General features: G+C 57.1%; 898 protein-coding genes, 4 tRNA genes, 4 pseudogenes and 3 riboswitches (2 of these 909 running past the window's edge). Of the genes and pseudogenes, 487 read left to right on the plus strand and 419 right to left on the minus strand.

Features of this window, described 5'->3' with window-relative positions:
- The 6 genes from dgoD to ABVT35_RS05345 form a co-directional block, all read left to right on the plus strand.
- On the plus strand, positions 1–903 hold the 3' portion of the coding sequence (dgoD, locus tag ABVT35_RS05320; RefSeq protein WP_368465243.1) for a galactonate dehydratase. The gene continues 273 nt to the left of window position 1, outside the view; 903 of the gene's 1,176 nt are visible here — the last part of the coding sequence; its start codon lies beyond the left edge, outside the window; the stop codon is at positions 901–903.
- Between the two features lie 16 nt (positions 904–919).
- A complete protein-coding gene (locus tag ABVT35_RS05325) occupies positions 920–1,792 on the plus strand; it encodes an SMP-30/gluconolactonase/LRE family protein (RefSeq protein ID WP_368465244.1) in 873 nt (290 codons plus the stop codon).
- Positions 1,793–1,823: 31 nt separating this feature from the next.
- Positions 1,824–2,471 (plus strand): RraA family protein, encoded by a 648-nt coding sequence (locus ABVT35_RS05330; RefSeq protein ID WP_368465245.1) that lies wholly within the window; start codon positions 1,824–1,826, stop codon positions 2,469–2,471.
- A 167-nt stretch (positions 2,472–2,638) separates the two neighbouring features.
- Positions 2,639–3,244, plus strand: coding sequence for a Spy/CpxP family protein refolding chaperone (locus ABVT35_RS05335; protein WP_368465246.1), 606 nt, complete (start codon positions 2,639–2,641; stop codon positions 3,242–3,244).
- A gap of 27 nt (positions 3,245–3,271) precedes the next feature.
- Positions 3,272–3,958, plus strand: a complete 687-nt coding sequence (locus tag ABVT35_RS05340) for a response regulator (RefSeq protein WP_368465247.1) — start codon at positions 3,272–3,274, stop codon at positions 3,956–3,958.
- Positions 3,933–5,276 (plus strand): sensor histidine kinase, encoded by a 1,344-nt coding sequence (locus ABVT35_RS05345; protein WP_368465248.1) that lies wholly within the window; start codon positions 3,933–3,935, stop codon positions 5,274–5,276. The genes ABVT35_RS05340 and ABVT35_RS05345 overlap by 26 nt, the downstream gene beginning before the upstream one ends.
- Positions 5,277–5,350: 74 nt before the next feature.
- On the opposite strand, the gene ABVT35_RS05350 is transcribed toward ABVT35_RS05345, so the two are convergent.
- From ABVT35_RS05350 to ABVT35_RS05360, 3 genes are read right to left on the minus strand one after another with little or no spacing between them, the layout of a single operon-like run.
- Positions 5,351–6,061 (minus strand): DUF899 domain-containing protein, encoded by a 711-nt coding sequence (locus ABVT35_RS05350; protein ID WP_368465249.1) that lies wholly within the window; start codon positions 6,059–6,061, stop codon positions 5,351–5,353.
- An 11-nt stretch (positions 6,062–6,072) separates the two neighbouring features.
- Positions 6,073–6,519: an SRPBCC domain-containing protein gene (locus ABVT35_RS05355; protein ID WP_368465250.1), complete on the minus strand. Its 447-nt coding sequence runs from the start codon at positions 6,517–6,519 to the stop codon at positions 6,073–6,075.
- Entirely contained in the window at positions 6,503–6,850 is a 348-nt protein-coding gene (locus ABVT35_RS05360) for an ArsR/SmtB family transcription factor (RefSeq protein WP_368465251.1), read from the minus strand. Before ABVT35_RS05360 ends, ABVT35_RS05355 begins: the two co-directional genes overlap by 17 nt.
- A 240-nt stretch (positions 6,851–7,090) precedes the next feature.
- Here ABVT35_RS05360 and ABVT35_RS05365 point away from each other — a divergent pair, with 240 nt between their 5' ends.
- Positions 7,091–8,218 (plus strand): YbfB/YjiJ family MFS transporter, encoded by a 1,128-nt coding sequence (locus ABVT35_RS05365; RefSeq protein ID WP_368466274.1) that lies wholly within the window; start codon positions 7,091–7,093, stop codon positions 8,216–8,218.
- Between the two features lie 120 nt (positions 8,219–8,338).
- The gene (gene sbmA / locus ABVT35_RS05370; protein ID WP_368465252.1) at positions 8,339–9,625 is read left to right on the plus strand and encodes a peptide antibiotic transporter SbmA; all 1,287 of its coding nucleotides are present in this window, start codon (positions 8,339–8,341) and stop codon (positions 9,623–9,625) included.
- A 21-nt stretch (positions 9,626–9,646) separates the two neighbouring features.
- On the opposite strand, the gene ABVT35_RS05375 is transcribed toward sbmA, so the two are convergent.
- Together ABVT35_RS05375 and ABVT35_RS05380 are read right to left on the minus strand one after the other, a co-directional pair.
- On the minus strand, positions 9,647–10,636 hold the full coding sequence (locus tag ABVT35_RS05375) for a polysaccharide deacetylase (protein WP_368465253.1): 990 nt from the start codon (positions 10,634–10,636) through the stop codon (positions 9,647–9,649).
- A 134-nt stretch (positions 10,637–10,770) separates the two neighbouring features.
- The gene (locus ABVT35_RS05380; protein ID WP_368465254.1) at positions 10,771–11,103 is read right to left on the minus strand and encodes a TraR/DksA family transcriptional regulator; all 333 of its coding nucleotides are present in this window, start codon (positions 11,101–11,103) and stop codon (positions 10,771–10,773) included.
- Positions 11,104–11,202: 99 nt separating this feature from the next.
- Here ABVT35_RS05380 and ABVT35_RS05385 point away from each other — a divergent pair, with 99 nt between their 5' ends.
- The 11 genes from ABVT35_RS05385 to ABVT35_RS05435 all read left to right on the plus strand — a co-directional run bounded on the left by ABVT35_RS05385 (position 11,203) and on the right by ABVT35_RS05435 (position 20,365).
- Positions 11,203–11,787, plus strand: coding sequence for an NnrU family protein (locus ABVT35_RS05385; RefSeq protein WP_368465255.1), 585 nt, complete (start codon positions 11,203–11,205; stop codon positions 11,785–11,787).
- A 145-nt stretch (positions 11,788–11,932) separates the two neighbouring features.
- Positions 11,933–12,607: a tetratricopeptide repeat protein gene (locus ABVT35_RS05390; protein WP_368465256.1), complete on the plus strand. Its 675-nt coding sequence runs from the start codon at positions 11,933–11,935 to the stop codon at positions 12,605–12,607.
- 35 nt (positions 12,608–12,642) lie between these two features.
- A complete protein-coding gene (gene der / locus ABVT35_RS05395) occupies positions 12,643–14,061 on the plus strand; it encodes a ribosome biogenesis GTPase Der (RefSeq protein ID WP_368465257.1) in 1,419 nt (472 codons plus the stop codon).
- 232 nt (positions 14,062–14,293) lie between these two features.
- Entirely contained in the window at positions 14,294–15,391 is a 1,098-nt protein-coding gene (locus ABVT35_RS05400; protein WP_368466275.1) for a cell wall hydrolase, read from the plus strand.
- A gap of 82 nt (positions 15,392–15,473) precedes the next feature.
- On the plus strand, positions 15,474–16,139 hold the full coding sequence (locus tag ABVT35_RS05405) for a class I SAM-dependent methyltransferase (RefSeq protein WP_368465258.1): 666 nt from the start codon (positions 15,474–15,476) through the stop codon (positions 16,137–16,139).
- Between the two features lie 284 nt (positions 16,140–16,423).
- Positions 16,424–16,828 carry an AtpZ/AtpI family protein gene (locus ABVT35_RS05410; protein WP_368465259.1) on the plus strand — a complete coding sequence of 135 codons (405 nt, stop codon included), beginning with the start codon at positions 16,424–16,426 and terminating at the stop codon, positions 16,826–16,828.
- Positions 16,829–16,857: 29 nt separating this feature from the next.
- Positions 16,858–17,607, plus strand: coding sequence for a F0F1 ATP synthase subunit A (locus ABVT35_RS05415; RefSeq protein ID WP_368465260.1), 750 nt, complete (start codon positions 16,858–16,860; stop codon positions 17,605–17,607).
- A gap of 66 nt (positions 17,608–17,673) precedes the next feature.
- A complete protein-coding gene (locus ABVT35_RS05420) occupies positions 17,674–17,901 on the plus strand; it encodes a F0F1 ATP synthase subunit C (RefSeq protein WP_099865238.1) in 228 nt (75 codons plus the stop codon).
- 150 nt (positions 17,902–18,051) lie between these two features.
- Complete coding sequence (locus ABVT35_RS05425; RefSeq protein ID WP_368465261.1) at positions 18,052–18,606, plus strand: F0F1 ATP synthase subunit B; 555 nt, start codon at positions 18,052–18,054, stop codon at positions 18,604–18,606.
- Positions 18,606–19,085, plus strand: a complete 480-nt coding sequence (locus ABVT35_RS05430) for a F0F1 ATP synthase subunit B (RefSeq protein WP_368465262.1) — start codon at positions 18,606–18,608, stop codon at positions 19,083–19,085. The genes ABVT35_RS05425 and ABVT35_RS05430 overlap by 1 nt, the downstream gene beginning before the upstream one ends.
- 104 nt (positions 19,086–19,189) lie before the next feature.
- A riboswitch (FMN riboswitch) is annotated at positions 19,190–19,358 on the plus strand.
- Positions 19,359–19,444: 86 nt separating this feature from the next.
- Positions 19,445–20,365 carry a DMT family transporter gene (locus tag ABVT35_RS05435; RefSeq protein ID WP_368465263.1) on the plus strand — a complete coding sequence of 307 codons (921 nt, stop codon included), beginning with the start codon at positions 19,445–19,447 and terminating at the stop codon, positions 20,363–20,365.
- Between the two features lie 8 nt (positions 20,366–20,373).
- On the opposite strand, the gene ABVT35_RS05440 is transcribed toward ABVT35_RS05435, so the two are convergent.
- Positions 20,374–21,066: a ribonuclease HII gene (locus ABVT35_RS05440; protein WP_368465264.1), complete on the minus strand. Its 693-nt coding sequence runs from the start codon at positions 21,064–21,066 to the stop codon at positions 20,374–20,376.
- Positions 21,067–21,271: 205 nt separating this feature from the next.
- Entirely contained in the window at positions 21,272–22,429 is a 1,158-nt protein-coding gene (locus ABVT35_RS05445; RefSeq protein ID WP_368465265.1) for a PA0069 family radical SAM protein, read from the minus strand.
- A gap of 235 nt (positions 22,430–22,664) precedes the next feature.
- Here ABVT35_RS05445 and ABVT35_RS05450 point away from each other — a divergent pair, with 235 nt between their 5' ends.
- The gene (locus tag ABVT35_RS05450) at positions 22,665–23,435 is read left to right on the plus strand and encodes a crotonase/enoyl-CoA hydratase family protein (RefSeq protein WP_368465266.1); all 771 of its coding nucleotides are present in this window, start codon (positions 22,665–22,667) and stop codon (positions 23,433–23,435) included.
- 137 nt (positions 23,436–23,572) lie between these two features.
- Entirely contained in the window at positions 23,573–24,361 is a 789-nt protein-coding gene (locus tag ABVT35_RS05455) for an IclR family transcriptional regulator (protein WP_368465267.1), read from the plus strand.
- A 54-nt stretch (positions 24,362–24,415) separates the two neighbouring features.
- Here ABVT35_RS05455 and ABVT35_RS05460 read toward each other — a convergent pair whose 3' ends face one another.
- Positions 24,416–25,435, minus strand: coding sequence for a TRAP transporter substrate-binding protein (locus ABVT35_RS05460; protein WP_368465268.1), 1,020 nt, complete (start codon positions 25,433–25,435; stop codon positions 24,416–24,418).
- Between the two features lie 154 nt (positions 25,436–25,589).
- Between ABVT35_RS05460 and ABVT35_RS05465 the strand changes: the two genes are divergently transcribed.
- The 3 genes from ABVT35_RS05465 to ABVT35_RS05475 all read left to right on the plus strand — a co-directional run bounded on the left by ABVT35_RS05465 (position 25,590) and on the right by ABVT35_RS05475 (position 29,232).
- On the plus strand, positions 25,590–26,759 hold the full coding sequence (locus ABVT35_RS05465; protein ID WP_368465269.1) for a cytochrome P450: 1,170 nt from the start codon (positions 25,590–25,592) through the stop codon (positions 26,757–26,759).
- 236 nt (positions 26,760–26,995) lie between these two features.
- Positions 26,996–27,832 carry a formate/nitrite transporter family protein gene (locus tag ABVT35_RS05470; protein WP_368465270.1) on the plus strand — a complete coding sequence of 279 codons (837 nt, stop codon included), beginning with the start codon at positions 26,996–26,998 and terminating at the stop codon, positions 27,830–27,832.
- Positions 27,833–27,942: 110 nt separating this feature from the next.
- The gene (locus tag ABVT35_RS05475; RefSeq protein ID WP_368465271.1) at positions 27,943–29,232 is read left to right on the plus strand and encodes an NAD(P)/FAD-dependent oxidoreductase; all 1,290 of its coding nucleotides are present in this window, start codon (positions 27,943–27,945) and stop codon (positions 29,230–29,232) included.
- Between the two features lie 19 nt (positions 29,233–29,251).
- Here ABVT35_RS05475 and moaB read toward each other — a convergent pair whose 3' ends face one another.
- The 4 genes from moaB to ABVT35_RS05495 form a co-directional block, all read right to left on the minus strand.
- Positions 29,252–29,797, minus strand: a complete 546-nt coding sequence (moaB, locus tag ABVT35_RS05480) for a molybdenum cofactor biosynthesis protein B (RefSeq protein ID WP_368465272.1) — start codon at positions 29,795–29,797, stop codon at positions 29,252–29,254.
- 29 nt (positions 29,798–29,826) lie between these two features.
- Positions 29,827–30,702: a 4-(cytidine 5'-diphospho)-2-C-methyl-D-erythritol kinase gene (locus ABVT35_RS05485; RefSeq protein ID WP_368465273.1), complete on the minus strand. Its 876-nt coding sequence runs from the start codon at positions 30,700–30,702 to the stop codon at positions 29,827–29,829.
- A 19-nt stretch (positions 30,703–30,721) separates the two neighbouring features.
- Positions 30,722–32,719 carry a tetratricopeptide repeat protein gene (locus ABVT35_RS05490; RefSeq protein WP_368465274.1) on the minus strand — a complete coding sequence of 666 codons (1,998 nt, stop codon included), beginning with the start codon at positions 32,717–32,719 and terminating at the stop codon, positions 30,722–30,724.
- A 113-nt stretch (positions 32,720–32,832) separates the two neighbouring features.
- Positions 32,833–33,849 (minus strand): polyprenyl synthetase family protein, encoded by a 1,017-nt coding sequence (locus tag ABVT35_RS05495; RefSeq protein WP_368465275.1) that lies wholly within the window; start codon positions 33,847–33,849, stop codon positions 32,833–32,835.
- Positions 33,850–34,088: 239 nt separating this feature from the next.
- On the opposite strand from ABVT35_RS05495, the gene ABVT35_RS05500 reads away from it, so the two are divergent.
- The 6 genes from ABVT35_RS05500 to glyS all read left to right on the plus strand — a co-directional run bounded on the left by ABVT35_RS05500 (position 34,089) and on the right by glyS (position 39,658).
- Positions 34,089–34,319 (plus strand): DUF2007 domain-containing protein, encoded by a 231-nt coding sequence (locus ABVT35_RS05500; protein WP_368465276.1) that lies wholly within the window; start codon positions 34,089–34,091, stop codon positions 34,317–34,319.
- A complete protein-coding gene (locus ABVT35_RS05505) occupies positions 34,316–35,134 on the plus strand; it encodes a tRNA1(Val) (adenine(37)-N6)-methyltransferase (protein ID WP_368465277.1) in 819 nt (272 codons plus the stop codon). Before ABVT35_RS05500 ends, ABVT35_RS05505 begins: the two co-directional genes overlap by 4 nt.
- A gap of 98 nt (positions 35,135–35,232) precedes the next feature.
- Complete coding sequence (locus ABVT35_RS05510) at positions 35,233–36,093, plus strand: S49 family peptidase (RefSeq protein ID WP_368465278.1); 861 nt, start codon at positions 35,233–35,235, stop codon at positions 36,091–36,093.
- 80 nt (positions 36,094–36,173) lie between these two features.
- Complete coding sequence (locus ABVT35_RS05515) at positions 36,174–36,371, plus strand: hypothetical protein (RefSeq protein ID WP_368465279.1); 198 nt, start codon at positions 36,174–36,176, stop codon at positions 36,369–36,371.
- 153 nt (positions 36,372–36,524) lie between these two features.
- Positions 36,525–37,484 (plus strand): glycine--tRNA ligase subunit alpha, encoded by a 960-nt coding sequence (locus ABVT35_RS05520; RefSeq protein WP_368465280.1) that lies wholly within the window; start codon positions 36,525–36,527, stop codon positions 37,482–37,484.
- Positions 37,485–37,531: 47 nt separating this feature from the next.
- Positions 37,532–39,658 (plus strand): glycine--tRNA ligase subunit beta, encoded by a 2,127-nt coding sequence (gene glyS, locus ABVT35_RS05525; RefSeq protein ID WP_368465281.1) that lies wholly within the window; start codon positions 37,532–37,534, stop codon positions 39,656–39,658.
- 27 nt (positions 39,659–39,685) lie between these two features.
- Here glyS and ABVT35_RS05530 read toward each other — a convergent pair whose 3' ends face one another.
- The 3 genes from ABVT35_RS05530 to ABVT35_RS05540 form a co-directional block, all read right to left on the minus strand.
- Entirely contained in the window at positions 39,686–40,288 is a 603-nt protein-coding gene (locus tag ABVT35_RS05530; RefSeq protein WP_368465282.1) for a plant virulence effector HPE1-like domain-containing protein, read from the minus strand.
- A 102-nt stretch (positions 40,289–40,390) separates the two neighbouring features.
- The gene (gene purD, locus ABVT35_RS05535; RefSeq protein ID WP_368465283.1) at positions 40,391–41,665 is read right to left on the minus strand and encodes a phosphoribosylamine--glycine ligase; all 1,275 of its coding nucleotides are present in this window, start codon (positions 41,663–41,665) and stop codon (positions 40,391–40,393) included.
- A gap of 147 nt (positions 41,666–41,812) precedes the next feature.
- Positions 41,813–42,925: a helix-turn-helix transcriptional regulator gene (locus tag ABVT35_RS05540; RefSeq protein ID WP_368465284.1), complete on the minus strand. Its 1,113-nt coding sequence runs from the start codon at positions 42,923–42,925 to the stop codon at positions 41,813–41,815.
- A gap of 12 nt (positions 42,926–42,937) precedes the next feature.
- Between ABVT35_RS05540 and ABVT35_RS05545 the strand changes: the two genes are divergently transcribed.
- The 4 genes from ABVT35_RS05545 to ABVT35_RS05560 all read left to right on the plus strand — a co-directional run bounded on the left by ABVT35_RS05545 (position 42,938) and on the right by ABVT35_RS05560 (position 46,156).
- Positions 42,938–43,948: an alpha/beta fold hydrolase gene (locus ABVT35_RS05545; protein WP_368465285.1), complete on the plus strand. Its 1,011-nt coding sequence runs from the start codon at positions 42,938–42,940 to the stop codon at positions 43,946–43,948.
- Between the two features lie 86 nt (positions 43,949–44,034).
- Complete coding sequence (gene ubiA / locus ABVT35_RS05550) at positions 44,035–44,994, plus strand: 4-hydroxybenzoate octaprenyltransferase (RefSeq protein ID WP_368465286.1); 960 nt, start codon at positions 44,035–44,037, stop codon at positions 44,992–44,994.
- A 156-nt stretch (positions 44,995–45,150) separates the two neighbouring features.
- Positions 45,151–45,555, plus strand: a complete 405-nt coding sequence (locus ABVT35_RS05555) for a DUF3775 domain-containing protein (protein ID WP_368465287.1) — start codon at positions 45,151–45,153, stop codon at positions 45,553–45,555.
- A gap of 118 nt (positions 45,556–45,673) precedes the next feature.
- Positions 45,674–46,156, plus strand: coding sequence for a flavodoxin family protein (locus ABVT35_RS05560; RefSeq protein ID WP_368465288.1), 483 nt, complete (start codon positions 45,674–45,676; stop codon positions 46,154–46,156).
- Positions 46,157–46,173: 17 nt separating this feature from the next.
- Here ABVT35_RS05560 and ABVT35_RS05565 read toward each other — a convergent pair whose 3' ends face one another.
- The 3 genes from ABVT35_RS05565 to ABVT35_RS05575 form a co-directional block, all read right to left on the minus strand.
- Positions 46,174–46,740 (minus strand): DUF6101 family protein, encoded by a 567-nt coding sequence (locus tag ABVT35_RS05565; RefSeq protein WP_368465289.1) that lies wholly within the window; start codon positions 46,738–46,740, stop codon positions 46,174–46,176.
- Between the two features lie 169 nt (positions 46,741–46,909).
- Positions 46,910–48,346, minus strand: coding sequence for an FAD-binding oxidoreductase (locus tag ABVT35_RS05570; RefSeq protein WP_368465290.1), 1,437 nt, complete (start codon positions 48,344–48,346; stop codon positions 46,910–46,912).
- A 41-nt stretch (positions 48,347–48,387) separates the two neighbouring features.
- A complete protein-coding gene (locus tag ABVT35_RS05575; RefSeq protein WP_368466276.1) occupies positions 48,388–49,359 on the minus strand; it encodes an L-threonylcarbamoyladenylate synthase in 972 nt (323 codons plus the stop codon).
- 387 nt (positions 49,360–49,746) lie between these two features.
- On the opposite strand from ABVT35_RS05575, the gene ABVT35_RS05580 reads away from it, so the two are divergent.
- Positions 49,747–51,537, plus strand: a complete 1,791-nt coding sequence (locus ABVT35_RS05580) for an acyl-CoA dehydrogenase (RefSeq protein WP_368465291.1) — start codon at positions 49,747–49,749, stop codon at positions 51,535–51,537.
- A gap of 61 nt (positions 51,538–51,598) precedes the next feature.
- Positions 51,599–52,372, plus strand: a complete 774-nt coding sequence (locus tag ABVT35_RS05585) for a crotonase/enoyl-CoA hydratase family protein (RefSeq protein WP_368465292.1) — start codon at positions 51,599–51,601, stop codon at positions 52,370–52,372.
- On the opposite strand, the gene ABVT35_RS05590 is transcribed toward ABVT35_RS05585, so the two are convergent.
- From ABVT35_RS05590 to ABVT35_RS05645, 12 genes are all read right to left on the minus strand, one after another.
- Complete coding sequence (locus ABVT35_RS05590) at positions 52,369–53,610, minus strand: class I SAM-dependent RNA methyltransferase (protein ID WP_368465293.1); 1,242 nt, start codon at positions 53,608–53,610, stop codon at positions 52,369–52,371. The two genes, ABVT35_RS05585 and ABVT35_RS05590, sit on opposite strands and share 4 nt — an antisense overlap.
- The gene (locus ABVT35_RS05595) at positions 53,607–54,371 is read right to left on the minus strand and encodes a TlyA family RNA methyltransferase (protein ID WP_368465294.1); all 765 of its coding nucleotides are present in this window, start codon (positions 54,369–54,371) and stop codon (positions 53,607–53,609) included. The genes ABVT35_RS05590 and ABVT35_RS05595 overlap by 4 nt, the downstream gene beginning before the upstream one ends.
- Positions 54,372–54,425: 54 nt before the next feature.
- Positions 54,426–54,704 (minus strand): hypothetical protein, encoded by a 279-nt coding sequence (locus ABVT35_RS05600; RefSeq protein ID WP_368465295.1) that lies wholly within the window; start codon positions 54,702–54,704, stop codon positions 54,426–54,428.
- 111 nt (positions 54,705–54,815) lie between these two features.
- A complete protein-coding gene (dxs, locus tag ABVT35_RS05605; protein ID WP_368465296.1) occupies positions 54,816–56,744 on the minus strand; it encodes a 1-deoxy-D-xylulose-5-phosphate synthase in 1,929 nt (642 codons plus the stop codon).
- A gap of 163 nt (positions 56,745–56,907) precedes the next feature.
- Positions 56,908–57,165, minus strand: a complete 258-nt coding sequence (locus ABVT35_RS05610; protein WP_368465297.1) for an exodeoxyribonuclease VII small subunit — start codon at positions 57,163–57,165, stop codon at positions 56,908–56,910.
- 2 nt (positions 57,166–57,167) lie between these two features.
- Positions 57,168–58,094, minus strand: a complete 927-nt coding sequence (locus ABVT35_RS05615; protein ID WP_368466277.1) for a histone deacetylase family protein — start codon at positions 58,092–58,094, stop codon at positions 57,168–57,170.
- 49 nt (positions 58,095–58,143) lie between these two features.
- On the minus strand, positions 58,144–59,250 hold the full coding sequence (gene ribB, locus ABVT35_RS05620) for a 3,4-dihydroxy-2-butanone-4-phosphate synthase (protein WP_368465298.1): 1,107 nt from the start codon (positions 59,248–59,250) through the stop codon (positions 58,144–58,146).
- 13 nt (positions 59,251–59,263) lie between these two features.
- Positions 59,264–60,358: a chorismate synthase gene (gene aroC, locus ABVT35_RS05625; RefSeq protein WP_368465299.1), complete on the minus strand. Its 1,095-nt coding sequence runs from the start codon at positions 60,356–60,358 to the stop codon at positions 59,264–59,266.
- A gap of 226 nt (positions 60,359–60,584) precedes the next feature.
- Positions 60,585–61,196 (minus strand): histidine phosphatase family protein, encoded by a 612-nt coding sequence (locus ABVT35_RS05630; protein WP_368465300.1) that lies wholly within the window; start codon positions 61,194–61,196, stop codon positions 60,585–60,587.
- Positions 61,197–61,229: 33 nt separating this feature from the next.
- Positions 61,230–62,048 (minus strand): enoyl-ACP reductase FabI, encoded by an 819-nt coding sequence (gene fabI, locus ABVT35_RS05635; protein WP_368465301.1) that lies wholly within the window; start codon positions 62,046–62,048, stop codon positions 61,230–61,232.
- 147 nt (positions 62,049–62,195) lie between these two features.
- Positions 62,196–63,158: a DnaJ C-terminal domain-containing protein gene (locus tag ABVT35_RS05640; protein WP_368465302.1), complete on the minus strand. Its 963-nt coding sequence runs from the start codon at positions 63,156–63,158 to the stop codon at positions 62,196–62,198.
- 145 nt (positions 63,159–63,303) lie between these two features.
- Positions 63,304–63,636, minus strand: coding sequence for an RT0821/Lpp0805 family surface protein (locus ABVT35_RS05645; RefSeq protein ID WP_368465303.1), 333 nt, complete (start codon positions 63,634–63,636; stop codon positions 63,304–63,306).
- Between the two features lie 171 nt (positions 63,637–63,807).
- On the opposite strand from ABVT35_RS05645, the gene pdxH reads away from it, so the two are divergent.
- The gene (pdxH, locus tag ABVT35_RS05650) at positions 63,808–64,428 is read left to right on the plus strand and encodes a pyridoxamine 5'-phosphate oxidase (protein WP_368465304.1); all 621 of its coding nucleotides are present in this window, start codon (positions 63,808–63,810) and stop codon (positions 64,426–64,428) included.
- A 23-nt stretch (positions 64,429–64,451) separates the two neighbouring features.
- On the opposite strand, the gene ABVT35_RS05655 is transcribed toward pdxH, so the two are convergent.
- Positions 64,452–65,549: a polysaccharide deacetylase family protein gene (locus ABVT35_RS05655; protein WP_368465305.1), complete on the minus strand. Its 1,098-nt coding sequence runs from the start codon at positions 65,547–65,549 to the stop codon at positions 64,452–64,454.
- 119 nt (positions 65,550–65,668) lie between these two features.
- A complete protein-coding gene (tldD, locus tag ABVT35_RS05660; RefSeq protein WP_368465306.1) occupies positions 65,669–67,084 on the minus strand; it encodes a metalloprotease TldD in 1,416 nt (471 codons plus the stop codon).
- A 128-nt stretch (positions 67,085–67,212) separates the two neighbouring features.
- Between tldD and ABVT35_RS05665 the strand changes: the two genes are divergently transcribed.
- Positions 67,213–67,665: a DUF1801 domain-containing protein gene (locus ABVT35_RS05665; protein ID WP_368465307.1), complete on the plus strand. Its 453-nt coding sequence runs from the start codon at positions 67,213–67,215 to the stop codon at positions 67,663–67,665.
- A 49-nt stretch (positions 67,666–67,714) separates the two neighbouring features.
- Here the strand turns inward: ABVT35_RS05665 and ABVT35_RS05670 are convergent, their stop codons facing one another.
- Together ABVT35_RS05670 and ABVT35_RS05675 are read right to left on the minus strand one after the other, a co-directional pair.
- Positions 67,715–68,554: a GyrI-like domain-containing protein gene (locus ABVT35_RS05670; protein WP_368465308.1), complete on the minus strand. Its 840-nt coding sequence runs from the start codon at positions 68,552–68,554 to the stop codon at positions 67,715–67,717.
- Positions 68,555–68,805: 251 nt separating this feature from the next.
- On the minus strand, positions 68,806–69,306 hold the full coding sequence (locus ABVT35_RS05675; RefSeq protein ID WP_368466278.1) for an invasion associated locus B family protein: 501 nt from the start codon (positions 69,304–69,306) through the stop codon (positions 68,806–68,808).
- A 391-nt stretch (positions 69,307–69,697) separates the two neighbouring features.
- Between ABVT35_RS05675 and coxB the strand changes: the two genes are divergently transcribed.
- From coxB to rnhA, 11 genes are all read left to right on the plus strand, one after another.
- Positions 69,698–70,591, plus strand: a complete 894-nt coding sequence (coxB, locus tag ABVT35_RS05680; protein ID WP_368465309.1) for a cytochrome c oxidase subunit II — start codon at positions 69,698–69,700, stop codon at positions 70,589–70,591.
- Positions 70,592–70,594: 3 nt separating this feature from the next.
- Positions 70,595–72,247 carry a cytochrome c oxidase subunit I gene (gene ctaD, locus ABVT35_RS05685; RefSeq protein WP_368465310.1) on the plus strand — a complete coding sequence of 551 codons (1,653 nt, stop codon included), beginning with the start codon at positions 70,595–70,597 and terminating at the stop codon, positions 72,245–72,247.
- A 66-nt stretch (positions 72,248–72,313) separates the two neighbouring features.
- The gene (locus tag ABVT35_RS05690; protein WP_368465311.1) at positions 72,314–73,249 is read left to right on the plus strand and encodes a heme o synthase; all 936 of its coding nucleotides are present in this window, start codon (positions 72,314–72,316) and stop codon (positions 73,247–73,249) included.
- 2 nt (positions 73,250–73,251) lie between these two features.
- A complete protein-coding gene (locus ABVT35_RS05695) occupies positions 73,252–73,404 on the plus strand; it encodes a hypothetical protein (protein ID WP_368466308.1) in 153 nt (50 codons plus the stop codon).
- Positions 73,405–73,415: 11 nt separating this feature from the next.
- Positions 73,416–74,027 (plus strand): cytochrome c oxidase assembly protein, encoded by a 612-nt coding sequence (locus tag ABVT35_RS05700; RefSeq protein WP_368465312.1) that lies wholly within the window; start codon positions 73,416–73,418, stop codon positions 74,025–74,027.
- A 57-nt stretch (positions 74,028–74,084) separates the two neighbouring features.
- A complete protein-coding gene (locus ABVT35_RS05705; RefSeq protein ID WP_368465313.1) occupies positions 74,085–74,963 on the plus strand; it encodes a cytochrome c oxidase subunit 3 in 879 nt (292 codons plus the stop codon).
- 78 nt (positions 74,964–75,041) lie between these two features.
- Positions 75,042–75,428 (plus strand): DUF983 domain-containing protein, encoded by a 387-nt coding sequence (locus ABVT35_RS05710; RefSeq protein WP_368465314.1) that lies wholly within the window; start codon positions 75,042–75,044, stop codon positions 75,426–75,428.
- Positions 75,421–76,203, plus strand: coding sequence for an SURF1 family protein (locus ABVT35_RS05715; protein ID WP_368465315.1), 783 nt, complete (start codon positions 75,421–75,423; stop codon positions 76,201–76,203). Before ABVT35_RS05710 ends, ABVT35_RS05715 begins: the two co-directional genes overlap by 8 nt.
- Before the next feature lie 72 nt (positions 76,204–76,275).
- Positions 76,276–77,295, plus strand: a complete 1,020-nt coding sequence (gene ispH / locus ABVT35_RS05720; protein WP_368465316.1) for a 4-hydroxy-3-methylbut-2-enyl diphosphate reductase — start codon at positions 76,276–76,278, stop codon at positions 77,293–77,295.
- 44 nt (positions 77,296–77,339) lie between these two features.
- Positions 77,340–78,317: a homoserine kinase gene (locus ABVT35_RS05725; protein ID WP_368465317.1), complete on the plus strand. Its 978-nt coding sequence runs from the start codon at positions 77,340–77,342 to the stop codon at positions 78,315–78,317.
- 1 nt (position 78,318) lies between these two features.
- Positions 78,319–78,762, plus strand: a complete 444-nt coding sequence (rnhA, locus tag ABVT35_RS05730) for a ribonuclease HI (protein WP_368465318.1) — start codon at positions 78,319–78,321, stop codon at positions 78,760–78,762.
- On the opposite strand, the gene ABVT35_RS05735 is transcribed toward rnhA, so the two are convergent.
- Positions 78,746–79,231, minus strand: a complete 486-nt coding sequence (locus tag ABVT35_RS05735; RefSeq protein ID WP_368465319.1) for a peroxiredoxin — start codon at positions 79,229–79,231, stop codon at positions 78,746–78,748. The genes rnhA and ABVT35_RS05735 overlap by 17 nt on opposite strands.
- A gap of 162 nt (positions 79,232–79,393) precedes the next feature.
- A complete protein-coding gene (locus tag ABVT35_RS05740; protein ID WP_368465320.1) occupies positions 79,394–80,239 on the minus strand; it encodes a protein-disulfide reductase DsbD domain-containing protein in 846 nt (281 codons plus the stop codon).
- 225 nt (positions 80,240–80,464) lie between these two features.
- Between ABVT35_RS05740 and ABVT35_RS05745 the strand changes: the two genes are divergently transcribed.
- Complete coding sequence (locus ABVT35_RS05745; protein ID WP_368465321.1) at positions 80,465–81,076, plus strand: YqgE/AlgH family protein; 612 nt, start codon at positions 80,465–80,467, stop codon at positions 81,074–81,076.
- A 119-nt stretch (positions 81,077–81,195) separates the two neighbouring features.
- Here the strand turns inward: ABVT35_RS05745 and ABVT35_RS05750 are convergent, their stop codons facing one another.
- Genes ABVT35_RS05750 through thrC form a run of 4 tightly spaced genes read right to left on the minus strand, consistent with a single transcriptional unit; the run spans position 81,196 to position 87,453 of the window.
- Entirely contained in the window at positions 81,196–84,060 is a 2,865-nt protein-coding gene (locus tag ABVT35_RS05750) for an EAL domain-containing protein (RefSeq protein ID WP_368465322.1), read from the minus strand.
- 41 nt (positions 84,061–84,101) lie between these two features.
- Positions 84,102–84,731 (minus strand): GNAT family N-acetyltransferase, encoded by a 630-nt coding sequence (locus tag ABVT35_RS05755; protein WP_368465323.1) that lies wholly within the window; start codon positions 84,729–84,731, stop codon positions 84,102–84,104.
- A 5-nt stretch (positions 84,732–84,736) separates the two neighbouring features.
- The gene (locus tag ABVT35_RS05760) at positions 84,737–86,032 is read right to left on the minus strand and encodes a M16 family metallopeptidase (RefSeq protein ID WP_368465324.1); all 1,296 of its coding nucleotides are present in this window, start codon (positions 86,030–86,032) and stop codon (positions 84,737–84,739) included.
- 14 nt (positions 86,033–86,046) lie between these two features.
- A complete protein-coding gene (thrC, locus tag ABVT35_RS05765) occupies positions 86,047–87,453 on the minus strand; it encodes a threonine synthase (RefSeq protein ID WP_368466279.1) in 1,407 nt (468 codons plus the stop codon).
- Between the two features lie 201 nt (positions 87,454–87,654).
- Between thrC and ABVT35_RS05770 the strand changes: the two genes are divergently transcribed.
- Positions 87,655–88,188: a hypothetical protein gene (locus ABVT35_RS05770; protein WP_368465325.1), complete on the plus strand. Its 534-nt coding sequence runs from the start codon at positions 87,655–87,657 to the stop codon at positions 88,186–88,188.
- A gap of 55 nt (positions 88,189–88,243) precedes the next feature.
- Here the strand turns inward: ABVT35_RS05770 and ABVT35_RS05775 are convergent, their stop codons facing one another.
- Positions 88,244–89,365, minus strand: a complete 1,122-nt coding sequence (locus ABVT35_RS05775; protein ID WP_368465326.1) for an amidohydrolase — start codon at positions 89,363–89,365, stop codon at positions 88,244–88,246.
- On the minus strand, positions 89,358–90,371 hold the full coding sequence (locus tag ABVT35_RS05780; protein WP_368465327.1) for a diaminopropionate ammonia-lyase: 1,014 nt from the start codon (positions 90,369–90,371) through the stop codon (positions 89,358–89,360). The genes ABVT35_RS05775 and ABVT35_RS05780 overlap by 8 nt, the downstream gene beginning before the upstream one ends.
- A gap of 96 nt (positions 90,372–90,467) precedes the next feature.
- Between ABVT35_RS05780 and ABVT35_RS05785 the strand changes: the two genes are divergently transcribed.
- The gene (locus tag ABVT35_RS05785) at positions 90,468–90,932 is read left to right on the plus strand and encodes an Lrp/AsnC family transcriptional regulator (protein WP_368465328.1); all 465 of its coding nucleotides are present in this window, start codon (positions 90,468–90,470) and stop codon (positions 90,930–90,932) included.
- Positions 90,933–91,054: 122 nt separating this feature from the next.
- Positions 91,055–92,173, plus strand: a complete 1,119-nt coding sequence (locus ABVT35_RS05790; protein WP_368465329.1) for a calcium:proton antiporter — start codon at positions 91,055–91,057, stop codon at positions 92,171–92,173.
- A 37-nt stretch (positions 92,174–92,210) separates the two neighbouring features.
- Here the strand turns inward: ABVT35_RS05790 and ABVT35_RS05795 are convergent, their stop codons facing one another.
- Positions 92,211–92,900, minus strand: coding sequence for an HAD family hydrolase (locus tag ABVT35_RS05795; protein ID WP_368465330.1), 690 nt, complete (start codon positions 92,898–92,900; stop codon positions 92,211–92,213).
- A 171-nt stretch (positions 92,901–93,071) separates the two neighbouring features.
- Here ABVT35_RS05795 and ABVT35_RS05800 point away from each other — a divergent pair, with 171 nt between their 5' ends.
- Both ABVT35_RS05800 and ABVT35_RS05805 read left to right on the plus strand, forming a co-directional pair.
- Positions 93,072–94,208 carry a site-specific DNA-methyltransferase gene (locus ABVT35_RS05800; RefSeq protein WP_368465331.1) on the plus strand — a complete coding sequence of 379 codons (1,137 nt, stop codon included), beginning with the start codon at positions 93,072–93,074 and terminating at the stop codon, positions 94,206–94,208.
- Positions 94,209–94,300: 92 nt separating this feature from the next.
- Positions 94,301–94,669 (plus strand): STAS/SEC14 domain-containing protein, encoded by a 369-nt coding sequence (locus tag ABVT35_RS05805; protein WP_368465332.1) that lies wholly within the window; start codon positions 94,301–94,303, stop codon positions 94,667–94,669.
- A gap of 57 nt (positions 94,670–94,726) precedes the next feature.
- Here ABVT35_RS05805 and ABVT35_RS05810 read toward each other — a convergent pair whose 3' ends face one another.
- Both ABVT35_RS05810 and mutY read right to left on the minus strand, forming a co-directional pair.
- The gene (locus ABVT35_RS05810; RefSeq protein ID WP_368465333.1) at positions 94,727–95,344 is read right to left on the minus strand and encodes an HAD family hydrolase; all 618 of its coding nucleotides are present in this window, start codon (positions 95,342–95,344) and stop codon (positions 94,727–94,729) included.
- Positions 95,341–96,444, minus strand: coding sequence for an A/G-specific adenine glycosylase (gene mutY / locus ABVT35_RS05815; RefSeq protein WP_368465334.1), 1,104 nt, complete (start codon positions 96,442–96,444; stop codon positions 95,341–95,343). Before mutY ends, ABVT35_RS05810 begins: the two co-directional genes overlap by 4 nt.
- Before the next feature lie 98 nt (positions 96,445–96,542).
- On the opposite strand from mutY, the gene ABVT35_RS05820 reads away from it, so the two are divergent.
- The 4 genes from ABVT35_RS05820 (at position 96,543) to ppdK (ending at position 104,284) form a co-directional block, all read left to right on the plus strand.
- The gene (locus ABVT35_RS05820) at positions 96,543–97,037 is read left to right on the plus strand and encodes a DUF721 domain-containing protein (protein WP_368465335.1); all 495 of its coding nucleotides are present in this window, start codon (positions 96,543–96,545) and stop codon (positions 97,035–97,037) included.
- A 117-nt stretch (positions 97,038–97,154) separates the two neighbouring features.
- Entirely contained in the window at positions 97,155–97,901 is a 747-nt protein-coding gene (locus tag ABVT35_RS05825) for a DsbA family protein (protein WP_368465337.1), read from the plus strand.
- A 96-nt stretch (positions 97,902–97,997) separates the two neighbouring features.
- Positions 97,998–101,462, plus strand: coding sequence for a chromosome segregation protein SMC (gene smc / locus ABVT35_RS05830; protein WP_368465338.1), 3,465 nt, complete (start codon positions 97,998–98,000; stop codon positions 101,460–101,462).
- A gap of 161 nt (positions 101,463–101,623) precedes the next feature.
- The gene (gene ppdK, locus ABVT35_RS05835) at positions 101,624–104,284 is read left to right on the plus strand and encodes a pyruvate, phosphate dikinase (protein ID WP_368465339.1); all 2,661 of its coding nucleotides are present in this window, start codon (positions 101,624–101,626) and stop codon (positions 104,282–104,284) included.
- Positions 104,285–104,518: 234 nt separating this feature from the next.
- Here ppdK and ABVT35_RS05840 read toward each other — a convergent pair whose 3' ends face one another.
- On the minus strand, positions 104,519–104,644 hold the full coding sequence (locus ABVT35_RS05840; protein ID WP_368465341.1) for a hypothetical protein: 126 nt from the start codon (positions 104,642–104,644) through the stop codon (positions 104,519–104,521).
- Between the two features lie 175 nt (positions 104,645–104,819).
- Between ABVT35_RS05840 and ABVT35_RS05845 the strand changes: the two genes are divergently transcribed.
- The 3 genes from ABVT35_RS05845 to ABVT35_RS05855 are packed head-to-tail and all read left to right on the plus strand — an operon-like array spanning position 104,820 to position 109,746.
- Positions 104,820–105,833, plus strand: coding sequence for an HlyD family secretion protein (locus tag ABVT35_RS05845; protein WP_368465342.1), 1,014 nt, complete (start codon positions 104,820–104,822; stop codon positions 105,831–105,833).
- Between the two features lie 16 nt (positions 105,834–105,849).
- On the plus strand, positions 105,850–108,618 hold the full coding sequence (rbbA, locus tag ABVT35_RS05850; RefSeq protein ID WP_368465343.1) for a ribosome-associated ATPase/putative transporter RbbA: 2,769 nt from the start codon (positions 105,850–105,852) through the stop codon (positions 108,616–108,618).
- Positions 108,619–108,621: 3 nt separating this feature from the next.
- Positions 108,622–109,746 (plus strand): ABC transporter permease, encoded by a 1,125-nt coding sequence (locus ABVT35_RS05855; protein WP_368465344.1) that lies wholly within the window; start codon positions 108,622–108,624, stop codon positions 109,744–109,746.
- Positions 109,747–109,799: 53 nt separating this feature from the next.
- Here ABVT35_RS05855 and ABVT35_RS05860 read toward each other — a convergent pair whose 3' ends face one another.
- The 12 genes from ABVT35_RS05860 to ABVT35_RS05915 all read right to left on the minus strand — a co-directional run bounded on the left by ABVT35_RS05860 (position 109,800) and on the right by ABVT35_RS05915 (position 123,591).
- Positions 109,800–110,174 (minus strand): DUF6768 family protein, encoded by a 375-nt coding sequence (locus tag ABVT35_RS05860; RefSeq protein ID WP_368465345.1) that lies wholly within the window; start codon positions 110,172–110,174, stop codon positions 109,800–109,802.
- Complete coding sequence (locus ABVT35_RS05865) at positions 110,171–110,725, minus strand: RNA polymerase sigma factor (RefSeq protein WP_368465346.1); 555 nt, start codon at positions 110,723–110,725, stop codon at positions 110,171–110,173. Before ABVT35_RS05865 ends, ABVT35_RS05860 begins: the two co-directional genes overlap by 4 nt.
- 283 nt (positions 110,726–111,008) lie before the next feature.
- Positions 111,009–114,347: an adenylate/guanylate cyclase domain-containing protein gene (locus ABVT35_RS05870; RefSeq protein WP_368465347.1), complete on the minus strand. Its 3,339-nt coding sequence runs from the start codon at positions 114,345–114,347 to the stop codon at positions 111,009–111,011.
- 52 nt (positions 114,348–114,399) lie between these two features.
- Positions 114,400–114,984, minus strand: coding sequence for a hypothetical protein (locus ABVT35_RS05875; protein ID WP_368465348.1), 585 nt, complete (start codon positions 114,982–114,984; stop codon positions 114,400–114,402).
- A gap of 387 nt (positions 114,985–115,371) precedes the next feature.
- Positions 115,372–117,153 carry an adenine deaminase gene (locus tag ABVT35_RS05880; protein ID WP_368466280.1) on the minus strand — a complete coding sequence of 594 codons (1,782 nt, stop codon included), beginning with the start codon at positions 117,151–117,153 and terminating at the stop codon, positions 115,372–115,374.
- Positions 117,134–118,042, minus strand: coding sequence for a nucleoside hydrolase (locus ABVT35_RS05885; protein ID WP_368465349.1), 909 nt, complete (start codon positions 118,040–118,042; stop codon positions 117,134–117,136). Before ABVT35_RS05885 ends, ABVT35_RS05880 begins: the two co-directional genes overlap by 20 nt.
- Positions 118,039–119,052 carry an ABC transporter ATP-binding protein gene (locus tag ABVT35_RS05890; RefSeq protein ID WP_368465350.1) on the minus strand — a complete coding sequence of 338 codons (1,014 nt, stop codon included), beginning with the start codon at positions 119,050–119,052 and terminating at the stop codon, positions 118,039–118,041. The genes ABVT35_RS05885 and ABVT35_RS05890 overlap by 4 nt, the downstream gene beginning before the upstream one ends.
- Entirely contained in the window at positions 119,045–119,821 is a 777-nt protein-coding gene (locus ABVT35_RS05895; RefSeq protein ID WP_368465351.1) for an ABC transporter permease, read from the minus strand. Before ABVT35_RS05895 ends, ABVT35_RS05890 begins: the two co-directional genes overlap by 8 nt.
- A 4-nt stretch (positions 119,822–119,825) precedes the next feature.
- A complete protein-coding gene (locus ABVT35_RS05900) occupies positions 119,826–120,647 on the minus strand; it encodes an ABC transporter permease (RefSeq protein ID WP_368465352.1) in 822 nt (273 codons plus the stop codon).
- Positions 120,648–120,707: 60 nt separating this feature from the next.
- Positions 120,708–121,727: an ABC transporter substrate-binding protein gene (locus ABVT35_RS05905; protein WP_368465353.1), complete on the minus strand. Its 1,020-nt coding sequence runs from the start codon at positions 121,725–121,727 to the stop codon at positions 120,708–120,710.
- Entirely contained in the window at positions 121,724–122,695 is a 972-nt protein-coding gene (locus ABVT35_RS05910) for a LacI family DNA-binding transcriptional regulator (protein ID WP_368465354.1), read from the minus strand. The genes ABVT35_RS05905 and ABVT35_RS05910 overlap by 4 nt, the downstream gene beginning before the upstream one ends.
- 362 nt (positions 122,696–123,057) lie before the next feature.
- Positions 123,058–123,591: a cytochrome b gene (locus tag ABVT35_RS05915; RefSeq protein ID WP_368465355.1), complete on the minus strand. Its 534-nt coding sequence runs from the start codon at positions 123,589–123,591 to the stop codon at positions 123,058–123,060.
- Positions 123,592–123,735: 144 nt separating this feature from the next.
- On the opposite strand from ABVT35_RS05915, the gene ABVT35_RS05920 reads away from it, so the two are divergent.
- Complete coding sequence (locus ABVT35_RS05920) at positions 123,736–124,605, plus strand: LysR family transcriptional regulator (RefSeq protein ID WP_368465356.1); 870 nt, start codon at positions 123,736–123,738, stop codon at positions 124,603–124,605.
- Between the two features lie 252 nt (positions 124,606–124,857).
- Here ABVT35_RS05920 and ABVT35_RS05925 read toward each other — a convergent pair whose 3' ends face one another.
- On the minus strand, positions 124,858–125,232 hold the full coding sequence (locus ABVT35_RS05925; RefSeq protein ID WP_368465357.1) for a DUF6713 family protein: 375 nt from the start codon (positions 125,230–125,232) through the stop codon (positions 124,858–124,860).
- Positions 125,233–125,422: 190 nt separating this feature from the next.
- Positions 125,423–125,983, minus strand: coding sequence for a hypothetical protein (locus ABVT35_RS05930; protein ID WP_368465359.1), 561 nt, complete (start codon positions 125,981–125,983; stop codon positions 125,423–125,425).
- A 112-nt stretch (positions 125,984–126,095) separates the two neighbouring features.
- On the opposite strand from ABVT35_RS05930, the gene ABVT35_RS05935 reads away from it, so the two are divergent.
- The 4 genes from ABVT35_RS05935 (at position 126,096) to ABVT35_RS05950 (ending at position 129,087) form a co-directional block, all read left to right on the plus strand.
- Positions 126,096–126,986: a LysR family transcriptional regulator gene (locus ABVT35_RS05935; protein ID WP_368465360.1), complete on the plus strand. Its 891-nt coding sequence runs from the start codon at positions 126,096–126,098 to the stop codon at positions 126,984–126,986.
- A 183-nt stretch (positions 126,987–127,169) separates the two neighbouring features.
- Positions 127,170–127,658: a twin-arginine translocation pathway signal gene (locus ABVT35_RS05940; RefSeq protein ID WP_368465362.1), complete on the plus strand. Its 489-nt coding sequence runs from the start codon at positions 127,170–127,172 to the stop codon at positions 127,656–127,658.
- A 20-nt stretch (positions 127,659–127,678) separates the two neighbouring features.
- Positions 127,679–128,290 (plus strand): ferric reductase-like transmembrane domain-containing protein, encoded by a 612-nt coding sequence (locus ABVT35_RS05945; protein WP_368466281.1) that lies wholly within the window; start codon positions 127,679–127,681, stop codon positions 128,288–128,290.
- A gap of 194 nt (positions 128,291–128,484) precedes the next feature.
- Positions 128,485–129,087 (plus strand): DUF922 domain-containing Zn-dependent protease, encoded by a 603-nt coding sequence (locus ABVT35_RS05950; protein WP_368465363.1) that lies wholly within the window; start codon positions 128,485–128,487, stop codon positions 129,085–129,087.
- Between the two features lie 36 nt (positions 129,088–129,123).
- On the opposite strand, the gene ABVT35_RS05955 is transcribed toward ABVT35_RS05950, so the two are convergent.
- The gene (locus ABVT35_RS05955; protein ID WP_368465364.1) at positions 129,124–130,515 is read right to left on the minus strand and encodes an aminotransferase; all 1,392 of its coding nucleotides are present in this window, start codon (positions 130,513–130,515) and stop codon (positions 129,124–129,126) included.
- A 14-nt stretch (positions 130,516–130,529) separates the two neighbouring features.
- Here ABVT35_RS05955 and ABVT35_RS05960 point away from each other — a divergent pair, with 14 nt between their 5' ends.
- A complete protein-coding gene (locus ABVT35_RS05960) occupies positions 130,530–130,697 on the plus strand; it encodes a hypothetical protein (RefSeq protein ID WP_368465365.1) in 168 nt (55 codons plus the stop codon).
- Positions 130,694–131,602 carry a DUF1499 domain-containing protein gene (locus ABVT35_RS05965; RefSeq protein ID WP_368465366.1) on the plus strand — a complete coding sequence of 303 codons (909 nt, stop codon included), beginning with the start codon at positions 130,694–130,696 and terminating at the stop codon, positions 131,600–131,602. The genes ABVT35_RS05960 and ABVT35_RS05965 overlap by 4 nt, the downstream gene beginning before the upstream one ends.
- A 21-nt stretch (positions 131,603–131,623) precedes the next feature.
- Here the strand turns inward: ABVT35_RS05965 and ABVT35_RS05970 are convergent, their stop codons facing one another.
- The 5 genes from ABVT35_RS05970 to ABVT35_RS05990 all read right to left on the minus strand — a co-directional run bounded on the left by ABVT35_RS05970 (position 131,624) and on the right by ABVT35_RS05990 (position 136,382).
- Positions 131,624–132,532 carry an MBL fold metallo-hydrolase gene (locus ABVT35_RS05970; RefSeq protein ID WP_368466282.1) on the minus strand — a complete coding sequence of 303 codons (909 nt, stop codon included), beginning with the start codon at positions 132,530–132,532 and terminating at the stop codon, positions 131,624–131,626.
- Positions 132,533–132,677: 145 nt separating this feature from the next.
- Entirely contained in the window at positions 132,678–133,652 is a 975-nt protein-coding gene (locus tag ABVT35_RS05975) for an SIS domain-containing protein (protein ID WP_368465367.1), read from the minus strand.
- A complete protein-coding gene (gene kdsA, locus ABVT35_RS05980; RefSeq protein ID WP_368465368.1) occupies positions 133,653–134,489 on the minus strand; it encodes a 3-deoxy-8-phosphooctulonate synthase in 837 nt (278 codons plus the stop codon).
- A gap of 133 nt (positions 134,490–134,622) precedes the next feature.
- A complete protein-coding gene (locus ABVT35_RS05985) occupies positions 134,623–135,744 on the minus strand; it encodes an NAD(P)/FAD-dependent oxidoreductase (protein WP_368465369.1) in 1,122 nt (373 codons plus the stop codon).
- Positions 135,745–135,824: 80 nt separating this feature from the next.
- Positions 135,825–136,382 (minus strand): acyl-CoA thioesterase, encoded by a 558-nt coding sequence (locus tag ABVT35_RS05990; protein WP_368465370.1) that lies wholly within the window; start codon positions 136,380–136,382, stop codon positions 135,825–135,827.
- A 24-nt stretch (positions 136,383–136,406) separates the two neighbouring features.
- Here ABVT35_RS05990 and ABVT35_RS05995 point away from each other — a divergent pair, with 24 nt between their 5' ends.
- Positions 136,407–136,961: a histidine phosphatase family protein gene (locus tag ABVT35_RS05995; RefSeq protein ID WP_368465371.1), complete on the plus strand. Its 555-nt coding sequence runs from the start codon at positions 136,407–136,409 to the stop codon at positions 136,959–136,961.
- Positions 136,962–136,984: 23 nt separating this feature from the next.
- On the opposite strand, the gene ABVT35_RS06000 is transcribed toward ABVT35_RS05995, so the two are convergent.
- From ABVT35_RS06000 to ABVT35_RS06030, 7 genes are read right to left on the minus strand one after another with little or no spacing between them, the layout of a single operon-like run.
- Entirely contained in the window at positions 136,985–137,761 is a 777-nt protein-coding gene (locus ABVT35_RS06000) for an aldolase/citrate lyase family protein (protein WP_368465372.1), read from the minus strand.
- A 15-nt stretch (positions 137,762–137,776) separates the two neighbouring features.
- Positions 137,777–138,583: a 2-oxo-hept-4-ene-1,7-dioate hydratase gene (gene hpaH, locus ABVT35_RS06005; RefSeq protein WP_368465373.1), complete on the minus strand. Its 807-nt coding sequence runs from the start codon at positions 138,581–138,583 to the stop codon at positions 137,777–137,779.
- Complete coding sequence (locus ABVT35_RS06010) at positions 138,580–139,443, minus strand: fumarylacetoacetate hydrolase family protein (RefSeq protein WP_368465374.1); 864 nt, start codon at positions 139,441–139,443, stop codon at positions 138,580–138,582. Before ABVT35_RS06010 ends, hpaH begins: the two co-directional genes overlap by 4 nt.
- A gap of 35 nt (positions 139,444–139,478) precedes the next feature.
- Positions 139,479–140,459 (minus strand): 3,4-dihydroxyphenylacetate 2,3-dioxygenase, encoded by a 981-nt coding sequence (hpaD, locus tag ABVT35_RS06015; protein ID WP_368465375.1) that lies wholly within the window; start codon positions 140,457–140,459, stop codon positions 139,479–139,481.
- Positions 140,460–140,490: 31 nt separating this feature from the next.
- Positions 140,491–141,345: a 3,4-dihydroxyphenylacetate 2,3-dioxygenase gene (gene hpaD / locus ABVT35_RS06020; protein WP_368465376.1), complete on the minus strand. Its 855-nt coding sequence runs from the start codon at positions 141,343–141,345 to the stop codon at positions 140,491–140,493.
- A gap of 27 nt (positions 141,346–141,372) precedes the next feature.
- Complete coding sequence (gene hpaE, locus ABVT35_RS06025) at positions 141,373–142,899, minus strand: 5-carboxymethyl-2-hydroxymuconate semialdehyde dehydrogenase (protein ID WP_368465377.1); 1,527 nt, start codon at positions 142,897–142,899, stop codon at positions 141,373–141,375.
- Between the two features lie 17 nt (positions 142,900–142,916).
- Positions 142,917–143,303: a 5-carboxymethyl-2-hydroxymuconate Delta-isomerase gene (locus ABVT35_RS06030; RefSeq protein ID WP_368465378.1), complete on the minus strand. Its 387-nt coding sequence runs from the start codon at positions 143,301–143,303 to the stop codon at positions 142,917–142,919.
- Positions 143,304–143,450: 147 nt separating this feature from the next.
- Here ABVT35_RS06030 and hpaR point away from each other — a divergent pair, with 147 nt between their 5' ends.
- Positions 143,451–143,888, plus strand: a complete 438-nt coding sequence (hpaR, locus tag ABVT35_RS06035; RefSeq protein WP_368465379.1) for a homoprotocatechuate degradation operon regulator HpaR — start codon at positions 143,451–143,453, stop codon at positions 143,886–143,888.
- A gap of 43 nt (positions 143,889–143,931) precedes the next feature.
- Here hpaR and ABVT35_RS06040 read toward each other — a convergent pair whose 3' ends face one another.
- On the minus strand, positions 143,932–144,765 hold the full coding sequence (locus ABVT35_RS06040; RefSeq protein WP_368465380.1) for a nuclear transport factor 2 family protein: 834 nt from the start codon (positions 144,763–144,765) through the stop codon (positions 143,932–143,934).
- Between the two features lie 120 nt (positions 144,766–144,885).
- On the opposite strand from ABVT35_RS06040, the gene ABVT35_RS06045 reads away from it, so the two are divergent.
- The 3 genes from ABVT35_RS06045 to ABVT35_RS06055 all read left to right on the plus strand — a co-directional run bounded on the left by ABVT35_RS06045 (position 144,886) and on the right by ABVT35_RS06055 (position 148,007).
- On the plus strand, positions 144,886–145,773 hold the full coding sequence (locus tag ABVT35_RS06045) for a LysR family transcriptional regulator (RefSeq protein WP_368465381.1): 888 nt from the start codon (positions 144,886–144,888) through the stop codon (positions 145,771–145,773).
- A 171-nt stretch (positions 145,774–145,944) separates the two neighbouring features.
- Positions 145,945–147,093: a hypothetical protein gene (locus tag ABVT35_RS06050; protein ID WP_368465382.1), complete on the plus strand. Its 1,149-nt coding sequence runs from the start codon at positions 145,945–145,947 to the stop codon at positions 147,091–147,093.
- Positions 147,094–147,590: 497 nt separating this feature from the next.
- Positions 147,591–148,007: an Hsp20/alpha crystallin family protein gene (locus tag ABVT35_RS06055; RefSeq protein WP_368465383.1), complete on the plus strand. Its 417-nt coding sequence runs from the start codon at positions 147,591–147,593 to the stop codon at positions 148,005–148,007.
- A gap of 35 nt (positions 148,008–148,042) precedes the next feature.
- Here ABVT35_RS06055 and ABVT35_RS06060 read toward each other — a convergent pair whose 3' ends face one another.
- Entirely contained in the window at positions 148,043–149,026 is a 984-nt protein-coding gene (locus tag ABVT35_RS06060) for a zinc-dependent alcohol dehydrogenase family protein (RefSeq protein WP_368466283.1), read from the minus strand.
- Between the two features lie 318 nt (positions 149,027–149,344).
- On the opposite strand from ABVT35_RS06060, the gene ABVT35_RS06065 reads away from it, so the two are divergent.
- Entirely contained in the window at positions 149,345–150,979 is a 1,635-nt protein-coding gene (locus tag ABVT35_RS06065) for a GMC family oxidoreductase (protein WP_368465384.1), read from the plus strand.
- A gap of 161 nt (positions 150,980–151,140) precedes the next feature.
- The gene (locus tag ABVT35_RS06070) at positions 151,141–152,106 is read left to right on the plus strand and encodes a DMT family transporter (protein ID WP_368465385.1); all 966 of its coding nucleotides are present in this window, start codon (positions 151,141–151,143) and stop codon (positions 152,104–152,106) included.
- Positions 152,107–152,346: 240 nt separating this feature from the next.
- Here ABVT35_RS06070 and ABVT35_RS06075 read toward each other — a convergent pair.
- Positions 152,347–152,423: transfer RNA gene (locus ABVT35_RS06075), tRNA-Pro, on the minus strand.
- Positions 152,424–152,887: 464 nt separating this feature from the next.
- Here ABVT35_RS06075 and ABVT35_RS06080 point away from each other — a divergent pair.
- Both ABVT35_RS06080 and ABVT35_RS06085 read left to right on the plus strand, forming a co-directional pair.
- Positions 152,888–153,574, plus strand: a complete 687-nt coding sequence (locus tag ABVT35_RS06080) for a D-lyxose/D-mannose family sugar isomerase (RefSeq protein WP_368465387.1) — start codon at positions 152,888–152,890, stop codon at positions 153,572–153,574.
- Positions 153,571–154,494, plus strand: coding sequence for a carbohydrate kinase (locus tag ABVT35_RS06085; protein ID WP_368465388.1), 924 nt, complete (start codon positions 153,571–153,573; stop codon positions 154,492–154,494). Before ABVT35_RS06080 ends, ABVT35_RS06085 begins: the two co-directional genes overlap by 4 nt.
- 5 nt (positions 154,495–154,499) lie before the next feature.
- Here the strand turns inward: ABVT35_RS06085 and ABVT35_RS06090 are convergent, their stop codons facing one another.
- On the minus strand, positions 154,500–155,108 hold the full coding sequence (locus ABVT35_RS06090) for a TetR/AcrR family transcriptional regulator (RefSeq protein ID WP_368465389.1): 609 nt from the start codon (positions 155,106–155,108) through the stop codon (positions 154,500–154,502).
- 40 nt (positions 155,109–155,148) lie between these two features.
- Positions 155,149–156,333 (minus strand): acyl-CoA dehydrogenase family protein, encoded by a 1,185-nt coding sequence (locus ABVT35_RS06095; RefSeq protein ID WP_368465390.1) that lies wholly within the window; start codon positions 156,331–156,333, stop codon positions 155,149–155,151.
- 108 nt (positions 156,334–156,441) lie between these two features.
- Between ABVT35_RS06095 and ABVT35_RS06100 the strand changes: the two genes are divergently transcribed.
- The 8 genes from ABVT35_RS06100 to ABVT35_RS06135 all read left to right on the plus strand — a co-directional run bounded on the left by ABVT35_RS06100 (position 156,442) and on the right by ABVT35_RS06135 (position 167,106).
- Positions 156,442–158,028 carry an acyl-CoA carboxylase subunit beta gene (locus ABVT35_RS06100; RefSeq protein WP_368465391.1) on the plus strand — a complete coding sequence of 529 codons (1,587 nt, stop codon included), beginning with the start codon at positions 156,442–156,444 and terminating at the stop codon, positions 158,026–158,028.
- Positions 158,029–158,035: 7 nt separating this feature from the next.
- The gene (locus ABVT35_RS06105) at positions 158,036–160,033 is read left to right on the plus strand and encodes a biotin carboxylase N-terminal domain-containing protein (protein WP_368465392.1); all 1,998 of its coding nucleotides are present in this window, start codon (positions 158,036–158,038) and stop codon (positions 160,031–160,033) included.
- Between the two features lie 241 nt (positions 160,034–160,274).
- On the plus strand, positions 160,275–161,195 hold the full coding sequence (locus tag ABVT35_RS06110) for a LysR family transcriptional regulator (RefSeq protein ID WP_368465393.1): 921 nt from the start codon (positions 160,275–160,277) through the stop codon (positions 161,193–161,195).
- A 170-nt stretch (positions 161,196–161,365) separates the two neighbouring features.
- Positions 161,366–162,370, plus strand: a complete 1,005-nt coding sequence (locus ABVT35_RS06115; protein WP_368465394.1) for an ABC transporter ATP-binding protein — start codon at positions 161,366–161,368, stop codon at positions 162,368–162,370.
- A gap of 1 nt (position 162,371) precedes the next feature.
- Positions 162,372–163,400, plus strand: a complete 1,029-nt coding sequence (locus ABVT35_RS06120) for an ABC transporter ATP-binding protein (protein WP_368466284.1) — start codon at positions 162,372–162,374, stop codon at positions 163,398–163,400.
- A gap of 16 nt (positions 163,401–163,416) precedes the next feature.
- Positions 163,417–165,120: a peptide ABC transporter substrate-binding protein gene (locus tag ABVT35_RS06125; protein ID WP_368465395.1), complete on the plus strand. Its 1,704-nt coding sequence runs from the start codon at positions 163,417–163,419 to the stop codon at positions 165,118–165,120.
- A 68-nt stretch (positions 165,121–165,188) separates the two neighbouring features.
- Complete coding sequence (locus tag ABVT35_RS06130) at positions 165,189–166,196, plus strand: ABC transporter permease (RefSeq protein WP_368465396.1); 1,008 nt, start codon at positions 165,189–165,191, stop codon at positions 166,194–166,196.
- Positions 166,189–167,106, plus strand: coding sequence for an ABC transporter permease (locus ABVT35_RS06135; RefSeq protein ID WP_368465397.1), 918 nt, complete (start codon positions 166,189–166,191; stop codon positions 167,104–167,106). Before ABVT35_RS06130 ends, ABVT35_RS06135 begins: the two co-directional genes overlap by 8 nt.
- 125 nt (positions 167,107–167,231) lie before the next feature.
- Here the strand turns inward: ABVT35_RS06135 and ABVT35_RS06140 are convergent.
- The 5 genes from ABVT35_RS06140 to betC form a co-directional block, all read right to left on the minus strand.
- Positions 167,232–167,306 (minus strand) — tRNA-Gln (locus ABVT35_RS06140).
- A 128-nt stretch (positions 167,307–167,434) separates the two neighbouring features.
- The gene (locus tag ABVT35_RS06145) at positions 167,435–168,742 is read right to left on the minus strand and encodes an O-antigen ligase family protein (RefSeq protein ID WP_368465398.1); all 1,308 of its coding nucleotides are present in this window, start codon (positions 168,740–168,742) and stop codon (positions 167,435–167,437) included.
- 158 nt (positions 168,743–168,900) lie between these two features.
- Entirely contained in the window at positions 168,901–170,550 is a 1,650-nt protein-coding gene (betA, locus tag ABVT35_RS06150; RefSeq protein ID WP_368465399.1) for a choline dehydrogenase, read from the minus strand.
- A 21-nt stretch (positions 170,551–170,571) separates the two neighbouring features.
- On the minus strand, positions 170,572–172,035 hold the full coding sequence (gene betB / locus ABVT35_RS06155) for a betaine-aldehyde dehydrogenase (RefSeq protein WP_368466285.1): 1,464 nt from the start codon (positions 172,033–172,035) through the stop codon (positions 170,572–170,574).
- A gap of 14 nt (positions 172,036–172,049) precedes the next feature.
- Positions 172,050–173,576 carry a choline-sulfatase gene (gene betC, locus ABVT35_RS06160; RefSeq protein ID WP_368465400.1) on the minus strand — a complete coding sequence of 509 codons (1,527 nt, stop codon included), beginning with the start codon at positions 173,574–173,576 and terminating at the stop codon, positions 172,050–172,052.
- A 363-nt stretch (positions 173,577–173,939) separates the two neighbouring features.
- On the opposite strand from betC, the gene ABVT35_RS06165 reads away from it, so the two are divergent.
- The 4 genes from ABVT35_RS06165 to galE all read left to right on the plus strand — a co-directional run bounded on the left by ABVT35_RS06165 (position 173,940) and on the right by galE (position 178,866).
- Positions 173,940–175,367, plus strand: a complete 1,428-nt coding sequence (locus ABVT35_RS06165) for an aldehyde dehydrogenase family protein (protein ID WP_368465401.1) — start codon at positions 173,940–173,942, stop codon at positions 175,365–175,367.
- 198 nt (positions 175,368–175,565) lie between these two features.
- Positions 175,566–176,732: an acetyl-CoA acetyltransferase gene (locus ABVT35_RS06170; protein ID WP_368465402.1), complete on the plus strand. Its 1,167-nt coding sequence runs from the start codon at positions 175,566–175,568 to the stop codon at positions 176,730–176,732.
- A 126-nt stretch (positions 176,733–176,858) separates the two neighbouring features.
- The gene (locus ABVT35_RS06175; protein WP_368465403.1) at positions 176,859–177,830 is read left to right on the plus strand and encodes a DMT family transporter; all 972 of its coding nucleotides are present in this window, start codon (positions 176,859–176,861) and stop codon (positions 177,828–177,830) included.
- A gap of 46 nt (positions 177,831–177,876) precedes the next feature.
- Positions 177,877–178,866, plus strand: coding sequence for a UDP-glucose 4-epimerase GalE (galE, locus tag ABVT35_RS06180; protein WP_368465404.1), 990 nt, complete (start codon positions 177,877–177,879; stop codon positions 178,864–178,866).
- A 13-nt stretch (positions 178,867–178,879) separates the two neighbouring features.
- On the opposite strand, the gene ABVT35_RS06185 is transcribed toward galE, so the two are convergent.
- Complete coding sequence (locus ABVT35_RS06185) at positions 178,880–179,752, minus strand: glycosyltransferase family 8 protein (protein WP_368465405.1); 873 nt, start codon at positions 179,750–179,752, stop codon at positions 178,880–178,882.
- Positions 179,753–180,142: 390 nt separating this feature from the next.
- Positions 180,143–180,943: a hypothetical protein gene (locus ABVT35_RS06190; protein ID WP_368465406.1), complete on the minus strand. Its 801-nt coding sequence runs from the start codon at positions 180,941–180,943 to the stop codon at positions 180,143–180,145.
- A gap of 207 nt (positions 180,944–181,150) precedes the next feature.
- On the opposite strand from ABVT35_RS06190, the gene ABVT35_RS06195 reads away from it, so the two are divergent.
- Positions 181,151–182,155, plus strand: coding sequence for an asparaginase (locus ABVT35_RS06195; RefSeq protein ID WP_368465407.1), 1,005 nt, complete (start codon positions 181,151–181,153; stop codon positions 182,153–182,155).
- A 24-nt stretch (positions 182,156–182,179) separates the two neighbouring features.
- Here ABVT35_RS06195 and ABVT35_RS06200 read toward each other — a convergent pair whose 3' ends face one another.
- From ABVT35_RS06200 to ABVT35_RS06210, 3 genes are all read right to left on the minus strand, one after another.
- Complete coding sequence (locus ABVT35_RS06200; RefSeq protein WP_368465408.1) at positions 182,180–182,572, minus strand: lysozyme inhibitor LprI family protein; 393 nt, start codon at positions 182,570–182,572, stop codon at positions 182,180–182,182.
- A 64-nt stretch (positions 182,573–182,636) separates the two neighbouring features.
- Positions 182,637–183,158 (minus strand): hypothetical protein, encoded by a 522-nt coding sequence (locus ABVT35_RS06205; RefSeq protein ID WP_368465409.1) that lies wholly within the window; start codon positions 183,156–183,158, stop codon positions 182,637–182,639.
- 39 nt (positions 183,159–183,197) lie between these two features.
- Complete coding sequence (locus ABVT35_RS06210; RefSeq protein ID WP_368465410.1) at positions 183,198–184,571, minus strand: TIGR03808 family TAT-translocated repetitive protein; 1,374 nt, start codon at positions 184,569–184,571, stop codon at positions 183,198–183,200.
- 116 nt (positions 184,572–184,687) lie between these two features.
- On the opposite strand from ABVT35_RS06210, the gene phnX reads away from it, so the two are divergent.
- Positions 184,688–185,467, plus strand: coding sequence for a phosphonoacetaldehyde hydrolase (phnX, locus tag ABVT35_RS06215; RefSeq protein ID WP_368465411.1), 780 nt, complete (start codon positions 184,688–184,690; stop codon positions 185,465–185,467).
- A gap of 9 nt (positions 185,468–185,476) precedes the next feature.
- Here phnX and ABVT35_RS06220 read toward each other — a convergent pair whose 3' ends face one another.
- Positions 185,477–185,857: a VOC family protein gene (locus ABVT35_RS06220; protein ID WP_368465412.1), complete on the minus strand. Its 381-nt coding sequence runs from the start codon at positions 185,855–185,857 to the stop codon at positions 185,477–185,479.
- Between the two features lie 173 nt (positions 185,858–186,030).
- On the opposite strand from ABVT35_RS06220, the gene ABVT35_RS06225 reads away from it, so the two are divergent.
- On the plus strand, positions 186,031–187,635 hold the full coding sequence (locus tag ABVT35_RS06225) for a helicase HerA-like C-terminal domain-containing protein (RefSeq protein WP_368465413.1): 1,605 nt from the start codon (positions 186,031–186,033) through the stop codon (positions 187,633–187,635).
- A gap of 3 nt (positions 187,636–187,638) precedes the next feature.
- Here the strand turns inward: ABVT35_RS06225 and ABVT35_RS06230 are convergent, their stop codons facing one another.
- Positions 187,639–188,325 carry a L,D-transpeptidase gene (locus ABVT35_RS06230; protein WP_368465414.1) on the minus strand — a complete coding sequence of 229 codons (687 nt, stop codon included), beginning with the start codon at positions 188,323–188,325 and terminating at the stop codon, positions 187,639–187,641.
- Positions 188,326–188,403: 78 nt separating this feature from the next.
- Positions 188,404–189,066, minus strand: coding sequence for a haloacid dehalogenase type II (locus ABVT35_RS06235; RefSeq protein WP_368465415.1), 663 nt, complete (start codon positions 189,064–189,066; stop codon positions 188,404–188,406).
- A 181-nt stretch (positions 189,067–189,247) separates the two neighbouring features.
- On the opposite strand from ABVT35_RS06235, the gene ABVT35_RS06240 reads away from it, so the two are divergent.
- The 4 genes from ABVT35_RS06240 to ABVT35_RS06255 all read left to right on the plus strand — a co-directional run bounded on the left by ABVT35_RS06240 (position 189,248) and on the right by ABVT35_RS06255 (position 192,467).
- Positions 189,248–190,126: a branched-chain amino acid aminotransferase gene (locus tag ABVT35_RS06240; RefSeq protein WP_368465416.1), complete on the plus strand. Its 879-nt coding sequence runs from the start codon at positions 189,248–189,250 to the stop codon at positions 190,124–190,126.
- A 121-nt stretch (positions 190,127–190,247) separates the two neighbouring features.
- A complete protein-coding gene (locus ABVT35_RS06245) occupies positions 190,248–190,844 on the plus strand; it encodes a superoxide dismutase (protein ID WP_368465417.1) in 597 nt (198 codons plus the stop codon).
- Between the two features lie 154 nt (positions 190,845–190,998).
- A complete protein-coding gene (locus ABVT35_RS06250) occupies positions 190,999–191,439 on the plus strand; it encodes a cytochrome c (protein WP_368465418.1) in 441 nt (146 codons plus the stop codon).
- Between the two features lie 95 nt (positions 191,440–191,534).
- Entirely contained in the window at positions 191,535–192,467 is a 933-nt protein-coding gene (locus tag ABVT35_RS06255; protein ID WP_368465419.1) for a c-type cytochrome, read from the plus strand.
- Between the two features lie 7 nt (positions 192,468–192,474).
- Here the strand turns inward: ABVT35_RS06255 and ABVT35_RS06260 are convergent, their stop codons facing one another.
- A complete protein-coding gene (locus ABVT35_RS06260; RefSeq protein ID WP_368465420.1) occupies positions 192,475–193,266 on the minus strand; it encodes a siderophore-interacting protein in 792 nt (263 codons plus the stop codon).
- Positions 193,267–193,398: 132 nt separating this feature from the next.
- A complete protein-coding gene (locus ABVT35_RS06265) occupies positions 193,399–195,486 on the minus strand; it encodes a S9 family peptidase (RefSeq protein ID WP_368465421.1) in 2,088 nt (695 codons plus the stop codon).
- 177 nt (positions 195,487–195,663) lie between these two features.
- Here ABVT35_RS06265 and ABVT35_RS06270 point away from each other — a divergent pair, with 177 nt between their 5' ends.
- Positions 195,664–196,026, plus strand: coding sequence for an SH3 domain-containing protein (locus ABVT35_RS06270; protein ID WP_368465422.1), 363 nt, complete (start codon positions 195,664–195,666; stop codon positions 196,024–196,026).
- Between the two features lie 6 nt (positions 196,027–196,032).
- Here ABVT35_RS06270 and msrB read toward each other — a convergent pair whose 3' ends face one another.
- Positions 196,033–196,455, minus strand: a complete 423-nt coding sequence (msrB, locus tag ABVT35_RS06275; protein ID WP_368465423.1) for a peptide-methionine (R)-S-oxide reductase MsrB — start codon at positions 196,453–196,455, stop codon at positions 196,033–196,035.
- A gap of 191 nt (positions 196,456–196,646) precedes the next feature.
- Here msrB and ABVT35_RS06280 point away from each other — a divergent pair, with 191 nt between their 5' ends.
- The 8 genes from ABVT35_RS06280 to ABVT35_RS06315 all read left to right on the plus strand — a co-directional run bounded on the left by ABVT35_RS06280 (position 196,647) and on the right by ABVT35_RS06315 (position 203,240).
- The gene (locus tag ABVT35_RS06280; RefSeq protein WP_368465424.1) at positions 196,647–199,013 is read left to right on the plus strand and encodes a putative monovalent cation/H+ antiporter subunit A; all 2,367 of its coding nucleotides are present in this window, start codon (positions 196,647–196,649) and stop codon (positions 199,011–199,013) included.
- Between the two features lie 2 nt (positions 199,014–199,015).
- Complete coding sequence (locus ABVT35_RS06285) at positions 199,016–199,435, plus strand: Na+/H+ antiporter subunit B (protein ID WP_368465425.1); 420 nt, start codon at positions 199,016–199,018, stop codon at positions 199,433–199,435.
- Positions 199,435–199,812: a Na+/H+ antiporter subunit C gene (locus tag ABVT35_RS06290; RefSeq protein ID WP_368465426.1), complete on the plus strand. Its 378-nt coding sequence runs from the start codon at positions 199,435–199,437 to the stop codon at positions 199,810–199,812. The genes ABVT35_RS06285 and ABVT35_RS06290 overlap by 1 nt, the downstream gene beginning before the upstream one ends.
- A gap of 18 nt (positions 199,813–199,830) precedes the next feature.
- Positions 199,831–201,405 (plus strand): Na+/H+ antiporter subunit D, encoded by a 1,575-nt coding sequence (locus ABVT35_RS06295; protein ID WP_368465428.1) that lies wholly within the window; start codon positions 199,831–199,833, stop codon positions 201,403–201,405.
- Positions 201,402–201,875: a Na+/H+ antiporter subunit E gene (locus tag ABVT35_RS06300; protein WP_368465429.1), complete on the plus strand. Its 474-nt coding sequence runs from the start codon at positions 201,402–201,404 to the stop codon at positions 201,873–201,875. The genes ABVT35_RS06295 and ABVT35_RS06300 overlap by 4 nt, the downstream gene beginning before the upstream one ends.
- Positions 201,872–202,210 (plus strand): cation:proton antiporter, encoded by a 339-nt coding sequence (locus ABVT35_RS06305; protein ID WP_368465430.1) that lies wholly within the window; start codon positions 201,872–201,874, stop codon positions 202,208–202,210. The genes ABVT35_RS06300 and ABVT35_RS06305 overlap by 4 nt, the downstream gene beginning before the upstream one ends.
- Positions 202,203–202,559: a monovalent cation/H(+) antiporter subunit G gene (gene mnhG / locus ABVT35_RS06310; protein ID WP_368465431.1), complete on the plus strand. Its 357-nt coding sequence runs from the start codon at positions 202,203–202,205 to the stop codon at positions 202,557–202,559. The genes ABVT35_RS06305 and mnhG overlap by 8 nt, the downstream gene beginning before the upstream one ends.
- Positions 202,560–202,817: 258 nt before the next feature.
- The gene (locus ABVT35_RS06315; protein ID WP_368465432.1) at positions 202,818–203,240 is read left to right on the plus strand and encodes a MucR family transcriptional regulator; all 423 of its coding nucleotides are present in this window, start codon (positions 202,818–202,820) and stop codon (positions 203,238–203,240) included.
- 156 nt (positions 203,241–203,396) lie between these two features.
- Here the strand turns inward: ABVT35_RS06315 and ABVT35_RS06320 are convergent, their stop codons facing one another.
- From ABVT35_RS06320 to ABVT35_RS06330, 3 genes are all read right to left on the minus strand, one after another.
- Positions 203,397–203,783: a DUF1761 domain-containing protein gene (locus ABVT35_RS06320; protein WP_368465433.1), complete on the minus strand. Its 387-nt coding sequence runs from the start codon at positions 203,781–203,783 to the stop codon at positions 203,397–203,399.
- Positions 203,784–203,899: 116 nt separating this feature from the next.
- On the minus strand, positions 203,900–204,337 hold the full coding sequence (locus tag ABVT35_RS06325) for a SufE family protein (protein ID WP_368465434.1): 438 nt from the start codon (positions 204,335–204,337) through the stop codon (positions 203,900–203,902).
- 156 nt (positions 204,338–204,493) lie between these two features.
- Positions 204,494–204,775 (minus strand): hypothetical protein, encoded by a 282-nt coding sequence (locus ABVT35_RS06330; protein WP_368465435.1) that lies wholly within the window; start codon positions 204,773–204,775, stop codon positions 204,494–204,496.
- Between the two features lie 244 nt (positions 204,776–205,019).
- Between ABVT35_RS06330 and ABVT35_RS06335 the strand changes: the two genes are divergently transcribed.
- The 3 genes from ABVT35_RS06335 to ABVT35_RS06345 are packed head-to-tail and all read left to right on the plus strand — an operon-like array spanning position 205,020 to position 208,049.
- On the plus strand, positions 205,020–206,870 hold the full coding sequence (locus tag ABVT35_RS06335) for a sensor histidine kinase (RefSeq protein ID WP_368465436.1): 1,851 nt from the start codon (positions 205,020–205,022) through the stop codon (positions 206,868–206,870).
- Complete coding sequence (locus ABVT35_RS06340; RefSeq protein WP_368465437.1) at positions 206,848–207,663, plus strand: peptidoglycan-binding protein; 816 nt, start codon at positions 206,848–206,850, stop codon at positions 207,661–207,663. Before ABVT35_RS06335 ends, ABVT35_RS06340 begins: the two co-directional genes overlap by 23 nt.
- A gap of 44 nt (positions 207,664–207,707) precedes the next feature.
- The gene (locus ABVT35_RS06345) at positions 207,708–208,049 is read left to right on the plus strand and encodes a DUF1491 family protein (RefSeq protein WP_368465438.1); all 342 of its coding nucleotides are present in this window, start codon (positions 207,708–207,710) and stop codon (positions 208,047–208,049) included.
- On the opposite strand, the gene ABVT35_RS06350 is transcribed toward ABVT35_RS06345, so the two are convergent.
- Complete coding sequence (locus ABVT35_RS06350) at positions 208,036–209,082, minus strand: DUF2336 domain-containing protein (protein WP_368465439.1); 1,047 nt, start codon at positions 209,080–209,082, stop codon at positions 208,036–208,038. The two genes, ABVT35_RS06345 and ABVT35_RS06350, sit on opposite strands and share 14 nt — an antisense overlap.
- 252 nt (positions 209,083–209,334) lie before the next feature.
- On the opposite strand from ABVT35_RS06350, the gene ABVT35_RS06355 reads away from it, so the two are divergent.
- Positions 209,335–209,511, plus strand: a complete 177-nt coding sequence (locus tag ABVT35_RS06355) for a hypothetical protein (RefSeq protein WP_368465440.1) — start codon at positions 209,335–209,337, stop codon at positions 209,509–209,511.
- A gap of 71 nt (positions 209,512–209,582) precedes the next feature.
- Here the strand turns inward: ABVT35_RS06355 and ABVT35_RS06360 are convergent, their stop codons facing one another.
- The 3 genes from ABVT35_RS06360 to ABVT35_RS06370 all read right to left on the minus strand — a co-directional run bounded on the left by ABVT35_RS06360 (position 209,583) and on the right by ABVT35_RS06370 (position 212,958).
- Entirely contained in the window at positions 209,583–210,128 is a 546-nt protein-coding gene (locus ABVT35_RS06360) for a DUF1254 domain-containing protein (protein WP_368465441.1), read from the minus strand.
- Positions 210,121–210,711 carry a DUF1214 domain-containing protein gene (locus tag ABVT35_RS06365; protein WP_368465442.1) on the minus strand — a complete coding sequence of 197 codons (591 nt, stop codon included), beginning with the start codon at positions 210,709–210,711 and terminating at the stop codon, positions 210,121–210,123. The genes ABVT35_RS06360 and ABVT35_RS06365 overlap by 8 nt, the downstream gene beginning before the upstream one ends.
- A gap of 84 nt (positions 210,712–210,795) precedes the next feature.
- Entirely contained in the window at positions 210,796–212,958 is a 2,163-nt protein-coding gene (locus ABVT35_RS06370; protein ID WP_368465443.1) for a transglycosylase domain-containing protein, read from the minus strand.
- Between the two features lie 171 nt (positions 212,959–213,129).
- On the opposite strand from ABVT35_RS06370, the gene ABVT35_RS06375 reads away from it, so the two are divergent.
- The 14 genes from ABVT35_RS06375 to ABVT35_RS06440 all read left to right on the plus strand — a co-directional run bounded on the left by ABVT35_RS06375 (position 213,130) and on the right by ABVT35_RS06440 (position 229,133).
- Complete coding sequence (locus ABVT35_RS06375) at positions 213,130–213,588, plus strand: YcgN family cysteine cluster protein (RefSeq protein ID WP_368465444.1); 459 nt, start codon at positions 213,130–213,132, stop codon at positions 213,586–213,588.
- 267 nt (positions 213,589–213,855) lie between these two features.
- Entirely contained in the window at positions 213,856–214,074 is a 219-nt protein-coding gene (locus ABVT35_RS06380) for a hypothetical protein (RefSeq protein WP_368465445.1), read from the plus strand.
- A 26-nt stretch (positions 214,075–214,100) separates the two neighbouring features.
- Positions 214,101–214,772, plus strand: a complete 672-nt coding sequence (locus ABVT35_RS06385) for a response regulator transcription factor (protein WP_368465446.1) — start codon at positions 214,101–214,103, stop codon at positions 214,770–214,772.
- Entirely contained in the window at positions 214,762–216,171 is a 1,410-nt protein-coding gene (locus ABVT35_RS06390; protein WP_368465447.1) for an ATP-binding protein, read from the plus strand. Before ABVT35_RS06385 ends, ABVT35_RS06390 begins: the two co-directional genes overlap by 11 nt.
- A gap of 90 nt (positions 216,172–216,261) precedes the next feature.
- Positions 216,262–216,690 carry a hypothetical protein gene (locus ABVT35_RS06395; protein ID WP_368465448.1) on the plus strand — a complete coding sequence of 143 codons (429 nt, stop codon included), beginning with the start codon at positions 216,262–216,264 and terminating at the stop codon, positions 216,688–216,690.
- A gap of 96 nt (positions 216,691–216,786) precedes the next feature.
- Positions 216,787–217,929, plus strand: coding sequence for a c-type cytochrome biogenesis protein CcmI (gene ccmI / locus ABVT35_RS06400; protein WP_368466286.1), 1,143 nt, complete (start codon positions 216,787–216,789; stop codon positions 217,927–217,929).
- Positions 217,926–218,369 carry a cytochrome c maturation protein CcmE gene (gene ccmE, locus ABVT35_RS06405; RefSeq protein ID WP_368465449.1) on the plus strand — a complete coding sequence of 148 codons (444 nt, stop codon included), beginning with the start codon at positions 217,926–217,928 and terminating at the stop codon, positions 218,367–218,369. The genes ccmI and ccmE overlap by 4 nt, the downstream gene beginning before the upstream one ends.
- A gap of 9 nt (positions 218,370–218,378) precedes the next feature.
- A complete protein-coding gene (locus tag ABVT35_RS06410) occupies positions 218,379–220,364 on the plus strand; it encodes a heme lyase CcmF/NrfE family subunit (protein ID WP_368465450.1) in 1,986 nt (661 codons plus the stop codon).
- Positions 220,361–220,843, plus strand: a complete 483-nt coding sequence (locus ABVT35_RS06415; protein ID WP_368465451.1) for a cytochrome c-type biogenesis protein CcmH — start codon at positions 220,361–220,363, stop codon at positions 220,841–220,843. Before ABVT35_RS06410 ends, ABVT35_RS06415 begins: the two co-directional genes overlap by 4 nt.
- Positions 220,844–220,877: 34 nt before the next feature.
- Positions 220,878–222,116 carry an alpha/beta fold hydrolase gene (locus tag ABVT35_RS06420; RefSeq protein WP_368465452.1) on the plus strand — a complete coding sequence of 413 codons (1,239 nt, stop codon included), beginning with the start codon at positions 220,878–220,880 and terminating at the stop codon, positions 222,114–222,116.
- Between the two features lie 254 nt (positions 222,117–222,370).
- Positions 222,371–223,906 (plus strand): Do family serine endopeptidase, encoded by a 1,536-nt coding sequence (locus tag ABVT35_RS06425; protein ID WP_368465453.1) that lies wholly within the window; start codon positions 222,371–222,373, stop codon positions 223,904–223,906.
- A 180-nt stretch (positions 223,907–224,086) separates the two neighbouring features.
- Positions 224,087–224,764 carry a response regulator transcription factor gene (locus ABVT35_RS06430; RefSeq protein ID WP_368466287.1) on the plus strand — a complete coding sequence of 226 codons (678 nt, stop codon included), beginning with the start codon at positions 224,087–224,089 and terminating at the stop codon, positions 224,762–224,764.
- A 4-nt stretch (positions 224,765–224,768) separates the two neighbouring features.
- Positions 224,769–226,169, plus strand: a complete 1,401-nt coding sequence (locus ABVT35_RS06435; protein WP_368465454.1) for an ATP-binding protein — start codon at positions 224,769–224,771, stop codon at positions 226,167–226,169.
- Between the two features lie 3 nt (positions 226,170–226,172).
- A complete protein-coding gene (locus ABVT35_RS06440) occupies positions 226,173–229,133 on the plus strand; it encodes a bifunctional [glutamine synthetase] adenylyltransferase/[glutamine synthetase]-adenylyl-L-tyrosine phosphorylase (RefSeq protein ID WP_368465455.1) in 2,961 nt (986 codons plus the stop codon).
- Positions 229,134–229,177: 44 nt separating this feature from the next.
- On the opposite strand, the gene ABVT35_RS06445 is transcribed toward ABVT35_RS06440, so the two are convergent.
- Together ABVT35_RS06445 and pepN are read right to left on the minus strand one after the other, a co-directional pair.
- A complete protein-coding gene (locus ABVT35_RS06445) occupies positions 229,178–231,508 on the minus strand; it encodes a PAS domain-containing sensor histidine kinase (RefSeq protein WP_368465456.1) in 2,331 nt (776 codons plus the stop codon).
- A gap of 225 nt (positions 231,509–231,733) precedes the next feature.
- Positions 231,734–234,382, minus strand: a complete 2,649-nt coding sequence (gene pepN / locus ABVT35_RS06450) for an aminopeptidase N (RefSeq protein ID WP_368465457.1) — start codon at positions 234,380–234,382, stop codon at positions 231,734–231,736.
- A gap of 200 nt (positions 234,383–234,582) precedes the next feature.
- On the opposite strand from pepN, the gene ABVT35_RS06455 reads away from it, so the two are divergent.
- A complete protein-coding gene (locus tag ABVT35_RS06455; RefSeq protein ID WP_368465458.1) occupies positions 234,583–236,892 on the plus strand; it encodes a xanthine dehydrogenase family protein molybdopterin-binding subunit in 2,310 nt (769 codons plus the stop codon).
- A 108-nt stretch (positions 236,893–237,000) separates the two neighbouring features.
- Positions 237,001–237,954, plus strand: coding sequence for a DMT family transporter (locus ABVT35_RS06460; RefSeq protein WP_368465459.1), 954 nt, complete (start codon positions 237,001–237,003; stop codon positions 237,952–237,954).
- Between the two features lie 6 nt (positions 237,955–237,960).
- Here ABVT35_RS06460 and ABVT35_RS06465 read toward each other — a convergent pair whose 3' ends face one another.
- Together ABVT35_RS06465 and ABVT35_RS06470 are read right to left on the minus strand one after the other, a co-directional pair.
- Positions 237,961–239,229 (minus strand): MFS transporter, encoded by a 1,269-nt coding sequence (locus ABVT35_RS06465; protein ID WP_368465460.1) that lies wholly within the window; start codon positions 239,227–239,229, stop codon positions 237,961–237,963.
- 239 nt (positions 239,230–239,468) lie between these two features.
- Positions 239,469–240,371 carry a uracil-DNA glycosylase family protein gene (locus ABVT35_RS06470; protein ID WP_368465461.1) on the minus strand — a complete coding sequence of 301 codons (903 nt, stop codon included), beginning with the start codon at positions 240,369–240,371 and terminating at the stop codon, positions 239,469–239,471.
- Between the two features lie 239 nt (positions 240,372–240,610).
- Between ABVT35_RS06470 and ABVT35_RS06475 the strand changes: the two genes are divergently transcribed.
- From ABVT35_RS06475 to ABVT35_RS06485, 3 genes are all read left to right on the plus strand, one after another.
- Positions 240,611–242,278 (plus strand): electron transfer flavoprotein-ubiquinone oxidoreductase, encoded by a 1,668-nt coding sequence (locus ABVT35_RS06475; RefSeq protein ID WP_368465462.1) that lies wholly within the window; start codon positions 240,611–240,613, stop codon positions 242,276–242,278.
- A gap of 140 nt (positions 242,279–242,418) precedes the next feature.
- Positions 242,419–243,672, plus strand: coding sequence for an MFS transporter (locus tag ABVT35_RS06480; protein ID WP_368465463.1), 1,254 nt, complete (start codon positions 242,419–242,421; stop codon positions 243,670–243,672).
- Positions 243,673–243,833: 161 nt separating this feature from the next.
- Positions 243,834–245,087, plus strand: coding sequence for an MFS transporter (locus tag ABVT35_RS06485; protein ID WP_368465464.1), 1,254 nt, complete (start codon positions 243,834–243,836; stop codon positions 245,085–245,087).
- Positions 245,088–245,119: 32 nt separating this feature from the next.
- Here the strand turns inward: ABVT35_RS06485 and ABVT35_RS06490 are convergent, their stop codons facing one another.
- The 3 genes from ABVT35_RS06490 to ABVT35_RS06500 all read right to left on the minus strand — a co-directional run bounded on the left by ABVT35_RS06490 (position 245,120) and on the right by ABVT35_RS06500 (position 247,090).
- The gene (locus tag ABVT35_RS06490) at positions 245,120–246,625 is read right to left on the minus strand and encodes an AMP nucleosidase (RefSeq protein WP_368465465.1); all 1,506 of its coding nucleotides are present in this window, start codon (positions 246,623–246,625) and stop codon (positions 245,120–245,122) included.
- A gap of 98 nt (positions 246,626–246,723) precedes the next feature.
- Positions 246,724–246,894 carry a hypothetical protein gene (locus ABVT35_RS06495; RefSeq protein ID WP_368465466.1) on the minus strand — a complete coding sequence of 57 codons (171 nt, stop codon included), beginning with the start codon at positions 246,892–246,894 and terminating at the stop codon, positions 246,724–246,726.
- Positions 246,895–246,910: 16 nt separating this feature from the next.
- A complete protein-coding gene (locus tag ABVT35_RS06500) occupies positions 246,911–247,090 on the minus strand; it encodes a hypothetical protein (protein WP_368465467.1) in 180 nt (59 codons plus the stop codon).
- Positions 247,091–247,331: 241 nt separating this feature from the next.
- On the opposite strand from ABVT35_RS06500, the gene ABVT35_RS06505 reads away from it, so the two are divergent.
- Positions 247,332–248,039 carry a glutathione S-transferase N-terminal domain-containing protein gene (locus tag ABVT35_RS06505; protein ID WP_368465468.1) on the plus strand — a complete coding sequence of 236 codons (708 nt, stop codon included), beginning with the start codon at positions 247,332–247,334 and terminating at the stop codon, positions 248,037–248,039.
- A gap of 124 nt (positions 248,040–248,163) precedes the next feature.
- Here the strand turns inward: ABVT35_RS06505 and ABVT35_RS06510 are convergent, their stop codons facing one another.
- Positions 248,164–248,511, minus strand: a complete 348-nt coding sequence (locus tag ABVT35_RS06510; protein WP_368465469.1) for a DUF2147 domain-containing protein — start codon at positions 248,509–248,511, stop codon at positions 248,164–248,166.
- A 409-nt stretch (positions 248,512–248,920) separates the two neighbouring features.
- Here ABVT35_RS06510 and ABVT35_RS06515 point away from each other — a divergent pair, with 409 nt between their 5' ends.
- From ABVT35_RS06515 to ABVT35_RS06525, 3 genes are all read left to right on the plus strand, one after another.
- On the plus strand, positions 248,921–249,187 hold the full coding sequence (locus tag ABVT35_RS06515; protein ID WP_368465470.1) for a sel1 repeat family protein: 267 nt from the start codon (positions 248,921–248,923) through the stop codon (positions 249,185–249,187).
- A gap of 159 nt (positions 249,188–249,346) precedes the next feature.
- Positions 249,347–250,456, plus strand: a complete 1,110-nt coding sequence (locus tag ABVT35_RS06520) for a porin (RefSeq protein WP_368465471.1) — start codon at positions 249,347–249,349, stop codon at positions 250,454–250,456.
- A gap of 176 nt (positions 250,457–250,632) precedes the next feature.
- The gene (locus tag ABVT35_RS06525) at positions 250,633–251,502 is read left to right on the plus strand and encodes a tyrosine-type recombinase/integrase (RefSeq protein ID WP_368465472.1); all 870 of its coding nucleotides are present in this window, start codon (positions 250,633–250,635) and stop codon (positions 251,500–251,502) included.
- Between the two features lie 128 nt (positions 251,503–251,630).
- Here ABVT35_RS06525 and ABVT35_RS06530 read toward each other — a convergent pair whose 3' ends face one another.
- Complete coding sequence (locus tag ABVT35_RS06530; protein WP_368465473.1) at positions 251,631–252,746, minus strand: porin; 1,116 nt, start codon at positions 252,744–252,746, stop codon at positions 251,631–251,633.
- Positions 252,747–253,528: 782 nt separating this feature from the next.
- Between ABVT35_RS06530 and ABVT35_RS06535 the strand changes: the two genes are divergently transcribed.
- Positions 253,529–253,618, plus strand: a tRNA-Ser gene (locus ABVT35_RS06535).
- A gap of 44 nt (positions 253,619–253,662) precedes the next feature.
- Here the strand turns inward: ABVT35_RS06535 and ABVT35_RS06540 are convergent.
- The 5 genes and pseudogenes from ABVT35_RS06540 to ABVT35_RS06560 all read right to left on the minus strand — a co-directional run.
- A pseudogene (locus tag ABVT35_RS06540) lies at positions 253,663–255,378 on the minus strand (SulP family inorganic anion transporter); the annotation flags it as partial.
- Positions 255,379–255,466: 88 nt separating this feature from the next.
- The gene (locus tag ABVT35_RS06545) at positions 255,467–257,137 is read right to left on the minus strand and encodes a TIGR01244 family sulfur transferase (RefSeq protein ID WP_368465474.1); all 1,671 of its coding nucleotides are present in this window, start codon (positions 257,135–257,137) and stop codon (positions 255,467–255,469) included.
- Positions 257,138–257,205: 68 nt separating this feature from the next.
- Positions 257,206–258,087, minus strand: coding sequence for an MBL fold metallo-hydrolase (locus tag ABVT35_RS06550; protein ID WP_368465475.1), 882 nt, complete (start codon positions 258,085–258,087; stop codon positions 257,206–257,208).
- Positions 258,088–258,145: 58 nt separating this feature from the next.
- A complete protein-coding gene (locus ABVT35_RS06555) occupies positions 258,146–258,580 on the minus strand; it encodes a DUF6691 family protein (RefSeq protein WP_368465476.1) in 435 nt (144 codons plus the stop codon).
- A gap of 3 nt (positions 258,581–258,583) precedes the next feature.
- Entirely contained in the window at positions 258,584–259,012 is a 429-nt protein-coding gene (locus ABVT35_RS06560) for a YeeE/YedE family protein (protein WP_368465477.1), read from the minus strand.
- Positions 259,013–259,418: 406 nt separating this feature from the next.
- On the opposite strand from ABVT35_RS06560, the gene ABVT35_RS06565 reads away from it, so the two are divergent.
- Positions 259,419–260,372: an MBL fold metallo-hydrolase gene (locus ABVT35_RS06565; protein WP_368465478.1), complete on the plus strand. Its 954-nt coding sequence runs from the start codon at positions 259,419–259,421 to the stop codon at positions 260,370–260,372.
- A gap of 4 nt (positions 260,373–260,376) precedes the next feature.
- On the opposite strand, the gene ABVT35_RS06570 is transcribed toward ABVT35_RS06565, so the two are convergent.
- From ABVT35_RS06570 to ABVT35_RS06580, 3 genes are all read right to left on the minus strand, one after another.
- The gene (locus ABVT35_RS06570; RefSeq protein ID WP_368465479.1) at positions 260,377–261,411 is read right to left on the minus strand and encodes a YeeE/YedE family protein; all 1,035 of its coding nucleotides are present in this window, start codon (positions 261,409–261,411) and stop codon (positions 260,377–260,379) included.
- Between the two features lie 138 nt (positions 261,412–261,549).
- Positions 261,550–261,888 (minus strand): ArsR/SmtB family transcription factor, encoded by a 339-nt coding sequence (locus ABVT35_RS06575; RefSeq protein WP_368465480.1) that lies wholly within the window; start codon positions 261,886–261,888, stop codon positions 261,550–261,552.
- A gap of 92 nt (positions 261,889–261,980) precedes the next feature.
- Positions 261,981–262,361, minus strand: a complete 381-nt coding sequence (locus ABVT35_RS06580; protein WP_368465481.1) for a transcriptional regulator — start codon at positions 262,359–262,361, stop codon at positions 261,981–261,983.
- Positions 262,362–262,454: 93 nt separating this feature from the next.
- Here ABVT35_RS06580 and ABVT35_RS06585 point away from each other — a divergent pair, with 93 nt between their 5' ends.
- The 9 genes from ABVT35_RS06585 to ABVT35_RS06625 all read left to right on the plus strand — a co-directional run bounded on the left by ABVT35_RS06585 (position 262,455) and on the right by ABVT35_RS06625 (position 270,570).
- Complete coding sequence (locus tag ABVT35_RS06585; protein ID WP_368465482.1) at positions 262,455–263,189, plus strand: cytochrome c biogenesis CcdA family protein; 735 nt, start codon at positions 262,455–262,457, stop codon at positions 263,187–263,189.
- A 50-nt stretch (positions 263,190–263,239) separates the two neighbouring features.
- Positions 263,240–263,788 carry a thioredoxin family protein gene (locus ABVT35_RS06590; protein ID WP_368466288.1) on the plus strand — a complete coding sequence of 183 codons (549 nt, stop codon included), beginning with the start codon at positions 263,240–263,242 and terminating at the stop codon, positions 263,786–263,788.
- Positions 263,789–263,959: 171 nt separating this feature from the next.
- Positions 263,960–264,421, plus strand: coding sequence for a sulfur oxidation c-type cytochrome SoxX (soxX, locus tag ABVT35_RS06595; protein WP_368465483.1), 462 nt, complete (start codon positions 263,960–263,962; stop codon positions 264,419–264,421).
- Positions 264,422–264,443: 22 nt separating this feature from the next.
- A complete protein-coding gene (gene soxY, locus ABVT35_RS06600; RefSeq protein ID WP_368465484.1) occupies positions 264,444–264,899 on the plus strand; it encodes a thiosulfate oxidation carrier protein SoxY in 456 nt (151 codons plus the stop codon).
- Positions 264,900–264,919: 20 nt separating this feature from the next.
- Positions 264,920–265,246, plus strand: a complete 327-nt coding sequence (gene soxZ / locus ABVT35_RS06605; protein WP_368465485.1) for a thiosulfate oxidation carrier complex protein SoxZ — start codon at positions 264,920–264,922, stop codon at positions 265,244–265,246.
- A 64-nt stretch (positions 265,247–265,310) separates the two neighbouring features.
- Positions 265,311–266,168: a sulfur oxidation c-type cytochrome SoxA gene (soxA, locus tag ABVT35_RS06610; RefSeq protein WP_368465486.1), complete on the plus strand. Its 858-nt coding sequence runs from the start codon at positions 265,311–265,313 to the stop codon at positions 266,166–266,168.
- A gap of 107 nt (positions 266,169–266,275) precedes the next feature.
- Entirely contained in the window at positions 266,276–267,967 is a 1,692-nt protein-coding gene (gene soxB / locus ABVT35_RS06615) for a thiosulfohydrolase SoxB (protein WP_368465487.1), read from the plus strand.
- A gap of 223 nt (positions 267,968–268,190) precedes the next feature.
- The gene (soxC, locus tag ABVT35_RS06620) at positions 268,191–269,483 is read left to right on the plus strand and encodes a sulfite dehydrogenase (RefSeq protein ID WP_368465488.1); all 1,293 of its coding nucleotides are present in this window, start codon (positions 268,191–268,193) and stop codon (positions 269,481–269,483) included.
- Positions 269,467–270,570, plus strand: a complete 1,104-nt coding sequence (locus ABVT35_RS06625) for a c-type cytochrome (RefSeq protein WP_368465489.1) — start codon at positions 269,467–269,469, stop codon at positions 270,568–270,570. Before soxC ends, ABVT35_RS06625 begins: the two co-directional genes overlap by 17 nt.
- Positions 270,571–270,625: 55 nt before the next feature.
- On the opposite strand, the gene ABVT35_RS06630 is transcribed toward ABVT35_RS06625, so the two are convergent.
- A complete protein-coding gene (locus tag ABVT35_RS06630; protein WP_368465490.1) occupies positions 270,626–271,111 on the minus strand; it encodes a DUF302 domain-containing protein in 486 nt (161 codons plus the stop codon).
- A gap of 147 nt (positions 271,112–271,258) precedes the next feature.
- Between ABVT35_RS06630 and ABVT35_RS06635 the strand changes: the two genes are divergently transcribed.
- Positions 271,259–271,702, plus strand: coding sequence for a hypothetical protein (locus tag ABVT35_RS06635; RefSeq protein ID WP_368465491.1), 444 nt, complete (start codon positions 271,259–271,261; stop codon positions 271,700–271,702).
- Here ABVT35_RS06635 and ABVT35_RS06640 read toward each other — a convergent pair whose 3' ends face one another.
- Complete coding sequence (locus ABVT35_RS06640; protein WP_368465492.1) at positions 271,703–272,797, minus strand: YeeE/YedE family protein; 1,095 nt, start codon at positions 272,795–272,797, stop codon at positions 271,703–271,705. It abuts the gene before it with no gap.
- A 297-nt stretch (positions 272,798–273,094) separates the two neighbouring features.
- Here ABVT35_RS06640 and ABVT35_RS06645 point away from each other — a divergent pair, with 297 nt between their 5' ends.
- Together ABVT35_RS06645 and ABVT35_RS06650 are read left to right on the plus strand one after the other, a co-directional pair.
- Entirely contained in the window at positions 273,095–274,054 is a 960-nt protein-coding gene (locus ABVT35_RS06645) for a glutathione S-transferase family protein (protein ID WP_368465493.1), read from the plus strand.
- An 86-nt stretch (positions 274,055–274,140) separates the two neighbouring features.
- Positions 274,141–274,878, plus strand: a complete 738-nt coding sequence (locus ABVT35_RS06650) for a glycosyltransferase family 25 protein (RefSeq protein ID WP_368465494.1) — start codon at positions 274,141–274,143, stop codon at positions 274,876–274,878.
- An 8-nt stretch (positions 274,879–274,886) separates the two neighbouring features.
- On the opposite strand, the gene ABVT35_RS06655 is transcribed toward ABVT35_RS06650, so the two are convergent.
- Both ABVT35_RS06655 and ABVT35_RS06660 read right to left on the minus strand, forming a co-directional pair.
- Entirely contained in the window at positions 274,887–275,732 is an 846-nt protein-coding gene (locus tag ABVT35_RS06655; protein ID WP_368465495.1) for a hypothetical protein, read from the minus strand.
- A gap of 108 nt (positions 275,733–275,840) precedes the next feature.
- A complete protein-coding gene (locus ABVT35_RS06660) occupies positions 275,841–277,259 on the minus strand; it encodes an 8-oxoguanine deaminase (protein WP_368465496.1) in 1,419 nt (472 codons plus the stop codon).
- A gap of 225 nt (positions 277,260–277,484) precedes the next feature.
- On the opposite strand from ABVT35_RS06660, the gene ABVT35_RS06665 reads away from it, so the two are divergent.
- Positions 277,485–279,287, plus strand: coding sequence for an IlvD/Edd family dehydratase (locus tag ABVT35_RS06665; protein ID WP_368465497.1), 1,803 nt, complete (start codon positions 277,485–277,487; stop codon positions 279,285–279,287).
- Here ABVT35_RS06665 and ABVT35_RS06670 read toward each other — a convergent pair.
- Together ABVT35_RS06670 and ABVT35_RS06675 are read right to left on the minus strand one after the other, a co-directional pair.
- A complete protein-coding gene (locus ABVT35_RS06670) occupies positions 279,284–280,210 on the minus strand; it encodes an alpha/beta fold hydrolase (protein ID WP_368465498.1) in 927 nt (308 codons plus the stop codon). The genes ABVT35_RS06665 and ABVT35_RS06670 overlap by 4 nt on opposite strands.
- An 81-nt stretch (positions 280,211–280,291) precedes the next feature.
- Positions 280,292–282,361 (minus strand): lytic transglycosylase domain-containing protein, encoded by a 2,070-nt coding sequence (locus ABVT35_RS06675; RefSeq protein WP_368466289.1) that lies wholly within the window; start codon positions 282,359–282,361, stop codon positions 280,292–280,294.
- Positions 282,362–282,670: 309 nt separating this feature from the next.
- Between ABVT35_RS06675 and dapA the strand changes: the two genes are divergently transcribed.
- Entirely contained in the window at positions 282,671–283,552 is an 882-nt protein-coding gene (dapA, locus tag ABVT35_RS06680; protein WP_368465499.1) for a 4-hydroxy-tetrahydrodipicolinate synthase, read from the plus strand.
- A gap of 14 nt (positions 283,553–283,566) precedes the next feature.
- Complete coding sequence (gene smpB / locus ABVT35_RS06685; protein WP_368465500.1) at positions 283,567–284,043, plus strand: SsrA-binding protein SmpB; 477 nt, start codon at positions 283,567–283,569, stop codon at positions 284,041–284,043.
- Between the two features lie 22 nt (positions 284,044–284,065).
- Here smpB and ABVT35_RS06690 read toward each other — a convergent pair whose 3' ends face one another.
- Positions 284,066–284,719: a uracil-DNA glycosylase gene (locus ABVT35_RS06690; RefSeq protein ID WP_368465501.1), complete on the minus strand. Its 654-nt coding sequence runs from the start codon at positions 284,717–284,719 to the stop codon at positions 284,066–284,068.
- A gap of 24 nt (positions 284,720–284,743) precedes the next feature.
- Complete coding sequence (locus ABVT35_RS06695; RefSeq protein WP_368465502.1) at positions 284,744–285,331, minus strand: NYN domain-containing protein; 588 nt, start codon at positions 285,329–285,331, stop codon at positions 284,744–284,746.
- Between the two features lie 441 nt (positions 285,332–285,772).
- On the opposite strand from ABVT35_RS06695, the gene rpoZ reads away from it, so the two are divergent.
- The 7 genes from rpoZ to recO all read left to right on the plus strand — a co-directional run bounded on the left by rpoZ (position 285,773) and on the right by recO (position 292,707).
- Positions 285,773–286,189 carry a DNA-directed RNA polymerase subunit omega gene (gene rpoZ, locus ABVT35_RS06700; RefSeq protein WP_368465503.1) on the plus strand — a complete coding sequence of 139 codons (417 nt, stop codon included), beginning with the start codon at positions 285,773–285,775 and terminating at the stop codon, positions 286,187–286,189.
- Between the two features lie 138 nt (positions 286,190–286,327).
- Complete coding sequence (locus ABVT35_RS06705; RefSeq protein WP_368465504.1) at positions 286,328–288,559, plus strand: bifunctional (p)ppGpp synthetase/guanosine-3',5'-bis(diphosphate) 3'-pyrophosphohydrolase; 2,232 nt, start codon at positions 286,328–286,330, stop codon at positions 288,557–288,559.
- 163 nt (positions 288,560–288,722) lie between these two features.
- Positions 288,723–289,301: a DUF2062 domain-containing protein gene (locus ABVT35_RS06710; protein ID WP_368465505.1), complete on the plus strand. Its 579-nt coding sequence runs from the start codon at positions 288,723–288,725 to the stop codon at positions 289,299–289,301.
- Between the two features lie 279 nt (positions 289,302–289,580).
- Complete coding sequence (gene lepB / locus ABVT35_RS06715; RefSeq protein ID WP_368465506.1) at positions 289,581–290,327, plus strand: signal peptidase I; 747 nt, start codon at positions 289,581–289,583, stop codon at positions 290,325–290,327.
- Complete coding sequence (rnc, locus tag ABVT35_RS06720; protein ID WP_368465507.1) at positions 290,324–291,031, plus strand: ribonuclease III; 708 nt, start codon at positions 290,324–290,326, stop codon at positions 291,029–291,031. Before lepB ends, rnc begins: the two co-directional genes overlap by 4 nt.
- A complete protein-coding gene (gene era / locus ABVT35_RS06725) occupies positions 291,028–291,951 on the plus strand; it encodes a GTPase Era (protein ID WP_368465508.1) in 924 nt (307 codons plus the stop codon). The genes rnc and era overlap by 4 nt, the downstream gene beginning before the upstream one ends.
- An 18-nt stretch (positions 291,952–291,969) precedes the next feature.
- Positions 291,970–292,707: a DNA repair protein RecO gene (recO, locus tag ABVT35_RS06730; RefSeq protein WP_368465509.1), complete on the plus strand. Its 738-nt coding sequence runs from the start codon at positions 291,970–291,972 to the stop codon at positions 292,705–292,707.
- Between the two features lie 17 nt (positions 292,708–292,724).
- On the opposite strand, the gene ABVT35_RS06735 is transcribed toward recO, so the two are convergent.
- Positions 292,725–293,951 (minus strand): MFS transporter, encoded by a 1,227-nt coding sequence (locus ABVT35_RS06735; RefSeq protein WP_368465510.1) that lies wholly within the window; start codon positions 293,949–293,951, stop codon positions 292,725–292,727.
- 350 nt (positions 293,952–294,301) lie between these two features.
- Between ABVT35_RS06735 and nadA the strand changes: the two genes are divergently transcribed.
- Genes nadA through nadC form a run of 3 tightly spaced genes read left to right on the plus strand, consistent with a single transcriptional unit; the run spans position 294,302 to position 297,836 of the window.
- The gene (gene nadA, locus ABVT35_RS06740) at positions 294,302–295,381 is read left to right on the plus strand and encodes a quinolinate synthase NadA (RefSeq protein WP_368465511.1); all 1,080 of its coding nucleotides are present in this window, start codon (positions 294,302–294,304) and stop codon (positions 295,379–295,381) included.
- 2 nt (positions 295,382–295,383) lie between these two features.
- Entirely contained in the window at positions 295,384–296,976 is a 1,593-nt protein-coding gene (locus ABVT35_RS06745) for an L-aspartate oxidase (protein ID WP_368465512.1), read from the plus strand.
- Positions 296,973–297,836: a carboxylating nicotinate-nucleotide diphosphorylase gene (nadC, locus tag ABVT35_RS06750; RefSeq protein WP_368465513.1), complete on the plus strand. Its 864-nt coding sequence runs from the start codon at positions 296,973–296,975 to the stop codon at positions 297,834–297,836. Before ABVT35_RS06745 ends, nadC begins: the two co-directional genes overlap by 4 nt.
- Positions 297,837–297,858: 22 nt before the next feature.
- On the opposite strand, the gene ABVT35_RS06755 is transcribed toward nadC, so the two are convergent.
- The 9 genes from ABVT35_RS06755 to ABVT35_RS06795 all read right to left on the minus strand — a co-directional run bounded on the left by ABVT35_RS06755 (position 297,859) and on the right by ABVT35_RS06795 (position 304,064).
- Positions 297,859–298,839: an NAD regulator gene (locus tag ABVT35_RS06755; RefSeq protein WP_368465514.1), complete on the minus strand. Its 981-nt coding sequence runs from the start codon at positions 298,837–298,839 to the stop codon at positions 297,859–297,861.
- 5 nt (positions 298,840–298,844) lie between these two features.
- Positions 298,845–299,360, minus strand: a complete 516-nt coding sequence (locus tag ABVT35_RS06760) for a tyrosine phosphatase family protein (RefSeq protein WP_368465515.1) — start codon at positions 299,358–299,360, stop codon at positions 298,845–298,847.
- A gap of 15 nt (positions 299,361–299,375) precedes the next feature.
- Complete coding sequence (locus tag ABVT35_RS06765) at positions 299,376–299,999, minus strand: YfbR-like 5'-deoxynucleotidase (RefSeq protein WP_368465516.1); 624 nt, start codon at positions 299,997–299,999, stop codon at positions 299,376–299,378.
- A gap of 5 nt (positions 300,000–300,004) precedes the next feature.
- Positions 300,005–300,853, minus strand: a complete 849-nt coding sequence (locus ABVT35_RS06770; RefSeq protein WP_368465517.1) for a folate-binding protein YgfZ — start codon at positions 300,851–300,853, stop codon at positions 300,005–300,007.
- Positions 300,854–300,922: 69 nt separating this feature from the next.
- Positions 300,923–301,690, minus strand: coding sequence for a hypothetical protein (locus tag ABVT35_RS06775; protein WP_368465518.1), 768 nt, complete (start codon positions 301,688–301,690; stop codon positions 300,923–300,925).
- Between the two features lie 40 nt (positions 301,691–301,730).
- The gene (locus ABVT35_RS06780; RefSeq protein WP_368465519.1) at positions 301,731–301,991 is read right to left on the minus strand and encodes a hypothetical protein; all 261 of its coding nucleotides are present in this window, start codon (positions 301,989–301,991) and stop codon (positions 301,731–301,733) included.
- A gap of 99 nt (positions 301,992–302,090) precedes the next feature.
- Positions 302,091–302,474 (minus strand): TIGR02301 family protein, encoded by a 384-nt coding sequence (locus tag ABVT35_RS06785; protein ID WP_368465520.1) that lies wholly within the window; start codon positions 302,472–302,474, stop codon positions 302,091–302,093.
- Between the two features lie 42 nt (positions 302,475–302,516).
- Positions 302,517–303,515 carry a DUF3179 domain-containing protein gene (locus ABVT35_RS06790; protein ID WP_368465521.1) on the minus strand — a complete coding sequence of 333 codons (999 nt, stop codon included), beginning with the start codon at positions 303,513–303,515 and terminating at the stop codon, positions 302,517–302,519.
- Between the two features lie 99 nt (positions 303,516–303,614).
- On the minus strand, positions 303,615–304,064 hold the full coding sequence (locus tag ABVT35_RS06795) for an NUDIX hydrolase (RefSeq protein ID WP_368465522.1): 450 nt from the start codon (positions 304,062–304,064) through the stop codon (positions 303,615–303,617).
- Positions 304,065–304,173: 109 nt separating this feature from the next.
- Here ABVT35_RS06795 and ABVT35_RS06800 point away from each other — a divergent pair, with 109 nt between their 5' ends.
- From ABVT35_RS06800 to ABVT35_RS06835, 8 genes are all read left to right on the plus strand, one after another.
- Positions 304,174–304,731 carry a DUF2799 domain-containing protein gene (locus ABVT35_RS06800; RefSeq protein WP_368465524.1) on the plus strand — a complete coding sequence of 186 codons (558 nt, stop codon included), beginning with the start codon at positions 304,174–304,176 and terminating at the stop codon, positions 304,729–304,731.
- A 5-nt stretch (positions 304,732–304,736) separates the two neighbouring features.
- On the plus strand, positions 304,737–305,498 hold the full coding sequence (locus ABVT35_RS06805; RefSeq protein WP_368465525.1) for an SOS response-associated peptidase: 762 nt from the start codon (positions 304,737–304,739) through the stop codon (positions 305,496–305,498).
- Between the two features lie 48 nt (positions 305,499–305,546).
- Positions 305,547–306,161, plus strand: a complete 615-nt coding sequence (locus ABVT35_RS06810; RefSeq protein ID WP_368466290.1) for a LysE/ArgO family amino acid transporter — start codon at positions 305,547–305,549, stop codon at positions 306,159–306,161.
- Positions 306,162–306,354: 193 nt separating this feature from the next.
- Complete coding sequence (gene cysS / locus ABVT35_RS06815) at positions 306,355–307,725, plus strand: cysteine--tRNA ligase (RefSeq protein WP_368465526.1); 1,371 nt, start codon at positions 306,355–306,357, stop codon at positions 307,723–307,725.
- A gap of 22 nt (positions 307,726–307,747) precedes the next feature.
- Positions 307,748–308,239, plus strand: coding sequence for a GFA family protein (locus ABVT35_RS06820; RefSeq protein WP_368465527.1), 492 nt, complete (start codon positions 307,748–307,750; stop codon positions 308,237–308,239).
- A gap of 41 nt (positions 308,240–308,280) precedes the next feature.
- Entirely contained in the window at positions 308,281–309,894 is a 1,614-nt protein-coding gene (gene cimA, locus ABVT35_RS06825; RefSeq protein ID WP_368465528.1) for a citramalate synthase, read from the plus strand.
- A gap of 138 nt (positions 309,895–310,032) precedes the next feature.
- On the plus strand, positions 310,033–310,974 hold the full coding sequence (gene rarD, locus ABVT35_RS06830; RefSeq protein ID WP_368465529.1) for an EamA family transporter RarD: 942 nt from the start codon (positions 310,033–310,035) through the stop codon (positions 310,972–310,974).
- On the plus strand, positions 310,967–311,713 hold the full coding sequence (locus tag ABVT35_RS06835; protein WP_368465530.1) for an SDR family oxidoreductase: 747 nt from the start codon (positions 310,967–310,969) through the stop codon (positions 311,711–311,713). The genes rarD and ABVT35_RS06835 overlap by 8 nt, the downstream gene beginning before the upstream one ends.
- On the opposite strand, the gene ABVT35_RS06840 is transcribed toward ABVT35_RS06835, so the two are convergent.
- From ABVT35_RS06840 to ABVT35_RS06850, 3 genes are all read right to left on the minus strand, one after another.
- On the minus strand, positions 311,708–312,946 hold the full coding sequence (locus tag ABVT35_RS06840; RefSeq protein ID WP_368465531.1) for a glycerophosphodiester phosphodiesterase family protein: 1,239 nt from the start codon (positions 312,944–312,946) through the stop codon (positions 311,708–311,710). The two genes, ABVT35_RS06835 and ABVT35_RS06840, sit on opposite strands and share 6 nt — an antisense overlap.
- 95 nt (positions 312,947–313,041) lie before the next feature.
- Positions 313,042–313,923, minus strand: a complete 882-nt coding sequence (locus ABVT35_RS06845) for a carbon-nitrogen hydrolase family protein (protein WP_368465532.1) — start codon at positions 313,921–313,923, stop codon at positions 313,042–313,044.
- A gap of 30 nt (positions 313,924–313,953) precedes the next feature.
- Positions 313,954–314,562: a TIGR00730 family Rossman fold protein gene (locus tag ABVT35_RS06850; protein ID WP_368465533.1), complete on the minus strand. Its 609-nt coding sequence runs from the start codon at positions 314,560–314,562 to the stop codon at positions 313,954–313,956.
- Between the two features lie 279 nt (positions 314,563–314,841).
- On the opposite strand from ABVT35_RS06850, the gene ABVT35_RS06855 reads away from it, so the two are divergent.
- The 4 genes from ABVT35_RS06855 to pssA all read left to right on the plus strand — a co-directional run bounded on the left by ABVT35_RS06855 (position 314,842) and on the right by pssA (position 320,386).
- Positions 314,842–316,656, plus strand: coding sequence for a LysM peptidoglycan-binding domain-containing protein (locus tag ABVT35_RS06855; RefSeq protein WP_368465534.1), 1,815 nt, complete (start codon positions 314,842–314,844; stop codon positions 316,654–316,656).
- A gap of 147 nt (positions 316,657–316,803) precedes the next feature.
- Complete coding sequence (locus ABVT35_RS06860) at positions 316,804–318,690, plus strand: ABC transporter ATP-binding protein/permease (RefSeq protein WP_368465535.1); 1,887 nt, start codon at positions 316,804–316,806, stop codon at positions 318,688–318,690.
- Positions 318,691–318,853: 163 nt separating this feature from the next.
- A complete protein-coding gene (locus tag ABVT35_RS06865; RefSeq protein WP_368465536.1) occupies positions 318,854–319,552 on the plus strand; it encodes a phosphatidylserine decarboxylase in 699 nt (232 codons plus the stop codon).
- A gap of 6 nt (positions 319,553–319,558) precedes the next feature.
- Positions 319,559–320,386 (plus strand): CDP-diacylglycerol--serine O-phosphatidyltransferase, encoded by an 828-nt coding sequence (gene pssA / locus ABVT35_RS06870; protein ID WP_368465537.1) that lies wholly within the window; start codon positions 319,559–319,561, stop codon positions 320,384–320,386.
- A 77-nt stretch (positions 320,387–320,463) separates the two neighbouring features.
- Here the strand turns inward: pssA and ABVT35_RS06875 are convergent, their stop codons facing one another.
- Both ABVT35_RS06875 and ABVT35_RS06880 read right to left on the minus strand, forming a co-directional pair.
- On the minus strand, positions 320,464–321,405 hold the full coding sequence (locus ABVT35_RS06875) for a sulfurtransferase (RefSeq protein WP_368465539.1): 942 nt from the start codon (positions 321,403–321,405) through the stop codon (positions 320,464–320,466).
- A 36-nt stretch (positions 321,406–321,441) separates the two neighbouring features.
- Positions 321,442–322,101, minus strand: coding sequence for a peroxiredoxin (locus ABVT35_RS06880; RefSeq protein ID WP_368465540.1), 660 nt, complete (start codon positions 322,099–322,101; stop codon positions 321,442–321,444).
- A gap of 200 nt (positions 322,102–322,301) precedes the next feature.
- Here ABVT35_RS06880 and ABVT35_RS06885 point away from each other — a divergent pair, with 200 nt between their 5' ends.
- Both ABVT35_RS06885 and ABVT35_RS06890 read left to right on the plus strand, forming a co-directional pair.
- Complete coding sequence (locus ABVT35_RS06885) at positions 322,302–323,147, plus strand: LysR family transcriptional regulator (RefSeq protein ID WP_368465541.1); 846 nt, start codon at positions 322,302–322,304, stop codon at positions 323,145–323,147.
- Positions 323,148–323,258: 111 nt separating this feature from the next.
- On the plus strand, positions 323,259–324,026 hold the full coding sequence (locus tag ABVT35_RS06890; RefSeq protein WP_368465542.1) for an SDR family NAD(P)-dependent oxidoreductase: 768 nt from the start codon (positions 323,259–323,261) through the stop codon (positions 324,024–324,026).
- A 77-nt stretch (positions 324,027–324,103) separates the two neighbouring features.
- Here ABVT35_RS06890 and ABVT35_RS06895 read toward each other — a convergent pair whose 3' ends face one another.
- Positions 324,104–325,027: a patatin-like phospholipase family protein gene (locus ABVT35_RS06895; RefSeq protein ID WP_368465543.1), complete on the minus strand. Its 924-nt coding sequence runs from the start codon at positions 325,025–325,027 to the stop codon at positions 324,104–324,106.
- A 266-nt stretch (positions 325,028–325,293) separates the two neighbouring features.
- Between ABVT35_RS06895 and ABVT35_RS06900 the strand changes: the two genes are divergently transcribed.
- Complete coding sequence (locus tag ABVT35_RS06900) at positions 325,294–326,874, plus strand: trimethylamine methyltransferase family protein (RefSeq protein ID WP_368465544.1); 1,581 nt, start codon at positions 325,294–325,296, stop codon at positions 326,872–326,874.
- A 106-nt stretch (positions 326,875–326,980) separates the two neighbouring features.
- On the opposite strand, the gene ABVT35_RS06905 is transcribed toward ABVT35_RS06900, so the two are convergent.
- From ABVT35_RS06905 to rpsF, 18 genes are all read right to left on the minus strand, one after another.
- A complete protein-coding gene (locus ABVT35_RS06905; RefSeq protein WP_368465545.1) occupies positions 326,981–329,053 on the minus strand; it encodes an elongation factor G in 2,073 nt (690 codons plus the stop codon).
- Between the two features lie 185 nt (positions 329,054–329,238).
- Complete coding sequence (locus tag ABVT35_RS06910) at positions 329,239–329,646, minus strand: universal stress protein (RefSeq protein ID WP_368465546.1); 408 nt, start codon at positions 329,644–329,646, stop codon at positions 329,239–329,241.
- Positions 329,647–329,893: 247 nt separating this feature from the next.
- A complete protein-coding gene (locus ABVT35_RS06915; protein ID WP_368465547.1) occupies positions 329,894–330,934 on the minus strand; it encodes an aminopeptidase in 1,041 nt (346 codons plus the stop codon).
- Positions 330,935–331,078: 144 nt separating this feature from the next.
- Positions 331,079–331,810, minus strand: a complete 732-nt coding sequence (locus ABVT35_RS06920) for a gamma-glutamylcyclotransferase (protein ID WP_368465548.1) — start codon at positions 331,808–331,810, stop codon at positions 331,079–331,081.
- Between the two features lie 151 nt (positions 331,811–331,961).
- On the minus strand, positions 331,962–335,468 hold the full coding sequence (locus ABVT35_RS06925; RefSeq protein WP_368465549.1) for an efflux RND transporter permease subunit: 3,507 nt from the start codon (positions 335,466–335,468) through the stop codon (positions 331,962–331,964).
- Positions 335,465–336,592: an efflux RND transporter periplasmic adaptor subunit gene (locus ABVT35_RS06930; protein WP_368465550.1), complete on the minus strand. Its 1,128-nt coding sequence runs from the start codon at positions 336,590–336,592 to the stop codon at positions 335,465–335,467. The genes ABVT35_RS06925 and ABVT35_RS06930 overlap by 4 nt, the downstream gene beginning before the upstream one ends.
- A 23-nt stretch (positions 336,593–336,615) precedes the next feature.
- Positions 336,616–337,170 carry a PadR family transcriptional regulator gene (locus ABVT35_RS06935; RefSeq protein ID WP_368465551.1) on the minus strand — a complete coding sequence of 185 codons (555 nt, stop codon included), beginning with the start codon at positions 337,168–337,170 and terminating at the stop codon, positions 336,616–336,618.
- A gap of 278 nt (positions 337,171–337,448) precedes the next feature.
- On the minus strand, positions 337,449–338,186 hold the full coding sequence (locus ABVT35_RS06940) for an SDR family NAD(P)-dependent oxidoreductase (protein WP_368465552.1): 738 nt from the start codon (positions 338,184–338,186) through the stop codon (positions 337,449–337,451).
- A gap of 6 nt (positions 338,187–338,192) precedes the next feature.
- Positions 338,193–339,665, minus strand: coding sequence for an amidophosphoribosyltransferase (purF, locus tag ABVT35_RS06945; RefSeq protein ID WP_368465553.1), 1,473 nt, complete (start codon positions 339,663–339,665; stop codon positions 338,193–338,195).
- Complete coding sequence (locus ABVT35_RS06950; RefSeq protein WP_368465554.1) at positions 339,631–340,212, minus strand: CvpA family protein; 582 nt, start codon at positions 340,210–340,212, stop codon at positions 339,631–339,633. The genes purF and ABVT35_RS06950 overlap by 35 nt, the downstream gene beginning before the upstream one ends.
- A gap of 51 nt (positions 340,213–340,263) precedes the next feature.
- On the minus strand, positions 340,264–341,664 hold the full coding sequence (gene radA / locus ABVT35_RS06955) for a DNA repair protein RadA (RefSeq protein WP_368465555.1): 1,401 nt from the start codon (positions 341,662–341,664) through the stop codon (positions 340,264–340,266).
- Positions 341,665–341,674: 10 nt separating this feature from the next.
- Entirely contained in the window at positions 341,675–342,844 is a 1,170-nt protein-coding gene (alr, locus tag ABVT35_RS06960) for an alanine racemase (RefSeq protein WP_368465556.1), read from the minus strand.
- Between the two features lie 26 nt (positions 342,845–342,870).
- On the minus strand, positions 342,871–344,397 hold the full coding sequence (locus ABVT35_RS06965) for a replicative DNA helicase (protein WP_368465557.1): 1,527 nt from the start codon (positions 344,395–344,397) through the stop codon (positions 342,871–342,873).
- A 193-nt stretch (positions 344,398–344,590) separates the two neighbouring features.
- Complete coding sequence (locus ABVT35_RS06970) at positions 344,591–345,895, minus strand: class I SAM-dependent methyltransferase (protein ID WP_368465558.1); 1,305 nt, start codon at positions 345,893–345,895, stop codon at positions 344,591–344,593.
- Between the two features lie 304 nt (positions 345,896–346,199).
- The gene (gene rplI, locus ABVT35_RS06975; protein ID WP_368465559.1) at positions 346,200–346,880 is read right to left on the minus strand and encodes a 50S ribosomal protein L9; all 681 of its coding nucleotides are present in this window, start codon (positions 346,878–346,880) and stop codon (positions 346,200–346,202) included.
- 21 nt (positions 346,881–346,901) lie between these two features.
- The gene (locus ABVT35_RS06980) at positions 346,902–347,882 is read right to left on the minus strand and encodes a DUF2232 domain-containing protein (RefSeq protein WP_368465560.1); all 981 of its coding nucleotides are present in this window, start codon (positions 347,880–347,882) and stop codon (positions 346,902–346,904) included.
- Positions 347,883–348,040: 158 nt separating this feature from the next.
- Positions 348,041–348,289 (minus strand): 30S ribosomal protein S18, encoded by a 249-nt coding sequence (gene rpsR, locus ABVT35_RS06985; RefSeq protein ID WP_136658698.1) that lies wholly within the window; start codon positions 348,287–348,289, stop codon positions 348,041–348,043.
- An 11-nt stretch (positions 348,290–348,300) separates the two neighbouring features.
- Positions 348,301–348,693 carry a 30S ribosomal protein S6 gene (gene rpsF, locus ABVT35_RS06990; protein WP_368465561.1) on the minus strand — a complete coding sequence of 131 codons (393 nt, stop codon included), beginning with the start codon at positions 348,691–348,693 and terminating at the stop codon, positions 348,301–348,303.
- A gap of 427 nt (positions 348,694–349,120) precedes the next feature.
- On the opposite strand from rpsF, the gene ABVT35_RS06995 reads away from it, so the two are divergent.
- The 4 genes from ABVT35_RS06995 (at position 349,121) to ABVT35_RS07010 (ending at position 354,493) form a co-directional block, all read left to right on the plus strand.
- Entirely contained in the window at positions 349,121–350,491 is a 1,371-nt protein-coding gene (locus ABVT35_RS06995) for a glutamine synthetase family protein (RefSeq protein WP_368465562.1), read from the plus strand.
- A gap of 2 nt (positions 350,492–350,493) precedes the next feature.
- Positions 350,494–351,879: an aldehyde dehydrogenase family protein gene (locus ABVT35_RS07000; protein WP_368465563.1), complete on the plus strand. Its 1,386-nt coding sequence runs from the start codon at positions 350,494–350,496 to the stop codon at positions 351,877–351,879.
- 2 nt (positions 351,880–351,881) lie between these two features.
- Positions 351,882–353,027, plus strand: a complete 1,146-nt coding sequence (locus tag ABVT35_RS07005) for an iron-containing alcohol dehydrogenase (protein WP_368465564.1) — start codon at positions 351,882–351,884, stop codon at positions 353,025–353,027.
- 137 nt (positions 353,028–353,164) lie between these two features.
- A complete protein-coding gene (locus tag ABVT35_RS07010) occupies positions 353,165–354,493 on the plus strand; it encodes a glutamine synthetase (RefSeq protein ID WP_368465565.1) in 1,329 nt (442 codons plus the stop codon).
- A 356-nt stretch (positions 354,494–354,849) separates the two neighbouring features.
- Here ABVT35_RS07010 and ABVT35_RS07015 read toward each other — a convergent pair whose 3' ends face one another.
- On the minus strand, positions 354,850–355,899 hold the full coding sequence (locus tag ABVT35_RS07015) for a GGDEF domain-containing protein (protein WP_368465566.1): 1,050 nt from the start codon (positions 355,897–355,899) through the stop codon (positions 354,850–354,852).
- Between the two features lie 461 nt (positions 355,900–356,360).
- Between ABVT35_RS07015 and ABVT35_RS07020 the strand changes: the two genes are divergently transcribed.
- The 8 genes from ABVT35_RS07020 (at position 356,361) to gmk (ending at position 363,628) form a co-directional block, all read left to right on the plus strand.
- On the plus strand, positions 356,361–356,813 hold the full coding sequence (locus ABVT35_RS07020; RefSeq protein ID WP_368465567.1) for a hypothetical protein: 453 nt from the start codon (positions 356,361–356,363) through the stop codon (positions 356,811–356,813).
- A 269-nt stretch (positions 356,814–357,082) separates the two neighbouring features.
- A complete protein-coding gene (gene fabD, locus ABVT35_RS07025; RefSeq protein ID WP_368465568.1) occupies positions 357,083–358,018 on the plus strand; it encodes an ACP S-malonyltransferase in 936 nt (311 codons plus the stop codon).
- Between the two features lie 48 nt (positions 358,019–358,066).
- A complete protein-coding gene (gene fabG, locus ABVT35_RS07030) occupies positions 358,067–358,804 on the plus strand; it encodes a 3-oxoacyl-[acyl-carrier-protein] reductase (RefSeq protein ID WP_368465569.1) in 738 nt (245 codons plus the stop codon).
- A gap of 284 nt (positions 358,805–359,088) precedes the next feature.
- Entirely contained in the window at positions 359,089–359,325 is a 237-nt protein-coding gene (locus ABVT35_RS07035) for an acyl carrier protein (RefSeq protein ID WP_368465570.1), read from the plus strand.
- 192 nt (positions 359,326–359,517) lie between these two features.
- Positions 359,518–360,780, plus strand: coding sequence for a beta-ketoacyl-ACP synthase II (fabF, locus tag ABVT35_RS07040; protein ID WP_368465571.1), 1,263 nt, complete (start codon positions 359,518–359,520; stop codon positions 360,778–360,780).
- Positions 360,781–360,877: 97 nt separating this feature from the next.
- A complete protein-coding gene (gene mltG, locus ABVT35_RS07045; RefSeq protein WP_368465572.1) occupies positions 360,878–362,038 on the plus strand; it encodes an endolytic transglycosylase MltG in 1,161 nt (386 codons plus the stop codon).
- Between the two features lie 39 nt (positions 362,039–362,077).
- A complete protein-coding gene (locus ABVT35_RS07050) occupies positions 362,078–362,965 on the plus strand; it encodes a YicC/YloC family endoribonuclease (protein WP_368465573.1) in 888 nt (295 codons plus the stop codon).
- Between the two features lie 3 nt (positions 362,966–362,968).
- Positions 362,969–363,628 carry a guanylate kinase gene (gene gmk / locus ABVT35_RS07055; RefSeq protein ID WP_368465574.1) on the plus strand — a complete coding sequence of 220 codons (660 nt, stop codon included), beginning with the start codon at positions 362,969–362,971 and terminating at the stop codon, positions 363,626–363,628.
- Between the two features lie 8 nt (positions 363,629–363,636).
- On the opposite strand, the gene ABVT35_RS07060 is transcribed toward gmk, so the two are convergent.
- The 6 genes from ABVT35_RS07060 to ABVT35_RS07085 all read right to left on the minus strand — a co-directional run bounded on the left by ABVT35_RS07060 (position 363,637) and on the right by ABVT35_RS07085 (position 369,221).
- Positions 363,637–364,404: an inositol monophosphatase gene (locus tag ABVT35_RS07060; protein WP_368465575.1), complete on the minus strand. Its 768-nt coding sequence runs from the start codon at positions 364,402–364,404 to the stop codon at positions 363,637–363,639.
- Positions 364,405–364,416: 12 nt separating this feature from the next.
- Positions 364,417–365,199 carry a glycerophosphodiester phosphodiesterase family protein gene (locus ABVT35_RS07065; protein ID WP_368465576.1) on the minus strand — a complete coding sequence of 261 codons (783 nt, stop codon included), beginning with the start codon at positions 365,197–365,199 and terminating at the stop codon, positions 364,417–364,419.
- A gap of 151 nt (positions 365,200–365,350) precedes the next feature.
- Entirely contained in the window at positions 365,351–366,457 is a 1,107-nt protein-coding gene (locus ABVT35_RS07070; protein ID WP_368465577.1) for an extracellular solute-binding protein, read from the minus strand.
- Positions 366,458–366,484: 27 nt separating this feature from the next.
- Entirely contained in the window at positions 366,485–367,318 is an 834-nt protein-coding gene (locus ABVT35_RS07075; RefSeq protein WP_368465578.1) for an ABC transporter permease, read from the minus strand.
- Complete coding sequence (locus ABVT35_RS07080) at positions 367,315–368,172, minus strand: ABC transporter permease (protein ID WP_368465579.1); 858 nt, start codon at positions 368,170–368,172, stop codon at positions 367,315–367,317. Before ABVT35_RS07080 ends, ABVT35_RS07075 begins: the two co-directional genes overlap by 4 nt.
- Positions 368,169–369,221, minus strand: a complete 1,053-nt coding sequence (locus tag ABVT35_RS07085) for an ABC transporter ATP-binding protein (protein WP_368465580.1) — start codon at positions 369,219–369,221, stop codon at positions 368,169–368,171. The genes ABVT35_RS07080 and ABVT35_RS07085 overlap by 4 nt, the downstream gene beginning before the upstream one ends.
- A gap of 441 nt (positions 369,222–369,662) precedes the next feature.
- On the opposite strand from ABVT35_RS07085, the gene ABVT35_RS07090 reads away from it, so the two are divergent.
- Positions 369,663–370,799, plus strand: coding sequence for an ROK family transcriptional regulator (locus tag ABVT35_RS07090; protein ID WP_368465581.1), 1,137 nt, complete (start codon positions 369,663–369,665; stop codon positions 370,797–370,799).
- A 35-nt stretch (positions 370,800–370,834) separates the two neighbouring features.
- On the opposite strand, the gene rsmA is transcribed toward ABVT35_RS07090, so the two are convergent.
- From rsmA to ABVT35_RS07120, 6 genes are all read right to left on the minus strand, one after another.
- Entirely contained in the window at positions 370,835–371,668 is an 834-nt protein-coding gene (gene rsmA / locus ABVT35_RS07095; RefSeq protein WP_368465582.1) for a 16S rRNA (adenine(1518)-N(6)/adenine(1519)-N(6))-dimethyltransferase RsmA, read from the minus strand.
- The gene (gene pdxA / locus ABVT35_RS07100) at positions 371,668–372,705 is read right to left on the minus strand and encodes a 4-hydroxythreonine-4-phosphate dehydrogenase PdxA (RefSeq protein ID WP_368465583.1); all 1,038 of its coding nucleotides are present in this window, start codon (positions 372,703–372,705) and stop codon (positions 371,668–371,670) included. Before pdxA ends, rsmA begins: the two co-directional genes overlap by 1 nt.
- An 18-nt stretch (positions 372,706–372,723) precedes the next feature.
- The gene (locus ABVT35_RS07105; protein WP_368466291.1) at positions 372,724–373,620 is read right to left on the minus strand and encodes a SurA N-terminal domain-containing protein; all 897 of its coding nucleotides are present in this window, start codon (positions 373,618–373,620) and stop codon (positions 372,724–372,726) included.
- Positions 373,621–373,823: 203 nt separating this feature from the next.
- Positions 373,824–376,160 (minus strand): LPS-assembly protein LptD, encoded by a 2,337-nt coding sequence (locus tag ABVT35_RS07110; protein WP_368465584.1) that lies wholly within the window; start codon positions 376,158–376,160, stop codon positions 373,824–373,826.
- Complete coding sequence (lptG, locus tag ABVT35_RS07115) at positions 376,160–377,248, minus strand: LPS export ABC transporter permease LptG (RefSeq protein ID WP_368465585.1); 1,089 nt, start codon at positions 377,246–377,248, stop codon at positions 376,160–376,162. Before lptG ends, ABVT35_RS07110 begins: the two co-directional genes overlap by 1 nt.
- Positions 377,245–378,456, minus strand: coding sequence for an LptF/LptG family permease (locus tag ABVT35_RS07120; RefSeq protein WP_368465586.1), 1,212 nt, complete (start codon positions 378,454–378,456; stop codon positions 377,245–377,247). Before ABVT35_RS07120 ends, lptG begins: the two co-directional genes overlap by 4 nt.
- 327 nt (positions 378,457–378,783) lie before the next feature.
- On the opposite strand from ABVT35_RS07120, the gene ABVT35_RS07125 reads away from it, so the two are divergent.
- The 4 genes from ABVT35_RS07125 (at position 378,784) to ABVT35_RS07140 (ending at position 383,031) form a co-directional block, all read left to right on the plus strand.
- Positions 378,784–380,277, plus strand: a complete 1,494-nt coding sequence (locus ABVT35_RS07125) for a leucyl aminopeptidase (RefSeq protein ID WP_368465587.1) — start codon at positions 378,784–378,786, stop codon at positions 380,275–380,277.
- A gap of 57 nt (positions 380,278–380,334) precedes the next feature.
- Positions 380,335–380,784: a DNA polymerase III subunit chi gene (locus ABVT35_RS07130; RefSeq protein WP_368465588.1), complete on the plus strand. Its 450-nt coding sequence runs from the start codon at positions 380,335–380,337 to the stop codon at positions 380,782–380,784.
- A 95-nt stretch (positions 380,785–380,879) separates the two neighbouring features.
- Positions 380,880–382,352, plus strand: a complete 1,473-nt coding sequence (locus ABVT35_RS07135) for an ArnT family glycosyltransferase (RefSeq protein ID WP_368465589.1) — start codon at positions 380,880–380,882, stop codon at positions 382,350–382,352.
- Complete coding sequence (locus tag ABVT35_RS07140) at positions 382,342–383,031, plus strand: phosphatase PAP2 family protein (protein ID WP_368465590.1); 690 nt, start codon at positions 382,342–382,344, stop codon at positions 383,029–383,031. The genes ABVT35_RS07135 and ABVT35_RS07140 overlap by 11 nt, the downstream gene beginning before the upstream one ends.
- On the opposite strand, the gene ABVT35_RS07145 is transcribed toward ABVT35_RS07140, so the two are convergent.
- Complete coding sequence (locus ABVT35_RS07145; protein WP_368465591.1) at positions 383,026–384,843, minus strand: DEAD/DEAH box helicase; 1,818 nt, start codon at positions 384,841–384,843, stop codon at positions 383,026–383,028. The genes ABVT35_RS07140 and ABVT35_RS07145 overlap by 6 nt on opposite strands.
- A gap of 62 nt (positions 384,844–384,905) precedes the next feature.
- A complete protein-coding gene (locus ABVT35_RS07150; RefSeq protein ID WP_368465592.1) occupies positions 384,906–386,312 on the minus strand; it encodes a L,D-transpeptidase family protein in 1,407 nt (468 codons plus the stop codon).
- Between the two features lie 246 nt (positions 386,313–386,558).
- Here ABVT35_RS07150 and ABVT35_RS07155 point away from each other — a divergent pair, with 246 nt between their 5' ends.
- A complete protein-coding gene (locus ABVT35_RS07155; RefSeq protein ID WP_368465593.1) occupies positions 386,559–387,158 on the plus strand; it encodes a 2-hydroxychromene-2-carboxylate isomerase in 600 nt (199 codons plus the stop codon).
- 79 nt (positions 387,159–387,237) lie between these two features.
- The gene (locus tag ABVT35_RS07160) at positions 387,238–389,979 is read left to right on the plus strand and encodes a DUF2339 domain-containing protein (protein WP_368465594.1); all 2,742 of its coding nucleotides are present in this window, start codon (positions 387,238–387,240) and stop codon (positions 389,977–389,979) included.
- A gap of 60 nt (positions 389,980–390,039) precedes the next feature.
- Here ABVT35_RS07160 and ABVT35_RS07165 read toward each other — a convergent pair whose 3' ends face one another.
- The 3 genes from ABVT35_RS07165 to ABVT35_RS07175 form a co-directional block, all read right to left on the minus strand.
- Complete coding sequence (locus ABVT35_RS07165; RefSeq protein WP_368465595.1) at positions 390,040–390,198, minus strand: DUF3096 domain-containing protein; 159 nt, start codon at positions 390,196–390,198, stop codon at positions 390,040–390,042.
- 78 nt (positions 390,199–390,276) lie between these two features.
- Positions 390,277–392,157, minus strand: a complete 1,881-nt coding sequence (locus tag ABVT35_RS07170; RefSeq protein WP_368465596.1) for an ABC-F family ATP-binding cassette domain-containing protein — start codon at positions 392,155–392,157, stop codon at positions 390,277–390,279.
- Between the two features lie 118 nt (positions 392,158–392,275).
- Complete coding sequence (locus ABVT35_RS07175; protein ID WP_368465597.1) at positions 392,276–393,178, minus strand: bifunctional 5,10-methylenetetrahydrofolate dehydrogenase/5,10-methenyltetrahydrofolate cyclohydrolase; 903 nt, start codon at positions 393,176–393,178, stop codon at positions 392,276–392,278.
- 217 nt (positions 393,179–393,395) lie between these two features.
- Between ABVT35_RS07175 and ABVT35_RS07180 the strand changes: the two genes are divergently transcribed.
- Entirely contained in the window at positions 393,396–394,088 is a 693-nt protein-coding gene (locus ABVT35_RS07180) for a glutathione S-transferase family protein (protein WP_368465598.1), read from the plus strand.
- Between the two features lie 117 nt (positions 394,089–394,205).
- Positions 394,206–394,628: a nucleoside-diphosphate kinase gene (gene ndk / locus ABVT35_RS07185; RefSeq protein ID WP_368465599.1), complete on the plus strand. Its 423-nt coding sequence runs from the start codon at positions 394,206–394,208 to the stop codon at positions 394,626–394,628.
- Between the two features lie 75 nt (positions 394,629–394,703).
- Here ndk and ABVT35_RS07190 read toward each other — a convergent pair whose 3' ends face one another.
- The 9 genes from ABVT35_RS07190 to ABVT35_RS07230 all read right to left on the minus strand — a co-directional run bounded on the left by ABVT35_RS07190 (position 394,704) and on the right by ABVT35_RS07230 (position 402,063).
- A complete protein-coding gene (locus ABVT35_RS07190) occupies positions 394,704–395,165 on the minus strand; it encodes a molybdenum cofactor biosynthesis protein MoaE (protein WP_368465600.1) in 462 nt (153 codons plus the stop codon).
- Between the two features lie 3 nt (positions 395,166–395,168).
- Positions 395,169–395,423, minus strand: coding sequence for a molybdopterin converting factor subunit 1 (gene moaD, locus ABVT35_RS07195; protein ID WP_368466292.1), 255 nt, complete (start codon positions 395,421–395,423; stop codon positions 395,169–395,171).
- A complete protein-coding gene (gene pgsA / locus ABVT35_RS07200) occupies positions 395,423–396,007 on the minus strand; it encodes a CDP-diacylglycerol--glycerol-3-phosphate 3-phosphatidyltransferase (protein ID WP_368465601.1) in 585 nt (194 codons plus the stop codon). The genes moaD and pgsA overlap by 1 nt, the downstream gene beginning before the upstream one ends.
- 109 nt (positions 396,008–396,116) lie before the next feature.
- Complete coding sequence (uvrC, locus tag ABVT35_RS07205) at positions 396,117–398,135, minus strand: excinuclease ABC subunit UvrC (protein WP_368465602.1); 2,019 nt, start codon at positions 398,133–398,135, stop codon at positions 396,117–396,119.
- Between the two features lie 127 nt (positions 398,136–398,262).
- Positions 398,263–399,204 (minus strand): calcium/sodium antiporter, encoded by a 942-nt coding sequence (locus ABVT35_RS07210; protein WP_368465603.1) that lies wholly within the window; start codon positions 399,202–399,204, stop codon positions 398,263–398,265.
- Positions 399,205–399,333: 129 nt separating this feature from the next.
- A complete protein-coding gene (locus ABVT35_RS07215; RefSeq protein WP_368465604.1) occupies positions 399,334–399,930 on the minus strand; it encodes a glutathione S-transferase in 597 nt (198 codons plus the stop codon).
- Positions 399,931–399,964: 34 nt separating this feature from the next.
- Positions 399,965–400,615: a ribonuclease gene (locus ABVT35_RS07220; RefSeq protein ID WP_368465606.1), complete on the minus strand. Its 651-nt coding sequence runs from the start codon at positions 400,613–400,615 to the stop codon at positions 399,965–399,967.
- Positions 400,616–400,638: 23 nt separating this feature from the next.
- On the minus strand, positions 400,639–401,073 hold the full coding sequence (locus tag ABVT35_RS07225) for a hypothetical protein (RefSeq protein WP_368465607.1): 435 nt from the start codon (positions 401,071–401,073) through the stop codon (positions 400,639–400,641).
- A 141-nt stretch (positions 401,074–401,214) separates the two neighbouring features.
- Positions 401,215–402,063 (minus strand): 23S rRNA (adenine(2030)-N(6))-methyltransferase RlmJ, encoded by an 849-nt coding sequence (locus tag ABVT35_RS07230; protein WP_368465608.1) that lies wholly within the window; start codon positions 402,061–402,063, stop codon positions 401,215–401,217.
- A 180-nt stretch (positions 402,064–402,243) separates the two neighbouring features.
- Between ABVT35_RS07230 and ABVT35_RS07235 the strand changes: the two genes are divergently transcribed.
- Positions 402,244–404,346, plus strand: coding sequence for a molybdopterin oxidoreductase family protein (locus ABVT35_RS07235; RefSeq protein WP_368465609.1), 2,103 nt, complete (start codon positions 402,244–402,246; stop codon positions 404,344–404,346).
- 8 nt (positions 404,347–404,354) lie between these two features.
- Here ABVT35_RS07235 and purN read toward each other — a convergent pair whose 3' ends face one another.
- On the minus strand, positions 404,355–405,053 hold the full coding sequence (gene purN / locus ABVT35_RS07240; RefSeq protein WP_368465610.1) for a phosphoribosylglycinamide formyltransferase: 699 nt from the start codon (positions 405,051–405,053) through the stop codon (positions 404,355–404,357).
- Positions 405,050–406,117, minus strand: a complete 1,068-nt coding sequence (purM, locus tag ABVT35_RS07245; RefSeq protein WP_368465611.1) for a phosphoribosylformylglycinamidine cyclo-ligase — start codon at positions 406,115–406,117, stop codon at positions 405,050–405,052. The genes purN and purM overlap by 4 nt, the downstream gene beginning before the upstream one ends.
- Before the next feature lie 372 nt (positions 406,118–406,489).
- Here purM and ABVT35_RS07250 point away from each other — a divergent pair, with 372 nt between their 5' ends.
- The 6 genes from ABVT35_RS07250 (at position 406,490) to ABVT35_RS07275 (ending at position 413,150) form a co-directional block, all read left to right on the plus strand.
- Positions 406,490–407,020 (plus strand): CDP-alcohol phosphatidyltransferase family protein, encoded by a 531-nt coding sequence (locus tag ABVT35_RS07250; protein ID WP_368465612.1) that lies wholly within the window; start codon positions 406,490–406,492, stop codon positions 407,018–407,020.
- A gap of 43 nt (positions 407,021–407,063) precedes the next feature.
- The gene (locus tag ABVT35_RS07255) at positions 407,064–408,191 is read left to right on the plus strand and encodes an AI-2E family transporter (RefSeq protein ID WP_368465613.1); all 1,128 of its coding nucleotides are present in this window, start codon (positions 407,064–407,066) and stop codon (positions 408,189–408,191) included.
- Positions 408,181–408,903, plus strand: coding sequence for a DnaA regulatory inactivator HdaA (gene hdaA, locus ABVT35_RS07260; protein ID WP_368466293.1), 723 nt, complete (start codon positions 408,181–408,183; stop codon positions 408,901–408,903). Before ABVT35_RS07255 ends, hdaA begins: the two co-directional genes overlap by 11 nt.
- 63 nt (positions 408,904–408,966) lie before the next feature.
- Positions 408,967–411,165 carry an RNA degradosome polyphosphate kinase gene (locus ABVT35_RS07265; protein WP_368465614.1) on the plus strand — a complete coding sequence of 733 codons (2,199 nt, stop codon included), beginning with the start codon at positions 408,967–408,969 and terminating at the stop codon, positions 411,163–411,165.
- A gap of 6 nt (positions 411,166–411,171) precedes the next feature.
- Positions 411,172–412,689: an exopolyphosphatase gene (gene ppx, locus ABVT35_RS07270; protein WP_368465615.1), complete on the plus strand. Its 1,518-nt coding sequence runs from the start codon at positions 411,172–411,174 to the stop codon at positions 412,687–412,689.
- A gap of 71 nt (positions 412,690–412,760) precedes the next feature.
- Positions 412,761–413,150, plus strand: a complete 390-nt coding sequence (locus ABVT35_RS07275) for a carboxymuconolactone decarboxylase family protein (RefSeq protein WP_368465616.1) — start codon at positions 412,761–412,763, stop codon at positions 413,148–413,150.
- 11 nt (positions 413,151–413,161) lie between these two features.
- On the opposite strand, the gene rnd is transcribed toward ABVT35_RS07275, so the two are convergent.
- Positions 413,162–414,313 (minus strand): ribonuclease D, encoded by a 1,152-nt coding sequence (gene rnd / locus ABVT35_RS07280; protein ID WP_368466294.1) that lies wholly within the window; start codon positions 414,311–414,313, stop codon positions 413,162–413,164.
- Between the two features lie 19 nt (positions 414,314–414,332).
- Complete coding sequence (locus ABVT35_RS07285) at positions 414,333–415,604, minus strand: MFS transporter (RefSeq protein ID WP_368465617.1); 1,272 nt, start codon at positions 415,602–415,604, stop codon at positions 414,333–414,335.
- A 222-nt stretch (positions 415,605–415,826) separates the two neighbouring features.
- On the opposite strand from ABVT35_RS07285, the gene aspS reads away from it, so the two are divergent.
- Positions 415,827–417,617: an aspartate--tRNA ligase gene (gene aspS, locus ABVT35_RS07290; protein WP_368465618.1), complete on the plus strand. Its 1,791-nt coding sequence runs from the start codon at positions 415,827–415,829 to the stop codon at positions 417,615–417,617.
- 57 nt (positions 417,618–417,674) lie between these two features.
- On the opposite strand, the gene ABVT35_RS07295 is transcribed toward aspS, so the two are convergent.
- Entirely contained in the window at positions 417,675–418,865 is a 1,191-nt protein-coding gene (locus tag ABVT35_RS07295; protein ID WP_368465619.1) for a hypothetical protein, read from the minus strand.
- A 231-nt stretch (positions 418,866–419,096) separates the two neighbouring features.
- Between ABVT35_RS07295 and parC the strand changes: the two genes are divergently transcribed.
- Both parC and speB read left to right on the plus strand, forming a co-directional pair.
- A complete protein-coding gene (parC, locus tag ABVT35_RS07300) occupies positions 419,097–421,349 on the plus strand; it encodes a DNA topoisomerase IV subunit A (RefSeq protein ID WP_368465620.1) in 2,253 nt (750 codons plus the stop codon).
- Between the two features lie 46 nt (positions 421,350–421,395).
- Positions 421,396–422,364 (plus strand): agmatinase, encoded by a 969-nt coding sequence (gene speB / locus ABVT35_RS07305; RefSeq protein ID WP_368465621.1) that lies wholly within the window; start codon positions 421,396–421,398, stop codon positions 422,362–422,364.
- A gap of 8 nt (positions 422,365–422,372) precedes the next feature.
- Here speB and ABVT35_RS07310 read toward each other — a convergent pair whose 3' ends face one another.
- The 4 genes from ABVT35_RS07310 to hemB all read right to left on the minus strand — a co-directional run bounded on the left by ABVT35_RS07310 (position 422,373) and on the right by hemB (position 426,854).
- Complete coding sequence (locus tag ABVT35_RS07310) at positions 422,373–423,122, minus strand: arginyltransferase (RefSeq protein ID WP_368465622.1); 750 nt, start codon at positions 423,120–423,122, stop codon at positions 422,373–422,375.
- Between the two features lie 28 nt (positions 423,123–423,150).
- Positions 423,151–424,989, minus strand: coding sequence for an SLC13 family permease (locus ABVT35_RS07315; protein WP_368465623.1), 1,839 nt, complete (start codon positions 424,987–424,989; stop codon positions 423,151–423,153).
- Positions 424,990–425,202: 213 nt separating this feature from the next.
- Positions 425,203–425,682 (minus strand): RDD family protein, encoded by a 480-nt coding sequence (locus ABVT35_RS07320; RefSeq protein WP_368465624.1) that lies wholly within the window; start codon positions 425,680–425,682, stop codon positions 425,203–425,205.
- A gap of 164 nt (positions 425,683–425,846) precedes the next feature.
- Positions 425,847–426,854: a porphobilinogen synthase gene (gene hemB / locus ABVT35_RS07325; protein ID WP_368466295.1), complete on the minus strand. Its 1,008-nt coding sequence runs from the start codon at positions 426,852–426,854 to the stop codon at positions 425,847–425,849.
- Positions 426,855–427,078: 224 nt separating this feature from the next.
- On the opposite strand from hemB, the gene ABVT35_RS07330 reads away from it, so the two are divergent.
- The 4 genes from ABVT35_RS07330 (at position 427,079) to ABVT35_RS07345 (ending at position 430,406) form a co-directional block, all read left to right on the plus strand.
- Positions 427,079–428,137 (plus strand): enoyl-CoA hydratase/isomerase family protein, encoded by a 1,059-nt coding sequence (locus ABVT35_RS07330; RefSeq protein ID WP_368465625.1) that lies wholly within the window; start codon positions 427,079–427,081, stop codon positions 428,135–428,137.
- Positions 428,134–428,559, plus strand: a complete 426-nt coding sequence (locus tag ABVT35_RS07335) for a DUF6163 family protein (protein ID WP_368465626.1) — start codon at positions 428,134–428,136, stop codon at positions 428,557–428,559. Before ABVT35_RS07330 ends, ABVT35_RS07335 begins: the two co-directional genes overlap by 4 nt.
- A gap of 138 nt (positions 428,560–428,697) precedes the next feature.
- The gene (locus tag ABVT35_RS07340) at positions 428,698–429,207 is read left to right on the plus strand and encodes a MarR family transcriptional regulator (RefSeq protein WP_368465627.1); all 510 of its coding nucleotides are present in this window, start codon (positions 428,698–428,700) and stop codon (positions 429,205–429,207) included.
- Between the two features lie 206 nt (positions 429,208–429,413).
- Positions 429,414–430,406, plus strand: a complete 993-nt coding sequence (locus ABVT35_RS07345; RefSeq protein ID WP_368465628.1) for an isopenicillin N synthase family dioxygenase — start codon at positions 429,414–429,416, stop codon at positions 430,404–430,406.
- A 6-nt stretch (positions 430,407–430,412) separates the two neighbouring features.
- Here ABVT35_RS07345 and ABVT35_RS07350 read toward each other — a convergent pair whose 3' ends face one another.
- Positions 430,413–431,477, minus strand: coding sequence for a saccharopine dehydrogenase (locus ABVT35_RS07350; RefSeq protein ID WP_368465629.1), 1,065 nt, complete (start codon positions 431,475–431,477; stop codon positions 430,413–430,415).
- Positions 431,478–431,783: 306 nt separating this feature from the next.
- On the opposite strand from ABVT35_RS07350, the gene ABVT35_RS07355 reads away from it, so the two are divergent.
- From ABVT35_RS07355 to nusB, 7 genes are all read left to right on the plus strand, one after another.
- Positions 431,784–433,064: a murein L,D-transpeptidase gene (locus ABVT35_RS07355; protein WP_368465630.1), complete on the plus strand. Its 1,281-nt coding sequence runs from the start codon at positions 431,784–431,786 to the stop codon at positions 433,062–433,064.
- A gap of 285 nt (positions 433,065–433,349) precedes the next feature.
- On the plus strand, positions 433,350–434,663 hold the full coding sequence (gene glyA, locus ABVT35_RS07360; protein ID WP_368465631.1) for a serine hydroxymethyltransferase: 1,314 nt from the start codon (positions 433,350–433,352) through the stop codon (positions 434,661–434,663).
- 204 nt (positions 434,664–434,867) lie between these two features.
- Complete coding sequence (gene nrdR / locus ABVT35_RS07365; protein ID WP_368465632.1) at positions 434,868–435,347, plus strand: transcriptional regulator NrdR; 480 nt, start codon at positions 434,868–434,870, stop codon at positions 435,345–435,347.
- Between the two features lie 6 nt (positions 435,348–435,353).
- The gene (gene ribD / locus ABVT35_RS07370; protein WP_368465633.1) at positions 435,354–436,460 is read left to right on the plus strand and encodes a bifunctional diaminohydroxyphosphoribosylaminopyrimidine deaminase/5-amino-6-(5-phosphoribosylamino)uracil reductase RibD; all 1,107 of its coding nucleotides are present in this window, start codon (positions 435,354–435,356) and stop codon (positions 436,458–436,460) included.
- Positions 436,460–437,077 (plus strand): riboflavin synthase, encoded by a 618-nt coding sequence (locus ABVT35_RS07375; RefSeq protein WP_368465634.1) that lies wholly within the window; start codon positions 436,460–436,462, stop codon positions 437,075–437,077. Before ribD ends, ABVT35_RS07375 begins: the two co-directional genes overlap by 1 nt.
- A gap of 130 nt (positions 437,078–437,207) precedes the next feature.
- Entirely contained in the window at positions 437,208–437,681 is a 474-nt protein-coding gene (gene ribH / locus ABVT35_RS07380) for a 6,7-dimethyl-8-ribityllumazine synthase (RefSeq protein WP_368465635.1), read from the plus strand.
- A complete protein-coding gene (nusB, locus tag ABVT35_RS07385; RefSeq protein ID WP_368465636.1) occupies positions 437,678–438,157 on the plus strand; it encodes a transcription antitermination factor NusB in 480 nt (159 codons plus the stop codon). The genes ribH and nusB overlap by 4 nt, the downstream gene beginning before the upstream one ends.
- A 48-nt stretch (positions 438,158–438,205) precedes the next feature.
- On the opposite strand, the gene ABVT35_RS07390 is transcribed toward nusB, so the two are convergent.
- The 5 genes from ABVT35_RS07390 to ABVT35_RS07410 are packed head-to-tail and all read right to left on the minus strand — an operon-like array spanning position 438,206 to position 442,863.
- Positions 438,206–438,982 (minus strand): SDR family oxidoreductase, encoded by a 777-nt coding sequence (locus ABVT35_RS07390; protein ID WP_368465637.1) that lies wholly within the window; start codon positions 438,980–438,982, stop codon positions 438,206–438,208.
- Position 438,983: 1 nt separating this feature from the next.
- Positions 438,984–439,319 (minus strand): hypothetical protein, encoded by a 336-nt coding sequence (locus tag ABVT35_RS07395; RefSeq protein WP_368465638.1) that lies wholly within the window; start codon positions 439,317–439,319, stop codon positions 438,984–438,986.
- A 53-nt stretch (positions 439,320–439,372) separates the two neighbouring features.
- Entirely contained in the window at positions 439,373–440,554 is a 1,182-nt protein-coding gene (locus tag ABVT35_RS07400) for an OsmC family protein (RefSeq protein WP_368465639.1), read from the minus strand.
- Positions 440,555–440,585: 31 nt separating this feature from the next.
- A complete protein-coding gene (locus ABVT35_RS07405; protein WP_368466296.1) occupies positions 440,586–442,064 on the minus strand; it encodes an aldehyde dehydrogenase family protein in 1,479 nt (492 codons plus the stop codon).
- A 19-nt stretch (positions 442,065–442,083) separates the two neighbouring features.
- The gene (locus tag ABVT35_RS07410) at positions 442,084–442,863 is read right to left on the minus strand and encodes a coniferyl-alcohol dehydrogenase (RefSeq protein ID WP_368465640.1); all 780 of its coding nucleotides are present in this window, start codon (positions 442,861–442,863) and stop codon (positions 442,084–442,086) included.
- Between the two features lie 80 nt (positions 442,864–442,943).
- Here ABVT35_RS07410 and ABVT35_RS07415 point away from each other — a divergent pair, with 80 nt between their 5' ends.
- Entirely contained in the window at positions 442,944–443,891 is a 948-nt protein-coding gene (locus ABVT35_RS07415; protein WP_368465641.1) for a LysR family transcriptional regulator, read from the plus strand.
- Here ABVT35_RS07415 and ABVT35_RS07420 read toward each other — a convergent pair.
- Together ABVT35_RS07420 and ABVT35_RS07425 are read right to left on the minus strand one after the other, a co-directional pair.
- A complete protein-coding gene (locus ABVT35_RS07420; RefSeq protein WP_368465642.1) occupies positions 443,875–444,750 on the minus strand; it encodes a metallophosphoesterase in 876 nt (291 codons plus the stop codon). The two genes, ABVT35_RS07415 and ABVT35_RS07420, sit on opposite strands and share 17 nt — an antisense overlap.
- 65 nt (positions 444,751–444,815) lie before the next feature.
- Positions 444,816–445,706, minus strand: a complete 891-nt coding sequence (locus ABVT35_RS07425; RefSeq protein ID WP_368465643.1) for a metallophosphoesterase — start codon at positions 445,704–445,706, stop codon at positions 444,816–444,818.
- Positions 445,707–446,066: 360 nt separating this feature from the next.
- On the opposite strand from ABVT35_RS07425, the gene ABVT35_RS07430 reads away from it, so the two are divergent.
- From ABVT35_RS07430 to ABVT35_RS07440, 3 genes are all read left to right on the plus strand, one after another.
- Positions 446,067–448,616 (plus strand): FAD-dependent oxidoreductase, encoded by a 2,550-nt coding sequence (locus ABVT35_RS07430; RefSeq protein WP_368465644.1) that lies wholly within the window; start codon positions 446,067–446,069, stop codon positions 448,614–448,616.
- 189 nt (positions 448,617–448,805) lie between these two features.
- Positions 448,806–450,050, plus strand: coding sequence for an MFS transporter (locus ABVT35_RS07435; protein ID WP_368465645.1), 1,245 nt, complete (start codon positions 448,806–448,808; stop codon positions 450,048–450,050).
- Between the two features lie 167 nt (positions 450,051–450,217).
- On the plus strand, positions 450,218–452,356 hold the full coding sequence (locus ABVT35_RS07440) for a sodium-translocating pyrophosphatase (RefSeq protein ID WP_368465646.1): 2,139 nt from the start codon (positions 450,218–450,220) through the stop codon (positions 452,354–452,356).
- A 246-nt stretch (positions 452,357–452,602) separates the two neighbouring features.
- On the opposite strand, the gene ABVT35_RS07445 is transcribed toward ABVT35_RS07440, so the two are convergent.
- On the minus strand, positions 452,603–453,013 hold the full coding sequence (locus tag ABVT35_RS07445) for an outer membrane protein assembly factor BamE (protein WP_368465647.1): 411 nt from the start codon (positions 453,011–453,013) through the stop codon (positions 452,603–452,605).
- A 239-nt stretch (positions 453,014–453,252) separates the two neighbouring features.
- Between ABVT35_RS07445 and ABVT35_RS07450 the strand changes: the two genes are divergently transcribed.
- From ABVT35_RS07450 to ABVT35_RS07515, 14 genes are all read left to right on the plus strand, one after another.
- Positions 453,253–453,807: a ubiquinol-cytochrome C chaperone family protein gene (locus ABVT35_RS07450; RefSeq protein ID WP_368465648.1), complete on the plus strand. Its 555-nt coding sequence runs from the start codon at positions 453,253–453,255 to the stop codon at positions 453,805–453,807.
- A 26-nt stretch (positions 453,808–453,833) separates the two neighbouring features.
- Positions 453,834–454,385 carry a DUF177 domain-containing protein gene (locus ABVT35_RS07455; RefSeq protein WP_368465649.1) on the plus strand — a complete coding sequence of 184 codons (552 nt, stop codon included), beginning with the start codon at positions 453,834–453,836 and terminating at the stop codon, positions 454,383–454,385.
- A 165-nt stretch (positions 454,386–454,550) separates the two neighbouring features.
- Positions 454,551–455,606 (plus strand): phosphate acyltransferase PlsX, encoded by a 1,056-nt coding sequence (gene plsX, locus ABVT35_RS07460; RefSeq protein WP_368465650.1) that lies wholly within the window; start codon positions 454,551–454,553, stop codon positions 455,604–455,606.
- A gap of 2 nt (positions 455,607–455,608) precedes the next feature.
- Positions 455,609–456,580 (plus strand): beta-ketoacyl-ACP synthase III, encoded by a 972-nt coding sequence (locus ABVT35_RS07465; RefSeq protein ID WP_368465651.1) that lies wholly within the window; start codon positions 455,609–455,611, stop codon positions 456,578–456,580.
- Positions 456,581–456,725: 145 nt separating this feature from the next.
- Positions 456,726–457,049: an integration host factor subunit alpha gene (locus ABVT35_RS07470; protein ID WP_368465652.1), complete on the plus strand. Its 324-nt coding sequence runs from the start codon at positions 456,726–456,728 to the stop codon at positions 457,047–457,049.
- A 148-nt stretch (positions 457,050–457,197) separates the two neighbouring features.
- On the plus strand, positions 457,198–457,755 hold the full coding sequence (locus ABVT35_RS07475; RefSeq protein ID WP_368465653.1) for a MerR family transcriptional regulator: 558 nt from the start codon (positions 457,198–457,200) through the stop codon (positions 457,753–457,755).
- Between the two features lie 271 nt (positions 457,756–458,026).
- Entirely contained in the window at positions 458,027–458,569 is a 543-nt protein-coding gene (locus ABVT35_RS07480) for a PadR family transcriptional regulator (RefSeq protein WP_368465654.1), read from the plus strand.
- The gene (locus ABVT35_RS07485) at positions 458,556–459,179 is read left to right on the plus strand and encodes a GyrI-like domain-containing protein (RefSeq protein WP_368465655.1); all 624 of its coding nucleotides are present in this window, start codon (positions 458,556–458,558) and stop codon (positions 459,177–459,179) included. The genes ABVT35_RS07480 and ABVT35_RS07485 overlap by 14 nt, the downstream gene beginning before the upstream one ends.
- A gap of 58 nt (positions 459,180–459,237) precedes the next feature.
- On the plus strand, positions 459,238–461,076 hold the full coding sequence (locus ABVT35_RS07490) for an ATP-binding protein (protein WP_368465656.1): 1,839 nt from the start codon (positions 459,238–459,240) through the stop codon (positions 461,074–461,076).
- Positions 461,063–462,403 carry a sigma-54-dependent transcriptional regulator gene (locus ABVT35_RS07495; protein ID WP_368465657.1) on the plus strand — a complete coding sequence of 447 codons (1,341 nt, stop codon included), beginning with the start codon at positions 461,063–461,065 and terminating at the stop codon, positions 462,401–462,403. The genes ABVT35_RS07490 and ABVT35_RS07495 overlap by 14 nt, the downstream gene beginning before the upstream one ends.
- Positions 462,404–462,494: 91 nt before the next feature.
- Complete coding sequence (locus tag ABVT35_RS07500) at positions 462,495–464,351, plus strand: adenylate/guanylate cyclase domain-containing protein (RefSeq protein WP_368465658.1); 1,857 nt, start codon at positions 462,495–462,497, stop codon at positions 464,349–464,351.
- Positions 464,348–465,124, plus strand: coding sequence for a class I SAM-dependent methyltransferase (locus ABVT35_RS07505; RefSeq protein WP_368465659.1), 777 nt, complete (start codon positions 464,348–464,350; stop codon positions 465,122–465,124). The genes ABVT35_RS07500 and ABVT35_RS07505 overlap by 4 nt, the downstream gene beginning before the upstream one ends.
- A complete protein-coding gene (locus tag ABVT35_RS07510; RefSeq protein WP_368465660.1) occupies positions 465,121–465,711 on the plus strand; it encodes a trans-aconitate 2-methyltransferase in 591 nt (196 codons plus the stop codon). The genes ABVT35_RS07505 and ABVT35_RS07510 overlap by 4 nt, the downstream gene beginning before the upstream one ends.
- Before the next feature lie 35 nt (positions 465,712–465,746).
- Complete coding sequence (locus tag ABVT35_RS07515; protein ID WP_368465661.1) at positions 465,747–466,469, plus strand: spermidine synthase; 723 nt, start codon at positions 465,747–465,749, stop codon at positions 466,467–466,469.
- Positions 466,470–466,474: 5 nt separating this feature from the next.
- On the opposite strand, the gene ABVT35_RS07520 is transcribed toward ABVT35_RS07515, so the two are convergent.
- The 3 genes from ABVT35_RS07520 to ABVT35_RS07530 form a co-directional block, all read right to left on the minus strand.
- Entirely contained in the window at positions 466,475–466,735 is a 261-nt protein-coding gene (locus ABVT35_RS07520; RefSeq protein ID WP_368465662.1) for a hypothetical protein, read from the minus strand.
- A 138-nt stretch (positions 466,736–466,873) separates the two neighbouring features.
- Positions 466,874–467,635 (minus strand): DUF1194 domain-containing protein, encoded by a 762-nt coding sequence (locus ABVT35_RS07525; RefSeq protein WP_368465663.1) that lies wholly within the window; start codon positions 467,633–467,635, stop codon positions 466,874–466,876.
- A 58-nt stretch (positions 467,636–467,693) separates the two neighbouring features.
- Entirely contained in the window at positions 467,694–468,266 is a 573-nt protein-coding gene (locus ABVT35_RS07530) for a class I SAM-dependent methyltransferase (RefSeq protein WP_368465664.1), read from the minus strand.
- Between the two features lie 246 nt (positions 468,267–468,512).
- Between ABVT35_RS07530 and ABVT35_RS07535 the strand changes: the two genes are divergently transcribed.
- The 3 genes from ABVT35_RS07535 (at position 468,513) to ABVT35_RS07545 (ending at position 471,271) form a co-directional block, all read left to right on the plus strand.
- On the plus strand, positions 468,513–469,400 hold the full coding sequence (locus ABVT35_RS07535) for a class I SAM-dependent methyltransferase (protein ID WP_368465665.1): 888 nt from the start codon (positions 468,513–468,515) through the stop codon (positions 469,398–469,400).
- 200 nt (positions 469,401–469,600) lie between these two features.
- Positions 469,601–470,764 (plus strand): cytochrome P450, encoded by a 1,164-nt coding sequence (locus tag ABVT35_RS07540; RefSeq protein ID WP_368465666.1) that lies wholly within the window; start codon positions 469,601–469,603, stop codon positions 470,762–470,764.
- 6 nt (positions 470,765–470,770) lie between these two features.
- Complete coding sequence (locus tag ABVT35_RS07545; RefSeq protein WP_368465667.1) at positions 470,771–471,271, plus strand: GNAT family N-acetyltransferase; 501 nt, start codon at positions 470,771–470,773, stop codon at positions 471,269–471,271.
- Between the two features lie 30 nt (positions 471,272–471,301).
- Here the strand turns inward: ABVT35_RS07545 and ABVT35_RS07550 are convergent, their stop codons facing one another.
- A complete protein-coding gene (locus ABVT35_RS07550; RefSeq protein ID WP_368465668.1) occupies positions 471,302–472,069 on the minus strand; it encodes a metallophosphoesterase in 768 nt (255 codons plus the stop codon).
- Between the two features lie 244 nt (positions 472,070–472,313).
- Here ABVT35_RS07550 and ABVT35_RS07555 point away from each other — a divergent pair, with 244 nt between their 5' ends.
- The 3 genes from ABVT35_RS07555 to ABVT35_RS07565 all read left to right on the plus strand — a co-directional run bounded on the left by ABVT35_RS07555 (position 472,314) and on the right by ABVT35_RS07565 (position 475,439).
- Positions 472,314–473,324, plus strand: a complete 1,011-nt coding sequence (locus tag ABVT35_RS07555; RefSeq protein WP_368465669.1) for a C4-dicarboxylate TRAP transporter substrate-binding protein — start codon at positions 472,314–472,316, stop codon at positions 473,322–473,324.
- Between the two features lie 67 nt (positions 473,325–473,391).
- A complete protein-coding gene (locus ABVT35_RS07560; protein WP_368465670.1) occupies positions 473,392–474,036 on the plus strand; it encodes a TRAP transporter small permease subunit in 645 nt (214 codons plus the stop codon).
- Positions 474,036–475,439 carry a TRAP transporter large permease gene (locus ABVT35_RS07565; RefSeq protein WP_368465671.1) on the plus strand — a complete coding sequence of 468 codons (1,404 nt, stop codon included), beginning with the start codon at positions 474,036–474,038 and terminating at the stop codon, positions 475,437–475,439. The genes ABVT35_RS07560 and ABVT35_RS07565 overlap by 1 nt, the downstream gene beginning before the upstream one ends.
- Here the strand turns inward: ABVT35_RS07565 and ABVT35_RS07570 are convergent.
- Positions 475,436–475,867, minus strand: a complete 432-nt coding sequence (locus ABVT35_RS07570) for a hypothetical protein (protein WP_368465672.1) — start codon at positions 475,865–475,867, stop codon at positions 475,436–475,438. The two genes, ABVT35_RS07565 and ABVT35_RS07570, sit on opposite strands and share 4 nt — an antisense overlap.
- A 118-nt stretch (positions 475,868–475,985) precedes the next feature.
- Positions 475,986–476,558, minus strand: a complete 573-nt coding sequence (locus ABVT35_RS07575; RefSeq protein ID WP_368465673.1) for a phage tail tip lysozyme — start codon at positions 476,556–476,558, stop codon at positions 475,986–475,988.
- A 259-nt stretch (positions 476,559–476,817) separates the two neighbouring features.
- Between ABVT35_RS07575 and ABVT35_RS07580 the strand changes: the two genes are divergently transcribed.
- The gene (locus ABVT35_RS07580) at positions 476,818–477,456 is read left to right on the plus strand and encodes a hypothetical protein (protein WP_368465674.1); all 639 of its coding nucleotides are present in this window, start codon (positions 476,818–476,820) and stop codon (positions 477,454–477,456) included.
- An 886-nt stretch (positions 477,457–478,342) separates the two neighbouring features.
- Positions 478,343–478,615: a hypothetical protein gene (locus tag ABVT35_RS07585; RefSeq protein WP_368465675.1), complete on the plus strand. Its 273-nt coding sequence runs from the start codon at positions 478,343–478,345 to the stop codon at positions 478,613–478,615.
- A 71-nt stretch (positions 478,616–478,686) separates the two neighbouring features.
- Here ABVT35_RS07585 and ABVT35_RS07590 read toward each other — a convergent pair whose 3' ends face one another.
- The 11 genes from ABVT35_RS07590 to ABVT35_RS07640 all read right to left on the minus strand — a co-directional run bounded on the left by ABVT35_RS07590 (position 478,687) and on the right by ABVT35_RS07640 (position 485,259).
- Positions 478,687–479,088: a hypothetical protein gene (locus tag ABVT35_RS07590; protein ID WP_368465676.1), complete on the minus strand. Its 402-nt coding sequence runs from the start codon at positions 479,086–479,088 to the stop codon at positions 478,687–478,689.
- A gap of 182 nt (positions 479,089–479,270) precedes the next feature.
- Positions 479,271–479,347: transfer RNA gene (locus tag ABVT35_RS07595), tRNA-Pro, on the minus strand.
- Between the two features lie 163 nt (positions 479,348–479,510).
- A complete protein-coding gene (locus ABVT35_RS07600; RefSeq protein WP_368465677.1) occupies positions 479,511–480,419 on the minus strand; it encodes a tyrosine-type recombinase/integrase in 909 nt (302 codons plus the stop codon).
- Between the two features lie 65 nt (positions 480,420–480,484).
- Positions 480,485–480,784, minus strand: coding sequence for a helix-turn-helix domain-containing protein (locus ABVT35_RS07605; protein ID WP_368465678.1), 300 nt, complete (start codon positions 480,782–480,784; stop codon positions 480,485–480,487).
- Positions 480,781–481,179, minus strand: coding sequence for a DUF968 domain-containing protein (locus ABVT35_RS07610; RefSeq protein WP_368465679.1), 399 nt, complete (start codon positions 481,177–481,179; stop codon positions 480,781–480,783). The genes ABVT35_RS07605 and ABVT35_RS07610 overlap by 4 nt, the downstream gene beginning before the upstream one ends.
- On the minus strand, positions 481,176–482,009 hold the full coding sequence (locus tag ABVT35_RS07615; RefSeq protein ID WP_368465680.1) for a DUF5131 family protein: 834 nt from the start codon (positions 482,007–482,009) through the stop codon (positions 481,176–481,178). Before ABVT35_RS07615 ends, ABVT35_RS07610 begins: the two co-directional genes overlap by 4 nt.
- Positions 482,002–483,228 (minus strand): recombinase RecT, encoded by a 1,227-nt coding sequence (locus ABVT35_RS07620; RefSeq protein WP_368465681.1) that lies wholly within the window; start codon positions 483,226–483,228, stop codon positions 482,002–482,004. Before ABVT35_RS07620 ends, ABVT35_RS07615 begins: the two co-directional genes overlap by 8 nt.
- Positions 483,225–484,244, minus strand: coding sequence for a PD-(D/E)XK nuclease-like domain-containing protein (locus ABVT35_RS07625; RefSeq protein WP_368465682.1), 1,020 nt, complete (start codon positions 484,242–484,244; stop codon positions 483,225–483,227). Before ABVT35_RS07625 ends, ABVT35_RS07620 begins: the two co-directional genes overlap by 4 nt.
- A 123-nt stretch (positions 484,245–484,367) precedes the next feature.
- A complete protein-coding gene (locus tag ABVT35_RS07630) occupies positions 484,368–484,661 on the minus strand; it encodes a hypothetical protein (RefSeq protein ID WP_368465683.1) in 294 nt (97 codons plus the stop codon).
- Positions 484,661–484,945 (minus strand): hypothetical protein, encoded by a 285-nt coding sequence (locus tag ABVT35_RS07635; protein WP_368465684.1) that lies wholly within the window; start codon positions 484,943–484,945, stop codon positions 484,661–484,663. The genes ABVT35_RS07630 and ABVT35_RS07635 overlap by 1 nt, the downstream gene beginning before the upstream one ends.
- The gene (locus ABVT35_RS07640) at positions 484,945–485,259 is read right to left on the minus strand and encodes a hypothetical protein (protein ID WP_368465685.1); all 315 of its coding nucleotides are present in this window, start codon (positions 485,257–485,259) and stop codon (positions 484,945–484,947) included. Before ABVT35_RS07640 ends, ABVT35_RS07635 begins: the two co-directional genes overlap by 1 nt.
- 1,166 nt (positions 485,260–486,425) lie before the next feature.
- Here ABVT35_RS07640 and ABVT35_RS07645 point away from each other — a divergent pair.
- Complete coding sequence (locus ABVT35_RS07645) at positions 486,426–486,950, plus strand: DUF2335 domain-containing protein (protein ID WP_368465686.1); 525 nt, start codon at positions 486,426–486,428, stop codon at positions 486,948–486,950.
- Positions 486,951–486,983: 33 nt separating this feature from the next.
- Here ABVT35_RS07645 and ABVT35_RS07650 read toward each other — a convergent pair whose 3' ends face one another.
- Positions 486,984–487,163, minus strand: coding sequence for a hypothetical protein (locus ABVT35_RS07650; protein ID WP_368465687.1), 180 nt, complete (start codon positions 487,161–487,163; stop codon positions 486,984–486,986).
- Between the two features lie 67 nt (positions 487,164–487,230).
- Complete coding sequence (locus tag ABVT35_RS07655) at positions 487,231–488,082, minus strand: S24 family peptidase (protein WP_368466297.1); 852 nt, start codon at positions 488,080–488,082, stop codon at positions 487,231–487,233.
- A gap of 326 nt (positions 488,083–488,408) precedes the next feature.
- Between ABVT35_RS07655 and ABVT35_RS07660 the strand changes: the two genes are divergently transcribed.
- The 10 genes and pseudogenes from ABVT35_RS07660 to ABVT35_RS07705 all read left to right on the plus strand — a co-directional run bounded on the left by ABVT35_RS07660 (position 488,409) and on the right by ABVT35_RS07705 (position 494,464).
- Positions 488,409–488,651 (plus strand): hypothetical protein, encoded by a 243-nt coding sequence (locus tag ABVT35_RS07660; protein WP_368465688.1) that lies wholly within the window; start codon positions 488,409–488,411, stop codon positions 488,649–488,651.
- 61 nt (positions 488,652–488,712) lie between these two features.
- Positions 488,713–489,093, plus strand: a complete 381-nt coding sequence (locus ABVT35_RS07665) for a hypothetical protein (protein ID WP_368465689.1) — start codon at positions 488,713–488,715, stop codon at positions 489,091–489,093.
- Between the two features lie 42 nt (positions 489,094–489,135).
- Positions 489,136–489,669 carry a hypothetical protein gene (locus ABVT35_RS07670; protein ID WP_368465690.1) on the plus strand — a complete coding sequence of 178 codons (534 nt, stop codon included), beginning with the start codon at positions 489,136–489,138 and terminating at the stop codon, positions 489,667–489,669.
- A gap of 91 nt (positions 489,670–489,760) precedes the next feature.
- Positions 489,761–490,303: a hypothetical protein gene (locus ABVT35_RS07675; protein WP_368465691.1), complete on the plus strand. Its 543-nt coding sequence runs from the start codon at positions 489,761–489,763 to the stop codon at positions 490,301–490,303.
- Positions 490,303–490,515 (plus strand): annotated as a pseudogene (locus ABVT35_RS07680) (LexA family protein); the annotation flags it as partial. The gene ABVT35_RS07675 and the pseudogene ABVT35_RS07680, both read left to right, overlap by 1 nt.
- Before the next feature lie 83 nt (positions 490,516–490,598).
- Positions 490,599–491,261 (plus strand): methyltransferase, encoded by a 663-nt coding sequence (locus tag ABVT35_RS07685; protein ID WP_368465692.1) that lies wholly within the window; start codon positions 490,599–490,601, stop codon positions 491,259–491,261.
- Complete coding sequence (locus ABVT35_RS07690) at positions 491,258–491,611, plus strand: HNH endonuclease (protein WP_368465693.1); 354 nt, start codon at positions 491,258–491,260, stop codon at positions 491,609–491,611. The genes ABVT35_RS07685 and ABVT35_RS07690 overlap by 4 nt, the downstream gene beginning before the upstream one ends.
- Complete coding sequence (locus tag ABVT35_RS07695) at positions 491,608–493,050, plus strand: replicative DNA helicase (protein WP_368465694.1); 1,443 nt, start codon at positions 491,608–491,610, stop codon at positions 493,048–493,050. The genes ABVT35_RS07690 and ABVT35_RS07695 overlap by 4 nt, the downstream gene beginning before the upstream one ends.
- Positions 493,047–493,904, plus strand: coding sequence for a DNA adenine methylase (locus ABVT35_RS07700; RefSeq protein ID WP_368465695.1), 858 nt, complete (start codon positions 493,047–493,049; stop codon positions 493,902–493,904). The genes ABVT35_RS07695 and ABVT35_RS07700 overlap by 4 nt, the downstream gene beginning before the upstream one ends.
- On the plus strand, positions 493,901–494,464 hold the full coding sequence (locus ABVT35_RS07705; RefSeq protein ID WP_368465696.1) for a DUF6362 family protein: 564 nt from the start codon (positions 493,901–493,903) through the stop codon (positions 494,462–494,464). The genes ABVT35_RS07700 and ABVT35_RS07705 overlap by 4 nt, the downstream gene beginning before the upstream one ends.
- A gap of 11 nt (positions 494,465–494,475) precedes the next feature.
- Here the strand turns inward: ABVT35_RS07705 and ABVT35_RS07710 are convergent, their stop codons facing one another.
- A complete protein-coding gene (locus ABVT35_RS07710; protein WP_368465697.1) occupies positions 494,476–494,979 on the minus strand; it encodes a hypothetical protein in 504 nt (167 codons plus the stop codon).
- A 139-nt stretch (positions 494,980–495,118) separates the two neighbouring features.
- Complete coding sequence (locus ABVT35_RS07715) at positions 495,119–495,538, minus strand: hypothetical protein (RefSeq protein ID WP_368465698.1); 420 nt, start codon at positions 495,536–495,538, stop codon at positions 495,119–495,121.
- A 275-nt stretch (positions 495,539–495,813) separates the two neighbouring features.
- On the opposite strand from ABVT35_RS07715, the gene ABVT35_RS07720 reads away from it, so the two are divergent.
- Positions 495,814–496,122, plus strand: a complete 309-nt coding sequence (locus tag ABVT35_RS07720; RefSeq protein ID WP_368465699.1) for a hypothetical protein — start codon at positions 495,814–495,816, stop codon at positions 496,120–496,122.
- A 4-nt stretch (positions 496,123–496,126) separates the two neighbouring features.
- Positions 496,127–497,419, plus strand: coding sequence for a PBSX family phage terminase large subunit (locus ABVT35_RS07725; protein WP_368465700.1), 1,293 nt, complete (start codon positions 496,127–496,129; stop codon positions 497,417–497,419).
- On the opposite strand, the gene ABVT35_RS07730 is transcribed toward ABVT35_RS07725, so the two are convergent.
- A complete protein-coding gene (locus ABVT35_RS07730; RefSeq protein ID WP_368465701.1) occupies positions 497,395–498,165 on the minus strand; it encodes a hypothetical protein in 771 nt (256 codons plus the stop codon). The genes ABVT35_RS07725 and ABVT35_RS07730 overlap by 25 nt on opposite strands.
- 76 nt (positions 498,166–498,241) lie before the next feature.
- On the opposite strand from ABVT35_RS07730, the gene ABVT35_RS07735 reads away from it, so the two are divergent.
- The 12 genes from ABVT35_RS07735 to ABVT35_RS07790 all read left to right on the plus strand — a co-directional run bounded on the left by ABVT35_RS07735 (position 498,242) and on the right by ABVT35_RS07790 (position 509,307).
- The gene (locus ABVT35_RS07735) at positions 498,242–498,754 is read left to right on the plus strand and encodes a hypothetical protein (protein ID WP_368465702.1); all 513 of its coding nucleotides are present in this window, start codon (positions 498,242–498,244) and stop codon (positions 498,752–498,754) included.
- Positions 498,747–498,944 carry a hypothetical protein gene (locus tag ABVT35_RS07740; RefSeq protein ID WP_368465703.1) on the plus strand — a complete coding sequence of 66 codons (198 nt, stop codon included), beginning with the start codon at positions 498,747–498,749 and terminating at the stop codon, positions 498,942–498,944. The genes ABVT35_RS07735 and ABVT35_RS07740 overlap by 8 nt, the downstream gene beginning before the upstream one ends.
- Positions 498,944–500,599, plus strand: coding sequence for a portal protein (locus ABVT35_RS07745; protein ID WP_368465704.1), 1,656 nt, complete (start codon positions 498,944–498,946; stop codon positions 500,597–500,599). The genes ABVT35_RS07740 and ABVT35_RS07745 overlap by 1 nt, the downstream gene beginning before the upstream one ends.
- Positions 500,596–500,943: a hypothetical protein gene (locus ABVT35_RS07750; RefSeq protein WP_368465705.1), complete on the plus strand. Its 348-nt coding sequence runs from the start codon at positions 500,596–500,598 to the stop codon at positions 500,941–500,943. The genes ABVT35_RS07745 and ABVT35_RS07750 overlap by 4 nt, the downstream gene beginning before the upstream one ends.
- Positions 500,940–501,830, plus strand: a complete 891-nt coding sequence (locus ABVT35_RS07755) for a hypothetical protein (protein WP_368465706.1) — start codon at positions 500,940–500,942, stop codon at positions 501,828–501,830. The genes ABVT35_RS07750 and ABVT35_RS07755 overlap by 4 nt, the downstream gene beginning before the upstream one ends.
- Positions 501,831–501,857: 27 nt before the next feature.
- The gene (locus ABVT35_RS07760) at positions 501,858–502,883 is read left to right on the plus strand and encodes a major capsid protein (RefSeq protein ID WP_368465707.1); all 1,026 of its coding nucleotides are present in this window, start codon (positions 501,858–501,860) and stop codon (positions 502,881–502,883) included.
- Positions 502,884–502,954: 71 nt separating this feature from the next.
- Positions 502,955–503,395 carry a hypothetical protein gene (locus tag ABVT35_RS07765; protein ID WP_368465708.1) on the plus strand — a complete coding sequence of 147 codons (441 nt, stop codon included), beginning with the start codon at positions 502,955–502,957 and terminating at the stop codon, positions 503,393–503,395.
- Positions 503,392–503,658 carry a hypothetical protein gene (locus tag ABVT35_RS07770; RefSeq protein ID WP_368465709.1) on the plus strand — a complete coding sequence of 89 codons (267 nt, stop codon included), beginning with the start codon at positions 503,392–503,394 and terminating at the stop codon, positions 503,656–503,658. Before ABVT35_RS07765 ends, ABVT35_RS07770 begins: the two co-directional genes overlap by 4 nt.
- 9 nt (positions 503,659–503,667) lie before the next feature.
- Complete coding sequence (locus tag ABVT35_RS07775; protein ID WP_368465710.1) at positions 503,668–504,255, plus strand: hypothetical protein; 588 nt, start codon at positions 503,668–503,670, stop codon at positions 504,253–504,255.
- Position 504,256: 1 nt separating this feature from the next.
- Positions 504,257–506,728, plus strand: a complete 2,472-nt coding sequence (locus tag ABVT35_RS07780) for a hypothetical protein (RefSeq protein WP_368465711.1) — start codon at positions 504,257–504,259, stop codon at positions 506,726–506,728.
- Positions 506,729–507,286, plus strand: a complete 558-nt coding sequence (locus ABVT35_RS07785) for a hypothetical protein (protein ID WP_368465712.1) — start codon at positions 506,729–506,731, stop codon at positions 507,284–507,286. It begins immediately after the preceding gene.
- The gene (locus ABVT35_RS07790; protein ID WP_368465713.1) at positions 507,286–509,307 is read left to right on the plus strand and encodes a phage tail tip lysozyme; all 2,022 of its coding nucleotides are present in this window, start codon (positions 507,286–507,288) and stop codon (positions 509,305–509,307) included. Before ABVT35_RS07785 ends, ABVT35_RS07790 begins: the two co-directional genes overlap by 1 nt.
- Positions 509,308–509,623: 316 nt before the next feature.
- Here the strand turns inward: ABVT35_RS07790 and ABVT35_RS07795 are convergent, their stop codons facing one another.
- Positions 509,624–509,935: a hypothetical protein gene (locus ABVT35_RS07795; protein ID WP_368465714.1), complete on the minus strand. Its 312-nt coding sequence runs from the start codon at positions 509,933–509,935 to the stop codon at positions 509,624–509,626.
- Positions 509,936–510,154: 219 nt separating this feature from the next.
- On the opposite strand from ABVT35_RS07795, the gene ABVT35_RS07800 reads away from it, so the two are divergent.
- Positions 510,155–513,667 (plus strand): hypothetical protein, encoded by a 3,513-nt coding sequence (locus ABVT35_RS07800; protein WP_368465715.1) that lies wholly within the window; start codon positions 510,155–510,157, stop codon positions 513,665–513,667.
- 7 nt (positions 513,668–513,674) lie between these two features.
- Here the strand turns inward: ABVT35_RS07800 and ABVT35_RS07805 are convergent, their stop codons facing one another.
- The 3 genes from ABVT35_RS07805 to ABVT35_RS07815 all read right to left on the minus strand — a co-directional run bounded on the left by ABVT35_RS07805 (position 513,675) and on the right by ABVT35_RS07815 (position 514,888).
- Positions 513,675–514,034: a hypothetical protein gene (locus ABVT35_RS07805; RefSeq protein WP_368465716.1), complete on the minus strand. Its 360-nt coding sequence runs from the start codon at positions 514,032–514,034 to the stop codon at positions 513,675–513,677.
- A gap of 148 nt (positions 514,035–514,182) precedes the next feature.
- Entirely contained in the window at positions 514,183–514,386 is a 204-nt protein-coding gene (locus ABVT35_RS07810) for a hypothetical protein (protein ID WP_368465717.1), read from the minus strand.
- A gap of 274 nt (positions 514,387–514,660) precedes the next feature.
- Entirely contained in the window at positions 514,661–514,888 is a 228-nt protein-coding gene (locus tag ABVT35_RS07815) for a hypothetical protein (RefSeq protein ID WP_368465718.1), read from the minus strand.
- Between the two features lie 93 nt (positions 514,889–514,981).
- Here ABVT35_RS07815 and ABVT35_RS07820 point away from each other — a divergent pair, with 93 nt between their 5' ends.
- From ABVT35_RS07820 to ABVT35_RS07850, 7 genes are all read left to right on the plus strand, one after another.
- Positions 514,982–516,547 (plus strand): hypothetical protein, encoded by a 1,566-nt coding sequence (locus ABVT35_RS07820; protein ID WP_368465719.1) that lies wholly within the window; start codon positions 514,982–514,984, stop codon positions 516,545–516,547.
- Positions 516,548–516,549: 2 nt separating this feature from the next.
- The gene (locus tag ABVT35_RS07825; RefSeq protein WP_368465721.1) at positions 516,550–517,017 is read left to right on the plus strand and encodes a hypothetical protein; all 468 of its coding nucleotides are present in this window, start codon (positions 516,550–516,552) and stop codon (positions 517,015–517,017) included.
- A gap of 47 nt (positions 517,018–517,064) precedes the next feature.
- Positions 517,065–517,847 (plus strand): glycoside hydrolase family 19 protein, encoded by a 783-nt coding sequence (locus tag ABVT35_RS07830; RefSeq protein ID WP_368465722.1) that lies wholly within the window; start codon positions 517,065–517,067, stop codon positions 517,845–517,847.
- Positions 517,844–518,050, plus strand: a complete 207-nt coding sequence (locus ABVT35_RS07835; RefSeq protein ID WP_368465723.1) for a hypothetical protein — start codon at positions 517,844–517,846, stop codon at positions 518,048–518,050. The genes ABVT35_RS07830 and ABVT35_RS07835 overlap by 4 nt, the downstream gene beginning before the upstream one ends.
- A 101-nt stretch (positions 518,051–518,151) precedes the next feature.
- Positions 518,152–518,526 (plus strand): hypothetical protein, encoded by a 375-nt coding sequence (locus ABVT35_RS07840; RefSeq protein ID WP_368465724.1) that lies wholly within the window; start codon positions 518,152–518,154, stop codon positions 518,524–518,526.
- Positions 518,523–518,810, plus strand: a complete 288-nt coding sequence (locus tag ABVT35_RS07845) for a hypothetical protein (protein WP_368465725.1) — start codon at positions 518,523–518,525, stop codon at positions 518,808–518,810. Before ABVT35_RS07840 ends, ABVT35_RS07845 begins: the two co-directional genes overlap by 4 nt.
- A 10-nt stretch (positions 518,811–518,820) precedes the next feature.
- On the plus strand, positions 518,821–519,120 hold the full coding sequence (locus ABVT35_RS07850) for a hypothetical protein (protein ID WP_368465726.1): 300 nt from the start codon (positions 518,821–518,823) through the stop codon (positions 519,118–519,120).
- Between the two features lie 75 nt (positions 519,121–519,195).
- On the opposite strand, the gene ABVT35_RS07855 is transcribed toward ABVT35_RS07850, so the two are convergent.
- Positions 519,196–519,402, minus strand: a complete 207-nt coding sequence (locus ABVT35_RS07855; protein ID WP_368465727.1) for a hypothetical protein — start codon at positions 519,400–519,402, stop codon at positions 519,196–519,198.
- 195 nt (positions 519,403–519,597) lie between these two features.
- Between ABVT35_RS07855 and ABVT35_RS07860 the strand changes: the two genes are divergently transcribed.
- Positions 519,598–519,780 (plus strand): hypothetical protein, encoded by a 183-nt coding sequence (locus ABVT35_RS07860; RefSeq protein ID WP_368465728.1) that lies wholly within the window; start codon positions 519,598–519,600, stop codon positions 519,778–519,780.
- An 11-nt stretch (positions 519,781–519,791) separates the two neighbouring features.
- On the opposite strand, the gene ABVT35_RS07865 is transcribed toward ABVT35_RS07860, so the two are convergent.
- Genes ABVT35_RS07865 through ABVT35_RS07875 form a run of 3 tightly spaced genes read right to left on the minus strand, consistent with a single transcriptional unit; the run spans position 519,792 to position 521,289 of the window.
- Positions 519,792–520,250 carry a hypothetical protein gene (locus tag ABVT35_RS07865; RefSeq protein ID WP_368465729.1) on the minus strand — a complete coding sequence of 153 codons (459 nt, stop codon included), beginning with the start codon at positions 520,248–520,250 and terminating at the stop codon, positions 519,792–519,794.
- Positions 520,251–520,263: 13 nt separating this feature from the next.
- Positions 520,264–520,971, minus strand: a complete 708-nt coding sequence (locus tag ABVT35_RS07870; RefSeq protein ID WP_368465730.1) for an SOS response-associated peptidase — start codon at positions 520,969–520,971, stop codon at positions 520,264–520,266.
- 3 nt (positions 520,972–520,974) lie between these two features.
- Positions 520,975–521,289, minus strand: a complete 315-nt coding sequence (locus tag ABVT35_RS07875; protein ID WP_368465731.1) for a hypothetical protein — start codon at positions 521,287–521,289, stop codon at positions 520,975–520,977.
- A gap of 96 nt (positions 521,290–521,385) precedes the next feature.
- Between ABVT35_RS07875 and ABVT35_RS07880 the strand changes: the two genes are divergently transcribed.
- Positions 521,386–521,595: a hypothetical protein gene (locus ABVT35_RS07880; protein ID WP_368465732.1), complete on the plus strand. Its 210-nt coding sequence runs from the start codon at positions 521,386–521,388 to the stop codon at positions 521,593–521,595.
- Between the two features lie 2 nt (positions 521,596–521,597).
- Here the strand turns inward: ABVT35_RS07880 and ABVT35_RS07885 are convergent, their stop codons facing one another.
- Both ABVT35_RS07885 and ABVT35_RS07890 read right to left on the minus strand, forming a co-directional pair.
- Complete coding sequence (locus tag ABVT35_RS07885) at positions 521,598–522,017, minus strand: thermonuclease family protein (RefSeq protein WP_368465733.1); 420 nt, start codon at positions 522,015–522,017, stop codon at positions 521,598–521,600.
- A 1-nt stretch (position 522,018) separates the two neighbouring features.
- On the minus strand, positions 522,019–523,083 hold the full coding sequence (locus tag ABVT35_RS07890) for a tyrosine-type recombinase/integrase (protein ID WP_368465734.1): 1,065 nt from the start codon (positions 523,081–523,083) through the stop codon (positions 522,019–522,021).
- Positions 523,084–523,216: 133 nt separating this feature from the next.
- Between ABVT35_RS07890 and ABVT35_RS07895 the strand changes: the two genes are divergently transcribed.
- The 4 genes from ABVT35_RS07895 (at position 523,217) to ABVT35_RS07910 (ending at position 528,178) form a co-directional block, all read left to right on the plus strand.
- On the plus strand, positions 523,217–524,383 hold the full coding sequence (locus ABVT35_RS07895; RefSeq protein ID WP_368465735.1) for a patatin-like phospholipase family protein: 1,167 nt from the start codon (positions 523,217–523,219) through the stop codon (positions 524,381–524,383).
- A 1,035-nt stretch (positions 524,384–525,418) separates the two neighbouring features.
- Positions 525,419–526,195, plus strand: coding sequence for a YncE family protein (locus tag ABVT35_RS07900; RefSeq protein ID WP_368465736.1), 777 nt, complete (start codon positions 525,419–525,421; stop codon positions 526,193–526,195).
- A gap of 140 nt (positions 526,196–526,335) precedes the next feature.
- Positions 526,336–527,412: a bifunctional transcriptional activator/DNA repair enzyme AdaA gene (locus ABVT35_RS07905; RefSeq protein ID WP_368465737.1), complete on the plus strand. Its 1,077-nt coding sequence runs from the start codon at positions 526,336–526,338 to the stop codon at positions 527,410–527,412.
- Between the two features lies 1 nt (position 527,413).
- Positions 527,414–528,178, plus strand: coding sequence for an isocitrate lyase/phosphoenolpyruvate mutase family protein (locus ABVT35_RS07910; protein WP_368465738.1), 765 nt, complete (start codon positions 527,414–527,416; stop codon positions 528,176–528,178).
- Between the two features lie 58 nt (positions 528,179–528,236).
- Here the strand turns inward: ABVT35_RS07910 and ABVT35_RS07915 are convergent, their stop codons facing one another.
- The 3 genes from ABVT35_RS07915 to ABVT35_RS07925 all read right to left on the minus strand — a co-directional run bounded on the left by ABVT35_RS07915 (position 528,237) and on the right by ABVT35_RS07925 (position 530,282).
- On the minus strand, positions 528,237–528,455 hold the full coding sequence (locus ABVT35_RS07915; protein ID WP_368465739.1) for a hypothetical protein: 219 nt from the start codon (positions 528,453–528,455) through the stop codon (positions 528,237–528,239).
- Positions 528,456–528,591: 136 nt separating this feature from the next.
- Positions 528,592–529,032 (minus strand): hypothetical protein, encoded by a 441-nt coding sequence (locus ABVT35_RS07920; RefSeq protein ID WP_368465740.1) that lies wholly within the window; start codon positions 529,030–529,032, stop codon positions 528,592–528,594.
- 95 nt (positions 529,033–529,127) lie between these two features.
- Entirely contained in the window at positions 529,128–530,282 is a 1,155-nt protein-coding gene (locus tag ABVT35_RS07925) for an SMP-30/gluconolactonase/LRE family protein (RefSeq protein WP_368465741.1), read from the minus strand.
- A gap of 205 nt (positions 530,283–530,487) precedes the next feature.
- Between ABVT35_RS07925 and dctP (ABVT35_RS07930) the strand changes: the two genes are divergently transcribed.
- The 3 genes from dctP (ABVT35_RS07930) to ABVT35_RS07940 are packed head-to-tail and all read left to right on the plus strand — an operon-like array spanning position 530,488 to position 533,275.
- Positions 530,488–531,486: a TRAP transporter substrate-binding protein DctP gene (dctP, locus tag ABVT35_RS07930; RefSeq protein WP_368465742.1), complete on the plus strand. Its 999-nt coding sequence runs from the start codon at positions 530,488–530,490 to the stop codon at positions 531,484–531,486.
- Between the two features lie 5 nt (positions 531,487–531,491).
- A complete protein-coding gene (locus tag ABVT35_RS07935) occupies positions 531,492–532,007 on the plus strand; it encodes a TRAP transporter small permease (protein WP_368465743.1) in 516 nt (171 codons plus the stop codon).
- Entirely contained in the window at positions 532,004–533,275 is a 1,272-nt protein-coding gene (locus tag ABVT35_RS07940; protein WP_368465744.1) for a TRAP transporter large permease, read from the plus strand. The genes ABVT35_RS07935 and ABVT35_RS07940 overlap by 4 nt, the downstream gene beginning before the upstream one ends.
- A 5-nt stretch (positions 533,276–533,280) precedes the next feature.
- Here the strand turns inward: ABVT35_RS07940 and ABVT35_RS07945 are convergent, their stop codons facing one another.
- Both ABVT35_RS07945 and ABVT35_RS07950 read right to left on the minus strand, forming a co-directional pair.
- Positions 533,281–534,156, minus strand: a complete 876-nt coding sequence (locus ABVT35_RS07945) for an amidohydrolase family protein (RefSeq protein WP_368465745.1) — start codon at positions 534,154–534,156, stop codon at positions 533,281–533,283.
- Positions 534,157–534,158: 2 nt separating this feature from the next.
- On the minus strand, positions 534,159–534,794 hold the full coding sequence (locus ABVT35_RS07950) for a hypothetical protein (RefSeq protein ID WP_368465746.1): 636 nt from the start codon (positions 534,792–534,794) through the stop codon (positions 534,159–534,161).
- 245 nt (positions 534,795–535,039) lie between these two features.
- Between ABVT35_RS07950 and ABVT35_RS07955 the strand changes: the two genes are divergently transcribed.
- Positions 535,040–535,843 (plus strand): LytTR family DNA-binding domain-containing protein, encoded by an 804-nt coding sequence (locus tag ABVT35_RS07955; protein ID WP_368465747.1) that lies wholly within the window; start codon positions 535,040–535,042, stop codon positions 535,841–535,843.
- A gap of 10 nt (positions 535,844–535,853) precedes the next feature.
- On the opposite strand, the gene ABVT35_RS07960 is transcribed toward ABVT35_RS07955, so the two are convergent.
- The 7 genes from ABVT35_RS07960 to dctP (ABVT35_RS07990) all read right to left on the minus strand — a co-directional run bounded on the left by ABVT35_RS07960 (position 535,854) and on the right by dctP (ABVT35_RS07990) (position 543,221).
- Positions 535,854–536,984, minus strand: coding sequence for a DNA alkylation repair protein (locus ABVT35_RS07960; RefSeq protein WP_368465748.1), 1,131 nt, complete (start codon positions 536,982–536,984; stop codon positions 535,854–535,856).
- Between the two features lie 109 nt (positions 536,985–537,093).
- The gene (locus ABVT35_RS07965) at positions 537,094–538,092 is read right to left on the minus strand and encodes a zinc-binding dehydrogenase (RefSeq protein WP_368465750.1); all 999 of its coding nucleotides are present in this window, start codon (positions 538,090–538,092) and stop codon (positions 537,094–537,096) included.
- A gap of 71 nt (positions 538,093–538,163) precedes the next feature.
- On the minus strand, positions 538,164–539,492 hold the full coding sequence (locus ABVT35_RS07970) for an aspartate aminotransferase family protein (RefSeq protein ID WP_368465751.1): 1,329 nt from the start codon (positions 539,490–539,492) through the stop codon (positions 538,164–538,166).
- A 124-nt stretch (positions 539,493–539,616) separates the two neighbouring features.
- Complete coding sequence (locus tag ABVT35_RS07975; protein ID WP_368465752.1) at positions 539,617–540,111, minus strand: heme-binding protein; 495 nt, start codon at positions 540,109–540,111, stop codon at positions 539,617–539,619.
- Between the two features lie 20 nt (positions 540,112–540,131).
- Positions 540,132–541,454, minus strand: coding sequence for a TRAP transporter large permease (locus ABVT35_RS07980; RefSeq protein ID WP_368465753.1), 1,323 nt, complete (start codon positions 541,452–541,454; stop codon positions 540,132–540,134).
- Positions 541,451–542,104 carry a TRAP transporter small permease gene (locus ABVT35_RS07985; RefSeq protein WP_368465754.1) on the minus strand — a complete coding sequence of 218 codons (654 nt, stop codon included), beginning with the start codon at positions 542,102–542,104 and terminating at the stop codon, positions 541,451–541,453. Before ABVT35_RS07985 ends, ABVT35_RS07980 begins: the two co-directional genes overlap by 4 nt.
- Positions 542,105–542,183: 79 nt before the next feature.
- A complete protein-coding gene (gene dctP / locus ABVT35_RS07990) occupies positions 542,184–543,221 on the minus strand; it encodes a TRAP transporter substrate-binding protein DctP (protein ID WP_368465755.1) in 1,038 nt (345 codons plus the stop codon).
- A 496-nt stretch (positions 543,222–543,717) separates the two neighbouring features.
- Here dctP (ABVT35_RS07990) and ABVT35_RS07995 point away from each other — a divergent pair, with 496 nt between their 5' ends.
- Positions 543,718–544,524 carry a DUF2189 domain-containing protein gene (locus tag ABVT35_RS07995; protein WP_368465756.1) on the plus strand — a complete coding sequence of 269 codons (807 nt, stop codon included), beginning with the start codon at positions 543,718–543,720 and terminating at the stop codon, positions 544,522–544,524.
- A gap of 74 nt (positions 544,525–544,598) precedes the next feature.
- On the opposite strand, the gene ABVT35_RS08000 is transcribed toward ABVT35_RS07995, so the two are convergent.
- The 12 genes from ABVT35_RS08000 to ABVT35_RS08055 form a co-directional block, all read right to left on the minus strand.
- Positions 544,599–544,982: a cytochrome C oxidase subunit IV family protein gene (locus ABVT35_RS08000; protein ID WP_368465757.1), complete on the minus strand. Its 384-nt coding sequence runs from the start codon at positions 544,980–544,982 to the stop codon at positions 544,599–544,601.
- Positions 544,983–544,991: 9 nt separating this feature from the next.
- Entirely contained in the window at positions 544,992–545,714 is a 723-nt protein-coding gene (locus ABVT35_RS08005) for a heme-copper oxidase subunit III family protein (RefSeq protein WP_368465758.1), read from the minus strand.
- 12 nt (positions 545,715–545,726) lie between these two features.
- Positions 545,727–546,431 carry a cytochrome c oxidase subunit 3 gene (locus tag ABVT35_RS08010; protein ID WP_368465759.1) on the minus strand — a complete coding sequence of 235 codons (705 nt, stop codon included), beginning with the start codon at positions 546,429–546,431 and terminating at the stop codon, positions 545,727–545,729.
- Positions 546,431–548,206: a cytochrome c oxidase subunit I gene (gene ctaD / locus ABVT35_RS08015; RefSeq protein WP_368465760.1), complete on the minus strand. Its 1,776-nt coding sequence runs from the start codon at positions 548,204–548,206 to the stop codon at positions 546,431–546,433. The genes ABVT35_RS08010 and ctaD (ABVT35_RS08015) overlap by 1 nt, the downstream gene beginning before the upstream one ends.
- Positions 548,207–548,286: 80 nt before the next feature.
- The gene (locus tag ABVT35_RS08020) at positions 548,287–549,120 is read right to left on the minus strand and encodes a cytochrome c oxidase subunit II (RefSeq protein ID WP_368465761.1); all 834 of its coding nucleotides are present in this window, start codon (positions 549,118–549,120) and stop codon (positions 548,287–548,289) included.
- Between the two features lie 434 nt (positions 549,121–549,554).
- Positions 549,555–550,262: a purine-nucleoside phosphorylase gene (gene deoD, locus ABVT35_RS08025; RefSeq protein WP_368465762.1), complete on the minus strand. Its 708-nt coding sequence runs from the start codon at positions 550,260–550,262 to the stop codon at positions 549,555–549,557.
- Between the two features lie 133 nt (positions 550,263–550,395).
- Positions 550,396–552,210, minus strand: coding sequence for a phosphomethylpyrimidine synthase ThiC (thiC, locus tag ABVT35_RS08030; RefSeq protein ID WP_368465763.1), 1,815 nt, complete (start codon positions 552,208–552,210; stop codon positions 550,396–550,398).
- A 74-nt stretch (positions 552,211–552,284) separates the two neighbouring features.
- Positions 552,285–552,404: riboswitch (TPP riboswitch) on the minus strand.
- 67 nt (positions 552,405–552,471) lie between these two features.
- Positions 552,472–552,876: a VOC family protein gene (locus tag ABVT35_RS08035; RefSeq protein ID WP_368465764.1), complete on the minus strand. Its 405-nt coding sequence runs from the start codon at positions 552,874–552,876 to the stop codon at positions 552,472–552,474.
- Between the two features lie 85 nt (positions 552,877–552,961).
- Positions 552,962–553,180, minus strand: coding sequence for a hypothetical protein (locus tag ABVT35_RS08040; protein WP_368465765.1), 219 nt, complete (start codon positions 553,178–553,180; stop codon positions 552,962–552,964).
- Between the two features lie 6 nt (positions 553,181–553,186).
- Positions 553,187–553,396, minus strand: coding sequence for a hypothetical protein (locus ABVT35_RS08045; protein WP_368465766.1), 210 nt, complete (start codon positions 553,394–553,396; stop codon positions 553,187–553,189).
- A gap of 69 nt (positions 553,397–553,465) precedes the next feature.
- Positions 553,466–554,119: a hypothetical protein gene (locus tag ABVT35_RS08050; RefSeq protein ID WP_368465767.1), complete on the minus strand. Its 654-nt coding sequence runs from the start codon at positions 554,117–554,119 to the stop codon at positions 553,466–553,468.
- A gap of 292 nt (positions 554,120–554,411) precedes the next feature.
- Positions 554,412–555,326: a DMT family transporter gene (locus ABVT35_RS08055; protein WP_368465768.1), complete on the minus strand. Its 915-nt coding sequence runs from the start codon at positions 555,324–555,326 to the stop codon at positions 554,412–554,414.
- A 195-nt stretch (positions 555,327–555,521) separates the two neighbouring features.
- Between ABVT35_RS08055 and ABVT35_RS08060 the strand changes: the two genes are divergently transcribed.
- Positions 555,522–556,592 carry a serine hydrolase domain-containing protein gene (locus ABVT35_RS08060; protein WP_368465769.1) on the plus strand — a complete coding sequence of 357 codons (1,071 nt, stop codon included), beginning with the start codon at positions 555,522–555,524 and terminating at the stop codon, positions 556,590–556,592.
- A gap of 111 nt (positions 556,593–556,703) precedes the next feature.
- Positions 556,704–557,816: a hypothetical protein gene (locus tag ABVT35_RS08065; protein WP_368465770.1), complete on the plus strand. Its 1,113-nt coding sequence runs from the start codon at positions 556,704–556,706 to the stop codon at positions 557,814–557,816.
- A gap of 24 nt (positions 557,817–557,840) precedes the next feature.
- Here ABVT35_RS08065 and ABVT35_RS08070 read toward each other — a convergent pair whose 3' ends face one another.
- The gene (locus tag ABVT35_RS08070; RefSeq protein ID WP_368465771.1) at positions 557,841–558,380 is read right to left on the minus strand and encodes a GNAT family N-acetyltransferase; all 540 of its coding nucleotides are present in this window, start codon (positions 558,378–558,380) and stop codon (positions 557,841–557,843) included.
- A gap of 16 nt (positions 558,381–558,396) precedes the next feature.
- The gene (locus ABVT35_RS08075) at positions 558,397–558,639 is read right to left on the minus strand and encodes a DUF1127 domain-containing protein (RefSeq protein WP_368465772.1); all 243 of its coding nucleotides are present in this window, start codon (positions 558,637–558,639) and stop codon (positions 558,397–558,399) included.
- Positions 558,640–558,816: 177 nt separating this feature from the next.
- Between ABVT35_RS08075 and ABVT35_RS08080 the strand changes: the two genes are divergently transcribed.
- From ABVT35_RS08080 to ABVT35_RS08100, 5 genes are all read left to right on the plus strand, one after another.
- A complete protein-coding gene (locus ABVT35_RS08080; RefSeq protein ID WP_368465773.1) occupies positions 558,817–559,269 on the plus strand; it encodes an Lrp/AsnC family transcriptional regulator in 453 nt (150 codons plus the stop codon).
- A gap of 146 nt (positions 559,270–559,415) precedes the next feature.
- Positions 559,416–561,437, plus strand: a complete 2,022-nt coding sequence (locus ABVT35_RS08085; protein ID WP_368465774.1) for a prolyl oligopeptidase family serine peptidase — start codon at positions 559,416–559,418, stop codon at positions 561,435–561,437.
- A gap of 50 nt (positions 561,438–561,487) precedes the next feature.
- Positions 561,488–561,649 carry a hypothetical protein gene (locus ABVT35_RS08090; RefSeq protein WP_368465775.1) on the plus strand — a complete coding sequence of 54 codons (162 nt, stop codon included), beginning with the start codon at positions 561,488–561,490 and terminating at the stop codon, positions 561,647–561,649.
- Between the two features lie 451 nt (positions 561,650–562,100).
- Complete coding sequence (locus ABVT35_RS08095) at positions 562,101–563,237, plus strand: hypothetical protein (RefSeq protein ID WP_368465776.1); 1,137 nt, start codon at positions 562,101–562,103, stop codon at positions 563,235–563,237.
- Positions 563,238–563,729: 492 nt separating this feature from the next.
- Complete coding sequence (locus ABVT35_RS08100) at positions 563,730–565,607, plus strand: tol-pal system YbgF family protein (RefSeq protein WP_368465777.1); 1,878 nt, start codon at positions 563,730–563,732, stop codon at positions 565,605–565,607.
- 13 nt (positions 565,608–565,620) lie between these two features.
- Here the strand turns inward: ABVT35_RS08100 and ABVT35_RS08105 are convergent, their stop codons facing one another.
- Positions 565,621–566,145 (minus strand): hypothetical protein, encoded by a 525-nt coding sequence (locus tag ABVT35_RS08105; RefSeq protein WP_368465778.1) that lies wholly within the window; start codon positions 566,143–566,145, stop codon positions 565,621–565,623.
- Between the two features lie 156 nt (positions 566,146–566,301).
- The gene (locus tag ABVT35_RS08110; RefSeq protein ID WP_368465779.1) at positions 566,302–567,123 is read right to left on the minus strand and encodes a cyclase family protein; all 822 of its coding nucleotides are present in this window, start codon (positions 567,121–567,123) and stop codon (positions 566,302–566,304) included.
- A gap of 358 nt (positions 567,124–567,481) precedes the next feature.
- Between ABVT35_RS08110 and ABVT35_RS08115 the strand changes: the two genes are divergently transcribed.
- Both ABVT35_RS08115 and ABVT35_RS08120 read left to right on the plus strand, forming a co-directional pair.
- Complete coding sequence (locus ABVT35_RS08115; protein WP_368465780.1) at positions 567,482–568,369, plus strand: EamA family transporter; 888 nt, start codon at positions 567,482–567,484, stop codon at positions 568,367–568,369.
- A gap of 227 nt (positions 568,370–568,596) precedes the next feature.
- On the plus strand, positions 568,597–569,904 hold the full coding sequence (locus ABVT35_RS08120) for an SH3 domain-containing protein (protein ID WP_368465781.1): 1,308 nt from the start codon (positions 568,597–568,599) through the stop codon (positions 569,902–569,904).
- 65 nt (positions 569,905–569,969) lie between these two features.
- Here the strand turns inward: ABVT35_RS08120 and ABVT35_RS08125 are convergent, their stop codons facing one another.
- The 3 genes from ABVT35_RS08125 to ABVT35_RS08135 all read right to left on the minus strand — a co-directional run bounded on the left by ABVT35_RS08125 (position 569,970) and on the right by ABVT35_RS08135 (position 572,234).
- The gene (locus tag ABVT35_RS08125) at positions 569,970–570,350 is read right to left on the minus strand and encodes a VOC family protein (protein ID WP_368465783.1); all 381 of its coding nucleotides are present in this window, start codon (positions 570,348–570,350) and stop codon (positions 569,970–569,972) included.
- 58 nt (positions 570,351–570,408) lie between these two features.
- Positions 570,409–570,867, minus strand: a complete 459-nt coding sequence (locus tag ABVT35_RS08130; protein ID WP_368465784.1) for a hypothetical protein — start codon at positions 570,865–570,867, stop codon at positions 570,409–570,411.
- A 116-nt stretch (positions 570,868–570,983) separates the two neighbouring features.
- A complete protein-coding gene (locus ABVT35_RS08135; protein WP_368465785.1) occupies positions 570,984–572,234 on the minus strand; it encodes an MFS transporter in 1,251 nt (416 codons plus the stop codon).
- A 136-nt stretch (positions 572,235–572,370) separates the two neighbouring features.
- On the opposite strand from ABVT35_RS08135, the gene ABVT35_RS08140 reads away from it, so the two are divergent.
- Positions 572,371–573,153: a helix-turn-helix domain-containing protein gene (locus tag ABVT35_RS08140; RefSeq protein WP_368465786.1), complete on the plus strand. Its 783-nt coding sequence runs from the start codon at positions 572,371–572,373 to the stop codon at positions 573,151–573,153.
- A 5-nt stretch (positions 573,154–573,158) separates the two neighbouring features.
- Here the strand turns inward: ABVT35_RS08140 and ABVT35_RS08145 are convergent, their stop codons facing one another.
- Positions 573,159–573,680 carry a flavodoxin domain-containing protein gene (locus tag ABVT35_RS08145; RefSeq protein WP_368465787.1) on the minus strand — a complete coding sequence of 174 codons (522 nt, stop codon included), beginning with the start codon at positions 573,678–573,680 and terminating at the stop codon, positions 573,159–573,161.
- Positions 573,681–573,873: 193 nt separating this feature from the next.
- Between ABVT35_RS08145 and ABVT35_RS08150 the strand changes: the two genes are divergently transcribed.
- The 4 genes from ABVT35_RS08150 to ABVT35_RS08165 all read left to right on the plus strand — a co-directional run bounded on the left by ABVT35_RS08150 (position 573,874) and on the right by ABVT35_RS08165 (position 575,943).
- The gene (locus ABVT35_RS08150; protein WP_368465788.1) at positions 573,874–574,638 is read left to right on the plus strand and encodes a class I SAM-dependent methyltransferase; all 765 of its coding nucleotides are present in this window, start codon (positions 573,874–573,876) and stop codon (positions 574,636–574,638) included.
- Positions 574,639–574,750: 112 nt separating this feature from the next.
- The gene (locus ABVT35_RS08155; RefSeq protein ID WP_368465789.1) at positions 574,751–574,894 is read left to right on the plus strand and encodes a hypothetical protein; all 144 of its coding nucleotides are present in this window, start codon (positions 574,751–574,753) and stop codon (positions 574,892–574,894) included.
- Entirely contained in the window at positions 574,895–575,515 is a 621-nt protein-coding gene (locus ABVT35_RS08160) for a class I SAM-dependent methyltransferase (protein WP_368465790.1), read from the plus strand. It abuts the gene before it with no gap.
- A 137-nt stretch (positions 575,516–575,652) separates the two neighbouring features.
- A complete protein-coding gene (locus ABVT35_RS08165; protein WP_368465791.1) occupies positions 575,653–575,943 on the plus strand; it encodes a DUF1330 domain-containing protein in 291 nt (96 codons plus the stop codon).
- Between the two features lie 27 nt (positions 575,944–575,970).
- Here the strand turns inward: ABVT35_RS08165 and bhcR are convergent, their stop codons facing one another.
- Positions 575,971–576,807 (minus strand): HTH-type transcriptional regulator BhcR, encoded by an 837-nt coding sequence (gene bhcR / locus ABVT35_RS08170; RefSeq protein ID WP_368465792.1) that lies wholly within the window; start codon positions 576,805–576,807, stop codon positions 575,971–575,973.
- A 194-nt stretch (positions 576,808–577,001) separates the two neighbouring features.
- Here bhcR and bhcA point away from each other — a divergent pair, with 194 nt between their 5' ends.
- From bhcA to ABVT35_RS08205, 7 genes are all read left to right on the plus strand, one after another.
- The gene (bhcA, locus tag ABVT35_RS08175) at positions 577,002–578,201 is read left to right on the plus strand and encodes an L-aspartate--glyoxylate aminotransferase BhcA (RefSeq protein ID WP_368465793.1); all 1,200 of its coding nucleotides are present in this window, start codon (positions 577,002–577,004) and stop codon (positions 578,199–578,201) included.
- A gap of 12 nt (positions 578,202–578,213) precedes the next feature.
- Positions 578,214–579,194, plus strand: a complete 981-nt coding sequence (bhcB, locus tag ABVT35_RS08180; RefSeq protein WP_368465794.1) for a beta-hydroxyaspartate dehydratase BhcB — start codon at positions 578,214–578,216, stop codon at positions 579,192–579,194.
- Positions 579,195–579,196: 2 nt separating this feature from the next.
- Positions 579,197–580,345 (plus strand): DSD1 family PLP-dependent enzyme, encoded by a 1,149-nt coding sequence (locus ABVT35_RS08185; RefSeq protein ID WP_368465795.1) that lies wholly within the window; start codon positions 579,197–579,199, stop codon positions 580,343–580,345.
- Between the two features lie 75 nt (positions 580,346–580,420).
- The gene (gene bhcD, locus ABVT35_RS08190) at positions 580,421–581,386 is read left to right on the plus strand and encodes an iminosuccinate reductase BhcD (protein WP_368465796.1); all 966 of its coding nucleotides are present in this window, start codon (positions 580,421–580,423) and stop codon (positions 581,384–581,386) included.
- 208 nt (positions 581,387–581,594) lie between these two features.
- Positions 581,595–581,933, plus strand: a complete 339-nt coding sequence (locus ABVT35_RS08195) for a DUF427 domain-containing protein (RefSeq protein WP_368465797.1) — start codon at positions 581,595–581,597, stop codon at positions 581,931–581,933.
- Positions 581,934–581,969: 36 nt separating this feature from the next.
- Complete coding sequence (locus ABVT35_RS08200; RefSeq protein ID WP_368465798.1) at positions 581,970–582,641, plus strand: DNA-3-methyladenine glycosylase I; 672 nt, start codon at positions 581,970–581,972, stop codon at positions 582,639–582,641.
- 310 nt (positions 582,642–582,951) lie between these two features.
- Positions 582,952–583,845: a LysR substrate-binding domain-containing protein gene (locus ABVT35_RS08205; RefSeq protein ID WP_368465799.1), complete on the plus strand. Its 894-nt coding sequence runs from the start codon at positions 582,952–582,954 to the stop codon at positions 583,843–583,845.
- 8 nt (positions 583,846–583,853) lie between these two features.
- Here the strand turns inward: ABVT35_RS08205 and ABVT35_RS08210 are convergent, their stop codons facing one another.
- From ABVT35_RS08210 to ABVT35_RS08220, 3 genes are all read right to left on the minus strand, one after another.
- Complete coding sequence (locus tag ABVT35_RS08210) at positions 583,854–585,011, minus strand: amidohydrolase (RefSeq protein WP_368465800.1); 1,158 nt, start codon at positions 585,009–585,011, stop codon at positions 583,854–583,856.
- Between the two features lie 86 nt (positions 585,012–585,097).
- The gene (locus ABVT35_RS08215) at positions 585,098–587,146 is read right to left on the minus strand and encodes a putative bifunctional diguanylate cyclase/phosphodiesterase (protein WP_368465801.1); all 2,049 of its coding nucleotides are present in this window, start codon (positions 587,144–587,146) and stop codon (positions 585,098–585,100) included.
- 306 nt (positions 587,147–587,452) lie between these two features.
- The gene (locus tag ABVT35_RS08220) at positions 587,453–589,810 is read right to left on the minus strand and encodes a methyl-accepting chemotaxis protein (RefSeq protein WP_368465803.1); all 2,358 of its coding nucleotides are present in this window, start codon (positions 589,808–589,810) and stop codon (positions 587,453–587,455) included.
- A 297-nt stretch (positions 589,811–590,107) separates the two neighbouring features.
- On the opposite strand from ABVT35_RS08220, the gene ABVT35_RS08225 reads away from it, so the two are divergent.
- The 3 genes from ABVT35_RS08225 (at position 590,108) to ABVT35_RS08235 (ending at position 593,951) form a co-directional block, all read left to right on the plus strand.
- On the plus strand, positions 590,108–592,294 hold the full coding sequence (locus ABVT35_RS08225) for an FUSC family protein (RefSeq protein ID WP_368465804.1): 2,187 nt from the start codon (positions 590,108–590,110) through the stop codon (positions 592,292–592,294).
- Positions 592,294–593,166, plus strand: coding sequence for an HlyD family secretion protein (locus ABVT35_RS08230; protein ID WP_368465805.1), 873 nt, complete (start codon positions 592,294–592,296; stop codon positions 593,164–593,166). Before ABVT35_RS08225 ends, ABVT35_RS08230 begins: the two co-directional genes overlap by 1 nt.
- 140 nt (positions 593,167–593,306) lie before the next feature.
- Positions 593,307–593,951 carry a PEBP family protein gene (locus ABVT35_RS08235; RefSeq protein WP_368465806.1) on the plus strand — a complete coding sequence of 215 codons (645 nt, stop codon included), beginning with the start codon at positions 593,307–593,309 and terminating at the stop codon, positions 593,949–593,951.
- A 15-nt stretch (positions 593,952–593,966) separates the two neighbouring features.
- Here the strand turns inward: ABVT35_RS08235 and ABVT35_RS08240 are convergent, their stop codons facing one another.
- The 13 genes from ABVT35_RS08240 to ABVT35_RS08300 form a co-directional block, all read right to left on the minus strand.
- Positions 593,967–595,145: a Gfo/Idh/MocA family protein gene (locus ABVT35_RS08240; RefSeq protein WP_368465807.1), complete on the minus strand. Its 1,179-nt coding sequence runs from the start codon at positions 595,143–595,145 to the stop codon at positions 593,967–593,969.
- A 9-nt stretch (positions 595,146–595,154) separates the two neighbouring features.
- The gene (locus ABVT35_RS08245) at positions 595,155–596,210 is read right to left on the minus strand and encodes a sugar phosphate isomerase/epimerase family protein (RefSeq protein WP_368465808.1); all 1,056 of its coding nucleotides are present in this window, start codon (positions 596,208–596,210) and stop codon (positions 595,155–595,157) included.
- Between the two features lie 30 nt (positions 596,211–596,240).
- Entirely contained in the window at positions 596,241–597,374 is a 1,134-nt protein-coding gene (locus ABVT35_RS08250) for a Gfo/Idh/MocA family protein (RefSeq protein ID WP_368465809.1), read from the minus strand.
- Positions 597,367–598,131, minus strand: a complete 765-nt coding sequence (locus ABVT35_RS08255; RefSeq protein WP_368465811.1) for a sugar phosphate isomerase/epimerase family protein — start codon at positions 598,129–598,131, stop codon at positions 597,367–597,369. The genes ABVT35_RS08250 and ABVT35_RS08255 overlap by 8 nt, the downstream gene beginning before the upstream one ends.
- A gap of 30 nt (positions 598,132–598,161) precedes the next feature.
- Positions 598,162–599,250 (minus strand): ABC transporter ATP-binding protein, encoded by a 1,089-nt coding sequence (locus ABVT35_RS08260; protein ID WP_368465812.1) that lies wholly within the window; start codon positions 599,248–599,250, stop codon positions 598,162–598,164.
- Between the two features lie 4 nt (positions 599,251–599,254).
- The gene (locus tag ABVT35_RS08265) at positions 599,255–600,082 is read right to left on the minus strand and encodes a carbohydrate ABC transporter permease (RefSeq protein ID WP_368466298.1); all 828 of its coding nucleotides are present in this window, start codon (positions 600,080–600,082) and stop codon (positions 599,255–599,257) included.
- A 60-nt stretch (positions 600,083–600,142) separates the two neighbouring features.
- On the minus strand, positions 600,143–601,036 hold the full coding sequence (locus ABVT35_RS08270) for a carbohydrate ABC transporter permease (RefSeq protein ID WP_368465814.1): 894 nt from the start codon (positions 601,034–601,036) through the stop codon (positions 600,143–600,145).
- A gap of 67 nt (positions 601,037–601,103) precedes the next feature.
- A complete protein-coding gene (locus ABVT35_RS08275) occupies positions 601,104–602,345 on the minus strand; it encodes an ABC transporter substrate-binding protein (RefSeq protein WP_368465816.1) in 1,242 nt (413 codons plus the stop codon).
- A gap of 325 nt (positions 602,346–602,670) precedes the next feature.
- Positions 602,671–603,321: a hypothetical protein gene (locus ABVT35_RS08280; RefSeq protein WP_368465818.1), complete on the minus strand. Its 651-nt coding sequence runs from the start codon at positions 603,319–603,321 to the stop codon at positions 602,671–602,673.
- Complete coding sequence (locus ABVT35_RS08285) at positions 603,318–604,094, minus strand: ATP-binding cassette domain-containing protein (RefSeq protein WP_368465819.1); 777 nt, start codon at positions 604,092–604,094, stop codon at positions 603,318–603,320. The genes ABVT35_RS08280 and ABVT35_RS08285 overlap by 4 nt, the downstream gene beginning before the upstream one ends.
- A complete protein-coding gene (locus tag ABVT35_RS08290; protein WP_368465820.1) occupies positions 604,091–605,167 on the minus strand; it encodes an ABC transporter permease in 1,077 nt (358 codons plus the stop codon). The genes ABVT35_RS08285 and ABVT35_RS08290 overlap by 4 nt, the downstream gene beginning before the upstream one ends.
- A gap of 164 nt (positions 605,168–605,331) precedes the next feature.
- Positions 605,332–606,357, minus strand: a complete 1,026-nt coding sequence (locus ABVT35_RS08295; protein WP_368465821.1) for a sugar ABC transporter substrate-binding protein — start codon at positions 606,355–606,357, stop codon at positions 605,332–605,334.
- 89 nt (positions 606,358–606,446) lie between these two features.
- Positions 606,447–606,593, minus strand: coding sequence for a hypothetical protein (locus tag ABVT35_RS08300; RefSeq protein WP_368465822.1), 147 nt, complete (start codon positions 606,591–606,593; stop codon positions 606,447–606,449).
- A 182-nt stretch (positions 606,594–606,775) separates the two neighbouring features.
- On the opposite strand from ABVT35_RS08300, the gene ABVT35_RS08305 reads away from it, so the two are divergent.
- A complete protein-coding gene (locus ABVT35_RS08305) occupies positions 606,776–607,975 on the plus strand; it encodes an ROK family transcriptional regulator (protein WP_368466299.1) in 1,200 nt (399 codons plus the stop codon).
- A gap of 85 nt (positions 607,976–608,060) precedes the next feature.
- Here the strand turns inward: ABVT35_RS08305 and ABVT35_RS08310 are convergent, their stop codons facing one another.
- A complete protein-coding gene (locus ABVT35_RS08310) occupies positions 608,061–609,026 on the minus strand; it encodes a calcium-binding protein (protein ID WP_368465823.1) in 966 nt (321 codons plus the stop codon).
- A 213-nt stretch (positions 609,027–609,239) separates the two neighbouring features.
- Between ABVT35_RS08310 and ABVT35_RS08315 the strand changes: the two genes are divergently transcribed.
- A complete protein-coding gene (locus tag ABVT35_RS08315; RefSeq protein WP_368465824.1) occupies positions 609,240–609,968 on the plus strand; it encodes a response regulator in 729 nt (242 codons plus the stop codon).
- The gene (locus ABVT35_RS08320; protein ID WP_368465825.1) at positions 609,965–611,374 is read left to right on the plus strand and encodes an ATP-binding protein; all 1,410 of its coding nucleotides are present in this window, start codon (positions 609,965–609,967) and stop codon (positions 611,372–611,374) included. Before ABVT35_RS08315 ends, ABVT35_RS08320 begins: the two co-directional genes overlap by 4 nt.
- 9 nt (positions 611,375–611,383) lie before the next feature.
- Here ABVT35_RS08320 and ABVT35_RS08325 read toward each other — a convergent pair whose 3' ends face one another.
- Positions 611,384–612,478, minus strand: coding sequence for a glycosyltransferase (locus ABVT35_RS08325; RefSeq protein ID WP_368465826.1), 1,095 nt, complete (start codon positions 612,476–612,478; stop codon positions 611,384–611,386).
- Positions 612,479–613,351: 873 nt separating this feature from the next.
- On the opposite strand from ABVT35_RS08325, the gene ABVT35_RS08330 reads away from it, so the two are divergent.
- Positions 613,352–614,077, plus strand: a complete 726-nt coding sequence (locus ABVT35_RS08330) for a hypothetical protein (protein ID WP_368465827.1) — start codon at positions 613,352–613,354, stop codon at positions 614,075–614,077.
- Between the two features lie 52 nt (positions 614,078–614,129).
- Positions 614,130–615,005, plus strand: a complete 876-nt coding sequence (locus ABVT35_RS08335) for an alpha-1,2-fucosyltransferase (protein WP_368465828.1) — start codon at positions 614,130–614,132, stop codon at positions 615,003–615,005.
- Between the two features lie 31 nt (positions 615,006–615,036).
- On the opposite strand, the gene ABVT35_RS08340 is transcribed toward ABVT35_RS08335, so the two are convergent.
- From ABVT35_RS08340 to ABVT35_RS08360, 5 genes are all read right to left on the minus strand, one after another.
- Entirely contained in the window at positions 615,037–616,626 is a 1,590-nt protein-coding gene (locus ABVT35_RS08340; RefSeq protein WP_368465829.1) for a sensor histidine kinase, read from the minus strand.
- Positions 616,623–617,318, minus strand: a complete 696-nt coding sequence (locus ABVT35_RS08345; protein WP_368465830.1) for a response regulator — start codon at positions 617,316–617,318, stop codon at positions 616,623–616,625. Before ABVT35_RS08345 ends, ABVT35_RS08340 begins: the two co-directional genes overlap by 4 nt.
- A 62-nt stretch (positions 617,319–617,380) precedes the next feature.
- Positions 617,381–618,946, minus strand: a complete 1,566-nt coding sequence (locus ABVT35_RS08350; RefSeq protein ID WP_368465831.1) for a DUF4173 domain-containing protein — start codon at positions 618,944–618,946, stop codon at positions 617,381–617,383.
- A gap of 265 nt (positions 618,947–619,211) precedes the next feature.
- Complete coding sequence (locus ABVT35_RS08355) at positions 619,212–620,405, minus strand: serine hydrolase domain-containing protein (protein ID WP_368465832.1); 1,194 nt, start codon at positions 620,403–620,405, stop codon at positions 619,212–619,214.
- A 214-nt stretch (positions 620,406–620,619) separates the two neighbouring features.
- Positions 620,620–621,393, minus strand: coding sequence for a ferredoxin--NADP reductase (locus tag ABVT35_RS08360; protein ID WP_368465833.1), 774 nt, complete (start codon positions 621,391–621,393; stop codon positions 620,620–620,622).
- A 367-nt stretch (positions 621,394–621,760) separates the two neighbouring features.
- Positions 621,761–621,876: riboswitch (TPP riboswitch) on the plus strand.
- Between the two features lie 169 nt (positions 621,877–622,045).
- Between ABVT35_RS08360 and thiO the strand changes: the two genes are divergently transcribed.
- The 4 genes from thiO to ABVT35_RS08380 are packed head-to-tail and all read left to right on the plus strand — an operon-like array spanning position 622,046 to position 624,603.
- Positions 622,046–623,014 carry a glycine oxidase ThiO gene (gene thiO, locus ABVT35_RS08365; protein ID WP_368465834.1) on the plus strand — a complete coding sequence of 323 codons (969 nt, stop codon included), beginning with the start codon at positions 622,046–622,048 and terminating at the stop codon, positions 623,012–623,014.
- The gene (gene thiS, locus ABVT35_RS08370) at positions 623,007–623,213 is read left to right on the plus strand and encodes a sulfur carrier protein ThiS (RefSeq protein WP_368465836.1); all 207 of its coding nucleotides are present in this window, start codon (positions 623,007–623,009) and stop codon (positions 623,211–623,213) included. The genes thiO and thiS overlap by 8 nt, the downstream gene beginning before the upstream one ends.
- 2 nt (positions 623,214–623,215) lie before the next feature.
- Complete coding sequence (locus ABVT35_RS08375; RefSeq protein ID WP_368465837.1) at positions 623,216–624,001, plus strand: thiazole synthase; 786 nt, start codon at positions 623,216–623,218, stop codon at positions 623,999–624,001.
- Positions 623,998–624,603 (plus strand): thiamine phosphate synthase, encoded by a 606-nt coding sequence (locus ABVT35_RS08380; RefSeq protein WP_368465839.1) that lies wholly within the window; start codon positions 623,998–624,000, stop codon positions 624,601–624,603. The genes ABVT35_RS08375 and ABVT35_RS08380 overlap by 4 nt, the downstream gene beginning before the upstream one ends.
- Here ABVT35_RS08380 and ABVT35_RS08385 read toward each other — a convergent pair.
- From ABVT35_RS08385 to ABVT35_RS08395, 3 genes are all read right to left on the minus strand, one after another.
- Positions 624,600–626,246 (minus strand): sulfatase-like hydrolase/transferase, encoded by a 1,647-nt coding sequence (locus ABVT35_RS08385; RefSeq protein ID WP_368465840.1) that lies wholly within the window; start codon positions 626,244–626,246, stop codon positions 624,600–624,602. The two genes, ABVT35_RS08380 and ABVT35_RS08385, sit on opposite strands and share 4 nt — an antisense overlap.
- Before the next feature lie 231 nt (positions 626,247–626,477).
- Positions 626,478–627,467, minus strand: coding sequence for a threonine/serine dehydratase (locus ABVT35_RS08390; RefSeq protein WP_368465841.1), 990 nt, complete (start codon positions 627,465–627,467; stop codon positions 626,478–626,480).
- Positions 627,468–627,531: 64 nt separating this feature from the next.
- Positions 627,532–628,434: a LysR substrate-binding domain-containing protein gene (locus tag ABVT35_RS08395; RefSeq protein ID WP_368465842.1), complete on the minus strand. Its 903-nt coding sequence runs from the start codon at positions 628,432–628,434 to the stop codon at positions 627,532–627,534.
- Between the two features lie 112 nt (positions 628,435–628,546).
- Here ABVT35_RS08395 and ABVT35_RS08400 point away from each other — a divergent pair, with 112 nt between their 5' ends.
- The gene (locus ABVT35_RS08400) at positions 628,547–629,425 is read left to right on the plus strand and encodes an SDR family oxidoreductase (protein ID WP_368465843.1); all 879 of its coding nucleotides are present in this window, start codon (positions 628,547–628,549) and stop codon (positions 629,423–629,425) included.
- 3 nt (positions 629,426–629,428) lie between these two features.
- The gene (locus tag ABVT35_RS08405) at positions 629,429–629,803 is read left to right on the plus strand and encodes a VOC family protein (protein ID WP_368465845.1); all 375 of its coding nucleotides are present in this window, start codon (positions 629,429–629,431) and stop codon (positions 629,801–629,803) included.
- Positions 629,804–629,812: 9 nt separating this feature from the next.
- Here ABVT35_RS08405 and ABVT35_RS08410 read toward each other — a convergent pair whose 3' ends face one another.
- Entirely contained in the window at positions 629,813–630,715 is a 903-nt protein-coding gene (locus tag ABVT35_RS08410; RefSeq protein ID WP_368465846.1) for a MurR/RpiR family transcriptional regulator, read from the minus strand.
- A gap of 163 nt (positions 630,716–630,878) precedes the next feature.
- Between ABVT35_RS08410 and ABVT35_RS08415 the strand changes: the two genes are divergently transcribed.
- The 6 genes from ABVT35_RS08415 (at position 630,879) to ABVT35_RS08440 (ending at position 636,379) form a co-directional block, all read left to right on the plus strand.
- Positions 630,879–632,021, plus strand: a complete 1,143-nt coding sequence (locus ABVT35_RS08415; RefSeq protein WP_368465848.1) for a mandelate racemase/muconate lactonizing enzyme family protein — start codon at positions 630,879–630,881, stop codon at positions 632,019–632,021.
- Between the two features lie 18 nt (positions 632,022–632,039).
- Positions 632,040–632,561 carry a TRAP transporter small permease gene (locus ABVT35_RS08420; protein ID WP_368465849.1) on the plus strand — a complete coding sequence of 174 codons (522 nt, stop codon included), beginning with the start codon at positions 632,040–632,042 and terminating at the stop codon, positions 632,559–632,561.
- 2 nt (positions 632,562–632,563) lie between these two features.
- Complete coding sequence (locus tag ABVT35_RS08425; protein WP_368465850.1) at positions 632,564–633,844, plus strand: TRAP transporter large permease; 1,281 nt, start codon at positions 632,564–632,566, stop codon at positions 633,842–633,844.
- 231 nt (positions 633,845–634,075) lie between these two features.
- Complete coding sequence (locus ABVT35_RS08430) at positions 634,076–635,134, plus strand: DctP family TRAP transporter solute-binding subunit (protein ID WP_368465851.1); 1,059 nt, start codon at positions 634,076–634,078, stop codon at positions 635,132–635,134.
- Between the two features lie 70 nt (positions 635,135–635,204).
- Positions 635,205–635,606 carry a RidA family protein gene (locus tag ABVT35_RS08435; protein WP_368465852.1) on the plus strand — a complete coding sequence of 134 codons (402 nt, stop codon included), beginning with the start codon at positions 635,205–635,207 and terminating at the stop codon, positions 635,604–635,606.
- The gene (locus tag ABVT35_RS08440) at positions 635,603–636,379 is read left to right on the plus strand and encodes a creatininase family protein (protein ID WP_368465853.1); all 777 of its coding nucleotides are present in this window, start codon (positions 635,603–635,605) and stop codon (positions 636,377–636,379) included. Before ABVT35_RS08435 ends, ABVT35_RS08440 begins: the two co-directional genes overlap by 4 nt.
- Positions 636,380–636,391: 12 nt before the next feature.
- On the opposite strand, the gene ABVT35_RS08445 is transcribed toward ABVT35_RS08440, so the two are convergent.
- Positions 636,392–637,192, minus strand: coding sequence for a helix-turn-helix domain-containing protein (locus tag ABVT35_RS08445; protein WP_368465854.1), 801 nt, complete (start codon positions 637,190–637,192; stop codon positions 636,392–636,394).
- 131 nt (positions 637,193–637,323) lie between these two features.
- Here ABVT35_RS08445 and ABVT35_RS08450 point away from each other — a divergent pair, with 131 nt between their 5' ends.
- Complete coding sequence (locus ABVT35_RS08450) at positions 637,324–638,283, plus strand: SRPBCC family protein (RefSeq protein WP_368465855.1); 960 nt, start codon at positions 637,324–637,326, stop codon at positions 638,281–638,283.
- Positions 638,284–638,331: 48 nt separating this feature from the next.
- On the opposite strand, the gene ABVT35_RS08455 is transcribed toward ABVT35_RS08450, so the two are convergent.
- A complete protein-coding gene (locus tag ABVT35_RS08455; RefSeq protein WP_368465856.1) occupies positions 638,332–639,624 on the minus strand; it encodes a glycosyltransferase in 1,293 nt (430 codons plus the stop codon).
- Positions 639,625–639,893: 269 nt separating this feature from the next.
- Between ABVT35_RS08455 and ABVT35_RS08460 the strand changes: the two genes are divergently transcribed.
- Positions 639,894–640,328: a glyoxalase superfamily protein gene (locus ABVT35_RS08460; RefSeq protein WP_368465857.1), complete on the plus strand. Its 435-nt coding sequence runs from the start codon at positions 639,894–639,896 to the stop codon at positions 640,326–640,328.
- A 45-nt stretch (positions 640,329–640,373) separates the two neighbouring features.
- Here the strand turns inward: ABVT35_RS08460 and ABVT35_RS08465 are convergent, their stop codons facing one another.
- Together ABVT35_RS08465 and ABVT35_RS08470 are read right to left on the minus strand one after the other, a co-directional pair.
- The gene (locus ABVT35_RS08465; RefSeq protein WP_368465858.1) at positions 640,374–642,407 is read right to left on the minus strand and encodes an FAD-dependent oxidoreductase; all 2,034 of its coding nucleotides are present in this window, start codon (positions 642,405–642,407) and stop codon (positions 640,374–640,376) included.
- A gap of 45 nt (positions 642,408–642,452) precedes the next feature.
- The gene (locus ABVT35_RS08470; RefSeq protein ID WP_368465859.1) at positions 642,453–642,893 is read right to left on the minus strand and encodes a nuclear transport factor 2 family protein; all 441 of its coding nucleotides are present in this window, start codon (positions 642,891–642,893) and stop codon (positions 642,453–642,455) included.
- Positions 642,894–642,999: 106 nt separating this feature from the next.
- On the opposite strand from ABVT35_RS08470, the gene ABVT35_RS08475 reads away from it, so the two are divergent.
- The gene (locus ABVT35_RS08475; protein WP_368465860.1) at positions 643,000–643,539 is read left to right on the plus strand and encodes a PadR family transcriptional regulator; all 540 of its coding nucleotides are present in this window, start codon (positions 643,000–643,002) and stop codon (positions 643,537–643,539) included.
- 52 nt (positions 643,540–643,591) lie between these two features.
- Here ABVT35_RS08475 and ABVT35_RS08480 read toward each other — a convergent pair whose 3' ends face one another.
- Positions 643,592–645,991: a heavy metal translocating P-type ATPase gene (locus ABVT35_RS08480; RefSeq protein ID WP_368465861.1), complete on the minus strand. Its 2,400-nt coding sequence runs from the start codon at positions 645,989–645,991 to the stop codon at positions 643,592–643,594.
- 128 nt (positions 645,992–646,119) lie between these two features.
- Entirely contained in the window at positions 646,120–646,653 is a 534-nt protein-coding gene (locus ABVT35_RS08485; protein ID WP_368465862.1) for a DUF992 domain-containing protein, read from the minus strand.
- 349 nt (positions 646,654–647,002) lie between these two features.
- Between ABVT35_RS08485 and ABVT35_RS08490 the strand changes: the two genes are divergently transcribed.
- On the plus strand, positions 647,003–647,860 hold the full coding sequence (locus ABVT35_RS08490; RefSeq protein WP_368465863.1) for an alpha/beta hydrolase: 858 nt from the start codon (positions 647,003–647,005) through the stop codon (positions 647,858–647,860).
- Positions 647,861–648,051: 191 nt separating this feature from the next.
- Entirely contained in the window at positions 648,052–649,629 is a 1,578-nt protein-coding gene (locus tag ABVT35_RS08495) for an FMN-binding glutamate synthase family protein (protein ID WP_368465864.1), read from the plus strand.
- Between the two features lie 22 nt (positions 649,630–649,651).
- On the opposite strand, the gene ABVT35_RS08500 is transcribed toward ABVT35_RS08495, so the two are convergent.
- Positions 649,652–650,983 (minus strand): MFS transporter, encoded by a 1,332-nt coding sequence (locus tag ABVT35_RS08500; protein ID WP_368465865.1) that lies wholly within the window; start codon positions 650,981–650,983, stop codon positions 649,652–649,654.
- Positions 650,964–652,256 carry an MFS transporter gene (locus ABVT35_RS08505; protein ID WP_368465866.1) on the minus strand — a complete coding sequence of 431 codons (1,293 nt, stop codon included), beginning with the start codon at positions 652,254–652,256 and terminating at the stop codon, positions 650,964–650,966. Before ABVT35_RS08505 ends, ABVT35_RS08500 begins: the two co-directional genes overlap by 20 nt.
- A 175-nt stretch (positions 652,257–652,431) precedes the next feature.
- On the opposite strand from ABVT35_RS08505, the gene ABVT35_RS08510 reads away from it, so the two are divergent.
- Positions 652,432–653,091, plus strand: a complete 660-nt coding sequence (locus ABVT35_RS08510; RefSeq protein WP_368465867.1) for a response regulator — start codon at positions 652,432–652,434, stop codon at positions 653,089–653,091.
- Here the strand turns inward: ABVT35_RS08510 and ABVT35_RS08515 are convergent.
- From ABVT35_RS08515 to ABVT35_RS08530, 4 genes are all read right to left on the minus strand, one after another.
- Positions 653,084–654,865 carry an ATP-binding protein gene (locus ABVT35_RS08515; protein WP_368465868.1) on the minus strand — a complete coding sequence of 594 codons (1,782 nt, stop codon included), beginning with the start codon at positions 654,863–654,865 and terminating at the stop codon, positions 653,084–653,086. The two genes, ABVT35_RS08510 and ABVT35_RS08515, sit on opposite strands and share 8 nt — an antisense overlap.
- A gap of 445 nt (positions 654,866–655,310) precedes the next feature.
- The gene (locus ABVT35_RS08520) at positions 655,311–657,761 is read right to left on the minus strand and encodes an FAD-dependent oxidoreductase (RefSeq protein ID WP_368465869.1); all 2,451 of its coding nucleotides are present in this window, start codon (positions 657,759–657,761) and stop codon (positions 655,311–655,313) included.
- Complete coding sequence (locus ABVT35_RS08525; protein ID WP_368465870.1) at positions 657,758–658,645, minus strand: phosphotransferase; 888 nt, start codon at positions 658,643–658,645, stop codon at positions 657,758–657,760. The genes ABVT35_RS08520 and ABVT35_RS08525 overlap by 4 nt, the downstream gene beginning before the upstream one ends.
- Before the next feature lie 91 nt (positions 658,646–658,736).
- Positions 658,737–659,699, minus strand: coding sequence for a 2-hydroxyacid dehydrogenase (locus ABVT35_RS08530; RefSeq protein ID WP_368465871.1), 963 nt, complete (start codon positions 659,697–659,699; stop codon positions 658,737–658,739).
- Positions 659,700–659,868: 169 nt separating this feature from the next.
- Here ABVT35_RS08530 and ABVT35_RS08535 point away from each other — a divergent pair, with 169 nt between their 5' ends.
- The 12 genes from ABVT35_RS08535 to ABVT35_RS08590 all read left to right on the plus strand — a co-directional run bounded on the left by ABVT35_RS08535 (position 659,869) and on the right by ABVT35_RS08590 (position 673,080).
- Entirely contained in the window at positions 659,869–660,318 is a 450-nt protein-coding gene (locus ABVT35_RS08535) for a MarR family winged helix-turn-helix transcriptional regulator (RefSeq protein WP_368465872.1), read from the plus strand.
- Positions 660,319–660,328: 10 nt separating this feature from the next.
- Positions 660,329–663,556, plus strand: a complete 3,228-nt coding sequence (locus ABVT35_RS08540; protein WP_368465874.1) for a 4Fe-4S double cluster binding domain-containing protein — start codon at positions 660,329–660,331, stop codon at positions 663,554–663,556.
- Positions 663,557–663,762: 206 nt separating this feature from the next.
- Positions 663,763–664,221, plus strand: coding sequence for an SCP2 domain-containing protein (locus tag ABVT35_RS08545; protein WP_368465875.1), 459 nt, complete (start codon positions 663,763–663,765; stop codon positions 664,219–664,221).
- On the plus strand, positions 664,218–665,222 hold the full coding sequence (locus tag ABVT35_RS08550; RefSeq protein WP_368465876.1) for a peptidase U32 family protein: 1,005 nt from the start codon (positions 664,218–664,220) through the stop codon (positions 665,220–665,222). Before ABVT35_RS08545 ends, ABVT35_RS08550 begins: the two co-directional genes overlap by 4 nt.
- 2 nt (positions 665,223–665,224) lie before the next feature.
- The gene (locus ABVT35_RS08555) at positions 665,225–666,139 is read left to right on the plus strand and encodes a U32 family peptidase (RefSeq protein ID WP_368465877.1); all 915 of its coding nucleotides are present in this window, start codon (positions 665,225–665,227) and stop codon (positions 666,137–666,139) included.
- 201 nt (positions 666,140–666,340) lie between these two features.
- Positions 666,341–666,946: a class I SAM-dependent methyltransferase gene (locus tag ABVT35_RS08560; RefSeq protein WP_368465878.1), complete on the plus strand. Its 606-nt coding sequence runs from the start codon at positions 666,341–666,343 to the stop codon at positions 666,944–666,946.
- A gap of 222 nt (positions 666,947–667,168) precedes the next feature.
- Positions 667,169–668,179 (plus strand): LacI family DNA-binding transcriptional regulator, encoded by a 1,011-nt coding sequence (locus ABVT35_RS08565; protein ID WP_368465879.1) that lies wholly within the window; start codon positions 667,169–667,171, stop codon positions 668,177–668,179.
- The gene (locus ABVT35_RS08570; protein WP_368465880.1) at positions 668,179–668,988 is read left to right on the plus strand and encodes an inositol monophosphatase; all 810 of its coding nucleotides are present in this window, start codon (positions 668,179–668,181) and stop codon (positions 668,986–668,988) included. Before ABVT35_RS08565 ends, ABVT35_RS08570 begins: the two co-directional genes overlap by 1 nt.
- Positions 668,989–669,191: 203 nt before the next feature.
- On the plus strand, positions 669,192–670,583 hold the full coding sequence (locus ABVT35_RS08575; RefSeq protein WP_368466300.1) for a circularly permuted type 2 ATP-grasp protein: 1,392 nt from the start codon (positions 669,192–669,194) through the stop codon (positions 670,581–670,583).
- Positions 670,584–670,587: 4 nt separating this feature from the next.
- Positions 670,588–671,511 carry an alpha-E domain-containing protein gene (locus ABVT35_RS08580; protein WP_368465881.1) on the plus strand — a complete coding sequence of 308 codons (924 nt, stop codon included), beginning with the start codon at positions 670,588–670,590 and terminating at the stop codon, positions 671,509–671,511.
- Between the two features lie 12 nt (positions 671,512–671,523).
- Positions 671,524–672,333, plus strand: coding sequence for a transglutaminase domain-containing protein (locus tag ABVT35_RS08585; protein WP_368465882.1), 810 nt, complete (start codon positions 671,524–671,526; stop codon positions 672,331–672,333).
- Positions 672,334–672,342: 9 nt separating this feature from the next.
- A complete protein-coding gene (locus tag ABVT35_RS08590; RefSeq protein ID WP_368465883.1) occupies positions 672,343–673,080 on the plus strand; it encodes a peptidase in 738 nt (245 codons plus the stop codon).
- A gap of 23 nt (positions 673,081–673,103) precedes the next feature.
- Here ABVT35_RS08590 and ABVT35_RS08595 read toward each other — a convergent pair whose 3' ends face one another.
- Positions 673,104–673,700, minus strand: coding sequence for a TetR/AcrR family transcriptional regulator (locus ABVT35_RS08595; RefSeq protein ID WP_368465884.1), 597 nt, complete (start codon positions 673,698–673,700; stop codon positions 673,104–673,106).
- A 278-nt stretch (positions 673,701–673,978) separates the two neighbouring features.
- Between ABVT35_RS08595 and ABVT35_RS08600 the strand changes: the two genes are divergently transcribed.
- From ABVT35_RS08600 to ABVT35_RS08610, 3 genes are read left to right on the plus strand one after another with little or no spacing between them, the layout of a single operon-like run.
- Positions 673,979–674,971, plus strand: coding sequence for an efflux RND transporter periplasmic adaptor subunit (locus ABVT35_RS08600; RefSeq protein WP_368465885.1), 993 nt, complete (start codon positions 673,979–673,981; stop codon positions 674,969–674,971).
- Positions 674,972–674,974: 3 nt separating this feature from the next.
- Positions 674,975–678,100 carry an efflux RND transporter permease subunit gene (locus tag ABVT35_RS08605; protein ID WP_368465886.1) on the plus strand — a complete coding sequence of 1,042 codons (3,126 nt, stop codon included), beginning with the start codon at positions 674,975–674,977 and terminating at the stop codon, positions 678,098–678,100.
- Positions 678,087–678,974: an ABC transporter six-transmembrane domain-containing protein gene (locus ABVT35_RS08610; protein ID WP_368465887.1), complete on the plus strand. Its 888-nt coding sequence runs from the start codon at positions 678,087–678,089 to the stop codon at positions 678,972–678,974. The genes ABVT35_RS08605 and ABVT35_RS08610 overlap by 14 nt, the downstream gene beginning before the upstream one ends.
- A 472-nt stretch (positions 678,975–679,446) precedes the next feature.
- Here the strand turns inward: ABVT35_RS08610 and ABVT35_RS08615 are convergent, their stop codons facing one another.
- Positions 679,447–680,832 carry an aspartate aminotransferase family protein gene (locus ABVT35_RS08615; protein ID WP_368465888.1) on the minus strand — a complete coding sequence of 462 codons (1,386 nt, stop codon included), beginning with the start codon at positions 680,830–680,832 and terminating at the stop codon, positions 679,447–679,449.
- A gap of 244 nt (positions 680,833–681,076) precedes the next feature.
- Positions 681,077–681,988 (minus strand): LysR family transcriptional regulator, encoded by a 912-nt coding sequence (locus ABVT35_RS08620; RefSeq protein ID WP_368465889.1) that lies wholly within the window; start codon positions 681,986–681,988, stop codon positions 681,077–681,079.
- A 117-nt stretch (positions 681,989–682,105) separates the two neighbouring features.
- Between ABVT35_RS08620 and ABVT35_RS08625 the strand changes: the two genes are divergently transcribed.
- Both ABVT35_RS08625 and ABVT35_RS08630 read left to right on the plus strand, forming a co-directional pair.
- Positions 682,106–682,654, plus strand: coding sequence for a hypothetical protein (locus ABVT35_RS08625; RefSeq protein ID WP_368465890.1), 549 nt, complete (start codon positions 682,106–682,108; stop codon positions 682,652–682,654).
- Positions 682,655–682,936: 282 nt separating this feature from the next.
- Positions 682,937–683,278 carry an antibiotic biosynthesis monooxygenase gene (locus tag ABVT35_RS08630; RefSeq protein WP_368465892.1) on the plus strand — a complete coding sequence of 114 codons (342 nt, stop codon included), beginning with the start codon at positions 682,937–682,939 and terminating at the stop codon, positions 683,276–683,278.
- A gap of 97 nt (positions 683,279–683,375) precedes the next feature.
- Here ABVT35_RS08630 and ABVT35_RS08635 read toward each other — a convergent pair whose 3' ends face one another.
- Both ABVT35_RS08635 and ABVT35_RS08640 read right to left on the minus strand, forming a co-directional pair.
- On the minus strand, positions 683,376–683,684 hold the full coding sequence (locus ABVT35_RS08635; RefSeq protein ID WP_368465893.1) for a cupin domain-containing protein: 309 nt from the start codon (positions 683,682–683,684) through the stop codon (positions 683,376–683,378).
- A gap of 27 nt (positions 683,685–683,711) precedes the next feature.
- Complete coding sequence (locus ABVT35_RS08640; protein ID WP_368465894.1) at positions 683,712–684,125, minus strand: helix-turn-helix domain-containing protein; 414 nt, start codon at positions 684,123–684,125, stop codon at positions 683,712–683,714.
- 74 nt (positions 684,126–684,199) lie between these two features.
- Here ABVT35_RS08640 and ABVT35_RS08645 point away from each other — a divergent pair, with 74 nt between their 5' ends.
- Positions 684,200–684,832 (plus strand): cation transporter, encoded by a 633-nt coding sequence (locus tag ABVT35_RS08645; RefSeq protein WP_368465895.1) that lies wholly within the window; start codon positions 684,200–684,202, stop codon positions 684,830–684,832.
- A gap of 309 nt (positions 684,833–685,141) precedes the next feature.
- Positions 685,142–685,351 carry a cold-shock protein gene (locus ABVT35_RS08650; protein ID WP_368465896.1) on the plus strand — a complete coding sequence of 70 codons (210 nt, stop codon included), beginning with the start codon at positions 685,142–685,144 and terminating at the stop codon, positions 685,349–685,351.
- Positions 685,352–685,399: 48 nt separating this feature from the next.
- On the opposite strand, the gene ABVT35_RS08655 is transcribed toward ABVT35_RS08650, so the two are convergent.
- A complete protein-coding gene (locus tag ABVT35_RS08655; RefSeq protein ID WP_368465897.1) occupies positions 685,400–685,888 on the minus strand; it encodes a GNAT family N-acetyltransferase in 489 nt (162 codons plus the stop codon).
- Between the two features lie 29 nt (positions 685,889–685,917).
- Positions 685,918–686,142, minus strand: a complete 225-nt coding sequence (locus ABVT35_RS08660) for a hypothetical protein (protein ID WP_368465898.1) — start codon at positions 686,140–686,142, stop codon at positions 685,918–685,920.
- Between the two features lie 281 nt (positions 686,143–686,423).
- Here ABVT35_RS08660 and ABVT35_RS08665 point away from each other — a divergent pair, with 281 nt between their 5' ends.
- Positions 686,424–687,086, plus strand: coding sequence for a peroxiredoxin (locus ABVT35_RS08665; protein WP_368465899.1), 663 nt, complete (start codon positions 686,424–686,426; stop codon positions 687,084–687,086).
- 82 nt (positions 687,087–687,168) lie between these two features.
- Here ABVT35_RS08665 and ABVT35_RS08670 read toward each other — a convergent pair whose 3' ends face one another.
- From ABVT35_RS08670 to ABVT35_RS08685, 4 genes are read right to left on the minus strand one after another with little or no spacing between them, the layout of a single operon-like run.
- The gene (locus ABVT35_RS08670) at positions 687,169–687,474 is read right to left on the minus strand and encodes a glutathione binding-like protein (RefSeq protein ID WP_368465900.1); all 306 of its coding nucleotides are present in this window, start codon (positions 687,472–687,474) and stop codon (positions 687,169–687,171) included.
- The gene (locus ABVT35_RS08675) at positions 687,437–687,802 is read right to left on the minus strand and encodes a glutathione S-transferase N-terminal domain-containing protein (RefSeq protein ID WP_368465901.1); all 366 of its coding nucleotides are present in this window, start codon (positions 687,800–687,802) and stop codon (positions 687,437–687,439) included. Before ABVT35_RS08675 ends, ABVT35_RS08670 begins: the two co-directional genes overlap by 38 nt.
- A gap of 29 nt (positions 687,803–687,831) precedes the next feature.
- A complete protein-coding gene (locus ABVT35_RS08680) occupies positions 687,832–688,590 on the minus strand; it encodes a hydrolase (RefSeq protein WP_368465902.1) in 759 nt (252 codons plus the stop codon).
- A gap of 27 nt (positions 688,591–688,617) precedes the next feature.
- The gene (locus ABVT35_RS08685; protein WP_368465903.1) at positions 688,618–689,058 is read right to left on the minus strand and encodes a VOC family protein; all 441 of its coding nucleotides are present in this window, start codon (positions 689,056–689,058) and stop codon (positions 688,618–688,620) included.
- 121 nt (positions 689,059–689,179) lie between these two features.
- Between ABVT35_RS08685 and ABVT35_RS08690 the strand changes: the two genes are divergently transcribed.
- From ABVT35_RS08690 to ABVT35_RS08700, 3 genes are all read left to right on the plus strand, one after another.
- Positions 689,180–690,094 carry a LysR family transcriptional regulator gene (locus ABVT35_RS08690; RefSeq protein WP_368465904.1) on the plus strand — a complete coding sequence of 305 codons (915 nt, stop codon included), beginning with the start codon at positions 689,180–689,182 and terminating at the stop codon, positions 690,092–690,094.
- A gap of 256 nt (positions 690,095–690,350) precedes the next feature.
- Entirely contained in the window at positions 690,351–690,917 is a 567-nt protein-coding gene (locus tag ABVT35_RS08695; RefSeq protein WP_368465905.1) for a hypothetical protein, read from the plus strand.
- 4 nt (positions 690,918–690,921) lie between these two features.
- Positions 690,922–691,566 carry a tetratricopeptide repeat protein gene (locus ABVT35_RS08700; protein ID WP_368465906.1) on the plus strand — a complete coding sequence of 215 codons (645 nt, stop codon included), beginning with the start codon at positions 690,922–690,924 and terminating at the stop codon, positions 691,564–691,566.
- Between the two features lie 69 nt (positions 691,567–691,635).
- Here ABVT35_RS08700 and ABVT35_RS08705 read toward each other — a convergent pair whose 3' ends face one another.
- The 5 genes from ABVT35_RS08705 to gltS all read right to left on the minus strand — a co-directional run bounded on the left by ABVT35_RS08705 (position 691,636) and on the right by gltS (position 694,546).
- Complete coding sequence (locus ABVT35_RS08705) at positions 691,636–691,941, minus strand: hypothetical protein (RefSeq protein ID WP_368465907.1); 306 nt, start codon at positions 691,939–691,941, stop codon at positions 691,636–691,638.
- Between the two features lie 113 nt (positions 691,942–692,054).
- On the minus strand, positions 692,055–692,480 hold the full coding sequence (locus ABVT35_RS08710; RefSeq protein WP_368465908.1) for an SRPBCC domain-containing protein: 426 nt from the start codon (positions 692,478–692,480) through the stop codon (positions 692,055–692,057).
- Positions 692,473–692,805, minus strand: a complete 333-nt coding sequence (locus ABVT35_RS08715) for an ArsR/SmtB family transcription factor (RefSeq protein ID WP_368465909.1) — start codon at positions 692,803–692,805, stop codon at positions 692,473–692,475. Before ABVT35_RS08715 ends, ABVT35_RS08710 begins: the two co-directional genes overlap by 8 nt.
- Complete coding sequence (locus tag ABVT35_RS08720) at positions 692,802–693,239, minus strand: DUF4437 domain-containing protein (RefSeq protein WP_368465910.1); 438 nt, start codon at positions 693,237–693,239, stop codon at positions 692,802–692,804. The genes ABVT35_RS08715 and ABVT35_RS08720 overlap by 4 nt, the downstream gene beginning before the upstream one ends.
- Positions 693,240–693,334: 95 nt before the next feature.
- Positions 693,335–694,546 carry a sodium/glutamate symporter gene (gene gltS / locus ABVT35_RS08725; RefSeq protein WP_368465911.1) on the minus strand — a complete coding sequence of 404 codons (1,212 nt, stop codon included), beginning with the start codon at positions 694,544–694,546 and terminating at the stop codon, positions 693,335–693,337.
- A gap of 239 nt (positions 694,547–694,785) precedes the next feature.
- On the opposite strand from gltS, the gene ABVT35_RS08730 reads away from it, so the two are divergent.
- On the plus strand, positions 694,786–696,060 hold the full coding sequence (locus ABVT35_RS08730; RefSeq protein WP_368465912.1) for an NAD(P)/FAD-dependent oxidoreductase: 1,275 nt from the start codon (positions 694,786–694,788) through the stop codon (positions 696,058–696,060).
- Positions 696,061–696,064: 4 nt separating this feature from the next.
- Here the strand turns inward: ABVT35_RS08730 and ABVT35_RS08735 are convergent, their stop codons facing one another.
- The 4 genes from ABVT35_RS08735 to cueR all read right to left on the minus strand — a co-directional run bounded on the left by ABVT35_RS08735 (position 696,065) and on the right by cueR (position 699,578).
- Complete coding sequence (locus tag ABVT35_RS08735) at positions 696,065–697,297, minus strand: MFS transporter (RefSeq protein WP_368465913.1); 1,233 nt, start codon at positions 697,295–697,297, stop codon at positions 696,065–696,067.
- A 19-nt stretch (positions 697,298–697,316) separates the two neighbouring features.
- On the minus strand, positions 697,317–698,351 hold the full coding sequence (locus ABVT35_RS08740; RefSeq protein ID WP_368465914.1) for a permease: 1,035 nt from the start codon (positions 698,349–698,351) through the stop codon (positions 697,317–697,319).
- 94 nt (positions 698,352–698,445) lie between these two features.
- Entirely contained in the window at positions 698,446–699,165 is a 720-nt protein-coding gene (locus tag ABVT35_RS08745) for an NAD(P)-dependent oxidoreductase (RefSeq protein WP_368465915.1), read from the minus strand.
- Positions 699,162–699,578, minus strand: coding sequence for a Cu(I)-responsive transcriptional regulator (gene cueR / locus ABVT35_RS08750; protein WP_368465916.1), 417 nt, complete (start codon positions 699,576–699,578; stop codon positions 699,162–699,164). Before cueR ends, ABVT35_RS08745 begins: the two co-directional genes overlap by 4 nt.
- Before the next feature lie 636 nt (positions 699,579–700,214).
- Between cueR and ABVT35_RS08755 the strand changes: the two genes are divergently transcribed.
- Both ABVT35_RS08755 and ABVT35_RS08760 read left to right on the plus strand, forming a co-directional pair.
- Positions 700,215–701,003 (plus strand): carotenoid biosynthesis protein, encoded by a 789-nt coding sequence (locus ABVT35_RS08755; RefSeq protein ID WP_368465918.1) that lies wholly within the window; start codon positions 700,215–700,217, stop codon positions 701,001–701,003.
- Positions 701,000–701,713: a DUF5995 family protein gene (locus ABVT35_RS08760; protein WP_368465919.1), complete on the plus strand. Its 714-nt coding sequence runs from the start codon at positions 701,000–701,002 to the stop codon at positions 701,711–701,713. Before ABVT35_RS08755 ends, ABVT35_RS08760 begins: the two co-directional genes overlap by 4 nt.
- A 78-nt stretch (positions 701,714–701,791) precedes the next feature.
- Here ABVT35_RS08760 and ABVT35_RS08765 read toward each other — a convergent pair whose 3' ends face one another.
- The 3 genes from ABVT35_RS08765 to ABVT35_RS08775 all read right to left on the minus strand — a co-directional run bounded on the left by ABVT35_RS08765 (position 701,792) and on the right by ABVT35_RS08775 (position 706,305).
- Positions 701,792–704,038 carry an RND family transporter gene (locus ABVT35_RS08765; RefSeq protein ID WP_368465920.1) on the minus strand — a complete coding sequence of 749 codons (2,247 nt, stop codon included), beginning with the start codon at positions 704,036–704,038 and terminating at the stop codon, positions 701,792–701,794.
- 2 nt (positions 704,039–704,040) lie between these two features.
- Positions 704,041–705,450: a cytochrome P450 gene (locus ABVT35_RS08770; RefSeq protein ID WP_368465921.1), complete on the minus strand. Its 1,410-nt coding sequence runs from the start codon at positions 705,448–705,450 to the stop codon at positions 704,041–704,043.
- Positions 705,451–705,636: 186 nt separating this feature from the next.
- Complete coding sequence (locus tag ABVT35_RS08775; protein ID WP_368465922.1) at positions 705,637–706,305, minus strand: GntR family transcriptional regulator; 669 nt, start codon at positions 706,303–706,305, stop codon at positions 705,637–705,639.
- 344 nt (positions 706,306–706,649) lie between these two features.
- Between ABVT35_RS08775 and ABVT35_RS08780 the strand changes: the two genes are divergently transcribed.
- Positions 706,650–707,990 (plus strand): malonyl-CoA decarboxylase, encoded by a 1,341-nt coding sequence (locus ABVT35_RS08780; RefSeq protein WP_368465923.1) that lies wholly within the window; start codon positions 706,650–706,652, stop codon positions 707,988–707,990.
- Positions 707,983–709,497, plus strand: coding sequence for a malonyl-CoA synthase (locus ABVT35_RS08785; RefSeq protein WP_368465924.1), 1,515 nt, complete (start codon positions 707,983–707,985; stop codon positions 709,495–709,497). The genes ABVT35_RS08780 and ABVT35_RS08785 overlap by 8 nt, the downstream gene beginning before the upstream one ends.
- Before the next feature lie 57 nt (positions 709,498–709,554).
- Here the strand turns inward: ABVT35_RS08785 and ABVT35_RS08790 are convergent, their stop codons facing one another.
- Positions 709,555–711,564: a PhoX family phosphatase gene (locus ABVT35_RS08790; RefSeq protein ID WP_368465926.1), complete on the minus strand. Its 2,010-nt coding sequence runs from the start codon at positions 711,562–711,564 to the stop codon at positions 709,555–709,557.
- A 109-nt stretch (positions 711,565–711,673) separates the two neighbouring features.
- Between ABVT35_RS08790 and ABVT35_RS08795 the strand changes: the two genes are divergently transcribed.
- The gene (locus tag ABVT35_RS08795; RefSeq protein ID WP_368465928.1) at positions 711,674–711,955 is read left to right on the plus strand and encodes a hypothetical protein; all 282 of its coding nucleotides are present in this window, start codon (positions 711,674–711,676) and stop codon (positions 711,953–711,955) included.
- A 16-nt stretch (positions 711,956–711,971) separates the two neighbouring features.
- On the opposite strand, the gene ABVT35_RS08800 is transcribed toward ABVT35_RS08795, so the two are convergent.
- Complete coding sequence (locus tag ABVT35_RS08800; RefSeq protein ID WP_368465929.1) at positions 711,972–713,243, minus strand: flavin-dependent oxidoreductase; 1,272 nt, start codon at positions 713,241–713,243, stop codon at positions 711,972–711,974.
- On the opposite strand from ABVT35_RS08800, the gene ABVT35_RS08805 reads away from it, so the two are divergent.
- Positions 713,242–713,841, plus strand: a complete 600-nt coding sequence (locus ABVT35_RS08805; protein ID WP_368465930.1) for a MarR family winged helix-turn-helix transcriptional regulator — start codon at positions 713,242–713,244, stop codon at positions 713,839–713,841. The two genes, ABVT35_RS08800 and ABVT35_RS08805, sit on opposite strands and share 2 nt — an antisense overlap.
- Before the next feature lie 286 nt (positions 713,842–714,127).
- On the opposite strand, the gene ABVT35_RS08810 is transcribed toward ABVT35_RS08805, so the two are convergent.
- Positions 714,128–715,072, minus strand: a complete 945-nt coding sequence (locus tag ABVT35_RS08810) for a pirin family protein (protein WP_368465931.1) — start codon at positions 715,070–715,072, stop codon at positions 714,128–714,130.
- Positions 715,073–715,307: 235 nt separating this feature from the next.
- Between ABVT35_RS08810 and ABVT35_RS08815 the strand changes: the two genes are divergently transcribed.
- Both ABVT35_RS08815 and ABVT35_RS08820 read left to right on the plus strand, forming a co-directional pair.
- Positions 715,308–716,366, plus strand: coding sequence for a GNAT family N-acetyltransferase (locus tag ABVT35_RS08815; RefSeq protein ID WP_368465932.1), 1,059 nt, complete (start codon positions 715,308–715,310; stop codon positions 716,364–716,366).
- Positions 716,367–716,391: 25 nt separating this feature from the next.
- Complete coding sequence (locus ABVT35_RS08820; protein WP_368465933.1) at positions 716,392–717,183, plus strand: hypothetical protein; 792 nt, start codon at positions 716,392–716,394, stop codon at positions 717,181–717,183.
- A 62-nt stretch (positions 717,184–717,245) separates the two neighbouring features.
- On the opposite strand, the gene ABVT35_RS08825 is transcribed toward ABVT35_RS08820, so the two are convergent.
- Positions 717,246–718,196 (minus strand): MBL fold metallo-hydrolase, encoded by a 951-nt coding sequence (locus ABVT35_RS08825; RefSeq protein WP_368465935.1) that lies wholly within the window; start codon positions 718,194–718,196, stop codon positions 717,246–717,248.
- Between the two features lie 229 nt (positions 718,197–718,425).
- Between ABVT35_RS08825 and ABVT35_RS08830 the strand changes: the two genes are divergently transcribed.
- Positions 718,426–719,532, plus strand: a complete 1,107-nt coding sequence (locus ABVT35_RS08830; RefSeq protein WP_368465936.1) for an agmatine/peptidylarginine deiminase — start codon at positions 718,426–718,428, stop codon at positions 719,530–719,532.
- 6 nt (positions 719,533–719,538) lie between these two features.
- Here the strand turns inward: ABVT35_RS08830 and pth2 are convergent, their stop codons facing one another.
- On the minus strand, positions 719,539–719,877 hold the full coding sequence (pth2, locus tag ABVT35_RS08835) for an aminoacyl-tRNA hydrolase (protein WP_368465937.1): 339 nt from the start codon (positions 719,875–719,877) through the stop codon (positions 719,539–719,541).
- A gap of 64 nt (positions 719,878–719,941) precedes the next feature.
- On the opposite strand from pth2, the gene ABVT35_RS08840 reads away from it, so the two are divergent.
- Both ABVT35_RS08840 and ABVT35_RS08845 read left to right on the plus strand, forming a co-directional pair.
- A complete protein-coding gene (locus tag ABVT35_RS08840; protein WP_368465938.1) occupies positions 719,942–720,598 on the plus strand; it encodes a glutathione S-transferase family protein in 657 nt (218 codons plus the stop codon).
- 113 nt (positions 720,599–720,711) lie between these two features.
- Positions 720,712–721,026, plus strand: a complete 315-nt coding sequence (locus ABVT35_RS08845) for a multidrug efflux SMR transporter (RefSeq protein ID WP_368465939.1) — start codon at positions 720,712–720,714, stop codon at positions 721,024–721,026.
- Positions 721,027–721,037: 11 nt separating this feature from the next.
- Here ABVT35_RS08845 and ABVT35_RS08850 read toward each other — a convergent pair whose 3' ends face one another.
- A complete protein-coding gene (locus ABVT35_RS08850) occupies positions 721,038–721,460 on the minus strand; it encodes a DUF4345 domain-containing protein (protein WP_368465940.1) in 423 nt (140 codons plus the stop codon).
- Positions 721,461–721,789: 329 nt separating this feature from the next.
- Here ABVT35_RS08850 and ABVT35_RS08855 point away from each other — a divergent pair, with 329 nt between their 5' ends.
- Genes ABVT35_RS08855 through ABVT35_RS08875 form a run of 5 tightly spaced genes read left to right on the plus strand, consistent with a single transcriptional unit; the run spans position 721,790 to position 727,321 of the window.
- On the plus strand, positions 721,790–723,382 hold the full coding sequence (locus ABVT35_RS08855) for an ABC transporter substrate-binding protein (RefSeq protein WP_368465941.1): 1,593 nt from the start codon (positions 721,790–721,792) through the stop codon (positions 723,380–723,382).
- A 52-nt stretch (positions 723,383–723,434) separates the two neighbouring features.
- A complete protein-coding gene (locus ABVT35_RS08860) occupies positions 723,435–724,412 on the plus strand; it encodes an ABC transporter permease (RefSeq protein ID WP_368465942.1) in 978 nt (325 codons plus the stop codon).
- Positions 724,409–725,350 carry an ABC transporter permease gene (locus tag ABVT35_RS08865; protein WP_368465944.1) on the plus strand — a complete coding sequence of 314 codons (942 nt, stop codon included), beginning with the start codon at positions 724,409–724,411 and terminating at the stop codon, positions 725,348–725,350. The genes ABVT35_RS08860 and ABVT35_RS08865 overlap by 4 nt, the downstream gene beginning before the upstream one ends.
- A gap of 4 nt (positions 725,351–725,354) precedes the next feature.
- On the plus strand, positions 725,355–726,332 hold the full coding sequence (locus ABVT35_RS08870) for an ABC transporter ATP-binding protein (RefSeq protein ID WP_368465945.1): 978 nt from the start codon (positions 725,355–725,357) through the stop codon (positions 726,330–726,332).
- Entirely contained in the window at positions 726,329–727,321 is a 993-nt protein-coding gene (locus ABVT35_RS08875; RefSeq protein WP_368465947.1) for an ABC transporter ATP-binding protein, read from the plus strand. The genes ABVT35_RS08870 and ABVT35_RS08875 overlap by 4 nt, the downstream gene beginning before the upstream one ends.
- A gap of 33 nt (positions 727,322–727,354) precedes the next feature.
- Here ABVT35_RS08875 and ABVT35_RS08880 read toward each other — a convergent pair whose 3' ends face one another.
- Positions 727,355–727,624 carry a GDCCVxC domain-containing (seleno)protein gene (locus ABVT35_RS08880; RefSeq protein ID WP_368465948.1) on the minus strand — a complete coding sequence of 90 codons (270 nt, stop codon included), beginning with the start codon at positions 727,622–727,624 and terminating at the stop codon, positions 727,355–727,357.
- Between the two features lie 4 nt (positions 727,625–727,628).
- Complete coding sequence (locus ABVT35_RS08885) at positions 727,629–727,958, minus strand: hypothetical protein (protein ID WP_368465949.1); 330 nt, start codon at positions 727,956–727,958, stop codon at positions 727,629–727,631.
- Positions 727,959–728,040: 82 nt separating this feature from the next.
- Between ABVT35_RS08885 and ABVT35_RS08890 the strand changes: the two genes are divergently transcribed.
- A complete protein-coding gene (locus ABVT35_RS08890; protein ID WP_368465951.1) occupies positions 728,041–728,430 on the plus strand; it encodes a helix-turn-helix domain-containing protein in 390 nt (129 codons plus the stop codon).
- Between the two features lie 15 nt (positions 728,431–728,445).
- Here the strand turns inward: ABVT35_RS08890 and ABVT35_RS08895 are convergent, their stop codons facing one another.
- The 3 genes from ABVT35_RS08895 to ABVT35_RS08905 all read right to left on the minus strand — a co-directional run bounded on the left by ABVT35_RS08895 (position 728,446) and on the right by ABVT35_RS08905 (position 730,149).
- Positions 728,446–729,345 (minus strand): cation diffusion facilitator family transporter, encoded by a 900-nt coding sequence (locus tag ABVT35_RS08895; protein WP_368465953.1) that lies wholly within the window; start codon positions 729,343–729,345, stop codon positions 728,446–728,448.
- Between the two features lie 130 nt (positions 729,346–729,475).
- Positions 729,476–729,823 carry an antibiotic biosynthesis monooxygenase gene (locus tag ABVT35_RS08900; RefSeq protein WP_368465954.1) on the minus strand — a complete coding sequence of 116 codons (348 nt, stop codon included), beginning with the start codon at positions 729,821–729,823 and terminating at the stop codon, positions 729,476–729,478.
- Positions 729,820–730,149 (minus strand): NIPSNAP family protein, encoded by a 330-nt coding sequence (locus tag ABVT35_RS08905; RefSeq protein ID WP_368465955.1) that lies wholly within the window; start codon positions 730,147–730,149, stop codon positions 729,820–729,822. The genes ABVT35_RS08900 and ABVT35_RS08905 overlap by 4 nt, the downstream gene beginning before the upstream one ends.
- Positions 730,150–730,214: 65 nt before the next feature.
- On the opposite strand from ABVT35_RS08905, the gene ABVT35_RS08910 reads away from it, so the two are divergent.
- Both ABVT35_RS08910 and ABVT35_RS08915 read left to right on the plus strand, forming a co-directional pair.
- On the plus strand, positions 730,215–730,895 hold the full coding sequence (locus ABVT35_RS08910; RefSeq protein ID WP_368465957.1) for an ArsR/SmtB family transcription factor: 681 nt from the start codon (positions 730,215–730,217) through the stop codon (positions 730,893–730,895).
- Positions 730,896–730,928: 33 nt separating this feature from the next.
- Positions 730,929–732,344: an amidase family protein gene (locus ABVT35_RS08915; RefSeq protein ID WP_368465958.1), complete on the plus strand. Its 1,416-nt coding sequence runs from the start codon at positions 730,929–730,931 to the stop codon at positions 732,342–732,344.
- A gap of 12 nt (positions 732,345–732,356) precedes the next feature.
- Here the strand turns inward: ABVT35_RS08915 and ABVT35_RS08920 are convergent, their stop codons facing one another.
- Positions 732,357–733,595, minus strand: coding sequence for an MFS transporter (locus ABVT35_RS08920; RefSeq protein WP_368465959.1), 1,239 nt, complete (start codon positions 733,593–733,595; stop codon positions 732,357–732,359).
- Positions 733,596–733,820: 225 nt separating this feature from the next.
- On the opposite strand from ABVT35_RS08920, the gene ABVT35_RS08925 reads away from it, so the two are divergent.
- On the plus strand, positions 733,821–734,300 hold the full coding sequence (locus ABVT35_RS08925) for a hypothetical protein (RefSeq protein WP_368465960.1): 480 nt from the start codon (positions 733,821–733,823) through the stop codon (positions 734,298–734,300).
- A gap of 136 nt (positions 734,301–734,436) precedes the next feature.
- Complete coding sequence (pip, locus tag ABVT35_RS08930) at positions 734,437–735,408, plus strand: prolyl aminopeptidase (protein ID WP_368465961.1); 972 nt, start codon at positions 734,437–734,439, stop codon at positions 735,406–735,408.
- A 25-nt stretch (positions 735,409–735,433) separates the two neighbouring features.
- On the opposite strand, the gene ABVT35_RS08935 is transcribed toward pip, so the two are convergent.
- The 6 genes from ABVT35_RS08935 to ABVT35_RS08960 all read right to left on the minus strand — a co-directional run bounded on the left by ABVT35_RS08935 (position 735,434) and on the right by ABVT35_RS08960 (position 741,031).
- Positions 735,434–736,018 carry an NUDIX domain-containing protein gene (locus ABVT35_RS08935; protein WP_368465963.1) on the minus strand — a complete coding sequence of 195 codons (585 nt, stop codon included), beginning with the start codon at positions 736,016–736,018 and terminating at the stop codon, positions 735,434–735,436.
- 75 nt (positions 736,019–736,093) lie between these two features.
- Entirely contained in the window at positions 736,094–736,378 is a 285-nt protein-coding gene (locus tag ABVT35_RS08940; RefSeq protein ID WP_368465965.1) for a hypothetical protein, read from the minus strand.
- Positions 736,379–737,007: 629 nt separating this feature from the next.
- Positions 737,008–737,676 carry an HAD family hydrolase gene (locus ABVT35_RS08945; protein WP_368465966.1) on the minus strand — a complete coding sequence of 223 codons (669 nt, stop codon included), beginning with the start codon at positions 737,674–737,676 and terminating at the stop codon, positions 737,008–737,010.
- A complete protein-coding gene (locus tag ABVT35_RS08950) occupies positions 737,676–738,683 on the minus strand; it encodes a L,D-transpeptidase family protein (protein WP_368465967.1) in 1,008 nt (335 codons plus the stop codon). Before ABVT35_RS08950 ends, ABVT35_RS08945 begins: the two co-directional genes overlap by 1 nt.
- A gap of 125 nt (positions 738,684–738,808) precedes the next feature.
- On the minus strand, positions 738,809–740,068 hold the full coding sequence (locus ABVT35_RS08955) for an NAD(P)/FAD-dependent oxidoreductase (RefSeq protein ID WP_368465968.1): 1,260 nt from the start codon (positions 740,066–740,068) through the stop codon (positions 738,809–738,811).
- 69 nt (positions 740,069–740,137) lie between these two features.
- The gene (locus tag ABVT35_RS08960) at positions 740,138–741,031 is read right to left on the minus strand and encodes a dihydrodipicolinate synthase family protein (protein ID WP_368465969.1); all 894 of its coding nucleotides are present in this window, start codon (positions 741,029–741,031) and stop codon (positions 740,138–740,140) included.
- Positions 741,032–741,645: 614 nt separating this feature from the next.
- On the opposite strand from ABVT35_RS08960, the gene ABVT35_RS08965 reads away from it, so the two are divergent.
- On the plus strand, positions 741,646–742,314 hold the full coding sequence (locus tag ABVT35_RS08965; protein WP_368465970.1) for a GntR family transcriptional regulator: 669 nt from the start codon (positions 741,646–741,648) through the stop codon (positions 742,312–742,314).
- 43 nt (positions 742,315–742,357) lie between these two features.
- Here ABVT35_RS08965 and ABVT35_RS08970 read toward each other — a convergent pair whose 3' ends face one another.
- The 5 genes from ABVT35_RS08970 to blaOXA all read right to left on the minus strand — a co-directional run bounded on the left by ABVT35_RS08970 (position 742,358) and on the right by blaOXA (position 746,110).
- Complete coding sequence (locus ABVT35_RS08970; RefSeq protein ID WP_368465971.1) at positions 742,358–742,924, minus strand: hypothetical protein; 567 nt, start codon at positions 742,922–742,924, stop codon at positions 742,358–742,360.
- A gap of 315 nt (positions 742,925–743,239) precedes the next feature.
- A complete protein-coding gene (locus ABVT35_RS08975) occupies positions 743,240–743,557 on the minus strand; it encodes a hypothetical protein (protein WP_368465972.1) in 318 nt (105 codons plus the stop codon).
- Positions 743,558–743,903: 346 nt separating this feature from the next.
- On the minus strand, positions 743,904–744,560 hold the full coding sequence (locus tag ABVT35_RS08980) for a cupin domain-containing protein (RefSeq protein ID WP_368465974.1): 657 nt from the start codon (positions 744,558–744,560) through the stop codon (positions 743,904–743,906).
- A 13-nt stretch (positions 744,561–744,573) separates the two neighbouring features.
- On the minus strand, positions 744,574–745,143 hold the full coding sequence (locus tag ABVT35_RS08985) for a TetR/AcrR family transcriptional regulator (protein WP_368465975.1): 570 nt from the start codon (positions 745,141–745,143) through the stop codon (positions 744,574–744,576).
- 160 nt (positions 745,144–745,303) lie between these two features.
- Positions 745,304–746,110: a class D beta-lactamase gene (blaOXA, locus tag ABVT35_RS08990; RefSeq protein ID WP_368465976.1), complete on the minus strand. Its 807-nt coding sequence runs from the start codon at positions 746,108–746,110 to the stop codon at positions 745,304–745,306.
- Positions 746,111–746,331: 221 nt separating this feature from the next.
- On the opposite strand from blaOXA, the gene ABVT35_RS08995 reads away from it, so the two are divergent.
- A complete protein-coding gene (locus ABVT35_RS08995) occupies positions 746,332–746,772 on the plus strand; it encodes a DUF4399 domain-containing protein (protein ID WP_368465977.1) in 441 nt (146 codons plus the stop codon).
- Between the two features lie 37 nt (positions 746,773–746,809).
- Here the strand turns inward: ABVT35_RS08995 and ABVT35_RS09000 are convergent, their stop codons facing one another.
- The 9 genes from ABVT35_RS09000 to ABVT35_RS09040 form a co-directional block, all read right to left on the minus strand.
- Positions 746,810–747,826 (minus strand): hypothetical protein, encoded by a 1,017-nt coding sequence (locus ABVT35_RS09000; protein ID WP_368465978.1) that lies wholly within the window; start codon positions 747,824–747,826, stop codon positions 746,810–746,812.
- Between the two features lie 131 nt (positions 747,827–747,957).
- Positions 747,958–749,613, minus strand: a complete 1,656-nt coding sequence (locus tag ABVT35_RS09005) for a murein L,D-transpeptidase (RefSeq protein WP_368465979.1) — start codon at positions 749,611–749,613, stop codon at positions 747,958–747,960.
- A gap of 158 nt (positions 749,614–749,771) precedes the next feature.
- Positions 749,772–750,491, minus strand: coding sequence for a hypothetical protein (locus tag ABVT35_RS09010; RefSeq protein ID WP_368465981.1), 720 nt, complete (start codon positions 750,489–750,491; stop codon positions 749,772–749,774).
- Positions 750,492–750,611: 120 nt separating this feature from the next.
- Complete coding sequence (locus ABVT35_RS09015; RefSeq protein ID WP_368465982.1) at positions 750,612–751,544, minus strand: VOC family protein; 933 nt, start codon at positions 751,542–751,544, stop codon at positions 750,612–750,614.
- A gap of 99 nt (positions 751,545–751,643) precedes the next feature.
- Positions 751,644–752,612: a GNAT family N-acetyltransferase gene (locus ABVT35_RS09020; protein WP_368465983.1), complete on the minus strand. Its 969-nt coding sequence runs from the start codon at positions 752,610–752,612 to the stop codon at positions 751,644–751,646.
- Between the two features lie 126 nt (positions 752,613–752,738).
- Positions 752,739–753,740: an NAD-dependent epimerase/dehydratase family protein gene (locus ABVT35_RS09025; RefSeq protein ID WP_368465984.1), complete on the minus strand. Its 1,002-nt coding sequence runs from the start codon at positions 753,738–753,740 to the stop codon at positions 752,739–752,741.
- Positions 753,737–754,237, minus strand: a complete 501-nt coding sequence (locus ABVT35_RS09030) for an Rrf2 family transcriptional regulator (RefSeq protein WP_368465985.1) — start codon at positions 754,235–754,237, stop codon at positions 753,737–753,739. Before ABVT35_RS09030 ends, ABVT35_RS09025 begins: the two co-directional genes overlap by 4 nt.
- A gap of 97 nt (positions 754,238–754,334) precedes the next feature.
- Complete coding sequence (locus ABVT35_RS09035; protein ID WP_368465986.1) at positions 754,335–754,826, minus strand: GNAT family N-acetyltransferase; 492 nt, start codon at positions 754,824–754,826, stop codon at positions 754,335–754,337.
- A 45-nt stretch (positions 754,827–754,871) separates the two neighbouring features.
- The gene (locus ABVT35_RS09040; protein WP_368465987.1) at positions 754,872–755,513 is read right to left on the minus strand and encodes a LysE family translocator; all 642 of its coding nucleotides are present in this window, start codon (positions 755,511–755,513) and stop codon (positions 754,872–754,874) included.
- Between the two features lie 230 nt (positions 755,514–755,743).
- On the opposite strand from ABVT35_RS09040, the gene ABVT35_RS09045 reads away from it, so the two are divergent.
- From ABVT35_RS09045 to ABVT35_RS09055, 3 genes are read left to right on the plus strand one after another with little or no spacing between them, the layout of a single operon-like run.
- Entirely contained in the window at positions 755,744–756,562 is an 819-nt protein-coding gene (locus ABVT35_RS09045; protein WP_368465988.1) for a chromate resistance protein ChrB domain-containing protein, read from the plus strand.
- A gap of 4 nt (positions 756,563–756,566) precedes the next feature.
- Positions 756,567–757,868, plus strand: a complete 1,302-nt coding sequence (gene chrA / locus ABVT35_RS09050; RefSeq protein ID WP_368465989.1) for a chromate efflux transporter — start codon at positions 756,567–756,569, stop codon at positions 757,866–757,868.
- A gap of 27 nt (positions 757,869–757,895) precedes the next feature.
- The gene (locus ABVT35_RS09055; protein WP_368465990.1) at positions 757,896–758,657 is read left to right on the plus strand and encodes a VOC family protein; all 762 of its coding nucleotides are present in this window, start codon (positions 757,896–757,898) and stop codon (positions 758,655–758,657) included.
- 20 nt (positions 758,658–758,677) lie between these two features.
- Here the strand turns inward: ABVT35_RS09055 and ABVT35_RS09060 are convergent, their stop codons facing one another.
- Complete coding sequence (locus ABVT35_RS09060; protein ID WP_368465991.1) at positions 758,678–759,553, minus strand: DMT family transporter; 876 nt, start codon at positions 759,551–759,553, stop codon at positions 758,678–758,680.
- A gap of 102 nt (positions 759,554–759,655) precedes the next feature.
- On the opposite strand from ABVT35_RS09060, the gene ABVT35_RS09065 reads away from it, so the two are divergent.
- Complete coding sequence (locus ABVT35_RS09065) at positions 759,656–760,129, plus strand: Lrp/AsnC family transcriptional regulator (protein WP_368465992.1); 474 nt, start codon at positions 759,656–759,658, stop codon at positions 760,127–760,129.
- A gap of 19 nt (positions 760,130–760,148) precedes the next feature.
- Here ABVT35_RS09065 and ABVT35_RS09070 read toward each other — a convergent pair whose 3' ends face one another.
- Positions 760,149–760,493 carry a DUF1127 domain-containing protein gene (locus ABVT35_RS09070; RefSeq protein ID WP_368465994.1) on the minus strand — a complete coding sequence of 115 codons (345 nt, stop codon included), beginning with the start codon at positions 760,491–760,493 and terminating at the stop codon, positions 760,149–760,151.
- A 53-nt stretch (positions 760,494–760,546) separates the two neighbouring features.
- Here ABVT35_RS09070 and ABVT35_RS09075 point away from each other — a divergent pair, with 53 nt between their 5' ends.
- On the plus strand, positions 760,547–761,212 hold the full coding sequence (locus tag ABVT35_RS09075; RefSeq protein ID WP_368465995.1) for a helix-turn-helix transcriptional regulator: 666 nt from the start codon (positions 760,547–760,549) through the stop codon (positions 761,210–761,212).
- A 41-nt stretch (positions 761,213–761,253) separates the two neighbouring features.
- A complete protein-coding gene (locus ABVT35_RS09080) occupies positions 761,254–761,850 on the plus strand; it encodes a LysE family translocator (protein WP_368465996.1) in 597 nt (198 codons plus the stop codon).
- A 6-nt stretch (positions 761,851–761,856) separates the two neighbouring features.
- Here ABVT35_RS09080 and ABVT35_RS09085 read toward each other — a convergent pair whose 3' ends face one another.
- On the minus strand, positions 761,857–762,441 hold the full coding sequence (locus ABVT35_RS09085) for an NAD(P)H-dependent oxidoreductase (RefSeq protein WP_368465997.1): 585 nt from the start codon (positions 762,439–762,441) through the stop codon (positions 761,857–761,859).
- A gap of 117 nt (positions 762,442–762,558) precedes the next feature.
- Here ABVT35_RS09085 and ABVT35_RS09090 point away from each other — a divergent pair, with 117 nt between their 5' ends.
- Positions 762,559–763,113: a sugar O-acetyltransferase gene (locus ABVT35_RS09090; RefSeq protein WP_368465998.1), complete on the plus strand. Its 555-nt coding sequence runs from the start codon at positions 762,559–762,561 to the stop codon at positions 763,111–763,113.
- A 20-nt stretch (positions 763,114–763,133) separates the two neighbouring features.
- On the opposite strand, the gene ABVT35_RS09095 is transcribed toward ABVT35_RS09090, so the two are convergent.
- Entirely contained in the window at positions 763,134–764,603 is a 1,470-nt protein-coding gene (locus tag ABVT35_RS09095) for an FGGY-family carbohydrate kinase (protein WP_368465999.1), read from the minus strand.
- A gap of 76 nt (positions 764,604–764,679) precedes the next feature.
- On the opposite strand from ABVT35_RS09095, the gene ABVT35_RS09100 reads away from it, so the two are divergent.
- The gene (locus ABVT35_RS09100) at positions 764,680–765,048 is read left to right on the plus strand and encodes a cupin domain-containing protein (RefSeq protein WP_368466000.1); all 369 of its coding nucleotides are present in this window, start codon (positions 764,680–764,682) and stop codon (positions 765,046–765,048) included.
- Here the strand turns inward: ABVT35_RS09100 and ABVT35_RS09105 are convergent.
- From ABVT35_RS09105 to dctP (ABVT35_RS09115), 3 genes are read right to left on the minus strand one after another with little or no spacing between them, the layout of a single operon-like run.
- A complete protein-coding gene (locus ABVT35_RS09105) occupies positions 765,045–766,232 on the minus strand; it encodes a serine hydrolase domain-containing protein (RefSeq protein WP_368466001.1) in 1,188 nt (395 codons plus the stop codon). The two genes, ABVT35_RS09100 and ABVT35_RS09105, sit on opposite strands and share 4 nt — an antisense overlap.
- A gap of 4 nt (positions 766,233–766,236) precedes the next feature.
- On the minus strand, positions 766,237–768,312 hold the full coding sequence (locus tag ABVT35_RS09110; protein ID WP_368466002.1) for a TRAP transporter large permease subunit: 2,076 nt from the start codon (positions 768,310–768,312) through the stop codon (positions 766,237–766,239).
- Positions 768,309–769,340 (minus strand): TRAP transporter substrate-binding protein DctP, encoded by a 1,032-nt coding sequence (gene dctP, locus ABVT35_RS09115; RefSeq protein ID WP_368466003.1) that lies wholly within the window; start codon positions 769,338–769,340, stop codon positions 768,309–768,311. The genes ABVT35_RS09110 and dctP (ABVT35_RS09115) overlap by 4 nt, the downstream gene beginning before the upstream one ends.
- Positions 769,341–769,541: 201 nt before the next feature.
- Here dctP (ABVT35_RS09115) and ABVT35_RS09120 point away from each other — a divergent pair, with 201 nt between their 5' ends.
- On the plus strand, positions 769,542–770,504 hold the full coding sequence (locus ABVT35_RS09120) for an AraC family transcriptional regulator (protein WP_368466004.1): 963 nt from the start codon (positions 769,542–769,544) through the stop codon (positions 770,502–770,504).
- A 17-nt stretch (positions 770,505–770,521) separates the two neighbouring features.
- Here ABVT35_RS09120 and ABVT35_RS09125 read toward each other — a convergent pair whose 3' ends face one another.
- Entirely contained in the window at positions 770,522–771,163 is a 642-nt protein-coding gene (locus ABVT35_RS09125) for a LysE family translocator (protein WP_368466006.1), read from the minus strand.
- Between the two features lie 227 nt (positions 771,164–771,390).
- On the opposite strand from ABVT35_RS09125, the gene ABVT35_RS09130 reads away from it, so the two are divergent.
- Positions 771,391–773,160, plus strand: a complete 1,770-nt coding sequence (locus ABVT35_RS09130) for a caspase family protein (protein ID WP_368466007.1) — start codon at positions 771,391–771,393, stop codon at positions 773,158–773,160.
- 32 nt (positions 773,161–773,192) lie between these two features.
- Positions 773,193–774,209: a M12 family metallopeptidase gene (locus ABVT35_RS09135; protein ID WP_368466008.1), complete on the plus strand. Its 1,017-nt coding sequence runs from the start codon at positions 773,193–773,195 to the stop codon at positions 774,207–774,209.
- A 37-nt stretch (positions 774,210–774,246) separates the two neighbouring features.
- Here ABVT35_RS09135 and ABVT35_RS09140 read toward each other — a convergent pair whose 3' ends face one another.
- Positions 774,247–774,906 carry a class I SAM-dependent methyltransferase gene (locus ABVT35_RS09140; protein WP_368466010.1) on the minus strand — a complete coding sequence of 220 codons (660 nt, stop codon included), beginning with the start codon at positions 774,904–774,906 and terminating at the stop codon, positions 774,247–774,249.
- Positions 774,907–775,385: 479 nt separating this feature from the next.
- Here ABVT35_RS09140 and ABVT35_RS09145 point away from each other — a divergent pair, with 479 nt between their 5' ends.
- Both ABVT35_RS09145 and ABVT35_RS09150 read left to right on the plus strand, forming a co-directional pair.
- Positions 775,386–776,018, plus strand: a complete 633-nt coding sequence (locus ABVT35_RS09145; protein WP_368466011.1) for a LysE family translocator — start codon at positions 775,386–775,388, stop codon at positions 776,016–776,018.
- A 71-nt stretch (positions 776,019–776,089) separates the two neighbouring features.
- Positions 776,090–776,473 carry an SH3 domain-containing protein gene (locus tag ABVT35_RS09150; protein WP_368466012.1) on the plus strand — a complete coding sequence of 128 codons (384 nt, stop codon included), beginning with the start codon at positions 776,090–776,092 and terminating at the stop codon, positions 776,471–776,473.
- Between the two features lies 1 nt (position 776,474).
- Here ABVT35_RS09150 and glyA (ABVT35_RS09155) read toward each other — a convergent pair whose 3' ends face one another.
- Positions 776,475–777,803: a serine hydroxymethyltransferase gene (gene glyA / locus ABVT35_RS09155; protein ID WP_368466013.1), complete on the minus strand. Its 1,329-nt coding sequence runs from the start codon at positions 777,801–777,803 to the stop codon at positions 776,475–776,477.
- A gap of 99 nt (positions 777,804–777,902) precedes the next feature.
- On the opposite strand from glyA (ABVT35_RS09155), the gene ABVT35_RS09160 reads away from it, so the two are divergent.
- The 17 genes from ABVT35_RS09160 (at position 777,903) to ABVT35_RS09240 (ending at position 795,824) form a co-directional block, all read left to right on the plus strand.
- Positions 777,903–778,808 carry a LysR family transcriptional regulator gene (locus tag ABVT35_RS09160; protein WP_368466014.1) on the plus strand — a complete coding sequence of 302 codons (906 nt, stop codon included), beginning with the start codon at positions 777,903–777,905 and terminating at the stop codon, positions 778,806–778,808.
- 71 nt (positions 778,809–778,879) lie between these two features.
- Positions 778,880–780,010 (plus strand): efflux RND transporter periplasmic adaptor subunit, encoded by a 1,131-nt coding sequence (locus ABVT35_RS09165; RefSeq protein WP_368466015.1) that lies wholly within the window; start codon positions 778,880–778,882, stop codon positions 780,008–780,010.
- Between the two features lie 6 nt (positions 780,011–780,016).
- Positions 780,017–783,130 (plus strand): efflux RND transporter permease subunit, encoded by a 3,114-nt coding sequence (locus ABVT35_RS09170; protein ID WP_368466016.1) that lies wholly within the window; start codon positions 780,017–780,019, stop codon positions 783,128–783,130.
- 143 nt (positions 783,131–783,273) lie between these two features.
- Positions 783,274–783,825: an RNA polymerase sigma factor gene (locus ABVT35_RS09175; RefSeq protein WP_368466301.1), complete on the plus strand. Its 552-nt coding sequence runs from the start codon at positions 783,274–783,276 to the stop codon at positions 783,823–783,825.
- Complete coding sequence (locus ABVT35_RS09180; RefSeq protein ID WP_368466017.1) at positions 783,809–784,243, plus strand: hypothetical protein; 435 nt, start codon at positions 783,809–783,811, stop codon at positions 784,241–784,243. Before ABVT35_RS09175 ends, ABVT35_RS09180 begins: the two co-directional genes overlap by 17 nt.
- Before the next feature lie 3 nt (positions 784,244–784,246).
- Positions 784,247–784,672, plus strand: a complete 426-nt coding sequence (locus ABVT35_RS09185) for a periplasmic heavy metal sensor (RefSeq protein ID WP_368466018.1) — start codon at positions 784,247–784,249, stop codon at positions 784,670–784,672.
- A 13-nt stretch (positions 784,673–784,685) separates the two neighbouring features.
- Positions 784,686–785,594, plus strand: coding sequence for a hypothetical protein (locus ABVT35_RS09190; protein WP_368466019.1), 909 nt, complete (start codon positions 784,686–784,688; stop codon positions 785,592–785,594).
- Between the two features lie 78 nt (positions 785,595–785,672).
- On the plus strand, positions 785,673–786,041 hold the full coding sequence (locus ABVT35_RS09195) for a cupin domain-containing protein (RefSeq protein WP_368466020.1): 369 nt from the start codon (positions 785,673–785,675) through the stop codon (positions 786,039–786,041).
- Between the two features lie 62 nt (positions 786,042–786,103).
- On the plus strand, positions 786,104–786,670 hold the full coding sequence (locus tag ABVT35_RS09200) for a GbsR/MarR family transcriptional regulator (RefSeq protein WP_368466021.1): 567 nt from the start codon (positions 786,104–786,106) through the stop codon (positions 786,668–786,670).
- A 128-nt stretch (positions 786,671–786,798) separates the two neighbouring features.
- Complete coding sequence (locus ABVT35_RS09205; RefSeq protein ID WP_368466302.1) at positions 786,799–787,398, plus strand: DUF4166 domain-containing protein; 600 nt, start codon at positions 786,799–786,801, stop codon at positions 787,396–787,398.
- Positions 787,395–788,573 carry a KR domain-containing protein gene (locus ABVT35_RS09210; RefSeq protein WP_368466022.1) on the plus strand — a complete coding sequence of 393 codons (1,179 nt, stop codon included), beginning with the start codon at positions 787,395–787,397 and terminating at the stop codon, positions 788,571–788,573. Before ABVT35_RS09205 ends, ABVT35_RS09210 begins: the two co-directional genes overlap by 4 nt.
- 122 nt (positions 788,574–788,695) lie before the next feature.
- Positions 788,696–789,640 carry a 2-hydroxyacid dehydrogenase gene (locus ABVT35_RS09215; protein ID WP_368466023.1) on the plus strand — a complete coding sequence of 315 codons (945 nt, stop codon included), beginning with the start codon at positions 788,696–788,698 and terminating at the stop codon, positions 789,638–789,640.
- 42 nt (positions 789,641–789,682) lie between these two features.
- Positions 789,683–790,111 (plus strand): PaaI family thioesterase, encoded by a 429-nt coding sequence (locus ABVT35_RS09220; protein ID WP_368466024.1) that lies wholly within the window; start codon positions 789,683–789,685, stop codon positions 790,109–790,111.
- 213 nt (positions 790,112–790,324) lie between these two features.
- Positions 790,325–791,287 (plus strand): TAXI family TRAP transporter solute-binding subunit, encoded by a 963-nt coding sequence (locus tag ABVT35_RS09225; protein ID WP_368466025.1) that lies wholly within the window; start codon positions 790,325–790,327, stop codon positions 791,285–791,287.
- Between the two features lie 65 nt (positions 791,288–791,352).
- Positions 791,353–793,146 (plus strand): TRAP transporter permease, encoded by a 1,794-nt coding sequence (locus ABVT35_RS09230; protein WP_368466303.1) that lies wholly within the window; start codon positions 791,353–791,355, stop codon positions 793,144–793,146.
- 78 nt (positions 793,147–793,224) lie between these two features.
- The gene (locus ABVT35_RS09235; RefSeq protein ID WP_368466026.1) at positions 793,225–793,608 is read left to right on the plus strand and encodes a GFA family protein; all 384 of its coding nucleotides are present in this window, start codon (positions 793,225–793,227) and stop codon (positions 793,606–793,608) included.
- A gap of 218 nt (positions 793,609–793,826) precedes the next feature.
- Positions 793,827–795,824, plus strand: coding sequence for a peptidoglycan-binding protein (locus ABVT35_RS09240; RefSeq protein WP_368466027.1), 1,998 nt, complete (start codon positions 793,827–793,829; stop codon positions 795,822–795,824).
- Between the two features lie 13 nt (positions 795,825–795,837).
- On the opposite strand, the gene ABVT35_RS09245 is transcribed toward ABVT35_RS09240, so the two are convergent.
- The 3 genes from ABVT35_RS09245 to ABVT35_RS09255 form a co-directional block, all read right to left on the minus strand.
- Complete coding sequence (locus tag ABVT35_RS09245) at positions 795,838–796,782, minus strand: alpha/beta fold hydrolase (RefSeq protein ID WP_368466028.1); 945 nt, start codon at positions 796,780–796,782, stop codon at positions 795,838–795,840.
- 113 nt (positions 796,783–796,895) lie between these two features.
- Positions 796,896–797,921, minus strand: coding sequence for a zinc ABC transporter substrate-binding protein ZnuA (gene znuA, locus ABVT35_RS09250; protein WP_368466029.1), 1,026 nt, complete (start codon positions 797,919–797,921; stop codon positions 796,896–796,898).
- Positions 797,922–798,072: 151 nt separating this feature from the next.
- Positions 798,073–798,504: a cytochrome c gene (locus ABVT35_RS09255; RefSeq protein WP_368466030.1), complete on the minus strand. Its 432-nt coding sequence runs from the start codon at positions 798,502–798,504 to the stop codon at positions 798,073–798,075.
- 200 nt (positions 798,505–798,704) lie between these two features.
- Between ABVT35_RS09255 and ABVT35_RS09260 the strand changes: the two genes are divergently transcribed.
- The 5 genes from ABVT35_RS09260 (at position 798,705) to ABVT35_RS09280 (ending at position 804,220) form a co-directional block, all read left to right on the plus strand.
- Positions 798,705–799,610 carry a LysR family transcriptional regulator gene (locus ABVT35_RS09260; RefSeq protein ID WP_368466031.1) on the plus strand — a complete coding sequence of 302 codons (906 nt, stop codon included), beginning with the start codon at positions 798,705–798,707 and terminating at the stop codon, positions 799,608–799,610.
- Positions 799,611–799,701: 91 nt separating this feature from the next.
- A complete protein-coding gene (locus ABVT35_RS09265; protein ID WP_368466032.1) occupies positions 799,702–800,292 on the plus strand; it encodes a helix-turn-helix domain-containing protein in 591 nt (196 codons plus the stop codon).
- An 89-nt stretch (positions 800,293–800,381) separates the two neighbouring features.
- Positions 800,382–801,584, plus strand: coding sequence for a glycine C-acetyltransferase (locus ABVT35_RS09270; RefSeq protein ID WP_368466033.1), 1,203 nt, complete (start codon positions 800,382–800,384; stop codon positions 801,582–801,584).
- A 12-nt stretch (positions 801,585–801,596) separates the two neighbouring features.
- Positions 801,597–802,619, plus strand: coding sequence for an L-threonine 3-dehydrogenase (gene tdh, locus ABVT35_RS09275; protein ID WP_368466034.1), 1,023 nt, complete (start codon positions 801,597–801,599; stop codon positions 802,617–802,619).
- A gap of 29 nt (positions 802,620–802,648) precedes the next feature.
- Complete coding sequence (locus ABVT35_RS09280) at positions 802,649–804,220, plus strand: trimethylamine methyltransferase family protein (RefSeq protein ID WP_368466035.1); 1,572 nt, start codon at positions 802,649–802,651, stop codon at positions 804,218–804,220.
- A gap of 11 nt (positions 804,221–804,231) precedes the next feature.
- Here ABVT35_RS09280 and ABVT35_RS09285 read toward each other — a convergent pair whose 3' ends face one another.
- Positions 804,232–804,750 (minus strand): hypothetical protein, encoded by a 519-nt coding sequence (locus ABVT35_RS09285; protein WP_368466036.1) that lies wholly within the window; start codon positions 804,748–804,750, stop codon positions 804,232–804,234.
- Between the two features lie 96 nt (positions 804,751–804,846).
- On the opposite strand from ABVT35_RS09285, the gene ABVT35_RS09290 reads away from it, so the two are divergent.
- Both ABVT35_RS09290 and ABVT35_RS09295 read left to right on the plus strand, forming a co-directional pair.
- Positions 804,847–805,305 (plus strand): ester cyclase, encoded by a 459-nt coding sequence (locus tag ABVT35_RS09290; RefSeq protein ID WP_368466037.1) that lies wholly within the window; start codon positions 804,847–804,849, stop codon positions 805,303–805,305.
- Between the two features lie 31 nt (positions 805,306–805,336).
- Complete coding sequence (locus ABVT35_RS09295) at positions 805,337–806,230, plus strand: fatty acid desaturase family protein (protein ID WP_368466038.1); 894 nt, start codon at positions 805,337–805,339, stop codon at positions 806,228–806,230.
- Between the two features lie 11 nt (positions 806,231–806,241).
- Here ABVT35_RS09295 and ABVT35_RS09300 read toward each other — a convergent pair whose 3' ends face one another.
- On the minus strand, positions 806,242–807,129 hold the full coding sequence (locus ABVT35_RS09300; protein ID WP_368466040.1) for an EamA family transporter: 888 nt from the start codon (positions 807,127–807,129) through the stop codon (positions 806,242–806,244).
- Between the two features lie 164 nt (positions 807,130–807,293).
- On the opposite strand from ABVT35_RS09300, the gene ABVT35_RS09305 reads away from it, so the two are divergent.
- From ABVT35_RS09305 to ABVT35_RS09315, 3 genes are all read left to right on the plus strand, one after another.
- Positions 807,294–807,578: a winged helix-turn-helix transcriptional regulator gene (locus ABVT35_RS09305; protein ID WP_368466304.1), complete on the plus strand. Its 285-nt coding sequence runs from the start codon at positions 807,294–807,296 to the stop codon at positions 807,576–807,578.
- A 131-nt stretch (positions 807,579–807,709) separates the two neighbouring features.
- Positions 807,710–808,501, plus strand: coding sequence for a transglutaminase family protein (locus ABVT35_RS09310; RefSeq protein WP_368466043.1), 792 nt, complete (start codon positions 807,710–807,712; stop codon positions 808,499–808,501).
- 109 nt (positions 808,502–808,610) lie between these two features.
- Positions 808,611–808,973 (plus strand): hypothetical protein, encoded by a 363-nt coding sequence (locus ABVT35_RS09315; protein ID WP_368466045.1) that lies wholly within the window; start codon positions 808,611–808,613, stop codon positions 808,971–808,973.
- A 46-nt stretch (positions 808,974–809,019) separates the two neighbouring features.
- On the opposite strand, the pseudogene ABVT35_RS09320 reads toward ABVT35_RS09315, so the two are convergent.
- Together ABVT35_RS09320 and ABVT35_RS09325 are read right to left on the minus strand one after the other, a co-directional pair.
- A pseudogene (locus ABVT35_RS09320) lies at positions 809,020–809,448 on the minus strand (helix-turn-helix transcriptional regulator); the annotation flags it as partial.
- 264 nt (positions 809,449–809,712) lie between these two features.
- Positions 809,713–810,087: pseudogene (locus tag ABVT35_RS09325) on the minus strand (helix-turn-helix domain-containing protein); the annotation flags it as partial.
- On the opposite strand from ABVT35_RS09325, the gene ABVT35_RS09330 reads away from it, so the two are divergent.
- From ABVT35_RS09330 to ABVT35_RS09340, 3 genes are read left to right on the plus strand one after another with little or no spacing between them, the layout of a single operon-like run.
- The gene (locus ABVT35_RS09330) at positions 810,032–810,391 is read left to right on the plus strand and encodes a hypothetical protein (protein ID WP_368466309.1); all 360 of its coding nucleotides are present in this window, start codon (positions 810,032–810,034) and stop codon (positions 810,389–810,391) included. The pseudogene ABVT35_RS09325 and the gene ABVT35_RS09330 overlap by 56 nt on opposite strands.
- A complete protein-coding gene (locus ABVT35_RS09335; protein ID WP_368466046.1) occupies positions 810,391–810,867 on the plus strand; it encodes a hypothetical protein in 477 nt (158 codons plus the stop codon). Before ABVT35_RS09330 ends, ABVT35_RS09335 begins: the two co-directional genes overlap by 1 nt.
- Before the next feature lie 52 nt (positions 810,868–810,919).
- A complete protein-coding gene (locus ABVT35_RS09340; protein ID WP_368466047.1) occupies positions 810,920–811,330 on the plus strand; it encodes a hypothetical protein in 411 nt (136 codons plus the stop codon).
- A gap of 22 nt (positions 811,331–811,352) precedes the next feature.
- On the opposite strand, the gene ABVT35_RS09345 is transcribed toward ABVT35_RS09340, so the two are convergent.
- The 6 genes from ABVT35_RS09345 to ABVT35_RS09370 all read right to left on the minus strand — a co-directional run bounded on the left by ABVT35_RS09345 (position 811,353) and on the right by ABVT35_RS09370 (position 818,685).
- Entirely contained in the window at positions 811,353–812,240 is an 888-nt protein-coding gene (locus tag ABVT35_RS09345; protein WP_368466049.1) for a DMT family transporter, read from the minus strand.
- Positions 812,241–812,344: 104 nt separating this feature from the next.
- Entirely contained in the window at positions 812,345–813,130 is a 786-nt protein-coding gene (locus ABVT35_RS09350) for a carnitinyl-CoA dehydratase (RefSeq protein WP_368466050.1), read from the minus strand.
- Positions 813,123–815,153: an acetate--CoA ligase family protein gene (locus ABVT35_RS09355; protein ID WP_368466052.1), complete on the minus strand. Its 2,031-nt coding sequence runs from the start codon at positions 815,151–815,153 to the stop codon at positions 813,123–813,125. The genes ABVT35_RS09350 and ABVT35_RS09355 overlap by 8 nt, the downstream gene beginning before the upstream one ends.
- Positions 815,154–816,314, minus strand: a complete 1,161-nt coding sequence (locus ABVT35_RS09360) for an acyl-CoA dehydrogenase family protein (protein WP_368466053.1) — start codon at positions 816,312–816,314, stop codon at positions 815,154–815,156.
- Positions 816,311–817,780: a carnitine 3-dehydrogenase gene (locus tag ABVT35_RS09365; RefSeq protein ID WP_368466055.1), complete on the minus strand. Its 1,470-nt coding sequence runs from the start codon at positions 817,778–817,780 to the stop codon at positions 816,311–816,313. Before ABVT35_RS09365 ends, ABVT35_RS09360 begins: the two co-directional genes overlap by 4 nt.
- Positions 817,777–818,685 (minus strand): 3-keto-5-aminohexanoate cleavage protein, encoded by a 909-nt coding sequence (locus ABVT35_RS09370; protein ID WP_368466056.1) that lies wholly within the window; start codon positions 818,683–818,685, stop codon positions 817,777–817,779. The genes ABVT35_RS09365 and ABVT35_RS09370 overlap by 4 nt, the downstream gene beginning before the upstream one ends.
- 65 nt (positions 818,686–818,750) lie before the next feature.
- Between ABVT35_RS09370 and ABVT35_RS09375 the strand changes: the two genes are divergently transcribed.
- Positions 818,751–819,710: a GlxA family transcriptional regulator gene (locus ABVT35_RS09375; RefSeq protein WP_368466057.1), complete on the plus strand. Its 960-nt coding sequence runs from the start codon at positions 818,751–818,753 to the stop codon at positions 819,708–819,710.
- A 98-nt stretch (positions 819,711–819,808) separates the two neighbouring features.
- The gene (locus ABVT35_RS09380; protein ID WP_368466058.1) at positions 819,809–820,504 is read left to right on the plus strand and encodes a glutathione S-transferase family protein; all 696 of its coding nucleotides are present in this window, start codon (positions 819,809–819,811) and stop codon (positions 820,502–820,504) included.
- 2 nt (positions 820,505–820,506) lie between these two features.
- Here ABVT35_RS09380 and ABVT35_RS09385 read toward each other — a convergent pair whose 3' ends face one another.
- Positions 820,507–821,268, minus strand: a complete 762-nt coding sequence (locus tag ABVT35_RS09385) for an IclR family transcriptional regulator (RefSeq protein WP_368466059.1) — start codon at positions 821,266–821,268, stop codon at positions 820,507–820,509.
- Between the two features lie 167 nt (positions 821,269–821,435).
- Between ABVT35_RS09385 and ABVT35_RS09390 the strand changes: the two genes are divergently transcribed.
- The 15 genes from ABVT35_RS09390 to ABVT35_RS09460 all read left to right on the plus strand — a co-directional run bounded on the left by ABVT35_RS09390 (position 821,436) and on the right by ABVT35_RS09460 (position 835,161).
- On the plus strand, positions 821,436–822,275 hold the full coding sequence (locus ABVT35_RS09390) for a cyclase family protein (RefSeq protein ID WP_368466060.1): 840 nt from the start codon (positions 821,436–821,438) through the stop codon (positions 822,273–822,275).
- Positions 822,275–822,637 carry a cupin domain-containing protein gene (locus ABVT35_RS09395; protein WP_368466061.1) on the plus strand — a complete coding sequence of 121 codons (363 nt, stop codon included), beginning with the start codon at positions 822,275–822,277 and terminating at the stop codon, positions 822,635–822,637. Before ABVT35_RS09390 ends, ABVT35_RS09395 begins: the two co-directional genes overlap by 1 nt.
- Complete coding sequence (locus ABVT35_RS09400; RefSeq protein ID WP_368466062.1) at positions 822,634–823,431, plus strand: SDR family NAD(P)-dependent oxidoreductase; 798 nt, start codon at positions 822,634–822,636, stop codon at positions 823,429–823,431. Before ABVT35_RS09395 ends, ABVT35_RS09400 begins: the two co-directional genes overlap by 4 nt.
- Before the next feature lie 16 nt (positions 823,432–823,447).
- On the plus strand, positions 823,448–824,359 hold the full coding sequence (locus tag ABVT35_RS09405) for a 3-hydroxyacyl-CoA dehydrogenase family protein (RefSeq protein WP_368466063.1): 912 nt from the start codon (positions 823,448–823,450) through the stop codon (positions 824,357–824,359).
- Positions 824,360–824,404: 45 nt separating this feature from the next.
- Positions 824,405–825,685 carry an ABC transporter substrate-binding protein gene (locus ABVT35_RS09410; protein WP_368466064.1) on the plus strand — a complete coding sequence of 427 codons (1,281 nt, stop codon included), beginning with the start codon at positions 824,405–824,407 and terminating at the stop codon, positions 825,683–825,685.
- A gap of 126 nt (positions 825,686–825,811) precedes the next feature.
- Positions 825,812–826,540 carry an ABC transporter ATP-binding protein gene (locus ABVT35_RS09415; RefSeq protein WP_368466065.1) on the plus strand — a complete coding sequence of 243 codons (729 nt, stop codon included), beginning with the start codon at positions 825,812–825,814 and terminating at the stop codon, positions 826,538–826,540.
- A complete protein-coding gene (locus tag ABVT35_RS09420; protein ID WP_368466066.1) occupies positions 826,533–827,237 on the plus strand; it encodes an ABC transporter ATP-binding protein in 705 nt (234 codons plus the stop codon). The genes ABVT35_RS09415 and ABVT35_RS09420 overlap by 8 nt, the downstream gene beginning before the upstream one ends.
- A 3-nt stretch (positions 827,238–827,240) precedes the next feature.
- Positions 827,241–828,107, plus strand: coding sequence for a branched-chain amino acid ABC transporter permease (locus tag ABVT35_RS09425; RefSeq protein WP_368466067.1), 867 nt, complete (start codon positions 827,241–827,243; stop codon positions 828,105–828,107).
- Positions 828,104–829,180, plus strand: coding sequence for a branched-chain amino acid ABC transporter permease (locus tag ABVT35_RS09430; protein WP_368466068.1), 1,077 nt, complete (start codon positions 828,104–828,106; stop codon positions 829,178–829,180). Before ABVT35_RS09425 ends, ABVT35_RS09430 begins: the two co-directional genes overlap by 4 nt.
- A complete protein-coding gene (locus tag ABVT35_RS09435; protein WP_368466069.1) occupies positions 829,161–830,099 on the plus strand; it encodes a 3-keto-5-aminohexanoate cleavage protein in 939 nt (312 codons plus the stop codon). Before ABVT35_RS09430 ends, ABVT35_RS09435 begins: the two co-directional genes overlap by 20 nt.
- A 26-nt stretch (positions 830,100–830,125) precedes the next feature.
- Positions 830,126–831,163 carry a TRAP transporter substrate-binding protein DctP gene (gene dctP / locus ABVT35_RS09440; RefSeq protein WP_368466070.1) on the plus strand — a complete coding sequence of 346 codons (1,038 nt, stop codon included), beginning with the start codon at positions 830,126–830,128 and terminating at the stop codon, positions 831,161–831,163.
- Positions 831,164–831,223: 60 nt separating this feature from the next.
- Positions 831,224–831,733 carry a TRAP transporter small permease gene (locus ABVT35_RS09445; protein WP_368466071.1) on the plus strand — a complete coding sequence of 170 codons (510 nt, stop codon included), beginning with the start codon at positions 831,224–831,226 and terminating at the stop codon, positions 831,731–831,733.
- Positions 831,730–833,025: a TRAP transporter large permease gene (locus tag ABVT35_RS09450; RefSeq protein ID WP_368466072.1), complete on the plus strand. Its 1,296-nt coding sequence runs from the start codon at positions 831,730–831,732 to the stop codon at positions 833,023–833,025. The genes ABVT35_RS09445 and ABVT35_RS09450 overlap by 4 nt, the downstream gene beginning before the upstream one ends.
- Positions 833,026–833,032: 7 nt before the next feature.
- Positions 833,033–834,616, plus strand: a complete 1,584-nt coding sequence (locus ABVT35_RS09455) for an alkaline phosphatase family protein (protein ID WP_368466073.1) — start codon at positions 833,033–833,035, stop codon at positions 834,614–834,616.
- Between the two features lie 86 nt (positions 834,617–834,702).
- Positions 834,703–835,161, plus strand: coding sequence for a GNAT family N-acetyltransferase (locus ABVT35_RS09460; protein WP_368466074.1), 459 nt, complete (start codon positions 834,703–834,705; stop codon positions 835,159–835,161).
- A gap of 60 nt (positions 835,162–835,221) precedes the next feature.
- Here the strand turns inward: ABVT35_RS09460 and ABVT35_RS09465 are convergent, their stop codons facing one another.
- Entirely contained in the window at positions 835,222–835,848 is a 627-nt protein-coding gene (locus tag ABVT35_RS09465) for a winged helix-turn-helix transcriptional regulator (RefSeq protein WP_368466075.1), read from the minus strand.
- Between ABVT35_RS09465 and ABVT35_RS09470 the strand changes: the two genes are divergently transcribed.
- The 4 genes from ABVT35_RS09470 to ABVT35_RS09485 all read left to right on the plus strand — a co-directional run bounded on the left by ABVT35_RS09470 (position 835,765) and on the right by ABVT35_RS09485 (position 837,692).
- Positions 835,765–836,154 carry a GFA family protein gene (locus ABVT35_RS09470; protein WP_368466076.1) on the plus strand — a complete coding sequence of 130 codons (390 nt, stop codon included), beginning with the start codon at positions 835,765–835,767 and terminating at the stop codon, positions 836,152–836,154. The genes ABVT35_RS09465 and ABVT35_RS09470 overlap by 84 nt on opposite strands.
- A gap of 386 nt (positions 836,155–836,540) precedes the next feature.
- Positions 836,541–836,759, plus strand: a complete 219-nt coding sequence (locus tag ABVT35_RS09475) for a hypothetical protein (protein WP_368466077.1) — start codon at positions 836,541–836,543, stop codon at positions 836,757–836,759.
- 96 nt (positions 836,760–836,855) lie between these two features.
- On the plus strand, positions 836,856–837,284 hold the full coding sequence (locus ABVT35_RS09480; protein WP_368466078.1) for a GFA family protein: 429 nt from the start codon (positions 836,856–836,858) through the stop codon (positions 837,282–837,284).
- Between the two features lie 33 nt (positions 837,285–837,317).
- The gene (locus ABVT35_RS09485; protein WP_368466080.1) at positions 837,318–837,692 is read left to right on the plus strand and encodes a lysozyme inhibitor LprI family protein; all 375 of its coding nucleotides are present in this window, start codon (positions 837,318–837,320) and stop codon (positions 837,690–837,692) included.
- A gap of 8 nt (positions 837,693–837,700) precedes the next feature.
- On the opposite strand, the gene ABVT35_RS09490 is transcribed toward ABVT35_RS09485, so the two are convergent.
- The 3 genes from ABVT35_RS09490 to ABVT35_RS09500 all read right to left on the minus strand — a co-directional run bounded on the left by ABVT35_RS09490 (position 837,701) and on the right by ABVT35_RS09500 (position 839,482).
- Positions 837,701–837,856 (minus strand): hypothetical protein, encoded by a 156-nt coding sequence (locus ABVT35_RS09490; RefSeq protein WP_368466081.1) that lies wholly within the window; start codon positions 837,854–837,856, stop codon positions 837,701–837,703.
- Between the two features lie 295 nt (positions 837,857–838,151).
- The gene (locus ABVT35_RS09495) at positions 838,152–838,559 is read right to left on the minus strand and encodes a nuclear transport factor 2 family protein (RefSeq protein WP_368466082.1); all 408 of its coding nucleotides are present in this window, start codon (positions 838,557–838,559) and stop codon (positions 838,152–838,154) included.
- On the minus strand, positions 838,556–839,482 hold the full coding sequence (locus tag ABVT35_RS09500; RefSeq protein WP_368466083.1) for an N-acyl homoserine lactonase family protein: 927 nt from the start codon (positions 839,480–839,482) through the stop codon (positions 838,556–838,558). Before ABVT35_RS09500 ends, ABVT35_RS09495 begins: the two co-directional genes overlap by 4 nt.
- 192 nt (positions 839,483–839,674) lie before the next feature.
- On the opposite strand from ABVT35_RS09500, the gene ABVT35_RS09505 reads away from it, so the two are divergent.
- On the plus strand, positions 839,675–841,228 hold the full coding sequence (locus tag ABVT35_RS09505) for a phytoene desaturase family protein (RefSeq protein ID WP_368466084.1): 1,554 nt from the start codon (positions 839,675–839,677) through the stop codon (positions 841,226–841,228).
- A 360-nt stretch (positions 841,229–841,588) separates the two neighbouring features.
- Here the strand turns inward: ABVT35_RS09505 and ABVT35_RS09510 are convergent, their stop codons facing one another.
- On the minus strand, positions 841,589–842,440 hold the full coding sequence (locus ABVT35_RS09510; protein WP_368466085.1) for an alpha/beta fold hydrolase: 852 nt from the start codon (positions 842,438–842,440) through the stop codon (positions 841,589–841,591).
- Between the two features lie 646 nt (positions 842,441–843,086).
- Between ABVT35_RS09510 and ABVT35_RS09515 the strand changes: the two genes are divergently transcribed.
- On the plus strand, positions 843,087–844,559 hold the full coding sequence (locus ABVT35_RS09515; protein WP_368466086.1) for a hypothetical protein: 1,473 nt from the start codon (positions 843,087–843,089) through the stop codon (positions 844,557–844,559).
- A 17-nt stretch (positions 844,560–844,576) separates the two neighbouring features.
- On the opposite strand, the gene ABVT35_RS09520 is transcribed toward ABVT35_RS09515, so the two are convergent.
- Positions 844,577–845,191 (minus strand): TetR/AcrR family transcriptional regulator, encoded by a 615-nt coding sequence (locus ABVT35_RS09520; RefSeq protein WP_368466087.1) that lies wholly within the window; start codon positions 845,189–845,191, stop codon positions 844,577–844,579.
- 205 nt (positions 845,192–845,396) lie between these two features.
- Between ABVT35_RS09520 and ABVT35_RS09525 the strand changes: the two genes are divergently transcribed.
- The gene (locus ABVT35_RS09525) at positions 845,397–846,821 is read left to right on the plus strand and encodes an MATE family efflux transporter (protein WP_368466088.1); all 1,425 of its coding nucleotides are present in this window, start codon (positions 845,397–845,399) and stop codon (positions 846,819–846,821) included.
- Positions 846,822–846,872: 51 nt separating this feature from the next.
- On the opposite strand, the gene ABVT35_RS09530 is transcribed toward ABVT35_RS09525, so the two are convergent.
- Entirely contained in the window at positions 846,873–847,229 is a 357-nt protein-coding gene (locus ABVT35_RS09530) for an MmcQ/YjbR family DNA-binding protein (protein WP_368466089.1), read from the minus strand.
- 317 nt (positions 847,230–847,546) lie between these two features.
- Between ABVT35_RS09530 and ABVT35_RS09535 the strand changes: the two genes are divergently transcribed.
- Entirely contained in the window at positions 847,547–848,218 is a 672-nt protein-coding gene (locus ABVT35_RS09535; RefSeq protein WP_368466090.1) for a phosphatase PAP2 family protein, read from the plus strand.
- 10 nt (positions 848,219–848,228) lie between these two features.
- Here the strand turns inward: ABVT35_RS09535 and ABVT35_RS09540 are convergent, their stop codons facing one another.
- Both ABVT35_RS09540 and ABVT35_RS09545 read right to left on the minus strand, forming a co-directional pair.
- Positions 848,229–849,077 carry a DMT family transporter gene (locus ABVT35_RS09540; RefSeq protein ID WP_368466091.1) on the minus strand — a complete coding sequence of 283 codons (849 nt, stop codon included), beginning with the start codon at positions 849,075–849,077 and terminating at the stop codon, positions 848,229–848,231.
- A gap of 135 nt (positions 849,078–849,212) precedes the next feature.
- Positions 849,213–850,406 carry a phytanoyl-CoA dioxygenase family protein gene (locus tag ABVT35_RS09545; RefSeq protein WP_368466092.1) on the minus strand — a complete coding sequence of 398 codons (1,194 nt, stop codon included), beginning with the start codon at positions 850,404–850,406 and terminating at the stop codon, positions 849,213–849,215.
- 99 nt (positions 850,407–850,505) lie between these two features.
- On the opposite strand from ABVT35_RS09545, the gene ABVT35_RS09550 reads away from it, so the two are divergent.
- Both ABVT35_RS09550 and ABVT35_RS09555 read left to right on the plus strand, forming a co-directional pair.
- A complete protein-coding gene (locus tag ABVT35_RS09550; RefSeq protein WP_368466094.1) occupies positions 850,506–851,531 on the plus strand; it encodes a LacI family DNA-binding transcriptional regulator in 1,026 nt (341 codons plus the stop codon).
- A gap of 122 nt (positions 851,532–851,653) precedes the next feature.
- Entirely contained in the window at positions 851,654–852,142 is a 489-nt protein-coding gene (locus ABVT35_RS09555; protein ID WP_368466095.1) for a nucleoside deaminase, read from the plus strand.
- 7 nt (positions 852,143–852,149) lie between these two features.
- Here the strand turns inward: ABVT35_RS09555 and ABVT35_RS09560 are convergent, their stop codons facing one another.
- Positions 852,150–852,848, minus strand: a complete 699-nt coding sequence (locus ABVT35_RS09560; RefSeq protein ID WP_368466096.1) for a glutathione S-transferase family protein — start codon at positions 852,846–852,848, stop codon at positions 852,150–852,152.
- 166 nt (positions 852,849–853,014) lie between these two features.
- Between ABVT35_RS09560 and ABVT35_RS09565 the strand changes: the two genes are divergently transcribed.
- Positions 853,015–853,347: an ArsR/SmtB family transcription factor gene (locus ABVT35_RS09565; RefSeq protein WP_368466097.1), complete on the plus strand. Its 333-nt coding sequence runs from the start codon at positions 853,015–853,017 to the stop codon at positions 853,345–853,347.
- A 61-nt stretch (positions 853,348–853,408) separates the two neighbouring features.
- Here the strand turns inward: ABVT35_RS09565 and ABVT35_RS09570 are convergent, their stop codons facing one another.
- Positions 853,409–853,891 carry a GyrI-like domain-containing protein gene (locus tag ABVT35_RS09570; protein ID WP_368466098.1) on the minus strand — a complete coding sequence of 161 codons (483 nt, stop codon included), beginning with the start codon at positions 853,889–853,891 and terminating at the stop codon, positions 853,409–853,411.
- A 461-nt stretch (positions 853,892–854,352) separates the two neighbouring features.
- Here ABVT35_RS09570 and ABVT35_RS09575 point away from each other — a divergent pair, with 461 nt between their 5' ends.
- On the plus strand, positions 854,353–855,669 hold the full coding sequence (locus tag ABVT35_RS09575; RefSeq protein WP_368466099.1) for an aspartate aminotransferase family protein: 1,317 nt from the start codon (positions 854,353–854,355) through the stop codon (positions 855,667–855,669).
- Here the strand turns inward: ABVT35_RS09575 and ABVT35_RS09580 are convergent.
- Positions 855,666–856,079, minus strand: coding sequence for an SRPBCC domain-containing protein (locus ABVT35_RS09580; RefSeq protein ID WP_368466100.1), 414 nt, complete (start codon positions 856,077–856,079; stop codon positions 855,666–855,668). The two genes, ABVT35_RS09575 and ABVT35_RS09580, sit on opposite strands and share 4 nt — an antisense overlap.
- Positions 856,080–856,223: 144 nt before the next feature.
- On the opposite strand from ABVT35_RS09580, the gene ABVT35_RS09585 reads away from it, so the two are divergent.
- Positions 856,224–856,658, plus strand: coding sequence for a MarR family winged helix-turn-helix transcriptional regulator (locus tag ABVT35_RS09585; RefSeq protein WP_368466102.1), 435 nt, complete (start codon positions 856,224–856,226; stop codon positions 856,656–856,658).
- Between the two features lie 38 nt (positions 856,659–856,696).
- The gene (gene fabF, locus ABVT35_RS09590) at positions 856,697–857,965 is read left to right on the plus strand and encodes a beta-ketoacyl-ACP synthase II (RefSeq protein WP_368466103.1); all 1,269 of its coding nucleotides are present in this window, start codon (positions 856,697–856,699) and stop codon (positions 857,963–857,965) included.
- A 42-nt stretch (positions 857,966–858,007) separates the two neighbouring features.
- On the opposite strand, the gene ABVT35_RS09595 is transcribed toward fabF (ABVT35_RS09590), so the two are convergent.
- Positions 858,008–859,615 carry an APC family permease gene (locus tag ABVT35_RS09595; protein WP_368466104.1) on the minus strand — a complete coding sequence of 536 codons (1,608 nt, stop codon included), beginning with the start codon at positions 859,613–859,615 and terminating at the stop codon, positions 858,008–858,010.
- A gap of 191 nt (positions 859,616–859,806) precedes the next feature.
- Here ABVT35_RS09595 and ABVT35_RS09600 point away from each other — a divergent pair, with 191 nt between their 5' ends.
- Positions 859,807–860,613, plus strand: coding sequence for a class II glutamine amidotransferase (locus ABVT35_RS09600; protein ID WP_368466105.1), 807 nt, complete (start codon positions 859,807–859,809; stop codon positions 860,611–860,613).
- Between the two features lie 68 nt (positions 860,614–860,681).
- Here ABVT35_RS09600 and ABVT35_RS09605 read toward each other — a convergent pair whose 3' ends face one another.
- Both ABVT35_RS09605 and ABVT35_RS09610 read right to left on the minus strand, forming a co-directional pair.
- Positions 860,682–861,749 (minus strand): NAD-binding protein, encoded by a 1,068-nt coding sequence (locus tag ABVT35_RS09605; protein WP_368466106.1) that lies wholly within the window; start codon positions 861,747–861,749, stop codon positions 860,682–860,684.
- A gap of 171 nt (positions 861,750–861,920) precedes the next feature.
- Positions 861,921–862,829: a 1-acyl-sn-glycerol-3-phosphate acyltransferase gene (locus ABVT35_RS09610; RefSeq protein ID WP_368466107.1), complete on the minus strand. Its 909-nt coding sequence runs from the start codon at positions 862,827–862,829 to the stop codon at positions 861,921–861,923.
- 823 nt (positions 862,830–863,652) lie between these two features.
- Between ABVT35_RS09610 and ABVT35_RS09615 the strand changes: the two genes are divergently transcribed.
- Positions 863,653–865,257 carry a GMC family oxidoreductase gene (locus ABVT35_RS09615; RefSeq protein WP_368466108.1) on the plus strand — a complete coding sequence of 535 codons (1,605 nt, stop codon included), beginning with the start codon at positions 863,653–863,655 and terminating at the stop codon, positions 865,255–865,257.
- Positions 865,258–865,259: 2 nt separating this feature from the next.
- Here the strand turns inward: ABVT35_RS09615 and ABVT35_RS09620 are convergent, their stop codons facing one another.
- A complete protein-coding gene (locus ABVT35_RS09620) occupies positions 865,260–866,288 on the minus strand; it encodes a substrate-binding domain-containing protein (RefSeq protein ID WP_368466109.1) in 1,029 nt (342 codons plus the stop codon).
- A 322-nt stretch (positions 866,289–866,610) separates the two neighbouring features.
- On the opposite strand from ABVT35_RS09620, the gene ABVT35_RS09625 reads away from it, so the two are divergent.
- The 8 genes from ABVT35_RS09625 (at position 866,611) to ABVT35_RS09660 (ending at position 875,694) form a co-directional block, all read left to right on the plus strand.
- Positions 866,611–867,978, plus strand: coding sequence for an ABC transporter substrate-binding protein (locus tag ABVT35_RS09625; RefSeq protein WP_368466110.1), 1,368 nt, complete (start codon positions 866,611–866,613; stop codon positions 867,976–867,978).
- Positions 867,979–868,127: 149 nt separating this feature from the next.
- Complete coding sequence (locus tag ABVT35_RS09630; protein ID WP_368466111.1) at positions 868,128–869,138, plus strand: carbohydrate ABC transporter permease; 1,011 nt, start codon at positions 868,128–868,130, stop codon at positions 869,136–869,138.
- 1 nt (position 869,139) lies between these two features.
- Complete coding sequence (locus ABVT35_RS09635) at positions 869,140–870,291, plus strand: carbohydrate ABC transporter permease (protein ID WP_368466112.1); 1,152 nt, start codon at positions 869,140–869,142, stop codon at positions 870,289–870,291.
- Between the two features lie 27 nt (positions 870,292–870,318).
- On the plus strand, positions 870,319–871,971 hold the full coding sequence (locus ABVT35_RS09640; protein ID WP_368466305.1) for an alpha-glucosidase: 1,653 nt from the start codon (positions 870,319–870,321) through the stop codon (positions 871,969–871,971).
- Between the two features lie 38 nt (positions 871,972–872,009).
- On the plus strand, positions 872,010–873,104 hold the full coding sequence (locus tag ABVT35_RS09645; RefSeq protein ID WP_368466113.1) for an ABC transporter ATP-binding protein: 1,095 nt from the start codon (positions 872,010–872,012) through the stop codon (positions 873,102–873,104).
- 74 nt (positions 873,105–873,178) lie between these two features.
- Complete coding sequence (locus tag ABVT35_RS09650) at positions 873,179–873,754, plus strand: DUF6362 family protein (protein WP_368466114.1); 576 nt, start codon at positions 873,179–873,181, stop codon at positions 873,752–873,754.
- Between the two features lie 277 nt (positions 873,755–874,031).
- Positions 874,032–874,670, plus strand: a complete 639-nt coding sequence (locus ABVT35_RS09655) for a hypothetical protein (RefSeq protein ID WP_368466115.1) — start codon at positions 874,032–874,034, stop codon at positions 874,668–874,670.
- Positions 874,671–874,803: 133 nt separating this feature from the next.
- Positions 874,804–875,694 carry a DMT family transporter gene (locus ABVT35_RS09660; protein ID WP_368466116.1) on the plus strand — a complete coding sequence of 297 codons (891 nt, stop codon included), beginning with the start codon at positions 874,804–874,806 and terminating at the stop codon, positions 875,692–875,694.
- A 178-nt stretch (positions 875,695–875,872) separates the two neighbouring features.
- Here ABVT35_RS09660 and ABVT35_RS09665 read toward each other — a convergent pair whose 3' ends face one another.
- Both ABVT35_RS09665 and ABVT35_RS09670 read right to left on the minus strand, forming a co-directional pair.
- The gene (locus tag ABVT35_RS09665) at positions 875,873–877,360 is read right to left on the minus strand and encodes a flavin-containing monooxygenase (RefSeq protein WP_368466118.1); all 1,488 of its coding nucleotides are present in this window, start codon (positions 877,358–877,360) and stop codon (positions 875,873–875,875) included.
- Positions 877,361–877,457: 97 nt separating this feature from the next.
- Positions 877,458–877,910, minus strand: coding sequence for a cupin domain-containing protein (locus tag ABVT35_RS09670; RefSeq protein ID WP_368466119.1), 453 nt, complete (start codon positions 877,908–877,910; stop codon positions 877,458–877,460).
- A gap of 110 nt (positions 877,911–878,020) precedes the next feature.
- Between ABVT35_RS09670 and ABVT35_RS09675 the strand changes: the two genes are divergently transcribed.
- The gene (locus tag ABVT35_RS09675; protein WP_368466120.1) at positions 878,021–879,007 is read left to right on the plus strand and encodes an AraC family transcriptional regulator; all 987 of its coding nucleotides are present in this window, start codon (positions 878,021–878,023) and stop codon (positions 879,005–879,007) included.
- A 512-nt stretch (positions 879,008–879,519) separates the two neighbouring features.
- A complete protein-coding gene (locus tag ABVT35_RS09680; protein WP_368466121.1) occupies positions 879,520–879,939 on the plus strand; it encodes a MucR family transcriptional regulator in 420 nt (139 codons plus the stop codon).
- 110 nt (positions 879,940–880,049) lie between these two features.
- On the opposite strand, the gene ABVT35_RS09685 is transcribed toward ABVT35_RS09680, so the two are convergent.
- The 3 genes from ABVT35_RS09685 to ABVT35_RS09695 all read right to left on the minus strand — a co-directional run bounded on the left by ABVT35_RS09685 (position 880,050) and on the right by ABVT35_RS09695 (position 883,142).
- On the minus strand, positions 880,050–880,961 hold the full coding sequence (locus ABVT35_RS09685; RefSeq protein ID WP_368466122.1) for a hypothetical protein: 912 nt from the start codon (positions 880,959–880,961) through the stop codon (positions 880,050–880,052).
- An 83-nt stretch (positions 880,962–881,044) separates the two neighbouring features.
- Entirely contained in the window at positions 881,045–882,127 is a 1,083-nt protein-coding gene (locus ABVT35_RS09690) for a Glu/Leu/Phe/Val dehydrogenase dimerization domain-containing protein (RefSeq protein ID WP_368466123.1), read from the minus strand.
- A 253-nt stretch (positions 882,128–882,380) separates the two neighbouring features.
- Complete coding sequence (locus ABVT35_RS09695; protein WP_368466124.1) at positions 882,381–883,142, minus strand: SH3 domain-containing protein; 762 nt, start codon at positions 883,140–883,142, stop codon at positions 882,381–882,383.
- A 233-nt stretch (positions 883,143–883,375) separates the two neighbouring features.
- Between ABVT35_RS09695 and ABVT35_RS09700 the strand changes: the two genes are divergently transcribed.
- From ABVT35_RS09700 to ABVT35_RS09710, 3 genes are all read left to right on the plus strand, one after another.
- The gene (locus ABVT35_RS09700) at positions 883,376–884,473 is read left to right on the plus strand and encodes an efflux RND transporter periplasmic adaptor subunit (protein ID WP_368466125.1); all 1,098 of its coding nucleotides are present in this window, start codon (positions 883,376–883,378) and stop codon (positions 884,471–884,473) included.
- Between the two features lie 13 nt (positions 884,474–884,486).
- Positions 884,487–887,627, plus strand: coding sequence for an efflux RND transporter permease subunit (locus ABVT35_RS09705; protein WP_368466127.1), 3,141 nt, complete (start codon positions 884,487–884,489; stop codon positions 887,625–887,627).
- Positions 887,628–887,730: 103 nt separating this feature from the next.
- Positions 887,731–888,813 (plus strand): AI-2E family transporter, encoded by a 1,083-nt coding sequence (locus tag ABVT35_RS09710; RefSeq protein ID WP_368466129.1) that lies wholly within the window; start codon positions 887,731–887,733, stop codon positions 888,811–888,813.
- Here ABVT35_RS09710 and ABVT35_RS09715 read toward each other — a convergent pair.
- Entirely contained in the window at positions 888,806–889,816 is a 1,011-nt protein-coding gene (locus ABVT35_RS09715; protein ID WP_368466131.1) for a hypothetical protein, read from the minus strand. The two genes, ABVT35_RS09710 and ABVT35_RS09715, sit on opposite strands and share 8 nt — an antisense overlap.
- The gene (locus tag ABVT35_RS09720; protein WP_368466132.1) at positions 889,813–890,460 is read right to left on the minus strand and encodes a hypothetical protein; all 648 of its coding nucleotides are present in this window, start codon (positions 890,458–890,460) and stop codon (positions 889,813–889,815) included. Before ABVT35_RS09720 ends, ABVT35_RS09715 begins: the two co-directional genes overlap by 4 nt.
- A gap of 168 nt (positions 890,461–890,628) precedes the next feature.
- On the opposite strand from ABVT35_RS09720, the gene ABVT35_RS09725 reads away from it, so the two are divergent.
- Complete coding sequence (locus ABVT35_RS09725) at positions 890,629–891,255, plus strand: pyridoxamine 5'-phosphate oxidase family protein (RefSeq protein ID WP_368466133.1); 627 nt, start codon at positions 890,629–890,631, stop codon at positions 891,253–891,255.
- Positions 891,256–891,357: 102 nt separating this feature from the next.
- The gene (locus tag ABVT35_RS09730) at positions 891,358–892,188 is read left to right on the plus strand and encodes an oxaloacetate decarboxylase (protein WP_368466306.1); all 831 of its coding nucleotides are present in this window, start codon (positions 891,358–891,360) and stop codon (positions 892,186–892,188) included.
- A gap of 1,276 nt (positions 892,189–893,464) precedes the next feature.
- Here the strand turns inward: ABVT35_RS09730 and ABVT35_RS09735 are convergent.
- Together ABVT35_RS09735 and ABVT35_RS09740 are read right to left on the minus strand one after the other, a co-directional pair.
- Entirely contained in the window at positions 893,465–893,785 is a 321-nt protein-coding gene (locus ABVT35_RS09735; protein ID WP_368466134.1) for a hypothetical protein, read from the minus strand.
- Positions 893,786–893,805: 20 nt separating this feature from the next.
- Positions 893,806–894,474, minus strand: a complete 669-nt coding sequence (locus tag ABVT35_RS09740) for a hypothetical protein (RefSeq protein ID WP_368466136.1) — start codon at positions 894,472–894,474, stop codon at positions 893,806–893,808.
- On the opposite strand from ABVT35_RS09740, the gene ABVT35_RS09745 reads away from it, so the two are divergent.
- The 10 genes from ABVT35_RS09745 (at position 894,425) to ABVT35_RS09790 (ending at position 902,492) form a co-directional block, all read left to right on the plus strand.
- On the plus strand, positions 894,425–895,924 hold the full coding sequence (locus ABVT35_RS09745) for a hypothetical protein (protein WP_368466137.1): 1,500 nt from the start codon (positions 894,425–894,427) through the stop codon (positions 895,922–895,924). The two genes, ABVT35_RS09740 and ABVT35_RS09745, sit on opposite strands and share 50 nt — an antisense overlap.
- A gap of 11 nt (positions 895,925–895,935) precedes the next feature.
- Positions 895,936–896,385, plus strand: a complete 450-nt coding sequence (locus tag ABVT35_RS09750) for a hypothetical protein (RefSeq protein ID WP_368466138.1) — start codon at positions 895,936–895,938, stop codon at positions 896,383–896,385.
- A 417-nt stretch (positions 896,386–896,802) separates the two neighbouring features.
- Positions 896,803–897,678 (plus strand): hypothetical protein, encoded by an 876-nt coding sequence (locus tag ABVT35_RS09755; protein WP_368466139.1) that lies wholly within the window; start codon positions 896,803–896,805, stop codon positions 897,676–897,678.
- 166 nt (positions 897,679–897,844) lie between these two features.
- Complete coding sequence (locus ABVT35_RS09760) at positions 897,845–898,699, plus strand: hypothetical protein (RefSeq protein ID WP_368466140.1); 855 nt, start codon at positions 897,845–897,847, stop codon at positions 898,697–898,699.
- A gap of 586 nt (positions 898,700–899,285) precedes the next feature.
- Positions 899,286–899,495, plus strand: coding sequence for a glycosyl hydrolase 108 family protein (locus ABVT35_RS09765; RefSeq protein ID WP_368466141.1), 210 nt, complete (start codon positions 899,286–899,288; stop codon positions 899,493–899,495).
- A 261-nt stretch (positions 899,496–899,756) separates the two neighbouring features.
- Positions 899,757–900,464 carry a hypothetical protein gene (locus tag ABVT35_RS09770; RefSeq protein ID WP_368466142.1) on the plus strand — a complete coding sequence of 236 codons (708 nt, stop codon included), beginning with the start codon at positions 899,757–899,759 and terminating at the stop codon, positions 900,462–900,464.
- Positions 900,465–900,506: 42 nt separating this feature from the next.
- Complete coding sequence (locus ABVT35_RS09775) at positions 900,507–901,295, plus strand: glycoside hydrolase family 19 protein (RefSeq protein WP_368466143.1); 789 nt, start codon at positions 900,507–900,509, stop codon at positions 901,293–901,295.
- On the plus strand, positions 901,292–901,498 hold the full coding sequence (locus ABVT35_RS09780; protein WP_368466144.1) for a hypothetical protein: 207 nt from the start codon (positions 901,292–901,294) through the stop codon (positions 901,496–901,498). Before ABVT35_RS09775 ends, ABVT35_RS09780 begins: the two co-directional genes overlap by 4 nt.
- On the plus strand, positions 901,499–901,870 hold the full coding sequence (locus ABVT35_RS09785) for a hypothetical protein (RefSeq protein ID WP_368466145.1): 372 nt from the start codon (positions 901,499–901,501) through the stop codon (positions 901,868–901,870).
- Between the two features lie 358 nt (positions 901,871–902,228).
- Complete coding sequence (locus ABVT35_RS09790; protein WP_368466146.1) at positions 902,229–902,492, plus strand: hypothetical protein; 264 nt, start codon at positions 902,229–902,231, stop codon at positions 902,490–902,492.
- Between the two features lie 77 nt (positions 902,493–902,569).
- On the opposite strand, the gene ABVT35_RS09795 is transcribed toward ABVT35_RS09790, so the two are convergent.
- The 3 genes from ABVT35_RS09795 to ABVT35_RS09805 all read right to left on the minus strand — a co-directional run bounded on the left by ABVT35_RS09795 (position 902,570) and on the right by ABVT35_RS09805 (position 904,645).
- Entirely contained in the window at positions 902,570–903,325 is a 756-nt protein-coding gene (locus tag ABVT35_RS09795; protein ID WP_368466147.1) for a sulfotransferase, read from the minus strand.
- A 159-nt stretch (positions 903,326–903,484) separates the two neighbouring features.
- On the minus strand, positions 903,485–904,252 hold the full coding sequence (locus ABVT35_RS09800) for a YHYH protein (protein ID WP_368466148.1): 768 nt from the start codon (positions 904,250–904,252) through the stop codon (positions 903,485–903,487).
- Positions 904,253–904,387: 135 nt separating this feature from the next.
- On the minus strand, positions 904,388–904,645 hold the full coding sequence (locus tag ABVT35_RS09805) for a zinc ribbon domain-containing protein (RefSeq protein WP_368466149.1): 258 nt from the start codon (positions 904,643–904,645) through the stop codon (positions 904,388–904,390).
- Positions 904,646–904,766: 121 nt separating this feature from the next.
- Here ABVT35_RS09805 and ABVT35_RS09810 point away from each other — a divergent pair, with 121 nt between their 5' ends.
- Positions 904,767–905,123, plus strand: a complete 357-nt coding sequence (locus tag ABVT35_RS09810) for a MerR family transcriptional regulator (protein WP_368466150.1) — start codon at positions 904,767–904,769, stop codon at positions 905,121–905,123.
- Between the two features lie 29 nt (positions 905,124–905,152).
- Here the strand turns inward: ABVT35_RS09810 and ABVT35_RS09815 are convergent, their stop codons facing one another.
- The 3 genes from ABVT35_RS09815 to ABVT35_RS09825 are packed head-to-tail and all read right to left on the minus strand — an operon-like array spanning position 905,153 to position 907,599.
- A complete protein-coding gene (locus tag ABVT35_RS09815; RefSeq protein ID WP_368466151.1) occupies positions 905,153–906,373 on the minus strand; it encodes a GNAT family N-acetyltransferase in 1,221 nt (406 codons plus the stop codon).
- Positions 906,374–906,395: 22 nt separating this feature from the next.
- Positions 906,396–907,121, minus strand: coding sequence for a glycerophosphodiester phosphodiesterase family protein (locus ABVT35_RS09820; protein WP_368466152.1), 726 nt, complete (start codon positions 907,119–907,121; stop codon positions 906,396–906,398).
- A gap of 10 nt (positions 907,122–907,131) precedes the next feature.
- Positions 907,132–907,599: a RidA family protein gene (locus ABVT35_RS09825; RefSeq protein ID WP_368466153.1), complete on the minus strand. Its 468-nt coding sequence runs from the start codon at positions 907,597–907,599 to the stop codon at positions 907,132–907,134.
- 134 nt (positions 907,600–907,733) lie between these two features.
- Here ABVT35_RS09825 and ABVT35_RS09830 point away from each other — a divergent pair, with 134 nt between their 5' ends.
- The 4 genes from ABVT35_RS09830 to rpsB all read left to right on the plus strand — a co-directional run.
- Positions 907,734–908,549: a cell envelope integrity EipB family protein gene (locus ABVT35_RS09830; protein WP_368466154.1), complete on the plus strand. Its 816-nt coding sequence runs from the start codon at positions 907,734–907,736 to the stop codon at positions 908,547–908,549.
- Positions 908,550–908,723: 174 nt separating this feature from the next.
- Entirely contained in the window at positions 908,724–909,191 is a 468-nt protein-coding gene (locus tag ABVT35_RS09835) for an NUDIX hydrolase (protein WP_368466155.1), read from the plus strand.
- A 131-nt stretch (positions 909,192–909,322) separates the two neighbouring features.
- Complete coding sequence (locus tag ABVT35_RS09840; RefSeq protein WP_368466156.1) at positions 909,323–910,825, plus strand: inorganic phosphate transporter; 1,503 nt, start codon at positions 909,323–909,325, stop codon at positions 910,823–910,825.
- Between the two features lie 189 nt (positions 910,826–911,014).
- On the plus strand, positions 911,015–911,060 hold the 5' end (the start) of the coding sequence (gene rpsB, locus ABVT35_RS09845; protein ID WP_368466157.1) for a 30S ribosomal protein S2. 824 nt of this gene lie beyond the right edge of the window; only the first 46 of its 870 coding nucleotides appear in the window; the start codon lies at positions 911,015–911,017; the stop codon falls past the right edge of the window.

Raw genomic sequence — 911,060 nt, forward strand, 5'->3', positions numbered from 1 at the left:
ACGGCCCTTTGGGATATATCGGGCAAGGACCTGGGCGTGCCGGTCTGGAGGCTTCTGGGAGGCAAGGTGCGGGACAGGGTGCGGGTCTATACGCATCTCGGCATGGGTGAGATGTCGGCCGTTTATCACACTTTCGACAAGGACGCTCTTCTGGCGCGTTGCAGCGACCTGAAGGAACGTGGTTACACGGCGGCCAAGATCGTCAACGTCCCCTATACGCACTATCTGACCGAACCGGCGGGCGTTTCCTGCTTCGCCGAGTCGGTTCAGGGACTGCGAACCGCGCTTGGCGACGAATTCGCGCTGATGATCGATTTTCACGGACGTCCGGCCTCGGCGCGCGCGGCGCTGGATTATCTGACTGCCGTAGCCGACTGCAAGCTCATGTTCGCTGAGGAGCCGCTTCAGCCCGGTGACACGGAGGCGCTGTTGTTCCTGAAGGAGAATTCGCCGGTGCCGATCGCCAGTGGTGAACGTTTGATAGAACCGGATGAATTCGAAACGGTGCTGACGCGCCGCGCTGTTGATATTATTCAGCCAGACCTTTGCCACTGCGGTGGGCTGGCGGAAGGCCGCAAGATTGCGCAACGGGCCGAGACCATCGGCATTGGCGTCGCGCCGCACAATCCCGCAGGGCCCGTGGCGGGGGCCTCGGCGTTGCATTTTGCCGTTTCGACGCCCAACCACATCATCCAGGAGGAGATGGTTGGCGCCGTTCCCTGGTTCGACGAGGTTGTCTCAGCCAATCCCATACGCGCGGAAAACGGATACTGGCTGGTTCCCGAAAAGCCCGGCCTCGGCATCGAAATCGATGAGGCGGTAGCGGCCCGCCACCCCTATGAGCGCGAGAGTATCGAAACCAGGAACGCCGTCATGAGTGACGGCACCATCGTCGATTGGTGAAATCAGGGAGTTTGAGATGGGCGAATTGAAGTGCCTGTGGGAGGCCGGCGCCGAATTGGGCGAGGGCGTACGCTATGACCCGGACGAAGATGCGGTCTGGTGGGTCGATATTCTGGGTCAGAAGATATTCCGTCTCGACCTTCAGACGGGGGACAGGCGCACATGGGAAACGCCTGAAACGGTCGGCTGCACGATCCAGCGCGAGAACGGAGATGTGTTGGCGCTGCTCAGACACACCATCGCGCGTCTCGATATGCAGTCGGGCAGTTTTGATACGGTTGTCGCATTTCCGCAGGAACCCGCAGCCAACCGGTTCAATGACGGTGCCGTCAGTCCGGACGGGCGCCTGTGGGTCTGCAGCATGGACTTCGATTTTCAAGAGCCAACGGGTATGCTCTATCATCTGGGCAGGGACCTGCAGCCGGTCGTGGCCGATGAGGGTTACACCGTTGCCAACGGCCCGGCATTTTCGCCGGACGGCTCGAAGCTCTATGTCAACGAGACGATGAAAGGCGAGATCTTTGTCTGCGACTGCGACCCTTCCACCGGGGCGCTTTCCGGCAAAAAGCTGTTTGCGAAGCTGGAAGAAGGGGAAGGGCTCCCCGATGGGATCTGCGTCGATGCCGATGGCGGGCTCTGGGTGGCGGTGGTCACCGGCGGCCGGGTCAGGCGATACCTGCCGAACGGCAATATCGACATGGAAATAGAAGTTCCGTCGCCGACGGTTACCAGCGTCGGCTTCGGTGGTCGGGCCAATAGGACGCTTTTCATCACCACAGGCACGATCCTGATGGATGAGGAAACGCTTGCCCGTCATCCCTTGTCAGGCAGTCTCTTTGCGATCGAAGTGCCTCATGAGGGACTGGAAATGCCGGCTTTTTCCGGCTGAACCTGCAAGAACACACACAGGGGAAAGCACTTTGACTTCATTGGGTGAGCGACTGGAAAAATGTTACACGGGAGCGGTTTTCGATGTCCTGAGAGAGCGTGGCATCACCGATACTGTCCTGCCGAAAGATCTGCGCCCGCTGGACCGCAGCTTGGTGCTTGCCGGTCCGGTCTTTACGGTCACCGGCAGCCGCAAGACCGGGCTGAGCGATCACGAAACGCTGCTTGCCTGGACGGAATTCCTGGCTGCGGCGCCAAAGGATCATGTTGTTGTCTGCGCCGGCAACGATGACAGTCTCGCGCTGATGGGCGAACTTAGCGCCGAAACGCTCCAGTATCGCGGGGTCAAAGGCTATGTCACCGACGGTGGTTGCCGGGATTGCGATTTCATCCTGCGGCTTGGATTTCCGGTGTTCAGCCGGTTCAAAACACCCCGTGACGTGGTGGGCTCCTGGAGCGCCGACGCGTTCCAGAAACCGGTCACTATCGGCGGCGTTTCAATCCGGCCCGGGGACTACATAATCTGCGATATTGACGGGGCGGTTGTGATCCCGGAGGACCTTGCGCAAGCGGTCGTTGATGATGTCGAAAAGGTCATGCAGACGGAAAACCTTGTGCGCAAGGCAATTTTGTGTGGCGAGGATCCCAAGGCCGCCTATCTGAAGTATGGGCGCTTCTGACGCTACAAAGCATGCGTCACCGGCAATGCGCGAGCCGTGTCATGGCGTGCGATGCCGGAACTTTACATTTCTTTACCTGGCGGAAAAGCGTGCGAAACGTCCGGCTCCTAGATTGAAATGGAAGCAAGGGGAAATCCCACTCTTGCGACAAAATTAGGAGCGAGATTGTGTCGAACGATTCCAACAATGCAAACACAACCAAAACCAAAAAGGGCAACCGCCTTGCGATTGCGCTGATTGCTGGTGCCGGCATTACCGCTGGTGGCATATTTGGCGTGCAGGCCATAGCTCAGACCAACACGTATCAGCATATACGTCTTCTGACTGCCGATAGCGGAAGCGACGTGAAAAATGTGGGCTGGCGCGGTCGTTGGGGCCGTCATGGCGGTGGTTTTTCCAACCTGTCGGACGCGGAAATACAGGAAAAGATCACCCGTGGTGTCAAACATCTGGCCATCGAGATCGACGCCACGGACGAACAGCAGGAGCAGATCATTTCCATCGTCACACCGGCTGTCCTCAGCATGAAGGATACGCGCGCGCAAATGCATGAAACCGGCGAAGAAATTGCCGCGTTGCTGACCGCGCCTGTGATTGACCGGGCAGCTGTCGAGGCATTGCGGGCCGAAAAACTTGCGGAAGTCGATCAGATCAGCAAAGAATGGACCAATGTTGTCACCGATGTCGCAATGGTGCTTTCGGCAGAACAGCGCGAAACGATCAGGGAGCGGATGGAGCAGTTTCGATCAATGCGCCGCGGCTGGCGCCACTAGACGAAAATCCGAAAACTGCCGTTTTTCATGACCCAGCAGATTCTTCTCATTGAAGACGATCAGAGACTCGCCGAGATGGTCAGGGACTATCTCGGCGAGTCCGATTTTGACGTCACCATCGCTGCAACCGGGACCGAAGGGCTGGCCCTGCAGCGCCAGCGCGGTTTCGATGCTGTGCTGCTGGATCTCATGTTGCCGGATACGGACGGGCTTGAAGTGTGCAGAACGCTGCGCGCTACGGATTCGGTGCCGATCCTCATGCTGACGGCAAAGGGCGAGCCGATGGACAGGATCGTCGGCCTGGAAATCGGCGCCGACGACTATCTGCCCAAACCCTTCGAGCCGCGCGAATTGCTGGCTCGGCTGCGGGCGATCCTCCGGCGCGGAAAAGGGGAGGATCGTCCCGACATTATGCGCTTCGGCACGCTTGAAATCGATCCGCAGGCCATGGAGGCAAGGATCGGCGGCAAAGTCTGTGCTCTGACTTCGCACCAGTTCAAGCTTCTGGAAATCATGGCCGGCAGCGCCGGACGCGTGCTTAGCCGCGACTACATCATGAATGCGCTCAAAGGTGAGGATCTGGGGGCTTTCGACCGCTCGATCGACGTGCATATCTCGCGCATCAGGGCGGAGATCGAAGAAGACCCCAATCGACCGCGCCGACTGATCACGGTGAGGGGAGCGGGCTATGTCTTTGCCCGCTCGCAGGACTGATGGTCGTCGGTTTGTCGCAGCGATTGCAAACGGATGGTGGCCGGTCATGCTGAGGCGGCGGCTTTATCTGCAGATCTACCTGACCATCATTGCCAGCCTGGTTACCGTCGTCATTTTGTCGGGGGTTATGTGGAACGTCTTTGGCCGCGATCGTACCGAGGGCAGGATTGGGGATGTTATCAGCCGTCTCGTTTACAATGCGCTGCCCGATGCCGGTGCATCTGACGACGCGCAACGGGCCGCGGTTGTAGCGCTCGGCAATGAACTCGACATCGATATCAGTCTCTATGACAGCCGGGACCAGCTGATAGCCGCACGTGGATCCGTCATGCCCATGCCTCGACACCGTGACGGGGGCAGTGGATGGCGCAGATCCCGGGGCGGCCCGGCATTCATGCTGGATCTGCCTGATGGGCGAACCCTGATAGCCGACCCGAGTGAGGGAAAAGGATTCCATCCGCTGATCAACCTCCTTCTCATGCTGGGCACTATTGCTGTTGGCGTTGGCCTGGCCGCCTATCCCTTTGTCAGGCGCCTTACCAAAAGGCTTGAACAGTTGCAGCTCGGCGTCGAGCGCATGGGAGCAGGCGATCTCGGTGCCCGTGTCGACGTGCGCGGACGGGACGAGGTGGCAATGCTTGCCGAAAGCTTCAATGAATCGGCGGAGAAGATCGAAAAACTGATTGGCGCTCATCGAATGCTGCTCGCCAATGCCTCGCATGAATTGCGCACGCCGCTGTCCCGCATAAGGCTTGGGCTTGAAATGTCGCAGGGCCGGCAGAACCCTGAGCGCAAGGCACAGCTCAAGCGGGATATTGCCGAGCTCGACAGCCTGATTGACGAGATTCTCCTGATGAGCCGGTTGGATGCCGGCGCCAATATGGATCTCATGCAAACCGTCGACCTTGTTGCGCTGGCGGCGGAAGAATGCGCCCGTTACGACGATTGCGAGCTCTCGGGCAGCGCTCCTGAAATCAGGGGGGATCCGCGCCTGCTTCACCGGCTCCTGGCCAACCTTCTGGAAAATGCTTTCAAACACGGCGCACCGCCTGTTTTTGTTCGTATCGGATCGTCGCCGGATGCTGTCACCATCACAGTCGCGGATTGCGGCGAGGGCATAGCGGACGATGATCGCGAACAGGTCTTCCAGGCCTTTTACCGGGGGGCAGACCGTCAGAACATCAATGGCTATGGGCTTGGCTTGCCGCTTGTGCGCCAGATCGCACAAACCCATGGTGGATCGGTTTTGATTGTTCCTCGCGAAGAGGAAAAGTCGGCGATAAGAGTAACATTGCCAATGGGGCGAAAAGAAACCTGAAGCCGAGCTGGCGGCGGCGTCCGAAAAGCAAAACGGGCCGGAATTCCGACCCGTAATTTGCCTGCAAATAATTCTCAGGATTTGCCGTATTCGTCCCGCAGACACACCCAGTCCATCGGGTAGGGCAGACCGTTCTCGTCCCGGCCCTTCGGGACAAGGTCGAGATAATGGTAGCCGGCATTGAGCATGTCGAGGCCCCGTCCGTAAGTCGAATAGGTGTGGTAGATCCTTCCGTCTTCGTCCTTTATGAAAACGCTGATGCCGGGAGCCTCATTGGCCGGAAAACTGCTGGATCTGTAATTGTAGCGAATTTCGTCCTTTTCCCGGGCTTCGTCGGTAAAGGAGACCTCATAGTCATAATTGAAGTCGCTTTCGAGCGAAGACACCCAGTCGAAATTCCAGCCCATGCGTTTCTTGAATGCGTCGAGCGTTTCAAGCGGTGCGCGTGATACGGCAACCAGCGTCACGTCACGGGCCGCCAGGTGCACCACATTACGGTCGAAATTGTCGGCCCAGAAAGAGCAGCTCTTGCAGCCGACCTGCCAATCGGGACCATACATGAAGTGATAGATCACTAATTGGCTGTGATCGCCGAAAAGATCCGACAGCGTCTTTTTGCCGTCAGCTGTGTCGAAGGAATAGTCCTTTGTCACCTCGACCCAGGGCAGTTCCTGCCGATCGTGGCTCAAGGCGTCCCGCTCTTTGGTGAAGGCTTTCTCGCGTTCAAGCAACGCGACGCGTGCCTTCAGCCATTCCTCGCGGGATACGATAGAATGATTGTGCATCGAATTTCTCCTTACTCAAAGAGTTTGTCGAGACAGTTGAAGCTTGATTGCCAGCCCATTCCGTGCCTGTCGCGGTTTTCGACCTCGGCGAATGTGCGCTGATCGAGAGTCATCTTTGTGCCGCCGTCAACGGCGTCGAACGTCACCGAAATTTCGGTTTCCTCGCCGCGCGTTCCGTCCGGCTGTGTCCAGGCCCAGGTAAAGACAAGGCGGTTCGGGCTTTCAATGACCTTGTAGACACCGGAGACCACAACCTCGCCGCCCTCCGCGTTGCGCATGGTGGTTTCCCAGGCTCCGCCTTCACGTACATCAAGCGTGTGTTTCGGAATGGACATGCCCTCAGGCCCCCACCATTGCACCAGCAGTTCGGGGTTGACCCAGGCATCGAAGACTTTTTCGGGCGATGCGGCGATGGTTCGTTCAATGATCAGAACCTGATCGTCAATCACGGTCGTCATCTTTTTTTTCCTCTTCATCTTTCTTGTCAGTCAGCACTTTTTCAAGCCTGTCGAATGATGTCTGCCAGAACCTGCGATACCGGCCGATCCAGTCGTCGAGGCTGCGCAGGCTTTGCGGGCGCACACGAAAAGAGCGGAACTGCCGGTCGATCCTTCGTTCGATCACCCCGGCTTCCTCCAGTACTTTCAGGTGGCGCGATATTGCGGGCTTGGAAATGTTGAAAGGTTCCGCAAGGGAGCCCGCTGTCTGGTCGCCCTGTTCCAGAAGCTGTTCGACAATGGCAAACCGGGTCGGGTCCGACAAAGCCGAGAATATGTTTTGGACGTTCATTATTTACCTCATTAGTTAAATAACAATAATGTTAAATTATATGCCCTGTCAAGGCCGGATCCGATTTTCAGTCAAGATTTTAACTGCATTGACCTGAAGCGGGTGTGGTTGAAACCTGTCTTGCGTGGGGCGTTCGGGAATGCCATAGCTCGCAGCATGTTATTGGACAAAAGCCAAGCCGAATCGGAGCAATCCGGTGTGCACCGCCAGCCGTCGGTTGTTCGCCTGGCCGTTGGCGGCATGGTCGCAATGGCCGTCGCAATGGGCATCGGGCGTTTTGTCTATACGCCGCTTCTGCCGCAATTGATGGACGGCTTGCATCTAAGCCCGGCCGATGCCGGACTGATCGCCTCGGCGAATTATGTCGGCTATCTGCTCGGGGCCATCCTCGCGGCCTATGGTTGGGCCGCGGGCCGCGAACGCGTGATGTTCGTGGCAGGTCTGGTTGCCACTACAGTGTTGCTGGCCGCAATGCCGTTTGCCGGCGGCGTGGTGACGCTTTCGATCATCCGGTTTGCCGCCGGTATCGCCAGCGCCTTTGTCATGATTTTCTGCACGACCATCATCTTCGGCCATTTCGACAGGGCAGGCCGCAGCGGTCTGCAGGCGCTTCATTTCAGTGGTGTGGGGCTTGGACTTGGCGCATCGGCGCTATTGCTGGTGGCGCTGATTGAGACGCAGTCCCACTGGGCCGTCGGCTGGTACGCATCGGCGATCGTGGCCTTTGTCGGCTCGATCGCCGCGGCAATCCTCATTCGCGCGGATCCTGTTCGAGGTGCCAACGGCCACAAGGAGCCGCTGCTGCAGTGGAACCGTCCGTTGGTTTTGATAACGGTGGCCTATGGTCTGTTCGGCATCGGCTACATTGTGACCGCGACCTTCCTGGTGGCGATTGTCAGGGCCGGGCAGGAGCAATCCGTGCTTGAGGGATGGGTCTGGCTGGCAACGGGCATCGCCGCCGGTCCTTCGGTTCTGTTTTGGGCGCCGCTGCGCCGGCGTTTTGGCCTGATCGCAACATTTACTGTCGGTTGCCTTGTCGAGGCATTCGGTGTGGCCGCAAGCGTGTTGATGCCGTCGCCGGCGGGACCGTTCATTGGCGGGATGCTGCTTGGCGGTACATTTGTCGCCGTCACGGCCTACGGCCTGAACGTCGGACGCATGCTTGCCCCGCAATCCCAGCGCCGGGCCATCGCCATCATGACAGCGGCTTTCGGCACCGGTCAGATCATCGGTCCGCTGGTTGCCGGATATCTGGCCGACCTTTCGGGCAACTATACTTCCGGCAGCATGGTTGCCGCATTAGCGCTTGTGGTTGCCGCACTTTTGGCCATTATGGCCAGAACGCACGAACCGGGCACGCAAAATTGATGTGCCACGGAAGGCTTCAGGCCATAAGTACTTCCCCCATGTAATTTGTGTTAAGGGCAGGCGGATCGGCACTCCGCGGCCGTCGAGACAAGAAAAACGGCGAATACAGCGAGACCTACCTTGTTCAAATCTTTCTTCCCCCAACCCAAACTGTTTTTTCTTTCGGCCGTCATATGGTCTCTGTTGTCAGCCCTTGTTTGGTATATTTATGGGACCGAATTAGGCACGGCTCTGGGTTTTGAGTTTGCTCCGGACGACGGGCAAGTGGTCGGCATTCGGTACTTCTGGACTCAGAGCTTTCTTTGGTTTTACCTGTACTACGCGGTTGTCGTGGCTGTGTTCGCGACCTTCTGGTACCGCTATTCGCCCCATCCGTGGTTCATCTGGTCGGTGCTTGGCTCCGCGCTCATCCTTTTTTCGACTTACTTCTCGGTCCAGGTATCTGTCGCTTTGAACAATTGGCGCAGGCCGTTCTTCGATACAGTTCAGGCGGCATTGGAAGGAGAGGGGGACGTTACCTCGGGTGACCTCTACAGCCTGATCCTTATTTTCGGCTACATCGCATTCATGGCGATGGCCGTATTTGTGGCGACCAGATTTCTGGTCAGTCACTATATCTTCCGCTGGCGCACGGCGATGAACGACTATTATATGTCCAGATGGGCTGAAGTCCGGCATATCGAAGGTGCTTCGCAACGTGTCCAGGAGGATACGATGCGGTTTGCGGGCATCATGGAAGGTCTCGGAGTGTCAATGGTCGACGCCGTGATGACCCTTTTTGCATTCCTGCCCGTTCTGTGGAGCCTTTCAGGTTACGTTAGCGAGTTGCCAATTATTGGAGCCATTCCATCGCCACTGTTTACCGCGGCGGTTTTTTGGTCGCTGTTCGGAACGGTTTTACTGTCGCTGGTCGGCATAAAACTGCCCGGCCTGGAATTCAGGAACCAGCGCGTCGAAGCGGCTTACCGTAAAGAGCTGGTTTACGGCGAAGACGACGAGAACCGTGCTCAACCGCCGACTGTCGCCGAGCTCTTCAACAACGTGCGCAAAAACTACTTTCGCCTCTACTTCCACTACATGTATTTCAATATTGCGCGCGGATTCTATCTGCAGGCGGACAACATTTTCGCCTATTTTATCCTCATTCCGACAATTGCGGCGGGAAAGATCACCCTGGGTCTCATTCAGCAGATTCTCACCGCATTCAGTCAGGTCAGCACATCGTTCCAGTATCTCGTCAATTCATGGACGACGATCGTCGAATTGCTGTCGATCTACAAGCGTCTGAAGGCTTTCGAGGCGGCCATCCGCAACGAACCGCTTCCGGAAATCGATGAGGCTTATCTGGCGCGGATCGACTCGTCATCGGATCCTCTGGCTTCGGCAATCGAGGCAGAACGGCCCTAGAAAACCGGAAGGCGCCGTGCGTTACGCGCCGCCTCCGCCGCTCTTGCGTGCTTTGAGGGTGTCGAGTGCTTCGCTGTAGGTTACGCAGGCAACATCCTCGCTGCCGCACACTTCCGTCAGCAGCCGCTCCATGGCGCGCCAATAGGCGCCGCCATTCATCTCGACGAAATGAAGCCCGATCTGCAACGGTCTGCGCGGGCCGTTATACTGCCGGTCAAAGGCGCGACGGAATGCGTTGTAGGCCCGTTCTTCGTATATTTCCGACTTCGTGGCGTTTTCGATGCCGCCCGAATGGCGCACGAACATATTGTAGTCCATGGCAATCACGCGCCTGTTTCGCGGACCTTCCGGAATGAGCGGCAGATCGAAAGCACTGAGCCTGTTGCTGATCCGCGGCACGGACGGGCCCTTTGACACGCCGCTTGCATCATAGGTGTGTCCGGTCTCCCGCAATGCCGCGCTCAGATGACCGCTGGTGGAAAGGTAGGGCGCACGGAAACCGGTGATGTCGTTGCGTGCAAAAGCTTCCCAGCCTGCCGGCTCGTCCTCGGCTGCGTCGGCGCTGCGCCAGGCCGCTTTGAGGGTTGTCTTGAATGCTGTCAGTTCCTTGACCCATTCGGCGGCGCTCCAGTTCTTGCCGTCAAAATGGCCGCACGCATGGTTGCCGATCTCGTGGCCTTCGTTACGAGCTTCCCAGATGTGGTTGAGGCGCTCCCGCACTTCCGTCTTGGTATGCGCAAACCCGACATTCGAGCGGCCCTTTTTCTGGTCGGGCGCCTGGTAGGCCCATCTCTGGCCCTTGGTCATCAGGAACGTGCATGAAAGGAAATACGTAAAGCGCGCACCGGTGCGCTGTGCAATCGCCCGGCTCTTTTCCCAAAGGTTGTTATCGTGGGCTCCGTCGAAGGAAACGATGACCAGTTGCTTGTGTTTTTTGTCCTCGGAAAATGCGGGTTGAGTAATAGTGGCGGCAAGGAATGTAATAAATATGGCCTGGTAAGGTTTCAGCATGGAACAATTCAACATCAAGACAACCAACACTATCACGCGAATATTTCAATTCATGACGACCGCGTGATGACGATACATATCCGGAACTGATCCGGCAAATTATAGGGTATTACCACTGCAAGATTTACCTCGGGTTACGAGGCGCAGTGAACACACTTTTCGGCCATTGGGTCGATTTCAAGGCGACCGTCCGGGATTTCGGCGTCACATTCGACGCAGAAGCCGTAATCCCCATCTTTTATTCGTCGTTCGGCCATTTCTATGCGCAAAAGATCCCGCTGGCGCTGCCGTTCCTGAGCTTCGGCCATGGCCTGCTGCTGCATGGAATCCATCCGCGACAGCCGCCCGACGGCCTGCTGGTCCAATGTGACAGTGGAGCGAGCCTCCTCGGAAAGCTTTGATAACTCTTCGAGCTCTAGCTTGCGTTGGGCAAGTCTCTTTCTTGCAATTTCAAGATCGATCGCCATGTTGATATGCTAGGTATCCTGCCGATGCGGCGCAAGCTTTGATCAGCTTCACGGTTAAGCGAATGCCTAGTCCGCGCGAGAAAGCACGAGGGGAATTATATGTTCATTCTTATTTTGGGACTGATCCTGTTCTTAGGCATGCATTCCGTCAGGATTTTCGCGCCGGGTGTTCGCGAGCGTCTGATCGCCGAGCGCGGTGAAAACACATGGAAGGGAATCTACACGGTTGTTTCGATCGTCGGGTTTGGACTGATCATCTGGGGGTTTTCGCTCGCGCAGATTGTTGCGCCGGTTCTTTATGCACCGCCGCTGTGGATGAGCCACATCACACTGCTGCTGATGCTGCTTTCCTTTATCCTTCTCGCCGTCTACGGCATGCCCGCGGGCAAGATCAAACCGGCCGTCAAACATCCTATGCTGCTCGCGATCAAGCTTTGGGCCTTCGGTCATCTGCTTGCAAATGGCGATCTGGCATCGGTGCTTCTGTTCGGCAGTTTCCTTATCTGGGCGATAGCGGACCGGATATCGGTCAAGCGAAGAGTGCCTGCCGGTCAGGAGCAGCCCTCAGAGGCGGGACCGGTGCGAAATGATGTCGTAGCCTGTGTCGCCGGGCTGGTGGTCTATCTCCTGTTCGTATGGAAACTGCACGAATGGCTTTTCGGCGTTCCACCGGTGGTTCTTTGAGCCGGAAATGCGCTAATTCGCCCAATTTTTACATTTCCCCTTACATGCGGCGTAAAATCCGCTACAAGGCCCGCCTGAACAATCAAAGTACTGACGCGGACAGTCACCCGCGCTGAGTTGAGGGCCGGTTCAGCCGGTATATTATATGTCTGACGACAGTTTTATCCGTGAAGTCGACGAGGAGCTGCGCTCCGACCGGATGAAATCGATCTGGAAACGGTTCGGAAAGTACATCATCGGCATTGCTGTGCTGATTGTTGTCGGAACCGCGGCGGATCGTGGTTACGATTACTGGACGAAATCGCAGGCTTCGAAGTCAGGCGACGCTTTTCTGGCTGCGCTCAATCTGGCGCGCGAGGGACGACAGGACGAGGCTCTGGCCGCTCTGCGTGCACTCGAAAAGGACGGCTACGGGTCCTATCCGGCGCTGGCGCGCATGCGCGCCGCAACGGTGCTGGCGGATACCGGCGATCATCAGGCGGCCATTTCCGATTTTTCCACCATCGGCAACGATCGCAGCGTTCCAGCCGCCATTAGCGATATAGCGCGCATCAAGGCTGCCTATCTGCTGGTCGACTATGGTTCCTATGACGAAGTCGTTGCCCAGGTCGAGAGCCTGAGCGTTGCCGACAACCCGATGCGCCATTCGGCCCGCGAGGCGCTTGGGCTTGCCGCGTGGAAAGCGGGCGAGTTTATCCAGGCACGCAAATGGTTCGACCAGATTATCGGCGATACCGGCGTTCCGGCCGGTGTCACCCAGCGCGCGCAGATCATGCTTGACGTTATCGCAGCCAGCGGAAATGCCGGGCAGCAATCCTGACGGATTGCCTTGCGTGAGCCAGAAACGAGATAGCCATGAGCTTTACAGTTGCCATTGTCGGGCGTCCCAATGTCGGCAAGTCGACGCTGTTCAACCGGCTCGCCGGCCGCAAGCTCGCGCTTGTTGACGACACGCCCGGTGTTACCCGGGACCGTCGTCCGGGCGATGCCCGTCTTGTGGATCTTAAATTCGGCATAATCGACACGGCGGGCCTTGAGGAATCGGGACCCGATACTCTGGAAGGCAGGATGCGTGCCCAAACGGAGGCCGCCATCGAGGAAGCCGATCTGGCGCTGTTTCTCATTGATGCGAAGATGGGTCTGACGCCGGCTGACGAAACACTGGCGAAAATCCTGCGCAAGCGCGGAAAACCCGTCGTGGTCGTTGCCAACAAGGCCGAAGCGCGCGGCTCCGAAAGCGCTTTGTACGATGCGTTCCGGCTGGGACTTGGAGAACCGTGCCCGGTTTCCGCCGAACATGGCGAGGGCATGCTTGATCTTCGCGACGCCATCGTCGAGGCAATCGGCGAGGAACGGGCCTTTCCCACCGAGGACGAGGAGGCGGTCACCAATGTTGATCTGCCGCAATCCGACAGCGAGGACGAAGAAGAAGAGCCTCAATATGACGAGAGCAAGCCGCTGCGCGTTGCCATCGTCGGCCGCCCGAATGCGGGAAAATCAACTCTCATAAACCGCTTTCTTGGCGAAGACCGTCTGCTGACCGGGCCGGAAGCCGGCATTACCCGCGACTCGATCTCTGTCGAGTGGGACTGGAAGGGGCGCCGTATCAAGATGTTCGACACGGCCGGCCTGAGGCGCAAGGCGCGGGTTCAGGAAAAGCTGGAAAAGCTGTCGGTCGCCGATGCGCTACGCGCCATCCGCTTCGCAGAGGTTGTGGTTATTGTGCTGGATGCGGACGTGCCGTTCGAAAAGCAGGATCTGCAGATAGCCGATCTGGTGATCCGCGAGGGCAGGGCGCCGGTCATCGTCTTTAACAAGTGGGACAAGATTGAGGACCGGCAGGAAGCGCTGGCCGAGCTGCGTGAAAAGACCGAACGGTTGCTGCCGCAGGTTCGTGGAATCCGTGCGGTTCCGATTTCCGGGCTGACCGGATCCGGCCTCGACCGTATGATGCAATGCGTGGTCGATACCCACAAAGTCTGGAACAGCCGCATATCCACTGCCAGGCTCAACCGCTGGCTGGAGACCATGCAGGTCCAGCATCCGCCGCCGGCAGTGTCGGGCCGGCGGATCCGGCTCAAATACATGACGCAGATAAAGGCGCGACCGCCCGGTTTCGTCATTTCATGCACGCGGCCTGAAAAGCTTCCGGCGTCCTATACGCGATATCTGATCAACGGATTGCGCGAGGATTTTGACCTGCCGGGCGTGCCGGTGCGCATGTCATATCGCAAGGGTGACAACCCGTTCGCTCCACGCAAGAAACGGCGTTAGTTCCGACCGCTCCTGACCAATTACTACACGTGTGAAACAATTATTTATCCGGCAACCACAAAAATTTGGGGGTTTGCCCGATTAACGCTCCATAAAGGTTAATACTCCATCATCCGAACAATTGTGTTCGGTATGGGTGCGTTGGAGTAGGGTATTGCGTCAGAGATTAGCCTCTTTAGGCCAGCTCGCACAATTTGACCGCAGCTGGTCGGCTCCGCTTGCGTTTGGAGCATTGGCCTTTTTTGTATCAACATCGGCAACGGCATATTCCGACATTGCCGGATTGATGTCAGGTGCAAACAGCGGCAAGTCCCGCTGGCAGACCTACCTGGCCGATGCTCCGGCCGGGTCCATCCATAGTGCCGAGCTGATTTTCACCGATTCGATCACCACCGGTTCGACCGTCAGCGATGCGAGTCTCAAGACACCTGATGGCCGCACAATCGCTTTTCGCGCCAAAAAGGGTGCCAGGAATGTTGTACCCGATGAAGAGCGTATAACACGTGGCCAAAAACGCGGGCGGGTAACCAGCTCCGTTCCGGTCGCTCCGCCAAAGAATTTCTCCGCCGGTTCCATCCTCGAGCGGCGCAGCATGGTCACCACACCTGTGAACTCCAGTGACCTCGAAATGGTTTTCGTCGATCCCGATATCAAGGGCCAGGAAGTCCAGATCGCAACGGCCTTCCATCCGAAGCTCGACGAGGAAGAGTTCAACAAAGTGCCGGTTATGCTTGCCAGCCTGGTCACAAACGACAAGGCTGATGTCCTGGCGACCGCCTATGCGCCGGAAAAGCCGAACTATGCCAAGAACTCGCCATTCGCATCGGTGCTGCAGGATGACAATGAGGGACGCTTTCTGCCTCCGATCCCGAAAAACGACCACGCCTGGGCGGGCAAGGCATTGCCGCCGCACGTCTTTACCTCGAGCGAACAGCGCTGCCTTGCTTCGGGTGTCTATTTCGAGGCCCGCGGTGAGCCGGTTAAGGGACAGGCCGCGGTTGCACAGGTCATCCTTAACCGGGTACGCAATCCGGCCTATCCGAATACGATCTGCGGTGTCGTCTACCAGAACAAGCGCTGGCGCAATCGCTGCCAGTTTTCCTTTGCCTGTGACGGCGTGCGCGACCGGGTCCGCTCCCGGCGGCACTGGTCTGTCGCCAAGGATGTGTCGATGGCAGTGACCGCAGGCAAGATCTGGCTAAAGGAAGTCGGCTCCTCGACCCACTATCACGCCACCTATGTGCGGCCGAAATGGGCACGCACGATGAATAAGGTCGGCCGCATCGGCCTTCATATATTCTACCGCACTCGCGGTGGCGGCTGGAGCTGATCTCCACCCCTTTCAATAGTGCATCACCTGACATACTTTCCTGCTGATCGTACAGTTTGGAACAGATTCGTCGGAGAGATATATGGCGACTTGCAACATTTGTGGCGGAACGGCTTTCAAGGCCGGGCCGTCTGGTAGGCTGGCAAAAAACGGCCAAAAACCAAGGTGCATGACCTGCTCGTCACTTGAGCGGCATCGCATTATCAGGCAAGTCTATGACGCAATGCCTGACAAGCTGTTGTCAAAAACGTCCGTGCTGCAGTTTTCACAGGATACTGGTGCGCCAAAGGAGCGGTTTGGGCAGTATGAGATTTCGGTCTTCGAAGGGGTAAACAGTCTCGATATGTCCGATATTGACCGGCCGGATGACAGCTACGACTGGGTTGTGGCCAATCACGTGCTGGAACACGTCGAGGATGACTTTGCCGCTATGCGCGAGCTTTTCCGTATCTTGAAGCCGCAGGGCGTCTTGCAGATCACCGTGCCCGTAACCGCATCCAGCGTCGAGACGTTTGAATTTGGCAGGGCGGTTCCCGAGAGCCATTACCACTGGCGCGGATATGGCAGTGATTTACCGTTGCGGTTCAAAGACGAATTTGAGGGCAAGTTCGGCTTGGCGGTCATCGGCACGGATGCGATAACGGAACGTTGGGATATCGTTTATCTTCTGACGCCCTCCAGAGAAAAAATGTTGGAACTCAGCGAGGCTTTTTTTGCCGCGAAGCTACCGGTGCTGCGGTGTTGCTGAAACAGACCTGCGCCGAAGGCCGAATCCACCCGCCCGCGGACCCTTAAAAAGGGTGTGTGCGTGGCCACGGCAACGGTCAAAGTGCCGCAATGCAGCGTGATTCTTTGACACTTAAGTCTGAAGATTCGCGAAAATATTAATAAGATATTGATTTTAAACATTTTATTGATGGGTTATTCGGTTCCGAAGCCGCCTTGACTTGGCATGGGCGTAAAACTATGTTGCGCGCGACTTCGGAACGGTCCCGTTCAAGTTCGTCAGGCATCGTGTGGAGCGCGACTTTCATGAGAAAACCAGCGCAAAACGGAGGATCAGATGATCCTGCTCCTGATGATGGCGAGCGGAAAGATCAGGCCGGTAGTCTGGAAGAGCGCCGCAGGCAGCTGGAAGCAGAGCTCGCTTCCCGTCGTCCGGCGGACAAACCGGATAAGGAATCTGAGTGGGCGGGTAAGTCGTCCTACGCCAAGGCGTTTCAGCTTTCGACCGAGTTTGTCGCCGCGATATTTGTCGGAACGCTTCTTGGCTATCTGATCGACCGTTTCTTGGGGACAACGCCCTGGGGGATGATCGTCTTTCTTCTGTTGGGGTTCGTCGCAGGGGTACTGAATGTTATGCGTTCGGCCGGTCTGGTTGCGGAAAACCGCATGCCCGGCAAGAACGACAAGGACAACCATAACGCCGATGGCTGAACAGGCCGGCGCAACGAGAGAGGCATCCGGTGGCAAACGATCCGATCCACCAGTTCCAGATCAGCAAACTCATTCCCATTGAAGTTGGCGGTCTCGATTTCTCATTCACCAATTCGTCGCTGTTCATGGTTGCGACGGTTGCGGTCGCGTCAGGATTTCTGTTTCTGACGACTTCCAATCGCGGCATGGTTCCGAGCCGCATGCAATCCGTTTCAGAGATGTGTTACGAATTTGTGGCATCAATGCTCAGGGACGGGGCGGGGTCAGGCGGGATGCGCTTTTTCCCGATGGTATTCTCGCTCTTCATGTTCGTCCTCGTTGCCAATCTTCTTGGCATGTTCCCGTATTTCTTTACCGTCACCAGCCATATCATCGTGACCTTTGTGCTCGCCATGCTCGTTATCGGGACGGTTGTCGTCTACGGTTTCATGAAGCACGGCCTCGGCTTTCTCAATCTGTTCGTGCCGAGCGGTGTTCCGGGCGTGCTGCTGCCGCTGGTGGTGGCGATCGAAATCATTTCGTTCCTGTCCCGTCCGATCAGCCTGTCGGTTCGTCTTTTTGCGAACATGCTTGCCGGACACATCACGCTCAAAGTTTTCGCAGGATTTGTGACCTCGCTTGGTGCGCTTGGCGCACTCGGCGTCGGCGGCGCCATCCTGCCCCTGATCATGACGGTCGCACTGACCGGTCTTGAGTTTCTGGTTGCCTTCCTGCAGGCCTATGTCTTTGCGGTGCTGACTTGCATGTACCTCAACGACGCCCTGCACCCCGGTCACTAGGAGAAGAAATTGGCGGCGATGCCGCCAGTCCAATAGCCGCAATTATCCCATTCGAAGGAGTTTACTATGGAAGCGGACGCAGCAAAATTCATCGGCGCAGGCATTGCCTGTCTCGGCATGGGCGGTGCAGGCATTGGCCTCGGCACCATCTTCGGAAACTACCTTTCCGGCGCTCTGCGCAACCCTTCAGCAGCTGACGGCCAGTTCGGTCGCCTGATCTTCGGCTTCGCCGTTACGGAAGCTCTGGGCATCTTCTCGCTGCTCGTTGCACTGCTCCTCCTCTTCGCTGTCTGATTCATTTCGGACTGGCGCATCTGGCCACGCCTAAGGGGGTGGCCACGGAGCGGCGCCGATCTTTTTGAAGGTCACCGCTCTTGAAGTCGAACCGCAGCGCCCGGGCGATGAAACTGCTCCGGTTGTAGCGGAACTATTTTGGAGGCAACCATGCTAGTGACAGCGGCCTACGCAGCCACTGCTGAAACTGCTGAACATGCGGCAGAGGGCAATTTCCCGCCCTTTGACAGCTCCACATTTGCATCGCAAATTCTGTGGCTGGTCATTACGTTCGGCTTTTTCTACCTGTTCATGTCGCGGGTCGTGCTGCCGCGTATCGGCAGCATTCTGGAAACGCGTCGTGACCGGATCGCTCAGGATCTCAACGAGGCCAACCGCCTGAAGGAAGAAGCCGATCAGGCTTTCGCCACCTATGAGCAGGAACTGGCCGACGCCAAGTCCAAGGCGCACGAGATTGCCCAGGCAGCTCGCGACGCCGCAAAGGCGGACGCCGATGCGGAGCGTGCCAAGGTCGAGGCCGAGGTTGCCGGCAAGCTCGAGAAGGCCGAGGCTGAAATTGCGGCGGTCAAGACCAAGGCGCTTGCCGAAGTCGGCACGATTGCCGCCGATACGACGGCTGCGATCGTCAAGCAGCTGATTGGTGGAACCGTCACGAAAGCCAAGCTCACGGCAGCCGTCAAGGCTGCTGCGGAAGGGAGAGAATAATGGACGCCACTTTTTGGGCCTTCGTCTCCCTCATCCTCTTCCTGGGCCTGATCGCCTATCTGAAAGTGCCGGGCATGTTGACCAAGTCGCTGGACGAGCGGGCCGACAAGATCCGCAACGAACTCGACGAGGCACGCCGTCTGCGCGAGGAAGCACAGCAGCTCCTGGCCGAGTACCAGCGCAAGCGCAAGGATGCCGAGAAGGAAGCCGGTGAATTGATCGCCGCTGCCGAACATGAGGCTGCCGGCCTGGTTGCCGAAGCCCGGCAGAAGACGGAAGAATATGTTACGCGCCGCACGGCAATGGCCGAGCAGAAGATTGCCCTGGCCGAAGCCGAGGCGGTCAATGAGGTTCGCCGCTCGGCCGTGGATATTGCGGTGTCCGCTGCCGAGACGCTGATCACCGAAAAGGCCGACGCCAAAACGGCCGGCGAACTGTTCGATTCATCCGTTGCAGAGCTGAAAGAGCGGCTGAACTGATCCACGGTTCCTGATCGAAGTTTCAAAGGCCGGGGTTTCCCCGGCCTTTGCTTTTTTGGGACAGTTGGTTTATCGCTGGAAACGCATCGCAAGGTTTTGTGATGCATCGTTCTCAGGGCGGGGTGAAATTCCCCACCGGCGGTGACGATGGTTGAAGGCTGTTCAACGCCCAATACCTCGAAGCCCGCGAGCGCCCGGTCCAAAAGACCGGGGTCAGCAGATTCGGTGAGATTCCGAAGCCGACGGTCATAGTCCGGATGGAAGAGAGCGGGTCAGGACACGGACGTATTCCGGCTGCGGAATACTGTGTGTCATGCCTGTATGCCCTGATTCCTCTAGGTTCTTAAAAGGAACAAGTGATGAATCAGAAAACACTTCTCCAAAACGCTAAATTCATTTCCGGCAATCCTGCGCTGGAAGCCGCGTTCTATATGGTTGCCGCCGGCGCCGCCTTTGCGCTGGTCAATGTCAGCATTCAGGCGGTCACCATGCGGTACGGAATGCAATCGACGTCGGCGGCCTTCTGGCAATATCTTATCGCCATGCTTTGCGGCGTGCCGTGGATCGTTCGCACGGGACTGGGCGTTCTGAAGACGGCCAATCCCGGAGCGCATATCGTTCGTGTTGTGCTGGCTGCCATTGGCGTACAGTTCTGGGTTGCCGGACTTGCTGCCGTGCCGATCTGGCAGGCGATTGCCCTAATCATGACGTCGCCTTTTTTTGTAACGCTTGGTGCCGGTTTGCTGCTTGGCGAGCGTGTCGGGCCGGCGCGGTGGATGGCGACCCTTGCAGGATTTGCCGGCGGCATGATCATTCTGGCGCCGTGGTCCGATGCATTTTCCACCGCGACATTGTTACCGGTAGCCGCCGCAGTTTTCTGGGCCGCGACATCGCTGATGACCAAGCGGCTGACGGAAGACGAATCGTCGAAAACAATCACGCTTTACATGCTTTTATTGCTGACGCCCATCAATGCCGGTCTGGCGGCCTCATCCGGCGGTTTCGCCGTGCCGGGCTCCATGGCGATCGGGCTGATCATTGCCGCAGGATTGCTGACAATCATCGCGCAGTTCCTGATAGTCAGGGCCTATGCGAAGGCCGATGCGGCTTATGTGCAGCCATTTGATCATCTCAAGCTGCCGCTCAATGTCGTGGCCGGCTGGGTCGTCTTCGGGTTTGTGCCGACGGGCAATTTATGGCTTGGGTCGCTTCTGATCGTGTCGGCGTCGATCTTCATCGCCCACCGGGAATCGCGCGAGGCGGCACCTCAGCCCGCTTGATCGACGCGCTATGGATCGCTGCGCATCGGTCTGAAACTCATTCGGTGCAAGGAGCAGGGGCCGTTATCGGCAATTGCCTTGCGGTGGGCGGCGGTTCCGTAGCCGGCATGTTTGTCGAAGCCGAAATCGGGAAAGTCCGCCGCTGAGCGTTCCATCATGCGGTCCCGCATAACCTTGGCGACGATCGATGCGGCGGCAATCGACAAAGACCGCGCGTCACCCTTGATGACCGCTCTTGCGCGGCAACGAAGACCCGGCGGAACATCGCGTCCGTCGATCAGTGCATATTCGGGTAGGCGCGGAAGGGCGGCAAGCGCGCGGCGCATGGCATCGAGACTTGCCTTGCGGATATCCGTGCGGTCGATGTGGGTGGGGCCTGAAGAAGCTACCGCGACCTCGGCTGTGGCAAGAATGAGATCGAACAGGCTCTGCCGCTTTTTCGCCGTCAGTTTCTTCGAGTCGTCGAGCCCCGGCGGGATGTTTTCAGGATCGAGAATGACGGCTGCCGCGACGACCGGTCCGGCAAGCGGCCCACGCCCGGCTTCATCCGCGCCGGCAACAGGCCGCCCTGGTGCTCCGGCCTCGATTTCCAGGCAATAGTCAGGCCGGTCTGCAGGCAAAAGAAACAGCTCGGCCTGCTTTGCCGCCGTTTTGTTGGCGGCGGTCCTCTTCTTGCGAGAATCAGGTGGGGTGCGAGACATTGCGGCAAACTCGCACGCCCACCCGACCCCCTGCAAGTCCCTCCTCGGGGAGGCGATTGTCCGGACGGCAGAACCCGGATCATTCGCTCCCGAAAGACCGAATTCCCATGTGAGGCACGGGCGGCGGGAACTCGGCTGCGGCTTTGCGGAGGGAGACGTCGCCATGGCCGGTCGGGGAAAACGGCCATGGCGAAAGGCGTTGTTTCTAAAGAAGGTTGAGCTGCACCCCCATGCCGAGCGGCGGTGTGAACAGATCGGTGCGCAGCGAGCGCCATCTCCTGTCCAGACCCAGCTTCTTTGTGGCAATTTCGAAGCGCCGTGCCAACTGCCAGGCATAGGGCCCGCTGCCTTTCATGCGCTTGTTGAAATCAGCGTCGTAATCCTTGCCGCCGCGCATCGAACGCACCAGCGACATGACATGGCGATAGCGGTCGGGATAGTGGCGCAAGAGCCAGTCCCTGAACAGCGGGCTGACTTCGAGCGGCAGGCGCAGCAGGATATAGCTCGCCGTACAGGCGCCGGCCGCCTTTGCCGAATCGAGAATACGCTCCATCTCGTGGTCGTTGAGGCCGGGAATGACCGGCGATGCCATCACGGCGACCGGAATGCTGGCGTCCGAAAGGCTGCGGATCGCCTCCAGCCGCCGCACTGGTGTCGAAGCCCTCGGTTCCATGGAGCGGGCAAGCTTGCGGTCGAGCGTCGTAACGGACACGGCAACCTTGACGAGGTCCTTTTCCGCCATCTGTGAAAGGATATCGATGTCGCGCAGCACAGTCGCGGATTTCGTCACGATGCCGACCGGATGATTGCAGGCATTGAGCACCTCGAGCAGCTGGCGCATGATTCGCCACTTCTTCTCGATCGGCTGATAGGGGTCCGTATTGGTGCCGATGGCGATCACCCGCGGCTTGTAGCCGGCTTTGGCCAGTTCCCGCTCGAGCAGCTTTGGTGCATCGGGCTTGGCAAACAGGCGCGATTCGAAATCAAGCCCCGGCGAAAGGCCCATGAAGGCATGGGTAGGACGCGCAAAGCAGTAGATACAACCGTGCTCGCAGCCGCGATACGGATTGATGGAACGGTCGAAGGAAATGTCGGGTGACGTGTTACGGGTGATGATTGTGCGCGGCTTTTCAACCTGAACCTCGGTCCGGAAGGCCGGCAGATCCTCGAGCGTTTCCCAGCCATCGTCAAATATCTGACGGGACTTGTTTTCGAAGCGTCCGCTTGGGTTGATACCGGCACCGCGGCCGCGCCGCCGGTCGATGTCGATGCGCATGCCGGAGCGTGCGACAAGCGCGTCGGCGACATCGGCCCTGTTCGAAGGGGCAAGGGCGTTTTGCCTGAAATGATCCAGCTCGCTCATCGGAGCACCCTTCCGTTTGAAATTGGTTTGTGAATTTATTCCTAACAAAGGAATGAGAACATAGCAAGAACAAATATGGAGACTGTGGATTGAAATGCAAGACAGTCATCAGGAACGGAGGCCATATGTGATTGCTTCACGCGCTATTTTGTCCACCCGCGTTGACCGCGTCCGGAGGCAATGCAAGCATCGCGGCCGCAACGCAACCAGCGACTGACTGAAAAGGAAGCATCCGATGGGCAGCAAGGTTATTGTCGACAGGCACGGTCCGGTGACGGTCGTGACGATCAACCGGCCGGAAAGCCGCAATGCGGTCGATCCGGAGACAGGCGCACTGCTGCTTGCCGCGTTCGATGAATTTGATGCCGATGACACGCAGGCCGCTGCGGTTCTGTGCGGGCAGGGCGGAACATTTTGCGCCGGCTTCGACCTCAAGGCCGTGTCTGCCGGATCTCTCGAGTATGACCCGACAGGCGAGGGGCCGATGGGCCCGACTCGCCGGTTGCTTTCAAAGCCGGTCATTGCAGCCGTAGAGGGTTATGCGGTGGCGGGCGGACTTGAACTAGCCCTTTGGTGTGACATGCGTGTCGCTGCGTTCTCTGCCGTCTTCGGAGTGTTCTGCCGCCGCTGGGGTGTGCCGCTGATCGATGGCGGCAACGTCAGGCTGCCGCGGCTCATCGGCCACAGCCGCGCCATGGACATGATCCTGACGGGCCGCCCGGTCGGGGCCGAGGAAGCATTAAGCTTCGGCCTCGCCAACCGTGTCGTGCCGGAAGGAAAGGCTTTGGAGGAGGCGATGTCCCTTGCAAACGACCTTGCCAGGTTCCCACAGACATGCCTGCGCACAGACCGGATGACTGCCCACCGGCAATGGGGCATGGACCTGCAGGATGCATTGCGCCTGGAAGGCGTTGAAGGCGAAAAACCGGTGCTTGAAGAAGCGGAAAGGGGTGCGTCGCGTTTTGCGTCGGGCCGCGGCCGCTCCGGCAGTTTCGATGAAATTTAAAACCCGGGCCTGCGCTCGCCGCATCAGCCGGGGATGAGACCGCGCGCGGCCGGCAGGCAATTGCGGCAACGAATTCCGTTGGTTACGATTACAATGTGAATCGAATTCCAAACGAAGAAACAATGGAAAGTGTGCATTTGGCAACCAGAGATCAAAGTCCGGGTGAAAATAATGGCGGGCAGATAGATACACGCAAAGGCGTGCAGTCGGTCGACCGCGCATTCGCCATTTTGCGGGTTATGGAGGAGGCCGACCGTCCGCTGGCGGTCAAGGAGCTGTCGGAATTGTGCGGCATGCCTCCGTCAAAGGTACATCATTACCTTGTTTCGCTCGTCCGCTCCGCAGTCGTTCGCCAAAACAGCAATGGCAACTACGATCTCGGTCCGTTCGCCTTGCATCTGGGTATGTCGGCGCTGCGCAGATTGGACACGATCGCATTGGGAAGCCGCGCCGCAGAAGCATTGCGCGACAAAACGGGGGAGGCGGTTTTTGTTGCCGTATGGGGCAGCCATGGAGCAACGATCGTGCGTTACTTTGAAGGTTTCAGACCAGTTACCGTGGAGGTTCGGGCCGGTCTCATACTGCCTGTCTTTACCTCGGCGACCGGCAGGGTCTTCCTGGCCTGGGGTAATGCGGGGCAGGTGGAAGCGGTCGGCCAGCGTGAACAGACGAGGACAGGCAACGAGATCGAACAGATCCGCGCCGAGACAATGTCGTCGGGACTGGGCCGCGTGGACGGAGATCTGCTGCCGCGCATTGCTTCGCTGAGTGCACCCGTCTTTGATCGTGACGATAGGCTGGCGCTGGCCTTGACGTCTTTGGGCTGGATCGAGGAATTCGACACCGATCCTGACGGCGAAATCGCGGAAGCGCTGAAAGATGCCGCAAGTTCCCTTTCGAAGGAACTCGGCAATACATCCCGATAGTACCTGCAAGGCACCGAAAGTGCCTTGCAGGTCCCCCGGCCAACGGCTGCGCTTTTAGTTCGCCTTTGCCATCTCGGCCGCAATCATTTCCTGAGCCGCCTTGGCATCGACACCTTTTGCCGAGACCTCTTCCAGAACACCAGCGACGATCGGGCCGGTGATGGCTTCATACGCTGCCACATCGGCATCGTTCGCCATGTTGATGGAGTTGTCGCCGGTTTCCTCGGTCAGGGACCGGCCGCGCGCATCAATGTTGTCCCAAACGGCACCGGCCATGCGGCTGGCCGGCTCTCCGAACACTTTTTCATCCAGCGCCTTTCGCAGGTCTTCCGGCAGGCTGTCAAAGGCCTCCTGGTTCATGATGAATGCAAAGGAGCCGCGATAAAGGCCTCCGGGCATCTCGTAGACGTTCTTTGCAACCTCTGTCAGCTTGAAGCCGCCGCGGCTTTCAAACGGCATCACGACTCCATCTGCCACATTGGAAGCAAGCGTTTCATAGACTTTCGGCGCCGGAACCTTGATGCCGGTCGCACCGAGCGCTTCTCCCACCAGCGAACCGACCCCGCCCGGAACGCGCACCTTGAGCCCGTCAATGCCGTCAAGCGACGTCACCTTCTTGTTCGAATGCAGATGGGCAGGTCCGTGCGTATGCAGCCCAATCACCTTGACACCCCGGTGTTCGTCCGCCTTTGCCAGGTATTTGTCATGGACGCGCCAGTAGGCGACGGATGCGGCTTCGGCATTGCCTTCATAGCCCGGCAATTCAATCAGCTTTGTCGCCGAGAACCGGCCTGACTGATAGCCGTGAAAGATCACGGACATGTCGGCAGCACCGTCGATAACGAGATCCATCTGCGCTGGCGGCGGTGCCAGATTGTACTTCACCTCTGCCGTTACCCTGCCGTCGGTTGCTTCCTCGATCATTTTGATGAGGTTCGGCCACATCTGGGCATTCAGCCCGTGCGCAGGCGGTGCCCAGCTCGATATGGTCAGCTTGTAATCCGCAGCGTCTGCTGCCGCTGCCGTTAGCAGCACAGCTGCTGCGCCGTACAGAATGTTCTTAATAATCTTCATTGGCTCCTCCATGGGTTTTGTCTCGCCGCTTGTTTTGAACGCGGCGATTGGCCTTCAACGTGCCAGGTGTCTCTGCGTCGCAATAATTTATTATTGCTAAACGAATTTAATCATTGTTAATGTATGCAGGCAAGAACGTTTTTGGGAAATACAAGTGACACAGGCTCCAGTTTGCGAAATTGATCTCTATTCGGATGAGTTCATTGCCGATCCCTGGCCGGGATATGCCGAGATGCGCAAACTCGGCGCGGTTGTGTGGCTTCCGGTTCACGGAAACTACGCGCTGACCAGGTCCAGGGAAGTAAGGGAGGCGGTTCGCGACCATGAGCGCTTTTGCAGTGGGCACGGCGTGGCGGCCGACCGGTTCGGCTGTGAATTTCTTCAGGGCAACACGGTTGCGTCCGATCAGCCGAGACATACACAACTGCGCAACGCCATGGCTCCGCCATTAAGGCCCGATGCGCTGGAAGAAATCCGCCCGCATATTGAGCAGATGGCGGATGAACTTGTTGCGTCTCTGACGGGGAGAGACGGTTTTGACGCTGTGAGCGACCTCGCCCAGTATCTGCCTTTGACGATTGTGCGCGATATGGTGGGACTTCCGGACTTCGGTAAATCCAACATGCTGAAATGGGCGGCCGCGGCTTTCAACGTCCTTGGCGTTCAAAATGGCAGGGGGAGGGACGCTGTTGCCGATATCAGGGAAATGCGGGAATTCATCAGTGACGGCATCTCAAGCGATACAGTGAAGTCCGGCAGCTGGATTAGGCGAATTTTCGATCTTGAGAAAGAAGGCGGTATCGACCCCGATCTGACGCCATTTGCAGTTCGCGATTATATCAATCCCAGTCTCGATACGACGATCTCGGCAATCGGTCACCTGATATGGCAATTGGGCAGCAATCCCGGCGAATGGGAAAAGCTGAAGGAAAATCCAAATCTGGTGCTGAATGCGATACACGAGGCTGTCCGTATGGGAACGCCGGTACGAACATTTTCACGGCGCACGACCGAACCTGTAACGATAGACTCCGTTGAAATACCCGAAGGCGCCCGGGTCATGATGCTGTTTGCATCCGCAAATCGGGACGAGCGTGTGTTTGAAAACCCTGACACATTCGATATCAGCCGCAACAACCGGCGGCACCTTGGTTTTGGCGCCGGCATTCACATGTGTATCGGAATGCATCTCGCCCTGATCGAGATGACGGCAGTTCTGAAAGCCATGCTCGATCGGGTCGACAAAATCGAAGTCGGAACACCGACAGTCGCCATGAATAATACGATCTGCGCGTTCTCAAGCCTGCCTGCTAAGTTCCGGTAACAGTGCCGTGGCATGTGCCGAATATTCGATGGTTCAACGGAAATTTCTCACGCGAGATCACCCATTTCACTTAAGCGCACCGAGCCGGTTGCAGCCTGGTTGTACTCCAGGAGAATTGACGGCGGCCGGTATCCAAGGTTGAAATAGGAAAAAATGCCGCCGATCGACTGAACGATTGGAAGCTGGATGGGGCGCGATGGTTTGTAATTACCCGCGCTCGATACTCCGGATTGGCAGTGGGATACACACACCAGGCCATCACGGAGGTGCTTCTTTTGCATCGCGACATTTCAGAACAGTTTGCCGACATTGCAGTCAGCAAGATCAACTACGCCAGGCGAAATCCGCTTGGCTTTTTTATCCTTACCATGATGGCCGGGGCCTATGTCGGCGTCGGGATCGTTCTCATATTGACACTCGGCCACGAGGCTGAAGCCGCATCGCAAAAACTCATAATGGGATCGCTGTTCGGCATCACACTGACGCTGATCATTTTTGCCGGTGCCGAGCTGTTTTCCGGCCATATCATGTACATGACCTTTGGGTTTTTCTATCGGAAAGTCGGCGCGCTGACAGTGATAACGGACTGGATCTTCTGCTGGTACGGTAATCTTTTCGGCGCGATGATGCTGTCCATTCTGGTTGTCATGGGCGGCGGCAACGCATGGATTAACGACCAGACATCGCTGGTTCATCAGGTGGCCGAAGCCAAAATGAACAGCTCGGTCGTCGAACTCATTGCCCGCGCTATTATCTGCAACTGGCTCATATGCCTGGCAATCTGGATGTCTGCCCGGACAAAGAGCGACACAACCAAGTGCATCCTGATATTCTGGTGCCTGTTTGCTTTCGTCGCGGCCGGTTTCGAACACGGCATTGCCAATATGACTGTGTTCACCATATCCCTTTTGGGAAATCACCCAGAGAGCGTGACCGTTTTGGGTGGTGCGTACAATCTGGCGGTCGTATCGGTCGGCAACATTATCGGTGGAGCCGGTTTCATCGGCGTTGCGTACTATCTGGCCGCCGTCCCATTGTTCGGCGTTGGGGCCAATGGAGGCAAGGACAGCTGAGATCGGCTATCCGCGCGGAAGTCTTGACTGGAAGGAATGCAACCACGAATACATATGTGGATGCGGGTCACGCCGGCCCATGATTCTCACGCAAAAGGAAGACAGCGGTCATGTCCCAGCCCCTCAAGCACGTCGTCATTGTCGGGGCCGGCTTTGCAGGGCTGTCGGCGGCGAAGGAACTTGCAAGGGCACCCGTGACGATCACGATAATCGACCAGCAGAATCACCACCTGTTCCAGCCGCTTCTTTACCAGGTGGCGACGGCGGCGCTGACGCCGGCCGAAATCGCTGTGCCGATCCGCCATGTGCTGCGCAGACAGCGTAACGCGCAGGTTTTGATGGACCGCGTTGTGGACGTGGACACATATGCGCAGAAGGTGATGACGGAAAGCGGTCGGGCCGTGTCGTACGATGCGTTGGTCATCGCCACGGGTGCACGGCACAGCTATTTCGGCAAGGACCATTGGGCAAAATTTGCCCCGGGGCTCAAGACACTGAACGATGCGTTCGGCCTGCGTGAAAAGATACTGATGGCCTTTGAGCAAGCTGAAATTGTGGTCGAGTATGACCCGGAGGCAGCCAAGCGTTTTCAGACCTTCGTGGTGGTGGGTGCGGGACCGACAGGTGTGGAGATGGCCGGCGCCATCGCCGAATTGTCCTTCTCGGTCATGCGCGATTTCCGGCGCATTGACGGCAAGCAGAACCGGATCATCCTGCTCGAAGGCGGGCCGCGCGTGTTACCGTCTTTTGCCGAAGGTCTGTCATCGCGCGCCTTACGTGATCTGGGCGAACTGGGCGTTGAGGTGCGCACCGGCGCCATGGTGACCGATATCGCTGCGGGGCGTGTTACCACGAATCAAGGGGATATTGCAGCCGAGACCGTGGTCTGGGCGGCAGGTGTGCAGGCATCACCCGCAGGCCGATGGCTGGCGCTGCCGGTTCCCAACAGCGGGCATGTTGAGGTTGACGCAACGCTCAGGCCTGCAGGTCTCGAAAACGTCTATGTCATCGGTGATACAGCCATGCACAAGGCCGACGGTGTTGTATTGCCGGGAATAGCGCCGGTGGCCAAGCAAATGGGAATCTATGTCGGCCGCCGGCTGGCTAAGCTGGCCAGGGGGCAGGTGCCTTCCAAAGGGTTTCACTATTCAGATGCGGGAGCACTGGCCACCATCGGCCGGAACCGGGCCGTCGCGGACATCTTCGGACTGAAATTGAAGGGATTGCTGGGCTGGTTCATATGGGGTGCGGCCCATGTCTATTTTCTGATCGGTTTCAAGAACCGGCTGTTCGTCATGCTGCACTGGCTGTGGCTTTATCTGACATGGCAGCGCGGAGTGCGCCTGATAATGCATCGGGAAACTGGAGGGACCGGCAAGGATATCCGGACCCCTTCGTGATTGGATCTGCAGTCGGCAATCACTTCCCGCGTTTCAGGTGCTCGTCGAGCCGCGGCATGATCTCGATGAAATTGCACGGCATGTGGCGGTAGTCGAGCTGGTATTTCAGGATGCCGTCCCAGGCGTCCTTGCAGGCGCCGGGAGAGCCCGGCAGCACGAACACATAGGTCGCATTGATAACGCCGCCGGTTGCCCGCGACTGGATGGTCGATGTGCCGATCTTGTCGTAGGAGATGCGGTGGAAGACTTCCGAAAACCCATCCATCTGCTTGTCGAAAAGGGGGGTTATGGCTTCAGGCGTCACATCGCGTCCGGTAAAGCCGGTCCCGCCGGTCGTGATTACTACATCGATCTCCGGATCGTCCGCCCAGCCCTTCACGCGCGCGGCGATCTTGTCCGTATCGTCGGTCACAATGTCCCGCGCTGCCAGAACGTGGCCGGCTTCCTCGATACGTGTCGCCAGTGTCAAACCGGATTTGTCGTTATCAAGGCTGCGTGAGTCCGAAATCGTCAGTACTGCGATTTTGACTGGGATAAAGGGGCGCGATTCATCGATTCTGGCCATCAAGGCAACTCCAGATTAGCTCTACGCTGTCATGATGCGGTGCGGGTCATGCCTGAACGCACCCACCAATGGGGATATTTATCACGAAGCGCATCGCCTGCAAGGCGTGCGGCGACCGGATCGTGGAATATTCCGAAACAGGTTGCCCCAGAACCCGACATGCGCTGGAAAAGCGGCTGGCATTCGGCAAGCGCCGCCATGACCTCGCCAATGACCGGCGCGAGCCTTTTTGCCGGTTCCTCCAGATCGTTGCGCGTATTTTGCAGCGCCAGCACCAATTCGTTCAGGTCGCCGTTGGCCGGTTGAATGTTCAGTGGATCGTTGTTTTTATTGCCAAGGGCACCGAAGACCCGGGGCGTTGAGACCGTCTCGAGCGGATTGACCAGGACAATGGAAAACGGGGCCAGCCATTTCACCGGCTCTATATCCTCTCCAATTCCGCGCGCGATCAGCGGCTCCGAGACGTGGCACATGGGAACATCGGCGCCAAGGCCGGCCGCGATGCCGCCAATGTCGAGATTGCGGTCAGGAATATTCCACAGGCGCGCAAGGCCGCGCATGCAGGCAGCAGCGTCCGCCGATCCTCCGCCGATCCCGGAGGCGATGGGAAGGTTCTTTTCAAGATGTATGGAAACTGGGGCGACTGAGTGTCCCCGTTCGATTGCTGCCTGTCTGAAAAGGTCACGCGCCCTGACGACGAGATTGTCCGTATCTGCCGACAGCAGCTCGGCAAATGCGCCGCTTACAGTCAGCTTGTCGCTGTTGCTCGTTTCAAAGGAAAGAACATCGCCGATATCGGCAAATGTAACCAGGCTGTCGATAAGGTGATAGCCGTCCTCGCGCTGCCCCGTGACATGCAGGGCAAGGTTGATCTTTGCCCATGCGGTTTCGACGATTTCGACCATCTGATCCTACATGCAGAAGTCAGGGCAGCCTGATAATCTGCCCCGGATGGATCGTATTAGCGCGGTCTTTCAGCGACGGGTTCAACTGGAGGATTTCACGATAGCGGTTGCCGTCGCCCAGCATTTCATTGGCGATGGTCCACAGCGTTTGTCCCGGTTTGACCTCGTAGCTGATCGTCTTGCTCTCCGTGCGGCCGTTGAGCTGGCTTTTCTTCGGCAGGTCTGCCGGCTTGACCGGATCCTTGACTTCCCCTCTGTCGTCGTCGGTATTGGCTGCGGAGGGTGCTTTCAAAGGCGTTTCAGGCAGTCCCTTGTCGATCTTTGTCTTGATCTTCGGAATTTCGCTGAGTTCCGGCTCCATGGTCAGCGATCGTTCCCACTGATAGCGCGCTTCAATCTTGCGCCCTGCACGCCAATACGCGTCACCAAGGTGATCGTTGATGGTCGGGTCGCCCGGGCGGATCTCGACGGCCCGCTCAAGCTCCGCAACGGCGTTTTCATAGTCGCCCAGGCGGTAATAAGCCCATCCGAGTGAATCGACGATGTAACCATCATTGGGGCGCAGCCGCACCGCCTCGCGTATGAGGTCCATCCCTTCGTCAAGGTGGATATTCATGTCGATCCAGGAATATCCGAGATAGTTCATCACCTGGGGCTGGTTTGGATAGAGCTCCAGAGCCCGCTTGAAGTTCGGCTCGGCCTTCTCCCACTCCTTCAGCCGCTCATAGGCGATGCCGCGCTGGTAGTAGACGTTCCAGTGAGAACGGTCCGGCAGAACGCCGATGGCCTTGACGGCCATGTCGTAATTATCAGCCATTTCACGATAGGCCTTGGCGTCCGACAGCACACTGCCATAGGCGATATAGGAGCGCATATCGGACGGATCTTCCTTGATGAGATTCTTCAGGTGCTTCTTGGCTTCCTCGAGACGGCCAAGATCTGCCAGGTTAAGCCCGAGCTGGAGCTCCGACACCCGGTGCATGATGGAATCTTCCGGAACGCTTTCGTAAATGGCGATGGCTTTTTCCGGATTGCGAAGGTTTTCCGCAAGGCTGCCAAGCATGACCAGGGTTGCAGCGTTCTTCGGGTCAAGCGCCCTGGCAAAATTCAGATAAAGGGAAACGATATCCTCGGCGCCGCTGCGGTTGAGCGCGCTGCCGATCGTGTAGAGAACGGCCGATGCCCCCTCGGAGGCGTTGCGGATTTCCGGTCTCGGCGGATTGTCCTCTTCGATGCGCATGCGCAGAGTTTTCAGCGGTGCGTAGCCGGGGGCAAATGCGGTTCCGGTCGCCAGCGCATCGAGCGCTTTTTGCCTGTTGCCGTCGCGGGCTTCAAGCACCGCCAGCGACATGGCGGCACGTATATAGGTATCGGGGGCGGTTCCAGCGCTGTTTTGATCGGTGATAACGGCTGTGTAAAGGCGCCGTGCCTGCCCTTTATTGCCGAGCGCTTCCTGCAAAGCGGCACTGTGGAACGTCTTGAATATTCCGTACCATTCGGGGCCCTGCAAAGCGTCGATCGTTTCCTGGGCCTTTTCGCCCTTGCCGTCGCCGTAATAAGCCCAGCCCTTCAGCAGGCCGTGAAGCAGCCTTTCAAGATCGCTGACGCTTGATTGGTCGAGAAGTGTCTGTGCACTGGTGAATTCACGCTTGCGGATGGCGTCGATGCCGAGCGCCAGCCGTGCGGTGCTTTCAATAACCGGATCACCCTTCAGCCCATTGGCAAGCAGAACACCCTCGTCAAAATCGCCGTTGTTGAACAACAGCACCATGAGCCGCTGTTTGATGTCTGAATTGTCTGACTCGTATTCGAGCGCCTTGCGGTAGAGATCGATCGCGGTCTGCGTGTCACGATCTGCTTCAGCCGTGCGGCCGGCCAGCAATGCGCCGGCAAAACTGTCTACAGTTGCGGACTTGAACGCATTTTTGTCGCGTTCACCTTCGGTCGCTGCCGGATAGCTCATCAACAGACTGATGACAGCCACGCCGGCAGTTAGAGTGAGGGATTTGAGCCGCATCTGATCCTGTTCCTGCTTCTGCTTTAGACAATCGCGAATCCACACCGTTCCCCCAAAGCATGGCTTTTTTCGGCCTTCACGGCAAGCATTCGGGAAAGCCGACTTTAATTCAGTCAGTTGACCCGGCTGATGCAGAAATCGATCACCTCAAGCAGTGCGGATTTCGCCGGCGTATCCGCCAGGGGAGCGAGCGCGTCGCGGGCAATCGCACCGTAATGTTCAGCGCGTGCGATTGTATCCTTCAGCGCATTGGAGCGTGCGATCAGGGAGAGCGCTTTTTCAAGCGCTTCATCGTCGTTGCGGCCTTCCTCAATGGCGGAGCGCCAGAACGCCCGTTCCTCGTCGTTGCCGCGCCGATAGGAAAGCACTACGGGAAGGGTGATCTTTCCTTCCCGGAAATCGTCGCCGACATTCTTTCCGAGGTCCTGAGCCTTGCCGCCGTAATCCAGAACGTCGTCCACAAGCTGAAAGGCAAGGCCGAGATTTGTTCCGTACGATCGCAACGCATCGCGTTCGGCCTTCTTGGCGCCGGCTATGATCGGTCCGACTTCTGCGGCAGCCGAAAAGAGGGCCGCTGTTTTCGCACGGATGACGGCCAGATAGTCGTCTTCCGTCGTTTCCATGTTCTTGGCGACGGACAATTGCAGCACTTCGCCCTCGGCAATGATCGACGCGGCGCTTGAAAGAACGTCGAGCGCATCGATCGAGCCGACCTCAACCATCATCTTGAAGGCCTGGCCAAGCAAGAAATCGCCGACGAGCACGCTGGCCTGATTGCCCCAGATCATGCGTGCTGTGGATTTGCCGCGGCGCAGATCGCTTTCATCAACTACGTCGTCATGAAGCAGCGTGGCCGTGTGCATGAATTCCACACTCGTTGCCAGCTTGATGTGCCCATCGCCTTCGTAACCGAACATCGTGGCCGAGGCGAGGGTCAGCATGGGCCGAAGGCGTTTGCCTCCCGATGAGATCAGATGATTGGCAACTTCGGGGATCATTTCAACATCCGATCCCGCCTTGGAGAGGATTTGCTGGTTGACCCTTCCCATGTCCGTTTTGGTCAAATCGACGAGCGGCTTGACCGATGCAATGTTCCTGTTTTTATCCTCAAGCGGAATGACGACGCCCAAAATGCAGACTCCTGTGAATTCTGCGAGTGACAATAGAAACTGGCCGGTTCCGGTACAAGTGAAGAATCGACGCAGTGCATCCTATTTGCCAGTGACTTTCGCTCAATTTTTCGTGCCGCCGGCACAACTGGATGACAAATCGCACTCCGATTTGCATATAAGAGGAAACGCGACGGCGGCAATAGGTGTCGCCAAGTATCAACCGTTAGCTGCAGAACAATCCGAAAGGCTTTGAAAATATGGAGGAATTGATCCGCACCAACAATGTCGTCACGCTCTCCTTCGTCGGCACTCTTTTGAAGGAAGCGGGCATTCAGTATTTCATAGCGGATGAAAACATGAGTGTGCTCGATGGATCCATCAATGCACTCTCCCGGCGCCTTTTGGTTGACGCGGAACGTGTAGACGAAGCGCGCAAGCTCGTAGAAGGTGCGGGGCTTGGCGACGAGCTTAGACATCAGCGGCCATGAGCAAGCCGGATTGTAGAACCGATCAGGCGGCGGAAACGACCCCCGGTGAAACACCGCAAGCCACGATCGATGCCTTTCATCGCGGTCGTTTTCACCTGGTGCAGCCAAGAGGCAAGGGACATAGGGCCGGACTTGACGCAATGCTGCTCGCCTCGCTTGTCAGTGACGACGCGCACGGAAAGCTGGCCGATTTCGGTGCCGGCGCCGGTGCGGCCGGCATTGCAGTCGCAAGCCGGAGCCCGGAGCTTGACGTGGTGCTGGTTGAGCGCTCGGTGGAAATGTCAGGGTTTGCCCGGCGCTCGATCGATTTGGAGCACAATGCTGAATTTGCAGATCGGGTGTCGCTGTTGGTCGCCGATGTAACGCTCAAGGGCAGGCAACGTGCCGCCGCCGGGCTGACCGATTCATGTTTTGACCATGTCATCATGAACCCCCCATTCAACAGTTCCGCCGACCGCACCACACCCGATGCATTGCGGGCAGAAGCCCACGCCATGCCCGAACACATGTTCGAACACTGGATCCGCTCGGCCTGTGCGGTTTGCAAGCCGGGCGGGCAGTTGTCGCTGATCGCCCGTCCACAATCGCTTCGCGACATCCTGCAGGCCTGCGATGGCCGTTTCGGTGGTCTCCAGGTAACGCCGGTTCATCCACGGCCGGGAGAAGACGCCATCCGCATCCTGTTCACAGGAATAAAGGGCAATCGTGCGCGTCTTTCCTTTCGCACGCCTCTATTTGTGCATGATAGCGATGGCAGGGCTTTTTCGGCCCGCATGAATGATCTCAACAACGGCCGCGCCTTTGTGCATCGGTAAAGCGACGCAATTCCCGCATGCCATTGTGTTTCGAGTGGAAATACATACATCAGGTGGCAGGCATCCATGTCGGACAAACACAGAAACAGGCGGAATAGATGGCGTTCTACAAATCCATTGTACCCAAGCGGTTCAGGCGCGACGAGTTAAACATTCCTGTTGTTCAACTGCAGGGCATGATCGTGGCCGGAGGCTCGCAATTCCGCCCGACCCTGAACATCGCGACGGTTGCGCCGCTGCTTAAGAAGGCCTTCGCCGACAAGCGGGCACCCGCCGTCGCCATTTCCATTAATTCACCCGGCGGCTCGCCCGTCCAGTCGCGGCTGATCTATCGCCGCATCCGCGATCTTGCCGAGGAAAAGAACAAGAAGGTCTTTATCTTTGTTGAAGATCTTGCCGCTTCCGGTGGGTACATGATTGCACTGGCCGGTGATGAAATCATCGCCGATCCGACTTCGATTGTCGGTTCGATCGGCGTTGTCTCGGCAAGTTTCGGTTTCACCGACCTGATCAAGAAGATCGGCGTTGACCGTCGCGTATACACCGCAGGCAAGAACAAGGTGACTCTGGACCCGTTTCAACCTGAAAAGAAGGCTGATATCGACCATCTCAAATCGTTGCAACTGGAGGTGCACAAGGTGTTCATCGACATGGTCAAGGAACGCCGCGGAAGCAGGCTTGCCGATAATGACGACATCTTTTCCGGCCTGTTCTGGTCTGGCCTCAAGGGCAAGGAACTCGGGCTTGTCGATGAGCTGGGTGACATGCGCACCGTTATGAAGGAACGATATGGCGAAAAGGCCAAATTGCGGCTGATCACCATGCCGCGCGGTCTTTTCGGCCGCAAGGTAACCGGCGCCAATGCCGGCGACATGCCGTCGCGCATTGCCGGTGCCGCTGCGGCAGGAATTGCCGAAGTGGCTGAGGAAAGGGCTCTGTGGAGCCGGTACGGCCTTTGATACTGTCAAACTCAAACCGGCACTACGGCGCGGCCGGAACCGTGTTATAAAATAGCGAAATATTCGCGGGGGAGGCGAAGATGGTGCAGTTATTGCTGCTGGTGGCCGTTCTGCTGGTCGTCTGGATGGGCTACAAGCGCTTCCTGAAGGAAGCCGAACGGGTCAGCAAATCCGTGCGCAGGGCCGAAAAGGAAGCCGAAACAGGCGCCAGCGGTACCCTGGTCGAGGATCCAAAGACCGGCGAGTACCATGTCGAACGGAAAGAAGACGACGAATAAGGCGGCCCCGAGCCTCCCAAATCGGTGGCATCTTGCTAGAACGTGCCTTGTTTAAATTGGATCATTTGACCGGGGCACGCTCTAAACCCTTGACCCCGCAGGGACTGCATGGCACGTGTCCGGCGCATTCTCATTTATGTCCGGACCCGACCCATGACCACGTCAGAGCGTTCTCAGCCGTCTCACATGCATCCGACCAATTCGTTTCAAGGGCTCATCCTGGCTCTTCATAACTACTGGGCGGAATATGGTTGCGTGATACTGCAACCCTACGACATGGAAGTCGGAGCAGGGACCTTTCATCCCGCAACCACATTGCGATCGCTCGGACCGCGCTCCTGGAATTCGGCCTATGTGCAGCCTTCGCGCCGTCCGACAGACGGCCGCTACGGTGAAAATCCCAACCGGCTGCAACACTACTACCAGTATCAGGTCCTCCTGAAGCCGTCGCCGCCCAATCTGCAGGAGCTGTACCTCGGTTCGCTCGAAGCCATCGGTATCGACCCGCTGCTGCACGACCTGCGTTTTGTTGAGGATGACTGGGAAAGTCCGACACTCGGCGCCTGGGGCCTTGGCTGGGAGTGCTGGTGCGATGGTATGGAGGTTTCGCAGTTCACCTATTTCCAGCAGGTCTGCGGCATTGAGTGCTCGCCTGTTGCGGGTGAATTGACCTACGGGCTTGAGCGTCTGGCCATGTATGTTCAGGGCGTTGACAATGTCTACGACCTCAATTTCAACGGCGGCTCTGACAACGCCAAGGTGACCTATGGCGATGTCTTTCTTCAGGCTGAGCAGGAATACTCACGACACAATTTCGAATATGCCGATACCGCTACGCTGCTTCGTCATTTCGACGATGCGGAGGCTGAATGCCGTTCGCTGCTCGAGCAGGGTGCCGCCGGCTCTGATCCCGCGCAGGTGCACAAATGCGTGCTGCCCGCCTACGACCAGTGCATCAAGGCTTCGCATGTCTTCAATTTGCTCGATGCAAGGGGAGTGATCTCGGTGACGGAACGCCAAAGCTACATTTTGCGCGTGCGCAATCTCTCCAAAATGTGCGGGGAAGCCTTTTTATTGACGGAAGCCGGAGGGTTTGAAGTAGGCGGTGCTTGAATCACCGCTCGAACCAGATGACCCAACAAATTGAGACGATTGATAAAATGCCCGATCTCCTTCTAGAACTCCGCTCCGAAGAAATTCCTGCCCGAATGCAGCGCAAAGCCGCGGGCGACCTGAAAAAACTGGTCACGGATGCACTGGTCGATGCCGGCCTGACCTATGAGGCTGCCCGCGAATACTGGACACCGCGCCGCCTGGCACTTGATATTCGCGGTGTGACGGCACGCTCCGCCGATATCCGCGAAGAGCGAAAGGGTCCGCGTACCGATGCGCCGGAGAAGGCGGTTTCCGGATTTCTGCGTGGCGCGGGGCTTGAATCGGTCGATCAGGCCACCGTCAAGTCGGATCCAAAAAAAGGCGATTTTTATGTCGCCGTCATCGAAAAGCCGGGACGCGAAGCCGCGGACATCATTGCCGACGTGATGCCGGGCATCATCCGCAATTTTCCCTGGCCGAAATCCATGCGCTGGGGCGAGGCCTCCGCAAAGCCGGGTGCGTTGCGCTGGGTGCGTCCGCTGCAGTCCATCATCTGTACGTTTGGCCCCGAGACCGAGGAGCCCGTGATTGTCGATTTCGAAATCGACGGCCTGAAAGCGGGAAACATCACCTATGGACACCGCTTCCATGCGCCGCAGGCCATCACCGTTCGCCGGTTCGATGACTATGTCGAGCAGCTCGAAAGGGCGAAAGTGGTGCTCGATGCCGATCGCCGCAGAGAAATCATCCTGTCGGACGCACGCAATCTTGCCTTCGCGCAAGGCTTCGAACTGGTCGAGGATGATGCGTTGCTCGACGAGGTTTCGGGCCTTGTCGAATGGCCCGTAATTCTGATGGGCGAATTCGAAGAGGATTTTCTTGCTATCCCCCCGGAAGTGATCCGGCTCACCATCAAGGAAAATCAGAAGTGTTTCGTCCTGCGACCGCAAGGCGAGCCTGGCGCGCTGACCAACAAGTTCATCATCACGGCCAACATCGAGGCCAGCGACGGTGGCGGGGAAATCGCACACGGCAACGGCAAGGTGGTGCGCGCACGCCTTGCCGATGCGCTGCATTTCTGGAAGACCGACCAGGCTGACCTGCCGGATCTCGACATGCTCTCAGCCTCTGCGGCAGGCTTTGACCTGGACCTTTCAAAACCGCTCGATCAGCGAATGGCAAAACTCGATGCGCTCAACGTGACCTTCCACGCGAAGCTGGGAACGCAGGGACAGCGCATAAGCCGCATCCGCAACCTGGCGCATCAACTGGCGCCGGCCGTTGCAGATGCTTCCGACTTGCCGGCAAAGGCGGACCGGGCCGTGCTGCTTGCCAAGGCAGACCTGACCACCGAAGCGGTTGGGGAATTCCCGGAATTGCAAGGCACGATGGGCCGCAAATACGCGCTTTTGCAGGGCGAGGCGCCGGAAGTCGCCGAAGCCATTGAAGATCATTACAAACCGCAGGGCCCGTCGGATGTCGTGCCTTCCAGCCCGGTCTCGATTGTCGTGGCGTTGGCCGACAAGCTCGACACGCTGACCGGTTTCTGGTCCATTGACGAAAAGCCGACCGGCTCCAAAGACCCTTATGCACTGCGCCGTGCGGCGCTCGGCGTTATCAGGCTGCTTTTGGAGAACGAAATCCGCCTGCCGCTGCTGCAATTTGGCGTCTCGGAGGATCTGTTGTCCTTCTTCCACGACCGGCTGAAGGTCTACTTGCGGGACAAGGGTGCACGTCACGACCTGATCGATGCGGTCATATCCGCGGATGCCGATGATCTTCTGATGGTCCTCAAGCGTGTTGAAGCGCTGGGAGAACTGCTCGATTCCGAAGACGGTCAGAACCTTCTCGCCGGAACCAAACGGGCAGCCAACATTCTGGCGGCCGAAGAAAAGAAAAACACCCGGATCGCCGGGGTCGTGGATGCCGGGCTGATGACGGAGCCTGCCGAAAAATCGCTCTCGGCCGCAATTGACGAGGCGGAAAACACGGCTGCTGCGGCTGTCCGGAACGAGGATTTTACGGCCGCTATGCGCGCGCTTGGTGAACTGCGCCGACCGGTGGATGCTTTTTTTGATGACGTGCTCGTCAATGACGAAGACCAGGCTGTGCGGGCAAACAGGCTGGCGCTGCTTCGCAGAATCAGATCGGCAACCGAGACGGTTGCCGATTTTTCACGCATCAGCGGCTAAGGCCGCTTCTGTTGTATTTGCTGCGTCCTACTTTGAGGGGCGCAGCTCAATGATTTCAGGACCGTTATTGTGCGGCTCTTCACCGCCTGGCTCCTGGGGCTCGACGACGTCGTGCTCGGCGTCGTTCATGTTCACCGAAGATGTTTGCGATCCGCCATCGACTCCGTCCAGCGGGCGCTGATCTTCACCGACTTCCTCGACATTGAATTCGCCGCCGCCCTTATAAGTAACACCGCTGTCGGCAACGACCGGGCGCTGACCGGGCTGGAGGTGGATCGTGCCCTCGTGCCTGTCCGAAACGTTGGTTCCGCCGTTGGCGTGCACAACTGATTCACCGGCGTAGTTTTTGGTGCCTGCCGAGGCTCTTACGATGCGCACGGCACTGCCGCCCATCATATTGTCCGTCTGGACGACCTTTTTCTCACCACCGATATGCTGTTCGACAATCTCGACGCCATGGACATCGGGGCCTGTATATTTCGGCTTCAACGGTGGGCATTCGGAGCAGTCAACGGTGATGACACTGCCGGCTCCAACAATCTTGGATTTCACATGGATGACTGAATCTCCGGCCATTGCTGCGCTTGCGGCAAGTGCAAAGGCGGATGTCAAAATGATAAGGCGCGTCATATCGCTCTCCCGGGTTGTTCTCCCGAAATTAGCATATAAGCGTTTTCAAGCGGTTTTCAGGCATGGTTAACGCAAAGCAAATGGAATTCGGCGAAAATTCGCCTATTTCTCGCGTTTGATGGCGCGCCAGCCTATGTCGCGACGGCAAAATCCGTCTTCCCAGTCGATCAGATCGACGGCCATGTAGGCCTGATCATGAGCCACCTTGACCGTCGAGCCAAGCGCGGTCACACCGAGCACACGTCCGCCATTGGCTACGATGTCATCACCGTCACGCGCGGTTCCCGCATGAAATATTTCGACATCGTGGACTGCCGACGCGGCTTCGAGGTTGCGGATCTTAGAGCCTTTCTTGTAGGAGCCCGGATAACCTTTGGTGGCCATGACGACGCAAAGCGCCGCTTCATCCTCCCAACGCGCACTCATCGTCCACAACAGTTCATCCGCCGCCGCCTTCATCAGCATCAAAATGTCATCTTTCAGACGCATCATCAGGACCTGGCATTCAGGATCGCCGAAGCGAACATTGTATTCGATGAGCTGCGGACCGGTGCTGGTGATCATCAGACCGGCGTAGAGCACGCCGGTAAAGGGAGTGCCCCTTTCGGCCATTCCCTGCAGCGTCGGTTTGATGATCTGCTCCATCGTCTGTTCAATAAGTGCATCCGTCATCACCGGTGCGGGGGAGTATGCGCCCATTCCACCCGTATTCGGTCCCGTGTCGCCGTCACCGACGCATTTGTGATCCTGGGCGGTTGTCAGCGGCAGCGCGTTGGTGCCGTCGCAGATGCAAAAGAAGCTTGCCTCTTCACCTTCCAGGAACTCTTCGACGATCACCTCGGCGCCCGCTTCGCCGAATGCGCCTTCGAAACAGTCATCGATCGCCGCAAAGGCCTCTTCAAGTGTCTGGGCAACGGTCACGCCCTTTCCGGCAGCAAGACCGTCGGCCTTTATGACGATCGGCGCACCCATTTCCCGAGTATAGGCCTTGGCTTTCGGCGAATTGTTGAAGCGCATATAGGCGCCGGTCGGAATGTTGTGCCGGTCGCACAGATCCTTGGTAAAGCCTTTGGAGCCTTCCAGTTGCGCCGCCGCGGCCGTCGGGCCGAAAACCGGAATACCGGCCTCATGCAGATCGTCGGTGATGCCGGCAACAAGCGGGGCTTCCGGACCGACCACGACGAGGCTGATTTCGTTTTCGGCACAGAATGCGATGACCGCGCCATGGTCGCTAACGTCAATGTCCACGCATTCCGCATTCCTGGCGATACCGGGATTGCCCGGTGCGCAGTAGAGTTTGCCGAGAACAGGAGAGGCGGCGATCTTCCAGGCCAGGGCGTGCTCGCGTCCACCGGAACCGATCAAAAGCACATTCATCGCCTAAATCCCCTTTGCCCGGCTTCAGGAATGAACCTGAAGCGCCACCAACCCACGTTGTGAGAGACGGTTGTTGTCACGAAAAGGGGGTAGCATGGTTTGGCGCGGGGTCAAGAGGCGGCGAAATAATGCCCGGCATTTATCCGCCTATGCGGATCCGGTCGTATCGCTGTCTGCCCGCAGCCCGACAATGCCCGCCCGGTTGATCAGTTCAACGCGGTTGCGGGCGTCCAGCTTGCGCAGCACATTGCCGACGTGGGTTCTCACCGTCCAGAAGGCGATGCCGAGACTCTCCGAAATTTCGCGGTCCGTCATTCCCTGGGCGATAAGCCGGCTGACCTCGCGCTCACGCGGTGTGAGATCTGTATGTCGTTCGAAATTGCGTTCACACTTCGGCACAACCGTACAGATGATCGCACATTGCGAATGGGAAGCGACATTGCGCCAGCCGATCTTGAGGTCGAAACGTGGAAACGAGACAAAAGTCTGGCGGTTCCTGACGGCGGCCATCACCGTATTCTTAAAACCATTCTCGCTGATGCCGTTCTGCCGGGAAATCCAGTCAATGAGGGCCGGAGAGCAGATATAGCGGCGGTGGTCGGCAGATATCGCCACGGCCAAAATCCCGTTGGCGTGCACGGCCCCCTCAAGCCCGTCACCCGAAAGCATGGAGCGGTAGGCATTTTTAAGCATCGGGCGCAGGGCGATCAAAAGCTGCCTTTCCCTGTTGGCGAACTCCTTGCTTGCGGATTTTCTCCACACGCGGAAATCGCCGATTATCTTCCCATCCTCGAACAGATACTGATCGATGCCGTGGGAAACCCGATGGGGGCGCAGGAAATCGGCATAATATTCGCTGCGTTCAAGCCGCCTGCGCGAAATCACTTCGTAGGTGGAGGTTGCATCGGAACGTAGCCGGATGTGTTTCGAGATCGGGTCGCAGTGCTGGTAGTAGACTTCGAATTCCCATGACATGCGCTGGTCGCGGTTGTAGCAGAGCGGCTTTTCAAAGGCCTGCGTTTCCTCGTTCCACTGGGTCTGGCCGAGAAAATCGGCGCGAAACAGCGAAAGCAGGCGCTCGGCCAGCCGCGGTCGCGCCAGAACCCGCCGGTCGTCCGGCTGGGCGAGCTCATAGGCGACGAATGCCAGATCTTTCAGGTCGTCCGAATTGAGGATCGGCCCTTCCTCCCGTTCGCAGTCCCTATTTATAGCGATTGTGACGCAACCGATAAACCTCCTAGCCTTTGCCGGCTGATACACGGGAGGAATGGAATGAAGCACATGATCAAGGTGCTCGCGGCGGCGGCCTCGGCCACATTGGTGGCATTGCCGGCGCAATCGGAGCAATTGAAGGGGCTGGTGCCCTCAACGGTCACATCACCCGACGGTCTGACGATTTCGGTTGTCGAAAGCGGCGAGACGACCGGTCCGGCCATATTGTTTGTCCACGGATTTTCGCAAAGCGCCGCATCGTGGCGGCGTCAGATGCTCGGCGATCTTGCGAAGACCAACCACCTCATCGCGTTTGATCTTCGCGGACACGGCTATTCTTCCAAACCTGAAGATCCGAATAGCTACATCGACAGCAAATTTTGGGCCGACGACATCGCCGCGGTGATAGCGGGCAAGAATCTGGACGACGTCGTACTGGTCGGGTGGTCCTATGGGGGCTTGCCTGTGCTCGACTATGTGAAGGAGCACGGCGAGGACAAACTGTCTGCCCTGGTTTTTGTCGCCGCCGGATATAATCTGGATCTGCGGCCACCGGATGCCGGCGGCCCTGAGCCGGTTTTGGGGCCGGGCGTGGTTGAAAACACCGGTCCGATGGCCGGTATTCCGGCGGGTCCCCCAGGTGTCGATCTCGACGGCTGCGGCGCTGCCAATTCCTGCGGAGACTATGCGCGCCAACTGGCCGGCACGAAGCGCTTTCTTGATATGGTTCCCGGAAAGCCGCTTTCCGAGCCTCTGGCGGCGGAGGCCTTGTCCTACAGCATGCAGACACCACCCTATGTCAGACGGGCCATGGTCATTGACCGGTTTGTCGAGCGCGGGCCGCTCGATCATTCACCAACGCTTGGCACGATCGGGGTTCCGGTTCTTTTCATCCACGGGAACAAGGACCAGCATGTTCTGCCGCGTTCGACGGAAATCATGAAGGAGTTAATCGATGCGGGCGGCGGAACGACAACCCGCATCATCTATGAAGGGATCGGGCACGCGCCCTTCATTGAGGATTCCGGTCGCTTCGACAGCGATCTGGGGGAATTTGTTTCCGGGCTTTGATGCCAGGATAATTGCGCTGGAATCACGCACCCCTTGGTGCAATTCCCTGCTTGACTTGACGCCGGGGAAACTGTCACCAAGGGGCCATGCAAACACCGCTGACAGATCCGGGCCGCGTGGCCGATGCTCCATCCGACAATTGGGTCTACCGCCTGTTGCCGCGCTGGTGCTGGCCTTACGCGCAATTGGCGCGCTGGGACCGGCCGATTGGCTGGCAGTTGCTGATGTGGCCGTGCTGGTGGTCGGTGATGCTGGCAGCCAACGCACAGGTTCTGACGGCTCCTCCGCATACCGGACGCATCGTTCTGCATCTGCTTCTGTTTACCATCGGCGCGATTGCCATGCGCGGCGCGGGCTGCACCTACAACGATCTGGTTGATCATGAGATCGACATGCAGGTCGCAAGGACAAGGTCGCGGCCGCTGCCATCCGGCCGGGTCTCAAGGACGCAGGCGAAAGTCTTCATGATTGTCCAGGCGCTTGTCGGGCTGATCGTGCTGTTGCAGTTTAATCTGTTTGCGATTGTCCTCGGCATCTGCTCGCTGGCGGTTGTTGCCATCTACCCCTTCGCCAAACGCTTCACCGACTGGCCGCAGTTCTTTCTGGGACTTGCTTTTTCGTGGGGCGCGCTCATGGGCTGGGCGGCAGCATTCGGTGGCCTCGCTTCTGCTGCGGTTGCCCTGTATGCCGGCTCAGTCCTGTGGACCATCGGTTACGACACGCTCTACGCCCATCAGGACAAGGAAGACGACGAATTGATCGGCGTGCGTTCGACCGCGCGCCTCTTTGGCGGCCAGACAAAAGCCTGGCTGACCGGCATCTATTCGGCCACCGTTGTGCTGATGGCTCTGTCTTTCTGGCTCGCCGGCGCATCCTGGCCGGCCTTTGCGGGTCTTGCCGTTGCGGCAGCCATGCTGGGGCGGCAAATTGCCGTTGTTGATATTGATGACGGCGAACAGTGCCTCGCATTGTTCAAGTCAAACAACCGTGTCGGCTGGGTGGTGTTTGCCGGCCTTGCTGCAGGCGTTGTTGTCAGCCTGATCTGATCCGGCTGGCATCGTCCAGGCACATCCGCACGAAGTATATGAACCGGCAGTAACTTTGACCCAGCTCAAAGCGAACTGGCCTTGTGTGGTGCAGTCTGTCAATGCCGCAAAGAGATTGCGGTAAAATAGGTTCACCACCGCAAGGAGGGTTTCGCCATGCTTGAAATATCTCCGGAAAAAGTCTGCTTTACCATCATCAAGGCCCGCGAATTCGAGGTCAAGGATGCTGTGACGGACCCCGATCCCGGATCCAACGCGACCGATGACGGCATGTATGCCGTGCTGGAAAGCCATCGGGACGACCCGGTTGAGGAGGAACTGACATCCTTCATTTCGTCGCTATCCGTCGATGAACAAGTCGATCTTGTTGCCCTCACATGGCTTGGACGTGATGATGGTGACCTCGGCGATTGGTCAGATTTGCGCTCACAGGCCATGGACGCCCATAACGAGCGCACTGCGCAGTATCTTCTCGGCAATCCGTTGCTGGCCGAACACCTTGAGGAAGGCCTGTCCATCATGGGCCATTCCTGCGAGGAGTTTGAATTCAACAGGCTGTGACTTTTGAAAGCGTTGCCCGTTTCATTGCTGTAACGCTGTCGGAGTTCCTCAGCCGGTTACGGGATTGTCCTGTTCTTTGCCTGCAAGCCGGTCGATCCTGTTGCAGGTGGGGCATGAAATGAAATCGTTGATTGTCTATTATTCGCGCACGGGCAACACGGCCAGAGTTGCGAGCGCTCTCGCCCGGGAACTGAACGCGGACATGTTCGAAATTCACTGCGAGCAATATCGCGGCGGTCCGCTGCGCTATCTTCTGACCGGCTACGATAGTGTGATGGGAAGGTTGCCCGAAATCGAGATGCCGAGATACTCCGCCGAAGATTATGATCTTCTCCTGATAGGCACACCGGTCTGGACGAGCCATCCATCCTTGCCTGTCAGAGCATTCGCAGCCGCCAGACCGCCACTTCCTGCCCGGATCGGCCTTTTCCTGACCTATGGCGGTCATTCACCTGCGCAAAAAGCCATCGACGAGATTAGCGCAATGCTGGGCTCGGCCATCAACGCTAGCCTGGTGCTTGGCAGTGATCAGGTCAAAGCCGGCGACTTTACCGACGCAATTGTGGATTACGTCGGTGAGCTGAGAAATTGCGAATTCTAGTCTGAATTGATGACGCCCTAGCGCCGGGCGATAATCTCTTCGCCTTTGATCGTCATGCGGATGCCGAGGGAACCAGTGCTTCTGCGAACCAGGAACCGGGGACGCCGGCCGGCCACAAAGGAGTGGCGTCTGCGCGGCTTGGTCGATTTGGTCTTTATCGGTCCCAACTGTTCATCCAACGGCTTGGCCTGTCCATCCGACTCAATCATCAGCATGGGCAATTTATAGACTTCCGACCAGGAATTCCAGTCTGCTGCAATGTCATCGAGGTCATGTGCAACCAGCAGAGGAACGCACAGCTCGCTGTCTTCATGGTGCAGTTCCAGCGTGACAGTCACAGAGCCGTCGCCGTGATCCATGGCGCGGGCCGCAATCCCCTTGAAGGCACGAACCGGCAGGGCAATGGAAAGCGGCAGTCCGCTTTGCGGCAGGACCTTGCGCAGAACCGCGCCGCGCTTGTCCAGCGTAAAGGTCACGCCGTCATGGTCATGTCGCGATGCATAGGTCACCTGCTGGGGGAAGTGCCCCGGGTCCAGTCGCAATTCGTCGCCGGCCCAAGCCGGTTTGCGCAGTGAGTTCGTCATGTTTGCCTCTGTCTCTCCTGAGAGCCGGATGATCCGGTGCGGGACTTTTGTCCTCTTGCAAACAGCAACTTACGCGAATTCCCTTCGAGCGGACTTAAGATCTACGGTTAAGAAAATCCTGACTTTGTAAATGGTTAGCGAAATGAAACTTGCGATAATGGTCTTTTAATCAATGGGGCAGGGGCTTGCCTGGCGTGTTTATGACTTTCCCCGGATTCATTATGCCCGCGGGGTCGAATGCAGCCTTGATGCGCTGCATGAGTTCGATTTCGATCGGCTGGCGGATGGCCGCGAGCTTGTCGCGTTTCATTTGCCCGATACCGTGTTCGGCTGAAATCGAGCCGCCCATTTCAAGAACGATCTCGTAAACGATCTCATTGATTTCATGTCGCCTGGCAAGAAACGCCGCGGGGGTAACGCCCTTTGGCTGGGTGATGTTGTAGTGGATATTACCGTCGCCCATATGGCCGAAAGCGACGATGCGCGCGTCCGGCATGGCGGCGCGGACCGCGCGGTCGGCCCTTGTCATGAAATCGGGGATGGCGGCGATCGGAACCGAGACATCGTGCTTGATCGACGAGCCTTCAGGCTTTTGCGAATCCGGCATCATCTCGCGCAGATTCCAGAAAGCCGCGCGCTGGGATTCGGACTGGGCGATAACAGCATCCTTGATTATCCCGTCGGAAAAGGCTTCCTCCATAATGCCTTGCATCATGATATCGGCCGCTTCCTCAGACTGGCTGGAGGATATGTCGATCAACACGTACCAATCGTAATTTTCCTGCAGCGGATCGCGGTTGCCGGGTATGTGCGTTGTCGTAAACTCCATTCCGATGCGTGGCATCAGTTCGAATCCGGTCAGCGCGTGTCCGCATTTCCTTTCAGCCTTGTTCAGCAGGGCCAGCGCCTGGTCCGGGCTATCGAGGCCGGCAATGGCGACCTGATGTCCGACCGGGATAGGCAGGAGCTTGATTACCGCGGCGGTGATGATGCCAAGCGTGCCTTCTGCGCCGATGAACAAATCGCGCAGGTCGTATCCGGTATTGTCCTTTTTCAGGCTTCGAAGGCCATTCCAGATTTCACCGGTCGGCAACACGACCTCGAGACCGAGGCACAATTGCCGTGTATTGCCATAGGCAAGGACGGCTATTCCACCGGCATTGGTGGATAAATTGCCGCCGATCTGGCAGGTGCCCTGTGATCCGAGGGAAAGAGGAAACAGGCGTTCGACCTCGTTTGCTGCCTTGTGAATGTCTTCCAGGATACAACCGGCCTCAACTGTCATCGTGTTGCCGGTCGGATCGACATTTCGGATACGGTTCAGCCGCGACAGGGAAACAATGACCTGACTTTCACCCTCCAGGGGAACCTGTCCGCCTGTGTGGCCGGTATTGCCGGCCTGGGGCACCAGGGGAGTGCCGGTTTCGGTTGCCGTTGCCAGGATTTTCGAAACCTCGTCGACTGATCCCGGCTTGAGGACCATCGGCGAATTGCCGTGGTAGAGCCCGCGCGGCTCAATGAGATATGGGGCTATGTCATCGGGATCGCGCACGGCATGGGCGTCGCCGACAATTGCTGCAAATCGATCGAGAACAACCTTGGTCATGATGCATTATTAGCCGCTGCGGTTGCACCGGTCCATCGCCATTATGGCCGCGGTGCGGCAGCCCGTTTCAGCCTGTCATTGATCGCCTCGCCAAGCCCGGTTGGCGGAATTGGGACGACGGTAATCTGGCTTTGGGTGGCCGCGTCCGCGCGCTTCATGAAGTCGAACAGATTGGCAGCTGCTTCCCTCAGGTCGCCGGACGGGCTTAAGTCCAGCACAAGGGCGGCCGTGTCCTGGCCCGGTAAAACCCTGTCGGCAAATGTAATGACCGCGTCGCCAGCGCCGGCGTTTTCTGCATTGATCTGCAATCTGGAGCCGGGCGCATAATGTGAACGCAGCATCCCGGGCGCCTCGATTGCCGCCGACGGATCAGAATTCCGCACAAGCGACATTCCCATAACCTGCTCAATATCGGCCGCAGCCAGCCCGCCGGGTCGCAACAATTCCACACCTGTGGCGGTCGGTTTTAATATGGTCGACTCCAGACCAATCACCGCCGGACCGCCGTCAAGGATAAGCTCGACTTTTGATCCGAGATCGGCCGCGACATGGGCCGCAGTTGTGGAACTGACCTTTCCCGAAGTATTTGCGCTGGGTGCGGCGAGTGGTCGGCCGTATTGTTCAATCAGCGTGCGTGCAAAGCCGGTTGGTATGCGCACAGCGAGCGTATCAAGCCCGGCGGTCGTCAACGAATGGATATCGGAACCGGGTTTGAGCGGCAGAACAAGGGTGAGGGGACCGGGCCAGAAAGCATCGGCGATTTGCTGCGCCGTGTCATCAAACTCGACATAGCGTCGGGCCATTTCGATGCTGCTCATGTGGCAGATCAGCGGATTGAAGCGCGGCCGTCCCTTGGCCTCGAATATGCGCGCCACAGCCTTGCCGTTGGTTGCGTCTGCCGCGAGCCCGTAGACCGTTTCTGTCGGTAACGCGATCAGCCCGCCTTCAGACAGAACCTTGCAGGCCTCGTTGCGGGCCGTTTCTTCGTTTTGGGCGATGGACAAAGCGGTCATTTCGCTCATTCGCTGTTCGGATTTGCTCCGCAGATAGCAGGCTTCAGCCCGGCGCTCAACGTGGAAACTGCGTGGTGCGAAGATGTTGTTCAACCTTGACGAAATTAATTGACGTTTACGTAAAAATAACTTAGGGCCTATGCACGTGGTTAGGAGCAGGATGAAATCAGGCTGAATGATCCGACCGGGCGGTTTTGACCGCTGACAGCGTTGATTTGCGCCGAAGGGGTAGGGCGGTATCGGGCGCCTCATTCGTCTGTCAGCGACCAAAACTGCCCGGGCTGGATATTTCACTTTGATCGCGCCCGCTCCGGCTGGACAGATCAGCCGAAGCCTGATGTGCTGGCGCTAGAGTAAGTTCCAATCCAATCGGAGGAGATCAAGGACATGTATCGCGCACCTGTCGAGGATATCGCATTCACCCTCAAACATGTGGCGGGCCTTCAGTCGGCACTGGATGCCGGACATCTGGGCGACCTGTCTGATGATCTCGTCGATGCGATCCTGACGGAGGCAGGCCGGTTTGCTTCCGAGGAGATCGCGCCGCTCGCCGAAGAGGGCGAAAGCGGTACACCGCTCAATGACGGTGTCGTCACTACGCCAAAGGGCTGGAGCGCGCTTTACAAGAACTGGATCGCCGGCGGCTGGAACAGCCTGACCGGAACGCCGGATTACGGTGGGCAGGGGCTTCCGACCATGCTTTCGGTCGCCACCAGCGAAATGTGGAATTCCAGTTCGATGGCATTCAGCCTGTGTTCGCTTTTGACGATGGGTGCGGTCGAAGCCGTTGACGCCCATGCCGACGACCGGCTCAAGCAGATCTATCTGGAAAAGATGATTTCCGGCGAATGGACCGGTACGATGAACCTGACCGAGCCGCATGCGGGTTCCGATCTCGGCGTTCTGAAAACGCGCGCCGAACCGGTCGGTGACGGTTCATACCGCATTTTCGGCCAGAAGATATTCATCACCTATGGCGAGCACGATTTTGCCGACAACATTGTCCACCTCGTGCTAGCACGCCTTCCCGACGCACCGCCCGGAACCAGGGGCATTTCGCTTTTCCTTGTACCTAAGTTCCTGGTCAATGAAGACGGCAGCCTCGGTGAGCGCAACGACCTTTTCTGCCATAGCGTTGAACACAAGCTCGGCATTCACGGCTCGCCCACATGCACAATGATCTACGGCGACGGCAAGTTCGGCGACACGCCCGGCGCCGTCGGCTGGCTGATTGGCGAGGAAAACCGCGGGCTGGCCTGCATGTTCACGATGATGAACAATGCGCGTCTGAATGTCGGTATTCAGGGTGTAGCCGTCGCGGAAGCCGCCTATCAGAAGGCGCTGGAATATGCCAACGAGCGCACACAGGGCAAAGCGCCCGGCTGGCAGGGCGAAGGCATGAGCCCGATTATCGAACACCCCGATATACAGCGTAATCTCCTGACCATGAAAGCGCTGGCGCAGGCATCGCGGTCGATTGCTTTCTGCTGTGCCCATGCGATCGACATGGCAGACAGTGCCGACGAGCGCGGCGATTCGGACGCCGCCAATTTCTGGCGCGAGCGTGCCAATCTTCTGACCCCCATCGCCAAGGCATTTTCGACCGATATCGGCGTTGATGCCGCTTCGATTGGCGTTCAGGTCCATGGTGGCATGGGCTTCATCGAGGAAACCGGTGCGGCGCGGCTTTTGCGCGACTCCCGGATCTCCCCGATATATGAGGGCACCAACGGTATCCAGGCCATTGATCTGGTGACCCGCAAGCTTCCCCAGTCAGGCGGTGAGCATGTCGGTGGCTATATCGCCGAGCTCAGGGATATCGCTGGTGAAGTCGCAAAGCGGAACAGTCCGGAATTCGGCACGACCGCCGAAAAGCTCAATGACGCGCTGGCGGACCTCGAATCGGCGACCGGCTGGCTATTGCAGGCATTGCAGGACGGCCGCATCAAGGAAGCGCTTGCCGGTGCGACGCCCTATCAGCGTCTCTTCGGTCTGGCGTCCGGCGCCAGTTATCTTGCAAAGGGCGCATTGATCGAAACCGGTGACAACAGGGATGCAGGCCGTGTTGCACTTTGCCGGTTCTGCGCGGAAAACCTTCTCGGAGAAACATCGGCACTGAAAGACGCCGTAATGCAAGGTGCCGATAGCCTTATTCAGGCACGCGCCGCACTCAGCTGAGCTGGCGAGAGAAACACAAACGTCTGCGTGACATGGTGGAAACGGGACAAGGGAGAGTATTTTGAGCGAACATATCATCGTTGAACGGCCCGAAGAATTGGGCGGCGCGGTACAGGTCATCCGTTTCAACCGGCCCGACAAGAAAAACGCTCTGACGCAGGCCATGTACGGCACCATGGTCCAGGCGATGCGCGATGGAGACGCAGACGATGCGGTACGGGTACATGTGTTTTTGGGCACGGAAGGTTGTTTCACCGCCGGCAACGATATGCAGGACTTCCTGAACTATGCGATCAACGGTCGCATCGGCGAAGGCGAGGTCGGCAAATTCCTGAAGGCCCTGGCGACGGTCAAAAAGCCGATGATCGCAGGTGTTGACGGCCTTGCGATCGGCATCGGCACGACGATGCATTTTCACTGCGACCTGACTTTTGCATCGCCGCGCGCTGAATTCAGGACCCCCTTTGTCGATCTCGCTCTTTTGCCGGAAGCCGGATCAAGCCTGCTTGGCCCCGCGGTGATGGGCTATCAGCGCGCCTTTGCCATGCTGGCTGTCGGCAACGGCTTTTCCGCGGAAGAAGCGCTTGAGGCAGGCCTTATCTACAAGGTTGTTTCAGAAGATGCGCTGGAAGCCACCACGCTCGCCGCCGCCGCCGAAATAGCCTCCAAGCCGCCGCAGGCCATGCAGATCGCCCGCGACCTTCTGCGCCGTGGGGAGCGCTCGGAAATCGTTGCGCGCATTGAAGAGGAATCAGCACTCTTTGGCGAGCGCCTGTCGTCGCCGGAAGCGCGCGCTGCCTTTGAAGCCTTCATGATGCGAAAAAAATCCGCCTAACGCTCCAATAGAGCAATTGCCTCGACATGCGGTGACCAAAGGAACTGGTCGATGAGCGTGACGGAGCGCAGGTTGAAGCCGCCATCGATCAGGATGCGCAGGTCACGGGCAAGTGTTGCCGGATTACAGGAAACGGCCGCTACCTTCTTAACTGCTGATGCTGCAATCTCGACGGACTGCGCCTGCGCGCCGGCCCTTGGCGGGTCGAACACAACACCGTCCGTTTTCTTCAGTTCGGCGGCCATCAAAGGCCTGCGAAAGAGGTCCCGCCGCTCGGTGGTGACCGGTTTCAGCCCCTGTGTGTGGCGTGCTGCCTGATCCAACGCCGCAAGGGTCGCGCCATCGTTTTCCGCGGCATCGACGGCAATCTCGCGCGCCAACGGCAGGGTAAAGGTGCCGCAGCCGCAAAAGAGATCGGCCACTCTTTTTAGGCCGGCCATGTGTTCGCTTACCAAGGCAATCATTTTATCCTGCGCGGCTTCGCTTGCCTGCAGGAAGCCTCCCGGTGGGGGAGCAACATCGATACCGCAAAATTTCACCACAGGCTTTCGCGCTTCAATAAGAATCTCGCCTCCGAGTGAAAGGCGCGCCAGCCCGAGCTCAAGCGCCCTAGCGATAGCCCTGTGCCGCTGTTTTTCAGACAGATGTGCAATACCCTGGACGGTGACATCCAGCCCGCTCAGCGTCTCAAGAACCTGAAGCTGGAATGGTCTTTTGTTGCGAACAAGCAGCGTTGCGAGCGCTTGCAGGCCAGGCAGTTGATCGACGATGGTCCGGCTCAAAACCGCGCAGTTTTCAATACTGACTATATTGTGCGTCCCGGCTTGATTGAAGCCGAATAGCAGCCCGCCCTTGGTGCTGATCGCGGTGAAAACGGCGCGGCGCCGGCTGCCGGGTGAACAGGTGACGAGTTCGTCAATTCGGGTTTCGATGCCGCGTGAGGAAAGGGCATCGGCGACAAGTCGCCTTTTCCATTGCTGATAGGCGCCGAGGTTCAGATGTTGAAGCGAGCATCCGCCGCAGCGCGCGCCTTGCGGTCCGAAATAGGGGCAGGGGGGCTCGGTGCGTTCCTCTGACGCTTTTTCTATCGAAACCAGCTGCCCCTTTGATTTATTCCGCCGGATTGTCACATCTTCGCCGGGCAGTGCAAATCCGACATAAACAGGCCCGTCTTCACACATTGCGACACCGTCGCCCTGCGCGCCGAGACTGGAAATTGTCACCGTTTCGGTGTTCATGTCTTCACGCCCCCTAACAGGAATTCCCGGTTGCCGTCGCTACCCTCGATCGGCGAGGGGCAGGTCCCGATCGCCCGCCAGCCCGGCTGCTCACCGAGCCATTTTGACAGCGCTTCTGCAATTTGCGGTCCGAGTGAAGGATCCTTCAACAGGCCGCCTTTGCCGATGGCATCCTTTCCCGCCTCGAATTGCGGCTTCACCAGCAAGACGCAAAAGCTTCCGGGTGCGGCAATAGCGAGTGCCGGTGGCAAGGCCAGCGTCAGGGAGATAAAACTGACGTCGCTGACGACAATTCCAATATTCCTTTCGCCGACAATGTCGGCTGAGAGATTGCGTGCATTGACGCCCTCGTGGCTGTCTATACGCGGATCGCCGAGCAGGGATTGATGAAGTTGCCCGCGCCCCACATCGATGGCGGTGACATGTGCGGCACCGCGTTCGAGCAGCACCTGCGTAAATCCACCCGTTGACGCGCCGATATCAAGTGCGTTTCGGCCGGTGGGATCGAAGCCGAAATGATCGAGACCCGCAATCAGTTTCAGTGCCGCCCGCGAAACATAGTTCTGCGCTGCATCCGAAACTGTCACCTCTGCTTCCGGCGCAAACCGGGCACCGGCTTTGGTGCAGACCGAGCCATCCACCATTACAGCACCGCGGGTTATTGCGTCACGTGCACGGGCCCGTGTCGAAAAGTGGCCCGACTGCGTCAAAAGCAGGTCGAGCCGGATTTTCTTCTCTGTGCTGTGCTGTGCGCCGGCCATCGCCTCTCATGGCGCTTGAGAGGCAGGGAGGCAAGTGTTTTGTTGCCGCGGCAATCAGGAGCCGTCGAAGTTCACCGTGTAGAGGGGGTGATCGCTCCGCGATGCCGGCTTAAGCGTTCCGTCGGCTGCGCTGCGCGCTTCAACCGGGGGATAGAGGTAATAGGGCTCGTGAATTTCGTGAGAACCACGGATATCTCCGAGCTTCTGCGATACGATTTCAATCGCTGCCTGTTCGATTTTCCTGTCATACTTGCTGCCGGCAGTCGCCACATCGGCGAAACCCGCCGAAATGCACAGCGCACATACCGGAACTGGAAGAAAATAGGGCCGCATCTTCCGCCTCTCCTGCGTCAATTGTTGCGCAGCCTAACAAAACTTGAGGAAAGGTGGGCGGAAAGGTCTTGTTAACCTTAACGCGAACAGCTTCACGAAAAACGGGAAGGATCAGGCCTGCGTTGGCTGTGTCGTTGACAGGATATTGGCGGTTCCAAGCGCCTGGAAGGCGGTCTGGACAATGCCCTTTCGGTCAAGCCCGGCACGGGCATACATCGCATCCGGCCTTGCCTGATCCATATAATAATCCGGCATGACGAGAGGGCGGAACTTCAGGCCATTATCCAGCATTCCCTCATGGGCGAGGAACTGCATGACGTGGGAACCGAAGCCGCCAATGGCGCCTTCTTCCACCGTGATCAGCACTTCGTGATGACGGGCAAGCTGCAGGATCAGCTCATGGTCGAGAGGTTTTGCAAACCGTGCATCGGCAACGGTGGTCGGCAAACCGGCCGCATTGAGGTCTTCTGCCGCCAGCATGCATTCGGCAAGCCGCGTTCCGAAAGACAGGACCGCAATCTTGCCGCCTTCCTTGATGATGCGGCCCTTGCCGATTTCAAGAACGGAGCCGCGCTCGGGCAGGTCCACACCAACACCTTCGCCGCGCGGATAACGGAATGATATCGGTCCCTCATCATAAGCGGCGGCGGTTCGCACCATATGCTTGAGTTCCGCTTCGTCGCTTGCGGCCATCACCACAAATCCCGGCAATGTTGCAAGATAAGCCGTATCGAAAGAGCCTGCGTGGGTCGGCCCGTCGGCACCGACGAAACCGGCACGGTCGATGGGAAAGCGGACGGGCAGTCCCTGAATGGCGACATCATGCACGACCTGGTCATAGGCCCGCTGCAGGAATGTGGAATAGAGCGCGGCAAAGGGCCTGTAGCCTTCCGAGGCCATGCCTGCGGCGAAAGTTACCGCATGCTGCTCGGCAATGCCGACATCGAAACAGCGCTCGGGATAGACATCGTTGAAACGGTCGAGGCCGGTTCCCGACGGCATGGCAGCGGTAATGGCAACGACTTTGTCGTCGTGGGCGGCCTCTTCGATGAGCGCATCGGCAAATACACGTGTATAGCTCGGCGCATTGGGCGTTGCCTTGTCCTGTGCGCCGGTAATCACATCGAATTTGGACACACCGTGATATTTGTCGGCCGCTTCCTCGGCCGGCTGATAGCCCTTGCCCTTTTGCGTCACGACATGGATGAGAACGGGTCCCTGAGCGTTGTCGCGCACATTGCGCAAGACCGGCAGCAGGTGATCGAAGCTGTGTCCGTCGATCGGTCCGATGTGGTAAAAGCCCATTTCCTCAAACAGCGTGCCGCCGGTCACATAACCGCGTGCATGCTCCACCGCACGGGTGATTGCACGGTCGACAGCCTTGCCAAGATAGGCCGTCAGCTTCTTGCCGAATTCGCGCATACCCATATAGGTGCGGCCGGATGCAAGACGTGCAAGATACGCACTCATCGCGCCGGTTGGCGGAGCAATCGACATGTCGTTGTCGTTGAGGATCACGATCAGCCGCGCATCAAGAGCACCTGCATTGTTCAGCGCTTCATAGGCCATTCCCGCGGACATTGCGCCGTCGCCGATAACGGCAATCACGTTGCGCGGCTGTTCCGAAAGGGCGCTGGCAACGGCCATGCCCAGACCCGCCGAAATTGACGTGGACGAGTGCGCCGCACCGAACGGGTCGTATTCGCTTTCGGCGCGCTTGGTGAAACCGGAAATTCCGTCCTCCTGGCGCAGCGTGCGAATGCGGTCACGCCGCCCGGTCAGGATCTTGTGCGGATAGCACTGGTGGCCCACATCGAAGATCAGACGGTCGTGGGGCGTGTCGAAAGCCTTGTGGATTGCAAGCGTCAGCTCGACAACGCCGAGTCCTGCGCCAAGATGGCCGCCGGTTACCGAAACGGCATCAACCATTTCAGCGCGCAGCTCTTCCGCAAGCTGCGGCATGTCCCGATCGTCGATATCTTTCAGATCCGCGGGAATGTTCACGCGGTCAAGCAGCGGAGTTTCGGGCCTGTTGCTCACTTCTGGGCGCTTTCGTGTCGTTCTTTCTCAATATGCGTGGAAAAGCATATTGTTAACCTTTTGAGGTATAGCAAGTGCATTATCGTCGCAAGGCGTTGACCGGGTTCTGCACGTTCTAAGGCATAAATCCGGCTAAATTACCTGGATTTGTGGCAAAACAGCTTCACCCCGCGTCCAGCGGTTCCGTGCCGCCGGTTGTGCCGTTGCGGTCAAGTCGTATTTTCTCGATGCGGTCCTCAGCGGCTTTGAGAAGCTTTTCGCAATGCACCTTGAGCGCTTCGCCACGCTCGTATATTTCGATGGAGCGATTGAGCGGAACGTCACCGGTCTCCAGGCTCGCAACGATTTTCTCAAGCTGTTCGAGCGCCTGTTCAAAGCTCATCGAGGCAATATCGTCATTGCTCTTTTTTTCTTCGCTCATTTCTATCCCCTCATCAGGCGCTGAACATGGGAAGCGGCCGACTCGGCCAGTCCGACCAGATCATAGCCGCCTTCAAGCAGGCTTACGAGACGATTGTCGCAAAACCGGTCGGCAACATCCATCAGGCGGCCTGTTGCCCAGTCGAAATCGTCTTCGGTCAGATTGATTTCCGCCAGCGGATCGCGATGATGTGCGTCAAATCCCGCCGAGATGATGATCAAGTCCGGCCGCATGTTCTCAAGCGCCGGTAGAACCCGCGATTTGAATGCCTCGCGAAAACGTTCGCTGCCTGATTGCGGCGACATCGGCGCATTGACGATATTGCCGGCACCGGTCTCGTCTTTGGAACCGCTGCCGGGAAAAAGCGGCATCTGGTGCGTTGAGCAGTAAAGAACGCTCGCATCGTCCCAGAAAATGTCCTGCGTGCCGTTGCCGTGATGCACATCCCAGTCGACGATGGCAACGCGCTCGGCGCCATACACCTGCTGTGCATACCGCGCCGCAATGGCGGCCTGGTTGAAAAAACAAAAGCCCATGGCCTTGTCTTTTTCCGCGTGGTGGCCGGGCGGCCGGGCTGCAAGAAAGACATTGTCCGCCTCACCGGAAAAGACGTCGTCCACACCGGCTAGAGCACCGCCAACTGCCGTAAGTGCAGCTTCAAGGCTTTTGGGACTTGCCGTTGTGTCGGCATCGACACGCGCCATTCCTTCCTCCGGAATGGCTGATTTGACGAGGGTGAGATGTTCTTCCGGATGGGCGAGAAGAACTTTTTCCTCATCCGCCATTGCAGGCTCCTGCCTGTCGAGCTCGTTGAACCGTTCGTCCGCAAACGCTTTTTCAAGCGCGCGAAGACGGTCGGGACGTTCCGGGTGACCGGCTGGCGTCAGGTGTTCAAGATAAATCGGATGCGTGTAGAGACGGGTCGTCATCATTTACCTCTGGTGCGGGTTCATCCGGGCGGAGCAGGCGGCGACGGTATCAGCCTTCGACCACTTTTGTCTTGGATATTGCGATGCCGAAGCCTTCAAGGCCGACATAGTGGCGCTCGCGCGAGGCAAAAAGTTCGATCGAGGTGATGCCGAGTTCTTTCAGGATCTGCGCGCCGAGGCCGATCTCCAGCCACTCGTTCTCGCGCGCCATCGCTTCCTCGTGCGCTTCGCGCTCTCCGGCGGCGGTCCGCCCGTTGCCGAAATTCCCGACCCCGACCGAGCCCTCTCTCAAATAAACGATGACGCCGCGTCCATGCTCTGCGATCAGGCGCATATATTCGTTGATTGGCGGTTCCTGACCGAAAACATCGTCGACAACCGATTCCAGGTGCAGACGCACCGGAATATCAACGCCGTCACGTATGTCGCCGAAGACGACGGCGATGTGCTGCATCGGATCCCAGGGCAGGGCATAGGTATGGGCCATGGCCGCCCCGAATGGCGTTTCGACGGCGAACACCTCGCCCTTTTCAATGAGGGTCTCCTGCCGTTGCCGGTAGGCGATAAGATCGGCAACGGAAACCTGCTTCAGCCCGTGCTTTTCAGCAAACGCGGCAACCTGAGGTCCGCGTGTGACTGTGCCGTCATCATTGACCAGCTCGCATATCACGCCGACAGGCGGCAGGCCGGCAAGCCTGCAAAGATCGACGGCAGCTTCGGTATGGCCGGACCGCATCAGAACGCCGCCCTCGCGCGCAACTAGGGGGAAGATGTGTCCGGGACGCACGAAATCACCGGCGCCGGCATTGGGATTGGCAAGGTTGCGCACGGTCAGCGTGCGGTCGTCCGCCGAGATTCCGGTGGTGGTTCCGTGTTTGTAGTCGACCGATATGGTGAAGGCGGTCGCATGCGGGGCATCGTTTTCCGCCACCATCGGTGCAAGGTTCAGGCGCTTTGCCTCCTCGCGTGTCATCGGCGTACACACGATGCCGGATGTATGGCGCACGATAAATGCCATGTTCTCGGGTGAGCAGTGAACGGCGGCAATGATCAGGTCGCCTTCATTTTCGCGGCCGTCATCGTCCGTCACGACAACGATTTCACCGGCTTCAAAGGCGCGCAGCGCTTCCACAACGCGTGTTTGATCATATGACATGGTAATTCCTGTTCTAAATCCGGCCCGTCTGGCCTCTGTGCCGCAGATAATGGTCGGCAAGCGCGCAGGCAAGCATTGCCTCTCCGATCGGTACGGCCCGTATTCCGACACACGGATCATGGCGGCCCTTTGTGCGCACATTCACCTCGTTGCCGTCGGCGTCGATGCTGCGCCGCTCTGTCAGAATGGAGGAGGTCGGCTTGACCGCAAACCGGGCAACAATCTGCTGGCCCGTCGAAATACCGCCGGCGATGCCGCCGGCATTATTGGACAGGAATTCTGGCTTTCCGTCGGGACCCATACGCATTTCATCGGCGTTTTCCTCGCCGGTGATGCGCGCCGCTTCGAATCCGTTGCCGATCTCGACGCCCTTAACCGCGTTTATGGACATCAGATAGGAGGCAATGTCCTGGTCGAGTTTTGCATAGATGGGTGCGCCGAGCCCCGCCGGAACACCATCCGCTACAACTTCGATCACTGCGCCGACGGATGAGCCGGCCTTGCGCACCTCGTCCAGATATTTCTCCCATCGCGGCACGGTTTCGGGATCGGGGCAGAAGAACGGATTCTTGCCGATGCTGTTCCAGTCCCAATTGTCCCGGTTAACGGCAATATCGCCGATCTGAACCAGTGCACCGCGGACCGTTACCTCCGGCATGACCTTTCGTGCCAGACCACCGGCGGCAACGCGGGCAGCCGTTTCGCGCGCCGAAGAGCGCCCGCCGCCTCGGTAATCCCTGATGCCGTATTTGGTATCGTAGGAATAGTCGGCGTGGCCGGGGCGATAGCGCCGCGCGATTTCGGAGTAGTCTTTCGAACGCTGGTCGGTATTTTCGATCATCATCGATACGGGCGTACCGGTGGTGACCAGGATATCGCTGTCTTCCTGCGGCATGACGCCGGAAAGCACGCGCACAGTGTCGGCTTCGCGTCTTTGCGTGACAAAGCGTGACTGGCCGGGCTTGCGCTTGTCAAGCCAGTGCTGCAGTTCGGCCTCGGTAAAGGAAATGCCCGGAGGGCAGCCGTCAATAACGCAGCCAAGGGCAGGGCCGTGGCTTTCGCCCCAGGTTGTTACGCGAAACAGGTGGCCGAATGTATTGTGTGACATGCACCTTGCCTGCAGTTTTGCGCCCGGGTCAAACAAGCCGGTTTACCGGCGTTCGGGCATAGCAATTTCAAATTCCAGCACCGGCCGCTGCTCCAGACGGATTGCAGAGCCGTATCTTTCAATGTTTCGTCTATGCAGTTTTTGCGCACGGGTCAAACTCTAGAACCGCGCGAAAATTGATACTGATGCGGGAAAAATACAGCGGCGCACCGGCGGCCGCATTCGATTATTCCGGCTTCGGCAGCCATTCAATCGTTTTGTCCTGGATTTTCACGATCCGGTCCTGAGGCGTCGGCAGCTCTGCAGCATCGTTGCGCGCTGTTCCGGCTATCAGGTGAAAAAGCACACGGATAACGCCACCATGACACGCACAAACCGTCGGTTTTTCCACATCATTGAGCCATGCCGCAATTCGCCAGCTCAGGATTTCGTAGCTTTCGGCGTGATTTCCCGGCGGCTGGAAATCCCATTTGTTTCTGGCGCGTTCCCTGACTTTTTCCGGATTCAGCGCGGCCAGTTCCTCCAATGTATGGCTTTCCCAGTCACCGAAGGACAGTTCGATCAGCCGGTCGTCCGTGCGGTAATTGCCAGGCGCAAGACCCATTGCCTCGCGCAGCAGTTCCATTGTTTCGCGGGTTCGAAGCAATGGGCTGGCAACGTAGTCGAAATTGTCCGCCTCTTCACCGACAAGCGATTTCAGCGCCTTGCCGTTGTCGCGTGCCTGCCGCCGGCCTGTGTCGTTGAGTACGATGTCCTGTGCGCCCTGAAGTCGCTCTTCAATATTCCAGTCCGTCACCCCATGCCGAACGGCATAGATCAGCGGTAAAGAAGCGACCATTTAATACAGTCCCGTCATGTCTCAGGTGTTTTGTCAGTCCTTGACAACGGAAATATCCGGCGCATCGACGGACTTCATTCCAACCGTATGATAACCCGAATCGACATGATGCACCTCGCCGGTGACCGCGGCCGACAGATCGGACAATAGATAAAGCGAGGAAGCGCCGACTTCGTCAGTTGTCACCGTGCGCTTCAGTGGAGCGTTGTATTCGTTCCATTTCAGGATATAGCGGAAATCGCCAATGCCGGAAGCAGCGAGGGTCTTGATCGGCCCGGCGGATATCGCATTGACGCGGATACCGCGTCCGCCAAGATCGACCGCGAGATAACGCACACTTGCCTCAAGCGCCGCCTTGGCGACGCCCATGACGTTGTAGTGCGGCATGACCTTTTCAGCCCCGTAATAGGTCAGGGTCAGGATCGAGCCGCCGTCGTTCATGATCGCTTCGGCCCGGCGCGCAAGCGCTGCAAGCGAGAACACCGAAATTTCCATGGTGCGGCTGAAGTTTTCCCGCGTTGTGTCTACAAAACGGCCCGTCAGTTCATCCTTGTCCGAAAAGGCGATGGCATGAACCAGAAAATCGATCTTGCCCCAGCGTTCTTCAAGGTCGGCGAAGACCGCATCCATGCTGTCGGGGTCAGTGACATCGCAGTGGCCGGCGACATGGGCTCCAAGCTCAGAGGCGAGCGGCTCGACACGCTTTTTCAGCGCTTCTCCCTGGTAGGTCAGGGCCAGCTCGGCGCCTGCGTCCGCACAGGCCTTGGCAATTCCCCAGGCAATCGACCGATTGTTGGCGACACCCAATATTACGCCGCGTTTGCCCTTCATCAGACCTGCAGCCAGAACCATATCCCACTCCTTGCTTATTACTATCTTGGCTATGGCACAGCCGACACACGCGTTCAAGACGCTAGCAGCACCCTTCCGGCCATCTTTCTCCTGTTCTTCCCGATATCCAGCGGGTTCGGTATCGATGGAACAGGCAATGCGTCCGGATCAGGAATTGGCGAAGGCCACAAGATTTTCATCTGGTGAATCAGGAAGCAGGAGCTTCACATTCACGAACAAATCTCCGCGCCGATGGTTGCAGTCCGGCAGACCTTTGCCACGAATTCGCAGCACGCGGTCCGATCCCGACCACGGGGGAACGGTGACCAGCAGGCGTCCGTCGAGGCCATCCACGGGCAGTTTAGTGCCCAAAATACCGTCCTTGAGCGGCACCGGAAGGTCCATGACGAGGTTCACACCCTCTGCACGCAAATATTTATGCTTTTTGTAACGTATCGTGATGAGCGCATCGCCGGTTTTGCCATCGGGAAACGTCTTGCCCTTTCCGTGCAGCCGCAAAGTCCTGCCGTCCTCGATGCCGGCGGGCAGATTGACGTCAACCGTGCGGCCATCGGGAAGAACGGCTTTCTGGCTTGACGTTTTAAGCGCCGATTCCAATGAAATCATGATTTCCGCACGGAGATCAGGATAGGTCTCGTCCGGCTCGGGCTCGGGATGATCATCCAGTCCCGGAGCGTCCGCTGCGGTGGTGCGAACAAATGATTCGCCGAAGATACGCTCCATGACGTCTTCATGGGTTTCGTTCTGGAAACCGCCGGCTTCCGGTTCGGCCTCCTTGACGTTCTCATCCGCTGATTGCGCCCGCTCGGGTTTTTGGCGTTTAAAACCGAATCCAGCCCATGGCTTGACGCCCGAAAAGCCGGAAAACACCGACTTGCGAGCAGTGGCGCGACCGGCAGCATCGATCTGCCCGGTGTCGAACAATCGGCGCTTTTTTTCATCACCAAGTATTTCGTAGGCAATGTTGATGTCGCTGAAATGGGAAGCGGCATCCGGATTGTCCTGATTGCGGTCCGGGTGGCTGGATTTTGCGTGCTTGCGAAAAGCGGCTTTGATTTCATCGCCGCTGGCCGATCTGGAAACTCCGAGCACTGCATAGGGATTGCGCATTTGAACACCTACTCAAACAAATGGCGTTGCCGCGTGGCGGCATTAAAGGGTTGTTGAGGTCAGATGATTCTAGAGCGAAGTTATGAAAAAAGGCTTGATCGAATTCAGCAGCGCTGCACCGGTTGGCGCGTTGTGATTTGAGCAATTAACTCTGTTCGTTAAAGGATTTGAGTGTCCATGACTTTGTCAGGCGCGTACGGCAGATTTCGCCGGTATATTGCGAAATACCGTCATATGTGTGCTTGGAGACGATAAAATCCCTGCAGACCTTGCCGACCGAACTGCTTTCCCGGATGTAGCTGACGGAACCGAAATTGCCGGTGGTGACATTGTTCCAGGGGATATCCTGGACGTAGCCCGGCTTGATATCCGCCTCGGCGACAACATTGCTGATGATTGCATCATCAGTCGAGGCATTGGCCGGGATTGATCCTGAAAGAAGGCTTGTGTCCGGCTTGTCGGAAACTCCGAAATCCATACCGGTACTTGTGCATGCGGATGTTGATAGAAGGGTCAAAACCAGGATAACTGAACATTTGTTGGAACCGGATTGCCTCATTGACGAGATTCTGTTCTTTATTGCGTCCGATTTAGAATGTGTCACGTCATACAACCACGCAAAGTATTGGGGTTAGGCAGGATTGTTATCATGGCTAATGATAGTTTGTTAATGAAAGATGATTTTACGCTATCTGACGAGCCGTTCAAGCTGTTTGCCGCGTGGCTGGCAGACGCGGAAACCAGTGAGCCGAACGACCCGACTGCGCTGTCTCTGGCAACGGTCGATGAAGATGGAATGCCAAATGTAAGGATGGTTCTGCTCAAGGGGTTTGATGACGGTGGCTTCACAATTTACACGAATTTTGAAAGTCAGAAGGGAAGGGAACTGTTGGCGTCAAAAAAGGCGGCAATGTGTTTTCACTGGAAATCCCTGCGGCGTCAAATTCGCGTGCGCGGCGATATAACGGTCGTCAGCGATGCCGATGCTGACGCATATTTTGCATCGCGGCCGCGCGGCAGCCGGATCGGTGCCTGGGCGTCCAAACAGTCGCGGCCTTTGGAAAGCCGCTTTGCGCTGGAAAAGGCTGTTGCCGAATACACGGCGAAATACCCGGTCGGTAGTATTCCGAGGCCGGATTACTGGTCCGGATTTCGTCTTGCGCCGGTCTCCATTGAATTCTGGCACGACCGCAAGTTCCGGCTGCACGACCGAATTGTATTTCAACGCAAGCCGGACGGCGGCTGGTCGAAAACGCGGTTATATCCCTGAAACGACTTCGTTCTTGCGAACGATCAATCAGGCCTTTGGCCGGCAGGGCTGTAGCTTGCCCAGTTGAAGGGGATGCCGGTCAGCAGCGCTTTAACGTAACGGGTTTTCTGGTGGTAGCCATTGAGCGAAACGCGTGGCAGCGCCATGGGCTTTTTTGCGCTTTCCTCTTCAAGCAGGCCCGGGCGGGTCGTAACGGCGACCCTGAAGCCCTGGTCTGCCGCTGCCTCGAATTCACGCTCACAGGCAGCATTCCTGTTTCCGTAGGGATAGGCAAAACTGCTCGGTTGGGAACCTGTCAACGTCGCGATGTGGTCTGTTGAAACGCTGATTTCGGATTTCATTCGCGCATGATCCGCGCGCGCCAGATTGATATGACTGACCGAATGCGCGCCAAGCCTGACGAGCGGGTCCGCGCTGAATTCGCGCAGGCCGCCTTCGTCCAGTATTTCGCGGTCGACGATTTCAAGCGGCTCAATCCCGGCGCGGCGCGCAGCATCGTCAACGCCGGCTACAAACACATCTTCGTCCTTAGTGTCGAACCGGTCGCTGATGTAATCGTAGGCCGCGTATTTTTCCATTGTCGAGCGGGTGGAAAATGTGCGCTCGCCCTCACACATTCGCAAGGTTATCTCATCTCTTCGGGCGAGCATTTCTTCCAGCGTAATCCACCACATGCTGCGGGACCGGTCGGCAAACCCGGAAGCTACGAACACAGTGTAGGGAATTTTGTGTTTCTTGAAGACCGGATGGGCATATTCGAGATTGTCGCGATAGCCGTCATCCAGCGTAAATGCCATAAACCGCTCTTCGGGGCCCGTTTCCTCAAGCAGGCGCGGCATATCGTCGAGGCGCGCCGGTTTCCAGCCCTGGCTAAGCAGCATTTTGATGGTGTTGTCCAAAAATTCCGGCGTGACGGCAAGATGCGTGTTCGGCGCGAAGCTGGAATTGCCGGCAGGCCGGACCTGATGCAGCGTAAATATGACACCCTTGCTTTTAGGGCACCGCACGAGGCCGATCCCGGCAGCAAGCGCTACGGCCTCCAATCCACCACGTATGGCAAGCCATTTGGCAGCTCTGCGGGCCATGGTCCTGTATTGTGCAAGTTTTGAACGTGTTGGCATTTTTTTGCAGGCAGCCCGTGTGTTCCCCACCAAATACACGCCGTTCTACGGCAAATGTTCCTCATCGTTTATAGGGGCTCCTGCTTAACCGAAAATAAACTTGCAACCGAAAATTGGTGCTATGTCTGCGTTCCACCAACCGTCATCTCATCCATGCGCAAATGCGGCTGGCCAACCCCCACGGGAACACTCTGTCCGGCCTTGCCGCACATTCCAATGCCGTTGTCGAGTTTTGAATCGTTGCCGATCATCGAAACCCGGTGCATGGCATCCGGACCATTGCCGATAAGCATTGCGCCCTTGATCGGTGCGCCGACCTTGCCGTTTTCGACCATGTAGGCTTCCGTGCACCCGAAAACGAACTTGCCGGAAGTAATGTCGACCTGGCCGCCGCCGAATGAAACTGCATAAACACCCTTATCTACGGACGCTATGATTTCCTCAGGTGTCTTGTCGCCGCCGAGCATATAGGTGTTTGTCATGCGTGGCATGGGTTGATGCGCGTGGGATTGGCGCCGCCCGTTTCCGGTCGGTTTCATTCCCATCAGGCGGGCGTTCTGCCGGTCTTGCATGTAACCGACAAGCTTCCCATCCTCGATCAGCACATTGTAGCCCGACGGTGTGCCTTCATCATCGATCGTGAGCGAACCGCGACGCCCCGAGATCGTTCCATCATCGACGACAGTGACACCCTTTGACGCGACCTGTTCGCCCATCAGCCCCGCAAAGGCGGATGTTTTCTTGCGATTGAAGTCGCCCTCAAGGCCGTGACCGACGGCCTCGTGCAGCATTACGCCGGGCCATCCCGATCCCAAAACCACATCAAACGTTCCAGCGGGCGCCGGTATGGCCTCGAGATTGACAAGTGCCTGGCGCAGCGCTTCGTCGGCGCTTGCCTGCCAACTGTCTTCGGCCAGAAATTCGCCGAAGCCACGGCGTCCGCCGGCACCGTACGACCCGCTTTCCTGCCGGTCCCCCTCGCCAACAACGACACTGACATTCAGCCGTGTCATCGGCCGGATATCGCGCAGGATCTGTCCGTCCGCACGCAGGATGTTGACCACCTGCCAGACCGCGGCGAGGGCGGCAGTGACCTGTCTGACTTTCGGATCCTTTTCGCGCAGATAGCTGTCGATGCGCTGCAGCAGTTCAACCTTTTCGGCAAAGGCAGGTGTGCCGATGGGATTTTCATCGCCGTAAAGGTGCTTGTTGGTTCGCGCCGGCGCATCGGCATAGGTGCCTGTATAGCCGCGCGTGACCGCGCCCACCGCGTCGCTGGCCCGAAGCAGCGCTGCTTCCGACAATTCGCCCGCATGCGCATAGCCGACAGCTTCGTCGGCGACTGTGCGAAGGCCAAAACCCTGATCGCAGGAGAAATTGCCGGATTTGAGCCTGCCGTCATCGAATGTCAGCGACTCCATCTGTGCATATTCCACGAACAGCTCGCCGTCATCAGAGCCGTTCAGCGCGCTCTTGACGATGTCGGTAACACGCTCTTCAGAGCAATCGAAACTGTTGAGAAGATCGGTGTTCATGTCTTTGTCCGGATTTTGCGCCGCCTGGTCTGGCGCGACGCCTGGTTGGGAAACTTCTCCCCACCATATAAGATATCGGGCGTGCATTATCCATCGTATTGCGCAACGCGGCGTTATGGAGGTCAGCGATGGTTGAAAAACGGACCGCAGAAAACAAACGTAAGGTGGAACTCAAGACCCGGCCCAACAATTCCAGCGTCGAAGCATTCATAGCCGGTGTCGAGGATGAGAAAAAACGGGCCGACAGCCATGAGCTGATCAAGATGATGAGGCGTGTAACAGGTGAGGAACCGGTGATGTGGGGCACCGCGATCATCGGTTTCGGCACCTATCGTTACACCTACGCCAACGGTCGGCCCGCGGAAATGTGCGCAACCGGATTTTCTCCGCGCAAATCAGCCCTCACGCTATATATCATGCCGGGATTTTCGGCCTATGACGGTCTCCTGTCTCGGCTCGGGCGCTACAAGACCGGCAAGTCCTGCCTCTATATCAAGCGGCTCTCCGACGTCGACCCCGACATCCTCGAAGAACTCGTTGACCGTGCATATAGATATATGAAGGACAGGTATCCCGATTGACGGCCGCCGCCGCCAACGGCGCCCGTACTGATCAACTCCGCGGCTGTTCCTAAGCCACGAGCGGAAGGTAAATTTCAGTCAGAAGGTCATCCGGTTTGGTGTCTGCCGGACTGTTCAGGTAGAGCTCGTAGCATGGTGCTTCAGCCGGTTCTCTGTCTGAGTTGGGCAGCCAGTGGCCGAAAAGGTGATCATATGCGGCTCTCACGCCGTTATACGGTCCTTTGTATGTCAGGACCGCATAGTCTCCCGCCTCCAGCAGAACCTCCTCCAAACCTTCGGGTAGGTCGGTGCCTTTGCCTATCAGCAACCCGGCATGACTGCGAAGGTCCGCTTCCGCCACGAGATTTGGATCGTCGTGATAAATGGCCGCGACGCCTTGGACATTGGGCCGGAACACCGGCGACGACGCAATCTCGCCAAGTCTGACAAAACAATTGCCGATTTCCGTATAGGGACCGGTATGCGGAATCGCTCCCATATGCCGGTCGGGCATTTGCCTGATTTCGACGTCAAACATCTGATAATCTCCTTTGATGACCATGTTTATTTCAGCGCGGGCGTAGCCCGTCTTTCGAAACACAATCGGAGAAACGCCGTACCAGTCCTGAAAGGCACGGGAGAAACTTTTGACATTCGGATAACCCACGCTCGCCGCCACACTCTCAACGGACCGGTTTTCGTTTACCAGCCATAAGGCGGCCCGATAGAGCCGCAGCCGACGCACGGCCTGGGCACAGGTTTCCCCCGTCATTGCATGAAAGACGCGATGCCAGTGAAATCGGGACATCGCAGCCACTTCGGCCAGCGCATCGAGTGAAAGATCACCCGCCGGATTGTCATGGATATATATCAACACGCGCAAAATGCGCTTCTCATAATCTGAAGACAACACGTTTCCTCGTTTGGTTTCGAGGGGACTATGCGTCAATCCCATTCCACAAATCTTGCTGAATTGTGCTGACACGGACCGGTCGCCCGACTTCGGACAATTGCGGCCCTCCACCCGCATTGCGATGCATCACGATCGCTGTTCAACAGGTGGAAAATGTCTACCAAATATGGATTGGCGCCGCAGCAAATTTGAGCTTTGCAAAAGGGTGTTCAAGACATTCCCGGTAGATAGCAGCTTTGCCGGTGCCGTCAGGGCAGGGCGGCGAAACCATCGGTAAATCCGGCCAGATCGACGGGAATGCCGATACCTTCCTCCGGCGTCTGAAAGACGATGAAGGTCGCCGTGCCGCCGTTCTTGAGCGTATTGAGCAGCGTGTCTTCCAAAATCACCTCTGCGTAACAGCCATCGGTGAAGCAGCGCACGAAATAGGCTCTGCCGATATCTTTGCCGTCGACATTCAGCCCCAGGCCGTTGGGAAGCAATACGCCGAGCGGCGCAAGGACGCGCAACACCCGCGCTTTCTTGTCCGCCGTTTTCAAAATGACTACTGACAACCCGATTTCCGGGCGGTCTTCGGCAATAACGTTTTGCATGAGCGCGCACTGTTCGCTGGATGCGCCGGCGGGCTGGTCGCATACTATCGACCAGGCACCGTGATTGGCACGCACAGTGCCCGGTTGTTGTGCCGCTGCTGCGGTAATGTACCCGGTCGCCAGCACCATCAGCGCGGCAATCGGCAGTTTCTTCATCGTAATTCGCAGCATATCAGCTCCAGCGCTACCCGAATCAGTCGTGCTATCATGTATGTACAGACCAGCAATTGAAAAGCCCGCAATATCAATTGCGGCCTTGGACGGCGTCCCTAGGGGACAAATGCGGCGACAATTGCACCACAAATTGCTCTTTTTCCTAGGTTTGCCGCGATGGCAAAAACAATCCAGCAGAAGTTTTTTGCACAGGCGTTTTGCATTTATCAAGGCAGGATGGATGGTTAGTCGGGATCAAGTGCCCAAAATGTCGCACTTTATAACGGCTTCGCCAGTTGCGATCAGCTCTAAACTATGGTTTTAAGCGCAGTCAAATTAAAGGGACAATGCGCTGTTGCGACGGCAGCAGCGTGTGCTCGAGGGAGAAATTGTTGTGAGAAATCCGCTTCACGCAGTTTGGGCGGCGCTTGCCACACTGCTTTTGGCAACGCAGGCCCAGGCCGCACAGCCGGTCGACTGGCAGATAGGCTTCCAGCCCGCAGTCACAGATATCATGCGCGAAATCAACTGGTTCAATAACTACACATTGTGGTTCATCGGACCGATCACCCTTCTGGTGCTGGTGTTGCTGATCATCGTTATCCTGCGTTTCCGCGCGCGGACCAATCCGGATCCGTCCAAGACGAGCCACAACACTGCCATCGAGGTCATCTGGACCCTTGGTCCGGTTATTGTTCTCCTGTGTCTGGCGATACCCTCCTTCCAGCTCCTCAACGCGCAGTACACACCGCCGGAAGAGCCGCAGTTCACCATTAAGGCAACCGGCTACCAGTGGTACTGGGGTTACGAATACCAGGTCGAACAGGAAGTTTCCTTCGATTCCATCCTGCTTTCCGATGACGACCGCGCCGAATATGGCAAGGAAGACCGGGCCGAGTATCCGCGTCTGCTGGCTGTGGACAATGAGATGGTTGTTCCTGTCGGCACAACGGTTCGCCTGCTGGTGACAGCTGCCGACGTCATTCACTCTTTCGCCATGCCTTCCTTCGGTGTGAAGATGGATGGTGTCCCGGGCCGCTTGAACGAAACCTGGTTCAAGGCGGATCGGGAAGGTCTTTACTACGGCCAGTGCTCCGAGCTGTGCGGTAAGGATCATGCCTACATGCCGATCGGCATCCGTGTCGTTTCCGTTGAACAATACGGAACATGGCTGGCCGCCGCTGCCGACGATGTCGAAGCCGCCAATGCGCAGCTCATGGCGTCGATCCAGGAAGCAGAAAAATCCGTTGAGCTTGCTGCCAACGAAGCACAGAAGATCAAGGAGTAAACCATGGCCGGCGCGACAGCAGCACACGACGCTCACGATCACAAACCCACGGGTTGGACCCGTTGGGTCTATTCGACCAACCACAAGGATATCGGCACGCTCTATCTGATCTTCGCGATCATTGCCGGAATTATCGGTGGTGCGCTTTCGGTTTTCATGCGCTGGGAACTCGCTGAGCCCGGCATCCAGATTTTCCATGGACTTGCCGCCATGGTTTACGGTCTTGACGGTGACGCTGCCATTGATGGTGGCAAACACATGTTCAATGTGTTCACCACGGCACACGGCCTGATCATGATCTTCTTCATGGTTATGCCGGCGTTAATCGGCGGTTTTGCCAACTGGATGGTTCCGATCATGATCGGCGCGCCGGATATGGCATTCCCGCGCATGAACAATATCTCCTTCTGGCTGCTGCCGCCGGCGTTCATTCTGCTGCTGCTTTCCATGTTTGTGGAAGGGCCTGCGGGCGCCATGGGTGTTGGTGGCGGGTGGACGGTCTATCCGCCGCTTTCGACGACCGGACAACCCGGGCCGGCAATGGATTTCGCCATTCTTTCCCTGCATATTGCGGGCGCCTCGTCGATCCTCGGTGCGATCAACTTCATCACCACCATTTTCAACATGCGCGCGCCGGGCATGACGCTGCACAAAATGCCGCTTTTCGCCTGGTCGGTGCTGATCACAGCCTTCCTTCTGCTGCTGTCGTTGCCGGTTCTGGCGGGCGGCATCACCATGCTTCTGACGGACCGCAATTTCGGCACGTCGTTCTTCACGCCTGAAGGCGGCGGCGACCCGATCCTGTTCCAGCACCTATTCTGGTTCTTCGGTCATCCGGAAGTGTACATACTGATCCTGCCGGGCTTCGGCATCATCAGCCACATCGTTGCGACATTCTCGCGCAAACCCGTCTTCGGCTATCTCGGCATGGCCTATGCCATGGTCGCCATCGGTGCGGTCGGCTTCATCGTGTGGGCGCACCACATGTATACCGTCGGCCTTTCGCTCGACGCACAGCGCTACTTCGTGTTCGCAACCATGGTCATCGCGGTTCCGACCGGAGTGAAGATCTTCTCATGGATCGCCACCATGTGGGGCGGCTCGATGACGATCCGCACTCCGATGCTGTGGGCGCTTGGCTTCATCTTCCTGTTCACCGTCGGCGGTGTGACCGGTGTGCAGCTGGCCAATGCCGGTCTCGACCGCGCCATGCACGACACCTACTACGTGGTTGCCCACTTCCACTATGTTCTGTCGCTCGGTGCAGTCTTCGCCATTTTCGCGGCCTGGTACTACTGGTTCCCGAAAATGACGGGCTACATGTACAACTCCATTCTGGCAAAGACGCATTTCTGGGTCATGTTCATCGGCGTGAACCTTGTGTTCTTCCCGCAGCATTTCCTTGGCCTTGCAGGCATGCCGCGCCGTTATATCGACTACCCGGATGCCTATGCCGGCTGGAACGCAATTTCGTCCTATGGCTCCTATATATCGGCCATCGGCGTCCTGATCTTCCTGTTCGGCGTATGGGAGGCATTTGCCAAAAAGCGCAAAGCGGAAGACAATCCCTGGGGCGAAGGCGCGACGACGCTTGAATGGAAGCTGAGCTCCCCGCCGCCGTTCCACCAGTGGGAACAGCTACCGCGCATCAAATAGCGCAATCCAATATCTGGAGCCGCATCAGCGGCTCCGGCCCGTATCGAAAACAGGCAACTGGGTAACATGGCAATAACCGGCGAACATGGAGCGCTAAAGGGAACGGATCTCGGTCTTTCCGAAGCCGATCCGCGTGACTATTTTGCGCTTTTGAAGCCGCGTGTCATGTCGCTGGTGGTGTTTACCGCTTTTGTCGGCCTGATCATCGCGCCGGGCAATATCCATCCCTTCATCGGGGCTGTTGCTGTCCTGTGCATTGCCGTCGGCGCAGGTGCGTCCGGGGCGCTGAATATGTGGTACGACGCCGACATCGACGCCGTTATGTCGCGGACGGCCTCGCGGCCGATACCGGCCGGCCGGGTAACACGCGATGAAGCATTGACCTTCGGTCTGGTCCTGTCGGCATTTTCCGTCATCACGCTCGGTCTTCTGGTGAACTGGTTTTCAGCCGGACTGCTCGCCTTCACGATATTTTTCTACGCGGTCATCTACACGATGTGGCTGAAGCGTTCGACGCCGCAGAACATCGTGATCGGCGGTGCTGCAGGCGCTTTGCCGCCGATGATCGGCTGGGCCTGTGTTACCGGTTCCGTCTCCTGGGACAGCTTCGTTCTGTTCCTTATGATCTTCCTTTGGACGCCGCCGCATTTCTGGGCACTGGCGCTGTTCAAGCAGGGCGACTATGGCAAGGCCGGCATTCCGATGATGCCGAATGTCGCCGGCGTTGAGTCGACCAAGAGGCAGATATTCATTTATGCCATCGTGACCGCATTGGTTGGCGTGCTGCCTTACTGGATGGGATTTGCCAGCGCTGCCTACGGGCTGCTTGCAACGGGTCTTGGCATCGGCTTCGTCTGGTATGCGTTCCGGGTGCTGCGCATGAGCCCGGCCGATGAAAAGATGAAACCCGCCAAATCAATGTTCGGCTTTTCTCTGATCTATCTCTTCGCTCTGTTCGCAACGCTGCTTGTCGACGGTCTGATGACGAGCCTTGGAGCATGACAATGATCGAACAAGTCAGTCTGACAGACAAGCAGAAGAAGGCTCGCCGCCGCCGTTCCATTGCAATTGCCCTGGTGCTGGCTGCCCTGGTGGTTCTTTTCTATATCGCAACCGTCATCAAGTTTGGCCCCGCCATTCTGGATCGGCCGCTTTAGTGGGAAATGCGATGAGCGATCCACGGACAAATGCGACTGCAAAAAAGCCTGCCGGCAACTGGCGGGTATTAGCCGTCTGCCTGGGGGTGGTGGTCGGCATGGTCGGCGTATCCTACGCGGCCGTTCCACTCTATCAGCTGTTTTGCCAGGTGACAGGTTATGGCGGCACTACCCAGCGCGCCGAGCAGTATTCCGATCAGATACTCGACCGCACCATCAAGGTGCGTTTTGACGCCAACGTTTCGGACGGGATGAACTGGGAATTCAAACCCGTTCAGCGCGAAGTGGAATTGCGCATCGGAGAGACCACGCAAATCGCTTACCTTGCGGCCAACACCGGCGAGGTTGCGAGCGGCGGGCAGGCGACGTTCAATGTCACGCCGCAGTCTGCAGGCGCCTATTTCAACAAGGTCGAATGTTTCTGCTTTACCGAGACGGAACTTCAGCCGGGCGAGAGCCTGGATATGCCGGTGGTCTTCTTCGTCGATCCGGCAATCGTCGACGCGCAGGAAACAAAGGGTATCAACACCATAACGCTGTCTTACACGTTCTTCCCGCTGGAAAAGGAAAAGCCGGTGGCCAAGGCCGCCCGGGCCGACGAGAAAACGAAAGACAGGCTATAGCAACGATGCTGCGGGGGACCGTGGCCGCAAGGAAAAGGCAATTCGGGGATTTTTGAAATGGCTGATGCGCATCAAAAGCACCATGACTACCACATAATCGATCCAAGCCCGTGGCCGTTTATCGGCTCCATCGGTGCTTTGACCATGGCGATAGGCGGTATTGCCTACATGCGCTATCTGGCAGGCGGGTCGCTGGAGCTGTTCGGTATCGAGCTTGCAAATCCCTGGCTGTTCTTCATTGGCCTTGTCATCGTTCTCTACACGATGTTCGGCTGGTGGTCCGACTGCGTCAAGGAAAGCCACGAAGGACATCATACGCGCGTTGTCTCGCTGCATCTGCGCTACGGCATGATGATGTTCATTGCTTCTGAAGTCATGTTCTTCGTTGCATGGTTCTGGGCATTCTTTGATGCCGCGATCTTTGCAGGAGAGGCTGCGCAGGTCGCCCGTGTCGAGCATACGGGCGGTGTATGGCCGCCTGTCGGCATCGAGGTTCTCGACCCGATGCACCTGCCGCTCTACAACACCATCATCCTGCTCCTGTCTGGCACGACGGTAACCTGGGCTCACCACGCCCTGCTGCACGGCAACCGCAAGGGCCTGGTCACGGGCCTGGCTCTGACAGTCGCTCTCGGTGCACTGTTCTCCTTCGTGCAGGCCTATGAGTACATCCACGCACCATTTGCGTTCAAGGAATCGATCTACGGCGCCACCTTCTTCATGGCGACCGGCTTCCACGGTTTCCACGTTCTGGTGGGTACGATCTTCCTGATCGTGTGCCTGATCCGGGCAACCGCGGGCGATTTCACGCCGCAGAAGCATTTCGGTTTCGAAGCGGCTGCCTGGTATTGGCATTTCGTTGACGTTGTCTGGCTGTTCCTGTTCTTCAGCATCTACATCTGGGCATCGTGGGGCGCAACGATCGCGGCACACTGACCGGGTCAAATACCTGTCGCAATCTGGAGGGGGCGCAACGCTTGCAGGCGGGCGCCCTCTTGCTTTGGAGAAGAGATCATGAGCGGTAACGACAAGGCGCTTTATCCGCCGGTTGATCCCTTTACTTCCGGCATGAAAGGACGCTGCCCGCGTTGCGGCGAAGGAAAGCTGTTCGACGGTTATCTCACTCCTCAAAAATCGTGCACGAATTGCGGGCTCGACTACGGCTTTGCCGATGCCGGCGATGGACCGGCGGTGTTTGTCATTCTCCTGATCGGTTTTCTGGTGGTGGGCCTTGCCCTCTGGCTTGAGGTCAATTACGGACCGCCCCTGTGGCTGCATCTTGTGTTGTGGATTCCCCTGAGCCTTGGCCTCTGCCTGTGGCTGTTGCGCGCCCTGAAGGGTGTGCTGATCAATCTGCAGTTCAAGAACAATGCGCATGAGGGCGAACTGGACAATGGCTGAGACGACCAAGGGCAGTGGCGCTGAACCGGAGCAGGCTCGTGAAACATCGAAAGGCATCCGCTCGGCACTGGTCCTGATAACGTTCGTTCTGCCGGCACTTGCCCTTTTGTTGTTGCTTGGCAACTGGCAGGTTCAGCGGCTGCAATGGAAAGAAGACCTGATCGCCACCATTGAAAACCGCATGGAACAGGCGCCCGTCAATGTCGACGAAGTCATGGCCGTCTGGCGGCAATCGGGCGATGTCGACTATCTTCCGGTCGGGTTCGAAGGCACTTTTCTCCACGACAGGGAACAGCATTTCCTTGCCACACATGACGGGCAGTCGGGCTGGTATGTCTATACGCCGTTTGTGCTTGCCGATGGCCGCAAGATCATCGTCAATCGCGGCTTTGTTGCCTACGACATGAAGGAGCCTTCCGCCCGTCCCTGGGAGCAGACCCCCGATACGGTTGCCATAATCGGCCTTGCCCGCAATCCATTAGTCGAAAAGCCCGGTGATCTGGTTCCGGACAATGCACCGGGTGATCGCATTTGGTACTGGAAGGACTTTGCCGGCATGGCAACGGCAATGGAGTTGGATGATCAGGACCTGGTTCCGTTTTTTGTCGATGTTGCAACGACCAACGGCAATGTTTCGGCAGGTCCGGTAGGAGGCGTCACCCGTGTTTCACTGCCCAACAACCACCTGCAATACGCGGTCACATGGTTTGGCCTGGCCGCGGCTCTGGTGGTTGTGACCGGCTTTTACCTATGGCGTGCAATTCGGCGGCGCTGATCGCCGAAACACAGGTGTTCCTTAAAGTCAGAACTTGCTCTACAAGGTCGGCGAGCTATTTCGGAAAGTGCGATGACAACTGAAGTAAAGCCACCTTTGACAATCCGGCTGTGCGGCCCGCGCGGATTTTGCGCCGGTGTCGACCGCGCCATTCAGATCGTCGTTCTGGCACTGAAAAAATACGGTGCGCCGGTCTATGTCCGTCATGAGATCGTGCACAACCGCTACGTGGTCGAGGGACTTCAGTCGCGCGGCGCCGTCTTTGTCGAGGAGCTCGACGAGATTCCGGCCGAGCATCACGAGCAACCGGTCATATTTTCCGCCCATGGTGTACCCAAGTCGGTTCCCGCGGATGCCGTCGCCCGTAACCTCTTTTTTCTCGATGCGACCTGTCCACTGGTTTCCAAGGTTCACAAGCAGGCCATGCGTCACCAGCGCCTCGGCCGCCACGTCATTTTGATCGGCCATGCCGGCCACCCGGAAGTTATCGGCACGATGGGACAGTTGCCGGATGGGGCGGTCAGCCTGGTTGAGACAGTTGAAGATGCGCGCAACTATGCGCCAGCGGACCCCGATAATCTCGGTTTCGTCACTCAGACGACACTTTCGGTCGAGGATACGGCCGGAATTATCGAAGTTCTGCAGGCACGGTTTCCCAATATGACGGCACCCGCAGCTGAATCCATCTGCTATGCCACGACCAACCGTCAGGAGGCGGTCAAGGCCGCGGCGCCGGGTTGCGATTTCTTTCTTGTCGTCGGAGCGCCCAACTCATCGAACTCAAGGCGTCTTGTGGAAGTGGCCTCGCGCGCCGGTGCGCAAAGGTCGCGCCTTGTCCAAAGAGCGGCGGAATTGCCATGGGATGACATCGACGGTGAAACCACGCGCATAATCGGGTTGTCCGCAGGCGCATCGGCACCGGAGATAATCGTCGACGAGATTATCGATGCGTTCGGTGAGAAATTCGACGTCAGCGTCGAGCTAGCCGAAACTGCCGTGGAAGATGAGAACTTTCCTGTCATGCGCGACTTGCGTGATGCTGAACTGACCGTGGCGGATATGGCATTTGTCAACGGGCACGCGGGCGGTTAGATCATAGGTCGGGCCACTTGATTGCGATTCTGAAAGGCTGAAATTTGGCAGTCTATACCGACATTACGGAAGCCGAGCTTCGCGATTTTCTTGAGCCCTATGATCTTGGGGAGCTCTTGTCCTACAAGGGCATTGCGGAAGGCGTTGAGAACTCCAATTTTTTGCTCCACACCAGCATGGGCTCCTACATCCTGACGCTCTATGAAAAGCGCGTGGAGCGGAACGACCTGCCGTTTTTCCTCAGCCTGATGGAGCATCTGGCCGATAAGGGATTGAACTGTCCGCTGCCGGTACATAGGCGTGACGGCGGCGTGCTGGGCGAACTGGCCGGCCGCCCGGCAGCTGTCATTACGTTCCTTGAAGGCATGTGGCCGCGTCGCCCGACGCCGCAGCACTGCCGGGAGGTCGGAAAGGCTGCTGCCCAGTTTCACATCTGTGGCCGCGATTTTTCCAGGACCCGAAAAAATGCGCTGTCGGTGAGCAGTTGGCGTCCGCTTTGGAACCAGTCGGCCGCCCGTGCCGACGAAGTCGAAGCAGGACTTGCCGCGGAAATCGAGACGGATCTGGATAACCTTGAGAAAAACTGGCCCGAGGCGCTGCCCTCCGGTGTCATTCACGCCGACCTGTTCCCGGACAACATATTTTTTCTCGGTGAAAAACTCTCCGGCCTGATCGATTTCTATTTTGCCTGCAACGATATGTTTGCCTATGACGTTGCGATCTGTCTCAATGCCTGGTGCTTTGAGCGGGACGGTGCCTTCAATGCCACAAAGGGCATGGCGCTGCTGGCGGGATATGAATCTGTGCGGCCGCTGAGTGCGGTGGAAGCCGATGCGCTTCCGGTGCTTGCCCATGGTTCGGCAATCCGGTTTTTCCTCACCCGGCTTTATGACTGGCTGACCGTTCCGGACGGCGCCATGGTGGTCAAGAAGGATCCGATGGAATATCTGCGTTACGTGCGGTTTCACCGCAAGGTAACTTCGGCAACCGAATATGGCCTGCGTCAGAGCGAGATGAACTGAATTGAAACACGTTGATATTTTCACCGACGGTGCCTGTTCGGGAAATCCGGGACCGGGCGGATGGGGCGCAATCCTGCGCTACGGCAAGATTGACAAGGAAATGTCGGGAGGCGAAGCCGACACGACCAATAACAGGATGGAACTGACCGCTGCGATTGAAGCGCTGAATGCACTGACGCAGCCCTGCAAGGTCGACCTTTATACCGACTCGTCATACGTAAAGGACGGGATCGGCGGCTGGATCGAAGGCTGGAAGCGCAATGGCTGGAAGACGGCGGCAAAAAAACCGGTAAAGAATGTCGAACTGTGGCAGGCTCTCGAAGAGGCGCGCAACCGGCACGACGTGACATGGCACTGGGTCAAGGGGCACGCGGGCCACCCGGAAAATGAGCGGGCGGACGAACTTGCCCGCCACGCGATGGAGCCTTTTAAAGCTGCTCGATAAGCGCTGCAGCGCCGGATGTGACCGCTTCGCCCGGCGTATCTTCGATGTTCAGGGCTGTCACCGTTCCGTCCTCGACGATCATCGAATAGCGCTTTGAGCGCACGCCAAGCGTTCCGGCCGAAAGGTCCATATCCATGCCGATGGCCTTGGTGAACGCAGCATCCCAGTCCGCAAGGTAGCGAATCTTGCCTTCCCCGCCCGTGGCGGCCGCCCAGGCGCTCATCACAAATCCGTCATTGACGGAAAGGACGGCAATCTCGTCGACACCCTTGGCAAGAATGGTCTCGCGGCTTTGCAGATATCCGGGCAGGTGATTGAGGTGGCAGGTCGGGGTGAATGCGCCCGGAACCGCAAACAGCACAATCTTCTTGCCTCCGAAAACATCTGCGGTGGAGACCTCGTTCATGCCGTCTGAGGTGGATTCCTTCAACGTCAGTTCTGGCAACTTGTCGCCAACAGATATCGTCATGCTTTTATCCCTCTGATTGCCCGGCGCGGAGCCGGCCGGGTGTCATGTTTGCTTGGTTATTCGATTGGATGGTGTAAATGTATTCACTCAAATCAACCGTAAAGATAGAAGACCGGGCAACTATGTCCAGACCGTGTTGAAACTGAATATTGGTGAACGGGCCTACGGCAGGTCCAGCTCGGTTTCCATGGAGCGGCCCGCTGCCTTGACCACGATGCGGACTGTCTTTCCGGACAGGGTGTCAGTCTCCGATATGCCGCTTGCAGATACGTGGTAGGTGGCGACGTTGTTCTTGCGGCCGGCAAGCTTTGGCGTGTCAAAGCGCCAGCCTTGAGGGCCGGTGACAAACAGCTCCCCGACATCATTTTCCTGCGGCGTCGCAACAGACAACACCAGCGTGCCGCCGTCATCGTTTACGCGTGATTCGACAATCTCGAAGCCGTTTCCCGGTTCTTCCGGAAGCGACCGATAGGCCTTCTTTACCAAGCGTTTCTCGAATGAGTTTGCCGGTTTGTCCGGATCGATTTCCAGGGAAAAGCTGGTCTGGAACGGTATGCAGATGCTTTTACAGATGCCGAGAAACACGTCCGCTTCCAGGACACTGGATTTTCCGGGCGTTGCCTGCTGCAACGTGATCGGAAAGACGACCGGATAATTGTATCCGGCCCAGACCGAATAGTCGTCGCGAATACGTTCAGGAGGCGGAAAATGGATTTCGGCGGAAGCAATGTTGTCGCTGCGCTCCACCCGGAACGACGGTGGGACGCCGGCTTCGCCCGGATCGCGCCAATATGTCTTCCAGCCGGGCAGCAGTTCGACATCCAGGACGGCTTGAATGCTGCCGTCTTCCGACGGCGGCAGCGCCGATATGCGAATTCTGCCGCCATCGGTCTCCACCCAGTCGCTCGATGCCGCTTCGGTGCCGGCTGGTGTAAGAAAAATGCCGGCCACAACCAGCGCAAAAGTGGCGGATCGGGCATAATATGTTGTGAAACAGTATTTGATCATGGCGGCAATCTAAACGTCGTGGCCAGGTGATGCCAGTAACGAGCAGCGCAGTCTCAATCATATTCCGGTGATCGAAAAGCCCGCGCTACCAGTATATTACAGCTTTTCCGTGATCGCCGGTCCGGTTGTGGACTATTGAGCCATTTGTCGCGAACAGCAATATCAAAGGGCATATTCCCCTCATGCGCTGTTTCAATTTAACCGGCTTATGCGTTAAGCTGCCCTATGGATATCCTGCACGAAAATCTGTTGGGCAGTGGAGAACGCGGATGTTTTGACGGGCAGTTCCTGCTCGCCATGCCGGGGTTGGACGACACCAACTTTTCCCGCACGGTAATCTACATCTGCGCCCATACCGACAGCGGTGCGGTTGGCTTTATCCTCAATCGACCGCAATCGATCTCGTTCAGCGAACTGATGGTGCAGCTCGAACTGATTGAGCAGGAGGAGGTCGCAACACTTCCCGCGTCCGCCATTGAACTGAATGTACAAATGGGCGGTCCCGTGGACACGGGAAGGGGATTTGTCCTCCATTCGGAAGATTATCGCAGCGATGCCACTCTGCCGATCTCGGAAGACCTGTCCCTTACGGCAACGGTCGATATATTACGCGCCATCACCAAGGGCAGGGGCCCCAAAAGGGCGACCATGATGCTTGGTTATTCAGGCTGGGGCGCCGGGCAGCTTGAGGACGAGGTCAGCGCCAATGGATGGCTGACCTGCCCGGCGATTGAAAACATCATATTTGACGATGTGCTTGACGATAAGTATGAGCGCGTCTTTGCCTCAATCGGCATAGACCCGGCCATGCTCTCCAGCGAGTGCGGCCAGGCCTGAACCATTTCTGATTCTGTTCGACGGTCCCACGGATTTGAAAACCACGCCGTTTGCGCGCCTTGCATCGGCAGGCACCGCTTGAGTCCGGTACGCTGATAATGAAAACCGTTTATTTGCAACTACATGAGCGGAAAATGCTCACGAAGCAGTTTAAGAACTGAATTGGCGCCGATCGGAGGGCCGAACAGGAAGCTTTGGGCATATTCGCAACCGAGTTCCGCCAGTTCCTCCGCGTCCTCTTCTGTTTCCACCCCTTCGGCGACAATGTCCATCTCCAGATCGCGTGCCATGGCAATGATGGAGCGCAGCAATACAAGCTGTTTCTCGTTGGTCGCGCGCACCAGCGACTGGTCGATCTTGATCGTGTCGAACGGAAAGCGGGTGAGATAGGAGAGCGACGAATGGCCGGTGCCGAAATCGTCCAGCGCCAGTTGCAGCCCCAGATCCTTCAGCCGTGCCAGCACCCGCGCAGCCTGCTCAGGATTGTGCATGACGACGGATTCGGTCAACTCCATCTTGATCATCGACGGCTTGCAGCCGGTTTTGGTCAGTACCGACCGGATGTCATTATAGAGATCGTTGCGCAGCAATTGCGCGCTGGAAAGGTTCACCGACATGAAGACCGGGATCTGCCCCAGGGCGCGATACCATGATGCGATGTCCTCGCAGGCCTGCTGGAGCGCGTACATGCCAAGGTCGACAATCAGGTCGGAACTTTCCGCAATAGGAATGAATTCAGACGGCGGAATATTGCCCTTGCGCGGGTGTTCCCACCGCATCAGCGCCTCGAAACCGCCGATCTCGGCGCTCTCGATATCGACGATCGGCTGGTAGACCATCGTCAGTTCGTTGCGTTCCAGCGCCCGCCGCAAATCCGATTCGATCTGCAGTTTGTCCGCTCCGGCCGCCCGGAAGGCGGGGCGGTAGGGTTCGATCCGGTTGCCGCCGACGCGCTTGGCCTGATACATCGCAAGCTCGGCGTCCTTGACGAGTTCGAGCGGCGAAGCCATTTCGTCGACCCATGTTACGAGCCCGATCGAAGCGGTCAGGATGATTTCCTTCTGGCCGAAATTAATCGGAACCATGATCGCCTTGTTGATATTTTCTGCAAAGGCCGCGACCTTCGACGGCTCCTGTTCTGAAAGCAGGATGAGGCCGAACTGATCGCCGCTGATACGCGCCAGTGTGTCCTGCGGCTTGAGCAGGCGTTTCAGCCGCCGTGCGATGGTCAGGAGAATAGTGTCGCCAGCCGATATACCGAGTTCGTCATTGACCTGCTTGAAGCGGTCGATGTCGATGGCAAAGATTGTCGGACGCACCGAATCCTCGGCGCTCGCCAGTGCAATGATCGCATCCAGCCGGTCGACAAAGAGTTCGCGGTTGGGCAGTCCCGTCAGGTTATCGTGCACGGCATCATGCAGCAGCCGTTCCTCCGAGCTTTTCTGCTCGGTTACGTCGATCAGCGTGCCCACGCACCTGATCACCTCGCCGTCCGAACCTACGACCGGCCGCGCGCGCAACGCCAGCCAATGATAGTGGCCATCTTCGGCGCGGATACGGAACTGGTGGTTCAGGCGGCCGCGCCGGTGTTCAAGCACCACATCCAGTGTGGTGCGGAACCGGTCACGGTCGTCCGGATGAATGCGCGGCAGCCAGTTGCGCGCCGGACCGAAAAGGCTTCCGGGGGAAAGGCCGAGCTGGCGGCTGACATCCGGCATGGTAACGATACGGTCACGCGATACATCCCAGTCCCAGACGATGTCTCCGGAACCCGTCAAGGCCAATGACTGGCGTTCCAGATCGCTGAAGAGGCCCTGGTGCGCGCCTCCGCCCGCAAAGGCGTGCTGCATCACCGTAAAGCCGATGAGAAGCACGATAAGCACAAGCCCTCCGCCGAGCGCCGGCTGGACGATGTCGTTTGAAAGCTGCCCCGTTACGGTCAGCCAGGCGCCGAACAACCAGCATATGATCAGAACCCAGGTGGGTATCAGCATAATCGCCCGGTCGAAGCGGCTGAGGCCGAGATAGGCGATCAGGCCGGTTCCGGCGATCACCGTTGCGGCGAAGGAGAAGCGGGCAATGCCGGTCGCAATCACCGGGTCATAGACCGCAAAGGCGGACAGAATGCCAAGCCCAACGATCCATGCCAGTGTCGCAAAGCTCAAATTGGTGTGCCAGCGGTTAAGGTTGAGGTAGGTGAAAAGGAAAATCACCAGCCCCGCCGCAAGGGTGATTTCGGTGCCGGCGCGCCAGATGCGCTCATCGGTCGGCGTGGTCTGGACAAGCTTCGAAAGGAAACCGAAATCCACGCAGATATAGGCAAGCACCGCCCAAGCCAGAGCCGCTGTTGCAGGCAGCACCGACGTTCCCTTGACGACGAACAAGATGGTCAGGAACACTGCCAGAAGTCCGGCAATCCCGAGCACAATGCCCTTGTAAAGCGTGAAGGAATTGATGGTGTCCTTGTAGGCTTCGGGCTCCCACAGATAAAGCTGCGGCAGGTCCGGAGAGGACAGTTCGGCGACAAATGTTACGATAGCGCCGGGGTTCAGCGTTATGTGAAACACATCCGCTTCGTCGCTGGGAACGCGATCCAGCGCAAATCCCTCACTTGGCGTGATCGATACGATCCGCTCGGAGCCAAGATCAGGCCAGAAAAGCCCGGATCCCGCCAACCGGAAATGCGGTGCAACGATCAGGCGGTCGATCTGTTGATCGGAGACATTTGCCAGCGAGAACTCGGCCCAGTCGCCGCTGTGGCGGTCGGAACTTGCGCGAACTTCGATACGGCGCACAATGCCATCCGCATCCGGCGCGGTTGATGTCTGGAACGCGTTGCCGCGCTGGGTGTGAACATCTGTCGTTGCCGTCAGGTCGAGCGCGGTGTCGTCACGCGATATTTTGACCGTTTCCGCTGAATATGCGGACATGACGGACAGCATGAGTGCCAGAAGGGTGCAGATCCCCAGGATTGTGCGCCGCATGTTTTGAGTTATCCGAACGATCTGACCACACATCAAGTTAATTACGATCCGGTATTTTTTTCTGAAATATTTTGTTGTTGACCATCTTTCCCCCAGTCGGAGGCCAGCAGTGCATAAAGATGATGATCGCGCCACTCGCCATTGATCTTCAGATAGCCTCGCAGATAGCCTTCATATCGAAAGTTGGCCTTTTCAAGGAGCCGAACAGAACGATTGTTATCGGGAATACAGGCAGCTTCTATTCTGTGCAACCGCAACGTCTGGAAGATGTAGGGAATTGCCGCTTTGAGGCCGGCCAGCATGAGGCCCTTTCCGGCGCTGTTTTCGGACATCCAGTACCCGATCATACAGCTTTGGGCGGCGGCGCGGCGGATATTGCCGATATTCAGCCCGCCCACGAGTTGGTCTTCTCCGGACAAAAACAGAAACAACGGCACAGCCCTGCCTTCCCGGTAGTCGAGTTCGTACCGCTCAATGCGTCTGAGGAATGATCTCTTGGTCAGGTCATCGCGGGACCAGGTGGGCTCCCACGGTTCCAGAAAGCGGCGGCTTGAGGCGCGCACTTTTGACCACATTTCGAAATCGCGGCGTGATGGAAATCGAAGGTAGACGCCTTCGCCGTCTATGCGTAGCGCTGCTTCGCGCCTTGAAAGGAAACGAAGCGGCGTCACGTGCTTTATCCGGCAGCCGCCCGGCGAACGCCGCCCGCCGAAAGGCCTGAGCCGATGTCCTCAAGCGACATCAGATTGTCGAGCGGCCCCACGGCCGACAGCGTGACAGGCGTGTCGAAAAACAACCTGCCGGAAAGGTCCGTCAGACGCTGCGGCGTTATGTTGGAAAGCCGCTCCATCAGCTCGTCGGTGGGGATCGGCCGCCCGTAAAGCAGCATCTGCCTGGCGATCTGGCTGGCCCTGGCCGCCGGGCTTTCATGGGCCATCAGCAGACCCGCGCGGAACTGTGCACGGGCACGCTCGATTTCAGAAGGATCCACATTGTCCGCCACTTTGCGCAATTCATCCAGAATTACCGGGATGAGTTCGGGAATGTCTTCCTGACCGGTGGCGGCATGGATGCCGAAGACACCGCTATCGGAGAAACCCCAGTGCAGGGCGTAGACCGAATAACAAAGGCCGCGATGCTCGCGCACTTCCTGGAAGAGCCGCGATGACATGCCGCCGCCCAGCACGTTGGCCAGAATCTGCGAAGCATAGAAGTCCCGCGCGTGATAGGCGCGCCCTTCAAATCCGATCAGCAGTTGCACGTCCATAAGGTCGCGCTTTTCACGGTATTCGCCGCCGGTATATTGCGCTTCCGGTGCCTCGGATTTGGTCTCGGCCACTGACTTGATGCCGGAAAAACGGTCTTCGACAAGCCGCACCAGCGCCTCATGCTCCACCGCACCGGCTGCGACAATGATCATCTTGTCGGCTGTGTAATTCCGGTTGAGGTATTGGCGGATCTGGTCCGGCGTGAAGGATTGAACGGTTTCCGGTGTGCCGAGGATCGATCGGCCGATCGTCTGGTCGCGAAACGCGGTCGAGGAGAATTTGTCGAACACCACATCGTCGGGCGTGTCCATCGCCGCACCGATTTCCTGCAGAATCACGTGTTTTTCGCGGTGAAGCTCCGTTTCATCAAGAACCGAGTTGGTCAGGATATCTGCGAGGATATCGATGGCCAGCGGCACATGGTCCTTAAGCAGGCGGGCGTAATAGGAGGTTGTTTCGACGGATGTCGCGGCGTTGACCTCACCACCTACATTTTCGATTTCCTCGGCGATCTGACGCGCGGATCGCTTCACCGTGCCCTTGAAGGCCATATGTTCAAGGAGGTGGGCGATACCGTGCTCGCTGGTCGTTTCGTCCCTGGAACCGGACTTGATCCAAACGCCGAGAGCAACACTCTCCAAGTGGGGCATGTTTTCGGTTACTACAGTCAACCCGCTTGGAAGACGGGTACACTCAACGGTCATATTTCATTCCGATTTCAGTCCGCAGCACGCGCATTTCGGGCAATGAAGGCCTCGACCGTGTCGAGATCCGGCTGCAGTATCTCAAATGTCTCCTCCCGATCCATCAGATCAGAGAGCCACGACGGGAGTGCTGGGTCAATACCGCAGGCCGATTTAACTGCATCGGGGAACTTGGCCGGATGCGCGGTTGCCAGTGTGACCATGGGTGCGCGCGGCTTTTCGAACCGCCGCGAAACGTGAATTCCGGTGGCGGTGTGCGGATCGAGAAGATACCCCGTTTGCGCCAACATGTCCTTGATCGCCTCAGCCGCCTGTTTCTGCGTTGCCTTGCCGGCCGCAAATTCCCTTTTTATCGCTTTCAGTGCCTCTGGCGCGATGGTGAACGCGCCCGATTGGGAAAGTCCCGACATGCACTGACGGACCTTGCTGCTGTCGCGGTCAAAGGCGTCGAACAGCAGCCGTTCGAAGTTCGAAGAGATCTGAATATCCATGGAAGGAGATGTCGTTGCAACGACATCGCGCATTTCGTAACGGCCGCTGCGCAGCGTGCGGGCAAGGATGTCGTTGTCGTTTGTCGCGACAACCAGATTTGCGATCGGCAATCCCATGCGCTTGGCGCAATAGCCTGCAAAAATGTCGCCGAAATTTCCTGTCGGAACCGTGAAGGAAACCTTCCGGTCCGGTGCGCCCAGCGAAATTGCGCAGGTGAAGTAATAGACGATCTGCGCCATGATGCGCGCCCAGTTGATCGAATTGACGCCCGAGAGCCGTACCCGGTCGCGAAAGGCGATATCGTTGAACATCGCTTTGACGAGGTTCTGGCAGTCGTCGAAATTGCCTTCGACGGCAATGGCCTTCACATTGGCCGCACCCGATGTGGTCATTTGCCGCTGCTGTACCGGCGATACCCGCTGATGCGGAAAGAGAATGAAGATATCCGTGTTGTCACGCCCGGCAAATGCGTCGATGGCGGCGCCGCCGGTATCTCCCGACGTTGCGCCGACAATGGTCGCGCGCTCGCCGCGCTCCTTCAAAACGTGGTCCATGAGGCGGGCGAGCAACTGCATGGCGACGTCCTTGAACGCCAGCGTGGGCCCGTGGAACAGTTCCATGATGAAGCTGTTGTCACCGGTCTGAACCAGCGGAACGATCGCCGGGTGCCGAAACGTGGCGTATGCCGCATCGATCATTGCGCGAAAGTCTTCCGCTGATATTTCGCCTTCCACAAAGGGGTAAAGGACGGCAAAAGCGATATCCTGATAGGATTTTCCGCGCAGCGACCGGATGTCCCCTTTTGTCAGTTGAGGCCATTCGGCCGGGACATAAAGGCCGCCGTCGCGGGCAAGTCCAGTTAAAAGCGCATCACTGAAGCCGAGTTTCGGGGCTTCACCTCTTGTAGAGATGTACTGCAATGGCCAAATCCTGTCAGCTTTCATCCGCGGCATTGCGGAAGGTGTTGTGAAGAAATAATGCGCTGGTATAGAACATTGAAAAGACTCGTTAAAGACCAGAAATTCGGCTACCACAATATGGTCCAGCTTGGTTTTTAAGCCTGTCTGGTCATTTGCATTCGAGAGGGACGGGAAGTCGTGTCGTTAAATTCGGTTCGTTTGTTTATTTTCATGTTGATTGCAGCCCTTGTTGCGGGGTGCAATTCATCCGGCCTTGGTGGGTTGAAACCTGGCCAGGGCGGGCAGGAGGCCAATGTCGACCCGGTTCTCGGCAGCAAGGTCGTACAGGGGACATGCCCGCCAATCATATTGCGTGATGGCACGTCCTACTTCAGAAAATACGCCCGCGGCGGCGAGGACGATCCGTCGAAGATCCTCTATCAGGCGGCCATTGCAGACACCACGCGCCAATGCAGTGTGACGGGTGACCAGATGACCATTCAGGTGCTGGCGGCCGGCCGTGCCGCTGCAGGGCCGGCCGGAAAATCCGGACCGGTCAAAATGCCGATCCGGGTGGCAGTCGTGGAAAAGGGAACCAACAAGGTTCTTTATTCCGAACTGACGCAATTTGAGACGACGCTGCCCGACGGAACACCGACGACGCAATTCCTGTTCAATGATCCGAATGTGAATATTCCGATCAGCGCGTCCCGGTCGGTGCGGATTTTTATCGGATTTGACGAAGGCCCATACGACAGAGGGTAATCTGCTGTGAAAGCGCTGTCTTCACGGTTGAGGGCAGCGGGCCCGTCGGGTGAATCTATGCCACCTTGGCAAGAGCCTTCCAGTAGTCAATCCCGCATCGGGTTGCCTGGTCGTTGAAATCATAGCCTGGATTGTGCAACGGCATCGCGTTGGGGCCGTCGGTCCCGTTTCCCATAAGAACAAATGCGCCGGGGCGCACCGTAAGAAACTCCGCGAAATCCTCCGAAAATCCAACTCTGCCATAGGTGTCATTCACAGGGCCGATAGATGCGGCGGCACGGATGGCCAGTTCGGTGTTTTCAGGGTCGTTTGTCAGCGGACGAAACGATGTCGAGTAATCCACCGTGGCCTCTGCGCCCTGCGCCTTGGCCATGCCTGATGCAATCTCACGCATTCGGGATTCGATGCGGCTGGAAACCGTATCGCTGAACCCCCTGCAATCTCCGGATATCTCGACATTGCTGGCGAGAATATTCCTTGCGCCGTCCGTTTCGAATCCGGTCACCGACAACACGGCGTGGTCTTTCGCGGAAATGCTGCGCGACACGATGGTCTGCAGTTGCAGCACTATGGCCGATCCCAGCACGATCGGATCGACGCCGATCTCCGGCATGGAAGCATGCCCGCCCACACCCTTGATGTGGATCTCGAAATTGTCTTCGAATGCGCAAAATGGACCGGCCTGGGTTGCGAAATGTCCAACCGGCATGCCCGGCAAATTGTGCATGCCGAAAATCGCCTTCATCGGAAAGCGATCGAACAACCCGTCTTCGATCATTGCCTTGGCGCCCAGACCGTTTTCTTCATCGGGTTGAAAGATGAAGTGAACCGTGCGGTCGAGCGTATTGTCCGCAACCAGTTCCAGTGCCGCGCCGATCAGCATGGTCGTGTGGCCGTCATGCCCGCAGCCGTGAAATTTGCCCGGGGTCGTCGAGCGATGCTCGAATATGTTTGCTTCATTGATCGGCAGCGCATCCATATCCGCCCGCAAGCCTATGGCCTGATCATCCGAGCCGCGCCGCAAAGTCGCCACCACGCCCGAACCGCCGATGCCTTCGGTTACCTCCAGCCCCGCAGATTTCAACACCTCGGCAACTTTGCCCGCGGTGCGGCCGACATCAAAGCCGGTTTCCGGATGGCTGTGCAGGTCCCTGCGAAAAGCAGTCAAATCAAGCATCGGCTACGGCACCTTCGGAAAATATAATGAGCGGTCTGTCACGCGGAACATCGGCAAGTAGAGCCGCAAGCCCGGCAACCCCGGATGGCGTTGAGTGATAGCCAAGGTCGCTTGCCACGCTGACGGCATCTGCCGCCGCTTCGTCCGAGACGGTGACGAAATGATCGGCAGTTTGCCGCAAAATGTCAAAGGCCAGCATCGAGGGCGCCTTGCAGTCCAGCCGGCCCATATTCGAGACCGGCCCCTCGACTGTCGTCATCCGTCCGGCCCGCACACTTTCGCCGAGGCAGGGGGCGGCGTCTGGCTCCACAACGATAATTTCCGGCTGGACAGCCCAGTTCCGCCTGATCATGGATGCGATCGCTGCGGCCAGCCCGCCCACGCCGGCCTGCAAATACACATGGCTTGGCCAGTTACCGGTCTTTTCAAATGTCCGGCGCAGTTCCTCTGCAAGGACGGTGTAACCTTCCATGACAAGGCGCGGCGGCTCGGTATAGCCGGGCCACGATCCGTCTGCGAGATGTATTGCGCCGGTATTCTCCGCATCCTTGATTGCGGCGGCGATGCTGTCCTCGTAGCTTGCGCCGGATCGGACCACCTCTGCGCCCTTTGCGCGAAGACGTCTGGCAAAATCCTCGGGCACTGTGTCAGCCAGGTGGATTCTGGCCTTTGCGCCGAAGAGAGTGGCGCCCGCGGCAACCGCCATTCCGTGATTGCCGGCACTTGCGCAAACGAATGTCATGGCCTTTGCCGCATTCCGGACAGCCGTGCTTTGGAATTCGTCAGCGGAGAGATTGCGCCCAACTGCTCCGGAAATCAGCTGTGCCACTGCGTAGACGCCGCCGAGCGCCTTGAAGGCTCCAAGGCCCATCCGAGCCGTTTCGTCCTTGACCAGGATGCGTTGACCGTTGAGGTCGACGACATCAAGTGGAGAGGGCTGGTAAGCAGGGCATGCTTCAAGCAGCGCTGCCGGTTTGCGGGGATCGAGAATTGTATATTGGGTCATGGCGACAATTTAGCAGCTTGGTCTGATTGATCTTGCGCAACAAACAGTCATAATATGAAAAATATTCTCTATAAAAGAGCAGAGAGTGCGTTAATTATGACGCTTGATGCATGTGATCGTCTGATATTGAACACGCTTCAGAAAAATGCCCGCATTGGTCTTGAAAGCCTGGCAGCGGACACCGGCCTGTCGGTTGCATCGGTTCAGCGTCGCGTGAGACGACTGCGTGATGATGGCGTGATTACGGCAGAAATTGCGGTGTTGAACCCGGCCAAGGTGGGGCAGGCCATGACTTTCGTCGTCATGGTTGAGTTGGAGCACGAGCGGCTGGATCAGATCGAGACCTTTACCCGGCGCGCGGAGGCGGAACCCCATGTGCAGCAATGTTACTACGTGACCGGTGGCGCAGACTTCTGTCTTATTTGTACCGCACAGGACATGGAGGACTTTGAAGCCCTGACCCATCGCCTGTTTTTCGAAAGCGCAAATGTTCGCCGGTTCCGCACCTCAGTAGTCATGGGGCGCAAAAAGGTCGGTCTCGGCGTCCATATTCCGGAATGAAGGACCGGCACCGATTTGGCTGGCGTTTGGAAAACCAATCCGGCGGTGTAAATTTCAATTCCGATTGAAATCAGTTGCTTAAGGACGCGGACCAAGAAGAGGGGCCGAGTGCCGGATTGAAAATGGATGTTTACCGCAAGGAAGCAGCAACGCTCGGGGCATTTGTAGTCCTGATATTTTTTACCGTGTTTGGTGATGCGCTGAACCCGGCACAAGTTGGCTCGACGATGTCGATGCTGTTGTTGGCCGGGCTGTTTCTGGTGATGTTGTGGGCTGCATTTAGTGTGGTCCGGCATGCGGAGTGCCTGGCGTCGCTGCTCGGTGAACCCTACGGAACGCTTATCCTGACGCTGTCGGTCATCGGAATTGAGGTCGCCCTTATTGCGGCAATCATGATCGCAGGGGCTGACAAACCTACACTTGCACGCGATACGATGCTTTCAATCATCATGATTGTACTGAACGGGCTTGTCGGACTGAGTCTCGTGTTTGGCGGGCTAAGGCACCGGCTGCAGGAATATAATCTGCAAGGAGCCAGCGCTTACATTGCCGTGCTGATGCCGTTTGCCCTGCTGGGGCTGGTATTGCCGCGCTTCACGGAATCTGCCCCGGGAGGTGAGCTCTCGGGTCTCATGTCGGTGTTTCTGATCGTCATGTCGGTGCTGCTCTACGGGATATTTCTGGCCGTCCAAACGGTCACCCACAGCGACATATTCACACACCAGCCGGCAGCCGGTGTTGCCGATACGGAAGAGGAAACCGGTCATCATGTGACTGGAGTGCGAACCGTTCCCTTCCATGCCGTCGGTCTGTTGGCCGCGCTGCTTCCGATCGTGCTTCTGTCCAAGAAACTGGCAGTATATGTCGACTTCGGTATCGAAGCGCTTGGTGCGCCGCTTGCTTTTGGCGGCTTTCTCATCGCGGCCCTTATTCTGACCCCAGAGGCTTTGAGCGCGATCCGTTCTGCCCGTGACAACCAGCTGCAGCGATCGGTCAATATTTGTCTCGGCTCGGCGCTTTCGACAATGGGTCTGACCATCCCCACAGTTTTAATCATCGGCTGGAGCATAGGCGAGCCGGTCGAACTCGGACTGGAGCCGACGGAAATAGTGTTGCTGGCAGCCACGCTCGTCGTCAGCCTGGTTACATTTATCAGCAAGCGCACGCACGCCCTGCAAGGGGCAGTCCACCTGGCGTTGTTTGCAGCCTATGTCATCCTCATTTTTGACACGGCGAAATAGTGCATATGGGGCCGGAAGTACGGCTGTATGCGCCTATCTATAGGAATTCCGACCACTCGGACAGCGCATCTACGGTAGCGGGCAGATCTGCCATGCGGTTGATCACCGTTTCAGCGCCCGCTTCGGTCAACCGGTCGGCGTGCGACGGAAAGGTGTGCGACGCACCCGTGAAACCGACAACACGCATGCCAGCGGCCCGTGCGCCTTCAACGCCGTGGACGGAATCCTCAAGCACGATTGTCCGGCCCGCCTCGACGTTCATTTGCTTGGCAGCATGTAAAAATACATCCGGTGCGGGTTTCGGACGCTGATCGCCGATATCTTCAGCAGAGAAGATATGCGGCGCGAAAAGGTCCAGATAACCGGTCCTTTTCAGCATGGCCGTTATTCTGTGCTGCTTGGAATTCGAGCAGATGCAGCGCGGCAGGTTGATCCTGCCGGCAGCCTGCCTGACGCCGGCAATGCCCCTGACGCTCTTGGCCAGCTTCGCATCGACCAGTTTTTCGGATTTTTCAAGAAGGTTTGCCTGCAGGGGAATATCGGCTTCCTTCTCGATCGCCAGCAGGATTTCCTTCCAGCTCATTCCCGAAAAGCGTTCTGCAAGATCCAGAGCATCGATAGGATATCCGGCATCGGTCAGCAGTTTGGCCTCCTGCTGCGCCGCGATGATCTCCGAATCGACAATGACGCCGTCGCAATCGAATATGATGAGGTCGAAGCCTGTCATTAACTGGTCCTGATACTGGGAAGAAGACAAGCCGCGCTGATACACCAACGGTCGGTCGAGCACAATGGCGATACGCTTTCAGCCATGTCTTTCTGTCCGATGTTGTCAATTTGATAACCATATTGATTCACCATGGCCCGAGTTCTTCGAGTAAGTGTATTCGGGTATAAAATGTCTGTTCTTTCCCTTGCCGACTTCAAACGTGCACCACAGGCGCACGCATCCTCAATTATCGACACCATTATCAAGGGTGATTGCGTGGCCGCGCTGGAAGCGCTGCCGGAAAAATCGGTCGACGTGATTTTTGCCGACCCGCCTTACAATCTGCAGCTGGGCGGGGACCTGCATCGTCCGGATCATTCGAAGGTGGATGCCGTCGACAATTCATGGGACCAATTCGATTCCTTCCAGGCCTATGACGCCTTTACCCGCGCGTGGCTGCTCGCCTGCCGGCGCGTTCTGAAACCGTCAGGGACGATCTGGGTCATCGGCTCCTATCACAACATCTTCCGCGTCGGCACGGTTCTCCAGGACCTCAATTTCTGGATCCTCAATGACATCGTCTGGCGCAAGACGAACCCGATGCCGAATTTCCGCGGCCGCCGGTTCCAAAATGCCCACGAGACAATGATCTGGGCGAGCCTTGGTCAAAATGCAAAGGGCTACACTTTCAACTATGAAGCCATGAAAGCGGCCAATGAGGACGTGCAGATGCGCTCCGACTGGCTGTTCCCGATCTGCAGCGGGGGAGAGCGCCTGAAAGGCGACGATGGCAAGAAGATCCATCCGACACAAAAACCGGAAGCGCTTCTTGCGCGTGTATTGATGTCATCATCCAAGCCCGGTGATGTCGTGCTCGACCCGTTCTTCGGCTCCGGCACAACGGGAGCGGTGGCAAAACGCCTCGGAAGGCATTTCGTTGGTATCGAGCGCGAGCAGGATTACATCGACGCCGCGCAGAAGCGCATTGCCGGCGTGACGCCGCTGGGCAAAGCCGAACTGACCGTCATGACGGGAAAGAAGGCCGAGCCGCGTGTCGCATTCAATGTTCTGATCGATTCCGGACTGCTGAAACCGGGAACGAGGCTCCATTGCTCCAAACGCCGCTACAGCGCCATCGTCCGCGCTGACGGGACATTGGCCAGCGGCAATGATTCCGGGTCGATCCATCGGCTCGGTGCGAAGGTTCAGGGGCTCGACGCCTGCAATGGCTGGACGTTCTGGCACTTTGAACAGGCCGACAAGCTGCAGCCGATCGACGCATTGCGCAGGATTGTTCGCGACGAAATGGCACGGGCCGGCGCGTAGTTGCGGGCGACCCGGTGTTGTAGTGTCATCGGACAAATCGAGTATCCCTTTTGATTGGGAAATGATCACTCTCGAGACGAAAGGGCCACGACATGTACACTGTGCTTCCACAATCCGAAGGGGCGGTTCTTGGTCTCGAAATCTCCGGCAGGATCGACATAGAACAGGAGCGGGCCCTGATCGCCAAAGCTGAGGCGGTAATCAAGGAGCATGACAAGATCAAACTCCTCGTCGTGGTGCGGGAAGGCACCAGTGCGACGTTTGAAGCGACCATGGCCGACTTCAAGTGGATTTCCACCCACGTGAAAAACCTTGGCAAGCTGGCAATCGTCGCAGACAGCAAAGTTCTGGGCTGGCTGGTCGCGCAGGACGCCAAGATCGCCAAGCACCTGGGCATTGGCGAGCGGCATTTCACAACCGACGATATGGATGCCGCCTGGGCTTGGATCAGGGAAGACTAGCTTCCGTGCACCGTTAGAATCTTCAATCCGTCGGTTGGCCGGGTCTGCAGCTCCGTATCAAAGCGACAGGCCGAATTTCTCGAGATCGGCCTTAAGAGCCGGTGCGCCTGAAAACAGAACCGCGTTCCAGCCGGCTTTTCTGGCGCCTTCAACGTTGGCGGGGCTGTCATCGATAAAAAGCGTCGCTTTGGGCTCCAGCACGAAACTCGCCACATGGGTGTCGTAGATTTCCTTTTGCGGCTTGATCAGCCGGACGTCCCCGGAAACCGTTACCCCGCGCGTTTCGTTGAGGAAATCGAAGCGTTTTTGCACTTCCCGAAAAGTGTCGGATGCGAAATTGGTGAGCATGGTCACATCATGGCCAACACCAATCAGGCCGCGCATGATCTCGACGCTGTCCTCATAGGCATGCGGCACCATGTAGTGCCAGTTGGAGCGGAAGGCGCGGATATTTTCCTCATGGGACGGATGTCTGGCGATCGCCTCCGCCTCAGCGTCCTTCCAGGTGCGTCCGCGGTCCTGCTCCACATTCCATTCATGCGTACACACATTGTCAAAAAACCATTGCCGCTCGTTGTCATCGGGAATGATGCGGTTATACGGAATTTCGGGATCATAATGGAGCAGCACACGTCCAATATCAAAGACGACGTGCTTGATGTCCGCTTGTGTCAAAGCAACATTCCTTTTGATGACGTTTTATTTTCCTGTGAAGGTTCGATAGCCGCAGCAATCGCCTTTTTCATGACAGTTGGCAACGCTTCGCCGGAAACCGTGTGCGTCCCGGACCACCAGCCGTCTTCATATGCCGGCTTGTTGGCAAATTTTGCGCGATAGACATCAAGCCGCAGCTCAAAATGGGTGAAAACATGTTTGATGGTGCCCGCCATCTTCCAGTCGCCTGCAAAGGGAGCGGCGCCAACGCCGAGCGCGCCGTCCTGACGGGCAGTCCAGCGGCTGGTCGGCACTTCCGACATGCCTCCAAGCAAGCCTTCCCCGGGACGTTTGCGAAGAAGGATGGCACCGTCCGACGCAATGGCCACAAAAGCCGCGCCGCGCCGCACGGGCCGTGTTTTCTTGGGCGGCTTGAGCGGAAGCGACTCGGCCTCGTTGAGACCGGAGACGGCACAAGAGCCGTTGAGCGGGCAGAAGCTGCAGGCAGGCCTTTTGGGGGTGCAGATGGTGGCGCCGAGGTCCATCATCGCCTGCGCAAAGTCGCCGGGCCGGTCATGCGGTGTCAAACACGACATGTGCGCCTTTATTTCGGGTTTGACGGCGGGCAGGGGTGTTGCCAGCCGTAGGAGCCTGGCGATCACACGTTCGATATTGCCGTCGACCACCGAGGCGTGGCTGTTGAAGGCAATCGCCGCGATGGCCGCAGCCGTATAGTCGCCTATGCCCGGCAAAGTCTTCAGAGCGGTCTCATTGTCCGGAAACATACCGCCGTGCTGCGAGGCAACAAGTTCCGCACACTTCTTCAGGTTCCGGGCACGTGAATAGTAACCGAGGCCTGCCCACGCCTTCATGATGTCGTCATCGGGCGCGTCCGCCAGCGACACAACATCCGGCCAGCGTTCGATGAATGTGAGAAAATACGGCCTGACAGCCTGCACCGTCGTTTGCTGCAGCATGATCTCGGACAGCCAAACATGATACGGCGTCGGCTTAACGCCACGCTTGCGGTCCGAAGGCGAGATCCGCCACGGAAATTCACGGTGGTGCCGGTCGTACCAGTCCAGCAGTCCGGCACTGATTTTGGCGTTGTCGGCGGTCATGGGTTCCAGTTTACGTTGCGGCTTCTTGCACCGAGTTGTAAGCTTCGCGCCACGCGTGGCAATATCCTGCTGCGTGAAAAGGGGATGTTTTCACAAATATGGCCGATCGCAAGGGGGTAGTGCAGATCAGCGAGGTCGCCAACGGCGTCCTTGATCCGGTCCTGGCAAAGAGAGCGGGAATCAACACGATGCTGCTGGGCATGTGGGATGAGATCGCCGGCCCGGATTTTGCCGATTGCACCCGGCCCGAAAAGATCAAATGGCCGCGTCGCGCAAGTGAGAGCGACCCGTTTGAGCCGGGAGCTTTGACAATCGCCTGTGAAGGCGCGCGGGCTCTTTTTCTGGTGCATTCGCAGGACCAGCTCATCCAGCGTCTCAACAGCGTTTTCGGATTTCCGGCGGTCGACCGTATCAAGATCGTGCAAAAACCCGTATCAGGCGCATCACCTGCGCGCAAACGCCTGCGCGAGCTGCCGCCGGACCGGCAAAAGCACCTGTCGGATATGATATCGGGCATCGAGAGCAAAAACCTTCGCGACGCGCTCACAAAGCTTGGAAAGGGCGTCATGGGCAAACAGCAGGGCCGCAGATAACGTTGTTGTGAAGATCGGGCCGGCAAAATGGTTGTCCTGCCACAATTGTGGCGATATCAATCTGCTAACCCAAGGCGTGAGCCATCAAGAGTCGGAAGCTCAAGAAAGGTCCTTCGAATGCAGCTGTCCTCAAATGTCGTGTTTCGTGCGTTTCCAAAACTTGCCGCCGGCGTTGCGCTGACCGTCCTGGTCGCCGCCTGCAGCGACAGCGGAAGCGACGCGACCAAGGTATCGGACGCGGCTGGCGATGCCTCGGTGAATGAGGTGAAGATCGATCCGGTTACGACTGCCGCAGTAGACCTGCCCGACGCCGAGGGCGATGTGGATATGGCTGAGGTGCTGAAACCCGGCCCGATGAAGGAAATGTTCCTGGGCGACCCGGAAGCGCCGGTCAAGATTGTCGAATACATGTCGATGACCTGTCCGCACTGCGCCAACTTCCACAATGGCACCTTCAAGCAGATCATCACCGACTATGTGGACACCGGCAAAGTGCAGTTCATCGTCCGTGAATTCCCGTTCGATCCGCGTGCGACGGCGGCAATCATGCTCGCCAGATGTGCGCCGGAAGACAAGTTTTTCCCGATGGTCGATGTGCTGATGCAGCAGCAGTCAAACTGGGCCAGGGCCCAGGATGCGGCTGCGGCACTGTTCAATATCTCGAAACTTGCCGGTTTTACACAAGAGTCGTTCAATGAATGCTTGACGAACCAGAAACTTGTGGACGATGTGAATGAGGTCAGAAAAAAGGCGGCGGAGGAATTTGGGGTTAATTCGACGCCGACGTTTCTGATCAACGGAAAGCGGTACCCGGGGAACATGTCGGTTGAAAGCATGTCGGCACTCATCGATAGCCTGCTTTGATCCCGACCATATGCATATTGTGGTCGGGACGCGATTTGTCTCGGCCATCTGTCCGCCGATCAGCCAGCGCGCTGGGATGATGCGGGGTGGCCGCCCATGAAGTTCACCAAATTGCGGCTGCTGGGCTTCAAATCATTTGTCGAACCGACTGAATTTGTGATCGAAAACGGCCTGACGGGCATCGTCGGGCCCAACGGCTGCGGCAAATCCAACCTGGTTGAAGCCATGCGTTGGGTGATGGGTGAGAATTCCTACAAGAACATGCGCGCGTCCGGCATGGATGACGTGATCTTTTCCGGCTCCGGCAACAGGCCCGCCCGCAACACCGCGGAGGTGGGCCTTTTTCTCGACAATCATGACCGCACGGCGCCGCCGGCTTTCAATGATAGCGACGAAGTACAGGTCTCCCGCCGCATCGAGCGCGAGTCCGGCTCGGTCTACCGTATCAACGGCAAGGATGCGCGCGCTAAGGACGTGCAGCTGCTCTTTGCCGACGCATCTACCGGCGCCCGGTCGCCCTCGATGGTCGGGCAGGGCCGTATCGGTGAACTGATCCAGGCCAAGCCGCAGGCGCGCAGGCAGTTGCTTGAGGAGGCGGCCGGAATTTCCGGTCTGCATTCGCGCCGCCACGAAGCCGAACTCCGGCTGCGGGCCGCCGAAACCAATCTTGAACGGCTTGATGACGTCACCTCGGAGCTTGAAAGCCAGATCGAGAGCCTGAAGCGTCAGTCGCGGCAGGCCAACCGCTTCAAAATGCTGTCGGCCGATATCCGTCAGGCCGAAGCGACGCTCTTGCACATCCGCTGGAAAGAGGCAAAGACGGCGGAAGGCGAAGCGGAATCGACCCTGTCGTCCGTGACGAGCGAAGTTGCAGAACGCGCTCAAGCCCAAATGGAGGCCGCCAAGCATCAGGCCATTTCCGCACAGAAGCTTCCGGCACTGCGCGAACTTGAAGCCAAGGCGGCCGCGGCCCTGCAGCGTCTTCAGATCGCCCGTGGCCAGATCGAGGAAGAAGCAGAGCGCGTTACCGGCAGAAAGGCCGAGATCGAACGCCGGCTGAACCAGCTTCGTGAAGATATTTCGCGTGAAGAGCGCATGGTTGTCGACAACGCCGGAATTCTCGACAGGCTGGACGAAGAGGAAAAGGAACTCAACGAAGCCCTGGCCGATGCGGGCAGCCGCTCCGTTGACGCCGAAAACGAATTCAAACAGGCGCAGGCAAAGCTGACGGAGAGCGAAACCGCGCTTGGAACGGTAACCGCGGAACGCGCCGAAGCCTCTGCGGCGCGCAGCCAACTGGACCGGACCATCCGCGATGCTGTCGAGCGTGTGAGCCGCCTGGACCGCCAGATTTCCGAAGCTGAGGCCGAACTTGCGCAAATTGCGGAACGCATCTCGGGCCTGCCGGACCCGGTGGAAAAGAAGGCTGTTGTCGATGCGGCCGAAGAGACGGTTACCGCGCTTGAAGCCAAGCTCGCCGAGATCGAGGAATCCATCGAGACGGAACGGCGCATCGAGGTCGGGCTTCGCCAGCCGGTTCAGGAAGCCCGCTCCAATCTCAACCGTATCGAGACCGAAGCGCGCACGATTTCCAATATTCTCAATGCCGGAACAGGAAACGACCTGTTCCCGCCTGTCGTTGAGCAGGTAAGGGTTGATCGCGGTTTCGAAGCGGCGCTGGGTGCTGCGCTCGGTGACGATCTCGACCAGCCCGATGATCCGGCGGCACCCGCGCACTGGCGCGTTGTCGAAGCTGCCGGCGGAGATCCGCAACTGCCGGCCGGCGTCACGGCGCTTGCCGCGTATGTGTCGGCGCCCCGGGCGCTCGCAAGGCGGCTGGCGCAGGTCGGCGTTGTGACGACGAACGAAGAAGGCGATGCACTGCGCTCCGGCCTGCTGCCCGGACAGCGCCTCGTCAGCCGGGAAGGGGCCCTGTGGCGCTGGGACGGCTTTACCGCGGGCGCCGATGCCCCGACTGCGGCGGCGCAGCGGCTGGCACAGAAAAACCGGCTTTCCGAGCTTGATGCCGAGGCTGTCGAGGCAACCAAGGAACTACGTCAGGTCGAAGAGCTGCTGAAGGGCGCTGAAGAGCGGCTGAAGGCCAAGGAGGAATTTCAGCGCACGACCCGCGAAGAACTGCGCACCGCCCAGCGTGACCTTGTAGCGGCACGCGAAGCTCACGCAGCGGCTGAAAAGGCAGCCGGCCAGTTTGCCAACCGGCGTGCGGTTCTGACGGAATCGCAAAAGCAGTTGGCCGTGCAGCGCGAAGAAACGGTCGCACAGCAGCAGGAAGCGGAGGTAGCTCTTGCCGCAGCGCCCGAGATCGGCGAACTGGAACAGCGGCTTGAGCGCCTGACGGCGGAAGTCGCGGCGGATCGCGGCAAACTTGCCGAGGCGCGGGCGAATTTTGAAGGCCTGCAGCGTGAAAACGATGCCCGGCAGCGACGCCTGACGGCAATCGGCCAGGAGCGCGAAAGCTGGACGAAGCGGGCAAGCAGCGCCGAAGGGCACATTGCTACACTCAAGGAACGTCTTGAGGAAACAGCGGCGGAAGCTGCAAAAATTGCCGATGCTCCGGATGAAATCGATCATCAGAGGCGCAAGCTGATGAACGAACTCACCACCGCTGAAGGGCAGCGCAAGGAAGCTGCTGATATTCTGGTCTCGGCTGAAGAAAAACAGCGTGAAGCCGATCAGACAGCGGCAAAGGCCATCGAAGTGCTGTCGCAATGCCGCGAACAGCGTGGCCGCGCGGAGGAAAGGCTGACGGCGGCGAAGGAACGGCGTTCCGAGGCGGAGGCCCGCATTCACGAAACGCTCAAATGCGCACCGCATGAAGCCATCAAACAAAGCGGTCTGGAGCCTTCTGATCAGTTGCCCGATCCCGATCAGGTCGACCGCAAGCTGGAGCGTCTGAAAATCGAACGTGAAAGGCTGGGTGCGGTCAATCTGCGCGCCGAAGAGGAACAAAAAGACCTTGCTGAACGCCTGGAGACGATTGTCGTCGAGCGAGAGGACGTGATCGAGGCCATCGGCAAGCTCCGGCAGGCCATTCAGAATCTCAACAAGGAGGGCAGGGAACGCCTCTTAAAGGCCTTTGACGTCGTCAATGAACAGTTCCAGCGCTTGTTTACGCATCTCTTCGGCGGCGGCACCGCCGAACTTCAGCTGATCGAATCGGACGATCCGCTCAATGCCGGTCTCGAAATTCTCGCCCGCCCTCCGGGCAAGAAGCCGCAGACGATGACACTTTTGTCCGGCGGTGAGCAGGCCCTGACGGCAATGGCGCTGATCTTTGCGGTGTTCCTGACCAATCCCGCGCCCATTTGCGTACTCGACGAGGTCGACGCGCCGCTTGACGACCACAATGTAGAGCGTTTCTGCAATCTGATGGATGAGATGGCCGCTTCAACCGAGACGCGCTTCATCCTCATCACCCACAATCCGATCACCATGGCCCGCATGAACCGGCTGTTTGGCGTAACCATGGCGGAGCAAGGTGTCTCCCAGCTCGTATCCGTGGACCTTGAAACCGCCGAGCAGATGCGCGACGCGAGCTGATTTCAAAATTCCTTTGATATTCAATCGATAAAATCTGCTTTACGGCGCATTGTCCTATGGCGTTCCGGCCCGTTGATCGGCTATGTGATCCCCGACGGAGCGCGTCCTATGCAAACGAGTCACCATCCAGGACACGCTCCATCCCGATTGGAGAGGGAATAATGACCAAGTGGGTTTACACATTCGGCGACGGACAGGCTGAAGGAAGCGCCGGAGATCGCAATTTGCTCGGCGGCAAAGGCGCCAACCTTGCTGAAATGAGCAATCTGGATTTGCCGGTGCCACCGGGAATGACGATCACCACGGAAGTCTGTGGCTGGTATTATGACAATGGCCGCTCATTTCCCGCCGAACTGGCCGATCAGGTCAGCGCCGCCCTTGAACATATTGGCAAGCTCACCGGCCGGACATTTGGCGACACGGAGCGTCCGCTGCTTTTGTCGGTGCGTTCCGGCGGCCGCGCCTCAATGCCTGGCATGATGGACACGGTCCTCAATCTCGGCCTCAACGACCATTCGGTTCTCGCCATGGCGCGCGATGCCGGCGACGAACGCTTCGCCTATGACAGCTACCGCCGCTTCATCCAGATGTATTCGGATGTCGTCATGGGGCTGGACCACGGTGTGTTTGAGGAAATACTCGACGACGAGAAGGCGCGTTTCGGCCATGAACTGGACACCGACCTTTCCGCCGATGAATGGAAACAGGTGATCGCGCGCTACAAGCAGACCGTCGAAGAGGAACTCGACGAGCCGTTTCCGCAGGATCCCGTCAAGCAGCTCTGGGGCGCCATCGGAGCGGTCTTTTCTAGCTGGATGAATGCACGCGCCGTAACTTACCGGCAATTGCACAATATCCCCGCCGAATGGGGCACCGCGGTCAATGTGCAGGCCATGGTGTTCGGCAATCTTGGCGATACGTCCGCCACCGGCGTTGCCTTTACGCGAAACCCCTCGACGGGTGAAAACAAGCTCTATGGCGAATTTCTCGTCAACGCGCAGGGCGAGGACGTCGTTGCCGGCATCCGCACGCCGCAGAACATCACCGAGGAAGCACGCCTTGAGGCAGCCTCCGACCGCCCGTCGCTCGAAAAGCTCATGCCGGATGCTTTCGGCGAGTTCAACAACATCTGCCAGCGTCTCGAAAACCACTATCGCGACATGCAGGACCTGGAATTCACCATCGAGCGCGGCAAATTGTGGATGCTGCAGACCCGTTCAGGCAAACGCACCGCGAAGGCTGCTCTGAAAATCGCCGTCGAGCTTGCCGAGGCCGGCGTGATCACCAAAGAAGAGGCCGTGCGGCGTGTCGATCCTGCTTCGCTCGACCAGCTGCTTCATCCGACGATCGATCCGCATGCGGTGCGCGACGTCATCGGCGCCGGCCTCCCGGCTTCACCGGGCGCCGCAACGGGCGAAATCGTCTTCACCTCAGAAGAGGCCGTGGCCATGGCTGAAGCCGGGCTCAAGGTCATTCTGGTTCGTGTCGAGACGAGCCCTGAAGACATTCACGGCATGCATGCCGCCGAGGGCATATTGACGACCAGGGGCGGCATGACCAGCCATGCGGCGGTCGTCGCACGTGGCATGGGAACACCCTGTGTTTCGGGCGCCGGAAGCCTTCGTGTCGACATGCGCTCCGAAACCCTGCTGACCGTCGCCGGCCCGTTGAAAAAGGGTGACATCATCACCGTGGACGGCTCGACGGGCCAGGTGTTGAAGGGTGCCGTTGCCATGCTGCAGCCCGAACTTTCCGGTGACTTCGGCCAGATCATGGAATGGGCAGACGCTGCGCGCCGCATGAAGATCCGCACCAATGCCGAAACCCCGGCCGATGCACGTGCGGCGCGGTCCTTCGGCGCGGAAGGCATTGGCCTTTGCCGCACCGAGCACATGTTCTTCGAAGGCGATCGCATCATCGCCATGCGCGAGATGATTCTCGCCGACAACGAGAAGGGCCGCCGTTCGGCGCTTGAAAAGCTGCTGCCCATGCAGCGCTCGGACTTTACCGAGCTTTTCGAGATCATGAAGGGTACGCCCGTCACCATCCGGCTGCTCGATCCGCCGCTGCACGAGTTCCTGCCGAAATCTGAAGAAGAGATCACCGAAGTCGCAACCGCCATGGATGTCTCCATCGACCAGATGCGGGAGCGCACCGAGGCGCTGCACGAATTCAACCCGATGCTTGGCCATCGCGGCTGCCGGCTGGCGATATCCTATCCCGAAATCGCCGAAATGCAGGCGCGCGCCATATTCGAGGCGGCGATCGAGGCCGGCAGGAGCAGCGGCGAGCATGTCGTGCCGGAAATCATGGTTCCGCTCGTCGGCCTGATGGAAGAGCTGCGCTTCGTCAAGGCGCGCATCGATGCCGTCGCGGCAGAAGTCATGGGTGAGGCGGGCCAGAAAATAGAATATCTCGTTGGCACCATGATCGAACTGCCGCGTGCCGCCATCCGCGCGCACCGGATTGCCGAGGAGGCCGAATTCTTCTCCTTCGGGACCAACGATCTGACGCAGACCACTTTCGGGATTTCCCGCGACGATGCCGCCGGTTTTCTAACCACTTACCAGCAAAAGGGCATAATAGAGCAGGATCCGTTCGTCTCAATTGACATTGACGGTGTCGGAGAACTGATTGAAATCGCAACACAAAAGGGCAGGGCAACCCGCCCGCACATCAAGCTCGGTATCTGCGGCGAACACGGCGGCGACCCGCAATCCATCCGCTTCTGCGAAAAGACCGGCCTCGACTACGTCTCCTGCTCTCCATTCCGCGTGCCGATCGCAAGGCTCGCCGCCGCGCAGGCCGCGCTGGAGAAGTAAGGGCCAGGCAGAGATTGTGGCGGCTGGGGCGATTGCTTGAAACCTGCATTGGGTTTGTTGCGATGCGGAGAGGGTCAAGAGCGGGGAAGCGGACCTTGCAAAGTCTCGCGAACGGTCGAGAAGCAATGATCGTTAATAAATTGGTGCCGCGGTGCAATCCCCCGGAATCGGTCGTTTCGCCGAAAAAGAAATTTTGGGCGTATGCATAACCCCTCTGAATATATCAAGAAATTGCTAGCTGCCGATCTTTAGGAGCGCATCACAATCCGCTTCCGGGTCCATACGAACCGGACCAACACGCTCCGGCAGGTTCGCGAATTCGAGATACACGATCTCCTCGATGCCAGGACCCTCAACCACTTACGTGCCTGCTTCCTCGACGTAACCATGTCTTCGCAACGGCTGTTGCCACGTTGATCTACGTCATATCCGGTCCTCGTGCTTTGCGTATAGTGTCGTTGATTGCGCAGCGCTTTGTGCATGTGACGCACCGGCCGGGCCGGGTGCCCGAGTAAAGGGGCAGGAGTGTGAATCAATGAAACTGAAAGGTTGGATTGTTGCTGTTGTCGTCGTGGCGGTCGGCGGCGTGGGCGGCTTCGTCTACTGGCAACAGCAGATCGCTTCCCGACTGCCGGAGGGATTGGCAGCGGGCAATGGACGCATCGAGGCCGATCAGGTTGATATCTCCACCAAGATCGCCGGCCGTGTTCAAGAGATCAGCGTGGAAGAGGGCGACATGGTCAAGGTGGACCAGGTCGTTGCACAAATCGACACAGCTGAACTCGACGCGCAGCTTCGCAGGGCTGAGGCCGATGTCGCGCAGGCCGAAAGTGCGGTTGCGGCCGCGGAAACGGTTATTGTCCAGCGACAATCCGAACTGAGACTGGCCACGCAGAACCTCGAACGCACCGCCAAACTGGTTTCGAGAGGTTTCGACACCAAGGAAAGGCTTGAGCAGAGGATGACGTCCATGGAGACGGCACGGGCCGCCCTCGACGCAGCGCAGGCGTCCTCGACCAGCGCCAAACGTTCAGTTGAAGCGGCCGAGGCCGAGCGGGCGCGCATCCAGACGCAGATTGCCGACTGTACCTTGACTTCACCGGTCTCCGGCCGGGTTCTGTATCGCCTGACTGAGCCGGGTGAAGTGCTCGGAACCGGCGGCAAGGTTGTTACTCTCGTCAATCTCGATGACATCTACATGGAGATATTCCTCCCTTCCGCCCAGGCGCATCTGGTTAGTATCGGCAGCGAGGCGCGCATAAAGCTCGATGTCCTCGATGTCGCCATACCGGCAAAGGTGAGTTTCGTCTCGCCTCAATCCCAGTTCACGCCCAAGCAGGTGGAGACACCGAGCGAGCGGGAGAAACTGATGTTCCGTGTCAAGGTGCGTGTGCCACAGGATCTGGTGGCCAGATATATCGACCAGGTCAAGACCGGTATCCGCGGTGTTGCCTATGTGCCCCTGGGCATCGACACGAAACCGGACTGGCCGGATTTCCTGCAGAACCTGCCGCCGGACCCCGCCGCGCAGGCCGTGGAAACGAATTAGAGCAAGTCTGAGTAGGATGTACGACGTGTCCGCCCAATCCCAACCGGTCGTGCGCATCGACAAGCTGAGCCACACGTACAAAAAGGTGCGTGCCCTCATCGACGTGACGCTTGATATTCCCTCAGGGCAGGTGGTCGGCGTCATTGGCCCCGACGGTGTCGGGAAATCGACGCTTCTCGGGCTTGTCTCCGGCGCACGCCGTTTGCAGCGGGGCGGGCTGCAGGTGCTGGGAGGCGACATGGCCTCGACGCGGCACCGCAATCAGGTCGGACCGCGCATCGCCTATATGCCGCAGGGTCTTGGCAAGAATCTCTATCAGGACCTTAGTATCGAGGAGAATCTCGACTTCTTCGGCAAGCTGTTCGGCCAGGGGCGATCCGAGCGCAATGCGCGGATTGACAGGCTCACAAGGGCGACCGGTCTTCATCCGTTTCTCGACCGGCCGATGGGAAAACTGTCCGGCGGCATGAAACAGAAACTCGGCCTGTGTTGCGCGCTCATTCACGATCCGGACCTGCTTATCCTGGACGAGCCGACGACCGGCGTTGATCCGCTGGCGCGGCGCCAGTTCTGGGAACTGATTGCCGCCATCCGCGCCGAGCGGCCCGGAATGAGCGTTCTGGTATCCACCGCTTATATGGACGAGGCGGAAGGTTTTGACTGGCTGGTGGCGATGGATGCCGGGCAAATTCTCGACACCGGTACGCCCGCCGGGTTGAAACAGAAAACAGGCGCGGATGAGCTGGAGGCAGCGTTTGTTCGCCTCCTGCCGGAAGAAAAGCAGCGCGGAAAGGGGGAACTGACGATCCCGCCACGCCCGGAGACCGACGGCTCGCCGGCGATCGTCGCCGAGGGTCTGACTCGCCGCTTCGGTGACTTCACCGCTGTCGACCGGGTTTCCTTTGAGATCCGCGAGGGTGAGATCTTCGGTTTTCTGGGCTCCAACGGTTGCGGCAAGACCACGACCATGAAAATGCTGACCGGCCTGCTGCCGGCATCGGAAGGCGCAGCTTTCCTGTTCGGCAAGCCGGTTGACGCCAATGACCTCGACACCCGCAAGCGGGTCGGCTTCATGTCACAGGCGTTTTCCCTCTACGGCGAATTGACCGTCGCTCAGAACCTGGGCCTGCATGCCCGCCTGTTCCATCTGACGCCGGAGAAAGCGGCAGAGCGAATAGAAATGCTGACAAATCGCTTCGGCCTGAGCGAACATATGGACGCGTTGGCATCCGCCTTGCCGCTCGGCATCCGCCAGCGCCTGTCATTGGCCGTCGCGATCATCCACGAGCCGGAGATGCTCATTCTCGACGAGCCGACATCCGGTGTCGATCCGGTCGCGCGCGACGAGTTCTGGGAGCTTTTGATCGAGCTTTCGCGCCGGGACCGGGTGACGATCTTCATCTCGACCCACTTCATGAATGAGGCGCTGCGGTGCGACCGCATCTCACTGATGCATGCCGGCCAGGTCCTCGTCTATGACGAGCCGGATCACCTGGTGAAAGCCAAGGGCGCGGTTTCGCTTGAAGAGGCCTTTATCGGCTACATCGAGGATGCGACCGGCGAGACGGCCGACGGTGAGGACGAGGCGAGAGCGGTGCTCTCGGGTGCCCGGGGATCTTCCGTGGAAAGTCATGAGGCGGGCAATCAAGCGCTGCGCGGTTTCAGCCTGACGAGGCTGCTGGCCTACAGCTACCGGGAAATGATGGAAGTCATCCGCGACCCGGTACGTCTGGCTTTTGCTTTTCTTGGCAGCACCGTTCTGCTGATCGTCATCGCCTACGGTCTCTCGACGGATGTCGAGAACCTTTCCTATGCGGCGCTCGATCTTGACCGGAGCCCGCAAAGCCGTGCCTATCTGAACAATCTGTCCGGTTCGCGCTATTTTGTCGAACGGCCGGAACTGGGGAGCAAGGACGAGCTCGAAAAACGGCTGAAGTCCAACGACATCACACTTGCGGTCGAAATCCCCCCGGACTTCGGCCGGGATCTCAAAAGGCAAAGCAGTCCCGTGGTTTCAGCCTGGATCGACGGCGCCAACACCATGCGGGCCGGAACGATTGAGGGATACGTGGTCGGAGGACACGTCGTCTACCTTTCCGAACTTGCGCGGCAGTCGGGGGTGGACCCGGCCACCATGCAGGCGGCGACAATCGAACCACGATTTCGCTACAATCCCTCATTCGAGAGCATCTATGCGATCGGGCCGTCCACGCCCGCCCTGCTGCTGTTGCTGTTTCCGGCGATCCTCATGGCGGTCAGCGTCGCCCGGGAAAAGGAAATCGGCACCATCACCAATTTTTACGTCACGCCGACCGGCCGCTTCGAGTTCCTCATCGGCAAGCAACTGCCCTACATCGCTATCGGTATGGCAAATTTCGTCATCCTGACGCTCGTCGTGCTTCTGGTGCTCCAGGTGCCGCTCAAGGGCAGCCTTCTGGCGCTCGCTTCCGGGGCAGTCCTTTACGTTGCATCGGCGACAGGTTTCGGCCTGCTCATCTCGTCGTTCACGAAGAGCCAGGTCGCCGCGGTGTTTAGCGCGGCAATTCTGTCGATGTTGCCGACGATGCAGTTCTCCGGACTGATCCAGCCGGTCTCCACGCTGGAAGGCGGTGGCCGCATCATCGGTTCGATCTGGCCGACGACCTACTACATGCACATGAGTGTCGGCGCATTTACCAAAGGACTGGATTTCGCCGATCTCATGCCGGACATCCTCGCTCTTTCGGCGTTCATTCCCGTCTTTGTCGTCATTGCAGCGCTCCTCCTGAAGAAGCAGGAGACCTGAACAATGCGGACATGGGCAAATATCTTCTGGCTCGGCACAAAGGAGCTGCGCAGCGTCTTCAGCGACTATATCCTGATCGCCCTGATTGTCTGGTCGTTCAGTTTTGCCATCTACGAACAATCGAGCAGCATGGGCGAAACGGTCAACAACGCCTCGATCGCCTTTGTTGACGAGGACCGCTCGGCGCTTTCGCGCGCTCTGATGAATGCGTTTTACCCGCCTTATTTCAAGCATCCCGAACGGATCGAGGCACCGGAGGTCGATCACGCAATGGACCAGAGCCGCTTTATGTTCGTCGTTGTGATCCCGCCAGCATTCGAGGCCGATGTGCGCAGCGGGCGACAGCCGAGTATCCAGATCAATATCGATGCGACGGCGGTCGAGCAGGCGAGTCTTGGCGCGGGATACATCCAGAACATCGTTCTCGGCGAGGTCTCACGGTTTGTCGGCGGCGCCGATCAGGCAACCGCCATGCCGGTAAATCTTGTGGTCCGCCGCGCGTTTAATCCGAACGGCACCCAAAGATGGTTTCAGGCAATCGTAAGCCTGCTCGACAATCTGTCGATGCTGACGATCGTACTGACCGGTGCGGCTCTGATACGCGAGCGCGAGCACGGCACCATTGAACATCTGCTGGTCATGCCGCTTACCTCATTCCAGATCGCCATGGCCAAGGTGTGGGCAAATGGACTGATCGTTCTTGCCGCATTCACCCTGTCGATGCTCTTCATTGTCGAAGGCCTGCTCGATGTGCCAATTGCCGGATCAAGATTGCTGCTATTGAGCGGTACCATCGTCTACCTGTTCGCCGCAGCTGCCATCGGCATATTCCTGGGAACGATCGCCCGCACAATGGGGCAGTTTGCATTGTTGATGATGATGACCATCATTCCAATGATGATGCTGTCCGGCGGCATGACACCCATTGAGAGCCAGCCGGATGTCGTCCAGCTGTTCACGTGGCTGCTCCCTTCGCGCCACTATATGGCGTTTGCCCAAGCGGTAGTGTTCCGTGGCGCAGGGATGGATATTGTCTGGCCCGAGTTTTTAAAGGTTGCAGGTCTTGGCTCGGTGTTCTTCATCGCCAGTCTCATATTATTCCGTCATTCGATTACGGTAGCGAAGTGACATTCAGTTCGTAACGAATACGCCATCGGGACATGGAGAGGCGCGGACCAATTTCAGCGTTTGGCTGCAAGAAGGGCGATCTGCATTTCCAGACGCCTGATGGCATGCAGCATGCGATTGGCTTGAAACGAGGGCAACAAGCCAACCTTGGCAATCACCGCGGTGAGCAGGAAGAACGTTGCCGCCAGGCCCCAGCGAACGACGTTGACAACCTCCACCACATTATATGCCTTCCACGCCGCATAAAGACCAATACCGAAAAACACGAGCATTCCGAAAATCAACAGCAGGTTCAAAACACTGATCTTGCCGCGGAACATGTCGCCGGCCATGTCGAAAGAGCTCTGCTCCCAGCCGATCCTTTCAAGGATTTCGCGGTCTTCGTCATCGAGAGCTTCACTGATCATTTTGTCCAGTCTGTCCATCATGATTTCCTTTCCAAGGATTCGCGCAGCTTGGCGCGTGCGTTAAGGAGGCGGGACTTGACGGTCCCAACCGGAACATCCAAAGCGACCGCCACCTCTGCGACGCTCATCTCCTCCAAATAAAACAGGGCGACTGCCGACCGGTGCTCGGGCGAGAGCGTTGACAGCGCCGTGCGAAGTGGAGCGACATCTGCTGCCAATTCCATTGTATCTGATGCTTCGCAGCGGATAGGCGGTTCGCATGCAACGCCTGTTGAAATTGCGCGTGCTTTTTGCCGCTCGGATATGATCCGCCCGCAGCGCCGGGTTATTATCCGGAACGCCCAGGCCGGAAAAGCCGTGTCATCATTTAGCTTCGACAATCCGCGCATAATTTCGACCCATCCGTCCTGCACCGCATCTTTCGCCTGCTCGGTGTCGCCAAGCAGCCGATAGGCGTGGCGCAGAAATCTCTTCTGGTAACGGGCGACGAGTTGTGCCCGGGCGGCCTGGTTTCCCAACCGAGCACTGGCAACGAGATAACTCTCGATAATTTTTTTTGTGCCCCGCGCCACGTCAGTTCCTTTGTCTTGCTTCTTTGTATTAGGTGCGAGGATGTACGGATTTGGTTCACTCGGAAATCAAAAAACTTCCCGAAGACAGAACAACAGGAGGCGGCTCTCCGGACGGTTGAACCATGTTTGATGCCTGTTATTGCTCAATGAACCGGCCGAATGCGGCGACCTGCAATCCATCCGCGATTGTGAAATGACCGGCCGCGACTACATAGGCTGCGGATAAGTTTCTGGGATGATCAAGCGGTACAACGAATGATGTGCCTTCGCCTCTGGCATATCGTCAAGGCGACAGAGTACCCTCATTGAGCCCGTCCATTTCATTGTCTGCCCGCCGTGCCCAGCTATGCATCCCGCAGTTTTCGAACCGCCGACTGGCATTGGCAAACTTGCGACGTGCGCCCACGCCGTTACCTGTCATCTGATCTATGTAGGCGAGTTCGAGCAGGCATTTTGCAAATGCAGGTTTAAGATGGAGATTGCGGGCGATATCTATCGCCCTGGTTAAATCGTCACGTGCTGTGATGAAATCACTGTCTATCCGTGTTGCCAGCTGTGCCCGTGCCTTCAGCGCGGAACACAGGTAGCTCAGCTCATTTGCGTTCTCTGCAACGCTGATCGCCACGGCCATGTTTTTCCGCGATTCGTCGATTTCTCCGGCCATCAGTGCTATTTCAGCCAGTCTGGCACACCATCTTGATCGACCTGCAAAAACACCAATTTCCATCGAAGTGTTAACTGCTCGGCGCCCAAATCGAAGGGCCTCGGTGCTGTCACCCCTTTGTGCCAGCAACAGTCCCATTTGCGAAGCAAGAACCGGTGTGAGATAGGGCAGATCATGGGCATCGGCAATCTCCAGAGCTTCAGCCGTCACCTTGAATGCAGATGCAGATTCACCTTTGGTCAGCAGGACAAAGCCAAGTGCGGTTTTGGCATACATTGTGTCGAAAACCGTGGTCGAGGATTGTCCGGCCAACATTTCGCGAGCGAGACTTTCAGCGTCCGAAAACTCACCAAGTTCCGCCTTCGATACCGCCAGCCAGTACCGGCACATGAGCATTGGATGTACCAGCAAACCTGCAGGTGCAGGGCCATCTGCGGGTGAAATCTTTGGAATGGTCTTTTTGATGACTTCGATCGTTTTCGCGAACTTTCCCAGTGCATAATACGATTGTGCCAGACAAATACTTGCGGACACCAAAGCCCTGTTATCCTTGGCTGATTTTGCCAATGATATCGACTTGCGTGCCATTTTTTCGGCACCGGATGGCCCCCGCTGAAGATATTCGTGAACAGCCATCAGTCCGACAATGCCGGCAAGGCGTGCCTTGTCGTCAATTTCCTCAGCTATCTCACCGGCTGCACTAAGCAATTCTTCCGCCTCGTGGAGTTTCAGGACCTGCACGAGAACCGAGCGCAGGGAGATTCGAATGTCGATGGATTCAGCAGCATTGATTTCAGCGGTATCAAGCCTGTTAAGCGCATGCAGCGCATTGCTGAAGTGAATTGCGGCCTCGCGCGGCGCTGAATGCTGGGCCGCCTTTTCCCCTGCGGCCCGGCAATGAACGATCGCCTCACGCCACTTCATTCCGTTAAATGCATGGTGTGCCAGCGCCTCATGGGGAGGCGCTCGACCGGCAGGTAGTGCTGCAACGAAAGCGGTGAACGCAGCCGCATGCAGCCGAACGCGATGCCGTTTCAAAAGCGTCGAATAGCAGACTTCCTGAAACAGCGGGTGGCAGAAAGAGTAGCTGGCGACCTCGCCAATATTATCATGGGAAACGAATTCAAGCCGCTTCAGGTATTCCAGTTGCGTGATGACCTCTGCCTCTGGTCGTTCCAAAATCCGTGTCAGGACATCGCCTGAAAATCGCTCGCCAAGTACGCTGGCGGCTAACAATATCTCCTTTGCCCCGGCCTCCAGCAAATCTATTCGCTCTGCGATTATTGCCCAGATCGACGCCGGCGGTTGCGCCTTCACCAGCGCGATACGGTTAGGACTTGGCTCGACATCCGCGACAGCGTCGTCCATCATCCGGATGCATTCGCGCAAGAAAAGAGGATTGCCCTGTGCCCATTCTTTGATCCGCGCCAATACCCGTGTTGGTGAATCGTTGCTAACGACATGCTCAATGAGTTCATCAGCCTCTGTCTGGGTCAGGCCCGTTAAGCGGATGGTTTTAAAGTTGCTCGTTGTTGCCCATCCGGTCTGAAATTCCGGGCGCCCGGTAATCAGCACCAAAACCCGTTGATCTTCGATCGATTCAATGGCTTTTCCCAGCAACTCCACCGAACATGAATCTGCGTTGTGTACGTCTTCGAAAATCAACACCAGGGGTTGGCGAGTGCTGGCATAGGTGAGACATTTCAGGATTGCCTTGTTGACCAGCTCATGCTGGATATACGGATTAAGGGAATGCCAGTCGGATTTGGGTTCGCTTATATCGAATAGCTCAAGAAGTGCCGACTTGATTTCAGCATCACTAGCGGCATTGTCGACAAACTGCGATATCTGTGACCGCCGCTCGTCCGTCTCGGCATTTAATGCACCCATGAGATCTAACAGGATCGTTCGAAATCCATGAAAGGCAGCGCCGCTTTGATGGCGCCCGTTGTTGACTCTCGCCACTCGAAACTCACCCGGCATTGCGGCGACAAACTGGTTGATTAACCGGGTCTTGCCGATGCCGGCTTCTCCCGAAATCAAAACAACCTGTCCGCGACTTTCCATCGCTGATTCATGGGCCGATTTGAGGTTGTCTAATTCTATTGACCTACCAACAAAAGGTTCCTCAATCGGGGCAGTTCCTCGGTCACTGGCGCGAAGCCCGTCTAAAACGAAAATCTCAATTTTCTCGTCGAGGCCCCTGACGTTAATCTGACCCATCGACCTGGTTTCAAATTCGCTTCCGATCAATTCCTTGGTGGACAGTCCCATGACGGCGCATCCGTCCGGTGCAGCGGACTGCAAACGTGACGCGATGTGAACTGTTGCGCCGGTTGCGTCGTAGTCAATCGAAAAATCGTTAGTCCAAGTGCCAAGGACAACTTCACCCGAAAAAAGGCCAATTCGAACATTTAGCATCGGGTGGAGCTTTCGCGCATTTTTGATGCGCTCAGACAATAGCAGTGCGGCGTGGCAGGACCTCGCGGCGTGATCGGCCTGGGCGATCGGTGCTCCGAACACCGCCAGAACACCATCTCCAGTCGTGGACATCACAGTCCCGGAGTACATATGGATCGCGTCCTTCATCAGGGAAATCGCGAATGAAATAAACGCGTGAGCCTCTTCCGGATCAGAGTCCTGGATGGCGGCCAGAGATCCAATCATGTCGACGACCATTATCGTAACCAGTTTGCGTTCGGTAAGTAGATCACCTCCTCTGGCCGGAATCTGTTGAAGCGGGAGTTGATTAGGCGTGGGAAAAGGCTGGCCGGGGTTTTTCGTTACCTTCGCTCCGCAGGTGCCGCAAAACTGCGAGCTATGCGAATTGACATGTCCGCATTGCAGGCAGGTAACAGGTGCCTGTGCGCCGCAACGTTCGCAGAAAGGGCTGGGCACCGCAAAACGATGCCCGCATTCAATACAATGCTTGGCCACGGCATCGTTTTGATTTTGCAACACTATCTCCGTATCAAATTGTTGCTACCCGGCCTGGCACGAAGAAAGGGTTTCAGCAGATTGCTTCGATCAAAGCAGAGACGGCAACGCCGCACTGCATCGACACCAACGCCCTCGGTTCGCCCAATGCTACCTGGGGTGCATGCAATGCAATACAACGTCTGATGTCGTCGCTATCATGCGGTCCTGAGTTGATGACTTTAATTCCCCGGATCAATGCCGCTTTGTTCGGTCTTGAATGCTGCGATCCAATCACCTGCCACGATGCTTCAGCTTCTGTATTACCCTCCACGACAAGTTTTGCGGTCACGTCTAGCGCAGATATTGCAAATGTATCTTTTTTGTCGCCGGGGACAGCTTCCAGCAGTCCTTGAATTTCACCAACGCCGAACGGCGCAAAAAAAGCGCCCCTCCAGGGCTTATCTTGTCCGGTTTGCAGATCTGGAGCCGTAATCCAAATGTAAAATGGCGACCCATCGGCTCGTGTCGCTGCTCCGATAAATTCCTTATCGTCTATTTCGTCGGCTCTTAATCCCAATGACTTGGCGACATTTATGCCATCCCCGCGGAGATTCATCATCAAATCATATGGAATGGGAAATATTCCCGGTGTGCCACCCGGCAGCGGTGCAATCATGCAAGTCAAATTCGCCTCCCCAATAAAAACAAATGAATAAGTATTAATTCCACCTCATCGGCAATGATAGCTCCATTGAATGTAATTTGGAACAAGTAGTTGAGAACACCATGCCAGAGCCACAACTTCCGGGCGTGTGCAATTAACTTCGTTTCGGCCTTTTGGGCGTGACTCACGTCACCACCACACATGCTCGCATGCGGAGTGGCGCTACGAGAAATAGCTAAGCAAAATCATGTACTTAATCGAATTCGAAGTTTGATCGATGGGGCTTTAAAGCGAATGTCCGCTTTTGCGAGGCTGCAATACAACAGCTAGCGGATTCTCAAACAGCCGCTCAGGATCGAAACCCACACTCAACCAACAACCGGACTGCCGGGCACATCACTAATCCTTCGCAATAACGCAGCTTTCGCGGACTTGTCCGTTGAAAGCGTCGACCAGTCCGACGTCGCTGAGCCTTGGGCCGGCATTGCACACGAGGGACGCGCCGAAGAGCGCCTTGAACACCAGATAGGGCGGCTGCCAGTCGACGAGGCCGTCAGTGGCTTTTCTCACCTCGGCAAAGGCAGCGGCGACATCCTCCAGCGGTTCCGGGGAAAGCAGCCCGGCAATCGGCAGTGCAAGGGATGCGATAACACTGCCGCCCCGCACGACCGCAATGCCCCCTTGCGTGTCGCGCACGGCATTGGCAGCGGCTGCCATATCCTCCGGCTCCCGGCCGAAGACCGTCAGATTGTGGCAGTCATGCGAGACCGAGGAGGCGAATGCGCCGGACCACGCGCCCCAGTTCTCCATGAACGCCACGCGCACCGGCGTGTTGCGGCCATAGCGGTTGACGACGGCCATGCGGATCATGTCTTCGGGAAGCACAAGCCGGCCGTCTTCAACCTCGACGTCGCGCTCTCCCCATTCGGGGAACCTCGGCCTTGAAAGCGTTGCGATCCGGGCGCGCGGCCCGTTTGCCGTCACCTCGAAATCGGCGGGCGAAATGCGCGGCGCGCGCATGGTGTTCAACAGGTCCTTGGCCACCGGCTGCACCGGGGTCTTGCTCAGGAGCGCACCGTATCTTGCCTCGACTTTTCCATCCATGATCACGGTCGCGGGGCGAACCTCCGCGAGATCCGGCACAAGGGCGATATCCGCCCGCCTGCCGGGCGCGACAAAGCCGAGGTCCGGTCGGCCGATCCGTGTTGCCGCATTCAGCGTTGCGGCGCGATAGGCCCATTCGGGCGGCAGGCCGTGTTCAATCAGCAGGCGGATTACCAGATCAAGGCCGCCCCTGCTGAAGAGATCGTCGGCGAAGACGTCGTCCGTACACAAGGTGACGGTCTGGGGAAGGTGACCGAGGGCGCACAGCGCCCGGGCGAATTCCGGAAGCAGGTGTTCATGCGAGCCGCGCAACTCGATGGTAAGACCGGCCTCCAGCTTGGCGAGAAGATCGTCCGCCGACGTCAGTTCATGGTCGGTTCCGACACCGGCGGCGGCATAGGCCGCAAGATCGGCTCCGGCAAGGCCGCGTGCATGACCGCAAATGCGTTTGCTGCTCGCAAGGCCAGCATTGACGATATCGCGCACGCGCGGATCGCCGCTCAGCAGCGGCTGCATGGTCATGAGTTCGGCGGCGCCGTGGATTTCAGGATTGTCGAGGAGTTTTGCAACGGTGTCCGGGCCGAAATCGCCGCCGCTGAACTCGTATCCGGGGGCCGAGGGCACGCAGGTCGGAGCAAGCGGCAAAAGCCGCAGGATGGTATCGCGCGCCGCTTCAATCGCATAATCCACACCGGCCATGCCGCAGGCATTTGCCAGTTCGTGCGGGTCCCACACAACAGTCGTGACGCCGCGTGGAACAACCGCCGCTGCATATTCGGCGGGCGTTACCATCGAGCTTTCGACATGCATGTGCGTGTCGATGAAACCGGGCAGGGCGTAGGCGCCCGCGGCATCGATCCTGTCTTCGGCATCCTTGAGCCGGCCGGGCTCATGCACGCTGGCAATGAGGGCGCCGGTAATGCCGATATCGGCCTTCCTCTCCCTGCCGGTGACCATGTCGAGCACACGCGCGTTTTCGATCAGGATGCTGAACGGGCGGCGGCCCTGCGCGGCCTCGACCGCATCGGCACGCATGCGGGGATCGTTCAGATTTGCGTCACGCGCCATGTATTCCATCCTTGGCAAGAGCATTAAGGCAGATTTGCGCGGCGTCCGGGCGCACCTTCACCGCGAGACGGGTGCGTCCCGAGGGCGACGGCAAAAACCGTGTCGCGCCGTATGTTTCGTCCGAAACGACCGATACGTGCATTTCGCAGCGTTCGAATTCGAAAAACTCCGGCTCAAGCGCCGCAAGCGCTGCGACGGGATCGTAAATGCTCATACGGTCGCGTCCTCGCCGCAGCGCAATGTCGAGATATCCGCCGAGGAGGTCAGCAGTCAACGGGTCGGTGGGCGGCAGGTCCGATGGGCCGAACGATACCTTGCGGCAAAGTATGAGATCGACCACGTCCAGCGGCAGCCCCGCCGCGGCAACAATGGCGGCGGCTTCCGGGTCGGCAACGGCGTTGAACTCGGCAAGGGGGGTGTGGTTGCCCGGACCGTTGCTGCCGCCCATCCAGACAAGCCGCGTGATCTTTGCGGCCGCCACCGGCGCCCGCTGCACGAGCTTTGCAATATTGGTCAGCGGCCCGATGGCAAGGACCTCCCGGCGCGCACCGGAGGGTGCTTCGGCAAGCCATGTGCGTAAAGCGTCAACCGCGTCCTTTTGTATCTCGGCGTCCGCGACATCGGGCAGGTGGCGCCCGCGGCTTTGCATGCCTCGTGGTCCGAGGATGTTCTCGGCCGTTTCAGGCTTGCGTTTGAGCGGCGCGGCCGCACCGCTGTACATCGGCGCATCGAGGCCGTAGGCCTGCACCACGCCAAGCGCGTTGGCAACGATCTGCTTTAGCGATGCATTGCCGGCGACCAGAGAAATGCCGGCAATCTTCACCCCTTGACGCTTGAGCAACAAGAGCGCCCACAAATCGTCGAACCCGAAGTCCGTATCGACCCAGATTGCGCTCATGCCGCAAGTGGCCTCGCTGTCGACCGCGGCAAATCGAAGGCGATGCTCTCACCCAGCGGCACTTCGGGTGTTTCGATCGGTGCGTCCGCCTTGATCTGGCCGAGCGCGCTGTCGAGCACATATTCCCTGTGGCCGCCTGCAAAACTGCTTGCCAGGACACGGCCGCTATGGGGTCCGCTGCCAACGGAAACACCACCCGGCCGCCACGCCAGCAATGGCGCCCCGGCATCATAGGACAGCGGCAGGCTTCCCGCATCCGAGACCAGTGCGTCGTTTTCGACCCGAAAGATGTTTTCAAATCCCATGAACTCCGCCGCAAAGGCCGTGGCCGGTTTGGAATAGAGCTCATTGGGGGTGCCCAACTGCTCGATCCTTCCTTCCTTCATCAATACGATACGGTCGGCAAGCGCCAGCGCCTCGGCCTGATCGTGCGTGACAAAAACCATGGTAACACCGGTCTCGTTCTGGACGCGCTGCAGTTCGGTGCGCATTTCGAGCCTCAGCCGCGCGTCGAGGTTCGATAGCGGTTCATCCAGCAGCAGCACCTTCGGTTTCATCACCAGGGACCGTGCCAGCGCGAGGCGCTGTTGCTGTCCGCCCGACAATTCGGCCGGTTTGCGTTTTTCGAATCCCGCAAGGCCGACGGTCGCTATCCCAGTCTCGGTGCGGGAACGGATTTCCGCCTCCGCCAGCCGTTGGAGCCGCAGGCCGAATGCGACGTTTTCAAAGGCGCTCAGATGCGGGAACAGAGCATAGGATTGGAAGACCAGCCCGATGCCGCGCTTGTTGGCGGGCACCCGGGTCACGTCACGTCCGTCAATTGTGATCCTGCCCGATGTTGGTGCGAGCAGGCCGGCGATGGCCCGCATCGTGGTTGTCTTTCCGCAGCCGGACGGCCCGAGCAACGCAATCAGTTCCCCGTCGATAATGTCTAGGTCGAGGTCCGGCACGGCAACCGTCTTGCCATAGGAAAGGGTCAGGCCGGAAAGAGAGACGAGTATTTCAGACATAGCGAGAGAATCCCAAAAGACGTTCGGCGGCAAAGACGATAGCCAGCGACATGAAGGCGAGCATCGCCGAGAGCGCCGCAACTGACGGATCGTAGGTGATTTCCATATAGGCCAGCATGTCGATGGGCAGCGTGCGCACACCCGGCCCGGACAGGAACAGGGATACCGGAACCTGGTTGAAGCTGGTGACGAAACCCAAAATGAACGCTGCGAGCACCCCGCCGCGAATATTGGGCAGGACGACCTTCATGAACGCCTGCAGCCGCGAGCACCCCAGAAGCACTGCCGCCTCTTCCATATCGGCGCGCAAATTGTGCAGGCTGGAGGACACGACGCGCACGGCATAGGGCAGCACCAGCGCCGTATGGGCCATGAAGAGCGCCATCGTGACGGTAAAATCTAGCGGCACGACGAGATAGCGCAGCAGCGCCAGCCCGACGATGATGCCCGGCACGATGATCGGTGCCGCGACGATCGTGCGAATGGTTTCGTCGCCCGGCAGCTTGTAGCGGTTGAGCGCATAGGCCGCCGGAATGCCGAGGATCAGTGCCGTCAGCGTTCCGAATACCGCAAGGAACATAGAGAGCATGAAGCTGGCGCGGAAGCTCTCGACCGTAAAGACCTTGGCGTACCATTTGAGCGAAAGCCCGTCGGGCGGGAATGCCAGGGACTGGCCGGCGGAAGCGCCGGCAAAAATGATGATCAGAAACGGGCCGATCAGGAAGGTCAGGGTCAGCCCGAGGATGAGCCAGTTTGCAAGGTTCCTCATCGCATCATCTCCGTGCCGACGCGATGCGCTTGAGCAGCAGGTTCGCCGAAAAGGACATCACCATCAAAATCATCGCGATAACGCTGGCGGAAACGAAATCATTGGCGACATTCACCCGCTGATAGAGCAGCGTCTCGAGCATCAGGACCTTCGACCCGCCAAGGATAGCCGGCGTGATATAGGCGGTCAGCGCCCCGGTGAAGACCAGTGTGCCGCCGATCACCAGCCCTTCCTTGGTGAGCGGCAGGATGACCCGGACAAAAACCTGAAGCCAGCTTGCACCGAGCACCCGTGCGGCTGGAATGACGTCACGGGGAATGTTCTCCATTGCCGAGACCAGTGATATGATCATCAGCGGCATGAAGAGCTGCAACAGTCCGAGGAAAACGGCGGTCTCTGTAAAAAGCAGACGGATCGGCGTTTCCGAAAGGCCGAGCCCGACGATTGCGTCGTTGACGATGCCGGTGCGTCCGAGAATGACGATCCACGCATAGGTGCGCGCCACTGGCGAGATCATCAACGGCAGCACCACCAGGCCGAAGACGCGGCCGCGCGCCGTCGGTCCCAGATTGACAATGCAAAAGGCAGCGGCATAGCCGATGACCGCCGCTGTTCCGGCCACCAGGACACCAAGCTTGAGGGTCCGGAAAAAGACCACCTGATTGAGCGGCTTGGCGAAGAAATCCGTATATCCGCTCAACGTCCAGCCGGTGTCCGACTGAAAGGCCTCGGACAAAAGGATGCCGACGGGTACGAGAAACAGGAGCAGCGAAAAGAATGCCGCGGGCAGCGCCAGCGCCAGGCCCTCTCTGGTATTGAGGAACATCGATGCCCTCCGATCTTGCCGTGTTGGAACGGAGGGCGGTCGCAAGACCGCCCGGCAGTGTTACTTGATGACGTCAGCGTTCCACTGCTCGACCCAGGCTTCGCGGTTGTCGATAATCGTCGCCGGATCGAGAATGTTGAGCGACTCGATAAGCTCGGCCCCGTAAGTCAGGTTGTCGGCAACCTCCTGGCTTACCTTGACGTCCATATTGGCCGGGCTGTCGATCAGGGCTTCGGCGATCCGGGTCTGCACCTCTGTGGAAATCCAGTAGTCCATCAGCTTGTAGGCCAGCTCTTCGTTGCCGTTGCCTTTGGTCATGATCATGACGTTCATGCCGCCGGCCTGGCCTTCAGCGGGATTTGCCCACGCAAAGGGAAGGGGCGAACCCTTGAAACGGCTCCAGGCGAAGCGGCCGACGGGCGCTGCAATCACCTCTTCCTGATTCATGAGCTGTGCAAGCTCCGAGGACCGGGAATAGAATGTCACGATGTCATCGGCCTTTTTGCCGATCTCGGAAATGACGGGGCCGAAATCATCCGGTTTACCGCCCATTGCCTTGTCCAGCATCATCAGCGTCAGCGGGCCCTGCGTGCCCGTGATGTTCGGCAGCGCGACATTGCCGGCGAGCTTCTTGTCCAGAAGGTCGCCCCAGCTTTCGATCTCCACAAGGTCTTTGCGGTAGACGATCGAGCTTGCGTAAAACGTGTAGCCGACCGCCATGTTGTTGCCGATCGGGTCCTGTGCCGCCGGATACAGCCTGTCGAAGCTGGAGAGCTTGGACGTATCAAGGGGCGCGATCAGGCCCTTTCGCGCAAGGCTGAGCGCATCGTGGGAAGAGATAACCGCCATGTCGATGACCGGATCGTCGGCATTCGCCTCGATCTTCGCCATCCGCTCGACGCTGTTTCCGGTTTCGATGACGAGATCGCAGCCGCAGATCTCCTCGAAAGGATCGTAAAGCGCCTTCTTGTAGGCATCCTGCGCAAAGGAATAGACCGAGATGGTCAGCGTCTTGTCTGCTGCCATCGCGGTTCCGGTCAGTGCGCAGAGCGCCACGGCTATCGGTAGGGTCAGTTTCATGGCATTTCCTCCTGGTTGGTTTTTGGGTTTGACGTCGAATCCCGCACCACAAGGCGCATGGGCACTGTCTCTCCCGCTTCGGGCTGGGTTTTACCGCCAATCATCCGGGTGATGAGGTCAATGGCCCGGTCGGCAATCGCCTCGACATTCTGGGCAACGGTGGTGAGCGCCGGATGCATGGACTTCGAAAATGATAGATCGTCAAAGCCGGTCAGGCTGACATCTTCGGGAACGGAAAGGCCGGCGCGCATGAGCTGCGAGCGCACGCTGAGCGCCAGCAGATCCGATGTCGTCATGACCGCCGTCGCGCCGCTGGCGATCTCACCGGGCACGCGTGAAATGCCTTCATCGCCCCACAGCACAGTTGTATTGGTGCCGTCCGGTAGCGCCGCGGTCATCCCTGAGATCCTGTCGCGCTGCACTTCCGAGATCGGATCTCCGCCGAGAATGACAATGTTGCGGTGACCGAGCTCCGCGATGTGGCGGGCCACGAGCGCGCCGCCGCCGGCATGGTCCGCGGAAACGGAATTGTTGGGGTCGGAAGCCGTGTTGATAACGACCATCGGCACCGGCTGCGGTTCGGGCGATGTTCCCTTTTGCGGCACGACGAGCAAACCGTCGACGCCGCGATCGACGAGCCGGCCGAGCGCTTCGCTCTGCTCATCGGCGCTGCCGCGCGAATCGGCAATCAGGATACCCAGCCGGTGGCCGTCGGCTGCAATGGAAAGGGTCTGGGCAATGCGCGGAAACAGCGGGTTGGTGAGGTCCGGCATGACCAGCCCCAAAATACCGGTGCGGCCGCTTTTGAGGGCGCGGGCGGTTATGCTGGGGCGGTATCCCAGTTCCGCCGCCCGGCTGCGGATGCGCTCGATCATCTCCGGTGATACGCGGCCCTTGCCGGTCAGCGCATTTGAAACAGTCGCCGCCGAGACGCCGATATCCGTCGCAATTTGCTTGATGCTGACCAAAGCTCGCTCCCTGCTTTAACGTTTAATCATACCCAGATTTGCCGGTCAAGCAATAAGTTAAACGTTTAATCAGCAGGTTTTTGTAATTGCCGATGGGAGCCGGGTGGGGCAGTGACGGGTATCGCCGGTTTCAGGGGAGGGCGTGGTCGTCTCCCCCTGCGCAAAAATGCGGCGAAGGTCAGAAGCGGACTTCCGCTGCAGATAGCATCAAGGTCTGATGTGCGCGGACGAAACCGGCGTTCATTTCCACAGGACAAATATCTGCTCTTTCAGCCGTTGTGGTCTCACAGGTTGCGAAGCAAGAAGGACAGATAACAGGTGAGTTCGAAGACGTCGGCTAGGTTCTGGTTGATAATAAGCGCTTATCCGGCCTTTCGCCCAAACCACATACGGCTGATCAAACGGTCCTTGCGCACGAACTGGTGGTAGGCCCACCCTAACACGTGCAGAGCGACCAATAGCAGTATAAGCGTGGCGATGATCCCATGCGCTGTACGCGCAGATATGTCATTGAAACTGGCGGGCAAAGGCGCATCAGAACCACCGAATGCGACAGCAATTATATCCGCAGAAAAGGCAATTCCCAGGCCGCTGGCCACCATCGCAAAAACCAGCAGATACAGTGCCGCGTGCGTAACTCGCGCACCGAAATCGAGCGTGGAATGTCCGGCATCTGCATTTGGCGGCTTGCGCGTGAACACACGGATCGCAAGACGAGCCAGCATCAGCCCGCCAATGCACATGCCCCAAATCATATGTCCGGTGAGCACTGAGATTTTTTGAGGATCGGAGTTTTTGATATCTGCGAGCATCGGTCCGCCGACAACCAACGAAATGAGGATCATGATCGCAACAAGCCAATGAAGCGTTACAAGCAAAGGGTGATATCTGTTCATCGAACGGTTCCTTCTGAAGCCGACATGCGCGTAACGGTCCCGCCGTCCGCGACATTTTTCGATGCGATTTAACAGATGGTCATTCGGTCAAGAATATAACAAAATGGAATATGCTGTTACGAATATAGAACACATGGCAACGATATGAGATCATTTGATTGGGAGCTACTGCCATACTTTCTCGCCGTCGCCCGGACGGGCAGCTTGCGCGCCGCGGCTAGCACGATCAATGCGAGCTATGGAACCGTAAACCGGAACATTCAGGCGCTGGAGGCCAGTTACGGTGTGCGCCTGTTTCACCGCTCCAAACGCGGGTTCACCCTCACGGAGTTCGGAGAGGCCCTGCTGCCCGTTGTTGAAGATGCTGAACAAACGATTCTGGCTGCGCGCAGAAAGGTGGAAGGGTTGGATAAGAGCGAGTCAGGTACAATCCGCTTCTCGCTTTCTCCGACACTTGCCTATGACTTTATCGCGCCAATTATCGGTCGCTTTAACGAAAAGTACCCGAAGATCGACATCGAATTTCACCTGACGTCAGAAGTTGAATCCATCACCAACGACGAAACCGACGTCTCGCTTCGCGCTGCAGATAGCGTCATGGATGATGTTGTTGCGCGAAAGCTCTTCAGGCTGGTTTTGGGTGTATATGCGAGTGAGACTTACATTCAAAACGTTTTCCAGAACGCAGGCCATCAAGGCGAGGGGTTGAGTTGGATTGGATTGGCTGACGAAAACTGGCGCCCGCCGTCGATGCTCCAAATGGCTCAGATACGGCACCGGGTGAGCGATGGTTATATGCGTGCCTGCCTGTTGAACCAGCACTGCGGGATGTCGCATATGCCAGCCATATTCGAGCATGCATTTCCAGACCTTCGCCGCGTACCGGGTACAGATCTGTTAAAAGGTCCGTGGCTGTGGATCTTGCTGCATTCGGATCTTCAAAAGACGGTGCGGGTTCGCAGATTTGTCGACTTTCTGGCAGAGGAACTGCTCTCTTTGAAACATGCACTGTAATTTGCGATCAATGGCCTTCTTCGCACCGATCGCGATTGAATTCATTGTTGGAACGCCGCTTCTTGTGCTGTTCCTGTTGTGGCGGTGCGAGTCTTCGAACAAATTGGTGACCGATCGATGACTGGCCCGTTGATTGCAGTGGGGGTGAGCGGACATTCGCTGCGGTGTGTACCAATGCGGACAAAGGAGACCCTGGGTTGGCATCCGACTGGCAAAACGATTGTTACAATTGTCTGACACAGCAAGGCCGCATCAGGATACCGAAACAAGTGTCAGATATGCTGCCCCTAAGATCCCGGTTAGCAAGATCAGCGCCCAAGAACTTGGATTATTAAACTCATATGCCGGGTGCTTTCGGAAAATCCAATGCAGCCCGACATGAACAATTGCGAAACCCGCAAGGCCGAGCCGCAACCCGTTTGAGGGCTCTCCGTCCCCGCCTAACAACAGCAATGCGAAAATAGGTGCGTGGAACCATATGAAAAATTGTTCTGCACCGCGATCGGGCAAGTGACTCAATAGCGGCAAAACACGCCATTCATGTCTCTTGACCGCATCGAGCTCATGCGTGAAGAAAACGCCCACCATCAGATAGTAGATAATGTCGAACACTGCTGCTTGCTCCATAATCGAGTTTTCGACGGCTGCTTCCTGCGACCGAGAATTAGACCGTTGTCGCAGGGAATATTAGTGTCAAGTTAATGAGGCGGTGGGCCGCTTAGGGCTCCGAGTTGTCATTCGCTGCGGAATGGTCCTGCAGCAGTTCCGGGCCGGTTACGGCCCTGACCGTTTGGACGGCAGTTGGCGCTTTGCCGGGCTAATTGTTCGGGTTGAACCGAACCCGGAACACCTCTGCGTCGCCAGGTGCGCCATTCAAAAGCTGTTCTGCAGCGTCATTCCACGGAAGAAGTGAAATCGACTTGCCCCTGTAGGCCTGTTCCGGGCTGTCGCCGGTCAAGGGCAGCGAGAATATCGGAGCGGAAACGGCATTCGCATCGCCTGTGATTATAACCGCATAGTCGCCATCGGTGTTCAGCGCGATCACTTCATCTATGGGCTGGAACAGGTGGCCATCGGACATATGGTCCATTGCGGCATCCCGGTCCGAACGAATGCTGACAAACCTCGGATCTCTTTGAAATGCCGCACGGTTTTCAGAGGCCGGCCAGGCGCAGAACACGCCCATAACCGGGGTCATGCCCTCGACGTTTGTGGCCTTCACGGCGAAACCGGCCAGTCGCGTGTATTGATGTTCAGCCAGCGCCGAACCCACAGCAGGGAAATATTCGGTGGACATCCAGGCCTCTTTGCCGGGGACTATTTTACCAAAGGCGAATTCCAGGCGGCTGTCGGATTTCAGGACAAGTTCAGTGGTCATTTGAGGTCTCCTTGATTGCATTGACGGAAATGTAAGTGGACAGAAAATGATTTGAAATGACGGTTTCCGGGGGTTTATGGTGCAAAAATCGACCACCTCAGGAGAGCGTATTATGGCTAAGCTGGATTGGAACGACCTGAAGGTTTTCCTTGCCTTGTTCCGAGGCCGCTCCGTGCGCAGCGCCGCCGATGAATTGGGAATGAGCCATTCGACAGTGTCGCGTCACCTGACGGATCTGGAGACCAGCCTGGGGGCCGTCCTGTTCACACGGTCACGGGAGGGATTGCTGGCCACCAGCATGGCCGAGCAGATATTCAACAGGGCTGAGCGCGTGGAAGACGAGGTTCTGGGCCTTCAGCGGGAAGCGGCGAGTCTGGACACGGTTCTTTCCGGCGAAGTGCGCGTAACCGCGCCACCTTTGTTGTCTCAACACATGATCATGCCCCACCTGGCTGCGTTCGCACGGCAATATCCGGGCATCGAAATCTCGCTTCACTCTAGCAATTCGATTGACGATCTGATGAAGGGCGCATCAGACGTAGCTCTGAGGTCCCAGTTCAATCCCAACGACAATCTGGTCGGTCGCAGGCTGCCGGACTTCGTCAGCCGCGCCTATGCATCGCGGGATTACCTGGCCAATCACTGGTTTGACGGAAACCGGACAAACGCGACCTGGATCGGACTCGGCGTCATCGACCCGCAAAACAAATGGGTGAAAGAAGGACCGTTTCCGGACGCAAAAGTGCGGCACCGGATTCCGGATATGCTGGATCAGGCGCAGGCTGCCATCCAGGGTCTCGGCATGGTATCTTTGCCCTGTTTCTTTGGCGACGGGTTGGACGGCCTGGTCCGCGTGCCGAATACAGGCCCCGTGTCACAACGACCGGTCTGGGTTCTCACCCACCCGGACCTGCGGACTTCAGTCCGCATAAAGGCCTTCGTGCGATTTCTCGTTGCAGCAATCACCGGGCAAGAGAAACAAATTACGGGTGAAATTATCTGACGTCGGCATCGCGCGTATCCGCCGAGGGGCTGAGCCCAATCATCACGAAACAGTGAGCGTGTTTTTTGCGCGCTGCGTCTCGCAAGGCTCGGAAATTGCCGCAATCGCGCTATAATTCAGCAGCGATAACGTTGGAAACCAATCGATAGGCCGGGCGCGACAAACCCTGCAGGAGACATCAATATGACAACTGATCTCTTCACCCGCCGAACCGTCCTCGCAGCCGGCGGCGCCATGGTGGTGTCCGCGGGGCTAGGCCTTCTTGTTCCCGCCCGTGCCCAGGGTCTGGCACCGACGCGTACCATGCGGGGCGGCGCCAACAATTACCGGCCCGGCGCGCCGATCGTGGAACGGATCGGTGGCGGGGGCTTCTGGATGAGCGGCACCGTGCGCCGCGCCGGCGATGGTGCTCCGCTTGCCGGCCAGCGTATCCAGATCTGGGCACATACGACAGAAGGGCACGAACGCGATCCGCACAGCCACGGGGCGACGCTCACCGACGCGAGCGGGGTGTTTCGCCTCGAGATGCCGCAGATCGTCCCTGCCTTCGGCCAACCGCACGGCCATCTCGCCTATGACAGTGGTGACTTCGAAACCGTCTTCCTGCGTCCCGTCATGCGCAGTGCCAAAGACACCAGCCTGGAGGCGCATTTCGTCCTTCGGCCGGTCTGATCGCGTTGGATTTGAAGGAGATCAGCCGGACCCGCGCGACCCTGATCTGGGCCGCGCTCGCAATCGCCGTTGCGGTGCCAGTCGCCGCCGCTGCATCGAGCCCGCTGCTCGCATGGCGCGATCCGGTCTACATTGCCGCCGGTCTGGCCGGCGTCATCGCAATGGCGCTCCTGCTCTTTCAGCCATTACTGGCGGGCGGATATCTGCCGGGCCTGTCGGCCTATCGGGGGCGGCGGTTGCACCGCTGGATCGGCAGTGCCCTGGTCGCGGCGGTGCTTATCCACGTCGCGGCCCTGTGGATCACCAGCCCGCCGGACGTCGTGGATGCACTTCTTTTCAGGTCGCCAACTCCCTTCTCCGCCTGGGGCGTGATCGCCATGTGGGCGCTCTTCGCGGCAGCGCTCGCAGGCGCGCTGCGGCGGCGGTTGCGCGTCAGACCGCGAACATGGCGCCTCATTCACACATCCCTCGCGCTGGTCATCGTTGTCGGGAGTGTGGTCCATGCCGTGCTGATCGAGGGCACGATGGAGACGGTTTCGAAGGTGGTGCTGTGCACGCTGGTCCTTGCGGCAACAGTGAAGCTGATGACTGACCTGAAGGTCTGGGCTATCCGACCGCGCCGGAGGGTGTGACGGTGAAGCAAAGCGTCGAATTCGCCGGTTCATTTGAAGTCCCGCAAATGCGGATCGACGGCATAAGCAAGACCCTTGCAATAATGTGGCGTGTCACCTTATGGTCAATATATCCCTGAAATAATTAAGCAAAACGGCACCGCAATTCCATGACCGACAAATGCGCGACGACCAGAAGACCGGCGCCGGCCCGTATGAAGACCTTTCTGACGATCGCGCAAGCCTTCGCAGCCATGCTTTTTCTCAGCCTGCCTGCCGGTGCCGACATCCGCGCCACGGAAGTCGAAAAAACCTACGCGATTTCGGGAACGACCGGCCTGGCACTCTACAAGTCGATCGGCGCACGCGGCCCGCGCCTGCACGGCGGTGCGTCAAGCGCCATAGCCAAAACCGATTTCGACCTCAAATGGGGCCGCGACTACAGGCGCGACGGCAATGACTGCGTGCTGGTCGCCGCGCGGCACTTCCTGACCATCACCTACACACTGCCGAAGCCGGCGGAGAAACTGGCTCCGGACGTTGCCGCCCGCTGGCGCGTCTTCATTTCCGGCATCCGCGCCCATGAAGCCGTCCATGGCGAATACATCGTCGATATGGCGCAGGACATCTACGACACGACTGTTGGCTTCCGGCAGAAGAACGACCCGGACTGCAAGACGATCCGCAAAGCAATACAGGTCCCTCTAAAAGCCGCTTTCGATCGCTACAAGGCTCGCAACCGCGCCTTCGAACAGTCAGAGATGGGGGCAGGCGGCAATGTCCAGCAGCTGATCCTCGGGCTGGTCAACGGACCCTAGCTAACGTGATCTGCCAACGCGGCAGCCCGCCGCACCTCAGCCGCGCAGCCCTTCTTTCGCAACCACCGCCTCCGTATCGTCCAGCGCCGCTTCGAGCCGGTCGAAGAGGGTGTTGAGTTCGTCTTCGCGGATGATCATCGGCGGGCAAAGAGCGATGGTATCGCCGAGGGGCCGCAGGATCGCGCCGCGCTTTTCGAGAAACGCCGAGGTCTTGGCGGCGACGCCTTGCGCCGGGGCGAAGGAGCGTTTGGTCTCCTTGTCGGCGACAAGCTCCAGCCCGCCGACGAGGCCCGACAGGCGCGCTTCGCCGACCAGCGGATGATCGGCAAGCGCCATCATGCGTTTCTCGAACAGCGGCATCAGGCCGCGCACATGGCCGAGTATGTCGCGCTTATGATAGATCTCGATGGCCTTGACGCCGAGCGCACAGCCGAGCGGGTGGCCGCCATAGGTAAAGCCGTGGCCGAAGGTGCCAAGCTGCGCCGAATGATCGACATAGCCCTGATAGATCTCCTCCGGCACCATGACGGCACCGAGCGGCGCGTAGGCGGCGGTGAGCTGCTTGGCGGCCGAGATGGTCGTCGGCACCATGTCGTGCGTCTGGCAGCCCCACCAGTTGCCGGTGCGGCAAAAACCGTTGATGACCTCATCGTCGATGAGCATGATGTCGTATTCGTCGAGGATCGGCTTGATGGCTGCAAAATAGCCTTCCGGCGGCGTCACCACGCCGCCGGCGCCCATCACCGGCTCGGCGATCATCGCGGCGATGGTGTCCGGATCCTCGCGCTCGATGAGTTCGCGCAGCGAAGATGCCATGCGGGCCGTGAATTCCGCCTCGCTCTCGCCTTCGAGCCCATAACGGTAATAGTGCGGGCAGTCCGCATGCAGAACGCCGTCGACCGGCAGGTCGAAGCCGTCGTGGTTGCCGGGCAGGCCGGTCAGCGAGGCCGACATGATGGTGACGCCGTGATAGGCCTTGTTGCGCGAAATGATCTTCTTCTTTTTCGGTTTGCCACGCGCATTGTTGTAGTACCAGGCAAGTTTCACCTGGGTGTCGTTGGCCTCCGAGCCGGACGAGGTGAAAAACACCTTGGAGATCGGAACCGGCGCCAGCTCCTTCAGCTTTTCCGCGAGCTCAATGGCCGGCTCCGTGCCCCTGGCGGCGAAAAGGTGATAGTAGGGCAGGGTCTTGAGCTGCTCCGTCGCCGCCTCGATCAGTTCCTGGTCGCCGAAACCGAGGCCGGCGCACCAAAGACCGGACATGCCCTCGATATATTCGTTGCCCTGCGTGTCGTAGATAAAGACGCCCTCACCACGCTCAACCACAAGCGCGCCGGTTTCCTTCAGCTTGTGCAGGGGCGTATAGGGGTGCAGAACCGCGTCGATATCGCGTTGTTGAACATTGGTCAGCGGAACAGTCGGTGCCATGTGAGAAAGTCCTGTTGGGAGATGAAGCGACCGTATCGCGAAAGCGCATCTGCTTAAAGCCGGTACATGGATTTTTTGCAGCCCGCTGCAATTACCGCAACACCGGTGAGGGCTATTCCGATCTGCCCGAACTTGCGCTATTGCTGATGGCAATGTTGCGGGAAGAATTCGACATAACATGAAGATCCGTTACGAGCGTCCGGTCTGCCATGCCGCGTTCTGGTCCTTTCGACTGGGACTTTTCACCTTTGCGCTGTTTGCCATTTCCGCCGGCCTGCATCGGTTCGGAGTCATGGAAACGGAGATCTTCGCGGTCCTGTTTTCCATCTGCACGGGTATTGCGCTGCTGGCATTCGGGCTTGCGAGCTACGGAATCCTGCGGCTGTGGATGGTTGGCGCCGAGGGTGGGCGGGCGTCGGCGAAGGGCAGTTTCTTCGCTTTGCTTGTTCTCATACCGGCCGGCATTGGCGCCTACAGGGCCTACGCGTTGCCGCCGCTCTACGACATATCGACAAACACCGCCGATGTTCCGGTTTTTCTGGAGCCGATCGCGCACGGACCGGACTGGACCCCGGATATCGAAATCTTGAAATCGGCACCCTATGAGGGCCAGCTCGACGCCTATCCGCATGTGACCGGCCGGCGTTATGAGGGCGCGCTTGACCGGGTGCTTGCGGCCGTTCGGCTGGTGGCCGAGAACCGCGGCGTGATAATATCCGCGACCAGGCTGCCGGAGCCCGCCGAACCCGAAAAGCCGGAAACCGGTTCGAGCATTGTCGAGATCAGTCCACAGGCGCCGAGCGAATTCGGGCTCAATTCCGAATTGTCGGATGACGATGCCCCGTCTCCTGCCGAGCCGATGATCCTGAACCAGGTGCAGATTATCCTCCAGGGCGAGGCGCGCACGCCGTTTTACGGTTTTGCGTCGGATGTCAGCATTCGTCTCAGCGAAGAGGCCGAAACCACATTTGTCGACATGCGTTCGGTATCGCGGTTCGGCCCGCACGACCTCGGTACAAATGCCCGGATCATTGACGGGTTTTTGCGGGCGCTCGACACCGAGCTGGTCGGTATTTCGGTGCGCTGACCCGCACGGGCTGGAAATAAGCTATTTCGGGTAGTAGATGCCGTCGATGGACGGCGTGCCGTCCGTTTCCACGCGGCCGCGTGTCACCAGATCTTCAAGATGCGCCAGCAACGAAAGGCCGGCGGCCCTGTGCAGGCGCGGATCGGTGTCGCGATAGATCACCTTGACCATATCGGGGATGTTGCGGTCGCCTTTTTTGAGCCGGTCGAGGACAGCGCGCTCGCGCATCTTCCGGTGCGTGCGCAATGCTCTGACGAATTTTTCCGGCTCGTCGACCGTTCCGCCATGGCCGGGAAAATAGCACCGGTCTTCGCGCTCAAGCATTTTGTCGAGTGAAGCCATGTAGTCGGACATGGAGCCGTCCGGCGGTGCGACGATCGATGTCGCCCAGACCATGACGTGATCGGCGGAAAAGACGATGTCCTTGCCTTCAAGCGCAAACACCGCATGATTTGCCGTGTGGCCCGGTGTGTGGATAACCCGCAGCGACCAGCCGTCGCCATCGATCACCATACCGTCCTCGGCTTCGATATCCGGCATGAAATCGACATCCGAGCTTTCCTTCAGCGGATTGACCTCGCCCACAAAAAGCGGCCGGGCCGAGCGGTGCTCTCCTTCCGCAACGATAAGCGCGCCGGTGTCTGCGGCAAGCCGGTGCGCCAGTGGCGAATGGTCCTTATGGGTGTGGCTGACCAAGATATGCGAGACGTCGCGCCCCTTGAGCGCGGAGGTCAGCGCCTCGTAGTGACTTTCGATTTCCGGCCCCGGGTCGATGACGGCGACAGAGTCCTTGCCGACGATGTAGCTGTTGGTGCCGTGAAAGGTCAGCGGACCGCTATTGGGCGCCGTTACGCGCTGAATATCGGGGCCAACGGTCACAGCCTCGCCATGGGCGGGCTCAAAGTCGGTTTCGAATGTCGGTGACGCCATAGTTGTTTGGAGCCTCATTGGTGTGTCCGGATTGCCGGATAATTCATATACCAGTCGCGCCGCCATGTCATGACGCGTGCGTACATGAATCAATTCGCGAAAAACTCAGGCCAAGTGTCTGCAATCGCGTTACAAATTTCGATTTTTAGGCGGCACCGATGCGCAGCATGTCAAGCACGTGAATGACACCGACGGCCTTGCCGTCATCTTCGACCACCAGGGCGCCGACCTTGTGATCCTGGATCATTTTCAGTGCCGATGCGAGCAGCATGTCCGGCTCCACCGTTAGGCCGCCGACGGTCATGACCTCGTCGACCAGGGCTGAACCCGTATCGACATGGGCGTTGCGGCGCAGGTCGCCATCGGTGATGACACCGCACATCTTGCCGGCATTGTCCGCCACGATGACAAGACCGAAACCCTTGTCGGATATCGTTTCGATGGCTTTCATCAAGCGTGTGCCAGTCTGGACGATCGGCAGCGCGTCGCCGGCATGCATGGCATCGCGCACAAGCGTCAGGCTGGCGCCGAGCGAGCCGCCCGGGTGGAAGTGCCGGAAATCGCGTTCGGAAAATCCGCGCCGGACAAGCAGGCCAATGGCAACGGTATCGCACACCATCATCTGCATGAGCGTAGACGTCGTGGGTGCAAGACCGAGAGGGCAGGCTTCATCCGATTGCGGCAGGACGATCGCAACCGTTGCATTTTGTGCCAGCGTGCTGTCTGCCTTGGCGGTCACTGCAATAAGCGGGATATCGGCGCGGCGCGCATGGTAGAGGACATCGGACAGTTCCTTGGTCTCTCCCGAGTTGGAGATGGCCAGGACACAATCGTCGGCGGTGATCATGCCAAGGTCGCCGTGACTTGCTTCGGTGGCGTGCACGAACTGGGCGGGCGTGCCGGTCGACGCGAATGTGGCGGCGGATTTTGCGCCGATATGCCCGCTTTTGCCGACGCCGGTAATGACGAGGCGGCCGCTTTTTGCGGCAATGACTTCAATAGCCTCCAGGATGGCATCGCCCAGCGGGCCGTCCAGACCACCGACAATCGTATCCACACCCTTGCGCGATGTGGTTGCGGCCTTGAGAATTTCAGCCCGAATATTTCTGTCCGGTGACATTTAGAGATCCCGCCGTTTTGCCAGAGTATCGAATGCTTTCAACCGGGCAAGCAGCGCTTTCATATCCGCCAGCGGGATCATGTTGGGACCATCGCATGGTGCGATGTCCGGATTTTCGTGGGTTTCGATGAACACCGCGGCACAGCCGACCGCAAGCGCTGCGCGTGCCAGTACCGGAGCGAACTCCCTCTGGCCGCCTGAGGAAGATCCCTTTCCGCCGGGCTGTTGCACGGAATGCGTGGCGTCGAAAACCACCGGGTAGCCGGTTTCGGCCATCGTCGGAAGTCCGCGGAAATCATTCACCAGCGTGTTGTAGCCGAAAGTCGTGCCGCGCTCGCACAAAAGAATGTTGTCGTTGCCGGTCGTTGCGATCTTGCCGGCGACATTTGCCATTTCCCAGGGCGCCAGAAACTGGCCTTTCTTGACGTTGATTGCCTTGCCGGTTTCTCCGGCGGCCACCAGCAGGTCGGTCTGGCGGCAGAGATAGGCCGGGATCTGCAGGATATCGACAGCTTCGGCGGCTTTGCCCGCCTGATCGCTTTCATGAATGTCAGTAATCACCGGACAGCCGAATTTTTCCCGCACATCCGCAAGTATCTGCAGTCCCTGATCCATTCCGATGCCCCGCTTGCCGGATACGGAGGACCGGTTCGCCTTGTCGTAGGAGGATTTATAGACCAGCGGTATGCCGAGTTTTTCAGTGGTCGAAACCAGTTCTGCGGCGACGTCCATCGCATGATCGCGGCTTTCGATCTGGCAGGGACCGGCAATCAGCACAAAGGGCTTTTCGTTGGAAAACGTCACCGGGCCGACTTGGACGGATCTGCTTTGGGACAATTTGAATTCTCCGATGCACGGTGCGGCCATTGCGCTTCAGCGCTTGAAAGGCCGGTATCTGGTCAGTGCCGTATTCCAAATTCGGCGGCGGTTCAAGCACATAGCCCGCAAAACGGCCCGATTGCGCAATTTGTTAACGCGATTCCTTTGTCGCTAATGTGGCAACATAATCGCCTATGACAAGGCATGAGGTCAGGCCGGGTGATTCGATTCCGAAGAGCTGCACCAGTCCGTCAATGCCGTGGTCTGCGCGCGACTGGATGAGGAAATCGGCGGCCGGCTTTCCCGACCAGACGAGTTTCGGACGTATCCCGCAATAGGATGGCATCAAAGCGCCGTCCGGCAAACCCGGCCAATAGGTTCTGATGGCCTTCTCGAACTCCGCGCCCCGGTCCTGCGGCACCGAATAGTCGAGGGTTTCTCCCTCCATCCAAAGAACGTCCGGTCCGAAGCGTGCCTGACCGGCAAGGTCGCGTGTGAAATGTATGCCGAGCGATCCGTCCCCCGGAACCGGATAGATGAGCTGCCGGAACGGGCTGCGGTGCCCGGACAGTGAATAGTAGCTGCCCTTGGAAAGATAATGCGGTGGGATCAACTCGTTTTTCAGGCTTTTCATCGACCTGGCGATATCCCACGCACCGTGGCCCGCGGCATTGACGAAAGTGCTGCAGGAAACCGTATATGGCTGTTCGCCCTCGACACTGACAATGAATTTGCCGTTGTCTGCCTGCACGCTGCTGACTGTGCTGCCGAATGCCACCATCGCGCCGGCATCCTCGGCTTCGCCGAGCAATGACAGCATCAGAGCATGGCTGTCGATGATCCCGGTCGACGGCGAATGCAGTGCCGCGATGCATCGCAGTTCCGGTTCGAGTGCCTTTGCTTCGTCAGCGGACATTTCCCTGATGTCATCAACACCGTTGGCAAGTGCGTGTTCATGAATGGATTTGAGCTTGGGCAGGTCCTCGCCTTCGCTCGCAACGATCAGCTTGCCGGTCCGTTCATGCGGAATGTTGCGGTCCTTGCAATAGGCATAGAGCGCCTTTTTTCCCTCAACGCAAAACCGCGCCTTTAGCGAATTCGCCGCGTAGTAGATACCGGCATGAATGACTTCCGAGTTGCGCGAACTCGTGTGCGAGCCGATGATATCCTCTGCTTCGACGATAACCACATCGCGGCCGGCCTTTGCCAGTGAGCGTGCAATGGCGAGGCCGATCACGCCCGCACCGGCAACAATACAGTCGATATGGTCCATGGAAATTCAGTCCGTTCTGATTGACTCAGCTGGAACGAGCGGTACCGCAACAAGCAGAGCCAGACAAGGCTGGCGTGTCGTTAATCGCGACCGGTATTGATTGGTTCTGCAATTCCTCGGGTCGAGCCGGCAACCCGCGATCCGGTGCGAGCCAGATAACGTTCCAGCATCGCTTTGACATCCGATGATGGTTCCGTCGAGCGCCGTCTGACAGGATCAAAAAACACATTGACCGACTGGGAGAGCACACAGCAGGTGTCGTTTTGAAAAATTGCGTAGTGTGTTGTCATCGATCGGTCACCAAAGGCTGCAAGCATACCTCCGACCTCAACGGATCCGGGAAAGGTGATCTCATTCAGATAATCGACCGTCAGACTGGCAAGGACGACGCCTCTGGACGGCAGCATGTCGCCGAAAATATGCTGGAACAGGCCAACCCTTCCGGATTCCAGAAACGCGGTGATTGCAACATTGTTGACATGGTCCATCGGGTCCTGATCTGAGTAGCGGATGGAAACGGGAGTCCACAATGAATAGGACTCACGGTTGCGGGAAATCGTTTTGTTCGTCGGCATGGCTAGAGAATATCCCCCAGAAACGGTCTTGTGTCCTTGGATTTGGATGCGCAGTTCCTGCAAGTATAGATTGAAAAGGAATACCATATGTCATTCAAGTATCCATTCTATTTCTTACGCCATGGCGAAACCGAATGGAACAAAACGAGGCGCACGCAGGGACAACTGGATGCACAATTGAATGATGTCGGTCGCGAGCAGGCGAGGCGGGCGGCCAGTTTGCTGCAATCCGAACCCATCGAACGCATCATTGCAAGTCCGCTTTCGCGGGCACGCCACACGGCCGAGGCCGTTGCAGTCCACCATGAGATCGAGATCATGTTCGATGACGATCTGATGGAGTGTCACCTGGGGGATCATCAGGGCGAACCGCACGGACCGTGGCTGCCGTTATACTGGACTGGAGAATACGATCCGCCGAACGGCGAGACCTATTACGAATTTGCCGCGCGTGTCTGGGCAGCAATGGAGCGTGCCGTTTCGCACGGCCCCAATACCTTGATCGTGGCGCATGGCGGATTATGGATCGCCGCGCGCGAGCATGTCCTTATCGAACCGCACCTCCTGCCGCTGCCGAATGCGGTTCCCGTGCATGTCACGCCGGGTGGGGAGAAATGGCAGCAACGGGTACTTGGAGAATGAGGCCGGGAAAACCGCGAGCCTGATTACTTTCTCAGTACCTGCGCCTCAGCCGCCGCGCCGCGGATGGCCTGCGTGAACAGGGTCACATCGATGGCGGTAGCGACGAAGGTCGCGCCGAGATCCACGCAGTGCCGTGCAAATGCGGGGTCGGGTGCAAGAATGCCGGAGGCCTTGTCGCTCTTGCCGATACGCTCGAGGGCGTCCCTGATCGCAGCCTGTACCTCCGGTGCTCCCGGATTGCCGAGATGGCCGAGGTCGGCGGCGAGGTCCGCCGGGCCGATAAAGACACCGTCAACCCCGTCGACAGCGAGAATGCCGTCCAGCGCGGCAAGTCCCGCCCGGTTTTCGACCTGGACCAGCAGGCAAATCTGTTCATCCGCAGTTGCAAGATAGTCGCCAATGGCGCCGAATTTCGAAGCACGCGCGGCTGAAGATCCCACCCCGCGCATGCCGGTCGGTGGATAGCGCACCGCGCGCACAAGCTGCTCGGCCTGCTGAGCGGATTCGACCATGGGCACAAGCACGGATTGAGCTCCCGCATCCAGCACCTGCTTGACCATCCATGGTTCGCCGATCGGGATCCGAACAATAGGATGCGAAGGAGAGGCATCGATCACCTGAAGCTGATCGCGAATGGAGCGAAGGTCATTCGGCGCGTGTTCGCCGTCGATGAGAAGCCAATCGAAGCCGGCGGTCGCGGACATTTCTGCCACATAACCCTCGGACATCGAAAGCCAGCAACCGAGCTGCAATTCATCTTTTTTGAGGGCCTCTTTGAACGGGTTGAGCGGTGCGGGCATGATGGCTTCCTTTGTTCAGGCGAAATTCTGCGTGACGGTTCCGAACGGTCCGAAATCGGCGTAAAAACTGTCTCCGGGCCGTGCTTCGACCGGGCGAATGAAAGACCCTGATAGCACCACATCTCCGGAGCGAACAGACTGGTTGTATTCTGCAAGCCGTTTGACCAGCCATACGATGCCGGAGACAGGGTCATTGAGAACGCCGGCGCCAAGGCCCGTTTCCTCCACCTCGCCATTGCGCGTGACGATGGCGCCTGTCCAGCGCAGGTCCAGCGCACGCGAATCGTGGCGTTGATTGCCCAGCACCAGTCCGGCATTGGCCGCATTGTCGGCAATGGTATCGACAATGGAACGTGTCTGGCCGGTTTCGGGGTCGGATCGAAGAATACGGGTATCGAGTATTTCGAGGGACGGTACGACATAGTCGGTTGCCGCAAGCACATCATCGCTCGTGATCGATGTTCCCGAAAGCGGCTTCTTCATGACAAATGCGATTTCCGCTTCGATGCGCGGTTGAATGAAACGCCCGCCCGGAACCGTGCCGCCGTCTTCGAAAAGCATGTCGTCAAACAGAATGCCGCTGTCGGGAATATCGATCTTCAGAGCGTCCTGCATCGCCTTGGAGGTAAGGCCGATTTTCCAGCCGCAGATCTTGCCGCCGGCCTCAAGCTTGCGTTTGACCAGCGCGTCCTGGACGGCATAGGCGTCGTCCATGGTCATGCCCGGAAAACGGCGGGAAAGAAGGCCGGTCTGTTCACCGCTCCGTTCGGCGGTGAAAAGGTCTGCCGCTGCCGCATCAATCTGATCTGCCGAAAGGCTCATTGTTCGTCCTCAACCGTGTTGCGAAGCATACCGATGCCTTCGCCTTCCACTTCGATCACATCGCCTGGCTTCAAGAAACATGGCGGGTCGAACCGCGCGCCGGCACCCGTCGGCGTGCCGGTGATGATGATGTCGCCGGGCACAAGGGTCGTGAATGTGGAGATGTAGCTGATCTGGCGCGGGATGGGGAAGAGCATGCGGCCGGTGCGGTCATCCTGGCGGGTTTCGCCGTTGACGCGGGTGGTTATACGCACGTCTTCGAGCTGCGAGCGGTTACGGAAAGGCACGAGCCAGGGCCCAAGCGCTCCGGACCGGTCGAAATTCTTGCCTTGCGTGACATTGAATTTCGCATGCCGGACCCAGTCGCGCAGCGTGCCTTCATTGCAAAGCGTCATCGCCGCAATGTGGTCATAGGCTTCGGCTTCGGCGATATGGCGTCCGCCTTTGCCAATGACGATGGCGATCTCGCCCTCATAGTCGAGCTTGTCGGATGCCTTCGGCCGGATAAGCGGCCGGTTGTGGCCGGTAAAGGAGCGCGGAAAACGCACGAACAGCGACATGTTGTCGGGCGCGTCCTTGCCGTCCTTGTATTCGGCATTGCGGTCGGGAAAGTTGACGCCGACGCAGATGACCTTTTCAGGCTTCGGCAGCGGGATTTCGAATTGGAACGTGCCGTCGACGTGGGTGGCTTCCCGCCCCTCGGCAGCGTTGAGCACTGTATCGAGCCCGCCGGCTTCGACAACCGCATTCAAATCCGGCCACTGTGGAAATTCCGGCGACAGGGCAATCATGCCGCCTTCCGCCACAGCGCCGTAATATTGTGTTCCGTTCACCGAATAGGTCGCAAGTTTGCCGGTCATTTCAGGTCCGTTTGTTTATCGGGTTTCAACTGCGGTCAGGGTGCGATGATCGGTTGCGATTTGAGATCGCTCTCCTCGGTTTCCGCGCCCTCAAAGACACTGCCTTCCTCGAACCAGGAACGCGGTGCCGGCGCACCCCAAAGGGTCTGGCGCTGCGGGTCCCTGAGATCCCAGCGGATCGGCTCGAGATCAGGGTCGACCGTCTGGTAGTCGGAATTGTAGATCTCGATACGGTTGCCGTCGGGATCGCGCACATAAAGGAAAAATGCGTTGGAAATGCCGTGGCGGCCGGGGCCACGCTCGATATTGTCGAGATAACCCGTCGTCGACATGATATCGAGCAGGTCGATAATGTTGAGCGGGTTCGGCACCCAGAAGGCCGTGTGATGAAGACGCGGTCCGACACCATTGGTAAAGGCGACATCATGCACTCCGCCCTTGCGGTGCATCCAGGCGGCCCAGATGCGTCCTGTTTCCTTATCGTCCGTATATTCCGTCGTCCGGAATCCGATCTCATTATAGAAGGCGACGGCCGCGTCGACATTCGACGAGAACATGTTGAAATGATCGATCCGGAGCGGCCTGACGCCGTGATAGAGCTTGTATTGCTGATGGATCGGCTCGAGCCGGTCCATCTTTACATAAAACTCCAGCGGAATGCCCCACGGGTCGCGCGTGCGCAGGGTTTTACCCATGAACGGGCGGTCCACCCATTCGACTGGCAGACCCTTGCTTTCGAAAAACGCAGCGGCCTTTTCAAGATCCGGCTCGTCGAACAGCTTGAAGCCCAGCACGTTGACGCACGGCGCATCCGATTTCACCAGTGCGATGCAGTGGTGCCCGCGCTCCTCCAGCGCTCTTAGATAGACACGGTCATTGCCTTCATGCGTCACCTGCAGACCAAGAAGATCGCAGTAAAACGCCCTGGAGGCGTCCAGGTCCGTGACCGCATATTCTACGTGGCTGAGCCGGACGATGTTGAATGGCGGATAAAGGACAGGGGCGGGAACAGGCATTTTACTTCTCCTTGCAGAGGAAATGGTAGCGTTACTGGACAGGGAAGACGACGTTCACCTGACCGGTGCCGGAGCTCGGGAAATATTCGCCGATCACCTCGCCCCGGCCGGTGTAGCTGTCCCAGCCGAGCGCCGCAAACAGCATGACGGTATCGTGCATGCTGCCTTCGCCGCAGCAGTAATCCGCATATTCCGGCAGCATTTTCAGGAACGTCTCGATCTCGCCGTTCTGCCACAGATTAAGAACGTGCAGATCGACTTGGCGGTTGAACTCCGACGAAATGGTGAAGGTGCCGTTATTGGCTTCGTAGTCGTCATTGGCCCATATCTTGTGGCTGAGGGAGCCTGAGGCGAGCAACAGCACCTTGGCGTCGCTTTCCTCGATTGCCTCGCGAATGGCCTCACCGAGCTTGCGCGAGGATTCATAGCTGTGCACCGTGCACCACGCGGCAATGGACACCACCTTGAAGTCGCCGGCGCTGGACATGTAGCGCATCGGTACCAGCGTTCCGTATTCGAGATCGAGACTGTCGATCTGATGCGACAGGGTAAAGACATCCTTCGCCATTGCTTTTTCGGCAATCAGGTCGCCCAGCGCCGCATTGCCCTCATAGGCATATTCGAGACCCTGAATGAACTGCGGAAATTCGTGACTGGTAAAAACGCCTTCAAACCGGTGATTGGAGTTGATGTGATAGCCGGCGTTAACGCACCAGTGCGTGTCCAGCACCACGATCGTATCGGCGCCGAGTTCCTTTGCGCGACGGGCGATTTCCTTGTGCCCGTCGATCGCCTGCTGGCGGCAACCATGCAGGCGGCCGGGCTGTTCCGACATGATCATCGTGGGCACGTGAGTGATTTTGGCGGAAAGGACGATCTCTCCCATTTTTTCCTCCTTGGAAATACGAAAGGGCTAATTTGCGCCGAGTTTCGGAATGCTGTGTTGACCGAGAGCAAGGCCGATATGCTTTTGCTCCATGTAGAATTCGAAGGACCAGTCGCCGCCGTCGCGGCCGATACCGCTGGCCTTGACGCCGCCGAACGGCGTCGGCAGGTGGCGGACATTTTCCGAATTCACCCAGATCATTCCGGCTTCGAGCTGGTTGGTAAAACGCAGCGCCCGGCTGATGTCGTTGGTCCACACATATCCGGTGAGCCCGTATTGCACGCCATTGGCGATTTCGAGCGCCTCTTCTTCCGTTTCGAAAGGAATGGCGGTCAGCACCGGCCCGAAGATCTCCTCCTGCGCGATGCGCATGTCGGGCCGCGCATCGGTAAACAGGGTTGGACGGACGAAATATCCTTCTTCGCCCACGCGGCTGCCGCCGGCGGCTATGGTCGCGCCGTCCTCGCGGGCAATATCGAAATAGGACGTCACCTTGTCGAAATGCACCCTGTGGATCAGCGGGCCGATTTCGGTTTTTGGGTCGAGCGGATGGCCGACGCGGATATTGTTGACCCGCTCGACGAGCTTCGCCTGGAATTCCTCGGCGATGGATCCTTGTACCAGCAGGCGGCTCGACGATGTGCAGCGCTCGCCATTAAGCGAATAGATCATGAAGATCGCTGCATCCAGCGCCCGGTCGAGATCGGCATCGTCGAAAACGACGACCGGGTTTTTGCCGCCGAGCTCAAAATGCACGCGCTTGAGCGTATCGGCGCCCTGTTTCATGATCATCGAGCCGGTGCTGCTTTCGCCGACAAAAGCAATGGCCTTGATGTCGGGATGCTCGGTCAGCCGCTTGCCGGCGTCCTCACCGAAGCCGTTGACGAGGTTCCATACACCCTTGGGCAGGCCGGCTTCGTCAGCGATTTCCATGAGGATGCGCGCTGTCAGCGGCGAGAACTCGGCCGGTTTGTGAACGACCGTGCAGCCTGCGGCGAGCGCCGGTGCTATTTTCCAGGTCGACAGCATGAAAGGCGTGTTCCACGGCGTGATGACACCGACCGGGCCGATGGGCACGCGGGTGGTGATGTTCATCAGCGTTGGTGAGGGTAGGGACTGTCCGTCACGCGCGGCCGTTGCCTTGTCTGCAAAGAAACGGAAGTTTTCAGCGCCGCGAAGCGCCGCCTTCGACATGAAACGCACCGCCTGTCCGGTGTCCCAGCATTCGCAAAGGGCTATTTCCTCAGCGCGCTCGACAATGGCGTCGGCAATGCGATGCAGGATCGCCTTGCGGTCAACCGCTTTCATGTCGCGCCAGGCGGGGAAGGCCTTTTTGGCCGCCGCTGCTGCCGCGTCAATATCTGCGGCGCCCCCTTTGGCGACAGTGCAGATCAGGCTGTTGTCGACCGGCGAACGGGTCTCGAAGGTTTCGCCGGACGCCGTACTGGCGGATTCGCCGCCGATATGGTTGCGGATGCCGGTGTCCCTGAACCGTGCAAGGTAGCCGCCGAGTTTTTCGATGTTTTCTTCAAGACCGGGCTGTGCGTTGGTCATTGTTGTATCCTCTCGGCTCACGTCTCATTGATATGTTTGCGGATAGTATTGAGCTTCGGGCTCAATTCCGGATCGATGTCGCGCATTTCCAGCGAAAGGGCGATCGGCCGTGATGCGATGACATCGGCAAGGAATGCTTCGGCTGCAGCGAATATCTGTTCGGTCGCTGCCTTGCGGACGTCCAGCGGTCTGCCGGCCCGAAGCCGGACCGATATGTCGATGAAACCGTGATCGGGATTTCCGTCGGCAATGGCGTAGTGTTCGCAGCGGATTGCACGAACGCGGATGCCGGCAAGCGGAAAGATACCCGTCTCGATGCCCGCCTTGCGCAGATGTTCGCAAAAGGCGCTCATATCGACATGCGTGTCCAGATTGGCAGAATACTCGATCGAGAAATGCGGCATATGCGAACGATCCCGTGCATGATAATATTTAACATGTTAAGCATATATGAGATCGGTTGTCAAGGCGATGTCTTGGTATCAGCTTGCGAACCGGTTTCGGATCGGGGATAAGAAAACATGTTAACGACCGGGAGAAGCTGAGACGCCATGACCGAAAAGAAGCTGCGTGCAACCTCCCGGGCTCTGCCCATTTCGCTTTTGAGGGCCCGTGAAAAGGTCATGGGGCAAATCCGCCCGATGCTGGCCGATGCGGGCGTGACAGAACAGCAATGGCGCGTGTTGCGGGTTCTGACGGAAGACGGCGCCATGGACCCGACGGACATTGCCGACAAATCCTGCCTGCTCCTGCCCAGCCTCACGCGCATTTTGAAATATCTCGAAGAAAACGGTCTGGTGACCCGCACAAAGCACGAAACGGACGGGCGGCGGTTTGTCGTGGAAATAACGTCGAAGGGCCGCAGTCTGATCGACCACAATGCGCCAACCAGCAACCGGATCTACTCAGAAATCGAAGCCGCCTTCGGCGCCAAAAAAATGGATGAACTGCTTGATCTGCTGGACGAGCTGGCGCATCTGGAACTTTAGCCGGCGCAACCCTGTGCGCCGGCTTGTCGGGTGAGACTGTTCCTTAGAACTTTCCGTTGTCATTAGCCGCTTCCGATGCCGGCAGGATCGGCGCGATCACGTCCCAGTGCTCGGCAATCTTATCCTTCTCGACGCGGAAGAGATCGTAAAATGCCATCGGTTTGTCGCCGAGGATGCCTTCCGAGATGGCCAGCACGAAATTGCCATCGGCCAGCACCATGTGGTTTTTCGTAAAGCGCATGGAAAGGCCGGCTTTGGCCATCGCTTCCAGCCCGGCGGCAAGGCCGCTGAGGCCGTCGCCGATATTGGCATTGTGCTGGACATAATTGTCGCCGTCGAAATAGGCAGGCATCTTGTCAAAAGCGCCGCCAACCAGCACCGTTTCGATGAAATCCCTGACCAGCGCCCTGTTTGCATCCGTCTTGTCGCGATCCGAAACTTCGGTCGGTCCGTCGGTTTGCGTGTGGCCGGACGGGTTGGGCTCGGCAACCGGCATCAGATTGTCCCAATGCTCGACGATCTTGCCGTCTTGCACACGGAAGACGTCGAAGGCGACCAGGGGTGTGGGGCCGAAACCCTTATAGATGCCGTGGACAAACCCGAGATCGCCATCGGCGAAGCTGCGCACCATTTCATATTCGAATGCCGGATTGTCGGCGATGACCTGACCCGCCAAGCCCTTCAGCCCTTCAAGACCGGACGGCACCTGCTGATTGTGCTGGACATACGGTTCAGCAAAATAGTCGTCGATTGCGTCGACATTCTTGTTGATCATTAATTCGGTCATTGCGCCGGTAACGATCTCTTTTGTGTCGGCGGCAAAAGCGCCCGTTGAAAAGATCATGATTGCCGCGGTTGCGATATTGCGTAATTTCATTGCTTCAAATCCCCTGGGATTGTGGTTTTAAGGTCTGATGAGGGGAATATGACGTTTCACATCAAATGATATAAGATGATCTTATTGCAATTCATTGTTCGATTAATTGATGGAATAGTAATGCTCGATCATCTGAGGGCGATGGCCGTATTTTCCAAGGTCGCGGAAGCGGGATCATTCCGAGCGGCAGCAAAACAGCTCGGCATCTCGGCTTCTGTTGTCAGCCACCATATCACGGCCCTGGAGCGTCATCTCGATACGCCGCTGATCTACCGCTCCACCCGCAAGCTCAGCCTGACGGCTGACGGCCGGCAGTTGGCAGTGTCGGCGCAGGCAATGTTGCGCGCTGCCGAGGAGGGCTATGAAGCGATCGGACACAAGGCAGCAAGCCCCGTCGGCAGCCTGACGGTCACTGCACCGGCAGTCTTTCAATACGCACAGTTCGTCAAGCGGGTCGCCGAATTCATGAAACGCTACCCGACGGTGGAGGTCTCCATCAATTTCTCCGATCGCTGGCGCAATCTGGTGGAGGAGGGGTTTGATCTCGCCTTTCGCATCGGTCCGTTAAGGGATTCATCGCTCAAGGCCAGAAAGCTGGTCGACGGCCGGCAGTTCCTTTGCGCTTCACCGGTCTATCTGAAAGACAAGGGCGAAATCCGCAAACCGTCCGATCTCGAAAGTCTGGAAGCCATTTCCCTGGCCGGCCGGCCGACCGCTATCCGGCTGACCGGCAAGGAGAGGGGAGCGCAGCGGCAGCAGGTGCGCGTACCCCACCGCCTTACCGTGGATTCCGGCTTCGCCGCCCGCCGCCTTGCCGAAGAAGGTTGCGGCGTTACCATATTGCCGGATTTCCTGGCACGCCAGCCGATTGCGGCCGGCGCGCTGGTGGAGGTTCTGCCCGACTGGTCCGTGCCCACCTTCGGAATTTACGCGGTCTGGCCCGACAATCCGGGTACCAATACACTGCGGACATTGTTTGTGGATTTCATTTCGGAAATAGGGAAGTGAGCAAAGTTGTCTGAAACGCGGGGCAGGCTTCCGGTCGCGGAATTGAGATCCAATCGATCCCCATCTCCAAAACAATGATGGCGTTGCCGGCAAATAACGGTAGTCTGTAAAACTGCTTTGAGGGGAAATCAGTTCGGCAAGTCATAAGCCTGGATGTTGGAGGAAGCGGCCATGCGCCTGTTGTTAACGGTCCTGTCTTTTATAATTGTTGCTTTGACACCACCGGCAGCTGCTCTCGCCGAAGACTGCGGTGCCTGCAAGTATTTCGAGGCCTTCAGGATCGATGACGGATCGAAGCTGTTCAACGACATATTGGCCAGGCTGGAGGCGCGGCCCCTTGCACAGGTCACCCTCAATAGCGGCGCCTTTTGCGAAGAGGGCGCAGGTGCTCCGGTGGCTGCCGATCTCATTGCAGCCTCTGACAGCCAGTTCGCGCAAGCCGAGGAGATCGCCAAGAAAATAGATCAATGCCCAAAGGCGTGTGCGCCAAAGTTGAACGAGGCGGAGTTCTGCGCCTACGGTAAACGGCTGGTCGCTGACCGCTACCGCCTTGGCGCCATCGGGCTGCGGCTTTCGGAACTGATGCAGATGTACGAGCGGGCAGGGCGCAAGGCACAACTGCCCATCGAGGCCCTTTCCGCCGACATGACGCTCTATGGCGGTGAAGCGCTTGACGTGCTCAAGCGGGCTTCATCCGCATTGGCAACCGGTAATCCCGGCGAGCTACCGGATGTCCGGTGGGACGCGAGCGCAACGGAAGTTGCGGGCCTGTTTGACGCTGTTGCTTTGCTTGCGGATTTCTCGCTGATTGAAGGCGATGTCGCCCAGGTCGAAACGGCGCTGGAAAAAGCAACAACGGAGATCAATACGCTGCGCAACGATGTGAATGTTGCGTTGACGCGTGCGAAGGTCCTGGAGCCTTCCGAACAACTCGCACTGGAAGAGCGGATACTGACCGGTGCGTCGGAACTCGCTTACGTTGTTGCGAGCATACAGGCTTCTGCTAAGGCGTCCCGCAAAGATGTCGATACCCGGCTAACGACGGATGCAAATGCCGTACCGGCCGGTGAAGATCCGTTGGATATCCAGGCCACGGTCGGTTGCCTTAACCAGCTTTCGCTCAGTGCAGTCACGGGTTCCGAAGCGCCGGGAATGGCAGATGAGATATTGAGTGCATGCCGGTCTTTCGAGACCTGCAGCGACAAAAAACCGGTTTATTTGCCGGCAAATGTTTCACCGTTGCGTGCTTTCTTAAGCACTCAGGACAAGGCACAAAAGCAGACCTTCGCTCTGGTCAATTCCATGTGCACCGGAAATTGATGCCGCCGCTGGTGGATAACTTTGCGAATATAATGACACGGATACGAAACGATCTTTTGAACTCAGGCGTTGAATCGATTCCGAAATTTACCCGGTGACGCGGTGACTATCCTGTGGAAGGATCTTATTTTGTTCTCACTGCGGAACAAAGTGTTCCACGCGTTGCACAAACCGCTAATTTCAACTCGGGTTTGCACTCTGGCATAGTCGCTGCAAGGGAGTCTTGTGCATTCGCCTGTGTTTGTTTCAGCCACTACCGTTGTCGCCAGACTTTGCAAAGAAAACTAAAGAGAATAGCCGGTTAAAAAAATCCGAAATGGTCCGTTCGGCAACATTCTGATTCTCAAGAAAGGATGGTGGCCAATCAGTCGTTTCGGCACCGTTGGTCCAATGTGCCTCGTCTCGAAACGCGTTTTGAATTGACGCAAATCAACGCTGATCCGGCGTTGCAAATGTAAACTGCCGGAACCTTCAATCAGACTTGGACGGTGAATGAGATGGTAGAAAAATCACATACTGCCGGATGGATGCCGAACATTTATGATCCGCTTCGAAATCTTGGCCAACGTGTGGCCGACTGGTTTGCGCCGCGCTCCGACGCATCGGCAATGGAAGACTGTTACGAAATCAATATTGAACTGCCCGGGGTCAAGGCTGAAGACGTCGATGTCGCCGTGGACGGAAACAGTCTCACGGTCCGCGGCGAGAAACGTTCGCAGCGTGAGGAGACCGGGCGCACATTCTTTTTTTCGGAGCGGGAATACGGTTCTTTCCAGAGGACGTTCAGGCTTCCGCCTGATGCTGACAACGCCAAGATTGAAGCCGATTACAGTGATGGGCTTTTAAAACTGAAGATCGCCAAGGTTAAATCGGCAAAGCCCGAGGAGCGGAAAATTTCGATCAGGAAATCCTGAGTGAATTCCGGGATCGGTAATCTCCGGATTTTCAGTCAGGGCAGTAACACGGCTGCACCGGTAATGGCGCCCGACCGAAGATCGGATAGCGCCAAATTGGCATCGGTCAATGGATAGCGATGCACTTCCGTTTCGATCGGTGCCTTTGCCGCCAGCGCAAGAAACTCATGTCCGTCCTGGCGGGTGAGGTTGGCAACGGACCGGACAACGCGTTCTTCCCACAGGAGTGAATAGGCAAAGCGCGGTATGTCGCTCATATGAATGCCGGCGCAAACGACGATGCCGCCCTTCCTCACCGCTTTGAGCGCTGCCGGTACGAGGCCGCCTACGGGGGCGAAGATGATTGCCGCGTCGAGCGGCTCCGGTGGTTCCTGATCGGAATCGCCAGCCCAAACCGCGCCAAGTTCGCGGGCAAATTCCTGCGCCTGCACATCGCCGGAGCGTGTAAAGGCAAAAACATCGCGCCCCTGGTGACGGGCGAGCTGCGCCAGAATATGCGCCGCAGCTCCAAACCCATATAGTCCGAGCCGTCTGCCATCACCTGCCATTTTGTAGGAGCGGTAGCCGATAAGGCCCGCGCACATCAGCGGCGCCTGCCTCGCAGCGTCCATTCCGTCGGGCAGTGAAAAGCAATAATCGACGTCAGCGACCGTGTATTGCGCATACCCACCATCGATCTGGTAGCCGGTAAAGCCGGGTGCATCGCACAGGTTCTCCGAACCGGACCGGCAGTAGTCGCAGGCCCCGCATGTGTGGCCGAGCCAGGGAACGCCCACACGCTGGCCCGGTTCAAGTCCGGAAACGTCCTCACCGGTGGCAATGACTGTACCGACAATCTCGTGGCCGGGAATGATCGGCAGCTTCGGCTCCTTCAAATCACCGTCGACGACATGAAGATCGGTTCGGCACACCCCGCAGGCCAAAACGCGGATAAGCGCCTGACGCGGACCGGGTTCGGGTATCGCAACATCGCGCAGCACAAGATCTGCCCCTGGTCGGTCGAGGACCATGGCCTTCATTTGCCGGTCCACTGGTGGTGCGCCCGTCTTTGTATTCATCGTCCGGAAGCCCCGCTGTGCAATTCTGCCGACATCCACACGGTCTTCGGCCAATTCGCATGCCTGCCGAAAGCCACGCGTTTGAAGGTTGATCCTGTTTTTTCAACCGGTCAATCCCCCGATAATTTGTTCGTGAAATTCGGTCGTTGTCTGCCGGGCGTCGGCCCTTCATTCGCCAATGTGGTAACCTTACCGCCGAATCCTGCCTGAGGCGCATTATGCGATCGACCGGTCGCAGTTCAGTATATGCGGTGGTGCAGATGCGGAGACGACAACACGATGAGCATAGTGGAATATGATTACATCATCGTCGGCTCAGGCTCCTCCGGCTCGGTTCTCGCAAGGCGCTTGTCAAATGATCCGGATATCAGAATCCTGTTGCTGGAGGCCGGCGGCCCGGACCGGAATTTTTGGCTGAAGCTGCCGGTCGGCTACTACCGGACGATTTATGATCAGCGGTTTTCCCGCATATTCGAGACTGAGCCCTCCGAGGGCGATGGCTTTCGCGGCATCCCGTGGCCGCGCGGGAGGATCGTCGGCGGTTCAAGTTCCATCAACGGCCTGATATTCATCCGCGGTCAGCGTGAGGACTTTGATGACTGGGCAAAACTTGGCGCCCATGGCTGGTCCTATGAACAGGTCCTGCCACACTTCAGGAACATTGAATGTTACCATGGCGGCAGCGATCACTATCATGGCCGCGGCGGCGAACTGTCCGTTTCGGACTTGCGCAACCGGAATGCGGCATGCGGTGCCTGGGTTCAGGCAGCCTGTGAATATGGCTTGCCGCCCAACGACGATTTCAACGGCCATACAACCTTTGGCGTCGGTTCCTATCAGCTCAGCCTCAACGGCCGCTGGCGCGCCAGCGCGTCGTCGGCGTTTTTGCATCCGGTGCTCGGCAGAGGAAACCTCACACTTGAAACCCGTACGCATGTGACAAGGGTGACTATCGAAGCCGGCAGAGCCACCGGCGTGGAATGGATTTCAGACGGCGAAAAGCACAGTGCCCGCGCCGGGCGCGAAGTCATCTTGTCGGCCGGTGCGCTGCAATCGCCGCAAATCCTGCAACTGTCCGGGATCGGGCCTGCCGACCTGCTGCGCAGACACGCGATAAACGTCGTCATAGACGCGCCGGAGGTCGGCGAGAACCTGCAGGATCACTACCAGGCGCGTATGATCCTTAAGCTCACGAGCAGAAATTCGCTCAATGACGATGTCCGCAACCCGTTGAAGCTTGCAGGTATGGGGCTGGACTGGCTGCTTGCGGGGAAGGGGCCTTTGACGGTCGGTGCCGGCCAGGTCGGCGGCGCGGCCTGCACAAACCATGCAGTGGCAGGGCGTCCGGATATCCAGTTTAACGTGATGCCTTTGTCCGTCGACAAGCCCGGCACGCCGCTACACAAGTATTCCGGATTCACCGCGTCGGTATGGCAGTGCCATCCTGAAAGCAGGGGCTCGGTGCAAATTCAGTCGGCTGACCCTTTGAAACAGCCGCGTATTGCGCCGCGTTATTTTTCCTCGGATATCGACCTGAAAACCATCGTTGAAGGTGTAAAAATCTTGCGGGAGATTCACCGGCAACCGTCCTTCCGCGATCAATGGAGTGAGGAGATCGTGCCGGGTGCCACGGTGCAGAGTGACGAGCAGATCTGCGATTATGTCCGCAACACCGGGGGAACCGTTTTCCACGTCGTTGGCACGTGCCGGATGGGAAGCGACGAGCAGGCGGTCGTCGACCCGCAACTGCGGGTGCGCGGCGTTGAGGGGCTACGCGTCATCGACGCCTCGGTAATGCCGAAAGTCACATCGGCAAACACAAACGCCGCCACGCTGATGATTGGAGAAAAGGGCGCAAGCCTGTTGCTTGATGAAGGCCGGGAAGTGCAGCAGAATTCACTGCAAACGGCGTAGACATGTTCAGGCGTCTTTCACGGGCTGCGTAACCCGGCGATTGCCCGCGCCATGCGAAGCCCGCAAGGCTGTGATGCCCAAACGGCAAAGTACATTGCATTGCCATGCTGATATCTGTGGCGCTATCAATCGAATTTTGAGACCGGAGCACATATTTTCAAATGGGTTCGAACACCAAAGGCGCGCTTGTGGGGCTGCTTGGCTTTGCGATATTCGCCACCCATGACGTGATCGTCAAATATCTCGGTGCCACCTACAGCCCGTACCAGATCTTGTTTTTCAGCGTGATGTTTGGCTTCCCGCTGGTTTCATTCATGCTGGTTCGCGATGCGAGCGCCGACACGATGCGCCCGCGCCATCCCTGGTGGACTGTAATCAGAACCGTTTCGATCCTTGTTTCCTCGTCCTGCATTTTCTACGCCTTTTCGGTTCTGCCCCTGACACAGACATACTCGATCCTTTTTACCGTTCCCCTGATCATCACCTTGCTGTCTATCCCCATTTTGGGCGAGCGTGTCGGCCTGCACCGTGGCGGCGCAGTTCTGGTCGGGCTGGTCGGCGTTCTGATTGTTGTGCGCCCCGGTGCTTCCGAGTTCACCCTGGGACACGTGGCCGCCTTCGTTGGCGCATTTGGCTCCGCACTTGCTTCGATCATCGTGCGTCGCATCGGCCGTCACGAGCGGGATCTTGTCCTGCTGCTCTTTCCGATGCTCGGCAGCTTTTTGGTGATGGGCGCTTTGATGCCGTTCGATTACAAACCGATGCCGTTGAGCGATCTGGTGGCGGTGGCTGTCCTGTCCGTGCTCGGTTTTGTTGCGCTGAACTGCATGATCGGCGCCTACAAGGCCGCTGAGGCGGCGATCGTTGCCCCGATGCAGTATTCGCAGATCCTGTGGGCGACGCTCTTTGGCTTGCTGTTTTTCAACGAAGTCCCCGAAGAGCGCACGCTCGTCGGCGCCGTAATCATCATCATAAGCGGCCTTTACATAGTCCTGCGCGAAAGCCGCAAGGACGTATCCGAAAACACCCCTGTGCTCCGCACCCGAAGCAGGATTGCAGCGGGCACATATTTCCGCATCGGACCGATGATGAGAGCTGCGCGGAAGCGGAAGAACAAGGACAAGTAAACACTGATTGGCGAACGCTCCGGCTGACCGGGCTCATCTTTGTCAGGCTGTTCCCCGAATAATCCGCTGCAGAACATCCCCTCGAATTCCAAGTCCGGAGGCGAGGTTCGCGATGAAATGGAGGGGCCGCCCATCTTCTCATTCCTGTTGGAGCAGGTCAAAAAAGGCGGAAACTGAGCGGATCGCGAATGTCGGGAAATTCACAAAATCCCTAACCGATTGAAGTATAATTGAAAAAACTGGTCGGAGTGAGAGGATTTGAACCTCCGACCCCCTCGTCCCGAACGAGGTGCGCTACCAGGCTGCGCTACACTCCGACTGCAGGCGGGCCCGTGCCTGATCTTGAAGGGCCGCCGTGACCGCGTCTCACTGTTGCAAAGCGGTCTTGTGGGAGGTGTAGGTAATCGGGAAATACGCTGCCGTCAAGTGAAGAATTCACCGGAAAATGGTGGTTTGTTTTGCGTTGTTTGAACTGATGCCGCTTCGCGCGGAACAGGTTTGACTTACGGATACTCGCGCTGTGATCAAGTGTCCGCATAACGCCCAAAATGGCTATTGTAATCGATTTAAATTCGGTTATGTTGCGGCCCAACCATCCTGGGCACAGGAACCGCCGACATGTCCGTTCCAGTTAAAACGCGCTGAATTTTCTGGTGCGTGAGGCTGCGCGGCTGGTCAGCACCGTTCGGACGGTGCGCGATTTGCCGGTATCATGTTCCGGTCATTGCGGTCACAGCCCGCACGGAGAGCCCAAACCGTTGGCGTAAAGGAGCAGGCGCAAATGAAACGTTCACGCATCAACGAGATTTTGCTGGAGGCTGACAGCTTCATGCAGTCCTTCGGTTTTCGGCTGCCGCCCTTTGCTTACATGTCGCCCGAAGAGATGAAACAGCGCAGAGGCGAACTGAACGCAATCGTCGATGCCCGCCTCGGTTGGGACATTACCGATTATGGTGAGGGCAGGTTCGACGAAATGGGCCTGTTTCTTTTTACTGCCAGGAATGGCTCGCTTGCCGATCTGCAGGGCGGTGGCGGCATGTGTTATGCGGAAAAGATCATGATTTCGCGCCGAGACCAGCTTTCACCGATGCACCGGCATATCGTCAAGACTGAAGACATCATCAATCGTGGCGGCGCGAAACTGGCGATAAAGATGTATGAATCCGACGGTGACGGCAATCTCGATGAAAGTGCTGCTGTGCCGGTGGTTTGTGACGGCATTCCGCGCACGCTTTCCGCCGGTGACACGCTGGTTCTGGAACCTGGTGAAAGCGTTACACTTCGGCCTGGCAATTGGCACGCATTCTGGGGCGAGGGGGGTGACGTGCTGATTGGCGAGGTTTCCACCGTCAACGACGATATGACAGACAATATCTTTTTTGAGCCCATTGGCCGCTTTTCCGATATCGAGGAAGATACCGATCCGGTCCATCTTTTGGTGTCGGACTATGAAAGGTGGCTGGCATGATCCTTTGTTGCGGCGAGGCGCTGATAGACATGCTGCCACGGCAATTGCCGGAGGGGGAAAACGTGCTGCTTCCTGCCGCAGGCGGTGCGGTTTTCAATACCGCGGTGGCGCTTGGTCGGCTGGGTGTCCAGTCCGGCTTCTTTTCGGGTCTGTCGACGGATATGTTCGGCCGCCAGCTGGAAGATGCGCTTAAACACTCCGGCGTCGATACGGCATTTTGTGTTCGCACCGACCGTCCAACCACGCTCGCATTCGTCGAGTTGAATGACGGTCACGCCCGCTACACATTTTATGACGAAAATACCGCCGGCCGCATGCTTACGCCGGATGCATTGCCGGATCTCGACGAGCGCGTTGAGGCGCTGCATTTCGGTGCGATCAGCCTGATTTCGGAACCCAGCGGCTCATCCTATGAGGCGCTGCTTGCGCGCGAGGCCGACCGACGGGTGATCTCTCTCGATCCCAATATCAGGGCAAATTTCATATCCGATCCCGATGCCCATCGCAGCCGCATGCGGCGCATGATTGCCGGAAGCGATATTGTCAAAGTGTCCGACGAAGATCTTGCCTGGCTTGAACCTGAAAAGGACGCGCAAACGGTCAAGCAGGAATGGATCGAAGGCGGCGTGTCGATTGTTGTTGAAACCCGCGGTGCACAGGGCGCATCTGCCACGACCGGCTCCGGCAGCGTCCAGGTCCAGGCCAAGCAGGTAACTGTCGTCGATACCGTAGGCGCCGGGGACAGTTTCGATGCCGGACTCCTTGCCGGCTTGAAAAATGTCGGCCGCCTCGACAAATCGGCATTACGCACCATTGCCCGGGATGAACTGCAAACGGCTTTGGAATTGGCGGCGTCCGTAGCGGCGGTCACCGTTTCCCGGGCAGGCGCCAATCCACCATGGAAGGATGAGCTGGGGTAGGGCGCTCACGCGCGCAGGATCACCTGCTCAAGCGCCTTCGCGTAATCCCCGGCATCGTCACGCTTCGGATCGAACCATTCCAGTGACCAATTGAGCGCCCCAAGTACGGCAAGGCGCAGATAGCGTGCTTCGGCCTCAACACGGTCCGGGCCGAGCAGATCGTCGATCAGCCTGGCCCATATATCCTCATAGGCTCGGCGCACGGCACGCAATTCTTCCTGAACAGCGAGCGGCGTATAGGGAAAGCAGCGAATGTGGGCCGACGTGTATTCGCTTTTTAAAAGCAGCGCCTCGAGATGCGCGTGGATTGCAATGGAAACCCGCTCGGCGGGGGTTGTCACAGGGCCTGCTTCCTCTATCCGTGCCCTCACGGTTTGCGCGACGGTGTCGACGCCGATGCGCAGCACTTCGATGGCCAGTTGTTCCTTGGAAGTGAAGTGGTAATAGAGGCTGCCGGCCTTCATGCCGACCCGAGCGGCAAGCTCGCGCAGGGATGTGTCGCCATAGCCTTTTTCCAGAAACAGCTTTGCCGCCGCGTCGAGAATTTCGCGGCGTGAATCCGGCACGCGTTTTTGCGTATCCGGTGCAACCGATGCTCCAATTGCTGACGGCATGCCGTTTTCCTTCTGACTTGGCTTCAAGTTCGCCGAATGCTTACAGGCGTTTGGCGATTTCTTCCAGCATGACTTCAGTCGCCCCGCCGCCTATTGCCTGCACACGTGCATCGCGCGCCATGCGTTCGATGGCCGAGCCGCGCATATATCCGGTGCCGCCATGGAACTGAAGACAGTCATACATGACATCGTTGACCAACTCGCCGCATAGGGCCTTGACCATGGAGACTTCCCTGATGACATCGTGGCCGGCGGCGTCCCGCTCCGCTGTCGCATAGACAAGCTGCCGCGCGGCCTCCACCCGGGCAGCGAGCATGGAAAGCCGCTGCCTGATCGCCTGCTTGTCCCACAGCGCCTGGCCAAAGGCCTTGCGGGTACGCACATAGTCGATGGTCAGATCGAGTGCCGCCTGGGATTCTCCCACCGCCATTGCGCCGATGACGAGGCGTTCGTTCTGGAAGTTCTTCATGATGGAATAAAAGCCGTGCCCTTCCTCGCCAAGCACGTTTGCCGCCGGAACGCGGCAGTCCTCAAAGACGAGTTCGGCAGTATCGGAAGAGCGCCAACCGTGTTTGTCGAGCGTGCGGGCAACGGAAAACCCGGCCGTGCCTTTTGGTACAAGGAACATCGTGACATTACGGCTGGGCTTGTCGGAATCGCCGGTCTTGGCGGCGATGCAATATAAATTGGCATGCACGCCGTTGGTGATGAACATCTTCGAGCCGTTGAGGATGAAGTCGTTGCCCTCGCGCCTTGCGGTGGTGCGGATGCCTTTCACGTCTGAACCGGCGTCCGGCTCTGTGACGCCGACCGCCGTGATATATACACCGGAGATGATGCCGGGCATGAAGGCCGCCCTCTGCTCGTCACTGCCGCCGTTGAAGACATGGACGGACGCCATGTCGGTGTGCACCAGCGCGGTTATTGCAACGCCCGAGTATGTCGATTTCCCGAGCTCTTCGGCCAATACGACTGTCGCCAGCGTGTCCATGTTGGAGCCGCCATATTCTTCCGGGTAGCGGATGCCGAAAAAGCCGAGGTCGCCCATCTTTCGAAGAACGTCGCGCGGCACCATGCCATCCTCTTCCCAGGCATCGGCGTACGGCTTGATCTCTTCTTCGACAAAGCGGCGAACCTGGTCGCGCAGCATGCGGTGTTCCTCGCGAAACGGTCCGGTGTCTCCGGTTCCAGAGTGCATATCCGTTTCCCGTGCCGTCACAGTCATTCGCAAAACTCCTTTGCATGTACGATCTGAGGAGGGGTTGACCCGCCTTCCACAATCTGTGTAGCGTTACCTAACAGTCGTTAGTTAGGTTAAATCCGGATCGAACCCATGTCAAATCAATCGGAAGACAACCCTGCCAGAGCGGCGGGCGAGGCGGGTCTTGAAGATCTCATCGCCACATTGCGCTCTAAACACGCCTCTGTGCTGGCCGGCGGCGGCAAGGCAATGCACGACCGTCATCGTGAGCGCGGCAAGATCCCCGTCCGCGAGCGCATTGAGTTGCTGCTCGATCCGGCAAGTCCGTTTCTCGAACTCTCTCCGCTGGCAGCGCATGGCCTTTACGGCGGCGATGTCGCCGCTGCCGGCATCGTAACCGGCATTGGTATGATCCACGACATTCCCTGCATGCTGATTGCCAATGATGCGACTGTGAAGGGCGGCTCCTTTTTTGCCGAGACGGTGCGCAAGCACCTGCGCGCGCAGGAAATCGCCGAGGAGCACCGGTTGCCATGCCTCTATCTGGTCGATTGCGGCGGCGCATACCTGCCCGAGCAGGACAAGGTCTTTCCCGACCGCGATCACTTTGGCGGATCGTTCTTCAACCAGTGCCGCATGTCAGCGTCGGGCCTGCCGCAGATTTCCGTCGTTTTTGGCGGATGTACTGCGGGCGGCGCCTATATCCCGGCACTGTCGGACCAGGTGATCATGGTGCGCGGCACCGGTCGCATCCACCTGGGCGGCCCGCCCATCGTCAAGGCGGCCATCAACGAGATCGTCGATGGCGAGACGCTTGGTGGAGCCGATATGCACACCAAAGTGTCAGGTGTTTCCGACCATGTCGCGGACAGCGAAACGCAGGCGCTGGCAAAGTTGCGCGAAATCGTCGGTGCGCTTGGCCCGGCCAGGACCATAGCCCCGCCACCAAAATCGCCGAGGCCTCCAAAGCCCGAGGCGGGCGCCATCAACCGGTTCGTGCCGGTGGACCTGAAACGCAAGATCGACACGCATGGTCTGATTGATTGTCTTGTCGACGCCGACAGCTTCTCTGAGTTCAAGCCGGACTATGGTTCGACCCTGATCACCGGCTTTGCCGCCATTCACGGCTACCCCGTCGGAATTCTCGCCAATGACGGAGCGTTGTTTTCCGAATCTTCCCTTAAGGGAGCCCATTTCATCGAGCTGTGCGACCAGCGCCAGATCCCGCTCGTCTTTTTGCAGAATATCACCGGCTTCATGGTCGGCACCGAGGCGGAAAGGGCCGGAATCGCCAAACATTCCGCTAAGCTGGTCTATGCGGTCTCCAACGCGCGGGTACCCAAATACACGGTCATTACCGGTGGTTCCTATGGGGCCGGCAATTACGGCATGTGCGGTCGCGGGTTCCGGCCGCGGTTCCTGTTTTCCTGGCCCAATGCACGCATCGCCACCATGAGCCCCGATGTAGCGGCAACCGTTGTCACCGATCTGCGCCGCGGAAGCCTCAAGGGCAACGCCAGCGAAGACGACATCGCAGCACTGGATGCCCGAACCCGAGCGCAGTTCGAAGAACAGAGCGATCCGTACTACGCAACGGCGCGGCTTTGGGATGACGGCATAATCGAGCCGGACCAGACCCGCGACGTTCTTGGTCTTTGCATTGCTCTTGGTGCCGGCGGGCCGAGGGACACCGGTCCCCGTCCTGTTTACAGAATGTGAGGCCCGGATGATCCGATCTCTTCTCATCGCCAATCGTGGTGAAATCGCCTGCCGCGTTATCCGCAGTGCCAGGAAAATGGGGCTGCGCACCATTGCGGCCTATTCGGAGGCCGACCGTGACGCACTGCATGTGCGCCAGGCCGATGCCGCGGTTGCGATCGGACCTGCGCCGGCGCGTGAAAGCTATCTGCGTGTCGACCGTATAATCGACGCCGCCAAAATAGCTGGCGCCGACGCCATACATCCCGGATACGGGTTTCTCTCGGAAAAGCCCGAGCTTGCCGACGCCTGTGAAGAAGCAGGCCTTATCTGGGTCGGACCGAACACCGGCGCCGTCAGAGCCATGGGATCGAAAATCGAAGCGAAGAAGATTGCCACAGAGGAAGGGGTGGCGGTTGTTCCGGGTTATAGCGGCGCCGACCAGTCGGAAAAGCTCCTGGCGAAAGAGGCCGGCCGCATCGGTTTCCCGCTGATGATCAAGGCGTCGGCGGGTGGCGGTGGCAAAGGCATGCGGATTGTCCGGGAGCCGGCCGGTTTTGCTGATGCCGTTCGGGCTGCTCGCGGTGAAGCTGAACGCAGCTTTGGGGACGGGCGGTTGCTGATTGAAAAACTGATCGCAAACCCGCGCCATATCGAAGTGCAGATACTGGGCGACCGCCATGGCAATATCGTGCACCTGTACGAGCGCGACTGCTCCGTTCAGCGCAATCATCAGAAGCTTCTGGAGGAGGCGCCGGCGCCCAATCTGTCGGAGAAAACAAGGCAGGCGCTTTTCGCCAGCGCCCTCAAGCTCGCAAACCGGATCGAATACGATTCGGCGGGAACGGTGGAGTTCATTGTCGATGCCCGAACGGAAGAATTCTATTTTCTGGAAATGAACACGAGGCTCCAGGTTGAGCACACCGTTACCGAGGAAATTACCGGTATCGATCTGGTCGAGATGCAGTTGCGCATCGCGGTGGGAGAAAATTTGCCGTTTGAGCAGGAGCAGATCCAGCGTTCAGGCCACGCTATCGAGGCGCGGTTGACCGCCGAAGATCCATCCTGCGGGTTCAGACCGGATACCGGCACAATCCACCTTTGGGCGGTGCCGGATCACATCAGGGTCGACGGCGGCGTTGAAACCGGCAGCGAGGTTTCCCCGCACTATGATTCCATGCTCGCCAAGCTCATCGCCCAAGGCAGGGACCGCACCGCTGCGCTCGCGCACCTGGAGACGGCATTGGAGCAGCTGGTGGTCCTCGGCCCGGCAACAAATCGCAGTTTTCTTCTTGATGCCTTGCGAACCGAAACATTCGGCAGTGGCCATGCCACGACCGGCTTCATTAATGAAACCTGGCCCGACGGCTGGCGTTATGACAATGACGAGATTGCCGCCATGGTGGCGCTTGTTGCTCATCTCGACAATACGCGCGTGCGACGGTCGTCAGGAACGACCCCGTGGCAGCAGCTCGATGACTTCCGGCTTCTCGGGAATGCAGGCGCACGCGGCCGGACCAGCTACCGCGTCGATGGTGCTGGCAGTTCAACCGTGATCACTGTCGAGCAGGATGGTGAGCGATTTCATCTGGATGACGGGGAAACAGCCCGTAGCGTTAAAGCGCGGCTGTCGGAAAGCCTGATTGAGGTGACATCCGGCGGCGTAACACAAAAGCTGGTTTATATGCGTCACGGTATTCGGATCCATCTTGGGCACATTTCGTTTGATTTTAGCGCCACGGTCCGGGTGCTGACTGATTGTGCGCATTCCGATGCAAGTGTCGGCAGCGCAGGCAACAGAGCCGTCGCTGCGCCCATGCATGGAACGCTTGCGGAAATCCGCGTCGCGGAAGGCGACGAAGTTTCAGCGGGCCAGACCGTCGCCGTTCTTGAATCCATGAAGCTGCTGATGGATTTGCAAAGCCCGGTTGACGGGCACATTTCCTCTATAACCGCGCAGGTCGGCGAGACGCTTGGCTCCGGGCAGACAGTAATGACGCTGGCCGATCCTGAGGCGGACAATTGATATGAGTGCCGGAGAGCTCCGGCGCATCATGGCCTCTGGCTCGCATGGCGTCTGACCCAGCGCCGCAACGCCTTGACGGCTGACGCCACGGCAATGTGCCGGTGGTGTCTGGCTCTGTTCTCGTAACAATCTCCGGTGTGCAGCATGATCAATCTCCTTCTTCGATGAAGGGACTTTCACATATTCCGAAGTTTAGTATAATCAGTCTTGATTTGGTATAACTATACGAAAGTTTGGGATAATGAGGTTTGATGACCTGAGGTTCTTTGTGCGTGTCGCCGGCCTTGGCAATTTGTCGGAAGCCGGGCGTGAGTTCGGTCTGTCGCCCTCAGCCGCGAGTGCACGGCTGGCAACGCTGGAAAAGACGGCCGGCGCCCAGCTGATGGCAAGAACCACCCGCCGCATTTCATTGACCGAGGCCGGGCGCGTGCTGTTGGCGCATGCGCAAAATGCGCTCGACGAGATCGATACGGCTTTCGACCTGCTTGATGCCAGCCTGGACAAGCCGCGGGGACAGCTTCGCATATCGAGCAACATGTTTTTTGGCCGCAAGCACATCCTTCCCTATCTCAACGAGTTCATGGAGCTCTGTCCCGATGTGCGCATAGAGATGAGTTTTTCCGATCATATCGTCGATATCGTCGGCGAAGGTTTCGATCTCGCCATACGGGCCGCGCCCTTGCCCGATTCAAGCATGATGGCCCGCAAACTAGGCGGCAACAGGCGTGTCCTGTGCGCGTCTCCCGACTACATCGCCAGATGCGGAGCGCCTGCAACGCCAGCGGATCTGGACCATCACGCCTGTATTGGCCTCAGTTCCATGCCGGTCTGGTATTTCGAAGGCCCTAAGGGTGAGATCGCCTGCAATATCAAACCGGCAATATCGGGCGACAGCGGCGATTACGCCTATGATGCTGCGCTGTGCGGCCTGGGGCTGTCAGTCAAATCCGTTGCCCATGTGTGGGAGGATCTGAGCGACGGCCGGCTTGTGGCGGTAATGAAGGATTATCCGGTCGCGCGCACCGGCAACATCTGGGCGATCTATCCTCCGGCCAAGACCACGCCGCCCAAGGTCACCGCTTTGATCGATTTCCTGCTTTCGAAATATGGAAGACCGCCCTATTGGGAAAGGGATGATCACACAGACAGTTCGCCCGGCTAGGTGCGCCACGCAAGCCGCGCCCAATGTCCCGATCCATCCGGCGTTTAATGGTGTCGGGGAAAAGTTCAACAGTGCGTGCAACTTCAATTTGCATTTACAGTGTCAAATTGTCATTCTGCGAAATTATCGTTCCTGAGAGGGGCACGAGGTGAGGGCGTACGGAGTACCTGATGTCTGAGAGCGGGGCGGCTGTTCTTGAAGTCAAGGATCTGAAGACCGTTTTTGAAACAGGCCTTGGGGCTATTCACGCGGTCAATTCCGTCAGTTTTGATCTCAAACCGGGCGAGTTGCTTGGAGTCGTCGGTGAAAGCGGTTCCGGCAAATCGGTAACAATGATGTCGTTGATCGGCCTGCTGGGTTCCACATCGGCGATCATCGAAGGCGCCCACGTCAATTTTGACGGTAAAGACCTGCTCAGGGTCAGCGAGGACGAACTGAGGGCGGTACGCGGTGCCGGTATCGGCTTTGTCTTTCAGGATCCCATGACGTCCCTCAATCCGGTGTTTACGGTCGGATACCAGCTCATGGAGCCGCTGCGCAACCACATGGGATTGACGAGGGCTGCCGCCAAGAAGCGCGCTGCGGAATTGCTGGACCTTGTTGGCATAGCGGACGCAACGAGACGCCTGTCCGACTATCCGCATCAGTTTTCCGGCGGCATGCGACAGCGAGTCATGATTGCCATGGCACTGGCATGCGATCCCAAAGTGCTGATTGCCGACGAGCCGACGACGGCGCTGGACGTCACCATTCAGGCACAGATCCTGGAACTGATGAAGGAACTGCGCAAGAAGCTCGGCATGGCGATCATCTGGATCACCCATGATCTTGGTGTAATTGCCGGGATCGCAGACCGCGTGATGGTGATGTATGGCGGACAGGTGGTCGAGCAGGCGCCCGTTGCGGATTTGTTCAAACATCCCCAGCATCCCTATACGCGCGCGCTCTTGCAGACGGTTCCGAACATACGCGGCAGCCGCGCCGAAAGGCTGCGCGTCATCAAGGGGCAGCCGCCAATCCTTTTGTCTACACCGAGACAATGCAGCTACCATGCCCGCTGCACACATGCGTTCGAGCGTTGTTTGAGAGAAGATCCAAAACGGCTGAATGTGGGGCAGGGCCACGACGTGGCCTGTTTCTGGGACCCGGCAACCGGAGAGCCGCGCGATGAATGAAATGCCGTCGACACCGCTCGTCAAGGTCCGCGGATTGAAAATGCACTTCCCGGTGCATGCGGGCATTTTTCGGCGGCATGTCGGTGACATCAAGGCGGTCGACGACATCTCGCTGGACATCAAGGAAAGCGAGACCCTGGGCCTGGTGGGTGAGTCCGGTTGCGGCAAGTCCACGGCAGGCAGGGCGGTTCTCAGGCTCTACGACATAACCGATGGGTCGATCACCATCGACGGCACCGATATCAGCGCAATCGACCGGGACAAGCTGCGTCATCTGCGGCCCAAGATGCAGATGATATTTCAGGATCCCCAGGCAAGTCTCAATCCCCGCATGACGGTGGCCGGGATCATCGGCGAACCGCTCGTCGAGCACCTGTCGCTTTCGAAAAGTGAAAGGCTAGAGCGCATTTACGAGCTTATGGATGCGGTCGGGCTCGCTCGTTCCTTCGCCAATCGCTATCCGCATGAATTTTCCGGTGGGCAGCGTCAGAGGATCGGCATTGCCCGCGCATTGGCTCTGCATCCAAAATTCATCGTCTGCGACGAACCCATCGCCGCACTTGACGTGTCTATCCAGGCGCAGGTCGTCAACCTTCTGGAGGATCTGCAGGAGCAATTCGGGCTGACCTATCTTTTCATCAGCCATGACCTGTCGATGGTCCGCCATATCGCTGATCGGGTGGCGGTCATGTATCTGGGCAAGATCGTCGAGCTTGCGCCGCGCGACGAACTCTACGCCGCGCCGCTGCATCCCTATACGCAGGCTCTTCTGTCGGCCGTTCCCGAGCCCGATCCTGTGCGCGAAAGTGAGCGCAAGCACATTATTTTGACGGGTGACGTGCCGTCGCCGGCCAATGCACCGGTCGGCTGCAATTTCTGCACGCGCTGTCCAAGAGCAGAGGATATCTGCCGGCAGATCGATCCGGAATTCCGCGAGGTGGCGGCAGGGCATTATACGGCCTGTCACCTTGTGGAAGGAACAACAAGACAGACCGGGGAACCAACCGCCGGCAAAGAGGTAAAAACGTAAAATCAGGGGAAGAAAAATGAAAGCAGGAAAACTCTTTTTCGGGGTGCTCGCCACGCTGGCGATAGCATCGCCGGCCTTGGCAGAGCGCGGTTCCGACGGCGAGGTCAAGATCATCTACTGGCAGGCACCCTCGACGATGAATCCTTATCTGTCGGGCGGAACGAAAGAACTTGAGGCAGCCTCTTTGGTCCTTGAGCCGCTGGCGCGTTACGACCAGGACGGCAACATGGTTCCGTGGCTGGCAGAAAGCGTTCCGACAGTCGACAATGGCGGCGTATCCGCCGATCTCAAAACCATCACATGGAAGCTGAGGGACGGGCTTGTCTGGTCCGACGGCAGCGCGGTGACATCTGAAGACATCATCTTCTCGTGGAAATACTGCACGGACCCGGAAGGCGGCTGCGCCCAAAGCGAAAAATACAACGACGTTGCCGACGTGAAGGCGGTTGACGACCGGACCGTGACTGTCACGTTCGGTGTCCCGAAACCTTTCCCGTACGGGCCGTTTGTCGGTGCACAGGCACCCATTATCCAGGCCGCGCAATTTGCAGATTGCCTCGGCGCCAAGGCACCCGAATGCACGGACGCCAATTTCGGTCCGATCGGGACCGGCCCGTTCAAGGTGACGGAATTCCGTCCGAACGACGTGATTTCGTTTGACGCGAACCCGAACTACCGCGATCCGGCCAAGCCGGCCTTCGCTAAAGTGACGTTCAAGGGCGGTGGCGATACGGCCGCGGCAGGACGGTCGGTTCTTGAAACCGGCGAATTCGACTATGCGTGGAATATGCAGCTTGCTCCCGATGTCCTGGCCGCGATGGAGGCAAAAGGCAAGGGAAAGGTGGTCTCCGCATTCGGTACGCTTGTCGAGCGCATCATGATCAACCTGACGGATCCGAACCCGGATCTCGGTGACGAACGCGCGACCGCAAAACATCCACATCCGTTCCTGTCGGATCCTGCAGTCCGCCAGGCGCTCTCCATGGCGGTCGACCGGGCGCTGCTTGTTGAAATCGGGTACGGCGATGCCGGGCGTCCAAGCTGCAACGTGTTGCCGGCTCCGGAAATCTACAAATCGACGGCCAATGACGGCTGTTTGGTTCAGGATGTCGAGGGTGCCAAGAAGTTGCTCGACGATGCCGGATGGGTCGCTGGTGGCGACGGCGTCCGCGCCAAGGACGGCGTACGCCTTTCGATGCTCTACCAGACCTCGACAAATGCCGTTCGCCAGGATTTCCAGGCCCTGATCAAGCAGTGGTGGGCCGATATCGGCGTTGAAACAGAATTGCGCAACATCGATGCTTCTGTATTCTTCGGCGGCGATCCGGGCAGCCCCGACACGTTCCAGAAATTTTATGCGGACGTGGAAATGTACGCCAACAACTTCGATGGGACAGATCCTGAATCCTACATGGCCAACTGGGAGTGCAAACAGGCACCGAGACCTGAAACCCAGTGGCAGGGCAACAACATGCCGCGCTATTGCAACGAGGACTATGATGCGCTTGTCGCCAAGATGGCACAGACCGGTAAGCTCGAGGAGCGAGCCGAACTCGCCAAGGCGATGAACGATAAGCTGATGCAGGAATACATCATACTTCCGCTTGTCGATCGCGGTCGTGTTTCGGCTCATTCCAACACGCTCGGGGGCGTCGTCCTCAACGTGTGGGATTCCGAGCTCTGGAATATCGCCGACTGGCACCGCACAAAGACCCAGTAACGGTCCGTTGCCGCTCCGGGCACCACCCGGGGCGGCTTTTGACTCCGCTGACCTGAGACATTTATGCGATGCTGACTTACACAGTTCGCCGGCTGCTGCTGGCGATACCGACGCTGATTGCGATCAGCCTTATCATATTCCTGCTGCTTGATCTGGCGCCAAGCGATCCGACCGCGAACCTGCCGCTGACCATCCCGCCGGAAGTGCGAGAAAAGATCCGCCAGTCCCTCGGGCTCGGCGAGCCGATCTACATTCGCTACCTCCTTTGGTGCAAGCAGTTCTTCGTCAACGAGCCGCTCAACATGTTAGAGCAGTGGTTCGGCTGGGATATTGGCGGTGACCGGCTGCGGGTCCTGAGCTGGCAGACGCGTTCTCCCGTTGTCGATCTCATTGTCCAGCGCATGCCGCAGACCCTTTGGGTGGTCGGCATGTCCTATGTTGTAGGCGTGCTGATCGCGTTGCCTATCGGAATTATCTCCGCCTACCGGCAATATAGTTGGTTCGATCAGGCCGGCACTTTCATATCAATGGTGGGCTTTTCGGTGCCGACCTTCTTTACCGGTGTCCTCGTCATTGTGATATTTTCGGTCTGGCTTGGCTGGTTTCCATCGATCTATGACACCACGCACCGGGTGACCGACTGGCAGAGCTTTTTATTCCAGGTCAGGCAAATGATCATGCCCGTGGCTGTTCTGGCACTGTTCAACGCTGCCCAGATCAGCCGTTTCATGCGTGCATCGATGCTCGACAATCTCAACCAGGACTATGTGCGCACCGCCAGAGCCAAGGGCATGGGCGAACGCACGGTCGTTCTGATCCACGTGCTGCGCAATTCTCTCATTCCGGTCGTAACGGTTATCGCGCTCGGCGTTCCGCAGATATTCGGCGGCGCGATCATCACAGAGCAGGTTTTCAAGGTGAACGGTCTCGGCCAGTTGCTGATCATTTCAATTCAGGGCGGAGATTTGCCGACGGTACAGACCCTGACCTTCATTTTCGCCGTGCTCATTATTGTTTTCAATCTGGTTGCCGACGTCCTTTACGGAATTCTGGACCCGAGGATCCGCTATGACTGATATTGCCCCGAATTCCCTTGCAGAGGCGCGGCCGCCGCAATCGCAGTGGCGCAATGTCTGGGACCAGTTCAAGACCCATCGCGGGGCTGTTCTTGGCATGGCATTTTTCATTTTTGTTGTGCTGGCGGTTACGCTCGGGCCCTATATCTGGACAATCGACGCGCAGTACATCGATATCCGCGCCCGCAACCAGGGACCGAGCCTGTCCCATCCGCTCGGAACCGATCAGCTTGGCCGCGATACCCTGGCGCGTGTCCTCATGGGCGGTCAGGTGTCGATGGCCGTTGGCATTACCGCCATGGCGCTGTCGCTGTTCCTGGGCGCCTTGATCGGCGTTGTCGCCGGCTATTTCAAGCGGCTGGACGGTGTGCTGATGCGGTTGACCGACCTGTTTCTGGCGCTGCCGCTTCTGCCGTTGCTGCTGGTCATCATCATGCTGTTTCGCGATACGCTGCGCGCAGCGTTCGGACCGGAGACGGGTATTTTCATGCTGATCGTCTTTGTCATCGGCATCACCTCCTGGATGCAGACGGCGCGTATCGTGCGCGGCGATGTGCTGGCATTGAAGGAGCGGGAATTCGTCATTGCCTCGCGCTCCATAGGAACGCCGGCGAGGCGCATGATCCTTAGGCACATACTGCCGAACGTGCTCTCGCCCATAACCGTTTCGGCAACGCTCGGCATCGCCAATGCGATCATCACCGAATCCGCGCTTTCTTTTCTTGGCCTCGGATTTCCATCCGACTTTCCGACTTGGGGACGGCTGCTGTTCGATTCTACCGATTACCTGCAGCAATATCCGGAGCGTGTGATTTGGCCGGGACTGGCGATTTCGCTCACGGTGCTGAGCGTGAACTATATCGGTGACGGCCTGCGCGACGCACTGGATCCAAGGATCAGAGGGCGCTAGCGGTCTTAATCAGACCGGCGCAGGGCGCGTACGTGTTTTCGCCTTGCATAAGGCGTTGATCATAACACACTGATTTGAAGGAAAAAATCCTGATTGGATATTCAGTCAGGCAAGGTGAGAAAAACTGGCTGGGGCGGCTGGATTCGAACCAGCGCATGGCGATACCAAAAACCGCTGCCTTACCGCTTGGCTACGCCCCAGCGTTTGTCGGGAAGCGCTATCCCGACTGGACCCTGCACTTAACATTTCCCGGCAGAAATTCAAGCACCGATTGGTCAAAAAATGCCGTTTGTCCCGGGTAGCGGAGGCGATGCGGAACCTGTTGCGACTATTTGGTTTTATAGCGTGATGTCAGTTGCAGACCGACAATGGCGATGACCATTGTCAGCCAGATCGGATCGATCCGCCGCAGGAAAAACGTCTCCAGAAACGATAGGAGCGTCAGAAATATCAGGATCATCATGAACAGATCCGCAAGATTTCGGTTGGAGGCGATCCGGTTCGATTTGACGTAGTTGATCGCCGGGGCGATGAACAGGGCCCAGCACAGAACAATGAAGCCGAAAAGCCCCGTGGTCAGTGCGATGTCGATGAAATTGTTGTGGCCATGAACAATTCCGCGGAAATCCCAGGCCCATTCAAACGGTTTTTCTATATCGGTTACCGTGGGCGTACCCCAGAAACTGTCGAAGCCGGTCCCGAACCAAAGGTTTTTTGGAATGTTGGAAATGCCGTATTCCCATAATGTCACGCGGCCGGTGAAGCTGGGATCCGACAAAAGCGTGCCGGTCAGATCGGCAAGCACCGGCGAATAGATCGTGCCGATGGTTAGCATTGTTAGAGCGATGACGGCGATTGCATAAAGCGCAATGGTCAGCATCGGCAACCCGAACAGGCGCCCGGCGATCACGATCACAATGGATATCGGCAACAGGCCATTGGTTGTCTTTGAACCGGTCTGGATAACAAAAACGAATGCCAGCAGCATGATCAATGCGCCGATGGCCCGGTATTTCGAGCGCCATAGATAAATGCCGAACATGGCAAAGACCGACATCACAGGGCCGGCGATGTTTTTGTGGGAGAAGTGCCCACGCCAAAGGCCAGCATGCTGAGCCTCAGCGCCGCCTTCGCCGTGGACGGAAAGGCCCGGCGCCAAAACCACACCCATGTAGCTTATAGCAAGAACGGTCAGTATCGCCGCTGCGCAAACGCGTTGGAACGATTGTTCGTCGGGCGGCAGAAGCACTATGCAGGAAGCGACAAGCATTCCGATCAGCGTGAGAATGACGGAGCGTGTTGCCGATGCCGGCTCGGGCGCAACGGCAATGGAGATCGCCATGACCACCACGATCCCGATCCAGGCGGGGGACACGAATATCCTGAGCAGCCTGTGGTTTACCAATGTGAGCAAGGCGCCGACCGCAATCGTTCCGGCAATGAGGAATCCGATCTGGTTGAGGGAATCGCCCTGCTGCGGCTCAAGGTCGATCAGGCTGACGGAATTGAACGGCCGAAGCGACAGCATGAGCAGGCACAGCGCGCAAAAAGCCAGCAGGTTGGCTGCCGTCCTTTGCAGCTTCTCCGTGGAAACGGTGCCGCTCGCCGCGTGTTGCTCGTGACCTGCGATAGTCATCGCTCTGCCCGGCTAAAACCGGGTCCTTTTGCCGCTCAGCGGTCAACCCCATGTGCCCGCAATTACCATCCGACAGTTGCCGAATATGGTTAAGGCTTGGTTTCCCTGGCACATGTGCCGGTGCAATGGCCGCTTATGCGCGGCCATTACATATGGGATTACCGGTCGGAGACTTCCCAGTTCGGGTTGATCCACGGCTGCAGATTGGAGCGGGGCAGGGGCTGCGTTTCCAGGATGTGGTCGGAAGCTTTTTCGCCAACCATGATCGACGGCGCATTCAGATTGCCGTTGGTAATCTCCGGGAAAATGGACGAATCCGCGACACGCAAACGGTCAATCCCGATAACACGGCATCTTGAGTCAACAACGCTCATCGGATCGTCTGCGCGGCCCATCTTGCAGGTGCCGCACGGATGAAAAGCGCTTTCAGCATGTTCCGAGATAAATGCATCGAGTTCTTCGTCAGACTGCACATCTGGTCCCGGGGCAATCTCTCGACCGCGATAGCTGTCGAATGCGGACTGCCCGAAGATTTCGCGGGTAAGGCGGATGCAGTGGCGGAAATCCTCCCAGTCGGATTGCTCGCTCATATAGTTGAAGCGAATGATCGGCGCATCGTTGGGATCGGACGATCGCAGGGTGACATTGCCGCGCGATTTGGAGCGCATCGGCCCGACATGGGCCTGGAAACCATGCGCCTTTGCCGCCGCCTTGCCGTCGTAGCGGATGGCGACGGGAAGGAAATGATACTGGATATCGGGATATTTGACGCCCGCGCGCGAGCGCAGAAAAGCCGCGGCCTCAAAATGGTTGGACGCGCCGAGTCCTGATTTGAAGAACAGCCATTCGGCACCGATCAGCCCTTTTGAAACCAGGTTAAGCTTGGAATAGAGCGTGATCGGCTGCGTACACTCCTGCTGGACGTAGAGTTCAAGATGGTCTTGCAAATTGGTGCCGACACCCGGTCTGTCAGCGACGACATCGATGCCCAGTTCGCGCAGTTGTTCGCCGGGGCCGATACCGGAGAGCATCAGCAGCTTCGGTGAGTTGAAGGATGATGCCGCGACGATGACTTCGCGGTTGGCGCGCACCGTCTCGATCTTTCCACCGCGCTGTATCTCCACGCCGGTGGCCTGGCCGTTTTCGATGATGATCTTCCGGGCGAGAGCTTTGACGAGGCGTAAGTTTGGCCGTTTCAGTGCCGGTTTGAGATAGGCGTTGGCCGCCGACCAGCGTTTGCCTCGATAGATCGTCTGCTCCATCGGACCGAAGCCTTCCTGCTTCTCGCCATTGTAGTCCTCGGTGATCTCAAAACCGGCCTGCGCACCGGCTTCGATAAAGGTCTCGAAGAGCGGGTTCTTGCGGTCTCCGCGCTTGACGTGCAGCGGGCCTGAGTGTCCGCGCCAGCCATTTTGGCCGCCGTGGGACGTTTCCATCTTCTGGAAATAGGGCAAGACGTCAGCAAAGGCCCAGCCGTCTGCGCCGGCTTCCTCCCAGCCGTTGAAATCCTCGGCATGGCCGCGCACATAGACCATGCCGTTGATCGAGGAGGAGCCTCCGACGACCTTGCCGCGCGGCGCCACCAGCCTGCGGCCGCCCAGATGCGGTTCCGGCTCGGTCTGGTAGCCCCAGTCATAGATGCCCATGTTCATGGGGTAGGAGAGTGCCGCCGGCATCTGGATGAACGGACCGACATCAGTGCCGCCATATTCCAGCACGATGACCGAATTCTTGCCGTCTTCGGAAAGGCGGCTGGCCATTGTTGAGCCGGCGGATCCGGAGCCAATGATTACGAAATCAGCTTGCATTTCCTGTTCTTTTCCACTGCGTCAGTACGGGCTGTCGACCGGGCCGGTCGCAACGTAGACACTCTTGATCTGGCTGTAATATTCGATCGCCGCACGCGAATTCTCGCGGCCGACGCCGGAGCGTTTATAGCCACCGAACGGAGCTTCGACCGGTGCTAGATTGTAGGTGTTGATCCAGCAGCTTCCGGCCTGCAATTCGGCGATGACGCGGTGCGCGCGGGTCAGGTCGCTGGTAAATACGCCGGCCGAAAGGCCGAACTCCGTGTCGTTTGCCCGTGCGATGACCTCGTCTTCATTGTGAAAGGTCAAAACGCTCATCACAGGTCCGAAGATCTCCTCGCAGGCAATGCGCATGTCGTCCGTGACGTCGGCGAAGATCGTCGGTTCGACAAAGAAGCCGTTTTCCATGCCTTGCAGGGTGAGGCGGTTGCCGCCGGTCGCAAGCCTTGCGCCTTCCGCTTTGCCGATTTCGACATATTCCATCACCTTGTCGCGCTGTGCGGCGCTGACGAGCGGTCCCATCTGGGTTGCTTCATCCTGCGGGTCGCCAATGCTGATGGCCTCGGTGCGCGTTATCAGTTTTTCAAGGAACGCGTCCATGCTCGAACGCTGCACGAAAACGCGTGTGCCGTTCGAACAGACCTGGCCGCTCGAATAGAAATTGCCGAGCATTGCGCCGCCGACGGCGTCGTCGAGATTGGCGTCGTCAAAGACGATAAGCGGCGACTTGCCGCCGAGTTCCATGGTGACGTGGCGAATGCCTGCTGCCGCCGCGGCCATGACCTTCTGCCCGGTCGGGACCGAACCGGTCAGGGAAACTTTGTCGACCTCTGCGTGGGTGCTGAGTGCCGCGCCCACATCGCCGTAACCCTGGACGACATTGTAAACGCCCGCGGGAAGGCCAGCCTCGTGAAGGATTTTAGCGACTTCCAAGGCGCAGAGCGGTGTCGTTTCGGAAGGCTTGAAAATCATCGAATTGCCGCATGCAAGGGCAGGGGCGCCCTTCCAGCAGGCGATCTGGGTCGGGTAGTTCCAGGCACCGATACCGACGCACACACCCAGCGGCTCGCGGCGCGTATAGACGAAGTCGCCGCCAAGATCGATATATTCGCCGTTGATGGCTGCGGCCAGACCGCCGAAATATTCCAGCGCATCGGCGCCGGAAGTCGCATCGGCAACAAGCGTTTCCTGCAACGGTTTGCCGGTGTCGTAGGTTTCAAGTTCGGACAGAGGCCGGTTGCGCTCGCGGATGATGTCGGCGGCACGGCGCAGAATGCGACCGCGTTCCGTGCCGGTCATCTTGGCCCAGACCTTCTGGCCTTCGACGGCGGCGGTGACTGCCTGCTCAATTATCGCCGGTGTTGCAGAATGCAGCCGTGCGATAACCTCGCCGGTTGCCGGATAGACGCATTCGATGATCTTGCCATCCGTGTCTTCAACGAACGCACCGTTGATGAAATGCGAAGCTTCGGGTTGCGCTTTCATATCTGTCACTCGCTCTAGTCTCCGCGGGGAAAGCGCTTGCTTTCCTCAAGAACATTCAAATCCATGTGGTTGCGCATGTAGCGCTCGGAAGCCTGCTGTAGCGGCTGGTAGTCCCACGGATAGTAGGAGCCGTTGCGTAGGGCCTCATAAACAACCCAGCGCCGCGCCTGGCTCTCGCGCACGGCGGCGTCGAACTGCTCCATGTCCCACCGTGCCTTTGCCATCGCCGCGTATTTTTCGAGCACCTCGCTTTGCTGTGGATCGGCGGCAATGTTGTTTTGTTCAAGCGGGTCGGCCTGAAGGTCGAACAGCTGCGGCGGATCGAGCTCGCAGTGGACGAATTTGTACTGGTTGTCGCGAATGCATACGAGCGGCGCATAGGAGCCTTCGGCTGCATATTCCATCAGAACCGGTAAATGGCGTTCGCCGCCGCCAATCAGTGGCAGCAGGCTCTCTCCATCGGTCCACGGTTTGACCTCATCGAGATCGACGCCGGCAAGATCAGCGAGCGTGGGGTTGATATCGAGGTTCGAAACCGGCGCGTCAAAGCGCATGGGATCGATGCCGGGGCCGGCGATCATCAGCGGCACGCGTGCCGATCCCTCGTAAAAGTTCATTTTGAACCACAGGCCGCGTTCGCCCAGCATGTCGCCGTGGTCCGAGCAGAAGACGATAATGGTGTTGTCGAGCATGCGTGTCGTTTCAAGCACGCCGACAAGCTCGCCGACCTTGTCGTCGAGATAGGAGATATTGGCGAAATAGCCGCGCCGGGATCGCCGCACGTCTTCAGGTTTGATGTCAAAGTTCTTGTAATCGTTGGCAAGATAAAGGCGCTGGGAATGCGGGTCCTGTTCCTCATACGGGATCGCCGCGACCTCGGGTTCGAGATGAGTGCAATCTTCGTAAAGGTCCCAGTATTTGCGCCGCGCCACATAGGGATCGTGCGGATGGGTAAAGGAAACCGTCAGGCACCATGGTCTTGCCTCGGCATCGTCCGAGGTCCGCGCAAGCTGGTAGAGCTTCTGTATGCCATGGAAGGCAACCTCGTCGTCATACTCCATCTGGTTGGATGTTTCGGCGACGCCGGCGCCGGTGACGGAACCGAGATTATGATACCACCAGTCGATGCGCTCGCCGGGCTTGCGGTAGTCGGGCGTCCAGCCGAAGTCCGCCGGATAAATGTCTGTCGTCAGGCGCTCTTCAAAACCGTGCAACTGATCCGGGCCGACAAAGTGCATCTTGCCGGACAGGCACGTGTGATAGCCGCTGCGGCGCAGATGGTGCGCATAGGTCGGAATGTCCGAAGTGAACTCCGCAGCGTTGTCATAGACGCGTGTGCGGCTGGGCAACTGGCCGGACATGAAGGATGCACGGCCGGGCGCGCACAGCGGTGAGGCCGTGTAGTTGTTGACAAAGCGTGCCGACCGTTCGGCAAGGGCTTTCAGATGCGGTGCGTGAAGCCATTCGGCCGGGCCGTCCGGAAACAGCGTTCCGTTGAGCTGGTCGACCATGATGATCAGAATATTCGGCCTGTCACTCATCTTGATGTCCTTTGACCGGCGCGCAGCCGGTATTCAGAATTGGTCGGTTCTTCGCCGCAGTTCGCCGCCAACCTCGGCGGAATTGTCTGATCTGCTGTTTGCGAAGCGCAGGCTTTGGGTGTTCTGTACCGGATCCCACATACAGTAATTATTTTTAATTGGTCGTTCATTCAAGAAAAATCTGCGTAACCGTTGCGATACCCTGTTTATTTCCTAGATCCACTGACCTTGGAACCAGGACGGCTGACCATCAAAATAAATTTGGCCTTGTCAAAAAAAGGGTGCCTTTTATTTGATTGATTTTGACCGCAAACCGGGTATGGCTTTCAGGCGAATAATAGTGGACAGCGGTGGAGGTGAGCCATGCTGACAAAGACGGACTTTTACATCGACGGCGAATGGGTAAAGCCGGCACAGCCGAAAGAATGCGACGTTATCAATCCGGCAACCGAGGAAGTGTGTGCCGTGATTTCGCTTGGCTCGGAGGCTGATGTCGACCGTGCGGTTGCGGCGGCAAAAAAAGCCTTTGCCACCTATAGCCAGACGACCTTGGACGAGCGGGTCGCCCTGATTGAAAAACTGCTGGAAATCATGGGTCGCCGCAACGAGGACATGGCGCAGGCGGTTTCCGCCGAAATGGGCGCGCCCATTTCGCTTGCCCGCGGGCCGCAGGCCGGCTCGGGACCATTCCATGTCAAGGGCTTCCTCAAGGCGTTGTCGAAATACAATTTCGAGGAAGAATTCAACGACCGGGGCGAGCACATCGTTCATGAACCGATCGGCGTTTGCGGTCTGATCACACCCTGGAACTGGCCGGTCAACCAGATCGCGCTGAAAGTTGTTCCGGCGCTGGCGGTTGGCTGCACCTGCGTGCTCAAGCCAAGCGAGATCGCGCCGCTTTCCGCGCTCGTATTTGCCGAGATGATCGATGAGGCCGGCTTTCCCAAGGGGGTTTTCAACCTTGTCAACGGCGAGGGGATCGTTGTCGGTGAAGCCATGTCCCGCCATCCGGACATTGACATGATGTCCTTTACCGGCTCGACCCGCGCCGGTGCGGCGGTTTCGAGGGCGGCTGCCGATTCCGTCAAGCGCGTTGCGCTTGAACTGGGCGGCAAGTCTCCGAACATCGTCTTTGAAGACGCCGATCTCGAAGCTGCCATCAGGGGCGGCATTTTCGAGTGTTTCGGCAACACCGGCCAGTCCTGCAACGCACCGACCAGAATGCTCGTTCAGCGTTCCGTCTATGAGGATGCCATCGCGCTGGCAGGCGAGTATGCCCGGAAAGTTGTCGTGGGCGACCCGAAACAGGAGGGCCGGCACATCGGGCCGCTCGTCAGTGAGGCGCAATACAACAAGGTGCAGGGCCTCATCAACAAGGCCATCGAGGAAGGCGCACGCGTCGTCGCCGGCGGACCCGGCCGCCCCAAAGGTTTTGAACGCGGCTACTTCGTTAAGCCGACGGTTTTTGCCGATGTCGACAACGATATGACCATCGCCCGCGAAGAGGTGTTCGGTCCGGTGTTGGCAATGATCCCGTTTGATACCGAGGAAGAAGCCATTGCCATCGCCAACGACACGCCCTACGGGCTGTCCGCATATGTACAGACTTCCGACCAGGCCAAGGCAAGAAGGGTCGCCAAACAGCTTAGAGCCGGCATGGTTCAGATCAACGGTACCGATCATCCGGCAGGCAGCCCGTTCGGGGGCTACAAGCAATCGGGCAACGGCCGTGAAGGTGGCCGCTGGGGTCTTGACGACTTCTTGGAGGTCAAGGCGATCAGCGGCTACTGATTGGCATAGCTGAAAGTCTAAGTGTGCACTGCAACAATCTTGTTGCAATCGCCCCTTGATATTGTTAAGCGTTGAACAATATAGGTCGGTATGAACAATGCCGGCCTGTAGCAAACCAGCGCTTGCCCATGAGGTCTTATGGGTAGACAGTAACAATGGCCCGGGACGGTCGTCCGGGCGCGAGGCGGAGTTGGTGTCATGACAGCTTGTATAACCGGATGGGCGCATTCGAAATTCGGAAAACTGGAAGGCGAAACAGTCGAAAGTCTGATTGTCGGCGTTGCCTCCGAGGCGATAAATCACGCCGGTCTCGAAGCCGAAGACATCGACGAAATTGTTCTCGGACATTTCAATGCCGGCTTCAGCCAGCAGGACTTTACCGCAAGCCTTGTGCTGCAGGCCGATGACAATTTGCGCTTCAAGCCCGCAACGCGGGTTGAGAACGCCTGCGCAACCGGCTCGGCTGCAATCCATCAGGGTATGAAAACCATCAAGGCCGGCAATGCCCGCAACGTTCTCGTTGTCGGCGTCGAGCAGATGACAACGACACCGGGACCGCAGATCGGCGAAAACCTCAAAAAGGCATCCTATCTCGTTGAAGACGCCGATATTCCGGCCGGGTTTGCCGGCGTGTTCGGCAAGATCGCCGACGCCTATTTCCAGCGCCACGGCGATCAGTCGGATGCGCTCGCGATGCTGGCGTCCAAGAACCACAAGAACGGCGTTGGAAATCCCTATGCTCAGATGCGCAAGGATCTCGGATACGAGTTCTGTCGCAACGAAAGCGAAAAGAACCCGTTTGTCGCAGGCCCTCTGAAGCGCACCGACTGCTCGCTTGTCTCCGACGGGGCAGCCGCCATCGTGTTGTCAGATCTCGAGACAGCCATGCGCGCGCCGCGGGCGGTCATGTTCCGTGCAGCCGAGCATGTTCAGGATTTCCTGCCGATGTCGAAGCGCGACATCCTGCTTTTCGAAGGCTGTGAGGAGGGCTGGAAGCGGGCATTGAAACATTCCGGTGTCACGCTGGATGATCTGTCATTTGTTGAAACGCATGACTGCTTCACCATTGCCGAGTTGATCGAATACGAAGCGATGGGCCTGGCAAAGCGCGGGCAGGGCGGGGCTTTGGCCATGTCCGGTGAGACCGCCAAGGATGGCCGCCTTCCGATTAATCCGTCGGGTGGCCTGAAATCCAAGGGCCATCCAATCGGCGCAACGGGTGTATCGATGCACGCGCTGACTGCCATGCAGCTATGCGGGGAGGCCGGTGACATCCAGGTCGACGGCGCTACGCTCGGCGGCATATTCAACATGGGTGGCGCGGCGGTTGCTAACTATGTTTCCATCATGGAACGTGTGCGCTGAGGAAGCGTGACGCTTGATCGCAATATGTCGATCGAGGCATAACCGGACATGTAACGCCGCTCTTTCGCAACGCCCGGAAAACTGGCACAACTAAGCCCACCGCTTGTTCTTTTGGCGTTGGGACGCATGACCAGTATTTCGCAATCAGAGCCTGCAGATGCCTCGATCGTTACAGCGACGGTGCTTGTCGTATTTGCCGGAATAGGTTTTGGCTTAGTGCCCTTTTTTGCCAAAAGCCTGACGGATGCCGGCATGTCTCCCTTCGCCGTTTCGTTTTACCGTTATGCAATTGCCGCGGTCGTAATGCTTCCGACGCTGCGGGTTGCCAAAGGTGAGGCGGCAACGGTTGTCTGGGGCATGGTCACGGGGCTGGTCATTGGAATTGGCTGGGTTGGATATGCCAAGGCCATTGAGACGGCACCCATTTCGACCGTCGGTGTGCTTTACATGACCTATCCGGTCTTCACACTCTTGATCGGTTGGGCCTGGTTCGGCGAAAATCCCTCAAAACGGGCCTTCTTTGCCGCTTCCCTCATTATCCTGGCCGCCCTGGTTGCAATGTCTCCGGCAGCGCTTTCCCATGAGCATCTACCGGCGCTTCTGTTGTCGCTCGGCGCTCCGATTGGGCTTGGCTTCGGAATCAATGTTTTGACCCATAAGCTGGTGCGGCTGAGCCCGCTGGCCCGCTTGGGCAGCGTTTCGCTTGGTTCGGTTTTAGGCCTGTCGCCTCTGATTGCCTTATCCGATGCCGCCACCGTTCTTCCGTCCAGCTCCGGTGGCTGGTGGCTGATTATCGGAATTGCACTGGTCAGCGCTCTGGTGCCGCAATTGATCTACTCGGTCTACGCGCCGGTTATCGGCGCGGCACGTGCATCCATTGCCGGCAGTATTGAGCTTCCGACCATGCTCATTGTCGGCTGGCTGGTCTTTTCCGAGCAGATTGGCATGTCCCAATGGATTGCCTGTGCTCTGGTTCTGGCAGCCATTTTGCTCACGCGGGCGCGTGCTACGAGAAATGTCCCCCTAAATATAACAATGCCGGCGCGGAACGGGGCACAGCGTAACGGGAACGGTCCGGATGCCGGTGACAACAAATGAGGTCGAATCGGCTATATAGCGGGCAATGAGTTGCAAGGGTGATTGAATGACCGTCTTGGTTACAGGTGGCGCAGGTTACATTGGCAGCCATATGGTTTGGCGTCTGCTGGATGCTGGCGAAAAGGTTGTTGTTGTCGATCGCCTTTCAACAGGGTTCAATTGGGCGGTTCCCAAAGAGGCTAATCTGATCGTCTGTGACATCGGCGAGCAGGATCGGATTGAAGCGGTTCTGCGTGAGCATGACGTGCAGTCGGTCTTTCATTTCGCGGGCTCCATCGTTGTACCGGATTCGGTCGCCGATCCGCTTGGCTACTATCTAAACAACACGGTCAAGTCGCGCACGCTGATCGAAGCCTGTGTGAATGCCGGCGTTTCGCAGTTCATTTTTTCCTCAACCGCCGCTGTCTATGGAACGCCCGATGGTGTGGAGCCGGTCTCGGAAGATGCGGCGACCCGGCCTGAATCTCCCTATGGAACGTCCAAGCTGATGACGGAGTTGATGTTGCGCGATACCGCCGCGGCCTATCCGATGAACTATGCATGCCTACGGTATTTCAACGTGGCGGGCGCTGATCCGGATGGGCGAACCGGGCAATCGACGCTCGATGCGACGCACCTGATCAAGGTGGCAACGCAGACGGCGCTTGGAAAGCGCTCCGGCATGCAGATATTCGGCGATGATTATCCAACTGAGGACGGCACCTGCATCAGAGACTATATCCACGTCTCCGATCTCATAGAAGCACACTATCTTGCCTTGCTGCACCTGCGCAAAACCGGTGAAAACCTGGTGGCCAACTGCGGCTACGGGCACGGTCTGTCGGTGCTGCAGGTTATCGACGCGGTAAAGCGCATCAGCGGCTCCGATTTCAAGGTCCAGATGGCCGGCCGCAGGGCAGGAGACGCAATCAGCATCGTCGCTAATTCGGACCACATCAAACAGCAGCTCGACTGGCGGCCGCGTTACGATGATCTGGATCAGATTGTCACGCACGCGCTGGATTGGGAAAAAGCGCTCGACCGCCGCAACAATTAGAACCCGATGGAAGTCATATTCTGGCAAGCTTCCGACCGGTTTTTATGATGCGACGCCGGAGCCAGCTTTTGTTCCGGAAAATCTCTTCGCTGCTCCTTTGCTGCGCATGGTAATCCACCGGCCACGGCGTGCTTTCACTGACCTTGCAATAGACGACCCCCCAGGGCAGGGATTGTGGATCGGTCCACGGCTTTGCAGCGCCCGCAAAATGGAGGATGTTCGGCAGCATGAACGAGGAGTGCGTGGGCCTGTCGCGTTCCATGTAGTTGAACCTGTCCTCCAGACTGACGGTATTGTCCTTGAGGCTCAGATTAAGCGCACATTGGTCTTTCCAAAGCATGTCGTCAGGCGCATTCCTCAGATGAGCGAGCGCAGTCTCCCCTATGTTCTGCCGGCGCCATTCAACCAGATCGATCAGCATTACGCCGGAGTTGAAATATTGATCTGAAGCTACACCGTATTTAGACAGGTGAGACATGCGTTCGCGCACAACCGCCGCCGTCTTTCCTTTCATGTCAAAGCCTATCAATTCATCAAGCGGCGCCAGGACGAGTGTATCCACGTCCAGATATAAAACTCTTTCGATATCACCTGGAAGAACCGATCCCATCACGCAACGATAAAGGCTCGCCGCGGATATATGCCCCGGTGCCAGATGCGAGTCTATTTCAACGAATTGTTGGGCAGCGATATTCGTGAACTGAACCCGCAATCCCAGCCTGCGCGAGAACGCAAGCAGTTTGGTTTTGTTCGCATCTGTCAGATCACTTTCCAGGACATGCACCACCGGAATAAGATGGCTGTTGCTCACCGACAGCGATTTGATCATGCAGGACAATGGGCCGACACAGTTGTTGTCTGTTGCGGCCACGATATGAAACGCCATGGATTCCCCCGATTAATCCACGCCAGTTGCCTTCGGTATGAAATAATCAATTTCAATACAGGAGTATAAACCAAGCGATTGTCAATCGATCAGAAGATAAAAATCTGTGTTTATAATGGGGATGATGAGTATAAGATTTACGTTTTTGGAGTTTTGCAATAATAGAGTGCATGAAATTCAGTATTCACGTAATAATTACACTGGCGCTGAATGGCAAGCTCCAGACGAGTCTTCGGAAGTGGCAGGGTAGGCTTCCGCACCAATTCGAACGTGGCAAACCCTTCGTGGTCCCGATCTGGGTGGAAAGCATCGGCTCCCGGGCGGATGTGTCGCCTCAAACCAAATCGGGCCCGCTTTCGCGAGCCCGGTATTTTGTCGATTTGATCTTCGCTAATTGATCGGGACCGAGCAGATCATCCTGGTGTGATTGCTGTTGATGTAGCAATGGGCCGGGATTGGGCCTGCCGGAATCGGATAGATGTAGGTCTGCTGTGGCTGGTTCGAACTGGCCGCAGCCGCACCCACGACGGCGCCCGCTGCAAAGGCCGCTCCCGGATAATAGTAGGGGTGATACGGCGGTGGGTAGGGCGGGTACGGATGATACGGATGGTAATGACACTCCGGATCCTGGGGCGCGTGATAGCAATAGGGGCCCGGAACCGGGTGATAGGGATGGTAGGGGTGATAGGGATAGTATCCGACCGGATGCCCGGACGCCGGGTGGTTTTGCAGACGCGGTCCATGGTCGACGAACATGGCGACATTTTCTGCGCTCTCAGGCAGTTTTCCCGACAGAACCTTCACGCCATACTGGACGCTTGTCCCGTCCACCTTGGCGCTCGTCAGTTCGACGATTGCCGGCGCTTCATCGGTTTTGCCCAGAACCGAGATTGCCGCATTTGGCGGATCGGAGGCAAACGGGCCGTCCGGTGAATTCCAAAGATCGGCAAACATGCCGGTGGCGACCTGTCCGGTCAGGCGATAGGGCCGGTCGCTGAAGAAAATCGTGGAGGGCGCCACGCCCTGCAGCGTGAGCGTCGTGCCGTCATACTGCATTGAGCTTGCCTGCTGGACGTATTCATAGGCCGGTGTGGGCATTACCGGTACTGGCTGGCCACCCTGCTGTGCGAGGGCAAGCCCGGGACTCAAAGCAAGTAATACAGCGCCGAAGAGGGCTGATAGTCTGTACATGCGTCTTTCCTCCAGGTTGAATTTCTATCTGACACTACACTTCATAATTGGCATGTTGTCTACAGATCGTGTTTTGTCTGGCTTTGAAGAGCCGTCCCGACCTTTGGCAGTTCGATAAGAGGTGCGGAACGAGGCGGGCACAGAGCGATTGTCAGCAGGCCCAACTCCGGCTAAGGGGAAAGTGGAAGAAGAATTTGAGGCGAATTGATGACCAATCCGGTTGTGGTTGAAGTGACCCGGGGCGGGCGTGTGGAAAGCATGCATCGCGGCTCGGCCGTGGTTATGGACGGTGGCGGCAAGACCTTGTTTTCCATTGGCAGTGTTGATGCGCCGGTATTTCCGCGGTCGGCTGTCAAAGCCATGCAGGCATTGCCGCTGGTGGAGAGCGGTGCTGCCGATGCCCTTGGATTTGGCGACCGCGAACTGGCCCTTGCCTGCGCTTCCCATTCGGGTGAACCCGCGCATGCCGATCTCGCCGGAACCATGCTGGCGGCAGCGGGCCGGGATGAAACGTCATTGGAATGCGGCTGTCACTGGCCGATGGACCAGGCGGCAATGATCGCGCTGGCAAAGACCGGCGCGGAGCCGACACAGCTCCATAACAATTGCTCGGGAAAACATGCAGGTTTCATCTGCACGGCCTGTCATCTCGGCATCAGCCATGATGGGTACGTCAATTACGACCACGCCATTCAGGGTATGATCCGCGATACGATGGCAAGCCTTACGGGTGAGCATTTGGGCGTCGACAATTGCGGCACCGATGGATGCTCCATTCCCACTTATGCCGTGCCGCTGACCTCGCTGGCGCATGGCTTCGCCAGGATGATCACCGGGTCCGGTCTTGAACCTGTCCGGGCAAAGGCGGCAAAACGCCTGGTGAACGCGTGCATGGCCGAACCGTTTTATGTTGCCGGAACGAAGCGGACCTGCACGCGCCTTATGAAAACCATGCCCGGACGGATATTCGCCAAGACCGGTGCCGAGGGCGTCTTCTGTGCGGCTCTGCCTGAAGAGGGAATTGCCATTGCGGTAAAATGCGAGGATGGAACGAAGCGGGCTGTGGATGCGATGGTTGCAGCACTTGTCGCGCGGTTTTTGACAGCCGGTGACGACATGCGGGAAACACTGATGGCGCAGGCCAACCGGACGCTCAAAAACTGGAACGGCATAGAGGTCGGAACGATCCGGGTGACGGATGCGCTCAGCTGAGCAGTCCGGCCAAGGGTACGACGCCTAGCGCTCCAGATAGCGCTCCTTGAGATTGTTCGTGCGTGCAACGGTGTGGGCATATAGGCAGTAGCCGACGGCAAATGTGGCGCCGGTTCCGCCGAAATATTCATAGGACACGGCGCCCTGGCAGTCCTCTTCCTTGAATGTCACCCAGGCACGCTGTGCCGCGATCAGATGTTCTTTCCACTGCCTCGCATCATCGGCCGGCAGGTAGTCATCCGGCTTTATTTTCGACAGCACCTCCTTCCACACCCTGTTGAGTTCCCGGTCCGCGGCATCGTAGGCCTCGAAAACGCACTGATTCATCTCCGGGGTTGTTCCGTCGCAGTTGAGAGCCTGCGCTGGAACAGGACTTGCCGCGGCTAAGAAAAGCACAGTCGCCATTGTACGCATCATCACCTCCCCAAAGTGCGTCACTCACCATAGTCAATGCCCGTGGCCGGCGGTAGTGTTCGGAAAATCACAGGTTCGTTTGGGATGGATCGCGCGTGCTGGCACCTGCAAGAAATTTCTCAACATCGCGTGTGTTTTTCAGCGTGATCCAGCGGGCGGGGCCGCTCTTGTCGCGTTGTACCAGTATCCTTTTCCGGATGTCGGCGGCAAATCCGGCAAAGACATATTTGAAAAACGGCCAATCGACCTTATGTGGACAGCCTTCGGCCTGATAACCGTCCTGAAGAAGCCAGCGTTTGATGACGCGGGCCGTGCAGACCCAACGATTGAAGTCCAGGAAGATGACCGTATCCGCGCGCGCCAGTCTCTGCGGCAAAGTGCGTACGTAGTTGCCGTCGATGATCCATTTTTCCTTTTCAAGTTCCATCGACAAATGCCGGTCGAAGACCTGTCGTTCAGTCTCGATCCACCCAGGTTGCCACAACAGTTCGTCCAGGTGGACCAGCGGCAGCTCCAGTTTTTGTCCGAGAAGCTTGGAGAGTGTCGTCTTGCCGGCGCCCCCGTTTCCGATGATAAGGATGCGTTTCAATGGGGTTCTCTGCAAAAAAGGGCGTAAAGGCCAATTAGGCTATACAACCGTGTTGCCACTGATGGTGAGTTGTTCGAATTGTTGCGACCCATCGCGAGTCAGATCTTCAGTCGCCCGTTCCTGCCAGCGGTAGCCGACCACCGCGCCCCGAAGTGTGTTCTGGAACAGATTATTGCTGATCACAACGCCCTCGATGCCGTCGACGACCGATACGGCAATCCCCAGCGCACTGTTGCGGATGACGTTTCCAGTCGCCGCGACGCCACGCAGATAAGGTCCCCAGCCGAACAGCATACCGGCCCGCGGCGCATTATCGATGACGTTTCCGGTAACAGCCGTATCGGCTTCAACACCGATGCCCCATCCGAACCCGAATCCTTCTTCGGGGTAGGGGCCGACGGTTGTCAGGTTGCGGATGAGGTTGCCGCTGACGGCGGCAAGCCGGCCGCCTTCATTGAAATTGGCAATGGAGATTCCGTTGGCGGCGCCGTCGATCAGATTGTTGGCGACAACCGCTCCCTCAAAGGCGAATTCGGAATATATGGCCGTTTCGCCGCTCCCGCGGCACTGATTGCCGACAATCTGCACGTCCGAGCCGCTGTTGGAGCGAATGGCGGAAAATGCGCAATCGCTCAGCGTGTTGTTGGCGATCAGCACATTGCCGGCGCGAAAGACGTTGATGCCGTTGCCGTATTGTCCGGTGCCGCCCGCCCTGGCGTTGATGCGTGCAATGCGGTTGCCGGTAATCAGGCTGCCGTCCGGACCGACCTGCCAGCGGTGCACCAGGATGCCGCCATTGGCGCAGTCGGCAATTTCATTGTCCGCGATGCGAAATCCGGTTCCTTCCACGCAATAAATGGCGGCTTCAGCCGCACCGGCAATCTTCGTACGGGTGATCGAACCGCCGCAGGCCTCCAGCGATATGGCATGTTTTCGGCTGCCTAAAATATCGCAGTCGTTGATGGAAACGTTGCCTGTCCCGGTGATTTGCACGATGGCCTTCGCATAATCCGCGAGCCACCGGTTGGCGCCGTCGATCGTGAGTTCCGAGAGCCTGATTTGCTCGGCATTTTCGGCAAGCAGAAAGTGACCTTCACCGCCATAGACAAGTCTGGTCGCTCCGGCGATGCCCGACAGGTGAACAAAATCCGGCAGGTTCAAATTGGAAACGACGTAGGTTCCGGGCGGCAGAAAAACCGGTTTGCGCTCGGCTGCCGCCGAACGCAGGATTTCGTTGAGTTCCCGGCTTTGATCGTCAGCCGCGCCCGGACGCATGCCGAGGTCGACGGCGTCCAGTGAGCCGCGCAGACCGGCAATTCTCGTCTCCGGTGTCTGGGCGCGGGCGGCAACGAGGCCGCCAAGCAGCGCTGTGCTCGCGGTCAGCAACAGGGAACGGCGTGTTGTCATCGTCATTTCATCATCTGCCCGCCATCACTCGATGTCATGCGGATTGAACGTGTCTGGGTCTATCCGGTAGCCTATCGGGGTAATGTAAACAGATGATGGATGGTTTTCCGGAGGCTTGGAAATTGGGCGGTTTGTACAGGGCAGTGGTGTTCGATTGGGCTGGAACCACGGTCGATTTCGGCTCCTTCGCTCCAATGGGGGTTTTTGTCGAAGTGTTCGACCGGTTCGGCGTCGAGGTCAGCATTGACGAGGCGCGCGCACCGATGGGACTGCCCAAGCGCGATCATATCAAGGCGATGACCGAAATGCAGCGGATTGCCGCCACATGGCAGGAAGCACACGGCAATCTTCCCGGTGAAGAGGATATCGACGCACTTTACGAAGTGTTCGTACCCATGAACGAAAGGGTTGCGGCGCGCTATGCGACCCTGGTGCCGGGCGCAAGGGAAACGGTCGAAGCGCTTCGCTCCCGTGGCCTGAAGATCGGATCCACCACCGGCTATACGCGTTCGATCATGGAGCATGTTGTGCCGGTTGCCGCCGAGCAGGGCTACAGGCCCGACAATCTCGTGTGCTCGGACGACCTGCCTTTCGGTCGGCCTTCGCCGATGGGCATATACAAATGCTGCCTTGATCTCGGCGTTGCCGATGCGCGCCAGATCATCAAAGTCGACGATACCGAGCCGGGTATTGCAGAAGGTGTTGCAGCGGGCTGCCTGACCGTCGGGGTAGCACTATCAGGCAATTACGCCGGAAAGACAGTCGATGAACTTGCCAATCTGGAACCTGGCGCGGTGGCTGAACTGCGCGAAGGTGCTGCTAAGCGGCTCAAGGCGGCAGGCGCCGACCATGTTATCGACACCGTGGCCGACTTGCCGGCGCTGTTGGAAAGTCTCCGATAATTGGCGGCTTTATTTGCCCGCCTGATTTTCAGCCGGCTCCCAAAGCTCGATCGGATTGCCCTCGGGGTCGTGCAGGCGCGCAAAGCGGCCGTTGGGGTAGGTCTCCGCATTGACCTCGACCTCGATACCGGCGGAGCGCAATTGCTCAACCATGGCGTCGAGGTTCCGCACCCGGAAATTGATCATCCACTGCTGATCGGCCTGCCCGAAATAATCGGTATTCTTCTCGAACGGCGCAAAAACGGTGAAGCCGGCAGCCTGGTGCCAGCACTCCTCGTCATAGCTTTGCGGAACTTCCCTAACGCCCAGATGCTCGGCGTACCAGCGGGCGAGCGCCTTCGGGTTCTCTGCCCGAAAAAACATGCCTCCAATTCCGAGAACCTTTTCCATGGCAATGTCCTTTTAAAGCGGGTTGTCGAGCGATGATATTCAGGTTAGCCGGTTTGAATCCATGATCAAAATTTCGCCGTCGAAATAATACAGGCTTCGATCACTTCCGTAATTGTCCAAGGCCGGAAGCACTCCTATAAAGATGGGAGCAAATAGAGGGGACGGGGCTCAATATGCTTCAGGACGGAAAACTATATCTCGGAACCAGCCGTAATCCGGACGATTCCATCAATAAGGGCGAGTATCTCGATCTGGGATACGCCAACCGCCACGGCCTGATCACCGGTGCGACCGGTACCGGCAAGACGGTGACGCTGCAAATCCTTGCGGAAGGGTTTGCCAATGCCGGCGTCCCGGTTTTCTGTGCCGACGTCAAGGGCGACCTTTCGGGCATCGCGGCGATTGGCGAATACAAGGATTTCCTGGAAAAGCGGGCTTCGACGATCGGTCTCGACCCTTACACGTTCCAGGAGTTTCCGGTGGTGTTCTGGGATTTGTTCGGCGAGAAGGGACACCGGATCCGCACGACACTGACCGAGATGGGCCCGCTGCTGCTGGCCCGCCTCATGGACATGACCGATGCGCAGGAGGGCGTCTTGAACATCGCCTTCAAGATTGCCGATGAAAACGGCCTTGCGCTTCTCGACATGAAGGATCTGCAGTCGATGCTCTCCTATATGGCCGAGCACAACAAGGAATTGTCCGGCATCTACGGCAACATCTCCAAACAATCGGTCGGTGCCATTCAGCGTGACCTGCTGGTGCTGGAGCAGCAGGGCGCCGAAAAGTTCTTTGGCGAGCCGGCGCTGAAAATCAGTGACATGATGCGCACGACCCCGGACGGGCGCGGCGCCATCAGCGTCCTTGCTGCCGACAAGCTGATGATGAATCCCCGCCTTTACGGCACGTTTCTTCTGTGGCTGCTATCAGAGCTCTTCGAAGAGCTGCCCGAGGTAGGCGATCCGGACAGGCCGCGCCTCGTGTTCTTTTTCGATGAAGCCCATCTCCTGTTCGACGATGCGCCAAAGGCTCTGATCGAGAGGGTAGAGCAGGTCGTCCGGCTCATCCGCTCCAAAGGCGTTGGCATTTATTTTGTGACTCAAAATCCGCTCGACGTTCCCGAGTCCGTACTGTCGCAACTCGGCAACCGCATCCAGCACGCGCTGCGCGCCTATACGCCGCGCGAGCAGAAAGCGGTCAAGACGGCAGCCGAAACATTCCGCCCGAACCCGGAATTCGATTGTTTCGAGGCGATTACCCAGCTTGGCGTTGGCGAGGCGCTTGTTTCGACTTTGGAGTCCAAGGGTGTGCCTTCAGTCGTACAGCGCACCTTGATCAGGCCGCCATCGTCGCGGCTGGGACCGATCTCGGACAGCGAACGCCGCAAGACGATGAATGTCAGCCCGGTTGCCGGCATCTACGACGACGATGTTGATCGCAATTCGGCCTTCGAGATACTGCACAAGCGGGCCGAGGAAGCAGCAAAGGCCGAGGAAGAAAAACGCCGCCGGGAGGAAGAGGACGAAGAAGAGCTGCAGGAAAGCCGCCGGTGGACATTGCCGGGTTTTGGCGACGACGACGATGATGACGATGACTATGACGATCGTGGACGCAAGAAGTCGTCACGAAGACGGCGCTCGCGATCGCGCTCACGTCCGCGCCGCCGCCGCCAGTCCGTGGCCGAAGCGGCGATGAAATCGGCAGCCCGGTCGGTTGCAAGCTCGCTGGGCCGAGCACTTGTGCGTGGAATTCTGGGGAGCCTGAAAAAAGGTCTGTAGGTCCTACAGGATGATGACGCGAGCGCCGGGTTTCGTTCGCTGGTCGAGATCGATAACGTCCTGGTTGAGCATTGCGATGCATCCGGTTTCCGTCTCGTTACCAATGTCCTGCCACTGCGCCGTGCCGTGAATGACGATGCGTGTGTTTGCGCTGTTTTGACGGATATGAAGCGCCCGCGCGCCGTAGGGGTTCTCCAATCCGGCCGGCAGTTTTTTGGACTGATTTTTCTTTTTCGGTGCAATCGGTGCCTCAGCGTACCAGACCGGCCACTGCTCGCGCCTGCCCATAACAGCCTTCATTGGCGCATGGTAATATTCGGGGCCGATCGCAATGCCGTACCGCACTGCCTTGCGGTCCTCGAGGATGACGTAGAGGTAGCGTGAGTTCGCATCGATCACGATAGTGCCGACGGGTTCTTCCGTCGGATCGTGAACAATCTGCCTGAGATAATCCGGATTGAGCCGCTCATAGGGAATGGGCGGTATCCTGAACCCGTATTCCTCAATTCCGCCATACATCACGTCATAGGGCTCGATCGGATAGTTGAGCTGACGTGAAGGCGCTGTCTGCTGGGCAAATCCGGACGGGGACTGCCGATCGATACACCCGGACAGCAACGCGCATGCCGCACCGAGAAGCGCGCGGCGCGTTATTCCGTTGGATGTGATGGCAATTTCCCGTCCTGACAAAGCCCGTTTTCCCCGATCTCGGGGCAGACATTATTCGCTCTACCTTACCCGAGGCAGGTGTCCCGCGCCGCTTGCGTTTCAGAGTTGCTCGAGATTCGGCAAAACGACGTCCGGGGAATAGTCCTTGTATTCGTCCGGGTTGGACGTGCGGTTGACCCAGACCGCACGGAAACCGAATTTCTTGGCGCCCGCAACGTCCCAGCGGTTGGAAGACTGAAACGAAACCGCATCCGGATAGAGCCGGTAAGCGGTGGTCACCATTTCGTAGACAGCAGGTGTCGCTTTGAACGTCCTCAGTTCGTCAACGGAAAACACATCGTCGAGGATCGTATCGAGCGCAGCGTTGCGAACCGCCGATTCGAGCATTTCGGGCGAGCCGTTCGATAAGATGGCCAGTTTTGCCCCGCGATCTTTCAGTGCTTTCAGGACCGACGGCACCTCCTCATAGCAATCCAGCTTCCAATAGGCCTCGAGCAACGCATCGCGGTGCGATGCATCGACGGCCGGCACCCGGGCCAGAGCAAAATCGAGCGCCTGTTCGGTCAGTTGCCAGAAATCTACATAAGCGCCCATCGTTGAACGGACCCACGAATATTCCAGTTGCTTATTGCGCCAGATTTCCGACAGGAGCTGGCCCTCCGGCCCGATGTCCGCTGCATGGCGGCGAACCGCCGCGTGCACATCGAACAGTGTGCCGTAGGCATCAAAAACATAAGCCGCGTAGGGGTTTGCGGAAGGCATTACATCGGTCCTTTCATTTTGCACTGCAGCATGTTCCGGCTTGAACGGTTCGTCAAGGGCCTGAAAATATCTATCTTTGATTGGTCTCCTCATGCTCTAGATATTGACCTTGCCCGCGCGATCAATTTCAGTGGGGCAAAGGGTTTCGGCCATTCGGCCGAACCAGACCGAGGATAGTTTCATGACAGTTGTTTCCAGCGTGCAATCGACAACCTGGACCTATGTTGACGGCGACTGGCACGAGGGCAATGTACCGCTTGTCGGCCCGCGTTCGCACGCCATGTGGCTTGGCACCTCCGTCTTCGACGGTGCCAGGTGGTTCGAAAATGTCGCGCCCGACCTTGATTTGCACAGTGCCAGGGTCAACGATTCGGCAGCCGCACTCGGCTTGAAGGCGACGATGCCGACCGAGGCCATCGAAGAGCTCTCCCGGGACGGATTGAAAAAGTTCGACGGCAACACCGCAGTCTATATCCGCCCGATGTATTGGGCAGAGCACGGTGGCTACATGTCGGTGCCGGCGGATCCCGATTCTACCCGCTTTTGCCTCTGCCTCTATGAAGCGCCTATGATTCCGTCCAACGGGTTTTCTGTCACGGTATCGCCGTTTCGCCGGCCGACATCCGAAACCATGCCGACAAATGCCAAGAGCGGCTGCCTCTATCCGAACAATGGCCGCGCAATCCTGGAGGCCAAGTCACGCGGCTTCGACAATGCGCTGGTACTCGACATGCTCGGCAATGTCGCTGAAACCGGCACATCCAACGTATTCCTCGTCAAGGACGGCGTTGTCTTCACGCCGGTTCCGAACGGCACGTTTCTCGCCGGCATTACCCGGGCGCGCATCATCAGTCTGCTGCGCGAAGCCGGCTACGAGGTGGTGGAAAGCCGTCTGCACGTGTCTGACTTTATGGGTGCCGACGAGATCTTTTCCACCGGCAATCATTCCAAGGTGGTTCCGATCATCAGGATCGAGGACCGTGAATTGCAGGCCGGCCCCGTTGCCCGGCGTGCGCGCGATCTTTATTGGGAATGGGCGCATTCGGGTGTGAAGATATAAAACGTGCCGGTTGTCGCACCGGGCTAAATATTCCTTGTGCGACGCCTTGCCGCGGACGCATGCCGCGCCTATGTTCCACGCCATAACAACAATTTGCCGAATGCCTGAAAAGGAGAGCGACATGGCTTTTGAACTGCCGGATCTTCCCTATGACTATGAGGCGCTTGCGCCCTATATGTCGCGTGAGACGCTGGAATACCATCACGACAAACACCACAAAGCCTATGTCGATAACGGCAACAAGCTTGCCGCCGATGCCGGCATGGACAGCCTCTCGCTCGAGGATGTGGTTCGCCAGTCTTTTGGCAGCAATGCAGGCCTCTTCAACAACGCCGCCCAGCACTACAACCATGTTCACTTCTGGAACTGGATGAAGAGGGGCGGGGGCGGAACGTCTCTGCCAGGAAAGCTTGCATCGGCAATCGATTCCGATCTCGGCGGCTACGAAAAGTTCCGCGCCGACTTCATCAATGCCGGCATGACCCAGTTCGGATCCGGTTGGGCCTGGCTGGCTGTAAAGGACGGCAAGCTTGAGATCATGAAGACGCCCAATGGCGAAAACCCGCTTGTTCACGGTGCATCGCCCATCCTTGGCGTCGATGTGTGGGAGCACTCCTACTATATCGATTACCGCAATGCCCGGCCGAAATATCTCGAGGCATTTGTCGACAGCCTGATCAACTGGGACTACGTGCTGGAGATGTACGAATCCGCCTAGGCGGCATCTCGCAAGCGCGGATCAAAAGATCAAAAAACCCCGGTTCTGCCGGGGTTTTTTGTAACAATTGTTGCAGCGGTCAACTTTCTTTGAGTTTTATTAATTGTCTTGTCTACTATTGTGGCATTTCTAATTCTGGTTGAGGGAGAGATACATGAAGAACGCTGTTGCACTTGCGCTGGCCGCCGTATTCCTGACGGGCCAGGCGGTTTATGCTGCCGAACCCCAACAGGAGCGGCAGCAGACCATGAAGGGCGTCGGAGAGGCCATGGGCACACTGGCCAAAACCATCAAGGGCGAGATCGAGTATGACGCCACAGCAGTGGCAAACGCGTTCAAGAAGATGAACGAAGCTTCCAGGAACTTTGCCGACAAATTTCCCGAAGGTTCCGAAACCGGTCACGAAACCGAAGCCAGCCCGAAAATCTGGAGCGACCGGCCAGGTTTTGAAAAGGCCGTCCAGGAATTCGAAGCCGACACCGACAGCGCTGTAAAGGCAGCGCCCAAGGACATAGACGAATTCAAAGCCGCCTTTGGCCGGGTTGCCGAGAACTGCAAGACCTGCCACGAAACCTACCGCGTCAAAAAAGAGTAGTGTTGCGCGACCGGACATCAATTCGGTCGCGACGCCTATTCGAACGAAGCACGGGCACCTGAGGCTCCGGTTTCTTTGGCGATTGCGAGGATAAAATGCGCAAACTGCTCCTAGCCGTTCTTGTTCTGGCCGTGATCGCAGCCGCTGTGATGTGGTTCCTGACGGCACCGGGAAAACTGGGTGAATCCGCATTTGCCAATCTGAGTGAGCCGGATCTTGCGCGCGGCGAGGAAATGTTCTGGGCGGGAGGCTGCGCCTCCTGTCACGCAGCACCAGGTGCGAAGGGCGACGACAAGCTCGTTCTCGCCGGCGGCCTGGAAATCAACAGCGATTTCGGCACGTTCTACGCTCCGAATATTTCGAGCGACACAACGGCCGGGATCGGCGGCTGGACCTTTGAGCAGTTTGCCAATGCCATGAAGAAGGGAACGTCGCCGGAGGGACAACATCTCTATCCCTCGTTCCCCTATACCTCCTACACGCGGATTTCGATGTCGGATCTCAACGATCTGTGGGGGTATATGAAAACACTGCCGGCGAGCAGCAATGTCGCGCCCGATCACGCGCTCGGGTTTCCCTTCAACATCCGGCGGGCTGTCGGCCTCTGGAACCTGCTTTATCTCAAGGACGAGCCGGTCATAACGTTCAATTCGCCTTCGGATCGGCTGAAGCGCGGCCGGTATCTGGTGGAAGGGCCGGGGCACTGCGGTGAGTGCCACACACCGCGCACGCTCATCGGTGGCCTGAAACTCGGCGAGTGGCTCGCCGGCGCGCCGAATCCGGACGGCAAGGGCATTATCCCGAACGTCACCCCGGACGGCAGCATCAGGAGCTGGAGCACGGGAGATATTTCTTACTATCTGGAGAGCGGCTTTACCCCTGACTTTGATACGGCCGGCGGCTCCATGGTCTCGGTTCAGGAAAACATGGCAAAGCTTCCGGCATCCGACAGGGAGGCGATTGCGGAATATCTCAAGGCCGTTCCCGCCCGCCCGAACGGCTATCCAAGCCCCAGCAAAGAGAACTAGACAGGTTTCAGGCAGCCTCAGCCTGTTTTTGCACCTGGTGCTGGTCTTCAATCAGGCCGATTTTCCAGTAGGCGCTGATATACATGGCCCGTTTGTCGAGGCCGCGCTCATTGGTCAGATATTTGCGCAGTCCCGATACGGCGCCCGATTCACCGGCGACGAAAATTCCGGGCGTTCCCTTCGGCCAGTCGATTGATCTGAAGAACTCGAGCTGCTGCTCGCTGCTTGTGTGCGGGTCTTCATGCACCAGCCAATGAAGCTGGATACCGTCCGGTGCATCGACCGGCTGGATATCGTCGTCACAGGTGATCTCGAAAACCGCGTGACCGACCGCATCATCCGGCAGTTCTTCCAGCGCGGCAGCCGCCGCCGGAATGGCAGCCATGTCGGCACCGAACAAATACCAGTCGGCATTGTCGACCGGTTTTTTCTTGGGGCCGGGGCCGGCAACGCCAATGAAATCACCAGGCCCGGCCGCAAGCGCCCAACTGCACGCCGGACCTCCACCGTCATGAACGACGAAATCGACATCGAGTTCATTGGTGTCTGCGCGATGGTGGCGGACCGTGTATGTGCGTCTGGCAACGGCTTTGGATTTGCTTTCCACCAGGTCGCGGAAAGCGGTCAGGCTCTGGTTTTCCTGCGGAATCAAAAGTTTGATATGCGCGCTTTCCTGTCCGGCGGGAAAATCCGCCAGATCTTCACCGCAAAGCGTCACCCGCTGCATGGTCGGCGTCAGCCGCTCGCTGCGCGCCACTTCCACGATACGCGTGCGTCTGCCTGTGTTTTGCTGTTTCATGAAATCTCCAATAGACCTGCGCTGTGGACAGATTGCGGCCGCTATAAATTGACAATTGTTGTCATGTTATAGCGTTCGATGCGAAAAGGTCCAGATCCAGGGCTGAAATCCGGCAATCCGTTTGCCGGAATTTCAGGCCCTGTCCGTAACCTTCAGAGCAAAGGCGTATTCAAATGCAATCTCTTCAAGCCGCTGAAACCGGCCCGAAGCCCCGGCGTGCCCGGCTTCCATATTGGTCTTCAACAGGACGGGTGCATCGCCCGATTTCTCGGCCCTGAGCTTGGCAACCCATTTTGCCGGTTCCCAGTAGGTAACGCGCGGATCCGTCAGCCCCGCGACGGCAAGAATGGGGGGGTAGGCCTGCGCGCTGACATTGTCATAGGGCGAATAGGAAGCAATGTAGTCGTAGTCGGCCTTGGACGTGATCGGATTGCCCCATTCCGGCCATTCGGGCGGCGTGAGCGGCAAAGTGTCATCGAGCATTGTCGTTAGAACGTCGACAAAGGGGACTGCCGCGATGATCGCACCGAACCGGTCCGGCGCCATATTGGCGACCGCGCCCATCAGCATGCCGCCCGCCGAACCGCCCTGTGCGACGATCCGGTCGAAGGAGGTGAATTTCTCCGCGGAAAGAAATTCGGCCGCCGCGATGAAATCAAGGAACGTGTTGGTTTTGTTCAGCCGCTTGCCGTCCTCGTACCAGGCAAAGCCCTTGTCCTTGCCGCCGCGAATATGGGCAATCGCATAGATGAAGCCACGGTCTACAAGAGACAGGCAGTTCGTGTTGAAAGAAGCCGGTATGGTTGCGCCGTAGGAGCCGTAGCCATAGAGCAGGCAGGGGGCTGACCCATCAAGCGCGGTATCTTTACGGTAAAGAAGGCTCACAGGAACGAGTGTGCCGTCGTGCGATGGCGCCATGATCCGGCGCGTTATGTAATCATCCACGTTGTGACCTGACGGCACTTCCTGGGTCTTCAAAAGCACGCGTTCGCGCGTGCGCATGTTGTAGTCATACTGCTGAGAAGGGGTCGTCATCGACGAATAGGAAAAGCGGATGATGTCCGTATCGTATTCGAGCGAACCCTGCAGGCCGAGTGAATAGGCATCCTCGTCAAAGGCGATCGAATGCTCCTCGCCATTGTTGCGGTCGCGAATGACGATCCTTGGCAGACCTTCCTCGCGCTCGAGCCGGACCAGATGGTTTGAAAACACCGTGTGGGAAAGGATGAGGCGGCCGGGCTTGTGCGGGACCACTTCGCGCCAGTTTTTACGCCCCGGCCGATCGACCGGCGTCTCAACGATTTTGAAATCCTTGGCGCCGTCGGCATTGGTCAGGATGTAGAAAACATCGCCGCCCTCATGCATGTCGTATTCAACGCCTGTCTCGCGGGCAGCAACAAGCTTCGGTTCCGCATAGGGGTCTCCGGCCGGCAGCAGATGGTACTCGGATGTTTCATGATCATGAATGTTGATGAATATGAAATCGTTGAGCTTGCTTCCACCGACGCTCATGAAAAAGCCCGGGTCGTTTTCTTCGAAGATCAGCCGGTCTTCCGCCTGCTTGCCGCCCAGTGCGTGGTAGTAAACCTTGGACGGGCGATGGTTGGCATCAAGCAGCGTATAGAAAAAACCGCTTGCGTCGGGTGACCAGGCACCGCCGCCGCCGGTGTTTTCGACAACATCGGAAAGATCGCTGCTGCTTCCCAGATCGCGGACACGCAGCTTGAAAAACTCCGATCCCTTGTCGTCATAACCCCAGATCATGCGCGCATGGTCGGGTGAGTGGTTTGCGCCCGACAGGCGAAAATAACCCGCACCACCGGCTTCCGCGTCGCCGTCAAGAAGCAACTCTTCTTCGCCCCCCTCGCGCGGAATTCTAAAGAACCGCGGCTGCTCGCCGCCTGTCACGAACGATGTGCCGTACGCAAAGGGTCCGTCAGGGGAGGGAACAGAAGAATCGTCCTCCTTGATCCGTCCCTTCATCTCCGCAAACAGCACTTTTTGAAGGTCTTCCGTATCGGCCATGGCGGCCTGCTGATAACTGTTTTCGGCCTCAAGATAGGCCCTTATGCCAACATCCAGTACGGAGGGGTCCTGAAACACCTCCTGCCAGTTGTCTGCGCGCAGCCAGGCATAATCATCCGATCGTTCCACGCCATGGCGTGTGTCGGTGATCGGGCGTTTTTGTGCAACCGGGGCAGAAGGCAGGTCCTTGAACATTTAAGTTCCCTTGTGGTCAGATCTGTTGTTGTCTGTTTCGCAGATAAAGGGCGGGGGCCGGCGGTTCAAGATGTGCATGAACGCGCGATGAACTCAAATGTCAGAGCCCGTTCATGGAAAGGCTGGCACAGTGCGTTCAACGGACATGCCTCACGCCAGACAAGGGGAGCGAGAAAAATGATCACATCACGTAATTTCTTTGCAGCCATCGTTGTAGCCTGTGCAATCTCGGCGCCATCGGCAAACGCAGCCACATTCGCCGCCTGGGAGGTGGCCAATGTCGACTGGGATGACGTTCTGAACGTCAGGGCCTGGCCGTCGTCGAAATCGGCAATTCGCGCCGGTTACCCGAACGGAACGCCGCTCACCATGACCGGCCGCTGCATGAACGGTGTCGATCTGAAGGACATCGTGACATTGCCGAAATGGGATCAGGCCCAAAAGGTTCGCTACACTTGGTGCGAAGTCTGGCACGATCCGACCGGCACCGGCGAGTGGCAGAACGGCTGGGTCTATGGCCGCTACATCCGCCCGCAGTAGGATGCCTCAGTTTTCGTCCTTGTCGTCCGCCTTGAACGTAAGTGCGGTTCCATTCATGCAATAGCGCAAACCCGTCGGATGCGGCCCGTCGTTGAAGACATGGCCGAGATGGGCCTCGCAATCGGCACATTTGATTTCCGTACGCGTCATGAACAACGAACGGTCCTTGTGCTCTGTCACGGCCTCGGGATCCACCGGCGAATGGTAGCTTGGCCATCCTGTGCCGGAGTCGAATTTGGTGTCCGAATGAAACAGGGGACGTCCGCAGCACACACAGTGATAATAGCCGTCGTCCTTATTGTCCCAATTGGGCCCGGTAAAAGCACGCTCCGTGCCGCCCTTGCGGGTCACGTGATACTGCTCGGGCGTAAGCTGGGCGCGCCATTCCGCGTCTGTTTTTTGAATCTTCTTGTTTTTCATTTCAGCCATAACGGCACCTCCTGACAGCATTTCTGTAATGTCGCCGGCGCCAACGCGCAACAAACTGCTGTTCAAATTGCAGTAAAACTCCCGTGCAGGCCGGAATCGGGTGGAAATCGGCTGTCACGACCTTGCCGTAGATGCAGTGCATCACTAAATTCGGGCGAATTCTTGCAAGGAAATACCGTCCGGGAGAGAGAATGGACGCCTACATGCCCAGCACGACACTTTTTGTCCTGCTGTTACCGTTTATTGCGGCGATATTTGCCCCAGCGCTCACCCGGCTTTTCAAACACAATGCAGCTTGGTTGCTGGCTATCGTACCGGTGGCCATATTCTGGCATTTTTCCAGCTTTCTGCCCGATGTTTCACGTGGCGAGGTGGTCACCGGCGGCTATCAGTGGATACCTGCTTTCCGGGTAAATTTTTCCTGGCTAATCGACGGACTGTCGCTGACTTTCGCACTGCTGATCAGCGGTATTGGCGCGTTGATTGTCCTCTACAGCGGCGGTTATCTGAAAAACCATCCGCATCTTGGCCGGTTCTTTTCTTTCATCCTGATGTTCATGGGCTCCATGCTTGGCCTGGTGACATCCGACAATTTCCTGATGTTCTTCGTCTTTTGGGAGCTGACCTCGATCACCTCATTCCTGCTGATCGGCTTCGACCACAAGCGTGAGGCTTCCCGCCGTGCCGCGTTGCAGGCGCTGGTGGTGACCGGCGGCGGCGGCCTGTTCCTTCTCGCAGGCCTGCTGCTCATCTGGAATGTCACCGGCATTTCGGAAATGTCCTTGCTGTTGCTTTCCCATGGAGCCTTGGCCGACAGCCCGTTTTATATCGCTATTTTCGTGCTGGTTCTCGGTGGTGCGTTCACCAAGTCGGCACAGTTTCCGCTTCATTTCTGGCTGCCCAACGCCATGGAGGCGCCGACCCCGGTGTCCGCCTACCTGCATTCTGCAACCATGGTCAAAGCCGGCGTCTATTTGCTGATGCGCCTCAATCCGGTGCTTGGCGACACCGTTGCCTGGGAAACGGTGCTTCCGATCTTCGGTGGCACGACGCTGATCATCGGGACGCTGCTTGCCATACGTCAGACCGACATGAAGCTGATGCTCGCCTATACAACGGTTTCGTCGCTCGGACTTCTGGTCATGCTGACCGGTTTCGGCAACGAAAAGGCGGTTGAGGCGGCGGTGCTCTATCTCGTTGCGCACTCCATGTTCAAGGGTGCGCTCTTCATGGTCGCCGGCGCCATTGACCACGAGGCCGGCTCACGCGACGTCACGAAGGTCGGCGGGCTGATGTCGTCCATGCCGATCATATTCGCAGCGGCCTTTGCTTCGGCTTTCTCCATGGCCGGCCTGCCGCCGTTTTTCGGGTTCCTGGCCAAAGAGGAAATCTATGCAGGGCTCTGGCATGTTGAAGCCTGGCCGCTTTTGCTGACGCTGGTCGCCATTGTCGGCAACGGGCTGATGTTCGTCATCGGATTTGCCGTGGCGCTCAAGCCCTTCCTGGGCGAAAGAAAAGCGCCGAATGGGCATGTTCACGACGGCCCCATACTCCTCTGGCTCGGTCCTGCGATCCTGGCCATCTGCAGCCTTGTGACCGCGCTGTTTTCGTCCGTGACGCATGCATTCATCTCCAGCCCGATGTCTACCGCGGTTGAGGGCGAGCCGGTTTCGGTTCATATCTCGATCATACCCCATATCGGCATGCCGCTGCTGTTGTCGCTGGTGACAATCGCATTCGGCATCGTCGCCTACCGGAACCTTGCGCGCATGAGAGAGGCGATGGCGCGTCTGCTCGCTGCTATAGGCTGGGGCCCGGACAAGGGTTTCGACCAGTTCATCCGGGGAACGGTGCGTATTTCTTTCCATGTCACGCAGATCGTGCAGCCCGGCCGCCTCGAATTCTACATGAAGACGACCTTTATCGTCCTTGCCATAGCCGTTCTGGTGCCGATGTTCATGTTCGACGAGCTGCCGGGGCTTCCAACCATGCCCGAAAGCCTGTCGTTTTACGAAACGGCGATCATGGCGATTGCCGCTGCGGGGCTGCTGAGCGTCCTGTATGCGAAGGATCGGCTGACGGCGATTGTTTCCCTCGGCATCCAGGGCTTCGCGGTGGCGCTTCTTTTCATGCTCTTTGGCGCGCCTGACCTGTCCTTTACGCAGTTCATGGTCGAAACGCTGTCGGTTGTGATTCTTGCCCTGGCGATGACACGGCTGCGGCTGACGCCGGCCGACCACCGTCCGGCGGGAAAAAAGGTCGTCGACATGATTATTTCGGTCATCGGCGCGACCGCCTTCGTAATGCTTCTGCTGAAGGTCACACAACTGCCGTTCGATGCAACGCTGTCGGAGTTTTTCACCCGCTATTCGCTGTCGATTGCCCATGGCGCAAACATCGTCAACGTCATACTGGTCGACTTCCGCGGTACAGATACCTGGGGCGAGATCGCAGTCGTCATGGTGGCGGGACTTGCCATATTGTCGCTGATCCGCATCCAGCTCCGCCCGGCGGTGCCGATTGCCACCAATGATCCGAGCGAAGAGGAGAGGCGGTAGTCATGCGCACACTGATATTCCGCACGGTCGCCCCGTTCCTCAGCAGTCTGATGGTGCTGTTTTCCGTCTTCGTGCTGTTGCGCGGGCACAATGAGCCCGGCGGCGGCTTTATCGGCGGTTTGATTGCCGCGTCGGCATTTGCGATTTACGGCATTGCCTGCGGGGTATCGCCGGTGCGCCGCGCGCTCTATTTCCACCCGATGGCCATTGCCGGAGCCGGTCTGATGATGGCGACCATCGCCGGGCTGCTTTCGATATTCACCGGTGTTCCGTTCATGACCGGCCTTTGGGTCTATATCCCCGTGTTCGGCGAGGAACTCGCACTGTCGACCGTGCTGCTTTTTGATGTCGGAGTCTATTTCGTGGTCGTAGGGGCAATCACGTCGATTGCGCTTGCCCTTGAAGAAAGGTCTACGGACTGATGGAAGCCTTGATGACCCTGTTGGTTGGCGTTTTCTTTGCGGTCGCCATCTATCTGTTCCTGTCCAAACACATAATCCGGATCCTGCTTGGCGCGGCCATTTTGAGCAATGCGGTCAATCTCCTGATTTTCACCTCCGGGCGGCTGACGCGCGAAATTCCGCCGATCCTGTCGGGGGACAGCACGGTGACCGGCATGGTGACGGCAAACCCACTGCCGCAGGCGCTGATCCTGACGGCGATTGTGATCTCATTTTCCTTTTTTGCCTTTTTGCTGGTTCTGGCCTACCGCGCCTATCAGGAGCTGGAAACCGACGACACGGAAGAAATGCGTTTTGCAGAACCTGAAGATCAGGAAATGCCGCCGCTGGGATACTGAACGGAAGAAACACAAAATATGGCATCGTCCGAAAAGACAACTGTCGACCTATCTGCGGCAATGATCACCGAGCCGGCTGCGCTGGCCGACTGGCTCGTCATCGCGCCCCTGGCGTGGTGTATTGTGCTGGGTGCGCTGCTGCTGATGGTCCGCAAGGACACCAGGCTTCAGCCATATATAGCCATTCCCGGGCTCGCCGCGCTTGTGCTTTTGGACGCGGCACTGCTTGCCCATGTGGTTGTCAACGGTCCGGTGACCATGACCATGGGGCGCTGGCTGCCGCCTTTCGGAATTTCCTTTACGGTCGACATATTGGGTGCGCTTTTGTGTCTGACGGCCGGCATTGCCGCATTTGCCGGCGGCATTTACGGGGCAGGGGACGTCAATCACAGCGGTAGACGTTACGGCTTTTACCCGTTCCTGTTTTTGATGATGGCCGGCGTCAGCGGGGCCTTCCTGACCGGCGACATCTTCAATCTCTACGTCTGGTTCGAAGTGCTGCTGATTGCATCATTCGGACTGCTGATCCTCGGCTCCGAGCGCGGCCAGATCGACGGTGCGACCAAATACGCCTTTCTCAACCTGGTCGCCACGACCCTGTTTCTTATTGCCACCGGTTATCTCTATGGCATCTTCGGCACACTCAACATGGCCGATATTGCACTCAAGGCACCGGCGATGAGAGACAAGGCGCCGATGATCACTTTGGTCAGTCTGTACCTTTTGGCCTTTGGCATGAAGGCGGCGGCCTTTCCGGTAAATTTCTGGCTGCCGGCCTCCTACCATACGCCGCGTGTGGTCGTGTCCGCGCTGTTTGCCGGCCTGCTGACGAAAGTCGGGGTCTATGCCCTGATGCGCGTGACCCTGGTGCTCTTTCCCGCCGAACGCGACGTTCTCGGTTTTATCATTGCGATCATTGCCGCTGCGACGATGATCATCGGGGCGATGGGGGCGCTGGCTCAGACCGATTTCAGACGGCTCCTTGGATATCTGGTGATATCGGGGATCGGTGTCATGTTCGCGGGCCTTGCGCTTGCCAGCCCGGGCGGCGTTTCCGGAACCATCTTCTATGCCGTCCATTCGATGATTGTCATGACGGCCCTTTATCTTGCAACGGGGCTTGCTGCACGGGCGGCCGGTGGATTTTCGATCGCATCGGCCAGTGGCATTTACAGCTCGCACTTGTTTCTTGCGGCCATAACGCTGGTGCTGTTTTTTGCAGTGTCTGGACTGCCGCCCTTTTCAGGATTCTGGCCAAAGGTCATTTTGGTGAAGGCTTCACTGGACGTGGGTGCCTGGTGGTTGGCGGGCGTCATACTGGTCACCGGGTTTTTGACCACGATCGCGGTTGGACGAGTATGGGTCCTGTCCTATTGGCGACCATCGGCAGGCACTGCCGTTGCCGATGACGAGGAGGCCGTCGTCCTCAATCCGATGGTTGATTATCTACCGCTCCTGCTTCTGACAGCGCTGGTGGTGATCATCGGCATATTCCCGCAGCAGATTCTTGAGCTCTCGCAGACAGGGTCAGAACAAATGCTCAACCCCGTTGATTATATCCGGTCGGTGTTTCCGCAGGGAGATCAGCAATGAAATTGTTCCTCGTCAATGTCCTGCTGGCGCTGACCTGGGCAGCGATTACCGGGTTTTACAGCGTCCTCAATTTCACCTTCGGATTCCTTCTCGGTGCTTTTGTGCTTTACCTGATCCGCGAACAGGTCGGATCTGTCGGGTACTTTTCGCGGGCACAGCGCATCATTAGTCTGTTCATCCTGTTTCTCTACGAACTCGTGATGTCCGCAATTCGGGTTGCCATTACAGTCTTGTCGCCAAGGATGAATTTGAAGCCAGGCATTTTCGCTTACCGGCTCAAAGTCGATCGGGATTTCGAGATAACGCTGCTCGCCAACATGATCACACTCACCCCCGGTACGCTGTCGGTGGATGTCTCGCAGGACAAGAAGTACCTGTATGTTCACGCGATTGACTGTTCGGATCTGGATGCAACGCGCAAGGACATTGCCAATGGATTCGAGCGCAAGATCCTGGAGGCGTTCAGATGATTGATGCCGCTGCACTGCTGGAAGGCGCCGTCCTGTTGTCGCTCACGCTGCTTTGCCTGTCGTTCATTCTAACGGTGATCCGGGTCGTGCGCGGACCGACGCTTCCCGACCGAATTCTGGCTCTCGATATGCTGGTAGCCACCGCCATCGGCTTTATTGCGGTAATCGGCATCAAGACCGGTTACACGCTGTATGTGGACATTGCCATTGCGCTTGGACTCGTCGGATTTCTCGCTACGGTGGCATTCGCCCGCTTCATACTCGCGCGCGGCAATGTCCGTGATGACGACTTCGATACCGCAGAGACTTCGAATGCGGAGAAGACCGATGGATAGTTTCCTTGTAATACTCGTCGCCATAATGATTGTCATCGGATCGGCTTTTACACTGGTCGCCGCACTCGGGCTGATCCGCCTTCCGGACGTCTATACCCGTATGCACGCTGCCTCGAAGGCCGGCACCTTGGGGTCGGGAGTCGTGCTTATTGCGCTCGGCATCGAAGCCGGAGACACGGGCACGCTGACCCGTGCTCTTGCCGGCGTGGCTTTCTTCCTGCTGACAGCTCCGATCTCGGCTCACCTGCTGGCCAAGGCGTCGTATGCTGTCGGTTATCGGTTGAGTGAGCAATCAGTCATCGATGAAATGCCAAAACAAGGAAGTCGCATCAATAGCGCAGAAAAATAATACTGCTCAATTGTAAGGGGGATTACGAGTTTTCGGTTTAAACTTAATTTTCCTTGGAATTAACAGGGATTTTGCACTGCATTACGCAAAAAGTAGCGAATTACTGAAATTTCTAGTTTGAAATGTAATTGATTAGTGATATCAGCGCATCGGGTGACAAAAAAAAGAGCGTTCCCAGAAGAACGCCAAACAAACACCGGACACCAAAAATGATGGGATTTTGGTAGATGAAAAACTAAATATATTTGAGGCGCGAAAATGAATGAAGCAATCGAGAATACCAGAGACGACTTGCTTGCCGAACTGACTGCTGAAGTCGTGGCGGCCTATGTAAGCAACAACGTTGTCCAGACAAGCGATCTACCCGGGCTGATCGCAAATGTACACTCCGCACTGGGGTCAACAACAACGGCTGAAGCAGCCCCTGTAGAAAAGCCAAAGCCTGCGGTTCCCATCCGCAAATCTGTACAGCATGACTACATCATCTGTCTTGAAGACGGCATGAAGTTCAAGTCGCTGAAACGTCATCTGATGACCTATCACGGCCTTACGCCGGAAGAATACCGGGAAAAGTGGGGTCTGCCCGCAGACTATCCGATGGTTGCACCGGCCTATGCCGAAGCACGTTCTCGGCTGGCAAAGGAAATGGGTCTCGGCCAGAAGCGCAAGAACGGCGAATAATCTATTCGAATATTATTGCTGGCTCCTGTTCTGAATTATCCGGGGCCATATAGAAAAGCGGTGTCAACCATCAGGCATCGCCGGTTAATAGACAGATTTTACCGGGCACTGAGAAATCAGTGCCCGATTTTGATTTCGCGGTCCATTTCCCCGGGTTTAAAACAGTCCCTGGCAGATAATCATGATCACAACGGATACGATCAGATAGCCAAGGTCGGTTACCCGTGCATAAGCGCCGTTGCGCCGGAACATGCCGCCTGAATATGCAAGAACCGCAAATGCAATCGCAGCAAGAATAACAGTCGCAAGCGCATTAGCAGCCGCGGTAACGCCGACAAACCAGCTTAGCAGCAGCAGGCCGATGACCTGGCTGACCATGGCGCCGACGGGCATTTCCCCCGGTTTTCCCATCTCAACACCCACGCCCTCAGCCCATTTGCGGCCGAAGAGCATCGGAGAATACCAAAGCCAGCCCACAAGGAATGCGGCGACCGCACCTACTATGACGGCGAGCCAGTTAATTCCAGTTGTAAGTTCTCCCATAATACCGATTCCCTCGTTTGCGGTTGATGGAACATTTGTTAATTAACACAATTGTTAATTGCAGTCCAATCTGCGCCGATTGGGAATGTCAGCATGGAAATGAGAGGGAACGGGATTTATGAAACGGCTGAGCTTGCGGCAGAGGCTTTCGCTTCGCTCTTGATGCGGGCAACCATCGATCTCAGCCCGTTCGCCCGCTGCGGTGTGAGGTGCTCGATCAGGCCCAGCCTGGCAAACAGGGCCCCTTCGTCAAATGCGACAATATCGGAAGCCTTGTGGCCGGAACAGGCGGCCAGCATGATGGCCACGAGCCCGCGTACGATATGTGCGTCAGAATCTCCGGTGAAATACAAAACGGGGTCCGCCGGATCCGTGGCGTCAATCTTGTAGGTCAGCCAAACCTGGCTCACACAGCCCTGCACTTTATTGGCATCCGTCTTGTCCGAATCGGGCATTTCGTCCAGTGTCCGCCCGAGCTCGATGACATAGCGGTACCGGTCTTCCCAATCGTCCAGAAACTCAAAATCGTCGACTATCTGTTCAAGTGAAGCCATTGCCAAGCGCAGCCTGTATCATTTTCCGTTTTTATCTGCTTGCACGCTTGTGCACCTGAGCGCAGCACGTGCTGATCTGCCGGCCGACCGGTTTGATCCTTTCTCCGATATAGGAAAGTTACGGGAACAAAGCACGCAAAAAGCGTTCCGGTGTCCCTATTCCTCGAGATTGTCCGGGCAAGCTGGTCTATAGCCGGGTTTGTCGCGCAAAATTGCGGCCATCAATTCCACGTTTCTCAGGCCTGTTGCACACATATCCGGGTCTTCCACGCATATGGATTGAAGTCTGTCTGCGAGTTTGCGGATTTCGACGGACGAACTGATTGTGCCTGTTGTCGTGGAATGATCGATGTTGTCCTTCCGCGTATTCAGGGAATTGCCCGGCAGAAAGAGCAGAACGATCGCAAACCAGAATACGGCCTTGATGATAAAACGCATAGAACTCTCCAGACGCCGGCCCTGAACCGGTCCAACGGCTGCTATCTGATCCAATATTTGTGAAAATATCCTTTCGTGTCGCGGTTACACGCTGTTAACCATGATCAAAAAAGCTGCCGCCGGATTTGAATGCCTCGCGCAAAAATCCATTGTTTCGGCTCGATTGCCTGTCTGTTTTATCCATTCCTTAAGCTGGTTCTGGCATTTTGAACAAGCCAGAACAACAAGCGTATTGAGTACAATAGTGGCTATCAGGGCGAAGCGTTATTTCTCGTGGGATATGATACCAATTCCCGACCGTGTGGTCGCGAACTGGGTTCATCGCGACATCGTTGACGACCTGGAACGCAAGAACCAGTCGAGGCTTCTTGCGCTGCTGCTGGTGATCGGCACGATTCTGGCGTCCGTTTTGCCTTTTACCCTCATTCCCGCATTCAACGCCCAGATCATAGCGGCGCCCGTCATGGCGCTGTCGGCCGGTACGCTCGTCCTGGCCTGCGTGCTGATGCAGACCGGCCGCCGTAAGATGGTCGAGATTTTGACTCTGCTGCTTGCTGCCTCGGGGCTTGCCGCTGCCGGTATTGCAACCGGTGGGCTGGCCTCGCCAATGTTGCCGCTCGTGCTCCTGCTGCCGGCCGAGGCATTCAGGCTGCGCAAGGACCGACAGGCTCTCCTTGCCGGATTCGGCACTCTGGCTGCCGTCCTCTGCATTCTGGCTGCAGCGCAGTTTATGTTCCCGCTTGCTCCTTTGCGCACGGCCGGCTCGAATGTAGCGTCCATTGCCGTTATCGCCGCACTCGGTGTCTATGGTGCGTTGTTTGTCGTGAACCTGATCCCGGGGCAGGTGGAGCAGGTGCCGCAAGCAGCATCCGCCGACAGCGGTGAGCGTACTTATGACCATCTTCCGGGTCTGATTTCGCTGCACGATGTGCGCGGAGATATCGTTTCGATTTATGGTGCAGACGCACCAGACCTGCTTGAGCGCATAGGCGATGTCGCCGGCCGCGGGCTTGTCGAACACATGCATGTTTCGGATCGCATCCGCTTTCTGCAGGCGATCGACCGCATGCGCACCGGTTCGGCGACGCAATCAATCGAAGTGCGCATGCGCCAGGATGCCGAAGATGAGGGCAAAGACCAGTTCCTGCATCTTTCAATGCAGCTGGTCGCGCTTCGCGACAATGGCTCGTTTTCCGGGTTCATCGCGCAGTCGACCGACAATGGCGTCGGTGTCAAACTACGGCGCGCCTTCGCGCAAAAAACCGAAGAGGCCGAAGCAGCCAATGAAGCCAAAACCCGCTTTCTTGCTGCCGTCAGTCATGAATTGCGGACGCCGCTCAATGCGATATTGGGGTTCTCCGATCTTCTGTCAGGCGAATTTCTCGGCGCATCGTTGAGCCCGGAACAACGCGAATATGTCGGCCTCATCCACCAGTCCGGCCAGCACCTGCTTTCGGTCATCAATTCAATGCTTGACCTCAGCAAGATTGAGGCGGGCCGGTATGAACTCAATCTCGAAACCTTCAACATCAAGGAAGTTGTCGAGATGTGCGAGGCCATGCTGGCGCCGCAGGCCGCCGGAAAGAACATTGTTCTCAATGCCCGTGTGGCAAAAGGCGACCGCAAGATAACAGCCTGCCGCCGCGCATTGCAGCAGATCCTGATCAATCTGATGGCAAACGCGATCAAATTCACCGAGGAAGACGGGGTTGTAACGGTCGACGTTTGCGAAGACACCGGATGGATCAGTCTTTCGGTTTCAGACACCGGTATCGGTATTTCCGAAGCCGATCTGGAAAAGATCGGCGCGCCATTTGTTCAGGTTGAAAGTCAGTATGCGCGCCAATATGAGGGCACTGGTCTGGGCCTCAGCCTGGTCAAGGGGCTGGTGGCGCTGCATGGCGGGCAGTTTGGGATTGAAAGCACGGTCGATGTGGGAACCACGGTTACAATCCGTCTTCCCGCCGACGGACCGCAGCGGGACCAAAACCTCGTAGACACCCAACCTGCCGCCGCGGTAGAATTTCCTCCGCGATTGACTCGCAAAAAACAACCCGCAATGGAGACAGGGCATGACCAGGCGAAAACGGCCTGACGCAAAAACTGGCCGGTTTCCGGTACTAACCGGCCTGCTCCGGTCCGCCGGTGAGAGTATATCGCGCCACCCGTCGATAGCCGGTGGGGCGACGGTGTTTGCGGTCGCTTTCACATTTGTCACGATCAATGCGCTTGTCTACCAGCCCGGCAAACATCCCGCGCCGCTCTACAACACCCGTACGACATCGGGCTACAATGTTCGGATACCGGCATTGGAGGATGTTCCGATTCCATCCAGCCGGGTGACAACATTCAGAATTGAGCACAGCGATCCGCAGAGCACGGCAAGCATACCCGACAGAAAGGCTCCTCCGGCGGATATTACGGTTTATAATCTCCAAAGCGCGATGCGCGCCCGTGGACTTTATAATGGCACGGTGGACGGCGTGTTTGGACCACAGACCGCAAACTCCATTCGCAACTACCAGAAGGGGCAAGGTCTTGAGCCGACCGGTGAACCGACCGATGCGTTGTTGGTTCACCTGCTTATTTCCGATCTGGATGTCGTTGCCGTGCCCCGGCCGAAGCCGGGTACGGTTACCGAGATCCTGAAGGCCGAAAAACCTGCTCAGGCACCGCGCGCGGCGGCGGAAGATCCGGTGGCGGATCTGATTGTCAGCATCCAAAAGGGCCTTAGCAATATTGCCTATGACGATGTGAAGGTTGACGGGGTTATCGGTAGGCAGACGACGGAGGCAATCGCCGACTTTCAGCGGCACTACCGCCTGCCGGTCACCGGCCAGCCCGACAAGCTTGTCCTCAAGAAATTGCGCGAGATCGGTGCACTCTAGTTTATCCGTGCCGGTATTTGTGCACATACCCGGGTGCTGCCAATATGCGACTGACCTCTGAAATGTGGGTAAAGGCGCTGGTGCGCCGGGTCTTTGGTGACGGCCTGTTTGCTGTCATCGAGCGGCAGGGTTCGCCCGAAGCGGGAGCCATATTCATCCGCATACGGGGCAGGGACGGTCGGGAAACCCTCTTAGGCCCGGCCCCTCAAAGCCATTTTGATACGGCAAAGCCGCTGGACCGCAGTTTCGAGCGGCGGTTGGATAAATGTGAAAGCCAGGAAATCGACGCCCTGCTTGAACGGGAGAAGAAATTCGATCCGGATTTTTGGGTTGTCGAAATCGAAACGGATGAACCTGAAGACTACGTCTCGGTCATGCCCGTTTAACAGCTGGCTTGATCGCAGCCGGCTTAACCGCCCGATCGTTTCTGTAGCCGGGCGCTGACCGGTCTATTCGTTCCGGATTGTCGACAGTATGCGGTTCGAAATGTGTAGCAGTCTGACGTGCTTTCGGTGCGTTGGCGCGCACCCACGCAGTCACGCGCCTGGTGCTGTCATCGCGGTTGGTTGATTGCAACACGAGCGATGCGTGTTGAATGCCGCCGGAAAGCCTTCGAAGCTGCGGAAAGATGCTGACAAGGACGCGCAGGATTTCATCGTCAGCCATGTTTAGAGCCTGCAAAGCCATTGTCAGCTGGCGACCCGAAACGTCCAGCATGATGCGTTCCGCAAGGGATGCCTCGGTGCCGAGCGCCCGGGCAAGCATGCCGGAAAACCTGACCGGCTGCGAAGCTTCCGCCTGTTGAACCAGCAAATCGAGGGCTGGCCTGCCCATTGTGGCCGATTGCGTCGCTGGCTTGCTGGACTTGGTCATGCGTGCGAGCGCCATGTCCTTGATGCGCTTTCGCAAGGCATCCTCGTCACGACGTTTTACAGCGTCGTCCGTCATCGGTATCTTTGCGCCGAGCTTGTTGCCATTCATGTGTCTGAGGCGGATTGAGCGCGCAACAGCCGAGTCGTTCAGTTCGGCCAGAACCCCAAGGAGCACCGGCGATAAGGACTTGCGGCGCGAAATGGCGCGCGCATGCGCGTTGCCGTGTCTTGAAATCGTCTGCAGCAGCATCTGATCGGTAAGACAGGGGCTGAAGGCAAGAAAAGGGGCGGCGATCCGTATCGGCTGGTTTGCCACAATCATGGTGACGTCCTGCGGCAGCATCTCGATTCTTGAGAGTGCGGCGGCGGCTGTGCGCCGGGTATCTTCCCGCGTCAGCTCGAACAGTCCGGTAAACAGGTTGGAAAATTGGCGAAGGTTGTGCGAGGTCGGGTGCTTCAGTGCCTCGAATCCGGCGATGGCCGCAAGCAAAGCAGCGTCCTTCCGACCGGTTTCTCCGGCTCTTTCAAGGTCGCGGAAACGATCCAAAATACACCACCCAAACTACGCAGAACTCCTTGATGGTTCAAAGTAAAGGCAAATATTTAGCAAACTGTTAACTATCCGGAGTTCTAATCGAATAGTACGCATTAGGGTTTTTACAGCCGCAAGATGCGGCAGACCCGACGCGCCATGAGCTGCGCCGATATTGGTATGGAGTTGTGCAACATGATCGCAAAGACCAGGGGGAACGGTTAAAAGCGCAGCTTATCGTTCCCGACGAGGGGAACGGTGAATCCGATGGGTGTCATAATCGAACTTAATTCAAGGTTGGCCTCACGCAGGCCAAAGGGGCGGCGACGCAACACGCAACGCGAGAGCGCCAGTATTCTTGTGTTCACAGGTGTTCGCTACGAAGAGAAAAAGCAGGAAAAAAAGCGGCTGATCGCCGATCAGACGAGGGGCGGCAAGCTTTAGGCAATAGGTGGGGCTCCTGCTTGATATTCGCCCGTAATAAGATATTTGCGGGCTTTGGCGACGCTATTGCATCAATACGCATCCGCGCTTTGACAAAGCGCGTTGCTCAGGAACTCCCGGACGATCAGGTCCCAGCTGGAATCGGGTGTGACTGTTCGAAGTACCAGATATCCGGTGGTTCCGGGAAACTCGATCAGCACTGAATCGGCCAGCGTTTCCGGCAGGCTCTTGCGGTAGCCGATCATCTGCAGCGGAGTCACGACCGCAATGTCCAGTTTCTTGTCGGTCGCAGTGCGGTCATTCATGCTGTAGACCTCGTTCGCACCCGGATCGAAAATAGCCAGAGACCAGTAGTAGGCAAGGCCCGAAGCCGTTACGCGAACCGGCTCCTCGGTTATGTCGAACCGGCATACGGCAGTGCGAATGAACGGATTGGCAGAGGTCAGCCCGCCGGGCTTGTTGGGGGGCAGCAAGTGAAAGAACTCGGTCGGCCCGAGAGCAGTGATCTTTGTCCAGGTATCGCGCTCGGCATAGGCCGGTATCGCCAGAATGATGATGATGTGGAGCAGTGCGGCCCCCGCAATGCCTGAAAGCACCACATAAAACAGCCTACCCATCGCGACATTCCTCGCGCAAAATCTCGGGCATCTGCAATTCGATCAGCCGCGAACTTCCGGCCGTCGGCGTGTCGAAAAGCGTCAGGACGAGCTTGAATGGCCTTGAAGTCTCGCCGGTCGCCAACCAGTTGCCCGGCTTCGGCTGACCGCTGACGCCGATCGAAAATTCTCCCTTTTGCGTCTTGAGAACGTTTTGAGAGTGGTATGCAGCGGGAAATGACTGGTCGACCTGTAACAGTGCCTCGTCAGTGCCGGTTGTGTGCAAGGTCCAGAAGCGGGCAGGCGGGGTTCGGCCCGATACCACGTAATCGCAATTTCCGGAAAGCCTGGAACCCGCACTGTCGCTGCTGGCGACAAAAACCAGCCCCTCGGCATCGCCAAGCAGCAGCTGCCCGGCCCGTGCCCGGTGTGCCTTGGCATAGGGATCAGCCTGTTCGGTCTGCGCCAGCGGCCAGGCTGTCCACGGACCGATAGCGATCGAGCCGAAGCCGATCGTCGCTTTCAGTGCATAGACAGCCGTCAGCATGGCGCCGCCGAACGCAATGAGAAATATGGCTGCTATTGTTGCAGGAACGCGAAACAAGGAATGCTAACCTCTAGAGCAAGATCGTGAGTCAGACATAGCAGTTGCCCACCGATTTCGCCAAATTGGAATGGTGCACCGATTCTACCGGTTTGTTGTGGGCTTCAAGGCAATGGATTGTTCTTTTTGGCTGCTTACCGGAGGCGCCGTGGCAAAGCTTTCGGCCAACTCGCGCAGCAGCCGGGTTGCCTCTTTTGAAAGCACGCGCGGTCTGATGATTGGTGCGCCGCTTTCATCGACGAGTTCCGAACGGGAAACGAGCGCGTCACCCGCCGTTTCTTCATCTTCAGGTATTTCAAGGCCAGGAATCTGTTTAAGTTCAACGCCTTGGTGTGCATAGTTCATAAGTTGTTTGAACGTCATTGCCGGAAGGGAACCACCGGTCATGCGCGCCGATGATGTATAATCGTCATTGCCGAACCAGACGGCAGCCGTGTAGTTGCCGGTAAAGCCCACAAACCATCCGTCCCGGTAGGCCTGTGTCGTTCCGGTCTTTCCTGCGGTCTTGATGCCTTCAAGTTTTGCCCGGCGGCCGGTACCCCATTCAGGAATCTGCGTAAGAATCGAATTCATGGAACGGATTGTTTCTTCGTCGAGCAGCCGTTTGCGTTCCGGTGCATCGCGGCGATGGTCGTAAAGGACGTTGCCGGAATAGTTCATGATCTGCGTTATACCGTGGCGGTTGGGCGCCAGCCCGCCCGACGGGAATACGGAATAGGCCGTTGCCTGGTCCAGAACGGTAACCTCGGACGTGCCGAGCGGCATGGTCTTGTCTGTGCGTAGTGGTGTTTCGACACCCAGCCTTTTGGCCATTTCCGCTATTTTTTCGGTGCCAAGGTGATCACGGGCAAGGCGCACGGGCACGGTGTTGATGGATTTGACCAGCGCACGGGTCAGATCGACGCGTCCCGCATATCCGCGTCCATAGTTCCTGGGCGACCAGCCGCGCCAGGTGATCGGGGCATCCCTGATCATCGTGTCGGGCGTAAAGCCGTTTTCCATGGCTGTTGTATAGACATAGACCTTGAATGAGGAACCCGGCTGGCGCAGCGCCTTTGTCGCGCGGTTGAACTGGCTTTCGCCATAGTCGCGCCCGCCGACCATTGCCCGAACCGCACCGCCGTTTTCAATCAGCACAATGGCGCCCTGCTGCACGTTGTAGCGCTTCGAATACTGGCGAAGACCGGCTTCAAGCGCCTCTTCGGCTGCTTTCTGCAGGCTTGTGTCAATGGTGGTGCGCACGATCAGGGAGTGTTCGGGGTATTTGACCGCGATGCGTTTGACCTCCTCAAAGGCCCAGTCGAGGAAATAGTCCGGAGTTTCCTTGTCGCCCCGGTCGACGACATCTGCAGGATTGCGTCGCGCGCCGATGACCTGGCCTTCTGTCATGAGCTGGCCCTGGACAAGGTTGGTGAGCACTTCATTGGCCCGCCCGCGTGCCGCCGGCAGGTTGATGTGCGGCGCATAGCGGGCAGGGGCCTTGAAAAGCCCCGCCAGCATTGCCGATTCCGCCAGTGTGACGTCGGTTACGTCCTTGCCGAAATAAAACTGTGCGGCTGCCGCAATCCCGAATGTTCCACCGCCCATATAGGCGCGGTCGAGATAAAGCCGCAGGATCTCCTTCTTCGGCAGGTTGGCCTCAAGCCACAGTGCAAGGAATGCTTCCTTGATCTTGCGCTCGATCGTCCGCTCATTTGTCAAAAACAGATTCTTGGCAAGCTGTTGTGAGATTGTCGAGCCGCCCTGAACCACAGAATTGGCGCGTACATTTTCAGTCATGGCACGTACCAGACCAAATAAATCGATGCCGAAATGTTCGAAAAACCGCCGGTCCTCTGTAGCCAGCACCGATTTGATGAGGTGGTCCGGCAACTCGTCGATGGGCACCGAATCTTCGTGGATGATGCCCCGGTGACCGATTTCGTTGCCGTAACGGTCAAGGAAGGTAACCGCGAAGTCGTCCTGTTCGCGCCAGTTGCCGTATGTCTCTTCAAACGCGGGCAGGGCAAGGGCCAGCATGAGAACCGCGCCGGCGGTCCCCAGCGTCATGGCTTCTCCGGCCATCTCGAAAAATGCCCGCTTGTAGCCTTTGACGGTAAATCGGCGAAAGAAGATGTTGATATCTTCCCATTTGTCGCCGAGACCCGATCCCGCGGACCACAGGGTCGAATCGATCCAGGAATCCAGCCGCAAAAACAGGTGCCGCCGCTTTCTGGGTCTTTGATCCTGACTGAAGGGGTCTTGCACCTTCCGTTTTCCCGTCTCTTGACTGCCTGATCCGCACCGTCCAAAACGCCCCGGTTCGGTCAGGATTTCCACCGCGCCCTGCAGTTCTGCCTATATTAGAGCAAGAGAACAAGGGGTGCATTAAAAAGTGACTGCTATCGTTACCGCCGCCCGCTGCCATAGGGAGCATCTATGACAACCGATCCGTTCTGGAAAACGACCACGCTTGAGGATATGAGCACCGAGCAGTGGGAAAGCCTTTGCGACGGCTGTGGACGGTGCTGCCTCAACAAGCTTGAGGATTGGGATACCGGCGAGATCGCCTGGACCAATGTTGCATGCAAGCTGCTCGATCCGGATACCTGCCGCTGCAAGGATTACGACCATCGCCAGGCCGAGGTGCCCGAATGCATCAATCTGACCCCGGCTTCCGTGCGGAAACTGACCTGGCTGCCACCGACCTGCGGTTACCGGCTCATTGCCGAGGGCAGGGACCTTTACTGGTGGCACCCGCTGGTGTCGGGTGACCCAGATACGGTTCATCACGCCGGCGTTTCGGTGCGCGACCGCACTGTTCCCGAAGCCGGGATGGAGCCGGAAGACTACGAGCTTCATATCGTCGATTGGCCGTTTGAGACCGTGGACGGTTGATCGTCGGCCCGGCAACCACGAATAAAGGCCGCAAAACGGCTTATGCAGGCATTTTGGTCTTATCCCGCCGCCGTTCATTTTTAGTTCAGCAACGCCAGTGTACACATTAACGACAAGGCAAATCAGTTGCTTCGCCCCATGGACGAACGGGGTTTGCCAAATATATGTTGTATCGGAATTTTCCGATCTTGCTGAATGTAATGGCTTGAAAAGGTCAGTTTGAGGACGAAAATGAGCAGTTGCAGGAAAATATTGCTGGTTGCGGTGATGGCTGTGTCTTTTATGGCGCTTGAAGCCGGCGATGCCGCTGCCCAGTCGGCGGACTGCTCGGCCGCCGTCCAGCGCGTCCTCAATCAGACGAATGGCCAGCTTCTTTCGGTCAAGGTCGCAAAGAGCGGTGGCCAGGACATCTGCAAGATCACCGTGCTCGCCAGTGACAAGGACGGTAAGAGGCGGCGCAAGATGACCGTCAATGCCAGGCCGTAAGGCAGCAAACAAACGGGGCACAGCCGATGCGACTACTCGTTGTCGAGGACGATAAGGATCTCAACCGCCAGCTATGCGAGGCTCTCGAAGAAGCCGGATACGTGGTCGACAAGGCCTATGACGGTTCCGAGGGGCACTTTCTGGGCGATACCGAACCCTATGACGCCGTTATTCTTGATATCGGCCTGCCGGAGATGGACGGCATAAGCGTGCTGGAAGAATGGCGCGCCGCTGGAAAGGTGATGCCGGTGCTCATTTTGACTGCGCGCGATCGCTGGAGCGACAAGGTGGCGGGCATCGACGCCGGGGCGGACGACTATGTCGCAAAACCGTTCCATGTTGAGGAGGTACTGGCCCGCGTTCGCGCACTCATTCGCCGTGCCGCCGGACATGCATCGTCCGAAATCGTGTGCGGGCCTGTGCGGCTCGACACGCGCGGAGCCAAGGCGACGGTCGATGGAACGACCCTGAAGCTGACGTCACACGAATTTCGCCTGCTTTCCTATCTGCTGCATCACAAGGGCGAGGTCGTTTCGCGCACCGAACTGGTTGAACACATGTACGACCAGGATTTCGATCGCGATTCCAACACGATTGAAGTCTTTGTCGGGCGGCTGCGCAAGAAACTCGGCGTTGACATGATCGAAACGATACGCGGGCTTGGATATCGGATTCAGGCTCCCGAAGATGGTAGCTAGCGTCAAAAAGCCCCGCTCACTTGCAGCGCGGGTCCTGACGATTGCGACGCTTTGGGCGGTCATCGCCCTCTTTGTTATCGGCCTGCTGATTCTCACGCTTTACCGAAATGGGGCAGAGCGCGGCTTTCGCGACTTGCTGCGAGCGCAACTGTATAACGTCATCAATTCCGTTTCTCTGACTGCAGATGGCAAGCTTGAGGGCACGCCGCAGCTTGGCGACCTGCGTTTCAGCCAACCGGGCAGCGGCTGGTACTGGATCGTCAACATCATCGGCAACGGGCCGCAGGACCGGATTGCCTCCGTGTCCCTGGGTGACAGAACGGTAGCGGCGATCTCCACTCAGGTCGCGCCGTTCAATGAACGTTACGAACGCATTTACCGTTCAAGCGACAGCACCGGACAGGAGCTGATGGTTGCCGAAACCGAAGTGTTGCTGGGCGACAACGGTGAAATTGCGCGGTTCCGCGTCACCGGGAATATGGATGCCCTCGACAACGATGTTTCCGCATTTTCGCGCCAGCTGATCCTGTTTCTGGTGGTTTTCGGCATCGGCAGCCTGCTCGTCAACGCCATCGCCATTTTGTTCGGTCTGCGCCCGCTTGACACGATAAGGCGGTCACTTGAGGAAATCCGCGCCGGCGAAACCGAATCACTTGAGGGCAGTTTTCCCCGGGAAATAGCGCCGCTGACCGGCGAGGTGAACGCGCTGATCGACAATAACCGCCGCATTATCGAGCGTGCACGCATGCAGGTGGGCAATCTTGCCCACTCGCTGAAGACGCCTATTGCAGTGCTGCTTAATGAGAGCCGCTCAATGGAACCGGACCAGGCGCGGCTTGTTAATGAGCAGGCGACCGCGATGCAAAACCAGGTCCAGCACTACCTAGACCGGGCCCGTATTGCTGCCCAGCAGAACTCGGTTCTGGTACGTGCAGATACAGGCAAAACGCTGCAGCGCCTCATGCGTGTAATGGAGCGGCTGAACCCTGATACCGAATTCGAACTGCAGCTCGATGACGATGTTCCGGACCTTGCGATGGAACAGCATGACGTCGAAGAAATCTTCGGTAACCTGCTGGAAAATGCGGGAAAATGGGCATCGGGCAAGGTCAGGGTCCGCGCTGAGATGCCGACAGAGCCCGCCTCGGGCACCGGTGCCGGTGAGGTCCGGCCCTTGCTCTCGATTTATGTTGAAGATGACGGTCCCGGAATGCCTGACGATCACCTCGCGGAGGCGATGAAGAGAGGCCGGCGTCTCGATGAAAGCAAACCCGGAACGGGACTGGGTCTTTCGATCATCAAGGAAATTGCCGGCGAGTATAAAGGCTCCGTATCGCTTGGCCGCAGCGCACTTGGCGGACTATGCGCAACGGTGACGCTGCCGGTTGCTGTTCGTTAATCTTTGTTGCACATGATGGCGATCAATCCGCTGCCACATTGACGCCACATCCTCGGTTTCAATGTGGGGTTGACTGGAGAGAACATCACTATGAATGCCCGCTATCAGATTTTGACGATTGCGACACTGCTGGCCCTTGGCGGCTGTGCGAATACCGGCGGGCAGTCCAGCTTCCTCAATTCATTTGTGCCGCAATCGGCCGGCAAGCCGACTGTCATCGAAGCCCTTAACGGCGGCATAGTCGACCCGGCGATTACAGCGCAGCTGAGCGCTGAGGACCGCATCAAGGCGCTGGAGGCCGAATACCGCGCTCTCGAGATCGCACCCAGCGGACAGATCGTCGCATGGTCCAGTACGCAAAGCGGCGTTTCGGGAGAGGTCTACGCAGCGCAGCCCTATGAGGTCGGTTCCCAGAACTGCAGGCAGTATGTCCACAAAATCATGCGGAATGGCGAGACCACAACGGCACGTGGAACCGCCTGCCGCAGCGAGGACGGCAACTGGACGCCGCTTGTCTAGCTCCCATATTTCCAATAGACAGTGACGAACGCCCAATCGGCCGGCGCCGCCGTTCCGTAAGGGCAACAGAACAGGGTCAGATAACAAGTTATCATGATGTTTTGGGTCTTGGCTGCCATCATGACGGTAGCCGCTACCATAAGTCTGCTCATACCGCTTGCCCGGCGTACGAAACAACAGGCGGAAGAAAAGCAATTCGACGCGGAGGTCTATCACGACCAGCTGCGCGAGATCGACCGCGACATCGAATCAGGCCTGCTGACCGGTGATGAGGCAGAATATGCCCGAGCCGAGGTGGGCCGCAGGCTGATCAAGGCGTCACACGCCAAATCTCGAAAGTCAGACGGATCTTCGCCGTTTTCCGGCGCTGCGCGCTATGTGGTGATCGTGTTCCTGCCGCTGATGGCGATCACCGGTTATCTGGCGATTGGCAAGCCTGGCATGCCATCGCAGCCGCTCGCCGCGCGCATACAGCCGCCGTCCGGTGACAACAGTGATATTGCAAAGCTGGTGGCTCAGGCCGAAACCCATCTTGCAAGCAATCCGCAGGACGGCCGTGGATGGGACGTTCTCGCGCCGATCTATTACAGCCTCGGGCGGGTACAGGATTCCGAAACCGCCTATCGCAACGCCATTCGGTTGCTTGGTTCGTCAGCGGCCAGACAAGCCGGTCTTGGCCAGGCGCTGTTCGCACAGTCGGGCGGTATCGTGACTTCGGATGTGCAGGCCGCATTCCAGGCGTCTTATGATCATGAGCCGGGCAATCCCCTGTCGTCATTCTTCCTTGCACTGGGGCTGACCCAGGAAGGCAAATATGAGGAAGCCAAAGCGGCCTTTTCGGAGCTTGCTTCCCGGTCGGAGCCGGATGCGCCCTGGATGCCGCAGGTGCAGGCGCACCTCGAAGAAATCGACAAGCGCCTGGCACAGGCCGGCGGCAAAGCCGCGCCCGGTCCCGATAGCGAGCAGGTGGCGGCCGCTGCGGAGATGAGTGCAGATGAACGGCGCGAAATGATCGGCGGCATGGTTGCCGGCCTTGATGAGAAGCTGCGGCAAAATCCCGATGATCTTGACGGTTGGCTTCGTCTGATCCGCTCCTACATGGTTCTTGGACAGGCACAGCAGGCCGGAGATGCGCTTGAGCGCGCGCTGGAGAATTTCAGCGACGGAAGCGCCGGACGGCAGACCCTCATGCAGGCGGCGGCCCAGTTTGGACTTGCGCCGGAGAAGGTGGAGCAATGACACGCAAGCAGAAACGACTGGCGATCATAGCCGGCGGCGTCGGCGTCATAGGCGTTGCCGTCATCCTAGTGCTTTTTGCGCTGCAGGAGCAGATCGTTTATTTCCATTCACCGACCGACGTCGCTGAAAAGCAGATCAATCCCGGAACCCGAATACGCCTCGGCGGGCTGGTCGCGGAAGATTCGGTCACACGTGGACAGGGAACGACCGTCGAGTTTGCCGTAACGGACACCGCCAACACGGTTTCGATAACCTATACCGGGATCCTTCCGGATCTCTTCCGCGAGGGGCAGGGCGTTGTGGTCGAGGGTGCCTTCCAGCCCGGCAATCCCCTCTTTGTGGCGGATTCGGTTCTAGCCAAACACGACGAAACCTATATGCCCAAAGAGGTTGCCGACAGCCTGAAGAAGCAGGGTGTGTGGCAGGGCGAGGAGAAATAGGACGGCGCAATGATTGTTGAACTCGGCCATTATGCGCTGGTTATGGCGCTTGCCATTGCACTGCTGCAGTCGGTGCTGCCGATCATCGGCGCCAGGACGCAGGATGCGGGTTTGATGGCTATGGCGCCCGCCGCCGCGGTCTCTTCATTTGTTCTCATCCTCTTCGCGTTTATTGCCCTGACGGTCTCCTACATCACGTCGGATTTTTCCGTGCAGAACGTCTGGGAAAATTCGCATTCGCTGAAGCCGATGATCTACAAGATTTCCGGTGTGTGGGGGAATCACGAGGGCTCGATGCTCCTGTGGATCCTCATTCTGGCTTTCTTCAGCGCGCTTGTTGCTTTTTTCGGCGGTAACCTTCCGGCGCCGCTCAAGGCCAATGTTCTGGCCGTTCAGGCCTGGATCACGTCCGCCTTTTTGCTGTTTGTGCTTTGGACCTCCAATCCGTTCCAGCGGCTTGTTCCGGCGCCGATCGAGGGGCGGGATCTCAATCCGATCCTTCAGGATGTCGGTCTCGCGATCCATCCGCCGCTGCTTTATCTCGGTTATGTCGGCTTTTCGATTTGCTTTTCCTTTGCCGTCGCGGCGCTGATTGACGGACGTATCGATGCCGCCTGGGCCCGATGGGTTCGGCCGTGGACATTGGCCGCATGGACTGCGCTTACCGCCGGTATCGCCATGGGCTCCTACTGGGCTTACTACGAGCTTGGCTGGGGCGGCTGGTGGTTCTGGGACCCGGTCGAAAATGCCTCCTTTATGCCCTGGCTTGCGGGAACGGCCCTGCTGCATTCGGCGCTGGTGATGGAAAAGCGGGAAGCCTTGAAGATATGGACCGTGCTGCTCGCCATCATGACCTTTTCGTTGTCGCTGCTTGGAACATTTCTGGTTCGTTCCGGCGTCCTGACCTCGGTGCATGCCTTTGCGACCGACCCGTTGCGCGGCGTGTTCATTCTCGGCATCCTCGTCATATTTATCGGCGGCGCCTTCAGCCTTTTTGCGCTGCGCGCGCAGACGCTGTCACAGGGCGGCCTGTTTGCGCCGATTTCGCGCGAGGGCGCACTGGTCCTCAATAATCTGTTCCTGACGACGGCCACCGCGACGGTGCTCGTTGGCACGCTCTACCCGTTGCTGCTCGAAGCAGTTACCGGTTCCAAGATTTCAGTTGGTCCGCCTTTCTTCAATCTTACATTCGGTCCGCTCATGATCCCGCTTCTGCTGGCGGTGCCATTTGGCCCGCTGCTGGCCTGGAAGCGCGGTGATCTTTGGGCGGTTTGCCAGCGGCTGTATTTTGCTGCAGGCATAGCCTTGCTGGGAGCGCTGGCGGTTACCTATTTTGCCACCGGTGCGCCGGTGCTTGCAGCGCTTGGCATCGGCATCGGCATCTGGCTGATCGCCGGCGCCGTCACCGATATTGCCCTTCGTTCTGGCGCTGGCCGGGTGGCGCTGCCTGTCATGTGGCAGCGTTTCAAAGGCCTGCCGCGATCCGCCTTCGGAGCAGCGCTTGCCCATCTCGGCCTTGGCGTTTCGGTGATCGGCATTGTCACGGTTACTGCCTTTTCAACGGAATTGGTAACCACCTTGAAACCGGGTGAAACAGCCGTCAGCGGTCCGTTCACGCTTCAGTTCGAAGGTCTGAAGCCGAATACCGGACCGAACTATACTGAACTGCAGGGCCGCTTTGCCGTGTCGCGTGACGGCAGCCAGTTTGCAACGGTAACCTCGGCCAAGCGGGTCTACACGGCACGCAGAATGCCGACGACAGAAGCCGGCATTCTGACGCTTGGCCCCAGCCAGCTTTACGTAGCGCTTGGTGACGAAACGCCCGGGGGTGGAACCGTGGTGCGCATTTGGTGGAAACCCTGGGTGACATTCATCTGGTTCGGCGCCGTCATCATGTCCATCGGCGGCATCGTTTCGCTCCTTGACCGCAGGCTGCGCGTCGGTGCGCCGGCCGCCAGCAAGGCGCGGACGGTTTCAGCAAGGCAGCCGACATGAAGAAACTTTCCGCCCTGGCGGCAATCATACAGCTTTGCGTTCTTGTTCTGGTGTTTCCCGCTGACGCGGTAACGCCGGATGAAGTGCTCGACGATCCCGTGCTTGAGGAAAGGGCCCGTGATATTTCGGCAGGCCTGCGCTGTCTCGTCTGCCAGAATCAGTCCATCGACGATTCCGACGCGGAACTGGCCAAGGACCTGCGGGTTCTTGTGCGACAGCGGCTGCTTGAGGGCGATAGCGACCAGGAAGTCGTGGGCTACATCGTCTCGCGATATGGCGAGTTTGTTCTGCTCAAGCCGCGATTTTCGGCGCAGACGCTTTTGTTGTGGGCTGTGCCGGCGATCGTACTGCTTGGCGGACTGGCCTATCTGGTGATCAGCGCCGGCAGACGCGGAAAAGCGCGAACGGGCACGCCGCTGTCGAAGGAAGAGCAAGCCGATCTCGAGAAAGTTTTAAGTTCGCGTGATCACGATAGCTGATAGCTTTGCTCCGATTTGATCCGGGAGCAGGGAAATGACAGCAACATCCATTAAATCAGAGTTCAGCGGCCATTCCGGTGCAACACTGGCAGCGCGGCTCGATGTGCCGGCGGGGCACGTGCGGGCCTATGCACTGTTTGCGCATTGTTTCACCTGCACGAAGGACATATTGGCGGCAAAACGGATTGCGGCCGAGCTTTCGCGCGCCGGAATAGCCGTATTGCGTTTCGATTTTACCGGTCTTGGCTCGAGTGAGGGCGAATTCGCCTCCACCAATTTTTCCTCCAATGTCGCCGACCTGATGTCGGCAGTTGAATATATGCGCGACAATTTCGAAGCGCCGTCGATCCTGATCGGTCATTCGCTTGGCGGTGCAGCGGTGCTTGCCGTTGCCGGTGACATTCCCGAGGTGAAGGCAGTGGCGACCATCGGCGCACCGGCCGATGTTGCCCATGTGGTGCACAATTTCGGATCGAAGATCGAGGAGATCGAGGAAAAGGGCGAGGCGTCCGTCACGCTGGCAGGCAGGCCGTTCACCATACAAAAGCAGTTTCTCGACGATGTCCGCGAAAGCGTACTGACCGAGCGGATCGCCAGGATGCGCAAGGCGCTTATGGTATTGCACTCGCCGATCGACCAGACTGTCGGCATTGAAAATGCCGCGACCATCTTCGGCGCGGCCCGGCACCCGAAGAGCTACGTTTCGCTCGACAACGCCGATCATCTTGTCAGCAAGGCGCAGGACGCCGCCTACGCGGCAACGATCATCGCCAGCTGGGCCTCGCGCTATATCGCCGAGGACGTTCCGCAGGGAATGACAGACATCGAGGCGGTGCGCGTCTCGGAAACCGGCGAGGGCAAATTCCAGAATACGGTTCACGCAGGCAAGCATCGGCTGTTTGCCGATGAACCTGTCAGTGTCGGCGGACTTGATTCCGGTCCGTCGCCCTATGATTTTCTTTCTGCCGCGCTCGGCGCCTGCACATCGATGACGCTTAGAATGTATGCCGACCACAAGAAAGCGGAGCTCGGTCGCATTACCGTTGATGTGTCCCATGCCAAGATCCATGCGACGGACTGCCTGGAATGCACGTCCGAAGAGCAGGAAAAGGGCGGCCGAATCGATCGGTTCGAACGCGCAATAACGGTCGACGGACCCGTGTCCGAAGAGCTGCGCGGAAAGATCGAGGAAATAGCCGACAAGTGTCCTGTACACCGGACGCTCGAATCGTCGTCCAAGGTAGTTACCCAGGTTTCGATCAACGACACCTGATTATTACAAAGCCTGCTATCGAACCCTCGTAGGCGAACTGCCCGCGGACCGTCCGTGAAGGTGTGTTCGAACCTGCCGAACAGGTTGTTTTTACTGGAAATAATTGCTGCGCGAATCAGCGAAGAACCAACTTGGTTAACAGGCGGTTATCGCCAAGATTACAAATTTTTCATGCTTTAGATAGGCGGTCGTAATGTAGGGCGAACTATCTCTGTGGGTGAGGGGACTGAACAGACGGTCATAAGGACATCTAAATGCCCAAGAGAAATGCACACGCTACCCGTAAAGGATTGCTGACAACAACGGCTGTACTAGGTCTGGCCGCAGCAATGGTAGCAAGTGGCGTTCCGGCTCGTGTTCAATCTGCCTATGCAGATGCGGTAAGGGTTCAAGCCCCCCAGGAGCCGGGTTTCGCCGATGTAGTAGAAGCTGTGACACCGGCGGTTGTTTCCGTCCGGGTCAAATCCGACATCAGGCCCGTATCTTCAAACGGGTTCAACTTCCAGGCACCAGGAATGGACGGCCTGCCGGAAGATCACCCCATGAAGCGCTTTTTCCGCGATTTCGGTCAGGGAAATCCCTTTGGTGATCGCTTCTCCGAGCGCGGCGATGAAAATCGGCCGATGCCCCGTCAGCCCCGCGCCCGTCCTGTTTCGCAAGGGTCCGGGTTCTTCATTTCCGCTGACGGTCTCGTGGTTACCAACAACCACGTCGTGGACAGCGGCAAGGAATTCACCGTCATCATGCATGACGGCACGGAGCTTGATGCCGAGCTGATCGGTAAGGATGCACGCACGGATCTCGCCGTTCTCAAGGTCGACAGCGACCGGACATTCACTTATGTGGACTTCGATCAGGACGACAAGACGCGCATCGGTGACTGGGTTGTTGCCGTGGGCAATCCGTTCGGTCTTGGTGGCACAGTGACCGCCGGTATCGTTTCAGCACGCGGCCGTGACATCGGCTCTGGTCCCTATGACGACTTCATTCAGGTCGATGCTGCGGTCAACCGGGGCAACTCCGGCGGTCCGACGTTCAACCTTGAAGGTGAAGTCATCGGTGTCAATACAGCCATATTCTCGCCCTCGGGCGGCAATGTCGGGATCGCATTTGCCATTCCCGCATCGCTGGCGAATGAGGTCGTTGACGAGCTTCTGGACCGCGGCACGGTCGAACGCGGCTGGCTTGGTGTCCAGATTCAGCCGGTAACCGCCGACATCGCCGAGTCCCTTGGACTTGCCGAGGCCAAAGGCGCCCTGATCACCGAGCCGCAGCCCGATTCTCCGGCGCAGAAGGCCGGCCTGAAATCAGGTGACGTTGTAACTGCGGTTGGTGACGAGCTTGTTGAGGGCCCGCGTGATCTGGCGCGCAAAATTGCCAGGGTAAACCCTGGCGAGAATGCCGATATCACGGTATGGCGCGATGGAGACTCGCAGTCCATTACGGTCGAGATCGGTACGCTGAAAGAGCCAAAGAAAGCCGCGGCTCAAATTGAAACGAAAAAACCTGACAGCGGCGAGCATCTCGAAGAGTTCGGCTTGACCGTTAAGCCTGCCGATGATGGCAATGGCTTGATGATCACCGAAGTCGCACCTGACAGTGTTGCTGCCGAGCGCGGCATGCGCCCCGGCGACACGATCACCGCTGTCAACAATACAGACGTGCAGTCAGCAAAAGACCTGTCGGAAGCGGTTAAGGCCGCAACGGACGCCGGTCGCAAGGCTGTTCTGTTTCAGGTAACCAACCAAAACAGTAATCGGTTCGTAGCATTGCCGGTTGCCGTTGGTTGAACAGATCGGGTGGGCGGTCATTAATGTCGCCCCCGGCCAACCGCCCGATTCTGTGGACAGCGGGTCTCCCATCGGCCCGCTGTCTCTCTTTTTATTAGGGAAGTGTTTTGACTTGAATTGAAGTTGAACAGAGATCTTATGGTTTGTTTTTCATCAGAATATTCGCCTAATATGCCGGATATGAAGATTCTGGTTATTGAAGATGACCTGGAGGCGGCGGCCTATCTGGTAAAGGCGTTTAATGAGTCGGGGATTGTTACCGACCATGCAAGCGATGGTGACCTCGGATTTTATCTGGCGACGGAAAACAACTATGACGTCATGGTCATAGACCGGATGCTTCCCAAGCGAGATGGACTTTCGATTGTCAGCGAGCTGCGCGAAAAATCGATCGACACGCCGGTGTTGATATTGTCGGCGCTCGGCCAGGTCGACGACCGGGTCACCGGTCTGCGTGCCGGTGGTGACGACTATCTGCCGAAGCCCTATTCCTTTTCGGAACTTCTGGCACGGGTAGAAGTTCTCGGGCGGCGCAAGGGTATGCGCGACAACGATACCGTCTACAAGGTCGGCGACCTTGAGCTCGACAGGCTTGCCCATGAGGTGCGTCGGGCCGGACAACGCATTACGCTGCAGCCGCGTGAATTCCGCCTGCTTGAATATCTGATGAAGCATGCGGGGCAGGTGGTCACGCGCACCATGTTGCTGGAAAATGTCTGGGACTATCATTTTGATCCACAGACCAACGTAATCGACGTGCATATCTCCCGGTTGAGATCCAAGATCGAAAAGGGATTTGACAAGGCCCTGCTGCGAACTGTCAGAGGCGCGGGCTACATCCTCAAAGCTGATGGCTAGGGCCATGGGCCGGTTCCGGCTGCTTCTGCGCACCACCGCGGTGCGCATGTCTGCGCTTTATCTTGGCCTGTTTGCCATATGCGCGGTCATTCTCGTCTTTTATGTCACCGACCTGACATCCAGTCTCCTGACCTATCAAACCAAACAGGTAGTTCAGGACGAACTGAAGGTCCTCGGCAATTTTTACCGCCGTGGCGGCGTATCCAGACTGATTGGACACATTGACAGACGCTCCAGAGAGCCCGGTGCCAACCTTTATACGATTGCGGCCCCAAACGGGCAGATTCTCGCCGGCAATGTCGAGAGCCTGCAGCCCGGAGTGCTGGAACGGGAAGGCTGGACGGAAAGGCCGTTCTCCTATCGAAGGTTTTACCAGCCGGAAGGCACACCGGGTCATATGGCGCTCGCCGAAGTGATTTTTCTGCCCAACGGCATGCGCGTTCTTGTCGGCCGTGACCTGGGTGAGCCGACAAAGTTCAGGTCCATGGTGCAGCGTTCCCTGGTTATGGCGCTCGGAATCATGGTGATCGGAGCGCTCGTTATCTGGTTCGTGATCGGGCGCCGTGCGCTGCAGCGCATCGATCGCGTGTCGCAGGCCAGTCAGAAGATTATGGCCGGTGATCTGGGTCAGCGTTTGCCGGTGAGCGGTTCGGGTGATGAATTCGACCGGCTTTCGGAATCGCTCAATTCCATGCTTGGCAGGATAGAAAGCCTCAATGAAGGCCTGCGCCAGGTATCGGACAACATAGCCCATGATCTTAAAACACCGCTGACACGACTGCGAAACCGCGCCGAGGCGGCCCTCGCCGGCAAGGAAGATGGCCCTGCCTATCGGGCGGCCATGGAGGAGATGATCGAGGAATCGGATCAGCTTATCCGTACATTTAATGCGCTATTGATGATTTCGCGCGTGGAAGCCGGGTCAGCGGTTGCCGAGATGAACGAAGTCGACCTGTCCCAGATTGCCCATGACGCGGAGGAACTCTACGAACCGGTGGCCGACGAAGCAGGTGTCAGCCTGTCGACACGTATAGAGGACGGGATCGAAGTCTCCGGTAATCGGGAACTTATCGGCCAGGCGCTTACCAACCTGATTGACAATGCGATCAAATACTCAGCCGATTGCAAGAAGCCGGCGCGGATCGAAGTTGCGCTGGAGCGCGGCACAAACGGGTCGGTTTTGTCCGTCAGCGACAACGGGCCGGGTATTCCCGAAAACCGGCGTCACGACGTCATCAAGCGCTTCGTACGGCTCGATGAAAGCCGTTCAAAACCGGGAACGGGGCTGGGGTTGAGCCTCGTAGATGCTATTATGGCCCTTCACGGGGGCCGTCTTGAGCTCGATTGCAATGGCAATGAGCATTCAGGATTGTGCGCCAGAATGGTGTTTGACAGACGAGGATAGATATTGACCAGCGCGCAATCGACGGGTTTGAAATTCGTTGCTGGTACACCGGTGCCTATCAGGGCGACTTCGCAGGAAGCGTCACAGGAACTCTTAAACGATCTTTGCAAGGCAGCAGGCGAACTGCCTGAATTAACGAGCTTTTTGTATTCGGATTCCCCTGAGCGCGAGCTGCTTCTGGCATCCATGACCCTGTCGCCCTACCTGAGCGAAATCGCGCTCTATCATCCCGAATGCGTCCTCAGAACCATCCAGGCGCAGCCTCAGCAATTGCTTGATGAACTGGTCGAGAGCGCGCGCAACGCCTGGAAGGATTGCACAAGCGAGGCCGAACTGATGGCCATGCTTCGCCAGTTGAAGCGTCAGCTGGCGTTCTCGCTTGCGATCTACGATCTCGGTCGGGTTCTGGAAACGCCAAAGGTCACGGCGTGGCTGAGCGCATTTGCCAGGGCCAGCGTATCCTCTGCCATCGATCACCTGCTGCTGACGGCCCATAATGCGGGAAAACTCGTTTTGCGCGACGTGGAAAACCCCAGCAAGGGTTCCGGACTGACCGTCATCGGAATGGGCAAGCTCGGTTCGAGCGAACTGAACTATTCATCCGACATCGATCTCGTCGTCATCTATGACCCGCAGGCCGATATCGTCAAAGATCGCGATGAGGCGACGGATATCTTTTCCCGAATGATCCGGCGGCTGATCCATATCCTGCAGGAACGGACCGGCGACGGATATGTTTTCAGAACGGATCTGCGGCTTCGGCCCGATCCTGGATCGACGCCCCTGGCGCTGCCCTATGACGCAGCCCTGCATTACTATGAGGGCAGGGGACAGAACTGGGAGCGTGCCGCCTATATCAAGGCGGATGTGGCTGCAGGTGATCTGCAGACGGGAACGGCATTTTGCAGCGAACTGACGCCGTTCATCTACCGCAAATACCTGGACTACGTGGCAATTACCGACATTCATTCCATCAAGCGGCAGATCCATGCCCATAAGGGTTTTGGCGAAATCTCCGCCTACGGCCACAATGTCAAGCTCGGCCGTGGCGGAATACGGGAAATCGAGTTCTTCGCTCAGACCCAGCAGCTCATTGCCGGTGGCCGAATGCCGGCATTGCGGACGCGATCGACGGTCAAGACCCTGGCCGTGCTGGCGGAAGCCAAGTGGATCGAACGCGGCACCGAGGAATCACTGCGTAACGCTTATTGGTTCCTGCGCGATGTCGAACACCGTATCCAGATGCGTCGCGATGAACAGAGCCATGTGCTACCTGAAAATGAAGAGGATTTTCAGCGCATCGCGCTGATGATGGGTTTCGACGAAGCAGATGCCTTCGCCAAGAAACTTCTCGCAACGCTTCGGCTTGTCGAAAAACACTATGCCCGCCTGTTCGAACATGAAAAGGGGCTGACCTCCGGAACCGGAAACCTCGTCTTTACCGGCGATGATGACGATCCCGGCACGCTGGAGACGTTGAGCCAGATGGGTTTTGAACGTCCGTCCGACATGTCGCGCGTCATTCGCACCTGGCATTACGGCCGCTACCGGGCGACGCAGACGGCGGCGGCGCGTAAGCGCCTGACGGAACTGATGCCGGATCTCCTGCAGACCTTTGCCGACACCGGACGAGCAGACGAAACGCTGTTGAAGTTCGATTCCTTCCTTTCAGGTCTGCCAGCCGGCATACAGCTCTTTTCACTGCTCGGCACAAATGCCGGGCTGATGTCGCTGCTTGTCAGCATCATGGCCTCTGCCCCGAGGCTTGCCCATGTCATTGCCCGAAAGCCGCATGTATTTGATGGCATGCTCGATCCGGCGCTTCTGGCCGAGCTTCCCACCCGGGAGCGGCTTTCCGAGCGGCTCGAGGCGTTTCTCGAAGGTGAACTCGCCTATGAGGAGATTCTCGACCGGCTCCGCATATTTGCGTCCGAACAGAAGTTTCTCGTTGGTGTCCGGCTGCTCACCGGCGCTATCAGCGGTGACCGCGCTGCAACGGCATTTTCTGATCTTGCAGATCTGACGCTGCAGGCAGCGATCGACACCGTTCAGGGCGAACTTGAAAGGGCCCACGGCCGCATTGCCGATGGACGCATTGCCATTGTCGGGCTTGGCAAGCTTGGCAGTCGCGAAATGACGGCCGAATCCGATATCGACATGATCCTGCTTTATTCGCACGATCCCGACTGCATGGAATCCGATGGCGCAAAGCCCATCGATCCGGTGCGCTACTATGCACGCTTCACGCAGCGGCTGATAGCAGCGCTTTCCGCGCCCACCGCCGAAGGCGTGCTTTACGAGGTGGATCTGCGCCTGCGGCCTTCGGGCAATAAGGGGCCCGTTGCAACCCACATCCGGGCGTTCCGCAAATATCAGCAGGAAGAGGCATGGACCTGGGAACACATGGCACTGACCCGGGCGCGCGTGGTCGCCGGCGATGCGGTGTTGAAGGCCGAGGCTGAAGAGGTTTTTGCAGATGTTCTTGGCAGAGAACGGGACATCGAAAAGACCGCGACGGATGTGGAGGATATGCGCAAGCGTATCGAAGAAGAAAAGCCCGCCGCCAATATCTGGGATCTTAAGCTGGTGCCGGGTGGGCTGATCGACATTGAATTCATAGCCCAGTTCCTTCGGCTGCACGCCGCTCGCCTCGATGCGGAAGGGCTGGAGCCCGGGACACAGACAAAAACCGTTCTGGAAGCACTCGCACCGTCAATGATAGGTGAGGATGCTGCGGTCACGCTCACGGATGCATTGACACTTTACACGCAGATTTCCCAGATCATCCGCCTTTGTCTTGAGAGCAAGTTCGAGCCGGATGAATCGCCGCTCGCCTTCAAGGAACTGATGCTGAGGGGAACCGATTTTCCCGATATGGGAACCCTGGAGGCGCATCTCGAGGATGTGTCACAGACCGTGCGCGCAATCTTTATTCGAACGATCCATGACCGGCAACTGCTTTGAGGGCGCCACTGACATCTGCTTGAGCTGGCGATACCTGGCGCCTGCTATCGGAACTTTTCTTGCGGATTGATCGGCAGGCGCAGCGAGACGATTGTTCCGACATCGCTCGTCGACCTGATTTTCATCGCGCCGCCATGCAAGGCGATAAGGGCGCGGGAGATCGCGAGGCCAAGACCCGACCCGCCTTTGCTCTTGGAAAACTGGTTCTGCACCTGCTCGAAGGGCTGGCCGATGGTTTTGAGCGACTTTTTGGGAATTCCGATGCCCGTGTCTTCAATCGTCAGGGTAACGGCGTCGGAGTATTTGCGTGCGCGCACCGAAATCCGTCCGCCGTCGTCGGTAAACTTCGTTGCGTTTGAAAGCAGGTTCAAAAGCACCTGCTTGATCGCGCGCCGGTCGGCATGAAGCGTAAGGCCCGCGGAAATCTTCGATTCCAGTGAAATGGATTTCGCATCCGCCTGAACGGCGACAAGGCGCAGTGTTTCCTCTATGAGCGGCGCGATGTCGATACGGTCACAGGCCAGCTGCAGCCGGCCGGCCTCGATCTTCGACATATCGAGAATGTCGTTGATCAGCCCCAGAAGATGTTTGCCGCTGTTGTTGATGTCGTTGGCGTATTCTTCGTATTTCTCCGATCCGAGCGGACCGAACATGCGGTTCTGCAAGATCTCGGAAAAGCCGATAATCGCGTTGAGCGGCGTGCGCAGCTCGTGGGACATGTTGGCCAGGAATTCGGATTTTGCCTTGTTGGCGGCCTCCGCATTGTCCTTTTCAGCAAGATATTTGGCGTTCAGATCGCTGAGTTCGACGGCCTTTTCCTTCAATCTGGTCTGTGAAGAGGACAGGTCGCCGATGCTCGCCATCAGCCGCCGTTCGGATTCGCGCAGCCGGTCCTGATGCCGCTTGAGCTGCGTAATGTCCGTGCCGACAGAAACCGATCCGCCGTCGGTTGTATTTCGTTCGTTTATCTGCAGCCAGCGCCCGTCCGCGAGCTGCACCTCCATGCTTTTTGTATCATTGCCGCCATCGGCCGCCGCAATCTGCTTTTTGACGATGGGACGCTTTGCGGCGGCCAGTACGTCCTTTTTCTCAAGCCCCGGCAGGACCGCTTCGTCGGGCAGGCCGTAAATGCGCTGATAATTTGAGTTGCACATGACCAGCTGGTCGTAACGGTCCCACAGAACAAATGCTTCCGATGTGCTTTCGACAGCATCGAACAATCTCTGATCCGCCTCAACGGATCGCTGAGCGAGCCGCTGTTGCTCGGTGACGTCCATGGCAATGCCGATGAGATGCGAGGGCTCGGCGGTATCGGATGTGATCTGTCCGCGCGCACGCAGCAGGACATAATGGCCATCAGCATGGCGCATACGAAACGTGTGGTCGACCTGGGTCACATGTCCGCGGGCGATGGACTGCGCCACCTCGTGAAGGCCCTTGTCGTCGGGGTGCATGAGGTGGGTCACGTCCCGGTAGGAAAGCACGCAGTCGCGCGGCTGTTGTCCGAGGATTTCATACATCGATCGCGACCAGTAGAGGCGGCCCCGGTTGAGGTCCCAGTCCCACAGTCCGCAACGGCCGCGCGAAAGCGCCGTGTCGACCCGGTGGTGGGCCTCGAGATAGATTTCATCTGCGTCCTTGGCGCGGGATGCCTGGGTGAAATAGGCGTATAAGATGATCAGCAAAATGCTCGATGTCGCGGCAAACAGCGTCACATTAAGCGAAACTTCCTGTCTCCAGGGGCCGATTATGTGGGCTGCGGGCGTCAGTGCGGTCACACCGCCCATTTTGCCGGGCAGATTGGCCTGTGATGCGAAATAAAGCTGATCCTTGAAGCGGACGGTCTCAACGCCGGCGCGCGCGCCGAACAGGCGCAGAGGCGAGGAAGACGGGATCAACCGGTCCAGCTGCAGGCCGACAAACGATGTGCCGTTGGACGTCGCCGCGAAAATCCGGCCCTCGGAATTGGAGATCAACACGAACCGGCCGTCGGTGATCAGCATTGCCGGTAGGGCATTGCCGATCTCAAGCTCGACTTTCCACCGGTGCTGCGATTGAAATGCTTCTTCCTGCGATTTCAGGGCCGCCGCACCCGTGAGCGCCGTCAGTGCCGTTGCCTGCTTGGCTGCATCTTCAAGCTGGGTGCGTTCGTTCAAGAGGTCGGTAAACCGGGCGGCGGCAACGACAATCAGAAATGCGACGATCAATATCGGTATCGAACGCTTGAGAAAGGGTTCCGCCTTGACCAGCCTGCTATAGGCCGGTTTGGCAAACAGCTTCGCGTGTCCGGCCAGGTCAGGCCGCCATCCCTGGCTGTCCTGTAAGCCGGATAGATTCTCCCGTTCAGTAGCGCCCGCTCGCCGCGCTTCTGCCATGTGTCCCACCTGTTATATTTTGTGATTCGGTAGCCGCATGCCCGAACCTGCCCTAATGAATCAAAGGTGATTCGCCTTGTCCAGCCCCAACGTTAATTCTTTTTTAACGCGTTAAAATTGCAGAATAATTTGGAATATTGCGACTGCGAGTTTCTTGTTGCGGCGCAATAGAAATCGCGGATATGGGCAAATCACCCCATCCGCGCCGGTGTTTGCCGGGGCTGGTTACTGTCCAAGCATCCGGTTGGTAATGTCACGGACATCGGGAGAAAGGGATTCTTGCCCGGAAATCATGCCAAGCGCCGCGCGGGCCTTTTCACGGCGTTGCCGTTCCAGTGACTTCCATGAGCGCATTGCGGTCAAAATACGGGCAGCAACCTGCGGGTTGCGGCTGTCCAGTTCGACAATCTGTTCGGCGAGGAACGTGTAACCGTCGCCGTCCAGACGGTTGAAGCCAGTCGGATTGCCGGCGGCGAAACTGCCGATGAGCGCCCGCACCCGGTTCGGATTATCGATCGAAAAATGCGGCGTCGCCATCAAATGTTTGACGCGTCCCAACGTGTCCGAACCCGGAACCGTCGCCTGAACTGACATCCATTTGTCGATAACCAGAGGATTCTTGCTGAAACGCTTCTCGAATTCTGCAAGTGCGGTTTCCGTTGCATTCGATCCGGGGAAGCGGTGAGCCATCAGGCCAAGCAGGCCGCTCAATATCGTCATGTTGTCGGCCGATCTGAAGATTGGCAGCAGATCTTCGGCGGAAGTATCTGTACGGGTCAAATAACCGAGGCATGCAAGATAGAGCGCCCGTCTGCCGGCACTGTCGGCATCCGGCCGGTAGGGCTCATCAGGCAGGATCGTATCGGCAATCTCGGAAAATGTGCCGCTGCCGTCTGCGGCAATCCTGTCCAGCACGGCATTGCGGGCGGTGTATATGGCGTCCGGGTCGATATTGTTGCCGATCTCCCGCGCGATGTCCGCTTCACTGGGCAGGGTAATCGCCTGACCGCGCAATGCGGGCTCCAGCTTGTCATCGGCCAATGTGGCAATCAGGCTCTCAACCAGTGCCGGACCGCATTCGACGGCCTTTTCTGCCCTTGCCGATTTTGCAGCGGCAATCAACGTCCGCATGGCAAGTTCATTAAGCGCCTGCCAGCGCGAGTACGGCTCGGTTTCGAAGCGGGCCAGATGCGAAAGGTCCGAGGACGACTGCTCGTAGCGAATGTTGATTGGAGCGGAGAAGCTTCGGTTCAAAGAAAGAACCGGTCTGGATTGAATGCCTTTGAACACGATCTCGTGGCGGCGTTTTTTCAGGTGCATGACATCGCCATGTGTGGTGACGCCCGCAATGCCGGTGGCCTCAATTTCTGCGCCGTCCGCGGCTATGAGGCCAAACCGCAATGGGATGTGCATGGGCTTTTTACGCTCTTCGCCTGGCGTGGCGGGGACCGACTGTTCGATCTCGACCTTCAGCGTGCGTTCAGATGCGTCGTAGTTCGACCCGACCGTAATGACCGGCGTTCCGGCCTGATGATACCAGACAGAAAATTGGGACAGGTCGGCACCGGTTGCATCCTCGAAGCATGCCAGAAAGTCTTCGATTGTCGCGGCGTCGCCGTCATGGCGTGAGAAATAAAGATCGAGGCCGTTCTTGAATTCCTTCAGTCCGAGAATGGTCGCCAGCATGCGGACAACCTCCGAGCCTTTTTCGTAGACGGTCGCCGTATAGAAATTGTTGATCTCGCTGTAACGGACAGGGCGAACGGGATGGGCGAGCGGACCGCTGTCTTCGGGAAACTGATGCGCTTTCAACAGCCGTACTTCGGCGATGCGTTTGACCGGTCGGGAGCGCATGTCGGCTGAAAACTCATGGTCGCGGTAAACTGTCAGACCTTCCTTCAGGCAAAGCTGGAACCAGTCGCGGCAGGTGATGCGGTTGCCGGTCCAGTTGTGGAAATATTCATGCGCGATAATGGCTTCAATATTTGCGTAGTCGGCGTCGGTGGCCGTATCGGCATCGGCAAGGACATATTTGTCGTTGAAGATGTTGAGGCCCTTGTTTTCCATGGCACCCATGTTGAAATCCGAAACGGCGACAATCATAAAGACGCTGAGGTCGTATTCCCGGCCAAAACGGTCTTCATCCCACTTCATCGAGCGCTTCAGCGCATCCATCGCATAGGACGCCTGGGCTTCCTTTCCGTGCTCCACATAGATTTCAAGCGCAACGGGCTTGCCGGATTTGGTGATGAAGCTGTCCCGCACGACTGAAAGATCACCGGCAACCAAAGCAAAGAGGTAGCTTGGCTTCGGGTGAGGGTCATGCCACACCGCATAGTGCCAGCCGTCTCCAAGATCACCGGTTTCGCCTGGGTTGCCGTTGGAAAGCAGCAGCGGTGCTTCTGCAGCCAGCGCTTCGATGCGTGTAGAATAGATAGCCAGAACATCGGGCCTGTCGAGGAAATAGGTGATACGCCGAAAACCCTCGGCTTCGCACTGGGTGCAATAGACGCCGCTGGACCGGTATAGGCCCATGAGCTTGCTGTTGCTGACAGGTGCAATTTCCGTGGTGATTTCGAGCGTGAAGAATTCTGTTGCAGGAAGATCGCGCACTTCCAGCTTCGAGGGTGTTGCCGTAAAGCGGCTTTCGTCCGCTGCCACATCATTGATCTTGAGGCCGGCAAATGTCAGCTCGTCGCCGTCGAGAACAAGTGGGGAATTTTTCTCTGCGCCGGACCGCCTGCGGAGCGAAAGACGGCTGGTAACGATTGTTCGTTCCGGATTCAGCCTGAACGTGAGGTCAACCGTCTCGATCTCGAACGCCGTCGGTTTGTAGTCTTCAAGGCGAACATCCTGTCCGGTCTCTGTTCTCATGTCTGTTCTGTTCCAATTCGATTGCCGCTGCGCCCCGCTGTAGCGTTCAACCGGCAATGCCGTCAAACTTAATAACCAACGAAATGTTGCGTTCGAAGCTGTTTTATCGCCGCCATGATGACATTCTGCCGGGCAGGCCCTATAAATAGAGCTGGATGGGGCTCCCGTTCCGTACCAATCCTCCAAACTGCAGGTTTTTGATGAATATTGTGACACCGAAATTCGGCGTTGGGGCATCCGCGCTTCGAAAAGAAGATGACGCACTTGTTCGCGGCAAGGGCCGTTTTACCGACGATTTCAATCGGGATGGCCAGGTTTATGGCTATGTGCTCAGGTCTCCTTATGCTGCGGCGACCTTTACAATCAATTCTGTCGAGGATGCGGCAGCCGCTGATGGCGTGCATCTGGTTATGACTGCAGCCGATGTCGCCGATCTCGGCGATATTCACTGCCATACGCCGGTCAAGCAGCCGGATGGTTCGTTTAACATCATGCGGCTGACGCCGTTATTGTGCGACGGGCAGGTTCGCTATGTCGGCGATGCGGTTGCCTTCATTGTTGCTGACAGCATCAAACAGGCACAGGATGCGGCAGAGCTGATCGACATAGACTGGGACGGCACCGAAGCGGTTGCCGACATGGCGGCGGCGCTTAGTGGCGACGCGCCGTTGCTTTGGCCCGAGCTCGGTTCCAACAAGGTGTACCTGTTTGAGCAGGGTGATCGCACAGAGACAGATGCGGCCTTTGAAAATGCGCACCAGGTCACGGAAATCTCCTTCATCAACAACCGGCTTGTCTCCAACTTTATGGAGCCGCGTGCGGCGCTCGCCGAATGGGACGCGGAAGACGAAAGTTTCACCGTCACGCTTGGCTCGCAGGGCGTGCATCACATCCGCAACACGCTTGCAAAACACATCTTCAAGATGGATGAGGACAAGATCCGCGTCATATCCGGCGATGTTGGCGGCGGCTTCGGTACCCGCTTCCATAATTACCGCGAATTCCCGCTCACGATGGAGGCGGCGCGCCGTCTTGGCAGGCCGGTAAAATGGCTCGCTGATCGGTCTGAACATTTCGTCGCCGATGCCCATGGCCGCGACAATCTCGTCACTGCCTCGATGGCAATGGATGAAAACGGTCGCTTCCAGGCGTTGCGCATTAACGTCAAGGCCAATATGGGGGCTTACCTCAATGGCTTTGGTCCGAGCGTGCCGCTCCTCGGTGCAATGATGGCGACAGGTGTCTACGACATCCAGAAACACCACATGCGTATCACCGGGGTCTACACCAACACCACACCGGTGGATGCCTATCGCGGCGCGGGGCGCCCTGAAGCCGCGCTGCTGATCGAGCGCCTTGTTGACGCATGCGCCCGCGAAACCGGTATCGATGCAGTGGAGCTGCGCCGCCGCAACTTCATCAAACCCGAGCAGTTTCCATACCGCACCGCTGCCGGCCGGCTTTATGACGTCGGCGAATATGCGGGCCATATGGATATGGCACTCAAAAACGCCGACCGTGAAGGTTTTGAAGCACGCGCCGAGGAAGCACGTTCCCGCGGCAAGATCCGCGGTCTCGGCATGTCGGTCTATGTCGAAGCCTGCGCCTTTGCCGGCTCGGAGCCTGCCTATCTCGAGCTCAATGAGGACGGCACTGTCACCCTGTTGATCGGAACACAGACGAACGGGCAGGGCCATGCAACGGCCTACAGCCAGTTCATTGTCGATCGCATAGGCATCGACTTCGACAAAATCATCGTCAAGCAGGGCGATACGAACGACCTCAACCAGGGCGGCGGAACAGGTGGTTCCCGCTCGATCCCGATCGGCGGTGTTTCAGTCGACCGCGCGGGTGAGGTGCTGGCAAAGCAGATGCGCCAGATCGCATCTGACGAATTGGAAGCGGCACCCGACGACATTGAACTGGTGGCCGGCCAGGCCCGGGTTGTCGGCACGGACCAGTCGATCACCTTTGCCCAATTGGCGGCCGCTGCGAAGGACAAGGAGCAGCTCACGGCCAGCGGAGAAATCAAGCAGGACGAGGCGACCTATCCCAACGGAACCCACATATGCGAGATCGAAATCGATCCGGAGACCGGTCAGTCAGAAATCGTCAAATACACGATCGTCGATGATTTCGGCGTGGTTGTTAATCCGAACCTTCTGCTGGGGCAGGTCCATGGCGGAGTAGTGCAGGGCATCGGCCAGTGTCTCCTTGAAGGGGCGTCCTACAGCGAGGATGCGCAACTCCTGACCGCAAGCTTCATGGACTACGCAATGCCAAGAGCGGACAATATGCCGTCATTCGACTTCGATACGCGCAATGTCCCTTCAACGACAAACGCCATGGGCATCAAGGGCGCCGGCGAGGCCGGAACGATCGGTGCATGCCCCGCCGTCCTCAACGCGGTCATAGATGCCCTCGACCGTGCCTACGGCATTCGACACATCGAAATGCCGACATCGCCGCATCGTATCTGGTCGGCAATCCAGAACGCGTCCGGCAACTGACCGCCGTTCGCGCAGCGAGGCGATCGCTGACAAATCAAGTGTGCCAGATGCCGGATCCGCCTTTTGGCCGGACCGGCCTCCGGCCCATGCCGCCGGAGACGAGAATTAATGAGCGAGCTTGCAGTGAAGGACAGTCAGTCACGGACGCTGACAGGCATTGCGCTCAAGGTTGCGTCGGTCGTGGTCTTTGTCGGCATGGCTACCTGCATCAAGCTTGCGGGTGAAGGCGTGCCGCCCGGGCAGATTGTATTTTTTCGCTCTTCGATGGCAATGGTTCCGGTGCTTGCCTATCTGGCCGCGCGGCGGCAACTCCACACTGCGTTCAAGACGGACAACCTGCTGTCGCATTTCTGGCGTGGCCTCGTCGGCGTTTCCGCCATGGCCTGCGGGTTCTACGGTCTGACCCATCTGCCGCTTCCCGATGCCATTGCACTGGGCTACGCGAAGCCGCTTGTGATGGTCATTCTAGCGTCGATTTTTCTTGGCGAAACAATCCGCATCTATCGCTGGTCGGCCGTCATGGTCGGATTTCTCGGTGTTCTGATTATCTCGTGGCCACTGCTGACGATCTTTAATGGCGATTTCTGGCAAAGCACCCAGACGCTGGGCGTCATGGCGGTACTCACATCGGCGGTGCTTGCCGCCTTTGCCATGATTTTGGTCCGGCGGCTGGTCGCGACTGAAAAGACACCGACCATTGTGCTCTATTTTTCGCTTTCGGCTACGCTTCTGTCACTTGCATCGTCGCCGTTCGGATGGGTGGCGCTTGATACGTCGTCGCTGGTGCTGTTGATGTGCGCGGGGCTGTTCGGCGGGATCGGGCAGATCATGCTGACCCAGAGCTATCGCTACGCGGAGGTTTCAACCATCGCGCCCTTTGAATACACGTCGATCATCATGGGCATCGTGGTCGGTTATTTCCTCTTTGGCGACATACCCCAGTGGTCAATGCTTATCGGGACAGCCATCGTTGCCGGAGCCGGCTTGTTCATCATTGTGCGCGAACACAGGCTCGGTCTCGAGCGCAAAAGCGCCCGGCGCTTCACGACACCGCAGGGCTGACGCGCTCTAGATGCTTTCGCCGGCCAGTTCGTCTTCGGCTGTCATTTCGACGCGTGGATCGAGTTCGTAGGTCTGTGGGGTCTGAGCACGCGTAATCGGGATGGCCTGGAAGTCCACGCGGTCTTCTTCGGTTGCCTGGGCGCGCCGGAAGGTGCGGAAATAGGCATATCCGCCGTAAAGCGCAAATGCGGCGCCGATCACCATGAACAGGGCGTAGCTGCCGGCCCGGTCCATAAGCGCGCCGGATATCAATGGTCCAAGCATTGTTCCGCCGCCATAGACGATCAAAAGGCCGCTCGATGTGGAGACGAACTCATCTGGCTGTGCGTAGTCGTTGGCATGGGCGACGACGATCGAGTAGATGACAAACAGCACTGATCCGAGCAGGAACACTGTGAACAGGAACAGATAGATGTTTGTCAGTCCGACGATGAGATTGACCACGCACATACCGACGCCGATCAGACCTGTAATGGCCATCATGTAACGGCGGTCGATGCGGTCGGAAATGCGGCCGATCGGTATCTGGAACACCGCGCCGCCGATCATGGCGACGGCCAGCATTGTCGCGCCTGTCGCGGTCGAGAGCCCGTTGACCTGCGCGAACACCGGCGCGAGGTTGTTCCATGAACCCGAAATGGTGCCTGAGAGCAACGCGCCGACAACCGCCGCCGGGGATTTGAGATAGAGGCTCTTTAGGTTGACGGAAACCTGGGTAAGCGGTTGGGGCGATTGGGCACTGGAAAGGCCTGTCGGCATCAATGCTAGCGCATACAGGATTGCCGCCACCATGAACAGCGACGCCGTCATCGGATTACCCAACGGAACCATGAACTGGCCGGCCATGAGCGCGAGCATGCTGACGACCATGTAAACGGAAAAAACCGCGCCGCGGGTTTCGTTCGTCACCCGCTCGTTCAACCAGCTTTCGATCACCATATAGCCGCCGGCAATCGAAAAGCCGGCTATGCCTCTGAAGAGAATCCAGGCGGTCGGATCGACAACAAGACCGTGCATCAGCAGCGAGATCGACATCGCCGCCGCCAGCACCGCAAAGACGCGCACATGACCGACACGCAGCACCAGGCGGGGAACAACGAGGCAGCCGGCCGTGAAGCAAACCGCATATCCGGTCGCGATCATCGATATCTGGAATGTGCTCCAGCCTTCCTGAACCGCCCTGAGCGGCAGGAGATATCCGGCGAGACCACTGGCCGCCAGCATGAAAAAAGCCGACATAAGGAGGCTGGTAATCGGAACAATGCTGCTCGTCATAACATCGATTTCCCGGTATTCGACACTGTGTCCCAGATATAAGTGTGTAGTGCCATCAGTGCGGGTGGCGCGCGTCGGGAAAGCCTGGTCCCGATGCATCAATCCTGCCATGAAGCGATGCGGGATGTGATTTCAGAAACGACATCCAATTCAAATTAATTTTGCCGACTTTTCAACCGCATGGGCCCAGGCGCAAGGGTTGCCCGCCGTCCACGGCTCCGGCGGTGCTCTTGCGACCGCTACGGTTCCGAACCGGCAGATGCCCGATCCAGATGATCTCTGACACTCAGGAAATCCTGCCAGGAGAGTTTCTTTTGTGCAGGGTTTCGAAGCAGATAGGCCGGGTGCAAGGTGGGCAGGGCAGGGATGCTCATGTCGCTATTAGGATGGTATTGCGACCAGGTTCCACGCAGCGAAAGTATGCCCCGCGTTGTGCCCAACAGTGCCTTTGTCGATACGTTTCCAAGCAGTACCACGACCTTCGGATTGACCAGTTCCACGTGGCGTTCGATGAAGGGTCGGCACAGTTCGATTTCAAGCGGGGTCGGCGACCGGTTGCCTGGCGGGCGCCAGGGGATCATGTTGGTGATGTAGCAGCCGGTCCGGTCGAGGCCGATGGCGGTCAGCATCTTGTCGAGCAACTGTCCGGCGCGTCCGACAAAGGGAAGTCCTTGCCGGTCTTCGTCACGACCAGGGGCTTCGCCGATAAACATGATGTTGGCTTCGGGATTGCCGTCCGCAAAAACAGTGTTTCGGGCTCCAAAGCGCAAATTGCATCCATTGAAGGAGGAAAGGGCCTCCCGCAGAGCAGCGACCGTTTCTGCGCTGCGGGCCGTTTCACGGGCATCGGAGATCGCTGTCTCGTCGGGAACCGTTGCCTGTGTTTGGACGGGTTGTGGCGGCGGCGGTGCGCCCTGCGCGGCTGCCGGTTGCCGCCGTTCAACCTGCTGAACGGATTGGGGAGCCCTGCCGCGAGGCTGCTGCTGTGTCAGCACCGCCTTGGCCGCAGCGCTCTGCTCGAAACGGTCTACCGGCGCATCCTCAAGCACGCAGTCGACCCCGGCATCGGCATAAAAATGCAGCATTGCCGCAAGTTCGCCCGCCGTCAGGTCCTGAACCTTGTTGTCGCCTTGTGAAACCATTCGGGAATGTTAAAGCAGCCGTCCGGTGAATAGAAGCGGTGTCGGACAATATCCCCTGCGGGTAAGCAGCGACAATTCGCGCAGCGTGCAAACATCATTTGATATTGACGTTTACGTAAAAGTAAATAAAAGGAAATCGCGGCAGAATGATTCTAAATGATTGCGCTGGATTTCCCGAAAGGCTATTGGCGATACGGACAAAGCGCCTGAATACCCGGATTTTCTGGAGGAGTTGAATTATGAGTGACGATTTCGAGTTGCCCGAGCGCGAAAGCATGGAATTCGATGTGGTCATCGTCGGCGCCGGCCCGGCGGGACTGGCAGCAGCTATTCGCCTGAAGCAGCTCAACGAGGACCTGTCGGTTGTCGTTCTGGAAAAGGGTGGTGAAGTCGGTGCGCACATATTGTCCGGAGCGGTTGTTGACCCTGTCGGCGTGGACAAGCTCATCCCCGACTGGCGCGACGATCCGGAGCATCCCTTCAAGACGCCGGTGGAAAAGGACCATTTCCTGATTCTCGGTCATGCCGGCTCCGTGACGCTTCCGAATTTCATGATGCCGCCGCTGATGAACAACCACGGCAACTACATCGTTTCCCTCGGCAATGTCTGCCGCTGGCTTGGCGCCAAGGCTGAGGAACTTGGGGTTGAGGTCTATCCGGGATTTGCCGCAACCGAAGTTCTCTACAGCGACGAGGGCGCCGTTATCGGTGTCGCCACCGGCGATATGGGTGTTGGCCGCGACGGCAAGCCCGGACCGAACTTTGCCCGCGGCATGGAACTCCTCGGAAAATATGTGCTGATCGGTGAGGGGGTTCGCGGATCGCTCGCCAAGCAGCTCATTTCGCGCTTTGAGCTCGACAAGGACCGTCAGCCGCAGAAATTCGGCATTGGCATCAAGGAGCTGTGGGAGGTCGACCCTTCCAAACACAAACGCGGCCTTGTTCAGCACTCCTTCGGCTGGCCGTTGGACGGCAAGACAGGCGGCGGCTCGTTCCTCTACCATCTTGAAGACAATCTCGTTGCGGTCGGCTTCGTCCTGCACCTCAACTACAAAAACCCCTATCTGTCGCCATTCGAAGAGTTCCAGCGTTTCAAGACGCATCCTGCGATTGCACCCACATTTCAGGGCGGCAAGCGCATCTCCTATGGCGCACGTGCCATTACCGAGGGCGGTTACCAGTCCGTTCCGAAGCTCACATTCCCTGGCGGTGCACTGATCGGCTGTTCAGCGGGCTTCATGAATGTTCCGCGTATCAAGGGCTCGCACAACGCCGTACTCTCCGGCATGCAGGCAGCAGAACATGTTGCCGGGGCCATCGCCGATGGACGATCCGCCGACGAGATCAGCGGTTACGACGAGCAGTGGCGCGCCAGCGAAATCGGCAAGGATCTGAAAAAGGTCCGCAATGTCAAACCCCTTTGGTCGAAGCTCGGAACCATGGCCGGTGTCATGCTCGGCGGCTTCGACATGTGGATGAACACGCTTTTCGGCTTTTCGTTGTTCGGCACCATGCAGCACGGCAAACCGGATTACGCCGCTCTTGAGCCGGCCGCCAAGCACAAGAAGATCGACTACCCGAAACCCGACGGCGTCTTGACCTTCGACCGGCTTTCCTCGGTGTTCCTGTCGAACACCAACCATGAGGAAGATGAGCCTGTCCATCTTCAGCTTCAGGACCCGGCGCTGCAGAAGACATCGGAATACGATATCTATGCGGGCCCATCGACGCGATACTGCCCTGCGGGGGTTTACGAGTGGGTGAGCGAAGACGGCAGTGAGCCGAAATTCGTGATCAACTCCCAAAACTGCGTTCACTGCAAGACTTGCGATATCAAGGATCCGAACCAGAACATCAACTGGGTGCCGCCACAAGGTGGCGAGGGACCGGTATATCCGAATATGTGACCTGCTGCTTCAAGCTGATTTGCTTTGTAAAACACCGGCGCCATGTGCCGTGTTTTTTGTTTTACTCGCTATTTCGCCGGTAAACTGCTTTGATACTTCAAAAATAGCCGTTTCTGAATTGATTCCTGGCGGGGGATAGCATGAGCATCTCACGATTTGCGCTACTGATGGTCGTCTTTATCGACATTATGGGGCAAGGGCTTATGTACCCCCTTATCGCGTCGATCCTATTCGATGCGAACCGGGGATTTCTTCCGCACGACATGCCGGAAGCAGCCCGTGAAGTGCGGTACGGAATCGTTATCGGCCTGTTCTTCGCGTCCTGGTTTTTCGGCGCGGCTTTCATTTCCAAACTATCGGATTACATCGGCCGCAAATACGGCATTTTGATTTGTCTTAGCGGGACGCTGGCGGGCTATGTACTGACAATTCTGGCGCTCATGACGTCAAGTTTTGTTCTGCTGGTTGTTGGCCGCGTGGTCGCCGGATTCACGGCCGGCAACCAGCCGATTGCTCAGGCAGCACTGATTGATCTTGCAAAGGATACGCAAGAACGCGACCGCTTTATGGGTTACATCGTTGCTGCCGCGGCTCTTGGCCTGATGGGCGGGCCCATCATGGTTGGCGTCCTTGGCAGCAAGGCGGTTCTGGGTGGGTTTGCCTCGCTGGAACTGCCTGCCTATGTCGCCGCAATCATCGTGTTTATCAACATCATCCTGATCCAGGTCTATTTTGCGGAGACGTTAAAGCAGCGCCGCAAGATAGACTTCGGCCTTTCGGAAGTCTTCCTGACATTGTGGCGTATCGCCAATCACCCGATTGTCCTGCGTGTCGGCCTGGTTTATTTCTTCGCCATCCTCGGCCTCAATGCCTATTTCATCTTCCTGGACGACTATGTCGACGTAAAGTTCAAATTCGGAACCTTTGGAAGCAGTGCGATTCTTGTGGTTGCCGGCGCTGCCATGGCATTCGGCAGTTCGTTCCTGATGGGGCCCGTGTCGGCCAGGTTCCGGCAAGTCCGCACGATTGTTGTCACGATCATCATCATGGCGGTGTTTGTGGCGCTGTTCATGGTCAATTCGAATTCGCTGTTGGCCTATATCCTCGTCATTCCCATTCTCATGGCATTTTCCATTACCTACCCGACGCTGCTGTCGATGCTGTCCGAAGCGGTCGACAGCACAGAGCAGGGGTGGGTCATGGGGGTTTCGATTGCACTCTTTACCCTTGGTTCGGGATCGATCTCGCTGATCGGGGGGCTGACAATGGCGACCGACCCCAACCTGCCGTTCACAATATCGCTCGGCGCGTTTGCCGTCGCACTGATATTGATCGGCACGGTTTGGCGTTCCGAGCTGGTGACCAAACTCGATCCGAAGAACCAATCCGCTTAAAGCGCGTGCCGATCTGTCCGAATATGTGATTTGAAACGCGACTGACTCATTTACGTGTATTTTTGGAGTGGCGCTACCAGGACACGAACTATTGCGCTCGCAATGTGAACCGCAAACTGTTTTGACGACCAGTGGCAGGGCATGCCGAATCGGAGAGCTGCATGAGTATTTCACGCTTCGCACTGTTGATGGTCGTCTTTATTGACATCATGGGCCAGGGATTGATGTATCCGCTGATCTCATCGATCCTGTTTGACACGAACCGCGATTTTCTGCCCCATTCTATGTCCGAGGCTTCCAGGGAAGTCCGCTACGGCATCGTGATCGGCCTCTTCTTCGGTGCCTGGTTCTTCGGCGCTGCCTTTATTTCCAAGCTGTCAGACTATATCGGCCGCAAATACGGCATTCTGATTTGCCTGACGGGAACTCTGGCGGGATATTTGCTGACCATCCTGTCCCTGATGACTTCGAGTTTCTTACTTCTGGTCATCGGCCGGCTCGTGGCGGGATTTACGGCCGGCAACCAGCCGATCGCGCAGGCTGCCATCGTGGATATGGCGAATGGCCCCGAGGAAAAGACGCGCTACATGGGCCAAATGGCCGCCGCGGCGGCAGCAGGCCTGATGGGGGGGCCGATCATCGTCGGCCTGCTTGGGAGCGAGGTCGTGCTTGGCGACTTTGCATCGCTGGAGCTTCCGGCCTATTTTGCAGCGGTAGTCGTTCTCATAAATATCCTGCTGATACAGTTCTACTTTACTGAAACGCTCAAACAGCGACGCAGGATCGATTTCGGACTGTCGGAGGTGTTTCTGACGCTCTTGCGGGTGGCAAAACATCCGATCGTGGCGCGGGTGGGGTGCGTTTTCTTTTTCGCGGTACTAGGACTCAATTGTTTTTTCATTTTCCTCGATGATTACGTTGCGACCCGATTCAGTTTCGGGACCTTCTCATCGAGCGCAATTCTGGTCGTCGCCGGTGGTGCCATGGCCTTTGGAAGCACAGTGCTGATTGGCCCCGTTCTGGCGCGCTATTCGCAAATACGAACCGTAACCGTGACGGTCGCCATCATGACAGTGTTTGTGGCGCTGTTCATCGTCAATCCGTTTCCGGCGTTGTCTTATCTGCTCGTAATTCCAATACTGTGCGCATTTTCCATAACCTATCCGACTCTCCTGCTCATGTTTTCAGAAACGGTGGACGCCACCGAGCAGGGTTGGGTAATGGGCGTGGCAATTGCATTGTTCACGCTCGGTTCGGGTTCGATCTCCCTTGTTGGCGGCGTGACTATGGCTGCCAACCCTAATCTGCCTTTTTTAATCGGAATAGGTGCGTTTGCCGTCGCCCTTGCGCTGATCGCCACCGTCTGGCGTTCCGGGTTGGTCACCAAACTCGATCCGAAAAATCAGCCGGCTTAGGTCCAATTGACCTTAAGAATAGCGGTGCCGACCTACTGGAAAGCCGGTTCGAAGAAGCTGCGCAGTTTTCGTGAATGGAGCCGCTCAGGCGGCATCGCCGCCAGCTTCTCGAGGGCAAGGATGCCGATCTTGAGATGCTGGTTGACCTGCGTTCGATAAAAATCCGTCGCCATTCCGGGTAGTTTCAGCTCGCCGTGCAGCGGTTTGTCAGAAACGCAAAGAAGCGTGCCATAGGGAACGCGGAAGCGGAATCCGTTGGCTGCAATGGTTGCTGACTCCATATCCAGCGCAATCGCACGCGACTGTGAAAGGCGGTGCACCGGGCCGCTTTGATCGCGCAGCTCCCAGTTGCGATTGTCGATCGTCGCGACGGTGCCAGTACGCATGATCCGCTTGAGGTCGTATCCGTCGAGCCCGGTCACTTCGGCAACCGCTTCCTGCATGGCAACCTGCACTTCTGCGAGCGCCGGCAAGGGCACCCAGACAGGCAGGTCGTCGTCCAGCACATGGTCTTCGCGCACATAGGCGTGGGCTAGCACATAGTCCCCTAGCTGCTGGCTGTTTCGAAGGCCGGCGCAATGGCCGAGCATCAGCCAGGAATGTGGCCTGAGCACCGCCACGTGGTCGGTAATCGTCTTGGCGTTGGACGGGCCGACGCCGATATTGATCATCGTAATGCCCGTATGGTTCGGCCGTTTGAGATGATAGGCGGGCATTTGCGGCATCCTGGCCGGTCCGACATCCGGACGCGGCGCGATTTCACCGGCATAGGTTATGGCATTGCCGGGTTCGACAAACGCTTCATAGCCGCCTCCGCCATCCGCCATGAGTGTCTTTGCAAAAGCGCAGAACTCCTCGACATAGAACTGGTAGTTCGTGAACAGCACGAAGTTCTGGAAATGATCGGCGCGGGTCGCGGTGTAGTGCGAAAGCCTTGCCAGCGAGTAGTCGACACGCTGTGCTGTGAAGGCCGCCAGGGGCAGGGGGGCGTCTGAATCGGTATCGTAAGTACCGTTGACGATCATGTCGTCGGTAATATTCAGATCCGGCGCATCGAATATATCGCGCAGCGGTTCGGTGATCTTGTTTGCAAATGAAGCATCAACGTCGGCGCCGTCCCCGAGCGCAAAGTGCAGCGGAATGGGCGTGTCCGATTCCTCGACGATGACCTCGACATCGTGGTTTTTAATCAACAGTTCCAGCTGTTGTTCAAGATAGGACTGGAAAAGGTCCGGACGGGTTATGGTTGCCGTATAGGTGCCTGGCGCTGTGACATGGCCATAGGACAGGCGGCTGTCAACATGCGAGAAACTGGAGGTGGAAACCCGTACCTGCGGGTAGTAGGCCCGGCAGCGATTGCCCTCTTTTATCTGACCGTCTCCAAATGCCTGAAAACGCTCCTGAAGAAAGGATGTATTGCGCCGATAAAGATCTTGCAGTGCTTTGACCGCGCTTTTCGCGCTTGAAAATGATTTTTCTTCGACTGCCGGCGGTGTCACGACCGCGGACTGATTGTGTGATCTGATTCGTGTGTCCATGCTCTAATATAGTCACCCCGGTGTGACATGAAAACGACCATGGCTGCTATCCCGGTTGATTTTACAGGACGCGGTTAAGATCCTGGAAGGGCAAAATTTCAGCGATTGCGCTGCAGGCTGACGTAAAGAACGAAACCGGCACCCTTCATACCGGCCCGTTCCGAGCCGATCTGGTTGGCGGCAAAACCGGCCACCGGGGCGATAAACAGTGTGCTGACGAGCCCGATCCGCAGCATGGTGGTCAGAAATTCTGTGGTGTTGGCGAACATTGTTCTGCTCCAAGTCTCAATAGTTGCGAGGTGCGGCGCAGGCTGCATTGTCAATGCTGACGCAGGGAATTGGCTGACCCGCGACCCAGGAGCGGCTGTGCCGGTCCTGTCGTCCGACCGCAAAGGCTACAGCGCCGGCAATCAACGCGAAGATCAGGCTGATCAGAATGAAGCGGCGTGTAAGAATTGCGATCATGTTGCGGTCCTCTTGTCGTCAGGCTTGCGCCGTTGAATTTGTATGAGGCGATCATGATCCATCGGCACTGAACCGATGCTGAGGAGCACGTTCATCAACCGTTCACAAAGATGAACTGCCTGAGCGGACGGCAGGCAGCATCTGCGTAAACATTTGTCCGAACAACGAAATATGCGCTACACCGTTCATTTCGGCGACGCGCTGCCCTATGTCTGATGCAGACAGAAATCGGAGACGGAATATGGCAGTGCAGAATTCGCCAATAGAGCTTTACTACTGGCCTACACCCAATGGCTGGAAAATAACGATTATGCTGGAGGAACTGGGTGTTCCTTACGAAGTCAAATTTGTGAATATTGGCCGGGGAGAGCAATTCGAGCCGGAATTTTTAAAGATCGCTCCCAATAACCGCATGCCGGCCATCGTTGATCCGGAAGGGCCGGATGGCGAACCGATTTCGGTGTTTGAATCCGGAGCCATACTTCAATATCTCGGCCGCAAATTCGGGAAATTCTACCCGACGGATGAACGTGCGCGTGTCGCTGCCGACGAGTGGCTGTTCTGGCAGATGGGCGGTCTCGGCCCAATGGCCGGCCAAGCGCATCATTTCCGCCAATATGCACCAGAAGAGGTAGCCTACGCCATTGACCGCTACACCAATGAGGTCAACCGCCTTTACGGGGTCATGAACAGACGTCTTGCGGAGTATGAGTATCTGGCGGGCGACTATTCGATTGCCGATATGGCCTGTATCGGATGGGTCATTCCCTTCGAAAGGCAGGGGCAATCCCTGGATGACTTTCTGCATCTCAAGCGCTGGTTTGACGTGATGATGGCCAAACCCGCGGTTCAAAGAAGTCTCGAGGTGGGCAAGGAAGAGCGCGCCAAGCACAATATCGCCGATGACAAGGAGGCACAAAAGGTGTTGTTCGGTCAGCGCGCTCGCTGAACGGTCGCTGTCCGGAATATCAATCAGGCGGCCCGTAGAACGGGCTGCTTAGCTTCTGGTTCCGTTCGGATAGGCGGCTGGTATTTGCCTGTTGCATCGGTGACCGTCGCATGCCACCCCGGCGCTATTTTTTGTTCCAGGTTTGAGACTGGCAGATAAGTCCGCCAAACACACATCCGCTCATCTTCATAGTGGACCCTGAGATGCTTGCCTTACCGGTGTATGTCTTGTCCGTGGCCGGATCTGTAATCTTGCCCTTGTAGCGGCCGCCCGTATTCGCAAGCTTTCCTATGGTGGTGCCGGCATGGCTGCCGGTTTTCAGCTTGACGCAGAAGTTACCGCCGCCACACGGAGCTATCGCTGCAGTCTCGCCCGACTGCGTGCGCCAGTTACCGACAATCGGGTCGGCTGACATTGCGGTGCTGCCCAATACGGTCAGCACAAAGGCGGTTGCGGCAATTTTTTTGAACATGGTTCCTCCAGCAATATGTTGCGTGCATCTGAGCAAAACAAGCTTTACGTATACGTCAATAGAAACTACCCGTAATTACAGTCAACCGGCACTTTTTTAAGGCCAAGTCACAGAAAAAATGATTTGGTCATCGGTCGCCGTGGTTATCAATTGGTTGAATTTGAATCCGTAAAATTTTAGTCAAATTGCACATAAATCCCAGATTGGCGGGATATTCGATGTTTAACAAAAGTTCAAATTTACCAATCATTTGAACTTTATTTGCTTGAAATTAAGCATGCCATTTAACGCCGGATTCAGCCGCCCAAGGCAAACTCCACCTGTCAAAACGAAGCCGGCAAACCGGCGACATGCATAAGCTCTTGGAAGCTTGACAGGGTTAGATCAACATTTGAGACGGGGACTTGAAATGGCACGCTTTGAAATACTGGATCAGCAATTGGCGACTATGGGCGGCGAAGCTGAAGCGGATACATTTTGTGAAATGGGCCTGATGTATGCGGCCGGACGCGATTGTCCGCTGGATTTCGTCGCAGCACACAAATGGCTGAACATTGCAGCGATCAAGGGATCGCAAAGGGCGGCCGAGCTGCGGGCCGATCTTGCCTTGAGCATGAGCAAGACGGATCTCGCTGAAGCGCTTCGCTCTGCACGTGAATGGATGACCATGCACTGACCATCCGGTCTTTGGGTTTTGGCACGCGTGCCGCAAGGGCACGCCCATATCCGACATCGTGAATTCGCCTGATCTCGGCGTTGTGTGAACGCCTCTGAACTCGGCTGAAGTCACGATCCGCGGTTGATGATCTCCGGTAATATGACTGGAGGTCAGAAAATGAAAATCAAGAGCCTTCTTCTCGGCTCCGCTGCGGCAATGTTCGCAGTCTCCGGTGCATCTGCAGCTGACGCAATTATTGCTGCCGAGCCGGAGCCCGTTGAATATGTTCGCGTTTGTGACGCGTTCGGCAACGGTTACTTCTACATCCCGGGCACCGAAACCTGCTTGAAGCTCAGCGGTTTTGTCCGGTTTGATATCAAATTCAACAGCAACAAAGACAGCTACTCGACAAACACTCGTGGCCGTTTGAACATCCAAGCCCGCGAAAGCACCGAGTATGGTGATCTGCATGCCTACGTTCGTATTGAGGGCGATAACAGCCCCGATCTTAACGACAAAAGCTCGTATGATGGTGGCGCTGTTATCGACCAGGCTTATGCTGAACTGGGCGGTCTGATCTTCGGCTACACGGAAACGACCTGGGTAAGCTCCAAAAACGGTGGCAAATCCGGTTTCGGTACACACTCCAGCAGCGGCCTTGCATACGGTTACTCACAGGCCAACCAGATCGGTTACAACCTCACCGGTGGTAACTGGTTTGCATCGATCACAGCCAACGATGATGGCGATACCGCAACCTACATGCCTGACATCACCGGCCGTGTTGGCGGTGTCTTCGGTGGCATGACCATCTACGCGGCAGGTGGTTACGACCAGTCCGCTGAAAACTTCGGCGTCAAGCTCGGCCTCAATACCGACATCGGTGCAGCCGGCAACCTGATCGTTCAGGGTTTCTACGCTGATGGTCCGACCCGCTGGGGTGCAAATGCTGGGCCTGTTGGTGCGGCCACAACCCACACACCTGAGTGGTCGGTTCTGGCTTCATACCAGCACCAGTTCGCACCAAACTTCAAGGGTTCGATCGGTGGTCAGTACTCCTATGACTACTACAACGCTGCCCTTGCCGGCACTGCTCCGATTGCAAGCGCCAGCTCTGGCGTTGATTCCTGGGCGATTGAAGGTGTTCTCGTCTGGTACCCGGTCGACAACCTCGAAGTACGCGGTGAAATTCGCTACACCGATTTCTCCAGCGGAACTCTGGCTGGAGCAGCCTATGGCGGCGGCGACGCAACGACGGGCCTGTTCCGTCTTCAGCGCAACTTCTAAGTTGAGCTGAAGATCGGTAGCCGTTTAAACGGCTACCACTTGTTAAAACCAGTCGACGCCTGGCAGTTCGTACTGCCGGGCGTTTAGTGCTGTCTATAAAAAAATAAACATGTTTACCAATGTGAAACAAACGCAATCGTATAGCTCAATCATTTGGCGATGAAAATTTTAGTAAAATGCTACTGGTTTTTGAGAATATGATGCCACATGAAGATACAAGTACCCTCTTAGACCTCTGGGAACGCTATAGCGACCTGTTGTGGGAAGACAGCAAGCACAAAGAAGCATGCCGTGCGTATATCGATGAAATTCACCGATTCATGCTTTTCAGCGGTTACAAAAAGTTTGACAATGTGTTGTTAGATGAACTGACGATCCATTTTCGCAAAAAGGGAAATCGAAATTCCACGATAAATCGAAAATTTGCGAGCCTCTCCAAAATTCTGCGCAGGCATCATAGAAACGGCGGCCTGGCTCATTTGCCGGAATTCAAAAAACTGCCAGAGCGAAACGCCAGAATCCGCTTTTTAACACGAGAAGAAGAGACCGAGCTCTTCAACCTATTGGGAAAGATCGACAATCATTACATCCAATTGAGCCGGTTTCTGGTTGAAACCGGTGCCCGCATTGGCGAGGCGTTGAAGCTTAATTGGGGTGACATCGACGAAAACTATGTCACCTTCTGGGAAACGAAGTCCTATCGTCCGCGGACCATTCCTATGAGCAACCGCGCAAAAAAGGTAATCAAAGAACAACGAGTAATTTGCGGGTATAAGCCGGGCCCGTTCAGCACTGTTTCATATGCGAAATTCCGCAATGCCTGGAACCTGGCAAAAGAGCAAACCGCCATGCGCGATGACCAGCAAGTTGTTCCACATATCCTGCGCCACACCTGTGCATCACGGTTGGCGCAATCTGGCGTCGACATCAAGCGTATTCAGGAGTTTCTGGGTCACCGGACACTGAGTATGACGTTGCGTTATGCGCATCTGTCACCCAAGCATCTCGATGTCTGCGCGGAAGCACTGAACAAACTAATTCACTGAAATATATGACTATTCGTGATCAATACAGTCAAAATTCAGTACCATTGTAGTAGGTACTTTAGAAATCAAAAAAGAGCCCGGCAGCAAAGCTGCCGGGCTCTTCCAATTACGAAGCTTCTAGGTAGAACTTAGAAGTTGCGCTGCAGACGGAACAGGCCCGTCGTGTTGTCGTTGTTGGCAAGTGCACCACCGCCAGTGAAGGTGGTGTAGCGTACTTCACCGCGCACTTCGAAGTTGTCGACCGGATACCAGACCAACACGCCTTCAACTGCCCAGGAGTCGGTACCAGAGCTTGCGCTTCCAAGCGGAGCATTGCCGGTAACACCTGCTGCGTAGTAGTCATAGGAATACTGACCACCGACCGAACCTTTGAAGTTCGGAGCAAACTGATGCTGATACGATGCAAGAACTGACCATTCAGGTGTCCAAACAGTAAGACCTGCAAACGTAGGCCGGGCGTTAGCACCGTAACGGGTCGGACCGTCAGCATAGAAACCCTGAACGATCAGGTTGCCGGCTGCACCGATGTCGGTGTTGAGGCCGAGCTTGACGCCGAAGTTTTCAGCGGACTGGTCATAACCGGCTGCTGCGTAGATGGTCATGCCACCGAAGACACCGCCGATACGGCCGGTAACGTCTGGCATATAGGTCGCGGTATCACCATCGTCGTTTACGGCAATGTTTGCAAACCAGTTGCCACCGGTGAAGTTGTAACCGATCTGGTTAGCCTGCGAGTAGCCGTATGCAAGACCGTTATCGGAGTGCGAACCGAAACCGGATGCGCCACCGTTTTTGGACGTGACAAAGGTATTTTCTGTGTAACCGAAGACAAGGCCGCCAAGTTCTGCGTAGGCCTGGTCGATAACAGCGTTCGCGTCATATCCAAAAGTGTTGGTTCCAGCATTGTTAGGACCACCATCACCCTGAACACGAATATAGGCATGCAGATCGCCTAATTCGGTGCTTTCGCGGGCCTGGACGTTCAAACGGGCACGAACATTGGTTGTGTACGTATCTGAATTGGCGCCGAAGCTAGCGAAGCCAACGTCCATACGAACAAAACCGCTGATTTTCAGGCAGGTTTCGGTGCCCGGGATGTAGAAGTAACCGTTGCCGAACGCGTCACAGACGCGAACATATTCAACGGGCTCCGGCTCGGCAGCAATGATAGCGTCAGCTGCAGATGCACCGGAGACTGCGAACATTGCCGCAGCGGAGCCGAGAAGAAGGCTCTTGATTTTCATTTTCTGACCTCCAGTCAATTTCTTTAAATGGTCTGGGCGATTGGCTGCGAGGCAGCGTTCCCTGTCCCATCCCCAACTAAAAAGAAGATAAACGCCAATCCGTCCCTCTTCCGAGAGTGAAGATAACGAACGTGATTCTCGAAGCAATGAGGATTTTGGTTTCAACAGGGTGTCCGGGGGACGATGGGGGGTGGCTGTTGCACAAAAGACACGTTTTCACTCACGGAACTGCCCAAACCCTTTACAAGCGTTAATAATTTGACTGGTTTCCGGACGAAAACTTGTAGCTTTCACGGGTGAATTCAGTGCCTCCGGCGCACAAATTATGCACAGTTGATTCTGATTCCGCGCAGGTAGAATCCTGCGCCTCGTCGAAAAGAATACCACTCGGTTCTGCCGGCGCTCTTTCGATGCCATTGTCTGTATCGAAGCTTGTTTTATATCTGGCCGCTGGAATCATCTTTGCGGTTCTTTTGCGCCGGCCTCGCATCTCCAGGGTGCATCCGCTTCCGCTTTCTCGGCGGCCCGCGGCTGAGGGAATGTGAGAGGACGACTTAGATTACATATCTACGAACCAAACCCGGGGCATATGAGCCGCGTGTACTGGCATCGCATTCCATAGGTTGACTGTATTGCGGTATTCGCGTCAACGTGTTCGCCGGACACTCAAGCGCAAATACACCGGTCAGATCGGGCTGCGCGAATCCCACGACAAAAAAAGCGGGCGCTCATTCGAAAAGTCCTTGCACTGCAATGGAACTACCGCTAATTCCAGCTTTACCGGAGAGGTGGCCGAGTGGTCGAAGGCGCTCCCCTGCTAAGGGAGTATACCAGAGATGGTATCGAGGGTTCGAATCCCTTCCTCTCCGCCACGATTATCCGGACGTTCTCCCCGATCAAGCAGCTTCTCCGCTGCCAATGCGCACATGGCCTGATGCTGGCTCAGGAACACGCGGCCGGTCAGATGGCTGAGGAAATCTGCGCGTTCGAGCCTGTCCATGACCGGGCCCTTGATCTCACTCAGGTGAAAGATGACGCCCAGGTTGTCGAGCCGCTCGTTGATGGCCTCCAGCGATTCGAGCGCACTCATGTCGATGGCGTTGACCGCGGGGCACATCAATACGACATGTTCCAGACCCGGCTGCTGGGCGACGAGATCATAAATCCGGTCCTCAAGATAACGGGCATTGGCAAAATAGAGGCTCTCGTCGATGCGGACCGTCAGTACGCGGTCGTCGGTGATGACCTCGTGGCGAAGGACATTGCGATAGTGCTCTGTGCCCGGAACCTGTCCGACGATCGCCATGTGCGGCCGCGACGTCTTGTAGAGATGGACAAGGATGGAGATCAGCACGCCCGCGGTCACGCCAAGCTCGACACCGAGGCCGAGCGTGATGAGGATGGTAGCGCAAACGGCTGCGAAGTCGGCTTTGGAATAGGTCCAGGCTTTACGCAGGATTGAAAAATCGACGAGAGAAAGAACGGCCACGATGATGGTGGCGCCAAGCGTTGCCTTGGGCAGGAAGAATATGAGCGGCGTAAGGAAGAGGGCGGCAAGGGCAAGACCGACGGCCGTGTATGCGCCGGCCGCCGGCGTATCGGCGCCGGCATCGAAGTTGACGACGGATCGGGAAAAGCCGCCGGTGACCGGATAGCCACCGGTGAAGGCCGCACCGATATTGGCAGCGCCGAGACCGATCAGTTCCTGATCAGGATCGATACGCTGGCGCCGTTTGGCGGCTAGTGTTTGTGCCACTGAAACCGACTCAACGAAACCGATCACGGAAATCAGAATGGCCGCGCCGGCAAGATCGCTCCACATCTCAAAGGAAAAGGAGGGAAGGGTCAGCGGCGGCAGGCTTTGCGGAACGTCGCCCACGGTTTTGACGCCGCGATCAGCAAGACCGAAGGCCCAGACGGCCAGTGTAGTCAGGCCGACGGCGGCCACAGGCCCCGCCTTTGCAGCGATGTCGGCGAGGCGCGGGCCAAGGCCGATCCGCCGTAAGAGAGGTTTTAAACCCTTGCGGACCCAGAACAGAAACACCGTCGCCGACACACCAATTGCAACAGTGAACCAGTTTGCCTCAGGCATGTGTTCGACGATCGAGACAACGAGCTCAAAGAGGTTGTGACCGGAGGCATCTATTCCCAGAATGTGTTTGATCTGGCTTGCGGCGATGATGACCCCCGAAGCGGTGATAAAGCCGGATATTACCGGGTGCGACAGGAAATTTGCCAGAAATCCGAGCCGGAAAATGCCGAGCAACAGCAGGAAAGCCCCCGAGAGGAAAGCGAGGGTAAGGGCGGCGGCGACATATTGCGCTGACCCCGGTTCAGCGATCGACCCGATTGCAGCAGCAGTCATCAGCGACACAACGGCAACCGGTCCTACAGCAAGGGCCCGGCTTGTGCCAAACAGCGCATAGAGCAAGATCGGAGCAATGGACGCGTAAATGCCCATCTCGGCGGGCAGGCCGGCGAGCAGGGCATAGGCGAGCGATTGGGGAATGAGCATGATCGTTACGACCACCGCCGCGACCAGATCGTTCGCCAGCGCGTTGCGATCGTAGGTGCGTCCCCAATCCAGGAGCGGGACGTATTGCAGAATCCGGGAAGCGCCGTTATTCGCCATTTATCTTTCCAGGAGTTGGGAAATGCGCCGCGTGCGCCGGCAAAAACACCGGCGAGCGGAACAACAGTTTGCTGTTTCGTCGGACCGTTCAGCCGACCTTTTCAGGTTTTGCCAGCCACTCCTTGCCGCGCAGCATGGCCTTCCAGTAGATCGGCGGAAGGATTTTTTCCTTCAGGAACCAGGCCGCGCGTGTCGGCTTTTGACCATTGATCAGCCAGCCGGGCATGCTCGGCAGCAGCTTGCCGCCATAGCCAAACTCGGCAAGCACGATCTTGCCGCGCTCAACCGTGAGCGGGCAGGAACCGTAGCCGTCATAGTGAGCAATCGATCTGACGCGCCCCATGTCAGCCAAAACATTGTTCGCCACGGTGGGTGCCTGCTTGCGGGCCGCTGCCGCCGTCTTGGCGTTAGGAGCGTTCATCACATCGCCTAGCGACCAGATGTTTTCAAATTTCTTGTGCTGAAGGGTATTCTGGTCGACATCGACCCAGCCTGCCGCATCTGCCAGCGGGCTGACGCGGATGAAATCCGGCGCTGTTTGCGGTGGCACGACATGGATCATATCGAAGCCCGATTCCACTTCGCAGCTGTTGCCTTCGGCATCTTTGGTCTCGAACCAGGCTTTCTTTGCCGGGCCGTCAACGCGTATCAGCCTGTGACCGAACTTCAGGTTTGCGCCGTACCGGTCGATGTATTTCATCAGTGCGGGAACATATTCCTTGACCCCGAAAAGAACTTCGCCGGCGTTGTAAAATTCAATATCGATATTTTCAAGAATTCCGGCGCGCTGCCAGTGATCGGCGGAAAGATAGAGTGCCTTTTGTGGCGCGCCTGCGCATTTGATCGGCATTGGCGGTTGCGTGAAGATGGCCCGTCCTGACTTCAGCGAATTGACGAGTTGCCACGTATAGGGCGCAAGGTCGTAACGATAATTCGATGTTACGCCGTTCTTGCCAACAGTCTCGACGAGGCCTTCAATCCCGTTCCAGTCGAGTTTGAGGCCGGGTGCAACGATCAGGTGTTTGTATTTGACGACATGGCAGCCATCGAGAATGACCGCATTGTTATCCGGCTCAAAGGCAGAGGCGGCGGCCTTGATCCAATGCACGCCCTGAGGGATCAGCGAAGCCATCGTCTTGGCGGTCGTCGGCGCATTGAAAATGCCGCCGCCAACCATCGTCCATCCGGGTTGATAATAGTGAATATCTGCCGGATCTATTATCGCAATGTCCAGATCCGGTGCGCGGGCACGCAGGCTTGAAGCAACCGAAATTCCGGCAGCGCCGCCACCGATGATGACAATGTCGTGGGCGGCGTCAGCCACGTCCGACGGGGTCTTTCCGCCATTGGCGATGCGCCGCACGACACCGGACATATTGTAGCCGGCTTTCCTTGTGGCCTCCATAATTGAGGGAAGGGGAGTGCCGATTGCGCCCTGGCTCAGCGACCAGAGCGTCGCCGAGCGGGTTCCGCTGCGGCAATAGGCAAGCGTCGGCTTTGGCAGCCTTTCAAGAGCGGCGCCAAAATCGGCCGCATCATCATCCCTTACCTTGCCGGACAGGACCGGAATGTAGGAGCACTCGATGCCGGCTTTTTTCGCCGCTTCGCTGATTTCCGAAAATGCCGGCTGGTCGGCGCCTTCTCCGTCCGGCCTGTTGCAGATGATCGAGCGGAATCCCTGTTCGGCGATCGCATCCATGTCCGCCGGCATGATCTGCGGGCTGACGGCCAGCGTGTTGTTGATGTGCTTTATGTTCATTGTCTGTGTCCTGTGTCAGGGCGCGGAACAATTGTCGGGCCGCAGCCGGTGCGGCCCGAGCAAATGCATTAAAGTGCGTTGACGGGTACCTTCAGCATCGGTCGGCCATCTTCGTCGGTCGGCACCTCACCGGCCCGCATATTGACTTGCAGCGATGGGATGATGAGCTTGGGCACATCGAGAGTCGCATCCCGCTCGGTACGGAAACGGACGAATTCTTCCTGCGATTTGCCGCCGCCGACATGGATATTGTTTTCTCTTTCTTCGCCGACTGTTGTTTCCCATTGGATTTCGCGCCCGTCGGGACCGTAATCGTGGCACATGAAGAGACGCATTTCGTCGGGCAGAGTGAGAATCTTCTGGATTGACTCATACAGCGTTGCCGCATCACCACCGGGAAAATCGGCTCGGGCCGATCCGCCATCGGGCATGAACAGCGTGTCGCCGACAAAGGCCGCATCGCCAATTACATGCGTCATGCAGGCAGGCGTGTGACCGGGCGTGTACAAGGCAAGCGCGCGCATCGTACCGATGTCATAGGAATCTCCGTCCCTGAACAGGGCATCAAACTGAGAGCCGTCGCGCTGAAATTCCGTGCCCTCGTTGAATACTTTGCCGAATGTATCCTGGACGACCATGATCTGATCGCCGATGCCGATCTTGCCGCCTAACTTATCCTGAATATAGGGAGCGGCGGACAGGTGATCGGCGTGGACATGAGTCTCGATGATCCACTCCAGCTGGAGATCGTTTTCACGAATGTAGGCAATGATCTCGTCGGCATTGTCATAGGTTATGCGTCCGGCTGCATAATCGATATCCATCACGGAATCGACGACCGCGCAGGCGCGGCTGGCAGGATCCTTGACCACGTAGCTGATTGTGTTGGTAGCGGGATCAAAGAAGGCTTTGACTTCCGGTTTAACAGACATATTGACCTGATAAGACATAGCTTTTTCCTCTTTTACAATCTGCAGCCAGTTCGCGTGGCTGCGTGCATGTGCCGCGCTATGCGCTGGCGGTTTTGAGAACCAGGCTGTTGGCAGAGCGTGCCAGAACGATTCCGGCGATCATCGCGCCCATAAACAAAAACGTGTCGTTGTAGCCGAGTCCAAGGGCCGGTACGGCTCCGCCGGGGCAGAAGCCCGAAATGCCCCAACCGAGGCCGAACAATGCGGATCCGAGGACAAGCCGCCGGTCAACGACCTTGCTGATCGGTACAACGAAATTCGGCTCAAGCAAGGGTCTGCCCCTTAGGCCGAAAACGAAACGGTAGCCGATCGCGGTTGTGACCAGAGCGCCGCCCATCACGAAGATGAGACTCGGGTCCCAGGTCCCGGCAAAGTCGAAGAAGTTGAGAACCTTGGCGGGGTTGGCCATGCCTGAAAGGGCAATTCCGATGCCGAATATCATTCCGATTAGAAGTGCGGATAACATGCGCATTTGTCAGATGCCTCCTACGATGTGCCGGACAACGAAAACCGTTGCCGCGGTCGATGCCATGAAGACGGCTGTCGCGACGATTGAGCGCACCGAAAAGCGGGCCATTCCGCACACGCCGTGGCCGCTGGTGCAGCCGGAGCCGAAAGTAACTCCAACGCCGACGATAAGGCCGCCAACCGTTAACGCCGTTGCGGAAACCGGAACCGAAAATGCGATGGACCCGCCGGCCATCAAATAAAACATCGGCGCCAGGATGGAGCCGGCAAGAAATGCCACACGCCAGGCCCAATCAGGTGAAACAGGCGGCAGCACACCGGCGAGAATGCCTGTCATGCCGGCTATTCGGCCATGGAATGCCATGAGCAATGTGGCTGAAATGCCGATGAGAATGCCGCCGGCCAGCGACAGGTAAGGCGTGAATTCCGTGGTCATTTATCTGACCTCGCAGGTGCTTGCCCCGATGAGGCGATTGAGCGGGCAAAGGAGGAGTGCGGTGGGGATGCGGCAAGCAACGCTCCCATCACCTGGCGTAAGAAGCGGTCGACAGCGCCGATATTGGCAGATTTGATCATCAGTACCCTCCAGATTGTTTATTCGGTTTCAACGCATATATATGCGTAATCTCTAATATTCAATAATTAGAACATAAAAACATTCAAAAAATACGATATGGAGATGCGAAGCCCTTTTTCACAAAAGACACATGCCTTCAGCATCGGTGTCTTGACGCCCGCGTCGCCATGCTGCATGGTCTAAAACATATGAATATATGAATGTATAATTGAGTTAAACTGAAAGCAGCGAATGTTGTCCTGCTTGCATTCATCAAGGAACAGGCATGACCGGAACAAATACGCGCAATTTCAACAAACCACGCATCGAACGGCGCAGCTTTCTTTTGGGCAGCGCGGCCCTGCTCAGCGCCGGGGCGCTATGGCCAATCAGGGCGAGGGCATCGCAACCGCCGGCAATTGAAATTGGATCCAAAACGGTTTCGTCGCTGAGTGACGGCAACCTGGTTCTGCCGATGGACTTCATCTTTCGGGACGTGCCGCAGGACGAACTGCAGGCCCTGTTGAAATCGAACGGCTATGATGCGACCCGGCTTGAGCCGGAATGCAATGTCACCGTTCTGCGAGACGGCGAGCGGCTTGTTCTTTTCGATGTCGGTGCAGGATCGAATTTCATGCCGAGCGCCGGCCGGCTTCCGGCCAGCCTGGAGGAGGCGGGTATTGCACCCGAAGATGTAACCGACGTTGTTTTCACGCACGCCCATCCCGATCATATTTGGGGTTTGCTCGACGATTTCGATGAACTCGCATTTCCCGAAGCGCGGTACCACATGAACCGTACCGAGTGGGATTACTGGCGTGCCGACGACACGCTCGAAAAGACGCCCGATGCGCGCAAGACGTTCGTTATTGGTGCCCAAAACCGGATGGTGGTGCTTGAAGACCAGATTGAGCTGTTCGAATACGGCGCGGAAGTCGTGCCCGGTGTCGAGGCGGTCGACACCGCTGGCCACACGCCTGGACACACCTCGTTTGCGGCCCACGACGGTTCGAATAGCGTAATGATCCTGGGCGATGCTGTAGCCAATCTCATCTCCTTCGAACGGCCTGGCTGGGCGAGCGGTTCGGACCAGGACGCACAAAAGGGCATCGAAACACGTCGACGCCTTCTGGACCGGTTGGCCTCAGACAAAGCGCAGGTCGTCGGCTTCCATCTGCCTGAATCCGGAATTGGAACTGTCGAAACGAACGGCGCCGGCTACCGGTTCATAGCCGGGTAGGGGCCTATTCCGCGGGGCTGCTGCGATGGCCGAACAGGAAGCCGAATGCCGAGCCCTCAACAATGACGCCAAGGCCGATACGCGCACCGATGACGATGCTTACCATGACAATGGGTGCCGAGATTGCCATAACCGACACGGCGCTGACGCCCTGACCGATTGTACATCCGAGCGCGAATATGCCGCCTGTACCCATGAGAAATGCACCAAGCAGGTGGCGGCCGAGTTCGCGTGCGTCATCGCACGCTTCCCAGCGCACATCATCAGCGCGCCAGGCTGCAAACGCTGCGCCCGCCAGAACGCCGACGACGAGCCCCACACCATAGTCGGGAAGCTCCCGTGTCACGGTGACAATCTGCATCATAGTGTCGGACAGCGGCGCGACGAATGAGCCGGCTTCCATTTGCACCGGTTCGAACAGTGTTTCGCTGAACGACGCTGTAATAAACCAGCCTGCCGCAATACAAAGACCGATCACCAATCCGGCAAACACCTTGCCGTGATCCTCCCTGAAAGATGCATCCTTCAAGGACCAGAACAAAAGTGCTGCGCCGATGACAATCGCAATGGCAAGGTTCAAGTCCACGCCGGTGAGTGCTGTTGCCAATGCGCCAATCGATTGGCCGCCGGCGGAGGCCAGATCGATGGACAACGGATCGAAAGCCGCCTCACGGATATGCCCGATAATGCCGCGGCTTGCAGCGAGCGCCGACACGGCCATGGCACCGAGTACCACGAAAGCTCTCAGGCTTCCACCACCCAGACGGATGAGCGCGCCGAAGCCGCAGGTGCCGACAAGTGCCATGCCGAAGCCGAACATCAGCCCGCCGATAATGCTTCCGGCTATGGGAAGGGGTTCTGATAGATAGACACTCTCGGTAACGTCCAGCCAACTCATACGGATCATGGCCTGTGTCACGATAAGGGCCACCGCGGCCGCAAGCACCCATGATCGAATACCGGTACTGTCACCGGCGTACCAGTGCCGTTCGAGCGACGACATGGTGCAGAAGTGATTGCGGCGTGCGACATAGCCCATCACACATCCGACAATAAGGCCGGCCACAGACAGACCCCAGGGGTTATCGATACCGAACAGTTGCTCCTCCCAGACCCCGTGCAAGTACCGTCAAACCGTCTATTGAGCCGGCCTCAAATAGCCGGGTATCGGTTCGGGCTATCGCACCGGTTTGCAGAACAGTTCGTAGAGCGTCTCCACAACTGAAGACACTTCCTGGTCTGCTATGCTGTAAAATATCATACGCCCGTCACGACGTGCCGTTACCAGGCGATCGAAGCGAAGGCGTGCAAGCTGCTGTGAAACGGTTGCCTGAGGCATGGACAATATGTCTTCGAGATCGGAGACCGATTTCTCGCCCTCCGACAGGATGCACAATATGAGAAGGCGTGTCTCGTGCGAAAGCGCTTTCAAGAGCTCGCTGGCCTTGCGCGCCTGCTCGAGCAGTGCCTTCATGTCATTTTCATCCATGTCCGGTTTCAGTTTCGGAAGTGACATGTCCGTGTCCGTTTCGTTGCCGCGAATTGAACGCAACATATATATCATTGGATATATTTTATCCAGTCGGTCGACCGAAGGCGGCTGAATTGTCATTGCGGCAGTTTCTCCAGCATTTCCGCCAACAGAACCCAGAAGAATTCATCGCCTGCGTAGCCACGCATCCGGCCGATCTCCTCGCCGTCGTTGATCAGTACAAATGTCGGTGTGAAAGCCTCGCGCGCGACAAATTGCAAATCGTCCGGCCACTTCTCGTCAATGTCGACGCGGCGCAAGGGCGCCAGTTTGGATTCGTCGGTCTTTGGATAGATATCGCCGATTTCCTCATCCCAGCGCTCGCACCAAACACACCCGTCCTGCTCAAGCATGAGCAGTTCGGCGCTCCACGCCGATGGCATGAAGGAAAAAAGATAAACGGTCGCGAAACCGATGTATGAAAGGGCTTTTTTCGGCATGTGACCCGGCTTTTTCATTAGCGTGTTTGCAATATATACGAAAAACTGCATATTTAAACAGAAACCTGTTCACAATCCGAATGGGTGGTTTTCAAGGCGAGGAAATAAAGAGTGTTGGATGTAGGATTTGGCGCGGCTTTTGTCGCAGGGCTCTTGTCGTTTGTCTCGCCATGCGTGCTGCCGATCGTGCCCCCGTATCTTGCCTATCTTGCCGGAATCAGCTTCCAGGAACTGAGCGATGAGAGCCTCGAGCGTGACACCGCCAGGCGCATCATGTTGTCTTCCGTTCTGTTTGTTGCCGGCTTTACAACCGTGTTCGTGGCACTCGGCGCGACGGCCAGCGTCATAGGGCAGTCTCTGGCGCGGTATTTTGACACACTCTCGATAATGGCCGGCATCCTGATCATCATAATGGGTCTTCATTTCCTCGGCGTTTTCCGCATCGGCCTGTTGTATCGCGAAGCGCGGGTTGATGTGCAGCGCAAGCCTGCCGGGCTCATTGGCGCGTATGTCATGGGCCTTGCATTTGCCTTCGGATGGACGCCCTGCGTCGGACCGGTGCTCGCCGCAATTCTCTTTGTCGCCGGTGCCGAGGATACGATTTTCCGTGGTGCCGGACTGCTGGCGACGTATTCGCTTGGCATCGGAATACCGTTCATCCTGGCAGGCGCCTTCGCGGGCCGGTTCATAGGCTGGGCGAACCGGTTCAAGCGCCATATGCACAAAATCGAAATCTCAATGGGCGGGTTGCTGGTCGTGACCGGCATCCTGTTCATCACCGGTCAGATGCAGATCATCGCCCAATGGCTGCTTGAGACGTTTCCGGGCTTTGCCAATATCGGATAGGAGGTAACCCCGTGTTTTATAAATTCATTGTTTCTATATTTATCAGCCTGATGCTCGCTATGCCGGTTTCGGCGGCCTCGGTGGGCGAGGACGGTCTGCACAAGCAGGACTGGTTCTCAATTACCTTCAAGGACGTCGGCGAGGACATCGAAACGGCGCGTGAGAGCGGCAAGCGGCTTGCGATTGTGTTCGAACAGCGCGGCTGCATCTATTGCGCCAAAATGCACGAGGAACTGCTGAGCGATCCCGAAGTCGCCGACTATATCAAAGCCAATTTCAACGTCGTTCAGTTCAACATGTTCGGCGACGAGGAAGTAACCGATATCGACGGCGAGGTGCTGACTGAAAAGACAGCCGCGCGCAAATGGGGCGTTGTCTTCACACCGACGATTCTGTTCTTGCCCGACGAGGCTCCGGCCGAAGGCAATGCCGCTGAAGTCGCCGTCGCCAAGATGCCTGGAGCATTTGGCAAGTGGACATTTTTGAATATGTTCCGTTGGGTCAATGAAAAGGGCTACGCGGGCGAAGAGCACTTCCAGAAATACCACGCGCGCATCATTGACGAGCTTCGAAAAGCCGGCCGGCTAGGCGCTGAATAGTCTTGATTCACACGAAACATTCAAAAAATCATATTTATGGATTGATTGTTCGCCCGATATTGTTTAGGAAGATTCTAGGGTATTGGAAACTGTTGGAGGCAGGTTCTTTTTATCCAAACAACAAAAACGAACAAATGCGTTGATTCGCAATTGGGGGAGGAGACCGACAGCATGTCTGTAAGATCAATTCTATCACGAGCGTTGCTGATTACTGCATTGCCCACATTTGCATTTGCGGGATCGGTTAACCCCGATGATGTTGTTTTCAAGGACGATGTCGTTGCTGTTTCGCTCACCGGAACTGCCGGCGATCCGGCTAAAGGCCGGGAGATATTCGCCAACCGCAAGCTGGGCAACTGCCTTGCTTGTCACATCAATGCGGATCTGAACGAGCAGCTGTTCCACGGTGAGGTCGGACCGCCCCTCGATGGCGTGGCGGATCGCTGGGAAGAGCCTGAACTTCGGGCGATCATGATCAATTCGAAAGTTGTTTTTGGTGACGAAACCATCATGCCGTCCTTCTATCGGTTGAAGAACGGAGTGCGGACCGCGGAGAAGTTCCAGGGCAAGACGATCCTGACGGCCGAGCAGGTTGAGGACGTCATTGCCTATCTGCGGACCCTTAAAGAATAGCTGCGGCAAAAGGAGATCAAGTATGAAGCTGACCAGACGAGAAACGATGTCGTTCTCGGCCGGTGCGATTGCACTGATGATTGCAGGCGCACGCACTGCTCCGGCAATGGCAGGGGCAGGCGAAACGGATGCCGCCGTCATGGCGTTTTCCGGTGGTGCCCAACCCGAAGCCGGCGTCATCACGCTGAAGGCGCCGGAAATTGCGGAAAACGGCAATACGGTTCCCGTTTCCGTGAGCGTCGACAGCCCGATGACCAAGGATGACTATGTGGAATCGGTAGCGATTTTTGCCGAAGGCAATCCCAACCCGGAAGTTGTGACGTTCAATTTCACGCCGCGCAGCGGTGAAGCTGCCGCGACGACCCGCATGCGGCTTGCCAAGACGCAAAACGTTGTGGCCGTTGCCAAGACGAGCACCGGAAAAGTTTACATCGACAAGCGCGAGGTCAAGGTGACCATCGGCGGTTGCGGCGGTTAACGGCTTTAGAGGAAAAGAAAATGGCATCAGCAAAACCACGCGTAAAAGTCCCCAAGAAAGCCTCCGCTGGCGACGTCATCACCATCAAGACCCTTATCAGTCACAAGATGGAATCCGGTCAGCGCAAGGACAAAAAGGGAGAGGTCATCCCGCGGCAGATCATCAACAAGTTCGAATGCTTCTTTAACGGCGAGCCTGTTTTTTCCTGCGACATCGACCCGGCCATATCCGCCAATCCCTATTTCGAGTTCTCAGCCAAGGTGGATGAACCCGGCACGTTCAAGTTCGTTTGGACGGATGACGACGGCAGCGTCTACGAAACGGAAAAAGCAATAAAAGTAAACTGACCGCTTTCGTTCGGAATTATTGAATTGCCGGATGCAGTGAGGTGCTTCGGCGGGAGGGATAAAAATGAAACTGATAAACAAGGGCGTGTTGGTCTGTAGCGTGGTCGCTGCATCCATGGCAATCACGGCATCCGCTCAGGCTGGACCTGACGAAGACGAACTGTCAATCGAAGGTGAGAAAATCACCACATTCGTAGAAGGCAAGGATGATGGTCCGCTAACCGAGGTCTATTCCGGCTGGCGTTTCCGCAGCGATGAGACGCAGGCGCTGCAGATGGATGACTTTGAAAATCCCGCATTCGTCGCTGTGGATCAGGCGTTGGATCAGTTCGAGACCGTGGAAGGGGCCGCGGGCAAGTCCTGCGCATCCTGTCACGAGGGCGGTCCTGAGGAATTCGAAGGTCTGCGTGCCGCACTGCCACGATGGAATGCCAGCACCGGCAAGCCCGAGACGCTGGAGCACATCATCAACGAGTGCCGCACCGAACGCATGCAGGCAGACCCATGGAAATGGGAAGCCAAGGAAATGCTCAACATGACGGCGCTGATCGGCCTGCAGTCCAGGGGCGCGCCGGTCAAGGTGCAAACCGATGGCGAGATGACCCCATGGTATGAAAAAGGCAAGGAGCTTTATTATACCCGCGTAGGCCAGCTCGATATGTCCTGCGCAAACTGCCATGAGGACAACTACGGAAACATGATCCGCGCCGACCATCTGAGCCAGGGCCAGACCAACGGCTTCCCGGTCTACCGGCTGAAATGGGCGGGCCTTGGATCCATCCATCGTCGTTTCAAGGGCTGTATGCAGAACATCCGGGCGACACCTTACAAACGTGGCTCCGACGAGTTCATCGCTCTTGAGCTTTACGTTGCCTCGCGCGGCGAAGGACTTGCAGTCGAGACACCCGCTGTACGCAACTGATCCATCATGGGGGCGGCGTTTGAAGGCAAACGCCGCCCTTTTTATATCCAAATTCGGGAATTATTGGTGGTTTTCACCAAAATCCCGCCAATCGCAGGAACGCAGAAATGTTTTCAAGACGTGATTTTCTCCAGTGGGCAGCCGTGGCGGCTGCGACAACCGGCTACACCAGCGGGCTGACCCGCGTTGCGGCCCAGCAGAAAATCACCCAGGACGATCTGCTCAAATTCGACGCAAAGGGCAATGTTACCCTGCTGCATTTCACCGATGTGCATGCACAACTCAAGCCGATCTATTTCCGCCCTCCGTCTGAAAATTTCGGCGTCGGCGCGTTTGAAGGCATTCCACCGCATCTGGTTGGAAAACAGTTCCTGAAACATTTCGGCATCGCCGAAGGTTCGCCGCTCGCCTATGCCCACACCATGGTCGATTACGTCAATATGGCCCGCGCCTACGGACGGCTTGGCGGCCTCGACCGCACGGCAACGCTCGTCAAGGCGATCCGTGCCGAGCGCGGCGACGACAAGGTTCTGTTCCTCGATGGCGGCGACACCTGGCAGGGCTCCTACAGCTCGCTCAAGACGCAGGGCCAGGACATGGTCGACTGCATGAAGCTTCTGAAGCCCGACGCAATGGTCGGCCATTGGGAATTCACCTTCGGGGAGGAGCGCGTCCTCGAACTGGCCGACGAGATGGGTTACCCGTTCCTCGGCGGCAATGTCTTCGACACCGAATGGGACGAGCCGGTTTTCGAACATACGGCCCTTTTCGAAAAGGGCGGCCACAAGGTCGCTGTCATCGGACAGGCCATGCCCTATACGCCGATTGCAAATCCGCGCTGGATGATCCCCAACTGGTCCTTTGGTATCCGTCCGGAGGTGCTTCAGGAAAATGTCGATGCCGCGCGCGACGAGGGTGCCGAGATCGTTGTTCTTCTTTCCCACAACGGTTTCGACGTCGATCAGAAACTTCCGACAGTGGTCAGCGGCATTGATGTCATCCTGACCGGCCACACGCATGATGCGGTACCGGAAGCCATTAAAATCGGCAAGACGCTTGTCCTGTCTTCGGGTTCGCACGGCAAATATCTCGGCCGGGTGGATCTCGACGTGAAAAACGGCGAGGTGGTCGACTACAACTCAACGCTGATCCCGGTCTTTTCGGATGTGATTATGCCCGACCCGGAAATGGCGGCGAAAATCGATGAGGTGAGGGCGCCCTACGAGGCGGAATGCAGCCGTGTCATCGGCAAGACGGAAGGGCTTTTATACCGGCGCGGCAATTTCAACGGCACCTGGGACGATCTGATCTGCCAAGGCATGATTGAGGAACGCGACGCCGAACTCTCCTTCAGCCCGGGATTTCGCTGGGGCACGACACTTCTTCCCGGTCAGGACATCACCGTTGACGAACTCTACAACCAGACCTCGATGAACTATCCGTCGGTCTACCGTCTCGAATTCACCGGCGCCCAGGTCAAGGAGATTTTGGAAGACGTTTGCGACAATCTGTTCAACAAGGACCCGTTCTTCCAGCAGGGCGGAGACATGGTCCGGGTTGGCGGCATGGGTTACACCTGCGCACCGAAGGAAAACATCGGCAGCCGCATTTCCAACATGACCATGTTGAAGACCGGCGAGCCGATCGACCCGAACCGCAGCTATGTCGTTGCCGGTTGGGCATCGGTGAATGAAGGTGTCGAGGGTCCCGCAATCTACGACCTGATGGAAAATTATATCAGCCGTCTTGGCACCGTGAACCTGCCTAAAAACGATGCGGTCAAGGTCGCGGGCATGTAGCTGCGGTCCTCAAACCGATCGGTTACCGGATTTGCGCCTGAACGATGCGGCTGTCCGCATCGGCAGCCAGCCCGAATAGGGGTGCCGTTTGCGCTCGTTTTCCGGTTGCCGATTGACCCTGTGTGCGACCAATTGACAACCCGGAAAATGGATCGATTGGGCTGGACCGGTCTCATAAAATAATATATATGAATAATTGAATGTATTGATGGTGGGAGGAACCATGTCCGATCAGCCAATGGACAAAACCGATCTGAATGCCGACCGGCGCCGGTTTTTGCGTGGCGGCATAACAGCCGCCGGCGGACTGGCCGCAGCGACGCTCGGCGCAAGAACCGCGTCTTCTGCCACTCCGGACCCTCTGATTACAGAGGTCCAGGAATGGAACCAGGTGCTCGGCGATGGTGTTGATGCGGCACCTTATGGTGTGCCGTCGGAGTTTGAGGCGCACGTGGTGCGCAGGGATGTTGCCTGGCTGACGGCGGATCCGGTTTCTTCCGTAAATTTCACCCCGCTGCATGAACTTGACGGCATCATCACCCCGAACGGCCTTTGTTTTGAACGGCACCATGGTGGTGTGGCGCAAATCAGCCCGGCCGACCACCGCCTGATGATCCACGGGCTTGTCGATACGCCGCTGGTTTTCACCATGCAGGACCTGATGCGTTTCCCGCGCGAAAACAGGATCTACTTCCTGGAATGTGCAGCCAATTCCGGCATGGAATGGCGGGGCGCGCAGCTCAATGGCTGCCAGTTCACTCACGGCATGGTGCACAATGTCATGTATACAGGCGTGCCGCTGAAGCTTCTCCTTCAGGAAGCCGGTCTCAAGCCCAACGCGGCGTGGCTTCTGCCGGAAGGTGCGGACGCCTCGGGAATGACGCGCTCGATTCCGCTCGACAAGGCACTCGACGACTGCCTCGTTGCCTTCAAGATGAACGGCGAGGCGCTGCGCCCCGAGCAGGGATATCCGGTGCGCCTGGTGGTTCCGGGTTGGGAAGGCAATATGTGGGTCAAGTGGCTGCGCCGCATCGAGGTCGGCGATCAGCCCTGGCATCACCGCGAGGAAACGTCGAAATACACCGATCTCATGGCCGACGGCAAGGCGCGCCGATTCACGTGGACGATGGATGTCAAGTCGGTAATCACGAATCCAAGTCCGCAGGCACCCATACTGCATGGTCGCGGACACACGGTGCTGACCGGCCTTGCCTGGTCGGGTCACGGCAAGATCAAGCGCGTCGATATCTCTATTGACGGCGGCCGCAACTGGCACAGTGCCCGGATCGACGGTCCGAGCCTTTCGAAATCGCTGCACCGGTTCTACTACGAATTCGATTGGGACGGATCTGAACTCCTCCTGCAATCGCGGGCAATGGACGAATTCGGCAACATCCAGCCGACCAAGAATGCGCTGAGAGCCGTTCGCGGAGAGAACTCGATTTACCACAATAATGGCATCCAGACCTGGCAGGTGCGTTCGAACGGAGAGACTGAAAATGTCGAAATCTCTTAAACTCCTCAGCGCTGCCGCTGGACTTGCAATCCTTGCCACATCGCCCGCGCCTGCTGAGGACATCAAGGCAGGTGAGAAGGTATTCAGGAAGTGCAAATCCTGCCACGCCGTTGGCGATAACGCCAAAAACAAGGTTGGCCCTCAGCTTAACGATCTGTTCGGACGAACGGCAGGCTCGATTGACGGTTTCAAATATTCCAAGGCCATGAAATCGGCCGGGGTCGAGGGCCTCGTCTGGGATGACGAGAGCGTCGGCAAATATCTCGAAAAGCCGAAAGCCTTCTTAAAGGGAACCAAGATGGCCTTTGCCGGGCTGAAGAAGGACAAGGATGTCGTCAATATCATTGCCTATCTGAAGACGTTCTCAGTGGAAGGTGAAGAGCCTGTTGAAAAGGCTGCCGAAGCCGCAAAGCCTGAAAACGAGGAACCCAAGGAGCAAAAGGTCGCCATTGCAGCACCGGCTGCGGGCGCCGACGTGCCAGATCACGGAACCTATCATCTCGGCCGTGTGGCCCTGCCTGCTGAAATCGCGGCCTGGGATATCGATGTGCGGCCGGACGGCACCGGTCTTCCAGTTGGCAAGGGTACCGTGGCGCAGGGCGGTGCGATCTACGACGAGCAGTGCGCCGTCTGTCACGGATCCTTCGGAGAAGGTGAAGGGCGCTGGCCGGTTCTGGCCGGCGGGCAGGGGACCTTGACCGAGGAGCGCCCGGAAAAAACGATAGGCTCCTACTGGCCTTATCTTTCGACGGTTTATGACTATGTGAACCGGGCCATGCCGTTCGGCAATGCCCAGTCTCTGTCGGATGACGATGTTTACGCCCTGACGGCGTATCTGCTTTACCTGAACGATGTCGTCACCGATGAGGAATTCGAGTTGTCGAACGAGAATTTCGCCGAGATCCGGCTTCCGAACGAGAAAAACTTCTTCATGGACGACCGGGAAAAAGAACCGCAATACAGCACCACCGACGAACCCTGCATGTCCGACTGCAAGCCCGAGCCGGCTACGGTCGTAATGCGCGCGCGGGTGCTTGATGTAACGCCCGACGGTGACGAAGAAGGCGGCGCCGGCGCGATTGACTAGAACCATCCTCCCGAAACTAAAGCCTCCTCGGATTAATTCCGTGGAGGCTATTTTTTTATTCCGTCGCTTCTCGGGCGATTTCATCGAGCAGTGCGTTTACCTTGGCAAGGGCGGCTTTCGAAGCTTCGCTGCCCCGTTCGTCCAATCGCCGAAATCCCACATGCACCTTGCCGGGCTCATCGGCCAGCTCATAGGCAAAAAGTACATAGGGACAATAGGCGATATTGGCCGGATCCGCTTCCATGGCCGCGCGTGACAGGACAGCCGAGCAGAACTGGATGAACTCCGCGTTCTTGTATATTTCCTTCTTGCCGCCGACATCTGCAGAGGTCCGCTCCAGCATCTCGCCGATATATGCCTCGTAGTCGATTTTGTATCCGCGGTTGATGACGGCATCGCCAAGATCCTGGCGGACATCTTCAAACGGCGCTTCGGCGATGTATTCCGTGACATCGGAGGCAGCCGCGACCGCGGGCATGCCGACTATGGCTGTCGCTATTGTGACTGCGCTCCAGGTGGTCTGCAGGAAGTTCCGGATCATATTCAATCTCCTGTGCTTGCGCCGGGCGCCAACAAAGCGTTCTGTTGGAATAACAATCGCGTCATCGGGCTGCTAATTATATTCTATCATATGAATAATTGAATATAATGAAGGTTTCCATCGAAGAAAAGACAAGAGGAGGGATACATGAAAATCATACACCGTACGATCATTGCACTTTTTGCGATGCTGGCCATATCCACCGCGGCACTGGCCGGGGATGGCACGCATAAGCTGGTGCTGCAGATCAGCGACAATGATCCGCAGAAAATGAACACCGTGCTCAACGTTGCCGCCAATGTTGCCCGGCATTATTCGGGCCTCGGCGAGGAGGTTGATATCAAGATCGTCGCTTTCAATGCCGGGCTGCACATGCTCCGTCCCGATACATCGCCGGTGAAGGACCGGATGATGTCCTTTGGCGAAAGCATGCCGAATGTCGAATTTCACGCCTGCAACAACACCCGTACGGCAATGCAAAAGAAATCGGGCAAGGACGTGCCGCTCTTCGATTTTGCGGAAGTCGTTCCCGCCGGCGTGGTGTCCATCATGGAGCTTGACGCCGACGGCTATACAGTGGTTCGCCCGTAGCTATTCAGCCGGCGCCAGGCTGGTGCCGGTGTTGCCTGTGCCCGTTCTGACCTCCAGCAGGTAGCCGGCAGCGGCTCCGGCGCCGAGCGTTGCGATCAGCGCCAGGAGCGAATTGACGGCAAGCACCGATCCACCGGTCAGGCCGGCGCCGATGGTGCACCCGACAGCCAGTATGCCGCCAAAGCCCATAAGAGCGGCGCCGGCAGCATAGCGCAGGAAATGCGGCGTTCCGGGTTCGCTGAACGTGCTGACGCGAAAACTGCCAAACAAAACGGATGACACGAGCGCTCCAAGCACCGTTCCGGCAATGATGCCGATATCCATGGAAAGAAAACTCTCATCGCCGCCGCTTGCGGCGTAGTTCAGACTGTTGGCGAGCGGGCGCATATAGGAAAGGCTCTCGGCCTGGATGGGTTCGAAAACCTGCGTCGACAGCGAATAGGAAAGATACCATCCGGCCGAAATCAGCGCGCCGATGGCAAAGCCGCTAGCTGCAAGCAGCGACGAAAGCCGCGTGCGGGCCGCAACGACTACGGCAACAACCGCTGCAACCGCTCCGAATAATGGTCCCGACAGATTGAACCCGGTCAACGCCGCAAAATCATTGGTGCCTAGGGAGACCGTCGAGAGCAGCCCCGCAAGCGAATTGCGAAGCGGTACCAGCGGTCCTTGAAAGGTCGCCCAGGCAACGACAGTCAGCACGAGCACGGAAAAGATGGCGCGCAAATTACCGGATGCGCCGAGCACCAGAAGCCGGCTGGCGCAGCCGCGCGACAGCACCATGCCGATGCCGAACAGGCCGCCGCCGATAGCGGCGCCCGAAAGGCTCTGCGCTGTTGAAAAGAACCGTGTTTCGGAAACGTCAATGACGCTATAAAAAACCATGAGCTGGACGGATATGATTGCCGTTGCAAAGGCTATGAGCCACATGGGCAGCTTGGCTGAAATGCTGCCGGCCACGGCCTCGAGAACCGCCGAGCGTGTGCAAAATCCGGTCCGCTCAAGCAGAAAGCCGAAGGCAGCTCCGAGCGCCAGCCCGACCAGGGCCAGGGTCTGTGGTTCTCCAGCAAAATCGATCAGTGGAACGAAGTCCATCAGTGTTCTCCTGACAATACCTTTGAATACGCGATATTTCGGGGGTCGACAGGAAATGAAATTCCAAATCCGGGTTTTTGGATAGATTGCAAATCCTGAAACTGGCCATCTTTGGAAATTCACCTACTGCCGCGTGCAGCAAAAAAAGCGGACTGACAAAGACAGGCTCAATGATCGGCGGTCTTGGCCGGCTGGCGGCCACCGGCAATTTTCCCGCCAACGGCGTCCGTCTGGTGACTTGTGCGCTTGATTGGACTGCAGGATGCGCTAGTTGAAGGTGCCGATTGGAGGACGCGCATGGGACTGATGTTGAACGGTGTCTATCTTCCGCAGGATCCACAACCCGATTCAAGGGAAGACGGCGAATTTCAGCGGGCCAAGAGCACGATCCGCAACTGGATAACCAGGGACGGTTCACCCGGGCCGACCGGCGAGGGCGGGTTTGCAGCTCAAGATGGGCGCTATCACCTTTTCCTTGCCTGGAATTGCCCGTGGGCACACCGCGCGCTTCTGACGTGTCTTTTTAAGAAGCTCGAGAATGCGATAAGCGTTTCGTTTGCCGCCCCGCGCCGCACGGACGATGGCTGGGTTTTCGATAAAGAGGGTCAGTTCGCGGACGGCGTGCTTGGTGTCGCGGCCCTGCATGATGTCTATGCACGCGTCAGGCCCGCCTATACGGGACGGGTCACCGTGCCGGTCCTGTGGGATCTTGAACGCGCGGTTGCTGTCAGCAATGAATCCGCCGATATCGTGCGCATGCTCGATGCCGCATTCGATCAGGGTGCCGAGCTGTTTCCGCGCGACCTCGAGGCGGATATAGAGACGTGGAATGAACGCATCTACCGGTCCGTCAACAATGGTGTCTACAGAGCAGGCTTTGCCCGCACCCAGGAGGCCTACGACCGGGCGGTTTACGAGGTGTTCGAGACACTCGATGCGGTTGAAGACCAGTTGGGAAAGACCCGCTACCTGACAGGCGAGCGCTTTACTGCGTGTGATCTTCGGCTGTTTCCAACCCTCGCACGTTTCGATGTTGCCTATCACTACGCCTTCAAGTGCAATATCAGGCGATTGCAGGACTATCCAAATCTGTGGGCCTATGCCCGCGATATCTATCAGATGCCGGGTGTTGCGGACACCGTCCGTTTCGAGGTCTACAAGCAGGGGTATTTCTCGCCGAGCCCCTTGCGCAACCCCCTCGGAATAGTACCGGCAGGGCCGTTGGTCGACTGGAACCAGCCACATAATCGCGGCTAATTGGCGAATGCCGGCGCATCTGTCTTGACACTGCCCGTTTGTGCGGTCACACCCAAAGGCAGTAGCGTCGGAGAATAAAACGGCCCATGAAAAAAAAGGCCTTCATCATCCATCTGGCGCGCGCCACCGGGCGCGCACCCTATGTGGACGGCTTGATGAAAGCTTGTCCGACGCAGGCCGAGATCGTCGATGCGGTTGACGGCAAGGAGCTGTCGGCGGCTGAAATCGATAAAATCTATCATCAGGACCTCTTCAGTCCGCGATATCCGTTCAAACTGCGCCCTGCTGAAATCGGCTGTTTTCAGAGCCATCGTCTGTGCTGGAAAAAAATTGTGGAAGAGCGGCTGTCCTACGGGCTCGTTTTCGAGGACGATGCCGCACTGGATGCGGCTGTGGCTGAAACCGCAATCGCTTTTGCCGAACGGCATATTGCGCAGGCCGGTTATATTCAGCTTCCTGTACGCGCCGCTCCTGAAAACGCCAAAGTCGTTGCCGAGCACAATGGAACGAGGCTTCTCAAACCATCTGTAACGCCGCTGCGCCTGTCTGGTCAGCTCATTAGCCAAGAGGCCGCCAAACGCCTCCTGAAATTGACCGAGGTCTTCGACCGCCCGGTCGATACGTTCCTGCAGATGCACTGGATCACCGGCATCGCGCCGCTAGTCGTATCACCTTCGGGTCTGTCGGATTGCACGCAGGCTGCCGGCGGCAGCACGATCGGCAATAAAAAGACGCTGATTGATCGCGCCAACCGCGAGGTCAGGCGACTGGCTTACCGCAAGAACATTGCGCGACTTTCCAAACGTCACCAGGCGCCCGCCTGATCAGATGATCAGGCCGCCCGCGCCAGCCGTTCGGCGGCGTTTTTTTCATAATCGACATAGGCAAGCGCCAACTCGTGGTTACGGGCAATGGCTGCTTGTTTTTGCCTGTAGTGTAGTGGAGTTGCGTTGAGGATTGCCTGCTTCAATTCATCCTCCGACTGACACACGACCATGCCTTCCATATCGAAGTAGCGGCCAATATCGGGCGCGCCCCAGTAGATCGGCAGTGTGTCGCACAACAGGCTGTCCACGAGCTTTTCAGTGAAATAGCCTTCTTCCCGGCTGTTTTCGATAACAACGGTGTAGCGGTATTGAAGCAGCCCGTCTTCCTTGCGGTCGATGCGTTTGTAGGCAAGGCCCAACAGGTCGACATCCTGACCGGCTTCATTGCACCAGCTAGCGATCTTGTGGCGCAATGCGTGGCCTTCCAGCTCGGTCTTGGCCGACGCAATCAGCGACATGTTGCGCGTCTTTTCAACCGGTTCGAGGTCGCTCGTCTCCACCCATCCGCCGCCAAAGGGCATCACCAGCGCGTTTGCCGCCCACCGCGCCATCGAGGGGCGATGGGTAATGATGCGATGAAACCGCTTCTGCAGGGCGATGGCGCTGAGGTAGTTGCGCCGCTGGACGGCATAGGGCTCCGCAATGAGCAGCGAGATGTTGCATTTCACTCCGGAGCGGGGATCCAGGAAATACTTCGAACGCGGATAGATGATGATGTGATCGTCCGGACCAAGATCGCCGACCGTGCCGGTTCTTTCAACATCGCCAAGCGGCCATCGAAGCGCCTTGAGTGGCACGTTCGCCAGCCTGCCCTTGAGGCGGTATTCATAAGGCAATATGGCTACGTTCATTGCGTGTCTTCTCTCACGGTTGCGCGTGGGTGTATTACTCCTAAATTGTGCAACTACAAGAGCCGGCACCGACAAATGCTGAAATTGTTTTTCCGACGGTTGCCGGGCTCACACGCTGTCAGCAAGCTGACGGCTGTAGCGGTTGTGGGCCTCGATGACCGGTGCCATATCCATCGTCGAAATCTCCCCATCCTCGACGACAATCTTGCCGTGAATAACCGTATGGCGGGCATTTTGCGGGGCGCAGAAGAGGACCGCGGCGACCGGATCGTGCAGCGCACCGGCATAGGCAATCGTGTTGAGGTCAAGCGTGAAGAAATCGGCGCATTTACCCTCTTCCAGAGAGCCGATGTCGTCACGGCCAAGCACCGAAGCGCCGCCCAGCGTCGCAAGTTCCAGCGCCTGGCGGGCAGTCATCCATTCATCGGCACGAAGCGGATGGGATTGTGACAACAGGAAATGCTTGCGCGGTCCCTCAGGCGGCAGCAGCGCCATTTGCAACCGCGCCAGCAACATTGCCTGTCGGGCTTCCAGAAGGATGTTGGACGCGTCGTTGCTGGCCGAACCATCGACCCCGAGGCCGACTTTGACGCCGGCTTTCACATATTTCTTGATCGGCGCGATACCGGAAGCGAGCCGCATATTGGAGCACGGGCAATGTGCTGCTCCGCAGCCGCTATGGGCGAATTTGGCAATTTCCTCGTCATCCACATGGATGGCGTGGGCAAACCACACGTCGTCGCCCAGCCAGTCAAGGCCTTCCATCCACTCGACGGGGCGCTTGCCGAAGCGTTCCAGCGTGTAACGCTCCTCGTCTAGCGTTTCGCAGAGATGCGTGTGCAGCATCACGTTCTTGTCGCGCGCCAAAACCGCTGTCTCTTTGAGAAGGTTTTCAGATACGGAAAATGGCGAGCAGGGGGCAAGCACAATGCGGGTCATGGATCCGCGTCCCGCGTCATGGTAGCGGTCGACGACGCGGATACTGTCCGCGATGATATCGTCTTCCAGTTCGACACATTCGTCCGGCGGCAATCCGCCCTTCGATTCACCGAGCGACATGGAGCCGCGGCTGGCATGAAAGCGCACGCCAAGATCGCTGGCGGCTTCAATCTGATAGTCGACCTTGTTGCCGCTTCTGAAAAGGTAGGAGTGGTCGAAAACCGTTGTGCAGCCCGAAAGGACAAGTTCCGCCAAACCGATGAGGGCGCTGGTTCGCGACGCCTCGGGACCGGTCTTTGCCCATATCCGGTAATGCGCCTGAAGCCACGGAAACAGGTTGTTGTTCTGGGCGGCCGGCAGGTTTCGCGTCAATGTCTGGTTGAGATGGTGATGGGTATTGACGAAACCCGGCAACACGATCTGTCCGGAGGCATCGATTACCCGATCCGCACTTTTGGGCAGCGTGTCGCTCGCACCAACCTGCTTGATGATCCCGTCTTCCGCGTAAAGGCCGCCCCCGTCCAGTTCCCGCCGATCGGGATCCATCGTAACCAGCATGTCGGCATTCTTCAGAAGCAAGGAAGCCATGCTTTTCTCCGTTGTCACTGGTTACGCGTCGGATCGATGGAGAACCTAATCGCTCGTTTGCGTAAATCCACTCACAAAAAACCTGAAACACTTTCATATTGAATGGTGGTAAGCGTCCACTTGATTCCACCATCCGGAATCACATCGCTTTATATGGAAGTTTCTCTGGCAACCCCTTTCGAAAGCGGTAATAAGAGTGCGAATGCAAAACCGATGGAGCTGAAAATGGGTACTGGCAGCAATCGCGATGGTCGCAGACTGCGGTCTCGTGAGTGGTTTGACAACCCCGACAATCCAGACATGACGGCCCTTTATCTGGAGCGTTATCTCAATTACGGGCTGACACGCGAAGAACTTCAGTCGGGAAAACCCATTATCGGCATCGCCCAGACCGGTTCAGATCTTTCACCGTGCAACCGGCCTCATCTCGAGCTTGCCCTGCGTGTCCGTGAGGGAATTCGCGAGGCGGGCGGCATTGCCATCGAGTTTCCGGTTCACCCCATACAGGAGACGGGCAAGCGTCCGACGGCGTCGCTTGACAGAAACCTGGCTTATCTCGGGCTTGTGGAAGTTCTTTATGGCTATCCGATTGACGGTGTGGTTCTGACGATCGGTTGCGACAAGACGACACCTGCCTGCCTGATGGCGGCCGCAACGGTGGATATTCCGTCGATCGTGCTTTCCGGAGGTCCGATGCTCAATGGCTGGTTCCAGGGTGACCGGTGCGGATCCGGCACCGTTATCTGGAAGGCGCGCGAGCTGCTTTCCAGAGGCGAAATCGATTATGAAGAGTTCACCGAAATGGCCGCCGATTCAGCCCCGTCAGCCGGATACTGCAACACGATGGGCACCGCGACGACCATGAATTCCCTGGCCGAAGCGCTTGGCATGTCGTTGCCGGGCTGCGCCTCTATCCCGGCACCCTATCGCGAGCGCGGGCAGATCGCATACCGCACCGGAAAGCGCATTGTCGACATGGTCCACGAGGATCTCAAACCCTCGGACATCATGAAGCGCGAAGCCTTCGAGAATGTCATCGCCGTCAATTCCGCCATTGGCGGTTCGACAAACGCGCCGATACACATCAATGCGATTGCCCGCCATGTCGGCATTGAGCTGACCGTCGATGATTGGGAAAAACGCGGACACGACATTCCCCTGATCGTCAATCTGCAGCCGGCCGGAAAATATCTCGGTGAGGACTTCCACCGGGCAGGGGGTGTGCCCGCGGTGACGGCCGAATTGATCAGGCACGGGCTTATCAATGAGGGCGCCGTAACTGCCAACGGACAGAGCATCGGCGACAATTGCCGCGATGCCGTGCGCCAGGACGGCGATGTTATCCGCGATTTTGCCAACGCGCTGCAGGACAATGCCGGGTTCAAGGTCATGCGCGGCAATCTGTTTGATTCAGCCGTCATGAAACTCAGCGTTATTTCCGATGCATTTCGCAGCCGGTATCTTTCAAACCCGGAGGATCCGGAAGCCTTTGAGGGCAGGGCCATCGTATTTGACGGACCGGAGGACTATCACCACCGTATTGACGATCCTTCCTTGGCCATAGACGAGAACTGCGTGCTGTTCATACGCGGCACCGGTCCGATCGGCTATCCGGGCGCAGCAGAAGTGGTGAACATGCGCGCTCCGGACTATTTGCTGAAAAAAGGCATCAACGAGTTGCCCTGTGTCGGCGATGGGCGCCAGTCGGGAACCTCTGGTTCGCCGTCGATCCTCAACGCTTCACCCGAGGCCGCAGCAGGCGGAGGTCTTGCGCTCTTGAAGACCGGCGACCGGGTCCGCATCGACCTGCGCAAGGGCAGTGCCGATATGCTGGTTACCGATGAGGAGCTTGCGCGCCGCCGCAGCGAGCTGGAAGCTGCCGGCGGATATCAGTATCCGGCTTCACAAACGCCGTGGCAGGAATTGCAGCGCGCCGATGTCGATCAATTGTCGGAAGGCATGGTGCTGAAAAGCGCCGTCAAATATCAGCGCATTGCGTCAAAAGGAGTGCCGCGCGACAGTCACTAGCGCCGGCGGGGTTTTCCCGCATTATTGAGGAAAGACCCGATGGCCTTGGGCAACTCGCCGATATGCAAAAGCGGCGCGTGTCCCTGACCGGGCGCGGTAAACCGGCGCATTGCCGGGTGACGTTTTGCCATTTCGTCGACGGTCGCCTCCGTCAGAAGCGAAGAGTTTTCGCCGCGGATTGTCAGCAAGGGGATGTTTCGAAGGCCCTCGAATTGGGGCCAAAGGGTTGGCAGCGGGCTGTTCAGGTCGATAGCCCTGAGCATCTCTATGAGCGCCGGGTCGAATTTGGCCGATATCTTGCCGTCCTTTTCCTCGAAACTCGCTTCTGCCAGATCATTCCAGTCGGCGTCCGAAAGCGCCGTAAATGCCGTGCCCTGCATTGCCTTCAGTTTCATGGCGAGTTCATAGAGGCTCCCGGGAGCCTTGATGCGGTCGTGATAGGCCATGATCTGCGCCAGCCCGGCGCCTTCAACGACCGGGCCCGCATCGTTTAAAATTGCTGCCGCCATCATGCTCGGCCGTACTGCAGCCAGCACGTGGATGATAAGCGCACCGCGCGAGGTGCCGATAAAGGCGGCGTGTTTGACACCAAGGGCAGCGCAGCCGGCAAGCAGATCGTCGGTCTCGATCTGAATGTTGTAATTGGCCTTTTCCCGGTCCCACTCCGAAAGGCCGCGCCCGCGATAGTCGAAACAGACGACCCGCCGCGGCGCTACCTCGCTTTGCGAGAGGATCAAGGCAAGATAATGAAAGTCGCCGCCATTGCGGGTAAGACCCGGCAGGCAAACGACCGTGTCGCGATTTTCTGTGCCGGGCCTGCCTCGGCCATAGTCGCGCGCGGCAAGTCTGAGCCCGTCGCTTGCGGTGAAATAGACCTGATCAAAACCGGAATCCGTACGCGTGTCTTGCGCGTCTTTCGTCATTGATCTTCCCGTGCGGAGTTTTCGTCGCCTGTTGAAATACGGCAAACAGCCGGCAAAGCAAACCCGGTTTAGCTATTCAGGCTAGCGCCGTCCGAGGCGCAGATCGGATACAATGTCAGATTTTTGGCCCAGCCTTGTCTTGTAGACCTGGTAGTTTTCCATGACGCGCTGAACATAGTTGCGTGTTTCGGTAAAGGGTATCTGCTCGACCCAGTCGACAATGAAGTCGATATCCTTGCCGCGCGGATCGCCATATTTCTCAATCCATTGCGTCGCGCGGCTCGGACCTGCGTTATAGGCAATGAAAGTCAGAACGTAAGAGCCGTTGAAATCGGCAATATGCTCACCGAGATAGTGCGCTCCGAGCGTCGCGTTGTATCCGGCATCGCGTGTGAGTTTGGCTTTGGAATAGGCAAGGCCGTGCTTCCTGGCCACGACTTTGGCGGTGCGTGGCAGCAATTGCAGGAGGCCGCGGGCATTGGCCTTCGAAACCGCAGCCTTGTCAAATGCGCTCTCCTGACGCGCCACTGCATAGGCCAGCGCCTTGCCCGACCCGGAAATATTGGCGCTGCTTGGAATGACACCGGTCGGAAAAGCGAGAGCCGCGACGTCCAATCCGCGATAAAAGGCTATTTTTCCGATCTGAAGTGACAAACGGTGTTCGCCCAGTTTTTCTGCCATTGAAGACAGGATCGCCAGCTCACCCGGATTGGTAAGTTCTCGGGCAAGCGCAATGTAAAGCGCGCGCGCACGTTTGGGATGGCCGACGGAATTCAGCCGCTGGATGGCCCGAACAGACTCGCGCGATGCAAACTGGCTCCGCTCGGTCGGCGTTGGCGAAGGGTAGCGTACGTTCAGCCCCGTGCGGCCGATCCTGGCCGCAGCCAGTTGCCCGTAATAGGTCGCGGGAAAATTCGCTGCCTGAGCAAAATAGTCCGACGCGTTGCCGGGGCCGCCGGCCTCTGCTGCGCGGCCAAGCCAGTAATAGGCACGCGAGACGGAAAGCGGACGGGTAGCCGTTTTCAGCACCCTGTCAAAGTGAATTGCCGCCGTCTTGCCATCTTTAAAACCGCGAAGCGCGTACCAGCCGGCATGCCATTCGGCTTCGATGATATCCACCGGACGGGTTGAAAGGTGATGGGCTGCGACCTTGTAGGCGGTTTTCAAATCGCCCTTGTCGGCAAGGGCGCGTGAGACGATCCGGCCTTCCACCCACCATTCGTGGGTATTGACCAGCGCATCGGCATTCCGTGGGGCCTGAAGAAGCAGATTGGCTGCCGTTTGGTAGTCCTTCTTTCGCCGGTGATAGGCGATGCGGGCAAAAAGATAGCTCGGGTCGTCGTGCCAGCTCGGGTGCACGGCCTTGAGCAGCTTCGCAGCGCTTGAACTTTTGCGGATAACTGCCGCGCGGGCCTTGTAAAGCGACTGGGCACCGGCCAGCGCATTGACCCTTCCGGCCTGGGTGATGCGATCCCGGTACAGCAGCATATCCATGCGGCGCTTGTGATCGGCCTTTGTGAGCAATCCGGAGAACTCTTTCAGGATCAGTTTTTCTTTGCCCTTGTCGAGCGTTTCAGTGCGCCAGATTGGGGCGATGGTTGCGGCGGCCCGTTCATTTTGTCCGGTCATCCTGAGTGCGCGGGCAAGTGCTATCGCGCCCTCGAGTGTCTCGGGCTTGGTCGTGCCGAACGCCGCTACCACCTGTGTTGCAGAGGCGCCCTCGCGCGACAGCGCTCGCTCCGAATTGCGCCGAAGCACCGACAGTCCCGGCCAATGTGCCAGTTCGTTGGCGGCCGCTGCGATTTCAGACGACGGCACGCCCCTGGCGCCTGAGACCGCAATGGCCCAGGTCAGGACGTGGCGGTCCAGTGAGCCGGCCGGCATGGAATCGCGTATCTGGCGGGCTCTGGCAATCTCGTCATCGGTCAGCGCGTCAAGCCCTTTCTTGAGCTGGCCGGGTGCTACTGCCGGATTGTCGCCGCGCTGTATCGATGAGGTATGATCGTATGAAGCGGCCGCGTCCTGGGCGAATTGCTGAGCGCCTGCCGGGCGCACCTTGGGCACCGGCACATAGGACAAGCCGCTCTCGGCGTTTGATAATTGGACGGAACCCAAGCTTGCGGATGCAGCCAAAAATGTCGTGAACGCCAATCTGAACATGGGAACATTATTCCTCAAAATGGGGCAGAAATCAGCCCGCAACGCAACGCACATACAGTCCCTAAGAGTGCCAAAGATCCATGAAAAGAAAGTTAACCAAAAGTTATGCCTCCAAGGCGAAGCGGCTATTGTAACAAAATGTGTCCCGCCCGCCCACGGCAGGCGAATTTGTAGCACCGCACCGCTTGCGGCAAAGGTTTGTCGGGACTATGGTGCAGCGCTTTTTGTTGCACGCGCAGGCTTAGCTGCGCTGCTTTGTACGCAGGTGCGGGTCTGTCGCCCGCCACATCAGGAGCTAGTATGTTCAAGGGGTCTCTTCCGGCATTGGTCACACCATTTGACGATGCCGGTGCGTTGGATGAAACGGCGTTCCGCAATTTTGTAGAATGGCAAATCTCGGAGGGAAGCCACGGTCTGGTGCCAGTTGGTACGACGGGCGAATCCCCAACCCTTTCGCATGACGAGCACAAACGCGTCATAGAGCTGTGCGTCGAGGTTACGCAAAAACGCGTGCCGGTCGTTGCCGGCGCCGGCTCGAACAACACCAGTGAAGCAATTGATCTTGCCCAGCACGCCGAAAAGGCCGGTGCTGATGCGGTGCTTGTTGTCACGCCCTATTACAACAAGCCGAACCAGCGCGGCCTTTATGCTCATTATGCGGCGATCGCGAATGCGGTTTCGCTGCCGATCTTCATCTACAACATACCGGGCCGCTCGATCATCGACATGAGCGTCGATACGATGGCTTCGCTGGCTGCGGATTTTTCCAACATCGTCGGCACCAAGGATGCCACTGCGAAAATGGACCGGGTGTCGGAACAGCGCCTGTCCTGCGGCGCGGACTTTATCCAGCTTTCCGGAGAAGACGGAACGGCGCTGGGCTTCAACGCCCATGGCGGCGTCGGCTGTATATCGGTGACAGCCAATGTCGCGCCGCGGCTGTGTTCACAGTTCCAGGAAGCTATGCTTGGCGGTGATTATGCGACCGCGCTGGAATATCAGGATCGCCTCATGCCGCTGCACAAGGCGCTCTTCATCGAACCCAATCCGGGTGGAACGAAATACGCACTCAGCAAGCTGGGGCATATGAAAGAGACGCAGCGTCTGCCGCTCGTTTCGATCGAAACGGAAACGCGTTCCGCGATTGATGATGCCCTTCGCCATGCCGGTCTTCTGAACTAGAGCGGTCGATTATCATGTCGAAGGCCGGCGACAAGCCACAACGGCGTATTGTTGCAGAAAACCGCAAGGCGCGCTTCAACTACGAGATCATCGACACGTTTGAAGCGGGGCTGGTGCTGACCGGCACCGAAGTCAAATCGTTGCGCGAGGGCAAGGCCAATATTGCAGAGTCCTATGCCACGGAGGAGGGGGGAGAGATCTGGCTGATCAATTCCTACCTGCCGGAATATCTTCAGGCCAACCGTTTCAACCATGAGACCCGTCGGCGGCGCAAACTTTTGCTCAACAAGCGTGAGGTCCGCAAGCTGATTGGCGCTGTCCAGCGTGAAGGCATGTCGCTTATACCCCTGAAGATCTACTTCAATGACCGGGGCCGGGCGAAGCTCGAGCTTGCCCTCGGCAAGGGCAAGAAGCTGCATGACAAACGTGAGACGGAAAAGAAGCGGGACTGGGACCGTCAGAAGGCTCGGCTCCTGCGGGAAAAGGGCTGACCTTCAGGCCAACGGCTACGGCTTATGATGGTCCGAGATAATCTGCGATATTCTGAAAGACATCGACGAACATTTGTTCGGTCAGCCTGCCGGTGTTCGTATTGTATCTTGAGCAGTGATAGCTGGAAAAGACGGCATATCCGCCAACATTCGTTCGGGCGTTGTGGCGGAAGGGATGCGCAGAAACACGTCCGCCAAGCGTACGGATAGTCGAATCATGGGCGATCTTTCCGAGCGTCAGGATAGCCGAAAGGCCGGTCATCGCATCCAGTGACGCCGACAGGTAACGCCGGCAGGTATTGATCTCAGCACCGACCGGTTTGTTCTCCGGGGGCACGCAACGCACGGCATTGGTAATCGCGGTCGCGATGAGTTCGACGCCGTCATCGGACCGCGCATCGAAGGTTCCGCTGGAAAAACCGAATTTACGGAGCGTTCCATAGAGCAGGTCACCGGCAAAGTCGCCTGTAAACGGGCGGCCGGTCCGGTTGGCGCCACGCAGGCCCGGCGCCAGGCCAACAATCAGAAAACGAACTGCAGGCGGGCCGCCGCCGGGATAAAACGTCCTAACCGGCGCATTGTACCAGTCGGCGTGCGATTTTCTCTGCTGGGCGATGAATTCGTGCAGTCTGGGGCACAGTGCACAGTCGCGGTCGGGGTCTAACATGTCGGTCATGGCTGACCGACATAACCGAAACCGCTAGTGATTGAAATCGTATTCTTCCTCGTCTTCCATGGCAGGCTGCCGAACCGGCCTTTCGGCCTCGGCCCGACCGATCTCATCTTTGAGCGAGGCGAGATCGATGAAGTTGTCGGCCTGCCGGCGCAGGCAGTCTGCGATCATGGCAGGCTGTGTTGCCAGCGTTGAGACGATCGAAACCTTGCGGCCACGTCTTTGAAGCGCGGCGACGAGGCTTTTGAAATCGCCATCACCGGAAAAGATGACAAGATGGTCGACGGTTTCAGACTGCTCCATCGCATCAACGGCAAGTTCGATGTCCATATTGCCCTTGATCTTCCGGCGTCCGCCCGAATCGGTGAACTCCTTGGCCGGCTTTGTGACGACGCGATAGCCGTTGTAATCCAGCCAGTCTATGAGCGGACGAATCGATGAGTACTCTTGGTCCTCGATCAATGCTGTATAGTAATATGCCCGAAGAAGGTAACCGCGCCCCTGGAAAGCAGTCAGTAATTTCCTGTAATCGATGTCAAACCCAAGGCTTTTCGCTGTAGCGTATAGATTTGCGCCATCAATAAACAGGGAAATTTTTTCCCTAGGATCAAACATTATTTCACCTGTGTTTTAATTTTATGTTTTGGCGTCAGAAAAATGATCTCAGTACTTAAAAATATCATACGTTTCCGCGCAAAATAGATATCCCATCCATGCATTTATATTGCACACGCCGAGTATGTAGACAATTTAAATCTACAACAACAGTTTTTTCACAACAATTTGTGAACAAAGCTATTATCTCGGTGGATTAATTCCTTTTGGGGCAGGTTAAGGAACGAATATCATTCTGATGCAATACGAATTGCCGCTCAGGAACGTTCGTTGCTTTTGCGTGCACCCTGAACCGACACCACCGATATCCCATTTAGGAGCGGAATCACTCGCGTCAAATGGATCAACGGCCGTCTTCTTGGTAATAATGCTTGAATTGTGTTGCTTTTAGAGGTATCGGCAAGGCAATCACGAAATTTTCGCGAAAACAAAGGACAGGCCATGGCCCGTGTCACAGTCGAGGATTGCATCGACAAAGTCGACAATCGATTTGATTTGGTTTTGCTGGCAAGCCATCGGGCGCGCCAGGTATCGCAGGGTGCGATGATCACGGTAGATCGTGACAACGACAAAAACCCGGTGGTCGCGCTGCGTGAGATTGCCGATGAAACACTTTCTCCTGGCGATCTGAAAGAGGATCTCATTCATTCCCTGCAAAAGCATGTGGAAGTGGACGAGCCCGAGCCCGATCCCGCAACGCTGCTTGCTGCGGAGCAGGTGGAAGAAACGGTCATTGTTACGGGTGAAGTTCCTGCCGAACCCGAACCCGAAGCCGTCTCCTTCGACAGAATGTCGGAAGACGAACTTCTTGCCGGTATCGAAGGGCTGGTTCCGCCGGAAAAAAGTGACGATTATTGAGCACTTTTAATGCGCGGCACGAAACGGTAAGCGCTGGGTCTTGAGGCCCGGCGCTTTTTTTGTTTTGACGAAGGCCTTTGCCCGGCAGGATAATGGGCAAAGCACAACGAAAAGACCCTGTGAAGGAGTAGTCGTCATATGATGCGTCAGTACGAGCTCGTTGAGCGCGTGCACAGTTACAAGCCGGATGTCAACGAAGCGCTGTTGAACAAGGCTTATGTCTACGCCATGCAGAAGCACGGCAAACAGACGCGTGCCAATGGCGATCCGTACATTTCCCATCCGCTCGAAGTTGCTGCCATTCTCACCGGCATGCGACTGGACGAGGCGACTGTCGCTGTCGCGCTATTGCATGACACCATTGAAGATACCTCGGCAACGCGCGATGAGATCGATGAACTCTTCGGCGAGGAAATCGGCGGGCTCGTCGAAGGTCTGACCAAGATCAAGAAACTGGACCTTGTGTCCAAACGGGCCAAACAGGCGGAAAATCTTCGCAAGCTTCTTCTGGCAATCTCGGATGACGTGCGCGTGTTGCTCGTCAAACTCGCCGACCGTCTTCACAATATGCGCACCCTTGGCTTTGTGCCGCCGGAAAAGCGCGCCCGCATTGCCGAAGAGACGATGGAAATCTATGCCCCGCTGGCCGGCCGGATGGGCATGCAGGACATGCGTGAGGAGCTGGAGGAACTTTCCTTCCAGCATATGAATACCGAGGCATATGACACAGTTACCAAGCGGCTCAAGGAGCTGTCGAAAAAAAACCGCGGCATCATTCGCAAGATCGAGACCGAACTTGGCGATCTTTTCGAAGAGCATGGGCTGAGCGCAACCGTGACCGGCCGGCAGAAAAAGCCCTATTCCGTTTTCCGCAAAATGCAGTCCAAATCGCTGTCCTTTGAGCAGCTGTCGGATATTTACGGTTTCCGTATCATCGTCAACAGTATCGGCGATTGCTACCGGGCGCTTGGCATCGTGCACATGCGCTGGTCCGTGGTGCCCGGGCGCTTCAAGGACTATATCTCGACCCCGAAGCAGAATGATTACCGTTCAATCCATACTACCATCATCGGACCGTCCAGGCAGCGTGTTGAGCTTCAGATCAGAACGGTCCGCATGCACGAGATCGCTGAATACGGTGTTGCGGCCCACGCGATTTACAAGGATGGCGGCGTCAATGAAAACGGCCTCCTGCCACACGATTCCAACGCCTATACATGGCTGCGCCGAACCATCGAACAACTGTCCGTCGGCGACAATCCGGAGGAGTTCCTCGAGCACACCAAGCTTGAGCTGTTCCACGACCAGGTATTCTGTTTTACGCCGAAGGGGCAGCTCATTGCGCTGCCGCGCGGGGCAACTCCCATCGATTTTGCCTATGCGGTACACACGGACATCGGCGATACATGTGTCGGAGTGAAGATCAACGGCCGCATCATGCCGCTTGTCACGCAGCTCAACAATGGCGACGAGGTCGATATCATCCGCTCCGGTGTTCAGGTTCCGCCAGCCGCCTGGGAGGAAATCGTTGTCACCGGCAAGGCGCGTGCGGCAATCCGCCGGGCAACGAGAGCCGCCGTCCGCAAACAGTATTCGGGTCTTGGGTACCGTATTCTGGAGCGCTCCTTCAACCGAGCAGGCAAGAACTTTACCCGCGACCAGCTTGAGCCGGTCCTGCACCGTCTTGGCTTCAAGGATGTGGAAGATGCCATTGCTGCAGTTGGCCGGGGAGAACTTGCATCCAAGGATGTGCTGACGGCCGTATACCCCGACCATCAGCACGATCGTGTCGCCGTCAAGCAGCCCACCTCGGACGAAGGGTGGTTCAATCTGCGCAGTGCAGCCGGAATGATATTCCGCATTCCCGGGCGCTCGAAGGCCTCGAAGTCGCGCCGCGACAAGAAGGCGGGAAATGGCGCTGATGCATTGCCGATACGCGGCGCCGGTGATGACATGCCCGTGTCCTTTGGGGCATCCGGAGCGGTTCCGGGCGACAGAATTATAGGCATCATGGAGCGCGGCAAGGGCATCACGATCTACCCGATCCAGTCGCCGATGCTGACCAAGTTCGACGATGAGCCGGAGCGCTGGATCGACGTGCGCTGGGATATTGACGAGGCGGGCAGCAAGCGGTTCCATTCACGCATATCGCTCAATGCGATCAATGAGCCGGGTACCCTTGCCGAAGTGGCGCAGACGATCGCCGCCAGCGATACCAATATCCAGACATTGTCCATGGTGCGGGTCGCTGATGATTTCACCGAAATGGTCGTCGATCTTGAGGTCTGGGATCTCAAGCATCTCAACAAGCTGATTGGCGCCCTTAAAAAGCTGTCCTGCATCAGCACGGTTACACGCCTTTACGAATAAATTCCCGATAATTGAATTGCCGGGTGCGGCTTGCCGCCGCATGTCCGGTTTTCCATCTTTTGCGCGAAGGACAGGCCTTTAAAATTTCCTGTTGAGAAGCAATATTTAACTACATTGGATATAGTGTGAACGGGCTACACAAGAGAAAGGCAGATTACGCAGAATGTTGTTTCGCCGCCGCAAACCGATAGGGGTTCCGGAACGGATCAGAATATTCCTTTGGCCGCGGCGTTCTTTCTCGCGTTCTTTCCAGTATTTCGGCAAACGTATTCTTCGGCTGACAGCGACGCCTCATGCAATCGCCGCCGGCGTTGCGGCAGGGGTCATGGCATCCTGGACACCGTTTCTTGGTTTTCATTTCGTCATAGCTGCGGTGCTTGCCTATATCTTTGCCGGCAATATTATCGCCTCGGCGCTTGGAACTGCGTTCGGCAATCCGTTGTCGTTTCCGTTCATATGGACAGCCAGCTATAAGCTCGGCAAATACATTCTGATCAATGACTTCCACGACGCGGTTTCGACGATCCATCTGGGCAGGCTATTCAAGAACCTCGATTTGCACCAGCTCTGGCAGCCGATAATCAAACCCATGCTGATCGGCTGCCTGCCCTTCATGCTGGTGTCTGGCCTGTTGTTCTACGTGGCGACCTACATCAGCGTTTCCGCTTTCCAGAACCAGCGGCGGCGTAAGCTGATGAAACGGCGCGGGGGCAGGGATCTGAGCGGCGAGCAAACCGTATGATGTTGGATCCGGCCGGCGCCAGGCCGACGGCCGATGAATGATATCAACCGTTTTCATGCCAGCGCTTGCCAGGCTTGACTCCCATGAGATGGAGGGATAGAGGCCGGCCATTCGCCTGGCCAAATCGCATGATGGATTGGCGGTGCAGGCGATTGTCATCATTTAGGTACTGCCGGTTGACTGGGCTGACAAAGCCACCATCTACAAGGCCGGTTCCATAAACATCGGAATTGCTCTAGTAAGCAGGGCTTATCAGCCAACCGAAGAAGGTTCAAAAGCGTGTCTGAAAAGGTAGAAAAAAAAGAGTCAGCCTTTGGTGAAACTCTAAAGGTCATTGTCCAGGCACTGCTTCTGGCTCTTGTCATCCGCAGTGTGCTGTTTCAGCCCTTTTCAATACCGTCCGGATCTATGATGCCGACGCTCCTGGTTGGTGACTATCTGTTCGTCTCCAAATATGCCTATGGCTATTCGCGCTATTCCTTCCCGTTTTCGCCCAACCTGTTTTCCGGCCGCATCTGGGGCAGCGAGCCCGAGCGCGGCGACATCGTGGTCTTCCGGTTTCCCCGTGATCCGAAGATTGACTACATCAAGCGCGTGGTTGGCCTGCCTGGCGACCGTATCCAGATGATCAACAGTGTGCTTCATATCAACGGCACGCCGGTCAAGCGCGAGAAAGTCGGGACATTCAGCGCCGACGGCAGTTACGGAAGTGAAGTAACGGACGCCGCGGTCTATCGCGAAACGCTGCCCAATGGCGTCTCCTATGACACGCTCGATATCACGCCGAATTCGACGACAGACAACACGCGCGTCTTCCTCGTACCCGAAGGCCACTACTTCATGATGGGCGATAACCGCGACAATTCCGCGGATAGCCGGCTGAATGTGGGTTTCGTGCCGTTTGAGAATCTGGTCGGCCGCGCGGAGATGATTTTCTTCTCAATCGGTGGCGATTCATCGCCGCTCGAATTCTGGAAATGGCCGAGCGAGTTGCGGGTGGGCCGCCTGTTCGAGATGACGGAATGAAGCATAAGAGTGCATTGTCGGATGCGGACCACGCCCGGCTCGCAAAGTTAATCGGGCACTCATTCAGTAACAGGAATCGCCTGGAGCGTGCATTGACGCATTCAAGTGCGCGCAGTGGCGGCAAGGGCAATTACGAGCGCCTGGAATTTCTCGGCGATCGCGTCCTGGGGCTGGTGGTGGCCGAATTGCTGTTTTCACTGTTTCCGGCGGCCAAGGAAGGTGAGCTGTCGGTGCGGCTGAACCAGCTGGTGAGCGCTGAAACCTGCGCCGCCGTTGCCGACGAGCTGGAACTGCACCGTTTTATCCGCACCGGAACCGACATTAAGACCCTCACGGGCAAACGCATGTCCAACGTACGCGCCGATGTGATGGAATCGTTGATTGCAGCCATTTATCTTGACGCCGGCCTTGAGGCGGCGCGCAGCTTCATTCTCAATAACTGGGATGCGCGTGCGCGTGCCTCCGCCGACGCCAGGCGCGATGCAAAAACAGAACTGCAGGAATGGGCACACAGCAAGACCGGCGAAGCGCCTTCCTATGTGATTGTCGAGCGCACAGGACCGGATCACGATCCGCTCTTTACGGTCCGCGTCGAGGTTAAGGGTTATAGCGAAGAAACCGGCAATGGCCGCTCGCGCCGGGCGGCCGAGCAAAGCGCCGCGACAAAACTGCTGGAGCGTGAAGGTATTTGGAGCGCGTCATGACGGATGTTGCGGATAAACAGACGGACCAGCCGACACGTTCGGGCTTTGTCGCGCTGATTGGCGCTCCCAATGCCGGAAAATCGACGCTGCTCAACCACCTGGTCGGGGCCAAGGTTTCCATCGTCAGCCACAAGGTGCAGACAACGCGCTCGCTGGTGCGCGGCATCGTCATTCACGATCACACGCAGATCGTGTTCATCGATACGCCCGGCATATTCAAACCGCGCCGCCGGCTCGACCGGGCCATGGTCACATCTGCCTGGGGCGGGGCGCATGATGCCGACATCATCTTCTTCCTTGTTGATGCGGAACGCGGACTGGTCGGCGATGCGCAAAACATCCTTGAAAGCCTGACCGAGGTCAAACGCCCGAAGATCCTGTTGATCAACAAGATCGACAGGGTGAAACCGGAAGCGCTGCTGGAACTTACCGCGAAGGCAAACGAAACCGTTGCTTTTGATCAGACTTTCATGATCTCGGCCCTTAAGGGGGCGGGCTGCGCCGATGTGCTCGATCATCTGGCCAAAACCCTTCCCGAGGGCCCCTGGTATTACCCGGAGGACCAGATCTCGGATTTGCCCATGCGTCAGCTCGCTGCGGAAATCACCCGGGAAAAACTCTACAACAGGCTTCATCAGGAACTGCCCTACGCCTCCCATGTGGAAACCGAGAAGTGGGAGGAGCGTAAGGACGGCAGCGTCCGGATCGAGCAGATAATCTATGTTCAGCGCGACAGCCAGAAGAAGATCGTCCTTGGCAGGCGGGGTGAAACCATCAAGCACATCAGCCAGAGCGCGCGCAAGGAGCTTGCCGATATCCTCGAGCAGCCGGTCCATCTCTTTTTGTTCGTCAAGGTGCGGGACAATTGGGGCGATGATCCGGAACGTTATCGCGAACTCGGACTTGAATTTCCTTCGTGACAGGGACAGTTTTTCTGCATGGAATGGCAGGATGAAGGAATAGTTCTCGGCGTAAGACGCCACGGCGAAAGCAGTGTCATTGCCGAAATCATGACAAAGGCACATGGCCGTCATCTCGGTCTGGTGCGCGGTGGCCGTTCGCGACGCATGCAGCCGGTGCTGCAGCCGGGAAACAGTGTTTCGGTGATCTGGCGCGCGCGCCTCGACCAGCATCTTGGAAATTATCAGGTGGAGCCGATCGAGCTACGCGCCGCGCGGCTGATGGAATCGGCCACCGCAGTCTACGGTGTCCAGGCAATGGCGGCTCTGTTACGGCTGCTTCCCGAACGTGACCCCCACCCGCACCTCTATGAGGCGCTGGGCATTATCCTTGAAAACCTTCATGACCCGGCAAGCGCTGGCGAACTCTTTGTGCGTTTCGAACTTGCCATGCTGGAGGATCTGGGTTTCGGACTGGATCTTGCCCGTTGCGCGGCGACCGGATCGCAACGGGAATTGACTTTCGTTTCGCCAAAATCCGGCCGCGCGGTCAGCCGCGACGCCGGTCTCCCATGGGCCGACAAGATGCTGGTTCTGCCCGAATTCCTGGCTGACGGGAGCAAACAGTCGGCCGAGCCAGACAGCCTGTCAGAAGCCTTTCGCCTCACCGGTTATTTCCTTCAGCGCCACGTCTACGAACCACGTGGCATCGATATGCCGGATGCCCGGTCCGGATTCATACAGGCGGCGCTCAAGGCACTTGCCGCAAGCTCCTGAACTTGCTCGCTGAAAATCTATTCAGCCGGAACCGGCACATCGCGCGGCACCGCCTGCTCGCGGATCGGCCAGTGGACGATGGCGGCGAACAGGCCAAGCGCAACGCCCAGCCACCAGACCGGATCGTACGTGCCGAACAGGTCGTACAGATAGCCGCCCAGCCAAACACCGAGGAAAGAGCCCACCTGATGGGAAAAGAAGACGATACCGCCCAGCATACCCAGATGACGGGTACCGAACATGATCGCGACAAGCGCGTTGGTCGGCGGCACGGTAGACAGCCACAATAGTCCCATGACGATTGAAAAGACGATGACCGAGGTGGCGCTTTGCGGCAACAGCAGGAAAAGCGTCACAGCTATGGAACGGCTGACGTAAAGGCCGACGAGAAACATCGGTTTGGAATGGCGCTGCCCGATGACGCCGGCTGCAAGCGAACCGATAATGTTAAAGAAACCGATCAGCGCGATGCCGATCACCGCGTAATTGGCGGCAACGCCGATGTCGCCGATATAGGCGGGAAAATGCGCAGTGATGAACGCCACCTGGAAACCGCAGACGAAAAATCCCGCCGTCAGCAGAAGAAAGCTGTTGTGGCTGAATGCTTCGCGCAGTGCTTCCTTCACAGTCTGGTCGATCTCGCTCTGAGACTGGGTGCCCGACTGCGCATTGCCGCGCAAAACGGCTGCAAAGACCGGCACCACGAGCATGGCAATGGCAAGATAGACAAGTGCGTCAGACCAGCCGACGGTGCTGATCAGGCCCTGTGTGATCGGTGCAAACAGGAACATACCGGCGGACCCGGCGGCGGTTCCAAGGCCGAAGGCAAATGAGCGGTCTTCTGGCGCTACATTGCGGGCAAAGGCCGCCAGAATAATACCGAACGAGCCTGCCGCGACACCAAGCCCCACGAGGACGCCACCGCCAAGATAAAGAAGGGTAGGCGCGTCTGCGACAGCCATCATGTAGAGCCCGCCGGCATAAAGCAGCGCTGAAAGCGCCAGCACACGCCAGGTTCCGAACCGGTCCGCGATGGCCCCGAATACCGGTTGGCCAAGACCCCAGCACAGGTTCTGAATTGCCATGGCGAGACCGAAAGTCGTTCGATCCCATCCCGTGTCGGCGAGCATTGGAAGCTGGAAAAATCCCATCGCCGAGCGCGGACCGAATGTCAGTGCGGCAATGAGGCAGCCGGCGGCGATGATGAGCCAGGGAAAGTCTGCTTTTGCTGTTTTCGTGGTCATGAACGCCCCCAAAGATCAGAACACATAGCGCAGCGGCGCAATGGTTCCACATACGACAACGCATTTTCGATAAACGTTGAACAAAATTATGGGGCGCCGGCTGTTTGTGTCAAAGCAGCATTATTGAGCAATCCATCAAGAAAATTGATCAAACGGAAAAGTTGCATCTGCTCATATTAATTGTCGCACCCAGCCTCATACGGCTTGCAAATAAGCCTCAGGAGGCCTATGTAAATTCTATCCGGCGTTGCCGGTTTTCATTTTGCCGTACTTATGCTCAAGTTGAGCAAAAGATAATCAAACGGTCAAATTGGCAGCGAAGAGCAGAGACTGGCAAAGGAGGGGCGAATATGAACGTGCTCCACAAAGCAAACGAAGAATGGTCTGGAAAACCCACACCATCAGCCGCAGAGCGGTTTGGCCTGCTCGACATGCCGGACCTGAAATATACGCCGGCAGTCGCCAGGGAGACCGAGCATCTTTATGAGCGGGTCAAGGATCATATTCCGGCGATCGAATGGCCGATATTCGCGCCTTACATTCACGCGATCAACCGCCTGAAAAAGGAACGCGGCGCCGTCATACTGGCGCACAACTATCAGACCCCCGAGATCTTCCACTGCGTTTCCGACATTGTCGGCGACAGCCTGCAGCTCGCCCGCGAGGCCGGGAATGTCGATGCCGACATCATCGTGCAGTGTGGCGTGCATTTCATGGCTGAGACATCGAAGCTGCTCAATCCCGAAAAGACCGTTCTCATACCTGACGTCAAGGCCGGGTGTTCGCTATCTGAATCGATCACCGGTGCAGATGTGCGGCGGCTGAAAGAAGCCAACCCGGGTGTTCCGGTTGTCACCTATGTCAACACCTCGGCGGACGTCAAAGCCGAAACGGATATCTGCTGCACCTCGTCGAATGCACTTGCCATTGTCGAGAGCCTGGACGAAGACACGGTGCTTTGTATTCCGGACGAATATCTTGCCATGAACATCGCAAAGCAGACGTCAAAGAAAATTCTGACATGGAAGGGGCATTGCGAGGTGCATGAGCGCTTCACCGCCGACGAGCTGCTTGCCTACAAGGAAGCCGATCCCACGATCCAGATCATCGGACACCCTGAGTGCCATCCGGATGTGATCGATGTCTGCGACTATTCGGGTTCGACCTCCGGCATGATCAACTACGTCAAGGACGAACGTCCGCAGAAGGTTCTGCTGGTTACCGAATGTTCCATGGCTTCCAACATCGAGGCTGAAACGCCGGGTGTGGAGTTCATAAAGCCGTGTAACCTCTGCCCGCATATGAAACGCATTACGCTGCCGAAGATCCTCGATAGCCTCGTTTACATGAAGGAAGAGGTTACGGTGGATCCGGTGATTGCCGACCGCGCGCGCCGGGCTGTGGAACGCATGGTCAATTTGGGCAAATAAAAATGTCTGCCTTTTCGCCGCATTCCTGGGCCGGCATCGACGACGTTGTCATTGTCGGTGGCGGTCTTGCCGGGCTCTTTTGCGCGCTCAAGCTGGCGCCGCGGCCCGTTTCGGTGCTTGCTGCCGCGCCCATTGGCAAGGGTGCATCTTCCGCCTGGGCACAGGCCGGCATAGCCGCTGCGGTCAGCGAAGGCGATACGATCGAAAAGCACTTTCAGGACACCGTTGCCGCCGGTGCGGGCATCGTCGATGAAAAGATCGCCCACAGCATGATTGCTGAAGGCCCGGCTCGCATTGAGGACTTGCTTTCCTATGGCGTTCCGTTCGACCGGGATCTCGAAGGCCGCCTGGCGCTGTCGCGAGAAGCCGCGCACAGCGAGAAGCGAGTGGTCGGCGTTCGCGGAGACATGGCCGGGCAGGCCATCATGGAAACACTGATCGCAACGGTGCACAAAACCCCGTCCATACGCCTGCTCGAGGGCTATGTCGTCGAAAAGATCCTGACGGAAGGCCGCTATGTTTCAGGGGTGGTGGCGCGGCCCGACATGGGCAAATCGAAAAGCAGGCTCGCATTTCCCACCCGTGCCGTGGTGCTTTGTTCCGGAGGCATAGGGCACCTTTATTCGGTCACCACAAATCCGGGCCAGTCACGCGGAGGCGGCACCGGCATGGCGGCGCAGGCCGGCGCGGTCATTGCCGATCCGGAATTCGTACAATTCCACCCTACTGCTATCAATGTCGGCCGCGATCCGGCGCCGCTTGCAACCGAAGCACTGCGCGGCGATGGCGCCGTCCTTGTCAATGAAGCGGGTCACCGGTTCATGGCCGACCTACATCGGGATGCGGAACTGGCACCCCGCGATGTCGTAGCACGCGGTATCTTCACTGAAGTCCAGGCTGGACGCGGCGCGTTTCTCGACGCCACAAAGGCGATCGGCGATCATTTTGCCGAACGTTTTCCGACGGTCTACAGATATTGCCGTGAAGCGGGCATCGATCCGGTGAGCCAGCCAATTCCCGTTGTTCCGGCTGCCCACTACCACATGGGCGGTGTTTTGACCGACGCGGACGGGCGGACAACTCTCGACGGTCTTTGGGCGGCCGGCGAGGTAACCTCGACCGGTGCCCACGGCGCAAATCGGCTGGCCTCTAATTCACTGCTCGAGGCCGTCGTTTTCGCAGGAAGAATAGCCGAGGACATCCAGGGCCTGCTGCCCGCATCGAAATGCGACAACTGGGCCAGCCCTGCCGATGAATCCGACGATGTCGTCACCGAAAGCGACAGCCCGCAGATGCAGCGTCTGCGAAAGACCATGAGCGCCTGTGCAGGTGTGGTCAGAGACAGGGGCGGCTTGACGAGTGCTGCCAGAACCATAGCCGAGCTTGAGGAAACCAACCGCAAGGCCCGCTTCGGCAACATGCTGACGACTGCGAAAATGGTGGTGGCCGGCGCGCTGCAGCGCGAGGAAAGCAGGGGCGGGCACTACCGGGCCGACATGCCCGAAGCCAGGAACGAATGGCAAAGGCGAACCTATCTTTCCTTGAGCGATGCGGACAGGATCATCGCGAATGCTGCTGAAAAGGTTGCCGCATGACGGGAAAAAGACCGCCGGCGTTATCGCCACTGCTTATCGATGAGAAGGTGCGTTCGGCTCTTGATGAAGATCTCGGGCGGGCCGGCGATATCACAAGCCAGGCAACGATTGATCCTGAGGCAACGGCCATTGCCGCGATTTCCACCCGCGAGGACGGTGTTGTTGCCGGTCTGCCTCTTGTCGTCGCTGCGTTCAGGGTGATGGATCCTGAGGTGACGATAGAACTGGAGAGCGCTGACGGGCGAACAGTCTCGGCGGGCAGTGTTCTTGTGCGAGTGGAGGGCAATGCCAGGGCAATGCTGGCTGCTGAACGGGTGGCGCTGAATTTTCTGATGCATCTGTCGGGCATTGCCACACTGACCGCTGCGTACGCTGCTGAAATATCCCACACCGAGGCTCGCGTGTGCTGCACCCGCAAGACCATCCCGGGCCTGCGCGTTCTGGAAAAATATGCCGTTCGTTGCGGCGGAGGGTCCAACCATCGCTTCGGCCTCGATGATGCGGTGCTGATCAAGGACAATCATATTGCCATTGCAGGCGGCGTCGCAAAGGCGGTAGAGGCCGCGAAAGCCCATGTTGGACACCTGGTCAAGGTTGAAGTTGAAGTCGACACACTCAGCCAGCTCGAAGAGGCATTGAACGCCGGTCCGGACGCGGTGCTTCTCGACAACATGTCGCCCAAGGTGCTTGAAGAGGCCGTGGCGATCAATGCCGGCCGAGCAAGGCTCGAAGCCTCCGGTAACATCGACCTGACGACAATTAAAGCCGTGGCTGAATCAGGCGTTGACTACATCTCCACCTCAAAAATCACAATGGCCGCCCCGACGCTGGATGTCGGGCTGGATATCAGGATCCGGTAAGTGCCGTCTGCTTCGGATCTGTTTAACGCCCGCCGACCTTGATGCCGGGTGCGGGTCGTTCATCGAGTATTTTTCTTCGAAAGCGGTAGAGCGCAGCCGGCCGCCCGCCCGTTGCGGTGCTTGTAGCCCCGGTCGTTTCAACCAGTTCCGCGCCTTCGACAAGCCGGCGGAAATTCTGCTTGTGCAGATGGCGGCCGGAAATCGCCTCCACGGTTGACTGCAGCGCGGTCAGGGTGAATTCGGGCGGCATCAGTTCGAAGATGACGGGACGGTATTTGAGCTTGCCGCGCAGGCGCGCCATGGCGGTTGCCAGAATGCGCCTGTGATCAAGGCGCATCGGGCGCCCGAGAGGGGACGAAAATCCGGTTTTTGCTACCCGTCCGTCACTGACTGCTTCCTCGACCAGCCCGGCTTCGTAGAGGAGTTCGTAGCGTTCCAGGACGCGTTCTTCATCCCACGGAAAATCAACGTCGCCAAACGCAAGCCGCAGCCGCGAATGCCGGTTGGGCAGGCGGCCGATTTCATCCGCATGGGGCTGCTTTGCCCATTTCTTCAATGCCGGAACGATGGTCGTATCGAGCATCTCGGGACGGCCGGCGCGCCAGTCCTCCCAGGGCAGGTAGCCGTACCAGTCACTCCAGTGCGCACCGCTGCGTTCCAGGGTTCCGGTTTGCTCTCCATCGTTGCGGGTCAGGGCCAGATAGCCGACCGACACGAAATGCGGTCCGATATCGTCCGGTTGCTTGTGCCGGCCGCGGTCGCCGAATGTATAAAGCTGCTCGACATAGCCGAGATGCAGCGCCGTTTGCGCTTCGACCGAGGCGCGAAGACCGGTTTCAAACGTCCGGTGCAACAAGGGGTCGAATGAGCCGAGCGGCAGCCCGTCCGGCAATGCGGCATCGGTCGCGTCGCTGGAAACGACCAGTATTTGAGGGTGGCTGCCCTCGACCGTGACGATTGCCGCATTCAGTCCGATTTCAACGGCTGTCGAACCCACCACCATGTGTACTAAAGCTCCAGCGGCATGATGAACGGCATTCCCTCAAAGGCTTCGGCACCGCGTCCGATGTGATCGACCGCGGCTACCATCCGTCCTTTGCGCTCAAGCGTCCTGTCGGCCAGCATGATCATACGGGCGTTAGGGGTCGCGGACGGAGAACGCTGCCGCAGTTCCAATGCCAGTTCCATTTCATCGGCTTCGGGATTGAGGGCGGAGGCGATGATGTACGCCGCTGCTGTCGATCTTGAAATTCCCATCCAGCAATGGATGAGCAGTGGGGCTGATCTGTCCCATTCCTGCGCGAAGTCAATCAGGCGTGCAATGTGATGCTCCTCGGGCGCATGCAATCCATCGACCTTGATGCTGATGTCGTTCATATCAAGGAACAGGTGACGGTCCGGCCGGATACCTGGTGGGCGTTGCACGTCGTTTTCCGACGACAGCAACGTGACCATTTCGCGTGCTTCATGCAGCTTGGCTGTCGGAACGAGATGGGACAGCGAACAAACGACAAGGTGAGGCATATGGAGTTCGTTTCCTCAGGCGCGCTTTGCGGACAGACCGCGGCACGCTTCGATTTCTTCAAACCGCCGGACAAAGGCCCGCTGGACCTTTGTTGCGGGAAGCGGTTCAAGGCTAACCATATCACGGGTAATCCCGCGAGGTCGTCCGAAAAGTTTCGCAGCTTCCGTCTCTGAAAACCCTGCAAGGGCAACCGCCTCGAAGAAAGCGGAAATCCTGTCTGCCCGCTTGATCTGCGCCTTAAGCGTCTTTGGTATGGAAGGTGGCAGGGAAAAACGTAAATGCACAGCTTCTTCAAGGCGTTGTTCGACTTTCTTGTAGTCGCCTCCAACGATTGCCTTGAAGGGAGATATCATGTCTCCGATGACGTATTCCGGCGCGTCGTGCAAAAGCGCGATCAGACATTCATTGGCGCTTGCCGCGGGGCGCAGTTTCAGGAAGATCTGCTCGACCACCAGCGAGTGCTGTGCAACCGAAAAGGCGTGTGCACCCGTCGTCTGGCCGTTCCAGCGCGCCACGCGTGCCAATCCGTGCGCGATGTCCGAAATTTCGACATCAAGCGGCGATGGGTCCAGAAGGTCGAGTCTGCGGCCAGATAACATCCTTTGCCATGCCCGTGGGGAAGGAGAGCCTGATGGCATGAATTTCAGACCTCTTTTGCTGCATCGGCGGTTGGGAAGCTAAGCCCCGTCCAGGCAGGCAGTGATGCGGCAACGGCCACGTCACCGGCCATAAGCGGTACATTCCCGTCCACAGCCGAGGCTATCTTGTCGACGCGGGCAAGCGCCAGCGCCGTGGTTCCGGAAACTGTTCCAAGCGTGCCGATATTGCGGCCCGCCGATGTCAGTGCGGTGCCCGTTGCGGGCAGGGGAGCCTTGGCGTGCAATATTACAATGCGCCGCCGCGCCATTGCCCGGTGCTGCATGCGCGATACGACTTCCTGGCCGACAAAACACCCTTTCTTGAAAGAGACCCCATCATTGAGATCGAGCAATACGTCGTGCGGAAAGGCATCCGACAGCGCGTAGTCGGCTTGCGCCTCGGCAACGCCGTTTTCCACCCGCAGGCGGTCGTAGTCTTCCTGCGAAGCAGTGGCCGGGCGGACAGGCCCATAGGTGCGGAAGACCGGTGTGTCGCCTCTGAATCTGCTATCAACCAGGAAATCCGGCTCACGACTGGTGTCCCAGACCGCGTGAACTGATTGATCTTCGATGGTTTCGAAGTCGGCCTTTGCGCGCAGCCGGTACATGGTCATGCGCTGCACGAACCCGGCAATCTGATCGCGATTCATGTCGAACAGAAAGCGGTTCGATCCGTCGCGCGAAATCAAAAACGCGAACATGATCTTGCCCTGGGGCGTTAAAAGCGCGCCCGGACGCGCGACACCGTCCGGCAGGTCATCAACACCGCAGGAAATGACATCCTGCAGCAAGGACTGCGCGTCTTCGCCGGTTATACCGACCAGACCCCGGTTTTCGAGTGCCAGACACTTCATATTATTCCTGTTTCTCCGTTTTCGAAGAATCAGTAGGTAGTCCGAGAGTGAAGCCTGGGCAAGGGGGATCTAGTCACCGGCGACAAAGAACTTCCACTCGCCATCAGGGTCGATGGCCGTGCGGTAGAAGATATAGGCGCCGAAGGCCTTCATGTCCTCGTAGTCCCCGGCCGTTATGATGCGATAAAGTTCAACCTTCTGGCGGTCGGTGAGATGATCCAGCGGCATCGAGTAGAAATAGGGCCAGATATAAGCCTCCGTCGGCTCGCCCTGGTCAACGTGAACATAGCCGGCGCTGAATATATCGAGCAGGATTGCAAGGAGTTCCTGTCCTTCCCCGTCTCCTGAAATTTCCTTCAGGAATTCGATGGGGTCGCCCTCGTAGCCGCCGATCGATAGTTGCGTGCGCGTGACGCCGGTGCCAAGAAGCGGACGCAGGGCTTCGACATTGCCTTTTTCGGCGGCTGCGACGATCAATGCGCGCATGCGGCGCACCGGTTCCGGGAGTTTTGAAAGGTCGTAAAGCACGTCGACCTTTTCAACCGTTACCGGGTGTATTTCCTCGTCGGTGACGTCGGTCTCGAGCGTGTCGCCGAATTCTCCATCCGGGACGGGAATTCCGGTTGCTTCGTCGGTGGACGTTTCGTTTCCCCCGACGCCGGTCTTTGCGTCGCCGATCTCGCTGAGTGCCAGGAGTTCGCGGCGTGAGGAAGATTGCGTCTCTTCGGTGAAGGGCGGTGCGATTGCGCCTGTCGCCGGCCCGGCCATGCAAAGACCAAGCAGCAGACACGCTGTCATCCCGGCCGGATTGTGTCCGGTTCCTCCCGCAAAAGGCATGCCTGCAACAGCTCCCTGTGCATTGCCGGCACGATCTGAGTTACTGAATCAGACGTTCCGGTGAGAATTCACCTGTCAGCATGCGCCGCTTTAGGTCTTCAAGCATTGCCTCTGTCGCATCCTCGCCAAACAGTTTGATGGTTTCCCTCATAACAGTGACAAAGGCCGCATCGGCAATTATTTCCGGCTCGATGCCGTCAGCAACACCTTCCGCCCAGGCTTCGTTCTGATGCTCGAGCGCGGTTTGCATTTTTTCGTAGACGATCATCTCGTCGATTTCGGACAAGGTTGTTTCCGTCATATCACCACCTGGAGATTTCATCTCCACTACTTCCCGAAAACAACGTAACACGCAATCAATATTAAAAGCGGCACAGTAAGAGATCAGGTTAACAGATTACTAATTTCCGTAGCGCGCAATTATCTCGGATGCAAGCTCCAGCCCCTGCTTGCGGTAAAGTTCTTCCGCTTCTATTGCCACGCTGTTGCATTTTCGATGCACCGAGGCGAATGACCGGTAGCCTTTGTTGAAGGCGGCGATGAACCGCGCGCGCCGCTCCGGGTCGCGTGCTTCAAGATCAATCAGCTCCTGCATTTTCGCCCGCCAGCCTTCATCGGACTGAAGGCAAAGGGTGCGCAGATAGTGCACAGAACCGACGATTTCCGACAGCCGGATCAGCCGCTCTTCATAGGGCGGTTCGACTGTCTGGGCCGACGATGCCATGGCGCAAACCAGCACAAAACCTGCAACAAGCACCGACGTGATCACGTTTGGACGTTTCATGGCACTTGGCTAACACACTTCGTGGTGAGGCCAAAGGCCTGTCTATTCGCCCGCCGCCTTTTCGATCTGCGTGCCGGGCAGGAATGCATTGGCGACAAAGGCGAATGTGACGTCGTAGGGCACATCCTCGCCGCCGCGCTGGACGATGATGTTGCCGACGTCGCGGCCGGCGGCGATACGTCCGCTGTCGAGAGCAGATGATTGCCCGATTTCCCAGGAAATCGTCAGGCCTTGGCGCTTGAGCGGACCTTCTTCGCGCACCTTGAGCATGGAGACGACAATGGGTTCGACCTTGTCGCGAACAACGACGACCCGCGCCATGGGGTGAATATCCTTGGGCAACTCGCCCGAAAACAGGAACGGCCGATTCAGCGTGTCGTATCCCTGATAGGGATTGGCACCGTAATTGCGCATGCGCGGATTGTTTGGAATCAGCACCTTTCCGTTTGGATGGCGGTTCTTGAAGTTCTTCCAGGATTCGAGCCTTGAGGGCACCAGAGCCAGTTTCGTGCCGGTCTTTTCGCCGGCGATGGCTTCGCCGGTAAACTGCTGCCACCAGCTTTCAGTCCGCCGGTCATACATGACGAGATCCGAATTGCGCAGCTTTCCGGTTGTGCCGAACGTGTCTGCCTTGCCTTCAACACGCCGGTCGAAAACAAGGGCTGCATTGCAGAGCGGACAATAGGTAACGGTAACCGGCATGCCGCCAACCGTGTCGTTGACGATCTCATGCCACATCAGAATCTGCAGCGGATAGGCGCGCGCATCGCCGGCGATTTCCAGGCCGATCACCGGTTCCAGCTCCGCGAGATCCGTCATCTCCGCAACGGCCACGAATTCGGGGTTGTCGATGGAGGGAATTCCATCCTTCGGCGGCCCGCCCGAGAGGATTTCATTGTAGTCGACGGAGTGTTTGGAAAAATCTGTCGACCAGCCTTGCTGCGACCATGATGAGGGATCGGCAACGGATGGGCCGGTCACGAGCAACAGGCACAATAGCGCGCCGGCGCCGTGCCGGATTATCGAATTGATGGCGGCCATGCGTAATCCTCCGGATCTGCTCAGGCCGCAATCTAGCAGCGTGAAAGGTCCTGCAGCCACTCACTGGTGCTCACATTTAATTGAAGCAGGAACCCGTGCTCAGGCCTGCATGGACGGCACAGACAGTTCTGACACCAATCCGTTGATTTCGATATATTCGATGCACTCCAGAACGCTGGGCGGCGTTTTCAGACCCTTGATCTCCTCAACCGTAAACCAGCCGACAGCCGCAGCGTCATCAGCGGCAACCGCCTCTTGATGATCTTCCGCGTCGACAAGATGAACGGCGAGCACATAGTGGCTTTCGACAACGCCGTCAGGATCCCGCGCGATAAGATCGTAGAGACGGAATAACCGCGCATTGCTGCCGGCAATCCCGGTTTCTTCCCGCAGTTCCCGCAATGCCGCCTCGGCGAGCTGTTCGCCGGCCTCGACCTTGCCGCCGGGAAACGCATAGTCGCCGATCGACCTGCCCGAACCGCGCAGCACCATCAGATAACGGTCGTCACGTTTCAGGATACAGGACACAGCGATCCGGGGATAAGCCATAGTTCAATTTCCCTTTGTAGGTTTCCCTGTCTAGTTTGGATTTGCGATCCGTCCACCGCGAATCATCTTATTGAAGAATCTGAATCGACAACAATCCGAGAATATTCCTATGCGATCCACCCGACTAAGTGCCGCGACGTCTATTTTGATCATCCCGCTGGTTCTTTCGGCATGTGCAACGCTGAACGAGGCCGAGTGTCAAACCGCCAACTGGCGTGACCTTGGCCAGCGCGATGGCCAGCAGGGCAGGGCATCATCCTACATCGTCGAGCATGAAAAGGCCTGCGCCCGTTACGGCACACCGGTTGACGGTCAGAGCTGGCGTGCCGGCTGGGAAGTGGGAATCCGGCAGTTTTGCTCGCCGCAAAACGGCCTTCAGGTCGGTCGGGAAGGCAAATATTACGCGCAGTCCTGTCCGGCCGACGTGGCACCCGGTTTTCTCAGGACCTATGCGGTCGGGAAGCGGGTGTATGACGCAAGAACCGAGCGGGATCGCATTCGCAGCGATATCGACGATCTCAACCGATCGGTCACCGACGCCAAGGACGACCAGGAACGCTCCCGGCTGCAGACGCAACTGATCCTCAAGCAGAACGAATTGTATCTGGCGCAGCAGCGCCTCACTGACGCTGAACTTGAAGCCGACCGGCTCACCTATCAGAGATAGCTACCATGTGCGGGCGGTTCTCATTGACGTCTTCCATCGATGCCCTGCAGGCATTCTTCGAGCTTGCAGAGCTGGAACGGCACGAACCGCGCTACAACATAGCGCCAACCCAACCCATCATGATGGTGATTGCCGGCGACAACGCGGCTCTGCCCCATGGCCGCAACATGCCCGACCGCAGATCGCTTTTGGTGCGCTGGGGCCTGCTGCCCTCCTGGGTGAAGGATCCGCGCGATTTTCCGCTGATCATCAATGCGCGTTCCGAAACGGCGTTGAGCAAGGCCTCTTTCCGCGGGCCCATGCGCCATTTCCGCACGCTCGTTCCGGCATCCGGGTTTTATGAATGGCAAAGGGAGGGGCGGGCCAGGCCGCAAGCCTATTGGGTGCGGCCGCGCCATGGCGGCCTCGTTGCCTTTGCAGGTATTCTGGATTCGCTGTTGGCGCCCGACGGATCGGAAATAGACACGGGCGCAATACTGACCACACAGGCCACTGAGACCATCAGCCATATCCATCATCGCATGCCGGTGGTCATCCAGCCGGAAGATTTCAACCGCTGGCTTGATTGCAAGACGCAGGAGCCGCGCCACGTTGCCGATCTCATGAAGCCCGCCGACCCGGATTTTTTCGAGGCGATTCCGGTCTCCGACAAAGTCAACAAGGTCGCCAATATGGGCCCCGAGCTCCAGGAAGCCGTTGAAATATCTCCCGAGGCGCTGCCCGAATCGGCTAAGAACCCTGATGATGATCAGATGTCGCTCTTTTGACCGATGCGACCTTCCTAACAACATGGTGTCGGCATGTTTGACCACCCGGTGACCGGAGCGGCAGTGGCGGGATTTCTTCTCGGCGGGTCGCTGATAATTGCGATCGGTGCGCAGAACGCTTTCATCTTGCGCCAGGGCCTTGTGCGCTCCCATGTGTTTGTCGTCTGCCTGATCGGCGCGCTTTCAGATGCACTGCTGATTGCCGCCGGTGTTGCAGGGCTTGGAACGATTGTCGCCCGCTCCCCCGTCCTAATCAGCGTCGTCACGCTCGGTGGTGCATTGTTCCTATTCGGCTATGCGTTCCTGGCATTTAGACGTGCGCTGCATCCGCATGGGCTGGAGGCGGCCAAAAGAACGGCCGGAAGCTTCTGGGCGGCTGTTACGACATGTCTTGCGCTGACGTTTCTTAATCCGCACGTCTATCTCGACACCGTCCTTTTGATCGGCGGGCTTTCGGGCGGTTATGAGGGAACAGCGCGGCTGGCATTCGGCCTTGGGGCGGGCGTTGCATCCTTCGTCTGGTTTTTCGGCCTTGGCTATGGCGCAAGGCTGCTTGCCCCGTTTTTTGCCAAGCCAATTGCCTGGCGTGTCCTCGACGTGCTCATCGGGCTGGTGATGGCATTTCTTGCTATCGGTCTTCTCGCGCGGTTTTTCGGTGAATAGATTCAAGCCACAACATGACTTGACGTTGCCTGCGCAAGCGGCGATAAGTTGCCCCATGAAAACGCTTCGCGGCTCCGCCGCAATTTGCATCTGCTGCATTATTATTCGCTAGCCAACCGCTGGCCGGGCTGTTTTCGTCTCCATTTCATGAAAAAGACAAACGCCTTGCCAGGGGCACAAGGGAGTTTGACCGATGGGCGATAAACGCCTCAAGCTGTACAATACGCTGACGCGCGAAAAGGAAGATTTTCAGCCGATCGATCCGGCCAATGTGCGTATGTATGTCTGCGGCCCGACGGTTTACGACTTCGCCCATATCGGCAACGCGCGGCCGGCGATCGTGTTTGATGTTCTCTACCGGCTGCTGCGTCACCATTACGGCGAGGCGCATGTGACCTATGTGCGCAACATCACCGACGTCGACGACAAGATCAATGCGCGTGCGGCCCGCGACTTTCCGGACATGCCGCTCAATGACGCAATCGCGCTCGTGACAGCAAAGACGTCCGATCAGTACCATGCGGATGTGAAGGCGCTCGGCTGCCTTGAGCCGACCATCGAGCCGCGTGCCACCGACAATATCCCGCAGATGCAGGAAATGATCGCCACACTCATCGATAAGGGCCATGCCTATGAGGCCGGTGGCGAAGTGCTCTTCGATGTGACCTCGTCGCAGCAATATGGCGAGCTTTCCAACCGCAAGGTCGAGGATCAGCAGGCAGGCGCGCGTGTCGCGGTCGAGGACCACAAGAAAAACCCCGGCGATTTCGTTCTGTGGAAGCAGTCTACGGAGAATGAACCTGGCTGGCCGTCGCCCTGGGGAACCGGCCGCCCGGGCTGGCATATCGAATGCTCGGCCATGAGCGAGCGTTATCTCGGCGAGGTGTTCGACATTCATGGCGGCGGGCTCGATCTCATCTTCCCGCATCATGAAAACGAAATCGCCCAGTCCCGCTGCGCCCACGGCACCGAGCGCATGGCCAATGTGTGGATGCACAACGGTTATCTGCAGGTTGAAGGCCAGAAAATGTCAAAGAGCCTCGGCAATTTCGTCACCATCCACGAACTGCTGGACAGCGACAAATTCGGCGGCCGCAGCTGGCCGGGCGAGGTGCTGCGGCTGGCGATGCTGATGACGCACTATCGCGAGCCTATCGATTTCAGCAAGCGCAAACTCGAGGAGGCCGAGCGGCTGCTCGGTAAATTCGCCAGGCGCGCCGGTAACGCTTCGGAAACGGATGAACCCGACGCCGAGGTCGTCGCCTTTTTGTCGGATGACCTGAATTTTTCCGGCGCTCTGGCGCGGCTCAGCGATCTCGACGGATCCGCTCTAGCCTCAACGTTGAATCTCATTGGATTCACGGCCTACAGGCAGGCAAAGACCACCGATGTCGATGAAGCCGTGATTGCCGAGCGCATTGCGACCAGGCTTGCATTTATCCGCGACAAGGACTGGGCAAATGCCGATGCCATTCGCGACGAACTGGCTTCAAGCGGCATACAGCTGAAAGACGGCAAGGACCCGGACACCGGTGACCGGGTTACGACATGGGAAGTCTTATGACGTTTTGGAAGGAGGTCGCGACATGACCGACGCAAACATAACCGGTGGATGTCAGTGCGGCGCGGTGCGCTACAGCATATCGGGCGATCTGACCTGGCCGCATCTGTGCCATTGCCGTATGTGCCAGAAAGCCTCCGGCAATTATTTCATGCCGCTGGCCAACGCCCAGAAGAACGAATTCACGGTCACCCGTGGAGCCATTAGCTGGTTTGCATCGAGCGATGTGACGCGCCGTGGATTTTGCAGCGCGTGCGGAACACCGTTGATCTTTGAAACCATCGATGCCGCGCATTTGAACATCACGCTGGGATCGCTGGATAATCCCGCTGCCGTAAAACCGGACGAACAATTCGGGCTGGAGGCCAGGATGCCGTGGTTTGACAGGCTTGACGGACTTCCGGGTGAAAGGACCGAAAGCCCCTCGGGAGAGGATTTCGAGCGCATCGAGGCAATCCGCAACAGCAACCACCAACATCCCGACCACGATACCGAGGAATGGCCCTTGGGCCGATAACAAAAGCACCAGGAAAGCCGGGTTAACCGGGCAAGTTGACAATGACCGAACGCGAAAAAATCTACCTCTTCGACACGACCCTGCGGGACGGACAGCAGACCCCCGGCATCGATTTCGGCGTTGAGGACAAGATTGCCATTGCCAAGATGCTGGATGCGTTTGGTCTGGATTATGTCGAAGGCGGCTATCCGGGCGCCAATCCGACTGACACCAAGTTCTTTGAAAAGAACCGCATGCAGAACGCGTCCTTCGTCGCCTTCGGCATGACCAAGCGGGCCGGAATTTCGGCATCCAACGACCCCGGACTTTCGGCGCTTTTGCAGTCTGAAAGCGATGCGGTCTGTTTTGTCGCCAAGAGCTGGGACTATCACGTCGAGGTCGCTCTCGGCATCACCAATGAGGAAAATCTCGACGGTATTTCAGCCTCGGTAGAGGCAACTGTCGCGGCCGGCAAGGAAGCCCTGGTCGACTGCGAACACTTCTTTGACGGCTTCAAGGCCAATCCCGATTACGCGATTGCCTGCGCCAAAGCCGCCTATGAAGCCGGCGCGCGCTGGGTGGTGCTGTGCGACACCAATGGCGGCACGCAACCGGCGGAAATCTCTGCCATCGTATCCGCGGTCATCGCCGCCGGTATCCCGGGCGATCACGTTGGCATTCATGCCCACAACGACACCGGACAGGCCGTTGCAAATTCACTGGCGGCCGTCGAGGCGGGTGCGCGTCAGATACAGGGAACGCTCAACGGAATAGGCGAGCGCTGTGGCAATGCCAATCTCGTCACACTGATACCCACCTTGATGTTAAAACCGTTGTGGAGCGAACGTTTCGTCACATCCATAGACAATGACAAGTTGACCGAACTGACACGGCTCTCCCATGCGTTCGATGAGTTGCTCAATCGCTCGCCGGAATCCCAGTCGCCCTATGTCGGTGTGTCGTCCTTTGCCACGAAGGCCGGAATTCATGCATCGGCTCTGTTGAAGGATCCGAAGACCTACGAGCATGTACAGCCCGAGCTGGTCGGCAACCAGCGCAAGGTCATGGTGTCCGACCAGGGCGGCAAGTCCAATTTCATCAACGAGCTCAAACGCCGCGGAATAGAAGTCGCAAAGGACAATCCACGGCTCGACCAGCTGATTTCCATCGTCAAGGAACACGAGGCCTCCGGCTATGCCTATGAAGGCGCGGATGCGAGTTTCGAGCTGCTTGCAAGGCGCACGCTCGGTCGGGTTCCGGAGTTTTTCAAAGTCGACAGTTTCCGCGTCATGGTCGAACGCCGCTTCGATGCGGTAGGCAATCTGAAGACGGTTTCGGAAGCCATCGTGAAGGTTGAGATCGACGGTGAGACCAAAATGTCGGTGGCCGAAGGACACGGCCCGGTCAACGCGCTCGACATCGCGCTTCGCAAGGATCTTGGCAAATACCAGCGGGAAATCGAGGACCTGGAACTGACGGACTACAAGGTGCGTATACTCAATGGCGGCACCGAGGCCGTGACGAGGGTTCTGATTGAATCGCGCGACCAGTCCGGCGAACGCTGGTGGACCGTGGGTGTTTCCGACAACATCATCGATGCCTCGTTCCAGGCACTGATGGATTCAGTCACCTACAAATTGCTGAAAGTGCGCAAAGCCTCGAAACTGGACGCTTGATCTCGCCACGCGCCTGTGATTGCCTAACGGTCGTTCGGCACCGAGTCACCCGGCCGGCATATTGAAGGCTGCTGCTGATTCAAATTGTCAGCAGAACGCTCCAAACCTTTGAATTTCAAGCACTGAAAGAACAGCGCCATGAATGGCACGGAACCAGACAATACTGCTTTGCGTGGATTCGCCTTCGGCATCAGCGCCTATCTGATGTGGGGGATGTTTCCGTTCTACATGAAGGCGGTCGAGCATGTTCCGGCGATGGAAGTGGTGGCCTATCGTGTTCTTTGTTCAATCCCGGTTGCAGGCATCATCATACTGTGGCTCGGCCGCACCGCAGATCTCAAAAAGGCCTTTCGCAGCCCGAGGACACTGGCGCTGGCGGCGGTAACAGCTGGTCTCATTTCGATCAATTGGGGTATTTATGTATGGGCTATCGCCAATGACAGGACCGTGGAAACGGCGCTGGGCTACTATATTAATCCCATCGTTAGCATCCTTCTCGGCGCGTTGTTTCTGGGCGAGCGCTTCAATCGGCTGCAACTGGCGGCCATTTTGCTGGCCGTCGCTGCTGTCGTAATCCTGACCATCAATGCGGGCGGGCTGCCCTGGGTTTCCCTGTCGCTGGCTTTCAGCTTTGGTTTTTACGGATTTTTCCGCAAGACGCTGCCTATCGGACCGTCTCAGGGTTTCTTTCTGGAAGTGGTGCTGTTGAGCATTCCTTCCCTGTTTGTGGTCCTCGCGCTTTCTGCCGAAGGCACGGGGCATTTCATGGCTGGAAATGCACGCGATACCTGGCTGCTTCTCATGGCCGGACCGGTGACCGCTTTTCCGCTGATCCTGTATGCGCTCGGGGCAAAAATGCTGCGTCTGTCGACAATCGGGTTAATGCAGTATACGGCGCCGACGCTGATATTCCTGATTGCCATCTTTGTGTTCCGCGAGCCTTTCTCCTATTGGCAGCTCGTCGCCTTTTGCCTGATCTGGCTGGCGCTGGCGCTCTACAGCTGGTCGACCATTCGCGAGGTGCGCAACGAAGCTCGGGCTGGTAAACTGCGGGCAGTGCAGGAGAAGGCAAGTGGCTAAGGTTGCGATCATAACCGGCGGCGGGCGCGGTATCGGGGCGGCGACCGCCATACTCGCTGCAAAAAAGGGTTACGACGTTTGCATCAACTATGCTTCGGATGTCGGGCGCGCCGAAGAAACTGCAATTGCCTGCCGCGAACAGGGCGTGCTTGCCCAAGCCGTAAGAGCCGACATTGCCTCGTCGCTGGCGGTTGAGGGTCTCTTTCAACGCTGCTGTGAAGAGCTCGGTCCGCCGACACTGCTGGTCAACAACGCCGGCGTCATAGGCAAGGCATCAACGGTACAGGATCTGTCGGATTCAGTTCTGCACCGGACCTACGAAGTCAACGTGTACGGTGCATTCTATTGTGCACGGGCGGCCATCAAGCGCATGTCGAAGGAAAATGGCGGCGAGGGCGGTGTGATCATCAATATTTCCTCTCTTGCGGCCACCTTGGGTAGTCCCGGCGAATACGTGCATTACGCCGCATCGAAAGCCGCCATCGATACCATGACCGTCGGACTTGCCAAGGAAGTCGGCTCTCTCGGCATCCGGGTGAATGCGGTTCAAGCCGGCACCGTCGACACGGACATCCACCGCCTGGAAGGCAATCCGGAACGCCCGGCAATGGTGGCCAAATCCGCGCCGCTCGGCCGTGTGGCGACACGGCAGGATATTGCCGAGGCCGTGATGTGGCTTGCCTCTGACAGTGCCTCCTATGCCACCGGCACAGTGCTTCGCCTCAGCGGCGGACTATAGTCCCATACAATTGGCGTAGAAGGTGGTCGTGGCCGGCCAGTCGGAGAACACGCCAACGACACCGACCTGCCGAGCAAGAACATCCAGGAGCACGAGGGCGTCGCCGTCGTTCTTTGTGTTGCCGCCGACCGACTGATAATACCAGCCGCCGCCGCCCGACAACGGCCCGGAGCGCTCAAGCGTCCAGGCAATGATGTTGAGGCCCGCATCTTTCGCCGCTTTCGCATAGGCCGAAGGAACCGGCTTGCCATTGTCCCCGGTCCTGACCAGCACCCACAGGGGCGGTGCGATGTAGCGAAAACCTTTGGCGGCAAGATCCTCCATCGAAGGATCCCATGTGTTGGGATCCTCCGGATCAATCCCGTTGCGGAGCCGCCCTTCCAGATAAACTGCCTGTGCTCCGAATTCCGGCTCGTTTTCGATCCAATAGACAATATCTGCCGGATTGAATGATTGCGCAAAGACCTGGGAAGCCGGAACATTGGCCTGTTTGAACGTGTCGATCATTTTCTGGGCGAATTGTTCCTGGGTAAACTCGCCCTGATACGGCATGGCAACGGCGGGCGATTTGAGCTCCGGCGTCATCTTGACACCCAACTCCTTGAAGAGCTCGATTGAATCGGCAAGCGTCATCAGCCGTCCTTCTGAGGCATAAAGGTCCGTGCGCCATGTCGGATGGCCGCCAAGATATTCCTCGACGGTTGTCGCGTCCTTGTTTGCCGATTCCATTTTTCCCGATAGCTGCCTGAACTCGGACAAAGTTATGTCCGATGTGCAGCATTTGGCTTCCGCCTCCGTGCCGGATGCGGGATCGGCGGGTGTGAAGGGCACACTGCAATTTGCCGCAATGTCGGGCTTCGTCAGTATGTTCGTCGTGGTGTGCAGATCGCATTGTGAATGGCGGCAGACCAGTTCGCGGTCCTTGGTGAATGTGACGTCACACTCGATCATACCCGCACCCATTCTTGCCGCAGCCCTGTAGGATTGCTCTGTGTGCTCGGGAAACTGCAGTGCAGCGCCGCGATGGCCGATCGAAAAATCCGTTTTAAAGAACGGCCCGTTCTCGCACTGCTTCAGCGCCTCTTTCAGTGCGCCATCGCCTAGGCTGTCGAGCAGGAAAAACGGCCTTGGACCCAGTTGCGCCGCTGTATCCGGGCTTTGAGCGGCGGCAGGGTACGCGCCCAGATAGAAGCATGCTAGAGCAAGGCTGACGAATATTGCAGGCAATCTCATGAGGGCTCCATTCAAACAGGATCCGGTCTCCCGGAATTGGTCATCATTCAATCAGCGCATCCAAAGCCGCGCAATGCAGTGGTTTGACAAATGAGCTAGCGCTTCCATTCGACCGAGTAGAGATCGTGCCTGCGGTCGCCCAGATTGCGCACTGACCCTTCCTGCCGTGCCCAGTCGAGGGCGGAAAGGTCAAGGTCGGCATAGATGATCATCTCGACATTCTCGCTTGCTTCCGCGGCAATGCCATCCCGCGCAAACGGCAGGTCGCTGGGCGTCAATATGGCTGATTGAGCAAAATTGCCGAACTGTTCGGGAACATTGTGAAAATTGCCGGTGATCCCGGAGGTGACCACGTAGCACTGGTTTTCCACCGTACGGGCGTGACAGCAATAGCGCACGCGCAAATGGCCGTGCGCCGTGTCCGTGCAGTAGGGTACGAAAAGGATGCGCGCGCCTTGGTCGATCAGATGGCGCGCCAGCTCCGGAAATTCGCTGTCGTAGCAGATCATGACGCCGATCGGCCCGCAATCCGTCTGAATGATGTCCGCCGCAGCACCACCCCTCACATTCCAGGTGCTGTCTTCTGTGGGCGTCGGGTGCAGCTTGTCGCGTCCGTGGACGCTGCCGTCTCTAAGGAACACGTAGGATGTGTTGCGCGCCACACCATCCGAATCGACAGTCAGGTGCGAGCCGGCCACAATGTTGATGCGGCATGATTGTGCAAGGGCTTCCATCCGCTCGCAAAATTCACGCGTGTGCTCGTGCGAGCGCGCGGCGACCTCTTTCGGACCCATCACACTTTCCGGTGACAGCACGCACAGCGTGAAAAGTTCAGGAAAAACGACAAAATCGGAGCCGTAGTCTTCCGCCGCGCGGACATAGTATTCGACCAGTTCATAAAATTGCGCCTTGTCGGCCAGCCTATCAGCGCGCCACTGAACCGACGCGACACGAATATTTCCAGTGCTGTTTGCCACCTTCATTCCTCCCGCAATTCCGGACCGCAGTCACATCTTGTCAATAACGTCCCGGTCGCCGGCGCTGGCGCCTCCCGCTTCCCATTCGGCGATAATTGCCGGCACGATTTCTTCAGGGTCGGCCACCACCAGGGGACGCGCAAGATGCGCGGAATGCAAAAACCCTGCTGTTGCCATATGGTTGAGCAGTTCAAGCAGCGGATCCCAGAAACCGGAAATATTGGCAAGCACCATGGGCCGCCGATGGCGGCCGAGCTGTGCCCAGGTCATGATCTCGATAATTTCCTCGAGCGTTCCGATGCCGCCGGGCAGAGCCACAAATGCGCCGGATTTCTCGAACATCGCGTGCTTGCGCTCATGCATGTCCTTGGTGACGATGAGTTCGTCAAAGTCCAGACGGTTTCCGTTGGCTGCTTCACGGCTTTGCAGAAACCCTGGAATTATGCCCGACACCAGCCCGTTTCCGTCAATGACCGCCTCGGCGACCGTGCCCATGAGACCGCTCGTGCCGCCGCCGTAGACAAGCCTCAGCTCGTGTGAGGCAATGGATTTTCCAAGCGCGTGCGCGGCATTCTCAAATTCCGGATTGTTTCCGGGCTGGGACCCGCAATAGACGCAAATTGATCGATTCTCTGACATGTCACTGAACAAACATGGTCGGTCCGAACTGGTCAAGCAAATCCCGCGACGGTGCATCTGATGCATTTTTGTCGATATTGATACAGTTCTGATTGCTCCGTACGGCCAAATGGCCGCAAATGCTTGTGAGTGGACGGCAAAAGTTCTAATTTGGCCCGGATTTCAGGGGCGGCTGTGCGCGGCGGGTGTGTGGCCGGAAAAAGTTATACTGGGGGACGGATCGGCTGGGATCCGTACGCGGGCAGCACGGCTCCGTTGCTGCGTTGACTGGAGTGTAAAATGAAGAACAACAAAAACCTGGTTTGGGCACTTGTCGCATTACTGATCCTCATTGTGATTGGCGGCTATCTCTATAGTGCCGATCCGCTTGGCTGGCAGGGGACCTCCGATGTCGCGCAACAGGAAAGTGCCGCAGTCAAATCCGAAAGTGCCGGCACCGGCAATACCGATGCGGCGTCTTCGAAAGAAACCGGGGATGCCAAGTCCGGGGATACCAAATCCACGGTGACCGGTGGCGAATCTTCGGGCGGCGGCGTTGCCTCCAAGCAGGCCGCTGTCGAGCTTAGCACTCCAACCTTCGACGTCGTCCGGGTGGAACCGGATGGATCCACACTGATCGCGGGTCAAGCAGCTCCGGGCACGGCGGTTGAAGTCGTTGCCAATGGCAAGGTCATAGCCATGGTTGAAGCGGGCTCGTCCGGCGACTTTGCGGCGGTGGTGGACAATCGTCTGGCACCCGGGGACCACGAGATTGTCTTGCGGTCAACGGGTGAGGGCGCTGCCATTGCGCAGTCGGAAGAAATTGCAACGATCAGCGTTCCCGAGAGCGATCCTACCGAACTTCTGGTCATGGTCACCAAGCCGGGCGAGGCGAGCCGTATTTTGACCAAGCCGGAGGCTGCGGAAACAAAGGTTGCCGCCAAAGCAACGACTGAGGCCCAGACAACAGCTGCCGTGACTGCCGACGAGGCCGAGCCAAAGGAAGTCGCCGCCCAGAAAGCCGAGGAAACGGCGATGGCAGAGAAACCGGCTGCGGGAAAGTCCGATGAGGTGGAAACTGCGGCAGTGACAAAAACCGAACCGGCAGCTGCAGCGAGCGAAAAGACCGCCGGGCAAGAGGCGGAGACCAAGGTTGCCATGGCCGACCAGTCTTCAGGCACTGCCGCCAGTGAAAACGCGGAAGCTTCGCAGGCGCCGGCCGCCGAATCAAAAACGGAAATGGCGAAGGCGACACCGGACAGAGCGAAAAGCGACGAAGGAACGGCCAAATCTCCGGCCGTTGTGGCGATTGAGCCGACACTGCGTATCGACGCCGTCGAGATCGAAAACGGCAGGATGTTCATTGCAGGCTCTGCAACACCGGGCGGCGCGGTGCGGGTTTATGCCGATGACGATGCAATCGGCAGCAGCAATGTCAGTGAATCAGGCCGTTTCCTTGTTGAAGCACAGAAGGACATTGCCGTCGGCGACCACACGATCAGCGCCGAGTTGGTCATGCAGGACGGCGCGGCTCCGGTAATGCGCGTTGCCGTACCGTTCACGCGGCCGGCAGGCGAAATGGTTGCGGCGGTGGCTTCTCCCTCCGCCGATGCCGAAAATTCGGCTGAAAGCGGCAGCGAAACGACCAAAAAGCCAGCAGCTACGGAAGAAAAGCCGGTGGAAACGGCGTCAGCGCAGTCGCAAGTGCCTGCCGCCGAAAAGTCTTCGCAAATGACGGCGGCTGGTTCCGGCAACGCTGGTGGCACGGCGATTGAGCAGGGCTCCACCGACGATGCGGCGCAGGCCGCAACGGCTTCGTCCGTTTCTCAAAACCAGGTCGCCTCAGCCGACACACAGACCAGCGGCACCAAGACCGTTGTCCAGGCTGCGCTGGAGCCCCGTGACGGCTCCGTCATCATCCGCAGGGGCGACACGCTGTGGCAGATTTCACGCCGTATCTACGGCCGCGGCGTGCGCTACACCACGATCTATCTGGCAAATGAGGATCAGATCAACAACCCTGACTTAATCGAACCAGGACAGGTCTTTGCCGTTCCCGAAGAGCCGTTGGCCAACGCCGAGGAACTGCATCGCAAGCGCATCCGCAGCCGGTAGCCCCGGCAGTGCTTTTGCCGCTTGACGGTAAAAGTCTTGAACCTATCTAATGTGAAGCGGCGATCACCGATAATCGCCGCTTTTTTCCGTCAGTAGGTCATTTCGCTGGCGAAGGGGGTTATCGGATATTCTAATAAAGGCATTTCCTTGTCCGATCAGAAAAAGACCATTGCAGCCGACACCGGCAATCCGTTGCACACGCTGCGCAATCTGTGGCCCTATATGTGGCCATCGGACCGTGCCGACCTAAAACGCCGGGTCGTCTGGGCGGCTTCGTTCCTGTTGCTGGCAAAGATCGCCCAGGTCGTTGTTCCGTATTTCTTCAAATGGGCCACCGATGCACTCAACGGCAACCAGGACGGTTTGCAGTTTTTGCCAGCAGTGCTGATTGCGCCCATCATGCTGGTGCTTGCATACAATCTGGCCCGGGTCATTCAGCTTGGTTTTAACCAGTTGCGCGATGCGCTCTTTGCCCGTGTCGGCCAGCATGCCGTCCACCAGCTTGCCTATAGGACATTCGTCCATATGCATCGCCTGTCTCTGCGCTTTCATCTCGAACGGCGCACCGGCGGCCTGTCGCGCATCATCGAACGTGGTGTGAAGGGCATTGAATCCATTGTCCGCTTCACAATCCTGAACACCCTTCCGACATTGATCGAATTTGCCCTGGTCGCGGTAATATTCGGCCTTGCCTATGGCTGGTCCTATGTTGCGGTGACCGCGGTCGTCATCTGGCTCTACATCTGGTTCACGATTCGCGCCAGCGACTGGCGCATTGCGATCCGCCGCGACATGAACGAATCAGACACGGACGCTAACAGCAAGGCGATCGACTCGCTGCTGAACTTCGAGACCGTCAAATATTTCGGCAACGAAGAGATGGAGGCCGATCGCTACGATCGCTCCATGGAGCGCTACGAACATGCGGCGACCCGCATCTGGACGTCCCTCGGATGGCTTAATCTGGGGCAGGGTGTCATCTTCGGCACAGGCATGGCCGTCATGATGGTAATGTCCGCTCTTGCGGTGCAAAGGGGCGAGCAGACGATAGGCGATTTCGTCTTCATCAACGCCATGCTGATGCAGCTATCGATTCCGCTGAACTTCATCGGATTCGTCTATCGTGAAATTCGCCAGGGTCTGACCGATATCGAGCACATGTTCGATCTGCTCGATGTTCGTGAAGAAGTGCTCGACAAACCGGACGCCGTTGCGCTCGAAAAGAAGACCGGAGCCATACGCTTTGACGATGTCTATTTCCGCTACGATCAGGATCGGCCGATTCTGAAGGGAATCACTTTCGAGGTTCCACACGGAAAAACCGTCGCCGTTGTCGGTCCTTCCGGTGCTGGAAAATCAACACTCTCGCGGCTGTTGTTCCGCTTTTACGATGTGCAGGAGGGGTCCATCACCATCAATGGTCAGGACGTGCGCGATGTGACTCAGAAATCACTGCGCAACGCCATTGGCATGGTCCCCCAGGACACGGTCCTCTTCAACGACACTTTGGCCTACAACATCCAGTATGGGCGGATAGACGCAAGCCCCGAGGAGGTCATGCAGGCCGCCGAAATGGCGCAGATCGGCGACTTCATCAAAACGCTTCCGCGGGGTCTGGATACGATGGTCGGCGAGCGCGGTCTGAAGCTTTCAGGCGGTGAAAAGCAGCGCGTCGCGATTGCACGGACCATCCTCAAGGCGCCGCCGATCCTGATCCTCGACGAAGCGACGTCGGCGCTCGACACCGCTACCGAACAGGAAATTCAAACGGCCCTCGACTTTGTCAGCCGTGGCCGCACGACGCTGGTGATTGCTCACCGGCTGTCCACCGTGATAGCAGCCGATGAGATCATCGTGCTGCAGGGCGGCGTAATTGCCGAGCGCGGAACCCACCAGCAGCTGCTGGAGCACAAGGGGCTTTACCTGGATATGTGGAACCGCCAGCGCGAGGCACGCGAAACGGAAGAAAAACTCAAGGATTTCCGCGAACACGACGAGCTTGGCGTCATCGTACGCAAGCGACCTTACGATTAAGATACTCAATTAACGTTACTTTGCGCCAACTCCGGCTGCGGTTGCACATTAGGCTAAACACCTGTTCAAGTCTGACCGCAACCCGTCTATATAGACGCGGTCGGGTTAGTTTCCGCTTTTACCGGAATCGGGCGGACGCACCACTATCCAATGGAGATTATTGATGAGCCTGTATGACACGATCTCGAACACGCTGGTGCCGGTGCACAAGGAGGGCTACAAGTTTGTGCTGGCCTTTCTTGCCGCTTCCCTGGTGCTTGGCTGGATCTGGGATCCGCTGTTTTGGATCGGCTTGCTGCTGACCGCATGGTGCGCCTATTTTTTTCGCGATCCGGAACGTGTGACCCCGCTTGACGACGATCTGGTCATCAGTCCGGCCGATGGGCGCGTATCCTCGATTGTGCAGATGAAACCGCCCAAGGAACTCGGTCTCGGAGAAGACGAAATGCTGCGCATTTCAGTCTTCATGAATGTCTTCAACTGCCATGTGAACCGCGCACCGATGAGCGGCAGTATCAGGGAAGTCGTGTACAAGCCGGGTGCTTTCCTCAACGCCGAACTCGACAAAGCCAGCGAAGAGAACGAACGCAACGGTCTGGTGATCGAGACCGGGCAGGGCCCCATCGGTGTTGTTCAGATTGCCGGGCTTGTGGCCCGCCGCATCGTTTGCTGGACCAAATCGGACGATCACCTGGATGCTGGCGAACGCTTTGGCCTTATCCGCTTTGGATCGCGCCTTGACGTCTTCCTTCCGGACGGAGCCACGCCGCGCGTCTCGGTGGGACAGACCGCGATTGCCGGTGAAACCGTGCTTGCCGAATTTGACGCCCAAAAGGGCAAAACCGTCTCCCGGAAAGCGTAACCTTTTATGGATACAGGATTTTCCCCATACGATCCCAATGGCTCCGACAAGGAGGGCGATGAAAGCAGAGGTCCGCGCCTGCGCGATATCTCGTTTCGCATGATGGTTCCCAATATCATCACGGCTCTGGCGATCTGCGCGGGCCTGACCGGGATAAGGCTGGCTTTCGAACAGCGCTTTGAACTGGCCGTTGCAATGGTGCTTCTTGCCGCCTTCCTGGATGCGATCGACGGGCGTGTGGCGCGCCTGCTCAAATCGTCGAGCAAATTCGGCGCGCAGATGGATTCACTCGCCGATATCGTTAATTTCGGCGTCGCGCCGGCACTCGTGCTTTATGCTTATCTGCTGGATCACGTGAAGTCATTCGGCTGGATTGCAGCGATGATTTATGCGATTGCGGCGGCACTTCGCCTTGCGCGATTCAACGTCATGGAAGAAGAGGGCGTCAAGGCAAGCTGGCAGGCGGATTACTTCGTCGGCATTCCGGCGCCCGGCGGTGCGATGATGGTGCTGCTTCCCGTCTATCTTGGGTTCCTTGGTGTCGAACCCGGCACTTTCTTTGCTTATCTCGCCACCGCCTACACGCTGCTGATCGCCTTTCTGCTTGTCAGCCGCGTCCCGGTCTATTCAGGCAAAACCCTCGGTCAGCGCATCCGCCGGGACCTGGTCTTCCCGCTCATGCTGGTCATTGTGCTTTATGTTGCACTGCTGATGACCTTCACGTGGGAGACGATGACGGCCACGACGGTGCTGTATCTGGTTTCATTGCCATTCGGTGCCCGCGCCTGGCGAAAGCGCTACGGCGCGCATACGGCGGCAAACAAGACAGAGTAAGCGGGATCGGCAAAGGCCCAGGTCGGAGTGCAAGCAAACGGGGCGCCGGTGTCGACGCCCCGACAATGGATTTGTTGCTATCCGGACATTCCGAAAGCCTTTGGCAAATCGTCCGAAGCACCCCATTCTGCCCATGAGCGGTGATAGGTCCGAACTCTTGGATAGCCCAGCAGGCGCAGGGCGAAATAGGTGTGTGCGGACGCTTCACCGTTCTGGCAATGAACGACAACGTTGTTTTCGGGTGAAATGCCTTGAGCGAGGAAATGCTCCCGGAGCTCGGATGCGGATTTCATCGTCAGATCGGGGTTCAGATTTCCCTTCCACGGAATGTTACGGGCCCACGGAATGTGGCCGCCGGCAAACATATCTGCAGGGCGGACATCGATGACCCTCACGTCCGGATTGTCTTTGCGCTCGAGTATCCAGTCGGCGCTGGCAATGCGTCTCGGCGTGCGGTTGATACTGAATTTTGCACGGCCGGATTTGCCGGCACCGGCCGAACCTGTCAGCTTCGGCCTTGCATATCCGGCAACCAGCAGGTTGCCGGCGGCCTGCCAGGCCTGGATGCCGCCGTTCAGGATGCCCACATTCTTGTGGCCGTAATACTCAAGAAGCCAAAACAGCCGGGCGGCGCGAAAACCGCCCTGATCGTCGTAAAGCACAATGCGGGTATCTCCATTCAGGCCCGCTTTGATGAACATGTCCGCCAGCATTTCATCGGGCTTTAAAGCACCCTTTATATGCGCGTCCGGATCGGTCAGTTCGTTGAATGGAATGTTGATTGCCTGCGGCAGGTGTCCTTCGGCATAGGCCGAAGGACTGCGTACATCGATAATCCTGAAAACATCGGGACCGCCCATCAATGCAAACGTTCGTTCGATCTTGGTGATTTCGGCAAGCCTGTCCGCGGTCACCAGCAGATGTTCGTTTTCATAGCCTGCCGCTGTGGCGGTTGTGTTACCAATCGCACCGCTGAGTGCAGCGACGAGGGCGAGGCATTTCAGCAGTTTCAGATACATGATTTTCTTCCTTTCTTATGAAGCTGGATTGCCGGCTTATTTCGGCTGCGGCACAAAGCGCAGATAGGGCATCGGCGCATACCATCCGTCCGGATAAAATTCCTTCGCCTGTTCATCCGTCCACGCATATGGCAGCAGAACGTCTTCGCCATCGACCCAATCGGACGGCGTTGAGAGCGTGTGTTTTTCGCTCAGTTGCAGACTGTCGAGTGCACGAAGGATCTCGTGGAAATTGCGGCCGCACGTCATCGGATAAGCGATGATTAGGCGGATCGTCTTTTCCGGATCGATGATGAAAACGGATCGCACGGTCGCGTTCTGCTCAGCGGTCCTGATTTCAGGGCCGGCCTTTTCGCTGGCCGGCAGCATCCCGTAGAGCTTGCAGACCCTAAGGTCATCATCACCAATAATGGGATAGTCGGGCAATGCTCCGGCAAACGCGCCGATGTCGTGCGACCATTCCATATGGCTGGAAACCGGATCCACTCCAAGTCCCATGACCTTGCAGCCACGGCGGGTGAATTCCGAATTCAGCTTGGCCATGCTGCCGAGTTCGGTGGTGCAGACCGGCGTAAAATCCTTTGGATGCGAAAACAGGATGCACCAGTCATTCCCGATCCACTCGTGAAACCGGATACGGCCAATAGTGGTTTTCGCTTCAAAATCCGGTGCGGTGTTGCCGATACGGAGGTTCATTATATTGGTTCCTTCCAATTTGCGCAGGGCGGCGCTTTGGTTGAATTTGCGCGGAATATCCGCGATGCTCATGAAGTCGCAGGCAACGGATTGCTCTGCGACGACAACGGTTCTCGTCGAATTGGTGGGGAAAATCATCTCGAGAGATTGCGGCGGGGGGCTGCAGATTTCCCGAAAGGCCCGGTCAATGGTGGGTTGGAATGAACTGGGATGACCTTCGAATTGCGATAGCGGTTCAACAAACGGGCAGCTATCTTGCCGCCGCGGCGCGGCTGCAGATAGATGAAACGACGGTTTCCCGGCGCATCGCCAGGCTTGAAAGAAGCGTCGGGTTCAAACTGTTCGAGGCCGTCGATGGAGTGCGCCGGCCAACCGTATTGGGCGGGGAGATGTTGCGCCATGCGGTTCACATGTCGCAAGAAGCGGCGAGAATTGAGGGGCTTGGGGAAAGGGCTGACCATCCGACAGAAACCATCAGGCTTGCCACGACGGATTCCATAGCCGTTGAAGTCTTGGCCTCCGCAGCGCCCTTGTTTCTGACCAAACACCCCGGTCTCAGCCTGCAATTCCTCGCATCGACTGAAAACGTGAACTTTTCGCGTTGGGAGGCGGATTTCGCCATACGGCCGCACAAACCTGACAAGGGCGATTTTATCATAACGAAGATCGGTGAATGGGTGTTCTACATGTTCACCCCGAAGGATCTGGCTGGCACCGTTAATGAGCCGATATTGTGTGCCTATCCCGAGGGGTTGGATATGTCCCCTGAATCACAATATCTGATTTCCAGCGGACAAATGAAAAAGGCGAAATGCAGGACCAAAAACCTTCTGGTGATCAAAAAAATGCTGGAAACGGGTCTCTGCCGCGGCATCCTGCCGGGCTTCATGAGCGGCGATTTTCTGGGCAACAGCAAATTTGAGGCTGAAAGGCTGGCGTTTACGCGTGAGATATGGCTGCTGATGCAACCGCACCTCAAGCAGGAGCCACTGGCGCGGGATTTTGTCGACTGGATCAAGCTGTGCTTTTCAGATATCAAAGTCTGATCTCCGACCAGCCCACATCATCATGCAATCGGGCACCGAAAATGCTGATCCGGCACCTTCGGGCCAAAGGGTCGCGATGATGGGTCAACACAGTGAAAGTCAGGTCTGCCAATGACGAAACCAACAGCAATCGTGACCGGGGCTGCGCGCGGCATCGGGCTTGCTACCACAAAGCAATTTTTGTCGGAGGGCAGGCGGGTTGCCATGGTCGACCGTGATGGCGAGGCGCTGGCCGAAGCAGCGATCGGGCTGAGCGATGTCCTGCCGTTGGTCTACGATATTTCCATTCCGGAGCAGGTCGACGCGACCATGTCTGAAACCCTGGCCGCATTCGGCCGCATCGACGCGCTGATCAACAATGCCGGTGTCGCCGATTTCGGTCCGATCGAGCAGACAGGTTTCAAACGCTGGCGCGAAGTGATGGCCACCAATCTGGATGGCGTGTTCCTGTGTTCGCAGGCGGCAACACCGGCGCTGAAAGAGACAAGAGGCTGCATCGTCAATATTGCCAGCATTTCGGGTCTACGGGCCTCCACGCTTCGCGTTGCCTATGGCACATCCAAGGCAGGCGTCATTCAACTGACGCAGCAATATGCGGCTGAACTCGGTGAATACGGTATCCGTGTCAATTGCGTTGCACCCGGGCCGGTGCGCACGAAGCTCGCAATGGCCGTCCACACGCAGGACATCATCGACGCCTACCACGATGCCATCCCGCTCAACCGCTACGGCAGCGAGGACGAGATCGCCGGTGTCATAACCTTTTTATGTTCGGATCAGGCAAGCTACGTGACCGGCCAGACCATATCGGCCGACGGCGGTTTCGAGAGCACCGGCATAGGTCTGCCTTCTCTTCGCGATCCCGGCGAAAGGCAGTAGGGCGGAATATTGGAGCGAGGCAGTATAACTGGTCCGCATGACAGTCAGCGAATTTTGCCGCTGGCCCGTCCGCCCGGTCACAAAAACGCCTGAAGCCTCGGCATGGCCTGCGCCACACAGGCGCGCCCTTCCGCGATTGCCTCCTGCGCGCTCTGGAAGTCGAATACGCCGACATGGGCGAGGCGTGGGGCAAGCAGAACATCAGGCGGGTCTCCCGACAGGCGCGACCGTGTGATCTTGTCCTGCATGATATTGATCGCGCTTTCGAAGACTTCGAAATATCCGGGAGCGGCCGGTTTCGGCGGTTGCGCGGTGGACGTCATTTGGGGAAGGTGCTGCCGGATGCTTGCGGGCACCTTTTCAATCAGACCTTCAAGAAGCGGTGCCCGGGATGTCTGCTCCTCCGTTTGATCCCGGGCCTCTGCTTTGGTTGCAACCCGGGCTTCGACAAGGTTTTCGTTGAGGTTTACCGCGATCACGAAGTCTGCGCCCATCGCACGGCAGGCCGAGACCGGAACGGGATTGACCAGGCCTCCGTCGAGCAGCCATCCTTCATCATGTTTTGCCGGGCTGAAGACGCCAGGCAAGGCCATGGATGCGCGCACCGCATGGTGTACCGGCCCTTCGCGCAGCCAGATCTCCCGTCCGGTTGCATAGTCGGTGGCCACGGAGGCAAAGGGCGTCGCATAGCTTTCAATCGGCGCGGTAATGTCAAGCTTGACCATCAGCTCCTTGAAGACGTCGCCGTCCACCAGCCCGCCACGCGAAAGACCGAGGCTGATCGAGCTGGCGATCTCCCGCCATTTCAGCGCAAGGACCCAGTCCTTCAGGGGTGATATCTTTCCAGCGATATAGGCCGCGCCGACCAGAGAGCCGACTGAAGCACCACAAACGATGTCGGCGGTAATGCCCTGTTCGTCCAGTGCTTCAATGATGCCGATGTGGGACCACCCGCGGGCCGAGCCGCTGCCAAGCGCAAGTCCGATTTGGGGTCGCGGCATGTAACCTGGCTCCTGTCATTTTCCGCTGGGGATCGAGGTGCTTGTTCGTGTGCACCACAGGCCGGTAATTTGGCTGCCAAAACGGGCCATATCTATAGATTGGCAACTTATTTTGGGGTGCGCCATCAAACCGGCCCAACCCGAATAACCCATAACGCGAATTCCGGACCGTCTGCAATCCGATTGACACAGACCTGCGTCAATTTTACAAATGGACAATCGTCCATTTAATGAGAGAATGGCCTGGCAATAGGGGAGCAGACCGCATGAATGAAGTTGTTCACCGCAAGTCCCGCAGGAAGGGTGCCGGTCGGGAGGGCAGGCTTGAAGCCCGCAGGGCGTCGACGGCATCCAAGGCCATTTGGCCGGGAATTCCGGGCGGCAGATACCAGCCGATGACACACGCGGATATGGACAAGGTGCACGATGCATCGCTTTTCATCCTCGAAAAAACCGGAATTGGAGATCCGATAGACGAGCTGCTCGACATCGTCTTGCCGAAAGGCGCTTTTTTGAACGAATACGGCCGGCTGTGCTTCCCGCGGGCGCTGATGGAGGATCTGATAGCCGGCGCGGCGCGGGAATATGTGGTTCACGCTCGCGGAAGCCGGGCAGGAAAGGACGACATTCATTGCACCGGGAACAAGGTCTACTTTTCGAACTCCGGCACAGCCGTTACGACATTAGATGCACAGACAAAATCCTATCGCCCTTCGACGGCGCTCGACATCTACGATTTCACCCGTCTGGTGGATACGCTCGACAATATCCATATGACCGGCGATACGGTCCTGGCGACTGACATCACCGACGATTTCGAACACGACATCAACATGGTGTATGCAATCCTGGCAGGCAGTGAGAAGCCGGTCTGCCTGTCGTTCCGCTCCCGCGATCATATTAAGCCGGCGATCGAACTCTTCGATATGGCATCGGGTGGCGAGGGGGCCTTTCTCAAAAAACCGTCGGTGATATTCGGCGGCTGTCCGATTGTCTCGCCGCTCCGGTTCGGCCGGGAAAACCTGGAAATCCTCATGGATGCCAGCCGCATGGGACTGACAAGCGACATTGCCGTTGCTCCTCAGTCCGGCGCGACCTCGCCGACGCCTCTCGCCGGCACCCTGGCGCAGGTGGTCGCCGAGACGCTGGCCTGCACGGCGATTGTCAATCTTATAAATCCCGGCTGCCCGATGACTTTCGCCGCCTGGCCGTTCATCACAGATCTTCGCACCGGTTCATTTACCGGCGGCAGCGGGGAGCAGGCGCTGGTCTCGGCGGCGGCGGTACAGATGGGAAATTATTACGACCTGCCGAACAGTATTGGCTGCGGCATGACGGATTCGCAAATCCCCGATGCGCAGTACGGCATTGAAAAGTCTTTGACCTACACACTGGCGGCCCATGCCGGCGCAAACCGCCTGTGTGAGGTCGGCGGCATGATGGGCAGCCTCATGGGCTGCAGTTTCGAATCCATGGTCATCGACGACGAGGTGATCGGAATGGTTGCCCGCACCCTGCGCGGTATCGAGGTGAATGACGAAACGCTTTCGCTGGACGTTGTAAACGCCTGTGCCGTGGATCCGGGCCACTTTCTCGGCAACGAACAGACGCTGGCCTACATGGAAAGCGAATATGTCTATCCGGATTTGATGGACCGCTCTCCGACTGACCGCTGGCAGGAGGAAGGTTCGACGGACCTGTTCGAACGCAGCCGCACCAAGGCGGCGCAGTTGCTCGCAACGCACTATCCCAATTATCTCGGCAAGGAGATGGATGCCAGGGTCAGGGACAGGTTCCCGATACGGATTTCACAGACGGATATGACGACCGCATCCGGACGCTGGTAAACGCGCGCTTTAAATTTCGCAATCACATGTATGCATAAGGTTCAATGAACAATCGGCCGGCCCAGGGGCCGGCCGTTTTGTTCACGGCACGATGCAATTTGCTGCTCTAAGCAGCCCTTCTTCCGTGCTTCTGCAGAATAAGCTCTGCTTGTTTGCCGGTTACCTCAGCCAGGTGGTCGAAGGTTTTCTTGAATGTCGCAACGCCGGCGGTTGCCGAACGCAATTCGACGATCAGATCCTGGATTTCGGATTCCGGCATTATCGCGGCGACTGCATCCCAGCCGCTCCAGCCCGGACGCGCGTCGAAGCCAAGCAGTTGGCCGCGCCGGCCGGACACGATGGCGTTTATCCTGGCCGTCGCATCGTTGGGACAGAATATTTCGACACGGCACATGGGCTCCAGCAGAACCGGTTTGCAATCAGGCATGCCTTCGCGCATGCCGATCTGGCCGGCCATGCGGAATGCCTGGTCGGAAGAATCGACGGAATGAAAGGAACCGTCCGAAAGATTTACCGAGATATCCACGACCGGAAAACCCAGCGGACCTTCGGTCAGATAGTCGCGAATACCCTCGCGCACCGACGGAATGTACTGCTTTGGAACAGCACCGCCGGTAATGGTGTCCGAGAACACAAAACCTTCCCCGCGCGCCAGCGGCTTGATGTCAAGGATGACATCGCCGAACTGACCGTGCCCGCCACTTTGTTTCTTGTGGCGGCCGCGCACACGCGTCGCTTCGCGGATCGTTTCCTTGTAGGGAAGGGTGGGCGTGCCTGCTTCAGCCGATATGCCGTATTTGCCGATGAGGCGTTCAAGTGTGACCCGCAGGTGCATTTCACCGCGACCCTCCAGCAGCGTTTCGCCGGTGTCCTGGCTGTGCGTTACACGTAAGGAAGGGTCCTCCTCGACAGCCCGCTGCAGGGCGGTGGAAAGTTTAACCTCGTCTTTGCGTTCCTTTGCGGAAACGCTGAACGCGATGACAGGATCGGGGATATCGAGCTCTTGAAGATTTTTTGCCGGCGATCCGTCCGTTGTCAGCGTCTCTCCGGTCAAAACCCCTTCAAGCTTGTTGAGCGCAACCGTTTCGCCACGCTCGGCCCGACCGCGTTTCGTTCCCTGCTGACCCATGAGATCGAGGACGCCCGATACCCGTGTTTCCGAACCGTCAGGCCGTTTTACCGTGTCGCCCTCGGAAATACTGCCGGACAGCACACGCGCAACAGACAGTTTGCCGCCACGCGTGGTGTGATAGGTCTTGAGAACCTGCAGACGGGATTCCTTGCCGGCTTCCGTCGCCAGTCCGAGCCGCTGACAGGTCTGCGATATGCCCGGCGCTTCATGCCGAAGAGCTTTCAAAAGCCTCCATATGCCGTTGCCATGTTCGGCTGACCCGATAAATACCGGGCAGATGTCGCCGGCCTGCAGCTCGTTGACAAGATCGCTGAATACAAGATCGCGTTCAGGATTGATGTCCTCCAGCAGCTGTTCCATCAGGACGTCGTCATAGTCGGCGATCTGCTCAAGCATTTCGAAGCGCGCCTCGACCTCGCGGGCCTGTTCCTCGTCGGGAATTTCGATCACTTCGCTGGTGGCATGTTCCTTGTAGACATAGGCCCTTTCAAGGGCCAGATCGATGAAGCCGGTCGCAATCCCGTTTTTCCAGATGGGCATCTGGCGCACAACAAGCGGTGCATCGGAGGCGGGTTGGAAGGCTTTCAGCAGGTTGCGGATGCTGCCCTGAAATTTGTCGATTTTGTTGATGAAAAGAAGGTGCGGGATGCCACGGTCTTCCAATGTCTTCAGTATCATCTGCAGGGCGGAGAGTTTTTTGTCGTCGGCTTCGGCCACGACGATGGCAAGATCTGCGCCCGCAAGCGCTCCATTTGCTTCACTCAGAAATTCCACCGATCCGGGGCAGTCCACGAAGGTGAACCGGTCGCCGAGATAATCTGTGCTGGCGACATTGGCCTCCACGCTCATCGCGTGTGCCCGCGCTTCGGGCGATGCATCGCCGACGGTGCTTCCCTGATCGACACTGCCCTGTCTGTTAATGGCCCCTGTGCGCGCCAGGATTGCTTCTAAAACCGTTGTCTTACCGCTTCCAAAAGGTCCGACAAGCGCTATGCACCGAGGCCCGGCCTCTCTGCCGCGAACGGTTTCTCCATGGTCGTCACCCATTTTCTCCTCCCTTTTCGTGTTGTGCCCACTCCATTTGTTGTGCCGACGACGGCTTTTGCCGTGTGTCTTTTGTTGTCGCTCTTGGCTTTGTCGATTTCATGGTAGCGAAATTATTCGCCGAGGTTAAGGACGCGCATGGCCAAGGTGCGTTCGTGACGCCGTTTGGGCTTTGGCAATCGGCTGCACTAGCGGATAACATGCACTGCGCATTGGGCATGGCGCACCACTCTGGCAGCGGTTGAGCCGAGGAAGTAGTCCTCAATTCCAGGTCTGTGCGACGCTATGATGATGCAGTCAATTCCGTTTTCCTTTGCAAAATCTACAATGAAGCGTCCCGGATGCCCGGATTCAAGGCATGTCGCCGCTCCCGGCAATGCGGCAGCGGACTGCTTCAGGGCTTTTTCAGCCTCATGCCAGGATTTGTCCATTATTTCCTTCGGTAACTGGGATGCGACAAAGGTCGGTATCGTCTCCATCACGTGCAGAACGGTGAATTTCGCGCCCTCATCCGCCAGCGCTTGCGCGGCAAGATAGGATGCCTGCGTGTCATGATGCTCATCAATGAGGACTGGTACAAGGATGTTTTTGTACATGATGTGGTCTCCCGTTGATCGGTTTCAGGCAATTCTCAGTTCACATATCCCACACATACGCGCCGTCTTCATTGACCTGGCTCAAGACGTCATTGCGTGCATACAGAAAAGCAATACATCTCGATCCGGGATCGGAGTTCGACCGATAGATAGTATTTAAGATTCAAATGATTAGGAAGGATGCTTCAATAGCTGTTTCAGCGGTCACAGGTCCCGCAACCGTCCATTAAAACACTTACCGCACCGGTCATTCGCAGCGGTTCGCGCCGTTCAGTGCCTGTAAGCGCTGCTGTTTGTCGAGCTTGCCAATGCGCTCAACCGCCTTGTAAAAACGCTCATAATCGCCAGAGCAGATCACGAGCAGGTTTGAAAATGCGGGCAACAGGTCATTGTAGACCGAAACTGTGGCCAGCTTTGCATTGTTGATGGGTTCGCTGAACCAATGGTCATAGCCGTCATAACCATTCCATCGGCCTTCTTTCATCCGCCGATACCGCGCACGCAGCCTTTCAATTGCCGCGGCTTTCGCCACGCGCTTTTGCGCATCGCTGTCTTTGCTGCTGTAAATGATGGCCAGTTCTTCACGGGTTTCGGCGATCAGCGCCAGAAAATCATCATTGCGTTTCTGCATGGCATTGTAGCGTCGCAAGGCGGCGCGGTCGGACCGGTGTCGCAACCACGCCGTTGTTCCGCTCTGTTCCACCGCCACTGCGAACGCCTCATTGAATTCGGAATCATCCTGCACGTAGACGCGCTGATGGGAAAGCTCGTGAAAAACCACCCCGGCAAGATAGGTTTCGCCGCGCCGGAACATAGTGTTCAGCAGTGGATCGTCGAACCAACCGAGTGTTGAATAGGCGGGCACGCCGCCGACATAGACGTCGAAACCCTGGGTGCGGACGCCCTGAGCGAACTTGACGGCCGCTTTTTCTGAAAAATACCCCCGATACGGCACGCATCCGACCGCCGGAAAACACCATGTATGGACGGCCAACGAAAATTCAGGCGCGGCAAACACCGCCCAGGTCACATATTCCCTGCCGGTATCGACATAGCTGCGATAGCTTTCATTGTCCGGCAATGCGAGCTCGTCGATGGCAAACTGGCGAATATCGCGCGCCTGCTTCAATTGTTCCCGAAGTCCCTGTTCCCGAGAGGGATCGTTGAGCAGCTTATCGACCGGCTTGGCAGCGGAAACCAGGCTGATATGCCCGTTCAGGGATTGCGTGTAATAAGAAAGGCTGCTGCATCCCTGCATCGCCGACAGGAAGATAGCCGTAACAGTCAACAAACAGTGCCGCAATTTCATGAGGCCGAACATAGCACGCACTTTTGCTCTTGGAACCGGTCGATCAAGAACCGGAGCTGCTCGCTCGGCTCACGAGCAAACAGGTGATGACTTATTCCAGATAGGTGCGGGCAATCGGGTCTGCTACGCACTTTTGTCAAACCCCTTTGCCGCCGCAAGCAGGGAGAAAACCTCCTGATCGTCGATGCCTAGTGCCGTGAGATGTTCCGCGAGGTTTTCAATATATTCAAGACTGGTGCCCAGGACGCCGGTTCCGGTGGCGATGTAGCGGACCTGCTCTTCTCTGGTCAGGTCCCTGCGGATGCGCTTTGCCTGATGATTGGCGATGAAAGCCACGCATTTCACAGTGCCTTCAGCGGTTTCCGCACCGATTATGGTGGGGACATAGACACCCGTCGCCATTTCGCGACGCCACAGGATTTCCGTTTCTTCGTCGACCTGATCCTTCGTTATACGGAAGGCAAGTCCGGTGCAGCCGGGACCGTCGTCCAGCGCCGCCATCAGCCCTGGCGCCTCGCGCGAGCCGCGGCCGCCAAGTTCGTCCTTGAGACAGAAGGAGCGTGAGTAGCCCGAAACCTCAGCCTTGAGGACTTCCACGAAGCGGAAGCCCGGATCCCACATTAGCGAGCCGTAAGCAAAGACCCAAAGGTCGTCGTTCAGATGTCCGTCCAGGGTTTTTCGGCGCGATGCCTCCCGTTCGTCATCCGTCATTCGCCAGTGCGCCGGCACGCCCATTGCCTGCATGCGTTCATCGAAATCCGATGGTTTGAATGTGCGGAAAAAAGATACTTCCGGGTCGACGATCTTGCCTTGCAGTTCGGGATGATGCGCAAAGGGATCGGTATCGGACGTCATACAGAGTTCCCGTTTTGATTTCACCGGCTTGGCGACAGAAGACCACGCGGCGTTGCCGCACGCAATGGTCATTCGAGATACTGCGCCGGTTGCCATAAAAAAGGCGCCGCCCGTTTGGGCGGCGCCTTTCAAGGTGCTTGATGATTTCCTGCTACTCAGCCGCATCGGGCCGCGCCAGCGGCAGATCGTCATTGTCAGCCTGTTTGCCGGCATCGTCTTTCGCCGCCTCTGTTGCAGAAACGGTTCCGGCGGTGTCGCTTTTGGACCGTGAGCGGCTGAACCAGCCGGAGATCGTGTGCCAATTGTCGGACACGTTGGTCGGAAGTGTCAGCATTGACGGGATCAGCACCAGCGTCAGCATGGTCGAGAACGCCAGCCCGAAGATGATCGCCGTCGAAAGCTGTACCCACCAGATGGAGGTGATGCCGCCCACCGAGATCGTCTGCGTGAAGAAGTTCATGTTGATCTGCAGCGCCATCGGCACGAGGCCGAGGATCGTCGTGACAGTTGTCAGCATGATCGGGCGCAGCCGCTGTGCCGCAGTCTTCAGGGCGGCCTGGCGGATGTCCTTGACGCCTTCGTCACGCAATCGGTTGAACGTATCGATCAGCACGATGGCGTTGTTCACCACGATCCCCGCCAGTGCCACGACACCGGTTCCCGTCATGATGATCGAGAAACGCTGCCCCGTTACCGCCATGCCGATCAGAACGCCGGAGATAGCGAGGATCACCGTCGAGAGCGTCAACACGGTCTGGTAGAAGGAGTTGAACTGCGTCAGCAGGATGATGAACATCATGAACAGCGCCGCAACGGCGGCCTTGGCCAGGAACTCGCCGGATTCCTTTTGCTCCTCGTCCGCACCGCGGAAGCGAAGGAACACGTTTTCCGGCCATTCCTGGGTGTCGAGCCATGCCTGTACCGTTTTCACCGCATCGTCCGGCGTTGCGGAACGTCCGTCAAACATCGCGCCATCGGCGACGCTGGCTTTGACATCCATGGCGTAAAGGCCGTCGCGGCGTGTGATGGACGACACTTTCTGCTGCGGTGAGCGTGTGATGAAATTGGACAGAGGCACCTGACCGTTGGACGTGCGCAGCTTGAGCAGTTCGAACTGGTCGAGCGTACGCTGATCCTCCGGCAGGCGGACGCGAATATCCACCTCGTCTTCCGAATCATTCGGCCGGTATGTGCCGATCAGAACACCGTTCGTCACCAGTTGGACCATCGAACCGACGCCTACGATGCCGGCATTGTAGCGGCCGGCCTGTTCACGATCGACGTCGATCTGCCATTCGATGCCGGGCAGGGGACGTCCATCCTCCTGGTCGGTCAGGATGTCCACGGTGTCGACATAGTCGCGAATGCGGCCGATGGTTGCGACCATCGTGTCGTAGTCGGTCGATTTGACTTCAAGACGAAGATCCTTGCCCGTCGGCGGCCCGCCCTCGATCTTGCGGACTTCCACCTTGATGCCCGCCATGTCGGCGGTGCGCACACGGATATCCTCGAAGATATCGACGGCTTTGCGCCGGCAGCAGTAATCGGCCAGTTCGATTTGTAGTTCACCAACGACGTCAGCCGGCTTGTCCTGCACGCCGCCAAGCACACTGCCACCGGTACCGCCGGATGCAGACGCGGTCATGACGACATTGTCGATACCGGGAATCTGCAGCACTTCGGCCTCGACCTCGCCAACGATATCCCGGATTTCGGCGGCGGACATGTTGCCGCGTGCCGAGACCAGAACAATGGCGACATCCGGTTCCTCGTCAACGAAGAATTCCACGCCCTTGTTGTTGTTGGCAAAGTAGATGAAGCTCGCGGCTGTCATCGACAGTATGGCAACAATCACCAGCGCGTTGCCCCAAAGCGTGCCGGCCGCATAGCGCAGGAAGCGCAGATAGGAACCGGTAATTCCCGGAACCTGTTTGACGTCCAGTTCGGCACGCGACGACAGCATCAGTGCTACATTGTCGGCTTCCGCAATCGGTTTTTCCTTGCGGCGCGAAGCAATGAAGCTGGTAACGCGATAGGCCAGGAACAATGCGATCGCGGCGGTCAGCACACCGCCGCCCAGCCGGATGATCGGATCAAGTTCCGCCAGCGGCCCGCCATAGGCAAAGAAACCGGCGACGGCACCGACGAACACCGCGGTTACCGCGCTGGAGCGTTTCGAGACCGCAGATGCGACCTGCGCGAAGGCGGTGCCTGTTACCGGCAGGAAGACAAGCGCCGTCAAGAGCGATGCCGTCAGGACGATGATAACCATCTTCGGCAAATAGCTCATGAACTCGCCCGGAACGCCCGGCCATAGGAGGAGCGGCAGGAACGCGGCAAGCGTCGTTGCCGTCGACGAGACGACAGGCCAGAACATCAGTTTCGATGCGCGCTTATAGGCGTCGGCGGGCACCATGCCCTCGGCGATCTTCCGGTCGGCGTATTCGGTAACGACGATGGCGCCGTCAACCAGCATGCCGACCGTCAGCACCATCCCGAACATGACCATCATGTTGACCGTCATGCCAAGCCCGCCGAGGATCAGGAAGGCGAGCATGAAGGAGCCGGGGATGGCCAGGCCCACGAGAAGGCCCGAACGCAGGCCCAACGTGCCGACAACGCAGATCATGACAAGCACGATGGCGGTCATGATCGACGATTGCAGTGAACCGAGCACCTCGAAGATGAAGCTGGACTGGTCGAGCAGGTAATTCACCCGGATCGACTTCGGCCACTCCTTGGTGAACTCCTTGACGACAGCCCGGACCTGATCATTATTTTCAATGATGTTGGTGCCGATGCGCTTCGTTACCTCGATGGAGATAGCCGGCTGGCCGTTAACGCGCGTGAAAGCCGAAGGATCCTTATAGGTCCGCCGGATCTCGGCGACTTCTCCGAGCGTTACGACGCCTTCGCCACTCTGCTTGATCGGAATTTCGAAGACATCCTGTGCCGTCTCGACAAGGCCGGGAACCTTGACGTTGAAGCGACCGTTGCCATCGTCGATGAAGCCGGCGGCGACAAGCTGGTTGTTCTGCCTCAGCGCATTGAGAAGTTCATCCTGCGTGATGTCGTAGGATTCCATCTTCATCAGGTCGAGAATGACCTCCAGAAGTTCTTCCCGGTTGCCCGAAAGGCTGGCCTCGCGAACCGATGAAATTGCCTCGATTTCGTCCTTCAGCCGGCGTGCATGCGTCGTTAGCGTACGTTCAGGCACTTCACCTGAAAGCGTTACGATGATCGTCGGCTGCAGTGCGAAGTTGGTTTCCGAAATCGTCGGCTCGTCCGCTTCATCCGGCAGTTCGGCCTTGGCCTCGTCGACCTTGTCGCGCACATCGGCCAGGACCTGGTCACTGTCGGTCTCGATGTTGAATTCCAGAACGATACCGGCGTGACCCTCAGACGCGATTGCAGTCAGTTCCTTCAGGCCGTCGATACCCCTTAGCGAGGTCTCCATCGGCCTGATGAGAAGGCGTTCGGCGTCGCGCGGGGAAATACCCTGCTGACTGATCGAGACGTAGTAGACCGGCACGTCAATGTCCGGATTCGCCTCTTTCGGAATGCTGACATAGGACATGATCCCCGCAGCGATCATGAACACCATCAGCGTCAGAACGGTTTTGGGACGCGAAATTATGGCTTGTAGGGCGGAAGTCATGAGTTGGCGTCGTCCTTGGCGGTCTGGGCAGCGGTTTCTGCTGCTACAGGCTCAACGGTTTGGCCGGGAATGACATAGTCCTGGCCGACGGTTATGACTTTGGTGCCGGGCTCAAGCCCGGTGACCCACATCGTGTCAGGCGTATGGGAGATGATGTTCAGTTGCCTGAAGGAAACCGCATCGCCGTTTTCCACAACCCGAACGCCGATCGAACCTTCATCGTCGAGGGTCAGCCACGAAGGTTTGATGCGATAGGCTTCGGTACCTTCCAATTCGATCAGAGCGGCAGCCGTTACGCCGTCACGCAGCAATCCGTCCGGATTTGGCAGCTCGACTTCAATCAGGAATGTGCGAGTCGCGGCATCGGCCGAGGGCGCAACATAGCGGATTTTTCCGGCAACGGTTTCGCCGGAGACCAACTGAACGCCCGTCGGGTCGCCCACTTTGATCTGCCCGATCTGGCGTTCCGACACCTGGCCGATGAACAACATCGGATCGGCATTGATCAGCGTGATGCAGACATCGCCGATGGAAAGATTGTCACCGGTCTCTGCGATCGGGTCCTGCACGATACCGTTGGCTGTTGCCGTGATGTCCGTGCGCGAAAGCTCGTGCTTTGCCTCCGCCAGGGTCGCAGAGGCCCCGTCCATGGCTGCTTTAAGCGCCATGACCCGCGTATCTGACGAATATCCCTTTGTCTGCAATTCGACGGCGCCTTCATAGTCGAACACAGCCTGGTCGTAGGCTGCAGTCGCACGGTTCACCGCTGTTTCCCGCACGCCGCGGTCTAGCTGACAGACAAGATCGCCGGCCTTGACGCGGTCGCCTTTCGAAACGAGTCGTTTTTCAAGCGTCCCGGATGTTTCCGCCCGCACGGGCACGATGGCATCGGCCTGCGTGCGGCCGCGAACCAGAATAGTATCGGGCCTGACTTCCGGATTTACGGTGATGTAACGAACCTTGAAAAGTGCCTCGTCACTGTCCGCCCGCTCTGCGGGAGGGGGAGTTGCATTGGCTGAGTTGGCCTGGCCGCCGACAACGATGTTTCCCGTGGCCATCCACCCCACGACGGCGCCCGCAATAACCAGCGCCGCGATATGTGATCCCTTGATGCGAAATGCCATGTGAAGGCTCTCCTGTGGTCTTCTTATTCCGCCGCTTCGTTAGAGCGGTCCGGGGCCTGCGTCAGTGCTTCAAGCCGACCCCTGTTTTCCAATAGATATTTCAAGCTTGCCTCATGCATGGTGCGGCCGTAATCCGCCACCCACGCAAGGCCGAGTGGTCCTTGTCCGATACAGCTTTCGGCCTCATCGAACATTGTCATATCTGCCTGCAAGTCTTTGATTCGTTTGTCGAGTGCGCGAACGATGGTTTCGCGATCCAGCAGTCCCGCGCAAAGCGCCATCAGCAGAAATTCCGATTTGAATGTGTCCGGGCGGGGAAGTACCTGCAGAGATTCAATCAGTTCCTCACGGCCTTTGTCGGTGATGGAGTAAATCTTGCGTGGCGGTTTGCCCGATTCATACTCTTCGCGGACCGTCACGCAGCCATCGTCCTGCAGCCTTGAAAGCGCCGGATATATCGAACCGAAGCTCGCATCGACGAAAAAGGCAAAGCGCTCCTCGGTCGACATTTTTTTGATTTCATAGCCGGTCGCATCCGAAAACTGCAGAATCGCCAGGCAAACTGTGCGTACGTTCATGGACAGGTCCCTTGTCCTTCGTTGATCTGACCCGGAAGGGACTCCATCCCGATCAGCACGAAACGATATGTTTCATGAGCATATAGTCATTCAGTATATATCAAACAAGAATATGGCGAAAAATAATATGAAATAATTACCAGCGCATATATGCGCGCCTGTTCCGGCTTGCCAATCACTAAAGATTGCAAGCTTGAAACAGTGAGAATTATAATTGATTCAACGCGTTGGATAAGGTCTCAACCCGGCGGCCCGGAAGCCAAAACCGTAGCAGGCGGTCACGCCGGATGCTGAAACGCCAGGAACCGGTCTTCCGGCACGTCGTAAAGCATGCCGGTTTCCTGCAGTTGCGGATCGGCGAGCTTGACGATCTTTGCAGCAACCTCCGAAGGGTGGGGGACGGTCATCGGGTCTTCACCGGGCATTGCCAATGCCCGCATCGCCGTGCGGGTGCGGCCCGGATTGACGCAATTGACCCTTAGCGGCGTATTGACCGTTTCGGCCGCCCAGCACCTTGCCAATGCTTCAAGTGCGGCCTTGCTTGCCGCATAGGCGCCCCAGAAGGGCCGGCAGTTATGCGCGGCGCCGGAGGAGAGCACGATAGCGCGCCCGGCATCGGAATTGTGCAGCAGCGGCTCGACGGATCGGATAACGCGCCAGGTCGACGTCACGTTTTTGGTCATGACCTTTTCGAACGCTTTCGCCTCGTAATGACCGATCGGCGACAACGGTCCCAATATTCCTGAATTGGCGACAAGAATATCCAGTTTTTGCCATCGCTCGTTGATTGCTGCGCCGAGTTTGTCGATCGCCTTCATGTCCATCAGATCCTGCGGCACCAGAGTGGCGGATCCGCCTTCTGCCTGGATGGCGTCGTCAAGCTCTTCCAGCCCGCCGACTGTCCGCGCGACGGCGATGACATGTGCGCCGGCCTTTGCAAGTTCAAGCGCTGTGAAATAGCCGATGCCGCGCGACGCGCCGGTTACCAGCGCAATTCGGCCGTTGAGGTCAGTCATTCTCGATTATCCGTGTTTGGCAAGCAGCGAAAGCGTGCGGGTTGCGTCGGTTCCATCGCGGTCCGTCAGTGCGGTCGGGTATTCGCCGGTAAAGCAGGCATCGCAATATTGCGGACACTCGTTGTTCCGGCCAGGTTCGCTGACCGCTCGGTAAAGACCGTCGATCGACAGGAACGCCAGGGAATCGACCTTTATATATTCGCGCATATCCTCGATCGACATGCGCGAGGCTAGCAGCTTGGATGTCTCGGGCGTGTCTACGCCATAAAAGCAGGACGCCATCGTGGGCGGCGATGCGATGCGCATGTGCACTTCGGCAGCGCCGGCATCGCGTACCATCTGCACGATCTTCTGCGAAGTGGTGCCGCGCACAATGGAATCGTCAACCAGCACGACCCGTTTTCCCTCGATCGCCCTGCGGTTGGCATTGTGCTTCAGTTTGACGCCCATGTGCCGAATGGAGGCGGTCGGTTGAATGAAAGTGCGCCCCACATAATGGTTCCTGATAATGCCGAGATCAAAGGGCAGGCCGGCCTGCTGGGCAAAACCGATAGCCGCAGGCGTGCCGGAATCCGGCACCGGCACCACCATGTCGGCATCGACCGGGTTTTCCTTGGCCAGTTCCTCGCCGATTTTCTTGCGCGCCTCATAGACGTTGTGACCATCGAGATTGGAATCGGGACGGGCAAAGTAGACATATTCGAAGATGCAGAAGCGCGATTTGGCTTCTCCCCACGGAAAATGGCTTTTCACGCCGTCTTTGGTGATGACGGCCACTTCCCCCGGCTTGATGTCGCGGACGTATCGTGCGCCGATGATATCGAGCGCGCAGGTTTCGGATGCCAGAATATGCGCGCCGTCAAGATCGCCGAGCACCAGCGGGCGGATGCCGAGCGGGTCACGGGCGCCGATCATCTTCTTGCCGGAAAGCCCGACCAGCGAGAAGGCGCCTTCGAGCTGTGTGACCGCGTCGATGAATTTTTCGACAAAGAACTCGCGCTCGCTCATCGCAATCAGGTGCAGCAGCGTTTCCGTGTCAGAGGTCGATGAAAAGATGGCGCCGCGCTTTTGCAGCTCCCGCTGCTTTGTCAGCGCATTGGTGATGTTGCCATTGTGGGAGATGGCAAACCCGCCGCCGGCAAATTCGGCGAAGAAGGGTTGCACATTGCGCAGGCCTTCGCCGCCGGTGGTCGAATATCTCGTGTGGCCGATCGCCCGACTTCCTGGCAGGCGGTTGAGCACGGACTGTTTTGTGAAAGTATCGCCGATCAGGCCAACATGGCGTTCGACCGAAAACTGGCTGCCGTCGTAGGAAACGATGCCTGCCGCTTCCTGGCCCCGGTGTTGAAGAGCGTGTAGGCCGAGTGTCACCACCGCAGCGGCATCTTCCTTTCCGAAAATGCCAAAAACGCCGCATTCATCTCGGAATGCGTCGGCTTCGTTGTCAAGATCGATGCTGTCTGTCTGTGTCACGGACACTGGACTCCTGGTCGCTGCCTGCATCTTCGCCACTCAGTCCTTTAAGCCTGTCCAGTATAGTCGCATCCGCGTCCTCTGGAAGAACATTTACAAGCTGCTCGCCGATGGAGTCGAGCAGCGGTTTTGATTTTGCTTCCGACACCCATGGCGGCTGCTGCGGGCCGGCGACGAGCCAGTTGAAAAACAGCATTGCGACGGCAACCAGCAATACGCCGCGTGCCGCGCCGAACAGGAACCCAAGAGTCCTGTCAAGTGCGCCGATGCGGCTGTCGATCACAAAATCCGCAATCCGCATTGTCAGAACAGAAACGACGATAAGCGCGATCAGAAAGATGATTCCCGCCGAAACACCCATGGCAACCTGTTTGTTGGTCGTATAGTCGAGCACATAGGGTTCAAGCAGCGGATAAAAATAATAAGCCGCAGCAGCGGCGGCAACCCAGGACGCGACGGACAGAACCTCGCGCGAAAATCCGCGGACCATGGCAAGGACCGCGGAAAAGAGGGTTACACCGATCAGTATTCCATCAAGTATGGTAATTGGCATCGTGTCTGAACCTCAAAGTGGCCGGAAAGGAGGGGCCGGTGTTCCTATCCTTCATTCGTCTTCGTCTTGTGCAAGCTGTGCTTTCGCGCCGGCAATTCCAACAACAAGATCGGCCAGGGCATCGACCGTATTCCAACTCCCATTGGCGCTTTTCGGCAGGTCCGCGGAGCCTTTCGGCAACACAGCACGTCCGAATCCCAATTTCTCAGCCTCCTTCAGGCGCTGTGCGGTGTGTGCCACCGGTCGCACCGCGCCAGACAGGCTGATTTCGCCGAAATAGACGCAATCGGCCGGAAGAGCAAGTCCGGCGAGTGACGAAACCAGTGCAGAAGCCACCGCAAGGTCCGCTGCGGGCTCTGAAATTCTATAACCGCCGGCAATATTCAGATAGACGTCGTGCTGCGCGAGACGCACCCCGCAATGGGCTTCGAGCACCGCGAGAACCATCGAAAGGCGCGCGGAATCCCAGCCGACGACGGCGCGGCGCGGTGTTCCGAGCGGAGAGGGCGCGACAAGCGCCTGAACCTCGACGAGCACAGGCCGTGTGCCTTCCATTCCTGCAAAGACGGAGGCACCGGGTGCCTTTTCATTGCGCTCGCCCAAAAACAGCTCCGACGGATTGGCAACCTCTCCCAACCCTTTGTCGGACATTTCGAAAACGCCGATTTCATCGGTCGGTCCAAAGCGGTTCTTGACGGTCCGAAGGATACGGTAGTGATGGCCGCGGTCGCCCTCGAAATAAAGAACGGCATCAACCATATGTTCGACGACGCGCGGTCCTGCGATCTGGCCTTCCTTCGTGACATGGCCGACCAGCACGACCGCGGCGCCCGTCTGTTTTGCGAAACGGATCATCGCCTGGGCTCCGGTTCGCACCTGCGTGACCGTGCCGGGCGCCGATTCAGCCATGTCGCTCCACAGCGTCTGAATGGAATCGATAATCACCAGATCCGGTCGGTTGCCCTGTGCGACAGTGGCCAGAATATCCTCGACATTGGTTTCGGCGGCGAGCATTACATCCGTATCGGCGGCACCCAGCCTCTGCGCGCGCAGGCGGATTTGCGCGACGGCTTCTTCGCCGGAAACATAAATGACAGAGTGGCCCTTGCGCGCCAATGCCGCAGCCGCCTGCATCAGCAGTGTCGACTTGCCGATGCCCGGATCGCCGCCGACGAGCAGGGCGGAGCCGCGCACGAAGCCGCCGCCGGTTACCCGGTCTAGCTCGGCAATTCCGGTTTCGATCCGCGGCGCATCCTCGATATCGCCCGATAGCGATGTCAGCGCCACCGGCTTTCCCTTGGTGCGCGGCTTGCCGGGGCCGCTGCCGATGCCGCCCGCCGGGTCATCCTCGACGATGGTGTTCCACTCGCCGCAGCCGTCACACTTGCCGGCCCACCGTGTATGGACCGTGCCGCAGTTCTGGCAGACGAATTGGACCTTTGGGCGCGCCATCTCGTTCCTGTCAGTCTTCCCCGGAGCGATTCACATAGAGGCGCTGGTACCTGCTGCCGAGCGATGTCAGAAGTTCATATCCGATCGTCCCGCCAGCACGTGCCACGTCGTCAAGCGCTACATTATTGCCAAACAGTTCAATAAAGTCTCCGGCTTTCAGCATGCCGTCCGGAATGTCGGTGATGTCGAATGCCGTCAGATCCATTGTCACACGGCCGAGTACCGGCAGATTTGTGCCATGCGCATGACCATGGGCTCCCCTTTCGTCATGCGCGCGCAGCACGACACCGGCACCGGAAAGGGCCCGCAGATAGCCATCGGCATAGCCGATGGAACACACCGCAATGCGGCTGTCCCGGTCGAGAATGACCGACGCACCGTAACTCACTGTTTCGCCGCGTTTGGCGCGTCTTATCGTGACAATGCGCGTTTCGGCAGTGACAACTGGTTTGGTCCTTGGTTTGACGTGGTGGCCGACAGCACCGCCATAGATGGCAATGCCTGGTCGTGTCAGGTCGAATTTGTAGTCTGCGCCAAGCAGGATACCAGCTGAATTGCTGAAGCTTGTTTCGATCCCGCCGAACGAGGAAGCGACCATTCGAAATGCTTCAAGCTGCTTGTTGTTGTGCGGATGATCGGGCACGTCGGCACAGGCAAGATGGCTCATCACAAGGACCGGAGAGAAACCAGCCGGCCGGGTGATGTCATTTGAAAGCGCAACTGCCTCGGCAACGGTTAGACCCAGCCGGTTCATGCCTGTGTCGACCTGGAGCGCGCAGGGGTGCTCGCCATTGGCGGCGCAAGCGCTCGTCCAATGGGCCACATCCTGCATGGAGGCCAGAACCGGCACAAGTTCGGCAACCCGGCAAATCTGTTCAATGCCCGGCAATATGCAGTTCATCACGTAGATACGTGCCTCGGGAGCGTGTTGGCGAACCGCGACGCCCTCATGAGCGGTGGCAACAAAAAAGTCCCTGCAGCCGGCCTGATAAAGCGCCGTGGACACCGTTTTGGCTCCAAGTCCGTATCCGTCAGCTTTAACGACCGCCGAACAACGGGCGGGGGAAGACAGTTTTTGCATGGCGCGCCAGTTGTCCACCAGCGCCCCGATATCGATCGTCAGGCGTGCCCCGTGACCTTCGTCTTTCAGATCCTCAATGCTGTGCGGCAAATCGCTCAATGATCCAGCCAGTTTGTTTAACGTTGTTATTCATGGCTGTATTGCAGGTAGGAGTTATCCGCAAGGTCTGAAAAGCGCGTGTATTCGGCCTGGAAGCCGAGAGTCACCGTTCCCGTGGGTCCATGGCGCTGTTTTGCGATGATGACATCGGCCATTCCCTTTACCTTGGTCATCTTCTCTTCCCAGCGCATATATTCCTCGGTTTTGATGTCGCTTGCGATTTCCTCCGGGGTGCGCCGCGGCTCGGTATTTTTTACGTAATATTCCTCGCGGTATACGAACAGCACCACATCCGCATCCTGCTCGATCGATCCCGATTCACGAAGGTCCGAGAGCTGCGGCCGCTTGTCGTCGCGGTTTTCAACCTGACGCGAAAGCTGTGACAAAGCGATAATCGGAACGTTGAGTTCCTTGCCGAGCGCCTTCAGGCCCGTGGTGATTTCGGTAATCTCCTGAACGCGGTTTTCGCCAGCCTTTTTGGACCCAGTCATCAGCTGCACATAGTCGACGACGAGAAGGTCCAGGCCACGCTGCCGCTTCAGACGCCGTGCGCGCGCCGCAAGCTGCGCGATCGAGATGCCACCCGTCTGGTCTATGTAGAAGGGGATCTTCTGCATCTCCTGCGAACAGCCGACAAGCAACTCGAAGTCGGCTTCGGAAATTTCACCGCGCCGGATTTTCGAAGACGAAATCTCGGTCTGTTCGGAAATGATACGTGTCGCCAGCTGCTCCGAGGACATTTCGAGCGAATAAAAGCCGACAACGCCCCCATTGACCGCCTTGGTGGAGCCGTCCGCCTGAACCTCCGGCTGATAGGCCTTGGCGATGTTGTAGGCAATGTTGGTCGCAAGCGAGGTTTTGCCCATGCCGGGACGGCCGGCCAGGATGATCAGGTCGGACGATTGCAGCCCGCCCATGCGCCCGTCGAGTTGCGATATGCCCGTTGAAATACCGGACAGCCCGCCATCGCGCTGGTAGGCGGCGCCGGCCATGTCGATGGCCAGCGCCACGGCATCATTGAAAGCCTGGAAGCCGCCGTCGTAACGACCGGTTTCGGCAAGTTCGAACAGACGCCGCTCCGCATCCTCGATCTGGTTTTGCGGTGGCATGTCCAACGGTGCGTCATAGGCGATATTGACCATGTCCTCGCCGATGGTGATCAGCGAGCGGCGCAGCGCCAGATCGTAAATCGCACGGCCATAGTCTTCCGCATTGATGATGTTGACGGCTTCGGCGGCCAGGCGCGCAAGATATTGCGCCACCGTCATGTCACCGACCTTCTCATCGGCCGGCAGGAATGTCTTGATGGTGACCGGATTGGCGGTCTTGCCCATGCGGATAATGTCGCCGGCGACTTCGAATATCTTGCGGTGCAGCGGCTCGTGCAGATGACCCGGTTTCAGAAAGTCCGAGACACGATAGTAGGCGTCATTGTTGACGAGAATGGCACCGAGCAGGGCCTGTTCGGCTTCAATATTGCCGGGTGCTTCGCGGTATAGCCCGCCACTGTCGTCGTTTCCTGCCTCGCCAATCTGTCTTGCCGGATCGCTCATCGCCGTCTTTCTTTTTTTCAATCCCTGCCGGATCACTTTTTGTGCCGGACAGATATAACGCCGTTGTTTCGGTACAAGAATCTCTAAGATGGCACACACGCGCAAAAAGCACGGCCATGCTCGATCTCCACAAGCACGGTGTGGAAAAAGAAATTATAGCTGATTCGATTTGACTTCCGAATGCGAATCGAATTTATGCGCGGCGGTTTTGCCTGGCCGCCGCAGCGCGTTTTTTCTTGGCCGATTCGCTGGCCTTTCTCGCTCTGTGCGGCGCGTGCTCGTCTTTGCCCATATAGTCCCGGGTCAGAGGTACGGCCTGCGGATTGTGGGCAAGCTGGATCTGAAAGACGACAAGATCCTGCCAGCGAAATGCCACTTCTGACGATGCCAGATAAAACTCCCACATGCGGCAGAAACGTTCGTCGTAGAGTTCCCTGGCCTTGTCCCAGTTCTTGAGGAAGCTGGTGCGCCACGCCTTCAGCGTTTCCGCATAGTGCAGCCGCAGAACTTCGATATCGGTTATCACCAGGCCCGACCGTTCAATTGACGGGACAATATCCGAAAGCGACGGAATGTAGCCGCCCGGGAAAATGTGTTTCTTGATAAACGGATTGGTGGGTGTCGGAGGTTCCGACTGGCCGATCGTGTGCAACAGCATCACACCATCCCGGTCGAGTAACTCGGCGCATTTATCGAAGTAGGTGCCGAAGTGTTTTGCGCCGACATGTTCAAACATTCCGACGGAGACGATGCGGTCGAATGTCTGATTGAGTTTGCGGTAGTCAAGCAGTCTGAAATCGACCTGTCCGGCAAAACCGTCCTCGCGGGCACGTTGGTTGGAGACCGCGAACTGCTCGTCAGACAGCGTGACGCCGGTAACCCTGGCATTGAACTGCCGGGCGAGGTGCAGGCCCATACCGCCCCAGCCGGATCCTATATCGAGGACTTTCAGCCTCTCGCGGCTCATGATCAGTTTTGATGCGATATGGCGTTTCTTCGCCATCTGCGCCTGTTCCAGCTCCATGGACGGATTTTCGTAGTACGCGCAGGAATATTGCCGGTCCGGATCGAGAAAGAGGTCGTACAGCGCGCCCGAAAGGTCATAGTGGTGTTTTACATTGGACCGCGAACGTCTCAGCGTATTCCTATCCAGGATATGAGCGGGAATGCGCCGCAAATGTTCGATCAGCCTGACCCAGCGGGCCGGACGTGTCCGGTTTTCCCGAGAATTCTTGAAGATTGTCTCAAGCAACAGATATATGTCGCCCTCTTCAAAGGCGATTTCGCCGTCCATGTAACATTCGCCGATCTTCAGATTTGGGTCGAATGCCACGGCGCGTTCGGCCTTGCGGCTGTTAAAGCGCAAATGCACCGGCGCACCGGTTCCGTCGCCAAGGTGAAGCTGATTACCGTCGGCGAATGTGACCGTCAGGTCGCCGGTCTTGACAAGTTTGCAGGCAATGTGAGTAAGGATGCGCTTCACGATCAAAAACCCCATAAATTACAAGTGTAAGAAAAGGCTTCCGTCTAGGCCAAAAGTTTAGCACTGTTTTAAGAATAGTCCAGTGCCTTGTTTTTCCACGTGAAAATGCCCATTTGGCAGTAGAATTATAGGAGTTTTTCTTAGAGATCCGCGTTGCCGGTATTAACTAGAACTCCGGCATTGGAACAACGTCTGTTGGATCCGCAAGGATGCGGTCGCACCATTAAAAGGGCGGAATTAGATTACGTCATTCCAAGACAGGAAAAAAAAGCCCGGCAATTGAGCCGGGCTTCTTTGCTGTTTTTTTATATCTGAGCAGTCAGGCTCTGGCCTCTTCCTCAGTTTCTGCTTCCGCCTCAGCTTCGACTTCTGCCTCAGCTTCAACTTCCGCTTCAGCTTCGGCCTCTGCTTCCTCGGCGGCCTCGTCATCAGCCGCTGTTTCGAACTCGACACCTTCGTCGAAGAGTTCCTCGGCGCTGACTTCTTCTTCGTCTGAACCGTAGATTGCGTCAGCCGAGGTCAGGTCCTCGCCCTTGGCCTGACGTTCGGCTTCGTCGGCCGAGCGGGCAACGTTGAGCTCGATTTTGACATCGACTTCGGCGTGAAGGGAGATAATGACTTCGTGCATGCCGATGGCTTTGATCGGGGTCCGCAGTTCAACCTGGCTGCGGCCGATCGAGAAACCTTCCTCGCTGAGGATTTCGACAACGTCTCGCGCCGCGACCGAGCCGTAAAGCTGGCCGGTTTCGCCGGCAGCGCGAACGACGATGAAGGACTTGCCGTCAAGCTTGTCGGCAACCTGCTGCGCCTCGCCGCGGCGTTCAAGATTGCGTGCTTCGAGCTGCGCGCGCTCGTTTTCAAAGCGGGCCTTGTTAGCGTCGTTGGCACGCAGGGCCTTGCCCTTGGGCAGAAGGTAGTTGCGTGCGTAACCGTCGCGGACTTTCACGACATCGCCCATTTGTCCAAGCTTGGCAACACGCTCAAGAAGAATGACATCCATGGTGGTTTCCTTTCAGATGAGTCAGTTCGATTGATTGCTGGAATTTGATGAACCCGATCCCGGAGGGGAAAGGGGAGCTGTCCGCACCGTCTCAAACAGGCCTGTGAACAGGAAGACGATCAGCGGCAACGGAAACAAAATGAAGATGGCGGCATAGGTGAACCACAGCGCCAGAAACCGCCAGGGCCTTCCGAACGTGCGATGATGCAGCATGGCAAGACCGGCGAGTATGAAGCCGCCCGCGAACGCTCCGGAAATGACTGAGCCGATAAGGCCAATTGGACCGCCGACGAAACCGAGAGCCAGCCCGGCACCGAAAATGAGCATCGCAATGCGCGACATTCTAAGCCCGGTGGGAATGATGTCGGCAGGCCGTTTTGCGCGGCCTGATACGCGCACGATGCCACAGGCAAGATACCAGCCTGCAAACAGGATAAGGACCCACATTGCCGCCTGTGCCGCCGGCAATACACGGGTCATGAAGGCTGCCATCTCGTCGGCACTGACGTCATCGGGTTTGAAGTCCGGATTCTGCTCACCCATGACTTCGATGAAGTAGTCGACGAAAGGCCGGACGGTTTCTTCCCCGTAGCCGATTACAATGCCGAGAATGATCAGCGACAACGATACCAGGCCGCATAGATGCAGCATAATGTCGGACAGCGGATACCAGGCCATCTGACCCGACGGTCCGCCGAGTTCCTCGGCCGGGCGCGCCAGATTGCTCAAATGTGCGATCCATGCGGCAGGGCCAAGGGTTGTCACGGCAATCATCACAGCGCCCAGCGGCGATACCGTTACGGCAATGAGCGCCGTTGCGGCGGCAACGGAAACTGTTCCGGCAAAATTGGACCAGCCGAGACCGGCGATGAGTACGGGAAGTGTCGCGCAGGCAGACAATAGAACCGAAAGCGCAGACCAGTCCCCCGAAGCCAATACGAGAAGGGCTGAGGCAAGGCCTGCAACAAGGCCTACGAGTAGGGATTGTGTCCTGCTGTTCATGTGTTTCGCTGTCCTGCTTGTTCAAGCAGTTAGAGGCAGTCGCGGTCTTATGATTGCCGCCGTCCGCCCCAACTTGGGGTTTTCAGGTTATCCCGCCGTGCCCATCACGGGGGAAGATGGCCGGGAAATTCCCGGCCACGATTGGTTCCGGCTATTGCCTACTTCACAAGGTAGGGCAAAAGGCCGAGGAAACGAGCGCGCTTGATGGCGCGGGCCAGTTCACGCTGCTTCTTCTGGCTGACCGCCGTGATACGGGACGGAACGATCTTGCCGCGCTCGGAAATGTAGCGCTGAAGCAGACGAACGTCCTTATAGTCGATCTTCGGAGCATTGGCACCGGAGAAAGGGCATGTCTTGCGGCGACGGTGAAAAGGACGCCGGGTTGGAATCTGATTAATATCAACCATGATTGTGCTCCCTATCTCCGGTCTTCACGCGGACGGCGCGGACGGTCATCGCGATCGCCGCGGCGCGGACGGTCGTCACGGTCACGCTTCTGCATCATGACGGACGGGCCTTCTTCGTGCTCATCGACACGGATGGTCATGTAGCGCAGCACGTCTTCATTGATGCGCATCTGGCGTTCCATTTCCTGGACCGCGGCTGCCGGAGCATTGATGTCCATCAGCGTGTAATGCGCCTTGCGGTTTTTGTTCATCCGGTAGGACAGGGACTTCAAGCCCCAGTTTTCTACGCGCCCGACCGATCCGCCATTGGATTCGAGGACACCCTTGAACTGATCAACAAGGGCCTCGACCTGCTGGCTGGATACGTCCTGCCGGGCAAGGAATACATGTTCATAAAGAGCCATGAGTAGCTTGCCTTTCTTTCAGTCTTCTCGTGTTTCGACACCCTGACATTCGGCGGCTAAGCCTCAACGACCCTCCTCGTGCCGCAAGGGCGCTGAAGAAAGGCGTTGGTTTCGAGACGGTCGAGAGCGGAGACACGGGAGGCCGGAAATCTGCATTTCCTGTCGCCCATCGGGCGGCCCTCCGTTCAGCCCCCAGCCAGATGACCGGGTGTTTCGAACAGCGCGCTTATAAGCGATTTCTGACCGGATGCAAGCAAATTCGCTCAGCGGGTTACTCAGTGCCTGATTAACCTTGATCACAGCGTGCGGCGGTCATTGGCGAAACGTTTGTGCAAATCGCTGGACCGGGCCGGCGATTTGGGTAGTCTCTCACAAGCCGCGCCTGTGAACGGCCACAAGAATCAACACAATCAGGACCGACAAGCCCATGCCCGGAAACCTCACCTTCGACGCGTTGAAAGAAGCCATCTCCAGAGGAGAGATCGATACGGTCGTCGCAGCCCAGGTCGACATGCAGGGGCGGCTGATGGGCAAGCGTTTCCAGGCCGATCATTTTGCCAACAGCGCCTGGAAGGAAACGCACAGCTGCAACTATCTGCTGGCGACCGACATGGAGATGGAGACGGTGAGCGGCTACCGTTCGACAAGCTGGGAGGCAGGGTACGGCGACTACACGATGAAACCGGACCTTTCGACGCTGCGCCGTACGCCCTGGCTGGACGGCACAGCTTTTGTTCTGTGCGATGTGCTCGATCACCACACGCACAAGGAAGTTCCCCACGCGCCGCGCACCGTACTCAAGCGCCAGGTGGCACGTCTGGAAGCGCTTGGCATGAAGGCCGTGATGGCTTCGGAACTGGAATTCTTCCTGTTTGAGCAAAGCTACGAGGAAGCACAGGACGCGCAATATGCCGGGCTCAAAACGGTCGGCAAATATAATGAGGACTACCACATCTTCCAGACCACCAAGGAAGAGAACGTCATGCGGGCAATCCGCAACGGCCTCTATGACGCGGGCATTGATGTGGAATGCTCCAAAGGGGAGGCGAGCGCCGGCCAGGAAGAGATCAACGTCAGATATTCCGACGCGCTTGATATGGCTGACACCCACGCCTTTATGAAGAATGCCTGCAAGGAGATCGCCTGGGGGCAGGGGCGGGCGCTCACCTTTCTTGCCAAATGGGCCAACGATGCCGCAGGCAGTTCGTCGCACATTCACCAGTCGCTTTGGAGCGCCGACGGCAGGACGCCGCTATTTCGCGATCCACACGGAGAATACGGCATGTCCGGGCTGATGCGGCACTACGTTGCCGGATTGCTGCACCACGCAAGCGATATCACCTGGATGCTGGCCCCTTACATCAATTCCTACAAGCGTTTTGCCGAGGGCACATTCGCGCCGACCAAGGCGATCTGGAGCATAGACAACCGCACCGCCGGATACCGCATATGCGGTGAGGACACCGATGCCGTGCGCGTCGAATGCCGTGTCGGCGGATCCGACCTCAATCCCTATCTGGCAATGGCGGGTCTGCTTGCTGCCGGCATCGACGGCATTGAAAACAAGCTCGAGCTGGAGGCCGAATTCAAGGGCGATGCCTATACGTCCGAGAAAGCCCGCAGCGTTCCAAGAACCTTGCGCGATGCAATTCAAAGCCTTGATAATTCAAAAATGCTCCGCGATGCGATGGGCAATGACGTCATCGACCACTATGTCCGGGCCGCCAGCTGGGAGCAGGAAGAATTTGACCGCCGCGTTACCGATTGGGAAGTCGCACGCGGTTTTGAAAGAGCCTGACAATGTCCAGAATCCTGCAGTGTATCTCGCCGGTTGACGGCTCAGTGTTTGCCGAACGTGAGGTTTTTTCCCGCGAACAAGCCTCTGCTGCTGTAATGCGGGCGCAATCGTCCCAGGAGGAATGGGCTCGTCGATCCTTGTCCGAACGTATCGACCTGGTACGTAGGGGCGTTGCCCGCATTGGCGAAATGAACGACGAGATCGTGCCCGAGCTTGCCATGATGATGGGCCGTCCGGTGCGCTATGGTGGCGAGTTTGGCGGCGTCAGCGAGCGCGCCGGCTACATGGCGAATATAGCCGAGGAAGCGCTGAAGCCGATTGTTGTCGAAGACAGCGAAGCGTTTGAACGGCGCATTTTACGCGAACCGCATGGCGTGGTGCTCGTCGTTGCGCCGTGGAACTATCCTTATATGACAGCCATCAACACGGTGGCGCCGGCGCTGATCGCCGGTAATGCGGTTCTTCTTAAACATGCGACGCAAACACTGCTGGTTGGTGAGCGCATGACACGGGCATTTGTCGAGGCGGGCATTCCCGAGGACATATTCCAGAACCTGTTCCTTGATCATGAAACGACTTTGGAGTTGATCGCGGCCGGCAGTTTCGGCTTCATCAACTTCACCGGCTCCGTCGGCGGCGGCAAGGCGATCGAACGCGCTGCAGCAGGTACGTTCACCGGTGCCGGTCTGGAGCTTGGCGGTAAGGATCCCGGCTACGTAATGGAAGACGCCCATCTCGACGCCGCCGTCGAGACGCTTATCGACGGGGCGATGTTCAACTCCGGACAGTGCTGCTGCGGAATAGAGCGGATCTATGTGACCGCATCACTCTATGATGCCTTTGTCGAAAAGGCTGTCGCAATCGTTTCTGGCTACAAACTTGGCAATCCACTGGAGGAAGCTACGACCCTGGGGCCGATGGCCCACCGCCGCTTTGCCGACGAGGTGCGTGCGCAATGCAGTGAGGCAATCGAGCAGGGCGCGAGGCCGATGATCGATCCGGGCCTGTTTCCGCAGGACGACGGCGGAACCTATCTCATGCCGCAGATCATCACCGGCGTGACGCATCAAATGCGCGTCATGCGCGACGAGACCTTTGGCCCGCTTGTCGGGATCATGAAGGTTGAGAGCGATGACGAAGCCATAGCATTGATGAATGACAGCGCGTTCGGCCTTACCGCTTCCCTGTGGACCGGGGACGTCTCGCGGGCGGCGGCGATCGGCGCACGCTTGGATACGGGCACTGTTTTCATGAACAGGGCCGACTATCTCGATCCCGGGCTCTGCTGGACAGGCTGCAAAGACACCGGCCGCGGCGGCGCGCTTTCCGTCATCGGCTATCAGAACTTGACCCGTCCGAAATCCTATCATTTGAAGAAAGTAATTTGACCATGCGCCTAATTGGGAACTGGACATACCCGACCACCATTCGATTTGGAGCGGGCCGCATTACCGAACTTGCACAAGCCTGCGCGGAAGTCGGCATCAAACGCCCACTTCTTGTCACAGACCGTGGGCTTGCGGGTCTGCCGATCACACAGAACGCGCTCGATATTCTCGATGCGGAGGGACTTGGCCGGGCGATGTTCTTTGAAGTCGATCCCAATCCGACGGACAGAAATCTCGAAGCGGGTATCGCGGCGTTCAGGGCCGGCGGCCATGACGGTGTCATTGCATTTGGCGGCGGATCGGGCCTTGATCTCGGAAAACTCGTCGCATTCATGGCCGAACAGACACGGCCGGTTTGGGATTTTGCCGATATTGGCGACTGGTGGAAGCGCGCCGATTCAGAGGCTATCTACCCGATCGTTGCCGTGCCGACGACGGCGGGAACCGGGTCCGAGGTCGGGCGTGCAGGCGTCCTCACCAACTCCGGGACCCACGTCAAGAAGATCATTTTTCACCCCAAGGTCCTGCCATCCGCCGTCATCTGCGATCCGGAGCTGACGGTTGGCATGCCGAAGGTGATCACAGTCGGCACCGGTATGGATGCCTTTGCCCATTGTCTCGAAGCTTTTTCCTCACCGTTCTATCACCCGATGAGCCAAGGCATTGCGCTGGAGGGTATGCGGCTTGTGAAGGAAAACCTGCCGCTCGTGGTTGAGGACCCGAACAACCTCGATGCCAGAGGACACATGATGAGCGCAGCGGCCATGGGCGCAACAGCGTTCCAGAAAGGACTTGGTGCGGTGCATGCCGTGTCGCACCCGGTCGGCGCCATCTACAACACCCACCACGGCATGACCAATGCGGTGGTGATTCCGCCTGTTTTGCAGCTCAACCGTACCGTAATCGAGGAGCGTATCGGCCAGGCCGCGGCCTATCTTGGTATTACGGGCGGCTTTGAAGGCTATTATGACTACATCATGAAGCTGCGGGCCGATCTTGGCGTTCCCGATAAGCTCAGAGAGCTTGGTGTGGGCGCAGACCGCATTGGCGACCTGGCGGATATGGCGCTCGAGGACCCGAGCGCGATGGGCAATCCGGTCAAGCTGACAAAGGAAAACACCGTCCGGCTTTTTGAAGAGTGCATCTGACCGACATGTTCACTCGGAATGTGCCCCGCGCTATATTTCCAACCGGATAGGGGCACAGGGTGAGAGCAGTCGGTTAACGCTATTGCAACCGACGGTTCCGATAGTGCCGATGTCGACAAGCAGGCGAGGATGATCCGATGAGCAGCACCCGAAAAGACACCGATCTCATCATGGTGGTCACCAGCGATATTGCCGGACAGTTGCGCGGCAAGGCCATGACCTATGGAGCCCGCAGGGAGCGTGCCCATATCGGCGTCGGCTGGACGCCGACCAATATCTTCCAGACGACGTTCGGGCCGATTGCCGACACGCCATGGGGGGCCTTCGGCGACTTGATGCTGAGGCCGGATTTTTCAACATTGGTTGACGTCGATATCCCCGAATACGGGGTGGACGAGTCATTTGTTATCGGGGATGTCCTCACGCTCGACGACCGGCACTGGGACTGCTGCCTGCGTAGCCAGCTGGCGAGCGCCATCCAAACTTTGCGTGAAAAACACGGTCTGGTCCTGACCGTCGCCTTTGAACACGAGTTTCATTTCTCAGGCTGCGAGGGGCAGGATGGGCTCGGTTACTCACTGCGCGCGCTGCGTCGTATGGGTGTGTTTCCCGACCGGCTGATGGATACGATCAAAAGGGCAGGGCTGGCCCCGGATACATTTTCGCCCGAATTCGGACCGGCGCAGTGCGAAGTCACCGTCAAGCCCAACGATGCGCTGAGGGCGGCGGACGATGCGGTCGTTCTTCGCGAGATGACCAGGGCCGTGGCGCGTGGTCTGGATGCACGGGCAAGCTTTGCGCCCATCCTTGATCCCGAGAGTGTCGGAAACGGCGTCCATGTCCATTTCTCAATTCAGGATGTCGATGGCCACCAGGTCGACTATGACGAGGAACGCCCCTACTGCGTTTCGGAAACCGCCGGGGCCTTCGTTGCCGGACTTCTCAAATACATGCCGGATTATCTTTGTATGACCGCACCATCGGTCGCATCTTATATGCGGCTGACGCCGCATCGCTGGAGTGCGGCTTTCAACAATTTCGGTATCCAGGACCGGGAAGCCGCGGTGCGCATCTGTCCCGTCTTCAGGGAGAGTGAAGAAGAAGATGTGTCGAAGAAATTCCATTTCGAGTACCGCGCCGGCGATGCGGCAGCGAGCCCCTATCTGTTTCTTGCAGCGCTTGTTCGCGCCGGAACCAGCGGCCTCGATGAAGCCCTGACAACGCCACATGCAACCAGTTCAGATCTGACAACTGCCGCTGAGGCTGAACTTGCCGATTTGGGCGTGGAACACCTTTCGCAGTCGCTTGCGGATGCGTTGGACAAGCTGTCGCAAAGCGAGTGGGCGAGGCAAGCCTTTGGCGAAACGCTGGTCGATGCCTATCTGCGTCACAAGCGTTGCGAGGTCGACCAGCTCAAGGATTTGTCGGATGCCGACATTTGCGCGAAATATGCGGCAGCCTACTAAAACGTTGTGAAACCGGAATATATTTCGCAGAAATAACTTCTAGAGCGTGTCTTGCTTAGATTGAAGCATTTGATGGCTGACAATCGGTTCACTCGGCTAGGCGCGTCGCGCAGCGCGATGTGGTGCATCGTGCAAGCGGCGCAACAACGCCGATGGGCCGATTGTCCGCCACCCTTGAAAGGACGATGTTGTTGAAATTCAGAGATAAATGGGCCGGGCGATTTTGCCCGCTGACTGCGTTGGCTCACGCTTGTGGTGGGCCCGCACCACGGCGCGCAACCCGCCTTGTCAGCGACTAAAATCGCCTCGGTCAAATGCTTCAATCTAAGCAAGACACGCTCTAGCGAATTGAAATATCACTTCTTTCTGTAAAGAAGCCAGTCCTTGAAGGCTTTGCCGTTGCCGGCCGGTATCTCCGAAAAACGCGTAACGCGATTGCGTCCGCTGTTTTTGGATGCGTAAAGCGCCTGATCCGTCTTGCGGTAAAGTTCGGTGGAATCGGTAGCTTCCGACCCCATGCAGACACCGAGCGATATCGTTACCGGGCCATAATCGATGCCTGTTTTGTTGTTGATGAACTTTTTTTCTTCCACCGCTGCCCGAACCCGTTCGGCCGCTTCGCAGGCCTCTTGTTCAGTTGTGTCCTTTTGGGCAATAGCAAATTCTTCACCGCCAATGCGGGCGATGAAGGCCTCTTCGCCCAAAGTGTTCCGCAATATGCCGGCAACATAGGACAGGATCTTGTCGCCGATGATGTGCCCGAAGGTGTCATTGATACGCTTGAAATGATCGATATCGGCGAAAATCAGGCCGGAATACATGGCGCACTTCTTGTCACCGTGAACTTCGGCAATATGGGAATCGAAGGCGCGACGATTGGCCAGTTTTGTCAGCGGGTCCGTGTTCGCCAGCTTTTTATAGCGTTCCAGCTCGGAGTTGATTTTCTTGATTTCCACCGACTTCTCGTTCATCGAATTCACAACTTTCTTGCCGTGATCAATGGTCGTATCGGTGGCATCTGACAGTATTCTGACAATTTGATTGAGCAGCCTGCCATCGCTGTGGTCCGGATCGGTGATTTTTTCGGACGTATCGCCCAGCACTTTGCCGTAGCGCTGCAGCGATGTTTGCTCATCGCGCAGCAGCGTAAGCACGCTCTTTATCTGGGAGGTGATGCGGCTTTGCGCTTCCTCGAATACACCCTCGCCATGATGGTGGGCAAAATAGCGGCGGCCGAGTTTGTCGAGATCCTCTTGCGTCGCGCTGCTGCCCAATCGGTTCAGTTCCTTGCTCAGTTCCTGGTTGGTGCCCGTGACGGCTTCATAAAACAGTTCATAGTTTCGCGGCAGGCCGGCTACACCTTGCTCGCTCATCATCATCACAATTCTTTTGGCGGTATCTGTCATGGGCACAGTATTTCTGCTGCAGAGGCCTGAAAGGCGAGAGAGATTTAACGTTCGTCGCGGCTTTTAAAAGGATGCGGGTAAAGAATTGGAAAAGATTTAACAAAATTGTCGGTTAAAATTTACCGACCGCTGATTGAACGTCAAATGCCCGCAATTCAAGGTTTTGAGACCTTGCCGGGGGATTCAGCTTCGGGAGTTTATTTGACTATACGGTAGTAATATTGCTGCGAGATCAACGGGGAGTCGCATTGGCATAAGTAAAAATGAGCTATCAATTTGCGACACAAAAATTAACGTTAATTTAACTAACGGTTTGATCGTCCACAGAAAATTCATTAGCTCAATAATCGGGCGGTATCTAGGTCCCGGTGTTAAGAAGCATTTTTCAACAATCACTTGCTGCACGGGAGATATCAAAACTGGTGAGCGGCGGATGCCAGGTTTCACCGAGGAGAACTGTTATGAATGCAACATCGACAACCAGCAATGTCGTTCGGGCAACGCGCTCGGTGGACCAGGCTGAAAAAGTGGTCAACAGCCTCAACGATGTCGTTGAGCGCATGATCAATACAAACCGGACCATGCCGACGAGCAAGTCGGATCACGCCGTAAATCTGTATGATGCGGCGATCCGCGATGCAGTGGCAGATATGGAAAGAATGGAAGCTGAACGGGGCGCTGCCCAGCAGGTTCTCGAAGAAAGTTTTGCCGAGCGTGAGGCCAAGGTGCGCAATGACATCGCGTTCCATGAGCAGGGGCTCGAAGCGGCGCGTGAAGAGCTCAAGCAGCTCGGCGTCGAGCACAAGCAACAAAGCCACGAACTCACGTCGCGTTACGACAGCCAGATCAGCGCTGCAATGCGCATGAAAGAGGCGAACAAGGCGGCGCGCGATATTCTTCTCGGTGACCTTTGAGTCCCGCTGCCTCTCGGATGGCGCCGGCAGGGGGGCATCCGGGAGGCACCTGCATATAGAAATTCTGACTGGACGGGCGCATCAATTGCGCCCGTTTTTTTGGTTTCAACACTATCCCCGATTGATCCGCTTTTGAGGTCCCTTGTGTATTGTCGATCATTCGGCAATTCGGCAACGGACGGGTTCCATCTCGCCCTATTCCGGCGGTAGAGCTTGACTTGCGGCCTATTCAGTGGTGTGAGGCGGCAAAACAAATTTGGAACTTTCACATGAGCACTGCATTTACATTCCCCGGTCAGGGCAGCCAGAGCGTTGGCATGGGCAAAGACCTGGCCGATGCGTTTCCCGAGGCGCGCGCTGTATTTGACGAAGTCGACGACGCGCTCGGACAAAAACTATCGGCACTGATGTGGGACGGTCCCGACGATGAACTGACGCTGACCGCCAACGCCCAGCCGGCTTTGATGGCGGTTTCCATGGCCACCATGCGTGCGCTCGAAGCAAAAGGATTTTCGTTTGCTGAAAAGGTAGCTTATGTGGCGGGCCATTCCCTGGGAGAATATTCAGCACTTGCTGCTGCTGGTGCGCTGACGATTGGCGATACGGCACGCCTGCTTCGTGTCCGCGGCAATGCCATGCAGGAAGCGGTTCCGGTCGGCAAGGGTGCCATGGCGGCCATCATCGGCCTGGAGCAGGATGCGGTTGAGGCCATATGCGCAGAAAGTGCAGCCGGTGGCGTGTGCCAGATTGCGAATGACAATGGCGGCGGCCAGCTGGTGATCTCCGGTACCAAGGAAAGCGTCGAAAAAGCCGTTACGCTGGCCAGCGAGAAGGGCGCCAAACGAGCGTTGCTGCTTCCGGTATCCGCACCGTTCCACTCAGAATTGATGCAGCCGGCTGCGGATGCTATGCGTTCGGCGCTCAGCGACGTACCGCTTCAGGCGCCTGCCGTCCCGCTGGTTTGCAATGTCCTTGCGCAGCCGGTCACTGACCCGCAGGAAATCAAGGATCTTCTCGTCAGACAGGTCACCGGGCAGGTGCGTTGGCGTGAAACGGTATCCTGGTTTGCCGCTCACGGTGTAACCGAGGCCTGCGAGGTCGGCGCCGGCAAGGTGCTGACAGGGCTTGCACGGCGCATCGACCGCTCGATATCCGGAAAGGCCATCAATACGCCACAGGACATTGAGAACTATCTGCAAGGCTGATTGCGGAATCCCGGATCAACCAGCAGCGACTGATCAGAAGGATAAGAAATGTTTGAACTGAATGGCCGCAAGGCACTGATTACCGGAGCGTCCGGAGGTATCGGCGAGGAAATTGCCCGTGTTTTGCACGCCAATGGAGCGGTGGTCGGTCTTCACGGAACGCGTATCGAGAAGCTGCAGGCACTTGCCGATGAGCTGGGTGACAACACGCACATCTTCCCCGCTAATCTCTCAGACCGCAAAGAGGTGAAATCGCTTGCCGGGAAGGCGGAGGAAGAGCTCGGCGGCGTGGACATTCTGGTCAACAATGCAGGTATCACGAGGGACGGTCTGTTCGTCCGGATGTCGGACGAGGACTGGGACACGGTTATTAATGTCAATCTGACAGCCGTCTTCAATCTGACCCGTGAACTCACCCATCCGATGATGCGCCGCCGCCACGGCCGCATTATCAACATTACATCGGTTGTCGGTGTGACGGGCAATCCGGGACAAGCGAACTACTGCGCGGCCAAGGCCGGCATGATCGGGTTCTCCAAGTCGCTTGCCCAGGAAATTGCCTCGCGCAACGTCACCGTCAATTGTGTTGCCCCGGGTTTCATTGAATCGGCAATGACCGAAAAGCTCAATGACAAGCAGAAAGATGCGATCATGGGTGCCATTCCGATGCGCCGTATGGGCAAGGGATCCGAGGTTGCCTCGGCGATTTCCTACCTGGCGTCGGAGGAGGCGGGCTACATCACCGGACAGACAATCCATGTGAATGGCGGAATGGCAATGATATGACCCCGATAGCGGGAGAATTTGGTGCGAATTGGCAACTTTAGCTGACTTAGGCGCCAACCGCGAAAATTCGGGCTTTGCCGCTGACATAAACCGTGTTAATGGCCGCAACCAATGCTGTTTGCAGCCTTTTGGCTGCGATTGCAGACCCGGATGAACCGGGTAATCCACAGGTCCGCGTTTTGACGGGGCACATGCGCCGATTTATAAGGCGCTGGAACTTGATTGAGTGACTGCATGCCGCTATCCAAGGCATTGCAAAACATATAAGGGTCGAGGATAACGACATGAGCGATATCGCAGAACGCGTTAAGAATATTGTTGTCGAGCATCTTGGCGTAGATGCCGAGAAAGTGACAGAGGGTGCAAGCTTCATCGATGATCTTGGTGCCGATTCCCTCGACACGGTTGAACTGGTTATGGCGTTCGAGGAAGAATTCGGTGTCGAAATCCCCGACGATGCAGCCGACACGATCCTGACTGTCGGCGACGCCGTCAAATATATTGAAAAGTCTCAGAGCTAGGTTCAGTTAGCGGGGCGAAAATTGTCCCGCATCGCCGTTTGGCATGTGGACTTTGGATCATATAGACTATACGCGACAGCCCGGGAAGTTTCCGGGCTGAATGGTTGTTGTGGCCCTGATTCTTCAATGTGATTTGAGTGTTGCGGCAGGCAGCAACATGAAACCGGATGCAGGCAGTAGGATGGGAGCACCATGAGGCGGGTTGTAATCACGGGAACCGGCATGGTTTCTCCTCTCGGTGACGGCACCGAGGTGACATGGGAAAGGCTGTTGGCGGGCGAAAACGCGGCAGCGAGAATCCAGGAATTCGAAACGGAAGATCTGGCGGCGAAAATTGCCTGCCGTATTCCGGTCGGAGATGGCAGCGGCGGAACCTACAACCCCGACGCCTATATGGAGCCCAAGGAGCAACGCAAGGTCGATCCGTTTATATGTTATGCGATTGCCGCGGCAGATCATGCGCTGGCTGATGCCGGCTGGAAACCTGAAAGCGATGAGGACCAGATAGCAACGGGTGTGCTGATCGGCTCCGGAATTGGCGGACTGCAGGGCATCATCGATGCGGGAGACACCCTGAGGGAGCGCGGGCCAAGGCGTGTATCGCCGTTCTTTATCCCCGGCCGTCTTATCAATCTTGCTGCCGGTCAGGTTTCGATACGGCACAAGCTGCGCGGACCGAACCACTCAGTTGTGACAGCCTGCTCGACCGGCGCCCACGCAATCGGCGACGCCAGCCGGCTAATTTCCCTCGGCGATGCCGATGTCATGGTCGCGGGCGGCACCGAATCGCCCATCTGCCGAATTGCCATGGCCGGCTTTGCAGCCTGCAAGGCGCTGTCGACCTCCTACAATGACGATCCCAAAAGCGCCTCGCGCCCGTATGACGAGGCCCGCGACGGTTTTGTCATGGGCGAGGGTGCCGGTGTCGTCGTGCTTGAGGAGCTTGAACATGCCAAGGCACGTGGTGCGAAGATTTACGCCGAGGTCATCGGCTACGGTCTTTCCGGCGACGCCTACCACATCACCGCACCGTCGGAAGATGGCGAAGGCGCCTATCGCTGCATGCAGTCGGCCATGAAACGGGCTAATATCAGCGCCGCTGACATCAACTACATCAACGCCCACGGCACTTCGACAATGGCTGATACGATCGAGCTCGGTGCGGTTGAACGGCTGGTAGGCGATGCCGCCCCGTCGATTTCAATGTCCTCCACCAAATCCGCAATCGGCCACCTTTTGGGTGCAGCTGGCGCGGTTGAGGCGATTTTTGCCACTTTGGCGATTCGCGACAATATTGCGCCGCCGACGCTGAACCTGGACAACCCATCAGTTGAAACCCCAATCGACCTCGTGCCCAAGGTTGCGCGCAGGCGCGAAATCAACGTCGCCCTGTCCAATTCCTTTGGATTTGGCGGTACAAATGCTTCACTGGTATTGCGGCGGTATGAGGGATAAAATGACGCAGTTCTGATCCGGACTGCCTTCTGTTGCCATATTCATGTTCATAGTGAGACTGTAATGCAACAGTGATTCCGGAAATAGAGGATGGATTGTGAGCGACGGCAATATATCTGGTGATCAGGAAAGTTTCGGACGTACGAGGTCCGCAGGCCCGATCATTCCTCAATCTGCAAGCCAGGCCTTGAAGCCGGAAGAAGCCCCGCAGCCGCCCAAGCGGTCGGAGCGTGCACGCAGCCAGTTCGTCGTTTTTTTGAACTTCGTCATGTCATTTGTCGTATTTCTGACGCTCGCCGCCGCCGGCGCCGTCTATTTCGGCAAGATCAAGTTCGACGAAAACGGCCCGCTGGAACGCAGCGCCAATGTGCGCATTCAACAGGGCACGAGCCTGAATGAAATTGCCAAACTGCTGGAACGCCGGCAGGTGATCTCCAACGCCTTCATCTTCAAGTCGGGTGTCAGGGCCTATATGCCTGGCGATTCTCTGAAAGCCGGCGAATACGAGATCAAGGCCGGCGCATCGATGCGCGATGTGATGGACCTGTTGCGTTCGGGCAAGTCGGTTCTTTACTCGGTCACCATCGCTGAAGGGCTCACAGTCGAGCAGATTTTCGAACGTCTCGCATCCAACGGTGAATTGACCGGAGATTTGCCGGAAGAACTTCCCGCTGAAGGAACGTTGCGGCCGGAGACCTACAGGTTTACGCGCGGCACCAGCCGGGAAGAGATCGTCGACCAGATGCGCGCCTCGCAGAACGCGCTTGTCAACCAGATCTGGGCGCAGCGAGATCCCGGATTGCCGATCAAGTCGAAGGAAGAACTGGTCATTCTGGCGTCGATTGTGGAAAAGGAAACCGGACGGGCCGATGAACGCACCCTGGTTGCCTCGGTGTTCTTGAACCGGCTTGAGCGTGGCATGCGGCTGCAATCTGATCCGACGATCATATACGGGCTCTTCGGCGGCAAGGGTAAGCCCTCGGACCGGCCGATCTATCGTTCCGACCTGGACAAGCCGACGCCCTACAACACCTACAAAATTGATGGTTTGCCGCCGACCCCGATCGCCAATCCGGGCCGTGCCGCGCTCGAAGCGGTGGCCGAGCCGTCGAAAACGAACAATGTGTTTTTCGTAGCCGACGGAACAGGCGGTCATGTTTTTGCCGAAACGCTGGAACAGCACAACGCCAATGTCCGCAGATGGCGCAAGATAGAGGCAGACCGGGCCAAGCAGAAGGAAAAGGCTGCCGATCAATAACCGGTAGCGGACGGATTTCGGCCGCGCGAAAGGTACTGCATGACGCTACAATCGATGACCGGCTTTGCCCACAAGGAGGGAACAGCAGGCTCACTGCAATGGACGTGGGAACTGCGTTCCGTAAACGGGCGGGGTCTGGACATCCGCATTCGCGTGCCGGCTGGTTTCGAACAGCTCGAACCGGACATCAAAAAGGCACTTTCCGACCGTTTTTCCAGGGGAAACATCCAGGCAACACTTTCTGTTTCCAGGGATGAAAAGCGTGCTGAGGCAACCGTAAACCAGGACGTGCTCGACGCAGTCGTCGATCTGGCCAAGCAATTGCAAGACAGCGTCGATGCAGAGCCGCCGCGAATCGATGGCCTGTTGAATATTCGTGGTGTGCTTGAATTCAACGAGCCGCAACTGGATGAGGAAACCGCACGACTGGAACGATCGGCTGTCATGGATGGACTTGACGAGGCTATCGGGGCAATGGCCGAGATGCGTAAGGCCGAGGGAACGAAAATAGCTGAATTCATCAGCGCTCAGATCGATGGGATCGAAGCCATGGCCAAAAAGGCGGATTCTGATCCTTCAACAGAACCCGAGAATATCGTGGCAAGGCTTTCCGCACAGGTTAAAATGCTCCTCGATACGGGTGTGGAGCTCGATGAAGGACGTCTTCATATGGAAGCCGCCATTTTGGCTTCGAAGGCGGACATCAGGGAGGAAATCGATCGCCTGTTTGCGCATGTCGATGCCTGTAGGGCCCTGGTGGCTGATGGCGGCGTCGTCGGGCGCCGGCTGGACTTTCTGGCACAGGAGTTCAACCGGGAATCAAATACAATCTGTTCCAAATCCAATGCGTCTTCCGTCACCGCAGTCGGGCTGGATCTGAAGGTTCTCATCGATCAGTTTCGCGAACAGATCCAGAATTTGGAATAAGGGATGCAATCGGGCGACATGCCATCTTCGAATATCAAGCGCCGCGGGCTGATGCTGGTCCTGTCTTCACCTTCCGGTGCCGGGAAATCCACGATAGCGCGCAATCTTCTGGAAAATGATGAGGACTTCAATCTTTCCGTTAGCGTGACGACACGCAAACGGCGCGGCAGCGAAATAGACGGCGTCCACTATAATTTCCTTTCGGACGCCGAATTCCAGAGGCTGCGTGACTCGGACGCTCTGCTGGAATGGGCGGAGGTGCACGGGAATTATTACGGAACACCGCGTGAGGCCGCGGAGCAGAGTATGGCCGAAGGCCAGGACATGCTTTTCGATATCGACTGGCAGGGTGCGCTTCAACTGCAGGAGAAAATGCCGGCGGACGTGGTTTCCGTGTTTATCCTGCCGCCATCGTTGGCCGAGTTGAAATCACGCCTGCACAGGCGCGCCGAGGACAACGAAGAAGCCATTGAAATGCGCCTTGCCAATTCGCGCGAGGAAATGCAGCACTGGCGCGACTACGACTATGTCGTCATCAATGACGATCTGGACCGCGCCTATTCAGCGGTACGTTCAATCGTCGTTGCCGAGCGTCTGAGGCGCGATCGGCGGCCCGGATTGTTTGATTTCGTATCCGGCCTTCTGGATGAGGATCTTCAATAGCCGGCCGGTTATTCGAAACCGGTCAGGCTGCCGATAGCGCTTTGCAGCTGCTGTGTGCCCGCCAGAACGGCGATTTTGCCGTTGGTCCCGGTGTTTTCCAACCGCGAAACAAGCCCGACCTCACTGCAGATAAGTGAGCCGGCTGCCGCGTCCCAAAGATTGAGACCGCATTCGAGATAACCGTCAAGTCGCCCGAGTGCCGCAAATGCCAGCCCCGCGACTGCGCAGCGGTAGCGAACGATTTCGAATTGGTTTTCGAGCAATGCATCCTCGACGGATCGGATGGCGCCTTTGTTCCAGTTGTTGTTGATGCCGATGGCCACCGTCGGAACCGGCGCGCTCGTCTTTGACCGAAGGGCCGTACCGTTCAGATGAGCGCCGGAACCACTGGCTGCCGACAGCAGTGTATCAAGGACGGGGAGAAACACAGCTCCCGCAATAGGCGTTCCGGACCTGCAATAGGCGACTGAAACTCCCCATAGCGGTAAACCGCAAAGAAAATTGGAAGTGCCGTCTATCGGGTCGACACACCAAAAGTCCCCGTCTGGTGATCCGCCTCTTTCTTCGCCCACAATGTTTTCACCCGGAAGTTCCCGGTTTATTTCCTCTCTTATCAGGTCTTCGATTTCGCGATCGGCTTCGGAGACGAATTCGCCGGCTGCCTTGCATTCGGCTAAAAACCTGCCGCGCTGCTCAAACAACGCCTTTGCCCGCTCACCGGCGAGTTTGACGATCTTTACCGCGGCAATGCGCCGAGATTCCAGCTCAAGTGTCATCTGATAAACGCGCTATTGCTGGTGGGCTAGGGCCCGTAGCCTGGTTTCAACGCCGTCCTGCTCCAGCAGCAGCGGATCGTCCGTCAGAATCGAGGTGACGCCCGAATTGAGCAGATATTTCGCCCGTTCGGGGTCGTTGACGGTGGCAACGCCGAATTCCATGGAAGAGGCGCGGATGGTTCGAAGCGCCTCCTCGTCGACAAACTTGTCCTGGACATGAATTATTTGCGCTCCGGTCTCCGCGGCGTAGGCATCGGGGTCTTCCGGAATGCATAGCAGTGCAATAGCCCTCGGCACGTCAGGCAAATTCCGCGCTACCCGCTTCAGGCAGCGTTCAGAAAAGCCGGAGAGAAAGAGTTTCCGGCGCTCGAATGGCCAGATGTCGGCAATCTCCGAACACACCCGGTCCGCGATGTCGTTTTCACGCCCCGGCAGTTCCTTGAGTTCGAGCTGGAGATTGAGATCGTTGTCGACTATGCAGGCAACGAACTCCTGCAGCGTCGGAACCTGATATCCGCTGATCTTGTTGCCAAACCAGCTCCCGGCATCAAGCGCCCTGATTTGTTCGAGCGTGTGCAAGGCGACAAATCCGGCTCCATTCGTCGTGCGCTCCAACTCAAGATCATGGATGACGACCAGCTCATTGTCCGCTGTCACCTGAACGTCGGTTTCGATCCATTTCGCACCCATCTTGGCAGCAAGTTCGACGGCCTGCAGGGTGTTTTCAGGTGCGTATAATGAGGCGCCCCGGTGGGCAAGAAGCGGCGCGTCCACAATTGGGTTACTCGGTGGCATTAGGGGTCCTTGATTGTTGCTTGGGTATAGCGGTCCGAAACCCGCAGCGCAGGTTCTGTTAAATCCCGGTCACCTGCTCACACGTTGCGACGGGATGCCGAATGGCATTGGAGCACCAGCCCCTGATGGGGCCGGTGCGTTTCGTACGTTATCAGCGGTTCAAAATGACATATTCAATGAAATGGTCCTTCAGGTCCTTATAAAACGGGTCCTGTGCCGGGTTCACCCGGTTGGCGCGCTGTTCGTTCGACACCAAGGCGTTGGAATCGTCGGCCTTGGCATGCATCGGTGCGGTCCCAAAGTCGCGGTTGAAGGCACTTTGAGTCTTGGCCGAAGTCAACCAGTTGGTGAATACCAGTGCCGCGGCCGGGTGGCGGGCATTTTTTGGAATAGCAACACCGTTGCCGCCACCGCTCATTCCCATTGCAGGAATATAAAATTTGATGTCCTTGCGAACTTCACCGCGCTTTTGCAGGCCGGCCAGATGATCTTCCCAGGCGGGAACCATCCACAACTCACCATCGCTCACGCGGATGATGCTGTCCGCGTTGGAGGCGGTGACAACGTAGTTTTCGGCGTGCTCGTTGAAGAAATCGATGCCGGGTTGCAATTTGGCCAGCTTCTCAGGCGAACTCTCCGGCGAGGAGAAGTCGGCTTCGGAAAGCGTTCGCATGACGTTGCTGTGGAATGACGGGCCGGATCCGCCCTTTTCGAAATTGAAGCCGAACTTGCCGGGATTGGAAGCCCAGAAGGCGGCAAACTCTTCAGGTGTTTGCGGCAGTGAACTCTCGTCCACCTTGGACGGATCATAAGCAATCCCCGTCTGGTTTCCCCAGTAGGCAAGGGCGCGGCCTTTCGGATCGACACCGACCAGGCTGGCTACGCGGTCTTCATCCTTGGGCAAGATCGATGAAAGGTCCACAAACAGAGACTCCATATCCTTGTTTGCCATGGCATCGTAGCCAAGCGCCATGACGTCGATATCGCCGACATCGCGGTCTTTTTCGGCAAGCAGCTTGTCCTGGTTGCCGTCATTGGTGCCTTCGGGGATTGATACTTTTATGCCGTATTCTTCCTCAAAGGGTTTTACAGCATTACGCAGGTCATCCTGCAGGTACCAGACGTACCAGTTGATCTGACCTTCCTGTTTCGCCTGGGCGACGATTTCGTCCCAGGACATCTCCTTCAGATCGCCCGCCATTGACAGCGATGCCGAAGCCAAAAGGGCGGCCGATGCGAGAATGAGCTTTTTCAGCATGAAATTATTCCTCCGTTGATTTGATATTCACGCCATGCCCTTGCCGGAGCTCATGCTTGGATTGGCCGATCGCAGGAGTTTTTCCAAAAACAGCATGAGGACGACATTGGGGACGACAAGAATCAGGGACAGCACCGCCGCGTTGGGCCGCACGAAATCCTGACCCAGTGACCCGAAAAGAAGGGTAGGGATGGTCACGAAATCCGGCGAACCGACGATAAAGGCGATGGCGAATTCTTCGATAGACTGGATAAAAACGATCAGCAGGGAAGCCAGGATGCCTGGCTTCAGCGCGGGGAGGTATGCGACGCGCCACCGTGCAAATGCCGACGCGCTAAGATCACGCGCCGCATCGATGTGGTCCTGCCGAACCTGCTCAAAACTGACGGTCATGATCCGGATTGCGAACGGCAGAAACAGCACGCTGTGCGCAAACAGAATGGCGCCGAAACGCCAGGCATGAAGACCGATTGAAAAGAGCAGGGAAGTAAAGAAGATGGCCGTAACGAAAGGCGGCACGACCAGCGGCAGCAATGCGATGATTTTCGCCACTTCTCTTCCGGGAAAGTCGATGCGCCCGAGTGCGAAGGATGTCGGAAGTGCCAAAAGCAGCGTAAAAACCGCGGCACTGGGTGCCAGGGTGTAGGAGTTGAGCAGAGCCGATTTCAGCGATGAGTTTTCCCACATGTTTTGCCAGCGGAAAAACGACATGACCGGAGGCATCAGCTTGTCGGCGGTCCACGGTTCTGCGGGATCGACCAGCGACCACAAAACGGCCATGGTAAAAGGAATGACAAGCCACAACGTACAAACGGTTATCAGAAGGTAGATCAGAAACCTGTTAAGCAATGCCCGGTTCATCGCAGCCGCCTCCCGCTGAGAAGAAAGCGTGCCGCAAGTGCCAGAAGAGCGGAGCCGGCAAGGGCGATGACCATCAGTGTCACGCCGACGACCGCCGCATCGTGCCAGCGGCTGCCCGACTTGAAGAAGACCATGAGCTGAGCCATGGACTGCCTGTTCGTGGGCCCGGCTATGACCTGGAAGGAGAAGTCGGCGACGGCGCCGATGAAGATAATGACCAGTGCCGCCTGCATGGCCGAGATCGTCAAGGGTGCGATGACTTTGCGGAACCGCTGCATAGAACCGGCTCCAAGGTCGCGTGCGGCGTCCAGCACATCATCGCTGATCCCCTGAACCGCACCCGTCAGAATGAGCAGCGCAAACGGCATGTTTTTCCAGGTCTGCAGGATGAGCACCCCGAATGCGTTGGAATCATTCTGCAGCCGGCGTGGTCCTTCCCAGATTCCAAGCCATTGCATGAACTGGTTGAGGACGCCGTGATAGGCGATGACGTTGATGAAGAGGAAAGCGGCTACAAGCCCGTGAACCAGCAAAGGTGCTTTCAGGATCGCTCCGATGGCGACCGATCCCGCGAAGGGCTTTCTGAGCCAAAGGGCGAGGGGATAGGCAAGCGCGACAGAAAAGAGTGCGCTGAATATGCCAATGTAAAGTGAATATCCGACGGCGCGCTGATAGGCTCTGCGGTCAAACATCTTGCCCCAGTGTTCAACGCTCCAGGCACTTTCGCCACTGAGGTTGTAGAGGCCGAAGGATTGGACAACAGCGATGTAGACAACCGTGCCTATCAGCGCGACGATCAGCCCCAGTCCCGGGGTTAGAAGCAGGAGAACCTGGATCCAGCGACGCCAGGTCATGTGTTCGCCTCAAGCATGACGATGTCTTGCGGCCGGATCGAAAAGGCGACTGTCTCGCCCGACTTTGCTGTCGGCTCCGGGAGCTGGACCCGGAAGGTCTGTTCTGAGGTGTTGAAAAAGAGGTCGGTGAAGCTGCCCTGGAAGGATCGTTCGGCCACGTCGGTTTCAATGCGGTTGGGGCCGTTTCCGCCAAGCTCAACCATTTCAGGACGCCAGCAGATCTTGATTTGCTTGGCCTGCGGTTTTTGCTTGCTGGCAGCGACCAGTTCGCCCAGTGGGGTCGAGAGCACCCAGTGGTTTTGCTCGCGCTCGCCAATGACTTCTGCGTCGAGCACATTCGCACCGCCGATGAAATCGGCAACAAAGCTTGTCTTTGGCGACCAGTAGAGCTCTTCGGGCGAGGCGATCTGCTCGATCCTGCCGCCATTCATGATCATCACGCGGTCTGATAGCGCCAGCGCCTCCGACTGGTCGTGGGTGACGTAAATTGCGGTAAGCTTGTAGTCTTTCTGTATTCTGCGAATCTCCATCCGCACTGTGTCGCGCAGTTTGGCATCGAGATTTGACAGGGGTTCGTCGAACAGGATCACGGTCGGGCGCATGATCAGTGCACGGCCCAGGGCGACGCGCTGCTGCTGGCCGCCGGAAAGCTGGTTCGGCAGTTTGTCCATTTGAATGCCCAGCTTGAGTTGCTCGGCGACACGCTCCAGCCGTTCGCTGCGCTCAGCGGCGGCAACCCGTTTCTGCTTCAGCCCGAATTCAAGATTTTCACGAACGGTAAGGTGCGGAAACAGCGCATAGGACTGAAAGCACATAGCCGTATCTCGGGTCTCGGGCGGAACATTGGTCACATCCGTGCCGCCAATGTAGATCGAGCCCGCGGTGGGGGTCAGGAAACCGGAAATCAGCTTCAGCAGGGTTGTCTTGCCGCAACCGGATGGCCCAAGAAGCGTGACGAATTCACCTTCGTCCACACTGACGGATATATCGGGCAGCGCGAGAAAATCTCCAAAACGCATCTGCAGCCCATTGACTTCAACCGTGCCCAAGATTCCTCCCCTTATGCTCTCCTGACTTGCTGCCGAATTTGCAGGCGTCAGCCGGAACTTCTCCTCGGTGCGAAATTTTCATCGCATTTTGTATTATTACTCATAATATGTAATATTAATATGGCAAGAGTCGGCGATGCGTCAAGCAGCTTTTGGTTGTATGCGCCGCAGATTGACACCCCGGTATCGGAGGCTGGTGCCTGAATTTTGCAAAGGGCCTTGAAAATATGCACGAATCTGGATTGGCCGGTTTCGGCCAAGCGAAGCCGGCTCAACGTCAGATTGCTGTAGTGAACAGCAATTGTTCTTGGAAATAAACGCAAACCGGCGCTAATGTTGCCTTCTGCGAATGGGAATTCGACCCGGTGGCACTGATGATGGGCAATGAATATCGGTGCTTGGCGAATGTTGCGGGTCGTTTTATTGGGGGCGTTTGAAAATATGTATATCTCTGCGAATGCCAAGAGGCTGGTTCTTTCCGGCAGCGAACGCGAGATTCTGAATATTGTGAGGCGTCAGGGTTCCATCTCGCGAGCCGACATCACCGCACATACGAACCTGTCGCAGCAATCCGTGCATCGCATTGTTGACGGCCTGATCCAGCGGCGTCTTCTGGCGACGCAAAAGGCGATCGTCAAAGGGCGGGGGAAACCAAGTCCGCAGATCATTCTCGATACAGCGTCAAGCGCATCGATCGGCGTCTCCTTGAGCACGAATATCATTGAATACACTGCCGTTGACCTTTCCGGCCGCACCATATGCGATGGTGCCTTGAATGCAGCACCGAACGATCGGGAGGCCGCACTTGCCGAACTTGCCAATCTGACATCGGAGCTCGCAGGCAGCGGGCCGCTGGCGGATCGCCGCTTCATCGGCATTGGCGTTGCCGTGCAAGGCTATCGCACCACGCATCGCAACCGCTTCACCACGCCTGTTCCACTCGACAATTGGGCGCGCGTGCCTATTGACGAGATATTCGAGAAGCATCTGAAATACGCGTCATTCGTCGAGAACAACGCGACCAGCGCTGCAATAGCGGAACTTTACTGCGGCGGCGGCAAAAGCCACGGGTGCTTCGGGTATCTTTCCTTCAACCTCGGATTCGGCTGCGGCATAATTTGGGATGAAAAGCCGGTCTTCGGCGGCCACGGAAACGCTGGTGAAATCAGCTCCATATTCCTTGATGATGAAGCGCCTCACAGACCGGCCCTCGGCGAGTTGCAGAAACGTTTGTCGGACCGTGGCCTGAAACTGACATTTCAGCAGCTTTTGGATGAATTCGACCCCGAGTGGCCCGGTGTTGCCGAGTGGATCGAGGAGGTCAGGCCGAACCTGAACCTGGTAATCAGGGGTTTGTCGTCCATTTTAGACCCGAACGCCATCTTCTTTGGTGGAGAAGCACCGGCCGAATTGCGCAAACTGTTGATAGAGGCTTGTGGACCTGCCGAAAAAGACCGGTTCGGGATTACAAAACCCTATCCCGAACTCCTGTTGAGCGATATCAGCGGCGATGCTGCAACGCTTGGTGCGGCGATGCTGCCCCTGCAACAGATCGTCTTCCGCAATCACGCGTTCTAGCGACCGCTGATTTTATCCCCACGCTGGGATGTGACCTACTGCGGCAGGTTTCGGGCGAGGCGGCAGAATTCTTCGATCGTCAGAGTTTCGGCCCGCCGCCGCGGATCGATGTCGGCACTGGCAAGCAGTCGCTCTCCGCCAAGGCTCTTCAGGCTCTGCCGCAGCATTTTGCGTCGCTGACCGAAAGCCGCCTGTGTCACCCGGGCCAGCGCTGACGCTGCACAGGCCTCAGGCTTGTCGCGTGGCGTCATGTGTACCACTGAAGAGGTAACCTTGGGCGGTGGCGTGAAGGCCTGGCGCGGCACATCGAATGCGATATGAGATTGCATGCGCCACCCGGCGAGGACACTCAGCCGGCCATAGGCACCCGAGCCGGGCCCTGCGACGATGCGCTGGGCGACCTCTTTTTGAAACATCAGCGTCAACGAGGCGAAATAGGGCGGCCATGGCTCGGTCAGCAACCAGCTGACAAGCAATGGCGTGCCGATATTATAGGGAAGGTTGGCAACGACTTTCACCTTCGCTCCCGGTAGAAGGGATGAAAAATCCACATCCAGTGCGTCACCTTCCACAATTTGCAGGCGGCCCTGATAATGATCGGCAATTTCATGGAGAGCAGGCAGGCAGCGTTCGTCCCGCTCAACCGCGATCACCTTTTCAGCGCCGTTTGCAAGAAGCGCACGGGTAAGGCCGCCCGGACCCGGGCCGACTTCAAGAACGGTGACCCCTTCAAGGCCGCCGGCTGCCCGGGCAATCTTTTGCGTGAGGTTCAGGTCTAGCAGAAAGTTCTGGCCGAGGGATTTCTTCGCATTGAGCCCGTGTCGGGAAATGACGTCGCGAAGCGGCGGCAGTCCGTCGATCGCGGCCATCAGGATTGATCCTTGCCATAGCTGTTGCCGGCAAGGTCGCCGGCAAGTTTCATGGCGGCAATCAGGCTGTCCGGCCTGGCCAATCCCTTTCCGGCAATGTCGAAGGCTGTGCCGTGATCGGGCGAGGTCCGGATGAAGGGAAGTCCCAGTGTCACGTTTACAGTATCATCGAACCCAAGTGCCTTTGCCGGGATAAGCGCCTGATCGTGATACATGCATATCGCCACGTCATAGCCGTTGCGGGCGGCGTCATGAAACATGGTATCGGCGGGCAGGGGACCAAACGCATCGATGCCCGCCGCTTTCAATTCTGAAATGGCGGGCACAATTATGTCACCGTCTTCGCTGCCCAGCGTACCGGATTCGCCAGCGTGCGGATTGAGCCCTGATACCGCCAGTCTCGGTTCGGAAATCCCAAATCTGTTTTGCAGGTCCGCAGCCGTTATTGACACCGTGTCGACGATAAGGTCGGTGGTGAGTGTTTCGGGCACCTGGCGAAGCGGAATGTGAACGGTGACCGGCACGGCACGCAGTTTCGGCCCTGCAAGCATCATGATTGGCCGGTACGTTTCGCCCATGTGTTTCTTTGCGAGATCCGCAAGAAACTCCGTATGTCCGGGAAACGCGAAACCGGCTTCGTAGAGCACTGACTTTGCGATCGGGTTCGTAACGACAGCCGATGCAGCGCCTTCCACCGTCAGTGCGACTGCCCGTTCAATGGCCTCGATGATGGCGGCTGCGTTGTCGGGCTGTGGACGGCCAGTTTCCGCCGACACCGGATTGTCGAGCGGAACGACATGGATCGTTTCGTCATCCGGTGATCGGTCGAAGGGCTGGTCGCACTCCTTGATATTCACATCGATTTTAAGAGCGCGCGCCCGCTCCTCCAGCAGCGCTGGACTTGCCAGAAGGAAAAACGGGGGAAGCGAAAGCGATCGCCGCTGTTCCCACAGGCAAAGAGTGATATCGAGGCCGATCCCCGCCGGATCCCCCATAGTCAGGGCGACAGGCGCGGCATCATTTGCACTTGAGCTCATGGCGCTAGGCTCGACGCATCATTTGTAGGTTACGCGTGCCTTTTCGCGCAGTTCCTTCAAATATTTGTCGCTGTTGGTGTTGTCGCCGCCGGGCGATTTAGCCCGTTCGGACCGAAACACCATCTCGGCTGCAAGATCGTCCGAAACCTCTTTGGAGGAGCACACCGCGATGAATTCCACACCCCGGTCCGTTACCTTTGTGCCGGTTGTCCTTCCTGCGGTTGTCTTTTCGACCAGCGGCTTCCAGGCCTGCGGCAGCGCGGGTTGCATGACACGGCCCAGATCACGGACGGACACGTCCTTCAGCCCCTTCGCGAACTCCCGCGATGTGTTGCAGTCGACAAAACGCTTGCGCATGGCTTCTGCCTCGCGTTTGCGCTTGTTCAATATCGCATTTCGTTTGGCTTTGGGCACGACGAATATGATCTGCTGAAGAATATATTCGGTCGTGGTTGGCTTTTCACCGCCGCGCTCAAGCATATTCGAAACGAGATCTTCGGTGCTCATTCGGCCGCCTGAATTGTACCGGGCGTCAACGACGCGCGGCCACGACATCTGTACCCGGATGAATTCCTTGAAATGATCCGCACCGACGCCGGCCTGACTGAGCATCTGCGACATCTGTTTGGTCGACATTTTGTTTGATTTGGCAAAGCGGGCATAGGACTGATTGACACGGGCGTCTGAAACAGTGGCGCGCAGCCGCGCTACCTCTGCCATCTTGATGGCCTCTTCAATCAGCTGTTCCTGCGCCTTCTTTTTCAAATTGCCGCGTGTGCGCTGGAGGCGCAGCAATTTAACGCGTCGGTCTATGTCATATGTCGTAATGGCGGTACCATTGACGATGATGGCGATTTTGTTGGCAAGAGCGGGTGTCGGCCCGCCGGATATCCACGCTGTTGCAAAGGCAAGCATCAGCACGAACGCCATTTTTGCAATCGCCGGATACGGTCCTCTGGCAAGATCGCTTTTCATGTCCTGTTTTCCTCACTCCCGCTCAGGCGGATATTCTCGCAAAACTGCGCCCTGCGGTAAATCCCACCGCCAATTTGGCGAAATAAAGGCCTTTATGATTCCTCGCTACATGATTGATAAACAATCACGATGGATCCAATCAATTATTGGCTACCTGTAATTCCCGCAAGATCGCTCGATCCGAAATTGATGTCACCAAGAGTTCGCAGACTGATCCTTGCGCCAATGCTCCAGTCGACGGCCTGGTTTACATCGCGCTCCTGCGTATAGGCCAGTGAGAAAGCAAAGCACTCGTCATTATATCCGAACCCGACGGTGTTGTTGGACATGATGTTGTCTTCAATGTCATAACTCATTGAGCCGAATGCACGCCAGAATTCCGCAAAACGGAGCGAGGCCGAGCCCTTGAGTTCGTTACGGCTCGTTGACGAACCATACCCCGGTTGGGGTTGAACGATTGTATGTGCAAAGGATGTGCTCAAACGGCGGCTGGTATATGTAACGCCAATGTCCGAGCGCTCGAGCTCGAAAGATCTTTCGTCGAACCGGCCTTCGGCTGTCATGGAAAAACCGCTTGGAAGGTCCATACCGATGCTGCCGACAAAGTCTGAACGCGTCGTCTCCAGACCCGATGCAGATCCCACATTGACGAGATCGTCCGTGGCGAACGAATTAAGACCGGCGATTTGATAGGATTGGCCGAAAACGCCGCGCAGCGATACGCCGTTGTTGAATGTACCTGTGTAGCGGAAGCCGACATTGGCTCGGGTGCCGCCTTCGATACGGTCATACCCTGAAAATTTGTCCCGTTCGAAAAGGGTGCTGGCGTCAAACACGAAGCTCTGCGCATCCTCGTTAGGCAATCCCCCGGCAAGTTGCTCATCGTTGCGCACGAAAATTTGGCCGATCGGTTCAAGAACATGCGACGCGCTCGTGGTCATGATCTGCACCGGGTAACGCGCTTCCAGTCCAGCGGTCAGCAATCCCCTTGTCGGTGTCGATTGTGTGGTGAACGGGCCGGTATAGCCGGCGGGTGCATCGACATTGAGGAAATTCACATCTCCCCGCGCGGCAGCCATCGGCGTCAGCAACAGACCGCTATCGGTTACGAAAGTCCTTTTCCATTCGAGCTCCGTGGTCAGCCGGGTGTTGGTTCCTTCAACGCCCGGATACCGGCCGTTGGTCGTGTCGATTTCGGCTGTGCGCCGCGTCAGACTGAGCACATTGACGTCAAGATTGAGTTCGCCGCCCATGACCGGCTGGTCAAACGTGCGGGAGTAATCCAGCGATGGATGGACAATCGGCTGTTCTTTTTCGGCTGTGCTGCTTGTGAGAGTGGACTGGACGTCGAAGTAGAACGACCGCATATCGAAATAGTTGCGCCCCGAAAGGCCGGTCAGGTAGATCGTCGAAACCTGCGTTACATTGTTGTAGCCGGAGATACCGTACGTATTCGCAAAGCTGTTGTCGCTTTGCAGCATAACATCCCAGCCAAACATCCAACGCGGATTTATCTGGAATTCGCCCTGTGAAGCAACAAGACCGCGGTTGGTGTTGGAAGCATCGACCGTGCCGGCCGAAAATGCTTCGGGGGTCAGTTGATGAATGCCCGCGATCTTGAGCACGTGACTGCCGTTTTCGAACCGCTGGCGGAATTCAGCCTCGGTCAGAAAACCCTGTCTCGAATATCCCGACACCGTCACCGTCAGGTCGTAGTGCGGGTTAAGGGCAAAATAATACGGAACGCCGAGCTTGGCGCCCAGTTCCTTGGAGTAGCTGAATGACGGAAGTAGAAATCCGCTTTTACGCTTCACCGTATGGTCCGGAACCGTCAAAAACGGGATATAGGCGATAGGCTGGCCAAACATCTCGAAGTGGGCCCCTTCGAGACGGATTGTGCGTGTTTTGCCGTTCTGCGTGACCCGCCGTGCCTTGATCTGCCACAGGGGCGGCTTGCTCGGATCCTTTTCGCAGATATCGCAAGCTGTGTAGACGCCATTGTTGAGTGTGGTTCGTTCGCCGTCGAGCCGCTGAGCGCTGTCTGCGACGATGCGCGTATTGTCCGGCCGCTCGATCCGCAGGGCATTGACGAAACCGTCGGCGAAATCGTCGGTGACATCGAGTTCCTGCGCATAGATCTTATTGCCGTCTGGCTCGATCATTTCGATGTCGCCAAAGGCTTTCAGCCGTCCGGTTCGCTGATGGTATTCAAGCCGGCGAGCCACCATCTGGTAGCCGTCGTAATCGACCCGCACAGCACCTGTGGCGACAACGACTTCGGTATCCTGGTTGAAGGTAAGTTGATTGGCCGTCAGCAACAGCCGGGCATCAGGTGATGCCGTGATGTTCAGACCGTTGTTTCCAGCGTTTTGCGCAAAAGCGCTAGGGGCGATGGCCCATGTGGCCACTCCCGCTGTCAAAGCCACAATCAGCCCTGCGATACGCAACGTATTTTTTTCGCAGCCAGCTGCTGATCCCACTACCCATCCTCCTTGTGGAGAAGCACCGTCACCCCAAGTGCTGACGCGACAATCGCCGGAAGCCACGCTGCCACGACTGGAGGCACGGCACCGGCGGTCCCGAACGACTTCGCCAACACTGTCACGACATAAAGCAGAAAGCCCGCCAAGATGCCAGCCAAAATCACTGCTCCGGACTGTCCGAACCTGATAAATTTCAATGACACAGTTGCAGCAATCAATGTCATTGCTACCAGAAGCAACGGAAGTGCAAGCAATGACTGATATTGCATGGCAAAGGCATTCGCACCCAGCCCGAAGGAGCGGGCGACCGTGATTTTACGCGGGAGCTCGAAGAAGGATATCGACTGTGGTGAGGCTAGTGATTCTTCGACGAATTCCGGTCTCAAATTGGTTTTCACCGTCAATGTATCTATTTGTTCCGGCGTTCCGGTCTGATCTGTTCTGGTGGTGTTTTTCAACACCCAGTTACCGTCACTCAACGTTGCTCTGTTGGCGTCTAACCGTTCAAGAATATTACCTTTTTTGTCAAAACGTATAAACGTCGCGCCGCCCAGCAAAAGTCCCCGGCGGGCAACGCGTTTCGCACCGATTATGGTGATGCCTTCATCGGTGCGCTGTCTTATCCACGGTGGGCGTTCGATCGTACCGACCGTGCCCCGTTGCATGCCGAGGCCGATTTCCAGCTCCTGCACCTTCAAGAGTGCGTAGGAAGAAAATGGATTAACCACCGCCGTCATGACGATGCCCATCAACAGGCTTGCCACACAAAGCGGCGCAAGAAACTGCCATGCCGAAATTCCTGCCGATCTGGCGACGACGAGTTCGTATTTTCTGTTGAGAACCAGCAGCACTGACATGGAGGAAAACAGGATAATAAATGGCACCGTTTCCTGCATGATATTTGGCAGGCGCAAGGCAGACAGCAGTGCGCCAAGACCTAAAGTGTAGCCTGGAAGATGTGACGCTCTGCTGGAAAACTCCGTGAAATCAACCATATAAATGATTGCGAGAACACCAAGCACGAACCAGCCGGTCATCACGACATAGCGTCTGAAGAGATATCGCCACAGCGTAATGCCGATCATTGCGCACCTCTTCTGCCATTTCCGGTCAGATCGGACATCCATTGGCGCATCAGCGACAGCAGTGATTCGTTTTCCGATGTCAGCCGGGCCGTTTGCTCAACCAGGAACCGCGGTGCCCTGAACGACCAGTTGGTGACCATCAGCAGCAGAAACAGTAAAATGCCGCCCAGCGGCACGGCGTAGCACAATGCCGCAAACACCGGACTGGTGGCGGATTTATCGATCGCATAGAAGCTGAATCCGCGCATGCCGAATCCAATAGCCGCGGCCGTCACAACGCTCCAGACTTGCTCGTGGCGGTTGGAGTGGGCCTTGCCAAGGAAATAGACGGTAATGAACCCGAAGACCAGCGGATATAACCACTCCGAAAGCCGCTTGTTGATCCTCATTTCGAATTCCTGCGGAGCCCGTTTGAGATAGGCATCGTCGGGGTCCGGATTGAGCAGGTAGGGGGTAGCACGTTCTTTGGCGATGTAACCGCCGGACTTGCCCGATCCGCCACCGATCAGACTCAGGTCCAGTGCATAGGTGGCGAACTGAATAATGGACAGATTTCCACTATCGGTTTCCTTGCGGTGAATCTCGCCGTCTGAGAGGGCCAGAACGTCAGTGCCGGCGCTTTCGGCAAAAGCCCCGTATTTGGCGAAATAAAGAAGGTCAATGTCCGCATCGCGCTGATCCGAAAGGAAGATTCCACCAAGCCTTCCACCAGGCAGTTTTTCCGCAACGCTGACATAGAGCCCGTCTTCGATTTTGTGAAAGGTACCGGATCGAACAGCGGCAGAAAACAGATCAGCCGATGCCTTGTCCAGCAACTGACGGATTTGCCGGTTGGACCACGGTTCGACAAAATTGGCCTCCACAAGACTGAAAAGAGACATGGCGGCGGCGATCAGAAGAATGGGGCGCGCAATGAGATGACGGGAGCCGCCGGATGCCTCGATAACCGCCAGCTCCGAATCGGAATTCATTGTGCTGAGCGTTTGCGCTGCGCCGATCATCAGCGCAAAAGGCATGACGATCATCATCATTGACGGCACGAGAAGCGCCGCCAGCTCCAGAAAAGTCAGCAGTGACTGACCTGTTGAGCTGAGCAGATTGACGCGAAGCAGCACCTGCGTCGTCAGCGCGATTGCCGTTGTTGTCGCGAGCGTTCCAACGGACAGTATCAGCACCCGACGAAAAATGTATCGTTCAATCTGTTTCATACAACGCGGAATCCGGGAGAACACCAATCCGACCGCGGATCCCCACGACCAGATTCTCTCTGTATTGGCTTATACCTAACAACAGGCAAAAAGGCATAGTAAACATTTCATAAACTTGCCGCACAAAGGCGGCTAAACAAGGCTTCCTCAAGGCACGCACTTATCAATTTATACCTGCATCGATGTCGCTGCCTTGCCCACACCTGCGCGCGTCGTCAAATTGTGGACTTGTTATTGCGCTGGAAAAGGCCAACATGTGCGACTGACCAGTGTCGCACCCATTGCGGATGTTCATTCGCAATTGCCCATCGATCATCGGGAGTTTTCATGTCGCAGAAAATAAAAATCACCATTTCAAAATCGCAGGCAATAAAGGGTGGGTTAGCAGTCCTCCTGTCCCGCAAGGGCGGTCAACTGGCGAAAATCGCTGGTGCAGCCGATCCGGAAGGCGTTGCCGAGCGAGCGATGAAGGTGGCCGAATTTGACGGAAAAAAATTCTCGGTTCTCGACCTTCTCGTGCCCGAAGGCAGCCCCGCGGACCGGTTGGCGGTCGTTGGAATTGGTGATCCGGCAGACCTGAAGACAAATGACTGGTTGCGCATTGGCGGAACCGTTTTCGCGCAGGTCAGGAAAGCCGAGAACGTCACCGTATTTGTAGACGCCGACGAGACCGAAATCACTGCGCAAGATGTATCCAATCTTGCCCTCGGAATTTTGCTGCGGAGCTACAATTTCAACACCTACAAGACAAAAAAGAAGTCAAACGGTGCTGATTCGAAGGAAAAGAACATCGCGATCACATTGGTGAGCGATCTTGCCACGGAAGCCAGGAAGGTATTTTCAGACGCGCAGGCGGTTGCCGGCGGCGTGGCGCTGGCCCGGGATCTGGTGAACGAGCCGGCGAACGTGCTTGGACCGGTCGAATTTGCGAAAAAGGCCAGCGAACTGGAAAAACTCGGTGTCGAAGTGGAAATCCTCACCGAGAAGGAAATGAAAAAGCTCGGAATGGGCGCGCTGCTCGGCGTCGCGCAAGGATCGGTCCGCCCGCCGCGCCTTGCAGTTATGCAGTGGAAGGGCGGCAAACAGAAACAGAAACCGATTGCATTTGTCGGCAAGGGTGTTGTTTTCGACACCGGCGGCATTTCGCTCAAGCCGGGCGCCGGAATGGAGGACATGAAAGGCGACATGGGGGGTGCGGCTGCCGTCATCGGTCTTATGCATACGCTGGCCGCCCGCAAGGCAAAGGCCAATGTCGTGGGCATCATCGGCCTGGTTGAAAATATGCCGGACGGAAATGCCCAGCGGCCGGGCGATATCGTCACCTCCATGTCGGGACAGACGATTGAGGTGATCAACACGGATGCCGAGGGCCGTCTCGTGCTGTGCGATGCGCTCTGGTATTGCCAGGACCGGTTCGATCCGCAGTTCATGATCAACCTTGCGACTTTGACCGGCGCGGTCATCGTTGCGCTGGGGCATCATCATGCGGGGCTCTTTTCCAACAATGACGAATTGTGCGAGCAACTGTCGGCAGCCGGCAAACTGACCGAGGAAAAGGTCTGGCGCATGCCTCTCGGACCGGAATACGACAAGATGATCGACTCAAAATTCGCAGACATGAAGAATGTCGGTGGACGCTGGGCCGGTTCGATTACCGCCGGTCAATTCCTGCAGCGTTACGTCAATGACACGCCCTGGGCGCATCTCGACATTGCCGGAACCGGCATGGGCTCGCCAAATACGGAAATCAACCGTTCCTGGGGCTCGGGCTTCGGCGTCCGGTTGCTGGATGCGTTTGTTCGTGCAGACTACGAAGCCTGATCTTCATGCCGCAACGTCTGTTCGACAGCGCTTCGGGCACTCTGTAATGTGACGTTCGTGACCGAAGTACTTTTTTATCATCTGACGGAATCGCGCCTGGAAGACGCTCTGCCGCCTCTGCTCGAAAAGAGCCTGGAGCGCGGCTGGCGCGTGGTCGTCCAAACCGGCAGTGAAGAACGGCGCGATGCACTCGACCAGCATCTTTGGACATTTCGGGACGAGAGTTTCCTGCCGCACGGCACGGATATGTCAGCGCAACCGGACAAACAGCCGGTGTTGATCTGTACAACGCCGGGCAATGCGAATTCCGCCCAGGTCCGGTTTCTGGTCGACGGTGCTGAGCCTTCCGGACTGTATGATTATGAAAGGGCTGTTTTCATATTCGATGGACATGATCAGCAGCAGGTCGAGACCGCCAGAGCCCATTGGAAAGCTCTGAAAGGTGAGGGCCACAGTCTTACCTACTGGCAGCAGACGCAGGATCGCCGGTGGGAAAAGAAAGCCTGACATACACAATTTGATTCCCAATTGATTCCTGCTATGAGCCGGGATCAATCCGAAACACAAATCGGCAGGATTATTTGCGGTCCATCCTAAAAACAATGAGCGGCACGGAGCTGAACGCGTCCGCGCGCGACTGGTTCGCAGCCGGCGCGGTCTTTGCTGCGCTTCTCACGCTGTTTCGTGTCGCGGCATTGTGGTTCGACAAAACAGACCTGTTCGTGGACGAGTCGCAATACTGGCTATGGGGCCAGGACCTCGATTTCGGCTATTATTCCAAACCGCCTCTCATTGCCTGGATAATCCGGCTCTTCACTGAGATCGCTCAAAGCGATGCTGTATTTTGGGTTCGGCTTCCCGCCCCGCTGTTTCACTTCGCCACTGCTTTAATCCTCGGCGGTCTTGCCAGATATCTTCACAATGCCAGAACCGCGTTCTGGGTCATGTTGTCCTATATCACCATGCCGGCGGTTTCTCTCGGCAGTGCAGTGATTTCGACCGACACGATGATGGCGCCGTTCTTTTCGCTGGCGTTGCTGTTTTACGTCCGGATGCTGGACAGTAAAAGGGCCTCCGACGCGCTGCTTGCCGGCCTGATGGCGGGTATTGCCTTCATGGCCAAATATGCCGGCATCTATTTTCTCCTTTGCGCCTTTCTGGCGGCGGTGCTGATGCCTACCGCGCGCCCCACCTGGCGCAATGCGCTGATTGTTGTCCTGGCATTTTGCGCAATGGCGCTGCCAAACATCGTTTGGAATTTTTACAACGATCTGTCGACATTCGAGCACACGCTGGACAATGCAGACTGGGTGCGCAAAAGCTCCAGCGCCATAAATCTGAAATACCTCAAACTTACCGAGTTCTTCTTCAGCCAATTCGGTGTGTTTGGTCCGATCCTGTTTGGAACGATGCTGGCCTGCATATTCAAGTCGCGGTCAAGAAATGCCAGGCTTTTGCTTCTATTTTCGATTCCCGTCATCTTTATCGTGTGCATTCAGGCACTGCTGTCGAGGGCCTATGCGAACTGGGCAGTTGCAGCCTATTTCGGTGGCACGGTGCTGGTTGTCGCCGCCTTGCTCGAGGAGCACTATTACCGCCTGCTCAAACTTTCGGTCTGGATCGGCGCTGTTGTCGCGGTCGGCCTGCCGATCCTCACAATAGTCGCCTACGATGTGAGCATCGACGGAGAAAAACCCGCGCTCAAACGGCTTCTGGGAAGAGAACGCATGAGCCTGGAGATCATCGATGCGGCAAAGAAGAATGGCGCCGATGTCGTACTGTCTGAAAGCCGCGACTGGGTGGCGGATCTGCATTACACCGGGCGGGATGAAGATCTGAAGATCCGGACGCACAAGCCGCGGGGACGACCGAGGAACTATTACCAGTTGAAGTTCCCGTTTGACAAAGAAGAAGTGGAACGTGCGGTTCTGCTTGTTTCGCACGACAGAACCGTTGAGTGTAAAGGCGAGGTTCTGATGCCTGTGGCGTCGATGACGACCAGCGGTGGTGCCTATCACGGCGGGACGATAAATGCCTTTGTTCTCAAGCGCGAGTGTTTCGAGAATGCAGACTAGTTACAGCAGATCGCTTTACGGCCTGGTTCTGGCGATTGCGCTCGCCTATGCCGTTTTCACCGTATTTCCCGGGATCGACATCAAGGTGTCATCCTGGTTCTTCGATGAGGCGGTGCCCGGTTGGCCGAATGGGGATGCGTGGTACGGCACCTACCGGGCGATCTTCAATGCCGTCAGCATATCGCTGGCGGTTCTGTCGCTTGTCATGTGGATCATATCGTTCTGGCGCGGCCCAATCCTTGAAATCCCTGCCCAGGTCTGGGGATTCGTGCCGCTGCTTTATGTCACCGGACCGGGATTGCTGGTCAATGTGCTGCTCAAGAACAATTGGGGACGCGCACGGCCGGCCGATGTTGTTGAATTCGGTGGAAGTAAAATCTTTACGCCCGCCTTTGAAATATCCGACCAATGCGCAAGAAACTGCTCGTTCGTCTCGGGCGAGGGCTCAAGCGCCGCGGCCTTCTTCATCACCGTCCTTGTCCTGAGCGCATATATCCACAACCGGTCCATGCGTTACGCGGTCCTGGCTGTCAGCCTGTTTTTTGCACTGGTCACGGCCTTCATGCGTGTCGCAAAAGGTCGTCATTTCCTGTCCGATACGCTTGGCTCGATCCTGTTCGTATCACTGGTGGCAGTATTGCTCCACTGGCTGCTGATCGGCAGGAAGCGCCCATCATGATTTAGGTTTACGGGACCGGGCCTTGGGCGCTGAACCGGAACGCTTGCCTGCCTTTTTCCCCTGTTTATCACCGCTGCGCCGGGCTGGCGGACCGTCGCGCCTGGGCTTGCGCTTTTTGTGCCTCGATTTGTCCGGGCGCGCTGGGATTGGGGAGGCACCCGGCGACGGCTGATCGCGAAATTCGCCGACATGCTGGATCGTCAGTGCGCGCTCAACACAACCCTGCTCGCTGACCGTTTGCCAGAAAAGCGAAGCCTTGTCGGGATGGATCTCAAACAGCGTTTCGGTTTCCCGGATGGAAATTGAGCCGACGGATTTGCGGTCTATGCCACCGGATTTGCAGATAACCGGTAGAACCCAGCGTGGTTCCGCTTTCTGCTTTCGGCCCGCGCTTATCGAAAACCATTCGCCGTCCTCGAAATCCCGCCTGGGACCCTTTTTCTGTTCCCGTTCGCCGATTTCGGACAGTTCCTCCGCCGCCGGTAATCCTGATTTGCTAAGCCGGTAAAATGCCGCTGCAATTTGTTCGGCGCTGAACGCGTCAAGCAGCGCATCGACCGGAGCCCGCTCGTCGCCATCCGGGCTTTCCTGCAGAAAGGGACTTTGAAGAAGCCGCGCGTGATCGAGCCTTGCAATGTCCGATGCGCTGGGCGGCGCTGCCCAGGTCAGTTTAACCTTGGCGCCGCGCACAAGTCTCTCAGCGCTACGTTGCCGGTTGCTTGCAACAACAAGCGCACAAACACCCTTGCGTCCGGCCCGGCCGGTGCGGCCGCTTCTGTGCAGCAGCGTTTCGGGATTAACGGGCAGGTCAGCGTGGACAACGAGATCGAGCTCGGGCAGGTCGATGCCGCGTGCGGCCACATCGGTTGCCACGCAAATGCGCGCGCGGCCGTCGCGGATCGATTGCAGCGCGTGGGACCGCTCACTCTGGGTGAATTCGCCCGAAAGGGCGACTGTCGAAAAGCCGCGGTTGGCCAGGCGGCTGGTTAGCCGTTTGACGTGTTCTCGCGTTCCGCAAAAGACGATCGAGCGCGACGCATCATGGTAGCGCAGGATATTGATGATGGCGTTTTCGCGTTCGTTCGGCAAAACCGCATGCCCGACATATTCGATGTCGGCATGCTGGCTCTTTTCGCTGTGCACGGAAATACGTTCGGCGTCGTGCTGGAACCGTTTGGCCAGTGCCGTCACTTCGCGCGGCAGCGTAGCCGAGAACATCAGCGTGCGGCGTTCTACCGGTGCGGCGTCGAGGATGAATTCCAGGTCCTCGCGAAAACCGAGGTCGAGCATCTCATCCGCCTCGTCGAGCACCACGGCGCGCAACCTGGAAAGGTCCAGCGACCCGCGAGTGATGTGGTCACGCAGGCGTCCAGGCGTGCCCACCACAATATCGGCACCGCGTGCCAGTGCGCGCCGTTCGTCGCGCGGGTCCATGCCGCCGACGCAGGAGCATATGCTTGCCTTTGCGTCCTCATAGAGCCATTCGAATTCGCGGCGCACCTGCAGGGCAAGCTCGCGCGTCGGCGCGATAATCAGCGCCAGCGGGGGCCTTTCCCGCGCCTTGTCGAACATGGCAGGCAGAATTGACGGGCCGAAGGCAAGACCGAACGCGACGGTTTTTCCTGATCCGGTTTGTGCGGATACGAGCAAATCCCTGTCGATCAGCCTGTCGTCGAGTACGGCATTTTGCACGGGCGTCAATTTGGTGTAGCCGCGTCGGGTAATAGCAGCAGCAAGCGCCGGCTCGGCGCGCTCAAAGGGGGGCATAGGGGGCAGGTCTTTCTTCAAGGGCGCGGTTTCTAGGTACGCCACCGTGGTTGCCCGCCGGTGCGGGGCAAAATCTGCCGCTGCTTTAGCGCGCGTGCCCAGCCGCGTCAATCATTGGCCGGTGAATTGGTCAAAACTATAAAGTCGGTTCCAAGATGCGATTCATTGCTGAAGCCGCCATCGGTAATGATCAGCGATGATCCGGGAACGAGCATGGCTGTCAGGCGCTTGCGAATTTGGCCCGGAAGGTCGATCCGGCTGAGGGCGGCATGTGTCCCGGAAGGTGCCAGGAAACTCGATTTGTAACCGGTATCTATGTCCAGCAGCGGCGACGGGCGCGTTGTATCCGCAAGCGAGGTCCGAATCCATCGAATGCCATCCGGATCGCCCGGTTGGGAAAGAGCTGCCAGGAAGTGTGTTCCGAGCGGTGCCGATGCGTTTTTCAGGACGAAAGGCGCATCGAACACCGGTTTGAAGTTCTGGCGAACATAGATGTGTCCAATCGGGAATTCACCGCGACGGGTATCAGAATGCAGTGCCTGGGCGAGGGCGACTGAGACGGTTCCCGTCGGCGAATGTCCCTGGCTTTTTTGATAAGCAACGATGGCGTTGCCGGTTTCGGGACCGATCAGACCGTCTTCATCGCCAGCCTCGTGGCCCAACTGGTTGAGCATGGATTGAATGTCGCGAACAAGATCCTGTCCGGTTCGCCTGGTAATCAGGATACGGATCGGCGAACGTGATTCCGGCACCACAAAGTCATCTGGCTCAGCGGTTCCCGGAGGCCCGTCCTCCAGGCTGCCGCGCAGCACGAAATTGTCCTCAATGGTTACGGCGCTGATACTCGAGCCCGTGTCTGTCTCATTCGTGTATTCCACAATCCGGATGATGGAAGAAGACCCCTTACTTCGTATGCGCGTCTTGATGACCGGTTCGGTGGATGATGAATAGGCCGTGTCCTCGCTTGGAACGCCTCCGGGATAAATCAGATTGCGATGCACGATCGGCGACGGTGTCAGCTCCTCGTCCGTGATCAGCACGTGGGCACCCATTCCGGTAAAGCCGAAAAGCTGTTTTGCAAATCTGTTCGGCAGGCGCACGCACCCGTGCGAAGCGGGATAGTCCGGTACGCTCTTTGATTCATGCAGTGCGATACCCGACCAGGTCAGCCGCTGCATATATGGCATTGGCGCGCGGCTGTAGATATTCGATTCGTGGTAGCGTCTCTTTTCTAGCACGCTGAAAATACCGGTCGGTGTGCGGTGCCCGGTCTTGCCCGTTGAGACTTTCGAGCGCGCAATCAGATTATCGCCGGTATAGACCTGCATTGTCTGGTCATCGAGAGATACCAGCATCAAAACCGGTTCGGCCGGTCTTTCCTCTGGCAATATAGACGAAATCTTACCAGACCCCTCCTTGAGGGGCTGGACCGCAACGCCTCTTTCCGCGGATGAAGCCAGAGCGGCAGCGCTCAGCGCAGTTGCAAACAACAGCTTTGAAGACAGTTTACGCATTACAAAACCCGTCCAAGGTGAGATCAGCAGCCTGCAGCAGCAGCCTTAGCAATCCGTAAATGGGAAAAACACTGACGGTCGCACCGTGGTGCACATAGAGCCGCAAATGCGCATGTGCATTGCCTTTTACGTAAACGTTATTTATCCCTAGTCTGAATCGATGAGCGAGGCTTTACCCGCAACAGATAAGTCAAAACTGTGCTGGTAGGCGTTGCGTGCACTACACAACCGTCCGGGAGGCGAACATTGTCCAAGAGTGTTGATTTTTATTATGATTTTGTCAGCAGTGCCTCATATGTCGCCTACAAACGACTGCCGGAAATGATCAAGGCAGCCGGCGGAACCATTCACTGGAAACCCATCGTTCTCGGAGGCGTTTTCAAGGCCGTGGGCAATTCCGGTCCGGCGAATATCGCCGCCAAAGGCAAGTGGATGTTCGAGGATCTGGAGCGCATTACCAAGCGACATGGAATTGCGTTTTCGGTTAATCCGAAGTTTCCGCTCAACACGGTTATGGCCCTGCGCGGAGCGATTGCGGCGGAAAAACTCGGTGACGATGTTCTCAATCCGTATATGGAATCCATGTTCGCCGGTGCCTGGGCCAACGACGACGATATTTCAGATCCGAAGGTCGTAATGGAACTGATGGACAATGCCGGTCTGCCTGCCCAGGAGATTGCCAATATGGTTCAGGACCAGGCGATCAAGGATGAGCTTCGTGCCAATACCGAGGAAGCTGTTGAACGCGGTGCCTTCGGCGCGCCGACCTTCTTCGTCAATGGAGAAATGCACTGGGGCCAGGACCGGCTTGACGATGTGATGAGCGCGCTCGATAAGAAAGGCTGACGCGAAAACGCCGATTCGGGGGCACAACCGTCTGGCACCGTCGCGCGGAAAGCACGATTGAAGGAGAGGGTGCGGCTCCATGGACAGTCTGATTCTGCTGGGTCTGTTGGCTGCGGCCCTCCTCATAGTGGGGCCGATTCTCGGAACGATTGCTTTTTTTCGTGTAAGAACTCTCAACCGTGAGCTCGAAGAGCTTCGCACAGTCGTGGCCAGTTCAAGAGGAAGGCCTTCAGCGCCGGCTTCCGTTCCCAGCATTAGGCGGGAGCAGGACGAACCGGCGCCAGAGAGCGCCCCGGAGGTGCCAGAGAGTGCCCCAGAGCCTGAGCCGGATACGGAGGCGTCCCCTCCGGCCGTTGAAGATGCGGAACCGCCCATCGCGGCAAGCACTGACGCGTCCGCCAGCCGCTATGATGATTTCCGTCGCGCCCGGGATGCCGTTTCGGATTTTGCCTCCGGGACAGGCGGCAACAGGCTGGAGGAAATGGTTGGCGCCAGATGGGCCGTCTGGGTAGGTGGGATCGCACTTGCCCTGGGCGCCGTTTTTCTCGTCAGGTATTCGTTCGAGCAGGGGCTGTTGGGGCCGCGGGCAAGAATTCTCCTGGGATTGCTGTTTTCACTGGCGCTTGGCGCAACCGGCGAATGGACGCGCCGCCGCGGTGCCGCCTTTTCGGTAGGCGGTTTCGAAAGCGCCAATGTGCCATCGATCCTTACAGCGGCGGGAACGCTTGGAGCATTTGCCTCCATCTATGCTGCCTATCAGCTATACGGATTTCTCGGTCCTGCAGCGGCTTTCATTGCGCTTGGCATCGTTTCCGTTGCAACCATGGCCGCGGCCCTTCTTCACGGGCCGCTTTTGGCGGCCCTTGGCATCGTCGGCAGTTTTCTCGTGCCGTTCCTGGTTTCAACCGACGAACCAAGCACGGCTGGGCTTGCGGTCTATGCGTTCGCGGTATCGGTCGCCGCGTTCGGCGTCGGCCGGATGCGGCTGTGGCGCTGGCTTGCGATAATCGCCGCACTGGGACTGGTATTTTTCGGCGCGGTGCTTTTCCTGGTGGCGTCCAGCGGCGAACGACCGGTTTTGGGGATATACATCCTCGCTGCCTGGGCCGCGATATTCTACGTCTTTGTTGCCAGCCTCTACGAAAGGTCGGTGTCCGAATTTGTTGCAATGGACAAGGTCGCGGCCGCTGTCTTGTCGCTTGTGCTGCTCCTTGGGCTCGGATTTATCGCGGCTGAGACCGATACGGCAACGGTTGTCGGCCTCGCCTTGCTCATCCTTGTCCCGTTTGCCTCGGCGCATTACTACGCCGCAATCCGCTATATCGTGCCGGTGGCGGCAATTGTCACTGTCATCGGTTACAGCAGTTGGGAGCTGACGGCGGATACGTGGGAGCCGATTGCCAACAGCTTCGATACGCTCGAGCAGATCGATCCCGCATTTCTTCCCGGTTACCAGCAAAAACTGCTTTCGCTATTCGGTGCCCTCGGTATCGGGCTGGCGCTACTTGCCGGTGGTCTTGGTCTTTTAGGCGCTATGCGTTCAGCGGCACGGGTGCCGCTTGCATTTGGCGGCGCCTTCGTGCCGGTATTGATTCTCGGCGTCAGTTACGCCCGCACGGATTTTCTCGGGCTTTCGGTGCGCTACGGGGTCATCGCGCTGGTGCTTTGCGTCGCGTTTTACGCAATTGCTATCTATGCCGACCGGCGGCTGTCCGACGCAAACAACGGCCGGGAAGGGGTGACCGCCAGCTACCTGATCGCAGCGCTGTCGGCACTGGCTCTGGGGCTTTGCATGCTTCTGGAGCGCGGCGCCCTGACAGTGGCTCTGGCGCTGATGACGCCTGCCACCGCTTATATTTACAGCCAGAGACCGTTTAAAGCGCTGAGGCCGCTCACGCTTGTCCCGGCAATCCTGTGGGCCGCGCGCATCGCTTGGGATCCGGCCATAGTAGGCTCGTCGCTCGGCACAACGCCCATCTTCAACTGGTTGCTTTACGGATATGGTGTGCCGGCCGCAGGTTTCGTCCTCGCCGCATGGCTGCTTGGCAAAAACGGACGCGACAGATGGCTTGAGGCAATGGAAGGGATTGCCGTTGCCTCGGTAACCGCAGCCATCGCGGTGGTGGGGCTGCATGCGCTCGATCCCGACGAGGTCTTTACCTATATCGACACATTGTCGGAGGCAGCGTTCCTGGTGCTTGTCGGCGGTGGTGTTGCGCTCGGCCTGCTTCGCCTCAAAAGAACCACGGACAGCTCAACACTCAGCACCGCCGCCAATATTCTGGGGTTTGCCGGCATGGCTGCGGCAGTGCTCGGCCTTCTGGGCATTTACAATCCTTTCCTCACCGGGGAGGCGGTTGGTGGCGGTGCGATCTTCAACAAGCTGTTTTTTGCCTATTTGATGACTGGCCTGCTTTACAGCGCTCTGGGTTTTTTCGGTGGCCGGTTCACGCCCGCCTACAGCAGGACGGCGTATGCCGTGGGCGGCCTGATGCTTTTTGCATGGGTGACGTTGTCGATCCGCCACTGGTTCCATCCGGTATCTTTGGATATCGGGCCGACGAGCGATGCGGAACTCTACACCTATTCCGCAGCCTGGCTGGCGATCGGCATCGCCGTGCTTGCCGCCGGCATGACAACCGGTGTGCGTGCCTTGCGACTGCTTTCCGGAGCGATCATTGTCGCCGTTGTCGCCAAGGTCTTCGTGGTCGATATGTCCAATCTCACCGGTTTCCTCAGGGCGCTGTCATTCATCGGCCTTGGAGGTGTCCTGGTGGCAATCGGTCTCGTGTATCAACGGCTACTGCGGCGACAGGCCTAGAGGCTCGGAAGTTCCACCGCTGAGATGCAATTCGAGCCTTTGGCCGTGCTGGGCGCGGGGCTACCCGGCACCGCTGAAAATGTTGGGCCAGAGGCCCAGAACTCCGAACAAGATGAGGTAGAATGCCACAACATAATTCAACAGGCGCGGCACGAGCAGGATCAAAATACCTGCAATCAAGGCAATAAGCGGCTGTATGGTAACAACATTGATTTCCATGGGAAGTCCTCCTCGATTCCCTTGGGATTATATCACGTTCAGCTATTGCAACCGCAAGTTATTGCTGTTTTCGCTGATTTAGCCGCCGGTCGCCTCTTCATACTCGCCGGAAAGCAGCAGCCATTCTTCTTCGGCGTCGGCCAGTTGCTTTTGCGCATTGCTGCGCTCCTTGGCCATTAGCGAGGCTTTTTCCGGCGTACGCTCGTAAATCGCCGGATCGGAGAGCTCCTTGTCGAGCCTCTGAATTTCATTCTCAAGACGTGCCGTTAAGGACTCGATTTCATTGATCTTCTTCTTCAAGGGCGCCAGTTCCTTGCGGCGTTCCGCCGCCGCCCGTCTTTGACCGGCCTTGGAGGCATCGCCGCCGTTTTCCTTTTGCCGGTTCTGTCCCCTCGAACCGCTGACGATCAGCGATCGATAGTCCTCAAGATCGCCGTCATAGCTGTTGACGGTGCCGTCACGCACCAGCCACAGCCTGTCCACTGTCGCTTCGATCAGATGCTGATCGTGGGAGATCAGTATAACGGCGCCCTCGAAAGCATTGAGCGCATCGATCAGCGCCGACCGGCTGTCGATATCGAGGTGGTTTGTCGGCTCGTCAAGGATCAGGAGGTTCGGACCGTCGAAAGTGGCAAGCCCCATCAAAAGCCGCGCCTTCTCGCCGCCGGACAGATCCCGCGCGGCGGTGTCCATCTTTTCTGTCGAAAGTCCCATTTGTGCGACTCGCGAGCGCAATTTTGCTTCCGGCGCGTCGGGCATGCGCTTGCGTATGTGCTCTACAGCGCTTGCTGCCGGCACAAGGTCGTCGAGTTGGTGCTGGGCGAAATAACCGATCTTGAGATGCGGCGCTCGGGTCATCGTCCCGTTTTCGGTTTTCAGTTTTCCGGAGATCAGCTTGGCGAAGGTTGATTTGCCGTTGCCGTTGGCGCCGAGCAGGGCAATGCGGTCGTCATTGTCGATACGCAGATTGAGCCTGGAAAGCACCGGTTCGCCCGGTGTATAGCCCACCGTGGCCTTTTCCAGAGTTATGATTGGCGACGCAGGCTGTTTTTCCGGCTTGGGGAACTGAAAGCCCTGGACATGCTCCTCGATCACTGCGGAGATATTTCCCATGCGCTCAAGCGCCTTGAGGCGAGACTGCGCCTGACGGGCCTTTGACGCCTTGTAGCGAAAGCGCTCGACAAAGGCCTCCATGTGTTTTCGCTTTGCCTGCTGTTTTTCGCGCGCCTTCATTTGCAGTTCGCGCGCCTCTGCCCGCTGCCTCTCGAACTGATCGAACGGGCCACGATAAAAAGTCAGCTTCTTCTGTTCCAGATGGACGATCGTGTTGACGGCGCGATTGAGCAGATCACGGTCGTGGCTGATGATGATAACCGTGTGCGGATAACGCCGCACATAATCTTCCAGCCACAGCGTGCCTTCGAGATCCAGATAGTTGGTCGGCTCGTCGAGGAGCAGGAGATCGGGCTGGGCAAAGAGCACGGCGGCCAGCGCGATACGCATGCGCCATCCTCCCGAAAAGCTCGATGCGGGCCGTTTTTGTGCTTCATTGTCAAAACCGAGGCCCGACAGGATACTTGCAGCGCGTGCTTCGGCGGAGTGTGCGTCAATATCGGCCAGCCGCGTTTGAATATCCGCAATCCTGTGTGCATCCGTTGCCGTTTCAGCCTCTTCCAAAAGCGTCAACCGCTCGGTGTCGGCTTTCAGGACGATCTCGATCAGAGGCTCTTCGGTGCCCGGCGCTTCCTGTGCGACCTGGCCGATCCTGCAATTCTTCGGGATGCTGAACGAGCCTGTTTCGGCCGAAAGGTCGCCGGTAATGATGCGAAAGAGGGTCGATTTACCGGCGCCATTGCGCCCGACGAGGCCCGCCTTTGTCCCCTCAGGAAGAGTAAGGGAGGCGTGATCGATCAGCAGGCGCCCGGCGACACGGGCGGAAAGGTCCGAAATGGTCAGCATATCCGCTTATTGAAGCGGCAACGGCGCGAAGGCAAGAGGAAATTGCCGTATGCCGCTTCAGGTGCTGAAAATCGGGACGCATCTTCGGCGAGAAGCGCCGGGATCAAATGATCCGCGGCTATACGCTTTTGCGGGTCGCAAATTCAGAGGCGTAGTGTTCGCTCTGCAGCCGCGCAGCCGTCACTGAATTCCGCAGCAGGGTCGCAACTGTCACAGGACCGACGCCGCCCGGAACCGGTGTAATCCAGCCGGCGACATCGGCACAGCTTTCGAAATCCGCGTCACCGACGACCTTCGGGCCGTCCGACGTCTCGATCTGATTGATACCGATATCGATCAGCACAGCGCCGGGCTTCAGCATCTTGCCGGTAACGAGCCCCGGTTTGCCCACGGCAACGAAAACCGCGTCGGCAGAACGTGAATGCATGGCGATGTTGCGGGTTTCATGATGGCACACCGTCACGGTTGCGCCCAATGCCATCAACAGGAAGGCGATGGGTTTTCCGACGATGGCCGAATGACCGATGACTGTGACCTCAAGGCCTTCGAGCGTGATGCCGGTCGATTTGAGCAACTCCACTGCCGCAACGGCCGTGCACGGCCCCATTTTCAGGTCGCTGTAGACGATATCGCCGATATTGGATGGGTGCATGCCCTCCACATCCTTGAGCGGATGCACCGTGCGCTGCAGCCGTCGCTCGGTCAGGTGCGCCGGTGTCGGGCGCTGGATGATGATCCCCGTCACGCGTGGATCCGTATTCAGCCCCTGAATGATACCGAGCAATTCGTCGCGGCCGATATCGGCCGGGTAGTGGCGTGCCTCGAAAGCGATGCCCGTCTTTTCAGCCGCCCTTTGCTGGTTTCGCACATAAAGCGCCGATGCGTCGGCGTCGCCCATGGAGATGGAAACCAGCTTGACCGGCCAGCCTTCCTTTTTCAATGCTTCGACATCGGCTGCCACCTCGGCGCGGATATCGGCGGCAATCTTTTTGCCATTGAGCAATTTGTATGAATTCGGCATGAAATGTGCTCTCCCTGAATGGGGGCGATCATAGTCGCAACCGGCCGGAATTGAACAGTCCCAATTACGTCGCACCAGGACGCTGATGCGCCAGATTGCCGGCGCGGTGTATCAATTTGTTTTGAAAGCGCTGTTGCGCTGAGCGTGTTGAACTGGCGGGCAAAAAAGGCACAATGCCACCGATACGAATTCGACCGGTTTCAAGCGGAGTTATTTCATGACGATAACACTTTACGAATTGACGGGCAGTGACCCCGCGCGCCCGTTCAGCCCCCATTGCTGGAAAACAGTTTTGTCTCTGGCCCACAAGGGGCTGGACTTCGAGCGCTCTCCCGTTCCGTTCACGGGTGTTCCGGAAGTTGAAAACCGGTTGGGCAAGATCGTGCCCGTGCTGCGTGACGGTGACCACGTTGTTTCCGATTCCTTCGACATTGCGCTCTATCTCGAAAAGGCCTATCCCGACCGGCCAACGCTGTTCGGCGGCGAGGGTGGCGTTTCCCTTGCCCGTTTCATCGAAGCCTGGGCGGCCACGCAAATCCACATGACAATCGGCGGCCGCCTGCTGCTGGACATTCACGCCATGCTTGAGCCTGAGGATCAGGCTTATTTTCGCCAGAGCCGCGAGGCAAGGTTCGGCAAGCCGTTGGAGGAAGTGGTTGAGGCAAGCGCAGAGCGTGTCAAAAGTTTTGCCGCGAAGCTCGATCCGCTGCGTCTAATGCTCAAGCGGCAGCCTTTCATTGGCGGCGAAAATCCGCTCTTTGCCGACTACATCGTGTTCGGGGCTTTTCAGTGGGCGCGCGTGTGCTCTGCGGAACAGCTCCTGGAGCCGGATGATCCTGTCGCGGACTGGTTCGAGCGGTGCCTGGATCTGCATGGCGCGGCCGGCCGTTCGGTGGCGGCAGCGGCCTGACAGGCGCAACACACCACATCATCAAAGCGGGTTTGGGGCAGGGCACTTGTGTTGCCTGCGCTGCAAGGCTATAGAGCGCGCAAATCTCCCGCAAACCAATGCAAGGATAATGAGATCATGGCGATCGAACGCACCTTTTCGATGATCAAACCGGATGCCACCAAGCGCAACCTGACCGGCGCTATTACCCAGAAGCTTGAGGAAGCCGGCCTGCGGGTCGTTGCCTCCAAGCGCGTTTGGATGAGCCTGCGCGAAGCGGAAGGCTTTTACGCCGTGCACAAGGAACGCCCTTTCTTCGGTGAGCTGACTGAATTCATGTCGTCCGGCCCAACCATCGTCCAGGTTCTGGAAGGCGAAGACGCCATTGCCAAAAACCGCGAAGTCATGGGCGCCACCAACCCGGCCGATGCCGCCGAAGGCACAATCCGCAAGACTTACGCGCTGTCCATCGGTGAAAACTCCGTGCACGGTTCCGACGCACCGGAAACCGCTGCCGAAGAGATCGCCTACTGGTTCTCGGGAACGGAAATCGTCGGCTGATCCGGCAGGTCAAATTTGAATTCGAAAGCCGCCGGTTATTAATCGGCGGCTTTTCTCTTGATGGGGGAACTGAGTCTACCGCCAGCGCTCCATGGCATCGTGGTCCGTGTCTCTTGCGTCTACCCAAGAGCCTTCACTGCCATCCTTGCGGATTTCGCGTTTCCAGAACGGGGCTTTGGATTTCAAAAAATCCATCATGAACGAAGCGCTGTCGAATGCTGCCTGACGGTGCTTTGAGGCTGTGACAACGAGAACGATGTTCTCTCCCGGTGCTATCTTGCCGAAACGGTGAATGACGGTGATACCGTCCAGCGGCCAGCGCTCTCCGGCCTCATTGGCAATGCGCAGCATTTCGGCCTCGGCCATACCCGGATAGTGTTCCAGTTCGAGGGCGGCAAGGGCTCCCTTTTCGTCGCGGCACAACCCGGTGAAGCTCACAACAGCGCCGATATCACGATGGCCGCCCGTCAGCGCTGCGATTTCCGCCTGGAGATCGAAATCTTCCGCCTGCACGCGTATCGTTGGGCCGTTCGTCATGGATCAGCCCCCTGTCATGGGTGGAAACAGCGCTATCTCCTGGGCGTTGCCGATCGCATCGCTGTGTTGGCAGTGTTCCCGGTTGATCGCCACGTGTATGACCTCAGGGACTTCCAGCGCCAGTTCATATTCATCACCGCGTCCTTTGAGGTGCGCAAGCAGATCCGAAACCGTCTCCACCGCAGCGGGCAGCTCGATTTCCTCTTCGCTCTTGCCGATGCGTTCCCTTATCCAGGCGAAATAGACGAGTTTGACCATCATTGTTCCACCACGTGTTTGAGCCCGGCCCGAAAGTAATCATACCCGGTATATATTGTGATCAGGGCGGCAATCCACAAAAGTCCGATCCCGATTTCCGTCGTGTATGGAATGACCTTGTCGCCTGCCGGGCCTGCCAGCAGAAATCCAATGGCGATCATCTGGATGGTCGTCTTCCACTTGGCAATCCAGGTGACCGGCACCGACACTTTGAGTTCCGCCAGATATTCGCGCAGACCCGATACCAAAATTTCCCGGCACAGGATGATGATCGCTGCCCATATGGTCCAACCGGCGATGGTCCCATCTGCGGCCAGCAACAGCAGGATCGACGAGACCAGCAATTTGTCGGCGATCGGATCGAGCATGCGGCCGATATTGGAAGTCTGGTTCCAGATACGCGCCAGATAGCCGTCAAAGAAATCGGTTATCGAAGCGATCGCGTAGAGCGCAAACGCGCTCCAGCGGGCCAGATCGGAGCCGTAGAGCCTGCCTTCGACAAAAAAACAAAGGACAATTAACGGGACTGCCGCGATGCGCCCATAGGTCAGGAGATTGGGAATATTGTAAGTATGTGATGCCATGTGGCTTTCCCGTTAGAAAGTGTCACCATACAAATAGGCCGTGCGTCACGGCGTCAATAATCAATCTGCCGAAAATCGTACCGGACACCTGTAAATGGTTGAAAACGGCCTATTTGTTGGGGTCGTCGTGGAAATGGTCATAAATGAGCTGTGCCATGGCATCGGAAATCCCTTCGACGCTTCGAAGGTCATCTACGCCTGCTCTCGATACCGCCTTTGCCGTTCCGAAATGGTGCAGGAGGGACCGTTTTCTGGAGGGGCCGATGCCTGCTATTTCGTCGAGCGGGTTCCTGGTCATTTCCTTTTTGCGCCGCGCCCTGTGCGTGCCGATGGCAAACCGATGTGCTTCGTCGCGCATACGCTGGATGAAATACAAAACCGGGTCGCGCGGCGGCAGAGAAAACGGCTTTTTGCCGGCTAGAAAAAAACGCTCCCTGCCGGCATCGCGATCGGCTCCCTTGGCTACGCCGATGGTCGTCACGCTGTCTGCAAGCTCAAGTTCGTCAAGCACGGCATTGACCGCCGAGAGCTGACCCTGACCGCCATCGATCAGCAGAACGTCCGGCCAGTTGGGAACGACGGTGTCCTGAATCGCGTCCTCGTCATTGCCGGTTTCGGAACCATTGCGCTCCGGTATTCCATATTCCTTCACAAGGCGTGAAAAGCGCCGCTGAATCACCTCGCGCATCATGCCGAAATCGTCGCCGGGCGTGATGTCCTTCGACTTGATATTGAACTTTCGGTACTGGTTTTTGACAAAGCCTTCCGGCCCCGCGACGATCATTCCGCCCACGGCATTCGTGCCCATGATGTGCGAATTGTCGTAGACTTCGATGCGCCGGGGCGTTGCGTCCATCTCAAAGACCTCGGCAAATCCCTTCAACAGGCTTGCCTGCGTCGACGTTTCCGCCAGGCGCCTGTTGTGGGCGTCCTTGGCATTGGCGCGCGCATGGTCCATCAGGTCGCGTTTTTCGCCGCGTTTCGGAACGCTGATCGCCACCTTGTGACCGGCTCTGATGGAAAGCGCATCGCTCAACAGGACCTGCTCGGCCACAGTTTCCGATATCAGGATCTGCCTGGGGCAGGGTTTGTCGTCGTAAAACTGCGACAGAAATGCGCCAAGGATTTCACTTGGCGAAAGAGAGGCGTCAGCCTTCGGGAAATAGGCCCGGTTTCCCCAGTTCTGGCCGGTACGGAAGAAAAACACCTGAATGCAGCTCATGCCGCCTTCCTGGTGAATGGCAAAGACGTCGGCCTCTTCCACTGTCTGCGGGTTTATTCCCTGATGGCTTTGGACATGTGACAGGGCTGCAAGCCTGTCCCGGTAGATGGCGGCCCTTTCGAAATCCAGCGATTCGGCTGCATCCTGCATGGCCTCGGACATTGCGGCCTTGACCTTCTGGCTCTTGCCGGAAAGGAAGTCCTTTGCCTCGTCAACCATCGCCTCGTAGGCTTTTTCTGTGACTTCCCCCGTGCAGGGCGCGGCACAGCGTTTGATCTGATGCAGCAGACAGGGCCGCGTGCGGCTTTCATACATGGAATCCGTGCAGGTGCGTAGAAGGAATGCCCGCTGCAGCGAGTTGATCGTGCGGTCGACTGCCTGCGCCGATGCAAAGGGGCCGAAATAGGAGCCTTTACGGGAGCGGGCGCCACGGTGCTTGTAAATGCCCGGCGCCAGCTTGTCCTCGGTCAGGAGAATGTAGGGAAATGACTTGTCGTCCCGCAAAAGAACATTAAATCGTGGTCGCAACCGCTTGATAAGATTAGCTTCAAGCAGAAGTGCCTCTGTTTCCGTGCGGGTGGTGATGAACTCCATATTGGCCGTGGCCCGTACCATGCCCGCTATCCGGTTCGTATGGCCGCGTCCCTGCGCATAGTTGGAAACCCGCTTTTTCAGGCTGCGTGCCTTGCCCACATATAGAACATCGCCGGTGTCGTTGAGCATCCGGTAGACACCTGGTGCATTGGGCAGGATTTTGACAAAGGCCTGAATGAGCTCAGCACCCTTCAGCCCGGTGCCATCACGGCCGGCATCCTCCCATCCGTCAAAGCCGGCCGGGCGATCTGTTTCGGGTTGTGTTTCTGCATTCTCAGCACTCGGAGGTGCCGGTTGATCCGCCTGAGTCATCAAATCCTTCCGGTATGGCTCATTATGTGATGCGGCGGCCGAAGACTGTCAAATTTTCCGGGGCTGTTTTCCGGCTTTGTTCCACACAGTTTTGAGGTGACAGATACTGGGGCTTTGCAGGTGAGAGTTAGAATACGGCGGTCACATAGGTTACGAACAACGCCAGCATGATAAAGCCGCCCAGCCGGTTGATCGGGCGCGAACCGACCGCGAGAATGATAAGCAGCACTGTTACGGCGGCCATGATCCACATGTCGATATAGACGATGTGGGCCGGCACCAGCAACGGATGCAGGAAGCTTGTAATGCCCAATATCGCGCCGATATTGAATATGTTCGAGCCAATCACATTGCCGATTGCCACCGCACCGCTGCCACGCCATGCCGCCATGACGGTCGTCACAAGTTCGGGTAGAGACGTTCCGATGGCGACGATGGTCAGACCTATGACTGTTTCAGACACACCGAACAGGCGCGCAATATCCACCGCGCCGTTGACTGTCAGGGATGCGCCGATCGGAAGTCCGATCAGACCGAAGAGCAGATAGGCTGCAATTCGGGAATTCTGGGTCGGAACCTCGTCAAGCTCGTCGTGATAGTCACCCCTGAGCGCCGCCGCCCGGTCCTTGCGCGCGGTCTTGAACTGCCAGGCGAGGAAAATTCCAAGAATGGCGACAAGAATGAGACCGTCGATATGGGTGAGTACCCCGGTACCCATCATCAGCATGAGGATAACGGTCAGGAGAGCCATGACCAAGAGGCTGAAGCCGATCCCGCCCTCCCTGCAGGCGATGGGAGCAATCAGTGCGGGCGCACCGAGCACCAGCAGTACGTTGGCTATGTTGGAGCCGACGACATTGCCGATGGCGATGCCGTAAACGCCGGTAAACGCCGCTTTGAGTGAAACAAACAGTTCCGGCGCAGACGTTCCGAGCGCAACTATGGTCAGGCCGATGATCAACGGGCTGATGCCCAGTTTCTCGGCCATTGCAACTGCTCCGCGAACCAGATAGTCACCTGCAAACAGCAGTAAAGTCAGCCCGGCAATCAATATGAGGAAGCTGATCATGAATTGGTGATTTCCGGGTTCGGGGGCAGTTTTTTAGCAGTGTAGTGCGGTTCCCTGCATATAGGTGCAGGCAGGTGAAACGCAATGCCGGGCGGGCGAGATATCGGTTAAACTGAATGTTACCGTATCTCAGCTTTGCGATTTGAACTGATTGTAGTCGGGAAAGAACTTTTCGAATTTTCCGGGCCAGTTTTTCAGCTTTGGCCGACCGCGTTCCCATCTGCCTTCAAAGCGCAATGCAAGATACCCGAGCAGCGCCGCAAGTGCGAAATGGCCGCCATGCAGTTTTTTGGTGGTTCTGGGAAGATTGTCGTTGAGATAGTCGAGCGACCGTTCGATCTTCGACCATTGCCGGTCTAGCCAAGGCTGGTAGACCTTTTCCTCCGGGCGGAAGCGGACCTCGTAGACCATCGCCAGAAGGCAGTCCGTGATTCCGTCGCATAGTGCTTCTAGCACTTCAGCCTCCGTGCGTTTATCCGCATTTCGGGGATACAGCTTCTTGCCGCTCTTGCGGTCGAGAAACTGCATGATTGCGCGGCTGTCATAGACGGCGGTTCCGTCATCGTCGATCAGTGTCGGTATCTTTCCGAGCGGGTTGTTGCCGATCAATTCCTGCGGGTCTGCGTTGGTGTCGGCTATTGCGGATTCGCAGTCCAACCCGCAGTAGTGGGCTGCCATGCGCGCCTTGGCTGAATAGGGGGATGCGGGAGAATACAATATCTTCATGAACGGGATCCTTGGGATAAAGGCGTTGGCATTCCTAGCTGCCCCTCGACGGTGGAATGACGATTGACGGGCGCTTGCAGGAGCGGCGGGTGATTTCCGGGCATGAGCGATACTCCAGATCTGCCGTCATGCAAATACGCACTTCGCGCAATCTGCGTCGGTCGCAGGTGACGGCGAAGTGTTTTTTATCAAGCTTCGGATTTGATTCCAGGAATGCCTCTTCGATTTCATCGGGCGAGACCGTCCGGTATTTCCCGTCTTGAGGCATGATCACCGGCAGGTTAACGCGGCCGTGAGCCGTGCGTATGGTATCGAAATAGTGCGTTTGGGAAAGACCTGCGCAGGTTCCGTGCTTCTTCCACTGATGCCGGATCAGCGCCCGGCTGGGCATGATATCCAGAAATCCATCCTCAATACGGACCTCGACCTTCTGCGGGTCTTCGATGCAGAATTGCGGATATCCCTTTTCAAATTGCGGCCAAAGTCCGTGTACCACGAAGCCGTATTGTCGCTCTCCGCCGCATTGTTGCTTATTGGCGCGTTCGCCTTCCGCCTCGCAATAGCTCGGCGACCAGGACAGCGCCAGAACGTAGAAATCGAAACCGCTTCCCGCTGGCGCGGTCTCAGATCCCGACTGGTCACAGGCCGCAACAAAGACAAGCCCGGCTATCGCCAGGAGGCGCATGCACACATACATGGAGATTTTGGCTACCGGACAGACCTGCAATAGGCCCCGTAAATGTGCCACGGATCCAGACCGGCAATGCAGAATTCCACATTATCGCCAACGCCGGCAAAGCCCTGTCCGCTTTCGATCAGAAACCAGAGCGACCTTTTCTTGCCGTCGCTCATCATCGCGCTCCCGTGACAATATCGCCGGGCGATCAGATGTGTCTCCGTGGCCGGCGTATAATTGTTTTGATGAACATCCTGGATGTCCTCAATGGCAAGTCCCGCATGCAGGACATTTCGGTCGGCTATCTGGAACCGCCGGGTAATAACCCTAAGCACCGCCGGGCTGTCGCAGGAGGCATATTTGCCCCAGCCGAACGCCTGAGCCGGTGTAATGATCGACCCTGACAAAGTGGCCGACGCGATGGTGGCCACGGCGAGAAAAGTGTGCATTGCAATTTTGCGTAGCATGAATGACGGTCCCCTCGGTGCACGGTCGGCCCTTGGAAGAAGCCAGAAACCGCTGTTAGGTGTTCGCCTCAAAGGATGCGCAAGAGGACGCTGCACGTCAAGCCTAGCATGCGTATCGGAACGTCATTCATCGAAAGACCGCTATTCTCCGGTTAACCAGAAGAGCCGATGACCTGACCGCCGTGATTGACGGAGACATTTGACCAGCTCCGGAAGCATCATTTTAAGCTCTTTTTCCAGCGTGTAGGGCGGATTGACGAGAATCACACCGGAGCCGCTGAGTCCAGTAGTCTCTTCCGGTGCACACACGCTCAGTTCTGCGCACAACATGCGGTCGACACCCAGAGCCTTGAGCTTTTCGTGAAAATCCGCGACGGGGGCGTCCTTTTTAATCGGGTACCACAAACAGTAAGAGCCTGATTGCCAGCGTCCGCAGGCGCGCGCCAGACCATCCACCAGCCTGTCATATTCCCCCTCCTTTTCAAAAGGAGGATCGACCAGCACCAGGCCGCGCCGTTCCTTCGGCGGCAGATGTGCCCCGAGGGCCAGCCAGCCATCCAGTGCGGTCACGCGTGTCTGATAGTCGCCTTCGAACAGAAGTTTCAGCCTTTCGGCGTCCTGCGGATGCAATTCGATTGCGGAAAGACGGTCCTGCTTGCGAAAGAGCGCACGCACGAGCTTCGGCGAACCGGGATAGCGCTCTATCTTCCCGGAGGGGTTCAGTTCCTTGATCACGGAAAGGTAGGGAGCCAGCAACTCCGCCACATCATCCGGCAGGTCTGCGTTCACGAGACGCCCTATACCGGACTGCCACTCGCCAGTTTTCTGTGCCTCTTCGGATCCAAGGTCATACATTCCCGCGCCGGCGTGGGTGTCGACAACGCGAAAGGCCTTTTCCTTCCTTTTCAGGTAGGTAACGATGCGCGCCAGCACCAGATGCTTCAATACATCTGCAAAATTGCCCGCATGGTATATGTGCCTGTAGTTCACGATGTCCTCGCATTCGCCCTGGATTTGTTTAGAGCAATGCGCGGCTGTAGGGAACTGATTCCAGTGGTCCGGTCGTATGACTGCCACTTCATTTCGCCAGATTGCATCGGCGCGAAATGGTTTCATCGGCACTGTCCTTGCTCTATATCCATCCCATCGCGCTAGCAGAACGGGAATCACATGAATAATCCTGCGCCAATACGCACGGGCTATACCGCCTGTCCGCATGACTGTCCGTCTACCTGTGCACTGGAAGTGGAGCTTTTTGACGACAGGACCTTTGGCCGTGTTCGCGGTTCCCGGGAAAACAGCTACACCGCGGGCGTCATCTGCGCCAAGGTTGCGCGTTACGCAGAACGGGTCCACCACCCTGACCGCCTGACGAAACCATTGCGCCGCAAGGGTGCGAAGGGCGAGGGCAATTGGCAGGAACTGTCCTGGGATGATGCGCTGGACCTGGCGGCGGAGGGACTGCTCAGGGCCGAGGAAAAATGGGGACCGGAAACGGTCTGGCCCTATTTTTATGCCGGCACGATGGGGCTGGTGCAGCGCGACTCGATACACAAACTGCGCCACGCGAAGAACTATTCGGGCCAGTTTGACAGCATCTGCACCAACGCCGCCTGGACAGGTTTCTTCCTCGGGGCCGGAACCATGGCCGGTCCTGATCCGCGCGAAATGGCAAAATCCGACTGTGTCGTGATCTGGGGCACCAACGCGGTTGCTACGCAGGTCAATGTCATGACCCATGCGGCCCGCGCCCGAAAGGAGCGCGGCGCCCGGATCGTCGTTGTCGACATTTACGACAATCCCACCGCCAAGCAGGCAGACCTGAAGCTGATCCTGCGGCCGGGTACGGACGGCGCGCTCGCCTGTGCCGTCATGCATATCCTGTTTCGCGATGGTTTTGCCGACCGTGAATATCTTCAGCAATATGCGGACGATCCTGACGGATTGGAAGAGCATCTCAAATCCCGCGGACCGCAATGGGCGGCCGAAATCACCGGACTTTCAGTCGACGAGATCGAGGCGTTCGCCAGCCTTGTCGGCCACACCAAACGCACTTATTTCCGGCTTGGCTACGGCTTTGCCAGGCAGCGCAACGGCGTCGTCAACATGCATGCCGCATCCTGCATTGCGACCGTTACCGGCGCGTGGAAATACGAGGGCGGTGGTGCGTTCCACTCCAACGCGTCCATTTTCAACCTCGATAAATCTGAAATCATGGGAACGTCCATGCGCGATTCCAGCGTGCGGTTCCTCGATCAGTCACAGATCGGGCGCGTTTTAACGGGCAATACCGAGGCGCTGCGCAATGGCGCGCCGATAACCGCGCTTCTCATCCAGAACACCAATCCGGTCAATGTTGCTCCCGAACAGCGTCTGGTCAAAGAAGGCTTTCTGCGCGACGATCTCTTCACGGTTGTGCATGAGCAATTCATGACCGAAACCGCGCAACTGGCGGACATCGTTCTGCCGGCTACGATGTTTCTGGAGCACGACGATATCTACCGAGGCGGCGGCCATCAGTTTGTGGTTCTCGGACCGAAACTTATTGAGCCGCCGCTCGGTCCCGAGCCCAACCTGTTCGTGATCAATGAACTTGCCAAACGGCTCGGCGTGCCGGACCCTGAGGTCTTCGAACCGGACGCCACAGCGCTGATCGACGGTATGCTGCGAAAAAGCGGCCATGGCGACATTGAATCCTTGCGCGAAAACCGCTGGATCGACTGCCAGCCGGATTTCGAGACATCACATTTCGTCCGGGGCTTTGCATGGCCGGACGGAAAATTCCGTTTTCGACTGGATTGGCAAGATGCTGCCGCGCCAAGCAGGCCGCCCCGATCGATGGGGCCGCAAGGTCCTTATGAAGCGCTTCCTGAATTTCCTGACCATGTCGACCTGATTGAAGCGGCGGATGAAAAGCATCCCTTCCGGCTGGCAACAAGCCCGGCGCGTACCTTCCTCAATTCAACCTTCACGGAAACCGTTTCCTCTAAAGAAAGGGAGGGGAGGCCGGAGTTGCTCATCGGCCGTGATGACGCCCTTGCGCACGACGTTGCCGATGGCACGCTTGTGACAATCGGTAATGAGCGCGGATCGGTTCGCCTCCATGCACGGCTTGTCGATGGGCTGAAGCCCGGTGTTCTGGTCTCTGAAGGCCTGTGGCCCAACCAGGCTTTTGTTGACGGCGAAGGCATCAATGTGTTGACGGGCGCTGACAGCATCGCTCCGTTCGGCGGTGCAGCCTTTCACGACAACCATGTGTGGCTGCGAAGCTGAGCGGCAGGTCACCCGGCGTCGATCTCGTTTGAATAAAGGATCGAATTCTCATCCGCGGCGGGATAGTCGCTGAAAAGCACCGTTCCGCTGTCGGTGATCTTCACCCTGCCTTCGGCGACCAGCCGCAGGGCGGAGGGGTAAAGGCGGTGTTCGGCCTTGACAACGCGGGCCGCCAGCGTCTCGGCGTCGTCGTCGGGAAGAACCGGCACCGCCGCTTGGGCGATAACCGGGCCTTCGTCCATGCCCTCGGTGACAAAATGTACGCTGCACCCGTGTAGCCTGACCTGATGCGTCAGCACGCGTTGATGGGTATCAAGGCCCGGAAAGCTGGGCAGCAGGGAAGGGTGGATATTGATCATTGAACCCAGCCACTTGCGCACCAGTTCACCGGATAAAAGGCGCATATATCCGGCGAGGCACACAATATCGGGCTGCATTGACTGGAGAGCGGTCTGAATGGCTTCTTCGTGGGAATCCCGCGTTGCGTAGTCCTTACGGTCGATGACATGCGTTTCGATGCCGTAGTCGGCGGCGAGTTGCAGTCCCCCGGCACCGGGTTTGTCCGAGATGACCCCGACTATACGGCACGGATAACCGCTCGCCATGCTTGCCGAAATCAGCGCGTTAAGATTTGAGCCGCGGCCCGAAATCATCACCACGACCCGTTTGCGCTTGGCGCCGGCGGGCTTTTGACTGGCTGCGCTCATAGTTTCAGCGCACCTTGATAATTCACCCGCGCACCCTCGGACCGCTCTTCTAGGTGACCGAGTTTGACGACCGTCTCGCCGGCAGCCAGCAGCGCCTGCGACACGCGCTCGGCGTCAGATTTAGCGACCACTGCGATCATGCCGATCCCGCAATTGAACGTGCGCAGCATCTCCTTTGCTTCAACGCCACCGGTGCGCGCCAGCCATGAAAAGACCGGGGGCGGCGCGATGGCATCCAGATCGACCGATGCGGCAAGATCTTCCGGCAGCACACGCGGGATATTCTCTGGAAATCCGCCGCCTGTGATGTGGACAAGCGCCTTGATAGCTCCGGTCTCACGAATTGTCTTGAGCACCGAACGAACGTAGATCCGCGTCGGGGTCAGCAGGGCTTCTGCCAGGTTCGATCCATCCTCGAAAGGAGCGGGGGCATTCCAGGCAAGTCCCGAGGTCTCAACGATCCTTCGTACCAGCGAAAACCCGTTTGAGTGGACGCCGGCGGATGCCAGGCCAAGGAGGATGTCACCTGCTTCGGCATTGCCTGTTGGAAGCAGCGATCCGCGCTCGGCCGCACCGACGGCAAAGCCGGCAAGATCATAGTCGCCGCCTGAATACATGCCCGGCATCTCGGCCGTTTCCCCGCCGATCAGCGCACAGCCGGCGTCCTGACAGCCTCTGGCAATACCGGCAACGATCGCTTCACCCTGGTCGACGTCGAGTTTTCCGGTTGCAAAATAATCGAGGAAAAACAGAGGCTCGGCCCCCTGGACCAGGAGGTCGTTGACGCACATGGCGACCAGATCGATGCCGACCGTGTCATGCATGCCCGAATCGATGGCGATTTTGAGCTTGGTGCCGACACCGTCATTGGCCGCTACAAGCACCGGATCGGTAAAGCCCGCTGCCTTGAGGTCGAAGAGTCCCCCAAATCCACCGATTTCACCGTCGGCGCCGGATCGCCGTGTCGCCCGGATGTGGGGTTTGATGCGTTCCACCAGGCTATTGCCGGCATCGATATCGACGCCGGCGTCGCTGTATTTCAAACCGTTTGTCCGCTCGGTCATGCACGTCCTCAGATTTTTCCGCAGAATTCGCAGTGCGCACTGGATTTCAGGTGCGAAATGACACGTCCTGCCCGGCTGTGCAAGGTGCTGCGCCCCTACGCACCCATTTAAAGTATATTTACGAGCGAAGGCGTATGTAATCGTACATTAATCAAATTCGCTGCGGTGCAATCTAAACACTTGTTCACGCATTGAAATTGTGAATGGTGGATACGAAATAGAAGCTATGTCCGTTGTATCGGATGCGGGCCCGCCCCGTGGACAATATGAGGTATATCCGGTTTGCATGTTGCCGCCGCTGTGCAATCTGGAGTTTGCGTCTTCGTGGGCAGGTGCAGCAAATGCGGCTAACAGGTAGAACGATCCCGGCGCATGACAATACCGAATATCATTACCTTTATGCGATTTCTGATGGTGCCTGCGGTTGTTTATGCCCTGTTGCTGGGGGAGATGATGCCGGCCTTCGTCATATTCGTGATCGCCGGCATTTCCGACGGCGTCGACGGATTTATTGCCCGGCAATTCAACCAGCAAAGCGAGCTTGGCGCTTATCTCGATCCGATCGCCGACAAGCTGTTGCTTGTAACGGTGTTTATTATGCTGGCAATTCTCGGGTTTCTGCCCCATTGGCTTGTGGTTCTGGTGGTGTCGCGCGACGTGTTGATTGTCATCGCCGTGATCTTGTCCAGTGTGATGGCGCAGCCCGTCGCTGTAAATCCGATTTTTGTCTCCAAGGCCAACACCGCGTTCCAGATAGCATTGGCGTCCGTCGTCCTTGCGGAACTGGCGTTTGGCGTGACGTTTGGGGATCTGCGGCTGATTTTGATCTACAGCGTTGCGGCATTGACCATCCTTTCGGCCGCCGCCTATCTCAAGGTATGGGTCGATCACATGGCCGGATGATCCGGCCGAAATTCAACCGGCTAGACAGGGCGCGGGGATTAGCATGGCAACTCAGATCAACAGGGCGTCGCTGCGTCGGCAGGCCATCTTCTGGCTGGCGACTTTTTTTGTGTTTGGGCTTTTTCTCTACGTCTTTCGCGGCATCTTACTGCCTTTTGTAGCCGGTATGGCGCTTGCCTATTTCCTCGATCCCGTTGCTGACAAGCTTGAGAGCTGGCGCGTTTCGAGGCTGATGGCCACGGTCATTATCCTGATTGCTTTTCTGCTGATCTTCATCATCGCGCTGATGATCGTTGTTCCGGTGCTGGCAAGCCAGGCGAGCGGATTCATCAGCAAACTGCCCGAATATGTCGAACAGCTGCAAAAGTTGATCGCGTCCACGAATACGGAGTGGCTGACCAAATGGATCGGGATCGAGATGCCGGATCTCAAATCGTCACTCGGCAATGTTCTTTCCGAAGGGGCGGGCCTGGTAGGCACGCTGTTCCTTCAGATATGGAACTCCGGTAAAGCGCTGGCCGACCTCGCATCCCTGTTCGTTGTAACGCCGGTGGTCGCTTTCTATCTGCTGCTCGACTGGGACCGCATGGTGGAAGCCGTTGATGACTGGATTCCGCGCCGGTATCTGGAAACGGTTCGTGAAATTTCCAGGGATATGAACAGCGCGATAGCCGGGTTCGTTCGCGGCCAGGGCAGCGTTTGCCTGATACTGGGCATCTACTACGCAGGCGGACTGACGCTTGCCGGTCTGAATTTCGGACTGCTCATCGGCCTGTTCGCCGGGTTGATCAGCTTCATACCCTATGTCGGGTCCATGGTGGGGCTTGTCCTCGCCCTCGGGGTCGCGCTGGTTCAGTTCTGGCCGGATTATGTGTCGATCGTGATTGTGCTTGCCGTGTTTTTCTCCGGACAGTTTTTCGAAGGCAATATTCTCCAGCCGAAACTCGTCGGCCGCAGTGTCGGGCTGCATCCCGTTTGGCTCATGTTTGCGCTGTTTGCGTTTGGTTCGCTGTTCGGATTCGTTGGTCTCCTTATTGCTGTTCCGGCGGCGGCGGCACTTGCGGTTCTTGTGCGGTTCGCACTCAAACGGTATTTGGATAGCGACTTATATGATGATGGCGCCGCACCCGCGGGTGGTCAGAAAAATGCAAAAGAAGACAATGGGCAGTAGCGAGAGCAAGGCGCGGGATTCCGCGTCCGGACAACTGCCGCTTGATTTTGAGCATCAGCCGAGCACCACTCGGGACGATCTCGTCATATCGGATCCGCTGAGTGCCGCCATTGGCATTGTCGATATCTGGCCCGAATGGCCCTCGCCAGTGGTTATTCTGGCCGGACCGACCGGCGCCGGTAAAACCCACCTTGCCAATATCTGGAAGGAGCGCGCGGGTGCAGTGACGATGTCCGCAACAGGCGACGAGGACAAGGTCTTGCGCCTGGCGGAGGCCGGCCCGGTGCTTATTGAGGACATCGATCGGGAAGGATTTGACGAAACGCTGCTCTTCCACCTGATTAACACGGTTCGCCAGCATGGAACCGCCATGATGATCACAACACGCATGTGGCCGGCAGCCTGGCCGGTTCAGCTTCCGGACTTGCGATCGCGTCTGCGCGCGGCAACGATTGTTGAAATTGGCGAGCCTGATGATGAACTGCTTGAGCAGGTAATCGAAAAACTGTTTGCAGACAGGCAGATAGTGATCGATCCTAAAGTAGTCTCCTATTTGGTCCAGCGCATGGAACGATCACTTGATGCGGCGCAGACGATCGTGCAGCGCATGGATCAGATTGCACTCGCCCGGCGAGCCAAGATTAACCGTTCATTGGCGGCGGAGGTGCTCGCGGATCTGGAAGCAAACGGTTATGATGCTGATTTGTCATAGGCTTATCGTCGCATGTGCATATCATTGGCCGCGGTGTATGATTGATTGTGAATGGATGGATGAATGGACGACAAAGCAGCAATAGCTGGCGAAGGAAGAGAGCCTGAGGATACCGTCGAAGCGCTCATGGAGAGCCCTGAGCGCTTTGTAAACCGCGAGTTTTCCTGGTTGCAGTTCAATCGCCGGGTTCTTGAGGAGACGCAAAACAGCGCGCATCCCCTGCTGGAACGCATCCGTTTCCTTTCCATATCCGCGGCGAACCTCGACGAGTTCTTCATGGTTCGCGTCGCCGGACTTGAGGGGCAGGTTCGCGAGGGCATAACCAGCCGTTCTGCTGATGGCAGAACCCCGCTGCGCCAGCTGAATGAGGCACTCGACGAGATCGGAAAATTGCAGCTTGAGCAGCAGGCATCGCTTGCCGTTTTGCAGCAATATCTTGCCGAAGAGGATATCCTGATCGTCCGGCCCGCCGATCTGAGCGAGACTGACCTCGACTGGCTGAAGCAGGAATTTCTTGAATCAATCTTTCCGGTGCTGACGCCGCTCTCCATAGACCCGGCGCATCCGTTCCCGTTTATCCCGAATCTCGGATTTTCGATTGTGCTCAAGCTGTTCAGCCAGAAGCGGAAGGAGCCGATGACGGCGCTGTTGCGCCTTCCCGTCGCGCTCAACCGGTTCGTCCGCCTGCCGAACCGGGACCAGCAGGTGCGCTACATCACGCTTGAAGACGTGGTTGGACAGTTCATCGGCACGCTGTTCCCGGGCTACAGTGTGCATGGATCCGGAACCTTCAGAATTATCCGCGACAGCGACATCGAGGTCGAGGAAGAGGCGGAAGACCTTGTCCAGTTCTTCGAACGCGCATTGAAGCGCCGGCGCAGGGGATCGGTGATCCGCATCGAATTCGATTCAGAAATGCCTGAAGCCCTGCGCAACTTCGTGACGACAGAGCTCAATGTTCCCGAGGACCGGGTCGCGGTTCTGCCTGGCCTGCTTGCCCTGGCGACGATTTCTGAAATAGTCGACACACCGCGCGATGATCTGAAATTCGAGCCCTACAATGCACGCTTTCCCGAGCGGATCCGCGAGCATGGCGGTGACTGCCTTGCCGCCATCCGCGAAAAGGACATTGTCATTCACCACCCGTATGAATCCTTCGATGTGGTGGTCCAGTTTCTGCGCCAGGCGGCACGCGACCCCGATGTGCTGGCTATCAAGCAGACGCTCTACAGGACTTCGAACAACAGCCCGATCGTCCGTGCGCTGGTGGATGCCGCAGAGGAGGGCAAATCAGTCACTGCGCTGGTCGAATTGCGCGCACGATTTGATGAAGAGGCCAATATCCGCTGGGCGCGCGACCTGGAGCGCGCCGGGGTGCAGGTTGTGTTCGGTTTCATCGAGCTCAAGACCCACGCCAAGATGTCGCTCATCGTGCGCCGCGAGGAAGGCCGGCTAGCCAGCTACTGCCACCTAGGAACCGGCAATTATCACCCGGTAACGGCCAAGATATATACCGACCTTTCATTCTTCACATGCGATGCCGATATCGCCCATGATGTCGCCCACGTCTTCAATTTCATCACCGGCTACGGCCAGCCGACCGAGGAGCTGAAGCTGGCGGTTTCTCCCGGTACGCTCAGAAGCCGGATGATTGAGCATATCGAGGCTGAAATCGAACATGCCGGGGCCGGGCGTCCCGCCGCCATCTGGATGAAAATCAACTCACTGGTCGATCCCGCTACCATCGACGCGCTCTACCGGGCCAGCCAGGCGGGCGTTGAAATTGACCTTGTGGTGCGCGGTATCTGCTGCCTGCGGCCACAGGTTCCGGGCTTGTCCGACCATATCAGGGTCAAATCGATCGTCGGCCGTTTCCTTGAGCACAGCCGTATATTCTGCTTCGGCAACGGAAAGGGACTGCCCAGCGCCGAGTCACTGGTCTATATCGGCTCGGCCGATATGATGCCGCGCAATCTCGACCGCCGCGTCGAAACGCTGGTGCCGCTGGAAAACCCGACCGTCAAGGAGCAGGTCCAGGGACAGATCATGCTCGGAAACCTGATCGATAACCAGCAGAGCTACGAGATTTTGGGGGACGGCACATCCCGTAGAATGGATGTGCGCGCAGGAGAGGAGCCATTCAACGCGCAGCACTATTTCATGACCAATCCCAGCCTGTCGGGACGCGGTGGAGCGCTGGCTTCAAGTGCACCCACGCTGATTGCGGGACTGGTTTCACAGCAGAAGAAGTTGAGCAAGTAATACCGAATGGTTGAATCCGAAGCCCAGGGCCGCCTGCCTGGCATAGCACCGGTATCCGTCGTCGATATCGGTTCCAACTCCGTGCGTCTGGTCATCTATGAGGGGCTGAACCGCACACCGACGGTTCTGTTCAACGAGAAGGTTCTGTGCGGGCTTGGAAAGGGTATCGCCGCGACCGGTCTGTTGCACATTGAAGGCGTCAGCCGCGCGCTGGCGGCATTAAGACGCTTTCACGCCCTGTCCGAGCAGGCCCGCGCCACCGGGCTTCACGTCATTGCGACGGCTGCGGCCCGCGAAGCTGCCAACGGTCCCGATTTCATCCAGGAGGCGGAAGCCATTCTGGGGCAGAGCATCAATGTGCTGAGCGGCAGGCAGGAAGCCTACTATTCGGCGCTCGGCGTCATCAGCAGTTTTTTCGAGCCGGATGGCATCATCGGCGACCTGGGCGGCGGTTCGCTGGAACTCGTCGATATTACCGGAAGTGATATCGGTGACGGAATCACGCTGCCGATCGGCGGCCTGCGGCTGTCAGAGGCTGCTGAAGGATCGATCGGCAAGGCCCGGCAGATTGTGCGCACAAACCTTGCCGCAGCATCCCTTCTCAAACAGGGAAAGAAAAGGACCTTTTATGCCGTCGGAGGAACCTGGCGAAATCTCGCCAAGCTCCACATGGAGGTAACGGGCTATCCGTTGCACATGACGCAAGGCTACGAAATAGACGCCGACGAAGCGGTCGATTTCCTTCACAGCGTCGAAAAAGGTGCGACTGCCAAAGCCAAGGCGATGCGCGCCGTGTCCCGCAACCGGCGCAGCCTGTTGCCCTTCGGCGCGGTGGCCATGGCCGAAATACTCAGGGAAATGCGTCCGCGGAAGGTGAGTTTCTCAGCGCTCGGGGTGCGTGAGGGTTTCCTGTATTCGCTGCTGGACGACAATGAGCGGTCTCGCGATCCGCTGCTCAGCGCCGCAAATGAGCTGGCGATCCTTCGGTCCCGGTCTCCCGAACACGCGAGGGAACTCGCCGACTGGACCGAGGGCGCATTCAAGGCTTTCGGTGTCGAAGAAAGCATCGAGGAAGCGCGCTATCGCCGCGCCGCGTGCCTCCTTGCCGATATCAGCTGGCGCGCTCACCCCGATTACCGCGGCTCGCAATCGCTCAACCTGATCGCCAATGGCACATTTGGCGGCATTACCCATGCGGGCCGGGCCTATATAGCGCTTGCGAATTATTACCGCTTCGAGGGGATGCGCGGCGACGGACACAGCGAGTCCATTGCGGCAATCGCCACGCCCCGGCTGCAGCAGTTCGCCAAACTGCTCGGCGGGCTCCTGCGGATCAGCTATCTGTTCTCGGCATCGATGCCCGGCGTAACGCCGTCGGTAAAATTCAGCCCGGTTGCCGATGATACGCTGGTTCTCAACGTTCCTGAAAGACTGCGCAGTTTCACCGGCGAAAGGCTGGAGGGCCGGCTTCAGCAGCTCGCGCGGCTGACCGGAAAAACGCTGCACCTCAACATCGAATCCTGATCACTGCGATCACCGATGCACCCCCGGTTGCGACCCGTTCGCACCGGCACGATAACTATGGAGATCTCGCTATGTCGCACAAGAGCACTGTCGAAATCGGCCGCCAATTGTCCGAGGAACTCAACCCTGGAATGGAAGCGGCGCTGGAAGAGCGTTACGGCCATCTTCTGCCCGGGCTCTCCGAAGCTGTCGTCGACTTTGCCTATGGGAGGCAATATGCCCGGCCAGGGCTCGATCTTCGAACCCGTTACCTCGCGACAATTGCGGCATTGACTGCCTTGGGCGGCCAAACGGCACCGCAGCTGAAAGTGAATATCGGCGGCGCGCTGAAGGCGGGCGCCAGCCGTGAGGAGATTGCGGAGGCGATCTGGCAAATGGCGCTCTACGGAGGATTTCCGGCCGCAATCAACGGCCTGAATGCGGCGCTGGAGGTCTTCGCCGAGATTGACGCGGCGTCATAGCGGGCCAGACGTCAGTCCTGCAGCTCCACCACCTCGACCTTGCGGTCGATGAAGCGCAGCGCCATTTCTCCGCGCAGGAGTTTCAGAGCCTTTTCACCGAACAGCTCCCGGCGCCAGCCGGAGAGCGCACCGACTTCGGCCTTTTCGCCCTCCGCGGCGATGCGCTCCAGATCGTCGGTATTGGCGATGACCTTGGGAGCAACGCCATGTTTCTCAGTGGTCATTTTCAAAAGGACCTTGAGAAGCTCGCTTGCCGCCGCCGCACCCTCCGGCGCCTGCGCGGGTTTGTTGAGCCGCGGCATTTCATCTTTCGGCATGGCGAGCGCTGTACTGACAGCATCGATAATGGATCCGGCCGCCTGCGATCGCTCCCACCCCTTCGGAATGGTGCGCAGCCGCCCCAGCGCGCCGGTGTCGCGCGGCTGCTGCTGGGCGATTTCATAGATAGCGTCGTCTTTGAGAACGCGCCGGCGCGGAACATTGCGTTGCCGTGCCTCCCGTTCACGCCAGGCCGCAACATGCTTCATGATGGCAAGCTCGTGCGGTTTTCTGACCCGCATGCGCAGGCGCGTCCAGGCCTCGTCTGGGTGCAGGTCATAGGTGGAAGCCGATTCCAGGATATCCATCTCTTCCTTGACCCAATGCTCGCGCCCTTCCTCCCGAAGCCTTTTATTGAGCATTTTATAAACGCCGCGCAGATGGGTTACATCTGCAAGGGCGTAATTAAGCTGCTTGTCCGAGAGCGGACGCTGGCGCCAGTCCGTGAAGCGTGACGTCTTGTCGATCTGCGCACCGACCGTTTTTTGAACGAGCTGGTCGTAGGACACTGAATCGCCAAAGCCGCACACCATGGCGGCAACCTGGGTGTCGAATATCGGATGTGGAATGAGCTCGCCGAGATTATAGATGATCTCGATATCCTGACGTGCCGCGTGAAATACCTTGATAACCGAAGTGTCCGCCATCAGCGCGAAAAACGGTTGCAGGTCGATACCGTCAGCCAGCGGATCGACAATGACGGCAAGATCGTCTGTCGCCATCTGGATGAGGCACAGCTCAGGCCAAAACGTCGTCTCGCGAATGAACTCGGTGTCGATTGTGAGGTAATCAGATTGGGAAAGTGTCTTGCAGGCCGCTTCCAGCGCGCCGGTTGTACTGATGATATCCATAAACGCTCTTTACCTAATTATCCTCAACTTGTCTTCCATTACCTGACATGCGGTCGCGCTCCTTGCGTCCTTCCTTGCTTGCCATGCGTGTGAAAGACAGCGACGTCCTCAAAAGCGCGTGGTAGCGGCCACGCGCGCCGCGCGGCACGCCGGCCCGGACCCTCATGCGCCAAAGCGTTATCACGATAAGCGCTCCGTGAATGGCGCTGGTAAAGGTGAAGAGCACCGAAGGGCCGAATATCTGCATCAGCGCGGACGAAATGAACGGACCTGCAGTTGCGCCCACCGACCAGAAGAAGATCAGTCCGGCAGCGACATGCACATACTGGTCTTTCGACGCATGATCGTTTGCATGGGCCGCTGAAAGGGAAAAGAGCGGCAGGGAAAAGGCACCGAACATGAATATGCCGATATAGTTGAGCAACGGATCGGACTTCGCCACACCGTTGATGTATAGGCCGGCAAGCGTCGCACCGGTGGTTGCAATCAGCAGGATGATGCGCCGGTCGTAGCGGTCCGACAAAATGCCGAACGGATATTGCAGAACCGCACCGCCGAGAATGCCGGCGCCCATGAATGTGGCGATTGCGGTAACCGGCAGACCGATGGTCTGGGCATAGATAGGCCCGATCATGCGGAAGGTGGCGTTGGTCAGGCCAATCGCAACACAGCCGATGCAGGCAATGGGCGAAAGCCGCCAAATGAGTGTCGGGCTGAAGGAAAAGCTACTCGGCGGTTTCGGATTTGACTTGTCCGCCAGCGAAATGGGCACCAGCGACATGCAGATCATGATTGCCAGGATCGCAAATATGGCAAAGCTCGACGCGCCAAACACGGGAATGAGATATTGAGAGGCAGTCACCACGACCATATCCACCAGCCGGTAGATGGAAAGCACCCGGGCGCGGTTCTCGTTGGTGACGCCTGAATTGAGCCAGCTGTCGACGGTGGTGAAGAGCGAAGCAAAGCAAAGCCCCATCAGGAACCGCAGCACGATCCACACGACAGGATCGACGATCAGGACAAGAAGCAGGGTTCCGCTGGCGGCAATGGCGCAAAGTGCGGAAAATGCACGGATGTGTCCGACCGCCCGCAAAATACGCGGCACGATGAAGCAACCGCCCATGAACCCGGCGAAATAGGATGCACCGATGATGCCGATCATCAGTGTCGAAAAACCTTCATCGGCGCCGCGAAGCGAAATCAGCGTTCCCTGAAGCCCGTTCCCGGCGAGCAGGATGGCGGCTGCCACAAACAGCGGGACAAGCGGTCGTATGGAATTCATCTTGAAATCATTACGGTCTGGGAAGGACTCTCTCTGGCTGCCGACAATAACACCGTTCTGAAGTTTGTCTTGCGGAATCCACGCTGATTGTGCGGTTATTTTTGCCCGCTTGCTTGACAAATCACGCCGGTCATGCGCTTGTCCGCGCGGCTTTCACAGTGACTTTGAGCCCGTTTGGGCCGGATGTCGTTTCATATGCAAAAAACCAATCAGGAAAGACCGATGCACCGCTATCGCAGCCATAACTGCGCCGCCCTTCGCAAATCCGATGTCGGATCCACCGTCAGACTTTCTGGCTGGGTCCATCGTGTGCGTGACCATGGTGGCGTCCTGTTCATTGATTTGCGCGACCATTACGGCGTGACACAGGTGGTGGCAGACCCCGATTCGGATGCGTTCAATCTGGCTGAAACCGTGCGCGGCGAGTGGGTCATCCGCATAGACGGAGATGTAAAGGCCCGTTCCGACGATACGGTCAATCCAAACCTGCCGACCGGTGAAGTTGAGATCTACGCCCGCGAAATCGAAGTGCTTTCGGCGGCAAGCGAACTGCCGCTGCCGGTCTTTGGCGAGCCGGAATATCCCGAAGACGTCCGCCTGAAATACCGCTTCCTCGACCTGCGGCGTGAAACGCTCCACAGGAATATCGTTCGCCGCACGGAAATCATCGGCGCCATGCGCGATCTGATGGGCAAGGTGGGCTTCACCGAGTTCTCGACGCCGATTCTCACTGCTTCCTCACCCGAAGGTGCGCGCGACTTCCTGGTGCCGAGCCGCATTCATCAGGGCAAATTCTACGCCCTGCCGCAGGCCCCGCAGCAGTATAAGCAGCTGATTATGGCGTCCGGCTTCGACCGGTATTTCCAGATTGCTCCGTGCTTCCGCGATGAGGATCCGCGCGCCGACCGCCTTCCGGGCGAATTCTATCAACTCGACGTGGAGATGAGTTTCGTCGAGCAGGAAGATATTCTCCAGACGATGGAACCGGTCATCCGCGACGTTTTCAAAAAATTCGCCGACGGCAAGCCGGTTACGCAGGAATTCCGGCGTATTCCATACGCCGAGGCGATCAGCAAATACGGTACCGACAAGCCGGACCTGAGAAACCCCATCGTGATGGAAGCCGTCACCGAGCATTTCGCCGGATCGGGCTTCAAGGTCTTTGCGAACATGATCGCCAACGATCCGAAGGTTGAGGTCTGGGCGATTCCCGCCAAGACCGGCGGCAGCCGTGCCTTCTGCGACCGGATGAACTCCTGGGCGCAAGGGGAAGGCCAGCCGGGGCTCGGCTATATATTCTGGCGCGAAGAGGAGGGTGCCATTGCAGGTGCCGGGCCGCTCGCCAAAAACATCGGTCCCGAGCGTACCGACGCGATCCGCAACCAGCTTGGACTGGAAGCCGGGGACGCCTGCTTCTTTGTTGCCGGCGTGCCGCAGAAATTTGCCGGCTTTGCCGGCGATGCGCGCACGCGCGTTGGCGAGGAACTGAATCTCATAGATACCGAGCGTTTTGAGCTTTGCTGGGTCATCGATTATCCGTTCTACGAATGGGATGACGAAGAAAACAAACTCGATTTCTCGCACAACCCGTTTTCAATGCCCCAGGGCGGGATTGAAGCGCTGGACGGCGATGATCCGCAATCGGTGCTGGCTTATCAGTACGATGTCGTCTGCAATGGCTTTGAAATCGGGTCGGGCGGTATCCGCAACCATATTCCGGAACTTATGGTCAAGGCCTTTGGCATGGTCGGACTTGACGAAAAGGTGGTCGAGGAGCGTTTCGGCGGTCTTTACCGCGCTTTCCAGTACGGCGCACCTCCGCACGGCGGTATGGCGGCCGGCATCGACCGCATGGTTATGTTGCTGGTCGGCGCCAAGAACCTGCGTGAAGTCACCATGTTCCCGATGAACCAGCAGGCGCAGGACCTCCTGATGGGCGCACCCGGCGAAGCCGAGGCCGCGCAGCTCAGGGATCTCAATCTGCGGATCATCCCGGTCGCCAAGGACGAGTGACCGTTTCAGAAACACGGATAATAAAAAACCCGCCATTCGGCGGGTTTTTTATTTGTATCACTGGTTTGCCGTTACCGAGACGTTGAGCACGTCAGGCAGGGTCTGCGGTGCGCCCATGGCCGAACCGACCAGTGAGGCGAAGGGTAGCGGAGCATTCGGCTGGGCGCTGACCTCGATGCTCTTCGGATCGGCAAGATAAAGGCTCACAGCTTCCGTGACCTGCTTCTGGAAATCCGGGTTCTGCAGCTGCGCCAGAGCAAAAGGCAGCATGCCCTGCAGGCCTTGTACCATCTGGTCGCGGCTCATGCCCTGCTGGCTGGCCACCATATCAAGGACCTTGTTGGTTACCGAGGCATCGTCAAAACGCAGTGAAAGCGAGTTGAATGTCAGCTGCTGCATCATGCCGAGGAGGGCGAAGCCCATTGCCTGCTGCGCCTTTTCATCGTCTGCCTGGGCGGCCATCTGCTCCTGCAGTTCCTGAAGGCCGCGCACGAAGTCCATCGTGTAACCGGAAATCGAGAACTGCATGTCCAGGCGTCCGACATCGTTGAGTGTCAGCGAATATTCCGACAAGGTGAGTTCGCCGGTCGGCAGCGACCAGTATCCGTCAACGACAATATCGCCGCCCACATACTGGTAGCCCATACCGTCAATGGCTTGCTGCGCCTCGGCGTCCGGAACTTCACTCAGATCAATTTCCAGCCCGTCGGCCCGGCCTTTGAAATCCATGCGCGTGTCGTCTGAATTCTTCGAAAGCGTGACAGATGATTTGGCGATCTTGAAGACGTCGCGTCCCTCGACCGTGACCGCCAGGGGGCCGGTCGTTGCTGAATCGTAGTAGAGCATATCATCGAGCGATTCCATTTTGGCTTCCGCCGGAACCCGAAGATTGTTCACTGCAAGATCTTTAAGCGTGAGTGACACGTCGTCTGAGGAGAACTCGATGCTGTCTTCCACAAACGAATCGACCAGGTAGCCGCCCGAACCATCGTCGGCAACGCCGTTGAAGGTCATGTCCCCTAGTTTGATGGTTTCATCTTCTCCCGGAATTCCGACCGATACATTGCTGAGCACAATGCTGTCACCTTGCTCCGAAACACCGTCATACTTTATCTCCGCACCCTGGGAGGAGTAGGCTGCTGCAAACTTCTTGGCGAAATCGTCAGCGTCCACTGCAGAAGACAGTTGCGAGGACGCTAGGAGCACGATGCTCGCTGCAATCCCTGTTTTAAGATATCTGGCGCGCATTTCTTTTCCTTCCTGGTGCTTGAATATCGGTTTCTTTTAGCGCCAACACGGCGGCGGGCACCATTCAAACGTGTTTCTGCGTTAAGAAACAGCTTATGCGTTGCTTTTTTATGACGGTAACCTCCCCGGATACCTTACATGGTTGCTGGAAGGTTATACTTCAACAGTTCGAGAGCCTTTCAAAAGGCACCAAGCCTTGCTGCGAATCAACGTTTCGGCTAATTGCAGGCTATGGGAAAAAGCCTTATTCCGCCCGGCAGCGGCGATGACAGATCAGAACCGGTAGACCTGAAATCGGCGCTCGAGGAGCGCTATCTCGCATACGCGCTGTCGACCATCATGCATCGCGCACTTCCGGATGTGCGCGACGGCCTGAAACCCGTGCACCGCCGTATCGTCTACGCGATGAGCGATATGGGTCTGCGCTCAGCCGGCGGCTTCAAGAAATCCGCCAAGATCGTCGGCGAGGTGATGGGTAATTTCCATCCCCATGGCGACCAGGCGATCTACGATGCGCTGGTGCGACTGGCGCAGGATTTTGCCGTGCGGTATCCGCTGGTCGACGGGCAGGGCAATTTCGGCAATATCGACGGCGATAACGCCGCCGCGATGCGCTACACGGAATCCAAGATGACCACGGTGGCTGAATTGCTGCTGAGAGGCATCGATGAGGACGCCGTTGATTTTCGCACGACCTATGACGAGGAAAACAGCGAGCCAGTGGTTCTGCCGGGAGCGTTTCCGAACCTGCTCGCCAACGGTGCGACAGGCATTGCGGTCGGCATGGCGACATCGATCCCACCGCACAACGCCGCCGAACTGTGCGATGCGGCCCTGCATCTCATCAAACATCCCAACGCGACGATCGAAAAGATGGTCGAAATGGTACCGGGCCCGGATCTGCCGACCGGCGGCGTGATTGTCGAGGACAGGGCCTCGATCCTGGAAGCATACAAGACGGGACGCGGCGGCTTTCGCGTGCGCGCCCGCTGGGAAAAGGAAGACGCCGGACGCGGCAGTTACGTCATTGTTGTAACCGAGATTCCCTATCAGGTTCAAAAGTCGCGCATGATCGAAAAGATCGCCGAGCTGCTGCTTGCCCGCAAGCTGCCATTGCTCGACGACATCCGCGATGAATCGGCAGAAGATATCCGGCTGGTCCTTGTGCCGAAGAACCGCAGTGTCGATCCCACATTGCTGATGGAATCGCTGTTTAAGCTCACGGATCTCGAATCGCGCATTTCGCTGAACCTCAACGTCCTATCAAAGGGCAGGGTTCCGAAGGTCATGTCATTGCCGCAGGTGTTGCTGGAATGGCTCGAACACCGCAAGGAAGTTCTGCAGCGCCGGTCGCGCCATCGCTTGGCGGCGATAGAAAGACGGCTGGAGATTCTCGGCGGCTATCTGATAGCCTATCTCAATATCGACGAGGTCATCAGGATTATCCGCGAGGAGGATGATCCGAAGGCCGAGCTGATGCGCCGTTATGAGCTTACGGACCTTCAGGCCGAATCGATCCTCAATATGCGCCTGCGCTCCCTGCGTAAGCTCGAGGAATTCGAAATCCGCAAGGAGTTCGACGGGCTGACGGCCGAAAAGGCCGAGATCGAGGCGCTGCTTGCCTCTGACGAAAAACAGTGGGCGACGGTTGCCTGGGAAATCGGCGAGGTCAAGAAGCAGTTCGGCAAGGATACCGAGATCGGCCGCCGCCGTTCCAGCTTCGGTGATGCGCCCGACACGGATATCGAAGCCATCCAGCAGGCAATGATCGAGAAGGAACCAGTTACGGTCGTCGTCTCGCAGAAGGGCTGGATCCGGGCCATGAAGGGCCATCTTTCGGATTATTCGGGCCTTACCTTCAAGGAAGGCGACAAGCTGAAATTTGCCTTCCCTGCGCATACCACCGACAAAATCATCCTGTTCACCACCGGCGGTAAATTCTACACGCTCGGCTGCGACCGCCTGCCGGGCGGCCGCGGACATGGCGAACCGGTGCGTATCATGGTTGATATGGACAATGATCAGGATATCGTCTCGGCCTTCATCCACGACCCGGCGGGCAAATTGCTGCTTGCATCGACCGTCGGCAACGGGTTTATCGTTCCGCAATCCGATATCACCGCCAATACCCGCAAGGGCAAGCAGGTCATGAACGTCAAGCTGCCGGTGGAAGCCACCTTGTGCGTGCCGGTGAGCGGTGACAGCGTCGCGGTGATCGGCAAGAACAAGAAGCTGCTCATTTTCCCGCTCGTGCAACTGCCTGAGATGGGCCGCGGCAAGGGCGTGCGCCTGCAGCGCTACAAGGATGCCACCATTGCCGATATCAAGACCTTTGCGATGGATGAGGGGCTGACCTGGCAGGATTCCGCCGGCCGCACCCACACCAAGATGAAGGAAGAACTCACCGAATGGATGGGCGACCGTGCGCAGGCAGGCCGCATCGCGCCGCGTGGATTTCCGAGATCGGGTCGTTTTTCAAGCTGATATTGATGTAAGCTCCGGCCACAACAGTATGTAAGCGGAGACGGCGATGAGCGAAGGCGACAAAAAACACGGCTATGAATCAGGCCGGCTGAACCTTCCGTTCGTCGGGCTGTGCACCTTCGGCAAATACCCTTACGTCGAAGACTGGGACGCCATCGATGCGGACGTCGCTATATTGGGTGCGCCGTTTGACTTCGGCACGCAGTGGCGTGCCGGCGCCCGCTTCGGTCCGCGCGCTATACGCGAAGCTTCGACACTGTTTTCCTTTGGCCATGCCGGTGCCTACGACCACGAGGACGACATCACCTATCTCGATGCGGACAAGGTCAAGATCGTCGATATCGGCGATGCCGACATCATCCATACCGATACGGTCGGCAGCCACAACAACATCGAGTTCGGCGTCAGAAAAATCCTGGAAGCCGGAGCGGTCCCCGTGGTTCTCGGCGGTGATCATTCCGTCAATATCCCCTGCATCAATGCCTTCAGCGATGAGGAGCCTTTCCATCTGGTGCAGATCGACGCCCATCTCGATTTTGTCGACGAGCGCCATGGCGTGCGCTACGGACACGGCAATCCGATGCGCAGGGCAGCCGAAAAGGACTATGTCACCGGCCTCAGCCAGATCGGCATTCGCAACGTGTCATCGACTGCCAAGGATGGTTATGAAGCGGCACGCGCGATGGGCGCCGACATTTTATCCGTGCGCCAGTTCCGCAAACTGGGCGTCGATGCCGTCCTTGAACGCATTCCGGCCGGGGTTCGCTATTACGTGACCATCGACATCGATGGATTCGATCCGTCTATTGCTGCCGGCACCGGAACGCCGAGCCATGGCGGTTTTCTCTATTACGAAATCCTCGAACTGCTCGACGGGCTGACCAAGCGCGGCTCGATCATCGGCATGGATCTTGTCGAAGTGGCGCCCGAATACGACCACTCAGGCTCAACGTCGATCCTCGCCGCACAGGTGTTGATGAACACAATTGGGCGTATGCTTCATCACGGCAGGTAAGGGCAAAACTACCCCTCAAATCGCTCCCAGCCGCTGGCCATCAGGTGATCCTGCGGTAAAAAACGCGTCTTGTAGTCCATCTTGCGCGAGCCGGCGACCCAGTAGCCGAGATAGACATGCGGCAGGCCGCGATCCTGGGCCCGGCGGATATGATCGAGGATCATATAGGTGCCGAGCGAACGGTCGGAAAAATCCGGGTCGAAATAGGAATAGACCATCGAAATGCCGTCGCCCATGAGATCACTGAGCGCCACAGCGATGAGCTGCCCCTTCTGCTTGTCGTCGCTGTCTATGCTGCTGCCACCGATGCGGTACTCGATGATTTTGGTGGGAACGTGCGTGTCCTCGACCATCATCGCATAGTCGAGAACGGTCATGTCGGACATGCCGCCCTCATTGTGACGGGCATCGAGATAGGCGCGGAAAAGGGAATATTGTTCGCTCGACGGCTCAGCGGGAAACTCCTGCGAAACGATATCGCGGTTGCGCGCCAATATGCGCTTCATCGAGCGGTTGGGCGAGTATTCCCCCGCAAGGATGCGCACCGATACGCAGGCGCGGCAGGTCTCGCAAGCCGGTCTATAGGCTATGTTCTGTGAGCGCCGGAATCCGCCCTGGGTCAGAAGATCGTTGAGATCCGCTGCCTTTTCACCAACCAGATGCGTAAACACCTTCCGCTCGAACTGCCCTTCCAGATAGGGGCAGGGGGAAGGGGCAGTCAGGAAAAACTGCGGAGACTGGACGGGTTGGTTTGTCATCTACGGGTGCACGACTCCTTTACGGCAACTATAATCCATAATACCACGGTGCGATAATCGAAAATGTTAACCAGATGATCACAACAAGCGGAAGTCCCGCGCGAAGATAGTCCCGGAAACTGTAGTGCCCGGGACCCATGACAAGCAGGTTCGTCTGGTAGCCGATGGGTGTGGCAAAGCTGGCATTGGCAGCGAATATAACCGCCGCGACGAACGCTTCCTGCGAGGCACCGAGTCTTGCGGCGACACCAAGCGCAATCGGCATAAACAGCACCGCCGTCGCATTGTTGCTGAGGATATTGGTGACGACCGCCATAACCAGAAACAGCAAAGACAGGACAACCGGAACCGGAGCACCGTCGAGCGCCATCACCGTGCTGTCGGCAATCAGCGATGCGCCGCCGGTGCCCTGAAGGGCCGTCGCAAGGGCAATGGACGAGCCCACAAGCAGAAAAACCTGGCGGTCGAAGGCACGGGCCGCCTGATAGATGGTGAGACACCCGAATGCCAGCATCAGCACAGCGCCGGTAATCGCGCTCACCACAATCGGCAGGATCTCGAAGGCCGAAAGCAGGATAATGCCCATGAAGATGGAAAAGGCGATCGTCGCCTTGCGGCTTTGCGGAACGGGCTCGGCGGAATGTTCGAGCAGCAGAAGGTCGTGGTCGCCGCGCAACTGCAGGACCTGCTCGTAATTGCCGCCCAGCAGCAATGTGTCGCCCGGCTCCAGCCGGATTTCCGAAAGCGGCATGCGTGCCATGCGGCTCTTGCGCTGGACCCCGAATACGGAAACGCCGTGGCGGGCCCTGATACCGGAAAGCTGGATGGTCCGTCCGGCAAAGCGCGAGCCGGGCGCAATCACGGCTTCGACAAGATGATAGTCGGGGCCTGGCCGCTGGCTTTCGCCGCCATCTTCGGTTTGATCGCTCGATTCAGCCGTATCGTCCGGATCGGCAACGGCGTTGCCGAGCGCAAGCGCGCGCGAAAAGGCCCGCCGGGTTCCGGTGACGACCAGCGTGTCGCCGGCGGAGATGGTGATATCCTCAAATGGCGGCAGGATAGGCACGTGCCGCCTGTGCATCAGCCGTGGTGTCAGATCGCGGATGCCGGGAAACATGCCCGCCTTTGACTGCAGGCCGACAAACGGGTGCCCCGCCGAAACGGGTATTTCGCCGATGAACTGTGCGCCTTGCGTGGAATGGTCCCTGGTCATGACCGACGGGCGCTCGCGCATCATGGCGGGCATCAGGAAAAGCACATAAAGCCCGCCGACAAGGGCAAGCATGGAACCCATGCCGGTGAGGTCGAAAAAGGCGATATGCACACCGTAATCAGCCGCAACGCCGGCCGCAATCAGGTTGGTGGACGACCCCAGAAGCGTCGTCATGCCGCCGAGGATGCACATGAAAGACAGTGGCATGAACACCTTGAAGCCGGGATAATTGCGCTGCGCCGCGATCACTGTGAGGATTGGAATGAAGATGACGACGACGGGGGTGTTGTTCAAAAATGCACTCAGGACACCGGCGGCGATGATGACAAAGAATATCGTCCGCCGGCCACTTGCGCCCCCAAGTTTGCTGATGTTTCGTGCCGGGCCGTCAATGGCGTCGGTTGCGAATAGACCCTGGCCGACAATCAACAGGGCGATGACAGTCGCAAGCGCCGGATCGGAAAACCCTGCCAGCAGCTTTGAAGGCCCCAGTTCAACGCCTTCCGCTGTTGTGTAAGGCATGGAGCCAAACAGCAGGAGAAGGATCGACAGGCTGCCCAGCGACACGGCTTCCATGGAGAACCGCTCGGATGCATAGGCAATAATGGTCGCGCCAATGATTACAAAGGTCGCCAGAAGGTGGAAATCCTGCATGCCCTGCCTTGATATTTTTTTCCGTTATGCGCGGGCTCCAATTTTATCCGCCGTTTCGTCCGGATCAAAGCGGCATATTGCCTTTATACGGCTAAATTAGCGGCAGCTTTGCCCGATAGTGCCGGACACAGAAACACCATTCCACACGGCGCGGTCCTGAAGGGCGCGCCGTGCGGTCAGGCAATTTGCCGCTAATCGAGATAATTCAGGGAATTACAGATCGTCGCGGATGACGACAACGCCAAGCAGGAGGTCGTGGAGCAGGCGCTTGCGGTTCGCAAACAGGCTGACCAGCAGGATCAGCGGGGTGAAGATGACATTTCCCGCCCAGAACAGCACCGCATGGACCATTGCCAGCATCGGGTCGACATCATAGCCGTCCGTGCGCAGCATGCGAATGCCCATGACCTGCATGCCGGGCGTTGCCTGTTTGATGCCGCCGAGCGTGAGGCCGACATAGGGAAGGGCAACGATAGCAAAGAGCACCGAATAAAGCATCCAGCCGAGGCCGAAGCTGAATATTCCGAGGAAAAATATCAGAACGGCTACCGGCACACACAGTGCCAGGACCAGGGCATAGTCGATAAAAAACGCCATGATGCGGCGCGAGCGAACGCCTTCGTAACGCTTCCAGGTATCAAGTTCTGCATCCATTTCAGGCACCGCATCCGTCGTTACTGGTGACTGTGTCATTGCAACATCCTTCATACAAATACAAGCCTGGGCGACATAAGCCTCGCCCGCGGCATTACGGGCCACGGGCGGGCAGCGCATCTTGCTGTTTTTGCTGTCTGATATGACAAAGGTGGGGACTGTTCACCACCGTTTCAAGTACGTGTGCGGTGGCAGTTCGGAAATCACCGCTGCGACAGTATCTGCGCGGCCTCGGCAGCAAAATAGGTAAGGATGCCGTCACAGCCGGCGCGTTTGAATGCCAGCAGGCTTTCAAGCATGGCGCGCTCGCCGTCGATCCAGCCATTGTGGTCGGCCGCCTTGATCATCGAATACTCGCCGGAAACCTGGTAGGCGAAGGTCGGCATGGCGAAGGTTTCCTTCAGCCGCCAGATGATGTCGAGATAGGGAAGGCCCGGCTTGACCATCAGCATGTCGGCACCTTCCTCAACATCCAGGGCTGCGTCCCGCACGGCCTCATCCGTATTTGCCGGATCGATGTAGTAGGTGCGCTTGTCGCCTTTCAAAAGACCCTGGGTGCCGATGGCCTCGCGGTAGGGGCCGTAAAAGCTCGAAGCATATTTGGTCGCATAGGACATGATACCAACATGGCTAAAGCCGCTGCCGTCAAGTGCGTCGCGGATTGCTCCTATGCGCCCGTCCATCATGTCGGATGGCGCAATGATGTCCGCGCCGGCTTCAGCCTGAAGCACAGCGGCTTCCGCCAACTGGGCCACCGTTTCATCATTGACGATTATGCCGTCCCTCAGGATCCCGTCATGCCCGTGGCTGGTGAACGGATCGAGTGCGACATCTGTTATGACGCCGATTTCGGGAATTTCCTGCTTGATGAGGCGCGTTGTCTGATTGATCAGATTGTCGGTCGCAAGCACGTGCGATCCTGTATCGTCACGCAGGTCGATTTCGATATTGGGGAATGTGGCAATGGCAGGAATGCCGAGTTTCGCCGCCTTTTCTGCCTGCCTGACCGCAAGGTCCGGTGTGACGCGCTGAACGCCCGGCATTGCCTCGATATCCTCGCTGCGATTGCTGCCGGGTATGAGGAATATCGGCCAGATCAGATCATTGACCGTCAGGCTGTTTTCCTGCACCAGGCGCCGTGTCCAGTCGGCGCCGCGGTTGCGGCGCATGCGGCGTCCGCCGGTGATCTCGTCAACGGTGCGTCGGGACAGGGCTGATTTGTCGATTCGCCGGTTCATTGCACTCTAGCCTGCGTCTGAATTGGACCGATTTGTCATTCCTTATCATGCGGCGCCATCGCATTCCAAGCGGCCAATATGTCGCCGTCGGCGACTGTAGCACGTCCACTCTGTCGAGACGAATGATCGGTGTGCCATTGACCTAAGGCAAGGGGCTGCTTAGAGCATGGGTGACTGAAAGCACGGGATGGTCGAAAATGACATTTGGCGCGGAAGATGATATTGCATTTGACGTCAAAGGGAACGCAGGCGTCATTACGCTAACGCGATCGAAGGCGCTGAATGCCATCAACGACAAAATGGTCATGGCAATCGACGCGGCGCTCGATGCCTGGGAAGCCGACGCCCGGATCAAACACATCATTATCAAGGGTGAGGGGCGTGCGTTCAGTGCCGGCGGCGATCTGCTCGAACTCTACGACATGGCCAAATCCGGTCATCTTCATTACGACTTTTTCCGCGACGAGTATCGTCTCAATGCGCGCCTGGGTGTTTTCCCAAAACCGATCATCGCGCTCATCAACGGCATTATCATGGGCGGTGGCGTCGGGATCGCGGTACACGGCCGCTACCGCGTGATGACGGAAAATGCGGTATTCGCCATGCCCGAAGTCGGTATCGGCTTCTTCCCGGATGTCGGCGGAAGTCATTTTCTGCCGCGGTTGCCAAAAAACTGCGGCATGTATCTGGCACTCACTGGCGGACGCATCCGTGCGGCTGATGCACTTATTTGTGGCATCGCGACCCATTCGGTAAAAGCGGATGCACTGGACGATCTGGAAGCTGCCCTCTGCGAAGCCGAAGATGCGGGTTCCGTTTTGGACAGCTATGACGACCGCCAGTCCATGCCGGAAAGCAAACTCGATCACGACGAAATCGACCGCCTGTTTTCAGCCGGCTCCGTCCGCGAGATCATCTCCAATCTTGAAGATGCACAGGAAGACAGCGCTTTCGCCAAATCGGCGCTTGAAGCGATGGCAACAAAATCACCGACAAGCATGTCGGTTGCTTTCCGGCAGTTGCAGGAAGGAATAAAACTGAACCTGGCGGAATGTATGCGCATGGAGTTTCGCATTCTGGTAAGGATGCTGCGCGGACACGAATTCACTGAAGGCATCCGCGCGGTCATTGTTGACAAGTGCAACAATCCCGTTTGGCATCCGCCGACGCTGGAAGAAATCAGCGCGGCGGATGTCGATGCCTATTTCGAACCTCTTGGCGATGATGAGCTGACTGAGTTTCCAGACGCAAAATGAGCGATTTGAGAGATCAAGGCGCTCCGCGCCCAAGCACTACCGAGCTTGCGTTCGATATCTTTCACCGGATAATCGCCATCTTTTGCCTGATCGCCGGATTGCGCTACTGGTCGCTGCTGATTGGCGTCGCGGAGCAGGGGGCATGGCGGTTCGATCTTCTGCCCGTGCACTGGAAGATAGCCGCCGCAAGTCTTGCGGTACTATGGCCTGTAGCCGGCATAGGATTATGGATGATTGTCTCCTGGGGGCCTGTCGTCTGGCTGGTTGCGGCGCTCACCGAAATCGCCATGCACGGGTTGTTCCCGGAACTCTACGGCAATGACTGGTTGATAATCGGCACGCACGTTGCTGTAGCAATACTTTACGGTGTTTTCCGTATTGTGTTATATTTCTCTAAACGAAGTGATGAACAGGTTGAGTAAGGTTTTATTCACTTTGAATTTGCTTTTTACTCGGTAACCTTCTATTAATATTGCATTTTAAGTCTGATTTTAGACGTATTCGATAGGGTGTGCCTCAAGGTGGGCAAAAAACCACCAGAACAACAGTGAGGCATAACGATGGAAAATAGTTTGCGAGCGGACTCTGTGCCGCAGGCACAGGACAAGGACGCACTGCGTTCCTTGTATATGGAATCATTGCAACTGGTGGAGCGGTTGCATCGCCGGCTGCTGGACGTCATCAAGGATGAGTTCGAGCGGAACGGCCGCAGTGATATCAACGCCATTCAGGCGCTGCTGCTCTTTAATATTGGCAATTCCGAATTGACCGCCGGTGAACTGCGTTCGCGTGGTTATTATCTTGGCTCCAACGTGTCATATAACCTTAAAAAGCTTGTGGATCTGGGGTTTATCAACCATCAGAGGTCGCGCGTCGACCGTCGGTCGGTACGCATCAGCTTGACGGATAAAGGCAATGAGATTGCCGATATCGTTGCGGGTCTTTACGAGCGGCACATCGGCTCGATTGAGCAGGTGGGAGGCATAAATGCGGCTGAATTCCAAAATATGAACAAGGCCTTGCAACGCCTTGACCGTTTCTGGAACGATCAGATTCTTTATCGCCTTTAAGCATCACTGTGGTGGTTGGTGCGGCGGCCTAAGGCCGCCGTCCCGCCGGTGCAGAACCCGGTCGGCCATTTCCAAAGCCGGCCCTCAGCGAAAATCAGACAGTAATATATCCAGGCCGGATCCGTACGTGGAACCATCCCGTTGACTGTATTGCCGCGATATGATCGGCTGGCTCCGTCTTGAAACAAATGACGGCGGCGGGTGCAATGGCTTCGGCATTTCCGGTTTTTGATCTGGGCGAATTCGAGCGGTCAGACAAAAAGGGCAAGCGCCGGCTTGGGCGTGAGGTCGACCGGATCTGCAGGACATCCGGTTTTCTGGCAATAAGCAATCATCAGGTTCCGGCCATGGTTGTTGCCGATGCATGGGATGCGGCGCATGCGTTCTTCGGCCTTTCTCATGATGTGAAGCAGCGCGCAAAGGCGCCCTACGAGGGCTATCCCTACGGATATCTCGGCCCCGAGCTCGAGGCCCTGGCCAAATCGCGGGGAATGGAAACACCGCCGGACCTCAAGGAAAGCTTCAATGGCGGCCCGCTTTCTGTGCCAAATGGCATGGAAGACCGTGAGGCGCTGGAATTTTGCTATGCAAGAACAATCTGGCCCGATGAGCCTGCAGGCTTTGTTGATGCCTGGAAAACCTACTACGGAGCCATGGAAGACCTTGCAGCGCGGATCATGAGATTGTTCGCTGTCGCCCTTGAACTGCCTGAGGCGCATTTTGATCCATTTATCGACGCGCCGATCAGCGCGTTGCGCGCGTTAAACTATCCTGAGCAGACCGCCGCGCCCAAACCCGGACAGCTTCGAGCCGGTGCGCATACGGATTATGGCAGCCTCACAATATTGTTACCTCAGGAGGGATCCAAGGGTCTGGAAATACTTTCACCGGATGGCGACTGGGTGGCTGTTCCTCCCGTGCCCGGTGCATTTGTCATTAACATAGGAGACCTCATGGCACGGTGGACCAACGACCGCTGGGTCTCCACCCTGCACCGGGTGGTCAATCCGGAGCCCAAGGACGGCGGCATGCTGAGGCGGCAAAGTTTTGCCTTCTTCCACCAGCCGAATTGGCACGCAAAGATCGAATGTTTGAAGTCTTGCCGACCGGCCGGTCAACCGCCGAAATATAAACCGGTATTGTCCGGTCCCTATCTGATGTCAAAATTCAAGGCAACGACGGTTCCGGAAGCCAGCTAACTTCCATCATCCAAAAGCCTGTTTCATCTTTTCTGCAAAAACTTGCTTAGCCGCCTGCCATTCTTCACCGTGATCGAAACGCAACAGCACCGGTGCGAACTGACTTGAAAAATCTTCCGAAGCCTCGCGCGGAATGAGGGAAGGCAAATTGTCGATCGCAGTCAGCTCAACGGGGTTCCCGCTGCCATTCCTGCCGATTTCAATGAATGGGCGTTCCCAGGATGTTGGTGCGCGGTAGACGGGCAGTGGATTATATTCGCTCAAAGGATCACAGGACACATCCGAGATCGTCGTTATATTCGCACCGGCGCTGCCAAGGTCATCCGGCGTTGCCAGCACCAGGCCGGGGCCGGTCATCAGCACGCAATTAACAAGGAGGTCATGCGCCAGCAGTGTCCGGCGGTCGAGATCGACGGTTTCTTCCTTATCCCATTCGGTGATTTCACACCCGGCAATTTTAAGTGCATCAATGGCGCCGGAGCCGGATCTGCCCTTTGCGCCAACGACAATACACCGGGGCAGCGTGGCGGCACTTCCGGCAAGTTTTTCGATTTCCTGTTGAACCTGCATCCGGCTTTCAAAGCTCTGAAGAGACGAATAAGGACCGTCGTGACCTTGCGCCCGGGCCAGATGCCTCCACAGGGCAAGTGCCGCACCCATCCAGCCTGCCCAATATCCGAAGGCGACTGAACGGCGCCCGTTTGCGTCAACGAGGAATTCGATGTCGTAGAGCGTCCCGCCGCCATTTTTGAACCGCTCCAGTTCCTCACGCCAGCCGAACTGGTTTTTATAGATGTGGGCAAAATGAATCATCCGGTTGGCGAGGGCAGGCGGTGTTTCCGGCAGCTCCTTCAAACCCAGGATGACTGTATCACCTTCTGCCGACGTCCAGCTGCCGGGGGCGACGATATTGCAGCCGGCATCGCGATATTCCGAATCGGAAAATATGCGTTTGGCGCTCGACTCGACCGTGAACTGCCAACCCGCTTCGATGAAGCTGGCGGCATCCGCCGGCGTGATCGGCGTTCTACGTTCGCTCTCGCGTGCTTCATCGCGAAGGTGCAGATGCATTATTGTCTCCGGTTTCGATTTACTGGTTCAGCGACATTGGATGTGGTCTTGCTCCACAATGTATCGTGTCCTATGGGACATTGAGAACCGATTGTTAACCATGAATTGGCCATATTGATGTGAAAATCGACACTTTGAGGAACGGAGCCGGGGCAGATTATCCACGTATGGAACCGTGGTCAGGGGGTTCTCGCAAAAACGTGAATCCCGTGTTCGAGACTGGCTGTTATAGTGACGTTTCAATAGGGTATGAACGACCTGCATATTTTGGCGGCTCCCAATCCGAAGGCTTGACGGTAACAACTGATGTCAAAGAAGAAGATCTCTGAACTCGTTTCACGTCGCGCATTTTTAGGAAATGCCGCCGCCGCAGGCGCTGCCCTGGTCGCGGGCGGTGCGTCGGCGCAGACGCTGACGCAGACAACGATCGAAAGCATCATCAATGCGCCGCGCCGCGGCACCTGGGACGACCAGTTCGATGCGCAGGCATCGCGCAACGCCGAAAAGGTCAGTTCCCGGGTTCCAATCCTGAGCGCAGAAACGGTCAACTATGTTGAAACCGCGATTGCGACCTATCAGGACATCGTTCTGCGTGGCGGCTGGCCGGTTGTGCCGTCATCGCAGCGCCTGAAGCTCGGTGACAACGATCCGTCGGTTTCCGTACTGCGCAAACGCCTTATCGTTTCCGGCGACCTGGCTCCATCGGCGGGAACATCGACTGCATTCGACAGCTACGTCGACGGTGCGGTCAAGCGCTTCCAGGCCCGTCACGGGCTGCCCGCCGACGGCGTGCTCGGCCGTTTCTCCTATGCCGCACTCAATGTTTCGGCCGCGGTTCGCCTTGGCCAGCTTGAAACCAATCTGGTGCGCCTGAGGACAATGTCCGGATTCCTCGGCGACCGCTATGTCGTTGTCAACATTCCCGCTGCTCAGATCGAAGCGGTGGAAGGGGAACGGGTCGTCCTTCGCCACACCGCCATCGTCGGAAAGATCAGCAGGCAGACACCCATATTGAATTCCAAGATTCACGAGGTGATTCTCAATCCCTACTGGACGGCGCCGCGCTCCATCATCGAAAAAGACATCATGCCGCTGATGCGTAAGGACCCGACATACCTTTCGCGCAATTCGATTCGTCTGTTTGACGGCAAAGGCAACGAGGTTGCGCCTGAAACGATCGACTGGAATGCCGCAGAAGCGCCGAAGCTGATGTTCCGGCAGGACCCTGGCAAGATCAACGCCATGTCGTCCACCAAGATCAACTTCCACAATCCGCATGCGGTCTACATGCACGACACACCGCAGCAGAGCCTGTTCGGCAAGTTGCTGCGGTTTGAAAGCTCGGGCTGCGTGCGTGTGCAAAATGTCAGGGATCTTTCAACCTGGCTGCTGCGTGACACGGTCGGATGGGACAGGCAGTCGATGGAGCAGGTCATCGCCAGCGGTGTCAGCACGCCGATTGAGCTGGCTGAACCCGTGCCGGTTTATTTCACCTATATCTCAGCCTGGTCGACCGCCGATGGCGTCGTGCAGTTCCGCGATGACATATACCGGCGCGACGGGGTCGAAGAACTCGCCCTCCAGTAAAGCTCTGACACTTACGAGAACACCGTGATGTTCACGGCCGGTCCAAGCGGCGGCCGGCGCGTTTGCCTTGTCGCGTTTTGACTGCGGGGTGCCGGCTGAAGCCAATTTGCCGCAAACAGTGTGGCTTAAGTTCGCTGTCGAAAGATAGCAGCGCCCAAACCTTGTTTAATTTCCGCCGCAGCATTATGACACGCCCGTGGCCGCGCTGAGAGGCCCGGTTCGATATTGCCCCGGTACAACGCGCCAGCTTGCCAAAAGCTGCCCCTACTGCAGGAATGACGATAGATGTCCGACCCCATCGCCACCATGGACCGCCCCGCCGACGCGTTCTTCAATCGCCCGTTGAGTGAAGCCGATTCAGAAATTTTCGGCTCCATCCAGAAGGAGCTTGGAAGACAGCGTCAGGAAATTGAGCTGATCGCCTCCGAAAATATCGTGTCACGCGCCGTGCTTGAAGCGCAGGGCTCGATCATGACCAACAAATATGCCGAAGGTTATCCGGGGCGCCGCTACTATGGCGGCTGCCAATATGTCGACATTGCCGAGCAACTGGCAATCGACCGGGTCACCAAGCTGTTTGACTGCGAATTCGCCAATGTTCAGCCGAATTCAGGAAGCCAGGCCAACCAGGCCGTTATGATGGCGCTCGCCAAACCGGGTGACACCATTTTAGGCATGAGTCTCGATGCTGGCGGTCACCTGACCCACGGCGCGCGCCCGAACATGTCGGGCAAATGGTTCAATGCAGTGCAGTACGGTCTCGTCGTCGAGACCGGCCTGATCGACTATGATCAGGTCGAAGCGCTTGCACGTGAACACAAGCCGGCGATCATCATCGCAGGCGGATCGGCCTATTCGCGCAACATCGATTTTGCCCGCTTCAGGCAGATTGCCGATGAAGTTGGCGCCTGGTTCTGGGTGGATATGGCTCATATTGCCGGTCTCGTTGCCGGCGGCGTACATCCGAGCCCGTTCCCGCATGCGCATGTTGCAACGTCAACAACCCACAAGACCCTTCGCGGTCCGCGCGGCGGCCTGGTTCTGACCAATGACGGCGATATCGCCAAGAAGATCAATTCAGCCGTGTTCCCCGGCTTGCAGGGTGGACCGCTGATGCATGTGATAGCTGGCAAGGCCGTCGCCTTCGGCGAGGCACTGACGCCGGAATTCAAGGCCTATGTCGAGCAGGTGGCGGAAAACGCCAAGGTGCTTGCTTCCACACTTGTTGAGGGCGGGCTTGAAATAGTCTCTGGCGGAACCGACACACATTTGATGTTGGTCGATCTGCGACCGAAGAACATCACCGGCAAGGCGTCAGAAGCTTCCCTCGGCAACGCCTTTATCACCTGCAACAAAAATGGCGTGCCGAATGACCCGCAAAAGCCGACGATCACCTCCGGCATTCGCCTTGGAACGCCGGCAGCCACAACGCGCGGATTCGGTCCGGCGGAATTCCGTGAGGTCGGTAAGCTGATCATCGAAGTGCTCGACGGCCTGCGCAAATCGAATTCCGAAGACGGAAATGCCGAGGTGGAACAGGCGGTCAAGGAAAAGGTTGTTGCCCTGACCGATCGCTTCCCCATTTATCCAGGCCTCTAGGCTCAGGCACGATCGGATTTTATACAGCCCGGCGAATGTCAGTTTCGCCGGGTTTCCCATTCCGGCCCTCAGCCGGTTTCCCCGGCGGTTTTTCTCCGCTCGGTTTTAAGCGGCAAGCGGTTCTGCTATGAAGATTCGCAACGCCCGCAAACATTTGCGGGCTTTGTGAAGTTTGGTTTCAATCAACGATTTTGCGGAGTCCTCATGCGCTGCCCCTATTGCAGTTCCGAAGACAGTCAGGTGAAGGATTCACGACCTGCCGAAGACGGAACGGCTATCCGCCGCCGCAGGGTTTGCCCCGACTGCGGCGGGCGCTTTACCACCTTCGAGCGCGTGCAGTTGCGCGACCTGCAGGTCATCAAAAAAACCGGCCGCAAGGTACCTTTCGATCGCGACAAGCTGATGCGGTCATTCGACATCGCGCTGAGAAAGCGGCCCGTTGAGCGCGACCGGGTCGAACGGGCCGTCTCCGGGATTGTGCGGCGGCTGGAGAGTTCCGGAGAGACGGATGTTCATTCCGACAAGATCGGACTGATGGTCATCGAGGCTCTTAAAGCCATCGATGATGTGGCGTTTGTGCGCTACGCCTCCGTTTATCGCGACTTTACCGATCCGAAGGACTTTGAAAACGTCATCAATGAGCTGGCCGCCCAGATCAACGGCGGAAGCGGCCAGGAGGACTAGTCCGCGATGGCCGTCTCCAGCTTCGACAAACGCATGATGGCGGCCGCCATTCGCTACTCCTACCGCAATCTCGGCCGCACCGGCACCAACCCGTCGGTTACAACATTGCTGGTGCGTGACGATGGCGAAGTGCCGGTAATTGTCGGGCGCGGAATTACGGCGATCGGCGGCAGGCCGCACGCCGAAACAGAAGCGATCCTGGAGGCAGGCGATCTGGCCCGCGGCGCCACCGCCTATGTGACGCTGGAACCTTGTGCGCATCACGGAAGCACGCCGCCCTGTGCAGAGGCACTGGTGCGGGACGGGATCAGGCGGGTCGTCGCCGCGACGACCGATCCCGACGGCCGGGTATCGGGGCAGGGATACAAGATCCTTGAAGATGGTGGCATCGAAGTGGAGGCGGGTGTACTTGCATCCGACGCCGAATACGCCATGGCCGGATATCTGACCCAGCGTGAACTTGGCCGGCCGCATGTCACTTTGAAGATGGCGCTTTCGAATGACGGCAAGATCGGAAGCCGCGGCTCTGGGCAGGTGGCCATAACGGGGCCTGAGAGCAATGCCGTCAGCCATGTTCTGCGGGCGACCAGCGATGTTATCATCGTCGGTATCGGCACGGTGCTTGAAGACGATCCGTCGCTGACCTGCCGACTGCCGGGAATGGAGGACCGTACGCCGGCAAGGCTGGTGCTTGACCGCAATCTGCGGCTTCCGCTGCAAAGTGCCCTGGTACGTTCCGCGCACGATCATCCGGTCATTGTCGCGACCACGCGGCTGCCCGATGACGGGAAATATCAACAGCTCTCGGAAGCCGGGTGCCTGATGATGGCGTGCGAAGAATCCGATACCGGAATTGCCTTGCCTGAACTGCTTGACGACCTTGCCGGCCGCGGATATTCCACCGTGCTGGTTGAAGGCGGAGCCGCTGTTGCGCGGGCCTTCCTCGACGCTCATCTTGTTGACAGGATTCGGCTATATGTCGGGCCGGGCGAAATCGGGAAAGACGGTGTGGAAGCGCCTGTCGATCCGGACAATATGCCGTCCGGCTTCGAACTGACCGGCACCGAAATCTATGGCGCCGACCGGCGCTTTGAATATGAAAGGTCGCGCTGATGTTTACCGGAATTGTCACCGATGTCGGTACCATCCAGTCTATTACGCCGATGAACGAAGGCGTGCGGATTCGCATAGGCACGGCCTACGATCCCTCGAGCATCGATATTGGAGCGTCGATTGCCTGTTCCGGCACATGTCTGACCGTAACCGGATTGCCGGGTGAAGCTGAAAACGAACGCTGGTTTGAGGTTGAAGCCTGGGAAGAAGCGCTGCGCCTGACGACCATCGGCGAATGGGTTGCTGGAACGCGGGTCAATCTGGAGCGCTCCCTGAAAATCGGCGATGAGCTTGGCGGCCACCTGGTTTCAGGCCATGTGGACGGGCTTGCCGATATCGTTGCAGTGACCGACGAGGGTGACGCGCGGCGTTTTAAGATCAACGCACCCGAAGCCCTCGCAAGATTTATCGCACCGAAGGGGTCCGTTGCACTTGATGGAACGTCGCTGACGGTCAATGCGGTTGACGGAACAAAATTCGATGTGCTGCTGATCCGGCACTCTCTCGAGGTGACGACCTGGGCCGACCGAAAGGCCGGTGACAGGCTCAATCTCGAAATCGACCAGATGGCGCGCTATGCCGAAAGGCTGATAGGTTTCAGCGAAAAAAATCCATAGCCCTTGAGAACGGCCGGGTTTTGATGCTCCTCGAACAGGAAATATCTGTCATGCGCGAAAAGCCCTTGCCAAGACGGCAAGGGCGTGTTTTGACGCCCGCTGAATATCAAAGGCCGAAAGGAACGCCACAATGAGCGCAAGCGGAAAACCGCATCTCCTGATTATCGAGGCGCGTTTTTACGACGATCTTGCCGACACGCTGCTTGAGGGCGCGACGGATGCGCTCAAGGAAGCCGGTGCGAGCTGGGACGTCATCACCGTTCCCGGTGCACTGGAGATTCCCGCGGTTATCTCCATGGCGCTGGACGGCATGGACGAAGGCGAAACCGAATATGACGGCTTCATCGCACTTGGCACTGTCATTCGTGGTGAGACCTATCACTTCGAGATCGTCGCCAACGAATCCAGCCGCGCGCTGATGGAGCTTGCGATCAGCGAGTCGATTGCGGTGGGCAACGGAATATTGACGGTCGAGAACCGGGATCAGGCCTGGACCCGCGCCAGCCGGCACGATGGGCCGGGCGAGAAAGACAAGGGCGGCTTTGCAGCCCGTGCCGCACTGACCATGATCGACATCAAGAAAAAGCTGGGCAGCGCCAAGTGACCAAGGACGACCAAGGCTCCAATCATAAACCGGCCAACCAGCGCGGCGCCGCCCGTCTGGCCGCCGTGCAGGCCCTTTACCAGATGGACATCGGCGGAACCGGGGTTCTGGAAGTGGTCTCCGAATACGAGGTGCACCGCCTCGGCAAGGAACTGGATGGAGATCTTTACCGGCAGGCCGACGCGGCATGGTTTCGCGCCATAGTCTCCGGTGTTGTCGAGCAGCAGCGCACGCTGGACCCGCTCATCCGCACCTCACTGACGGAAGACTGGCCGCTCTCGCGGCTCGACTCGACACTGCGCGCGATATTGCGGGCTGGGGCCTACGAGCTGTCGAACCGCAAGGATGTCCCGGTTGCGGTGATCGTCACTGAGTATGTCGATATTGGCAGCGCCTTTTTTGACGAGGATGAGCCAAAACTGATCAATGCCGTTCTCGACCGCATCGCGCGGCGGGTGCGCGAAGACAAGAAATAAATCCCGCAGCGAAATTGCCGGTCGGTGGTTTGGGCCGGCAACGCACCGTTATGATGGCTCAAGTTGCAGAGCATCGCTGGCGACCATCGCGGATATGCCACCGTCGATAACGATGTCCTGGCCCTTTATCCAGCGGCTCTCCGGCGAAGCCAGAAAACAGATCACGTCGGCAATTTCATCCGGCTGGCCAGCGCGTCCCGCGCGTTTCACCGCGTTCCGCGCTCTCTCACCAAACGCAGTCAGGAAATCGTCGAGAATGCCGGTGGACACTGCCGCCGGGCTGACCGAATTCATCCGCAGGTCCCGTGCGATCATTGTTTCGGTCCCGGCCGTCGTCAAAGCAACGACGGCCTCTTTCGACAGATTATAGGCGCGGACATGGTCAATGCCGCGGGAACCCACGAATTCAGGCACATCGCCGTTCGAATTGAGAGCCATGAGCGATTTGACTTCGGCGATATTATCACGCCACATGGCGCCGGCACGCGAGGCCGTGTTCACGATGGCGGCACCCGGCGCCAGCTTGTCCAGCATGGCGTTCATGAAGGTGCGCAACCCGATGAAATTGACTTGAAGAATAAGCGCCTCCATGCCTTCTTTCGGCGGCAGACCGGCATTGTTGATCAGCGCGTCGTAAGGTCCATCGGCAGCTGCCGCGGCTTCCGCTATCGAGGCCGAATTTCCCAGATCGGTCCTGATCCAGCGATCGACGTTGCCTTGCGGCTCGTTGAGATCGAAGGCCGTCACTTCAGCACCGCGCGCTTTCAGCCTGGCGGCCACTGCGGCACCGATTCCGGTGGCACCGCCGGTCAGGGCAACACGCATGTCAGGTCTCCTTTATCTCGGCAATAACACCGTCCTCGAAATGGAGCATACGATCATCTGCCGGATAACCCAAAAGCGCTGCCGAATAGATCTTCCTCGCATCAAGATCGATTACCAGGGATACGAGGTCACCGATATTTTCCTCGTGCCAGACCGTGTGGATCAATCCGGGCCTGATTTGACGAGACTGGTAGGGGATATCGTCATTCCGGTTGCTGACGCCACCCGTATCGCCCACAGCCCTGTACGAGGCCAGACCGTTCCGAAAGGCAACGACGAAGCGCAAACCTCCCGAATAGGTATAGTCGATGGTCTTGCCGTCCATGAGTTGCGCCATTGTCAGATCCTTCGCAAGCTGCGTTCGATTTGTGCTTTGTTCCGGTTCATCTTTCAGACCCGCACGACTTTGAGTTTTGTTTTCAGATCCGTGCGGCAGAATGCGTGCAGGAAACAGGTCTGCTCGGAAATATCCAGCATCTCCTGCGCGGTTTCATCGGGTTCGGAGGTCTCCAGATAGACATGGGTCTCCACCGGGTCGGCTTCACCGGCCTTTCCGGTTCCGCCGGACGCACCACCCAATGAAAAGTGGGTGTCCTGCACGATCCGGTAGTCCGGCAGATCCAGCTTCAGCATCGAGACGAAGCGGCCGAACTGGGTCATGAAACAAAAACCGATTCCGGCACTGATCAGCGTATTGGCATCCGGCGCGCGCCCGTCTTCAGAGCTGAGGAAGCGGAAACTGGTGCCGTAGGGCGAATACTGCATCTGCTGGATTTCCTTTATACCATCCTCGCGCAGAACGGCGACGGCGCCGATATTGAGGCGCCGGTCCTGTTCGGCTGCGAGCGAAGATCCGCCGGTGTTGGTCCCCAGAACAACGTCCTTTTTTGGCGTCAGGCCCACGGGTTCAACAAGATCCAGTTCGCGTTCCACCGCATTCGCCCTGGCAAAGTGGTTGCCGGGGTCTGCAAAAAGCGAAATGTCCAGTTCCGTCGCCTTTGCCGTGGGCAACTCGACGCCGTTTCTGCCGAGCTTGAACAGGCTTTCCAGTTGTCCGCGCATCAGGCCGTTCAGCGGCGACGCGTAGGTGGCGTTGATGAGGAACTCATTGAGCTGTGCATCTTCCAGATCGCAGTCGATCTCGACCTGCAGGTCGATATTTTCCGCGCCGCCCACCATGGTCCGTTTCGGCATCGAACCTTTCATTGTGTAGTAATTGTCCTGGATGAGTTTGAGATTGCGGATCTCTATCTCCTGGATTTTGGCCAGCGCGAGGATTTCGTTCATGAAACTTGCCACCATGCCCGTCGACAGGAATGCCAGCGGGCAGGGGGCCGCATCATGACCGTTGAGATAGGGACCTTCGTCTGAAACCAGGCGCCACGTGTCGTTTGTGCGGGCCGACCGGACAAGTGCTTCTTTCTGAAATCCGCTCAGTGAGCGCACCCAGGTGCGCAGCGCGTCACCCCTGCGGATTTCAGGTGCATCGATACCAACCTCTTCCGCGTTTTCTAGCTTGAAGAACGGTGCAAGCCCGCTGCTGCGGATGATATCTTCGCCGATTTTTGCCATGTTATTTTCCTTTTTCGCCGTCAATAGCCGCTCAGAGCAGAAAACCTGCGGGCCCCGAGATTGAGTGCGGTTCGGCAAAGGCCAACACACCGTCATATCCGAGGTTGCGGCCGATGCCCGAAAGCTTGAAACCACCGAAGGGGCCACGCCCGTCCTGCGCCATGGGACCGTGCCCGTTCAGGTAGGTGTAGCCTGCCTCGAGCTTGCGGGCGATATTGACGGCGCGGTTGGCGTCCTCAGTCCACACCGAGGAACAAAGGCCGAATTCGCTGTCGTTTGCCAATATGATGCCCTCGTCATCGGACGAGAACTTCATGATTGGAAGAGCCGGGCCGAACTGCTCATCGCGCACGATCGACAGCGACGGGTCCGCGTCATAGACAAGAACGGGCTTTTGGAAGTGGCCGCCGCCCGCATAAAGAGCTTCATCCGGCACCTGACCGCATTCCTTGACATCAGCCCCCTTGGAGCGCGCCTCGGCGATCATGTCAGCGACCACTTTCAGCTGCTTGGCATTGTTGACCGGGCCCATCGTCGTTTCGGGAATAAGACCGTCACCAACGACGGCGCGCTCACAGGCAGCGGTAAATCCGTCGACAACATCGTCATAACGGCTCTCATGGACATACATGCGCTTGAGCGCCATACATATCTGGCCCGAGGAACCGAACGCTCCCCAGTACATTTTGTTGAAGACGTCGTCGTTTAATTCGGCGTCCTCAAGGATCAGCGCCGCGTCGTTGCCGCCGAGCTCCAGTGTGACAGGCGTGATGTTGTCGGCAGCAACCTTCATGACATGACGCCCCACCTCCACAGAGCCGGTGAAGTTGACCTTCCTTACCAGCGGATGCCCGACCAGCGGATCCCCGATAGTCGATGCGGAGCCGGTCAGAATGTTGACGACCCCCGGAGGCAGCATTTTGGCGATGAGTTGCAGCGTCAGCGCGGGAGCGAGTGCCGAATTGGCAGATGGTTTCACCACCACCGTGTTGCCGGCGACGAGTGCTTGGGGTAACTTCGCGCCGAGGATTGAGAGCGGCCAATTCCACGGCACGATCAGCGCCGCCACCCCGCGCGGCTGGCGGGTGACGATCGTGTCGAACGGCGGCCCTTTGATCTCTTCGTCTATTGCCATCCGGTCGCCATAGTCGGCCGCCTGCAAAAACCGGTCCCCGAGACGCGTTATTTCCAGCAGGGTCTCACGCGCTATCTTTCCGTGTTCCCTGGTAAAAAGGCGCGCCCGGTACTCGACATCCCGCTGGTCTTCGGTCAGTTGTTTGGCGATATTGCGCATAATGGAGGCGCGATCGCCAAAACTCAGACCCGACCATTCGGGAAACGCCGCGTAGGCGGCACGCACTGCGTCTTCGACATCCGTTTTGGTTGCCGCGGCCGCATGGCCGACCAGTTCGTCAGGGCGTGCTGGATTGTAGATGCCGTAAACACCACCGTCCGAAGCGGGACGCGCCTCGCCGTTGACGAATATCTCCGTGGTTATGATCTGATCCATATCGCTCACATTGGCCACCTCAAAACTGATGAATGTTCGACAGAATGTGGCTGGACATTCCGCCATCGACCGTCAGATTTGCACCGCGAAACCACCTGGCGCCCTCACTCAGCATGAAGGAGACGACCGGAGCCACGTCAGCGGGCTTGCCCGGGCGGTCCATGACCTTCATGTCTTCTTCGGCACGCTCGCCGAGAGATTCAATGAAGTCGCCGAGGATGGGAGTGTCGACCGGTCCCGGGCTGACGCAGTTCATGGTGATGCCGCGGTCGCGCCAGGTCCACCGGTTTTGCATGGTCCAGACCACCAGGGCTTCCTTGGAAAGAAAATAGGACCGGCCACCCGGCGCATCGAGATCATGCTCTGCGCAAAATCCCGCAATATCGCTGTCGAAATCGAGGCTCAGAGCCGCCTTTACCTGTTCGACCGCATTGGGCCAGCCAAATCCGGCAAGCGAAGCCAGGTTGGCGATCAATGCGCCGTCCTTGAGTTTGGGCACAAGGCCCGTGGTCAATCGGCGCAAACCGATCAGGTTGACCCGCAGCACCATTTCAGCCGGCGCGGTAGGCGGCAAGCCGGCAATATTGGCCAGTCCGTCAGCGCCCTCGGGAAGCGCTGCAATGAGTGCGTCGATCGAAGCCGGGTCGCTGAGATCGGCTCTGTAGAACGCATCGGCGTTGCTGGTCTCGTTGCGATCCACGCCGATGACACGAGCGCCCTGCGATTTGAGCAATCTACAGGTCTCCGCGCCAATTCCGGAGGCAACACCGGTGACGATATAGGTTTTTGTTTCGGGCATTGTGATCCTCCCGGATAGATTCGTCCGGAAGGCTATCGGTGAATAGACATTAGAACAATTGATGGTTATTCATATATAATATGAACGAAACTAATTACTTGTATTTGGATGGCAATATTCTGCGGACCTTTCTGGTCATCTTGGAAGAGTCGTCAGTCTCAAGAGCTGCGGACAGGCTCGATGTGACCCAGTCCGCGGTAAGCCACACGCTTGCCAAGCTTCGCAGGATCCTGGGCGATCCGCTCTTTATTCGTTCGGGGCAGGGTCTGACGCCCACCGAAACTGCACTCTCGCTCAAAGAACCGGCGCAGAAGGTACTGGATGGTCTCAAGGGCCTGACGGATCAGCGTCCCTTCGAACCGCGCGCTGAGGACATGCACTTTGTTGTTGCGGCAAATGACATGCAGCGGGATCTGATCTTCCCGCCATTGCTGCGCGAGACCGGTGCTGAAGGGGTCCGACTGGCTCTGGAATTCATACCATCCGGTGTACCAAGCGTGTCTTTGCTGCGCGATGCCAGGTGCCAGCTCATCCTGACACCGCTTCCCCCGGATGCACCCGATCTCATTCAACGCCGCTTATTTTCCGGCGAGATGATGTGCTACTTCGACGGAAGTGTTCGCAAGGCGCCGGCAAGTTGGGACGAGTATAGGAAGGCGGATCATATAGCGGTCCGGTTCACCTGGGGCGGAAGTTCTCTGGAAGTGCTTCGCGGGGTCGATCGCTCGGCCATTCGGGAACCCTTGGTTTCGGTTTCCAATTTCAGCGGAATCCCTTCCTTCGTGAAAGGCAGCAACCTGATTGCGACTGAATTGGACTTCATGCAGCTGGCCACATTGAAGGATTTATCCGCAGCTCCGTTGCCGTTCGAAAGCGAAAGTGTCTCGGTATACATGGTCTGGCACGAGCGCAGCAACAACGATCCCGCGCATGTCTGGCTCAGGCGCCGGATTGAAAAAATAGCCGGTGAGATCCCCCGGAAACTGCGTGCGTTGTCGAAGCCGCCCCGGCCTAGCCCACGTCAATAATCACAATTTCGGGCGGAACGCTCAGGCGCGCCGGAAGGTGCGTGCAGCCAAGGCCGCCCGAAACAACCAATTGCCGGTCCTCTTCAACGACGTGACCGTAGGCGTAGCGTTGACCATGGCGGGAAGGGATGTGAGGCGCACCGACAAAAGGAAGCCTGATCTGACCACCATGCGTATGTCCGCTTAGCATGAGGTCGACCCGTGGCGGGACATCCGGAAATATGTCTGGCTCATGAGCAAGCAGAATGAGCGGATCCGTTTCTCCGCGGATCTGGCGCATAGTGCCGGCAAGGTCATCTTCGCCCCTGTAGCGTCCGTTGCCCAGCTTGATTACCCGTTGGTCGCCGAGGCCGGCCAGCCATAAACGGGCACCTGTGTTAGTCTTGAGCTGAATCGCCCTGTTGTGAAGCACCGGAATTCCGGCCCGCTCGAGATGCCGTGTCACGCCTTTGCCATCCAGCTGGCAATCGTGGTTCCCAAGGACGGCAAATGTTCCAAGCGGCGCCCGCAAAGCTGAGAGCGCCTTTGTCCAAACGTTCATCGGCAGATCGGTCCACTGCGACGGTTTGAAGCCGCTGACGAAGTCGCCCAGAAGCACAATAAGGTCCGGCTCAAGAGCATTGGTCTGCGCAACGATTTTTCTGATGCGCGACGGCCTCATCCAGAAGCGGCATGCGTGCAAGTCGGCCAGGGCTACGATGCGCAAACCCTGCCGATGCTGGTGACGCAGATAGTCGAACCGCTCTGACCGTATGAAATACCGCTTCTCACGCGGCCTCATGAACGGCTCATATCCAAGGGAGTAGCCTCCGAGAGCTCCGGCCACAATGGCGCCGCCGATGAGTGTTTCGATAAGCATGGGTCGTGGAGGTTATCCCTTTCTTTCGGCCACATTTCGACTGTCCGATAGACTTAATGCAGACTTCATCCAAGGTCGATGACAGTGATTTCGGGCGGCACCCCAAAGCGAACCGGCAGTATTGAGCATCCCAGCCCGCCCGAGACGATCAATTGCCGATTGTTTTCGGTAATATGACCATAGGCAAAACGCTGGCCATAGCGTGATGGTACGATCGGTGCGCCGAAATAAGGCAAATGGACCTGCCCGCCATGGGTATGCCCGCTGAGTGTCAGGTCAAACCGGTCAGGCACCTCCGGAAAAATATCCGGCTCATGGGCAAGCAGGATGGCCGGGCTCTGCTCGTCGCCGATCTGTGCAAGGGTGCCGGGCATATCATCGACGCCCCGATACCAGCCGCGGCCATTTGGAATGGCAAGCTGATCTCCCAGACCGGCGAGCCAAAACCGCGCTCCGCCTGCAATGGTGATCGGAACCGTCCGGTTCTCAAGCACCCTGATGCCCGCAGCCTGCAGGTGTGATGTCACGGCAGGCGCGTTGACCCACCAGTCGTGATTGCCGAGAACGGCAAAGATGCCTTGCGGCGCCTCGAGGCGACCGAGCGCGGCACTCCATGCACGCATCGGCACGGTCGCGGTGCGAAACCGGCCCAAACCGGCAACGAAATCCCCCAGCAGAACAATCAGATCGGGGTTAAGCGCATTGGTTTTCTGAACGATATGGTCAATGCGCGAGACAGGCATCCAGGGTTCACAGGCATGCAGGTCCGCCAACGCAGCGATGCGGATCGGTTTTCCAGCGCCTTCAAGGAGAGTTCGTACCCTCGGTGTGTTGACGCGGTAGCGCGTCTCGACCAGCCTGAAGCGTGGCTCTAAACCAAACGCATACCCACCAAGCGCACTGGTCGCCAACACGCCTCCTGCCAATGATTTCAATAATATACGCCGAGTTATCATGGGGAACCTCCTGTCGGACAACTACAATTCAATGGTGTTCCGACGAAGGCGATTTGAAGCAGAATTGTGCAGATCCCGTGCAGTAAATGCACAACGCTACGCGTGTAAATCGTTCGTCCGGTGCACAATGTCTGCTTGCGTGATCTTGATAATTCCCACTAGTGTCCTGAATCTGAAGTTCGTCACATTATGCAGCGCACTCTGAACGAACTTCAGGTTCAAAAAGGACACTAGCAAGATGATGATTCTAGTGTGGTTTACGGATTTGAAGTTCCTCCAGGCACTAGCTGCGACAATGATAGGAACTTCAAATCCACCACACTGGATCGCACTGGAAAGCAACAATCAGGGGATCGCATCATGCAAAGTCACGCGAGGGCCGTGGTTATCGGCGGCGGAGTTGTTGGATGTTCCGTCCTGTTTCATCTGGCAAGGGCCGGATGGAAGGATCTGTTGTTGATTGAACGCTCGGAGTTGACATCCGGTTCTTCCTGGCACGCAGCCGGCGGGTTCCACACACTCAACGGCGATCCCAATGTTGCAAAGCTACAAGCCTACACCGTTTCGCTTTATGAAGAGCTCGAAGCGCTGTCCGGACAGTCCTGCGGACTGCATCTGACCGGCGGCGTCATGATGGCGGACACTGAAGAGCGGATGAATTTCCTGCGTTACACCCACGCCACCGGAAGGGCGTTGGGCATGGAGACCGAGATCATCACGCCTTCCGAGGCTAAGGCAATGTACCCGCTGATGGACGAGACGAACTTCGTCGGCGCGCTGTGGGACCCGGTCGAAGGCCATCTCGACCCGTCCGGAACCACCCACGCCTATGCCAAGGCGGCTCAGAAACTCGGCGCAAAAGTCGAGCTGCGCAATCCGGTCACTGACATTACGCAGGAGCTGGACGGAACCTGGAACGTGGTGACGCAAAACGGAACGGTCAAAGCCGAACATGTCGTCAATGCGGGCGGGCTATGGGCACGCGAGGTCGGGCGCATGGTGGGCGTGGAACTGCCGGTTCTTGCCATGGAGCATATGTATCTGCTCACCGAAACCATGCCGGAAGTGCTCGAATTCAACGAAGCATCGGGTCGTGAACTCGTCGGAGTGATTGACTTCAAGGGCGAGATCTATACGCGCCAGGAACGCGACGGGCTGTTGCTCGGAACCTATGAAAAGGCTTGCGTTCCCTGGTCGCCCAATCAGACACCCTGGGATTTCGGCCATGAACTGCTGCAGCCGGACCTTGACCGCATTGCGCCTTCACTCGAAATCGGTTTCAGGCATTTCCCGGCCTTTGCCAATGCCGGCATCAAGCAGGTTATCAACGGCCCGTTCACTTTCGCGCCCGATGGAAATCCACTGGTCGGGCCGGTGCAGGGGCTTACCAATTTCTGGTCCGCCTGCGCGGTCATGGCCGGGTTTTCACAAGGCGGCGGCGTTGGTCTGGCGCTGGCGAACTGGATGGTCGATGGCGATCCGGGACACGATATCTTCGGAATGGATGTGGCCCGCTACGGGGATTTCACCTCTCTGCGCTACACCAATGCCAAGGTTCGCGAAAACTATTCACGGCGTTTTTCAATCCGCTTCCCGAATGAAGAGCTGCCGGCCGCCCGGCCGCAGCAGACAACGCCGCTTTACGATATCATGGTGCGAGACAACAACGCCGTCATGGGTGACACCTGGGGGCTGGAGACACCGCTGTGGTTCGCGCCGGCCGGAACGGAAGCCAGGGACGAACTGTCCTTTCACCGCTCCAACGACTTTGAGCATGTCGGCAATGAGGTGAGGGCCGTGCGTGAGCGGGTCGGCGTAACCGAAATCGCCAACTTTGCGAAATACGAGATCACGGGCGAGGGGGCAGAGGGCTGGCTCTCGAGGCTGATGACCAACACCATGCCGCGCACCGGCCGGCTGGTGCTGACGCCGATGCTCAACGAAAACGGCAAGCTGATTGGAGACTTCACCATCGCCAAGGCGGACGAGGACCGGTTCATGGTCTGGGGCTCCAGCGGTGCGCAGATCTATCACATGCGCTGGTTCGAACAGCATCTGCCGAAGGACGGATCCGTGCGTATCCACCGGCTGGGCCAGACACTGGTGGGCCTTTCCATTGCCGGTCCTAAATCCCGGGCAGTGCTTGAGGCGCTCGCCGACATAGATGTGTCGAACGATGCTTTCCGGTTCATGGACTACCGCGAAATGGACGTTGCCGGCTGCCCCTGCCGGGTCAACCGCATCAGCTATACCGGAGATCTCGGCTATGAGATCTGGATGGAGCCGGCCTATGAGCGCACGGTCTACCACGCCATCAAGTCTGCCGGTGCCGACCATGGCATCGCCGACTTCGGCATGCGCGCGCTCCTTTCCATGCGCCTGGAAAAGAACTTCCCGACCTGGTTCGCCGAGCTGCGGCCGATTTATGGTCCGTTCGAAGGCTCGATGGACAGATTCATAAAGCTCTCCAAAAATGATTTTATCGGCCGCGACGCTGCTGCGCAGGAGTACGAAGATGGGCCGAAATCGCGTCGTGTCTCGCTGATAATCGAAGCAGACGACACGGATGTGATGGCAGATGAACCCATTTGGGCAAAAGTCGGCGACAAGGATTACGGGCTGATTGGACCTCCGCACGGCTATGGCGCACCGCGTTTTGACGCGGACGGTATCGAAACCCCCAAACCGGACCCGCAGCGCGACGGCGATTGGCGCGTGGTCGGGTGGGTCACTTCCGGCGGATATGGGCACTCGGTCAATATGTCGCTTGCGCAGGGTTATGTGCCGGCGGAACTCGCAGAAAATCCGCAGGAAGGTCTGTTTGAGGTCGAGATTCTCGGCAAAAGGTTTGCCGCAAGGATTGCGGTCGAGCCGCCTTTTGATCCGTCAGGCGCAAAGATGCGCTCGTAGAAGTGATCGCGATGTGTCAATCGATCGATTGAACTTTACGGTCTTCTAATATATCAAGAGTCGTTCCGAAAACGGAAACTCGTTTCGCCGCGGCAGCGCGGTCCACTCGAATCAACGATCCGCTTTGAATAGGCCAGCCTTTCGCCAGGCATCTGCGCTGGTATTGCAGGCCAAAACACAGGGAATTTCATGAGCGTTAGTCAGACGACCGTCTCTTCCGAACCCAACGCAGCGCTTGGCCTTGCGCGGCGCAACGCGGTTGTGCTGGCAGCGGCAAATGCATTTATCGGAGCCTGTGCGCCCATTGCGATCTCGCTCGGCGGCATAGTCGGCGACTATCTGCTCGATGAGGACAAATCACTGGCGACGGCGCCGGTCACCGGATTCAACATCGGTGTTGCGCTCGGCGCATTGCCCGCCGCGTGGCTGATGCGTCTTATCGGGCGCCGCTACGGGTTTATGAGCGGGGCGGTGATCAGCGGATTGGGCGGCCTTGTCTCGGCAATTGCGCTGTTCCGGTTGGATTTCTGGCTTTTCGCAGTCGGGCTGCTGATCGTTGGTATTGGCGGTGCTTTCGTCCAGCAGTTTCGTTTCGCCGCCGCGGACAACGCGCCCGACAGCTTCAAGGCGCAGGCGATATCCTGGGTGTTGATCGGCGGCATCTTTGCGGCAGTCATCGGGCCGCAAACGGTAATTTTCACACGTGATTTCTTCGAGCCAGTATTGTTTGCGGGCGCTTATGTTGGGTTGATCGGCCTGGCACTGATCGGCTTCGTCATTTTATCGTTTCTGCGCGTGCACGAAAACACGGTATTGCTGGAACACGAAAGCGAGGAACCGGCGCGGCCGCTCTTTCAGATCATCAGCCAGCCGAGGTTTCTGACGGCGTTGGCCTGCGGCGTGGTGTCGTTCGCGCTCATGTCCTTCATGATGACCGGTGCGCCGCTCGCCATGATCGGCTGCGGCTTTTCGACGGACCTCGCGACACTCGGAATTCAGTGGCACGTGCTGGCGATGTTCGGGCCGAGTTTCTTCACCGGCAAGCTGATTGCCCGCTACGGTCGCGAAACCATCGTGGCAACGGGGCTCATCATCCTGATCGGCTGTGCCATTGTTGCCAGTCTCGGCATCGAATTGTGGAATTTCTGGCTGGCGCTCGTGCTGCTGGGGGTCGGCTGGAATTTCGGTTTCATCGGCGCGACCGCCATGGTTACGACGACTTATCGCTCGTCTGAAAAGAACAAGGTGCAGGGTGTTCACGACGTCATTTTGTTCAGCACCGTTGCATTCAGCTCCCTCATGGCGGGGCAGGTTCTGAACACTTTCGGCTGGGATGGAATCAACATGATCATGTGGCCGATCGCGCTCGCCTGCCTCCTGCTTCTGGGCCTTCAGGTCAGAAGCGACCGAAAAAACGGCATCAGCGCCGTCTGAATATCCCACTTTTGGCTGAAACCGTGTGAGATTCAGCAACTAGTCCTTGACTGTGCGGGAAGCGGTCACCATCATCCGCGCCGATGCGGCGGCCGGTGGGATGCTGGCCTTATGTCGCTTGTCGTAACAGCCAGGTCTGGGGGACCTTTCCTGGCGAACAGGAGGGAATGGCATTGTCAATATTATTTGCTGTCATCGCCTGCGGTCTGCTCTCTATAGTCTTCGCCATCTGGGCGACGCAATCGGTGCTTGCCGCCGATCAGGGGAACGAGCGGATGCAGGAGATCGCTGGCGCTATCCGTGAGGGTGCGCAGGCATATCTGAACCGTCAATATACGACCATTGCGATCGTCGGTGCAGTTGTTTTCATTATTACCTGGTTTCTGCTCGGTGCATTTGCCGCAATCGGCTTTCTGATCGGTGCAGTGCTTTCGGGTGCTGCCGGTTACATCGGAATGCACGTCTCCGTCCGCGCCAATGTGCGCACGGCTCAGGCCGCGTCCGGCAGCCTCGCGGAGGGCCTCGACATTGCATTCAAATCCGGTGCCATCACCGGCATGCTTGTTGCCGGTCTGGCACTGCTCGGTGTCTCAATCTACTACTACGTCCTGACCGGCCCAATGGGTTTTGACGTTGCCAGCCGCACGGTTATCGACGCGCTCGTTGCGCTCGGTTTCGGAGCGTCGCTCATCTCCATCTTCGCCCGTCTTGGCGGCGGCATTTTCACCAAAGGCGCTGACGTCGGTGGTGACCTTGTCGGCAAGGTTGAAGCCGGAATTCCGGAGGATGACCCACGCAACCCGGCAACGATCGCGGATAATGTGGGCGACAATGTTGGCGACTGCGCCGGCATGGCTGCCGACCTTTTCGAGACCTATGCGGTGACCGTGGTTGCAACCATGGTTCTGGGGGCGATCTTCTTTGCCGGCTCTTCAGTGCTCGAATCGGTCATGATTTACCCGCTTGCCATCTGCGCGACATGCATCATTACGTCAATTGTCGGCGTATTCTTCGTCAAGCTTGGCTCCAACGGTTCCATCATGGGTGCACTCTATAAGGGCCTGATCGCAACCGGGCTCCTGTCCATAGTCGGCCTGGCTATCGCCACGCAACTGACTATCGGCTGGGGCCAGGTGGGGGACAAGGACTTTACGGGTCTGAGCCTCTTCTTCTGCGGAATTGTCGGCCTCGCCGTTACCGGCCTCATCGTCTGGATCACCGAGTATTATACCGGCACGGACAAGCGCCCGGTGAACTCTATTGCCCAGGCATCCGTCACGGGCCACGGCACCAACGTTATCCAGGGTCTCGCCGTGTCGCTGGAATCGACCGCTCTGCCGGCAATCGTCATCATCGCCGGTATCATTGCGACGTTCCAGCTTGGCGGTCTGTTCGGGATGGGCATTGCCGTCTCGGCCATGCTCGGCATTGCCGGCATGATCGTGGCGCTCGACGCCTTCGGGCCGGTTACCGACAATGCCGGCGGCATTGCCGAAATGGCCGGGCTGCCGGCCGAGGTGCGCAAGTCGACCGACGCGCTTGATGCGGTTGGCAACACAACCAAGGCCGTCACCAAGGGCTACGCCATCGGCTCAGCCGGTCTCGGCGCACTTGTGCTGTTTGCGGCTTATTCCAACGACCTGACCCACTTTGCCAGCAGTCCGGAGCAATTCCCGTATTTTGCCAATATGGGTGAGATCTCGTTCAGCCTGTCCAACCCTTACGTGGTTGCCGGTCTGATTTTCGGCGGTCTGATCCCGTATCTGTTCGGCGGCATCGCCATGACGGCCGTCGGCCGGGCAGGGGGCACGGTCGTCCAGGAAGTGCGTCGGCAGTTCAAGGAAAAGCCGGGCATCCTGGAAGGCACGGACCGTCCGGACTATGCGCGTGCGGTGGACCTTTTGACCCGTGCGGCGATCAAGGAAATGATTATTCCGTCGCTGCTGCCGGTACTGGCTCCGCTGGTCGTCTATTTCGGCATCTACTTCATTTCGGGCTCCAAGGCCTCCGCCTTCGCGGCACTCGGTGCTTCTCTTCTGGGTGTCATCGTCAACGGCCTTTTCGTTGCCGTTTCGATGACGTCCGGCGGTGGCGCCTGGGACAATGCCAAGAAATCCTTTGAGGATGGCTTTGTCGATGCGGATGGCATCAAGCACGAAAAGGGAAGCGAGGCTCACAAGGCTTCGGTGACCGGTGACACGGTGGGCGATCCCTACAAGGACACAGCCGGCCCGGCTGTGAACCCCGCCATCAAGATCACCAATATTGTGGCGCTTCTGCTGCTCGCCGTATTGGCGCACTCCTGAGTGCGGATCTGCGGATTTTCATCCGCTGAAAGACAAAAAACCCCACGCCTGGCGCGGGGTTTTTATTGATCACGGTCTTCTGTTGGGCGGGATTGTTCCCGCTGCTTCTTGATCAACCCCCGGGAAAGCCAATCGTCAAATATTGCAATGGCGGTCTGTGCGAATGCCGGCTATCTGTAATCAGCAGACACCAACAATAAAGGACCGGCAGGACCAGTCCTTCAATATTTGTAACCTGTTGCAGTATTACTGGCTTTGACCGCTGAATATCTGCTTTGCTGCGCCTTCGCCGGATGATCCCACAGATGACAGGACGCGGCTCAGGAAGGTTTCCTCCTTGCCGCCGGTCGGTGTCGTGCGGTGGATCGTGTCGAACACCTTGCCGTCTTCCATGGTGTAATTGGCGATATTGGTGACGGTGCCTTCATCATCGAAATAGACCGCCAGAATCGACTGTTCGACGAGGCGCGGCTTCAGAAACATCGCTGCGCGCTTGCGCTTTTGCGAGATGTAATAAAAAGTTTCCTGGCCGTAATCGCCCTTGGTTGTGGGCGAGCCGAGGGAAAGCAGCACCTGTTCCTTACTGGATCCCGGCGGGACAAGTTCGAGCGTCTGCTCGTCGACGACGTATCCTTGCGTCAAGACCTCACTGCTCATACACCCGCTCAGGACACCTGCCGAGAGGCTGATCGCGACTCCGCAGTTCAAAATAAACCGCCGACCCGTGTTGAATGTAGACCGCTTCAACAATATCTCCCCTGTCAATCAATGACCCAGCCGTTGCTTTTCGTGTCTGCTTCGGTAAACCAGCAGCGCACAGGATGCAACCGATCACTGAGATGCTGCTGCATCCAATGAAGCAAACCATGCCGAAAATAAGGCAGTAAGGGAATTTCATGATACTCGCGTATTTCAGCCGAAAGCGGAAAAATCGCGAAATTGTCGACCGCATTTATCGCCAGTTGACGTCCATCGCCCGCAATCCGGCCTATTATGCCGAGATGCATGTGCCCGACACGGTTATGGGCCGGTTCGAGATGCTGTCACTGGTCATGGTGTTGTTTTTTCGAAGAATGGACAGCTCCGGTCCTGCGCTCAAGGAGCTTTCACAGGACGTTGTCGACACGTTTTTCGAGGATATGGATCATTCCCTCAGGGAGCTTGGTATCGGTGACCAGTCTGTACCCAAGCGCATGAAAAAACTCGCCCAAATGTTTTATGGACGCGCCCAGTCCTATGGGACCGCTCTCAACGACGGCGATGCGGGCGCACTGGCTGAAGCGCTTTATCGCAACATATATCCGGCAGACCGGGCAGAGGCTGAGGCGGCAGAGCGCAAAGAGGCGGCGGATATGCAACAGCTCGCCGCCGCCGCGGCCGGTCTCGATGCCGCGTTTTCGAAACTGACCGAAGCCGATTTGCTCGCGGGAACATTGGTGCTCGAAACTTGAATCTTATCCATAAGAAAGCCAGACAAATGTCTGAAACAAAAAAACAATCTTTTAGCTATAGAGTAAATGTCGGGCACATTTCATCCAACCCGATAACCGTCAGGCTGGAGGCCGATGCGAGAGAACGCGCCGGTCTTGCGGAGCGGTGGGGCGTATTGAAGGTCAATTCCGTTGCCGCCGAGCTTGATCTTGTCCGCTGGAAACGCGACGGCGTGCGTGTCAAAGGGAGAGTGAAGGCCGAAATCGAACAGAATTGCGTTGTCACGCTGGAACCGGTTGTCTCTTCCATCGATGAAAAAGTCGATGCCCTGTTTGTGCCCGAGGGCTCCAAATTGGCGCGCATTCAGACCGATGAAAACGGTGAGATGCTGATTGACGCGGAAGGGCCCGATATTCCCGAGACATTCAGCGGCGATTCCATTGATGTGGGAACCGTGTGCGAGGAATTCGCTGTATTGGCAATTAACCCCTATCCGCGTAAAGAGGGCGCGGTTCTTGAATCTTCACAGGACGAAATCGGGGAAGATGTCAAAGCGCCGTCGCCCTTTGCTGACCTGAAGCACTGGAATAAAGAGTAACGAGGAGCGTAACCGGCCGGCCGCGGATTTGTTTGCATGCAATTTCCCCACAGAATCCGCGCCCCGGAACAATTCTGTTGTAAGCCAACGCAAAACGAGTATTTTCAGCGCGCCGGAGGGATGGTTGTCGGTGCGCACAATAAGGCACTATGAGGGACTTTTAGATTGATCACAGTTTCAGTGGATGTAATGGGAGGCGATTTCGGCCCGGAAGTGGCCATACCCGGCGTCGCCAAGTCTCTCGACCGCTATCCTGAATTGCGATTTCAGCTCTACGGGATCGAGGAAAAGTGCAAGCCGATCCTGGATCAGTTCCCCAAACTGAAAAATGCCAGCGAATTCCATCACTGCGATGTTGCCGTGCGTATGGACGATAAGCCCAGCAAGGCGTTGCGGCACGGACGCTGGCGTTCGTCGATGTGGCGGTCGATCGAAGCGGTTAAAAACGGCGAAGCCGATGTCTGCGTCTCTGCCGGCAATACGGGTGCGCTGATGGCCATGGCGCGATTTTGTCTGCGCACGATGGCGAACATCGAAAGACCCGCGATCGCTGCGATCTGGCCGACTCTGCGCGGTGAGAGCATTGTCCTTGATGTGGGGGCGACAGTCGGGGCGGATGCTCAGCAGCTTATCGATTTTTCCATGATGGGCGCGGCCATGGCGCGTGCGTTGTTCGAGATCGACCGTCCGACGGTCGGTCTGCTCAACATTGGCGTTGAGGAAATCAAGGGTCAGGAAGAGGTCAAGGAAGCCGGCCGCATAATCAAGGCAAGTGATCTTCCAGGCATGAATTATCGCGGATTTGTCGAGGGCGACGACCTTGGCAAGGGCACGGTCGATGTTGTTGTCACAGAAGGGTTTTCAGGCAATATCGCGCTGAAGGCCGCCGAGGGAACGGCGCGGCAGATCGGCGAATATCTGCGCTCGGCCATGAGCCGGACATGGATGGCGAGGCTAGGCTACCTCATGGCAAAGAGCGCATTCGACAGGCTGCGCGAAAAGATGGACCCGAACAAGGTCAATGGCGGTGTTTTTCTGGGCCTCAACGGTGTGGTGATCAAAAGCCACGGCGGCACGGATGCCGATGGATTTGCCGCCGCAGTTGATGTTGCCCATGACATGGCGCGAAACAACCTTATTTCTAAGATTGAAAACGATTTGAAGATCTTCCACGCAAGGATGCCGGTCAACGGTGAACTTGTTGAGGAAAACCAGGGGTGAGTATGATCCGATCTGTCGTCCGTGGTTACGGCTCCTGCCTTCCGAGGCGCGTCGTTACCAACCAGGAACTGGAAGGCGTCGTCGATACGACCGATGAGTGGATTATCCAGCGAACAGGAATTCGCCAGCGGTATATCGCCGACGATGATGAGACCACCTGTTCGCTTGGTGCAGGAGCGGCGCAGGCGGCCTTGGACAAGGCCGGACTGACCGCCGACGATATCGACCTGATCATCGTCGCGACCTCCACGCCGGACAATACTTTTCCCGCTGCTGCGGTCGAGATTCAGCGCCGGCTCGGCATGAAGCACGGCGCGGCGTTCGATGTGCAGGCGGTCTGCACGGGCTTCGTCTATGCCATGACGACGGCGGACGCTTATCTGCGCGGCGGACTTGCCAAGAGAGCGATCGTCATCGGCGCAGAAACCTTTTCAAGAATCCTTGACTGGAAAGACCGCACGACCTGCGTTCTTTTCGGAGACGGCGCCGGCGCCGTTGTTCTGGAAGCGGTCGAATCCCCGGGCAGTCTCGAAGATCGAGGCGTGCTGGCGGTCAAGTTGCGCTCCGACGGCAGTCACAAGGACAAGCTTTTCGTCGATGGCGGGCCATCTTCAACCCAGACCGTCGGCCACCTGCGCATGCAGGGGCGCGAAGTCTTCAAACATGCGGTCGGCATGATCACCGACGTCATCGAATCCGTATTCGAAGCCACCGGCATGAATGCCGACGACATAGACTGGTTCGTACCGCATCAGGCAAACAAGCGCATCATCGATGCCTCTGCCCGAAAGCTGGGTATAGACCCGGAAAAAGTGGTCATCACCGTGGAGCGGTACGGGAACACGTCCGCTGCTTCAATTCCACTGGCACTGGTGGATGCACTTGAGGACGGACGCATCAAGGAAAACGACATTGTTCTGCTTGAAGCGATGGGCGGCGGCTTCACCTGGGGAGCCGTGATGGTGCGCTGGTAAGTCGGATAACGGAAAAAGTACGACTTTCATATGGTTATAGATGCGCTGCAACATAATCGCGGCTTGACCGCACCGGTTAAGGTCAATACTGTTTGCATGCCTGCGGGCGTCGCCTGAAACAAACATTGGGGATGGTTTTAATTCAATGGGTGGAAAAACGGTCACGAGGGCGGATCTGGCGGAAGCGGTATTCCGCAAGGTGGGACTTTCGAGAACGGAATCTGCCTCATTGGTTGAAATGGTGATCGACGAGATCTGCAACGCCATTGTCCGCGGCGAAAGCGTCAAGCTTTCATCCTTTGCAACCTTCCAGATTCGGGACAAGAACGAGCGCATCGGGCGCAACCCGAAAACCGGCGAGGAAGTTCCGATTTCTCCACGCCGGGTGATGACCTTCAAGGCTTCCAATGTGCTGAAGAAACGGGTGCTAGACGCCCATGTGAAGCGCAAGAATTCCGGAAATCCCTAATTCAATCCACACTCTTTGTGCCATTTGCGCTTGCAAGTTTTTGCTGCAGGGGTTGCAATAGCGACTCAGGACGGTGGTATTTCCGGCCCCAACTGGCCGGACAATGTCACGGTTCGGGGGAGACGGCGGCCTTTAGGATTGCGGAACTATGGACAAGAGCCCCGACGCATTTAGGACGATCAGCGAAGTAGCAGACGAGTTGGACCTGCCGCAGCACGTGCTGCGGTTTTGGGAAACCAGATTCAATCAGATAAAGCCGATGAAACGTGGCGGGGGACGCCGCTACTACCGTCCTGATGATGTCGATCTGCTGAAGGGAATACGCCACCTGCTCTATGATCAGGGCTATACGATCAAGGGCGTGCAAAAACTGCTGAAGCAGAACGGGTCGAAATTCGCGGTGGCGATCGGCTCTGGCGAGGTCACTGCTGCCGAAGCGCTGGCGGCATACACCAAGACTGAAACGGATGATGCCAAGGCCGATGGCGATTCGGCCTCCGATCCAGGATTTGATGGTGATCAGATTGTCGGACATGCAAAGGTGCCCGGCGACCGTGGACAGGGCAGTCGAGTGCTCGGATCAGGTTCAGCCGGCTCGGGGGATGGGCAGGGCGAAGCAAACATTTCCAAGGACGACAAGGAACTGCTTCAGGAAGCGTTGTACGATCTGCTCGAGTGCAAGCGCCTTCTCGACCAGGTGCGCTGATCAACAAGGCGCCCGGGGTGCGTTGAGTTATCAACGGCTGAATTATCCGGAGACGGAATTTCCTCCAGGCTATCACGCGATTGCGCCGGGGAGGAATCATGAAAACCAGAGTTAAATCTCAACTGCAGATTACTACCCCCTGAACGACTGTATTTGTCGTTGCCATATTTGCCGCGGTTTGCAGGCAACCCGGCAATCGCGTGCTTCAAAAATCAATTGCATCTCAGACACCAGGTTGCGCAATCCGATAATTTATTCTAGTACTAGAATAATGAAGAGCGAACTGACCAATGCTGAGTATGCGATCCTCGGCCTGCTGATGGAGCGGCCCTGCCACGGATACGACCTTGACCGCCTGATTGAGGAAAGGGGCATGCGTGAATGGACGGAGCTTGCCTTTTCTTCAATCTATTTTCTTTTGGGAAAACTGGAAAAGAACGGCCTTGCCGAAAGCCGGATCGATCCGCAAAAGAAAACGCGAAAAATCTATCACCCGACAGAAAGGGCCCGCTCTGTATTTCGCAATGCCACGGTGCGTGCCCTTGCGGATCCACACCCGCTCTATCCCGCAATTCTGCTCGGACTTGCCAATTGGGCCAGCCTCGATCGGAAAACCGCGCTGGCGGCACTGCGCCGCCGCGATGACACACTGGCCGAGATATCTGCGCGCATTGCTGCAAAAGCAAAAGGCGCTCCGCAGTTCCTGCCACATATCAATGCTCTGTTCGACTACAGCACGAGCCAATTGCAGGCCGAACGCAACTGGCTGCAACGAACCTTAAAACTGCTTGGAGACGGCGATGGAAAAGATTGACTTCAAAAAAACGATGAAACCGCTCTTTGCCCCGTCGGCCAAGAAATTCGAATTGATCGACGTACCGCCGCTGCAGTTTTTGATGATCGACGGTAAAGGGCGTCCGGGCGCCGAACCGCAAACCGAATACGCACAGGCGCTCGCCGCCCTCTATCCGATGGCATACAAGTTGAAATTTCTGTCCAAGAAGAAACTCGGCCGCGATTATGTGGTTCCGCCATTGCAGGCTCTGTGGTGGGCTGACGACATGGGTGTTTTCATTTCGGGCGACAAGGATGAGTGGCAATGGACGGTCATGATCATGCAGCCAGACTGGATCAGTGGTGACCACGTCGAGGAAGTGCGGGCCACCGTTGCGGCGTCTGGCGACCTGCCGGCCCTGCAAAAATTACGCCTTGCGGCCTATGAGGAGGGTAGCGCGGTCCAGATCATGCATATCGGACCCTATTCGGAAGAAGGGCCGACGCTCAAGGAACTGCACGAGGAGTATCTTCCGCAAAACGGCCTTGTTGAAAACGGGCATCACCATGAAATCTACCTTGGCGATCCGCGCAAGACGGCGCCGGAAAAGCTGAAGACGGTGTTGCGCCAGCCGGTTCGCCCGAAATAGCAAATGGCGTGGCCAGAAGAGTTCTGGCCGCGCGGGCGACGTCACACTATAAGACAGCATGCGCATTGAAAAACTGGCCGGCGGTAAACCGGCCACGCTCGATACCGGCCGCACATTGACGGCGAAAAACAACTGGCGTCCTTATTTGATCGCCGCCGCACTCTTTGCCGCGGTGGCCGGTCTCGTAGCCGTGTTCTGGCTCTCCCAGCAGATTTCCGTCTCGGGCGAACGCCGCCGCTCGGCGGACCGCATGTCGCTTTACCTTTCGACACTTGTATCAGCACTCGAAGAACATCAGCATCTTCCCTTTATCCTGTCCTGGGATCCGCTTGTCGTGCGTGCAGTCGAGGGCGGCGATACCGACGAGCTCAACCTGCGGCTGGAGAGCTTCGCCAATGAGGCGAGCATCGATGCGATATATCTGATGGATCCGACCGGCCTGACGATCGCCGCTTCCAACTGGAACGAAAGCCCGACCTTTGTCGGCAAGAATTACGGCTTCCGGCCCTATTTCAAGGAGGCACTGACCGGCCGCCGGGGCGATTTCTTTGCCATTGGGGCAACCACACAGCAACCCGGCTACTTTATATCGGAGCCGGTCTATGCCGCATCCGGCGAAATTGCCGGCGTTATCGCGCTCAAGGTTGATCTCACCCCGCTGACGCGCGCCTGGCGCGAGGGTGGGGAAACGCTTCTGGCCACCGATCCGCGCGGCGTTGTCATTCTCGCCTCCAATCCCGCCTGGACCTACAATACGCTTTCGCCGCTCTCCCGAAACGATCGCGATGAGATAGCGTCCGAACGCCAGTTCGGCAATGAACCGCTTGAGCCGCTGGATTATGATCCTGCCTCCCGTTTCGGGGTCGAGATCGATGGAACGCGATACATACAGACGGTTCGTGATGTCGGACACCTGGGGTGGACATTGCATTATCTCGCACCGGTCGGGCCGATTAACGGACAGGCGTGGCAATCCGTTATTCTGGCCGCCTCTGCCTTGTTGCTGATGGTGGTGGCCTTTCTGCTGGCGCGGGCCCGGCGCGTTCGCAGCGCCCTGTCCGCCTCGCAGGAAGAGCGCCGGGGATTGCGCGCCATCAACCGGAAACTTGCCGAGGAAATCGAAGAGCGTAAGGCCGCTGAGCGGCGTCTGGAACGGGCGCAGAAAGAACTGCAGCAGGTCAGTAAGCTCGCCGCTCTTGGCCAGCTCTCGGCGTCGGTTACTCATGAACTCGGTCAGCCCATTGCCGCCATGCGGAACTATCTCGCCGCCGCCGATCTGCCCGGCAACGGAATCGACGGAGAAGCCCGCGAGTTGGTCGATCAACTCAACGGCATTACCGCCCGCATGGAGCACATTACCGCGCAATTGCGCTTCTTTGCTCATCGCGAGCCGGAAAAACTGACCCGCTTTGACCTGCGTGACGTCATTGGCTCGGTTCTGACAATGATGCAGCCCGACCTTGACGGGGCCGGGATCGCGCTCCGTTTTGATAGCGTTGATAAGCCAGTCAGCGCCTTTGGAGACATGTTTCGTATTGAACAGGTTCTCGTCAATCTGATCCGCAATGCTATGGATGCCGTGGCTGAAACGGACAAACCGGAGATCAGAATTGTGCTGACCGAGGACGCTGGTGAAATTCACCTCAACGTTTTTGACAACGGTCCGGGCCTGAGCGAAGAAGCACGAACCCGTGCTGACGATCCTTTCTACACCACCAAGGCGTCGGGGGCGGGCATGGGGCTCGGCCTTTCCATATCCGCGTCGATCCTCAAGGACCACGACGGAAAATTGAGTTTCGTCAACCAGCCCGGAGGCGGTGCACAATTCACGATGATCCTGCCTGCGTCGGAACGTGAAGTTGCGCTTGAGACGGGAGGTGGCCGTGGAACGGTTTAAGGTTTTCGTGATCGATGATGACCGCACGATGCGCGAATCGTTGTCGCATCTTCTGGAGCGGGCCGGCTTTGACGTAACCGTGTTTTTCAGAGGCAACGATGCTGTTTCAGCGCTTGCCGAGCGCAGACCCGATGTTGTGCTGACAGATCTCAGAATGCCGGGCCTGACAGGAATGGATCTGCTCGATCACATAAGAGGTGAAAGGCCCGATTTGCCTGTTGTGCTGATATCGGCCCATGCGGACGTGCCGCTCGCCGTCGAGGCCATGGGCAAGGGCGCCTATAATTTCCTGGAAAAGCCGTTCGACCCGACACGCCTGATCACGGTGCTGAAACATGCGGCGGAAAATCATCGCCTGACCCGCGCGAACCGGCATTTGCGGGCGCGTTTGTCGGACCTGTCCGGTCTCGACAGGGTACTGATGGGGGCCACCGAAGCCATGGTGGCGCTGCGTGAGGAAATTCTCGAACTGGCCGGCGCACAAATGCCGATCCTGCTGACGGGCGAAACCGGAACCGGCAAAGAGGTTGTCGCCCGGGCATTGCATGATCTTGGCGCTGCCTCCGGTGCCTGTTTTGTTGCTGTCAATTGTGCCGCGCTCTCATCCGGCGAATTCGCCCGGGCTATGTTCGGTGAGCAAAACGGCTCGGAAGCCGGCTATTTTGCGCGCGCCGACGGTGGAACGCTGTTTCTGGACGAATTCGATGCCCTGCCGGCCGATCAGCAAAGCGCACTTTTAAGGGTGCTTGAAACCGGAGACATCGTACCGCTCGGCACAACGGAACCCCGCAAAGTCGATGTCCGGGTGATATCGGCCAGTAACAATAATCTTGATATTGCCGTCAAGGAAGGGCGCTTGCGGGCCGACCTTTTCTACAGGCTCAACACAATTACGCTTGCGCTGCCGCCTCTGAAAAAACGCAAGGACGACATACCTCTTTTGTTTTCCCATTTCCTGCGGCTGCATGCCCGCACCTACGAGGTTCAACCGCCCGATCTTACGACCGAAGACCTTGCTGCACTCCTTTCACATAGCTGGCCCGGCAATGTGCGTGAATTGCGCCATGTTGCCGAGCGACGGGTCCTTGCCGCGCGCCGGGGGCTTGGATCCGTTGCCGAGGCGATTGCCCCGGCTGGTGACTTTGACGATGTGCCGGATACATTGCGGGAAGCGGTCGCCGCTTTTGAGCGGCGCATGATCGGCAAGGCGCTGGTCGCACATGATGGGCGCATGGATGCAGTAGCCGAAGCGTTGGGTATCGGCCGCCGCACGCTGAACGAGAAGATGGTCAAGCTCAACCTCGATCGAGCCGATTTCGTCGATTAGCCGTTTAAAACGAAGGCCGTCCCTTTGCGCCGGTGCACCTTACAACCTACATTAAAGGTTCGCGCATGACGAACAAACGGGGAGGCACGGGGTGAGGGTTTTCAGAGGCGCGGGTCGCGTCAGTCTCACGATTCTGCTTTCGACCGCGATTGCAACGCTCATATTGCTGTCTGTCGGAACGGTATTGTTCATCACAGCCGGGGCAAATTTTCGCAATACGCTGGAACTGCTGCAGGAATCCGGCAGCCTTACAATGTCCAATCTGGAAACGCGCCTGACCGATTATGTTGAACCGGCCGAAGCGCTGGCGGAGTATGTCGTGCGCCTTGTCGATGAGGGACAGATCGACCTTGCCGACAAACAACAGTTGCGTGATACGCTGCTTGGTTCCCTCGGCCCATCACCGCAAGTATCCGGCGTGGCCATATGGGACAGGGAGCGCAGGCCGGTTGTGGTTCTGGAAGATGTCGACGGCACAATTCAGTCGATACAGTCGGACACGCTTCCGCCCCAGGTGGAGAACCAGCTTGTACTGACCGAGAAAACGGCCCCCAAGACGCCCACCTGGACGCAGCCCGCTTCGATTGACGGTGTCACATTCATCAACATGCAGACGGCGCTGCACAAGGACGGCAAATATGTCGGTGCGTTCGCCACCGGCATCAATGTGGAAAACCTGTCTAAGCTCGTAGGCGAGGCAAGCGGCGCGCTCGGCATGACCGCTTTCATCCTCTATGGGGACAAACATGTTCTGGCTCATCCCAGGATGGAGCAACTGGCAAAGCGCTCGATCCTCGACAAGGAGTTGAACCTTTTATTCCTCAGGGGCTTTGCAGACCGGGTGCTGTCGGAGTTTCCGAGACGCAACACCGACCTGCCTCCGGCGCCGGGCGATTTCGAAAACAGCATCGTCGAGTACAACGACCAGGGTTATCTGTTCCTGACCAAGGAAATTACAGGCTATGGGCCACAACCCTGGCGGATCGGTGTCTATGCCAATGTTCAGGATGTCGGCGATCAGTTCATGCGGCTTCTGGGTTCGACGGCTGTTGCATTCCTTGTGCTCATCGTTGCGATCATATTGGGCATATTGCTGGCGCGTTATCTGGCGCGCCCGATTGTTCAGTTGTCGAAAGCGGAAGCGCAGGTGGGCGACCTCGATCTCGAAAACATCGAGATCCCGCGTGCATCCTTCATTCGCGAAATCAACGATCAGATCAGATCTTTCGATCGCATGTTGGATGGGTTGCGTACCTTCGAGACCTACGTGCCGAAGGCTCTGGTGCGGCGCATAATTTCGCAAGGTGGCTCCGGTGCCGTTGCCTCGACCGAGAGTAATCTCGCGCTGATGTTCACGGACATCACCGGTTTCACCAAGATGTCCGAAGACATGGCGCCGGGCGAAGTGGCACAGCTTCTCAACGACCATTTCGCCATTGTCAACAAATGCATCGAAGCCGAAGGCGGCACGATCGACAAATATATCGGCGATGCGGCTATGGCCTTCTGGGGCGCGCCGGACGCACAGGCTGATACCGCCGCCCGCGCATGCCGCGCCGCGCTCGCCATCCAAAGGACGACGGAGGAGAGCGGACCGGATATCAGGATAAAGATATCGATCCACAGCGGTCCGCTGATTGTCGGCAATATCGGAGCGCCGGGCCGCATCAACTACACCGTCGTTGGCGACACGGTAAACACTTGCAGCCGCATCGAAGATGTCTGCGACAGTATCGATGACGGAACGGCCAGGACAATCATCCTTGTCAGCGACCAGATTGTTGCCGAGGTGGGCGCGGAGTTCGAGTTCGAGCCCGCCGGCAGCTTCGTGGTCAAGGGCAAGTCCGAGCCGGTAAAAGTGTTCCGGCTGGTCGGTGAAAAACAGGCAGGCGGCGCGGGCGCCGTGGCCGCGGAGGCGCAGACCGAGCCATCCGGCGGGTCCATATGACCGGCAGGCAATATCGGAATGCGTCCAATCTGGCGGCGCGCGGACGGCTCCATTCAAAATATGCCCGGGTAAACTGGTTCGAGTGGGTTGCCCGGCGCATGGAACTGCCTGACAATTCACGAGTGCTGGATGCCGGATGTGGTGCCGCCCGGTTCTGGTGCACACCGACCAATGTGCGCCGCAAAATCGATCTTACGCTCACCGATCAGTCCGCCGGCATGATTGAGGCGGCGGAAAAGAATATCGCTGCTCTCAAGTCGCCGATTGAATTTCATAGGCAGGTTGCCGACATACGGCAGTTACCCTTTGCCGACCGGACATTCGATAACGTCATGGCAATGCATATGCTCTATCATCTGCCCAATCCCGATGACGGCCTATCCGAAATTGCCCGCGTTCTGAAACCGGGCGGGCAGGTGTTCATAACAACGAATGGAATGAGCCATATGCGCGAACTGCACGCGCTCGCATCGGAAGCCTATGGTGGTCCGTCAGTCGATCCCGGAGCTCGGGCATTCGGGATTGATCGGGCAGAGGAGTGTTTGAAGGAACATTTCTCGAATGTCTCAGTCAGCCGTTGCGACGATTTTCTCGATTGTACCAGTCCCGACGATGTCCGCGACTATCTTCTTTCCATGCCGCCGGGTGATGGTTTGGACCAAGGGCAGAGAATCAGACTGGAGCAAATGATCGCCAGGGAGTTTGAACGTGGCGGCGGAATATTCTCTATCCGAAAAGAAGCGGCGCTTTTCAAAGCTGTGAAGACACCATGACCGATCGCAAAACGATTGCGGCATACAACACCCGGGTCAAAGACTATGTTCGTTTAACGAGGCGCAGCAGACCCGATCCGACACTGATCCGTTTTATCGAACGCGTGTGTCCGGGTGGCTTTGTACTTGATCTTGGATGCGGGCCCGCTTCCGCGTCGGCGGTTATGCGCGATCATGGCCTGCGGGTCGATCCGGTCGATGCGTCGCCCGAGATGGTACACCTTGCCAATTCAACGCACGATATCGGCGCCCGGCTGGCCAATTTCCACGACATCGACGCAGCGGATACCTATGACGGTGTCTGGGCCAATTTCAGCCTGTTGCATGCGCTGCCGGAAGATTTCCCCAAACATCTCAATGCGCTCCACCGGGCGATTGCATCCGGCGGTGTCTTTCACATCGGCATGAAGCTTGGTCAGGGCGTGAAACGCGACCGGCTGGACCGTTTCTACGCTTACTACACGCAGGACGAATTATCAGCCCATCTGACCGAAGCGGGGTTTTTCATTGACGATTTCAGCCTCGGGGAAGGTCCGGGTCTTGCCGGAGAAATCGAACCCTGGATAACGGTAACCGCTACCGCATGATATTTGCGGCGAAATAGCGAAACGAAAGGCTGAAAATGAGCAAATATTTCGAGGAAATCGACTATTGCCCGACGCCGATCGGCGCCGTCAGCCTGCGCCGTCGGCACCTTCTTTCGCTGGGTGTGGATGTTTTTGAAATCATGCTCGGTGACGAGCACCTGATGTCGAGCTTGTTTACAGCGTCGGAGGTTGCGCTGGCGCGTCTTGGTCTTGCCGAACTGACCGGCGAGGGGCTGGACGTTGTGGTTGGCGGTCTGGGCCTCGGCTATACTGCCGGTGCCGTGCTGGAAAATGAGGCCGTTCGTTCACTCACCGTGGTCGAGATGCTCGAACCCGTTATCCGCTGGCATGAGGAGGAATTGGTGCCTCTCAAGCCGGCGCTCAAGGAAGATCCGCGCTGTCGCATCATTCAGGGGGATTTTTTCGCGCTTGCCGCATCAAGTGGCGGTTTCGACCTGGATACGCCAGGGCGCAAATATCACGCGATCCTGATCGATATCGACCACACGCCGGACCATTTGCTCGACCAAAGGAGCGACGGTTTTTATTCAAACGAAGGACTTGAACGGCTTGCCGCGCATCTTCATCCCGGCGGCGTCATGGGCCTGTGGTCGGACGCAAAAACCGATGACGCATTCACCGAACGCCTCGGCTCGGTTTTTGAGGCGGCACGGGCGGAGCCCGTAACGTTCCCCAATCCGCTTCAGGACAACAGACCCTTCACGCAGACGGTCTATCTGGCGCGCAAGCCAGCCTGAATGAACTAACGCATGCCCATCAGATTGGCGATCAGCGCCGTTTCTTCCTGTTTCAATTGCTCGGCGAGCTGATGCGCCTTGTCTTCCTCATGCTCCAGATGAGCGCCGACAACATGAGCACAGCGCTGCGAGGCGCTTACCGCTGCATCGATAACGGCCTGTTCGACGATCTTGGAAATCTTTGCACGCTCGTCATCGGACAGAGACGCTGATACGGCTTCGCTGATTTGGGCAACCGCTTTTTCCGCTATGGGTTGAAGTGGCATGGCATCCCTCGCTGAGTTGATTTGGACGGCATTTTATCGGTTGTCCGATGTTAGCAGACAGGCCCAAACGCGCAAACGGTTGAGCTGTTACCCTCTGCCGTCAGCCGGGCACCTGACCCACGAGCGCCGGAGCCGCCGTCATTCGTTTAAGCGCGGCGGTTCATTCGAACGCTTGGCGCTCGCAAACGATCTGTTCCCTTGATAGCCCCCGATTTCCAGCACCAGCTTGCGCCGGACCGCGGCAGCAAAGTTGTCGGCGTTTTCGGCCGTAATCACGAACGAACCGGGGCCACCGATTATGTCCCTGGCAAAGGCCGCCTCCAGGTCATAGCTCACCGGCCGTCCGCTGCAGTGGCGGCATAAAATGGCAAGACCGTTTATGATGATACCGGCCTTGACCACCTCAGACCTGGCGGTTTCGATATCGGTCCCGTTCCAGTTGTTTGCGCTGTCAGCCGACAGATCGATCACCCGCCTGAGGCCGTTGAATCCATTGCTTTCAATGAGCGCCTTGCCGAAAAGGAGCGCGGTGCCGATGGCATTGCGGCCACGGGCGCGCCGGGGTGCTTTCATCAGCTGATCGGCAAATGCCTGGGCCGACGGAAGACTGTCTATTCTGGTCCATCCGACAACTACATCCTGGGAGGTGAAATCGCCCCACTCCACATAGGTGAGGGCGATACTGCCAACCGCATTGTTGCGAATGGCATTGATCACCTGAGGGCTGGTGATTGCCTCGGCATATCCGCTTCTCTGGAACCGGATTTCAGCGTCATCGATCGATCCGGTTGCGTCCGCCAGCAGAACCAGCTCGAGATCCGTTTCCACCTGCGCCAACACCGGTAACGGCCTGAAGGGCAGCAGCAATAACATAAACAACAGGGCAACGGTTCGTGTCATGACCGGAAAGCGTATTCGAAGGACGCCCAACAGCCAAATGAAACTTCATCCGGATGGTTTATTGCCTGATGGCCGTTGATACCGGCCGGTAGTTGAAGACCCGGTTTTGTCTGCCCGTCAATTGGAATAGGCCGGACCGGATGATCGCGCTCGGAACGACGGCGGCGGTCGGAAACAACCAGACCGACATGGAGCCCCCGGGTTTGAGGACGCGGTGCATCTCCGGCAAAAGGTGGCTGAGCGGCAATGTCGGAAACGGGAGTACGCCGAACAGCAAAACCAGGTCCACACTATTTGCATCAAGCCCGGTATTCAGCGCGTCGCGTTGCAGGACTTCGACATTCTTCAGGCCTGCTTGCCTGACCTTGCTTTTGAGTGTTTTGACGTAATCCGACAACGGATCCATTGCAATGAGCCGTCCCTGTTCGCCAATCAACTCCGCGGCGTCCAGGGTAAAGAAACCAGGACCGCAGCCAACTTCCAGAACGGTCTGCCCCGGCTTGATGCCGGACGCCAATAGCGTGCGCTTCGGGTTCATGAACCAGCGCCTGAGCCGGCTGTCCATCGACACGCCGCCCGGCTTTGCCAGCAGGTTCATCAGTCGGGAGCGACCCAGCGTTTCTGTATCCATGATCTTTCTGACCAGCGCGGTATTGTTGGCGATGTTTCAGTGCCGGTATAGGGTATCGCAATCCAATACGCATTATTTTCAAGGCCTTAACGTTAATCCATCGTCAATATCGCCTTGGCCCGCTTAGCCTATAGTATCAGGTAATCCGGGTTTTGAAGTCTTTAATTTGTTGCCGACCGTCGCCACATAGGGCGCGGCGACACAGGAAAATGCCTGATGGGGGCACCTTTAAGAAGGGCCTGCAAATTGCTGAATTCGACAAATGACAAGCTCATTGAGCGCGGACTGGAAGTGGCTGAATCGCAGATCTTCCGGCAGAACAAGATCTGGGCGCGCCACACCGACGAAAAGGCGGATGTCGCGGCCAGCCTTATGAAAACGATTCGCACGCTGCACAAGGCTGCGCCCAGGGAAAAGGAGCTCTCCGCGCTGGCGATCGGTTCTGCCGACGAGCCACAGTTCAGGCTGCTTGAAGCCGCCTTCAAAAAGGGGCTCTGGCTTTACGATATCGACGGCACTGCGCTTGCCATCGTTGCCGAGCGTCTGCAGCGACAGATGATTGAAGGTGTTTCGCTGGTCAGCGGGGATTACACGGTGGATTTGGCCGATCCCCAGACAGCCATGCGAACCCTTTCTTCAAAGCTTGGCGGCCGGCCCTTCGATCTCGTCACGCTCCACCATTGCCTCTATTACAGCAGTGCCGCAATCTGGCCGGTACTCGTTGAAGCGCTTTATGACCGGGTTCTTGCACCGGGCGGTGCCATGCATTTTGCGCTGATGTCGGCGCGCGAGACGCGCGAAGGAACGACAACGCGGCTCTACCACCATTTTTCCCGCATGTTCTTTGGTGCCCAAACCAATCAGGATCTGCTGCTCCTCAAGGATGAACTCAAGGTTCATCCGGTGTTCCGCAAGGCGGATATTTCGTCCGAAACACACGAAGTGACGTTCTGGGTCGACGATTTTGAAAAATATATGGCAGTCGTCTGGATGGTCATGCTCTATCCGCACGGCCATCGCTACACCCTCGATCAGAGAACGCAAATCATCGAATTCGTCATCGAGAATTTCTGGCGCCCAAGACGGCCCCTCATCCAGGCCCAGGATTATCTGACGGTGTTTAAGAGCGAATAGGCTGGGATGAAAGCCCGCGCCAATTGGCGGTTCGATCTACTCCATCAGCCCCATCGGGACGTCGCAATTTTCCCAGCCGGACATGTCAGTTCTCCTACGCCGATGCTGCCGGGATGACTGTCGCCGCTGCGCTGCGTTGATGGCGGCAGAAATTGGTTGTTAAATGGCTCTTGTTTCTTTCCGCAGAGCGAGCTCTTCCGATGTCCACAGCACCACATTACGAAATCGATCCTGAAACATTCTGGGCCGATCCCTATCCGGATCTCGCCAGGATGCGCAAAGAGGTGCCCATCGCCTTTGTGCCGCAGCTTGGCGCCACGGTGTTTACGAAACGGGACGACATCTTCACCTGCGAAAAGAACATCGAGGTTTTTTCTTCAGACCAGCCAGGCGGGCTGATGAACGTGCTCATGGGGCAGAACATGATGCGCAAGGACGGGGACGCGCATCTTGCCGAGCGCAAGCAATACTATCCTGCCGTTTCGGTGCGAACGGTTCGTGACGTGTGGAAGCAGCAGTTCGAGGGCCACGCGGAGGCGATTCTCGATGCGCTGGAGCCGGCGGGCGCAGCCGATCTTGTCGAGCAATACGCCATGCCGCTTTCGGCACAATCGCTCAAATCCATGACCGGCCTTGTCAATATGCGCTTCGAGGACATGGACGCCTGGAGCCAGGGCATGATCGACGGCATTGCCAATTATATCGGCGATCCGGAGGTTGAAATACGCTGCCATGCGGCGACCGCGGGGATTGACGCGGCGATCGACGAGATGCTGCCTGTCTTGCGCAAGAGCCCCAATCAGAGCCTTTTGTCGGTGATGCTGGAAGCCGGCATGCCGCTCGACAACATTCGCGCCAATATCAAGCTGACGATTTCCGGCGGGCAGAATGAGCCCCGCGATGCCATTGCCGGCTGCATCTGGGCGCTTTTAACCCATCCTGAACAGCTTGCCGCCGTGCGGGAAGGGAAGGTGGGCTGGCAGCAGGTGTTCGAGGAATATTGCCGGTGGATTTCGCCGATTGGAATGTCGCCGCGCCGCGTGGCGCAAGTCCACGAATTCGGAGGCGTGACCTTCGAGCCGGAGGAACGGATATTCTTCATGTTCAGCTCCGCCAACCGTGACGAAGCCTATTTCGATGACGGGGAACGTTTCGACGCCACCCGCGATACGCAAAAGAGCATGCCCTTTGGTGCCGGTCCGCATTTTTGCGCCGGCGCAGCCGCGTCGCGTTCCATGGTGGCCGAGGTGGCACTGCCGATGATTTTCGACCGGCTGAGAGATCTGAAGCTGGATGGAGAAGTCAATGTCGGCGGATGGGCATTCAGGGGTCCACTCAATTTGCCGGCAACCTGGACGCCTTGAAGCGCCATGCCCGGGTCCGAACACGCCATTCGTATTGTTCCGCTGGCAGACAAACAGGAATGTCTTCCGGTGCTCGCCCGCTGGTTTGAAGCCGAATGGGAGCCCCATTACGGGCCGGAAGGCGAAGGCAATGCCGAGCACGACCTTGCCGAATGCTGCAGGCGTGATGCGCTGCCGATGGCGCTTGTGGCGCTGGACGGAGATGGCAATATCGCCGGCACCGTGGCGCTCAGGCGCAGTTCTGTCGGCAGCCGGCCGGGCGAAGAACCCTGGCTTGGCGCGCTTCTGGTTGATCCGAAAAGAAGACGAAGGGGAATTGGAACCATCCTGGTCGCTGCAATCGCGGACCAGGCACGGGCACTGGGCTTTGATGCGCTCTATACATCCACCGATGCCGAGACGTTTCTTTCCGTACAGGCGGGATGGCTCCCGCTGCGGCTGGAAACCTCGCTGCGTGGGCCGATAACCGTCTATGTCAAACGGTTGGATGCCCCGAACCCCGGTTAGGCCCCAACTAACGGCTCCGGCCGATAACGTTCATGCGGCGTCTTCATGCACGCATAACAACCTCTTTGCCGTTATATATCCCTCGGATGGATAGCCATAGGCGTTGTTGATGTAGACCACCCCGTCGCGCACCGCCCGGCGGTTGACGTGGCTGTGTCCGTATATGTGGATCGACGATCCGATCCTGCGGATCTGCTGTTCAAGCAATTCGGTGCCGAGTATCGGTAAAAGAAATCGGGCGCGCTGCGGTGCGAATGTCGGCATCAGGTCGATGCGCGGCATGAAGTGGGAAAAGCTGATAACGACGGGGTTTTCCGGTCGCGGGACGGGTTCGTTCAGTCCGGTAAAATGTTCGGTAACGTCGCGTTCAAGCATTTCAGCAGGCCATCTGCAGGCGCGGTAGTCCATCCACCGTCGCCTCAGTTCTGCCGACGGCTCTCCGAACGTATAGTCGTACCAGCCGAGAAGCGGGACGATCGTCGTCGTCCGCCCGTGGAATGTGTCGAGAGACGCGCCGCTTTCCTCGACAGCAGCGCGAACTTTCTCGAATTTGTCGAAGGAGTTTGCAACACCTTTGCTTCTCAGAACCCAGAGATCGTGATTGCCCGGAACATAGAGCACCTTTTTGAAGCGCTCCGCCATGGATCTGATCGTGCGTTCGATGCGTTCAAGGGAATCGGAGATATCGCCTGCCAGGATCAGTACGTCGTCCGTAAAATCGACGCGTGAGATCTCCGATACCCAGCGCGCATTTTCCCGATAATCGACATGCAGGTCGGAAACCGCAAATATTCGCATTATGCACTCAACAACTGGGCCATGGGTAAACGCATGGATATGTGGCAAAATAGGTTAGCAGTGCGGGGGAGAGACATATCGCCAATGTTGGTCTCACTCGTCCGGAAGTCAAGCGAAAGACCGGCCGAACCGCTCTGCGGAAATCCGCAGGGCAGCCTCATGACTGCCTGCGGATAACATCGAAGATATTGCCCGCCGTCCTGTGCGAATATCACGACTGCGCTATTATTCATGGGAGGACAACATGATCCGCAAAACGCTGACGCTTGCAACTCTGACCGCGATGAGCGCTCTCATCGCCGGCGAAGCCTTCGCAACGGAATGGAACGTATCGCTGTGGGGAAAACGGCGTGCGTTTACCGAGCACATTGAAAAGCTGGCCGAACTCGTTTCCGCCAAGACCAATGGCGACTTCACGCTGAACCTTTCCTATGGCGGCCTTTCGAAGAACCGCGAAAACCTCGACGGCATCTCCATCGGTGCTTTTGAGATGGCGCAGTTCTGCGCCGGCTATCACGCCGACAAGAACCCGTCGATCACAGTTCTGGAACTGCCGTTCCTGGGCGTCGATTCGCTGGAAAAGGAAATCGCGGTTTCCAGGGCCATCTATGATCATCCCGCAACGAAGGAGGACATGGCCCGCTGGAATGCGACCCTGCTGATGCCGTCGCCGCTGCCGCAGTACAACATTGCCGGCGTTGGTGCGCCGCCGAAGACCCTCAAGGATTATGAAGGCCTCACCGTGCGCGCTACAGGCGGTATCGGCAAGGCCATGGCCGCCGTCGGCGCCGTGCCCACCTCAATGTCGGCATCGGAAGTGCGCCAGGCCCTTGACTCCGGCGTTGTCAAAGCGGTTGCCTTTGCTCCGCATGCGCATATGTCGTTCGGAACGGTCGAAACGGCCAACTGGTGGACAACGAATCTCAATCCCGGGACGGTCAATTGTCCGGTCGTGGTCAACACCGACGCGCTCAACGATCTGTCTGAAGAACATCGGGCAGCCCTGCTTGGCTCCGTTGACGAAGCGCTCAAGCACTATGTCGATACCTACAATGGCAAGACCATGGATGCCTGGGGGCCGGTGCTCTCTGAAAAGGGCATTGAATCCGTCACCTACGACGAAGCGGAACTGGCAGCCTTCCGCGAAGCGGTAGCCGGACCCGCAGCCAAGGCATGGATCGAGGAAAACAAAAAACGCGGTCTTCCGGCCCAAGAACTCTACGACCTGACGATAAAGACCGTCTCGGAAAACTGAGTTCGCTTTCATTGCCCGCATCCAAAAAAAACCGGATGCGGGCAATTACGTATGACGGGAGGGGATGATGTCGGGAGCATCATCGGTACTTGAGGACGGCACTCTGCTCAGCCGCCTTGACAGGGCGTTGTTCTGGCTCGAACGCCAGCTGGCTCTGCTCGGCGGGCTGGCGGTCTTTTCGCTGATGGTGCTTGCCGTTGTCAGCGTAACTGGACGAAATTTTTTCAATCAACCGCTGCCTGGCTATGTCGACTGGATCGAGCAGGCAATGCCGCTGATCGCTTTCATCGCCGTTTCCTATTGCCAGCGCCTCGGTGGACACATCCGCATGGACATCGTCGTCGGTATGATGTCGGGGCGTGTTTTATGGCTTGCCGAATTCGTATCGACCGCCGCGATGTTCATTTTGATGGTGCTGCTTGTCTGGGGCACCTACGCCCATTTCGACCGTTCCTTCGATTTTTCCGCGCCGCTTTGGAGCCGCGACAGCTCAATGGATATCGCCATTCCGCTGTGGCCGGGCAAACTGCTGGCGCCGATCGCTTTTTCGGTCCTGTCTTTGCGTCTGTTCCTGCAGCTGTGGGGTTATGCGCGGGCGATACGAACCGGCACTTCGAAACCGGTCGCCGTGCCGATGATCGAGGATGCGGCGACCCAGGCCGCACACGAAGCGGAGACCGTCTCGGGTTTCGATAACGGGGAGGGCGCCTGATGGAACCCATCGATATCGGCCTCATCGTTTCAGGCTTCATGCTGGTCATGGTCGTTTTGGGCATGCGCGTCGCCTTCGCGGCGGCACTTGCCGGCCTTGCCGGGCTTATCTGGATTTTTTGGGCCAAGAAGGGCTATGACCCGTCCGCCTTTGTCTGGGCGCTGACAGTTGCCGTGAAGACCGCTGGTCAGGTGCCGCACTCCAAGGTTTCATCCCAGGCCCTGTCGCTGATCCCGACCTTCATTCTGATAGGGTATCTTGCCTATTATGCCGGTCTGACCAAGGCGCTTTTCGAAGCCGCAAAGCGTTGGGTCGGATGGCTGCCTGGCGGGCTTGGGGTTGCGACTGTTTTCGCCACGGCCGGTTTTGCCGCCGTGTCCGGCGCTTCGGTCGCCACCAGCGCCGTCTTTGCCCGCATTGCAATACCCGAAATGCTCAAGCTCGGCTACGACAAACGCTTCGCCGCCGGGGTCGTTGCGGCCGGTGGCACACTTGCCTCGCTCATCCCGCCATCGGCGATCCTCGTCATCTACGCGATTATCGTCGAGCAGGATGTCGGAATGCTGTTGCTCGCCGGCTTCCTGCCGGGGGCAGTGTCGGCGTTGATCTATGGCGGCCTCGTTGTTCTGATGGCGGTCGGCTACAAGGAACTCGGACCCCCGGTCACGGGTTTTACGTGGGGTGAGCGTTTGCGGTCTCTGCCGCCGGCAATGCCGATAGTCTTTGTCGTCGTCATCATCATCTGCTTCATCTACAATCCGTTCGGCGGCGATGCCTGGGGCACGCCGACGGAGGGCGGTGCACTCGGTGCTTTCGTTGTCTTCTGCATGGCAGTCTACAAGGGCATGCGCTGGAAGCAGTTCCGTGATTCGCTGATGGAAACCGCGAAACTGGCGGTGATGATCTTCACAATCATCTGGGGCGTGCTGATCTATGTGCGCTTTCTGGGCTTTGCGGATCTTCCGGGCGCATTTTCCGACTGGATCACTTCGCTTGAGCAAAGTCCGATGCTGACGCTGGTGCTGATCCTGCTCGCCTATGCGGTGCTCGGCATGTTCATGGACGCCATTGGCATGCTGCTGCTGACACTGCCAGTGGTCTATCCGGCGGTGATCGCGCTCAATGGCGGTGTTGATGTGGCGGCCGCGGACAGCGCATTCGGTGTTTCCGGCACGGGCTGTGCGATCTGGTTTGGCATCCTGGTGGTCAAGATGGCGGAACTGTGCCTGATCACGCCACCAATCGGTCTCAACTGCTTCGTTGTTGCCGGGGTGCGGCCGGATATTTCCGTACAGGATGTCTTCCGCGGCGCATCGCCGTTCTTCGTCGCCGATGCGATCACCATTGCGGTGCTGGTGGCGTTTCCGTCGATAGTGCTCTGGTTGCCCGGACTGACCGGTTAGCCGGTCTTCGGCTGGTCGGCCTTTTCCTCTTCAGCCGGCGGTGCTTCCACCGCCGGTTGCTGGGCCGGCAGCGTACCGGGTGTCGGAACTTGCTGGCGGTACTGGCGCGCATAGCTGGCAATGCGTTCGGCCCGTTCGATGGCGTTTTCCTCGGCAGGCTGTTCTTCCGCTGCCGGCTTCTTCAGCGCCGCTACCTGTGCATCGGCCAGAACGCGCAGATGATTTTCAATCAGGATGCAACAGGCAAGCAGTCCGCCGACAACCGATGCGACAAGAAAGCCCGTGGCAAAGCCGATCAGCGCTCCGGCCCACGGCTCTACGTCCATCCTTGGAGCCTGAAGGTAACCAGCCACGGCGCCGCCAAAGATGCAGACCACTGCCAGCACGCGGACAATGCCGGAAAAGAAATCAACGAGGATGCGCAACATGTTCTATTCCCATACGTTTCAGAACGGAGGGTCTAATATATATGTCTGCAACCTACTGCATTTTCTTTAAGCGTGTCTTGCCAAATTTGAGCGGCGGGCGGGCGATTTGCAAAATTGCTTAATCGCCGAGCAAAGCAAGGGAGCGGCTGTTTGCTGATTGTTCGACCTTACGCGCGGTGCGCTGAGTTGCGCGTACGACGCCGGGCTTGTCGGCGGGGCGGGTGACATTGCGCACAAACGCGCTGACCGCCTGGTCGACCGTTTTTGCCGACGCAAAGCTTGAAAAGCGGTTGGCTTCCTTGATGATCAGCGAGATGTTGTAATCGGCGTTCGTCAGATTGGCGACTGTGTGTCCCTTGCCAAGACCGCCGCTGCGGTTCATCTGGAAAAGGCCATAGCAGTTGCAGCCGCGATTGCGCGCGTTCGGATTGAGGGTCGATTCCCGAATGGCGACCGAGACCGCGGCGATCTGCTGGGCCGGGCCATAACCGGCAGCAGCAAAACGGGCGGTAATCTTATTGGCTATCCTGGTCTGTGCGCTGTTGTAGCCTGCAAGCTTGTCGAACTGCACAATGTCGGCCTTTGCGACGGAAACTTGCGCGCTGGTTGCTGATTTTCCACCGGCGACCGTCGACGAACAGCCCGCCAGAAAGATTGCGGCAACAAGCATGCCGAGATGTAGCTTCTGCATTTTATTGATCTTTGTAATTGCCCCGGCGGTCCGGAATATCCGTTATATTCCGCTGTTTTGAGTTGCCCCGCCATTTGCGGGCAGTCCATCGCGGGATAATGTGTTTGAATTGTGGCAGACCGGCAAATGCAAGGCCAGATTTCAGCCACAAGGCAATATCTCGAGGTCTAAATGGCGTAATTGCGTGCCTTGGCTTCGTTAATTCAACGCCGCTATAGTACAGCCAGTCGACCGGCATCAGTCAGCAAGGATCCTATTCATGAGGAAACGCATTTTACATGACGCAGTCACTATGGCTGCAGCGCTGTTTCTTTTATTCCACGTGGCCAATATTGCCCACGCTCAGGTCCTGAAGGACCTCGGTAAAGGACTGAAGGCGACAGGCGAGTTTATTGAAAAGGGCGTCGACAAGACCGGTGAAGCGATCGAAAAGGGCATAAAGCAGACAGGAGACGCGATCGCCGGCAAGGACAGTGAGCCAAAGGAAATTCCGATTGTCGCCTCATATCTGTTTGTGCAGCAGGCCGGCACACTCACCTATGATGATGGCAAATTGACCCTTGGCGAACTTGCCCCCTCGACATTCTTTTTTACAGACAGACCGGTCCGTGACGCGGGGCACATGACCCACGAAGCGTTCTCGAAATTGTGGAACGACGAAGAAAAGGACGGCTTTAAGGCGGATCCACCAAATGCCGCAATTGCCATTGCCGGCGAAGAGGCGACGGAACCCCTGGTCGTCGAGTTGCTCGCGGTTCAGTTGAGCGGATCCGAACTTGTCTACAAAGTTAAAGTCAACTCCGGGACAATGCCTGCGCAGGCAAAAAACGTTGCCATGTTCGTGGATGCTTTCGGGGCGACGGGTTCGGGCACTATTTACTTCCGCGCCAGCAGATAGTTGGTGGTGCCCGCTAATGTGTGCAAATGAAGGGTTCTTTGCCACACAGCATGTTTTGTCCGACTATAGTATCCGTAAAGGGTGTTGGCTCGAACGGGTGTTGATTTGCGTATTCTCAAGGATTTTCCCTTGATATTATTAACTACGATCAGTAATAATATAGACTGCTACAGGGGTTCTGAGAAATCAGAGGGCGGGCGACACTGTTCAAGCGGGGAGAAGCAAATCACCAGGAAGCTTTGATGCGCACACCCGGTGTTTAGCCGTAGGTTGCACAATCAGCAGTTCTTTATTTTCCAAAAACGATCCGGTCCGGCCGCTCAGCCGCGACTGAGTTCAGACGATGTCCCGGGCGGCGTAAATGTCCAGCGAGAGAGGCGCGAAGCTCGCTGCAATATTTGCCGCCGGCATGGGGATACAAACACCGTTTGTATCCCCATTGCGCCGCTGCCCCATAAGACGCGGATTCCGCTGTTCTCGCCGGGCAATGGATTGTCAAATTGCCCAAATACTGATGGCTAAGTTTATTTACGTAAATGAGTTTTGCTGTATCCAGAAAAGGTGACGATTAGCAAATAGTGTTAGATGTTACGCATTTCCTGAATAAATTTTATGCAATATCTCAATTTTTCTTGACATTTTGCGGTGTTAACAATCAAACACAAACTGTGGGGTTGAATTATCACTCACCGGGCCAGCAGATGGATTTGCGAAAGTCGAAGTTGGTCTTGTGATTATTCTGAGCTTGAAAGTATCGGCAGGATTCCACAGCAGCAGTGTAATACCAGCCGGGTGCAACAACCATTGTGCCGGGTGTTGTATGGCGGAAAATATGCAAAACGACGGTTTCAGTAGAGACATTGCAAGAGCCTGCGAGCTGTGTGGCTTGGGGCGTGACACATATCCCAAGGAAACGGCTGCGGCATGGGAGCGCCTTGCAAAACTGTATCTGGAGATTCAGGTGGCGGCAGATCTCATTGCGTCGTCGGATAGCTTCGATCCGGAAAATCCGGAAGCATTTGATCGTGCATATCTTGCCGATACCTTTCCCGCCGGAACGGTTGAAATGATACTGCACGTTGCCACTTTGATGGGGCTGGCCGTGAAAGGTATCCCCTTCTCAGGTCCGACAGGTCCGAGCAGAACCGATATCAACTAGCGTGCGTGCCAGCGCAACGCGATGGAGCGCTCACTGGGCCGGTAAAGCTGTCGAATATCAAGCGGGAGCACCTATTGAATGTCACAGTCTCGCCCCTTCTGACGATCGATGTATTCGCGCATGAGAAGATTATAAGACGCGGCAAAATCGCGGGCGCGCGTGTTCAACCGAAAATGCTCATCGTTCACGAATTTATCTGAGGTGCCCTTGATGTTCTCAAGCCGCACTTCTTTATAGCAACGCTCGTAATTGGTTTGTCCCACGCCGGGTATCGCGGCGGTAATCCCGTTCACTACGAAAAAGCGTAGCCTATCAGTGGCAATGTCGTCCTGGAATGTTTCCGTCGCCTCGGCCGCATCCAGCCATCGGAGCATCTCAACTTGCGGATAGGATTTTGAGTGGACGATGAAATACCACGTCAGCAACACGCCTGCTGCCAGAAAAACCTCAAGGGCGATCCATTTGGCACGCATGAAAAACCACACCTTCCGCCGGTCTCACGTCGATAACCTGCCGCCGCTGATATTGCGGCTTGTCGTGAGAGCATAAACCGGCAGCCGCTAATTTGGGAATTATTGTTGGCACGCGACAAAGCACTGCCGGAACTGGATTTGCCAGTATCGTCAGGCAGTTAACATTGAAAGTTGCGGAATTATGGTCGGAGCGGCGGGATTCGAACCCACGACCCCTTGACCCCCAGTCAAGTGCGCTACCGGGCTGCGCTACGCTCCGACCTGCCGAAAAGGCCTGATTTCCATAGGCTTTGCGAGGATTCGACGCAAGCGAAAAATTTGTCGATTTAGAAGAAAAGCGGAACATAAGGACTGTAGGGGCGCAAAACGGAACACAAAGTCCCATAAAAATCCCATAACAGTTGCCGTTATGTTCTCGTTTCTCACTTCTGCACCTTCATTTTTGATGATGCGGCGTTCATCGCACGCCTGATATCGTCGTCTGTCGCATGGGCATATTTTGTCGTTGTCTTCGGATCTGAGTGGCCGAGAATATCCTGGACAATTCGCAAATTGCTTTCCCTCAAGATGCGTGTAGCGGCCGTGTGGCGGGTATCGTGAAACCGAAAGTTCTCCACGCCAGCCCGTTCGGTCGCTCTGCGGAAAGCCGTCTTTAGTCCGGCCTCAGTCTGCGGGTATCTCTGCCCGCGGATAATGCCCTGCTTCTTGAGTGTTCGCTGCGCTTCGTATGTCCACACCTTGCTGGGGTGATGACTGCGTTGATCCCACAACAACGCTCTGGCTGTCTCGCTCATTGGAAGGGTTCGGATCTTTCCGTACTTGCCGGTAACCGTGAAGCGATCGGAGAAGAAATCCACGTGCGACCACTCCATGCCGAGAATTTCCATGCGCCTGCATCCGGTGTCGAACGCAAAGCGTATGGCGTCGTCATAGCCACGAGTGAGTTGTGAGAGGATATCAGCTTCTTCGCCGATACTGGCTTCCCTGACGCGCTCCTGTGGCTCGTCAAGAAGGTGATCCGTGAACTTGATGTCGGGCACCTGGACCTTCCAGATGTTCTTGGCACGCAGGATGATGTGTCGAAGGCGCTGCGTAACAGATCGATTGACGGTTGTGTTTGCGACCAGGCCCAACTCTTTGCGGCCCCACTTGTGTTCGCCGCGCCGTCTGGCAACCAGTTCAGCCAATTTGCTGTCAGTGATGTCATGCAACAGGGTGTTGGGACCGATATGCCGCTTTAGCCAATTCAGATCTGTGACGGTGGTTTCTTCGTTTTCATGGTGCTGGCCTACTTCCTGATACCAGCGGCTTGCGGCGGCTTTGAACGTCATGGGGCCGGCAGAGTCCAAGGACAGCTTTTTGTGGAGGTCTTTGACCTCAGCCCGCTTTTCTCGCTCTACTGCTTGCGCTTCTCTTTTAGTTGTCTGGTGCGTGTCTCCAGAAAATCGACGTCCACAATATTGGAAGTCGTACCGGTACGTTTTCCAGTTCGGGCGCTTTTGGACGGCCATTGGACTTGCTTCCCTGCTTCAATGAAGGCTTCGAGGTCACTTTCGTCGTAGCGGCGTGTTTCCCGCTTACCGCCCAAGCCTACATTGATGTACCGGATCTTTCCTAGTCGGGTCAGGGAAAGCAGTTGCTTTGTGGATATTCCCAATCTGGTGGCCGCGGCTTCGGGGGTGAGTAGATCGCTCATCGTCCAATCTCCCGAGATAAAATGATTGCCGTTGCAAACTCGGTCGCGTCGTCACCCAGATCGGTCCACAGTCCGTGCAGCGTCAGGCACGCCACATGGGGGTTGATCCCATACCGGCGCCAGAACTTGAGCTCATCGCCCAAATACGTCTGTTCATCGTGCTTTGCTTGGCACAGGGGGAGTATCCACCTGTCGCTTGCCTTGCGGCCCTTGCCTCGTCCCAGATGGCCATAGGCGCGGTTCGCGGTCGACAGGTGCGCCGCCTGTATGGTGACCTGCAGCGTCACTATGCACGGCAGTTTGTGCAGCCAGGACAGATATGGCCGGTTCTTAACCGGTGCCGTGGCCTTGGATGCAGTTGCCAAATCCGGCTTGATGATCCGGAAGGCGCTCATGTTTGTGTCGGCTCCGGGTATTCGTCATGCACGACACCATCGAGTTCGCGGCCCTTAGCCTTGATCTCGCGCTGATTGCGGCCTTCCTTTTGCTTCAACAGGAATGGAACGTGATATTGATCGCACTGATCGCGTAGAGCGCGGAACCAGTCTTCATCAACCGGCCGGAAATTGAGACTGTTCTCACCACCGGTAATTACCCAATCGAGGCTGTGCCCGAAGCGCTGCACACCTTTTTCATCCTTGCCTGTAAACGCATCAATCGGTGTGCTGCACCAGTTCACGCGAATGTTCGGGAGGTCGAGTGGACCAAGCAGTGGCTCGCACGACAGGAAATGTATTCTGGCCGACACGTTCAACAGCGCCGGGATGCGCCTGTTTGCCTCGACCTGGTTTTCAACCGTCGTGCCGAGCCAGACGTTGTGGTAGCCGTCTTCACCCCAATCAGACGGTAAGAAGCGGGCGATGTTCTGCGGTCGCTTGGTCAGTAAAAGCCAATCGAGATTGACCGTGCCCCTGATCAGTCGCCAAAGATCATCCCGCCATTCCTTTTTGATGCTTTTGTGGTTGTCGAAAACATCGGCGAGTGAGGCGCAGAACACACGCGGCCGCGGTCCCATGATCGGGCACTCCCGGTTCCATTTAAGCGGTTTCCTCCAATTTCCGGGCTTGGTTCGGGTGCGCGCGGCTTTCGGCCCCCAGCGCTCGCCATTAAAGCGTTTGTCCCATGCCTCAGCATAACAATCATCACAAGCGGCGCTGACTTTCGTGCATCCGATCCACGGATTAAACGTATGCGTTGTCCATTCGATGTTGGAGTTTTCAGCCATGACCCGCCTCCAATTCCGAAGGCTCACAGCCGATGACACCGGACAAATATTCGACTACCCGCTTGTGGGTGTTGTCGCCGTGAATGACGGACATCACCGATTTGCAGACCGTTCCAAAGCGCCTGTGGTTGTTCGTCGGCAGGTTGCCTCGCCAGAACGTATTGAGCTCCGCAAGTTCCTTGAACTGTTCATCGCTGCTCTTGCCCGAAATCGGTATGGCCAGCATTTGGCGGCACGCTTCGATAAAGCGGGTGTCAAGTTCGCCCTTTTCCGGTTCTTCAGGGGGCAGCACATCCCCGGTCAGGCCATCACTGCCCCCATCGGCTGAGGCAAGTTCTGGTTCCTCAGCGTTTGAATTGTCGGAGGGTGACGGCCCTGATGCGATTCCGTCACCCTCACTTTCGGCAGTTTCAGACGTTGACATTTCGGAGGCGGCAACGTCGTCATCTGCCTGCTCCTGATCCGACGGAAGGGATTTGTCGGGCTCAGGTATTGTGTTCTGCTCGATCTCAAATTCACCAGCGGCGTTCTCGACCTCTGATGACACGTGGTCAGGGTCGAAGCCTTCTTGCGCGTCACCAACTTCCTGTGTTTGCTTGTGAGCACGCAGGCGCTCAGCCGTCGGCGTGATGTCTTTGGCTTGATCAGGCCCTCGGAAGCTTTGCAGCTCCTCGCGGTCATACATTCCCAGCAGAACATCAGGGCAGTGCCGGCGGGCAAAGGCTCGCAGGCTGTAATAAGCAAGCTGCTGATCAGGGTCATTCTGCCACAGCGGTGAATTCTTCGGTTTGATGTCTTTGATCTTTGGGCTGTTGTAATCACGCACCGAACCATCATTGAAGTGGCCGACGACCTTGCAAACCCGGTCCTGGCCTTCCCCTTCATAGTGGACGTTGGGCCGCTCCTTTAAAGGGGCGTCACGGATGACAATTGCGGCAAGAACCTGGGCCTCATAACCAAGATTGCCATTGATGACGTGGCTCTTGCGAGCTAAGGCGTAGGGACTGATGCGCAACCGAATAGCGTCATCTACAATCCCAAGACATGTTCCGGGGTGGCCCTGCAGATATTGCGGCACGGCAGAACCCGAGACCGCCATCATCTTAGCAAACTCCATGACCTGGCCAGCATTATCGAATGTGATTCCGGACGTGCCAACACTGATATTGCGGGAAATCTCCGGATTGATCTTTTCTTCAATTTTGGCGATCGTGTTCATTCGGCTGCCTCCAATGTTTCCTTGTCGAACCGTTTGAGCTCGTGATCGATCTGGTCAGCGGTCCACTGTTTGAGGTGCAACGGACGTTCCTCGCGCACATAGGTGCGGGCACCTTCCCAAATGCCGGTGTCCAACCCTTCGCGGATTTTGTGCATGCAGTAGTCGATGACCTTCTCGCCGCGATCCATGTCGAAGTCCGACACGTCGCGGTGATCGGTGTCGCCGTATTCCTTCGACAGGCTGTAGATGATGGTGAAACTCTCGAACGGGATGGAGAGCCCGCGGCAAATCATGCGGGTGAGGGCGGCTTGCAGGTAGTAGCCGTTCGCCCCGTTCTGGCGCTCAAGGAAATCGCTGTCGAGATCACCGGTTGTTTTGAGATCCGCGAACATTCCCGAATCTGTTGGGATCACGTCAGGCCGAGACTTGAGCCAGATACCGCTTGGATGCTCCCAGAACATCGACCGTTCGACGCGGCCGTTCAAAAGCCCCATGCGAACCAGATCGTATTGCGCAGCGTCTTCGGCCATGCGCTTGATCTGCTCGAGCTGGTCGGACGTGATGACCGTTCGACCAATTTCGGCCTGCTCTTTCAGCCACGCCCTGCAAGTCAGATTGTTGGCGTTCCAGGCGCGCCCGTCTGGTGCCTTATCAAGCCGTTTGACGAACTTTTCTGCAAAAACCTCATCGCCCAACAGCAGCGCATGAACGGCGCGGCCGAAATTCATGGCCTTGTTCGGTTCTTCCTCGATCCGGTTCGGATTGTGCGCCCAGAAGGACCAGAACTTTTTCGGGTTGCCGAGAGGTGGCGCCAACCGCATCAGGCTTGATTTTGAAACGCTCGGGCCGTCGAGAAGTTTGGTGTTGTCGTGATAGTCCTCGAGCGAAATGCCGACATATACGCCCGGCTCACTGATAGGGGTTTCGCCGTCCCAACGCTTGTCCTCGGAAAGCTGCGCAATCATGCTTGCAGCGATGTCGCCGGCGCTCTCGAACTGGTCGCGGTCGATATCCATCACATGCACCCCTCGACAGTTTGCCGAAGCAGCCGCACATAGGCTTGGTACGCAATGGGCGGGACCAAGCAGAAGCCGATTGAAATCAGCAGGAGCTTTTCAATCCAGGTGAGGGGCATCGTCCTACTCCAAATCCGGATTGCCGATTGCATTAGCGACAGCTAGCGCAAGGGCCGCTTCGTTGATCTCATCCTCCATCGAAGAATCGGGGGAAGGGCGATCCCAACTGAAGGCAGTAGCGAGATACGCATATTCAGCTTCGTGCTCAGCCTCGAGAAAGCATGCAGCTTCGTTTTGGGATTGGTGTTCCACGGCGCGGATACACGCATGGACCATGAGCGTCATAGCATCGTCACGACCACTCATTTGGATGATCCGAATTGCTTCGCTGATCTGCTCTTGAGTTGCGCCGGCCATCACGCCACCGCCTTTCCATTGGTGACGCTCGGATCGCTGAACTGAGCATCGAATTCTTCTTTGGTCAGCCAGCCGCTAACGCACCTTGGGCAACCACCACCAAGCTCATGTTCGATGCTCTGGATATCGATCTCAGCGTTGGAGCATGCACGCATGCCGGTGAGAATGTCGTTGGCCTGTTTGTATGCTCCTCTGAAACTCTCGGCACTGACATGGAATGCCTCTGAAATACGGCGTTCCGGGGTTTCGTACTTCTCGAAGAAAATTCTGTATGTGCCTGCCATCACGCTGCCTCCCCGTGGAAGGCTTCAAGCTCGGCGTAGAAGTGTTCGGAGGCGTCCTTGGATTTCTCGATCCGCTTCGCGATCTGGTTGAAAAGAAGCTGCTGAAAAATGGCAGCACCGGGATCCAGATGGACCGTCCGCTTGTCGCGATAGGAACCATCAAGGTTGCCGTCGAGCACGATATCCACAACGCAAAAGCCGTAATCATGAGCGCCGTCTTCACCCTCAAGCGTGGCCGTTCCGGTCACCATCATGACCTCGACATCGCCTATGCAGACGGGGATTTCTTCGAAAAAATAATCCGTGCTGAACATCTCGATTGCCTCCGTTGATGGAAACAATATAGTGGGAATAATCCTACTATGCAATAGGAAAGTGGGAAAAAACCCATTGCCAGTACCGAATCACTGGCGTATGAATCAGAAAAGGCGGCGCCCAAATTGGACACCGCCTTGAGATCAAATCAGGACCTTCAAAATGGCGGCAATGCCAAACAGGCACCACGCCACGCTAATCTTGATTTCGATCATGACTGAAGTGTTTTTCCTCATTGGGAAAACCCTCCAGGCTGTACCGGTACAACCCAGTTGGGTTGAGACGGAAGTATTTGTTGAGCGCCCTAGCTGGCGCTTGATCCGGAGCTTCTAGAAAACGACCGGATCGACGGCGGAGAAGGCCAGGCTATGGTGAGCCCGGGTCCGCCCTTAGCCCCCGCTATCTGGCGAGGACACAGGCCTCGATACAGGCCTATCGGTGGTAGGGCCGCCACTCAGCTACCCGTCCAAGGACTGAGTTTTGGTTGTCCTCCACCAAGTGATTCGGAGTCTGGGTCTGATTTGTCCAGAAGTCGAGTCCACAGTCGCAGTGAGGCTCTGCAACGGGTGCTGGATGAAAACTGCGGGCGCGGGGGTCGAAAGTCCTACGGCGCTGCCAGGATCAGAGGACCGGTAATCCGAGAGGAACCGTGGCAACGTCCCATTCACAGGCTCCGTCTGTCAGGACTGCCATTGATCTCCTGCCTTCATGGTTCTGCCGTGGGGGTAGGGGGGTCTATGGCAAGAACCCTTCACCCACCATCTGTCAGAGATCAAACTTTCTTGAGAGATGTGAGTGTGGCTTTGATTGCCACAATTTGATCCCATATTTAAAACATGAGTAGTAGTGAAAAGTTTGCATTAACCTGCTGTCGCTATTTGACAGCAGGTAAGATTGGCTAAAGCTATTCTGGGTAGGTTATTGAAATGGTGCCCGTTATGTGTAGGATTGGCAGTAGGGACAAATATCATGACTAAACGGCTCATAGAATCAAAGGCTTTCAGGCAAGGCTTTTGTCAAGGATTTTCATCGCCTGCGACGCTTTTTATGCTTCGCGGTTCGCTTCGGGCAAAGAGTGCACCGGTCACAGTTGAGTCCGCATGGGCAGCTGTGGGGGACGCGCTCGTTGTTTCGATGGCCAACGAAGAACGGGAGCTGCTAAAAAGTGGCAAAACCACCGGAAAAGCCAGAAGAATCGGAAAAGCCAGAAGAATCGGAAAATCAGCCGCTTGAGAAGACAGCGGAAGCTAGCGATGAATCGGAATCGATAAAAGGCGAACTCGATGAGCTCTTGGGGGAATTGATTCCTCCAGAGAACAGGGACGAAGTTGTCCAGCGCGTAACCGGAGTTGTTCTGGCACATGAAGAGCGGTATTCCGGCCCTCTACCTCACCCACAACATCTCCGTGAATTCGAGGAAATATGCCCTGGTAGTGCCAACCGGATCATCCAGATGACCGAGGGGACACTTGAACACAACAAATCTATGAATCAGCAAGTGTTTGATGCTGAAAAACAGGATGTCCGCAGGGGGCAGTATTTGGGCTTTGGAGCTTTGATCGCGCTCATCCTTGCCGCTGTATATACCGGAATGAATGATCATGATGTCCTGGCCGGTGCTTTTCTCACCACAGGCGTCGTCGGTGTTGTAACAGCATTTATCAATGGTCGCGGAAGAAACAATAACTGATCCAATCAGCCTCCACGGGTCCTCATTGCTCCACTACTCAAACACCCAACGCAATATGCCCCAGTAAATCGGCCAAATTATTGAAAGGAAGAAATTAACCGATACCGCTATTATCCAGTTCCAGCTGTTGTAAACGTAGCCGTCAAAAAACGTTAGATAGAACCACGTGCCTATGGCGCCGGCGGCATAGAGATATTCGATTAATTTCCCCATCCAACATTTCCTATTGCGCAAGCAACAGCACTTGCAATTGCCAGATCCGGAATTTCAATGTGCCGGGCTATGATGTTGTAAATCGTCCAATCACGCGCCCGACAATCGAAATCTCCTGCAGCGTCAAAGTGCGTGTGCTATGGTTCTTATTGTCTGAAATGATTGAGACTTCCACGAACTCGTCGCTTGGCTTTGAGACAACTTCGAGCCGCTTCACGATCATGCCGCCGAACTCATCAGCCAGCGCATAGAGCCCAGGCGGTGAGGGCGCCCGGTGCCGGGTGTCGATGAACACCACATCGCCATCAATGATTGTCGGCGCCATGGAATCGCCCTGAACTGGAAGCGCAGCGACGTGCTTTGTGCTGGCGTTTGCGTGCCACAAAAGCCGCTCTGGTATACGCCAGTGGTCGCGCACAACTTCGGCGGCAAAGCTTGCGCCATTGTCGGCGGTCACCTCTGTAGTCACTGAAACGCCGCCACCGCCAAGCCCAGCAACAACATCAATTTCGGGAATTTCATCATCTTCGATTCCCTGGCGGCCGGTTTCAGATCCGATCGTGCGAGAGGAATCAGTCACTGATGACTTATCTTTTTGCGCACTTTTCCGGGAGGAATCGCTGCCCTGAACGACATGCATCTTTTTGCGTAGCATTTCCACATTCTCGCCAATGCGAGCGTTCGGCTCGGGAAAATCGGATTCATCCGTGGGCTTGATCACACCGCGCCGCATTGCATCCACGTCCAGCTTTAATGCATCCGCGAGCGATTCCATTTTATCGGATCTGATGCTCTTTTTTCGATCCTCAACAATGTCCCGGATGAATGTTCGTTCGAGGCCCGCTTGGGTTGCGGCTTCGACCGGTCCCAAACCGAGTTGTTTCAATCGCTCTGTCACCAGTTCACGTAATGTCATCATGTTCAAAACAATAGGATATTTCCAATGGCGAATGGAAATGGGAAAAATCCTATTGCGTAGTAGGAGATTTCCAACTATCTTTCCGGCATGGAAAAGGAACTGACAGGCAACCTCATCCGACTATGCGAGCTCTATTCGAGCGCGATGAAGCTCGAAGAAACAACCGTCGGCCGACTGTGTGCGTCGGACGGGAGGTTCTTTTCTCGCATTCGGGAAGGGAAGACGTTTACTGCCAAAAAATATGATGACGTTGTCGAGTGGTTCTCCAGAAATTGGCCTGATGAGATTGAATGGCCAGAGAGAATTCCCAGGCCGGAGGCGCCGCAATGACCCGGCGTTCCAAAAGAAAGCAGTCGATCACCGCCGCGAGCATGGAGATACACAAGGCATTTCGCGAGGTGATCGACTTTGGGGAGCCGAAGTCATACAGCCCGGCTCCCGGCTGGGGAAAAAAGATCGTTTCCGTCGCGTCGGTATCCATTCTTTCCGACGCGGCATTTCTGAAAAGGGAAGTTCCTATTGGCGAGGCCGTCCCGCGGCTGGGCATGTCCTCGCATGTCATCTCATAGGGTTCTCCTCGGCTATTTCGCTCCATCAATGTTGAGAGCAACGTAGCAACGAGGAAAGTCGATGCGATCAACAATTTTGGTTGAAATGGTGGACAAAGTGAACAGTGCGGTAACAGGCGAGTACATCGAAAAGATGGTGAAGCGTGAGGCAGCGCGGCAAGGCAATCGCGGATTGGCGATCAAGAAGCTTTGCCGCGACTACGGATTTACCCCGGCGCAGATCAAGCACCTGCGCGGCGGCCGGGCGAAGGATCCGAAGTTGAGTTTAGTCCGGAGGGTTCAGATTGCGTTTCTCGACCACTGCGAGAACCAGATCAAAGCCCTTCAACACGAAATTCGGATCGAGAAAGCGAAACACGAGGATGCTGATCTGGAACATCTGGAAGCTGAGGCTACAGCTTTGGCTGAGAAAGTCCGCAGGGCGAGGAAAGCGCGCCTTTAGGAACGCATGCGGCGGACCTGAGCAAAAACGAGGAGAACCATCATGACAGAGGTAGGCCATAATTCCGAGTTGACCGAAGGCGAGCGCAAGGCTCTGTTTTTCCACCACTTCAAGAGGGTCCAGGCGCAGGTTGACATCTGCAAGAAGGCCAACGAGGAAAAGAAGCGGCTGCGAAAGGTCGCGAAGGCAGACGGCATTATCCTGAGCGATATCGACTTTGCCATCCGAGCGATCGACCTTGAAGATCAATCGATCATTCCGGATCGTCTCAAGCGTGAGATGGAAATCGCCAACTGGCTGAATATGCCTGTGCAGTTCCAGCCTGACCTGTTTGCGGACCGCGCGCCTGCAATGGAACGCATCAAAGCAGATGGCGTGACAGCCGGCCTCGAGAGCAAGAACGGCGAATCTCCCCACGAAAAAGGAACCGATGAAGACAAGGCCTGGCTCGAAGGCTGGGAGGAAGGCCAACAGGTTCTCCGCGACAATCTGAAATCCGCAATGGAGAAGAAGAACGCGGCAAAGGCTGAGGAGGAAGCGGGCGATACCGAGCCCATGCCAGTCGCCGCGGAATGAGCGGCTGGCAATTCGTCTTACTACTCGTTGCCGTTTTCCTGGCGGGGCATCTCGCCGGATTCATCCTTGGATTTATCGCGGGGAGGGTGCTTTGAAAATCTTGACCTTGGACGTTGCCACAAAGACCGGCTGGGCCTTCTTCCCCACAGATAAGCCTGAGTCCTCCATCGAACATGGCTCGATCAAACTGGACGGCAAGAACGCGGTCGAAAAGACAATCTCGATGCGCAAGCAACTGCCGATCCTTTTGAGGCGTTATGAGCCTGATTTTGGAGCGATCGAGGCTCCGCTGTCCTTCATTCCTCAATTCAAAAAGACCAAGAAAACTCTGATGGGGGTTGAGGAAGAAACGACCACCATCAACGCCAACACGATCATGCAGTTGAACCATCTGGCTGGCGCCGCCCAGATGCTTTTGATGGCGTTCAACATCAAGAGCGTTTTTGTTGCGCCGCGCTCGTGGCAGTCGGTGATTCCGAAAACGATCCAAGGCGATCCAAAGAAGCGTGTCAGCCGGTTCTGCGAAGTGCTCAATATCTCTGGTGGCAATATGGACAGCCGAGACGCCGCAATCATCGCCGTCTGGGCGAAGGGCCGGTGCCAGGAACTGAAAATGTTGGAAAGGGCTGCCTGATGCTGACCGTTCGTCAATGTGAGCTTCTTTCTTTCATTCACGCCAGCACCGAGGCGAACGGGGTTTGCCCGTCATATTCCGAAATGTGCGAAGCACTGGGCGTGGTGTCGAAATCGCGGGTTTCTGACATCATCGCCGCCCTCGAAGAACGCGGATTTATTCGTCGGATTTCCAACCGTGCGAGAGCAATTGAAGTTCTCCGTCTACCGGACGGCTCCGATACATCCGAGGTTCAGCGTTTACGGCAGGAAGTTCGCGAGCTCCGGCACCGTCTCGCAAAGCGTGAGGCGGTTTGATGGCACAGAACACATCCACCGCCGTTATGCAGCGGCGACACGAGCCGAAAGATAGTCTTGATGATTTTCCAACACCGCCCTGGGCAACCAGGGCACTGATGGAGAACGTCTTGTTCCCGGATTGTGGTTTCCACTTCCCGCGGGATTTTTTTCAAAGCCGCTCGTGTTGGGAGCCGACGTGCAACCGGGGCTACATGACCCGCCCGCTGAGGGAGTACTTTGGAAAGGTCTACGCCACCGATGTCTATGACTATGGATGGAGCGGACAGCAAAGGGTGAAGGACTTCCTGTGGCCGGACAAGAGCAAGCTTTCCAGAAGTTATGACTGGCTGATCTTCAATCCACCGTTTCGGCTCGCACAGCAGTTTATTCAACGCGCTTTTGAGCTTCATCCCGAAGGTGTCGCAACGATTGTCAGGACCTCATTTCTGGAGGGTAAGCAACGCCACAAAGAGCTATTCAGTGTTCGCCGGCCAAACATCATCGCGCAGTTCACCGAGCGTGTGCCGATGGTCAAGGGACGTGTCGATGAGAAGGCATCAACGGCAACGTCATATTGTTGGCTGATCTGGAAACACGGATGCTACGACACCGAGTTCGTGTGGATTCCGCCGTGCCGGAAAGAACTGGAGCGCCCAGGTGACTATGAGGTGGCGACATGAACCGGATCGACCGCGCCTTCATTCGAGCGCATCGGACAGACGCGCTCACCAAACAGAAGGGCCGCTGCAAATACTGCAAGGAAAAGCTGAGCCAAAAGACAGCCACGGCAGATCACGTCATACCCCGGAAACACGGCGGTGTGGATCACGGCTACAACATCGCGGCCGCGGATCGGCGGTGTAACAAGGCCAAGGGCCACATGAGCGAAATGCAGTTCATGCGACAAGTCCAAGACCCGGCCCCTGGATCTCATCTTGAAATCTGGCTAGCGCACAGCCGCTACCGTATCAACAAGGCGGCCATGCGCGCCGAAAGGCGCATCCTAGCGTCGGTGGGGCTCAAGCCATGAACGTTCATCCGGGCGACATGCAACGTGATCTGCCGGGAAATATGGACGCAGAGCAAGCCCTCTTGGGAGCGGTCCTGCTCAACAACGACGCCTTTGATGTCGTGTCGTCGATCATCGAACCGAAGCATTTTCGCGAGGATTTGCACTCGAAGATATTCGAGGCAACATCAGGCCTCATTGCCAGAGGGCAGATCGCCAACACGGTAACGGTCAAGAGCCTCATTCCGGAAGAGAAAATAGTCGAGGGACTGACCACATCACAATATCTTGCCCGCCTTGCCACGCATGCGGTCAACATCCTCAATGCTCCGGATTATGCCCAAAGGGTCTTGATCGAATATCAGCGGCGCCAGGCTATCATCATCGGCAATCATCTGATGGATGCCGGGTTTGATCTGTCGAACGAAGTGCAATTGCTCGAGGAAGTCGATGCACTGCGCACTGCATTGGATCAAACCATTGCAGACCTTTCGGGAAAAGAGCAGCGTTCCGGTGTCGACATCGCCAGTGACTACCTCACGGCCATTTCCAAAGACACAGACGCGCGTGACGGGGAGGGGGTGCCGGTTTGCCTGTCTGAGATTGGAAAGGTGCTCTCCGACACTGTATTCAGGCCAAAACGGCTATACGGGTTGCTGTCCTCAAGCGGTGAGGGAAAGACCAGTCTGACCCTGCAGCAGATCAATCACGCGCTGACGTGCGGTCATCCGGTCCTGTTCTTGTCCTATGACCAGTCCTGGCACGAATGCGTTGCCCAGATGGCGGCTCAGGAATTGGGAATTGAGTTGCGCCGGCAGATGCAAAAAGATCTGTCCGACAAAGAGCGGGAGGATTGTTACAGCTTCTCGCTTGAACTTGGCGCAAAGCCGTTCGAAGTGATCGAGTGCACCAATGAAACCGCATCCCGATTGGCCGGCTATGCAAAGACATGGTTCAAGAAGGCAAGGCGGAAATCAAACAAGACGCCTTTTATTGTGGTTGATCATATCGGGACAGTCACGCCCGAGAACAAGCAGGCTGATGAGGGCACAAAAGCCCGCCAGATTGCGCAGGAATTCAAATCCCTGGCAAAGGCGCTCAATGCAGCAGTGCTGGTGCTGCAACAGCGGTCCAGCGCTGGCATGAAGCGGTTGAACCCGCGGCCGATTGTCTATGATCTTTACGGCGGACAGGCTGCCCTACAGCCATTTGATGCGGTCATGTATCTGTTCCGCGCTGAAAAGTACCGCAACGAACAGATGGCGACGGCTTCCAATCAGGCGGAATATGGAAAGATCGATGACCGGTTCCCGATGGATAAATGGGGCGAGAAGGCTGAAATCGGCGCTCTGAAAGTGAGGTTTGGAGATCCTTCATTCAGACCCAAAGTCGAATGGGAAAGCCGGTTCACCCGCTACCGCTCATTGCAGGATGACATACAAGAGGGGCTCCCGCTTTGAGTGCCCCTGCAAGACCCATATTAAGGTGGCATGGCGGAAAATGGATGCTTGCGCCGTGGATATTATCTCATTTTCCCGCACACCAGGTTTACGTGGAACCATTTGGCGGTGCCGGATCTGTCCTTATGAGAAAACAACGTGCTTATGCCGAAATTTGGAACGATCTGGATGATGAAGTCGTAAACCTCTTTGTCGTTGTGCGGCATCCAAAATCTGCAATTGCACTGAAAAACGCACTGTCGCTAACGCCATTTGCTCGCAGTGAATTTCGTATCGCGTATGAGCGGGTTGAGGAACCGGTAGAGCGGGCCAGGCGTCTCATTGTTCGTTCGTTTATGGGTTTTGGCAGCACAGGCACCAATTTCCAGAAAACTGGATTCCGGTCGAACAGCAATCGATCGGGGTCCACACCTGCACATGACTGGAGGAATTATCCAGCAGCCATGGACGCCTTCGTTGAACGGTTACGAGGAGTTGTGATTGAAAATAAGAATGCGATTGAACTCATGCGTCAGCACGACGCGCCAACCACTCTGCATTATGTTGACCCACCCTATGTTCACGAAACCCGAAATCTAGGCAACCAGTACTGCGTAAAACACAAATATGCGCACGAGCTTTCCGATGCTGATCATCGTGAACTGCTTGTCTTCTTGGATGATCTAGAGGGAATGGTTGTCCTGTCTGGATACCCAACTCCATTTTACGACCAACTGTTGTCAAAGTGGCATCGCGTCGAACGTGTTGCACTGGCTGACGGAGCCCGGCGGCGAATAGAGGTTCTTTGGATTAATCAATCCGCTTGGAGCAAGCTTCAAGATAGGGAGATGTTGCTTTTCGAGGTGGCGAATTGACCTATCAGGCCTGGACGCCCAAAGAGGTCGAATATCGTATTCTGGAAGCCGCGGAAACCCTCATGCTGTGTCCGCCAGTCCGTGGGCCACAAGCCTATGGCAATGCAATGCCGGAGCCCGTTCGCCGGATGTTTCAGGACGCGGCGCCGGCAAGAGCTCGATACCGACGCAAGCCGGCACCCGATGCGCTCGATCGTATGGAGGAGGTTTGGACGTGGATCAATGCGCTGCCGGATGAAGAAAACCGGAAGCTGATTTATGCGTGGTCCTGGTTCAAGGTTCGCCGGGGTGTGACAGTGCGCCAATTCGGCGTTGGAATGGGCATTACGACCCGGACTTTACGCCGAAAGATCGAACGAATTTGTTCAGCAATTGCAGACGACTTGAACAAAAAACACTCCGTCCAGTTGACAATGGCCGAAAACGAACCGAGAATCCGCGCAAATCACCTAACATCGAAGAAGTCTGTAAAGCGGAAGGACAACGCCTGGATGTCGTCCGGCGCGAAGCCGCGTGTTGATCCAGCGATGCCGAGGCGGCGGCTTCTAAAAAATCGATAGAAGTGCTTGATTTACCAGGGGCACAAACTGGGAACCCGTTTGCACACATCTAACTTGTAGATCCACATGGCAACCACTCCCGTCCAAAAAAGCAGCAGTGTTGCACCGGCCCACCAAGTTTGAACATCACGTTTAAGAATGGTCCCCGAGTCTTTAGGCATTCCACTGCCTTTTCTTATATAATCTTTGAAGATTGTACCGCCGTGACCTTTAAACCATTTGTTTCTCAGATGAACCATTTTCTTGTGAATGCCAATTGATTTCACGTTCCAGAAGTACGTAATTAGTAATCCGAGAATACCGATCTCAATTCCAAATAATTTGATCAAAACGTCGCTATTTGAAGCCGTTAAAAGTACCGCGGTTGCCGCCACCAGGAATGATTGAGCAATCATGGAGGTCTGGATCCTGCTGTGTAAAATCGTGTCCGCAAGACTGTAGAATTCCCATGCGTGCTTAAAGGCTACGTCATCCTGTATAAATGCCTCGTAACTGGGTTCATTTTCCTTTGTCATGAGCTCAACTCAAAATAGAAGATAATGGATGTGACCTATTAAGGGCCGCAGGATCAATCGATGCAAGTTAATTGGTTGATGGCGTGGGGAGTTGATCAGCCCGTCGCGATGAAGCGGGCCCAATGCAGTCAGAGGTTGGTCAGTGTTTTTTGTGTTGCGTGCCGTCTGGTAGGTCTGTCATATCGTCTGCGATATCGAGGATATTCCTCAGTTCGGCTTGTGTCTTCTCCTCAAGTGCGAAGTTGAGCCCAATACCGTTTGCGAACTTCATTTGGATGACTGCAGTCCCATCGGGCGCTTTCCCAATACCAAAACCATCCACCTTCAATGCGGCGATGGAATCTGCGGGGGGCTGTTCGCTCCGATCTTTGGCTGCGTACTCTGACGCGGATGAAAGATGCGTGAAGAATTCGCCCTCAAGTACATGCGGAATCACGATCACAGCATCGACGCCGTTTTGATCACGTATTCCGATGCAGAGGTTCTTGCCGTTGTCTGCTCCACCAAAACCGGTAAGTGCTGAAATAACCAAATTTGGAGCGCTTTTGTTGCCACTCATCACAATGTTCCTCATGGGGTTGAATTGTTGTCAGGGTAACAGCCAGATCGCCAAAAAAGCAAAACCATGACCAATCCTGCCGACATCAACTATATGAACGACGCTTGCACCTTCGTCACCCTCACCAACGGCGCAGTTGTCCCTGTCACAAACTGGTTCGACGCATGGGGTGAAGATTGCGAACCGGAAGAGGCAGCGACAATCGTGTGCGGAACAGAACAGTTGGGATGGTGGGCTGTGTCTATGTCGGACTTTGATCGGGTGAGGTTGCACTGATGGCTGTTAAAAAAACAGGAAAAAAACAGAAAATCGGTCAAGGCGCTCCTGGTCCTGGTCGACCAAAGGGTGTCCTGAACAAAAACACGCGCCTGTTGAGCCACGCCATCCTTGAGGCCGCGCGCAATCATGGGCTCGATGGTGAAGGGACAGACGAACTTACCGGCTACTGTCAGTTCCTCGCAAAGGATCATCCGACGTCATTTGCAACGTTGTTGAGTAAAGTTCTCCCAATGCAAGTCACGGGCAGCGGCGGTGGGCCGATCAGTCACGAATTCACCGTGACTTTCAAAGGTCCAGACAAATAATCTGATGGACATTCAGTTTCCGGAGGTCTTCCAGCATCTCATTCAGCCGGCGCGCTGGAAAGGCGCATGGGGCGGCCGTGGCTCGGGCAAGTCGCATTTCTTCGGCGGTCTGCTGTGTCTTCGTTCCCTCAAGCAGCGGACGCGCGCTGTCTGCCTTCGTGAAGTGCAGAACTCCATCAAGGATTCGGTCAAGCAGCTCATTGAAGACAAGATCCAGGCATACGGGCTGGGCGACTATTTCGAGGTGACAGAAAGGGAGATACGCGGGCCGAATGGAAGTCTCTTTGCCTTCCGCGGGCTCAAGGATCAGAACGCCAACTCCATCAAGTCGCTGGAAGGCTTTGATGTTGCCTGGGTGGAGGAAGCCCAGACAGTCACGCAACGCAGTCTGGACCTTCTGACGCCAACGATACGCATGCCTGAGAGTGAGTTGTGGTTTTCTTGGAACCCAGAGAACCCAACCGATCCGATTGACCGGTTGTTGAGGAAGCAGAAGCCGGCCGGCGCCATCGTGGTTCGGGCGAACTATTCTGACAACCCGTTCTTCCCCGAAGTGCTGCGCGCGGACATGGAGCGCGACCGGGAACAGGACCGCGCCAAGTATGAACACACCTGGCTGGGTGAATATCTCGATCAGTCGGACATGCAGTTCATCTCGCGTGAGGTGATCCGTATGGCGCAGGAGCGGCTGAGCGAATTGCCGGAAGGACCGCGCATCATGGGATTGGATGTGGCGCGCTTTGGCGATGACAGAACCGTTCTGATTTCGAGACACGCGCACAAGGTCAACAAGATCTGGCGCTGGTCTACATTGGACCTAATGCAAACCGCCGGGAAAGTGACTGAGATCGCCGGGAGAGAACAGCCGCACGCGCTGTTTGTCGATGGCGTCGGTGTCGGTGGTGGTGTTGTCGACCGGCTGCGACAGCTTGGATTGAAGGTAATCGACATCAACGGCGGTGCCCGTGCGGGTAATTCAGCGCGGTATCGCAACAAGCGCGCGGAGATGTGGGCGAAGATGCGTGACTGGCTGCGCGATGTGGGCGAGATACCGGATGACGATGAACTGGCGATCGATCTCCAGTCACCGAACTATCTGTACGACAGTCAGAACCGCATTCAGCTTGAGAAGAAAGAAGACATGAAAAAGCGCGGGCTGCTGTCGCCGGACTTGGCCGACGCGTTGGCTCTGACCTTTGCGGAGTCAGTGAGAACGGAGAACGTCAGCGTGGCTCCACAAGTGAACTGGGCAAAGGGCGGTTCTCAGTCTTCCTATGATCCGCTCGCAGGCTTTTGATCTGGGATTTTTGCTTTGCAATCTTTGTCGTCAGGATGCGCAGCCCACTCGCAAGCAAAACTGTTGATCGCATTTGTCAGGTAGGGTGTTTGCAGCAAATACAACACCTCAAGACACAGTAAGAATGTTGCGACAGTAACCAAGCCCCGTGCAAAGCCTGGAACGCGTCGAACTCCATAGTAGAACGAAATTGAACAGACCAAGAGCGAGACCGTAACATTCCAGTAGAAATCGAATCCACTTCTAAATCTTGGATCTAAGTCTCTGAATGTTATCGCATAATAGTACAGTAACGCCATCAGAAAGCACACATTTACGGCTCCCACAATCGTCAGGATTTGTTTGATTGTCGGATTCGTTAAAGCGTTAATAAAAACACGGGCGATTATGTCCGCCCCACCAAAAGCTGGATGACGTGACTTCTGGACTATAAACGAATATAGCTCGAGCAGCTGACCGGCAAATTTGTATGAACCAAAAACAACGGGCAGACCGATGGTAGTCATGAAAATGACGAAGTTGACAATAGTGCTTGGGATGGGCGGAATTAAAAATAGTTCCCCGACAGCTTCCCCAATTTTGCTTGCAAGTACATCCCAAGCTAGAATAGCCGCGTGAATGGCCCTTAGGATCTCATAGCGAGACAGGTTTACTATTTTGGGAAGAAGTGCAACCAGACTGATTGCCGCAAAGACACCCCTAGTCCACCAGAAACCCTTTAGCCACTTACTGACTTCGCTCGTCAAACGAAGCGCCTCCCACAAGTTATAGATGTAGTTCAAAACTTATACCAGCCAGACATTTTTCGGAAGAAGTCGATAAATGATCACAATAGAGCCGGCGAATTTGCGCGATGTGTCATATGTCGCGGCGAACCTGCGCGCCTGGGACCGTGAGGAAATCTATTGCCAGTTGCCACTCGGCACGAAGCCGGAAGCGATAGCCGCGCACAGCCTGGCGGTTGGTGAGGCATGGACGGCCTTTTACAAGGGCCTGCCAATGGCTGCTTTCGGGTTTCAGACGATATCGGCGGGCGTTCTGACCGGCTGGGCCTATGGCAGAGACGGCATGGAGCGCTGCATTCCGGCGATTACGCGGTTCGTGTTCACGTACAAAGTCCCGGAATGGCTTGAGGCCGGTATCACGCGAATAGAGGTCCGGACCATCGAAACGCACGTCAGTGCTCACAGGTGGCTAGAGGCTGCCGGTGCGGAGCGTATCTGTGCCCTCGACCAGTGGGGGCGGGATGGCGAGCGCTTCCATCTGTACGCATGGGTGTGTGACCGAGTGCCCGACAAGATAATCAGGAGATGGAAAAATGTGCTTTATGCCTAGTGTAAAGACGCCGGAAACACCGCCGGTTCCAAACCCCATTACCCGCGACAAGGACGCAGGTTTGAGACAGGAGGCCCGATTGCGCCGCCGTCGCTCTCGTGGCTCACGAGCCAATGTCTTTTCATCGGTTCTTGGTGACAGCGGCTTCGGTTCGTCTGTCGTCAAGGGCGCAACCAAGCTGGGCGGCTGATGTCTGTCGATCGCGTTCTCGACCGGCTGGCGCAACTGCAGGCGATCCGCAGGCCATGGGAGGCGCACTGGCGGGATATCGCCCGCTATGTGGCGCCGGACATGGCTTATCAGGAACTCCTGAGCAGCATCGAGATACAGAACCAGCCGACCAGCACCGCGGCCGTGGCGAGCATCTACGATCACACGTCGCTGATGGCCATTGACCGGCTGGCAGCAGGTGAAATCTCGCTGGTGATGCCTTCAAGCTCGACCTGGCATACGCTCAAAAGCAATGATCCGTTCGCGGAAGATCCGGAAGATGCGGAAAAATACTGGTTCGATGAGGTGAACCGATACTTCTTCCGCATGCGGTACAATCCGAAATCCGGCTTTACGCTGGCGAGCAAGGCGGCGGTGAAGGGTAGGGCGGCGTTTGGTACAGCAGTCATGTATCTGGAGCAAGCGCTGTCTCCGAATATCGCAAATCCGGTGGCATATCGGTATGTGCCGTTGATGGAAAACCATCTGGCGACCAACTTCGAGGGCGTGGTCGATACGAATTACCGGCTGTTCTCCCGCACTGCACGGCAATGTGTTGAACGCTGGGGCGATCGATGTTCCGGCAAAGTGAAGAAGGCAGCCGAGGACGCCAAGAAAAAGGAAACGCCGGTTCAGATCCTTCACGCGGTGGAGCCGCGGCTTGAGGGCGAACGCGGCAACATGCCGTTCGCGTCCCGATACATCGAGGTTGATGAAAAGCACCAGATTGGGGAGGGCGGCTACAACGGCTTTCCGTTCATCGTATTCCACTGGAACCGGGAGCATCAGGGCCCGTACGCTGAAGGCCCGGTTTCGCTGGCCCTGTCGGAGATCAAATCCGTCAATATGCTGTCGAAACAGGAGTACATCGCAACACAGCAGTGGGTGAACCCGCCAACCGCTCAACGGGATGACAGCGCCAACACCCCGAACCTCAACCCGGGCGCCCCAAATCCGGGGATGTTGAGCGAACAGGGCGAATTGCTCATCAAGCCGATCATCACGCAACAGCGGCCGGATTTCGCCCGCGCCGTGATCGAGGCAAAGCAGAACCAGCTGCGCGAGAGCCTTTATGTCAATCTCTGGCAGATCCTCATCCAGAACCCGCAGATGACGGCGACGGAAGCGGCCATCCGCGCGCAGGAAAAGGGCGATCTGCTCGGTCCTTCCGGTCTTTCCCTTCAAGAGGGGCTGGCGTGGATGGTTGATCGTGAGTTCGGAATTATCGAGGATCTGGGTGCTTTCCGTCCTGGCAACCGTCTTGAGCCGCCCGAAAGCCTACAAGGGCAGGATATCGGCGTTTCCTTCACTGGCCCGCTCGACAAAATGCGCCGCATGGGCGAAGTCGTCGGCATGCAGCGCGTCTTAGAACTCGGCGGCATGATGGCGCAGATGGGCAAACCGGAAGTGCTCGAACGTTTCGATATGGATGAAATGCTCGAGATCGCCCAGGACATCCACGGCGCGCCGGCCAAGATATTCAGGCCGAAAGAGGAAGCGCAGGCAACCAACGAGAACAACGCGCAGGCCGAGCAGATGCAAGCCCTGATCGAGATGGTCAAGGGCGGCGGTGAAGCAGCACAAGCTGCCGGCGAGGGTGGTGCAGCTCTCAGTGAGGCGCTGACCGGGCAATGACCGAAACATATCGATCGCTTTCAACCGGCAAGGCTCAAGGCCAGCGCCGGGACGCGGAGGCATTGAACGAATTACAGGGCGCTTACGAGCGCCTTTTTTTTGGCCGTGGTCACACGCCGGAGGATCAGCAAATGGTGCTGGCGGATCTGGCGTCTTTCACAGGCTTTTTCTTTTCGCAGGATCAAAACACCCCTGCGGAAACATTGCGCGAGGCAAACGCGATGCGCCGGGTTTTTGCCCGGATCATCCGTCTCGGCCTTGGCGCTGATGGCGATCTGTCGGCGCTCTATCGGGCGGCGGTAGCAGAGACGCTTGCAACCAAGGAAGAAGGTAAAACACTATGACGCAACCAAATGGGTCCGCAGACACGGGCAGCCCAGAAGGCGGCAACGGCAATGGCGGCGAAGGGTCGAACGCCAATGTCAGCGAATTCCTTTCCGGTCTTGATGAAGGTAGCCGGGGATGGATCGAAGCGAACGGGATCAAGGCCGATGACCCGGCAGCACTGCTGTCCGGTGTGGTCACCAAATCCCGCGAGATGGAAAGCCTGATCGGATCATCCATCAAGGTGCCCGGTAAAGACGCCAGCGCCGAGGATGTCCAATCGTTCTATGACAAGGCGACCGAACGCCTCCTGCCGAAGGAAGCGAACGGTTACGAGTATACCGTTCCCGAAAACATGCCCGAGAACGTGCCATACGACAGCGAATTTGCTGATGCGTGGCGCGAGTTCTCGTTTGAAAGCAAACTGCCTCCCGCATTGTCGGCCAAGGCCCATGACTGGTTCGTTGAGAACGCGGTCAAGGCGCAGGAAGCCAACAAGGCGGCGACGGATGAAGCTTACGAAGGCATTGTCCTGAAAGCCTCTGAGGCGATTAAAGCGGAATGGGGTGCCCCGGACAGCGAAACGCATAAAACGGGCATGGAGCACTTTCACAAGGCCATTCAAGGCCTGGGCGGTGACGCCCTGAAAGCTGAACTTCAGGAACTCGGCGCCATAGACGAGCACAATCAGGTTGTGGCTCCAAATATCATCCTTGCCCTGTCGAAAGTCGGGAAACAGCTTTTTGCGGAAGACAGCCTGATAACAGGCGAACACGCCGACAAGAACCCGTTTGCCGACGACACCAAGGACTGGGGCAAGCAGAACGCCATCATTCGCGATGACCCGAACTTAGCCAAGCAGTTGATCAAGGCAGCGGGCAAAGACCCGAAGACCTACCGGCTGTAGGCGGGCCATTCACGAAAGGACTGAACAATGGCTACCACCAAACGAACCGATGTCATCACGCCGGAGGTTTATCTGGCGTACATGGAGGAAGAGTTTCCAGAGCGCAATATCTTTGTGCGTTCCGGCATCCTCGAATCTCCACCCAAAGAGGTGCAGTCGCAGCTCAATGCAGGCGGACGGCTGATCAACATGCCGTATTGGGACTACCTTTCCCGCGGTGCGCCGGAAATCATCTCCGATGATGACACGGTGAGCATCACGCCGCGCAAGGTGACGGCGGACAAGGACCAGGCGGTCAAGCACTATTGGGCCAAGGCTTATTCCCACATGGATCTGGCCGGCATGGTCGCAACGGGCAACCGTAAAGACCCCGAAGGCCATGTCCTGAAAAGCCTCTCCGAAGACTGGATGGGCGCCGAACAGACGATGCTCATTGCAGCCTGTAAGGGCCTGTTCGCTGACAACGCGGCAAACGACAGCTCGGACATGATCTATTCGGTCTATTCCGATGTTGCCTCGCCAACGGCGGCCAACAAGTTCTCGCGTTCTGCTTTCGACCGTGCCTGCCAGACAATGGGCGACCGGCTGGGTGATATCGTGGCGGTTGCCATGCACTCATCCGTTTTCCTGTCTGTTCAGGATAATGACGACATCGACTTTGTTCAGGATTCCAAGCTTGAAAAGGAAATCCCGTATTACAAGGGTCGATTGGTCATTGTTGACGATCAGATGCCGGTGACGTCGGGGACCAACTCCGACAAATACACCTGCTACCTGTTTGGCCGCGGTGCGTTCGGCTACGCCTCGGCCGCGCTCGATGCTGAACAGGCGCTTGAGTATGACCGTGAACCTCTCAAGGGTAACGGTGGCGGTCAGACGTCCATGGTCACCCGCCGGCACTGCATCCTGCATCCGCGCGGCGTCAAGTGGACGGATTCGTCCTGCGCCGGCATTTCGCCGACTGAAACCGAGCTTGCCAACGCAGCCAACTGGGATCGGGTCTACACCCGCAAGAACATCAAGTTCGCCCAGTTGGATGTGAACGCCGGCTGATCCGGTTCGGTAGTCTGAGGACAATGACGGGGGCTTCGGCCCCCGTTTTCATTTCAATGGAGATTGGAACAATGGCGAAAGCTGGAAAGGTGCTTGATGGCGCCGAAGTCGTTCGTTTGAACGCAATCCGCCGCAATAAGCAGGGTGCCAGGGCGATTGAGCACCTGACAAAGCGTGATGACCGGGCTCGGGTCAAACGGCTCAAATTGGCCGATGATGTTGCCAAAGTCGGCGCAAATAACCGACGTGCGGCGCTTTCAAAGTCCGAGCAACGCGAAGCCGAGGAGCGAGAGCGCCAGGCCGATACCGCAGTAATTCACGCCGAGCGCGATCTGGCCGCCGCTGAGGCAGCCCTTGAGGCGCGGAAGGCGGAACGGGAAGCGCTGAAAGTGACGCTCACCAATGAGGAATTGCGTGCCGCGATCAAGGAAACTTCCGGCAAGGCACCGCATCCGAAGACCGGCCGGGACAAGCTGATTGCGCAGTATCGTGAACTGGGACTGGCGGCATGACCAACGATCCGTTCAAGCACAAAAGCGGTGATGTTCAATCACCCTTTCGCTCGGCGCATGCCGTGACCTATGACGCGGATTTCCTGTTCACGTCGCGGGCTGTCTATGTCGGTGCGGCCGGTGATGTGTCTGTGATCTTGGCTGACGGTTCGACTGCGGTCTTCAAGGGCATACCGGCCGGAACCGCATTACCCGTCGCCGCCACGCGGGTAACGACAGCCAATACGACCGTAGCCGCCACCAACCTTCTGGCGCTGCTCTAGGGGCGTATCATGACATCAGCGATGACGGTCACCGGCGTCTGCAATATGGCGCTGGACATCCTGCACGAGGGGCCGATTTCCTCGATTGAAGACGATGAGCCCAATGCGCGGCGCTTCAAGCGGAATTTCGATGCTTTGCGCGATGCCTTCCTTGCGGCCCATCCGTGGAACTTCGCGGTAAGCAGGGTGAGCCTTCCGGCCGATGCGACGGCGCCCGCCTTTGGATGGGACTATCGGTATTTAATCCCTGGCGATTGTCTGCGTCTGCTGCCTCTCAAATGTGATGGCGAGTTTGACGGCGCAAACATTCCGCATGAGCTCGAGAGCGGATTTCTTCTCACCGATGAAAAGGCACCGCTCAAGATCCGCTATGTGCGCCGTGTATCGGAGTTGGGATTATGGACGCCGCTTTCCGTTACTGCCTTTGCTGCCTTCCTTGCAGCCAATCTCGCCCATGCCGTGACGGGCAAGGCGAGCTATGCGCAGTTCGCGGCAGACCGCTTTCAAAGCGAATTGAAACGGGCCAAGCGGGTTGATGGGCTGCAAGGATCGCTCGAGCGCGCCGATACAAATGACGTGATAGCCGTTCGAGGGTGAGATGACAGTTTACCCCATCCAGGCTTCTTTCACGCGTGGTGAGATTGCACCGGCCCTGCATGGGCGTGTTGATATCGAACACTATCGGCTTGGGTTGGCGAAGTGCGAAAATTTCTATGTTCTCAAACAGGGAGGCATTCGCAGACGCTCGGGAACGGTCTTTGTAGCGGAGGTGAAGGACAGCGCCGATAAAACGATGCTGTTTCCCTTCGCCTTCAACGAAACGCAGGCCTACGCGGTTGAGCACGGTGACGCCTACTGCCGGTTCTATGCGCTGACCGGACAGGTTCAAAGCGGCGGTTCGCCATACGAGATCGTTTCGCCCTTCGCCCTGGCCGATATCGGGTCGATCGACTACACGCAAAGCGCCGATGTCCTCTACATGGCTCATGGTTCCTATCATCCGCGGGAGCTGAGGCGGGCCAGCGAAACGAGTTGGTCGTTTGCTGAGTTCGATTTTCAGGACGGGCCGTATCTGGAGGAAAACACCACTTCAACCACACTGACACCGGCAGAAACCGGCCACATCACTCCGCTGATGACCAACAATACCGCACCAAGCGGGACGGTAAGTTCGAGTAATGGAAGCGGAAACGCTTACCTGATGTTCAATCGGGACAAAGCAACAGCGGTTCAATTGGAAACTACAGCATCTGGCTGGTTGAAGTATCAGTTTGCAGCCAGCGCTCAGAAGATCGCTGACGCCTACTGGTTGGTATCGCCCAAGGATACCAGCGTCGATTTCTTCACGCAGTGGGAGTTTCAGGGATCGAACGACGGCACTAACTGGGTCACGTTGGATAGCCGCGACAAAGAAAGTGGCTGGTCATTCTCAGAGGCACGGTATTTCGAATTCGAGAACAACAACGGCTATGAGTATTATCGGATCAAATTCTCTGGTGGTGGTGGAGCGGATGCACTCAGTACGGGAATGGGTGAACTTGCCATTCATCAAAAGGCGAGCGACCAGACACCATTCAATCTTACCGCATCGGCTGTCACTGGTATCAACAATGATACCGGGTTCCAGGCCTCCGATGTCGGCCGGCTGATCCACCTTCTCGGTAGTGACGGTAAATGGCGATGGGCCGAGATTACGGAAAGGACTTCAACGACGGTTGTAAAGATCCGCATGCACGGCCATGCGCTGCCCGATACGTCACCAATTGTGGTCTGGGCGCTGGGTGCCTGGTGTGATCAAGCTGGATGGCCGCACAATGTCGGTTTCTACCAGGAGCGGCTTGCATTTGGTCGAACAGATACCCAGCCGCGGACTGCCTGGCTTTCGAAGTCACTCGATTTCGACAATTTCGGACAGAGCGAGCCCGTTGAAGCGTCGGATGGCATGTCGATCACCATGACGGGCGGGAAACTGAACGCCATTGCCTTCATCGAGGAAAGCGTTGACCTGGCCATTGGCACCAACGGTTCCATGCGGACCCTCGGACCGGCCGCAACCACAGAGGCGTTTTCGTCAACGAACGTTCAACAACGCCAGCAAACAACAGTCGGGTCAGCATCTATCAAGCCGGTGACGATCGGCAACAACCTGATCTATCCCGGGTTTCACAAATCTTCTCTGCGGGAATTTGCCTATTCGTTTGAGGCGAATGGATATCTCTCACCAGAACTGACTGTGCTGTCATCGCACGCCTTCAAAGCGGGCATCAGTTTCATGGCCTATCAACAGTTTCCCGAGAGCCTGATCTGGTGCGGACTGGCGGACGGCACGCTTGTTGCAACGACCTATGAAAAAGATCAGCAAGTTGTTGGCGTCACGCGGCACAAGATTGCATGCGGTGCGGCGGGTGACGGTGTTGTGGAATCCGCTGTCACGGTGCCGGTCGAAACCGGTGACCGCCTCTGGATGATCGTCAAACGCACCATCAATGGCGTGACAAAGCGATACGTCGAATATCTGGCAGACCCTTTTGATGGAAATGCAGTTGACGAGGGTGTGTTCTTTGACAGCTCGGTGACCGTAACAGGCTCGAGCATGACCTCGATAACCGGCGCCGGTCATCTGGAAGGCGAGACGGTCGGCATTCTGGCCGATGGCGTCGATATCGGGGATGCGACCGTTTCCAGTGGTTCTTTCACGCTTCCGGGTTCGGTGTCCGCCGACAAGGTAACCTATGGGCTGCGGTACGAGAGCTATGCCAAGACGCTGCGGGCTCCGCAATCCGGGAACCGGGACGGAACGGCCCTCGGGCGGCGCATGCGGATTGTGTCTGTGGCGCTGGATCTGATGGAGACCGTCTACATCAAGGCCGGTACCGTCAAAAAGCAGTTTGAATATCTGTTTCGGCAGACGACGGAAAGCCTTGGAAGTGTTCCGCAACAGCAATCCGGTGTGCAGAAGCTGAGTGCAGAAGACAATTGGGGCAATGGCGGCGTGGCCGTGGTGCGGACCGACAAGGGGTATCCAGCCACAATCCGCGCGCTGATTGCCGGAATTGAGGGAGAGCCGTAGATGTGCCCACCGCTTTTTGCCGCGATTGGTGGCCTTTTTGCTGGCGGCGCCGGGGCTGGAGCCGCAACGGCGGCCGGGGCTGGCGCCGCAGCCAGTGGCGGTATTGGTCTTGGTGGCATTCTGAAACTAGTGGGCGCTGGTTTGACAGGGTTTGCGCAGCTCCAAAGTTCGCGTGCCCAGGCAAAGAGCCTTGAAGCGCAAGCCGAATTCAGTGAGCGCCAGGCGGCGATTGAACGCCAGCGCGGCGCATTCGAAGCCGACAGGGCTCGCGACAAGGCACGGCGTCTGCAGGGACAGCAGGTCGCAAACTTCGCTGCGTCCGGTGTTCAGATCGACGGCAGCGCCGGAAATATCATCGATGACAGCGCAGCGGAGGCTGCCCTTGAAGTGAGCTCAATCCTTTATGGCGCTGAATTGAGATCTGACAACGAAATTTACAAATCGAAGACCGCCCGCGTGAACGCTGCCAATACCCGCTCAGCGGCTCCCATCTTGGCAATCGCACCGGTAATCAAGGGTGCTTCCCGGATAAATTGGGGAGGGGTGTACGCAACCTAATGGCTAGGGTTCCTCAATACACCGCACAGCGCGGATTGGACACCGACAGGCGCGCAAAGCCTCAGCCGCGGTTTACCGCTGCCGGCGCGCAGGCCGCCGCCGCGCTTGGCGGGGCTGTGGCGGATGTCGGTGAAAACCTCATTCGCCGCGAAAACCAGATTGCACGTGTAAAGGCTGCTGCCGGGCTGGATGCATTGGGTCTGCAGGGCAGTGAAATCATCCAGTCTCGGTACGAGAACATTGATGAAGCCGGGCAGGGGTTTCTGTTGGGCGTTCAAAAGGAATTCAACAAAAAGCGTGATACCTTTCTCAAAGGCCTGCCGGATAATCTGAGGGAGGAATTTGCGGCACGCTCCGAAGCAGTAACCGGCCGCGTCGATCTCAAGGCAGCGGGTATCGAACGACAGCAAAGCCACTCGTTTTCCGAGCGTGTCATTTCCTCAAAAATGGATGAACTCAGCATCCTTCTTGACCAGGACCCGGAAAACCATGAGACAATCCAAAAGGAAGGCTTGAAGCTCATCGATGATCTCGGGGCCGGGCTGCCCACGAACAAGCGGTTGAAGTTTCAAAAGGACTGGATTGAGCTTGCGGCCCTCACGCGCGAAATGGCGCGCATGCGCAATGACCCGGACTATGCGGAGCGCTATGCGGGCCCAATACGTGCATCGAAACTCCCTGGCAGTGTTCAGCAGCGCGGCAACATTGCGATGGAATTCTTTATCGGCCGAGGCTATTCCCGAGTTCAGGCTGCCGGCATTGTCGGCAATCTCATTCAGGAAAGCGGGATGCGCCCTCACGGTGCTGTGGGTGACAACGGAACCGCCTTTGGTCTGGCTCAGTGGCGCGGCAAGCGTCACAAGGCGCTCAAGGATTTCGCCGCGGTCAATCGGGCCGACTGGCGCGATTTCCATATCCAGCTTGCGTTCATCGATCATGAGCTGAGGACCTCCGAAACGGCGGCCCACAAGCGGTTGCGTTCAGCAGAGACAATCGATGAGGCAACCGCAGCATTCATCTCGTATGAGCGCCCGAAAGGCTGGACGGCCGGCAAGCCGCGCGACGGGCACGGCTACCGATCGCGCCTGTCGAATGCAGTTGCCTTTGCCCAAGGCTCACCGGTCGGGTTTTCGGAAGACATTCCGGATGACTTGTCGTTCGCGGGATATCAAACACTGCGTAACAGCGCTCTTAAAGTCGTCAGCGCCGACAATGATGATTTCCTTGATGAACTCAACAAGGACATTCGAAAGACCGGCTATGAGCTTATTGCAGACGACACAATCACAGACGATTGGGTTGAAGCGAACCGGGATGTTCTGACCGTCAGCGACTACAAGACGATGAAGGCCGCGGCCAATCCGAACCAGAACGCCACGGTAAAGACCAGTCCGGAGGATTATGTTCGGCTGCTCGATCAGGTCGAGGAAAACCCGGAGCTGGCGCGTGAAGAAGTGCGCGAGCTCTACCTTGATGGGCAGGTGTCCAAGGACGTTTTCTCCAAGATCATCTCGCGCGCTTCGGCCCGGGAAAACGAGATTGAAGGACCGTCCTTTCACAGCCAGCACCGGTCCTATGTCCGTAAGATGCTTGCGCCATCGATGGACGATCCGAAATCGTACTATTCGAGGCAACTGGACGCGATCAATGACTTTGACGACTGGCTCGTTGCGAACCCGGAAGCAACCCGAGAGGAGGCGCGCAAATTCGCGGATCAACTGGTGGCTGATTATCGGAAGGTTCGATACGGGGCCGGTGATCACCAACTACCCGTGCCGCCGGGTCTTGAGGGAATTCAGAACCCGACCGCTGCTGATGTCCAACAGCTGGGAAAAAACATCATTCAGGACATTATTCTCAAGACACAAACAGAACTCCGGCGAACGGGTGGCGATCCGAATAACGCGAGCCTCAACACGGCCATCGAGATGGGGATTATCAGCAAGCGCGAACTCGCTAGACGGGCAGCATTGCTGCGCATCTGGCACAACAGACTGAAGAATGAGGAAAGCCAGCCATAATCTGAATGCGAATCGAATTGGTCGACGTGTTCGGTTGCATTTATGGGTTGTGGATAACTTCGTTCAGGGAATATGACACAAAAAACAACCATTTATTGTATTCAACCGTTGCGTGTTGGCAAAGTGCCTACATTTTTGTAGCCTTATTAACGCTATCTTCGCTCTGGAGGGTTATAGCAAATGCCCGTATGTGACACGGTGAAATTCTGCCGGCCGTAGCACCAATTCTCGGATTGGGAGCGCATTGTGGGGTTCCTGGCAGGCCCTACCGTACGGATCTAACTGAAAGCAGTCCTTCGGGGCTGCTTTCATGGTTTTACAGGTGCTTTCGCAACACCGGACCCCGTTTTAACAGGCTCTTGGTTTGTCGTTTTCCGCAACGATGAAATGTGGTGATGTAGTGCTCATATCCATCCGCAGCAGACTTGATGGCTGAGATGTAGCGATTGCCATCGTCAGGATGTTGAAAAGCAATGCTGCAGGTGTTGGGGCGGTCCCCAATCCACAAACCAGTTTCTAGCAATTTTGGCAGCACCAACAAATCAAGCATTTCGACATCACCATGCTTCTCAAGAATATGCTCAAGTGATGCACTGGATAGGTAAACCAAATCCAGTTGCGCACCCATATGAACGCGAACCTCTGTTGGAAGATACCCAACATGCACTGACGCCAGTCGGCGTGCCAACAAATTGTGAAGCTGACTCAATTCTAAGGACATGCCGAATTCTGTTTTCGACGCTGTGGTCGAGTCAATCCCATATAGCTCGATAATAAATTGGGCGTAACCGAACGGTCGTAACCGGCAAAAAGTGCCACACAACAACCTTCATCTTAAGGAAAATCCATGACGGACGCTTTGACCATCCTGAAAGATGGCCTCGACGCTGTGCCGGGTGACCTGCCTGCGGACGCACCGGACACCGATCGTTCGGACGTGGCCATACAGGAGCGTACGCAACAGCATATCGACCGCGACAATCTTGAGTGGCTGGTGAACGTCGAGGATGACGATTTCATCATGTTCGGGTCGACCGGGGAGGGTGAAAAGTCTGCTCCGGACACGTCCTTTCTGGAAATACGCGATGACGAACTGCCGTCTGACGGCGATCCGGATGAAACGCCTCTTTGGCAGCGTGTCGCGGGTGATGTCGGGCGCGGGATTGTCGAGGCGCCGGGGCAGGTTGCCGGCGGGTTGCTCGATGCGGCCCAGGCCGTGCTTGATCTGGGCGGGATCCTCGATGAGAAATTTCCCGTCGGTGGGCCGCGGCTGTTTGACAAGGACTGGAACTTCAATCCCGGCTGGCATTCGCCCGAGGATGTCAAAGCTGATCCGCCCAAAATCCCGACGACACCGGAGGCAGAATCGACCACAGGGTCAGGTATTCGTGTCATTGCGCAGTTCATCGCACCATATGCAAAAGCCTCGCAGGGACTGAAAGCGGCGGGTTTTCTCGGCAATGCCGGAAAAGTGGGTACGGGTGGCAGGGCTCTTACTGCCGGAGCGATAGCAGACTTTGCCGCCTTTGACGGTCACGACAAGAGGCTTTCCGATCTGCTTCGTGAATGGCCGGGACTTCGCGATCCGGTCACGGCTTATCTTGCGTCGGATGAGGATGATCCCGAGCTTGAGGGGCGGCTGAAAAACGCCATTGAAGGATTGGCGCTCGGTGGAGTGGCTGCTGGTCTGGGTGAAGTGCTCTTCAGAGCACTCGGTGTTTTTCGCAAGAAATTGAAACTCAATGGCAGCAGCGCAATTCGACAAGGCGAAGCAGTCAAGAGCACGCCCGTTGAAGAATTGGTCCGTCCGTCCGGCGATCTCGATTTTGTCAAACAGGCGTCGGAGGATGCGCCGCTATTCACCACGAAGCTCAAACAGGCCGGTGCAGAAACCAACACGGGTGTTCCCGATGACGTTGCCGCGCATGCGCTGCATCCGGAAAAGGGTTTGAGCGAAATCGGCGAGAACACTGACGTCTTTGTAAATTTCGCCCGCATCAATACGCCTGACGATATCCAGAGAGTTATCCAGGATACGGCGTCGGCATTTTCCAAGGAAGTCGATGAAGCGAGGCGCGGCGTTCGCTCAAACATCGAAACCCGCGCTTCCAGTCAAGATATCGACGCCTGGGAACTGCTTATGTCCCGGCGACAGGGCGAAACATTAAACGCAGAACAGTCTCTTGCCGCACGCGAATTGTGGGTGTCTTCCGGGAATGCGCTTGGCGAGTTGGCGAAACGCGCATCCGAAGCGCCGACGCCGGAGAACCTCTTTCAATTCCGCCGAATGCTGGCAACGCACCACGCCATCCAGAAGGAAGTCATTGCCGCCCGGACTGAAACAGCAAGGGCGCTTCAACAGTGGCGTATGCCGGCAGGCGGAAATTCGGAAATCCTTCGCGATATCGACCAGGCATTGAATGTCGCTGGAGGTCTTGGCGTGTCGCGTGAGCTTGCGGACCGTATCGCCATATTGGCGAGATCTGGCAACACGGTTGGGCTGACCAACTTTGTTGAAAAATCGGTCTTTGCGAAATCATTCGACAGCATCCACGAATACTGGATCAACTCGATCCTTTCAGGACCAAAGACGCATCTGGTCAACGCGATTTCAAACACTTCAGTCATTGGCCTCTCGCTGATTGAGCGTAATGCCGCAGCAAGGATCGGCCAACTGACTGGAAACACCGATGGCGTTGTGGCCGGCGAAGTCCTTTCTCAGGTTCACGGTCTGATGACTGGTATTGGCGATGCGTTCCGCAATGCCGGAAAGACGCTGAGGACGGGGCAAACAGGATTCGGCGTGAACAAGATCGAGGCCGGGCGCACAAGGGCGATCTCCTCGACCAACTGGAATTTGAGGTCTGAAAGCTGGTACGGGCGTGCGGTCGACACGCTGGGCGCCGTGGTGAACGTTCCGGGCCGGGGTCTTCAAACAGCCGATGAGTTTTTCAAGACGATGGGTTATCGCTCTGAGCTTCACGCTCAGGCCTACCGGCAGGCGGCGCGGGAATTGGAGGCCGGCAATATCGCGCGTGAGGACTTCAAATCCCGGCTGGCCGACATAATCGCGGATCCGCCTGAAAGCATCCGGATGGAGGCGGCCTACACCGCCGCATATCAGACGTTCACCAATGAGCCAGGAGCCTTCACGCGCAAGATCATGGCTCTTAGGAGCGAATATCCGGTGCTTGGCTACATCGTTCCGTTCGTGAACACGCCCGGGAAAATCCTCAACTACACATTCGAGCGTACACCGATTGCGCCGCTGACCCGGCGCTACCGTGCGGCGATTGCAGAAGGTGGCGCCAAGGCGGACCTGGCGCGGTCGCGTATGGCGCTCGGGACAGCCACAACACTTTATGCCATTGATCTTGGCATGCGCGGCCACCTGACCGGATCAGGTCCGGAGAAACCTTCGGAAAAGCAGAACTGGCGCAGGCAGGGCTTCCAACCCTATTCAGTGAAGATCGGTGACAATTGGGTTGCCTTCAATCGGGTTGATCCTCTCGGTTATCTCTTCGGGATCGGCGGTGATATCGCGGAGTTCACCAACAACGCTGAATTTGACGAAAACACCGGGGCCGAACTGCAGGAGGCAATGGCGGCAGTTGTCTTCTCGGTCGCGGAGAACGCCACATCGAAATCGTACATGCAGGGGGTTTCCCTGCTCCTGGAGGCGGTGAACGATCCGAAGCGGTTTGCCCCCTCATACCTGGAACGGTTTGCGTCGTCTTTCATTCCTTCCGGTGTTTCGGAAGTTGCGCGTTTCAAAGATCCGGTCTTGCGTGCCTCTCATGATATCATCACGGCGATGAAGCGGAGGACGCCCGGCTACACCGAGGATCTGCCGGCAAGGCGTGATCTTTGGGGCAGGGAAATCCGGTATGAATCCGGTCTTGGCAAGGCCTATGATGCAGCCAGCCCCTTATATGTGTCGCAGTTCAAGCCTCAGCCGATCGATGAGGCGATGCAGCGCGACGGGTATTTCATTGGAATGCCAAGTAAGACCTTTACGATTGACGGTGAGGCAATTGGCCTTCGCAACGACCCGGACATCTACAATCGGTATGTGCTTCTTCAAGGCGGAACCAGGCCCTCTCAAATGGGTGCGGACGGCCTTGCCGATCGATATGGCGACCGGACATTGCTTGAGGTGCTGAACGATATCGTCACGGGTAAGGATGATCTGTCGGAACCCTATGATGAGGCAATGGACCCGGCTGAAAAGCGGGACATCATCCAAGGTGTAGTCCGCAGATATAGAAGGGCTGCGCGGCGGGTGATTTTCGATGAATATCCGGAACTCGAGGCGCGGGCCGGGAGGAAGAAAGCGTCAAGGATCGAGAGAAGTCAGTAGAACAAATCTATCGTATCGGGCGTATCTGCCGCCAGAGCCCAAGAAAACCGAGACCGCCAAAAAACAGACTTGCTGCAATAAGCACGTAAGGCCAAAGCGAAATAACGAGCAGCACGATCGCTCCGCGGCCGCGTGCGTGCGATGTGGCGCCCTCGACAAGCTTTTCGGGAGGCATGTCCGCAAACGGGTCTTGCCAACCAATAGCCAGGTGGAGGCCGGCGGCCAGGCAGTAGAGTCCGGTAAGTGCCATGATAGCAAAACCGAACGTTTCCAGACTTCGGTGTCCGCGTTTTTCTGACCATTCCACCAGAAAGACCAAGGTCAGCATGATGATGAAAGCTACAGCGATGGGCCAGGCTGAGAACATCCGGCAAACCTACTCAAGGTTGTTGGGAGTGTCCAGAACAGGAGCATTGAAATGAAAACTGCGTCTGAATGCGCTGGGTTGCCGCCTGCCGCCGGCACTGCATCTGAGTGCGCCGAATTGCCTGTTGTCTGTCGATCTACCTCAATGGTTATCTGCGCTTATTCTGATCAACGAGCTGCATCAAGGTCTCGGTCAGTTTTTCAATGTTGTGGTCGATGGCTGAAAGCGACGTTGCGATGTGTTCAAGGGTTTCTAGCTGCTTTTCGTCCATAGGCAAGCTAGTCGCAACTTCAATCGATGGCTGGAAGGGGCGGACTACGCCCTGCGGTCCGGATTTTCTAATTCGCTTCATGATGTTTCTCCTATGGTTGAGACAAAAACGTCACACAACTGCGGCGAAGAGTCGATTCGAAGCGGTTAAACAACATGATAAAAGTCAACCTGCAGCGTAAGAATGCGCGCACAAATTAGAGAGCTGAAATAAGGAGAGTGACGGCCCACCGCCTGAGGACTCAGCCAAGGCCTTGTCGGGTCAGGAATTTTCGGGGCCGCCAATTGGCAACATAGGAAAATGTTGACGCGGTCGCAATGCGGCCGATGCTCTTTAGGCAAAGGTCATCAACCGATCAGACGCAGTGGAATGTTGTAATACCGTCCTGAATCCCATCAGGGACATATTGGGCATTTTTACCATACTGCTTGCAGTGTTCCTGAGCCCTTGCGGTCGTTTCACCCAGGTTCATCTGGTAGGTATCTTTGAATGTTATGCTGGCTGGTGTTGTCGCCACTGGCGTGGATTGGCAACCGGAAAGAACAGCGGCCGCAGTCACAATAATACAGTAAACAATACGCATAGAATCGCCCCTCCTTGAAGTTGCCGGTGACGGTAATTGCAATCCTTTGGCGCGTCTAGACTGCGCGTGCGAATACTCACATCTGAGGTCATCATGACAATCTCAACAACGACCAACCGGGTCCGCACAGCGGGCGACGGCAGCACGACTGCGTTCTCGTTTCCGTATTATTTCGAAGCGGATGCGCATCTTGCCGTCTACCTGACCGATGCTGCCGGCACTGAAACCCTGCAGACGATCTCGACACACTATACGGTGTCCGGGGCCGGGGCTGGCGGTGGCGGCACTGTGACGTTTGTGACGGCGCCAGCGACCACTGAAACCGTGACGATCATCCGCAATGAGCCGCTGACGCAGAACACGGACGCCAATGACGTGGGGACGTTCCGCGAGCAGGCCTTCGAAAGCCAGTTCGACCGGCACGCGCGCCAAGTTCAGCGACTATTCGAAATGGCCGGCCGGGCGCTCAAGTTTCGTAAGTCTTCGGCGAACACAGATATTGATTTCCCTGAGCCCATCGCTGGCCTCATCCCGGGTTGGAATTCTGATGCCACCGGATTGGAGAACAAGGCTGTTGCAGATGTTGGAGAAAGCTTTCCTGCAGTCGCACTGAACTTCTTTCGGCGCAATTCTGGTAACACGGCATTCGAGGCAAGAACGCCAGCACAGGTTCGTGGTGATCTCGATATCGGCATCGTGTCGGGTCATCGCAATAAAGTCATCAACGGTGACTGCGAGATAGCGCAGCGCGGTGTTAGTTTCGTCATATCTGCTGGCGGTGCGGCAATTACCCTTGACCGCTGGCGGATTGTCAATGGAACTGACCAGGCCGTCACAATTACGCAGGAGTCACACACTGTCGGCCAAGTTCTTGTTCCAGGTGAGCCGGAATTTTTCATGCGGGCAACGTTCTCGACGGCTCCGACCACTGGCAGCTTATATTTTACGCAAAGAGTTGAAGGTGCCAGAACGCTTGCAAACAGCGAGGCGACACAGCGTTTTTACATAGCGACTAGCGCGGCGTCTGTTTATTTGCATGTCTACTTGGCACAGGTGTTTGGATATTCCGGGGCGTCGTCGTCAGTGGGCATTGCTAATTTTTCGGAAACGATAAATGCGACATCTTTCACGAAGAAGATTGGCACAGTTTCCGTGCCTTCCATTTCTGGAAAAACGATCACCGATGGAAATTATCTTGAGGTCGTGGCCGAACTCCATCCCCGTCACGCGGCAACTTACGATATTTCCCGCTTTTCGCTGGTCGAAGGCGATGCGACTGACGAAGACAAGCCGCCTGCACCCCGCGATATTACGCTGGAACTGGCGCTTTGCCAGCGGTTTGCGCGGGCAATTTCTACTGATGCATTAAACGAAGTCATCGCGCCGAATGCGACCGAAGCTTATCTAAATGTTGGGTTCAGCCCACCGATGCGGGGTGTGCCTAACGTGTCCTTGGTCGGTTCTGGCGGCATGGCATTTTCGGATAACTTTTCGGCGGACGTCTTCAATCTGTCCCCTTCCATCGTAGGCTCTCAAGCGACGTCCAGTGGGGCACGAGTGCACATTGGTGGATTTTCCGGTTTGACAACAGGGCGCAATTATCCCGGATTGCCATCCTCAACTCACAACACACAGTTGCTGTTCAGCGCGGAGATTTGACCATGAAAATCACTGAACTGGTCGAAATGCCGGATGCAGTCGAAGAAACGGAATTCGGCTATGTCGTCATCATCGGAGACCAGCGCATCCATACGCATCGTGATGCCGGCAACCCTGAAGCACGCATGGTCACTGAGTGGATTGCAGCGAAAAAGCCGATCAAGAAATTTATCAAGGCCCCACCTACCCCCGAAATGGTCAAGGCAGAGGCGAACCGGCGCATCACCGCAGGCATCGCTGAGGAGTGGAAACAGCGCAACATGCTGGCCCAGGCCGTGTTTGCCCTGGTCGAGGAACTTATCCGCCAAGGTATTTTCGATCCGGCAAAGTGGCCGCCAGAAACGCGAGCGCTCTATGGCGGTCTCACTGCGGTCTGGCGCGATATCGACGCCATCCGGAGCAAGTCCGACGAGATCGAGGCGAAACCGGAAATTCCGCAGACCTTCAAAGACGACGAGCACTGGCGGTAACGCAGGCTCCTTCGGGAGCTGTTTTCATTTCAAAACATAGGTGAACCATGAACCGTGCAGCATTCTATGCGGCGCTGCGGCGCCGTTCGAGTGGCGTGTTCGGCACGTCCATATCGCAGCGACAGGTGAGGGGAATTGAAGGCATTCTCGACGCCTTCGCAACCCATGGAGATGGCAGGACAAAAACGCTCGCCTACGCCCTTGCAACCGCCTACCACGAAACCGCCCGTCGCATGGTGCCGGTGCGTGAGACATTGGCAAAAGATGACGCCACGGCCAGGCGGCGGTTACGAAAGGCAAGGTATGCCCAGCCGGAGCCGCCATATCGTCATTGCTACTACGGACGCGGCCAAGTTCAACTGACATGGAAACACAATTATGAGCGCTCCGGTAAAGATGCAGGCGTTAATCTGGTTAAATATCCGGATAAGGCGCTTGATCCGGTTATTGGTGCGCGCATTCTCATTCGCGGTCTGTTGGATGGCCGTTGGAATGGTAAGGGCTTTGGTATTGCTCATTATCTACCTGATGGTGGTGAGGATGATCTTAGGAATGCGCGGCGCACGGTCAACATCACGGACAAATGGGAACTAATCGCCGGCTACTACAAATCGTTCCTCGCTGCGATCAAGGAGGCGGGCGGCGTACCAAAAAGCGCGCTTGATCCTGTGCCGGCTCCCAAGCCGAAACCGAAGCAGACAGAACGCCAGAAGCAGAAGGCCGACGCCAAGCCCCCGAAAGATGCAAACCCCGCGTCTCCGGCGTCCAGCGGCGGTCTACTGGCCGTCCTGATCAAGCTCCTCACTTCAATCTTTGGAGGAAAGTCATGAACTCGAAATACATCAAACCAAAATCCCTGACATGGTGGACAGGCTTTGCCGCGCTGGCATGTGGGGCGGTAATCGCGGCAGGCGGCGAGATCGAGGCGCTGCGCGCACCAGCAAATATCCTATCGAATATGACCGATGTCCCGCCCGCCGCGATGATCTCATTCGGGCTGGGCTTGATCGGGTTGCGCGGGAAGGACGGTTAACCGATGGTGATCGTTTGGATTGGGCTGGGATTTTTCATCGGCGTAGTCTGCACCTTTGTTGCGCTGTGCTTTGTCTTTCAGGGCGGGTTGAGGATCAGATCATGATCAGTCTCATTACAAAAGCTGGTGGTGCACTGCTCGGCTGGCTGACTGGTGGAACGTTGGACCGCATCCTCGACACAGTTGATCACAAGGTCGACAACGAGACTGAACGCGATCGTATCAAGGCCGACATCATCAAGACACATACTCAGGCGCAGGCCAGTTTGCTCGTCAGCCGCACCTGGTGGTTTCAGCTCTTCTTCGTCATTCCGCTTGGAATTTGGTTCGCCGCTGTCGTTGCCGACAGCCTTTTTCATTTCACATGGAACGTTGCTTCGCTTCCGCCACCGCTCGACGCATGGGCAGGCTGGATCGTGTCGTCGCTGTTCCTGGTCGACGGCGGCAAGGCACTTATCGGGAGGTTTCGGAAATGAGGGATCGCAAGGACTGGTTCTGGTACTTCCTCGGTGTGGCTGTTCTCATGGTCATTGCGCTGTTGATTGTCTTTCGACCAACTCAGGTGAAGGCGCAGGATGCAAAGCGAGCCTGCCCGGCGCCCATCTCAATCGCTACTGAACTCGGTCGCATGGGCTACACGTCTACATGGGTTGTCCAGCAGGATGACGGCACGATCACTGGCTATCGCTTCATCAATCTTAAAACCGGTGACCGGCTGCGCCTTACGTGTGTGGGGCCGTGTCCTGATTTCTTGCCATAGGAGATTTGGAATGGAGGATGATTGGCAGTGGCTGATTGGCGTGCTGACCGGTGTGTTCTCAACTGCCGGTATTGCCATCGCAGGTGCGTTTCGAAGCCTCTATCGAAAAATAAGCGCGGGTGACAAGGCGTTGCATGAAAGGATCGAGAGCGTGAAAGACGACTATGTCAGCAAAGATCACCTGGACACGCACCTCAATGGTATCAAAGAGCAGTTGGATCATATGAAGGCCGACAGTGAGCGGAGACACGGTGAGGCGAAAGAACGTCATGCTGAGGTAATGGATCTAATTACGGAAGCATTGAAATAGTAGCGGATTGAACTGTCAATTTACGTGATTATTGGATGCGATAGATCTAAATACTGTATTCAACTCGGCAATGCGTCAGCCGTGGACACCAGTTCCGGAAGTCAAACGATCCCTGATATAGATCGCGCTCAATATGAACTGAAACACCACGCCCGCCATCCAAACTATCTGACCAAACCCGAATGAGCCAACCGGTTGATCTTGAATGTAGACAATTAATATTGCTAGAGCGATTGTGAGCCAGCTAATAACGGCAATAAATCTGTACTTCGCCAGTTTCATTGGTCCAAACACCCTCCACTAACCGAACCAGTCAGAAGACCTGCAAAACCGCCCACCCAAGCGGTGTGTACAAGTTCAAAGGGTGGGACAATGAAACCAGAACCCATCCCGCCAAGAAAACCCAAGACCGCGCCGGCTGCAATCGAAAGAAAGCATTTCAACATCTAGGCTCCTCCGTGGGTTGCATGGAGATATTTGCACATTATCAGTGATTGTCAAAATTCCACACGAATTCTGGCCGATATCGGCGACAGCGTCGCGGTCTATCTGGAACTGTCGCGGCCAGTTTCGGCCGGCGTCATTGCAGCTTTGGCCTATCTCGGCCCGCGTGGGGCAGAAGTCATCCTGATGAACTGGTTGAGCCGCAAGGCGAAATAATGCCGGTCCATTTAAACGGCATATACCTCGTATATTCGCCAGGCGCCAACCGCGACCAAGCTCCATGACACAACGCCGAAAAAGATCGCACACCCTAATGAAAAATCGATTCTCTTTGCTCGGTGTATTTTTCCGTCAGGCTGCTTACTTGGGTCAAATAACATTTCTGGGTTAATCCACCTATCGAAGCCAGCCGCTAGCAGTTGCAAATTTATCCACGAACAAAATCCGGAAGCGATCGCGGACATGAGCCCGGCCAAAAACCAGAATCCGCCGGCTTTAAAGGCCTCCCCGCTTATTTCGCCAAGTTGAGAAATCGCGACCAGAGCGCCACCGTTGACCGCAAGTAGGGCAGCAAGCAACCACCGTGCATATCCGACATGCCCATCAGTCGCCAAATTCCGTTTGTGAATAAAGTCCTTGTAACGTTCAACGGCAACCAGTTCGTATTGCTGAGGGGTAAGCGCCATTTCCATGCTCCTCTTAGCCATCTCTCCTGCGGAGACTTTGAATAGGATCGATCAAATGCGATCCCTTGTTCTTCACCGCCCCAACGTCCTGCGAAACTGGATAGTAAATCAGATCCGTTCCACGGTTCTCCTGCAGCAGGTCAAGCGCATCGGCCTTGCCCGTTGCCGGGTTCATCCAGGCCTCGAGCGCTTCACTTTTAAAAATCACCGGCATCCGGTCATGGATGTGAGAAATGTTGTCCGTCGCCGCCAGCGTGACGATCGCGAAGGTTGTCGTGTCCAGGTTCTTGTTGCGCGACATGATGCCGGCGAAGGCAAAGGGCTCGAAGGTCGGCGCTTCGCCCGGCAGATGGATGAGATAGGGCTGCTTTTCCTTCTTCGCTTTGTCCAGGACAAGCCATTCGTAATAGCCGGTGGCCGGGACCAGGCAGCGGCCATATTCGAATGCGGTCCGGAAGAACGGCTTTTCCGCCACCGTCTCGCCGCGGGCATTGATCATCATCCGGACTTTCGTGTCCTTCGACCAATGCGGCACCAGTCCCCATTTCACCGGTTCAATGCCGATCCCGCCGTCGTGGCTGGTCACGATCTCAAGCGTCGAGGTCGGCGCCGTGTTGTAGTTCGGCTCCGGCCCGTTCCGGCCGTCCACCTCCGGCGGCAATATGCTCATATATTTCCGGTACTCGGCCCAGGTGCCGGTTGTTATGAAGCGGCCGCACATAGCTTACGTATCGGCCAAGCGTTCACAGATTTCACGGAACCACTTTTGATATTCGTCTGACACTTTTTCTTCCAGCTTTGCCCCGTCTCTGATGTTGTTGATGTGGAACTCATGTAGGTTGTACTTCGCCGGTTCTGTGATTTTTTCAAATGCACAATTCTGCAGGTCTGTGCTTGCTGCAATGTTTTCGAGAAGGAAATGTATCGTTTGATTAGACAGGGAAGCGCGAATCTTACTTGCCTCAATTTCACGTTTGAGGCTGTCAACTTCACGTTTGAGTTCGTCTACCTCGGAAGTTGAAGATTTGTTCCTGAACATCCTTAAGTCCCTTCTCAATCGCTACCGATGACACTATTTCTGGGTTGGGGCACGGAATCAACAATCTCGATCATTGCGGAGAAAGACTGATGACTCATGTCCAAAGGAAGACGTTCCGCATTCAACACCCCTGAAATTCTCGAGCAGCTTGAAAAAGGCCGCAAGGGCGCGCTCGCTGTCATGGCCGGCTCGCCGCCATTCCGGGACCGGTACAAGAAGGCACTGGCTATCACCGAAGCCATTGACGAGCTCACGGAAGAACTGACGGGTGACCGGGAGCATTTCTGGGAGCAGGTGCGCAGGTAGGCTTACCCACACCACGGCACTCGGTCACTGTACCAGCGCTGCGCCAAGTCTTCCTCAATCAGGATTTCCCCCAGGTCGACACCATCGACATAGATAATCGCCAGTGTTCGGCCATAACGATCTTTCAGCCGACCGTCTTTAGGGTCGCCGCGCCGAATTCTGATCCTGTGGAGCTCCAGAAGTTCTTCAACGCGCCGTGCCGCGATCTTGGCCAGTCTGTACTCAGCCTCGCATTTGGCGCCGCGCAGCTCCGGCGTGTCGATATTGGCGATCCTGATGCGCTCGCCGTCAATTTCAACCGTGTCCCCGTCGATGACACGAACCTCCGGTCTCTGACTTTGAGCGGTGCTGGAAAGGGCTACAAGGAAGGCGAGGGCGATGAAGAATCTCATGCCCATATGGTTGTATGCTTCGCCAGCCATTTCAAGGTTCAATGAAGGAGAGGGGATCTGTTGTCTTCAGTGTTCTCCTTAACGCCTCCTCCGATACATGTGTGTAAATCTGCGTTGTTTCGATCTTCGCATGGCCTAACAGCTTCTGGATGGCCAGCAATTCAGCGCCGTTCTCAAACATGAACGTAGCAGTTGAATGGCGAATACGGTGCGCAACAATGCCGTCGTCATCTCCAATAACTGCACGGAGGCTTCGTATTATTGCGGAAACGTTTTTATCCGTGAGTCGTCTGCTTCTTGAATTGAGAAGAAAATAGGGGTGCGGACGCCGGATGGCACGCCGGCCGGCAAGGTAAATTTGAACGTCCTCAAGCAAGTCCTGGTTGGCAATAAAGACGCTGCGTTTATAGCTGCCCTTTCCTAGAACACGGATATGCGCGCCGTCTTCGAGAATGTTACGGAGTTTGATGGTAGTGACTTCGCCGATCCTCATACCTGTTGCAAGCATCAATCTGATCGCAAGATTTGCTGTCAGCATTTTGGAAATGAGGCCGTGATGAGAGAGGATGTCTTCGCCAGTCTCTCTAAGCCATTGTTTCGGGCTATGCGTCTGCTCAAGCAGTCTGGCAATCTGCTCGCGCTCAAGTGGACGAGGTGATCTACGCGGCTTTGGTACCCGGATTTCGCCATTTGCAAATGGCCATTCTTCTATGTGACCATTCTCGTAAAGCCAAAGCGTGTATATCTTCACCAGATGAATGCGCGAAGACATATTACTCTTTCCGTATTTCTTGACCGTCTTCATATATTTGAGGAATTTGAGCATGAGGTCGAAGTCGAGTGCCGGTTCAGTCTTGTACCGCGCGAGGAACCGGTTGAAGCATCGGAAGCTGCTCGCATAATTTGCGAGGGTCATGCGAGCAAGCCCGCGGCCAAATTCGCATATATACAAATAGCGCTGCTGCAGCGGTGTGGGGTCGTATTCACTCGGCATCATAGTCCCCAAATCGATCAAAAATCTCAGAGTGGCGGAGGAATGTGTCAACGGGATTGCGGGATTGCGATATCCCCAATAAACCGAGATTTTACGAAGCATTCGGAACGCTCAATGCAACCTGTTGGAGTGAGCCGCACATATATGTAAACTGATCATAAATACAGGTTCAGCATGCTTTCCACTTGGCACTTGTCAGTAAAGGCAAAGCAAACGTTGAACCCGGGGGTAACGGTTGAAGAGGTTTGTTCGGTTCTGTCTGTCGGTGCTTGGGGTGCTTGTGTTGGCGATCGCCCTCTACTCGGCTGTCGTCTACGTCTACAGCCGGCACCTGGCCGAATACGACTACCGGCTCACGGCGTGGCCGCCTGAAACAGACTTTGAGCAACCTGTCGAAATTAAAACGCGAGAGCCGCGCAAAGCCCGCATCCTGGCGATCGAGGGCGGCGCGCTCTTTGGCCTTGCTGATCTGGAAGTGCTCAAGGCAATTGAGGAAAAGTCCGGCAAGCCGGTCTACGAGCTGTTTGATTTTTTCGCCGGCTCCTCGACCGGCGCCATTATCTCGACGCTGCTTCTGCACCCGGATGCACAATCCGGTGAACCCATGTCCGCAGAGGACGCGATCAAGGCCTATGAGGATTTCGCCGGTCGAATACTCGATAGCCCGCTCTATCACAGAGTTCTGACCGGTTTCGGAGTGCTGGGTCCGGCATTGACCAACGAGGGGCGGCTGGAAACAGCTCGCAACATGGTCGGGGATGCACGGTTCAAGGATTTGCTGCGGCCAGCGATGTTCCCCGCCTATTCGCAAAAGACCGGTGGATTGAAAGTCTTCCGGAACTGGAACGAAACCGAGGCCAATATTTATCTGTGGTCTCTCGTGACGGCCGTCACCAGCGTGCCCAGCGTGTTTCCCGCCGTTGTGCTTATGGGAGACGATGCGGAGGAGCATTTTTACGGTGATCCGGCGCTGATCTCGAATGAACCTGACGATCTGGCGTATCTGCATGCACGCACCCACTTGCCGGATGTCGATGAATTCATTGTCGTCTCGCTCGGCACGGTGCGGGATTTCTCTTTGACGGAGGAAACCGTGATCAGGGGCGGACTGGTCGAGTGGTTTACACCGGCTTTCCGGCTACTCTACCGCGGCGAAACAAATGTCAGCCAGGGCGCGCTGGAAAGACATGCAAAGTTCGATTCCGACGTTGAGGTATCCCTTGCAGTGCTTTCACCAGTTGTGCCGGAAGGAACCAGCAGCTTTGATGCTTCGCCTCGAAACATCGATCTCATCCGTCAGGCAGGCCGCTACTACGTTCAGAAGAACCAGAAGCAGATCAACGAAGTTGTGAAACTGCTGACAAACAGCGGCACAAAGAGCGGGCGCGTAAAGGCAAACTAGATATAGGCGCGCAATCCCATAAAAAGCCCCATAAATGCGTGGGCGTTTCAGTGTAAAAAACTGAATTGTAAGAGAGTTTTGGGGTGAGCGTCATTTTCCCCCAGTCAAGTGCGCTACCGGGCTGCGCTACGCTCCGACCTGCCAAAAAAGGCCTGAATTCATTAGACTTCCGGTTCGCCCGGTGCAAGCGGAAAATTTGCATATCGGCAATAATTCGGCTCGGGCCGGCTCGCACCTTACGGCCAACATGCCGGTAAACTCTCCGGCTGCGCCAAAATTGGGAACTTGTTGCCGTCTGGAAACTTCGGGTTGGGCGAACAGCGACAGGTCAAGAAGTGTATATCTGCTGCTCGCGCAGTTTACGTGTTGGTATTCGCGGTTATAGTCCACAACGCCCGCCTAAATGCCGTATTATCAGATGTGTTCACTGATATGAGAGATGCTTAAACTTGACAATATTGAATAAAGAGAATCAAATTACAGTTGGGGCACGGGTAAATGTCTTCGTGGTGTAAGGATGGGTTACATCAAATGACAAAACCCGTATAATTTGCCAGTCTGTATCAGCGGGCATTTTATTAAGCTATCTGATACGAAAAACCCGGTGCGACCGCCCTCGCACCGGGTTGTTTCATGTGCACGGCGCCATTTAACTCAACACTGGTCCGGTTGCACTACGACACCCTAACATCCGCAGCATTTTCACGACAGGAAGACCTGTCGCAATCCACACAGCTTTCACGGGTATTTCCAACGTCGCAGGTGTTACATTACGTATAGGATAGTGGAAATAAGCAAAGAGATTACAAAGTCTTGGAGCGGCCGAATTGACTTGGTAGAAATACAATCAGTATTCGCAAGGCCAATACGAAAGTCTAATCCACAAACATCGAATGCCTGCAAATTGCCTGAATTCAGCAACCACATGAGGGCTGTGTCGTCGGTCGGTAATCCGGTACAGATTGCGGGCTGAATGGCATGGAGGGATCCACTCTGCACGCGATACGCGCCTGCAGATGGCACTTGGATGGATCGATGTCGTTACGCATGGATCGCTGCTTCAAAAAGCGTTCCCTGATCGACTGCACCGGTCCTGTCAGAAAAGGACCACCCATGCGCACCTTTCTCATCGCTTTGTGCTCGGCTGCAGCCCTGTCTGCACCGGCATTTGCAAGTATTCACGAAAATGTCAACGCGCTCGGCGGCACCGTCAGTTTCAGCAGTATTGAGGGCGAAAACGAAGTCTGGCTGTCTCAGACCGCCGTTCCGCAGCCGAAGCGTGGCACCTCAACGGATTCAGCCGCAACCATCATAGCCGATGGCGGCTTCGACACGGTTGGTGTATTCGACTTTGACGCGATCGCTGCGGGCAATAGCCCTGAGGCCGGGGACGTAAGTCCTGATGGTAAGGCAATGTGGGTCGGAAACGACCAGTCGCCTGATATTTTCGTTTTCGACACACAGTCCATGGAAAAGATCAACCGTATCGATGCAGGCTTCATGCCCAACCATGTGCGGTTTCACCCAGACGGACAGTTTGTTGCCGTCGCCGATCCGGGCGGTGACAGGGTTGTTGTTTATGATGCGGAATCCCATTCCATAGTGTCCGAAATCGATCTGGCCGCCGCTGGCATGAAAACGCCGGCGTCCCTGTTGTTCGCACCGGACGGATCCTCCCTGTTTGTCGGTGCACGGCCGAACGGCAATGTGGCTGAGATTGACGTCGGGACCTGGACGCTCCACCGGGTGCTCGACGCCGGCACGGACATTGACGGCCCCACATATGCCAGCCTCACCGTGACACGGTCCTGAGCACCAAAGCCACCTCGGACACCGGTAGCGGCATTGGCGTTAATGCCGCCACCGGTGCAATTGCTCCTGACTGCGAATTATCCAATATCGATGCCTGATTTGCGGCGGACCTTGTGGGCGCTATATGTTAGTCCACCGCTATGCTGTTCAAACTTCCAAATGACGATGATCTCTACAACGCGCTATTAAACCGCGACCCTGCCTATGAGGGCCGCGCTTATGCCGGTGTTGTCTCGACGGGCATATTCTGCCGCTTGACCTGTCCGGCACGCAAGCCAAAGCGTGAAAACTGCCGCTTCTTCGAAACGGTGGCGGCCTGCGTTGAGGCCGGGTTCAGGGCCTGTAAGCGGTGCCGTCCCCTGGAGCCCGCTGCCCGGGCTGACCCGACCATCAGCAAACTTATCGATGCGCTTGACGCGGATACGGCCCGCCGCTGGACCGAAACGGACATCGTGAACCTTGGATGCGATCCATCAACGGCGCGGCGCGCTTTCAAGCGTCAGTTCGGCGTGACCTTCCTTGAGATGGCGCGTCTTTACCGTTTGCGCGACGGATTCGGCACATTGTCCGCAGGCGGCCGGGTCATCGACGCACAGCTTGAGGCGGGCTTCAGTTCGCCGAGCGGCTTTCGGGCAGCGTTTGCGAAGCTCCTCGGACAAGCACCTGCCGATTTTACCGGAAAAGAAACACTGAAAGCCGATTGGATAGAAACGCCGATCGGCGCCATGATTGCGGTCGCTGATCGGCGCAGCCTGCATCTGCTGGAGTTTGTGGACCGCAAGGCGTTGCCGGCTGAGCTGAATAAACTGCGCCAGGCCGCACGCGGGGATCTCGGCATCGGGCGGTATGAGCCAACGGAGCGTATCGAAGCTGAACTCGCTGACTATTTTGACGGAAAAAATGCGCGTTTTGAGACTCCATTGACATTGCACGGCAGCCCTTTCACACGGCATGTCTGGCATGAATTGTTGCGCATCCCGCCCGGACAGACGCGCAGTTACAGTGAGATAGCGGCCGCCATCGGCAGACCTACCGCGACCCGGGCGGTGGCGCGCGCCAATGGTGCCAATCAGATCGCGCTTGTGGTCCCGTGTCACCGTGTAATCGGTGCCGACGGTTCGCTGACCGGCTATGGCGGCGGCCTTTGGCGCAAACAAAAGCTGATCGAACTGGAAAAACACCTGGCTGTCCATGACACATCCGATGGAGACATTTGAAATGACGCAAGCTGACAAGGCACGGGCTTTTGCCGATCTGCATATCAAGGGCAATCCGATCGTCCTTTACAACATATGGGATGCCGGCAGTGCCATGGCGGTCGCCAAGGCGGGGGCGGACGCGGTTGCGACAGGCAGTTGGTCGGTTGCCGCTGCACAGGGTTACGGCGACGGGGAGGCTTTGCCTCTCGAGCTTCTTGAAACCATCGTCGGGCGTATCGCTGCGAGCGTGGAGTTGCCCCTCAGCGTGGATTTTGAAGGCGGCTTTGCGGTTGAGCCTGACCGGATTGCAACAAATACAGCACGCATCATCAACGCTGGTGCAATCGGCGTGAATTTCGAGGACCAGGTTGTCGGTGGGGAAGGGCTGCACGCACCCGGTTTGCAGTCTGAGCGCATTGCCGCCGTCAGGCGAGCAGGGAAAACGGCCGGCGTGCCGCTGTTCATCAATGCGCGCACCGACCTGTTCTTGAAGCAGCAGGATCGAAGCCAGCATGGCGGCCTTGTCGAAGAGGCGATTGAAAGGGCAGAGATCTACGAGGCGGCTGGCGCAAGCGGCTTCTTCGTTCCCGGCCTCATTGCACCCGATCTCATTGAGCGGATCTGTCGCGATATACGCTTGCCGGTGAACGTGATGATGATGCCGGATGCACCTTCGATAGCCGATCTGACGGGCCTTGGCGTTGCGCGCATCAGCTACGGGCCGGGACCCTACAGGCAGGCAATGAAGGCTTTGGAGGAGCGTTGCGCAGCGATCCGCAATTGACGGTTCATGTTTCCGCCAGCAAAAAATGGCGCTTCCACAACAGGTTGCGCCAAGAAGTTCATTCCTGTTCGACAAGTTCCCTTGCTTCATGGAGCCGGACCTTGAGCCGGTTCTTGCGTGCCTGAAGCTCATCGATCCGTTGAAGGTTGTGATAGCGGCCGATCGGATCGGGGATCTGTTCGATATCGAGGTCGATATGGGAGCGCCGGCGGTTGATTTCGTTCCGCACGTAAAGCAGTTCGGATTCAATGGACTGTATGGTTTCGTGGGGTTTCATAACGCTTCCTTTCTACTGGTTGAAACGGTTCGGGAAATTTGCTGAGTGTTGGCGCGGGCGGTTTGTCCAGCCCGCGCGAAATCCCGGCTAACCGGAGAATCCGTCATTTGCCGCAGCCTCTGGCCGCGACGCGTTATCAAGATTGGGAATAGGGTGTAGGTGTGCAGTGCGGCGCACCGCCAATGATTTTCTGGAAGAGCTCGTCCATCGCCGCCGGTTCCTCGGTATTCAACATCGCATCGATCATCGTCACGCAGGCATGAAGATGTGTTCTAAGCGCTTCGAATTCCTTCCGCGACGCACTGGCGTTGGGATAGGCGACTTTGTCGAGGTTCTGCCGGGCGGCTTTGGCATGCCACTGCAGTGCCGACGGAAAAGCGTAGCGGCCCGCACGCCGTTGGCACAATTTGAGGATTGGCTGAAGCACACGCTTTTTCATCTTTTCCGCCCGGATCCGATCCGGTGGGCTGTTGAGATCGTTCAACAGCCTGATCAACTGCCGCTTTCGGCGGAGCCAGCTGATCCGTTCGCCCCTGGACAGCCGTGTAGTGGTGGCGGAGGTACTGTAAAAGTTCATCAAGGCACTCCTTGCATATTGCTAATTGCCGCACAGGCGGCGGTTAAGCAGGCATGTCCCTGATGATGATGAAGTGACCTTGAGATTGTGGCGAATTATGGCCCGCCAGCGTAAGACTTTTGGCTATAGAACTTTAGGTCATCACGGTGTTTGCGGTCGTCCCAGCCAGGTTCCAGATAGCCGATTCGCGCCTCGGTAAGGCTAGTCACGACGAGCTCTCCGGCAGGGCCGTGCAGCGCGCCGGTATTGAGTGCATATTCGCCTTCCGGGTCCTGCAGCGTTTCAAGTACGTTGCCGTCGCCGTCGATGCGAACGATCATTCCGTAACGCTGCGGCTTCGGGCGAATGGAGGCGGGCAGGCGCTGCACGACCTTGCGCAGGAACGGTTGATCGGAAAGCGCATCCACCGGAGCCGAACGCGGGCTTGCAAGGCCAAGCCAGAACGTGTCGTCGCCGGCACGGTTGAGGTTGTCTGGAAAGCCGGGGAGGTTGGAGACGATCGTTTCCACTTCGCCCGCTCTTGGGCCGGAAATCCACAAGCGCAGCACCGAATAGGTTCCGGTTTCGTTGACCAGCAGATAACTGTCGTCGTCCGAAAGGGCGAGCCCGTTGGCAAAGCTCAGCCCCGTGGCAAAAACGGTGGTCTCGCCCCTTGCGGGGTCATATTTCAGGATGCGGCCGTGTCTTCCGTGTTCCATCAGGTCGAGCAGCGATGCTTCGAGCGTGCCGCCAATGGACTGCGCATCGAACTTGTTGCTTGAATCAGTAAAATACACGACGCCCGATCGCGTTATGTCGAGATTGTTGGCATAAGCGATGGCGGAACCGTCCGTCGTTCTGTCTGCGAGCAGAACGAGTTTGCCGTCCTTTTCCATGACCATAAGTCCGCGGAAGGCGTCGGCAATGAACAGCCTGTCGTCCGGGCCGAATTCGAGACCCAGCGGCCGCCCGCCTGTCGAGGCGATCTTGTCGGAGGAACCGGACTGCAGGTCGATTTTGACAATGGAGCCGTCATGGGTTGCCGCGTAGATGTTTCCATCCATGCCGAGTGCCGCATCCTCGGGTCCCCAATGCTGGCCGAGTTCGATAAATTTGAGTTCCGCCAGGCGGTTGTTGGGCTCAAATGCTCCGGCATAACCGTCATTGTTGGGTGCGCTCCAGGCGACCGGATCGATGGGGACCGGCCACAATGTAAGATACGCGCTGGCGGCGATGGCCAGCACGGCAATCAAAGACAATATCGATTTCATAATAAAATTCGCATTCAACCCGCCCGATCAATGCGATCAGTTTACCGGGTGACGCTTTGGTGCCGCAATCCCAAGAACTGTGGGTCTGTGGCAAAGCTGTGAATTGTTGCGCCGCAACCAGGTTTTTTTATCTTATCGTTGCAGCTTGATGGTCCTAGTGTGCGGACACCGAAGCCGGTGGCGACCAAAAAATGGGGAAACAGTCATGAGAAATTCGCTGATTGGATTTGCCGGAGCCGTTGCGATGCTGCTGACGCCCTTCTTTGCGCAAGCAGAGACCACGATTCGCGTGACATTGCAGTTGCCGGAATCCCATTCCCTGGGCCAGAACTGGAATCGCTTCAAGGAAATCGTCGAGCGTGAAAGCAACGGCGAATTGCAATTGCAGCTGTTTCCGTCTGCACAGCTCTACAAGGACAATCAGGTTCCTGAGGCCGTGGGTTCAGGCGCCATTGAGGCTGGGTCGGCTTTTCTTGGCCGGTTCGCCGGATCGGTGCCCGCCGTTGACGTTGTTGCCCTGCCGTTTTTCTTCAAGGACGAAGCCGCCCTGCGGCTGTCGATATCAACCGGTTCGCCCATGCGTCAGCTGCTAGATACGGCCATATTGGAGGAAACCGGCGCTCGGGTGCTCTGGTGGCAGGCTTTTGGGCGCAATGTTTATCTGAGCAAGGACACACCCCTGCGTCTGCCGGATGACGTCCGCGGCAAGAAGGTGCGCACCTACGGCAAGGTGCAGGGCTGGACGGCCGAAGCGCTTGGCGGCGCACCGACACTGTTGTCGGGGTCCAAGCAGTTCCTGGCATATCAGCAGGGCGTGGTCGATATCGGAATGACCGGCGCGTCAGCGGTCGAAAGCCGCAAGCTCTACGAGGTCATGAATTCCATGACGCTGACATTCGACAGCGTTATCGAGTTTGTCGCCGTCATCAATAACGACTTCTTCGAAGGCCTTTCACAGGAAGAGCAACAGCTGATCCTCGATGCCGCATCGACGGTCGAAGAAGAGTTGCGCGATGAAATCTACGCGCAGGAGGCGCGGGCGGTCGAGGCACTCAAAACGAAGATGAACGTCATTGAGCTGACGGCTGAGGAGCGTGACCAATGGCGCAAGGCAACAAGCGCGGTGATAGACCGCTTCATGGCTGAGGTCGGATCGACGGGCGAGGCGGTGGTCAAGGCGGGGCTTGAGGAAGAGGGGCAATAACCACTGTGCGCAGATTGGTCTGGATTGCCGACTGGCTGTCCGAGCTGACCGGAAAGCTCGCCGCGTGGATATTCTTCGCCATCGGTTTCATCGTTACCTATGAAGTCGTGATGCGTTACGTCTTTGTCGCGCCCACCATCTGGGTCGACGAGCTTTCGCGTATCGGGCAAATTTGGGCTGCCTATCTTGCGGCTGCGTTTACGCTCAAACACCGCGAACTGGTTGTCATCGACATTGCCTTCAAAAAACAAGGCACGCTGGCTCGCCGGCTGGCAGAGTCGTTTTCGCTGCTTGTCATTGGGTTCTTCTGCTTCGTCACCGTCTTTTACGGCTTCGAGTTATGGCTGCGAGCGACGCTGCGCGGTCACACCACGGACACCTTACTTGCATTGCCCCGATGGTTCACCGATGCCTCGGTTTGGGTTGGGTTCGCTGTGCTCGCGTTGCAGGTGCTCGCCGAGTTGATCCGGCTCTGGATCCCTTCCGCGGATACGGGTGCCAAGGGACAAGGCAGCCAATGACGGCATTCCTGATCATATGCGGTCTGCTGGCGTTGCTTGTGCTCAGAGTGCCTGTGGCCTTTGCAATGGGAGGGCTTGGCGTCTTCCTCCTTTGGGTATTTCCGCTGCCGCTCAACGCTGTGCCACAAAGGCTCTTTGGCACCATGGACAGTTTCGAACTGCTTGCCGTGCCCATGTTCCTGCTGATGTCAAATGTGCTTTTGAAAGGAAATGTCGGGCGCGACCTTTTCGCCGCGGTTCAGAGCTGGGTGGGGCATTGGCCGGGCGGGCTGGGGATCGCGACGATCCTTTCATGCGGTTTGTTTTCCGCCGTGTCCGGTTCATCCGTCGCAACCGCGGCGACGATCGGAACCGTAACGGTCCCGGAAATGACCGAGCGTGGCTATGGCCGCCCTTTTGTTCTGGGACTACTGGCAGCGGGCGGAACGCTGGGCATCCTCATCCCGCCCTCTATCCCGCTCATACTCTATGGCGTGGTGACGGAAACATCGATCCCGAAGCTGTTCCTGGCAGGCATTGGTCCGGGGCTTTTTCTCTCCGCCGCATTCATTGTCTATTCCTTGGTATATGCAAGGACTGGAAATTCTTTCGAGCCGGCGCCGAAAGCAACCTGGGCTGAGCGCGGCCGGGCAACGATGCTGGCGCTGCCGACCATCGTTCTTGCCGCTGCTATCATCGGCTCAATCTATCTTGGTATTGCCACCCCGTCGGAAAGCGCCGCTATCGGCTTCGTCATGGCGCTTGTCATAACCTTTGCCATGGGACGCATGACGGTGCCGCTGGTTAAAAAGGCCGTCTATGACTCCATGAAAACGACGGCGATGATCTTCCTCATCGTTGCTGGCGCCAAGGTGTTTTCCTATGCAATAACGCTTTACCGGATTCCGCAGGGTATATCGGCGCTGCTGTCGGACAACATTGACAGCGCCGGCCTGTTTGTACTCGCCGTTGGGCTTGTGCTTCTGGTCGTCGGCCTGTTTCTGGAATCAATTTCCATGCTGTTGATCATGGTGCCGGTCCTGTTTCCGTCGCTGGCGGCGATGGGCATCGATCCGATCTGGTTTGGAATATTCTTTGTGGTGCTGATCGAGACGGCGCTGATCACACCGCCGGTCGGCATGAACCTTTTCATCATACAGGGTGTCGGCAACGCGTCGCTGTCCGAAGTTGTGCGCGGCGCCTTTCCGTTTGTGCTGATCCTGCTTGCCACCGCGGCGCTGCTGTGGTTCTGGCCGGGCATGGCGCTTTGGATTCCAAACGGATGGTGATGCGCCTATCCGGCCGTATCCTTCTTCACCGGGTATTTGATTTCACGTCCAAACAGCCTTTGGGCATTTCTGAAGGCTATTTTTTCCGCCGTCTCGCGCGGCAGCCGTGCCAGCCACCGCCGGTTTGTTGCAATCAGGCCTTCATAATTGGCCCATTGGCTGTTGACCCATGTGTCAGTGCCAACCATCAGCCTATCGGCATGCCGCATGATTACGGGCTGCCAGCGTTCCCAGTTGGACAGGATATCGTTTTCACGAAAGGACGTGTCCGCATAAAGCGTTGCATATCGAGACAGCATTTCATCCACCTTTTCGGGCGGGTCTGACATGCCCGCATGCGCCCAGATGATGGTCAAAGCCGGCTCCAGCTCGTAAAAGAGCTCGACGGGGTCAGCGCCCGAGTGAACATGGATCAGAATGTCGTTATCCACTGCAAGTGCGGCAATGTCCTCCAGAAACGGTCGATCGTCCGGATCAAGCCTGTGGACATGGAACTCGCCCAGCCCTTGATGGGGGTGACGTTCAAGGCGGTCCTTCAGGTAGTCCAGCATGCCATCGGCATTGATCCAGTTCCCGGAACCTACGCTTCCATGATAGGGGCGCAATTCGGGAACCACTCTGTCGGGCGCAAACTCGAACAGACGGATCGTGCCTTCATCCGGTGTTGACGAAACCAGCGCCATGGCAACGCCGCTTTTATCCATCAACTCGATCACCGTTTCTGGAGGGTAGGCCCCCCAGGCCGGTTCCTTGTAATGCATATGCGCATCGAATATCGGAACATCCTTTATTGCTTCCCCAATCGGGTCGTGGCCTTCATCCGCTGAGGCGGAAAGGCAGATCAGAGTCGCTAAGGCAGCCAGGGGGAACCGTAAATTCATGGTCAGTCAGCCGCAAAACACATGAACAGTCCGGCTCCGCCGGTGCTCGCAAGGGCATCTGTGCTGCATCCGCGCGAGGCGTGTGCGGAATTCCAAGATGTGTTGCCGCCACCGTGCCTGTCGTGGTGCCCCACCTGTGCACTGCCATCGCCATTGCTGGTCCAGTTGCCGCAGGTGTGGTCCTTGCCGTCAGGGAAATAGGCGGTGCCATCGGCCATGGTGCCGGTCAGGATGTCGTGTTCATTGGGGCTGTCGCCGCGGCCTTTGACCCGGTTTCCGTTTTCATCGAGCGCCGTGCGTTTGACGATGTTCGGATTAAGATGAAGCTGATCGAGGTCCACCGCGATCAACTCGCCGACAGAATTGTACCATGGCCCGTCGCCAATGCGGTTGCGCGCAGACTGGCCGCGCTTGCCCTCTTCCTGTGTGCTGAGATAGGCGCGCCAGGTCCGCCCGGTCGTTCCGGCAGCTTCGGCAAGCTTCTGGCAGTAGGCATCGGCGCCTTCAAGCCCGCCCAGATTGGCACCGTCACCGGGGCTGACGCTGGTTATGAAGAAGCCCATTGGAGGATCTTCCGCTGCCGCAATCGTCATCGGCGCGAGAATCAATACGGACGCCAGGAGTGCTTTCTTCAGCATGGGAATTTCCTTTCTGGGGCATTGGTTAGGGCTTTACGGATAGGTGTCGCTGATCGGGATTCAACCAGCGGCAGTTCGGTATTATGGCGTGCGCCAGATGGCGTTCAATGCTTGCAGATCGTCAATTCTTGAATGGCGATAACAATGCGCAACTGGCCAAGTTGTGCTTATTTTCCTGTTGTAATTCATTGATTTACTCTAGTGTGCCATTCAAGAAGCACGAATGAACAGGAATTCCGGGTGCCATGAAACGCGCCGAAATGCTCTTTGTGTTGCTGGCAACACTGCTCATTGCCGGAATCATCTCCGCCACGAACCCAAACACGTTTGGCGGGAAGAGGGTATTCCTTTACACATACTGGCTTGTACGCATCTCGATCGAATGCGGACTGTTTATCGCATTCAGAAGCCTGCTCGAGACCAATGGTGTTTTCTCAGGCCGGCGTTACCCTCTGTTTTTAACTGCATTCTTCCTCAGCCTGTTTCCCTTCGTCCTCGCGACCACAGCGCTTGACATTGTCCTTGGCTTTCCGGAACTGGGGCTGGCTGATGCGGGTGTTGCGGACGACTCCTTCATAAGCGAGTTCTTCCTCGAGGTCGGCTACCTCATCGACGACCATTTGTTTGTTTGCCTGTTGTTGTCGCTGCCACGGTTTCTCATCGGAACTGGTGAGGAAAGCGGTTTGCTCACCGAAACAGTAATGTCGTCTGAAGAAGCGCTGCACGCACCGATGAACGCAATCCTGCCGATGCTGGATCCGCCTTTGAAGGGAACGATCATACGGGTGGAAGCTCAGGAACACTATGTGATCATCAATTCCACCGAGGAGCAGCGCATGGTTCTGGGGCGGTTTTCAGATGTTGTCGCCACATTGCCGCGTCCGCTTGGCATGCAGGTCCACCGTTCCCATTGGGTGGCGCGCGCGGCTGTTGCGGGGGTCTTTACCGAGAAACGCAACATGAAGCTGCGTCTGGCCAACGGCGATGTGGTGCCGGTCAGCAGACGCTACCGCCGTTCGGTCGCGGATCAGTTCGAAACGGTGGGGTAGGCCAGACACCCTACATGACGAGCGTAAACTCGCGACGACCGAGGCTTTGTCCGTTCGCCTGTATCTCGATGACATGCCGCCCGCTGTAATAGACGCGGGTCGTGATAGGGCGAAAAGCATGCGTTTTTTCAAGCCGCTTGTTCTCACCGCCGGCAAGTCTGACAGTGGTCCATTTGAATACTTTCGGCGTCGTCTGCCCGTTTGCCTTCTGATGGTGCACGACATAGTCGATGATGAGGTCCTGGTCTTCATCGCTGCTGGAACGCAGATCGGCGGCGATGCGGATGCTTTCGCCGAACGGCACGGTATCGCGGTCAAGGTCGAGCGCTTTAAGGGAAACGGCCGGTTTGCCGTAGCCAAGTGCTTCCAGTGTTGGCCGGTGACCGGCTTTGATGAGGGTGCGGCAGGCGTGCCTGACAAGCCTCTTCCGGTCTTTGTCCGGGCTTCCGGCAAGCCATTCGCGTGCGATACCGGCAACGATATCGGGATGGTCCTTGGCAATATCGTTCAGATTGTTGGCGACCGAGCGGCGGACAAATTCTTCCGGGTCATTCCGCAGATTGGCAAGAACCGGAAGAATGGGCGCGGGATCGTCAACAAACATGCCGAGCCTGATGCCCCAGGGAAGGCGCGGGCGGATACCCTCGGAAGCAAGCCGGCGCACGTGATAATTATCATCGAGCGACCACTCAAGGACATGGCGCATGGCCCTGTCAGGATCGGCAAGCAGGAACGGACGCACGGCAAATTCGGCGCTCGAGCGTTTTGTCATTTCCCTGAGGACGTCCATGCTGAAGTCGAAATGGTCGAGGCCGGCCCTCGCCACATAGTCCGACATCGGAATAATGCCCCAGCCGCGAATACCATGAATATCGACCGTCTGATTGGAAAGGTCGACATCGTCTTCCGGGTGAAGCGCGCCGGTCAAAATCGCGCAGGCAGCCCTGAAATCGCCGGGAAGGCAAGCCTCGAGTGCGTCGACGATATGGTTGGAACGCTGCTTGAACTCCAGCGCATCGAGCCCGTTTGTTGCCAGGCTTGCGAACCGGGCAGCATCGAATTCTGGAGACTGCCGTGCAAAGTGCCGGCCCATATTGTCGATGAGATCGGCGTTGAAGACGTTTTTGAACGGTTCGGGCATTGCACTGATTCCTGTAGCTGAAACTTGCCTGAATAAACCACAAGCCTCCTGACAGGCTTCTGTCAGGAGGCTGGATTATCCTGGTGATCAGAGCAATCGCCAGCCGGCCTTAAAGCCCGATTTCCACCACGACTTTGCCGTGGGATTTCCTGGGTGCTTTCAGATAATCCCAGGCGTCACGGTAGCCTTCCATCGGAAAGATCCGGTCGATCCGTGGAGCGATCGCTCCGGACGAAAGAGCTGCATAGATAAAGGCTTTGCCTTTAGCGCACATCGCTTCATTCTCAACGTAGTTGAAGACCGAATAGGGTTGGAAAACCGCGTTGGCCTGAAACATTTCCGTCATGGGAAGCGTCGGCAGCTCTTCGTCGAGTGTTCCGTAAAAATAGATACGCGCGTCGCGTGCGAGTGCAGGCGCGTATTGACCGATCATGCCCGCGCCAATGGGATCGAAGGCGGCATCGATGCCGTGGCCGTTCGTGATTTCACGCAGCTGATCAGCCAAATCGCCTGACCCGGCGATTAGAACGTGATCGGCCCCGGCATCTTCAAGGTAGGCCCGGTTGTAGCTATAGCGGCTGGTCGCGATCATTGTCGCACCGCAGTGCTTGCCGATCTGCAGCGCCGCTGTGCCCGCTGTACCGGTTGCGGCGGTTATCAGAAAATGCTTTCCGGGCGCCGCATTCGAGATTTCGACAATCGGAAAATAAGCGGTCAGATACTGCATCCAGATCGATGCGCTCTCGACCGCCGAAAGGTTTGGCGGTGCCTTCGTGACGTAGTGGGCATCGATTACGAGCGACTCAGTGCTGGCGCCGCGGTCATAATAGAAATAGGGAAGCGTGCAATAGCGTTCGCCAGGTTCGATGCCGCTCACACCCGGTCCCACCGCATCCACGATACCGGCGGCCTCGATGCCGATACGTGCCGGAAATTCCCTGAAGCTGAAGGAATAGCGGTCGCACATGAGGTCCATATCGCCCCAGTTGAGGGCGAAAGCCTCGACCTTCAGCCGTATTTCACCCGGGCCAGGTGCCTGTTCATCGAACGTCTCAAGCGACAGGCCCTGATAACCGGAATAATTATGAATGACCCACGCACGAGGCATCGCACCCTCCCTTTTGGTCATACTAAAATGGTGGATCAGTCTGTTTAATGAGTCAAGAAATTTTAGAAATACTAAAAATCCGCTTTGGGCAATAATGACTTGCGTACGGTGACGACGTCGTCGAGAGCGGATACAAAGCGATCCAAATCATCCTCGGTTACTGCTTGCGAAAGCGCTATGAAACCGCGGCGGGCGATGTAGAATCCGCGCTCAAGCAAATCGAGAAACAAAAGCTCCTTGATACGATCGTCGCCATCGGCAATGTCATCGACGGTGTTGACCGGCCCGCGGACCGGATGAATGTTCATCAGGGAACCAGAACCGCTGGCAAACAGTGTCACGCCATGGCGTTCGAAAAGTTCGTTCAGCCGATTGCGCGTGCGCTCGCCGCGGGCATGCAGCGTTTCCGCCCTGTCTGACGTAAAGGCTTCGCTAAGCGCCGCGATGCCGCCGTTCATGGAAAGCACATTGTTGTTGAACGTTCCCGCATGGGGCAGGGTGCCGGGCCGAGTCGGGTCATAAACGTCCATGATTGCCGCATTGCCGCCAAAGGCACCAAACGACATTCCACCGCCGACCCATTTGCCGAGTGTTATCATGTCGGGCCTGATGCCAAGCATATGCGATGCGCCGTGACGGCCAAAACGGGAGGTCATGACCTCGTCGAAAATGAGCAGCGCACCCACGCGCTCGGTCTCTCGCCGCAGCATTTCGAGAAATTCCGGCTTGCCCGGGATGCAGCCGCTTGAGCCGAGCATGGGTTCGACAATGACGCAGGCCAGCGTTTCGGCATGAGCGGCGATTAAATCGCGCGTACCCTCAGTGTCGTTGTAGCGTGCAACGACAAACGGGAAGGGGGCATTGATCGGCAGGCCATCGCCTCCGAAATAGAAAACCCCGCCGTGATATCCGCCCTTGAACACCATCACATCGCTGCGCCCGGTCACATAGCGGGCTGTCGAAAGGGCCATCAGATTGGCTTCGGTTCCTGAATTGGTGAACCGCACCTTCTCGATTGCCGGAAAGCGCTCCGTAACCAGCGCAGCCAGCCTTGCCTCACTTGAATTGTGAGCGCCGAGATTGATGCCGCCGTCGAGGGTCTTCTTCAAGGCGGAAACGATCGCCGGGTCCGTATGGCCAAACACGCCCGCCGTATACTCGCCAAGCAGGTTGAGATAATCGTGGCCGTCGACGTCGGTCAGGAACGCCCCTTTGCCGCCTTCCGCGCGGAGCGGAAACGGACCGTGATAGAGAACGGTTCGCGTATTGCCGCCCGGCATGCTTTGACATGCCTCTTCATGGATACGCTGCGAATTGGGCCGTCCTCGCGCGTAAATTCTCCTTGCATCCTCAAGCGACTGATCGAGGGATGAGTTCCGCATGACAGCGTCATCTGACATATAATTTTCTTCCTGACCTCAGATTGTGAGGTGTCTCCCAATACACGTACGCTTCCCAATCTAACCGATCGGATCGGAAAGGGAGGTGGCAGTTCACCACATAAGGAAGACCAGCGACAGCGCTTTAATTATCCGTGTCGGCGTCGGAGAGCGAAGTTCTTCGCCAGTCGGGATCCGGATCGGACGGTTCGCAGGCAAAGCCGGCGGTCCGGATGCCCTGGATTGCGCAAAATTCGTCCTTTTCGGAACTGTCGCCGCTGATGCCGACTGAGCCGATCGTATTGCCCTCGTCATCGAGCACCAGAACACCGCCCGGAACCGGTATGAATTTGCCGTCCGAAGCCGCCGCAAGTGCGTTCTGAAACACCGGGCGCTGACCGAGCCGGTCACGAATGAGGCGGCTCGAGACGCCCATGCCCAGGCTGCCCCAGGCCTTGCCGCGCGCAACATCGAAGCGCAATATCCCGGAGCCGTCCTCGCTTTTTGCGGCAACCAGATGCCCGCCGGCATTCAGAACAACGACGGTCAGGGGATGAAAGTCCTCGGCACGGCCGGCCTGAAGCGCCGCATCGACGATCTTTTCGGCCGCTGAAAGGGGCAAGGTTGTCTTCAGTCGCATAGACGTTTCTCCCTGATTGGTCAGTTACGCATGGCGTCCGGCAGCCAGGTGACGATTTCCGGAAATGCCAGAAGCACGGCAATGGTAATGACGTCGGCAATAAAAAACAGCATGACGCCGCGGAATATCTGGCCCAGTGGAATATCCGGGCGCACGCCGTTGACGACAAAACAGTTGAGACCGATGGGCGGTGTAATCAGGCATACCTCGGCCATTTTGACGACGATAATGCCAAACCAGATGGAATCGAAACCAAGCGCCATGACTGCCGGATAGACCACCGGCAGAGTCAATAAAAGCATGCCGATGGCGTCCATAAACATGCCCAATACCGCATAGGCAATCAGGATACAGATCATGATCACCATCGGATGTGCGTCGAGCCCGGTGATCCATAATGTGAAGGCCTCCGGCAGGCCGGAAAATCCGAGGAAGCGCACGAAGATCAGCACGCCCCAGATGAGCGAGAAGATCATGGCTGTCAGCTTGGCCGATTCCATCAGCGCGCTTCGGATGGTCTTTGCGCCGGTGCCGCGAAACAGCGCCATAACAAACACGACGCCTGCGCCCAGCGCCCCGGCTTCCGTGGGCGTGGCCCAGCCATTGTAGATCGCCGATATGATGATGAGGACGACGAGCATGATTGGAAAAAGGCCGGGCAGGGTGGCAAAGCGCTCGCCCCAGGAAAAGCCGCTCACCGACGGGGCCGCTTCAGGCTTGCGCAGCGACCACGCAACAATGATCGCAGCGTAGATGAGAGCGGAGACCAGTCCGGGAAGGAAGCCCGCCAGCAGTAAGCGGCCGACGGATTCTTCGACAATGATGGCGTAGATGACCAAAATGGCCGAAGGCGGAATCAGCGTCGCAAGTGTTCCACCGGCTGCAACGACACCGGCTGCGAGCTTCTTGTCGTAGCCGTATTTCAGCATTTCCGGAATGGCGACCCGGGCAAAGACGGCCGAAGTTGCAGTCGAGGCTCCGGAGACGGCGGCAAATCCGGCTGTCGCAAACACTGTCGCAACAGCAAGGCCGCCCGGAACCCAGCCCACCCATTTTCGAGCCGCCTCGAAAAGCTGGCGGGTCATGCCGGCATGAAAGGCAAGGAAGCCGATGAAGATGAACATCGGCAGCACACTCAATGCGTAGGTGGAAGATTTTGAATGCGGGATCGTCCCGACGATGCCGGCGGCTGGACCCCATCCAAGAAGTTCGACCAGTCCGAAAAGGCCGGTAACGGCCGCGGCGAAGACGACCCTCACGCCGAGGAATACAAGAACCAGTAACAGGCCCAGCCCGATAAAGCCGACGAGCAGCGGGTCCTGAAATCCAATGCCGAGAATCATGGCTGCACCTGTCCGGATTTATCGTCGGGCAGACTTGCGCCGTCGCCAAGCGCCACTTCGATTTCCTCTTGCGCCTGCTCGGCCACATCCTTGTGGATCGCAACACCTTCGGGGGAAAGACCTGGACTGATGAACAGGCGGATCGAGCCCGCCAGCTGGATGAACAGGCGGATAAACCAGAGGGAAAATGCCACCGGCACCAGCAGTTTCGACGGCCACACGGGAAACTCGGCGTCGATGGTCGTGTCGCCAAGCTGGTAGGCCCTCATGAAATGATCCCAGCCATACCAGATCAACACGCCGACAATGCCAAGACCCACCAGTGTGCTGAGTATTTCGGCCATCCACAGAAACCGGCCCCTGAGGCCGCCGATGAACAGCTCCATGCGAATGTGGGCGCCGAGCCGCTGGCAATAGGCTGCGCCCAGGAAAGCCATCGTTGCCATCGACAGTTCGACCAGATCGATATAGCCGGTAACAGGTGAGTTGAAGATGGTGCGCAGGCCGATTTGCACGATGCCGAGAACCATCAGAACAAAGATCGCGATACCGGCAATCATGTTTGCCGCATTCTCCAGCGGCTGAAACAGTTGACCGAATTTACCGATCGGGCCCAAGCCGGATGACGTCGGGGCGCTTTGCTGTGTCATCATCACCTGCCCTTAGAACGAGAAGGGTTGCCGGAACCGACGTGATTCTTCACTTCCGGTCCCGGCCAGCTGCGAAGGCCTATTGCGCCCTAGCCTCCTCAGCGTACTGCCAGATCGCGTCAAACACACCCTGGGCATCGAAATTGTCCTGGTTGCTCGCGATCCATTCTTCCCAGACGGGCTTGCCGGCAATTTCCTTGAAGCGGGCAAGTTCCTCGTCCGAATAGGTTATTTTCTGCAGTGTTTCTTCGAACACGGGCAGGTTCTTCTTGTCCTGTTCGGCATAGGCCTGCAGCTCCGCGTCCATCACCATTTCCCGGTTGTCCATCAGGAAGTCCTGATACTGTTCGGGCAGCGCATCATAGGCCGTCTTGTTGAACAGCCATCCGCACTCAGATGTTCCGGGTGTCAGGTTGCTCGTGTACCAGTCCGCCTCTTCGCTGATCTTGAAGGCGACATGGGCATAGGTGAACGGAAATGCCGCGGCATCGAGTGCGCCGCGCTGAAATGCCGTCGAGGTCTCGCCCGCGGGCAGGGTGAGCCGGGTGGCGCCGAGCTTTTCCATCGCCGAGCCAAGACCGCCGCCTGCGCGAACACGCAGTCCCTTCCAATCCTCAAGAGATTCAGGTGCGTCCCCCTTGCCAAGGATCTCGTATTGCGGCAGCAGGCCGGAGACATAAGGGATTGCGTTCCATTTCTCCATGTCGGCCACAAGGGCCGGGTGCTCGAACATTTTCGAGCGGACATATTTGTCGACCTGCGGATCGCCAAGCGGCAGGAAAGGCAGCGAGAACACCATGAAAGACGGGTTCTTGCCGGGGTGATAGAAATTGCAGAATGCAGCGCCCTCGAAGGCATTGAGTTTCAGGCCATCGAGATTTTCACGCGATTGGGAAAGCTGCCCGCCGTAGAAAATCTTGATCTGGAAATTTCCGTCGGTTTCAGCCGCCGCTTTTTCGGCAAGCGCTTCCATACCCGCCGACAGTGCGCGCGGATTGCCCCACATCGATATCTTCCAAAATACCTTGGGCCCTTCGATGTTCGCTGCGATGGCAGACGGGCTCAGAACGACAGTGCTCGCCAGCGCACCGGCAAGTAAGGAAATTCGCAATGTCATTAGGTCCTCCCATTATTATAGTTGCAGCCAGACCGGATATCGCTCCTCACGAAAATCTGATTTGACAGGCATAGTGATATTAGCGGCTTAAAATCGGAATTGCAATAATATCGATTTTTTTTAACTAATCGGTTTAATTTCGAGATTTCATACACAATTTATTAAATGTGGATTGCCCGTTTGAGGCGCTGTCGGGATGATTTTTGCAGGCAGGCGGCCCGCGTGAAGCCGCGAATAGGGCGGTTAACAAGTCCTGCCTATATGACGGTAAGCGTAGGGCGCACAGTCGGTTTTTTGCCGGCAAACGATCCCGGGCATTAACCCTGAAGGCCGATCACGTCAAAGCAACAGTGCATTCTCGCGTTCGTGACGCGACAAATCAGCGCAGGGTGGTTATAGTGAAGACGGTGCAGGTCGCGGGGTGCGTGACCGGCTAAGCTAGAAGGCTCCGCTGCGGACCGCGACCATGCCGAACCCGACAAAGGGAGAATTGGTCATGGGGAATATCCACGTCATCACAGATGCCCAAGGGGCTGTGACTCATCCTCAGGTGCAGAAAATCACCAATGCGGATGTCATAGACGCCCTTAAGAAGGGGCTTGATGATTTCTGGGACAAGCCGTCACACTACGTGTTTTTGTGTTTGATCTATCCGATCGTCGGCGTTGTGCTGATTACCTGGACATCCGGCGGCAATGCTTTGCAGCTGGTATATCCGTTGATGGCGGGATTTGCCCTGCTTGGTCCGATCGCAGCGATCGGGCTCTATGAAATCAGTCGAAGACGTGAACAGAATCTCGACACATCCTGGCGGCACGCGCTGGACGTGACGAAATCTCCGGCCATACCGGCAATCCTCGCAGTGGGTGCGATGCTGGTTGTTCTCTTTGTAGCGTGGATGTATGCCGCGCAGGCTCTCTATCAGGGCATTTACGGCCCCTCGATACCGGCTTCCATCTGGGCGTTTGCAGGGGACGTGCTGACGACGCAACAGGGCTGGACGCTTATCATAGTCGGCAATGCAGTCGGCTTTGTATTCGCACTCGTCGTGCTTTGCACAACAGTGATTGCCTTTCCGTTGCTGCTTGACCGCGATGTCGGCGCCTACGCAGCAATTGAAACCTCAGTGAGGGCAGTTGCCGCCAACCCGGTTCAGATGGTGTTCTGGGGACTGATCGTGGCGATCGCGCTTCTGATCGGATCGATACCGCTTCTCGTCGGGCTGGCGATCGTTATTCCGGTTCTCGGCCATGCGACCTGGCATCTGTATCGTAAATTGATAAAAGTGCCTTCCAGCGAATAAGGCGGCAATATCCAACAAAAAACCGGCGCTCTGAGCGCCGGTTTTCTTTTGCGGTCACCAGCGTCGACCGAGATTCAGTTGACCCCGAAATAGGTCATGCGTGTAATGATCGTATAGTCGGATTCAAGCGCCATGATTGCGACGAATGCCAGCACAGCGACCGGCGGCACAATGATCGCGTAGAACAGCGCCAGCCGCTCCCAGGCCATGTGCATGAACACTGCGACGATCAGGCCGGCTTTCAGCATCATGAATATCAGGATAAGGGTCCATCTGAGGTATCCCTGAAGCCCGACATAATCAACGAAATAGGATGCGGCGCTCAGCACGAACAGCCATCCCCAGACAACAAAATAGACCTTGAGCGGATGGTGCTGATGTTGCGCTTCTTCCAGAGCTGCGGCGGCGTCGTCTACAGCGCCGTGAACGGATTCCTCGTAGGCGTCGGTGCGTTCCATGTCACTCCCTCACCACAAATAGAAAAATGCGAAAATGAAGACCCAGACGAGGTCAACGAAATGCCAGTAGAGACCCATGATCTCGACGCTTTCATACTGACCGGGGCGGCTGGTGAAAAAGCCGCGGCGCCCCGTATCATAGTCGCCTCGCCAGACCTTACGCGCCACGATCAGCAGGAATATGACGCCGATCGTTACATGCGTTCCGTGAAATCCGGTGATCATGAAAAAGGATGAGCCGAACTGGGCGGCACCCCACGGGTTGCCCCAGGGCCGTACGCCTTCCGAAATGAGCTTGGTCCATTCGAAGGCCTGCATGCCGACAAAGGTTGCACCCAAAACGGCGGTGACGAGCAGGAAGAGAACCGTCATCGCCCGGTTCTTCCGGTAGCCATAGTTCACAGCAAGCACCATGGTGCCACTACTGGAGATCAGCACGAACGTCATGATCGCGATCAGCAGCAGCGGAAAATTGATGCCGCCGACGTGCAGAGCAAAAACCTCGCTCGGATTGGGCCAGGGCACCATCGTGGACATGCGTGCCGTCATGTATGAAAGCAGGAAACAGCCAAAGACGAAGGTATCGCTCAGGAGGAAGATCCACATCATGGCCTTTCCCCAGGAGGCGCTCTTGAAGGCGCGCTGGTCAGACGACCAGTCGGCGACGATCCCGTCCCAGCCGTCTTTCTTCGTCGGCGTCGGATCGTTTATGTGCTCGCTCGTATGCGCCATGCTCATTCCTTCCTAGACAAGCAACTGCCGGCAAATATCGGCAAATTCGTTCAGCCAGCCGGCCAAGAGGGCGAGGATCACCAGCCAGATCGCCAGCATGAAATGCCAGTAGGCCGTGCAAAGTTCAGTGCTGGTGGTCACCCGTTCCGGATTATCCCTGGTCCATGCCCGATGAGATGTGCGGGCAAGGGCTATCAGGCCGCCTGCGATATGGAGAGCGTGCACGCCGGTGATCAGGTAAAAGAAATTACTTGCCGGATTTGAGGCCGCGAAATAACCCATAGCCGCAATCTGATCCCACGCAAGGCCCTGTCCGATCAGGAAGAGCAGGGCAGCGGCACCGCCGGCCAGGAGATCCTGCCGTAACGCCCGCAAATTGCCTTTGCGCGCAGCCAGAACGGCAAAGTGCAACGCAATACTGTTCAACACCAGCGTTCCCGTATTAAGCCAAAGAATGCGCGGCATAGGCAATGTGCGCCAGTCCGGCAGCTCCATCCGCATGAAATAGGCACTGATGAAGAGCGCAAACAGTGCGCCGACAACGGCTAGGAACACGCCGAGACCGACTTTCGACGCCGGCAGGTTTACGGCTTCTCTGCCCGGAGCAAGGCCCGTTGCCCCGGTCTCCAGCCATGGTTTCGACATCAGGCCCTGCCGGGAGAGCCACCACCCGGCGATCAAGAAAATCACTGCCAGAAAGAGCAGGATTGCGATCATCAGGCCTTACCTCCGGCCGGTGCATTGGGCCACGGATCGTTCTGCGCCAGATAATCTTCCGGTGCGCCCGGAACGCTGAAGTCATAGGACCAGCGATAGACGATCGGCAGTTCCTTGCCGAAATTGCCGTGTTCCGGTGGCGTTGCCGGCGTCTGCCATTCGAGCGTCGTCGCCCGCCACGGGTTGCCGCCCGATTCCTTGCCGTTGCGCATGCTCCAGAAGATGTTGAACATGAAGACAACCTGGGCAAATCCGACGATCAGCGCCGCAACGGTGATGAATGCATTAAGATTGTGCAGGGAGTCCGTCACGAAAGATGCATCGCCAAGCTCGTGATATCGCCGCGGGACGCCAACAAGGCCGACATAATGCATCGGGAAGAAGATTGCGTAGGCGCCGATGAAGGTCACCCAGAAATGGAACTGACCCATCCATTCGTTGAGCATGCGGCCCGTCATCTTCGGGTACCAGTGGTAGATAGCGCCGAAGATCACCATGATTGGCGCGACGCCCATGACCATGTGGAAATGCGCGACCACGAACATGGTATCGGAAAGCGGCACGTCGACCACCACATTACCGAGGAAGAGACCGGTCAGACCACCATTGACGAACGTGACGATGAATCCGATTGCAAAGAGCATAGGCAGCGTCAGATGAATATCACCGCGCCACAATGTCAGGACCCAGTTATAGACCTTGATAGCCGTCGGCACCGCAATGATCAGCGTGGTGGTGGCGAAGAAGAAGCCGAAATAGGGGTCCATGCCGCTGACATACATATGGTGGGCCCATACGATGAAGCTGAGCGCGCCGATGCCGACTATAGCCCATACCATCATGCGGTAGCCGAAGATGTTCTTGCGCGCATGGGTGCTGATGAGATCGGAGACGATGCCGAAGGCGGGCAGGGCGACGATATAGACCTCAGGATGCCCGAAGAACCAGAACAGGTGCTGGAACAGGATCGGGCTGCCGCCGCCATATTCGAGCTGCTCGCCGAATTCGACGAGCGCCGGCATGAAGAAGCTGGTGCCGAGCAGCCGGTCGAAGAGCATCATGACGGCTGCTACAAACAGCGCTGGAAAAGCCAGCAGCGCCATCACCGTTGCAGTGAAAATGCCCCATACCGTGAGCGGCATGCGCATCAGTGTCATGCCGCGCGTGCGGCCCTGTAGAACGGTCACCACGTAGTTGAGCCCGCCCATCGTAAAGCCGATGATGAAGAGGGCCAGGGACACCAGCATCAAAATAATGCCTGCCTGCTGGCCGCCGGGCGTACCGGAGGTGATTGCCTGCGGCGGATAGAGTGTCCAGCCGGCGCCGGTAGGGCCGCCGGGCACAAAGAAGCTGGCGACCAGCACGAGCACGGCAAGCAGGTAAATCCAGAAACTGAGCATGTTGACGTAAGGGAACACCATGTCCCGCGCACCGACCATGAGCGGTATGAGATAGTTGCCGAATCCGCCGAGGAACAGGGCGGTCAGCAGATAGACCACCATGATCATGCCGTGCATGGTGATGAATTGATAATAGGCTTCCGGTGTGATGAAATCGAAGGTACCGGGAAATCCCAGCTGCAGCCGTATCAGCCAGGACAGAACCAGGGCCACCAGGCCGATGGCGATGGCGGTGCCGGAATACTGGATAGCGATGACCTTCGCGTCCTGCGAGAAGACATATTTGGTCCACCAGCTTTTGGGGTGATATAGCTCGACGTCGGGGACTTCCGCAGCCGGAATATCATCGACTGCATGAGGTGTGGCGTCTGCCATAGGTACCCTCCTTCATCATCCGTCGAGGATGTTGCGCCATCCTCTGGCTGTACAATTCCGCCGCATCCGGCGGCAAAACGCTACTGGTCGTTCTTTTCCACCAGGCTCACTTTCACCTCGTCTTGAGACGTCAGCTGCGCGAACGTTTCCTGCTCCTGCAGCCACTCCTGGTAATCTTCTTCGGTGTCTATGACGACAAATCCACGCATATGCGGGTGGCCGACGCCGCAAAGTTCCGCGCACAGGATCTCGAATTCACCGGTGCGTGTCGGCGTGAACCAGAAATAGGTCACCATACCCGGCAGCATATCCATCTTGGCGCGGAACTCAGGCACGTAGAAATCGTGCAGCACATCGGCAGAACGCAGCAGAACCTTTACCGGCTTGCCGATCGGCAGATGCAGGTCATCCCCCTGGATGATCACGTCATCCTGCCCGGCAGCGTCACTCTGATTGACCCCGAGAACGTTGTCGTCAGTGATAAGCCGGTTATCGGAGCGGCCGAGCTTGCCGTCCTCTCCGGGCAGCCGGAAATTCCAGCTCCATTGCTGCGCCAGCACCTCGATTTCGGTCGCTTCCTTGGGCACGCTGACAAATTGCCCCCAGACGATGAGGCCCGGAGCGAGCATGGCCGCAACACCAAGCCCGGTGACGATCGTCAATCCCCATTCGAGCTTGTTGTTTTCGGGCTCGTAAGCGGCCTTTCGCCCTTCCTTGTGGCGGAACCGCAGCACACAATAAGCCATGAACAGGATCACAAGCGTAAAGACGACGCCTGTAATCCAGAACGTAATGATCAACGTGTCGTCGATGTAACCCCAGTTCGACGCTATCGGCGTCCACCACCATGGGCTCAGGACATGGAACACTATTGAGCCGACAACGACCACAACCAGTATCAACGCTATGGCCATTTCCTATTCCTCCCAGGCGGTTTTTCGCTGCCGTGAATAAAGGGCCTTCAAGCTAGGTGCGGCATAATAGCACAGCTTTTCTCAGAAAGCCTAGATGAGGATATTTTGCAAACGGATCTTACGGTATGCGATTGTCGGTGAAAAATTTAACTGTTTGAAATTATTTGTAATATTTAGAAAGAATTCGATTCCTCAATTGTCAAGATGGTTGGAAAAATTGATTTGCTGGCTACGCAACTCGCCGCCAGTTATCCACATGCGGAGAGGCAAAGGAATCGCAATCCGGCAACGGCCGGATCGTCGGATCTCTGTCGCCGACCAGCGCAATACATAGCCGACATACCGGTCCAAATTACACCAATTCCAGACGACAGGGATCGGCGGGCCGGCACAGAATTGCGACGGTCAAATTTGTTAAAATGACCCGCGTTTGCCTATTGCGTCGCAGCCGTCAGCGCCATTTCCACCATTGTATCGAGTGAACTCTCTCTTTCGCTCGGATCGATTTCCTCGCCGGTTATGAGGCAGTCGGAGACGGTGCAGATCGCCAGCGCACGTGCGCCGAAGCGATGCGCCAGTGTGTAGATCGTCGCCGCCTCCATCTCAACGGCAAGCACTCCGTGCCTGGCCAGCGTCTCATAGGACTTGGCCGGATCGTCCAGATAGAATGTATCGGAGGATACAAGCCCGCCAATGTGGCACTCCAGCATCTGCGAAGTGGCAAAGGCGTCAGCGGCCTTCACCAGTTCGAAATTGGCAAACGGCGCATAGGTGTAGGGCGCAAAAGTGTCGTTGTTTATGGCGCTGTCGGTCGAGGCGCTGAGACCGAGAACGATATCGCGCACCTTGACGTCCGTCGTCAGTCCTCCGCTGGTGCCGACCCGGACCAGCGTCTTTGCCTTGTAGACATTGAGCAGCTCGTGCACATAGATCGCGGTCGATGGCTGACCCATGCCCGTCGCCTGCACGCTGACGGGAATGCCCTGCCAGGTGCCGGTATAGCCGAGGCAGTTGCGAACAGAGTTGACGAGCTTCGGGTGCTCGAAGAAGTTTTCCGCGATCCATTTGGCCCGAAGCGGATCGCCGGGCAGCAAAACGATGTCCGCGTAGTCGCCTTCCTTGGCCTCATTATGTGGTGTCATGGTGCATCCCCCTCCAAGCTGCGGAATGGGGAACTATGCCACCGCAGCGCGCTTCGTTCAAACATATACGTTTGAATTCAACACGCTGCAGGCGACGACCCGTCACGCGAAGCGGGCGGGGGCGGTCCGAATGCTAGGCTTCGGAGGATGTTGCTTCGTCAAGCGGCATGTAAAGGTCGCCGCCCTCCTGGAACTTCTTCGCCATGGCGGCCATACCCTCCTTCTGCGCCTCGGCGCGGATGTCGTGGGAAATCCGCATGGAACAGAATTTCGGACCGCACATGGAGCAGAAATGCGCCACCTTGTGCGCTTCCTTCGGCAGTGTCTGGTCGTGGAAGTCGCGCGCCGTTTCCGGGTCCAGCGCCAGGTTGAACTGGTCCTCCCAGCGAAACTCGAAACGCGCCCGCGACAGCGCATCGTCGCGCGCCTGCGCTGCGGGGTGACCCTTTGCGAGGTCGGCGGCATGGGCGGCTATCTTGTAGGTGATGACGCCGGTCTTTACATCGTCGCGGTCCGGCAAGCCGAGATGCTCCTTCGGGGTAACGTAGCACAGCATCGCGGTGCCGAACCAGCCGATCATGGCAGCCCCGATACCTGAAGTAATGTGGTCGTATCCGGGTGCAATGTCGGTCGTCAGCGGCCCGAGCGTATAGAACGGCGCTTCGCCGCAGGTCTCGAGCTGCTTATCCATATTGGCCTTGATCTTGTGCATCGGCACATGGCCGGGGCCCTCGATCATCACCTGGCAGTCCTTTTCCCAGGCGATCTGCGTAAGTTCGCCAAGCGTCTCGAGTTCGGCAAACTGCGCCGCGTCGTTGGCGTCGGCAATGGAGCCGGGGCGCAACCCGTCGCCCAGTGAAAAGGCCACGTCATAGGCACGGCAGATGTCGCAGATCTCCGCGAAGTTCTCATAGAGAAAACTCTCTTTGTGATGATGCAGGCACCATTTAGCCATGATTGAGCCGCCGCGAGAAACGATGCCGGTGGTGCGCTCGGCCGTCAGGGGAACGTGGTGCAGCCGCACGCCCGCATGGATGGTGAAATAGTCGACGCCCTGTTCGGCCTGTTCAATGAGTGTGTCGCGGAAGACCTCGAAGGTCAGGTCCTCGGCAATGCCGTTGACTTTTTCCAGCGCCTGGTAAAGCGGCACGGTTCCGATCGGCACAGGCGAATTGCGGATAATCCACTCGCGGATATTGTGAATGTTGCGCCCGGTCGAAAGGTCCATCACCGTATCGCCGCCCCAGCGGATCGCCCACACCATCTTGTCGACCTCGTTGGCCATCGAGGATGTAACCGCCGAATTGCCGATATTGGCGTTGATCTTGACGAGGAAATTGCGCCCGATGATCATCGGCTCGCTTTCCGGGTGGTTGATATTGGATGGTATGATGGCGCGGCCGCTCGCCACCTCGTCGCGGACGAATTCCGGCGTTACATAATCGGGGATCGCCGCGCCGAAGCTCTCGCCGTCGCGTTGGAGCTTGCCGCGCAATTCCTCGCGGCCGAGATTTTCACGGATGGCGATGAATTCCATCTCGGGTGTGACGATGCCGGCGCGGGCATAAGCAAGTTGCGTGACAGCCTTGCCGTCTTTGGCGCGCAGAGGCCGGTTGCGCACCGGAAATTCCGGCGTCAGCCTGTCGCCGGAGGCAAAGCCGTTATCCTCCGGCTTCACATGCCGGCCGTCGTAAGCTTCAACATCGCCGCGCGCGGCAATCCACGCTTCGCGAAGGCGCGGCAGTCCGGCGGCAATGTCGGTTTTCCTGTCCGGGTCCGTATAGGGCCCGGAACTGTCATAGACGGTGACCGGCGGTTCGCCGGAAGTCGGGTGCAGACCGATCTCGCGCATCGGAATGCGGATATCGGGGTGGATCCTGCCGTGTTTATAGACCTTGCGCGAGGCGGGCAGGGGGCCTTCGGTGACGGTGGGTGTGATGGCGTTCATTTGAATCTCCCTTTGGGGGACCCAATTCACGACACGGCTATGGGGATATGAATGGACGCGATCCGGCCGGTGACCTTCAGGCGGCTGTACCATCCCTACGCCAGCGTTAACTGGATCAGGTTCGATGGGTCGCCGCGCCGTGCTTCGCACTATCGGCCTCTCAGCTCCTTGCCGGAGCTCCCCAGGTATCAAGGACACCATATAAATGTTGGCGATTCGATTCTGTCAAGACGGGTGAGACAGCTGCCGCCGGGCCGGCGGCTATTCCTGCAGCCTCGAAATCAGCGTTTCGTCCAGTTCGGAAATCGCGAAGTCGATATGGATGTGGTTTCCGTCGCAATCGTGGATATTGACCTGAACCACGGGAAAATCCGGAACCGTGTTCATCCCGAATTCTATGTTACGCTCATCGAGCAGCGCAATGAATTGCGAAAGGCCGCTGGCGGTGATCGCGAAATGCTCGATTTTCGGCTCGATGGATTGCGGCTCGTCTCCCGTTCCGATGAGGTGGACGACCGCATGCTCGCCCACATAAAGCCAGGCGCCCGGAAACGGGAAGGGCGGCCGCTCGCCGTCGACCATGCCTAGAATGTCTTTGTACCAGGCAACCATGGCATCGAGATTGGCGGTAACGATATTGACGTGATCAAGTCTTTCCAGGGGCATTTGCGGCTCCGGCTCAGTGTCGCGATCTTCACCAACATTTAGCGGCCTGTGCGCCGATTAAGTCAAGCCGAATGGCAAACGCCGATCACTTTCCTTTCGCCCGCGCCTTCACCCAGCGCCGCGCGGCGATGACCGCCCAGATCCCTTCGGCAATCAGGAACGGATAGGAGCCGATCAGAAAGGCATAGAATGCCGCCAGCGCGCAGCCGAAGGCGAAGATCGCGATGAACACGCTCGAGCGGTCCTCCAGCGCGTAAGCACCGACCATGATGATGATGGCTATGAGGCCGAGAGATTCCGTCACATCAAACTACTGATGCGGCCCGATGTGAAACCGCATTCCCGTTAAAGCTCCGTCCACATATGTCAGCGGGCGATACGCGTAGTAAAGCGCAATCGGGTCATTCGGGAATATCACATAGGTGTTGCCGTCCTGGTCCCAGACTTCAGCATTGGCGATCCGGAGCACGATGTAGCCAAGGACATAAATGCCAATCAGAATCGCCAATATTCTTTTCATGAAAACCTTCCGCAGTCCAACGCGGGAATATAGGAGCGAGGATCGTGGCAAAGTTGTGGTCGGGCCGGGCTACCGCCGCTTTTCCAGTTCCTTGTTTATTTCCTGCCTAAGTTGATCCCGTTTCGGGTCTTCGGCGGTGAATGGTTGCGGATGTTTTTCAACCGACAGATCGAGCCTCGCAATGGCCCGTTTGAGAAACGTTTCCCTTATCTGGCCGTTGGTGGAATCGCGTCCGGTCTGAAAATTGTTCCGGGCCATCAGATAGGCGATCCAGCCGGTTCTCTGCGGGCAATAGCCGAGGGTGTTTGACTCAAATTCGCAGGTTGCGGGACCTGCGCCCTCGAACGCTTCGTTCATTTTGGCTTCGACGCTCAGATATTGGTTGAAGTGTTGCATCTCGCGGGTTTTGTCGCCGCCGGCCCGCGCCGCCTCTCCGGCAAGATAAAGTGCATGGCCGTTGCTCGCAGATGCAGTGAGGATTTTTTCAGCCATAAGGCCGACACAGTTCCAATCGCCGCGATCGCGCGTGCTGTACAGGACCTTGATCATTTCGTCGTCGTTCTGTCCGGCCGTCAGGCAAGCCTGTTGTTCGTCCGGCGCCGGCCAGAGCAGAGGCAACAAGATGATCACCGCAAGCAGAACCGCCACCACGACGGCTGCGGCCGCCAGGATCTTCACATATCCCGGAACGGGCTTTTTCGTGTTTTGCGGTTCCTCGGACATGTCCCGGTTTTCCCTTCCCGATCATGGTTTGACGGCACCCATGGCGCCGGTAGATTTGCCCGAAAGGGCGAATCCGCGTATAAGGCAGGAAGGTTCAATTTAACGGAAGGAGGTGGTCCAATGTCTAGCGTTTTTACGTGTTTCGTTGGGACGATGTTTAAAGGTACGGCAAAGGAGCAGCCTCCGCGCACGGCCTGAAAACCGGACGACGTGACCATGATCGGCGTTGCGCCGGTCCCTTCCGAACACGAAAATGCGGGGCCACCCAACCGGGTGGCCCTTTTTTGTTGCGCTAATCCTTGGTCGCCGGTGCGGGCGGCGTAATCGGGCGGCGCGCGGCAACGGCCTCGCGGTGCGAGATAAAGGTGATGGCGGCAACGACGATGCCGCCGCCGATCAGCACGAACGGGTCCATTGGCTCCCCGAAAATGACGATGCCAAGGGCCGTCGCCCAGACGAGCTGCAGGAAGCTGACCGGCTGGGTCACCGTCAGCGGCGCTGCCCGCAGCGCCCGCGTCATGGTGTAGTGGCCGATCGTCGCGACAATGGCCGTGACCGCCAGCCAGAAGATTTCGCCAAGGCTCGGATTGCTCCAGTTAAGGACCGCGCCCGGCAGCAGCACAAGCGTGCAGAATATCGACAGCATAATGACGATCACGACCGGATCCTCATCCTGCGTCAGGCGCTTGGCGAACAGGAACGACGCGGCAAAAAGCGGCGCTGCAGCGAGCTGAGCGATCTGCCCGGAGGCAATTTCGTGAAAGCCGGGACGCAGGATCACCATCGTTCCGGCAAACCCGACGACGACGGCGGCAACGCGGCGGAAATGCAGCTTTTCGCGAAAGAAGATCGCCGCGCCGATCGTCACGAATATCGGCGCCGTATAGCCGAGCGCCGTCACCTCGGCGATCGGAATGCGGGCCATCGCGAAGAACCACAATATGACGGCGATGCCGTGAACGAGACCGCGCAGCGCGTAGATTCTCATCGATGCGAGCGACGGCGGCTTTTTGATGATCGGCCCCAGCATCGGCACGAACATCAGGACGCCGAACGCATAGCGGATAAAGGCCGCCTCCACCGCCGGAATGTCCGTGCCGATATAGCGCACGATCCCGGTGACGGCGACGAAGCAGACCGACGTCGCGACCATCCAGGCAATTCCGGCCAAAGCTCCTTCGGCGCGCGTATTTTCAACCACGCTCATCGTTCATCCGGTTTGTTGCAGCATTGCGCGGCCCCCTAACCGGCCGCGAAAGAAACGCAGACTGTCACAGCTGCCGGGCGTGGACAAGTGCCGGTTGTGATTGATCGGGTTGAACGAATCTGAAAATTGCCTTTAGCTGGCCAATTGACTATCCCGATGCCCGCTCGAAAAACCGCTGCAACCGGAGCCGGTCCCATGCGTATTTTGATCTCCCTGTTGCTCCTTGCGGGCGTCCTCTTATCCGAAGGCGTCAAGGCGGAGGACAATCCGATCGAACAGCAGATCAGAAAGGCTTTTGAAGCCGGCAGGCTCGACGGTCTGCACTCCGTGCTTTTCACCCGCAAGGGCGAGACGCTCGCCGAGGTCTATTTCGCCGGCGAGGACGAGCGCTGGGGCACGCCGATGGGAGAGCGGGCGCATGGGCCGAAGACCCTGCATGATCTGCGCTCGGTGTCGAAATCGATTGTCTCACTGCTATACGGCATTGCTCTCGCCGACGGTCTGGTGCCGGGGCCGGATGAACCCCTCATGGCGCAGTTTCCCGAATATGCGGACCTGGCAAACGATCCGGAGCGTCAGGCAATCACCATCCGCGACGTCTTGACCATGCAGATGGGCACCGCGTGGAACGAGGATCTGCCCTATACCGACCCGCGCAACAGCGAAATCGCCATGGAGCGCGCCGACGACCGCTACCGCTTCGTTCTCGAGCAGCCGATGGTGACAAAGCCCGGCACCGAGTGGCGCTACAGTGGCGGCTCGACGGCGCTGCTTGCCCGCATCATCGCCAAGGGCGCCGGCAAGCCGGTCGACGAATTTGCCAGGGAGCGGCTGTTCGGCCCGCTCGGTATTGAACATTTCGAATGGGTCGCGGGCGCCGATGGCGAACCCGCCGCCGCATCCGGCCTGCGGCTCACCATCCGCGACCTTGTTAAGATCGGCCAGATGATCAACGACGGCGGTGCCTATGACGGCAAACAGATCATTCCGCCGGACTGGCTCAAAGCCTCCTTTACGCCGCAGGCGAAACTCGAAACCGGCCTGCGATACGGTTTCCAGTGGTATCTCGCCGCCGAGGGCGACCCGCCAAGGTGGATTTCCGGCTTCGGCAATGGCGGCCAGCGCCTGACGATCCAGCCGCAATATGATTTTGCCCTTGCCACCTTCGCCGGCAACTACAACCAGCCCGATGCCTGGAAGGTGCCCGTGAGGATCATCGAGGAGATCCTGGTGCCGGCGCTGCAGAAGGAGGGGCGGGCGGAGTAGGCCGGTTGCGGCGGCGGGTTCAATTGATCGCCGCTTCTATTCTTGCGCTCCCGGCCATTCTGGCCGATCAAACAGGTTGGAAACCGAGTCGGACCAGCAGCGGAGATCCAAATGACCACGCCTGAAGACCAACGATCCACAGAGGGCATGGTCGATTACAACAAGAACTCGGCCATGCAGCAGCAGCTCGTCAATCATCACGCCGGGCGCATCCGCGACCTGGTTCGGCGCCTCGGACCGGTTGAGCCGGAATTGAGGCCCGAATTGAGGCCCGAATTGAGGATCGTCGACTATGGCTGCGGCCCCGGACAAAGCGCCATCGAGGCGGTTGCACCGGCCATTGAAGCCTATCGCGAAAAATATTCCGACGCGCCGATTTTCATTTGTCATGCCGACCAGCCCGGCAATGACTGGAACAGCCTGTTCGAACTCACGGCGGGTCCGTCGGGATATGCCGCGCCTTCCATCCGCACCGGGGCGGCTGTCGGAAGCTTCTACAACCAGATGCTGGCAGACAGCTCCGTGGATCTCGGCACCTGCTTCATGGCCAGCCACTGGTTAAGCCATGCCGTTCGCTACGACGCGCCCGGCTCGGTCTGGTTTGCCGACCTGCAGGGCAAGGCGAGGGCGGATATGGCGGCGCTTGCCCGCAGCGACTGGAACCGCTTCCTTGAATGCCGGGCGCGTGAATTGCGAAGCGGCGGTTATCTGCTGGTTTCCTGCCTTGGCGCGGTTCCCGATGACAGCGAGATAAACGGCTTTGCGGCATCCGGCCGCGGGGTCTACCGCGCCGTTCAGATCGCCGCCCGGGAAATGGCGGACGAAGGATGGATTGACCGGACGGTTCTCGACCAATTCGTTTTCGGGGTCTGGTTCATGACGGCGCTCGAGGCGCGCACGCCTTTGGAATCGGATCCCGGATTGGCGCAAGCCTTCGACATCGAAGACATCTCGGTCGTGCCCGCGCCGAAGAACCCGCTGGATATTTATGCCGGCTTCATTGACGATCCGGCCGAATATGCAAGGCTCTATGTCGGATATGTGCGTGGTTTTGGCCATTCGACCCTGAATGCGCAATTGTTCGAACCGGGCGCGACGAACGGCCGGAGCGCGGAAACGACAGCCACGGAATTCTACCGCCGGCTGGACAGTCTCTACCGAAGGTTCCCGGGAAAATACGCCGGAGAAATCTGGTATCTGACGGTTGTCCTGCGGAAAACATGATCCGCCACCCTTGCGCCGGCGCGCCTAAAGCTGCTTGCCCATATGGGCGACCGGGATGGTATGGCCGCTGCGCGTGGTGATGTGCGGCCTGTCGAGCACCTGCCAGCCGCAGGTGCTGTAAAGCCTTTCGCCGGCGCCGCTGGCGATCAGCTCGGCGCGCCTGAAACCGGCGAGCCGCGCGCCGGCTTCGGCGATGCTCAAAATGGCGCGGCCAAGACCGCGCCGCGCAAAGTCGGGGTGCGTGTACATCGCCCTGATGCGCGCAGGTTCGTGTTCCGGGTCGAGGATCTCTGCCCCTTCATCCGATGCGTTCGGCCCGCGCGTATGCGCCCGGCGGCAGCTCCATCCGCCGCTGGCGATGATCCGGCCGTCAATCAGGACGACGCTGTAGGTCCCGTCATCGATGAGCCACGGATCGAGCACGTTGAAATCGTCCGTCTCCGCCATCTGCTCTTCGCTGAGGAATTCGCGCAGCAGCGTCGTTACCGAAATGTCTGCGAGATTGCGGATCGCATCGACATCATCCGGCAGGGCCGGACGGATCGTCAGGGATGAAATGTTCATTGGTCTGCCATGCCCGTTATTCCTGAGATGACAAGCGCCCGATGTTAATTCCTCTTGAACCCGATTGGAAGGCGGTCTCGATGTCGCCATGGGCAACGCCGATATCCTTTAAAAGATAGTCGGGCAGTTCGCGCACATGGGCGACGTCGCACCGGCATTTCCAGTATGCCGAAATCCGCGCCGCAATCCAGCGGACCGGGAAGATTGACGGGCGCGCATGCAGCCGCAGCGCGGCCCGTGAGCCTGCTGTGTAGGACATTTGATGACCTCGTCACGTCGCTGAAGTGATGCCCCCAGCATACCGGTTTCTGCCGCGACGGGTTCGCATAATGCCGCAGATGGCGATAAACTCTCGCAAAGAGTGCCGCAAAATCGATTTTAAACCGCAAGCCGTGCGGGGCATTTTGGCGAGATAGGCAAAAGGGGAACCTGGGCAATGCACGATCTGGACAGTTTCGATCACCGCCTGCTTGAACTTCTGCAGACAGACAGCCGGCAGACCGGCAAACAGCTTTCGGAAAAGGTCGGCCTGTCGCCCGCCGCCTGCCTGCGCCGCGTCCAGCGCCTGCGCCAGACCGGCATCATCGAGCGCGATGTCGCCGTTCTTTCACCCGCCGCGCTGGCGCCGTCGGTGACGGTCATCGTGCTTTTAAAGATCGCGCGCGACAGGCCGGATCGGGCCGATCTCATCACCAAACGCATGCTGAAACTGCGGCCGGTGAAAAAGATGTATCACGTCACAGGCGAGGCCGATTTCGTGCTCACCGTGGTCTGCAGTTCCATGGAAACCTACGCCGCCTTCACCGAGGCGCATTTCTACGAGCCCTATATCGAGGGCTTCGAAAGCATCGTCGTGCTGCGCGAACACACGCCGCCTGTGGGAGGGTAGGGCGGGGCAATCGCGCATCTGTCAGCACGATCCGGGCTGGCGCAAAAGACGCGATACAATTGGACAAATGGAATGGTTGTGGTGTCAACTGGGGGTAAAGGCCTACCGGGAACTGCAACGTGACATTGTCGAATTGGAGTACGACCATGATGACGCCGGTCAAAACTATGCTAGCGGGCGCGGCCTTGTTTGCCGCATATGCTGGATTGCTGCCGCAAACACTTTCGGCGCAGGAACGGTGGACGCCGGAACTGAGCCTGAAGGTCAATCGCCTTTCCGAGCTCTCCTTTTCGCCCGATGGCACGGAATTGATCTATGGCGTGAACAGCGTTGACATTGCGGACGACAAGTACCTGGCCGAGTATGTCATCTCGGATACCACCGGCGCCAATATCCGCACGCTTCTTGAAAAATCCAGCCACCGGTCGAGCCCGCAATGGTCGCCTGATGGGAGCATGGTGGCGTATCTTTCTTCCGAAACCGGTGTCAGCAACCTGTGGCTCATCAACGCCTCGGGCGGTGAAGGCAGGCAGATAACCAGCGTCAGCCAGGACATTTCGAGCTTCGAATGGGCGCCGGACGGGGGCGCGATCGCCTTTGTGATGGGGGATCCGGATTTTATCGATCCGGGTGTCAAGGATTCCGACATTTTCAGAAAGAACCATCTCTGGCTTGTGAAGCTGGACGGAGAAAAACCGGCCGGAAAGATCGCCAATCTCACCAGGGACGCGGATTTTTCGGTCAGTGAGTGGGCGGGAAACTGGGCTTACAGTTGGGCGCCGGACAGCCAGAGCATTGCATTTGCGCATCAGCAACGGCCGGGGCTCGACTACTGGGCGAAGGCGCAGATCTCAATCGCCGACATCGCCACGGGCGATATCGCGCGGCTGGATGCGGGCAACGAAAACTGGATGTATTTTCCCAAATATTCCCCGGACGGGAAGTGGATTGCCTTCATCAACGCCCCGGGTGTGTTCAAGTGGTCGTTTCTGTGGGACATGAAGCTGTATCCCGTTGGCGGCGGAAAGATCGTGGAACTGCCGCCATCGAAAAACCGGCTGCCGTTCCCCTGGCAATGGGCAGGGGATTCCCAAAGCCTTTATTACATTGAAAACGACCGCGTCACCTATTCCTTTTATGAAATGCCGATCGACGGTAGGCCCTATTCGAAGATCTTCGGCTCTCCGGATGATCTCGGCGCGCCGGGCCTCAACACCTATCTCACCTCCTCCTATATCGATGTGAGCGGCGACGGCGAAAGGCTTGCTTTCATCGGGCAGGCCCACAATCAGCCGCCCGAGGTCTATGTCAGTAAACTGGCCGAATTCGCTCCGTCGAAAATCAGCCGGGTCAACGAGGCGTTCTACGATATCGGCGCGCTGAGAACTGAACTCGTGGAATGGCGCTCGCTCGACAACACGCCGGTTGAGGGCATTTTGAGCTACCCGGAAAGTTACCAGGAAGGCGAGACATATCCTCTGGCCGTCCAGATTCACGGTGGCCCGAACGGGGTGGACTTTAACGAGTATCTGCCGCTGATGCGGTATTTTGCGACCGCCGCATACCTTGAAAAGGGATATTTCGTACTGCGTGTGAATTACCGCGGCACATTGGGATATGGCCGCAAGTTCCGCGAGGACCTCATCGGCAATTTCGGCGGACCCGACTATCACGACATCATGACGGGCGTGAACCATGTCATCGCTCAGGGCCTGGTGGATCCGCAGCAGCTCTTCGTGATCGGGCAGAGCAACGGGGGAACCCTCACCAGCTGGATCATAACCCAGACCGACCGGTTCAAATCCGCCTGTCCGATAGCCGGCGAAACGGATTACATCAGCCTCGAAGGCACCAATGGCTATTTCCAGACAAGCTGGTATCTGGGCGGAAGCTTCATCGACAATCTGCAGATGTTTCTGGACCGCTCGCCCATATTCCACGTGAAGAATGTGCGCACCCCGGTTCTCATCCAGGGCGGGATGCTTGACGACAATGTCCCCCACACGCAGCTGGAGGAATTCTACCGTGCGCTCAAACGGGCCGGCGCCGAGGCGCATCTGGTCGGCTACCCCGGCTCGACGCACGAATACTATCCGCCGAAGCTATATCTGCGCCTGCTGCGCTCCTGCCTTGAATGGACCGACAGGCACCGCAGTGCAGGGCGCTGATCGCACCCTGAGGCAATGTCAGGCGTTCTGGCGCGGAGCCAACGGGCATCATGGAGCGAAATGCCGCTGTCGCGTTAACAGCGAGGCCGGTTTCGTGCGCACCGTGGTGTGCAGTTCCATGCTTCACCGAGGCGCATATCTACGAGCCCTATATCGAAGGCTTCGAAAGCATCGTCGTGCTGCGCGAACACACGCCGCCGGTTGGGGGTTAGGGGTGGGGCTGGTGTTGAGGAAGGAAGGCGGGTGGAGTGGGGCTGTTTTTGACTCTAAAAGGCATCTTCGCGACAAAATCGCCGTAGTGCTATGGACAGATTTCGGCCCAAAGCCGACATCAAAGGTCTATTTGTTCAATGGCATCTTCGCGCCCGCAAGCAGACATTCGCCAGTTCGCAATCGGATCCCCAAACAGACGTTCGCCGGAATTTGCTCGAAGGTCTGAGAGGGGGAAGGAGCACTTTTGCTGCAGTGGTGACAGACATCCGGCTTGGGGCGAAAAGACTGACCACTTTCAACGACCTTATCGAGAAGGCCGACATTTAAGTTGGCAAAGCATAATTCAAAGTGAAATTGGAGGATTAACCCGTAGCATATATCTTATTCTGGTGTCTTTTTTTGCATCAAACAAAGTATTATGGATATTAGATATTTGTGAGGAATTGTGTAATGACACTGGTTGCTACCTATCGAGAAAATTGCTTGCCAGTTATATTTGCTGATATGATGATTACGGCAAGGTCAAATGATATATATCCTGCGAGTTTCCCTGCCGTTAGGCGGGATACTAAATTGGATTACAGTAAAATACCTCACAATTTTAACGCTCATAGAAAAATATTCCAAATAAACCAAAATATAATTGTTGGATGGTCGGGCAACTATGCTAGTGCCAAGGCTGTTTATATGGATATGGTAAGTTATTTCAGGGAAAACGAGACCTGCCACGAAGCACTTGAAATCTTTTTTAAAGGCCAGAAAAACTATTGTAAGGGCAACACGACCGTGTCGATGACTGGTTGGATAATCGGGGAAGATCAAGTTAGGAATTTTTGCTGGCACAGCTCTACATACTATTTGATGGCATGGGAGGAAGAAAAATTCGTTATAGGTTCTGGAGCTGTGGCATTCGAAAAATATTATGGTGTACCCACACTAAATGAGTGGAATGACAGCTCAGGAAAATTGGTTACGGCTCAGGCATCCATACTAGGTAAACTAGGTAATTTCTATCTTGATACTCAGACGAATTCGGATGGCTATCTCAATGGCTATGGTGTTGGTTATGAGGCTTTTTATCTTGATGATAGCAACGCCGCTGACATTTCATTTCGTCCCCTAGACAATTACAGCATCATTTTCATGCCTGCTGCAGAATATGAACGAGGCGCGTATAGGATTTTTTTTCCGAATGATGTAGTCAAGATCCAATACGTCAGTGGCCTTCCAACTATTGTGAGAATACACATTCCTAATGCAACGATAGAAGCAAAGGGCGGCAATAAGATCATAGAAACTTTTGTAGTTACCGATTTCGCTACAGAAGTTCTTCCTGAAATTTCAAAAGAAACTGTTTATAAAATATTAAGTGACCCAGGTCATATGGTATATATCGGAAATCTTGATGTGCATGATTGTGATACAATGATGCTATATTCAAATTCAATTTTGGCTATGGCCGGTACATTTCCCCTTGGTTATTCTGTAGATGAAGATATTGTATCGTTTCATGTAGATAAGCAGGCCTTAGAGACATATATGATGAAGATGTTCATTGAGCTTTCCAAGCAAGCCCGAGATGAGTGATTAAAATATCATTTTTTGCCGTAATTTAGACTGCCTCCAACGTCGGGCGGATTGATCACTAAGTTGACGTCCGCTTTGAGCCGAGAGTATCGTTCGCCCTTTAAATTTGAATTGGTAAAACGGGCTCGGAATTGTGGTTAGCTGCATATACATCTGATTGCAGCAATTGGGCCGAGACCTAACGTGGACCTGCTCCCGTGCGAATTTCCGCTTCGGCTACGCGGCACACAAAACCCGATGTTCTTTTTCCGGCCCCATTTCGGTCATTCGTTCAAATCGCAACGAAAGTCTGCTTGCCCCCCAAAGCCGGCCATAGGTGCCGGTGTTTACAATGGCTGTGTAGGGGATAAAGAAGAAACTGTTCAGAACGAACAGCAACCATTGCCTTCGTGCCATATTGGGGGTGGCATTTGTTCGCTGTGAAGATTCAATATCCCTCGACCTCCCCGCGCATAAACTGTAAATTTCCTCGGAACAACCGGGGGATGTCCGATGAACGCGAAACCTGCGAAGAAGACCGGCTCTGGAACCGGCCCGGGAACGGGCACCGGCGGCGCTGCGAAAAAGCCCGCGGAAAGCCCGGCGGCAGGCGGCCTGAGGAAGGCTAAGGCCGCGTTGGAAGCGGGCAGGGCGCAGGAGGCAAGGGGGCTTTTCAGCCAGCTTGTGGCCGATCATCCCGATAGCGACGAGGCCGCGGACGCCCGCGAAAAGATCGCCGAGATCGACGGCGGCAGCGAGCCCGGTACGCTGACGACGGTTTTATACATCGTTGCCGCCTTCGGCTTCTGGGGCTTCATCATCTACGGCTTCGCGGCGCTGTTTGATGCCTGGGACGCGCGCGCCTACTGGAGCGCCAACTGGATCTACATCGTCATCGGCGTTGTGCTTTTCGGCCTCCTCGTCTGGATGGTCGACTATGCGGAGAAAAAGCTGCCGCAGATGAGCGAGAACGCCAAGAACATGACCCTGGTGTTCGGCGTCGTTCCGCTGATCCTGATCGCGCTCGGCGCCATCACCTTCCTTGCTCCCTACCAGCAGAAATTCGTCATCGAGACGACCTTCATCACCGTTGTCTGCGCGCTGCCGGCGGCGACCTATTATCTGTTTCTCAAATCGCGCCGCCTCGGCATTCTCAACGAGTTCATCGGCAATCTCAGCCACTTTTCGCTCTATGAGAAAAGGGCGATCTACAGCTCCGAAAGCCCCGGCGCCAATTCCTCCGAGCCGCTGCGCGAGGAATCCGACCGCGAGCGGCAGCTGCGCATCGAGGGCTATCTGCAGCGCTTCGAGGCAATGTACGGCCAGCTTCATTTCGACGACGGGCGGACCTTACGCAAGTTCACCGCCGCGCTGATCAAGGCATCGCAGCCCGAAGCGGCCGGAGCGAAGGCGGGCGTCACCGGAACCGGCGACGGCGGCATTTCGATGCCGAGCAGCGCCGTGCGTATTGCCGATATCTTCCAGGCCAATCTCGTCATCCCGCTCGGCCTCGTCACCATCCTGTCCGGCGTCGGCTGGATGATGGCGATCCATCCGGTCTGGGACGCCACCAATGCCGATTTCCGCCTGACGCTTGACCTGACGCCGGTCAATTTCGCCTTTTTCGGCGCCTATTTTTTTGGCATCCAGATGCTCTTTCGCCGCTTCGTCATCCGCGATCTCGGGCCCAACGCCTTCATGTCATTCGCCGTGCGCATCATCATGGCGGTGATTGCCGTGTGGGTGGCGGCGCTCTGCCTGCAGATCATCGACGCCATTGGCACAAACACGGACGATTACGCGAAGATTGCGCTGAACCTCACCAAGTCCACGAACGACTATAGCTGGCCGCCCTTCCTGCTGGTGCTGGCCTTTGTCATCGGCTTTTTCCCGCAGGTTCTGTGGCAGGTCATCAAATCCCTTTTCTCTATGACCAAGCTCGTCTCGATCATCCTGCCCGAGACCGAGCAGGACCAGCCGCTCAGCCAGCTTGACGGCCTGACCATCTGGCACGCCGCGCGGCTGGAGGAAGAAGACATCGAGAATGTCGGCAACATGGCGACCGTCGATATCGTCGACATCATGCTGCGCACGCAGATCCCGGCCGAGCGGCTCGTCTCGTGGGTCGACCAGGCGATCCTCTACAGCGTGCTCGGCGCCAAGCAGGGCAACACGGCGGACGCCGAGGCGACGGTCACAAAGCTGCGCAAGCTCGGCATCCGCAACGCCTCGCAGTTCATCGCCAACTACAACGACGTCGACAAAAAGAGCAAGGCGCTGAACGAAGCCTTCGGCGGCGACAACGACAAGACCAACCCGATCCACACCATCGCCTGTTCCATCGGCAAGGAAGCCAATTTCCAGCTCGTGCGCGCCTGGCGGGGCGTGTGAGGGGCGGCGGCGCTCAGCCGGTTTCCTTGCACCAGTCTTCCGGTTGGCCGCGTCCATCGCCGGCAAGTCCTTCGCGGATCAAGACAGATCCGACCGCGCCCTGGCCGTTTGAGATCGAGACCGGATTGACACCGGGTTGGCCAAATCCGCTGGGGCTGGCCCTGAAGGGCTCTGAGGATAATATCTCGCTCAATCGCCGGGCGGCTCTTAAGGCGAGCCGGCGCTCCATCAGGCACGCGCCGTCGACGCTGGGAACACGGAGCCCGGCAATCCAGCTTATCTCGCCGTCCAGCTTGATCGTATTGCCGCTCACGACGCAGTTGTCGCGCTTGAAGAGCGTGCACAACGGTATGTCGCGGCTGAACAGGCCGCCGCCGTGCAATTCAATCGAGCTGAATTCGACATTGCCCCAGTGATTGTGGAGCAGTTTCCCGACACCGATCTGCAAAAGGGGGAAGCCCAAAAGCACTGCAATCACGACCAGACCAATAACGCTGATCCGCCGCCTGTCCGACCGTCGACCCTGATAAGCTGACATAATTTCATGTTCCGGTTGTGTGACGTGAAATTCTGCTTAACTTTAGCGAGTACGCCAGAAGGCAGCAACACAGCCGAAACCGTCATTTGCATGTTTGGTAAATACGCGGTGCACAAAAGGGCAGGGCGCATTCGCCCTGCCGGTGCCGTGGCCGCATCAGACCATCGCGAAAATGCGCGCCGGTCCGCCCGTGCCGTCCTTGAATTTCGGCGCGCCGATGACAATGGTCGCGCCGGCTGCGGGCAGGCTGTCGAGATTGGCGATGGCTTCAATTCCGAACCGGCCGGTCGGCAGCCAGGAAAAGTGGGTGGCGAAATCGGCCGAAATGCCGTGATCGAGCGACAGCGTGTCGACGGCGATTGACGTCGCGCCGGTTTCTTCCATCAGCATTTTCGCCGCTTCCCCGTGAAAGCCCGGATAGTGCTGTTTGCCCTCATCGTCGGCATTGCGGAACTTGTCGGTCGCGACATGCTTCGACCATCCCGAATTCATCGCCACGCAGGCGCTTTGCGGAATGTCGCCATTGGCGGCGATCCAGGCCTTGATATCGTCGGGCGTGACCTGCGTATCGGGATCGCCCGCCGCACGCTCGGAAATGTCGATCACGCAGAGCGGAACGACGAGGTTCGAAACCGGAATTTCGGCGACCGAAAGACCGTCGGCGGCAAAATGCAGCGGCGCGTCGATGTGGGTGCCGGTGTGTTCCACCAGCGTGTATTCCCAGACGCTGAAACTGTGATCGGCGTGGTTGAATATCTGCTTGCGCGAAAATTGCGGTTTGCCGAAATAGGTCGGAAAGTTCTCGTTCAGCTCATGGGTAAGGTCCTCGACCTTGCCGTGGCTTGCCGAAAGCGCCGGCGTCGCACTCATCATTGAGCCGGCGGCAAGCGCCGCGCCCGCCGCCGCACCCGTCTTGAAGAGCTCCCGCCGTGACAGCATCTTTTTCTTCACGGCATTCATTACGCAGATATCACACATGGTATTCCTCCCTTTCGTTTTCTCCCGATGTTTCTTTCCCCAAAGTCTAGAATGATGCGTTGTTCCGGTTGGATGGTTCTCGCCTAATTTTCTATCAAATTCCGTTTCAAAAGAGGTTTTCCTCCACGGTTTCGAAAATATCGGCTGAAATTCGTCAACGAAGCGGCGCAGTGTGGTTTGGGTCTGCCGTGACCGTTACCCGCGTCCCGGTTCCCGAACAGCGCTCAATGTAACGGCAAAAGGCGCGCCGGTGCCAGAGAGCCATCCCGGCAGACGCATTGTCGTTTCAATTTCCTTCTTCGCCTCACCAACTCCGCCTGCTATTGAGATTGTCCGGGATGTGCCGGGAGGGATTTCAATGAGCGACGACACGAGGGCTTCCGGCACGGCCGCGATCGGTATCGCGCTGGTGCTGTTCGGATCGGCCTCAATGGCCATGGTTCCGACCTTTGCCAAACTCGCGCTTGATTCCGGCACCAGCCTGCTGACCGTGATCACCATCCGCGGAGTAATCGGCGCGGCGATCATGGGCGGTCTACTGGTTGTGCTCGGCAATGGGTTTCAGGCGCCGCGCGGCGTGCTGTTGCTGTGCCTTCTGTCCGGCCTTTGTTACACGGCCATGTCCTACGGTCTCATCGGCGCTGTCGCCTACATTCCCGTCAGTCTGATGCTGCTCATCTTTTTCATTCATCCGATCATCGTGGCGCTGGTTCATCATTATCGCGGCGAGACAACGCTCACGCTTTCCAAAGTCGCGCTGATCGTTGCAGTCTTTGCCGGCCTTGGGTTTGCCCTCGGTCCCGACCTTTCAACACTCAACCCGTTTGGCATTGCGCTGGCCATACTTGCGGCGGTCTCGGTGACCGGCATGATATTTCTGAACGCCCGGGCGCAAAGGGAAGCGGGCAGCACGCTCATCACATTCTACATGACACTGGTCACGCTGGTGATCTTCGGGCCCGCGACGACCGCCAGCGGTGCGTGGGTATTTCCGGCAACATCCATTGGCTGGGCCGGACTTGCGGGAACCGGCCTCGGTCTCGGCTTCGGCCTGCTTGCCTATTTCGCCGCATTCCGCTTCATCGGCCCGGTCCGCACGTCGGTGATCAGCACCGTCGAGCCCCTTTTCGGCATTCTCTTTGCCGTCGCCGTGCTCGGCGAGGCGCTCGGGCCGTGGCAATGGATAGGCGTCGTCGTGGTCATCACCGCGCTTGTCCTTTTCGAGATGCCGCAGCGGGAAAACTGACCGGCATCGGGGCGCTCTGAACTCTAGAATTTCGCCGGCTAACTCCGGGAAAAACCGTTCCCCATCACATCTGGTTTTCAATCGACTCTTAAAGTGATGTCCCTTGCACATTGAGTCCCAATTTTCGACGAATGCACGTGTGATGTAATCCGTCAGAATGTCCAGGTACGTGCCAATTTCGGGACGGACCGCCATAAAAGCCCGTAAGTGAGTGGAGTTAAGTGTTCATGGGTAAATTACGAAACTACAAGGTCAGCCGCTCGGCCGACCTGACTGGAGCCTCCTTTCCCAGGGCAACGACTGCACCACGTAGTTCGAGGCGTGGTCTGGCGCTGTCATTGGTCGCCATCGTCGGCGTTGCCGCAGGAGGAGTTTTAGGGGCGGGTCTTTATCACTTCGACAAGATTGCGCCGCCCGATATTTTCAGTGACAAGCGGTCTGTCCCGCCTGCCTTTGCAGCCGCTGTGGCCCAGGTTTTCGACACCTCTGCAAACCCGGTCGACGATGGTGCGGGCGAGCCCGCCACCGACAAGATCGGCGAAACGGTGGATACCGAAAGCAAGCAGGGCCTGTCCTGGAAGCCGGGTTCCAAGAAGGACACCGAGCTTCCCAATGTCGTGGTCGTCTCATCCGTGACACCGGCGGCCAAAGACAGCCGGCGGGAATCAAGGGTTGCCTCGCTGCTGCCGGTTGCTCCCGCAATTCGCCAGTCGAGCGATGTTCCGCAGGCGCTCGCTCCCGTGGAATCAAGCCGCTATGCCGACAACGAGCCCCGGCAGGTCTTTGCAAAGGAACCGCGGGCCGGCGATGCCGTCAGGCAGGAAATCGCAACCGATATGGAAAAGACCGGTTCGGTCGTACGCAATTATGACAATGTCGACGTTGCCGAAACGGAGGCCGAAGTCATTGCGATGGAAAACAAAATGGCAGCCCTCGGAACGGCTCATTTCGTCGCTCCGACAACGCCTGTTGCCAGCGTTGCCGAGGCAGTTGCGGAACAGAACGGCTACCGCTCGGCAGCGCTTAAATATGTAAATCTGCGTGCCCGCCCGAACAACGACGGCGAGGTGCTCGCCATCGTTCCGGCGAAAGCCGATGTGCTGGTCGAGGAAGATTGCGGCCGCTGGTGTCGTATCCTCTTTGAAGGCAAGAGGGGCTACATCCACAGAACCTTCATCCGCGATACCAAGCGGCCCGAGGTGACCGTCGACGTTGCCGAAACGGAAGCCGAAGTCATCGCCATGGAAAACAAAATGGCTGCACAGGGTTCGGACCAGTTCGTCACCGGCCAGTCCACCGCGGCCTTTGCAGCACAATCGGCTGCCGAGCACGGCTACCGCAAGGGCTGTGCAACGAAATACGTCAACATGCGCGCCGGACCGGACAAGGAAGCCGAAGTGCTCACCATCATTCCCGCCGACGCGGAGTTCATGGCCGAGGCAAACTGCACTCACTGGTGCAGCGTCGTTTATCAGGGTCAGAAGGGCTATATCTACAAGACCTATCTCACCTATGCGAAGCCCGGCGAGAGTTGATCCGGATACAAACATTAGCAGACCAAATCTGACAGGTTAAACGGCCGCGCAAGCGGCCGTTTTTGTCATGTAGCTGAAGCGATCCACCAGATATTGCCGCAAGGATCGGTTATCCCCGCCATACGATCGCCATGCGGCCGCAAATTTGGATCCATCAGCGAGCCGCCGCCGGCACGCAGGGCCAGGGCATAGGCTGCATCGGCGTTGGCGACCCGGACATGCATCTGGGAAACATTGACCGGGTACGCATCGGTGCTCTCGTTGAGCATGATGAGCGTGTCGCCTATCCGGAGCCTGGCGTGACGAACTGTGTGGTCGGAATTACGGTCCTCCTTGACGACCTGCGCATCGAATACTGTTTTCACAAAGGCGATGAACCTGTCCGCGTCTTTGACTGTGAAATAGGGAGTGACCGAATGAAGATCATCGCTGCCTGATTTTTTCATGCGCACTGTGTCTCCTCCATCCCCTGATTATAATGTTTCGCGCGGTCCGAAACAGCACTCAGTCTTTCTCCGGAAGCAGATGCAACGCCATGAAGCACAGAAGCTGAAAACCGCCCTGGACCATGTGGTTCTGTTCGAGATCGAATTTCAGGACGATCTGATCCGCCAGGAAAAACGCCAGCCACAGACCAAGCGACACCATAAAGGCGGCGTTCACGCGGCGCGTCCAGATGTGGCGCGGCTGCAAAGGCGTGGACGCAGCGGCGATGAACAGAACTGTCGATGTGAATGACCAAAGGATAATGCCGGCATAAAGCAGCGGCGCCATCCAGCCGGGCGGATCATAGGGCGCGATCGCCGAGACCAGAAACGGATAGTTGGTGACCTTGAACCAAGGTGCTGCGACAAACCCCGTGGCCTTGAGGGCACCGATGAAATCGGTGAGGAATGTGGTGAGCCACCACAGAGCCCAGAACACAACAAGCAGGCGTTTGAAGGCGGCAATTGAAATTGTCATGACGCAATCCTCCTGACTGCAGGAGGTGCCCCTGCATCCTAACTCAATCAAACACCGGCACCACGGATGCATGTCATCCTGGAGCAATCACGCAATGGCAATTACGCTGCAAGCCGCTATTCCGCTGCGGCTTTTGCCGCTTGCGGCACCGGCAGGCGTTTCGGCAGTGCGGCGACGGCGGCGAAAATGACGAGGGCGGCAGTGGCGAGGATGTAGAAAAGGACGTCAAAACCCCAATTGCTGTAGACAAAGGCGATCAGCGGCAGGGAAACGGCGAGCACCGAGAAGCTGACGACATAGCGCACGCCGTAGACCCGCGCCCGGAACGGGCCGCTCGCCATCTTGCCGATCATGTAATCGTTGATCGGGATCTGCCCGAAGGCGCCCAGCATGAAACCGAGCGCAACGGCAAATGCCAACCCGTCCGCCAGCCCCGGCATCAGTGAAAAGAATACGAGCTGGATTGCCGCAACAACCATGAAGACGCGGCGCGGACCGAAGCGGTCGAGCATGGCGCCGACGATCAGCTGCGCCATGGACGCGACGGCAAAAACGATGAAAGCGAGAGAGCCGATGGCTGTCGCAACATCTGAGTTGTCGGCATTTGCGATGCTTTCGGTCCAGGCGGACAGTTGCGCCGCCAGCCCCTGGACGCGTTCGTCGAGTATTTTCGGCAAGGCAAATGTCGTCGACTGAAAGATGATGGAAGATACCGCGGTCGTCAGGAATACAATTGCCGACACGCGCATCAGCAGGGACCTGTTCGGCGGATTCGCTTCACTTCCAGCCGGTGGCGGCGTCTTGTGGTCCACCCTAATGTCCTCGTGTCGCAGGGACCAGTAGGCAAGGCCCATGGCAATGGAAAATGCACCCGGCAACATGAACGCCAGGCGCCAGCCGCCATTGTCGATCAGAAAGCCCGTTATCAGTGCAGCGCAGGCAACACCCAGGTTGCCCCACACGCCGTTGGCGGCAATACGCATGCCCATGTTGCGCCACTTCATTGTGACGATTGCCAGACCGACCGGATGATAGATGGCCGCGAACATGCCGATGACAAACAGGCCGATGCCGATCTGCAGCGGTGTCTGCGCGAAGCCGGTCACGATTGAAGCCAGCCCGATGCCGATAAAGAACACGCACATCATTCCGTCGCGGCTCCAGCGGTCGGCGATCCACCCGGCAGGCAGGGCAAAGACTCCGAAGGCGAAAAAGCCAGGTGTCGCATAGGTCAGCAGTTCGGCATAACCGACGTTCCATTCGCGGTGCAGCGCCAACGCCGCGACAGTCGCAAAGATCAGCGTAAAAAGATGATCGAGGAAATGCCCGATATTCAGTAGCAGAAAATGCAGCCGGTCTCGCGTCATAATGTATCCGTAAATTGCCGCCCCGCGACTTGCACAGAAACAGGTGCGGCCTTCAGTCTAGGCTTGGCTGGATTGCGATGTCATGCCATATTTCGTCGAGAAATGGACAAGGCCGCCTGGAGGGAACAATACGCCAATGACGCAGACTGGTCAGCGCAGTACCGACCCGCAGGATTATCAGGGCCTGCCGCAGGCGATCGGCGCCATGTCCAAACGTTTTACCGACGGTCATGTCATTCCGGTGCACTGCCACCAGCGGGATCAGTTGCTCTACGCCGCCAGCGGCATAATGCGTCTTCAGACCGAGCGGCGGGCCTGGGTGGTGCCGCCGGACGGCGCCATCTGCATTCCGGGCGGCACCGATCACACGGTCAGGATGTTCGGCCCAGTCGACATGCGCACGCTCTATATCGATGCCGCCTCGGTCAGGGAGCGGCCGAGGCCGTTGTGCGTTATTGCCGTGTCCAGCCTTCTACGTGAGCTGATCCTTGCCCTGAGCGAGGAACCGATGGTTTACGAGCCCGAAAGCCGGGCGGCGCAGATCGCCCGGCTGATCGAAATTGAAATTGCCGTCGCCCGGGAACTGGCGCTGCACGTGCCGCTGCCCACCGATCCGCGCCTGCAGACCCTGTGCGCGGCGCTGATGGCCGATCCGTCCGACAGCCGCACACTGGACCACTGGTCACAGGTCTCCGGCGCATCGGCGCGCACCTTGGCAAGGCTGTTCGATCAGGATCTCGGCATCGGCTTTACCGAATGGCGACAGCGCGTTCGGTTTCAAAGCGCCATTGAATCCCTGTCGCGCGGCAACCCGGTCTCCATCGTCGCACGCAACCACGGCTACAGCAGTCCGAGCGCGTTTTCGTCGGCCTTCAGGAAGGTGATGGGAATCGCGCCGTCGGACGTGGCGGCCGATTGATCAGATCAAACCGCTGAAACGAACGCGTCCAGTTCCTCCTCCAGCGTTTCCCAATCGGTGAATTCCTGGTCCTCGGTAATTTTGCTGCGGTCTTGCAGGACGACGAATTCGACAATCTGGTTCATGTAATAGTCGTACTGATCGAATTTCAGGGCGCCGGCCACCAGCAAGGTCGCGTTCGGTTGAAAGCCGGTATATTCGGCAAAGTCGTCGACATATTTTTGCGCCTCCTTTTCTCCGCCTTCAAAAGCGATTGAAAGGCTGACGGAGATGAAGAGGGTCGGACTTTCCTGCAGCTGTTTTTTGTGGGCAATAACAAAATTTGTCAGGGATTCCTGATGATGCCGCTGATGAACGGAACCGGCCAGAATGACACAGTCGAATTTGGATATTTCAAGGTCGGACATGCGCCGCCGGCTGTCCAGCAGCTCGACCGTGTTGTCTGATCCGGTCAGATGCGATTCGCAGAATTTCGCAATCTTTCGCGTCTGCCCTTCAGTGGTGCCGTAAACTAGCAATATTCGCATGGTTCACCTCCGGAAGTTCAGGGGACTGCAACTGCAGTCCCGTCAGGCCAGCAGTCCATAAAGGATATCTTCCGCCCAGTGATGAATCGTTGCGCTAGATCAACCGCATTTTCTTTGCCGGATTTTCCGCATTGTCTCGGAATTGGCATGGACTGGCACTATGATTGGAGGTTGTGCATCAGGGAGTGAGACGATGACCGGTTCGGAATTGTATGACGCTGAACGCCATTGGGACGAAATTGCGCAGCAATGGGTTTGCGCAAAGACAATCCCGTATTTTGAATACATACTCACCCCATCGCTGTTCAATATGATCGGCGCGGTCGAGGGAAAAAGCGTCCTGGACCTGGCCTGTGGCGAAGGTACGGATTCCAGGCATTTGAAAAGGCTTGGCGCTACCGATGTCCTGGGTGTTGATATTTCCCGCGAAATGATCCTGATGGCCGAACAGGCGGAAAAAGACGAGCCACTGGGGTGCCGGTATCTGGTTGCCAATGCCGCTGAGATTGATCTCGACGAGCAATTTGACCTGGTGGTCGGCGCCTTTCTGTTAAACCATGCCTCAAGCAAGGACCGTCTCGTGTCATTGTTTTCAGCCATTGCCCGTGCGCTCAAGCCGGGTGGCCGATTTGTCGGCCTCAATGTCAACATGGCGATCGAGCCTTCTCAATATGACGATTTGCGCAAGTACGGCCGATGGATGACGACCACGCCGGATCGTAAGGAAGGCGACAAGATCTCGATCTACCACAGCAATCCGGATGGATCCGAGATGCTGATTGAAAACTATTATCTGAGCCCCGCAACCTATGATGCGGCTGCCGCCGAAGCCGGGCTTCGGGATTTTGAGTGGCTGCCGCTGAGCGTCTCGCAGGAGGGACTGGATGCCTATCCGCCGGGCTACTGGGATGACTTTTTCAAAACACCGCATGTCATGGGCGTGGGCGCGCACAAATAGCCTTTGTGCCAAGCGTGTCCTGGTGCGCACTTACGGAAGTTGATCTTGTGCGTTCGGTCTGGCGGCGGCGACCGGTGTTATAACTGAATACAAAAAACGGAGAAACGCTTTGATGAGTGGATCTGATTTTGAAGACGCGAAACATCAGTATGATCAAATTGCGCAGCAATATCGTGATGCAAAGGCGCTCCCCTACAAAGAGCACATTCTGACGCACTCCCTTTTCAGTATGATCGGCAAGCTGGAGGGCAAATAGGTGCTGGATCTCGGCTACGGGGAGGGCACCAATACGCGGCTATTGAAGAAGGGCGCCGCCGCGGATGTACTGGGTGTTGATATTTCCCACGAAATGATCCGGCTGGCAGAAGATGCTGAAAAAGCCGAGCCGCTCGGATGCCGCTATAGAGTTGCCGACGTTGCGGATTTGTCGCTTGAGGAAAGCTTCGATCTTGTGGTTGGCGCTTTTCTTCTGAACCATGCATCCAAAAGGGTAGATCTTGTTGACTTTTGTGCAGCAATTGCACGTGCCCTCAAGCCGGGCGGGCGCTTTGTCGGACTCAATCTCAATATGGCTATTGAGCCGGAACATTATGACGATTGCCGCAAATACGGCCGCTGGCAGACGACCACGGCTGAGCGCAAGGAAGGCGACATGATTTCGGTATTCCACCGCAATCCGGACGGATCTGAAATGCGGCTGGATAATTATTATCTGAGCCCTGAAACCTATGCAGCAGCGGCTGCAGAGGCTGGCCTTCGTGATTTCGCCTGGATTCCGCTCACGGTCTCAAGCGAGGGACGTGATGCCTTTCCGTCCGGTTATTGGGATGACTTTTTCAAAACACCACAGGTCGTCGGAATGGAGGCCAGGAAATAAGCGGCCCTGAGGCGCTTCGTATGAACCGTTAGCCAAATTGATCTTGTGCGCCTGGTTCGACTGTGCCACCAATTTCGGCGCACAAGTCACCACGCCTTCCGCAACAATTGCCCAGGCCTATACGGATTGGAGCCTCAATGAGCGCTTATGTCATCGTCGACACAAAAATTAATGACCCGGAAGCCTACGAAACCTACAAGGCGCAGGCCCGGCCGATAGCTGAAAAATATGGCGGTATCTACCGCGCCCGCGGCGGCAATATGGATGTCGTTGAGAGCGATCTGTGGTCGCCGACGCGCATCGTGATCGTCGAATTCCCGGATATGCAGAGCGCCCGCGATTTTGTCGATTGCGAAGAATACGCACCGGTCAAAGCGATCCGCCATGCCAATGCCGATTGTTCGATGGTGATTGTAGAGGGCATGTAAGGAAAGTGTGGCGGGGCTGAAGCCTGTTCAGTGCCCAGCCGTCACCGGCGCCACGCCGCCAATGCTCTCCGTGATCTCGTCGGCCGTGCGCCGCACCAGTACGCCGTACTCGGTCAGCACGGTGTCGGGGATGCGTACCGTCGGGCCGGATACCGAAATGCCGGCGATCGCTTCGCCGAACTCGTTGTAGACGGGCGCCGCAACGCAGCGCATGCCGAGCGTGCGTTCCTCATTGTCGATAGCCCATCCGCGCTCGCGGATTGTCGCCATTTCCCGGCGTAATTCATCCGGATCCGCTATGGTGTTTTCGGTGTAGATCGCCAACCCCTTGCGCCCCATCCATTTGTCGAGACCTTCGCTGTCCAGATGCGCGAGCAGCGCCTTGCCGATGCCGGAGGAATGCATATGAGCGCGGGTTCCGGGCCTGTGAAATGCGCGGATGGGTTCGTGGGTCTCGATCTGTGAAACGAACACAACGTCGCCGTCATCGGCAATGGCCATATTGGCGGTTTCGCCTGTCTGCTCCATCAGAGCCCGCAGCATCGGCCGGCCTGCTTCGACCACCTTGATGCGGCGGGAAAAGGAACCGCCGATCCGGAACGCCTCGACGCCGATCGTCCAAAGCTGCGTATCCTCGTTGAATTCAAGATAGCCGAAATTCTGCAGTGTAATGAGCAGCCTGTGAGCCGTTGATGCAGGCATGCCGGCACGCTGTGACAAATCCGTCAGGCTCATGCTGTCGGCATCCGCGACGGTTCGCAGCAGGATCAGTGCCCGCTCCAGCGCCTTGACGTTGGTTGCCGGTTTATTCGTCGGCCGGCTGCGTGGCCTGCCACGGGTTCTGGTAAAGACCGTATCACTCACAATAGCCGAGTATGTAGGATCGGAATTTTTATGCAAGTGTTGGAAGAAATTTTTGAAAATAAAATATGGATAAATAAAAATAAGCAAAAACAATAGGATATATATTATTTGAAAAAATGGAAAAATTTTTCGGAAAAATTGAGTTTGCGCGCGGATTTTGCCATTTTGTCGGCAAGATGAGTTGAGGATGGATCATGAGCGACCAGAACCCGCTGTTTATTCCCGGGCCGACAAACATACCCGAAAAGCTGCGCCGGGCATTTGATGTCCCGTCGATGGATCACCGTTCGGAAAAATTTGCCGCAATGCTGAAGCCGTTGGCGGACGGTGTGAAAGATGTCCTGAAAACCCGGACAGGCGAAGTCGTCATGTTTCCGGGCAGCGGCACCGGTGGCTGGGAAGCTTCCATAACAAATACGCTGTCGCCGGGAGACAAGATCCTGTCGGCCCGCTACGGCATGTTTTCGCACCGCTGGATCGATCTTTGCCAGCGCCATGGCCTCGATGTCGAGGTTATCGAGGAAGAATGGGGCAACGGTGCACCGGCGGACCGGTTCGAAGAGGTCCTGACGGCCGACAAGGGCCACGAGATCAAGGCGGTTCTTGCCACGCACAATGAAACGGCAACCGGCGTGCGCAGCGACATCGGAGCTATCCGCAAGGCACTCGACGCCGCAAAGCATCCGGCGCTGCTCTTTGTCGACGGCGTCAGTTCCATTGCCTCCATGGATTTCCGTATGGATGAATGGGGTGTCGACCTTGCGGTCACCGGATCGCAAAAAGGCTTCATGCTGCCGACCGGCGCAGCCATCGTCGGCGTCAGCCAGAAGGCGCTCAAGGCCATGGAAACCGCGAGGTGTCCGCGCTGTTATTTCGACTTCCGCGATATGCTGGGCTCAAACGCCAATGGAGGCTATCCCTATACGCCGCCGCTCAACATTTTGAGCGCCCTGAAGGTTTCGCTCGAAATGCTGCAGGAAGAGGGGCTGCCCAACGTCTTTGCCCGTCATCATCGCATTGCCGAGGGTATCCGGACCGCAGTCGGTGCCTGGGGCTTGAAAATATGCGCCAACAATCCGCGGCTTTATTCCGAAACGGTCACGGCCATTTGCGTTCCGCATGGTTTCGACAGCAATGCCGTCGTCAGCCACGCCGCCGACAAATACGGCGTTGCCTTCGGTGTCGGCCTGGGCGAAGTCGCCGGCAAGGTTTTCCGCATCGGCCATCTCGGCTCGATGACCGACGTTATGGCGCTGAGCGGCATTGCCGCCGCCGAAATGGTCATGGCGGATCTCGATTATCCGATCAAGCTGGGCTCGGGCGTTGCCGCGGCGCAGGAATATTACCGCAACACACGTCATGTCGGCAGTGTCGACGCCACCCGCGCGGCATAAGGAGGGAATACCATGTATATCCCGACCTTTGACGATGTGCAGGTTGCGCATGAGCGCATCAAACCCTGGGTTCACCGCACGCCGGTTCTGACCAGCACGTTCTTTAACAAGCTGACGGGTGCCGAACTGTTCTTTAAATGCGAGAACTTCCAGAAGGCCGGTGCCTTCAAGGTGCGTGGCGCATCGAACGCCGTTTTTGGCCTGAGCGCCGACAAGGCGAAATACGGCGTTGCCAGCCATTCGTCCGGCAACCACGCCCTTTCGCTTTCCTATGCGGCCGGCCAGCGAGGCATAAAGGCGACCGTCGTCATGCCTCGCACGGCGCCCGATGCCAAGAAGGATGCAGTCCGCGGCTATGGCGGAACCGTTCTTGAATGCGAGCCGTCGACGGCGGCGCGCGAAGCAATGCTGCAGGAATTTGTTGACGAGACAGGCGCGGATTTCGTCCATCCTTATAACGATCACCGCGTCATCGCCGGCCAGGGAACCTGTTCCCTGGAGCTGAACGAGGAGGTCGGCCCGCTCGATGCGGTGGTAGCACCCATCGGCGGCGGCGGCATGATTTCCGGCACCTGCCTGACCATGTCGAATGTCTCGCCGCATACCAAGATCTATGCGGCCGAGCCTGAAAACGCCGACGATGTTTACCGTTCGGTGCGTGAAGGCAAGATTGTCGAGGACGATGCGCCGCAGACGATCGCGGACGGGCTGAAGGTCTCCATGCGCCCGCGCACCTGGCATTTCGTCTCCACCTATGTGGCTGACGTCCTTTTGGTGTCGGAAGAAGAAATCGCAAGGGCCATGTATCTGGTCTGGCAGCGCATGAAGATCGTCATCGAGCCTTCAAGTGCCGTCGCCATGGCGGCGATCATGAAGAATAGGGAAATCTTTGCCGACAAACGTGTCGGCGTCATTTTCACCGGCGGTAACGTCGATCTCACGAAACTGCCCTGGATGCAGGGCCTTGGACTGGAAAAATCAGCGGGAGAATAACAATGAATGCGATGAGCAGTGCGCCGGTTGTCGGCCTGAATGTACCGGCTGTGGTCGGAATGGACCTTAAGGATGTGGGTACGCCCGCTTTGATCGTCGATCTCGACGCATTCGAGCGTAACGTGAAGAAAATGCGCGAATTTGTTGAATCGCAGGGCATTCGCCACCGCGCCCATGCCAAAACCCATAAGTCAGCCGACATCGCGCTTTACCAGATCGAAGCCGGCGGCGCCTGCGGTGTGTGCTGTCAGAAGGTCTCCGAAGCCGAAGCGCTGGTCGCCGGCGGCGTCAAGGACGTTCTTGTCTCCAACCAGGTGGTCGATCCGAAGAAACTCGACCGCATGGCTGCCATGGCCAAGAAGGCTCGGGTGCTGGTGTGTGTCGATGACCTCGGCAATGTCGCCGATATTTCCGAAGCCGCCACGCGCCACGGCGTGACGATTGAATGTCTTGTTGAGATCGATTGCGGCGCAGGCCGCTGCGGTGTCCAGTGGGGCGAGCCTGTCGTCGAGCTTGCAAAGGCCATCGACGCAGCACCGGGTCTCAAGTTTTCCGGCCTGCAGGCCTATCAGGGCGCAGCCCAGCACGTCCACGACTTCGAAGAGCGCAAGGGCCAGATTGACAAGGCTGTCAAAATGGTCGCGGACACTGTCGAGATGCTTAAGGCCGAGGGTCTTGAGTGCGACATCGTCGGCGGGGCAGGGACCGGCACCTACTATTTCGAAGGTGACAGCGGCGTCTATAACGAGATGCAGTGCGGCTCGTACATCTTCATGGATGCCGACTATCAGCGGGTCCTCGACAAGCAGGGCGACTTCATTCACGAGTTTGAAAACAGCCTTTTCATCTATACGTCCATCATGTCGAAGACCAAGGCTGAAAAAGCGATCTGCGATGCCGGCCTGAAGGCCCAGAGTGTCGACAGCGGACTGCCGGTGATCTTCGGACGCGACGATGTGGAATACATCAAATGTTCGGACGAGCACGGCGTCATTGCCGATCCGCAGAATGTCCTGAAGCTCAATGAAAAACTCAAGCTGGTGCCCGGCCACTGCGACCCGACCTGCAACGTCTATGACTGGTATGTCGGCGTGCGCAACGGCAAAGTGGAAGCCCTGTGGCCCGTAACGGCCCGCGGCATGTGCCTTTGATTGAATAAATATTGCCCTGACCAACTCTGGCGGCGTTCATCGCCGCCTTTTTTACCCACGCGCTAGGACGTCGTCATGATTATTGTTTCGGAAGAGTGTGTCAGCTCCATCCTGTCAGAAGAAGATGGTTTTACCGCCGTCGAAGCCGTATTTGCGGCGATGGCGCGTGGAGATGCCTATAATTTCCCGGTGATCCGCGAAGCGATCGGCTATGCCGATGCGCTCTACGGGTTCAAGTCCGGCTTCGACAAGGCCGGCCTCTCGCTTGGCTTGAAATCCGGCGGCTACTGGCCGGGCAACGCGCAAAAGGGCATTCCCAATCACCAGTCCACAGTCTTCCTGTTCAATCCCGATACCGGACAGCTCTCGGCCATCGTCGGCGGCAACTACCTGACGGCAATTCGCACGGCCGCCTCCAGTTCGGTTTCGATCAAGCACCTGGCGCGTCCCGATTCAAAGGTCCTTGGCATGATTGGTGCCGGACATCAGTCGCATTTCCAGGTTCGCGCCGCCGTCAAGCAGGGCAATTTCGAACATGTCGTTGCCTGGAACCTGCATCCTGAAATGCTGGGCGCGTTGGAAAAGACCGTGACCGGGCTTGGTCTGACGTTCGAGAGTGTCGAGCGGGAAGAACTCGCAGCCCGATCCGACGTCATCATCACGATAACCTCGTGCGACGAACCGCTGCTGATGAAGGAGTGGATCAGGCCCGGAACGCATCTTGCCTGCATGGGAACCGATACAATGGGCAAGATGGAGGTCGATCCGAACCTAGTGGCCGCGGCAACGGTATTCACGGACGAAGTGGCTCAATCGATCAGCATCGGCGAAGCACAGCACGCCGTTGCGGGCGGACTGCTTGCAGAAAGTGCGATCACGCCCATCGGCGATGTCATCAATGGTGCGCAGGCAGGCCGCGTGTCGCAGGATCAAATCACGCTGTTTGACGGAACAGGCGTCGGACTGCAGGACCTTGCCGTTGCAACGGCTGTTGCAAGAAAAGCTGAAGAACAGGGATTGGCGCAGTCCGCCAGCCTGTAAACCAGCGCACATAGTCTTTCGCGCCGACGCTGGCTCGTGACACTTGGCGGTGTTGCGGGCCAGCGGTCTTATATCGTGCTCTCGAAAATTGACGCGCCCGCCCCATATCATCATGCTAACGCGCAACTGATAGATCGGGAGAATGAATATGATCGAGGGCGCAATACACAATCCATCCCACCCTCAACACTTCATGCAGGTCGATCAGATGGACCAGAAGGTGCGGGTGATGCTTGGCGATCTGCAGATTGCCGAAACCGACAAGGCGTTGCGTCTGCTCGAGGTTGGCCGCAGGCTGTACCAGCCGCAATATTACATTCCCCGCGAAGACATTCAGGTGGCGATTCGGCAGACTGATAAATCCACGCATTGTCCTCTCAAAGGCGATGCGAGTTACTTCAGCGTGGTTGATGAAAGCGGTGGGAAAGTGGCTGAGGAGATCGGCTGGTCCTATCAGGAACCATTTGATTTTGCGGGCGTCATATCCGGACATATTGCCTTCGATCCGCGCCGCGTGTCCATTACTGTTGAAGCCGCAAACGGTTGAGTGTGTTGCTTGTCGCACAGCGTAAAAGGGGAATTCATGCGGGACTTTGATGCGATCTATGAAATAGCTGCCGGCCGCAAGGGTGGTGCCAAGGCTTTTGAAGAAACCCTTTCTTCACCCGCAAGTACGGCGACGCTTGCGGCAATTCCGGACGACCGCTGGCTCTCCATGATGAGCAAATGCATTTTTCAGGCCGGATTCAACTGGAAGGTCGTTGAAAACAAGTGGGCCGATATCGAGGAGGTCTTCCACGGGTTCGACATCGGTCGCATGGGTTTCATGACCGATGAGGAGATCGGAGAGCATCTCGGCAATCCGCGGATTATCCGGCATGGCAAGAAGATCGCGGCCATTCGCGACAACGCGCAGTTTCTCGGTGAACTTGCACGCGAGAACGGATCGGCAGCCAAGGTTTTTGCCGAATGGCCGGCGGATGATTTTATCGGGTTGCTGGCGATGCTGAAGAAGCGGGCAACGCGCCTCGGCGGCAACAGCGCGATGTATTTCCTGCGGTTTATGGGCGTCGACAGTTTCGTGCTTTCGCGCGATGTCTGCGCCGCACTCATACGCGAAGGCGTGGTTGACAAAGCGCCAAGTTCAAAAAAGGACATGGAACGTGTTCAGGCAGCGTTTAATGAGTGGAGCCGTCAGTCAGGCAGGCCGCTCATGCAGATCAGCCGTGTGCTTGCCTGTTCCGTTGGGGACTAGCGTTTAAACCCGCAATTGCGTTGCGATCACCCTTATGGCGACGATCCGAATGGAGCCGGGGCGGTTCTTCGCCGTTTTGTGACACCACGTGGCGATCCAGCACCGGTGCATGATCCTTATGAAAAAACACCTGATCCGGTTTTGTGGCGGAGCTCGCTGCAGGAGTGATCCGGGTGGCCTCGAATATGGATTGTGCAAATAGGTACAGCATTGGCTTTCTCCATGAGATGCACCCATGCTAGCCGCGCGTGAATTATTATTGAAACGAATTAAATTGCTTATCATGATGAGTATTGCTAATTAAGAACTCATGCAGCGCGATCTGGAAATCGATCTTCTTCGCTCCTTTGTGGCGGTCGCCACCCACAGCAACTTCACAAGGGCCGCAACTGCTGTGGGTCGTACGCAATCGGCCGTCAGCCTTCAGATCAGACGCCTGGAGCAGATTGTCGGAGATGCGGTATTTGAAAGAACCCGCCAGTCGGTGGAAATCACGCGGACTGGTGAGGCGCTGCTGGTATACGCAAACCGCATTCTCAAGACGAATGATGAGGCGCTCGCCCACCTCAAGCGACCGGAGGCGGCGGGGCTGGTTCGGATCGGCGCACCGGACGATTATGCAACCTGTCTGTTGCCGCCGATTTTAGCGCAGTTCTCGGCGCAATATCCGCTCATCCGCATTGAGGTGACATGTGACAACGGGTGCGATCTCCTGCAGATGCAGCAAAATGGAGAACTCGACCTGGTCGTCTCGACGCATCCGATCGATGATGTGTCGGGGCGGGTTGTCCGTCGCGAACCTCTGCATTGGGTGGCCTCATCCGGGTTTGCCGATAACCCGGAGGCACCACTGTCGCTGGTTCTTTATCAGCAGGGCTGTGTTTGCCGCGAAATTGCGCTTCAGGCGCTGAACCAGATCGACCGGTCGTGGCACATTGCCTATTCGACACGAAGTCTGGCTCTGATCGAAAGTGCTGTTCGGAATGGATCCGGCGTTTCTGTCATGGAGGTTTCGACGGTCCCCGACGATCTGCGCATCATTGATGGCAGTGCCGGGCTTCCGTCGCTGCCGGACGTTGTGATTTCAGTGCATCAACCGCCTGGAAATGATGCCACCCACATCTCGCTTGCAGCCGAGTTCCTGATCGAAGAACTGTCAAGACGGCCACAGATGCGCTCGCAAAGCAGCAGACAGACGCCCTGAGGATCAGCCTAGTCGTTCTGTCTCAACAGCCGGCAAACAGTTGCGTAAAACATGTTCGCACCGGTTTCTATCAACTCATCGGGAAAGTCGTAATCCGGATTGTGCAGTGCGGGCATGTCTTTTCCCGCTCCGAGAAAGAACATGGCGGAAGCGGCAGTTTGTCCATATTCACCAAAATCCTCCGAGAACCGCAGCGGCTCGTCCAGGTCTTCTACCGAATAACCGAACTGGTTGGCACTGGCGCGAAAATGCTCCGTGAGCGCCGGATCGTTTTCACAGCCATTGAAGATGTCGTCATAGCCGATCTCCAGTGCTAGGCCGTATTTGTCGGCGGCATCACGCGCTATGGCCTCGGCCGCGTGAACAAGCACCTCCATTTTTTCATCGGTTACGGTGCGTAAGGTCACCCAGATCTCAGCGTCGGCCGGCGACACACCGAACGCCTTTTCTCCAAGGTTCGCATGCACGACGGTGACGAGAGCAAAGTTTTCGTCCATATGCTCGGGCGTGGAGGCCGCGTTTAGAGCGCCCATGATCTCAGCCATAGCCAATGCCGGAGACACGCCCGTTTCCGGCATTGAGGCATGCGCCGTCTTTCCGGTCAGGCCGATGCGCATGCCGCGTGATGCGCAATTGACAGACCCCGGCTTGAGCAGGATGCGATGCGCGTTATATCCGGGTAAATTGTGTAGCGATATGAAGTGGTCCGACCGGATGGCTGCAAACTGCGGGTCGGCTGTCACGGCCTTGGCGCCCTTGCCGGTTTCTTCAGCGGGCTGGAATAAAAGAACAGCGCGGCCGCGAACCGGACGTCCTTTGTCGAGCAACGCCGCAACACCGAGCATGATCGCCATGTGGCCGTCGTGACCGCACTGATGACCTTTGCCGCTGGTCTTCGACCGGTGTGGCAGGTCGCCGGTTTCCTGGATTGGCAGACCGTCGAGTTCGCAGCGCACGGTCACGGAAGAACCAGGCCGGCCGCTGTCAAAAATGGCCGCGACGCCGTGTCCGCCCAGGCCGACAACAATATTATCCGGCTCGAAGCGCTTCAGATATCTGCTGATTTTGGCGGCGGTTTCCTGCTCCTCGCCGGATATTTCAGGCGTCTGATGAAGCGCGTGTCTGACTTTGATGAGATCCGAGATCTGGTCGTCCGAAAGCTGCATATCAACGTTCTTTATGCGACTAATACCAGCGCAAGCTCATCGCTGCCGGCACAAGAGTCAAGTCGATAGCTTTCCAGGACGTTGAACTATCCGGCGTCGGCTTCCAGATCGATTGCCGTATGGCCGTTCCGGTTGTACGCAGCGAGCCAATCGCGGGCCACATCTGCAGGCATGGGCGGCGCAATGGCGTTGCCCTGAAACTCACTGCAGCCGAGCTGGATGAGCGTGTCGATTTCCTCCTGGCTTTCGACCCCCTCCGCAATGACCTTGATATTAAGAGCGGACGCCAGCCGGATGATCGAATCGACAATAATCCGGATGCGCTCGCAATCATCGATGCCGGATACGAATTGCCGGTCGATCTTGACCCTGTCGAACAGATCGCGATTGAGGTGCGAAAGTGAGGCAAAGCCGGTTCCGAAATCATCGACTTCGATCTGGATACCAAGCTGCCGCAGTTCGTAGAGTGCTTGTGCCGATTGCTCGTTGTCGCTGTCGATCGCCACGGATTCAACAACCTCGACACTTATGCGGTCGCACGACAGACCATGTTGTCCGGCGGTCTGGGCGATACTGCGGAAAAAACCGTTCCACATAAGGTCGTGCGCAGAGAAGTTGACACCAATGCGGCCGAAATCGATACCGTTCGATTGCCACTCGGCAGCCGCCCCGAATGCCTGATCAAGCACCAGACGCGTGATGTCGGGCATGCGGCCTAAATTCGCGGCCGCGCCCAGGAATTCGGCCGGCAGTAGCACGCCGCGTTCCGGGTGATGCCAGCGTGTGAGCACCTCAACTCCGGTAATCGCTCCCGTTTCCGTGCTGATCTGAGGTTGGAAAACCGGTTTGAATTGCCCCTCTGTGATGGCACGGTCAATATCCCGCTCAAATACCTTGGCATCATTGAGCTGCTTTTGAAGGTCTTCGTTGAAAAAACGGAATGTGCCCTTGCCGGATTTTTTTGCGGCGTAGAGCGACAGGTCAGCAGCGGCAAGCAGATCTTCGGCATCGTCGCCGTCTGTCGGAAATCTGGCTATTCCAATGCTGGTTCTGACCTGCGTCGACACGCCGGCCAAAAGCACCGGACTGTTGAGCCGTTCCAGAATTTTGCTGGCAACGGTTGAAAGGGTACCAAGGGCTGCTTCTTTTTTGATGATGACCAGAAACTCATCTCCGCCCATGCGGCAGGCCACCCCGTCGCCTCCGAGCACCGATTTCAGACGGTCGGCGACTGAGCGCAGAAGTTTGTCACCACTCAGGTGCCCGAAATTGTCGTTGACGTTCTTGAAATCATCCAGGTCCAGAAGAAGTATGGCCATACTGACGTCTGAATTGTCCCTTTGACGCCGGACTTCCTCCTGCAAGGCATCAATGGCGTAATCCCGGTTGGCAAGTCCGGTCAGGCCGTCATGGGTTGCCGCATATTGCATTTCGTCCCGCGCAGCCACGAGATCACGAGTTCGCTGCCCGATCTGCTTTGCCAGCGGTCGGAACAACAATTGGCCGATAACGCCGAGCAGAATAAGTGACAAAATCAGGATCGCCAGATGTATGTGCTCGAAAAGCGAAATCGAGTTCCGGGTTTGCTGCCGGTAAATATCTGTTACTTCGTCCATGGCCGGCAGCACTTTCGACGCCGCAATTTCTTCCATGGGCCCGAGATAAATGGCTGCAATGTCAGGAGATTCCGCCGCAAATTTTGTGAATTGCCGCGCATTGGTTATCAGCGAGCGAATTTGGTAGTCCAGATGAGCCGGCCAAGAAAAAAATACCGCATGGACGCGTCGCGATGCCTTGTTTTTTTCGCGCTGATCATTGATCTGCCGGGTCAGTTGCGTGTGTATCCGTTCCAGCTCAATCAGTGTGTTGTCGACCAGTTTCAGCACCTTGTTGCGATGTGGCAGGTCTTCCATGTGCAGCGCATGCTGGCTCAACAGCACAATCCTCTGCGACAACATTCGTTCGTTGTTGATGTCCTTGAATTTAACGGCATAAAGCCTGCCGCGGTCCATTGCCGAATTCAGAGCAAAATAGGATGTGCCAAGCAGCGCAACCATGGCAAACAGCGCCAGGCGATACGCAACACGGATCCTTTTTTCCGGGTCTTTTCTCAGGCCGCTGAATATGCCGTTCATCTGCACATTACCGAACTCACATGACGCGAATAGCGGATTGGCGGAACCCAGGCGTCAACCTGGATGAGATCAAATTCCCATCGCCTGAGTTCACCATATATCTTCGCATCAAACCCCCACCATGCTGTCGTCTCAACAGCCACTCAGGCCTGAACTATAAAAAATGAATCTTAATCAACTGAAAATAGTAACTGCAAAGCGGCGCTCGCAGTCTAAAACTGTTCTTTAAGTTACGGAAACATGAACGGCGCCGGCAATATTCACCGGCGTCGTTACTTGGTTACGTTAAATTAATGGTGCGTTGACTCAAAATTCCGTCCAGTCCTCGCTTTCTGCAAGGGCAGTGTTGCCGATAAAGGCGGCGCGGGCGGGCTTTTGCTTCGGAGCAGGCGGAGAAACCGGCCGGTCGTCGGCGTTGCGCACCATTTGCACATCGCTATCGTCAAGCTTGAACTGCTCAACGATACTGCCGAGCTTGCTGCTGTCTGTTGCAAGCATCTGACTGACGGCATTGTTTTCCTCGACCATCGCCGCGTTCTGCTGTGTGGTCCTGTCCATCTGGCCGATTGCCGAGTTGATGCCCTGAATGCCGACAGCCTGTTCGCGCGCACCGGTGGCAATGGCATCGACATGATCGTTGATCCTGTTGACGTCCTCTCCGATCTTCGAGAGCGCGGAACCGGTGGCGTTGACCAGTTCAACACCGGTTTTCACTTCCCCGCCCGATTTGGTGATCAGTTCCTTGATGTCCTTGGCGGCCGTGGCGGAACGCTGCGCCAATTCCCGCACCTCCTGCGCGACGACGGCGAAACCTCGGCCCGCTTCTCCGGCTCTTGCCGCCTCTACGCCGGCATTGAGAGCCAGAAGGTTGGTCTGGAAAGCAATCTCGTCGATCACGTTGATAATGTTCGAAATTTCGTTCGACGCCGTCTCAATGCGCTGCATTGCGCTCATGGCGTTGGCAACCACTTGGCCTGACTGTTCAGCGCTGTCCTTGGTTTCGGCGACCATTCGGCTGGCTTCTTCGGCCCGTTCCGAAGCCGTGTTGACTGTCACGGTTATTTCTTCAAGTGCCGCGGACGTCTCCTCCAGTGAAGCGGCTTGCTGCTCCGTGCGGCGCGCCAGATCGTCCGCGGCGACATGGACCTCATTGGCATTGCTCCGCAATGAAGACGTGCTTTCCTGCACCGCGGCAAGCGTTGAACGAAGTTTGAGGGCCGTTTCGTTGTAGTTCTGGCGCAGGCTCTCAAGATCCGGTTTAAACGGCGTGTCGATCGTGGCGGACACATCGCCGTGGGCAAGACGTTCAAGTCCCTCGGCAAGCGCTTCGACAGCTTCGCGGGTCTGCAGATCATCCTGCTGTTTGGTGCTTTCGCGTTCCGCACGTTCCTTATCTGACAGAAGTCTGCTGGATTCGGCTTCCACCTCCAGCCGGTCCTTTTCCAGGGCCGCGTCGCGAAATACCGCCACGGATTTTGCCATTTCTCCGATTTCGTCGGAGCGGTTTTCATCCAGTTCGATTTTTGTATCGCCCTCCGCCAGCGCCCGCATCTTGCCGACCAGTTCGTTGATTGGCGTAGCGATTGTGCGCGAGAACTTGATCGACATGAACAGGCACAGCAGCGACACGGCCAATGCAAACAGCAGCATGACCATGCGCATGCGGGAAAGTCCTGCGAACGCTTCCTTCTCGTCAATCAGTGCAACCACGTACCAGCGCGCACCATCCAGTTCGAATGGTGCAATCGCCGCACGCGCATCCATGCCCCGGTAGCCATCGAGCATTCCCACTGTGGTTTCACCGGCGGCCGCTTTTTCGAGGAGCGGCGTGGTGATCTGGTGCGCAAGTGTGTCGTTGCTTTCAGTGAATTTGGAGTCGGACAGCATGAAGCCGCTGCTGTTGAGAAGCAGGGTTTCACCGGTTTCGCCAAGACCCTCGCGACCGGCCAGAATCCGGGTGACCTTCGAAGATGGTATACGCAGCACCACGGCGCCGAGTTTGGTGTCAGCCTTGTAGACAGGGCGCGCGATGAACGCGGCGGGCGCATTGTCGGACGGGCCGTAGCGTTCCATGTCAATGAAGGTTGATTTACCGTCTGCAGGCGCTTCCATCGCCGCAGCGTAGGCTTTCGCCAGGCCTGAACTTTGCCACTCGCCGTCAATCAGATTCGATGCGAAATCGAGCCCCTTGGAAACGGAGTAGATGACATTGCCCTTGGGATCGATCAGGAATGCATCGTCATATCCGTAATCTTCGACGAGACGCGAGAAATAGGCGTGATAATGGGCATGGACATTGTCATACACGTCTACATCCGGGTTGATCAGCAGATGGCGCTGGCCGTCAGCATTCGGATTGTCGGTGATATAACGCTGCTGAAGAACCTCTTTTGCCTTGCCTTCATACAGTTCGTATTCGAATGCAATGAACTCTAGCGCGTCAGACGTCGTCTTGCTTTCGGAAACGAATTCGATGTCTTTATTGATGCTTTCAAAATACTGATAAAGTTCATTCTTCTTGCCGGTGGCCAGAGCGACAAGTTTGTCCTCAACCTCTGAAATGTTTGCCTGTCCGGCAACATAAAGACCGCCCATGCTCGTTGCAGCGACAGCAAACAGCGTCATGAAGACCGCGGCCATAGGCAATTTGCGCGAAATTTGCATCCGATTACCCTGACATACTCTTTTACGGGACCGCTCCTTAGGGAACGGGCACAAGAACATGCCCAAAAAGGGCTGGCATGGATGCGTCATGCAGGCATGTGCCGATCAACAGCAAAGAATATTTTGCGGCCAGGGCACAGGCTACCGAGGCGCACTATGTCCGAGCCAACTTAAAAGAGCTTTAAGATGGGCGTGCAATCTGAGGATGGGTTGGCTGCATTTTTGTCCGGTTCCGCGTTCTGTTTATATTTGCTACCAATCCTTAGTGGCAATTGAAGCGGTTATTTCAATTTCGGAATGGTAAGACTGAGCGACCAGATTGAACGTCTTCGCGTCATCAACGCGCTACGCATCACGCTGGTGATGATGTTGTGTATTGCTCTGGCGGTGCTGCTGGACATGCAGACCGGCGTATTTGTCATATTTCCGGTCCTTGTCATCTCGTTCATGATGCACGATGAATCGCCCGCTGCAGGCCTATCCCTTGTCGTTGGGTCGGCACTGGGCGCCGTGATTTCATATATAACCATCGACTACTTTCTGACGGCGCGCCCCCTGTTCTTGCTGGTTACGCTCGTTGTGACCTGTGTCCTGGGTTATTGGGCGGCGCAGGGTTTCCGCAATCGTTGGCCGTGGGGTTTTGGTGCCCTCTTTGCAATTTTGAATGTTGCAGGTGCCGCCTTTGCTGCCATCGGCGGCGCGGAACTGGGCGAGAGGCTGGCATTTCACTGGATGCTTGAAACCAGCCTCGGTGTTGCCGTGACCTGGGTGGTCATGCTGGGTCTGTGGCCCTCGCCGAAATCCGGTGATCTTGTTGCGCTGTGTGAAGGCATTGAACATGAATGTGCGGTTTTACTCAACAAAACCGCTGAGCGGATCGAGGCTGAGCAACCAATTTCATACTACCCGAGCCCGGTCAGCCTCATGAATTTCGGCAAGTGGCTGGGTCAGGTCGACCGCCTCAAATGGCGTTTTACTGCTGACAGGCAGGAGCATCACGCCATCCGCCTGCGAATGCGTAATCTCATGTTGTCCTACGTCAACGTCCGCCATCTGGAGCGCACGCTGGAGGATTTTCCGCGCAGCGAAAGCCTTATTGAAATCCGCGCTGCCATGGCCACGATATTGCGCGGTCTTGCCGATGGCCTGGAAGAGCCCGGTGACACAAGCGGACTGGATGCATCACTGGCGCTGATCGACAGGGAGCAGCAAGAGCGTTCGCAAAACCTCAACGAACCCGATGGTGAATTCAGGAGGATACCGGCCAAACTGGCTGCTTTTTTGGCCGCGGCCCGCGAACTGCAGCACGACATTCTGACACTTGCCAATCCCCAATTGTCCGATGAGAGGATTCCCGCGGATGCATCTTCCCCCGAAAACAAGGGCTGGATTGTGGAAGACAGTGCAAAGGCTGCCCTCAAGTTATCCCTCGGTGTTGCTGTAGCACTGATGTTTCATCTGGTGCCGCTGGTGCCGGCCGGGGCTTATCTGGTCCTTGGGCTGGTGATCGTCATGGTGCAGCCGAATCTGGGAAAATCGCATCTTCGTGTCCGGCTCTGGTTCCCGGGTGTAATTGCCGGGTCTGCCTACAGTCTCTTGGGTCTCCTGTTGATATCGCTCGCCCCGCATTTGCCGCTTTTGCTGGCATGGCTTGCGCTGGGATTTCTGATCGGATCCTATATCGGAGCCGGCCACGACCGTGTTTCCTATTCCGGCTTTCAGATTTGTGTCGGAATTGCTGTCATACTCGGCATGGCGGCCTTTCCCGTCGCAACGGTTGTTACCGCAGAAGAAAGGGTTCTTGGAGCAATTCTGGGATTCGCGGTGGCACTCATGGTGGGTCAGAATTTCTGGCCGGAACACCCGGCGAATCTGCTGCGCAAAAGCTTTGCCGACTATTTGCGGGAATTGCCACCCGCGCTGTCGCGCATAAGTGGTGCCGATGATCCGGAAGCCGCTCTGCTCAACTCCCATTTGCTGCGTTTGAAAATGGACGTGGAGAAGGACTTCGCGCTGCTTTATGATTACAGCTACATGATGCCCGGGAAAGCCGGCGCAAATTATAATTTCCACGGCATAACCCACGCAACCGGCAATATGTTTCATCAGTTGTGGACGTTGCATCAGATATTGTCGCGTGTCGATGACATTGACATCAGGCGCGCGATGATTGCACCGACTGCAAACGCCATGGAGCAGGTACGCAATCTTGCCGAAGCCCTGGCAGATACGATTGCCGAGGGCGCCACAGCTTCGGATGGTGTGGTTCACGCACGACTGGCCGAGCTAGACGCGGCTATCACGGCCTCCGAGTTGCAGCCGACAGAGGAGGGGGATATGCGCCGCGCCTGGTATTTCGGTGTTAATTTCATTCGGGAAATGCGTCACCAACTGGCGCTGGTGGTAACTTCGGTCGAAGGATCGGATAGACACGGATCTCCACAAACTGCACTTCTGGCAAAGACCTATGAGGGAGCGACGTAATGGCGGCGACGCGGCGGGCAATGACAACTATTCGGTTTTGGGTGACCCTTGCCGTCTGTGTGATAGTGGTGCTGGTGGCATACTACATCGCGTCGGATCGCACTACGCCGATGACCAGGGACGCCTACGTTCAGGCCTTTGTAATTCCGGTCGCACCACTGGTGTCGGGTGAAGTCATCGAAGTCTTCGTCGAAAACGGCGACGAGGTAAAAACGGGCGATCCGCTGTTCCGGATTGATCCGCGCGCCTTTCAGTTCGAGGTCGACCGGCTTGAGGCGGCTTTGGATCAGATGCAACTGGAGCTTGGCCAGCCGGATGGCGCGGGTCACGATCAGCATGCCGGTATCAGGCAGATCAAGGCTGAGCTTGCAAAGGCCAGCTTAAGGTTGGAGCAAACCAGAGTTCTGGCGTCGGATGACGGCATTGTGGATAACATGCAACTGCATGCGGGTGCCTATGCGGCCGTGGGTAATGCGGTGATGACGCTGGTCGATGCAAGCCGATGGTGGATCGTTGCAAATTATGAGGAAAATGCACTGTCCGTCATCCGGGAAGGCCAGACCGTGGAATTTGGCCTCTACATGTTTCCGGGGCAGGTCTTTGCCGGTCACGTTGAGAGTATTGGCTGGGGCGTGGAACGGGGGCAGGGCTTTGCCACCGGCAACCTTCCGCAAATCGACAATCCCGCCCGGTGGATATCCTTCTCGCAGCGATTTCAAGTGCGTATAGAGCCATCCGGCTCCATCGCCGAGCAGCAACTCAGGGTCGGCGCGACGGCGCGTGTTGTCGTGTTTTCCAGCGACGGAGGTGTGATGAGTGCACTTGCCAGATTGCTGATGAGGCTTTCGGCAACGACAGACTATCTCTACTGACGTGAACCGGAATCGCATTTGATTCGGTTTTCGGGGGCGCTGGAAATCGCGGCACGGTTAATCCCGCGCCGCAGTTCATTGTAAAGGGTTGATTGATGCTGGATGAATTCCCCCGTTGTCGCCGGGTCTGCGCGTTTGCGTTGACCGGCTTGTATATGATGGCCGGCACGGCGTTGCCGGTTTCGGCACAAAACACGGTCAAATTGAAAGCCGATGTGTGGGCGGACAACTGGTTTGCGCTCTATCTCGATACAAAGTTGCTCAAACAGGATTCTGTCCCGATAACCACCGAACGCTCATTTAACGCGGAAACGTTCACCTTTTCCGGCGGCTATCCGCTTCAGCTGAATTTCGTCCTGAAGGACTTCAAACAGAACGATACCGGGCTTGAATATATAGGCACACGCCGTCAGCAGATGGGCGATGGCGGCCTTATCGCTCAGTTTACCGATTTGGCGAGCGGCAAGGTTGTCGGTGCCACCAGTTCAGCTATGCGCTGTCTCGTCGTGCACCAGGCACCGTTGGATAAAAGCTGCGCGCGGGAACGAGACCCGGAACCGGGGAAGGGTGTCTGCCAGTTCCTGTCTGTCGCGGAACCTGCCGGATGGAAAGAACAAGGCTTTGATGATTCTGACTGGCCGCGCGCGACCGTCTACTCGGCGCGTGCCATCAGGCCAAAGGGCGGTTATGACAAAATTCGCTGGGACCGCAGCGCAAAATTTATCTGGAGCGGTGATCTTGAGACCGATAACACGGTTTTGTGCCGGTTGAGGATCGACCGGTAGGGGGCGAAGCCGGACCTACACTTTTATCCAGGCGGCATTCTTGGCCGATGATTTCACGCAGGCATCAATGAAACGCATGCCGGCAAGACCGTCCTCGATGGTGGGGAATGAAACGTCCTTCGCTGCCTTGCCACCTGTTCGTCCGGCCCGGATCGCCGCCGCCGCCTCGCTGTAGATATTGGCAAAGCCTTCGAGATAGCCTTCCGGATGGCCGGCCGGAATCCGGGTGACCCTTGTCGCCGCACCGATGGCGCCGGCGCCGCCGCGTGTCAGAAGCTGCTTTGGTTTGCCGAACGGGGTGAACCATAGCTGGTTGGGATGCTCCTGTTCCCATTCCAGGCCGCCTTTGCTTCCGTAGATACGCAGCTTCAGGCCGTTTTCGTTGCCGGGTGCGACCTGGCTGGTCCAGACCATGCCCTTGGCGGGCTTTTCGCGGCCCTCCGGTTTGAACCGCAAAAGGACATGGACATTGTCGTCCAGCCGCCGGCCTTTGACAAAGGTGTCGAGATCGGCGGCGACGCTTTCCGTTTCAAGACCGCTGACGAAACTCGCAAGGTTCCAGGCATGCGTCCCTATATCGCCGACGCAGCCTCCGGCACCCGACTGCGCCGGATCGGTACGCCATTTTGCCTGTTTGTTGCCGCTGCCTTCTTCGGCCTCCGTGAGCCAGTCCTGGGGATATTCGGCCTGTACCAGCCGGATGGTTCCAAGCTTTCCCTTTGAAACCATGTCGCGGGCCTGCCGGATCATCGGATAGCCGGTGTAATTGTGGGTCAGCACAAAGAGCTTGCCGGATTTGTCCACCAGTTTTGCCAGTTTTTTGGCGTCGGCCAGTGTTGAAGTCACCGGCTTGTCGCAGATCACATGAATGCCGGCTTCGAGAAACGCCTTTGCGGCGGGGTAGTGCATGTGGTTGGGCGTTACGATGGAAACCCCCTCAATGCCGTCATCGCGTGCCGCCTCGATCTTTGCCATGTCCTTGAACGAGCGGTAGCAACGGTCCGGGTTGAGACCCAGTTCAAGACCGGACGCGAGTGCCCTTTGCGGATCAGATGAAAGCGCGCCCGCCACCAGTTCGTAATGCCCGTCTATGCGGGCAGCGATCCGGTGCACCGCACCGATAAACGCGCCCTGGCCTCCACCGACCATGCCCAGCCGTATCGGTCCGGTATTTCGGTTCTTTGCGTCGCTCATATTGATCTCCTACAGTCCCAACATCTGTCGGATCTGCTGCCTGTCTGTTTCACCGCCGGCGAAATCGTCAAACGCCTTTTCCGTCACACGGATAATGTGATCGGCAATGAACGGCGCACCCTCCGCAGCACCTTGTTCGGGGTGTTTAAGGCAGCATTCCCACTCAAGCACGGCCCAACTGTCGTAGTCGTACTGGGCAAGTTTCGAGAAAATGGCGGAAAAATCAACCTGTCCGTCACCGAGAGACCGGAAGCGTCCCGCACGGTCGACCCAGCTTTGATAGCCTGAGTAAACGCCCTGCCGTCCGTCCGGGTTGAACTCGGCATCTTTCACGTGAAACGCTGAAATGCGCTCGTGATAAATGTCAATGAATGCAAGGTAATCGAGCTGCTGCAGCAGGAAATGCGAGGGGTCGTAATTGATCGTGCAGCGCCGGTGCCCTCCAAGCGCCTCAAGGAACATCTCGAAAGTCGCACCGTCAAAGACGTCTTCGCCCGGATGGATTTCGTAACCGACATCAACACCCTGTTCGTCATAGGCGTCGAGGATCGGTTTCCAGCGGCGGGCTAGTTCCGTAAAGGCCTCTTCTATAAGGCCCGCCGGACGCTGCGGCCAGGGGTAGAGGTAAGGAAAGGCGAGGGCGCCGGTAAACGATACGGAGACGTCAAGGCTGAGATTGCGCGAAGCTCTTGCCGCATAATTCATCTGCTCCACGGCCCATTTCTGGCGCGCCGCCGGATTGCCGTGCAGTGCTTCCGGCGCAAATGCATCGAACTGGCTGTCATAGGCAGGATGGACCGCTACCAGTTGCCCCTGAAGATGTGTCGAAAGTTCCGTTACCTCGACGCCTGCCTCGCCACAGATGCCTCTGATTTCATCGCAGTAATCCTTTGATTCAGAAGCGATTTTCAGATCCATGAACCGCTCGTCCCAGGTCGGGATCTGAACGCCCTTGTAGCCGAGGGATGCGGCCCAGTCGGTGATCGCGGGAAGCGAGTTGAACGGTGCTTCGTCGCCGGCAAACTGTGCCAGGAACAGGGCCGGTCCCTTGATGTTGGTTGCCATTGATCAACTCCTTCACTGCATACAAAAGATTCAGGCCAACAAAGCGGTGGCATCCGCCGGTGGCAGAGCTTCGGGCCGTTCGCACTGCGTCTCCATGTCTATGAAGCGCCCTTCATCACCGGATTGCAGAATTGCCGTCATGACCTCCACGACATGCAACGCCAATTCAAGCGAGCAGCGGTGCTGGCGGCCTTCCGAAAGTGCTTGCGCCATGTCGGCAAGACCAGCGGCGCGATAGTTCGCCACATCGCCGCCGGGATGCTCTTCGTTGTTGACGCTAAAAGGGTGCTCCCAGTCCGCTGCGTGATCGACAAAATCTCCGCCCCTGGTAATTGAGACATCGCCGGCAAAGAAATTCGGGTCCGGCAGGAAGATCGACCCGTCTTCGCCATAGAGCTCCATTGGCGCGTGGCCATGCCGCCACACATCCCAGCTTGCACCCAATGTCACAGCTGCGCCGTTCCGGAATTCGAGCAATGCGTGAAAAGTGGTCGGCGTTTCGACCGTTATTTTCTCTCCGGCCCGCGGCTGCGAGGTAATGGTGCGTTCAGGGTCAGGAGTGGATGAAATTGCCGCAACGCGTTTGACCGGCCCGATCAGCTGCACGAGATTAGAGATGTAGTACGGCCCGAGATCAAGGATTGGCCCGCCGCCGGGCTTGAAGAAGAAGTCCGGGTTAGGGTGCCAGTCCTCCATACCGTGGCTCATTACGTGGCATGTGCCGCCGGTGATCTTTCCAACCGCACCTGTATCGATCAGGTGTCGGGCAAGCTGATGGGAGCCGCCGAGAAATGTATCCGGCGCCGAGCCGACGCGAAGTCCGTTCATCTGTGCGATTTCCGCAAGTTCCCGGCCTTCGGCCACGGAAAGCACAAACGGTTTTTCAGAGTAGACGTTTTTGCCAGCGAGCAGGATCTGCTTGGATACGTCGAAATGGGCTGCCGGGATTGTCAGGTTGACAATGATGTTGATATCGTCGGCAGCGAGCAGGCCTTCTACGGTCTGCGCCCGCAAGCCGAATTCTTGCGCTCGCGACCGTGCGGCCTCTTCGCTGAGATCGGCACATGCCCTTATTTCAAAACCGCTGAACAGTGGGGACAATCTCATATAAGCGGCCGATATGTTGCCGCATCCCATTATTCCTACGCCGAGACGTTCAGGCATTTTGCACCTCTGTCATTCCGCTCAGGGCTTCGATCGAGCGCTTTGCAAAGCGTTCGAAATCATTTGGATTGTCGTGTTCCACAATAAGGTATTGAACGTTTCCGTGCTTCCGCAACTCGCGAAGAATGTTCCGCCAGGCTACAATCCCGTGACCGACATCGGCCCAGCCGTCCTCGTCCTCGCAATGACCGGTCGGCGCAATGTCTTTTACATGGACAGCCGTGATGCGCGGGCCGTATTTCTCGATCCACTCGAGCGGTTCGCCGCCTCCGCGAATGATCCAGGCGATATCGGCTTCCCAATCCATATCCGGCGCTTCGTCCAACAGGATTTGCTGCGGTGTCGTGCCGTCAGCGAGCGGTTGGAATTCGAAGTCGTGATTGTGCCAGCCGAAACGGCGGCCCGTTGCCCGAACCTTTTCATTTATGGCCGAAAGCCGCTTGCCGAAATCGGCCCATTCCGAGGCATTTGTCGGTCGCTGGTGTTCGTCCAGATAGGGGCAGAATATGGACCTGATCCCAAGTTTCTCGGCCAGCGCGATCGACGCATCAAATTCATTTTCCATGGCCTCAACTGAAAAATGCGCAGTGGGCATCGTCAGGCCGGCGGTTGCCAGCTGGGCGCTGAACGACTCCGGCTCTCCATATACGGCTCCAAATCCTTCCACCTGGGTGTAGCCAAGGCGTCCCAGGCTCGTCAGCACCCTGTCCCAGGGTGTGAAATTGCGTGCGCTATAAAGCTGAAATGACAAGTCCATTGCAGTTTCCATTCAGAATATATGGTTGGTTCACAGTCTGTTTTCAGTTTGCATGTCGAAGACGGAGGCGCTGACGGGATCGAAACCGATGTTCAGCTTTTCACCCACCTCTACATTCTTCTGTCCATCCATGCGGAACCGGAATTCCTGGTCGGCAAGTGTCGTCCAGACGAGTGTGTCCGAGCCCATCGGCTCCACAACCTCGACTGCAACCTCGTGTGAGAACGCCTTGCCGGAAGCATCTCGGCCGATGGACACATGCTCCGGCCTTACACCGAGCCAGGCTTCCGATCCGTCTGCCGATCCGCCATTTTCAAACGGGTACCGCGACAGGTCGACACTCAGCCCTCCGGTTGCAAATTGCGGATTTCCTCCGCCGTTCAACTTGCCCGGCATGAAATTCATTCCCGGCGAGCCGATGAACCCGGCAACATATTTGTTGTTCGGGTGATTGTAGATCGCATGCGGCGTATCGAGCTGCTGAACCTTGCCATCGCGCATGATCGCAATACGGTCGGCCAGCGTCAGCGCTTCTATCTGGTCGTGCGTTACGTAGATCATCGTATTGCTTAGTTTCTGGTGCAGTCGTTTAATCTCGACCCGCAGCTCAGCGCGCAATTTGGCGTCTAGGTTCGACAACGGCTCGTCGAACAGGAACACATCGACCTCGCGTACCAGCGCCCGTCCGATGGCGACGCGCTGGCGCTGTCCGCCCGAGAGCTGTGCCGGTTTACGTTTGAGAAGCGACTCGATCTGAAGGATGGAGGCGGCGCGTGCCACACGTTCCACGATCTCGGCCTTGGGAATGCCGGCGTTTTTCAGGCCGAAGGACAGATTGCCCTCAACGCTCATTTGCGGATAGAGCGCATAGGACTGAAAAACCATGCCGATGCCGCGATCCTTCGGTTCTTTCCAGGTGACGTTGTTTCCCTTGATGAAGATCTGGCCGTCCGAGATATCCAGTAGCCCGGCGATGCAGTTCAGCAAGGTTGACTTGCCGCAGCCCGACGCGCCCAGAAGCACCAGGAACTCGCCGTCATAAATGTCGAGATTGAGGTCTTCCAGAACCTTCAGGTCGCCAAAGTTGAGCGAAAGGTCTTTGATTTCAATGCTTTTCATGGGTCTAGCCTTTCACCGCGCCGGCTGCGATTCCGCGGACGAAATATTTGCCGGACAGGAAATAGATCAGCAGGGGAACGCCGCCCGTCAGGATCGTTGCGGCCATGTTGACGTTGTATTCCTTCACGCCCTGCGTCGTGTTGACGATGTTGTTGAGTTGGACCGTCATCGGGAAATTCTTGGTTCCGGCGAAGATGACACCGAACAGGAAGTCGTTCCAGATGCCGGTAACCTGAAGAATGATGGCAACCACAAAAATGGGTGGTGACATCGGCACGAGGATTTTCAGGAATATTCCCCAGAAGCCGGCACCGTCAACGCGGGCCGCCTTGAAGAGCTCCTCAGGCAGCGATGCGAAGTAATTGCGGAAAAGCAGCGTTAGGATCGGCATGCCGAAGATCGTGTGGATAAAGATCACCCCTGCAAGGGAGCCGAAAATACCCAGTTCCCTGGTGATGATGACCAGCGGATAAAGCATGACCTGATAGGGAATGAACGATCCGAAAATGAGGATTGTGAAGAACACCTCGGCGCCCTTGAAACGCCAGAATGAAAGCGCGTAGCCGTTCACCGATGCTATGGCAATCGAAATGATGACGCTGGGAATGAGGATCTGCACCGAATTCCAGAAGCCGACTTTGAGGCCTTCGCAATACAGGCCGGTACAGGCTGTGTCCCAGGCCTTGACCCAAGGTTCGAATGTAACTTCCACGGGCGGTGCGAATATGTTTCCAAGCCGGACTTCCGGCATGCCCTTGAGCGACGTCATGATCATCACATAAAGCGGCAGAAGATAGTAAAGCGCCGCAACGATCAGCACCGAATAGATCATGATCCTGGTGGGATCGAAATTGCGCTGGGGGCGTGGGCCGATGGGTTCGATTGACATGGCTTACCCCTGCTTCTTCTTGCCGTATTCGAGATAGACCCAGGGGATCAGAATGATCAGAACCGTGGTTAGCATGACGGTCGATGCGGCCAGCGCCTGTCCGACATTGGCGCGTGCGAACATGAAGTCGTAGACATATTTGGCCGGCACCTCCGAGGCGATGCCGGGGCCGCCATTTGTAAGGGCGACAACGAGGTCGTAGAGCCGCACGATGCCGGAGGCGATGATGACGAGTGTCGTGACGAACACGCCGCGCATCATCGGAATGACAACAAATATATACGTCTTCCATTTCGGAATTCCGTCGACACGGGCGGCCTTCCAGATTTCGTCGTCAACCGCTCTGAGGCCCGCCAGCATCAATGCCATCACAAATCCCGTGCCCTGCCAGATACCGGCTATGAGGAGGGCATATATAACCGTGTCGCGGTGTGCGATGAGATCGAATGTAAAGCTTTCCCAGCCGAGATTGCGGATGGCTTCCTGCAGACCGAGAGTCGGATTGAGAATCCATTGCCAAACGACACCGGTGACGATGAAGGAGAGCGCAAACGGGTAGAGATAAATCGTACGAAACGTGTTTTCGAAGCGGATTTTCTGATCCATGAAAGCGGCCAGAACAAAGCCGACGACCAGGGAAAATATCAACGACACAACACCGTATATTGCAATGTTTTCGACGGATTTCGTCCAGCGCGACGTGTTGAAAAGCCGCTCATACTGGGCAAATCCGACGAACTCATTGACGGGCAGGGCGCGCGACGCGGAGAATGAGTAGATCACCGTCCACACCGAACATCCCACAAAGACGACAAGTGTCGTCAGGATCATCGGTGTCGCCGCCACCTTGGCGTTGAGATTGCGAAAATAGGGGTTGGGTCTGGCCTGGTTCGCCATGGCTTTGCTCCGGGGAGGAGGGAACCAGCCGTCAAGCGACCGGTTCCCGGACCTTTAAAGCGCCTTGTCAGTCGGCGTTCTGGACGATCTCGACGTAACGCTCCTGGGCTTCTGCCGGGGACATGTCGGGGTCATTGAAGAATTCAACCCAGAGGTCTTCAAACTGGCCTTGCGTGTCGGACGACCAGGTCTGTTCTCCGGAAGGCAGAATGTTTTCCGGTTTCTCCAATATGGCCAGACCTTTTTTCATACAGTCATTGGCTGCGGCGAGGTCGATATCGCCGCGGATCGGCAGCGAACCCTTTTTCAGGTTGAAATCGACCTGCACGGCTTTCGAGACCAGCAACGAAGCCAGTTCAAGTTGAGCCTTGACGATCTCCGGATTGTCGCCGGCTGGCTTGGGGAAGTAGAAGGCATCGCCGCCGGTGTCGAGCACCGGATGGACGCCAAGGCCGGGAAGGCAATCGTATTCCTTCCCGGCGGTCTGGCCCGCCACACCGAATTCACCCTGGGCCCAGTCACCCATAATCTGTGCACCGGCCTTGCCGGTAATCACCATGTTTGCAGCGTCGTTCCAGGCGCGCCCCACATAGCCGTCATCGACCATGTCACGCGCTGCTGCAATGGCTTCGAATACTTGTGTCATTTCAGGGCTGGCGGCGGCCTCGGCGCTCTTTTCTGCATTGATCTGGCGGTAAAGGTCCGTGCCGCCCAGCGCCACCATGAAGACACCGGCCATGCCGTTGATCTGCCAGGGTTCACCACCCACGGCAAGCGGGATGACACCGGCTTCGCGAAGCTTGGGCGCAGCGGCTGCAAATTCACTCCAGTTGGCGGGCACCGCCAGTCCGGCGTTCTCAAACACGCCGCGGTTCAGCCACATCCACTGAAACGAGTGGATATTGACCGGTACGCAATAGAGCTTGCCGTCATAGCGGCAGGCATCAAGCAGTTTTGCCGGACGGATGATATCGGCCCAGCCTTCCTTTTCGGCAAGTTCGGTCAGGTCGGTCATCAGGCCGGCCTTTACAAGGTCTTCAGCGTCGCGGCCCGTGTTGAGCTGCGTTGCGCCCATCGGATCACCGCCGGAAATACGGCTGATGATGATCGGGCGGGCATTGCCACCTCCGGCAATGGCGCCGTCGACCCAATTGTTTCCGGTCGCGTTGAATGCATCTGCGAACACTTTAACGGCAGCAGCTTCACCGCCTGATGTCCACCAGTGCGTCACTTCGAGATCCGTTGCCGCGGCTGCGCCGACGCCGGCAAGAATCGTGGTTGCTGCAAGAGCTGTTCTAATTCCAAGCATATAAGCCTCCCATGGGGTGCCGTTCTCCCGATGCACCCGGATAGTCAATTTGGACTACTGCGTACGTAATCGATTACATTTGCTGTTATATTGCCTTGTAATCGATTACATTAATAAGAATGCGCGTGGACCGCATTTCTGTCAAGCACAAATTATCAGTCTGGATTGCAGGCAGCTGGAAATAAAAGCATAACGGGAAATACCGGATGCACTCACGGATCGGACTGAGTGGAACATAGTATTTTAAATCAACGCTTTCGCACCACTCAGGCTTCTGAATTGGATTTTGCGCTGCCCTTCGCCCCATTGTGGACGGACCCAGGCTTCAACCAGGAAGGTCAGCCAAATTCAGCGGATGATAAACGATATCAGCCAGCGATGAATGCGCCAGCACACGTTCTGCATTGGGAATGTCATTGCCAAGAGCCTTGGCCTCGGCGGAATGCAGGTCGAAACCGTGCGCCAGCCACCTGGATACGAGACGCTCGCGCAGTTCCCCGATGCCGACCGTCATGAATATGCGGCAGTCAAACAGCGGTTGAAGCCGTGTCCAGGGTTGGGAATCGAGCAACAGGTAATTGCCCTCTACCAGGACAATTTGGCAGTCTTTATCGACAACGGTTGAACCAGACCGAACCCTGTCGGCCTCGCGGTCGAATTCGGGTACACCCACATCGGCAGATCCGGATCGCAACTGCTCTATGGTTTCAACAAAGCTCTCGGCATCAAACGTTTCAGGCGCGCCTTTTTTCTCTCGCAGCCCAAGTGAGTCCAGTGTTGCGTTGTCGAGATGAAATCCATCCATTTGCACGATTGCCGCTCTGTGGCCGCCAGCGGCCAACTGGCGGCACAGGCGGGAGGACAGTGTCGACTTTCCGACGCCGGGCGGTCCGGCGATGGCGACGAGGCGCCTTCCATTCCGTTCTTCGCAATCTTCGACGGCTGTTACGAGATCGCTGATAGTCCTGACGATCATGCAGCTTCCATTTGCTCCGGCAGTTTCGCCCCCGTCATATAGGCCACCGCGTCGGACATTGAATGCTCTTTCGGATCGATAACGCAAAGCCTGCGGCCGAGGCGGTGAATGTGGATACGGTCCGCCACTTCGAAAACGTGCGGCATATTATGTGAAATCAGCACAATCGGCATGCCCCGCGATTTCACGTCGAGTATCAGATCGAGAACCCGCCGCGATTCCTTGACACCCAGGGCTGCTGTCGGCTCATCCATGATGATTACCTTGGAGCCGAAGGCGGCAGCGCGGGCAACGGCGACGCCCTGGCGCTGCCCCCCGGACAGCGTTTCGACCGCCTGACCTATATTCTGGATTGTCAAAAGTCCCAGTTCCGAGAGCTTATCGCGGGCGAATTGCTCCATGGCAGGGCGGTCGAGCTGTCGAAACAGATTGCCGGCCAGCCCTTTTTTGCGCCACTCGCGTCCGAGGAACATGTTATCGGCGATTGAAAGGGCAGGGGAGAGCGCAAGGTTCTGGTAGACCGTTTCGATGCCGGCCTGCTGCGCCTCCAGCGGTGTATGGAAATGAACCGAGCTTCCTTCGAGCCTGATCTCGCCCTCTTCCGGAACAACGGCTCCGGAAATGGCCTTGATCATGGTCGACTTTCCGGCACCGTTGTCGCCGATTACGGCAAGGATTTCACCGGGGTAAAGGTCGAAGTCCGCGTGGTCCAGCGCTACGACGCGGCCGTAGCGTTTTACGAGGTTGCGGGCGGTCAGGATTGGTTCGGTCATACTGCGATCTTCCTTATCCACTGGTCGATTGCGACCGCCGAGATTATGAGCACGCCGATCAGAAGATAGGTCCATTGCGGATCCGTGCCGATCATGCGCAGCCCGAGGGAAAAGACGCCGACGATGAGGGCGCCGAACATCATACCGAGGATCGAGCCACGCCCGCCGAAGAGTGATATTCCGCCGATCACCACGGCTGTGATGGATTCGATATTGGCGAACTGTCCGGCTGTCGGTGAAACGGAACCGATGCGCCCGATAAGGACCCATCCGGCCAGGGCGCAGATGAGGCCGGCGCACACATAGACCGAGATCAAGGTGCGTTTGACCCTCACACCGGCAAGTTCGGCGGCTTCCGGATCGTCGCCAACGGCATAGACGTGACGCCCCCAGGACGTGTGGTTGAGAATATAATGCAGAGCCAGCACAAGCAGCACCATGGTTATGACACCGAAGGTCAGCACGGCACCGCCGATCTTTATCTTTTCGCCGAAGAACTGAAGCAGCGGTGCGGCCTTCGAAATGTCCTGGCTGCGGATCGTCTCATTGGCCGAATATAGAAAGTTCGAGGCAAGGATGATCTGCCACATGCCAAGCGTGACAATGAATGGCGGCAGGCGCACCAGCGCAACAAGCGCTCCGTTGATAAAGCCGCAGGCGCCGCCTACGAGGAAGCCGCAAAGGACGGCGATTTCCGGTGGAAAGCCATAGCGGAATGTGAACTGGCCCATCACGACGGAGGAAAGCACCATGATCGCGCCGACCGACAGATCGATGCCGGCGGTCAAAATGACAAGCGACTGTGCTGCACCGACAAATCCGACGATTGCAACCTGCTGCAGAATAAGGGTGAGCGCAAACGGTGAAAAGAACTTGGAACCGATGATTGCGCCAAAGATGATCAGTGAAAGAACGAGAACGATGAGTGGTACGGCTGCCGGGTTTGAATGCAACATATGCTGCACCCGTTCGAGGCCGGAGCGATGCGTATGATCAAAGGAGGCGACTTCTGTCGCGCTTTGATCCAGCACCTGCTCGAAATCCTGTCCTGCGTTGTTAGTAGTTTCGGGCATAACCGTTTCCCCGGTTGTGTGACCGCGTCCGGCGATGGCGCCTGCCGCGCCTGACGGAGGCCTTCGCCTGTTTGACTTATTCTGTTTAAAGCGCGGGTTTTGTAAACTGGCATTTAGGTTCCGAGCAGAGTGCTGCCCGGAACCTGGGTTATGTCAGGCCGAGATCAACCCCAGCATTTATCCATGCCCTCTTTGGTGTCGATCGATTCAACACCGTCTACCGGCTTGTCGGTAACAAGCGAAACACCGGTGTCAAAGAAGTCTTTACCTTCCGTGTTCTGCGGCTTGGTGCCGTCCTTGGCCCAGGCAGCGATCGCCTCGATGCCCAGCGCAGCCATGAGAAGCGGATACTGCTGGGACGTCGCACCGATCACGCCTTCATTGACGTTCTGCACACCCGGGCAACCGCCGTCGACGGAAACGATGAGAACGTCGTTTTCCCGTCCAACCGATTTCAAAGCCTCAAAGGCACCGGCAGCAGACGGTTCGTTGATGGTGTAGACGACATTGATACCCGGATCTTTCTGAAGGAGGTTTTCCATGGCGGTGCGCCCACCTTCTTCATTGCCGGCTGTAACTTCGTTGCCGACAATGCGCGGATCGTCTTCATCGCCCCATTTGGAAGGATCTTTAAGATCGATCCCGAAGCCTTCCAGAAATCCTTGATCGCGCAATACGCCAACCGAGGGCTGGCTGACCGCTAGATCGAGCATTGCGATCTTGGCATTGCCGGCCTCGTCGCCAAGGGCGGCGGCTGCCCATTGTCCGATCAGCTTTCCAGCCAGAAAATTGTCCGTTGCGAAGGTCGCATCGGCGGCGTCGATCGGCTCCAGCGGTGTGTCGAGAGCGATGACCAGCAGGCCCGCATCGCGCGCCTGTGTCACGGCCGGTACGATGCCCTTGGTGTCGGACGCGGTGATGAGAATACCCTTCGCGCCATCGGCGATGCAGGTCTCGATGGCCGCAACCTGGCTTTCAGAGTCGCCATCTATCTTGCCCGCGTAGGATTTCAACGTAATGCCAAGCTCGTTTGCCTTGGCTGTCGCACCTTCTTTCATTTTCACAAAGAAGGGGTTTGTGTCGGTTTTTGTGATCAGGCAGGCGCCGATCTCATCCGCCTGAGCTGTGCCGATGCCCGCCACGCCGAGTGCGAGCGCACCTAGCGTTGCTGAAATAAGTGTCCGTTTCACGATATTCCTCCCGGTTCAGTCGTCTGTGGTGGCCTGACAACAAGTAGAAGGTGTCATTGGCCTCCGAACGCAAATCCGCGTTCACGGCGTTAGCCGCATGCGGTTTCATTTGCGTCTATAGTGATGTCGAAAGACCGTTCATCCATCAGGATATCCGGTCCGGCTTCAATGAAGCGGAGCGCCGCCGGCGCGACGCGAAAACCGCAATTCCAGATTGCCGGTGCACTCCTCTTCATGTGCAATCACATACCGAAACGGCGCGCTTGTCAATAAATAAATCCACTTGATTTATTTATTAGCTGTGCCAAACTGAATCATCGCGGAAGAAATTGTGAAATTGTGCGATTAGTATGCAAACGCGCGCCGATTCATGCCCGGGAGAAAATATTTGAGCACGCCGGACAATACGGCACAGGATATGGATACGCGGATCAGATATCCAAGTGGCGGTTCCAACCAGACACGTGTCAGGGCATACAATGAACGCCTGGTCATGTCGCTCGTGCGCCGTCACGGCAGTCTGGCAAAGGCCGAAATAGCCCGTCGTACAAGCCTGTCGCCGCAAACGGTCTCCGTCATCATGCGGGCGCTTGAAAAGGACTCGCTTCTAGTCAGGGGCGAACCAATGCGCGGGCGCGTCGGTCAGCCGTCGATTCCCATGGCGTTGAACCCGGATGCAGTGTTTTCCATAGGCCTTAAAATAGGGAGACGCAGCGCCGATCTGGTGCTGATGGACTTTGTCGGCGGCGTCCGGCGGCAATTGCACGAGACATTTGCCTACCCCTTGCCGGACCAGATTGTGGATTTTGCCGCACGGGGCTTGAAGCAGCTGCGTGCCGAACTCAGCAATGAGGCACAGGGCCGCATAGCGGGCATTGGAATTGCTTCACCTTTCGAGCTGTGGAACTGGCTTGAGCAGGTCGGCGCGCCGTCTAACGAGATGGATGCGTGGCGCAATTTCGATTTTGTCGAGGCAATGCAGAAAATTACCGATCTTCCGGTCATCGTCCAGAATGATGCGACAGCCGCCTGCGGCGCTGAACTGGTATTTGGCCGCGGCAGGGAATTTGCCGATTTTGCCTACTTCTTTGTCGGTTCATTCATTGGCGGCGGACTGGTTCTCAACCATGCGGTCTATCCGGGACGCACCGGAAATGCAGGAGCCTTTGGCCCCATTCCGGTGCCGGGTCCGAACGGCAGGCCCCAGCAGCTGCTGAACCAGGCTTCGATCTTTGTGCTTGAAAACCGGTTGAAACAGGCCGGTATCGACCCTTCGCCCCTTTGGCTGAGTCCGGATGAATGGCCGGACTTCGGTGACCTGCTCACCGAATGGATCGATGAAACGGCCCGCAATATCGCCATCGCGATTGTAGCGATCGCCGCTATTATCGATGTGGAAGCGGCGCTGATCGACGGTGGATTTCCCGCTACCGTGCGCAATCGGCTGGTCGAAGCTGTGAAAACCGAACTGGAAAAGCTCGATCTTCAGGGTATCAATGAGCCTCAAGTGGTGGAAGCGGAAGTCGGCGGCGATGCGCGGGCCATCGGCGGCGCCAGCCTGCCCATATTCGACCGGTTCATGATCGACCAGAACGTGCTGGTCAAGGAACCGGCATAGGCCGAAGCTGCCTGAAGTCAAAAAAGGCCCGGCCATGAAGGCCGGACCGTTTGCCGATCGAAAGTTGGTCAGCAATGTTTCCTGATTATCCCTTCTGATCCGGTTGGATCGGCTGGACAGGCTGCAGCGGTTTTTTGGCATCGGCCCTGTCGCCGTGCCTGTGCATTTTGCGTTCTGACCGCTTGCCATGGTGCTTGCCACGCTTCTTGTCGGCTTTTGTGACGACACCGTCACGATTGCGATCGTGCTTCTTCACGAAATCGCTTGTCCGTGCGCTGTACTCTTCCTGCGTGACCTGAAGATTGCCGTCCGCATCGAGCTTCTGGAAGCCGCGGACGACGCGGTCGCTGTTCATGTCCTGCCAGACAGTGACGAACTCTTCGAGTGTCACGGACTGGTTGCCGTCAGCATCCGCACCGCTAAACAGGGATGTGCGCACCTCGTCGAATTCAGCGCGGGTGATCTTGCCATCCTTGTCGACATCGAAGCGTTCCATGAGCCGTTCGGCGCCCCTGCCGCCGTGACGCGGTCCGCTGCGCTTGGCCATTTTGCCCTTACCCTTGCCGGCTTCTGCCTTTTCGCCGCGGGCCGGTTTGGTGAGCTCTCCATTGCCGTCTCGGTCGAGGCGGTTGAACATGCGGTCAGAAGCGGCGTTGAACTCTTCGGTCGTCACCGAACCATCACCATCACGATCAAGTTGCTGGAAGGCGCGAACCATACGTCCGTTTGAGCGGTCGAGCCAGGCAGTACGATAGTCCTCGAGTGTGATGACGCCATCTTCTCCGGCGATGTTGTTGAAGCGTTCGACAATAACCGCGTCGACTTCTTCCTGGGTAATGACACCGTCCTTATTGGTGTCGTAACGCTCAAAGGCACGTTTCATACCGCGATTGCCGCGCTTGTTGTGCTTTCCCTGGCCGGAATGGGCCATGCGCTTTTCCGCGACGGGTTTGCTGTCGGGAGCCTGCGACTGGGCCATGGAGGGAACAAGGCTTGCGCCGAGGAACGTTGTGGCCAATAGGGAGACGGCAACCTTCTGTGTGGTTTTCATCGCTCCTGTCCTTTCGGTTTTTTGTTGCGATGATTGAAAGCTAGTTCGAACTTGTCGCAAAACTACGGTCCAAAAGGCACCATTGTGTCGCTAACTGTGTCTACGGTTGCTGCTGATACATTTTGTTACAATTTCTATTTCCCCAATGCGCACTAAGCCGCTAACTCTTTGATTAATGAAAGCCGATTTCTACAACCTGAGAGTCTGCTCGGTATGAACGAAGCCAGCGCACACATACTTGTCGTCGATGACCATCGCGATATTCGCGAGACGCTCGCGCGCTATCTCGTCAAGAATGGGCTGCGCGCATCCGTGGCCGAAAGTGCGGCCCAGGCGCGCAAGCTGCTTGGCTCAGCCTCCATCGATCTCGTTGTCCTTGACGTCATGATGCCCGGCGAGGACGGCCTTTCGCTTTGCCGTTATCTGGTGGAAAGCGGAGGCGCGCCGGTTATCCTGCTGACCGCGATGGCGGAAGATACCGACCGCGTCGTCGGGCTGGAGATCGGCGCCGACGACTATGTCACCAAACCGTTCAATCCGCGTGAGCTTCTTGCTCGCATCCGTGCGGTTCTGCGACGCACGTCGCTGGTGCAAAAGGAACGCGATCCGGTATCCAGCGAACGGCTTGCATTCGATGATTGGGTTCTCGATCTTTCACGCCGGCATCTCGTCGGGTCGGACGAGGTCATCACGCCTTTGTCCACCGGCGAATTCCAATTGCTTGTTGCCTTTCTCAAGCGGCCGAAAATGGTCCTGTCGAGGGACCAGCTGCTTGATTTGACGTCCGGGCGCAGCCCGAATGTTTTCGACCGCTCGATTGACAATCAGGTAAGCCGGCTGCGCCGAAAGATTGAGCGGGACGCCAAAAAACCCGAGCTGATCAAAACCGTCTGGGGCGGCGGCTATACCTTCACTGCGGATGTGCGGGATCCTGACGCATGAGTTGGGACCGCATAAAACTCGTGCCACGCAGCTTGGCCGGTCAGCTCATCGCACTGATCCTTGCGGCGATTGTCGTTTCCCAGGCTTTTACGCTTTGGCTTTTCACTGACGAGCGGCGGCTCGCATTGCTTGAGCTGGCGGGAGGGCGGGTGGTTTCGCGAACTGCAGCGCTCGTGGAACTGCTGGACGACACGCCGGTGGCACTGCATGACCAGATCAGACAGGCGGCATCGAGCCCATTGGCCTATTACTGGATATCGAACAATCCGGCGCTGGCAAAGAGCGGTACGGGACCAACGGTTCTTCGTATCCGTCAAAGCCTCGTCGACGAGATCGGCAGCCAGCGCGATATCCGCACGCAGATTGGCAAGAATATAGCCGTGCCGCGTTACCACCGCGCCCGCAAGATTGATTCTGACCGCAAGAAAAAGAAAGCGGCAACTCGGCTTGTTCCCATTGTTGTGGCCATGTCCGTGCAGCTCGACAGCGGCCGCTGGCTCAACATGGCGGCGAGCCTCAATACGCAACCCGGTTCGCTGCAGCGGGTCTTCGTTTCCAGTGGCGTCATTGCCATAGCCGTCACGCTTATCATCGTATTCACTGTCCGCAGGCTGACCAGACCATTGCGTAATCTTGCCGAAGCCGCGGATCAACTCGGACGCGGCGCTGAAGGGCTGAACGTTGCGGAGGCAGGGCCCCACGAGATCAGAAGCGCTATAAATGCCTTCAACGTCATGCAGGAGCGCCTGACGCGTTATGTTCAGGACCGCACGCGCATGCTGGCTGCCATCAGTCACGATTTGCGCACACCGATTACATCGCTCCGGATCAGAGCGGAGTTCATCGAGGATGAGGAAAACCGCAATCGCATTATTGCGACGCTGGACGAGATGCAGCGCATGGTGGAGGCGACGCTTGCCTTCGCCCGCGATGAAGCCAACCGTGAAGAACAGAGCCGGGTTGATCTTGGTGAATTCCTCGATGCGATCGTAACCGACTATCAGGATATGGGGCAGCCGGTCAGCCTTGAGACCGCGAAGGCAAGCGAAAGCGGGCGGACGATTGCGGTATGCCGCCCGATCGCCATGAAACGGGCCCTGCGAAATCTTATCGACAATGCTGTGCGTTACGGTGGTGAGGCGGTTATCGGTTATTCCGCCGACGACAAAAACATTTCGATAACGATATCGGACAACGGTCCGGGCATTCCCGAGGAACAGCTTGATGAGGTGTTTGAACCGTTCCTGCGGCTGGAGGGTTCACGCAGCGAGGAGACCGGCGGTATCGGGTTGGGACTTGCGATCGCGCGCTCCAACATCCACGCCCATGGCGGAACCCTGATCCTTGAGAACCGGAAAACAGGCGGTTTGACAGCGACGGTGATTTTGCCTGGGGAAGCCGGCTAGCCTGCAATATTACACACCGACCTCATCGGTGAGAAATTGCCTGTACCGCTTCGAAAAATTTTCCCGCGAGTATGCCGATCCGGCGTGATCCTGAACACGTTTGATATCATCAATGAGATCCGATTCAGACATCGACAAAACCCGGCCGATCGCCGTTTCGATTGCTGCGTGCGAAAGGTCGTCGAGGTATATGCCGGTGCCATCGGGCAGGTCGATTCCCGTCTGGCGCGATATGATGGGATAGAAGCCGACGGTCATGGCAGTGGTAACTGCGGTGGACATTCCCTCCGACGCTGAGGGTTTGATGACAGCCACCGATCGTTCGGCCACCGAGTGGAATTCCGGTCCGCTGACATCAAGAAAATCGTGGTATTCGATATTGTTCAATTCGAACAATTCGCGGCGATAAGCCTTGGCGAAATCGCGCTCGCCACCGCCACCGCCGACAATGTTCAGATGAATTTCGGGACGGTTTGCGAATACCTCCAGCAAAAGATCCAGCCCCTTCAGAACCGCGCCGCCGCCGCCGAGCCACAAAAACTCGCGACGGTTTGGCAGTGTCGCTCTGTCAAGTCTTTGGGTAACCGAGGCGGTGGCATTCAGGCAGGTGGTCTTTGATTGTATTTCAGGTGGATAGGTTGACAGCGTCACATCGTTGCCGATGAGACTGACATAATCGCTCACACGGAGCGAATTGCTGTAGGTTTGTCCGTTGGAGCTACGTCTCGGCCGGCAATTCACGCCCTTTCTTCGCCGCAGTTCTGCAAGGCGTTCGGCTTCTTGCTCTATCAGGGAAGGGACATAGGAGCCGGTTGCGTGCAACACTTTCCTGCACGCCTTCGGCAGAAGGGGCGACAGCCGATGCAGATTGGCGTGTATGTCGATAGCAACGTCATAGGGTCGCGCCGGAATGAACGTGTCGTTCAAATAGTGGATTACGTCCACATTGTAGCCGAGCTGATGGAGCAGATGCGCAATTTCCCTGCATTCCCATTTGTTGGTGTGCCCACCAAAGAATGCGTCACCCTCATCCAGATGAAGTCCGTCATTCAAGTAGCTCAGTAATGCATATTTATCGTACTCGTCATTGTGGAGTGATTCCACACGCTGCCGCCTGCGATGTGATTTGGACCATCTTTTTATGATGCTTTTCAATTTGTTTGCTTTCGCTGTGCCAAGCGTTTCATGCAATCAGGCGGGCAATTTTTTGTGCACCGGTCGTGGATCGGTCGAATAGTTCAAAAATTCATTTCTAGAAGGAATACATAACGGGCATCAAAAGTGGCAGACCGGGCGCATAGCGATTACAGGATTGTTTTGCTGTTGTGAACCCGGCCTGAGAACAATGCTGGTGCTCGAGGAAGGTTGAGAATTGACCGTTTTTCGTGTCAAAACGTGCAACAGAAAAAACAGACATCAGCCCTCGAGCGGCCTGGCGGGAAACCTAATGCGCCTCATAAATGACAATCTGAAACCGAAATTCGGTTCAGACATAAAATGAAGCCAAGACGCGTATTACTGATTCAGCCGCAGCTTGCTTCGCTGGACGGACATGAACACACGCAGATCAAAGCCATAAAATGGCTGTTGCCGGATAGTGAGATTTCGGTTCTCACCCGAAAGGGTTTTGGCCTTTCAGGTCAAATCAATGAATTGGATATATTGCCGGTTTTGCCGGCTGTTGAGCAGCACAATTCAAAGCAGACCGGTGGGCCGTACAATCCCATTGGCAGTTCGGATGAGAAGCCTCGCCCACCATGCGGATTTGTCGACGCGCTTCTATTGGCAATCCGGTCTCTGCAGGCAACACAAGCTGATATATTGCTCGTTCCATCCGCCGGCCCGGACGAGATCAGGGCGCTGATGCAATTTTATGAGTCCGAGACCGACAGCGATTCTCCGGCGGCGAAGCTGCGAATCTTGAGCGATGACATATTGGCCCCGTTAGGCGAGCGGTTTCTGTCAAGGCTGCGGCACATGGTCAACAGCGGCAAAATGAAATTCTATACCGAGACGGCCGAACTGCGTGTTCATATAGAAAACCAATACGATCTCCCGATTTCCGGGCGGCTGAATATGCCATGCACTATTTTCCCAGGTGATCCAGAGATCCCGACTGGGGAGAGCGGATTTGGAGAGGTTATCAAGATCGGCGTGCTTGGCCGTCAAAGATCCGAAAAGGGCAGCTACAGGATTCCGGCGATATTGAATCATCTGCGCGATCTGGCCGCAGAGTCGGGTCACAATAAAGAAATCCGCATCGTTTATCAGGCAGTCAAAACCAAACGGTTGCGGAGGTTTATCCTGGAACTCAAAACCCGACTGTATGCCCGCAAAAACCCGGATGTCGGTATCGAATATCTGACCAGCGGCGTGTCGGAAGCCAGTTTCCGCAAACTGTTGCTGGAAATGGATATTTTACTGCTGCCCTATGACACACACCGATATCAGTTCAGCGGATCGGGTATCATCATGGATGGTGTCTTGGGTTTAAAGCCAATCGTCCACAGCAGGGGCATGGCGATGCAGGAACTGCTTTCTCATGATAATTGTGAAGCGGCGACGACGGACCGGGAGTTTGCCGAGAAACTTCTGAAGGTGGCAACGCAATATCAACGCTACAAGCAATTCACAAAAAACGCTTCGGCGCATGCTGAAAAACTGTTGGGCGAGTCAGCCCGCTCGCTCGGTCACGACAAATGATTTGCCGTCACAGCCGAGCCGACATGCAAATTGTTGAAACGCGCGGTACAAGATGATGGCACACAGGATCATCACGCAGATATTCGGCGGGCTCGGAAACCAGATGTTTCAATATGCCTGCGGACGAGCGATGGCGCTCAGAACGGGCGGCGATTGTGTTTTGGACCTTCGAGATTTCTTTGCCGGCCCCGGCCAGGAGCCTGGCCTCCATCACCTCAATACGGTTTCCTGTCAGTTGCCTGATTCTGAAATGCCGCCTATGCAAAGTCAGCGGCTTCGCTATCTCCTGTGGCGCGGCCTGAAACTGGAACCGCGGCTAATCCGGCAAAAAGGTCTGGCATTCGATCCTGAAATCCTTGGTCTTGACGGCAACTACTGTCTGCGCGGCTATTGGCAATCGGAACGTTTTTTTGCAGATTTTGCCGAGCGGATACGGCAGGAATTGTCCGTCAAAACCGAACCGGACGACAAAAATGCAGGCCTGCTCGCCGAAATCGAAAACCAGCCGGCCGTCTCATTGCACATTCGCAGGGGCGACTATGTCAAAGACGCAAAAACAAATGCCGTTCACGGGACGTGTTCACTCGAATATTACAGTCGGGCAGCGCAGCACATAGCAGGCCATATGGAAGCGGAACCGGTCTTTTATGTCTTTTCCGATGAGCCGCAATGGGCGGTCGCAAACCTCGACCTGCGATTCGAAATGCGGGTCATGGATCACAACGACAGCAGCCGCAATTACGAGGATTTGAGGCTCATGTCGTCGTGCCGGCACCACATCATAGCCAATAGTTCCTTTTCCTGGTGGGGTGCGTGGCTGAACCCGTCAGAAGAAAAAATTGTTGTTGCCCCCAATAGGTGGTTTGCCGATGCCTCGATGAGCAATCCCGACCTGATCCCCGATAGCTGGGTCAGGCTTGAAACCTGAAAATCGATCGCCGCGATTGTGCTTCGGAAGACTAGCCCGGTTTTGCGCAGGGCAGTTCCAGCACGAAGCAGGCGCCGCCTTCGGAGGGTCGCAGCCGAATGGAGCCGCCATGCGCCTCAAGCAGCGAGCGCACAATTGCCAGGCCCATTCCTGTGCCGCCGGCTTCGCGTCCGGTCGTGTAGAACGCCTCGAAGATGTGGGGTGCAATGCTTTCGGGGATTCCGGTTCCGTCATCGGAGACTATTGCCGACAGCATCTTTCCAGATGGTTTGACCGCAATATCGATTTTGCCTGCTCCGTGGCGTGCCGCATTGTCGATCAGGTGGGAAAGGGCGATTACGGCGTTTTCGGCGGACATTGCAAAGCTCCGGTCGATGTCACCGGTTACGTTTAGCGGCAATGGTGAACCACCGGCTGAAAGGTCATCGGCAACCTGCCTGAACGTTGCCGAGGAACCCAATTGCGGGTTCTCCGCGCGGGCAAGCTCACGAAGCCTGGCAACGGTCCTGGTTAATCGGTCCGTGTCGGCAATGATGTTGTCCAGAAATCGGCGCCGTTCCTTTGCCGACATGGTTGCCCCGGAATCGCGCATCAGTTCCGCCGCGCCATGTATCGAAGTCAGCGGCGATTTGAGCTCATGCGAAACATGTGCTGCAAAGGTGGAGATGTAATCCGACCGGTCAAACAGCTTTTTGGCCATCGTGAACATGCCTTCCGACAGCGATGCGATTTCACGGGTTCCATATCGCGGAAGAAGTGCGAGCGCGGAGCGGTCGCCTTCTCCAAGTGCCTTTGTCCTTTTCAACAGAGCCTGCAGCGGCCCATTGACCGTGCGCAGGAATACCAGGCCGATAACGCCTGCAGCCAGAAGCGCAGTCAACCCGGCTAACAGAACCTCGGAGCGTTCATTGTAGAGATATTTCACCATGCTCTGCGGCGTGCGCGATGCATAGACTACAGCGGCAACCCGCCCGGAAACGAAGACAGGCGTTGCGGTAAAGACCCGAATGTCGCTTGACCTGCTGATCGACGACAGCGGCGGATCGGGGTTCTTTTTTTCCCGGGTACGGACCACGCTGCGATATTGTCCGCCAAGCGCCTCGGCAATTTCGGGAATATGGGCAAGCGAGAGGCCGATTTCTCCGCTGCCGGCAATGACCTGGCCGTTTGTGTCCACTATGCGGAAGCCCGCCAGCGTCTTTGTCCGTGTCAGATACGAGACCTTCGACAGTCTCGGCCCAATTCGGGCAGCCGCGGGATGGATGGTCTCATCGACCGCACGCGCGTCAGGACGGGGAGGGAGCTGTTCATGTTCCGAAAGATCGAGCTGCGCAGTGGGCGGTCTTTCGAAGCCGTCGCTGTCTGCGATGTCGCTTGAGGGCTGCATCTTGCCAAGCGGGTAGCCAGCCGCCAGTTGCGCTTCGATCTCAAGCGCACTTACAGCCGCAATAACCGCACTTTGTGCAAGGAGTTCCCGCTCGGTCTGACGCACGAGTTCATTGTCGAACAATCTGAAGATGCCGATGACGGCGAGCGGCAAGGCCAAAACGGTCAGCAATACTGCAAACACGATCATGCCGAGAGACGGGCGCCATTTCTGCCTGGGATGCAGTGCGCTCATTCAGCGTTCTCGCAGGCGCCGAGGCGAAAGCCGACACCGTGAACCGTCTCTATGACGTTCTTGCAACCGTGATTTGCGCACTTTGCCCTGATGTTGCGCACGTGGCTGTCGACTGTTCGGTCTGACAAATGGCGTTTTGCACCATAGGCGCTTTCGATTATCTCACGTCGCGAAAAGACCACACCCGGCCTCTCCATCAGCCTTGCGAGGATCGCAAATTCAAGTGTGGTGAGGTTCAACGGCGCGCCGTGAAGTGTCGCCTCTCTGCGTTCTTGATCGACAAGCAGCCGCCCCTGTTTGAGCGCATTTTCGATGCTGCTGATCTGATGACGGGCGCGCTTCAAAATGGTCTTGACCCTTGCCATCAGCTCGCGTGGGCTGAACGGTTTGGTAACGTAATCGTCGCCGCCGATTTCCAGGCCAACGATGCGATCGACTTCATCGTCACGTGCGGAAAGAAACAGGATAGGAACCTCTGACGATTTGCGGATTTCGCGGCACATCTGCAAACCATCCATCACGGGCATGCCGACATCGAGAACGATGAGTTGCACCGGTTCGCTTGAAAAATGTGCCAGTCCCTCCTGGCCGTTGCCGGCCGTCTTGACCGTCATACCCGCCTGTTCGAGCGCATAAGCGATAACGTCACGAATGTGCGGGTCGTCATCGACAACCAGGATATTGGCAGACAAATCATTCTCCTCCACTGGCTAAGCAAGCCAAGTGGCCATCAAATGCGGCCTGTGTGTCCATTTCACGGCCACAGGTGCTGTTGGCTGTGGAGATAGTACTTCAGCCGCGCATCGCGAAAAGTCCAACTGCGCCAGTTTCCCGTGGATTTCCCGAACTCGTACTCGAGGCAGTAAATTTCATGTTCAAGATGCGCACTTTCGAATTCACCCTGTGCTGAGCGAAGCAGTCGGTAGCGATCGAGTGCCGGAATGACCTGCGGGCCAAGGCTGATGAGATAACCGATATCCAGGGGAACGCCGTCGCCCGACATCTCGGCGCTGTGTTCAATATTATAGCGTGCAATAAACGCCGGAATGTTGACCAGGCTGCAAATATAGAGCGTGAGAACGAGGCTGATCAGGTTCCATTTTATCAGCCATGCATTGCTTCGGTTGAAAAATATGCGGGCCATGATGAGAGTAAGGCCCACGGCCACAAGTCCCATCCACACAAAGGCTTCGAGCCGCAGCATCGTAAGTGAATAGGCGCCGATATACAGATCGAGCCTGAATATGGACGAAATGACCAGCAGCACATTTTGCCCGGTCCACAGCAGTACAAGGTTTCGTATTGGCTTGAATTGCTCCGTCTGGCTGCCCGGGCGCATGGCAATGAGCGTGAAGCCGGCAGCAATCAGCGCCGTGACAACCAGCGGATAGGCTCCACGATGGGCATAACCGGCAAAGCTCATGCCGCCCGGAAGTGCCCGCCCGCCCCACAGATAGGTGAGATCCAGTGCTGTTTGAACTGCAAAGAGTGCGTTAAACAACACCAGCGAGCGCAGGATTGCCGTTCGGCCGAACAGGCCGGAATGCGCATCGGTTCTGGATTTTTCCTTTATTCCGGCATCAACGGCAGGCTGATTCTGCACAGCCGGATTTCTGGTTCGTCTGAAAAGATGAAACCGCGTTGCGGGCGTCCGCGATTGAAGAAACGGCCAGCACAAGGTCATCATGGCTACGATGAAAAGGACACGCCCAAAATCAATGTTGTCCAACATGGCCAGGAAGTCGATGCTGTGCAGCCACGCATCGATGATCGGATTTGCTGCCTGAAACAGGAGCAGGAAAACGACGCCCAGGCCAATGGGCAGCACCCAGGTGACCCACTGTGATCCGTTCACCCTGCGATGCGCCGCCGCTGATCCGCAGGCAACCGCGACAGTCGGCAAAAATGTGAAGGGGCCGCTGAAGAGAAGCGCCGCTGCGTTCCTCAGGTTTGCCGCCACTGACGGGACCAGCGATCCGGTAATCATCAGTGTGAACAGACAAAGGCCACAAAGGCCGATTGCCACTGATAACGGGCTGAGGTTTTCAACAAGAGGTACCAACGCAGTAAGAAGGACTGACCCGGCCAGAATCAGCGTTCGCGCGTCGGCAAGTTCGGATCTCTTGCGTGAAACGACCGCACAAAAGGCAACCGCAACAAGGAACAGGGGCAGCGAAATCCCCGGCAGATATCCGAGCAGGAGCAGGTCCGCCGAAATGCCCAATCCGAGGGTGATACCGAGCGCATGCCATGGCGTCGGTCTGTGCCGGGCCGCTACTGCTGTGGCATCCGGCAAATCGGCAATGGTGTCGGTTTGCATGTCAGGTGTCCCCCTTGATTGAATTTCGGGCCATGAGCGGGCCGCCGCGTAGAGGGCGGCCGCAGGATCGGCCGGCAGGCGGAGCGGACAACCACCACCCGTCACGCTTGAGGCGATCGGGTACAGTTTTCGCTAGAATCGGTTGTCGCAGCTTCACAGGGCGTGTCGTTCGCACAGTCATCGCAACGGTATCGTCGCGAGATGCGAGCCGGGTATGGCGGGGATTGTCAGATTCTCAGGAGATTCGTGCAGATTGTGTGCACGACTATGGCTGGATGCTGTCCCAGGCGCCGTATAGCGTTGAGTGAAGCAGAGGATAGCCTTCGCCGAAACGGACAACGACAAGATCCTGCTGCGGCATCATATAGGTCATTTGCCCGCCACGGCCGATCATGTAGGTGAAAGGCCCCTGCAGCTTTTCACCCTGGCGGTCGAGAATATTGTGAAAGACATGCGTGCCGTAGTGACCGGACACCAGTTGCTCGCCCAGCATCGATGAGCCGAAATAGAGGTTCCACAGTGATGTGGGTAAAAACGGCCGGTCCGGCGTGCCGTTGTGCATCAGGAACACGCCGACCCTGACCCAGTCTCCGGGCCTGGCAAACAGGCAGCAGTAGGCCGAAACCGGTAGATCCGGGCCCGGCGTTCGCCAAAATGCATTGCCGGCTCCGCTCGGCTTCCAGATCATATCGGAAAGAACGAGCTCCAGCGGTTTTTTGTAAAGCGTGGAAACCAGCCGGCCCAAAATGGCGGTATTCACATTCTGATAGTCGTATCGGCCGACATTTTCCGCGGAAGAACGCAAATCGGTCGCCAGCGGGGCGAGCCCCTCCATATGCAGCCGTGCCAGCGGGCTGAATGGATTGAGGGCGTAGTCTTCAATGGGCTTGAGTTCGGCTTCCGGCGTCGCCTTGATGTCCACCGTCTCGAGCGCCACGCCGCTTCTCATGGTCAGGAACCGTTCAATCGGGACACGGCGAAGCGAGTCGTCCCCGATATTGGAGAGATACAAGCCGATCGGATTGGAAAGATCGGCAATGAGACCGTCCGCATGCGCCCGCAAAATGAGGGCGCCAATGAGCGACTTGACCATTGAAAAGGAGTTGAACCGGGTATTTGCGTCTGCGCCGTTGGAAAAATGCCGAGTGCGCAGTTCTCCGCCCTGCCAAATCAGCATTGCATGACCACCGCGCTCCTCAAACAGAGCCTTCGACCGAACACCGAGCGGGCCGGTCCGATCGGAAACATCGGGTAGGGGGTCTGTATCGGAACCAGCGACCGTCACATGGCTGCCGGAAGCCGGCCAACGCTGCGCGGGATAGCCCTCATACAAAAGGCGAGGTAAGTAAGGAGCCGCCAAAAATACGACCGCCGCGGCCAAAAAGACGAGCAGCAGGGTTGAAAGCAGGACCCGTCTTATGTTCACAGCTCTGTTGCGGCTCGATTGTCTGGCTGCCAAGTAGCCTGCTCCCGGTTGTTGCGTTGCATCGGTACTTCTTGATTCGGAGAATGACCATCTCGTGACACAGATCCACAAAAAAAGCGCCCGACTACCGAAAGACAGGCGCTACATAGTTGTTTGGGAGGGGTTATATAAGAAATTACAAATGGTTAGAAGCCATTGTTGATAACATTCGCCTATATGTTTGTCGGCGAACGAAACAGGCAGACGGTTATTTCTCCACAAACGCTTTTTCGATGAGGAAGCTGCCGAGATTGGCGCGTGTTCCCTCAGTAAAACCGCGGCTTTCAAAGAAGGTGCGGGTGTCTTCAAGCATCTTCGGACCACCGCAAAGGATGACACGATCGTTTTCCTTGTCGATCTGCGGCAGGCCGATGTCATCGAACAGCTTGCCGTTTTCCATCAGCTCTGTGATACGGCCATTGTGACGGAAGGGTTCGCGTGTAACCGTCGGATAATAGATCAGCTGTTCGCTGACCATTTCGCCGAGATATTCGTCATTGGGCAATTCGTCGGTGATGTAGTCCTGATAGGCGAGGTCCTTGGTGAAGCGGACGCCATGGACAAGCACGACTTTTTCGAACTGTTCGTAAACGGCCGGATCCTTGATCAGGCTCAAAAACGGTGCCAGCCCGGTTCCGGTTCCAAGAAGATAGAGGTTTTTACCCGGCAGCAGATTGTCAGTGACGAGCGTTCCGGTCGGCTTCGTGCCAATCAGGACGGCTTCGCCTTCCTTCAGGTGCTGAAGCCTTGAGGTCAAAGGTCCATCGGGAACCTTGATGCTGAAAAACTCAAGCGTTTCCTCATGGTTGGCACTCGCCATGGAATAGGCGCGAAGCAGCGGGCGGCCTTCCACCTGCAAGCCGACCATGGTGAATTCGCCGTTGCGAAAACGGAAACCCGCATCACGGGTCGTCTTGAAGCTGAACAGCGTGTCATTCCAGTGATGAACCGACAGCACGGTTTCTTCGTTAAAACTCTTCATTTCATCTCCATGCGACAATCGCGATCGCACTCTGACGGCTTGCCTCAAAGCTTCGCCGCGCCTTTCAGCATCACCGGAAACGCATTGCTTCCGGATCGCCAGGCAAATTGGTTTGGGGATGCCTTCCCCCTGAGGTTTCGCCCCAGGGCGAATTCAGCACTTGTTGAGCAAATTAGCCGAAGCGCCGGCAAAGTACAGGTTCAAACATTCCAAGTAATCCGCCATTTGGAGAATGCGATTCTATGTCGCACGCGATGTGTATCAGTAGCGGATTGTGAGGGCGCTTCACGGTTTGCCGCATGCATCGATCCATACTGTTGGCCCGGATATTCGCCTTGACAAAGCGGGTCGGCATTGGAATGCTTTTGCCATTCACCAGGGGAGTCCCGGCAAGGGGCTGAGATACTGCTGGCGTTGCGGCGCAGTGACCCGTTGAACCTGATCCAGTTCATGCTGGCGTAGGGATGGTGCAGGCGTTCGCGGACTGTTTCAGTCTAGTTCCTATACTCGGCGGCGCATTTCACATTCCCGCAATATCAGCATTTTCAGGATCGTCCATGTGTCGAGCTGAGGAGCCTATGATGTTGTGCTGCGCACCGGAGACTTGCAAAACGGATCAACCCGAAGAACCCGCTTTGGCATGGGGCATGTCATGAGGGTGCTGATCAGGGGAGCGGGTGTTGCAGGACTGACGACAGCATTTGAGTTGATGCGGCGTGGCGCTTCCGTAACCGTCGCGGAACGTCAGGACCGGGCAGGCGGCATGGCATCCTGGTATGCCGGAGGCATGCTCGCACCCTGGTGCGAGCGGGAAAATGCCGATCAGAAGGTTCTTGAGCTTGGAATCAAGGCAACGGACTGGTGGGAAAGCGTCTTGCCAAGCCATGTGGAGCGCATGGGAACGCTGGTGGTTGCCGCCGGGCGCGATCGCGCCGAACTCGACCGGTTTGCAAGCCGCACATCCGGTTACGAAAAGATAAGCGCTGGTGAAATCGGCGACTTGGAACCTGATCTTTCAGGCCGCTTCCGAAACGGGCTGTTTTTTGCCGAGGAGGCACACATGGATCCGCGGGCGGCCATGTTGACTCTGTGGCGGCAGCTCGAAAACGGCGGCGTTGCGTTCCGATTTGGTGATGACGGGTCGTGCGCTGAAGAATTCGACTGCGAAATCGATTGTACCGGAATGGCGAGCGAGGCCACGGGCCTGCGCGGCGTGCGTGGCGAGATGCTCCTGATGCGCGTGCAGGGCATCACCCTGTCACGGCCGGTGCGCCTGCTTCACCCCCGCATTCCGGTCTATGTCGTTCCGCGCGGCGACGGGCTCTTCATGGTGGGTGCAACGATGGTTGAGAGCGAAGCCGACGGCTCGGTGACCGCCCGGTCATTGATGGAGCTGCTGAACGCTGCCTATGCGCTTCACCCGGCATTCGGCGAAGCCGAAGTCGTCGAGATCGGTGTCGGAGTTCGCCCGGCCTATCCGGACAATTTTCCGCGGGTGACCGGACATAACGACGTTATCCGCCTCAACGGTCTTTACCGTCACGGGTTCCTGCTCGCACCGGTGCTGGCACAGGAAGCGGCGCAGCAGGCGATGGCAAGGGGAGGGATGAGCGGTGGATGACAAAACGCTGGAAGTCAACGGCGAACGCGCCGTTGTGTCGGCGCAGGACCTCGGCGCCTTGCTGGATGAGCTTTCATATGAGGGCGAGTGGCTGGCGACCGCGGTCAACGGTGTACTCATCACAAAAGACGAGCGCGCTGGCTTTGCGCTCAACGAGGGCGACCGCATCGAAATACTGGCGCCGATGCAGGGGGGCTGACGATGTTTGAAGTCTACGGGGAAAAACTGCCGTCGCGGCTCATACTTGGAACCGCACAATATCCTTCGCCTGAAATACTTGGCGAAGCCGTCCGGGCCGGTGGCGCGTCGGCTGTAACGGTGTCACTGCGGCGCGAAGCTGCGGGCGCTGCTACAGCGACCGGCTCGGGCGGGCAATTCTGGTCACTCATTCAGTCTCTCGGTGTTCCGGTCCTGCCCAATACGGCGGGATGTCACACAGTGAAGGAGGCGGTGACGACCGCCCATATGGCCCGCGAGGTCTTCAACACGAAGTGGATCAAGCTCGAAGTTATCGGCAACCATGACACGTTGCAGCCCGATGTCTTCGAACTCGTTGAGGCGGCGCGGATCCTTTGTGAGGAAGGCTTTGATGTATTTCCCTATACGACCGACGACCTTGTCGTTTGCGAACGCCTGCTTGATGCGGGGTGCGAGGTACTGATGCCATGGTGCGCGCCAATCGGATCGGCAAAGGGGCCCATGAACATTGATGCGCTGCGTTCGCTGCGCGGTCACTTTCCGGATGTTCCGCTGATTGTCGACGCCGGAATAGGGCGTCCCTCGCACGCAACAACCGTGATGGAACTCGGCTTTGATGCCGTACTGTTGAATACGGCGGTGGCCCGGGCGGGCGATCCGGTTCACATGGCGCGTGCATTCGGTTCGGCGGTCAAGGCCGGCAGAACCGCCTGGCTGGCGGGCATGCTTGAACCGCGCGATACGGCGGTACCCTCGACACCGGTCATCGGCAAGGCTGTCTTTTCATGAAGCTCGATCCGTTTTACCTGATCGTCGACAGCGCCGACTGGATCACCCGTCTCGTGCCGCTGGGCGTGAAGCTTGTGCAATTGCGCATGAAAGGCCTAAGCAGCGGCGAAATGCGCCGGCAAATCGCCGTGGCGAAATCTGTTTGCTCGGCGAACGGCTGTCAGCTTGTTCTCAACGACTATTGGCGCCTGGCCATTGACGAAGGCTGTGACTTTGTTCACCTGGGTCAGGAGGATCTCGCGGAATCAGATGTCGGAGCCATCCGGCGTGCCGGAATCAGGCTCGGTATCAGCACGCATGATCATGCGGAACTCGATACGGCGCTCGGCACCGATCCGGACTATGTGGCGCTTGGGCCGATTTATGAGACGCGTCTGAAAAAGATGCGATGGGACCCGCAGGGCCTCGACCGCATAATGGACTGGAAATCGAGGGTTGGCGCCTTGCCACTCGTCGCGATCGGCGGACTGAATCCGGAACGGTTGCCCGGTGTGTTTGCATCGGGCGCGGATAGCGCAGCGGTGGTAACCGACATCACGCTCAACGACGATCCCGAAGGCCGAACCCGCCAATGGATCAGAGCCACTCGGCAATGGCTCTAACTGGAATTGCCGCCGATGGATAGATCAAGCAGGCCGCCATCGATGCGGCTGCGCAAATGCCTGTCGATCAGTTCCCGCTGCGGACATGCAAAGAAGGCGCCGCCGCATCTATCGGCGAGATCGGCCAGGTCGATATAGACATCGGATCCTGGAATGCCTGCGGACTGTAGCAGCTTCACACCGAGGAAGCCGATATCAATGGCCTGCGTGTTTTCATATGCTTCGTCGGCACTGTCCGACAGATTATCGGAAAGCGTGAAATAGGTTCGGTAGGCAAGTGAATCCGTGCGCGCCAGCGGATTTTGCCCGTCAAGTTCTGCAATCAGCGGCATGGTTACAAAGGTCTGGTGGTCGCCAAATGACAGGGTGACGAGGCCCCGGTCCGCAGCCGCTTCATAGGCCCATTTTCGAAAATCCGCATAGTCGGATCGGGCGATCAGCAGACGGCGCAGATATTCGGCAATCTGCGGATCGGCATGAAGCGGGTCGCCGGCGATTTCAATGTCAGGCGCCAAGGCCGACTCGTAAGGAGAGTGCGGGAACATTGTCTGAAGATATAAAAACAGTGGCCTATCATCCTTGGAACGGTGCTCCCGGATGAGTTTCTTTGCGGTTTCGAAGTAGAAATCATCCTTCATGTGATGGCTCGGCGCACCCATCGCATCACCATCGAGGATGGTTTCAAACCCGATTGATTTGAGAAACGGTCCCTCGTTTACGAAGTTGTAGCCGAGGGGAAGCATGGCGACCGTTCTGTATCCGCAATCCGCCAGGATCTGAGGAATAGCGCCGTGAACAGCACCTTCCAGCTCGGTGGTGAGGTAAGGGCTTCGCCATCCGAAATCGAGCGCCGACAGCCCGGTCAGGAACGACAGGCCGGTGATCCAGGTTCCGCCGCCAAACATCTCGACATTTAGAGGATGCATGGCTTCGCCGGTAACCCGCATGTCCTCGGACAGCCTGTTCCTGTTGTTAAGTTGGGTAAAGAGGGCAGGATCGGTTTGGCTTTCCTCAAGAACGGCAAATATGTCCGGCTTGTCGCCCGAACCGCACACCGCCGTGCCCGACAACGGAGGTTGGGCGGGCAGGGCGGACAGCCTCTTTTCCAGCTCGTTATCGTCGAATGTGTATTGAAGGTCGAGCAGCGACACAAAAAAAGCGCTCGCATGCCGCCCCTGCAGATAATAGAAATAGCGCTGTTCCTTGTAGGCTTCCGACGGGTAAGTCATGGGCAGAAGGACCATAACCGCTAGGACCGGCAGCACACGTGTGGAAATGGCCAGGTTCCTTGGCCTGTCCAGTCGAAACATGAAGACGCCGGCAATCGCGAACAGAACCAGCGTCACCAGCACCGGTGCGACCAGGTGCAGGTAATTGCCCGTTACGAATTTCACCAGTTCCATATCACCGGCAGCAATAAACAGATCGTAGATGTGCAGGGAAAATCCCTTCATCTTGAACTTGATCAGCGAGATCAGAGAGAGCGTTCCGACAATCATCCATGCGCAACCGACGGAAAACGTCAGCCGTTTTGAAATGGCAAACAGCAGCGTTGCGATCATAGCCCATAGCATGACTGCAAACGGCAGGGTGACGTGATGGTTTTCCAGGCTGTAGAGGAGCCCAATCCCGATGGCCGACATGACCGTCGGTGTAATCGGTGAATGCCACACCCTATTCGAAATTATTTCGATTATTTTTTGGACCACAGACAAATAATGGATTTTATTGAACATTTGCCTATGTACGGACGCGTTGTCAGGACAAACAAGTTAATTGTCCATTTACCATTAACTTTGAGGGTTAACCGGCAGGCAGGTTGGAGCTTTTTGACAGAGCAATTCCGAAATTGCCGGTTGGAACGCTGAAGCGATCTATCTGCCGGCCAGCAGCGCCCGAAACCGCTCCGGACCGATATTGGATCCGCAGGCGAGAATGCAGACATTCTTGCCGGCAAGCGCCTCGCGCAACGGTCCTGTTGCGGCCGCCAGTGCAGCAGCGCACGCGGGTTCAGCCATGATCTTCAGCGTGTCACGCATCAAAATCATGGCATCGACCATCAGGTGATCCTCGATACGCACCATGCGGTTGACAAATTTTCGAGCGACGGAAAATGAGTAGGGCAGGGCAGCGGGCGAGCCGAGGCTGTCGGCGATCGTGTCGACCTTGCCGATGCGAACCGGTTCGCCATCTTCGAAGCTGCGTGAAAGGCTGTCTGCGCCGATCGGTTCAACGCCAATGATTTCACAATCCGGTTTTGCCTGCCGGATCGCCGATGACACACCGCTGATAAGCCCGCCGCCGCCGACAGCAACGATCATGCAGTCGATATCGGGCAGGTCTTCCAGAATTTCGGCGCCCAGTGTTGCTGCGCCGAGTGTCATGTGTCCCCCCTCGAACGGATGCATGACCGTCGATCCATCTTCCGCGGCAATCCGGTTCATTTCGTCAAAGGCGGCCGCAATATTTTCAACAAGGTGAACCTCGGCGCCGAGCCGTTTACATCCTTTCACACGAATGGGATCGGTTGCCTTCGGCATGATCAGCTTTGCCCTCACGCCCTGGCTGTTTGCGGCCCACGATACGGCCAGTGCATGGTTGCCGCCGCTTGCCGCAATCACGCCGGCGGCGCGTTCATCGGTATCGAGGCGGTCCAAGCCGAGAAGATTACCGCGCGCTTTGAAGGAGCCGGCATGCTGGAACAGCTCGAGTTTCATCGATACAGAGGCGGCGTTGTCGAGCAACTGCGCAATGGGTGCCTGGTTCAATGACAGAACCGGCGTTCTGATGACACGGCCACGGAGCGCGGTCTGGGCATCGCGTATCTGGTCGAGCGAAGGGTGTGTTGCCGGAATTTGAAGCATTTGCCACAGGTGAAATTGTTATCGGCTATCGCTACCGCATTTCCTGCACCGCACGCAATTGAATTCATGTATCCGCCGCAAGAGCCTCTATATGCTCACTGCAGCAATCGAGAAACAGTTGCGCCAGTCGTGACATGTTGCGCCTGCCCGAATGCAGCGCCTGCAGGCTGATCTCCTGGAATTGCCACTCGGGCAACACCGGCACCAGTGCGTGATCGCGAAAGGCCTGTCCGCAGAATATCGATGGCAGTTCCGTTATACCCTGACCGAGCAGGGCAGCCCTTTTGACGGCGGCGTAGTCGTTGACGCAAAGGGCTGGTTTTATATCGATTTCTTCAGTTCGGTTGCCGCGATACAGCGTCCAGCGCGGGCCCGAAGCGGGCGTAAAGCCGAAGGTCACGAAACGATGGTCTGACAAATCAGCCAGTGTCGACGGCGTGCCCTGTGTGGAGAGATATTCGGGGCTTGCCACGAGAACATGCCGATAGGTCAAAAGCCTGCGGGCGACAAGGCTGGTGTCGCGCATGATGCCCACCCGGAACGAAAGGTCGATCCCGTCCTCAACCAGATCGACGATCCGCTCGGCAACCAGCACTGCTACGCGTGCTTTGGGGTATTGCCGGTGAAATTCACCGATAATCGGCGCGAACAATGTTTCCGCCAGATTTGGCGGCAGCGAGATGCGTAACAGGCCGGTGACCTCGTTCTGCCGATCTTCCACCGCAAGGTCGGCGGCCTGAAACTCTTCCAGACCGCGTTTGCAATGCTCATAGTAGATGGCGCCGATATCGGTTAGGCGCAGGCTGCGCGTCGAGCGCTCGATGAGCTTCACCTTCATGCTGTTTTCGAGGTCGGAGACCTTTCTGCTGACCGTCGACAACGGCATTGACAGCTCCTTTGCCGCCGCCGAAAAGCTTCCGGACTGAGCGACCTGGACAAACACGGCCACCGCATTGAGATCGTGCATCGATAATTCCATATTTTGGATAATTATTCCCAATATAGCGGTATTATCTGCATTTTGGAAATATAGTATTCCATCTCCCATAACCAGTTGCACATGACCCCAGGGAGAATTCATGCCAGAAACCGTTCTAGTCACCGGTGCTGCCGGAACCATCGGCCAGCATCTTGTCAGGCTTCTTGTCAACGACGGATGCGATGTCCGCGCCACAGTGCGATCGGAGGCGGCAGCGGCCAAAATGGCAGGCCTGGGCGCGAATCCGGTTTTTGCAGATTTCGAAGACCGAGAATCGCTGGCGGGCGCCTTGAATGATGTCGGTGCAGCGGTACTGATTACACCCGCGCATGAGAAAGCCGACCTTTATGCGCGCTGTTTCATCGATGCGGCCCGCCGTGCGGCGCTCAAAAGACTTATACGTGTCTCCGCGCTGAAAGCGGCAGCGGACGGACCGACGGAAAACACCAGATTGCATGCATGCACGGAGCGATATCTCGAGGCTTCTGGTTTGCCTCATGTGATATTGCGGCCGCATCTTTTCATGCAGAACCTCCTTATCTCGGTACAGTCGCTCGCCGCCGACGGAACGTTCAGTTTTTCCATGGGCGATGGCCGGATGGGAATGATCGACACACGCGACATTGCGCAATGTGCAGCACGCTGTGTGCTGTCCGACGAGCATCTCGGCCGTACATTCGAATTGACCGGACCGCAAAGCCTGTCATGGCATGATGCCGCGAAGGTTTTGTCTGAGGTGCTTGCGCGGCCGGTTTCATACGTGCCTGTCGATCCGCAGCAGCAATTCAAATCACTGTGCGAATTTGGAGTTGACCCCTGGATGGCGGGCGTGTTGCGTGACTATGGAACGGCTTACAGTGCCGGCTGGGGAAATTACACTACCGAGGCCGTCGCAGAGATTACCGGCCGCCCGGCAACGGGTTTCAGGCAATTTGCCTCGGACGTTATCGCACCGTTGGTCAGGAATACGGGAGAATAGGAAATGGCTTCAAAAATGCTCGGACTGAGAACGACGATCTACAAGGTTGACGACGTTGAAAAGGCCAAGGCCTGGTACAGCAAAGCCTTCGGCGTGGAGCCCTATTTCGATGACGCATTTTACATCGGCTTCAACATCGGCGGCTTTGAGCTGGGTTTAATGCGCGATGAAACACCGGCCGGCGAGAAATCCACCAATGTCGTGACCTATTGGGGTGTCGATGATGTTGAAGAAACTGTCGCACACCTGACCGGCCTGGGCGCACTCGTCATCGAAAAACCGACGAATGTCGGCGGTGAGATCGTGGTCGCCACCGTTACCGATCCCTGGGGCAATGCTGTCGGAATGATCTACAATCCGGAATTCGGCAAGGGCTGAATTTTTGGCCTAGTCGCCTATGGGCTGGCGTTCAACGACCCCGTGCAGTGCGCCCATGCGCTTGTGGATGTTGTGCAGATTCTCAGCGCTTTGCGTGCCGCGCAGCACGGCAATCTGGCTGGAAAGGCAGTCGAGAACCATGAGCTGGGCATACCGGGTGCAGTTGGGCTGGTTGAAATAGAGTTCGTCATCGGTGATGTCGACATTGAGGACAATCGTCGCCCGGTTCGCCAGCGGACTGCCCTGACGGGTTATGGCAATAACCCGCATGCCCCGCTCGACGGCGGTATCCACACAACTGATCAGAGATTTCGGGCGGCCGGTCACGGAAAAAACCAGCATCGTATCGTCCGGCCCGCTGATCGCTGCCGTCATTTGCTGGCGATAGGCGTCGGATGTGGCCTGCGCCGGTACGCTGAGGCGGAACAGGCGGTTTTCAGCCTCCATCGCCATGATTGCAGAACTGCCGCCGGTGCCGAAACAGAAAACCTGCCTGCTGCCGTGTATCAGCGCTGCTGCTTCATCGAGCGCTGTCAGGTCAAGATCCTCGAAGGCTTGCAAGATTGCGTGGCTTGATGCTCGCGCAAGGCGTTCGGTCATATCGCCGACGGCCGATTGCCTTGCCTTCGATGGTGCATCGACATACATGCGTTCGATCGCCGTTTCCTGCGCCAGCCTCAGCTTGAAATCGGAATATCCCGAGCATCCGAGCTTGCGGGCAAACCGCACGACGGAAGGTTCGCTGACACCTGCAATGTCAGCCAGCGATTTAAGACTTAGCCGCACCACCTCCTCCGGCCGCGACATGACGATTTCGGCAATCTGTTTTTCAGCGCGCCGAAAATCGTCCGACATCGCTTCAATCGTCGAAACCAGTCGCTGTGAACTTAAAGAATTTTCCTCATGCGGCATATCGGCTCCATCCAGCTCTGGCGGCGCAGTTTTCTTACATTGCCGGATATTTCGGCACAACCTTACCTGTTCATATATATAGTATTACAAACATTTGTGAATAAAATATTTGCAAAGCTACATTTTGCATGATAGGAAAACCGCATTGCAGGGAGGATACGCATTGGCTCGCGATCGGATTGTCTCATTCAGATTTGATGAAGTTGTCGTTCCGGCGCATGCGGACGTGATCAATTCGAAAGGGCTGGACAAGCCCCTGCATATGCTGCCCGTCAAGGGCAAGCCCGACTGGTCGACCCAGTTCGATGAACTCAGCAAGGTTGTCATGCGCATGCAGCTCAAAGGCGGCATTGTCGCGCTTGGCGAATTTTACCGCGGGCATTCCTGGGACGTTCTTGAAGACGTCGCCGGCAAGCTGATTGGCCAACGGATTTCACAACTTTCCCGCCAGGCGCTGCCAATTGCATTATGCCGGGAATATGACGGATTTGAGTGCGCCATATGGGATGCCGCAGCCAAGCTGATGGATGTGCCGCTGCACCAGCTTCTCGGCGGTGCGGTGCGTGACAGGGTGCATGTCGGTGCCTGGTCAAGCCACCGGACAGTTGAGGAAATCGGTCCCTGGGCGCGCCAATATGCCGACCGGGGCTATGGCTGCATCAAGCTCAAGACCGATCTTGAAGACGACTGTATCGGCTGGAGCGAACAGATTGCCAGGCACGCACCCGGCATGAAGATTATTCTCGACCCGAATCAGCGCTGGGAAAATCTCGGTGAAGCAAAACGTATCGCCCGGGAGCTGGAAAAAATAGGCAACGTCCTGCTGCTGGAAGACCCCATTCCGCGCTGGATGCTGCAGGATTACGAACGGCTGCGGTCAATTACCGCGATACCTGTCTTCCTGCATGTATCGTTGCCGTACGTGTATCAGGGGCAGCGTGTTTACGAAGCGGTCAATGCGCTCATGCATGGCGCTGTCGACGGTTTTAATTTCAATGCCGGACTGGCAAAATTTCAGCAGCTCACGCACATAGCGCACGCGGCCAATCTTTCCTGCTGGCACGGATCCGAGATTGATCTGGGCATCCTTGAAGCCATGTATGTGCATCAGGCAGCGTCTGCCGTTTCATGCACGCTGCCGAGCGATATTTTTGGCCGGCTGATCCGCAAGCATGACCTTCTGAAGCAGCCGCTCAACTTCAACCCGCCTTTCGTCGACGTGCCGCAAGCTCCAGGACTTGGCGTCGAGCTGGATGACGCAGCGGTCGAAGAATTCTCGGTGGCCGGCCGGTCAGTGACCGACTGAGCGGGCAGGGAGGTCGCGATGTTTGATCTTAAATCAATGTCCGAGCGGTCCGGCCAGCTCAGCCGCTTTCTCAATATGGTTGTCGAGGCAGCGGTTGCCACGTTGCTTGGTCTGCTTGTTCTTGATGTGTGGCTGGCAGTCATGGACCGTTATCTTTTCCATTGGCAGTTGCCCTGGCCGGAAGTGTTGGCCCGCTATCTGATGATCTGGGCCGCGCTTCTTGCCGCGTCATCGGGCATTGCCCGCAGGGAACATATCGGCCTGTCCGTCCTGATCCGCCGGTTCCCGGGGGGAGCGCGAAAATCCGTTCTTGTCGCCGTCGACCTCGTGACGCTGGCGCTGTTTGTCTATCTCGTCATCTACGGCGTGGGTTTTGCGCAAAAGGGTGAATCGCGCCAGGCGATGATCCTTGGGTTGAGCCTGCTACTTCCTTTCGCCGCGGTTCCCGCTTCGGCCGCCCTATGTGCCATCCAGACGGTTCTCGTCGGCATCCGGGACCTCGGCCACTATACGGTCGAGACCCAAGGCGGGGAGGCCTGACGATGACGGTGCTTCTGATCTTCGTTGTCCTGACCCTCCTCGGTACGCCGATTGCCTTTGCCATAGGTGTGGCCGGCGTCGCGGGTCTCTACATGACCGGCGGAAGTGCCTTCCTTGCGCAGGGGCCGGGCAAGATATTCAACGGGCTCAACATATTTCCGTTTCTGGCAATGCCGTTCTTCATCCTTGCCGGCGAGATCATGAACCACATTGGCATTACGTCGCGGCTGGTGAAACTCGCGCAGTCGATCGTCGGGCATTTCCGTGGCGGGCTGGCGCACACCAATATGCTGGCATCGGTGTTTTTCGCCGGCCTCAGCGGCGCTGCGACGGCCGATGCCGCTGCGTTCGGCAGAACCCTTGTGCCCGAGATGGTGCGGGAAGGATACCGGCGCGATTATGCCTGCGCGGTTACAGCGGCCGGCTCGATCATTGGGCCGACTATCCCGCCATCCGGCTTGATGGTTGTCTATGGATCACTCATGGGCGTTTCGATCGGCGGACTTTTTGCCGCCGGTATCATTCCGGGATTGCTGATCTGTATCGTGTGCATGGCCGTGATCGCACTTGGTGCCAGGCACAACGAACTTCCCGTCAACCAGCGGCGGGCCTCCCTTCGCGAGGTCGCCAGGGCGACCCACCGCGCGCTGACGGCACTGCTTATGCCGATCATTATTCTCGGCGGTATCCTCGGCGGCATTTTTACACCGACCGAGGCGGCGGCCGTCGCGGTCGCCTACGCACTGTTTCTCGGGTTTTTCATCTACCGGAACCTGTCGATGCGTGATCTGGCTTTCATGCTTGTGCGCACGGGCCGCATTACCGGTGTTATTTTTGTCATCGTGGCCTTTGCCGCAGTGCTCGGATGGTGGATTAGCTTCAACAGAATTCCGCAGGAAATCGCCAACTGGGTGATAACGGTCGCAAGCGAACCCTGGATGATCCTGCTGCTGATCGTGATCGTGCTTCTGGCCATCGGGATGATCATGGACATCACTGCGATCCTGATCATCCTTGCTCCGATATTGGTTCCACTGACGGTCGAGATCGGCATGGAGCCGATCCATGCCGGCATCGTGTTTGTGCTTGCCTTGAACATCTCGCTAATGACGCCACCTGTCGGGGCCTGTCTGTTCGTCCTGGCTTCCGTCACGGGTGAGCGTATTGAAGCAATTGCCTTGAAACTTTGGCCGTTCCTGATCGCCGAGATCGCAATTCTCCTGCTGATCGCGTTCTGGGAATGGCCGGTGCTGCTGCTGCCGCGTGCACTCGGTTTTGTCTGACGTCAGCAGTTCGAAAATAGAACGGGATACCAGAATGTTGCGTGAGCCGGTGTTACCCATAGGTCCGAATTTGCCGGCGGACCTGCCAACGGTCGATAAGGCGCAAACGGTGGCGGGCCCTTGTCCGGCAAGCCTTTGCGGCTCACGCAACACCCGAAAGGGCCGGCAGCTTTAATTGTCGCCAATTTGGCGGCGTCAACCTGATCATCATGAGCCTGGGAGGAATAAGCCATGAAATCCAGAACCCTATCCCTACTGTTGGGCGGCGTTGTCGCAGCAAGCCTGTCCTTGGCTGCCGCGTCGGCGTCGGCGGACACTAAGCTGCTGAAATTCGCACACGACAACAAGACTGATCCGTTCGAGAACCCGGCACATGCCTGTACGGCCGTGTTCAACAATATCATCGAGAACGAGACCAACGGCAGCATCAAAACAGAGGTGTTCCCCTCCAACCAGCTCGGCAATGCGCGCGAGCATGTGCAGATGGTGCGCGACAATGTCATCCAGGCAACGCTTGCATCGACGGGCGCCCTGGCTTCCTACTATCCGAGGATTGACGTTCTGAACCTGCCCTTTGCCTTTGACAGCAATGCATCGACTTACCGTGTGTTTGACGGGCCTTTTGGCGAGGCGTTTGCAGAGGACATCGAAAGTGTCCTGGGCGATGTGAAGGTTCTCGGTTTTCCCGACACCGGTGGCTTTTTTGCCGTCACCAACTCAAAGCGGCCTATCAACACGCTCGACGATTTCAAGGGAATCCGCATCCGTACCATGACGGTCCCGGCACACCAGGCTGTCATTCAGTCGCTGGGCGGCGAAGCCTATCCGCTGGCCTGGGGCGAGGTCTATACGGGCCTTCAGACCGGCGTTATCGACGGCCAGATGAACCCGATCCCGATCATTTCGTTCTGGAAGATGTTCGAAGTGCAGAAATACATGACGCTGACCAATCATCTTTTCTCGCCCTACACCTTCGTGATTTCGAAAACCTTCTGGGACGGGCTGACACCGGAAGAACAGACCATTGTTCGAAAAGCAGCCGAATCCTGTGTGGCTGCGAGCCGTGGCCTGAGCCGGATCATTGAAGCGTCTGACCGGGGCTTGAGCGGCCTTGCAGACAAAATTGAAATCACAGCGTTGTCTGCCGAAGACCGGGAGCGTTTCAAATCCGCGTCACAGCCGGCGGTGATCGAACTGATCGAGCAGAGCGGTGATACGAAAGCCGTGGAACTGCTTGAACTGTTCCGCACGGAAGTTAACAAGGCCAACAGTGAGCCTTATCTGCAGTAAATGAATGGCGCGGCTCCTTCCGGGGCCGCGCCCCGCATAATTCGGAACTGAGCTTCAGGGAAGTGAAACATTGTCACTGAGTACGAACAACACGGTAAAAATCGTTCCCGCCTCACAACAGCACACGACCGCCGGTCCCTATTCTCCGGTGCTTGAAATCAAGGCGGGATCTCTGGTGGTGATTTCCGGCCAGGTCGCAATCAAGGATGACGGATCGCTCTTTGCCGAGGATATAGAAGAGCAATCGCGCCATACCCTGATGAACTGCGAGCGGCAACTGGCGGCCGCTGATTGCGGCTTCGCCGACGTCTTCAAGGTCAATGTTTATCTGACTGACCTGAAAAACTGGCCCGCATTCAATGAGGTCTATCGCAAAGTTATGCCCGATCCGCTGCCGGTCCGCACGGCCGTCCAGGCCGCGCTGCTGGAAAATTTTCTTGTTGAAATCGAAATGTGGGCGGCAAAGCCATGAGATGGGAAAAGCTGAGTTTTCGTGATTTCGACCGCATTGACCGGAACACGCCGGTGCTGTTGAACATCGCGGCAATCGAGCAGCATGGCCCGCATCTGCCGCTTGATGTCGACAGCCGGATCGGCCGGCATTTCTGCGACCTCATTGACAAGCGCATGGCTGACAATGTGCTCGTGCTGCCGCAGATCAAGGTCTGCTGTTCGCGTCATCATATGGATTTTGCCGGTACCTTGACCGTTTCGCACGAAACGCTCCTTGCCTATCTGCGCGATATCGTCGCTTGCGTAAAAGCGCACGGCTTCAAAAACCTGCTTATCCTCAACAGTCATGGCGGCAACCAGGCGATCGGCCGTGTCGCCATCGAGGCGATCGGGCCGGAGTTCTCCGCCGACGGCGGGCGCCTTGCTTTCACCAGCTGGTGGGATGTGGCGGCGGAAGCGTTGATGGACATCAGCAGGACGGGGCCGTTCGGTGTTGGCCACGCCTGCGAATTTGAAACATCCCTGATGCAGCTGATCGCACCCGAAGAGGTCAGAACGGAGGCGCTGACCGGACAGACATTCGAGACCTTTGCGCCATGGGCCGATGCCGATTTGCTGCGCCCGGCGCCCGTATCGCTGTACCGGTCGATGAAGGATATGTCCGCCGGAAGCGGCGTCGTCGGCGATCCGTCGTCTGCTTCGGCTGAAACAGGGCGGGTGATCGTCGATATCGTCATACCCGCCCTTGTCGCCATTCTAACGGAACTGTCGGCGCCGCCCCGGGACGATTGACCCGTCCGACGGTCAGGCATCGGCGAAAAAGCGCCGTGTCGCATCGTCCGCCGGAAAGTAGGATTCAATCCTGATTTCCTGGAGCGTTATGTCGCGCGGCGTGCCGAGTGTTGCAATCGTCGAAAAGAAGCTGAGATCGACGCCGTCTTTTTTGATGTCGACCGTCAGGATCGGCGCCTGCCAGTGTCCGGGCTGGAACTTTTTCCAGTCCGCGGGAAGGCCCTCATAGCTTTCCAATTCCCTGACCAGATCCGCGACGGGTCCCGCCGAACGGTTGGCCAGTGCTTCGGCGTGCAGTTGCCGCAACAAAAACGGCGCGACGACATCCCAGTTTGCAACATGCCTACGCACGCCTTCGGGTGAGAAAAGGCTGCGCATCATGTTGCCGGCGATCGGCGGCAGCTCCTCCGGCGAAGTCGCGTCATAGAGAAAACCCTGCAGCTTCATGGCGCCTCGATTGGCGCGCTGCACGTTGAACAGCCCGTCGACAACCATGGCAGGGAAGGGGTCCTGCTGCTGCATCATCATGTTGAGGGCCTGATCGACTGCGGCAAGCTCCGGCTCGCTCAGCGTGCTTTCGCTGTATTCCGGTGCGAACCCGGCCGCATGCAACAGCCCGTTGCGGTCGCGCAGGGGCACGTCCAGCGCCTCGCAAATCTGCAGCACCATCGACCGGCTCGGCGACGAGCGTGCCGATTCGATGAAGCTGATGTGCTTTTGCGAAACGTCGCACATCAGCGACAGATCCAGCTGGCTGACATTGCTGCGCGCCCGCCAGGATTTGAGCAGGCTTGGAAAATCGTTTGACTGCATCGTGCGACAACTCCGTTGGCCGCTTCATATTGGCCGGGTGCGGCTCAAAAACAACTACCCGGCAGGTAGTTGCTGCCATTCCTCCGTTTTCTACGATCCGGGCATGGGTCAACCAACCGAAAGGAACGGTCATGATTAGGTATCAATCAAATGCGCGTCCGCTGCGCCTTGTGCTGGCGGCCAACGGCATCTTTTCGCTGCTTACCGGTATTGCATGCCTCGTTGCAGCCGACGGCATATCCGCATTGCTGTTTACTCAGCTCTTCACGCTGCTTGGAATGTCGTCCGCCACTGTTATTTTCGAACTCGGCATCGGGCTGTTGGCTTTTGCGGCCTTTGTCCTGTGGACGGCAAGTCAGGCCAATATCAGCCGTGGCCGGGCCAAACTCATAACCGCCATGGACATAGGCTGGGTGCTGGCAAGCATTGATCTGCTGATCTTCCTGCCGGGGCTCTGGACGTCTGCTGGTGCCTGGATTGTCGGTGGTGTCGCGGCCATTGTCGCACTGTTCGCGATCGAGCAGGTGTTCGGGCTTTCCGTCCTCTATCAGGGCCGGCACGAAGTTGAGGCCGAAACCGACGGACGCAGGCTGACGCTTTCGGCAACCGGCTTTACAAAAGCATCACCCGACCGTGTCTGGCAGGTCATGAGCCATCACGAAGCCTATGCGGATGTCGCGGACAATCTTTCAAAGGTCGAGGTGCTTCGCGGTTCCGGGCCGGATACGGAGCGCCGGTGCACCGATACCAACGGTAGAAGCTGGAATGAAACCTGCACACTTTGGGAAGAGGGCAGGGCATTTGCTTTCCGCGTTCATACCGAAGCGGCGGACTATCCCTATCCGATTGCGCAGCTCACCGGAACGTGGTCACTCGCGCCCGTTCCGGGTGGAACGCAAATCACCATGGTCTTCAAGGTGACCGCCAGGTCCGGCCTATTGAACGGCCTCATGTTCCGCTTCATGGCAGCGCCGTTTTCCAAGGTCTGCGACCGGCTATTGGTGAACTGGATAGCCGTCATGGAAGGCTCCGCCGGTTCGATCCGCCCGGAACTCATTCAGAATTCGGAAAAAGACGCTGTTCCGGCATGACAAAAGAAACGGGCGCGGTTCGCCGCGCCCTTTCAGTCTGGCAGGTTTTCAGGCGATTACCGGTCGGTCGGCAGCCACCTTTTCAATAAAGGCAACGGCATTTCCGACACCATCCTCCGCGCGAAGTTTCTCACCGATGTTTTCGGCGGATTGCCGCATTTCGTCATTGTGGATCAGCTGATCGAAACCTTTCGTTAGGCCATCCATCGTCACTTTCTTCTGCATGATGGGCTTCGGCCCCGCGCCCAGCGCATGAACGGTTTTTCCCCAAAAAGGCTGGTCTGCAAAAAACGGGCAGATCAGGGTCGGTTTGCCCGCCCTCAAACCTGCTGCGGTACTCCCAGCGCCGCCATGATGGACAACAGCCGCGACGCGGGGAAACAGCCAGTCATGCGGAACCTGGTCGATCATGAAGATGGTATCCGGCAGATCGCTTGCCTGGAGCCCGCCCCATCCGGTGGCAAGAATGCCCCGGTGTCCCGTTCGCTCAAGCGCTTCGATAACGGCGCCGCCGAGCCGTTTCGGATTGCGCCCGGACATTGAGCCGAACCCGACATAAATCGGTGGCGGCCCGTTGTCGAGAAACGCCTGCAATTCCTCCGGTGGGAGCCAGTCGTCGTCCGTATCGAGAAACCAGTAGCCCGACATGACGGCCGTTTCCGGCCAGTCGGACGGCCTGGGAAGGACATGGCTGCTGAGTGCATGCAGGGCCGGTATCGGATTTCCGGCCTGGTCGTTTAGATAATCGACATTGGTGCGTTTGACCGGCGTATCGGTTTGTTTTCGCCACGCCCGCACATCTTTTGACGAGGACGCCTTGATCATCGCATTGACGATCCGGTAGCCGAGCCGGTTGTACCAGCCGCCCAGTTTGAAATCGGGAAAGCCGACGCAAGGAAATTCACCCGTCGGCACGATCATGGGAATGGGTGTTGCTAGAATGCAGGGCACGTCAAATTTCTCAGCTATCGCCGGTCCGAGAACGGCCTTCGGGTGAAACAGCACCATGTCGGGTTTGACGGCCTGTGCGACGGCCCAGCTGTCTTCAACGGCCTTGCGCCTCAACGGTGCGACCTGCCGCGACATTTTGATCATTGCGGCAATGGTCCGAAAGACATTGGTCGTGTCCTCCATCAGCGCCTTGCCCTGATCGGAATCGATGATCTTGAGCAGGTCGTCGCTGATGAAGCCATAGTTCAGGCCCCTGTCTTCGATGAAACCGCGAAACCGCTCGCAGGTGGCGAGCGTGACCTCGTGGCCGGTCGCCTTCAGACCCTGACCGAGCGCAACATAGGGCTGAACGTCGCCACGTGAGCCGATGGTCAGAATGAGAATTTTCATGGAGGCCGCCTCTCTTTCTCACAGCTTGCACGTATGTTCAGCCGCTTGCCTATTCAAGGTAACGTGAAGGTTCTTCATGTATCGCAGCCCCTTGACAAATACCGCCATCATCCCCTTATAGGCTCCTGGTTCGAGGCACCTGCCGCTCGCGGGCGAAAGCCATGGTGAAGCCCTCTTTAGATTTTGTCACCGCCAATTCAGAGCATCTGGACTGATGGTAATGCGAGCCCCGTTTTTCTCCAGCATGCGCACACTGTATGAGGCGAAGAATGACCAACACACTGCCGACGATTGAAACACTGAAAGACCAGGCGCGACGATTGCGAAAATCGTTGGCCGAAACCAGCCGGCCGATGGGGCACTCCGAGGCCCTTGAAGCGATTGCCCATCAGCATGGGTACAAGGACTGGAACACCATTTGCGCGATGGCGTCGAACGCGCCGCCGATGGCACCCGTCTATGTCGGCGAGGCCGTAAGGGGGACCTATCTTGGTCAACCCTTTACCGGCCGCGTTCTTGGCGTTCACACCCTGCCGGCACATGACCGGTTCCGGGTGACGCTGCACTTCGACGAGCCCGTTGATGTGGTGACCTTCGACAGTTTTTCCGCCTACCGCCAAAGGGTGCACGGTGTGATCAATTCCGAAGGAACCACGCCGCAAAAGACATCGGACGGTAAACCGCATCTGCAATTGCAGTTGTAGAAGAAAGACACCTGCCGCGATTTACGCGGCAGGTTTTTCTGTAATTTAGAGCGCTGCAGCCACGCGGCTGCCCTGATCGATGGCGCGTTTGGCGTCCAATTCGCCGGCCTTGAAGGCACCGCCAATGATCTGGTTGGCAATACCGTGGCTTTCCAGTTCAGCGGCAAGGCTGTTGTCGGAAAGCTGGCCGGCGCAAATAACGATGGTGTCGACATCCAGCCATTGCGGGTCGCGCCGCTCCTCGCCAAATGAGATGCGCAGGCCCTGGTCGCCAATTTCCTCGTAGTTGACGTTGCCGAGCATCTGGACGTCTTTCATTGCCAGTGCCGCGCGGTGGATCCATCCGGTCGTCTTGCCGAGACCGGCCCCGTGTTTCTTTGCCTTGCGCTGCAGCAGCGTGATCTCGCGGGGCGATTCTTCCGGCTGTGCACCTTCTGGCCGTAGCCCGCCGCGTGTTTCGGCGGGATCGCCAACGCCCCATTCCTTTTTCCAGAGTTCCAGGTCTTCGGTCGGTGAGTGGCCTTCATGGGCAAGGTACTCACAGACATCAAAGCCGATGCCGCCGGCACCGACAACCGCAACCTTCTTGCCGACTGGCTTCTGGTCCCGAAGCACGTCGATATAGCTCAGGACCTTCGGATGGTCCTGCCCGGGAATTTCAGGATCGCGCGGCAGAACGCCGGTGGCGACAATCACTTCATCGTAACCCTGTTCGCGCAGTGCGTCCGGCTCCACAAGCGTGCCTAAGACGGTGCGGACCTGCTTCAGTTCGAGCTGGCGCTTGTAATAGTCGACAAGGCCGACGAACTCTTCCTTGCCCGGTATCCGTTTGGCCATGTTGAGCTGGCCGCCGATCTCGGAAGCCTTGTCGAACAATGTGACTTCGTGACCGCGTTCGGCAGCAACCAGCGCTGCCGCAAGACCTGCCGGGCCGGCGCCGACAACGGCAATCCGGCGCGGTTTATCAGCCGGCTCATAGTTGAGTTCGGTTTCGTGGCAGGCGCGCGGATTGACGAGGCATGTGGAAAGCTGCAACTGGAATGTGTGATCGAGACACGCCTGGTTGCAGGCGATGCAGGGCGCGATTTCGTCCGCTCGGCCTTCCTGCGCTTTCTTGACGAACTCCGCATCGGCGAGAAACGGGCGGGCCATGGAAACCATATCAGCGCATCCGTCGGCCAGAACGCTTTCGGCGATTTCCGGCGAATTGATGCGGTTGGAGGTGATCAGCGGGATCGAGACTTCCCCCATCAGCCGCTTGGTGACCCAGGTAAAGGCGCGGCGTGGCACCGAGGTCGCGATCGTCGGAATGCGCGCCTCGTGCCAGCCGATGCCGGTGTTGATGATGGTCGCGCCCGCCGCCTCGATGGCCTTTGCGAGCTGAACGATCTCTTCCCAGGTTGAACCGTTGGGAACGAGATCGATCATTGAGAGCCGGTAGATGATGATGAAGTCGTCGCCGACCGCCTTGCGCACCCGTTTGACGATTTCGACGGGCAGGCGCATGCGGTTCTCGTAGGCGCCGCCCCAATCGTCCTCGCGCTTGTTGGTGTGCGTTACCAGGAACTGGTTGATGAAATAGCCTTCTGATCCCATGATCTCGACGCCGTCATAACCGGCTTCGCGGGCAAGTGTCGCGCAATTTGCGAAATCCGCGATCTGCTTTTCTATGCCCGCCTCGTCGAGTTCGATCGGTGCAAAGGGAGAGATCGGCGACTTGATTGCCGAAGCCGAGACGCCGCCCTGATGATAGGCGTAGCGTCCTGAGTGCAATATTTGCATCGCGATTGTCCCGCCTTCGGCGTGGACGGCCTGTGTCGTGGGGACGTGTTCTGCGACCTCATCCATCACGGAAAGTTTGCCTGCACCGGGCAGGGCTGCGCCTTCTTCGTTTGGCGCGACGCCTCCCGTTACCATCAGCCCCACGCCGCCACGGGCTCTTTCGGCAAAATAGGCGGCGACACGCTCATGCGCCTTGCGGTCCTCGAGCCCAGTATGCATGGAGCCCATCAAAATACGGTTGGGCAGGGTCCTGAAACCAAGATCAAGCGGCGTGAAGATGTGGGGGTACTGGGTCATGGACTATTCCTATTTCGGGAACATCAATTGGCTGGCTTTCGAATATCAGGCGCTGGCTGCGCGCATATGCGCAAGACCGGGTCCGGCCTGTTCTCCCATTTTCTGAGCCAGGGCCACAAGCGCATTGGCGGGGCGGATCATCACCTCGAATTCGGCAATGAGGCCGTTTTCGTCGAAGCGGATCATGTCGATGCCCTTCAGGGTCTTGTCGCCGATATTTGCTTCGAATTCCAGGACAGCGCTCGATCCGTCTGCGGAGGCGAACTGGCGGTGATAGCGGAAGTCTTCGAACAGGCCTGCCACCGTTGCGATGATGAAAACAAAGGCCTGCTTGCCGGCAAAGGGCGTGAAAACGGCCGGTGAGCGAAATACGACACTGTCGGATGTAATTTCAGCCAGGGTGCTGGTGTCCTTTTGGATCAGTATTTCGTGCCAACGGGTGAGGGTTTTTTGCGCTTCAGGCTGCAGTCCCTGTAAAGCTGTCATCGGTTTCCTCCCATGCATGCGCAGGATGACATCACTCATATGTGCATTGACACATATATGCAAAGTTCAATAGAAATGACAACGAAAAAATGGAGTTTTCCCGCACGTGGCCCTTTCTCATGCAATCCTGGTCTGCCTCACCGAGCGTCCGATGTCGGGTTACGATCTGGCGAAATTCTTTGACACATCCATCGGGTTTTTCTGGAAGGCCACCCATCCGCAGATCTATCGGGAGCTGAAAAAGCTCGGGGAACAGGGGCATGTGACATCGATCGAGGAAATCCAGTCCGGCAAGCCGAACAGAATTGCCTACAGCATCACGCAAAGCGGCAAGGACGCCCTTAAGGAATGGTCGCGCGAGCCTGTGGCGCTTCCATTGATAAAGGACGACCTGCTGGTACGGCTGCAGGCGATTGAATATGTCGACAAGGATGCACTGCGGGAACAGGTGGCAGCGCGGCTCGAGGCCCATCGCGAGCAACTGGGTCAGTACTACCACATAAGGGATGTGCGCTTTAGTGATGGGCAGCCTCCAGCGGAGGATCTCGGCAAGCTCATGGGCCTCGAACTGGGCATCCAGTACGAACAGGGCTGGATCGCCTGGTGCGAAAGCGTTCTGCAACGCCTTGAAAAGCAGAAAAGTTAGCTAACGCAAGGTGTTGTGCGAAAAGGCTGACGCAACGATTAGCCAGCTTGTTTTAGAGTTTGACCGTCCGCAGCCGCAGCGCATTGGTAATTACCGAAACGGACGATAAACTCATCGCCGCCGCCGCAAGCATCGGAGACAGCAGAGTACCGGTGAGTGGGTAGAGGATGCCTGCCGCGATCGGAATGCCGGCCGTGTTATAGGCAAAGGCGAAGAACAGGTTCTGTCTGATATTGCGCAATGTGGCGCGCGCCAGATTGCGCGCCCGCACGATGCCTGAAAGGTCGCCCTTCAAAAGCGTAATGCCGGCGCTTTCCACGGCGACATCCGCGCCGGTTCCCATGGCGATACCAACGTCGGCAGCGGCAAGCGCCGGGGCGTCGTTGATGCCGTCGCCCGCCATGGCGACGCGGCTGCCCTGCGCCTTGAGGTCGTCGACAAGCCGCTTCTTGTCCGCCGGCAGAACACCTGCGTGCACCTCATCGATTCCGAGTTGAGCCGCAACAGCATTTGCCGTGGTTTCATTGTCGCCGGTTGCCATGACAACGATTATATTCTGCTCGTGCAGGGCGCTGATCGAAGTCCGCGCATTTTCCTTGACCGGATCGGCGACCGCGACAATGCCAGCCAGTTCGCCCTCAATAGCAACGAACATTGCCGTTTTGCCGGCATGGCGCAGTTCCTCAGCCACCGGTGCAGCTTGTGCGGTGTCAATGCCCAAAGCCTCCATGAGCGCATCATTTCCAAGCGCCACATCGCGGCCGGTTACTTTTCCGATGACGCCTTTGCCGGTAATCGCCTCGAAATTGATCATGGTTTCAAGCGACAGCTTGTCGTCCTCGGCGCCCTGGACAATGGCTTCCGCCAGCGGGTGCTCCGATCCCTTTTCCAGCGTTGCCGCCAGTTTCAGGATCGTGTTCTTGCTGTGGTGCGACTGCCGGATGACGTCGGTCAGTTGCGGTTTGCCTACCGTCAATGTGCCGGTCTTGTCGACGATGAGCACGTCGACATGACCGAGATTTTCCAGCGCCTGCGCATCCTTGACGAGAACGCCTGCCTGCGCGCCGCGGCCTGTTGCCGTCATGATCGACATGGGCGTCGCAAGTCCGAGTGCGCACGGGCAGGCAATAATCAGTACGGAAACGGCCGATATCATCGCGAAAATGAATGCCGGTGACGGGCCGACTGCCAGCCACACAATGAATGCGATGATCGCAATGGCAACGACGGTCGGCACGAAATAGGATGCCACCTTGTCGGCAAGCCCTTGTATGGACGCCTTCGAATGTTGGGCGCTTGAGACCATGTTGACGATTTGTGCAAGGGTCGTTTCGCTGCCCACCCGCTGGGCAGCCATGACGAGGCTGCCGTTCTTGTTGAGTGTCCCGCCCGTCAGACCGTCGCCTTCCGCTTTTTCAACTGCGACCGGTTCGCCCGTGATCATGCTTTCGTCGACCGCGCTGCGGCCGTCCACTACGACACCGTCGACCGGCACGCGCTCGCCCGGCCTGACGCGCAGCCGGTCACCCCCGATGATGTTTTCAAGCGGCGCGTCATATTCGCTGCCGTCGGTCAGAATACGCCGTGCTGTCTTTGGGGCAAGGTCCAGAAGGGCGCGTATGGCGTCCCCGGTGCGTTCACGCGCCCGCAACTCCAGCACCTGACCGGCAAAGATGAGGGCGATAATGACGGCGGCCGCCTCGAAATAAACCGGAACGTGGCCGCCATCCATCTGGAATTTCGCCGGAAACAGGCCCGGTAAAAAGGTAGCGACGACGCTGTAGCCATAGGCCGCGCATACGCCGAGCGTTATCAGCGTCCACATGTTGAAATTGAGCGTACGCATCGATTGCAGACCGCGCTGGAAAAAGGGCAGGGCAGCCCACAGGACGACCGGGCTTGCAAGCACGAATTCGATGTAGATTGATATCTTTTCGCCGAACAGCGAGCGGACCGGAATGCCGACCATCGGTCCCATGGTCAAAATCAGCAATGGAATTGCGCAAATAAGGCTCACCTTGAGCCTGAGCGTGAAATCGGTCAGTTCCTCGTTGGGCCCGTCGGGCGCTGCGCCGACCGGTTCGAGCGCCATGCCGCATATGGGGCATGAGCCCGGCTCGTTCCTGATGATTTCCGGATGCATGGGACAGGTATAGGTCGTGTCCTCTGCCATCGTCTGCGTGACGCGTCCCGCATTGCCGGACGTGTAGAAATACGGGTCCGTCAGAAAAGCCTGCTGGCATTTTTCCGAGCAAAAGACATAGTTGTCACCACCGAATTCTGACTGCGGCGCCTTGTCCGCGTCCGTGACGGTCATTCCGCAAACCGGATCGATCAGTGCTTGAGCCTCATCCTCATGAGCGTGGCCATCGGCGGTTCCATCAGGTCCCGCGCCCCTTGTGGACTCGCCTTCAGTCTCAGACGAATGCTCAGAATCAGTCTTCTCGGACATTAATTGGGGCTCCGCTCGCTTGCGTAATCCCAATTTAGATTATGAATTTTGTGTTTTAAACCGGTGATTGAGAAATAGCCCGGTTATTACAGAAATTTAACCGGGCTTTCGGTGGAACCGCTGTTGCCTTAGCGGGCGGCGGTGTCACTCGTCAGGGTCAGAGCGCCGATGCCTGCCGATGCGTTCAATCCGACATTGGCACTGACGCTGACCGGAACAAGGTTGAGATTGTTATTCAGATTACCCACCAGCACATTGGCGCCGACACCGAGGCCGAGGCCGGCGGCGGCCGATACACCAAGATACGTCCCGTCCAGACGGCCCTGCGGAACCTGGTAGCTCGGAGCCCAAACAGCCCAGACCAGCCGCTCATGGCGCTTGTAGCCGATATCCGGTCCAAGCTTGGTGATGTCGCCGCTGTAATATTCGTGACTGCCGTGCCGGTTTTTGAAGGTACAGGACAGATCGCTGGAGGAGCCAATGACATAACCGAAGCCGCCATAACTGTCACAGGTGAGCATGCCCACCTTGGTCAAATGGCGTTTCTGCGCCGGTTCCGGTGTCGGTGCCGGCGGCGTGTCGGCGGCGTTCGATGCTGCAGTGTGCAGAAAGCTAGCTGCCATCGCCGCGACAAGGGCTGTGGCCAGTTTCTTGATTTTCATTTTGTTTCTCCAGGTTCAATTGGCTTGGGGCAGTATAGGATTTCGTGCCACCTGCTCCTGCCGGCTAACGGCCCGACAATCAGCGGACCGATAGAAAGGCCAGATTCGCGGCCAAATTGAGCCCGGATTGTGTTCGTTGTCGGATATTAGCGTGGCAAACCGATTGATTTTGGACACCGCGTTTTTCCTGTACGGCAAATCACTTAACTCAGTCTGCTACACACAAATGTTCGTCAACGTGGTCGGATCTGACACGCTTCAACAAAAACCCGTCGGTCAGGATGCGTGCATTCTTTCAATTTCTTCAGTCAACGATAAGGTTGCGCGATATTTCCAGAGGTTTGCCAAAATGAATACCGGCGACAAAAAGAGTGAAGAGTGCCAGGAGACAGCGGAGTTTGACGACCAGTTCGATCTCCGGAAAAGACACCCTTTTGCCCGGCTTCATCTGTTGAAGAATGTTGCTCAAAGTCATTTGGCGCAGCGCCTTCTCAGATGCGCGCTGGATATCAGCTATGGCGGGAGCGAAGGTCAAAAACTGGATATCTTCCCGGCGCGGGCTCCAGGTGCACCGGTATTTGTTTTCATTCACGGCGGTTACTTCCGGGCGCTCGACAAAAGCCAGTACCGGTACATTGCACTTCAGATGGTGAAATACGGATACACAGTCGCGCTGGTCAACTACGACCTTGCGCCGCGTGTTCCGGTTTCAGAAATCGTCCGGCAGATATTGGTATCCTTCGAATGGGTGAGGGAGAATATCAGCCAGTGGAACGGCGATCCGAACCGGATCGTCCTCTGCGGGCATTCCGTCGGTGCCTTCCTTGCCGCCAAGATTCTGGAGAAGGACTGGCCAGGTGGTTCCGGCATCTGCAAAGCGGCATTGCTCAGCGGCCTCTATGACCTTGGCCCGATGAAGCGGTCCTTTCTCAACCGCGACCTGCATCTGAGCGATGCGGATGTCCTGAATTTGAACACGCGGGCCGACGTGGTGGTCGGGCGTCCCGGCATTCTCATTGCCGCCGGCGGCGAGGAAACCGAACAGTTCATCGCCCAGTCGCAGGACTACAGCCGCCGCCTGGCGAATGCCGCGATCCACAACGAGCTGATGATCCTTCCGGGGATCAATCACTACACCATGTCTCGGTTGCTTGCACAAAAGCACAACCCTGTCATGGACTGGATCACCGGCAGCACATCGCCTTGATGAATTTTTAATGGTGCTTGATTACCCGTTAGACCGCACGCTGGCGTTGCGCGGCCGCAGGAAGTAGTCTTCTGAATCGCAACGCGGATTGGCAATCATGCCGGGCAATCCGAAATACGCGTTGCCGGCTAATTTGCAATCGGGTGACCCTGACCGGGCGCCGGATGAACGGGTGGCGGAGGAAGCAGGTTATGATGCGAACGGCCTTTTATATAGTGTCAGTGGTGGCCCTGGTGGTCGTCGCGCTGATTGCCCAAGCCTGGCCGCCATTCTGGTGGATGCTTGTCATTGTCGTGCCGCTTATTCTTGTTGGCATCTACGACATCCATTGGGCCACGCACAATGTCTTGCGCAACTATCCGGTCATCGGCCACCTGCGCTACGGTTTCGAGTTTATCAGCCCGGAAATCAGGCAGTACTTCGTTGAAAACAACGAGGACGGAAAACCGTTCAACCGGCTGCAGCGGGAGCTGGTCTACGCACGCGCCGCGGGCACCGTGGACACCCAGCCCTTCGGCACCCAGATGGACATCATGGATGTCGGCTTCAACCGGGCAAGTCACTCGCTCGCGCCGAAAAAAGTCTCGCCTGACGACGCGCGTATCGTTGTGGGCGGTCCGGAATGCAAGCAGCCATACAACGCGTCACGCCTGAATATATCGGCAATGAGTTTCGGGGCGCTGAGCCCGACAGCGGTTCACGCACTCAACGCCGGAGCCAAGCTCGGCAATTTTGCCCACAATACGGGCGAGGGCGGGCTTAGCCCCTATCACCTTGCCGGTGGCGGAGACATCATATTCCAGATCGGCACCGGCTATTTCGGCTGCCGAACGCCAGATGGCACATTCGATGAGGACAAGTTTGTCGAAATCGCCAGGCGCGATGTCGTGCGGATGATCGAAATCAAGCTCTCCCAGGGCGCCAAACCAGCTCATGGCGGAGTTCTGCCGGCGGCCAAGGTGGACGAGGAGATTTCCAGGATCCGTGGAGTACCGATGGGTAAGGACGTCATTTCGCCTCCTGCGCACACCACCTTCTCATCACCGGAAGGTCTGTTGCACTGGGTCGCACGGTTACGCGAATTAAGTGGTGGCAAGCCGATCGGCTTCAAGCTTTGCGTCGGGCGTCGCCATGAATTCATGGGCATTGTCAAAGCCATGCTCAAGACCAAGATCCTGCCGGATTTCATTACCGTCGACGGGGCGGAAGGCGGGACCGGCGCAGCGCCACCGGAGTTCACCGATCGTCTAGGTATTCCAATCAACGAGGGGCTGGCATTTGTTCATTCCTGCCTCGTCGGCGCTTCGCTGCGTGACGACATCCGCGTGATCGCAAGCGGCAAGGTCGTGACCGGATTTCATATCATCGAGAAGATCGCTCTGGGCGCCGATATGTGCAACATGGCAAGGCCGATGCTTTTTGCTCTCGGCTGCATCCAGGCCGTGCGCTGCAACACCAATACCTGTCCGACCGGAATAACCACACAGGACAGCCGGCGGGCAAAGGCTGTCGATGTCGATCTTCGACAAAAGCGGGTAGCTCACTATCATCAGGCAACGATTGAGAGCTTTCTCGATCTGGTTGGGGCGATGGGTTTGAACTCTCCGTCAGAATTGACGCCGGAGCTCATCTATCAGCGCGTTGCTGATGAAACCGAGCGTTCCTACAGCGAGATTCATGTGTTTCTGGAGCCCGGTGAACTGCTGACGGACACGATCAACCCAGCCTATGCCGCACACTGGGAAAAGGCACAGGCAGAGGCGTTCTGACGGAGCATTTGCGGCCTTGGCTTTACGCCGCTTCGCCCGCATCGCTTGTGTCGGCTGTCCGATAGGTCAGCACCGCGGTTGCAGCGTTGATCAGTGCCAGTATCAGGATCGCCCAGATCACATGCTGGATATGCGCAACTGATGCCATGAGAAACGACAGCCCGATGCCGAATATGCGTACGGCGACTTTTGAGACGCCAATGCCGATAACCCGGTATTCCTCCGGCGCAACGTCCATGAAATAAAGCGAGCGGGCTGTTGAAACCCCGCGCACAGCTATGGTTACGATGAAAAGTGCGATGGCGTGGATGAGAGGTTCGGGGATTATTGCCAGGAAATAATTTGCAACCAGAAGCACGCCGGCAAACGCGGCAAGACTGGCGCCCGCAATCATAACCGAACGGGTCGAAACAATCCCCACCGCACGCCACAGCGGGCCCGATACGATCAGCGCCGTTGCGGACGAAATGATCAGCGCGCTCATGCCTTTGGGTGTGTGATGGTGGGAAAGCGCCGCCAAAATGGCGTAGAACGGGATGGACATTTCTACAGTGAGCAGGGCCAGACGTACGCGCAGATAACGGCGGAACCATTCCATTTTCCACAGAACCTGGAAATTGCCGTAAACCTCGTGGAAGTGCTTGCCGACGGAAAATTTGAGCGGTTTGCGCTGGGGCTCCGTTGCAGGTTCCGGCTGATCGTTCTTCGTATATTCGCGAACAAGGAGGATGACGGCGCTGGCGACCAGAAAGCATACGACACCAATGGTCACCAGCGCTACATGTCTTGTGAAAGGCGCATCGTCAATGAAGGTCCGATGCGCGATAAGCGCCAGGGAGCCGGTCCCGATCCCGCCAAGCGTCATAACCGTGTAGAGCAGCCGCATGCGTGATTGCGAGTTAAGAACGTCGCCGTAAAAGCCTGCAGTCATGATGCTTTGATATTCGCCCGCAGCACCGACTACGAGTATCACCAGAACGAAACAGATTGCGACAATCAGCGAAGTGCCGAATGCGGCTGCCGTCAGAGCAAGGAGGAAGCAGATGGCGAGAATTATGTCGGTCGCTGCCAGATCGATTTTCTTCTTTGGTCTGCGGGCAGCGACCGGCGTTCCAAACAGGGCCGTAAACAGTTTGGAAGCCTGACTGAACGTGACCAGCATCCCGGCAAGAAACACGGGAAGATCCAGCGAAATGGCAAGATAAGTGAGCACAACCGACGGATTGGCCATGGTCCAGGCAATGGTTGAAAAGGTTCCCTGCCCGAAGAGGATGGAAAGATTTCGTCGTTCTACTGTTTGAGGTTCGGCTGCCATGGTCTCGTGAATATTCGCACTATGCTGGTTTGACATCATGTGCCGGTTTGCCTGAAACCGAGAACACAAAGATAGCGGTACAAACATTAAGAATTGCAACAAGGGCGATAGCCCATGTTACGTGCTGCATGTGGGCAAGTGCCGCCATGAATGCGGCGAGAATAATGCCAGCGACCCGTACCACGCTCTTTGAGACAGCGAGCCCGCTGACCCGGTATTCCTTGGGTGCTATATCCATATAGTAAAGCGCTCTGGCAGAGGACACGCCCTGCACACCCACCGTCACGGCAAAAAGAGTGAGCGAGTGGACCACCGTTACATCCGCCCACTGGACATAATGGTTGACGATAAGCACGACGCCGGCCAGCGCCGCCATGATTGCGCCCCCCGCCATAACCGCGCCGTTGGAAATGCGGCCTACGAAGCGCCAGACCGGCCCGGCAATCACCAGTGCGGCGGCAGAAGATATTATCAGCGCGGTCAGACCCTTCTGCGAGGCTCCGTGCGAAATGGCCGCCAGAATCGCAAAGAACGGGACGGACAACTCCACATTCTGCAATGCCATACGGATCAAAACATATCTGCGAAACCAGGGCATGGAGAGAAGATGACGCAAACTGGAAAAAAAGCTGGCGACTGCCTCGCGGCTGGCCTGGAGCCGGCTCCTGCCGCCCGGTTTCGGGTCTGTGCTGTCAGTTTGCTGCTTCCACTCCCGCACCAGCAAAATTGAGACGGCTGAGACGCAAAAACAAATGACGGCGATTGCGATCACCGTCGAGTGCCTTGCAAGGGGCGGATATTCCTTCATCACGAAATGTGCGGACCAGGCAAACACAATGGCCCCGATGCCGCCGATGCCCATGGCCGTATACATGAGCCTTTGACGATTTTCGGATTGCAGCGTATCCGCAAGGAAATCCCAGCTGATGAGGTTCTGGTATTCCTCAGTTAGCCCGATCAGAAGAACGATGACAATGAACATTACCGTCACCACAATGGTAGAGTTGGAGATGACGGATGCAACGGCCAGTACGTAGCACAGAGCCAGCACAAAATCGGTGACGGAAATATCGGCCTTCTTATTGATTCGCGCCGCTGCGAAATCGGCTCCGAGTACCGCTACTCCAAGGTTCGCTGATCTGCGTAAGCTGACAAGCAATCCGGCGAGGAAAACCGGAACATCGAGCGAAATGGCGAGATAAGGAAGAACAACCGCCGGGTTGGCCATGGTCCAACCCATGGTAGCCAGAGCCCGCTGACCGAACAAAATCGAAAGGTTGCGCTTTTCGTGTTGTGATTCCTGCGGCTCCATTGCCGTATTGAGTCACCTCGGGCAGTTTTCGTCAACACGGTTTGCGACTATTTCTATTGTTGAAACCACTGCTTACAAATAGAAAAACCGGTTTCTACTACCTATTTCCATATTCAATAGTGGCGACAACCGATTGAAAAGCCGTTAGGTTCAATTCAATCCTAGATGGCGGTGCATGTTGAAAAAAATCGAAATCGCAATCGTTGACGACCACCAGATGTTTGCGGATGGTCTGGCTCAACTCATCAGCAATCTTTCCGATTCATACGAATGCGTGCCAATCAACTCACCGCTGAGCGCCTTGCGTATGATTGAAGACGGGCATCGATTTGATCTGGTGATCTCAGACCTGATCATGGACAGCATCAACGGCATTGCGTTTGTGAAAGCGCTGCGGGCGAGGGGAGCAAGGATGCCCGTTCTCATCGTTTCCGGCATCAACACTGCTCCTCCGATTGAGGAGGCACTGCGTCTCGGCGCGCAGGGTTTTTTGCCCAAATCCGCTTCTGCGGCGATGCTGAATGAGGCACTCGATACGGTATTCGCAGGGGAGATATTCCTTCCTCCAAACCTGTGGACCGCCTATGCGGACGACAGCCGCTCACCGGGCGCCGCCCGCGATATTCAGGGCGTTACCGGGGTTGAGTTGAGTCAACGTCAGTTGGAGGTGCTGCATCTTGTTTCGGAGGGTTATTCAAACCGCGAGGCTGCCCAGGTTCTCAACGTGTCCGAAAATACCGTCAAGACGCATATGAAGCGCATGTTCAAACTGCTTAATGTAAACACCCGCGCAGCCTGTGTGCGCAGGGCGCAATTGCTCGGTCTTATCAGCTAGAACTGTTTTCGACCGGCTGCGCGCCATGGGATGCGCTGTCGGAAGCTCCGAGATTTTTCAACTCCCGATACAACGTTCCGGCATCGACGGGTTTCGTCAGCAGAATCGCTTTGGCAGGCAGCGCCTGATCGCCTATGCCGTCGACATTGCCTGTCATGACGATGGCAGGAATGTCCTTTGCCAGCAATGAGCGTATGGCTGCGACTGCTGCAGTGCCGGTCGCATTTTCCCTTAACCGCATATCCGCAATGATGAAGTCGGGGGACAGGTCGAGCGTCTGGATAAGTTCAACGGCCTCGGATTCCGACCGGGCGCAAAAAACCTCGCAACCCCAATCCGAGAGCATGATTGACATGCTATCAAGAATGGCCCGTTCATCATCGATGACCAGCACGCTTAACCGCAATGCCGAGAGTTTTTCGGACGTTGCGATACCTGTTGTCTCCGGTTTGTTGCATTTCGGAAGATAAAACGTGAAGGACGTCCCGTTCGACTTTTCGGATTTCATATCGAAATCGATTTCCAGAAGATTGCACAGGCGTCTGACAATGGACAGGCCAAGTCCAAGGCCCTTCTGGCGGTCCCGTTCGGGATTGTCCAGTTGCACATATTCGTCGAATATTTCCGAATGGCTTTCCGCCGGAATTCCGATGCCGGAATCAACAACGCTGACGGCCAGCCGGTCGCCGGCGCCCGTGAGCGAAACCAGGACTTCGCCGCCCGGCTGGGTGAACTTCACTGCGTTCGAGAGCACATTTCTGAGTATGCGACTAAACAAATAGGCATCCGTTTCGGCAAACTGACGCTCTGCCCGTACATGAAGCTCGATGTTTTTATTGTTTGCCGCATGAGCGAATTCGTCCGCGATGTTGCCGATCAGGATTGATAGGTCCACCGGTGTGGCGTTGATCGTGATAGCGCCGGATTCAAGCTTGGAAATGTCGACAAGACCATCGAGCATATTACCCATGCTGCGCCAACTCGCTTCGATTTTCTGGAGAAGTTCGTATTGCTCCGGACGGTTCAGCCGGCTGCGTAAGGCGGAAATGTAGTTTCCCTGCGCGTGCAACGGTTGGGCAAGGTCATGACTTGTCGCTGCAAGGAACCGTGTTTTGTCCTCATGGCTCCTTTCTACGGCATCGCGCTGTTCCTTGAGCTCTTTCATCATCGCCTGGTTTTGCTGCTGTGACGTGAGATTGGCAACCGTGGCTCTGCTGACGTTGCGAGCGATGACCAGATAAAGCAGAAACATGATTATTGCCGCATACCCGAAGCGACTTTCGGGAACCGGTGCCATCGTGATCAAAAAAGTCCCGTAAATCAGCAAGGCAGAGCCGGCTGCTGCGGCGTATGAGCGGGGAAACGCACCGTGACTGACTATTGCGGCTGTCGAATACGCGAAAATCGCCAGAATGGTGATGGCAATCGAAATATCCGAAGAGACATCCGTAAGCACAACCATACCGACGCCCCAGACTATGCCGGAAACCAGCGCATTGAACGAATTGAAAAGCAGATATTTGCGAATGTTGTCAGCGTTGAAAGGGTACTTCTTTTGTATAGCGATATAGGCAAATGGCATGCATGCGGCTGCGGCGACCGCAACCAGCCAGAATTTTGCGTTGCCGATGGGCGAGATGTAGCTCAGGAGCGCTACGGTCAGAACAGCGAACAGGAAAGATGACGTTGTTGCCGCGGGAGAGCGGGCCAGGAGTTGTTTGGCGACGCTGATATCGATCTGCACGTTGTCGACCGGATATCCGGCTACTGTCATCAGGCACTCCCTGCAAAAGACGCAAGCTATTGTTATTCAATATCAATGCGATTGGCCACAACTCAAAGTGCAGAAAAGAACCCGTTCGATTAGCCGGTTCAGCGTCCCCCATCTGGGTGATTGAGGCGCAAACCATGCTCGCATAATTTGCCGGTGTCACGGCTGTTCAATCCGGGATGATTCGCGTTTGATCCGATCGGCTTGTCAAAGACGGGCGCTTCCGAGCGAACAACGAAGTATCATCATGAACATGTGTGACATGTCAGCGGTGCTTGGTCCGGAGGGGGGCCGACAACACTGTTGAACCTTTTTTGTCGGTTGTATGCAATTCCGTCGCCCGGATTGCATTCGACAAAAGAAAGGCAGGGTCAGATGCGTTGCGCCTCAACGTTTCGCGCCCTGCCTTTCGCATTCGAAGCATTGTTTCTGCAGAATAAGGCGCGTTCTAGGCCTTCACTCGAGACATCGCCGGATCGTAAAGCGGCTGAAGATGAACGCGGCAGGGAACACGTGCGGTCGCGACCTCAAGCTCGTATCTGCCGCCGAGGACATAGCCGGTGTCGATACCGCCGTCATTGCGGATATATCCGTAGCCTATGTTCGTTTCAACGTGATGCCCCCAGCCGGCCGACGTCAGCCAGCCGGCGCGCTTCCCATCGCGGAATATGGTCTCGCGGCCGAGCAGCGTTATGACTGGATCGTCGACGGTAAAGCAGGCGAGCATCTTTGAAAGGCCGGCCTCCTGCTGTCTTATCAGTGCGGATTTGCCTTTGAAGTCGATCTCTTTGTTGAGCTTTACCGCCCAGCCCAGCCCCGCCTCCAGCGGCGTGTGGTCGGGGCCGATATCGGATCCCCAGGCGCGGTAACCCTTTTCCAACCGCAGTGATTCTACGGCCCGATAACCGGCATTCGCCAGGCCGCACCTTGCACCTGCATCCTGCAACGCTTCGAATACCGACACCGCATATTCCGCCGGCACGTGCAGCTCCCATCCAAGTTCGCCGACATAGGTAATGCGCAGCGCCAGTACCGAGGCAAACGCAATACCGATTTCACGCACACTCGCAAAAGGAAATGCCGCGTTCGATATATCCTGCTTTGTGACAGCCTGCAGGACCTCGCGGGACTTCGGACCCATGAGGGAAAGCACCGCATAGGCCGATGTGACGTCGACGATTTGCGCGTTCATGCCGGCGGGAATGTTTTTTCTGATCCAGTCGAAATCATGCGTGGCAAATCCAGTGCCGGTGACAATATAGAACGTATCCGCAGCAAGGCGTGTGACAGTCAGGTCGCATTCGATGCCGCCATTGTCATTGAGCAACTGCGTATAGGTGACGGTTCCGACCGGTTTGGCAACATCGTTGGCGCAAATCCATGAAAGTGCCGCTTCGGCATCCGGCCCGGTCACTTTGAATTTGGCGAACGATGTCTGATCAATGAGCACCGCAGCATTGCGGGCCGCGCGGTGCTCGCGCCCAACGGCGTCGAACCAGTTCTGCCGTCCGAAACTGTATACGTCCCCGGGCATTTCTCCGCTTGCAATGTCAGCAAACCAGTTGGGTCGTTCCCAACCGAGTTTTTCACCGAAACATGCTCCGGCCGCCTGCAGGTGTGCATAAAGCGGTGAGCGGCGTGACGGCCGGCCTGAGGTGTTTTCCTCGTGTGGCCAGGCCATGGTGTAGTGTTTGCTGTAGGCTTCGAGTGTTCTTGTGCGCACCCAGTCCGTGTCGAGGTGCGGCTTGCCGAAACGGCGGATGTCGACCGGCCACAAATCATAGGGCGGTTCGCCGGAGGCGACCCATTCTGCAAGCGCCATGCCGGCGCCGCCGCCCGAGGCAATGCCGAATGCGTTGAAACCGGCGCCCACAAAAAAACCTCCAAGCTCAGGTGCCTCGCCAAGAATGAAATTGCCGTCCGGCGTGAAACTCTCAGGACCGTTTACGAGCTGTTTGACGCCGGCAGTTTCAAGCGCCGGAACCCGATCCAGCGACAGGGCCATGATCTGCTCGAAATGGTCGAAATCCGAGTTGAGCAGCGTGAAGTGAAAATCGTCCGGAATGCCGTCAACGGCCCAGGGCAGGGGATTGTGTTCGTACCCCCCCATGACGAGGCCGCCGACGTCCTCCTTGTAGTAGGTGAGACGGTCAGGGTCGCGCAATGTAGGGAGGTCAGGCGTCACGCCCTCTATCGGTTCCGTCACCATATACTGGTGTTGAACCGAGACCAGCGGCACGTTGACACCTACGGACGCTGCCAGGTTGCGGCTCCATTGTCCGGCGCAGCAGACGATTTTTTCGCAGGCAATGCGCCCCTTGTCGGTAACGACACCGGCTACCCGCCCATCGGAGGTTTCAATTCGAACAGCTGCGGTGTCTTCATATATCCGAACACCCGATTGGCGCGCGCCCCTTGCAAGTGCCTGAGTGATATCGGAAGGGTTGGCCTGGCCATCGGTAGGAAGGAACGCCGCGCCAATAACATCGCCGACCTCCATCAGCGGCCATAGGTCCTGTGCTTCCTTTGGCGTGAGCAACTGCATTTCAAGCCCGAAGGAGCGTGCCGTGGTCGCCTGGCGTTTGACTTCCGTCCAGCGCTCTTCATTGCATGCGAGCCGCAGTCCGCCATTCATCTTCCAGCCGGTCGCAAGGCCGGTTTCTTCTTCCAGCGACCGGTAAAGATCGACCGAGCTGACCAGCAGTTGCGTAATGTTGGCACTGCTGCGCAACTGACCGACGAGGCCGGCCGCATGAAATGTGCTTCCCGACGTCAGCTTGCAGCGCTCCAGGACGACAGTGTCAGCCAACCCCAGCTTTCCAAGATGATACGCCGTTGAGCAGCCGACGATCCCGCCGCCGATAACCACCACCTTCACCGACGCCGGAAGATCGGTCATTTTGCCTCCCAGTCTGATTTGTAGCTGTCATAGGCGGCGTTGAAGCGGCGCAGGTTTTCAGCCGTATAGGCGGCGTAATCGAAATCGATTGTCGAATGGATCTCCGATACCATCGACCACATGGTCTCCCGCAGCAACGAGGCGCATTTCATCGCCTCGAATCGGGAGCGCAAATTAGCGTCCACGGCGCGCTCGTAATAATTTTCGAGCAGCCAGATTTCCTGTTCTTCGTCAAAACCGTTGTTCGAGGCAAGGCCGCCAAGATCGAACAGCGGTGAATTAAAGCCCGCATAGTCCCAGTCGATCAGCCAGATCCTGTCGCCGTCATCGATGAAATTGGCGGCAAGCAGATCGTTGTGACCGAAGACAAGGTCTATAGGTCCAACGGCATATTCCAATCTGCTGGATATTTCAGCCAGCGATGCCAGCATATCGGCGTAATTGCTCTGTCCGATACGCAGCGTTTCGCTGTAGTCGCGCAGAATGTGAAACACCCAGAACATCATCGCCGGTCCGTGAAAATGAAGCGGAATGTCCCTGTGGCAGGTCTTGATTACCGGCAGGATGCGCGCAAGCCGCGCCCGCTCGCCGATATCGGCCTCGTTCAGCGTGACACCTTCGACGAATTCAAGCACCAGCGCACCCGGCTCGGCGTGCATGACCGCCGGCGAAATTCCCGCCGCTGCCGCGGCGCGGCTCGCGGCCAGTTCATTTGAGCGGACAATCTGATGCTCGGGAATGTCAGTGCCAATGCGAACCACGTAGCGGTTGCCGGCGTCGTTGACGACGAAGTTGGTATTGGTGATCCCGCCGCTCAGGGGCTCAGGATCGACCCGGCCTTTCCAACACGACAGGGATGCGGCTTTTTCCAATGGACTTGCCAAGCAGTTGCCTCCGGACAGTCGAGAGTCGCACAGTTAATTCTCACAACTATAGGTCCGCCGGTCCGCGAGGGAAAGCGACGTGCCGTCCGCTCTAGGATCGTGGCCAGGGTGTCTCCGCAACGGGCGTGATCGGTGCGCCATTTTTGAACCAGTGTGTAAGATTATCGACCTGCAACTGACCCATGGCGTCCCTTGTGTGCTGGGATGCCGAGGCAACGTGCGGAAGCAGAACCACGTGATCCATGTCGATGAGCGCCTGGGGGACTTTCGGTTCGAATTCAAATACATCCAGGCCCGCCGTCATGATCGTTTCGTTCTGCAGGGCTTCAATCAATGCCGTCTCATCGACGGTCGAACCGCGCCCGATATTGATGAACATGCCCTCAGGCCCGAGTGCTTTGAAAATATCTGTGTTGATGATGTGCCGGGTTGCCGGGCCGCCGGGCGCGGCGCACAACAACACATCGCAATGTGCCGCAAGCTCCGTCAGGGTCGCAAAATAGCGGTAGTCGACGTCAGCCAAAGGATTGCGGTTGTGATAGCTGACCTCCATCAGCATGGCTTCGGCGCGCCGTGCGATGGCCTTGCCGATACGTCCGAGACCAAAAATACCGAGCTTTTTGCCGCGCAAGGTGCCCCGGGTGAGCGGATAGGGACCGTTCCAGTTGCCGGCGCGCAGCCAGCGCTCGGAGGCGGAAAGCTCGCGGGCAGTCATGATCATGAGGCCGATGGCGGTATCGGCGACTTCCTCGGTCAGTACATCAGGCGTATTGGTAACAAGGATATTCCTCGTTGCCGCATAGGCTGCGTCGATATTGTCGTAGCCGACGCCGAAATTGGCGATGATTTCCAGATTGGGAAACCGGTCTATGAAATCCGCGTTGAACGGAATGGTGTGGCCGGCGGCGATGCCCCTGATATTGCCGGCGACGGACGATAATACCGCCTCAGGGTCGTCCGCTTTCCATAGCTCGTGTGTGACAAAGGCACTATTGAGCCCGTCCAGCACGACAGGAATGAAACGATCTGTAACGAGGATTTCGGGCTTGGACATGAAGAGATCCTTCTCGGAAGCGATTCCTCTCTAATAAAGCGCAACCGGCGCAGGTTGAAGTGTTGTTTGCTGAATCGCAGTGATTAACATTGTTAATTAGATAATTGACAATGTTAACTAACTGTTCTAGAAATCCAATCAATCCGGAAGGAAGAGGCATCGTCGAAACATGAGCTGCAATTACCGACTGCATGAGCGTCTTGGCTACAAGGTCTCGCGCCTGGCACGCTTGATGGAGGCGCAACTGGAAGAGATGATCAGCCCGTTCGGCATAACACGGCTGATGTGGTGCATTTTGAGCGGTGTCGGTCTGGAAGATGTCAAGACGCCCTCCGAGCTCGCCAACTATGTCGGAATTGCGCGTTCCGCGATCTCGCGGGCACTGCGGTCCATGGAAGAGATGGAACTGATCACCCGCTGCGGCGCGGAAGGAGACGGTCGGGGTGTTGAAATCGTGCTGACGGCAAAGGGGCGGGATGTCATGGAGAAGTGCCGACCGCTGGTCGAGCGGCTCAACAGCCATTTCACAACCAAACTCGCAAACGGTGACCTCGAATCGGTGCTTGTCCACATCGACGCGTTGTCCGCCGGCGAAACGCGCGAGCTCTCCCGGCTTTAGGATCAAGAACTTGAACTTCTTTTCGACCAAAAACCGCCCCTTCGACCTCGGTCCGTTTCCGCTGGAAAATCTGAACCGGTCACTTGATCCTCCCGACCTTCTGTCGGTTGAGCCGATGCGGCCGCTCGATTTCGATCGACACGAACAAAAATCGCTGGCTCATGCCATGGCGCGCTTCATGGGCATGATGGATACCGTCCGCGACGGCACCATCGTCCACGGAGAGGCGGAAATCCCGGAAGATCCTGTTGAACGGGTAAAGCACCTGAAGGCGGCCGGTTACTACTTCGATGCATCGATGATCGGTATTGCAAGGCTCGAACCGGCGCATTTCCTGAAGGAGCCATTCCGCAACCCGATGATCGACGACATCAAGCGGGAGCTTGAAGAGGGGCAGCCGAAGAGCTTTGCATCCGGTGTCGATGCGATCTATGCCGATGTGCTCGATTCGGCCCGGGTCAAGCTTGGCCCGGTTGATCATCACACATATGCGCTGGTGTTTCTGGTGGAACATACGCGCGATCCTCACCCTGACGAGCCAGGCACCGAATGGTTTGTCGGCACCCAGGCCGAGCGCGCGGCACTGCTGACCTCCAACGTGGCCGTCGTGGTCGCCAACTACATGCGCATGCTTGGCCATGAGGCGCGCGCCCACACGGCAACGACGTCGGATGTCGATTTGAACCGGCTGGGCGTATCGGCCGGCCTTTGTTCGCCGACCGACGAAAACGGCAGTCAGGTCCTGATCAATCCGTTCGTCGGCAAAGGCTTTGGCCTGGCGGCCGTGACGACGACCCTTGAAGTCGAGCCCGACACTCCGCTTGCAAAGGACAGCGGCAGGTCCGGGTGGCGTTCGCACGGACCCGCCTGGTGGATGGGCAAGGGGACCGACCGCAGGGCAGCGACCGCAAAACCTTATCGCGACCGCGAGTTCCGCATGGGGCCGCATCCGTTCGAGACCATTAAACGGCGCGAAACGCCGACGACGATGATCGACGAGGAGCGCGTGCCGCGTTTTCCCAAACGGGCGGATTTTTTCGCGCGGGCTCTCTTTGGCGATATGGGCCGGCAGGTCCAGGAGGGCGCCAAGGGCGGCATGTACGTCATGAAGAGCCCGATTGGCGCATGTGCCAGGCGTGCCCTTGGGGCGTTGCTTCTGCTTCAGTTCGGTGAGGCGCGCGGACCTGTTTCACATGAAACCCTGGACCCGGTGCGAAATGCCGACAATCTCAAGGCCGCGGCTTATTATCTGTCGGCAGATGCAGTCGGACTCAGCCGCGTGCCGGATTGGGCCTACTATTCCCACGATGCCGGCGGAAACCCGATCGAACCCTATCACGACAGCGGCGTGTCGCTGCTTCTCGATCAGGGTTTCGACACGATGGAGGGCGCCAGCGGTGACGACTGGATATCGGTCGCCCAGTCGATGCGCGCCTATTTGCGGTTTTCGCTGCTTGGCGGTGTCATCGGCGAGCAGATAAGACGGCTCGGTTATTCCGCCCGCGTGCATTCGGTGCTCGATGGCGACGTGCTGCAACCGCCCTTGCTGCTTCTTTCGGGCCTCGGTGAAGTCAGCCGCATAGGCGAGGTCATCCTTAACCCGTTTCTGGGGCCGCGTTTAAAATCGGGTGTGGTGACGACATCCATGCCCATGACCCATGACAAGCCTATCGATTTCGGCCTGCAAAGCTTCTGTAACTCCTGCAACAAATGCGCCCGGGAGTGTCCCTCCGGTGCCATCACCACTGGCCCCAAGCTGATGTACAACGGCTACGAAATCTGGAAATCGGACGCTGAAAAATGTGCCCGATACCGCATCACCAATGCGGCGGGCGGCATGTGCGGTCGCTGTATGAAGACCTGTCCGTGGAACCTTGAGGGTCTGTTTTCAGACGAGGCGTTCCGCTGGCTTGCGATCAACGCGCCGGGCTCGGCCAAAACCCTTGCCAGACTGGACGACGCGCTCGGGCGAGGAGAGATCAATCCGGTCAAGACCTGGTGGTGGGATATCGAACTGGACACGAAAGCCGGGCGCTACGTGAAGGCGCAGGCCACCAACCGGCGCGGCCTGTCGAAGAAGCTGGATGTCAAATATGAGGACCAGACGCTGGCAGTCTACCCGGCCGATGTCATGCCGCCGCCGTTTCCAATTGCCCACCCGCTCAACCGGGAAGAAGGCATTGAACGCTACCGGGCGATGCTGACGCCACAGGAATATCGCAAAAAGCTCGCCGCCGGTGAAACGGATGGCCTTGCGCCACCTGCAAAACCGCTTGGCGGATCACCGCCGGTATTTCCCGTTATCGTATCGAAACGGGAGGATCTCGCCTCTGATATCGTTCGTTTTGAACTGACCCGCGAAAACGGCGAGGCCCTGCCAAGGGTCGAAGCCGGCGCCCATGTCGATGTGGTCATCGCTCCCGAATATCAGCGGCAATACTCCCTTGCCGGTGATCCGTCCGACAACGGCAAATATATCCTCGGTGTCCAGAAGGAGGAAAAGGGCCGCGGCGGTTCGCTGCTGATGTACCGGGTATTCAAGGAAGGACGGCGCATCTTCATTTCCGAGCCGCGCAATCATTTTCCGCTTGATGAAAACGCCCCGTTTTCGCTGCTGATGGCCGGTGGCATTGGCGTGACACCCTTGATCACCATGGCGCACCGGCTGCACGCGCTCGGTAAGGAGTTCATCTTCCACTACAGCGCCAGATCCGAAGAAAAATCCGGATTTGCCGCAGAGCTCAAAAGCATGCCCTGGGCCGACCGTGTGTTCTTTCATTTCTCGGCCGAGGGCAATCGCGCCAGGTTGAACGAACTCGTTCCCGACTTTAGGGAGGGGTTCCGGCTTTATACATGCGGCGCCGACCGCTACATGGACGGTGTCTTTGAGGCAGCCGAGGCAAAGGGATGGCCCGAAGAGGCGTTGCTGAAGGAATATTTCTCTGTCCCCGAAGCCCCCGATTACGTCAACCACGATTTTGTCCTGGAACTTGCAAAATCAGGCCGCACCATCAAAGTCGGCGCCGAACAGACCGCAGCCGACGCTCTGATCGACGCCGGATTGGCAGTGGACGTCAAATGCACCGACGGGCTGTGTGGCGTATGCGCGGCGAGGCTGATCAACGGTGAAGTGGAACATCGCGACCACGTCCTTTCGGCAAAGGAACGCCAGGAAAAAATAATCCTGTGCTGCTCGCGCGCCCAGGCGGCGGACGGTGTCCTCACGGTTGATCTTTGAGGCGGGTTTGAAGAATGTGTGGCATTGAATGCCGTACTGATCTACAAACCACCCAAAGCCACATTCACTTGACATAAATCAAGTCCGGCGCATTTGCGACTGACTACATAACGGTCATGATGACCGATCACGATCCCGCCACCGCACCCGGGGTTTCCCGGAAAAACTTTTCCTCAAATCGCACAGGCCCAGCATTCCCTGTGCCATTGCCGCTGTTTGTTCTGCAGCCGCTCCTTCGCCATATCGTCACGACCGTTGCCAAGCGGCATCCTGACCTGTTCGAGCGTCTGGGCGACAGTCAGAAGAAGAAGTTCCTTATCGATGCGCGCGGCCTGCCGCTGGTGCTGGTGCTTCAGCCCGATGGCGATGCGCCGCAGTTGCATGCGCATAACAGGCACCGCTCTCCGCCATGCGACGTGCACATCAGCGGCTCGTTCCCGACATTGCTGCGGATGATCGACGGCAAGACAGACAGCGATGCACTCTTTTTCAGCCGGGAACTGATGATTTCCGGCGACACGGAGGCCTCGGTCGCGCTGCGTAACGCCCTTGACGATCTCGATACGACACTCGCGGATGATGTTGTTGCCTGCTTCGGTCCGCTCGCTACTCCGGTTCGCGCCGTTCTTGATTATGTCAGTGGACAGGGAAGGGAAAAACAATGACGAAATTGCAGGCGCCGGAACTCGTCTGTCCGGCCGGAACACCGGCCGGATTGCGCACCGCGGTCGATGCTGGCGCGGATGCGGTCTATTGCGGCTTCCAGGGACCGACCAATGCACGGAATTTTCCGGGTCTGAACTTCACGCCGAAACAGATGGCCGAAGCGGTTGGCTACGCTCACGAGCGCGGCGCCAAGGTGCTGGCGGCAATCAACTCCTTTCCGACAGCCGGACGGACGCATATCTGGCGGCAGGCGATCGATGATGCGGTTTCCTGCGGCATCGATGCGATTATCATTGCCGATATCGGCATGGCCCGCTATCTCGCCGACCGGCATCCCGATCAGCGCGTCCACCTGTCCGTTCAGGCGGGTGCCTCGTCGGCAGAAGCGATCCGTTTCTGGTGTGACAAGTTCAATATCAAGCGCGTTGTGCTGCCACGCATCCTGACTGTCGCCGAGATCAAGAAGGTGCACGATGAGATTCCATGCGAGATCGAGGCATTCGTCTTCGGCAATATCGGCATGATGGCGGAGGGGCGCTGTTCGCTGACGAATTACGTCACCGGCTCGTCCACCAATCTCGATGGCGTCTGCTCGCCGGCAAACCATGTGCATTACCATGAGGACGGGCAGGGCAACCTGACGTCCAAGCTCTGCGATGTGACGATCGACCAGTATGCGCGCGGCGAAAATGCCGGTTATCCGACGATCTGCAAGGGCCGTTACAACGCCCCGCACAAGGACCACTACTATGCCTTCGAAGAACCGGTAAGCCTCAACCTCACTCACTTGCTCCCTGATCTGATGCGCGCCGGTGTGACCGCGCTCAAGATTGAAGGCCGGCAGCGCTCGCGAGCCTATGTCCGGGCAGTTGTCTCTGCCTTTCGTGAAGCTGTGGATGATTATGCCGCCGGCCGCACGCCCGATGTCAGCCATCTTCTGGCGCTCACCGAAGGACAGCGCGAAACGCAAGGCGCATTCCGATCAAAGACCTGGAGATGACGATGACCGCAGAACTCACTATGGGCCCGGTGCTTTTCAACTGGGAGCCGGATGCCTGGCGCGATTTTTATCTGCAGGTTGCAGACGAGGCACCTGTCTCGACGGTCTATCTCGGCGAAGCGGTCTGCTCCAAGCGAGCGCCGCTTTTCGATAAGCATTTGGAAGAGGTGGTGACACGGCTTGAGGCTGCCGGAAAGAAGGTGATTTTCTCCAGCCTTTCCGAAGTTACCAGCGCCGTTGACCGACGGCTGGTCAAGAAGGTTGCAGGATCGGAAGGTGTCGATATCGAAGTCAACGACATCTCCGCTCTCTGGTATCTTGGCGACCGATCTCATGTCATCGGCCCGTTCGTCAATGTGCACAATGAAGACAGCCTCGACGCCTTCGCCGAGAACGGCGCACGCCACATCTGCCTGCAGCCGGAAATGCCGAAGGACGGGATCCGGGCGCTTGCCGAACATGCGGCGAAACGTGATGTGACGCTTGAGGTTCAGGTGTTCGGCCGCATCCCGCTGGCCTTGTCCGCCCGCTGCTATCATGCCCGCGCGCACGGCAAGACCAAGGACAGTTGCCTGTTCATCTGCGACCAGGATCCGGACGGCATGGTGCTGCGCACGCTCGACGACCGGCCGTTTTTGACGATCAACGGCATTCAGACCATGTCCTATACGCGGCTCAATCTCATTGACGAGTTGGACGAGCTCAATGCGATGGGCATATCGCACTTCCGTCTGTCGCCGCACAGTGTCGGAACGGTGGACGCCGCCAGGATCTTCCGGGCTGTTCTGGATGGAAATCTTACCTCCGCTGAAGCCACGGAGCAGTTGCGGCCGTGCGGCCCCGATGTGCCGTTCTCAAACGGGTTCTATCATCACCGGCCCGGTGTCGAATGGCGAACGCCCGCGGTTTCCGACTGACGCGGAATGACCGGTCGAAATCCGTTGTTGGCGCTTGCCGGACATACGCGAGGTAAAGCGAATCTGATTGACTGAAACGCAAATTTAGATTCCGGAACCGGTTGTCATCACACTCGTGACACATCCGGGCGTTTAACCTCCCCGTCCAGTTGATTGTGACGCGGCGCGAATGCGCGCAAAAGGTCGGCAGCGGAGGATCGAATGCGGGTTAATGATAAAAATCAGCATATTACGATAAAAACCTATCAGGAAAATCCGCAGCACTTCATCGACCGCACGCCGTCTGAAATCGGTGGGGAATTCAAGGATTTTCTGGACCGCATACTCGCTCGTGTACCTATGGACGCTGAAATTCTCGAGATCGGAACGGCAACCGGTCGCGACGCTGACTATATCGAATCGCGCGGCTACAGCGTCATGCGGACCGATATTGTTGATGCCTTTGTGGAGTTTCAACGATCCAAAGGCAGTTACGCTTGCAAATTCGACGCCCTTACGGGCGATCTTGCCAAAACATTCGATCTTGTCCTCGCCTCGGCGGTTTTTCACCATTTCAATAACAGACAGTTTGACCAGGCTCTGGAAAATACCCATAAGCATTTGAAATGCGGTGGTTATTTTGCACTGGCGGTCAAACATGGAAAAGGCGAGGAATATTCAGAAGAAAAGATGGAGAGCCCTCGGTATTTCCGCTACTGGCGTGCCGACGAGCTCGAAGACAGGCTTATGGGACATGGCTTTGAAGTCGAGGAAATGAGATTGGGCGAAGGCGGGAAATGGCTGCTTTGCATCGCCTTTAGGTCATAATAATTGCACACGTGTGCAGAATGTGACTTGCTTGCAACCCGAAGCCCGATAGTGTCTCCATTCAATAAGCTTCGGAAGCCGCATTTCCGGCCACGACCGGGATGACGTTGCTTCATACTTGAAGTATAAGCCGGTTAAGGTGAATCGCGATCGGCCCGACCGGTCAAAGATCATCACCGGTTGTGTATTGGTTCGGGAACAACTCGCGCCGTAGGGGGATGCATGGCTTCTGACAAACGTCCGGGATCCAGCGTCACGTCGTTCGATGTGGCGCGGCTTGCGGGTGTATCGCGCTCAGCTGTTTCGCGTGCGTTCACGCCCGGCGCCAGCATCTCGCAGGATGCGCGCCAGAAGGTGATAGATGCGGCGAACGAGCTTGGATACCGCGTTAATCCGGTGGCGCGGGCGCTCAATCAGCGCCGCACCGATCTTGTCGGCATGATCGTCGCCCGCATGGACAATCCCTACCGGGCGAGCCAGATCGACGCACTGTCCAAAACACTTGTGCGCAATGATTTCCGGCCAATGCTGTTTTGCATCGACGAGGGGCACGGGACTGAGCAGCTACTATCGATGCTTCTCGATTACAGCGTATCTGGCGTTGTCATCACATCGGATGCGCCGCCCGCGGAAATCTGCAATGAGTGTGCGCATCTGCAGGTACCGCTGGTGCTTGTTGACCGAGACGACCGGTTGCCGCAGGTCGACCGTATCAGCGGAAACAATGCCAAGGGCGGGCGTCTAGCGGCTGAAACCCTGATAGACGCCGGCCGCCGGAAGCTCTTGGTTCTGCAACCCGAAACCGCGGTCTATTCCATAACCACCCGGATCGAGGCTTTTCTGGCGGCGGCAGCAGAGTTCGGCGCCGACGTCGAAATCCTTCCCGTCGGCACGCACAACTATGAGGCAGGGCGGCAAGCCGCTCCTGCAGTTGCCGCTCGAAGACAGGACGGCATCGGCATATTCTGCCCGACCGATATCGTCGCGCTCGGTTTGCTGGACGCTTTGCGGGTTGGCTATGGCGTGGAGATTCCGCGGGAAATGAGCCTGATCGGCTATGACGATATCCCGCAGTCGGGCTGGGAATTCGCGAACCTGACCACAATCAGGCAGCCGGTCGATACATTTGTCGACGTTATTGTCGAAATGCTCAAAAGCCGGATTGCCGAGCCCGATGCAGCGCAACGCGAAGAACTGGTTGATGTCATGCTTGTACGCAGAGGAACTGTTTGATGACGCTCGCCGAAAATGCGGTCCTGCTTCAAAGAAAGCTGGAATATACCTGCACGCTTGCCCGGGAGGTCGGGCTGGCAGCACGCGCTGAGCAGGAAACCCTCGGGCGTGAAGGACTTGGTGTTTCATCCAAGGGATTGCAGGATTTTGTCACTGAAGTCGATCAACGAACCGAAGAGACGATCCGCACCCGGCTTGCTGAAGAGTTTCCCGAAGACGGGTTCATCGGAGAGGAGACCGGAAGAAGCGAGATGCGTTCCGGTTGCTGGGTTGTCGATCCCATCGATGGCACGGCCAATTTCCTGCGCGGTCTGCGCCACTGGGGCATCTCGATCGGCTATGTGCTTGATGGCGAGGTGGTGCTCGGCGTAATCCACGATTCGCCCAACGACAGGCTCTACAGCGCCGTGAAGGGTCGCGGCGCCTGGCGCGGAGACAAGAAAATCGCCGTCTCCGGCACCGGCAACCCGCATGAGGCGATGGGCATTCTGGGCGTCTCGCGGCGCGCGCCGTTTGAAAACTACCTGAACAAGATAAGGGCGCTGGAGGATGCGGGCATTGAACACCGCCGCATCGGATCAGCCGCCATCGGGCTTGTCCGCATGGCTGAGGGCGTTGTGGATTTTTACTACGAGGCTCATCTCAATTGCTGGGACGCCATGGCCGGCGTGTTGATCGCCGCCGAAGCCGGAGCCGATGTCAAAATGCCGCCGCTGGATGAGTTCCTGCAAAAAGGCGGCGAGGTATTGTGCGCAACGCCGGAACTCTCGGAGCCGTTCTGGGATGTGCTGTCTGAGGCGGGATATTGATAGCGATGCCGTGCCAGCGTCTGAAATAGCGGGGGTAATGGATTCATCGGTCCACACCACGGCACATGCGCATCCAATCCCGCCAGAATATTGAGGCAGAATAGCGTCTGGCTGATTGCGGAGAGTTTTGCTAGGCTCCATGCAAACGCACAGCAACGTGCGAGGGGATAACAGCAAAAAGGCTCGGTGTGCCATTTAACGAGATGGAAGAAACGGACGGTATTCGCGCCCCCTACAGGCGTATAGCCGACTGGATTGAAGAAACTGGCACCGAACTTCTTGGCCGCCGCCGCGACGAGGCGGAAGCGATTTTCCGGAAAATCGGAATTACTTTTGCAGTCTATGGCGAGGGCGGCGATCCTGAGAGGCTTATCCCGTTCGATCTGATCCCGCGGGCGTTTTCCGCCGACGAGTGGTCACTGCTCGACCGCGGCATTCGCCAGCGCGCGCGTGCCCTGAACGCATTTTTGTACGACATCTATCATCGCGGCGAAATCATCAAGGCGGGCATCATTCCGGCGGAACTTGTCTACTGCAATTCTGCTTACTTGCCGCAGATGGTCGGGTTTGCGCCTCCAGGTCGCGTCTACAGCCACATCGTCGGCATCGACATCGTGCGTACGGGGCCGGGCAGTTTCCAGGTCCTAGAGGATAATTGCCGCACGCCCTCGGGTGTCAGCTACATGCTTGAAAACCGCGAGATCATGGCGCGCATGTTTCCCGACATATTCGGCGGCGGACCCGTGCAGCCGGTGGATCATTATCCGGACGAACTGCTGCGCACACTGAAAGAAGTCGCGCCTGCATCCTGTGCCGGTGAGCCGACGGTTGTTCTGTTGACGCCGGGTTCGCTCAACTCGGCCTATTACGAGCATTCCTTTCTCGCAGACCTCATGGGCATCGAACTCGTCGAGCCTCAGGACCTGTTTGTCGATGACGCGTGTGTCTGGATGCGCACGACGCGGGGCCCGCAAAAGGTTGACGTGATCTATCGGCGTATTGACGACGACTATATCGATCCGCTCACATTCCGGTCCGATAGTATGCTCGGCGTTGCCGGTCTGTTCGATTCCTACAGGGCCGGCAACGTGAACATCTGCTCGGCGCCGGGGGCAGGGGTGGCGGATGACAAGGCTATCTATATCTACGTGCCCGAGATGATCCGGTTCTATCTCGGTGAAGAGCCGGTTCTGGAGAATATTTCGACCTATCAGTGCGGCCGCGAGGACGAGCTGAAATATGTGCTGGAAAATCTGCACGAGCTGGTTGTCAAGGAAGTGCATGGCTCGGGCGGATACGGCATGCTGATCGGCCCGAAGAGCAGCAAGGCGGAAATCGAGGAATACCGTAAGCGCATTGTTGCCGATCCGGCCGATTTTATCGCCCAGCCGACACTCGACCTTTCGACGGCGCCAACGCTTCAGAATGGCGAAATAACCGGCCGCCATGTTGATTTCCGCCCGTTTTGCCTTGTCGGCAAATCGATCCGGCTCGTTCCGGGCGGATTGACGCGCGTGGCTCTTCGGGAAGGCTCCCTGGTGGTCAATTCAAGCCAGGGTGGCGGGGTCAAGGATACCTGGGTGCTGCGGGAATGAGATCATGTTGAGCCGCGTTGCTGAAAGTATGTTCTGGCTAGGCCGCTACATGGAGCGGGCCGAGGCGACGGCCAGGATGATCTCGATGGGGCAGCGCATGGCGATGCTGCCCGGCACGCAAGGCCGGTCTGAATGGACATCGCTGATGCAGGCGACAGGCGCCTCGCTTCCGGACGGTCGCCCAGTCACCGAGGCAGACATTGTTGCACAGCTTATTCTCGATCAGGTCAGCCCGTCGGCCATTCAGGCGTGCCTGTCAAAGGCTCGGGAAAACGGGCGTGCGGTTCGCACGGCTTTGACGCAGGAAATGTGGGAAAGTCTCAACGAGGACTGGCGCTATCTTGAATCGATGGATACCCAGACCGCGCGCCGCCAACTGGTTCATATCCTTGAATGGGTCCGCAACCGCGCGGCAATCTTTCGCGGGGCGGTCGAGACAGCGATGCTGCGTGCCGAAGGATATTATTTTCTTCGCCTTGGCGGCAGCATCGAAAGGGCCGATATGACCCTGCGCCTGCTCAACGTAAAATACTTCCTGCTCCTGCCCGAGACAGAAGTGGTCGGCGGCGGCCGGGACCACCATCAGTGGATGTCGATGCTGCATGCGGTGTCGGGTCTGCGGGCTTACCATCACCATTATTACGGTGACTATGCGCCGTGGAACATAGCGGATTTTCTGCTTTTAAATCAGACTTTTCCACGCTCCGTTGCCTATAGCTACAGCCAGATTGACGCCTGCCTTGAAAAGCTTGCAAAGAACTACGGCGGGGCGCATGACTGTCAGCGAACCGCGCGCGGAGAACTTGATCGCCTGAGCCGTCTGAACATCAACGCGATTTTTGACGACGGACTTCACGAATTCATCAATGACCAGATCACCAAAACCGCACAGGTCAGCAAGGAGGTGTCGGATGCCTATCATTTCTGACAGGGTTCTCTGATGCGGCTGCATGTGCGCCACAGATCCGTATATGCCTACGAGCCGGCAGCGGCACGCGTGTCGTTGCGGTTGAAGCTCTTTCCCTCAGTGTTTGACGGCCAGTCTGTGGACAACTGGTCGGTTACCGTCAATGGCGACCGCGTGGAGCCGCTTTATATAACCGGCTATGGCGATGAGTCCGCTCTTTGGCAAAGCAAAGATCAGATTACGAATGTCGAGGTGCTGGCCGAGGGTGTTGTGGTAACCGAAGACAAGACGGGACTGATCCGTGACCTTCCCAATAAACCGCCTTCTTCCATATTTCGGCGGGATACGGAACTGACCAGGCCGGACGAAGTCATTCGCAAGCTCGCCGAGAGTGCACGCAAAGAAGATGATCTGGAAACGGCCCATGCGCTTTCGCTGGCCGTCCGCGAAGCCGTGGAATACAGACCCGAAGCGACAAACAGCCAGACGCCGGCGGCCGAGGCGATGGCGATTGGAGCGGGTGTGTGCCAGGACCACGCCCATGTTCTGATCGCAGCGTGCCGTTCACAGGGAATACCGGCACGCTACGTGACCGGTTATCTGAAGGCGGCCGATGACGAAGATGAACTGCTCGAAACCCACGCCTGGGCCGAAGCCCATATCCGAAACTTCGGCTGGGTGGGGCTCGATCCGTCAAATGGCATCTCGCCGACGGATCACTACATCAGGATTGCCTGTGGACTGGACGCTGACGATGCGACTCCGATAAAAGGCCATGTGGTCGGCAGTTCGCAGATTACCCTTTCAGCGGATGTTGCTGTCTCCGACAATCAGCAGCAGTAGGATTTTTTGTTGACATATTGTGTTGCCATCAAGCTGGACGCCGGTCTGGTTTTACTTTCCGATACGCGAACCAATGCCGGGCTCGACAATATTTCTCGCTATGGAAAGATGCATTGCTGGGAGGTGCCTGGTGAGCGCGCCATCGCGTTGATGACAGCCGGCAATTTGTCGATTACGCAGGGGCTCGTCACCCGTCTTGAAAAACAGATAGAATTGTCGGAGCTCGATCCTGAAACCGAGACAATATTGAATGCGGACAGCATGTTTCGTGTGGCGCAGATCGTCGGCGAAATCATGCGGCAGGTTCAGGAGCGGCACCGCGAGGGCATGGAGGCGCAGGGCACCTCCTTCGACGCCACCGTCATTGTTGCAGGTCAGAGAAAAGGCGGTTCGGTGCGGCTGTTTCTTGTCTATTCGGCAGGAAACTTCATCGAAGCGACGCGCGATACACCGTTCTTCCAGATCGGTGAACACAAATACGGAAAGCCCATACTCGACAGGGTAATCACACCGGAAACGCCGCTTGGAAAGGCGAAACTTGCGGCCTGCGTTTCGATGGATTCCACATTGCGCAGCAATCTGTCCGTCGGCATGCCGCTTGATCTTGCGATTATCGAAACGGATTCTCTGAAGATCACCGAACGCCGCCGCATTGAGGCGGACGACAAGGATTTCGGCCGCCTGTCCGATGCCTGGTCAAAGGCGTTGAATTCGGCCTTTCACGATCTTCCGCACGTATTTGAGTGATCTCGCACTCTTGCCGTTTCACCTTATCGGCAGGTCGCGTGGCGTATGAAATTTCCAAGTTCCTCGGTACCCAGGATCTTTCGGCCCGTTGTCAGATATTCGCGCAGGGCATAACCTTCAATAGTGTCGAGGATCAATTCGGCGGTCTGCTTCGAATCGGCAAAATTCCTGAAACACTTGTCCGCTTGCCCCTTTTCCAGCAGTGCCTGAAGGGAAGTAACAAGCAGGGATCTGTTTGCCATAAACAGCGAAGCAATTTCCGGATTGTGGACCGCTTCCGCGGCTATTTCGATGCTGAGGACCGCATATTCCTCAGAAGCGGTGTAATTGGCAAATTCGGACACAAACCGCATGAGGGTTTTCATGGGGTCATCGTGATCGGTTAGCAATCGCTGAAAAGGCTGCAGTTCCTCTCGCTCCAGTACCGCTATTTCCGCCAGGACATCCTCCTTGCTGCGAAAATGGTTGTAGAGGTTGCCCAGGCTGATGCCGGCTTTTTTGGCTATCTCGCGAATGCCGGTCTGATTGTACCCATTTTCAAGAAAGCAACCGACAGCGGCCGCGATGATGCGTGATTTTCGCTCACCCAGCGCTTTTGTTTTGTCGGAAACCTCACCCATGACTTGAAACCTCTTCGACTTGCGATTAACTACGGATGAACGATCGTTCGTTCATTACATATAATAATCCTCAGTGGATGTTCAACATGCTCCATCGCAACCTTGTCAATAAATCGGACTCTGAACCCAATGGGGAAACCGCAGGGCCCAGACCACCCAGGCGGTGGGTTTGGATTATTTTCTCGTTATTTGTTCTTGGCACTGTTGCAGCATTCATTGCAACAGCTGAAGACACCGTCGACGTCACCAAGGCAAAAGAACCGCCACCGGTGCAGTTGGTGACGGTGGAAACGATTTCTGTCGGCCCCGAAACAGTGGAAGTGGCGTCTTTTTCGGAAGTCCGTCCACGCTGGTCCGCAGAGCTGCGGGCAGCCGTATCAGGTCGCATCAACAAGGTTTTCGATACAGCGCTTGCGGGAGAGCGCGTCGAGGCCGGCGCGACACTCATCACCATCGAAAACAGCCGCTACGTGGCGGAACTCGCGGCGGCGGAACTTGCGTTGAAGGAAGCGAAGCTCGCGCTTTGGAAAGCGAAAAATGCCACAACGCTCGCCCGCAAGGAGTTCGAACGCAACAACACAACGCCGCCGAACGATCTGGCGCTTCGTCTTCCAGAGCTCGAGATTGCGCAAAGCAGGGTGACATCGGTCAAATCAAGAGTTGAGGCAGCGCGGCGGCAACTCGATGATTCCACGGTCACCGCCCCGTTTTCCAGCTTTGTCGCAGAGCGATTTGTCAGCCCCGGTCAGAGCGTGAATGCAGGTGAAACGCTGGTAAAGCTGGTCGACGACACGACATTCGAACTTACCGTGGAACTCGGCAGGCGCGACTGGGTTCTGCTGCAGCAGCCGCTGCCGGGACAAACTGCCCACGTCGTGAGCCAGGACGGCGAGACAATTGCTCAGGCAACAATACGTCAAGCCGGCGGGTTTCTTGATGAAAAGACCAGACAATACAAGGTTTTCCTTGAAATAGATGATCCGGGTCCGGTGCCCGTTTTGTCCGGTGACTTCGTGCGGGTGATACTGCCGGGCGTCACGGTGCCAAAGGCCCTGAACATTCCTGCTTCCGCGCTCACCCAGGAAGGTTATGTCTGGTATCTGGACGAGAATGACAGACTGCAGCGCGTCACCCCGCAGGTTCTCTATCGCCGTCAGGACCGCATTGTCATTGAAGCACCTGAAGGCGCTGACACGTGGCGCATCGCGGTAACACCACTTGTTTCATTCCTGCCCGGCCAGATGGCGCGTGCAAAAAAGGCGGGGATCTAGGCTGTGCATTATTTGACCGGATGGTTCATCCGTAATCCCGTTGCTGCAAACCTGCTGATGGTTCTCATCCTCTTTCTGGGGATCATGACGACGATCTCCATCAGGATAGAAGGGTTTCCGCGCGTTCCTCCGGACAGTGTCATCATAACGACCGCCTATGAAGATGCACCGGCGGCCCAGGTCGATGAGCTGGTGACGCAGAAAATCGAAAAGGCACTGGAAGGACTGGAGGGCGTACGTAGCGTAACCTCACAAACCGACAACGGGTTATCGGTTGTCGTGGTGCGTCGGGCAGGTGGCCAGGACCTGCAAAAACTGCTGGACAACGTTCGTCTCCGTGTCGATGGGGTCGCAAACCTCCCGGCCGCGGTCAGACGCCCGGTTATCGAGACCAGTGGATTCGACTTCCCCGCGCTTTTTGTAAATCTTCACGGCCAGACCGATCCGATAACGCTACAAACGCTGGCGGAACGGCTGAGGGAAGAACTGCTGACCCAGCCCGAACTGTCAAAACTGAAAGTCTGGGGTTTGCAGGCACGGGAAATGCGGATCGAGGTCGAGCCGCAGGTCCTCCAGCGCTACAACCTGACGATCGACGACGTCGTCAGGCTGATACGCGCGAGCTCTCTCGATTTCAAAGCCGGCACCCTGCGCACTGTGGGCGGCAATATATTCCTGAGGGCAGATGACCGGGCACAGTTCTCAACGGAGTTTGGGGGCATTCCGATCATCGAGCGGGCCGACGGAACGTCGATCCTGCTGAGCGATATCGCGGATATTTCCGATACCCTGGAGGAAGGTAATTACCTATTTCGCTTCAATGGTGCGCCTACCGCCGGCATGGAGGTGCTGGTGGGGCAAAAGGAAAACCTGCTTCACATCTCGGAGATCGTGAACAAGGTCGCCAGGTCGTTTGAACGTCAGCTGCCCCCCGGTGTTCATGTGACGGTCTGGGGAGACTCCGCCAGTTACATTTCAGATCGACTCAAGCTTTTGCGCTCCAACGGAATACAGGGACTGCTTCTGGTCGTCCTGATCCTGTCGTTGTTTTTAAATGTGCGTCTGGCGTTCTGGGTAGCCATGGGCATTCCGATTTCCGTCATGGGCGCCATCGCGGTCGCGGGCTCAAAATGGGTTGGTTACTCGCTGAACGACGTTACGACATTCGGCCTGATAATTGCCCTTGGCATTCTGGTGGACGATGCGGTGGTCGTTGGCGAAAGCGTCTATGAGGAGCGAAGAAAGAATCCCGATCCCATTGCCGGAACCGAAGCGGGAGTGTCCAAAGTCGCCGTGGCGACGGTCTTCGGAGTGCTGACGACCATAGCGGCCTTCTTCCCGATGCTGCTTTTGGACAACCCGCTTGGCAAGGTGCTTGCCGGTTTTTCCGGGATTGTGATCTTTGCGCTCGTATTTTCGCTCATCGAAAGCAAATTCATCCTGCCTGCGCATCTTGCGCATATGAGAATTGGCAACAATCCACGATTTTTACCGTCGCGGCTGTGGGGCGGTGTTCAAAGGATTGCTCGAGGCGGTCTCACCTGGTTCCGTGACACGATATATGCGCCGTTGCTTGAGAGTTCGGTACGCCATCGTTACGCGACGCTCATTCTGTTCATTTCCGTGGGAGCATTGGGATTGGGTCTGATCGGTCTCGGCAAGATCAAGACCGTCTTCTTTCCGGACGTGCCAGGGCAGGTGATTACTGTCAGCCTTGAGATGGATGCGCGGGCGCCGTTCCAGTTGACCAAAGATAATGTCGAGCGCATCCACGCCATCGGCACGGAATTGAACGAGGATATTCACCAACGAAAGGCGCTGAACACTGCACCAATACGAACGATGTTCCTGATCATTTCCAGTGCGCAATCAGCGCAGATATACGCGGAACTGACACCTGTCGCCGAGCGCCCGGATGTCGGCATACTTGATATTGTCCGGGAATGGCGCGAAAGAACCGGGCGGCTGGAGGGCGCAACGGAGCTTCAGTTTACAGGAACCGAAGAGCTGGCGGGCGGCTTTCAATTAAAGCTGCAGTCAAAGGACTCGCAGCTTTTGGGTCTGGCAAGCAAGGAGTTGCAGGCTTTTCTCGCCGAGATTGAAGGTGTAGACAATATCCGGGACAGCCTCGCCACCGGGCAACCTGAGCTTGAAATCCGGGTGAAGTCCGAAGCGCGAAATCTTGGTTTTGACACCGAGACCCTTGCTTCTCAAATCGGCTATTCATTTGGCGGCGCCGAAGTGCAAAAGGTCAGGCGTGACGGCACCGAATTGCGCGTACTGGTGCTGAATTCCGAAACCGCGCGCGATACGGTCGATGACCTGTTGCAATCGCGCCTGCGAAGCAAAAACGGCGAGTGGATCCCGCTACAATCCGTCGCTGAAATAAATGGCGGCTATGTTGCCGGGACCGTGCATCGCCAAAACGGCAAGCGGGTCAATACGGTTGCTGCATCCATAGACCGCTCGGCCGTTGCGCCCGAGGAGGTGAGCCAGGCGGTATTCGAGCGATTGGTCCCGGATCTTGCGGCAAAATATCCTAGCGTGAAGATTTCGAAAGCCGGTGAGCTTGAGGAAATCGGAGAAATCCAGGGCGGCATGAAGCGCGCTCTTCTGCTGGCTGCCGTGCTCATCTACATCCTGATGGCTGTGCCGCTCAAATCCTATTGGCAGCCGTTTATAATCCTCGCTATCGTGCCTTTTGGTTTTGTCGGCGCTGCTCTCGGTCATCTCATCATGGACATTCCGCTGTCGTTGCTTTCGTTCTTCGGGATGCTGGCGCTGACCGGCGTCGTGGTCAATGACAGCCTCGTCATGATGACCCGCTACAATCAGGCACGCGATAGCGGGCTCTCGGTAGCCGATGCCCTTCAGGACGCCGGGATAGGCCGGTTTCAGGCAATATTCCTGACCACCGCCACAACGGTCATCGGCCTGACGCCGCTACTGACCGAAACTTCGGAACAGGCACAATATCTGATCCCGGCAGCAGTTTCGCTGGCCTATGGTGAGCTGTTCTCAACGGCGCTGATGCTGTTGCTCGTACCGGTGCTGATCGCAATTACAGAGGACGTAAGGGCGGCTTTTCGAGGCGCATTTTTCGGGGTGAAGGCAAATGCTGAAGGATGAGCCACTCACCATTGCTACCCTGTTGAAGAAGTTTCCGCGCCCGATCTCTTTGACCTGGCTTCTGACCTTGTGCGAGACGGCTTTGACAGCCCTGATTCCGCTGTTCATCGGATTCGCAATTGACGGTCTGCTCAGTGACGAATTGAACGCGCTTTTGAGGCTTGCTGCCATCCTGGCCGGTCTGACTGCGGTTGGTGTTATCCGCAGGATCTATGACACCCGTGTCTATGGAACTATCCGGGTTGAGCTTGGCAAGGCTTTGGTTGGGCGGGCTGACAGTGTCCCGGTTTCAACATTGAATGCGAGGCTCTGTATGAGCCGTGAGCTTGTCGACTTCCTGGAAACTGAGGTTCCTGCACTTATGAGCTCGTCTGTCCAGCTGGTCGTTGCTGTTGTCGTGCTCTTTTCCTTTCACTCGACGCTTTCCTATGCTGCCCTTGCGACAGCAGTCACGATGATCACCCTCTATTTTCTGTTCCATGGACGGTTCTTCCGGCTGAATGCCGATCACAATCACCAGACGGAAAAACAGGTCAGTGTTCTGGAGGCGAACTCGCCTGAGGGGCTGTTGTCCCATCTGAATGTACTGCGCCGTATCGAAATCAGACTGTCGGATACCGAAGCCTATGTCTATGGCGCGATCTTCACCGTGTTGCTGGGCTTCATCATCTTCAACCTGTGGTTCGCGTCGACGCACATAGAGACGACAGTTGGCACGATTTTCTCGATTATCAGCTATTCGTGGGAGTTTGTTGAATCCGCTCTGGTTCTCCCGATAACCCTTCAGGGGTGGTCACGCCTGTCAGAGATAATGAAACGGATCAACGTTAGGACGGGCGGGGAACAATCCCCGCCCACCATTCCTTGCGAGTGATGGGATGGGTGAAAGCTCGCAAGGGATAGCACGCCTGGTGCGTGTTGACATAGAGCCAGCGCGCGCGACAGGCCGCGCATTCCTTAAGCACCGAAAACCAGACCACCGGTCTTTGTAAGGGGCATCTGCATAAGGGTTAGTCGCGCCCAATAGTATGATTTTTAGAATTGATTGCAATTAATACAGTTCAGCGCAATAAAATAATTTAGTTTTTCAGATCTTTTCTGGATTAGTCGGCTAAAAACTGGCATTATAATCTAAATTACTACAATAAATTTAGCCAAGGCGGCAATTTTTTGTAATGGCTCTGCTTGAGCTGAATATATTGAGGCAATCCGATGGCCAGGTTGCTAAATCAACCAAATGCCGTCCGGGGCGGGAATGTCGACAGAATTCTCTATTCGCAGGTACGTCGGGCACAAAAAGAGGCCGCGGCTTTTCAGCCGCGGCCTTGCAAGTTTGATGCTGATGACTAATTGCCTGTCACACGCGTGATCGCTTTGTCGATCGCTTCGACAATCTTGTCCAGATCGGTTTTGGTGCAGATGAGTGCCGGACTGAGGCACAGTGTATTGTTGTAGGCGTCGAAGCTGCGGTTCGTCGCGCCGATCAGCACGCCATTGGCCATGCAATCGGCGACAATGCTCTGAGTGACGCTTTCATTGACCGGTTCTTTCGTCTCGCGATCCTCGACGAGTTCCAGTCCGCAAAACAGCCCCTTGCCGCGGACGTCACCGACAATTTCGTGTTTACTCTTGAGTTCCTCCAGGCGGCCCATCAGGTATTCGCCCATGGTCGTGACATTGTCGAGAAGGTTTTCCTCTTCGATAATCTTTATATTTTCCAGCGCCGCTGCCGGACCTGCCGCGCAGCCGCCGAAAGTGGAAATATCACGGAAATAGCTCATCGGATCGGACGGGTCCGATTTGAACTGGTTGAATACCTCCTCGGTGGTTACCGTGCAGGAGATGGCGGCATAGCCGGAGGCCACGCCCTTGGCCATGGTCACCATGTCAGGTTTGATGCCGTAATGCTGGTAGCCGAACCAGGTGCCGGTGCGTCCAAGTCCGCAAACGACTTCATCGATATGCAGCAGGATGTCGTACTTCCTGCAGATTTCCTGAACGGTTTCCCAGTATCCCTCGGGCGGGGTGATGACACCGCCGCCGGCCGTGATCGGTTCCAGCACGATGGCGCCGACCGTATCCGGACCTTCACGCAATATGACGTCCTCAATGGCTTTGGCTGCCCTGATGCCATAGTCCGAGCACGAGCCATATTGCGAGCGGTATTCCAGGCAGTGGGGAACTTCCACGAACCCGGGCGTGAACGGTCCGTACTGGTCCTTGCGCTGGTTTTGGCCGGTGGAGCTCAAGGCGGTGATGGTGGTGCCGTGATAGTCGCGCTCGCGGTAAAGGATCTTGTGCTTTTTGCCGCCATATTTGTTGTGCGCAATCTGCCTGACGATCTTGTAGGCCTTTTCATTCGCTTCCGACCCTGAATTGGAAAGATAGACGCGGCTCATGCCGGGCATCTTTTCAATCAGTTTTTTGGCGAAAAGTGCTCCTGGAACGTTGCCGGCGGAGTTGGCAAAGTAGTTGAGTTTAACGAGCTGTTCCCTTACGGCATCTGCAATGCTCTCGCGGCCGTATCCGACATTAACCGTCCACACGCCACCGGAAACGGCATCGAGATACTCTTTGCCGTTGGCGTCCCAGACGCGCATTCCCTTGCCCTCAATAATGACCAGCGGATCCGATGTCTCATAACGCTTGTGCTGGCTGAGATGGTGCCAGACATGGGCGCGGTCGCTTTCAACGACTTCGCTGAAGTCGTTGCTGCCAAGTGATATGTTCATTGCTCAACTCCCGACAGGGCTGCCCGGTGCAGGGCAGTAGGCGCAGCCCGATTGCCAAAGTTCTGGTGTGCTTCATAAATCTGAAGCTCGTTCCGAATGCGCTGCTCGGTGATGCGAACTTCAGGCTCCGGACACCAGTGTTGCGATGACAGTCTCACGCAAGGGCGCTACGGCGATAGCCCCAGATAGCGAAGCTTGATGACGCCAGATCTTTGCACCGCCGGCGCCGCCTTTATTCACCGATTCAAACCGCGTACCATCCGTTGGTGACCGATCTTTTCAAAAAATCAACGATCACCCGAACTTTGTAGGGCAGATAGCGTTTGCTGGGATAGACGAGCCATGCGGCCGCCTGGGCGTGGCCGCCGACAATTTCATGCTCCGGCAGCACATTGACGAGTTCACCGGACAATAAGTCCGCTTTGACCATCCACTCCGGAAGCAGTGTCGGGCCAAGCCCACCGCGCGCGCATTGGCGAAGCGCTAAAACGGAGGAAATTACGATATCTCCATCGACCGGCATGACTGTTTCCCTGCCGGTAGCGCTTCTTGCCACCCAGTTGTTGCTGACCGATGGTGTGCGGAGCAGAAGACAGCGGTGCTTGACGAGATCGATGGGGTGGTTGATGGGACTGTGTTTCTCGAGATATTCCCGGCTTGCGCAGACCAGATATCGAGAATCGAACAGCTTGGTTGCTATCACATCACCACCAATGCGGCTGCCGAGACGAACGGCCAGGTCAACACGGTTGGCAACAAGATCGATCTGGCTGTCGGTAAGGTGCAATTCAAGCCTCAGGTCCGGGAACTCTTGCCGCAATTGCGGCAACAATGGCACCAGGCACAACTGGCCGAAGGCGATGGTCGCTGTAATGCGCATGCTGCCTGTCGGGTGGGCGCTGACTGAAAGTGCCTCCTCCCGGGCATTGTCCATATATTCGATCAGTGTTTCCATGCGGTTCAGATAGATCTCCCCGGCCTCCGTCAGATTCATGTTGCGTGTGGTGCGCTGAAACAGACGGATTCCGAGCTCGGTCTCCAGATTGGCGATGGTGCGCGAAACTGTTGAAGGATCCTGATCGTGGTCCCTGGCAACGGCTGCGAAACTCTGCCGTTTGGCCACGTCTACAAAGAGTTTTAGTGTGGCAATATCCATTGCTGCAGAATACGCATGAATGTAGTGCCGGTCGAGCAATTTATCGTAATCACGTGTGCAATTAACTTGATTGAGGGCGGCCGCAGAACTGAGTCTCTTAATCGACCAGGATCACGTATGGATATGTATGGCATCGCGGTACACACTATTCGAGTCAAGGGCAACATTGGTGTGGTTGTTGGAAAAGCGGCGACCCGCCGGACTCTGGATAGGCTGTTAACCGCGTACGCTGCTGAAATTGTTGCCGGTAAAAAGGGCGGCGGCAACGCATTTCAGGCCATACGATTTGATTTAACCGATTGCAGAGCTTCGGTAAACGCAGTCGCTCGCAACTGTCGCTCCTTGGGACGTTTTGACAATCACTTAGATAATGCAGGGATGATCGAACCGCCCGGTACCACCGGACGGACGGGACCTGTGGCCTGGGGCAGTGATGTCAGACACAAAAGCGTCCAAACCGGTAATCGCGCCACGCTCGCGGCCCTGCGCAGGCAATCGGCCGCCGCGTTTCATATTGCTGGTTTAGGAGTGGCAGTTTGCAAAATTCAGGGTGCTGATGGCTGTGGTCGTGAACACGCGATTCCGGCTGATGGCATAAACAGGAAAACGTTGGCTGGCGGCCTGACGCTTGTCGACGGGGCCTCCGGCAATGCGCTGGCAGCTTAGTGGCCGCTCGGGGCCATGCCCAACACTTCATGTGACACGCGCCGTCGCTGGACTGTGTTTGGGAGCTACAGCGGCTTTGCCGGAGGCAATTTTTCCCGGAAACCAGGTTCATACCTCCATGCGACCACGCGGATTTAACGGCTACGGCACTGAAAAATGCAGTCATATAGCCATTAAATGCGCCTACTAGGTAAAACATCGCAATATCGATTAAACGTAATTTAAGGTGTCCGCTGTCAACCTAGGGGCTACTTTCGCGGTGTAAAATGGTGGGCGGACCATATGACACAAAATGACGACAAGCCTGATTGGAGCACGGCTCCCTGCGCTTTCTTCTGTGAATACAAGGTTTATCCGGACAAAGCCTCGGCATTCGAAGCGCTTTACGGTTCAACGGGGGAGTGGGCACGTCTGTTCCAATGTGCCGAAGGCTATCTGAGAACCGAACTCCTTCGCGACCCGGACGATCCTTCTCGGTATCGTACGGCCGATTACTGGCAATCCCGTGAGGATTTCCTGACCTTTCTGCGGGACTATTCTGAGCAATATGATTCTCTAGGTGTCAAAAGCTCCGGTCTTGCCAGCGAGCAGACCAACCTGGGTATGTTTCTGGCCGAAGCCTGAATAGACCAACCTCACAGGGCAATTTCGCTTTGGCTTCCATACGTCGATAGAGGACGGCTGCAATTGCTGAATAACCGTGGAGAGAACCTGCACGGGGTCATCTGTTCAGGAACTCGATTTCAATAAACGCACATTCGAATGTGTTGCCGTTCATGACGTCGTGTTCCACGCCCAGTTCGCGAAAATAGGGCACGCCGTTCTGCATCGGAGCCCTAACGCGTTCGCCGTTGCCATTGTCTATTTCCAACGTTCCGTCAAACAACGGCACCACGACATAATCATATTCATGCCGGTGCCATCCGGTGTTGTCCCCGCGTTTGAAAAAGCGCCATTCGGTCACCCGCGTTTTATCGTTCTCGATCAGTACCGTACCTTTTGCACTGCCCGATGGCGTGTTGCTGCACATAGCCGATAGCTCCTAATTGCATTGCCTTTAATGTTCGTCTTCGCACAGCGAATGATCCGACAGGGCGCGTATCACATAACAGTCTTTCACCGTACCCGCCTTGCAGCCGCTTGCAATGCGCGACAATTCGGATTCGAGACGCTGAAGTTGGGCGATACGTTGGCGCACGGACGCCAGGTGTTCGTTGGCTATCTTGTCGGCCTCCGCACAGGGCGTTTCCGGATGTGCATTCAACCGGATCAGGTCGCGAATTGCGTCTATGGAAATACCGAGGTCCCGTGCGTGCTTGATAAAGCCGAGCTGGTCGAGTTCGTTTTTCGAATAGCGGCGCTGATTGCCTTCAGACCGTTCGGGCGCTTCGATCAGTCCCATTTGCTCATAATAGCGGATGGTCGGAACCTTGACGCCGGTTCTGCGTGAAATCTGGCCAATCGTAAACAAATGAAAGTTTCCTCTTGAAGCTATAGCAGCTAGAGACATTATCTATGTCGCAGCAATTCAACAAGAGGTGGCAAATGGGTGCCTGCTGCGGACACAATAACAATGCATTCGATGGCATGTCGGCCGATTACAAACGCCGGCTGTGGCTGGTGATAGGCCTGAACGCCGCCATGTTTGTGGTTGAAATAACAGCCGGTCAGATGGCTGGCTCCAAAGCCCTGCAGGCCGATGCGCTGGATTTCTTCGGCGATGCAATGACTTATGGCATTTCGCTGGCTGTCATCGGATCCTCCGTTTCCGTCAGAACTACCGCGGCCCTTGCCAAGGGCATAAGCCTTATGCTGATGGGGCTTTGGGTGTTCGGTTCGACGGCCTGGCACGTGTTTTTTATCGGCGTTCCGCTAGCGCAGGTCATGGGCGTCGTCGGCGCCCTGGCTTTGGCGACGAACCTTGCCAGCGTTCTGCTGCTGGTCCGATACAAGGACGGCGATGCCAATGTGCGTTCGGTATGGCTGTGCTCGCGCAACGACGCGATCGGCAACATAGCGGTTATGTTTGCCGCGCTTGGTGTATGGGGCACCCAGACCGGATGGCCCGACCTGATCGTCGCGTCAATAATGGCCGGACTGTTTCTTACTTCATCTGTACAGATTGTCCGGCAGGGTCTGCGCGAGAGATTTGCCGCGCAGGCACATGAAATGGCGTGACAAATGGTGTGCCGGGTTGTTGCCAAGCCGACCTTTGGAGAGGCCGGCAGCAAAAAGACAGCAAGTATTTTATAATTAAATCAGCGATTTATAAGGGATAGGTGAAATCGCCGCCCCATTGCCTGATAATTCGCCTTGATAATGACGCGGTTATGTGGGACTGAATCGTATCGAGTTTCGGCCCAACGGTATGGCCGCAGCGCCCAGGATGCATTCCACGCGCCGCTTCCCCCCAGATCCAAGATTTCGATACACAAAAGCAGGCGCCTCGCGCCTCAAACACTATACTAAGTCCCGAAAGGACATTCTATGCAGAACGGAACTGTAAAGTGGTTCAACACCCAGAAGGGTTTTGGTTTTATCCAGCCTGACGACGGTGGCAATGACGTATTCGTGCACATCAGTGCAGTTGAACGCGCTGGCCTGCGCCAGCTCGACGACGGCCAGAAGATTGCCTTTGAAGTCGTCGCTGACAAGCGCACGGGTCGCTCGTCCGCCGATAACCTTCAGGCTCTTTAAGCCAACGAATTTCCGGACGCCGGGCTCTGTGAGCCCGGCGTTTTTGATTCAGCCCAGTGATGCGAATGCCGCGGCATACTCCACACGTCCCGATGCGCTCGGCAATTCATCATCCGCAAGGGGCATAGCCATCAGATATGGTCCCGCATAGGGTGACTGAAATCCCTTTGCCATTTCGGTGCTGAAACCGAAACGCCGGTAATAGTCGGGATCTCCCAAAACGAAAACACCACTGCATCCCTGGTCTTTTGCCATCTCAAGCCCACGGCTGATCAGCGCCGCTGCTATGCCTTGGCGCCGGTGAGCTTCGGAGACGGAGACAGGCGCAAGCCCGAGTGCGGGGAAGGGGGCCTGCATGTTCGAAAATGCAATATGGCCAACAATTTGCTGGTCCTTGACAGCCACCAGCGACAGGACAAGATCACCGTCCTGCCTCAGCCGGTCAACTAGTCTGGCTTCGTCATCGGTTGGGAACGCCCCGCTATGCAGCGTGTAAATGGCGTCCCGGTCGGCCGGCTTTTCAAGGCGTATGATCATATCGGCAGCTTCATCTGATTGTCGCAGGGCTAGTCTTTCGCCGTTTTCGGCGCGCTGTACTCTTCTATGAAGTCCTGAAAAACCTGCTCCAGTTTTTCAGGATCGGCGTATCTGTCGAGGTTCTCCAGAAGAACGACCAGCAGATAGTTGTTCCCAAGTCCCCATTTGGCGTTAAGGGAACGCAGTTTCGCGTAGGCGTCTTCGGTCAGCCCGGCATTGAAGCGCTTTGGAAGCGGCAGTCGTTTGGCTGTCATGGATACATCCTCAGATCACATTCACTTTGTCCTAATTCCGGCCCTTTCGGGTGATTTTCTTGTGCGACGGCATGCAACGCCGCGCAAGTGAAAATGCCATGCAGTGACAGGATCAAACATACTTGCACGGATTTGCGTGCCCTCTAGTTAGACATTAACGGCTGCCTTGTATCCAGTTGATTGTCTGTAGCCGTTCGTGTTCACTGATTTTAGCGGGTGCGGAATTTGTACCGTGTGTCTGCGCTCCAGATAGCTGCAACTCTCAGAAGGGAGAACAGGGTATGACCAACCTGAGAATAGGCGATACCGCGCCCGATTTTGAAGCAGAAACCACACAGGGAAAGATCCGCTTTCATGAATGGCTGGGCGATTCCTGGGGCGTCCTTTTTTCGCATCCGAAGGATTTCACGCCGGTTTGTACCACTGAGCTCGGCTACATGGCGAAAATCAATCCGGAATTTCAAAAGCGCAATGTCAAGATCATCGGGCTGAGTGTCGACCCGGTCGACAACCATGCCGAATGGGCCGCCGACATCGAGGAGACGCAGGGCTTTATGCCGAACTATCCGATGATCGGCGACACAGAACTGAAAGTCGCAAAACTGTACGGCATGCTGCCGGCCGGGGCGGGAGAGACTTCGGAGGGTCGCACGGCAGTCGACAATCAGACGGTTCGGACGGTTTTTGTGATAGCGCCGGACAAGACGATCAAACTGTCCATTTCCTATCCGATGAGCACCGGCAGGAACTTCAACGAAATCCTGCGGGTCATAGACTCGATGCAGCTAACAGCGAAACACAAGGTGGCGACACCGGTGAACTGGGAAGACGGGGACGATGTGATTATCGTTCCAGCGGTTTCGAACGAGGAAGCCGAAAAGCAATATCCTGAAGGCTGGAAGACGGTGAAACCGTATCTGCGGATCGTACCTCAACCGAAATAGCGGTTACGGATGAAAAAGCGGCGGCGTCTTGAAAACGCCGCCGCTTTTTATGCCGGTTGCCGCCCGCACCGGCAAGACGACCTCAGGCAGCGATGGCTTTTGGACTGGTGCCTTGTGCCGCATGAACCTTCAGCACGGCAGGGTCCGCCGCCATGCGCTGCATCAGCGCGTGAATATTGCGGTATTCGCTTGTCGGCTTGGCAAGACCGTATCCCCATGATGCCATCGCGTAGAGAAAGGCGTCGGCTACAGACCGCTCATCGCCGACCAGCCACTCACGCCCTTCTAGGTGATCGTTGATAATGGTGAAGGCTTTACCCACCAGAATGTGCGATGCATCCTTGACCGATTCATAACCGTTTTCGTCGGTCGTAAACCGCATCGGCATGAAATGAGGCCAGAAATAGGGATGCAATGTGCCACTCAGGAACACCAGCCAGCGGTGTAGCTCCTGACGGTCTGCGTCTCCCGTTTTGGGGGCCAAGCCCAGCCTGCGGGAACCTGTCTGTCAGATAAAGCAGGATTGCGGCACCCTCTGCCATGGCCGTGCCGTCGGCCACCAGCGTCGGTACAACGCCGGCAGGATTGAGCATGAGGTATTCCGGCGATTTCATGCCCTGAAAATCGAGATGCTCGACTTCAAAGGGTGCGCCGGCCCATTCGAGCGCGATGTGCATGGCGGTGGCGCATGTGCCGGGGGCTGAATAGAGTTTCATTTTCTTGTTCCCTGATGTTTGAGAGGGGCTTACCAGGTGGTGTCCGGATCGACCTTGAAGAGATGCTCCATGAAGATGCGTGTGACCTCCTTGAGCTTGTCGGAACGCGCATGGTCGCGCTGAAGTTCCGCCGGTACGACATTCCAGGTGATCGGCTCGACGCCGGCCTCGATCATCCTGCGCATACCGTTTTCGTGGGAAAGCTGCGTTATGCTGCCGACCGTATCCTCGGGCACGTAGACGTCATAGCCGGATTTTTCGGCTTCGATGGCGGGATAGGCAAGGCACACATCGGTCCATAAACCGCCCATGATCAGCTTCTTCCTGCCGGTTGCCTCGACGGCTGCAACGAATTCCGGTTCTTCCCAGGCGTTGACATTTGTACGGTCGATGAACACCGCATCGGGTGCCAGCTTGCGCAGCTCTTCAATCATCGGGTTGTAGCCGTTCAAGCCGACGGCAACATGAGAGAAGATGATCGGAATGTCGTAAAGAACGGCGGTTTTGATGAGGCCGGTGGTGTTGTTGATCAGCTCCTCATGGTCGATGTTGCGCACGCCCTGAAGGATAGGCGGCTGGTAGTCGATCAGGATCAGGGCGGCATTTGACGGCGACAGGAACGGATCTTCCTGCGCTGCCCGGTGCGGTCGGCCCTGATATCCTTCCGGATAGGTGGCCACGCCGTTGACGGTTTTGATTTCAATCGTGTCCGCTGCGCCAACCGCGACAGGAGTGAGTGCGCTGGAGAGCGTCAGCACGGCTGCAGTGAGAATGTGGATGGGTTTCATTGTATCGACCTTTCATTTCTGGACGGGTTACGACGGGTTGTCTTCGACATGCTCTTTGATGAGTTCGGATACGGCGGGGCCGGGGCCGACGAGCTCGAGCACGTTGCGGTCCGGGTCGCGGATAAAGATGGTCTTGGTGCCGCGGAAATCCCTCCGGCCGGTGATGGCAATGCCGTTTGCAGCTACGAAAGCCTCAGTATCTTCGGCCGAAGCGACCTTGACTGCGACATGGGTGATGCCCGGATATTTGGCGCTTTCATCCATCAGCACGTTCTCGCCCTTGCGTGCGTCGGCCGGGCCGAGAAGATTGAAGTTGATGCCGCTTGGATGAACCATGACCAGAGGGTGGCCCTGTTCGAAGCCGCCATCGGCAATCAGCTCGAAGCCGAGCAACCTGTAAAAGGCGACGGACGTGTCACGATCGCTTATGCGGATACCGATGTGATCGACATTTTGCATATCCAGCATTTTCAGCTCCTGTTTCTGTTAGTGGCGTTGCGGCGAGGTGGGCTTGCCATTCCGACGGGAGCTAATTTAGACTATTGGCAAATGGAGTTTAATAATCCAGATGTAAGGTAATTAATTCCAAATGGACAATAATAGAGACTTGTTCGACGGCATGGCCATATTTTGTGCTGTGGTCGATGCCAACGGATTTGCCGCAGCGGCAGAGCGCCTCGGACACTCCGCATCCCATGTGAGCAAGGAAGTGGCCCGTCTGGAGGCGCGTCTGGGTGCGCGCCTGTTAAACCGCACGACCCGCACGTTGAGCCTGACAGATGTCGGGCAAACCTATTACGAGCAAGCACACAGAATTGTCGAAGATGCCAGGGAGATCAGAAACAGCATATTGAGCATTGGCGATAAGCCCATGGGTCTTTTACGGGTCAGCGTGCCCGTCAGCTTTGCGCGAAATTATCTTGATGGCTGGCTGCCGGAATTCATGCGGACCTATGGCGATGTCCGTCTGCATGTCGAGGCAAGTGACCGAATGGTCGATGTCGTGGCAGAAGGGTTCGATGTGGTTGTTCGGGCCGGGCGGTTGGACGACACCGGATTGATTGCGAGAAAGCTGATGATGTCGCGGCTTTTGACCGTCGCTTCGCCGCAATATCTGACCCGCAATGGTACACCCGACACACCCGGAGCCCTGGTTGACCACACGCTGATCGATTTTTCATATCGAAAGACGGCAACGGTGTGGGAATATGGCCGGCCCGGCGCCAAGAAGGTGTCAGTGTCCGTTTCGCCGCGGCTCGTGTGCAACAGCGCCGACACTGAACTCGCGGTCGCACTGGCCGGTGTCGGCATCACCAGGCTGCCCAGCATGGCGTGTGAGCGTGAATTGGCATCCGGTGCGCTTGTTCCGCTCCTGACACGCTTCGAGGAAGAGCCGATCGGTGTTTATGCGATCTATCCCAGCCGCACGCATCTTGCGGCCAAGGTCAGGGCTTTTGTCGATTATCTTTCCGACAAATGCAGCAAAGCGGCGCCAACGGACTAAGCGGGTGAAGACCCGCAGGGTTCCGCAATTTGCAAATATTAATCATCGAAGTATGAACACTATACCCACACTATATGCGCAGGGTGTTTTTCGCTATACTGGCGGTTGCAAAGGGGCGATTGCAGTTCACATGGATATTCTGGAAGTAAGAAGACAATATAAAAATTCCTGATTTCCCGGTTTTCGCTCCTCATCGATTGGCTTGCATTCATGCAGCCAAAGGACGGGCAAGACAAAAGCCCGTAGGGAGAAAACCATGGATCCCGTAGTCAATAGCCTGTTTGACAATGCCGCGACAGTACTCGGATTTGGGTTCCTGGGGCTGTCGATGATCTTTGTCGTACTTGGCTACATGAACGTCAAACAGATCGTCAATCAGCCCAATCCCAACGAAAGGGCCGTTGGTCTGAGCCGGTTTTTCCTGAAGATAGCCCTGGTATTCATGCTGTGCGCGGGCCCGCTGCAGTGGATCACTCTGGCGATTGAAAAATACACGTCGGTTAGTGAGGTGCAGCTTCATATCACCATGACCCACCCCGAATGGGAGAAGGCCTATGGCGATATCTATCTGGTCCACAAGGGTGAGACCCATCCGCTCGTGAACAAGCCCTATAGGGGTGTTTACGGCCAGGATGACGAAATTCAGCTCAATGCGGAAAAGGTGGCCGGTGTCATCCGTAAAATACAGGCGCAACTCACCGTGGTTGCTTCGGAATCGCGCCGGACCGCAGGTGGCCCCGGAATATTTGCGGACGGGGATACAACGGAGCAACCCGCACCACCGCCGCCTGTCGATGATATTCGTATCCTGAGCGGAGGATGACCTGATGAAGATGCGGCATTTGACTCCAATTGCGTTGGCTGTGGCTGTGCTTTCGTTCAGTCAGGCAGCCGCCCAGGATAAGTTCGGACAAACGGTGCCGGCCGCCCTTGAGAAAAAGGTCCTCGAGGCACGCCAGATGCGGCTTCCATACCGTAAGGAAGTTTACGACCCGAAGGAATCAGCCCGAATGCTTGAGGAGGTGATTGCTGTGAAACCGGACTATTACCGGGCGCATTTCAATCTGGGGCTGACCTACCATGAGCTGGACGATTATGAAAAATCCACCGAGTCGTTTGACAGGGCGATCAAAATACAAAAAGAGCAGGGCATCGATGACGCCACGTTGTTCAATACCGCAGGCTGGGTCAGTCTCAAGAACGGCGACTTCAGGCGGGCGGAACTGCTGCTAAAGCGCGCGGAGACAATGACAAAGGGAACCAACACCTATACGGAAGGCGCTGTCCACGGCAATCTCGGCCAGCTCTATTTCCTTACGCAGCGTTTTGACGAGGCGCAGCGCCACCTGACGATTTCACGCGACGAATTCGGTTCAAAGGAATCTGCATATTATCTGGATCTGATCGACAAGACGCAGAAGGTCCTTGTTATCCAGGAGCAGCAGATCATGAAACGCCTGAAGACACGCTAAAGGGCTGCGCGGGTTTCATTTTGCACGGCCCCTAGACTAGTTTAATGCCTGTCGCGGCCTGGTTGCGTTCTACCAGCCCGTGGTTTTGAAATGGACGTCCGCACCAGTATTTACGGGCTGACCGCCGGAAAATTCGCGTACCTTGCCGGCAAACTCACTGAAATAGTCGCGCGACTGGAGCGTCTTCAATGTGTCTTGAGTATCCCATCGTCCCCAATGAATGCGGGTTTCTCCATCATCGGCAACAGACACCTGGTAGGTGAATTTGCCGGCAACTTCGCTATCGGCATTGATCGCGGCGATGAACGTTTCCATGGCCGCCCGCCAGGCATCCTCCGGACCGGAATATTTGTAGGTGATTGTAATACCGCGCATGGCTTTCTCCCTTAATTAACAAGAATATTAAATAGCAGGTGAGGCGGAAGGCAAGCCTTTTCAAGGAAGGCTTCACACCCTCCTGACACAGCTTGTCAGGAGGGTGTTGCTTCCTATCCCTTGTTCAACACGTTGCGTATCGAAGCAAGATGCTCGTCCCAGCCGGCGTCCAGTGCCATCATCAGGCCGAATGAAGCGTCGACTTCGGCGAGCCCGGCATGCTCCATGGTCAAGCGGGTGCCGTCACCGGCATCGTCAAGTATCCAGGTCACCGTTGTCATCGCCCCGTCGAGAGGGTGTACCGTGAACGAATAGACCAGCTTTGACGGCTCAACTATCTGCAACACAGTGCCCCAGCACAATTTGGCATCGGTGCCGTCATCAGTTTTGCCGAACAGCGAAAACTCCTCGCCCTCCCGCAGATCGCCGTCACAGGGGTGGAACCATTGCGCGAGCTTTTCCCTTTGCGTCAGGAATGCCCAGACGGTCTCGCGCGATGCGGCGAGGAAAACAGTTTTGGTGATGGTCGCATTAGTCATGACTTTTCCTTTCGTGGTCCTCTACGGCACGTTGCAATTCAAGCAGCCTGTCGTCCCAGAAGCGGTTGAAATAACCCACCCAGTCGGCGACGGATTTGAGCCCGAGCGGTTCAAGCCGGTTGATCCTTTCCCGGCCCTGGGCACGTACGGTGATGAGATTTCCTTCTTCAAGGATGGTGAGGTGCTTTTTGACCGCCGCGCGGGTCATCGCAAAGTTGTCCGCGACCTCGGCTATGGTCATGTCGCGCGAACTCAGATGCATGAGAATATCGCGCCTGGTCGGGTCTGCCAGCGCCCGGAAGGCGCCCTGGATGTCACTGTTCATTTTTCTACCGGCAGAAAATCGAAACTGCCGTCCTGATAGAGAAAAGTCACGCAATCCGTTTGCGAAACGCATTTGCTGATGTGGGGCAGATTGGCAGGTATCTTGTAGAAAGAACCCGCAGGCAATAACCGCTCGTCGTTTTGAACTTCGCTGACGCCCACATGGATGAGTGTCCCGGATATCACGACACCGAACATATTGGCGCTTTTGGTATGCGGCGGGCTGACAAGACCCGCCGGCAGGCGAACCATGGCCATATAGGCCTCTTTGAAGCGGTCTCCCGATAGCGGTGCAAATGCAACGCCTTCCGCCGTCGTCTCCCAGTCGAGAGCGGTTACCGGCATATTGGTTATCGGCTCCGCCATGGCGATTGACGTCGAGCAGGCTGCTATCGTCAACAAAGCTCCAATGGCCGTCCGGGTTCTTCGTAACATCAAATCCTCCATATGAAACCAAAAAGTATTATTTAATATGATACCTTTTGGTTTCATGTCAAGCATGCTATTGAATGGAGAGTGTCAGCTATTGCCTAGAGCGCGACGAAATAGCGAATGATCAGTGCATTGGCGAGGTCGACAAAGAAGGCCGAGACCATGGGCAATATGATAAATGCCAGCGGGGCAGGGCCGTAGCGCTTGGTAACAGACGACATATTTGCAATTGCAGTCGGTGTGGCGCCAAGCGTAAATCCCGCAAAACCCGAACTCAGAACGGCCGCCGTATAGTTGCTGTCCATCAGCCTGAAAAACAGGAAGACGATAAACAGGCTGGTTCCAAGCACTTGAAGAATCAGCACACCGATCAGTGGACCGCCCAAACCGGCAAGGGTCCACAACTGCATGCTCATCAACGACATTGCCAGAAATACCGACAGCGAATAATCCGATATCACGGCAAGCGCCCGTGTTCGTGCGGGCCAGGGAAGGTTCGGAAACAACATCGGCACCGTGTTCGATATAGCGATTGCCACAAGCAGGCAGGAAACGAAAAGCGGCAGCTTCAGACCGGCGGAAGCGATTGCCTCATCGACGACGTACCCGATGATGATGGCGATGTAGATCGCCAGTATGGAGCGCATAATGCTGATGTGATTGACGGCGCCTGCCTCCAGACCGTCGCTCTCATAGGGCAGGCCTACCACCGGCCCGCCATCGGCTTTCGCCTCCAATTGATGCCGGTCGATCAGATATTTTGCGATCGGTCCGCCGATAAGCGCGGCGCAAACGAGCCCCAGCGTCGCCGATGCAATGCCGATTTCTGCGGAGGCCTCGAACCCCGTTGCAGCCTCGATTGTCGGCCCCCAGGCAATAGCCGTCCCGTGGCCACCGATAAGAGAGGCTGAACCCAAGAGTACGCTGACCGGCCGGGGCAGATCGAAGGCCAGCGTGCCGAGAAGCCCCACGCAGTTTTGCAGGATGATAAAGGCGATGGTGACGGCAAGCAGTATACCGAGCATGCGCCCGCCCGCCACGAGATCCGAAATCCGCGCGTTCAATCCGATTGTTACGAAAAAGACAACCAGCAGTTCATCGCGTGTCGACAGGTCAAATGCGATCTCGACATCAAACAGTGAATAGGCAGCCCAGGTGATCAGCGCTGCCGCAAGTCCGCCGGCCACGGGTTCAGGGATGTTGTAGTTTTTCAGCACCGCGACTCGGCGTGTCAAAAAGGCTCCGAGGAAAAAGACGATTATACCGGCTGCCACGGCCGGAAAGTCCGGTATTTCTATTGTATGCAACATACCGATTTCCACGCCTTGTTTCACACGTTTGCCGCCCGGAACGGCTTCGATTAGCTAGAAGCAGTGTTCGCAAAATGCAAGTGTGTTGGCAACAAGCGATACGGCCCACAATTATTGCAAGCATGATTTGGCCGGAGTTACCGGATTTAACAATGTTCGACATGTTTATTGACAATGCAGTGATGCTGTCAGCGAGATAACGGCTTGCATCAATTGCAACTTTAGGTTCTATGCCGTCTATGAGCTTAAATCGAGCACAACAGATTCTGTGGCAGACCACTTGCCGGGAGCAGCTTCTTACCTCTGTTCAAGAGGGTGATGTCACAGCCGACCTTGTTGTAGTCGGTGGCGGCTTTTCCGGCTGCTCCGCGGCGCTCAAAGCAGCGGAACTTGGTTTGAATGTTTGTGTTCTCGAAGCCGAAAGGATTGGCCTGGGCGGCTCCGGCCGCAATGTGGGGTTAGTCAATGCCGGCCTGTGGATGCCGCCTGACGATGTTGAAAGAACGATGGGGCGGGAAGCCGGTGAGAAACTCAACGCTGCGCTTGCAGGCGCGCCTGACCTGGTCTTTTCACTGATAGATAAACACCGGATCGATTGCGAAGCCGTGCGCAACGGAACATTGCACTGTGCCCATTCGGCTGCCGGGCTGCGGGACATTAAAAGCCGCTACCGACAGCTTGAGAGCCGCGGCGCGCCGGTGACGCTGCTCGATCCGCTAGATACGGCAGCACGGACCGGTTCCTCGCGGTTCCAGGGCGCCCTGCACGACGCACGTGCCGGAACCATACAGCCGCTTGCCTATTGCACCGGGCTCGCCCGGGCAGCGCAACAGGCCGGTGCGAACATCCATACAAACAGCCCGGCAACGCATATTGAACGGCAAGGTGATCAATGGCTTGCGCACACGGCGCGCGGTACAGTGACGGCAAAATACCTGCTCGTTGCAACAAACGCCTATCATGTCGAAGCACAGGGGGTACCCGCACCGGCCTTTGTGCCCGTTCATTATTTTCAGGTGGCAACCGTTCCGCTGGACGATGAGAACCGGGCCGCCATACTGCCCGAACTTGAGGGTGGCTGGGATACGGCCACGGTTATGTCATCCTTTCGCCGGGATCAGAATGGCAGGCTGATCATCGGGGCTGTGGGATCGTTGGACCATTCAGCGGCGTCTATTCACCGGGACTGGGCACGCAGCAAACTGTCGCAGCTGTTTCCGCATCTGAAGGATATTCCGCTGGAGTATGTCTGGTGCGGCCGAATAGCGATGACTTCGGACCATATCCCGAAAATTGTACGCCTCGGTGCGAATGCTCATATGATTTACGGTTATTCCGGCCGCGGTATTGGGCCCGGTACTCTGTTCGGCTCGCGGGTGGTGTCGGCGTTTGCAACCGGCAATGAGGAGCTGTTGCCGATCAAGCCGGTGGACCGGCACGAGGAACGTCATGTAACGCTGAAGGCGGCCTACTATGAAACCGGAGCCTGTCTTGCGCACCTTGTACGATTTTAGGCAATCAGCCGGCATAGGCCGATCGTCGGTAGAGAAGCGCCAGAACCATGACTGCGATCAGGCCAAGAAACGACATTAGACCGGCACCCGTTATCGCCAGATCATAGCCGCCGATCTGCCACAGCCACGCACCGGCAAAAGGTGCGATTGCAAAACTCGCCAGGTAAGGCATGGCGAGCAAGCCCGAAATCGATCCGAAACCTTTTTGCCCAAGCGTTTCGGCAGTGACTACGGGCTTGAGGATATTGGTCAGGCCATAGGCCGATCCCTGGATCGCCGCAAAAGCAAAAGCGAGGATTGGAGATGCCCCTGCATAGACCAGAAGCAGGGCCGCCACGGTGATGCCGCCGAAACAGACCAGGGTCATCGTTACGGCACTGATACGGTGTTCAACCCGCATAAGGGCCAACCGGCCCGCCACCTGCATCGGACCTATGACCGAAGCAACCGTCACTGCCAGTGCTTGCGTCAGGCCACGGTCGACAAGGATCGGTATGATGTGATTGAGCAGAAGGCCATGGTTCAGCCCGATCATGGGAAAGGAAAAGGCCAGCAGCCAAAACGCCGGTTTTCGGATGGCTGTTCGAACGGCAGCCCGGTTCGGCTCTGCATGTCCGACTTCGGGTGCGGCCATTTCTTCACGATCCAGGATCATGGCTCCGGCAAACATGAGAGGCGCTCCAACCGCCGCAACTGCCAGGGCGAAGACCAGTATTGCTCCACGCCAGCCGAAGCTCGCAGCAAGCCAGGCGCCTGCTGGAAATGCGATGGTCGACGCAAACCCCGCGCAAAGCGATATCCGGGTAATGGCGCCACGTGCTGCGGACCCCATTGTTCGGGTGACGAAAGCGAAGCAGGGCTCGTATAGGCTGGCTGCCTGAGCAACGCCGATCGCCGCCCAAATCGCGATGAAGGCTGTTTGGCTGTTTGCCGTTGTCAGCAGTGCCAGTGCTCCGGCACCACCGAGCGAGCCGGCGGTCAGCAGTAATTTGCCGTTGCCCGCGTCAATGACATGGCCGGCGACGGGAGATAAGAGTGCGGCAACCAGAACTGCAGCGGTGAGTCCCAGTGCCAGATCGGTTTTTGCCCAGCCTAAACTTTCTTCCCACGCTAGAAGCAAAGCAGCGAAGCTGTAGAACAGACCCGCCCAAACGATAGTCTGCCCGGCGGCCATCAGCCACACGGCCAGCCGGGCGCGGCCACTTGCGGCCGCCGCATAGTCAGTTGGTGAGTTCATATGGTGCTATCACAGCAGCTCAGCTGATCAGTTGGAAAATGATTCCCGACACAATAGCACCCACAAGCCCCAAGCCAAGATAACTTGCAAAAACGCCGCGCTTTACCAGCGACAAGACGGCGGCCATCGCCGGTATTGAGCTGACGGCTCCTGCCACCATGAAGGCCATGGCAGCGCCGGCGCTCATGCCTTGTTCCATCAGACCGGCAAGCAGCGGCGGTGCAACGTAACCGTTCAGATAGGCGGGCATACCTACAAATGCAGCGGTTGCGATCGACCCGAAACCATTGCCTCCAACGGCTGCCACAATCAGCGAAGCCGGAACATAAGTGACCAGCAGTGCTTCAAGAACGTAAGCCAGCGCCAACCATTTAATCAGGAAAACGGCGTTTTCCGTGAATTGATCGCGGAACACGGTTCGCCGGGATTCCTGCTTCCAGAACGCCCATACCGGCTTGCCGTCGAAAGGCGAGGGGCCGCGGCTGCATCCTGAACTTTCACGAACCCGCAGCGGGTTGGAAAACAGGCCGCCAGCCATCATCGCCTTGATGGAAAATCCGCCAAATATTCCGAGGGCAACCGCTGAGAGCGCCTTGCCGACAGCAAACGGCCAGCCAAGAGCGCTAGCCGTGATAATCAGTGTCGGTGGATCAACAAGCGGCGATGACAGCCAGAAGGCCATGACCGCAGACAGCGGCGCACCCAGTGTCAGCAACCCGGCTATGAATGGGATGACTTCGCAGGAGCAGAAGGGCGCAAGGCCGCCGAGCAGGGCTGCGAAGAAAATCATACGCGTTTCGCGCCCTTCGAATGCGCGCGCTACATAGGCTTCCGCACCGGCAGCTTTCAGCCAGGCGATCATAATGACGGCGATGACTATATAAGGGAACGTGCCCAGAAAAGCCCTGAGCGCGAATTGCGTGACGGGAAAGAAGTTTGTCCCGTCTAAAGCAAGAACCAGCAACGGCGCGACGACGACGACGCTCCAGGGCGTTGTCAGCCATTGCTTGAACCGTCCTGCATTGGGTGAGGTTGCCTGTGTGATGTCCGTCATGCGCCGATATCCCGTATTGCCCGCGTCGAAACGCAGATTATCAATAAAACTATAAATCTAGTTATATAGAATTAATACGTGTGTCAAGCGGTGCTCAGCGCGCTTTTGGCTTGGCCAGCCCAATCCGGCGGCGGGTGTACCGGTTGCTTGGTTCCAGATTGTCGATGACGAATTGGGCGGCATCCTCATAGGATATGGTCATTTCGCGAACATGGCGCATTAGAGCCAATGAAAGTGCCGCTTCCGGCATTCCGAAAGTGTACCAGGGACGCTCGAACGGCCATTCGTCAATTGATACCCGAAGGTCTGTTCGCGCTTTGCCGTCCGGCAATGCAACCATCGGTCCGGGGCAGAGCATGGAAAAGTCGAGGCTGCTTTCCATAACGCGGTCGAAATTCATCTTGTGGCTTTGGTAGAGTGGCGGAACCATGGACAGGTCCGCTCCCATGACCTTTGTTCCCGGAACATCAAGCGCGGCTGCGCCGCCGAACAACCACAGACGGCCGCCGTCTCCAAGAACAGCCTGTGTTTGTGTCACGATCCTGTCGACGAGCTCGACGAAAGCTTGCCCATCCGCAACGTTGCCTGCAGCGTTGATCACTGCAGCGTGGCCGTCAATCGCTCCAGCCACCGCCCGTTCGTCGGCAATATCGCCCGCCATGACGGATAGAGCCACCGGCAGATCAGATCCGCACTGTTCCCGCAGCATTTGCGGGTTTCGGACGAAGGCTGTCACGGTGTGGCCGGCGTCAAGTGCACACCGCATCAGGCGCTGGCCGCAATTTCCTGTGGCGCCGAAAAGGACGATCTTCATGGCCGCAGGCCGGGTAGTTCTTCATCATCGGCAAAACTGCTCAGGATGGGGCAATCCGGCCGGTCGTCGCCGCGGCAGGCTTCAGCCAGATGCGAAAGTTCGTGGTGGAGCAGCTGAAGTTCCTCCATCTTCATTTCGATTTCACCGATACGCTGCAGGGCGAGTTTCTTGACCTCACGGCTCGGGCGCTCGCGGTCTTCATAAAGATCTAACAGTTCCCGGCATTCGTCGACGGAGAATCCGAATGCGCGGGCGCGGCGTACGAATATCAGTTTCTTCAACTCCGCATGGCCATAGAGCCGATATCCCGACTGCGACCTGGCGTCCGGTTTAACCAGGCCCACATCGGCGTAGTATCGCACCGTTTTTGTCGGCAGCCCCGATGCCTTTGCCGCGTCTCCGATCATATACATAAAACACCTATTAACCTTCCTGTAGCTGGAAGGATTGCAGATCACATAGATAAGGTCAAAGGAAAACTGGAACGAGTTTCGCCGACACCATTTCCGGCACAAGTTGGCTTAGCAATCACACCTGGCGGCGCATCCATCAACACGATGTGGTGTCTCATCGGCTGTTCGATCGGCGACATGCGCGATCTTGTTATTTCAGCTCACCGGCATTCCCTGGCCGATCCTCGAGATAATTGTGCTTGCTGCGCAGATATTCCGTACAAATAAAGAATTCACTGGTTTCAGCCCGTCCAACTCGTGGAGTGCAGACAACCGGAACGCAGAACAACAATGAGAGTTGTATCCTGTACCTTTCAAGAGCCTGCATTATTTGCAAATATATATGCGTGTCACAACTAGATCCGATTTGGGATGGATCTACTCGAAATGACCAACAAAAGCTGAAGGAAAATCGTCAAAGTACTGATTTGGGGTGGGGGATTTCGAATAATGGCGAGAACCGCTCGAGCTGATCTGACTGCTGCGGGGACAAGTTTGGTGCTTGTGTGTGCCGCGTGGGCTGGTAATGCGCTCTACGCGCTTGGCGTACCCGGTGGCTCCCTGAAATATTGGTCTCCGGCATTGGTTGCAGGTGCAATGATCGCCTTTCTGATCATTCACGGGCGCCGTTCCGAAGGCGGCAGGGGGCTTTTCATATTTGTTATCAGTGTATTCGTAATCGGCTGGACCTTCGAGACGGTCAGCGTGCTTACCGGTTTTCCGTTCGGCAACTACCACTACACCGAGATCATGGCACCGTTCCTCGGCCACGTTCCGATTTTCGTCATGCCGGCCTATTGCATAATGGGTTATGTCTGTTGGTCATTGGCACGTATTCTGCTTTGCTGCGTGAATGACCCTTCGGATACTATAATGCGATACGGCGTTCCCGTGGCCGCCGCGCTGCTGATGGTGTTGTGGGACGCATCCATGGACCCGTTGAGAGCGACGGTCGAAGGCCGTTGGATCTGGTTGGACGGCGGACCACATTTTGGTGTGCCGCTTGTTAATTATTTCGGCTGGTTCTGCGTGACCTGGATGATGTTCCAGCTGTTTTCCATCCTTCGCGAAAGAGTGGCTTCAGCAGTGCCGCACAATCAGCAGATCTCTTCCCGGCTGTTCTGGGTGCCGGTGCCGCTCATGTATCTGGCCTTTCCTGTTGAGTATGTTCTCAATCCGCTGGTTGCAGGAAGCCGCGCGGAAGCCGTTCTGGTTAATGGTGCCTCCGTTCCGGTAGCCGGCATATATTCGGATATCTCCATGCTGACTGTCCTGACCATGGTGCCGGTTGCCGTTGTAGCGGTTTTCCAGTTGCTGCGCCCGCGCACCTTACTATTGCAGACGTCACGCCAGGACACCGGTTCATTCGCGCGGAGGCGCCCGTGACATCAGATCAGCTCAGATTACGCGCGTTATCGATCCTGGACAGAATTGGAGGAGACTGGGACGCGTTCGACGCCTTGAGCGACGAGCCGGGCAGACGGGTTCATTCGCTGTTCGCCGGTCTGTACCGGTGCACGACACAATCCTGGTTATCGCATCTTACCGCGCATCCCAATCCTGCATTTGCATACCTGGTGATCATCAGGTTTTACGATTTGTACAGGAAAGTCACTGTCGCGATTTCAGCAAATGATACTCAAAATTTGCCTCATTATTGGCGACGTTATTTCAACCTGGCAAAAAGCCAGACGATCAAGACCCCGATCTCACATCACCTGGTTCTGATTTCTCTGGCCACCTGGGCACACACGCGCCATGACCTCGCGATTGCCGTTAGGCAGGCCTATGAAGACTACAAAACGCAATTCGGTGAAAAACCAGATCTCGAGACCTACAAATCGTCAGTAACGGGCGGCGAAACAGGAGCTGCGTTTTGTGAGGCCGCTCTGGATTTCATTGAAATTCATCACCGCGCGCAGATTGGCTGGCGCCACATTGTTTTAGGTTTCTACAGCGCAAATATTAGGATTTTGCGGTTCGTCTGGCTGCCGGTATTCCAGTCCTGGCGAAAGGCTGCATGGAACGATGCCTGCTCATGGATTGAAGCTGGCACGTCCCGCAAAACGGTCAGCGTGCCCGGAAATCCCGGATGACAAAACATCCCTGTTTGGCGCTCCCGGGTCTCGACCAACAGCACCGGTAACCGCAGGCCTGCCAAACGACACCGGCGATCAAGTGCGCCACCAGCTTTTGGCTTTCAATATGACAGCCGGCAGAACGATCAAATCGGCGAAAAGCGCAAGAATCAGAATCACCATCATCAACTGGCCAAACAAGCGCACCGTTTCAAATCCGCTGAACATGGTGATGCTGATCCCGGCCACAAGAACCAGCGTTGTGGCGGCAAGCACCTGTCCCACCTTGGATACCGTGTCCTCCAGGGCGACGGTTGGGGGCTTACCCAGTCCTTTTTCAATATTCAGGCGATTGAGGAAATGGATCGTATCGTCGACAGCAACCCCGAATGCCACGGTCATGGCTAGACCAGCAGGAATTGTCATGTGCCCCGCAGTCAGAAGATGCAGAAACGCGCCGGTCACCAGGACCGGTATGAGGTTGGACAGCGCAATCGCAGGCAGCAGTGACAGGCTTCGAAAAGCAGCAGCAACAATGAGGATCGACAGCATGGCGGCGGCTATGATCGATTTCATCAACTTGTCGATGATATCCGGCCCGGTGGCGCGGGCAAGCATAGGTATTCCGACGACCCGCGTCGCGCCGGCACTCCTGACTGCGGTTTCCAGCCGGTCGAACAGTTCAGTGTTTTGTGACGAGCCGTTGGGGTCTGGAACAAGAGTTGAGATGTAAGCGAATCCTTCCTCCATATTGCCCGCCCGGGCGAGGAGCGAAGGCGGAAGGTCGGTCAGCATACGCTGATCGACGGGAACATCGGGTCGGCCGAGCGCTCTACCGATCGTGATGGCCGAAAACACGCTGCCCCTGCCAAGCACGCTCTCCGCCGCCTCATGGACGGAACGCAATTGCAGCCACCCTGAGTTCGTTTCGAAGGAAGCGCCGGGTGCCGCTTCAATTTCGATCCACAGGTTGAGAACGCCGCCAAACTGTTTCTCCGCTGCAAGTGCCGTATCGCGCACCGTGCTTCCATGCGGCAGGCTTTCAAAAACGGTAAAGCGCGGGCTGGTTGTCACTGTTCCGACGATGCCGACGAGCAGAATCGCAACGCCTCCCATGATAACCGGCAGGGGCCGCTTCAGCAGAAAGCCGGTGGCGTTGGACAGAAGAAACGGAATGCGGCCTGGCGCGCTTGTCACCAACGATTGTGGTCTGTTCTTGAGAAAAGTGGTCGCGGCCAATGGGAAGACTGTAATTACCGCGAGGAAAGCGATGATCGTTGCGCAAGCGCCGAGAACGGCGAGTTGCGTGAGTGCGGTGTATCCCGTCGTCGCCAAAGTTAAAATCGCCACTGCCGTTGTCACCGAAGTCAGGGCACAGGCAGGGCCTATTCGACGTATCTGAGCTTCGATCTGTTCCGTTATGGTCTGGTTTTCTTTGCCGCCGCGCCGCAGCCCGAATACGAGATGCAGGCTGTCCGCGAATGAAATAACAAGCACAAGAACCGGGACAACATTTGTAACGACGGTAATCGGTATTCCCGTGAGGCCGGCAAGGCCGATTGTCCAAAGCAGTGCAAATCCGCAGGGGGCGAAGGCTGCAACGGTGTAACGCCAACTTCGAAAAAGCATGAAACCGACGGCAAGCGCCAGCACCGCTCCTCCGCCGTTGAAAATGATCTGATCGCGCACGATGGCATCGGCAATTGCGAAGCGCATTTTCTGCTGACCGGTCGCGCTGATCGCGAGGCTGGAGGTACTGAATGTGCTGGTGGCTTTGTCAATCGCTTCGGTCAGGCGGCGCAAGGCTTCGCGGCCCGAAACATCGGCTTCGGGAATGACAACCATCATGATTGCCCGGCCGTCGTCGGATATGGCACGTGATAGCGCCAGCGGATGCGCGCGGACGGCTCTGATGACCTCCTGCAGGGCCTCGTCGGTCACATTTTCGGGGACGAGACGACTGCCGACGGATCCGTCCGGCCGGATTTCGGCGAGGGCATGGAGTGAAAACACCGCTGCGACCCCGTCAAGCAGTTCCAGTTCTACGTGAAGATCGCGCAATCGGTTTATATCATCGGCGTCAAGGGGCCGGTCGGCTTCCGCAAGGACGAGAATGTCATCAACGGCGGAGCCTTTTCGTGCGATCAATGCCGAAAGGTCCGCGTAGGCGGGGTGGGCGGATTTATAGGAAGCGTTGATATTGTCATCGAATTCGGCGCGGGCCAGGCCGAACAGGGCGAGCACCGACAGCGCGATTACAACGGCAAACGCGGTTCGCGGGTTTTGAACGACAAGGATACCCAACCGGTCTAGCCCCAGACCGATTGAGGAAGACCCCTCCAATTCTAGGCGGTCCCGGTCTGGCATTTTCTTCGCGTGATCTCGAAGTGAATCGGACCGTTTGGCCGCAGCGTTCCCCGCCAGACCGGTTCAGGTGTTTTGGTTCCGACAAAGGACAGCTCGAACTGTCGAAGGATCGAAACAAGTGTGATGACCGCGACGAGCTCGGAAAATTGCCTTCCGACGCACATGCGCGGACCGACACCGAAAGGCATATAATAGCGGTTGTTGTCGAGACCCTGGCCACCTGGCAAAAAACGACTGATGTCAAATAGATTTCCGTTGCTCCAATACCGATCCGTCCTTTGAAGCGCCCAGACATTGCCGATGACAAAGTCGCCCTTCCTGATCGGAAACCCGGCAATGATGTCGTTGTCCAGGGCATAGCGCACGATACCGGGCAGGGGCGGATAAAGACGCAGCGTCTCGCGCATCGCCGCCAGGCACACGGGAAATGTGGCCGGCCATTCCTGCGGTGGCAATGTATGTCCGCTTGCGATGGCTTCCTGTCGCACAGCCCGCATAGCCGATGGCGATTTTGAAAGAAAATAGAGTGTCCAGCAAAGGGCGTTGCTTGTCGTCTCGTATGCCGCGCCCATCATGGTGCCGATATTGTCCAGCACTCCTGAACGTTCTTTTTCAGGAAGCATGCCCGACCGCGCATGACTGCAGTAACGGGACAAAAGGTCGTCGGGTGCGTCGCAGCCGTTCTCGATCTGGCTGGCCCGCTGCTGATAGAGGCGATCCGTGTCTGCTCTCAATTTACGCGCGTTCCGGCGTGTGGAACGTTTTAGAAAACGCGGCAGGCCGTGCGGCATGCGCATGATATCCATGAAATCGACCCGCAGCGCGTTGGACATATATCGCTCGTTGGATCGGATGATGGAATTGAAGGAGCCGTCATCGGAAAGCGAATAAAGGCACCTCATGGAGCATGCGAAAGTGATTTGCGCTACGAGACGCACGAGATCACAACGCTGCCGGTCGGGCTGATCGTTGCAGATTTGAGCAACGACCTCCTCTATTTCGGTTGCGTAATTGCAAAGGTGTCCGGCATCAAGAAAAGCAGCTCCCGTTTTTCGCGCCTGTTTCCATTCTTCTCCCTCGACTGTGGCCATGCCGCGTTCGAAATTGCCTTTCAGAAGAAGCTTCCGGATCGGATCGAGCCCGTAGCGGTTCCTGTTCGACGAAAAGACGTGCCGGATATAATCCGGATCGCCTAAAAAGACGGCACGCTTGCCGAACATCCGGTTGGCGATGATCGGTTCGCTGTAGTGGTCATGTGTCAACAGCGCTACGGGATTGGCGTAAAGATAGTACAGCGTTGCAGCGGGATTGGGCAGTTTCCAGCGGGGCGGCGGAAAAGCGGGTCTGAACCTCTCATCAGGATCGGAGATAGGTGGTCTTTGAGCCAAGCCCGGCTCGACGGGTTCGCCAATCCCGTCTCTAATCCCCCCAGCGCTGGCGCTACGGTGCCCCAAAGCAAACGCCCGTATTAATTCCATCCCATCAGATTTTCAGTATGCGGACCTCACGAATTGTGTCAATTGCCGCCGCATCGCGATCGATTGAGCCACAGCTCCCCAATTCCTGAACGGACACTAAACCGCTTTACGCATCCTCGAGCGGTTGTAGTGCGCCATCAGGTCGTTGAACTTTTCGCCCTGTACGGCAATATGGCCGCGCAATTCGGTTTCGGCCCGCTGTTCGTCGCCATCTTCAAGGGCCGATACGATTGCCCGATGCTCGTCCATCGACTGATTCATACGACCACGAACGCGTAACTGCATGCGCCGGAAAGGTTGAAGCCGACGCTGGAGTTTGCGGGCTTCTGAGGCAAGGAAACTGTTGCCGCTCGCATCGTAAAGCAGATTGTGAAATCGCTCATTCTCCCGGTAATAGGCGTCTGCATCACCGCTCTTTAGCGCTTTTTCGCACTCGTCCGCTGCCGTGCCGATTTCACGAAGGTCGTCATCGGTGAGCCTTCGTGCCGCGAGCCGGCCGCACATGCCTTCAAGCTCGGCCATCACCTCGAACATTTCCACCAGTTCGATAATACCCGGATGACGCACATAGGCGCCGCGCCGCGGAACAAGTTCAAGCAGCCCCGAGGCCGCCAGCATCTGAAACGCTTCGCGCAGCGGCGTGCGCGATACCGAGAAGCGCTCCGACAGGCGGATTTCATCCAGGCGTTCGCCGTCGGAGAACGCACCGGTAATGATGAGTTGTTCCAGGGTCTGTCGAATGCTGTCGGCGCGGCGTTGATCCATGGAGGCACTCTACAATTTGTTGCGTTAAAAATTCAATACGGTTATTATTGTATACAAAAATATTGACATAGAATGCAAAACAGGTAGCGTCACCATGCCGCAATGCGGAAAAGACGAATGCCAGTGACGATATCGCTGTCCACAGAGAGAGTATTGCAAATCAACGCCAAAGCACATGTTTCAAGCCAGAGCCTGCATCCCGAAAGATCAGAGTATTTTTTTCTGTCTTTGCGCCGGCTTCCTATTCCTGTTGGTCCTTTGCCATATCTATTTCGTATGATGCCCGAATTCGCCGATCCGCATGTTGAACTCCGGTTGCGGCGGCCGGCCAGGGGAGCGCTTTAATGAACCGGTCACGGTTTTTATCCGATATTCTCTCGACGATTTTCGAACGCCGCTATTCGGTATCGGCGGCGATAGACAAGCGGCCCATTGATGAGGTGTGCCGGTCTTTGCTGACCGGTGCGGGCGAGGTTTCCGGACTGAAGCTGGCACGCACTGTCCTCGATCGTTTCAGTCAGATGACAAAAGAGGAAAAGCAGCAATTTTTCAGCTTTCTAACCGAAGAACTTGATGTGGATACGGAAGCCGTGGAAGCTCGTGCGCGCCAATATGGCGAAGAACGCACGCCACAGCACCTCGAACATTTGGTGGAAGCTGCCGAACCGGAACGTCAGGAGCTCCTGCGCCGCATCAACCAGGTGCCGGGCGCAACGGCTCAGCTCGTCGCCATGCGGCTCGACCTGTTGGATTTCCTGGAGGAATATCCTGAGTTCGGCCGCGCCGACCTTGATTTCATTCATCTTTTTACATCCTGGTTCAACAGGGGGTTCCTCGTGCTACGCAGGATCGATTGGGATACGCCGGCAAATATTCTTGAAAAGATCATCGAATATGAAGCCGTCCACGCGATTGACGATTGGGACGATCTACGACGTCGCATCGAACCGGAAGACAGGCACTGTTTTGCCTTTTTCCACCCGGTTATGCCGGACGAGCCGCTGATATTCGTTGAGGTTGCTTTATCCAAGGGTGTTCCGGGGTCCGTTCAGGAGGTTCTGGCCGGCGAGCGCGAGATCCTGACCGAAGACATGGCCGATACGGCTGTTTTTTATTCCATATCGAATTGTCAGCGGGGACTTGGCGGAATTTCATTCGGCAATTCGTTGATCAAGCAGGTGGTGGAAGATCTGTCGCGCGATCTGCCGCATCTCAAAACCTTCGTTACGCTGTCGCCGGTTCCGGGCTTCAACCGCTGGCTATCCACGCTGCGCGACGAACAGCCGGACAGCGTTGCTGCTGAAATTCTTCAGGTCGTGCAGCAGGCAGCCGATAGCGGCGACACGGATATGCTCGAACAATACAGCGCCGAATTGCGCTATCTCGCAATACAATATCTTGTCGAGCAGAAACGCGCCAACGGTCTGCCGCTTGATCCGGTGGCGCGGTTTCACCTCGGTAATGGTGCAATGATCCACGAAGTTCACGCCATGGCGGATATTTCGCCGAACGGCCTGCATCAGTCGAGCAGCGTCATGGTCAACTATCTCTACGACCTGTCGCGGGTCGAGCAGAACCACGAAGAATTCGCAACCGACAAGACGGTGGCCCAGTCGCGGACGATCCAGTCGATCCTGCGTGCCGGCCTGCCGGACAAAAAGACACGGAAAACAGTCAATGGCTAACAAGCTCTACGATGCGCTCTTTGCACCGCATGAAAACAATACCGGCACATTTCTTCACCTGAAGGATGGTGGCCAGGTCACCTATGAGGCTTTTCTCCGTCTGGCCGCACAGTTTGCCAATGTCATAACGGATATGGGTCTGGTTGCGGGCGACCGGTTGGCGGTTCAGGTTGCAAAATCGCCCGAGGCGCTGGCCGTCTATGCGGCTTGCGTGCGCAGCGGTGTGATATTCCTGCCGCTTAACACTGCCTATACGCCTGTTGAAGTTGACTATTTTGTCGGTAATTCCGGTGCAAAGCTGGTGCTGTGTGATGGAGCGTCAGCTGATGCGCTGGCGCAGGTCGCGGCGCAGAACGAAGCAGCATTGATGACGCTCGACGCTGACGGCAGCGGCAGTTTTGCGGAAGCGGCTCAAGGCAAGCCGACGGACTTTGCAACGGCCGAGCGTGATGGCGGTGATTTGGCCGCATTCCTCTATACTTCCGGCACGACCGGGCGTTCGAAGGGCGCTATGCTGACGCAGGACAATCTCTTGTCCAACGCACGCACCCTCGTCGGCTACTGGCGTTTTACATCGGACGATGTGCTGCTTCACGCCCTGCCGATCTTCCACACCCACGGCCTCTTCGTGGCTATGAATGTCAGCCTGCTTTCAGGATGCTCTGTAATCTTTCTGCCGGCTTTCAATGTTGACGATCTGATCGGCAACATGCCCGATGCGACGACCATGATGGGAGTGCCGACTTTTTATACGCGTCTGCTGGACGATCCGCGATTTACCGGGGAACTGACCGGTCATATGCGTCTGTTCGTTTCCGGCAGTGCTCCGCTGCTTGCCGAAACGCACGAGGCATTCGAAGCGCGCACGGGCCACCGCATTCTCGAACGCTACGGCATGACCGAGACGAATATGAACACCTCCAATCCTTATGACGGTGAGCGCCGCGCCGGGACGGTCGGCTTTCCGCTGCCGGGGGTCGAGGTTCGTGTTGCAGAGCCCGATTCGGGCATCGAGGTTGCGGCCGGCGACATCGGCGTAATCGAGGTGCGTGGTCCGAACGTCTTCAAGGGCTACTGGCAAATGCCGGAAAAAACCAGGGAAGAGTTCCGCGACGACGGTTTCTTCATTACCGGTGATCTCGGCAGGCTTGACGAGGACGGATACATTCACATCGTCGGGCGACAGAAGGACCTGATCATCTCCGGTGGCTACAATATCTATCCAAAGGAAATCGAGCTGATTCTGGACGAGCAGGACGGTGTGCTGGAATCGGCCGTAATCGGTGTGCCGCATCCGGATTTCGGGGAAGGGGTTGTCGGTGTAATTGTGCCGCAGCCCGGCAAAACTCCTGATCCGGATGCCATTATGGCAGCGATCAATGGAGAGGTTGCCCGTTTCAAGCAGCCCAAGAAACTGGTGATGCTTGACGAATTGCCGCGAAACACAATGGGCAAGGTGCAGAAGAACGCCCTGCGGGATCAATTCTCGGATCTGCTGGCCGGCTAGCCGTGGGATTAAAAAGGGCCGGTTAAGCCGGTCCTTTTTCCATTTGATAATAGTGACCTAGCCGGCGATTTTGCCGCCGCCCTTCTTGGTCACTACCACGACGGACGGCCGCGGCGGCATTCCGTCTTCGAAGTCCGGCCAACGCGTTGCCGGGTCCTCGAATGTGGAAACGCGTTCGAAGCCCTTGAGGCTCTTCGTGCCGTCCGTACCGGGGTGCTGGACAGCCAGGAACAGTGTCTGCTGATCGTCGGTAAAATAGGGGCCGCACAGTTCCCCGCCGACCGGACAGCGAAAGAACAATTTCGACGATCCGCGCAGATCGCCGTCGGTCTCTACACCGTAGAGCCCGTCGGACTTGCCGGTCTTTCCCCACCCGGAGCCCTGGTCGGTTGCCACCCACAGCCGGCCGTCAGCATCAATGGCGCAGTTGTCCGGCGAGCCGAACCAGCCGTGATCCGACGTTTCCGGTCCCCACTGCGCACCGACATCAGCGATGGTCGGATCGCCGCATTTGACGAGGATATCCCATCTGGATTTGGTCGCCGTGTGATCGCCGCCGGCCTCGGTGATTTCAATGATGTGGCCAAAGCTGCTTTCGGGGCGCGGATTGGCGGCGTTTTCATCACCGATTTTGCGTTTTGTGTTGTTGGTCAGCATGACGAAGACCCTGCCGTCAGGATGCGGTTGCACGTCTTCAGGCCGGTCCATCGGCGTGGCCTCAAGCAAGTCGGCGGCAAGCCGCGCATCGATCATGACATCAGCCTGGCTGTTAAAACCGTTCTCTTCATTCAGCGGACCTTCGCCATGCACCAGCGGCATCCAGTCGAGCGTGCCGTCGTCGTTGAATTTGCCCGCATAGAGTGTGCCGTCCGACAGTAGCTTCATGTTTGCGGCGCGATCGTCGCCGACCGTTCCTTTCGAGACGAATTTGTAAACATAGTCGAACCGGTTATCGTCACCGGAATAAATCACAACCTTGCCGCTGCCTGCTTTGATCGCTTCGGCTCCCTCGTGACGGAAGCGACCGAGTGCGGTGTGTTTGATCGGCATGGACTGCTGATCCATCGGATCGACTTCGACGATCCAGCCGAAACGGTTGGACTCGTTTGGCTCCTTATCAATATTGAAACGGTCATCGAACTTGCCCCAGACGTACCGGCGGCCGGGTACCCCATAGCGTTTTTGCGACTTGGCTTCAGAGCCCTCAAGCACAGGCTTGCCGTCTTCGTCCGTGTTATCGGTCCAGAAGTAGCCGTGGAAGTTTTCCTCGGCCATCAGATAGGTGCCCCAGGGGGTGATGCCGCCGGCGCAGTTGTTCAGCGTTCCGATGACACTGTTTCCTTCGGAGTCTGCCGATGTCTTCATGCGGACATGGCCAGCAGCAGGACCATCGATACCCATTTCGGTGTCGAGCGGCTGGATGCGGCGATTGTATTTGGAATCGAGAACCGGCGCCCACTTTCCGTCGGAGCCGCGGGCGATTTCGATCACTGTGCCGCCATGGGCCGCCTTTTCGATGTCCACAAGTTCCTGTGTCATCCCTTCAAAGCCTGCGCGGTCCTGACGGCCGAGGCCCGGAAACATGACTTCTTCGTTGGTATATTCGTGGTTGACGCATAAAAGACCGCGCGAACCGTCGGCATTCAGTGGCACGAAACCGACATAGTCATTGTTGTAGCCGAACTGCCTGAGTTGGCTTTGCGGCGACTGTTGGTGCGGATCGAATGCCGGTGCGTCAGTGTGGATCGGGTCGCCCCAGCGCAACAGCACATCTGCGTCGTAGCCCTCTGCAATATGATGATTTTCGTCGATGCCGCTTTCAAGCTCGGAGAATTTGTAACGGCTGTGCTCAGCGGCCATCGCGTCACCCGCGGCCAACAGCGCAGTCGTACCGAAGAGGGAAGTCGTCGCTGCAACACCGAGAGCGCCTCGCAGCACGTCGCGCCGCCCGTAGCGGCGGTTTATGACATCTCCGATCGTGTTGCCGAGATTTGGATTGGTGGGAATATCGTCAAAGGCCTCGAAAGCTTCAGCCTTGTTGCAGAATTCATCATCCGTCTTTCGCATATTTTCCCCTCGCACACCTGATTTCGCCGGCCAAAGCCTTTGCTTCCGCATTGCTTTGGCGCAACATCAGTTTGTACCGACATTCGTGACTTGATGATGACAGTCTGTGTTGAAAGTGACCGACTTCGTCTACCTGGTCTCACCGGCAGGTGTGGAACACCCACAGCCGCTATTGCCTGCTGCCTTTGCGTCCGCATCTTTGACGCAGCAGGCATCAACGCCCTTTGGGGCCGGGCCGCCACAACAGGGAGTGGCCGATGTCTGCGTTTTCTTTGTTGCGCTTTTATTGTCCTGCCTCACCGTGCTGCTCCTTCATCCGCTCATACTTGTGATGGGAACAGCCAATATAGCCGAATTTCCAGCAGTAAAAACTAAAAAACCAGATATATAGTGCCATTTGTTTCGAATTAGATTCGCGCGCCATCCGGAATTGTTCGGGGAAGGGCGTTGAGGGCGTCGATGCTAAAGCCGGCGATCTTTTTGTATTTGGCCGCGTGCGTTGCCAGCTCTTCGTGGCTCGCCACATCACCGATATTTTCGAAGGCGCCGCCGCAACGGTCTTCGATCATCTGGAGGACTGCGTCGGGACCGCCGCCGCCGCGGTTTGTAAGCACGATGTTGCGTGTCGCCGGCAAAAGCTCTGCTTCATAAGCTTCGAGGGCCGCGGATGAAACACCGTGATCGAGCATGTAGCGGCCCAGTTTGCGGGCATCGACAATGGCCTGGCTGGCGCCGTTCGAACCGACCGGATAGGTCGCATGCGCGGCATCGCCAATCAAGGTCACACGGCCATAGGTCCATCTGTCGAGAGGGTCGCGGTCGACCATGGGATATTCGAAAACCTTGTCGGCGCTGGTGATCAGTTGCGGAATATCGATCCAATGAAATTTCCAGTCTGTGAACGCCGGGTAAAAATCATCAATATTGGCTTCGCGGTTCCAGTCTTCCTTGTTCCAGCCGGCGCCTGGGTCATAGCGCAACTCTGCAATCCAGTTCATGGTCAACAGGCCCGTTTCGGGATCCGGTTTGGAAATCGGGTAGGCTACGAGGCGCTGGGTGTCGTGCCCGATCAGTGCCATGGTCGCACCAGTGCGAAACCCCCTGGATCTGGAGGTCGCACGCCATAGCACTGCGCCGCCCCACACGGGTTCGCCTTCATCCGGCTCCATCTGCGCGCGCAATGCGGAATGGATACCGTCGGCACCAACCACTGCTGTGCCTTTTTCTGCTCTTTTGTCGCCGTTAGCGGTGGACATGAGATGCAAAACTGCGCCGCCATCGACATTCTCAAATCCCGTTGCGCGCCATCCTGTTTCGATGCAACCGGGGCCGGCGCGTTCCACCAGTTTCCGGTAAAGCAGCATCTGCAACAGGCCCCGATGGATTGAATATTGCGGCCAGTTATATCCGGCCCACTTGCCGCGCGGCTCCGTCCAGATCTCAAGGCCGTATTTGGAGAACATGCCATACTCGCGTGTCTCGACACCGATCTCTGTGAGATCTTCCTCGAGGCCCAGATCGAACAGCTCACGCACCGCGTTGGGTTGCAGGTTGATGCCGACCCCGAGCGGGCGCAGGGAATCGACCGCCTCGAATATCTTGAAGGGAACGCCAATTTGTTCGCAAGTCAGCGCAAGAGAGAGGCCGGCAATGCCTGCTCCGGCAATCAGAACGGTCATGACTTCAATGCAGGCTGTTGCCCGCCTCCCTGTTCGAAGAGTGTTTTGTTGCAGGAAGGATAGTTTATGTGATAAACAAAAGTCAAATATTGTTTATGACGTAAACAAAGAGGGTTCCGTGACACAACACATTGCAACAGGCAAAGACCCCCTGAGCAAGCTTGAAGGCCTGGACTACGGGCTGCTTCACGGGCTCCTCGGGCATCTGCTGCGTCATGCGTTCAACCACGGCCAGGCGGTATTTGCCGAGGTATTTGAAGACGATGCAATCACACCACTGCAATTCATGATCATAGAACTGGTTTCACACAATCCGCATATCAGTCATTCGCAGATCTGCACGGCAATGGGGGCCGCAGCTTCAGTCGTGACAACGACGCTGAAGCCACTGATTGCCAAGGGATATATTGTCAGTGAAGCGCTGCATCGCGATCGCAGGGTGAGTTGCTATCAATTGTCAGATGAAGGTGCCGACTGGTTTGCTGGTATCCGCCCGAAAATTGACACCTGTGAAGACCGGTTCGCCCGGTCTTTGTCGGCACAGCAGCGAAGGAATCTGCTGCATTCCCTGCGGCTTATTGCCGGGCTTGACGCCTAAGCGCAGGCCAGTTTCTGATTGAAATTTGCGCATCCGTTCGCCGGCAAATCTTGTTCAGCTGGCGTTCAGGCACGTCATGCGACAAAGCACCAGATAACGGTGTGGAGAGAACTCACGTCCAATATCAATGCATCATTCGATGAGCCAGATCCGCATTTCACGGCATGCCCGGCCACACATGTATCTGGTCGGCCGACGGCATAGCCGTGTCGGGGAGCCGGTACGGTCACCGCCCTGCTCGTGCCGGTGGGGAGACCGGGCGCTTCAAAAGGAGCGCCCGGTCAATTCAGGTTGCGGGATCAGGGCAGGGAACATGGTCGCCCGTATCGCCTTTGGGCAGCTGAAAGCGGCCATGCGCCCAGTCGCCCTGTGCCCAGGCTTCCTTAGCCGCCTCGATCTTTTCTTTCGACGAAGCGACAAAATTCCACCAGATATGACGCGGCCCGCCCAACGTATCGCCGCCAAGCAGCATCAGCCGCGCACCGGTGGGGCCGGCCTTGATTGTGATTGCATCCGCGGGTCTGAAGACCATCATGCGGCCTTCTTCGAACGTGTCTCCGGCAATTTCCACTGAACCGCTCAGTATGTAGAGGCCACGATCTTCATGATCATCGGGCAATGGTAAAAGAGCTTCGGGTTCCAACACGGCATCCGCGTAGAACATGTTCGTGAAAGTCTTTGCGGGCGCACGCTCACCCCAGGCATTGCCCAGAATCAGCCGAACATCCTTCCCCTTGCCTTTCAGCAAAGGCAGCGCTTCCTTGCCGTGGTGCTCGAATGCCGCCGCTGTTTCCTCATCCTTGTCGGGAAGTGCGACCCAGGTCTGTATGCCGAACAGGCTGTGAGGGGAATGGCGGGTCCTTTCGCTGGTGCGCTCGGAATGTGTGATGCCGTTGCCGGCGATCATCCAGTTGACCTCGCCAGGATAGATCATCTGATTCGTCCCCAGTGAATCGCGGTGCTGGAATTCCCCGCGCAGCAGATAGGTGACGGTGGCAAGCCCGATATGGGGATGCGGGCGTACATCGATACCCTGGCCTGTTACAAATTCGGCGGGACCCGCCTGGTCGAAAAAGATAAACGGACCGACCATCTGCCGACGCGGTGCGGGCAGCGCACGCCTGACCTCAAAGCCGCCTATGTCTCTGGCGCGCGGGATGATGACGGTTTCGATACTGTCGAGTTCACCGGCATCCGGACAGTTCGGCTCGAGTGCGGGATTCCAGCTCATCGGGTCACTCCTTTCGCAAGAGATGTGCCCATAATAACCCTAAACCTGGAGGACGGGCAGAAACGCACTGTTCAAGATAATGCGGATATAGCCCACTGGTGTTAGCGCTTTAACGCGGTTCTTGGGATGGCCCTGAAGCACGCTTCTTTAACTTCTGATGGAGATAATGCGCCCGTATGCCCGGCTCTGCGGGCACATCACGCGCCCAAACACAGAGAAGCAAACGGCTGTAGCAATGCTGTCGATCGACAAGACGCAGTATCAGGTTGATTTGACCGGCTCGTTCGACTTTCTGAGCGACGAGTACGCGGATTTGTTTGCTTGCTCATCGGCACATGCTTTCCAGCATCCGATTTGGCTGGAAGCCTTCTATCGGCATATTGCACCCAATCGCGGAGCCAAACCGCAGATCCTGACCGTGCGCCGCTCAACCGACGGAGCATTGCAATGCGTGCTGCCGTTGATCCTGAGGACCAGATACGGCTTCCGGCTTCTCGAGACGACAGACCTGGGGGTGAGCGATTATGCCAGCCCCGTGGCAGCGCCTGATTTCTGGGCGGATCTCGAGCGCGACGGCAGCCTGCAGGGCGAAATATGCAAAGCCCTTCCAAAATTCGATCTGATGCGCGTTCGCCCCGTTCGGGACGAAGACTGCGCTCATTACCAACTGTTGCTGGGTTGCGATCCCAAGCCACTGGACTTTTGCGCCCATGCGGTCCCGCTGGATCAGCCCTATGCAGACTGGCGCAAAGCGACGTTGAATGGCTCGCTGCGCAAGATGATCGACCGCAAAACGCGCAAATTACGGCGCGAACATGATGTTGAAATTCAGGAACTGACGGAAGCAGGCGCGATCGCGCAGGCCATTACCAATCTGGCCCATATGCGCTCTGGCCGCTTTGATGGCGACGTCATCCAGCAGGATTTTGCTGTTGAATTTTACCGCGAAATTGCAGTGCACGGCGCCCGTAACGGCCTGGCCAGCACCTGGCAGTTAAGCGCCGACGGCGAAACACTGGGATATGTCTTCGGTCTGACGCACGCAGGCCGCTACTATTATCTTCTGATCGGTTGCGACTATGAACGGTTCGGGCAGTTCTCGCCCGGCCTGCAGTTATACGACGGTATTATGGAGGGGTGGCTGGACAGGGGTGGGACCTGGTTCGACTTCACCATCGGCGACGAGGATTTCAAGATGAAATTCGGAACGTCCCCGACATCCATGTACGTTTTAATGAAACCGGCAAGCCTGCTCGGCATGGCAGCGATGCAGGCAATGAAATGGAGGCGCTGACGCTCTGAGCGTTCCGGGGTGACAAATGACAAAAGAGGACATGTTGACCAACTCGGTCATCATTGCCGCTCATCCTGACGATGAGTTGCTCTGGTTCGGAGCAATTCTCGAACAGGTCGGGCAGGTGGTAATGGTGTATGAGGAATTCTGGCCGAATCCGGCTGTTGGCGAGGCGCGCGCGGCCGTGCTCGAGAACTACCCGCGTAAAAACGTATCGTCCCTCAAAATTCCTGAAGCTGCGACCCATAGCTGTGCCGATTGGGAAAATCCGAAATTGTGCGATTTCGGCATTGTACTCGGTGCCGAAGCCCGTAAGCGCGACCTTAAACAGAAGGTCAAGCGTGTATTCGGCAGGAGCAACGCTCCGCCTTGCGGGATAAAAAAGCACTACGAAAGCAATTACAATATAATATACAATGAATTAAAGAACATTCTTAAACCCGGAATGAATGTGTTCACCCACAATCCGTGGGGTGAATACGGGCATGAAGACCATATTCAGGTCTATCGTGCAGTGGACAGGCTGCGCAGGGAAATCGGGTTTGCCCAGTGGATGACCAATTACTGCACCGAACGGTCCCTGCCTTTGGCCCAGACCTATTTCGACAATGAAGACGCTGATTTCATTCAGTTGCCGGTCGACCGGGAATATGCCGAGCGCATAGCCGGTGTCTACCGGCAGCACGGATGCTGGACCTGGGCGGATAATTGGAACTGGTTTCCCTTCGAACTCTACCGCCACGTGCCTGAGGGCCAGGCAAACCACGAGGGCCAGCCGCACCTGCTGCCGCTCAATATGTTTCGCTTTGGCGATTGACCGCCCATGCATAAAAAGAGCACGCAATCGGCGTGCTCTTTGGTTTTGTTGATGTTCCGCGCTTAAAGCTGAAGTTGGTACGAGGCCGGAACATATTGGAAGCCGCTCCCGCGCGCTTGCACATATCCGAGTGCCGGGAAGGGCATGTGATAGCCGACAAAGGGGATCTTGTCGGCGGCGAGCATGCCCAGAACCTTCTTGCGTTGCGCTGCCGCAGCCTCCTTGTTCATGTCGAATAGTACTTCCCACTCCGGATAGGCGAGCGACCAGACATAATGATTGGCAAGGTCAGCCGCCAACAATAGCTGCTCGCCGTTGCTTTCGACCATATAGACGATGTGGCCCGGTGTGTGACCAAAGGCTTCCACCGCAGTCACACCGGAAACCACCGCTTCTCCGTCCTTGACGAAGGTCATCTTTTCGGCGAGCGGTTTGACGAGTTTTCCAACCAGTTCTCCGGCGCCGCCTTCAGCGCCTTCCTTGGTCCAGAAATCGTACTCAACGGCGCCCGTCACATAACGCGCATTGGGGAAGGTCGGGGTGTCATTTGTCATCAGCCCGCCGATATGGTCCGGATGCATGTGGGTGATTACCACTACGTCCACTTGCTCCGGCGTATAACCGGCGCTGGCAAGGGCGCCCGCAATGTTGCCGCCATTCGCCCCAAGGCCGGTGTCGAAAAGAACCAGTTCGTTTCCGGTATTTATTACGGTTGGCGTGAAGAAAAACCGGGTTCTGTCTGACGGTATGAAGTTTTCATCGGATACGGATTTGAACTCGTCGGCCGAAACGTTGAGGCCGAAAATGTTCTGCGGGTTGTCCCTGGTGCTGGCAGCATCGAGAAGCGTGTTGACCTCGAATGCGCCGGTTTTGAAACGGGCAAACGGCGTTCCACCGCCATCCTGCATCGGTGCTGCTGCAAGGGCCGCAGTGCTGTTGGCCAGCCCGGCGGCTATCGGTACGCAAGCCGCGCCAATAAGAGCCGAACGTCTGCTAATCGTGACTTCAGGCATTTTGATCCCTTTCCATCTGTGATTATTGAAATGGCAGGTAGCGCATGATTGTGTCCGGGCAAGGGTCTGTACCGACGCTCATACGAAAGGCGTACGGACACAATCTCAACACAGAGTGTTGATTGTAGGTACACGAATTTTGGCGCCGGACTGTTGCAATTTGCCGTTCGAGATCTGATATCTCCGAGTAAGGCCCCCGGCACTTGATTACCAAGGAGCTAAGAGAGAGATGATCGACCGGCGCAGCTTCCTCGCCGCTACGGCTGCTGCTGCTATCGCGCCGCTTGCGCCTGCGCGTGGCGAGAGCTTAATAACGGGATCGGCAAGACAGAACGGCTTTTATCTTCCCGAAGAAACCGAGCCGCATCTGCGCACCTTCATGCAATGGCCGGTGAGCCGCGAGGTTCACTCGGACCGTTACTTTTTGCGCATGCTTCAGAGTTCTGTCGCCGATATTGCCAACACGATCAGCGAATTCGAACCGGTCGCCATGCTCATGGATCCGGCCCACGAACGGCAGGCCAGAAAGCTGCTGGATCGCCGTATCGAGATCTGGCCCGTAGCCACCGACGATCTGTGGTGCCGTGATTCTGGTCCGATCTTCGTCACCGACGGAGCGGGTCGGCTAGCCGTCAGCGAACTCAATTTCAACGGTTGGGGCAACCGGCAGATCCATGACAATGACGGCAAGATAGCACGCAAGCTTGCCGCCGGACTCGGGTTGCACGTGTTCAACAATGGAGTGGTCGGCGAGGGCGGCGGTGTTGAAACCGACGGTTACCAAACACTGATTGCGCATGAAAGCAGTTGGGTTAACCCCAATCGCAATAACGGTACGAGGCAGGACGTTGAGGCAAGACTCCTCGATGCACTCGGTGCGCAGAAAATCATCTGGGCCCCCGGTATCGTGGGTGGTGACATCACCGACTATCATATCGATGCGCTGGCCCGATTTGTGAGCCCTGGGCTGGTTCTGATGCAGCTTCCGGAAAGGCGCGATCCTGAAAACCCGTGGTCGATGGCTGCCTACGAAACCTATGACATCTTGAGTAACGCAACCGACCGGTCCGGTCAGAAGCTCGAAGTTGTGACGGTGCCGGAGCCAAAGCACCCACGCGTAAAATCACCTGACTTTGTAGCATCCTACGTCAATTACTATGTCTGCAACGGCGCGGTGATTTCCGCTCAGTTCGGAGACGGGGATGCCGACAAAGAGGCGGCGAGCGTGCTGCGCGACCTTTATCCCGATCGTGAGATTGTCGCCCTCAACATTGATCCGATCGGCGAATCCGGCGGCGGCATTCATTGCGCCACGCAACAGCAGCCGCGCGTCTGACCGGCGTTAAAAAAGTTCCATCCGTTCTGTCAGAGGATCGATTTCTCCCGCATCAGTCGGGCCGATGCCGAGGCATGTGACCGTGCCTTCCGGCAGCAGGGTTTTGCCGGCATCGCGCACAAGGCTCGCCGGCAAGGTGCGGGTTTGCGCGCGAGCCAGAAGCCCCTGCAGCGCTTCCGGGCCGGCGGCTGCAAGAACGATTTTCGGCATCCCGCATTCCAGCCAGTCTTGTCGGGCCTCCGGTGTAGCCAGCAGAAACGCCGAAACGGAGGCGTGAGCCACCTGTGCTGCGAGCTTGCCAGGCGGAAGGTTCAGCGCTCTATTGACGACAATGACCTGTTTCATACGGGTATGGTATCCATATGAAAGATGATCCGGCAAACCTGTATCGGCACCGGACCGGGAGGAAATGACCATACTGACTGTTCTGGGCCGCCGCAGTTCGTTCAATCTGCAAAAGGTAACCTGGCTGCTGGCAGAACTTGACCTACCGTACAGGCACATTGAACTTGGCGGCAGTTTCGGCGGGCTGGATACGCCGGAATTCCGCATGATGAACCCCCACGGTAAAGTGCCGGTCATCAAGGATGGCGACCACGTTGTTGTCTGGGAGTCGCATGCGATCCTGCGTTATGTCGCAGCGAAATACGGTGCTGACCAATTCTGGCATGAAGATCCGGTTGAACGGGCACGCATCGATCAGTGGATGGACTGGTCGCAGGCGGCACTTCAGCGCGATTTCCTGAACGGCGTCTTCTGGGGCTTTTACCGCACACCGGAGGAACAGCGCGACCCGCAGGCAATTAAAACCAATGTCGAAAAATGCGCGGTGCATTTCAGACTGCTGGACGACATATTGAAAGAAAGCGAATTCCTGCTTGGTGAAAGCCTGTCCCTGGCGGACATTCCGATCGGAACGCACCTGTTCCGTTACTTCAATCTCGATATCGAACGGCCTGAAATTCCACATGTCAGCGCCTATTACGAGCGACTGCAGGAACGGCCCGGATACAAGGAGAATGTCATGGCGCCGTTTGATGATCTCTACGGACGTCTGGAATTTTAACAACCGCACTTGAAACTGCGTGCGGCCGTTCCCACATAGCGTTGGTCGGGACGACCCTGCAATTCACCAGATTTTTGGTAAGGACGACCTTATCGCCTTTTAAGGAGATGGGTATGTCCTGGATGATTCTGTTTCTCGCCGGCATTCTCGAAATCGGCTGGGCCGTGGGCCTGAAATACACCGACGGTTTTCGCCTGCCGGTACCGACTGCGCTCACGGTTGGTGCAATGGCGGCGAGCCTGTTTTTGCTTGGCCTGGCGCTTCGCACATTGCCGCTTGGGACGGCCTATGCCATCTGGACCGGAATAGGCACCATGGGAACCGTCCTTGTCGGCATTTTCCTGTTCAGCGAGCCGGCAACGGCCGTCCGTCTGGCCTGCATCGGCCTGATTATGATGGGCATCGTTGGCCTCAAGTTCTCGACCTGACAGTCCTCGCCCTATTTCTTGGCGTATTTGGCGATCCAGTATCCCATCAACGGAAAGAGAACCAGTTCTGCCAGCAGCGATGGCAGAACTGACAGGCTCAAAAGTGTTTTCAGATCAAGTGAACTCATGCGCGCAATGCCGCCGATGAACACGATGCCGCTGAGGACGATGAGGACGGTGCGCAGCCGGTGAAGCGTAAAGGCACCGGCAAGAAAGACGATGCCGATGCCAAGCCAGACGCCGCCCAGAAACCGGAAGTGACTGTCCTGCGTTCTGAACGCAGAACTGTCGACGATTTCCATAAAGTCTGTCGGCCCTTGCCAGCCAAGGGTGCGAATACCGCCGAATCCGACGTTAAAGCCCATGAAGATGATGACGATTCCGGCGACAGCAAGCAAAAGCCGCAAAAGCAGGATTGGGTTTTTCCAGGTCATTGCACATTCCTTGAGACTTTATTGCCGGGCACAAAGCCGGCAATGTCCACTGTTCGGCTGTGAATTTCTCAACTCATGGGCGAACCGTAGTTGAATTTTCAGGGGCTGCGCAAGCCCGCCGATGCGAAGCGTTTTGCCGCGCGGGCCTTGCTTCGTGCCGATTGCAACAATTTGCCGCTAACAACCAATTTTTTCTACAAAAATTGCCCGGCGTGGAATGTCTTGATCGAAAAAAACAAATAATCTGGATTTCATTTCAGCTTCGTGTCTATACTCCCGCCAAGGTTCGCGACAGGGAACTGCGGACCGTCAAAAATTGGGAGTTTTTCATGTTACTTCGTAAGAGCTTACTAGGGGCAACGCTACTTACCGGCTTGTTCGCCACACAGGCGATGGCTGAAAACACATTTAAGTTCGCTTTCCAGGGGACATTGAAATCGCTTGATCCATATTCCCTCAATGAGACATTCACGCTCGGCACGTTGGGCAATGTCTATGAGGGTCTGACCAAGCGCGGACCCGATCTGGCCATCCTGCCAGGTCTTGCGGAAAGTTGGGAAGTCGTAGAGCCGACCCGCTGGCGTTTCCATTTGCGCAAGGGTGTCAAATTTCACAACGGCAATGACTTCACAGCGGCAGACGTCGTCTTTTCAGCCGACCGCGTGCGCTCGGAAGGTTCTGACCTGAAGACCCGCATTCCGGCGGATGCCAAATTCGAGGCTGTCGACGATTACACAGTAGATGTGGTGCTGACGTCGCCCAACCCGATTCTCCACTACGAGTGGGATACTTGGGTGATCATCGACAAGGAATGGGCCGAAGCCAATGATTCCGTCCGTGTGACATCGGCCTCCGACCAGGCAGCAACGACGATTTCGTTGCAGGCCAACGGAACCGGTCCTTTCAAGATCACCAATCACGATGGCGGCGTGAAGACCACGCTGGAAGCCAATCCTGACTGGTGGAACGCCGCCAACAAGAAGTCCAATGTCGACAAGGTCGAGTTCGCGACCATCGCCTCGGATGCGACGCGCGTTGCCGCGCTGCTTTCGGGTGATATGGATCTGGTTTATCCGATCCCGGTTCAGGACATCAAACGCGTCAATGACAATGCGGCGACGTCGGCGCTGACCGGTCCTGAATTGCGCACCATATTCCTCGGAATGGATCAGATGCGCGACGAACTGCTCTATTCCAGCGTGAAGGGCAAGAACCCGTTCAAGGACCAGCGTGTACGCGAAGCCTTTTATCATGCGATCGATATTGAAGCGATCAAGCAGAAGGTCATGCGCAATCTGTCGACACCGTCCTCGATCATGATCTCTCCGTTCATGTTCGACAATGCGTCGAAGATCACACGTTTGCCCTATGACCCGGATGCAGCCAAGGCTTTGTTGAAGGAAGCGGGCTACCCGGATGGGTTCGAAGTCGGCATGGATTGCCCCAACGATCGCTACGTCAATGATGAAGCGATCTGCCAGGCGGTTGCCGCCATGTTGGCCCGCGTCGGTGTCAAGGTGAATCTCAATGCCCAACCGAAGGCTCAGTACTTCGCCAAGGTCCTGGCATCAGGTGGCTTTGACACGTCCTTTTATCTGCTTGGCTGGACCCCTGGTTCATTCGACTCATGGAATGTTCTGAGCAACCTGCATGGCTGTCGCGACGAGGCCGGCAATGGCGGCATGTTCAACCTCGGCGGTTACTGCAACGCGGATGTTGATGAACTGACGTCGCAGATCCTGGTCGAAAACGATCCGGACAAGCGTCTCGACCTCATCACGCAGGCCTATCAGATCAGCACGGGTGAATCGGCCTATATTCCGCTGCACCAGCAGGGCCTTGCCTGGGGCGTTTCGGATAAAGCCGATGTTGTTCAGCGCGCTGACAATGTGCTCATGCTCTATCACGTCAACATGAAATAAAGAGCTTTCTTCAGGCCCCGTCCAAAAGACGGGGCCTAAGATTATTTAATACATGCTAGCTTTCATAATTCGACGTCTTGTCCAGTCGGTGGTGGTGATGCTGGTCGTCAGCCTCATCGCCTTTATCATGTTCCGCTTCATCGGCGATCCTGTCGACCAGATGGTCGGCCTTGAAACAACACTTGAGGAACGCGCCAAACTACGTGAGCAGCTCGGATTGAATGATCCGCTGCCCATCCAGTTCTGGCATTTCGTTTCGCAGGCCGTGCAGGGAAATCTTGGTATTTCCTACCAGTTCAAGCAGCCGGTGGCCCAGATGATCGGGGAGCGGTTGCCGGCAACTCTTGAGCTTTCCTTCGTCTCGGCAGTATTTGCTCTGCTTGCCGGTATACCCATGGGTGTCTATACGGCGCTGCGACGCGAGAGCATTTTGTCAAAACTGTTCCTGACTGTCTCGTTGATCGGCATATCTCTTCCGACATTTCTGATCGGGATTTTGCTGATATTCATTTTCTCGGTGAATCTGCAGTGGCTTCCCAGCTTCGGGCGTGGACAGGTTGTTGATCTGGGCTGGTGGAGCACCGGGTTTCTGACGGCATCAGGCCTCAAAGCTCTGATCCTGCCGTCCATTACACTCGGCCTGTTCCAGATGACGCTCATCATGCGCCTTGTGCGCTCTGAAATGCTGGAAGTTCTGCGCACCGACTACATCAAATTCGCACGCGCACGCGGTCTCAAGAACCAGGCAATCCACTTCGGCCATGCGCTGAAGAACACGCTGGTTCCGGTGATCACGATCACCGGTTTGCAGCTTGGTTCCATCATCGCCTTTGCCATCATTACAGAGACGGTGTTCCAGTGGCCGGGCATGGGATTGTTGTTCCTGCAGGCGGTGCAGAATGTCGATATCCCGATCATGTCTGCATATCTGTTGATGATTGCCTTCCTGTTTGTCGCGATCAACCTGATCGTTGACATACTTTATGTGAGGGTTGATCCACGCATTCGCATCGGGGGGGGCGAGGCATGAGTACGGATGCACAAGAGTTGGATCGTCCAGGCTTCTGGGCGCGCGCGCTCGATTCCGATATCTGGTATTCGTTCAGGAAGTCGAAAATCACGATCGTTGCGGCGATCGTTACGCTGATCATATTCCTGAGTTCATTCCTGGCACCACTGATTGCGCCGCATAATCCATTTGATCTTGCAACGTTGTCGCTGCTTGATTCCCTGATCCCGCCGGTCTGGGAGGAGGGAGGCGATCCGCGTTTCCTGCTCGGCACGGACGACCAGGGACGCGATATCCTATCGACCATCCTTTATGGCTCGCGTATTTCGCTGGCTGTAGGTTTTGCTTCGGTTGTTTTTGCCGCAATCCTAGGCATCTCCTTGGGATTGCTGGCCGGCTATGCCGGCGGGCGCACCGATTCCATCATCATGCGTATTGCCGATGTGCAGCTGACATTTCCGGCGATCCTGATTGCGCTTCTCATCGACGGTTCGGTGCGCAGCGTGCTCGGTGGCATCGATCGCGAGCAGTCCGCATTTTACGTGCTGGTGGTATCGATCGGCCTTTCTTTCTGGGTGCAATATGCAAGAACAGTCCGCTCGTCGACGCTGGTTGAAATGAACAAGGAGTATGTTCAGGCGGCGCGCCTGATCGGGTTGCATCCCATCAGGATCATGGCGCGTCATGTACTGCCAAATGTGATGGGGCCTGTCCTCGTGATCGCGACGATCAATCTGGCGCTTGCCATTATCACGGAGGCGACGCTTTCCTTCCTCGGCGTCGGCATACCACCGACACAGCCGTCACTCGGGACCCTGATCCGAATTGGCAATGATTTTCTGTTTTCCGGCGAGTGGTGGATCACCATCTTCCCCGGCATTACGCTGGCCATCCTCGTTCTGGCCGTCAACCTTCTGGGTGACTGGCTGCGCGATGCACTCAATCCGCGGCTGAGGTAATCTGATGAGTGACGTTCTGCTTTCCGTTCGCGACCTCGTAGTCGAGTTTCCAACGCGCAAAGGCATCCTGACGGCCGTTGACAGGGTGAGCTTCGATATTGCCAAGGGTGAAGTCCTGGGTGTCGTGGGTGAATCGGGTGCCGGCAAGTCAATGACCGGCTCCGCGATTATCGGTCTCATCGAACCGCCCGGCCACATCGCCGGCGGATCCATTCACATTGCCGGCGAGCGCGTCGACAACCTGCCGCCCGAGGCAATGCGCAAGGTGCGCGGCAAACGTATTGGCATGGTTTTCCAGGATCCGCTCACTTCGCTCAATCCGCTCTACACGGTTGCCGAACAGCTGGTCGAGACGATCCGAACGCATATGAAGCTGACGGACAAACAGGCCCGCGATCGTGCGATCGGCCTGCTCGATGAGGTGGGTATTCCTGCAGCCTCGCGGCGCATTGACGATTATCCGCACCAGTTCTCGGGCGGTATGCGCCAGCGTGTCGTTATCGCCCTGGCGCTATGCGCCGAACCGGAACTTGTAATTGCCGACGAGCCTACGACGGCGCTCGATGTTTCGGTGCAGTCACAGATCATCGACGTGCTTAAAAACATGTGCGCAGAACATGGAACATCCGTGATGCTTATCACACACGATATGGGCGTTATCGCGGAAGCTGCCGACCGCGTTGCGGTGATGTATGCCGGCCGTGTCGCCGAAATCGGTCCGGTGCGCGATGTCGTGCAGGATGCCAGACATCCCTACACAAAGGGTCTCATGGGATCGATCCCGACGCTGATGCACGATTCGGATCGCCTGACCCAGATACCGGGTTCCATGCCGCGCCTGACTGACATTCCGCCCGGTTGTGCTTTCAGCACGCGCTGCCCGGAAGCCTTTGCCGGCTGCTTTGTCAATCAGCCTGTCTGCAAGGATCACGACGGACGGGAAGTCGCCTGCCTGCTTTATGATGAAGAGGGGCGGCCATGAGCGACGCACTTGTCAGCATCAACAACCTCAGCCGCGTCTTCGACGTCTCACAGCCCTGGCTGAACAGGATACTGGAAGGCGAGGAAAAGAAGCATCTGACGGCGGTCAAGGATGTATCCTTCGAAATCCGCCGTGGCGAAACATTTGCTCTGGTCGGTGAATCCGGTTCCGGAAAGTCAACGATAGCAAAACTGATTGTCGGTCTGATAAGACCCAGCGCCGGGCAGATCAGTTTTGACGGCAAGAATGTCGCGACACAGGGCAGCGCTTCCATGCGCCAGCTCAGAAGCCGCTTCCAGATGATTTTCCAGGATCCGTTTGCAAGCCTCAATCCGCGCTGGCGGGTCAAGGATATCATCGCCGAACCGATCCGCACATTCGGTCTGAACGGCGAGACGGTGCGTTGGGAAAACCGCGTTGATGAATTGCTCGAAACCGTTGGCCTCTCATCGGGAGACGGGGGCAAGTTCCCGCATGAGTTTTCCGGCGGCCAGCGCCAGCGCATAGCAATCGCCCGTGCACTGTCGGCAAAACCCGAATTCATCGTTTGCGACGAGCCGACTTCGGCGCTCGACGTTTCCGTGCAGGCACAAATTCTCAACCTGATGCGCGACCTTCAGGATGAATTCGGCCTGACTTACCTCTTCATCAGTCACGATCTGTCGGTTGTTCGCCACATGGCGACCCGTATCGGCGTGCTTTATCTCGGGCGCCTTGTTGAGGTTGCAGAGGGCAAGACGCTGTTCAAGGACCCCCAGCACCCCTACACGAAGATGCTTCTCGATGCCGTGCCGGATCTTGAAATGACAGGTCGTGCTAGAAAACCGGTCGAAGGTGAAATTCCCAACCCGATCGATCCGCCGACAGGCTGTTCCTTTCATCCGCGCTGTGTGCTTGCCAATGATCGGTGCAAGCAGGAAACACCGGAACTTACTCTGCACAAAACCACAGAGGCAGCGTGTTTTGCCGTTGAGGAGGGGCGGGCCTAAAGCGGCCACGAATGCGCCGTACATCACGGCGTATCAGTTGCTGCTCTTGGGCCCTCGCATATGTGCTGGATATAACAGCACGTCGCTCTTGCAGCAGTCGCCGCCTTGCTGGATTGGCGGGCAGGGGACTGTGCCGTATGAACAAAAGACGCAGCAATCACCCTTCTTCGGCTTGAGCAGCGTGCCGCATCCCTTGCAATCGTAAAACCATTGGCAGGCGTCGGTCGGCATGGTTTCGCTGGCGACATGGCCGCATTGCGGGCAGGTAATATCCGATTGCAGGGTCAATTGCTTGTCCGTCATGGCGCTACATCAATTCAATCAGGTAGTTGTTGATCATCGCCTCATTCAGCAATACGCCCCAGGCGACGAGGGTAAGAGCGCTGCCCAGAAAAAGCAATCGGTAGGTGGCCGCGGTGGCATGACGCCTGATCGCTATGAGCCAGGCAGCGGCGATGATCAATGCAGCGGCGCCGGCTATGTAATAACCCGCAGCCGCTATAATGCCGAAAACACCCAGCCAGGCGCCGCCCAGACCGATAAGCATCAGCGCGAGCGGCAATACACAGCAGACCGCTGTTACAAGCGCCAGTATCGAACCGGCCAAGCCGGTTTTTGCTATCGTATCGTTTGCCACACCAGCGGTTCCCTCATTTGCTGCTTTCTTCGACGTGCACTAAGTACATCCTGTAGCGGCTACAGACACAAGGGTTTTGTGCATGCATTCGATAGGAACAGCATCAAAGCGCAGCGGCGTCCATATCGAGACGATACGTTACTACGAGCGTGAAGGCATTTTACCGCCTGCAGAACGGACCGCGTCGGGGCGGCGAGTCTATGACGAGGACGGCATCGCCAGATTGCGTTTCATTCGCCATTGCCGGGAGTTGGGGTTTGCGATCCGCGATGCGCAGGCGCTTCTGTCGCTGACTGCCGCCCCTATGCCATGCGCCGAAGCTCAGCTTATAGCCCAAAGGAACCTCGATACCGTACGCAGCAAGATCGCGGAGCTGTCGGTTATGGAGCGGGAGCTTTCCGCTTTGGTCGATCAATGCGGAACGCATGATAAGCACTGCGCCATATTGAATGATTTGTTCGCAGAAGATTAGCGGTATTGGATTAGGTCATTTGCCGATCGGCAGCCCGTCGCGTTTGCTTTCCTCGTCCGGCTCCACATGGATTGTGATATTGGCACCCGGAATAGCGTGGCCGAGAGCCTCTTCGACGCGGTTGCAGATCGCATGGGAGTCGGCAACGCTCATCTTGCCGTCAACGACCAGATGAAACTCGATAAAAGAGATGTGCCCTGCCATCCGCGTCTTGATGTCGTGGACCTCCATCGCGCCGGCCGCACTTTCAAGGATCGTGTGCCGGATGCGTTCTGTCTCCTCGTCATCCAGGGCGCTGTCCATCAGTCCGTCGACGGAGGAGGTGATGACTTTCCAGCCTTCAATCAGAACGTTGATGCCGACGGCGATCGCGATCAATGAATCGAGAAAGAGCCAGCCGGTCGCCAAAACCAGAACAAGACCTATGAGAACACCGGCAGAGGTGACGACGTCGACGAGAATATGACGACCGTCGGCAGAAAGGGCAGGGGAGCGCGCGCGGCGGCCCTCGGAAATCAGCCGCCAGGCCCACAGGCCGTTGATGACGGCTGCAACCGCGTTGACGGCCATACCGGCGAGCGGTGTCTGCAGCGTGTGTGGCGTGATAAGCGCCGACGCGGCTTCGGTAAAGATGAGCAGTGCCGCAATGACGATCAGTACACCGGCAACAACTGCGGAAAAGTACTCGGCCTTGTAATGGCCGAAGGGGTGACCCTTGTCGGCAGGCCGGTGACTGATGCGGATGGCGATCCAGGCAAGCGAAGCGGTGACCACATTGACGACCGATTCAACCGCATCCGAATAGAGCGCTACGGACCCGGTAATCCACCAGGCGGCCGTTTTCAACGCCAACACCAGACAGGCGATCACGATGGACCAGCCGGCAAGGCGGGCGATATTGCGCTTGGTGCTCATTTATGCCTCAAGTTAGTGAATGCGACAGGCAGGTTTGGTGAGGCAGGTCTGTCACAAAAGCGGCGGTTCTTGCAACAGCAATTAGACCGCCGGCCGAATTTGCGAAGGTTTCCATTGCGGCTGCTGGCGCTCAACCCGAATGAATTTTTCGGCTGTCTGACGGTGCCTGATCCCGGTCGATCATGCCGTAATCACGCATCACACCGGCAATGCGCAGGCGGTAGTTTTTGAAGAGTTCCGATCGGCCTTTATCCTGCGCGGCCCGGTGCGTTTCAAGGTTCCGCCAATTTTTGATGGCCTCATCGTCTCGAAAGAACGACAGGGACAAAATCCTGTTTTCGTTGGTCAGGCTCTGAAATCGCTCGACGGAAACAAAGCCGTCGATCTTTTCCAGCTCCGGACGAAGGGCAGCGGCAATGTCGAGATATTGCCCGCGTTTTTCCGGATGCGGTTCAACTTCGAAAATGACGGCTATCATGGTTTCACCATTGGGCTGTGCGGTACGGAAGCAAGCTTCAAAAAGGTACGGTCTTCGCGCAACAAGAATTTTTCCTTCATCGCGAATTCATAGTTCTCACGGCCGAGTGGGTCAGCAGCAAGACGCGCGCGATAGGCCTCGTACGCGGCCAGATTTTCTATTGAGTAGACGCCATATGCAAGGCTCGACGAGCCTTCATGTGGCGCAAAATAGCCGATCAGGTCTGCCCCGCAACGCGGGATTGCCTGACCCCAGTTACGCGCATACTGTTCGAATTGCTGCTTTTTTGTCGGGTCGATATGGTAGCGGATAAAACAGGTAATCATATGGTGGCTCCTTTCCGCCAATATCGCATATTGCCTGTCGTTGATGCTTCGACTAAGGTCGAACTATGAAAGAAGGACCGGACATAGCCCTGATCGGCGCCCTCATCGGCGATCCCGCTCGTGCCAATATGCTGACCGCTCTGATGAGCGGTAAGGCGCTGACCGCAAGTGAACTGGCGGGCGAGGCGGGCGTCACCTTGCAAACCGCAAGCTCGCATCTTTCAAAACTTGAATCGGCGCATCTTATCCAGCTCAGAAAGCAGGGCAGGCACCGCTATTTTTCTCTGGCCAGCGACGATGTCGGTTCCGTTCTGGAAGCGCTGATGGGGCTGGCCGCAAAATACGGTCACACCAGAGCACGAACAGGCCCGAAGGATCCGGCACTTCGCAAGGCGCGCGTGTGCTACAACCATCTGGCCGGTGAACATGGCGTGCGCCTCTACGACAGCCTGGTAACACAGAAGTTGATAATAGCCGGCGATGAGGATGTCTTATTGACCGATGCCGGGGATGCCTTCATGCGCAGTCTGGGGATCGATATCGATGCGCTGGCCCGTTCGCGCCGTCCCCTGTGCCGCTCCTGTCTGGACTGGAGCGCGCGGCGTACCCATTTGGCCGGGTCGCTCGGTACAGCCCTTCTGGATCAGTTTTATGCCCTTGGCTGGGCAAAAAGGATAAAGGGCTCACGTGTAGTCTCCTTTTCTGAGCAGGGTGAGCGGAGCTTTCTCGAAATATTCAAAGTCTGAATCAGAAACGAACTCCAACAGCGAGGCATAAACATGACCGACCGTCCCCTCTGGCAGCTCAGCGCATGCGACATTGCCGACGCGATCGCCTCCGGCGAGATCTCGTCCAGAGAAGCCGTGGTGTCTGCAGTGGAGCGGATGCGTGAGCGCAACGGTGCCATCAATGCCGTTGTCGACGAGTTCGGTGATGAAGCGATAGCCGAGGCGGAAGCCTTCGATGGAATTTTGAAACGGTCTGGTCCAATCGGGCCGCTCCACGGAGTGCCGGTTACGATCAAGGAAAATGTCGACCAGAAAGGCAAGGCCACTCCCAATGGAGTGACTGCTTTGAAAGACGTAATTGCTCCGGCGGATGCACCGGTAGTGACGAATTTCAAAAAGGCCGGCGCGATCGTGATCGGGCGTACCAATACGCCGGAATTTTCATTTCGCGCCACCACCGACAATGAATTGCATGGCCGGACCTATAATCCCTGGAACGACTGGGCCTCTGCCGGCGGCTCGTCCGGCGGCGCGGCCGCTGCCGTCATGTCGGGCATGGGCGCGCTTGCTCACGGAAATGATATCGCCGGCTCGCTGCGCTTCCCTCCGGCGGCGACGGGCTCAACGTCGGTCAAGCCGAGCCTGGGGCGGGTTCCGGCCTACAACCCTTCGGCACCCGCGGAACGCGGCCTGCTGGCGCAACTCATGTCGGTCCAGGGTGTCATTGCCCGAGAGGTTCGCGATGTGCGCCTTGGCCTGCGTCAACTGGTAAGGCCTGATCCGCACGATCCATGGATGGTCCCGGTCCCCTTTGACGGAGATCCGCTGGACGGTCCGATCAAGGTGGCGTTCACGAAGAACACTTTTGAATTTGATCTTCATCCGGCTGTCGAAAAGGCCCTTGATACCGCACGCAATGCACTAAGCGATGCCGGCTATGACGTGGTGGAGGTCGAGCCTCCGCATGTGCGTGAAATTGCAAGGGAAGCCGGCAAGTGCCTGTTTGGAGAAATCGGTGCACTGATGGGCAATGACATCCAGCAATATGGCAGCACGATTATCAATGCGATATTCGAAAACTATTTCAAGTTCTTCGGAATACACGAGGGTCAGGACCTCATTCGCGCACTGGCGCAGCGAACCCACTTTGCCCGCGAATGGTCACTGTTCCTTGCCGAATACCCGCTGGTTCTGACCCCCTTCCTGCCGCACCCGACCTACAAATGGGACCGCGACACGGAAGGTCTGGAAGGTGTCATCGAGGTGCTGGGTTCGGCCGTCTACGGCTACTCCATGAATTTCCTCGGTCTGCCCGCCGGAAACGTTGCTGCCAACTACAATGACGGACAACCGGTCGGCGTGCAGATTGTCGGTCGCCGTTTCCGCGAGGATTTGATCCTGGATGCCTGTGAAGCGGTGGAGCAGCGCGTCGGTGTGATGGCGCACCGTCTGTTCGAACGCGGGTAGGAAGCCGCGTAGTTAGGTTATTGCCTCAATTTCCGGGTGCCGCCACGTCGTTCGCATGAGCAAGAGAGCAAGCGCGGCTGACGCAACGCAGATATAAAATGGCAGTCGAATATCGACCGCCATCAGCAATCCGCCGACCAGCGAGAATACACCCGCAGCCAGTGTAAAGCCTGCCGTCGTTATGCCCATGATCCAGCCCTGTTCCGCATTGGAAACACTGGAGGAAAAGATTCCCAGCAACGCAGGATAGGCAAGGCCGAAACCGAAGTAATAGGTTGCGACGAAGACATAGCAGAACACCGGCAGCGGCGTGAGGATAAACAGAACTGCGCTCAAGGCCATAGTCATCGTGACCGTTGTGATGACCGGCAGTTTGCCGAACCGGCCAAGCACGGTCTCAACAAAAAAGGTGCTGGATGTTGCAAGTGCGATGCCCAAAACCATCATCGCCATGCTTGTTCCGAACAGTCCGATCTGGAAACGGCTGGTCAGGTAATTGTCCATAAAAATATAGAAGGTCACATTGGCCGTCATGAAACAGAGATAGACCCACCACAAACGCACGACGACCGGCTTTTCCCGGATGCGAACGAGCTGCGCGAAAACCTCGAGAGGCTTGAAATCCAGCTTTTCGCGGGTTTCACGCACATCCTTGTAGAAAAACTGAACCAGGATAATCGTCGCAACAACCAGCAGCACCGCGCAATAGAAAGGCAGCTGAATGCTGGCGAGGTTGCCCAGGATGGACTTGTCTGACAGCAGCCCGCCGATGATGGGACCACCGACCAGACCGGCACTGATGCCGGTGACGATGTAGCCCATGTTTCGCGATTTTTCGGCGTCGTCTTTGCTGGCGTCGATCATCGCCGCCTGTGCGATTGGCTGATTGCCGGCGGTAAATCCCGTAATTCCCCGGCCGAGAATCAGCAGCCAGAGGCTGTCCGCAAACAACGATGCAATGGTAATGAGATAGCCGATCAATGCACCGAACAGACAGATCATGATGGCATTCTTGCGTCCGATCGTGTCCGACAATTTGGCGACATAGACACCGCCGAAAAACCAGCACAAAAAGAAGATGCCGATCACCAGCCCGTAATCGAAATGACGTGTTGCATCGGATGAAGAGATTGGCAGGAAGGTCAGTTTGGGATCCATCACCAGTTCGTTGATGATCGGAAAGACCAGCCCCTGGCCGATAAGGTCAACGAAGACGACGGCCAAAAGGGCGAACTTGGCGATTGGTGACATTGACGCATCCCCGTTTCCATTTTCGGTTGAGCTTAGTTTGTACGCCGGCAAGTCACAATGGGCGGTGCGGACCACGCCGCCGGCGCAACCCGCGAATTGTTTTGGCTTGTAAGCAAGTGTGATCTCGCCATGCGTCGATAATCTTATCTCCGCCCATATTGACCGGCACACTGCCTTTAATAACAGCCCGTTAAAGGAAATGCGTACCAGTAGGGGAGTGAGACCGTGGCCAATGGAAGCGAACTTGCGCTGATACTTGAAGGCGGTAAAGCCGCGCACGAAGATCACAGCACCAATCTGCGCAAGCAGATGGAGCGGATCGGTCTTCTCGAAATGTCGGCGGTTGCCGCACCTGCGCTTGCCGCGGCCATCGGATCGGCCTGTGCGGTCGTATTTTATTCGGCGAACCACTCGAACATCGCAGCGGGCATCGAAGATCTTGCGATCATTTTGGCTTGGTTCTTTGCAGCGGTTCTGTTGAGCGTGATGGTTCCGGGGCTCTCCTGGCTTCGCCAGTATCTCAACACGCTTGCGCTGTTTGAAAAGAAGGTCGACTTTGAAGAGCCGTTCGTTCACGAGAACGCGCGCTCGCGGCTGCTGACGCAATCCGGTCAGTTCTGCATGATCGCAGCGGTGGTCGCCATAGTTGCATCCTACGGTGCGCTGGCCATTGGCGGTCTCGAGTTTCTCGAGATAATGCGCTGATTTTCCAGCCTTCTCTAATGCCCACAACCTCCGGTCGTTTTGCGCGATAGCGCCAACTTGAGTATGTTGCGATTCAGACTCAGCTCGCGGATTCGCGCCCGGTGCGCGTGTGCCGGCTGCGGACCGCACTTGCTCAATGGACCGGAGGGAGATCCTTTTGCGCAAAGCCTATCCGCCGATAGAACCCTACAATTCCGGAATGCTCGATGTCGGCAACGGGCACGAAATCTACTGGGAGCTGTGCGGCAACCCGGCAGGCAAACCGGCCATCTTCCTGCATGGTGGCCCTGGAGCCGGCTGCACGGAAGACCACAGGCGTCTGTTTGACCCGGATCGTTACCGGGTCTTGCTGTTCGACCAGCGTGGTTGCGGCAGGTCGACACCGCGTGCCAGTCTTGAATCCAATACCACCTGGCATATCGTCGACGATATAGAAACGCTTCGCATGAAATTCGAAGTCGATCGCTGGCTGGTGCTTGGCGGTTCATGGGGCAGCACACTGGCACTCGCCTATGCGCAGACCTATCCCGAGCGTGTTTCCGAACTCATTCTGCGGGGCATATTCACCGGCCGCCGTTCCGAGCTTCTCTGGCTTTATCAGGACGGAGCGTCCTGGCTTTTTCCGGACAAATGGCAGGATTTCCTGGCACCCATTCCCGAAGAAGAACGCGGAGATCTGATCACCGCCTATCATAAGCGTTTGACAAGCGCCGATGAGGAAGTGGCGCTCACCGCGGCGAGAGCCTGGAGCCTGTGGGAAGGTGAGACCGTCCGCCTGATGCCGGACAAGAAACTGAGCGAACTGCACGGTTCCGATGAATTCGCATTGGCTATCGCACGGATCGAGAACCACTATTTCATCAACAAGTGCTTCTTCAAGGATGCGCAGATCCTGCGAGATGCTTACCGTATCAAAAGCATTCCCGGGGCGATCATCCAGGGGCGCTATGATGTTGTGACCCCGGCCCGCACGGCCTTTGACTTGCATCGTGCCTGGCCGGATGCGGAATTCCTGCTGGTGGACGGGGCAGGGCACGCCTACAACGAACCCGGAATTCTTCACCAGACGATCCTGGCAACGGACAGGTTCGCTGATGAGTCGACATAAGACCGATCGGCGTTGAAGGGATGATTTATGCGGCAAACAGGTTCAGCGCTGCGTATTGCAGCAGCATGATTGTCTTGCCATCCCGGATGCGACCGTCTGAGATCATCGCGTAGGCCTCGTCAAATTCCATCTCCAGGACCTCAATGTCCTCGCCTTCCTCGGCAAGCCCGCCGCCATCCGAGACACGATCCTCAGGCGAATAGGCGCCGACGAAGCATATGTTTTTCTGCGAGACGGCACCGGGGCTCACATAGGCCTCGAAAACCTTTCTGACGCTTTGCACGCGATATCCGGTCTCTTCCTCGGCCTCCGCGCGGATGCGCTCCTCGGGGGATGCATCATCGAGCAGCCCGGCCGGCGTCTCGATGATCAGTTCCTCATAACCATCGCAAAAAACCGAATAGCGGAACTGCCGAACAAGAATGACAGTGCGCCGGTCGAGATTGTAGAGCAGGACCGTTGCACCATGCCCGCAATCGAAATTGTCCCTGACCATCGTCTGCCAGGAGCCGTCGCTGCGCTGAAAATCGATTGTAGCCTGATTGAGGCTGCTCCAGCCTTTGTGGATGTTTCTGGTTTCACGAACGCGGACACGATTACGGATGGTCATATAAGATAGCCTTTTGAATGGAACGCGCCGTGTGAACACGCGTCTCCGGCAATGTCAATTGCACGATGGAAGGTGTCAAATCAGCGGGTCCAGTCCCTTCTGCTTCCGCCATTCGGTGATGGTCGAATCTCCGTCCAGGACAACCCTGATGGCCATGACTGCGACTTGGACCGCTTCCTTTCGCACATTTGCGCGCGTTTCCTCGAAGGTTGCCTTGGCAAGTTCGCCCACTTCCTCCATCAGCGCCAGCATAGTGACGTTGTCGCCCGGGAACTTGGTGCGCGCCCGCGCAAGCTCATGTTTTATCTCTTCAAGGAGTAGGTCGATTTCACTGCAGGGGTGTTTGTCGATGTCGGACATAAAAAAAACCTTGAAAAATGCCTGACGGCAGGCTTTATCGGCGCAGAATTTCGTTCCAAAACGCCACCGCGCCCTGCCGACCATAACCGGTGAGAAAAATATTGCCATTTAGCATCAATGGCATATCTGAACCGGCGTGAATTTATCCCCTGAATTATCCACTGTGGAAACCTCGGACTCGACAGGAACGGGCATTTCAGAGCATCATGTACGTGTTGGGTCCGGACAATTCCTGACCGCCAATTGGGAGACAATTGAACGGATAGCCCAACATCCTGTGAACGGCCCGGCCAGGAACGTTTCCAACGCGCCTACCGGAACACCGTGAGGCACACAGGGCGCTGTGAAAAGCGGATGCATGTGCAATTGCAGCAAGCGGTTTGGCGGACCATCCGGTCTGTGGGACCGTGGGTCAAAAGATCCACTTGATGGAGACATTGACCAGGCGAACGCGGTAGCTGAGCCAGATTTTGCGACAAGCCTCCGGGCTCCGTGAAAGACTGATCGACTTCCACGTTTGAACAGGGGGGCGCTGGCTGTGGCCAGCGTCTTTCCTTTTGTGCGCAGCGAATCTCTCTTACCGACAAAACCCACGAGGCTTCGCTGCTTTCTTTTTGTTTGGTGCATTTTCAATGCGTGCCACGCTTTAGATTAATCAGGCCGGCAAGCTCTTTCATATCGCTGAAAACGATCGCGCCTTCGGCCGCCAGTTCGCTGCCGTCGTCATGTGCCGCATAACCAAAGCAATGCATGCCGGCGCGTCGTGCTGCTATTGTTCCGGGTACGCTGTCCTCAACGACAACGCAATTTGCGTGGGGAACGCCAAAACTGTCCGCAGCAATCTGAAAAAGCCCGGGATCCGGTTTTGCGACACCATGCGTGTGCGCCGAAAACGCAACTTTCGAAAATCGCTCCCACAGCCCGGCGTGGCCAAGCGTGATCGACATCTTCATTTCGCTGCCGTTGGATGCCACGCAGTGATCGACACCGGCAGCATCGAGATGTTCAATAACATCGTGAATGCCTTCCACCGCCGGGACCCCCTGTTCCAGGCGCGTGTGTATTTCCCCATATATTTCGGAAACCCAGTCCTGTGGCAGGCTTGCACCCATCTCGTTGGCTTTTGCCGCGACATCAACCATGCGGCCGCCCATGAAGTGGCGCATACACTCGAGCGTCGACAGGTTTAGCCCGTATTGAGCGAGGTTGCCGGATAAAACACCGTTGGAAATCAGCTCACTGTCCACCAGCACGCCGTCGCAATCAAAAATGACAAGTTGCGGTCTGTCGATCTGCATCAGCTTTTTCGTCTGTCCCGCATGATGATGAAATCCGTGCCGGTGCGCGTATCTGGATGCGCAGGCAGATCCGTCAGCATGAATGCAGAACCGGGATGAAGATTTTTGGCGAGTTTTCCGTATGTCTTTGGCGGGATCGTCAGCCGCGTGGTTGCCGCAAGTTCCCTCTGTTGCCTGACGTTGCCCTCATGGCCGGTTCCCATGCCGACGGCCAGCCAGTCAAACATTTCGCGGTTGGCGTCGAAGCCCTGGAGGATATAGACGTGGCTGCCCAGCGGCCTGTTCGGATTGGCAATGCCAATGGAAGATTGAATGATGATTTCACCGTTTTTCATGCCGTAAAGCGCCTGATCGGCACCACTAACGAGCACGCTGAAGCTTTCTTCGCTCTTTCCCTCCCTGTCCACTGGAAGTTTCTTGCCGGACACATGACCGGTGAGCTTCTCGATCTGCTTCAGATCCTTCTGCGACATGACAATGCCCGCATGGGAGAGGCCGCCAATGCCGGAACGCTCATTGGTGACAATCACCGGCGTGCCATTGTGTGTGATATCAAAAAGCAGAGCGGCAAACTCGGTTGGGAGATGAACGCATCCGTGCGAGCTCGGGTAACCCGGCAGGCCGCCCGCATGCAATGCGGCGCCGCCAAAGAAGAACTGGCTGTCAGGCATTGGTGCGTTGTTGTATTTTTTGGAAAGGTGCAGTTTCTCTTTCTGAAAAACGGTGAATACACCGGTTGGTGTCTCAAAGCCGGACCGGCCGGATGATACAGTCGTCACGCCAATGCGAACACCGTTGCGGTAGATGAAGGCGAGCTGGTCACTGAGCGAAACGATGACGGTCACCGGCCCGTAAAGTGAACGTTCGGGATACCAAAGCCATTGTCCGGGCTTAAGGTCCGTATCGGCGGCGGTGACCTGAGCCCGGGAAGGGCCGTTCAATCCGACTGCGATACTGCCCGCCGCCAACGCCAGAAACGCACGCCGTGATTGACCCGTGATCTTCATATTCACCTCTGTCTGAAATCCTCGATTTGCCGCTATCTCTAATCAAGACGGTTCAATTGTCCACATGCCGTCGATAAAGACCGCGTTATCGACGGGTGGGGTGCAATGCCGGTGCCATGCAGAAACTAGAACCTGTTCGCCCGGAAGGGCTGGAGATTGATCGAAGGTTTCTCGCCGTCGACGAGTTCGGTCACCAGCGATGCGGTGCCTGCCGCCTGTGTCAGCCCAAGATGTCCGTGGCCAAACGCATAGACGACATCATTGGTTTGTTTGGATGGACCGATAACCGGCAGCGTGTCGGGCAGGGAAGGCCGAAATCCCATCCATTGCGTGCCGCCTTCCGTGTCGAGATCAGGAAGAAACAACTTTGCCTTGGCGAGCAATGCATCGGCGCGCCGATAATTGGGTGGCGCGGTTAAACCGCCAAGTTCAACGGCGCCGCCGACACGAATGCCGGTGCTCAGTTTGGAGATGACAAAGCCATGGCCACCGAATGTTATCTGAGTGCGCAGATCGAACTCAGCCGTGGGCAAAGTCGTGTTGTAACCCCGTTCGGTTTCCAGGGGAATTCTGTCGCCCAGCTTGCGCGCCAGCTTGTGAGACCATGCACCTGCACAGATGATGACTTTTGCGGCGTTGAACGACTGACCGCCGACGCAATCCACATTGACGCCGTCAAGACTTGGCGAAAGGTCGACCACCTCGGCAACTTCTATTCTGCCGCCGCGATTGCGGAACACCTCGGCAATTGTCAGCACATATTCCAGCGGATCGGATATCGAGTACCATTCGGGCGTGAAGGTCGCCGAAACAAATCGTTCGTCCAGGCCCGGCTGATACTCCGAGATCGCATAGGACCCGTGAACATGTTCAAATGGTATGGCGCATTTTTCGCGGGCGTCCCAATAGGGCAGGGTAGCTTCGAACTCTGCGCGGCTTTCATACACCTGCAGATTTCCGTCGCGCCGAAGCATGCTTCCGGTGCCGGTTTTCTTCAGGAACGGCAGCAGTGCATGCTTTGAGTGAGCCATCAGTTCAATCTGCGCGTTGATGCTTTCCTCAACACGCTCGGGCCGGCAGGCCATCCAGAAGCGCAGCATCCACGGCGCAATGTTCATCGCGTACCGGGGAGGGATCGATAAGGGGCCAAGAGGGTCAAGCAGCCAACCCGGCGCCTTGCGCATCATGCCCGGTGTTGCAAGCGGTATGATTTCAGAAAATGCGAAAGCTCCGGCGTTCCCGCGCGAGGCTTCAGCCGCCGGCCCCTTCCGGTCGAGCACAAGGACGGAGTGTCCTTTTTGCTGTAATGAAAAAGCTGTGGAAATTCCTAAAATACCAGCGCCGACAACAATGATGTCCGGCTGAGTCTCGCCTGCAACTGCCATAGTCCGCCCATAAAAACCCCACTTCCGCCGCAATTTGCAGAAGTCGGTGCAATATTCTCCCTCCCCACGTCAAAATTGCGGCAAAGAGGGACGGCAGGCAATTGCTACTTTTAATATGTCTTCCACATTTCTTCTGTGCTCACCCTTCAGCGGCTGACGGGGCATGCGCACGCGGTCATTTGATTCAATCTCGATGACTTCAGCCAGTTTGATCTGTTGGACCAGGAAGGTTGAAACATCAAGGTCGAGAAGCGGACGGAACCACCGATAGATTTCCAGCGCCTCCTTGTAGCGTTCACGGCGCACCAGTTCGTAAATCGCGACAGTCTCTCTCGGGAATGCAACGACCAGCCCGGCGATCCATCCGACGGCACCGGCTGTCAGCGCTTCATAGGCGAGATTGTCAACACCGGTGAATACGTCATAGCGCTCGCCAAGCCGATTGAAGATTTCGGTTGTGCGGCGAATGTCGTCGGAACTTTCCTTAATCGCGACAAACCGGTTGTCGTCGGCGAGTTCCTCCATCATGTCCGGCGTAACATCGACCCGGTATCCGACACGGTTCGAATAGATCATCACGGGAAGGTCGGCAGCTCCGGCGATGGAGCGAAGGTTCGCGATCGTTTCGTCGCGGCTGGTATGGTAGATCGGGGAGGGAACGATCATGATACCGTCGGCGCCGGCAGAACCCGCCTTGGCCGCCAGGTCGCAGGCTTCGCGCGTTCCCGGTTCCGATATTGTTAAAAGCGCCGGCTTGTCACCGGTTGCCTGTTTGCAGAGGCGCAATACCTCAAGCCGTTCGTCATGGGACAGCATATTGCCTTCACCAAGTGTCCCGCATGCAACCAGCCCGTGGCAGCCGGCTTGCATCTGATAATCAAAGCAACGTTCCATCTCGGCATGATCGAGGCTTCCATCATCCTTGAACTTCGTTGTTACCGCCGGAATGACACCGTGCCACATAGTATTTTTCCTCTACCATCCTCGAACCGGTCAGCCTGCTGCGTAACCAGACGCTCACCGGATTGCATTTATGCATTGCCGGACCGCTAATGTGTGGCCGCCAATCTGCTTTTTGAATTCGCGTATCGTTGCCTGAAACACGTAAAGTGAAAATACTCAGATTGGATCCAATATGCAATATACTAAAATTGGGGTATTCTGTTGATCATTTTCGCCGGCTGAGATGAAGCATGGGGGATTACTCGGGAATGAAACTTGGCCGACCAAACGGATTTGTCCTGGCCCATTGCGCACAGGGTCAGCGTTGGATGCTAGATCAGGTAAGATGGGAGAGCCAAAGACCCGCAGGCATCGCCGATTCGACCGCCCTGAACCGGCGCCGCTCGAGTAGTCCGCCGAGCGGGTGCCCGCTGTGTCAGCTACCTTTATTGTCGCCCCCGCATGACTCAGTGGAACTCAAACGAGGATCTTGTCGGTAGTCCGCCACAGGTGTCTGCGATGGATGTGTAAACGCTAACAAAATCGGATCCAATGAACAATATAATAAAAATTGCAGGAAATATTCGAATACTTGCTGTATTCAGAAAAGACTGTTGGGCAAGCGGAGGAAGATTGTGAAGCTGCAGGCCGTTGATATTGGAAAGACCGCATCGGCGGCGTCGATCATATTCGATTCGCTTCGCCGCGCGATCATAGAAGGCGAACTGGCTGACGGTGAACCGCTGCGTCAGGACGAAATCGCGACGCTCTTCAATACCAGCCGGATTCCCGTGCGCGAGGCGCTGACGCGGCTGGAACAGCAAGGGCTCGTCGAAAGCCGCCGATATCGCGGTGCTGTAGTCGCCGGCATCTCCGCGCGTGAGGCGGCTGAAATATTCGATTTCCGCAGCCTGTTGGAAGGTGAGGTTATTGCCGTCTCGGTTCCAAGGATGACATCGCAGTCACTGCTCGAGGCGCGTCAGCACTTCCAGTCTTTCATGGACAGCGAAGAGCCGATGGAGTGGGGTGAACTAAACCGCCGTTTTCACTATGCGCTCTACCGCGACAGCGGGCTCGATTACCACCTCAAGGTAATCGACAATGCACTCGATCGTGTTGAGCGGTACCTGCGCGCCCAGTTGCTGATGACCGAAGGGCTGGAGCAGGCAAACCGTGAGCACCTTCAAATTCTTGCTGCGTGCGAGAAGGGTGATGCAGTGCTGGCGGCGGACTTGACGCGCCAGCATATTCTGGGTGCCAAGCAGACGCTGGTCGACTACCTGGAGTCCCGCAAATCCGCCTAGCCGCTCCGGCTTCCGGGAATCATCTGCTTTGCTCTTGTCGGGATCAGAAGCGTTCCCCAGCCTCTATCAGCGCGTTGCGGCAGCGGGGCGAAAGCCGGTTGGCGTGGACCTTCAGGCAGAAAATGACATTGCCCTGGCCGACCGGCAGATTGGGGCACAGCACCCGGTAGTCGCGGGCGCAGGATCTGGCCGCCAATCGCATTTCCTGGCGCATCGACATCGATGAGCCGCCTGAAGCGGGTGCGGCTGCCTCGGCCTTTGACGCTGCCGTGGTTGACTTGGCGGTTTCGGTCGCTGCTTTCGTTCCTTCAGAAGCGGTTGCCGCAGGGGCGGTTGCCGTTGTTGCTGAACTGGAGGTGCTTGAACTGTGATCAACGGCCTCAACCGCCGATTTGCAGGCGGGCGACAGCTTGGCCTCGTGCTGCTCAAGGCAGATCAGCGCGTCCATCCCGCCTGTTGGCACACTCGCACAATTGGCCCGATAGTCAGAAACGCAATTCGACTTGATCGCCTGCTGTTGGGCCGGTGTCGGTGTTTGTGCAAACGCGGTTGTGATTGAGCCAATTGCAGTTCCGGCCACGGACAATGTAACGAGTACGAGTAAGCGCATTGGATCCTCCCCAAGGGTGCTGAGGCAGTGTGCCTGCCTGATTGTCGGGTTGAAGTCTCACATCCGTTTGCGGCGTGACTTTGACACCGCGCAGTATAAAGACAGTATACATGCGCAAATCGGCAATTACCAAAATAATGCCCGGTCAGCGGCAATATTACATGCGAATTATATCTGTGAATATAGATCTAGGCCGCCAAATAGGTCCAAAAGTCGAGAACCGTAAGGCTGAAAGTAAGATCGAAGGTTCCGACGAATATCCGACAATCGCGATCGGACTGTTTGCGTATGGACCTTCCCCGGGGCAGGTATCAATCAAGCGACGTCCGACAAACGGTTCTTGAGGGCGTGGTAGAAGTGATCCGCCGCCGCACTGTCCGCCTCGATGCGGTCAGCAATGCGGCGGAAGAGCAAGGCGCAGAACGGATCGTCGCTTGCTGCTGAAATCCGGACACGTCGCTTATCGCGATAGCTGCCGTCCAGGTTGCCGTCCAACGCAATTCCGGTAACAAAAAAACCGTAGTCGTGACAGTCGTACTCGCCTTCAAGCAGTGCTGTTCCGGTGCACATGGCAATTTCGGTTTTGCCGATAAGAATTGGCAGTTCCTCGAAATAAAATTCCGTGTCGAACATATGGCGTCCTTTACCCGATTGAAATCAATCCCACGAAGCCGTGGCCGGCCATTGGCAGGCCAGCATTTCAGGCGGTCTGATAGAATTTGGAGGGAAGGGCCGAAATATACCAATATGGCATATCGGATACAATGCCATTTAACGGATTGTTTGTGCAGCGACGCCCTTAGATGAAGCGGTAATTGCAACGGATCCATCGCCGCTCGCAGGAGCAACCATAGATCATTCCCCGCACGGAACCGAGGCGCTGAACTGGTGAATATTGAAGCTTCTCATGAGGTCATGATCGCCAAGGCGACTGAATTTGCAAATCTGCTGGCAAAACGTTGGATTCCGGCACCATTTTTCAGGGCGCCAAATGACCGGTCTTTACATAGATCAGGCAACCCTCGTCGGAATATGGCGTGTGTTCCGAAAGATGCGGACTTCTTAGCCAGCTTCCTTTTGAATAGTCGCCATGTTCGTCCTGAAACGTTCCCTCAAGGACGAGGATCTCTTCACCGCCCCAGTGCCGGTGCCGATTAAACCTGGTACCCGCTTCCCAGCGCACCAATGCGACATTTTCATTAGGCGCCTCGTGCAGAGGCAGAACGGAAAGCCCTTCCACGGATCCTGGCAGGAAGGACGCCGTGCGGGTATCGATGTGCTTTTGATCATGGTCAGCCTCGTCAAACTGATGCAGCTTGACGAATATTGTGCAGCCCTGATCCGTATGGGGCGTGTGACTCGTACCGATTGGATTGCGGACATAGGAGCCGGCGGGAAAGTCTCCGGTTTCGTCGGAAAACACACCATCGAGGACAAAGAATTCTTCGCCGCCGCCATGGGTGTGAGCATCGAAACGGGATTTCGGAGCAAAGCGCACGATCGTCGTGGCGCGAGCCACTTCATCGCCGATGCGGTCGAGCATCATACGGTCAACCCCGCCCGCCGGCGAGTTTACCCACTCGTAATCCTCCGGGCGGACAACAACCCGCTGTGTGAAATCCGAACGAATGCGCATTGTCGTCTCCTGTTCAATCTTGTCCGGTCAGCCGGTTCTTCAACGCAGCCGTTGCGTCGTCAAACGGGTGGGTGTCATTCGCGGCGCGCGCCAGTAATTGGGCGCCTTCAACCAGCGCCATGCAGGCTTTAGCTTCAACGTCAGGCACACCGGCATTCTTTACGGTATTGTCCTGCAGCGCCCTGGAAAATGTCTCTTCGAGCCAGGCAATGCAGTCCCGGTGAAAGCCGTTGAGTTCGTCAAGCACCGTGTCCTTGAAACTGTCGCGCCCGGTGCTGAAGGCGACACACAGGCACACAGTATCGCCGCCTGAAAGCGCTTCGCGGTAAGTGGTCAGAAATGCACGGAGCCGATCACCGGCCGTGTCGTTTTCCGTGCGGATCGACGCGAGCAGATGTGCAAAATTCACCCTGTATCGCCTGATGAGCGCAAGCGCCAGATCAGCCTTTGCCGGAAAATGGTGGTGAATGCTTGCCTTTCGGATGCCGACCTCACGCGAAAGGTCCGCATAGCTGAACGCGTCAAACCCGCGGGAGCGGGCAGCATGTTCTGCAGCATTAAGCAAAGCGTTTCGAGTGTTCATATAAACCTACTAGTAGGTAGGTTCATGATAGTCAATACGCTGAGATGAATACCGGGCCCGGATCGTGCCCCGATATTCTCATCGGCATGGGAACTTTAAATACAGTCGTGATGATCGGTGGATAAATCCATGCAAACACGCTTACAGGCTGCGGGTATGCTCATTCGTAAATATCGAGCGCCTTCAGCAGTTCCCTGCCCAGCGTGATGCGTTTGCCGGCATCGCCTGCGGTGGCGATGTCGATGGTCAATGCAAACGTGTAGATGGCCTCATCGCGTTCAATCCAGCCAACCCACCAGCCGACTTGCGGTTTGGCTGCAATGCTCCATCCGCCCTTTGCGTATAGACTGCCGTTCGGGCCATTTTCCAGAAACAGAATATCGCGGACTGTTCTTTGGTTTTGTTGCGAGGCGTTCAGTTCGCCCTTTGCCAGTTGCGCTATGAATTCGGCCTGCTCTTTCGGGCTGATTGAAAGCGGGCCTCTCAGCCAGAAATACTCCACGTCACTTCCCGTTGTCCGGTTGCCGTATTCGAGTTTGTCGAGCCAAAGTGCGTAACTTGTGAGGCCGATCCGCCGCGCAAGTTCCTGATAAACGGGCACGTTAGACACTTTGATGGCATCGCGCATCGACATGTCCCGCTCCCAGGATTTCACCGGCTGCGCTTTACCGCCATAGGGAACGATTTCGTTTTCGTTTTCGACCACGCCGGTCTCCAGCGCGATCAGGCTGTTGGCTATCTTGAACGTCGAGGCGGGAAAGCGGCGAATGTCCGCGCGTTCGCCATTGACGACATGATACCGATTGTTGCCGACGTCGAACAAAACGAAAGCACCGTCTAGTCCCTGATCGGCGAAATGCGTTTTCAGTTCGCCATGATCGACAATCTCCTGTGCGGCTGCCAGGCGAATCGGCAATGCCGCCAAAGCGAGCAGAAAAACATGAATAACCAACCGGAACCGCTGCATGGAAACCTCGTACGACCTGCCTGGAGCACTGCGCAGCACTCATGTCTATAACCGCTTTGTGACAATAATTGCGCCGTTCCACGATTGCCAGCGGTCTGCCAAACGGATTGGATTGCCGCCGGTCTTTCAACGACCTAGTCTTGAATAGCGGATTCGGCCGTCTGCCTTTTTAGGCGGCAATCCGTGTAGGGGCGATGCTACTAGATGTACAAGGACGAATGATGAATAAATCGATTTTGATTGCAGCCGCCGCCCTATTATTTTCAGGCGCATCCTTTGCCGGTGAAACGCCATCGGCAGCAGATGCAAAAGTGTATTTTGTCAATTTGAAGGACGGAGACACCGTCAAGTCGCCGGTGACGGTTATCTTTGGGCTGTCGGGTATGGGTGTTGCGCCTGCCGGCACCGAAAAGGAAAACACCGGTCACCATCATTTGTATGTCGACCGTCCGCCACTCGGCGAGGGAGAGGACGGCGCCGACGAGGTGGATTACAGTATCCCGGCCGATGAAAACCACATCCATTTTGGCGGCGGCCAGACTGAAACCGTGCTGGACCTGCCGCCCGGCAAGCACACGCTGCAAATGGTGCTCGGCGACAAGGATCACATTCCTCACGACAAACCGGTTGTTTCCGACGTGATCACAATCACGGTTGAATAGGCGCAAACCGGCCGGGCCGCAGCCCGGCTTTTTCCGGCTAATTTGGCTCTGATTTTAGAAACGACGCTGCACGCACGGTAACGTCTTCACTCAATTCACGCCTGTCTTGTCCATCAGCCGCTTTGCGATCCTGATGGTCGATGAAAACGAGCATCGTGTATAAAATGGCGTCTTCAATCATTATTTTCGAAACGATCGTTTCTTCGGAATTTTTGTCCAATGTGCAGATAACCCTGATCTCACGTGTCGGCAATTCCGTGGCTTTGACTTCACGGGCACCTGATATGACATCGCCTTTGCAGCGGCGGGTAAGCTCTTCGATATCTCCTGAATCATTGTCCTGAAGTGTTTGACCTTCGATTGTGGACATTAGAAAGACACCGCCGACCAAACCGGTTGAAGGCGCAGTCCAGAAAACCGCGTTTTCGAATCCCAGTTCTTCGGTCTCTGCATCGCTCATGTATTTGAAATCGGTGACACCGGTTTCGGAAATCATGCCCGTTGCGATTTGATAAAGCAGCGACTTGTCATATTGGCTGGCAGTGCTTGTCCGCGGTCCGGCATAATTCAGGTTATTGGCAACGCAATCAGCAGTCGCGTTCACTGCACGGCTCGTTCCTCTGAGACTGTAATGTCCCCGGAATGTATCCGCCTTCAACCGCAGTCTGCTTCCGCGCTGGAGCGCGACAAGCACATTTTCGTACTCCGTCAGGGTTACGACGGCAAAATCTTTGCTGAGGGCTACAGCTCTTCCCCCCAGCGTTCTGCGCCCGTCAATCTTCAGGGCGACCGGAAAGCTCTCACCTGTGTTGAACCGGAATACCGGATTTGAAAAGCCGATCGAAACAGTCGAATCCGCGTAGATCGTTATGTAGAGAGAGTCACCGCTGCGATAGGAAGCACTTATTGAGCAATAGTCGAATTTGCCGGTCCTGTCGTCTGTAAAGGCGGCCCCGTCCCAGGCCCCGGAGGAGAATCGGGAACCGGGAATCTCTTCAGCTGAAGCTGCAAATGTCCAAAGCGACGCCAAAACCGCAAAGAAGCCAGTGCGCACAACTCTCTCCCGAAACACATGTCATTTGGAGTGCAGTGTAGGGGATCTCGGGAAAACTTCAATTGCGAGAATGTTAATTGTGGAACAACTCCTGATAGTGGTGTCCGTTCATGAATCACGCCCGGCCTTGTTCAGCGCAGTGGTTTTGCAATAGCGAGCGCCTTTGAGAGAATCTCGTCGCGGCCATAGACATCGCGCCGGTAATGAACGGACCCGTCCTTGTTGACCCAGGCGGTCAGATAAACGACGTGAACGGGCAGGGGATTTTCCAGGCGAACGACGCGGCGTTTTCCCGAGTTAACAATCCTGTCGATGTCGGCGCGGGACATGCCCTGCAGTCCAAGGATCACCTCGGCCATTTTCAACGGATCTTCGACGCGGATACAGCCATGGCTGAAATAGCGTGAAGCTCTTTGAAAATTGGATTTTGAGGGCGTGTCGTGGAGATAGATGTTGAAGCGGTTCGGAAACATGAACTTCACCCGCCCGAGCGCGTTGCCCGGACCCGAATCTTGCCTCAGCCGCACCGGGAACCGCGCACGCGAATAGCTGCTCCAGGGAATACTGGCCGGATTGACCACGCGGCCGTCGACGATTGCCCGTATTTTTTGAGATTGCAGTGCATAGGCATTGGCTTTCAGCTTGGGCAGATATTCCTTGGTCGCAATTGAATAGGGAACATTCCAGTAGGGATTGAACTCCAGATATTCCATCTCGTCGGAAAAGACCGGCGTCCTGTGATAGGGTTTGCCGACCTGGGTGACCGCGGCGTGGATGGTCTTTTCGTTGCTGACGAACTTGACCACCTGATCGGCAAGATTGACGAATATGTAAGGGTCGCCGAAGTCGGCCTGCATCCAGCGCCGGCGCTCAAGATTAAGCTCAACAAGCCTGATCCGTTCGTCAACCGTTGTGTTGAGTTGTCCAAGGGTTGCAGGACCCACGACGCCATCGGCCTCAAGGCCCATGCGTGTTTGGTATTCTTCCAGCGCTTCGACAAGTGCGCCGTCATAAAGCTCGCCGGTATGCGCATTCGCGGGTAGATCTTTCGATTCGATCAACCGCTGCCGCAGCGCCGGCACACGCGGGTCTTTCATGCCTGGTTTCAGCACGGCTCCGGCCGGCACATTCGTCCAGCCGCCTGCTGCCCGGACCACAAACAGGTGTCTAAGGTGGTTCTTCAGGCGTTCATACCGGTCCGTGCCCGGAGCAAATCCCACAAGGGCTTCCAGCGGGTCATCGGATTCGGCTATCCTTTGCAGCAACACATCGGCGGCGATTTCTTCCGGATAGATAACAAGCTCGCGATTGATCTCGTTCGGCGAAACCCGGCCGCGGCGCAGGTGCTGTCCGTAGAGCGTGACGGCATAGGAAAGGGATATTTCGAAATCTGCCAGCCCCGCTTCCCCGTCCTGCTGGAGTTTGGGAAACATCAGGTCGGCTTCATATTCGGCTGGAAGAAGGCCGTCCTCATGGGCATTTAGCAGTGCAAAAACGACCTCTTTGGCTGCGTTGGTCGCCTTGCCGTTCTTGATCCATAACGGCGCGTAGTCACGCTGATCGTACCAAAGGGCAATGCGTTCGGAGCGCCGCGTGTCCGATACAAGGCGGTTTTCGGCGAGGTTCAGCCGCGCCTGCATTTCGAAGTACCACAGCGGCGCATCGGTTCTTTCAGGACCGCCGTTTTCTGTTTGGGCCGGTTGATTGTCAGTGGTTTGAGCCGTTGCCGCCACAGGCAAGACCGTCAGCAAAACGGCCAGACCACCGGATTGAAGTGTTCTCCTCACAACAGCCTCCCTCCGGTCTGATGCGCCGCTTTTGACGTCTTCAGACCCGGATGTTTATCCCTGCACAAGGCGACACCATTGCGTGCGGTATGTCAATCGGCAAACCGCATGGTACGCACAGGCACGCGATCAGTGAAATGGATTGAAAGTGGCGCCGCCTACTGAATTCCGGCAAGGATCTTCGCAAGGCTGACCAGATCGTTGGGACCGACAATCGAGACCCTCAGCATGGAGGGCTCGCCATTGAAAGTTCCAACCTCGGCGGTCTGATAGGTAAAGCCGGCATTGGCGAGTTTTCTTGGCACCGAGGTCAGCCGGCGGTCCCTGTTGAACCGGTCAATGGCTTGAATATAAAGGTCTTGCAGCACCTGGTCGCCGCCGATAGATGTTATGAGATCGCCAATTCCCTCGATCTGCAGGGAGCCCGGTTCAAGATGAAGGCGGCCGTTGCGGACCGTCGGTTGGGCACCGGCAACAATCTGCGCGGTTTCTCCACCCAGCCGGGTTTTCAGTATCGAGCAGACCCAGACCTCGGCGCTGACAATCGCGGTTGTCACAAGCAGCGAGCCATTTACGCCAACCCTTGTTTCGGGCACATCGATACGCAACTCGCAGGCACTGATTTTATCTTCAGCCAGGAACTGAAGCTGTTGACGCAAAATGGGCGCAAGGTCTTCCGTCTTCGCATAGGCATGCAGGACAATTGATTCGGACTGTTCGCCCGCCGTTTCGGCATACAGCGTGACCGGAATTTTTGTAAGTTCGCCGTTCAGCCTGACGGGCACCGGCCCCTGAAAAAGAGGCTCTGCCTGGCCGAAGGCCTGAACGCAAAGCAGCGGGATTGCGAGCACAAACGCCGCCATTCGCATTAAAGACATGAAACCTCTCCCTCGTATGGCGCCGACTATACCCTTTGATTACAGCAAATTAGAAGGTACGCGCGATCACAACTCGGCACAGCATGTTATGTAAAATGCCGTTTTGTTATCGCGCAGGTATCAGTCTGCAATCGGTGGCAGGTCCCGTTCCAGCGTATCGCGCAGATGTGCGTGCTGTGTTGGAAGTTTCAGGGCCTCCCCGAGATGCGCCTTGTCCTCGTCCCGGTCAAAGCCCGGCTCGGCAGTCGAAACCTCGAAAAGAACGCCGCCCGGCGAGCGGAAGTAGATGGCCCAGAAATAGTCGCGGTCGATGACGGGTGTAACCGAATAGCCCGTGTCGACAAGTGCCCCGCGGACGTTCTGTTGCGCAGCCCGGTCTCTGACCGAAAAGGCGATGTGATGAACGGAGCCGGCGCCCTGTTCGGCGGCCTCGGTACCGGGCATTGCGGATATGTCGATTATATCTGCGCCATTGCCGCCTGCGACCCGAAACCGATGATGGTTTTCCTCACTTTCCTGCCGTTCATATCCCATGAATTCGAGAAGCTCAGCAGTTGCATCTGGATCCTTCAGCCGCAGGGCCGCCGAATGGAAGCCGCGAATTGCGAAATCGTTTTCGATGTCCGATCCCGACCAGGGCGCGCGCTCATCTTCGCGCTGCTCCACCAGCGCAAACCCGTCGCCGTCCGGGCCTCTGAAGCCGAGCCGCGTCTCGCCGAACCGCACGGCCTGCGTCAGATTTTCAATTCCAAGTCCTTCGAGGCGGTCCTGCCAGTAGGCAAGCGAGCCCTCGGGTATTGAAAAGACAGTTGTCCCGACCTCACCCGTGCCCGCATGCCCCTTCGCAATGTCAGGGATCGGAAAATAGGTCATGACACTGCCTGGCGTTCCAACCTCGTCGCCGTAATAGAGGTGGTAGACTTCAGGGCGGTCGAAATTGACAGTCTTCTTGACGCGGCGAAGACCGAGCACCTGGGTGAAGAACCCGTTGTTTTCCTGGGCATCGCTGGCCAGGGAGGTGATGTGGTGAAGGCCGTCTATTTGATTGATCATGTGTTGAGCCTCGCAGAAGCAAGCGGCGCACATCAGTGCTCTTTAGGTTCTTCTTTTATTATGGGGCTGCCCGGCCAGATCGCCAAGGGAATCCGAAATTCAGTTTCCTGTCGTGGACCGTTTTCGGATGAATGTCTGCTCCCGCAATTCCCGTCCCCACTGATCGCCGGAATACTCTTCGGCCAGCACAAACCCGTTCTTCTCATAGAGTTTGCGGGCGACATCGAGGCCCTTGTAGGTCCACAATTTGATGCTCCCAAAGCCGTGCCGGTTGCAATGGCCGATCGCTTCCTGGAGCAACCGGCTGCCGACACCGCTGCCGCGTCCGCCGTCTTCAACGAGGAACCAGCGCAGATGCGCTGTGTCCTTGCCGAGGTTTTCGCCGTCGATGGCGATGGAGCCGATAATGCGGCCATTGATACGAGCGGTCCATATCTCGTTGACGGGATTTTCTAGGCGCGTCGCGAATTCGGCAAGTCCGCCGGCGACCTTTGCCTCGAACCGGGCGCCGAAACCATCGAGTTTATGGTAGGCAAGGCCGTGCATTTTGGCGATATGCCCGACAAGCCCTGGCTCGTAACCGGTTCTAATTGTTGCCGGTTTCAGCGTTTGTGATGCGCCGCCGCCGGTTCTTCCGGCCTTCAGAGCTCGGGCGTAGGCAGCAAGGCCGTCGCATATCGTGCTGCGGGCGCGTGAGGGCAGGGGATTGATTGCCCCGGTCACCCTGTCGACGGCAAACCGGTCAATCGCTGCGAGCGTGTCGCGCCCCTTGGCGGTCAGATTCAAATACTTGACCCTGCCGTCATGCCGGGCGACGACTTCACGAACTTCACCGCGCTCAAGCAATGTCCGAACCAGCCGGCTTACTGTCGACTTCTCTAGTAGAAGCGTTTCCGACAGATGCTTTGCGGAAACATCATCTTCGTTTCCGATTTCCAACAGCGCATGAACGCCGGACGGTGACAAATCGGTCTCTGCCAGATTACGGCCCATAAAGCCGAGTTCGCGCACCAGTGACCGGGAGGCCGACCGGATGGTTTCAATCTCTTCGTGATGACGTATGGTCATAATAGTTGTATTATACAACTAAATTTTGATTTTGAAAACCCGCACCGCGAACCCAAAAGACCCGCGCCGGAACGCGGGCCGATTTCAACAACTCAGACGGTGTTCGGTTCAATCGGTTCGGCAGATCTATACCGATGCGGTTGACGCTGCGCCGCCGGGTTCGTTGCGGTTGTCACTTCTCAAATGCGTACCGTGTGTATTTGTGACATCGCGCATGAGCTGCCACCCGATCCTTTGTGAAGGGACTTCAGGCCGCCATCCTGTCACTTCGCAAAACCGGATATTGGAGATGCGCTGGCTGCGGGCAACCAGGCGGCGCAGTTCTGTCGGCAGGACAAAGCGCAAAAGCAGCCGCGGAAGTGTAAACAGTTGCTTGCGTCCCACGGCATTGGCCAGGGCATCGATTGCCTCGCGCTGTGTGCTGGGTATGTCTTCTACCACATCGTAAATACCGGTCGGTGCTCGTTCCAGCGCGTCGACGACTGCGCTGGCGGCATCGTCAATCCAGATCATGGATTTGTACGCTCCGGAATCCGCAACGGACATTGCCAGGCCGTTGCCCGCCATGGCCAGCGTCTGGACGCTGTCGGGTGACGACGGCCCGTAAAAGGACCCGAAGCGCAGAACAATACCCTTGCGGTCTTGCGCGCCGCGCGCGAATTCGAGGACCGCCTCTTCGGCGACCAGTGTCGATTGATGCACTGTGCAGGGCTCAACAGCAGCATTGTCGGCTGTAATCCAGTCCGTACCGCCATTGTCGTAGAACAGCGAAATGCTCGGATAAATCAGTGTCTTGACGCTGGGTGCGGATTCTATCGCCGTAATGATACTGCGCGTTCCCTCCAGGCGTATGCGGTCGTTGTCTTCCCAAATTTCCGGTTTCTTCATTTCCGAAACGCTTGGAATTCTCGTTGCCAGATGCAGCACTGCATCGCAATCCTGCAAAGCAGTCGCCAGTGAAACCGGCTCAAACATGTCAACTGCAAGCGGAATGGCGCCGGTCTGCAACAGCTGCTCCCGGTTGGCGGGAGAGCGGCTGAGCGCACGCACCTCGTGGCCGCTTTCTACGAGTTGTTTTACCACCGGCCGGCCAAGCACGCCGGTGGCGCCCGTTACAAAGATGATCATGACTTTGGCATCCTCATATTTTGTTCGATCCAGCTTTGACCCAGCGGAAACAGGCGCGGATCGGCGCCCGCCAGGAAATCTTCGGTAATGTCTTTCAGGTTTTCCCTCGAGAGCGCCTCGCGATAGGCTTCTTCAGCGCGCAACATCGCGCGATTGACACCGCATCGGCGCGGATATGCACTGTCGTCGAGCCGGCAAGGTCCGCGACGGCGAATTTCCGTGCATCGAAAGGCGGGACGTTTGCCGTCGACCGCCTCGACAACATCGAGCAGGGAGATGTCTTGCGGCAGGCGTGCCAGGCGATAACCTCCGCGCGGACCTGGAACCGATGCCAGAATGCCTTCCGTCACCAGTGCTTTCAGGTGCTTGAGAAGGTAACTCTCGGGAACGCCATGAAACTCTGCAAGCGCTTTTCCGGAAAGTGTTGCATTTGGTGGAAGCCCGCCAAGCAGCATCACACAATGGACCGCCCATTCCACACCATCGCTCAGTTTCATGACTGCCTCCTAATCATGGATAAATTATATCATGGATATTATTTGTCAATGAATATTGGGTTTTTCGACAAACTTTAATGGCATGCGTCATGGTGGATTAAGGAACGAAATGCATGACGACGGCCGGACCCTCGGATGTCTGCAGCTCTTCCTTGCGAATAAAGCCGGCCTTTTCATAGGCCCGGCGCGCCCGGACATTTTGCGGATCCGGATCGATCACGACACCGCAGGCGCCATCTTTCAGCAATTGATTGGCAAGAGCGTGCAAATAGCCGGAGCCGTGGCCGACGCCGATCATGTCGGGTTCGCCGATGAAGGTGTCGATTGCACGTGTGCCTCTTGGCAGATGGCTCAAATGTTCATGCGGCCAGCTATGGATCTCGTAGTGCTGGGCATAGGCAAATGGCCGATCGTCGAACACTACAATTAGATTGGCCATGCGCGGATCGTTCAGATCCTCCTTGATGAGCGATAACTCATGATCCGGATCACCCCACCAGCGCCGGACTTCGGGGGTTTGAAGCCAGCATGTGAGTGTCGGAAAATCCGCCTCCGTCACCGGGCTGAACGTGTAATTTTCAGACAACATGCATCACTCTCGTGAGGGCCCGGCAGATGCAGACCCCGGCAGGTTCTAGCTCCGGCTGACAAGCAGCTTGAGGCCTGCAAATGCGAAGAATGCACCTAGCACACCCTGAATCCAGCGGCGTGCACGGGCATAAATACTCACCATGAATGGCGTCGAGAAGGCGACCGCGTAGAGAAAATGGATAACGAGTGACAGTATCGCGGTGCCCGCGACAATGGCAAAGGCAACCCACAAGGGGGCATGCGGGCCGAGCCCGAGAGATATGATCGCAATCCAGGCGAGTGCCGCTTTCGGGTTGGTCATCTGAATGATGAAACCGCGGGCAAAATAACCGGCGGGTGTGCGTCGGTTGCCATTGAGCACCTTCGCCGTCATATCCTGTTTGGACGCCGCGGCGCGGAACGATTTGTAGGCCAGCCATAAGAGATAAAAACCGCCGACAATTTTTATGAACAGCATCGCTGATGCATAGGTCGCGAGGACGGCTGAAAGCCCGAATGCTGTCAGTAGCGCCCAGCAAAGAGATCCGAGGGCGACGCCCATCGCAAGCGAGATACCCGATTGCCGCCCGATACCCATTGACGTTCCGATGATGGCAAGGACATTGGGTCCGGGACTGGCAATGCCGAGAAGGAAAGCTGAATAGGCCAGAAGAATACCCGGAAGGTAAAAGTAGAACTGTTCCATTGTCAGCATCCCGCCCTAGATGTTCATATTATGTTCTCAACCTGCCACAACCGAAGCCGGCGGGCAAGGCCAAAGGCGAGGGCCCGGCTTGCGGCGCATCTATTTGCGGCCCGGACTTGACGAAACGGTGCCAAATTTGCGAATTATAGCCCATGGGGTTTACGAACGCCCCGTGAGGCGACAGCCCAAGATTCGTGTCCGACCGAAACTGAACAAGGGAAGGATGCGTCATGCCGTCGCCAACTGAAATAACTGTCACCCAACTCAATCGCCTTATCGGAACTCCGGATACACCGGTGCTGATCGATGTCAGCCTCAATGAGGACTTCAATGATGACCCCCGTTTGATTCCGTCCGCCTTCCGGCATCAGTTTGACGATGTCGCGGCCTTGTCGGGACAACTGGGCGATCGAAGGGTGGTGGTCTATTGCCAGAAAGGTCTCAAGCTGAGCCAGGGTGCGGCAGCTGTGCTACGGGACAGCGGCATTGCCGCCGAAACGCTGCAGGACGGATTTGTTGGCTGGCGAGACGCCGCCATGCCGCTTGTTCCTGCCGGCAAACTTCCGCCGCGTGATGCCGAAGGCCGCACCGTGTGGGTTACCCGTCACCGTCCGAAGATAGACCGCATTGCCTGTCCGTGGCTGATCCGGCGTTTTGTCGATCCGCGCGCACGGTTTTTATATGTTGCACCTTCCGAAGTGCTGGATGTCGCGGACCGGTTTAAAGCGACGCCATTCGATATTGAGGATGTCTTCTGGAGTCACCGCGAGGAGCGCTGCACTTTCGATACGATGATTGATGAATTCGAACTGGCGATGGAGCCGCTTCAGCGGCTTGCGACCATCATACGTGGCGCCGACACAAACAGACATGATCTGGCGCCCCAGACGGCCGGGCTTCTTGCCGCCTCTCTCGGTCTGTCGCGCATGTATCGTGATGATCTGGCACAGCTCGACGCCGGAATGCTTCTCTACGATGCCTTCTACCGCTGGTGCCGGGATGCGACGGATGAAGGCCACGATTGGCCGGCCGCGGTCACGAGGAACTGAAGCGATGAACGTCGCAAGCACAACGGGGCGCGATAATCGCGCCCCGGAATCACTCTCTGAGGCAACACGCGCTTTTGCGAAAATCGGCATCCTGTCGTTCGGCGGTCCGGCCGCGCAGATAGCCTTGATGCATCGTGTACTGGTTGAGGAACGGGGGTGGCTGACGGAGCGGCAATATCTCAATGCGCTCAGCTTCTGCATGCTGCTGCCGGGGCCAGAGGCCATGCAGCTTGCCACCTATGCCGGCTGGCGCCTGCACGGCGTTATCGGCGGGCTGATCGCCGGTCTGCTTTTTGTATTGCCGGGTGCGGCTGTAATGTTGGTACTGGCCGTCATCTATGCCTATCTCGGCGACGTTCCGCTGGTCAGCGCGCTGTTTCTCGGCATCAAGGCAGCAGTGCTGGTTATTGTGGTCGAGGCTCTGCTCCGGGTTGCAAAGAAGGCACTGCATCTGCCGCGGCACTGGGTGATCGCTGCGCTGGCCTTTGTCGGAATATTCTTCCTTAATCTGCCGTTTCCGCTGCTTATTCTGCTCGCCGCGCTTTACGGTTTTTTTGCTGGCCGGCCCAAATCTGAGACCCATGAAGCACCGGTCGCCACAAGGTCCACCCCGTTGCAAACCTTGCGGACTGTGCTCCTGTGGCTTGCCGTTTGGTGGGTGCCGATCCTTCTCGCGGGCACCCTTGCCGGCGAACCGATCCTCGCCGAGCTTGGCCGTTTCTTCTCCAAACTTGCGGTTGTCACATTCGGTGGCGCCTATGCGGTGCTTGCCTATATGGCCCAGGACGTCGTCAACCACTATGGATGGCTGTCGCCGGGCGCCATGATGGATGGTCTCGGCCTTGCCGAGACAACACCGGGCCCGTTAATCCTCGTCACCGAATTCGTAGGATTTCTGTCCGCCTTCGGCGTGGGTGGGCTTGTGCTGGGAGTTGCCGGCGCGATTGTGACGCTTTGGGCAACGTTTGTCCCATGCTTTTTGTGGATATTCGCGGGCGCTCCCTATATCGACTGGATTGGCACACAGCCGCGCCTGCAGGGCGCGCTTTCCGGCATCACCGCCGCGGTGGTTGGCGTTATCCTCAATCTCTCCATCTGGTTCGCGCTCCATGTGGCGTTCGCCAAGGTCGCACCGCAGCATTATGGCCCGGTCGTCCTGTGGCAACCCGAACTTGCCACCGTTGACTGGCGCGTGATCGTGCTCGCCCTCCTTTCCGGTGTTTTATTGCTGCGCCTGCATTGGGGCATTGTCCGCGTACTGGCCATATCCGCTTTGCTCGGACTGGCATTGAGCTATGTTGGATAGGGCGAACCGTTTTTCGGAAGGACAGAAATGAAAATCACCCGGAACCGCTTGCATGTGAAAAACACAATCGAACTTGTTGATTTTTATTCAAAAAACCTTGGAATGCAGAACTTTGGTTCACAGGCATCACCGCTGCTCGGCTATGATGCGCAGCAATGCCTTGTCGAATTGGTTGGCGGCGCTCAGCGCGAATATATCGCCCAACCGGATGCGCTCTACTGGAAAATCGGCATAACCCTTCGCGATCTTGATAAAGCCGTTGGTTTTCTGCGATCTGAAGGATATCCGGTCAGCGAACCGCGTCAGTTCGCTGATATCGGTTATATGAGCCATCTGCGCGATCCGCATGGATTTGCCATCGAATTGCTGCAGCAGGGCTTTGAGGGCAGGGCGGCGCCAGCGGGGCGGGGCCATCCCGTCGGGGGGCAGGCAACGCTCGCCCATATCACCCTGCGCGTCAATGACATAGCCGCTGCGCGCGAACACTGTGAAACGAACCTTGGCATGCGGCTGATGTCCGTCCAGCCGGTCAAGGAGTATGGTTTTTGTCTGTATTTTTATGGGTGGAGCGAAGAATCTCTGCCCGTATCCGATGTTGAAGCGGTTGAAAATCGCGAATGGCTCTGGGCACGACCCTACGCACTTTTGGAACTGCAGCACCTGTTGGGGGGTGGTGTCGGAGCGCCCGGCACCGGCAAGGACAGAGCGGGATTTACGGGATTTGCCTGGCAGGATGCAGGTGGCGCGCACAATTATCTGCAGCCGGATCAACTAAAAGACTGGCTTTGAGTTTATCTGCAGCGCGGCCCTCAAACCTTTTGAACGGGTTTGTGAATTGCAACGCCGGCCATCACCAGGAATATGCCGCCGAGATCGCGGAACGTTGGTATTTGCGACAGCACGATCGCTGCAATGACAGTTGCTGTTGCGGGCAATAGTGCCAGGAGAAGGGCGAAGGAAGCCCTTGGCAGTCGCGACATGGCAAGCTGATCGCAAATATAAGGAATGACCGACGAGCAGATACCGACGCCTATGCCCGCCAACACCAGATTGACCGCGCCGAAAACCTGAGCAGCCTGAACAAATCCGATCGGCATGAGGATCAAGAACGCAATCGCCATTGCCGCCCCGAGCCGCTCAATGCCGTTGGCAGCACCGTCGGATGCTGCTTTGTGACCAAGGACGATGTAACCGACAAACAGTGCGCCATTTAGAAACGCCCAGAACAGTCCAAGCGGATCGCTCGACCAGCGAACATCGATCAGGATATAAACCCCGATGACAGCAAGAGCGAGTGCCGCAAAATTCCGGCCGGTTCGAAGACCGTAGAGCGCCACGCCGATTGTTCCGACAAATTCCAGCGCCGCAACCAGACTCATCGGAAGTCGTTCGAGTGCGAGATAGAAGGATGTGTTCATCGCCGCAAGACAGATACCGAGCGCGGCAAGGAGTGCTCGGCCCTTCATGTCTGCGCGGCTGATGGTCTCCCATGGACGTGTGAAGGGCGCAAAAATCAGCGCAGCGGAGGCGATGCGGAACCAGGCAACGCCAAGCACGCCGATGGCCGGAAACAGCAACACGGCAAATGACGGGCCGAGGTAGTGAAATATGGCGCTGATGCTAAACCATGCATGGGGCGGGACGTTTTGGGCGGTCTTGTTTATTGCAGGATTTGCGATTGGCATGGCGGCTCCCTTGTTCTCTTTATTATTGCAGGGATTTCAGCTATTGAAATAGAGAATAGAAGGTGGTTGATGCTCTAACAAATCGAATATTAGGAATATTAAGTGAAGCGCCTGCGATATGAATATTCAGACTTTGATGTGGTCGACGAAAAACTGCTGAAGGCATTGGCGGCAAACGCCCGCATCAGCACGGCTGAATTGTCCCGTCTGGTTGGCTTGTCCGCGCCAACAGTCGCCGAGCGAATAAAGCGACTTGAGGAAGCCGGCGTGATTGCCGGCTACGCAGCACAAATCGATCCGGCCGCGCTCGGCCTTCCCATCGCGGCGTGGTTGAGGATCAGGCCGATACCGGGTGAGCTGAAACGCGTTGCGGAAATTCTGCGCGAGTTACCGGCAATCGTTGAGTGCGACCGCATTACAGGAGAAGACTGTTTCATCGCCCGTGCCCATGTCGCATCGGTCGCTGACCTTGAAGAGCTGATCGACGAGGTCATTCCCTATGCAATGACGAACACGTCGATCATCCAGTCTTCACCGGTCAAGCGCCGACTGCCGCCGTTCAGGTCGAAAGAGTGACCCTGGCAGTTCAGCGGCTTTACTGCATGCGGCGGATTTCAACATCGAAAGGGTCATTCCATTTGTGAAAATTTTCAACCGGACCGACATCTTCCCGCGACAATCCAATATCCTGAAGCAATTCGTTGTTGAGGCGCGCAAGTTCCCCGTCTCTGGAACGGGATTTGAATTTGTGCAGGGTGCCCGCGGCAATCGCAATTGCGCCTTGCAAACACACCGACATTATTTCGGCCACATGCCTGCGGCGAACGGGCAAATGAGTTCGGACGGCACCACCACCATGGGCGTTGGAAACAGTGTGCTCAAGCATAGTGAACTCCTCCTTGTCGATTACAGGAAATTGGTAACACGGCACTGCTGACATGAATCTGTCAGCAGTGCCGTGTTAGGCTCGGTAAAAATGACAAAGGCACAGACATGGCTCGCTCGACACGGATGCTCGACATCATCCAGATTCTCAGAAGTGCCTCCAGGCCACTGACAGCCCAGGAGATTGCGCAGGTTCTGGAGGTCACCAAGCGCACGATCTACCGCGACATAGCCTCTCTTCAGGCCATGCGTGTGCCGATCGAGGGGGAGGCGGGCGTCGGCTACATCATGCGTCCGGGCCTCGATTTGCCGCCCATAAACTTCGACAACGAAGAGGTCGAGGCCATTACTGTCGGACTGGCCATGATTTCGCGCACCGGCGACAAGGGACTGAAACAGGCGGCGGCCCGGGTGGCGCGCAAGCTTTCCGAGGCGACCACACTGAGTGAATCCATGTTTTCCTCGAGCTGGGGGCCGGAAGAACCGTCGTCCGTGGACCTTTCGAAAATCCGCGCAGCCATAAGGCGGGAAGTCAAAATCGAAATCCGGTATCAGGACGGGGACGGGCAGATAAGCATCCGAAATATTCGGCCCGTTGCCGTGGTTTATCATTCGGAGGCCATCGTCGTTGCTGCATGGTGCGAATTGCGAAACGATTTCAGACATTTCCGTCCTGACCGGATTCTGGAATACAAGATCCTGACGCAGAGCTTTGCAGACGAAGGTGAAACGCTGCGGCAAAGGTGGAAAATGGAGTACGCAGCGGGGCTCTAGACGGGGCCCGGTGCGCCTTTAGGCCACGCAGGGAGGCAACAATGAGCGATCTTTTGCTGCTCTGGATTGCAGCCATTCCGCTGATGGGCAGCCCGGGGCCCGCGACAATGAGCCTGGCGGCTGTTGGCGCAGCTTACGGAGCAAGGCGCGGCTTACGATTTCTTACAGGTATCATTTGGGGGACGACCGCAGTTCTCGTCATGATCGCAACCGGCATAACCGGCCTGATTCTGGCGCAGCCAGCGCTTGTGCATGTGATAACCGTTCTGGCCGCGGCCTATATTGTCTATCTCGCCTACAGGATCGCCACAGCACCGGTGATGGGTGAAGCGCTGGCGGAAAGCCGGCCGCCGTCGTTTCACAACGGCTTCATCCTGGCAATTGCCAATCCCAAGGCATTTGCCGCCATTGGCGCCGTTTATTCAGGCTACCGGTTGTTTCCTTTAAACCTTGTAGCCGATGCCGCAGCCAAAATTGCGGCACTCTTCATTGTCATTGTAGTCGTGAATTCCTGCTGGCTTGTTTTCGGCTCGGCTTTCTCAAATCTGTTGCGGCATCCGCTGGCAGGGCGGATAGCAAATGTCGTTTTTGCGATTTTGCTTATTGCGTCAGTTGTTCTTGCGGTGTTTGCAGGATAGGCCCCATCATCTCGCCTCGCGGCCAAGCGCCCGCATCTTGTCCAGCCAGGACTGGCGCTTTTTGTCGCTTGCCTGTTCGACCATTCCGAACAATATGCTTCGAATAGGCTTGATGCCCACGAAGCCCAGTATATTTCGCTGGAGGTTTTTCAGGCTGTGGGCCATGAAATAATAGCGATAGGCAAGCGCCGGCATGCCCATGGTTATGACGATGCGCGCCGACTTGCCTTTCAGCAGCGCCTTCGGGAAACCATCGCCATAACTCAGGGCAATCCCCGGGCGAAACACCTGCTCAAGAAACCCCTTCAGCAGTGCCGGCATGGTGCCGAGCCACAGAGGGTAGATAAAGACAAAATGATCGGCCGAAAGACAGGCCTGCTGCGCGTCCAAAAGGCCGGGTGGGGTGGAACTTTCGCCGGCATGCCAATCGTCCTGGCTGCGCAGAAGGGGAAATTCGAGTTTGCCGATTTCGATTGCGGTGACGTCGTGCCCGGCTTCCCTCGCACCTTCTGCGTAAGCGTGACCCAGCGCATGGCACAGACGGTTGCCGCCCGGATCGGGATGCCCCTGTATGATCGCAATTTTCGTCATGATCTCTCACCCTGAAAATCAGTACTGACTGCAGATTAGGTCAGAAATGCTTTGCGTCTTTGACCCAACGCAACATAATTTCGGATTGAAGCCGCGATCGAGGAACCGGAAGCGACAATGGCATCAGAACGCGAAAAGATGGAAGCGGGGCTGTGGTACACCTGCATAGATGACGAATTGGAAGAGCTGCGGGAGCGCGCCTATGAAGCGGTGCATCAGCACAACACCATGCACCCCGATGAGCGCGGCAATATCGGACCGTTGCTGAAAGACCTGTTCGGTGAAGCCGGTTCCGACATACGCCTGGAAGCGCCGTTCCATTGCCCTTATGGCATCAACATCATGCTGGAGGCAGGCGTCTACATGAATGCCGGCTGCGTCATTCTGGATACCGCCCGCGTGCGGATTGGCGCCGGCACCATGCTGGGACCGGGTGTTCATATCTATTGCGCGGAACACAGCAAGGATCCGGCCGAACGGGCAGCCGGGCTTGAAATCGCCAAGCCGGTTGAAATCGGCAGGAATGTGTGGATCGGCGGAGGCGCAATCATCCTGCCCGGGGTCTCCATCGGAGACGAGGCGATCATCGGGGCCGGCAGTGTCGTTACCCGCAACGTTGATGCCGGTGCAACTGTTGTTGGAAATCCTGCGCGTCCGACAGAACGCGCGTAATGCAGTTTCCCACCGCCGACCTATTCAAACAGCGAAACGAGTGCGTGGTTTGTCTCACATGCCGCCTCGTAGGATCGTTTGTACAGCTTCACGAGCTCTATGTAGCGTGGCTGTCTCGCCTGATTGGGTTCATAGACCTTGTCGAACTGCACCAGATTGGAAAATGCCGTTGCAAGATCCGGCTGTTGTCCTGCAGCAACCGCCGCGATACCTGCCGCGCCGAGAATACCGGGATCCCTGACAGCCGTTCTTTGAAGGCGCCTGCCGAGAATATCGGCCCGGATCTGGTTCCAGATATCCGAGCGAAAACCGCCTCCGCCGCAATTGATGATTTCCGGTTGCGTATCCGCGCTCTGCTCGAGCCGCTCAAGCAACCACGCAGCGGAACAGGCGACACCCTCAAAAACAGCACGGGTAAACTCCGCTGGCCCCGTTGCTGCATCGATACCCAAAAGAGTGCCGCGCGACCTGATATCCCAAATCGGCGCGCGTTCGCCCTGCAGATGCGGCAGGAACAAGGGCGCGGGTTTGTCGAAATCCATGCCTTCGACAAGCTTTGCCAAATCGTACGGATCTCGTCCGAGCAGTTGCGAGCACCACAGGAACGATGCACCGCCGGACTGTGTCGGACCGGCATGGACGGTTGTGTCCCGATATTTGGGAAAGGTCAGCACGCCGGGCGTCGGAACCGCCTTTGGCGAGACGATCCCAAGGATTTCGCTTGTGCCGCTCAGATACATGGCGGTTCCTTTACCGGGAATGCCGGTTCCGAACATGCCGGCCCAGGCATCCATTGTTCCGACGGCCACAGGCACGCCGGCGCAGTCCAACTCGTCTTTGACAGTTTCAGCGATGTCGGACATGTCCGCCAGCGGAACGACGCGATCGGCAGCGCCAGGAACACAATCGAGCAGCTCCGGAATATAATCGAGGTACATATTGACAAGGCCAAGATTGGAGATCGGGTCCGTCACCGCTGCACCGGTGAGGCGTTGGAGGCAATAATCCTTAGGCAGCATCACCCATCTTGTTTTTTGCCATACCTCCGGATGGTGCCGGCTCATCCATAGCATGCGGGCAAGGGCATGGCTGGCATCGATGGGACGGGGAGCGCCCCACCATTTGATACGCCTTTCTGCCGGAATGCGCTCATCAAGTTCCCGCGCTTCGTCATCGCAGCGCCCGTCCTGCCAGACGATCGCCGGAGCCAGCGCCTTGCCATCCTTGTCGACAAAGACATGCGTATTCACTTGAGAGGTGATGCCAATCGCCTTCAGACCGGAAAGATCCTGCTCGGAATTGAACCTGGACAGTATGTCCTTAACCAGCTGTATCCATGTTTCCGGATCCTGTTCGACAAAGCCGTTTTTTGAACGTGCTGTTTCATAGGCTGTCGAGAATTGTGCCAACACGCTTCCTGATGCGCTGAACAAAATGGCCTTGACCGCAGTCGTGCCGATATCGATGCCAAGCAGCGTTTCATCCGCCATATGGTTTTTCCTAGCTTGCCTTGCCGTTGCAACGGCACGGTCCCATATCCGTTTTGGTCATGAAAGGGGTAGCACGATGGATGTGGTTAATTTACGGGCAGAGCTGGAAAATGTGACCGACTACTGGTCACCGCGCGTTCTCGGCCGAGTCAATGATCAGTATATCAAGGTGGCCAAGCTCAAGGGCGAGTTCGTATGGCACAAGCACGATGATGAGGATGAGCTCTTCTATATCGTCAGGGGCAGCCTGGTAATCCAGTATGAGGATGGCAATGTTCAGCTAGGCGAGGGCGATTTCCATATTGTGCCGCGGGGCAAAATGCACAATCCCGTCGCCGATGAGGAGTGCTGGATCGCGCTCATAGAACCGGTATCGACAAAACACACCGGCGACGTCGTGTCGGATCGCACGAAGTCAATCGAGGAACAGACTGCGGCAAGCTAGTCATCAAGAGCCGCATAAACGAGCTGGCGCAGTGCGGCGCGGTGCTGAATGCGCCATTGCGGCGCATGGGTCATGAACACAACGGCAAGTTCGTTTTCCGGATCGATCCAGAAATTCGTGCCCGATACGCCGGGCCAGCTTGCATCGCCGACAGCACCGGGCAATGGGTTCCGGCCGGTTTCGAGGCGCACAGCCAATCCAAGGCCAAAACCCTGTCCCAGCGATGGGCAAGGCGCAGTGGCGCCAAGCTCAGGTGCATAGTTGCCAAAGCTGATACCCGGCGGCAGGTGATTTGACCGCATATGCCGTATGGTCGATGGCGAAACGATTTTGTTGTCGCCGGTTTTCCCGTTCGAAAGCAGCATCAGAGCAAAAGCCAGATAGTCCCGGGCGGTCGACCACAATCCGCCGCCGCCCGAGTGCCAGACCGGTGCCTCGTCAACAGGGGGGCACAGCCCGGACTCCGTCATGGACGTGGTCACTTCCGCAAGCCTGCCGCGTTGATCCGGCGACAGGCTGAATCCGGTGTCGGCCATCGCAAGCGGCGCCGCGATCCGCCGGCCAATGAAATCCGGCAGTGTGCTTTCCGACACGACTTCGATAACCCGTCCGAGAAGATCGGTCGACATGCCGTATTCGAAGCACGTGCCCGGGTGGTAGGCGAGTGGCAGATCGGCCAGCCGTACCGACATCTCTTGATTGGTTGAGGCAAAGTCATAAACGCCGGTTTCGCGATAGGCCGCGCAAATAGTGTCGTCACCGAATGGACCATAGGTCAGGCCGGACGTATGGGTCAGGAGATGCTGGATTGTCGGCGGGAAGTCTGTCGGCAGGGCCTCGTCGATATTGTTCCCGGTCAGAACCCGGACATTTTCAAATTCAGGCAGGTAGGTTGAAACCGGCTCTGATAACAAGAGCCTGCCTTGCTCCGCCAGCATCAGGGCAGCAAGTGACGTGACCGGCTTGGTCATCGACGCAATCCAGAAAATTGTGTCTTCGGTCATGAGTCGGGAATGGGCTTTGTCCCGAAATCCGAGGGCGGAGGAATGGATCAGACGCCCCTTATGGTGGACAAGGGTCACGGCGCCAGACATACGACCAAGAGCAATCTCCGCCTCGAGCCACCTTTCCATATGCGCAAATTGTCCGGCAGGCCGGAAGCCGCCGGTTTCGAATGCTGTCATGAACTCAAATTCCTTTCGGCAGGAAGGTCACGATTTCGGGAAACAGAAAGAACAGTGCGATCATCGCCAGGAATGCGGCCACAAAAGGCAGGGCGCCCAGGGCAATCCGGCTCAAATCAACGGCCTTGTCCGATACGCCCGACAGGACAAACAGGATCATGCCGACCGGCGGCGTTATCAGCCCGATTTCGATCAGCATGACGAGCACTATTCCGAACCACAGAAGATCCCATCCGGCAGCGCTTGCGATCGGCAAAACGACCGGCAGGGTGATGAGCATCATGCTGATCGGCTCAACAAACATGCCGAGAAGAACATAGATCGCAACGAGGGCCAGGAAGATGCCGGTGTCGGACAGATCCGCATTGTTGATATATCCAACCAGCGATTGCGGCATGTTGAGATAGTCCACGACGAAACCCATCTGGGCAGCACCGACCGCGATGAGCAGGAGGAAGCTTGTCACAACCGCAGCCTCTTCGATCGATCCCAGCACACCGCGCCAGGAAAGCGTCCGGCGCATTGCCGAAATTGCCGCCGCGCCAAGGACACCGACGCCGCCGGCCTCGGTTGGTGTCGCGACTCCCAGATAGATGGAGCCGAGAACAAGAAGGATCAGAAGAAGGAAGGGGCCGACGCCAAGAAGAGCCTGCAGCTTTTGTGTGGCTGAAAACGCCTGACCGGGCGGTGCAGCGGCGGGATCGATCGCGACCCAGACGGCAACGACAAGCGAAAAGGCGGCCATGAGCAGGAGCCCGGGCACGATGCCGGCCAGAAAAAGATCGGTGACAGGCACCCCAGCAAGCGGGCCATAAACGATCATCGCGATGCTGGGTGGAATGAGAATGCCGAGCGTACCGCCGGCCGCCAGGACGCCAAAGGCAAGCTCGGGACGGTATCCCCTTTGCGTCATTTCGGATCCGGCGACTTTGCCCATGGCCGCGGCGGTGGCAAGGCTTGAACCCGATACCGCCGCAAAGATTCCGGACGCGCCGACCGATGCGTGTGCAAGCCCGCCCCGCATCCGGCCAAAGAGCGTGCGCGTTGCTTCGTACATGTCCCGCGAAGCGCCGCTGCTGACGAGCAGGGAGCCCATCATGATGAACATCGGAATTGCGGCAAGTTCGAATGTGTTGACAGCCTCCCAGCTACGTTCGCCGAGCGCAACGATGGTGACGGGAGGAAGCCAGATACCGATTGCGAGCAGCGCCAGCATTCCGAGCGTGAACGTGACCGGGACACCGAAAATAAGCAGATACAAAAGAGCAGCCAGCATGCCGATTGACCGGTGCGCAAGCGGTGCATCGGCCAAAAGCGCATATCCGAGAAGAAGCGGCAGAATGAGCAATAACAGGCTGAGGGCGTTTCGGGTTCCCGACAAAACAAAGGCCGAAACCAGAACCAGGGTCAAGGTGGCTGACAGTGTCACCTGTGCATCAATACCTAAAGCCAGGTCGGTCGTTCCTTGAAGGGTTAGAAGGCCGGACCAGATAAAGAGAGCAGCTGCAGGCAAGAGGACGAGGGCCGGGTGCCTGCGCTTTGATCCGTTCGCGGCCAGGACACAGGCAAAAATTGCAAGGAGAAGGCATCCATAACCCAGTACGACGGTCGTCTGTGGAATCCACAACGGCGTTCGAAGCAGCCCCCAGCTTCGCGTCAGGTCGGTGTAGTTTTCACCGACAAATGCGGATGTGCGCCAAAGCAGAATCAAGCAGACAAACAGGCTGCACCAATGGGCGGATGTGTCCATCGCTACGGCAATTGGGGAAGGCATCCTGTCGCGAACGAAAGTGACGCGAATATTGCGTCCGGAGAGTTGGCTGTAGGCCGCGCCGAGGAAAGTGATTGCGATCACGAAATAGGCTGAAAATTCGGTTACCCAGATGGTCGGGCTGTTGAATATGTACCGGGAAATGACTTCCAGGTTTATGCTGGCGAGCAGAACGGCAACGGTCAGGATGGCCATGGATTTTGACGCGGCGGCGAGCAAACTCGCCCAGCGAGTGGCGCCGACGTTGAAAGACCCCGCGATGGCGGGATCCTCCATAATGTCATCATTGACGGTGTCGAGACCGTTCATTTTACAGCATCCCGCGCAACCTGCTCAATATGCTCGGGGTCAAGTCCTGCATTGCGCGCGTCAGCGTACCAGTTCTCGAAGACGGGCTTCAGGATTTCGGGATCATAGACCTTGGTCATCTCTTCATCGCTGACGCGGTGATATTCAACGCCCTCGGCTTCCCAGCGCGACGGCATTTGTGCGACAAGCTCTTCCCAGCGCCGGAAGAAATCGGCCTCGATCTCCCTGAATTCGGCTTCAACAACCACCCGCAGATCTTCCGGGAGTTCAGACCAGGCATCCCTGTTGACGAGGACCGGAAAGCCCACAACGCTGCCAAGCCGCCAGTCAGATGCGTGTTCGACCACCGTGTAGAATCCGGCTCCGTGCGCCCAGCACGTATCGGTCATGACACCGTCGATGACACCGCGCTCGAGCGCAGGCAGGACCTCGCCGGCACTTAAGGAAACGGTCAGCGCGCCAAGCTTGTCGCCGACCAGCCCGGTGCCCCGGTTGTTGACCCGCAGGCGCTTGCCTTCCCATTCCTGCTTCGACTGGATGGGCTTTGTGGAAAAGAGCGTCTGCGGACAGAACGCACCCGACATCAGTTCCTTGCTGTTATAGGTGTCCGCGTACAGCTCCCTCAGCATGTCGCCATAGGGCGACGAATAGAGTTTTTGAAAATCGGAAAGGCTCTCGGAGATGCCGGGAAGCGCGCTCACCGTAAAAAGCGGCTGGGTTCCGGTGTAATAACCGGTCAATGGGACCGACATCTCGACAAGCCCGTCGCGAACGCCCTCAAGCAGGCGGTTGCCCTTGACGAGAGAGCCGTTGGCTGTGATCTCCAGCCGCCCGTCAGTCGCTTCCTTGATCCGGTCGGGAATGGCGACGGCAATGTCGTAATATATCGTGCCCTTGACCGGCAGATAGGCGAGCGTCCAGTTGTGGTCGGCTGCGAAAGCAGTCCCGGAAACACCAAGGCTTATGCCCAGGGCCGCACCTATTGTGCACAGGCTGATTGATTGCAATTGCCGTGTGAGCGTGGTCATGTTGCACCTCCCAATGCTGTTGACTGAATCCGGCCAGGCATGGGGCTGGATTTCTGATTTGATGGGCTAGCACGCAGGCAATGGAAGACGTTTACCGCACAGTCCACCGGGATTTGCCCCAGGGTGAACTATGTGCCATGGTCGTTGCATAACAGGGGTTTGAGCCGGTCAGTCCGGCGGCGTAAATTCAACCAGGACTGAATGAGCACAGCATTAACAACATCCGGAAACACGGCTGACGTCTCACCGCGCGATCGGTTGGACTACTGGCACAGTCTCTTCGAGCGCGTCTGGGGCGCAGTCAGTATCACCCCACGGCAATCGTCGGAATTTCTTGGCGGCATCGCCAGCCGCAGATTGGGAAATCTGAAATTCAACAGGATCGAGTTCGGCAGCCAGACGTTCAGCAGGACCCAAAGTCAGGCCCGGTCGGTGGAAACACCATTTTACTCCTTCGCGTTTCCTGCGGAAGGCAGCGCCGAATGTCAGATCGGCAGCACGCGCGCTGTGCTTCGGCCCGGTTCGGTTTATCTGTTGAATAATGATGCCGCCTGCCGGCTGACCATCCCCGATTACTATCTGACCAACAATATCCAGATCCCCGCGAAAGAACTGGAGGCAAGAATCGGTGCGCGTATCCAGATCCGCGAGTTCGCGTCCGGGCACAATCCGACGATCACCCTGTTTGTGCGGCAGCTGGCGGAAGGTATTTTGAGCGCGGGAACCGGATCGTCCGAGGAAGAAACCGGGTTCCTGAAGGACAAGATTTTTGATGCCATCGCCTTTCTTCTGAAGGCGAACGGCACTGCTGCGCCGGCCATCGCCGCAGAAGCCGCGCACCGTGCGCGCGTCATGGCCGTTGTCCGTGACAATTACTGGCGCGAAGATCTTTCACCGGCCATCATTGCCACCGAGTGCGGCATATCAAGGAGCTATCTGCACAGGCTGTACCGGCACACAGGAAAAACCATCATGCAGCAGGTTCAGGACGTGCGCCTGGAAATGGCAAAAACCATGCTGCGGGACCCCGCCCGTCAGCCGATCGGGATTACCGATGTGGCCTATTATTGTGGTTTTCGCTCGATTTCCGGTTTTTCCCGCAGTTTTTCAAATGCGTACGGCGTTTCGCCCTCACAATACCGGAGCGCTCCCAGCAGCCGCTAGAGCCCTGGACAGAATCTTCAATTCTCGCTTATTGCATCGATAATGAGGCTTGCACCCAGCGCTCCGATGACGGTCGCCGCACCCCGGTCAATCCACTGTTTAAAGCCGAGATAGGCCGTGCGCGGTTTACTCATGGAAAACACCGTCGCAACGATCGAATACCAGCCGGCCTCAATCATGAAGAGAACCGGGATCAAAACCGCGCCGGTCCACAGCGGCGGATGCGCCGGAAGCAGCGCGGCAAAGACGGCCGCGTAGACAACGGCTGTTTTCGGATTTGCCAGCTGGGTCGTAAAGCCGCGCAGGAAACCACGCCGTAAAAGATGACCGTGGGCTCCCGGCTCCAACGCAGCCCCTGTCGCGGCCGGCTCTTTCGAACCGCGCCAGATACCATATGCCATCCAGATCAAATAAAACCCGCCACCGATCTTGAGAGCGACATAGAGCCAGTGGAAGTGCAGAAGCACCATATGCAGGCCGAACAGTGCGAGCGCCGCAAAGAGCGCACTGGCGCACCCCATGCCAATCGCCGCTGCCAGCCCACCTGACCGTCCCGACGCAACCGAGGTCCGCGCGACGACGAAGAAACTGGGGCCGGGGCTTGCAGCGCCGATGGAGATAGCCAATGCGATTGCGGCAATAGAGGTGACGACATCCATGTAAATATCCTTTCAGGCCCGCGCGCTCAAAGAAACGCAATTGGCGGAGGCGGTCAATGCGCGGCCATCGGAATTGCCCGGCTTTATGGTGCCGCGATCACGAAAAGCAACAATCAGTTAATTCGGTTCAAGAACAACAAGCTTCTCGTGGACATGTTTGTCAGCGAAATGTAAACTACAATTGCTGGTTTAGTCGGTATTACTAAAAAGTACTATGGGGCGAGCGCATGTCTGCGGTAAAAGTACTTTGTATTCACGGCGTTGGTCATCACCCCAATGGCGGTGCGTGGCAGGATAACTGGGAGGCCGCGCTTGATGTCGCGGTCCGACGGACCGGCAAGTCCACCGAACTGGAAGTCGCGTATTTTCTTTACGACCACATTTTTCAGGAATTCAATATCTCACCGCAGGGTACGCTTGAGGCACTGGCAAAGCTGGGCGCAAGCGGCCTTGTTCACGGTATCGGCGATCTATTGAAGCCCAAAGGCCGGTCGCTGCCGGGACCCGGCGCGCGGGCGGCGCGCGGCCTGCCCGACAAGGTGCGCTGGACAGCCGGCATGGTTGTGCAATGGGCGGAAAACGAGCCGCTGCGCGAGCGTCTGCGCACCTCCCTGGATGAGCACATCAAGGTACTTCAGCCCGACATCATATTTGCCCATTCCCTCGGCAGTCTGGTTGCCTATGACGCGTTCCAGAATCCGGCGCACAGGGACCTGATCCGCGACCGGGTGTTTGTCTCCTTTGGCTCGCAGATCGGCAACCCGTTTGTGCGGGCGCAATTTGCAGGGCGCATCGAGCCGTTTGCGGATGCCTACTGGTATCACCTGTTCAACATTCACGACGATGTTCTGACGACGCGTGTTCCGATTACCGATACCCGGTTCGAGGAAGTTACAACCACTTTCGACATTCCCGGCATGGCCGATCACGACGCGGTGCAATACCTGTCGCACGAAAGCACCAGCCATTCCGTATGGTCCGACGTCCTTTCAGGCAAGCGGGACAGGACGAAGGCACGCAACATCCGCCGCGAAGTGCGCCGCGGCGGCAGCCACGACAGGCGGGCGCTGATTATCGGCATTGATGCCTATGAGGCGCCTGAGATGCGGCTGGAGGGCTGTGTCAACGATGCGTTCCTGATGAGTGCATTGTTGCAGGAAAACGGCTATGAAGCGGAGAACATCCGGTTGCTGCTCGATCACCGCGCGACGGCAGTGGAAATCTGGCGGCGGCTCGAATGGTTGCTTGAGGGAGCGGGACCCGGTCAGCAACGTATGCTGTGCTTTTCAGGACATGGCAGCCAACTGCCCGACTACGGACCCGATGAGACCGTCGATCGGGTCGATGAATGCCTGGTGCCGTATGATTTCGACTGGACGCGCGAGCGCGCCATAACCGATGACCGGTTTCACGAGCTTTACAGCCAGCTTCCCTATGATGCGCGGTTCACGGTGATATTGGACTGTTGCCACTCCGGCGGGATGACCCGCTCAAGCGGCGGCAGGCCGCGCGGCCTGTCGCCACCTGACGACATCCGCCACCGGACGATGAAATGGGACGCGAAAAACGGCGTCTGGACAAGCCGCCGCCCGCCGGATGCAAATGCAGACCTGGCCGGCAACAAGGCCGTTCGGAAGATCGGCTATCTCGGCGCCGGCGGGCAGCGGCGCCTGATGCGTTCCACGGACCTTTTGACCCTGGACAACCGGACATACAACGCACGGCGTGAGGAACTCGGGCACATGGGGCCCTATCTGCCGGTTATCCTCCAGGCCTGCCAGGAGGATCAGCTTGCCTACGAATACCGGCATGGCGTGACGTCCTACGGCGCCTTTTCCTACTCGCTGGCACAGATCCTTCGCGACCGGCGGTATCCCACCGCGGACCTTGTGCGTCTCGAGCAACTCACCACCCATCGCATCAAACAGATCGCCGACAATCAGGTGCCGAACTTCGTCGCGCCGGGACCGCGATATGGCAAACCGCTTTTTGATTAGGAGAGGAGAACCCTAAAGAGGAGTGCACAGCCATGAAAGCTGCACAGCAAATGTGTTACGACAGAATATTGCCGAGGGATCTGATCAAACCTCAGCGCACCCGCATGTATGGCGGCCGGGAGCGCGCGATAAGCCTGATCGGAAAACAGTGGGCAAATGGCAGCACGCTGCGGATCCGGTTTATCGGCGGCACGCAGGACCAGCACGATATGGTCACCTCCATTGCGCCGAAATGGACCGAATACGCCAATCTCACCTTTGAATTCACCGATGATCCGCGCGCCGAAATCCGCGTCAGTTTTGACGAGAACGACGGTGCATGGTCCTATGTGGGAACTGATAATTCGGATATTCCTCTCCATGCGGCGACGCTCAATCTCGGCTGGCTCGATCAGGGCGTGATACTGCACGAGTTCGGTCATATGGCAGGGCTCAGCCATGAGCACCAGAACCCCGATGGCGGCATTGTCTGGAACGAGGCCAAGGTGATCGAAGACCTGTCCGGCGCCCCCAATTTCTGGGATGAAGCAACGATCCGGCATAACGTGTTGAACAAATACCGGGCCGACCAGGTTCACGGTACGGAGTTCGATCCGGCGTCGGTCATGCTTTACGCGTTTCCTGATAGCTGGACGACAAATATGGGCGCGACAAGCGAAAATCATGACCTGTCCGAACAGGACAAGGCATTCATTGCCAGTGAAGTGATGTATCCGGGCAGGGGCGGTGCGGCCCCGGAAGCGGTGGCGCTTGATATCATGCGTGGGACGGAAGCCGAAATTTCGCAGTCCGGTGAAGAGGATCTCTTCAGCTTCGAGGTCAAGGACGCCGGAATGCACATTGTCGAGACGACCGGTTCGACCGACGTGGTTATGGTTCTGTTCGGCCCGGACAGCAAGACAAGGAAGGTTGCGGAAAATGACGACGGCGGACGTGGGCACAATTCACGCATCGCAGCGCAATTGCAGCCGGGCATCTATTACGCAGCCATTCGCCACTACAGCGAACACCGTACCGGCGATTACAGGATCATGGTTTCGGCATATTAGTCACGCGTGACTGCCGGATGAATGGTCCAACCTGCGGTCAGCGGCTTATCTGATAGACCCAGAAATGGCCGCTGCCGTCGCTGGTGTAATTGGCATGCTCCAACTGATCGACAAGCCGCATCTGGCCACGCTCAATCAGGCCGGCTGCCACCTGACGGTAGTTGGTTTCGTCGTAATATTCGATACGCGTCGACAGGACGAGGAGCCCGCCGGGGCGTACAAGACGGGCCAGCACTTCAAGTGCTTCGGGCGGCACATGACCAAGCGTGAAAACGCCGACTGAAACGATGATGTCAAAAGACTCACCTTCAAAATGATCCTCGGCCTTCATCAGATCTATGCCGCCGGCGGCGCTTTGATAAAAGCCGCTGCTTGCCGCCCGTGCTGCCATTTCAGGGGAAAGGTCGAAACCGTGTATTTCCCTGAAGCCGTTGCCGTGGAGTTCCTTGCCGGCAAGTCCGGTTCCGCAGCCTGCATCAAGCACTCTGAGGTTTGCGCGGTCCTGCTGGCCGAAATGCACGGCGTGTTTGTCGACCAGACCGGAGATGATGCTCGGTCCCGCATAGGCGATATCGTCGACGTCCTTTTCGTAATTTTCGGCCCAGTCATCATAAAATTGCTGCACGTGCTCCGGCTGGCCATCGAGGTTCAGTGCGTCGTCGACGATTTTATGTTCGGAACGGTGCTTTTTACTCATAGGGCTCACCACATGTCTTGGCGGCGCGTTGATTGTGACTATCCGCCGCCATTTTATCGATTGTATTGTATCACGAGTGTTGCGCAATCTAATGACCGGCAGCCGCTGCCACATGGTTCGTGTCAAGGGTCATATCTTGCCAGCTCACTCGCCGATTTCGATTGGATTGAAAGCCAGTAATAACAAGATAATACATGTATTGAGTGAGAAATAGGTTCAATTTTCAATTGCATGAATATTGTTTATATTTGTCAACTCAAATATTAATGAGCCTATTCAGTGTGAGGTATAAAATATCGACATTTTTGAGTTGGTGGGAAACTTATGGAGATTTTTAGTTGGGAAAATATGCCTCTTTATTGTTTTCTGAATAAATGACCAGCTTGCACAGTGCGGTGTCTGCCGTTGTGATGTCCAGGAAACCGAGGTGTTTGACCTACTATCCAAAACTGGTGAATGATGCACGCAAGGAGTGAAACATGGGTTCTTTGCTGATCCTCGCCAGTGTGTTCGCGATCTTCATCCCCGCTCTGGTATTACCGGGGCCGGATTTCATCGCAGTGGTGCGTTCATCGATGACGAAGGGAACGTCCGCCGGGCTGCTGACGACACTTGGGGTGTCGACCGGGCTGGGGTTCTATGCAACGCTCAGCCTGTTGGGCCTGTCGGCAGTGCTTGTCGAATATCAGTGGCTCGCCTGGACAATCAGGGTGTTGGGCGGCTGCTATCTTGCCTGGCTTGGATTCAAGCTGCTCTTTTCCAAACCGCAACGGATCGAGATTTCCGGAGGGGGTGCGGGGCGCAGAGGCAATCCCTTCGTATTTGGCTTTCTCGTCACGCTGACAAATCCGAAGGCTATCGTGCTGTTTGCAAGTGTCTTCGCCACCGCCGTCACCGAGGCGACGCCGCTTTGGCTGATGGCTTCGATGATCGCACTTGTCTTCGCCAGCGCTCTCATCTGGTATGCGTCGGTCAGTCTGTTCATGTCGTCGAGGCCGGTCATCAGCCGGTTTCAAAATGCTCGTCATTGGATTGAGCGCATGGCCGGCGTCTGTTTCATCGGCATCGGCGGAAAGATACTCGCCGATGCCCGCAATCCTGTTACACCCTAGACGGCAGCTTGTGGACGCATTGCAAGGGGCATGTGATATTAACCGGACGGATCTTGGAGAGAGGCAGGCGCATGAAAAAATCACTGTTGGGAACGCTGCTCGTAACCTGCGGCATTATGTTGACCCCAGCGCTTGCCGCTGAGCTGGACGTGCCGGTCATGATGTGGGCTGACGAAGACCTTGATGTCTGCAGTCTGGGAGCAGTTCGCGGCCTTGATCCGAATGGCGACAATTTCCTGGCCGTCAGGGCAGGGCCGGGAACAGGTCACCGAATGCTCGACAAGATCCACACGGATGATCATGTATGGATATTCGACGAGAACAACGGCTGGTTCGGTGTCGCCTATGGTTCACAGGACATTTCGTGCTCGCCCATTCCGGCCGACAGGCCCTATGACGGCCCCGGACGGAAGGGATGGGTTTTCGGCAAATATGTCAAAATAATTGCCGGCTAGATCATCCACCTTCGTGTATGAAATGAATCCGGTCAAAATTGCCGCGTAGCTGCCTGACCTCATCGGCGAGCTGTTCTGATGCATTGGCGGTGAGTGCACGCTGGATAAGATCGGCAATCGTATCGGCATCTTCCGGGCCGACACCCCATCGCACCAGTTCCGGTGTCCCAAACCGCAGCCCGTTCATATCGCCATGGACAGGCGCAGTCGGCAGCCCTATGCCGCAGGCGAGAAATCCGGCCTTGCGGAGCGTTTTCGAGGCTGCTTGGCCGCCGCCGTAGCATGCCGCCTCGATGGCAAACTGGTGTGATTGCGTAAATCCGTGCTCCTTGGCAAATACTGGAACGCCGCGTTTGTCGAGCGCTGCTGCCAGTGCCTGCGCCGTAGAGATCATTGCCTCACCGTAGGCTTCGCCGAAGTCGCGCCAGTCGAGCATCGACAGGGCCAGAGCGGCCGATTTTGCTGCATCGAAATTGGCAGTCATGCCGGGAAAGGCGATGGCGTCGAGTTTTTCAGCAAGGCCTGCATCATTGGTGACGATCAGTCCGCCGGCCGGTCCACCGAGGCTCTTATAGGTGCTCATCGTCATCAGATGCGCGCCGCCCTCCAGCGGATTTGGCCACGTGCCGCTGGCAATGATGCCGCATTGGTGCGCCGCATCGAACAGCACCATGGACCCGCATGCATCCGCTATTTCACGAATTTTCTTTACCGGATGAGGGAAGAGATTCAGGCTGCCGCCAATTGTGATCAGTTTCGGTTTGACACGACTGGCCAGTGCCGCAAGGCCTTCAATGTCAATCGTATATCCGTCTGCATTCACCGGTGCCTCGTGAATCTGCAATCCGTAGAGCCCGGCACAGCCCGCGTTGTGATGTGTGACATGTCCTCCGATGGATGCCGGCGGCGCAATGATTGCGTCACCCGGTTTGCAGGTCGCCATGAATGCGTACAGATTGGACATCGCGCCTGACGCAACACGGATCTCCGCGAATTGCGCTTTGAACACTTCCGCGCAAAGTTCGGCGGCGATGACTTCGATTTCCTCGATGGCTTCGAGCCCCATCTCGTATTTGTCGCCGGGATATCCAAGGGATGGGCGCGATCCGAGCCCGGCTGAAAGAACGGCCTCGGCGCGCGGGTTCATCACATTTGTGGCCGGGTTCAGGTTGAAACAGTCACGCTCATGGATCTCACGGTTCATCTCCACAAGGGATCCGATGCGGTCGGCAATGACGCCGGCGTCTGAATGTGCCGTCTGCTCGGCATAGTGCTGAACGAGGGTCTCGCAGTTTTCCGGAACCCAGTTTCTGTATTTCAACGCCGACATTGCGCGCTCCCCTGCTTGTTCTCTTAAATCAAACAGAGTTGATTTCCTCGCGCAAACCAGTTTTGCTGAAAATAGGCGTAGAAAAACTGAGTCTGTGCAATGGCTGTATCTCCACCGCGACCGAAGGGCCCGCCGCTCAACGCGTTGCGCGCATTCGAAGCGGCGGCAAGGCTGGGGGGATTTACCGCCGCAGCCGATGAGCTTTGCGTTACGCCGGGTGCCGTCGCGCAGCACATCAAGGCGCTCGAAGAATGGGCCGGCGCCGATCTGTTCGAGCGGCGCTCGCAAGGGGTGCGTTTGACAAGCGCCGGGGAGGCGGTCACTCAGAACTTTGTCGACGCCTTTGACAGGCTCGGCGAAGCGGTACAGGCACTGCGCGCCGCCGCCTTGCCGAATGAGGTCCGCATCGCCGCGTTGCCCAGTCTTGCGCAGTTGTGGTTGTCGCCGCGTCTTCCGGAAATTCGGCGCAGCCTTCCGCAAACCATCATTTCGGTGACCGCGACCGAGCAGCCGCCAAATTTGAGGCGTGAACCGTTCGACTTGTGCCTGTTCTACCGGGACCGTGACCACGTAGGAGACGGCTGTGCGGAACTGGCAAGAGACACGATCTTCCCAGTCTGCGCACCTGCCGTTGCAAAACATTTCACAAGTGTTGCGGAGCTCTCAAACGCAACGTTTCTGCATGATGCGACATGGTCGGAGGATTGGAACGTGTGGTTGGCACGCGCTGCGCCGGATGTTGTCCTGGACACTAAGGGGCCGACTTTCTCACTCTATGCGCTGGCGGTGGAGGAAGCTGTCAACGGAGCGGGCATCCTGATCGGTCACGAAGCATTGGTTGCGCCTAAGATAGAGGCCGGAAAGCTCGTTCAGCTGTTCGATCATGCCGTTCCGCTACAGCACAGCCTTGTTTTGCAGCGCGCAAGTTCGGCGGTTAATTCGGCCGCAATCAATGCGATCATTGCCGCCCTGACGGACACCGGTTCCACCATTACAAAAGTTTAATCCGGCACAAGCGACCAGTTTTCTCCTGTCATCCGTTTAGGGATCAGATAGACCGATGGAGAACGGGCGCAATGGCGTTTTGGAAACAGGCTGCAATATCGATGGTTCTGCTGGCGGGATTTGCCGTCGGCTTCGCACTATATTCCTATGATTCTGACAGTATTCCGTGGATTTCATGGGGAACGGCCAGCGCCAGCACGCCCGGTAATGGAGATGGCCAGAGCGCAGCACGCGGCCGACCGGCACCGTTGGTTGTGCTTTCCGAAGTTGAAAATGCGACAACCGACGATTTCGTCAAATCAGTAGGCACGGCACAGGCGCTTGAAAAGACAACGCTCTACCCTGAAGTGTCCGGACGCGTTGAAAAAATCAACGTTTCGGCAGGGCAGCGGGTCGAAGAGGGTGATGTTGTCGTCCAGCTCGATGATTATGTGCAGCGCTTTGCCGTCGAACGGGCCCATCTTCTGGTCGAGGATGCGGAGGCACAGGTGACGCGTTACGAAGCGCTCGCTGCCCGGGAGACTGTATCGGACGTCCAACTCAGCAACGCGGTATTGGAACTTTCCCGGGCAAAGCTGGATTTGAGGGAAGCCGAAGATGCGTTGGCGCGGCGCGCAATTAAAGCGCCCTTTTCCGGTGAGACCGGCCTCATCGATATCAGCGCTGGCGATTATGTGACGACAGAAACTCCGGTCACCAGTCTCGACGAGCGGCAAACCCTGATCGTTGAATTTCGTGTGCCGGAGCGTTTCGCCAACCAGATCACTCGTGGCCAGAAAATGGTCCTCTCAACTCCTGCGCTCCCCGGCCTTTCTATTTCGGGCGAAGTCAGCGGTATGGACAGCCGGATCGACACGGCCTCACGGACCATGACTGTTCAGGGAACCGTGCGGAATGACGACGATCTGATCCGGCCCGGCATGTCATTTGAGGTCACGCTCTCCTTTACCGGCAAAGACTATCCGGCGGTGCCGTCGCTCGCCGTACAGTGGGACCGGGAGGGCTCTTACGTTTTCAAGGCCGACGGCAATATGGCCGAACGCACGGATGTTTCCATCATATCGCGCAGAAACGGCCACGTCCTTGTCAGCGGCGATATTGCAGTTGGCGATCTCGTGGTCAGCGAGGGAACCAACTCGGTTCGGCCGGACCAGCCCTTCCGCACACCTGATGCCGCATCCACAAAGACCGACGGAGCCTAAGCGACAATGTCCAGGAATTCAGAAGAGCTGAAGGGCCTGCCGGCGTTTTGCGTGCGACGCCCGGTCTTTGCAATTGTTCTCAACCTGCTGGTGATCATCGCGGGCCTTGCCGCTATCCTTGCGGTGGAGGTCAGGGAACTTCCGAGCACTGACCGGCCTGTCGTCACCATCCGCACGACCTATACCGGTGCGACACCCGAAACCGTTGACACCACCGTGACCTCCGTTTTGGAGGGCGCAGCCGCACGCACGCCCGGTGTTGCCTCGATCTCCTCGAGTTCAAGCTACGGCACCAGCCGCATCACGGTGGAATTCGCATCGTCGGTCGATATCGATACGGCCGCGACGGATTTACGCAATGCCATCGCCCGTGCCGAACGAAGCCTGCCGGACAGCGTCGACACACCGCTTGTCATCAAGGCCAATGACGACGACAGCCCGATCATCCGCCTTGCCGCCACGACCGATCGGCTTCCCATAGAGGAGCTGACGCAAGTCGTCGACAATCAGATCATCGACCGTCTTTCGGCGGTGCCCGGGGTAGGCGATGTGACTGTTTTTGGCGATCGTCAGCCGGTCTTCAAGATCGAACTCGACATGATGGCGCTTGCCAGCCGCGGCATGTCGCCTGCCGATGTTCGATCCGCCATCGAGCGGGTGACAGCGGATACACCGGCGGGCTCGCTTGTCACCGGCGGAACCGAGATCCTTGTTCGAACTAACATGAACGTTGCATCCGTCGCTGATATTCAGGAACTGCGTATTGATGCAAATACGCGGGTCGCGGACGTTGCCGACGTGTCTTACGGCCCAGATGACCGGACATCCTATCTGCGCGCCGATGGCAAGACCGGCGTGGGCATCAATATTGTCCGTCAGGCCCAGTCCAATACGCTGGAGATTTCCAAAGGTATCGAACAGGCAGTCTCAGAGCTGCAGTCACAGCTGCCCGATGATATCGAGTTGCGGGTGACCTCCGATGACGCGGTATTTATCGGTGCCGCTATCGGGGAAGTCGTCAAGTCCCTCCTGATCTCAACGGCCATCGTTATCCTGGTCATCTTTCTGTTCCTGCGCACGGCTGCAGCCACGATAATTCCGGCCGTGACGATACCGGTGGCGCTGATCGGCACTGTCGCGGCGATTTGGCTCGTCGGATTTTCCCTGAACATACTGACACTTCTCGCGCTGTTGCTTGCGACGGGCATGGTCGTGGACGATGCGATCGTCGTTCTCGAGAACATCGTGCGGCGCCGGCGCCAGGGCGATGGAAAACGCGCCGCCGCCGTGCGCGGTACCCGCGAGGTGTTTTTCGCCGTTATCGCAACAACGGCAACGCTTGCTGCCGTATTCATTCCGATCTCGTTCCTGCCGGGAACGGTCGGTCAGCTTTTTTCAGAATTTGGTTTCGTCCTGGCGATAGCCGTCGCCATTTCGTCCCTTGTCGCGCTCACATTGGTTCCCATGCTGGCCTCACGCCTCACCGGTAAGGTTTCCGATGCTGAGCGCGTCACCTGGCTTGAGCGTATCGGCAACGGTTTTGCCAAAGGCTACCGGGTACTGTTGCGTGCAGCTCTGGCTGCGCCGATGGTCGTGCTTGTCGCAAGCATCATCTTTGCCGGATTCTCATATCATCTCTTCAACAGTCTGCCGCAGGAGATCACGCCTCGGGAGGACCGAGCCAGCATTCCCATAGTGGTCCAGCTTCCCCAGGGAACCGAACTCGAGATCGCCAATGAAAAAATGAAGGAAATCGAGGCCATCGGCGCGGATCTGATGGAATCGGGCGAGGTCGATTCACTGTTCAGCGTGGTCGGCAACCAGGCCTCAAACCGCGGATTTATCATATTCCGGCTGGTGCCCTGGGGTGAGCGTGACCGCAGCCAGTCGCAAATCGTCGCCGATATCAATCGCCAGCTTGCCGAAATACCGGGTGTCTCGGCATTTGCGCGGCAACCGAACACGCTTGGCCTTCGCGGTGGCGGCAGCGGGCTGCGGTTTGCCCTTACAGGCTCCAATTATGATGTCCTGTCGGATGCGGCGGTTGATCTCACCCGCGCCATGGAAGATCGTTACGAAGGTCTTGGCAATTTCGACATCGGTTACGACACCACACAGGCCGAACTGTCAGTAAAGGTCGATCGTGACCGGGCACGGGAACTTGGCATCGATCTGGACGACGTGTCGTCCTTCGTCGCCATAGCGCTCGACGGGCGCGAGATTGCCGAAATCCATCAGGACGACAATGCCGTTCCGGTCATGCTTTCCCTCGGGCACCGTGCAATCAGCGATCCCGGCGAACTTGAAAATCTGTTCGTTCGTGCCGGCGACGGCACCATGATACCGCTGTCGACTGTTGTCGAAATCGAGGACACGGCAGTCGCGCCTCAGTTGACGCGCGAAGAGCGTATGCGGGCGGTGCCCATCTCCGTTCCGCTTGCAGACGGATACGATCTGGAAAGCGCCATCGCCGATCTCAGGCAGACAGGGCAGGAGGTTCTGCCGGCCGGTGTCGAGATTACGCTGCTTTCGGAAGCGGCGCTGCTTGAGGAGACCTCGACCGGCATGGGGTTGGTCTTCATCTTTGCCATAGTCATCGTCTTCCTGGTGCTGGCGGCGCAATTCGAAAGCTTCGTCAGTTCGATCATCATTCTTCTGACGATCCCGACGGGAGTTGCAGCAGCCGTCGTTGCCATTGGCCTGACGGGTGGAACAATCAATGTCTACAGCCAGATCGGCATCATATTGCTGGTCGGTATCATGGCGAAGAACGGCATATTGATTGTCGAATTTGCCAATCAGCTGCGCGAACAGGGGATGGCGGTGAGTGACGCAATCGAAGGCGCCTGCATGCGACGTTTGAGGCCGGTGATGATGACCATGGTCTCAACTGTATTCGGTGGTCTGCCGCTGATCCTCGCTTTTGGCGCCGGTGCTGAAGCACGCACGGCGCTCGGCTGGACGATTGTCGGCGGCCTTGGTTTTGCGACCGTGTCAACGCTGTTCCTGACACCAGTAGCCTACAACCTGCTGGCGGGCCTCAGCAATTCGCGAAACGCGGATGAACAACGTTTGATCAAGGAACTTGAAACCAGCGGAAAGGAGGCAGGCCGGGCGTGATCAAAAACATGCGCACGGATCAACCTGCGGTTTGACGCAGGTGCGGACGGCTTGTTAGCCTGCCGGTTCCACCGGCATCAGGCGAAAGGCCCTTCATGTCCCCAGAACATTCCGACGGCGCGGTTCGCAAGGACAGCGAACTGATGCGACGGATCGGGACAGGCGATACCGGTGCATTCCGGCAAATCATGACCGAACACGGCCCAAGATTGATCCGGCTCGCATATGGTGTGACAGGCCGCCTCGATGAGGCAGAGGATATAGCCCAGGAGGCGTTGCTTACCCTTTGGCGCACAGCACCTGACTGGCAGGCCAAAGCGACGATAGCGGCTTACTTGCGAACCGTTGCAACGCGAAAAGCCATCGATGTGCTGCGGCAGAGGAAATTCCAGGTCGATGACTATCAACTGGATGAACTGCACGATCCGGGGCAGGGGCCTCTGGTGGATCTGGAGCGAAGTCAGGACATGACGCAGCTGCTTGAGCAACTTGCGCAAATGCCGGAACGCCAGCGCGCGGCACTGGTGCTTGCCCATTTTGAAAACCGCAGCCACCGGGAAGCGGCTGAGATCATGGAAATCGACGTTGAGGCGTATTCGTCGTTGCTGGCGAGAGCCCGGCGAGCGCTGCGCCGGAAGATTGAACAATCACAACAGGAAGAAGGGGGAGGTAAACGAGATGAACAGCAAATTTGAATCCCTGCTCGACCTTTACGGGGCCGACCTGAACAGCTGGCCGGATCAGACAGCCGCACAGAAGGCACGCGAGGCTGCGATGCGCGATCCCGAATTTCGCAGCCGGCTTGACGCGGCTAAGCGGATCGACGCCTCCTTCGGTGCGCTGGCGAACGCGCTGGACAAAAGCCCGTCAATTGAGGCCGGTTTGGCAGCCATGCAGTCGTCAATGCTGACCCAAATCGAGGCACAAGCACAGCGCAGACGCGCTTTTTCCAGCCGAACGCTCATGCGTCTTGCCGCGAGCGTCGTCATTGCCTGTGGTCTTGGAATCGGCGTGGGACAGATCGTGCCCGACCAGACTCTGGTGCAGGCCGACGCGCACGATCAGCTTTTGTTGGGCACGTCGGACGGATCGACACACAATGGGGACAGATAGCTCATGAGCAAACAGCGCATATTGATTGTCACTCTTGTGGTGTCGCTTCTGGCGAATGGCTTTTTCATCGGCTTTGCCGCAACACGGCTGCTGGATGCGCCTGAAGAAAAGAAGAGAGGCGGCATCCTGCGGGGCGTCGGTGCCCGGTTGGCACGCAATCTCGATGAACCGGCGCGGCAGCAGATTGCTGATGCCCTTGATTCGCTCAATCCGCAATATCAGGATAGCCGGAAGGAGCGGCACGAAAATTATCAAAGGCTGCGTGGTTTGCTGGCCGCTCCTGAACCGGATCGGGCCGCAATTGCTGCCGTGCTCGTGCAGATGAAGGACCAGTCGTCGGATCTCGTCCTCATGGTTCACGAAAAAGCCGTTGAGGCGATATTGGAAATGCCGGCAGATCAACGGGCGCAGATTCCGGATGAGAATTAGGACAATGCTCAAAATGCGTGGCTCTCTGTGGGTACGGCTTCTCACCATTCTGGCCTTTGCCGCAGCTCCTGCGCGAGCTGCGGATCAATGGACAATCAAGCGTCTCAGCGAGGACGCAATAACACCTGTAATGTTTGACGAAGCCGGTCGCCAGGCACCGGCGGGTCTACCCGATGGGCGGGTCGCTATGCATCCAGGTGGTGATATCGTCGAGGCCTGGTATGCAGAACCGACAGGCCGTTATGGTCACGGCATCCTCGGAGATGCTGTTGAAGCCGGTGCTCTGAAAGCCAAGCTGGCGGACGGGTCTGTCCTCACTGTCACCTTGCCGCAATCGCAGGTATTCGAAGACCGTACGCCGCGCCTCGCCGATCTCGATGGCGAAGGAACCGTCGAGATTGTGACTATCCGCTCTTCGACCAGCAAGGGTGCCTCGGTCACGATCTACGGGCTAGAAAACAGTTCGCTAGTGGAACGCGGCACAACAGGATTCATCGGCCGGGCAAATCGCTGGCTGAATATTGCCGGCATTGCAAATTTCGATGGAAAACCGGGCCTGGATATAGCATTTGTGCGTACACCCCATATAGGCGGAACCCTATTCTTCTATCGATATCACGAGGGTCGGCTGTCGAAGATTGCCGCGCTGGAGGGCTTTTCTAACCATGCCATCGGATCGCGTGAAATGCGGCTCTCTGCAATAGCCAATATAGATGGTGACGGCGCTATGGAGCTGGCGGTGCCTTCTGACGATCGCACAGCCTTGCGTATTATCGGATTTGTTGAAGACGGCCTTGCGGAACGTGCTTCTATTCAGCTTCCCGGGCGTGTCGATAGGGCAATCCTTGTACGCGGTGCGGGAAGTGAAACAGAATTCACAATCGGCCTTGATGATGGCAGAATCTTGAGGGTTACCCGCTAGCGGGCTCAACGTGAATTGATATTGTCGAAGCAATCTGTGCCGCCGCGTGAAAACGCAGTACCGAACCAGGGGTGCGCAATGAGATTTGTAGACCAACAGACCACTCCGTGGATTGAAGGCGAAGGCTATCGCAAAAAGATCCTGCTACGCGAAGATGCATTGAATGCTTCTGGCACGCTTGTTCAGATCGTTGAACTGCCGCCGCACGCCGAAGTCGATGATCATCATCATGAAAGCTGCACCGAAGTCTTTCACATCCTGTCAGGGCAGGGCACTTTCGACATTGATGGCAAGACCTTCAATTTGCGTGTTGGCGACACGCTGACCTGCGAACCACGGGAAGTGCACAACACCAAAAATCCGCATGACGAACCGTTCGTCTACATCGTCTTCAAGACGAATGTGGTCGAAAACGATCTTTTCTGGGACCGCGATACCGACGATTGAAATGTTGGACAGCCCACCATTGCTTACTTGCAAACGCTGGTGAAATTTCTTATATTTCTGTTATGACAGAAATAACGGAAAATACCGACAAAAAGAATGCGCTCCCGGAAGCAGTTGATGCGTTCATTCTCCAATGGGGCAATCTCGGTGGGCAGTGGGGCGTCAACCGTTCTATCGGCCAAATCCATGCCTATCTGTATCTGGCCGACGGCCCGCGCACGGCAGAGGACATCGCCGGAGATTTGGAAATGGCGCGCTCAAACGTGTCCAATTCCGTCAAGGAGCTGCTTGCCTGGAACCTCATTCATCGCGTGCCCATCCGTCATGACCGGCGCGAGCATTTCGAAGCCGAAACCGACGTCTGGGAAATCGCGGCACGCATTGCGTCCGGCCGCAAGGCGCGCGAGATCGATCCGGCGCTCGCGATTTTGCAGGAGTGTGTCGGCAAGGCGGAAAACGATCCAACAGTCTCGAACGCCACCCGCGAACGCTTGCGCAACATGATGGAGTTCACTGCATCCGTCGACCGCTGGTACACGCAGATGATGGCGGTGCCGAAGAACAAGCGCGACGTGTTGCTCAAACTCGGCTCGAAGATCGCATCGTTCCTGCCCTTGGGCAAAGACTGAGGTTGAAAGCACATTCACATAGCGGAGGTCAGACTTTGAATATGGAAAATCTCCGACTTAAAAAAAACCTGCAGGAGCAAACAGACGCCCGTTTCCCAAAGGGGCGTGCCGCTGAAGAACTCGGTGATATGCGCTTTCGCGCGCTCCTGTCTGATGAGGACTGGCAAGACCTGCCGCCGGATGTGCAACGCAGGTTTACCAAGAGGCTCGCGGGCGGCCGAACGGCAGTATATGTGGGCCGCATTACAAAGGTTCACGCAAACCTGCCGGGGAAACTTCTCAGTCAGATCCTGCGATTGATCGGCGGCCCGCTGCCGCTATTCGATGATGTCGACGTGCCGTCTGTTGTTACCGTCACCGAAGACGTGGAAACCGGCGGACAGATCTGGACCCGGCTCTATGCCAACAGAACCGGTTTTCCGCAAGTCATCCACTCAGCCAAGCGTTTTGCCGGGCCGACGGGACTTGAGGAATATATCGGTTTCGGCATCAGCATGGCGCTTGACGTTACGGTCGAAGATCGGGTGCTGACCTTTCGAAGCGCCGGCTATTACCTGCGTCTTGGACCGCTTAGGTTGCGCGTGCCACGCTGGTTGGCTCCTGGCGCATTGAATGTCATCCATCGTGAGGAGGGCGGGCAGTCCTTCGTCTTCGGGCTTACGCTTGATCATCCACTGTTTGGCAGGCTCGTTCATCAGGAAGGTCTCTATCGCGAGGAAATGCCATGACTGTCCTTATGAAACCAGGCTTTCATGCGAACCTCCAAACGGAAGGCGCACGCGAAGCAGCGATCCGGACCATACTGATAATCGGCGGTACCGGTGTGTTCGGGCGCCAGCTGACCTCGCATCTGGCCGCCATGGACAATACGCATCTGCTCATAACGTCGAGAAACGCCGGCAGGGCGGCGGCAGCGGTCCGATTGTTTATGTCCGGGAACCCGCAGGCACATATTTCGGGCATGGCACTCGACCGCGACAAGAACCTGTTCGCGGCGTTGAAGGAAATCCGGCCGTTCCTCGTCATCGACGCATCCGGTCCGTTTCAGGGGACCGGCTATGACGTGCCGCATGCGGCGCTCAGTGTGGGTGCGCATTGCATCGATCTGGCCGATGCCCGTGCCTATCTTGCCGGCTACCGGGCCGCTCTCGACAATCGCGCACGCAAAAAAGGATGCGTGGCGCTCGCGGGCGCCAGCTCGACTCCGGCGCTCTCGGTGGCGGTTGTCAGTGCGCTGACTGACCAATGGCAATCGGTCGACACAGTCGATATCTGCATTACGCCCGGAGGCAGGGCAGATGTTGGCGAGGCGGTTGTGGCAGCTGTTTTGAGCTATGCCGGAAAACCCGTGCCGGTCTGGCGCGGTGGACGGCTGACACAGGATTTCGGCTGGGCCGGCGCCACATATCTGGACATGCCCGGCCTTGGTTCGCGGCGGGTCGCATTGGTCGAGACAATCGACGCCGAGCTGCTTGGCGGCAGGCACGATGTTACAGATCGCGTAGCGTTTTATGCCGGACTTGAAAACCCATTCGAGCAACGCGGCATGGAGTATCTGGGCCGGCTGGCACGCAGCGGATTGCCTGTCAGGCTGACAACGCTAGCGCCGCTGTTGCACAAATTGCGAAAATTCACCCGCATCGGCATGTCTGAGGTTGGCGGTATGGTGGTGAAGGCATCCGGCATCGGCGCGGACGGCATGAAAATAGACGCGGCTTGGTCGCTTCTGGCGAAAAATGGCGATGGGCCTGTTGTTCCCACACTGGCTGCGGCTGCAGTCGTTCGAAAATTGCTGAATGAAACAATCGAGCCGGGAGCGGGGCTGGCTTGTGATGCATTGACGCTTGACGATATCGAGACGGAAATGATGCCATACGCGATCACCACACGGATGGCTGTCTAGTAGCGGTATTTGACTGTTCCGCAGATAGGGCTTGCGCAATCTCGTCATCAATTCCATAGCTTGCGGGAGCAGTGTTCCTTAATTCCGGCGTGGGCCGGTTGTTTCAAAAGGCCTTGGACGAGATGAGTTCAGTCATTCCATTTGTCGCAAAAACAAGTGACGCCGACCGGAGGGTCTGGATCGAGGCGTTGAGCCAGGCCTTGCCGGATTGTCGGATAGTAGGTTTTGAAGAATTGACGGAACCGGAGCGCCAATCTGCAAAAGTCGCAATCGTTGCAGATCCCGATCCGGCGGAAATCGCCTGTATGCCGAACCTGCAATGGATCCATAGCCTTTGGGCAGGGGTTGAGCGCATCGTTTCCGAACTCCCCGTCGATGGCCCGAAGATCGTGCGCCTCGAAGACCCGCAAATGGCCAGGACCATGGCCGAAGCGGTGCTCGCCTGGACCCTTTATCTGCACCGTGACATGCCACGCTACCGTCGCCAGCAGGAGGAACGCATCTGGAAGGAGCACGAACTGCCGCTGCCGTCGGAGCGCACCATCGGAATCCTCGGACTTGGCGCACTCGGACGTATCGCGGCCGTAAAACTTCTCGAACAGGACTTCAGGGTTTGCGGATGGAGCCGTTCTGAACGCACAATGGTGGGCGTTGAGGCGTTTCATGGTGCCGGCGAACTTGGCCTGCTATTGGAAAAATCGGACATTGTGGTTGTCCTCATGCCGCTCACGGCTGAAACACGCGGCCTCCTTAACACGGATCGGCTTTCCAAAATGCGGAAGGGCGCCAGCCTGATCAATTTTGCCCGCGGTCCGATTGTCGACGACGACGCATTGCTTGCGCAACTGGACAGCGGCCACCTCAGCCACGCAGTCCTGGATGTTTTCGACGAAGAGCCGCTTGCGCAATCCAGCCCATTTTGGTCTCATCCTGCTGTAACGGTCCTGCCGCATATTTCCGGGCCGACAAACAGGACCACCGCTTCGGCCATCGTTGCGGCAAATATTGGAAACTACCTGAAAACAGGCCAGATACCTGCATGTGTTGACCGGGTGAGAGGCTACTGACCGCCGGTTACAGTTTTGCAACCGGACCTGGAGGAGCAGGCAGTGAAAATAACCATTCCTGAGACGATTGAAGAATGGAACCGGCGGGGAAGTGATTATTTTCCCGGCCATATTGGCATGGAGTTCCTGAAAGTCGACCCGGACGAGGTCATCGCGCGTTTCAGCGTCAAAAAAGCGCTGATGGCGTGGAACGGTTTCCTGCACGCCGGTTCAGTCGTTACGCTTGCCGACACATGCTGCGGCTACGGCACGCTTCGGTCTCTGCCCGAGGGCGCTAACGGCTTCACGACGGTCGATCTTACCACCAATTTTCTTGGAACAGCGCGCGAAGGCGATGTTCAATGCACTGCAAGTCCGCTGCATCAGGGAAGGACGACGCAAGTTTGGGATGCGCGGGTCAAATCGCTTGAGACCGGCAAAACCATGGCGCATTTTCGCTGTACGCAAATGATTCTGTGGCCATTGTCTTGATGGTTAATGTATGAAATACTCAATTAACATGATTATTATCAATAGCATATACAGATTATTTTAAGTAAATTTAAAGCAGTGGGCCGCAACCGGCCTCTGGTCACGAACGCGGGAATCGGGTTTCTTGTCCCGTGGGATCGCGAACGGGAAGTAGGAATGCCGCAGACGCCAGAAAATAAGGCGCGCGGCGGTCCTCGTCGGAGGAATGACAACATGAAGTTGCCGGTAAAATTACTGGGCGTTTCGGCTGCGTTGATTCTGGCAGCCACGGCGCCGGTCAAAGCCGATGAAATACGAATTACCTATAAATCGGCAAAAACCTCATCGTCCTATTATCAGATGGGTGTTCAGATCGCAGAAGCCATGAAAAAAGGCTCCAACGGTGAGATTATCGTGACCGTTGAGGAGAGCCAAGGTTCTGTTCAAAACGTCATGGAAGTCAAGGCCCGCGGGGCTGACTACGTGTTTACGTCTCCGCCGGTGCTGGTCAAACTTGCCCAGGAAGGCAAGGCGATGTTCGCCGGCAAAGGCAATGGCCGTTTCGACGATATCCGCGCATTGTTCCCGATCCCCTCGCTGACGATGCAGTTCGTCATGTCGAGCGAGGCTGCGGTTCTTACCTTTCCGGAACTTGCGGGCAAAAAGCTTCTGCTTGGAAAGGGATCGTTCGGTGCGCGCGAAGGCGCAAAATACATCAAGCTCTTCGGGCTTGAGGGAAAGGTCACCCTTGTCGACGTCGAGCTTTCGAACGCCGTGTCAGCGCTCAAAAACGGGCAGATCGACGGATTTGTAACCGCCGGATCGTGGCCAGCGCCCAATGTCGTGGAAGCTGCGGCGTCCACCAGCGTCAATCTCATTTCCATGGATGGCGAAGAGGTGAAAAAAACCAAGCGCACACGCATGGTGATACCGGCAGGAACCTATGCCGGCCAGGATGACGATATCGTCACAACGTCGCTCCCGGTCATTGTCTATACGACAACGCAGATGGACGACGACACCGCCTATCAGCTCACGAAGACCTTTTGGGAGCAGAAGAAGGAAATGGTCGGAGTGGCGGCCTGGTGGGAAGGGGTTGATGATCAGCTTATGGTCAACATAACCGGAAAACTTCATCCCGGTGCGATCAAATTCTACAAGGAAGTCGGATTTCCGATCGCCAAGGATCAGGAATAACCGTTTAACCGTTCCCTGGTCCCTAGCTTGCAAAGCCGGATGACCGACACGCAGGCAATGTGACCATGCTCAACCCGCAGCAGCCGCAGTCAATTCCTTTCCGGCTGGCGCAGTTTCTGCTTGCGGTCATTCTGGTCGCCTTCCATCTCGGACTTATATTTTCAGGTCTTGTATCAAACCTCGTCAGCCGGCCGTTGCATATGGCATTGGCGTTGCCATGGATACTTGTGTTTGCTGCCAAACCGGGATTGTCGCGCATATCGGGCATTGTACTCGCCGCGGCTGGAATTGCCTCTTGCCTGTGGGTTGCGGTGCGGCACAACGCATTGTCGGATCAGTACGGTTTTCTCGAAAACAATGGGCAGATCCTGATTGCCATCATTCTGCTTGTCGTCGTTCTGGAAGCCGCGCGGCGGGCAATCGGCTGGCCGCTTCCGCTCGTAGCCGCGCTGGCGCTCGCCTACGGGCTGCTTGGTCAGTATGTCCCAGGAGAGTTCGGACATTCGGGAGTGCCGCTCAAAAGTTTCCTTGGCACATTGACAATAGCCGAAGGCGGACTTTGGGGCAGTCTGACCGGAGTGTCCGTCGGAATTGTCGCGATCTTTGTTATATTCGGCGCGGTGCTCAACGCGGGTGAAGCCGGGAAGGGTTTCATGAATATTGCCGCTGCCGCTGCCGGACGGCTGACGGGCGGTGCGGCAAAGGTTTCCGTCATCTCGTCTGCTTTATTCGGCTCCATTTCCGGATCAGCCTCGGCCAATGTCGCATCGACCGGTTCGATAACCCTGCCGGCAATGACGCGGCTCGGCTATCCGAAAAGGCTGGCCGCTGCGGTCGAGGCGGTTGCATCGTCCGGCGGGCAGATCATGCCGCCGCTCATGGGGGCCGGCGCATTTGTCATGGTGGAACTGACCGGGGTTCCCTATACGGGCATTATGGCAGCGGCCATATTACCTGCACTGCTCTATTTCTTTGCCGTCTGGATGGGCATCAACGCCTATGCCCGCCGTTTCGAGCTTCGTGCAATTCCGGAGTCTGAAAAACCGGCGGCACGGGAAGTGGCAATAACATCGGCGTTCTTTCTCGTGCCCTTCGCGGTCCTAATGTGGGGCATGTTCGTCGCGCGCTATACACCTCAATACTCTGCATGCATAGCGATCATTGTGGGCGCGGTCATGCTGCTCATTGGCGGCGACCTGACATTTGATGCTGTTCGCAGCCGCCGGCGGCTGGAAAGGGCACTCCTGACCGCCGCAAGGCAGGTTTCCATGATCGCTTCAATCATCCTGTGCGCGTCCATCGTCATAGGCGTTCTTGGCATCACCGGGCTCGGTGTCAAAATCACGTCACTTATCCTGTCCGGCTCCGGCGGCTATCTTTGGCCGTCGCTTCTCTTAACAGCACTTGCGTGCCTGATCCTCGGTATGGAAGTGCCGACAACGGCGGCCTATGTAATTTGCGTGTCGGTTGCCGGACCGGCGCTGATCCAGCTTGGATTGCAGCCCCTGCAGGCGCATCTCTTCGTTTTCTGGTTCGCGCTGATTTCGACGATAACTCCGCCTGTTTGCGGTGCGGTTTTTATCGCCGCCGGCATGATTGGCGAAAACTGGCTGAAAGTGGCCCTGACTGCGATGGCACTCGGCGTTGGTCTTTATGTCATCCCGCTCGGCATGATTGCCAATCCCGCAATCATTGAACTGTCGTCCAATCCGTGGGAAGCAATGGCCGCGACAATACAGATAGGCGTTGGCCTCGCACTCATTTCACTGGGTTTGATCGCTGCACGCAATCCCGGTTTCAAGATGGCGCTGGTTGCGTTTGGTGCTGCAGTTGTATTTTTTCGCGTGGCGATCGGCTAGCCTGATCCGGGCCAGAAAGGCGGTCAAAACCGCCCTGGTGTAGATTGTGTTGCCTAGCACAACAGAAGAGGTCAGCCCATGGACATCAAACCGGTACACAAAGCCACCTGCCACTGCGGTGCGGTGGAACTGGAACTGAAGCTGCCAAACGGTATCGTGGATCCGAGCCGGTGCGACTGCTCCTTGTGCAGGCGACGCGGCGCCATCGTCGGCACAGTTCCGTTGAGTGATCTCAAAGTGGTCAAAGGTGCCGACATTTTGCGCCTCTACCAGTTCGGGACAAAGACCGCCAAGCACTATTTCTGCAGCATCTGTGGAACCTATACCCACCATCAGCGAAGGAGCGATCCGAACCAGTACGGCTACAATGTCGGCTGTCTTGAGGGTGTGAATCCTTTCGAACTTGGCGAGGTGCCGGTCTATGATGGAATCAATCATCCCTCGGATCGGGACAAATCGTGATCAATATTCCGGTACACTTTCACTAATTGGACAGCAATAGCGGCCGGCCTAAGAGCAAAAATAGTATTCTGCCACGCAAATGCTTGCCTTTATTGTAAAGAAGGCAAACAATTGGCGCAAATATAGTGAGCCTTGCAGGCGATCGATCAGCATTCCACCGCAAGTTGCTGGCACAAAGGGTGCATGATGCCACCCGGTCAGGATGAAGGGGGTAAGGCATGACGACCAAAGCCCAACTGAGAGAGCGGCTCCATGCGCTGCGCAAGTCACTCGTTCGACCGTACGAAAAAGCAAAGGCCCAGGGCGACAAGGCCGAGATGCGGCGGCTCGAAGCGCTGACTGCCGAATTGGACGGGGTGTGGGAGCGGATTGAAGGATCGGCCTTCGGACAGCTGGTTGCCGATATCACGGCACTGCGGCTCAAGATCGAGGGACATGCTTCGTCCGGGACCGGATTGATTTCCGGCATATCGCTCGATGACCTCAAAGATAAAATCAAGGAAATCCTCTCTGTTTCCTCCGAGGAAGAACCGGCAGAAGGTTCCGGAACCGAGCCAGGCCCAGTGTTTCCTGAGCCGACCGATGGCGAAGCCCCACCACCGGTGGATATCTCTCCCGATGTCGTAACCGATGATCCGGGCATTGCCGACACCGGGGCCCTGATCTTGTCCGAAGCGCATCTGATTGGTCTCTGGAAACGTTCGCAGCTGCCGATAGACGGGCGGGGCATTATCGTTTTCGGACTGCGCGGATGCCGACCGGTCGATTTCGCCGGAACGGACTTTGCGTCAGCACATGAAATCGCCTTGCGGGAGGTCAACTACAAGACCATGAACTGCACAATCGGGCAGTGGCGACCAAATGGCGGGCTGGCGCTCTTTCCCGGATCGACCGTGCCGTTCCACACGATAGTTGCGCGCAAAGTCGGCAATCGCGGCATCGGCGTCAATCAGATGGGCTGTGGCCGCTACAAGAACTACGCCCATGGCTGGCACAAGCGTTCCGAAGGCCAGAGCGGGCACTGGGCGCTACGCCAGGAATGTGCAATCACCATCCAGAGGACCGGCGACGATACTGACTACGATCTGGATGACCGCTGGGAGGTTGGCCGTATCGCAGGCGACAATATTCATTGTGCATTTCACATGGGAGCCGATGGCGCAATTCCGGATTCCCGTTTTTCGAGTGCCGGCTGCCAGACCATCGCCGGCACCGTCAAAAAAGGTGTTCGCGGCTCAGAGCGCGGTCCGTGGAGGAAGTTCATCGCTCCGTTCCGGCGCGACAGCGGAATGCAGGACAGCGCCGAGTATGTTCTGTTTCTGGCCGAGGAAGCCCAGCAGATGATCAGAACCCGCTGTGCCGGAAAGACTGTCATTTTGCGCATGGGGTCCGGCGGGCCGCTCGTGCGGCAATTGCAGGAAGCGCTGTCAGCGCGCCTTTCGCGCCCGATCAAGGTCGATGGCGATTTTGGCACGGGAACATTCCAGGCGGTGATTGATTTTCAGACCGGGGTTTTCGGAGCCAATGCCGATGACGGTATTGTCGGCCCGGATACCGCGGAGGAATTGGGGCTGACACTCCCCGCGTTTGATTTTTCCAATGCCATATCAGGCGGCCCCGGTTTCGAAGCCGGTTCGGTGGTGCCGTCGGCTCCGGGCGGCACTGGTGCCGCCGATGGCGGCGGTGGAGACGGCAAGCTTGCCTGGGGTGCGGTGACCGAAAGGAAACACGGCCCGGACTTCAAGGCAAAGGTGATTTCCATATCCAAACGGCTGCGCTGTGACCCCGACCATCTGATGGCTGTCATGGCGTTTGAAACGGGCGGCAAATTTACGCCGGATGTGAAAAACGCCGCGGGCAGCGGTGCGACCGGTCTTATTCAGTTCATGCCGAAGACCGCCATTTTTCTCGGAACGACCACCAAAAAACTTGCCAAAATGACGGCACTCGATCAGCTCGATTTTGTCGAGCTCTATTTCAGGAAAACGATCGGTAGCAGGCCGATGCCGAATCTGAGTGATGTCTATATGGCGGTCCTTTGGCCTGCCGCCGTCGGCAAGTCAGAGAACTTCGTATTGTTCGAGCAGGGCACCACCGCCTATCGGCAAAACGCCGGCCTCGACAAGAACAGGGATGGTGTGATCCGCAAGGCGGAGGCCGCCGCCAAGGTATTCGACAAGCTGGTATTGGGTCAGAAAGAGGGCCGGCTGGGTTAGGCTGTTCAGGCGGTCAGCGTGAATTTGCCTTGAGAAATTCGATCAGCATCGGATTGACGGTATCGTACATTTCATAAAGCAGACCGTGCGTTCCTTCTTCTATGAGCTCGACCCGGGCATGTGGCGCCGCCTTTTTCAGTCTGGCTGCGCTTTCGACGCTGATTGTCGGGTCCTTGCCGCCAAAAAGCGCCATCATTGGCACACCCCTTGATGCATCGGCAAAGACTTCGTCGCAATTCTCCAGCGGCAGATTGCGCCATGATTGGAGGAGGGCGTTGAAGTAACCTTTGTAATTCATCTGAATGGTATCGTCGCCCCGGATGCGACGGGCCGGGTCAGGCAATGGCTCCTGAAACTGGGGATCGCCGAGCAGCAGCGACCGTCCCCGCAGCCTCCAGAGCCAGTCTCCAATGACAGGCATGCAAATGATTTTGCCAAACAGTTTGCCCATAAACGGATAAACCGCCAGTCCCGCCGGTGCAAGGAGTATTATGGCTGTCAGCCGCTCCGGATGGCGCGCAGCAAAATCCGTCGCAATGATGCCGCCCATCGAATAGCCGACAAGCCCGACGGGTTCGGTCAAATTCAGCGCGTCAAGCAATTCGGTCAATTCGCGATCGTAGAAATCGGTATCGTATCTGGCATTTGGCCGGTCGGACCAGCCACGTCCAAAATGGTCGAAAAGGATGACGCGAAATCCGGTATCCGCAAGGGCCGCTGCATTCTGCTCAAAGACGAACTGCGGAACGCCAAATCCATGAACCATGACAACGGCCTGCCCGTCGGTCGGGCCACGCTCCGAATAGTGGATTACGCCGTCGCTCAGTTGAACGGACTTGCCGGGAGCGTGTGCTGCACGTTCGTCCGGTGTCATGGGTTTTTCGCGTAAGCCGCTCAAATACCAGCTCAGTCCCATTGCCGATCCCCCAGCTACAACGAGGCCGATAATCCAATCCATTCAAAAGTCCGGGTCCCTCGCACCGCAAAGAGCTTATGGAAGGTAAAGGGCAGGGGCAAGAGTACCACCGATCCGATTTGCTTGAGAACCCGTTCGGATTGTCGGACAACGCCTTAGCTGTTGTCGGAAAGGCAATTCAGCATGTTGTCGGCCATATTGCGGATCAGTGTGAAATATAGATCAGGACCGTTCTCGAGGTCAGCGCCGAGCGGGTCAAGAACTCCGGCACGCGCACCCGTTCCTTCGGTAATGACGTCAACCAGTTTCGGTTCAAATTGCGGTTCAGAAAACACGCAGGTTGCGCCCAGTTCCTTAACCTTGTTCCTGATTTCCGACACCCGTGCGGCACCAGGAGCGACCTCGGGACTGATCGTCACAGACCCGGCAGCCGAAACACCAAAGCGGTTTTCGAAATACGGATAAGCGTCATGGAAAACGACGAACGACTTGTCTTTGACCGGCTCCAGCCTAGTGGCAATTTCCGTGGTCAACTCGTCCAACTGCACTTCCAGGCCCTCAGCGTTGGCCTTGTATTTCGCAGCGTTTTCCGGATCGGTTTTCACAAGCGCTTCTTCAATTTCGTGCACCAGCGCCTTGGCGTTGACCGGATCGAGCCACAAATGAATGTTGAATTCGCCGTCGGCATGCGCATCGTGGTCATGGCCGGCATGTGTTTCGTTTGATTCGCCTTCGTGGTCCGCGTGTTCGTCGTCGTCGTGTTCGTGGTCGTCGTGTCCATCATCGGCGTGCTCGTCACCCTCGTGATCGTGGCTTTCGAATGTTCCACCTTCCCGTAATCCGAGCCTTACAAGATCGTGAGCGTCCCCCAGTTCAACGACCATTGCATTGTCGGCGAGCGTGTCGAGAGGTTTTTCCAGGAATGCCTCGAGATCCGGACCGAACCAGAAGATGATGTCTGCCCGTTCCAGATTGCCGGCCTGGGAGGGGCGAAGGCTATAGGTGTGTGGTGATGCCGCCCCGTCGACCAGAAGTTCCGGGTCACCAACGCCATCCATGACGCCGGCGACGAGCGAATGAATGGGCTTTATCGATGTTACGACGGCGGGTTCTGCAAGCCCGACAGCTGGCAAAGCGACACAAGCGGTTGAAGCCAGTAAAAGGGTGCGGAGCAATTTCATGGATAATCCGTGTGTTATGTTATGTTGTAACGTTATTTAATAACGCTATAACGCAAACATCACACAGGCTCAATACCGGCAAAGAGAAATACCCTGAGCCGGGTCATGCAAACCTGCGCGGCCCGCCCGCCGCGCAGGGTGAGGCGCTCGGCTATTCCTTTTTGATGCGATAGGCTTCATGGCATGAGCCGCAATTTTTCGTGGCCGCGCCAAATGCAGCTTTGAAGCTATCCATGTCGGTGATCTTGACATTTGTGTCGGCAATGAACTTGGCCACTGCAGCGTTGAAGCCCGCCTTGTCTTGCCAGATTTTGGGTGAAGCCTCGGTTTCGTTCCCGGATTCCGAGCCTTCCGGAAACAGATACCCATAGCCGTTGGCGGCTGCATTCATGGTGTTGAACACCAACTGGGCAGCTACAGGGTCGAATTCCATTTCTCCCTTGACCATTTTGGCGCCGACACCAGTTGCCGCGCCGACGTTTTTCATGATTCCCTGCCTGTCCTTCGAAGGATCGTCGGCCGCCAGGGAGCTGCCGACAAGGCCGGCTGAAAGAAGCACTGCCAATGTGATTGCACGGTTCATAACGTTCTCCTGTGAGGATCATTGTAATGACTGCAGTCAGGACGGGATATGCATCCGTCCGCCATCTGTCGCACTTACCCCAGGTCACTCCGTTCCCGAGAGCCAACGCTGCGTTCAAGGGTGCGTACTATGACAGATCAGAGACTAGGTAATGCGAAAACGCTCGACAACGTGAAGTTTTGCATATTCAATCTGCATTTATGCAGAATGTAGACTGGGACATATTCCGCATTGTCATGGCGGTCGCCGATGGTGGATCTGCTGTTGCCGCCGCCGAGCGGCTCGGCGTCAATGCGAGCACGGTGTTGCGCAGAATATCCCGGTTTGAAGAGGAGAACGGCGTCCGGCTGTTCGAGCGCCGTCAAACCGGCTACACGCCGACCGTGGAATGCGAGGCGGTCATCGAGGCGGCGCGCACGATAGAGCACAGCGTGGCCGGTATCGGTCGTGACCTTCTTGGACGCGACTTGCGGTTGGAGGGGCGGCTCACGGTCACGACGACGGATTCGCTTCTCAACTCAGTGCTTGCGCCCCTGATCCTTGAATTCAGCAGGCTGCATCCTCAGATCAGGATCGATGTCTCGGTAACAAACAGCCGCCTCAATCTGACCCGGCAGGATGCTGATATTGCGGTTCGTGCTTCCAAGATGCCACCGGAGACACTGGTGGGGCAGCGGGTCTCGGGACTGGCTTTCGCTGTATACGCCAAACCCGCTGTTGCAGAAGATTTGCCCTCCGGCAGACGACTGAAGCTGCGCAAGGCGTCCTGGATCGGAATTGGAGAGGCGTTGGCCGCTTCGCCGGTCGGCGACTGGATGGACCGCAATGTTCCGCCGGAGCGCGTCGTCATGACTGCCGACACCTTTGTTTCGATGCGAGACTGCGCTGCAGCCGGCGCAGGGCTGACCGTATTGCCCTGCTGTCTAGGAGATCGTTCGGCTGATCTGGTGCGGGTAACGCCCCCCATCCAAGAGATGGAGAGTTCGCTCTGGGTCCTGACCCACTCCGACATTCGCAGCGCGGCCCGGGTCAAAGCCTTCAATGAGTTCATGTCCCGTGCGCTCCGGGGCATGGCTGATCTCTTCGAAGGTAGAAGCGTGTCTTGAGGGCGCTCACAATTCAACCGGATTTCCAATATATAGGATAATGCGCTAAAAGGCTTCAGGTAGCCTGTGTGTAAACGTACGGAATGCCTCAATGAACGTCGCTCCAACCCCTGATATCGGCAAACTCGTCAAGTCCACGCGTAAAGCGCTCGACCTGACCCTGGAGCAACTCGCCGAGCGCAGCGGTGTTTCGCGCTCGATGCTTTCGGCCATAGAGCGCGGGACCGCCAATCCGACGTTTTCGATCGTCTGGGCATTGGCGCAGTCTCTCGGCCTTGATCTTGCAACGCTTGAGGGAACCTCCAGGCAGGATGAGCCGATCGAGCATGTCCATCACTATTCAATACCGATGCGGCGAAGCGCCGACGGCAGATGCGAGTTGTTCATGCTCAGCCCCGTGCGGACCGTGCTGCCGGTTGAATGGCACCACCTGGTTATGAAGCCCGAGGGTTGCCTGGAATCCAAGGCACATGCCGCCGGCACTTTTGAGCATTTGACCTGTCTGTCGGGCGCGCTGTCGGTGAGTGTCGATGGCAAATCAGTGCATGCGCAGGCCGGTGATACCTTGCGATATCGGGCCGACAAACCACACCGTATCGACAACACCGCAGGTGAGGAGACGCGGGCGCTGCTTCTTGTCGCCCAGCCTGACCAGTATCGGACAAAAACAACCACGGTCTGACCCACAGATTGCGGTGTGCTGCGCCTTTCATTTGACATCATTATCTGGTATTCCAATATGCAGGAATTAGTGCAGCATATAGGAATAAGATGTCTAACTCACTGATTGCTTCCGCACGCGACGCCCTTACCGAAATAGAAGCAGCCGGAACGCTGAAACGCGAAAGGCTGATCTATTCGGCCCAGTCGTCAATCATCCACACACGTGATGCGCTCAACCGGGATGAGGAGGTGCTCAATTTCTGCGCCAACAACTATCTCGGTCTTGCAGATGATCCGCGCCTTATCACGGCGGCAAAGCAGGCTCTCGACAGTCACGGCTTCGGCATGGCGTCCGTGCGGTTCATCTGCGGCACGCAGGATCTCCACCGGCAGTTGGAGGAACGTGTTGCCGCGTATCTGCGCACTGAGGATGCAATAGTTTTTCCCTCGTGCTTCGATGCCAATGGCGGCATCTTCGAGGTGTTGCTGGGCAAGGAAGATGCTGTCATTTCCGACAGCCTCAACCATGCCTCGATCATTGACGGCATCCGCCTGTGCAAGGCGCAACGCTTTCGCTACGCCAACAACGACATGAATGATCTGGAAAAGCAGCTGATTGCCGCGAAGAATTGCAGTCACCGCCTGATCGTCACCGATGGCGTTTTCTCCATGGATGGCATCATTGCCGATTTGCCGGGCATTTGTGAACTGGCTGAAAAGCACGACGCGATTGTCATGGTCGATGACTGCCATGCAACCGGTTTTCTTGGTGAGCGCGGCGCCGGAACGCCGGAGTTTCATGATGTCGAAGGGCGGGTGCAGATCCTGACCGGAACCTTCGGCAAGGCGCTTGGCGGTGCATCGGGCGGTTATGTCGCCGGCCCGAAGCCCATTGTGGACCTGTTGCGTCAACGGGCGCGGCCCTATCTGTTTTCCAATGCGGTGGCGCCGGCAATTTGTGCCGCTTCAATTGCGGCGATAGATATTGCGGAGGCGGCCGTGGCTGAACGCCGTCATCTTCGCGACAACGCCGCGCGGTTCCGTGCCGGCATGTCCGCAGCGGGATTTACGCTGGTTGACGGCAGCCATCCGATCATACCGGTGATGATCGGGGACGCGGCGCTGGCGGCGAAGCTTGCCGACACCATGCTTGAGCACGGTGTTTACGTTATCGCGTTTTCCTATCCGGTCGTATCGGAAGGAAAAGCACGTATCCGCACCCAGATGTCGGCGGCTCATACGCCGGAACAGATCGGCCGCGCGGTTGCAGCCTTCACGCAGGCCGGGCTCGAACACGGTGTAATCGGATAAGGAGCAGCTGAAATGCGCGCGCTGGTCAAGGACAAGGCCGCCCCCGGCCTCACGATGATAGATCTGGAGATACCCGAACCGGGGCCCGGCGAAGTGCGTATCAAGATCGACAGTGCGTCAATCTGCGGAACCGATCTGCATATCTACAACTGGGACGACTGGGCTGCCAAAACCGTGCCGGTGCCGCTGACCATCGGCCACGAATTTGTCGGCCATATCGACCGTCTCGGGCCGGGTGCGGACGACTTCGAACCGGGGCAGCGTGTGTCGGGCGAGGGGCATATCGTATGCGGTCACTGCCGCAACTGCCGTGCAGGCCGCGAACATCTTTGCCGCGACACGAAGGGCATCGGGGTCAACCGGACGGGTGCCTTTGCCGATTATCTCGTTATTCCCGAGCACAATGTCTATCCGATTCCGGACGATATCCCGGATGAGTACGCCTCGATCCTCGACCCGCTCGGCAATGCGGTACACACTGCGTTGAGCTTTGATCTGGTGGGCGAGGATGTGCTGATAACCGGGGCAGGACCCATCGGACTTATGGCGGCAGCCGTGTGCCGTCACGTCGGTGCCCGTCATGTGGTCATTACCGACATCAACGAAAGACGGCTGGAACTGGCGGAAAAAATGGGTGCGTCGCGGGCGGTCATTGCCGGCCAGGAGGACCTCGACGACATCATGGCCGAACTCGGCATGAAGGAGGGTTTTGACGTCGGGCTGGAAATGTCCGGATCGGCCGCGGCACTCCAGGATATGATCGAAAACCTCAACAATGGCGGACAGGTCGGTTTGCTTGGAATTTTCCATGGCGCCGTCACAATCGATCTCAACAAGGCGATCTTCAAGGGGCTTCAATTCAAGGGCATTTACGGGCGCGAGATGTTCGACACCTGGCACAAGGCCCTGGCGATGCTCGAAAGCGGTCTTGACATCTCGCCCATTCTGACACACCGATTTCCTTTTGAGGATTTTGAAAAAGGGTTTGAGGTGCTCAATAACGGCCAGGCCAGCAAGGTAATCCTGGACCTGTAAAACAACAAATACGTGAGGAGATACAGCGTATGGGCAGCGTGCGGTCGGGAGGGGACGCAACCGGAAGCGCTTCACAGCGCAGACGCGGTGGACGGGACAAAAAACGCAGTGGGTCGGGTGATATAGCGCGCCCGTTCAAGCAGCCGTCACGGCCATTTGCACCGGTCGATCTGGTATCACCCGAAGCCATTGACCGGATCCATGATGCCTCGTTGCGGGTTCTGTCGGAAACCGGCATCAACGTTCTTCACGATGAAGCGCGCGCCATCATGAAAAAGGCAGGGGCCGATGTCATTGAGGGAGAGACTCGTGTCCATTTCGATCCCGACCTGATCATGGAGTGTATCTCCACCATACCGTCGCAGTTCGTTCTTCATGCCAGGAACCCCGAACACAATCTGAGGATCGGCGGCAACGACATGGCTTTCTGCCTTATGGCGAGCGCCCCCAACTCTTCCTGCATGGACCGCGGCCGTCGCAGTGGCAATCAGGAAGATTTCCAGAATTTTCTGAAGCTGGGGCAGTATCATCCGATCATACACGCAATCGGCGGCTATCCCGTCGAGCCGGTCGATATTCACGCATCTATCCGGCATCTCGACTGCATTTCCGATTTCATCACACTGACCGACAAGGCCTACAACGTCTATTCGCTCGGCAAGGAGCGCATAGCCGACGCCATTGAAATGACGCGCATAGCGCATGGATTGACCACGGATGCGCTGCGCCGTCAGCCGTCTGTTTTCACAATCATAAATACGAACTCGCCGCTGCAACTCGACATACCGATGATGCAGGGCGTTATCGACATGTCCTCGATGGGACAGCCCGTAGTCATAACGCCCTTTACGCTTTCGGGTGCGATGGCGCCGGTCACCATTCCGGGAGCCCTCGTGCTGCAGAACGCCGAAGCGCTTGCGGGGCTTGCATTCAGCCAGATGGTCAATCCGGGTGCGCCGGTGATGTATGGCGGCTTTACCTCGAATGTCGACATGAAATCCGGTGCGCCAGCCTTCGGAACGCCCGAATATTTGAAAGCCCAGCATGTCGGCGGGCAACTGGCACGGCGCTATGACATTCCCTATCGCACATCCAATGTTTGTGCGGCCAATACGGTTGATGCCCAGGCGGCCTATGAATCCGTCTTTTCGCTCTGGGGTGCGGTCAATAGCGGCGGCCACCTGCTTAAGCATGGTGCCGGCTGGATGGAAGGTGGGCTGTGCTGCTCCTATGAGAAGATGATCCTCGACATCGATCTTTTGCAGATGGTTGCCGAATTCATGGTTCCGCTGAAATTCGACGAAGACGAACTGGGTCTTGATGCAATCGCAGATGTCGGCCCTGGAGGACATTTCTTCGGAACGGCCCATACGCAGGCACGCTACAAGGACGCGTTCTATGCGCCGATCCTCAGCGACTGGCGCAACTTCGAGACCTGGCACGAGGCGGGAGAGCCGACCGCCATGCAGAAGGCAAACGCCGTATGGAAGCAGCGGCTCGCCGAATATGAGGTGCCCCCGCTCGATCCGGCCATAGCCGAGGAATTGCGCGAATTTGTCGAACGCCGCAAGAAGGAAGGCGGTGTAGCGACTGATTTCTAATTATTTGGAAATCAGTCACATTCCAGATCGAAGCTGTAGTCGATTTTGCCATCACCCAGGACAGCGGTGACGGTACCGCGCGCGCCCGCATAGGCTCCCGTGCCGCCAATGATCGGGCTGGTATATTCCGACCACTCAATGGCAAGCTGACCGTCCTCGAAGGAGTTGGCCGGCATATCGCGCACCTTCGTGACCGTGTAGATCGCACCGTCGTAAAAGCTGCTGATGGATTCCGTAAAGGCCGATTTCAAACTGCCGTCGTCAGCAAGGTCAAGCACCGTCATGACCCAGGAGCGTTCGCCCATTTGATCGTCTTTGTCATTGTGAAGCCGGATTTGGCCGAGCTGTTTGTCACCTGTACTCGCTTTGCCATTGGCATCGATATCGGCAAACTCGGTAATCGCTGTGGAAAACGGTCCGGTAACCGAGAAGGACTCACATTTTCGTTGTCCTTCCGCCCCGGCACCTGCGGGCAATATTGTCAGGGCCAGGAGGCCGGACAGGATGATGATGGGTGTTGTTTTCCGCATGGGATTTCCCGCTACAGGCATTGGTCAAGGTCAACATAGGTACGCACTCAGCGTCATTCAATTGCCCGATTGCATTGGCCAACTCAGGATTGCAACATGAAGCAAGAGAGCTCCCAGCAGCAAAGGATCAGGCAATTGACCGACAGCAACAAGGCACTCGCCCGGCGGGCACTGGAATTTTGGGCCAGTGACAATCAGGATGACATCGCGGAAGTATTTTCAGCAGATTACATCAATCATCAGGAGCCAAGTATCGAGGGCGATGTCAAGCACCTCGGCCTTGCAGGCTGGATGACGCTGGTTGCCGGGCATCACGCAGCCTTCTCCGAGTCGCGCGTCAGGATCATCATGCAGATTGCCGAGGGTGATCTGGTGGCAACGCGATGGGAGTTCACAGTCAAACACACGGGCAGCTATATCGGCTATCAGCCGACCGGGAAAACCGCCATCTGGACCGGCATCGAAATTGACCGGATCGCAGACGGAAAAATCGTCGAAAGCTGGGTGGACTGGGACAAGTACCGGCAATTGGAAATGCTTGGTATAATCGGGTAATGGTCTATTTTGAAACAGGCCTTGGGAAAACATGGACCATCGTGAACTCATCGCATCCCTGCCGCGCGAGCAGAAACAGGACCTGACCCGAAAATCGGATTTGAAGGGCCTGTCGGCGCTGGCCATGCATGCAGGCGCCATTTTGATTTTTGGAATGCTCATTGCCCTTAAGGTGCGCTATTGGCCGCTGCTGATGGTTCCCCAGGGAATATTGATCATCTTCCTGTTCACAACACTGCACGAAACGATCCATCGCACGGCGTTCGCGACCCCGTGGATCAATGACGCGGTGGCTCGGGTCTGCGGGTTCCTGATCCTGCTCCCGTCGGAATGGTTCCGCTTCTTCCACTTTGCCCATCACCGCCACACGCAGGACCCGAACCGGGACCCGGAGCTGGCTTCGCCGAAGCCGGAAACGAAAACCCAATACCTGCTTCATGTCTCAGGCCTGCCGGTTTGGATCAGCCATATACGAACACTGGTCAATAATGCGCTGGGACATTGCCGCGATGACTTCGTTCCGCCCGCAGCGCGAAAACGCATTGCCCTTGAGGCGAGGGTTATGCTTTCGCTTTACACGCTGCTTGTGATCGCTTCACTCGCCATCGGGTCTGCGCTTTTGCTCCATGTCTGGATTTTACCTGTCATTTTCGGCCAACCCTTTTTGAGGCTGTATCTTTTGGCAGAGCACGGTCGATGCGCCTTTGCTGCCAACATGTTTGAAAATAGCCGCACGACCTTCACCAACCGGGTGGTGCGCAGGCTTGCATGGAACATGCCCTATCATGCGGAGCATCACGCTTTTCCAGGCGTTCCGTTCCACAAGCTGCCGGAATTTCATACGCTCACCAGACCTCACCTTCTCGAGACGGAGAAGGGATATGTCCGCTTCCACGAAAAATATGCACGGTCGCTTGAAGGTTGAGCGCGTTTGCTTCAGATCATGATGAGAGCTATGCCGCCCATGGCGAGCAATGCGCCAAGCCAGGCAAGCAGCCGTGGGCGTTTTCCGGTGACGATCCATATCATTGGCAGCATGATGACCGGAGCCGCCGAGCCGAGAACGACTGCTATTCCGGTATCCAGCCATCGCACGGCATAGAGCTGCAGGCTGACGGCGACAACAAAGCCTAAAAGACCAGGTGTGATCGCGTGAAGGATCAGTCCATTGCCTGGCTTGGTCAGGGAGGAGAGCGCCGGCACGCGCCACAGGGCAACGGCCGATACGATAATTGCACCCCCTGCGGTGCGCAGTGCATTTGCCGCAAGCGGGTCGGTGCCTTCCAACATGGCGGGTTTCAGGAGAATCAATCCCACCGCATTTGCAGCAGCTGCCAGCAGTCCCAATCCGATCATTGTCAGGGCAGACCCGCGGATATCCTCCAGCTGGTCTTGGGCGTTGCCGCCAAACCGGATTGCCAAAGCCATGCCAACCAGAGCTATGGCGCAGCCGAGCAGCTTTTGTGCGCTGAGAATCTCCCCGAGAAATATGAAACCCAAAAGCGCGGCGATAGGCCCGTTCATGGATACAAGCAATTGAGCTCTCCTCGGGCCTCCGCGCCTGAGGCAGGCAAACATGGCCATATTGGCGGTAACCACTCCAATGGCGCTTGCACCAACATATGCGGGCCACTGCGCCCACACCACGCTTTGCCAGCCATTTTGAGCCGTGACCAACACCAGGAGAACCGCCGCCGCGCAAACAAGCTGCAGCCGGGTCAGCGCGAACGGGCCGAGCACCGTCGCCGGCTTGTGGGCAAGAAGAGCTCCTGCTGCCCAGCAGAACGACGCCCCGAGGGCCGATAATACCGCGATGAGAGGCATGAGGTGTTTTCTGTTTTGTGCTACATTTTGTGTAGCAATTTGTTAGCACGAATGGGCCTAATGTGCTACACTAAATGTAGCAGTCAATACGTTTGGAATTCGCAGTGACAAAAACGCCGATACCAGGCCAGCCCGTACGCGGTTCACGATCCGGTGTGCCCGTAATGGCGCTGTTTGATCTTCTGGGGCGCAATTGGTCGATGGGGATATTGTGGAACCTGTCTCAAGGCAGTCCTTGCAGTTTCCGTGACTTGCGGGATCGCTGTGAAATGGTATCGCCCACCGTACTTAATGAACGGCTGAAGGAATTGCGTGAGGCCGGCCTGGTGGAGACAACGGAAGACGGCTATCGCGTTACCCCGCTCGGACAGGAACTCTACCGTCATCTCGTGCCGATGAAAAACTGGGCAAGCCGCTGGGCAAGGGAGATTAACCGGCGCGAAAAGTAAGTCTGGGCATGACTTTATTGCCTCAACAGCATCCAGCTTAAAGAAATCGATCGTAGGGTCACGATTCACCCTTGAAGCTATAGTTACTGGAGGGATTATGTTTGGCCGAGTTCACATTGAGGAGACTATGAATGAACGAGACCGACACGCGTCTGCTGCAGGAAACACCGCTCCTGGACCATGGCAATGAATTGATCCGAACGCTGATCGCCGAGCGTGGCTGGCTGGCGCTGGACGACTATAATCGTATCGGTGCGGCGTATGACTTTGTCCGCAATGAAATCGCGTTTGGCTACAATGCCTCTGATGACATTGCCGCCTCAAAGGTGCTCTCGGACGGCTACGGGCAGTGCAACACAAAGGCAACATTGCTGATGGCGCTTTTCCGGGCGTTGGGGATTGCCTGCAGGCTGCACGGGTTCACAATTCACAAATCGCTGCAGCGCGGCGTTGTGCCTGAGAGTGTCTACCGCATCGCGCCGCAAGATATCCTCCACTCCTGGGTCGAGGTTCTTCATGGTAGCAGGTGGATCAACCTGGAGGGATTTATCCTTGACGATCGGTATCTCGCCAGCCTGCAAACCCACTGTGTCAAAGAAAGCGGCAGCATATGCGCATTCGGCGCTGGAACAGACAATCTCCAGGAGCCTGGAACGCGATGGATGGGGAAAGACACCTATATCCAGAGAACGGGCATCAATGCCGATCTCGGTGTTTTCAGCTCACCGGACGAATTCTATCGCGAACATCGTCAGAATATCAGTGGCCTCAGAGAACTCGCCTACCGGTATTTTATAAGGCACTGGATGAACCGTCGTGTCGCGAGGATCCGTGCCGGCAAACTGCCTTTTTTGCCGGCTGAACCCAGAAAGAACACCTCAGCAGAAAAACAAGCAGGTTCCGCGTCCGTCGAGTTCCGTTGAGCGCGAAGGGGCAGCCTCTACCGCTTTGGCCGGGGTGGGATGCTGTGGTATCATTTGACCGTCATGACAGGCCTGTCGCGGCGCAGGTCCTGAACAGGAGGACGTGTCGATGTACTACAGGACTATCGGCGTCGTAGCCCTATTGCTTTTTGCGATCGGGTTTACCGTGAATGCAGCGGCCGGCGATTATATGGGCTGCTACAGGAATGATATTGCATCCAAGTCTGACAAGGCTATTGAACTGGCCAGCCTCGGATCGGAACGCAGCAAGCCGCTGCAAATGTCACCGAGAATATATGGTGCACTGCCGGCAGAGCTTGGCATGCAAGCCACTGAACCGGGTGGTGTCTTGGTGGCCGGCCGCTGCGGTTCGTCCAATTACTACTGCAATGAAGCGGGTTTCACCTACTGTTGTGGCACTTCCAGTGCCGGATACTATTGCGCGGCCGATGTGAACGGCTGCACAAGATAAGTCCTTGGCGAGAAGGTAATCTGCATTCTGTCAGTGGCGGTGGCTATCACACGGCACCGCCCATAACGACCAGATGCACCGAAATCACCTGGTTTGAGGCAAACCGCAGTTCTTTCTCGGGATTGTACTGGGAAAGCACCAGTTCTTCCGCGTTCCACCGGACGAAACGTTTTACATATGCCAGTTTCGGTCCGTGCTCATTTGCCTGTATCTGCGCGATAACAAAATCTCCGCGGCGCACGCGCTTCGACGGATTGACGAAAACGATCTCGCCATCAAAATACCGCGGTTCCATCGATTCACCGGCTACGTAGACAGCATAGGCACCTGCAACTGCAGAAAGGCTCGGTGGTGCAAATACGTCCTCCAGCCTGTCACCATTCATAACGAATTCACCGTCAATACCGCCGACTGCCTGACCATAAACAGGTATCTGTACGCGCAGGTCAGCAAGCTCATCGCCCAATCGTGCATTGGCAGGCTGGCTAGGTGCAGGCGTTTCCAATTCACTCTTAATTTCGGGCCCTTCCTGTTCGCTCCTATATGATTGTATCTTTTGACCGCGTGCAACCGAAAATTTCCGATTTCCGGAAATAATGTTCCCGTTGTGTTCACGCGGCGCAATGTCTGCCCTGTTCCGGATTTGTACAGCGTCTTCTGAAGCCGGTTTTGCACCGGCCGGAGGGCCGGTCGGGGAGGGTGGGTCGTAAGCCTCGGTTCCAAACATCAATTCGGATGCGCTAATGCCAAGGTGAGGGGCCAAACGTTCTGCCCAGTCCTTTGTCAACTGTCTCTCGCCCGCCTCAAGGCGGCGAATCTGTGGTTGCGACGTTGTTGCCAGTTCCGCAAGCCGCGCCTGCGTCAGCCCCAGCGCTTCCCGCAATTGTTTGATTGTGCTCATTTGTTTTCCAAGGTTTTGACCCGTGCTGCCTGTTTTTGGTATATTCCACATTGGTCTTTTCAGCAAAAACCATATTGGTATTTCATATTGACAAATATACCAAAATGGAATATATTGCAAATCTCCCGATTCAAATCCCTGATTGAAAGTGAACGCCATGTCGAACCGTGCCGCATCGAAGTCTGTTCCCGATACATGCGAAAAAGACGGCATTCAGGTTCCAACACACTTAACCAATCATGCTTCGGGCGATTCAAATTTTAATAAAACAGAGAACAAAACAAGAACAGATATCAATTCCGAACCAATACCCGAACCTTTGCCGCCACAAACCCTGGCAAAGGATCTTGGCATTGAGCCTGTCTGGCGTGTGGTGATTGATTTTGGTGAACCGACTTCCGGCACCGGAGAAGAGGGTTGGGGACGCAAAAGCATATCCGTTTCACGCGTCACCATTCTGGATGGTCCGCGCGAGGTCGAGGGCGAACCGCGAACGGTTCGCAGGGATAGCGGCTGATGGCAACGGTGCGCTCCGACAATTCCCGTTCTCTAGAGATGGACCAGATTATGGACGTTCCCAGCCAATCAATAATGCCGCCTGAAATTACCCTCGACAAAACGGTCAAACCCAGAGGCCGCCGCGGCCGTCTTGATATGAACGGCAAGGAAACGGTGTTACGGCTGTATGCCGGGGGTGTGGCGACAACCGACATTGCAGACCGGTTCGGCGTCGATGAGACGTATATCCGTAAGCTTGCCTGTCGCTACGGCATTCGCAAGGGACAACTCGCCGGACGTGCCGCACCTCCCGTGGACCATCGTAAAAAGCCGATCCGCAATGACCATCTTGCAGCCTTCAAGAGGGCACGGCGCGGTTTCGAAATGCCGCAGGAGCTGGAACCCAAATATGTCCGTCTGCTGATATCCGGTCTGAGTTGCAGACAGGCGGCTGCGAAGTTGGGGTTGATGGAGGACGTGCATGACGGTGCATGAAACGGCATTTCGCCCACGTGGCCCTGATCAACCGGCCGCAAGGTCCAGCACCGTGAAAAGGAAGAAACAGCACCCATGCGATATTCATAAAACGGCTCGTCAGTGCGGTGTCCGGCTTTACAACGGTGCGCGTCAATATCACAAGACCCGAAACGCCGGGGAGTGTTTTTCGCCCGCCACCCTGCGGCGCATTGGCAGGGCCCACGGCGAGCCGCATCTGGCGCTGGTGCTGCGGCTGATTGTCGAGACCGAAGGCAATGCGGCCGAGCTCTATGCCGAGACGCTGGCCGCTGTCTCGTCTCTGCTTGAACACAAACCCGAGCTGATTGAACGCGGGGCGGCCTTGTTCGATGCATTTGACAACATCGACCTTTGCGCAATCCGGCGGCGTGCACATGCCATGAAGTGTGGCTTGCCTGCGAGCCACACAATGCGGATTCTATTGCTGTTGGCGCTTGCGTAGAGGGTGCACCAAACAGGACAGTCTATAGCTCACCCGTAACGGTCTGTTCCTTGGGTGGACGCTCGATCAGGATAAATGCCACACCGGCAATGACCACCGCGCCGCCAATCATAATCTGCACGGTCAGCCTTTCGCCGAGGAAGAGTACGCCGCCCGCAACCGAAAATACCGGCAGCATCAGCAGAAACGGCGCGACCAGGCTGACGGGATGCCTGCGCACAAGCGAATACCACATGCCATATCCTGCAACAGTCATGATAAGCCCCAGATAAAGGACGGCCGACCAGACGACCCAGTTTGCGGATTGGATGGCGTCCCAGTGATTGCCCTCGAAAATCAGCGACATGACCAGAAGCTGCGGCGTGGCAAAGATCGCGACCCAGGCCGTGACCGTCATGGCGCCGACACCGTTCAGGCTTCTGACCATGGCCTGTCCGACCGCCCAGGAAAATGCACCGCCGACCACCATCAGCATTGAAAGCCACGCGGCACCCAGTTTTGGCTCGCCCGCAATCAAACCTACGCCTGAAAAGGCAACGGCGATGCCAATCCATTTGCGCAGGCCGGTTTTTTCCTTCAGTGCAATAGCGCCGATAAGCACAAGAAATGGAACCTCAAGCTGCACAACCAGCGCCGCAACCGAAGCGTCGATGCCGGCAAGTCCGGTAAATGTCAGACTGTATTGAATAGCTGCGGAAATGAGGGCAATGAAAAATATCTTCACCAGCTGGCCGGTGGGTGGCCGCACGAACCAGACGAGCGCTACCGAGGTCACGGCAAAACGCAGCGCCATCAGCAGGATGGGCGGGAAATAGTTGATCGCACCTTTAGCAAAGACGACACCCATGCCCCATATGAGGGCGACGGACAAGCCCATCAGAACGTCGAATACTGAAAGCCTGTTGCCCATTTTGTCACCGTGAAAACCGCGCTGCTCGAAACGCAGCCCGGCGGGCCTGGAATGAGCGCAATGCAGACTGCGCGATCAACAGGAGGTTGGCAAGAAGAATTCGACTACTTGCCCTTCCAGACCGGATCGCGCTTTTCGGCGAACGCGTTGAAACCCTCCATAAGATCTTCCGAGCCGTACAGACGGTCGACGGTCGCAAATTTACGACCCGTGATCTTGTCCATGGCATCCTGGAATTTCATATCCTCGGCTTCGCGCACGACTTCCTTGATGGCTGCAAAGACCAGCGGCGGACCGGACTCCAGAAGCCGGGCAAGGTCCCATGCCTCGTCCATCAGCGCATCCCTTGGGATGATACGGTTAACCAGTCCCCAGCGATGGGCTTCTTCGGCGTCGAGCCAGCGCCCGGTCAAAAGCATGTCCATGGCGACGTGATAGGGAATGCGCTTGGGCAGTTTGATTGATGCGGCATCGGCAACAGTGCCCGAGCGGATCTCAGGTAATGCGAAACTGGCGTGTTCGGCGGCTAATATCATGTCACAGGAGATAGCGAGTTCCAGCCCGCCGCCGCAGCAGATGCCGTTGATTGCGGCGATGACCGGCTTGTTGAGATCGGGCAGTTCCTGGAGGCCTGCAAATCCTCCCACGCCGTAATCGCCGTCCACCTCATCGCCGCCAGCAGCCGCCTTCAGGTCCCAGCCGGGGCAGAAGAACTTTTCACCGGAACCCGTGATGATGGCGACACGCAATTCCGGATCGTCGCGGAAATCCGCAAAGATGTCCCCCATGATCCGGCTTGTCGCAAGATCGATGGCATTGGCCTTGGGGCGGTCGAGTGTGACTTCCAGAATGCCGCCCTCGCGGCGGGTCTTGATTGGGGTATCAGTCATTGTCAGCCTCTCTTGATATCAGCGCGTCGGCGGCGATTGCATGATTGGGACCGCATATCAGCGGATTGATTTCAACCTCGCTCAGCCGGTCCGCATTGGCCCGCACATACTCCTGCAGGCTCATGATTGTTGATATTATTGCACTACGGGAAGCGGCCGGCGCGCCACGGTATCCGTCAAGAAGCTGCGATATCTTCAGCCTGTCGAGTGCGCATTCCACCGTGTCGGCTGAAGCCGGTACAAGCAGTGACTGGCGATCCTTGAGCAGCTCAGTCAGTGTGCCGCCCGCGGCCATGGTCAGGACAAAGCCGTGTGCATCGTCCCGCACGATGCCGATAAGCAGTTCGGCGATGCTTTCCGTAATCTGCTGTTCGACCAGATAGCCTGTTGCCTGCATTTTTATGGCTGCGGCCTCGACATCGGCCGCACTGGAAAGATTGAGTACAACAGCGCCGTTTTCGGATTTGTGGGCAAATCCTTCGCCTTTCAGCACCACCGGAAATCCGATTTCCGTTGCTGCGGCCGCTGCCTGCGCTGGAATTGCGGCTGAGGTGGATTTCGGCACACTGACACCGAATTCTGCCAGTTCCGCCTTGGCCTCGGATTCGCTCAGGGTTGAGACGGAGTCGGGAGCCGCAGCCAGCAATACAGGCCTTATCTTCGCACCTGATGCTGTGTCGGCTGCGCATCTGATGGCAGCGCAGGCTTCCTCCAGGCCGTTCAATGGTGCAATGCCGCCGGCAATGAATCGCGAAGCGATATCTTCCGGAAGATTTTCCGGCAGGCTTGAGACGACGGCAAAGTTGCGTCCGGTCTGCTTGCGCGCCGAAAGGCAGGCGGAAATCGCCCGGTCCCAGTCCGCCTGGTCACACCGGTCGCCGCGCGGAAAATCAAGGATCAGCAGCGTCAGCGCCAGAGATGCATCCATCATGGTGGAGAAGGTCCGCGTCAGCGCATCCTCGTCGCGCCAGATCTGCGTGTGGTAGTCGAGCGGGTTGGACGGCGTAACCAACGGACCCAGGAGGCTGCGCAGCGTGCGTTCCTGTTCGCCGGAAATCGGCGGGAACTCCAGGCCGTGCCGGTGGCCGGCATCGGCAATCAGGCCTGCTTCCCCGCCGGAACAGCTCATGGATGCGATGCGCCGCGAGGGCAATGGCCCGGTGACATGCAGCAGCTTCAATGTTTCGACAAATTCCGAAAGCGTGTGGACCTGGCCCATGCCCAGCCGCTGAAAAAGGGCGTTTGCGCCGGCTTCGTCTCCGGCAAGCGAGGCTGTGTGTGAAAGCGCTGCGGCGCGGGCATGATCGGAGGTTCCGACCTTCAGAACAACAACAGGCTTGCCGAGCCGGCGGCTTGACTGTGCCAGCGCCTCGAAGGCCCGTATGTCGTCAACCCCCTCAACATGAAGTCCGAGAACGCTGACACGTTCGTCTTCGAGCAGCGCTGCGCCGATCTGCGCAAGACCCGTCTGCGCCTGATTGCCGGCTGTCAGCGCATAGGCGAGCGGCAGACCGCGGGTCTGCATGGTCAGGTTGATGGCAATATTGGACGACTGGGTGACGATCGCGGCGCCGCTTTCCACCCGGTTACCGCCATGTTGATCCGGCCACAACAGTGCCCCGTCGAGATAGTTCACCAGGCCGTAACAATTGGGACCGAGCAAGGTCATATCACCGGCGGCGTCCAGCAGACTTGTCTGCAAATCCACGCCATCAGCGGTTTCGCGAAAGCCGCTGGCAAAACAGACCGCGCCGCCGGCGCCTCTTGCGCTGAGGCTTCGAACGGTGTCGATGGTGGCGTGCCGGTTCACGCCAATGAAAGTTGCATCGGGTGCTTCAGGCAATGCATCGATACTGCTGAAGGCCCTCAGGTCCGCCACGGTGTCACGGCTCGGATGAACCGGCCAGATTTCGCCGGCAAATCCCATCTTGCGGTTTTGTTCGATGACGGCTTTGCACCATTCCCCGCCACCGACAACGGCGATGGAACGCGGGCGCAAAAGCCGTTCCAGACCCGCGCTCATTCACGCACCCAGCGGCCGCAGGAGATCGCGGCTGATGATATGACGCTGAATTTCGGAAGTACCGTCCCAGATACGCTCGACACGTGCGTCGCGCCAGAAGCGTTCGAGTGGCAGGTCGTTCATAAGACCCATGCCGCCATAGATCTGGATGGCTGTGTCCGTCACCTTTGCCAGCATTTCGGTCGCATGGACTTTGGCACTGGCGATCTCCCGGTTTGCGGGAAGGCCTTCGTCGAGCCGCCACGCGGCACAAAGCGTCAGCAGGTCGGATGCATCGATTTCGGTGATCATGTCGGCAAGCTGGAAGGAAACGCCCTGGAACTTGCCGATCGGCTGACCGAACTGCTTGCGCTCGGCGGCATAGTTGAGCGCAAGATCAAAGGCACGCCGCGCCCGGCCAACCGCCATCGCGGCAACTGTCAGGCGCGTTGCATAGAGCCATTCATTCATCACAGCAAAACCGCCATCGACTTCGCCGAGGACCTGTTCTTTCGGCAGTCGGCAATTGTCGAAATCAAGAACCATGTTCTTGTAGCCGCGATGGGAGACGGACTGATAGCCCTCTCGGATGGTGAAACCGGGCGTGCCACGATCGACCAGGAAAGTGGTGATACGCTTCTTCGGCCCGCTCGGGGTCTGGTCTTCACCGGTGGCAACGAAGACGATGACAAAATCGGCATGTTCCGCGCCGGAGATGAAATGTTTTGTGCCGTTGACGATCCAGTCGGAGCCGTCCTGAACGGCGGAACACTTCATGCCGCGCACATCCGAGCCTGCATCCGGCTCGGTCATCGCCAGCGCGTCCATCTTCTCGCCGCGCACAGCGGGAAGCAGATAACGCTCGATCTGATCGTCGCGGCAGGCCATCAAAATGTTCTGGGGGCGCCCGAAGAAATGGTTCAGCGCCATTGAACCTCGACCTAGCTCACGCTCGACCAGCGCGAAATCCAGGTGGGACAGGCCTGCGCCACCGACGCTCTCGGGGAAATTACAGGCATAAAAGCCTAGCTCGATGGTCTTCTGCTTGATCGCCTCGGCTACATCTTCCGGCACGATGCCGGTGCGCTCGACCTCGTCCTCGTGAGGATAGATTTCCTTTTCCACGAAGGAACGGACTGTGGAGACGATCATCTCCTGTTCGTCGGTCAATCCGAAATTCATGCGGACCTCCTTTGGCCAGTGAAACGCCCGGCACTTTGCGGACGCGGCATTTCGGCGTGTGCATTGGCGATGGCTTCCAGCGCGCTTTGAACATGGGGCAGGGCGGGGCAGGCTCTGCTTTCTTTGCTGTTGACGTGCAGCAGCATTTGCTCGGCTGTGGCGACGGCGCGTTCACTGCCGGCAAAGATCGTGTGAAAGAGATGGATGCGTTTTTCGTCGGCGGACAGTATCTGCGTTGTCGTCGTCAGCCGTTCGCCGAGTTTTGCCTCATCGAGATGCATGATGTGGCTTTCAACATTGTAGTAGCTGTGGCCATCAGCCACATAGTCGCGGTCCGCCCCGATGAGCCGCAGAAGCGCGTCCGTCGTATCGCCAAAAACATGCAGATAGCGATATTCTGTCATGTGACCGTTGTAGTCGATCCACGCTGGAAGCACGGTGGCTTCCCCTAACCGCAACGGTGCGGAAATCTCGCTCGCCGGTCCGGGTAGCGGGACGCTGATCTGCTTTTCATGATCGTTGAGCAGCGCACCGGCTGCACTATTTCGGTCCTTCAGCGCGCGCAAAAGGCCGACGAGATTGTCGTCGCGCAGCCGTTCGAGGGCGCGGATAGAGAGGGCTCCCGACTGCTCGTCCGATTGATCGGCAATCTTGTCGACGAGCTCATCGGTCAACTCTGGAACGTCCATAAGCCTGGTCCAGGGCCATTGCAGGCAGGGTCCGAACTGGGCGATGAAATGTTTCATGCCGGCCTCGCCGCCGGCGACCCGGTAGGTTTCGAAAAGACCCATCTGCGCCCAGCGCAGGCCGAAGCCGTAGCGGATGGCGTCGTCGATTTCATGTGTCGTGGCAACATCGTCCTTGACGAGCCACAGCGCCTCGCGCCAGACGGCCTCCAGAAACCGGTCCGCGATATGGGCATCGATTTCCTTGCGGACGTGGAGCGGGGCCATGCCGATGCCACTGAGTATTTCCTTTGCCCGCTCGATGTCAGCTGCAGCGTTGATGTCGGAAGGCACCAGTTCGACGAGCGGCAGCAGATACACCGGGTTAAATGGGTGGGCGACCATGATGCTTGCCGGTCTTTCGGTGCCTTCCTGAAGTTCGGACGGTTTGAAGCCGGATGTGGACGAGCCAACGATGGCATCTTCGTGCGCGTGCGCCAGGACTTCCGCATAGGTGCTGTGCTTCAGGTCAAGCCGCTCGGGTACCGATTCCTGAATCCAGGTCACGCCGGCGACGGCCTCGGCGATTGTCGGATGAAATGACAAGTTGCCCTCCGCCGGCAAGGATCCGTCATAGAGCTGGGGCAGAGCCCGGCGTGCATTATCAAGGACTTCGCCGATCTTGCGCTCGGCCTGTGGGTCCGGATCGAACACCCGCACGTTCCAGCCGTTCAGCAGAAACCGTGCGGCCCAGCCGCCACCGATGACACCGCCGCCGATTATTGCTGCCGTCTTCGTCATCGCGGTGCCCGCTTGGTGAGGGCGAGACGCTCACGGACTTCATCGGGGCCGATTACCCGGGCACCCATGGCTTCAACGATTGTGACGGCGCGTTCGACCAGCGCTTCGTTGGTCGCCAGTTTGCCTTTTTCGAGCCACAGATTGTCCTCGAGACCAACCCGCACATTGCCACCGGCAAGCACCGCCGCCGCCACATAGGGCATTTCATTGCGGCCGATGGAAAAGGCCGACCAGTTCCAGTCCTCCGGAACATTGTTGACCATCGCCATGAAGGTGTTGAGATCGTCCGGTGCGCCCCATGGAATGCCCATGCACAGTTGCACCAGCGCCGGGCTCGCAAGAACACCTTCAGATACGAGTTGTTTTGCAAGCCAGAGATGGCCGGTATCAAAAGCCTCGATTTCCGGTTTGACGCCAAGTCCGGTCATCATAGCGCCCATGGTTCGCAACATGCCGGGCGTATTGGTCATGACATAGTCGGCTTCGGCAAAGTTCATTGTGCCGCAGTCGAGCGTGCAGATCTCGGGAAGGCAGTCGACAATATGCGTCATGCGCTCCTCGGCGCTGGCCATATCGGTTCCTTCCGCCAACGGCAGCGGTGAGGATGGCGAGCCGAAAACAAGATCTCCGCCCATGCCGGCGGTCAGATTGAGAACCACGTCGATATCGGCATCGCGAATTCGCTCGGTCACCTCGCGGTAGAGTTTGGGATCGCGGGCAGGGGTGCCGGTATCGGGGTCGCGCACATGGCAATGGACGATGGCGGCACCGGCCCTGGCTGCGGCAATGGCGCTTTCGGCAATCTGCCTGGGGCTGCGCGGGACGTGCGGGCTGCGATCCTGCGAGCTTCCCGATCCGGTGACGGCGCAGGTGATGAAGACATCGCGGTTCATTTCGAGCGGCATAGCGGTTCTCCTTCCTCTGGATAAAAACGCTACGCCGCTTGCAATTCGCGATCATGCAGATTTAGATGAAAATCATGCGAGATTGGTTCAAATCTTATGAGGCGACGCACCGGGTGGGAATCCTGCTTTTTGAGCAGTTTTCCAACCACTGCCTTGCCAACACGATGGAGCCGCTGCGCGCCGCCAACACCCTCGCGCGCCGCCAACTCTACAAATGGCGGTATCTGACCCTGGATGGCAAGCCGGTCGCATCCTCCAGTGGCCTCGTCGTTGAACCCGATGCAGCCCTGCGGGATGAGCTGCACGGGGAGCTCCTGTTTCTGATTCCAAGCTACGGTTACCGCAAGCTCGCAACGCCCGGCTGTTTGGCCGCGATACGGGCCGCATCGCACCGCTATGATGTACTGGCGGGTCTCGATACAGGGAGCTGGCTGCTCGCAGAGGCAGGGCTGCTTCAGGATCGCCGCGCCACCATTCACTGGCAGGAACTGGAGAGTTTTGCGGAGCGGTTTCCCGATATCGATGTGCGCCGCGAGCGCTTCGTTATCGATGGCAATCGCATTACATGTGGTGGTGCAATGGCGGCTTTTGATCTGATCAGCGAGTTGATCGGCATCCACTACGGTGAGGCCCTGCGCATCGAGGTCGGATGGTTGTTCATGCATGAGGGCGCACCTGCAACGATGCCGGTTCAATTGGCGACGCCGAAGTCCGGACCGGTGCAGCGGGCCGTGCGAATGATGCAGGAAGAACTGGAATCTCCTTTGCCTGTCAAGGAGATCGCGCGGCGCGTCGGCCAGACGCAGCGGGCATTAGAACAGCGGTTCAGGCGCGAACTGGGGGCAACACCGCGCACGGTCTACCGGCGCATGCGCCTGCTTGCGGCTCGTAAGCTGGTGGACGAGACGGAGATGCCGGTGAGCGAAATCGCGCTGCGCTGCGGCTATGAGAATCCTAGCGCCATGACCAGGGCCTTTGCATCGGAATTCGGTCTGACGCCGCGCGCTGTTCGAAGCGCGCCATGACAAACACCGTAAAAGACTTACATAATGTGCCGGGCGCGTCCCTTGCCGGTTACCGGGGAGCGCGTAGCAGGATTACGAAAAAAGGGCGATAACGTATCATGATCGATTTTTACTACGCACCGACCCCCAATGGCTGGAAGGTTGCCATCATGCTGGAGGAGTGCGGCCTGAAATATACCGCTCACCTGATGAACCTTGCCCAGGGCGTACAGTTCGATCCGGAGTTTTTGAAAATCAGTCCCAACGCCAAGATGCCGGCGATTGTCGACCGCGATGTCGAGGGCGAGCCTGTAACAGTGTTCGAAAGCGGCGCGATCCTCATCTACCTGGCCCGCAAGACTGGCAAGTTCATGCCGAAGGATCCCGCCGGTGAAAAGGAAATGCTGGAATGGCTTTTCTGGCAGACCGGCAATCAGGGCCCGATGGCCGGTCAGCTCAGCCACTTCCGCAATTATGCGCCCGAAGGGCAGGCTTACGGGTTCAAGCGGTACCACGGCGAATATACGCGCAATCTGGCGGTGTTGGAAAACCGTCTGGACGGCCGGGACTATATTCTGGGAGACTATTCTGTCGCCGACATGATGAGCTTTCCCTGGGTGCTTATCGCAAAACCGCTCGGTGCGTCGCTCGATGAATTCCCCAACGTCACCGCGTGGCGTGGACGCATCAAGGAGCGGCCAGCCGTTCGCCGCGCGGTTGATTTACACAAGGACAGCCAGAACCGCGGTGAAAACAACGCGCAGAACAACAACGTCCTGTTCAATCAGAACGCGGACAGCCTGCGTCGCGGCTAAGTCTAGAGATTGGCGAGGATTTCATCCATTGAAGTGAGAAGGGCGGTGCACAGCCTGTCTTTCTTGCCTTCAAAGCGGTGCGATGGAACCGGAATGGATATGGCATAGATCAGACCGTTGGCATCCTTGAAGGCGGTGCCGACCGCTGAAATGCCATCCGTGTGCTCGTCAATGTCAAAGGCAAGTCCGGTGTCGCGGATCTGTTCGACCTCGCGAATAATATCCGACAGCACGCGTTTCGGTGTTTCAGCCGCACCCAGTTCACGGGCTATGAGCGCCGCGCCGATATCGTCGCTCAAAAGCGCCAGCGCCGCCTTTCCGTTGGCCGTCGTTGAGAGCGGAAAGGTCTCGCCGACAGCCGAGACCGTGCGCAGCCTGTGCGTTCCGACGACCTGGTCGACAAACACCATGTGGTCCTGGCGGTAGACGGCCAGATCGACGGTCTCGCCTGTCTGTTTTGCAAGTGCCGCAAGGGTCGGCCGGATGATTTCGGCGATGTTGATCCTGCCGGCTTCCGCCAGCGATTGAATTGCAGGGCCGAGCCGGAAGCCGCCCTCGGCCGAAGAGGCCATGACAAAGCGCTCCGCCTGCAGTGCGTTGACAATACGCTGTACCGTAGAACGGGGCAGTCCGACCCTTTCGGCAATCTGGCCAAGGCTGAGGCCCTTATGTTCATTCTTTAATGCGCGCAGAATGTCCGCCGCGCGGGATATCACCTGAACACCCTGATTGGACTGAGTTTTTTCTGCGACTTCTACATTCATATCTTTCATCCGATTGGCTCTGTCTGCCGTCCCATCTGCAAACGGATTCGGCTTTTTCACATCGTTCTATCACTAAGTTTGAATTGTTGCACGAATTCATGTTGACCGCAATACGGTGCATATGTATCATATAACAGTACAACGAATTTGCACTGGGAGGGTGTTTTATGACGGTGACAATCCGCGGTATCGATTTTCAGGAAAACCTGAGCAACGATATGGGGCTCGAATTCTACAACCTGTCGCACCGCTACGGCTTTCAGTGCCCGAACTGGCCTTATTTCCGCGATGTGCAAATCGAGCGCATGCACTACATGGCCAAATCGGGTGTTCTGTCGCAAACGCTGACAACCACCATGCATGTGACGACGCACATCGACGCGCCCGCACATGTGGTTCAGGGTACACCCTTCATCGACGAAGTGCCGCTTCCGCACTTTTTCGGATCGGGGCTGGTCGTCTCCATTCCGAAGAAAACGTGGGAACCAATCACTGCCGACGATCTGGAAAAGGCGTGCGGGCATGCAATCCGCAAGAACGATGTCCTGATCATCAACACCGGCTGGCACAAGCAGTATGAAGACGGTGATTACTTCACCCACTGCCCGGGCCTGGTCCCCTCAGCCGGCGAGTGGATGGTGGAAAAAGGCATCAAGGTGGTCGGTCATGACACACAGGCCAATGACCACCCGCTGGCGACAGCCATCGGGCCGCATCGCAATGGCCCGCTGCATCCGCATCTTCAGGCAGAATACAAGGAATGGTCCGGCGGCAATGACTGGGCGGACGATTTCCCCGATTGGGAGCCGGTCCACAACATCCTCTTTAAAAACGGTATTCTAGGTATTGAAAATGTCGGCGGCGATCTCGATGCCGTGACCGGCAAGCGCTGCACCTTCGCCTTCTTCCCTTGGAACTGGGATCGCGGCGACGGCTGCATCATTCGCCTCGTAGCGATGATCGACCGCGGCCAGAACTACCGTATTGAGACAGGCGAGGCGTTCTGATGTTTATCAAGCGCTTTAACGAAGCTGAGCCTTACGAAGCGCCGAACCATCAGGCCTGCACATCACTGCGGCTGGCGGGATTTTCCGATGTGGGTCCGGAGAATTTCTGGGTCGGCTGCTCGCATTTCCTCCCCGGTGGAGGGGCGGGGCCCGATGCCTCGCCCCTGGAAAAAGTCTACGTGGTGCTCTCCGGCCAACTGACTGTGAAAGCCGAAGGGAAAACAGAAGTGGCAGGCCCGATGGACACGGTTTTCATCCCGGGCGGCGAGGAGCGCGAAATCCGCAACGAGGGCAATGACGTCGTCACAATGATTGTCACCATGCCCTATCCGCCAGGCGCAAAGCCGGGAGGTACGCAATGAGTTCGTTCGGCGATCCCTATTCCCTGTTTGATGTTAAGGGCAAGGTGGCACTGATCACCGGCGCGACGGGCGCCTTTGGGGCAGTCGCTGCGAAAACACTGGCAGACGCAGGATGCAGCCTCGTTCTGGCAGCCGGCAACTCCCAATCCTTGAAAGAGATTGCACGAGAGTGTTCAGAGCTTGCTGCCGATGTCACAACCGTCAACAGCCGCCCGGACAGTGAAGAAAACTGCCAGGCGATGGTCGACGCTGCGGTAACGGCTCATGGCCGGCTTGATATTTTGGTGGTCGCCTCGGGAATGAACAAGGTCGCCAAGATCGACGAAATGCCGTTGGAGGACTTTACCGGCGTCATGGATGCCAACGTAACCCAGAGTTGGATGCTGGCAAAGGTAGCCACCAAACAAATGAAGGCGCAGGGCGAAGGTGGCAAGATCGTGCTGGTTTCGTCGGCGCGTGGCCTTCTCGGCCATCCCAACGGCTACACCGCCTATTGCGCCTCCAAGGCCGCCGTCGACGGTATTACCAGAGCACTCGGCTGCGAACTGGGCGCGGAAGGAATAACCGTCAATGCAATCGCGCCGACGGTCTTCCGCTCGCCGCTGACGGCATGGATGTTTGAAGACACCGAGCAAGCCAGGAATGTCCGGCAGGGTTTCCTCGCGCGGGTACCGAAAGGGCGTCTGGGTGAACCCGAGGACCTGGCCGGACCGTTGTTGTTCCTGGCATCCCACGCCTCTGATTTTTACACCGGGCATATTCTCTATGCCGATGGCGGATACACGGCGGGCTAATGGGATGGGCGGACCGGTGAACATATCGGTTATCGGTGCCGGCCTGATGGGGCACGGAATCGCTATTTCCTTTGCGCGTGCCGGGCATGATGTGCGCGTGTTTGATACCCATGCAGACAGCCTTGAAACGCTGGCTGCGCGGGCGGCGGCAAGCCTCGAGGCCCTGGGGCATACAGCGCAGCAGTGCGATGAAGCGGTTACGCGCATCACGCCGGTCAGCGACCTTGGAAAATGCGTCGCCCAAGCCGAATTTGTGGTCGAAGCCGCACCCGAAAGCCTGGAACTCAAGCAGCAGATTTTTGCCGATCTTGAAGCGGCCGCTCCGGCTGAGTGCATTCTTGCTTCGAACACATCGGTGATCCCGATTACCAGCATTGTTCAAAAGATGAAAACCCGGGAACATGCGCTTGGCACCCACTGGTGGAACCCGCCGCACATGATCCCGCTGGTCGAGGTTATCCGCACGCAATGGACCTCGGAACCGGTCATGCAGCAGGTAACGGAGTTGCTGCAGTCGATCGGCAAGACACCCGTGCGCGTGGAAAAAGATGTCCCGGGCTTTATCGGCAATCGCCTGCAGCACGCGCTGTGGCGCGAGGCCATCAGCCTTGTCGAAAACGGCGTTTGCGATGCGGCTGCGGTTGATACGGTCATCAACTCCAGCTTCGGACGCCGGCTTGCGGTTCTCGGGCCGCTGGCCAATGCCGATCTTGTCGGCACCGATCTGACGCTGGCCATTCACCGGAATGTCCTTTCGGATCTGGAAGATAGCGGCAATCCCTCGCCGTATCTCGAGGATCTGGTGGAGAACGGCCGGCTTGGCATGAAATCGGGGAAGGGGTTTTACGAATGGACACCGCAGCAGGCTGAGGAGCTGCGCAAGCGTGTGTCCGATCATTTGAGAAAGCTCGAAACCATATTGGATTAAGCGTGCCAACCCGCTGGTTGCGTTGGCAAAATAGGGAGGAAGACCATGCAACACAAGACGACAGGTATCACACGCCGTTCTGTGATCAAGGCAGGCGCAGCAATGGTTGCAGCGCCGGCGATCCTGCGCCATACACGCGCCTATGCTGCGAACCCGGTTATCAAGGTCGGGCATGTCAGCCCCAGAACCGGACCGCTTGCCGGCTTTGCCGAGGCCGATGATTACGTGCTGGCCGGTATCAACGCAGCCTTTGCCAATGGCCTGCAAAACAACGGCAAGGACTACTCGGTCGAAATTATCTCAAAGGACTCACAGTCCAACCCCAACCGTGCTGCCGAAGTCGCCGCGGATCTCATTTTGGGCGACGAAGTCGACATTATCGTTGCCGCCTCGACCCCGGATACGACCAACCCTGTTGCGGACCAGGCCGAGGTCAATGAGGTGCCGTGCATCACCACCGACTGCCCATGGCAGCCCTATTTCTTCGGCCGCAACGGCAATCCGGCAACCGGCTTTGAATACACCTATCATTTCTTCTGGGGTCTCGAGGATGTCATTGCAGCGTTTCTCGATCTGTGGGGTTCAAGCGGTGTTGCCAAGACGGTCGGCGGACTGTTCCCCAACGATGCCGACGGCAATGCCTGGGGGCATCCGGAACTCGGATTTCCAAAACCGCTGAAGGAAGCCGGATATACGCTTGTCGATCCCGGCCGCTACCAGCCGCTGACAGATGATTTCTCTGCGCAGATTTCTGCGTTCAAGGAGGCCGGGTGCGAGATCGTCACCGGCAACATGATCCCGCCGGACTTCGCCAACTTCTGGTCGCAGGCGGCCCAGCAGGGCTTTCAGCCGAAGATCGTGACAATCGGCAAGGCGTTACTCTTCCCATCTGTCATTGAATCGCTCGGTCCGCGTGGTGACGGCCTGTCCTCGGAAATCTGGTGGTCGCCGAACCATCCATTCTCCTCAAGTCTCACCGACCAGAGCGCACGCGCTCTTGCCGAAGGCTACAGCGAAGCCACCAAACGGCCCTGGACGCAACCTATTGGCTTCAAACACGCGCTGTTCGAGGTGACGGCCGATGTCATACGCCGTTCGGCCGATCTGGATGACAACCTGGCGATTGTCGAGGCGATCAAGACCACCGATCTCAACACCATCGTCGGTTCGGTGAACTGGAGCGTCGGCCCGGTCAAGAATGTCACCAAGACACCGCTGGTTGCGGGTCAGTGGCAGGGAAGCGACAACAATTTTGATCTGGTGATAACTGCCAATGCCACGGCACCAGAAATACCGCTCGGAGGCGAGCTGCTGCTTCTCTCCTAGGGAGCAAGCGCGCCAAAATCTCCGGGTGAGGGTCCGGACAGGAATTGGCAGCTACGGGCCGCCTGTCCGGATTAGCTCGGCTCCTCTTTGAGGACTTGAACCCTATTGAACAACACGCGGGTATCGATGACTGCCGTTCTTGAACTGAAAGACCTGAGCAAATCCTATGGTGCGATCGTCGTTGCCGACGCCCTGAGCTATTCGCTTGACGAAGGCGAAGCGCTGGGGGTTATCGGACCGAACGGTGCAGGCAAGACGTCGATGTTCAACCTGATTACCGGAACCGTTCGAGCGGCATCCGGTGACGTCTATTTCAAGGGGCAGCCGGTGACGTCGCTGTCGGCTGCCGCCCGATGCCGTGCAGGCATTGCGCGGTCTTTTCAAATCCCGCAGCCGTTCGGTGCCATGAGCGTCTTTGAGAATGTTCTGGTCGCCGCAACGCAAGGGGCAGGGGAAGCCGGCCACAGGGCCAATGAGCTGTGTCTCAATATTCTTGAACAAACCGGCCTGATGGAACGGGCAAACGCGCCGGCCGGCGGTCTGACCCTGCTGGAGCGCAAACGGCTTGAACTCGCAAGAGCGCTCGGCGCGAAGCCCTCGCTGCTGTTGCTCGATGAAATCGCCGGCGGCCTCACCGAGCAGGAATGCCAGTCGCTGATCGCGACAATCAATGATGTGCGGGCCTCGGGTGTTTCGATCATCTGGATCGAGCATGTCGTGCATGCGCTTCTGGCCGTTGTCGACCGGCTGATTGTCATCGATTTTGGCAGGAAGATTGCAGAAGGCCAGCCCGACGAGATCATGGCCAGCCGCGAAGTGCAGGAAATCTATCTGGGGATTGAAGCCGGTGTCTGATGCGATACTCGAAATAGAAGGTCTCGACAGCTTCTACGGCGATTTCCAGGCTCTGTTCGGCGTTTCGATGCAGGTCAAAAAGGGAGAGATCATCGCCGTTATCGGGGCCAATGGCGCGGGCAAAAGCACGCTGATGCGATCCGTGACGGGGCTATTGACCAACAAACCCGAAATGGTTTGTTTCGCGGGTACGAATATTGGTGGCCTTCGCGCCGACCAGATTGCCGAAATGGGCATCGCCATGGTGCCCGAGGGCCGCCAGCTCTTCCCGTCACTGTCGGTGGAGGAAAACCTCGTCATCGGCGGCCAGGCCGGACGGCCGGGCGACTGGTCGCTCGACGGTGTCTACGAGCTTTTCCCGGTCCTTGCCGAGCGCCGCAGCCAGCAATCGACGTCTTTGTCGGGCGGTCAGCAACAGATGGTGGCGATCGGCCGGGCGCTCATGGCCAACCCGGATCTTCTGCTCTTCGACGAGATCAGCCTCGGGTTGGCGCCGATTATCATCAAATCCATCTACGAGGCGCTGCCGGGTGTCATCGGTACGGGCATGAGCGCCATCGTCGTCGAACAGGACATCACCAGAGCCATCGACATTTCGGACCGGGTCTACTGCCTGCAGGAAGGGCGCGTGTCGCTCGAAGGCGAGTCCGGCGCTGTCTCGCGCGATGCCATCAGCAAAGCATATTTCGGGGTCTGATACATGGATTGGGTCAACGCGATCATTCAAGGCATCCTGCTCGGCGGTCTCTACGCGCTGTTTGCGGCCGGCCTGTCGCTCATCTTTGGGGTCATGCGGCTGGTCAACATTGCCCATGGCGATCTGATTGTGCTTGCAGCATTTCTCGGCCTGACGGTGACAACGACACTCGGTATCAATCCACTCTTGTCCATAGTGATCGTCGCGCCTGTCATGGGTTTGATCGGATACGCCCTGCAGCGGCTGGTACTGAACCGGACCCTCGGTGACGATATCCTTCCGCCCTTGCTCGTCACCTTCGGCCTTTCGGTCATCATCCAGAATGGTCTTCTGGAACTCTATAGCGCCGACCCGCAGAAGATGAGCGCCGGGGCCATCGAAACGGCAAGTGTCGGACTGCCGGGCGGTCTGAACATCGGTGTCCTGCCGATGCTCATGTTCGCGACCGCGATAGTCGTCATCGGCGGGCTTCAGTGGATATTCTACCGATCTGCCTGGGGCAGGGCCTTTCGCGCCACCTCCGACAATCAGGATATCGCCCAGCTGATGGGGCTCAACAAAAGCCATGTCTTCGGATTGGCGATGGCACTGGCGCTCGTTGTCGTGGCGATTGCCGGTATCTTCCTCGGTGTTCGAACCAGTTTCGACCCGTCCGCCGGCCCCGGCCGCCTGATCTTCGGTTTTGAGGCTGTCATCATCGGCGGGCTCGGCAATCTGTGGGGCACGCTTGTCGGCGGTATCATACTTGGCGTCTGTCAGAACATCGGCGCGCAGATCAATCCGGGCTGGCAGCTGCTGGCCGGGCACATCGCCTTTCTGGTGATCCTGGCCATTCGCCCGCGCGGACTTTTCCCGAGGATTGACGGATGAGCGCTTCACAACAATACGCAGTCGTCCGGTTTTCACCCGCAAGCCGCATCGCGGCGGTCGTCGCGGTCCTGGTCCTGATCGCCCTTGCCTGTGCGCCGTGGTGGGCGGGAAGGGCCGACATGCGACTCTTGAGCGAATTGTTCCTCTATATGGCACTCGCCAGCCTTTGGAATCTGCTTGCCGGCTATGCAGGCCTCGTCTCCGTCGGCCAGCAGGCCTTTGTCGGCTTCGGCGGCTATTGCCTGTTAGCCCTGACCATATTCTTCGGCTTCTCGCCGTTGATTGCGATCCCGATTGCCGGCATTGCCGGGGCGCTCGTCTCCATTCCGGTGGCGGTTTTGATCTTCCGGCTGCGCGGCGCCTATTTTGCCATCGGTACCTGGGTGATTGCCGAGGTCTTCCGCCTCACAGCGGCGCAGATTTCCGCCCTTGGCGGCGGGTCCGGGACCAGCCTGCCGGTCACGGTGGTCAAGTCCATCGCCGCCAGCCGAGCCATGCGCGAGGCGACGACCTACTGGATGGCGCTAGGGATTGTTGTCCTGGTGCTGGCGCTCGTCTGCGTTCTGCTGCGCTCGCGCCGTGGTGTGGCCTTGACGGCCATTCGCGACAACGAACTTGCCTCGCAAAGCCTTGGCATCGACATCTGGCGCGCGAAGTTCTTTGTCTATGTCGTCACGGGCGCCCTGACGGCCGCTGTCGGCGCGCTGATCTTCCTGCAGAAACTGCGCATATCGCCGGATGCCGCGTTCAGCGTCAACGACTGGACGGCCTTTGTCATCTTCATCGTGGTTATCGGCGGGATCGGCACCATCGAGGGGCCGATCATCGGCACCATCATCTTCTTCCTGCTGCGTGAAACGCTCGCCGACCTCGGCGCGCTTTACCTGATGATCCTCGGCCTCGTCGCCATTGTCATCATGCTGCACGCGCCGAAGGGAATCTGGGGCTACGTGCGCGAAAAGACCGATCTCGACCTCTTTGCGCTGTCACGCCGTGTGGTTGTCCGGGGAGCCAGCCAGCAGCCGGAGAATATCGAAAACAAGGAGAATGCGCATGAGCCGCAGGCAACGTAAAACCATCATCACCTGTGCGGTCACCGGCGCCATTCATACGCCGACCATGTCGGATGCGTTGCCGTATCGCCCGGAGGATATTGCCGACCAGGCGGTCGCAGCGGCCGAGGCCGGTGCATCCATATTGCATCTCCATGCCCGCAATCCGGAAAATGGGTCCGTCTCGATCGACCCGGAGCACTTCAAGCGCTTCCTGCCCGTCATCAAGCAGGCGACCAATGCGGTCATCAACGTATCGACCGGCGGCAGCCTGCTGAACACGATGGAAGAACGCATCGCCCCGGCCAAATGGGCTTCGCCCGAAATGTGCTCCCTCAATATGGGTTCGATGAATTTCTCGATGCATCCGCTTGCGGACAAGTACGACGACTGGAAATTCGACTGGGAAGAAGACTACCTGCGCAATTCGGACGGCTATATCTTCCGCAACACGTTTGCCGACATCGCTTATGTGGCCGATCAGCTCGGCCAGGGGCACGGCGTCAAGTTCGAGCACGAATGCTACGATGTCGGCCATCTCTACAATCTCAAGTTCTGCATGGACAGCGGTCTCTTCAAGCCGCCCGTCTTTATCCAGTTTGTCTTCGGCATCCTTGGCGGAATCGGACCCGACATCGACAATCTGATCTTCATGAAGCGGACAGCGGACCGCCTGTTTGGCGACAATTACCAGTGGTCTGTCCTCGGCGCAGGAGCCGCGCAGATGCCATTCGCAACCACCGCGACGCAGCTTGGCGGCAATGTGCGCGTCGGGCTCGAGGACAGCCTGATGATCGGGCGCGGCAAGCTCGCCAAGTCCAATGCGGAGCAGGTCGCAAAGATCCGCCGCCTTGTCGGGGAGCTGGGTTGCGAGGTCGCCACGCCGGACGAGGCGCGGGAAATGCTGAACCTGAAAGGAGCGGACCGCACCACATTCTAGTTTTAAAATCAAAAGGGAGGAGTGACATGAATATTTCGATCAAAGGCGTTGTTCTGACAGCCGGATTGGCAATTGCCGCTGGTCTCGGCACCATCCAGGTTACGGAGGCAAAAACGCGCCTTGTGGTGAACTGTTTCTGGCCACCACAGCATTTTGTCTGCCAGAAGGCTCTGCCAAACTGGATCGCGGAGGTCGAGCGTGTCACGGACGGACGGGTGACCGGCATCATTCCTCCAAAATCCGTTGCAGCGCCGCCGGAGCAACTGGCTGCTGTCGAAAAGGGCATTGCCGATGTCTCGGTGCAGTTCAACGGGTTGATCCAGAATCGGGTAACCGGGCCGCTTGTTGCCATGAACCCCTTCATTTCGACGGATGACCCAGTCGCAATGTCGACCGCTTTGTGGGAGACCAACCAGAAGTTCTTCCCCGACGAATTCGACAGTGTCCATCTTCTGTCTCAGTGGGTGATTTCAGCCGGGGAACTTTATAGCCAGACGGACACACCCGTGAACTCGATGGACGAGCTGAAATCGCGCAAGATATGGGCATTGCCCGGTACGCTCGCCGCGATCATGAAGAACATCGGTGCGGGTGTCGTTGCCACACCGGCGGTCAAGTCAAACGAGATTATCTCGCGCGGCGTTGTCGATGCGCATATCGGGCTCGATCCGCAAGGGGTCCGTGCCTTCCAGCTGATGCCCTACACAAAGTCGATGACGAAGTTCTCGGAAAACATCTACACGACCAGCTTTTCGCTGATCATCAACAACGACAAATGGGCAGAAATCTCGGAAGAGGACCGTGCGGCAATTACCGAGGTAAGCGGGGAAGCATTTGCCCGTATGGCCGCGGGTTTGTGGCGGGAATCCACCCTGTCAGCACTCGGGACGTTTGAGGAAAAGGGCCTGACGATCGTACCGGCCGATCCCGCGTTCGAAAAGGCATTGAAGGAAGCGTCCGAATTTGCCACCGCCGCATGGATCGAAAAGGCGAAGGCCGCCGGGATCGACGGGCAGGGCGCCTATGACTTCTATACCGCCCGTGTACAGGAACTGTCCAAATAGGGATCTGCCGCCGGCTCGAGCAAGCGCTTGAGCCGGGCGGATCGGAAAAGGAAGGCAGCAATGGAAAAGCTCGCCCGGTCGATACTCGCTCCCATTTTATCGGTACTGGAGTGGATATCGGCAATCCTGATATTTGTCATGATGGTTCTGACATTCGCCGATGTCGTTGGCCGATATCTGTTCAAGGCACCCATATTCGGCGCGGCGGAAATGATCCAGTTCCTGCTGGCCATGACCATTTTTGCCGGTCTCAGCCTTGTCAATGCCCATGACGATCACATCACTGTCGAACTGTTCGAAGAGCGCATCAGACAAAGGATTCCACGACTGCACCGGTTTTTAATCCAGGGGTTTTCAGTCGTCGCAATGGCTTTAATCGCCTGGCAGCTGGCGGAATATGCAGTCGAGGCGCAGGAGCGAAATTCGGTGACGGTCGTGCTCGAATGGCCGCTTTCCATTGTTGCCGGTGCCGTGGCCGGGTTTTCGTTCATAAGCCTGATTGCGCAGTTATTGGGGCTGGCGCTTCCCGACAGGCGCGAGCCCGGCACGCCCGTGGAGGACGGTCTATGATTACTGCGCTTAGCGGGTTCGCGGTTCTTATTGCGCTGTGCTTCTTTGGTTTCCGGGTTGGGTTCGCCACTTTCCTGGTTGGCGTTGTCGGTTTTGCCCTGCAACGCGGCTGGACGGCGTCGCTCGCTATGGCCGGTCAGCAGATCATCGACGATGCCATGAACTATAATTTCAGCGTCATCCCGCTGTTCATTCTCATGGGCGTCTTTATCTACCGCGCCAACATCAGCCGCGATCTCTATGACGCTGCCTATGCCGGTCTCGGGCAGCTGCGCGGCGGGCTGGCGCTTTCTACCGTCGCTGCCTGCGCCGGATTTTCGGCCGTCTGCGGATCGTCTCTAGCTACGGCGGCAACCATGACCAAGGTGGCCATGCCGCCGATGCGCAAATACCGCTACTCGGACAGTCTCGCCACCGGAACGATTGCCGCCGGCGGCACGCTCGGCATCATGATCCCGCCATCCGTTCCGCTGGTCATCTACGGGATCGTTGCCGAACAGGATATCGGGCAGCTTTTCATGGCGGGCATTCTGCCGGGGCTGTTGTTGATCCTGCTCTTCTTTGTGGCAATCACCGCGACGGTCTGGATCAATCCCGAAGCCGGGCCGGCGGGCCAGCCGCTTTCAGCGGAGCGCAAGCGCGAAGCCCTGAAAGCGGTCTGGCCGGTCATCGGGCTGTTCATCGTGGTTCTGGGCGGCATCTATGGCAGCGTCTTCACGCCGACCGAGGCCGCGGGCATCGGAGCGTTTTGCGCGGCGATCATCGCAATCTCGCGTGGCTATCTTCGCAGGATCTCCGAATGGAAAGACTGCCTGGTCGAAGCGGCCAAGACCACGGCGACACTGTTCATGGTCATTTTCGGCGCACTCGTCTTCGCACAGTTCATCAACCTTTCCGGCATGCCATACGATCTGCTCGACATTATCGATGAGCTGCAACTCAACCCATGGCAACTGGTGCTGGCAATCGCACTCATCGCCGTCGTGATGGGCATGATTTTCGAATCGATCGGCATATTGCTTTTGCTTGTGCCGGTGTTCCTGCCGTCGCTCTATGCCTCCGGGGTCGACATGATCTGGTTCGGTATCGTGGTGGTGCTGGTTACGGAACTCGGGTTGATCACGCCGCCCATCGGCATGAATGTGTTTGTCGTGAAATCGGTCATGCCGGATACGCAGCTTGCGCAGATATTCCGCGGCGTTGTCCCGTTCATCTTTGCCATGGTCGCCGGACTGGTATTGGTCTTTTCGGTGCCGGGTATTGCAACAACTCTGCCCGCTATGATGCGGTGAGGTAGCTATGTCCAAGATCAAGAATATCCTTTTCATCATGGCCGACCAGCTGCGCTGGGACCATCTGTCCTGCTACGGCCACCCGCATCTGGAAACGCCGAACGTAGACGGTTTAGCGAAGCGTGGCGTCCGGTTCGATCGTGCCTATGTTCAGTCGCCGGTCTGCGGTCCGTCACGGGCTTCCTGTTATACGGGGCGGACCGTCTTCAGTCACGGTGCAACCTGGAACCGAGTGCCGCTTCCCATCGGCGAATTGACCCTCGGCGACTATCTGCGGCCGGTCGGCGTTCGCACGGCCGTGGTCGGCAAGACCCATATGATACCGGATGCGGAGGGCATGGCCCGTCTGGGGCTCAATCAGGACACGGAAATCGGCATGATCGTGTCGGAACCCGGATTTGAGCCCTATGAGCGAGACGATGGTCTTCACCCGACGCCGCTGCTTAAAAGAAAGGGCGATAATCTTGCCTATAACGACTGGCTGAAGTCGAAGGGATATGTCGGCGAAAACCCCTGGAACGATTACGCCAATGCCGCCGAAGGCCCGGACGGTGAAGTGCTGTCGGGCTGGTATCTCCGCAACTCGAAACTGCCCGCGCGCGTCAGGGAGGAGCATTCCGAAACCGTCTACATGACCAACCGCGCGCTGGAATTCATGGAGGAAAGCGGTGACCGGCCCTGGTGCCTGCACCTGTCCTATATCAAGCCGCACTGGCCCTATATGGCGCCGGCGCCCTACCACAACATGTACGGGTCGAACACATTTCTGCCCGTCCAGCGCGACCCGAGTGAAAAGGTGGACCCGAATCCGGTCTATGGCGCCTTCATGGATATGGAGGTCAGCCGGAGCTTTTCCGAACCCGAGACCCGTGAAACGGTGATGCCTGCCTATATGGGCCTTATCAAACAGATCGACGACCAGCTTGGCCGGGTCTTTGCCTATCTGGAAGAGACGGGCAAAGCCGATGAGACCATGATCGTCTTTACCTCCGATCACGGCGATTATCTCGGCGATCACTGGATGGGCGAAAAGGAACTTTTCCACGAGGTTTCGGTGCGCGTGCCGCTGATCATCTCCGACCCGAGATCCGCTGCCGACAGCACAAGGGGCACGGTCAGCGATGCGCTGGTGGAAGCCATTGATCTGGTTCCGACATTCCTGGAAGCCACCGGTGCGCCGTTGGCCGATCACCGCCTTGAAGGCGCCTCCCTGATGCCGCTGTTGAGTGGAGAAACCCCGAAGAACTGGCGCCAGTCGGTGTTTTCGGAGATCGATTACGCCTTCTATCAGGCTCGCAACACTTTAAAGGTCGGCGTAGACGACGCGCGCGGCTACATGATCCGCACCGACCGGTGGAAATACGTCCATTTCAAGGGCTTCCCGCCGCAGCTCTTTGACCTGTTGAACGATCCGGACGAGTTCCACGATCTCGGGCGATCGGCTGAACACCAGGAGGTTCGCGCGGATTTGAAGGAAATCCTGTTCGATCGGCTCATCGACCGCAAAAACCGGACCACCATGTCGAAGGAGGGGGTTGCAGTTCTCAGGCGCGACGAAGACGAAATCGGCATTCTGATCGGAAAATGGTAGGGTAAACGCCCGTCGCCTTTGACGTTGTGGACAAAACTGCTAGGCAGTTTGCAACGTGGAAACGATGCAAGGCAGCGAGGTGGCGAATGCTTATTCGGGTGGATGATTTGCGCGGTCCGGAGATTGCCACTCTGTTGCAGGTGCATCTCGACCATATGAGGGGATTGTCGCCGCCTGAAAGCACCCACGCACTTGATCTGGATGGGTTGCGGACGCCTGATGTTACCTTCTGGACCGCGTGGCGTGATGATTTGCTTGTGGGATGCGGTGCGCTCAAGGAACTGGATGCCCATCACGGAGAGATCAAATCCATGCATACGGCGCTTGCCGCGCGCGGGCAGGGCGTAGCCGCGGCTATCCTCAAGACGATCATGGATGAAGCCGAACAGCGCGCCTACAGGCGGCTTAGCCTCGAAACCGGTTCGATGGATGGGTTCAGGGCTGCCCACCGGCTTTATGAGCGTTTTGGATTTTCAGCCTGTGCACCTTTTGGCGATTACGTCGAAGATCCCAACAGCATCTTCATGACGTTTGAAATCGGGTAACAGGTCGCGCTAAACCTATTATTATATAAATATTACAGATAGTTATTTACGTTATCGGATTCACTTCGAGAGTTTCGGTTTCATCGCATGATACGATTCAAGAGCGGCAGCGATCGTGCCCGCACGGTCGCTTTTGTAGTGCTCCGGCGTGCCTGGTGGGGCGTCCGTTTCCGGATCGAACTCTGCACCCCATGCGCCCAGTTCGAGCACGGCGCCCATGAGCGCTTCCCCCTTTGACGTTGCCTGATAAACGAATTGCCGCCGATCGTGCGGATCTTTGATTTTTTCAATGATGCCGAGCGCCGCAAGCCGGGAGAGCCTTTCGCTCAGGATGTTGGACGCAATGTTTTCTTCCGCTTCCATCAGTTCTCGGAAGCGGAACTTTCCATTGAGGAGGATGTCGCGCATGACGATCAGGCTCCAGCGGTCACCGACGGCCTCCAGTGCAAAATTGACCGGGCAGTGGGAGCGCAAGGGGATTTCGTTTTCGGCCATGGATATCGCATTCAAGTCATAAATATTTCGCTTGCATTTCACAAGTGAACAGATTTTACTTGTGAAATGCAAGCGAAAAATGAGGCGACCATGACAGAGCCAGATAAAATGAGAACGCTGACGGGCGGGTGTGCCTGCGGCGCAGTCCGTTACGAAACGCCCGGAGACTGGGAGTTCTCCTTTCAGTGCCATTGCCGCAAATGTCAGCGCGCAACCGGGACCGGGCACGCGCCCGCCTTTGCGGTAAGCCGCGCGGAAACACGCTTGCATGGCCCGATCAAACATTATGAGCATGTTGCCGACACCGGCGCACGCACAAAAACCGGTTTTTGTCCCGAATGCGGTTCGCCGATCGTCTCGAGTACCGAACGCTTTCCGGAACGCATCTATCTGCTGGCGGCAACACTCGACGACCCGACTGTTTTCAGGCCGCAATTTGCTGTTTTTGAAAGCGAAGCACAGCCTTGGGATACTGTGCCGCCGGAACTGCGTGGATAGGCGATCGATACCGCACTGGCTGAACGGCGTCACGCGGACGCGGCTGTCGTAGCGGCCAAAAGAACCGCGAGCACGACAATTACTGCCTGGCCGACGACGCCATCGACCCAATTCGACGCCCGACGGCATTTCCGTACGGTCCGAAACAGAATTTTGCGCAAGATTGTCTCCCGTCTGGGTTGGCGCGCCCTTGGCCATTCCTGCCCATTCAATCGGGTCGAAAATGTGTCGATCGACAAATTGCCGCAGCCTTGCGGGGCAGTTTTCCGTACCCGGCATTGCTGCTCGTATATGAGGGGTCCGCGGTTGCAAAATCACGCCGGGTACACGACACTGGCCGCTGTGCCGCCCGGCGGCCATAAATTTGTTCAGCAAGGAACCGAGGAATGCTCAATCAGGGCTGGCAAAACGCCTTTACGGCCTCCGTGCTGGCCTTTTTGATACTGGTCGTCATTCCCAAAGCCTGTGGCGGCGAGGTTGACGAAGATGCGGCTGAATCTGCCGAGTGTTTCATTCTGTGGGATGGTCGTGAATACGCGATCGACTGCAGCGAAAATGAAGCAGCGCAAAATGAAGAGGACGGGACGGACCCGGCCGAACTGTAGCACCGGTGTTCCGGGTTCCCGTGTTGACGCGCGAATAATCCAATCTAACCTCACAAATGAATGAGACCGACCTAACGAACTTGAGGAGGAATGCGGGTGAGCGAATTCCATGAGGGAGGCTGCGTGTGCGGGAGTGTCCGCTACCGGGCGAAGGGCAGTCCGAAAAGGGTAAGTGCCTGTTCTTGCGAATGGTGCAGAAAACGCACCGGCAGCGCGCTTGGCGTGTCGGTTTATTTTGAAGAGGAAAATGTCGAGTTCCTGCAGGGAAGTCTAAAAACACACCGCCTGATTTCGGATGCCGGCCGCTGGATCGACAGTCAGTTCTGTAAGAATTGCGGCACGGCGCTTACCTGGACGCTCGAATTTCTTCCCGGCTACCGGGGGCTTGCCGGCGGGACTTTCGACGAGCCTTCATCCTGGTTCAAACCGGAGCGTTACGTTTTTGCCCGCACCAAGCCCGATTGGCTCAAAATACCGGATGGCGTGAAGGTTTTTGACGGCATGCCGGGTTCGGCAAGGGAATAAGTCCACGCCCGAGATAAAGCAGGAGGTGAATACATGGAACTGTTGCTCCGTTCGCGAAACAAGACTGTTTTCGCGCCGGCCATCGCTATGATGATAGCAATGACATCGCCGCTGCAGGCCGCGAGTTTCGATTGCGCCAAGGCAACGACCGCAGATGAGAAGGCAATCTGTTCCAATGCGGACCTTTCGGCGCTTGATTCAGAGATGGCAGGTCTCTGGTATGGTTACAAGGCAATGCCGCTTTTGATGGGTGCAAGCGGCAATCGCCGGGACGAGGCGCAGGCGTTCCTTAAGTCCCGTGCGTCTTGCGGCTCGGACACGGCCTGTCTGACGAAACTTTACAATGGGCGCATCGCTACATTGCAGCAGAACATCGACTGGGCGGTCAAAAACTATTGCAACAATTAGCGCGCCCGCTAGTTCGGGATGGCGAGGTTTTTGAGAACGGCAAGGGCCGGAACGTCGTTCTGGCCGTCTATGGTGAGCAGCAGGTCAATTGTAGCGGCTTCTGGCGGCCGATCTCCCAGAACGGCAATGCCCTCCAGTTTTTCACCGGAGTATGGACGCTTCAACCGGGCGATTTCCACGGGCTCATTTTTCGAGGCCGGGTCCCAGATCCATATATGTGGTTTTAGCGGCCGATTGCCTGCAACTGCCGACCCCGTAAGGAACCATGTACCCGGCTGAGATCTGATGAATTATATGCGCCCAACAGGCAAGTGATGCCGTGCGCCCGTCGGAAAGCTACCCTTCAGAATAAAGGGGCCACACACACTTCGGGCCCAAAATTCCCCAGCCTTGAGGATATTGAACGGCAGTTTCACTATGGTTTCTCAATTCAAGTGTCATGGCTGATCACAGGCCATTTCATCTTTTCGGGGTATCACTGCTTCCCAAAACCGAGACGGTGTTGATTGCAGGGATGTCCCAGGCCTCGGCGATTAATCCCTCGACGATGCGCCACACCACGACGGCATCAAGAGCCACGGATTGCGCGTCAAGAGTCATTGTGTCCCGGACGTGAACGATGACGAATTCATCACCCATAGCGGTAATGGATAAAGGTTCAACATTGAATGTACCAGCCGTCTTGCCGGCCAACTTTCTGAAAAAGGACTTAAGGCCATCAAGGCCATGATAATCCCCCTCCAGGTCGGGAAGTTCAGTATTGAAGTAGTGCCACACAAAATCCTGCGAGAAGAGGTTTTCTGCGCTGCCAAGATCGCGAAGGTCGAGCTTCTTCAGCACTGAGATATTTGGATGGTCTGTTGTCATACTCTTCCTGTCATTCTGATCGCGTTGGCGATACTATCGTTTGCGCCAAAATCATGAGACGGAACCACGACAAGTCCGGGTAGGCTTTTGCAAAGTCTTCGGATTTTGTTATAGGTTTTTCTCAATGCAACAACATCACCTGTTCCAGGAAATTGATTTCTTTCCAGCAGTTGAGCCTCGTAAGTGACGTCTCCAACAAGAAGAATGGGTTTCCACCCATCCTGTCGGATCAACATCGACAATGAGCCGGGCGTGTGGCCGGGGGTCGGCAATAAAAGCATCGATCCATCACCAGCAACATCAAAAGTTCCCTCAAAATCAGCAAAGAGCGGATCAAAAGAGGGCTGGAACCGTATGGGCCTCCATTTGGCTCCCGGTATTTTGATATGCTCTCGCAGTATCCATTCGCGTTCGGGACGAGGCTCTGACAATTGTACCCACTCCTGCTCGCTGACTAATATGTCGGCCTGCGGTATGTGCGAAATGCCTCCAACATGATCGAAGTGGAGGTGCGAGATGACGGCGGTTTTTATATTTTTCGGATCAATTGATAAGCGCTTAAGGCAATGATCAAGTCTATCTTCTTCTGTGATATGCCAACGAAAGATTCGTTGCAGTAAGAAGCGGCCAATCCATTGAGAGATGTAACCCGGGTTCGTAACGATTGCCGGATCAATCCCGGTATCAAACAGGATCGGTCCGTCTCGATGATCGATCAAGAAATAGTTGATGGGGAGCTTCACCCAACTTCGGGAGGTCAGGGCCCACAACAATCTTGGCTTCCAACTACCATAACGATGCTCTTTATGCTGCTCTGCCCACCCGGAACTTAAGACCCGGATGGAGCGGATAGCGACACCTACACTGGAAATTTCATTCTGCTGGGACTCTGCCATTTTACAAAATACCGCCGCCGCAGCCACGATCTCTCATGACAAACTATTTTGACATTGGGTGACAGCATTGACGCAGATCAATACCGGTTAAGCATGTTCAGTGCAACAATATCGCTTTCATCAGTATGCGATTGATCACGATCAAAGTGTGTATCACTCCACGTGTACTTGTCTTGCACTTAAATGCAAAACAAACGGGCGATGCAGGGGAAGTTCAAAATGGTCGACAGCAACAAAACTCATTGGGACGCCATCGTCATCGGTTCGGGTATGGGCGGCATGGCCGCCGCTGCGGCTTTGAGCCGTGTTGGTCATAAGGTGGCGCTGCTCGAGCAGCACCAAACACTCGGCGGCTTGACGCACAGCTTCTCCCGTGACGGCTTCACCTGGGACGTGGGCGTACACTACCTGAGCGAAATGGCTCCGGGAGACCGCGCTCGTGCTCTTCTTGACTGGTTGTCTGATACGCCCATCGATTTCGCGCCATTGGGATCGGTCTACGACACACTGCATATAGGATCGGCCGAACCGCTGTCGCTCTCCCGCCCCTATGAGGCGCAGGAAAGGGACCTAAAGGACCGCTATCCCGATCAGGCCGTAGCGATTGAGGCCTGGATCCGCGCGATGCGGTCGGGCTACGAGGCGATGTACAAGATCTTTCAGACCCGTGCGATGCCGGAGATCGCGGGTGATATGCTCGATTGGTGGAACCGTCGTACCATCTCGAAATGGTGTGCTCGCACGACCAAGGAAGTCATCGACGAGCTTACAGACAACCCGGAGCTTGCCGCTGTAATGGCAGCGCAATGGGGTGATCATGGTGGACGCCCAAGCAAAGCCAGCTTCGCGATGCATGCCCTGATAGCGGGGGCATATCTACCGAGTGGGTCCTGGTATCCGGTCGGTGGTGCCGCTGCCTATGCCAATCACATCATCCCGACCATAACCAAACATGGAGGTGAAGTCCGCGCGGGCGTCCGTGTCGAAGGTCTACTATTTGACGGCGACACCGTTGTGGGTGTCCGGACCGATGATGGCGATGAGATTCGCGCGAACGCTGTGATTTCGGATATCGGTGCGCGGGAGACAATCGACACCCTCTTGCCCGAGGATTGCAAACACCAGGATTGGATGGCACAGATCCGTGCGCTGCCCTCTAGCATAGCGCATTTTAACCTATTCCTTGGTTTCGAAGGCGATATCGAGGCCGCAGGCGCGACCAAGGCAAATCATTGGTTCTTTCCGACGGGGAAAGCTGATGTGCTCTGGTCAAATGCCCCGGACGAAGTACCGCCCCACATGACGGTGTCCTTCGGTTCGCTCAAGAACCCGGCGCATGACCCCGGCCAGCGCCAGAAACACATGGGCCAAGCGATATTCTGGGCAGACTGGTCCACCGTCGCCCAATGGGCGGACTGTCCCGCCGGGGCCCGAGGCGACGACTATGCCGACTTCAAACGCCGGGCTGAAGACACGCTGATGGCTCAGTTCGAGCGCCACTTTCCCGACCTCGCCAAATTGGTGGTCCATCGGGAATTGGCGACGCCTTTGTCCACCGTGACCTATACCGGGCATCGCAAGGGCGCGTTCTACGGGCTCGACGTCACACCGAAACGTGTCTTGTGCGACGGGCTCAGGGCGAAAACGCCGGTCCCGGGGCTCTACATAGCGGGCCAGGACGTGGCGAGCCCTGGCATACCCGGTGCAATGTGGGGCGGCCTGCTGTCAGCCGCCAGCTTCGATCCGAAAGTGTTTCGTCACTTCCAGGGATAAGACGGACCTTTCATTCCGCTCATTCCGCGTCGATCAATTCGAATTTAGATAAAAGGATCGGCATGCATTGGAAGCAAGAGAAAGGACTACGCAAGGAGTAGCGGCCGATGCAACGTGCTGCTGTGAACCCGTGGGATTTGTCTCTGAAGCTGGGCTTCAATCGGGCCGAAGTGATTAAGGATACAACGCGCCAGATGTTGACGAGGCATTGAAGAGCTTCGATCTTCTGGGAATTACCAGAGCTGCACCCATGAAGAACCACCCGAGCAAACGCAGCATTTCAGGCGCCTTTCGTACTGTCTTAGATCCGTTGTTACGGTCGCAGACCAACGGGATGTGTTCAAGACAGTTCGAAAATCATCAGGCGGCAGACAGAAAGTCCACGACGGCACTGTTGAACCGGCCCGGATTCTCCATGAACATGAAATGGCTGCCGCCCTCGGACTTCGGAATCAGCTCAAGACGAGCTCCCGCAATCTGCTCAGTTATCCACACCAGCGAAGAGATCGGATGGGGGCTTGCCTCGCCGGCGACGACAAGCGTGGGAAGGCGGATCGTCAGTATAAAAGAACGCCAGTCCTGAAGGCAGTTGTTCTCGAGCAGATCAGCCGCATGATTGCGCGGCAATTTCAGGTTCTCAGCGGCAATCTCAAGCAGCTTGTTTTCGTCAATGGACGCGGTGAACATGGGCCGGAGGATTTCGGCGTGGAGCGCGGGCGTGTCTGCCGAGCGGATTGCGGATTTGAAATCGGCAACATCTTGCAACGATGCAAGAACGCTACCTGCATTTTCTCGCTCGGTGTCGGTCCAGTCGGGCCGTGCCAGCAAAGCCGGCGGTTCATCGGCAAGAACCAGTCGCTGCGGTGGCCGTTCGTTCTGGAAAAGCATCAGATAGGCGAAAATAACCGACACCCCCAACGAATGACCCAAAAAGTCGAAGTCTTCGATGTCGAGAGTGGTGATGACATCGTGAAGATCCTTGGCGAGCCTGAAAATCCGGTATCCGTTTTGCGCCTTGCCGGATTCGCCGTGGCCCCTCTGGTCGAGCGCGATGACCTTTCTGATGCGGCAGAACGCCTCAATCTGCGCCGAAAATCCACTTGCGGTTTGTGACCAGCCGGGCAGCATGACCAGAGGTCTTCCGCTTCCGCCTTCAAGATAGCTTATAGTTACGCCGTCGTTTGTCGTTGCTGATTTTCTTTGAATCGCCATTGGGCGATTTTGATCAGTTGAGATATCAAATGCAACCTCAGTTGGCAGCACTGAATAGAGGCAACTTTCTGTTTCAAATTCTATGCAGAAAATTGGGCGTAGTATCGTGAAGGATGGCTGTGGACTTGTCCTGTTGGCCAGCAGGCAGATATCGCCGGGTGGGGATCAGGCGCGGTAATCCCGGTTTGGCGCCAATTCGGTTTCGAATTCCTGCCTGCTGACCAATTTTGCCGATCTGAACAGTCGGCGTATTTCGAATGATTCCCCCTCGATTTGTGCTAAATCGCTTGGATATGCCCGGCTATATAGCGGAGTGCGCCAAAACGTCCATCCCGACATTTCGCAATCACCAACCCAAGCTCGAAAATCCACAGCCCGCTTCGGCGCCTGCAATTTTGTACCGCCTTGTGATTATTGCCGTTATTGCTGACGGCCGGAATGATTGCGCGGCAAACTACCGCATAAATTGCGGAAGGTATGGCTTTGCGTTTCTATATGATTTATTGCAGACTCCGCGCAAAGATTGAGGGTCCAGCAAGGCTTGGTTGTGGCAACGGCAAATCAGAAAGCAAGCCCCGGCACGGCGACAGGGGGGAAAAAGAAACAGGCAGTGGTGGTTATTCATGGAATGGGAGAGCAGATCCCCATGGATACCCTGCGCGGCTTCGTGGACACCACCTGGGTGACCGACGAGAGCCTGATATCCAGGTCGCGGCCCGACTCAAACAATGGCCAGCAGCGCATTGAAAATCCTGTCTGGGACAAGCCGGACCGGCGCAACCGTAGTTTTGAACTGCGGCGCATCACCACCGAGGAAGCGAGCAGCGGTGCGCGGACGGATTTTTATGAGTTCTATTGGGCGCATCTGATGTACGGAACGACATGGGAGCATCTGAAGGCCTGGGTCGCGGACCTGCTTTGGCGCTCTCCGAAACGTGTCCCGTCGGATGTTTTTAATGCCTGGATTGCGCTGTGGGTCGTGTCGGTTGCAGCGGGTCTGGTGTTGCTGGCTTCGCTTCTGCCGATATCAGATATGCGTCAGTGCCTGGCCGGTGAATGCGACGAAACCGCCTGTGACGTATCGCGGCTTTGCTGGAGCTGGATCGGCCCGCTTGGCGGCGCGATCGGATCGATTGCCGTTGGCATTGTGGTCAATGTCTACCTGCTCAAATATTTTGGCGATGTTGCACGTTATGTGAAAGCTGCGCCGCTCAATGTGGCGCGGCGCCAGGAAATCCGTGAGAAGGGCGTTGAACTCCTGGAAACGCTGATGGGCGTGCGTGATTTCGATCCGGATAAACACAGGAATGGCGCTGCTTATCCCAAATGGGACACCGAATATGATCGCATCATCGTGGTATCGCACTCGCTTGGAACCATGATTGCCTACGACATCCTGAAGGCCACCTTTGCGCGGATGAACCGCTACCTCAACAAAGGCAAGCAGGCTCGAAAAAAGCAGCCGCACCGCCACAATCTTGAAAAACTGTTGCAGGAGGCGATCGAAAAATCCGGGATGCTGGACATAAACGAATATCGCCGGCTTCAGAACCTGGCCTGGCAGGAACTCAAGGAAGACGGTAATCCGTGGCTGGTCAGCGATTTCATCACTCTTGGCTCGCCGCTCACCCATGCTGAGTTTCTGCTGGCCCATGACGAGGAAGATCTTCGCGCGCAGCAGGAGAAGCGCATCCTGCCAACCTGTCCTCCAGCGCTTGAATGGGATGCGAAAACCAAACACCAGCATTTTTCTTACCAACACGGGTCGAATTCCACGAGCGGCGAATATTTCCGCTATCCGCATCACGCAGCGCATTTTGCCTTCACGCGCTGGACCAACATTTATTCGAAAAGCAAGAACATCCTGTGGGGCGACATAATCTCCGGTCCGCTGGCTTACCAATTCAATCTCTCGACGCCGGTCACAAAATTGCAGGGAATATTGGATATACCGGTCCTTCCGGAACAGGATTTCGAAGGGCACGCCAAGGGATCCGTGCCGTTCTTCACACATACAAAATACTGGGACATGACCGTTCGCACCGGCCCGAACGACAGCTGGGCGGTTCCCTACCACATTCACAAACTGCGTGAAGCCATCAACCTTCTCGACAAATAAACACGCGAGGCCGCAGCCTAGTCGCGCGCCTTGTTGATAAATCCGTTGGCAAGAGTGAATTCGATGTCCGAGCGGATCTGCTCGAAGGTCTCGTCATTGTCGATAAGATTTTCGGTGCGCAGGGTAATCAGACCGTGCAGCGCCGCCCAAAAGACATGGTTGAGCCGGTCAGGCGGCAGATTGAGCATGCCATCCGCAGCCGCTTTTTGCATTGGGATTTCAGCGACGGCCCGGTTAGCCTCGATTGCTTTCATGTGTTCGGGCGAGGGGGGCTCATCCGGTCGGATAGGCGTAAATACCAGCTTGTAAACGGCAGGATTATCAAGCCCGAACCGAACATAGGCCTCTCCAATCAGACGCAATTGCTCGACGTAATTTTCAGATGGTGCGCCGGCCGCGGCTTCAAGTGAAGCTGCGGTCAATTTGCTCAGTCCGGCAATGCGCATCGCATCGACAAGCTCTGCCTTGTCCTTGAAATAGAGATAAGGTGTTTGCCGGCTTACGCCTGCCTCTTCGGCCAATCGCCGGACCGTCAGGGCTGCCAGTCCCTCGGTTTCCAAAATGCACAATGCGTGATCTATGAGCGTTGTCCGCTTCTCATCGATCTCTTCGCTGGAGAGCTGTCTGCTCAAATTATACTCCGCAATTTTTACGATTGACAATGTCAATTGACGGTGTCAATTATAGTACAGCATGAAACGACGAACGGCAAGATCAGTGTATTTGCGCGGCGTTTCGTGACTTCTGACGGCAGGCTCCGATGCGGGAATTGTACAAAAGCCGTTATATAAATCAGACAGTTGTTTAGCGGCAGAGCACGATAGGGGCATGCGCAAAATGCGTGAGTTGGAAAGCCAGGCAATTGAAGACCCGGATACGTCGATGAAATCCGACAAGCCGGAAAATGTCTTTCTGAAGGGATCGCTGACAGTCGTGTTCGCAAAGACTGCGACACCCATTATCCTGATCATGCTCGTCAACGGCTTGTTCAACCTGGTCGATGCCTGGTTTCTGGGTGTGTTCGTTGGACCCGAGGCTCTGACGGCGGTCACACTGATGTTTCCGCTCTTCATGATGCTGATTGCAATGGCGACCGTTGTAAGTAACGGCTTTTCGTCTGTTATGGCCCGCTTGCTCGGCGCGGGTGAGCCGCCTGGAATATTGGGCAACGCATTCGTGGGAGCGCTTCTGCTTTCGCTGATTTTCTCTGCACTCCTGATCACCGGGTTCCTGACGATCGGCGACAACCTGATCGTGTTGGTCTCAAACGGTTCCGAAACTCTGGCTCGGATGGGCTATGTCTACATTGCTGTCCTGGTTATTTTGTCGCCGATAACCTTCGTTGAAATGCTGATGTTCGACTTGTTGCGCTGTGAGGGAAGGGTGGCCTTCATGACCATGGCGTCAATGTCGACAATATTGCTCAACGTGATCTTCAACTACGTGTTTATCGTCAATCTGGATATGGGGGTTGCCGGATCCGCTTACGGAACGATTGCGGCGCAATCAGTGGCACTTGTCACCGTGCTGATCTACAGAATTTTTGCCCCGTCGGTGCTTGGGTTCGGCGCGCTCGCCTTCAAGAAAATGATTGGTCATTGGCGGGATTATCTTGCACTCGGAATTCCCCCGAGCCTCGGATATTTGGGCGTTTCCCTGTCGTCTGCCGCTGTTATTTACAGCCTGCAACTATGGAGCGGCGGGGACTATGAAGCCACGGTTGGCGCCTATGGCATCACCACACGGCTGATGACGTTTTTCTATCTGCCTCTGCTGGGGCTGGCCATGGCATTCCAGACAGTCATCGGCAATAATTTTGGAGCCAAGCACTGGCCCCGTACGGATGCGAGTATACGGTTGGCTGTCCTTTTCGCCTTTATCTATTGCGTTGCAGCCGAAATCGGCTTCCTCACATTTGCCGATGTCATCGGCTACGGTTTCGTCGAAGACGCAGCAATTGCCCGTGAAACCGGGCGCATCCTGCCCTTTATGGTCGTGCTCTTCTTCCTCTTTGGTCCGTCCATGATGCTGGCCAGCTATTTCCAGGCCACAGGCGATGCCAAGCGCTCTGCGGCAATGAACCTGTCGCGCACCTATATGTTTGCCTTGCCGCTGACATTCGCACTGCCCCTGGCTCTTGGCGAGACCGGTATCTGGATTGCCGGGCCAGTTGCCGAGTTGCTGATGCTGGCAATGGCGATATATCTGCTGGTTCAAATGCGCCGCATACACGGTTTGCGCTGGGGTTTGTTCCGCGCCTGAACCAGCCGAGTAAAGGCGGTGGCCGGTTATCAGCCTTAAGGTGTTGGCAGATCAAATCAGTCCCAGTTCCTTCCGAAGCGCACGGGTCAGCTTGCCGGCGACGATTATATGCGCCGCTCCGATATAACTGCGCAGATCGTCGTCGCTCATTGCTTCCGGACTTTCGATCTGCACCCATTTCGCGCGGGCGAGATAAGGGGCCGGAACGATGCCGTCCAGCTCGCACAGTATCGTGTAGGCAAGGTCTGTGCATTTGAAGCTGATACGCTGGTGGGGCCCTTCGCCCCATTGCGAGCATATGGCAAATATCTTGCCGCCGACCTTCCAAACGGAAGCGCCGCCCCATTGCACGACATGTGTGGTTGCCCTCAGCGAGCCGCAATATTTATCGAATCCGGATCTGTCCACCGCCACTTTCCTCATGCTGGCGGGCGCAAGTCTGTTCGAGTCGCGCGCGTTTTGGAAGACCATGGCGACAACTAACCGACTGTTCCTGAAATATCAGATTAAAAAACAGATGTAATAAATTGAATCAATTTCTAAAAGTCAAACAATAATACCAAAGTACCTGTCGAATTTCATGGCTGAATGACTACCTGTGCTCTACCAGGTGCTCAAGCACGGGAATTTGCCTGATGGAGTTTCCGGTGACTGGATATGGCAACCAATTCCGGGGCGTTGGGGCGGCATTGCCTGGGTGAAAAAAGAGGACCTTCAGGATGCTCATGCGGATCGCTTATCCAACTGTAATCATTCTCATAATTATTGCGTATTCGGTCGAGGCCTTTGCAGATCAGCAAGGGCAGCGCAGATATCTGCCGGAGGGCGCGGTTGATGCGCAAACGCTGATCGGGCCGCCGCCGGAACGCGGATCGGCCGAACACAAGACACAAATGGACATTGTGCTCTGGTTGCAAGAGACGCGAACACCGCAACAGGTTGCCTTTGCCGAAAAAACCCTGAACCTGGAACGCTTCGCGCCCATCATCAGTACATCCCTTGTCGGTGTTGACGGAAAGGCCCTGAAAGAAACGCTTGACGGGGTCATATCCGAAGTGCGCATGGATTACGACGCGCTCAAAGGCGTGTATGACGAACCGAGGCCCTTCCAGATTGATGATCGCGTGCGGCCGGTAGGTGACGCACGGCCCGTTGCTGCCTATCCAAGCGGGCATTCGATCCGGGCAACCGTATATGGAACGCTGCTATCCGGAATCTTTCCCGAGCACGAAGCCGATCTCATGGAACTGGCCAATCAGGTTGGATATGGAAGGGTGATCGCCGGTGCCCATTATCCGGTGGATGTGACCGCCGGGCAGAAGCTCGGAGCGGCCTACGCGGATATCGTTGCCCGGCAACCCGCCTATATCGAAGCGGTGAAGCTGATTACCGGTTAAGCATCGTAGCTTACGCTTCACTCTTGCCGGTTGATGTCAAAACGACACCCGCAACGATCAACAACGCGCCGATCACGGTGGTGGCAGATAGTTGCTCGCCAAGAAACAGGGCGGCGTTGATGAAAGTGAATATGACCGACAGTGTGAACATCAGCGCCGCTGAAATAGCAGACACACGCGCCGCCGCCTCGTACCACAGATAGTAGGCGAGAGCCGTCGGCAGCAGTCCGAGAAGGATCAGGAAGACTAGATCGTTCGTTGTTGCCGACACGGGATAGAATAACATCAGCGGTGTCAGGATTACCGCTGAACAGATGAAGACGTTGAACAGGAAATTGAGGCGCTCCGCCGTGTCGGACGAAGCGCGAAGGGCGCGGCTGCTGCCGATGATGAAACCGGCCCAGCTCAAACCTGCCAGGATTTCCAGCACGTCACCTGCGAACCCCTCTCCACCCAATTCCAGGTCCTGCAAAACTGTCAGAAAGACACCGGCAACGGCGATTGTTGCCGCCAGCAGATCTCTCGGCTTGATTTTTTCCCCGGCGAAAAACAGCAAAATCAGCAGCACGAAGAAGGGTGCAGTGTTTTCCAGCATCATCGCATTCGAGGCGCTGGTGTGTTCAAGCCCGATGTGAAAGCAGATGTAGTTTATCACCGTCGAGACGACTGCGATCTGGAGGTTTTGGTCAGACAATTTGAAAGACACGGCAAAGCGCAGTGCTTTCATGAGGGCGAACAACGCAATTGCCGCAATATAAAGCCGCAGCGCGGCGATGGTGATTCCGTGCATGTCGGCGGTAAGGTAGCGTACGATCACACTGTGCGTTCCCCAGAAGAATGCGGCCAAGAGCCCAAACAACAGGGGTTTTCCTCGATGTTCGACCTGCAAACGGCACCCCCTGATCCGACAACGGATAGAATATCCGATTGCCATGAAAGCAGGTCCGGGCGGTATTGTCATCCGCCCGGATTCAACCGTCCTACCGAATGCGGATCAGGGGCGCTTTCGGCCTGCCTGCTCATCGAGGACCTTGCAGCATTCCTCGGCGGAAACCTGCCTTTCCAGCAATTCCCGCATCAAGGCCGTTTGCGAATTCGGCGCCAGGCCGCCCACAGGCAGATCGTTGTCGAGGTTGGTTGGAAACGGATACCCCTCCGCACAGGCCGCTATCGCGCAGGCGATTTCATCACCGGACAGGCTTTGTGTCCGTTGAGCTTCAAGCAGCACAGGATAGAGCAACTGGCTCATGCGCGTCCGATCGACCGCTTCTATGGCGCGCCCAAATGCGGACGACACCTGGAGCAGGTTGGCCATGCGGTAGATGTCTTTGGAAATATTCGGCCCGGCAGCGTGCATGAGCGCCGGATTGAAGAAGACCGCATCTCCCTTTTCCAGCGGAAGCTGCACGTGATGTTCACGGAACCAGTCCTGGTATTCATCCCGGCCAAAGGCGACATAACCCTCCAGAAAAATCTGCGAATAGGGCAGGAACAGTGTCGGACCGCTTTCGACGGGCATGTCGCAATGCGCAACGGCACCCTGAAGGGTCAAAACCGGTGACAGGCGATGAACATGGGTTGGAAACTGCCGCAGGCGCTCTGCAGTCATGAACCCGAGATGATAATCACGGTGCGCCGTCTGAGCCGCTCCACCCGGATTGACCCGATTGACTTGAGCGGTCACCTGATAACCGTCACCAAGCCAGGCCCGGCTTACCAGGCCGATAGCAACATTGCCGAAGTACCGGGCGAAATTCTCCGGAGATGCGATGCAGTGTTTTTCCGCGGCATTCCAGATCCGGTCATTGGCACCGGGTTTGGCAAAATGATCGCCGCCGCCCTCATTCGTGCGGCGTTGCTCGGTGATGATTGCCTCAAAAGTGGCCGAGGCTTCGTCGATGACCGATTTGTCTTGTATGGCATGGCGAATGACGATCACACCGGGGCCGGACAGGAATACTTCGACCCATTCTGCCATCAATTCCAGGCGGTTCTCGGGTGACTGCGCCAGCTTCCGAACCGCGTCACCATCATAAATAAGCACGTTATTCACTACGGCCGAAGCAAACGGCCAGTCATCCTTTTGTGCAGTCTGCCCAACGAGCGCCTTGAAGGCCTCGAAATCGCCGCTGCCCGCTTTCATCCATGTCTGCCTGGACCGTTCGGCGATGATGGTTCGCTGATCCATAGGTCTCTCCCTCGAACTGTGTTGTTGTGCACCCAGTTTAGGAAGAAACCATGCGAAATAAATCTGGAAATCACCTCAAAAACACCTCAGTATGGTAAAATGAAACCAGATTATCCGATGAAAGAAATCGCTTATCAGGCGGGTGTCAGCCTCGCGACTGTCGACCGGGTTCTGCATGGGCGCGGTGGTGTCCGGGCATCAACGGTGGACCGCGTCCGCGCTGCAATCGGCGAGCTTCAGCGACAAACTGAAACGGCTTTGCAGTCGGGAAGGCGCTTCACGATCGACGTTGTGATGGAAGCGCCGCAACGTTTTTCAGGATCGGTGCAAAAGGCATTTGAAGCTGAAATGCCTGCCATGCGGCCCGCGACTTTCCGCTGCCGGTTCCACCTTGCCGAGACGATGGAAGAAAGCGAAATCTGTGCAATTCTTGCGAAAATCCGAAAACGCGGCAGCCACGGTGTTGTATTGAAAGCTCCGAATTCCGCCGAGATCACCGCATCTGTCGGGCGTTTGACACGCAAGGGGATTCCCGTCGTAACATTGGTGACGGATATTCCTGACTCGGGACGATTGGCCTATGTCGGGCTGGACAATCGCGAAGCTGGCAGAACTGCCGCATATTTCATACTGGGATTCCTGAAAGGCGGGGCAGGACCTGTTCTGGTATCTCTTTCCAGCACCAGCTTTTTCGGCGAGAAGGAGCGGGAGCAGGGATTTCGTGAGGTGCTTGCACAATCCGCAAATCCGATCGATACCGTGAGTATCAGCGAGGGATTCGGTAAGGACCGAACAACGGGTGCCCAGGTTGCCGGGCTGATCAAGCGTTATCCGGACATTTGTGCGATATATTCAATCGGCGGCGGAAACCGCGCGATCGCCAATGCCTTCAAGGCGGCAGGCAAAGGTTACAGCGTGTTTGTCGGGCATGATCTGGATCGGGACAATATCGACCTTTTGCGGCAAAACCGGCTGTCGCTTGTTATCCATCATGACCTACGCCAGGACGCCCGATCCGCCTGTCAGCTTATCCTTAGACATCAACGTCTTTTGCCTGCGTCATTCGATGTCGCGCCGTCAACGATCGGTATCGCTACGCCATTCAATCTTCCTGTTGCGGTCTGATATCTGCCGAATGACGCTCAAGGATCGGATGAAACAGTTCCAGACTTCGGCAGGGGATAGCGCCTTGCCAGGAATAAAGTGTGGCCTATCCTGACAGTACCGAGCAGGAAAGGAATCCGACAATGTCCATCAGCCACGAAAGAGATATTGAACTCCTTCGCCGCACAATCGAAATTGCCCGTGAGTCCCGCGCGGGCGGCAACCACCCCTTTGGCGCTTTGCTTGCGGGGCCGGACGGCGAAATACTGATGGAAGCAGAGAACACCTGCGGCACGCTCAGCGACCGGACCGGCCATGCCGAACGAAACCTGATGACCGAGGCCTCAAAGCTCTACGATGACGCGTTTCTTGCCGGTTGCACCATGTACACAAGCGCGGAGCCGTGCGCCATGTGCTCCGGCTCGGTCTATTGGGTCGGCGTAGGGCGCGTCGTATACGGGCTGAGTGAAAAGGCACTGAAGGACCTCATCGGTCCGGACCCAGAAAACCTGACAATGGATCTGCCATGCCGCAATGTCTTTGCGGCCGGACAGAGAACCGTTGAAGTTGTGGGGCCATTGATCGAAGATGAGGCGCGTCCTGTTCATGACGGTTTCTGGGTGTCTTCGTAACGGACAATTAAAGCGGTGAACCCGCCGATCCATCGCATGGCCGTGCGGCGGAAAGATAGGGCGCCGGAATGCCTTCCGCCTCGAATGACCTCTTGAAGGCAGGGCGTACCTCAAGGCCGCGCATCATCGACAGCAGCGCCGGATATTCAATGGGATTGAAAGCCGCGGGCGTTTCCGTCGGATAAAGCTGCGGCCAGCGCAGGCACAGAGCTGCGTATATGTCGACGATGGAGGGATCGTTGCCGAGCAGGTATGGTCCGTCAAGCTCCGCATAGAGGTTCTCAAGAACCTGGAACCGCTCGCGGAGCCGATCACGCGTTATCCGAGAGTGCACAGACTGAAGCTCAACATCCGGGCCGACGAATTTTTCCGGATAGAAGAGCTGCCGCAAATCCGGGTGAAGCGTGTTGGAGAGGAAAAACAGCCATTTGAGGAATTGGGGGCGATCTTGTGATTGCGGCGCCGGCGCCAGCATTTCGTGCCTGTCGGCTAGGGTGAGCAATATCGCTGCTGTTTCAAATACCGGTTTGTCGTCAATTATACATACAGGGATGAGGCCGTTCGGATTTAATTTGCGGTAAGCCTCGCCTTTCTGCTCCCCGGACCTGCGGTCAACCAGCCAGGTGTTGTAATGCGCGCCTATTTCCTCAAGCACTATCCGAACCACCAGAGATGCGTTGTCCGGCGCATAGTAGAGCGTATACAAAAGGCCGTTCCCTTTGTGCGTTGGGTTAAAAGCCAACATTGCCACAACAAACGGCCTGCGCGAAACAATGTTCGCGCCTTTACCGGCTTTGCAAACGACAACATCCGGGACGGGCCTGTTCGGGTTCAGTCTTGAAGACACTCAACGCATCGAATATTCATGAATTATGGATAAGAAAAATGCGCTCGGTGCCTTTGCGGCGCTTTCCCAGGAAACCCGGTTGGATGTTTTAAGATTGCTTATCAAGGCTGGCGAGAACGGCATGTTGTCAGGCGAGATCGGTGCGGAGCTTGAGGTCCGGCAAAACACAATGTCCACCAATCTGTCGATACTGCTCAACGCCGGCCTGATCCGCAACAAGAGGCAGGGCAGGAGCGTACGGTACTACGCCGACATTGAAGGCATTCGCGGCCTCTTGGGCTTTCTGATGGATGATTGCTGCGGCGGCCGTCCGGAACTGTGCCGGCCATTGTTTGATGAAATTGCCGGCGCCTGCTGAGAAAGACCGCCGCAACGATGTGCGGCATCAAACTTGGGAAAGCCGCGCAGAAAAGACAAGCCTAGTCCTTCACGATAGGGAACCAGATTTCGATGCCGCCAACGCCGGTTTCAGGGTTGAAGGTCTCATCATATCGTTCGAAATCAGGCGTATCGGCAGCCTCATATCCGGAGTAGGGATACCAGTCGTCCCAGATGCCCTCCCATGTCCTTTGAACCGTCGACACATGGCCTTCATGGGTAAACACTGCATAAGTCTGGTCAGGGAGCCGCAACCGGTCGAGCTCCGGCGGAAGTCCGGCGAAATCGCTGACCTCAATGCCGCACATATATTCGGAGTTTCCAAATTCGTCGCTGCTGCAGACAAGGCCATAGGCAACCGAGCCGACCCGGTTGCGCAAGCTGTCGAAATAGGGAGTTAAACGTCGCCATTGCCGCGGAATGCCGTTCGCAGTCTGACCCGGCCTGTAAGCCTGCCGGAAGCCGGCAACGAGCAACGCTCTGCCTTTTTTGATACTTGGCCGTGGCAATGTCGTCGTAGTCACATCAAGGCTCCTTGCGTTTGCCCGTCAGATGCAATTAGCGGCAATATTAAAATCTGCGCGATCTTAACTATGGCGGAGCGGCGGTAAGTCAACGCATATGGATCAGATATCGATACATGTTAGTTGAATACTGATCGCGTGGCTAATTGTGCAGCTATATATTCAGATAATCTATAAAACCTTCCCGCGCCTGGTCTGTGTCGAGAGCGTATTCTCATAGACCGCAGCACGCTTCGTCCAATTACACACGGTGCGTGCGTTCGGCGATCACATCGGAGATGTCGATTTATGCTCATCCCATATCGATGAAACAAACGTATTTACATTGCGAAATAGATGATACATATGTTTCTTACCGGCGATTAAGATGGGAATGACCGGCGCGTTGGTGGTCGTTGCGCCAGCTCGAAGCCATCTATCGATCGGGCGAAGGCAACAAAGCACGTTTACTGGATTGCGAGATGTCCCACGTATTTCCAAGGCATACCAAAGCCAAACTTCCTGTCGCAACAGGTGGTGAGGGCTGTTACATCATTGACAGTACCGGCAAACGCTATCTCGACGGTTCGGGCGGTGCGGCGGTTTCCTGTCTCGGACATGGTGACCCGGAAATTGCGGCCGCGATTAGTGGGCAGTTGGAAAAGGTCGCGTTTGCACATACCGGGTTTTTCACGTCGGACTCGGCTGAAGAACTCGCCGACCTGTTGATCGAACACGCGCCGAAGGGCATCGACCGTGTGTTTTTTGTATCCGGCGGATCGGAAGCCGTCGAGGCGGCGATCAAGCTGGCCCGTCAGTACCACCTGGAAAACGGAGAGCCCGGACGCCACAGGCTGATCGCGCGCCGGCAAAGCTATCACGGCAATACGCTGGGTGCGTTGGCTGCCGGTGGAAACGAATGGCGGCGTCAGCCATTCTCGCCGCTAATGATCGAGACGTCCCACATCGCGCCCTGTTACGAATATCGCAACAGACGTGAGGGTGAGACTGCCTATGAATACGGTCAGCGTGTCGCCGGGGAACTGGAAGACGAGATCAACAGGCTGGGACCGGAGACCGTCATGGCCTTCATCGCAGAACCGGTTGTCGGAGCAACAGCCGGTGCAGTTCCGGCTGTCGAGGGATATTTCAAACGCATACGCGAGATCTGTGATCGATACGGTGTCTTGCTCATCCTGGATGAGGTGATGTGCGGCATGGGCCGCACCGGAAGCCTTTTCGCCTGTGAGCAGGATGGTGTTTTGCCGGACATCGTAACCGTCGCTAAGGGGCTTGGCGCCGGATATCAACCCGTTGGTGCGATGCTGTGTTCCTCAAAAATCTATAGCGCCATCGAAGGCGGTTCCGGTTTCTTTCAGCACGGGCATACCTATATCGGACACCCGGTGGCGTGTGCAGCGAGCCTGGCGGTTCTCAAGGCAATATTGAACCGGGATCTGATAACGCGGGTTCAGGAAAAGGGTCAGGTGCTTTTCGACAGGCTCAACGCTGCGTTCGGCCAGCACCCGCATGTGGGCGACATTCGTGGCCGAGGGCTTTTTCGCGGGATTGAACTGGTGGAAGACCGGTCAACCAAAACACCCTTTGCGCATGAGCGCGGTGTCAACAAGATGATCAAGAAGGCGGCGTTTGAATCCGGCCTTATCTGCTATCCGATGGGGGGGACGGTTGACGGAGTGCGTGGGGACCATGTGCTTCTTGCGCCGCCGTTCATCGTTGAAGACGGCCAGATTGACGAGTTGGTCACGAAGCTGGGAATTGCACTGGATACGATCTAGGCGGTAACCAGTTCCTGACGTTTTTCCAGAAGCGCGGATAATTGTTCAACATAATTATCCCAGCCGCTGTCGTGCATGTCCCGGCTTTCTTCCTTGCGGAATCCGGAGTGGCGGATGCGAAGGGCGGTGCCGTCGTCATCGGCTTCGAACAGCACGTCTATTTCGGTTATTTCGCCGTCGCGGTCCCATTCCCACGTGTAGCGGACATGGCGATCCGGCACGACGGCAAAGAACAGGCCTTCGGCACGGTTGCAGCGGTCTTCGCTCTCCATGAACAGGCGATAATGCCCACCGACGGTAGGATTAATATCCATTTTGGTGGCCGGAGGAATAATCGTCTCCGAGCACACCCACGCCGCATAGACACGGTTTGGCGGGAAAGGCAGTGCGTAGCTCTTGTCTATCTTCATACTATTCCTTCACTGCAATCACAGTGTGGCCAGATGACGGCCATAGCGGGTTCATAGCAAGACGCGACACGAATCGGAGTTAACAAATTTTAACGCGTTGAAACTGACTTGAAAATGTGCATATACACATCTTGAGGTGGTTGAATGGGCATCGATATTCCGAAAGAGGCCAGCACCGAGTGCATGGTTCTGAAGACAAGGCAGGCGGCAAGAGCAATCACTCGCCGCTATAACCGGCTGCTGCGCCCCTATGGTCTTCACTGCACGCAGGTCTCGCTTCTTTATGCCGTTGCCGCCAACAGATACAAATCCGTTAGCGACATGGCCGAGCAACTTGCCATTGAACGGAGCTCCCTGACACGCAATCTGAAGCTGCTCCGAACGCGCGGATACATCAAAGCTGATCAGGTCGGGCAGGGCCGGCCGCAGAGTTTCGAATTAACGCGTGAAGGCGAAGACCTTTTAACGACGCTCATTCCAAAATGGAAAGAGGCGCAGGCCGGTCTGCGTGAAGAATTTGGCGACCGGGAGTGGGACAAAGTCCAGGCATCACTTTCACTGGTGGGTGCCGTTCGCTGAAATTTCAACCAAACGTGTATATACACAAGGAGTCTCCTATGCCGCAAAGTAAGATTGTCATTACCGGAATGGGATTGGTGACGCCGCTTGGCTGCGGTGTGGGGCAGGTCTGGGACCGACTTGTCGCGGGCAAATCCGGGATACGCACCAACGACCGGGTGGATTGCAGCGATCTTCCGGCGAAGATTGCCGGTCTTGTGCCCGACATAACGGCAGATGAATACGGCCTCGCTGTTGATGCGGTCGTCGATACCAAGGAGCGCAGGAAAGTTGACCTGTTCACGATCTATGCGCTCGCGGCCGCAGAAGAAGCGCTGGTCCAGGCAGGTTGGAAACCGGAAAGTGAGGATCTGAAAATCCGTACAGGAACCGTAATTGCGACCGGCATTGGCGGTTTCCCGGTGATAACTGAAGCTGTGAAAACCTTGGAAAGCAGGGGACCGCGCAGACTATCCCCTTTCGTGGTTCCGGCCTTTCTCGCCAATCTGGCGGCGGGAAATATATCTATCAGATACGGTTTCAGGGGCCCGATCGGTGCGCCGGTTACTGCCTGCGCAGCGGGATTGCAGGCCATCGGTGACGCAATGCGTCTCATTCGGTCCGGTGAAGCCGACGTGATTCTGGCCGGTGGCACGGATGCCTGCATAGACCGGCTTTGCATCGGCGGTTTTGCTGCCGCGCGAGCGCTCTCCACCCGCAACGATGCGCCGGAACGTGCATCCCGGCCCTTCGATCAGGATCGCGACGGATTTGTCCTGGGCGAGGGAGCCGGTCTCGTTGTTCTGGAGACACTGGACCATGCGATCGCACGGGGAGCCACGCCGCTGGTCGAGGTGAGCGGTTACGGAACGAGTGCCGACGCCTGGCACCTGACTGCGGGCCCTGAAGATGGTTCTGGCGCCGCGCGGGCACTGGACGCCTGCATTAATATGACGGGCTCATCACTGGACGATTTTGGATATGTCAACGCGCATGCCACATCGACGCCGGTCGGAGATCGTGGCGAAATCGCTGCCATGCGCGCTGTTTTTGGAGAGCGGATCCGGAGGCTGGCAATTTCATCGACCAAGTCGGCCATCGGCCATCTTCTGGGCGCGGCCGGCGGCGTGGAGGCTGTATTCACAGCCATGGCGCTGCGCTCCGGACTGCTGCCGCCGACACTGAATTGCGACCGGCCCGAAGAGGCGTTTGCCGATCTTGATTTTGTACCGAACGAAGCCCGTCGCGCAGAAGTGAAAGAGGCGCTGTGCAACGGGTTCGGATTTGGCGGTGTCAATGCAACGATTGCGATGCGCGTTATCGGCTGAGTCCAAGGCTGCGCGGGCCTGGTCTCAACAGACCGGTCCGCGTCAGGCGATATCCCTGTAAACTTCGTCGTCATAGCCGATTTCTGCCAGCACCTGATCGATCCGCTCCTCAAAGCGTCGACGGCTCAGAGCGGTGCGCACGGCAATAGCGAAACAAACAAGGCTGAGAACGATGCAGGCCAATATGTCGACACCGCCACGCAGTATCCCAAGTCCGCCGCCGAAATTGCCCAGCCAGGATATCAACACAATCCCGCCGATGAAGGGAACAAGCCAGGCTGCCTGGTAGAGATCCAACTCATCGCGTGCAATGCGCCGGTAGCGGATGAAGAACATCACGACGCCGAGGGCCAGCAGCAGGGCAAGAACCCGGATGGTTTCCCATCCGCTCCAGTAAACGATCAGTGTGATGCAAACAAAGCTGAAGCCGGCGACAACTGGTGCCGCCGGAACCCTGAACGACCGTTTGTAGTGAGGCGCAATTCTGCGCAACGCCATCAACGCGATCGGACCGACTGCCAGCGAAAGCACGATCGCTGAAGTGTAAATGGCAATGATGAGATGGAAGTGCAGCAGCGAAACCATAACTGATGTGATGACGAGGTTCAGAAACAACGCGTAAAGCGGAACGCCAAACCGGTTGAGAGCCCTGAATATGCTCGGCAGGATCCCAGTTGTCGTGAGCGCCAATGCAAGTCTTCCGTTTGAGCCAGCCGAAACGAATGCAGATCCAAGGGGTGATATGACGGCTGCGACATTGGTCATGCTGACGAGCCACAACATACCGAGTCCTTGAGCGATTGCGGCCAGAGGACCTCCGCCGCCAACAAAGGTCAGGCTCGACCAACCGCTTTTGAGATCGGTTTCGCTGAGCGCGCCGACAAACGCCACCTGGAGTCCGACATAGATCAGCGAACACACGACGATCGCAAGGATGAGGGCGGCGGGAATGGTGAATTGGGGATTCCTGGCCTCGCCCGCCATGTCGATCGCGTGCCGGAAGCCGACGAAGGACAGGGCTATCCCGCCAGCCGAGATGGCGGCCATGACGCCATGGGCACCCGTTGGGGCAAAGCCTTCATCGCCGACGAAATTTCGGAAATCGAAATGCGCGTAGATCAGCGCCACGCTGATGACGATTGGGATGGCGATCTTCACCCAGGTAAGTGTCGTGTTGATATAGGCAAAGAGGCGGACGCCAAAGGCATTCAGAACAACAAACAAGACCAGCAGAGCGGCTGCCACGCCCTTTCCGGAAAGGGACAGTGAATCGAAATCGGCGGTGTCATAAAGCCACGGATTGTTTATGGCCAGGTATCGAAGCATCGCTTCAACATCTGTCGGTGCCGCGGCGTTATAGCCGATCCAGGCAAACCAGCCCATAGTCATGGAAACAATGTTGCCGTGGCTGAACTGCGGAACACTGGCAATCCCGCCTGGAAAGGGCAACATGGCGGAAATCTCGGCAAAGGTCAGCGCGATCAGCAACACGGCGGCGCCACCAACGAACCAGGAGATGATTGAGGCAGGGCCTGCGAGGTTGGCTGCAAGCAGTGGGGCAAACAGCCAGCCGGAACCGATGATGCTGCCGACGGCCACGAATGTCAGGCCGATCAGGCCGATTTCACGGTTGAGCCGATTATCGCGCATCACCCCTCCCATCGGCGCACCGTCTGTCTGTATATCATAGGTTTAATTGCTCGATTGCAGCGCGTAAACCGTGCTTGCTGTATTCAATACCAGGGTACTTTCCGGCGCGCAGGTTGGGACCACGCCCAATTGCGTATCCCGGTTGGCAAGAGGCTGTGAATCTGCCTAGTGTCGAATTGAGGAGTATGCAGATGTGTGAGCTCTTTGGTGTTTCGACCTCCAAGCCGGTGCGGCTTTATTGCAGCCTTGAGGAGTTTGCCAAACATGGCGGACGTTCCCATGTGAACAGGTCGGGTTGGGGCGTTGCCTACTACGAGGACAATGACGTTCTTCTGATCCGTGAGGCTCTGCCCGCATCGCAAAGCCCCTGGATCGAATTTCTGGAAACCCACGGGCTCACGAGCCAGTGCATCATCAGCCATGTCCGCTATGCGACGGCCGGAGCCCCTTCCATCGTCAACACGCATCCTTTCCGCAGGGAATTGGGCGGGCGGATGCACGTTTTTGCGCATAATGGCAGCCTCGAGGACATTGAAACGCGTCTGGGCTTTGAGTCTGACGAATTCCGCCCTGTCGGACAGACCGATTCCGAATATGCATTTTGTCTTATGCTCCAGCGGCTTTCGCCGCTCTGGCACCGAGCCGGCGGTAGCGTTCCACGGCTCGACGAGCGGTTGGACGTGGTTTCACATACAGCAGCGGAACTGCGCCGGCTTGGGTCGGCCAATTTTCTCTATGCCGACGGGGATGTGCTATTCGCTCACGCGGACAAAAGGCGTTTTGACGTCGATGGCAAGTTCGGTGAAATACGGCCGCCCGGCCTGTGTCTGGGGCGTACAAGGGAAGTGGCCAAAGGGCTGGATATCAGCTGGCCTGTGGCCAAAACGAACGGTCTAATGGTAGCAAGCGTCCCGCTGACATCAAGCGGATGGACACCGCTCGGGGAGGGAACAGTGATCGCTCTCAGGGATGGTGAAGAAATAGCCCGAACGCCCTAAGAGTTGGCATCCGTGCCGAATTAGGCTGTCTGAGACGGCAAATTCCCATGCGTGATCGTGTGAAAGCCTTAGTAATGGATATCGCTGACATCGATGTTGTAGCGTTTGCTCCATGCCTCTACGACCGGCATATCAAGCGCTGCGGGCAGCGCAGTAAAGCCGCTGGCACCACCTGCCAGGATGTGCTCGCAGCAGCGATTGTGTGCAGCGAAGATCGGATCGATGAAAAACATGACCGTCGGTGAATCCAGCATGAAGTTCAGCGGCGCCTTGTTGGCGGCAACACGGGAGATTGGAAAGCCTTCCCCAAACTCATCATCGGCGCCCATATTGATCAGGTGTACGTCGTCACTGATGTCCGACGGCGAGAATAGCTCCTGCACAAGTCCCGGATGGCCGGTTGCCGTTATGACTGCAAATGCATCGTTTATGGCCTCAAGAAGGGTAGGGCTGCCGGCGCTCCTTTCAGTGGCATGACCGGTCGCTGCAGCGTGTTCGAGATGGGTTGGGTTGGAGTCCACAACCGTAATTTCGGCACCTTCCCGCGAAAGGTAGCGCGTTATGCCGCGGCCAACCTTGCCGTATCCAAAAACGACGAATTTCCTTCCGCTCAACTCCGGCTCGATGAATTGCTTGATGGCCCGCACACAGGCTTCGCCAGTGCCGAACATGCCTTCTAGACATTTCAGCTTCGACAAATCCAGACTGTATATGGGCAGCGTCGTGTTCAGTTTGCTGTAGGCGGGTGTTCCCGATTGCGTAAGCTCAACGTAACCCCGACGTATGGTCACGTTCTTCATTGACGGAATCTGGGCACAGCAATCGAGCGCAATATCGTATTCGCCGCTTATGCGGTCGTGATCGAGTTCGATATCGGCTCCGGCCTCACGCAGGAGGTCGGCACATTCCATCTTTGGTGCAAGGCCGGGCAGTTTCAGGTGCGTGACGGTAAGCTCCGCACCGGCCAGATAGAGCGGCTCCAGCTTCAGCATGGTTTCACGCGTGAGCGGAATATTATGCAATATCCGAAACCCCTCCAAAGGTTTCGACCGGGCCCATTGAGACCCAAGCTCCTGCAGAAACGGATACTCACCTTCGTAGGCGCTGTTAAACCGTTGCAGCTTTTCAATATCCATAGTGGCACCGCCTTGGATTGGTGGAATCAGGAAAACGCATACAGTCCTGAATTGTAGTTAGAATTGGATCACATCTCTATGGCGGCACAAATTAAAAGCCCCGCAACGGGCATGATGGGCGGATCATGACACGTTGCGGGGCCCGAAAAGCCAGCATGTCCTCTATGCATATTATGCAATCCTGGCTTCCGGATCCTTTATGAGAATTTCTTCAACAAAGTATTGTATCTTCCTGGCCTTTTCGTGCGGCCGTCCCTTAAGGCTCGCGATGTCTATCGGGTGGCCGACGTTGATGGCATATTCACTGCTGTATCTCTGGTTAAGTTCCCGCGCATATTGAAGTTTTGCGAGTGGCTCGGACAAATTCCGCCAGAAATAATAGGCACGTGAATTGCGTGCCAGAATATGCGCGGGGATTACCGGCACGTTACCGATCGTTGCGAGGCTGACAAACAGCCGCTGCCAATCCCGCTCGCGGATAACACCGCCTTCCCGGAGCGCCATTATTCCGGCCGGAAACATCACGACAAGTCTGTCTTGCGCAAGATGATTCCGCGTCTCCTCTACGGCACGCCTCACAATGCTGGGTGCTTGTCCGTTCCTTCGATAGTCCAGCGGAACGATCGTGTCTGCAGCGTTGGGATTTATCTTCAACAACTCACTGTCGAGGATAAACGAAACGTCCCGTCGCAAATGACGCAGCAGATTGTAGAGTGCGGCCCCGTCACTAATACCCGTCGGGTAATTCGCAACGACAATGCCTCCACCGGAAGTGGGGATGTGGTGACTGCCGGCGGCAACAACCCGGGGCGCCAGCGCAACTCTGAATTTTTCTATAATTTCGGCGCCGGTTGAACAGCGCGCCAGTTCACCGAGAATCACATCAGCTTTACGTCGGTTGATGATTTGATCGCAAACAGGTCGCAACATCCGGCCGCCTCCCTGCCCATAGACGAAGGGAATGTGGCGACGCAGCAGGTTGTTCATTGCCAGGTTGCCACGTAGCCTCGTCCCGGGAGATTGGGGTACGAAACCTGGGGGCGTCGTCATGTCTCTGTTGATGAATTCCTGATAGCTCATGGCGATGACACCCGATGAGCGAATTCTGCACAGCCAAGAAGACGGATTCCGTTCGCTAAAGCCCGCTCCGCGCAACCATGCACGATGCGCGACCAACCGGTTCCGTGTAGTGTATCTCCGAATGCCACCGGAATTTCTCCCCAGATTGCCGATGTTCGGGTCGATGTGGCTGCGGCCCATCGACTTACATTTCAACTGCCTATTATAAATAAAATATAACGCAAATAAAAAATACCATAAAATTTTAGTGATGGGGTTAACGTAACCACAGATTTTTTGGGGGCAACTGAACTAAGAAAGAAGCTCCGAAGATTCCATGTATGCAACAAATTTTGGACAATTGTGTAGTTCGATAATCTATCCACTTTCCAGTGCCTGTCCTCAAGGAGGATGTTCGTAAAAAACCTTGCGGCCGTTGTGCTGGCTGGCTTGTAAAGCAAACAGTACTTTCGATGCATGATGGATGACAGATGATATCCGGCCTTTCGAAATCGTTTGTACAATTCAGTCAAATACAGTGTTGATTGAATCGTTTTTGACAGCGTATTGATGGTTAGCCGGGATAGTTATTTATTAAAATATATCTAAAATATTAATTGGTACTGAGTGTGTAAAAAATTGAAATATACAAAAAGATGCTGGATTTAAATTTCACAATGTACAGTTTATATTTGTATCGAATGGAAGCGCCCCGACTGTTTGCTCAATGTGCTGTTTGACATATTGCCAGCGTACCAGCCAAGGGCATAATGGCGACCGGATTCAGACGACCGCATGGACCTGATGAGTCTGCAACCAGGCACTCAACTTACCCGGAGGTATCGTGGTCGAAACCGGTCAGTTTGATTATGTTGTAGTCGGAGCCGGGTCAGCCGGCTGTGTTCTGGCCAATCGCTTGTCGGAGGATCCGGACAAGACGGTGCTTCTACTCGAAGCGGGCGGGAGCGACAATTATATCTGGGTTCAGATTCCTGTCGGCTACCTCTACTGCATCGGCAACCCGCGCACGGATTGGGGTTTCAAGACGGAGAAGGAAGCGGGCCTGAATGGCCGTTCAATAGCCTATCCACGCGGAAAGGTCCTGGGTGGCTGCTCGTCGATCAACGGTATGATTTACATGCGCGGGCAGGCGGCTGACTATGACCACTGGCGCCAGCTCGGCAATGCCGGTTGGAGCTGGGACGATATCTTCCCCTATTTTTTGAAATCTGAAGATCATTTTGGCGGCGGCAGCGAAATGCATAATGCCGGGGGTTGCATGCGCGTAGAGCAACAACGGCTGTCGTGGGAGGTTCTCGATCGCTTCAGCGATGCCTGCGAACAGGCCGGAATTCCCAAAGTCGACGATTTCAACCGGGGCAACAATGAAGGCGTGAGCTACTTTCAGGTCAACCAGAAGAGCGGTTGGCGTTGGAATATGGCAAGGGGTTTTCTGCGCCCGGCGCTCGGGCGGCGGAACCTTACAGTCATGACAAAAGCGCAGGTGACGAGACTGATCTTGAAAGAGGGGCGGGCGGTCGGCATGGAGTTTGACCGTGACGGAACCGCGCATCGCGTGACAGCGAATGCGGAGGTTATTCTGTCTTCCGGTGCCATCGGTTCGCCGCAGTTGTTGATGCTCTCCGGTATTGGCGACCCGGAATACCTTTCGGGTCACGGCATCGAGACGTTGCATGCGCTGACGGGTGTCGGCAAAAACCTGCAGGATCATCTGCAGCTAAGAACGATCTTCAAGGTCGACGGCGCCAGGACGCTGAACGAGCGCGCCTCAACTCTTTTCGGAAAAGCCGCGATCGCCTTGGAATATGCGCTTTGGCGAAAAGGACCGATGTCCATGTCGCCGAGCCAGCTCGGAGCATTTGCAAAATCGGATCCCGGTCTCGAAACGCCCGATCTCGAATATCACGTACAACCCTTGTCTCTGGACAAGTTCGGCGATCCGCTGCACGAATTTCCGGCTATCACCGCCTCGGTTTGCAATCTGCGCCCGCAAAGCCGCGGGCATGTCGGCCTCAGGAGCAGAGACTGGCGCGATGATCCGGTCATTGCGCCGAATTACCTTTCAGAACAGCCCGACCGGCAAACGGCTGCCCGGGCGATACGGCTTACGCGCAAGATCATGGCGCAACCGGCATTAGCCGGTTATCGGCCGCAGGAATATCTGCCGGGACCGTCCTACCAATCGGAGGATGAACTTGCAGAAGCTGCAGGCAATATCGGGACAACCATTTTTCACCCCGTGGGAACCGCAAAAATGGGCGATGACCCAGGGGCGGTTGTTGATGCCAGGTTGCGGGTGCACGGCATTGACGGTCTGCGAGTGGTGGACGCTTCCATCATGCCGACCATCACCTCAGGCAACACAAACGCCCCGGTGGTGATGATTGCGGAAAAAGCCAGTGACATGATCCGCGAAGACGCGCGGTGAAATCAGGTTGGGGCAGGGCCTGTTGAGTTGCCGAGCACGAGCTCGGTCTCCCACAATTCGTGAACGGGGCTCATGCCCGGATTCTCGATTGCTTCAATCAGCATTTCCGCACATCGCTTGCCCGCCGATTTGATTGATGAACGAAGGGCAGTGAACATCGGGATATCGCCGCTGTTTGCAAGAAATGAAAGCGTGTCGTCATGGGTTACAATGGAGATGTCGCGGCCGGTCTCCAGGCCGGCTTCCTGTATGGCGCGGACTGAGCCCATCGCCGGCAGTATGCTCGAGCATAAAATCGCCGTGGGGCGATCCGCCAACGACAACATTTGCCGGGTGCGCAGATAACCGTAAGGCTCCATCATGTCTTCTGAAAACATGATCTCGGGGGCGGCTTCGATACCGTGGGCTTCAAGGGTCTCCAGATAGCCCATGCGACGGCGCTGGGCAAAGGTCATGCTTTCAATGCCGTTTAGCAATCCTATGCGGCGATGGCCAAGGTCGATCAAAAGGCGAGTTGCGCGCTGAAACGAGCGGCGGTTGTTGACATCCAACCAGGAGTAGGTGGTGTCGTCGTCTGCGCTTCGGCCATGAACGACAAACGGCATGTTGAGTTTCTTTAACAACGCAATTCGGGTATCGCCGACCAAGGGCGCATGAACCATCATTCCGTCTACCCGCTTGCTGGCGACGAGTTTGTAGTATGTCTTTTCTTCAAGCTCCCGCGGCACGATAGACATCAGCATGTCGTATCCGGCCTTTGAATAGGTTTCGCCGGCACCGGCAATAAAATCGGAAAACAGCGGATTGATCATCATGTGATCGGATTGCGGCACAATATGACCGATGGTCTTGGATTTTCCGGTCGCCAGTTTTTTCGCATGGGGGCTTGGCGAGTAATTCAACTGCTGCGCCATGTCCAAAACCTTGCGCCTGGTCTTTTCGCTGACTTCCGGAAAACCGTTTAGCGCACGGCTGACGGTTGTCTGGGAGATTCCCAACGCCTGTGCCAGCTGTTTGAGGTTTACGCCCATATTTCTTCCAAAGCGATTTGATCAACAATCCACAAAATAGTCACACATTGAGAAATTTGGCAACACAGCCGTTTTCAAAACAGTGAGAGCGATGAGTTGATTTTAATCGATTTAAAAAATCTTGACTGAAAAAACACAACAAAAACAAAGGGTAAAAATTTGAATAGCTATTGGGCTCTAAAATTAGTTAACAAACGCGTTGACAGATGTTGATTGTGTCTGCATTTTTAACTCAATTCAAACCGCTTTGGATTTTGCGGTTGAAGACTGATTGCATCGCCGGTGCGGGCAAACCGCACATTGTATATCGGGAGGAAAAGTTATGAAAAAAGTCACCGCAGTAGCGGGCATCATCTGTGCGCTTGGATTGGGGGCAGCCACCCTTGACGCTACACGTGCGCAGGAACTTGCGTTCAAACCCGGCGAAGACAGCCGGTTCAACTGGGCAAGTTATGAAGCACTCAAGGATATGGACCTCAAAGGCGAGACGATTACGGTATTCGGTCCCTGGACTGGTGCCGACCTTGAACTCGTCGAGGGAATGATCGCGTATTTCGAGGCCGCAACTGGGGCCAATGTCGAATATACGGGCTCGGATTCTTTCGAGCAGCAGATCGTCATTGATACACAGGCGGGAAGCCCGGCCAACATTGCCGTATTTCCGCAGCCGGGCCTGGCGTCGGATCTTGCGGCGAAAGGATTGCTAACGCCGCTCGGTGACGGGGTACGAGATTGGGTCGCCGAAAATTACGCCGCGGGTCAGTCATGGGTTGATCTGGGTACCTATTCCGACAAGGGCGGCAATCCTGTCTATTTTGCGTTTCCGTACAAGGCCGATGTGAAGTCGCTTGTGTGGTACTCGCCAGAAAACTTTGAAGATGCAGGCTACGAAGTTCCGCAGACCATGGAAGAGCTAAAGGCGCTCACCGAGCAGATTGTAGCCGATGGTGGCACGCCCTGGTGCATAGGGCTCGGTTCGGGTGGCGCCACGGGATGGCCTGCAACGGACTGGGTAGAGGAATTTATGCTGCGCACGCAAAGCCCGGAGACCTATGATAAATGGGTGCGCAACGAGATTCCGTTTAACGACCCCGCTGTGATCGGGGCAATCGAGGAATTCGGCGTCTTTGCGCGCAATGACGCCTATGTCGATGGTGGCGCTGAAGCTGTCGCCACGACCGATTTCCGCGACAGCCCGAAAGGCCTCTTCTCGTCACCGCCAAAATGCTATATGCACCGTCAGGCGTCGTTCATTCCTTCTTTCTTCCCTGAAGGCACTGCCCTTGGCGAAGATGCCGACTTCTTCTATTTCCCGGCCTACGCCGGCAAAGATCTGGGCAAACCTGTGCTTGGAGCCGGTACGCTGTTCGCGATTACCAGGGATTCCAAAGGTGCGAGGGCCTTCATCGAATTTCTGAAAACACCGATTGCGCACGAGGTCTGGATGGCGCGTGCAGGCTTCCTGACCCCGCATAAGGGCGTCAATCCGGATACCTACGCAAACGAAACCCTTAAAAAGCAGGGTCAGATTCTGACCGATGCCACCACCTTCCGTTTCGACGGTTCCGACCTTATGCCCGGCAAGATTGGTGCCGGTGCGTTCTGGACCGGCATGGTGGACTACGCAGGTGGCAAGCCGGCCGCCGACGTTACAGCCGAAATCCAGGAAAACTGGGATGCGCTGAAGTAACGACGGTGCTTGCTGTGACCGCGTCTGACCCGGGCTACACCTCCCGGCCCGGGTCATAAGACAGCAGCAACCGCTTTTTGGGAGATGCATTTTCATAAACGGTATTAAATCGCCGATTTCTCTTGGGAAACGCTTGAAGGGGCAGTGCGATGAATCAGCTTGTTTTTGCAACGGTAACTATGGTTTTGGGCGTTGCCGGGTGCGCGGCCTATTTCCTGGCATCGAACTGGATCCTGGATGCCATACTTCCCTCGAAAGATGGCGATGGTGAAAAGGCGATCCGAAACCTTCGGCTTGCCAATACAATCCGTCCCTGGCTGTTCCTGGCACCGGCACTGCTGGCTCTTGGCATCTATCTGTTTTACCCTGTGCTTTCGTCTTTGCGGCTATCCTTTTTCGGTCGTTCGGGCGACGAATTCGTCGGCTTGTCCAATTACGCCTGGATGCTTGCCGATGGCGAGTTTCACGAATCCATGCTCAACAACATGCTGTGGCTGGTTTTTGTTCCGGCAGCAGCCACTTTCTTCGGGCTTGTCATTGCTGCAATGACCGATCGGGTCTGGTGGGGCAACATCGCCAAAAGCCTCATCTTCATGCCAATGGCGATATCATTCATCGGCGCGGCCGTTATCTGGAAATTCATCTACGACTATCGAGCAGAAGGCACCGAGCAGATTGGTCTGCTCAACGCTCTCGTGACGTTTTTCGGCGGCGAACCGCAGGCCTGGATCACGCTGCCTTTTTACAACAATTTCTTTTTGATGATCATCCTGGTGTGGGTGCAGACCGGATTTGCCATGGTGATATTGTCTGCCGCGTTGAGAGGCATTCCGGAAGAAACAATCGAAGCGGCGGTGATCGACGGCGCAAACGGGTTGCAGATCTTTTTCAAGATCATGGTCCCGCAGATATGGGGAACCATCGCGGTGGTCTGGACCACGATCACCATCCTGGTGCTAAAGGTTTTCGACATTGTCCTGGCGATGACGAACGGACAATGGAACACGCAGGTTCTTGCAAATCTCATGTTTGACTGGATGTTCCGCGGGGGAGGTGACTTTGGCCGCGGTGCCACCATCGCGATCGTCATCATGGTTCTGGTGATCCCGATCATGGTCTGGAACATCCGCCGCGCCAACTCCGAAATGGAGGGCCGTTGATATGGCTGCCACTGCTTCAGCAAAATCACCGCTCACATGGGCCGTCCATGCAGGTGTGCTCTTTCTCGTCATTGTCTGGACACTGCCGACCTTCGGCCTGTTCGTATCTTCCATACGCGACAAGGACCAGCTTGCCGTATCGGGCTGGTGGACCGCGCTGACCGCGTCCGAGCAGCGCAAGATCGGCCGCACGGCCGCGCCCGACACGCAAATTGAAGAAAACGGCAAGTATGTGCTCAAGGGCAACATCCTCGACGATGCAAGCGGTGCGATCACGAAATTTGGTGTGCGATCGCAGCAGCCCTCGGCATTCACTGCCGGTGACACAGGCGAGATGCCGAATGGCGCGATGATGACGGTTGATGCAAACGGCGATTACCAGTTGGTCTCCGACAAGCCCTGGACCGGATCGCGTGGCAAGCGGATCTTCTACACCGTCAAGGCGCCACCGCGCTTCACACTGGAAAACTACGCCAACGTCCTGCGCGCCAACGGGCTGGGGCAGTCCTTCATAAACTCGCTGACAGTCACGATACCCTCAACGGTGATCCCCATTTTGATAGCTGCATTTGCGGCTTACGCTCTGGCGTGGATGAAGTTTCCCGGCAGGGCGCTGCTGATCGCCGCGGTTGTCGGGCTGCTCGTCGTGCCGCTGCAGATGTCGCTGATCCCGCTCTTGCGCCTCTACAACGAGGCGGGCCTGATACTCGGGGTCCCGGCAAAAACCTATGTCGGCATATGGCTGGCTCATACCGGATTTGGGCTACCGCTGGCGATCTACCTACTGCGCAACTACATAGCCGGCCTGCCGCGCGAAATAATGGAATCCGCCAAGGTGGACGGCGCCAGCGACTTCGACATCTTCTTGAAGATCGTGTTGCCGCTTTCTTTCCCGGCTCTCGCGTCATTCGCCATCTTCCAGTTCCTGTGGGTCTGGAATGATCTTCTGGTGGCCATGGTTTTCCTTGGCAATGGCGACGACCAACTGGTGCTGACCGGTCGGTTGCGCGAGCTGCTCGGCTCACGCGGTGGCAATTGGGAAATCCTCACGGCCTCCGCTTTCATAAGCATCATCGTACCGCTTTGCGTGTTCTTCGGACTGCAGCGTTACCTGGTGCGTGGACTTCTCGCCGGTTCGGTCAAAGGTGGCTAACGAATGACAATTTTGGACAGGAATCTGATGCCTGAGCGTATTTTATCCTCTTCGCCGGTCGACATTGACTGGTGGCGCGGTGCCGTAATTTACCAGATCTATCCGCGTTCCTTTCAGGACACCAGCGGCGACGGCACCGGCGATCTGAAGGGAATTGCCGAACGGCTGCCGCACATTGCATCTCTCGGTGTCGATGCGGTCTGGATCTCCCCGATCTTCAAGTCTCCGATGCGTGACTTCGGATACGATGTTTCCGATTACGAAGACATTGATCCGATGTTCGGGACGATTGAGGATTTCAAAGTGCTGGTGGACCGGGCACACGCGCTGGGGCTGAAAGTGATGATCGATCAGGTTCTGTCCCATTCATCGAGCGATCATCCGTGGTTTGTCGAAAGCCGCAGTTCCCATGACAACGACAAGGCGGACTGGTATGTCTGGGCCGATGCCAAACCGGACGGCTCCCCGCCAAACAACTGGCTGTCGATCTTTGGCGGTTCCGCCTGGCAATGGGATACCGGCCGTCGGCAGTACTACCTGCATAACTTCCTGGCGTCACAGCCGGACTTCAATCTTCACAGCGAAGCGGTCCAGGACGCGCTCTTGGAAACGGTCCGGTTCTGGCTCGATCTGGGTGTCGACGGCTTCCGGCTCGATACGATCAATTTCTATTTCCATGACAAGGCGCTGCGGGACAATCCGCCTCTCAATCCTGATATGCGCAACGCCAGCATAGCGCCCGATGTCAATCCGTATAACTTTCAGGACCATCAATTCGACAAGAACCAGCCGGAGAATCTCGAGTTTCTGAAACGCTTCCGCCGTCTGCTTGAATCCTACCCCGGATCGGCGGCAGTTGGAGAGGTCGGCGATGCGCAACGGGGGCTCCAAATCGTTGCCGATTACACGTCCGGCAACGACAAGGTTCATATGTGCTACAGTTTTGATCTGTTGTCGGCGACCCCGCCAAGCGTCGAATATCTCACCAAAGTCGTCACCGATTTTGAAACCACGGTTGCAGACGGCTGGGCCTGCTGGGCGTTCTCCAACCATGATGTCCAGCGGCACTCGACCCGCTGGTCGGAAACGTTCGGCAACACTCCGAAACATCTCAAACTGCTGGCCGGCGTATTGCTTTCGCTGCGGGGCTCGGTCTGCGTCTATCAGGGCGAAGAACTGGGATTGCCGGAAGCAGAATTGCGTTTTGAAGACCTGCAGGACCCCTACGGCATCGAGTTCTGGCCAAGCTTCAAGGGGCGCGACGGTTGCCGCACGCCGATGGTCTGGAGCGCCGGGGAGGAAAATGCCGGATTTTCATCCGGAGCCCCTTGGCTTCCGGTGCCAGATTCACACCTGGCATATGCGGTCGATCGCCAGGAAAAAGATCCGGATTCGGTGCTTCAGCATTACAGGCGCTTCATTGCGTTTCGCAGACAGTACAAGCCGCTTGTGAAAGGGACTATCGAACTTGACGGTCAGGATGGCAACTTGTTCTGCTTCCGGCGCCGCCACGGCAATGAAACCATATTTTGCGCATTCAACATGTCGGGTGAAGAGCGAACCGTTCACATTCCGGAGGACAGTGTCGAAACGCTTTCAGATAGCGGCTTCGGCGGTCGTGCCGACGGTCACACCATAATCATTCCACCGGTCGATGCCTTTTTCGGCATCGTCGGCTAGGCGCACGCGCGCATATACTATCAGCGGGGAGGAAACCCATGTCCGGTCTGAAAATTGCCAATGCCAAGAAAGCCTACGGCGACGTCGAGGTGCTTCATGATGTCAACCTGGATATCAAGCAGGGAGAGTTCATCGTCTTCGTGGGCCCGTCGGGATGTGGCAAGTCCACCCTGCTGCGCATGATCGCCGGACTTGAGGAAATTACCGCCGGCACGATGGAAATTGGAGGCAACGTCGTCAACCAGATGCCGCCATCGAAGCGCGGCATAGCCATGGTTTTCCAGTCCTATGCGCTTTACCCGCACATGACCGTTTATGACAACATGGCCTTCGGTATGAAAATAGCCCGGGCCTCAAAAGATGAAATCGACGAGCGTGTGCGCTCGGCAGCCGAAAAGCTGCAACTGACGGAGTATCTCGACAGGTTGCCCAAGGCGCTGTCCGGAGGCCAGCGCCAGCGTGTTGCTATTGGCAGGGCGATAGTGCGTGATCCGAAGGTGTTCCTGTTTGACGAGCCGCTTTCCAACCTCGACGCGGCACTTCGCGTTGCAACGCGTATCGAGATCGCACGGCTGAAGGAAAGCATGCCCGACGCGACGATGATCTACGTCACCCACGACCAGGTCGAGGCCATGACGTTGGCGGACCGGATCGTTGTCCTTTCCGGCGGATATGTCGAGCAGGTCGGGGCGCCCATGGAGCTCTACGAAAATCCGCACAATCTGTTTGTCGCTCGTTTCATCGGCTCACCGGCCATGAATATCATGCCGGCGACAGTCGAGGAGACCGGTGAATCAACGCTGGTGGCCTTGCAGTCCGGAGATCACGTCCGCGTGCCGGTGCCGTCACCTGACGCAATGAAGGGTGCAAATGTCCATTTTGGTGTTCGTCCCGAGGATTTGAGACTGGCGGATTCCGGCGGTGGAATTTTGCACGGATCGGTATCGATGACGGAATCGCTTGGTGAAGTAACGCTCGCCTACATGGACGGTACCGGATCAGACGAGCCGATGACGGTCAAATTGCCTGGTAATCAGGATATCAAGCGCGGTCAGGAGCTCTCGCTCGACGCCAATGCCGATAAACTGCACCTGTTCAATGATGCGGGCATTTCCTTCCGCAGTATGAATTGACTGTCCAATAGGCATTTATCTCGCCGCTTGTTCATGTTATGTTCTGGTTTTGCTTAAACAGGACAGGCAAGACCATGACACCGGTTCCCGAATTTCAGGACTGGACGGCCAAGGCCGTCGAACATCGCTTAATAGAGGCGGCGGAAACACTCACCCTGTGCCCAAGAGCCTTGGGGCCGAAGGCCTATGGCAATTCGATGCCTGAGCCGCTGCGCCGCCAGAGCGATGCCTATGCCTCCAATGCGCCGCGCTACCGCCGCAGACCGTCGGCGGGCGCGATGGATCGCATGGAGATATGCTGGACATGGATCAACGCGTTGGACGAGAAACAGGACCGTCAGCTTCTCTATGACTGGGCGCGAGCCAAGGGGGGCCGGGGCCGGTCGCTGAAAGTGCTTGCGATGGAGGAGGGGATGAGCGACCGCACGCTGCGGCGCGAAATCACCCGTATCTGCAAGACGATCGCCAGGCGGCTCAACCGGCAGCACACGCCGCAACATTCTGAAGCTATCAATGACGAGCCCCACAACGCTCATCAGGCTGATGAGACAGTAGCGCCGAACCGCACCCATGACACGCACTGGCGGGCGCATAATGCGCGACCGGTGATTGACAGCGCGCAGCCGCAGTCACGGACTATTCCCCGATAGGCCGTTGACCGGACGCCGGGAATTGTGCCGGGGCTGACCTGCTTGTATGCGCCACAACAAATTCCCATAGGGGTTCGTGCAATACAGCAGGGTTGTGGCACGCTGGAGTTGCTTGCGATGCTCTTCACCCGCACATCACATTTCTTTCATAAAACCTTGTTCGCAAAATAATCATACCCATATGAACCAGAACATTTTTTCCGGGCGTTTCAACCGGTTGGCTTCAACCAGCGCCCGCGGGAAAACTGTTGTTCGAGCCAAGAAGCGGAGCTTTCCAATGCGACTTTTTACCGTCGCCGCCATTGCATTGGTGGCCGGGGGGATAACTGTCGGCTATTTGATGCCGGAGAGGACCAGCGCGACCGGGGAGGGGATTGCGCTGTCTGAAAAAGATGAATGGTCCACCAGCCGTTACAATCGTTTCGGAAGCTGGGAGTCCATTTGTGAGGTGAGCGATCCCGCAGGCGGGGTTCAGGACACGGGCGCAGATGGCACGCGTGAACGGTGTTATATGCGTTATGTCGACATGTTTGGCCCCGAAGGTGAGCCGGACGCCTATGACCGGTTCGGCACCATTGCCGCCTACATCAGTCCCAACGGCAACGGATTGAGGGTGGAGTTTGACGTTGAAAACGGCGTGACCTTCAACAAGGGCGGCTTTCACCTCGCACGTGAGGAAAAAGCCGTGTGGAACCTCGACCGGGATGACTGCCTGACGAGCGGTGTGTGCACCTTTACCGGACCGGCGGCCGATGCACTGGTGCGGGCCTTCTCCGACCAGACCGGAGAGACGCTTTACATGCATGTCGAATTCACCGACCGCTATGGTCAGACGCTGAAGCGCAACTGGCCGATGCTGCCTTTTGCCAACGCCTTCGCAGATTTCGAGAAGAACGTGCAACTGACCTCGATGTGAAGTCCTGCCCGGCCAAATCTTAACTGGGCGAATCGCAGAGCCAACGATAACAATGCGCGGATGCTGAAAGATTTATCCGCGCTATTTTTTTCAACAATCGAGCCGGCCTGGCTGAACCGCTGGAGCGCACGCCATGCAATATGAGGCAGCGGCGCTGGGTGCGGCGCTGTGCTGGGCGATAGCCGGCATGATTTCTTCCGCGCCGGCCAAACATCTTGGCGCAATTGCATTCAATCGCACCCGCATGGTCATCGTGCTGGTTATCCTCGGTGGATATGCGTTTGCGACGGGCTCCTGGCTGAGCATTGGCGGTCCGGAAGCCGAGCTTTTAATCATCTCCGGTTTCATCGGCATCTTTGTTGGCGATACGGCGCTGTTCCTGACACTCAACCGGATGGGACCACGGCGCACTGCAATCCTTTTTGCCACCAACGCACCGATGTCCGTGGTTCTGGGATGGATGGTGCTGGGCGAAGCGCTCTCTTTTGCAGCGTTGGCAGGCATCGCCATCACCATCGCCGGAGTGGTGTTATCCATCGTTTTCGGCAAGCGGCGCGCGCAGCTTCACCACTGGGAAAGCATCACCGGGCCGTTGTGGGCAGGCATTACCCTCGGACTGATCGCCGCGCTTGCCCAATCAGTCGGCTCGATCATTGCACGGCCGGTGATGGAGACCGGGGTCGATCCAGTCGCAGCATCCGCCTTGCGTGTGGCTGTTGCCGCGCTCGGACTGACCGCGCTGATGCGGCTACCCTATGAGCAGTTCCACCAGCGGGGTGAGCTGACGAAACGCGTGACCGGCCGGATCGCGCTTTCCGGCATGCTCGGCATGGGCCTCGGCATGACGCTGCTGCTCTTTGCGCTGGAAGGCGGCGAAGTGGGCATCATCTCAACGCTGTCGGCAACGTCGCCGGCGTTGATGCTGCCGCTATTGTGGGCAACGACCGGGGAGCGGCCCGCATTCGGTGCCTGGATCGGTGCGGCACTTGTGGTTGGAGGAACGGCGCTCATCTTCATGAACTAGCGGTTAGCGGTTTCGCTCAGCCATTCGATCAAGACCTTCCGTCCGCCCGCATCCCTCATTTCCATGGGGGCCATCTCGCAATCCGACGTTGCCGCAAGTCTGTCGGGGCCACGACCGTGAAGCGCGCTGCAAAAATCCATATCGCTCTCGGCGGGGCCAAACCCCGCCGATTTTAACGTCAGTCCGCGGTGTATTCCGGTGTGGTGGCAAGGAACTGTGCATAGGCATCCGCATTCGGCGGTGTGAGATTTTCCGCCAGCGCATTGCGGCGGCGTTTCTTCGCGCCCATGTCGGCGATCAGTTCGTCGAAATGCATAAAATGGAACGGTGCGGAACACAGGCCGCCATAAACCTGCGCGGCCGGGCGTTTGTTGCGGCGCCAGTCCAGTACCATGTCGATATTGTCGCGCATCTCTTCATCGCTTGGCTGATTTTCAAGCATGCCATCCGCATAGCGAACCAGCCAGTTAGCGGAGAGCTCCGCGCTCAAAACGGTGCAGAATGACGAGTTGAAGCCGACGAAGCCCATGTCCGGAAGGTCCGGATTGGCGATAATGCGGTAAAGCCTGTATTGCCCGTCCGGTTCGACCAGTTTCTTCTGGTAGTCGTCGGGAAGGAAAGGCACGCCGAGCTTCCAGCCGACCGCAAGGATTGCGACATCGGCGGGAACCGTTTCACCGCCGGTCAGCGTGATGTGTCCCGGTTCGTATCTGTCGAAAGTGCCCTGAATGGCACGGATGCGGCCGCTCGCAACAAGGTCGAAGAAACCAGGCGTGACGATGGGCACCGAACAATTGACGCCGTCCTCGATACGGGTTTTCGGTTTCAGTCCGGTCTTGCCGAGCTTGAGCTGCATCGAAAGCAGCGATTCAAGCGCGCGCCAATTGGCCCAGATGAAGGGCGCGGCAATGGCATATTTGAACCGGTCAAGGGCCGACAAGCCCCAACCCTGGAACATGTTTTCCTGCTTGCGGATGTAGAGGATACGCTTGAAGTTGATCAGTCCGCCGATGAAATAGGGTATGCGCCACACCGACTCCAGATAAACGATGGTGACCGATTTCGCTCCGTTGTTTGCTGCATGGACGGCAATGTCGGTCGCCGATTTGGAAAAGCCGAGAACAACGACATCCTTGTCCACGATTGTCTCGGGATCGGTATATTCGGACGAGTGCATGACCAAGCCGCCGGCGGCCTCGAAATCTTCCTGTCCCGGATGCGTCAGGATGTTCTTTTCGCTGAACTGCCCCGTGCACACCGCCAGGAAGTCGAAATCCTCGCGCGTTGTATTTCCGTCGTTCAGGATTTCGAGGGTCCAACCGGGTGCGCCATCCTCGCGACGTGCCATTGAGACCACCGAAGTGTGAAAACGGATGAATTCGCGCAGCCCGTGATCGCGCGCATAGTCGTCCAGATAGGCGTGCACCTGGGGGCCTTTTGGCCATTCCGGATAGTTGTCCGGCATGGGCTTATCCGTGTAGCGGTAGAGATCCTTGGGGCTTTGGGTTTGAACATCCGGATAGGATCGAGACAACTCCCACACGCCGCCAAGGTCGTGGCTGCGTTCCAGGACCGTGATCTCGTGCCCCTTGTCCTTGAAGACCTTTGCGGCAGCCAAACCGCTGACGCCTGCGCCAATGATCGCGACTTTCTTGCGCTTGACCATGACATACCTCCCTCGTCGCCTGCCGGGTGGGCCGGCAGGCCGTTTTGATTTTGTTGTGTTGAGCGGACCAGGCGGTTGCGCGCCCGTTCTTGCCTGTTTAGTCGTTGGCTTCCGGCGGCAGGAAGTCGACCTCGTGCTGCGCAGAGACCTTCACCACTTCTTCCGGATCTTCCAGATTGTGCAGGTTGTTGAACAGCTCTTCGAGCTTGCGGGCCGGCGACACCCAAAACAGTGCCCGCGCAGGCTTGTCCGACTTGTTGAAATAGCCATGCGGGATGCCACGCGGCATGCGCACGAGGTCACCGGCTTCTGCCTGGACCCACTGGCCGTCCAGCTTCAGGTCGAGCACGCCCTCCTGAACAAGAATGAACTCGTCCTGCGTCGGGTGTACGTGCACTGGCACGAATTGACCGGGCTCCGAATTGGTCTCGAATGCGAAAGTCGTGTCGCAGCAGGCCTTCGGATAGTAGGTCTGACCGAGAATATTCCAGGTCTTGTCAGCGTAGCCAGTGCCGTCGCGCGTGATGCCCTTTTCCAGATCCTGTGCCATGATTTTCCTCCCTATTGACAGTATCCATATGTATTTTAAGCTTGAAGAATGAAGCCGACCCGCTGCGCTGTCTATCCGATTTGCGCAAAAACCGACCGGGATGCGATGCCATGACGCCGCTTTCGCAATACGCATTGTTCAGGACGAGCGATCCCGACCATGCGCGCGAACTTGTCGCGCAAAAGTTCTGTTCGCACCGCCTGGAGACAATCGGCGCACACAGGATTTTCGATGCGTGTCAGCATTCCGTGCGCGGTGCGATGCTGTCAATCAACTATATACGCTATGGCGCCACAGTTTTGATTGACCCTGGCGAGCTGCAAGATTTCTATCTCATACAGTTGCCGATTAACGGAGACGCACAGATCGCCAATGGAAATGTTGTATTCGATTCCAACGCGAGCAACGGGAGCGTCTTGAACCCTGATCGCAAGACGCAGATGATCTGGCAGGCAGGCTGCGAGCAGCTCATCATCTATATCGACCGTGAGGCAATGACATCCTTTGCCGAACGGATGATCGGGCGTTCCCTTTCCAAGCCGCTGGTTTTCGATCCTCATATCGTCCTGGAGAGGCAGGATACGCTGTGCTGGCGCCACAAGGTAGCGGCGTTCTATGCGGCGGCAGATGACGGCAGGCTCTTCTGTTCGGCAGCAACATTGCAACAGCGCATGTTGGAAGAAGAGCTGATGGCCGAGTTCCTGCAAATCCAACCAAGCAACATCTCTCAGTTCTGTCGGGCCTCGCAGCCGTCACTGGCTCCCGGCTATGTCAGCAGGGCAAGGCGATATATTATCGAGAATGCCGACAGGCCCATTGCATTAGGCGACATTGCCGCCGCCGCGGATGTATCAGTCCGCGCACTGCAGTACGAATTCATGAAGGTTCTGTCACAAACCCCGATGCAGGTTTTGCGAAGGGAACGGCTGATGCGCATCAGGCAGGAACTTGCTTCCGGGCATTGTGACAACACTGTCGCGCGGGTTGCCGCCAAATGGGGCATGCCGCATTTTGGCAGGTTTTCGAGATATTACTCCAGCGAATTCGGTGAGCTTCCGAGCACCACGCGGCAGGCGGCAAACGAGGTCAGGCAGTAGGGTAATCCGCGAGTGGAAACGTGCCGGTACAATCGCTATTTGAAACCGTAAGAACGGTGCCGGATCCTGTGGTTGGCTGCACTTCAATAATCCGTGTCAATATTTGTTTTTCGAAAAATTAGCAAAAAATATCGATTAAATTCACGAAATTATTCTTAGGGTTGTGGATAGTGAGAGTCCGGATTTGAAGTTGTCGGACAAGGCACAAAAATTTTTCCAGACTATCTGCATCGATTTACCCATCGATTTTTACTGGTTTTTGAAAGGCGTAGAGCTATATGTGCACAAAGAGTGTCCATTTACCCGCAAGGATATATATATCTGAGAATCATGCAATTTGAGCGTTAGAAATATTGAATAGTAATCCACTGTCAGTATTGAAATACTATATTGCTATATTACTTCTTATCTTATAAGCAGAGTGCCGTAATTCATTTTCATGAATGCATAACATGTAGCGGTGGCTTGAGATGGATTACGGATAATGAACTAAAAAATATCTGAGGCGCAAAATGAGTGAAGCAATAGAAGAAGGCCGGGATGACCGGTTAGTAGAGTTAACGGCTGACGTCGTGGCGGCCTATGTCAGTAACAATGTTGTACAAACCAGCGACCTTCCGCATCTGATTGCGGAAGTACATTCCGCTCTCGGATCGACGGCGATGAGCGAGGAAACAAAGGCTGATTCACAGCAAAAGCCTGCCGTTAACATCCGTAAGTCGTTGCAGGAAAACCAGATTTCCTGCCTGGAATGCGGCTTGAAATTCAAATCTCTGAAACGTCACCTGATGACCTATCATGGCCTGACGCCGGAAGCTTACCGGTCCAAGTGGAATTTGCCGGCCAGCTACCCGATGGTTGCACCCGCCTATGCGGAAAAACGATCGAAACTGGCTAAGGACATGAAGCTTGGCCATAAGCGGCGCGGCTGATTTGAACCACGGCGCAGATCAAAAGTGACTGCGCCGAACCTGCTGCACATCGACCAACGGTTTCTGCCGGCATCCATGGCAAAACAAGCCGGCAAGAACAAACAACTCCGTCAATTGTTCCGGCCGGGCGTTTTTGTAACGCCCGCAGCGTCCAGCTCGGACCGTTCCGGGAACCATATTGCCGTGTGCTCACGGTCGTAGATGCGCGCCAGAAATTTTTCGGACAGGCGGCGCTGCTTGAAAAAATTCCGGTCGCGGTCCTGCTCTTCGCCGACATCGACGTTTGGCATGACAATGTCCGTGTCCAGCCGGTATGCGTGAAATCCGAGTTTCGCATTGCGCCCGAGTGTTCGTTCCTCTCCGGCCATGAAAACGATTGTGCAGGCAGAGCTGCACTCATCCTCGACATGGGTGCCGATGCGCTTGGGAAGCAACAGAGCTGCCAGGCCGCGCGCTTCGTAAATGTTCCCGCCGGTGCTTTGGAGTTCGATGCGGCGGATATCGGGTTCTGCTTCGAACAATCGAACGGCAGCCTTGGTGACACCGAGCGCGATTGTACCGTTGAAGGTCAGAACCTTTCCGTCATCGGACACCGCCATGTCGTATTCGGCCGCATGCTGGCGATCCATAATTGTCGTGAACAGTTCGCTGTCCGGTTTTGCAAGCGTCATTTGATAAAGACCGAGCCACTGCGTCGCTATGCCGAATACGGCCACTGCGATGGAAGCGTAAATTCCCCAGGTCGGCGCCATGCCGCCTTTGGCAAGCATGTGGTTTTCAGCGGAGCGGACCAGCCCCACCATCTGCCAGACAAAGATCGTGAAGTCGGCGGCAACCAAGACGATGACAGCGGAAGCGGGAAGCGGATCCGGAGCCACCAAATGCAGAGGAAAGAACCATATTGCAAGACGCAAGGCGACAAAGTTGATCCAGAACGACCGGAACAGTGGCTGTTCGCCACGCCAATGGGTGCGCAAATAGTTCATGCCTTCAATATAGTGCAAATTGCCAAAGACAATCACGTCACCTTCATTCCCTATCGTGGAATGACGGCAGAGGGTGTGCATTCGGAACCCGGCTAATTGCGTGCGTTGCGTGCGTCGGTTCAGCTTATTTCGCCAGCAGCCATCAGACGTTCCTCGGCGATGCGGTCGGCAACGACATCGGTCGGCGCGTTCTCGGCATCGGCACGTTTGAAGATTGTCGTCAGCGTGTCCCCGATACTGCGGACATCGGCTTCAAGCACCTCGTCCTCTACATCATGACGGGCAAGGGCGATGACGCCACCGGCATTGATGACATAGTCCGGAGCATAGAGAATACCGCGTGCGGCGAGGGCTTCGCCGTCATCGGGCTCGGCAAGCTGGTTGTTGGCGGAACCGGCAATGATGGGTGCGCCAAGCTGCGGAATGGTGACGGTGTTCAGACCGGCACCGAGAGCACAGGGCGCGAATATGTCGGCCTCGACCTTGTGTGCGTCCTCTGTGTCGACAGACTTCGCGCCGAACGCATTGATGGCCCTGTCGACGGATTTCTCGTTGATGTCGGAAACGATCAGTTCGGCACCCGCGTGATGCAGGAAGCGGGCGAGCGTGAAGCCGACATTGCCGAGGCCCTGGATCGAGACTTTGCGTCCATGCAGATCGCTCGAGCCGTATTTATGAGAAAGGGCCGCCTGGATGCCGTTATAGACACCGAGTGCGGTATAGGGGGAGGGATCGCCCCTGTGGTTCTGGGCGGTGCCGCGCGCATGCTTCGTCGCGCAGCCGATCATCTCTATATCGCTCGGTGTAAGACCAACATCCTCGGCAGTGATATACAAACCGCCGAGTGCATCGACCTTCTTGCCGAAGGCGCGCATGAGTTCCGGTGTCTTGTGCACCTCGGGATCGGCAATGATGACCGCCTTGCCGCCGCCAAAGTCGAGGCCCGCGAGCGCGTTCTTGTAGGTCATGCCGCGCGACAGGCGCAACGCATCGGTGAGCGCCTCGTCCGTGCTCCCATAGGGCCACATCCGACAGCCGCCGAGCGCCGGGCCGAGCCGTGTATCATGAATGGCGATCACCGTGTAAAGGCCAGTTGCCGCATCGTGTCCGAACACGATTTTTTCATGCCCGTCGAATTCCGGATGATCGAAACCGGGCCAGTTCGGTGTGCCGGTTGTTTGCCGCTTTGACGTAAGCTGCATCAAAGGCCTCCTGGAGTTTTAACCAGTTACCAGACCAGATAGTGGCGGCTCGCCGAGACGAATCAGCAAACCCTTCTACTATTGTATATGAACCTCGTCGCGTGTGATTTAAAGCGGTTGAAACACACAAGTATTTGAACGCGGGAATGCGCCAAGCATACGAGGAATACACCACAATAACAAAGGCATAGAAGAAACGGCTGCAGTAAATGCAGCCGTTGCCTTCATTGGACGATTTGGCTCATTTTGTGGCCTAACCGCGTCGGTTGCCGCCTTGCATCCGGCCGTGGCGCGGCTGAACCGCATTTGGCTGGCCGGCCCTTTGCCGTGGCTGAACGGCCTGCGGCGGGTTGGCGCGTGGCTGCCTTGGCTGAACCACTCTTGGCGGGTTGGCACGCGGCTGCCTTGGCTGCACCACTCTTGGTGGTGTAGCGCGCGGTTGCCTTGGCTGCACCACCCTTGGCGGAGTGGCACGCGGCTGCCGCGGCTGGACCATTTTTGGCGGATTCGCCCGCGGCGGCAGCGGCTGAACAGCCTTGGGCCGGTTTGGCTTCGGAGGCGTTATTTTCGGTTGGCGCGGCGGCAGCGGCTGCACGGCCTTAACCCGCGGCGGCGGCCGATAGTAGCGGTCCCAGTTACGGTACCACGGGCGGCCGTAGTAGTAGCGGTCCCAGTAGGCGCGGTTATAGACCACGATCGTAAGACCGATGGCCGGGGCTATCGCCGGCGTGATAATGTGCGGCTCGCCCAGATAGGTGATCTGGATATAGGACGCGGACATCCATCCGCGCTCCGTTCCCCAGGAAACGTCGCACCAGTTGTAGTTCTCCAGGCATCCATAGGTGGTGATCGGTGTGCCGTTCGGCACGGTGACGATCACCGGATAGCTCGTGCCCGGGCCCGCACGCAAATTCACGTTTGCGGTAGTAAAACTCGGTGTTGCAGCTTGCGCAGCTCCTGCGAGCGAAGAAGCGCCGATAATTGCAAGCATACCGGTCAATATTCGCTTGTACATTGTCTGACCAATCTTGTTGCTTGTGTTGTGGATTACATAAGGGAATTGAATGTGACCGTTTGGCGGCGGATCAAGTACTACTTTTGATGCATAAAGCGGCTGTTCAAACGGCGTTTGTTGACGGCCCGCAAGAGCCTGCTCGCCGGCCTGTTAACGGCGGTGTGCAAACGGCGGGTAATGCTCTAGGGTTTCAACCGGGCATTAGAATCAACCACATGCGAGCGGCGGATATGATGACAAGATGGTTCACGGCAGGCCTTGTTATTTTCTGCATGGCTTTTGCCGCCTTTGCGCAATCCGCAGACCAAATACCGCCGAGCGTTGTGGTCGCTGAGGTGAAGAGCGAGGTTGCCCAGGCAGCGGGCAGTTACGTGGGGCGCGTCGCCGCCGATTCAACCGTCGATCTCGTCGCCCGTGTTGAAGGTTTCCTTGAAAAGCGCAACTTCGTCGAAGGCGGATTGGTCAACAAGGGCGACGTGCTCTACCAGATTGAAAAGGCGCCCTATGAGGCAAGCCTGTCCAAAGCCGAGGCGGAACTTAAGGGCGCTGAGGCAACGGCGAAGAACGCCGAGCTTTATTTGGAACGCCAGAAAAAACTGCTCGAGACGGGTGACGTGCCGCAGTCGACTGTAGACCAGGCTGTTGCCACGCTAGGCGCCGATCAGGCGGCTGTCAGCGAAGCCAAGTCGGACGTTGAAACCGCGAAGATCAATCTCGGCTATACCGATATCGTAAGTCCGATGGACGGGCGTATCAGCCAGTCCGCCATCAGTGTCGGCAATCTGGTGAATTCGGATAGCGGCACGCTTGCGACGATTACCAGTGTCGATCCCATCAACGTCAATTTCTACATCAGCGAAAAAGATCTGCTGGAGGAGCGCAAACAAGGCCTGATGGGCGAGAACAGCTCCAAACTGACCGTAAAGATCACGCTTGCGGACGGCGAGCTTTATCCTGCTATGGGGCGGGTGACCTATATCGACAATGAAATCCAGGCCGCCACCGACACAATCGAGCTGCAGGCGACCATTTCGAACAAGGACGGCATTCTGATCGCCGGCCAGTTCGTGACGGTTGAACTGGACAATCCCGATGCCAAACCGGTCCTGACCGTGCCTCAGCCAGCCTTGCAGCTCGACAAGGACGGGCATTTTGTTTTCACGGTGGGTAGCGACAACAAGGTAGAGCGGCGTAACGTCAAACTGGGCAAGCAGCTGTCTGGCAACTGGGTGGTCACATCTGGCCTGAGCGAGGGGGAAAAAGTGATCGTCCAGGGGCTGCAGAAGGTTCATGAGGGCGTCGAGGTAAAGCCCGTCCCGGGTCAGAGCTGAGCGGGGACCGGACATGACGCTTCCAGCCTATTTTATCGATCGCCCGAAATTCGCGATCGTCATCGCGATCCTGACGGCACTTGCCGGTGCCATCGGCATCCGCTTCATTCCCATCGCGCAGTTTCCCGATATCGTGCCGCCGCAGGTTTATGTGACTGCGAGCTATCCCGGCGCCAACGCGGCGCTGATACAGGAAGCGATCGCAACGCCGATCGAGGAAAAGGTCAACGGCGTCGACGGCATGATCTACATGTCGTCGTCGAGCTCCAACAGCGGCACCTATGAGCTGACGGTGACCTTCGAGATCGGAACCGACCCGGATATCGCGGCGATCAATGTGCAAAACCGCGTTTCGCTTGCAGAGCCGATACTTCCGGCTCCCGTCATCCAGCAGGGTGTAGTCACGTCCAAGCAGTCCGGCGATATGGTGATGGTGCTCAACCTCATCTCGCCGAACGGTACGAAGGACGCTCTTTTCCTCAGCAACTACGCGGCAAACATTCTGCAGGATCCGCTGAGCCGGGTCAGCGGTGTTGGCGCAGTCAACCAGTTCGGATCGCTCAACTACAGTATGCGTGTGTGGATCCAGCCCGACCGGATGGCCGCGCTCAATATCGATGCATCTGACATATCCACCGCCATCGAGAACCAGAATGTGGAGGCCGCGGCCGGCCAGGTCGGGGCGCCGCCCTTTGGCGATCAGACAACGGATTTTCAGTTCACCCTAGAAGCCGACGGGCTGCTGAAGACTGTCAAAGAATTTGAGAACATTATCGTTTCGGCAAATACGGACGGATCAGTCGTGCGGCTTTCGGATGTTGCGCGCATTGAACTCGGATCGGAGACCTACGATTCCTCGGCCAAATACAACAACAAGCCGTCCGCCGCGATTGCGGTCTACCAGGAAAGCGGTGCAAATGCGCTGGACGTCGCCGATGCCGTCTATGCCCAGATGGACGAGCTGGCGACGAAGTTTCCCGATGACGTCACCTACGAACTGAGCATGGATGTCACGACGGCGGTGCGGGTCTCCATCGAGGAAATCCTCTTTACGCTGATGATAACGACGGCGCTGGTGATCGGGGTGACCTTCTTCTTCCTCTTAAGCTGGCGGGCGACGATTATTCCGGCGGTTGCCATCCCTGTTTCGCTGCTTGGCGCGATGGCTCTGCTCTATCTGTTCGGTTTCAGCGCCAACATGATCACGCTCTTTGCAATCGTCCTGGCGATCACGCTGGTTGTCGACGATGCAATCGTGATCATCGAAAACGCGGAGCGGATCATGGAGGAAGAGGGGCTTGAGGCCCGAGAGGCGACGCTCAAGGCAATGGACCAGGTCACCCGTCCGATCATCGCCACGACCTTCGTCCTTGCGGCCGTCTTCGTCCCCGTCTGTTTTTTTCCCGGCGTGACGGGAAAACTCTATCTGCAGTTTGCGCTGACGATCATATTCGCCTTCGGAATATCGGCAATCAACGCCCTGACCCTCGGGCCGGCACTGTGCTCGATGCTCCTCAAGCGCGGCGCCGGGACGCCGAAATCATTTCTGCGGGTGATCCCCGCGACCATGGACCGGGTACGCAACCTTTATGTACGCCTCGTCGGCCTCATGCTGCGCTACATGATCGTATCGCTGGCTGTGTTCGCGCTCTTTGTGGCGGCGACCGTCGTCCTGTTTCAAACCACGCCAACCGGCTTTATCCCGCAGGAGGACAACGGCATCCTGCTTGGCAGCGTCGAACTGCCCGACGGTGCCTCCCTGTCTCGCACGGAAGCCGTCATGAGCAATGTCAGCGAGATCGTATCGGCAACACCCGGCGTGAGGTCTGTCATCACCATATCCGGCTTTTCCATGATGGCGGGCCAGAAGCCCAGCATCGGCATGGTGATCATTTTGCTCGACCCGTGGTCAGAGCGCAAAACCGAGCAGACGCAGTGGTATGCAATCATGGCCGATCTCAGCAAAAAGCTTGCCGCGCTGCCCGAGGCGACGTCCTTTGTTTTCCCGATGCCGTCAATTCACGGCGTCGGTTCGAGCGGCGGCATATCGGCTCAGCTGCTCGATTTTTCCAACGGCAAGGTCGAGGATCTGGATGCAGCCAAAAAGGCTCTCGTGACGGCCCTGAACGCAGCACCGCAATTCGGCCAGACATACAGCAACTTCTCCGCCAGCTCGCCGCAATACTACCTGGCGATTGACCGCGACCGGGCGGAAACTCTCGGTGTGGATGTCAGTGATATATTCACGGCATTGCAGGCCAATCTCAGTTCGCTCTATGTCAACAACTTCATCAAAGCGGGCCGGGTCTACTGGGTGGTGATATCGGCCGATGCACAATTTCGTCAGACAACCGAAGACATCGACAACATCTACGTCAAAAACGCCGATGGGGATTCGCTGCCGTTGCGCGTTCTCGTCAGCAAGTCCCCTAAGCTCGGGCCGCAAACAATCTACAGGTACAATCTCTTCCAGACCGCATCGGTCAGCGGTCAGCTGAATGACGGTGTGAGTTCGGGCCAGGCGATCACGGCCATGCAGGAAATCGCTAACAAGACGCTTCCAGAAGATTACGGCATCGAGTGGACTGGCGTAACGTTGCAGGAAGTCGAAGCCGGAGGTCTTGTCCTTTACATATTCCTGCTCGCCATTGTCTTTGCCTATCTGTTTCTCGTTGCGCAGTATGAGAGCTGGACACTGCCCATGTCCGTTATGGCTTCGACGGTATTTGCCGTTTTCGGCGCGTTCATTCCATTGCAGGTCGTTCCCGGCCTCAGCAATGACATCTATGCACAGATCGGCATCGTGCTTTTGATCGGGCTCGCGGCCAAGAAGGCGATCATGGTAGTGGAGTTTGCAAAAGTGCGCCGCGAGCAGGGGGCGAGTATTCATCATGCGGCGCTGAGCGCTGCCAAGTTGCGGTTTCGTCCGGTCACGATGACGGGCCTGTGTTTCATCATCGGCGTGCTGCCGCTCATTCTCTCCAGCGGTGCCGGTGCGGCGGGGCGCATTTCCATCGGATTTCCCGTGTTCGCGGGAATGATCATCGACAGCACCATCGGCCTTTTGATGATACCGGTACTCTATGCCGCATTTCAGACCATGCGCGAGAAGGCACGCCATTTGGTGCAAGGGCGCGAGGCGGCGGCAAAATAACTTCAGTGGCCGTTTGCGCCGAACAATGCCGGGGACTTGTCAATTTGGCTGAATCGCTGAACTATCTCGCCAACCGCAAAGGCGCGTCAGATCGGAGTCTGGAATGAACAACCGTTTTCGCAATCTTGTCTACGGCCTTGCATTCGCCATCATGGTCGGGTTCGTTCTGTGGATTGGAAGACCGATCTTCATTCCGATCATTTCGGGGATCATCTCGGTCTACGTGCTCAGCACAGCCGCGACAAGCCTCGGCAAAGTGCCGGTCATCGGCGCGCTCATTCCGTTGTGGCTTCGCCACATCGCTGCCCTGCTTGCGTTCATATTTTTCGGGTTTCTGCTGGTCCTGCTGTTTGCCGAAAACGTCCAGAAGGTCATTGCTCTGGCTCCGCAATATCAGGCGACTTTGCTCGGATTTGCCGGCGATATCGCTAAAATGCTGGGTATCGATGATGAACCGTCCTGGAGCACCATCAGAAATCTCATTCTGGGCGAGATAGACCTGCAGAAACTGATCAGCACCACGGTCACATCGGTTTCTGTGCTTGGCGGGCAGGTGTTCGTGGTTTTCCTCTACGCCAGTTTTCTGATGGCCGAACGGCTGCATTTCAGCCGCAAGATCGTAATTGCCGCGACAACGCACCAAGAGGCCAAACGCATTATGGAAGTCGTCGGCAACGTCAACGAGCGCATCGGCAACTACCTGACGGTCAAAACGCTGGTCAACGTTCTGCTCGGGCTTATCAGCTACATATGCATGCGTCTTATCGGTGTTGATTTTGCAGGATTTTTCGCCGTTCTGATCGGTGTGCTCAACTATATTCCCTATGTCGGATCGATGGTCGGCGTGGCGTTTCCCGTACTGTTGACGGCTGCGCAGTTCGGTTCGATCGACACGATCATTATCGTGCTTGTTAGTCTGACGGCGTCCCAGATGTTCATGGGCGGCGTTGTCGAGCCGCGGATGCTCGGCCGTTCGATGAATCTGAGCCCGTTTGTCGTGCTGATTTCATTGACCGTGTGGTATGCGCTCTGGGGTATTGGCGGTGCAATTCTGGCCGTGCCCATGACATCCGTTGTCGTTATCATACTTGCCGAGTTCGAACCAACGCGGCCGATCGCGATACTGCTTTCCCAAGACGGCCACATAGCCGACAGGAACGATGCGGCTGAGGAGGCGGTCAGCTAGCGGAATCATCGGGCTGGCGGCCGGGGCCGGTTTGACTGGCCTCGATTTCCTCATCGATCACGGTTTTGATATGGGCAATTGTCTGTTGCAGGTTGCTTGGTCCGCCTTCGACTGTGTGTGTGTCCGGATCGAGATATCCGCCGGGGCCGTTATGGGCCATACCGTCGATTGGGATTGTTGAAATCAAGCCGTGTTTGTGCGCTTCATTCCAATGTGATTTTCCAAAGATCCGCCAGCGATGAATGAAGAACAGGCCGCCGATCTTCGCCACACGGTCCCGCGAGCCCTGGACGTGAACAATGCGATCGAGCGACGCAATGCCGGGGTGGGACGAAAGAACGCCGCCCAGTGACAGAAGCGTCAGGCGGCTTTGAAACTCGCCATGCAAAAAGGGTGAGGCGCCGAGTGAGATCTCGGCGCCGCCGCTGTAGCCAAGCATGATGACCGGCTGCCGCGATTTCAAAGCATGGCCGTTGAACAACAGCTTCTCCCGCATGATTCTGTAGGTGCCGGCGCTGTAGATTGGGCCATACCGCCCATCGGCCGCCACAAGCACCTGGAACATGTTGCGCAGGCGAATGAGATTTTGCGTCACAAAGGCCCGGTGTCTGCCGGAAAAGCGCCAGAACCGGGCAAAAATCCGTTGGCCGGTCAGCGGGATGCCAGCCGGCGAATAGGGGAAAAAATCGTCGATGATGGTTGCGTAGGGCAGTTCCTGTTTGAGCTCGTCAAGGAAATGCTGTTCCAGTTGCGGGTGCCGCTCGCCGGTGATCGTGCCGATGCCGGTCACATAAAACACCACTGCCTTTTTTCCCGGCACGGCAGGCTGGCCATCTGCAGGACCCCGAGCGTACTGTCCTTCTTTGTCAGCATCACCTTCCGGGTTCACCGTCCATCGTGACCACCAGGTCATCGCTTCGAACGGTGCCGTGATCAGCGCAATAAACAAGGTTACGCCCGCAACCAGAACAATCCCGAACAATAGCTGCTGGAGATCACTCATTTGGGGCGCACTCTTTGTTTGACGAAATCCAGCACCTGGTCTGACGTAAATCGCGACAATTGCCGGCTGGCAAACAGAAACCCGCCGCTCTTTGCCGCGCGGCTGCGTGTGAAGAACAGCCGCTCGAGCAGCGACACGGCTATCCATCCCGCCAACATACATGCGGCACCTGGAAGGAAAGGTACCTGCGCGCCGTAGAAAAGTCCGTACATCATTGTCAGGCAGGTCCAGCCGTAGAGAATGTACGAAATGATGATTCCGATGCTTGGCAGCACGGCGAGGAAGCCGAACACCAAAGGCGCCGTCGCGACGAATATGACCGAAATGAAATTCCACGGCGCTGCCACGACACCGAACAATATGGCGGCAAAGAACACTGAACAAGTCATCCACAGCCCGAGGCGGACGGTCAATGAAAGACCGCTGAAAATGAGCCCCAATACAAAGCCGATCGGCGACGCCGCAACAAGGAAAAGCGCAAAGCACTGACCGAGAAGAAGGGAAACTCCAGCCAGAAATACCACCATAGTCGACACGAACCGCGTGCGGTCATCCATGATCGCCGTATCGTAGACGGTCGGGTCGAACCACAGAGCCCGGCCGATCATGTCCCGAAGCTGCGTTATGATATCAAACCATTCCATGACGGTTTCCGGCGCCGTTCGATTTATGTCAGGAGGCTTGCCCATTTCTACAGAAAACTCAATGCAGTGAAGTGGATTTATTCAACCTGCACGATAGATTGGAGTTGAGTTTCAAATGTCCGATCCAAGTTGACACACCGCCACACCCGCACGATGGAGATCCAGCCGATGCCCGAATTCGAAGACATCATCACGACACGCGAAGAGCTGCGCGAAATCGTCGGCGAACCTATTCAACGGGTGAAGGAAAAGGTGATGCCGGCGCTTGACCGGCACTGCAGGAACTTCATCGAACGCAGCCCTTTTGTCATCATCTCCACTTCGGACGGCGATGGAGACGGGGACGTTTCACCCAAGGGCGATCCTGCAGGATTTGTCAAAATACTGGACAACAATACCCTAGCGATTCCGGACAGGCCGGGAAACCGGCGTGTCGATGGTTTTGAGAACATTCTGCAGAACCCCAGTGTGGGTCTTCTGTTTCTAATTCCCGGCAGAAACGAATCCGTTCGCGTCAACGGCACCGCGATGATTGTTCGCGATGAGCCTTTGCGCCAGTCGATGTCGATCAGGGGGAAACTTCCCAAGCTGGTCCTTGTCGTGAATGTTGAAGAGGCTTTCTTTCACTGCTCGCGCTGCATGATCCGCTCCGGCCTTTGGGAGCCGGACAACTGGCCTTCGCAGGATGGCCTGGCCTCGATGTCCGAGGTCATGTTCGATATCGGCAAGGGGATCGACAAGTTGGAAGACATCCAGACCCTCATCCGGGAATCCGAAACCGACAAACTCTACTGACGGGTTTGACGATCGGTGAATTAGAGTTTCGTTTCAACGAGTGCTTGCAAATGTTCTTAATATGTTCCATTAACAAAAGGAGCAATTTGAGGAGCTTGCATGATGGTTGCGAACGCGAAATTTGAGGCATTCAAGGCGCTGCACGAACGCGACGGCGCCTTTGTCATTCCCAACCCCTGGAACGCGGGTTCCGCCATCATTCTGCAAAATTTAGGTTTCGAGGCGCTTGCTACGACATCCGCCGGTCTCGGCTTCTCGATAGGCAGGCTGGATTCCGGTTCTGAGCTCACGCGTGAGGATACGCTGCAAAACGCACGCGAGATTGTCGATGCGACCGATCTGCCTGTATCGGCAGATCTCGAGGGCGGATTCGGTGACGCGCCGGAGGACTGCGCGGAGACAATCCGGCAGGCGGCGCAGACAGGGCTTGTTGGAGGATCGATCGAGGATGCGACCGGAAGACCGGATGCGCCGATCTATGATTTCCAGCAAACGGTTGAGCGGGTCGCAGCAGCGGTGGAGGCGGCGAGGGATCTGCCGTTCCTGCTGACGGCAAGGGCCGAGAATTTCCTATACGGCCGCAGGGATCTCGACGATACGATCATGCGCCTGCAGGCATTCGAGAAGGCCGGCGCTGATGTGCTTTATGCGCCCGGCTTGCCTGATCTCGATGCCATCCGGTTGGTCTGCAGTTCGATATCAAAGCCCGTCAATGTTGTCATGGGGCTTTCCGGTCCGACCTGGTCGGTTACGCAGCTTGCCGATGCCGGCGTCAAACGTATCAGCGTCGGCGGTTCGTTCGCGCGCGCGGCGCTTGGCGGCTTTATCCGCGCGGCAAACGAGGTGCGCGAACATGGAACGTTCAACTATGCCGTCGAGGCGCTGCCCGATGCGGAGGCCCGAAGGATGATGACGGCAGGGCGGCGACAGTGAAGACTCGGCAGTAATACAGAAAACCGCAAGTCACCTAACCAGCGAGGGCACAAAGGAATTTCACGAACGTGGACTGCACGGACCGACTGCAAAGTAGGTGAGACGGAGGAAGAGCTAGGTTGCGTCGCCGTATAACGGCGCTTCAACAAACGTCCAAACAGATATTACTCCGTTTCCCGTATAGGTACTCACCGTCCCGCGATCAAAATAGAAATTGCGCAGCAAAAGGTCAATGCACTTAGGGGTTGAGGTTCGGTTTCGGAATTTTGTTGAACTGGGAGAAAGATAAGCTCCGGGATGGTCAGCTATCCATCAGCAGAACCCGGGTGCTCTGCTCTCTTTACCAATCCGTGCATTTGTCCCGGATACGAAAAGGCGTCGCTGGATTAAGCCGGAGCCAGCAGCACCTTAGATCCTCTTGTTGATCGGTTCCATGCCGAATAAGGCCGCCCCGGTGAAAGCCAGGTGCATTAACACCTGGCAATCTACGCACCGCAGAACCCCCATATGGGATTGCAGCGGTGGGAGCGGGTGGCCCCGATGCGCCACAGGAATAGCCATTCCCTGTGGGCTACGCACCCTGACCCCCCCAGTGTAGGATGCCAGGGTGGGAGCGGCGCCGGGTGCAATTTAGCAGTGAAACGGGCGTTGAGAAATACCATTTTGGAGGGCGGCATGAGGTGCGTGACGGAGGCCAGTAGAGCCCGCATTGCCGGTGTGCGGTGGTGATGGGAGAAGTGCGCAAGGGCCGTTGCAATTCGCCGGTGGCCCAGTGAACCGCAGGAGTTTTGTGCCCCTGCGGCCTACGCACAAAAGCTTCCTCTCTTCAGGAAGACAGATGTGGGAGCGGGAAACTCCGGGATGGACGGCCTACCCACCGACAGACCCGGGTGTCTGTCCTTTGCTGCCCCTCGCGTACATTTGGTCCCGGATACGAGAAGAGCCGTGGCCGGATTAAGCCAGAGAATGAGATAACAATTCCGAACACGGCTTGCGAACCTTCAGTCACCTTCGGTGGACCGGCCGGCTTCGTTCCTGCGCAGGGCCTACACATTCACGCTTCCCGGTACTGCACGTGAATGGGAGCGAAGGTCATAAATCACTTACTTCGAATTGTGCCGGGTTTCAAGTTATGCGTGTGTTTCGGTCCGATGGTCCGTCTCCTTGCACAATGCCGTGCACCCTAAAATCTCGGTTCCCCGGAACCGATTTGTCAATGTGAGGGCCGCGCCTTGAGGCAGCCCTCATTCGTTCAACAGAGGTCAACATGACAATTTCAACGACGACCAACCGCGTCCGCGCTGCGGGCGACGGCAGCACGGCTGCATTCTCGTTTCCGTATTATTTCGAAGCGGATGCGCATCTTGCCGTTTACCTGACCGATGCCGCCGGCACCGAGACCCTGCAGACGATCGCGACGCACTATACGGTGTCGGGCGCCGGAAATGCCGGCGGCGGAACAGTGACATTTGTGACGGCGCCGGCTGCGACCGAAACCGTGACGATCATCCGAAACGAACCGCTGACACAGGAAACAGACGCCGATGATGTCGGCACGTTTCGCGAGCAGGCCTTCGAAAGCCAGTTCGACCGGCACGCACGCCAGGCGCAGAAGCTTCAGGAGGAAGTCGACCGCGCCATCAAGATGAGGAAGTCGTCGGCCAATGCCGGGTTTGAATTTCCGGAGCCGGAAGCGCGCAAAGTGGTTGCCTGGAACAATGCCGGCGACGGGCTGGAAAACAGTGTTACCACGGATGACATCACCAACGCCGTGACATCGGCGGCCAATGCAGCCGCCAGCGAAACCGCGGCGGCTGCGAGCGCATCCGCTGCGGCCTCAAGCGCATCTGCCGCCTCGGCCAGCGAGACGAACGCGGCAGCATCGGACACGGCCGCCGCAGCCAGCAAAACGGCGTCCGCCACGTCGGAGACGAATGCGGCGGCATCCGCGACCACGGCAACGACCAAAGCCGGCGAAGCTTCGACAAGCGCGAGCAACGCATCGGCCAGCGAAAGCAATGCTGCAACCAGCGAGACGAACGCTGCGGGCAGCGCGTCAGCCGCCGCAACGTCGGCAGCGAACGCGGCGACATCGGAGACGAACGCGGGAAACAGCGCCAGCGCGGCGGCAACATCTGCCAGCAATGCGGCATCCAGTGAAACCAACGCCGGAACTTCCGAAACCAATGCCGCAAATTCGGCAACGGCTGCAGCCGCCAGTGCCGCTTCTGCGCAAGTGGCTGAAATCGATTGGGCCGGATCATGGGCAACGTCGACCGCATACACCGCGTCGGATCCGCGCCAGGCCGTCGGCAACAACGGCAGCAGCTATGTGTGCATCCTGTCCCATACGTCCGGTTCATCGAACCAGCCGGGTGTCGGCGCGAGCTGGACCAGCTATTGGGAGGTGATTGCGGAAAAGGGAACCGACGGTATCGGGGCCGGCGATATGCTTGGCGCAAACAATCTTTCCGATCTGGCGAATGCCGCCACCGCGCGCACCAATCTTGGTGTGGCGATCGGTTCCGACGTTCAGGCGCACACCGCGGTTCTGGACGGCACCGAACAGTCCTTTACCACCGCGCTGAAAAACAAACTTGATGGTGTAGAGAGCGGCGCCGATGTCACGGACACGGCGAATGTGACGGCGGCCGGCGCGCTGATGGACAGCGAGGTCGATGCGGACATCAAAACCCTGTCGCTGCCCGCGAACACCACGATCAGCTCCTTCGGCGCATCTTTGATCGACGACGCGGCGGCGAGCAACGCCAGGACGACCCTGGGGCTTGGCAATGTCGACAACACATCCGATGCCAACAAGCCAGTGAGTACACCACAACAGGCAGCGCTGGTCAGCAGAGCCGGTGATACTCTGACTGGTCGATTGGTTTCTGCGTCTGGAGCGACAACCGGCAATAATGGCATAGCGACCGCGACAGCTTTATTGGGCGAATATGAGGTCCAAAATAACGGTACTGGTGCAGCGATGATGGCATTTCATCGTGGTGGTGCATTTGCTGGCTATTTTGGTCTTGATACTGATAATCTTTGGAAGGTTGGTGGCTGGTCACATGGCGCAGCGGCGTACAAATTATGGCACGAAGGCACACTGGCGACCATTGGCCAAGCAGAGGCCGAAGCCGGCACAGCAACCACGGAAAGGGCGTGGACAGCGCAGCGGGTCAAGCAGGCGATAGATGCGCTAGGCTCTAGTCCCCTTGAAAGAATCGGGCCGGTTCAAGTTGCGTCCAATTCAGCAAGTATCAATTTTACCAATCTCCCCACAAACTACTTCGCGCTGTTACTCAGGGGTCGTTATATTCTCCCGTCCGTGAACACTGCCAGTCTTGTGTGGAGGTCGTCTGTTAACAACGGTGTATCTTGGGAAAGCGGTGGGTCTGATTATCGAAATGCCGCCGGTGGTTTTGCTACGAATGGTACCGCCAACAACTCTTTTTCAAACGGCACAAATGCTGGTTTAGTCATGCAGACAATGGTTTCCAGTGCCGGAGGTGATGGGGCTTTTGAAGCAATAATATACGACGCACCAGTTACTCGCAGAACACGCTTTAGTTTTCGCTCGGCCTACGAACGTAATGGTGGTTTTTACGACACCTATCAGGCCGGCTGTTCAACCAGAGTGGCTACCACTGCTATAAACGGCCTTCAATTGTTTATGAACTCTGGGCTCATCGCCACTGGAGAATTCATCCTGTTCGGTATCAGCACAGCATAAAGGATAAATACATGCCCCTCACAAAGCTTGTTAATGGCAAAGAAGTCGCGCTTACCGACGAGGAAGAAGCCGAATTTCGCGCAGAATGGGCAAGGAATGATGCTGCCCGCAACGCTGTCACCGCCGAACACATCAATACCGAGCGCGAGCGTCGGAAATACTTGCCAAAGACCGTTTCGCTTTCCACCGGCAAGGCATTTCCCGTCGATATGGTCAATGGCGGCCGAGAAAACATCGCGAACCTCAGTCTGTTTGCTCTGGTGAAAAAGGGGGCCGGCGACACATCGACCTTCTTGTTTGCCGATGCGGACAACAATGATCAAACGCTCTCGAACGATGAAATGCTTGAGGTTGGTGTCCAGTGTGCACAGCAAATAACGGCCATTCATCAGAAAGCCCGTGTGTTGAAAGCTCTGCAGGAGAAACCTGCCGATTATACCGACCTAAAGCATTGGTTGTAGGTCTGCCTGCCACTTGCGAGAGAAAATGCCCGGCGCTATAGGTGTCGCCATGTACATTGCATGGATTTCACCCCTAGAGCGTTTAAGATGGAACCGGTTTTCTGGAGACAATTCCAGCCGAGACTCGAGGCAAGATGCGCCTGGTCCAGTTGATGAACTTATGAGTGATCCACGTGGGCGACTTTCAAGCACACAACACCTGTGGATGTTGGACTCAATTGATGGCGAAGAACGTCACCCGCTTCTGAGGGCATTCAAAACTAAAGAATCATTCTGGTCTAAGGCCACGTGGCGCAGTTCAGTGTTTGTACAACAAAAAGCACAATTGCATCGCTGTGGATGGATAGACGCAAACAACATTTCTGAGTTGTTGCGAGCCTACAGCCGATGGCGCGACAATGGTGGCCAGGCGCTCATATGAATAAGTTTCTTGCTGAGGAGAAGGTAAGGCGGATAATTCCGTCTCGAAAGGCCATATCGCGAGCGCGCAGCCTGTTGAGACATCATCGCAGATCCCAAAAGGAAGACCGGTCTTTTGCCGGTGAGTACGCCCATCTGAAACACTTGGTTGAGAAACTGGATATCCATGACGGGTTTGTTGTTGATATCGGTGCGAGCGATGGAGTGAATCAGTCTTGCACACTTGGCTTGTTCAGAAGACCGACCTGGTCGGGGCTGGCAGTAGAACTAAGACCGGAGCAATTCGGGCAGTTGGCTTTTGTTTACACGGAGTTTTCCAATACGCAACTAGCGATGGCAAGAGTGACGCCACCCAGCGTCGGTCCGCTTCTTGCTTCGCACGACGTGCCGAAGGTATTTGATGTCTTGAATATTGACATCGATTCTTATGATTTACCGGTCATGAAGAGTATCTTGACGGCGGGGTATCGCCCCAAGATCATAACATTTGAAATCAGTGAAGAGATCCCACCACCAATCTACTTTTGCGCGGATTATCATGAAGGTGTCGACTATGGGCACGGGGCGCTTTTTGGGTGTTCGGTCGTGGCCGCTGCTGAAAGCATCCGGCCATTCGGCTATCGATTGGAATCGGTCCAGTACAACAATGCTTTTTTTGTTCTCGATGCTGTCTGCGACGACACGATACAAGACCAGAATGTCGAGGTTGCCTATAACGACGGGTTTAGGAACAAGCCGGATCGCGATGAACTGTTCCCCTGGCACGAGAACCTTGAAAACAGGCTGAAAGAATCTCCTGAGAAGATCATCGAATCTGTGAACGATCGATTGTCTCGGTTTAAGGGTAAATACACCCTCCGAATATCGAATTAACACAAGCAAAAAGCCCCGCTCCTTCAGGAGCCTCTTCGATATCAACGCTGTGGTGTAGTCGTGAACCGCAATTTTCACTGGCAACTTCGGCTAACGTGCTTGCTTTGTTCGCTGAAATCAATAAGACGTTGAGGCAACTCAACCTGAACTATCGGGCGGAATTTTGGTGGTCAAAAGTAAGCGTCTTACCTGGGTGAAGCGTTATAGTGCGCTACGTAAAAGCTACAAAGAGGGCGCGATCGGTCGCTCGTTGCTCAACATGACCACCGAATTTCCGGTTTATACCCCGTCGGGTGCTGGTGATTACCAAACACGTGCTTCGCTAACAAAACTGGCTATTAACCAATCGGTGGAGAATCTTCGTGATTTAGCCGTCGCGTTTGGAAAAGCCTCAACTCGGGAAGTAGATGCCGAGCAATTTGCTACTTCGCCCGATGCGCTTCAGATTGCCGATGAAATCAAAGGCCGGCTTGATCACTACGGCAGCGACAAGGGACAACTTAATTCCTACCATCTCATTTACGGCCGCATATTCGCAGATCTCGCTGAAATCAGGAGCCTGCTAGAAATTGGTCTCGGAACGAACAACACAGATGTATTTTCACACATGGGAAAGCGCGGTAATCCCGGCGCTTCACTGAGAGCTTTTCGGGACCATTTCCCGAACGCCATGATTTACGGCGCCGATGTCGACAAACGGATATTGTTTGAGGAAGAGCGGATCAAAACCTTCTTCGTCGATCAGACCGATCCGGACACGCTATCATCGGTTGGCAACGAAATTCCGGGCTCACTGGATCTGATGATTGACGACGGGCTGCATGCCGTGAACGCCAATCTCGCATCGCTTCATTTTGGGCTTCAAAAGATTCGTGTCGGCGGTTGGGTTGTGATTGAAGATATCACTTACGAGTCCAAACCGATCTGGGAAGTTGTTTCACGTATCCTGACTGAAAGCTACGAAGTCCATTTGATCCGGACACCACGGGCTTATGTTTTTGCTGTCAAACGGCTGGCTTAAATCCAACCGTCCGAATTCCACGGCTGTGTTTCTCGGTCACCCCGAGGCCAATGGCTGTTGTGTATTGTTTGAATTGTCACGTCATCATCGGGGGAAATCTGCATATGAACCTTGATAATGCTTTTTCCGCCTTGATCCTGAGCGGCAGAATTCGGATCGCTTTTCCTTTTTTTAATGCATTCGCACATTGGATTAGGCACACCAATGTCAAGAGAGAAGTCTTAAATTGTGTATGGTGAAAGGACTGGGATGAATAAATTCTTGGCCGTAGCGAAGACTACGAGTTCAATATCGAGTGCCGGTACCGTTTAAAAAAATCAGTAGTTATAGGCATCCCCTTGTCACAATATCGAGTAGGGAACAAGCCCGGCAACCGCGTGTCATGCTGGTTTCGAAAGAGTGGACGCGAAGTGTTGGGCCATTACAACAACATCATGCACCAGGGATAAACATACGGTCTTCCAATCCTGCTGGCACACCGAACACAGAGAGAGCGTATTTTCGTGTTTTGAACCGAGATATCGCATCTATCGTTGTCTTGGAGGGAGATTAGGCAATGCTCCAATAACCTGAGATCACTACCGACATGTATAGGCTCCTCCAGGATCCTTTTTATTTCCACATCGGTGAAATCGTGGACAGCAATTTTCCGCGGGCGTTGCAGCTTGTGCTCAAGCATGAGGGCGGTTTCGTCAATCATTTAAGTGACCTTGGTGGAGCAATCAGCAAAGAGATCACACCGGCAACCTTCCGTCTCTACATTGCGTCGAGTACTTCGATGGCGGACCTGAAATGATTCACAACCGAGCAGGCTGGTTTACAGACAAAGATAGGCAGGACAACACACTCGCCTGTGCCAACGAAACAATGCGCAACTTTGGGACCAACCCCGCAAACTGACCAAATATCACACGGTCAAAAACCCAAATTTCGGTGCGTAAATGGGACGCCATCAAGGTGATCCGTGCCAAACCCAACAAGATCGAGGCCTCAATCCGATCCTTGGCGATTATGGCAACGGTAAGCTCTGGACATGTCGCAACTTGAGAGTTAAGGCATGCCCCTATTCATCTATTTTTTATGGTGGTGGGGCATGTATTCCAGCAAAAATTGGTTCGGGCGCCAATTGCAAAAATATCGAAAAAATCCGCGAAGGATGCGCCGCAAGGCCCTGAGATTCATTGCTGACGACTATCTGACAAAGACAGGGTGGATTGACAGCTTTCGCTCCCATCAGGCATTCGATGGCGAAGGTGCACCTATTCCCTGGGTGACCTACTCAGCGGTTCATTTTCTGGAAACACGAGTCCGCAGTGGATTGAAAGTGTTTGAGTATGGGAGTGGAAACTCTACTCTCTGGTGGGTCAAGCATAACGCGGAAGTCGTGAGCTGTGAACATGACCCTGAATGGTATCAACACATTCACAATCGCCTCCCGTCCACAGTATCTTACCACCTGTATGAATTGAAAGTTGGTCATAGAAAGCCCTATGCCGAGGCGATCACACAATACAAATCCGAATTTCAGGTTGTAGTCATTGATGGAGAGGATCGAGTTGAATGCGGACGAAACTGTGTTGAAGCATTGACGGATGACGGTGTTATCATTTGGGACAACACTAACTGGGAAATTTATAAACCGGGACTTGATTTCCTAACAGATCAGGGTTTTCGAAGACTGGATTTTTATGGCCTGGGACCGGTAATGACAGCGCCGTCGTTAACGACAATATTCTACCGTTCTGAGAATTGTCTCAACATCTAGGCTCCTTCGGGAGCCTTTTTTATTTCCACACAGGTAAACATCATGAACCGCAAGACATTCTATGCGGCGCTGCGGCGCCGTTCGAGTGGCGTGTTCGGCACGTCCATATCGCAGCGACAGGTGAGGGGCGTTGACGGCATTCTCGACGCCTTCGCAACCCACGGAGATGGAAGGGCAAAGACGCTCGCCTATGCCCTTGCAACGGCCTACCACGAAACCGCCCGCCGAATGGTTCCCGTGCGCGAAACGCTGGCCAGGGATGACGCAACTGCCAGGCGCCGGTTGCGCAAGGCGAAGTATGCCCAGCCGGAGCCACCCTATGGCCACTGTTACTACGGCCGGGGTCAGGTACAGCTTACCTGGAAGCGCAACTACGAGCGCTCGAGTGAAGATGCCGGTGTCGACCTTGTCAGGCATCCCGACAAGGCGCTCGACCCGATCATCGGGGCTCGCATTCTCATTCGAGGTTTGCTCGATGGCCGTTGGAATGGCAAGGGCAGGGGGATAGCCCACTACCTCCCAACCTCCGGCAGGGACGACCTCAGGAATGCCCGCCGCACGGTCAACATCACCGACAAGTGGGATCTGATCGCCGGCTACTACCGGGCGTTTCTCAGGGCGATCGAAGAGGCCGGCGGTGTTCCAAAGCCAAGGTTCGAGCCTGTTCCGGTTTCATGGTCCAAACCCAAACCCGAAGGCGCTCAATGTAGCCAGACCGGCTCTGTCACTAAACAACCCGAACGGACAAATCCTGTGTCTCCGACGTCTGGCGGCGGCGTGTGGGTGGCTCTGTCCAGGTTCATCGCATCCATTTTTGGAGGTAAGTTATGACCAGCAAATATTTCAAACCGAAATCGCTAACCTGGTGGACCGGGTTTGCCGCGTTTGTGACTGGAGCAATCATCGCCGCCGGCGGCGAGGTCGAGGTCCTGCGCACGCCCGCGAACATTTTATCGAATATGACCGACGTGCCTCCGGCCGCGATGATCTCCTTCGGGCTTGGTCTGATCGGATTACGTGGGAAGGACGGTTAAATGCTCGCCCTTCTTTCCAAAGGCGGAACTGCCCTTCTGGGGTGGCTAACTGGTGGCACGCTGGATCGCATTCTCGACAGCGTCGACCACAAGGTGGACAACGAAACCGAGCGCGAGCGGATCAAGGCCGACATCATCAAGACACATATGCAGGCGCAGGCCAGTTTGCTCGTCAGCCGCACCTGGTGGTTTCAGCTCTTCTTCGTCATTCCGCTTGGAATTTGGTTCGCCGCTGTCGTTGCCGACAGCCTCTTTCATTTCACATGGAACGTTGCCGCACTTCCGCCACCGCTCGACACATGGGCCGGCTGGATCGTGTCGTCCCTGTTTTTAGTGGATGGCGGTAAGGCAATTATCGGGAGATTTCGATAATGATCAGGAAGACAAGATGCAGGCTGCCGATTGTCGTTCGGTCGGCAGTTTTGACAATTGCCCTCTTTATGATGGCGGCTGTTCCGGCGCCCGGTGGCTCCAATAACCGGTTGCTGACAGCGCAAATGCCGTTTTGCGGCCCTTTGGATGGTTTGCTTGAGAATCTGCTATCTGATCTCAAACAGCATCGCGTCTGGAAAGGGGAGCACGAGAATTCTTCGGGTGTCCTGGAACTGACCGTCGGCCGAAAAGGGGCGTGGTTTTTGTTTTATCATTCCCGGGACAGACAGGATCGGCCGATGGTTTGTCTCATTGCCCGGGGCAGCAACAGCCGCGAGTGGTTCGGGAGGCCTGTTTGATGAACGGCGTGTCCAAACCGCCCAGTATGCCCTGGAGCAGCTTTCTGGGCGTGATCGTGATGGCCATTGGTCTCGTTGCCGGTTATGTCACCCTGCAAAACAATGTCACTGCCAACGCGGAAGATGTCTCAGAGGTCGAAATGCGCATCGATCGCATCGAAAACCGGGCCGGTGATGTGCGGGAGAGACTGAAGGCCATCGAGGTCATTCAACAGCAGCAAAACGAAACGCTACGGCGGATCTTGAGAGCTGTGGAGAAATAGCGAATGGTCGCAACCTGGCAATGTTGGCCGCAGGCATTCCTAAATTCAACGCAACTCGGTGGTCTGGAAGCATTATTTTACAGATAGCCGAATGCCTCCATCAGATACCGCCCATCTCCACTCGTAAGACGTTGCACGTCTTCCTCACGCAGTTCCTTTTTCCATCGGCCGCTGCTGTCGTATATCGGCCGGTTGACCTGCCAGTTTCGCAATGCGTGATGTTCCACGCCATCTTTTGGGGGCTTGTTGCCCAATCTGAGTTTCGTTTCATTGAACCAGTTGCGCTCCTGCTTGTCGAAGTCGAGCAGCGCATCGGAATACTCAATCTCTAAAAAACTGCAGATCAGGCCGATGGTCGTTTTCGGATCTTTGACAAGGTCCTCATGACGGTAAACCAGGACGTCGGGTCTGTTTTGTTCGGCCAGAGCAAGCGTGTTTCTGTAAATCCAGTCCCGAATGGCGATTTCCAGATCGAACCCGCGCCGTATCAACGAAGCAACAACATCCCTGCCATCGCGCACCGGAATAACAAATCGGGAATTAGCGATGTTCGCGCGAATGACGGGTATAAATGTTATGTGCTCCGGTGTTTTTTCGATGAGGTAGCGTTTTCCCGTCGACGAAGCTTCTCTTAGCAGGCGCATATATTGCAACTGCATTTTTAGATTGTATTTGCGGAAAATATAGGTCTCGTAAAGCGGGACAAACGCGTCCGGGTGTCCTGCCAGGATGTTTGCGATAAGGGTTGTCCCGCTGTGGTCGCAACCGCAAATGAAAGCCTCCGATTCAACCCGATTGGCAAAAAACTGCCGGTGAAGCTGTTTAATTTTCAAAGTATTGCTCTTAAGAATCTGTAAGCAGAGCAGAACTCCGCTCGTGGGTGTCGCCCCCAAAATTCTTACGTGCCGTAGTCAAAAACTAGGATGCGTTCGCGTTCCTTCCCTGGCTGATTGGCCGCCAGCCGGTTGCTGAAAAGTCAACCCGCAACGCAATTAAAGACCGCGGAAACTGGAACTGGGTCTGCCCCAAAAACAACGCGGGTAAAATGGGTATGTGTTGGTGGCAAAATAGACGAACCTGCCGTTCAGTGTTCCGCCGTTGCATTGATCAAGTTTGCCGGAGCCACCGACATACTCCCAATCCTGCACATAGGTTCCGTCATATCGCCCACCAGGTCCGGAAGGCCGGTTGCCCTTTTTAAGCCGATAACCCGATTTGGCGCGGGACCCCATATAGTGGATTTCAAACCCGTCTGCGGCATACCCGATCTGGGTGCCGCCCATTGTTTTCAGGGCGTTGATCGGTTTTCCGTGATAGTGATAGGCGCCTCTTTCGTCGACATGCGCGTTGGCCCTGTCCATGCCAAGCAGGCTAGAGGCGCCCATGCCTTCCAGGTTCCAGCCGGAACTTCTGTTACGGCTGTGCCCGCGTGGTGAAGACGGGTCCCAATAATCAGCCGTTCCGGGTCGGATGAGAACTCCGTTCAAGGCAATTCCTATTGCGCCCCGGCCATTCGCGCGCGCACGTTTTCCTTTCACAGGCGAGGCGGTCACGCAAACATTGATTCTCTGTGATCGAATGGTGTGTGGGTTTCCCCGGTTGGGAAATTTGCCAGTTGCGTGATTCGGAATGTCGTTCGATCGGATGCAGATCTGATTGCCGCGTTCGCTTATCTCGACCCAATTGCTTGCTGCCGCTGCATATCCGACTGCGGCCACCGCGCAGATTCCCCCGAACAAAAGTGCCAAACGATTTGCCATATTCCCCACACAGAAGCGTTGCCCTGCGTCCCTCTTAGATCCATATGCCAATCATACGCACCGCTCCTGTCGTGCGTCTTACCGGACCATTACCAAGTTGTAATTTTACGACGATGCTCTGGCGCGGACAGGGACCTATGCACCCTGCCATCGGCCGAGCTTGGGAATTCCGCGGGTAAAGATCCAGGCCATGAAGCGTGGCATTCCGCGTTTTTCGAGTTGCTCAATACAGAATTTCTGCATGTCATCTGCCGTAAATTCCGGATGCACAAATGCCCCGTCCTTGTAGCAGAATGAGCAGTATGTCGTGCTGATTGAACCATCGTCATTGGTTCCGCCGCCCATCTCATCCTTGCTTAGCGGCATGCCGCAGCTTTGGCACCGTGCACCCATCTCTGTTTCTCCCGATTGTTCGATGTTGGTCCAAAAACGCTGATTTGTTCATCGTGCGCTTTCCACTATCAACAGATGATGTTAACAATGGACCATTGTCAATGGTTTGAAGAATATTCATATGAGAATAGGTGAAGTGGCGCGACGTTCCGGCCTAAGCAGAGATACGATACGGTTCTATGAGCGAAACGGCCTGATCGGTTCCACCGAGGGACCGGACCGGACAAATTCGTATCGAGACTACCACGAGGCTGTGTTTGATCGGTTGCAGATGATCGACGAGGCTCAGAAAGCAGGATTTACGATCTCTGAACTCCTGTTTTTTTTACGGCAGATAGAGGGACCATCCCCTGAGGATCTCGACGTCGAAGAGTTTCTCGATCAGAAAATACGGGAAGTGGAAGCGAACATCGAACGTGCGAAGCGTTTTCTGAAAACGTTGCGCGCCACGCGCCAAGCACTTTCCGGCACATCCTGAAGCCGTTTCCATTACATCAGCCGGAGATATCAGCCTTTCCGAAATGGCCCGTGTTGACGCAGCAGGTCACCGATGCGCTCCACATCATTCCGCTCATGCTGAAGGTAATCTGCAACTGCGTTCTTCAGTCCCGAGTGCCTGATAAGGTGGGCTGAGTTGGTCCTTACAGGCATATAGCCACGCGAAAGTTTGTGCTCGCCCTGCGCTCCGGCCTCAACTGTGCGCAATCCGTTGGCAATGGCAAACTCTATGGCCTGATGGTAACAGACCTCGAAATGCAAAAACGGATGATCCTCGATACAGCCCCAGTGCCGGCCAAACAGTGTATCCGAGCCGATAAAATTGATAGCCCCCGCAACATAGCGCTGATCGCGCTTCGCCATAACCAGCAGAATGTCCTTCGCCATGTGCTGCGATATGAGTGAGAAGAACTCTCGCGTCAAATAGGGACGGCCCCATTTCCTGGAACCGGTGTCCATGTAGAACTCGAAGAATGTGTCCCACACAGATTCTGTAAGGTCGCTTCCGGTTATCCAATCGATCGAAATGTCATTTTCGAGCGCGACGCGTCTTTCCCTTTTCAAGGCTTTCCGCTTTCGCGATGCCAGCGATTCAAGGAAACCGCGGTAATCGTCATAGCCGTCGTTGACGAAGTGAAACTGCTGGTCTGTCCTTAGTAAATAGCCCTGATCCTTGAAAACGGATACTTCGCTCTCCGGTACAAATGTCACGTGAGCGGATGAAACACCGAGCCGGTCGGTCAGTGTTGCAAGCCCGCTCGACAATGCGGCGCGTACGTGCTGGATTCCCACCCCGTTCCGACACAAAAGCCGTGGGCCGGTTGCGGGGGTAAATGGAATGGAGGCTTGAAGTTTGGGGTAGTAGTGACCGCCGGCACGCTCGAATGCATCAGCCCAACCGTGATCAAATACATACTCACCCTGGCTGTGACTTTTCAGGTAACAGGGCAGGGCACCCAGAAGCGACCCGGATGTTGTTTCCAGCAGCAGATGCTGTCCGAGCCAGCCGGTGTCCGCAGTTGCGCAACCCGCATCCTCAAGCGCTGACAAATACGCGTGAGAGACAAATGGATTATATTGCGCGCATTCCTCTTTGGATCTGCCGGTACCGCATAAGCCAGACCAGTCATCAAGATCTATATCATTGAAAGAATTAACAATTCTGATGCGAAATTCGGTGTTTTCACCGGTGCTATCTGTGCGGATACTGCTTTTTTGCGCGTCGGCCATCCGCTATATTTAAAGCCTCCATTCACGCTGACAAGGTTAGCGGATCAAAGCCTTCAAAAGTAATTTGATCGGCGAAGTCCGATGTTTTTTTTATCCCTTCGTCGTCGCGAACCGTCCAGGTGATGACGGGCAGTCCTTTGGCGCGCGCGTTCGATACGAACGTACTTGGCAGGTGTTCCACGCAAAACGAGACAAAGTCCAGCGGCAGTTGCAGGGCTTCATGGTTCTTGGCCGTTTCTGCCTCATTGAATTCTGCGGCCACAAGTCCAACAGACCATTTGGAATTGCGGCTCAACAATTCCTCCACCAGCTTGGCATCGAAAGACATCAATGCAACCTTGCCTTCATAATATTCCAGGTCAGATAAGACGGACCGTGCAAAAACAAATACGTCCTCCTTTTTAGGAGGTTTTAGCTCTACAATCAGTCCCACATTTCCATTTACCTGCTGCAGCATCTGCCGAAACGTCAATATACGGTCAACCGTCTTGCCGACATGAAGTTGCGTCAGCGCGTCCGCAGACAATTCGCGCACCGCGCCGTCCATTCCGCAAAGCCGGTTGGTTTCATAATCATGGAAGACGATAGCGACCTCGTCTGAGGACAGTTGAAGGTCACATTCAATCGAAAATCCGGATTCGATTGCCCGGGCAAAGGCACTGGAAGTGTTTTCCCATATGTTGCGGTTCATGTCGTGATAGCCCCGATGGGCTATCGGGGCTTTTGTTATCCAGTGGGCTTTGCTCAAAGGATTACTCTTAATTGATTTCGAAGATTGCGTCGACTTCCACAGCAGCGTTCAGGGGCAGTGAAGCCATGCCGACCGCCGCCCGAGCATGCATTCCGCGTTCGCCGAGCGCATCGACAAGCAGGTTGGAGGCACCGTTTATAACCAAGTGCTGTTCCACAAAATCGGGGGTCGATGCGACAAAGCCCTGGATTTTGGCCAGTCGCGCAACGCGCTCGAGATCACCGCCAAGGGCGGCATTTGCTTGCGCGAGGATGTTGATCGCGCAAAGTCTGGCGGCTTCCTGTCCTGTCTCTGCGTCGACACTTGAGCCCAGATGGCCGGTTATTGCGACTGATCCGTCCTGCATCGGCAGCTGGCCGGAAATGTAAAGTGTCGATCCGACGATGGTGTAAGGCACGTATTTAGCGGCAGGGGCCGGTGCGTCAGGCAGTTCGATATTCAGGGCGGCCAGGCGTTCTGCTATCGTATCCGGCATTTTTCAACTCCGTTAATGTCTTAACTGGTACTTTAGGTATGTGCTGGCACAATGCAGCGAATTTTTTGGCGACCTCTCCATTTTGTCGCAATGCCATGTAAGATTGGGCGCCAAACTGTAGAAGGAAACATCGTGTGCGACTGTTAATCGGTACCCTTGCACTTATCAACATAAACCTCGCATTGTCGGGGCAATCATACGCGGGTGTCGCGGAGGCATTGATTCCGCACCGCGCTGTTTATGATCTTGAACTGCAGCAGGCATCCGATCGTTCCGGTATTGAATCGATGTATGGCCGCATGGTCTACGAATTCAACGGGTCGGCATGCTCAGGATACACGGTCGGATTTCGTTTTGTTACACAACTCGATACCGGTGGAACGGTCCGGTTAACCGACCAACAGACAACCACTTATGAAAACCTGGAAGAAGGCACATTTCGATTTCTGACGAAGTCATATGTGAACGAGAAACTCGATCTTGAAGTTCGAGGAAGCGCCAGGGCTGAAACCGATGGCACGGCAGTCGACCTGACAACGCCAAGGCGAGCGAAACTCAATCTTGACCGGGCCCAGTTCCCGACAGCACAGATGATCTCTCTCATAGAAAGAGCCAAGAAGGGGGACCGGTTCTTCCAGTCGCATCTTTTTGATGGCTCGGAAGAAGGCAGCAAGGTCATGTTGACGACGAGCGTCGTCGGCTCTCCCAAAGTGTCGGGCGACGAAAATAGTGAGCTTGAAGTAACAGGAGATTTTGCTGATCTGCCGACATGGCCGGTCACGATCGCCTATTTTGACGAAACAAAGAACGAAGACGGCACCCCGGTTTATCGGATTTCTTTCGAGCTGTACGAAAACGGTATTACCAGAGACCTGATCATGGATTACGGCGAGTTTGCACTAAAAGGCACACTCGCTTCGCTGGAAACATTTGACGGTGAAGGCTGCTAGTCCTTCACAATCGATCAATGCGGATCAAAAAACCCGAATAGAATCAGCAACAAGCTGGCTCGGGTTGATATGTTGCAAGTATTCACCACGAGTTGAATACGCCGAGGATTAGTTTCCTCGTCCGTAGAACATATATGCAAACCATAACAATCGGTCTCGCGTAGGAATAGGGATATGTCTGCTTTAATGGAAAGATGGAATACGGCGGCGGAGTATTTAAGCCTCATGGTTAGCCGCCCCGCACCATTGCAATATGCGGCGCTTTGCTATCGTAAGGCCGCTGATGGCATTGAAGTTCTGTTGATAACCAGCCGCGGAACCGGGCGTTGGATTCTGCCAAAAGGCTGGGCCATAAAGAACATGTCTGATTCCGGCACAGCGGCGCGCGAAGCGCTCGAAGAAGCAGGTGTAGCCGGTTGGGTCCACTCCGATTCAATCGGCACATATGAGTATCGCAAATGGATGCATGGTGGGCTGCCAGTACAGTGCACCGTCCAAGTTTACCCGCTCCGCGTCGAACATCTGGAAGACAAATATCCGGAAAAGAACCAAAGGCAACGACGCTGGTTCAGCCAGCAGGAAGCCGCCTCCCTGGTAGGTGAACCAGAGCTTCAGCAGCTTATTCGCTCGTTTTGTCCATAGATTTCTGTTCCTGACGGCACTCAGCCGCTTGCCCCGAACCCTCGTAATGCATAAAGCAGTGGTGCCGGTGCCAGTGTGCTATGCCGCGCTGTCCACCTGGCAACTATCAGCGCCGTAGGGGAACGGGAAGCTTGTCTCAATCACATCGAAGCTATTCAAAGCTGACACTCGACAAAGATCTTGAAAAAATCGCCAAGGTCGAGCTGGCGACCCAGTTCATGTCGCGGCGGCTGGTGGGTCTTGGAGTGGCAGTCGCATTTCTTGCGCTTGCGCTTGTTTTTGCCAGTTTTTTTGTCGGTGGCCTTCCCGGATCGGTGATTATTATCGCCGCTGCTGTCGTTGGCGCATACATGGCCCTAAATATCGGTGCGAACGATGTTGCTAACAATGTCGGCCCCGCGGTCGGATCAAACGCAATGTCAATGGGTGTTGCACTGATCATTGCAGCCGTATTTGAAAGCAGCGGCGCGCTCATTGCAGGCGGCGACGTGGTTGGAACGATTTCCAAGGGAATAATCGACCCGAACAATTTTGCGGACAGCTCCATATTTGTCTGGGCAATGATGGCGGCTCTTATCTCTTCGGCATTGTGGGTAAACCTGGCAACTTGGATCGGCGCACCGGTTTCAACGACGCATTCGGTCGTTGGCGGCGTAATGGGCGCTGGAATAGCTGCCGCCGGGCTTGCAACGGTCAACTGGCCAACCATGGCCAGTATAGCGGCAAGTTGGGTTATCTCGCCCCTCATCGGCGGCGTTATTGCCGCAATCTTTCTTGCGCTCATCAAAACATTGATCATCTATCAGGACGACAAAATCGCGGCTGCCCGTCGATGGGTGCCGGTGCTCATCGCAATCATGGCCGGAGCATTTGCGACATACCTTGCCCTCAAGGGCATCAAGAAGGTGATAAAAATCGACATACAGACCGCGCTCATTATCGGAGCTGTCGTGGCTGTCATTGCCTGGGCAGTCCTGCGCCCGGTGATTGCCATTCAGGCAAAGGGATTGGCAAACAGAAACCAATCCCTGCGCAAGCTGTTTGCAATACCGCTGGTTTGTTCAGCTGCTCTGCTGTCTTTTGCCCATGGCGCCAATGATGTTGCAAACGCAGTCGGGCCGCTTGCCGCGATAGTGCACACTGCAGGTGTAGGGGAAATTGCTTCAAAGGTTGCCATTCCGCTTTGGGTAATGGTGATTGGTGCATTCGGTATTTCATTTGGCTTGCTTCTTTTCGGCCCCAAACTCATTCGAATGGTTGGTCAGCAGATCACCAAATTGAACCCGATGCGGGCTTACTGCGTGGCCTTGTCAGCCGCCATAACGGTCATCGTTGCTTCCTGGCTTGGCCTGCCTGTGAGCTCGACACACATTGCGGTCGGTGCGGTATTCGGCGTCGGGTTTTTCCGCGAGTGGTACACAGGCAATTCCAAGCGACGACGGCGTTACGTCAACAAACAAAAGTCGCTGTCCGGAACAAGCCAGCCGGTGGTCAATTATTCTGAACTTCGTCGGCGCAAGCTTGTACGCAGGTCTCATTTTATGACGATCATTGCGGCATGGGTCGTTACCGTTCCGGCGGCTGCTCTTTTGTCGGCGAGTGTCTTTCTCATCTTATCTTCGATCATGGGATAGGTAGGAACACAGGCCGGATATCTGCATTTTGATGCTCCGCCCCCTTGATATTTGATGCGGTCCGCTGTAGGGAACCGCCCATTCCACACGTGAAGCATGGGTATGGCCGGGAGAAATCCGGTCAATCCCGCCGGTGGCAGCACGTCTGCTGACGCTTCACGGAGGTATAACCGGAAAAGGAGACAAGGCATGGCTTTGCCTGATTTCAGCATGCGCCAGCTGCTTGAAGCTGGTG

The sequence above is a fragment of the Hoeflea sp. TYP-13 genome (assembly GCF_040932035.1).
Lineage (GTDB): Bacteria > Pseudomonadota > Alphaproteobacteria > Rhizobiales > Rhizobiaceae > Hoeflea_A.

Excerpts from the sequence above, each read along its gene's own strand:
- ABVT35_RS05325 (WP_368465244.1), top strand. The coding sequence starts at position 920 with ATGGGCGAATTGAAGTGCCTGTGGGAGGCCGGCGCCGAATTGGGCGAG.
- ABVT35_RS05340 (WP_368465247.1), top strand. The coding sequence starts at position 3,272 with ATGACCCAGCAGATTCTTCTCATTGAAGACGATCAGAGACTCGCCGAG.
- ABVT35_RS05345 (WP_368465248.1), top strand. The coding sequence starts at position 3,933 with ATGTCTTTGCCCGCTCGCAGGACTGATGGTCGTCGGTTTGTCGCAGCG.
- ABVT35_RS05350 (WP_368465249.1), bottom strand. The coding sequence starts at position 6,061 with ATGCACAATCATTCTATCGTATCCCGCGAGGAATGGCTGAAGGCACGC.
- ABVT35_RS05355 (WP_368465250.1), bottom strand. The coding sequence starts at position 6,519 with ATGACGACCGTGATTGACGATCAGGTTCTGATCATTGAACGAACCATC.
- ABVT35_RS05360 (WP_368465251.1), bottom strand. The coding sequence starts at position 6,850 with ATGAACGTCCAAAACATATTCTCGGCTTTGTCGGACCCGACCCGGTTT.
- ABVT35_RS05365 (WP_368466274.1), top strand. The coding sequence starts at position 7,091 with ATGGTCGCAATGGCCGTCGCAATGGGCATCGGGCGTTTTGTCTATACG.
- ABVT35_RS05375 (WP_368465253.1), bottom strand. The coding sequence starts at position 10,636 with ATGCTGAAACCTTACCAGGCCATATTTATTACATTCCTTGCCGCCACT.
- ABVT35_RS05380 (WP_368465254.1), bottom strand. The coding sequence starts at position 11,103 with ATGGCGATCGATCTTGAAATTGCAAGAAAGAGACTTGCCCAACGCAAG.
- ABVT35_RS05385 (WP_368465255.1), top strand. The coding sequence starts at position 11,203 with ATGTTCATTCTTATTTTGGGACTGATCCTGTTCTTAGGCATGCATTCC.
- ABVT35_RS05390 (WP_368465256.1), top strand. The coding sequence starts at position 11,933 with ATGTCTGACGACAGTTTTATCCGTGAAGTCGACGAGGAGCTGCGCTCC.
- der (WP_368465257.1), top strand. The coding sequence starts at position 12,643 with ATGAGCTTTACAGTTGCCATTGTCGGGCGTCCCAATGTCGGCAAGTCG.
- ABVT35_RS05405 (WP_368465258.1), top strand. The coding sequence starts at position 15,474 with ATGGCGACTTGCAACATTTGTGGCGGAACGGCTTTCAAGGCCGGGCCG.
- ABVT35_RS05410 (WP_368465259.1), top strand. The coding sequence starts at position 16,424 with ATGAGAAAACCAGCGCAAAACGGAGGATCAGATGATCCTGCTCCTGAT.
- ABVT35_RS05420 (WP_099865238.1), top strand. The coding sequence starts at position 17,674 with ATGGAAGCGGACGCAGCAAAATTCATCGGCGCAGGCATTGCCTGTCTC.
- ABVT35_RS05425 (WP_368465261.1), top strand. The coding sequence starts at position 18,052 with ATGCTAGTGACAGCGGCCTACGCAGCCACTGCTGAAACTGCTGAACAT.
- ABVT35_RS05430 (WP_368465262.1), top strand. The coding sequence starts at position 18,606 with ATGGACGCCACTTTTTGGGCCTTCGTCTCCCTCATCCTCTTCCTGGGC.
- ABVT35_RS05435 (WP_368465263.1), top strand. The coding sequence starts at position 19,445 with ATGAATCAGAAAACACTTCTCCAAAACGCTAAATTCATTTCCGGCAAT.
- ABVT35_RS05440 (WP_368465264.1), bottom strand. The coding sequence starts at position 21,066 with ATGTCTCGCACCCCACCTGATTCTCGCAAGAAGAGGACCGCCGCCAAC.
- ABVT35_RS05445 (WP_368465265.1), bottom strand. The coding sequence starts at position 22,429 with ATGAGCGAGCTGGATCATTTCAGGCAAAACGCCCTTGCCCCTTCGAAC.
- ABVT35_RS05450 (WP_368465266.1), top strand. The coding sequence starts at position 22,665 with ATGGGCAGCAAGGTTATTGTCGACAGGCACGGTCCGGTGACGGTCGTG.
- ABVT35_RS05460 (WP_368465268.1), bottom strand. The coding sequence starts at position 25,435 with ATGAAGATTATTAAGAACATTCTGTACGGCGCAGCAGCTGTGCTGCTA.
- ABVT35_RS05475 (WP_368465271.1), top strand. The coding sequence starts at position 27,943 with ATGTCCCAGCCCCTCAAGCACGTCGTCATTGTCGGGGCCGGCTTTGCA.
- moaB (WP_368465272.1), bottom strand. The coding sequence starts at position 29,797 with ATGGCCAGAATCGATGAATCGCGCCCCTTTATCCCAGTCAAAATCGCA.
- ABVT35_RS05485 (WP_368465273.1), bottom strand. The coding sequence starts at position 30,702 with ATGGTCGAAATCGTCGAAACCGCATGGGCAAAGATCAACCTTGCCCTG.
- ABVT35_RS05490 (WP_368465274.1), bottom strand. The coding sequence starts at position 32,719 with ATGCGGCTCAAATCCCTCACTCTAACTGCCGGCGTGGCTGTCATCAGT.
- ABVT35_RS05500 (WP_368465276.1), top strand. The coding sequence starts at position 34,089 with ATGGAGGAATTGATCCGCACCAACAATGTCGTCACGCTCTCCTTCGTC.
- ABVT35_RS05505 (WP_368465277.1), top strand. The coding sequence starts at position 34,316 with ATGAGCAAGCCGGATTGTAGAACCGATCAGGCGGCGGAAACGACCCCC.
- ABVT35_RS05510 (WP_368465278.1), top strand. The coding sequence starts at position 35,233 with ATGGCGTTCTACAAATCCATTGTACCCAAGCGGTTCAGGCGCGACGAG.
- ABVT35_RS05515 (WP_368465279.1), top strand. The coding sequence starts at position 36,174 with ATGGTGCAGTTATTGCTGCTGGTGGCCGTTCTGCTGGTCGTCTGGATG.
- ABVT35_RS05520 (WP_368465280.1), top strand. The coding sequence starts at position 36,525 with ATGACCACGTCAGAGCGTTCTCAGCCGTCTCACATGCATCCGACCAAT.
- glyS (WP_368465281.1), top strand. The coding sequence starts at position 37,532 with ATGCCCGATCTCCTTCTAGAACTCCGCTCCGAAGAAATTCCTGCCCGA.
- ABVT35_RS05530 (WP_368465282.1), bottom strand. The coding sequence starts at position 40,288 with ATGACGCGCCTTATCATTTTGACATCCGCCTTTGCACTTGCCGCAAGC.
- purD (WP_368465283.1), bottom strand. The coding sequence starts at position 41,665 with ATGAATGTGCTTTTGATCGGTTCCGGTGGACGCGAGCACGCCCTGGCC.
- ABVT35_RS05545 (WP_368465285.1), top strand. The coding sequence starts at position 42,938 with ATGAAGCACATGATCAAGGTGCTCGCGGCGGCGGCCTCGGCCACATTG.
- ubiA (WP_368465286.1), top strand. The coding sequence starts at position 44,035 with ATGCAAACACCGCTGACAGATCCGGGCCGCGTGGCCGATGCTCCATCC.
- ABVT35_RS05555 (WP_368465287.1), top strand. The coding sequence starts at position 45,151 with ATGCTTGAAATATCTCCGGAAAAAGTCTGCTTTACCATCATCAAGGCC.
- ABVT35_RS05560 (WP_368465288.1), top strand. The coding sequence starts at position 45,674 with ATGAAATCGTTGATTGTCTATTATTCGCGCACGGGCAACACGGCCAGA.
- ABVT35_RS05565 (WP_368465289.1), bottom strand. The coding sequence starts at position 46,740 with ATGACGAACTCACTGCGCAAACCGGCTTGGGCCGGCGACGAATTGCGA.
- ABVT35_RS05570 (WP_368465290.1), bottom strand. The coding sequence starts at position 48,346 with ATGACCAAGGTTGTTCTCGATCGATTTGCAGCAATTGTCGGCGACGCC.
- ABVT35_RS05575 (WP_368466276.1), bottom strand. The coding sequence starts at position 49,359 with ATGACCGCTTTGTCCATCGCCCAAAACGAAGAAACGGCCCGCAACGAG.
- ABVT35_RS05580 (WP_368465291.1), top strand. The coding sequence starts at position 49,747 with ATGTATCGCGCACCTGTCGAGGATATCGCATTCACCCTCAAACATGTG.
- ABVT35_RS05590 (WP_368465293.1), bottom strand. The coding sequence starts at position 53,610 with ATGAACACCGAAACGGTGACAATTTCCAGTCTCGGCGCGCAGGGCGAC.
- ABVT35_RS05595 (WP_368465294.1), bottom strand. The coding sequence starts at position 54,371 with ATGGCCGGCGCACAGCACAGCACAGAGAAGAAAATCCGGCTCGACCTG.
- ABVT35_RS05600 (WP_368465295.1), bottom strand. The coding sequence starts at position 54,704 with ATGCGGCCCTATTTTCTTCCAGTTCCGGTATGTGCGCTGTGCATTTCG.
- ABVT35_RS05610 (WP_368465297.1), bottom strand. The coding sequence starts at position 57,165 with ATGAGCGAAGAAAAAAAGAGCAATGACGATATTGCCTCGATGAGCTTT.
- ABVT35_RS05615 (WP_368466277.1), bottom strand. The coding sequence starts at position 58,094 with ATGACGACCCGTCTCTACACGCATCCGATTTATCTTGAACACCTGACG.
- ribB (WP_368465298.1), bottom strand. The coding sequence starts at position 59,250 with ATGTCATATGATCAAACACGCGTTGTGGAAGCGCTGCGCGCCTTTGAA.
- aroC (WP_368465299.1), bottom strand. The coding sequence starts at position 60,358 with ATGTCACACAATACATTCGGCCACCTGTTTCGCGTAACAACCTGGGGC.
- ABVT35_RS05630 (WP_368465300.1), bottom strand. The coding sequence starts at position 61,196 with ATGGTCGCTTCTTTACCGCTGATCTATGCCGTTCGGCATGGGGTGACG.
- fabI (WP_368465301.1), bottom strand. The coding sequence starts at position 62,048 with ATGGTTCTGGCTGCAGGTCTGATGAAGGGCAAACGCGGCGTAATATTG.
- ABVT35_RS05640 (WP_368465302.1), bottom strand. The coding sequence starts at position 63,158 with ATGCGCAATCCCTATGCAGTGCTCGGAGTTTCCAGATCGGCCAGCGGC.
- ABVT35_RS05645 (WP_368465303.1), bottom strand. The coding sequence starts at position 63,636 with ATGGATTTCGGAGTTTCCGACAAGCCGGACACAAGCCTTCTTTCAGGA.
- pdxH (WP_368465304.1), top strand. The coding sequence starts at position 63,808 with ATGGCTAATGATAGTTTGTTAATGAAAGATGATTTTACGCTATCTGAC.
- ABVT35_RS05655 (WP_368465305.1), bottom strand. The coding sequence starts at position 65,549 with ATGCCAACACGTTCAAAACTTGCACAATACAGGACCATGGCCCGCAGA.
- tldD (WP_368465306.1), bottom strand. The coding sequence starts at position 67,084 with ATGAACACCGATCTTCTCAACAGTTTCGATTGCTCTGAAGAGCGTGTT.
- ABVT35_RS05665 (WP_368465307.1), top strand. The coding sequence starts at position 67,213 with ATGGTTGAAAAACGGACCGCAGAAAACAAACGTAAGGTGGAACTCAAG.
- ABVT35_RS05675 (WP_368466278.1), bottom strand. The coding sequence starts at position 69,306 with ATGAAGAAACTGCCGATTGCCGCGCTGATGGTGCTGGCGACCGGGTAC.
- ctaD (WP_368465310.1), top strand. The coding sequence starts at position 70,595 with ATGGCCGGCGCGACAGCAGCACACGACGCTCACGATCACAAACCCACG.
- ABVT35_RS05690 (WP_368465311.1), top strand. The coding sequence starts at position 72,314 with ATGGCAATAACCGGCGAACATGGAGCGCTAAAGGGAACGGATCTCGGT.
- ABVT35_RS05695 (WP_368466308.1), top strand. The coding sequence starts at position 73,252 with ATGATCGAACAAGTCAGTCTGACAGACAAGCAGAAGAAGGCTCGCCGC.
- ABVT35_RS05700 (WP_368465312.1), top strand. The coding sequence starts at position 73,416 with ATGAGCGATCCACGGACAAATGCGACTGCAAAAAAGCCTGCCGGCAAC.
- ABVT35_RS05705 (WP_368465313.1), top strand. The coding sequence starts at position 74,085 with ATGGCTGATGCGCATCAAAAGCACCATGACTACCACATAATCGATCCA.
- ABVT35_RS05710 (WP_368465314.1), top strand. The coding sequence starts at position 75,042 with ATGAGCGGTAACGACAAGGCGCTTTATCCGCCGGTTGATCCCTTTACT.
- ABVT35_RS05715 (WP_368465315.1), top strand. The coding sequence starts at position 75,421 with ATGGCTGAGACGACCAAGGGCAGTGGCGCTGAACCGGAGCAGGCTCGT.
- ispH (WP_368465316.1), top strand. The coding sequence starts at position 76,276 with ATGACAACTGAAGTAAAGCCACCTTTGACAATCCGGCTGTGCGGCCCG.
- ABVT35_RS05735 (WP_368465319.1), bottom strand. The coding sequence starts at position 79,231 with ATGACGATATCTGTTGGCGACAAGTTGCCAGAACTGACGTTGAAGGAA.
- ABVT35_RS05740 (WP_368465320.1), bottom strand. The coding sequence starts at position 80,239 with ATGATCAAATACTGTTTCACAACATATTATGCCCGATCCGCCACTTTT.
- ABVT35_RS05745 (WP_368465321.1), top strand. The coding sequence starts at position 80,465 with ATGGATATCCTGCACGAAAATCTGTTGGGCAGTGGAGAACGCGGATGT.
- ABVT35_RS05750 (WP_368465322.1), bottom strand. The coding sequence starts at position 84,060 with ATGCGGCGCACAATCCTGGGGATCTGCACCCTTCTGGCACTCATGCTG.
- ABVT35_RS05760 (WP_368465324.1), bottom strand. The coding sequence starts at position 86,032 with ATGACCGTTGAGTGTACCCGTCTTCCAAGCGGGTTGACTGTAGTAACC.
- ABVT35_RS05770 (WP_368465325.1), top strand. The coding sequence starts at position 87,655 with ATGTTGATTGCAGCCCTTGTTGCGGGGTGCAATTCATCCGGCCTTGGT.
- ABVT35_RS05775 (WP_368465326.1), bottom strand. The coding sequence starts at position 89,365 with ATGCTTGATTTGACTGCTTTTCGCAGGGACCTGCACAGCCATCCGGAA.
- ABVT35_RS05780 (WP_368465327.1), bottom strand. The coding sequence starts at position 90,371 with ATGACCCAATATACAATTCTCGATCCCCGCAAACCGGCAGCGCTGCTT.
- ABVT35_RS05785 (WP_368465328.1), top strand. The coding sequence starts at position 90,468 with ATGACGCTTGATGCATGTGATCGTCTGATATTGAACACGCTTCAGAAA.
- ABVT35_RS05790 (WP_368465329.1), top strand. The coding sequence starts at position 91,055 with ATGGATGTTTACCGCAAGGAAGCAGCAACGCTCGGGGCATTTGTAGTC.
- ABVT35_RS05795 (WP_368465330.1), bottom strand. The coding sequence starts at position 92,900 with ATGACAGGCTTCGACCTCATCATATTCGATTGCGACGGCGTCATTGTC.
- ABVT35_RS05800 (WP_368465331.1), top strand. The coding sequence starts at position 93,072 with ATGTCTGTTCTTTCCCTTGCCGACTTCAAACGTGCACCACAGGCGCAC.
- ABVT35_RS05805 (WP_368465332.1), top strand. The coding sequence starts at position 94,301 with ATGTACACTGTGCTTCCACAATCCGAAGGGGCGGTTCTTGGTCTCGAA.
- mutY (WP_368465334.1), bottom strand. The coding sequence starts at position 96,444 with ATGACCGCCGACAACGCCAAAATCAGTGCCGGACTGCTGGACTGGTAC.
- ABVT35_RS05820 (WP_368465335.1), top strand. The coding sequence starts at position 96,543 with ATGGCCGATCGCAAGGGGGTAGTGCAGATCAGCGAGGTCGCCAACGGC.
- ABVT35_RS05825 (WP_368465337.1), top strand. The coding sequence starts at position 97,155 with ATGCAGCTGTCCTCAAATGTCGTGTTTCGTGCGTTTCCAAAACTTGCC.
- smc (WP_368465338.1), top strand. The coding sequence starts at position 97,998 with ATGAAGTTCACCAAATTGCGGCTGCTGGGCTTCAAATCATTTGTCGAA.
- ppdK (WP_368465339.1), top strand. The coding sequence starts at position 101,624 with ATGACCAAGTGGGTTTACACATTCGGCGACGGACAGGCTGAAGGAAGC.
- ABVT35_RS05845 (WP_368465342.1), top strand. The coding sequence starts at position 104,820 with ATGAAACTGAAAGGTTGGATTGTTGCTGTTGTCGTCGTGGCGGTCGGC.
- rbbA (WP_368465343.1), top strand. The coding sequence starts at position 105,850 with ATGTACGACGTGTCCGCCCAATCCCAACCGGTCGTGCGCATCGACAAG.
- ABVT35_RS05855 (WP_368465344.1), top strand. The coding sequence starts at position 108,622 with ATGCGGACATGGGCAAATATCTTCTGGCTCGGCACAAAGGAGCTGCGC.
- ABVT35_RS05860 (WP_368465345.1), bottom strand. The coding sequence starts at position 110,174 with ATGATGGACAGACTGGACAAAATGATCAGTGAAGCTCTCGATGACGAA.
- ABVT35_RS05875 (WP_368465348.1), bottom strand. The coding sequence starts at position 114,984 with ATGATTGCACCGCTGCCGGGTGGCACACCGGGAATATTTCCCATTCCA.
- ABVT35_RS05880 (WP_368466280.1), bottom strand. The coding sequence starts at position 117,153 with ATGGAATACATGGCGCGTGACGCAAATCTGAACGATCCCCGCATGCGT.
- ABVT35_RS05885 (WP_368465349.1), bottom strand. The coding sequence starts at position 118,042 with ATGAGCGCAATCTGGGTCGATACGGACTTCGGGTTCGACGATTTGTGG.
- ABVT35_RS05890 (WP_368465350.1), bottom strand. The coding sequence starts at position 119,052 with ATGTCTGAAATACTCGTCTCTCTTTCCGGCCTGACCCTTTCCTATGGC.
- ABVT35_RS05895 (WP_368465351.1), bottom strand. The coding sequence starts at position 119,821 with ATGAGGAACCTTGCAAACTGGCTCATCCTCGGGCTGACCCTGACCTTC.
- ABVT35_RS05900 (WP_368465352.1), bottom strand. The coding sequence starts at position 120,647 with ATGTTCCTCAATACCAGAGAGGGCCTGGCGCTGGCGCTGCCCGCGGCA.
- ABVT35_RS05905 (WP_368465353.1), bottom strand. The coding sequence starts at position 121,727 with ATGAAACTGACCCTACCGATAGCCGTGGCGCTCTGCGCACTGACCGGA.
- ABVT35_RS05915 (WP_368465355.1), bottom strand. The coding sequence starts at position 123,591 with ATGAACAGATATCACCCTTTGCTTGTAACGCTTCATTGGCTTGTTGCG.
- ABVT35_RS05920 (WP_368465356.1), top strand. The coding sequence starts at position 123,736 with ATGAGATCATTTGATTGGGAGCTACTGCCATACTTTCTCGCCGTCGCC.
- ABVT35_RS05925 (WP_368465357.1), bottom strand. The coding sequence starts at position 125,232 with ATGGAGCAAGCAGCAGTGTTCGACATTATCTACTATCTGATGGTGGGC.
- ABVT35_RS05930 (WP_368465359.1), bottom strand. The coding sequence starts at position 125,983 with ATGACCACTGAACTTGTCCTGAAATCCGACAGCCGCCTGGAATTCGCC.
- ABVT35_RS05935 (WP_368465360.1), top strand. The coding sequence starts at position 126,096 with ATGGCTAAGCTGGATTGGAACGACCTGAAGGTTTTCCTTGCCTTGTTC.
- ABVT35_RS05940 (WP_368465362.1), top strand. The coding sequence starts at position 127,170 with ATGACAACTGATCTCTTCACCCGCCGAACCGTCCTCGCAGCCGGCGGC.
- ABVT35_RS05950 (WP_368465363.1), top strand. The coding sequence starts at position 128,485 with ATGAAGACCTTTCTGACGATCGCGCAAGCCTTCGCAGCCATGCTTTTT.
- ABVT35_RS05955 (WP_368465364.1), bottom strand. The coding sequence starts at position 130,515 with ATGGCACCGACTGTTCCGCTGACCAATGTTCAACAACGCGATATCGAC.
- ABVT35_RS05965 (WP_368465366.1), top strand. The coding sequence starts at position 130,694 with ATGAAGATCCGTTACGAGCGTCCGGTCTGCCATGCCGCGTTCTGGTCC.
- ABVT35_RS05970 (WP_368466282.1), bottom strand. The coding sequence starts at position 132,532 with ATGGCGTCACCGACATTCGAAACCGACTTTGAGCCCGCCCATGGCGAG.
- ABVT35_RS05975 (WP_368465367.1), bottom strand. The coding sequence starts at position 133,652 with ATGTCACCGGACAGAAATATTCGGGCTGAAATTCTCAAGGCCGCAACC.
- ABVT35_RS05985 (WP_368465369.1), bottom strand. The coding sequence starts at position 135,744 with ATGGACCATATCGACTGTATTGTTGCCGGTGCGGGCGTGATCGGCCTC.
- ABVT35_RS05995 (WP_368465371.1), top strand. The coding sequence starts at position 136,407 with ATGTCATTCAAGTATCCATTCTATTTCTTACGCCATGGCGAAACCGAA.
- ABVT35_RS06000 (WP_368465372.1), bottom strand. The coding sequence starts at position 137,761 with ATGCCCGCACCGCTCAACCCGTTCAAAGAGGCCCTCAAAAAAGATGAA.
- hpaH (WP_368465373.1), bottom strand. The coding sequence starts at position 138,583 with ATGAGCCTTTCGGCAGATCAGATTGATGCGGCAGCGGCAGACCTTTTC.
- ABVT35_RS06010 (WP_368465374.1), bottom strand. The coding sequence starts at position 139,443 with ATGACCGGCAAACTTGCGACCTATTCGGTGAACGGAACACAATATTAC.
- hpaD (WP_368465375.1), bottom strand. The coding sequence starts at position 140,459 with ATGCCTGTTCCCGCCCCTGTCCTTTATCCGCCATTCAACATCGTCCGG.
- hpaD (WP_368465376.1), bottom strand. The coding sequence starts at position 141,345 with ATGGGAGAGATCGTCCTTTCCGCCAAAATCACTCACGTGCCCACGATG.
- hpaE (WP_368465377.1), bottom strand. The coding sequence starts at position 142,899 with ATGACCAACGCACAGCCCGGTCTTGAAGAAAACATCGAAAAACTCGGC.
- ABVT35_RS06030 (WP_368465378.1), bottom strand. The coding sequence starts at position 143,303 with ATGCCGCATTTCTCGATCGAGTATTCTGCCAATCTGGACACGCATGTC.
- hpaR (WP_368465379.1), top strand. The coding sequence starts at position 143,451 with ATGACCGAAAAGAAGCTGCGTGCAACCTCCCGGGCTCTGCCCATTTCG.
- ABVT35_RS06040 (WP_368465380.1), bottom strand. The coding sequence starts at position 144,765 with ATGAAATTACGCAATATCGCAACCGCGGCAATCATGATCTTTTCAACG.
- ABVT35_RS06045 (WP_368465381.1), top strand. The coding sequence starts at position 144,886 with ATGCTCGATCATCTGAGGGCGATGGCCGTATTTTCCAAGGTCGCGGAA.
- ABVT35_RS06050 (WP_368465382.1), top strand. The coding sequence starts at position 145,945 with ATGCGCCTGTTGTTAACGGTCCTGTCTTTTATAATTGTTGCTTTGACA.
- ABVT35_RS06055 (WP_368465383.1), top strand. The coding sequence starts at position 147,591 with ATGGTAGAAAAATCACATACTGCCGGATGGATGCCGAACATTTATGAT.
- ABVT35_RS06060 (WP_368466283.1), bottom strand. The coding sequence starts at position 149,026 with ATGAAGGCCATGGTCCTCGACCGACCAGGGGCAGATCTTGTGCTGCGC.
- ABVT35_RS06065 (WP_368465384.1), top strand. The coding sequence starts at position 149,345 with ATGAGCATAGTGGAATATGATTACATCATCGTCGGCTCAGGCTCCTCC.
- ABVT35_RS06070 (WP_368465385.1), top strand. The coding sequence starts at position 151,141 with ATGGGTTCGAACACCAAAGGCGCGCTTGTGGGGCTGCTTGGCTTTGCG.
- ABVT35_RS06080 (WP_368465387.1), top strand. The coding sequence starts at position 152,888 with ATGAAACGTTCACGCATCAACGAGATTTTGCTGGAGGCTGACAGCTTC.
- ABVT35_RS06085 (WP_368465388.1), top strand. The coding sequence starts at position 153,571 with ATGATCCTTTGTTGCGGCGAGGCGCTGATAGACATGCTGCCACGGCAA.
- ABVT35_RS06090 (WP_368465389.1), bottom strand. The coding sequence starts at position 155,108 with ATGCCGTCAGCAATTGGAGCATCGGTTGCACCGGATACGCAAAAACGC.
- ABVT35_RS06095 (WP_368465390.1), bottom strand. The coding sequence starts at position 156,333 with ATGACTGTGACGGCACGGGAAACGGATATGCACTCTGGAACCGGAGAC.
- ABVT35_RS06100 (WP_368465391.1), top strand. The coding sequence starts at position 156,442 with ATGTCAAATCAATCGGAAGACAACCCTGCCAGAGCGGCGGGCGAGGCG.
- ABVT35_RS06105 (WP_368465392.1), top strand. The coding sequence starts at position 158,036 with ATGATCCGATCTCTTCTCATCGCCAATCGTGGTGAAATCGCCTGCCGC.
- ABVT35_RS06110 (WP_368465393.1), top strand. The coding sequence starts at position 160,275 with ATGAGGTTTGATGACCTGAGGTTCTTTGTGCGTGTCGCCGGCCTTGGC.
- ABVT35_RS06115 (WP_368465394.1), top strand. The coding sequence starts at position 161,366 with ATGTCTGAGAGCGGGGCGGCTGTTCTTGAAGTCAAGGATCTGAAGACC.
- ABVT35_RS06120 (WP_368466284.1), top strand. The coding sequence starts at position 162,372 with ATGCCGTCGACACCGCTCGTCAAGGTCCGCGGATTGAAAATGCACTTC.
- ABVT35_RS06125 (WP_368465395.1), top strand. The coding sequence starts at position 163,417 with ATGAAAGCAGGAAAACTCTTTTTCGGGGTGCTCGCCACGCTGGCGATA.
- ABVT35_RS06130 (WP_368465396.1), top strand. The coding sequence starts at position 165,189 with ATGCTGACTTACACAGTTCGCCGGCTGCTGCTGGCGATACCGACGCTG.
- ABVT35_RS06135 (WP_368465397.1), top strand. The coding sequence starts at position 166,189 with ATGACTGATATTGCCCCGAATTCCCTTGCAGAGGCGCGGCCGCCGCAA.
- ABVT35_RS06145 (WP_368465398.1), bottom strand. The coding sequence starts at position 168,742 with ATGACTATCGCAGGTCACGAGCAACACGCGGCGAGCGGCACCGTTTCC.
- betA (WP_368465399.1), bottom strand. The coding sequence starts at position 170,550 with ATGCAAGCTGATTTCGTAATCATTGGCTCCGGATCCGCCGGCTCAACA.
- betB (WP_368466285.1), bottom strand. The coding sequence starts at position 172,035 with ATGAAAGCGCAACCCGAAGCTTCGCATTTCATCAACGGTGCGTTCGTT.
- betC (WP_368465400.1), bottom strand. The coding sequence starts at position 173,576 with ATGAGTGACAGGCCGAATATTCTGATCATCATGGTCGACCAGCTCAAC.
- ABVT35_RS06165 (WP_368465401.1), top strand. The coding sequence starts at position 173,940 with ATGCTGACAAAGACGGACTTTTACATCGACGGCGAATGGGTAAAGCCG.
- ABVT35_RS06170 (WP_368465402.1), top strand. The coding sequence starts at position 175,566 with ATGACAGCTTGTATAACCGGATGGGCGCATTCGAAATTCGGAAAACTG.
- ABVT35_RS06175 (WP_368465403.1), top strand. The coding sequence starts at position 176,859 with ATGACCAGTATTTCGCAATCAGAGCCTGCAGATGCCTCGATCGTTACA.
- galE (WP_368465404.1), top strand. The coding sequence starts at position 177,877 with ATGACCGTCTTGGTTACAGGTGGCGCAGGTTACATTGGCAGCCATATG.
- ABVT35_RS06185 (WP_368465405.1), bottom strand. The coding sequence starts at position 179,752 with ATGGCGTTTCATATCGTGGCCGCAACAGACAACAACTGTGTCGGCCCA.
- ABVT35_RS06190 (WP_368465406.1), bottom strand. The coding sequence starts at position 180,943 with ATGTACAGACTATCAGCCCTCTTCGGCGCTGTATTACTTGCTTTGAGT.
- ABVT35_RS06195 (WP_368465407.1), top strand. The coding sequence starts at position 181,151 with ATGACCAATCCGGTTGTGGTTGAAGTGACCCGGGGCGGGCGTGTGGAA.
- ABVT35_RS06200 (WP_368465408.1), bottom strand. The coding sequence starts at position 182,572 with ATGATGCGTACAATGGCGACTGTGCTTTTCTTAGCCGCGGCAAGTCCT.
- ABVT35_RS06210 (WP_368465410.1), bottom strand. The coding sequence starts at position 184,571 with ATGACGATGACAACACGCCGTTCCCTGTTGCTGACCGCGAGCACAGCG.
- ABVT35_RS06220 (WP_368465412.1), bottom strand. The coding sequence starts at position 185,857 with ATGGAAAAGGTTCTCGGAATTGGAGGCATGTTTTTTCGGGCAGAGAAC.
- ABVT35_RS06225 (WP_368465413.1), top strand. The coding sequence starts at position 186,031 with ATGCTTCAGGACGGAAAACTATATCTCGGAACCAGCCGTAATCCGGAC.
- ABVT35_RS06235 (WP_368465415.1), bottom strand. The coding sequence starts at position 189,066 with ATGCCTTCCGCAAACCCCTACGCGGCTTATGTTTTTGATGCCTACGGC.
- ABVT35_RS06240 (WP_368465416.1), top strand. The coding sequence starts at position 189,248 with ATGACAGTTGTTTCCAGCGTGCAATCGACAACCTGGACCTATGTTGAC.
- ABVT35_RS06245 (WP_368465417.1), top strand. The coding sequence starts at position 190,248 with ATGGCTTTTGAACTGCCGGATCTTCCCTATGACTATGAGGCGCTTGCG.
- ABVT35_RS06250 (WP_368465418.1), top strand. The coding sequence starts at position 190,999 with ATGAAGAACGCTGTTGCACTTGCGCTGGCCGCCGTATTCCTGACGGGC.
- ABVT35_RS06255 (WP_368465419.1), top strand. The coding sequence starts at position 191,535 with ATGCGCAAACTGCTCCTAGCCGTTCTTGTTCTGGCCGTGATCGCAGCC.
- ABVT35_RS06260 (WP_368465420.1), bottom strand. The coding sequence starts at position 193,266 with ATGAAACAGCAAAACACAGGCAGACGCACGCGTATCGTGGAAGTGGCG.
- ABVT35_RS06265 (WP_368465421.1), bottom strand. The coding sequence starts at position 195,486 with ATGTTCAAGGACCTGCCTTCTGCCCCGGTTGCACAAAAACGCCCGATC.
- ABVT35_RS06270 (WP_368465422.1), top strand. The coding sequence starts at position 195,664 with ATGATCACATCACGTAATTTCTTTGCAGCCATCGTTGTAGCCTGTGCA.
- msrB (WP_368465423.1), bottom strand. The coding sequence starts at position 196,455 with ATGGCTGAAATGAAAAACAAGAAGATTCAAAAAACAGACGCGGAATGG.
- ABVT35_RS06280 (WP_368465424.1), top strand. The coding sequence starts at position 196,647 with ATGGACGCCTACATGCCCAGCACGACACTTTTTGTCCTGCTGTTACCG.
- ABVT35_RS06285 (WP_368465425.1), top strand. The coding sequence starts at position 199,016 with ATGCGCACACTGATATTCCGCACGGTCGCCCCGTTCCTCAGCAGTCTG.
- ABVT35_RS06290 (WP_368465426.1), top strand. The coding sequence starts at position 199,435 with ATGGAAGCCTTGATGACCCTGTTGGTTGGCGTTTTCTTTGCGGTCGCC.
- ABVT35_RS06295 (WP_368465428.1), top strand. The coding sequence starts at position 199,831 with ATGGCATCGTCCGAAAAGACAACTGTCGACCTATCTGCGGCAATGATC.
- ABVT35_RS06300 (WP_368465429.1), top strand. The coding sequence starts at position 201,402 with ATGAAATTGTTCCTCGTCAATGTCCTGCTGGCGCTGACCTGGGCAGCG.
- ABVT35_RS06305 (WP_368465430.1), top strand. The coding sequence starts at position 201,872 with ATGATTGATGCCGCTGCACTGCTGGAAGGCGCCGTCCTGTTGTCGCTC.
- mnhG (WP_368465431.1), top strand. The coding sequence starts at position 202,203 with ATGGATAGTTTCCTTGTAATACTCGTCGCCATAATGATTGTCATCGGA.
- ABVT35_RS06315 (WP_368465432.1), top strand. The coding sequence starts at position 202,818 with ATGAATGAAGCAATCGAGAATACCAGAGACGACTTGCTTGCCGAACTG.
- ABVT35_RS06320 (WP_368465433.1), bottom strand. The coding sequence starts at position 203,783 with ATGGGAGAACTTACAACTGGAATTAACTGGCTCGCCGTCATAGTAGGT.
- ABVT35_RS06325 (WP_368465434.1), bottom strand. The coding sequence starts at position 204,337 with ATGGCTTCACTTGAACAGATAGTCGACGATTTTGAGTTTCTGGACGAT.
- ABVT35_RS06330 (WP_368465435.1), bottom strand. The coding sequence starts at position 204,775 with ATGCGTTTTATCATCAAGGCCGTATTCTGGTTTGCGATCGTTCTGCTC.
- ABVT35_RS06340 (WP_368465437.1), top strand. The coding sequence starts at position 206,848 with ATGACCAGGCGAAAACGGCCTGACGCAAAAACTGGCCGGTTTCCGGTA.
- ABVT35_RS06345 (WP_368465438.1), top strand. The coding sequence starts at position 207,708 with ATGCGACTGACCTCTGAAATGTGGGTAAAGGCGCTGGTGCGCCGGGTC.
- ABVT35_RS06355 (WP_368465440.1), top strand. The coding sequence starts at position 209,335 with ATGGGTGTCATAATCGAACTTAATTCAAGGTTGGCCTCACGCAGGCCA.
- ABVT35_RS06360 (WP_368465441.1), bottom strand. The coding sequence starts at position 210,128 with ATGGGTAGGCTGTTTTATGTGGTGCTTTCAGGCATTGCGGGGGCCGCA.
- ABVT35_RS06375 (WP_368465444.1), top strand. The coding sequence starts at position 213,130 with ATGACAACCGATCCGTTCTGGAAAACGACCACGCTTGAGGATATGAGC.
- ABVT35_RS06380 (WP_368465445.1), top strand. The coding sequence starts at position 213,856 with ATGGCTGTGTCTTTTATGGCGCTTGAAGCCGGCGATGCCGCTGCCCAG.
- ABVT35_RS06385 (WP_368465446.1), top strand. The coding sequence starts at position 214,101 with ATGCGACTACTCGTTGTCGAGGACGATAAGGATCTCAACCGCCAGCTA.
- ABVT35_RS06390 (WP_368465447.1), top strand. The coding sequence starts at position 214,762 with ATGGTAGCTAGCGTCAAAAAGCCCCGCTCACTTGCAGCGCGGGTCCTG.
- ABVT35_RS06395 (WP_368465448.1), top strand. The coding sequence starts at position 216,262 with ATGAATGCCCGCTATCAGATTTTGACGATTGCGACACTGCTGGCCCTT.
- ccmI (WP_368466286.1), top strand. The coding sequence starts at position 216,787 with ATGTTTTGGGTCTTGGCTGCCATCATGACGGTAGCCGCTACCATAAGT.
- ccmE (WP_368465449.1), top strand. The coding sequence starts at position 217,926 with ATGACACGCAAGCAGAAACGACTGGCGATCATAGCCGGCGGCGTCGGC.
- ABVT35_RS06410 (WP_368465450.1), top strand. The coding sequence starts at position 218,379 with ATGATTGTTGAACTCGGCCATTATGCGCTGGTTATGGCGCTTGCCATT.
- ABVT35_RS06415 (WP_368465451.1), top strand. The coding sequence starts at position 220,361 with ATGAAGAAACTTTCCGCCCTGGCGGCAATCATACAGCTTTGCGTTCTT.
- ABVT35_RS06420 (WP_368465452.1), top strand. The coding sequence starts at position 220,878 with ATGACAGCAACATCCATTAAATCAGAGTTCAGCGGCCATTCCGGTGCA.
- ABVT35_RS06425 (WP_368465453.1), top strand. The coding sequence starts at position 222,371 with ATGCCCAAGAGAAATGCACACGCTACCCGTAAAGGATTGCTGACAACA.
- ABVT35_RS06430 (WP_368466287.1), top strand. The coding sequence starts at position 224,087 with ATGAAGATTCTGGTTATTGAAGATGACCTGGAGGCGGCGGCCTATCTG.
- ABVT35_RS06435 (WP_368465454.1), top strand. The coding sequence starts at position 224,769 with ATGGGCCGGTTCCGGCTGCTTCTGCGCACCACCGCGGTGCGCATGTCT.
- ABVT35_RS06445 (WP_368465456.1), bottom strand. The coding sequence starts at position 231,508 with ATGGCAGAAGCGCGGCGAGCGGGCGCTACTGAACGGGAGAATCTATCC.
- pepN (WP_368465457.1), bottom strand. The coding sequence starts at position 234,382 with ATGAGAACAGAGACCGGACAGGATGTTCGCCTTGAAGACTACAAACCG.
- ABVT35_RS06455 (WP_368465458.1), top strand. The coding sequence starts at position 234,583 with ATGAATATTGTGACACCGAAATTCGGCGTTGGGGCATCCGCGCTTCGA.
- ABVT35_RS06460 (WP_368465459.1), top strand. The coding sequence starts at position 237,001 with ATGAGCGAGCTTGCAGTGAAGGACAGTCAGTCACGGACGCTGACAGGC.
- ABVT35_RS06465 (WP_368465460.1), bottom strand. The coding sequence starts at position 239,229 with ATGACGAGCAGCATTGTTCCGATTACCAGCCTCCTTATGTCGGCTTTT.
- ABVT35_RS06470 (WP_368465461.1), bottom strand. The coding sequence starts at position 240,371 with ATGGTTTCACAAGGCGACAACAAGGTTCAGGACCTGACGGCGGGCGAA.
- ABVT35_RS06475 (WP_368465462.1), top strand. The coding sequence starts at position 240,611 with ATGAGTGACGATTTCGAGTTGCCCGAGCGCGAAAGCATGGAATTCGAT.
- ABVT35_RS06480 (WP_368465463.1), top strand. The coding sequence starts at position 242,419 with ATGAGCATCTCACGATTTGCGCTACTGATGGTCGTCTTTATCGACATT.
- ABVT35_RS06485 (WP_368465464.1), top strand. The coding sequence starts at position 243,834 with ATGAGTATTTCACGCTTCGCACTGTTGATGGTCGTCTTTATTGACATC.
- ABVT35_RS06490 (WP_368465465.1), bottom strand. The coding sequence starts at position 246,625 with ATGGACACACGAATCAGATCACACAATCAGTCCGCGGTCGTGACACCG.
- ABVT35_RS06495 (WP_368465466.1), bottom strand. The coding sequence starts at position 246,894 with ATGTTCGCCAACACCACAGAATTTCTGACCACCATGCTGCGGATCGGG.
- ABVT35_RS06500 (WP_368465467.1), bottom strand. The coding sequence starts at position 247,090 with ATGATCGCAATTCTTACACGCCGCTTCATTCTGATCAGCCTGATCTTC.
- ABVT35_RS06505 (WP_368465468.1), top strand. The coding sequence starts at position 247,332 with ATGGCAGTGCAGAATTCGCCAATAGAGCTTTACTACTGGCCTACACCC.
- ABVT35_RS06510 (WP_368465469.1), bottom strand. The coding sequence starts at position 248,511 with ATGTTCAAAAAAATTGCCGCAACCGCCTTTGTGCTGACCGTATTGGGC.
- ABVT35_RS06515 (WP_368465470.1), top strand. The coding sequence starts at position 248,921 with ATGGCACGCTTTGAAATACTGGATCAGCAATTGGCGACTATGGGCGGC.
- ABVT35_RS06520 (WP_368465471.1), top strand. The coding sequence starts at position 249,347 with ATGAAAATCAAGAGCCTTCTTCTCGGCTCCGCTGCGGCAATGTTCGCA.
- ABVT35_RS06525 (WP_368465472.1), top strand. The coding sequence starts at position 250,633 with ATGCTACTGGTTTTTGAGAATATGATGCCACATGAAGATACAAGTACC.
- ABVT35_RS06530 (WP_368465473.1), bottom strand. The coding sequence starts at position 252,746 with ATGAAAATCAAGAGCCTTCTTCTCGGCTCCGCTGCGGCAATGTTCGCA.
- ABVT35_RS06545 (WP_368465474.1), bottom strand. The coding sequence starts at position 257,137 with ATGAACATAAAGCACATCAACAACACGCTGGCCGTCAGCCCGCAGATC.
- ABVT35_RS06550 (WP_368465475.1), bottom strand. The coding sequence starts at position 258,087 with ATGTCTTATCAGGTCAATATGTCTGTTAAACCGGAAGTCAAAGCCTTC.
- ABVT35_RS06555 (WP_368465476.1), bottom strand. The coding sequence starts at position 258,580 with ATGCGCATGTTATCCGCACTTCTAATCGGAATGATATTCGGCATCGGA.
- ABVT35_RS06560 (WP_368465477.1), bottom strand. The coding sequence starts at position 259,012 with ATGACCACGGAATTCACGCCTTACCTGTCGCTGGCCGGCGGCATTCTC.
- ABVT35_RS06565 (WP_368465478.1), top strand. The coding sequence starts at position 259,419 with ATGACCGGAACAAATACGCGCAATTTCAACAAACCACGCATCGAACGG.
- ABVT35_RS06570 (WP_368465479.1), bottom strand. The coding sequence starts at position 261,411 with ATGGGCTATGTCGCACGCCGCAATCACTTCTGCACCATGTCGTCGCTC.
- ABVT35_RS06575 (WP_368465480.1), bottom strand. The coding sequence starts at position 261,888 with ATGTCACTTCCGAAACTGAAACCGGACATGGATGAAAATGACATGAAG.
- ABVT35_RS06580 (WP_368465481.1), bottom strand. The coding sequence starts at position 262,361 with ATGAAAAAGCCGGGTCACATGCCGAAAAAAGCCCTTTCATACATCGGT.
- ABVT35_RS06590 (WP_368466288.1), top strand. The coding sequence starts at position 263,240 with ATGCTCGCTATGCCGGTTTCGGCGGCCTCGGTGGGCGAGGACGGTCTG.
- soxX (WP_368465483.1), top strand. The coding sequence starts at position 263,960 with ATGTCTGTAAGATCAATTCTATCACGAGCGTTGCTGATTACTGCATTG.
- soxY (WP_368465484.1), top strand. The coding sequence starts at position 264,444 with ATGAAGCTGACCAGACGAGAAACGATGTCGTTCTCGGCCGGTGCGATT.
- soxZ (WP_368465485.1), top strand. The coding sequence starts at position 264,920 with ATGGCATCAGCAAAACCACGCGTAAAAGTCCCCAAGAAAGCCTCCGCT.
- soxA (WP_368465486.1), top strand. The coding sequence starts at position 265,311 with ATGAAACTGATAAACAAGGGCGTGTTGGTCTGTAGCGTGGTCGCTGCA.
- soxB (WP_368465487.1), top strand. The coding sequence starts at position 266,276 with ATGTTTTCAAGACGTGATTTTCTCCAGTGGGCAGCCGTGGCGGCTGCG.
- soxC (WP_368465488.1), top strand. The coding sequence starts at position 268,191 with ATGTCCGATCAGCCAATGGACAAAACCGATCTGAATGCCGACCGGCGC.
- ABVT35_RS06625 (WP_368465489.1), top strand. The coding sequence starts at position 269,467 with ATGTCGAAATCTCTTAAACTCCTCAGCGCTGCCGCTGGACTTGCAATC.
- ABVT35_RS06630 (WP_368465490.1), bottom strand. The coding sequence starts at position 271,111 with ATGATCCGGAACTTCCTGCAGACCACCTGGAGCGCAGTCACAATAGCG.
- ABVT35_RS06635 (WP_368465491.1), top strand. The coding sequence starts at position 271,259 with ATGAAAATCATACACCGTACGATCATTGCACTTTTTGCGATGCTGGCC.
- ABVT35_RS06640 (WP_368465492.1), bottom strand. The coding sequence starts at position 272,797 with ATGGACTTCGTTCCACTGATCGATTTTGCTGGAGAACCACAGACCCTG.
- ABVT35_RS06645 (WP_368465493.1), top strand. The coding sequence starts at position 273,095 with ATGGGACTGATGTTGAACGGTGTCTATCTTCCGCAGGATCCACAACCC.
- ABVT35_RS06650 (WP_368465494.1), top strand. The coding sequence starts at position 274,141 with ATGAAAAAAAAGGCCTTCATCATCCATCTGGCGCGCGCCACCGGGCGC.
- ABVT35_RS06655 (WP_368465495.1), bottom strand. The coding sequence starts at position 275,732 with ATGAACGTAGCCATATTGCCTTATGAATACCGCCTCAAGGGCAGGCTG.
- ABVT35_RS06660 (WP_368465496.1), bottom strand. The coding sequence starts at position 277,259 with ATGGCTTCCTTGCTTCTGAAGAATGCCGACATGCTGGTTACGATGGAT.
- ABVT35_RS06665 (WP_368465497.1), top strand. The coding sequence starts at position 277,485 with ATGGGTACTGGCAGCAATCGCGATGGTCGCAGACTGCGGTCTCGTGAG.
- ABVT35_RS06670 (WP_368465498.1), bottom strand. The coding sequence starts at position 280,210 with ATGACGAAAGACGCGCAAGACACGCGTACGGATTCCGGTTTTGATCAG.
- dapA (WP_368465499.1), top strand. The coding sequence starts at position 282,671 with ATGTTCAAGGGGTCTCTTCCGGCATTGGTCACACCATTTGACGATGCC.
- smpB (WP_368465500.1), top strand. The coding sequence starts at position 283,567 with ATGTCGAAGGCCGGCGACAAGCCACAACGGCGTATTGTTGCAGAAAAC.
- ABVT35_RS06690 (WP_368465501.1), bottom strand. The coding sequence starts at position 284,719 with ATGACCGACATGTTAGACCCCGACCGCGACTGTGCACTGTGCCCCAGA.
- ABVT35_RS06695 (WP_368465502.1), bottom strand. The coding sequence starts at position 285,331 with ATGTTTGATCCTAGGGAAAAAATTTCCCTGTTTATTGATGGCGCAAAT.
- rpoZ (WP_368465503.1), top strand. The coding sequence starts at position 285,773 with ATGGCCCGTGTCACAGTCGAGGATTGCATCGACAAAGTCGACAATCGA.
- ABVT35_RS06705 (WP_368465504.1), top strand. The coding sequence starts at position 286,328 with ATGATGCGTCAGTACGAGCTCGTTGAGCGCGTGCACAGTTACAAGCCG.
- ABVT35_RS06710 (WP_368465505.1), top strand. The coding sequence starts at position 288,723 with ATGTTGTTTCGCCGCCGCAAACCGATAGGGGTTCCGGAACGGATCAGA.
- rnc (WP_368465507.1), top strand. The coding sequence starts at position 290,324 with ATGAAGCATAAGAGTGCATTGTCGGATGCGGACCACGCCCGGCTCGCA.
- era (WP_368465508.1), top strand. The coding sequence starts at position 291,028 with ATGACGGATGTTGCGGATAAACAGACGGACCAGCCGACACGTTCGGGC.
- recO (WP_368465509.1), top strand. The coding sequence starts at position 291,970 with ATGGAATGGCAGGATGAAGGAATAGTTCTCGGCGTAAGACGCCACGGC.
- ABVT35_RS06735 (WP_368465510.1), bottom strand. The coding sequence starts at position 293,951 with ATGACCACGAAAACAGCAAAAGCAGACTTTCCCTGGCTCATCATCGCC.
- nadA (WP_368465511.1), top strand. The coding sequence starts at position 294,302 with ATGAACGTGCTCCACAAAGCAAACGAAGAATGGTCTGGAAAACCCACA.
- ABVT35_RS06745 (WP_368465512.1), top strand. The coding sequence starts at position 295,384 with ATGTCTGCCTTTTCGCCGCATTCCTGGGCCGGCATCGACGACGTTGTC.
- nadC (WP_368465513.1), top strand. The coding sequence starts at position 296,973 with ATGACGGGAAAAAGACCGCCGGCGTTATCGCCACTGCTTATCGATGAG.
- ABVT35_RS06755 (WP_368465514.1), bottom strand. The coding sequence starts at position 298,839 with ATGGTGGTGGGTTCGACAGCCGTTGAAATCGGACTGAATGCGGCAATC.
- ABVT35_RS06760 (WP_368465515.1), bottom strand. The coding sequence starts at position 299,360 with ATGCCTCACCTTGTCGTTTGTTCGCTGTCCCATCTCGTTCCGACAGCC.
- ABVT35_RS06765 (WP_368465516.1), bottom strand. The coding sequence starts at position 299,999 with ATGCCATCAGGCTCTCCTTCCCCACGGGCATGGCAAAGGATGTTATCT.
- ABVT35_RS06770 (WP_368465517.1), bottom strand. The coding sequence starts at position 300,853 with ATGAAGTGTCTGGCACTCGAAAACCGGGGTCTGGTCGGTATAACCGGC.
- ABVT35_RS06775 (WP_368465518.1), bottom strand. The coding sequence starts at position 301,690 with ATGCCTTTTGCGGGAGGAACCGGACACAATCCGGCCGGGATGACAGCG.
- ABVT35_RS06780 (WP_368465519.1), bottom strand. The coding sequence starts at position 301,991 with ATGACGGAAACAACCTTGTCCGAAATCGACGAGATGATCGTCTACGAA.
- ABVT35_RS06785 (WP_368465520.1), bottom strand. The coding sequence starts at position 302,474 with ATGAAACGTCCAAACGTGATCACGTCGGTGCTTGTTGCAGGTTTTGTG.
- ABVT35_RS06790 (WP_368465521.1), bottom strand. The coding sequence starts at position 303,515 with ATGGCCGCCATCAATTCGATAATCCGGCACGGCGCCGGCGCGCTATTG.
- ABVT35_RS06795 (WP_368465522.1), bottom strand. The coding sequence starts at position 304,064 with ATGGCTTATCCCCGGATCGCTGTGTCCTGTATCCTGAAACGTGACGAC.
- ABVT35_RS06800 (WP_368465524.1), top strand. The coding sequence starts at position 304,174 with ATGCGATCCACCCGACTAAGTGCCGCGACGTCTATTTTGATCATCCCG.
- ABVT35_RS06805 (WP_368465525.1), top strand. The coding sequence starts at position 304,737 with ATGTGCGGGCGGTTCTCATTGACGTCTTCCATCGATGCCCTGCAGGCA.
- cysS (WP_368465526.1), top strand. The coding sequence starts at position 306,355 with ATGGGCGATAAACGCCTCAAGCTGTACAATACGCTGACGCGCGAAAAG.
- ABVT35_RS06820 (WP_368465527.1), top strand. The coding sequence starts at position 307,748 with ATGACCGACGCAAACATAACCGGTGGATGTCAGTGCGGCGCGGTGCGC.
- cimA (WP_368465528.1), top strand. The coding sequence starts at position 308,281 with ATGACCGAACGCGAAAAAATCTACCTCTTCGACACGACCCTGCGGGAC.
- rarD (WP_368465529.1), top strand. The coding sequence starts at position 310,033 with ATGAATGGCACGGAACCAGACAATACTGCTTTGCGTGGATTCGCCTTC.
- ABVT35_RS06840 (WP_368465531.1), bottom strand. The coding sequence starts at position 312,946 with ATGAGATTGCCTGCAATATTCGTCAGCCTTGCTCTAGCATGCTTCTAT.
- ABVT35_RS06850 (WP_368465533.1), bottom strand. The coding sequence starts at position 314,562 with ATGTCAGAGAATCGATCAATTTGCGTCTATTGCGGGTCCCAGCCCGGA.
- ABVT35_RS06855 (WP_368465534.1), top strand. The coding sequence starts at position 314,842 with ATGAAGAACAACAAAAACCTGGTTTGGGCACTTGTCGCATTACTGATC.
- ABVT35_RS06865 (WP_368465536.1), top strand. The coding sequence starts at position 318,854 with ATGAGCCTGTATGACACGATCTCGAACACGCTGGTGCCGGTGCACAAG.
- pssA (WP_368465537.1), top strand. The coding sequence starts at position 319,559 with ATGGATACAGGATTTTCCCCATACGATCCCAATGGCTCCGACAAGGAG.
- ABVT35_RS06875 (WP_368465539.1), bottom strand. The coding sequence starts at position 321,405 with ATGTATCTGAAACTGCTGAAATGCCTCGCCCTCGTCGCTGCACTCAGC.
- ABVT35_RS06880 (WP_368465540.1), bottom strand. The coding sequence starts at position 322,101 with ATGAACCTCCGTATCGGCAACACCGCACCGGATTTTGAAGCGAAAACC.
- ABVT35_RS06885 (WP_368465541.1), top strand. The coding sequence starts at position 322,302 with ATGAACTGGGATGACCTTCGAATTGCGATAGCGGTTCAACAAACGGGC.
- ABVT35_RS06890 (WP_368465542.1), top strand. The coding sequence starts at position 323,259 with ATGACGAAACCAACAGCAATCGTGACCGGGGCTGCGCGCGGCATCGGG.
- ABVT35_RS06895 (WP_368465543.1), bottom strand. The coding sequence starts at position 325,027 with ATGCCGCGACCCCAAATCGGACTTGCGCTTGGCAGCGGCTCGGCCCGC.
- ABVT35_RS06900 (WP_368465544.1), top strand. The coding sequence starts at position 325,294 with ATGAATGAAGTTGTTCACCGCAAGTCCCGCAGGAAGGGTGCCGGTCGG.
- ABVT35_RS06905 (WP_368465545.1), bottom strand. The coding sequence starts at position 329,053 with ATGGGTGACGACCATGGAGAAACCGTTCGCGGCAGAGAGGCCGGGCCT.
- ABVT35_RS06910 (WP_368465546.1), bottom strand. The coding sequence starts at position 329,646 with ATGTACAAAAACATCCTTGTACCAGTCCTCATTGATGAGCATCATGAC.
- ABVT35_RS06920 (WP_368465548.1), bottom strand. The coding sequence starts at position 331,810 with ATGACGTCCGATACCGATCCCTTTGCGCATCATCCCGAACTGCAAGGC.
- ABVT35_RS06925 (WP_368465549.1), bottom strand. The coding sequence starts at position 335,468 with ATGACTTCCGCCCTACAAGCCATAATTTCGCGTCCCAAAACCGTTCTG.
- ABVT35_RS06930 (WP_368465550.1), bottom strand. The coding sequence starts at position 336,592 with ATGGCATTTCGCATCAAGGGATCACATATCGCGGCGCTGGTTATTGCG.
- ABVT35_RS06935 (WP_368465551.1), bottom strand. The coding sequence starts at position 337,170 with ATGAACGTACGCACAGTTTGCCTGGCGATTCTGCAGTTTTCGGATGCG.
- ABVT35_RS06940 (WP_368465552.1), bottom strand. The coding sequence starts at position 338,186 with ATGACTGACCTCAACGGCCGAATTGCGCTGGTAACCGGCGCGTCGCGC.
- ABVT35_RS06950 (WP_368465554.1), bottom strand. The coding sequence starts at position 340,212 with ATGCCAATTACCATACTTGATGGAATACTGATCGGTGTAACCCTCTTT.
- radA (WP_368465555.1), bottom strand. The coding sequence starts at position 341,664 with ATGGCGCGCCCAAAGGTCCAATTCGTCTGCCAGAACTGCGGCACGGTC.
- ABVT35_RS06965 (WP_368465557.1), bottom strand. The coding sequence starts at position 344,397 with ATGAGCGATCCGGCAAGACAGATTGGCGAGGCAGGAAACGACGACAGT.
- ABVT35_RS06970 (WP_368465558.1), bottom strand. The coding sequence starts at position 345,895 with ATGGGGTTTTTGATCGTGAAGCGCATCCTTACTCACATTGCCTGCAAA.
- rplI (WP_368465559.1), bottom strand. The coding sequence starts at position 346,880 with ATGGATGTCATTCTTCTTGAGCGTGTTGCCAAGCTTGGACAAATGGGC.
- ABVT35_RS06980 (WP_368465560.1), bottom strand. The coding sequence starts at position 347,882 with ATGAACAGCAGGACACAATCCCTACTCGTAGGCCTTGTTGCAGGCCTT.
- rpsR (WP_136658698.1), bottom strand. The coding sequence starts at position 348,289 with ATGGTTGATATTAATCAGATTCCAACCCGGCGTCCTTTTCACCGTCGC.
- rpsF (WP_368465561.1), bottom strand. The coding sequence starts at position 348,693 with ATGGCTCTTTATGAACATGTATTCCTTGCCCGGCAGGACGTATCCAGC.
- ABVT35_RS06995 (WP_368465562.1), top strand. The coding sequence starts at position 349,121 with ATGCCCGGAAACCTCACCTTCGACGCGTTGAAAGAAGCCATCTCCAGA.
- ABVT35_RS07000 (WP_368465563.1), top strand. The coding sequence starts at position 350,494 with ATGTCCAGAATCCTGCAGTGTATCTCGCCGGTTGACGGCTCAGTGTTT.
- ABVT35_RS07005 (WP_368465564.1), top strand. The coding sequence starts at position 351,882 with ATGCGCCTAATTGGGAACTGGACATACCCGACCACCATTCGATTTGGA.
- ABVT35_RS07010 (WP_368465565.1), top strand. The coding sequence starts at position 353,165 with ATGAGCAGCACCCGAAAAGACACCGATCTCATCATGGTGGTCACCAGC.
- ABVT35_RS07015 (WP_368465566.1), bottom strand. The coding sequence starts at position 355,899 with ATGACAGATACCGCCAAAAGAATTGTGATGATGATGAGCGAGCAAGGT.
- ABVT35_RS07020 (WP_368465567.1), top strand. The coding sequence starts at position 356,361 with ATGAATGCAACATCGACAACCAGCAATGTCGTTCGGGCAACGCGCTCG.
- fabD (WP_368465568.1), top strand. The coding sequence starts at position 357,083 with ATGAGCACTGCATTTACATTCCCCGGTCAGGGCAGCCAGAGCGTTGGC.
- fabG (WP_368465569.1), top strand. The coding sequence starts at position 358,067 with ATGTTTGAACTGAATGGCCGCAAGGCACTGATTACCGGAGCGTCCGGA.
- ABVT35_RS07035 (WP_368465570.1), top strand. The coding sequence starts at position 359,089 with ATGAGCGATATCGCAGAACGCGTTAAGAATATTGTTGTCGAGCATCTT.
- fabF (WP_368465571.1), top strand. The coding sequence starts at position 359,518 with ATGAGGCGGGTTGTAATCACGGGAACCGGCATGGTTTCTCCTCTCGGT.
- ABVT35_RS07050 (WP_368465573.1), top strand. The coding sequence starts at position 362,078 with ATGACGCTACAATCGATGACCGGCTTTGCCCACAAGGAGGGAACAGCA.
- gmk (WP_368465574.1), top strand. The coding sequence starts at position 362,969 with ATGCAATCGGGCGACATGCCATCTTCGAATATCAAGCGCCGCGGGCTG.
- ABVT35_RS07060 (WP_368465575.1), bottom strand. The coding sequence starts at position 364,404 with ATGACACTTGAGCTGGAATCTCGGCGCATTGCCGCGGTAAAGATCGTC.
- ABVT35_RS07065 (WP_368465576.1), bottom strand. The coding sequence starts at position 365,199 with ATGCCACCGAGTAACCCAATTGTGGACGCGCCGCTTCTTGCCCACCGG.
- ABVT35_RS07070 (WP_368465577.1), bottom strand. The coding sequence starts at position 366,457 with ATGCTGAAAAAGCTCATTCTCGCATCGGCCGCCCTTTTGGCTTCGGCA.
- ABVT35_RS07075 (WP_368465578.1), bottom strand. The coding sequence starts at position 367,318 with ATGAACCGGGCATTGCTTAACAGGTTTCTGATCTACCTTCTGATAACC.
- ABVT35_RS07080 (WP_368465579.1), bottom strand. The coding sequence starts at position 368,172 with ATGACCTGGCGTCGCTGGATCCAGGTTCTCCTGCTTCTAACCCCGGGA.
- ABVT35_RS07090 (WP_368465581.1), top strand. The coding sequence starts at position 369,663 with ATGTATATCTCTGCGAATGCCAAGAGGCTGGTTCTTTCCGGCAGCGAA.
- rsmA (WP_368465582.1), bottom strand. The coding sequence starts at position 371,668 with ATGGCCGCGATCGACGGACTGCCGCCGCTTCGCGACGTCATTTCCCGA.
- pdxA (WP_368465583.1), bottom strand. The coding sequence starts at position 372,705 with ATGAGCTCAAGTGCAAATGATGCCGCGCCTGTCGCCCTGACTATGGGG.
- ABVT35_RS07105 (WP_368466291.1), bottom strand. The coding sequence starts at position 373,620 with ATGCTTGCCTTTGCAACAGCGTGGATATCCGGCGGGCCGACACCCGCT.
- lptG (WP_368465585.1), bottom strand. The coding sequence starts at position 377,248 with ATGATCGGCATTACGCTGTGGCGATATCTCTTCAGACGCTATGTCGTG.
- ABVT35_RS07120 (WP_368465586.1), bottom strand. The coding sequence starts at position 378,456 with ATGAAACAGATTGAACGATACATTTTTCGTCGGGTGCTGATACTGTCC.
- ABVT35_RS07125 (WP_368465587.1), top strand. The coding sequence starts at position 378,784 with ATGTCGCAGAAAATAAAAATCACCATTTCAAAATCGCAGGCAATAAAG.
- ABVT35_RS07135 (WP_368465589.1), top strand. The coding sequence starts at position 380,880 with ATGAGCGGCACGGAGCTGAACGCGTCCGCGCGCGACTGGTTCGCAGCC.
- ABVT35_RS07140 (WP_368465590.1), top strand. The coding sequence starts at position 382,342 with ATGCAGACTAGTTACAGCAGATCGCTTTACGGCCTGGTTCTGGCGATT.
- ABVT35_RS07150 (WP_368465592.1), bottom strand. The coding sequence starts at position 386,312 with ATGCGTAAACTGTCTTCAAAGCTGTTGTTTGCAACTGCGCTGAGCGCT.
- ABVT35_RS07160 (WP_368465594.1), top strand. The coding sequence starts at position 387,238 with ATGGACAGTCTGATTCTGCTGGGTCTGTTGGCTGCGGCCCTCCTCATA.
- ABVT35_RS07165 (WP_368465595.1), bottom strand. The coding sequence starts at position 390,198 with ATGGAAATCAATGTTGTTACCATACAGCCGCTTATTGCCTTGATTGCA.
- ABVT35_RS07170 (WP_368465596.1), bottom strand. The coding sequence starts at position 392,157 with ATGCTGACCATTTCGGACCTTTCCGCCCGTGTCGCCGGGCGCCTGCTG.
- ABVT35_RS07175 (WP_368465597.1), bottom strand. The coding sequence starts at position 393,178 with ATGCCGAATTCATACAAATTGCTCAATGGCAAAAAGATTGCCGCCGAT.
- ABVT35_RS07180 (WP_368465598.1), top strand. The coding sequence starts at position 393,396 with ATGACGATAACACTTTACGAATTGACGGGCAGTGACCCCGCGCGCCCG.
- ndk (WP_368465599.1), top strand. The coding sequence starts at position 394,206 with ATGGCGATCGAACGCACCTTTTCGATGATCAAACCGGATGCCACCAAG.
- ABVT35_RS07190 (WP_368465600.1), bottom strand. The coding sequence starts at position 395,165 with ATGACGAACGGCCCAACGATACGCGTGCAGGCGGAAGATTTCGATCTC.
- moaD (WP_368466292.1), bottom strand. The coding sequence starts at position 395,423 with ATGGTCAAACTCGTCTATTTCGCCTGGATAAGGGAACGCATCGGCAAG.
- pgsA (WP_368465601.1), bottom strand. The coding sequence starts at position 396,007 with ATGGCATCACATACTTACAATATTCCCAATCTCCTGACCTATGGGCGC.
- uvrC (WP_368465602.1), bottom strand. The coding sequence starts at position 398,135 with ATGACTCAGGCGGATCAACCGGCACCTCCGAGTGCTGAGAATGCAGAA.
- ABVT35_RS07210 (WP_368465603.1), bottom strand. The coding sequence starts at position 399,204 with ATGATCAGCTTCCTCATATTGATTGCCGGGCTGACTTTACTGCTGTTT.
- ABVT35_RS07215 (WP_368465604.1), bottom strand. The coding sequence starts at position 399,930 with ATGAAGATATTGTATTCTCCCGCATCCCCCTATTCAGCCAAGGCGCGC.
- ABVT35_RS07220 (WP_368465606.1), bottom strand. The coding sequence starts at position 400,615 with ATGCGCCTCCTGGCGATAGCCGGGCTTGTCTTTGTTGCGGCCTGTGAC.
- ABVT35_RS07225 (WP_368465607.1), bottom strand. The coding sequence starts at position 401,073 with ATGCTACGCAAAATTGCAATGCACACTTTTCTCGCCGTGGCCACCATC.
- ABVT35_RS07235 (WP_368465609.1), top strand. The coding sequence starts at position 402,244 with ATGAATAATCCTGCGCCAATACGCACGGGCTATACCGCCTGTCCGCAT.
- purN (WP_368465610.1), bottom strand. The coding sequence starts at position 405,053 with ATGAGCGCAGCCAGTCAAAAGCCCGCCGGCGCCAAGCGCAAACGGGTC.
- purM (WP_368465611.1), bottom strand. The coding sequence starts at position 406,117 with ATGACCGAGCGGACAAACGGTTTGAAATACAGCGACGCCGGCGTCGAT.
- ABVT35_RS07250 (WP_368465612.1), top strand. The coding sequence starts at position 406,490 with ATGACAATACCGAATATCATTACCTTTATGCGATTTCTGATGGTGCCT.
- ABVT35_RS07255 (WP_368465613.1), top strand. The coding sequence starts at position 407,064 with ATGGCAACTCAGATCAACAGGGCGTCGCTGCGTCGGCAGGCCATCTTC.
- hdaA (WP_368466293.1), top strand. The coding sequence starts at position 408,181 with ATGGGCAGTAGCGAGAGCAAGGCGCGGGATTCCGCGTCCGGACAACTG.
- ABVT35_RS07265 (WP_368465614.1), top strand. The coding sequence starts at position 408,967 with ATGGACGACAAAGCAGCAATAGCTGGCGAAGGAAGAGAGCCTGAGGAT.
- ppx (WP_368465615.1), top strand. The coding sequence starts at position 411,172 with ATGGTTGAATCCGAAGCCCAGGGCCGCCTGCCTGGCATAGCACCGGTA.
- ABVT35_RS07275 (WP_368465616.1), top strand. The coding sequence starts at position 412,761 with ATGTCGCACAAGAGCACTGTCGAAATCGGCCGCCAATTGTCCGAGGAA.
- ABVT35_RS07285 (WP_368465617.1), bottom strand. The coding sequence starts at position 415,604 with ATGAATTCCATACGACCGCTTGTCCCGCTGTTTGTGGCAGCCGCCATC.
- aspS (WP_368465618.1), top strand. The coding sequence starts at position 415,827 with ATGCACCGCTATCGCAGCCATAACTGCGCCGCCCTTCGCAAATCCGAT.
- ABVT35_RS07295 (WP_368465619.1), bottom strand. The coding sequence starts at position 418,865 with ATGCGCGCCAGATATCTTAAAACAGGGATTGCAGCGAGCATCGTGCTC.
- parC (WP_368465620.1), top strand. The coding sequence starts at position 419,097 with ATGGGAAAAAGCCTTATTCCGCCCGGCAGCGGCGATGACAGATCAGAA.
- speB (WP_368465621.1), top strand. The coding sequence starts at position 421,396 with ATGAGCGAAGGCGACAAAAAACACGGCTATGAATCAGGCCGGCTGAAC.
- ABVT35_RS07310 (WP_368465622.1), bottom strand. The coding sequence starts at position 423,122 with ATGACAAACCAACCCGTCCAGTCTCCGCAGTTTTTCCTGACTGCCCCT.
- ABVT35_RS07315 (WP_368465623.1), bottom strand. The coding sequence starts at position 424,989 with ATGCAGGATTTCCACCTTCTGGCGACCTTTGTAATCATTGGCGCGACC.
- ABVT35_RS07320 (WP_368465624.1), bottom strand. The coding sequence starts at position 425,682 with ATGACACAGTCACCAGTAACGACGGATGCGGTGCCTGAAATGGATGCA.
- ABVT35_RS07330 (WP_368465625.1), top strand. The coding sequence starts at position 427,079 with ATGACATTTGGCGCGGAAGATGATATTGCATTTGACGTCAAAGGGAAC.
- ABVT35_RS07335 (WP_368465626.1), top strand. The coding sequence starts at position 428,134 with ATGAGCGATTTGAGAGATCAAGGCGCTCCGCGCCCAAGCACTACCGAG.
- ABVT35_RS07340 (WP_368465627.1), top strand. The coding sequence starts at position 428,698 with ATGGAAAATAGTTTGCGAGCGGACTCTGTGCCGCAGGCACAGGACAAG.
- ABVT35_RS07345 (WP_368465628.1), top strand. The coding sequence starts at position 429,414 with ATGGCTTCGGCATTTCCGGTTTTTGATCTGGGCGAATTCGAGCGGTCA.
- ABVT35_RS07350 (WP_368465629.1), bottom strand. The coding sequence starts at position 431,477 with ATGCATCTGCACCTTCGCGATGAAGCACGCGAGAGCGAACGTAGAACG.
- ABVT35_RS07355 (WP_368465630.1), top strand. The coding sequence starts at position 431,784 with ATGTCAAAGAAGAAGATCTCTGAACTCGTTTCACGTCGCGCATTTTTA.
- glyA (WP_368465631.1), top strand. The coding sequence starts at position 433,350 with ATGTCCGACCCCATCGCCACCATGGACCGCCCCGCCGACGCGTTCTTC.
- nrdR (WP_368465632.1), top strand. The coding sequence starts at position 434,868 with ATGCGCTGCCCCTATTGCAGTTCCGAAGACAGTCAGGTGAAGGATTCA.
- ribD (WP_368465633.1), top strand. The coding sequence starts at position 435,354 with ATGGCCGTCTCCAGCTTCGACAAACGCATGATGGCGGCCGCCATTCGC.
- ABVT35_RS07375 (WP_368465634.1), top strand. The coding sequence starts at position 436,460 with ATGTTTACCGGAATTGTCACCGATGTCGGTACCATCCAGTCTATTACG.
- ribH (WP_368465635.1), top strand. The coding sequence starts at position 437,208 with ATGAGCGCAAGCGGAAAACCGCATCTCCTGATTATCGAGGCGCGTTTT.
- ABVT35_RS07390 (WP_368465637.1), bottom strand. The coding sequence starts at position 438,982 with ATGCGTGTTGCCCTGACCGGCGGTGCCACCGGAATCGGTGCCGCAGTG.
- ABVT35_RS07395 (WP_368465638.1), bottom strand. The coding sequence starts at position 439,319 with ATGGCGCAACTCATGGACGGCAAGACCATCGACTATACCTATTCGGGA.
- ABVT35_RS07400 (WP_368465639.1), bottom strand. The coding sequence starts at position 440,554 with ATGGCAAAAATCGGCGAAGATATCATCCGCAGCAGCGGGCTTGCACCG.
- ABVT35_RS07405 (WP_368466296.1), bottom strand. The coding sequence starts at position 442,064 with ATGGATCAGATCATAACCACGGAGATATTCGTCAACGGCGAGGCGCGT.
- ABVT35_RS07410 (WP_368465640.1), bottom strand. The coding sequence starts at position 442,863 with ATGCCCGAAACAAAAACCTATATCGTCACCGGTGTTGCCTCCGGAATT.
- ABVT35_RS07415 (WP_368465641.1), top strand. The coding sequence starts at position 442,944 with ATGAACGAAACTAATTACTTGTATTTGGATGGCAATATTCTGCGGACC.
- ABVT35_RS07420 (WP_368465642.1), bottom strand. The coding sequence starts at position 444,750 with ATGCTTATCGAAACACTCATCGGCGGCGCCATTGTGGCCGGAGCTCTC.
- ABVT35_RS07425 (WP_368465643.1), bottom strand. The coding sequence starts at position 445,706 with ATGATAACTCGGCGTATATTATTGAAATCATTGGCAGGAGGCGTGTTG.
- ABVT35_RS07430 (WP_368465644.1), top strand. The coding sequence starts at position 446,067 with ATGCAAAGTCACGCGAGGGCCGTGGTTATCGGCGGCGGAGTTGTTGGA.
- ABVT35_RS07435 (WP_368465645.1), top strand. The coding sequence starts at position 448,806 with ATGAGCGTTAGTCAGACGACCGTCTCTTCCGAACCCAACGCAGCGCTT.
- ABVT35_RS07440 (WP_368465646.1), top strand. The coding sequence starts at position 450,218 with ATGGCATTGTCAATATTATTTGCTGTCATCGCCTGCGGTCTGCTCTCT.
- ABVT35_RS07445 (WP_368465647.1), bottom strand. The coding sequence starts at position 453,013 with ATGAGCAGTGAGGTCTTGACGCAAGGATACGTCGTCGACGAGCAGACG.
- ABVT35_RS07450 (WP_368465648.1), top strand. The coding sequence starts at position 453,253 with ATGATACTCGCGTATTTCAGCCGAAAGCGGAAAAATCGCGAAATTGTC.
- ABVT35_RS07455 (WP_368465649.1), top strand. The coding sequence starts at position 453,834 with ATGTCTGAAACAAAAAAACAATCTTTTAGCTATAGAGTAAATGTCGGG.
- ABVT35_RS07465 (WP_368465651.1), top strand. The coding sequence starts at position 455,609 with ATGATCCGATCTGTCGTCCGTGGTTACGGCTCCTGCCTTCCGAGGCGC.
- ABVT35_RS07470 (WP_368465652.1), top strand. The coding sequence starts at position 456,726 with ATGGGTGGAAAAACGGTCACGAGGGCGGATCTGGCGGAAGCGGTATTC.
- ABVT35_RS07475 (WP_368465653.1), top strand. The coding sequence starts at position 457,198 with ATGGACAAGAGCCCCGACGCATTTAGGACGATCAGCGAAGTAGCAGAC.
- ABVT35_RS07480 (WP_368465654.1), top strand. The coding sequence starts at position 458,027 with ATGAAGAGCGAACTGACCAATGCTGAGTATGCGATCCTCGGCCTGCTG.
- ABVT35_RS07485 (WP_368465655.1), top strand. The coding sequence starts at position 458,556 with ATGGAAAAGATTGACTTCAAAAAAACGATGAAACCGCTCTTTGCCCCG.
- ABVT35_RS07490 (WP_368465656.1), top strand. The coding sequence starts at position 459,238 with ATGCGCATTGAAAAACTGGCCGGCGGTAAACCGGCCACGCTCGATACC.
- ABVT35_RS07505 (WP_368465659.1), top strand. The coding sequence starts at position 464,348 with ATGACCGGCAGGCAATATCGGAATGCGTCCAATCTGGCGGCGCGCGGA.
- ABVT35_RS07510 (WP_368465660.1), top strand. The coding sequence starts at position 465,121 with ATGACCGATCGCAAAACGATTGCGGCATACAACACCCGGGTCAAAGAC.
- ABVT35_RS07515 (WP_368465661.1), top strand. The coding sequence starts at position 465,747 with ATGAGCAAATATTTCGAGGAAATCGACTATTGCCCGACGCCGATCGGC.
- ABVT35_RS07520 (WP_368465662.1), bottom strand. The coding sequence starts at position 466,735 with ATGCCACTTCAACCCATAGCGGAAAAAGCGGTTGCCCAAATCAGCGAA.
- ABVT35_RS07525 (WP_368465663.1), bottom strand. The coding sequence starts at position 467,635 with ATGACACGAACCGTTGCCCTGTTGTTTATGTTATTGCTGCTGCCCTTC.
- ABVT35_RS07530 (WP_368465664.1), bottom strand. The coding sequence starts at position 468,266 with ATGGATACAGAAACGCTGGGTCGCTCCCGACTGATGAACCTGCTGGCA.
- ABVT35_RS07540 (WP_368465666.1), top strand. The coding sequence starts at position 469,601 with ATGTCCACAGCACCACATTACGAAATCGATCCTGAAACATTCTGGGCC.
- ABVT35_RS07545 (WP_368465667.1), top strand. The coding sequence starts at position 470,771 with ATGCCCGGGTCCGAACACGCCATTCGTATTGTTCCGCTGGCAGACAAA.
- ABVT35_RS07550 (WP_368465668.1), bottom strand. The coding sequence starts at position 472,069 with ATGCGAATATTTGCGGTTTCCGACCTGCATGTCGATTATCGGGAAAAT.
- ABVT35_RS07555 (WP_368465669.1), top strand. The coding sequence starts at position 472,314 with ATGATCCGCAAAACGCTGACGCTTGCAACTCTGACCGCGATGAGCGCT.
- ABVT35_RS07560 (WP_368465670.1), top strand. The coding sequence starts at position 473,392 with ATGTCGGGAGCATCATCGGTACTTGAGGACGGCACTCTGCTCAGCCGC.
- ABVT35_RS07565 (WP_368465671.1), top strand. The coding sequence starts at position 474,036 with ATGGAACCCATCGATATCGGCCTCATCGTTTCAGGCTTCATGCTGGTC.
- ABVT35_RS07570 (WP_368465672.1), bottom strand. The coding sequence starts at position 475,867 with ATGTTGCGCATCCTCGTTGATTTCTTTTCCGGCATTGTCCGCGTGCTG.
- ABVT35_RS07575 (WP_368465673.1), bottom strand. The coding sequence starts at position 476,558 with ATGCAGAAGCTACATCTCGGCATGCTTGTTGCCGCAATCTTTCTGGCG.
- ABVT35_RS07580 (WP_368465674.1), top strand. The coding sequence starts at position 476,818 with ATGAGGAAACGCATTTTACATGACGCAGTCACTATGGCTGCAGCGCTG.
- ABVT35_RS07590 (WP_368465676.1), bottom strand. The coding sequence starts at position 479,088 with ATGCGTGCCAAATGGATCGCCCTTGAGGTTTTTCTGGCAGCAGGCGTG.
- ABVT35_RS07600 (WP_368465677.1), bottom strand. The coding sequence starts at position 480,419 with ATGACGTTCAAAGCCGCCGCAAGCCGCTGGTATCAGGAAGTAGGCCAG.
- ABVT35_RS07605 (WP_368465678.1), bottom strand. The coding sequence starts at position 480,784 with ATGAGCGATCTACTCACCCCCGAAGCCGCGGCCACCAGATTGGGAATA.
- ABVT35_RS07610 (WP_368465679.1), bottom strand. The coding sequence starts at position 481,179 with ATGAGCGCCTTCCGGATCATCAAGCCGGATTTGGCAACTGCATCCAAG.
- ABVT35_RS07615 (WP_368465680.1), bottom strand. The coding sequence starts at position 482,009 with ATGGCTGAAAACTCCAACATCGAATGGACAACGCATACGTTTAATCCG.
- ABVT35_RS07620 (WP_368465681.1), bottom strand. The coding sequence starts at position 483,228 with ATGAACACGATCGCCAAAATTGAAGAAAAGATCAATCCGGAGATTTCC.
- ABVT35_RS07625 (WP_368465682.1), bottom strand. The coding sequence starts at position 484,244 with ATGGATATCGACCGCGACCAGTTCGAGAGCGCCGGCGACATCGCTGCA.
- ABVT35_RS07630 (WP_368465683.1), bottom strand. The coding sequence starts at position 484,661 with ATGGCCGGCGCAACTCAAGAGCAGATCAGCGAAGCAATTCGGATCATC.
- ABVT35_RS07635 (WP_368465684.1), bottom strand. The coding sequence starts at position 484,945 with ATGGCAGGCACATACAGAATTTTCTTCGAGAAGTACGAAACCCCGGAA.
- ABVT35_RS07640 (WP_368465685.1), bottom strand. The coding sequence starts at position 485,259 with ATGTTCAGCACGGATTATTTTTTCGAAGAAATCCCCGTCTGCATAGGC.
- ABVT35_RS07650 (WP_368465687.1), bottom strand. The coding sequence starts at position 487,163 with ATGGGGAAATTAATCGAATATCTCTATGCCGCCGGCGCCATAGGCACG.
- ABVT35_RS07655 (WP_368466297.1), bottom strand. The coding sequence starts at position 488,082 with ATGATGACATTACGTGAACTGGTGACAGAGCGATTGAAACAACTCGGT.
- ABVT35_RS07660 (WP_368465688.1), top strand. The coding sequence starts at position 488,409 with ATGACCCGGCGTTCCAAAAGAAAGCAGTCGATCACCGCCGCGAGCATG.
- ABVT35_RS07665 (WP_368465689.1), top strand. The coding sequence starts at position 488,713 with ATGCGATCAACAATTTTGGTTGAAATGGTGGACAAAGTGAACAGTGCG.
- ABVT35_RS07670 (WP_368465690.1), top strand. The coding sequence starts at position 489,136 with ATGACAGAGGTAGGCCATAATTCCGAGTTGACCGAAGGCGAGCGCAAG.
- ABVT35_RS07685 (WP_368465692.1), top strand. The coding sequence starts at position 490,599 with ATGGCACAGAACACATCCACCGCCGTTATGCAGCGGCGACACGAGCCG.
- ABVT35_RS07690 (WP_368465693.1), top strand. The coding sequence starts at position 491,258 with ATGAACCGGATCGACCGCGCCTTCATTCGAGCGCATCGGACAGACGCG.
- ABVT35_RS07695 (WP_368465694.1), top strand. The coding sequence starts at position 491,608 with ATGAACGTTCATCCGGGCGACATGCAACGTGATCTGCCGGGAAATATG.
- ABVT35_RS07710 (WP_368465697.1), bottom strand. The coding sequence starts at position 494,979 with ATGACAAAGGAAAATGAACCCAGTTACGAGGCATTTATACAGGATGAC.
- ABVT35_RS07715 (WP_368465698.1), bottom strand. The coding sequence starts at position 495,538 with ATGAGTGGCAACAAAAGCGCTCCAAATTTGGTTATTTCAGCACTTACC.
- ABVT35_RS07720 (WP_368465699.1), top strand. The coding sequence starts at position 495,814 with ATGGCTGTTAAAAAAACAGGAAAAAAACAGAAAATCGGTCAAGGCGCT.
- ABVT35_RS07725 (WP_368465700.1), top strand. The coding sequence starts at position 496,127 with ATGGACATTCAGTTTCCGGAGGTCTTCCAGCATCTCATTCAGCCGGCG.
- ABVT35_RS07735 (WP_368465702.1), top strand. The coding sequence starts at position 498,242 with ATGATCACAATAGAGCCGGCGAATTTGCGCGATGTGTCATATGTCGCG.
- ABVT35_RS07740 (WP_368465703.1), top strand. The coding sequence starts at position 498,747 with ATGCCTAGTGTAAAGACGCCGGAAACACCGCCGGTTCCAAACCCCATT.
- ABVT35_RS07745 (WP_368465704.1), top strand. The coding sequence starts at position 498,944 with ATGTCTGTCGATCGCGTTCTCGACCGGCTGGCGCAACTGCAGGCGATC.
- ABVT35_RS07750 (WP_368465705.1), top strand. The coding sequence starts at position 500,596 with ATGACCGAAACATATCGATCGCTTTCAACCGGCAAGGCTCAAGGCCAG.
- ABVT35_RS07755 (WP_368465706.1), top strand. The coding sequence starts at position 500,940 with ATGACGCAACCAAATGGGTCCGCAGACACGGGCAGCCCAGAAGGCGGC.
- ABVT35_RS07760 (WP_368465707.1), top strand. The coding sequence starts at position 501,858 with ATGGCTACCACCAAACGAACCGATGTCATCACGCCGGAGGTTTATCTG.
- ABVT35_RS07765 (WP_368465708.1), top strand. The coding sequence starts at position 502,955 with ATGGCGAAAGCTGGAAAGGTGCTTGATGGCGCCGAAGTCGTTCGTTTG.
- ABVT35_RS07770 (WP_368465709.1), top strand. The coding sequence starts at position 503,392 with ATGACCAACGATCCGTTCAAGCACAAAAGCGGTGATGTTCAATCACCC.
- ABVT35_RS07775 (WP_368465710.1), top strand. The coding sequence starts at position 503,668 with ATGACATCAGCGATGACGGTCACCGGCGTCTGCAATATGGCGCTGGAC.
- ABVT35_RS07780 (WP_368465711.1), top strand. The coding sequence starts at position 504,257 with ATGACAGTTTACCCCATCCAGGCTTCTTTCACGCGTGGTGAGATTGCA.
- ABVT35_RS07785 (WP_368465712.1), top strand. The coding sequence starts at position 506,729 with ATGTGCCCACCGCTTTTTGCCGCGATTGGTGGCCTTTTTGCTGGCGGC.
- ABVT35_RS07790 (WP_368465713.1), top strand. The coding sequence starts at position 507,286 with ATGGCTAGGGTTCCTCAATACACCGCACAGCGCGGATTGGACACCGAC.
- ABVT35_RS07795 (WP_368465714.1), bottom strand. The coding sequence starts at position 509,935 with ATGGGTGCGCAACTGGATTTGGTTTACCTATCCAGTGCATCACTTGAG.
- ABVT35_RS07800 (WP_368465715.1), top strand. The coding sequence starts at position 510,155 with ATGACGGACGCTTTGACCATCCTGAAAGATGGCCTCGACGCTGTGCCG.
- ABVT35_RS07805 (WP_368465716.1), bottom strand. The coding sequence starts at position 514,034 with ATGTTCTCAGCCTGGCCCATCGCTGTAGCTTTCATCATCATGCTGACC.
- ABVT35_RS07810 (WP_368465717.1), bottom strand. The coding sequence starts at position 514,386 with ATGAAGCGAATTAGAAAATCCGGACCGCAGGGCGTAGTCCGCCCCTTC.
- ABVT35_RS07815 (WP_368465718.1), bottom strand. The coding sequence starts at position 514,888 with ATGCGTATTGTTTACTGTATTATTGTGACTGCGGCCGCTGTTCTTTCC.
- ABVT35_RS07820 (WP_368465719.1), top strand. The coding sequence starts at position 514,982 with ATGACAATCTCAACAACGACCAACCGGGTCCGCACAGCGGGCGACGGC.
- ABVT35_RS07825 (WP_368465721.1), top strand. The coding sequence starts at position 516,550 with ATGAAAATCACTGAACTGGTCGAAATGCCGGATGCAGTCGAAGAAACG.
- ABVT35_RS07830 (WP_368465722.1), top strand. The coding sequence starts at position 517,065 with ATGAACCGTGCAGCATTCTATGCGGCGCTGCGGCGCCGTTCGAGTGGC.
- ABVT35_RS07835 (WP_368465723.1), top strand. The coding sequence starts at position 517,844 with ATGAACTCGAAATACATCAAACCAAAATCCCTGACATGGTGGACAGGC.
- ABVT35_RS07840 (WP_368465724.1), top strand. The coding sequence starts at position 518,152 with ATGATCAGTCTCATTACAAAAGCTGGTGGTGCACTGCTCGGCTGGCTG.
- ABVT35_RS07845 (WP_368465725.1), top strand. The coding sequence starts at position 518,523 with ATGAGGGATCGCAAGGACTGGTTCTGGTACTTCCTCGGTGTGGCTGTT.
- ABVT35_RS07850 (WP_368465726.1), top strand. The coding sequence starts at position 518,821 with ATGGAGGATGATTGGCAGTGGCTGATTGGCGTGCTGACCGGTGTGTTC.
- ABVT35_RS07855 (WP_368465727.1), bottom strand. The coding sequence starts at position 519,402 with ATGAAACTGGCGAAGTACAGATTTATTGCCGTTATTAGCTGGCTCACA.
- ABVT35_RS07865 (WP_368465729.1), bottom strand. The coding sequence starts at position 520,250 with ATGGCGCTTACCCCTCAGCAATACGAACTGGTTGCCGTTGAACGTTAC.
- ABVT35_RS07870 (WP_368465730.1), bottom strand. The coding sequence starts at position 520,971 with ATGTGCGGCCGCTTCATAACAACCGGCACCTGGGCCGAGTACCGGAAA.
- ABVT35_RS07875 (WP_368465731.1), bottom strand. The coding sequence starts at position 521,289 with ATGTTCAGGAACAAATCTTCAACTTCCGAGGTAGACGAACTCAAACGT.
- ABVT35_RS07880 (WP_368465732.1), top strand. The coding sequence starts at position 521,386 with ATGTCCAAAGGAAGACGTTCCGCATTCAACACCCCTGAAATTCTCGAG.
- ABVT35_RS07885 (WP_368465733.1), bottom strand. The coding sequence starts at position 522,017 with ATGGCTGGCGAAGCATACAACCATATGGGCATGAGATTCTTCATCGCC.
- ABVT35_RS07890 (WP_368465734.1), bottom strand. The coding sequence starts at position 523,083 with ATGCTTCGTAAAATCTCGGTTTATTGGGGATATCGCAATCCCGCAATC.
- ABVT35_RS07900 (WP_368465736.1), top strand. The coding sequence starts at position 525,419 with ATGTCGTTACGCATGGATCGCTGCTTCAAAAAGCGTTCCCTGATCGAC.
- ABVT35_RS07905 (WP_368465737.1), top strand. The coding sequence starts at position 526,336 with ATGCTGTTCAAACTTCCAAATGACGATGATCTCTACAACGCGCTATTA.
- ABVT35_RS07910 (WP_368465738.1), top strand. The coding sequence starts at position 527,414 with ATGACGCAAGCTGACAAGGCACGGGCTTTTGCCGATCTGCATATCAAG.
- ABVT35_RS07915 (WP_368465739.1), bottom strand. The coding sequence starts at position 528,455 with ATGAAACCCCACGAAACCATACAGTCCATTGAATCCGAACTGCTTTAC.
- ABVT35_RS07920 (WP_368465740.1), bottom strand. The coding sequence starts at position 529,032 with ATGAACTTTTACAGTACCTCCGCCACCACTACACGGCTGTCCAGGGGC.
- ABVT35_RS07925 (WP_368465741.1), bottom strand. The coding sequence starts at position 530,282 with ATGAAATCGATATTGTCTTTGATTGCCGTGCTGGCCATCGCCGCCAGC.
- dctP (WP_368465742.1), top strand. The coding sequence starts at position 530,488 with ATGAGAAATTCGCTGATTGGATTTGCCGGAGCCGTTGCGATGCTGCTG.
- ABVT35_RS07940 (WP_368465744.1), top strand. The coding sequence starts at position 532,004 with ATGACGGCATTCCTGATCATATGCGGTCTGCTGGCGTTGCTTGTGCTC.
- ABVT35_RS07945 (WP_368465745.1), bottom strand. The coding sequence starts at position 534,156 with ATGAATTTACGGTTCCCCCTGGCTGCCTTAGCGACTCTGATCTGCCTT.
- ABVT35_RS07950 (WP_368465746.1), bottom strand. The coding sequence starts at position 534,794 with ATGCTGAAGAAAGCACTCCTGGCGTCCGTATTGATTCTCGCGCCGATG.
- ABVT35_RS07955 (WP_368465747.1), top strand. The coding sequence starts at position 535,040 with ATGAAACGCGCCGAAATGCTCTTTGTGTTGCTGGCAACACTGCTCATT.
- ABVT35_RS07960 (WP_368465748.1), bottom strand. The coding sequence starts at position 536,984 with ATGCCCGAACCGTTCAAAAACGTCTTCAACGCCGATCTCATCGACAAT.
- ABVT35_RS07965 (WP_368465750.1), bottom strand. The coding sequence starts at position 538,092 with ATGCCTCGTGCGTGGGTCATTCATAATTATTCCGGTTATCAGGGCCTG.
- ABVT35_RS07970 (WP_368465751.1), bottom strand. The coding sequence starts at position 539,492 with ATGTCAGATGACGCTGTCATGCGGAACTCATCCCTCGATCAGTCGCTT.
- ABVT35_RS07975 (WP_368465752.1), bottom strand. The coding sequence starts at position 540,111 with ATGCGACTGAAGACAACCTTGCCCCTTTCAGCGGCCGAAAAGATCGTC.
- ABVT35_RS07980 (WP_368465753.1), bottom strand. The coding sequence starts at position 541,454 with ATGATTCTCGGCATTGGATTTCAGGACCCGCTGCTCGTCGGCTTTATC.
- ABVT35_RS07985 (WP_368465754.1), bottom strand. The coding sequence starts at position 542,104 with ATGACACAGCAAAGCGCCCCGACGTCATCCGGCTTGGGCCCGATCGGT.
- dctP (WP_368465755.1), bottom strand. The coding sequence starts at position 543,221 with ATGACATTGCGAATTTCCTTACTTGCCGGTGCGCTGGCGAGCACTGTC.
- ABVT35_RS07995 (WP_368465756.1), top strand. The coding sequence starts at position 543,718 with ATGGGGAATATCCACGTCATCACAGATGCCCAAGGGGCTGTGACTCAT.
- ABVT35_RS08000 (WP_368465757.1), bottom strand. The coding sequence starts at position 544,982 with ATGGAACGCACCGACGCCTACGAGGAATCCGTTCACGGCGCTGTAGAC.
- ABVT35_RS08005 (WP_368465758.1), bottom strand. The coding sequence starts at position 545,714 with ATGGCGCATACGAGCGAGCACATAAACGATCCGACGCCGACGAAGAAA.
- ABVT35_RS08010 (WP_368465759.1), bottom strand. The coding sequence starts at position 546,431 with ATGATCGCAATCCTGCTCTTTCTGGCAGTGATTTTCTTGATCGCCGGG.
- ctaD (WP_368465760.1), bottom strand. The coding sequence starts at position 548,206 with ATGGCAGACGCCACACCTCATGCAGTCGATGATATTCCGGCTGCGGAA.
- ABVT35_RS08020 (WP_368465761.1), bottom strand. The coding sequence starts at position 549,120 with ATGGCCATAGCGTTGATACTGGTTGTGGTCGTTGTCGGCTCAATAGTG.
- deoD (WP_368465762.1), bottom strand. The coding sequence starts at position 550,262 with ATGACACCACATAATGAGGCCAAGGAAGGCGACTACGCGGACATCGTT.
- thiC (WP_368465763.1), bottom strand. The coding sequence starts at position 552,210 with ATGAACGCCATCACACCCACCGTCACCGAAGGCCCCCTGCCCGCCTCG.
- ABVT35_RS08035 (WP_368465764.1), bottom strand. The coding sequence starts at position 552,876 with ATGCCCCTGGAAAGACTTGATCACGTCAATATCGTTACCGCCAATCTC.
- ABVT35_RS08045 (WP_368465766.1), bottom strand. The coding sequence starts at position 553,396 with ATGAAAAGAATATTGGCGATTCTGATTGGCATTTATGTCCTTGGCTAC.
- ABVT35_RS08050 (WP_368465767.1), bottom strand. The coding sequence starts at position 554,119 with ATGTCCGAGGAACCGCAAAACACGAAAAAGCCCGTTCCGGGATATGTG.
- ABVT35_RS08055 (WP_368465768.1), bottom strand. The coding sequence starts at position 555,326 with ATGAGCGTGGTTGAAAATACGCGCGCCGAAGGAGCTTTGGCCGGAATT.
- ABVT35_RS08060 (WP_368465769.1), top strand. The coding sequence starts at position 555,522 with ATGCGTATTTTGATCTCCCTGTTGCTCCTTGCGGGCGTCCTCTTATCC.
- ABVT35_RS08065 (WP_368465770.1), top strand. The coding sequence starts at position 556,704 with ATGACCACGCCTGAAGACCAACGATCCACAGAGGGCATGGTCGATTAC.
- ABVT35_RS08070 (WP_368465771.1), bottom strand. The coding sequence starts at position 558,380 with ATGAACATTTCATCCCTGACGATCCGTCCGGCCCTGCCGGATGATGTC.
- ABVT35_RS08075 (WP_368465772.1), bottom strand. The coding sequence starts at position 558,639 with ATGTCCTACACAGCAGGCTCACGGGCCGCGCTGCGGCTGCATGCGCGC.
- ABVT35_RS08080 (WP_368465773.1), top strand. The coding sequence starts at position 558,817 with ATGCACGATCTGGACAGTTTCGATCACCGCCTGCTTGAACTTCTGCAG.
- ABVT35_RS08085 (WP_368465774.1), top strand. The coding sequence starts at position 559,416 with ATGATGACGCCGGTCAAAACTATGCTAGCGGGCGCGGCCTTGTTTGCC.
- ABVT35_RS08090 (WP_368465775.1), top strand. The coding sequence starts at position 561,488 with ATGGAGCGAAATGCCGCTGTCGCGTTAACAGCGAGGCCGGTTTCGTGC.
- ABVT35_RS08095 (WP_368465776.1), top strand. The coding sequence starts at position 562,101 with ATGACACTGGTTGCTACCTATCGAGAAAATTGCTTGCCAGTTATATTT.
- ABVT35_RS08100 (WP_368465777.1), top strand. The coding sequence starts at position 563,730 with ATGAACGCGAAACCTGCGAAGAAGACCGGCTCTGGAACCGGCCCGGGA.
- ABVT35_RS08105 (WP_368465778.1), bottom strand. The coding sequence starts at position 566,145 with ATGTCAGCTTATCAGGGTCGACGGTCGGACAGGCGGCGGATCAGCGTT.
- ABVT35_RS08110 (WP_368465779.1), bottom strand. The coding sequence starts at position 567,123 with ATGTGTGATATCTGCGTAATGAATGCCGTGAAGAAAAAGATGCTGTCA.
- ABVT35_RS08115 (WP_368465780.1), top strand. The coding sequence starts at position 567,482 with ATGAGCGACGACACGAGGGCTTCCGGCACGGCCGCGATCGGTATCGCG.
- ABVT35_RS08120 (WP_368465781.1), top strand. The coding sequence starts at position 568,597 with ATGGGTAAATTACGAAACTACAAGGTCAGCCGCTCGGCCGACCTGACT.
- ABVT35_RS08125 (WP_368465783.1), bottom strand. The coding sequence starts at position 570,350 with ATGAAAAAATCAGGCAGCGATGATCTTCATTCGGTCACTCCCTATTTC.
- ABVT35_RS08130 (WP_368465784.1), bottom strand. The coding sequence starts at position 570,867 with ATGACAATTTCAATTGCCGCCTTCAAACGCCTGCTTGTTGTGTTCTGG.
- ABVT35_RS08135 (WP_368465785.1), bottom strand. The coding sequence starts at position 572,234 with ATGACGCGAGACCGGCTGCATTTTCTGCTACTGAATATCGGGCATTTC.
- ABVT35_RS08140 (WP_368465786.1), top strand. The coding sequence starts at position 572,371 with ATGACGCAGACTGGTCAGCGCAGTACCGACCCGCAGGATTATCAGGGC.
- ABVT35_RS08145 (WP_368465787.1), bottom strand. The coding sequence starts at position 573,680 with ATGCGAATATTGCTAGTTTACGGCACCACTGAAGGGCAGACGCGAAAG.
- ABVT35_RS08150 (WP_368465788.1), top strand. The coding sequence starts at position 573,874 with ATGACCGGTTCGGAATTGTATGACGCTGAACGCCATTGGGACGAAATT.
- ABVT35_RS08155 (WP_368465789.1), top strand. The coding sequence starts at position 574,751 with ATGAGTGGATCTGATTTTGAAGACGCGAAACATCAGTATGATCAAATT.
- ABVT35_RS08165 (WP_368465791.1), top strand. The coding sequence starts at position 575,653 with ATGAGCGCTTATGTCATCGTCGACACAAAAATTAATGACCCGGAAGCC.
- bhcA (WP_368465793.1), top strand. The coding sequence starts at position 577,002 with ATGAGCGACCAGAACCCGCTGTTTATTCCCGGGCCGACAAACATACCC.
- bhcB (WP_368465794.1), top strand. The coding sequence starts at position 578,214 with ATGTATATCCCGACCTTTGACGATGTGCAGGTTGCGCATGAGCGCATC.
- ABVT35_RS08185 (WP_368465795.1), top strand. The coding sequence starts at position 579,197 with ATGAATGCGATGAGCAGTGCGCCGGTTGTCGGCCTGAATGTACCGGCT.
- bhcD (WP_368465796.1), top strand. The coding sequence starts at position 580,421 with ATGATTATTGTTTCGGAAGAGTGTGTCAGCTCCATCCTGTCAGAAGAA.
- ABVT35_RS08195 (WP_368465797.1), top strand. The coding sequence starts at position 581,595 with ATGGACCAGAAGGTGCGGGTGATGCTTGGCGATCTGCAGATTGCCGAA.
- ABVT35_RS08200 (WP_368465798.1), top strand. The coding sequence starts at position 581,970 with ATGCGGGACTTTGATGCGATCTATGAAATAGCTGCCGGCCGCAAGGGT.
- ABVT35_RS08205 (WP_368465799.1), top strand. The coding sequence starts at position 582,952 with ATGCAGCGCGATCTGGAAATCGATCTTCTTCGCTCCTTTGTGGCGGTC.
- ABVT35_RS08210 (WP_368465800.1), bottom strand. The coding sequence starts at position 585,011 with ATGCAGCTTTCGGACGACCAGATCTCGGATCTCATCAAAGTCAGACAC.
- ABVT35_RS08215 (WP_368465801.1), bottom strand. The coding sequence starts at position 587,146 with ATGAACGGCATATTCAGCGGCCTGAGAAAAGACCCGGAAAAAAGGATC.
- ABVT35_RS08220 (WP_368465803.1), bottom strand. The coding sequence starts at position 589,810 with ATGCAAATTTCGCGCAAATTGCCTATGGCCGCGGTCTTCATGACGCTG.
- ABVT35_RS08225 (WP_368465804.1), top strand. The coding sequence starts at position 590,108 with ATGGTAAGACTGAGCGACCAGATTGAACGTCTTCGCGTCATCAACGCG.
- ABVT35_RS08230 (WP_368465805.1), top strand. The coding sequence starts at position 592,294 with ATGGCGGCGACGCGGCGGGCAATGACAACTATTCGGTTTTGGGTGACC.
- ABVT35_RS08240 (WP_368465807.1), bottom strand. The coding sequence starts at position 595,145 with ATGAGCGACGCAAAGAACCGAAATACCGGACCGATACGGCTGGGCATG.
- ABVT35_RS08245 (WP_368465808.1), bottom strand. The coding sequence starts at position 596,210 with ATGGCAACCAACATCAAGGGACCGGCCCTGTTCCTGGCACAGTTTGCC.
- ABVT35_RS08250 (WP_368465809.1), bottom strand. The coding sequence starts at position 597,374 with ATGCCTGAACGTCTCGGCGTAGGAATAATGGGATGCGGCAACATATCG.
- ABVT35_RS08255 (WP_368465811.1), bottom strand. The coding sequence starts at position 598,131 with ATGGACTTGTCATTTCAGCTTTATAGCGCACGCAATTTCACACCCTGG.
- ABVT35_RS08260 (WP_368465812.1), bottom strand. The coding sequence starts at position 599,250 with ATGAAAAGCATTGAAATCAAAGACCTTTCGCTCAACTTTGGCGACCTG.
- ABVT35_RS08265 (WP_368466298.1), bottom strand. The coding sequence starts at position 600,082 with ATGATCTATTCGGTGCTGATCGTTGCGGCGCTTTACTATCTTCTGCCG.
- ABVT35_RS08270 (WP_368465814.1), bottom strand. The coding sequence starts at position 601,036 with ATGGCGAACCAGGCCAGACCCAACCCCTATTTTCGCAATCTCAACGCC.
- ABVT35_RS08275 (WP_368465816.1), bottom strand. The coding sequence starts at position 602,345 with ATGCTTGGAATTAGAACAGCTCTTGCAGCAACCACGATTCTTGCCGGC.
- ABVT35_RS08280 (WP_368465818.1), bottom strand. The coding sequence starts at position 603,321 with ATGATCGTCAGGACTATCAGCGATCTCGTAACAGCCGTCGAAGATTGC.
- ABVT35_RS08285 (WP_368465819.1), bottom strand. The coding sequence starts at position 604,094 with ATGACCGAACCAATCCTGACCGCCCGCAACCTCGTAAAACGCTACGGC.
- ABVT35_RS08290 (WP_368465820.1), bottom strand. The coding sequence starts at position 605,167 with ATGCCCGAAACTACTAACAACGCAGGACAGGATTTCGAGCAGGTGCTG.
- ABVT35_RS08300 (WP_368465822.1), bottom strand. The coding sequence starts at position 606,593 with ATGAAGAGGAGTGCACCGGCAATCTGGAATTGCGGTTTTCGCGTCGCG.
- ABVT35_RS08305 (WP_368466299.1), top strand. The coding sequence starts at position 606,776 with ATGGATACGCGGATCAGATATCCAAGTGGCGGTTCCAACCAGACACGT.
- ABVT35_RS08310 (WP_368465823.1), bottom strand. The coding sequence starts at position 609,026 with ATGAAAACCACACAGAAGGTTGCCGTCTCCCTATTGGCCACAACGTTC.
- ABVT35_RS08315 (WP_368465824.1), top strand. The coding sequence starts at position 609,240 with ATGAACGAAGCCAGCGCACACATACTTGTCGTCGATGACCATCGCGAT.
- ABVT35_RS08320 (WP_368465825.1), top strand. The coding sequence starts at position 609,965 with ATGAGTTGGGACCGCATAAAACTCGTGCCACGCAGCTTGGCCGGTCAG.
- ABVT35_RS08330 (WP_368465827.1), top strand. The coding sequence starts at position 613,352 with ATGGTCAACAGCGGCAAAATGAAATTCTATACCGAGACGGCCGAACTG.
- ABVT35_RS08335 (WP_368465828.1), top strand. The coding sequence starts at position 614,130 with ATGATGGCACACAGGATCATCACGCAGATATTCGGCGGGCTCGGAAAC.
- ABVT35_RS08340 (WP_368465829.1), bottom strand. The coding sequence starts at position 616,626 with ATGAGCGCACTGCATCCCAGGCAGAAATGGCGCCCGTCTCTCGGCATG.
- ABVT35_RS08350 (WP_368465831.1), bottom strand. The coding sequence starts at position 618,946 with ATGCAAACCGACACCATTGCCGATTTGCCGGATGCCACAGCAGTAGCG.
- ABVT35_RS08360 (WP_368465833.1), bottom strand. The coding sequence starts at position 621,393 with ATGAAGAGTTTTAACGAAGAAACCGTGCTGTCGGTTCATCACTGGAAT.
- thiO (WP_368465834.1), top strand. The coding sequence starts at position 622,046 with ATGAGGGTGCTGATCAGGGGAGCGGGTGTTGCAGGACTGACGACAGCA.
- ABVT35_RS08375 (WP_368465837.1), top strand. The coding sequence starts at position 623,216 with ATGTTTGAAGTCTACGGGGAAAAACTGCCGTCGCGGCTCATACTTGGA.
- ABVT35_RS08380 (WP_368465839.1), top strand. The coding sequence starts at position 623,998 with ATGAAGCTCGATCCGTTTTACCTGATCGTCGACAGCGCCGACTGGATC.
- ABVT35_RS08385 (WP_368465840.1), bottom strand. The coding sequence starts at position 626,246 with ATGTCGGCCATCGGGATTGGGCTCCTCTACAGCCTGGAAAACCATCAC.
- ABVT35_RS08390 (WP_368465841.1), bottom strand. The coding sequence starts at position 627,467 with ATGCTTCAAATTCCGGCAACACACCCTTCGCTCGACCAGATACGCGAT.
- ABVT35_RS08395 (WP_368465842.1), bottom strand. The coding sequence starts at position 628,434 with ATGCACGATCTCAATGCGGTGGCCGTGTTTGTCCAGGTCGCTCAGTCC.
- ABVT35_RS08400 (WP_368465843.1), top strand. The coding sequence starts at position 628,547 with ATGCCAGAAACCGTTCTAGTCACCGGTGCTGCCGGAACCATCGGCCAG.
- ABVT35_RS08405 (WP_368465845.1), top strand. The coding sequence starts at position 629,429 with ATGGCTTCAAAAATGCTCGGACTGAGAACGACGATCTACAAGGTTGAC.
- ABVT35_RS08410 (WP_368465846.1), bottom strand. The coding sequence starts at position 630,715 with ATGCCGCATGAGGAAAATTCTTTAAGTTCACAGCGACTGGTTTCGACG.
- ABVT35_RS08420 (WP_368465849.1), top strand. The coding sequence starts at position 632,040 with ATGTTTGATCTTAAATCAATGTCCGAGCGGTCCGGCCAGCTCAGCCGC.
- ABVT35_RS08425 (WP_368465850.1), top strand. The coding sequence starts at position 632,564 with ATGACGGTGCTTCTGATCTTCGTTGTCCTGACCCTCCTCGGTACGCCG.
- ABVT35_RS08430 (WP_368465851.1), top strand. The coding sequence starts at position 634,076 with ATGAAATCCAGAACCCTATCCCTACTGTTGGGCGGCGTTGTCGCAGCA.
- ABVT35_RS08440 (WP_368465853.1), top strand. The coding sequence starts at position 635,603 with ATGAGATGGGAAAAGCTGAGTTTTCGTGATTTCGACCGCATTGACCGG.
- ABVT35_RS08445 (WP_368465854.1), bottom strand. The coding sequence starts at position 637,192 with ATGCAGTCAAACGATTTTCCAAGCCTGCTCAAATCCTGGCGGGCGCGC.
- ABVT35_RS08450 (WP_368465855.1), top strand. The coding sequence starts at position 637,324 with ATGATTAGGTATCAATCAAATGCGCGTCCGCTGCGCCTTGTGCTGGCG.
- ABVT35_RS08455 (WP_368465856.1), bottom strand. The coding sequence starts at position 639,624 with ATGAAAATTCTCATTCTGACCATCGGCTCACGTGGCGACGTTCAGCCC.
- ABVT35_RS08460 (WP_368465857.1), top strand. The coding sequence starts at position 639,894 with ATGACCAACACACTGCCGACGATTGAAACACTGAAAGACCAGGCGCGA.
- ABVT35_RS08465 (WP_368465858.1), bottom strand. The coding sequence starts at position 642,407 with ATGACCCAGTACCCCCACATCTTCACGCCGCTTGATCTTGGTTTCAGG.
- ABVT35_RS08470 (WP_368465859.1), bottom strand. The coding sequence starts at position 642,893 with ATGACAGCTTTACAGGGACTGCAGCCTGAAGCGCAAAAAACCCTCACC.
- ABVT35_RS08480 (WP_368465861.1), bottom strand. The coding sequence starts at position 645,991 with ATGTCCGAGAAGACTGATTCTGAGCATTCGTCTGAGACTGAAGGCGAG.
- ABVT35_RS08485 (WP_368465862.1), bottom strand. The coding sequence starts at position 646,653 with ATGAAAATCAAGAAACTGGCCACAGCCCTTGTCGCGGCGATGGCAGCT.
- ABVT35_RS08490 (WP_368465863.1), top strand. The coding sequence starts at position 647,003 with ATGAATACCGGCGACAAAAAGAGTGAAGAGTGCCAGGAGACAGCGGAG.
- ABVT35_RS08495 (WP_368465864.1), top strand. The coding sequence starts at position 648,052 with ATGATGCGAACGGCCTTTTATATAGTGTCAGTGGTGGCCCTGGTGGTC.
- ABVT35_RS08500 (WP_368465865.1), bottom strand. The coding sequence starts at position 650,983 with ATGATGTCAAACCAGCATAGTGCGAATATTCACGAGACCATGGCAGCC.
- ABVT35_RS08505 (WP_368465866.1), bottom strand. The coding sequence starts at position 652,256 with ATGGAGCCGCAGGAATCACAACACGAAAAGCGCAACCTTTCGATTTTG.
- ABVT35_RS08510 (WP_368465867.1), top strand. The coding sequence starts at position 652,432 with ATGTTGAAAAAAATCGAAATCGCAATCGTTGACGACCACCAGATGTTT.
- ABVT35_RS08515 (WP_368465868.1), bottom strand. The coding sequence starts at position 654,865 with ATGACAGTAGCCGGATATCCGGTCGACAACGTGCAGATCGATATCAGC.
- ABVT35_RS08520 (WP_368465869.1), bottom strand. The coding sequence starts at position 657,761 with ATGACCGATCTTCCGGCGTCGGTGAAGGTGGTGGTTATCGGCGGCGGG.
- ABVT35_RS08530 (WP_368465871.1), bottom strand. The coding sequence starts at position 659,699 with ATGTCCAAGCCCGAAATCCTCGTTACAGATCGTTTCATTCCTGTCGTG.
- ABVT35_RS08535 (WP_368465872.1), top strand. The coding sequence starts at position 659,869 with ATGAGCTGCAATTACCGACTGCATGAGCGTCTTGGCTACAAGGTCTCG.
- ABVT35_RS08550 (WP_368465876.1), top strand. The coding sequence starts at position 664,218 with ATGACGAAATTGCAGGCGCCGGAACTCGTCTGTCCGGCCGGAACACCG.
- ABVT35_RS08555 (WP_368465877.1), top strand. The coding sequence starts at position 665,225 with ATGACCGCAGAACTCACTATGGGCCCGGTGCTTTTCAACTGGGAGCCG.
- ABVT35_RS08560 (WP_368465878.1), top strand. The coding sequence starts at position 666,341 with ATGCGGGTTAATGATAAAAATCAGCATATTACGATAAAAACCTATCAG.
- ABVT35_RS08565 (WP_368465879.1), top strand. The coding sequence starts at position 667,169 with ATGGCTTCTGACAAACGTCCGGGATCCAGCGTCACGTCGTTCGATGTG.
- ABVT35_RS08570 (WP_368465880.1), top strand. The coding sequence starts at position 668,179 with ATGACGCTCGCCGAAAATGCGGTCCTGCTTCAAAGAAAGCTGGAATAT.
- ABVT35_RS08575 (WP_368466300.1), top strand. The coding sequence starts at position 669,192 with ATGGAAGAAACGGACGGTATTCGCGCCCCCTACAGGCGTATAGCCGAC.
- ABVT35_RS08580 (WP_368465881.1), top strand. The coding sequence starts at position 670,588 with ATGTTGAGCCGCGTTGCTGAAAGTATGTTCTGGCTAGGCCGCTACATG.
- ABVT35_RS08585 (WP_368465882.1), top strand. The coding sequence starts at position 671,524 with ATGCGGCTGCATGTGCGCCACAGATCCGTATATGCCTACGAGCCGGCA.
- ABVT35_RS08595 (WP_368465884.1), bottom strand. The coding sequence starts at position 673,700 with ATGGGTGAGGTTTCCGACAAAACAAAAGCGCTGGGTGAGCGAAAATCA.
- ABVT35_RS08610 (WP_368465887.1), top strand. The coding sequence starts at position 678,087 with ATGCTGAAGGATGAGCCACTCACCATTGCTACCCTGTTGAAGAAGTTT.
- ABVT35_RS08615 (WP_368465888.1), bottom strand. The coding sequence starts at position 680,832 with ATGAACATATCACTTGGCAGCAACGACTTCAGCGAAGTCGTTGAAAGC.
- ABVT35_RS08620 (WP_368465889.1), bottom strand. The coding sequence starts at position 681,988 with ATGGATATTGCCACACTAAAACTCTTTGTAGACGTGGCCAAACGGCAG.
- ABVT35_RS08625 (WP_368465890.1), top strand. The coding sequence starts at position 682,106 with ATGGATATGTATGGCATCGCGGTACACACTATTCGAGTCAAGGGCAAC.
- ABVT35_RS08630 (WP_368465892.1), top strand. The coding sequence starts at position 682,937 with ATGACACAAAATGACGACAAGCCTGATTGGAGCACGGCTCCCTGCGCT.
- ABVT35_RS08635 (WP_368465893.1), bottom strand. The coding sequence starts at position 683,684 with ATGTGCAGCAACACGCCATCGGGCAGTGCAAAAGGTACGGTACTGATC.
- ABVT35_RS08645 (WP_368465895.1), top strand. The coding sequence starts at position 684,200 with ATGGGTGCCTGCTGCGGACACAATAACAATGCATTCGATGGCATGTCG.
- ABVT35_RS08650 (WP_368465896.1), top strand. The coding sequence starts at position 685,142 with ATGCAGAACGGAACTGTAAAGTGGTTCAACACCCAGAAGGGTTTTGGT.
- ABVT35_RS08655 (WP_368465897.1), bottom strand. The coding sequence starts at position 685,888 with ATGATCATACGCCTTGAAAAGCCGGCCGACCGGGACGCCATTTACACG.
- ABVT35_RS08660 (WP_368465898.1), bottom strand. The coding sequence starts at position 686,142 with ATGACAGCCAAACGACTGCCGCTTCCAAAGCGCTTCAATGCCGGGCTG.
- ABVT35_RS08665 (WP_368465899.1), top strand. The coding sequence starts at position 686,424 with ATGACCAACCTGAGAATAGGCGATACCGCGCCCGATTTTGAAGCAGAA.
- ABVT35_RS08670 (WP_368465900.1), bottom strand. The coding sequence starts at position 687,474 with ATGCCGATGCGGTTTACGACCGACGAAAACGGTTATGAATCGGTCAAG.
- ABVT35_RS08675 (WP_368465901.1), bottom strand. The coding sequence starts at position 687,802 with ATGAAACTCTATTCAGCCCCCGGCACATGCGCCACCGCCATGCACATC.
- ABVT35_RS08680 (WP_368465902.1), bottom strand. The coding sequence starts at position 688,590 with ATGAAACCCATCCACATTCTCACTGCAGCCGTGCTGACGCTCTCCAGC.
- ABVT35_RS08685 (WP_368465903.1), bottom strand. The coding sequence starts at position 689,058 with ATGCTGGATATGCAAAATGTCGATCACATCGGTATCCGCATAAGCGAT.
- ABVT35_RS08690 (WP_368465904.1), top strand. The coding sequence starts at position 689,180 with ATGGACAATAATAGAGACTTGTTCGACGGCATGGCCATATTTTGTGCT.
- ABVT35_RS08695 (WP_368465905.1), top strand. The coding sequence starts at position 690,351 with ATGGATCCCGTAGTCAATAGCCTGTTTGACAATGCCGCGACAGTACTC.
- ABVT35_RS08700 (WP_368465906.1), top strand. The coding sequence starts at position 690,922 with ATGAAGATGCGGCATTTGACTCCAATTGCGTTGGCTGTGGCTGTGCTT.
- ABVT35_RS08705 (WP_368465907.1), bottom strand. The coding sequence starts at position 691,941 with ATGCGCGGTATTACAATCACCTACAAATATTCCGGTCCGGAGGATGCC.
- ABVT35_RS08710 (WP_368465908.1), bottom strand. The coding sequence starts at position 692,480 with ATGACTAATGCGACCATCACCAAAACTGTTTTCCTCGCCGCATCGCGC.
- ABVT35_RS08715 (WP_368465909.1), bottom strand. The coding sequence starts at position 692,805 with ATGAACAGTGACATCCAGGGCGCCTTCCGGGCGCTGGCAGACCCGACC.
- ABVT35_RS08720 (WP_368465910.1), bottom strand. The coding sequence starts at position 693,239 with ATGTTACGAAGAACCCGGACGGCCATTGGAGCTTTGTTGACGATAGCA.
- gltS (WP_368465911.1), bottom strand. The coding sequence starts at position 694,546 with ATGTTGCATACAATAGAAATACCGGACTTTCCGGCCGTGGCAGCCGGT.
- ABVT35_RS08730 (WP_368465912.1), top strand. The coding sequence starts at position 694,786 with ATGAGCTTAAATCGAGCACAACAGATTCTGTGGCAGACCACTTGCCGG.
- ABVT35_RS08735 (WP_368465913.1), bottom strand. The coding sequence starts at position 697,297 with ATGAACTCACCAACTGACTATGCGGCGGCCGCAAGTGGCCGCGCCCGG.
- ABVT35_RS08740 (WP_368465914.1), bottom strand. The coding sequence starts at position 698,351 with ATGACGGACATCACACAGGCAACCTCACCCAATGCAGGACGGTTCAAG.
- ABVT35_RS08745 (WP_368465915.1), bottom strand. The coding sequence starts at position 699,165 with ATGAAGATCGTCCTTTTCGGCGCCACAGGAAATTGCGGCCAGCGCCTG.
- cueR (WP_368465916.1), bottom strand. The coding sequence starts at position 699,578 with ATGTATATGATCGGAGACGCGGCAAAGGCATCGGGGCTGCCGACAAAA.
- ABVT35_RS08755 (WP_368465918.1), top strand. The coding sequence starts at position 700,215 with ATGATCGCCTTTCTGATCATTCACGGGCGCCGTTCCGAAGGCGGCAGG.
- ABVT35_RS08775 (WP_368465922.1), bottom strand. The coding sequence starts at position 706,305 with ATGGATCAACGCCGCGCCGACAGCATTCGACAGACCCTGGAACAACTC.
- ABVT35_RS08780 (WP_368465923.1), top strand. The coding sequence starts at position 706,650 with ATGAACCGGTCACGGTTTTTATCCGATATTCTCTCGACGATTTTCGAA.
- ABVT35_RS08785 (WP_368465924.1), top strand. The coding sequence starts at position 707,983 with ATGGCTAACAAGCTCTACGATGCGCTCTTTGCACCGCATGAAAACAAT.
- ABVT35_RS08790 (WP_368465926.1), bottom strand. The coding sequence starts at position 711,564 with ATGCGAAAGACGGATGATGAATTCTGCAACAAGGCTGAAGCTTTCGAG.
- ABVT35_RS08805 (WP_368465930.1), top strand. The coding sequence starts at position 713,242 with ATGACTTCAATGCAGGCTGTTGCCCGCCTCCCTGTTCGAAGAGTGTTT.
- ABVT35_RS08800 (WP_368465929.1), bottom strand. The coding sequence starts at position 713,243 with ATGACCGTTCTGATTGCCGGAGCAGGCATTGCCGGCCTCTCTCTTGCG.
- ABVT35_RS08810 (WP_368465931.1), bottom strand. The coding sequence starts at position 715,072 with ATGAGCTGGAATCCCGCACTCGAGCCGAACTGTCCGGATGCCGGTGAA.
- ABVT35_RS08815 (WP_368465932.1), top strand. The coding sequence starts at position 715,308 with ATGCTGTCGATCGACAAGACGCAGTATCAGGTTGATTTGACCGGCTCG.
- ABVT35_RS08820 (WP_368465933.1), top strand. The coding sequence starts at position 716,392 with ATGACAAAAGAGGACATGTTGACCAACTCGGTCATCATTGCCGCTCAT.
- ABVT35_RS08825 (WP_368465935.1), bottom strand. The coding sequence starts at position 718,196 with ATGCCTGAAGTCACGATTAGCAGACGTTCGGCTCTTATTGGCGCGGCT.
- ABVT35_RS08830 (WP_368465936.1), top strand. The coding sequence starts at position 718,426 with ATGATCGACCGGCGCAGCTTCCTCGCCGCTACGGCTGCTGCTGCTATC.
- pth2 (WP_368465937.1), bottom strand. The coding sequence starts at position 719,877 with ATGAAACAGGTCATTGTCGTCAATAGAGCGCTGAACCTTCCGCCTGGC.
- ABVT35_RS08840 (WP_368465938.1), top strand. The coding sequence starts at position 719,942 with ATGACCATACTGACTGTTCTGGGCCGCCGCAGTTCGTTCAATCTGCAA.
- ABVT35_RS08845 (WP_368465939.1), top strand. The coding sequence starts at position 720,712 with ATGTCCTGGATGATTCTGTTTCTCGCCGGCATTCTCGAAATCGGCTGG.
- ABVT35_RS08850 (WP_368465940.1), bottom strand. The coding sequence starts at position 721,460 with ATGACCTGGAAAAACCCAATCCTGCTTTTGCGGCTTTTGCTTGCTGTC.
- ABVT35_RS08855 (WP_368465941.1), top strand. The coding sequence starts at position 721,790 with ATGTTACTTCGTAAGAGCTTACTAGGGGCAACGCTACTTACCGGCTTG.
- ABVT35_RS08860 (WP_368465942.1), top strand. The coding sequence starts at position 723,435 with ATGCTAGCTTTCATAATTCGACGTCTTGTCCAGTCGGTGGTGGTGATG.
- ABVT35_RS08865 (WP_368465944.1), top strand. The coding sequence starts at position 724,409 with ATGAGTACGGATGCACAAGAGTTGGATCGTCCAGGCTTCTGGGCGCGC.
- ABVT35_RS08870 (WP_368465945.1), top strand. The coding sequence starts at position 725,355 with ATGAGTGACGTTCTGCTTTCCGTTCGCGACCTCGTAGTCGAGTTTCCA.
- ABVT35_RS08875 (WP_368465947.1), top strand. The coding sequence starts at position 726,329 with ATGAGCGACGCACTTGTCAGCATCAACAACCTCAGCCGCGTCTTCGAC.
- ABVT35_RS08880 (WP_368465948.1), bottom strand. The coding sequence starts at position 727,624 with ATGACGGACAAGCAATTGACCCTGCAATCGGATATTACCTGCCCGCAA.
- ABVT35_RS08890 (WP_368465951.1), top strand. The coding sequence starts at position 728,041 with ATGCATTCGATAGGAACAGCATCAAAGCGCAGCGGCGTCCATATCGAG.
- ABVT35_RS08895 (WP_368465953.1), bottom strand. The coding sequence starts at position 729,345 with ATGAGCACCAAGCGCAATATCGCCCGCCTTGCCGGCTGGTCCATCGTG.
- ABVT35_RS08900 (WP_368465954.1), bottom strand. The coding sequence starts at position 729,823 with ATGATAGCCGTCATTTTCGAAGTTGAACCGCATCCGGAAAAACGCGGG.
- ABVT35_RS08905 (WP_368465955.1), bottom strand. The coding sequence starts at position 730,149 with ATGATTACCTGTTTTATCCGCTACCATATCGACCCGACAAAAAAGCAG.
- ABVT35_RS08910 (WP_368465957.1), top strand. The coding sequence starts at position 730,215 with ATGAAAGAAGGACCGGACATAGCCCTGATCGGCGCCCTCATCGGCGAT.
- ABVT35_RS08915 (WP_368465958.1), top strand. The coding sequence starts at position 730,929 with ATGACCGACCGTCCCCTCTGGCAGCTCAGCGCATGCGACATTGCCGAC.
- ABVT35_RS08920 (WP_368465959.1), bottom strand. The coding sequence starts at position 733,595 with ATGTCACCAATCGCCAAGTTCGCCCTTTTGGCCGTCGTCTTCGTTGAC.
- pip (WP_368465961.1), top strand. The coding sequence starts at position 734,437 with ATGGACCGGAGGGAGATCCTTTTGCGCAAAGCCTATCCGCCGATAGAA.
- ABVT35_RS08935 (WP_368465963.1), bottom strand. The coding sequence starts at position 736,018 with ATGACCATCCGTAATCGTGTCCGCGTTCGTGAAACCAGAAACATCCAC.
- ABVT35_RS08940 (WP_368465965.1), bottom strand. The coding sequence starts at position 736,378 with ATGTCCGACATCGACAAACACCCCTGCAGTGAAATCGACCTACTCCTT.
- ABVT35_RS08945 (WP_368465966.1), bottom strand. The coding sequence starts at position 737,676 with ATGCAGATCGACAGACCGCAACTTGTCATTTTTGATTGCGACGGCGTG.
- ABVT35_RS08950 (WP_368465967.1), bottom strand. The coding sequence starts at position 738,683 with ATGAAGATCACGGGTCAATCACGGCGTGCGTTTCTGGCGTTGGCGGCG.
- ABVT35_RS08955 (WP_368465968.1), bottom strand. The coding sequence starts at position 740,068 with ATGGCAGTTGCAGGCGAGACTCAGCCGGACATCATTGTTGTCGGCGCT.
- ABVT35_RS08960 (WP_368465969.1), bottom strand. The coding sequence starts at position 741,031 with ATGTGGCACGGTGTCATTCCGGCGGTAACAACGAAGTTCAAGGATGAT.
- ABVT35_RS08970 (WP_368465971.1), bottom strand. The coding sequence starts at position 742,924 with ATGCGCTTACTCGTACTCGTTACATTGTCCGTGGCCGGAACTGCAATT.
- ABVT35_RS08975 (WP_368465972.1), bottom strand. The coding sequence starts at position 743,557 with ATGTTCGACACGGAATTTTATTTCGAGGAACTGCCAATTCTTATCGGC.
- ABVT35_RS08980 (WP_368465974.1), bottom strand. The coding sequence starts at position 744,560 with ATGCGCATTCGTTCGGATTTCACACAGCGGGTTGTTGTCCGCCCGGAG.
- ABVT35_RS08985 (WP_368465975.1), bottom strand. The coding sequence starts at position 745,143 with ATGAACACTCGAAACGCTTTGCTTAATGCTGCAGAACATGCTGCCCGC.
- blaOXA (WP_368465976.1), bottom strand. The coding sequence starts at position 746,110 with ATGCAGCGGTTCCGGTTGGTTATTCATGTTTTTCTGCTCGCTTTGGCG.
- ABVT35_RS08995 (WP_368465977.1), top strand. The coding sequence starts at position 746,332 with ATGAATAAATCGATTTTGATTGCAGCCGCCGCCCTATTATTTTCAGGC.
- ABVT35_RS09010 (WP_368465981.1), bottom strand. The coding sequence starts at position 750,491 with ATGTCTTTAATGCGAATGGCGGCGTTTGTGCTCGCAATCCCGCTGCTT.
- ABVT35_RS09015 (WP_368465982.1), bottom strand. The coding sequence starts at position 751,544 with ATGATCAATCAAATAGACGGCCTTCACCACATCACCTCCCTGGCCAGC.
- ABVT35_RS09020 (WP_368465983.1), bottom strand. The coding sequence starts at position 752,612 with ATGACCATACGTCATCACGAAGAGATTGAAACCATCCGGTCGGCCTCC.
- ABVT35_RS09025 (WP_368465984.1), bottom strand. The coding sequence starts at position 753,740 with ATGATCATCTTTGTAACGGGCGCCACCGGCGTGCTTGGCCGGCCGGTG.
- ABVT35_RS09030 (WP_368465985.1), bottom strand. The coding sequence starts at position 754,237 with ATGAAACTGAGCGATGGTGTGGAATGGGCGGTCCATTGTGTGATGCTG.
- ABVT35_RS09035 (WP_368465986.1), bottom strand. The coding sequence starts at position 754,826 with ATGTTGTCTGAAAATTACACGTTCAGCCCGGTGACGGAGGCGGATTTT.
- ABVT35_RS09040 (WP_368465987.1), bottom strand. The coding sequence starts at position 755,513 with ATGGAACAGTTCTACTTTTACCTTCCGGGTATTCTTCTGGCCTATTCA.
- ABVT35_RS09045 (WP_368465988.1), top strand. The coding sequence starts at position 755,744 with ATGCCGTCGCCAACTGAAATAACTGTCACCCAACTCAATCGCCTTATC.
- chrA (WP_368465989.1), top strand. The coding sequence starts at position 756,567 with ATGAACGTCGCAAGCACAACGGGGCGCGATAATCGCGCCCCGGAATCA.
- ABVT35_RS09055 (WP_368465990.1), top strand. The coding sequence starts at position 757,896 with ATGAAAATCACCCGGAACCGCTTGCATGTGAAAAACACAATCGAACTT.
- ABVT35_RS09060 (WP_368465991.1), bottom strand. The coding sequence starts at position 759,553 with ATGCCAATCGCAAATCCTGCAATAAACAAGACCGCCCAAAACGTCCCG.
- ABVT35_RS09070 (WP_368465994.1), bottom strand. The coding sequence starts at position 760,493 with ATGTCAGCAGTGCCGTGTTACCAATTTCCTGTAATCGACAAGGAGGAG.
- ABVT35_RS09075 (WP_368465995.1), top strand. The coding sequence starts at position 760,547 with ATGGCTCGCTCGACACGGATGCTCGACATCATCCAGATTCTCAGAAGT.
- ABVT35_RS09080 (WP_368465996.1), top strand. The coding sequence starts at position 761,254 with ATGAGCGATCTTTTGCTGCTCTGGATTGCAGCCATTCCGCTGATGGGC.
- ABVT35_RS09085 (WP_368465997.1), bottom strand. The coding sequence starts at position 762,441 with ATGACGAAAATTGCGATCATACAGGGGCATCCCGATCCGGGCGGCAAC.
- ABVT35_RS09090 (WP_368465998.1), top strand. The coding sequence starts at position 762,559 with ATGGCATCAGAACGCGAAAAGATGGAAGCGGGGCTGTGGTACACCTGC.
- ABVT35_RS09095 (WP_368465999.1), bottom strand. The coding sequence starts at position 764,603 with ATGGCGGATGAAACGCTGCTTGGCATCGATATCGGCACGACTGCGGTC.
- ABVT35_RS09100 (WP_368466000.1), top strand. The coding sequence starts at position 764,680 with ATGGATGTGGTTAATTTACGGGCAGAGCTGGAAAATGTGACCGACTAC.
- ABVT35_RS09105 (WP_368466001.1), bottom strand. The coding sequence starts at position 766,232 with ATGACAGCATTCGAAACCGGCGGCTTCCGGCCTGCCGGACAATTTGCG.
- ABVT35_RS09110 (WP_368466002.1), bottom strand. The coding sequence starts at position 768,312 with ATGAACGGTCTCGACACCGTCAATGATGACATTATGGAGGATCCCGCC.
- dctP (WP_368466003.1), bottom strand. The coding sequence starts at position 769,340 with ATGACCACGCTCACACGGCAATTGCAATCAATCAGCCTGTGCACAATA.
- ABVT35_RS09120 (WP_368466004.1), top strand. The coding sequence starts at position 769,542 with ATGAGCACAGCATTAACAACATCCGGAAACACGGCTGACGTCTCACCG.
- ABVT35_RS09125 (WP_368466006.1), bottom strand. The coding sequence starts at position 771,163 with ATGGATGTCGTCACCTCTATTGCCGCAATCGCATTGGCTATCTCCATC.
- ABVT35_RS09130 (WP_368466007.1), top strand. The coding sequence starts at position 771,391 with ATGTCTGCGGTAAAAGTACTTTGTATTCACGGCGTTGGTCATCACCCC.
- ABVT35_RS09135 (WP_368466008.1), top strand. The coding sequence starts at position 773,193 with ATGAAAGCTGCACAGCAAATGTGTTACGACAGAATATTGCCGAGGGAT.
- ABVT35_RS09140 (WP_368466010.1), bottom strand. The coding sequence starts at position 774,906 with ATGAGTAAAAAGCACCGTTCCGAACATAAAATCGTCGACGACGCACTG.
- ABVT35_RS09145 (WP_368466011.1), top strand. The coding sequence starts at position 775,386 with ATGGGTTCTTTGCTGATCCTCGCCAGTGTGTTCGCGATCTTCATCCCC.
- ABVT35_RS09150 (WP_368466012.1), top strand. The coding sequence starts at position 776,090 with ATGAAAAAATCACTGTTGGGAACGCTGCTCGTAACCTGCGGCATTATG.
- glyA (WP_368466013.1), bottom strand. The coding sequence starts at position 777,803 with ATGTCGGCGTTGAAATACAGAAACTGGGTTCCGGAAAACTGCGAGACC.
- ABVT35_RS09160 (WP_368466014.1), top strand. The coding sequence starts at position 777,903 with ATGGCTGTATCTCCACCGCGACCGAAGGGCCCGCCGCTCAACGCGTTG.
- ABVT35_RS09165 (WP_368466015.1), top strand. The coding sequence starts at position 778,880 with ATGGCGTTTTGGAAACAGGCTGCAATATCGATGGTTCTGCTGGCGGGA.
- ABVT35_RS09170 (WP_368466016.1), top strand. The coding sequence starts at position 780,017 with ATGTCCAGGAATTCAGAAGAGCTGAAGGGCCTGCCGGCGTTTTGCGTG.
- ABVT35_RS09175 (WP_368466301.1), top strand. The coding sequence starts at position 783,274 with ATGCGACGGATCGGGACAGGCGATACCGGTGCATTCCGGCAAATCATG.
- ABVT35_RS09180 (WP_368466017.1), top strand. The coding sequence starts at position 783,809 with ATGAACAGCAAATTTGAATCCCTGCTCGACCTTTACGGGGCCGACCTG.
- ABVT35_RS09185 (WP_368466018.1), top strand. The coding sequence starts at position 784,247 with ATGAGCAAACAGCGCATATTGATTGTCACTCTTGTGGTGTCGCTTCTG.
- ABVT35_RS09190 (WP_368466019.1), top strand. The coding sequence starts at position 784,686 with ATGCGTGGCTCTCTGTGGGTACGGCTTCTCACCATTCTGGCCTTTGCC.
- ABVT35_RS09195 (WP_368466020.1), top strand. The coding sequence starts at position 785,673 with ATGAGATTTGTAGACCAACAGACCACTCCGTGGATTGAAGGCGAAGGC.
- ABVT35_RS09200 (WP_368466021.1), top strand. The coding sequence starts at position 786,104 with ATGACAGAAATAACGGAAAATACCGACAAAAAGAATGCGCTCCCGGAA.
- ABVT35_RS09205 (WP_368466302.1), top strand. The coding sequence starts at position 786,799 with ATGCGCTTTCGCGCGCTCCTGTCTGATGAGGACTGGCAAGACCTGCCG.
- ABVT35_RS09210 (WP_368466022.1), top strand. The coding sequence starts at position 787,395 with ATGACTGTCCTTATGAAACCAGGCTTTCATGCGAACCTCCAAACGGAA.
- ABVT35_RS09215 (WP_368466023.1), top strand. The coding sequence starts at position 788,696 with ATGAGTTCAGTCATTCCATTTGTCGCAAAAACAAGTGACGCCGACCGG.
- ABVT35_RS09225 (WP_368466025.1), top strand. The coding sequence starts at position 790,325 with ATGAAGTTGCCGGTAAAATTACTGGGCGTTTCGGCTGCGTTGATTCTG.
- ABVT35_RS09230 (WP_368466303.1), top strand. The coding sequence starts at position 791,353 with ATGCTCAACCCGCAGCAGCCGCAGTCAATTCCTTTCCGGCTGGCGCAG.
- ABVT35_RS09235 (WP_368466026.1), top strand. The coding sequence starts at position 793,225 with ATGGACATCAAACCGGTACACAAAGCCACCTGCCACTGCGGTGCGGTG.
- ABVT35_RS09240 (WP_368466027.1), top strand. The coding sequence starts at position 793,827 with ATGACGACCAAAGCCCAACTGAGAGAGCGGCTCCATGCGCTGCGCAAG.
- ABVT35_RS09245 (WP_368466028.1), bottom strand. The coding sequence starts at position 796,782 with ATGGATTGGATTATCGGCCTCGTTGTAGCTGGGGGATCGGCAATGGGA.
- znuA (WP_368466029.1), bottom strand. The coding sequence starts at position 797,921 with ATGAAATTGCTCCGCACCCTTTTACTGGCTTCAACCGCTTGTGTCGCT.
- ABVT35_RS09255 (WP_368466030.1), bottom strand. The coding sequence starts at position 798,504 with ATGAACCGTGCAATCACATTGGCAGTGCTTCTTTCAGCCGGCCTTGTC.
- ABVT35_RS09260 (WP_368466031.1), top strand. The coding sequence starts at position 798,705 with ATGCAGAATGTAGACTGGGACATATTCCGCATTGTCATGGCGGTCGCC.
- ABVT35_RS09265 (WP_368466032.1), top strand. The coding sequence starts at position 799,702 with ATGAACGTCGCTCCAACCCCTGATATCGGCAAACTCGTCAAGTCCACG.
- ABVT35_RS09270 (WP_368466033.1), top strand. The coding sequence starts at position 800,382 with ATGTCTAACTCACTGATTGCTTCCGCACGCGACGCCCTTACCGAAATA.
- tdh (WP_368466034.1), top strand. The coding sequence starts at position 801,597 with ATGCGCGCGCTGGTCAAGGACAAGGCCGCCCCCGGCCTCACGATGATA.
- ABVT35_RS09280 (WP_368466035.1), top strand. The coding sequence starts at position 802,649 with ATGGGCAGCGTGCGGTCGGGAGGGGACGCAACCGGAAGCGCTTCACAG.
- ABVT35_RS09285 (WP_368466036.1), bottom strand. The coding sequence starts at position 804,750 with ATGCGGAAAACAACACCCATCATCATCCTGTCCGGCCTCCTGGCCCTG.
- ABVT35_RS09290 (WP_368466037.1), top strand. The coding sequence starts at position 804,847 with ATGAAGCAAGAGAGCTCCCAGCAGCAAAGGATCAGGCAATTGACCGAC.
- ABVT35_RS09295 (WP_368466038.1), top strand. The coding sequence starts at position 805,337 with ATGGACCATCGTGAACTCATCGCATCCCTGCCGCGCGAGCAGAAACAG.
- ABVT35_RS09300 (WP_368466040.1), bottom strand. The coding sequence starts at position 807,129 with ATGCCTCTCATCGCGGTATTATCGGCCCTCGGGGCGTCGTTCTGCTGG.
- ABVT35_RS09305 (WP_368466304.1), top strand. The coding sequence starts at position 807,294 with ATGGCGCTGTTTGATCTTCTGGGGCGCAATTGGTCGATGGGGATATTG.
- ABVT35_RS09310 (WP_368466043.1), top strand. The coding sequence starts at position 807,710 with ATGAACGAGACCGACACGCGTCTGCTGCAGGAAACACCGCTCCTGGAC.
- ABVT35_RS09315 (WP_368466045.1), top strand. The coding sequence starts at position 808,611 with ATGTACTACAGGACTATCGGCGTCGTAGCCCTATTGCTTTTTGCGATC.
- ABVT35_RS09330 (WP_368466309.1), top strand. The coding sequence starts at position 810,032 with ATGTCGAACCGTGCCGCATCGAAGTCTGTTCCCGATACATGCGAAAAA.
- ABVT35_RS09335 (WP_368466046.1), top strand. The coding sequence starts at position 810,391 with ATGGCAACGGTGCGCTCCGACAATTCCCGTTCTCTAGAGATGGACCAG.
- ABVT35_RS09345 (WP_368466049.1), bottom strand. The coding sequence starts at position 812,240 with ATGGGCAACAGGCTTTCAGTATTCGACGTTCTGATGGGCTTGTCCGTC.
- ABVT35_RS09350 (WP_368466050.1), bottom strand. The coding sequence starts at position 813,130 with ATGACTGATACCCCAATCAAGACCCGCCGCGAGGGCGGCATTCTGGAA.
- ABVT35_RS09355 (WP_368466052.1), bottom strand. The coding sequence starts at position 815,153 with ATGAGCGCGGGTCTGGAACGGCTTTTGCGCCCGCGTTCCATCGCCGTT.
- ABVT35_RS09360 (WP_368466053.1), bottom strand. The coding sequence starts at position 816,314 with ATGAATTTCGGATTGACCGACGAACAGGAGATGATCGTCTCCACAGTC.
- ABVT35_RS09365 (WP_368466055.1), bottom strand. The coding sequence starts at position 817,780 with ATGACGAAGACGGCAGCAATAATCGGCGGCGGTGTCATCGGTGGCGGC.
- ABVT35_RS09370 (WP_368466056.1), bottom strand. The coding sequence starts at position 818,685 with ATGCCGCTCGAAATGAACCGCGATGTCTTCATCACCTGCGCCGTCACC.
- ABVT35_RS09375 (WP_368466057.1), top strand. The coding sequence starts at position 818,751 with ATGAAAATCATGCGAGATTGGTTCAAATCTTATGAGGCGACGCACCGG.
- ABVT35_RS09380 (WP_368466058.1), top strand. The coding sequence starts at position 819,809 with ATGATCGATTTTTACTACGCACCGACCCCCAATGGCTGGAAGGTTGCC.
- ABVT35_RS09385 (WP_368466059.1), bottom strand. The coding sequence starts at position 821,268 with ATGAATGTAGAAGTCGCAGAAAAAACTCAGTCCAATCAGGGTGTTCAG.
- ABVT35_RS09390 (WP_368466060.1), top strand. The coding sequence starts at position 821,436 with ATGACGGTGACAATCCGCGGTATCGATTTTCAGGAAAACCTGAGCAAC.
- ABVT35_RS09395 (WP_368466061.1), top strand. The coding sequence starts at position 822,275 with ATGTTTATCAAGCGCTTTAACGAAGCTGAGCCTTACGAAGCGCCGAAC.
- ABVT35_RS09400 (WP_368466062.1), top strand. The coding sequence starts at position 822,634 with ATGAGTTCGTTCGGCGATCCCTATTCCCTGTTTGATGTTAAGGGCAAG.
- ABVT35_RS09410 (WP_368466064.1), top strand. The coding sequence starts at position 824,405 with ATGCAACACAAGACGACAGGTATCACACGCCGTTCTGTGATCAAGGCA.
- ABVT35_RS09415 (WP_368466065.1), top strand. The coding sequence starts at position 825,812 with ATGACTGCCGTTCTTGAACTGAAAGACCTGAGCAAATCCTATGGTGCG.
- ABVT35_RS09425 (WP_368466067.1), top strand. The coding sequence starts at position 827,241 with ATGGATTGGGTCAACGCGATCATTCAAGGCATCCTGCTCGGCGGTCTC.
- ABVT35_RS09430 (WP_368466068.1), top strand. The coding sequence starts at position 828,104 with ATGAGCGCTTCACAACAATACGCAGTCGTCCGGTTTTCACCCGCAAGC.
- ABVT35_RS09435 (WP_368466069.1), top strand. The coding sequence starts at position 829,161 with ATGAGCCGCAGGCAACGTAAAACCATCATCACCTGTGCGGTCACCGGC.
- dctP (WP_368466070.1), top strand. The coding sequence starts at position 830,126 with ATGAATATTTCGATCAAAGGCGTTGTTCTGACAGCCGGATTGGCAATT.
- ABVT35_RS09445 (WP_368466071.1), top strand. The coding sequence starts at position 831,224 with ATGGAAAAGCTCGCCCGGTCGATACTCGCTCCCATTTTATCGGTACTG.
- ABVT35_RS09450 (WP_368466072.1), top strand. The coding sequence starts at position 831,730 with ATGATTACTGCGCTTAGCGGGTTCGCGGTTCTTATTGCGCTGTGCTTC.
- ABVT35_RS09455 (WP_368466073.1), top strand. The coding sequence starts at position 833,033 with ATGTCCAAGATCAAGAATATCCTTTTCATCATGGCCGACCAGCTGCGC.
- ABVT35_RS09460 (WP_368466074.1), top strand. The coding sequence starts at position 834,703 with ATGCTTATTCGGGTGGATGATTTGCGCGGTCCGGAGATTGCCACTCTG.
- ABVT35_RS09470 (WP_368466076.1), top strand. The coding sequence starts at position 835,765 with ATGAGAACGCTGACGGGCGGGTGTGCCTGCGGCGCAGTCCGTTACGAA.
- ABVT35_RS09465 (WP_368466075.1), bottom strand. The coding sequence starts at position 835,848 with ATGGCACTGAAAGGAGAACTCCCAGTCTCCGGGCGTTTCGTAACGGAC.
- ABVT35_RS09475 (WP_368466077.1), top strand. The coding sequence starts at position 836,541 with ATGCTCAATCAGGGCTGGCAAAACGCCTTTACGGCCTCCGTGCTGGCC.
- ABVT35_RS09485 (WP_368466080.1), top strand. The coding sequence starts at position 837,318 with ATGGAACTGTTGCTCCGTTCGCGAAACAAGACTGTTTTCGCGCCGGCC.
- ABVT35_RS09495 (WP_368466082.1), bottom strand. The coding sequence starts at position 838,559 with ATGACAACAGACCATCCAAATATCTCAGTGCTGAAGAAGCTCGACCTT.
- ABVT35_RS09505 (WP_368466084.1), top strand. The coding sequence starts at position 839,675 with ATGGTCGACAGCAACAAAACTCATTGGGACGCCATCGTCATCGGTTCG.
- ABVT35_RS09510 (WP_368466085.1), bottom strand. The coding sequence starts at position 842,440 with ATGGCGATTCAAAGAAAATCAGCAACGACAAACGACGGCGTAACTATA.
- ABVT35_RS09515 (WP_368466086.1), top strand. The coding sequence starts at position 843,087 with ATGGATACCCTGCGCGGCTTCGTGGACACCACCTGGGTGACCGACGAG.
- ABVT35_RS09525 (WP_368466088.1), top strand. The coding sequence starts at position 845,397 with ATGCGTGAGTTGGAAAGCCAGGCAATTGAAGACCCGGATACGTCGATG.
- ABVT35_RS09535 (WP_368466090.1), top strand. The coding sequence starts at position 847,547 with ATGCGGATCGCTTATCCAACTGTAATCATTCTCATAATTATTGCGTAT.
- ABVT35_RS09545 (WP_368466092.1), bottom strand. The coding sequence starts at position 850,406 with ATGGATCAGCGAACCATCATCGCCGAACGGTCCAGGCAGACATGGATG.
- ABVT35_RS09550 (WP_368466094.1), top strand. The coding sequence starts at position 850,506 with ATGAAACCAGATTATCCGATGAAAGAAATCGCTTATCAGGCGGGTGTC.
- ABVT35_RS09555 (WP_368466095.1), top strand. The coding sequence starts at position 851,654 with ATGTCCATCAGCCACGAAAGAGATATTGAACTCCTTCGCCGCACAATC.
- ABVT35_RS09565 (WP_368466097.1), top strand. The coding sequence starts at position 853,015 with ATGGATAAGAAAAATGCGCTCGGTGCCTTTGCGGCGCTTTCCCAGGAA.
- ABVT35_RS09575 (WP_368466099.1), top strand. The coding sequence starts at position 854,353 with ATGTCCCACGTATTTCCAAGGCATACCAAAGCCAAACTTCCTGTCGCA.
- ABVT35_RS09580 (WP_368466100.1), bottom strand. The coding sequence starts at position 856,079 with ATGAAGATAGACAAGAGCTACGCACTGCCTTTCCCGCCAAACCGTGTC.
- ABVT35_RS09585 (WP_368466102.1), top strand. The coding sequence starts at position 856,224 with ATGGGCATCGATATTCCGAAAGAGGCCAGCACCGAGTGCATGGTTCTG.
- fabF (WP_368466103.1), top strand. The coding sequence starts at position 856,697 with ATGCCGCAAAGTAAGATTGTCATTACCGGAATGGGATTGGTGACGCCG.
- ABVT35_RS09595 (WP_368466104.1), bottom strand. The coding sequence starts at position 859,615 with ATGCGCGATAATCGGCTCAACCGTGAAATCGGCCTGATCGGCCTGACA.
- ABVT35_RS09600 (WP_368466105.1), top strand. The coding sequence starts at position 859,807 with ATGTGTGAGCTCTTTGGTGTTTCGACCTCCAAGCCGGTGCGGCTTTAT.
- ABVT35_RS09605 (WP_368466106.1), bottom strand. The coding sequence starts at position 861,749 with ATGGATATTGAAAAGCTGCAACGGTTTAACAGCGCCTACGAAGGTGAG.
- ABVT35_RS09610 (WP_368466107.1), bottom strand. The coding sequence starts at position 862,829 with ATGAGCTATCAGGAATTCATCAACAGAGACATGACGACGCCCCCAGGT.
- ABVT35_RS09620 (WP_368466109.1), bottom strand. The coding sequence starts at position 866,288 with ATGGGCGTAAACCTCAAACAGCTGGCACAGGCGTTGGGAATCTCCCAG.
- ABVT35_RS09625 (WP_368466110.1), top strand. The coding sequence starts at position 866,611 with ATGAAAAAAGTCACCGCAGTAGCGGGCATCATCTGTGCGCTTGGATTG.
- ABVT35_RS09630 (WP_368466111.1), top strand. The coding sequence starts at position 868,128 with ATGAATCAGCTTGTTTTTGCAACGGTAACTATGGTTTTGGGCGTTGCC.
- ABVT35_RS09635 (WP_368466112.1), top strand. The coding sequence starts at position 869,140 with ATGGCTGCCACTGCTTCAGCAAAATCACCGCTCACATGGGCCGTCCAT.
- ABVT35_RS09640 (WP_368466305.1), top strand. The coding sequence starts at position 870,319 with ATGCCTGAGCGTATTTTATCCTCTTCGCCGGTCGACATTGACTGGTGG.
- ABVT35_RS09645 (WP_368466113.1), top strand. The coding sequence starts at position 872,010 with ATGTCCGGTCTGAAAATTGCCAATGCCAAGAAAGCCTACGGCGACGTC.
- ABVT35_RS09650 (WP_368466114.1), top strand. The coding sequence starts at position 873,179 with ATGACACCGGTTCCCGAATTTCAGGACTGGACGGCCAAGGCCGTCGAA.
- ABVT35_RS09655 (WP_368466115.1), top strand. The coding sequence starts at position 874,032 with ATGCGACTTTTTACCGTCGCCGCCATTGCATTGGTGGCCGGGGGGATA.
- ABVT35_RS09660 (WP_368466116.1), top strand. The coding sequence starts at position 874,804 with ATGCAATATGAGGCAGCGGCGCTGGGTGCGGCGCTGTGCTGGGCGATA.
- ABVT35_RS09665 (WP_368466118.1), bottom strand. The coding sequence starts at position 877,360 with ATGGTCAAGCGCAAGAAAGTCGCGATCATTGGCGCAGGCGTCAGCGGT.
- ABVT35_RS09670 (WP_368466119.1), bottom strand. The coding sequence starts at position 877,910 with ATGGCACAGGATCTGGAAAAGGGCATCACGCGCGACGGCACTGGCTAC.
- ABVT35_RS09675 (WP_368466120.1), top strand. The coding sequence starts at position 878,021 with ATGACGCCGCTTTCGCAATACGCATTGTTCAGGACGAGCGATCCCGAC.
- ABVT35_RS09680 (WP_368466121.1), top strand. The coding sequence starts at position 879,520 with ATGAGTGAAGCAATAGAAGAAGGCCGGGATGACCGGTTAGTAGAGTTA.
- ABVT35_RS09690 (WP_368466123.1), bottom strand. The coding sequence starts at position 882,127 with ATGCAGCTTACGTCAAAGCGGCAAACAACCGGCACACCGAACTGGCCC.
- ABVT35_RS09695 (WP_368466124.1), bottom strand. The coding sequence starts at position 883,142 with ATGTACAAGCGAATATTGACCGGTATGCTTGCAATTATCGGCGCTTCT.
- ABVT35_RS09700 (WP_368466125.1), top strand. The coding sequence starts at position 883,376 with ATGACAAGATGGTTCACGGCAGGCCTTGTTATTTTCTGCATGGCTTTT.
- ABVT35_RS09705 (WP_368466127.1), top strand. The coding sequence starts at position 884,487 with ATGACGCTTCCAGCCTATTTTATCGATCGCCCGAAATTCGCGATCGTC.
- ABVT35_RS09710 (WP_368466129.1), top strand. The coding sequence starts at position 887,731 with ATGAACAACCGTTTTCGCAATCTTGTCTACGGCCTTGCATTCGCCATC.
- ABVT35_RS09715 (WP_368466131.1), bottom strand. The coding sequence starts at position 889,816 with ATGAGTGATCTCCAGCAGCTATTGTTCGGGATTGTTCTGGTTGCGGGC.
- ABVT35_RS09720 (WP_368466132.1), bottom strand. The coding sequence starts at position 890,460 with ATGGAATGGTTTGATATCATAACGCAGCTTCGGGACATGATCGGCCGG.
- ABVT35_RS09725 (WP_368466133.1), top strand. The coding sequence starts at position 890,629 with ATGCCCGAATTCGAAGACATCATCACGACACGCGAAGAGCTGCGCGAA.
- ABVT35_RS09730 (WP_368466306.1), top strand. The coding sequence starts at position 891,358 with ATGGTTGCGAACGCGAAATTTGAGGCATTCAAGGCGCTGCACGAACGC.
- ABVT35_RS09750 (WP_368466138.1), top strand. The coding sequence starts at position 895,936 with ATGCCCCTCACAAAGCTTGTTAATGGCAAAGAAGTCGCGCTTACCGAC.
- ABVT35_RS09755 (WP_368466139.1), top strand. The coding sequence starts at position 896,803 with ATGAATAAGTTTCTTGCTGAGGAGAAGGTAAGGCGGATAATTCCGTCT.
- ABVT35_RS09765 (WP_368466141.1), top strand. The coding sequence starts at position 899,286 with ATGTATAGGCTCCTCCAGGATCCTTTTTATTTCCACATCGGTGAAATC.
- ABVT35_RS09770 (WP_368466142.1), top strand. The coding sequence starts at position 899,757 with ATGCCCCTATTCATCTATTTTTTATGGTGGTGGGGCATGTATTCCAGC.
- ABVT35_RS09775 (WP_368466143.1), top strand. The coding sequence starts at position 900,507 with ATGAACCGCAAGACATTCTATGCGGCGCTGCGGCGCCGTTCGAGTGGC.
- ABVT35_RS09780 (WP_368466144.1), top strand. The coding sequence starts at position 901,292 with ATGACCAGCAAATATTTCAAACCGAAATCGCTAACCTGGTGGACCGGG.
- ABVT35_RS09785 (WP_368466145.1), top strand. The coding sequence starts at position 901,499 with ATGCTCGCCCTTCTTTCCAAAGGCGGAACTGCCCTTCTGGGGTGGCTA.
- ABVT35_RS09790 (WP_368466146.1), top strand. The coding sequence starts at position 902,229 with ATGAACGGCGTGTCCAAACCGCCCAGTATGCCCTGGAGCAGCTTTCTG.
- ABVT35_RS09800 (WP_368466148.1), bottom strand. The coding sequence starts at position 904,252 with ATGGCAAATCGTTTGGCACTTTTGTTCGGGGGAATCTGCGCGGTGGCC.
- ABVT35_RS09805 (WP_368466149.1), bottom strand. The coding sequence starts at position 904,645 with ATGGGTGCACGGTGCCAAAGCTGCGGCATGCCGCTAAGCAAGGATGAG.
- ABVT35_RS09810 (WP_368466150.1), top strand. The coding sequence starts at position 904,767 with ATGAGAATAGGTGAAGTGGCGCGACGTTCCGGCCTAAGCAGAGATACG.
- ABVT35_RS09815 (WP_368466151.1), bottom strand. The coding sequence starts at position 906,373 with ATGGCCGACGCGCAAAAAAGCAGTATCCGCACAGATAGCACCGGTGAA.
- ABVT35_RS09825 (WP_368466153.1), bottom strand. The coding sequence starts at position 907,599 with ATGCCGGATACGATAGCAGAACGCCTGGCCGCCCTGAATATCGAACTG.
- ABVT35_RS09835 (WP_368466155.1), top strand. The coding sequence starts at position 908,724 with ATGTCTGCTTTAATGGAAAGATGGAATACGGCGGCGGAGTATTTAAGC.